This is a genomic window from Dermatophilus sp. B7861-1, from assembly GCF_058996045.1.
Genome location: NZ_CM180082.1, coordinates 691,625 through 1,614,370, shown reverse-complemented (window position 1 = coordinate 1,614,370; position 922,746 = coordinate 691,625). Strand labels below are relative to the sequence as shown.

Genomic DNA, 922,746 nt, shown 5'->3' with positions numbered 1-922,746 from the left:
CGCATCACCGACGCCGCCATCGTCATCGACGGCGAACGCATCGCATGGGTCGGCCAAGCCAAAGCAGCCCCAGCCACAGACTCACGCACCGACGTAGCCGGACGCGCCGTCCTCCCCGGATGGGTCGACTCCCACAGCCACCTCGTCTTCGCAGGCGACCGCTCCGCCGAATTCGAAGCCCGCATGGCCGGAGAACCATACGCAGCCGGAGGGATCGGCGTCACCACCGCAGCAACCCGCGCCGCCAGCGACGACGAACTCACCCACCTCGTGACACAGCGCGTAGCCGAAGCCCACGCTGGCGGAACCACCTACTTAGAAACCAAAACCGGATACGGCCTCGACGTGGAACAAGAAGCCCGCGCCGCGCGCATCGCCGCCAACGCCGTCGACGAAGTGACATACCTAGGTGCCCACCTGATCCCCCCAGGACCCGACGGGCGTCCCATGGATGCCGACACGTACATCGACCTCGTCACCGGCCCGATGCTCCAAGCAGTACGGCCATACGTTCAATGGGCCGACGTGTTCTGCGAAGAAGGCGCCTTCACCGTTGAACAATCACGCCACATCCTCACAGCCTGCAAAAACGCCGGACTTGGGCTGCGCGTACATGGAAACCAAATCGGCCATTCCGGGGGAGTGGCCCTGGCAGTCGAGATGGGCGCAGCCAGCGTCGACCACTGCAACTACCTCGACGACAACGACATCAACGCCCTAGCCGCAACAGAAACAGTCGCCACCGCGCTACCCGCATGCGACCTATCCACCCGAGCGCCCCTAGTACCGGCACGACGACTCCTCGATGCCGGGGTAACGATGGCCATCGCCACCAACTGCAACCCCGGCACCAGCTACACCAGCTCAATGAACTTCTGCGTCGGCGTCGCTGTGCTGCAAATGGGCATGACCATCCTCGAAGCAGTCCGCGCCGCAACTTGGGGCGGAGCCCGAGCACTCCGCCGCGAAACCGGCACCGACACCTGCCCAGCCATCGGCTCAATCATTCCCGGAGCACGCGCAGACCTCCACGTCCTCGATGCCCCAGCGGCCATCCACCTGGCCTACCGGCCCGGAATGCCCCTCACCTGGGGCGTCTGGCGTGCCGGAGCCCGAGTGCACAGCAACCGCTGACCCCACAAAACCCTTCCCGCACTGGGCCCTCGACCCACGAAAGGTTCCCCATGACACGTCATCAGACCGACGCAGTGACCATTTCCACCCACTCAATGAGCACGAGCGACGTCATCGCCGTAGCCCGCCACGGCGCCCACATCACCCTCAGCGAAGACAGCATCACCAAAGTCACCACTGTTCGGGCACACATCGATGCACTCGCCTCCTCCGCTACCCCCGTCTACGGCATCTCAACCGGCTTTGGGGCCCTAGCAACCGAACACATCCCCGTCGACAAACGCACCAAACTTCAACAGTCCCTCGTGCGCTCCCACGCTGCAGGCATCGGTCCAGAAGTAGAAAAAGAAGTAGTACGAGCACTCATGCTGCTCCGCCTCAAAACACTGGCCTCTGGGCACACCGGCGTACGCCCAGAAACCATGAACGCCCTAGCTGCCCTCCTCAACGCCGGAATCACCCCCATCGTTCACGAATTCGGGTCACTGGGCTGCTCCGGCGACCTGGCACCCCTAGCCCACTGTGCCCTGGTACTCATGGGGGAGGGGCGCGCCACCGGCCCCGACGGTGTCGAACGACCTGTCCCGGAACTGCTCGGCGACGCTGGAATCACACCCATTGTTCTCGCCGAAAAAGAAGGTCTTGCCCTCATTAACGGCACCGACGGGATGCTCGGGCAACTCATCCTCGCCCTCGAAGACCTCCGCACCCTCGTCGATATCGCCGACGTCACCGCAGCACTATCTGTAGAAGCCCTCGGCGGCACTGACCAAGTGTTCCTCCCCGAACTGCACCTGCCGCTGCGCCCCCACCTAGGCCAATCCATATCCGCCGACAGGATGCTGCGCACACTGGCCGGATCCAAAATCGTCAACCACAACAGAAACAACGAAATCCGAGTACAAGACGCCTACTCACTGCGCTGCGCCCCACAAGTGTCCGGATCCCTGCGAGACACCCTCACCTACGCCACCGGTGTCGCTGAACGTGAACTCGCCGCCGCCATCGACAACCCTGTCGTTCTGGACGACGGGCGGGTGCTGTCCAACGGAAACTTCCACGGCGCACCCATCGCGCACGTCCTGGACTTCATCGCTATCCCCGTCACCGACCTAGCCTCCATGGCTGAACGCCGCACCGACCGGATGCTCGACGTCAAACGCAGCCACGGGCTACCTCCGTTCCTTGCTGATGACCCAGGAACAGACTCCGGGCTGATGATCGCCCAGTACACCCAAGCCGGCATCATCTCAGAACTCAAACGCCTCGCCACCCCCGCATCAGTGGACTCCATCCCCAGCTCAGCGATGCAAGAAGACCACGTCTCCATGGGGTGGCACGCAGCCCGAAAACTCCGCAAAGCCGTCGACGGGCTCCGCCGCGTGCTCAGCATCGAGCTCGTCGCAGCAACCCGCGCTATACAACTACGAGCCCCTCTAGAACCTGGCCCCGTTGCCCGCGCCATCATCGAGGCTCTCCCCGCGCAGATCGATGCTCCCGGGCCCGACAGCTTCATGACCCCACAGCTACAAGCCGCGGAAGAAATGCTTGCTGACGGAACATTCACTACCATCGTGGCAGCCGCACTCGGAGATTAAAACCGCACGAACGTCTCACATAGTCACAACGATTCCTGCGATCGACTTTTCACAACGGCCTCACGGATCGAAGATGGTCTAGTGAGATCCACCATTGGAAAGCTCCTAGTCGCCACCCCGACGATGGAAGGTGGCATTTTTCAGCGTTCGGTCGTTTTCGTGCTTCATCACGACGCCGACGGGGCGCACGGGGTTGTGCTGAACAAACCTCTCGAAACTGACCTGACTCCTGTGCTCCCCGATTGGCAGCCCTACGTCAGTGAGCCTGCCCAACTGTTCCAAGGCGGACCCGTCGGCCTGGACAGCGCTATGGGGTTAGCTTCTGTGCCAGGGCAAACGCAGACCGATGGTGTGGTGTCTTTGTTTGGGTCGATTGGCGTGGTCGATCTCGACCACGCCCCGGAGATATTGGCGCAACACGTAGCTTCCTTGCGGGTGTTCGCTGGCTACGCAGGATGGTCCGCAGGGCAACTCGAAGAAGAACTCAGCGCAGATGCGTGGTACGTCGTCGAAGCCGAAGTCGGTGACGTGTTCACCCCGTGCCCCGAGGAGCTATGGCAGTCAGTGCTGGCTCGCCAGCACGGGCGGTTGTCCTGGGTGGCGAGGTTCCCTGACGACCCAACGATGAACTGAGGTGATGCCCCTGCGCAGGGGCATCACGCGCATCAGAGCAGCCCTGCCTCGCTGGCTCGCCTATACGTTGCTACGCGGGCAGATTCGATACGTCGACGATTCAGTGCAGTAGGGAAAAGATTGAAATGGGGACGGGTAACCACCTGTCCGCCAGCACGCAGCGCATCCCCCAGCGAGCGTCCGCGCAGCCCACGCTCCTCACCCGCGGCAAGAACCCGGTTGAGCAAGTCATAGCGATCCAACGCAGGCTCAGGGCCATCATCAGCGCCGTCAGCGTGGGAGGCGAACCCGTCGTGGAACAACACGATGGCGCCTCGCTCCAGCGAGCTAGTAGCTTTCGCGACACGGGTGTCATTGTCGACAAACGGGTTCCAATCGTGACTAGTGCTGCTCCACAACACAGAAGTCATTCCAGCCGAAGTGATCTCACGCCAGGCGGCAATAGTTTGATCACCGTATGGCGGGCGATACCAGCGCACCTGCTGCCCCAAAACATCTTCCAGGTCTGCTTTAGCCACCCGCAGGTTCTCGCGGATCTGCTGCGGATCCAACAGCGAAAGATGCTGGTGATCCAAGCCATGCAGGCCGATCTCATGGCCAGCAGCAACAACCTCACGCAACAACCCCGGGTCATTGCGCACCGATGTCGACAACACAAAAAACGTGCCGGTGGCGTCATGCTCAGCCAACGCCCGCAGGATCTGTGGAGTACGTTCAGCAGTAGGGCCATCATCAAAAGTAGGAACCCAATGGCCCTGGTCTGTGCGTAGCGAACTGACAGAGCCGATGGAGTCCGGTGCGTGTTCAAGCACCTTCATAACTGCCAGTTTCGCGGTATGGACCAGGTCGCTCATGGAATGCCTTCCCCGTTTGTGTATGCACTTGAGTGTAGGGGCGTAGCTATGCAGGAGCAGCGGGCGTGGTACCAGAGGCGGCATACTTGATGGTTATGAGTACTCCGTCGACACCCGAACCCATCCGGCCTCAGGAGATGCCGAGCAGGGGCACTTCGACCTCCACCCTGGAACGCACACAGGCCGAGCCCGATTACCGCCTCGACGACGGCGATCACGAACGGTTCGCCCACTACGTACGCAAAGAAAAAATCACCTCCTCTGCAGTCACAGGCGAGCCAGTCATCGCGCTATGCGGCAAAGTGTGGGTTCCCGGACGCGACCCGAACCGGTTCCCGGTATGCCCCATGTGCAAAGAAATCTACGAAGGACTGCGCGACCCCCAAGACGGCGGAGACAACCCCAAAGAGTGAGGTAGCCCGGGAAGGAACCCCGGCTACCGAACCCAGCTCCGAAGCCACGCCCCACACGGGTGCCTTTCATGCGCAACCCTTCGACGGACAACGAGGCGTGGACGGCGGGCTGAAGTGAGGTGGTCGGGATACAGTCAGGTCCGATATGAGTACTTCTGCCGCATCGCATTTGTCTCCGTCCTTCCCAGCGAAGGCTGCTTGGGGTACCGCCACGAAATTGCGGGCATGGCAAGCCGAAGCGTTAGCGAAGTACCTGGAGAACTCCCCACGTGACTTCCTCGCTGTCGCTACCCCCGGCGCCGGTAAAACCACGTTCGCTTTGCGTATCGCCACCGAGCTCCTCGCCCGTGGCGAAGTAGAGCGAGTCATCGTTGTCGCTCCAACCGAACACCTCAAAACCCAATGGGCCGACGCTGCCGCACGCGTCGGCGTGCAAATCAACCCCACCTACAGCAACTCCGGCGCAGCCCTCAGCAAGGACTACATCGGCGTGGCCGTCACATACGCCGGAGTAGCCAGCCGTCCCACCGTCTACGAACAGATCGTGCAACGGCACCGCACCCTGGTCATCATGGACGAAGTCCACCACGGCGGGGACGCTCTGGCCTGGGGGGACGCGATGCGAGAAGCGTTCACCGGCGCCACCCGACGACTTTGCCTGACCGGAACCCCGTTCCGTAGCGACACCAGCCCCATCCCCTTCGTCAGATACGCCCCCGATAGCGAAGGGATCCGCAGATCAGAGGCCGACTACACATACGGATACGCCGATGCCCTGCGTGATGGTGTTGTGCGCCCCGTGCTCTTCCTCGCCTACGGCGGAGCCATGCGATGGCGCACCAGCGCAGGCGACGAAATCGCCGCCCAACTCGGAGAACCAGCCACCAAAGACGTCATCAAACACGCTTGGCGCACCGCTCTAGATCCCAAAGGTGAATGGATCCCCTCCGTGCTGCGCGCCGCCGATAAACGCCTCTCCGAAGTGCGTAGGCACGTCCCCGACGCGGGGGGTCTGGTGATTGCCTCCAACCAGACCAAAGCGCGCGCCTACGCCAAAGTGCTCACCGAAATGACAGGAGTCAGTCCCACTGTCGTGCTATCCGACGACGGCACGGCAGGTAAAAAAATCGAAGCGTTCGCCGCCAGCGACGACCGGTGGATGGTTGCAGTCCGGATGGTCTCTGAAGGTGTTGACGTGCCCCGCCTGGCTGTAGGGGTCTACGCCACCAGCACCTCCACGCCTTTGTACTTCGCCCAAGCCGTGGGACGGTTCGTGCGAGCACGGCGCCGCGGGGAAACAGCCAGTGTCTTCCTGCCCACCGTGCCTGTTCTACTCAGCCACGCCGCCAGCATGGAAGCCCAACGCGACCACGCCCTAGACCGCCCCCAGAAAGAAGGGCGCGACGAAATCTGGCAAGAAGACTCCCTTATCGAGGCAGCCAATCGCACAGAAAAAACAGTTGACTTCGACGCCCCGAAATTCGAAGCCCTCGAATCTGATGCCCACCTGGACCACGTCCTCTTCGATGCCGAACAGTTCGGCATGGGAGGAGTAGTCGGCTCCGAAGACGAAGCCGACTACCTAGGTCTTCCTGGCTTACTCGAACCCGACCAGGTCTCTCAGCTGCTACGACAACGACAAACCGCCCAACTCAAACGCTCCAGCAAACGCGCCTCACGAGACAAAGCGCAACAACACGACGAACCCCTCGCCGCGCACCGCGCACTGACCGCTCACCGCAAAGAACTGAACTCCCTCGTGGCGGCCTACGCCCGCAAAACCGGCAAAGCCCACGCCCAAATCCACCTCGACCTGCGCAGCACCTGTGGAGGGCCAGCCGTGGACGAAGCCACCGCAGAACAAGTGCAAGCCCGCATCAACAAAATCCGTAACTGGTTCGTAGGACGCCGCTGAACTACGCACGCTGCGCGCCGACCCAAAAGATTCGACGGATCAGCGCGCGGCGAACTCAGCAGTAGAGATCAAATCAATGCCGTTGCGCATGGAAAACTTGTCTCATGGATGCGCGCCCTTCCGGCTGGTACGACGACCCCGACGACCCCGAGCTGCTTCGCTACTGGGACGGAGTCCTATGGACTGAACACACAGCGCTTCGCCGCCCACCGCAAAACCGCACCGACCAACCCCCAACCACACCAGTCACCCAACCCACCACATTCCCCCTGAACCCACCAGGGGGAAACGGCATGCTCACCGCCAGCGGAGCATGGCGCGGCATGGGAATCATCGCCGCCGACGGGCACGAACTCGCCCACTGGTGGCGCCGAGCAGTCGCTTACATCATCGACGTTTTTGTTCTCGCCGCCATCGCGCTGCCCTTCCTCTACGCCCCCATATCTGCAGCCCTACCGCAACTGCAGGCATGGATTGAACGCACCGTAGCCGTAGCTCAACAAGGCGGCACCACCCCGCCAGAAATGCCCCAAGAACTCCTCTCGGCGCTAGCTAGCGCCAGTTTGATGCTCGTCCTCATCAGACTCACCTACGAAGTCGTCACCGTGCGTCAATGGGGCGGCGGCGTCGGTAAACTACTCCTAGGGCTACGGGTACGCGGATACGGCCACACAGGCACTCTCGGGTGGGCCCCAGCACTGCGCCGAGCCGTCATCAAAAACATCTACAGCATGGTCGGCGGTTTGCCCCTGTTGGGGGCTCTAGCCCTCGGATTCCAAGTAGCCAGTTTCGCCTGGCCACTCTGGGACAAACAACGCCAGGCACTACACGACAAAATCGCCACCACTGAAGTCATACGCATCACTCGAGGCACGCAACAGTGGTGACTAACGCTGTGAGCCAGGCCCCCTGTGCCATAACACCAAGCAGGGGAGCCTGACTCACAGTAGGCACACACCTCAGCCAGGGATGTCACCGACAATCCGCACCGTCTGATCACCCTCGACCCACATCGTCGGAATGACCGGTGACCCTTTCGACAACCGCAATGCCTTACTCGGCAACTCCGCCAACGCAGCCAAACGCCGCTGGCGTGCCGCATGCGGATCATCCTGCGCCACGATCTGGCCCCCCTGAACCAACGGAACCAGCAGCAGTCGATCATTCGACCCCATGGCGGGAGCCTCACCGATACCAATGACCTCGGCCTCAGCAATACCATCAGCACCCAACCGCCGCGCCGCGACCTTACGGCCACCTACTGAATCCTTCGCGACGCTCCGCTTGGCCACATTCACCATCGTCCCCGCCGAGTTCTCATGCGCGACAAGCTTGTACACCAGCCCCGCAGTGGGGGCTCCCGAACCGGTCACAAGCTGCGTCCCCACGCCATACACATCCACAGGCGCAGCCGCCAAAGCAGCAATCGCATACTCATCCAAATCCGAGGTCACAACAATGCGTGTCTGAGTAGCCCCCAACTCATCAAGCTGGGCACGCACCTCACGTGCCTGAGTCACCAAATCACCCGAATCGATCCGAACCCCACCCAATTCAGGCCCAGCGATACGCACCGCCGTCTCCACAGCACGACGCACATCGTAGGTATCGACCAAAAGCGTGGTCCCCTTGCCCATGCTCGCCACCTGCGCCGCGAACGCTTCCTCTTCGGAGTCATGCAGCAACGCAAACGAATGCGCACTCGTCCCCGCAGTAGGGATGCCGTGCCTACGGCCAGCCTCCAAATCACTTGTCGTGTTGAAGCCACAGATATATGCCGCACGCGAGGCTGCCACCGCCGCCTGCTCATGCGTACGACGAGCCCCCATCTCGATCAAAGGCCGTGCCCCGGCAGCCGTAGCCATCCGCGAAGCCGCACCAGCCACCGCGCAATCAAAGTTGTAGATCGACAACGCCACTGTCTCAAGCAGCACCGCCTCAGCGAACGTGCTCTCCACAATGAGCAACGGAGAACCAGGGAAAAACACCTCACCCTCGGGATAGCCCCAAATATCGCCTGAGAAACGGAAATTCGCGAGGAACTCCAAGGTGTCTGCGTCCACCACCTTGTTCTCCCGCAGGAATGACAACTCCTCATCCCCGAAACGGAAATTCTGTAAAGCATTCAATAAACGCCCAGTCCCAGCCACGACGCCGTATCGACGCCCCTCTGGAAGACGGCGCCCGAAAAGCTCGAACACACTCCGACGATGCGCCGCCCCTGAACGGAGCGCAGCCTGCACCATCGTCAACTCGTAATGGTCTGTCAACAACGCCGTACTGATCACAGCCGACACCCTAGGCGCTTCCTCGAAGAAGAAGTGACGCCCCTAGTGCGTTCCACACAGACCACAGTGAAAAAACCCATCACTACCTCAACGAAGTGGTGTGATCTATCACGCTTCACTGCGTTCTACCCTGTTTCTACAACCACACCACTACAAGCCTCCTACACCACACCCCGATCGTTGAGGACACCATGACGCCCACACAACACCCCGAGGTGATGAGCACCGCACCCACGGGCCCATCCGAGGGCACAGCCACCCTCGAACTACCCGAGATGGATCAACTCCCGGACACCCCATGGATCACGCTGGTGTGGAACGACCCAGTGAACCTCATGTCATACGTGACATACGTGTTCCAGACCTACTTCGGCTACAGCAAAGACAAAGCAATCGCCCTCATGCTGGACGTACACCACAAAGGCCGCGCCGTGGTTGCAACCGGACCTCGTGAACAAATGGAACGCCACGTCGAAGCGCTACAGAGCTACGGCCTATGGGCCACATTCCAGAAAGACGAATGATGAACTACGGATTTACTCGTGACGGCGACCGCTTTGTCGCAGACCTTGACGACGAAGAACGCGAAATCATCGTCGGCCTCATCGAACAGACCGCCGAACTCCTGGAACAGGCCGCACCAGCCGAGCCCGAAAACCACCACCCAGACAGCGAGGACAGCACCGGCGACATGGGAGGTGAATTCGAACGCATGATGACCGCCGCCGGGTTAGGCCCCACCAGCCAGGACCCCAGCAGCAACCCCCCAACCACAGGGTTCATCAACGAGAACGCTCTAGCCGCCGACCCCGCCCTCGGACGCCTCCTACCTGATGCTCACCACGACGACCCACTCGCCGCAGCCGAATTCCGTGCCTGGTCCGGCGACACCGTCCGCCGCACCAAACTGAACCGCCTTCACGCCGCCGCAGACACCCTCCGCCCCGACGGAACCCCTCTAAACATCGACGAAGACACAGCCGTCACCGTGCTCATCGCCCTCACCGACCTTCGACTGGTCCTAGCTGAACGTCTAGGGCTCCACGACGAAGAGGACGTTGAACGGCTCGAACAAGCAATCCAAGACGGCCAGATGAACGACGCCACAGCACTGATCCTCACCTACGACTTCCTCACCTGGCTGCAAGAAACCCTCGCCAGCTCACTAACCTGACCCAACAATCCGGCAGCCCTAGCCGACTCTGCAAATAGGTGGTAGTCACCCACGAGCGCATATATTCACCTCGTGGTTGAACGCGACGCACCCATCGGCATCTTCGACTCCAGCCTCGGCGGCCTCACCGTCGCCCGCGCAGTGCTGGACCAGCTTCCCAACGAGTCGATCGCCTACCTCGGAGACACGGCCAGGGCTCCCTACGGTCCCCGGCCCATCGCCCAAACCCGCGAATACGCCCTCTCCTGCTTGGACCGCCTAGTCGACAAAGGTGTCAAAATCCTTGTCATCGCGTGCAACACAGCCAGCGCTGCAGTCCTGCATGATGCCCGCGAACGCTACGACGTGCCTGTCGTAGAAGTGATCCGTCCTGCAGTGCGCCGCGCCGCAGCCATAACCCGAAATGGATCAGTCGGCGTCATATCGACCGAAGGAACCCACAAATCACGGGCCTACATTGACGCCTTCGCCGCAGCCCCCCAGCTCACCGTCGTCAGCCAGCCATGCCCACGATTCGTGGAATTCGTGGAACAAGGCACCACCAGCGGAGAAGAACTCCACCACGTCGCCCACGAATACCTCGACCCACTCATCGAACGCGGCGTCGACACTCTCATCCTCGGATGCACCCACTACCCACTCCTGACCGGCGTGATCAGTTACGTCGTCGGCGAATCCGTGACACTAGTCTCTTCTGCCGAAGAAACGGCGCGGGACGTGTACCGCATCCTCGCCGATCGTGATGCACTGCGTCCTGACACCGCCACCCCACCCATACACACCTTCAACACCACGGGTGACCCAGCCGAATTCGCACGTCTAGCAAGCCGGTTCCTCGGGCCGGAAGTCGACAGCGTCCAGGCCGAAGGGAATGCGGTATCAGCCCAGCCCTAACTGGGCATTGGATAGCCAGCCGCGGTCAACCCTGCCCGCACTGCTCAAGGAGGAAGTACGTGTTCGTCACCGCCGTCGGTAATTCGGGCAGTTATCCCGGGCCACAATCGGCCGCATCGTGCTACCTAGTACAAGCCGAACACCACGGACGAACCTGGAACATCGTGCTGGACCTAGGCAGCGGATCCCTGGGATACCTGCAACGCTACATCGAACCCGCTGACCTCGACGCAGTCCTGCTCACTCACCTGCACCCCGACCACTGCCTCGACATATGCCCCCTATACGTGCTGCTCAGCCATCACCCCACCCGCCGTCGAGATAACCCCATGCCCGTCCACGCACCCCCTGGCGCTGCAGAACGACTTGCCCGGGCCTACCACGTTGACGAAACCGAGCCCCTCACCGACCGATACATCTTCACCGACCTCATCGACCGCACCCCCCTCCGAATCGGCCCATTCCACATCACCCCCATCCGTATGCGCCACCCCGTCACCACCTTCGGATTTCGAATCGAAGCTGACGGCGCCATCTTCGCCTACACCGGCGACACCGACACCACCCCCAACCTCACCCCCCTGCTGCGGAACGCAGACCTCGTGCTCGCCGACAGTGCCTTCATCGAAGGCCGCGACACCGTCCCAGGTATCCACATGCACGGGCGCGCCGTCGCCCAAGCAGCCCTGACCGCAGGGGGCATCAAACGTCTCGTCTTAACCCATATCCCTGCCTGGAACGACCCCGAAATCTGCCGAGCACAAGCCGCCACGCTCTGGCCCAACGTGGAACTCTGCCACCCCGGACAACGCTTCACCGTCACACGGTGACAACTGCACCCACCACCAAAACGCCCGCACCGATACGGTGAGTTCATGACTCGACACGACGGACGACTAGACGACCAACTCCGCGAAGTACGCATCACCCGTAACTGGCTCGACCACGCCGAAGGCAGCGTGCTCGTCGAATTCGGCCGCACCCGTGTCCTATGCGCAGCCTCTTTCACCGAAGGAGTCCCGCGATGGAAAAAAGGCAGCGGAACCGGCTGGCTCACCGCCGAATACGCCATGCTTCCCCGCGCCACCAACACCCGCAGCGACCGCGAATCCCGCAAAGGAAAAATCGGAGGCCGCACCCACGAAATCTCCCGACTCATCGGGCGCAGCCTGCGCGCCTGCGTCGACCTAAAACAACTCGGCGAAAACACCATCGTTCTGGACTGTGACGTACTCCAAGCTGACGGAGGAACCCGCACAGCAGCTATCACCGGCGCTTACGTCGCCCTCGTCGACGCAGTCCGCGCCGGACGGAGAATGGGTGCCATCCGTCCCTCCGCCACCCCCATCACCGGCTCCATAGCCGCAGTAAGCGTCGGCGTCGTCGAAGGACACCCAGTCCTGGACCTCGATTACCCAGAAGACTCCACAGCTGACACCGACATGAACGTCGTCATGACCGGCGATGGTCGCTTCGTCGAAGTGCAAGGAACAGCCGAAGGTGACCCCTTCGACCGTGAACTCCTCGGCGCACTCCTAGACCTTGCCACCACCGGATGCGCTGAACTCACCCGCCGCCAGCAAGAAGCACTCGAAGCCACCCCACGGGAGCAGATGTGAGCCGCCGTATTGTCCTGGCAACCCGCAACGCCGGCAAAGTCAACGAACTACGCGACATCCTCGCCGACGTGCTCACCGACCTTGACCTCGAACTCGTGGGCATTGATGCATTCCCCGATGCCCACGACGTCGTCGAAACCGGAGTGACATTCCAAGCCAACGCTCTCCTTAAAGCACAAGCGGCCGTCGCCGCCACGGGGCTTCCTTGCCTCGCCGACGACTCCGGGCTAGCGGTCGATGTTCTCGGCGGAGCCCCAGGAGTGTTTAGTGCACGCTGGTCCGGGAAGCACGGAGATGACCAGGCAAACCTTGACCTGCTCTTAGCCCAAATCGCCGACGTGCCAGACGAACACCGCGCAGCCGCTTTCGTGTGTGCAGCAGTACTCGTCCTTCCCGACGGCCGTTCAGCCGTACGCATGGGCCGATTCACCGGCACTATCGTGCGTGAACCCCGCGGAACTAACGGATTCGGATACGACCCCATCCTCCTTGTCGACGGAGACACTCGCACTTCCGCTGAACTATCCCCACAAGAGAAAAACGAACGTTCCCATCGAGGTAAAGCTTTCGCTGCCCTAGCAGCAGACCTACGCGAACTCCTCGGATAACCCCCCTCACAAACGGCGTCCCGCTTTCATACACAGAAAGCGGGACGCCGCCCCAACCCCAGAGTTCTCATATACGCCCCCTGTGCCGCTATGTTTAGCCGGTGCACGCTACACCAGTAGCGACGCGAAAAATTTCGGCTCGGGGGATGCTGAGGTTTGGGGGGATCATCGTGCCTGTCACGATCACACACATCATTGCTGCTCTTTTCACGGCAGCCACCATGATCGGCGCACCAGCCATCGGAGGCGCAGCCGTAGAAAACACCCCAACCACAACCCCACCACACCACCAGCCCACCAGTGCCCTATGGCGTGACCTCACCCCAACCTGCAGCGGCACCGGGAACGACGGCGCCCGTGTCCAAGCCGTCTACGCCCACGAAGCTGGCACACACAGCCAATTCCACCGCGCCGAACCCATCATCCGCCGCGAACTAGCCCGCATCGACTCCACCTTCGACCTGTCCGCCAGGAAAACCGGAAGCGGGCGCCGAGTCCGCTGGGTCAGCACACATTGCCGCCCCCACATCGCCACCATCACCGTGCCCCCCGGAACCTTCACTGCATCCACCGGCATAGAAACCACCGAAAAAGCACTCCTCGCCCAAGGAATGGGCTCACCCCAACGCAAATACCTCGTCTTTGCCCAATCCCGGAACATCTGCGGTGTCTCCACGATCTACAGAGACTCATCACACCGCGACAATGCCAGCAACGGCCGCTACACCGCCCACGCCCGTATCGACGAAACCTGCTGGAGTTCACCGGACTGGTCTGTGGCGGCACACGAGTTGGTGCACATGCTCGGTGGGGTGCAGCCAGACGCACCGCACGCGTCCGGTAAATATCACTGCGACGACGCCAACGACCTGATGTGCTACCGCGAAACCCCGACAACGCGGCTGCGCCCGGTATGTGGCCTCGAGCATGTGGGGTTGCTCGATTGCGGCGGTGATGACTACTTCTCTACCGCACCCCGCCGCGGCGGCTACCTGGCATCGCACTGGAATGTTGCCGATTCGGTTTTCCTGGACCGCACTCCCATGCTGTCTGCTGCGCAAGGGGCACCGATCGCTGTTCGAGGCAAATTGAGGCCGGGGCGAGCCCTGGCTCTGAGTGTCCCTGTCATTCCAGGGGCGCAGAAGTACACCTGGCGTGGGCCAGGAATTAGGAACAACAACCGGTCACACACCTGCGCGGTGTTGCCAGATCGACCCGCAGTAGTGACATATCGACTGTTGATCAACATGCCCGATGGTGTGGTGCAGGAATCGACACGCACTCTACGAGTCCGGTAGCGCATCGCTCCTGTTCCTTGCCGGGGTAGTGGTTACCGGACGCGGGGCGGGAACTGGTGTTCAGTAACCAAAGCGCCGATGAGGTATTTGGCTAGAACCTGGTTAGGATCGCGCTCCTGCCCGTGCTTTTCCGAGAATTTGGCGGTGGCGTCGGTGCCGCACAGGCTCTTGATGCGTCCAGGGCCGCCTGGGTGCCGTGAAATCCATGCTGTGAGGTCGTAGACCTTGTTGTTGATGCTGGCCCAGCAGCTCGATGGTGTCGAGTGCTGCTTCACCTGTGCCATTGTGATGGGGCGCCGGGTGCCTGTGGGAGTTGGGGTGGCGCCTCGCGTGGGGGAGGGGGACAAGTGCGCTGACGGTCCGGTAGGTGTGGAAGTCGATGAGGGGGCAGTAGAGGACGTAGTGCTGTCTTCGCCTTGCAATCCGGAAGTGGGGGTGGTGTTAGAGATTTGATCTTTCCAGGTGGCGGTGGCGCCGGTGTGGCCCACCATGACGACAAGAATCAGCGTGGCAACTGAAAGTACAGCGATGAGCAGGCCAAGCGCTTGAGATGCAATTGAAAGCAGGGGTGAGGCAGAAGGGGTTTTGCGGTGCGGTTCTGCCGTGCTTTCTTCCGTATGGATAGGTTCAGCTGAGTCAGCTTGGTGAGTTTTTCGCGCAGCGAAAAACCCTAAGAGCCACCAAAGCATGGTGGCGAGTACCGTGAGGCCGGTGATGAGGGTGAGGATGTCTGCGTATTCGGCGTGCACGCCGGGGTCGCCGATGCGGTGCTCGAGGGCTTCGCCAGATTCTTTAGTAACGAGTGTGAGCAGACCCACCAGCATCACCACGATGGTGATGGGGGTGCGTAGACGAGGCTGGATGCGCTTGGTGAAGATGACTGCGACTAGGGCGATGAGGGCCAGGGGGAGTAAGACGACGGTGGCGTGCAAGGTGAGGGCATGTACAGGCAGCCCGCCGATAAGGTCGAAAGGTCCTGATGATTGCATGTCGGGTTCTCCTGCGTCGGACTGGTCTCGACGTGGCGGGGTGTTCGCCGGTGAGGGTCGTCCGGTCTATGTGATGGCACAGCGGAGCGGGGGCTCCGTATGCCTCATCGTGCGGGAGAGAAGGAAACTGAGCTGGTAACTCAAGAAACGACGCGCCGTTTCTTGGTGATTTAAAGAAGAAATTGAAGATTTCGATGCCGCGCGCCCTCGTTTGGGGCCTCTCGAAAAACGGAACACGGCCCGTGAGGCCGTGTTGGTGAGTGAAGAAAGAGTGCGCCAGGCGGGAGTTGAACCCGCACGCCCGGAGGCACAGGAACCTAAATCCTGCGTGTCTGCCAATTCCACCACTGGCGCGTCTGTCCACTGACCTTACCGGTATTGGCGCCGAAGGTGGGAATCGGCGTGGTCAGCGGGGGAGTGGAGGCTTCAGGTGAGGTTGAGTTTCATCTGTTTAGTCAAGGATGCGACGTGCCCGGTTGCTTTCACGTTGTAGCGGGCGAGCTCTATGGTGCCGTCGGTGTCGATGACGATGGTGGAGCGAATAATGCCGATCGATACCTTGCCGTAGAGCTTCTTCTCGCCGTAGGCGCCGTAGGCGTCGGCGACGGTTTTGTCTGGGTCAGACAGCAAGGGGTAGGTGAGGGCATCGCGCTCAATGAACTTGGTGAGTTTTTCGGGGGAGTCGGGGCTGATGCCGATCACGTCGTATCCGGCTTGCTGCAGGGGTGCGAGCGAGTCACGGAAGTCACATGCTTCTTTGGTGCATCCAGGGGTCATCGCGGCGGGGTAGAAGAAGATGATGAGTTTGCGGCCTGCGTAGTCGGCGAGGGAAACGGTGGACCCGTCGGCGGCGGTGAGAGAGAACTCGGGGGCTTTTTGGCCGGTTTCGAGACGGGGCATGCATGGCTCCTGTGAGTGAATGAATGGGTAGCGGTTCGCGGGGTAAAAGGTGCTGCGATAACCGTTGGGCGGAAGGTCGCGTCGCGGGGGAGGCCTGTTCCGCGTCAGTAGATTATCGTCGGATTGAGGGTTTAACCGACCATCTCTATCGAAAGGCAAGCCATGAGCAACGGCACCCGTTCTCCCCAAGAGATCGAGAACGACATTGTCCGGTCCCGGAACCGTTTGGCCGCGACGGTCGACGAGCTGGCATACCGAGTCAAGCCGAAGACGATTGTCGCTCGCCAGGCGGAGTCTGCGCGGGAAACGCTGAACAAGGCTGTGAAGAATGAGCATGGTGAGCCTCGTCTTGAGGTGATTGCCCCGGCAGCGATCGTGGTGGTCGGTTTGACTGCTGTGGCTATCGCACGTCGTGCGCGTGGCTGAAGTGGCAGCGGAGGCACGAACCTCATCTGGATTGCCGATCCGGATGCTCGGTGACCGCGTGTTGCTGCGGCCTGAGGATAAAGAGGGTGAGCGGCAGTCTGGCGGGGGATTGTTGATTCCTGCCACGGCCAGCCTTGGTAAGAGGCTTGCCTGGGCGGAGGTTGTTGCTGTGGGGCAGCATGTGCGGCAGGTCTCTTTGGAGGATTACGCGCTGTTTGACCCTAGCGAGCAGCCTGATGTGGAGCTTGATGGCGTGCGGTATGTGTTGGCGCGTGAGCGTGATCTGCATGCGGTGCGGGCTGCGCCTGGCGATGACGCTGCCGCTGGCCTGTATCTGTGAATATCGCTGAAGTTTTCACCGGGGCGCCCTTCTTCATGCGTTGCAAGGAGGGCGCCGCGCCGCATCGAGATACCCCTGATGAGGGCAGGTGGTGCCGGTGTGTCGCTTGTGGTGAGTAGTGAATTTTGCTCTTCCCGCAGAGCCGTGTAATGTTTCAGGAGTCGTCAGGGCGAGTCCCGGAAAGCGATCACGAAGATCAGCTAACCGAGACGCAAACTGAAGACTAAGCGCCATTAGCTCAATAGGCAGAGCAGTTGACTCTTAATCAATTGGTTCGGGGTTCGAGTCCCTGATGGCGCACAAGTAAACCCAGCAGCTAAGCCTGCTGGGTTTTTTCGTGCCCTCACAGCGAAGAATCGACATGGCAGGATCGGGTGTGACCTTTGTTGTGTGAAGGAGATCTTTCATGTCGCGTCCGGCTACGCACCCTCACCTGAACCACCCCGTTAAAAAAAACCTCACGCTACCCCTGAGAAGATCTCTCACCACGGCCGCAGCTTCCCTGTTGTGCTTCCTGATGGCATCCCCAGCATGGGCACACTCACAACTGGTCGACTCAAACCCAGAAAACGGTGCCCGCCTAGACGCCATGCCCAGCTCTGTCACATTCACCTTCAATGAAGAGATCAACTCTCAGTTCTCCCAGATCGTTCTGGTCGGCAATGACGGCAAACCCCATCCCGCCACAGACATACAAACCAAAGGCGAAAAAGTAACCGCAGCCATCCCCCAAGGCCTCGCCGGCCCATCCGTGAAAGCGAAATACCGCATCGTCTCCGCTGACGGGCACCCCGTCGGAGGAGAAGTGACTTTCACCGTGCCGGCAACAACATCCACACCCTCTGCGCCCGCGCCAGCAGCCTCCAGCAGCGCTACCAACCCCGCACCGGCCCCCACGGACACCAACACCCCAGAAAACGCCTCAGAGGGCGCGAAACCATGGCTTATCGGCGCTGCTGCAGCAGCCGTGCTCCTCGTCGGCGGAGCGATCCTCCTCGCCCGCCACAAACGCAAACAATAACCACCCGCCATGGTGCCTCAACCCACCAGGCGCCAGGACACGAAGTAGGCCCCCGCAGATATCTGCGGGGGCCTACTTTTGTGGGGTGAGTGACGGGACTTGAACCCGCGACCACCTGGACCACAACCAGGTGCTCTACCAGCTGAGCTACACCCACCATCGAAAACGCTCACATCAACGATGCGGGCGATTCGTTGCCGGTGAAACCGAACGAGACGAACTTACGGCACAAACCCGCCTGACTCAAAATCGAGTGGGAAAACCGTGGTGTCCACACCCACTCAGGACACCCCAGCACCATCATCAGGAACCGGCAACTCATGCCGCGCCGCGATCTCCTTAGCCGTCGCAGAATCCGGCCCCGGATCAGCAACAAACACCGCCTCACGGTAATACCGCAGCTCATTGATGCTGTCCCGAATATCCCCCAACGCCCGGTGCCCACCATGCTTAGCCGGCGCATTGAAATACGCCCGCGGGAACCACCGACGCGACAACTCCTTCACCGAACTCACATCAATATTCCGGTAATGAAGATGCCCCTCCAACTCAGGCATATCCCGCGCCAAAAACGACCGATCCGTGCCCACCGTGTTACCCCCCAAAGGCGCCTTACCCGCCTCAGGAGCATGACCACGCACATACGCAAGAACCTGCCGCTGCGCCTCATCCAGCGACACCCCACCATCCAACTCGGCAAGCAAACCCGAGTCGACATGCATCTGATGCACAAAATCATTCATCTGAGCCAACGCCTCCGCCGGAGGCTTGATGATCACATCAACCCCCTCATCCAACGGCTCAAGATCAAAGTTCGTCACAATCGCAGCCACCTCAATCAAGGCGTCATGCTCCAAAGACAAACCCGTCATCTCGCAGTCGATCCACACGATGCGGTCATTAACACTCTTCGCAGAATTGCTCACCGCACCAGGTTACGCACCCGTCCCTGCGGCCTTCCCGACTCCGACACCAACGGCACGTACTCTTGATCCACATCGTGGATCCGCACGCCACGGCCCCGGCACCCTCAGCGCACAGCCCAAGGAGACCCAGGAATGGACCAGCGGTCCACGCACCCCACCACCACACAAACCGTGCGCGCCCAACGCTCACGGCGACAACGCCTCCGCCGCGGCTTTGTCTTCGCTGCCGTTCTTCTCGCATTCGGTGTCACCGGATGGCTACTACCCACCGTCATCGGACTCGAACTCGGCGGAGCCACCGGACTACTCGCCCTGACCGTGTCCCTGCTGCCCGTAGGCATCGTCATGCCACTACTGCTCTGGCTCGACGCCTACGAAGCCGAACCCCCCGCCATGGTCATGCTCGCCTTCCTCTGGGGCGCAGTCATCGCCACCGGAACCGCCCTAGCCCTCAACACCGGATCCACCCTGCTCCTAGCCTCAGCCACCGCCGACCCAGACGCCGTCAGCGCCGTACTCGTAGCCCCCATCGTGGAAGAATCACTCAAAGGAGCAGGCCTGCTATTCATCCTGTTCTGGCGACGTGAAGAGTTCGACGGAATCATCGACGGAATCGTCTACGCCGGCGTCATCGCCTGCGGTTTCGCATTCGCCGAAAACATCCTCTACCTCGGCCGCGCCTTCAACGAGAACGGCACCGAAGGCCTCGTAGCCGTCTTCGTCATCCGCGGCCTCATCTCCCCATTCGCCCACCCCCTATTCACCGGCGTCACCGGCGTGGCACTCGGCTGGAGTCTGCACCGCGGCCCTCTCCTACGCTGCATCATCCCGCCACTAGGCCTCTGCGCAGCCATGACCCTCCATGCCGCCTGGAACCTCTCCTCCGTCACCGGCGCAGGTGGATTCTGGTCCGCCTACCTCGTATTCCAAATGCCCATCTTCGCCGCATTCACCGCCTTCGCGATCTGGGTACGCGTACGCGAACGCGGCCTCATCCGCAGCCACCTGACCGTCTACGCCGACTACGGATGGATCTCCCCAGCCGAAGTACGCATGCTCACCAGCATCTCCGAACGCCGCACCGCACGATCCTGGGCCCACACCGTCGGCGGACGAGAAGGCAAAACAGCCATGCGCGACTTCCAAGACGACGCCGTCGAACTAGCCATGCTCCGCCGCCGCATGACCAACGGCAGTGCCGGCCCCGGCGCCCCCGCCGAAGAACGACGCCTCCTCGAAGCCATGACAGCCGCACGCGCCGTACTGGGCTAACCCACCACCACAGAGGAAAGAACAATGCGCATCGCGTTGGCACAAATCACCACCACCCGAGACCTGAACACAAACCTCGACCTCGTACACACCTGGACCCACAAAGCCGCCACCCACAACGCCGACCTCGTCATCTTCCCCGAAGCAACAATGCGCGCCTTCGGCAACCGCCTCACCGACATCGCCGAACCCCTCGACGGCCCCTGGGCCAACCACATCCGCCACATCGCCACCACCACCAACACCACTATCGCCGTCGGCATGTTCACTCCCGCCACCACCCCCGGCAAAGTACGCAACACCCTGCTGGTCACCGGGAAAAACATCGACACCCACTACGACAAAATCCACCTCTACGACGCCTTCGGATTCACCGAATCCGACACAGTAGAACCCGGAAACACCCCCGTCACCGTCGACATCGCAGACATGCGCATCGGCCTGACCACCTGCTACGACATCCGATTTCCCAACCTCTACACCACCCTCGCCAAAGCCGGCGCCCACGCCACCATCGTGGCCGCATCATGGGGCACCGGAGTAGGAAAAATCCACGCCTGGGAAACCCTCACCACCGCCCGCGCACTCGACTCCACCACCTACATCCTCGCCTGCGACCAAGCAGCGCCCGCCGGCACCACCAACAGCACAGCACCAACCGGCGCCGGACACTCCCGCATCATCACCCCCACCGGAGAAACCCTCACCGCCGCACACGACACCCCCGAACTCCTCATCGCCGACATCGACACCGACACCGTCACCACCGCCCGCCGCGAACTACCCGTCCTCGCCAACACCCGCGAATTCCACTAGCAGCCACACCCCACACGCACTGACTCTTCACACGGCCACCACTGCCGAATAACTGCGAGGCAGTGGTGGCCGTGAACGTCACGGCACCGAACCAGCAGACCTGCGCCCGCTAGGCCCGATACAACTCAAAATCCGCGAAATCAAAACCCGGCGTGACAATGCAAGAAACAAGCGAAGGCTCCGCATCCAACGGATACGCACGCTGCCACACCCCAGCTGGAACCAACCCCTGAACCACATCACCAGCCGAAGGATCAGGGCCAATCACAAGCCTTTCCGTCACCTCGGGAACATCCCCAACACCCCCCAACTCCAGCGCCACCCGGCCACCACGCGTATACAGCCACAACTCATCCGAGATCACTCGATGCCAAGCAGACTGCTCACCCGGCAACAGCATGAACTGAATGCCCGTCGCGCTCGCACGGTCACCACCATGCTCCGCAAGCATGCTCCCAGGAATCACCGTCGAAGAACGGTACGTCTCGACATACCAACCACCCTCTGGGTGCGGAACCATGCCAAGCGGTTTAGCCCAATCGGGCAGCTCTACATCACTCATCCCACCATTCTCCCCACCCCACGTCAGGAGCAAACACCTGCTCAACCATCCGACGCGTGAATCTGATGTACACGCATCGGATGTATCACGGCTGACAGTAATGTCTTCGCCAAGGAAGGCCGTGTAGGAGGAAAATTGAGTCAGTTGAGCGTCGAAAACGTCACATTCGCCTACAACGGAGGCCAGACAGCACTCACCAACGTGTCCCTTGATGTCCAGCCCGGAGAAATAGCCGGACTCGTAGGCCCAAACGGAAGCGGAAAATCAACCCTCATCAAACTCTGCTTCGACCTACTCGAACTCAAACACGGAACCATACGCATCGCAGAAAACGAGCACTCAACACACCAAGCCAAACGCTCAACCCTCTACCTCCCCAGCGACGACTACCTCCCCGAATTCCTCACCGGCGTCGAATACCTCACCACCCTGGCAGCCCTATACGGAGAACCTGCCCCCTGTCGAGAAAAAATAGAAAACCTCTACAAAGAATTCGGCATGCCCGGACGAAGTAGCTCACTCATCGAAGACTACTCACACGGAATGCGCAAAAAAGCCCAAATCATCTCAGCTATCCTCCTCGCTCGCCCTCTCACGATCATCGACGAAACATTCAACGGAATCGACCTGGAAGCACAACGCGCAGCAGAAAAATGGATAAAAAACTCAATAACTCAGGTGCAGCCTTCTTAGTGTGCAGCCACGACTTCTCCATGCTAGAAAACCTGACCCAGCGGATCTGGGTACTCAAAAATGGAAAAAACATCGAAACATTAAATGCAACACATATAGCTACTCAAAAATGCAGACTACGAGACGTCATTGACGAACTAGTCTTCGAGAAGCAATAAAACCCATGAAAAAACGCTGCCAAAAAGAGCACAGCTGTCACATCCTCGAAGATGCGCAAGCCGTATGGGTGCTAGTTCTTCTTTATGTAAGATATTTCACCCGGAAAGTTCTGAATATAGGGCCCCTACGTAAACCCCTAGTTCGAATCGCTATTGCCGTGGTGACTGCAGGTGTTTTCGGGGTTTTCTCCCTAGGATCTTACCTTTTCCTTAAGTCAATAAACATCACCGAAAAAAAACATCGCGCTAATCCTGCAGGTAACAAGCATATCCCTGCCATTATGGGTGCTGACGTTTTTTATCATCGCAAAAACACTCTTCATTAAATCAAGTGAATTTTTACAGTTCACGCTCCAGCTTCCCGTGACAAACCGTCAGCGAAATCTCTCCCTCGCCGTATTTGAATCCACAATGGTGCTAGCAGCAGTCATCGCAATCATGCTGCCGCTGTCAACCGCACTGACAGTCAGCGCAGGAATCGCCACTGTTCCCCTCGTGATTACATGCATGGCACTACCTATCACGGTCTTTTACTTCACTACAGGAGTGCTGTACCACGTGCACATCCGGCTTATCGGGGCCCTCGGATTTACGCGAACCTCAGCCACCATTTCCATACTCCTCGTTGGCGTATGGCTATTTGCCTACAGTGCGCAAATACCACGACTCCTCTCTGATATGAGCGAAGATTACCTATCTAATAAAATAAGCCTGCGTGGTGTGGATCTTTTCAGCTATATCGCCATGCATCACGGAACCCTCGCTGCAGGGTCTCTCGGAATCGGAGCTATCCTCGTATTGGCAGCACTATTCGTCTTTTCAGCCCCAGTCCGTATTCCTCTCGCGCGAAGATTTCTGCGCATTCCGATACCAGTGAACCGGGGGATATTCTGGGTTTACGTAGCCGCCGCAACAAGGCGAGCTGAAAGGGTTCTCATTACCGTGATCTCTTACCTGCTGGCAGCAATTCTTTTCCTCGAAGGGGGGATGTACCTAGCGGCATTAGGCGTCCTCACAGTTCAAAGCATCTACGCTTACTCTGGTTCCGCTAATATACGCGCCCTCAGAAACGGACGTATCCACCCACTCCAAGAATTTTTTACTTATTTTTCTCCCAGCTTCTACACGTTTGGGTAAGTGCGCTACCGTTCCTCATTTTCTGCTACTGGAGACCCGAAGACCTCCAGGTAACTCTTATCGCATTCCTGGCCTGCGGCAGCGGAGTACTTATATCCCTCTATGTGGGAATTTTAATACCAATGGACCGAGAAAACCCACTCGCTGCCTTTATTGGGATCACCGTAAGCTTCGTGTCCCCGCTTGCTATTTTTGTTGCCCTCGCAATGACAGGAATGCCTATAGTGCTGCAGGTTGCCGCAGGCATACTTGCGCACGTCGCAGTGATGTACTACTCCATTGACGGCATCCGCACCCTAGAGAAAAGTGCAAGAAACGCGTAGCCACACAAAGCAAAAATAAAATCACTTAGCCTGCATGCGGAACACGCCTGTCATTGCGCCCTGCCACCAGACGCCATCCTTAGTGATAGTGCCAACCATCTCCAACGTGTCCCGTAACGCAGAATGCGCGATCTTCGTGCGAGAGGTCACTGCTCCCGTACTCGGATTCACCGTTACCGCCTCAAACGTGCTGCCCGTCACCACCCCAGCAGCAGGACGAACAATGGTGTAAATCGTGTTATCCGCGATAGACCAACGAGGCACCGCAGAAGATAACACCGGAACAGACCACACACGCCGACACCCCGACCCATCAGCAGCCACCTCAAACCGCTCCATACCACCAGCAGTAAACGACGCCACCCCAGGCTTACTCCTGCCAGCCCCCTGAGGCAACGCCGGATACGGATACCCATACGTACTCGCCACAATCACAGATCGGCCATGCCCCATCGCAGAGTTCTCCGTCCCACTGGCCCCCCGCGCGAAAACCCCAGCCGAACACACCAACGAACCATCCGACACCTTGTACACCAGCAGATGCTCCTGCTCATCGGCGTTATCAGTGATCGTGACGTACTCATCAGAGCCCTTCGGTCCAAAAAACGTCGGCGTAGCCCCCGTCCCCCAACTCAACTGCCCAGGCTTGCGTGCACTGCCACGGTCATACCCCTTACGCCACACCACCCGCGGCACACCGTCATCAGAAGCATCCAGCATGTACAACGCATGCGAACTCGCGATCGCCACACCTCGCGGCGATGACGAAATCGAATTATCTACACGCTCACCAACCCCCAAACGCAGACTCTTCACCTCTGCGGAACCAGCAGAAAACACCCCCACCTTGCCCTGCCGTGTCGCCAACCAGATACGCCCCCGCCGATCCGGAGCCAAACCCACCACCGCATCCGCCGAATCAGCGCTACCAGCGGTAACAAACGCAGAAATGTCATACGACTGCGCAGCAGAAACCACCCACGACCCATTACTCGCCCGCGACTTACCGATTTTCAACAGTCGATGCTTACCATCCACCATCACCAAACGGTTCTGATCATCCACATACGCATACACGCCACCAAGCAGCGCACCCTTAGCAACAGGCATCGATGCCAACGTCGCCCCAGTGGTCGAATCCAACAAATTCACCACCGGAGCACGGTTAGCGATCTGCGTACACAGCGACCACACCATGCCCTCACGATCAGCTAACACCGTGGGGCACGCAGCCTGCTTACCAGAAAAAACGCTACTCACACCCCGCGACCCAGGGCCCGGATTCGGCGTGGTGTCACTGGACTGTGCATCCCCATGCATCGTCGCAGTACCCACCGGACCCAAGCCATGCACCCCGCCCTGCGAACCCGGATCAGGAGCAGCCGCCGCCACCGGTGCCACCAGCACCGACAATCCCAAAGCAGCAGCAACAGCCCAAAAGCTACAGCGCATGACTCGACTCCTGAGAATCGGGTGATCTTGATCTAGCCGAGCGCGCAGCCATAGGCGATCAATGGCGCCCCCGGCAGGATTCGAACCTGCGACCGGGAGATTAGAAGGCTCCTGCTCTGTCCAGCTGAGCTACGGGGGCGAGTGCACAAGTGGCTGTGCGGGATCAAGTGTAGGGGTTATGTGGGGGAGTGGTAACGCACCTAGTGGTGTGGTTCAGGATTTTACGAGCCTGCGGATAGCCGCAGTGGCCTCCGCGAGCTTAGCGTCAGCGACATCACCGCCGGTACGGGCAGCATCAGCAACACAATGACGCAGGTGATCCTCCAATAACCCCAAGGCAACGTTCTCTAGAGCTGAATCCAACGCAGAAATCTGCGTCAAAATGTCAATACAGTATTGGCCTTCGTCAACCATCCGAGCAATCCCACGCACCTGCCCCTCAATCCGACGCAACCGCTTGAGATACCTCTCCTTCTCACCCACATACCCCGGATCAACCCCACCACTATCCGTGCAACAAATCTGCGCCGACTCTGACACTGATGCATCGCTTCTATCGACAGGCACAGGCACTCCTGGCAACTTGGGTGAACACACGAGAAAAAGAGGGCCCAGCCAGTCTAACGAAGCAGCACATACCCCCCGAAGGTATCCAGACACACCCCCGCGCCGCCCCCCCAAACACCCAAAAGTTGTCGACAAACCCCCCACCCCCACAACTCAGTGTCCTCTTAGGGTTCAAAAGGCGCCACAACAGCGCCACACCAACAACTGGCGTCTCTGCACCGGGGGCGTCGCCACCCGGGGGGAACAACTACGTGACGGTCAGCGACATCATGATGGGCAGCATGACAGGCTGGAGCTACCACCAAGCCGGACACCTCATCGCCGCAGCCCTACGCGGAGCCACCCCAACCACCACACTGCACATACGCGACTACATCGACCGCAACGCCGTCGACCCAGCAGCCGCGCCATTCCTCGCCTTCGCAGGCCCCTGGAGCGAACGCGAATGCGGAGCCGCAGACGTAGAAATCATCCAAGGAAAAGACGCCTTCGACCCCGCCCACGCCAGCGCACAATGCGCCGACGCAGACATCATCGACGACGCCAACCACAAAGTCGTCGACCTTCTACGCCGCGGCGGCATCGACGAAACCCGCTCCTGGGGATGGGTGCCCGGCGTCACCGCCGCATGGCGCGGCGAACTACGCGAAGCCTGGCCCGTCATCCGCTGGGCAGCCACCGCCCTCCTCAACGAAAACACACTCAGCGTTGCACAGGTACAAACCCGGCTGCGCGAAGAAGGAATTCCGCATAAGGGTTAACCACCCCACCCTGAGCAAAATCAGCAAGCTGCGCATCCAGCCACACAGCCGGATCACCCACCGCCGACTTCCGTACCTGCGCCACCGCCTCAACCGTGGCAAGCGCCGCAGCCTGCTGCAAAGCAGCCACCACGCCCACACCAACACCACTAGGACCAGACAACACACTCTCGTACATGACCGTTCTCCTCCATGAGGTCCACTTCGCCATCCATAGCGAAACGCGGCGCCAAGAGCTCAACAACTTCTCCCACAACCGCGCGCCAGCCCCCTCATCGGCTCACCCGAACCGAGCATGAGCGTTCACAGCACAACGCCACGACGGCAAACAAAAACAAACAAAAGGAACCGGCCACACCCCACACAAACACAGCCACCAACACACGAAAACGACGAATTCACACACCCCGCCGTGTTCGAACCCCGCAGCACCAACGGAATAAGAGATCATGGGCAAGTGGGAAACGAGACCGGTCAACTACTGAGCGCAGTAGAAAACGTGCGCGCGCAGCTCGGTGCAGCCACCTTTCCGCTCGACGGAGAAGGCACGGCGCAAGCACGAACCGACATCGCCCGCCTCACAGCTCAACTCGACGATTATATACTTCCCCGACTCCGCGACGCCCACGCCCCCCTCCTCGCCGTCGTCGGAGGATCCACCGGATCAGGAAAATCCACACTCGTTAACTCCATCGTCGGAGAAAAAGTCACCGAATCAGGCGTATTACGCCCCACCACCCGCACCAGCATCCTCATCCACCACCCCACCGACAACCAATGGTTCACCGGCACACGCATCCTGCCCACCCTGGCCCGCAACACCGGAACCACCCCCACCAACGACCCCAACAGCATCCACCTCGTCCCCAACACCAGCATCCCCGCCGGCATAGCCATCCTCGACGCCCCCGACATCGACTCCATCCTCGAAGCCAACCGCGACCTCTCCCGACAACTCCTCGCCGCCGCCGACCTATGGCTATTCGTCACCACCGCAGCCCGATACGCCGACGCCGTCCCCTGGGAAATGCTCGACGAAGCAGTAGAACGCGGCACCTCCATCGCCATCGTCCTAGACCGCGTACCACCAGGAGCCGAAGAAACCATCGGCGAACACCTCGCCGCCATGCTCATCGAACACGGACTACGCCACTCACCCATATTCACCATCTCCGAAGTCCCCCTCGACAACGGACTTCTACCCCTATTCCAAACCCAACAACTACGCGAATGGCTCAACGGACTCGGCTCCGACGCCCGCGCCCGCTCACTCCTCATCCGACAAACCCTCACCGGCGCACTCGACTCCCTCGACACCCGCATCAAAACAGTCGCCGAAACCTACTCCATGCAAGTCCAAACCAAACAACAACTCGACGCCATGATCACCAGCGCCTACGGCGCCGCCCTCCAACGCATCACCATCGCCCTCTCCGACGGCTCCCTCCTCCGCGGCGAAATCCTCGCTCGCTGGCACGAATTCGTCGGAACCGGAGAATTCCTCAAAACCGTCGAAATCAGCTTCGGACGCCTACGCGACCGAGTCACCGCAGCCATCACCGGGAAACCCACCCCCGCCAGCGAACTCGGCGAAGCCCTCCGCAGCGGAGTAGCCGAACTCCTCATCTCCCACGCCACCATCGCCCGCGAAGACCTCACCACCCGCTGGGACACCACCCCCGCCGGAACCCACCTCATCAACACCAACCCCAACCTCCACCGCCCCAACCCCAACCTCGAAGACAAAGCCAACCGCCTCATCCGCGACTGGCAAAACGACATCCTCGAACTCGTCCGCGCCGAAGGAAAAGACCGCCGCACCACCGCCCGCATCCTCGCCATCGGCACCAACACCATCGGATTCATCCTCATGCTCGTACTCTTCAGCCAAACCGGCGGCCTCACCGGAGGCGAAATCGGCATCGCCGGCGGATCCTCCGTCTTGGCCCAACGCCTCCTCGAAGCCGTCTTCGGCGACCAAGCCGTCCGCACCCTCGCCACCAAAGCCCGCAAACTCCTCATGGAACGCTGCCAAACCCTCCTCACCGAAGAAGAAAACGACATACGATCCACCCTCAACACCATCGAACTCGACCCACAACTACCGCGCCGCCTCGCCGACGCCCTCGCCACAGTAAAGGCCTCCCGGTGAACAACCCAGACCCCACCAACGGCCCCAACACCCGCCTAACCCTCGCTCTCGAAGGCATGATCACTGCCCTCGAACACGGCAGCAACTACCTACCCACCGACACCGTCGAACAAACCCGCACCCTCCTAGACCGTGCCGGCGAACGCATAGCCATCAGCGGCAACCACACCGTCATCGCCCTCGCCGGAACCACCGGATCCGGCAAATCCACCCTCTTCAACGCCTTCGTCGGCGACCTTATCTCCGAAGTCGGACGCCTACGCCCCACCACCACAACAACCACCGCAGCCATTTGGGGAAACGACCCAGCCACAGAACTCCTCGACTGGCTCAACATCCCCAACCGCCACCACGTACCCCCCGGCACCACCACCCGCATCAACACCCCCAATCTCGACGGACTCATCCTCCTAGACCTGCCCGACTTCGACTCCTACCGCACCGAACACCGCGAAGAAGTCGACCGCCTCCTCCAACTCGCTGACGCATTCCTCTGGGTCACCGATCCCCAGAAATACGCCGACGCCCTCATCCACACCTACCTACGCCGCGCCAGCGACCACACCAACATCTCTACCGTCCTGCTCAACCAAGCAGACCGCCTCACCAACGAAGAACAAATAGCCTGCGCCAACGACCTCCAACGACTCCTCCACGAAGACGGACTCACCAACACCCACGTTCTACTCACCTCCACCCTCACCGGACAAGGCCTCACCGAACTCGGCCACACCGTCGCCACCACAGTCGCCACCAAAACCGCCACCCGCGAACGCCTCATCGGCGACCTGCACCGCCACGCCCGCGCACTACGCGAACACGTCGCCGACATCGAACCCACCCTGCCCGAAAACGCCCCCACCAACCTCATCGACGCCCTCGCCAAAACCGCCGGCACGCCCACCATCCTCGACGCCGTAGAACAGGACTACCGCCGCCGCGCCACCGCCACCACCGGCTGGCCACCCCTACGCTGGAGGCAAAAACTCACCCCAGACCCCCTCAAACGCCTACGCCTCGACGCCCATCGACACCCCGGAACCACCACCGCACCACCCGAAGAATTCAACACACTCCTCAACCGCACCTCCCTACCAGCCCCCACCGCCACCGCTCACGCCGGCGTCGACCTCGCAACCCGCCGACTCGGCGAAACCGCTATCACCGGCCTACCCCGCCCCTGGGCCTACGCCATCGCCGCAGCCACCCACCCCGCCCACGACGACCTCGCCGACGCCCTTGACCAAGCCATCCTCAACGTCGACCTCGGCCAACGCCGCCCCGCCTGGTGGACCATCATCGGCGCCCTCCAATGGGCAGCCACCATCGCCCTGGCCACCGGCCTGACCTGGCTACTCCTCCTCGCCGGCATCGGATACCTCCAACTCCCCGCACCAGCCACCCCCACCATCGGCCCCATCCCACTACCCACCCTCCTCCTTGCCACCGGCGCCCTCACCACCCTCCTACTCACCCTCCTAGCCCGCACCTGGACCCGCATCGGAGCCCACCGCGCCCGCACCCGCGCCGAAAAACGACTCCACACAGCCATCGACGACGTCGTCCGCACCCGCGTCATCACCCCAGTACGCGACATCCTCACCGCCCACCGCACCACCCGCGAAAACCTCGACAAAATCCTCGCATCCTGAAAGGTATAAAGGCAGCGTTCAAAGTCCCGCCCCTAGAACAAAAGCTTGGAAATGTTCCCTGAGTGCCGATTTAGGGCTAGATCAGTGATCTCGTCATTAATTATTTTAGTGATTAAGAGTTAACACCTATGACCCATAAGGATTAAGCTCCAAAGGTCGATGCCATCACTGCTTTCATTACACTCAATCTCCGCTACCCTTTTTCCTTCCATGGCGGAGTAGATTTTTAAAAAAGAGGTCGCTTTTTGCTCGACTCCTTGAATGCGCATTAATCAGCTTCCGGCGTTCTGTCACTTCTAAAACTGCAGCCTCATGCTGTTTTAGAAGCTGGTTATATATATTTTCCCAAAAAATTTTTCCCGCATCCTTCCCGAAAATCAGTAAAAAAATTCTAAAACGACATATCTTAAACTTGTGGCGTCCCGAATAGAAAAAAAGGAGACCAAAGATGAAAGGAATGAGAAACATTAAAGATAGGACAATCGAATACGCGTGTTTGTCTGTGCTGTAAACGAATAATCCCCAAAAGATGGGTAGAATCAGCGGTAATGAGCGGCTTAGTAGTTTCAGGAAAAAGCCGTCATTGAAAATTCTTTTAACTCCTAGAGTTGCGTAAAGATATACCACTACCCCGCCTAGTAAGCATAGGTATACTTCAAGGAATACCTGCAGGGGAAAGTTGTATTTACGAGGCTCGTCTTCGAGATGCCACCATACTGCATTTGTAATGAGGAGGAAGAATGGTAAGGGGGAAAAGATAGATCTCCAGGCGAGTGAAAGTTCAGGACTTTTCCAAGTATTCTCAGGCTCCTCGCGTTCACTCAGATGTTTTCGGAATTTAGTTAGCTTCTCAAACATGTGCTGCTCATGCTCCTCCGCTTGATGGAGTTCAAGCATCGGAACTCTGCGAATTCGGATAGCTTGTCCGATCTGAAGTAAAGCTAAAACAGTTGTCCAAATAAGTAGAAGGCTAAATATGTTTCCAGAAATGGCGTCTGGTGGACTTTCTGAGAGAATGGATGGAATAATATGAAATAAGAGTGATCTAAATGTTGCGAGCCATGCAGTAGTGCTTCCTGCTATATCTAGTATTGAGGTACCGATTTGTAGATGATTAATGCTTTCGCTCTTGGCCAGGGCTCCTTCGAAATCGCTGCCGAAATCCTGCCGGGCATCTATTGCTAGGACTACGTTGATCGCCACTGAAGCAGCAAGAAACCCGAGAACCCAAGTGGTAGCGGAAGTTATATCAATACCGACATGCCATCCAAACTCCTGGACTGTCCAATTTTCCTTAGAAAAAAATGTTCAAAACCTTTAAAGTCTTCTTTAGAGGGGTATTTGTTTAAAATTAAAACACGGGAGGAGAGCGAGATTGCGCTAGCTATGAAGAAGCTGCCTAGTATGGTGAGTATAGGGCTCGATGGCGGTGTTCGAAATCCTGAGATATAGTCGGAGCCGCTTTCTGTCTGTGTGGATTCCCCTGGCTTTAATCGCATGAGTATTTTTTAATACACCAAGGTAGGAGAAATCAAGCTGGCGTTAATTTTTCAACCCCTGGGTTGCTGTTGAGAATTTTTTTGGTCGGGCCTTGTCATAGGGTCGAGTGTCGTAAGCTATGTGAAAAGATTTTGAAGTTACTTATTAGTGATATATTTACTTGCACTCAATGAAGATGAGGTTCATCTTTCGGCTAACATTAGTAAAAATTCTAAGTCCCTTAGAAAAGCTATATATGGGCCATGTTGGGTGCATCTCATTGAATTTGATGATTTAATGAGATGCGAGAAATTTTGTTAGGTTGACTGCAAACTTTCTAGTTCCATCCGCTGATTCTTGTGTGCATCAAGGTAACCTTATCTTTTTATGATTGATGGGTGCTAGATTTGCATACTCGATACCTCCGCAGTGGCGAGTATGGGTTTCGCTCGTGAAGATGGGCGATTCGCGAACGTCGTATCAAGATTAAAGAATCCGTTAAAATTAAAAATATCGGCATTGCTGGTAGGATCGATATAAGTATTATATACTTTAATATGCTATATCCCGTTGCGTGAAGCTGAATGAGCAGTCTGATCTTGTTTGCTCCTGGGGTGAGAATTCGGCATATGGGTAGCGTAACGAGTTAAATAATTCAAAAATTGCTTTGCCGTGTTAGCGAAGTGCGTGAGTTCCAGTCAGGGACCGAATATGCAAGGACGGAGTAACTGCGCTCCCTCCATGTAAATGAGCCAACAAAACGCCACCCTAGGTGGTCATGTATCTGACGAGACAAAATATTCTCATCTTCAACAAAAGCCAGCGCTTCTGCATATTTCCCATCAGCCCAGTTGAATGCTGCGTCACTCATGGCACGTAAGAGGCCACTCCGGCGTGCGTGACGAGATACAAGAACGGGGCCATACAGAAACATGTCGGTAATTCCGGCCCTCTTCGCCGTCTCTACCGCGAGCCTAGGAGGCCCCGGCTGGTTCCCCTCAGCGGTGGAAGTGAACAAAACACCGGCAGGCTCATCGTCGGTTTCGGCCACAAACGAAGGTGTCTGCGAATTCAGTCGCTGCTCCAAAGCCTGAGTGTCTAAGCTGCCTTGGACATACCCGTGATCTGTCCGCTCCTGCGCAGTCAGCGCATCGCGTTGATTCGCTGAGTAGAGCTCAGCAACCCAGCAAATGTCAGAAGAGACAGCACGACGAACAGCGATGGCCATAGTAAATCCTTATCAAATCAGCACCTAATAAAACGGCAATTGATGCCAGATGCCTGTGTCGAAGAAAGGGTCCGTTACGGCAACGACCACCCCGGTTTGCTGAGACTGTGGGGTGTTCGGATTCGTGGCGGTTGATCCGAACCGATAGCCTGGGTATATGGCCGAGTTCATCTACACCATGACCAAGGCGCGTAAGAAGGTCGGCGACAAGCTGATCCTCGACGACGTCTCGATGTCGTTCTATCCGGGCGCGAAGATCGGCGTCGTCGGCCCCAACGGCGCCGGAAAATCAACCATCCTGAAAATCATGGCCGGGCTTGACGAACCCTCCAACGGTGAGGCACGCCTCAGCCCCGGCTACAGCGTCGGTATCCTCCTGCAGGAGCCCGAGCTTGACGAAAACAAAACCGTTCTCGAGAACGTGCAGGAAGGCCTCGGCGACATCAAACGCAAGGTCGACCGTTTCAACGAAATCTCGGCCGAAATGGCCGAACCTGACGCCGACTTCGATGCCCTCATGGAAGAGATGGGCAAACTCCAAAGCGAAATCGACGCCGCAGACGCCTGGGATCTCGACAGCCAGATCGAACAGGCAATGGACGCGCTGCGCACACCCCCAGGGGATGCTGACGTCACTGTTCTCTCCGGTGGTGAACGTCGCCGCGTCGCGCTGGCCCGTCTGCTGCTGAGCAAGCCCGACCTGCTCCTGCTCGACGAACCCACCAACCACCTCGACGCCGAATCCGTGCTGTGGCTCGAGCAGTTCCTGCAGAAATACTCCGGCACCGTCCTGGCCGTCACCCACGACCGCTACTTCCTCGACCACGTCGCTGAATGGATCGCCGAAGTCGACCGCGGCCGCCTCTACCCCTACGAAGGCAACTACTCCACCTACCTGGAGAAAAAAGCCGCCCGCCTCCAAGTGCAGGGCAAAAAAGACGCCAAACTGCAGAAACGTCTTAAAGAAGAGCTCGAATGGGTTCGCTCTAACGCTAAAGGCCGCCAAACCAAGAGCAAGGCCCGCCTGGCCCGCTACGAAGAAATGGCAGCCGAGGCCGAGCGCACCCGCAAACTCGACTTCGAAGAAATCCAGATCCCCCCGGGCCCACGCCTGGGCAGCACCGTCATCGAAGTTGCTGGTTTGCAGAAAGGTTTCGACGGCCGCTCCCTCATCAACGGGCTGTCGTTCACGCTGCCCCGCAACGGCATTGTCGGTGTGATCGGCCCCAACGGTGTGGGTAAAACCACCCTGTTCAAAACCATTGTCGGGCTGGAATCCCCTGACGACGGTTCAGTGAAGATCGGTGAAACGGTCAAGATCAGCTACGTCGACCAGAACCGCACCGGCCTGGACGCAAACAAAACCCTGTGGGAGGTCGTCTCCGACGGCAACGACTACATCCAGGTCGGGCAGGTCGAGATCCCCAGCCGCGCCTACGTCAGCCAGTTCGGCTTCAAAGGCGCAGACCAGCAGAAGAAAGCCGGTGTGCTTTCCGGTGGTGAACGGAACCGACTCAACCTCGCGTTGACTCTCAAACAGGGCGGGAACCTGCTCCTGCTCGACGAACCCACCAACGACCTCGATGTCGAAACGCTCGGGTCACTAGAGAACGCTCTGTTGGACTTCCCTGGCTGTGCAGTGGTGATCAGCCACGACCGGTGGTTCCTGGACCGGGTGGCCACGCATATCCTCGCGTGGGAAGGCACCGAAGAAAACCCCGACCAGTGGTACTGGTTCGAGGGCAACTTCGAAGGCTACGAGAAAAACAAGGTCGAGCGTCTGGGTGAAGACGCTGCCCGCCCGCACCGCGTCACACACCGCAAACTCACCCGCGACTAAAACTCACCCCGGGACCGCATGGCCTAAACCTTGCAAAAGACATGCAGCCCCGGTGGGGAAACGTGTGGAGGCTTGACCCCCAGTCATTGGGGGTTAAGCCCCACACCCAGCCAGTGCAGCCCAGCGGATTTATTTATTCGCTGGGCTGCTGGCCACGGCGCCGAGCGAGCGCCTCAGCTGCAGGTGTGTAAGGAGTGGGAAACCAGGTGGTGATGATGCCGGTCTGCACCAGAGTCAAGGCATTAGAAACCACCCAGTACACCAACAGCCCTACCGGGACAGCCACCGCGGCGACGAGAATGCCGACTGAAGAAAGCAGCGGCATCATTTTTTGCACGTCAGCGAACCCTTCAGGCATGCCCTCAAGTGACATGTTGGCGAGCACGAAACGTTTCTGCGTGATGTAGATCAACGCCGCAGACAGCACTGCAAGCGTGATGATCACCGCGAAATGCCCCGGCGATGAGAACAAGTTCCCGAACCCTCCGATACGGTCAGCGAGAGAAACACCGACTAGCCGGCCGCTGCGCATCGATGCGACCAAATCGCGGGTCATGACACCGATAGGGTCACCGTTCGCGACGTGCTGCAACACTTGGTATAGCGACCACATGATGGGGATCTGCAGCAGGAGGGGCAGACAGCCGATGCTGGACATTCCGTGCTCGGCTTGGATGGCCATCTGCTCGGCGCGCATCGCTTTGAGCGACTCGAGGTCGGTTTTTCCTTCGTATTTTTTGCGCAGCTCATTCAATGCTGGGCGAGCCCGCCCGGAAGCTTGAGCGAGTTTCACGCCGTGGATGGTTAATGGCAGCATCACTGCCCGGACCACCACGACAAGAACCGCGATGGACAGCACCCAGGTCAGGGCGCTGTTTGGGGCGAAACCTACTGCGGCTAGGGCGGAATGCGCCGCGGCTAGGACCGTGCTGATGGCGTAATCGAACGGGTAGAGCAAATTGGGCATGATTCTCCTCGCCCGGGAGCCGGGCTGTTCGCGAGTGCAGGTGCAGGTGAATTTCTCGTGGGGTTTTACCTGGGGGAGGAGGGTGCGCGTGGCCTGCACGGATGGCCGCAAATATGTCTGCTGGGGTGGGGTGGCGGTGGTGAGGTGAGGCGTTGTAGTGCGAGGTGTGGGCTGGCCGGCCGTGGTGTGGCTGGTGGGTTTTTGTGCTGGAGAGCAAGGGTCAAGGCCGCTAGGCCGACCATCATGGTGAGGGCGAGTTGTTGCTGGTCGGTTGCTGCGGTGGTGATGAGGGTGAGGAAGATGCAGGTGTAGGTCGAGAGTTTTGCTGCTAGTTCAGCGGTGGGGTGTGTTTGCGCGCAGGGGGAGAGGGCAATACGCATGGCGTTCCTCTCTGGTTGGCGGCGCGGTGGTTTGAAGGGGGGAGTGGTCTTTGGTCATCACAGGGTACGCATAGATGGGTGTGTGCAGCGGTGGGGGAGTGGAGGTGGGGTTTGGGTGTTGATGGGGTACCGCACCCTCCTTGCTGTCTATAGTGACTATAGACAGCAAGGAGGGTGCGTGCAGATACTCATCTCAAACTCTTCCGGGCGCCCCATCTACGAACAGATCACCGCCCACATCCGCGCCGCCATCCTGCGCGGAGACATCCAGGCAGGAGAACAACTACCCTCCATCCGCAAACTTGCCCGCGACCTCCACGTCAGCGTCATCACCACCACCCGCGCCTACAGCGACCTCGCCGCAGAAGGACTCATCGACAACGTCCAAGGCAAAGGCAGCTACGTCCGCCCTCGCGACCCAACCCTGACCCGCGAACACGCACTACGCGAAGTAGAGAAACACCTCAACCTCGCCATCCACACCGCCCACACCACCGGCCTAACCCCCACCGACATCCGCGCCTGCCTCGAAGCGCTCCTCGCCAACCCCCCCCAGCCCATACGAGGAACAACCATGACCACCGCCACCTTCAACAACCCAGACACCGTCGTCGGTATTCGCGGGTTATGCAAACGCCGCGGCACCTTCACACTCCACGACCTCGACCTAGACATCCCCCGCGGATACGTTCTAGGCCTCGCCGGAACCAACGCATCAGGAAAAACCACCATCATCAACTCCATCACCGGAGCCCTCATCCCCGACGCAGGAAACATCCGCGCCCCCGCCAGCGAACGCATCGGCGTCGTGTTGGACACACCCTTCTACCCACAGCACTGGACCGCAGAAAACATCGAACACGCCAGTGCCCCCTTCTACCCCACCTGGTCACCGCAACGGTACCGAGACCTCCTCCACCGACTCCGCGTACCGCTACACACCAAAATCAAAAACCTCTCACGAGGCCAAAGCATGAAGCTCCAAGCCGCCGCAGCCCTAGCCCATAAGCCCGAGCTACTTATCCTCGATGAACCCACCGCCGGCTTGGACCCTCTCACTCGCGATGACCTCCTCGACCTCGTCGCCGAGTACATGGAAAACCCCAACCACTCCACCCTCTACTCCAGCCACATCACAACGGATCTCGAGCGCATCAGCGATCACCTCCTCCTGCTCCACCAAGGACGAGCCATCTACCACGGCCCCACCCTCGACCTGCTCGAGAAGTACCGCCTCATCCGAGGCAACCTGCATGACCTCAACCACCCAAACCGCTGTCACCTCTACGGGCTACGCGTACACGCCGCCGGATTCGAAGCCCACGCTCCCATGCACGTCGTCAACACCTGGCCACGCCCCCTCGTGGTCGAACGCCCCACCCTCGACTCCCTCATTATCGCCTTCGCTAAAGGACACCCTGCCCCAGCTCCAGGAGACCTCACATGAATAACCCGGCCACTAGCTCTCACAACATGGTCGGCGCGACCGGTGTGTTTGCCGCTTTACGGTTAGACGTTTCTCAGGCTACGGGGGGATGGGGCACCTTGGTAGGGGCGTCTTTTATGTGCGGAGCCATCTCGGCAGCGAGCGTGCTCGTTGCGCCTGAAAGCAGTTTGCCCTTCGGGCTTTTCGCGTTCGTCGCGGTGCCCCTTATGTCCTTGCTGTCTTCGATGGGGCAGGCAGATAACGGCGGGATGATGCGCGTGGTATTTCCTCTTTCTCGCCGAGATGTTGTTTACGGACGCTACCTCTTGGTGGGAGTCATCGCAGCGATCGTGCTCATCGTGCACGTAGCGGTCAGTGCGCTCATTGGGTACGTCATGCAGACATCGCCTGGCCAGCAGTATTTCTCTGCGCTGCTCACTGCTGTTATGGCAACGACGGGCATAGCGGCCGGTTTGCGGTGCGCAGTACGACTTTCTCAATTCGTGGCAACTTTGTGTGCTCTGCTGGCTGCAGTAATGACGGCTTTGCTCTTGCCTGCTGTGTGGTCAGTGACTTTTGGTTCCTACGAGATCTGCGCAGCCAGCCACATGCTTGGTGCTGCGGTTGCGCTGCTTGCAACCGGGTTTTTCGTGACCGCCTGCTGCCTGTCCACGGCGCGGGCAAGCGAAAAAACAGACATATGACAGTTGTTACTTTTTGCCCTCGTGCCCGGTGGGGTTCTCTATTTGGTAATACGCAATGATGGGGTCTATGGCTGCCAGCGACATAAACGATGGTGTCGACATAGTTCGTCGCCACGGCATTCTTTCTCCCGAGCCGTGCGCACGCCTGGCACACCTTTTGGATCTGGAAGCTCCCACGGATGTAGTGCCGGTTGGGTGGCACATTCTTTACCTGTTGAACAATCCCACCACAGCTGAGCTGGGTGAAGATGGGCACGTTGCGTGTGGCGTACCCGGTGCTGGTGCGCTTGGTCGCATGTTTGCTGGTGGCCGTATTACTACGCACCGCCCTTTGGTTTTTGGGCAGAGCGCACAGCGACAGATTCGAACCTTGCCGCCGGTGCATAAACAAGGACGCACGGGGGCGTTGACGTTCGTGACGGTTGAGCACAGCATCATCCAGGGCGGGCAGGTCGCTGTTACTGAGCATCAAAACCTTGTCTACCGTGACCTCAGTTCTACCGGGAGCAGGGGGGAGTTGACGGCGCCGCCAGTGCGCAGCATCGCGGAGGATGAGCCGCGGTGCGAGCTGGATGTGGATGAGGTGATGCTGTTCCGGTTTTCGGCGTTGACGTATAACGCGCACCGTATCCATTTTGACCGTGACTGGTGTCGCCGTAGGGGCTACCCAGATCTGGTTGTGCATGGCCCGCTGATGGCGTTGTTAGGTAGTGAGTTGGCTAGGCGGCAAGGTATTGACCTCATCGGACGTGAATACATTTACCGGGTGGGGGCTTCTGCGTTTGGGGCGCAGCGGATCACAGCGGTCCCGGCGGTTGAGGGGCTAGGCAGCGGCGTGGAGGTCCTAGCTGCGGACGGTACTCGCACTGTCACGGGGCATTTTTCTGCCCCGTGACAGTGCGTGGGGCTAGTCGCGGATGTGCACCATGCCTTCTTGGGCTGCGGTGACACCGAGTGTGCCGTCTGCGGTGTACATGTGGCCTAGGCATAGGCCGCGCCCGTGAGCTGCTGTCGGGGAGGACTGGTTGAACATGACCCATTGGTCTGCGCGCATGCGCCGATGGAACCACATAGTTTGGTCCAGGCTGGCCACGCGTAGCCGGGGATCGAACCAGGCGATGCCGTGGCGGCGTAGTACCGGGTCGAGGAGTACCCAGTCCGAGGCGTAGGCAAGGATCGCGGCGTGCAAGAGTGAATCGTCGGGGAGTTCACCGATGGTTTTGAACCAGACTTGCTGGGTTTCTTGGGGATCACTGGCCGGTGAGAAGGCAACATGCCCCTGGACGTGCCGGATCTCAACGGCCCGGCGGAGTACCCAGTTTCCCGGTTCGGTGGCGGGCATGGGGTAGAGGTCTTCGGACAGGCTGGGCAGTCCTTCGGGGCCGAGGACGTGGGGTGCTTCGATCTGGTGGTCGAAGCCGTCGTTGGGGCGGGCGAAGGAGCTCATCGCAGCGAGGATGGGGCGGCCGTTTTGAAGAATGTGGACGCGCCGGGTGGAGTAGGAGCGGGATTCGCGGAGACGCTCAACAACGAACTCCAGGGGAATATTGGGGTCACCAGGATGGAGGTAGTTGACCTGGTGGGAGTGAATGTTCATCTCCTCCTCGCGGCTGCAGGCGACGCTGCGGCCAGCGGCGATGATGGACTGGGCGAGTACTTGTCCGCCGAAGATGCGACCATGAGGCGTGGGCTGGCTACGGCCGGTGAACCTGTCACGGATAGTTCCGTCTGTGCCGGTGGTGGGGTCGGCGTCGTGAAGGTCGAGGGTTTCTAGAAGATCGGCCAGCGGGTCGAATTCATTGAGAGTCTCGTCGTGGGTCACAACAGCTCATCTTGCCAAATGAGTGTGCTGGAGGGCAGGTGTAGCAGTTGTTGCGTGGCGGGGACAGCTTCGACAACGGTGAGTGTTCGCTGTTGCGCAGCGGGTTCGGCGAGGATGTTCGGTGTGGATCAGTGGAATGCGCCAGCAAATGTGGTCCGATCTGAGGTGCCGTTGCGGTTTTCGGGTATGGATGCGTTGGTGTATGTGAGTGAGTTGGGTGAAAGTTCTATGCGGATTGATGTCCAAGCCCGGGCGGTTTTGTGCGCCCATATGGCTGCTGGTGTTCGGGAGGGGGAGCGATGAGTTTTGTCACGCTTGCTGATGAGGATGCGTTGAGTGATGTGGCGACGTTTGTGTCGCGGGCGCGGGTGTTGGTGCCTGATGGGTATGTGCGGTTGCAGACGGTGGGGTCGGTGTTGATGTCGTCGGTGTTGGTGCGTAGTGGTTCTGGACTGTTGGGGGCTGGGACTGTGGTGGGTATGCGCGGGACGGCGTTGGGGCAGGGGGCTGGTGTGTTGGATGTGACGGTGGATTTGTCGGCGGTGGCGGATCGGTTGGCGCGGATGCGGGGTGCTGGGTGGCTTCGCTTGGATGTTCCGCCGGTGTTGCGTCAGGCGCCGTGGGCTGCGGTGTCTCCTCCACGTGGGGGTTGGTCGGTTATTGGTGAGTTCGCTGGGGAGGATGTGGCTTTCGTGGCGGAGTCGGGGTTGGCGCGGGTGCAGCGTGAGCGCGATGCTGGTGCGGATGCTGCGGCGCTGACTGCGTTGGATAAGCAGGTGTGGGATGAGTCGGTGGGTGAGGGAATGGGGCAGTTCCGGGCTGCTTTGGCGTTGGGAGTGCATGCGTTGGGTTTTGGTGGGCAGGGGCCGGTGCGGTTGTTGCGTCATGGGTCGTGGACTCGGTTGTCCACGGCTGCTGGTGATGTGATTGGTAGGTGAGGGTGTCGGTGGGTAGTGGCGGTGTCGTAGGTGCAGGTGCCGTTGTAAAGGGTGGCGGAGGCAACGGGGGAGAGCATCGACACAGCTGCTGAGCTGTCCTGGGGTGAGGTGCCAGGGATAACGTGGAGGTGATGGTGGGTCGAAGTCTGGTGAAAATCCGGCACTGGCCCGCAACGGTGAAGCCCCCCGGTTCTTGAGCCCGTAGTAGCGGGTAGGGCAGGGACAGGATGAGTCCGGTCGAACCCGCTGTCACTTTAAGATTCGACGCTCTCGAGGAAAGGAGCGGTTCGGAGCCGCCTCGCTTAGCCTTGCAGGGCGTTAGAACTTCACCTCCTCGAGCGCATCGCGCACCCTTTGCCCCGCTCACAGAGGAGGAAACCGTCAATGCGGTTGTCTAAAGTCAGCGCCACTGTTGCAGCAGCGCTGCTCGTTCTTACTGCCTGCAGTAATGCCTCTACTGGCAGTAAACCTACTGGTACTTCGCCTGCTAGCGCCGCTGCCGGGACAGGAATGTTCCCGGTTGTGGTGAACACCTCGATTGGCCCGGTCACGTTGAAGTCGCAGCCGCAACGGATTGTTTCGTTGTCGCCGAGCGCTACCGAATCGTTGTTCGCTATTGGTGCGGGTAAACAGGTGGTCGCTGCCGATAAATATTCCACATATCCTCAGGGGGCTCCAGCTACAGATTTGTCTGGGTTTGAGCCGAATATTGAAGCGATCGTCAAACATAAACCGGATCTTGTGGTTATCAGTAATGACGTTAATGGTTTGGCTGCATCGTTGAAGAAGCTGAATATTCCGGTGTTGCTTTCTCCTGCGCCGCCGACGCTTGATGCAGGGTATGGCGAGCTCGCTATTCTCGGGCAGGCCACTGGGCATGTGAACGAGACCACGGAGCTCGTGGGGACGATGCGTGCGCAGATCAATGCTGCGTTGACTAAGGCACCGAATAAACCGCTGTCTGTCTATCACGAGCTTGATGACAAGTATCACTCGGCGAGTTCGCATAGTTTCATTGGGTCTATTTACGCCAAGATGAGCGCCACGAATATCGCTGATAATGCAGATGGCTCTAAAAGCGGCTATCCGCAGCTGACTGAAGAGGCCATTATTAAGGCTGATCCGCAGGTCATTGTGATCACTGACCAGTCGGGCTATACGGCCCAGGATGTGGCTCGCCGTCCGGGGTGGGCCAATGTTGCGGCAGTAAAAAACGGCAATGTCGTCACAGTAAATTCCGATATCGCATCCCGGTGGGGGCCGCGTTTGCCGCAGCTGGTTGATCAGCTTGCTGGCGCGTTGACTAAAGCCGCTGCTGGGGCAGGGACTAGCGCTGCAGCCCAGCCCACCACAGCCGGATGATGAGTTCTTCTACCTCAAAGGAGGCGCTCTCTCGGGCGTTCAAGGCGCCCTTGATCCCGGTGATTGTTGGGGTTGGGCTTCTTGCTGTCGCGGTGGGGGTGAGCCTGACTTCAGGGGCTGCTGGCCTTGAGTTCGCTGAAGTTGTGGATGTGATGTTCGCGGGGATTCCTGGGGTTGGTTCCGGTAGCGAGTTGGCTGATCCTGTCGCGGATCTGTTGTGGCAGATCCGGTTTCCGCGCACTGTGCTTGCCTTGATGGTGGGGGCCTCGCTTTCTTTAGCGGGGGCTTCTTACCAAGGGGTTTTTCACAATCCTCTTGCTGATCCGTATCTTCTTGGCGCTTCTGCGGGTGCAGGTGTGGGTGCTGTGCTCGCGCTTGGGTTTGGTGTGCAGTTCACGGTGGGGCCTTTTGAGGCGGTTCCAATGGCTGCTTTTGTGGGGGCGTTACTTGCGGTGGCGGGGTCGGTGGTGGTGGCGCGGGGGTCGTTTTTTGATCCTTCGACGTTGCTGTTGGCGGGGGTGGCGGTTTCCTCGTTGTGTTCGGCTACTCAGGCGTATCTTTTGCAGCAGCTTGATCAGACTCGGTCTCGTGAAGTGTTGAGTTGGATTTTTGGTCGGCTTGCTGGTGATGGGTGGACGCCGGTGGTGACGTTCTTGCCGTATTTCGTGGTGTCGGTGGTTGTTTTGTTGCCGCAGGCGCGGTGGCTAGATGTGTTGCGTCTTGGTGATGAGCAGGCTCGTTCTTTGGGGGTGAATGCGGCTCGGGTGCGGTGTGTTGTTATCGCTGCTGCGACTTTTTTGACGGCTGCGGCGGTGGCGGTCAGTGGGCTTATCGGGTTTGTTGGCCTGGTTGTTCCGCATGTGGTGCGTCTTGTCGCGAGTCATTCGTATCGGGCGATTTTGCCGTTGTCGGGTTTGTTTGGTGCGGGGTTTCTTCTTTTGGTTGATGTGGGGGCCCGGACTGTGTCTGCTCCGGCTGAGTTGCCTATTGGGGTGATTACGGCGTTTGTGGGGGCACCGTTTTTCGCTTTTATTCTTTGGCGCCGTAAACGGGTGAGTGTATGAGTGGGTTTTCGTCGTCGCAGGTGGGGCTTGCGTTGCAGGTGGTGGATGTTGCGGTTGATGTGGGGCGGGCTGGTGGGCGTCACCGGGTTTTGCATGACGTTTCGGTGGATTTTTTTGTGGGGGAGTTTGTCGCTGTTATTGGGCCTAATGGGTCGGGTAAGTCCACGTTGTTGCGGGCGTTGGCGGGGTTGGTGCCGCATGAGGGAGTGGTGCGCACGGGGGTCGGTGGGTGTCCGGGGCCGTGCGATATCGCTTTGATGCCGCAGTCTGCGCAGTTACCGGAGGGGATGAGTGTTGCTGAGTATGTGTTGCTGGGCAGGACTCCGTATGTGCGCTTTTTTGAGCGTCATTCGTTTCGTGATCATGCCGTTGTTGCTGATGTGGTGGAGCGGTTGGGTCTTGGTGGTTTGGCGGGTAGGTCGGTGAGGGAGCTTTCTGGTGGTGAGGCGCAGCGGGTGATGCTGGCGCGGGTGTTGGCGCAGCAGGCGCCGGTGATTGTTTTGGATGAGCCGACGAGTTCTTTGGATATCGGTACGGCCCGGGATGTGCTCGATTTTGTTGATGAGCATCGGCGGGGGGAGGGGGTGACGGTTGTTGCTGCTATTCACGATTTGACGGTTGCTGCGCGTTACGCGGATCGGATTGTGTTGCTTGATCAGGGGCGTGTGCGTGCTGTGGGGGTTCCTGCGGATGTGTTGTGTGCGGATGTGCTTTCGCAGGTGTATCGCTCACCGTTGGTGGTGCATCGTATTGGTGAGCAGTTTGTGGTGTTGCCGGCGTAGGGCCGGCAACAGTGGGTGGGGGGTTATTGGGGCGTGGTGCGGTTTGCGGCGATAACTGCTCCGATGGCGGTGACGATGGCCATGGCCCAGATGAGCATGTAGGCGCCGGCGCCGAAGGCGGCGTTGCCGGTGTGGGGGCCGGTGGTGGGGGCGCCGAATTGGGTGGCTGTTGCGCTGGCGTAGATGGCGTTGGCGGTGGTTAGGCCGAGGGTGGCGCCGAGGACGTCGCTGAGTTGCAGTGAGGAGGAGATGGAGGCGTGTCGTTCTAGGGGGGTTAGGTGCAGGGCGAGGACGGACAGGGATGCGGTGGATAGGCCCATGCCGATTCCCGTGAGGGCGAGGGTGGGGATGAACCACCAGGTGTGCAGGTTGTGGTGGTAGGTCAGGACGGTGAAGAGTGCGTAGGAGCATAGGCAGGTGAGTGCGCCGATGCGTACGAGGCGGTGTTGTTGTCCGTGCATGAGGGGGTGCCCTTGGGTGGTGGATCCGAGGAACCAGCCGACGGAGGCGCAGGCCAAGATAGTTCCGGCGGTGGTGAGTGTCATGTTGCCGCGGTTGACGAGGTAGAGCGGCAGGTAGGCCATGGTGGCGTTGAAGGCGGCGGTGAGGAAGAACCGTGAGGAGATGACGCTGGGGATGCCGTGGTGGAGTCGGAGTGTGCCGGTGGGGAAGGTGTAGTGCAGTGCGGCGCCGAGGGTGAGGGTGCTCAGGATGATGGTGCTGATGGTCAGGGTGGTTGGTGGGATGAGGTGGGTGCCGCTGGCTTGGAGTGCTGCGGCGCTGGCCGCGATGGCTGCGCCGCAGGTGAGGAGGGCGAGGCGGGTGCGGTTGGTGGTGTGGGGGTCGATTCCGGCGGGGGAGATGGTGTGGTGGTGGCGGATGAGGAGGGGCAGGGCGATGGCTACGGCGGGGATGACGATCCAGAAGGCCAGTCGCCAGGTGAAGGTTTGGGCTAGGAGTCCGGCCAGGAGGGGGCCGATGATGGAGGGCAGGACCCAGGCTGCGGAGATCCAGGCGAAGAGTCGGGGGCGTTGGGTGGGGTGGTAGAGGGCGCCGACGAGGACGTAGACGGTGACGGTGACTAGGCCTGAGCCTAGTCCGGTGAGTGCGCGGCCGATGATGAATGGTGTTGCGGTGGTTGCGGCGCCGCAGGTTGCGGCGCCGAGGGCGAAGAGGAGTTGTCCGGTGATGAGGGGGGCTAGGGCGCCGCGGGTGGCGATCCAGGCTCCTGCGATGACGATGCCGAATAGTTCGGCGGTGTAGAGGGCCGAGAAGGTGAGTCCGTAGCCGCTGTGCAGGTTGAGTTCGTTGGCGGCGTTGGGCATGACTGTGCTGATCGCCATTGCTTCGAAGGCGACGATGGAGATGAGGGTGATGATGGTGGCGGCGGTGGTGCGTTGGTGGGGTTGTAGTTGTGTGTTCATGCGGTGGTGGTGTTTCGGGGGAGTCGGATCCAGGCGGCGCTGTTGCCGGGCAGGTGGTTGTTGTGGCAGGGACTGCTGGAGATGAGGAGTTCGCCGTGGGGTAGTGGGGTGGGGGTGCTGCTGGTGTTGAGCATGAGGACGATGCGTTCGACGGGGCCGTCGGCGTGGAAGACGACGAGGTGGTTGTTTTCGGGGCCCATGTCGACGTGGGCGAGGTCGGTTTCGCCGAGGCGGTATTGGCGGCGCAGGGATAGGAGGTTTCGGTAGAGCTGGAGGGTGGAGTTGGGGGTGTTTTCTTGGTGGTCGCGGGCGTATTGGCGGTAGGTGTCGGGTTGGGGTAGCCAGGTTTTGCCGGTGGTGTTGAAGCCGTAGGCGGGGGCGTCGGCGTTCCAGGGGAGGGGTACGCGGCATCCATCGCGGCCGATGATGGTGCCGTTGGATCGGGTCCAGGTGGGGTCTTGCCGGTGGTGTGGGGGGATGGTGGTGGCTTCGGGTAGTCCGAGTTCTTCGCCTTGGTAGAGGTAGGCGGCGCCGGGGAGGCCGAGCATGAGGGTGGTGGCGGCGCGGGCACGGGTGAGGCCGAGTTGGGTGTCGGGTTGGGGGTCGTTGGGGCCGATGCCTAGGCGGCTTGCGGTGAGGGTGGTGTCGTGGTGGCCGAGGCGGGAGGCGTGGCGGACGATGTCGTGGTTGGACAGGACCCAGGTGGAGATGGCGTTGACTGCGTTGTTGGCGGTGATGGTGTGGGCGATGGTGTGGGTGATGGCTTGGGCGTCCCAGGCAGTGGTGAGGTATTCGAATCCGAAGCCGTGGTGCATTTCGTCGGGGCGTACGTAGCGGGCGGCGCGTTCGAGGGGGGTGACCCAGGCTTCGGCGATGAGGATGCGGTCGTTGGTGGGGTTGTTGGTGGGGTTGTATTCGTTGAGGATGCGGCGCCAGCGGCGGTAGATGTCGTGGACGCCGTCTTGGTCGTACATGGGTTGGTGGTGGGTGGGGTCGTTGGGGGTGAGGGTGGGGTCGGTGTCGGGTAGGCCGTCGGCTTTGATGAGGCCGTGGGCGACGTCGATGCGGAAGCCGTCGATGCCGCGGTCGCACCAGTAGCGGAGGATGGATTCGAATTCGGCGTGGACGTGGGGGTTGTTCCAGTTGAGGTCTGGTTGGGCTGAGTCGAAGAGGTGGAGGTACCAGCTGCCGTCGTCGGTGCGGGTCCATGCTGGGCCGGAGAAGTTGGATTCCCAGTTGTTGGGTGGCAGTTCGCCGTTGGGGCCGCGGCCTTGGCGGAAGATGTAGCGGTCGCGTTCGGGGGAGTTGGGGGCGGCGTTGAGGGCTTGTTGGAACCAGGGGTGGCTGCTGGAAGTGTGGTTGGGGACGATGTCGATGATGATTTTGAGGCCGAGTTGGTGGGCACGGTTGATGAGGTTGTCGAGGTCCTCGAGGGTGCCGTAGGTGGGGTCGATGTTGCGGTAGTCGGCGACGTCGTATCCGGCGTCGGCCATGGGTGAGGGGTAGAAGGGGCTTATCCAGATGGCGTCGACGCCGAGTTCGGCGATGTGGTGGAGGTTGTTGGTGATTCCGGGGAGGTCGCCGATGCCGTCGCCGTTGGCGTCGGCGAAGCTGCGGGGGTAGATCTGGTAGACGACGGCGTTTTTCCACCAGGGGAGTGGTTGTGGTTCTGGGGTGTTGATGAGGGAGTCGGCTGCGCGTAGGAGGTAGGCGCGTAGGGCTGTGTCTTCGGGTTGGGGCAGGCCCATGGCGTCGACGCCTTTCATCATGTGGGTTACCCAGCGGTCGCGTTGGGTGGGTGTGATGGCGAAGGGCATGTGGCGCATGCGTAGGCGGGGGTGGCCGCGTTTTTCGGAGTAGGTGGTGGGGCCGCCCCAGTATTGCTCTATGAATTGCAGGAGTCGTTCTTCGGCGGGGCCGAGGTCTTCTTCGGGGTAGAGGGCGCGTAGTTCGGGGTCGTTGCGGACGCCGTCGTAGAAGGTGGAGATGAGTGTGGTGAAGGCTGCGTGGCCGCCCATGCGTTCGTAGGGGCTGGGGCTGGTTGGGTTAGCCATGGTTCCATGCTCGCTTATGTGTCGTGTGAGTTCGAGTGGGGGTGTTGTGATCTGGCTGTTGGTGGGGCGTGTTTTTGGTAGGCACAACGTCGCTTTGCGTGTGGGGTGAAGGTATTCCACAGTTGGTGTCGTGGCTGACAAGAGTGGCGGTTCTGTTTCTGGTGTTGGTGATGAGGGGCGTTCGGGTGTGCCTGAGGGGGATGAGCGTTCGTGGTTTGTGCCGGTGACGCGTGATGTGTCTTCGGTTGAGGGTGATGCTGGGGTGGAGGCTGTCGCGGCGGTGAGTAAGCCGGAGATGTATCCGGCGTTGGATGAGAACAGCGTGATCGCTGAAGACCCGGTGACCGGGACGTTGAAGGTTATTCCGCGGGATCAGTTGAAGCAGAGTGGGCTGTTCCGGGTTCGGAATGCGTTGCGGGGTTCTGCCCCGACGTGGGGGATGGATCTTCGGGAGATCAATGATGGGGTGGAGCATGCGCATTCGCGGTCGGTGATTGATTTGGCGATGCGGATGGCTGAGGTGTCGTTGGCGACGGGGGCTTCGGCGGCGGATGTGACTGCGGGCGTGTTGGCGGTCACGCGTGCCTATGGGTTGCGGTCGGTGCATGTGGATGTGACGTTTACGTCGATCGCGGTGACGCATCACCGGGGGTCGTTTCAGGATCCGGTGACGATGGTGCGCACGGTGAGTGTGCGGGTGCCTGATTATGAGCGGTTGTCGCGGTTGGAGGCGTTGAGCGCGGAGATTTCTGAGGGTGATTTGCCTTTGGATGAGGCCAGGGCGCGGTTTTTGGAGATCAATGAGAGTCCGCATGCGTATGCGCGGTGGGTGGTGACTGTTGCTTCGGGTGTGACGGGTTTGGGTGTGGGGATCCTGTTGGGTGGTACGCCGGCTGAGTTGGTGTTGGTGACGTTGGTGGTGATGTTGGTGGATCGCTCCTCGTTGTGGTCGGCGCGGCGTAAGTTGGCGGCGTTTTTCGCCCAAATTGTGGGTGGTGCGATTCCTACGGTGGTGATGTTGGGGTTGGTTGCTGGTGGCGCGTATGTGTCGGATTCGTTTTTGGCAGTGCGGCCTTCGTTGATTGTGACGTGTGGGATTGTTGTGGCGTTGGCTGGGTTGTCTGTGGTGGGGGCGGCGCAGGATGCGATTGACGCGTATTACGTCACGGCGGCGGCGCGTTCGTTTGAGGTGTTCATGATGACGTTGGGCATTTTGGTGGGGGTGATGGGTGTGTTGAGTATTGGTCAGCGGTTGGGGGTGCCGTCGTATTTGATTCCTCCACGAACGTTCGCTCCGATGTTGGGGTGGCAGATCACGGGGGTGGTGTTGGCTGCCTTTGGTGCGGCGTTGTCGTCGTATTCGGGGCCGGTGACGGTGGTGGTTGCGGCGGTGACGGGTGCGTTGAGTTGGTTGGTGTACACGTTGGTGGGGGTTGTCGGGTTTGATCCGATCGCGGCGACAGCGGCTGCGTGTTTGTGTGCGGGGTTGATGAGTCAGTTGATGGCTGGTTGGTTGAATGTTCCGCCGTTGGGTGTGGTTACGGGTGGGATTGTGGCGTTTTTGCCGGGTGGTTTGGTGTTTAGAGGGTTGTATTACTTGGTTGAGCCGGTGCCGGATCCGTCTGCGGCGATGGATGGTGGGACGTTGTTGTGGTCGGCGGCTGCGACGGGGTTGGCGATTGCTGGTGGTGTGTCGATGGGGACGTATTTGGGTCGTTTCTTGAGGCCGCGCTCGCGGATTGCGGGGAAGGCTGTTTCGCGTGCGTTGCGTCGTTCGTCGGTGAGTTCGGGGGCGGCGAGCTGAGTGTTGTGGGTGTGAAGAAGGCCCCGTGCGTTGGTGCGCAGGGGGCCTTCTTGTGTGGGGGGTTATGACTTGGGTGGGGTGTTGTTGTCGGTGCCTTCTTTGGGTTTGGCGGCGTGGGGTGCCCAGGGCAGGTTGCTGGGCATGAGGAGGGGGCCGGCGATGCCGCGTGCGGAGAGGGCTTTTTTGCTGTGTTCGCGGATTTCTCGCATGACGCCCCATTGTTGGTCGGCGACGCATTTGGCGAAGATGCGGATGGTCATGGTGCCGCCTTCGAGGGATTCGACACCGGCGACGGTTGGTTCTTCGAGGAGGGATTTGCGCCAGCGGGGGTCGATGTAGACGTCGGCGACGACGCGTTTGAGGATGGAGATGACGCGGCCTGGGTCTTCTTCGATGGAGACGGGGATGTCGACGGCGCCGGTTTGGAAGCCTTGGGTGCGGTTGGCGATGCGGGTGATTTGGCCGTTGCGGACGTACCAGACGACGCCGGTGGCGTCGCGTAGTCGGGTGACGCGCAGGGTGACTTCTTCGACGGTGCCGATGGCTTCGCCGGTGTCGACGAGGTCACCGACGCCGTATTGGTCTTCGAACATCATGAACAGGCCGCTGATGAAGTCTTTGACGATGCTTTGTGCACCGAAGGCGATGGCGACACCACCGACTCCGGCGGAGGCGATGATCGGCGCCATGTTGATGCCGATTTCGGTACCGATCATGAGGGCGGCGGTGACCCAGACGAGGACGGAGACGATGCTTCGTAGGAGTGATCCGAGGGTGTCTAGGCGTTGGCCTTGACGGTCGGTGTTGACCAGTCCTGCTTGTTTGACGGCTCGGGCGGCTTTGCGGGCTCCGCGGCGCATGACGGGCAGTTGGGCGGTGGGCATGGGGTCGACCACGCCGATGCTGCCGGTGTCGCCGGTGGATCTGCGCCATTGGATGGTGCGGATGAGGGTGTTGATGCCGCGGTGTAGTAGCCAGCGGGCGAGGTAGGCGACGACGAGGATGAAGAGGATTTTTAGGGGGCGGTCTAGGAGCCAGTCGCCTAGGTCGCTCCATGTGAGGTCGCTGAGTTTGGATAGTGAGAAGGAGGTATTTCCGTTAGGTTCTTTGTCTGCGCCTGTCCCTGTTCGTCCGCTGGTGCCGGTGTGGATGGGATTACGGATGTCGAGCTTTGCCGTCATCATCATGAGGGTCGTGCCGATCATGTGATTGATTCTTACTGAGGTGGATCGGTACCAGCTGAAAGAGTGGGTTGGGATAAGGCGTTTTTGGTGGGTTTTGTGTGTCTTGTATGAGCGGATAGGACTGTGCTGGTAGGCAGCCCATAGGATGCTCGTGGTTGTCGACGTTGTGCTTGTGGACGCACGCGTTGTTTTTCTTAATTTTTCTTTCCCATTTTCTTTTGTGAAGAAAGGCTTGAATCCTTGACTCAGATGGAGCACCCTTCGCAGGTCCTGGCGGACCTGGCTCGCGCTTATGGTGTCGCGACCGAGTACGACAACTGGGAGGGTGAACACGTCATTGTTAGCGCCGAGACGATTCGGGCGGTGTTGGGCGCGTTCGATGTGGATGCTTCGGATGATGCGGCGGCGTCGCGGGCGTTACGTGAGCGGGAGGATGAGCCGTGGTTACGAACTTTGCCGGCGTTTTCGTTAGTGCGGGCGGGGGAGGGCGGCCGTGTTGCGGTGCATGTTCCTCATGGTGAGCCGGTGCGGGTGTGGGTGGAGTTGGAGGATCGGGCAGGTGTGCGTGATCTGAGGCAGTTGGATGTGTGGGTGGATCCGCGCATGGTTAATGGTGCGTTGGTGGGTGAGGCGACGTTTGAGTTGCCGGGTGATTTGCCGTTGGGGTGGCATTCGTTGCATGCCGAGGTGTCGGGTTCTGTTGAGGGGGTTGGGCAGGGCACGCTTGTGGTGGTTCCGGCGGTGTTGGATGTGCCTGAGCCGGTAGCTTCTTCGGGTGCTCGTGGGGTGGCGACGCAGATTTATCAGGTGCGTACCCGTCGTTCTTGGGGGATGGGTGATTTCGCGGATCTGGGTGATACGTGTGTGTGGGCGGGGCGTGATTTGGGTGCTGATTTTGTGTTGGTGAACCCGGTGCATGCGTCTGCTCCTGTTCCTCCGATTGAGCCGTCGCCGTATTTGCCGACGTCGCGTCGGTTTGTGGATACGAGTTATATCCGGCCTGAGGATGTGTCTGAGTTGGCGTATGCCGATGAGGGTGTGCAGGCGTTGGTGGCTCGGTGTGCTCGTCAGGGTCGGGCGTTGAATGAGCGGGACAGTATTGAGCGCAATGTGTTGGTTCCGCTCAAGCGTGAGGCTTTGCGTGCGTTGTATGAGGTGCCGCGGTCGGTGCGTCGTCAGTTGGAGTTTGAGCAGTTCTGTCAGGAGCAGGGGCAGCCGCTGATTGATTTCGCGACGTGGTGTGCGTTGATCGCTGATGGTTCGGTTAGTGATGCGCAGTGGCGGGAGTTGTTCTTCTCGCCGCAGGCTCCTGCGGTGGAGCAGTTCCGGGATGAGCACGTCGAGGATGTCGGGTTCGAGATGTGGCTGCAGTGGGTTGCTGATGCGCAGTTGGCGCAGGTGCAGCGTTCAGCTGTGGATGCGGGCATGAGTGTTGGTGTTTTGAAGGATATGGCGGTGGGGGTGCACCCGGCGGGCGCGGATGCGTGGTCGTTGGGGTCGGTGTTGGCTCGTGGGGTGACGGTGGGGGCTCCGCCGGATGCGTACAGCCAGTTGGGTCAGGATTGGAGTCAGCCGCCGTGGCGTCCGGATCGTCTTGTGGAGACGGGGTATCGCCCGTTCCGGGACATGATTCGGGCGGCGTTGCGTCATTCGGGTGGGATGCGTATTGATCACATTATTGGGTTTTTCCGGTTGTGGTGGGTCCCTGCTGGGAAGAAACCGCTGGATGGGACGTATGTGCGTCTGGATCATGAGGCGATGATCGGCATTCTCGTGCTGGAGGCTCAGCGTGCTGGTGCTGTGATTGTTGGTGAGGATTTGGGCACGGTGGAGCCGTGGGTGCGTGACTACTTGAGTGGTCGAGGCATCTTGGGTACTTCGATTTTCTGGTTTGAGCAGGATGCCGATGGTTTCCGGCAGCCGGAGACGTATCGCCGGTTGTGTTTGTCGTCGGTGACGACGCATGATTTGCCGCCTACGGCTGGGTATTTGGAGGGTGAGCACGTCAAGGTTCGTGACCGGTTGGGCATGTTTACTCAGCAGGTTGAGAAGGAGTGGGAGGCCTTCCATGATGAGCGGCACCGGGTGCTGTGCCGTCTTTCGGAGCGGGGTCTTGTTGATGCGCCCAGTGGTGATGGTGTTGATGCTCGCACGATCGCGGCTGAGGATGATCTTGTTGCTCACCGAGCTGGGTCGGTGGTGGAGGCGCTGCATCGGTATGTGTCGTGGACGCCGTCGTTGTTGGTGTCGGTGGCGATGGCTGATTTGGCTGGGGATCGCCGGGGTGTGAACCAGCCTGGAACTAATGATGAGTACCCGAACTGGCGGGTTCCGTTGGCTGGCCCTGATGGTGTTCCCATGTTTTTGGAGGAGCTGGTGCAGTCTCGGCGGGCTAAAGCGTTGGCTGCGTGTATTGAGCGTGGTGTTCCACGTTGTGAAGCCTGATGCGTTAGCGCGGCTGTAAGTAAAACCTGTGGTGGCCTTGCCCCTCTTTCTTAGAAGGGGGCAAGGCCACCACAGGTTTTTGGTGTGTCTTTAGCTTTGTGCGTCGCGTTCTTGGGCGGCTAGGGCGCGGGCGGCTACGTCGCGGCGTTCGTTCACTAGGCGTAGTAGCGCGTCGGGGGCATCGGTGTTGGCCTCTAGCCATGTTTGGGTGGCTTCGAGGAGTTCGCGTGAGGCTAGCACTGCGGGGTAGAACGATTCGATGATCGATTCGGTGATCGCGTGGGTGCGGGTGCGTTCGATGTCACGCAGCATCGCGTGGTAGCGCGGGATGTATGGCGTCAGTAGCGATAGGTCATTGGCGCGCACGAAGCCTTGTGCGGTGGCTTCGATCATGGAGTTGGGCAGGCTGTCTTCTTCGATTGCTCGGGCCCAGGCTTGTTCTTTGGCTTCGGCGGTGGGTATGGATGCGCGGGCGCGGGCTCCGCGTTCGCGGCCGGTTGCGGTGCGGTCTTTTTCTTCTTCGGCGGCGATTTCTTCGACGGTGGCGCGTCCTCCTGCTGCTAGGGATGTGAGGAGTGTCCAGCGCATTTCTGTGTCGATGTCCAGGCCAGGCAGGGTTTGGGTGCCGTCTAGGAGTGCGCGGATGCGCTCTAGTTGGGTGTCGGTGGTGGCCCAGGTGGCTGCGGCGGTGACGAGTTGGAGTTGTGCGTCGGAGCCTGGTTGGGCGTTGTTGGCTAGTTCTGCGAGTTTGTCGCCTAGCTCGATGGTGGTGGTGTCGCGGGTCTGGGGTGCGACGTACATCTTGGCGGTGGTGGTGATTTGGGAGATGAGGCTGCGTCGCAGGGTTGAGTCGAGGTCGTCGGCGAGGAATTGCAGCCCGATGTTGATGAAGGTGCGGGCTGGTAGTGCGGCGTCGCGGGTCATGTCCCATAGGGAGCCCAGGACGACGGCGCGGGCGAGGCTGTCGACGATGGCGTGTGGATGGGCCATGACGGTGGCCAGGGATGTGTCGTCGAGTCGGACTTTGGCGTAGCCGAGGTCGTCGTCGTTGAGGAGGAGTAGATCGGGGCGGCGTAGGCCAGCTAGTGCGGGGATTTCGGTGTTTTCTCCGTCGATTTCTGCGTGGATGAGGTCGCGTCGGGTCAGGACGGGGGTGGCGCCGGTTGCGTCGAGGTCGTAGAGCCCGATGCGGATGGTGTGGGGTCGCAGGGTGGGGTGGGTGGTGGTGGCGGTTTGGATGATCCGTACCGATTCCATAAGGGTGGTGTCGGTGTCTGCGGTGTTGATTTCGGCGTGGAGGGTGTTGACGCCTGCGGTTTCGAGCCAGAGGCTGGACCATTGGCTGAGTTGGCGGCCGGAGGCTGCTTCGAGTTCGGCGAGCAGGTCGGTCAGGGTGGTGTTTCCGTAGGCGTAGGCGTTGAAGTAGTTGCGTAGCGCGGTGGTGAACGCTTCACGGCCGACGTAGGCGACGAGTTGTTTGAGGACGGAGGCGCCTTTGGCGTAGGTGATGCCGTCGAAGTTGACGACGACGTCTTCGAGGTCGCGGATGGGGGCGACGATGGGGTGGGTGGTGGAGCGTTGGTCTTGGTCGTAGGCCCATGCTTTTTCGCTGGCGGCGAAGGTGGTCCAGGCTTCTGTCCAGCGGGTGGCTTCTGCTTGGGCGGCGGTGCTTGCCCATTCGGCGAAGGATTCGTTGAGCCATAGATCGTTCCACCAGCGCATGGTGACGAGGTTTCCGAACCACATGTGGGCGAGTTCGTGGAGGATGGTGAGGGCGCGGCGTTCGATGATTGCTTCGGTGACGCGGCCGCGGAATACGTACATTTCGTTGAAGGTGACGGCGCCGACGTTTTCCATGGCGCCGAAGTTGTATTCGGGTGTGAAGATCTGGTCGTACTTATCGAACGGGTAGGCGAGATCGAATTCTTTTTCGTAGTAGTCGAATCCGCGTTTGGTGATGTCGAAGACGTTGTCGGTGTCTAGGTGGGGCATCAAGGAGCGGCGGGCTAGCAGGCGCAAGGGGATGGTGCGCCCGTCGCCGGTGGTGACGCTGTCGCTGACGGATGCATAGGGTCCGGCGATGACTGCGGTGACGTAGGGGGGAAGGATCGCAGTGGGCGGGAATGTCCAGGTGGTGTCGTCGCCGTTTTCTTCGGTGGTGTCGACGTTTTGGGTGGAGATGACTTCCCATTCCCGTGGTGCGGTGACGGTGAATTGGAAGGTGGCTTTGAGGTCGGGTTGTTCGAATACGGGGAAGACACGGCGGGTGTCTGCGACTTCGAATTGGGTGTAGAGATAGACCTGCTCGTCGGCGGGGTCGACGAAGCGGTGGAGGCCTTCACCGCTGTTCATGTAGGCGCCAGTGGCGGTGATGTCGAGTTCGTTGTGTTCGGCCAGGTCGGTGAGCCGGATGCGTGAGTCGGCGAAGTGTTCTGCTGGATTGAGGGTGCGTCCGTTGAGGGTGATGGATTCGACGCTGGGGCCGATGAAGTCGATGAAGGTCTCGGCGCCGGGGGTGACGGCGTCGAAGCGGACGCGCGTGCGGGTGGAGAAGGTGGTGGGGCCGCCGTTGAGTGCGAGGGTGATGTTGTACTCGTGGACCTTCAGGAGTTCGGCGCGTTCGGCGGCTTCCTGACGTGTCAGGTTCTCGGCAGGCACGGGGTTCCTCCTGTGTTTTCTCGTGGCGGGGTGGGGCCGGTGGGGCTCATTGTCGTCACGATGTAGGCGTGTTTGGGGATCAGCATGGCATGGACGGCGCTGCGTCGGGGGGCTCTGAGGTCTCTAGGTAGGGGATTGGTGAGCGGGTTTCTCTTATGGCTGCTGTGAATGGGGCCTGGGGCGGGGTTGTGCTGTGCGGGTGGCACACTGGGCGTGTGGTCGGCGTGTGGAGTCGGCTGGTTTTGTTCTCGGGCTGCGCGTGTGGCCGTTGTGTATGAGGAGTGTGTGATGCGGGTTCATTTTGGTTCGGACCATGCTGCGTTCGAGCTCAAGGGCGTGCTGATGGAGCATGTGCGTTCGCTGGGTCATGAGGTGGTGGATCACGGGCCGCTGGAGTATGACGCTTTGGATGACTACCCGGTGTTTGTTGTGCCCGCTGCTGAGGCGGTGCGTGAGGATGCTGGCTCCTTCGGTGTTGTTTTGGGTGGTTCTGGCAACGGTGAACAGATCGCGGCGAACAAGGTCAAGGGGGTGCGGTGCGCGTTGGGTCACAGTGTCCAGACGGCGCAGTTGGCGCGTGAGCACAACAACGCGCAGTGTTTGGCTATTGGGGCGCGTACGTCGTCGGTGGAGTTGGCCAAAGAGATGGTGACGGTGTTTTTGCAGACGCCGTTCTCTGGTGATGAGCGGCATGAGCGTCGGTTGGCGATGCTGGAGTCGTATGAGTCCACTGGTGAGAAGCCGCAGGCGTGATTGCTGCGTAGGTGCGAAAAAGGTGAAGCGGCGAGGTGTTTACCTCGCCGCTTCACCTGTCTGTGGAGCGGGTGACGAGAATCGAACTCGCGTAATCAGTTTGGAAGACTGAGGCTCTACCATTGAGCTACACCCGCACGTGAACGGCGTTAACGCCGATCACCCGGTGGTCCCGCCCAGGAGTACATCGTTCTTCATAAATGAAGATCTTTGTTCTCGCGGGTGACCTTCCGCTTGAGAAAAGTGTGCCACAGGGTGGCCCCGGTCGAAAAATGTAATGGTGAAAGCGGGAAAGAAGCGGTTTTTGTGTGGGTGACAGCGGCGCTCAGCGGCGGGTGGCGACGTGTCGTTGCTCCTCGACGACTTCACTAATGGCGCGTTGGTAGCTGTCCAGGTCGGTCATGATTGTGCTGATTTCTTCGATTCCTTGGACGGCGCTTTGGGCGTCGTTGCGGATTGTGTCGACTTGGGTGGCGATGTCGTGGGTGGCTTGTGAGGTTTCGTTAGCGAGTTCCTTGACCTCGTTGGCCACCACGGCGAAGCCTTTACCTGCTTCTCCGGCGCGGGCGGCTTCGATGGTGGCGTTGAGGGCCAGCAGGTTGGTTTGGGCGGCAATGCTGGTGATCAGCTCGACTACTTGACCGATCTTTGTGCTGCTCTCGTCGAGTTTTGCCATGCGGCTTGAAGAGGAGGTCACTGCCGAGACGGCTCGGTTTGCTGCGTCGGCTAGTTGCTCGCTGACTTTGGCGAGTTGCGCCGAGGAGTCGCGCAGTCGTTCGGCGGTTTCTTCGGCTTCGGCGATGAGCTGTTTGGTTTGGTGGATGTCATGCAGGGCTCCGGCTACGCGGATAGGTACGCCGTTTGATCCGCGCAGGGTTGCTCCTGAGGCACGGAACCATTTGTAATCGCCGTTTTTGAGCTGTAGGCGGTATTCGATGTCGAAGGGTGTGCGGCCGGTGCGGTCGTTGAGGTGATCAGAGAATTTTTGAAGAGCCTGTTCCTTGTCTTCGGGGTGAAGGCGTGAGGCCCAGCTGTCGAGGACGTTGGGGAAGTCGCGTTCGTCGTTGAAGCCGAGCATGTGGCGGAATTCAGGGCTCCACCAGAAGGCATTGTTGGGGTTGATGGGGTCGCCTGCTTCGACGGCCATGTCCCATAGGCCGATGTCTGAGGCTTTAGTCATGAGGTCGAACCGCATTTTGACGAAGTCTGCTTCTTCTTTTGCGGCGGCGATTTTTCGGCGCAGTTCGTCGTTTTCTGCTTGGAGGGTTGCGTCTTCATCTGTGTATATGAAGGGCTGGTGGTTGTCGCCGAAGGGGGATGGGGCGGCGTTCGGCGCGGTGCCGCGTCGGAAAAGGGGCATATTCGACCTCCGTGAGTGCGTGGTCTTCTGATCGGCACCGGTGGAGGCAATGTGAGGTGCAGTTGGATGGGCCTGAGGGGCCATCAGTGTTTTTGGAGAGTTGTTTACAGAAGCAAAAAATCCCCTTCCGTGTGGAAGGGGATTTTTTAGGTGGTCGGGCTGACAGGATTCGAACCTGCGACATCGTGCTCCCAAAGCACGCGCGCTACCAAGCTGCGCCACAGCCCGCCTGCGGACCAATACTCCGCGGGTATCAGTGTAGGGCACAAATGGGGGTGTGGATGCCACGGGAGGGGGCGCTGTATCTGCGCCCCCTCCCGTGAATGAGGAGCCAGCTGCTCCTCGGTGGCCGCTCCTGGGTCGACTCATTCCCCCTGAGTCGTGAGCTGGCCTGCCCTCCCGCCCGGTCTTGAGGATCCGCTGAGCGGATTTGTTGACGTCATCGGTTGGGTGCGATGGGGTGTTACATAAACCTGCAAGTATCTTGCAATGTGAGATGTAAGTGAGGTGCTGGAGGGGGAGGTGAGAAGAGGGCTCCCTCTTTTCTGTGGAGGATTTTTGCTCCTGGGGCCCTGCCTGGTTAGGCCTCTGGGGGCAACCCTGCCCCTTAATTGCCTGTTCGGTTACGGGGATGTGGGCGTGAGCGGTTAGCATGGCTGGAACGGGGCTTTTGTGTGCACTCATCATCCGTTTCGGCTCTTGCCGAGTCGGTCCGGCGGTCGCATGCAACCGATCACCGCGACGCACCTGAATAGTCAGGTCGCGCCAGTCGTGCACCTCCCCGATCTGTCCTTATTCCCCATGTGATTCTGGAGTGCCAGAAGTGAAGAGCTCCGTCGAGACCCTCAGCCAGACCCGGGTCAAGCTGACCGTCGAGGTCCCCTATGACGAGCTGAAGCCTCGACTGGATGCCGCAGTCAAGGCCATCAGCTCCCAGATCTCCGTCCCCGGTTTCCGTCCGGGTCACGTCCCCGCCCGCCTCGTTGAGCAGCGCGTCGGCAAGGGTGCGATCGTGCAGGAAGCCGTCAATGAGGCCCTGCCGGAGTTGTACACGCAGGCCATGGTCGAGAACGAGCTGCGCCCCCTGGGTCAGCCCGAGGTTGACATCACCTCCGTGCCGCTCGAGGACGAGTCTGACTTCGTGTTCACCGCCGAGGTTGACATCCGTCCGGCCATCGAGCTGCCCGAGTTCGAGAAGCTGTCGGTGTCCGTCGCGGATGTGACCGATTCCGCCATTGATGAGCAGACCGACAAGAACGTCGAGCAGCTCCGTGAGCGTTTCGGTTCTCTCGTTCCCGTTGACCGCGCGGCGGCTGAAGGTGACTTCGTCGTCATCGATCTCAAGGGCACCATCGGTGAGGAAGAGATCGACGCAGTCTCCGGTGTTTCCTACGAGGTTGGTTCCAAGACCATGCTTGAGGGCCTCGACGAGGCACTCATCGGCATGAAGGCCGAAGAGACCAAGACCTTCAAGGCTCCGCTGGCCGGTGGCGACCACGAAGGCGAAGACGCTGACATTGAGGTCACCCTCTCGGGCGTCAAGGTGCGCGAACTACCCGAGCTTGACGACGAGTTCGCTCAGATGGCTTCCGAGTTCGACACCTTCGAAGAGCTCAAGGCTGACTCCCGTAAGCAGGCCGAGCGTGAGCTCGTGCTCCAGCAGGGCATCGAAGCCCGCGACCAGCTTTTGGATCACCTTCTCGAAACCCTGGAAATCCCCGTCCCGGACAGCCTTGTCCAGGCCGAGGTTGACAGCCACTTGGCACGTGAAGGCCGCGAAAGCGACGACGAGCACCGCCAGGAGCTTGTTGAATCCACCGAAAAGAGCCTGCGTACCCAGCTTCTCCTCGACGAGATCGCTGAAAGCCGCGAGGTTCAGGTCAGCCAGGGTGAGCTCATCGAATACCTGATCATGACTGCTCAGCAGGCAGGCATTGACCCCGGTCAGCTCGCCCAGGTGATGGAAGACCAGAACCAGGTCGCCGCTATGGCTGGCGAGGTCGCCCGCCGTAAGGCATTGGCTTCTGTGCTTGAGCTCATCAAGGTCACCGACGCCTCCGGCAACGAGGTTGACCTCAGCGCCGATGTCGACGCCGAAGAAGGCGAAGAAGAGGCCGCTGCTGAGGCTGAGGAATCCGACAAGAAGTGACACAAACGCGCCCACAAGGCGTCGTGATGTGAGGGAGGTGTCCTGTCGATGCGTTCGGCAGGACACCTCCCTCACGCATCCACCCGCTTCGCGTGCAGCTTGTGCACGTCGGTGTCGTTCTCGGTGGATGCATCCGGTGATGATGGAAAAGAACAAATAAAACGACGAGTGCGCAACACCCCACAACTACGCATTAGCTGACACCAAGCATCACCAGCCCAATGCGGTTCAGGGGTCCAGAGACGGAATTACCTCGTGAGGTGGAGCGTTACTCTCGTGAAAGTGCCGGATCGTCAGCGGGGTTCACCCCCACGTACGCCGCTAGACGTCACATCCGGTGATCAAGCGAGTGAGGAGACCACGTGAGCCACAGCAGCGACATCGTTGCCGCAGGGCCGGGACCGATGGGTGGCCTGGACGATCACATCTACAACCGTCTGCTCAAAGAGCGGATTATCTTCCTGTCTTCTGAGGTGCGTGACGAGAACGCCAACGCTATCTGCGCGCAGCTGCTTCTCCTGGCCGCCGAAGACCCCGACAAAGACATTTGGCTGTACATCAACAGCCCCGGCGGGTCCATCTCGGCAGGTATGGCGATCTACGACACGATGAACTGGATCCCCAACGACGTAGCCACCGTGGCATTGGGCATGGCGGCCTCTATGGGACAGTTCCTGCTCACCGCAGGCGCGCCAGGTAAGCGATACGCCACCCCGCACAGCCGCATCCTCATGCACCAGCCTCTGGGTGGTATCGGCGGTAAAGCCACGGACATCAAAATCCAGGCTGAGCAGATGCTCTTCATCAAACGCCAGATGGCCGAACTTATTGCTCACCACACCGGACAGACCGTGGAGAAGATCACCGAAGACTCTGACCACGACCGCTGGTTCAGCGCCCAAGAGGCCAAAGAGTACGGCTTCGTTGACCACGTGTACGAGCACGCCAACCAAACCCCCGGTAAGGGAGGCACGAGCGACTGATGCACTTCCAGTACCCCATCGCATCGAGCCAGCCCGAGAACGGAACGTCCATGATGAACGAACAGCGCCGCCCCGCAGTGGCAATGCCGAGCAACCGCTACATCCTTCCGCAGTTCGAGGAGCGCACCTCCTACGGGATGAAGCGCACCGACCCGTACACGAAGATGTTCGAGGACCGCATCATCTTCCTCGGTGCGCAAGTCGATGATGCTTCTGCTGACGATGTCATCGCGCAGCTGATCGTGCTGGAGTCCCAAGACCCAGAACGCGACATCATCATGTACATCAACAGCCCTGGCGGCTCTTTCACCGCCATGACAGCCATCTACGACACGATGCAGTTCATCCGCCCCGACGTGCAGACGTTCGTCGTGGGACAGGCCGCTTCGGCCGCTGCGGTACTTCTCGCTGCTGGTGCCCCCGGTAAGCGTTTCGCCTTGCCTAACGCTCGCGTGCTCATTCACCAGCCCGCGTTGGCTGGGAGCGACTACGGCCAGGCCAGCGACATCGAAATCCAGGCCAACGAGGTCTTCCGGATGCGCACCTGGCTGGAAGAGACGCTGGCGCACCACTCGGGCCGCACGCCTGAGCAGGTCAACGCTGACATTGAACGCGACAAGATCCTCTCCGCTGAGGAAGCGCGCGAATACGGTCTCATCGACCAGGTTTTGGCAAGCCGTAAGGCATCGCGTCAGCGCTGATTGCTGAGGCATCGTCCGCAAGGACATATCTTGACAACGGAGTAGGTCGGGGCGATCACATGATCACCCCGACCTACTCCGTCTCCTCAGGAAAGCTTGTGTTTACGCCGAAAGGGTGAACACTGGGAAACCTCGTCACAATGCCGATGAGATAATGAGATTCTGTCTTTGCGTGTGCTGTGTCATCAGCGAATTGAAGCTCCCCCGTGGGCGACACACGGATTCAATAACTGTGAGAACGTGTGTCTGCCGATAGGTTCGAGATCGGGTTTGAGGATGCAGCATCGAGGGATAGCCAGCCAAGGCCACAAGCCCCACGGCACAGGCCGCCGCTGTTGTTCGGCGGAGCTGGCTAGTCGGTTTTGTTCGTGTCGGATTCCCGTAATGGTCCGCCGAGGCGGGCGGGAAGGATGATTTCGTGGCACGTGTTGGTGATGGCGGAGATCTGCTGAAGTGTAACTTCTGCGGGAAGAGTCAGAAGCAGGTCAAAAAGCTCATCGCGGGCCCCGGCGTGTACATCTGTGACGAGTGCATCGATCTGTGTAACGAGATCATCGAGGAAGAACTCACTGACAGCAGCGACTTTGGCCCAGGTGAACTGCCAAAGCCGCGAGACATTTTCGCTTTCCTCGAGCAGTACGTCATTGGTCAGGACTCGGCCAAGCGGGCACTAGCGGTCGCGGTGTACAACCACTACAAGCGCATCCAAGCTGCGCCCCGCAAAGGTGATGAGCAGGTCGACATTGCCAAATCAAACATTTTGCTTATCGGTCCCACTGGGTGCGGAAAAACATATCTCGCGCAGTCTTTGGCGCGCATGCTCAACGTGCCGTTCGCTATCGCTGATGCAACCGCACTCACCGAGGCAGGGTATGTCGGTGAAGATGTCGAGAATATCCTGCTCAAACTCATCCAGGCTGCAGACTTCGATGTGAAGAAGGCCGAGACGGGCATCATCTACATCGACGAGGTCGACAAAATCGCTCGTAAATCAGAGAACCCCTCCATCACGCGGGATGTCTCCGGTGAAGGCGTACAGCAAGCTCTGTTGAAGATCCTCGAAGGAACGACTGCATCCGTTCCTCCGCAGGGCGGCCGTAAGCACCCGCATCAAGAATTCATCCAAATCGATACGACAAACGTGTTGTTCATCGTCGGTGGCGCATTCGCTGGACTAGACAAAATCATTGAGTCGCGTGCCGGTAAAAGCGGCCTAGGGTTTGGTGCGGACCTGCACCAGGCCAGCACCGAGCCAGAAGGCTACGGCGATGTTATGCCAGAAGACCTGATGAAGTTTGGTCTCATCCCCGAATTCATTGGGCGTCTTCCCGTGATCACGACTGTCTCTCCGCTGGGCCGGGACGCCCTGGTGCGGATTCTGCAGGAGCCACGCAACGCCCTGGTGAAGCAGTACAAGCGCATGTTCGAGATTGATGGTGTGGACTTGGAGTTCACCGAGGATGCGCTAGAAGCAATCGCTGACCAAGCACTCCTGCGTGGCACGGGAGCCCGTGGGCTGCGTGCCATCCTCGAAGAAGTCCTCTTGCCCGTCATGTTCGATGTGCCCAGTGATGACGAAATCGCTCAAGTTGTCATCAGCCGCGAGGTAGTGCTCGAAAACGTGCTGCCCACCATCGTGCGCCACAACCCCGATGAACTACGTTCACGCAAGAGGCTTGACCGTAAGGAATCCGCTTAGGCCACACTCGTTCTTATGCTCCGAGAACTCGAATCGGTGGGGCGTAAGGGGCCGGTTCAGGCAACCCCCACCAGTTGTGGCGCGGCAGCACTTGTGATGGCTCGTGCCTTAATCGACCCTCCATTTGCGGCGTGGCTGTCCGCTGATGACGTCTCTGGAGAAAAACCGCGCGTCGGTGCAGTGGGTGTTGAGACCCCTCAGGCAGCGCGCATGCGGGCCCAGACGGCCGCGAAACGGTGGGCTACTGCTGAATCCGAGGTACTCACCCGCACGAACGCAGTTACGCCGCGGCGAGGCACTCTGCAAGTGCCGTGGCCGACGTCCTTAGGTACTCCGCCCTGGGGTGCCAGGGCCGAGATCGAACGTTCTGGTTCTGTGCCAGGGGTGTCTTATGAAATCCGTCTTGTGAGGTTCGCTGATAAACGTCGGCGCGCTTCTCTTTTTGATGAAACGGTCGCACGGATCGGGGTAGGGCGCCCCGTTCTTGTCTACGTAGGCGGGACACACATGCCTCGGCATGTAGTGCTGTGGGCGCGTACCGAACCGGGAAAACCAGTACTGCAATACGACCCTGGCACAGGCGATGTGGACGCCCCACGGCGGGAAGGATTCCTCACTGACCGGTGTGCCTTATCTGGGTGGAATGTTCCGTGGCTGCTCGTACGCCCAGACCCAGTAACGATCGCGCGCGAGACCGGACGGCTGGCGCTATGGATGCCCCGGCCAAGCGCGCAGTCAAGCATTGCTATGCGTTCTTGAAACACAAAGTCGGGGTGCTCATCTTCGAGTTCGAAGGTGAGCACCCCGATCTATGTCACGGCTGCCTCAGCAGGGGTGTGTCACTTTTTCTTTTCGCGCGGGGGCGGAGGAATAAGCACTGCGTCACGAATGACAACTGGGTTCTCGGTGGTTTCTTCCTCGACGTAGGTGTGCGCGAGCACCCTACCGGTTGCCAGCAAGTCCGCCTCGACCTGTTTGAGCAGCGACAGCGTGGCAGCAGAGCCAGCAATCACGACTGTCTCGACCTCAGCACGCATACCGACCTTGGCATCGGACTTCGCCCGGCGGATACCAGCCAGCGCTTCACTGACAACACGCAGGACAACTGGGTCTCCGGAGGTCGCGAGGGTGACGTCTTCGGGAACTGGCCACGCCTGGCGGTGAACAGAACCTGTCTCGGCGCGCCACCAGCTCCACACCTCTTCGGTGGCGTAGGGCAGGAACGGCGCAAACATGCGCAGCAGTGTCTCCAGGGCTAGCCGCAGCGCAGCCTGTGCCGAGGCAGCTCCTTCACCTTCGCTGTAGGCGCGGTCTTTGACGAGCTCGAGGTAATCGTCACAGAACTCCCAGAAGAAGGTTTCCGTCACTTCGAGGGCACGGGTGTGGTCGTAAGCCTCGAAACCTGCGGTGGCCTTGCTGATCACCTCAGCCAAGGAGGCAAGCATGGAGGCATCCAGCGGGTGAGTCACCTGGGAGAGCAGGTGAGCGCGGTCAAACGACACTGGCGTGTCTGCGGCACCGAAGCCCAGAACAAACTTGCTCGCGTTGAGTACCTTGATCGCCAGGCGGCGCCCAACCTTCATCTGGCCGGTGTCGAAGGCGGCGTCGGTGCCTAGACGGGCCGATGCAGCCCAGTAACGGACCGCGTCCGAGCCGTGCTGCTGCAGTAGCCCCTCAGGGGTTTCGGCGTTGCCTTTGGACTTGCTCATCTTCTTGCGGTCCGGGTCAAGGATCCACCCGGAGATCGCTGCGTCAGTCCACGGCAGGGAGTTTTGTGCGTGGTGGGCACGCACAACGGTGCTGAACAGCCAGGTGCGGATGATGTCTTGGCCCTGGGGGCGTAGGTTCATCGGGAACAGTTTGGCGAACAGCTCGGGGTCGCCTTCACCCTCGGCCCATGGCCAACCAGTGGTGATCTGCGGGGTGAGGCTAGATGTTGCCCAGGTGTCGAGGATGTCGGTGTCGCCGATAAATCCGCCGGCTTGCCCGCGCTGTTCTTCGGTGTAGCCGCTGGGAACATCGGTGTAGGGGTCGATGGGTAGCTGCTCGGGTGCTGGGACGATGGGGGAGTCATAGTCGGGCTCGCCGTTTTCGCTGATGGGGTACCACAGCGGAATCGGCACACCAAAGAACCGCTGGCGGCTGACTAGCCAGTCGGTGTTCAATCCACGAACCCAGTTTTCGTAACGGACACGCATGAACTCGGGGTGGAAGGTGAGCTCTTCGCCGCGCTTAAGTAGCTCTTCGCGCAACTCTTCGCCGCGGCCACCGTTACGGATGTACCACTGGCGGCTAGTGACGATTTCGAGGGGCTTGTCGCCTTTCTCGAAGAAGTTGGTCATGCGCTGGGTTGGTTTGGGGTCGCCATCCATTTCCCCGGATGCGGCGAGGGCCTCGACGATGTTCTTGCGCGCGGTGAAGGGGGTCTTCGTGGCGACGTGTTCGGCGTAGAACTGGGCACCGGATCCGCATAGCCATTCGGGAGTGTCACCGGAAAGGCGGCCGTTGCGGGTGATGAGTGAACGGGTGGGCAGGTTGAGTTCGCGCCACCACACAACGTCGGTGAGGTCACCGAAGGTACAGCACATGGCGATACCTGCACCCTTGTCCATTTCGGCGGCGGGGTGGGCCAGCACGGGGATCTCGACCCCAAATAGGGGCGAAGCCACCTTGGTGCCGAATAGGTTTTGGTAGCGCTCGTCATCGGGGTGGGCGATGAGTGCCACACAGGCCGGGAGCAGCTCGGGGCGAGTGGTTTCGATGTAGACGTCTTGGCCTTCGATGCGGTTGCCCTGCTCGTCGAGGCGGTGGAAAGCGATCCGGTGGTAGGCGCCAGGGTATTCGCGGGCTTCGAGTTCAGCCTGGGCCACAGCGGTTTGGAAGGTGACGTCCCACAGGCCGGGGGCTTCGGCCTGGTAAGCCTGGCCTGCTTCGAGGTGGTCCAGGAAGGCCCGCTGGGACACTGCGCGGGAGTGGTCGTCAATGGTTTGGTAGGTCTGGGCCCAGTCAACTGAGACACCGAGTCGGCGCCAAAGCGATTCGTAGGCTTTTTCGTCTTCGCGGGTGAGTTCGTAGCAAAGCTCGATGAAGTTAGCGCGGCTGATGGGCTGTTGGTCAGCCATCTTCACGGCTTTGCCGGACTTGTCGGCCATGCCGCGCTGTGGGGGTTCGTAGCTGTCGATGTAGGGCAGGGAGGCGTCTCCGCGCACACCGTAGTAGTTCTGGACGCGTCGCTCGGTGGGGAGGCCGTTGTCGTCCCAGCCCATGGGGTAGAACACCTCGAGGCCCTGCATGCGCTTGTATCGGGCGACAAGGTCAGTGTGGGTGTAGCTGAACACGTGCCCCACGTGCAGGGATCCGCTGGCAGTGGGCGGGGGAGTGTCGATGGAGTAGATCTGCTCGCGAGGAAGCTCCAAAGCGCGCTGGCGGTCGAAGTGGTAGGTGCCCTTTTCTTCCCATACTGGGCCCCACTTCTCTTCCAGGCCATCTACTGACGGTTTGTCCGGGATGTGGGCGTGATTGTGGTGGCCGGATATGGGGTTCGTCATGGGTTGATCTTCCCATCACCGCGCAAGTGGGGGCCAATCCAGAAGGCGGTCTTCAGCGTGGCGAAAGGCGATGGTGTTTCTAGCAGGTCACCAGGCAGATGCGATCAGGTAGGCGATGATGGTTTTCGCGACCATCCCGACCGCGAAGATTGTGCTGTACCCGGCTTCTACGCGCTCGTCAGCGACCCGGCTTTGCGCGTATGCCAGGAGTGCTGGTTGGCCAATGCTGCCGGCCACCAATCCGGCTGCTCGCCCAGTGGATAGACCAAGCAGAATCGCCGCGGCCCACATGAGTAACGCGATTGTGCCTGCGATCACCGCGGCCAGCGCGCCGACGGCGATACCGGTCAGGGAAAACGCGGTGCCGGCAAAGGCAGGGCCACTGGCCAGACCGACACAGGTCAGGAACATGGTCAGTCCCAGTTGTCGCAGGGTGAGGTTGGCGCTGTGGGGCAGTTCCCACACGAGGTTGCCGGTGCGGCGCACACGCCCTAGCAGCATGCCCATGACTAGGGGCCCGCCTGCTGCGCCTAGAGACAGCGACGCCGACCCCAGCGGCATAGCGATAGTGCCCAATCCGATCCCTAGAGCCATACCAATTCCCAATGAGAGCGGATCGATTTCAGAAATGCGGCGTTCGGAGTCACCGAAGATGCCAGCGGCGTGGTTGAGCCTGCCCGCAGGTAATACAACGAGGACGCGGTCACCCAGGGCCAGGCTGAGGTCGTCGTGGGCCAGGATTTGGGTGTCACCGCGGAACACGCGAGTGACGCGGCCACCAAACCGCCCTGGTAGGTCGATCTCGGCGAGGGTGCGGCCTGCTATCTCTGGGTTGGAGACGGTGACGCGGCGGTGATCGACATCTTGCCGGTTGTCAGTGAGTTCTACATCGGATTCGTGGCCTAGGAAGTCGATGGCAGGTTCCAAAGTGGCGGGGGTTCCGATGAGGAGGATGCGGTCACCAGGCATGAGGGTCGCGCCATCAGAGATGACACATCCGGCGCCATCACGGACGAAATATGATCCTTGGATCAGCTGCGCCTTCCAGCCAGGGACGTCCTCTAATGGGGTATGACGGGTTACTTCGACGCTGCGTGCGCATAGAGTGCCGCTGGTAACTGGTTCGGGGTCGCGGCGCGATGGCAGGGGCACGGCAGTGACGATGACGAGGGTGAGCATTGTGACGATGACGCCCACGGGGTAGCTGAGCGCATTGCCGACAGAGGGGATGGTGTTCCCGGCGGCCTGGGTTGCTGCGGCTAAGGCGGGGGAGGTGGTGGTGGCGCCAGCGTAGGCGCCAGCGACCATAGGCGCAGAAAGTCCCAACAGGCGCCCGACCCCGACGCTGACGCCCACGGAAATTGCTAAAACGCCCGCACTAGCTAGCAGGATCCAGGCTTGTCGTTTCAGGGTGGTGAAAAATGTGTACCCCACAGCTAGGCCTACCGTGTACACGAACAGGGCCAGCCCGAACGTTTGTAGCTGATGTACGTTTTCGCTCAGGCGGGCATCCAGTGCCCCTACCGCCAGTCCCACGAACAGGCCGCCGGCCGAGCCGAGGCGTAGTGGGCCGAACGGGATTGCACCTACGAGTGTGCCGCACGCCACCACCCCGAAAACTGTCAACAGCGGGTTGGCGGCAAGGAAATCCAGGACGGCATTCACCTCATAACGGTATGACGAGGTAAACCAAGGGCTGTCATCGCAGGTCTGGCCAGGGCGACGTACCACCTCAGACATGGCTAGAATTGCATGCATAGGCGCAGACCCGGCCATCACCGGTGAGCCTTCGGAAGAACAGCCACGTATCCGGTGATGCGTGGCCTAGTAGAACCGAACGGGCGGGCCCGTCACAGCCCAGCAGAGAGGTTCCCGCCCCGGTGCATGTGCCCGGTGACGGTGAGCAAGCGAGGTGGTACCGCGGTTGACCGGTCGGAACCGGTGAGCCGTCCTCGTCGGGCGAGCCTTCGCCGTCCCACGCTCACCGCTAGGGAGGCAGAGGTCTGGACGCCCACCAACTCTCAACATCGAAGGCGACCAGCATGAGCTATCCCAAAGCACACACTTCCCACGCCGGTGAAGCACTCGGCGTTCCTTCCGCCCCGGATTTCCCTGCCCTTGAAGAACGCGTCCTGGCCTACTGGAAAGAAGACGACACCTTCCGGGCTTCTGTTCAAGCTCGCCCTGCCGGGCAAGACGGCGAGAACGAGTTCGTTTTCTACGACGGTCCGCCCTTCGCGAACGGTCTTCCCCACTACGGGCACCTGTTGACCGGATACGTTAAAGACGTCATCCCGCGTTACCAAACGATGCGCGGCAAGCACGTGGAACGCCGCTTCGGATGGGACACACACGGCCTGCCTGCCGAACTTGAAGCCCAACGCCTCCTGGGGATTTCTACGAAAAAAGAAATCGAGGAGATGGGTATCGGTGCGTTCAACGCCGAATGCCGCAGCTCGGTGCTCCGATACACCGACGAGTGGCGTAACTACGTCACCCGCCAAGCCCGTTGGGTCGATTTCGACAATGACTACAAAACGCTTAACCCCCAGTACATGGAGTCGGTGATCTGGGCGTTTAAGTCTCTCTACGACAAAGGTCTCGTCTACAAAGGACACAAAGTCCTCCCGTACTGCTGGAACGACGAAACCCCTTTGTCTAACCACGAACTACGCATGGATGACGAGGTGTACCAGCAACGGCAGGACCCTTCCGTTGCTGTCTGGGTTGCGCTGCCCAACGGTGACCGCCTCGTCGCCTGGACCACCACCCCGTGGACCCTTCCCACCAACCTGGCTATGGCAGTGGGTAACGATGTTGAATACGTTGCCGTGCGTGCCGCCGACGGCGAACGATACGTCGTCGCCCAAGCACGCTTGGGGCACTATGCCAAAGAATTCGTCGGCCCTGACGGTGACCCGAAAAACGTTGACGACTTGGTTGAAGAGACCTTCCTAGGTTCAGCCCTGGTCGGGCAGCGCTACACCCCGATCTTTGACTACTTCACCGACGTGGAGCGTTGGGACACCCACAACGCCTTCCAAGTGATCCACTCCGACTCCGTCACCACTGAGGACGGTACCGGTGTCGTGCATATGGCCAGCGCCTACGGTGAAGTTGACCAGGCAGACACAGCCGCCCACGGCATTCCCACCATCCTTTCAGTCGATGATCGAGCCGAATTCACCTCTGTTGTGCCTGACTTCCAAGGCCTGCAGGTATTCGAAGCGAACCGCCCCATCATCAACAAGCTCAAAGAAAACGGGCAGCTGGTGCGCGAAGAAAGCTACGTGCACTCTTACCCGCACTGCTGGCGATGCCGTAAGCCCCTCATCTACAAGGCTGTTGGTAGCTGGTTCGTTGAAGTAACAAAAATCCGCGACCGCATGGTCGAAACCAACGAAGACATCACCTGGGTACCTGAACACGTCAAACACGGCCAGTTCGGTAAATGGCTTGAAGGCGCACGCGACTGGTCCATCTCACGTAACCGCTACTGGGGCAGCCCAATCCCGGTATGGGTCAGTGACGACCCCGAATATCCACGCACCGATGTCTACGGCAGCCTCGAAGAGATCGAAAAAGACTTCGGCCGCCTACCTCGCAACGCCGACGGTGAAGTCGACCTACACCGCCCCTTCATCGACGAACTCACCCGCCCCAACCCAGATGACCCCACCGGGCAGGCCACCATGCGTCGCGTACCGGAAGTTCTTGACTGCTGGTTTGACTCCGGCTCCATGCCTTACGCCCAGGTGCATTACCCATTCGAAAACGCCGACTGGTTCGAAAACCACTACCCGGGTGACTTCATCGTCGAATACATCGGGCAAACCCGCGGCTGGTTCTACACCATGCACATCCTGGCCACCGCCCTCTTTGACCGTCCCGCCTTCACCAGCGTGCTCAGCCACGGCATCGTTTTGGGCAACGACGGCCAAAAGATGAGCAAGTCACTGCGAAACTACCCCGACGTCAACGAAGTGTTCGCCCGTGACGGCGCCGACGCGATGCGCTGGTTCCTCATGTCCAGCCCAATCCTGCGCGGGGGAAACCTCATCGTCACTGAACAAGGCATCCGCGAAGGTGTCCGCGCCGGGCTGCTGCCACTATGGAACGTCTGGTACTTCTTCAGCTTGTACGCCAACGCCGTCACCCGCGACGACGGCACCCAAGGCTATGAAGCCACCTGGCGCACCGACTCCACCGACGTACTCGACAAATACCTGCTCGCCAAGCTGCACGACCTCGTTACTGACGTCACCGCAGCACTAGAGGTTTACGACATCGCTGCCGCCTGCGAATCCGTCCGCGTGTTCTGCGACGTACTGACCAACTGGTACGTCCGTCGAAGCCGAGACCGTTTCTGGGACACCAGCGGCGCCGACGCCACCGTGGCTCGCGACGCCTTCGACACCCTGTACACCACGCTCGAAGTGCTCACGCGCCTGACTGCTCCGCTGCTACCAATGGCAAGCGAAGAGATCTGGCGTGGCCTGACTGGTGAACGCTCCGTGCACCTGGCAGATTGGCCCAACAGTGACGACCTGCCCGCCAACCCAGCTCTCGTGCAAGCCATGGACCGCGCCCGCGAGGTCTGCTCTACCGCCTCTAGCCTGCGCAAATCCAAAGGGCTGCGTAACCGGCTCCCACTAGCCGAACTCACCGTCGTCACCGACGACCCCGCAGCCCTAGAGCAATTCACCGCACTCATCAGCGACGAAGTCAACGTCAAGAAGGTCACCTTGCTGGCCACAGACCAGGCTTCGGCAGCCGACTTCGGAATTACTCAGCGGCTTACCGTGAATGCCCGCGCTGCCGGTCCCCGTCTGGGCAAACAGGTACAAGCCGTGATCAAGGGCTCCAAGACCGGAGACTGGACAGTCGAAGACAACACAGTGGTCTGCGCGGGTATCGCACTCGAAGAATCCGAATACACTCTCGAGACCGTTGTTGCGCAGACCGAAGGCAGCGCCAGTGCCTCAGCAATGCTTTCCCGTGGTGGATTCGTTGTGCTCGACACCACCATCACCGCAGAACTGGCCGCCGAAGGTGTCGCTCGTGACATCATTCGCGCAGTCCAGCAGGCACGTAAAGACGCTGGATTTGATGTCACTGACCGCATCAGCCTCACCATCACCGGTGAAGGCGACGTGTGGGAAGCAGTCAAGAGCTTCGGTGATCTCATCACCTCAGAGACACTGGCAACCCAGTTCGGCTCTGCGCCCACCCTCGAAGCACTTCCCGAAGAAGGCTCCGTCACCACCACAGTGGGCGACGGGCAACCAATCCGACTCCTTCTCAAAAAACTGTAAAAACGGGTAGCCACGAACTGGCAGCGCGGTGGAGCTTATAAGCCCCACCGCGCTGCGGCCCGCCTAACAACCACCACCTGAACACCGAGAAAGGGCACCGTGACCCGACGCAGCGACGACAACGAACCCAGCAATGACCCCACTAAAGCTTCCAACGCTGGCACCCCACTAGACCCCGCCTACCTCGATGACTTCGGTGATGAAACCAGCAGCGAAGCCCTCGAACTAGGCGCACTCACAAAAACCATCACATCCAGTGAAGCTCCCACATCTAACGCAATGGGAGAGCGCACCGGATCTCGTGCACGCCGCCCGGCACCAGAAGACTCCGCTCTAAAAGAACGAGCGCGTGAAGTCGAGAAAAACATCATCGCGCGCAACCCCGAGCACATCATCGAGCCAACTCTGGATCGAATCCGCCACGTCATGAACCTGCTCGGTGACCCCCAACAGGCGATGCCGACCATTCATATCACCGGCACGAACGGCAAAACCACCACAGCACGCATGATCGAGCGGTTGCTGCGTGAACTAGGGCTACGCACCGGCCGTTTCACCTCACCACACCTACACGACATCCGCGAACGCATCGTTCTCTCCGGCGAACCCATCAGCACCCAACGGTTCCTCGACGCCTACGAAGACATCGTGCCGTTTGTTGAAATGGCCGACGCGGCAAGCCAAGAACAAGGCGGTCCACGCCTATCGTTCTTCGAGGTGCTCGTAGCGATGGCCTACGCCGCTTTCGCTGACGCCCCCGTCGAAGCAGGTGTCATCGAGGTCGGCATGGGCGGCACCTGGGACGCAACCAACGTCATTGACGCCACCGTCGCTGTTTTCGGCCCAATCTCGATGGATCACGAACGCTACCTCGGTAACGACATCGTCGAAATTGCACGCGAGAAAGCCGGCATTATCAAAGCTGGCTCCATCGTCATCTCGGCTGAACAAGACCCAGCGGTCAAAGAAATACTGACCGAAGCAGCTAACGCCGTAGACGCTCCCATCATCTTCATGGAAGAGAACATTGGCGTTGTTGCCCGCGAAGTTGCTGTCGGTGGGCAAATGGTCACTTTGCAGGGACTAGCTGGGGTCTACCCAGATATCTTCATCCCCCTGTTTGGAATGCACCAGGCGCACAACGCAGCCATCGCTCTAGCGGCAGTAGAAGCTTTCATCGGTGGCGGTCAGGAACAACTAGCACTCGAAGTTGTACAAGCAGCATTCGCTGACGTTACCTCCCCAGGCAGGGCCGAACTGGTACGTCGTTCACCAGCAGTCCTGGTAGACGGCGCCCATAACCCAGCAGCCATAGCATCACTGGTCGCCACGCTGGAGGACTCTTTCATGTTCACCCACACAGTGGGCCTGCTGGCGGTACTGGCAGATAAAGACGCTGAAGCCATGCTTGAACAGCTTCAGCCCATTTTCGAAGAGATCGTCATCTCTCAAACCACCTCACCACGTCGCCGCAGCGCCGAAGAGCTCGGTGCGCTCGCGGTGGAGATTTTCGGTGAGAACAGAGTACGTATCGAGCCGAACCTGCCAACTGCTCTCGACACGGCAGTTGAGTTGGCTGATGCTGCTGGCATGGGTGCTGGAGTTGTTGCGACCGGTTCGGTATTCACCGCTGGTGAAGTTCGTTTGCTGCTTGGGGCCACAGATGCCTGAGCACGACACTCAGTCGGCAGATATGCCACAGTCGTCGCGTCGAGTGACGCGACGACTGTGCGGCATGGTGCTGTGGTCTCAGATGCTCGTGATGGGATTCGCTGCAGTGGTGGGGCGAGCTCTCACCGTCGCCTCGATGCCTCAGAACGCTGATGTGGTTCTCTGGATTGGTCTGGCAATCAGTGCAGCGTGCGTAGTTGCTGCGATTGCTGTGCGATTCCGTCGAGGTGAACTGGTCGGTTGGGCGGTTCAGGTAGCCACGTTCGCTTATGCCTTTGCGGTGCCCATGATGGTTCTTGTTGGGGCGATATTCACAGGCCTGTGGCTGGTAGCCGTCCGCAAGGGCGCCCAGATGGACGCCCTCACAGACGAATGGATCAAAAACAACGCCTCACCGCAGGCGTAGCTAGCTCACGCGCCTCAGAGATCTTCTATCTGCACGAGGCGCGTGAGCTCGCGTGCACTGATCTTTGCCTCCATGAGGAACTCACCCAGCGTGATCTCCTGCGCCCACATGCTCATGAGCAGGTACCCCAGCTGATCATGCTGGATGGGGTAGATCATGTACTGGCTGTCCCCGCTCTTGAGCGTTACTTGCTCCAGCGGGGTTGCTTCTTTGTCATCACTGGTGATGGCATCGATAGCGCCGTTACTCACGGAAAACATGGTGCTCGTCATCGCTGCGAGACGACCAACTTGGTAAGACTCCAGTCCGAGCGCGCACAGGTTGTATCCATCGGCCGTGCAAAGCATCGCGCCTTCCAGAGTGGGGAGCCGCTCTGCCAAGCTTTCGAGAATCGGCAGTGTTGCGGTGCCGATTTCTTCAAGCTTGGACACCGTTTCGGTGTCGGTCTCCATATCCCATTCGGAGGTCTCGGCCGCGGGTACGTTACCCGTGTGCATCAGGCTGGTCATGATCGAGCTTTCTTCTTCTTAGTCGAGGCCAGCGCGGTTTCGACCACACGGATCACCGAGTCGCGATCACGTGGATCTCCCGCAAGAAGGCGGATATCGGGACTGAATGAATCAAGCACAGGTCGGTAGTCTTCCAGCGCCGGGTGGTTCTCTCCCTCATCTAGGCGTGTGACAGCCACGGTGAGGCGAGACCAGGTCTGCTCGTTACCGAGAACCTTGATCCATTCTGCTGTTTCCTCGAGAGCGTATTCGTTTTGGCCGTACATCCACAGAACGACGGCTGAAGCTCGTCCGCGAGCGTGGTCACGGGTGGACTGAAAACGTGCTTGCCCGGGAGTACCAACGACAGCAACGGCACCATAGTTACTGCCCCACTCGCCATAATCGAGACCGACTGTAGTCATCCGGCGAGCTGCGCGGCCGCCGGGGCGGGCCATCGTGCTCATTACTTCGGTGTTGACAACGGGGATATCACTGAGGGAACGCACGGCGGTGGATTTGCCAACTCCATAGGGGCCGACGAATGTCACCTCACGGCGAGTGGTGTGTCCGATGACGGCTTTCTTCACCACAAGGGTCTCCTTGGTGGAAGGTGTGCGGGGGGAGTTCGCCGCTACTTTTCGCGACGAAGCTTGACGAGTTCCGCATCGAGCTCAAGGATTCGCGAGTCCCGCTCAGCGATCGCATTTTTCAAGCTGCCGATACGTTGTTCGCCAACCTGCAATTTGCGCTCCTGGGTACGTGACTTCTTTTTGATTTCCTCAAGAGACGTAGTCAGCTGCTTAATGCGAGCCTGATCTGCCTCGATGATCTCGTCGAGGGAACGCAACGCTGCTGCTTCCAGACGGCCGTACTCGACGGCGTCCTTACTGGAGCGGGCGTTGAGTTCCTCAGTGAGAGCTTCGATTCGTGCATTCGCCGCAGCGAGTGCAGTGGCGGTGTCTTCGGCGTACCGGTCGGGGATTACCGGCTCGATAACCTTCTCCTCGGAAGGCTCGGCTCCTGGGGGGGCAGTCGAGGCTTCCGAAGCGAGGTCGACACCGTCGAGGCTCTCATCGGTTGCGGGGGAGGGGTTAACCCGGCCGAGAGCTTTTGAACGCTCCGCCCAAAACCCAACAAAGAGTCCAATTAGAGCTGCTGGAAACATCCAGCCTAGGGATTGCAGGAACACGATCACCCAGTCGCTCATTGGGGTCTCCTTGAATGCTCACGGACGTGCCGCTCGGCCGGTGGGGCGAGTCGCCCGTTTACGGGCATTCTTCGAGTGTGTCAAAGGTACCCACACTGAAGCACATCGAGATATCCAGGTAGGGCCGTGCTCCGCCGACGCGAGCCCTCGACTGAACATCACAAAAGGGCGCTGATCAGTCGAGTAGAGCACCGATCTTAGCGCTGGCTGCGCGAGCTTCGATACGCATGAGACCAAGGTTGCTGTCCGAAGGACCAGCAAGGGCCAGCACAGCGTTCTCACCGGCGGGGTAAACGATGATGTACCCGTTGCGGCCACGGATAACTCCCTCAGCGAGCTCACCAAGAGTGGAGCGCTCCGAAATACGCTCACCAAGACCCAGGGCGGTGGCAGCCATGGCAGCCATGCGCTCAGCCTCGTTCTCGGGAAGGTCATGGGCGATGGCAAGGCCGTCGACCGAAGCGACCATGACGCTCTGCAGTTCGGGGATCGAAGCCCGGACATTGGCGATGATCAGGGAGAGTTCTTCTTGACGGCTCACTGTGGCTCCTGTTGGAAAAGAATGGATTCCGATGATGTTGACCTTATGCCGTACGCGCGGTTCTTTGCATCGCCGATATTGACTAAGGCACTGGTCACGTACGGTTTGATCAGCGTATGCAGGCTGTGGGGCCCACAACAACACACTCGTCCGGAACACTCGTCCGGTAGTGCTACCAATTACGTTGTGCCTGCAGGTAATGGGCCTTTCCGGAGCTGTATGTATGTGTTGCATACGTCAAGGGCGAACAGGCTATAACGAGGCTTTTTGGCCACATATAGCTATTCCATGATGAATGTAAACAGGGCCGATATTGTTCAGCTATGACTCAACGTTCTCTCGTTCTTGTGAAACCCGATGGCTATGCACGTGGGCTCACAGGTGAGATATTGCGACGAATTGAAGCCAAGGGATACCGCCTCATTGCGCTGAAAGTAGCCGAACCACACCGCGAATTACTCACCCGGCACTACGCCGAGCACATGGGCAAAGCATTCTTCGAGCCCCTCGTGGAATTCATGTCCTCCGGGCCACTGGTCGCCGCAGTGATCGAAGGAGAACGGTGCATCGAAGGATTCCGCACCCTCGCCGGAACCACCGACCCCACCGTGGCAGCAGCAGGAACCATCCGCGGAGACCTCGCCAGAGACTGGGGCACACCAGTGCAACAGAACATCGTTCACGGATCAGACAGCCCCGCCTCCGCAGAACGAGAAATCAGCATCTGGTTCCCCGAACTCTGACAGTCACCCGTGAGGTGCCGCAACACCACTCACACCTGCCTCAACACCCGATGCGCAGTAGCAGCATCAGTCACAAAAACATTGATATATCCCCCCAACAGGGCACCACGGATCGCAGCAGTCTTCCCCTCACCAGCGGCCACACCAATAACCGTACGAACAGAACGCAACCGCTCCAACGGAACAGACAACACCCGCTCATATAGATCAGTCACCACCGGATGCCCCTGGGCATCAAAGTGATGCCCAGAAACATGCCCCACCGCACCCATCGCTAAAAGACGCCGCGACTCCGCATGCGAAATCCATCCATTAAAAATCGGCCCCGACGAGCCAGTCTCATCCATGGCCCCAATCCCCACCAACGCCACATCCGCATGCGAAGCCAACGCCAAAGCGTTCGCCACAGACTCCTCTTTCTTCAACTCCCGCGCCAACCGCGGCGTACCCACAATGAGTGGAGCTGGCATCTGCCGATAATCCCCACCTAAACGCTCCGCTATCCGCCGCGTCACATCAGGTGAATCAACAAGCGGATTCGCTCGGCTCAACGCCCCAATCATCTGCACCACATGCAAATCCCGCAGCGACATTGCAGGCAACTCATATGCCACCTCACTGACCGTTGTCCCCGCAGAAACCGCTAACACCGTTGCCCGCTGCACTGCCTCCACCACCACCTCCGCACCCGCCCGAGCTGGACCCGGATCAGCCTCAGCAGCACTGTCAGTCACCCGCGCCGAGCGCAACCCAAACCGCTCCACCAACGCCGACTCCAAGGCCATATGCCGCTCAACCGGATGCGATATATCGAACCGGACGATTCCCCGCTGCCGCGCCTGCGTCAACAACCTCGACACCGACGAACGTGAATACCCAATCCGCGAGGCAATCGTGCTCTGACTCAACTGATCCTCGTAATACCAACGCGAAACAGACAACAGCAGCTGGATGTGCTCACGGTGTTCGGCGATGGACTCCACCCATTTATTTTGCGCACTTGTGTGCAAATGTGGAGCGTTAGGTAAAGCTAACGCGTTCAAAAAAACACAGGTCAAAACATACATACACCTCGAATGTGACGTAGTCGTGCACACCTGTGCATGTGGTCGCTCGCCGTGGTCCACGCCAGAGATCTACGTTCTCCGCATCCCGGTAACGACGCCGGGAAGCAGGGCCGCCGCCTCGACGGCAGCCTCGACGAAGGAGACGACATGAGTCAGACCCGCGCTGAAGACACGTCGCACGACTGCAGCCCCCACCCCAGGCCCCGACTGCAAGTCGCACTCGACGTCCGCGACCTCCCCAGTGCCCTCGCACCTCTGCCGCGCGTCATCGCCCACATCGACATCATCGAATGCGGAACCGTCCTCATCCTGGCTGAAGGACTGCGCGCCGTCCGAGAAATACGAGCCCTCTTCCCCAACACAACAATCCTCGCCGACATCCGCATCGCAGAAGCCGGCTCCATCCTCTCCCGCATGGCCTTCGAAGCCGGAGCCAACCTCGTCTCCGTCGTCGCTGGCGCATCCATGACAACCGTCCGCCAGGTCTGTGCCGTCGCCGCAGAATTCAACGGAGAAGTCCAAGTCGAACTCGCCGACGAATGGTTCGACCCCGACCGCGCCCACCAATGGCGCGACGCCGGCGTCCAACACATCATCGTCAAACGTTCCCGCGACCGCGAAGCCAGCGGCGACCTCTCCTGGAAACCCACCGACCTCGAACGCATCGACCAGCTCGCCGCCATGGGATTCACCGTCACCGTCACCGGCGGCATCACCGCCACCGACCTGACAACCTTCGCCGGACACCCCGTCGGCATCATCATCGCCGGACGCTCAATCACCACCGCCACCGACCCCGCAGCCGCCGCCGCCGAACTCAACCACGCAATCGGGCAGGTCTGGAAATGAACGCCACCCCCACCATCGAACACACCCGCACCACCACCGCCACCATCGAACTAGGCATCTACGAAAAAGCACTCAAATGGACTGGCACCTGGCCCAGCTTCTTCACCCAAGCAGCAACCGCAGGATTCTCCTTCGTTGACATATCCATCGACGAAACCCCAGAACGCCAAGCACGCCTGCACTGGAACAAAAAACAACGCGACGAAGTACGCCACGCCGCCCACAATGCCGGCATCAAACTCGGCGGACTGTGCCTATCCCTCCACCGCCGCGTCGCCCCCGGATCCAGCGACCCACACACCCGCGCCCAAGCCATCCAAGTCCTTATCGACGGCATCGACCTCGCCGCCGACCTTCACATCCCCGTCCTCCAACTCGCCGGATACTTCGCCTACTACGAAACACCCCACCCCCAAAACCGCCAGTGGTACGTCGAATGCCTACGCACCGGCGCAGCCCACGCAGCAACCCGCGGCATCCTCCTAGGCATCGAAAACGTCGACGGCACCGACATCACCTCCATCTCCACCGCAATGCACATCGTCAACGAAATCGACTCACCCTGGCTCCAGCTCTACCCCGACATCGGCAACATCGCCGAACAAGGCCTCAACATCACTAGCGAACTACGCCGCGGCCGCGGCCACATGCTCGCCCTCCACGCCAAAGACGTCCGCCCCGGCGAACCCCGACGCGTCCTCATGGGCACAGGCATCGTCAACTGGGACGAAGCCTTCACCGAACTCGCCGCCCAAAACTGGACCGGCCGCATGATGATCGAAATGTGGAACGACGAAGCAGACAACTCTGCCCAACTCGCCGCCACAGCACGCCAATACATCCACGACAAACTCACCCACGCAGGCATTACCGTCACCACCCCGCCCCCAACACCCACCACCGACCTACCCCACAGCCTCACCGAACTACGCAAAGAAGTCTGCCGCGGAAACCTCGCCCTCCCCGAAGCCGGACTCGTCGCCTGGACCGGCGGAAACCTCTCTGCCCGCGACCCCGAAACCGGCCACATCATCATCAAACCCTCCGGAATGCCCTACAACGTCATGACCCCCGAAGACATGGTCATCGTTGATATCAACGGCACAATCATCGCCGGAGAACACGGACCAAGCTCCGACACCGCATCTCACCTAGCCGTCTACCGCGCCCGCCCCGACGTGATGTCCATCATCCACACACACTCCCGCTACGCCACCGCCTTCGCCGCCGCAGGCCGACCCATTCCGTGCGTCCTGACCGCCATCGCCGACGAATTCGGAGGCGAAGTACCCCTAGGGGACTATGCCCCCATCGGCGGTAACGCCATCGGCGAAGAAATAGTCCGATCCATCGGCACCTCACCAGCAATCCTGATGAAACAGCACGGCGTATTCACCATCGGCCCAACAATCGACAAAGCCCTCCAAGCCGCCATCATGGTCGAAGACATCGCCCACACGGTCCTCGTCGCAGAATCCCTCGGCACCCTCACCGAACTACCCCAAGAAGAAATCAACGCCAACTTCGACCGCTACCAAAACCGTTACGGCACCGACGCCGCCAGTGAAGGACTACGCCGATGAGCACCTACGAACTAACCACCTTCGGCGAAGCCCAAATCCGACTCACCGTCCACCGCGGCGAACGCCTAGCAACCTGCAGCGACCTCCGGCTCACCCCAGCAGGCTCCGAAGCCAACGTCGCCGGCCTACTAGCCCAACTCGCCCGCAGAACCACCTACGCCACAGTCCTACCCGGAGGAGACCTGGCCTGCCGATTCCTCTCCGAATACCGCGGCGCAGGCGTCGACCTTTCCCACGTCGTTCGTGTCCCAGAAGGCCGCATGGCCCTCTACTTCCTCGAACCAGGCGATCCACCCATGCCCGCCCGCGTCACCTACGACCGCCACCACACCGCCTTCCGCGACATCACCCCCAACACCTTCAACTGGGACGCACTGCTAGACACCGACGTCCTCTTCGTCACCGGCATCACCGCCGCACTCACCCCATCCACCGCCGCCACCGTCACCTACGCCGTCACCCAAGCCCACCGACGCGGCGTCCGCGTCGCCCTCGACGTCAACTACCGCAGCCTCCTGTGGACCCCAGCCCAAGCACGAGCAGTCCTCGAACCCCTCTTCGACAAAGTCGACATCCTCTTCTGCTCACGCTCAGACGCCCACAAACTCTTCGGCCTCGACGGAGACGGGCCCGCCATCAACGCCCAACTCCACGCCATGTACAACACCATCAACCACGTCATCTCCACAGACGGCATCAACGGCGTCTACTACAGCGGCATCGAAGGAAAATCCATCCACGCCGTCGAAACTGTCCCCATCACCGACCGCCCAGGAGCAGGCGACTCCTTCGTCGCCGCCACCCTCCACGGCTACCTCGGCAACAGCGTCAAAGACGGAATCATCTGGGGACTACGCACCTCAAAACTTGCCCTCACCCACCACGGCGACCTCACCCACGTCACCCCCGAAGAACTCGCCATACCCACCACAGCAGACATCCTGCGCTGAAAACCCACCCCACCACCTACCTACCCTCTAGCCGTTCAGCCGGCCCACCACCTAGGACTCGTCATGAGTGACATCGCTGTACCCTCAGCGCACCCAACAGCGCTACAACAAATCGACTCACGCCCACTCACCCGAAACCAAAAAAGCCTCATCGGCCTAGCCATCACCGGAAACATCTCCGAATTCTTCGACATGTTCCTCATCGGCTTCGCCGTAAACAGCCTGCTCAAAGACCCCAACTGGAACCTCAACGGCAACGAAATCGGCATCATCCTTGCCATGTCCGGCCTTGGCACCGTCATCGGCGCCATCCTCTGGGGACACCTCGCCGACCGCATCGGACGCAAAGTCAGCTTCTTCTGGTGCGTCCTGCTCTTCACCCTCTTCACCTTCATATCCGTCTTCACCCCCGACAACGCCTGGATCATGCTGGCCGCCCTGCGCGTCCTCGTCGGCATCGGCGTCGGCGGACTCAACATCGTCTCCATCCCCTACATCCAAGAATTCGTCCCCGCTAAACAACGCGGCCTACTATCCGGACTCGCCTCCGTATTCATCCCCCTAGGCCTATTCCTCGGCAGCCTCGCCTCCAAAATGGTCGGCGACAACTGGAGACTGCTCATCGCCCTGGGAGCCGCGCCAATCTTTCTCCTCCTATGGCTACGAGCCGTGCCCGAATCACCCCGCTACCTACAAACCCAAGGCCGCACCGACGAGGCCCGAAAAGCCCTCGCCTGGGCACTAGAAATCCCCGTCAACAAACTCGGTGAACTACCTGCCCCCACCCACACCGAAGCAGCCTCATACTCCATTATCTTCAGCAACTACCTACGGCCACTAGTCATCATCACCCTCGGATCCTTCAGCTTCATCCTCGGGTCCTCCGTCATCCAATCCTGGGGCCAAACCATCCTTGGCTCCGGCTACGCATTCGACACCGGCATGGTCGCCAACCTCTTCATGCTCGTCTCACTCGGTGACCTCCTCGGCCGCCTCACCTCCGCCTGGCTCGCCGACAAAATCGGCCGCAGAAGGACCATGTTCAGTTTCGGACTCATCGGCGCCTGCGGACTACTCCTCGCAGCTATCTCCACAACCACCGGTGATAGCGCCCACGCCGGATGGATCTTCTTCACCGGAATCCTCATCGCCATGACCTTCGGCGACGGAGCCTTCGGCATCCTCAATGCCTTCGGAGCTGAACAATTCCCCAACGAAGCCCGATCCACCGGACTCGGCCTCGGATACGGCATCGGAGCCACCGCCAAAATCTTCGGACCCGCACTCCTGGGCGCAATGTTCGGAGCAAAAGTCACCCTCGACTCCATCGCCCCAGCCTTCACCTTCTTCGCCGCACTCCTACTCCTCGGCGGTATCACCTACCTCTTCGCCACCGAAACCAAAGGCAAATCACTCGACACCATCTAACCCACCACCAACCACACAACACCAACCAACCGGAGATCAGACATGAGCAAAATCGACGAAATCACCCGCGAAAAATGGATCCTCGGGGCATTCCCCGAATGGGGAACCTGGCTCAACGAAGAAATCGACAACACTCACGTCGAACCAGGCACCGTCAGCATGTGGTGGATCGGCTGCACCGGTATCTGGCTCAAAACCGAAAACGGCACCAACATCGCCACCGACCTATGGTTCGGCAACGGCAAACGCACCCAAAAAGTCACCGAAATGAAGCCCTACCACCAGATGCGCAACATGACCGGTGGACGAGCACTCCAACCCAACCTGCGCGCAGCACCCATCGTTTACGACCCCTTCGCCGTAACCCAGGTCGACGCCGTCCTGGCCACCCACATCCACCAAGACCACATCGACCCCTTCTTCGCCGCAGCAGTCCTGAAAAACTGTTCGCCCGACGTCCCCTTCATCGGCCCACAAGGCTGCGCCGACCTCTGGGTCTCATGGGGTGTCCCAGAAGAACGCATCACCGTCGTCAAACCTGGTGACACCGTACAAATCAAAGACGTCGAGATCGTCATGCTCGACTCCTTCGACCGCACCGTCCTGGTCACCTCCTCCGAAGACCTCGAAGGCACCGTCCCCACCATGGACGACAAAGCAGTCAACTACCTATTCAAAACCCCCGCCGGGAACATCTACCACAGCGGCGACTCGCACTACTCCATCCGCTACGCCAAACACGGAAAAGACCACCACATCGACGTCGCCCTAGGCTCCTACGGCGAAAACCCCATCGGCAACCAAGACAAGATGACCTCCGTGGACATCCTGCGCATGGCCGAAGCCCTCGGCACCAAAGTGGTCATTCCGTTCCACCACGACGTATGGACCAACTTCAAAGCCGACCCCATGGAAATCCTCATGCTGTGGCGCTACAAGAAAGACGTCCTGCAGTACCAGTTCAAACCATTCCTCTGGGAAGTCGGCGGCAAATTCACCTACCCCACTGACAAAGACAAAATCCAATACCACTACCGCCGCGGCTTTGAAGACTGCTTCACCGAAGAACAAAACGTCCCATTTCCCTCCATCCTCTAAGCACCACGCCCATCACATGCGGGTGGCCCGCACACCATCACGGTGCGCGGGCCACCCGCATGCCCCAAAAACCTCAATCAACACGGAGCCTCATGCACACTCACCTCCGGAACCGGGCCATCCCAACGCACAACCTCCACCAAAACATGCTGACCAGTACACCCCTGCGACAAACCAGAGGTAGCAACATCAGCAGTCAACACATTCGGATTACCGTGCACACACGTCCCCACACGTAGCCCAGCCTGGCCAGCCTCTGGCCCATGCACCTGCGGGTCATACGGGTCAAACCATGCCCCCGTCGACAACTGCACAACGTTCTGGCGCACAGCATCACTCAAAATCGCCCCCGCCAGACAAGCCCCGCGATCATTGCTCACCAAAACGACATCTCCGGTATCAATACCCCGCGCCGCAGCATCCGCAGGATTCAAACGAATCGGCTCCCGACCAGCCACCTTCGAAGCCATCGATGTAGCACCGTCATCAAGCTGAGAATGCAGCCGTGAAGCAGGCTGATTAGCCAACAACAACAACGGGAATGTATTGGCATAGTTCGCACCCAAATACTCTGTAGGAGCCAGCCACGTTGGGTGCCCCGGGCAATCAGGCAACTCAAGCGCAGCAATCGTCTCGCTCGTCAGCTCAATGCGACCCGACGGAGTAGGCAACGGATTCTCATCAGGATCCGCCCGGAAATCCTCAAACGCCACAATGGAACCCAGCCGAGGCAGATCAATCCCCTCGCTATCCCAAAACTCCTCAAACGATGGCAGCTCCGGCACCTGCATCCCCGGCGGCGTGATACGGCCCTGAGTGACATCCTCCTCAAAAACGCCGTACAAGTGACGCAGCCACTCCTGCGCATCACGGTTCTCAGTGAAAACCTCACCCACCTCAAGCCGCTCGGCCAAAGCTGCGTAAATATCGTAGTCATCACGAGCCTCGCAGTACCGAGAAACCAGCGCTCGCATCGGAGTTAGTCGCGCCCCCGAACGCGCCCCACCAATATCATCACGCTCAAAAGTAGTGGTGGAGGGAAGAACGATGTCTGCGTGACGTGCTGTAGACGTCCAGTAAGGATCAGAAACGATGATCGTGTCTGGACGGGTAAAAGCATTCGTCAGACGCCCCAGATCTTGATGGTGATGGAAGGGATTTCCTCCGGCCCACCACACCAGACGAATATCGGGATACGTGTAAGTGCCACCGTCATACGTGAACTCCTCACCCGGATGAAGAAGCAAATCACTGATCTTGGCAACCGGGATGAACTCACTAACTGGATTCTGCCCTTGAGGCAAAGCTGGGAACCGTAGCGGCGTAGAGGAACAGCCTGGCTTATTCATCGACCCATACCCGCTGGCAAACCCACCACCAGGAAGACCGATCTGCCCCAAATGAGCCGCAAGCGCCAACGCAGCCCACATGGGTTGTTCACCATGGCGAGCTCGCTGCAATGACCACGAAACAGTGACGAGTGTGCGCGTTTCAGCGGCCAAGCGCGCTAAGGCTTGAATCTCTTCAGCCTTAATCCCCGTAATCTCCTCCGCCCAGCGCGCGGATTTCGGCTCACCATCACTGCGGCCAAGGATGTAATCGGCATACGTGTCAGCACCCGAGCAGTACTTCTCCAGAAATTCGCTATCAGCGAGATTCTCTTCGAGCAGAACATGGGTCATCGCGAGCATGAGTGCCGTGTCCGTTCCAGGAGAAACAGGTACCCAGCGCGCTCCAGGTAGGTCATCGCGCAGCGGTGAAACAACCACAAGGTTCGCGCCACGGGAATGTAAAGCATCAAGCGCTCGCCCGGTGGGGTGATCACCTGCGCCTCCTGCATCAATTCCAGTGTTTTTTAAGGGAACTCCACCAAAAGCGATGAGCGTTTCTGTGTGCTCAGCGATGACATCCCACGTGGTCGCGAACTGAGTCAGGGCGGACTCGTCCGTAAGGATGTGCGGGAAAAGAACTTCCGACGCTCCCGTTGAATATGTATTTACACCCCGCGTATATCCGCCCAATGTGTTGAGAAAGCGGTGAAGTTGACTCTGCGCGTGATGAAAACGCCCTGCGCTTGCCCAACCATAGGAGCCCCCGAAAACTGCCTGCGCGCCATGGTCACGGTAAACGCGACCTAGCTCATCGGCGAGACGGTCAAGCACCTCATCCCACCCTGGGGTGATCCAGTCTTGATTAGAGCCAGCGCGCCCGCGCTCGCGGTCAGGTCCTGGGCCGTGTTCCCACCAGCGGCGTCGTACAGCAGGGCGCTGTACACGCGAAGGGCGCGTGACCGCGCCTGGCACGTTATCCAGCAGGGCAGATGGTGCAGTGTCATCGGACCAGGGGGTGACAGATTCGATGTCGGTTCCATCGGGGGAATGGTGGGCGTCGTACACACCCCAGTGGGAGACATGGCGGGAACTCATGTACTCCAGGGTGCCCCACGCGTGGAGCTTGAACGTTCACGGAAGCGAAAAGTGAGAGAATATTTAAAGGCAGTGTCGCCACCGTGATTAGGGGAGTGGTGGGAAGCGCTGGTAAAGTCGCCTCTTGCCGTCAGAACGGCCGCGGATAAAGAGCGCCGGGTGGATAAGCCCCCGAGCACCGCGCAACGACAGATCGAGGAGTTGCCCAGTGTCGCTGGACGCCGAAACCAAGAAGCAGATCATGGAAGAGTACGCCACGCACGAGGGTGACACCGGTTCCCCTGAGGTGCAGATCGCGCTCTTGACCAAGCGCATCAATGACCTCACCCAGCACAGCCGTGAGCACAAGCACGACCACCACAGCCGTCGTGGCCTGCTCCTTCTGGTTGGTCGCCGTAAGCGCATGCTGCGTTACCTCGCAGACATTGACATCGAGCGCTACCGCTCACTCATCAAACGTCTCGGTCTGCGTCACTGAGTCTTCGCGTCAAGGGCGGTTCCTTTGGGAGCCGCCCTTGACGCGTATCCCGTATCACGCAGAGGACGACGTCTCTAGATACGGGTGCGCTTTTCTGAAAGCACATACACGCCCGGAAAAGTGCAACACGCCCGCCTAACGGGCCTCACGTCGTGAAAACTGTCCCAAAACAGGACAGCATGGAAGGAAAACTCGGCTGGGCTGCAATGCGCCCCCGAGAAACGAGCGCACGAACGCTCGTAACGTGCCCGGCCCCGAGGTCCACGGACACAGTGTCAAACACAGCCTGGACGCTGCCGCGCACGAGTTGGAACACCCGATGCACAACGACGATGCATTTGGTGAGTAGATGAAGAAAAGGAGGGCCCACATGGAGGGTCCAGAAATCACGTTCGCCGAAACCGTCATCGACAACGGAAAGTTCGGCAAGCGCACCATCCGGTTCGAAACCGGACGTCTCGCAAAGCAGGCCGCAGGCTCGGTCACTGCTTACATCTTTGAAGATGAGATGGACACCGGCACCGCTCTGCTGTCCACCACCACCGCGGGCAAGACACCCAAGGACCAGTTCGACTTCTTCCCGCTGACCGTTGACGTTGAAGAACGCCAGTACGCTGCGGGCAAAATTCCCGGTTCGTTCTTCCGCCGTGAAGGCCGCCCCGGCACCGACGCGATCCTGACCTGCCGCCTCATCGACCGCCCGTTGCGTCCCTCCTTTGTGAAGGGCCTGCGCAACGAGGTTCAGGTTGTCATCACCGTTCTCGCTAGCCACCCGGACTACCAGTACGACGTGCTGGCGATCAACGCAGCATCGGCATCCACGCAAATTTCCGGTCTGCCGTTCTCTGGCCCGGTCGGTGGCGTCCGTGTTTCTTTGATCGACGGACAGTGGGTTGCTTTCCCTGACTTCTCACACGCCGAGAAATCCACCTTCGACATGGTTGTTGCAGGCCGCATCGTTGGCCAGAACGCTGACGGCAGTGACGATGTTGCCATCATGATGGTGGAAGCTGAATCCACGGAATCCACGTGGCAGCTGGTGAAAAACGAAGGCAAGACCGCCCCGACCGAAGAGGTCGTTGCCGAGGGGCTCGAAGCCGCCAAGGTGTTCATCGCGCAGCTGTGTAAAGCCCAGTCCGAGCTGGCCGCTACCGCTGCCAAAGAGGTCCGCGAATTCCCGCTGTTCCTTGACTACCAGGACGATGTTTACGCCGCTGTTGAGACAGCTTCTGGTGAGAAACTCCGCGAACTGCTCTCAGTAGCAGACAAGCAGGAACGCGAAGACGGCATCGATGATCTGAAAGAAGAACTCAAGTCTTCACTCGCCGGAACTGAAGAAGAACCAGGCGAATTTGCTGGGCGGGAAAAAGAAATTTCCGCCGCCTACAAAGCCGTCCAAAAGAACCTGGTCCGCGAGCGCATTCTGCGTGAGCAGGTCCGCATCGATGGCCGTGGCTTGGCCGATATTCGGGCACTCTCGGCCGAAGTTGAGGTGCTTCCACGAGTTCACGGTTCGGCGATCTTCGAACGCGGTGAAACCCAGATTATGGGCGTGACCACCCTGAACATGCTCCGCATGGAGCAGCAAGTGGACTCGCTGAGCCCGCATACGCGCAAGCGGTACATGCACAACTACAACTTCCCGCCGTTCTCCACTGGCGAGACCGGGCGCGTTGGTTCGCCTAAGCGTCGCGAGATCGGTCACGGCATGCTGGCCGAACGCGCGCTCGTGCCTGTTCTTCCCAGCCGTGAAGAATTCCCATACGCAATCCGTCAGGTCTCTGAAGCCCTCGGATCTAACGGGTCGACCTCGATGGGGTCGGTCTGTGCATCGACGCTGTCACTGCTCAACGCCGGTGTGCCGTTGCGCGCCCCAGTTGCTGGTATCGCGATGGGTCTGGTCTCGGCCGAAATCGACGGCGAAATGAAGTACGCGGCGCTGACCGACATCCTTGGCGCCGAAGATGCCTTCGGTGACATGGACTTCAAGGTTGCCGGTACGCGCGAATTCGTTACCGCTATTCAGTTGGACACCAAGCTCGACGGCATCCCTGCCTCCGTGCTTGGCGGGGCTTTGAAGCAGGCCCGCGAAGCTCGCTTCCACATCCTCGACGTGATGCTCGAGGCAATCGACACCCCCGACGAGATGAGCCCCTTCGCGCCTCGCGTGATCTCGGTTCAGGTTCCCGTCGACAAGATCGGTGAAGTCATCGGCCCGAAGGGCAAGATGATCAACCAGATCCAGGAAGACACTGGCGCAGACATCTCGATCGAAGATGACGGCACCGTCTTCATTGGTGCTACTGACGGCCCCTCGGCCGAAGCAGCACGTGCCGCTGTCAACGCGATCGCTAACCCACAGATGCCAGAGGTTGGCGAACGCTTCCTTGGCACAGTGGTCAAGACCACCACGTTCGGTGCGTTTATCTCCCTGCTTCCGGGCAAAGACGGCCTCTTGCACATCTCTGAAGTGCGCAAACTGGTCGGTGGCAAGCGCATTGACGTGGTCGATGACGTTCTGGCAGTGGGGCAGAAAGTGCAGGTTGAGCTTAAAGAAATCGACCCGCGCGGAAAGCTGTCCCTTGCCGTTGTGCTGACCGAAGAGCAGCAGGCAGCAGCCGAGGCTGCAGCTTCCGAAGGAGCTAGCTCCAGCTCCAGTTCCGAAGGTGAAAGCGACTCCCGTCCGCGTCGCCGCGGCGGACGAGGCGACAATGGTGGGCGCCGCCCGCGTCGCGACGACGATGACGCCCCGCGTCCCCGCCGTCGCCGCCGGACGCACCACGATGACAATGTCGAATCCGGCACGAACACTCGCGAGGCCAAAGAGCTCGTCGACTCCGCTAAAGCTTCCGAGGGCGCAAGTAACTCCTCCGAAGAAGCCTGAGTGAGTCGCTAGCTCGCATAGTCAGAGCAAGCTGCCTGTGGGGCTCTTCCCGTTACCGGGAAGAGCCCCACAGAAGCATCCGGGGGTTCCTGGCCACGCCGAATAGGAAACAATCCACAGCGGGCGTTGTCCCCAGAGCGCATGCGGCAGCAGAACACGCTTTACGCTGGCGAGCATGACTCAATCAACCCCAGAAGACCGAAAGCATCTCGGCATGCTCCGGTTAAAACCGGTGGAAGACATCCTCCATCAGCAGGACGATGAGTCCGCTGTCGCCGGTGAAACTGGCCAATTCGTCAAACGCCTCGGGTTGAAAGACCTCATCGGTTTCGGCGTAGGCATGATCATCGGCACCGGGATTTTCACCCTCACCGGGATCGAGGCCAAGAACCACGCAGGCCCAGCCGTGGTCTTGGCCTTTCTTATTGCCGGAGCAGTGAGCGGGTTGGCTGCGCTGTGCTACGCCGAGCTCGCTGCCGCTGTCCCGACTGCGGGATCGGCATACACCTACACATACGCCACCATTGGTGAGATCTTCGCGTGGATCATCGGGTGGGACCTGGTTCTGGAATTCGCGCTCGGTGCTGCCGTGGTATCGCGAGGATGGTCGGGATACATGCTGCACCTGTTCCCCTGGTTACCGAGTTCATTATTCGGTGAAGGATCAGTCATCAATCTCGGGGCTATCGGGATCGCCATCATTCTTGGGGTGGTTGCCACGATAGGGGTCCGTGAGAGCGCCTGGGTCACCAACCTGCTTGTGGCAGTCAAAGTTTCCATTTGTGTGTTCATCATTGCGCTCGGTGCCTTCTTCGTGAAAGCGCAGAACTGGCAGCCATTCATTCCACCGTCGCAGCCCAGTGCTGCCGACACCGCATCAGGATTGAAGCAGCCTCTTTCGCAGTGGGTGTTCGGTTTTGAGCCTGCAGCATTCGGGATTGGTGGAGTGCTTACCGCAACGGCAGTGGTTTTCTTCGCCTATTCCGGGTTCGAATCAGTAGCGAACATGGCTGAAGAATCCACGAACCCCGCCAAAGACATGCCTCGAGGACTGATCGGCGCGTTGGTACTGTGCATGATTTTGTACATGGGCGTCTCCGCTGTGATCACCGGAATGGTTCCCTACAACCGCATTGATGAAGGGGCTCCTTTGGCTGCAGCGTTCACCTCTGTCGGGTTGGGGTGGGCTGGAGTTCTGATCTCTATCGCCGCGATTTGTGGCCTGACTTCGGTGATTTTGGTGGACATCGTAGGGATGGGGCGGATCGGTTTCGCGATGGGCCGAGACAAACTTCTACCAGCGTGGATTGGTCGGTTGCATCCCAAGTACGGCACCCCCTCGAGGATGACGCTTTTGACGACGGCTTTTGTTGTCCTTCTTGGCGGCTTCGTTCCGTTGGCGGAACTGGCTGACATGGTCGCCATCGGAACACTGTTTGCGTTTGTCGTTGTCAGCGTGGCTGTGCCGGTGCTACGGCGAACTCGCCCAGACCTGAAACGGCCTTTCCGGGTCCCGTTCTCACCCGTTGTGCCAATAATTTCGGTGTTGGCATGCCTGTTTTTGATGACCAACTTGTCTTTGGAGACGTGGATTCGGTTCCTGGTGTGGTTTGGGATCGGTGTGGTTATTTACGTGACGTACAGCTACCGGCATGCCCGCGTTGGTAGTGAGGGCACGGCTGGTTGATAACTGATTTGTCTGCACTGTGCAGGTAAGCGGCGGTACCCGGCAGGGTGTCGGTTACCGCCGCTTACCTGTGTGCCTGGCGGTGATGTTCTGCTTTCGTGGATGCAGGAATTGGCCAGGATTACTGCAGGTGAGCCGTCGGTTGCAGTGGCTCGTTCAGCCCGTCACAGGGTCAGGCGTGCGACCCCAGTGCGACGATGTGCTCAGGTAGCCGGTCGTTGTTGCCGTACATGAAGTGGTTGCTCATGTTCTCTGAGAATCGGCTGGCCTCGGTGTATTTGCCAACGGCTTCAGCTACCTGACGTACCAGCATCGGGCTCGCGCCGCAGCACACGCCGAGGTAGTGGGCGCCGAGATCGAATGCTTCTTTGGCGAACGCCTCGATCTCGTACCGGTTGGTGTAGAGCGGGTCGAGGGCGGTGGGGAAAGCACGTCCGTGTGGCGAGGGAACGCTGGCAGAGACGTCGGAGAGGTTGAAGAAGGTGGGTTCTTCTTGGGAGGTGCGGTAGGGGATAGGTAGTGCCCCTACGTGGCAGGTCACTGCCTTTCGGATGGCGCGTAGCCAGGGCATCATCGTTTCTGGTCCGCGGAAGCAGTTCAGTCCTACTACGTCTGCGCCGCCTTGTTCTAAGCGGCAGGCTGTTTCGACAATGTCGACGCCGTCGGTCATTTCATTGGCGGCCATCGGTGCGATGGTGAGTACTACGGGCAGACCGCTGCTTTTTGCTACTTCGAGGGCGGTGAGTGCTTCGCCTGCGTAGTAGAACGTTTCACCGATGATGAGGTCGGCGCCTTCGTCGACGGCCCAGCCCACCATTTCGGTGAACATGGCGCGTACTTCGGCTTGGGATGCGGGGTCTGCGGGGTCCCAGATATTGCTGTTGCTGATGTTGCCGGCCATGAGGTTGCCGGGGACGGCATCGGCGACGTTGCGGGCGATTTGCAGTGCGGCGCGGTTCAGTGGTTCGAGTAGGTCTTCTTTACCGATGACGCGCATTTTTTCGCGGTGGCCGTTGTAGGTGAAGGCTTCGACGATGTCAGAGCCAGCGCGTTGGAAGTCCACGTGCAGGGCTCGTAGTGCGTCTGGATGTTCTAGGGCTACCTCGGGTACGAATTCGCCTGCGGTGAGGTATCCGCGGCGTTCCAGTTCGAACAGGAATCCTTCTGCGCAGATCACGGGGCCTGCGTCGAGGCGTTCGACCAGGGTGGGCTGTTCACTCATTATTGCTCTCCTCGGCAATTTTGGAGCTTCACCACGAGGGAGCGGATGAGCCGCAGGTGTCGATGCGCGGGCGTGCCTGTTTGTGGGCATGCCTTAAGGTGACGCCGCGGCCGTCCATCACTCGTGGATCGGCATATTGGTGACGGCGCAGGCGGTCTCCTGACTTTCAGGTCGAACGCTCTTCCTCAGCCTTCCCGGAGGGACTCCAGTGGCATGTGTGAGGCGGAGCTTCCTGATCACAGTGGCGAGGACCGTGCCGGTTTTTCACCGGCTTCCCGTTTCTGCGTCGTGTGCCCGGGAGTCTAAGCGTGACGCGGTTTTTCGTCTCATGTCCGACCGGATAACGGACAGGTGTGTACCGCGGCGAGAGGGGTTAGGAGTGTCTGGTGGTGGTCGTGGGGACCTCGCCGATTGCTTCCAGTGGGCGGCGGCGCATGCGGTGGGGGAGGACGAGGTGGGCTGCTTCGTCGAGGTCGTTTTCGGTGATGGTTCCGCGTCCGTGCCAGGCTGCGAGTGCTTTGGCTGCGCGGAGCATCATGATGTCGGCGCGGTGTCCGTCAACACCTGCTTCCATGCAGGTTCGAGCTACGGTGTAGAGGTGTTCGCGGGGGACGGTGACGTCTTTGACGCGGTGCATTGCTCCGGCGATGCGGCGGGAGAGGCGGCGGGATTCTTCTTCCCAGCGGCAGACGAAGCCTGCGGGGTCGTCTTCGTAGGCTAGGCGGCGTTCGACGATTTGGATACGTTCGGCGATGGATGTTGATCCGTTGATGGTGACGCATAGGCCGAAGCGGTCGAGGAATTGTGGACGTAGTTCTCCTTCTTCGGGGTTCATGGTGCCGATGAGGGTGAACCGGGCGGGGTGGGAGAGGCTTACGCCTTCGCGTTCGACGGTGTTGACGCCCATTGCGGCTGAGTCCAGGAGTAGGTCGACGAGGTGGTCGTCGAGGAGGTTGACTTCGTCGACGTAGAGGATGCCGCGGTGTGCGGCGGCGAGCAGGCCTGGGTCGAGGCGGCGGGTTCCGTCTTTGAGGGCGTGTTCGAGGTTGAGGGTGCCGGTGATGCGGTCTTCGGTGGCGCCGATGGGTAGTTCGATGACGGGTACGCGGACGTTTTTGATGGGGGGTGTATCACCGAGGTTGGGTTCGAGATGTTCGCGTAGGTCGTGGTATTCCTCGGGGGAGAGGTGGAAGGGGGATCCGTCGATTTCGGGGTGGGTGGGGAGTAGTTCGGCTAGGGCGCGTACGGCAGTGGATTTGGCGGTGCCTTTTTCGCCGCGGATGAGTACGCCGGATAGTGCGGGGGAGATGACGGCTAGGAGGAGGGCTAGGCGCATTTCGTCTTGTCCGACGATGGCGGCGAAGGGGTATGGGGGGCGGTGCATGGGGGCTCCTGCGGGGTGTGGTTAGTGGGGGATTTGGGTGCGGACGAGGTGGATGAGGTCGTCTGCGTGGAGTTCGTCGATGGTGTGGCAGGGGGCGTTGAGGGCGTGTGCGAGGGCGGCGGCGTGGCCGAGTCGGGCAGTGGTGGGGTTTTCGGTGTCGACGACTATCCAGCGGGTTCGGGGGTCTTTGCCGAGGTTGGTGGCGAGGCGGTGGGCTTGGTTGATTGCGCTGGGTGTGGGGTCGCCGTCGAGGTCGATGTTGGCGCAGCCGTCGCTGACGAGGATGAGTAGGGGGCGTAGTTCGGGGGTTTTGTGTAGGAGGTTGTGTAGGAGGCGGCTGGTGGTGGTTAGGGCGGTGGGTAGTGGGGTGGGGCCGCCGATGGGTAGGTCGGTCAGGAGGCGTCCGGCTAGTTCGATGGAGGAGGTGGGGGGTAGGAGGATGTGGGCGTTGCGGTGGTGGAAGGTGATGAGGGCGACGCGGTTGCGTTTTTGGTAGGCGTCGAGGAGGAGGGAGAGGATGGCGCCTTTGGCTGCGGTCATGCGGTTTTGGGCGCCCATGGAGCCGCTGGCGTCGACGATGAAGATGGTGCAGTTTCCGGGGTGGTGTTGGCGGATTTTTTCTTGCCAGTCGCTGCGTTCGATTTGGATGCGGCCGTGGGGGTTGTTGCGGGTGTGCTGGTGGGGTGCGGCGGCGCGGATGGTGGCGTCGAGGGCGAGTTCGCCGGTGGTGTTGGGGCGTGCTGGGCGGGAGCGGATGTAGCGGCCGCGGTGGGCGGTGGTGGGGGTGTTTTTGCGGCCGGGGGTGTGGGGGTTGGTGGTGTTGGTGGCCAGGGGGATGACGGGGAATGTGGTGCCGGGGAGGGGGATGAGGGAGCAGGTTGCGGGGGTATCGGTGTCGTTGTCGCTGGGGGTTGGGTCTGTGGTTGTGGGGGTGGGTTGGGGTGTGAGGGAGGTTCCTGTGGTGTTGTCGGGGTTGGTGGTGTGATTTTGTTTGTGGTTGGTGGTCGGTGGTGGGGATTGGTGGCTGGTGGGGTGGGTTTTGGGTGGGGTGTGGTGGGGGAGGTTGGGCAGTGAGGGTGAGGTGTGTGGGGTGGGTTGGGGTGTCTCGGTGGGGGTGGTGGGGTTAGGGGTGGTGTGGCTGCGGTGGGTGAGGACGAGGGAGGTGACGGCGTGGACGTCTTCGGTGGTGGCGTGGCGTCGTCCGTGCCAGGCGGCGTGGGCGCGAGTGGCTTGAGTGAGGACGATGTCGGCGCGGTGTCCGGCGACATGGTTGGTGGTGGTGATTGTGGTGATGAGGTTGTGGAGTTCGGGACAGAGGTTGATGTGGGGGAGTAGGTTGCGGGCGGCTTGTAGGTGGGTGGCGTGGTGGTGTTCGTGGGGTGCCCAGGCGTGGGCAAATGCGTGGGGGTTGTTTTCGTAGGCGAGGGTGCGTTCGAGTAGGAGGACGCGGGTGTCGAGGTCGGTGATGGAGGTGATGTCGACGCATAGCCCGAATCGGTCGAGGGTGTGATCGGGGAGGGGTCCTTCTTCGGGGTTCATGGTGCCGATGAGGGCGAATTGGGCGGGGTGGGTGCAGGAGATGCCTTCGCGTTCGATGCGGGCGGTGCCAGAGGCGGCGGCTTCGAGGACGAGGTTGAGGAGGTGTTCGTCTAGGAGGTTGATCTCGTCGATGTAGAGAGCGCCTTCGTGTACTTCGCTGAGGATGCCTGGTAAGGGGATAGGTGTTGCATGGGTGAGGGTGGCTTGGATATCGAGGGTTCCGGTGATGCGGTCTTCGGTGGCGCCTAGGGGAAGAGTGCGCATGATGCCGGTGGGTAGGTGGGCGGCGAAGGCGCGTGCGGCGGTGGATTTGGCGGTGCCTTTTTCGCCGCGGATGAGTACGTCGCCGATGTGGGGGTCGATGGCGAGGAGGGTGAGTGCGAGTTGGAGGTGTGGTTGTCCAACGATGGCGGTGAAGGGGTATGGGGGTGGGGGTTTCATGGGGTGGTTTGGGTGGTGGGGGTTATTGGGCGGGGACTTGGGTGTAGTAGGTGAATTGGTGGGATGGCATGAGGTCGGGGTGCAGGATGGCGATGAGGTCGGCTAGGACGAGGTCGGGGCGGACTGCTCCGCTTTGCCAGTAGTCGTTTCCGCCACCTTCGTTGATTCGTTTGGTGAATGTCCATACGTTGGCTTTTTTGACGGGGGGTAGGTTGGCGATGCGGGCGTCTTTGGAGATGGGGTCGTTGAGGGATTTCCATGGTGTGGTTGGTTCGGGGGCTAGCCAGGCTTCGGTTCCGGCTCCTCGGGTGAGGACCATTTCGAAGTCCATGGGGCGTGGTTCGGTGCCGTCGAGGTGTTCGAGGACGTATGTGCCGCCGGCGTCGAGGATTTCGTTAGCAACGTAGTTCTCGCGTCCGGGGGCTTGCCATTTTCCGTCGGTCATGGCGCCTAGCAGCACGGCGGGGCGATGTGGGACGTGGAGGGCTTTGGCGACGAGGGTGCGGTAGTCGGAGGCGATGCGTTCGAAGCGTGTGTTGGCTTCGGCTTCGGCATCGAGGAATAGGGCAGTGAATTTGGTCCATTCGGCTCGTCCGAGGGGGGTGCGTTCGAACCAGTCGGCGTAGGAGACGACGGGGATTTTTTCTTTGCGGAGTTTGGGGTTGGCGGGGTCGGTGGGTGTGGAGGAGATGAAGAGGTCGGGTTTGAGGGCGGTGATTTGGGCTGGGTCTGCGCCGGTGGCTGTTGGGGTGAGTTTGGTGATTTTTCCGGCTTTGATGGCGTCTTTGACTTTGCCGCCGCTGATTTTGTCGGCGTCGGTGACGCCGGCGAGGGCTTGGGATTGGTTGAGTAGTTGGAAGGGGGGCACGTGGCCGGTGGAGCCGGTGGCGGCTTTTTTGACTGGGATTGTCACTTTTTGGGCGGTGGCGAGGTCGCCGGTCAGTTTTGGTTCGGGGGCGCCGCATTGGGTGAGTACGTATTTTTGTGAGGGGCCGCCGGGTTTGGTGTGTCGTACGGTGACGACTTTGTAGGAGTTGAAGTATTCGACGTTGACGTTTTCTGCGTCGGAGAACTTCACCTTGTCGGGGAAGTAGTCCTTTGTGGGGTCGAATTTGTCGATGCAGGCTGCTTGGGCTGGTGGTGCCGATGGGGGGTCAGCTGGTGGTGTGGCGTTTTCTTGCGGTGTCGCGGCTGTGCCGTCCGGGCTGCTGCATCCGGTGAGTGCTCCTGTGAGGGCGAGGGTGAGTGCGAGCAGCGGGATTGAGGCGCGTAGACGTGACATCGCGTGCCTTCCTTGAAAGACCGTGGGGGCCGAGGAGGTACGTCGAGTTCCTAAGCGCGTCTGGGGCGCTGGTCGTGCGATGCACCAATCGTCCCTTCCATCGAGGGCGGATGCGAGAACTCGACGTGCCCCGAGATGGCCGGTGGTTTTCCCCGTAAAAATAAGGGGGTCACCGTCGCGAGATGGTGCCGGTGGTACCTGGTAGCTCGAGGGTGTCGTGTTTTCGCGGCGGACGCCCCATGGTGGCATGAGGGGCTCAATGGAGTGGTGTTTCTGAAGGATCTGGAGACCGAGGTCTCAGGACGCTCTGCGCGAAAGTTCACTGCGTGTCTTCGTGACCTGCATGTTTGTGGAGTGTTGCGTCTGTTTAAAGTGTTTAGGTGCGTCGTAAAGTGGGACTACGGCATGACGTACATAGCGGCGGGGTCGCCCCTAAACATCCCGGCCTCGCCGCCACGAAACACACAACCGCCGTAACGCACACATTAAAGAGGCGATAGCGAAGGGAACACATATGCGGCGGCACCACAGCAGGAGACCCACGAGAAAAGCACCCCGATGGGTTATCGCCGCCGCTGCCGCGACCAGTGCCGCAGTGTTCCTGACTGCCTGCGCCCCCGGCTCATCCACCAATGGCAGCTCCACTAAAAAACCCGTGGTCTTGACTACGTTCACCGTGTTAGCTGACATCGCCAGCAATATCGCCGGGAACCACCTCGACGTACGCTCTATCACCAAACCTGGCGCTGAAATTCACGGCTATGAACCCACTCCCGGCGACATCGCTAAAGCATCTGAGGCTGACCTCATCCTTGATAACGGTCTCAACCTCGAACAGTGGTTCACCAAATTCGTTTCCACTGTGAAAACTCCCCACACCGTGGTCTCTGCAGGCGTCACCCCGATCAACATCACCGAAGACGCCTATGCCGGAAAACCCAACCCTCACGCGTGGATGAGCCCCAGCGCTGTCGAAACCTACGTGGACAATATGGTCACTGCCTTCAGCAAACTCGACCCCGCTCACGCCAACGATTACCGCGCAAACGGCGCCACCTACAAAAACGAACTCCGTAAAGTCCGCACCGATTTGACCACTACTTTGCACACTCTTCCCGAGAACCAACGCGCCCTGGTCACCTGCGAAGGAGCGTTCTCCTACCTCGCTAAAGACGCCGGGCTTACCGAAAAATACATTTGGCCCGTCAACGCTGAACAGCAAGCCACGCCCCAACAAATCACCTCGGTCATCGATTTCGTCCGCAGCAACAAGATTCCCGCCGTGTTCTGCGAATCCACCGTTTCAGACAAGCCCATGAAACAAGTCGTTGACGCAACGGAGACCACCTTCGGTGGCACTCTCTACGTCGACTCTCTTTCCGCCGCCGACGGACCCGTCCCCACCTACCTCGACCTCATCCGCCACGACGCTAAAACCATCGCTGGCGCTCTTACGGGAAAAACACAATGACCCTTGCCGTTGACGTAACCAACGTTCACGTCCGCTACGGCGATATCACCGCTTTATCGGGCGCGACTTTGCACGTCATGCCCGGACGGATCTGCGGACTCATCGGAATGAACGGCTCGGGAAAATCCACACTTTTCAAAACCATCATGGGGATCACTTCCCACCATGAGGGCAGCATCAGTATCAACGGCTCCGACACCGCCACCGCCCGCCGTAACGGCTTGATTGGATATGTGCCCCAAAACGAAGACGTTGACTGGGCCTTCCCTATCAGTGTCCGCGACGTTGTCATGATGGGACGGTACGGGCACCAAGGAATCACCCGACGGCCACGCCCCACTGACCACGCCGCTGTTGATGAGGCTCTCGCCCGCGTCGACCTGACTGACCTCGCCCACCGCCAGATCGGTAACCTCTCCGGCGGTCAACGTAAACGAGCATTCGTTGCTCGTGGAATCGCGCAAGGAGCACGCATTCTCCTGTTGGATGAACCTTTCGCTGGCGTCGATAAACGTTCCGAAAAAACAATCGTGGACCTCCTCAAAAACCTTGCTGCCAGCGGCGTTACCGTCATCGTCTCTACCCACGACTTGCATGCCTTGCCTGCTCTGGCTGATGAAGCCGCTCTCTTGCTGCGACGTACCCTCTTCCATGGTCCCGTCGCTGAGGCGTTACGGCCAGAAAACCTCACCCGCGCTTTTGGTCTCGACACCCTTCAAGAACAGTGGTGAACCTTGTGCTCAATTTCCTTCTTGAACCCCTTCACTACGAATTCCTTCTGCGTGCACTCGCTGCCACCACGATCGCTGCAGCGGTGAGTGGGTTTCTTTCTTGCTGGCTAGTTCTCATTGGCTGGTCCCTCATGGGGGATGCGGTCTCGCACGCTGTGCTACCTGGGGTGGTGTTGGCCTACATCCTGGGGATCCCGTTTGCGGTGGGAGCATTGGTGTTCGGGGTGTTAGCAGTAGCGCTGATCGGGGCGGTGCGTACCGGCAGCAGAGTGAAAGAAGACGCTGCTATCGGGATCGTGTTCACCACGTTGTTCGCTGCTGGGCTGGTATTGATCTCAGTCACCCCTAGCCACATGGACTTGCAGCATGTGGTTTTCGGGAACATCCTCGGCGTCGGTGACACAGACCTTATCCAGATTGGGTTACTGGCGGCGGTGGCTTTCGCTGTCTTGGTGCTTAAACGCCGTGACCTGATGCTGTTCGCGTTCGACCCGGTGCATGCTCAAGCAATCGGTCTGCGTCCTCGTGTCCTGTCCGGGATTTTGCTCACTTTGCTCGCATTCACTGCCGTGGTGGCGTTGCAAGTGGTGGGGGTGATCCTTGTGGTGGCGATGCTCGTGATTCCTGGGGCGACTGCTTATCTGCTCACAGACAGGTTTGAGCGGATGCTGTTACTTGCCCCGGCCACATCAGTGGCGTGCTCGGTGGTGGGGATTTACGTCAGTTTCTGGCTGGATGTTTCCTCTGGCGGCATCATCGTTGTGCTGCAAGGCTGCCTGTTTGGTGTGGTCATGCTGTTTGCGCCGCGGCACGGCGTGATATCGCGGTGGCTCATGAGAGGTAGAGCTGCTCACTCAGGTTCTGATGCCGCCTGTACTACCCAGACCGCGTCAGTTGCGGCGGCGCCCAGCACTAACGGGGCCGCATCATCATCGACGAAAACATTCACTGACCCCGAAAACGCAGCGCCCGGCACGTAGCGCACAACGGTTCCCACCCCGATACCGTGCCCGGCGAAAAATTGCAGCAGTTCTGGGTTTCTGTCACAGATCCGTACGACACGCAGATCCGTGGCTGCTGGAGCCTGGGTCAAAACAGTAGCGTCGGGGTGGGTGACGGCACCATCAGAACTCGGGATGGGGTCGCCGTGCGGATCATGGGTGGGGTTTCCCAGGTGTGCTGCTAGGCGCTCTACCAAAAGATCCGACACCGCATGCTCAAGGGATTCGGCTTCGGCATGTACTTCATCCCATTGGTACCCCAACGTCTGGACCAAAAACGTTTCGAGTAAGCGGTGGCGCCGCACCATCGCGACCGCATATGCACGCCCTGTAGGGGTGAGCGTCACCGCACCGTAGGGGGCATGTTCAACAAGCCCTTGGGCAGTGAGCTTACGCACCGCGTCAGAAGCGCTGGAGAGTTTCACGCCCACGCGCGAGGCTAACGCTGAAGCGGTGACAGGAGTGTTTGACCATTCCTGCAGACCCCAGATGGCTTTGAGGTAATTCTGTGAACTCGTCGACAGGGCGGAGACCGACATGTTGGCAGATTATCGGAACAGCAACAGTCGAAGTTAGAGCGCAGCGAGGTAGTCACTGACCCATCGGGGCTGATGCGACCAGTTGAGGTGTCCGTAAAAAATATGGGTATGCGAATACATCACTGTGATCAGTGTCACATTAAGGTATTTATATACCCGTATAGGAGTGACATATAATACGTTGCTACGAAAGAAAAGTCTCCAGTATAAAACTTACTAATTACTGATTTTTTATCAGAATGAATTATTCAGCAACTAAAAACTGATGTGACCGAGAGAGATAGGTGGAGTGAGTACTCATCCTTGGATTCGCGCTGAAGGTGTCGTGAAGTTTTCCGATAGATGCACAGAGGGAAAACAGGCGCCGATTCTGGAAAATTGTTCCCTGGAAATAAAAGAGGGCGGATTAACGGCTATCGTTGGCCCAAGTGGCGCAGGTAAGACATCTCTCTTGTATTGCCTTGGGGGGTTAGATAAGCCAAATAAGGGTACAGTGGTAATTAATGGAACTGATATATATGGCCTTAATGACGAGAAACGCACGCGCTTCCTGCGCGAAAATGTTAGTTTCGTCTTTCAAGATTATAATTTAATCGACTATTTAAGTGTTGAAGATAACATACGCCTCCCTCATGAATTAGCAAAGAAGCACATCGACCCCGCCAGTGTGGATGACATCTTGCACCGTTTCGGCCTCCATGAAAGAAAAAACGCAAAAGTCAAGACTCTCTCCGGCGGTGAACAGCAGCGCGCGGCTCTATGTCGCGCTATTCTCATGCGCCCATCTATTATTTTTGCTGACGAGCCAACGGGGGCACTTGATACTGCCAATACGAACACTGTTTTACACGTTCTCCAAGACATGGCAACGAAACACTGCTCGGTTGTCATGGTTACGCATGACATGGAATCCGCAGCATTGGCCGACAAAGTCGTTTTTATGCGTGACGGTTCCATTGAAAACATTGCTGGCCCTACCAATGCTGATGAAATAATGCGCGCTATGGTAAGACTTGAGGATATATAAGAATGTACAAATATGCGCGCCGAGTGCTAATGGCCAACTTTGGGGCTTGGGTACCTGCAATGGCCACTATTGCAATAGTTACAGCGCTGGTCACCATGTGTTCGACACAGTTCTTTTGGACGCGAGACCCAAAATTCATCGACGCGGTAAATCAACAAAGATATTCATTATCTGAGTTTACAATTGTCGCCCAAACAATCTATATAGTTGTTCTTTTACTCGCATTTTTTTCTTTAACGGTTGTCGGAAAGTCAACAGTTGACTCGACTCGTCGAATATTCGCTCAGTGGCGCCTCATTGGAGCCACGCCCCGCGATGTCCGTTTCGGCACCTACTCGATAATCGCCTTATGTTCACTTCTCGGGGCCGCCCCAGGGACTGCCCTGGGTGCCGCACTTAGCTATGTCGTCGTTCCAGCTTTCAATCAACTCGCCGCATCGGGTTTTGATACACCTATCCTCCCGCCCTCATTGCTAGCAGTCGCAGCCTCATTCACTTTAAGTGTTTTTACGTGTTTTTTCGGAGCAATAGGGTCGGTGCGGATAGCTTCACGGGTAAGACCGATTGAGGTTTTCCGGAGCTCAGTCACTACTCAGAAAAATAAGCAATGGTGGAAAATTCCTACTTTAGCTATATTGTTGCTGATAATCCTATCTATTTTGATCCTAGTTGGGGTTACCGATGGCATGAAAGTAGGCTTATCGTTCGTAGTGAACACTTCTCTGCATAATGGAATGATGGCTGTTCTGTTTTATTTTCCTTATGGGTAACAGTTCAGTCATATTCGTCTTGAAACTGTTAGGGAATCTCGCAGGGAAATCTGGCAGCGTTACGGGTCGACTAGCGGCACAAGCTGCATCTGAGCGCGCGGCATTCAGCGCGAATACAGTAGCGCCCCTGGCTGCCGGGCTAGGAAGTATTGGGGTAATACTGGTTTCTATAGAATCTGCTGCCTCGATAATCAAAACTCTTGACAGCTCAAAAACAGCAAACATGGTGGATACGCTAGTAATCGTTGCACTCATTGCTGTAGTGCTTCTCACTACTTCCGCAGCTGTTATTTCGCTCTCTTCAAGGCAAATGAGCCATGAGAGATCTTTGCTGAGAATCGCTGGGATGCCAAGAAAACAAATAACTATATGGTACCTCTGGCAAGGATTTTTGCTTTCTCTTACCGCAACGCTACTGGCGGCTTCCCCAATTTTAGTAGCCATGGTAACTGCAGCAATAAGTTCCGTTAGTTACGTTGGGCACCCAATCATCGTCTTCCCGTGGTTAGCAATAATCTTTGGTGTCGTTTCATGCTGGATAGTGCTTTTCCTTGTTCAATGGCTCCCCGCTCGCCGCTCACTATCCGAAGACATCGCCGTCGGCCTCCGATCAGAATAAAATCAACACAAGCCCCCGGAGATCTTGAAGGTTAAAGTCAACCAAAAGTTCTACTTTCTGTATTTTTTCCTTCCACAAAAGGGTTTCGTCGGGTACTTTCACCTGGTCACCTTCTTGGTGACACCGCACGTACAACACGGCCACACCCGCCCCACCGCAAGGAACACTCCGCGGGTGCGCCGACCACGCGCGGTCCACGATCCCCATAGGCGAGGGTCGGTGGCATCAGACCTGGTGCAGCCCGTACTCCGCCTCTGGGCAGAGCACGCGGAGGTACCCCGTATGACCCAGTCCATCGACATCTCAACGAGCCACGTAGGTGAACGCACCAACGTGCACCTCGCAGCGGCAGAAGCCGCCATCACACCGAATTACGCCCCTTTGCCGGTTGTGCTTGCCAGCGGAGAAGGCGCCTGGGTGACAGATGTGGATGGACGCCGCTACCTCGACGCGTTGGCAGGATACTCAGCCCTGAACTTCGGACACCGACACCCAGGACTCACCGCAGTCGCGCACGAACAGCTGGACACATTGACACTGACCAGCCGTGCCTTCCACTCCGACCGCCTCGCAGACTTCTGCACCGAACTAGCAGCACTGTGCGGTAAAGAAATGGTCCTGCCAATGAACACCGGCGCCGAAGCAGTCGAAAGCGGCATCAAAGTGGCCCGCCGCTGGGGATCACTGCGTAAAGGCGTCACACCCGAACACTCAAAAATCATCGTCATGGACGGCAACTTCCACGGCCGCACCACCACCATCGTCGGGTTCTCCACAGACCCCGACGCACGCGAGCACTTCGGCCCCTTTACCCCCGGATTCCAGGTAGTCCCTTACGGCGACGCCACCGCACTCGAAGCCGCGATCGATGAGCACACCGTGGCCGTACTAGTAGAACCAATCCAAGGCGAGGGCGGCGTGATCATCCCACCAGCCGACTTCCTCCCCACCGTGCGGCGCCTATGCACCGAACACCAAGTCTTGATGATCGCCGACGAAATCCAGTCAGGCCTAGGCCGCACCGGGCGCCTATTCGCATGCGACCACGTAGACGTAGTGCCCGACATGTACCTGCTGGGTAAAGCACTCGGTGGTGGAATCCTGCCCGTTTCAGCAGTCGTGGCCGACCGAGACGTGCTAGGTGTACTCACCCCCGGTTCGCACGGATCAACCTTCGGCGGAAACCCATTCTCGGCAGCAGTGGGCCTAGCAGTTGTGCGCCTACTAGCAACCGGCGAATTCCAGAACCGCGCCAGCGAACTAGAACCAGTGATGCGAGAAGGACTCGACAAGCTCGTTGGACACGGCGTGGAAAACTACCGACTCGTGGGTTTGTGGGCCGGAGTCGACATCGACCCAGCCCTCATGACCGGTAAACAAGCCGCCAAACGTATGGCTCAAGAAGGCGTACTCGTCAAAGAAACCCACGGATCCACAATCAGGTTGGCTCCGCCGCTAGTTGTCACCGCCGAGGAAGTACGACTCATCACGGACACCCTGAAAAAGGTCCTCACCGACGCAGCAGTCACCTCCGAACAAAACTGACCCCCAGCAAGGCGGCCACCTCACTTCGCGGTGGCCGCCTGCGCTGGCCGGTGATCAAAAGTCCACGCCGGATCCGTACACAAACGCGCCAACCCCAACCCCGCACCAATAGAAATCAACAACAGCGCCACATGCGCTGTCTCACTGACACACTCGCTCATCGCACCCGCATTCAGGTGGTAAAGAGCCCGGTACATCAACGTCCCCGGCACCATAATGATCGCCGCCGGCACTGAAACCGTAATCCGCGGAACCTGCCCCAACTGGGCAGCTACCGCCGCCAACAACCCAATCACCAACCCAGCGGTGAAACACGCCGTCTGCGCAGGCACCGCGAAAAACACCAACACCATCCGAGTCAAGTTCGCTGCCGCACCAATCGCCCCAGCAAGAAACACGATACGTAACCGCGCATCGAACAACATCGCAAACGCAGCCACTCCAACAAAACCACCTACACCCCACAACAACACACTGGCCACTACCCCCAGTTCGTGCGGAGTCGGCACCGCTGGGGCAACACCCGTGATGGAAGCCAGAAACCACACCACACCCCCTGAAGTGACCACCACCGTCCCGGCATACAACAATCGTCCTGCCCCAGCCAAAAGATCCTGGTGAGCAAGATCAAGCAACCCCGTGTACAGCGGAAAACCAGGAACCAGGTAAAGCACAGCAGTCACTAACCCAGCTCCCGGCGTAATCCCCTCCGCCCCCGTCAACGCAGCTAACCCGGTCGCCACCGCAAGGAACACCAGACACGACACAGCTGAACACGCCCCCACCACCCCCAACGGCGCCACATGACGACGCGTCAACGCCATCCGAACAGCTTGCCCCACCCCTGCCGACCCGATCACAGCCACCGCATCCCACACCCCAAAACCGTTCAGTAACGCGAACGCGGCACACCCCACCCCTGCAGCCGCAGAGCGGGGAAACATTCCCCACCGGCGCACACCGCGCTGCACAGCCGTGATCCGTGCATCCACCTCCGCGGCCGTGACCCCTGGCCGTACTTGCGCCGCTACGCGCTCCAGCCCAGCGATCCGCCCCGCATCCACCCCCACGCTCGAAATCTCGCGCACCACGGTACGGAATTCCTCACCTCGCCGCGCTGTCAACGCAATAAACGTTGTTGTGATGCTGGCGTCCAGATGCTCAATACCTAAAGCCGCCGCCACTTGCCGCATCGCTTGCCGTACGCGGTATGACCCTGTTCCTGCTGCAGCTAAATGACTACCCAACCGCAACACGACCCGGACATCCTCACCGAGGGCATGCGCCGCATTAACCGGTTCACCCACCGAAAAACCTCTCGCCGAAACTTTTCGCCACGGCTTGCACGACGCCCGCCGCTCTCGTGGCAGACCGCGACCTCTCAGACTGTGCACCTCCCAACCTACGACGCGAAGTTGAGAGCTACCCAGACCAGCCCACCCCAACCACACGAGTCATCCCTCACCCAACTGTAAATTATTGAAGCTTCTAATAAAGGTAGGTGATCGCAGATAGGTGGACGCTGCGTTTCTTTAATGGGTGTCGAATTTTCTAAATTCCGCACGTGGAACCGATATGCCAATGAGATAATCGCCCCAGGTGAACAGCAAGGAAGGAGTATTTTGAAGTTTTTAATATTTGAAGTCTGGAATGACAGGATCGTGTAACAGAATTTTCCAGTCCACATTAAGGAGCAAAATATGGACAAGATTCGATCTTTTTTCACCGCCCTTATTGGCGCCCCGTGGCTTCAATCATTCTTCACTCTCGTGAGTTCTTTTTTATCTAGTCGTCGAGATTTAAGTAAAAGTAAAAATAAAGAAAATGGAAGCAATCAGCAAAGTGCAACGACTTATGGAAGTGGATCTCCAGTAACTCAGGTGGTAAATCAAAATACATTAAACTTTTATCGCAATAAAGAATCGGTAGAAGTAGTCAGAAGAGAGTACTTTGTCTCCTCGGGGACTACGTCAGGAGGGCAAGAATTTCTAGTTCCGGTGGTATGTGCTGTCGCATTAGTGGTAGCTTCCGTTTATTTAATCGCGAAGCATCTGGCTGTTATTGAGTACTCCTTAATTATCGTCGCCTGTATTGTTACTTTCAGCATTCTTCTTACTTTCTGGGTATGGCCTCAAGGGGTACCTGGAGTCACGAGATTGCGTGTCTTGACAGGCATGATCGGTGCAGTAAGCTTCTATGAGCTTAGTCAGTTTTCTGTGGTAATTTCCGGTGAACCCACCCTCGTGGAGATAGGTAAATCCATAGAAGGACTCAGTGCTCCTGATGCTATTGCGAAAGTTTCTCAACTCTTATTCAATATGGAAAATTCCCCATTTACTGGATTTTTGTTGTATGAGACACGTTTAGGTGGGCTAGTATTCCTACTTATCGTATTAATTAATTGTGTATCGCGAATTCTCGGCGCGGCTCTGATTGAGGTTTCCTATCACATGGAAAGCCCTGCATATGTCATTATTCGACTAGGGGAATGGATGATGGGAAATTCCTCAATATCTAGGTTCTTTATCCAGGGGATTGTGGCGATCGGGGTATCTCTAGCTATAGCTAATATAAGCTACCTTGCCGAAATACACAATCATTTTTCGTGTGTGGAAAATTTAAATATCCCCATGCTTTGTAAAAGATGACTCGATGCCTATGTCTGGGTAGCTATATGGGTGTAGGTACCCAGGCATAGTTTTAATCAAAACTGCCGCCAATAGGTACTACTGATGGTTTTTAAGAGTCAGATCTATTGTATCATTAGGTTAATTTTTATGATTATTTAATAATGAAAGTAATTTCAATTCACTTATGCTATTAAGTTCTTAATCTTAGATTTTCAAGTAGTGAGGAGTACCTGGGTGATGAGCAGCAGCCCACCAAAACTGAGCACGAAAACAACCATTGGCCACACGAACCGCACCCAGTGTGAGAACGAAATGTCAAGCATCTGCAAGGTGGCCATCACCAGCCCCGTTGGGGCGAGGAAAAGCATCGCGTACTGCCCCCACTGGTAGGCGCACACAATGATCCACCGGTCGATACCGACGGTGTCTCCCAGCGGCGCCATGATCGGCATCGCCAGCACTGCCAGCCCCGACGAAGAAGGCACCACAAACCCGAGAAAGAAAAACACGAACAGCATCGCCACGATAAAAAGTGGCCCATTCATGCCATGCACCAAATTCGATGCAGCATCGAGCATCGTGTCAGAGATGAGCCCGTTGTTCATGACGAGGTTGATACCCCGGGCCAGCCCAATAATGAGTGACACCCCCACCAGGCTGGAAGCCCCCGCAGTAAAGCTGTCAACGAGTTGTTTTTCAGTGAGTCGGTGCGGGCCAGTAGCAGCCAGAAACATGATGCCGATCGTGATGGCTAAGAAAGACGCCGCCATCTCTGGGAACCACCAGCCGCCCACCATCACGCCCCACACCATGAGCGGGAAAGGAACCACAAACAATACGAGAATGATTTTGCGGCGCCACTCAAAAACCACATGGCTACCGTCACCGGTTTCTAACTGCCAACGCGCCGCGAATTTTTCTCGGTCTGCGTACGTGTATGACGAGGTCGGGTCGATTTTAATTTTGCGGGCGTACCACCATAGATAAGAAATCACAGCTACCGCACCAGCTGCGCATCCGAAAGCTCGCCACCAGATCCCCTCCGTGAATTGAGTTCCAGCGGCATTAGAGGCAATAACAACAGAGAACGGATTAATGGTAGAGAAAGTAGTTCCCATTGATCCAGCAAGAAAGATCGCACCGACGCAGATGATGGCGTCATAGCCCATAGCGATGAAAATAGGTACGAGAATCGGGTAAAACGCGACAGCTTCTTCCTCAAGACCACACGACGTCCCACCCAACACCATCAAAACCGAAACTGTTGATACGAGAAGAAACTCACGCCCTTTGGTGCGTTGTGTGAGGGCGATCAGGCCAGCATCGAACGCTCCGGTTGCTTTCACTACGCCAATGAGACCACCGAGAATAAGGATGAACACGATGATGTCAGCTGCTTCGACGGTGCCATTAACCATGCTGGTTGTGATATCGGCGAGACTGGCTGGTTTTTGTTCTAGCCGTTCATAGGTGTGAGGGATGGAAACAGGTTTAGTGATCTCGCCGTCGGTGAATTTACTGACGTCAATTTTCACACCGAGCTTGTCAAGAGAGTTTTGGGTAGCAGGCAGGGATGTTTTTTGCCCTTGGGGTGAAGTGACAGCCAATGATTGGGATGGCTGATCGTATGTGAGCTTGGCGTAGGAGCCGGCGGGAACGATCCAGGTAGCAGCGACAGCCAAAAGCGTGAGCAGGAAAAGAATTGTGAAGGCAGATGGGAAAGACCATCGGCGGCCAAGCTTTGTGGTGGTCTGCGTGTCGTCTACTGCTGGGCTTGTCATCCTCGATCTCCCTACGTCGCAGCCAAAGTTGCTACAGCCAGACTCAGCTTAGAGCGATCAAGAAGACCATGACAGGGAAATGTTGTGAGCAACATAAGATTTCACATATGACGTTGGGTGAGCATCGCGGCGCCGGATGCGTCAAAGAGAGCGACGGTTGCCCTGTGTGATGTGCATGCTGGGGGGAAGAAGGGAATATCGGCGAATCGCAGCCATAGTGTTGACTAGTGGGGCGCTAACGCGTGTAGCGGTGAATTTTCTGCACAAGGAAGTGATCTTTTGCCTGAAGGCATTATTCGAGAAATACGCCCGCCTTCATCAGTAATACTGTATGAAATGATGCAAAATGTTGCCGGATGCATGATACTTTCGGGGATCCAATTCACTGCGGGGGCGTATGGATTTTCTGGAAAGTATTATAATGTCGCAATATATGCGATTGCTGCAACAGTTGCCTTATGTGCCTGTGAATTAATTCTTATATATCGCCGATACAAACATTTTTGGCGAATGAGAGTGTATTCAAATCACATTGAATACTCGACGGGAAACTGGATCAAGAAAACTGCACTAGTGAGAAACGCCAAGATTCTTTCAGTAAAGATGGAGGAAGGCCCTGTTCTGCGCAAGCTCTCGTTACGCCAGGTGAGCTTCGTAACCCTTGGGCAGATTCCTCAGCCTCCGGCACTAGGAGAAAAAGACTCTGAATTCTTAATGTCAATGTTTTTGAACTCAGAGCATTCCTTAACCTAAATTAAGGAATGCTGGCAAGTAAGGGATAAAACTTTCGATGGATAGATGTGTTCAACGTCGTCCACCTGTCCTATATATCCTGGCAGGACTTTTGCGTGCCATCCCGGCGGCATCAGGTGCGGTTTTTGTGGCGGTCGGTGTGAGTTTCGGAAGTATTCACCTTCCGGGCCCAGCCGTTATGTATCAAATTCTAGCTGCTCTTGTTGTTATCACGTGTTTTTTGGAGCCGTTCTACAATTATTTTTTCGTAGAACTAATAATCTCTTCGGGGGAGATCACTCGACGCCATGGTATTTTCAATCGCACCTCACAGGCCGTGTTGCGTGAAAATATTGACACGATCCAAAGTGAGGTCACCTGGGATCTCAAAATATTCCACTTGCAAAAAATAACAATTGCGGTTAAGGGAGAAAAAGAAGCGAGCATAACCTTTCCTGCGATATCTGCGAAAGATGCGGTGCTGCATGATGCGCTGAGGCAGTATCGGGAAAAATCACAACAACCTCAATTGCCTTCTGATGAAAGTAAAGAATCTGCAGCTGTTGCCTTTACGCCAGGCGCACAAGAATTAGTAGCCACGGGTGTAAATAGCATAGTATTAATTGCCATCATTGGCGTGGGGCTGGGTAACTCTTTCCATGAACTGACTCAACAAGCCATGCAGTATGGCCTCATCGAGTCAACCTCAATGCGCATGCTGCTGCCCTCTATGGGATTATTTATTATCCTCGGATTAGCCGTACGGGTGTATATAACCTACGGGGGGTTAGGTATATTGATCGATAAACACGGAAAAGTTACCTTCTCGTCCGGGTGTATTGAAAAAGTAAGCATGACTGTTTCGCGAGAAAACATTTGCGGTATGCAACTACAAAGAACTTTGGCTGATGTTCTCCTAGGGACAGTTCAGATAACAGGTTTTACTGGGCGAGTAGAGAGTCAAGATCAGCGATCACTTCAGTGTCCTTCAATCCGTCTCGACGTGGTGGCTGAGCTGTGCTCTTTACTGGCCCCAAAGCTAGAAAGTCACGTGCTTAATTCCGCTAAAAAGCCACAATGGTTTTCTTCCCTTCTGCTAGTATTAGTAGCGGCGATTTTAGTTAGCCTCATGCTTTCCCAGCAAGGAGCATTGATACGTATCTTTTCTTTTCTACTGACTATCGTGGCGGGTGACCTAATCCTGCGCATCACTACGGCTCGCTGGAAAGAGCTTGATGATGACTGGATCTTATGGTCCTCACAAGGGTTGCGATCCAGGAAAGTAGTGCTGCCTAAATCCTCTCTAGCTTCGGTTGTTGATTACCGGCATGTGTTGTTGCCGATAGGCGTGCAGGCATCAACATTCTTCGCTGCGCGGAGGCTCCGCTTTTATTGCATTATTTTTAGAAAAAATCTCATCAGCAAAGGGGTTCCGCATGGCTGTGTTACTGGTTAATGTAGGTCTGCTATCGGCGCTTTTTATCCAGTACTGCATTGGCAGGTTTTTTCCTGCGGTATTCATATGGGTCATTCCTGCGGTTTCTTTTGTGTGGCTCTTGTGGGGGCTCTTGCAGATACCAGAGCCAATATTGTTCAACTATGTCGCGGTAGTAGGTGCTCCCGTGCTCTTCGGTACGACAGGGCTTAAAGGCGTAAAGGCGCGGAAAAAACAACCGACCTGCAGTGCCGCGCCTATCGAGAACTGAAAAGTGCGGCTCTCCTTCCCGGGGTAAGGATGGGGGAGAGCCGCACTCGTGATAACTAATACGCCTACCTAAATCAGGGGATAGCAGGGGCGGCATATGGCTCATGCGCCCGGTTGGCCACATCAGTGCTACGAGTTAAACGCAGCAAAATAACAACAGCCAACACGTTCATGGCGACAGAAACCAACGTGCCAACAAAAGACCCCGTTGTCGATTCAGTAACAACGCTCGCGCTGGCCGTTCCAGCTAAACCAGAGCCGATACCAACAATCATGTTGTTCACCGTGTGTAGTGCCACCGCCGCTTCCAAACCACCCGTACGCCACGTGAGATAAACGCAAGCAATCGCTGTTCCCCCAAGATCAACCAAAATCCAGAAATCTGTTGCTCCATGAGCTACAGCGAAAGTAACCGTGCTCACTGCTCCTGCAATAAACAAAGCCACCCGCGGATCCTTGAACCAAGAACCAACATTTTGCATCATCCACCCACGGAAGAAATACTCCTCGCCAGCTGCCTGAAGAGGCGTGATAAAAATCGCGATAAAAATAATTCCCAACAAATTCGGTTCAGGGTGGCTGCCCTCAGGAGCAGTTAAAAACTGCTCTACACCGATATAGACAACCCAAACCGGGAGGAGGGTAACAATGCAACGCAATGCCCACCTCCAACGGAACCGCCCAGTAACTGAATGAACCAAAGCAGCGCATCCCTTGTTTCCAAACCGTACGGCAATCAGAACACAAGGAATAAGTGCCGCAAGGACCAGATCAAAAGAAATCATAGAGAAAAATGTGATCTCATTTGACCCGGGCTCCCATGTCTTCAGCTGTCTTTGAAGGCCCTCTGGTCCACCAAAAATCAACGCCAAAAGAAGAGAAAAAAAGATAAGAGCGACAAAGCTTATAGTGATGGTTACTGTGATGATTGAAAAAGATACTAACGGTCGCCACCACTTATGGTTAGAGATATTCAATAAATGTTGATACTCCGCCCCAACGGGCGGGAGACGGTGAAGATCACCCTGCGGGACGCGGCCAGCGTTGACAGGTGAAGAACCACACACACTGGACTGTGACGCAGAAGGCGTCGATGACTGCTGTTCCATCTCTTAAGAATGCCTACCCACCAGACTGTTCCACGCTGGTCAAACCCAGTTTTTCACTCTCCGCTGATCATGAGATCCACCACGTGTCAAAACCATCTCCAGCCAGCCATGGCACTTACCCCACACAAACGAATCAGCAAGCAAGTTCCACAGTCACTCCCCAAAAAAATGCCCACAGAATTCCATGAAAGAAAAGTTTTACCCAACGAAGCAAAACACGAACAGCCCGTGAAACGTGCACGCATTTTTCACACACTTCTCCGACCAACCCGGGGGAGTAGCAGCAATATGAGAAATACAGCAGTCCCCTATGATGATCCGGATCGGTGACCACCCCAAGGCGGTCTGCAGGAACCCGGTGCGAACCCGGGGCTGACGCGCAACGGTATGGCGGACCACCCCGACCGAGCCCGACACTGTCCGATCTGTTTGTAGTTCCGCGCGATACAACGGACAACGAAGAGGACAAAGAGTGCCGCACACTCCCGTGAAAACCGCACCCAACACAGCCGAGACCACCCTCACCCATCTCCTGCAAAAAGCTGGGCGCACTAACCCCGCCTGGACCTGGGGAGAATCCGTGAACGTCGCCTGCACACCCTCGCCAGAAACAGAGGCCCGCTCAGCAACCAGCATGACCGATCCGGATGTGGCACGAACCGTTATCGAAGAACACGCAGCTTCACGCGGTATTCCCCCCAACCGTCATGCCGCCTCTCTTGTTTTCCAGCGTTACTGCCACCGCTGGTGCGCAATCACTTCGTGGGCATGGGCACTAACCGGCTGCGTCCTAGACGTATCCGCAGAACACTGCGCAACAACATTCGACAACGGCTCACCCGTAGCAATCTGGATTGACCACCTACAAGGCGCAGAAACAGACAGCACAACGCTAGTCGATGTTGTTTTCGAACAGCACCTCATGCCCATCGCCTACACGTTCCGCGATGTCGCCCGGTTCTCGATAGCAAACGCCCGCGGAAACGCTGCCGCCTCACTCGCTGCCGGATTCCGGTTCGCCTCAACAACCCTTCCCGCTGAAAAAGTGCTCGACCTAGCCGAATCGGTGTTCACCCACCCCGCGCTCCAACGCTCCGGGACCTTCCGGGTAATCAACGACAGCCTTAACAGTCGGGTGTTCTTCGACCGGAACACGTGCTGCCACTGGGACACCGTCCCCGACGGACAGCTGTGTTCATGGTGCTCCAAACGAACGCACGAAGACCGGACCGCGCAATTCACTGAAGCTCTCGCTGCGCAATAGCGCCCCATAGCCTCTGCAGATCACCAGCGCCGCGCAATGCGCGCAATCAACACCTCAGGCACAAAGAGCGGCGAAGATGTCGGGAGCTGACCCTGCTGCAACTACCCGACCATGCGAGAGCACAACACCTCGGTCGGCGAACGCTTCAGCTTCAGAGAAGTCAGTTGCGGACGTGACGATCGCGGCGCCACGATCACGCAGCTCACAGAAAAACTGCCACATGTCACTGCAATCCTCGGAAGCTAAGCCACTGGTGGGCTCATCAAAAATAAGCAGGCTAGGGCGGCCGATACACGCCAGCGCTACGGCAAGGCGTCGCCGCCATTGCCCCGCAAGTTCCTCCACTGGGCAGTTTCGGTAGGGGCTTAGCCCCAACCGGTCGACGATCGTGGCTACCGATCCTGGGTCGCGGTAGAGAGCTTCAGTTGAGCGGATAACCTCTCGTACTTTCAGCCCTGTAGGTAGGCGTGATTTTTGTTGCTGTATTCCTACGTGGAGCCGAGCTTTGAAAGAAGTAGCGGGGATGTTGCCGTGGACGAGTGCTTGGCCGCAGTCTGGGCTGCGTAGTCCGGCCAGGATTTCCATAGTGGTTGTTTTGCCGGCACCGTTGGGGCCTACGAGCGTCAGGATTTCCCCTGGTGTCACATGCAGAGACAGATCATCGACTGCGATGACAGAGCCGTAAGTTTTGCGGATCGAGCGAAGCTCGCCGGCAGCTGTGGTGTTCGCTCTCATTTGCTCAGATTGACAGCAGTGTTGTTGAGCAGCAACGTCCCACGTCGTCTCGTGGTGGAGGCGCCTGTTAATAGTTGGTCACATTCGGGGGTGTCTGTGCGTGTTTGTGCAGCAGGAACCCACACCGTGTCCCGTTTGGTTTGCGTGTCCACCGTGCTGCGAGGCGTCTACGCTGCCCTTTAACGCATTCTCTTGCAGCAAAGGATTTCGCACATGTCTAGCGAACACCCCTCCACTGCGGCTTCACCGTCTGCTTCGGCTGGGACGATGAATAGCCGCCACCTCGTGATGATGAGTTTGGGGTCAGCTATCGGCGCAGGCCTTTTTGTTGGGTCGGGCGCCGGGATCACTGCGGCAGGCCCAGCGGTTCTTGTTTCTTATCTCGCGGCTGGGATTGTCGTCATGCTCATCATGCGGATGCTTGGCGAGATGGTGGCGGAGAACCCATCCAGTGGGGCGTTTTCTGTGTATGCCGAGCGGGCTTTAGGGCCAGCGGTGGGTTTCGCGATGGGGTGGCTGTGGTGGCTGCAGTTGGTTGTTGTGATCGCTGCGGAAGCGACAGCGGCAGCGCAGATCCTTGTCGGTATCTGGGGTGGGGTTCCGCAGTGGGCGTTGGCGTTGATTTTCATGGTGTTGTTCACGCTGATCAACCTGACCGGGGCGAAGAATTTCGGTGAGTTCGAGTTCTGGTTTGCTCTGGTGAAGGTGGGCGCTGTGATCGCCTTCTTGTTGATCGGGGTGGCGTTGCTGGTGGGGTTGCTGCCGGTTCCTTCGCCCGGGCTGACTAATTTGACCGCGCATGGCGGGTTCGCTCCGCAAGGCTTGGGCGGTATCACTGCTGGTTTGTTGGTGGTGATTTTCGCGTTCGGTGGTATCGAGATCGTCGCGGTTGCTGCTGCGGACTCGGATGACCCTTCTGCCAACATTGCTCGCGCTATGCACACGATTTTGTGGCGGATCCTCGCGTTCTACATGGGGTCTGTGGCGATCATGGTGTTGGTGCTGCCGTGGAATAGCCCTGATTTGGCGGGCACACCGTTCGTAGCTGTTCTTGATCACGCTGGGCTTCCCGCGGCGGCTTTGATCATGGGTTTGATTGTTGTCATTGCACTGTTGAGTGCGTTGAACGCCAACCTTTATGGCGCTTCACGCATGATCCATTCGTTGGCTGAGCGCGGGTATGCCCCGCAGCGGTTGACACGGATTAACAACCGTGGCGTTCCGGTGGCTGCTGTGTTTGTGTCGGTGGCGTTCGGGTTCGTGGCCGTGTTCTTGAACTACGTGTGGGCAGAGAAGATCTTGTTGATTCTTCTCAACATCGTTGGTGCCACCATCATCGTCACGTGGGCCGTGACGATCTGCAGCCACATCGTGCTGCGCCGCCAACTGGAAAAAGAAGGCAAACGGCCACGGTTGCCGATGTGGTGTTTCCCGTGGCTGTCGTATGCGGCGTTGGTGGCATTGGCTGGGGTTGTGGTGTTGGGGATGTCGGCACCAGATGTGCGGGTGCAGTTCCTCGGCACTGCTGCGGCGATGGCCGTGCTGGTTGGGGTTGGGGTGGTGTTCACCCGCAACCGTGCCCGAGAAAACGCGTGAATCGCTGTCTCCTCTAGGGGTGGGGCAGTAAGAGCCCCGGGGGAGAGGTAAACGATGTGGCGGTGCCCAGTTGGGTGCCGCCACACCGCTATTACCTAGCTCAGGGGGGGATCGGGTGCGGCAGGCACGGCGATGACGCTGGGAGCACGTAATCTTTCCCCATGCAGGTGCAGCGTTTCCTCACTCCCGGATCTGACACCGAAACAGCCCTCGAGGCTGGGCGTGACATCCGTACTGTTCTTCGACGCGGGGAGCACGGCGAACTCGCTCTCCCGCCGCACCGGGACCCCATTGCCGTTATCGAAAAAACCCACTCCACTCGCATCGCTGACCTTATTGGCGTGCGTGTGGCGCGGATGACCCAATCTGTTTACGCGTATTTCCGCGGCACAGTTGATGTCATGACCGGGGACCTTGCCGCAGGTCCACGCACTGGCGTGCACATCGTCATCGACGCCGACGCTCACCTGGGAAACTTCGGCCTCTACGCCTCCCCGGAGCGCCGAATTGTTTTCGACCTCAATGACTTCGACGAAGCAGGCGTAGGTCCGTGGGAATGGGACATTAAACGTCTAGCCACATCCCTGGCGCTGGTGCAGCGCTCCAAAGGCGTCCCTGCCGAAATCATCAACGACGACATCGTGGCCCTTGTCACCACCTACGCAACCTACCTGCGCACCCTGGTCGAAGCCCGCGCCACCGACCGCTACTTCGCCTCCGTTGATGCCGGATGGTTCAGCTCCGGCGGTACACGCGTACTTAACAAAACCGTCGAGAAAGCCCGCCAACGCACCTCCGAGCAAGCCCTAGACCGCATCGGCATGCGGCACGAAGAATCGGGCCGCCTCGTCCTTAAAGCAGACCCGCCCCTGCTCATCCCGCGCAGCGAGAAAGGCCTAGCCAACGCTGCCCGCCGTTTCGAGGACTACCGCTACACCCTGCTCACCGACCGGGCACTGCTGCTTTCCCAATACCGCGTCAATGACGCCGCCCGCCGCGTAGTCGGTGTCTCCAGCGTGGGCACGCACTGCTCGATCGTGCTCCTGCAAGGCCCCAACGGCGAGCCGCTGATCCTCCAATCAAAAGAAGCACTGCCATCAGTGCTCGAAACCCAGGCAGGCATCACCCAAGCAGACATGCCAGGCGTGATCACCTGCGGTGCAGACACCGACCAGCGAGACCGCTACTGCCGCCGAGTCACCGAAGGGCAGCGGGTACTGCAAGCCACATCCGACCCGTTCCTTGGCCGCACCGTTGACCCAGATGGCCGTAACCATTACTGGCGGCAATTCCGTGACCACAAAGGCAGCGTCGACCTAGGAAAAGCAACACCGCACGAAGTGCGCATGTACAGCGCACTGTGTGCCCAGCTGCTAGCCCGCGCCCACGCGCAAAGCCCAGACGCAGCAGCCGCCTCAGGATATTTGGGTGGCTCGGGCGGCGGATTCACGCACGCAATAGCCGCGTGGGCTGCCGCCTACGCAGACGTCATCGAGGGTGACTTCCGCGTGTTCACTGAAGCGGTCAACGATGGCCAGTTCCCCCTCACGGAAGAAAACCCCGCCTAGGGTGTGTGCTCGCTGGCCGCGTCAGGCGTTCAAAGCCGCGCGGCGAGCGAACAGCGCATCCATCGCCGTGCTCACAGCTTTCTCCGCGCGGCGGATGTCATCTGTTGCTTCGTTAACGGACTGATGCACAGACAAATCAGTAAAGATGTTGTCGAACCAGATATCCACCGCCCGATCAAACTGGGAAACCACGGCCCCATCCACCTCAGGAAGCCCCGCATCATCCAGATCCCGAGAGAAACGCTCACACGCCGAAGCCGCAACCCGCAGATGTGCCACAGTTTTATCGAGGGCATCGTGTTTAACCAGCGAAGAAACCATCCCGCCACCAGCGAAGGTGTCCCATGTAGACCACTCCTGCGCCGCACTCAAAGAATCCCGAGCCCGCGCCAACGCCTCCTGCGCAACCTCCCCGGACTCCAATGCCTCATCAATTCCGCGGCACTCCCGCAACCGCACAAGTTCACGGGTCGCGCTCTCTGCCCGCGCAGCCACAGCCGAATCATTACGCCCAGCCTCCACCACCGCGGCAAGTGCTTTCTCATATGCAGCTTCAGAGTCACCAAGAGCTTCCAACTGACTCTTCACGGACTGCTCCTCACGCAACAACCGCCCCAACTCTTCCCGAGCAGCGTTGATGCGGTATCGGGCGCGCTCAGCCTCAGCCTTTTCCTTACTCAGATCCGAAGCATGCGTACCCCGCAACGAAGAAATCACATGCGCAAACGAAACACGCTCTAACCGCTTCACAGCACGTTCCTCACCCTGCAGCTGCAGCCGCGCTGCGACAACATTCCCTTCCGCTTCGGTGATGCGCTCAGCTAACGCGCTACGCCGACGACGGAGCAGATCGCTCTCAGCCTTGGCAGCCACGGCCGCGTCCAACGATGCGAGGACGTCTGAGGTCATACACCCAGCATGCCTTCTCAAAGGCAGGCAGAAAAGGACAGACATGTACAGATACGCATCATTTACAACTCCAAACGCCGCCCACTCCACGAACGAGTAAGCCAACGGTCGTGACTAGCGATCACCACCGCGCCCGGATAGTCAGGAAGATGCCTCTCAATAGCGCTGGCCAACGCCAACGACAAATGATTAGTCGGCTCATCCAGGACAAGCAGATCAGGCCGAGAAGCTAACACCACCGCTAAAGCCAAACGACGACGCTGCCCCACACTCAACGACCCCACCGGTCGTGAAAAGTCCCGCGGCTCCACAAGCCCGAAAACACTCAACGGCGTAGCCTCAGCCCGCTGCTCACCCACCATGGAGACGTAAAGCAACTCCACAGCACACCCCGGGTCAAGATCGACCTCCTGCGCCAAAACCCCAATCGTCACCGACCGCGCAATCGTCACAGTTCCGCTATCTGGCTGCAGCTTGCCAGAAAGCAAACCCAACAACGTCGACTTACCAGCACCATTAGGGCCAGTAACCAACAAACGATCACTACGCCCCACACTGACAGACACCGGCCCCACCCGGTCACTAACCGCAGCCTCAGACAACGCCACCAACACCGAGGGAACAGGGTGCCCATCATGAGCCCCCACACTCAACCCCTGAAACTCAAGATCTACCGGAGGTTTACGCACCTGAGAGCGCTGCAACTGCTCAAACCGGCGAGAAAAATCATTAACCCGGCGAGAAACCACACTCGCATTACGGTCGGCATAAAACTTCTTCGCCGACCGCGCCTCAGTACGCGGACCAGCCCCAGCATGCCCAACCGTGCGATTGTCACGAACACTACGTTCCAGCTCTTTCAACTGAGCCTGTTCAGTCTCGTACTGTTTCTGCCACCGCTGGCGCTCATCCTGCCTGGCCTGAAGATAATCAGTGAACGTACCGCCATAACGCCTCACACCAATCCCGCTAGTCGGCCCATCCGCAGCGATCGAACTGACCAAAGCACTCGGCTGCGGGGCAGGATCCACATCAACAATCCCGGTAGCGACGGCATCCATAAAAGCCCGGTCATGGCTAGCGAAAAGCACCGGCCCAGGCCAATCAACCAACGACGAGACAAGAAACCCAATACCGCTTTCATCTAAATGATTCGTCGGCTCATCCAACAGCAAAATGTCCGGGCGGCTCAGCAACAGCCACGCCAACGAAAGCCGGGCACGCTGACCCCCAGAAAGCTCACCGGCGCGGCGCCGCCAACTCACCCCCGCAAGCCCCACCCCATCAAGAACAACCTGGGCGCGATGATCCAGATTCCACACATCATGACCAGTGGCTGCCTCTAACGCCCGGTCATACCGTTCACTAGCGCCGTGCGGGTCGTGTTCAAGAGCAACCGTGGCCTCTTCGAACTCGCGCAAAACAGCCAAAGGAACAACACACGCCTGCTCAACCACCTGAGCCACAGTGTCACTCAAAGCGTAGGCAGGCTGCTGCCACAACAGCCCTACACGGCCCGGGGCCTGCACGGAGCCACAATCAGCAGGCTCAACCCCTGCAGCGATACGCAGCAGCGTCGACTTACCGGTGCCGTTCTCACCGATCAGCGCTAAACGTTCACCCTGACTAACCGTCAAAGTGATGTCAGTCAGAACACGACGATCGGGGTAAGACTTACTGATCCCATCAAGACGCAGATGTGCGCCGCGGGACAAAAACGCAGAGGGAGTAATAGATGGCATGCAGAAACCTCGAAGTCACAAAAGATGGATAGGACAACGGGTTTCACTGCTTCATGCCCCCAAACTAACAACACAGCACGGCCCTGTCTGGGCATCAACAAAAATGACAAGAAAATAGCCACCGACCCCACACCTGAAGCATCAGCCTCATCGCACACCAAACCTCAAAGCTAGGGTGGTGCCCAAACACGGCGCCACCAAGCACCCCCCTCAGTGCCCCAACCAGCGCCACCACCCAACCCAACAAAGAAGGACACCACCACGTGAGCACCAAACCCATCAAAGTCGCCGTCGCTGGCGCCTCCGGACGCATGGGATCGACCGTCTGCGACGCAGTCACCGCTGCACCCGACATGGAACTCATCGCCCGCTACGACGCAGGCGACAGCCTCGACACCCTCCACAACGCCGACGTCCTCGTCGACTTCACCATCCCCGACGCATCCCCCAGCATCGTCCGCGCCGCCATCGACGCAGACGTCCACGTCGTTGTCGGCACCACCGGCTGGAGCGAAGAACGCCTCGACGCTGTCCGCACCCAACTCGCCGACCACCCCAACCTCGGCGTCCTCATCGCACCCAACTTCGCCATCGGCGCCGTACTCATGATGTCATTCGCCCAACAAGCCGCTCGCTTCTACGAATCCGTAGAGATCATCGAACTCCACCACCCCAACAAAGTTGACGCCCCCTCCGGCACCGCAGCCCGCACCGCCTCCCTCATCGGCGCAGCCCGCACTGACGCTGGACTCGGTCCCACCCCCGACGCCACTACACAAGACCCCGACGGCGCTCGCGGTGCCCTTGTTGACGGTGTGCGGGTGCACGCCGTGCGTCAACGTGGCCTCGTCGCCCACCAGGAGGTGCTTTTCGGAGGCGAAGGTGAAGGCCTAACGATCCGCCACGACTCCTATGACCGCATTAGCTTCATGCCCGGGGTTCTTGAAGGTGTACGCGGCGCGGTGAAAACTCCTGGCCTCACCGTCGGCCTGGAGAACTACCTCGGTCTGTAACCCTGCTTAGGAAAGCGCCCTGTCGGCGCCGACAACGCGCAACATGTCGGCGCCGACAGGACGCTTCACATCCGCCTGTAGGAAATGAACGTGCACCCTTGGCCCTCAGTACAGGCGATCTGACGCCACTGGGCTTCATCGATGGGTGGAAACCACGTGTCGCCCTGCGGGCGAGCATGCACCTGCGTCAGATGCACAGTGTCCACAACGACAGGGGAGTCTGGCCCTAACGCTTGCGCATACACCTGCCCACCACCGACCACCGTCATCCGATCTGAACCAGCAAGCTTTACTGCCTCAACCAGTGAACAGGCAGCTTCAGCGCCAGGGGCTGACCAAGAACTGTCCCGTGTGACCACAATGGAACGCCGGCCCGGCAACGCCCGCCCGATGCTTTCGAAAGTGCGCCGACCCATGATCATCGCGCTTCCGGTAGTGATGCGTTTGAAATGGGCCAAGTCCTCAGGCAGATGCCACGGCATAGCACCGTGTGCGCCGATCACCCAGTTTTCGGCGGCCGCGACCACCACACAGATACGCGAATCCGGGGCGATCGGGTCAGGTGCGGGCACAAATGAGGTCACGTGGTCACTCCTCAACAAAGAACAGCGGGGGCAGGAGGTTGGAGCGGCTAGGGCTAGACAGCGATAGGGGCTTTGATACCGGGGTGGGGGTCATAACCAATAAGTTCGATATCGCTGATCTGAAAAGCATCGATCTGGCGAACTTGTGGGTTCAGACGCAGGGTCGGTAGAGGCCGCGGCGTGCGGGAAAGCTGTTCACGGGTTTGTTCCATGTGGTTGCGGTACAGGTGCGCATCCCCAAGAGTGTGCACGAACTCGGCCGCCTTCAAACCAGTGACCTGCGCAACCATGTGTGTCAACAGCGCGTACGAGGCAATGTTGAACGGCACACCCAAAAACACGTCGGCGCTGCGCTGATACAACTGGCAAGACAAGTATTTCGGCTCACCGTCCTCGCCAGCAGAGACATAAAACTGGAACATGGTGTGACACGGAGGTAGCGCCATATCCTCAACCTCAGCGACATTCCACGCCGAAACAATGTGCCGACGGGACCACGGGTTCTGTTGAATCGAAGTGATCACGTTAGCGATCTGGTCGATCGTGCCCCCATCCAGAGAAGGCCAACTACGCCACTGATGCCCGTACACAGGCCCCAAATCACCGTTCTCATCGGCCCATTCATCCCAGATCGTGATGCCATTCTCATGCAGCCAGGTGATATTCGTATCGCCGCGCAGGAACCAGATCAGTTCACCGAAGATGGAACGCAAATGCAGCTTCTTGGTAGTTAATGCCGGAAACCCAGCACGAAGATCGAACCGCATCTGGTGACCGAAAACCGACAATGTTCCGGTTCCGGTGCGGTCACCCCGCTCATTCCCCTCAGCGAGAATCCGTTCCATGAGCTCCCTGTACTGTTGCATCCGGCTAGTCTCGCAGGCCCGCAGCGCCCCCACAGGTAACAGGTGGTTTCACGGGGTTGATGTGTCCACACCGTAAGCGAATTCGCTAACGATTCGAAGCTGCCAGGCTCAGGGGCCATGCATGAAGTTCACGGCTTGCACAAAAAATGTGTACACAAAGCTGTAACGCTGTCACTGCCGCTGCGATGAACCCCGAGAACGTTGCTTTACCCGGACCCCCGAGCGGGTAAAGCAACGTTCTTCCATGTATCCAGCCAAAAACAGCCGCACCCCACCTGCCCCCCAAGACTCCTCGATCTGGCCGCCGCCCTGAAGAACCACGCCACCGCGTGAACACCAACCCCATGGGTCGAGCCGGCGCGCCCCCCTCGAAACCGATAACCTGCCCCTATGTCGTCTGCCATTGCACCCTTTGGTCGTGTCCTGACCGCGATCGTCACTCCGTTCACCGCCGACGGAGCCCTCGACCTCGAATCACTCCGGTCCCTGGCTATATATCTGGCTGACCGCCGCCACGACGGGCTCGTCGTCAACGGCACCACCGGAGAATCCGCAACCACCAGCGACGATGAAAAACGACTCATCCTGCAAACAGTCAAAGACGCCGTCGGGGACCGCATCAAAATCGTTGCCGGCGTAGGCACCAACGACACCGCCCACACCATCAGCCTCGCCCGACAAGCCGCCGAGATCGGTGTCGACGGCGCACTTGTTGTCACGCCCTACTACAACAAACCACCCCAGGCAGGCATCCTCGCCCATTTCCGTGCCGTCGCCGAAGCCACCGACCTACCCATCATGGTGTACGACATCCCTGGTCGTGCCGGCGTCCCCATCACCACCGAAACCCACATCGCCCTGGCTGCCCACCCCAACATCGTCGCTGTCAAAGACGCCAAAGGCGACCTATGGGCCGCAAGCCACGTACAACGCGCCACCGACCTGGCCTGGTACTCCGGCGACGATGGCGCTAACCTGGCACACTTCGCCCAAGGTGCTCACGGTATTGTGGGAGTCACCAGCCACTTCGCGTCAATCGAATACGCCAACATGATCGACGCCCTCGACAACGGCAACCTGCCCCAAGCCATCGACATCCACCGCAAACTCATCCCCGCCGTCGACGCAATCATGGGCACCAGCCAAGGAGCCATCACCGTCAAAGCCGCACTGGCCGAAGCCGGCGTCATCGCCACCGACCACGTGCGCCTACCACTTGCACAACTGACCGATACCCAACGCGACATCGTGCGCCAAGGCCTAAAGGAGGCCCACCTCTCGTGAAATTTCCTATTGACCTGACAGAGCCACCAGCACTGCCCGAGGGAGGACTACGCATCGTCCCCCTCGGCGGGCTCGGCGACATCGGGCGCAACATGACTGTCCTCGAACACGCAGGACGTCTCCTCATCATCGACTGCGGAGTACTTTTCCCCGAAGACGCCCACCCCGGCGTCGACCTCATCCTGCCGGACTTCTCCTACATCGAAGACCGCCTCGACGACGTCGAAGCCATCATCCTCACCCACGGGCACGAGGACCACATCGGCGCAGTCCCATACCTGCTCCGCCTCAAAGAAGACATCCCCCTCATCGGATCCAACCTGACGCTGGCCCTCATCGAAGCCAAACTCAAAGAACACCGGATCACGCCCTACACGATGGACGTCACCGAAGGAGACATCGAAGACCTCGGACCCTTCGAATGCGAATTCATCGCCGTCAACCACTCCATCCCTGACGCCCTAGCCGTTGCAGTACGCACCGACGCAGGCACACTCCTGCACACCGGCGACTTCAAGATGGACCAACTACCCCTCGACGGACGCATCACCGACCTGCGTGCCATGGCCCGCATCGGCGAAGAAGGCATCGACATCGCCCTCGTCGACTCCACCAACGCAGAAGTGCCCGGATTCACGATGCCTGAAAAAGACATCTACCCCGCACTGGAAAACGTGTTCAGCAAAGCCCAACGCCGCATCATCGTCGCCTCCTTTGCCAGCCACGTCCACCGCGTGCAACAAGTCCTCGACGCCGCCGCCGAACACAACCGCAAGGTCGCCCTCATCGGACGATCCATGGTCCGAAACATGGGCATCGCCGCCGAACTGGGCTACCTCAACGTGCCCGACGGCGTGATCGTCGACATGAAAAAAATCGAGGACTACCCCGAACACCAACAACTCCTCATGTGCACCGGTTCGCAGGGAGAACCGATGGCAGCGCTGTCCCGCATGGCCAACGACGAACACCGCATCAAAATCGGCGAAGGCGACACAGTCGTTCTCGCTAGCTCCCTCATCCCCGGCAACGAGAACGCCGTATTCCGGGTAGTTAACGGACTCATCAAACTCGGCGCCGAAGTAGTTCACAAAGGCAACGCCAAAGTGCACACCTCCGGCCACGCCAGCGCCGGAGAACTTCTCTACCTCTACAACATCCTGCGCCCCAAAAACGCCATGCCCGTCCATGGCGAATGGCGGCACCTCCTGGCCAATGGGCGCCTCGCCGCCGCGACCGGTGTCCCCGAAGAACGCGTCGTCCTCGCCGGCGATGGAATCATCGTCGACCTCATAGACGGCAAAGCTAGCGTCACCGGGAAAGTTGACTGCAACTACGTGTACGTCGACGGCTCCTCCGTCGGCGCCACCGACGAAGCACTCCTCAAAGACCGCCAAATCCTGCGCGACGAAGGTTTCATCTCCGCGATCGTCGTCATCGACTCGGCCACCGGGAAAGTCAGCACCGGCCCCGAAGTCATCACCCGAGGATTCGCCGAAGACAACGACGTCTTCAACAAAATCGTCCCCGAAATTTCTGAAGCGGTTGAAAGCGCCTGGGACCGCGGCACCAACGATGCCCACCAACTCCAGCAGGTGGTGCGCCGCACCATCGGCGGATTCGTGGGCGGAAAACTACGCCGCCGCCCAATGATCGTGCCGGTAGTAGTCATCGCCTAACCAGCACCGACCACACCACAGCACCTGTTGGGGCCCGCCCGTCCACACGACGAGCGGGCCCCAACACGCCACGCAACCGCCCCACACCGCCCACACCTCACCCCCGCCGCCACCAGCACAGCCCCACCACCGCGACGTATCGCTATGCGGCACGTCGCAACTGGCCGACCAGACCACCTCGGATCAATCGCCTAGTCTGCTTGGGTGGCAACTCGTAACACCCCAAACAAGCGGCGCACCGCCGCCAAAGGAAAACCTGTCCCCCGTAAAACTCCCCGGACCAAAAACGGTGCCGCCACACGCCGTACCCCCGCGGCCAAAACCCCCCGCGCGGGTAGTGGCACTCCCGGCCGCGGCGCCGGCTCTGCGTGGCGTGGAATCACTGGCCTGACCGGCGGCATGGCACGCCGCGTCAGCCGCACCGCAACAGGACTACCCGAAGAGCACCGACGCGACGGCCTGGGCCTATTCATCATCATCATCGCCGTGATCATCGCCGCCCGCGAATGGTGGGGACTACCCGGCCCACTCGGCGAATTCATCCACATCGTCGCCGCGGGAACCATCGGCTGGGGAGCACTGTTCCTGCCCCTAGCATTCGTCTGGTTCGGGCTACGCATCATGCGTAACCCCGTCGAAGATGCCGCCACCTCACGCATCGCCATTGGCGTCATCACCCTCACCGTCAGCCTCGCCGGTATCATCCACATCGCTCGAGGCAACCCCCGCATCTCCGGCGGCACCGAAGCGTTCCGTTCAGCTGGCGGAATGATCGGCTACCTCGTTGGCGCACCATTAGACGCCATGCTCACCGACTGGGGCGCCTATGTCGTACTCGCTATCGTCGCGTTCTTCGGTGTCCTAGTGATCACCGCAACCCCCTTCGTGGAAATCCCCGATCGACTCGCCGAACTTCACGACCGCCTCTTCGGCCTCGACGAATATGTCGACACCATCCCCATCCCCACAACCTCACGCCGCAAATCCCGCCGCAACCTCGAACTCGACCACCGCGACGGAGACGAAGCATTCGAACAAGCAGCAGAAGTTCACAAAGGCCGCAGCCGCAGACTCGCAGACCTCCCCAAGATCGCTGCCGAAGAAGCCGCGAACGCCCAACGCGACACAACCACCGCAGCCGACCGCGCAGCCACCCAAGCACTCGACCGCGTCAACACCCCCGGCGCATCTACAAACACCTCACCCAAACCTGGCCCCGTGCCAGCCACCACCCAAACCGAACTGGTACCCCCACCCACCCAAGCCATCCCACAACGCACCGAACAACTCGCCCTCGCTGGCGACGTCACCTACACCCTTCCCCCCTCAGACCTGCTCGAACAAGGAGCCCCCCACAAAACCCGCTCCGAAGTTAACGACCACGTCGTTCAAGCCCTCACCGGAGTACTAGAACAGTTCAACATCAACGCCCAAGTCACAGGGTTCTCCCGAGGCCCCACAGTTACCCGCTACGAAGTTGAACTTGGCGCTGGCACCAAGGTCGAACGCGTCACCGCACTGAGCAAAAACATCGCCTATGCGGTAGCCAGCGCAGACGTACGCATCCTCTCGCCTATCCCCGGCAAATCAGCCATCGGGATCGAAATCCCCAACACAGACCGCGAAAAAGTCAGCCTCGGTGACGTGCTGCGCAGCCAAGTCGCCACCCGCAACCCCCACCCCATGGTGATGGGCGTCGGTAAAGACGTCGAAGGCGGATTCGTCATCGCCAACCTGGCGAAAATGCCACACCTCCTCGTAGCAGGTGCCACTGGATCGGGTAAATCCAGCTTCGTCAACTCGATGATCACCTCGATCCTCGTACGCTCAACCCCCGACGAAGTACGCCTGATTCTCGTAGATCCCAAACGAGTCGAGCTCACCGCCTACGAAGGCATCCCACACCTCATCACCCCCATCATCACCAACCCCAAAAAAGCCGCTGAAGCGCTGCAATGGGTGGTCAAAGAGATGGATGCCCGCTACGACGACCTCGCCGCATTCGGGTACAAACACATCGACGACTTCAACAAAGCCGTCCGCGCCGGAGACATCAAACTCCCGCCTGGATCACAACGTGTCGTCGAGCCCTACCCATACCTACTCGTTGTGGTCGACGAGCTCGCCGATCTGATGATGGTCGCTCCACGCGATGTGGAAGAGTCCATTGTTCGTATCACCCAGCTGGCTCGCGCCGCCGGTATCCACCTCGTTCTCGCTACGCAGCGTCCCAGCGTCGACGTAGTCACCGGCCTGATCAAAGCCAACGTGCCCAGCCGGATGGCATTCGCGACAAGCTCCCTAGCCGACTCCAGGGTCGTGCTGGACCAGCCAGGTGCTGAAAAGCTCATCGGTCAAGGTGATGCCCTCTTCCTGCCTATGGGGGCGAGTAAACCGATGCGTGTGCAAGGCGCCTGGGTACCGGAGTCAGAGGTCGCTGCGGTCGTCAAATTTGTCACTGACCAGCTCAAACCGAGCTACCGGGAAGACGTTGTTCCCGCCACCGAAAAGAAACAGATCGACGCCGACATCGGCGATGACTTGGATCTGCTCCTCGAAGCGACCAAACAGGTCGTTACCACTCAGTTCGGTTCGACTTCGATGTTGCAGCGCAAACTACGCGTTGGTTTCGCTAAAGCCGGACGACTCATGGACCTCATGGAATCTCGCGGCGTTGTCGGCCCTTCTGAAGGAAGTAAAGCGCGAGACGTGTTGATCCGCCCAGAAGATCTGCCTACCGTTCTGGCGCAGATGCAAGGACAAACCCCTCCGCCACCAGCGGAGGGTCAACAAGGCATGGCAGGGGGACAAGACCGATATGCCGACGTTGAAGTGCATGGCGAAGAAGTCGTGCACGAGGGGGACCTGGAGGATGAAGACGCGTGGCAACTGACACAACAGGGGCGCGGCAGGTAGTTGTCACTCGGCGGCGGCGGTTGAGCACTGCGTTCGTGTGCGCAGTGCTCTGTGCCGCCTTGGCCGCATGTGGCAGCTCTGCATCATCACCAAAGGAGGAAGACTCACAAACCAGTACCGCAGCACCCACTGTGGCACCGATGCTGCCTTCGCGACCGCCAGCAGTGATCAGCACCCCGGCTCCACCTCCGCCTTCGGTGAAACCTGTACAAATCACCGACGCCAGCAAACTTGTTCAGGGGTTCAAGAAACTGCCCGGGCGGGATCAGCAGCTCACTATTGCGTGGGCGCCGGTTGGGCATCCGGAGCAAGTTCAGCAGTTGGGCACTACGGACACGATCGACGCGTGGTCGACGATCAAGGTCCCACTGGCTTTGGCAGCTATTCAGCAGCGCGGCGGTGATCTGCCTAAAGCTGTGGCTAACGACATTGAGATGTCGGTGCGCATCTCTGATAATGACGCCGCCCGGCGCTTGTGGGAGGGGCTGGAAAACTTCGGGATGAAGGCAGAGCTGGTCAACGAAGTTCTAGGTGACACCGGTGATAAACGCACCCGGGCTGCGCGGAATTCGGCGGGGGTGCGGGTGCCGTTCGGTTTGACTGCTTGGCGAGTTGGTGATGCGGCTAAGTTCGCTGCGACGCTGCCTTGTGTTCCGTACGGTGCCCAGATCATGCGGGACATGCGCTTCATTGACCACAGTCAGTCGTGGGGGATTGGGGCAGTCGCACGTGGAACCAACAAACGTGGTCTGAACGTCGATGATGTTGCATTCAAAGGTGGTTGGGGTCCCAGTACGAGTGGTTACCTGATGCGGCAGGTGGGAGTTTTGATCTTGCCAGGTGGCGGCGGTGTAGGAGTTGCGCTTCTTGTTCAACCGCATGGCGGTAACCACGAGGCAGGTGCCAAAATTTTGTCGCAAGCAGCTAGTTGGCTACGTGATTCGCTTGGTGCAACAGATGCGGGCAAGTGTGCGTGAGTTGGCACAGCCCGCATCAGCCCTAAAGTGGTTGTCATGACTTCGCCCACCGCTGCCGCAAGTGCGCCCGCACGTAACGATGCCACTCACGGCACGATTCACCTCACCAGTCTCGGTTGTTCACGCAATGACGTGGATTCTGAGGAGCTCGCAGGTCGCTTGGCTGCTGCGGGGTGGACTCTTGTTGATGACCCTTCTGGCGCTGACGTGAATGTTGTGAATACGTGTGGTTTTGTCGCAGAGGCTAAGAAAGATTCGATCGACACGATTCTTGATCTGGCTGACCTGAAAGAAAGTGGCGAGACTCGCGCAGTGGTTGCCGTGGGGTGTCTGGCGGAGCGCTATGGGCGTGAGCTGGCTGAGCAGATGCCTGAAGCTGATGGTGTTTTCGGGTTTGACTCCTACAAGGACATGTCCGACCACTTGAGTCGCATCTTGGCCGGGGAGCAGGTGCAGTCGCACGTCCCGCGGGATCGTCGTTCTCTGTTGCCGATTTCTCCGATTGCTCGTCAAGAAACGGCGCCGGGAATCGTGCTTCCAGGGCACGGGGATTTGGGGCCGGATGCCACTGCTGGTGAAACGTTCGTGCGGGCACGTTTGGATGGGGCGCCGTGGGCTCCTTTGAAGATCGCTTCGGGGTGTGACCGTCGTTGCGCTTTCTGTGCTATCCCCTCGTTTCGTGGTGCTTTTGTCTCTCGCCGCCCTAGTGATGTTCTTGCTGAGGCTCGCTGGCTGGGCAGTAATGGGGTGAAGGAAGCTTTCCTGGTTTCTGAGAACTCGACCTCGTATGGCAAGGATTTGGGCGATATCCGTCTGCTGGACACGTTGTTGCCTGATCTTGCTGAGGTGGAGGGGCTGGAACGTATCCGGGTTTCGTATTTGCAGCCGGCAGAGTTGCGTGATGATTTGGTGCGGGCGATTGTCGAGACGGAGAAGGTCGTGCCGTATTTCGATCTTTCGTTCCAGCATGTGTCTGCGAAGATTCTGCGTCGTATGCGTCGGTTTGGTGATCCGGAGTCGTTCTTGAGCTTGATCGAGAAGATTCGGTCTTTGGCGCCGGAGGCAGGGATCCGCTCTAACGTGATTGTTGGGTTCCCTGGCGAGACGGAGGAGGACTTCCAGATGCTCGTTGATTTCGTCACGGCTGCGCGTTTGGATGTGTGTGGCGTTTTTGGGTACTCCGATGAGGATGGCACTGAGGCCCAGGGGTATGAGGACAAGGTTGAGCAGGAAGTCATTGACGAACGCCTGGATATTCTTTCGACGATTACTGAGTCGGCGGGTGCTGAGCGTGCAGCTGAGCGGATCGGTTCGCAGGTGAGCGTCCTTGTTGAGTCCAATGCGCAGGCTCAGCCGTGGGATGAGGATCTGGGTGAGGGGTCGTTCTTCGAGGGGGACCGGATTGTGTTCGGTCGGGCTGAGCATCAAGGTCCGGAGGTTGATGGGTTGACGCGTCTTGTGCAAAGCAGTGACGGTGCGGTGCAGCTTCCTGAGGTTGGTCAGCTCATTTCGGCACGGGTGGTTAGTTCTGAGGGTGCTGATTTGGTTGCGGTGATCTCATGATCAGTAGTGCGCCGCAGACGCAGCCGAGTTCGTGGAATGTGCCTAATGCGTTGACGGTGTTGCGGATTTTCATGGTCCCGGTCTTCGGGTGGCTGTTGCTGGCTGGGGGTGGGCATGAGGTGTCCATGCGGTGGTGGGCGTTGCTGGTGTTTTTGCTGGCTATGGCGACAGATTCGCTGGATGGGTATATCGCTCGGTCGCGTAATTTGGTGACAAATTTCGGGAAGATAGCTGATCCGATTGCGGATAAAGCGCTTACCGGAATGGCGTTTATCGGGTTGAGTGTGATTGGTGACCTGTGGTGGTGGGTGACGATTCTCATTCTGCTGCGTGAGTGGGGAATCACGGTGTTGCGGTTGGTGGTGATTCGTTATGGCGTGATGCCTGCTTCTCGTGGCGGCAAGATTAAGACGGTGTTGCAGACGGTGGCGTTGGCGTTGCTGGTTGCTCCGGTGACGGGCGTGTTGTGGTGGATTGGTGTTGTTGCGGTGGCCGGTGCCTTGGTGGTGACTGTGGTGACGGGTGTTGAGTATGTTTTCCAGGCTGTGAGGTTGGTGCGTTCGTCGTCGCGGCAGGTGTCGGCGTGAGCAGTGAGGTGTTGGTTCCTGCTGCTGATGTTGTTGCTGCCTTGTTGGATGCGGGGCAGACGGTAGCGACGGCCGAGTCGTTGACGGGTGGTCTTGTTGTTGCTGGGTTGACTGCGGTGCCGGGATCTTCTGCTGTGGTGCGTGGTGGGGTGTGTGCGTATAGCAGTGAGGTGAAGGCTCGTGTGGTGGGGGTATCTCAGAGTGCTTTGGTTACGGGGGCGGTGAACGCTGAGGTTGCTGGTGAGTTGGCTGTGGGGGCGGTGAGGTTGTTTGGTGCGCAGTGGGGAGTGGGGACCACGGGGGCTGCTGGGCCGGATCCTTCTGAGGATGCACAGGTGGGTACGGTGTTTGTTGCGGTGCATGGGCCGCAGGGTGAGGTGGGGTGCCAGACGGTGGTGGAGCGGCTCTCGTTAACGGGGGATCGTGGTGCGATTCGGTTCGCCACGGTGGAGGCAGCATTTAGACTGCTGCGACAACGGCTTTGAGGTTGTTCTTGGACCGGGGGCACGGGTCTGTTTTGGGTCTGTGTGCGTCTTGGATCAGCTTTTTCGGTGAGTACCGCATTATTCCTCGCGTTGAGGGCATGAATTGGGGGGCTCGTCCGTTGCATATAACAAGCCGGAGAGAGGTCCCCCTTATTTGGGGAGGGGACTGTCCACGGCGGTCGATCGCCAGGGGAATTGCGAGGAGAGGACAACATGGTGCTGCTGCGCAAGGAGATCGGTACGGTACTTCGTTCGCGACGTAAGTCGTTGGGACGTACTTTGCGTGATGTGTCGGCGCGTTCTGCGGTCTCGTTGGGGTATTTGTCGGAGATTGAGAGGGGGGAGAAGGAGGCGAGTTCGGAGTTGTTGGCTTCGATTTGTGGGGCTTTGGATTTGCCGGTGAGTCAGATGTTGCGTGATGTCGCTGATCAGGTTGCGTTGGGGGAAGCCGCTGGGGTTGTTCTGACGATGGGGTCTGGTGAGCGGGGCCGTTTGGCTGTGCCGCGTCCTGCTGCGTGAGCGTGGGTTTTGGGGGTTAGTCGAAGGGGCGTGATCTGTTTCGTTTGATTGCCGCGCGGTGTTTTTTGCTGGTGAGGCGGCGTTGAACGGAGTTGCGTGTGGGGCGAGTTTTCTTGCGTTGGGGCGTAGGGGGCGCAGCGGCTTCGCGTAGGAGTTGCGCGAGTCGTTGCCGGGCGATTTTTCGGTTTGCGAGTTGGCTGCGTTCGTCGGCTGCGGTGATGGTGAGTGTTCCGTTGCTGAGTCGGTGGGCGAGGCGATCGTGGAGTCGTTGTTTGAGGTGTTCGGGGATGGAGGGGCTGTTGGTGAGGTTGAAGGATAGTTCGACGCGGGTGTCGCTGGTGTTGACGTGTTGTCCGCCGGGGCCGGTTGCGCGGTTGAAGCGTTCGTGGAGTTCTTTGGGTGGGATGGTCAGGGTTCGGGTGATGGGGAGGGGTTGATCGATGTGGGGCATGTCATCTTCCGTACCTGTTTTTTCGGGGGCTGTGGGGGCGTGGGTGTTGGGGGTAGCCCAGGGGTTTGATGGGGGTGCCTTTGTCGCCTGGTGCTAGGCCGTTTTGGCATGTTGGACAGTAGAACATGACGCGTTCGCGGGTGGGTGGGCCGATGGGGTGTACGCGGATGGTGGTGCCGCATCGGCGGCAGGGGTGTCCTGAGCGTGCGTGTACGTAGGTGTTGTGTCCGGGGCGGTGTGATCCGGTGCTTGATTGGACGGCGTGGTTGAGGGCGGCGGTCATGAGTTGGTGGGCTTTGGTAAGGATTTTGGTGATTTGTTGTGGGGTGAGGGTGGTGGTTGGTGTCCAGGGGTTGATGTGTTGGGTGAAGAGGGTTTCGCTGGCCCAGAGGGTTCCGATGCCGGCGAGGTTGCGTTGGTCGAGTAGGGCTGCGCCGATGGTGGTGGGGTTGGTCAGGAGGTTGGTGGTTGCTAGGTCGGTGTTCCAGTCGGGGCCGAGGATGTCGGGGCCGAGGTGTCCGGTGAGGGTGTGTTCGTCGCGGGTGGGGATGAGGTTGAGCATGCCGAGGGATAGGCCGAGGGCGGTCCATTTGTTGGTGCTTAGTAGGGCGCGGACGCGGTGTGAGTGGCGTTGGGGTTCGTTGGGGTGGGTGATGCGCCAGCTGCCTTCCATGCGTAGGTGTGAGTGGAGGGTCCAGCCGTTGGAGAAGCGGTGGAGGATGTGTTTGCCGTGGGGGATGACTTCGATGGTGGTGTGTCCGATGAGTCCGTTTCCTTCGCGGTTTCCCCATCTGAGTTCGGCTTCTTGGGTGGTGTGGCCTGCGAAGACGTGGTGGAGGCGTTGGCAGGTGCGTGCGACGGTGTCACCTTCTGGCATGGCGTTTTCTTAGTCCGTTGGGGGTGAGGTGGAATCCGTTGTTGAGTAGGTGGGTGTGGAGTGGGTGGTTTTGTGCTTGGAGGGTGGGGGTGCCGTCGATGGTGGTGATGGTGAGGTGGGGGAGGTGGCCGGTGTCGATGATGGTGCTTAGTGCGGTGGCGGTGGTGGGGGCGTGGGTGGTGGTGTCGCCGAAGGTGAGGAGGGTGCGTCCGCCTCGTTCGATGTAGGCGCAGAGGTTTCCGGCGTGGAGGATGACGAGGGCGCCTGCTTTGCGGCCGGGTCGGTGGGTGGTGTTTTTGTTGTTGTTGGTGGTGGGCCAGGGGAGGGCTGCGCCGTAGGGGTTGGCGGGGTCGGTGGCGGCGAGGATGATTGCGGGGGGTTGTGGTGGGGTTGTGTCGATTCTGTTGTGTTCGTTGTGGGTGCGGAGTTGGTCGAGGGCGGCGTTGGTGGCGAATTGGGAGGCGCCGAGTCCTTCGATGAAGTAGCCGCGGCGGATGTTTCCTGTTTCTTCGGCGTGGGTGAGGATGTGGTAGATGGGGGTGAAGCCGCCGTCGGTGTTTTCGCTGGTGGCAGCTGCGCGGGTGAGGATGCCGTGGCGTTCGAGGAGTATGTCGGCTGTGGTGAGGGTGCGGGTGGTGGGGTCTGTTTCGGTTGGTGGTAGGAGGGACCAGCGTCCTTGGAGTCGGGGTGGTGTTGGGTCGGGGGTGGTGGTGCGGGTGGGGGTGCGTAGGTTGCGTCGGGTTAGTCGTGTGGGGCGTGGTGGGCGGGGGCGTTGTTTGTGGGTGGTGCGGGTGCTGTTGAGTAGGGCGCGCATGGGGGTGAAGGTGTCGTTGACGATGTGTCCGTCCCAGACGAGGTCCCAGAGGGCGTCGCTGATGGTGTTGTTGTTTGGTGGTGGGGTGGTGGGGTTGGTGGTGGTGATGTGTTCGCGGACGGTGTTGGCCAGGGTGGGGAAGAAGAATCCGCCTCCGGTGGCGAGGATGGTCAGGATGGTGGCGTGGATGCTTTCTGGTGGTGGGGTTGTGGTGGGGGTGTGGAGGGTGTTGGGTGCGTCGTCGGTGAGGTGTAGGGAGATCCATCCGTCGTCGCCTGTGGTGGAGCCGTTTCCTTGCCAGGTGATTTCGCCGCGGGTGAGGAGGTCGTCGAGGAGTGTTGGGGTGTAGTTGGTGATGCGGGTGGGCAGGATGAGGGTTTCGAGGGCGCTGGCTGGTATGCGGTATCCGGCGAGTTGTTCGATGACGTGGAGGATTCCTTCGGTTCCGTGTTCTTGGGGTTGGGGTGTGCCGGTTTCGGTGGTGATGCCGTGCCAGGTGGTGAGGTATTGGGCGTAGGTGGTGGGGGTGACGGGTTCGACTTGGGCGCGTAGTGCTGCGAGGCTGCGGCGGCGTAGGAGGCGCAGGATTTCGGGGTCGCAGTGGTCTTGTCCGGTGTTTCCGGGGCGTAGTTCGCCGGTGATGATGTTGCCGGTGTTTTCGAGGTGGTGGAGGTGGGTGCGGATGATGTGTTCGCCTAGTCCTAGTCGGGTGGCTAGGTCGGTGGTGGTGAAGGGTGCGTGGCAGCGGGCGTAGCGGATGATGAGGTCGGTGAGGGGGTTTTGGGGTGGGGTGAGGTGGGCGGAGGGGACCCATGATGGTGGGGTGATGCCGAGGGCGTCGAGGAGTCTTCCGGCGTCTTCGACGGGGGCCCAGCGTTGTTCGCCGGCCATGGTGATGGGCATGATGCGGCGGCGGTTGTGTAGTTCGTGGATCCAGGTGGTGGTGGTTGTGGCGTTTGTGTGGGGGTGGGTGCGGGTGGTGATTTCGGTGGTGGTGAGGGGGCCGATGCGGCGGATGAGGTCGAAGGTTTCTTCGATGTTGCGTGGGCTGCGTTCGGGGTCGAGTGCTTGGAGTTGGGCTTCGGTGTGTTCGACGATGGTGGGGTCGAGGAGTTCGCGCATGCTGGTGGTGTGGGTGCCCAGGATGTCGGCGAGGAGTTCGGGATCGACAGATAGGGCTGCTGCGCGGCGTTCGGCGAGGGGGGAGTCGCCTTCGTAGAGGAATTGGGCGATGTATCCGAATAGGAGGGTGCGTGCCATAGGTGAGGGGGTGGGGGTGTTGATGGCGTGGATGCGTGTTCGCCGGTTGGTGAGGTTGGTCATGAGGGTTTTGAGGGCGGGGACGTCGAAGATGTCTTGCATGCATTCGCGCAGTGTTTCGAGGACGATGGGGAATTCTTGGTAGCGGCTGGCGACTTCGAGCAGTTGGGCGGATCGGCGTCGTTGTTGCCAGAGGGCTTGACGTGCGGCGGGGTTGCGTCGGGGTAGGAGGAGAGCGCGGGATGCGCATTCGCGGAATCGGGATGCGAAGAGGGCTGATCCACCGACTTCGTTGGTGATGATGTCGGTGATTTCGTCGGGGTCGATGGTGATGAGTTCGGCGATTTCGGTGAGGAGTTGGCTGGTGGTGGGGGTGTTGTCGTCGGTGGGTGTGGTTTCGGGTAGGCGCAGGATGATGCCGTCGTCGGCGTGCATGGGGTGGGGGTCGATGCCGAATCGTTGGCGTAGGCGGGCGGCGATGGCTAGGGACCAGGGTGCGTTGACGCGGGAGCCCCAGGGGGAGTGGATGACGATCTGGGTGTCGCCGAGTTCGTCGGGGAAGATTTCGAGGATGATGGTGTTTTGGCTGGGTACGGCGCCGGTGGCGGTTTTTTGTTCGTGGATGTAGGTGACGAGGTTGGTGGCGGCCCAGGTATCTAGGCCTGCGGTGGTGGCGCGGTAGATGGCGGTGTCGTGGGGGAGTGTGGCGATTTCGTGCATGAAGGCGCCGATGGCGGCGCCGAGTTCGGCTTCGCGTCCTTCGGTGTCGCCGCGCCAGAAGGGGAGGCGTCCGGGGATGCCGGGGGCTGGGGTGACGAGTACTTGGTCGTGGGTGATTTCTTCGATTCGCCAGGATGAGGTGCCGAGGGTGAAGACGTCGCCGACGCGGGATTCGTAGACCATTTCTTCTTCGAGTTCGCCGACGCGGCGGCCGGGGCCTTCGCCGATGAGGAAGACGCCGAATTGGCCGCGGTCGGGGATTGTTCCGCCGCTGGTGACGGCGATGCGTTGGGTGCCGGGGCGGCCGGTGAGGGTGTCGGTGCTGCGGTCCCAGATGATGCGGGGGCGTAGTCCGGCGAAGTTTTCGTCGGGGTAGCGTCCGGCGAGCATGTCGAGGACGGAGGTGAGGAGGGTGGTGGGGATGGTGGCGTAGGAGGCGGTGCGTTTGATGAGGTTGGTGAGTTCGGGGAGGGTCCAGTCGTCCATGGCGCACATGGCGACGATGTGTTGGGCGAGGACGTCTAGTGGGTTGGTGGGGATGTGGAGTGTTTCGATGAGTCCGGCGCGCATGCGTTCGCAGACGACGGTGGTGCGGATGAGGTCGGAGCGGTGGGTAGGTAGGAAGATGCCGTGGGATCGGGCTCCGACGTGGTGGCCGGCGCGGCCGACGCGTTGGAGCCCGGAGGCGACGCTGGGGGGCGCGTCGATGTGGGCGACGAGGTCGATTTCGCCCATGTCGATGCCTAGTTCGAGGCTGCTAGTGGCGATGACTGCGGGGAGTTGGCCGCTTTTGAGGGATTCTTCGATGTGGGTTCGTTGTTCGCTGCTGACGGATCCGTGGTGGGCGCGGGCGAGGATGGGTGGTTCGGGTGGGGATGTGGTGGAGGTTTCGTTTGCGGGGGTATCGGCGGTGGTTTCGTTGGGGGTGTTGCGGGCGTCCCATTCTTCGTTGATGCGGGCGGTGAGGCGTTCGGCGACGCGGCGGGAGTTGACGAAGATGAGGGTGCTGCGGTGGGTGGTGATGAGGTCGAGGAGTCTGTTTTCGATGTGGGGCCAGATGGAGTGGCGTTCTTCGTTGCCGGATGCGGCTCCGGTGGGGTTTCCGGTGGGTTGTCCTGGTAGGGACATGTCTTCGATGGGGACGACGATGTCGAGGTCCCATTCTTTGTGTGCGGGGGGTTGGACGAGGGTGTAGGGCAGGCCTCCGGTGAGGTATTTGCCGACTTCGTCGAGGGGGCGGGCGGTGGCGGATAGGCCGATGCGTTGGGCGCGGTGTCCGGCGTATGCGTCGAGGCGTTCGAGGCTGAGGGCTAGGTGTGCTCCGCGTTTGGTGGGGGTGAGGGAGTGGATTTCGTCGATGATGACCATGTCGACGTTGCGCAGGATGGTGCGTGCTGCGGAGGTGAGGAGGAGGTAGAGGGACTCGGGGGTGGTGATGAGGATGTCGGGGGGCGTGGTTGCCATGGATCGGCGGTCTTTGGCGCTGGTGTCACCGGTGCGGATGCCGACGGTGACGGTGTTTTGGGGTGTGTTGGTGCGGCGTGCGACGGCGGCGATGCCGCGTAGGGGGCGGGCGAGGTTGCGGTCGACGTCGGCGGCGAGGGCTTTGAGTGGGGAGATGTAGAGGACGCGTACGCCGGGGGGTGTTTCGGGGGTGGGGGTGGCGTGGGCGAGGCGGTCGATGGCGGTGAGGAAGGCGGCGAGGGTTTTTCCTGATCCGGTGGGTGCGACGACGAGGGTGTCGTTGCCGGTGTTGATGGCGTTCCAGGCGTGGTGTTGTGCGGGGGTGGGGGTGGGGAAGGTTTCGGTGAACCAGGTGCGGGTGGCTGGGTGGAAGGCGGCTAGGGGGTTGGTGTCGTCGCTGGGGGTGTTCATGTCACCTCGTTTCGTGGCTTGGGGTGTGCGTCATCCTGCCATTGGGATGGTGTTGCGGCGGTGAGCGGCGCTGGCGGGTTTTGGTGGGGTGGTTTTTGGTTGTTAAGCCCGTGGCCAGGTCGCTGGCCACGGGCTTGGTGTTGTGTTGTGGGTTTTGTGGCAGGGGTTAGTTTTTCTTTTGGGTCAGGGTGGTGATGATGGTTTCGGTGGTGGGGGTGTTGTTGACCTGGTTCCAGGGCATTTTGTCTAGGAGTTTTGCCATGGCGCAGGTGTCGGATAAGCCTGCGTAGAGCAACCCTGCGCCGATGCCTCCGGCGAGCCATTTGGCTTTGGGGGCGATGGTGCTTGCGGCGATGCTGCTTAGGGCGAGTGCGCCTGCGACGGTGCGGACTTGGCGGTCCATGGCCCAGGGGCCGCCTTTTCCTTTTTCTACGGGTCGGTGTTCTTTTTCCCATTGGGTCATGCCACCGACGAGGACGTGGATTTTCCCGCCCATAGTGGGGGCTAGGGCTTTGGCTGCGGCGTGGGCGCGGTTGTCGGTGCGGCAGATGAGGAGGACGTCGTTGGGGATGGCTGCGCCGATGCGGGCGGCGTCTTTTTCGATGAGGTCGATTGGTGCGTTGATGGATCTGGCGATGTGGGTGCTGGCGAATTCGGCTGGTGTGCGGACGTCGAGGAGGGTGGGGGCGTCGGAGCTGTGGATCCAGGTGTGTGCCTGCGCGGCGGTGATGTGTTCGGAGCGGGTCATGGAGGGTTTCCTTATTGGTTGATGAGTTCGGGCAGGTTTTGTGCAGCTAAGCCCAGGGCTAGGAGGATGAGTAGGGCGATGAATGCGAGGTTGAGGGCGCGTTGATTGATACGGGTGGTTAATCGTCCTCCTAGGAGAGTTCCGAAGGCTGTGAGTGCAGCGAATGGAAGAAGGGTGGCCCAGTCCAGGGGGAGTTCTTGGGTGGCGCGGGATGCCAGTGAGGTAGATGAGTTGATCGCGATGACGAGCAGGGATGTGGCTACGGCGGCGGGCATTTCTAGGCCCATGATGAGAGTCAGGGCGGGGACGATGACGAATCCACCTCCGACGCCGAAGAACCCAGTGAGTAGGCCAACGCCGGTTGCTGCGCCGATGCGGGCGATCCAGCCGCGGCGTGTTGTGCCAGTGATGGTGGTGCGGATCTGTTTGCGGATCATCACTGCTGCGACAAGAAGCAGGAGTGCACAGAAAGCGACCATGAGCACCGGGCCGCGCACCGTGGCTGATAGGTGGGAGCCAATAAACGCGCCTGCTGATCCCAAGACACCGAAGGTGAGACCGTCGGCGATTTTGGCTCGCCCGGTTTTCAGATGCGGGATGACGCCGATGAGGGCGGACAGACCCACGATGATGAGTGAGCCGGTGGTTGCTGCGCGCGGTGTTTGCCCTATCAGGGTGGTGAGGATGGGTACCGTGAGGATGGCCCCGCCTCCGCCGAGGGTGCCCATGAGGACACCGACGGCTAGGGCTAATGGGGGGATCCACCAGTCCATGTCAGTGCGCCGTTGAGTGTGCGTCGGCCCAGGCGTTGTAGCCGCCGATGAGGTCTGCGACGTGGGTGAATCCTTGGTGGCGTAGGTAGCTCGCGGCGACGTTGGATCGCCACCCTCCGGCGCAGGAGACGATCACTGGGCGGTTTTTGTCTAGTTCGTTGAGTCGTTGGGTTAGCTGCGGCAGGGGGATGTTGATGGTGTCGGGAATGGCGCCTTCTGCTGCTTCGCCGGGGCCACGTACGTCGAGTAGCTGTGTGTGTGGCGCAGCGTTGTCGAGTTCGTGAACTTCGAGACGGGTGGCCTGTTCGGCTTCCTCGGGGTGTTCGCTGAGGTGGCTGTCGAGGTGGGGGAAATATCCGAGGATGTGGTCGTATCCGATGCGGCCAAGGCGCATGGTTGTTTCTTGTTCGAGTCCTTCGGGGGTGATGAGGATGATGCGTTGTTCGGGTTTGAGGAGCATGCCGACAGTTTCGGCGGTTCGCCCGTCGAAGGGAACGTTGATGGATCCGCGTAGATGCGCTGTGGTGAATTCTTCGGTTGTGCGTGTGTCGAGGATGATGGCGCCGTTGTTGAGGGCGTGGGCGAGTTCGGTGTTGTTCAGGGCTGGTGTGGTTGTGTTGCTCAGAGTGGGTCGGTGTTTTTTGTTGAGTGTGGCGTCGTAGGCGAAGTAGGCGGGAGGGGCTGGTTGGCCTGCGGTGACGATATCGACGAATTCTTGTTCGCTCATGGGGGTGCAGGCGTAGTTGGTGCGGCGTTGTTCACCGATTGTTGATTGTTTTTCGGTGGAGAGGTTTTTGCCGCAGGCTGATCCGGCGCCGTGCCCGGGGAAGACGCGGACTTCATCGGGTAGGGACATCAGCGTGTGCTGGATGGAGTGGTAGAGGTTGCGGCCGAGTTCTTCGGCGGTGGTGCCGCTGGATGCTAGGAGGTCTGGTCGTCCGACGTCACCGATGAAGAGGGCGTCGCCGGTGAGTACGCCGTAGGGCACGTTGTCGTCTGTGTGTTCGTAGACGAGGACGCTGATTGATTCGGGAGTGTGGCCGGGGGTGGCCAGGATTTCGAGGGTGACTTCTCCGAGGCTGATGCGCTCGCCGTGTGTGAGTGGTCGGTAGGTGAAGTCGGGGGTGGCTTTTTCGCCGTACCCGATCCAGGCTCCGGTTTTTTCTGCCAGTTCGAGGTGTCCGGAGACGAAGTCGGCGTGGAAGTGGGTGTTGATGACTCCGATGATGTTCATGCCGTTTTCGGTGGCTTCGTTGAGGTAGTCGTCGGTGTCGCGTCGGGGGTCGATGATGAGGGCTTTCTTTGTTGTTTCGTCACCGATGACGTATGAGGCTTGTGAGAGGCAGTCGAGGTAGTGCTGGGTGAAGAGCATGGGGGTCCTCCCAGGAGTGTGTCGGGTGGTGGCAACCCCAGTTGAACATACCCCCGGGGGTATGTTCAACTGGGGTTGAGTATGTTCAACGTGTTCGATCGACCGCTTGTCTGGTTGCTGTCTTTGCTACGCATGATTTGCGGCAAGGAGGGAGTGCTGCCTGAGGGGATGGTGCGGGGTGGTTGACTTGGGGTATGCGTCTTAGTGAGTTTTGGCGGTTGATGGATGAGGAGTTCGGGGCTGCGCGTGCACAGGTTCTGGCGTCACATCAGAGCGTGACGGCATTAGGTGGGGGTACTCCTGATGAGCTACTGGAGTCCGGTGTTGAGCCGCGGCGAGTATGGGAGGCACTGGTGGAGCAGATGGGAGTGCCGCCGGAGCGGCGACTGGGGCGAGTGGTCCCATTGCAGGAAAATCGCGATAAGTACTGAGTGGATGGCGTGTGTTGAGGTGGCTTATCGAACATTTGTTCGGTAGCTTGTGGGTGATGGGACTTTCTGCCGGTACTCGACCGGCGGGTCCGACTGCTCCACAACCTGGTTGGTTAGGGGGTGTGGTCCACAGTTGCCGTTGCGGTGGCGGGACCTTGTCGGTGGTTCCTTTTAACGTCTGACCCGAGTTGTTGGCCTGGTGGTCGCGCTTGAGGTCGCAGGTAGACGGCCGTTTCGAGTATTCGCAGAAAGCAAGGTGTGTCATGGCACGTTCTTCCAAGGCCTCGTCGGGGTCTCGTTCTTCTTCGTTGGATCCCAAGGCTGCTTCTCTGGACACAGTGATGGCCCAGATTGAAAAGGCTTACGGCAAGGGTGCTGTGATGCGTTTGGGTGATCAGGTGCGTCCGGCGTTGGGTGTTATTCCGACGGGGTCGATTGCGTTGGATGTGGCGTTGGGTGTGGGTGGTCTTCCTCGTGGTCGGGTGATTGAGATCTATGGCCCGGAGTCTTCGGGTAAGACGACTGTGGCGTTGCATGCGGTGGCGAGTGCGCAGAAAGCCGGGGGGATCGCGGCGTTCATCGATGCTGAGCATGCCTTGGATCCGGAGTATGCCCGGGCTTTGGGTGTGGATACTGATGCGCTGTTGGTTAGTCAGCCGGACACTGGCGAGCAGGCTCTTGAGATCACCGATATGTTGATCCGCTCGGGGGCGATCGACATCATCGTCGTTGACTCAGTAGCGGCTTTGGTTCCGCGCGCTGAGATCGAAGGTGAGATGGGTGATTCGCATGTGGGGTTGCAGGCGCGGTTGATGAGCCAGGCGCTTCGTAAGATCACGGGTGCGTTGAACAGCACGGGCACGACGGCGATTTTCATTAACCAGCTTCGCGAGAAGATCGGCGTGATGTTCGGCAATCCGGAGACCACCACGGGTGGTAAGGCGTTGAAGTTCTATGCCTCGGTGCGTCTGGATATTCGCCGTATTGAGACGTTGAAGGACGGCAGCGAGCCGGTGGGTAACCGTACGCGCGCCAAGGTGGTGAAGAACAAGGTGTCTCCGCCGTTCAAGCAGGCCGAGTTCGACATTCTGTACGGACAGGGCATTTCGCGTGAGGGTAGCCTCATCGACATGGGTGTGGAGCACGGGATTATCCGTAAAGCCGGGGCGTGGTACACCTACGAGGGTGATCAGCTCGGTCAAGGCAAGGAGAACGTCCGTAACTTCCTCAAAGACAACCCAGAGTTGGCACAAGAGGTTGAGCGGCGCATCAAGGAGAAACTGGGCATCATTCCGGGTGCTGAGGCGCCTGCGGAAGTTGTAGAAGGTGGCGCGGGGGGCGATGAAGCGCCTGTGGCGTTCTGATGAGTGATGATGCGCGGTTGGCGCGCGCTCGTGAGGCGATGGCGCAGGCTGTAGCGCAGGCGAGTAGGTCTTCACAGTCTGCTGGGTCGGGTGCCTTGTCAGTGTCCGCTGAGTATGCGGAGGCTAAACGGATTGCGCTGCGTAAGTTAGCTGCAGCGCCACGGTCGCGGGCACAGCTTGCTGAGGCGATCGTGGCCAAAGACATTCCACGGGACACCGCTGATGAGGTCCTGGATCGTTTGGAAGATGTTGGCCTGGTTGATGATGCAGCTTACGCACAGATGTTGGTGCGCAGTTTGCGGGAGTCCAAGGGGCTGTCGAAACGGTCGCTGGAGATGGAGCTGATGAAACGGGGCGTGGAGGCCACGGTCGTTGAGGATGCTGTTGATCATCTTGACGTGGAGCGCGACAAAGAGGCTGCTCGTGCAGTTGTTGCTAAAAAGCTGCGGGCGATGAGTGGCCTGAACATTGAAACGAAGAAACGTCGTTTGCTGGGCTTACTTGGCAGACGAGGGTATTCGTCGAATATTGCATTTTCGGTAGTCGCTGAGGCTCTGGATGCTTTGCCTGAGCATGCTCGGGACTGACCTATAGCTGGTTAAATTGAGCAGCTTGGCGGGGAGCCGCTGGAGCTGTGATCGTCCGGTAGGGCGCAGGCCACCTCACCTGAGGCGGCCTGCGCTTGTCGTGTCGCGGGATCGGTGTCGGTTTCGTGGGCGCAGGGGTGAGGTTGGAGAATAGTTTGTGATGACGACTTATCAGGTGCGCACTCACGGGTGCCAGATGAATGTGCATGATTCCGAGCGGCTCGCGGGGCTCTTGGAGGCCGCGGGGTACGTGGATTACGAATCGGTTCCACCGACTGAACGTTCGGAAGAGCCAGACATTGTCGTGTTCAACACGTGCGCGGTGCGTGAGAACGCGGACAACAAGCTCTACGGCAACTTGGGGCAGTTGCGTCCAGCCAAGACGAAAAACCCCGACATGCAGATCGCTGTTGGTGGATGCATGGCGCAGAAGGATAAAGACCTCATCGTCGCCAAGGCGCCGTGGGTCGATGTCGTTTTCGGTACACACAACATCGGTTCATTGCCGGTGCTGTTGGAGCGGGCACGTCACAACAAGAAGGCCGAGGTGGAGATCCTCGAGTCTTTGGAAACGTTCCCCTCGACGTTGCCGACAAGGCGTGACTCGGCTTACGCCGGGTGGGTGTCGATTTCGGTGGGCTGTAACAACACCTGCACGTACTGCATCGTTCCGGCGCTGCGCGGTAAAGAACAGGACCGCCGACCGGGCGACATCCTCGCTGAGGTCAAAGCACTCGTGGCCGAGGGCGTCCTTGAAGTGGCACTGCTTGGGCAGAACGTGAACACCTATGGGGTGGAATTCGGGGACCGTGGCGCATTCGCTAAGTTGCTGCGCGCCTGCGGTGACATCGACGGTCTGGAGCGAGTGCGTTTCACCAGCCCGCACCCGGCGGCGTTCACTGATGACGTCATCTCTGCTATGGCGGAGACACCGAACGTGATGCCCAGCCTGCACATGCCGTTGCAGTCCGGTTCGGATTCGGTGCTGCGCGCGATGCGCCGCTCGTACCGTAGCGAGAAATTCCTCGGCATCATTGAGCGAGTTCGGGAGCAGATCCCACACGCCGCGATTACCACGGACATCATTGTGGGATTCCCAGGCGAAACGGACCAGGATTTCGAAGACACCCTTGAAGTCGTTCGGGCCTCGCGGTTCTCCAGTGCATTCACGTTCCAATACTCAATCCGCCCTGGCACCCCGGCAGCGACGATGGATAACCAGATCCCTAAAGAGGTTGTCCAGGAGCGCTTCAACCGGTTGGTCGCGTTGCAGGACGAGATCAGCTGGGAACAGAACCGTGCCCTTGAAGGCCAGACGGTTGAGGTGCTTGTCGCTCCGTTTGAGGGTCGTAAAGATGTAGAGACTGCGCGGATGTCTGGCCGGGCACGCGATAACCGCCTCGTGCACTTCTCATTGCCTGAAGAGCTACCTGAATCTGAACGTCCCCGACCAGGAGATCTTGTCAATGTGGCAGTCACCTATGGGGCCCCGCACCACTTGGTCGCTGACTCGGCAGTGGCCCAGAACCCAGACGAGCGGGTTTTCTCAGTGCGCCGCACCATCGGTGGTGACGCGTGGGAACGTCTAGAAGGTAACCCGGTTCCGCACAAACCAACGGTCAGCTTGGGGCTACCGACTATAGGTGCGCGGCCACAAACCGCATCGACCGGAGCCTGCGGAAGCTGCTGAGGCGCTCCCGGGCATCACCCGCATGCAGAGGCATCGTGATGCCCGGGAAAGCAGAAACTTTTCATCACTGGAAACGAAGACGGCGGGTGGGTTCGTGACCGAACAAGTGCCAGAAGTGGTTGCAGTTGTGGGCCCAACAGCGACAGGAAAAACCGCGCTAGCGGTGCGCCTGGCCGAGCAGTTGGGCGGAGAAATCGTTAACGCTGACGCGTTCGCGCTGTACACGGGCATGGATATCGGCACTGCTAAGCCAAGCATTGCCGAGCGGGGAAACATCCCCCACCACCAGATCGACGTTCTCGACATCGCCGACGATGCGAGCGTGGCCGCCTACCAGCGGCACGTACGCACCGATATTGATGGAATCATCGCCCGCGGAAACCTCCCTGTCTTGGTAGGAGGATCCGGGCTGTACGTACGCGCAGCTATCGATGTGCTAGAAATCCCACCAACCGACCCCCGCGTCCGTGCACGGTGGGAGGCACACGCCGCAACAGAAGGCACTCCTGCCCTATACCAAAAGCTCACCGAACTAGACCCGCAGGCTGCTGCAGCTATCGAACCGCGCAACACTCGCCGTATCGTTCGCGCTTTAGAAGTCATCGAGCTTACTGGCCGCCCGTTCTCAGCAACCATGCCGCGCCGTGAATTCGTCCGCCCCACCGCGATGCTGGGCCTACATCTAGATCGAGACTTACTTGACACCCGTATCGAAACCCGGGTGCGGGGTATGTGGCGCGCTGGGCTGCTTGAGGAAGTCGCAGCGCTGGAACAGCGTGGACTGTCCCAGACCAGGACAGCTTCTCGCGCTGTGGGGTACCGCGAAGCCCTGGCACAGCTCAATGGAACCATGAGCGAAGAAGAAGCCATCGAGGCCACCACCATCGCCACTCGACGCCTGGCACGCAGGCAAATCAGCTGGTTCACCCCTGATCCACGCATCACGTGGATTGATGCCCACGATCCCAGCAGCGTCCTGCACGCCGCCCTGAGCACACTCCAACAGCACGGTCTCAGCAGTCCTGCGCTGTGATAAACACCTAAACAAACACATAATCCACTCAGCACACCGCGGGAGAATGAATCACGTGAACGTAACAACCCCCGCCCCTGTCGCATACTCCTTCACCAAAGGCCACGGCACCCAGAACGACTTCGTGCTCATCCCTGACCTCGATGGCACGCGCGGCCTAGCCCCTGATCAGGTCCGTCGACTCGCGGACCGTCGCGCAGGCATAGGCGGCGACGGCGTAATCCGGGTTGTCCCCACCGCCTTATGTGGCGAACCTGAAATCGAGGCGCTCGCTGGTGATGCTGAATGGTTCATGGATTACCGCAACGCTGATGGCACCCTTGCAGAAATGTGCGGGAATGGGACACGGGTTTTCGCTGCCTATTTGCGGCGGGAGCGGTTAGTGACTGAGGACAGTTACACGATCGCTACCCGCGCGGGAATTAAACACATTGGTGTTCAAGGCGCGGTGTATTCGACGGGTTTGGGGCAGTACACCCTGACTGCGGAGAGCGAGTTCAAGGCCCACGGCTTTGATGCGCGGGTATCGGTGCCCGGGTTTGAGGGGTTAGCGGGCGTGAGCGTCGATATGGGAAATCCACACACGGTGGTGATGCTTCCTGGTGAGGTTGATCTGCCTGCCGTGGATTTGAGCGCAGCCCCGGTGGTCAACCCGCTACCTGAGCATGGAACCAATGTGGAGCTCGTGCAGGTTATTGGCCTAGGGCATCTGCAGATGCGGGTGTTTGAGCGCGGTGTGGGTGAAACGCGTTCGTGTGGCACGGGTGCGGCAGCTGCGGCGGTGGCGGCGATGCTGTGCAGTGGTGAGGATGGGGCTAACCAGTGGCGGGTTGATGTGCCCGGGGGAAGCCTTCACGTCACTGTGGGCGCGGACCGTCAGGTGACTCTTTCTGGCCCTGCTGACTTGGTCGCTGATGGTGTGACGCGGCTGTGAGTCAGCCTGCAGCTGACTGCCTGTAGCTGGTTCAGTTAGCTGCAGGCAGTGTCAGTTTCACTGTCGCGGTGCACGTGAAGAATCCGGAAACCTTTTGCTGTGGCTGCCCGGCTCACCGTGAAAGCATCGGGAAGGGTTGCTGTGAGCCAGGTCTGTAGTGAGTCGGCGCCGAGGTTTTTACTAACCACGAGGTAGGCGTCTGCGCCGGGGGAGAGCCGGGGAAGCCAGGTTAAGAGCAGGGCGTGTAACGCCGGTTTGCCGATCCGGATTGGCGGGTTGGACCAGATGAGGTCGAAGCGTGCTTCTTCAGGGACTTCTTCGGGGGCGAGGGCCTGTACGCGTGTGCAGCCCAACGCGGCTGCATTTGTTGCGGTGAGTTCTCGGGATCGTCGGTTGACGTCAACGGCGATGACGTCAGCTTCGGGGGAGAGTATTCCGAGGGTGCAGGCGATGGGACCCCAGCCACATCCGATATCGAGGAAGGTCCCGCCTGTGGGGGGGTGGGGTACTTCGCGTAGGAGGACGGATGTTCCTGGGTCGAGCCGGTCACCAGAGAACACACCGTCAGCCGAGGTGATTTCGACGTCGCGGCCAGCGAGGTTGACGCGCAGGGTGCGAGTGTGGGCGGGTCCTGTGGGGTCGGAGTCGAAGTAGTGGCTGGTCGGGCTCGGCATGGGCATAGGTTACCGCCGGTGCGTGATGGTTGGATTGTCTGTCAAGGGCTTGGGCACTCATGGGGTATGGGGAACAGGAAGGTTGGCTGTTGCGTTGTTGCGGATACCGGTTCTTGGGCATTCCTGTTTCGAACCGGATGATCATGCGACCATGAGAGGGATATGACGAACAACAATCACGCAACTCACGCCTCCGACATCGAACAGGCCGGTCACGGTGCGGCATTCGGTGGACTCCGTGACTCTGCCGAGTATGAAGATGTTTTCGCGCGTCGAGCTGCTGCCTTGTCTAACACCAGCGACACCGACGCCCATGCCACCTGGGATGGTGATCAGTTCGAGCGTGAGGAACGCGCGGCGATGCGCCGTGTTGACGGCCTCTCGACTGAGCTGGAAGATGTCACCGAAGTTGAATATCGCCAGCTACGTTTGGAGAACGTAGTGCTGGTAGGGGTGTGGAATTCTGGCTCGGTTGAGGATGCCGAGAACTCTCTGCGCGAATTGGCGGCGTTGGCTGAGACTGCTGGTTCGCGGGTGTTGGCGGGGGTGCTGCAGCGCCGCGCTAAACCAGATCCGGCTACCTATTTAGGGTCGGGCAAAGCCGCTGAGCTGGCCGAGGTTGTCGCCGCTGAGGGCGCTGACACAGTTATTGCTGACTGTGAGCTTGCCCCCAGTCAGCGGCGTGCCTTGGAAGATGTGGTGAAGGTGAAGGTCATTGACCGCACCGCGTTGATCCTCGACATTTTCGCTCAGCACGCTAAGTCTAAAGAGGGTAAGGCTCAGGTTGAGCTGGCGCAGCTGGAGTATTTGTTGCCGCGTCTGCGTGGCTGGGGTGAGTCGATGTCTCGGCAGGCTGGTGGGCAGGTTTCTGGTGGTGCGGGTATGGGGTCGCGTGGCCCTGGTGAGACAAAGATTGAGCTTGATCGTCGTCGTATCAATACACGGATGGCCAAGCTGCGTCGCGAGATCCGTGAGATGAAGAAAATTCGGGTCACGAAGCGTTCGGGGCGTGCTGCTCACAGCGTTCCCAGTGTGGTCATTGTCGGGTACACCAACGCCGGTAAATCCAGCTTGTTGAACCGACTCACCGGAGCTGGGGTGATGGTGGAGAACGCTTTGTTCGCCACATTGGACACCACGGTTCGTCGTACGAACACCCCTGATGGCCGTGAGTACACCATCGCGGACACGGTCGGTTTTGTGCGTTCGTTGCCGCACCAGCTGGTGGAGGCTTTCCGGTCCACGTTGGAGGAGGCCGGGGATGCTGATTTGCTCTTGCATGTGGTTGATGGTTCGCACCCGGATCCAATTGGGCAGATTAAGGCAGTACGTGAAGTGCTTGCCGAGGTGCGTCCTGATGAGCTTCGTGAAGTAGTGGTGGTGAACAAAACCGATCTAGCTGAGGAAGAGACGCTGGATCTTTTGCGTCGCTCTGAGGCTGATGCGGTGTTCGTTTCAGCACGCACGGGTGAGGGGATAGAACAGTTGTGTCAGCTCGTGGCTGATCATCTGCCGGTCCCGGATGTTCACCTGCGTGTTCTGATTCCTTATCAGCGTGGCGATTTGGTGTCGCTGTTGCATGGGCAGGGCGATATCCGTAGTGAGGAGCACACCCCTGAGGGCACGTTGATTGAAGGTTTTGTGCGGCACGAAAAAGCTAGTGAGTTCGCACCGTTCTTTGTGGAGTCGTGAGTTTTCTTCGCCACGTTCTTCCTCAACCCTCTGGGCGTTTTGGAAACTGCTGCCGTAGCAGTGGACAAGCAGTCCAGAGGGGTGGGTGAGGGGCATTAGGGTGGTGGATTGTGTCGTCGCCTTCTGTGAAAACCCTGCTTGAGGCCGCTGTTGCTGGAATTGGTGGTTCCCCGCGTGCCGGCCAGGTGTCGATGGCTGAGGCGATTAGCGCCGCTGTCGATTCTGGTGAGCATTTGTTGGTTCAGGCTGGCACCGGTACGGGTAAGTCGTTGGCGTATTTGGTGCCAGCTGCAGCACATGCGCAGGCGACGGGAACCCCGGTTGTGGTGGCTACGGCAACACTGGCGTTGCAGGGACAGATCGTTGACCGCGATCTTCCACGATTGGCTGAATCGCTGCGTGGGTATTTGCCTCGGCCGTTGACGTACGGGCTGGTCAAGGGGCGTCGTAACTACATTTGTGTGCACAAAATTTCCGGTGGTATGCCTGAGGACGATGACGATGCTTTGTTCGGTGTCGGCCAGGTAGATGAGCAGGTCGGGCGCCTGGGGCAAGAGGTTTTGCGGCTACGGCAGTGGGCTCAGGAAACTGAATCTGGTGACCGTGATGATCTGGTTCCGGGGGTTTCTGAGCGCGCTTGGCGTCAGGTGTCGGTGTCGGCGCGGGAGTGCCTGGGGTCACGGTGCCCGATGCGTGAGGAGTGTTTTGTTGAGCAGGCGCGGGCAGCGGCTGCTGATGTTGACATCGTGGTTACGAACCATTCGTTTGCTTCCATTGATGCTTTTGAGGGGCGGCGTCTGCTGCCTGAGCATGATCTTCTTGTGGTCGATGAGGCCCATGAGCTTGTTGATCGGGTGACAGCGACGGTCACTGATGAGCTGGGCTCTAAATCGGTTGGTAGTGCTGCACGTAAAGCTGCCTCGCATGCTGATGCCAATGAGTTCGCTTTGGCTGGTGATGGGTTGGCTGTCGCTTTGGAAGCAGTTCCTGAGGGCAGGGTGCAGGATGCTCCGGAAATGCTGGTTCAGGCTCTGGGGCGTGTGCATGAGGCTGCGCGTCTGCTGTTGGGGTCATTGAAGGGCGAAGGCGGTGAATCTGTCGAAGGAGCAAAGAAAGTCGCTCGTGCCGCAGTTGAAGAGATTCACGCTTTCACTGAACGGGCTCTGGAAAACAGAGAACTCGATGTGCTCTGGGTGACTAAAGACGACCGTAGGGGAGCGGTGTTACGTATCGCTCCGATGAGTGTGGCGATGCAGCTGCGGGAAGCCATGTTCACCGAACGGACGGTTGTGTTGACCTCAGCCACCCTGGAATTGGGGGGATCTTTCGATCCTGTAGCTGGGCAGATGGGGTTGCGGGGGCAGGGGGCCCCAGCGTGGCGTTGCGTGGATGTGGGTAGCCCGTTCGACTATGCGCGGCAAGGGATCGCGTACGTGGCTGACTGGCTACCTACGCCTGGACGTGACGGCGCCGCGACGGAGGTTTTCGACGAGATCGAAGCGCTCATTCGTGCCGCTGGTGGCAGGGCACTGGGGCTGTTCAGTTCGATGCGTGCAGCTAAGACTGCTGCGGAGCAGATGCGGGAACGCTTCGGCGATGACCTGGACATTCTGTGCCAGGGAGATGATCAACTATCGACGTTGGTGAGGCAGTTCGCTTCGGATGCCAGTACTTGCCTGTTTGGGACGCTTTCGTTGTGGCAGGGCGTTGATGTGCCTGGTTCGGCGTGTCAGCTGGTCATTATTGACCGGATCCCGTTTCCCCGCCCGGATGACCCTCTTACTGAGGCGCGCACTCGCGCCATTGGCTCTATGGGGGGTAATGGGTTTATGGCGGTTTCGGCTACTGCTGCGGCTCTCAAACTTGCGCAGGGAGCTGGGCGTTTGATTCGCCGTGCTGATGACCGTGGAGTTGTTGCTTTTCTCGATCCGCGAATGAAGAAAGCCCGTTATGCTGGGTTTTTGCAGGCTTCGTTGCCTGATATGTGGCCCACTACTGACCGTGATGTTGTGTTGGGGGCTCTTCAGCGTCTTGATGCTGCGGCTGCGCCAGTGCTGCCGGTCGCGGCGCGCGGGGAGCGCGCGGTGATGAAATCTACGCCCGCTGCCAGTGCTCCACCGATGGAACCTGGAGAAACCGAGCATCCACCGCCGCGCGTAGAGCACACTGGCGCCGTGCGCTTGAGTCCGGCAGTGGCTGCGGGGCATAAGTGGGATGCCACTCTTGATGAAGAACTCCGCGATGGTCTCGATCTGGGGCTTGATATCTCTGAGCTTGCTGAACATCTTGAAATGCCACCTGAGTCGATCATTGCCCGGATGAAAGCACTGAAACTGTCATGACTGCACAACGGGCTGGACGTCGCCGCGCTCCGGAACCGAGCTCTGGATTCGGGGGCTTTGATGATGACGCCACCATCGCAGACACTCCCTGCGGGGGAGTGCCGCCTTTGGTTCTCGTGACTGGGCCAGAACGTGTCTTGGCTCAGCGCGCTTTGGATGCCACTGCTATCGCGCTGCGGGCTACTGACCCGCAGGTCGATATTGTCCGTTTTGACGCCGAAGGGTATGAGACTGGCTCCATCGCCATGGCTGCTAGTCCTTCTCTTTTTGGGGGCAGTACAGGCATTTTTGTGCGTGGCTTGGAGGCCGCTAATGACGCTTTGATTGAGGACCTTGTTCGCTACCTCAGTGCGCCTGAGGAGACGGTGACTCTTACCGTCTGGCATCGCAGTGGTAATCGTGGCAAAAAAGTCCTCGACATGATGAAAAAAGCTGGTGCGCGGGTTCTGACTGCTCCAGCCATTAAGAGCGACCGGGACAAGTCTGAGTTTGTCAGCAGTGAGTTCCGTCGCGCTGGGCGCCGTATCGCTCCTGATGCTGTGAAAACTCTTGTCGAAGCAGTAGGTAAAAGTGTCGATGAGTTAGCTTCTGCGTGTAGTCAGCTCATCGCAGACACCACAGGGACGATCAACACCGGAACGGTCGAGACGTACTACGGCGGCCGTGTCGAAGCGAATGGGTTCAAAGTCGCCGATGCTGCTTTGGCGGGGAATACCGCTGAAGCGTTGGCGTTGGTGCGGCATGCGTTGGCTGTGGGGACTGATCCTGTGCCGATTGTGGCCGCGTTGGCGGTACAGATTCGCCAGCTCATTAAGGTCACGGGGGCGCCTTCTGGGCCTGCGGGGCAGGTTGCTGGGGCGTTGGGAATGGCGCCCTGGCAGGTTGATCGGGCTCGTCGCACTGCGCGAGGGTGGAGTGAGGATGGGCTTGCTGTTGCGGTGGAGGCAATCGCGGCTGCTGATTTCGCGGTCAAAGGTGGGGGCCGGGATCCGCAGTTCGCGGTGGAGCGGTGTGTGTTGCAGGTGGCTCGGGCTCGGCATGCGCACACAGGTCGATAGCGGGGGGTGAGGTGCAGGGCTGCTTCGGTCGTGTTTGGCGCGCCTGTTAAGCTGGATATTCGCGTGCGCGCCCAGGTCGTGCGCAAGTCACGCGAAATTAGCCCTTCCTTGGCCGGGCTGACCACGACGACTTCAGTTGCGGTCCGGATGCGAGGGGGGCCTGCTTCATGCGTGTGTGTGGAGTAGTCCTTCGACCAGAAAGTCAGATTCGTGGCAAACATTAAGCAGCAGATCAAGCGCGTTAAGACCAACAACAAGCGGACCGAACGCAACAAGGCTTACAAGTCTGAGCTGCGTACTTTCATCCGTAAGTTCCGTGTTGCGGTCGAGGCTGGCAACAAGGACGAGGCAGCGGTGGCGCTGCGCGACGCGTCCCGCAAGCTGGACGTGGCCGTAAGCAAGGGCGTCATTCACAAGAACCAGGCCGCTAACAAGAAGTCGGCTATGGCGACGCGTTTCAACGCTCTCTGATCCAGTCCGTGACGCCGGGAGACCGGTGATCGGTGAGGCGGGGGTCGTCTGGAGTTTCCAGGCGGCCCTCGCTTCGTATTTCTCAGGTTGCTGGTGGGACTGGTTCCTTTGGAGAGGTTCTGCTGCCCTGCGGTAGATTGGCGACGGCCCGGCGTGTCCAGTCGTGGCCCGTGACGTGGTGTATGACGAGACGAAGGACGATGTCGATGAGTGAATCAGCTTCCGGAGCCGGCTACCGATACACGGCCGAGGTAGCCGATCGCATCGAGCGCCATTGGCAAGATGTGTGGGAGACCGAAGGCACATATGCCGCCGCGAACCCAGCCGGCCCGTGGGCTGACTCGCAGGCCGCCAAGCGTGAGCCTCTTTACGTTCTGGACATGTTCCCTTACCCCTCTGGGGCGGGGCTGCATGTCGGGCACCCGCTGGGCTATATCGCCACGGATGCTTTCGCACGTTTCCAGCGCATGACAGGTAAGAACGTTCTGCACACCCTGGGGTATGACGCGTTTGGTTTGCCAGCTGAGCAGTACGCGATCCAGACTGGGCAACACCCGCGCGTCACCACCGAGAACAACATCGCGAACATGCGTCGCCAGCTGCGTCGCTTGGGGTTGGGTCATGACACGCGTCGTTCTGTGGCCACCACCGACGTTGAGTTCTACCGCTGGACGCAGTGGATTTTCTTGCAGCTGTTCAACGCCTGGTTTGATCCACAGGCCCCCAACGCCAGCAACAGCAAAGGTAAAGCCCGCCCGATCTCGGAGCTGGAGGCAGAGTTCGCGGACGGAACTCGCCCCACGCCAGATGGCCGCCCGTGGGGTGAGTTAGCGCGGAACGAGCAGCGGGAAATTCTTGACCAGTACCGGTTGGCGTATGTCTCTTCTGCGCCGGTGAACTGGTGTCCCGGGTTGGGAACCGTTTTGGCGAATGAGGAAGTCACCGCTGAAGGCCGTTCCGATATCGGCAATTACCCGGTGTTTAAGCGCAACATGCGGCAGTGGATGATGCGCATCACCACATACGCCGATCGCCTTTTGGAAGATCTGGACCGGGTTGACTGGCCCGAGCCGGTCAAGTTGATGCAGCGTAACTGGATTGGTCGCTCTACTGGAGCGACGGTGCGCTTTGACGTCCCTGCATCAGAAGGGACCACCGAACAGGTCGAGGTGTTCACTACCCGCCCAGACACGTTGTTTGGTGCCACATTCATGGTGCTTGCTCCGGAGCACCCGCTCGTCGAGAAGATTGTGCCCGCCACGTGGCCTGAAGACACTAAGCAGGCGTGGAAAGCTGGAGCGGCCACTCCTTCTGAGGGAGTTTCTGCCTATATCGCTGCGGCGGCGAGCAAAACCGAGATGGAGCGTCAGGCCGAAGGCAAAGAAAAAACGGGGGTCTTCACTGGGGCGTTCGCGATCAACCCGGTTGATGGGCGCGCTCTTCCTGTTTTCATCGCCGACTACGTTCTGATGGGCTACGGCACGGGAGCCATCATGGCCGTCCCTGCCGAAGATGAGCGTGATTTCGCATTCGCTTCTGCCTTTGACATCGACGTGATCCGCACCATCGAACCACCCGCAGGGCACCCTGAAGATCAGCCCTACACCGGTGATGGAGTGAAGATCAACAGCACCGGGGAGGGCATCGATCTCAACGGCATGTCGGTGCCGCAGGCTAAAGCCGCGATGATCACTCACCTGGAGGCACAGGGCATCGGTGAAGGGACCACCACCTACAAGCTGCGTGACTGGCTCTTCAGCCGCCAGCGGTACTGGGGTGAACCGTTCCCCATCGTGTACGACGAGTTCGACCAGCCGGTTGCAGTACCGGAGTCGATGCTTCCAGTGCAGCTGCCTGAGGTAGACGACTACTCGCCACAGAAGCTCGATCCCGAAGATGAAACTAGTCAGCCGGTGCCGCCGCTGGCTCGCGCCCAGGAATGGGCGAATGTACAGCTCGATCTTGGTGATGGTCCGAAGATGTACCGCCGTGAGCTCAACGTGATGCCCCAATGGGCTGGCTCATGCTGGTACGAGATGCGTTACCTCGACCCAGCCAACACAGAACGTTTTGTTGACCCGCAGGTCGAGCGGTACTGGATGGGCCCCCGCGCCACCCCTGTGGAGGGCGCACCGGCAGATCTACCGGATGTCGGTGGTGTGGACCTGTACGTCGGTGGTGTGGAGCATGCCGTGCTGCACCTGCTGTATGCCCGGTTCTGGCACAAAGTGCTGTTCGATCTGGGGCACACCAGCAGTGCTGAGCCGTTCCGCCGGCTGTACAACCAGGGCTATATCCAGGCGTATGCGTTCCGTGACCAGCGCGGCCAGATCGTCCCTGCCGCCGAGATCACCGAGTCTGTGCAGCAGGACGGCACCACCGCCTACCTGTGGAACGGGCAGGAAGTCGTGCGTGAGTACGGCAAGATGGGCAAGTCGTTGAAGAACGTTGTCAGCCCTGACGAGATGTACGACCAGTACGGGGCCGACACATTCCGGGTGTACGAGATGAGCATGGGCCCGCTGGAGGCCTCCAAACCGTGGGAGACCCGCGCGGTCGTTGGTTCGCAGCGTTTCTTGCAGCGAGTGTGGCGCAATGTCATCGATGAAGAAACCGGCGAGGTCGTTGTTGTCGATGAGGCGATGGATGAGGACACAGCACGGGCGATGGCGCGTGCAGTGCAAGGTGTGCGCGCAGACTACGCCGGTTTGCGGTTCAACACAGCGATCGCCAAGTTGATCGAGTTCAACAACGTTCTCACCAAGCTGTCACATACTCCGCGTGAGGCTGCTGAAACGCTTGTAGTGATGTTGGCGCCAGTGGCTCCGCACATCGCTGAAGAGTTGTGGCATCGCCTGGGGCACAGTGATTCAGTGGTGCACGCGCAGTTCCCTGAAGCTGACGAGGCACTCCTGGCTGCGGCCTCGGTGACCGCGGTGATTCAGGTGCTGGGTAAGGTCCGTGCACGCATCGAGGTCGACCCCTCAATCTGTGAAGCAGACCTGGAGAAAGCAGCATTCGCCGAGCCTCGCATCGCTGAACTGATTGAGGGAAAAACAGTCCGCAAGGTCATTGTGCGTGCCCCGAACCTGGTCAACATCGTCGCTCAGTGACAGTTCGCAGCACTGACAGCCCAGTGACCGGTGGCCGCAGCATTGCTGTGGTGACAGATTCCACTGCTGGGCTGTCTGCTGCTGAGCAGAGGCAGTTGGGTGTCGCAGTGGTCGGACTGCACGTCTTGGAAAACGGGCGTGAGATCACCGCAGACAGTGAAGGATCTTTCCCGGTGGTTGTGGCTGCAGCTAAAACCACCGGGACTTCACGTCCTTCACCGGGAGAGTTCCTCACCTGCTACGAGAATTTGGCTTCTCGTGGTGTGCAAGGCATCGTTTCGGTGCATTTGTCGGCCCAGCTATCTGGCACGCGTGACGCAGCGTTGTTGGCCGCGCGGTCGGCATCGGTGCCTGTGCACGTCATTGATAGCGCAATGGCTGGTGCCGGGTTGGGGAACGCGGTACGTCGTACAGCGCCGATTGTCGCTGGGCTATCGCCGCAGGAGGCTGGTGAGGTTGCTAGCGGTATTGTTCGCGCGGTCGCCGATACGACGTCCACGTTTTTCTATGTGCATTCTTTGGAGAATCTGCGTAAGGGCGGGCGGATTGGTGCTGCTGCGGCGTTCCTCGGGACAGCGTTGTCAGTGAAACCGATTCTCCAGCTCGCAGACGGACACATCGAGCCCGTGGAGAAACTCAGAACCACTGGACGTGCTGTTTCGCGCCTGGTTGAGTTAGCGGTTTCGCGCGCCAGGCAGCTTCTAGACCCAGTCACGGTGACGGTGCAGCATGTTGATGCCACCGAGCGTGCCGACCTGTTGGCAGAAAAACTCACGCAAGTGTTGATAACGCAGAACATCCCTGTGGCTTCGGTGTCGGTAGCGCCTGTGGATGAGGTGTTGGCGGTGCATGTTGGACCTGGGGCGGTTGGGGTATTTGTCACAGGAACGCCCGCAGAGCCCACCTAGGAGCGTCCACAACCTGTTGAGAGGGGGTTTGTTCTCCACATCAGCAGGTGCTGTCTGCATCTGAGTGTTCTGGTTCGGCATAGCTTCACCGCATGCCTCCTGCTGATCCGCTGCCCACCACACAAGCTGCCCACGCGGCCAGTCGCCGGCGTGGAGTCAATGCGCCGTGGCCGATCCGCCCTTCTCGCCCTCCTGCTCACCATGTTGTCGCTGCTTGCGAGCCCCGCTATGCCCCCGACTCTAGTGCCGGGTTCGTCTCCGATGTTGATGAGGAATTGGAGCTGGAGTGGGCACCAAGACATGAGCAGTGGAATTCACAAATCGACGACTGGGATCTAGCAGAGAAAGCTTCCGGTGGCTGCAGCGACGTCGAGCAGCGGTGGCAGCAACTCGTCGCGAAAGCAGAATCAGAGAGCACTCGCAGCTACAACGAGCGCACACACCCAACACCAGGGATGGGTGACGTACGACCATACGCGCCACAGGTCAACAAAACTCCTCGACCAAATGTGCGCGCTCTGCTCGCCTCCCCAGCTGCGGAAAGTCACAACCAGCAACGGCGTTTGCCACCCCTAGAAGAGGAAGAACACACACACGCCACGGACACTCGTGCTCTGCTCGCTGTTCCGCAACGTCTCCAAACAGCCAGGAGCGTTCCCCCTACTCGCGCGATTATCGGAGCCTTGATCATTGGCGTGCTGGCATGTGCGGTGGTGTTCGCACGTTGGTGGTTCAGCGAACGTCAAGCAGCAGAGCACACCGTTCCCGCTGCATCCGCCCATGCCGGGAAACCGTCCCCTTCAGGAACCGCTGGGACGGCTGATAAACACTCACAGACGACCCCAGCCGCCATCACGGTCCATGTCGCTGGGAAAGTGACCAAACCGGGGGTCGTCACCGTGCCTGCGGGATCCCGTGCAAGCCAAGCGATTGCGGCTGCAGGTGGTTTCGCACGTGGAAGCGATGCCCGCAGCATCAATATGGCCAAGCCACTCAGCGATGGTGAACAGATCATCGTCGCTGCCCTGGGTGAGGCAGCCCCCGCGGCCGCTGTAAGCAGCCCAGGTACTTCTACTACCGCTGCAGGCAAAGTGAACCTCAACAGCGCCGACCAAACCACTTTGGAAACCTTGCCTGGTGTTGGCCCTGTGATGGCTGGAAAAATCATTAAATGGCGCACCGATAACGGGCGCTTCACGCGTGTGGAAGACCTTAACGAGGTCTCTGGCGTCGGTGAAAAAACCTTCGCTAAACTTGCCCAACTCGTCACGGTATGAGAGCGGTTGCCAGTCTGCTTCTTAACGCGCTGCGTGATAAGCGCGAAAAAACCTCCTCGGCCACTGAACTTCCTGCTGACCTGCGCCTTTTTATCCCCGCGGCGATCGCGTGGAGCGTACTAGCTGCGGCTGGGCCGCATTGGAGTTTCACCATTGGGGCAGCACTGATCAGTGCGCTGCTCGCTTTGCCCGCTGCTGTATTTCTCTGCCGTCGCCCCACCCCCATCGCGCGCATCGGCACTTTGACTCTCATTGCCACGTTTGTTCTGTGCGCCACCGCCACCGCGCATGATCTGCGTAGGCAAGCTGGCCCCATCCCCGATCTTGCAGCAACACACGCCACTGCCGCCCTGACTGGACGTATCACCGAAGAACCACGACAAGTCCCCTCCGCGAACGGCTCGGGAGCACTGTATGTCGCTTTAATGAACGTCGAAACAATCGAACATCATGCGCTGAGCACTCCGGTAGCTACACCGGTGCGGATTTTCGCTGATCACCGCCTCACTCACGCAAACTGGGGTGACACCATTACGGTGCGTGGAGCGCTACGGGCAGTCCCTGCGCCAGATAAAGCCGTCGCCACCGTGAGCCGCCCCAACGCACTACAGGTACACCCATCACCGAACCCGATCTTGGCCGTGGCCACGCACGTCCGAACTGGGCTCAGTCAGGCCACTCACGCTCTGCCTGACGATGCTCGCGGACTGGTTCCGGCGATGGTTCTAGGTGATCGTTCACAACAGTCTTCTTCTCTGGTCGAGGCGATGCGCGACACCGGCTTGACCCACTTGAGTGCAGTGTCGGGCACGAACGTGACGTATGTACTCCTTGGTGCTGCTTTCTTGATGCGGCTGATCGGAATGCCGCGGCGGGTCCGGCCTTTTCTTGGCGTGGCCGCAGTCGCTCTTTTCGTGGTTGTGGCTCGCCCAGATGCAAGTGTGCTGCGCGCGGCAACGATGGGGACTGTTGGTCTGGTTGGTGTTAGCGCTTCACGTCGCGGTGCTGCGTTGCCTGCTTTGGCCGCCGCCATTCTGGTGCTTTTGGGTTTCGATCCGTGGTTGGCCCGTAGCTATGGGTTTGCGCTTTCGGTGTTGGCCACGGCGGGAATTGTCCTGTTTGCGCGCTCGTGGTCTGACGAGATCGCAGATAAGCTCCCGAGGTTTTTGCGTTGGCTGGCTCCCCTTGTGGCTGTTCCGTTGGCTGCGCAGGTGATGTGTGCTCCGGTGTTGCTTCTCCTGAGCCCAGGGATTCAGCTGATTTCTATCCCGGCCAACGTGCTCACCGCTCCTTTGGTTGCCCCGGTCACTCTGGGTGGGATTTTCACGGCTGCTGCCTCGTTGGTGTTTCCGTCGCTGGCGGCATTGTTTGCGTGGTTCCCGGGGGTGTGCGCGTTGGCGATTGCGTTTGTGGCGCATGGGTTGGCGGTCGTTCCTGGTGGAACAGTGCCGTGGCCGGCAGGGGGGTGGGGAGCTGGTGTGTTTGCGGTGCTCACTGTGGTGGCGTTGTTCACGGCTCCGGCGTGGCGGCGACTTTTGGAGGTTGTGTGTCGTCATGGCGTTTTTGCTGGTGCAAGCTTGTTTGTTGCTTTGTTCGCGGTGTGTGTTCCGTTGCCTGGTGGGCAGGGGGCTCAAGGGTGGAAATTCGCTGCCTGTGATGTGGGGCAGGGGGATGCGTTGGTTGTGCGTGGTGATGATCATGCGTCAACTGTTTTGGTTGATACCGGTCGTGATCCGCGGTTGATTGATGCCTGTCTTGATGCGTTGGGTGTGCAGCATTTGGCGGCGGTGGTGTTGACCCATTACGACTCGGATCACGTTGCGGGGCTTTCGGGTGTGGTTGCTGGCCGGAAGGTGGAGCGGCTGGTTGTTTCTGCTGCGGCTGAGGCGCGGGGGCGTCCTGCTCAGATCACTCGGATCGCGCAAAGTGCGCAGATTCCGGTGGAGAAGTGGGTGATGGGTAGTGAGGGTGTGTGGGGTGGGCTTCGTTTGCGGACTGTGTGGCCGCGTAGTGAGCACAGCGCTAGTTCTAATGACGGCTCTTTGGTTCTTACTGCTGAAGCTGGTGGGATGCGGGTGTTGTTGTTGGGGGATGCTGAAGAGTCAGCTACTGCTGCTGTGCGTCGTGCTCTTGAGGGTAGTGGGCAGTTAGGCAGTTTTGATGTGGTGAAGGTGTCGCATCATGGGTCGGCGCATGTTGCTGCAGGGTTGTATAGCGATCTGCGGGCGGCAGTTGCGGTTATTAGTGTGGGGGCGCAGAACACTTATGGGCATCCAGCTCCGTCGGTGATGATGGATTTGCAGCGTTCGGGGGCGAGTGTGTGGCGCACCGATGAGGCGGGGACGGTCTTGATGCATGTTTCCGGTGCTGGTGGTGGCCGGGGTGTTGTGGTTCGGGGGTTGCGAACCAGGTGAGGTTTTAGATCATGAGAGTGGCGGGGATTTCTGGTGATGTGTGTGCGTGTTCTGCGCTGTCGGTGAGGGCGTGGAGGGTGGTGGCGACGGCGGGGACTCGGAAGAGATCGGGTGTGGTGACGGCGTAGACGGTGCGGTGACTTTGGGGGGTGATGTCGCGGATGGCTACGTCGGGGTGGATGGCTTTGGAGAGGTTTAGGGCGGGGATGAGGGCGGCGCCGAGCCCGGCGCCGACGAACCCGAGTACGGCCATGTAGTCCTCGGTTTCGTAGGTGACGCGGGGACGGAATCCGGCCAGGTTGCAGGAGTCCAGGAGGTGGCCGCGGCAGCGGGGGCAGCCGGCGATCCAGTCTTCATTGGTGAGGTCGGCGAGATTGACTACGGGATTGCTGGTGAGGGGGTGTTGGCGGGGGAGTGCGACGTGTACGGGGTCGTCGAATAGTTCGATGGCGTGGAGTGTTTCGAGGTTGTCCTCGGCTGCGGGTAGTCCGGCTCCGTCGTAGGCGAAGACTAAAGCGATGTCGCATTCGCCAGCACGCAGGGCGGCTAATGCTTGCGGGGGTTCACCTTCGGTGAAGGTGACTGTGATGCCGGGGTAGGTTTCGCGTAGTTGCGCTAGGGCGGCCGGGACAATGGCGGCCGATGCCGAGGGGAAGGCCATGAGGCGTACTCGTCCTGATTCGAGTCCGGCGATGGCTGATATTTCGTCTTCGGCTTGTTCGAGTGCGGTGAGTATGGCTGTGGCGTGGCGGGCTAGGACTTCGCCTGCTTCGGTGAGTCGTACGGTGCGGCCTACGCGTTCAACGAGGGTGGTTCCGGTGCGTTGTTCGAGTCGGCGCACCATTTGTGAGATCGCAGGTTGGGAGTAGCCCAGGGAGGCGGCGGCGGAGGTGAAGCTTCCGGCGTCGGCGATGGCGCGCATGACTCGGAAACCGGCGATGTCGATCATGTTGCTGATCATAACGTCGCGTTACTGGTATCGCGGGTGGTCACAGGCGTCGGATGACTGCGGTGACTTTTCCGAGGATGGTGGCGCCGGTGGCGTCGATGGGGTTGTAAGCGGGGTTGTGTGGCATGAGCCAGCGGGAGCCGTCGGGGTTGATTTTTAGGGTTTTGACTGTTGCTTCGGAGTCGAGCATGGCTGCGATGATTTCGCCGTTGCTAGCGGTGGGTTGGCGGCGGACGGCGACCCAGTCTTTGTCGCAGATGGCGGCGTCGACCATGGAGTCGCCGAAGACTTGCAGGAGGAAAAGCTCTCCTTCACCGACGAGTTGACGCGGTAGAGGAAAGACGTCTTCGAGTGCTTCTTCTGCGGGTATGGGGGTGCCAGCTGCGATACGGCCAAGGATGGGCACGTAGGTGGCTTCGGGGTGCAGATCGGTGCCACTTATTTCTGGCGTGGGGGGTTCTGTGGAGTCGGGACGGGACTCTTTGCGGTCGGGGAGGTCTAGGTCGGTGTCGATGAGTATTTCGATGGCGCGGGGGCGGTGGGGGTCGCGGCGTAGGTAGCCCTTGCGTTCGAGGGCGGAGAGCTGGTGGGAGACGCTGCTGGGTGAGGTCAGTCCTGCGGCATCGCCGATTTCGCGCAGGCTGGGTGGATATCCGCGGGATTCAACGCAGACGCGGATGACCTGGAGAACTTTACGTTGCCGTGCAGTGAGTCCGGGGCGTTGTTGAGCGGCGATTTCATGGATCTCGGACATGGGGATCCCTTTCTCTAGCATCGCCTGCCGACAAGGTGAGATCTCGCAGGGGGCGTGTGAACGGTGTCGGAGGGTGAGAGCAAGGTGGGTCTCACCTTGGGCTGGCTGGTTCCCGCTCATTTCGAGGCTCTGGATTGGGCGTGCACGTGAGCCCGATGAGAGTTGCGGGATGGGGCTGTTGTTCGAATTCTAGGCGGCGATGGGGGGTTTCCTCAAACAGATGTTCGGATTCTGTGTTGCGCAGCCCAGAAGGAGGAGTCTATTTGCAGGGTCATGTTGGTCAAGTTGAATTAGTTAAATCGAATATGTGTGCGAAATATCCTTGCTTTTTCTATCGAACTTTTGTTCGATAGAACATGTATTCGAATCATTGGCTCGCGTGCAGCAGGTACAGGTTTGATGTCTGGGTATGAAAAGAGGGAGTTCGTCATGACTGGTCGCAATATGTTGCATGCGGTATCACCTGGCGGGGATCAAGCTGACCTGCGGGGGCATGGTGAAGCCAGCGGTAGGGCCACAGTTGTAGGTGAGGGGTTGGCGACGGTCATTTCTTTCCCGGAATCGAGGCGGGGAGAAGTAAGCCCGGTGTGGTCGATATCTACAGGCCGTTTAGTGGTGGCTTTGGGGGTGGTGTTTGTGGTGTCGCTTGTCGTCTTTATGGTGTGCGCCGGTCCTGATCAGGTGGGGATTGTGATGGATCGCATGGTGACCGTTACGGAGAACCAGTCGACGCTGGCAGATATTGCCCGGGAGTATCTGCCGCAGCTTCCCTCTGGTGATGCGGTGATGATCCTGCAGCAGATCAATGATTTGGCTGATGTGCATGTGAGTGTGGGGCAGCGTTTGTGGATTCCGCGCATGCCGTGAGATTCATTGGGCAACTAGCTTCGACACGCCGGTGGGGGAGTTGGGGTGCTGGGTTGAGGGGCGCGTGAGTGGGGGTGGCCTGTGTGTTTGTGGGCCTGGGGTGGGGAAAGTGACGTATCAAACGGTCTTCCAGCTTTTGTTTGGAGAAGCGGCACCCATAGGATCACTACATCTAGTGACGCCAGATGAAGCATTGTCCATATATTGTGGATGGGTAAAAGGTTTTATATCGCTATTATTTCAGTGGGCCTTTGTCTACTGAAAGAACGTGAACCTGCGTTCCTAGACGTGCGGGGATCCACGCGATGTGGCCGTTCCTCACGGCAGCAACGACACTCAACACGCAAGGAAGGAAAGCGACGTGCACTGCCCATTTTGTCGTCACGACGACAGTCGAGTCATCGACAGTCGCGCGATTGACGACGGATCGGGCATCCGGCGCAGAAGAGAGTGCCCTTCCTGCGGCAGACGTTTCACAACCCTGGAAACCTCCGCACTAGCAGTACGGAAACGTTCCGGCGCAAGTGAGCCCTTCAGCCGCGGAAAAATTGTCACTGGGGTGCGCAAAGCATGCCAAGGTAGACCCGTCTCGGACGACGACCTGGCATTACTTGCCCAACACGTAGAAGAAAACATCAGGATGCGCGGCGCCGCTGAGGTCGACGCGCACGCCATCGGACTGGCAATCCTTGAACCACTACAAGCCCTCGACGTTGTCGCCTACCTAAGGTTCGCCAGCGTCTATCAAGATTTCGAGCGTCTCGAAGATTTCGAGGCTGCGATCGCCCGTCTGCGCCAACCTCAGGACGAGAACGGCGTCATTACCGACGACGGAGACCCACCCGGCAGCGGGTAAGCATCACCATGCTTTCATAGCGCGTTTTTCACATTTCTCACCATCAGCGGGCCAACAACTGGTGCCGCTATCACCCATGCCCGCATTCAGCGGGCGTCCGAGGCCCTACGCCACTGTGCCTGCGTCGTCGACATAGTCAAGCGTTCGGGGCGAGCAAACAGTAAAGCGGCTTCGCAAGAGCCGAGTCTGGGAGGAACGACGTATGAGCGAAACCACCGACACAATGGCTGAATCAGACAACGCAGGCAGGCAAGGAATCACCGTCGCGCGTATCTTCACCACCCCCGGCGTGCACCCCTACGAAGAGGTGACATGGGAAAAACGCGACGTTGTCCAAACAAACTGGAAAACCGGCGAAACAATCTTCGAACAACACGGAGTCGAATTCCCCGACTTCTGGTCAATGAACGCCAGCACCATCGTCACCACAAAATACTTCCGCGGCGCAGTAGGAACACCAACACGTGAATCCTCACTCAAAACACTGATTGACCGAGTCGTCATGACATACGTCACCGCAGGAAAAAAGCACGGCTACTTCGCCACGAATGAAGACGCCACAATCTTCGAACACGAACTCACCTACGCCCTGGTGCACCAAATCTTCAGCTTCAACTCACCAGTCTGGTTCAACGTCGGCACCGCCAGCCCCCAGCAGGTCAGCGCATGCTTCATCCTCTCCGTTGAAGACTCCATGGAATCAATCCTGAACTGGTATCGCGAAGAAGGATTCATTTTCAAAGGCGGCTCCGGCGCAGGACTGAACCTGTCCCGCATCCGCTCCAGCAAAGAACTTCTCTCCTCTGGAGGCACCGCATCAGGGCCAGTGAGCTTCATGCGTGGCGCCGACGCCTCGGCAGGAACTATCAAATCTGGCGGCGCTACCCGACGCGCAGCAAAAATGGTGGTCCTAGATGTCGACCACCCCGACATTGAAGAATTCATCCTCACCAAGGCACGCGAAGAAGACAAAGTCCGCGCCCTGCGCGACGCCGGATTCGACATGGATCTGGGCGGCAAAGACATCGTGTCCGTGCAGTACCAGAACGCCAATAACTCAGTACGCGTCGACGATGCCTTCATGGAAGCAGTCAAAAACCGCACCACCTACGGCCTCAAAGCCCGCATGAGCGGTGAAGTCATCGAAGAAGTTGACGCCAAATCCCTGTTCGACACCATCGCAAAAGCTGCCTGGGAATGCGCCGACCCCGGACTGCAATACGACACCACCATCAACCACTGGCACACCACCCCCGAATCTGGCCGCATCACTGCCTCAAACCCCTGCTCGGAGTACATGTCGCTAGACAACAGCTCCTGCAACCTGGCCTCACTGAACCTGCTGAAATTCCTCCGCGAGGACAACACCTTCGATGTAGAGAAATTCACTCACATCGTCGAACTCGTATTCACTGCGATGGACATCTCCATCTGCTTCGCAGACTTTCCCACCTTGGCTATCGCTGAAACCACACGCGACTTCCGTCAACTAGGCATCGGATACGCCAACCTCGGCGCACTCCTGATGGCCACCGGACACGGATACGACTCCGATGGCGGAAGGGCACTCGCCGCTGCCATCACATCCCTGATGACGGGAACTGCTTACCGCCGCTCCGCCGAGCTAGCTGGCATCGTCGGTCCGTACAATGGCTACGCCCGCAACGCTGAGTCTCACCAACGCGTCATGCAGATGCACCGAGACGCCAGTTTCACTCTGCGCACCTTCGAGCCGATGGCACAAAGCATCCATACCGCCGCGAATCAAGCATGGGAGGACGTAGTACGTATCGGCGGCGAACGTGGCTACCGCAACGCACAAGCCTCAGTGCTGGCTCCCACCGGCACAATCGGTTTCATGATGGACTGCGACACCACCGGCATCGAACCAGACTTCTCACTGGTCAAATTCAAAAAACTTGTCGGTGGCGGATCAATGCAGATCGTCAACCACACTGTTCCCCGCGCCCTGCGCAGCCTGGGATACCAAGACGAGCAAGTAGAAGCCATCGTTGAATACATCGCCGAACACGGGCACGTGATCGACGCCCCCGGACTGAAACGAGAACACTACGAAGTGTTCGATTGCGCCATGGGGGCACGGGCAATCGCACCCATGGGCCACGTGCGCATGATGGCCGCGACGCAGCCTTTCCTGTCCGGAGCGATCAGCAAAACCGTGAACCTGCCCGAAAGTGCAACGATCCAAGACATCGCTGACGTGTACATGGCTGGCTGGGAACTTGGCCTCAAAGCCCTGGCTGTCTACCGCGATAACTGCAAAGTTGGCCAGCCACTGTCTGATGGTGGAGCGAAAAAAACCTCCACCACCACCACCGACCCTCAACCGCCTGCTGAACAGTCCGCGCCAGAAAAGATCGTGGAGTACCGGGCCAAACGCACCCGCCTGCCCAGGCGACGTCCCTCAACGACAACATCATTCGCGGTAGGGGGAGCCGAGGGATACCTGACAGCCTCTGCCTACGCAGACGGGCGGCCAGGAGAGGTGTTCCTCAAATTCGGTAAGCAAGGATCAACCTTGGCCGGAGTGATGGATGCTTTCTCAATCGCAGTCTCGATTGGGCTGCAGTACGGCGTTCCGTTGGAAACATTCGTGGAAAAGTTCTCCAACCTGCGCTTTGAACCAGCAGGCATGACAGACGACCCCGATATTCGCATGGCCCAATCGATCATGGACTATGTCGCGCGGCGCCTGGCACTGGACTACCTGGACTTCGACACTCGCTCGGCATACGGCATCTACTCCGCCGAAGAACGTGCCCGCCACCTAGAAACAGGCTCATACCTTGCCGAAAACAGCGACGAAGCCCAAGAAAGCGAACTCGAAAACTATTCACAGACACCGGTCTGGGGAGCTAAAGAACAACACCGCAACACCGCGCCGGTGCGCTCCTCAGCAGACCTAATGGAGTTACTTCAAGGCAAAATCGCTGACGCGCCCATGTGCATGACCTGCGGCACCAAGATGCGCCCAGCGGGCAGCTGCTACGCCTGCGAAGGATGCGGATCCACCAGCGGTTGCAGCTAACAGACGACTAAGGGGGGCACCCGATATCGGGTGCCCCCCTTAGATGTGCATCTACACAGGCTGGTTAGTACGCCCCAGAGCTGGCAAACACTGCCTTGAAAGTACGAACCAGAATTTTCAAGTCCACAATCGGGGACCAGTTGTCCACGTACTTCAAATCCAGACGAATCGACTGCTCCCAATCAAGGTCGCTGCGGCCACTGACTTGCCACAACCCCGTCATACCGGGCTTGACGTGTAGACGACGCATCGCATCGGGCTCATACTGCTCAACTTCGGCCTGGCTTTGCGGGCGTGGCCCCACCAACGACATCGTCCCGAACAACACATTGAACAACTGCGGCAACTCATCCACCGAGTACTTACGAATGAAGCTACCGATACCCGGAATAATCCGCGGATCCTTCTTCATCTTGAACTGGACTTCGTTGCCCTCGTTGTACTTCAACAAATCAGCAAGACGTTTTTCCGCATCAGGGACCATCGAACGGAACTTGTAAATCGTGAACAGCTCACCACGCTGCCCCACACGCTGCTGACGGAAAATCACCGGCCCCTCCGGTGAAATCACCTTAATCGCGACAGCAACACCAATAAGCAACGGAGAGAAAATAACAATCAACGCCGCCGCGATAGAGCGGTCCATGATGCTCTTCAAAATCTCCGACTGCCGTGTCGCCGCGGGACGCTCAATATGCAGCAGCGACATGTCCGAAGACTGACGGATCGACAAACGCGGTCCGGCTACATCAAGAAGCCCGGTAGAAACCACCAGCTCCACATTGCGCTCCTCCAACGCCCAGGTCAGACGGCGCAAAGACTTACCCGCCAACTCCGGATGCGACGTCACCGCCACAACCTCGGCATCAAACAAATCCACAGCTGAAGTGGCCTCCGACGGGTTACCGAAAACCGGAACCCCCTCAATCGCGGAGGTGGCATTCCACGACGAATCCATCCCAGAAGTGCACACCGCAACCACATCGAAACCCTGGTCGGGGGAGCGCTTAATCTGCCGAATCAACTCGGCTGCAGCATCAGCACGACCAACAACCACAGTCCGCTGCATCAAACGACCATTGCGGCGGTTCTTGTGCAACCACCAACGCATAATCCGGCGGTTAACTAACGCCAGTACAAACAACGACACCAATAGCGTGATGATGTACGCCCGAGACCACTGTCCCTTAGTGAACATTCCTGCCACAGCCAGCAAACCCAGCATGCCAACCACCGCACGCCCCACCGTCCGATACTCCTCATCGGACACGCCCAGATAACGGCGCTCATAAGCGTGGCACAAAGCAAGAATCCCCACCCACACCAACGGGATAGGGGCACTAGCCAGAATGTACCCACCGGCGATCTCATCCCGAGTAGGCCCAATTTTCAGTGCCAAGAAAAGACCCAGCACTGCCGAAATCACATCCAGCACAACAATCCGATGCAGGTACATGCGTGACCACGCGCCACGCGCAGCGCCGCGGACAGCGTCACCAGCAGATAACGAATTATTGCCCTGCTCATGCCCCAGAACTTCCGCATCAGTGCGGTGTTGCACAGGCACAGACTCACGTTCGTGAATCGACAAAATAAACCTCCCCAAAATGTCGCCGCTGCAGCGGCCCCCCGCTGCCTAGCCGGCTCCGCTCCATCGCGCTCACGACCAAAACCACGCCCCCACGGCGTGGATCCCCTCTTCAACACGAGAACGTGTCCCCACGCTGGGCCACGGATAGCGCTCGTGCCGAGGCTCGGGCGGGAACGCCCTCTCAATCGATGAAGCACCGGCGTCCCCCTTCACGTAGGGGACGCAAGAGGCGACCAATCACACTCGAGAACGACGTACCTAAAAAGGAGTGTGAGACGGGCGCCCGACCTGGACAACTGCCCACGAAGTCTAGCGGCACCCCCACACCGGTACGACTCGCGTGGTGAACACAAAACAACCCACACACCGGCCCACAACCGAACTCCACACGGCATGCGCACAGCCCGCCTTACCCCACAGCAATCAGCTCGGTAAGGTCGTCAAGAATCACAACGAGAATCTCGAGCACAACAAGTCCGCACACCCCACCACGGTCACGCGGCCGCCGCAACGGCCACCAACGCACCGGGGTGAGCCGCCGATCAAGCGAGGACGTGTTCGCCGGATCAGGGGAGAAGACACATGAGCACGAAGAATGACTTCGAGGTCGTCCTCGTCACCTACAAAAGCAGGGAACACGTAGAAGAGCTCGTCGCCGGATGGCCAGAAGAACTACCCATCGTCATCGTCGACAACGGACAAGGCATTGACGGCCTAGACCAATGGGCTCGAAAACACCCCAACGTGCGCTACCTCGACGGCGGCAACGTCGGCTTCGCCCGCGCCGCAAACAAAGGCGCATTCACCAGCACCGCCCCCTTCGTCGTCTTCGTCAACCCCGACTCGCGACCAACCATGAGCGACATGCAAGCTCTCGTCGATGGCCTAGCCGTTGACGTGCTCGCCGCCTCCCACGCCGCAACCATGGTCTCTACCGACGGAGTCGAAATGGGCGTCGGGGGATGGGAACCCACCGTCCCACGCACCATCGTTTACGCCGCCGGACTTCACAAACGCTTCCCCAAAGCCGGGGTCTACGCCAAACCCGAAATGGGCGAAAACGTCTCCGTCGAATGGACAACCGGCGCCTGCATGGCAGTACGCACCGAACAATTCCGCCGCCTAGAAGGATTCGACGAATCCTTCTACGTCTACTCCGAAGACATGTCCTTCGGCCGCCGCGCCCGTGAAGCAGGCCTAGCCGAAGTTCTCCGCTCAGACGTCATCGTCCCCCACGGCGCGGGCAAATCCGGAGCTCCCAGCAAAGAAATGCTCCGCCTACGCGGCGCCTCCTTCACCAACTACGTCAAGCGCTACCACACCGGCCCCGAAGCCAAAGTGATGCGCGGAGCCATGCTCGGCGGCTACGCCCTCCGCGCCGCCCGCGAACTAGCCCGCGGTGACCGACCCCTGGCTAAGCTCTACGTCGAATACGCCAAAGGAGTCGCCACCGGACGCGCCAACGTCGGCGGCCGTGAAGTAGCCCGCTCCCGCTTCCTTGAAACCTCACCCACTGCCCGAGCAGCAGGCGTGCCCGGACTCCCATTCCTCTTCGTCACCAAAGAATTCGGCATCCCAGCAACCTCCGGAGGCATGTTGCGCACCCTAGCCATGGTGCGCTGGTTCGCCGAACGCGACGACGTCATCCTCGTCACCCCCCAAGGCGTCAAAAAAGCCAGCGGCAGCGGCGAGAACTTCACCGTCGAAGATCTCTTCACCCCCAAATCAGGGCCTTTCAGCCGCGTCGAAGACGCCACCAGCTTCATGCGATACCGCAGTCTAGGAGCCCTACGGCTTTGCGGTGACGCCGTCATCGAAGGAGTCCAGTACGCACTCGAGCAATACGGCCTCTTCCGCGGCTCGATCATCGACCACACCAGCCTCTTCGCAATCGCCGATATCCTCCCCGAAGGACTACCCGTCTGGCTGAGCACACACAACGTCGAATCCGACCTCATGGCCCAACGCGCCCACGCCGAAACCGGCGCCATGAAAGTCGCTGCCTACGCTGAAGCCGCCCTGCTCAAAACCCTCGAAAAAGGCACCGGGGCACGACACCCCATGATCGTCTGCACCGAACACGACGCCCACCAAGCCCGCAAAGACGGCACTAGCACCGTAATCGTGGCCCGCAACGGCGTCACCCCACCACCACCGGAAAAACGACGCGGAGGCAGCCAAGCCGCCAAAATTGACTCCCTCGAACTGCTCTTCACCGGAGCCCTCGACTGGCGCCCCAACATCAACGGCATCCTCTGGCTCATCGAATCACCCCAATGGGCCGACCTCATCTCCCGCCACCACGGACTCGTCCTAACCATCGCCGGACGTAACCCTTCCGAAGAATTCCGTGCCCGCGTCCAAGCAGCACCCGGAACCCGACTCGAAGCAAACGTGCCTAGCATGGCACCCCTACTCGAACGAGCACGACTAGGCATCGCACCCCTCCTCGAAGGCGGCGGATCCCGCATCAAACTGCTCGAATACATTGGATACGGCCTGCCCTCAGTCTCGACCCACGTCGGCGCATCCGGACTCGACGGACTCCCCGAAGGAGTCATCCGCACCACCTCCGAAGACCTCAGCCGCTTCTGCGAAGCAATCGAAATCGAACTCCTCCGCGGAGAAAAAATCCTGCCCCAAGACGCCGTCGACGCGATGCTGGCCGTCTACGGCTGGGACGCGGCCCTAGCACCCATCGAACAACTACTCGAAGCAGCAAAACCCGCACACACAGACACCACCACCGCCTAACACCACACCTGAACAGCTAAAACCTAGGGGGCCGACGGGACACCATCGGCCTCCTAGGTATGCCTCTGGCCCCCAAGGGGAGTAACACGCGCCTGAAGGAACACCTCAGAAAAGTCGCCACCACACCCGACAGGAAAGCGACTCCTTCTCCCCACCCGAAAGCGCCTCACCCCATGCGCCCACACCACACCACCGCCCGCGCCCTGGCTGCCACTCTCACCCTCCTCGCCCTCACCACGCCAACCAACGTCGCCCTCGCCGCCCCCACACCCACCAACACCATCCGCATCACCACCGCCCCCACCCCAATCACCGACACCTACGGCCACACCTGGACCCCCACCAGCGGATTCGACACCGGAGACAACTCCACCTCCTACTGGGGAAACTACGACATCGCCGGAACCAGCGAAGACGAGCTCTACCGCCACGAACACGTCCGCATGAACTCCTGGACAACACCCTTACCCAACGGCACCTACACCATCACCCTCAAAATGCGCGAAGCCTGGTGGGACAAACCCGGCCAACGCGTCTTCTCCGTCACCGCCGAAGGAAACCCCGCCCTCACCAACATCGACATCATCAAAGCCGTCGGCAAAAACCACGCCTACGACCGCACCTTCACCACCACCATCACCGACGGCCACCTCAACCTCAGATTCACCGCCACCGCAGACAGCGCCCTCATCTCCGCCATCGACATCACCCCCACCACACCCCCCAGCAAACCCAAACCCCCACCCCAGCCCGCACCCACAACCAGCACCACAGTGCTGCGCATGACCACCTACACCAAACCCATCAAAGACGCCGCCGGCAACACCTACATCGCCCGCCGCGGCTTCACCGGCGGAGACCTCGTCGAACCACTCCCACCAACCACCGACATCAAAGGCACCACCAGCGACACTCTCTACCGCCCTGAACTCATCCGCTGGAAAAACTGGTCCCACCCCCTACCCAACGGCACCTACACCGTCACCCTCCACACCCGAGAAGCCTTCTGGAACAAACCCGGCCAACGCATCTTCGACATCAAAGCCGAAGGAACCACCAAACTCGCCAACATCGACATCTACAAAGCCGCAGGTAAAAACACCGCCCACGACCTACGGTTCACCACCACAGTCACCGACGGTCGACTCGACATCACCCCCATCAACAAAACCAACCTTGCACTCCTATCAGCCATCACTATCACCCGAATCGACAAAACCCCCACACCCCCCAGCAAACCCAAACCCCCCACTATGCCCCCCACCACAACCCAACGCCCCAGCGGCATGCCCTTCGACTCCGGCCTCTTCCCCATGCACCGCGCCGACATCGCCACCCAGTTCACCCAACACCGAGGACGAGCTGCCGACGTCATCACCGTCTTCCCCAGCCGAGAAAACTGGGCCGAAATGTCCAACGACTGGTTCATGGACAACCAACGCATCCCCACCCGCTACACCGGCACCCTCGACGTCGGCGTCCCCCTCTGGCCCGACGAAGGCAACCTCACCACCGCAAGCACCGGCGGCTACAACACCCAATGGGAAAACTTCGGCCGCATGGTCGCCGCAAAATACCCCACCGCCTACATCCGCCTCGGCTGGGAAATGAACCTCCCAGGCTGGAAACACGCCGCCTACGCCCACAGCGCCACCCAATGGAAACAGGCCTACCGCCATGCCGTCACCGCACTACGCAAAGGCGGCCCACGCCTACGCATCGCCTGGGTAGTCAACGAAGGACCCGGACAAACCGACACCACCGACGCACGCACCTTCTACCCCGGCGATGAGTACGTCGACTACATCGGCATGGATGCCTACGACTGGGACCCCGGTTACACAAACGACACCAACATCGCCCACCACCGCGAGGCCCCCTACGGCTGGAACTTTTGGCTCAACTTCGCCAAAACCCACAACAAAAAATTCGTCCTACCCGAATGGGGAATCGCCCCAGCAAACCCCAACAGCGGCGGCGACAACCCCCGCTACATCGCCTTCGTCTACGACTGGCTAACCCGCAACGCCCGCTGGATCGGATACGAGTCCTACTTCCACGAAAATGCCCCCTACATCCGCTCCAACCTCTTCACCGACAACCCCCGCGCCACAGCCGAATACCTCCACCGCATGAAACGCCCTTGACCCACCCCACACGCCACAATGAACCCATGGCGACCACACACCCAGCCACCCCCAGCCTCACCACACCGCAGGCCGCCGACGCCGAACGCGCCCGAGGCCTGCGCATCATGCGCACCGTCGCCACCGCCCTACTCATCATCGCCGCCATCGTCTACGCCCTCACCTTCGGCCACGACGGACCCTGGGGATACGTCAACGCCACCGCAGAAGCCGCCATGATCGGCGCCCTCGCCGACTGGTTCGCCGTCACCGCCATCTTCCGCCACCCCCTAGGCCTACCCATCCCACACACCGCCCTCATACCCCGCAAAAAAGACACCGTCGCCACCAGCCTCGAAGACTTCTTCCTCGGCTACTTCCTCACCCCCGACGCCGTCCGACAACGAGTCCAAACCATGAACATCGCCCAACGCACCGGACGATGGCTCACCGAAGACGACCACGCCGAACGCGTCGTCCACCGACTCGCCCCCATCGCCTCCCGCGCACTCAACAGCGTCGACGACAACGAAATCCGCGGCTTCATCAACCACACCCTCGTCCCCAAACTCACCCACGAACCCATCAGCCCCCTAGCCGGAGCCCTCCTGGACGAAATCGTCACCGACCGCATCCACACCGGCCTAGTCGACCTGCTCCTCGACGAAGCCCTCGCCTGGCTCCTAGACAACCCCGAACAATTCAGCACCCTCATCGCCGACCGAGCCCCAACCTGGACCCCCCACTGGCTCAACGGAATCGTCACCGACCGCGTCCACACCGAATGCATCAAATGGATCCAAGAAGTCCGATCCACCCCCCACCACCGCGTACGCCAAGCCATCGACGACCTCCTCACCGACCTAGCCCGCGACCTCCAAAACGACCCCACAGTCATGGAACGCACCGAAGCACTCAAAACACGACTGCTCACCCACCCCCAAACCACCGAAACAGCCATCCACCTCTGGGAAGCCCTCGTCAACGTCGGACAACGCGCCCTCACCGACACCGACAGCCACCTCATCAACCGCGCCACCGACGAACTACGCGCATTCGGACAACGACTCCTCACCGACCCACACCTAGCCCAAACCGTCACCAACCGCCTAGCAGCCTCCGCCGAAGCCCTCATCGCCACCTTCGGACGTGATATCGCCACCGTCATCTCCCAAGTCATCCGCTCCTGGGACGGCAAAGAAGCAGCCGAACGCATCGAACTACACGTCGGCAAAGACCTCCAATACATCCGCATCAACGGCACCATCGTCGGCGGCCTGGCCGGCCTACTCATCCACACCATCTCCCACCTACTACTGTGAGAGAACAACAAACAAAACCGCACGTCCTCCACAACCCACCCCACCCCTGACGTATGCTGCGACGGCACCGGAATCTTCCCCGCACCGACACCGTGGGCCCGCCACACCTGGTGCATCAATGCAGGTGGACAACAGGAGGACCGATGACCCGCCGCTTCGTCAAGACCCTCGCAAGCGCGCTCGCACTGGCCACGATCGCCGCATGCTCGGCCGGGTCCACTAACGAAGACCCATCCTCCGGAACCCGACTCACCGTCGGATTCACCGCAGAACCAGTCAGCCTCGACTTCACCAAAAACGACGGCGCCGCCATCCCCGAAGCCCTTCTCGGCAACGTCTACGAAGGCCTCGTCACCCTCGACGAACACGGCATGATCGTGCCCGCACTCGCCAGCTCCTGGACCGTCTCCAACGACCGCAAGGTCTACACCTTCAAACTCGTCGACGACGCCAAATTCGCCTCCGGAGCCCCCTTCACCGCCGAAGACGCCGTCTACTCCATCAACCGCGTCTCCACCGACTGGACCACCTCCGTCGCCGACTACATGGACGTCGTAGAAAAAGCCGAAGCCACCGCCCCCAACGAACTACGCGTCACCCTCGAACGACCCAGCAACGACTGGCTCTACCGCATGACCACCCGCGTCGGAGCCATGTTCAGCCGCAACGACAAAAGCGACCACGCCACCACCACCAACGGCACCGGCCCCTACACCGTCACCAACTGGAAACGCGGCGACTCACTCCAACTAGGCCCCAACCCACACTTCGCCGGAACCACCCCCCACTTCCGCAACGTCACCCTGCGCTACTTCAAAGACGGCAACGCACTCAACAATGCCCTCCTCTCTGGCGGCATCGACATCATCAGCAACCTCGCATCACCCGAATCACTCAGCCAATTCAAAAATCGACCCGAATACAAAGTCACCGAAGGCACCACCACCGGCGAAGTCCTCCTAGCCTTCAACAACGCCAGCGGACCATTCACTGACGAACGCATCCGCCAAGCCGCCCGCACCGCCATCGACAAACCCAGCCTCCTCAAAACCTGCTGGGCAGGAAAAGGCACCCACATCGGCTCCATGGTCCCGCCCACCGACCCCTGGTACGAAGACACCACCCACAACCACCCCTACGACCAAGACAAAGCCAAAGCCCTCCTCGCCTCCGCCGGCACCCCCAACCCCACCATCCGGCTACGCCTACCCAACACGGCCTACGCCATCTCCTGCGGCCAAGTCGTCAAAAGCGACCTCGAAGCAGTCGGCTTCACCGTCCAACTCGACCAACTCGAATTCCCCGCCGCATGGCTCTCCCAAGTCATGAAAAGCAAGGACTACGACGCCACCATCATCGCCCACGTAGAACCCCGCGACATGGGCCGCGTCTTCTCACCTAACTACTACCTCGGCTACAACGACCCCGAATTCACCCGCCTCATCGGAGAAGCCGACCAAGGCACCCCCGCCCAAGAAATCGAAAACCTCAAAGCAGCAGCACAACGCATCTCCGAACACGCCGCCGCTGACTTCCTCTTCCTCATGCCCCACCTCGTCGTCCACAAAGCAGACCTCACCGGAATCAGAGCCAACGACACCTCCGAGTCCTTCGACCTGACCCGCATCGCCCGCAAATAAACACCACGACCGAGCGACACCACCCCCATGATTACACCCCCCCCAGAGGGCCCCATCCCCACCCGGCAACCACCACGGGCCACCACACCCCTACAACGAATAATCAACCTCGCGGCATCCCTCCTAGCCGCATCCATCCTCGTGTTCACATTCATGAACATCCTGCCCGGAGACCCCGCCCGCATCGCCCTAGGACTTAACGCCTCCGACGAAGCCGTCGCCGCGCTACGCACCCAATACGGTCTCGACCGCCCCCTAACCATCCAATACATCGACTGGGTCCACAGCCTCATCACCCTCGACCTAGGAAACAGCTACGTCACCGGCGCAGCCATCACCCCCCAAATCCTGGACCGCGCCGCCGTCACCTGCTGGCTCGTCGCCGCAGGACTGGCCATCGCCCTACTCATTGCCATCCCCGCAGGTATCCACGCCGCCCTACGCCACCGCCATGCCGACGGCATCGCCATCTCAACCCTCAGCCAAATCGGCGTATCCCTACCCTCCTTCCTCGTCGCCATCATTCTCGTCACCCTTCTATCCGTCCACGCCGGACTCCTCCCCAGCTCCGGATGGGCCGTCCCCGCCCACAACCCCACCAGCTTCCTCGCCCACCTCACCCTGCCAGCCCTGTCCCTCGGCCTTGTCCAAGGCGCCATCCTCACCCGCTACATCCGCGCCGCCGTACTCGAAACCTGGCAGCAAGACCACATCCGCACCGCCCGCTCAACAGGCATCAGCGCCCCCCACCTCATCACCACCCACGTACTACGCAACACCGCCATCCCCGTCATCACCATCCTGGGCATCCAACTAGCCAGCATGCTCATCGGAGCCGTCATCATCGAACAAGTCTTCGCCATCCCTGGCCTCGGCTCCCTCCTGCTCGACGCCGTCGGCAACCGCGACCTACTCGTCATCCAAGACGTCGTCATTCTCCTAGTCATCGCCATCCTCATCCTCAACACCCTCGTCGACCTGCTCTACACCCTCCTCAACCCCCGAATCCGGGTCCACGCATGAACAAACACCGCCACCTGCCTGCCCTCCTCATCGCCGGAGCAGCCCTATCAAGCCTGGTCATCCTCGCCGCGGCCTGCTCCTTCATTTGGACCCCCTACGACCCCACCGCTATGTACCCAACCCAACGACTCCAAGGAATAACCGCACAACACTGGCTCGGAACAGACAAATTCGGCCGCGACGTATTCAGCCAAATTCTCGTCGGCGCGCGCACCACCCTCACCGTAGGCATCAGCTCCGTCGCCATATCCGCACTCGTCGGTGTCCCACTAGGCATCCTCGCAGCCATGGGCCCCCGCCCCATCAGCACCACCCTCCTACGCGCCGCCGACATCCTCCTAGCCTTCCCTGCACTCCTCCTGGCCATCATGCTCGGAGCCATCTTCGGCAGCAGCACCCTGACGGCCGTCACCGCCATCGGTCTCGCCGGAATCCCCACCTTCCTGCGCATCACCCGCGCCAACGCCCTACGCATCCTCACCAGCGACTACATCGCCGCCGCACAACTAGCCGGACGCAGCCCCTGGTCCATCGCCTACACCCACATCTGGCCCGGCATCCGCGGCACCATCATCATTCAATGCTCCGTCGCCTTCGCCATGGCCATCCTGGCCGAAGCAGCACTCAGCTTCCTCGGCCTAGGCACCCCACCACCCCAACCCTCCTGGGGCCGCATGCTCCAAGAAGGACAAGAATTCCTCTACTCCCACGCCGGACTCGCACTCATCCCAGGAACAGCCATCGCCACCGCCGTGCTCGGATTCAACCTCCTCGGAGACGGACTACGCGACCTCACCGACCCCCGACTACGAGGACGACACCGATGACCACCACCGCACCACCACTCATCGACGTCCACAACCTCCACATCAGCACCGGAGAAAAAACCCTCGTCAACAACATCAACCTCCACATAGCCCCCGGGGAAAGAGTCGGACTCATCGGAGAATCCGGCTCCGGAAAATCACTCACCGCAGCCGCCATCGCCGGACTCCTGCCCGAAAACCTCACCACCACCGGCACCATCAACCTCCACGGCAACAACCTCCTCAACACCCGACACCACACCCGCGCCGCCGCCGCCAACATCGGCTTCATCTTCCAAGAACCGATGACCGCACTCGACCCCACCATGCGCGTCGGCAACCAAATCATCGAAGCCCTCCAAGCCCGCGCCGCACTCAACCGCACCCACGCACGCACCGCCGCGATCGAACTCCTCGAAGAAATGCGGCTACCCAACCCCACCCACACCATGACCGCATACCCCCACCAACTCTCCGGGGGACAACGCCAACGCGTCGTCGCAGCCATCGCCATGGCAGGAAACCCCGACCTCCTCATCTGCGACGAACCCACAACCGCCCTGGACGTCACCGTCCAAGCATCCGTCCTCGAACGCATCGTCGCAGGCGCCACCCAACGCGGATCAGCAGTCCTATTCATCTCCCACGACATCGCCGTCGTCGGCACCGTCTGCGAACGCCTCCTCGTCATGAAAAACGGCACCCTCGTTGACCACGCCCCCACACACACCGCGCTAGCAGCACCCCAACACGAATACACCCGCCTACTCGTCAACGCCGCCGACCGCGCCACCACCCCCCGCGCCACCAGCCACCAGCCACCCCCCACCCGCCACGGCGCCCACGTAGAAGTTGACAACCTCACCCACACATTCGCCCCCCAACGCCGCTTCGGACGTCCTACCCGAGAAGCAGTCACCGCCCTACAGAACGTCTCATTCACCCTCCACCCCGGAGAACGACTCGGAATCGTCGGCGAATCCGGCTCCGGAAAAACCACCCTGCTGCGCTGCCTCGCTGGCTTACAAACCCCCACCAGTGGCACCATCCGCATCGACGGAGAACACATCACCGCACGCCCCGAACGAGAACTCGGGTTCCTCCGAGACCGGCTCCAAATGGTGTTCCAAGACCCCGCAGGATCCCTCGACCCCCACCTGCGCGTTTGGCAAAGCATAGCCGAACCACTACGCGCCCGAAAACGCACCCTGCACCGCGAACGCGTATGGGAACTTCTCGAAGCCGTCGGCCTCGAACCCGACGCAGCCACCCGCTACCCCCACGAGTTCTCCGGCGGCCAACGACAACGCATCGCCATCGCCCGCGCCCTGGCACCCAACCCAACCCTCCTGCTCGCAGACGAAGCAGTCAGCGCCTTGGACGTCACCGTCCGCGGTCACATCCTCGACCTACTCACCTCCCTAGCAGACACCATCGGATTTACCCTCCTGTTCATCAGCCACGACCTATTCGTCGTCCAAGACCTCTGCGAACGCACCATTGTCATGCAATCAGGACACATCGTCGAAGACAGACCAAGCACAGACCTCTACCACGCCCCACAACACCCCTACACCCAACGCCTCATTGCCTCAGCCCCCACCATCACCGGCGCCCTTGCAGGCAAACAGGCCGCCGACCTTGCCACGGAGCCAACATGACCGGACGCTTTTACACCACGATCCGTCACGCAACCAGCGCAGAAATCGACGTAAAAAACTCCCGATTCCTTGCCCGCATCGAACCAGTCACCGACGAAACTGCAGCCCGCGCCATCATTGACACCGCACGCCGCGAACACTGGGACGCTCGCCACCATTGCAGCGCCTTCGTCCTCGGCAACACTCAACAAACCCGACGAAGTAACGACGATGGAGAACCCTCCGGCACCGCCGGAATGCCCATCCTCGAAACCATCGCAGGCCATGGACTCACCGACATCGTGGTCGTTGTAACACGATGGTTCGGAGGCACGCTGCTAGGCACAGGCGGCCTGGTACGCGCATACACTGAGGCGACCCTTGCCGCAATCAATACCGCCGAAAAAGTGACCTACGCAGAAGGTAAACGACTACGCGTAACTACCAACATGAACTCCGCAGGAAAGCTCGAAAACGCACTCCGCGCTGCTGGTTGTGTATTCCACAATGTGGAATACACAACCAGCAGCGTCATCATGCATGTCGACATCCGCTGCGGCCGTGAAAACGACATCCAAGAACTCGTCGCTGTCACATCATCTGGCCACGGAAGCACCACCATCACCGGCGCTACCTGGTCACCAATTGACATAAATCCGCACTAACCCGACCCACCCCATCTGCCAGCCTTGCTTCTCACTGACGGACTGATCCTGCGAACCTGTCCCAAAACCCGGTAAATTGGTAATGCGGCCCGCCCATGAGTGCGTGCGCTGTCATGCTCCCCGGCGTCAAGACTTGCTACAAAGCGAGCCTAAGAGGAGGTTCCCTCAGTGGTCGTTCTGCTCACCATCCACGCAGTGGCCGCTGTCTTATCTCCGTTCATCATAGAACGCTTTCGAGCGAGGGGATTCGGTATCTTGGCGGTACCACCCGCCTTGACATTCGCTTGGGCCCTCATACAGGCACCTACAGTACTCAGCGGTGCCGTCGTTGAAACCTACCCATGGATCCCCACACTCGGTCTTAACCTCACCTTCCGGCTGGATGAGCTGTCCTGTCTGATGTGTCTGGTCGTCGGCGGCATAGGAACACTTGTCCTCACCTACTGCGCAAGCTACTTCTCTGACGAAGAACCTGGACTTGGTCGTTTTGCTGGAACTCTCGTTGCATTCGCCGGGGCAATGCTAGGGCTGGTCACCAGCGACGATGCATTCCTGCTTTACCTGTTCTGGGAACTTACTACCGTCGGTTCCTACCTCCTCGTCGGGCACCGACCTGAAAGCAGATCCAGCCGAATCGCCGCCACGCAAGCCCTTGTTGTAACCGGCTTCGGCGGCCTAGCCATGCTCATCGGCATCGTTTTACTCGGTGAACAAGCTGGCACATACCGACTCTCGCAACTCATCAGCACCACCCCCCTCGACACCACAATCACTAACGCCGCTATCGCCCTCATCCTCACCGGCGCCCTGAGCAAATCCGCCCAAGTCCCCTTCCATTTCTGGCTACCGGGAGCCATGGCGGCCCCAACCCCGGTTAGTGCTTACCTCCACGCAGCGGCCATGGTAAAAGCAGGTATTTACCTCGTGGCCCGCCTAGCTCCATCTTTCGCTGATGCCCCCGTATGGCGCCCCCTTGTACTCACCATCGGTTGTACGACGATGCTCATCGGCGCCTACCGATCACTGCGGCAATACGACCTAAAGCTTCTTCTTGCTTTCGGAACCGTTAGTCAACTCGGATTCCTTATCGTCCTTGTCGGGTCCGGCTACCCAAATACCGCTCTCGCCGGAGTTACTCTTCTCCTCGCTCACGCGCTTTACAAGGGAGCACTATTCCTTATTGTTGGTGCCATCGATCACTCCACCGGTACTCGAGATCTACGCCGTTTGTCTGGCTTGCGCCGCTGCATGCCAGGCTTGTTTATTGCCACCATCATTTCCGCTGCCAGCATGGCCGGACTGCCACCCCTGCTCGGTTTTGTTGGCAAAGAAGCAGCTTACGACGCCTACCTACACACCCCGCTGCCCTACGGGAAAATCGTTCTCGGGGTACTCGTCGTTGGGTCAGCTCTCACCCTGGCCTACAGCTGGCGATTCATCTGGGGCGCTTTCCGCAACGATCCAAAAATTGAAGACACCCCCATTCACGCCCCCGGGATCTTGCTGACAGGAATTCCATTAATTCTTTCTAGCGGCACCGTCGCACTTGGGCTTTTCTGCAGTTATCTTGAGCCGTTCCTCCGAGGCGCAAGCAACGCTCTTGGAGACAGTGCAGATCTGCACTTGGCTCTCTGGCACGGCCTTACCCCAGCTTTATTTTTGACGCTGCTTACCTGGACTCTCGGCACTGTTCTTGTCTTGTTCAGCACACAGGTCAACCAACTTCAGGACAGAGTTCCTCCCTTGTTGTCGGCTCAGCTTGTTTACCGGCTGTGCATGCACCGGCTTGATCGCCTTTCTTTGGAGACGACGGGTCTGCTGCAACGCGGCTCGCTGCCTTTGTCGCTGTCTCTTATCCTCCTTGTCTTTATTGCTGTTCCAGGCGGGACGCTTTTGGCTGTAGCTCAGGACTGGGATCGCATCCAGGTCGATAACATCTCAGCCTGGCCGCAAGCGGCGATTGCCCTAGTTCTATGTACTGCTGCCATCGCATCCGTGCGTTCCCAACGCCGCCTGCGTGCCGTTTTCATGGCGGGAACTACTGGGTATGGGTGCGCAATGATGTACCTGGTTTATGGGGCGCCGGATCTTGCCTTGACTCAAGCGCTTGCCGAGACTTTTTCCATTGTTGTATTTGTTCTTGTGCTGCGTCGGCTGCGAACTCGATTCGACATTACGGCACCTTCTAAGGTCCGAGTGAGGCGAGTAATTTTCGGAACTGTCGTGGGTGTTATATTCACTGCACTTACCCTCTTGATGCCTGCTTTGCGTATTCACCGTCCAGCATCTGATGGGATGGCTGAACTTGCTTATCCCTTTGGTGGTGGAACGAATATCGTCAACATAATTCTTGTTGATATTCGCGCTTGGGACACCATGGGAGAAATTTCTGTCGCGCTGGCAGCGGCAACTGGAATCGCCAGTCTCATCTTCCTTCGTGAAGAAAATATGGAGCGGTTGCGTCCACGTTTATCTAGTGGTGCAAGTCGGCAAATGCAGCGGTCTCAACAGAATGTTCTTATCTCGCAGCCAGGTGTGCGTCAGTCTTGGCTTGTCTCGACTGCGAAGTTTGTCTCTGGTGAGCGTCGATCGGTGTTGATTGAGGTAGTTGCGCGGTTAGTTTTTCATCCGATTCTGCTGTGGTCCGTTTATCTTTTGTTCGCAGGTCACAATGCACCCGGGGGTGGTTTTGCGGCGGGAATGGTTGCTGGGCTCGCCCTGACAGTGCGTTATCTCGCAGGTGGAAGAGATGAATTGCGCGCGGCAGCGCCAATTTTGCCGGGTGTTTTGCTAGGAACCGGATTGTTCCTGTCTGCAGGTTTTGGTGTCGTATCGATGCTGTGCGGAGGGCACGTTCTGCAGACATGGACATTCAACCCGCACTTGCCGTTGATCGGTGAAGTTCACTTTGTGACGTCAGTTTTGTTTGATGTGGGTGTCTATCTCGTAGTGATCGGCCTGGTGTTGGACATGCTTCGCAGCTTGGGTGCCGCTCTTGATCGCCAGATAGAGCAGGAACAGGCTGGGAGGAATGTAAACGTGTTGAGTTCTGGCTTGTTGTCGAATAGTGAGATTTCTGGTCAAGGAACGAGTGGAATTTTACCCACGGAAGGGAAGATGCAGTGATTTCTAACCTTCCTTTAGCTATTTCCGTAGGCGTAATGGCGTCATGTGGTGTTGTTCTTCTTTTGGAGCGAGGAATTGTTCGCTCGTTTATTGGCATCATTCTTATGGGAAATGCGGTGAACCTTTTGTTCCTCGCTGCTGGTGGCGCGGCGGGTAAATCCGCGATTGTGGGGATGTGGCCCGTTTCTGAGATGAGTGATCCACTACCTCAGGCCATGGTGCTTACCGCCATCGTTATCACGTTGGCTTTGACCGGTTTTGTTATGGCACTCGCTCATCGTGCGTGGCAGTTGTCTAGCAGCGACATCATTACGGATGACGATGAAGATGCGCGCATTGCTCGCCGTGCTGCGGAAAACGACATGTCTGAGAGCGATTACGCCGGTGATCTGGACGAACCTGATCCGGGAGATGATCCTGACCCAGGGGGACATCACCCTGCTAGAGGTGAGAATGTGCAGGCCATAACGGGGAGCAGCCCTGAGGATCAGCGTGATGGAGGGCTCCGATGAGTGTGATGGCTGTTCTGGATTTGCTTGCAGAGGGGAATGTGCCTTCACCTGCGGGTGAAGTGGATCCGTGGACGTGGCTGGTCCCCTTGCCCGTTACGTTGCCGTTGATCGGTGCTGGGTTGACTTTGGTGGCGGTGCGTAAGGAGAAAGTGCAGCGGATTATCACGATCTGTGTGTTTGTCAGTGTGTTGCTTGCTTCCTTCGTGATGCTGCAGCGGGCGGATATGTATGGCCCTCAGGTAATGCAGGCTGCTGGTTGGGCTGCGCCGATGGGAGTCACATTGATTGTGGATCGGTTGGCAGCATTAATGGTGCTGGTGTCCACGATTGTGACGTTCGCGGTCATGATGTATTCGATCGGTCAAGGGCGTTCTAGTGCTGATATGGGTGATGGTGAGGCGCCGTTGCCGATTTTTCACCCGACATTGCTGGTGCTGGCGGCTGGCGTTGGCACCACATTCATTTCAGGTGATTTGTTCCACATTTATGTGGGTTTTGAAATGTTGTTGGTTGCCAGTTTCGTGTTGCTCACATTGGGGGGCACGGAGGAGCGGGTGCGTGCTGGTGTTAACTATGTTTTCGTGAATTTGCTAAGTTCACTATTTTTCTTAGCTGCGATTGCTTTTGTATATGCAGCTGCGGGGACAGTGAATTTGGCTCAGTTAGCAGTTCGTCTTCCTGAGTTGTCTTCCGCAGGTACGTTTACATTGTCAGCATTGCTGTTGATTGGGTTTGGTATTAAAGCTGCTTTGTTCCCGATGATGGGGTGGCTTCCTGACTCGTATCCAACGGCTCCGGCGCCAGTGACGGCAGTATTCGCGGGTCTGCTCACTAAGGTTGGGGTGTATGCAATGTTGCGCACACAGACACTGCTGTTCCCTGATGGTCGGTTGAATGGGATGCTCATGTGGGCGGCGTTGCTCACTATGCTTTTTGGGATTTTGGGTGCTATTGCGCAGGATGACATTAAGCGTTTGTTGTCGTTTACGTTGATTAGTCACATCGGTTACTTGGTTTTTGGGTTAGCGGTCGGTAATCAGATGGGCTTGTCGGCGGCGGTTTTTTATATGTGTCATCACATTGTGGTGCAGACGAGTCTGTTTTTGGTGACGGGGCTTATTGAGCACCGGGCGGGGACGACGTCGTTGGCGGAGTTGGGTGGGTTGGCTCGTACAGCTCCGTTAATTGCGGTGTTGTTTTTTATTCCCGCGATTAATTTGGGTGGTATTCCACCGTTTTCGGGGTGGTTGGGGAAGATTGGTTTGTTGCATGCTGGTGCGCAGGCTGGTGGGGTAGTGGCGTATGCGCTGATGGTCGGTGCGGTGGTGACGAGTTTGTTGACGTTGTATGCGGTGTCAAGGGTGTGGTCCCGGGCGTTTTGGCGTCGACCGGTTACGGAACTTTCTGCTGAGGTGGAGGTTCCTGCGGGTGAGCGTGAGTTTGTGTCAGCTGAGTCGATTCCAGTGATTGAACCTGATCGTTTGCGTGAGTTGCAGGGGCAGGCAGATCAGCCGGTTCCTCGGGGATTGTTTATTCCTACGGCGTCGTTGGTAGCGGTGTCGTGTGCGTTCACTTTGGCTGCTGGTCCGCTGTATGGGGTGACAGATCGGGCGGCTTCTGATTTGTTGTCGCGGACGCCGTATGTGCATGCGGTATTCCCGGCAGGGTGTGGTGAGGGGAGTGTGTGTCGTGGTTGATTCGAGTTCTGCGCGGCGTCAGTTCAGAGCGGTGAGGCGGCGGGTGCAACCGTTGCCGTTGGTGTTGTTGGTGACGGTGTGGGTGATGTTGTGGGGGAGAGCGACGTGGTTGAACGTCATTGGTGGGGTGGTGTTGACGGTGGGAATTTTGGTGTTGCTTCCTTTGCCGCCGTTGATTTTGGGGGTGCGGCTGCGTTTGTGGGCGGTGGTGGTGTTGTTGATGCGTTTTGTGGTGGATTTGACGGCGGCGAGTTTTCAGGTTGCTGCGAGGGCGTTGCAGGTGGGGTGGCAGCCGCAGGGGCGTTTGCTGCGGGTTCCTTTGCGTTCGGATAACGAGTTGATTGCTGTGGTGAATGCCGAGATGAACGCGTTGGTTCCGGGGTCGGTGGTGGTGGACTTGTCTCCGAGTGAGGGGTGGATGCTGTTGCATATTTTTGATGCGCCTGATGAGGAGTCGTTGCGGGTGGCGTTACGGAAGGCGCAGTCGCAGGAGGAGAGGGTGATTTGGGCGTTGGCGGAGAATCCGCAGGCAGTGTTGCGTGGTCGGCGGCGTTGGCGGTCTGTGGCGTCTGGAGTTGAGGGGCAGGTGCAGCGGTGAACGTTCAGCTGTGGGTTATTGGTGCGTGCGTAGTGATGTTGTTGGTCTCTGCGTTGTTGTCGGTTTTTCGGATGGTGGTGGGGCCAACGGCAGTTGACCGGGCGATTGCTAACGAGGTGTTGGTGTCAACGGTCGTGTGTGTTCTTGGTTTGTATATTGCGGCCACGCGGGATGGGTCGACGGTGTCGATTCTTATTTCGTTGTCGTTGGTTGGGTTTGTGTCTTCGTTGGCGGTGGCGCGGTTTGCGGCGCATGCTGATGATGCGGTGCAGCCAAGGTCGTTGGCGCCGGTGGTGGATGGGCGGGTTTTGTTGGAGGGTGCGGGCGGCGGTTCTGGTGAGGGGCAGTTTTCTGCAGGGCAGGGGGATCGTCGGTGAGTGTTGTGGAGCAGGTTGCTGATTGGGTGGCGCTGGCGGCGTTGTTTGTGGGGTCGTTTTTGTGTTTGACAGCTGCTGTGGGGTTGGGGCGGTTTCGGGACTTTTTTAGTCGGGTGCATGCGGCTGCTAAGCCGCAGACTTTGGGGGTGTTGTTGGTGTTGTTGGCGGTGGGGTTGAGGTTGCCGTCGTGGATTGATTTGGGGATGTTGTTGTTGGTGGGTGTCTTTCAGATGATCACGGTGCCAACGTCGGGTCATATGACTGGGCGGGGGTATTACGCATTGGCACGTTCGGATAAGGCTGATGAGGGTGAGGTTTCGGGACAGGGTGGGTAGTGCAGGTACACAAGTGCCTGGTAGCTGACTTGTTGTATGGGTCAGTTACCAGGCACTTGTGTTTTATCTGGGGTGGGGTGTTTAGGAGATGTTGAGTTCTCCCATGGGGCCCCATTGGCCGTTTTCGACCTGTTTACTGATGATTTGGGGGGTTTGGGTGAGGTATTGGGGGAATTCTTTTTTCATTGTTTCGAAGTGTTCGCTGGAAACGTGGGGTTCAGCTCCTTCGTCGGTGAATGCTTCGAGGAGGATGTAGGTGTTGGGGTCTTCGATGCTGCGGGACCATTCGAACCAGAGGTTGCCTTCTTCGGATCGGGTCGCTTCGGTGAAGGGGCGGCTGATTTCTGGCCAGTTATCTGCGTGTTCGGGTTTGATGAAGAATTTGACGTTGATGAGGATCATGCGTTCACGCTAACGGAGGTTGGTGATCTTCGCCGGGTGAGTTGTGTGGTGGGGTGGGGTTGTCATTGTTGTGTGGGGGCGGGATTTGGTTTTTTGGTCAGTGGTGGGGTGGGGCGTTCGGCCCAGCGGTCGGGTGTGTGTTCGCCGGTGGTGGTTATTTCGGTTCCGGCGGGTGCAGATGCGGGGGAGGGGGCTTCGACGGTGGTGCCGCGTAGGCGGGAGAGGGTGCGCATGAGGTGGTAGACGGTGAGGGCGGCGCCGGTTCCTAGGGCGATGCCGTTGAAGGTGAGTCCGCCGAGGACCCAGGTGAAGTCAGCGATGCCGATGACCAGGGCTAGGGCTGCGGTGTTGAGGTTGACGGGGTCGGAGAAGTCGACGCGGTTTTGTACCCAGATGCGTACGCCGAGCATGCCGATCATGCCGTAGAGGACGGTGGCTGCGCCGCCGAGGACTCCGCTGGGGATGGTGTTAATGAGTTCGCCGAATTTGGGGATCATGCTTAGTGCTAGTGCGAAGAGTCCGGCGACGACGTAGGCGGCGGTGGAGTAAACGCGGGTGGCGGCCATGACGCCGATGTTTTCGGCGTAGGTGGTGGTTCCGGATCCGCCTCCGGATCCGGCGAGCATGGTGGAGATGCCGTCGGCGAAGAGTGCGCGTCCGGTGATGTCGTCGAGGTTGCGTCCGGTCATGGCTGCGACGGATTTGACGTGTCCGATGTTTTCGGCGATGAGGACGACGACTACGGGGAGGAACATGGCAAGGACGGATGGTTCGAAGGTGGGGGTGTGGAAGGTGGGTAGGCCGATCCAGGATGCTTTGTTGACTTCGGTGAAAGTGACTTCGCCGCGGGTGAGGGCGGTGGCGTAGCCGATGAGTACGCCGATGAGGATGGATAGGCGTCCGATGAGTCCTTTGAATAGGACGGTGGTGAGGATGATTGCCAGGATGGTGACGGTGGCGGTGATGGGGGCTTCTTTGACGTTGTTCCAGGCGGCGGGGGCGAGGTTGAAGCCGATGAGAGCGACGATGGCGCCGGTGACGGTGGGGGGCATGATTGTGTCGATCCAGCGGGCGCCGGCGACGTGGACGATTGCTCCGATGAGTGCTAGGAGTGCGCCGACGGCGATGACGCCGCCGAGTGCGGATCCGGCGCCGTGGGAGGCAGTGGCGGCGGTGATGGGTGCGATGAGGGCGAAGCTGGAGCCGAGGTAGCTGGGGAGTCGTCCGCCGGTGATTGCTAGGAAGAGGAGGGTGCCGATGGCGGAGAAGAAGAGTGTGGTGGAGGGTGGGAATCCGGTGAGTCGGGGGACGAGGAATGTTGCGCCGAACATGGCTACGACGTGTTGGGCGCCGATGCTTATGGTGAATGGCCAGGAGAGGCGTTCTTCGGGGGCGACGACTGCCCCGGGTGTGATGGTTCGGCCATCTGAGTGAAGTTTCCACCCGAGTGAGGGCATGGTGTTCTCCTTGTTGCCGCGCCGTTGGTGGGCGTGGTGGCGGTGGGGTGAGGGGTTGGATGCCCCGGTTGATGTGGGGCGGTTGGTGCCGTCCGTGGCTGGGTTGCGCAACAGCGTAGCTGCAGGGGTGTTGGGCGTGGGTTGGGTTGCCCCGGTGGCTGGGGTGAGGGCGGTTGCTGGGTGGTGCGCCTTTATATTGGTGCGCGTGCCTGATGCGTTTGATTCCTCCCGTGGTCGTTCTGAGTCTGGTGTTGGTGGTGTGAGTGGGGGACGTTCTGGGGGTGGTCGTTCTTCTGGTCGGGGTCGTGGTCGGGGTGGCCGCGTGGCGCGGCGCCCGTTGACGCAGGCGGAGCGGGCTGCGCGGGATGCGGCGCGGGCTAAGCGTCGTCAGGCGCGGTTGGCTGCGGTTCCGCAGGTGTCGTATCCGGAGCATTTGCCGGTGGCTGGGGTGCGGGATGAGATTCTTGCGGCGATTCGTGACAACCAGGTGGTGGTGATTGCTGGTGAGACGGGGTCGGGGAAGACCACGCAGATTCCGAAGATGTGTTTGGAGTTGGGGCGGGGTATTGATGGGCAGATTGGGCATACGCAGCCGCGGCGTATTGCTGCGCGTTCGGTGGCGGAGCGGTTGGCTGAGGAGTTGGGGGTTGAGATTGGGGGTGCGGTTGGGTATCAGGTGCGTTTTAACGATGCGTCGAGTCGGGACACCTTGGTGAAGGTGATGACGGATGGGGTTTTGCTGGCGGAGTTGCAGCGGGATCGTTATTTGCGTCGTTATGACACGATCATTATTGATGAGGCTCATGAGAGGAGCCTCAATATTGATTTTATTTTGGGGTATTTGCGTCAGTTATTGCCGAAGCGTCCTGATTTGAAGGTGATTGTCACTTCGGCGACGATTGATCCGGAAAAGTTTGCGAATCATTTTGCTGGCCCGGATGGTCGTCCTGCGCCGATTTTGGAGGTATCGGGGCGTACATATCCGGTAGAGATTCGTTATCGGCCGCTTGTGCGTGAGCAGGTTTCGCGTTCTGGTGAGCGGGTTGAGGTGGAGGTGGATCAGGTTTATGGGATTACTGAGGCGGTGGAGGAGTTATGGACTGAGAGCCGTGGGGATGGTGGTGATCAGGATGTTTTGGTGTTTTGTTCGGGGGAGCGGGAGATCCGTGATGCTGTTGATGCGTTGGAGGCGATGAAGTTTCCAGGTACGCAGGTGTTGCCGTTGTATGGGCGTTTATCTGCGGCGGAGCAGCATCGGATTTTTGCGGGGCATTCGGGGCGGCGCATTGTTGTGTCGACGAATGTGGCGGAGACGTCGTTGACGGTTCCGGGTATTCGGTATGTGGTGGATACGGGGACGGCGCGTATTAGTCGCTTTAATCAGCGGACGAAGGTTCAGCGTTTGCCGATTGAGGCGATTAGTCAGGCAAGTGCTAATCAGCGTTCGGGCCGTTCTGGGCGTTTGTCTGATGGTGTGGCGATTCGTTTGTATAGCGAGGAAGATTTCGCTGGCCGTCCGGAGTTTACGGATCCGGAAATCATGCGGACCAATTTGGCGAGTGTGATTTTGCAGATGATTTCGTTGGGGTTGGGTGATATTTCAGGGTTTCCGTTTGTTGATCCGCCGGATCGTCGCCAGATTGCTGATGGTTTGCGGTTGTTGCAGGAGTTGGGGGCGATTGAGGCCAGGGAGAAGGGGCCCCATCGTTTGACGCGGCTGGGTCGGGATATTGCTCGTATTCCGGTTGATCCGCGGTTGGCGCGGATGTTGATTGCGGCGGATCGTAACGGGACGTTGCGTGAAGTGATTGTGATTGTTGCGGGGTTGAGTATTCAGGATGTGCGGGAGCGTCCTTCGGAGGGGGCTGATTCTGCTCGTGCTGATCAGGCTCATGCGCGTTTTAAGGTCGAGGGTTCGGACTTTATGACGTTGTTGGCTGTGTGGGATTACTTGTCTGAGCAGCAGCGTGTTTTGTCTGGTTCGGCGTTCCGTCGGTTGTGTCGAGATGAGTATTTGCATTTCTTGCGGTTTAGGGAATGGCAGGACTTGGTGTCGCAGTTGCGGGACACGGTCAAGGAGCTTGGTTTGCGGGTGGGGACGGGGACTTCTCCGGCTTCGGCGGTGCATCAGGCGTTGTTGACGGGGTTGTTGTCGCAGGTGGGGGCGTGGGATCAGGAAAAGCGGGAGTATGTGGGTGCCCGGGGGGCGCGTTTTGCTATTGGGCATGGTTCGGTGCTGCGGCGGGTGAACCCGGAGTGGGTGATGAGTGCCGAGTTGGTGGAGACAACACGGTTGTGGGCGCGGACGAATGCGGTGACGTCGGCGGTGGATGTTGAGCAGGCGGCGGCGCATGTGGTGAAGCGGTCGCATTCGGAGCCGCGGTGGAGTCGTGGGCGTGCTGCGGCTATCGCTGATGAGCGAGTGACGTTGTTTGGTGTGCCGTTGGTGATTGGGCGGCGGGTGGCGTTGGCGCCGATTGATCCGCATTTGGCGCGTGATTTGTTTATTCGGCATGCGTTGGTGGAGGGCGATTGGGATACGCCGCATCGGTTTTTCCATGACAACCGTAAGTTGTTGGATCGGTTGTCAGAGTTGGAGTCACGGGCTCGTCGTCGTGATTTGCTTGTTGATGATTCGGATTTGGTTGCGTTTTATGACGAGCGGATTCCGGCGTCGGTGACTAGTGGTGCTGCGTTTGATGCGTGGTGGAAGGATGCGCGTCGTGCGGATCCGGATTTGTTGACGTTTACGCAGGATGTGTTGGTTGCGGATACGGCTAATGCTGGTGATGGCCCGTTGGATGAGGCGTTGCGGGCGAAGTATCCGCATGTGTGGCAGCAGGGGGAGCTGTCTTTCCGGTTGACGTATGAGTTTGACCCAGGTGGTGCTGCTGATGGTGTGACGTGCCATATTCCGCTGGCGGTGTTGAACCAGGTGGAGAACGTGGGGTTTGACTGGTTGGTGCCTGGTTTGCGTGAGGATCTTGCGATTGCGTTGGTGAAGTCGTTGCCTAAGGCGACGCGTAAGCAGTTTGTTCCTGCTCCGGATCGGGCGCGGGCGGCGTTGGCGGCGATCAGTGTTGAGGGTGAGCCGGAGCCGGGTTCAGGTCCTGGGTCGGGGGTGTCTTTTGCGGATGAGTTGGCGCGGGGGCTGTATATCGTCACGGGTAAGCGGGTGCCGGAGGGGGAGTGGGGTATTGCTTCTTTACCTGCGCATTTGCGGATGAGTTTCACTGTGGAGGATGACCGGCGGCGCGCTATTGCTGAGGGTAAGGATTTGGAGGCGTTACAGGAGGAGCTGGCGCCGAAGGTACGTGGAACGATGAAGAAGGCCGCTGCTGATCTGGAGCGCAAAGCGGTGACGTCGTGGGATTTCGGTGAGCTTCCTAGTGAGTTTGAGGGTAAGCGTGGAAAGAACACGGTGAAGGGGTTCCCGGCGCTGGTCGATCATGGTGATTCGGTGGCGATTGAGGTATTGGGGACGCGTCGGCAGCAGGAGACGGCTACGCATGATGGTTTGCGGCGGCTGGTTTTGTTGAATTCGACGGCGCCGTGGCAGCGCATTTTGACGTTGTTGAGTAATTCTCAACGGTTGGCGTTGGGTAATAACCCGCATGGTGGCATTGATGCGCTGCTAGAGGATGTGTTGGCAGCAGCGGTGGATGCGATTATTGCTGAGCAGGAGTCGGGGATGTCGGCGCGGATCCGTACTGCTGAGGCGTTTGATCAGGTGCTGGCTGCGGTCAAGCGGGAGGTTGTGCCGCATGTGATGGACATTGTTGACATGGTGGTTCCGGTGTTGGAGCGGTCGTTGAAGGTGCGGTTGGCGCTGGATGCGATGCATGCGGATCGGGTTAAGCAGATGCGTGTTGATCTGGAGCAGCAGCTTGTGGGGTTGGTGTATCCGGGGTTTGTTGCTGCGACGGGTATGAAGCAGTTGGCGCATGTGGCGCGGTATTTGCAGGCCATGTTGGTTCGGATAGAGAAGGGGCCGTTGGACCTGCGTAAGGATGCAGCTGCGGCTGAGGTTGTGGCGCGGGTGGAGCAGGAGAGGTTGGCGGTTGTAGCGAAGTTGCCTGTGACTGAGCATGGTGCGGCTGATGTTGTGCAGTTGCGCTGGCTCGTGGAGGAGTTGCGGGTGAGTTTGTTCGCGCAGCGATTGGGGACGGCTGTTCCTGTGTCTGAGAAGCGGATTTATGCGGCGATGGATCGGGTGGAGGATGCTCGTGATTAGAGGGTTGTTGGGGTAGTCGACTTGTGGTGCCGATGGGGTGTGTAGGAAGCCGTCGTTGGCGCGGCCTGCTGCGTGTTTTCGGTTTTTTGGGTGTTGTGCTCAAGTGGCGGAATTATTGCGGCCGGTGTTGCGTTGGCATTCCTGCGTTGACTGAGTTGCTTTCGCATGGCGGGCCACGGCCTGCGGTTTTGCGTGTGTGACGAGGGAGATGTGTGCAAGAAGTTATAATGGTGCAAGTCATTTTTGCCTGCGATTCGGCACTTGAACACCCCGGCTCCGTAATGTCCCGCGAGATGAGCGGTGAGACACGAGCCGCGCTAGCCGTCCGAGCAGGAATGCGACTGACCTACCAACCTACGTGAAAGGTGTCGGTGCAGCACGTGGCGAACGCCTCCGCAGAAGCCCCAACCGGTAAGAATGGAACCAAGCCTCTTCCGGCCGAGTTCTCGCACCCGGCCATCGCCGAGCTGCTGGCGGCTGGTGCCGCCACAGGAACCGTCGACAGTGTTTCCGTTCAGCGCGCATTGGTCGCGGCTGAATTAACTTTGGCGCGTCAGAAGGCGGTGTTGCGTGCTCTTGAGATGAGTGGCATCACGGTCACTCTTGATGCGAATCACGCAGCGCAGGCTGTCGCTGAAGGTCTTGGTGACAAGCCGCGTAAGCGTACGCCGCGGCGTAAGTCGACTAAGGCTGCTGGTACTACGACGCGGCGTACTAGCCGGGCCACGACGAAGAAGGTCGCGCCTGCGGCTGACGCGGCGGAGGGATCGGAAGAGGCTGCGGATAAGCCAGCGCCGCGTAAGCGCGCGACTCGTTCGACGGCGAAGTCGGCGGCTGCGAAAACTACGCGTACTCGTAAGGCCGCGAAGGAAGATCCGGAGCTCGAGGACGATCTCGATGTCGTGTCTGAGGAATTCGACGAGCCTATTGTCGATGATCTTGTTGACACCGACCATGATCTCGTTGATGACGAGCCTGAAGATGATGACGGTGAAGAGGTCACTCCTCGGGGCAGGCGTTCACGTAAGTCTAAGAAAGACGACAAGAACGATGGCTCTGAAGAGTCAGGCTTTGTTCTGCGTGACGATGATGAGGAAGATGCTCCGGCACAGCAGGTTGTCACTGCCGGGGCTACGGCCGACCCGGTCAAGGACTACTTGAAGCAGATCGGTAAGGTCGCTCTCCTTAACGCTGAGCAAGAGGTTGACCTTGCTAAGCGTATTGAGGCGGGATTGTTCGCCGAGAAAATTCTTGAGCGTGAAGAGTTCGATCCGATGCTGACCCGCGATTTGCGTTGGGTCATCATGGATGGCCGTAACGCGAAGAATCACTTGCTGGAGGCCAACCTTCGTCTGGTGGTTTCGCTGGCTAAGCGGTACACAGGGCGCGGAATGTTGTTCCTGGACTTGATCCAGGAGGGCAACCTCGGTCTGATTCGTGCAGTTGAGAAGTTCGACTACACGAAGGGCTTCAAGTTCTCGACGTATGCGACGTGGTGGATTCGTCAGGCCATCACTCGCGCTATGGCTGACCAGGCTCGCACTATTCGTATTCCGGTGCACATGGTTGAGGTCATCAACAAGTTGGCTCGGGTGCAGCGTCAGATGCTGCAGGATTTGGGTCGCGAACCCACGCCGGAGGAGCTGGCCAAGGAGCTCGACATGACGCCGGAGCGCGTTGTCGAGGTGCAGAAGTATGGGCGTGAGCCAATTTCTTTGCACACTCCGCTGGGTGAGGATGGCGACAGCGAGTTTGGTGACCTCATTGAGGACTCTGAGGCTGTGGTTCCTGCTGACGCGGTGAGCTTTACGTTGTTGCAGGAGCAGTTGCACTCGGTGCTTGACACGCTTTCTGAACGTGAGGCGGGCGTGGTGTCGATGCGTTTCGGTTTGACCGATGGTCAGCCGAAGACTCTCGATGAGATCGGCAAGGTGTATGGCGTGACGCGTGAGCGTATCCGTCAGATCGAGTCGAAGACGATGAGTAAGCTGCGTCACCCGTCGCGTTCTCAGGTGTTGCGCGACTACCTGGACTGATCGCGGTAAAGCGGCGGGGACGTCACACATATGTGTGACGTCCCCGCCGCTTTATGCGTGGGTGGGGTGGTGTTAGTGGCGGTATTTCGCTGAGGCCGCGACGACAGATTCGAAGATGTCGCGGTCCAGGGCGGCTCCTTCGCGGCGGATGCTGTCGGCTGGCAGGGTTAAAAGGCGGTTGAGGCGCACTTCGCTGGGGCGTCCTTGACGGTCCCAGGCTCCGGTGCCGATGTCCATCCAAAATCGTCCGGCGCGTGCCTCTTGTGCGGCGTCTCGGTCGTGGTCTTTGCTGGTGAGTTGGAGGGCGTGGACGGTGTCGCCTTCGATGCTCAGAACCAGGACGGGCCGGTCTTTTCCTTGGGATGCGTCTTCTTCGAAGGGAACCCAGGCCCAGACGACTTCGCCGGGGTCTGGGCGGCCATTGCGGTTGGGGGAGTAGGTGATGTTCTCTGGTGCGCCGCTGTTGGTGGTGGGTGTGCGGTGGCTGGCTGGGGGGTGTGGGGTTGGGGGTGCTTCTGCTGGTGCGGGGGCGGTGGTGGTGTGTTGTGTTTTCTTCTCTGGGGTGGTGTTTTCGGTGCGGCGCTGGAGTTCTTCTCCAGCGAATCGCAGGAGGAAACGGAGCAGTTCACGTCCAAGACGTTGGAAGTTGAATGACACGCCGGAAGCGTAACGGGTGGCGGTGGCGTGGAGCGTGCCCCAAGGTGCGGTTGAAGTCGTGGGAGAATGGAGGGTGATTGTGCCGTTGGTGCTGTGCAGGCAGCTGTTTGATCAGTCCTGTAGACCGGGCGCCTGGCACCTGACCCCCGTCCGCTCTACCACTATCGAGGTCACCTAGTGTCACCGAAGGCTGCTTCGGCGCTGCCTCCCGCAGCGACCCCTGCCGAGCTGATTCGTAACTTTTGCATCATTGCCCACATTGACCACGGCAAGTCCACGCTTGCGGACCGGATGCTGCAGTCAACGGGCATTGTGCCTGAGCGGGAGATGCGTGCGCAGTATTTGGACCGGATGGACATTGAGCGTGAGCGTGGCATCACGATCAAGTCGCAGGCGGTGCGGATGCCGTGGTCGTTGGCTGATGAGGAGGGGCAGAACACTTACTGCCTCAACATGATTGATACTCCTGGGCACGTGGACTTTACCTATGAGGTGTCGCGTTCTCTTGCTGCGTGTGAGGGAGCGGTGCTGCTGGTGGATGCTGCCCAGGGGATTGAGGCCCAGACGCTGGCGAACCTTTACCTGGCGATGGAGAACGATCTGACCATCATCCCAGTGCTGAATAAAATTGATCTTCCTGCGGCGCAGCCGGAAAAGTATGCCGAAGAGTTGGCAGGCTTGATTGGTTGTGAGCCCGAAGATGTGCTGAAAGTGTCGGGGAAGACCGGTGAGGGAGTTGAGGAGCTTCTCGATCAGATCGTCCGGCAGATTCCCCCGCCGGTGGGTGTGGCTGATGCACCGACGCGGGCGATGATTTTCGACTCTGTCTATGACACGTACCGTGGCGTGGTCACGTATGTGCGAGTGGTGGATGGGATGCTCAAACCGCGAGAGCGGATTTCGATGATGTCTACCGGTGCCACGCATGAGCTGCTGGAGATTGGGGTGATCTCGCCAGAGCCGCTGCCGAGCAATGGGCTGGGCGTGGGGGAAACTGGCTACCTGATCACGGGGGTCAAGGACGTGCGCCAGTCTCGGGTGGGTGACACGGTGACGTTGTCCTCGGCGCCTGCCAAGGAGCCGGTGGGTGGTTACAAGGACCCGCGCCCGATGGTGTTCTCGGGTCTTTACCCGATTGATGGGTCGGATTACCCGGCGTTGCGGGACGCGTTGGACAAACTCAAGCTCAACGATGCGGCGCTGGTGTATGAGCCGGAAACGTCGGTGGCGTTGGGGTTTGGTTTCCGTGTCGGGTTCCTGGGGATGCTGCACTTGGAGATCGTGCGGGAGCGTCTCGAACGTGAGTTCAACCTCGATCTCATCTCGACTCTGCCTAACGTGGAGTACGAGGTTGTAATGGAAGACAAATCCGTTGTGCGGGTGACGAATCCAAGCGAATTCCCGGCTGGAAAAGTTAAAGAGGTGCGGGAACCGGTGGTGCGCTCGACCATCCTGGCACCGAGCGAATTCATCGGGGCGATCATGGAATTGTGCCAGTCGCGGCGCGGGTCGTTGCGCGGCATGGATTACTTGTCCCCTGAGCGGGTGGAGATGCGGTACACACTGCCACTGGCTGAGATCGTGTTCGATTTTTTTGACGCGTTGAAATCCAAGACGCGTGGCTACGCATCTTTTGAGTACGAGCCTGATGGTGAGCAAACCGCTGACTTGGTTCGGGTCGATATCTTGCTGCAGGGCGAGGAAGTCGATGCGTTCAGCTCGATCGTGCACAAGGACAAGGCCTACGCCTATGGTGTCGCGATGGCGGGCAAGCTGCGGGAGTTGATTCCTAGGCAGCAGTTTGAGGTGCCGATCCAGGCTGCGATTGGTTCGCGTGTGATTGCTCGGGAAAATATCCGAGCTATCCGCAAGGACGTGCTTTCCAAGTGTTACGGCGGTGACATCTCCCGTAAGCGCAAGCTGCTTGAGAAGCAGAAAGAGGGCAAGAAGCGCATGAAGATGGTGGGGCGCGTAGAGGTGCCGCAGGAGGCCTTCATTGCTGCGCTCTCCAGTGATGGTGGCGGCGAAGCCAAGGGCGGTAAGAAATGACGCTGAACTCCAATAATGGAGCTGACGCAGCGGTTGAGAACGTGCCCGAAGAACGTGTTCTCATTCCTCGTGAAGTGTTGTCATTTGCGCGTCGGGATGGGCGCTATTCCACGCGCAACGCTAAGGCATGGACCCCGCAAATGCAGGGTTGGTTCGTCACTCCAGAGCGTGAACTGCGGTTGACCAGCATCGCCCCGCAGTGGCGCTTTGACGCTCAGGCGGTGTTCGGTAGGTCGGCGCCGCTGATCGCTGAGGTGGGCTCTGGTACTGGTGATGCGGTTCTGGCACACGCTGAGGCTTTCCCTGACGCTGACCATGTGGCGTTGGAGGTCTATCGGCCTGGTTTGGCTCGCACCGTGGTGCAGGCTGAAGCGCGAGGGCTGAGCAACCTGCGGGTTTTGGAGGGTGATGGACGGGCCCTGATCGCCAATAACATAGAGCCCGGAACCTTTTCGGAAATTCACGTGTGGTTCCCGGATCCGTGGCCGAAAACCAAACATCACAAGCGCCGTCTTGTAGACGTCCGGTTTTTTGAGGATGTGGCGCGTGTTCTGGTTGCCGGGGGAGTGGTTCGGCTGGCCACAGATTGGGCCCCTTATGCCGTGGTGATGAGTGAGGCAGCCGCGCAGGTGCCGGCACTTTCTCCGATTCCGGGTGCGGTGACTGCCGTGACTGACCCGCAGGCACATGAGGACCCGACTGCTGCGGTGTCTACTCGGTCGCTGTATGGCCAAAGCGAGCGGTATGCGGTGCGGCCATTGACGCGATTTGAGAGCAAAGGTCGTGCCTTGGGTAGGCCCATCGCTGACCTTGCCTACGTGGTCACATCGACGGCCTGACCGTGCCCTCTCTTCCTCTTGGCGATCCGGCTCCTGCCGATGGTGCACTCCCGTCTGCAGCGGTAGCGGCGCTACAAGGGCCTGAACCGTTTGGTTATTACGTGCATGTGCCGTTCTGCTACCGCAGATGCGGTTATTGCGACTTCAACACCTACGTTCCATCTGCTGGTGTCGATGGCCAGGAGCAGATGCGCCGTTACGTTGCCGCCGCAGTTACCGAGATTGACTTGTCTGCGCGGGTTCTTGCTGGACCAGACAAAGCTTTGCGGCCAGTGGACACAGTCTTTTTCGGCGGGGGCACTCCCACGATGCTCGCCGCTGAGGACATCGTGACGCTGCTCGATGCGATCCGGTCCAGGTTTGGGCTGATTGATGGCGCAGAAGTAACGGTCGAGGCCAACCCAGACACAACGAGCGCGGAATCGTTAGCGCGGTTGGCTGATGCGGGGGTGACCCGTATCAGTGTGGGGATGCAGTCGGCAGTTGGGCATGTTCTAGAAACTCTTGACCGTACCCACACTCCCGACAATGTTGAGGCAACTATCGTCGCAGCCAAGGATGCGGGTTTGGTTACCAGCCTTGACCTGATTTACGGCACGCCGGGGGAGAGCCTGGCGGATTGGCAGGTGTCGCTGCATGCGGCGATCGCCCTGGAACCGGATCACATTTCTGCTTATGGACTGGTGATCGAAGAGGGCACTGCGATGGGGACGGCATTGCGCCGCGGTGCAGTTGCCCCGACCGATGATGACGATGAGGCAGCTAAATATGAGATGGCAGACCGGGTGCTCGCTGCTGCTGGGTACCGCTGGTATGAGGTGAGCAACTGGGCCCGTAATGAGGTGGGGCGCGGTCGCCACAACGAGGGCTACTGGCATGATGGGCACTGGTGGGGAGTGGGGCCAGGAGCGCACAGCCATATTGGTGGTGTGCGGTGGTGGAATGTTAAATACCCGGCCGCGTATGCAGCTGCGTTAGAGGAGGGTCGTTCGCCGGCTGCGGCGCGCGAGGTGCTGGATGAAGAAGCCCGTGTTACCGAAAAAATCATGCTTGGTATTCGCCTGGCTGAAGGGTTGCCGCTGTCGGTGCTGGATTCTGGGTTCACTGCTGGGCCGCAGGTGGCTAGGCAGTTGTCTCAGGAGGGGCTGCTGCGTGGGGATGCGTTAGCTGATGCTGAGCCCAGGGCAGTGCTCACTGACCGGGGGCGTTTGCTAGCCGACTTGGTTTTGCGGCGGATGCTTGGTTATTAGTGCAGGTGTTTTAAGAAGCGTGTGTGGCGCCCCACCCGAAGCAGGGTAGGGCGCCACACACGCTTCTAGGTAGTCAGGCTTTTGTGTTTTCGGCTTCGGTGCGTTGGATGAGTGCAACAACCTCGGTGCGCACGACTTTACGCATGGCGTTGGTGGGTAGCTCTTCGACGGAAACGAACCTGCGCGGGACTTTGTAGGCAGCTAGGTGCTGTTTGGCCCAAGCTCGGAGTTCTTCGTTGCTGGGCAGTTCTCCCTCGGGAACGATCGCGGCGACGACGTCTTCGCCACGTCGTGTGCCTGGGATCCCGACGACGGAGATGTCTCGGATACGAGGGTGGCGTCGCAGCGCATCCTCGACTTCAAGCGGAGAAACGTTGAAGCCGCCAGTGATGATGATGTCTTTGAGCCGGCCGGTGAGAACGATGAATCCGTCGGTGACGCGTGCGAGGTCGCCGGTGCGGAACCAGTCGTCAATGAAGGCTTCAGCGGTTTCTAGTGGTTTGTTGAGGTAGCCGGAGAACACTTGTGGCCCGCGGACGATCAGCTCGCCTTCTTCGCCTTCGAGGACGTCATTCTGTGGGTTTTTGGGATCAACGATCCGCACATCGGTGTCGGGGAAGGGGATGCCAATACTTCCTGCGCGGCGTCGAGAATCGAGGGGGTTGCCGACTATCACAGGTGAAGTTTCGGTCAGTCCGTATCCTTCAATGAGCATCCCGCCGGTGGTTTTTTCCCACTTCGCGACGAACTCTGGTGGCAGTGACATGGCGCCGCACAACGTGGTGCGCAGTGACTGCAAGCGCACGTGGCGTTCTTTGGCTTTTGTCAGGAAGGCATCCAGCAGTGGGGGCACCCCTACGAGAAAGGTTGCTGGGCGTCGTTTCATAGCTGCGACCATCAGGCTCGGGTCGGGGCTAGGAAGGGTGACAACAGTGGCGCCTGCGCACAAACCAGCGAAAGAGCCCAGCGTGAGACCGAACGCGTGGAACATGGGTAACACAGACAGGAACGTTTCGGTTCCCAAGGCTAGTCCGGTCCACTCCAATCCCTGCTTGCAGTTAGCTAGCAGGTTGGCGTGAGTCAAAGGAACGCCTTTAGGGCGTCCGGTGGTGCCTGAGGTGTACATGATCACGGCGGTGGCATCTGAGGCGGGGTAGCTGTGCGTGGAGGGCAACGCTCCATGCCGGAACAACGATTCCCAGGAGGCGCATCCGCGCATGAGTCCGCCGGCAGTTAACTGCGAGCGCATGTTGCGGGTCTTTGCCAGAGGTAGGCGTAGGGCTAGGCGTTTAGGTAGGGGCAGGGAGCGGGTGATGTCGACCCCGAAGATGTGTTCAACGCCGGTGCGTTGACGTAGCGGCATGACGGCGGGCAGGGAGTTGTCCCAGGCGACGACGACGCGGGCGCCGTGGTCGAGGAACATGGGTTCGAGTTCGTCGGTGGGGTAGAGGGGGTTGTGTTGCACAACGGCCAGGCCGATGCGTTGGGCTGCCAGGGTGGCGATGATGTTTTCGGGGCAGTTGGGTAGCAAGATGGCGATGCGTTCGCCGCTGCGCAGGCCGAGTTTAAGTAGGCCCGCGGCTACGCGGGAGACGTGTTCGCTGAGTTTTTCGTAGGTGAGCGCGGTGCCCATGAAGTCGATGCAGACGCGTTCGGGAAGTTTGGCCGCGGTGGCTTCGATTTTGGCGGGAATGGAGGTGTCCCAGTAGGTGAGGTGTCTGGCGACGGTGCCGGACTCTAAGGAGTCGGTGGCGAGTTGCTTTCCGATCATGTAGGCCTCCAGGTTTGCACTCGGGTACCGACTGAAGCTGCGGCTACGTAACCGTAACCTGTATGGTTACGTAGGGCGCGGCTTTGTTAGGAGCCGGGGCCTGAGGGTTTCAGTTTTCGGTGTCGGTTGGGGCGGTCACGAAGTCGATGAGTTCTTCTACTCGTCCAAGGAATTGCGGTTCGAGATCCTCGTAATTGCGTACCGTAGCCAGGATTGCTTGCCAGCCGCGGGCGATGTCGGCTTGGTCACTGTTGGGCAGACCTAGAGCTGCCAGGATTCCGCGTTTCCAGTCGGTGCCGCGTTCGATGGTGGGCCATGCGCGCAGACCGACACGAGTGGGTTTGACTGATTGCCATACGTCGACGAATGGGTGGCCGACGATGTGGACATGGTTGGCCCAGGGCTGGAGGGTGCGGGCTTTTTCTACGAGTCGGTATTCCTTGCTGCCGGGGACGAGGTGGTCCACGAGGATGCCTAGGCGTCGCTGCGCGGTGGGGGCGAAGTCGGTGATGATGCCGTTGAGGTCGTCGATTCCGCCGACGTATTCAACGACGACTCCTTCGACGCGTAGGTCATCTCCCCACACTTTTTCGACCAGTTCGGCGTCGTGTCGTCCTTCGACGAAGATGCGCGAGCCCAGCGCAACGCGGGCGCGAGCTTGAGCGACGGCGCGGCTGCCGCTAGCTGTGTATGTGCGGCTGCGTTCAGGGGTACTGCGGGGGGCGGTGAGAGTGACGGGTGAGCCATCGATGAGGAATCCTGGACCAAGGGGGAAAGCTTTGATGCGGCCTCGGCGGTCTTCTAGGTCTACGACCTGCATGCCGCCTGCTTTTTGTACCCGTGTGATAGCTCCGACCCAGCCGGAGGCTACTTCTTCGACGACTAGACCAATTTCTGCGGGTGTCTGTATGGATCTTCCTCGCGGGGGAGTGTGTTTGTGCGCGAGGATGTCACCGGAATATCGTCCCCGGCCCGCGGCGGCGGGGGCGGAAGGTTTGTGGGGGGAACGGGTTCGGGGGAATTCGCGCACGCGACCATCGTAGGGGCGCACCGAGTTGGCACTCGACCGATCAGAGTGCCAACATCAAAGGGAATCATTGATTGGCGGCCCCGCCCACACGACGGTTACCCGTTGGACTGTTTCAGGAGGTGAGTGGATGAACACCGATCGCAGGTTGACGGTCTTGTCAGCCATCATCGAGGACTATGTGGCCACCTCCGAACCGGTCGGCAGCAAATCCCTTCTCGATCGACACGCCCTGGGCGTGTCGGCTGCAACTATCCGTAACGACATGGCAGTTCTAGAAGAGCAAGGCCTCATTGCCGCGCCCCACACCAGCGCAGGGCGTATCCCCACCGATGCGGGATACCGCCTCTTCGTAGATCGTCTAGCCCAGACCCGTTCGCTTTCCTCGGCGCAAAAAAACGCTATCGCCGGATTCCTGGAAGGTGCCGTGGACCTGGATGACGTAGTGGAACGCACGACACGCCTTCTCGCCTCTTTGACCCGCCAGGTCGCGGCCATGCAGTACCCCTCGCTCACTCGCTCTCGCGTCCAGCACATCGAACTCCTACCCCTAGGAGTCGAGCGCGTCATGCTCGTGCTCATCCTCGACTCTGGCCGCGTCGAGCAGCGACGCATCGACCTGCCCGAGGACATCGACCACACCTGGAACGCAGAAAACCTCAGCCATCTACGAGACCGCATCAACGCTGCCTCGGTCGGCTGCCTCCTGCCGGAAGCAGCCGTGGCGCTGCGTGCACACTTTGAAGAAAACATCGGTCCCGAACACACCCTGGTCGAGGTGCTGCTACGTGTCCTTAATGAGGCACTCGTCGAAGAGAGCGAAGAACGTGTGCTTCTGGTCGGGACAGGAAACCTTGCCCGCTTCGGAACAGACTTTCCTTTAAGCGTAGGCCCCGTTCTCGAAGCGCTCGAAGAACACATGGTGCTACTGCGGCTCTTCGGATCCCTCGCCGAAGGCGCCCCCGCTGGCGCGGTGGGCGTCAGCATTGGCCAAGAAAATCCACACGAAGGACTCGCATCAACATCCGTGGTCGGCACGGGATACGGCGTCGGTACCGATACTCTCGGAGGACTGGCTGTCATCGGCCCTACCCGCATGGATTACCCGGGCACCATGGCTGCGGTCCGCGCGGTCGCCAACTATGTCTCACGAATGCTCGGGTCATGAGACCCGAACCCTCTTCCCACGCCACCGTGCACAGAGGACACAAACATGGCGAGAACGCCACAAGCGCTCGCCCCAGCGACGTGAAAACCGATATGTCCCCCAGGACAAGAAGGGCTGATTGGTGAACGACTACTACGCCGACCTCGGGGTCGAGCGCGGAGCCTCCGACGAAGAAATTAAGAAGGCCTACCGGCGCAAAGCACGCAAACTTCACCCAGACGTCAACCCTGGCCCCGACGCTGAAGAACAGTTCAAAAAAATCAGCCAGGCCTACGACGTCCTCGGCGACCCAAGCAAACGCAAAGCCTACGATGCTGGCGCCGACCCCTACGCCTCCGGCGGCGACGGCTACGCAGGCAACTTCAGCTTCAGCGACATCATGGACGCCTTCTTCGGCGGCGCCACCGGCGCCACCCGCGGGCCACGCTCGCGAGTGCAACGCGGCCAAGACGCTCTCGTCCGCCTCGACATTGACCTCGCCACTGCCGTGTTCGGCGGCGAGCAAGAAATCGTCGTCGACACAGCCGAAAAATGCGGCACCTGCCACGGCGAAGGAACCGCCAACGGCACCAAACCCGTCATCTGTGACGCCTGTGGCGGAGCCGGCGAAGTGCAGCAAGTACAACGCTCCTTCCTCGGCCAAGTGATGACCAGCCGCCCCTGCACCAAATGCCAGGGATACGGAACACTCATCACCAACCCCTGCTTCGAATGCTCCGGCGAAGGACGAGTACGCACCCGCCGCACCCTGAACCTCAAAGTCCCCGCAGGCGTCGACACCGGCACCCGTATCCAGCTCTCCGGTCAAGGCGAAGTCGGCATCGGTGGCGGCCCCGCAGCAGACCTATACATCGAAATCGCTGTGCGCGCCCACCCCACCTTCCGCCGCCGCAACGACGATCTACACTGCCAGCTCCACGTACCCATGACAGCCGCAGCCCTGGGAACCACCATTTCCCTAGAAACCCTGGACGGCAACCTCGACGTACGAATCGAACCAGGAACCCAAAGCGGAGACGTACAAACTCTGCGCGGCTACGGCGTCACCCACCTGCGTGGCCAAGGGCGCGGCGACCTACTCATCCAAACAATCGTCGACACCCCCACCCGCCTAGACGCCGAACAAACCGACCTGCTCTGGCGCCTAGCAGCACTGCGCGGAGAAGAACAGCCCCAAGGAAAAGTCGGAGCCATCCAAGAAAACCACGGCCTCTTCGGCAAACTCCGAGACGCGTTCCGCGGTAAATGACCCACCTGTTCTGCCCTCTGCATCCACCCGATGCAGAGGGCAGAACACTGCTTGAGAGGAAACCGACATGACCGCGGCGATGTACCGACTCCCCACCGGATCCCTCACCCACACCGCCCCCGGAGACACCCTCACCCTGACCGGAGACGAAAAACACCACGCCGTCACCGTCAAACGCACCACGGCAGGAGAAACCATTCTCCTGGCAGACGGATCAGGCCTAGTCGCCCACGCCGAAGTCACCACCATCACCGACACCGAACTATCCGCCCGCGTCACCACCATCAACAACGACAGCTACCCAGGCCCCCGCTTCATCCTCATCCAAGCGCTCGCCAAAGGTGACCGGGACCTCCAAGCGATTGAAGCCGCCACCGAGCTAGGCGTCGACGAAATCATTCCGTGGCAATCACGCCGCGCCATCGTCCAGTGGAAAGGCCCACGAGCCGAAAAAGCACTGCGCAAATGGCAATCCCAAGTAGAAGCCGCCGCTAAACAAAGCCGACGCCCACATGCCCCCACCGTGCAACCCCACATAAGCAGCACCAGTAACCACCTCGGCAACATCGTCCGCCACGCCGACCTTGCCCTGGTTCTGCACGAAGAAGCAACCACCCCCATCACCACCATCAACCTGCCAACCAGCGGAAACATTGCCCTGTTCGTTGGCCCAGAGGGCGGCATCAGCCCCGAAGAAATCGACATCCTCACTGATGCCGGAGCCACCCCAGTCCACATGGGACGCTATGTTCTACGCGCATCCAGCGCCGGACCAGCGGCCATCGCTGCACTCTCGTGCCAACAACGCTGGAACACCCCACCAACCATGTGACCCACCCCGAGCACACAACCAACCAGAAAGACCCCACCCGGTGCCACGCATCCCACTATCCCTGGTTGACTTCTGCACCATCGGCGCCGCCGAACGCCCAGCAGATGCCATCGCCCGGTCCGTCACCATCGCCCGCACCGCAGAAACACTCGGATACCACCGCATCTGGTACGCCGAACATCACAACTTCCACAGCATCGCCTCCTCAGCACCAGCAGTGCTGATCGCGCACATCGCCGCCCACACCAACCACATCCGCCTAGGGGCCGGGGGCATCATGCTGCCCAACCACACCCCATACACAATCGCTGAACAATTCGGCACCCTGGCCGAAATACACCCCGGACGCATCGACCTGGGCCTAGGCCGCGCCCCCGGAACCGACCCACTCACCCTGCAAGCACTGCGCCGCGATCCACGAGCAGCCGACAACTTCCCCAACGACGTACAAGAACTCATCGGATTCCTCAGCGACACCACCCCCACCCACGGCGTAAAAGCCATCCCTGGCCACGGGACACACGTACCCCTATACATCCTCGGCTCCTCCCTATTCGGTGCCGAACTAGCCGCCGCGCTGGGGCTGCCCTTCGCATTCGCCTCCCACTTCGCGCCCGCAGCACTCACCGATGCGCTCCACACGTACCGAACCCAGTTCCGCCCCAGCGCCACCACACCTCACCCCTACGTGATCGTCGCAGTCAATGCCACCGCCGCCGACACCTCCACCCAAGCCCACACCATCGCCCACCACGCAATAGGCAGACAAGCAGCCGCGATGGCCTTCAAAACCCGCGACATCACCCCTGAACAGATCAACGCCGCCATGAACAGCCCACTAGGGCAGCGCGCACAAACCATGATGTCCATCCATGCCATCGGCACCGGCGAACACGTCGCCGAATACCTCACCGATCTTGCGACCCGTGTCACCGCCGACGAACTCATAGTGGCAACACGGGCCAGCAACACCGAGACTTACCTACGATCCCTGGAAATCCTCGCCTCCGCGTGGAGACTAGAACCCCCAGAAAACCTGCCGGGCTAGACCGTCACCGCAATCTTTCCGCACACATCACCAGCATCCAGACGCGCAAACGCATCCCGCACATCCTCCAACGGCACTACCGCATCCACAACAGGGCGCACCCCAGTGGCCTCCATCATCGACAACAACCCACGCAACTCAGCAGGAGTGCAGCCCGTAGAACCAATCACCGACAACTGGCGGTAAAAAATGTGCGTCATCAACGCAGGCGAAGGATCCCCGCTCGTGTTGCCACACGTCACGATCGTCCCGCCTGCCTCCACAGACATCACAGAGTGCTTCCACGTCGCAGCACCCACCGTATCCACCACCACATCGACCCGCTCAGGCAAACGCGCACCACTTTCAAACACCCCATGAGCCCCCAGCGACGCCGCGAACTCACGCTTGTGCGTAGTACGCCCCGTGGCATACACCTTGCAGCCAGCTGCCACCGCTAAAGCAATCGCCGCTGAAGACACACCTCCAGAAGACCCCTGCACCAAAACCCGCTGCCCCGGGCGAAGACGCGCTCGCGTGAAAAGCATCCGATAAGCCGTTCCCCACGCCACCGCCAACACACCGGCCTGTTCGAAAGACAACCAGTCAGGCTTATCGATGAGATTTTCCGAAGGGACAGCGACCTTCTGGGCAAGCCCACCGTCAACACGTTCAGACAAAATATGGCGCTGCGGATCCATCGTCACGTCACCGCCACCGGCATCAGCATCACCCATCACCGGGGCCAGAAGAACTTCCCGTCCCTGCGAGGTGACACCAGCAGCCTCACAGCCCAGAGTCATTGGCACCCGATCAGCAGGATGGCCCACCCCACGCAACGTCCACAGGTCATGCGGATTGACCGAACTTGCACGCACATCAACGCTCACCCACCCAGGACGAGGTTCAGGGGCAGGAACATCAACTATTTCCAAACCATCGAGAGGAGATTCAGGATTCTGGGACATCACTCGTGCTGCTCGCATATACCCCACTGTGCACCCCCAAAGCCGCTACGTCCTGTGCATGAGGTAAGTAGTGGCGAACGCCTCGTTGACTTCAAATGCGTAGACTTGCAGGCACGATGAGCGATCAACCACCTATCGATGACTACCCAAGCGATGCAGGAGCAGACACGGCTCAGCCAAGCTCGGCACGCCTCGACACAGCCCTCGAAGCCATCCCCTCTGGCCACGAGCACAACCCGGACAGCCACAAACTTGCCATAGTGGTGCCCGAAAATCTTTCAATGGCAGCTCTGCTCGGTGCCCACGACACAGTTCTACGTGCTATCGAACGAGCCTTCCCTCACGTTGACATTTACGTTCGCGGCAACGAACTGACTGCCGAGGGCAGCAACGACGAACTCGCCATCCTAGAAAAACTCATCAACGAACTCCTCCACATCCTCCACGCCGGAAGACACCTGGACAAAGACGCCGTTGAGCGCTCCGTGCGCATGCTGCGCGAAAACACCAAAGAACGCCCCGCCGACGTCCTGACCACCAACATCATCTCCAGTCGCGGCACCACCATCCGCCCCAAAACACTGGGCCAAAAACGCTACGTCGACGCCATCGACACCCACACCGTCAACTTCGGTATCGGCCCGGCAGGAACCGGCAAAACCTACCTCGCCATGGCCAAAGCAGTGCAAGCGCTGCAAGCCAAACAAGTCAACCGCATCATCCTCACCCGACCAGCGGTCGAAGCAGGCGAAAAACTCGGCTTCCTCCCCGGCACCCTCACCGACAAAATCGACCCCTACCTGCGCCCGCTCTACGACGCACTCCACGACATGGTTGACCCTGACTCCATCCCACGACTCATGGCCACCGGAACCATCGAAGTCGCACCACTAGCATTCATGCGCGGGCGCACCATCAACGACGCCTTCATCATTCTCGACGAGGCGCAAAACACCACCCCAGAACAGATGAAGATGTTCCTCACCCGCCTCGGATTTGGCAGCAAGATCGTTGTCACTGGCGACATCACCCAAGTCGACCTACCCGGCGGAACCCAATCTGGCCTGCGTGTGGTCCACAACATCCTGGCCAATATCGAAGACATCCACTTCTCCTACCTCACCGCCGAAGATGTCGTCCGACACCGGCTCGTCGGAGAAATCGTCGAAGCCTACGGTCGCTGGGACGCCACCCACCAACAACCCCAGACACGCCGCCACAACCCCCACACCACCACCGAACACCCCGCGCAGGAGCACCAGTGAGCATCGAAATCCTCAACGAGACCGACATCAAGGTCGACGAGGTAGAGCTCGTCGCCTGCGCCCGCTACGTCATGGAAGAAATGCGCGTGCACCCCCGCGCTGAACTCTCCATCCGACTTGTCGATGAAGACGCCATGAGCACCCTCCACGTGCGCTGGATGGACCTCGAAGGCCCCACCGACGTCATGAGCTTCCCCATGGACGAACTCACCCCCGCCCCCGAAGGCGAAACCCCCATCGAAGGAGTCCTCGGCGACATCGTTATCTGCCCCTCCATCGCCGAACGCCAAGCCAACGAAGCAGGACACAGCACCATCGAAGAAATCCTGCTGCTACTCACCCACGGCATCCTCCACCTCCTGGGCTACGACCACGCAGAACCAGAAGAAGAAAAAGAAATGTTCGAGCTGCAGCGCACCCTCCTACTGACCTTCCTGGCCACACGCCGCCCCGAGACCAACTGATGTGGATGCTTGTCGGGGGCGTCATCCTCGCCCTCGTCTTCTCATATCTGCTCAAAGCGGCCGAAATGGCCTTCCGACGCATGTCCCCCTCACACGTCAAGGCCCTCCTTGACGATGAACGACACGGCGCCGAACAACTACGACGCATCACCGAAGACTCCGCCGCCTACCTGTCAGTCACCTCGTTCTGCCGCACCACGCTAGAAATGACCGCAGCAGTCCTAGCCACCATGGGATTCGCGACCATATACGGCGCCGCATGGCAAACCTACGCGTACTCCATCCTCGTCATGGTGGTGGCATCCTTCGTCATCGTCGGCGTCTCACCAGCCACCATCGGGATACAACACGCAGAAACCATCTCCCTATGGTCCGCCCCATGGGTAGTGCGGCTACGGCGCCTGCTAGCACCCGTATCACGCCTACTCATCGCCTTCGGTAACGCTGTCACCCCCGGCAAGGGATACGTCGACGGACCTTTTGAATCCGAAGCCGAACTGCGTGACCTCGTCGACCTCGCTGGTGAATCATCCATCATCGCCGAAGGCGAACGCTCCATGCTTCACTCAGTCATCGACCTCGGCGACACCGTAGTCCGCGAAGTCATGGTGCCTCGCACCGACATGATCACCATCGCCCGCACCAAAAACCTTTCCCAAGCCATGAGCCTGTTCCTGCGCAGCGGCTTCTCCCGCGTACCCGTCATCGGAGAAAACAGCGACGACCCCCTGGGCCTGCTCTACTTCAAAGACGTAGCTGGACGCATCCACATGGACCACGAAGCCAACTGGCTCCCCGTCACCGACCTCATGCGCCCAGTGCCCTTCGTCCCCGAAAGCAAATCCGCAGACCTCCTCCTGCAAGAAATGCAACGCGACCAAACCCACATGGCACTCGTCGTCGACGAATACGGCGGCACAGCTGGCCTTGTCACCATCGAAGACATCATCGAAGAAATCGTCGGCGAAATCTCCGACGAACACGATCCAGAAGAACGCCGCGTCGAAGACCTCGGCGAAGGACGCAAACGCATCCCCGCTGAACTACCCATCGACGACCTCGAAGCCCTCTACGACATCACCCTGGACCCAGAAGAAATCGACGACGTTGACACCGTCGGTGGCCTACTGGGCAAAGCTCTAGGCCGTGTCCCTATCCTCGGGTCCAGCGCAACCATCGGCGGCCTCGAACTCACCGCCGACCGAATGAGCGGAAGAAAACACCGCATCGACACCCTCATCGTCGCCCCTGCACCACCGGTCGACACCATCAACGAAACACCCACAGATAACGCCCCCGCACCAGCAGGAAGCGTTGACCAGAACAAGGAGCACCACTGATGACCGCACGCGAACCCGACACCACGAACTACCGAGCCGGATTCGCCTGCCTCGTAGGACGACCCAACGCAGGTAAATCCACACTCACCAACGCCATCGTCGGCGACAAAGTCGCCATCACCTCCAACAAACCCCAAACCACCCGCCACACCATCCGCGGCGTCCACACCACCACCACCGCCCAACTCATCCTCGTCGACACCCCCGGACTACACAAACCCCGCACCCTCCTCGGCGAACGCCTCAACGACCTCGTCCGCGAAACCCTCCTCGACGTAGACGTCGTCGGCTTCTGCCTACCCGCCGACCAACGCGTCGGCCCCGGCGACCAATTCATCGCACGCGAACTAGCCGACCTACGCCGCGTCAAGAAAAAACCCGTCGTCGCCATCGCCACTAAAGCCGACCTCGTCGACCGCGAACGCCTAGCCCAACACCTCATCGACATCGACCAACTAGGCGACTGGAGCGACATCGTTCCCTGCTCAGCCACCACCGGCAAACAGGTCGACGACGTCATCGACATCATCTCCACACACCTACCAGCCTCACCACAGCTGTACCCCACCGGCATGCTCTCCGACGAATCCGACGACGTCATGGTCGCCGAACTCATCCGCGAAGCAGCACTAGAAGGAGTTCGCGACGAACTCCCACACAGTCTCGCCGTCGTCGTCGAAGAAATGGTTCCCCGCGAAAACCGCCCCGCCCACGCACCACTGATGGACGTACGCGTCAACGTGTACGTCGAACGCGACAGCCAAAAAGCCATCATCATCGGCCGCGGCGGCGCCCGACTACGCGAAGTAGGCACCCGCGCCCGCACCCAAATCGAACAACGCCTCGGCCAAAAGATCTACCTCGACCTGCACGTCAAAGTCGCCAAAGACTGGCAACGCGACCCACGCCAACTCCGCAAACTCGGCTTCTAACCCACACCGGGGACGGCACACAGCCGTCCCCGGAACCACACTACCTACGTAAGAAAACAACCGTGGCCATAGAAAACACCCAAAAACCCAGCGGCATGCCTACCAGCAAATACACGCCCTTCCACGAACACATCACCGTGGACCTGCCCGAGCGCACCTGGCCATCTGCGCGCATCACCAAAGCCCCCCGATGGGCCTCAGTCGACCTACGCGACGGCAACCAAGCACTCATCGAACCCATGGACGCCGAACGCAAACTCCGCTTCTTCCAGCTCCTGGTCGACATCGGCTACAAAGAAATCGAAATCGGCTTCCCCTCCGCCAGCCAAACCGAATTCGACTTCTGCCGCCGCCTCATCGAAGAAAACCACATCCCCGACGACGTCACCATCCAAGTGCTTACCCAAGCACGCGACCACCTCGTCCACCGCACCTACGACGCCATCAACGGCGCCAAAAAAGCCATCATCCACTTCTACAACCCCACCTCCATCCTCCAACGACGCGTCGTCTTCAACACAGACGTCGAAGGCATCACCGCCTTAGCAGTCAACACCGCCAAGCTATGCCGCCAACTCGAAACCCTCATCCCCAACACCACCATCACCTACGAATACAGCCCCGAATCCTTTACCGGAACCGAACTCGACGTCGCACTCCACGTCTGCAACGCTGTCATCGCCGAATTCGACCCCACCCCACAGCGGCCCATGATCATCAACCTACCCGCCACGGTCGAAACAGCCACCCCCAACGTCTACGCCGACGCCGTCGAATACATGCACCGCAACCTGGACCGCAGAGAATCCATCATCCTCTCCCTACATCCCCATAACGACCGCGGAACCAGCATCGCCGCAGCCGAACTCGGATACATGGCCGGCGCAGACCGCATCGAAGGATGCCTCTTCGGCAACGGCGAACGCACCGGAAACGTCGACCTCGTCACCCTCGGCCTCAACCTCTTCAGCCAAGGCATCGACCCCCAGATCGACTTCTCCGACATCGACCGCATCCGCTCCACCGTCGAATACTGCAACCAACTACCCGTCCACCAACGCCACCCCTATGGCGGCGAACTCGTCTTCACCGCCTTCTCCGGATCACACCAAGACGCCATCAAAAAAGGCTTCGAAAACATGGCCGCACACGCAGCCAACACCGGCAAAAACACCGGCGAACTGACCTGGAGCGTCCCCTACCTACCCATCGACCCCCACGACATAGGCCGCTCCTACGAAGCCATCGTCCGCGTCAACAGCCAATCAGGAAAAGGCGGCGTCGCCTACCTCCTCGCCACCCAGTACGCCCTCGAACTACCACGACGCCTCCAAATCGAAATCCAACGCGTCGTACAACACCACACCGACACACACGGCGGAGAAATGACCGCCCCCCACATCTGGAAAATCTTCAGCAACGAATACCTCCCCGGAACAAGCACCGGACAAGACACCTGGGGACGCTTCATATCCCGATCCGTTCACCTAGACTCCGACCGACTCGGCGCCAACATTGTCACCGCCACCCTCACCGACAACGGCCGAACCATCCACCTCGAAGGCCACGGAAACGGCCCCATCAACGCCTTCACCGCAGCCCTAGCCAACTACGGCATCGACGTCCGTGTCCTGGACTACGCCGAACACGCTATGTCAGCAGGCGGAGACGCCCGCGCCGCCGCCTACGTCGAATGCGCCGTCGCCGGCCGCGTCCTGTGGGGCGTAGGCATCCACAACTCCATCGTTACCGCCTCCATCCAAGCCATCCTCTCCGCCGTCAACCGAGCAGAACGCGACGGAGACCTCACCACCTAAACCTCAACCACCACACCCACCGTCTGGCACAGTGAACAGCATGGACGTACTCGGCATGCCGCTGCAGACCTGGGTCAACAAAACCCCCGTCATCGCAGACCTGATCAACCTGCGAGAAACGGCATGGTTCAACCCCGCCCGCACTAACACCCATACCGCCCTAGCCGACGTAGGGCTCACCCTCGCAGACATCGACGACGCCGCCACCCGACTCCAACGATTCGCCCCCTACCTCGCCGCAGCCTTCCCCGCCCTAGAAGCCACCAACGGCATCATCGAATCGCCCATCACACCAGCCCCACAACTCCAAAACACCCTCAACCACACATACCAAACCCCACTACCCGGACAGCTCTGGCTCAAACGTGACGACTGCCTACCCGTCAGCGGATCCATCAAAGCCCGCGGCGGCATCCACGAAGTACTCCAACACGCCGAACATCTTGCCCACACCGCCGGACTGCTTGACTACTCCTGCGACTACCGCGTTTTGGCAACCCCACCAGCCCGCAACCTATTCAGCCAACACACCATCGCCGTAGGGTCTACCGGCAACCTCGGCCTATCCATCGGAATCATGGCCGCCACACTCGGCTTCAACACCATCGTCCACATGTCCGCCGACGCCAGGCAATGGAAAAAAGACCTCCTTACCGCACAAGGAGTAGACGTCCGCGAATACGAAGCCGACTACTCCGCAGCCGTCGCCGCCGGACGCGCTGAAGCAGCAAACGACCCATTCGCCCACTTCATCGACGACGAAAACTCCACCAAACTATTTTGCGGCTACGCCGTAGCCGCACGACGCGTAGCGGCCCAACTACGCGCCGCGAACGTACGCGTCGACACCGAACACCCACTGTTCGTCTACCTGCCCTGCGGAGTCGGAGGAGGCCCAGGAGGCGTCGCCTTCGGACTACTCACCGAATTCGGCGACGCAGTGCACCCCATCTTCGCCGAACCCACCCACTCACCATGCATGCTCCTAGGCGTCGCCACCGGCCAACACGACGCCATCTGCGTTGGTGATTTCGGCATCGACAACCGCACCGCCGCCGACGGACTGGCCGTAGGTCGCCCCTCCGGATTCGTCGGACGCGCCATGCAGCGCCTCCTCGACGGCTTCTACACCATCGAAGACAACCACCTATTCACACTCCTAACCCTCCTGCACGAAACCGAAAACATCGCCGCCGAACCCTCCGCCGCCGCAAGCCTGCCCGGACCCTGGCACGTCGCCACAGCCACCGAATACCGCGAACGCCTAGGAATCACCGACACCCACATGAACAACGCAACCCACCTCGCCTGGCTCACCGGCGGAGCCATGGTTCCCCCAGAGATCATGAACACCTACCTCTCCCACAACCACTCACCCCAGTAACCCCAGCACACACCGCCGCGCCACTACGCAGATACCCACCACCCTGAAACACTGGAGCAATGAAGATCGCCACACGCGTGCTCGCCGCTCTAGGACTTCTTTTCATCGCTTTAACCATCGCGGCAGTGGTCGCCTTCATGACCTGGTCCAGACCAGCAACATCGGCAACAACCACCCCCACCGCACCGGCCAGTCCCTCTCACCTAGCCCAAGGCGAATACAGCGCCAACAACCTCACCTTCGCCGCACCACAACTCGACACCTCCTCAGGCACCATCACCGACGTCCACCTCACCGCTGGGAACTTCGTCAACACCAGCAAGGGAAAACGCATCGACAACTTCAAAGCAAACGCCCTGGTCCCCTTCACCACCGTCCAAAACAAAATCGGTAACGGTGTCACCATCACCCCCACCGGAGATGGAAAAATCACCACCCGCACAACCTTCGAAATCCTCGGCCGACAACTGACCCTCACCGGAACAGGAACCATGACCGCCGACGCCGGACGCCTCGTCTTCAACCCCTCTGCCATCGGATTCCACGAAGGCCCCCCAGGACTGAACGTCCCCGAATGGGCTGCCGGGCGCCTCCGCTTCGCCATCCCCGTCCCTGCCCTACCTGAAAACGCCACCATCACAAACATCACCACCGAAAACACCGGATTCCGCATCCACCTGGCCGGTAGCCAACTACAACTACCCTCCTAAACCACACGCGAGCACCGCAGACACATCGAGGCGACAGCCACACACGGGGCACCCAACACGACTACGACAGAATGATCAGGTGCCCCTCTACCGCGAAGCCGCCATCGTGCTCAGAACCACCAAGCTCGCAGAGGCCGACCGCATCATCACCCTCCTCGGCCGCGAACGAGGACTCATCCGCGCCGTTGGCAAAGGAATCCGCAAGACACGCAGCCGCTTCGGAGCCCGCCTTGAACCCGGACTCGTTATCGACGCGCAGTTCTACGAAGGACGCAATCTCGACACCGTCACCCAAGTCGAAGTTCTCGCCCCCTACGGAGAACGAATCACCCGCGACTACGACGCCTGGACCGCCATGATCGCCATGCTCGAAGCCGCTGAACGATTCGGCCAAGAAACCACCAACTCCAGAAACCAATTCACCCTTCTAGCAGGCGCACTCGCCTCCATAGCGGCCGGGGAGCATGACATCTCAATGACCCTCGATGCCTACCTCCTACGCTCAGTCGCCCTCGCAGGCTGGGCACCAAGCTTCCACGACTGCGCAAAATGTGGAGCAACTGGCCCCCACAAAGCCTTCAACCTCACCGCCGGCGGAACCCTCTGCCCCCACTGCCGCATCCCCGGATCAGCTACCCCCGCCCTGGCCACCCTCACCATGCTCGGCGCCCTCCTCGAAGGAGACTGGGATACAGCCGAACAAATAGCTGAACCGCGATACCGCCGCGAAGGATCTGGCCTCGTACGCGCCTACGTGCAATGGCACCTAGAACGAGGAGTCCGCGCCCTGAAATACGTCGAACGCAACTAACCCAGCCCACACCCCAACCTCCAGCAGTTGCCCTCCATTGGCCCGGAGCGGGATGATCACACCCATGAGCAGCGAATACGCCCGCCCCTACCCGCACCCAAGTGGAGCAACTGCCCCCCAGATCCCCGCCAAATTCCTCCCCAAACACGTCGCCATCGTCATGGATGGCAACGGACGCTGGGCCAACCAGCGCGGACTCTCACGCACCAAAGGACATGAAGCAGGCGAGGCAGCGCTGCTGGACGTCGTCGCCGGCGCCATCGAAGCCAATATCACCCACCTGTCGGCATACGCCTTCTCCACCGAAAACTGGAAGCGCTCACCTGAAGAAGTGGCCTTCCTCATGGGGTTCAACCGCGACGTCATCCGCCGCCGCCGCGACCAACTCAACGAATGGGGAGTACGGATGCGCTGGGTTGGCCGCCGCCCCCGACTATGGAAATCCGTCATCAGCGAGCTTGAGATCGCCCAAGAGATGACCAAAGACAACACTGGCCTGACCCTCTACTTCTGCGTCAACTACGGCGGCCGCGCTGAACTAGGCGACGCAGCACGGGAAATTGCTCGCAAGGTCGCGGCAGGACAGCTCAACCCAGACAAAGTCGATGAGCGCACCATCGCTGCTCACCTCACTGAACCAGACATGCCTGACGTTGACCTGTTCGTGCGAAGCTCTGGCGAACAGCGCACCAGTAACTTCCTCCTCTGGCAAAGCGCCTACGCAGAGATGGTGTTCCAAGACACCCTGTGGCCCGACTACGACAGGACAACGCTGTGGAATGCCATCGAGCAATACGCCAGGCGCGACCGTCGCTATGGGGGAGCGGTCGACACTCCCGCCGTATGAGAACTAACTCATACCCACAGCAAAAGTGAATATTAATGCGCACCTATGCATATAGTTAGGTGTATGTCCACAGTTCTAACAAAACTCCCGGTCGGCAAAAACATCGGCTTAGCCTTCTCTGGCGGCCTCGACACCTCCGTCGCCGTGGCCTGGATGCGTGAGAACGGCGCCGTCCCCTGCACGTACACCGCGAACATCGGGCAATACGATGAACCCGACATCGCCTCACTACCAGGACGTGCACGGGACTACGGCGCCGACATCGCACGCCTCATCGACTGCCGTGAAACACTCGTCGAAGAAGGCATCACCGCCATCGCCACCGGCGCATTCCACATCCGTTCTGGCGGGCGCACCTACTTCAACACCACCCCCATCAGCCGCGCAGTCACCGGCACCATGCTTGTACGCGCCATGAAAGAAGATGGCATCGACATCTGGGGCGACGGATCAACATACAAAGGCAACGACATCGAGCGGTTCTACCGCTATGGCCTTCTTGCCAACCCCCACCTGACCATCTACAAACCCTGGCTCGATGAAGAGTTCGTCACCCAACTCGGCGGACGCCACGAAATGAGCCAATGGCTCACCGAACGCGACTTGCCCTACCGGGAAACCCAAGAAAAGGCCTACTCCACCGACGCCAACATTTGGGGAGCCACCCACGAAGCTAAAACCCTCGAACACCTCAACACCAGCCTCGAAACCATCAGCCCCATCATGGGAGTCCGCTTCTGGGACCCCGAGGTTGACATCCCCACCGAAGACATCTGCATCACCTTCGAACAGGGACGCCCCACCGCCATCAACGACACGGTCTACCCCAACCCAGTTGACCTAGTCATCGAAGCAAATGCCATTGGCGGACGCCACGGCCTGGGAATGAGCGACCAGATCGAAAACCGCATCATCGAAGCAAAATCCCGTGGCATCTATGAAGCTCCCGGAATGGCTCTGCTGCACATCGCCTACGAACGCCTCGTCAACGCCATCCATAACGAAGACACCATCACTGCGTATCACACGCAGGGACGCGCACTCGGGCGCCTGATGTACGAAGGGCGCTGGCTCGACCCGCAATCCCTCATGCTGCGTGAATCACTCCAGCGGTGGGTCGGGTCAGCTATTTCCGGCACCGTGACACTGCGCCTGCGCCGCGGTGAGGATTACTCCATCCTCGATACCGTCGGTGAAAAACTCAGCTACCACCCCGACAAACTCTCCATGGAGCGTGTCGAAAACGCAGCTTTCGGACCAACCGACCGTATCGGGCAACTCACGATGCGTAACCTCGACATCGCTGACTCACGGTCGCGGCTAGAGGCATACGCTGAACAAGGAATTCTTCCCAATACTGAAGAACAGAACGGTTCCACACGGGCGCTGACAGCTATGCATAGCGCAAGCAGCCATCACACCCCTGTGCATGCAGGTTCCTAGAGGGGCATAAACCGGATAAGAGCAATTCCCAGGGCAAACACCGCGACTGCGGCTCGTACGGCACGTCCAGGAACTGGCAGGTACTTCCAGCTGACAATGCCGAGAAAGATAAACAGTGCGAACCCAGTGCCAAAAAGAACCATTCCGATGCTGCCTGCAATAACAAGTCCGGAGGCAACAAGCAGACTTACCGCGGCAGCCCACATCCATGCCGGTACTTTGACCAGCACTGCGGCGGCCCTGTCAGTGCCCTTCAAAGCAGGTTTGGATGCCGATGCAGCAGAGCAGCCAGCTGGAACGGTAGGTGGGGTAGCGCAACTGGAAGATTGACCGGATGCTGCAGCAACGCCACCTGAGCCACATCCTCCATCTGTGGAGCGCGAGCACCCGCCACAGCCAACGGCTGCGCCGCTGGCGGGGTTGGCTGCGTCCTCGTGAAGACCGTTATCGGTGCCGGGGCGCTGCGCAGGTGAGGTCATATCTTGATCCTATGCCAATGGCCACCGACTGACATCTTGTCGGTGGCCATTGGCTGCTGTGTAGCTCGCCGCTGCGCGGCAGGTACGCGTGGACTTATATCACTGGGCGTCAGCCTGGATAGAGGTCAACGCGATGGTGTAGACGATGTCCTCGACGAGGGCGCCGCGCGACAGGTCGTTGACGGGCTTGGCGATGCCCTGCAGCATCGGGCCGATGCTGATAACGCTGGCGGAGCGCTGTACAGCTTTGTACGTGGTGTTACCTGTGTTGAGGTCGGGGAACACGAACACGTTTGCCTGGCCAGCCACGGGAGATTCGGGGGCTTTGCTCTGAGCAACCGATGTGGTGGTGGCGGCGTCGTACTGCAGGGGGCCATCAACGAGGATGTCTGGGCGCAGTTCGTGGATGCGTTCTGTGGCTGCTTTGACCTTTTCGATGTCGGCGCCAGAGCCAGAAGAGCCAGTGGAGAAGCTAATCATGGCTACGCGTGGGTCAAGACCGAATGCCTTAGCGGAGTCCGCGGACTGGATCGCAATGTCGGCAAGCTGGTCGGCGTTGGGGTCGGGGTTGACTGCGCAGTCACCGTAAACGAGGACCTCGTCGGGCAGCCCCATGAAGAACACCGACGAAACAAGCGATGCGCCGGGCTTGGTGCCTAGAATCTGCAGGGCCGGGCGGATGGTGTTAGCGGTGGTGTGCACTGCGCCAGAGACGAGGCCATCAACCTCATCAAGGTGAAGCATCATGGTGCCGAGCACGACTGTGTCACCGAGGGCGTCTTTGGCCATCGCTTCTGTCATGCCCTTGTGCTTGCGGCGTTCGACTAGAGCATCCACATACCGTTTTGCTGGTTCGGCTGGGTCGATGATTTCGATGTCTTCTGGCAGGGTGCGGCCCAGGGAGGCGGCAACGGCTTCGACCTCGCTGCGAGGGGCCAGCAGAACACAACGCGCGATGCCTTTTTCGTGGCATGTGATGGCGGCGTCGACAGTGCGAGGTTCGGAGCCTTCGGGCAGGACGATGCGTTTGTTGGCGCGTGCTGCCAGTGTGGTGAGCTGGCGACGGAACGCCGCAGGAGAGAGCCTGTTGTGGCTGGTGCTCTGCGTGATGGCGTCGATCCAGCTCTGCTCCAGTCGGGAGGAGACAGATTCCATGACGCGGCGGACTCGTACCTCGTCATCGGTGGGGATGCTGTCACTGAGGTGGGTGATGGCGTACGAGGTTTCGTACGTGGGCGCGTTGTTCATGTAGATGGGCAAGCCATTGCTCATGGCGGTGCCGCAGAGGGTGGCAACGGCAGGGTCGATTCCTATGCCGGCGGAGAGCACGATGCCAGCGAGTTTGGTGCCGTTGAGTTCGGCCAGGCAGGCAGCCATGAGGATGTCGTGACGGTCGCCGGGGGCAATGAGAACGTGGCCCTCTTTGAGGTGGGGGAGGGCGCCGGGGATTGCTTGTGCTCCGATAACGAAGCCCTTGACCCGTCGGTCGGAGTCTCCGGGGTTAACGGATTCGAGGCCGAGCTGGTCTGCCACGTCTTTCATGCGTGGTTCGGCCAGGGTTGGGTCTTGGGTGATGGTGGCGATGACGCGCAGTTCGCGGGCCTCGACGGCGTCGGTGTAGGGCTTGGTTGCCTCGGAGGTGGAAGAGGGCAGGCGGTTGAGGACGACACCGACGACGCGGCTGCTTTCCCCGATTTGGTAGTGGGGGAGGGCGACGCCCAGGCGCTCTGCGACGTGTTCTGGGGTGCGATCTGACCCGTTGACGACGAGGACGACTTCAGCGTCGAGGGTGCGGGCCAGGGCGGCGTTGAGGTCGTCGGCCCAGGGTGCTTCGTCTTCTTGGGCGAGGCCTTCGATGATGACGACTTCGTGGTCGCTGAGGACGGGTTCGGCGAGTTCGACGACTTCTTCCATGAGAGAGTCGACGAGGTTGCGGGACATGAGGGCGTCGATGTGGGCCCCGGGGATGGGTGTGGGGGGCTGGAGGGCGGTGACTAGGGAGACGAGTTGGGCGGAGGTGTCGGTGCCGTGGCTGTCGGGTCCTGCGAGGGGCTTGATGTAGCCGACTTCGACGCCACGTTCGTCGAGGGCGTGGAGTAGGCCGTGGCAGACGGCTTTGACGCCTGCGGCGTGGTTGGCGGGGACGACGAGAATTCGTCGGGACATGCGGTGACTCCTTCGAGCGCCTGCGGCGGTGCTGGCTCGGTGTGTAGTTGGGTAGGTGGTGGGCCCGGTGGTGTGCCGGGCCCACGTGGGTGTTAGCGGCTGAGGCGGTATGCGTCGCGTGCGATGACGAGTTCTTCGTCGGTGGGGATAACCCAGGCGGCGACGTCGCCGTCTTTGGTGATTCGGGCGGTTTTGCCGCGCAATCCGTTGTTGGCGCTGGGGTCGATTTCCAGGCCGAGGAAGCCGAGTTGCTTGATGATGTCTGCGCGGGTGACGTCGGAGTTTTCGCCGATGCCGCCGGTGAAGACGAGCAGGTCTAGGCCGCCGAGTGCGACGCAGTAGGAGGCGATGTATTTGGCTACGCGGTAGTGGAAGGCATCCAAAGCTAGAGCTGCTGCTTTGTTGCCTTTGGCAGCGGCTTCTTCGACGGTGCGCATGTCGTTGGAGACGCCGGATAGGCCTAGGAGGCCGGACTCTTTGTTGAGTTTGGTGTCGATGGCGGCGGCGTCGCTGGAGGTGGCTTTGCTGATGTAGCTGATCACGCCGGGGTCGATGTCGCCGGAGCGGGTGCCCATGATGAGGCCTTCGAGGGGGGTGAGTCCCATGGAGGTGTCGACGGATTTTCCGTCTTTGATGGCGGTGATGGAGCAGCCGTTGCCCAGGTGGGCGGTGATGATGCGGAGGTTTTCGATGGGGCGGCCGTCGGCTTCGGCGGCTTTGCCGGCTACGTATTGGTGGCTGGTGCCGTGGAAGCCGTAGCGGCGGACGCCGTGTTCGTCGTACCAGTTTTGGGGGACGGCGTAGCGGTAGGCCTTTTCGGGCATGCTCTGGTGGAAGGCGGTGTCGAAGACGCCGACCTGGGCCACATTGGGCATGACGGCGGTGACGGCTTCGATGCCGGCGATGTTGGCGGGGTTGTGCAGGGGTGCCAGGGGCACGGTGTCGCGGATGGCGTCGAGGGCTGTTTGGTCGAGGAGGACGGAGCTGGCAAATTTTTCGCCGCCGTGGACGACGCGGTGGCCGACGGCAGCGATTTCGATGTTGTGGGCTTTGGTGAAGTCTTCGACGCGGGCGAGGACTTTGCTGATGATGCCTTGGTGGCTGGTGTCGTCTAGGCCATCAACGGTGGTGCGTTCTCCGCTGATGTCGAAGCGGATGGAGGCTTCGGGGGTGCCGACGCGTTCGGCTAGGCCTGTGAACTCGCGGTTTCCGGACTCGGGTTCGATGAGTGCGAATTTAAGGGAGGATGAGCCGCAGTTAAGGACGAGGACGGCAGAGGTCACTTTTCACCTTCTCGGTATGGGGGTGCGGGTTGTTTGGCACCGCTTCGGGGTCGTGTCGGTGTGTTCGAGCCGGTCACGTTGTTGGGGTCGGCTGGGTGGCTCGACCCGCGGTGTGACATGGTATTTCACTTGTTGTAGAGGGTGTGGGTCGCGTTCTCTTTCAGAGTATCGCGGGGGTTGGTGGGGGGCCCATTCGGGTGTGGCCATGTTGGGTACGTGTGTTGGGGTGGGGTGTGGCGGGTCATACTGGTGGTGAGATGACTGCTGCACATGTACTTCCTCCGTTGATGATCGGTTCTTTGTCGATCCCTACTCCTGTCGTTCTTGCACCGATGGCGGGGGTGACGAATCGTGCCTTCCGTCGTTTGTGTCGGAGTTTCGCTGCTGAAGGGCTTCCTGATGGGGGGAGTTGTTTGTATGTGAGCGAGATGATTACTTCGCGGGCGTTGGTGGAGCGTTCGCCGGAGACGATGAAGTTGATTGAGTTTGATGCTGACGAGTTTCCGCGGTCGATGCAGCTGTATAGCGTGGATCCGGTGACGATGGGGCGGGCTGCGCGGATGGTGGTGGATGAGGGGCTGGCGGATCATATTGATCTGAATTTTGGGTGTCCGGTGCCGAAGGTGACGCGTAAGGGTGGGGGGTCGGCGTTGCCGTGGAAGCTGGATTTGTTCACGGACATTGTTTCGATGGCGGTGCGAGAGGCTTCTCGTGGTGGGATTCCGGTGACGGTGAAGATGCGGATGGGGATTGATGCTGATCACCTGACGTATTTGGATGCTGGTCGGCGTGCTGTGGATGTGGGGGCTGCAGCGATTACGTTGCATGGGCGTACGACGGCGCAGGCGTATAGCGGTCATGCGGATTTGGATGCGATTGCGCGGTTGAAGGAGGCTGTTCCGCAGGTTCCTGTGTTGGGTAATGGGGACATTTGGTCGGCTGAGGATGCGTTGCGGATGGTGGAGCGCACTGGCTGCGATGGGGTGGTTGTTGGTCGTGGGTGTTTGGGGCGTCCGTGGTTGTTTGCTGATCTTGCTGCGGCGTTTAACGGTAGTGATATGAGGATGCGCCCGAATTTGGGGCAGGTGGTGGATGCGCTGCGTGCTCATGCTGAGTATTTGGTTGAGTTTTATGGTGATGAGCAGCGGGGGGCGCGTGATATCCGTAAGCACATCGCCTGGTATTTGAAGGGTTTCCCGGCGGGGTCGTATGTGCGGCATAACTTGGCGTTGGTGAAGGATTTGGCCGCGTTGGATGCGTTGTTGAGTGAGTTGGATCGGGATCATCCGTGGCCAGGTGTTCCTGCTGAGGGTGCGCGGGGGCGTCAGGGAACCCCGCGGCGGGTTGCGTTGCCTGAGGGGTGGTTGGATAGCCGTTCGGTGGATGCTTCGGCGGGTGCGTGTCTTGCTGAAGCGGAGGTGGATGCTTCGGGTGGGTGAGGCTGGGGGTTAGGCGTGTTGGTCGGGGTGGGTGCCGGTGTCGTCGGTGGGGGTTTGCTGTGCAGGGCCGGTGGCGATGGGGCGTTCGGGGTTGCTGATCCAGTCTGACCATGCGCCGATGTAGACGGGGATTTGTCCGCCGAGGCCTGCTGCGCCTGCGGCGAGGGCGATGAAGCTAGCGACGACGCCGGATCCGCAGGTGGTTGCGATGGGTGTTTCGGTGGTGGCTCCGACAGCGGCGAAGCGTTCGAGGAGTTCGTCTGGGGGGAGGAGTTTGCCTTCGTCGTTGATGAGGTCGGTTGCGGGTAGGTTGACTGCTCCGGGGATGTGGCCGGCGGTGGTGTCGACGGGTTCGGTGCGTCCTTCGAATCGTTCGGGGGCGCGGCCGTCGATGAGGATGCCGTCGCGGGCGTAGAGCTCGGCTGTTTCGGCAGTGAGGTAGGAAAGGGTGCTGCGGCGTACGGAGAAGTCGCCTTCGTCGATAAGTCGGATGCCTGCTTCGGTGGGGAGGCGTTCGTTGCGCCAGGCGCTGAGTCCGCCGTCGAGGACGTAGACGTCCATTTTTCCGAAGTGGCGTAGGAGCCACCAGGCGCGGGCTGCGGCGAAGGATGTGAAGTCGTCGTAGACGACGACGGGTCGGTCGTTGTCTACGCCGCATTCGGCCATGTCGATTTCGAAGTCGTCGATGCGTGGCATGGGGTGGCGGCCGGTGTCGGGGGCAGGGGTTCCGGATAGGTCGCGTTCGAGGTCGACGAAGATGGCACCGGGGATGTGGGCTTGGAGGTAGGAGTCGTAGCCGTCGTCTGCGCCCAGTTGCCAGCGGACATCGAGGACCAGGGGTCGCTCGGCGGCGCCGCGGTGGAACTTTTCGGCGAGTTCGCTAGCTGTGATGAGGGGGTACCGGTGCATGAGAGGAAGCCTAATCGGTGTCGTAGTCAGGAGCGGGGTGGACAGGGTTGGATGCAGTAGGTGGCGTGCTGGGGTGGTGGTTTGTGTGGGGTGTGTGTTTGTTAGGCGTGTTTGTCGGTGGTTGTTTTTAGGGTGGTGGGGTGAGTGATTTTTTGGGTGATGTTGTGGGGGGTTACTCGTCGGGAAGTGGGGACGGGGGGCGTTATGGTGCGCGGGATCGGGCGCGGTGGGTGCAGGAGCCGGCGGCACGCAAGTTGGCTACTCGTGATGATTTTGCGCGGGATCGGGCGCGGATTTTGCATTCGGCGGGTTTTCGTCGGTTGGCGTCGAAGACGCAGGTGGTTGCGCCGTATTTGGGTGATTTTGCGCGGAATCGGTTGACGCATTCGTTGGAGGTGGCGCAGATCGGACGTGAGATTGCCTCGTTTTTGGGATGTCATGCGGATCTGGTGGATGCGGCGTGTTTGGCGCACGATTTGGGGCATCCGCCGTTTGGGCATAACGGTGAGCGTGAGTTGAATCGGGTGGCTGAGCAGGTGGGGGGGTTTGAGGGGAATGCGCAGACGTTGCGGGTGTTGACGAGGTTGGAGCCGAAACGGTTTCACGCTGATGGGCGTCCGGCTGGGTTGAATTTGACGCGGGCTGCGTTGGATGCGGCGTGTAAGTATCCCTGGGGTGCTGGTCAGGGGCCTGCGGGGTCGGGGAAGTTTGGTTTTTATGCCGATGATGAGCCGGTGTTTACCTGGGTGCGTGATGGGGCGCCTTCTCGTGGTGCTGGTGGGGTGACGCCGGTGGAGGCGCAGGTGATGGATTGGTCTGATGATGTGGCGTATTCGGTGCATGACGTGGAGGATGCGGTGGCTTCGGGGCGGGTGGATTTGCGGGTGTTGTCTTCGGTGTCGGCGTTGCGGGATGTGGCGGTGGTGGCGCAGCGGTATTACGAGCCGTCGTTGGAGGTAGAGGCGTTGGTGGAGGCAGGGCAGCGGTTGCATGCTGCTGATGAGGTGGTGGATGAGTTTGATGGGTCGCGGGCTGGGTTGGCTGCATTGAAGGACATGACTAGTGGGTTGGTGGGGCGTTTTGTTCGTCAGGTGCAGTCTGCGACGCGGCAGGTGCATGGTCCGGTGCGGTTGGCGCGGTACGAGGGTTCATTGGTGGTGCCGGTGCAGGCGCGGGCGGAGTGCGCGATGTTGAAGGCGGTGGCGGCGGCTTTTGTGATGCAGACGCCGGGGCATGCAGCGGTGATGGAGCGTGAGCGTGAGGTGGTGCGGGGGTTGGTGGAGGCGTATTTGGAGTGTCCTGAGGAGAGGCTGGATCGTGACTTGGTGGTGGATTGGGGGTCGGCTTCTTCGGATGAGGAGCGGTTGCGGGTGGTGGTGGATCAGGTGGCGTCGTTGACTGATACGCGTGCGTTGGCGTTGCATGCTCGTTGGTGTGGGAGCGCGTGATGGGTGGGGTGGTGTTGGGCTCGTAGACTGCCGTGTGCGCTTTGTTGGCGTGTGAGTGTGATTGGTGAGGTGGGATGGCGGGTCTGCTGCGTGAGGAAGATGTCGCTCTCGTTAAGGAGAGAGTGAATCTTGAGGATGTCGTGCGTGAGCATGTGACGTTGACGCGTTCTGGGTCGGACAGTTTGAAGGGGTTGTGTCCGTTTCACGATGAGCGTTCGCCGTCGTTTCATGTGCGTCCTGTGCATGGTCATTGGTATTGCTTTGGGTGTGGTGCCGGGGGTGATGTGATCGCGTTTGTTCAGGAGATTGAGCACCTGGGGTTTGTTGAGACTGTTGAGCGGTTGGCGGCTCGGGTGGGGGTGGAGCTGCAGCGTGATGAGTCTTCGGTTGCGGAGTCGGGTAGGGCGCGTCGAACGCGGTTGATGGAGGCGCATCGGGTTGCTGAGGAGTTTTATGCCGAGGCGTTGATTGGGGCGCGTGAGGCTAGGCCTGCTCGGGATTTTTTGCGGGGTCGTGGGTTTGATTCCAAGGCTGCGCAGATGTTTGGGGTGGGGTATTCCCCGCGTGGTGGTGATGTGCTGACGAGGTTGTTGTTGGATCGGGGGTTTACGGAAGAGGAGTTAACTCTTGGTGGATTGACTGGGCGTTCTTTGCGGGGGCTGTATGACAGGTTCCGGGGCCGGGTGATGTGGCCGATTCGGGATGTGACGGGTGCGACGGTGGGTTTTGGTGCGCGGCGCATTTTGGATGATGACCGGATTGATGCGAAGTATCTGAATACCTCTGAGACGCCGATTTATAAGAAGACTCATGTGCTGTATGGGTTGGATTTGGCGAAGAAGACGATTGCTTCGCAGCGTCGTGCTGTGGTGGTGGAGGGGTATACGGATGTGATGGCGATGCACCTGTCGGGGGTGCGGGGGGCTGTGGCTACGTGTGGCACTTCGTTTGGTGCTGAGCATGTGAAGGTGTTGCGGCGGTTGTTGCGTGATGATGGTGATGGGAAGGTCATTTTCACGTTTGATGGTGATGCTGCTGGTCAGAAGGCTGCTATGCGGGCTTATGAGTTGGATGATCAGTGGGTTTCGCAGAGTTTTGTTGCGGTGGCTCGTAATGGGATGGATCCGTGTGATTTGCGCTTGGCTGAGGGTGAGGCTGCGGTTGAGCATTTGATCGAGAAGCCGACGCCGATGTTTGAGTTCGCGGCGCGGACAACGATCGGGCGTTTTGATTTGCACACCAGGGAGGGGCAGGCTCACGCGATTGAGGCGGTAGCGCCGATTTTGGCTGGTATTGATGGCGAGGCGTTGTCGCGGATGTATGTCGATGATGCTGCGACGTGGATTGGTGTGCCGGTTGATCTGGTAGCTGGTGCTGTTGAGCGTGCGCGTGCGGGGGGTCGGCGTCCGGATGCGCAGGTGCATGGTGGGCGTCAGCGTGTAGTTGCCTCTGGGGGAGAGGTTTCGTCGGTGCGTTCGGATTCTGGCCCGGATGCTGATGGTGAGTCTGCGCCGTTGGTGTTTCCGCGTCCGGATTTACGTAATCGTGTGGTGCATTTGGAGTTTCAGGTGCTGCAGGTGTTGTTGCAGTATCCGGGGGCTCTTGATGACAGCGAAATTATGCCGTTGGTGCGGGCGCAGTTTACGGATCCGGGTTTGGCTTCGGTGTTGTTAGCAGTGTTGACGCATTGGGGTGAGCACACCTCGGTGAGTGCGTCTGCGTGGGTGGAGTTGGTGCGGGCGCAGGCTGGTGATCAGGCGGGGCCGACTGTGAGTTCTTTGGTGGTGACTCCGTTGTTGACTCGGTTGGATCCGCAGACGGGGTTGCCCAGTAAGCGTTTTGTGCAGTCGTTGCTTGTGGCTGTGCAGGAGGAGACGTTGCGGTCGCGTATTGCGGCTGCGGCGGGTGATTTGCGTCGTGCTGAGGCGATGGATCCGCAGCGAGCTAGGTATGTGGCGCAGGAGTTGACTGTGTTGCAGGGGCAGTTGGCGGCGTTGAGACACACGGAAGATTGATGTGATTTGACTAGGGGGTGGGTGAGGATGGGTGTCATGCGTTTTTTGTGGAGGAAGTCCTCTTCGGTGTTGCCGCAGGTTGTGAGGGATGCGGTGACGGAGCGGGGCGAGCGTGTGTTGGCGTGGGCGGGTGAGAAGTATGCCGGGGCGTTCATTGTGGCTACGACTGCGCGGTTGGTGGTGGTCGATGCTCAGGGTGAGGTGGTGGATGTTGGTAGATGGGGTGAGGTGGATAGTGCTGTGTGGGAGCCGGGGACGGCGACGTTGTCTGTGGCGTGGGTGGATGGGCGTCGTGGGAGTCAGTGGACGGCTGTGGGGTCTGCGACGCGGTTGGCTGAGAGTGTGCATGAGCGGGTGAGTTGTTCGGTGGTGGTGGCGGTTGATCTTGAGCGTGATGGTGCGCGGATTGGGCGGGCGGCGATTCGTCGTGATCCGCAGACACAGGAGTTGTTTGCGCAGTTGGTGTGGGCTCGGGGGCAGCGTCCGCGCGATGAGGAGCGGGCTGCGTATGGGGAGGCGGTGTTGGTGAATTTGTGTGAGCAGGTGGGGTTGCCTGAGTCGGTTGGGCGGGCGGCGAGTAAGGCTGGGATGGGGTCGTGAGAGGCGGCCGCACACGCGATTTCGTTTTCTCGGCAGACCTTTGCTAATGTTCTTTTCAGCAGCGATCCCCTGTAGCTCAACTGGCAGAGCATTCGGCTGTTAACCGAAGGGTTGTTGGTTCGAGTCCAACCGGGGGAGCAAAGCAGATTATGCCCCGTCCTGAACTCAGGGCGGGGCATAATCCATATTCACTCGCAGCAGCGAGCCACGGGCCAGTAGCTCAGCCGGTCAGAGCAGCGGACTCATAATCCGTCGGTCGTGGGTTCAAGCCCCACCTGGCCTACCGATACGCGGTAGAGAAAAATTTCTTTCCGCGCGCCCTCATGCCCAAAACACCACACAAGGCATCCAAGCGTGCCCTGAAACATGTTTAACCCGAGCGTCTTTGACGCGCGACCTAAGAACCCTCCCAGCAGGGTCGATCAGCTGTTCGACCCTCTACCCCTGGGAGATCTCCATGCGTCGTATGCGCTCGGTGGCCACATGGTCGCTCACTCTCATGCTCGTCACGTTCAGCGCAATGAACGGCCAAGCCGCACCCGCCTCAGCAGCTTCCACCACCACCTGGTCTCAGAAATCCGGCATGGCCATCCCCGGTACCCGCCTCGCCTGGGGACCCCCTGGACAACTCGAACACGATCTAGATCGCGTCGCTGCCAGCGGCGTCAAATGGCTACGCTTCGACGTCCCCTGGAGCCAAATTTCTTGGGAACCCGGACAAGCAGACTGGGCACGCTTCGACCGCATCGTCGAAGGCGCCCGCGCCCGCGGACTGCGCCCCTTAGGCGTATTAAGCACAATGGCGCCCTACGCCCGCCCCGCAGGCACTGACTGCCGATACGCACCTCGCACCGCCTCAGAACGCAAAGCCTTCGCCGGGTTCGCTAAACAAGCCGCCGCCCGCTACAAAGGCAAAATCAACCACTGGGAAATCTGGAACGAGCCCAACCTCGACCAAGCCTGGTCACCCACACCCAGCCCAGCGGCATACGTAGAGCTCCTCCGCACCACCACCCCAGCTATCAAATCAGTCAACCCCGCCGCCATCACTATCGCCGGCGGAACGGGCGGAGCCACCGGCGCGCCCGACATCACCCCCATCGACTGGTACACCGGCTTCTACGCCCAAAAACCCCAAGGCCTCTTCGACGCCCTAGCCGTACACCCCTACTCAGACCTGCGCTACGGCTGGGGAGGGGAAATGTCCACCGCCCCCATCATCCGCACCATCATGGACAAAAACGGCGACGCCAACAAAGAGATCTGGGCAACCGAAGCTGGATTCCCCACCGGCGGGCAATACCGCACCACCGAAAACGACGCCGCACGCATGATGCGCGAAAGTCACACAGCATGGACCCAAATCCGTAAACACGGCCCTCTGTTCTGGTACACCCTCACCGACACTAGCGATGCCACCAGCGAAGGACACTTCGGCTTCTACCGCCTAAATGGCACCGCCAAACCAGCCCTAGCGGTTCTTACTGCCCTCAACGCCCAACCCCTGCCTGCAGGTACCACCACCCCGGCGCCACCGGCCACAAAGCCAGGAACCGGATACGTCGTAGCACCTGCAGCTAACCTCACTACAAACGGAAAAACCACCACAGCTTCCTTCACCCTCTACACCACCGGAACTGTCCCCATCCGCTCCCTCATTATGGCCGTCCGCGACTCCTCTGGACGCAACTTCGACATCCCTGTCACTGCCACAACGACCTTACGAGGATCCCAAACCTTCACCGCCACCCGTGCAGCGCTACCTGCGGGCACCTACACTTACGCCCCAGCTTGGCAAACCACCAACGGAAAATGGAACGGCCCCACGCGCGAAGGTAAACACACCGTCGGAGCCACCCCCAATAGCCTCAGCACCGCTCACGCAACTATCAACAACACTGCTCGAGGCGCCACCGCAGACATCGTCACTAGCGTTGACGGAAAACTAGCCGTCAAAGCCCTCATCGTCGCCATGAGGGACTCCTCAGGAGCTAACTGGGATATCTGGACGGCCAAAAACACCACCTTGACCGGACTGCAACGTCACCACGGAACCAAGCAGCCCTTGCCCGCTGGCACCTACACCTACACCGTCGCCTACCAAAGCTCCGACGGTAACTGGCACGAACAAGCAGGCAAAAAAACTCTGACCGTTCATTAACGCCACCTGTGACGATAGTGGGGGCCACTGCACCTAGGTGCAGTGGCCCCCACTATCGTCACAGCAATACCAGCGCTTCAGGACACTGGCGTCAACGATCAAGCATCCGCAAGCGTCAACCCAATCGTGGACAGCAACTCATACGGAGGAATATTGGTCCCGCCAGAAGCAATCGCCAACAAGGCTGATGCAAGAGAAGCCATCGCAGAAGTCAGAATCAACGGATCCTGATCCTCCATCTCCTCACGCAAGATGTTGACGTACTCGTTGACGGTGCAACCGCCATCCATACTTTGCAGCCGAGCGGTAAGAATGGCCATGGCGCTCTGCATTCCCGGTGCGGGTGCAACAGGTGCGTCCGTCATGAATTTCCCCCTTGTAGAGACATGTCGTGGTCCGCCGGAGTCTCCGTCGGCCCCCGCCGCGGTGCACCCCCATGCGAACCACGGCGTGGAAGAAGCTCCGTTCTTCCGCGATCACTCCATAAGTGAAGCGCACGTCTTGATCGAGTGTCCAGTAGCCACAGACGTAAGAGACCTCCCGTTGTCGACAAGCCACAGCGCGCTCATTCCACGCTCGGCAACACACTTGAGGCACAATGTTCTTCGATCGATCGAACTAAAAATCTTCAATCGGACAACCGATCAAAACGTTCATCACGAACGACGCAAATCGCCCCGAACGAAGAGGGCACCGCCGCGCAGGGGTGCGCGGCACGCACACAGCTCGATCGACCGCGGGCCCTACAGCTGGGGAGTTGGACGGCCCACACAACCACATACACATAAACCGGCCACACGGGTGCCAGCTATGGGCGTTGGGGAAGACGTCCCACACACACCCAGGAGGACCGGATGTCTGCAAAGCCCACGGGCAACACAACACGCGGAGCCGTGTACATCCACTCGGCCCCAGCAGCGCTATGCCCACACATCAGTTGGGCGCTCGAATCAGTGCTCGGCGGCGAGGTCGACCTCGACTGGTCACCCCAACCCCTCGGGCGCTCACTCATGCGTGCCGACCTCACCTGGTACGGCGAACCTGGAACCGGCGCCGCCATCGCCAGCGCTATGCGCGGATGGGAAAACCTGCGCTACGAAGTAACCGAAGAACCCAGCCCCGGCCTCGACGGATCACGCTGGTCCCACACCCCCTCACTAGGAATCCACCACACCTGGATCTCCGCCTCTGGGGATGCCGTCATCAACGAAGACCGCATCCGAGCAGCCATGCGCCACGGAAACGCCACCGCCCTGCGCCACGAACTCGACCAAGCCCTCGGCACCGCTTGGGACGTCGAACTCGACAACTTCCGCCACGCCGGCGATGGCCGCCCCGAACGCTGGCTCTACCGCGTGAGCTAAGCGGACACACCGCACCCGTGCGGCAGCACCACTATGCCCGCACACACAACTCCTGGGACCACGCATGGCTGTGGGGCAACCCCGTTGATGGGCTGCCCCACAGCCATGGGCAATTACGCCGCCAACCTCACAGCGGAATGTTCCCGTGATCACCGCGACGCGCCGGAGCAGCCGCGATCGCCGCCGCGATCACACCACGCGTCAAACCCGGCTCGACAATCTCATCCACGACACCGATATCAACAGCACGCGGCAACCCACCAGAGAGCCTCTCATGTTCTACTGCGAGCTCACTCTCCACACGCTCGACATCCTCGGCAGGGACTTGCGCCAACTTCCGCCGATGCAAAATCCGCACCGCAGCGACAGAACCCATCACCGCGACCTCGGCATCGGGCCACGCGAACACCTTCGTAGCACCCAGAGCGCGACTGTTCATCGCCAAATAGGCGCCGCCATACGTTTTACGCGTTACCAGCGTGACTCGCGGAACCACCGCCTCAGCGAACGCGTGCAATAGCTTGGCACCACGACGCACCACCCCGTCCCACTCTTGGCCCACGCCCGGCAGATACCCCGGCACATCCACCACCACAATCAGTGGAATACCGAACGCATCACACATCCGCACAAACCGAGAGGCTTTCTCTGCACTCGTGGCATCCAGACATCCACCCAGACGCAGTGAGTTGTTTGCGATAACTCCCACCGTGCGCCCACCCAGACGCCCCAGAGTGGTGACGATGTTCGGCGCCCACTTCGGATGCAGCTCAACCGCTGTGGTTTCAGCGTCAAGCAGATCCTCGACTAACGGGTGAACATCGAAAGCACGCTTAGCCGAATCCGGTAAGAACCGTGCCAAATCCCGATCCTGCACCGACGCAGGGTCCAACGCTCCTTGGCTATCGGCGCCAAGCAGATCACACAGTTGGCGACCACGCTCGTAGGCTTCCTCGTCAGAATCGGTCACTACATGCACCACACCAGAACGACGACCATGCGGCTCAGGGCCACCCAGCCGCAGCGCATCAACCTGTTCCCCAGTCACCGAACGCACCACATCGGGACCTGTGACAAAAATGCGCCCCAGCGGCCCCAACACGACAACATCGGTCAACGCCGGACCATACGCCGCGCCACCAGCAGCAGGCCCCAACACAACAGAGATCTGCGGAATCTTGCCGCTGGCTTTGGTCATGATCGCGAAGATCAACCCCACGCCGTGCAGCGAGAACACGCCCTCAGCTAGCCGTGCACCACCGGAATGCCACAACCCCACTACGGGGCAGCTCTCGGCTAGAGCCCGCTCGTAGGCGGCAACGACAGCGCGGCACCCGTCACCGCCCATTGCTCCGCCTTGCACTGTCGGGTCGGCAGCGAAGGCGACCGCTGTGTTGCCATGCACCTGACCGATACCGGCCAACATTCCCGACAAGTCATCATCAGAGATAACAGTGAGCGTGCCCTCGTCGAAAAAACGCTCCAACCGACGCCGCGGGTGGCGGGGGTCTTCCTCGCGCGGAACCTTAGTTCGCTCTCGAACAGCCTGTGCAGCCTGCGTAGCAGCCACGCTTGGTGTCCGGGAAGTCACGAGACGCTCCGGAACGCCAAAGTCACGTTGTGCCCTCCGAAACCAAACGAGTTATTCAGCGCAACCACATCACCAGCAGGCAAGGCCCGGTTCTGGCCACGAACGATATCCAGGTCAATCTGGGGGTCGAGGTTCTCCAAGTTCTGAGTGGCTGGCACGAGGCGATCACGCAACGCAAGGATCGTGAAAACCGACTCCAATGCACCCGCTGCACCAAGCAGATGTCCCGTCATGGATTTCGTGGCGGTCAAACATGCGTGGTCGGCGTGGGTCCCCAAACCGGCGCGAATAGCTTTGGCTTCTGCACCATCACCAGCTGGAGTGGAGGTGGCGTGTGCGTTCACATGCACCACCGATGCTGGGTCAATATCGCCTTCGCTCAGTGCCCGCTGGATTGATAGTGCGGCCCCGGCGCCTTCAGGTTCAGGGGCGGCTACGTGGTAGGCATCACTGGATAGGCCTGCGGCGACAAGCTCTGCGTAGATGTGGGCACCGCGTGCAACGGCGTGCTCGTATTCCTCCAGCACAAGGATTGCCGAGCCCTCACCCATGACAAAACCATCACGGTCGATGTCATACGGGCGTGAAGCGCTCTGAGGGTCTTCGTTACGTGTCGATAGCGCGTGCATCGCAGAGAAGCCACCGATCGTCAGTGGGTGAATGGCCCCTTCGGTGCCTCCGGCCACGACGATGTCGGCTTTGTCACTGCGGATCAATTCAAGTCCATCAGCGATGGACTCAGCCCCGGAAGCACACGCACTCACAGGGGCATGAGCGCCAGCGGTGGCTTTCAGTTCTAAGGACACAGTTGCTGAGGGGCTGTTCACGAGCAGCATCGGCACCGACAGCGGGAAAATACGACGGGGGCCCTTCGTGCGCAGCGTTTCCCAGGCGTCAACGAGGGTGTGCACGCCACCGATACCGGTTCCTACGCTCACAGCCAGCCGGTTGGATTCGATGTCGGGTGAGCCAGCATCGCGCCATGCTTGACGTGCCGCGATGAGGGCGTACTGGGTGGCGGGGTCTTGCCGGCGTATCTCTACTTTGGTGAGGACCTCAGATGCAGGCTGGGCAAGTTGTCCAGCAAAAGTGACAGGCATGTCGTACTGCTGAACCCACGGGGCCTCGATGTGTCGGATGCCAGAAGTTCCGGCAAGAGCGGCCTGCCAGGTGCTTTCGGCATCGGCACCGAGTGGATTGGTCGTCCCTATACCTGTGACGACGACACGCTTGAGCGTGGTGGACATGAGTGAACTCCTCGGTCATGGGGCCGTCGGAGCTGGCTCGGCTCGACGACTGGGCTAGGGGCCGCGGGTGCCCAGAGGTTGTAAGCCCCTGCGACACCCGCGCTATGACTGCGATCAGGCGCTCTGGGCGATCTTGATGAAGTCCACTGCGTCCTGAACAGTCATGAGGTTCTTCACTTCCTCATCAGGGATACGCACATCGAATTTCTCTTCAGCGTTGACGACGATCGTCATCATCGAGAGGGAGTCGATGTCCAGATCGTTGGTGAAGGATTTTTGCGGCTCGACCTCGGAGGTCTCGACGCCGGTCTCCTCGTTGACGATCTCGGCGAGGCCCGCGAGGATCTCCTGCTCGGTCGCTGCCATGGTGTTTTCCTTTCGTTATGCCTGCTCACGCACCATGAGGGCGCCGTGAGTGGGTGTTATGTCTGCCACGAGTGCGTGGCAGGGCCCGATTACCCGTCGGGCCTGGCGGGTCGTTCACGGGAGGCGGACCACCTGAGCTGCCCAGGTCAATCCGGCTCCGAAACCCATCTGCAAAGCGAGCATGCCGCTGCGGATGCGTCCTTCTCGGTAGAGCCGAGCCGTGGCCAAGGGTATGGAAGCAGCGGAGGTGTTCGCCATTTCTGCGATGTCTTCGCGTGCCACGATGACGTGACTAGGCAGTTCGAGCTTCTTAGCCATGGCCTCGATGATGCGGACGTTGGCTTGGTGAGGGATAAAAACATCGATGTCATTGACGGTGACCCCAGCGGCAGTGAGAGCTTGGCGGGCTACATCGAGGATCGTGTATGACGCCCACCGGAAAACGGATGGTCCCTGCATCCCGATCCAGGGCCAACGTCGTTCTTCATCAGTGGCATTGGGGTTTTCGACGCGGCGACGATATTCAAGCCAGTTTGGTTCTTGGGCAATGAAATCGCTGTGCTTACCGTCGGCTCCCCAAATGGTTTGGGCGATACCGGCAACAGGAGAGGGGCCAACGAGAGCCGCGCCAGCGCCGTCACCGAAGATGAATGCTGTTCCGCGATCGGTGGGGTTACGGAAATCAGAGAACTTCTCCACACCGATCACGAGGGTGTAAGTAGATAGACCAGTGCGGATAGCAGAATCGGCTGCAGCGATGCCGTAGGTGTAGCCCGAGCAGGCAGCGCTGAGGTCGTAGGCAGCGGCACCGGTGATACCCAGTTCGGTGGCAACTAGTGGTGCTGCTGCCGGAGTCAAAGTCGGGTAGGTCACGCTGGCGAGAATGACCTGGTCAACTTTCTCAGCAGCTATGCCTGCGTGGTCCAGGGCTGCTTGAGCGGCCTTGGCGGCCATGTAAACGATAGTTTCGTTTTCGTTGGCGACGCGGCGTTCGGCGATGCCGGAACGGTCGCGGATCCACTCATCGCTGGAGTCGATCGCTTCGACGATGTCGGCGTTGGGCACTACCCGGGATGGGCGGTAGTCACCGATGCCGAGGATGCTGGATCCTGGTGCCCCCGTAGTGGTCTGAAGTCGCAGCTCACTCATGATGTCTCCTACCTACACTGCATGCTGTTGCGATCAGGGTCTCGCATCTGCGCTGCCGTGGGTCGTTCACTCGGCGGCAGGGAAGAGGCGCAACAGCGGCATTCCCGGGGAGACAGGGTCGCCATCAGCGACAAGCCATTCGATGACACGGGATTCGCTAGAGGCGATCACGGGGGCAGTTTCACGTAGTGAGCTGATGGTGGCGAGGGTTTGACCTGCTTCAAGGTGATCACCTTCTTCCGTGCCGACACCTTCAGCAAATGTGATCGTCCCCTTCATCGGGGAGACGATGAGCCGCCAGTCGGGGGCACTACCGGCGTAGCACTCACTGCTGCCGTGTTCTTCGATCATGCGTTTGGCGGCGGGGATGTCTTCGGGGGTGTTCAGCGCCAGACGCTCAACACCTTTCATCGCTCGTTTGGCTAGTCCGGTCAGGGTTCCAGCTGGGGGGATTTCGATGATGCCTGTGACTCCCATCGCCAGCATGGTTTCCATGGTGAGGTCCCAGCGGACTGGCCGGGTCACCTGGTCGACCATCGCGTCTAGGAAAGCGCGCCCGTTGGTCATGACAGAGCCGTCGCGGTTGGTGATGAGGGGCACCCGGGCATCGTGGGTACTCATGGCGCGGGCGTATCCAGAAAGCACCGAGGAGGCTGACTCCATGTGGTGGGTGTGGAACGCGCCAGCAACTTTCAAGGGCATAACCCGAGTTTTGGTCGGTGGTTGCGCTGCAAGAGCGGCGAGTTGCTCGAGTGTTCCCGCGGCGACGATCTGGCCAGCACCGTTGCAGTTCGCTGCGGTCAGCCCTAGAGACTGCAGGTGTGTCAGGACTTCTTCGCGCTCACCTCCCAGGACTGCTGACATTCCTGTGGGGGTGAGCGCGCTTGCCGTGGCCATTGCTTTACCCCGTTCGCGAACGAACACCATGGCCTGTTCGGCGGTGATAACGCCGGTGGCGGCTGCTGCAGTGATTTCGCCGACGGAGTGGCCAGCACCGACACCGATGGCACGGAATCCGTCTGCCGGGTGTTCGAAGAGAGACAACAGCGACAGCAGCCCGGCAGCAACGATGAGGGGCTGGGCGATGGCGGTGTCTTTGATGGTTTCTTCGTCGGAGACCGTGCCGTGGGTGATGAGGTCAAGGTCTGCGGCGGCAGAGAGCCATGCGAGACGGTCCCGGAAGCCGGGAAGCTCTAGCCATGGAGAGAGGAAGCCGGGTTTTTGGGACCCCTGTCCGGGGCTGACGATCGCAAGCACACGTTCACCTTTCCGTGATGTCCGGTAACTCCGCAGGGGGAAACCTGTTGAAGTACCCGCGAGTATTTTGTGTGATTCCTACAAATTTTCTTCATTGAGCCTCAGTGGAAGAAGTTACTGACGAGTTGCCCCATCATCTGCACGGCTTGCTGCCGCAGCCTCGAGGCGTCCCACGGTCAGGGCTACTTCCACGACATACGCCTCACGCGGGTTAGTGAGGTCGTAGCCAATGTGTTCTTCAATACGAGAAAGCCGGTACCGGACCGTATTGGCGTGGACGAACAATGAGCGCGCAGTGGCCTCCACGCTGCGGCCGCAGCGCAAATAACTGTCGGCTGTTTCCAACAGCCCGTTACCTAAGGCATCTAGGGGGGCAAAAACATGGTCAACCAGATGCCTGCGCGCCGTGACATCACCATCAAGGATCCGCTCGGGCAACAACTCCTCGGCAGCTACTGGTCGAGGTGCATTCACCCACCCTGGGCATGCACGGCTTCCTGCGAGCGCGGCATGGGCAGATTTGTTTGCTGTCATCAGGTGCGCAACGCTCGGCCCGTACACCAGTGGTCCTGGCCCGAAGCAGTGCGAGAGTTCGCTAACGGTTTTTCCAGGGTTCTCGGCGCCGCCGATCATCAAAACCAGTCGGCGTCCTTGTACAGAAAAAAGAGAATCTATTCGTTGCCGTCGTAGGTGGGAGCGCATCTGGTCAACGGCTTCGTCAGCAGCGTGGGGGGTTTCTCCCACGACAACGAACACGCTGTGTCGGTCGTGCCAGCCGATCGTGGCTGCCCGTGAGACGACATCATCGTCGTATTCGCCGCGCATAACCGCATCCACGACGAGGGATTCCATTCGGGCATCCCAGGCTCCGCGGGATTCGGCTGCGACGGCGTAGGCGCGGGCGGCTGAGAATGCGACTTCGCGAGAGAATGTTGCTACGGCTGCACGTACCGCATCGATTTCATCTGCGGCTGCCAGCGCCATCACGTGTTCTTCCACGACTGAGACCACGGTGCGGGTGAGCTCTACGGTTTGGCTCAGGCTGATGGATCGGGTGAGTTCTCGCGGTGCTAGCGAGAACACTGAGGCGAATGATTCACCTTCGCGTTGTCCGGCTCGGTACCAGGCAATGAACGCACGAATAGCGGACTGGGCAAGAATCCCCACCCATGAGCGGGTATCTGCGGGTAAACGCGAGTACCACGCGAGCCGCTCTTCTAGACAGCTGCGCACTGCGGCCGTGATGTGGTCTGTTGAGGCAGTAATGGCATCGAGGGTGTTGGTTCGGATCTGCGTCGGGCGTGATTGATCCGGCGACATGCTCGGAGTGTAGGCCGCCTTGCCTGTAGTAGACCGTCAGGTGAACGCACACCGTTCGCGCTCAAGCGATTTAGCTGACCACAGCCTTGACCCCGGGGAGCGTTTTCGCTGGGATGACCTCATGAAACGCACCTGCGCACGTATTTTCGCCACTGCGGCGGCTGTTGGTCTTCTCACTGCTACGGCCACCGTTGCCCACGCTTTTCAGCCGGGGGAGTACCACTCTCCTGAGTCAGATGGCACCGCAATGCGCTCACCTTTGGTGATTGCTCACCGTGGTGCCTCTGGGTACCGTCCCGAACACACGCTGGCCGCCTACGAGCTAGCTGTTCAGTACGGCGCCGACTATATCGAGCCTGATCTTGTTTCCACCAAAGATGGTGTGTTGGTTGATCGGCATGAGCCTGAGATCAGCGGCACCACCGATGTTGCTCAACGTCCTGAATTCGCCCAGCGTAAGAAAACCGTCACGATCGACGGCGAAAAAATGACCGGCTGGTTCACTGAAGACTTCACACTCGCGGAGCTGAAAACTCTCCGTGCTAAAGAACGACTTCCGTACCGTCACCGTTCGGCGCGGTACAACGGCCGCTATCAGGTGCCTACGTACCGTGAAGTGCTTGAGCTGCGTGCACGGTTGAGCGCGAAGTACAAACGCTCTATTGGTGTTATCCCCGAAATTAAGCATTCCACGTATCACCGTCAGATCGGGTTGCCGTTGGAGAAAAAGGTTGTGGCCGAGACAACTCGCTTCGGCCTGAACCGTCCGGGGGCTCCTATGTGGATTCAGTCTTTTGAGTTGACGAATCTGCGCGATTTGAAGAGCAAGTATGGTTACCGCGCCAACACCACTTTCCTCACTGCCTCTAAGGGCGGCCCAGCTGATCTTGCTGCGCGCGGAACCACCTACGCCGAGCTACTCAAGCCTGCTTCACTAGCACGTCTTGCCCGTAGTGTTGATGGCATCAGTCCTGAGAAGGTGCAGATTATTCCGCGTACTTCTGCAGGTACCTTGGGCAAACCGACTTCTTTGGTTGCTGATGCGCACAAAGCACGCCTGAAAGTCATCCCATGGACGTTCCGCAATGAGAACACGTTCTTGCCTAAGGAGTACCGCGTCGGCACGAAGGACAGCCAGTACGGCCGCGGACGCGACGAAATCGTCACCTACCTCAAAACCGGTATCGATGGGTTCTTCACCGACCAGCCTGACACCGGCTACCAGGCACGTGAGCAGCTTCGGCGCAGCAAAAGTTGATTGATGTGATGCAGTAACAATGACAGGGGGGCTCTGGTCAATTGACCGGAGCCCCCCTGCGTGTGTTCGGGTAGGTATTACCCGTTAGCTCAGGCGTCGCCGCCAGCGTTACCGGAAGATCCGGCGGAGGGGTCGTCGAGCTTGTACTCGCGTGCTGCGGTCACGGGGACGTCAGCGCCGACCTTGCCTTCTTCAGCCAGGGCGATGAGCGCCTGGACTGCCATGGAGGGACCGTCGATGTTGAAGAAGCGGCGAGCGGCTGCACGGGTGTCGGAGAAACCGAATCCGTCTGCGCCCAGCGCGTAGTACTTCTGCGGTACCCATGGGCCGATCTGGTCCTGCACCTGGCGCATGTAGTCGCTGGTTGCGATGACCGGGCCGGGAGCTTCGGCGAGGCACTGCGTGATGTAGGGCGTGCGGCGTTCCTTGCCCGGGTCGCGCAGCTGCTCGTTGTCGCATTCCAGAGCTTCGCGGCGCAGCTCGGTCCACGAGGTGACCGACCAGACGTCAGCGTTGACTCCCCAGTCTTCGCGGAGGAGTTCCTGGGCTTCGAGCGCCCACGGAACACCAACACCGGAAGCCAGCAGCTGCACACGAGGTGCGTCTTCTTTGGCGCCTGCGTCGGTGCCGGACTTAAGCAGGTACATACCGCGCAGGATGCCGTCGACGTCGACGTTCTCCGGCTCCTTGGGTTGCACGATGGGCTCGTTGTAGACGGTCAGGTAGTAGATGACGTCTTCGCCGGCGTCGCCTTCTTCGCCGAACATGCGACGCATACCGTCCTGGACGATGTGTGCGATCTCGTAGCCGTATGCCGGGTCGTAGGAGACGACGCCAGGGTTCGTGGCTGCGAACAGCGGGCTGTGGCCGTCCATGTGCTGCAGGCCTTCACCGGTGAGGGTGGTCCGTCCTGCGGTGGCGCCGATAAGGAAACCTCGGCTCAACTGGTCGGCAGCTGCCCAGATAGCGTCAGCCGTTCGCTGGAAGCCGAACATCGAGTAGAAGATGTAGATCGGCAACATGGGCTCACCGTGCGTGGAGTACGACGAACCTGCAGCGGTGAACGCGGCCAACGAACCGGCCTCGTTGATACCCAGGTGCAGGAGCTGACCCTGTGGGGACTCCTTGTAAGCCAGCATCAGCTCAGCGTCCACCGAGGTGTAGTTCTGGCCGTGCGGGTTGTAGATCTTCGCGGTCGGGAAGAACGAGTCCATACCGAACGTGCGGGCCTCGTCGGGGATGATCGGCACAACACGCTTGCCGAATTCTTTGTCCCGCATGAGGTCCTTGAGCAAGCGAACGAATGCCATGGTGGTGGCAACCTGCTGCTTACCTGAACCCTTCTTAGCGACCTTGTATGCCGCGTCGTCGGGCAGGTGCACCGGGGTGTGCTTGCTGCGGCGCTCCGGAACGAAACCACCGAGCTGACGGCGACGTTCGAGGGCGTACTGCACGCGCTCATCGTCCGGGCCGGGGTTGTAGTACGGAGGCAGGTAGGGGTCTTTCTCCAGCTGCTCGTCCGTGAACGGGATGTGCAGGGTGTCGCGCAGCGCCTTCAGGTCATCAAGCGCGAGTTTCTTCATCTGGTGCGTAGCGTTACGGCCCGCGAAGTGAGAACCGAGCGTGTAGCCCTTAATGGTGTGGGCGAGAATGACGGTCGGTTGGCCGGTGTGCTTCATCGCACGGTCGTAGGCGGCGTAGATCTTGCGGTAGTCGTGGCCACCACGCTTGAGCTTCCACCAGATGTCTTCGTCAGACCAGTTCTCGACCATCTTCAGGGTGCGCGGGTCGCGCCCGAAGAAGTGGTCACGTACGTACTTACCGTCGTTGGCGCGGAAGGTCTGGAAGTCACCGTCGAGAGTGGTGTTCATAACCTCGCGCAGCGCACCCTGGCTGTCGGCAGCGAGGAGCTCATCCCAGCCACGACCCCAAATCAGCTTGATGACGTTCCAGCCTGCACCGGCGAAGTAGGACTCCAGCTCCTGGATGATCTTGCCGTTACCGCGCACCGGTCCGTCTAGGCGCTGCAGGTTGCAGTTGACGACAAAGGTGAGGTTGTCGAGCTCTTCACCCGCTGCCCACTGCAGGGCACCACGGCTTTCGACCTCGTCCATTTCACCGTCACCGAGGAACGCCCACACGTGCTGCTGGGAGGTGTCCTTGATGCCGCGGTTGTGCAGGTAGCGGTTGAACTGTGCCTGGTAGATCGCGTTGATCGGTCCCAGACCCATCGACACGGTCGGGAACTGCCAGAAATCGCCCATGCTGCGCGGGTGCGGGTACGAGGGGATTGCCTCGATGTTGCCGCTGACGATGTGGCTCTTCTCCTGACGGAAGCCGTCAAGACGGTCTTCGCCCAGGCGTCCTTCGAGGAAGGCGCGGGCGTACATGCCCGGGGAAGCGTGACCCTGGAAGAAGATCTGATCACCACCGCCGGGGTGGTCCTGGCCGCGGAAGAAGTGGTTGAGACCGACCTCGTACAGCGAAGCTGCCGATGCGTAGGTGGAGATGTGTCCGCCAACGCCGATGCCGGGACGCTGCGCCCGGTGTACCAGCACAGCTGCGTTCCAGCGCACGAGGCGACGGAATGCCCGCTCCATGTCCTCGTCGCCGGGGAACCACGGCTCTTGCTCGATCGGAATCGTGTTCACGTAGTCGGTGGTGCGCGTGGTGGGCACACCAACCTCGTTTTCGCGGGCGTGCTGCATCATCCGCAGCATCAGGTAACGAGCCCGCTGGGTGCCTCCATTACGGAGCACCGCATCCATCGACTCGAGCCATTCGGCGGTCTCCTCCGGATCTACATCCGGGAGTCGACTGGGCAGACCGTTGATGATCGGTCCTGATTCTTCGGAAGACACGAAGATTCCTTTCTGCGGGGCAGCCGGGGGTCGAGACGCGGCATCTGCGCGTCCCGGTTGACGCGGCATAACAACGCCACGTACTCGCTTGGGGGGTGGTTGCGCCGAATGTGACGCAGCCCTATGTCTCCATCCTGGCATTGATGGGCATTGATGACATCAGATGATGTGCCCACGCCAGCGGACTTAGGTTCATAGTATGAGACGTCGCGCGGTTCGTTTCTCACGGTCATTTCCTCGGTCGTTGACGCGAAATGTGTGAAGGACCGGGCAATGGCCGATAAGGACCTCGGCGTCGATATGAGGATTTCACGCCTCGTATACGACAATCGACGTGAGCGCGCCCGGTTGCGCTCGCTCCGGAGGCGGACCGTACGCGCCGCAAAACTCACAGAGCGAGCCGCGAGTGCCGCACACACATGAATCACGATGGCCAAAGATGAGGTGTACCGCAGGGCCCTCGTCGGCCGGACGCGATGATCCATTCCAGGACTCGCATAACGAGGAAGGTGCACAGAGTGGCAACGTCCGCACAGAACGGACATCTGAGCAAGCTTGGCTTCGGCAATGGCGACATCGTCATGGAGTTCGGCTACGACGACGACGTCGATGACAACCTCCGCATGGAGATCGAGGACCTCATTGATGGTGACCTCGAAGACGAAGACTTCGAGGAGGTTGTTGACGCGGTTCTCGTTTGGTGGCGCGATGGCGACGGCGACCTGACAGACAACCTCGTCGATGCCGTATCAGCTTTGGGGCCTAACGGATTCATTGTGTTGCTCTCTCCGAAGGTGGGCAGAGATGGTGAAGTCGACCCCGTCGAGATTGCTGAAGCGGCTGAAACTGCCGGGCTCAATGCCTCAGTGAGCACCAACCTGACCCCTCAGTGGTCCGCTACGCGCCTGGTTGCCCCCAAGAACGCAGCTAAACGCTGATCTCGGGCTCGTTCACCAGCACGGGAAGGCAAAGCCCCTATGTGCGATAAAACGCAGATACCTGAGATCGGTGAATACATCGCCGATTTCACTGCGCATGATCAGCATGGTGCCGTCGTCTCACTTGAGCGGTTGCGACGCCAGACCGCAGTTCTCGTTGTGTTCATTCCGTACGCCTTCTCTGGGATATGTCAGGGCGAACTAGACGAAATCCGTGACAATTACGAGCAGTTCCGATCCGAGCATGTGCAGACGGTTGTCGTCTCAACGGATTCGATGTTTACGCTGCGAGCTTGGGGTTACCAGAACGGATTCGAGTTTCCGCTCCTGTCAGATTTCTGGCCTCACGGGGGGATAGCTAAAGCTTTCGGGGTGTTTGATGAGTCTGCAGGCACGGCTATCCGAGGGACCTTCCTCATTGATCCCAGTGGCGTTTTGCAGTGGAAAATGATCACCCCGGCAGGGCAGCGACGAGACTTTTCTGCCTACAGGCAGGCGTTAGGGGTCCTCATCGGTGAGTAACGCGAACGGGTGAGCGCAAAATTTTTCGCCCACCCGTTCGCGTTATTGCCCGCACATAGGGCAGACTGTGAAACCGCGCTCTCCAGTAAGCGAGAGCAAGGACCTGTAGCTCAGTTGGTAGAGCACCGCGTTTACACCGCGGGTGTCGTCGGTTCGAGCCCGGCCGGGTCCACATGAGCGTTGCCACCCTGGCTGACGTGCTGACCATCCTCGAAAACTCCTACCCAGCCCACACTGCTCAGTCGTGGGACAAGGTTGGGCTCGTTGCCGGGGACCATGGTCAGCCGATTCAACGAATCCACTTCGCTGTTGATCCCACGCTCGACGTGGTTCGTGAAGCAGTCACCGCTGGCGCCGACCTTCTTGTGACACATCACCCGTTGCTGCTACGCGGAATCCACTCCGTAGCCACAACAACTGCCAAAGGCACCATCCTCACCGAAGCAATTGTCGCTGACCTGGCTCTTTTCTGCGCTCACACGAACGCCGACTCGGCATTCCCAGGCGTGAACACTGCTCTGGCAGCTGCGTGTGGTCTGGACCCAGAGGCCACCAGCCCCTTAAGCATCGAAGAAGGATCGCCACTAGGGCTAGTCGGTGACCTACCCACACCGATTCGCTTCGATGAATTCGTCACGCGGTTAGCTGAACAACTTCCACGTACCGCGGTGGGAGTGCGAGCCTCTGGGCCAGCGCACGGACAAGTGCAACGCGTGGCCCTGCTCGGCGGAGCTGGAGATTCCCTCTTTAACGAGGTCCGAGCCGCCAAAGCGGATGTATACGTCACCTCCGACCTACGCCATCACCCGGCAAGCGAAGCCCGCGAAGAAGCCTTCGGCGCCACGCCCTACCTCGTCGATGCTGGTCATTACGCCACCGAACACCTTTGGCTCGCAGAAGCAGCCGAAACTTTGCGATCCAACCTCCACACACACGGCCACGTTGTCGACGTGTACGTTAGTGAGCTTGTCACCGACCCGTGGAGCTTCGTTATTGGTGCCCACGGGCCGTGCGAAAATCCTGAGCGCATGTGACCAGAGCAGCACCACGACGCACATTCCGCTACCGTGCGGAAGGAACCTCAACGGCCACGGGCTGCCAGAACATGCCACGTCGCCCAGCAGGACAAAGTGAACACAGATAGGACCACGATGAAGGCCGACCCCGGTCAGCAATGGAAACTGCTCGACCTCGCCTCGCTGGACACGCGCACTGCGCAGATAGCCCACCGACGCGCCAACCTGCCCGAGGCCGAAGCCGCCGCGGCCGCCCTGCGCACCCTGGAAGATCTCGAAGCCGAACTGGTGCGCGCACGCACAGACCTCAGCGACACTGAGCGCGAAGCAACCAAAGCCGCCGCTGATGTCCAAATCGTCATCGACCGCATCAAACGCACCACCGCTCGCCTTGACGATGGCTCTGCCTCTGCCCGCGAACTGCAGAACCTGCAGTCCGAACTCGAATCCCTCGAACGGCGCCGTTCTGTCCTGGAAAGCGAACGAACAGTAGTAGACAAACGTGCACGAGTACTACGCGAACGTGTCACCGACCTGGAACCACGCGAAGCCGAAGCCAGCGCAGCTCTGACCCAGGCCCGCGCCGCGGAAAAGAAAGCCCGCAACGACCTCGACGATGCTGAGCACACCATCTCGCGCTCACGTCAAGACTTCGCAGAAGGGGTTCAGAGCGACCTGCTGTCCCTCTACGAAAAAATCCGGACAAGCACAGGCATGGGAGCCGCAGCGCTGACACAACGCCGCTGCGGTGGATGCAACCTGGAACTGCTTGGCCGTGACCTGCAACGCGTGGCCACTGCGCCTTTGAACGAGGTTGTTCGCTGCGAAAACTGCAGTCGCATCATTGTTCGCACCAGCGACTCCGGCCTGTGACATAGGCACACCAGATGCACACCGCCCCTGACCTTGATGCACCCACCCGACTATGGCTTGTGCGTCATGGCACAACCGCACACACGATGTGTGGCCGCATCTCAGGCAGGGGCGGCATCGACCCCGATCTTGACGCCAACGGAGCAGACCAAGCCGCACGCGTCGCAGCAGCATTACACCGCGAAATAAAAGAACCCGACGTACAGGTTGTGAGCAGTTCACTGCGCCGTGCACACACAACAGCCCACGTGATCGCCGCAGCAGTCAACACAGACGTTGTCTGCCGCCCTGCGTGGGATGAACAAGACATGGGTGACTGGGATGGCCTCACCTGGTCTGAGATCAAGGCTCGCGGAGCAGACGCAGCATCCGTCCGATGCGGGAACACCCAAAGCGCCCCCGGTGGAGAAAATTTCGCGCAGCTGTGCACACGCGTACACCAGGACTGGGAAGACATCATCACTACAGCCCGGTCTCTGGTCATCATCACGCACCGCGGCCCCTTAGATGCCCTCCTGGTCAAGCTGCTCGGAATCGACCGCAGCACCGCGGCACTCTTTGACATCGCACCGTGCTCAATCACCCGGATCCGCGCGTGGCGTGATGGAGGCGTAGCAATCGACACAATCGGCGAAAAAGCACACCTGCTCAACCAGTGAAAGCCGGGCGAACCCCGACGCGCGTGCTTTGCATTAACGCCACACCATGCATCAGGGGGGAGGTTACCGGTATACCGGTAACCTCCCCCCTGAGCTATAGACAGATCAGAGCAAATCGTGCAGCGCGGGCGAGACAAGCTCCAGCACAGCCTGACGCGCCTCAGCGGCGCTACGGGCCTGCAAAGCCGACTCAGCCATGTGACGGCACTCGTGCAGCTGATGCATGCGCAGCGCAGCCCGCACTGCCTTCACCCGGCCCGGGGCCATCGACAAGCTCGTGACACCAAGCCCAACCAAAACCAAAGCCATCAACGGGTCACCGCCGGCCTCGCCACAAACACCTGTCTTCTTACCGCTTGCCAAACCGGCTTCACAGGTGCGCGCCACCAGTTCCAGCAATGCTGGCTGCCACGGGTCAAGAAGAGAAGAAAGCTCTCCCTGCATGCGGTCAGCGGCAAGGGTGTACTGCGACAAGTCGTTGGTGCCGATACTGACAAAGTCGACAACCTCAAACATGTGGCGAGCCCGAAGAGCAGCCGCAGGAATTTCAACCATGATGCCAACGCTGGGCAACCCATGAGCTCGCGCCCGCTTGGCGAACCATTCAGCCTCATCCACCGTGGCCACCATGGGAGCCATGACATGCACGTCAGCCCCGGTAGCGCGGTGAGCGGCAGCCAAAGCCTGCAACTGTGTTTCCAGCAGGTCCACACGCGCCATCGACAACCGCAGACCTCGCCGACCTAGCGCAGGGTTCTCTTCTTCACCGAGGTCAGCAAACGCAAGCGGCTTGTCTGCGCCCGCGTCGAGCGTGCGGACCACAACACGGCGGTCACCGAAAGCGGTGAACACATCGGTGTACGTAGCGGTCTGCTCCTCCAATGTGGGAGCGCAGTCACGCTCAAGGAACAAGAACTCCGTACGGAAAAGGCCAGAGCCCTCAAGGTCCTGCTCCGCGGCAGAACGGGCATCCTCGATCGTGCCGATGTTGGCGAGAAGGGCAACTTTATGGTCATCCATCGTTGCGCCCGGGCCCCGGGAGCCCTCCAGAGCTCGTGCACGGCGGGTAGCGCGCTCAGCGAGCTGGGTCTGCTCCTCCAACGTGGGGGAGATGATGACTTCTCCTACTCCACCATCGAGGGCGATTTCCGTGCCGTCACTGACATCCAACACGCCTTTGACCTGCACTACGGCAGGGATGCCCAGCTGCGCAGCCAAGATCGCTGTGTGGCTGGTCGGGCCGCCCTCAGAAGTGACAATCCCCAACACAGTTCCGGGGGTGAGAGTGGCGGTTTCGGCAGGAGCCAAATCTGCGGCAACAAGTATGCAGGGGCGAACCAGCTCGGGAATACCAGGTTCGTTCAAACCGCGCAGCCGGCAGATCACCCGATCCCGAACATCACGCAAGTCTGAGGTGCGCTCTGCCATGTAGCCGCCCAGGCTTTCGAACATGGCGATGTAGTCGGCCACAGCGTCGTGAACAGCGCGAGTAAGGCCACTACCAGTTGCGAGCTTGCCCTCGATACCGGCGGCCAGACCAGGGTCCCGGGCCATCATCGCCGTAGCTTCCAGGACAGGGCGGGCGCTTTCAGCGGCGTGGGCTACGCGTGCTTCCAACCCAGCTGCTGTTGCCTCGAGTGCTTCCCGCACTACGCGAGTGGCTTCAGCAACGTCAGTGGTGGGAGGCTCATCGGCATCAAAACCGGGGGCCGGTCGTACGGTGACGACCGGCCCCGAGGCGGTTCCTGCCGACACGCCGATCCCGGTAAGGATGCGGTGTGTCTCAGTCATTGATTCACTCCGCGTCCAGGTCGCGGGCCAGGAGCGCGACGAGTTCGTCGAGCTTGGCCTCAGCGTCGGCGCCTTCGGCAGACAAGGTGACCTGCTCGCCGTGCTTGGCGCCCAGAGCCATCACGGCCAGGATGCTGCGAGCGTCGACGGGTTGGCCGCCCTCTTTAGCGATTGTCACGGGCAAGCCCGTAGCGGTAGCCGCCTGAACGAACAGGGAGGCGGGGCGTGCATGCAGCCCTACTGAAGAGGCGATCTCTACGGTGCGGGTGGCCATGTTTTGACTCCTTCGATGGTGCTTTCCGTCCAAGCCGGTTGGCCCGGGCAGTGTATGGAATGCCTAGAGGGCAGGTGTTGCAGCAGAGACTGTGGGGCGCGCTGCGTGGCTTTTAAGGAGAACCACGAGGGCGCCGGTGACAATCATGCCGACAACAACGGCAAGGACAAACATGAGTGCGTTACCGATAAGAGGTGTGACCCACACACCGCCGTGCGGAGCGCGTAATGTGCATCCAAATGCCATGACGAGGGCGCCGGTAACTGCAGAACCCGCCATCGAAGAAGCGATAACGCGGATCGGGTCAGCCGCGGCGAACGGGATGGCCCCTTCGGAAATAAACGAAAAACCGAGAAGCCATGCAGCTCTACCGTTTTCACGCTCAGGTTCGGTGAACAGTCCGGGGCGTATCGAGGTGGCCAATGCAAGCCCAAGAGGGGCAACCATCCCTGCAGCCATCGTGGCAGCCATGATGACCAGTTGAGGGGCTTGCATGTTGGTTCCAGCAGCCGCCAGACCAGTTGTTGCGAAAGTGTAGGCCGCTTTATTAACTGGGCCACCAAGATCGAAGCCCATCATCAGTCCAAGGATCGCGCCCAGCAGGATCGCGCTAGAACCGGTCATGCCGTTAAGTGCGCCGGTGAGACCATCCATGAGGGCCTTAATAGGACGCCCGAGAACAAGAATCATCGCCGCGGCGGTGATCAGCGTCGACAACAGCGGGATGACAACAACAGGCATGACACCGCGCACACCCTTGTGAACTTTCCAACTGCTAATCCAACGTGCAATGAACCCACCGATGAAACCGGTGATGATGCCACCGATGAAGCCAGCGCCGAGAGTAACGGCAATAGATCCGCCGACGATCCCCGGGACCAGGCCTGGGCGGTCGGCGATGCCGTAGGCGATGTACCCGGACAGGATTGGCACAAGGAACCCGAACGAAGCTGCGCCAATGAGGAAAAGCAGTGCTGCCCAGTGCATGCCATTGGCCGGGTTGAAATCGGCCATGAGGTTAACAGTGTCGGGCTTGCTTTCAAGAGCAAAGTTTTTGGTGACGTCGATAGCGCCGGTTTGTCCGCCGAAAACCTGCGCGAGCATGAATCCTAGGGCGATGAGGATGCCACCCGCAGCGACGAACGGAATCATGTGAGATACGCCAGTCATGAGCCATTGACGAACCTTGGTGCCTGCACCAACTCGCTCAGGTTCTGCCGATGAGGTTGCAGGCTGATTCGTGGAGGTCTCTGGGGTGGTCGATGCAGGGGCAGCAGTGCTGTTCTGCTCGGCTTTGGCTGCAGCTGCGGCGATGAGGGCCTCGGCGTCGCTAATACCTTTTTTGACGCCCACGTCGATGGTGGGTTTACCCGCGAAACGTGCGATGTCTTTCACTTCGAGGTCGTGGGCGAAAATGACAGCGTCTGCTTCGGCGATTTGTTCTGCAGTGAGGGGCTCAGAGCCCGCTGACCCTTGGGTTTCCACGAGCATGGTGTGACCAGCTGCTTTAGCGGCTTGTTCAAGGGCCTCAGCGGCCATGTAGGTGTGGGCGATGCCGGTGGGGCAGGAGGTTACTCCGACGAATTTCATGCGGTCACCGCCGCGGTAATGACCTCGACGACCTGCTCGGTACTGCTGGCCTCGCGGAGGTTGTTTTTGAACTCGTTGTTCATGAGTTTGCGGGCAAGTTTGGCCAGGATGGCCATGTGGGCGTCATCGCCGCCGTCGGGGGCTGCGATGAGGAAAATGAGGTGGGCAGGGCCGTCTTCGGCGCCCCAATCGATCCCCTCGGCACAGCGACCGAAGGCAAGGGAGGGCTCGGAGACGGTGTTGCTGCGGCAGTGCGGGATTCCGATACCGCCGGGAAGACCGGTAGCCATTTGGGCCTCTCGAGCTTCAACATCGGTGATGAATTGCTCGAGGTCGCTGACGCGTCCGGTGGAGACGAGTGTTTCAGCCAAGGCGCGGGTGGCGGTGGCGCGGTCGGTGGCGGGTAGGTCGAGGATGACGTGTTCGGTGCGAATGATGGACAAGACGAACTCCTTTGGTCGCTTTTTCGTACCCGATGTTGTCGGGTGTGTTGTCAGTCTGTAAGGGGAAGGGATAGGTCGGGACTGTCGGTCAAGACGGCCTGGACTGCCGCGACCTGCTCGGGGGTAGGTACTTCGCTACCTGGAAGCGCAACCGCAGCTGCGCCGAAGGCAACAGCACGTAGTAAAGCTTCTGGTCCGGGCAGGCCTTCACTTGTGGCGAGGAGGAACCCGGCAAGGGTGCAGTCACCAGCAGCGACCGTGGACACAGGGTGCTCAATATGGGCGCTGGCGTGGGTAAGGCTGTTGGCGGTGATGTATGCGGCGCCGTCTTTGCCCAGAGAAACAAGCACTGAACCGACACCGGAGTGAATGAGGCTACGGGCTGCAGTGACGACACTACCCAGATCGGGAAGGTCTTTGCCGATGAGCTCGCTGAGTTCTATTCGGTTGGGTTTGATGAGGTCAGGGCCAGCGTTGATGGCGGAAGCCAGAGCAGGGCCAGAGGAGTCAATCGCGATTTTCCCCCCCTTGGCATGGATGCGGTCGGTGAGCTGAGCGTAGATGTCTTCGGGCATTCCTGGTGGAAGGCTGCCGCAGGCTGCTACCCAGGTAACGCTGTGGTCATATGCGTTTTCGACGGTGGTTAAGAGTTCTTCGAGTTCGTGGTCGCTCAGGTGCGGGCCTGTTTCGTTGATTTTGGTGGTGCTGCCGTCTGGCTCCACCAGGGCGATATTGGCTCGGATGCCTTCGCTGATGGGGACGGTGGCTACGGGGCATCGGGCCTCGGCGAGGAGGTCGGCCATGATTTTTCCGTAGGGGCCACCCAGGGGAAGGACTGCGCAGGTGGGTGCGCCGTGGGCCGAAACAGCGCGCGAGACGTTCAGCCCTTTGCCGCCAGGGTCCATGCGAGTTCCAGTGGCACGGTGGACTGTTCCGTGGCCGAGGTAGTCCACGGAAATAGTGCGGTCGACACTGGGGTTAGGGGTCAGGGTGAGGATCATGCGACGAGAACCTCTGGTCCTAGTGAGCGGATTTCGTTGGCCATGTCAGCGTCGATGCCGCCGTCAGTGATGATGGTGTCGACGTCGGAGAAGTCGGCGAATTTGGAGAAGTGAGCGTCGCCGAATTTGCTGCTGTCGGCCAGAACGATAACCCGCCCTGCCGCGGCGATCATGGCTCGTTTCATCGCTGCTTCGGATTGGTCTGGAGTGGTGAAGCCTGTTTCGACGGAGATGCCGTTGGTTCCCATGAAGGCGACATCGACGTGTACTTCTTCCAGTGCGCGTAGCCCCCAGGTGCCGATGCTCGCGTCGGTGCGGGAGCGGACAGCGCCGCCAAGAATATGTAGTTGCAGGTCGTGACGTCGGGCGATGACTTCAGCGACAGGTAGAGAGTTAGTGAGGACGTTGAGGTCCAAGCCGCGGGGGATGTCGTGAGCGATGCCGATGGTGGTGGTTCCGGCGTCGAGGAGGATGGATCCAGCGTTGGGGATACAGGAGAGCGCGGCAGCTGCGATACGGCGTTTTTCGGGTGCGTGTTGCTCGAGTCGGACTGCTGAAGAAGGCTCAAAGTCGAGTTTTTCCACGGCGACGGCGCCGCCGTGGACACGACGGATGAGCCCCTTGCGTTCGAGTTGCGTGAGGTCTCTTCGTACTGTTTCTGGAGTGACTCCGAGTTGTTCGGCCAGGGCAGTGACCTCTACCCGTGTGGCTTGACGTGCGCTTTCAACGATTTGCGCATGGCGCTCGAACTGATGCATCGACTCTCCCGACGTTGGATGGTCGCAACATTAGCGGAGCAAAACAGACATAAACAAGCCGTTTCGCAGGCCCGGTTAAAGCATGAATACGGATGTGTTTTCCTTGCATTTCTCTGAGATGAGACTTATTTCTGCAGCTTAGAGAGGAATCGGGGTAGTTTTTCCGGTTTTCCATCTCTGCTGTGGGCTGATGCCCGCTTGTCTGTAGCTGTTTTTGTTATGCAACTCACTCGGCGTGAGTGGGTTCGGGAGTTTGGGTCGTGGATGGCAGGGCCTCAATGGGGCGGGTCATGTGCGTCAAAGTGGTGACCAGTAAGCGCCGGAGCATGTTGGGTGGGGCACCGCGCAGCAGTGAAGCACGGATGGCGCGCTCAAAGACGCCGCTGAGTACTTCGGTGAGGTCACTGGGGTCAATGAGAGGTTCACGGCCAAGACTGGCTAGCCCTTGCGACACCAGTCGCGCTGTGCGCTCGTTGAACTCGGTACTCCAGCGGCCAAATGTGCCGCCGGGATCTCCGCGGCGGATAGCAAGTAAAGCTAATTCGTTCATCATCGTGAAATATTCCGGGCCCATCGGGTGGGAGGCCAAGAAAGCGTCGACAACGCCACTGAAGTCGCCGGTGGGGCAGACGGTGGCGTTCTCGATTGCCTGAGCGACCGATTCGCTGCGGGCAATGAGCACCTCGACGATCAGCTCATCTTTATCGGAAAAGTTGGAGTAGAAAGCTCCGCGCGTGAACCCGGCCTCCTCGGCGATTTGCTCAACAGTGGTAGCGATGACGCCGTTGCGAACAAAAAGAGTGGTGGCCGCCTCGACGAGGTGCGCGCGGGTGCGGGCACGACGAGGCGAGATCGTCGTGCCGTGCGAGTTATTCATCTGGTTGTCTCCTGGGTCGATGGGGGAGTGGGTGTGTTGATGCAGATGGTGATTGCGGGCTGAGAGTGCCCATTGCCGACATCCCAACTAAAGGATACATTCATGTATTGAGTACATTTGTGTATCGAACTGTGAGGTGGGCAGTGACCTACCTCACCGCGGCCCCACACATCACGCCCGCACCCCGCTGACCATCACACCCTCAGGAGAGTGACTGCCTGTGTCATCAGCCCTCTACACGCTCGGACGCTGGTGCCACCAACACCGCCGCCACGTCCTCGCCACCTGGCTGCTAGCACTCACCCTCATCGCATCCCTCGCCGTTGCGATAGGAACAGGCACCAAAGAGGAATACCGCGTACCTAACAGCGAATCCCAAGAAGCACTCGACTACATCAAAGGCACCTTCCCCGAAATCTCCGGCACCTCTGCCCAAATCATCGTCATCGCACCCAACGGGCGCACCATCACCGACCGCGCCATTCGCACCGACATCGAAAACAGCATCAAACGCATCGAAAACATCGACAGCGTCAAAGCCGTTACCAACCCCTACGACAAGAACGTCTCCGGCTCACTATCCGCAGACAACCGCGCCGCCCTCATCAACATCCAATTCACCGGCGACTTCTTCTCCATCACCGACACCACCCGCGACACCCTCACTAACGAAGCAAACACTCTCACCCACAACGGCACCCGCGCCGTCGCCGGCGGAGCCATCTACAACAACGCCGTCCCCACCATGAGCTGGACCGAAGGCATCGGGCTCATCCTGTCCTCACTAGTCCTACTCATCTTCTTCCGCGCCATCCGCGCCACTGCCGCCCCCATCGTGTCTGCACTCCTAGGTGCAGGCGTCTCCCTCGCCCTCCTCTTCCTCGCTACCAGCATCACCGTCCTGACCGGCACCACCCCCATGCTCGCCCTCATGATCGGCATGGCCGTCGGCATCGACTACTCCCTGTTCCTCCTAGCACGCCACCGCGAAAACCTCCTAGAAGGCATCGACCCGGCCGAATCCGCCGCCCGCGCCACCGCCACCGCCGGATCCGCTGTTCTCTTCGCCGGATTCACTGTCATCACCGCCCTGGTAGGACTTAGCGTCGTAGGCCTACCCTTCCTCACCACCATGGGTATCGGCTCAGCCATAGCCGTAGCCATCGCCGTAGCCGCCGCCCTAACCATCAGCCCAGCCCTCATGTCACTACTGGGCCGAAACATCCTCGCCCACCGTCAGCGCACCAACCCGCCCAGACACGCCACCACCGGCCCCCGATGGGCACACATCTGGATCCGCACCGTCACCCGCTTCCCCCTCCTGACCATCATCGTCCTCACCAGCTCACTCATCTTTGCCTCTATCCCCGCCCGTCACCTCGAACTCGCCCTACCTGACGCCGGCACCACCAACCCCGGCACCAACGCCCGACTCGCCTACGACCTCACCGCTGAGCACTTCGGCCCTGGCGCCAACGGTCCCCTCCTCGTCGTCGCCGACATCGTCAAATCAGAACGCCCCCGCGAACTCATGGACGACCTCAAAAAAGAAGTCGCCTCCATTCCCGGCATCCACCACGTCTCCCTGGCCACACCCAACCGCAACGCCGACACCGGCGTCGTCATCGCCATCCCCACCACCGCCCCCAGCGACCCCGCCACCACCCAACTCGTCCACGAAATCCGCAACCGCGCCACCACCTGGGAAAACCGCTACGACACCACCCTGTCTGTCACCGGCGCCACCGCAGCACAAATCGACATCTCCGAAATGCTCGGAAAAGCACTCATCCCATTCGCCCTCGTCGTCATGGGGCTGTGCCTACTCCTACTGCTCATCGTCTTCCGCTCCGTCCTGGTCCCCCTGACCGCCACCCTCGGATTTCTCCTATCCGTCTTGACCGCCTTTGGCGCCGTAGCCGCCGTCTATTCCTGGGGCTGGCTCGCCGAACCCCTCTCCGTCAGCCGCCTAGGCCCAGTTATCAGCTTCATGCCCATCATCCTGATGGGTGTCCTATTCGGGCTCGCCATGGACTACCAGATGTTCATCGTGTCCCGCATGCACGAGCACTACAGCCACAACGGTGACCCCGACAGCGCCGTCGAAAACGGATTCGCCGCAGCAGCCCCCGTTGTCACCGCAGCAGCAGTCATCATGGTCGGCATCTTCGCCGCCTTCGTCCCCCATGGGAGCGCCACTATCAAACCCATCGCACTGGGCCTAGCCGTCGGTGTCTTCGTCGACGCCTTCATCGTCCGCATGGCCATCGTCCCCGCCGCACTCAAACTCTTCGGACACGGAGCCTGGTGGCTCCCCACCAAACTCGCCACCCACCTACCTGCCATCGACGTAGAAGGCACCGGAGTTATGCGCCAGATCTCAGCCCAAAAAACCGCCAACCGTCACCCCCAACGCATCGTCCACGCCACAGAACTCGCCGTCACAGGAGCACGAGGCACCGTCTTCTCCCACCTCGACCTCACCCTCAACGACGGACAACTCGCCATCCTCGCCGGCCCCGAAGGATCCGGAAAAACAACCGCTCTACTCACCCTCGCTGGCCGCATCTACCCCAGCTACGGAGACCTCACCGTCGGCGGGCACGTCATGCCCGAACACTCCGGCACCATCCAACACCTCGCATCCCTGGCCGAAATAAGCGGCGTCAACCCCCTCGAAAATGACCTCAGCGTCAAACAAAACATTGCCGAAACACTTTCCACTCGCACCCTCATGCCATGGGCTCGACGCCGTGACATCGACATCGTCATCGACAGCCTCAACCACCTCATTACGTACGCCCTCGACACCGCCGATCTACCTCTAGAGCCCAGAGCAGGCAGCAGTTATCTCGTCCACCGCGACACACTCGTCCGCGACCTTCCACGCCTGAGCCGCATGCTCCTGGGTATCGTCCTAGCCACCATCGGACGGCCACCATTCATCCTCATTGACGACATTGACACCCTCCGCACCATCGCCGAACGCCGCGGAGCCTGGGCTGCTATCGGCCTGCTCCTGCGCGAACGCGACACCCCCCTAGCTATCCTCACCGCCTGCCAAGACCCATTCCCGACCAACGAACTCACCACACTCACCGGCCTATCCGAAACCGATATCACCCACATCGACATCGCCCACCCCATCCACCAAACAGACACACCCACCACCTCCGAAGAAACAGTTACCCAGCAGCCGGCCACCGCATCGAAAGCACACAACTGATGGCATTACTTCCCACCCTCAGCAGCTCAGAACTGCGCCGCATCTCCCGAGGATGGTTCGGCAAACTCGTCGTTATCGCACTCCTTCTCATCCCATCCCTCTACGCCGGTCTGCTCACCTACAGCAACATCGACGCCACTAACCGCCTCGACAACGTACCGGCCGCTATCGTCAACAAAGACGAACCTGCCACCGTCACCGACGCCAACGGCAAAAAACAGGTAGTCCCCCTCGGCCGGGTTGTTAGTGGAAAACTCACCGGAAGTGACGCCACCAACAACCTCAAGTGGAAACTCACCGACGAAAACGACGCCAACGATGGCCTCGCTAACGGTCGTTATTACGCCGTCCTCACCATCCCCAAAGACTTTTCCACCCAAGCCACCTCTTCCTCCGACCCGAAAAAAGCCACAAACGCCCGTCTAGAACTCAACACCAATGACGCAACCAGCTACCTGGCAGGAAACATTGCCGGAACAGTCGCCACCCGCATCACTGACAGCACTGGCGACGAGCTGACCAAAAAATATCTCGACCGCGTCTTCCTCGGCTTCAATGGAATATCCGAACAAATGGGCAAAGCCGCCGACGGAGCCAAAAAACTCCAAGACGGATCTCAACAACTTGTTAACGGCGTCACCTCCGCCCATAAAGGATCCGGAACCCTTGACTCCGGTATGGGGCAGCTCGTCACCGGTAGCCAGAACCTCGCCTCCGGGAACAAACAGCTCGCCGACGGGGCCGGCAAACTTTCTGACGGGGCCGGCAAACTTTCTGACGGGGCCGGCAAACTTGCCACTGGTCTCAACACCGCTAAAGACAAAACAGCTCAACTACCTGAACAAAGCAAACAACTCGCTGACGGTTCTAAAAAACTTGCCGACGGTATCGGGGCTGTTGATACTGGCGCCAAAAAACTTGCTGAAGGAACTAACTCCCTGGCCAAAGCCACCACCGCGCTACCAGAACAGGTAGGACAACTCGCTCAAGGGGCCACTGCCTTCGCTGACGGTTCTAAAAAACTTGCCGACGGAGCTACCCGCTTGGGCGCTGGAGCCCAAACTGTCGCCACCGGCGGCACCGCGCTGGCTAAAGGGACCACTCTTCTGGCTGGTGGGGCCTCCCGACTCAAAACCGGTGTGGACCGCTACACCGGCGGCGTTGACCAACTTGCTTCCCAATGCGCAGCTTCCGGCGCGAGCGAAGCTTTCTGCGCCCAACTGAACGCAGTCAGTGACCAAAGCGGCTCTATCCGCAGTGGTGCAGGGCGATTGGCTGTCGGAGCAGCGCCACTAGCATTGGGAGCAGAACGACTCCAAGCAGGTGCTACTCGTCTTGCTGACGGTGCTGCCAAATACAACCAAAGTGTTCAGCAAGCTGCTCCCGCCGCTGCTCGTCTGGCCGATGGTCTGAAGAAATTTGCCACGTCCGTTCCAGCTCTCGCCACGGGGGTACAACGTCTCCAGGACGGCGCCAACAAATTGGCGCAAGGGACAGGTCCTCTACACGCCGGAGCCGACAAGCTCGCCGGTGGGCTAGGCCAGCTAGCGGCAAGCACACCCGCTTTAACGAAAGGCATCGCTGATGCCGCTAACGGAGCCACGGCACTGTCCACAGGAGCCACTAATCTGCGCGGCGGTGCAGACAAACTCTCTACAGGAGCCACGAGTGCCGCTGCCGGGGCCACCAAACTCGCTGAAGGAAACGCTAAAGCTGCTCAAGGTGTTCACGACCTGCACACCGGACTGGGCAAACTTGATGACGGTGCCGGCAAACTCTTGCACGGATCAACAGATCTGGCTAAAGGTTTAGCGACCGGCGCAAAGAAGGTTCCTACGTACGATTCGGATGAGCGTAATAAGCTCAGCGCGGTCGTGGCTAAACCAGTTGATGGGGAAAATGTTCGCCTTAACCGTGTCGCTAACTACGGTGCTGGACTTGCGCCATACTTCTCCGCTTTAGGGCTGTGGGTCGGCGGCATGGGCCTGTTCTTCATGCTGCGTCCGCTGCCAAAGCGTGCCATGGCCTCTACAGCATCACCATGGCGAGTGGCTTTGGCTGGGTTCGCCCCTGCGGCGGTGATTGGCGTGGGGCAGTCAGTGTTACTTTTTGCGGCCATGCACTGGGCTCTGGGAATCACCATCAGTAACCCTGGACTGTTTATTGGGTTCGCTGCGTTGGCTTCGTGTGCTTTCATGGCGATCAACCAGGCCTTGGTGGCTGGATTGGGCCCAGCTGGCAGGTTTATTGGGCTTCTGCTTGTTGTGGTGCAGCTGTCTTCAGCAGGAGCTACTTATCCCATCGAGACTGCTCCAGGATTCTTCCAATTCATGCACCCGCTGTTGCCGATCACATACACGGTGCAGGCGTTCCGTTCACTCATTGCTGGAGGGACTTTGCACTTGGCACCTGCCGCTTTGGTGATGTTGTTGTGGCTGATCGCGGCTCTTGGACTAACAGTGTTTACGGCAGCGCGGGGCAGGATGTGGACTGTTTCGCGGTTGCGGGACGGAGCGATTGCATGAACCTGATTAGGTAGTCCACCTCGCTACAGGTTTGTGGAGGTGATGGTGTCGAGAATCATCGATGCCATCACCTTCACTCCTTCTGGGGAAGGGTGCACCCCATCGGGAACGAGGCTGGTGCGGGTGGCGTCGTTGGCGGCACGGATTTTGTCAGCCCAGGGGACGAGGTGGAGGTTGGGGTGCCGAGTGGCAGCTTCGGTGAGCATGCCGTGGAGTCGAGTTGAGGCGTTTTCGTCTGCGGTGGGATTGGCGGCGCGGCGGACGAGGGGAGTGACCCAGTAGATGTGGCGCTCTGGGCCTGCGGTGCGCATGATGCGTTCGATTTGTACGGGAAAAAGTGCTGGTTCGAAGATGTCGTTTTCGCCCGAGACGATGACCAGTGTGCGAGGTTGTGCGTTGGCGGCGTCGATGGCTACGAGGGCGTCTGCGGCTGCGTGGGTGGGGCGGCCGTTCCAGTGATCGAAGGTCATGGGGTGTTGGTGTTCTTCGAGGGTGCTGGCCAGGGCAGAGTGTAGGCGGGCGGCTACGGAGTCCCCAAGCAGGAGTACGCCGTGGGGGTTGTCGGCGACTTTTTTCATGGCGGGGATGGGGTCGTTTTTGTGTCCGTAGTGTTGCCAGGGGCCGATGGGGCCTGAGCCGCTGAGAGGTTCCGCAGTGGGGGTGGGTTGGGTGTGGGGGGCGGTGGCGCGGCCGATGAGGCAGCCGCCGGTAAGGCCTGCGCAGAGGGCGGCAATTGTCACTGCGGTGAGGATGCGGTGAGGCAGGGCAGGGCGAGGCGAGGTGTTGGTGACAGTCGCAGTGATGTCGGTGCTCGTAGCCTCGATGGTGGGGGAGGGGTTCATGACGTCTACCGAATCGGCTGGGCGGTAACGCTTTTGAGTGTTTTGTGGAGGTTGTTAGGGGGAGCGATCTCGATCGTGTCGTTGAGGTTAAATTTTTGGAAGTTCCGTCTATTGAATTAATTTTGGCCAGCGCGTTGACCCGGACAAGACGGTGCTGGCCTGTCGTTTCGTCGCCGATGACCCGTGGTGTCGCCGTTGCGGCAGCCAGGGGCGTGTGCGCGACACCACAGTCCGGGGGCTGGCCCACGCACCGCTGGGGTGGTGACCCACGGTCCTGCAAGTCGGGTTGCGTGGCTCTTCACAGTTGAGCATGGGTGAGGGGCAGGCCGCCGGCGATGCGGCATTGGAGCTCGATGAGTCCGTTCACTGCCTCGGTGCCGCCGTTGCCGGCACCGCCGGTGTCGAAGTAGCCGAGAAACTCGAACCGCCAGCGGCGCAACGTCTTGCCGGTAGGCGACTTCGGGGATGGGGCAGGTGTGGAAGCTGGCGAGGACCTTCTCGACTGCGGCGCGACCGGCCTGGTGGGTCTCGTGGGGGTAAACCGCCGGAAGGCCTGCGCACACTGGTAGACGATCTCGACCTCGAGGTGTTCCTCGCGGGCGGTGAACGCCACGGCCAGGCGGACACGTTGGCGGCGGGTGAGGCGCTCGGTGCCGGTGCACAGGATGTTCCGCACGCCGTAGAGCGGGTCGCCGGAGTGTCCACGGCGTCCGGTGGCCTCCTGTTGGACTCGGCGACGCACGTCGTCGACGAACTGGGTGGCGAGCTTGACCACGTGGAACGTGTCGCGCACGGACGCAGCGGCGGCGAGCTGCTCATCGATGGCGTTCTCGTACCCGTGGAACGAATCCAAGGTGACGACCTGGACCCCGGCGCGGAAGGCGTCGCCAGGCTCGTCCAACCAGTCCTTGTACACCTGGCCCGAACACCCCGGGACCAGGTCCAGGAGCCGTGCGTGGATACGCCCGTTCTGGTCACGGGCCAGGTCGACCATGCCGGTCAGGTCCTTAGGATTGCGTCCTCCGTGTCCGACGGCCAGGGTCCGGTGGAAGCGTTCGATCTTGCCGTTGGTCTGCGGCCGATACGGGCGGGTGCGCTTATGCCGGATGCCGAGCTCTGCACAGGTGTCTCGCCACACGGTGACCCCACGCTCGTTGAGCCACTCGACAGCCCGAACCAAGACCGCAGTGGCGGTGATCGCAGTTTCGTCGTCGTGGATCTCGGCGTAGGCGACGCGCGAGTAGTCGTCGATGACGGGTACGCCGCTGGAGAACTCGCTCATGGACCTGTGGTCGCTGCTGTCGTTGACGGCGCCGATGCTGTACCCGCAGCCGCACCATTTCGCCACGGACTACAAGACCCCGATCGAGGTCGACGGTGATCGGATGCGCCTGGCGTCGTTGCGTCGGTCGATCGCATCTTTCGTGTTGCGCCGCACCAAGGAGTCCGTGGCCCGCGATCTGCCTCCCAAGCAGGAGCAGACCCTCGTCGTGCCGAAGAATCCGGCCCACCGCAAGGTCTACGACCGCCACCTGCAGCGCGAGCGCCAACGCGTCATGGGGCTGCTCGCCGACCTCAAGAGCAATCAGGTCGCCGTGCTCTCGGCGTTGACGACGCTCCGCCAGATGGCTCTCTCCCTCTCTACTCGATGAGCAATACGCCGCGATCGAGCCCAGTAAGGTCGAGGTCCTCGTCGAGCACCTGACCGAGCTCGCCGCCGAGGGGCACCGTGCGTTGATCTTCTCCCAGTTCACGCGCTACCTGCGGCAGGTCCGCGACGCCCTGTAGAAGGCGGGGATCTCGACGGAGTACCTCGACGGCCGCGCCCAGAACCGCCCCGAGGTCCTCACTCGATTCCGGGAGGGCGACGCCACCGCGTTCTGCATCTCTCTCAAGGCCGGCGGGTTCGGCATCACCCTCACCGAGGCCGACTACGTCTACGTCCTCGACCCGTGGTGGAACCCGGCCGCCGAGGCCCAGGCCATAGACCGGCCCCACCGCATCGGGCAGGACAAGCCCGTCATGGTGTACCGCCTCGTCGCACAGGACTCCATCGAGGAGAAGGTCCGCGACCTGCAGGAGCGCAAACGCGACCTCTTCGCCCGCGTCGTCGACGACGGCGCCGCCTTCTCCCAGGTCCTCACCGCCGATGACCTGCGCAACCTCCTCGCCTGAGGAATTCCTCACCTCCACACCCCCCTTTTTCAGTCAATTCCCAGCGACACGACGCCAACGGCGAACACCTGACTTTTATCTGAAAGCCGCAGGTCACAGTATGGACTTCCTTCGATCACGATCCGGATGCAGAGCCCTTTCGGGCTGGATCGCGAACCATTGCCTTCCCGAGCGTGGTCGGCGGCGAGCGGATCCCGAGGCACCCGGCCGACGGACCACGCCCATCACACACAAGGGGAAACCATGCACCTATCGGCTCTTGCGTCTGCCGCGGCCGTCACCGCCCTGACCGCATCGATGTTCATGGCCGCAGCTCCGGCTCAGGCATACGAGACATCGTCTGCCCGCGAACGTATCCACACCACCGTGGTGAAAGGGAACTCGGCCGCCTTCACCTCCCCGAGCGGAAACATCACCTGCATGATGGTCAAGAACGGTAAGAAGACCGCCGTGCGTTGCGACATCTCCAAGAAGACGTGGCGAGTCATGAAGCCTGCCAACTGCACGGGCATGGGCGCAGCAGGTGTCGTCCTGAATGGCCGCGCCGACCAGGCATGCGTTGCCCACCCGGGCGACACCACGAGGGGAGCAGCCGTCATCTCGAAGACCAACGACATGATCGGCTGGTACAGCCGCCACATCGGCGTCCCCACCCGGACGGCGAACAATGACGGCGCCAACGCCGGACTGCGGTACGGGCAGGCGCTGAAGCTCGGCTCGGCCACGTGCACGTCCTTGAAGTCCGGCGTGAAATGCGTCGACAGTAACCGACACGGTTTCACCATCTCTCGCGGCTCGTACACCTTGTTCTGATCCAGTGCGCCGAGACGCCGGTCATCGAACCTTCTGAACGCTGAACGGTGCCCTCGCACGACGAACGGCGGCCCACCGACGAGATGGTCGGGGGCTGCCATCATCGGCGTCGAGTACGGCAAGCCCTCGGCGTCGCGCACGGCGCAACGCAACGGCTACCGCCACCGCGACCTCGATCCCCGGGTAGGAACGATCGACGTGGCCGTACCCAAGCTGCGCACCGGAACGTACTTTCCCGAGTGGCTGCTGCAACGGTGTAAGCGGGCCGAGTCTGCGCTGATCACTGTGGTCGCGGACTGTTATCTGGCGGGGGTGTCGACCCACCGCATGGACAAACTGGTGAAGACGCTGGGCATCGACTCGCTGTCGAAGTCCCAGGTGTCCCGGATGGCTGCTGACCTGGACGAGCTCGTGGCCGACTGCCGCCACCGCCGACTGGACGACGCGGGCCCGTTCACGTTCGTCGCCGCTGACGCCCAGACCATGAAGGTCCGCGAAGGCGGGCGCGTCATCAACGCCGTCGTCCTGCTCGCTACCGGCGTGAACGCTGACGGCCACCGCGAAGTCCTGGGCATACGGGTAGCCACCGCCGAAACCGGGCCCGCGTGGAACGAGTTCTTCGCCGACCTCCTCGTCCGCGGCCTGAGCAGGGTCCGCCTGGTCACCTCTGACGCGCACACGGGCCTGGTTGAAGCCGTCGCCGCGAACCCTGCCCGGCGCATCCTGGCAACGCTGCCGCACGCACTACACCGCCCGCAGCCTCCTGGAGGCCGGCGGCTTCAAGACACACCTACACCGTTGATTGGGAAGAGCCATTAACGCCCCGGGTGATGGTGATACTTGATGTCGGCAACCCCAGAGAAAAATAAGAGCTAATGCGATTCCCTCCACGGAACGGGTGAATGTGTCGATGTCGATATTGCCGACACTAGTCAGAGAAGAGATGAGAGCGGGCTTGAGGAACTCCGGGAGTGGGAGCCCTTGAAACCCCTGCGGTATGGCTTGTCACGCACGTGAGGCTTCTGGGCGCCATATGGGTGTCGAGACCTTGGGCTTGGAGCTTACGCGCGGTCTCTCGGACAGGCAGAGAAAAACTGCAAAATATGTGGAGGCGGGAAAGAAGTCACATATCAACCATGCAAGATCGTTGCTCGGCATGGTTGAAGTGCTGCCCGCCCCCACAGTGAGGTGAGATGCGCTTTTCAGCAGGTAGTGGATGAGGTCAGTTGCCAACCGTGTGCAGCTCGTCTGCGGTCCCAGAAGCGGCGGTAGGTTCCTGATGCTGCGTGCAGCTGTGCATGTGTCCCAATCTCCTCGATGCGCCCTTCCTGGTTGAGCACGACGATTTGATCAGCGTCCTCAATGGTTTCCAGTTTGTGGGCAATGACGATCAACGTAGAGGAAGCCCGTAGCCGTGCAACTGCCGCCATGACGTTGCCTTCGTTCTCGGCATCGAGGGCAGAGGTTGCTTCATCGAAGAGAACGATGGGGGCGTTTTTGAGCAGGGCTCGTGCGATGGAGACGCGTTGGCGTTCACCGCCGGATAGACGTCGTCCACCTTCACCCACGGCAGCGTCCCAGCCGAGCCGGTCAGCGATTGATGTGACTCCAGCCAAGTCGCTGACCTCACGGATTTCAGCGTCGGTGGCTTCAGGGCGAGCTACTCGAATGTTCTCCATCAGGGTGTCGTCAAACAAGTACACGTCTTGGAACACCATCGACATTCGTGCCATCAGGTCTTCGGTGCGCATCTGGCGAATATCGACGTCATCGACGCGGATTTCTCCAGCGTCAACATCCCAAAAGCGCGCGATAAGTCGTGCGAGCGTTGTTTTACCGGAGCCTGAAGGGCCCACGATGGCTGTCATCGTGTGTGGCGCAACAGTGAAAGAAACATCACGTATGACAGGGCGTTCGGGGTCATATCCGAATCGCACGTTCTGTAGCGCTATTTCGTGGCCGTCTGTGTGGTTAACAGGCTGGGCTGAGTGGGTGGGTTCGCTCAACAGGGGAGCGTTGACGATTTGTCCAAGGTGTTGGAGAGGTTTGCGTAGCACCCCAAGGTTGAGCATCAGTTGGCCGAGTTGTTCGAGGTTGCGTGCGTAGCGCAGCAGTACCCCGATGAACACCACCGTGGTGATGGGGTCCAGCTGTGTATGGATGATGACGGTGATTGTTACGACAACGACAGATTGAAGAACCATGCCGTTGAACAAGATCGGCAAGAGGCTGAGCCATAGTTCTTTGCGTTGCGCGCGTTCATTTTCTGCGGCGGCTTGTCGTAGAGGTTCGTAGTTGATGCTGCGCCCGGCTGCGCGCAGCATGGGTTGGCAGGAAGCGAACTCAACGAGCCGGTGGGCTACTTCGTTTTCGCTGGCGGCGGATGCGCGGCGAAGACGGTTCAGTAGCGATTGGGACCACATCAATGTGATGGCGATGAAAGGTGCCAGGAGAGCCAATGTCCAGCCCACGCGAGGCTGCCAGAGGGTGGCACCGCCGATAATCGTCAGCAGACCAGCGGCATTGCGAACGATCTGCCCGGTGTATTGGGCACTGTTCTCAGCAACGAGGACCGTGTCACGTGCGATGAAGCGCGATAGTACGGCTGTGCGGGCGGGGGTGAACCAGCCCATGGGTAGGCGTGCAAGGGTGCGGCCTAGCCGGTCATTGGAGTTGTTGAGGTAATCGATGACTGCGGCGTATCCGAAACGGGCCGAGGTGTATTGCCAAATTGCGCCAATGAGGGCTAGTGCGCCGATGGTGGCGATCCATGGTGTGGCTGGGTTCCCCTGTGCCAGGGCTGATGCTAGGGGCATCAGCAGGGACACGGCTAGACCATCGAGAGCACCGCCGACAGCATTCATGAACAGGAAGATGCGTTGCCGTCGTTGCCCTTCGGTGCCCAAGTAGGGGCGCAGTGCGTTGATCAGTAGCGGATCGCGCCAGGCGGAGAGCGCGCGGGTAGCGGATTGCTCAGACATGGACAGCTCCCAACAGCGTGGAGAGTTCGGCGTGCGTGGGGTTGGACTGCACTGCCGCGATCTGACCGTCGCGAAGAGCCACTACTTGATCGACGCCGATGACTGAGGCGGCAGTGTGGGCGATCACGATGACGGTGCGTCCGATGGCCAGGTGGCTCAGGGCCGCCTGGACTTCGGCCTCAACCTCGGGGTCGGTGGCGGTTGTTGCTTCGTCGAGGATGACGATCGGGCGGTCGGCCAGGAGTGCCTGTGCGATGGCTAGGCGTTGGCGCTGTCCTCCGGAAAGGTTGGCTCGGGAGTCCAGGCCATTTGGCAGGGCTGCGATTTCGTCCCAGATGTGGGCTCCGATGGCGGCTTGGCGTACCTGTTCTTCGGTTGCTTCTGGTTTAGCTAGGCGGATGATTTCCCGCAGTGGAAGGTCAGGAAGGTGCGGGGTTTGTAAGACGAATGCCACATGTTCGTAGAGGTTGTCGATGTCGCGGATATCGACTCCGCCGATGCGTATGACGCCGCTGGTGGGGTCGTTAAATCGGGCGATCATGGTGGCGAGGGTGGATTTTCCTGACCCGGAGGGTCCTACCAGGGCGGTGGTTGAACCGGCGGGAATGGTTACTGACACGTTGCGTAGGGCCGTGGTGCCTTCGTTGTAGGAGAAGGTGACGTTTTCGAATTGCACGGATGTGTCGGCGGGGGTGTGTTTCTGATCGGTGGGGTTGTGGGTGGTCAGTGTTGGAGTGTCTATCAGATCGCGGATGCGCACGGCGGCGCTTCCGGCTAGCTGGTAGGACCACATCGACCCACCGAGGACGACCACTGCGCCAGGGATGACTAGCGAGATCAGTGTGGTGGTGAGTAGGTCGACAACTCCGACATGCCCGGCCTGGACGAGTAGAGCGCCGATAGCGGTGTTGACGAACAGCAGCACTGAGGTGCTGACGACCGCTTCGGATAGGGCGCTAATACGCAGCAGTGGTTTGATCCAGTCGAGGAAGAAATCGACGAAGCGCGTTGATGCTTGTGTGAATCGTGAGTGGGCTTCGTTGGTGCGTCCGAATGCTCGGACGACTTCGATGCCGTCGCAAAATTCGACCACCGTGGCTGATGCCTGCTCCAGGAGGTGGTTCATTTGTGCGGTTTTTTCGCCCATGCCGCGCATGCTGAATAGCTGCAGCAGCACGTATAGCGGCAGCGTCGCGATAGATAGCAGGCCTAGGCGCCAGTTGACGACGAAGGCGTAAACCACCAGACATATGGGGGAGACGATCGCAAAAGTGGTTTCGACTGGGGCGTGGGCGATGAGTTGGTGCAGGGTTTTGGTGTCGTCTTGCACGGCTTTGCGGACGCGACTTGAGTTGGTTGAGGTGAACCATGACAGGGGCGCTTGGGCCAGGTGGGTGATGAGTTCTCGGCGGATATGCCCGGCGAGTTTCAGGTCGGCGAAATGGCAGACGGTCAGTGCGAGAAAGTGCACGAACAATTGACCAAGAAATGTGGCGATGAGGATATATGTGACATTTCGCACATTGTTCGCGTCAGGGGCGTTGCTGAGTAGTAATCGTCCGAGTTCAACGAGGGCTACGTAGGGGGCGATGGAGAGCAGCCCGGAGAGCCCGCCCAGTATTCGTGCAGTCAGTAGAAGGCTGCGAACAGGGGTGAGCAGAGTTCCTAAGGCTGCTTGACCTGCTTGATTGTCGGGTGAGTCGGTATCCAATTTTCCTCCTCGGCGGTGTCCCGCAGCTCGCGAGGCGGGAGCTCCCTGTGGGTAGGTAAAGCTATCCTAAGTGAGCGATTGAGGGGTTCTATTTCCGTATAGTTAATGATAATGGTTCTAAATATGAACGTTATTTCTCGATACTCGGCGCGCCCATGACAGGCAATAGTTCCGAACCCCTCACGCCACCCCCCGAGCACACAACCCAGGAGCCAATGAGTCCGCTGCAACGGGCCTACATGGTCGGCCGACTGCACGACCTACCCCTTGGCGGACAAGAATGCCTGGTCTACATCGAATTCCGAGGAGGTGAAATCGCTCAACAAACTCTTCAGCACGCCGTCGATGTCGTGCATGGTCACGCGGCGCTACGAGCCCGCTATAACCCCGAGCACATGATCATGGTGGACACCAACGTGCCCCCTCCACAGGTGAGGGAATACACGATCGGGTCGCAGATCTCACACCGCGCCGACGTGCGCCGGATACTGATGCAAGAAACCATCAACATCGAAAAAGGACGCAACTGGTCAGCGGCCATCAGCAGCGGCCCTGACCACGAACAAGTCATCCACCTCGTTTTTTCCCTTGCCGCAGTCGACCTGGCCGCAGTTGGAGTCGTCCACGAACATCTGGCTCGCGTGTGCCGTGAACCGGACTACACACCAGCCATGCCAACAACAATCGCGCAGGTATACCAACAACACCGCGAGCGCACCTGCCCCCGGCCGCGTACGCAGCAAGCCGATAAGCCCGCCATGTTGGATGGCCCCAAAATTGACGGCCTTATCTCCCCGACACAGGCTGCGACAGACATGACCACGCTGCGTCACTATCTCTCGCAAGAGCAGTGGCAACAGCTGGAGCAGCGAGCAGACGAACACGGCGTCACTACTGCTGCGCTGGTGTTGACTCTGTATGAACGCGTGATTCGACGTTGGTCACACAACCTAGATTTCTGCGTCACCATCGCCGCGCTCAACGTGCGGGGAACTGAAGACATGGTCGTGGACCGCACCTGTGCCTACGCCCACCGTGCTTACGACGGTGAAACTTTCGCAGAAGAACTTGCTTGCGTCTCAGCTGAACTGCGTCGCTGCTTAACGGAGCAGTGCGATGCCATGGCCGAAATGCGCCAGGCTCAAGTGCTTGACCAGCCAGTGGAACCAAGCCGATTTGTGTTTACTTTTGCGCCGGCAACAAACATGTTTCCGCCGCACGCAGTCCGCACACTAGGGACACCAACCACCTGGGCACAGACACCCCAAACTGCTTTCGATTTACGCATCGCCAGGGTTGATCACGACACGATTGAAGTAGCCGCCGATGTGCGGGATGTGGCCCTTCCCGCAGATGTGAGCGAGGGTATCTTCACGCTGCTTCTCGAACAGATCGACGACGTGATCACTCACGGGTCCCCACGTGCCCAGGTTCCTCGCGAACAGGCTCGACAACGCGCTGCAGCGAACGCGAGCCAGCCGTGTACACCCCAGCTCCTGCATGGGGGCGTGCGCGCGCATGCCCAGCACACCCCACATGCGGTGGCGCTCGTTGGGCCCGATGGAGAAACCGTCACCTATGCACAGTTGGATGCTCGAGCGCGGTCAATAGGGGCGAAGATCGCCGCAGTGGCTGCCCCAGGCAGCTTGGTGGCCGTTCAGATGCCTCGCAGCGTTGAACAGATCGTGGCTCTCGTGGGCGTGCTGTACGCCGGATGTGCCTACTTGCCGGTGAGTATTGAGGCTCCACAAGCCCGCGTAGAACGGATTCGTGAACGCTCAGGTTGGGCGGCTTTGATCACAGCCGATGGCGGAGACCTTGCCGGTGTGGATGCTGCGCCCCTGGAAGAGCCGGTGCCTGTTGATCCAGAGTCATTGGCGTATGTGATCTTCACCTCCGGGTCCACCGGGGAACCCAAAGGGGTTTCGATTAGTCACCAAGGGGCCCGAAACACTATCGATAGCCTGCGCCAGCGGCACAACATCGGCACCGGCGACACGCTACTTGGCACTTCCGGTGTCGATTTTGACCTCAGTGTTCACGATGTGTTCGGTGCTTTCGCTGCCGGGGCGCGGCTAATCGTTGTTGATGAAGCCGACGCCCGGGACCCTTTCACCTGGGCCGAGCTGGTGAAAACACACGGCGTGACTATCTGGAACAGCGTTCCCATGCTGTTGGAGATGCTGGTAGCTACCGGTGAGCAGTTACCCACGCTGCGCCTGTTCCTTGTTTCCGGGGACTGGATTCCCCTGGACTTGCCGTCCCGGTCACGGGCGATGTCGCCAGGATCGACGTTTGTGGCAATGGGTGGAGCAACCGAAGCCAGCATCTGGTCTAACGAATACGTCATTACAGGTGAGATACCGAAGCATTGGCCATCAATTCCCTATGGGCTGCCCTTGGATGGGCAGCAGTACCGGGTCGTTGATGCCCGTGATCGTGATGTGCCTGATGGGTGCGTCGGTGACTTGCTTATTGGTGGAGCTGGGGTAGCCAACGGCTACTACAACGACCCAGAGCGCACCGAGGCATCGTTCTTGACTGATCAGGACGGTGTGCGCTGGTATCGCACTGGCGATCTGGGCTTGTGGGCTGAAGGACTCGTGTTCTTCGCTGGGCGGCGAGACACCCAGGTGAAGGTTCGCGGGCACCGCATCGAGTGCGCTGAGATCGAAGTGTGCCTGAGCAACCTGCCAGGTATCGGCCGTGCTGTTGTGGTCCCGATCCGGAATCGTTCTGCCCTGGGAGCTGCGCTGGTGCCTCACGAACAGGCACAGGTCGACGTGCCCGCGGCACTAGCCCACGTTGCCCAGCAGCTTCCGCATTACATGGTTCCAGCCAGCGCCATCATCGTCGATGACTTGCCGGTTACGTCGAACGGGAAAGTGGATCGGGCTAGCCTCATCGACTGGATCGAGCGAGGTTCTGACCTGCAGGCTGTTGAAACGGTTGATGCCGACGATGACTTGGCGCTGGTGTTGAAAGTCTGGGCTGATGTGCTCGGCGTGCCGGTGCCAGCTGCAGGTAACTTTTTCGAGCTCGGTGGTGATTCGCTCACCGCTACCCGGATGTGTGCGCAGCTACGCAGCCACGGGTTTGAGGCTCAGCTGACGTCTTTGTTCCGGTACCCGAACGCTGCTGCCTTCACTGCCGCGTGCCAGCAGCACATCGAAGGCACCGCCACTGACGGTAAAGCTGAATCAGCCCAGCAGCGCGGAGAAGACCACGCGCACAGTTGGCAAGAGCTCGCCGCTGCGCAGGAAGTCAGCCTTGACACGCTCGGGCTAGGGCAGTGGTGTCGCTGGATGTGGAGCCAGGTGCTGGCCGATGTGGCTGGCAACGAGATCGAAACAGTCGTGGAAGATGACAGTGACTTTTTTGAGCTCGGCGGTGATTCCCTCAAAGCGGCGCGGCTGTGCGCTGACCTGCGCATGTCCGGAGTGAGCGTGACTGTGGCAGATGTGTTCCGCCATCCACGGTTCGCTGATTTTGTTACCCGCTGCACCCTACTGGAAACGGACCACGTGGAGCAGAGTGCCACCATGGTTGGCTCCGTAGAGCAAGCGTTCCCGCTGACACCGCTGCAATTGGCCTACGCGCTGGGAGCAGATGGTATTCCTGGAGTGATTCGCACCGATCCATGCGTTGCCGTGATCGTCTCGAGCACAGACACAGCGGTGCAACGACGTTGGCGCGTGGCGCTGGAAGCTGTGGTCGCACGCCACGACATCTTGAACCTGGTGCGCTCGGGTGATTTTGAGCAGCGTGTGGCTCCCCGCAGCACGCCAGAATTCGTCGAATTGTCACTGCCGATGACCGACGAACAGTTCCGTGCGCTGCTTCAGCAAATGGATGTAAACATGCAGGCCAGCCCGGCAGTGCGAGGGGTGGTGCGCACAGACCGACCCGATGAGCTGGGGTTGGTGTTCAACTATCTGGCGCTGGACTCTTCCAGCGTGGCGATTATTTTGCGTGACTTCGCCCAGATCGCCGCAGGAGCAGACCCAGGCACAAGCACAGTCTCGATCGATGCTTTCCGCGCCTACGTGGACCAACCCCCGGCGCCGACACAGGCTGCTCTTCCACCGCCGCCGCAGATCCCGGTCGGTGCGGTGCCTACTGAGCCAGTCACCTTCGTTTCAACAGGCCAGGTACTGACCGCGGATGTGGTCCAGGCATTGCAGCTGCGCGCCCGCGAACACGCCGTCACCGTCAACAGCATCGTCCTGAACTGCCTAGCGCAAGCTGTGACATCGGTGAACGGACAACAGTGCGTGACGATCAACATTCCCACTGCGCACCGTCCTGCCAACGCCGACAACGCTGTGGGGCAGTTCAGCCAGCTGGCGCTATGCACGATCGAGCAGAACATGGGGTGGGAACAAACCCATGCCGAGCTTGGCCGGGCCGTAGCCACAGCAGGCCAGCTCAACGTGCAACGCACCACCGGCCGGCAACGCTACCCACTGGTGTTCACCAGCCTGTTGGGCAGCGCATTGAGCCAACCGTTAGCTGACGGCCTCGTCCACACAGTTTGGACACACACCCGCACCCCCGCGGTCTTGATCGACTGCCAGGTAACACCGATGCCTGGTGGGCAGATTGAACTGCGCTGGGACATGCCCGCAGGCGTGGTAGATGCACAGTTCACGGACGCCGCGTTCAGCACATTCGTGTCCTTGGTCAAGCAAAGCGCCGAGGCAGAACCAACCTCAGTGGAGGAAGCCTCGTGAGCCTCATCACTGCCCTGGGCGCCTCGGCAACCAACAACAGCACTACCCGAGTAGTGCTGTTTCCACACGCCGGTGGCACCCCCCGCTCTTATCGGCACATCGCCGCAGCCCTACCGAACATGCGCGTAGACGCAGTGACCTACCCCGGCCGGGATCACCTGCTAGACCGCCAACCTGCTCCCAATGTCGAAGCGATCGTTGCCGAAGTAACCCAGGAGCTCAGTAGCCACACCGATAACACCGATCTGCTCATTCTGGTTGGGCACTCCCTGGGCGCATTCATCGCTTACGAAACCACCGCAGCACTGGAAGAACTACACCGACCGCAACGAGTCGTTTTGGTTGCCTCCGGTCAAAACCCGCCGCTGCCACGCAGCAGCACCGCCACTACACCCACCCCAACGGAAGACGAAGACATCATCGCCGACATCGTCAGACAGAACCCCGCAACAGCTCAGGTGTGGGCCGACCCGCATCTTCGCGAGTTCTTCCTACCTGCCGTGCGCGCCGACTATCAGCTGTTGCACAGCTACGTCCCCTCTGGACGCCTCGTCGAGCAAATCCACGTGGTCGCCCCCCGCGACGACGAAGAAATCGACCATGAGCTCATCGACCAGTGGCAGCGATTCTCACGCCATGAGGTGTCCATGACTGAAGTTCCCGGCGGACACATGTACCTGGAGAACAACGGTGACCTCTTAGCCGAGGTGATCCTGGCGGCCAGCAACAACAGCACCGCTGACGAACACACGAAGGCGGCCCACCATGCATGAGCTCGATCTGTTCACCCCACAGCAAGCCCAGAGCATCGATGCCATCCTCACCGGCACCGGCCGACGAGCAGTCGATGCCGCCGCAGTGCTCCTGCTCGAAGCAGCACAACAAACCTGCGCAGAAACGCTCACAGCGCCAGTTGGCGCCGCCGCATCAACCGGATCGGTGATCTCTCGCGTACTGGCATTCACCCTGCGCACTGACACCGGGGTGCAGCTAGCGGCAGCCGACGGCACCCCCTGCTGGCGAGTGGAAACAACCAGTTCCGGGTCAGTGCGAATCGAACGGGCCCCCCAGGGGCCAACCGTTATCGGACTCAACACAGCGGTACTCCAAACCACCCGCGACCTAGCACGATGGCTCCTCGAAACAGACCCCCAGCGGTGGATGCAGCAGCTGCCTTACCCGCGTGAAAATGCGTGGCGGCGCCGTCTCGAGGACGAAGCGATCACAGCCGAACACCTGCTGTGGCAGTGGCTGCACCTTGACAGCCTTCCTGATGCCGGTGTCAGCGCAGCTGCGTGGTGGGAACACCTGGGGTACAGCGGTGATCTGGGGCTTCTGCGCGAGATCTGGATTGATTGGTTGCTCAACACAGGCACCCTGATCCTTGACGAAGACCGCCTACGGCCAGGAACACGTAAAGGCACGTTTTCACAGGTCAGTGACCCCGCTGTGGTGTCACTGACCTGTTCTTTTGAGGCCCACCATGACCTCATTACGCGCATACTCACCGGGCAGGCTTCAGGCTTGGCCCTCCTTGACATCCCCGAACTACGACCCGCCAGCATCGCTGCTACAGACCCACCCCTGAGACCTGTGTGGGATGACATCGCAGCCATGGTTCAGCGCGCAACCTCCCAGGCACCGGAATCCACACTCACAGTCGCTGATGTTGGGGGATCTCTTACCGACAATCAGCAACTGCGCGAACAACTCCTACAAGCAGGAGCCCACATCGTGGCCGTACCAGCCGGGCGCCCTACCCAGGAGAACGTCGAAGCCGACATCGCTCTCGCAGTGCAGACGCTGCATCGCTGGGCAGACCCAGCCCAAGCAGTCCAGGACGTGGCACGCAGCATGAAACCCGCAGGGCACCTTCTCGCCGTGGAAACCACAACAACCGGACCTCTTGGCCTGCTCATAGCAGGCCTGATCGAGGGTGGATTCATCGATGCGCACGGCGCCCGCCGTAACACCCCCGCACATGATCGCCACACGTGGCTTAAAGAGCTGGAACGCGAAGGAATGAGGTGCATGTGGGCTACAACTGGCTCAAACCCCACCGTGGTCATCACTGCGCTATCCACCCAGCAACCCACCGCAACAAAGACCCCCACACCTGCAACGAGGCAGGCCAGCCCGCCCAGCACTCCCACAGAGATCGAACTTGCCCAGATATGGGCGGAGTTGCTGAAAACACCACCAACCAGCATCGAAGACTCCTTCTTCGAATTAGGCGGCGACAGCCTGCTAGCAACCCGTCTGGTTTCCACAGTGCAGCACCGATTCAACATCACGCTGCCTATGCGAGAGCTCTTCGCCGACCCCCGGCTAGCAGGCGTTGCCCAGCGAATCGACGAACACGCCACCAACGGACTGGATGCAGATACGACTATCGACGAGGGAGTCTTGTGACCAGACGAGCAGTAGGAGTTATTGGAGCTTCTGGTGATATTGGCCAGCGAGCAGTTGAGGCGTTACTGCGGCTGGGAGCACTCACCATTTCAGATCTGACACTCGCGGGACGTCGAGTAGAAAACATTCCGGCCCAACTACATGGACAGGCAACGCAACGCCGAGCCCTAGATGTCACAGACACCGCCGAACTAGCGCGATTCGCCACCGACCATGACGTCGTGCTGGACGTGACCGGACCAGCTCACCAACGCGCCCTGAACAGCGCCGCCGTGATAAGCGAACACGGCACTCACGTGGTAGCTGTCGGCGGCCCAGCAGATGCCCGATCCGTGCAAAACCTGCACATCCCGAAAAAAACAACAGCGTTGTTCTACGCCGGCGCGATCCCTGGGGCCTCCGGCATTATCCCGCGGGCACTGCTGCAGCAGTGCCCCACCGCCAGGACCTTGGAGGTCATGGCTGGCGGGGTAGGGGCCTTCACACTCGCTGGTGCTGAGGATTACCTTGCCGGGTTAGCACACGGAGATGTCGAGCCCATGGCTGCCTGGCGTGAAGGGGCAGTTCGTTCCGGGGCAGCCACTCGTATCGAACAGGTACGGCTTGCGGAGTTCACCGACCCCGTATCGCTGTTCCCATACTGCGACCTGGAGGGGCAAGTAGTTGCACAAGAACACCACCTGACAGAAGCCACCTGGTACAGCGTCATGTCCGGTGAGGGAATCGCCGAAGTGCTACAGGTCGCCGCTGGCATGGGCATTAGTGCAGGGGCGCAACGGCTACGGGACGCCAGCATGGCTTTGGCTGCGGGGCGCCGCGTGCACGTCATGATGCGTGCACGAACTGAGGATCAGCAGCTGGTGCTCCGTGCGCCAGGGGAAGCAGTGTTGGCCGGATGTGTGGCTGCGGTGGCAGTCAACGAAATCCTGGCTGGTCAGGTCGGCGCGGGTGCTGCCATAGCCGCTCACGCTCTGGACCCGCAACGCGTCGTAGCGGCGCTATCGATAGCTGACCAGCGCGTAACAGTTACCCGAAGCTGCGTGGACTTCGGGGCAACAGCAGAGGGCACCGGCGTTGATATGGATGAGGGAGAGTTGTGAACCGACAACGACGTGTAGTGATTGCTGGCTCCACGTTTGGGGCCATGTACGCGCGCGCGGTGAGCACGATGCCGCATGTAGATCTTGTGGGCATCCTGGGGCGAGGGAGCCAGCGTTCAACGGCTCTGGCCCAGCAGTGCGAGGTGCCGCTGTTCACCTCACCAGCGCAGGTACCTGACGATGTGGATTTGGTGTGTGTCGTCGTCCGTTCCGGTGGGGTCGGGGGATCAGGAACACAATTGGCGACCAGTCTGCTTGAACGTGGCATCTCAGTTTTGCATGAACTGCCTGTTGGCCAAGCCGACGCCCGCACGCTGGTTCGCGCGGCCCGTGCCGGTGGGGCGTCAATAACGATCGCTGATCTGTACCGCTGGTTGCCCGCGGTACGGGCATTCCGCAACGCCGCGCATGAACTCCTGGCCCACGAGGACGCCCTAGCCATCGAGGCGTCGCTGTCTATCCAACCTGCCCAAACTCTGGCGCGCATGCTCTTGGATTTGGGGATCAACTCCAGACCAGTCGATATGACCGTCACCGGGTCATTGGTCAGCGGCACTCTCGGATCGACACCGGTGACGGTGCGGTACGCGACAGTGCTCGATGACCGCGACACCGACAACAACGTGCGCTTCCCCTCGATGTCGATCCACACCGGCAGCGGCACCCTTTGCCTGCGAGACGTTCACGGCCCGGTCCTGTGGACCCCCACGCTGCATCTACCGGAGGGGCTGTGCAGCGACCCCCAGATGAGCGCAGCCGACACGATGATCGACTCCACAACTATGGCGCTGTACGAACAGCCAACAACAACCGGGGCAGCTCTGCGTGACCTGTGGCCGGTAGCCATCGCACAACAAATTGACCAGGCCCTGACACAGGCAACCCATGGCGGTATGACCGCTACGCACGCCCAGCAGGTACTCGCTGTTGCCTCCTTGTGGACGGCGTTGTCCAGTGGCCTAGCTTTCCCTCCTTCGGTCCCTGCGGTCGACCTTCAGGCTCGCCGCGCGCTCGCTGAGCGCATGTCTGCCGCTGCGCGCCAGGGGAGTACCGATGAAACAGAACCGTATTCGTTGACCGCAGCTTCTGAGAGGGGCGTTCGCCTGTGATCCCTACCCGTAACCTCATCGATGTGTGGCGTGCCCAAGGAATTGATCTGTGGGACGACGATGGCCGGCTTCGGTACCGCGCACCGCGCGGAGTTGTCACTGCCGAAACGCTCCAGGAACTGAAGGCACGTAAGGACGAAATCTTGACGGTGCTGCGCGCTGACCGCGGCCCGAGCGCAGATAGTGAACACCGCTACGACCCATTCCCGTTGACGGATGTGCAGAGCGCCTACTTGATGGGCCGTTCGGGAGCTTTTGACCACAGTGGCGTGGCCTGCCACCTCTACTGTGAGGTGGACTATCCCCGGCTGGAGATGGAGCGTGCCTGCACTGCGTGGCAAGAGCTTGTCCGTCGCCATGACATGCTGCGTGTGCGTATTGACCCGGCTGGCTATCAGCAGGTGCTTGCTGATGTTCCGCCACTACCGATCACCGTGTCTAAGCTGTCTGACGCACAAGAATCGACTCGGGTCGAGCACGTGCAGCAGGTTCGTGCAGCGATGTCGCACGCAGTGCACCCAGTGGGGCAGTGGCCGATGTTCGCGGTGGCTTTCACGCAACCGCATGAGGACGATCCCGATGGCACCACGCTCATGCATGTCTCGTATGACTTCCTGATGGGAGACTGGGCGAGTTTGCTTAGCCTGCTTCGCCAGTGGGAGGAGCTGTACAACGGTGCAGAAGGTGCACAGCGCTCGCCGGTGCAGTTCCGGGATTTCGTGGTGTGGGAACGTGGGCAGCGGGAAAAAGCTCCTTACCGTCTAGCCCGCGACTACTGGCTGCAGCGAATTGATGAGCTGCCTGCCGCTCCCCAGATTTCTTTGAGCGAGCGTGAAAGTGATTCGGCTTGCTGGTCAGGCATTGAGGCCCTGATCGCCCCCGAAGCATGGAGCACGATCCGTTCACGGGCGCAGGCCGTGGGGTTGACGCCTACGGCGGTGGTGCTGACGTGTTACGCCGATGTGTTGGCGCAGTGGGCGCAGGATCGGCATTTCTGTTTGAACTTGACGGTGCTTGATCGTCCCGCTGAGGTTCCAGGCGTTGATGAGATCATCGGCGACTTCACGACGGTCACTTTGCTGGAGGTGGGGGGCACAGCTGGCTCGTTCACTGAACGTGCCACGCAGGTGATGCACCAGCTTCTTGAGGATCTAGATCATCGCGCATTCAGTGGCGTGGAGGTGATGCGGGAGATTGCGCGTAGGCGTGGCCGGCAAGCCGCAGCGATGCCGTACGTGTTCACAAGCGCTATCGGCGTGGGTAGCCAAGATTCGGCTGAGAGGCAGCGGGGCAAGATTGTTCACAGCATCAGCCAAACTCCGCAGGCGGTGTTGGACTGCCAGGTGATGGACGATGCTGATGGGTTGCACATCCACCTGGATGGGCGAGTTGGTGCGCTGCAGGAAGCAGTACGCAACGACATGGCCGAGGTGCTAGTTGCCGCGTTGGAGAAGCTGGCCAGCGATGAGGGCGCATGGGATGCGTTTTCGCCGGTGGGGCTTGCCCAATGGCAGCAAGTTGAACGCGATCACGCCAACAACACTGCCCGGCATCAGGTGGAGGGCACTTTGCATGGTGCTCTTGCGCGTGCGGCTGCAGGTGCTCCGAACGCTCCTGCGGTTATCAGTGATCAGGTGTGCTGGAGTCACGCCCAGTTGCAGCAGTACGCGCTGACTGTCAGTGCAGCGTTGCGGCAACGTGGCGTGCAGCCAGGAGATCGGGTTGCGGTGTGTGTGCCGCGCTCGCCTGAGCAGATCGCAGCAGTTCTTGGGGTTCTTGCGCTGGGGGCTGCGTATGTGCCGATTGATGTACGCCATCCTTCGGGGCGTCGGAGCATGATTGCGCGCAGCGCCGAAGTTCGGGTGTTTATTCATGACGCCTCGACTGCGCTGGAGCCGTTGGACGGTGTTACGGCGGTTGAGTTGGCTTCGTTGCTCACCGGTGAGGCTGGTCAGGCTGCGACGTGGGTCGCCGATGTGGGGGACCCGGATGATCTTGCGTACGTGATTTTCACTTCGGGTTCGACGGGTACCCCTAAGGGGGTGCGGATGAGTCACCGTGCTGTGCTCAACACGATCGAGGACGTGAACCGTCGGTGCGGTGTTGATGCTGCAAGCCGGAGCATCGCGATTGCTGATCTGAGTTTCGATCTGTCGGTGTACGACATTTTTGGGCCGTTGAGTCAGGGGGGCGCGGTGGTGTTGCCGCCGGCGGAGGCCGTACCTAATCCTGCTGCGTGGTTGGCTGCTGCTGCGGACAACGGCGTCACCATTTTCAACACTGTCCCGGCTGTGGCGCAGATGATGTTGAGTGCGGTTGAAGGTGGCGCGTTGCCTCCGGCGGGGGTTCGTACGTGGATCCTTTCTGGTGATCGGATTCCGCGGGATTTGGTGCGGCGGTTGCATGAGGTGTTCCCGGGCACGGTTTTTGAGGCTATGGGTGGCGCTACTGAGGCTGCTATCTGGTCGATTGCGCACCGTATTGACCTTGAGTGTGTTTCCGGTGAGGTGCCTTATGGCACTCCGTTGGCGAATCAACGCTTCGCGGTGATTGATCAGGCTGGTCAGGATCGGCCAGTGGGGGTCAGCGGGGAGATTGTCATCCTGGGTGCGGGTTTGGCGCAGGGGTATGAGGATTGTGCGCAGACCGAGCGGGCTTTCGTTGATGATCCGGTGCGGGGTCGGTTCTATCGCACTGGTGACGCGGGCCGGTATTTGCCTGGCGGTGAGATTGAGATTGAGGGTCGTTTGGATGACCAGGTGAAGATCCGGGGGCACCGGATCGAACTTGGTGAGGTTGAGAGTGTGCTGGTCGCTGACCCGTCGGTGCGTCAGGCGGCGGTCGTGGTTGCGGGTGAAGGCGCCCAGCGGGCGTTGCATGGTTTCATCGTTGCTGAGCCGGGCAGTTCTGATGCTGCTGGTGAGCCAGTCGTGCAAGCCATGGAGGAGGCTGCGGCGCTGGCTGCAGATGTGGTTGATTGCACCGATGCTGAGGGTATTGCTGCGTATGCCACGGCGATGGAGAAAGCGTGCGTTGCTTCCATTGTTGAGGTGCTTAGCCGTGTTGATGCTGGTTTGCCCGTGGCGGCAGCACATCAGTGGATTGTTGATATGTGGCGGCAGACGTTGGCTGTATGGCATCCGCATCTGTTGGACGGCGGTAACCAGGCGGCAGTGAATCTTGGTGCGGCTGAGGTGCAGCGGTTGTGGGAGGAGGTGGAGCAGCTCAGCCCGCGGGGCGCGGATTATCGCGGTGTGACTGCGTATGTGCGCCGGTGCGCTGATGTTTTGCCGCAGTTGCTTAGCGGGGAGCAGCGTCCTTCAGATTTGTTGTTCACCGACGGTGTGGATGACAGTTCTGCGCAGGTGTATCGCAAACGGTTGAGCATGCGTTGGGGAACTGAGACTGTCGCTCATCTAGTGGAGCGGGTGGTTGAGGAGGATCCGCAGCGCCCGTTGCGTGTTCTCGAGATTGGGGCGGGTACGGGTAGTACTACTGATGCTGTGCGGCGCGGCTTGGGCGATCGGCCGTATGAGTACGTTTTCAGTGATCGTGCATCGTTCTTCCTTGATGCTGCCCAGCAGCGCTGGGCGGGTGATCCGCGGATGACGTTCACGGTGTTTGACCTGGATAAGGATCCGGTTGAGCAGGGAATTGAGCTTGGATCATTTGATCTTGTGTGTGCTTTTGGGGTGCTTGAGAATGCTCGGCATATCCCGCGGGCTCTGGATCGGGTGGCTGCGTTGGCTCGCCCCGGTGGGGTGGTCGTTATTTCTGAACCGGTCGGGGTGCAGTGGTGGATCATGGTTTCGCAGATCTTCATGATGACGCGCCCGGAGCCGTCGAGCCGCCCTGAGGGAGTCCTTTTCCCTGATGGCATCTGGTGGTCTGCTCATATTGGGGCAAGCACGGGCAGTGATGTGGCACTCACACCTGCGGCGGATAGTGTGCTGGCCCCTGAGGGGTTTGGTTTGTTTGCTTCCCGTGTGGGATGTGCTGCGGTGGATTGTCAGGTGCAGGATCAGTCCATTCTGGCCGAGGCGCGCCAGCAGCTGCCTGAGGTGATGGTTCCGGTGAGTCTTCGCCGGTTGCCTCAGCTGCCGTTGACTCCCAATGGCAAGGTTGACCGGCGGGCGCTGGTTGATCTGACAAGAGCGCAGGAGGCGGGGCGGCCTGTACAGCCACAGCCGCAAGAGAGTCTTACGTGTGATCTCACGGAAGCAGCCGCTACGTGGGCGCAGCTGCTTACGCAGCTGTGGAAGGAGCACCTCGGCTCAGACAGTGAGCTGAGCTGGGCGGTGAATCCGTATGATCTCGGTGCGAATTCGGTCTCGGCGGCGGCGGTGTCTACCCAGGTTCGGGACCGGTTGGGCGATGGGGTTTCTTTCGAAGCAGTGTTGCGGATTTTGTTGACTGCTCCAGATATTGCTGCAACAGCAACCGCCCTGGAGCGTCTGGAAGCAAACTCTGATTCCACGAGTGAGTCGGCTTTGGCAGAGGCTGGTCAAGATCAAGAGCCGGTGCAAGTGATAACGCTGGGTGAGTCGACTGCTGCGCCAGCGGTGACCACTGTGGTGTTCTCCGACTCATTGGCCTCGGCGGATTCGATGCGGCCATTGCTGCGCAGACTGTGGCAGCACCCTGATGCCCAGGAGCTGTTCGGCGCTGACGGTGATGTGCGCCTGGTTGAGGTGCCTGACGATGAGTGGTTCTGCTCTGTGCCAGCTGCAAGCGTGATCCAGCAGATAGCAGCCAATGTAGCGGCTTCTCTCGAGCAGACAGGTGCTCAGGAGTACTGCTTGATTGGGTATAGCTTTGGCTCGCTCGTGGCTATCGAGGTGGCACGTCATCTGATCGAGAATGGTTGTACGGTTCGGCCTCTGGGTCTGATCGATCCTCATGTTGTTCCAGCGGGTATTCACGATCGCCTAGCTGAGGTGATGTTTATTACTTCGCTGGGGGCGCAGACGCAGATGTTGTTCCCCGATGCGCCCCCGTTGGTGACTTTGCTTGATTCGGTGGTTTCGGATCCTGCTGCTCATCCGGATGCTGCAGCGTTCTTCGCTTCATTGGATGCGTTGTCTGAGCAGGATCGGTGGGAGCTGTACGCAACGGCGGTCTCTACTTCGCATCGGCGAGCAGTCTGTGACCTGCAACGTATGTGGCGACGTTATCGACACACAATGAACTCCGCTATGGAAGAGCCTGCGGATCTTGTGGTCGATGCGGTGATCATCCAGCCGTGCGATCACCTCGGTTTCCGCCCTGGGGCGCACGACGAATTCTTTGCTGTGTGGCAGGAACGCTTCATCGGTGATATTCACCGTGAACACGTACCAGGTAACCATTTCACCCTCGTCACTGGTGAATTCGTATCTACTACGGCGCAGGCTTTAACTGCTGGTTATCGAGCTCTTGTGTAAAAAATGTCAGTCAATTCTGATGCTTTAACTCCGTGAAAACCCCTCGAAAGGATTTTTCTGTGACCAACCAGTCCACCTCCGACTCTGCCTCAGCGCCGAGCAGTCAAGCCCTCGTTCCTGACTCCCAAGGCAGCGCCTCGGCAGTGAAGAAGCCGTGGTTCACCGCCCGCGATTTGATCACCGTGGGTATTTTTGGGGCGATCTATGCGGTGCTGAATTACGCGTTCGGCATGCTTGGCATGTTTGGCCCATTGGTGTGGCTGCTCAGTGTTCCCCCAGCGATCATCATCAATGGCATCACGTTTGTGTTGTTCTACAAGCGGGTACGTAAACCCGGCATGATCTTCCTGTTCTCGCTGATCCTGTCGATCGTTTTCGTTCTTCACGGTGGTGCTCTGTTGGGGGCGATTGCCACCCCCATCGTCGCTTTCATTGTTGAGTTCGTTGCTCGTGCTGGTGACTACCGCACGAGGGCTTCAGCGATCGCGTCGTACACCTTGTTCGGTCTGACCGCGTTCACACCGTTTGTTCCGATTCTTCTCAATGCCGACACCTACTTCCAGACTCCTGCTTGGCAGGCCATGGGCCCAGAATTCATCGCCGCGGCGCAGCAGGTGTTCACCGTGCCGATGCTGCTGGGGCTGGCAGTGGCTTGCCCAGTATCTGGTTTCCTCGGTGGGCTGCTTGGAACAGCAGTGGTGCGTAAGCATTTCCAGCGCGCTGGCCTGGCATGAGAACGAGCGAGCCTGAGAGCTTGCGTGAGCGTTTAGCGCTTGACCCACGGACCACAATGCTGCTTGTTGCTGGCGTCAGCGCGGCAGCATTGGGTCCGTATGGTCAGCACTTCATCGTTCCCGGTGTTGCTTTAGCGGTGCTGTTAGCGCTGTCAGTCAATGAGTGGCGGCGTGCTGTAGGGGTGAGCGTGATCGCGCTTGGTGCGTGGCTGGCTGCGCGGCTGCTACTGCCGATCTCCTCTCCTGCAGTGGCAGCTTCGGTTGTCGTGCCGTTGGATTACGTGGCCCGGTACTCCGCTGCTGTAGGGGTGGCGATTCATTTGTTCGCCACCACATCACCGACAGTGCTGCACGCGGCACTTCGGGCGCTGCGTTTGCCGCGTTCGATCGCTGTGACTCTTGTGGTGATGATCCGGTTCCTTCCGGTGGTATTGACCGAGGCGTGCGCGGTTCTTGATGCCATGCGGCTGCAAGGTTTGACACGTCCGTCGGCACTGTTTCGTCACCCCATATTGGTGATTGAGAGGTTTACTGTGCCGATGATCGCCTCCAGCTTGCGGGCCGGGGATGATTTGTCGTCGGCGGCGTTGCTGCGTGGGTTAGGGTCACCGACGCCTCCGAGCGTGCTTCATCCGCCACGGTTTCGGGCGATTGATGCCGTCTGGGTCCTGATTGCAGTCGTTCTCTTCGTTGCGGGGTGGTACTGGACGTGATCGATCTGAGCAATGTGAGCTGGAAGTACCCGCACGCTGAACACCACACACTCACCAGCATTGATCTGCATATCAATGCTGGTGAGTGTGTGGTGGTGTGCGGCGCCAGCGGAAGCGGTAAGTCGACGTTGCTACGTCTGATTAATGGTCTGGTTCCGCACTTTTATGACGAGGGTGATTTGCGTGGTCGTGTGACTGTTGAAGGTGTAGTGACCAGCCAGGCTGATCTGGAGACCATTGGTCGTCGCACGGGCACTGTGCAGCAGCATCCGCGTCGGCAGTTCTTCACAAACACGGTGAGTGAGGAACTGGCTTTTGCCATGGAAAATTTCGCTCTACCCGTCCCGCAGATCGCTGAACAGGTCAGCGCTGACCTGCAGATTTTAGGTCAAAACATGGACGTGTCGGTGCCGTTGACATCGCTATCGGGAGGGCAGCAGCAACAGGTTGCGCTGGCCTCTTCGACAGCGCATCGTCCGCGCATCTTGTTGCTGGATGAGCCCAGCTCTAACCTGTCCACCGAAGCTATCGCTGCTTTGCGTGCGACGTTGGAACGTCACCGCGCTGCAGGTATGACGATCGTTATCGCCGAACACCGCCTGAGCTACCTGAACGGCCTAGTCGATCGTGTCGTGATCATGGATTCTGGTGAGATCTCAGCGATATGGGACGCCGAACGTTTCGCCGCAACTGATGATGCTGAGCTGGAAAGCCTGGGTTTGCGTGGTGAGGTTTGTGCGGCACAGCTGGCCACGAGGCCAGCTGTTGGGCCCAGCATCGCTGATGCCAGCGAGGCCTGTGATGTTCCTGAGGGAGCGTTAGAGCTACGCAATATTGAATGTCGGGCTGGGCGGCGCACGATTGTGGCTATCGATCGGCTGACGCTGCCACGCGCAACGGTGACTGCGTTGCGTGGCAGTAACGGTGCAGGTAAGTCAACGTTGGCTCGTGTTATTGCTGGCCTGCGTCGGGCACGTGGTGAGATCCGTTTGGATGGGCGCAAGCTCAGTCGTGGTGCTAGGCAACGGGCTAGTGCTCTGGTGATGCAGGACGTGCAGCGGCAACTCTTCACTGACACGGTGGAGGCAGAAATCGAGTTGGCTGGGCGTGATGCGGCAGGAACTGTGGTTGTGACTGATCTGCTCCAGGCTTTCGATTTAAGCAAACTCACTGGACGTCATCCGCTGTCTTTGTCTGGGGGTGAGCAGCAACGCCTGGTCATTGCAGGTTCTCGGTTGGCAGGGCGACCCATCGTTATTTTCGATGAGCCAAGCTCTGGTGTGGATCGGCGTCACCTAGAGTCGATTGCCGCGCATATCCGCTCTGCGGCTGCAGATGGCGCAGTGGTGATCCTGATTAGTCATGACGAGGATCTTTTGGCGCGTGCCGCTGACCAGCAAATTACGCTGCGCCCATTGCATCAGGTTGGGAAGCCTGCGGGAGAGCGTGCATCTACAGCTGTCTCTTCAGGTGCTCACGTGGCACTGTGACGGCGTGTTTTGGAAGTTCTTGCGCCTTTATGAGTGCTGGGGCATGAGTTCTTGCTCGATTCCCGTCAGGAGGGAACGGATAAGAAGGCGAAAGTAGCGTTCGCTGATCCGTTCCCCTGACGGGGTGGGCAGGTGAGCGAGATAGTCATCGCGCATCATTGCTAGTGCTGGCGATTCTTTGGCCAGTGGTTCTAGCTTGTTGACCATGGCGGTGATGTCGTGGTGGTTGGAAGATAGGGGAGATTGGCGGTCGTGGTGCTCGATGGCGTCGAGTGCGACGTTAACGATCATCGTGTAAGCCGGGATGGCGTTTTCTTCTAGGCCTGCTTCGGTGAGTTTGACTATCGCCGTTTCGAAGAATGGTACGAGTGGCCGTGGTGGGAGACCGTGCTCTAGAGAGTCCATGACGTGGCGTGTCAGACCGGTGTAGCGCAGCAGGATGTCGCGTAGTGCAGTGAGCGCTTGAGTGAACCACTCCTGCCAGTTGAGGTGTGTATCGGGCAGCGTGAGTTCAGCGCATATCTGGTCGCGGATTTGGTCATGGATCTGCGTTTTGGTGGGGAAGTAGTGGTAGATCACGGAGGGCACTACGTCTAGTGCGGTGGCTAGGTCTCTGATGGTCCAGTTTTGCAGTCCGTGTTCTCTGGTGAGTGTGCAGGCGCAGTCGATCACGCGTTCGTGGGTCAGGCCCGCGCGTCGTGAGGTGTCCTTGCCAACCATGCCTGTGAGTGTAACGACACATTGCCAGCACTAGAACGCTGATCTAGTGTTGTTGACAACGGTTCTCAATGGATAGGAGTGGTCACTGTGCCAGCGGAATCTCATTCGGGCTCACAGGCAAAGCTGTTACTCACGATGGTTCTGCTCGCCTTCATGGGGCAGATGATGCTCAACCCTGTCATTGCGCCACTTTCGCGAGCCATGGGACTAGCTGAATGGCAAATCGGCGCTACTATTTCCGCCGCAGCGCTGGCTCTAGTACTACTCAGTCAGTTCTGGGGGCGCCGCTCTCAGCGTTTGGGTGTCAAACGCACTTTGGTGACTGCCATGGTGATTGCCCTGTGCGGTTTAGGCGGTTTCACCGCCGTGGCCTGGCTTGGCGTACGCGGAGTACTGACTGACGGGCCGTTGTTTGTCATGACTTTGCTGACGCGAGGTCTTATTTATGGCGGTGCAATCGCGGCTATCGCGCCAACCGTGCAGGCCCATCTGGTTACGCACGCCGCTACTGAATCCGAGCGAGTCAAAGCGGTTGGCGCCTTAGGGGCAGCTCAAGGCGCCGCTTCCATCCTGGGGGCCGTTGCAGGCGGTGTGCTGGCAGCTGCAGGTGGCTTGCTTTTTCCGGTCAGCGCGATGCCGGTAGTGATGCTGATTGGGATCGTCATCCTCGTCGTTCGATTCCACGAGCAGTCACCAGATCGGCTTGTCGAAAAGCCAGCCAGTGTTTCTTTCCGTGATCGGCGCGTATTTCCCTATCTCGTGACCGGGTTTTTGCTGTTCTTGGGCTTTTCCACTGTGGCCACTCTTGTCGGATTCGCTGTCCAGGATCGGTTCCATTTCACTTCTAATGGCACCGCCGCGATCACAGCAGGAATGCTGCTGGGGCTCTCACTCGTGATGGCCTTTGTGCAAGGGGGAGTAGTACGCCGCCTTGGCTGGCCTGCACACCGGCTATTACGGGTGGGATTCGCCGTAATGACGGTCTCAGGTGTTTTGCTCTTTATCGATGCGCCGGTGTGGGTGTTTGGGGCAGGGTGCCTTCTTCTTGGCGCCGGCAGTGGTTTGGCAATGCCTGGGTACACGGCAGGGCCAACACTGGGTATGGACCGTGAATCCCAAGGTGGCCTGGCTGGTCTCATCAATGCAAATAATGGCTTGACGTATGTCATTGCCCCGATTGGTTCTACTGCGCTCTACGGCATTCATCACACGGCACCGTTCTTAGCCGTTCTTGCTCTTTTTACTGTGGGGCTGGTGTTCACTTTTGTGCACCCGCTGTTCAGGAATGAGGGTGTTGTGAAGCAGTCTGGCAACGACGCTGCTGACAGTGAGGGCCAGGAAGCTACCGTGCCCAAGGTGGATCAGCCTGTGGGGTGAGAGTTGACGTGAATCCAGCTCGGCACGGCTGATTATCGCGAGACGTTCGTCCTGTCTTTTGTGTCGCTGCTGGCCTAACCAGTTTGATCTGGTGGAATTTCAGCAGGTGCCGCGCCTGATAGGTCCGCTTTCAGTGGTGGGTGAGTGCATGTTCAACGCACCTCTCAGAGTCTTTTAAGGTTCCCATCCCAGGGTGGAAATGTCGGAACGGACCAGTTCTGTTGGCCCCCGGTCTGCGGACCGGGCTTCTCGAAGAAGGAGCGTGGAAGAATGACGAAGCCCCTGAAAACTGTTGTCGCCGGAGCCGGTGTCACTGCTCTTGCGTCTCTGGCCATTGCTGCAAGCACGGTTGCCGGTGGGGCTGCGAATGCTGCCCCTGCTGTGAGTGCAGGTCAGTCCGTTACGTCCACCGCCGTGGTGCGTGACGTTGCAGATCACCCGATTCGTGGGTCCATTAAGGCTCCCGCGGATCGAGGACAGAGTGATGCAGCCGAGCAAGCTCAGCTGCAAAAGCTCGCAAAGATCAGTCTTGATCAGGCACGCAAGATTGCCGTGAAGGCTGTGCCCGGCAAAGTCGTCAAAGCTGAGTTGGATGAAGAGGACGGCTGGGTCGTCTACAAGGTCGAGGTGAGAAGCTCTCAGGGCGTAGAGACTGACGTCATTGTCGATGCTGGCAATGGTCGGATTCTCGCTCAGGAGACTGACACCCCTGATGACGACGACTGAAAACATAAATTGACGGGCTGCAGCTGTCTGTCACATAAGGCTTAGGCAAGTGCCCCTGCTTGGTTCTCTATATCCGGGCAGGGGCACTGTCATGTGTGTGATGTCTATGCAGTGAGCCAGTGGGGTGTTGGTGGGCCGAGCCAAGGAAGCGTTTAGACTTATGTGCGGATGAGTCGGCCAGGCGGTCGCGTCGAACGGTAGTTCCACTGTTGGTGGTTTCCCGTTCGCCGAGGAACGTCCGGGCTCCACAGAGCAGGGTGGTGGCTAACGGCCACCCGGGGTGACCCGCGGGACAGTGCCACAGAAAACAGACCGCCTGTGCATGCAAGTGCACAGGTAAGGGTGAAACGGTGCGTGTAAGAGACCACCAGCATCCTTGGTGACAAGGATGGCTAGGTAAACCCCACCCGGAGCAAGACCAGACAGTGTGTGTTTGAGGGCTGCTCGCCTGAGCACACGGGTAGGTCGCTGGAGCTGCACAGCAATGTGCAGCCTAGATGGATGGCCGCTCAATGACAGAACCCGGCGTATCGGCCGACTCATCCGTTTCAATGGTTCTGATCTGCGGTTTTTATTACATGCTTGCCGGGGCAGTCCGCACTGAGTCCGCAACAGCGGATGCTCCCAGAACGGAATCTACGGCCGCTCGTGTTCTTTCATCGGAGTCTGGCCACATGTGTGCGTAGGTTTTCCAGGTTTCCATGGCGGTTTTGTGGCCCAGCATGGCCCGTACTGTCTCAGCGCTTTCGCCGTGGCGGATGAGCAGTGAAGCGTAGTAGTGGCGCAGGTCATGGAAGGTGAATCCGTGTACGTCGGCATCTTGGCAGGCCCGCCGCCAGGTGGCACCGAAGTTGGAGCGGCGTAGCGGAGCTCCGTAGGTATTAGTGAATACAAGTCCGTCCGGTCCGGTCGCGTATTTCTGCAGGTGAACAGCTAATGCTTGAGCTACAACGGCGGGCAGAGGGATGATGCGATCACTGTCTTCGGTTTTTGGCGGACCGAATTCAGGCTCACGTCCGGCCAGTCCGATGAGTTGCCTGTCGACGGTGATTTGTTGGCGAAGAAAATTGATGCGATCAATGGTGAGGCCAAATAGTTCGCCTTGGCGCATGCCGGTGCCGGCTGCGGTGACGATCAGTGCAGCGTATCGATCTGGCACAGCTTCGCGTAGGGCTGTGACTTGCTCGGTGAGCATGACGGCCACTTTTGTTTTCTTGGGTTTAGGTCCTCTGACTTTGCGACAGGGTGAATCAACGATTCTTTTATCTTCTACTGCTGCGCGAAAAATTGTTCCAACATATCTCCAGATAACTGATGCCGTGTTTGTGGAGAGATTTTCATCGAGTGTTTTCGCGAGGGCCTGCATATCGGTGTGCCGGAGCGTATCGAGTCGACGGTCACCGATGCTGGGATAAACATGGTTTCGCAGGTGTCTTTCTACCTGCTCAACGGTTGAAGGGCGATGTGTTTGCTTTGTTCGCCAATATTCTGCGTACTGTTTGAAAGTTATTTTTCCGGCGTCTGGAGCTACGTAGGCACCGGTGGTCATTGCTGCAGTAATTTCATTCAGCCAGTGCGCGGCGGCTTTTTTTGTTGTGAAGTGGCGGGCATGTTCTTTTCCGGCACCATCGCGATATCTAGCACGCCATCTTCCGTTTGGGCGTTTTGCGATATTTCCGGTCATTGGCCTTTTGGACATGATCCCCCGCGATGCGTATTAACACATTTACCGGCACCTACTAGGTGCCGGACGGTCAGTTATCCCTTGTGTGCTGGATACCCCTACTGGTGGGGGATCTCCAGCACACAAGGCTTTTCGGGGTCAATCATATTCTCACTGCGACAGGTGGATTCAACTTCGGGTGAGCAGAGTCCGCGCAGCGAACAGCCGGGGCTTCTTGTGCGCCTCGCATGTTTTTCATGTTTTCCGCGTGACGAAGAAGTAAGTAATTACTGAGTGCTATCTACCCTAATTACCAACTTGTGTGACGCGGTCTTCCTTCGTCATATCCGGCTGCGGATTGAATCCCAACGACGGCATTCTCATGAAATTCAGAGATTGTTCTAGCTCCGGCGTATGTGAAGGAACTACGAACGCCGGAAATGATTCGATCGAGAAGATCTTCGACGCCAGGTCGTTCTGGATCGAGATACATTTTTCCGCTGCTAATTCCTTCTTCAAAATGTTCGGAGCGGGCTCGCTGATACGCAGATTGCCCTTTGGTGCGATTTTTTACTGCACGCGCGGATGCCATTCCGAAGCTTTCTTTATATAGGCGCCCATCGGTATCTTGCATAAGGTCACTGGGGCTTTCATGGGTTCCTGCAAACCATGAGCCAATCATCACACTGGAAGCCCCTGCGGCTAAAGCGAGGGCAACATCGCGTGGATGTTTTACGCCGCCGTCTGCCCATACTGCGACGTTCTCTTCGCGGGCAGCAGCGGAGCAGTCGAGGACGGCAGAGAATTGGGGGCGCCCCACTCCGGTCATCATGCGGGTGGTGCACATGGCGCCGGGGCCGACTCCAACTTTGATGATGTCGGCTCCAGCCCGGGCGAGATCGCGTGCTCCAGAAGCGGTAACGACGTTCCCTGCCGCGATGGGAACACGTCGTCCCGTCACTTCTGCGTGTCTATTTCGTTCTGAGTGAATTAGTTTGAGTACATCAATCATTTTTTCTTGGTGGCCATGAGCGGTGTCCACGACAAGAACATCGACGTTTCCCGCCAAGAGTGTGGCGGCTTTGTGAGAAACATCACCATTGATGCCGATTGCTGCCCCTACTGCTAGGCGCCGGTGCTCATCAAGGTTGGGCGTGTAGATAGCTGAGCGGAGAATTCCTCGTTTAGTCAGCAGCCCAAGGAGAAGGCCATCACGCAAGACCGGGATGGCTTTGATGTGTCGTCGTTCAAGGAGCTCAAAAACGTCGGCGAGGTCGTCGTGTTCGGTGACGGTAGGGAAGTCAGTAGTCATCGCCTCGGCGACACTGCTGAATCTATCGACTTCGAGGATGTCGTGTTCGGTAACGATCCCGACGGGTCGCTCGTTGTCGGTGACAACAGCTAGGCGGTGAGAGCGTTTGCCGAGGATAGCTATGACGTGCGCAACTGGATCGGTGGGGGAGACGACGATGGGGGTTTCGTATACGGGGTGTGCGTTCTTAACTTTGGCGATGGTGGAGTTTGCGATGTCGAGAGGAATGTCTTGGGGAAGTATCGCGATTCCGCCACGACGGGCGAGGGTTTCAGCCATGCGTTTGCCGCTGACGGCTGTCATGTTCGCGGCAGTGATGGGGATGGTCGCGTTGGTGCCATCACCTGCGGTGAGGTCAACGTCTAGACGTGAGGTTACTGCTGAGCGTGAGGGCGTCATGAAGACGTCGTTATATGTCAGGTCGTGTGGGGGAATGCGATCGTCGATGAACTTCACTGCAAAAATTTTATGTGGCAGTCAGGCTGTATGTAAGTGTTGCGCATCGCAGTGACAATGCATGTGTTTACGCTGGTTTATGCGGATCACACGTTTTGGTCATTCCTGTGTGTTGTTCGAATCGCAAGGGGCACGGATTTTGGTCGACCCGGGCGTATTTTCTTGCGGGTTTGAAGACGTGCATGACCTTGATGCGGTGGTGGTGACGCATGAGCATCCAGATCATGTCGATGTGGATCGTCTTGCGGGGTTGATGGAGGCTAATCCGCAAGCGCAGCTGTTCTCCGAGGCTGGGTTGGGGCGTCGGCTGCGTGCTGAGTGTGGCGTGGAAACGGTGGATATGGCGCCGGGTGAGTTGTTTTCTGTGGGGACGGTGATGGTGGAGCCGGTAGGGAATATGCATGCGGTGATTTATCGCACGATGGAGCGGGTGCGTAATACCGGGTTGGTGCTCCGTGAGCAGGGCGGTGCGGTTGCATATCACCCGGGGGATGCCTTGGATGTGGTTCCTGATGCAGTGGATGTGTTGTGTGTACCGATCGCGGCGCCGTGGAGCGCAATGAAGGAAACGATTGATTGGGTGGCTAGGTGTGGTGCTCGTCGCTTAGTACCTATTCACGATGGGATTTTGTCTGCTGGTGGGCGGGAAATTTTCATGCGTCAGATCGCGAATTTGTCGGTGGGTGTAAATGACGATCCGCGGGAGTGGATTGTTGATGCCATGCAAGAACCGGTCACGGTGTGACCGGTTGGGGCAGAGAATTCCTGCCCCTGCACCGGTCAGTGTGGTGAGGTTGCCAAGATGGCACTGCGGGGGAGTGGTCAGCCAGCGTATTGCGGGTTGTGGCGGGGGTGGGTGGCGTCTACTGCTTCGTGGGCTGCGCCGATGATACCTGCGTCGTTGAACAGGGCCGCGGGAACTGTGGGGGTGCGCAGGTCGAGCAGTGGCAAAAATTTTTCGGCGCGTTTGGAGACTCCTCCGCCGATGACGATGAGGTCAGGCCAGATGAGGTTTTCCAGGTGGGTGAAGTAACGCTGCAGTCGCGCTGCCCATTCTTCCCAGGTGAGGTTTTCACGTTTGCGGATTGAGCTTGCGGCGCGTGTTTCGGCGTCGTGCCCATCGATTTCGAGGTGTCCGAATTCGGTGTTGGGGACCAGGCGTCCGTCAACGAGAACGGCTGAGCCGATACCGGTCCCTAGGGTTGCTACTAGTACTGTGCCAGCGATGTTTTTTGCTGCACCGTAGGCGAGTTCGGCTACGCCTGCGGCGTCAGCGTCGTTAAGAACAGTGACTGGGCGACCCAGCCGTTCATGCAGCGTGGTGGAGATGTCGTAATTAATCCACGTGTTGTCGATGTTGGCGGCGGAGCGGACAACGCCGTGGGTGACCACTCCGGGGATGGTGACGCCGATGGGGCTTTGGCCTGTGTGTGGCTCGAATTGGTTGGCGATGTGGGCGACGACGTCGATGACGTCTTCTGGTTTGGCTCCGGCGGGGGTGTCGATGCGGAGGCGTTCTTCGGTGAAGGATCCAACGGTGAGGTCAACGGGGGCGCCTTTGATGCCGCTGCCACCGATGTCGATGCCGAGGGGGAGCGCGTTGGGGGCGTGGGTCATGAGTGAACAGCGTACTGGTGCTGCACGCTGGTCGTCAGGACGAACGTGGGGTGGGCGGGTTGAGTTAGATGGAACAGATTCATCCGTACTTCTGCTGGGGGTGAAGGTATTCCCAGCAGAAGTACGGATGAATGGTTCAGGGAAGGGTCAGGATTTCGGCTCCGGTGTCGGTGATAAGCAAGGTGTGCTCAAATTGCGCAGTGTTGCGCAAGTCGCAGGTGGTGGTGGTCCAGTCATCATCCCAGGTCTGTCCTTCAGGGGATCCTAGGGTCAGCATGGGCTCGATGGTGAACGTCATTCCTGGTTCGATGACGTCGTCATACATAGGCGCCGAGTCGTAGTGCGGGATAACCAGTCCGGTGTGGAAGGCGGGTCCAACGCCGTGGCCAGTGAAATCTTGGACTACGCCAAGACCGTGCCGTTTGGCGTAAGTTTCGATGACGCGACCGATGACATTAACTGCACGTCCGGGTTTGGCTGCTTTGATGGCACGGTTGAGCGCTTCACGTGTGTGCTCGACGAGAGCTTTGGTTTCTTGATCGACGTCACCAACGAGGAAAGTTGCATTGGTGTCGCCGTGCACACCGCCGATATAGGCAGTGACATCGATGTTGACGATGTCCCCATCCGCCAGAGGGCGGTCATCAGGGATGCCGTGGCAAATGACTTCGTTGACGGAAGTGCAGCAAGATTTCGGGAATCCTCGGTATCCGAGAGTGGAGGGGTAGGCGCCGTGATCAATCATGTATTGGTGCGCGATGGCGTCCAGTTCGTCGGTGGTAACGCCTGGGGCTACGGCCTCACCAGCAGCGGCGAGCGCGCGGGCTGCGATGGTCGAGGCATGTCTGATTGCTTCGATCATTTCTGGTGGACGAACTTCAGAGCCGGTGAACGGCCTAGGTTCTTCCCTGCCCACATATTCGGGGCGTTCGATGCTGTGCGGCACTGCGCGCGTAGGCCCAATGCGGCCGGGTTTGACCGATCCGTACGTCACTGACATGGGGCAGAGTCTAGGCCGGTTGCTGTGGGGATCTTATTTCGGTGGCACGAGGTGATTAGATACGCGTCGGGTGCCCGGGGATCGGTGCCAACAGGCACGAGATTGGAAGGTAGCCATGAGGTCACGACCATTTGGTGAGAGAACAACGTTCCCGGGAACCGTGATGTCCGATAGGGCCGGGTGCGCCCTTGTTGTTGTTGATGTGCAGAGGGATTTTTGCGAGGGCGGCTCATTGGCTGTCACTGGTGGCGCTGGGGTCGCCGCAGCGATCACGCGATACATCGGCTCTGGCCATGAATATGACCTTGTGGTCGCTACCCGTGATGCGCATGAAGATCCGGGAACGCATTTTTCTGCGACTCCGGATTTTGTTGATTCGTGGCCAGCTCACTGTGTGCAGGGCACTCCTGGGGCGGATTTCCACCCGGCACTGGAGTTCCGTGACTTTGATGCACAGTTCACTAAGGGTGCGTTTGCGGCCGCGTATTCGGGTTTTGAGGGAGCCACGGCTGCCGGAGTCACTTTGGCGTCGTATCTGCATTCACACGGCATTGAGACGGTGCACATTGCAGGTATCGCTACGGATTACTGTGTCTCGGCTACAGCGTTGGATTCTATGAGTAGAGGGTTCGCTACAACGGTTTTGGTTGATTTGACTGCTCCGGTCAACCCGCAGGCTCTTACTGCGGTGTTTAACAAATGGCGCCGCGCCGGAATTACGGTGGCAACTTCCAGCGCGAGCAGTGACGTCGTCGCTGGCTGATCTTTGTTTCTACCACTCCAGCACTTATGGGATCTCACCACGTAGGTGGTTCCCCACCTACGTCAAAGGTATGGTCGGACGGTTGCGGGGCAACACCGCACAGAGGGAGGAACAGTGTCACTGCTGGAGCAGGTCAGCGGCCCGGAAGTGGTCCGCTCCATGACGACGCACGAACTTGACACGCTGGCGGGGGAGATTAGGTCTTTCCTCGTCGACTCGGTCTCACGCACCGGAGGGCATCTTGGCCCTAACTTGGGAGTCGTGGAGCTGACCCTAGCGATCCACCGTGTGTTCGAGTCCCCGAAAGACTCCATTGTTTTTGATACTGGCCACATCAGCTACGTGCATAAGCTGCTTACCGGCCGTCAAGATTTCACGAATCTGCGTAAGCGCGGCGGGCTGTCGGGTTACCCCTCCCGTGCTGAATCTGTTCACGACATTGTGGAGAACTCTCACGCTTCTGGTTCGCTGAGCTGGGCGAGTGGTATCGCACGTGCTCGCAAGCTCGCGAAAGAAACTGGCCGCCACACTGTGGCTGTCATTGGTGATGGTGCTCTCACAGGCGGGATGGCGTGGGAAGCCCTCAATGAAATCGCCGCGGACGACTCTTTGCCCTTGGTCATCGTCGTTAATGACAACGAACGTTCTTATGCCCCCACCACCGGTGGCCTTGCTCAGCATTTGGCGATGTTGCGCACTGAACCTGGCTATGAAGAAATGCTCAGTTGGGGCCGGCGCACCCTGAACACCCACCCGGTTGGCCGCACCGTCTACGAGACTCTGCACGGGGTCAAAAAGGGTCTTAAAGATATCGTTGCTCCCCAGGTCATGTTCGAAGACCTTGGCCTTAAATATGTCGGACCTATCGACGGTCACGATGTCGAGGCTATTAGCCGCGCTTTGCGGCATGCTCGTGATTTCGGTGGTCCTGTTCTTGTGCACGCCATCACCGAAAAAGGACATGGCTACGAACCGGCGCTGGCTGATACCGATGATGCTTTCCATGCGGTGGGTGTGATTAACCCAGAGACAGGGTTGCCGCTGGAAATTTCTGGGCGTAGCTGGACGGATAATTTCGCTGAAGAGCTCGTCAAGGTGGGGCAGGAGCGTAAGGACGTCGTAGCGATTACGGCAGCCATGCTCATTCCAGTGGGGTTGCGTGAGTTCGCTGCGGCGTACCCGGATCGGGTTTTCGATGTGGGTATTGCCGAGCAGCATGCGATAGCGAATGCTTCAGGTCTTGCTTTTGGTGGAATGCACCCGGTGGTCGCGATCTATTCGACTTTCTTGAATCGTGCTTTCGATCAAGTGTTGATGGATGCGGCGTTGCATAAAGCCGGTATGACGATCGTTTTGGATCGCGCGGGCGCTACCGGCAGTGACGGCGCTTCGCATAACGGCATGTGGGATTTGTCTGCGTTGTCGATTGTTCCGGGAATGCGGGTGGCGGCACCGCGCGATGGGGCAACTCTTCGTGCTGAGTTCCGAGAGTCGGTGGCGATCAGTGATGGTCCGAGCGCGATTCGTTTCCCCAAAGGCAGTGAGCCTGCTGAAGTACCTGCCGTGGGGCGTTTGGGAGATATGGATGTGCTGTTTGCTTCGAGCGAGCAACTCGCCACCCAGGACACCCCGGTGGATCTTGTCATTGTTTCTGTAGGGGCGATGGCTCCGGTAGCTATCGAAGCTGGCCGCCGCATGTCTCAAGAGGGCCTGTCGGTCATCGTGGTGGACCCGCGGTGGGTGCTTCCGGTCAGTCAAGACGTGGTGGCGTTGTGCGCGCGTTCTACGCGAGTGGCAGTAATTGAGGATGGCTTGGCCGCTACCGGAATCGGAGCCGCTGTGGCTGCTGCACTGCATGATGCGGATATGGAAATCCCGGTGACCCGTTTTGGTCTTCCGAAGGAGTTCTTGGAGCATGCCAGCCGCGGTGAGGTTCTCGCTGACGCTGGGTTGACGGTGGAGGCTGTGGTGGAGCGGCTACACAAACGCTGCGCCATTGTGTGCCCTGATCGCAGCGCTTAATCGTAGGTAATAGCTCAGAGGGCTTACCCCTTGCCGGGGTAAGCCCTCTGAGCTATTACCTTGTTTTCTGCGTTTAGATGTCGCGGAAGATTTCGATGTTGGCGCCCAGAGAGTTCAACCGATCGGCGAGGTCTTGGTAGCCGCGGTTGATGACGTACACGTTACGTAGGTAGGAGGTACCCGGGGCAGCCAGCATGGCGATGAGGACAACGACTGCCGGTCGCAGTGCTGGGGGGCACACAACTTCCGCTGGACGCCAGCGGGTGGGCCCTTGCACGGCGACGCGGTGCGGGTCCAGGAGCTCCACCGAGGCGTTGAGGCGAGTGAGCTCAGTCAGGTAGATGGCGCGGTTCTCGTAGACCCAGTCGTGGATCATGGTGCGCCCTTCGGCAACTGCGCCGATGAGAGCGAAGAACGGCAGGTTGTCGATGTTCAACCCGGGGAATGGCATCGGGTGAATTTTGTCGATCGGTGCCTTGAGCTCTCCGGGCTTGGTGGTCAGATCAACCAAGCGAGTACGCCCGTTTGCCGAGGCGTACTCCTCAGTAAGCTCATATTTGAGCCCCATCTCCGAGAGCACCGCGAGTTCGATCTCCATGAACTCGATCGGAACACGCTTGATGGTGATTTCGGAGTCGGTAACCACCGCGGCGGCCAGCAGGCTCATCGCTTCGATGGGGTCTTCGGAGGGGAAGTATTCGACATCGACGTCGATGTGGCTCTTACCAGTCACTTTAAGTGTGGTGGTGCCGATACCTTCGATCTGCACGCCAAGCTTTTCTAGGTAGAAGCACAGGTCTTGAACCATGTAGTTCGGGCTGGCGTTGCGGATGATGGTGGTTGTTTCCCGCATGGCTGCCGCCATGAGGGCATTTTCGGTCACGGTGTCACCGCGCTCAGTGAGCACGATTGAACCGGTGGGGGTGGCCGGGGTAACTGTGGCGCGGTAAAGGCCTGTGGTTGCTTCCACTTCGAGACCGAAGGCCCGTAGTGCAGTCATATGGGGCTCGATCGTGCGGGCTCCCAGGTTGCAGCCACCTGCGTAAGGCAGGTCGAAGGAGTCAAGCTGGTTCATCAACGGCCCGAAGAACATGATGATGGAGCGGGTGCGGCGTGCCGCCTCAGCGTCCAGCCTGCTCAGGTCGAAGGTGGCTGGGGGAGTGATTTGCAGGTCATTGGAGTCTTCGAACCAGGTGCATTTAACGCCAATGGAAGTCAGGACCTCGATGAGACGATTGACCTCTTCAATGCGGGCCATGCGGCGCAAGGTGGTGGTGCCTTTGTTGATCAGGGAGGCACATAGCAGCGCCACGGCTGCGTTTTTACTGGTGTTGATGTCGATACTGCCAGATAGTTTGTGCCCACCATCGATTTTGAGGTGTTGTGGTCCGGTGGTCCCCAGGGAGACAAACTCGGAGTTCAGGTTTTGCCCAAGCCTGGAAAGCATTTCAAGGCTGAGATTTTGTTTTCCTTGCTCGATGCGGGCGACTGCACTTTGGCTCGTATTGAGCAGTTCGGCGAGATCAGATTGCGTGAGTCCGCGTTCCTTGCGGGCTTCTCGCACGAGGTCACCGATGCGAGCGAGGTAATTCTCCGACATGACACCTACTAACTCATATATGAGATATTCAGTCAAGTGCGCTGTGCGCGAGGTATGTTCCGATAGATAGACAATGTGATCACAAGAAGGTCACAGCCAAGAAAAGCTCCAGACAAGGCGCAAATACCCTGCGAGCTTTTGAACACCCGTCTCACTATTTCACGTGTTCGCGACGAGCCATAACGCAGTGGTAGCGCTTTCACTCCTCACAGACGGCCGGAGTGGTGGGCGCCTGCGCTATTAACGGGGCAACTGCCTGAATCTGCCACGGGCGAGCCCCCGCCTGTACCAGTCGATCTGTGACCTGCGCATCATTTTCAACAGTGTCTTCCATGTCCCAAATCACACGCCTGAGCAAAGACGGAGAAATAACATTCTCAGGTGGCACATTGTTTGCCTCAGCAAAACGGGCAATCCCATCCTTAGCGAAAGCCAACCGCTCAAACGCAGCCGGGCGGCGATCCTTCCACGCTTTCATCGGCGGCGGGGCATCACTGCGCACATTCAAAACAGGCAATTCTGAATCCGCCAGTGCTGACACCTCATCCACAGCAGCACGCCACGCAGACAGGTACCGACGAATCCCTTTATGAGCTCCAGCGCGCCCTAAATCCTGGCGTTGCGTTGCGGCAACAGCAAGATCAACAAGAATCTGATCAGGTAAAACGCGCCCCGGAGCTAAATCCTTTTCGGCAGCGATGCGATCACGGGCGTGCCACAAAGCACGCAGAAAACCCGCTCCACGACGATTACGGATCTTCTGAAAACCATGTGTCCGACGCCATGGGTCAGTACGCGAAGGCGGCCCAGTGAAATGAGTTAACGCCTCGAACTCCTGCTCAGCCCACTCAAACTTGCCCGCAGCGCGCAGGTCCTTGGCAACTGCTTCCCGCAAATCAGCCAACAACTCGACATCAAGAGCGGCATACACCAACCAGTCCCGCGGAAGCGGACGCGTAGACCAGTCCACCGCAGAGTGCTCTTTAGCCAATCGCACACCCAAATAGTGCTCAATAACCGTGCCCAACCCCACCCGGGGAAGCCCCAGCAAACGACAACCCAGCTCAGTGTCAAACAAACGACTGGGAGACAAGCCAATTTCGGTCAAGCATGGAAGATCCTGCGTCGCAGCATGCAGAATCCACTCAACATCACGCGTAGCTTCTTGTATGGGCGACAAATCAGCACACGCCACCGGATCGATAAGAACGATCCCTGCACCCTGACGTTTGAGCTGAATCAAATATGCGCGCTGCCCATACCGATACCCAGAGGCACGCTCAGCATCAACCGCAAGCGGGCCGCTACCGGCAGCAATCTCTTCCGCCGCGCGAGCCAAATCACGCCCATCAGTAATAACTTCCGGAATACCACCAGCAGGCGCCCGCAAAAGCGGCGCAGAAGCTTCCTTAGCGGCATCCTCGGAAACAACATCTGGTTTCTTCGACCGCACGGGAGCCGGCGAAGCCTGAAGAAACACCAAAGAAGTAGACCCGGCTGGAGGCGCACTGGCCTGCCCTTGCTCTCCTGAAGCGCTGAAGGGCTTCCCATCCGAGGGGTCATTAACGTGCTGTGCTGCCATCAATCTATGAGCTTACGCGCCACGGTGGGTCACGAACCTTCAGCGGAGCGCATCCAGCACTGTGATGTCATTTCGCGCCGGCGGCAAACCCCCCATGTACGCCAACAAATCACCAAAAGCGCGGAACTGCCCAGCCACATGCCGATCCACCGGCGACCAACTCGCCCGCACCTCCACCGCATTGGATGCACGCTCACCCTCCAACGCACCAAAACCACGCGAGGATGTACGCGTCACTGTCCCACCCAAACGCTGATAATCCACCCCCTCAGCAGTCAACGAATCCGTCAACCACGACCACGTCGCCTCAGCAAGCAGCTGATCCTCAGCCACCTCCGGCTCCACATCCGCCTGCGCGAAAATCACCACCCGCCACACCCCGCCCCACTCCTCATGACCAGCAGGGTCATGCAACAAAACAAAACGCCCCGTCGCCGTAGCATCCCCGCCCCGGGCAGGCCACACATGCACCGCATACGCAACCGCATACGGAGCAATCCGCTTCGGTGCAGGCAGCGGCTCAATCTCCACATGCCGACGGAACCGGACGCTCTCCAACTCCCCAACCGCCTGAACAAACACAACAGGAGGGCCGACGGTGCCGTAATTCACCCTATGAACATAACGATGTGGGTCGATCTCATGTCGGCCCCTCCCTATGACACGCCGATCAGTTGCGTCCCACCCGTTCATGCCAGGATCAGACTGTGACAATTTCGCCGCGACCCGCGTCCGCCCTGGAGTCCTACCACCCCGACTATCTGGACTCGGTAATCGAGCGCGCACCCTTGCTGGTCCGCGCCGCACTCCGACACCCCGGACCACGACCACCCGTATGGTTCATGCGCCAAGCCGGCCGATCCCTACCCGAATACCGCCGCGTACGCGGCGAAGGATCCATGCTGCGCGCCTGCCGCAACCCCGAAATGGTCGCCGAAATCACCATGCAGCCCGTCCGCCGCCACGGCGTCGACGCAGCCATCTTCTTCAGCGACATCGTCGTCCCCGTATCCGCCGTAGGCATCGACATCGACATCGTCCCAGGTACCGGCCCCGTCGTCACCGACCCCTTTACAAAATGGAGCGACCTAGACCGCCTCGAACCACTCACCCGCGAACACATCCCCGACATCGACGAAGCAGTCCGACTCACCATCAGCCAACTAGGCACAACCCCACTCATCGGATTCGCTGGCGCACCCTTCACCCTCGCCTCCTACCTCATCGAAGGAGGCCCCAGCAAAACTCACGCACGCACCAAAGCCCTCATGCACGGCGACCCAGACCTCTGGCACCAACTCGCCGCACGCCTAGCCCAAATCTCAGCAGCTTTCCTCGAAGTTCAAATCACCGCAGGCGCGCAAATGGTCCAACTCTTCGACTCCTGGGCCGGAGCGCTGTGCCGCGCCGACTATGAACGCTTCGTCCAACCCCACTCAGCAGCTGTCCTGGACCACGTACACGAACTCGGCGTCCCCGCCATCCACTTTGGAGTCGGCACCGCAGAACTACTCGGCTCCATGGCCAACGCAGGATCAGACGTCGTCGGAGTGGATTTCCGCACCAACCTGGCCGAAGCTAGCACCCGCCTAGGCAACCGGTACGCCGTACAAGGCAACCTCGACCCCGCCCTACTAAGCGCGCCCTGGCCAGTCATCGAAAACGAAGTACGCCGCATCATCACCGAAGGACGCAGCACCCCCGGACACATCTTCAACCTCGGACACGGCGTCCCCGCCGACACAGACCCAGACGTACTCACCCGCATCGTCGCCCTCATCAAGAGCTGCACAGACACACCCAACTCCTAACTCCAACCAACGGCCGGGGCCCACCACGCCCCGGCCGCCACACCGGTCGGCACTACCCCCACCACACACCCGTTCGATAGGTTCACAGCTATGAGTGGTAACCAACGCGCCGCCCGCATCCGCGAACTCAACGACACCATCCGCTACGCCATGTGGTCTGTCTTCGCCGTAACTTCACCCCTGCCCCGCGAGGACGACATCCGCGCCGAAATGACCCAAGAAGTCGAAACCGTCCTGACCGGCCTGGCCGAAACCGCAGGCCTGGTCGTACGAGGCAGCTACGACATCTCCGGAATGCGCGCAGACGCCGACATCATGTTCTGGTGGCACGCACCCACCATCGAAACCGCCCAAGCTGCCTACAAAGCCATCCGCCGCACTCGCCTAGGCTCCCACCTAGAACCAGTTTGGTCCGCCGCAGCACTGCACCGCCCCGCCGAATTCAACAAGAGCCACATACCCGCATTCCTCTACGACGACCACGCACGCGATTACGTTTGCGTCTACCCCTTCGTCCGCTCCTACGACTGGTACGTCCTCGACGACGAAGAACGACGCGACATGCTTCGCGAACACGGCCAAATGGCCCGCGACTACCCTGACGTGCGCGCCAACACCATCGCCTCATTCGCCCTCAACGACTACGAATGGATCCTCGCCTTCGAAGCCGACGAACTCCACCGCATCGTCGACCTCATGCGTGAACTACGCGCCAGCCGCGCCCGCATGCACGTTCGTGAAGAAATCCCCTTCTTCACCGGCCCTCGCAGAGACATCGCCACACTTATCAATGAACTTCCCTAACCACCGAGGGAACCGTGATGGGGGCGAAGTCAACAAGACTTCGCCCCCATCACATCAGTTACCGACGAACACCAGATCAGTCCCCCGACTTCTGTGCCGGCTCCAACGTCAAACTGATGGAATTAATGCAATAACGCAAATCCGTTGGGGTTCCATACCCTTCACCCTCAAAAACATGCCCCATGTGCGAGCCACACTGAGCACAGCGCACCTCAACCCGCCGCATCCCCAGCGAATAATCCTCGACATACTCCACACGGTCCTCAGCCAACGGCGCATAAAACGACGGCCAACCGCAATGACTCGCAAACTTAGTTGAACTGCGAAACAACTCAGAGCCACAGCCGCGACACCGATAAATACCCTCAACAGTGGTGTCCGTGTACTCACCAACAAACGGTCTTTCTGTACCAGCCTGCCGCAACACCTGATATTCAGCCGCAGAAAGCACCTCCCGCCACTGAGCGTCGGTGCGGGTCACAGGATAAGAAGACTCAGACGCCGCCATACACACCCCAACACACAAACTCCCCACAACGTTCCCGCACCCAGTACACCCTCACACCAAATCACTGAAAACCCTTGTCCGACACTGCCGTCCCAGACAACCCCCTAGATGCAACCTGACCAAGCAATGCCCTGCACCAACGCCCTGCCGACCGCAAGGGCCACCGCAATGCACACATACACATGCCACACCTGACCCCAAGCAGGTTTTACCTACTGGTGACCCCACCCTTTTGTGGGGGGGACACCCATCCCGGCCAAGGAGACCTGCCATGCCCAAAACCGCCACCATCCTCAGCAAAGCCCTCGCTGCTGCCGCCCTATCTACCGCTGCCTTCCTGCTGACCCCCGCCCCAGCAACCTTCGCAGCCGAAGAGCTCCCCACAAACGTCGAAATTTCCGCCGCAACAGACACATTCGTCACCTGGACCAGCGCAACCAGCCCTCGCGATTGCTCCTCAAAACACTTCGCCGACCTCACCCAAACCCCACAATGCGGCCGCGGCATGGCCTTTACCTACCCACAGCAACTCGCTGAACAGCAACCCCGCACCGCAGGAGAACTACGCGCCTACCTCAAAACCCTGCAACTCAGCCTGGCCCCCGGGCAGCAAATAACAGTGCAATTCGACCGATACATTGGATCCCAAGACGAAGTCGCAGCCGTCATCGCAGACAAACGACTCACCGCAGGCGAAGACGCCCGCATCGCAAAAGAATGGCACGTAGTTGTCCTCACCGGCGCAGAAAAACTCGACCACTGGGTAACCTGGATCGCCCCCTACCGCCCTACTGACTGCTCCGCAGAAGACTTCGCCCAATACGCCACCGGACCCCTGTGCGGAAACGGTCTCGCCCACGCCTACCCACAGCCCCTCGCCCCCGAACAACCCAAGTCCCCCAAAGAACTGCCCGCCTACCTCGAAAAAATCAAAGAACACCTCGCTCCCGGACAGAAAGTCACAGTCCAAATGGACCACTACTCCGGCGATGCCCAAGCAGCACGCAAAATCCTCGCCGACGGTGTTCTACGCATCGGCGAAAACAGCTCCTTCATCGACACCTGGCGCGTAGTCGTCCTCCAAGGCGAGTAATCCCCACAACACCCCAATAAACCCTCCACAGGGCCCCAAGGATCTGTTTCTACTCCCTCATAAGAAACCACTCATTCACCCAGCATTCGCCGGTGAAAACGGTTCGGGGGTGGAATCACCCAAGGGGCCCTGACACGATGGCGGAGTGAAAAAAGCGACAGGTGAACAAGCAAAGTCATGGGGACTGATACGCCCACTGGCCTTAGCAGGAGGCGCCGCAGGCCTGAGCGCTTTAGCAGCCTCAGCAGGATGGGTCGGCGCCGGAGCATACCTAGCCCGCATGCTGCTCACCCCGGTGTACGACAAACCAGACAACGTCCGCGTCTGCGCAATCGACCGCAAAAACGAAACAGTCACACTCATCGCATCCGCAGACACCATCGTCCCGGGAAGATACGGCGTATGGCTGAACCGAGGCGGCTCACACATCCGCATCGGCCATATCGTCGACCGCGACGACAAAGCAGGAACAATCATCCGACGCCTCGAAGGCATCGACTTCGGCGAACCTGAACCCGGCGGCGGCCGCTGGGACAGCTACTACTGGGCAGTCGGCCCCGAACGTGCCTTCGGATTGCCCTACGAAGACGTCTTCATCCCCTCAGAAGTCGGCCCCCTACCCGCGTGGTTAGTGCGAGCAGAAGAAGTAGGGCGCTCGCGACGCTGTGCTGTTCTTGTGCATGGTCGCGGAGCAACTCGGCACGAAACGTTGCGATCAATTCCTGTGTTGCATCGCCTTGGTTGGGATGTATTGGTGCCTTCATATCGAAATGCTCCTGGGGCGCCCTCAAGCGCGGACGGCCTGTACAACTTGGGCCTGTCAGAGTGGCGCGACGTAGAAGCGAGCGTGGATTTCGCTGGTCGGGGCGGCGCTTCAGAAGTTGCGCTTTTCGGGTGGTCGATGGGCGGGGCAGTAGTGCTGCAAATGCTGGACTTATCGCCCCTGTCTTCGCTGGTGACACGGGTGGTTTTGGATAGCCCTGTGGTCGATTGGGTGGATGTGATCGCTGAGCAGGGGCGGCGCCGGCATATTCCTCCGCAGCTGGGCACTTTGGCGCAGTCGATGATTGGTGCGCGATGGTCTCGACGGCTTGTGGGCGTGCATGAGCCGTTGGATGTGGCGCGAACGAGTTGGCAGCACAGATCGGGGGAGTTGGCGCATCCGATGCTGCTAATCCACTCGGTGGATGACGAGGTGGTGCCGGTGGGGCCTTCGCGCGAGTTAGCTCAGTTGCGACCAGATTTGGTTCGGTACGAGGAGTGGGAGGTTGCGCGGCACGTGAAGGAATGGAACACCGATCCGCAGCGCTGGGAGGCCGTCGTAGCGGACTATCTACAGAACGGGGTGTAGGTGGCTAGTTGAGGGGCCTGAACGGGCCCCTCAACTGTTTTTAGTCTTCGTCGTCGTGGCTGTGGCCAGTGGTGGTTTTTGCCGCCCAGGCTGGGATTTCTTCTTCATCCCAGGGGCAGAGTTCCTCGAGGATGTTTTCTGTGGTTGGGTCTGGTTCGGTGGTGGGGGCGGGTTCTTGCGTTTGGGTGGTTTCGTCAGTGGGGGAGGGGGGCTCTTCGCTTGGTGTCGGTGTTTTGGTGGCGTCGTCGAGGGCTGCGTAGGCGGCTGCGGCGGCGGCTGATGAGGCGGTGTAGTCGTTTTCGGTGGTGGGGGCGGGTTCTTGCGTTTGGGTGGTTTCGTCAGTGGGGGAGGGGGGCTCTTCGCTGCGCAGGATGATCACTGAGCGGCTGTGCACGGTGATGGTGGCTCCGGGGAGGTGGCTAGTGGGTTCGTGGGGGGAGCCGGTTTCGTAGTAGGTGTTGATTTCTTCGACCCAGTGGACGTTGCTTAGTTCGGTGGGGACGGTGAATTCGACTGGGGCGCTGTGGGCGTTAAACATGAGGATGAAGTCATCGTCGTAGACGGGGCGGCCGCGTTCGTCTGGTGCTGCGATGGCGTTGCCGTTGAGGAAGACGGTCAGGGTGCGGGCGTAGCCGGTGCTCCAGTCATCGTCGGCCATTTCGGTGCCGTCGACGCGTAGCCACAGGATGTCGCGCAGGGGGGAGGTTCCTCCGTGATTGGCGTTTCCTGCGAAGAAGCGGCGGCGTCGGAAGACGGGGTGTTCGCTTCGTAGTTTGATGATTCGGGTGGCGAAGTCGAGAAGTGTGGTTTGGTCTTCGTTGAGTTCCCAGTTGATCCAGGATGTTTCGTTGTCTTGGCAGTAGACGTTGTTATTGCCGTTCTGGGTGCGTCCAAGTTCGTCGCCGTGGGCGAGCATAGGGACGCCTTGGCTGACCATGAGGGTGGTGAGGAAGTTGCGGGTTTGTCGTAGGCGTAGGGCGGTGATGTCGGGGTCGTCGGTGGGGCCTTCGGTGCCGCAGTTCCAGGAGCTGTTGTGGCTTTCACCGTCGTTGCCGTTTTCACCGTTGGGGAGGTTGTGTTTTTCGTTGTAGCTGACGAGGTCGCGCAGGGTGAATCCGTCGTGGGCGACGATGAAGTTGATGGAGGCGATGGGGCGGCGTCCGGATTGGGCGTAGAGGTCGGATGATCCGGATAGGCGGGAGGCGAATTCGGAGAGGGCTGCTGCTTCTCCGCGCCAGTAGTCTCGGACGGTGTCGCGGTATTTGCCGTTCCATTCGGTCCATAGTGGTGGGAAGTTTCCGACTTGGTATCCACCGTCACCTAGGTCCCAGGGTTCGGCGATGAGTTTGACCTGGCTGATGACTGGGTCTTGTTGGATGATGTCGAAGAATGCGGAGAGTTTGTCGACTTCGTGGAATTGGCGTGCCAGGGTGGCGGCTAGGTCGAAGCGGAATCCGTCGACGTGCATTTCGGTGACCCAGTAGCGCAGTGAGTCCATGATGAGTTGTAGGACGTGGGGGTTGCGCATGAGCAGGCTGTTTCCGGTGCCTGTGGTGTCGTAGTAGTGGGCCTCGTCGCCTTCGACCAGGCGGTAGTAGGCCTGGTTGTCGATTCCTCTGAAGGACAGGGTGGGGCCTTTGTCGTTGCCTTCGGCGGTGTGGTTGTAGACGACGTCGAGGATGACTTCGATGTCGGCTTCGTGGAGGGCTTTGACCATGGATTTGAATTCAGTGACTTGTTGTCCGCGTTCCCCGGAGGCTGAGTATTCGTTGTGGGGTGCGAGGAATCCGATGGTGTTGTAGCCCCAGTAGTTGCGTAGTCCTTTGTCGATGAGGTGGAAATCTTGGACGAATTGATGGACGGGGAGGAGTTCGACTGCGGTAACGCCTAGGCGTTTGAGGTGGTCGATGGTGGCGGGGTGGGCGAGGGCTGCGTAGGAGCCGCGTAGTTCTGGAGGGATGTCGGGGTGTGTTTGGGTCAGGCCTTTGACGTGTGTTTCGTAGATGACGCTGTCGTGGTATTCGTGCCTGGGTGGGCGGTCGTGTCCCCAGTCGAAGAAGGGGTTGATGACTACGGAGAGCATTGTGTGACCGAGGGAGTCGGTGTCGTTGTAGCTGGTGGGGTTGTCGAATGCGTAGGAGAAGAGTGCTTCGTCGCCGCTGCCTAGCCCTTCGATGGCTTTGGCGTAGGGGTCGAGGAGGAGTTTGTTGGGGTTGCAGCGGTGACCTGAGGCGGGGTCGTAGGGGCCGTGGACGCGGTAGCCGTAGCGTTGTCCGGGTTGGATTCCGGGGATGTAGGCGTGCCAGACGTAGCCGTCGACTTCGGTAATTTCGAGGCGTTTTTCGTTGCCTTCGTCGTCGATGAGGCAGAGTTCTACGCGTTCGGCCACTTCGGAGAAGAGGGCGAAGTTGACGCCGGATCCGTCGTAGGTGGCGCCGAGGGGGTAGGCGTTTCCGGGCCAGAGCTGCATGTTGCCTTCCTTGTGCACGTAGTGGGGCGGTACTGGTTGCGGTTGGGGTGTGCACGTTGTGACGTGGCGGCTTCGGGCCGCGTTGTGAGCGAGTTTCGCTGTGTGGCAAGAGCTTAGTCAGGGTGACAGTGGGGTTGGGTGAGTTGGTCGGCGTGGCGTCGGTTCTGGGGGTGTGGTGGGGGCGTGGACTCGATACCAGGGTGGTGATGCAGGCAGGATGACGGGGTGAAGAATGGGACGTCCGACGATTTGTTCTCTGTTGCGACGGAAGGCCTGGTTGAGGATTCCGAGCATTTGTTCGGTCTTGGTGGGCATGTTCGCCGTCCGTTGACGTGGGGGTATGTGAGGGTGGCGGAGACGGTGCCTGATGCTGCTCCGGCGGATCAACCGGGGGTGCGTGAGCAGCAGCTGTTGTTGCGGCGGGCGGGGGTGAAATCGCAGCGGATTGTTGTGGAGGTGGCTTCGAGTGCGCGCCAGCGGCGTCCTCGTTTGGATTCGTTGATTCGGGTAGCGCATCCGGGAGACACGATTGTGGTGACTGCTTTGGATCGGCTGGCGCGCAGCACGTCGCATTTGTTGCGGACTATCGCCACGATCGCTGATGAGCGAATTATGTTGCGCTCGTTGGAGGAGGGATTGGATACGGGCACGCCTGAGGGGCGGGTGGCTCTGAATGTGATTACGGCGTTGGCTGGGGTGGATTCGGCACTTATTAAGGAGCGTACGGAGGTGGGGATGGCGCGTGCCCGTAAGGAGGGACGCAAGCCTGGGCGTCCCTCGCGAGTGACGCGTGAGCAGTATCAGCATGTGTGGCGGATGAGTGCTGATGGGGCCTCGCATCGGACTATTGCGCGGAGCACGGGGGTGAGTCGGAGTGTGGTGGGGCGGATCCTTCGGCATGAGTTGCCGACATTGGAGGAGCGGTATGAGTTGACTACGGAGGGGGAGTTGCCGCTGTGATCTGTGCGTTGTTCGGGTGGATTTGGTTCTGCCCGAGAGTTCGGGTTAACGTTTCTGAGCACGCAGCGATCGGGACAAGTTCCCGGAGTTGATGCGGAAATTCGGTTGGGTTTATCGCGGAAACTGCTGCATGTCGTGCGGATGTGGCTCAGTTGGTAGAGCATCACCTTGCCAAGGTGAGGGTCGCGGGTTCGAGTCCCGTCATCCGCTCTGGAGGGGACAATCATCTCCTGTTTCTCCCCTTTTTGGTGGAGTGGCCGAGAGGCGAGGCAACGGCCTGCAAAGCCGTCTACACGGGTTCAAATCCCGTCTCCACCTCGCATAGGTACACCATCAAGACCCCGGGCGATTGGCGCAGTTGGCTAGCGCGCTTCCCTGACACGGAAGAGGTCACAGGTTCAAGTCCTGTATCGCCCACCATGTATTGAGTGTCATTTGATGCTCTTTCATGCCGCGTAAATTGGCTGTGAGCATGAGTTTTTCCTGCTGGTAGGTGGTTTGATAACCAGGTAGCCAGGAGCGATGGACTCGGCGAGTGTGCTAGGGTACGTGGAGCATCATGCGGATGTGGCTCAGTTGGTAGAGCATCACCTTGCCAAGGTGAGGGTCGCGGGTTCGAGTCCCGTCATCCGCTCTGGAGGGGACAATCATCTCCTGTTTCTCCCCTTTTTGGTGGAGTGGCCGAGAGGCGAGGCAACGGCCTGCAAAGCCGTCTACACGGGTTCAAATCCCGTCTCCACCTCGCATAGGTACACCATCAAGACCCCGGGCGATTGGCGCAGTTGGCTAGCGCGCTTCCCTGACACGGAAGAGGTCACAGGTTCAAGTCCTGTATCGCCCACCATGTATTTTGGGCCCCGGATCTAAATCCGGGGCCCAAAGTTTTTATGCGTGACTTTGTCACCGAAAAATTTTTTCACTCAGGCGAGTTGACCGAAAAAGCACGTTCTACACCTACGAACCAGGTACGTAGCACCTTCCACGCTCATTGCAGACAGAGCCGCCCTACCCTGGCAGTCAAACACTCAGGTAATGTCCTTTCGACGCATACCCGCCACGCACCACCATCACGACACCACTAGTCACGGAAGACGGGTCGGAGATAGCCCGAGTGAGAAACTCACGCAGAAACAGCACGACAGCCAAACGCACCGTCAGACATCTCAAAGAAGTCGTCCGCTTCGGAGCTCCTTCTCCCAACCTTGATGGCCGCACTATCGCCATCCTCGGCATCGGTGATGCCACCGCCAGCGCAATCATCTCAGCTCTGCACGCTGAAGGCGCCAAAACTGTGCGGATCGAGGGAAACATCCCTACCGAAATTCACAGCGACCGTGATGAAGCTGCTGCTGCGCTCCGCCGCGCGCTCACGCCCCACGGCACCACCGTCGACGGCATCATCGATCTTGGCCTGGGCATCTTGACCCTCCCCAAAATCCGCGATTCGTGGATCGCTCAATACCGTCAAACAATCATGGCCCTGGAAATCGTGGGCCCGGAATGGGCTCGCGCTGGAGACGCCAACCGTTACTTCTACATAGCCCTAACCCGAACTGGGGGAGAACTAGCCACCCCCGCAGCCCCAGAAAACCCGCACGCAGGCCTATGGGCCGGACTAGCCAAAGCGCTCCCGCTGCACTACGAATGCGTCAACACTCGCGTTGTGGACTTTCCCACCTACATCGACACGCAAACCCTTGCCTACGGCCTGATCCGTGAGCTTTACCGCTGGGGAAGCTTCGAAATAGGGCTACTCGATGGAGTGCGTTATCGCCCCGTCTCCGTAGTCGAACCCACCCCAGCCCCCATACTCACCCTCACCGACCACGACACCGCCCTCGTTACCGGCAGCCACATCCCCGTCGTCTGTGCCCTTTCGCGCCGCCTCATTGACACCGGAACACGTGTTGTAGCCGCAGTTGCGCCCAGTGCGCCACGTAGCCAACGCTCCTATCTTTTGCGCTCAGGGATCGAACCCCGAACCTGCGACATCACCCAACAAAATGAAGTCAACGCCCTCATTACTGAACTAGGGCCCCACCTGAGCGCCGTCATCCACGCCGAAGGAGCCGACCTTACTGTTGAAGAAAGAAACGACCCCCTCGACAGCGCGAACAGGCTACTGGAACGACGCATCAAAGGGTTCCTCCACCTGCTAGATGCAGTGAAAAACAATGCTGATCCAGCCGTGATCTCCGTGCTCACCAGCACAACCCGCCCAGCCCTTGCTGGTGCGCACAACATCCACGCTGGCGCCATCGCTGAACTTCTCTCATATGTAGCCAGGTGGGCCACGCAAGAAATCCCTCCACGCACCGCCGTGCAAACCCTGACCGCAGGCATCACCGACAAATCCGAAACCGCTGTCTACGCACACGCCTGGGCCAACGAAATTCTGGCCACCTCCGAAGGAGCAGTCGACCTCGGTGACCGTATCGAAGTCACCACAGGGCCAATGCTTGCTCGCGGATACCTCGCTCATAGCGACGTTCCTGGAACCCGCGAAACCCGCACCGCCCTGGCACGAATCGGACGCCCAGAGCACTACATCAGTGACAAAAGCATCGCCATCCGTGTAGACCTAGCCCCAGCAGGAGACAACGCCAACCTTGATGTGCGCCTCGAAGGCAACCCTTGCGTACCGATCAGTGTTCTCGTTGACCAGATGGTCGCCACAGCAGCTTGGCTAACCAACGACATCCGGCAACGCGTGATCGAAATACGTCACCTGACGGTCAACCTGCGCGGTCTAGCTGAGGCAACGATGCACCTCGTTCGTGTCGCAGCCAATCTCACCCACGCCTCAAACAACACCATGCACGCTCGTCATATCGAAGTCACTGCCAGCTGCATGGGCAGACAAGTCGCCCACGCCGTCATCACCTTCGCCGGAAGCTACCCATCACGGCTACACACACCCGCCATCGAAACCACCGAGAACATCGCATACCAGCACCCCATCGGCCCCCAAGAAGCACCCGTCACCATGGTGTGGACCGGGTTGGCCTTCGACCGCATCGGTGAACGCGATGAAAACTCCGGAAACACGCGATACACCGTGCGACCTGACCGGCTCACCGACCAGTTCTCCCCAGGATTCGTTCCAGCACCACGCATCGGCTATAACCTCATCGAGAACTTAGCGGCACGGAGTTATCCCAACAGCCCCGCAACCGCATTCACGATCGATAGGCTCATCATCCACGCACCCTCCGTCACTCGCGGAAAGCTCTTCCTCGAACCGGCAACAACCGAAGGTGGCGCACGAACAGCGTGGAAAGCTAGCACTACCGGGGGAGATGTCATTCTCGAGGCACGAGGGGTGGCCTACAACAGCGGTACTGCATGCAGCGCACCTGCATGCTCCGCTGAAGAAATTCACATCCAATAAAAGTAAGAAACAAGGGGGAGTCATCAGCTATGCCAGCGAGATATCAAGTCGGTGACAAATTGGCGCCGACCATGTCTCAAGTCCTACTCACCAGCGCCGATCACAACAACTGAATGGAATCGATCCGGTTCGACAAGGGCCCCCTTGCTGCGTGTCCTGCCAACGTTGACAGCACACGACGTGCAACCGCACCAGCCCACCGTCGACCTGATGCCACGGAAAGGCAATAATGAACCTGGATATTGCGTCGCGCCGATACGCGGTGACGTTGGCGCACCGGTGCGAACTCGGGACCTCTAACACTCGTGAAATCTCAGCCAGAAGCCTCACTGAACTTCTTCGCGTGCTACATGAGGGCGAAAACAACTACCAATCCTGCAGCTACTGCGGAGAGGCAGGGATGGCGATCTCTTCCATCTCCGTAGTTCTCGAAGAAGAAGCCCTTACCGAACGACTCGGAGCCTACGCAGACGAACTCTTCGCCGCGGTCTGAACAGGAACCGCAGCCGCAGCACACACGTTGAATTCCTCGGGGATAGGCCACATGTAGCTGCGATGCAGGGGGAGACATGGACGACGGGGGAGCCAAACTTTTCCATCCGGGGCAGTGGCAATGGCATCAGCGGCTTCAAGCTAACGCAAACGCATATCGGCTGTACCGACTCGGTGTCGCAGTTGCGGGATTCCTGATCGTGATAGCGGGGCTGATCATGGTCCCCTTGCCCGGGCCCGGGTGGCTCGTCGTCTTTATCGGTGTGGCGTTATGGGCATCTGAATTCACCTGGGCCCATCGCCTCCACCAATGGGGATGGGCCAAAGTTCGCGCCTGGACTACATGGATTGGTGCCCAATCGCTAGCCATACGCGGGGCAGTAGCACTAGGGACGTGCCTGATCGTATGGGCTGCGCTATGGATCTCGGCTTGGAGCACCGGAATCGCCGACCGGCTTCCGCAACCGATCGGCGATTTCATGCACACCTATCTTTTTCTCTGATGCACTAGCGCGCGCTTACCGCATCACGAAATGAATAGCTGCCGTAGCGGAGAAGCCGCCGCCCCAATCGAATAGACAAACCAGTAACCAATCGCCCCGCACAAGAGAACAAATACAATCGACTCCCCGCGGGTGCCGTTAGAGAAAAGCCCAAGACCCCACCGGCCGCCACCAATACGAGGCGCTTTCGCTGTCGTCAGTGAATCTCCGATGATGTGCACTGCCACTCCCACTGCTGCCGCCAAAGGCATCCACCACGGATACCAGCTGAAGTGATAAGCAAGCGCCCCAGCAATTGCAGACAAGGTCAGGTTTGTGCCTGGGTGCGAGGTATCACCAGGAAGCACATCGTCTAATCCAGTCAATGCCAATCCGGTAACCCAAGCAACAACCAAGGCCGCAGCCAGGGGATACATACCTGCCAGCAGAACCAGACCAGCCATCGCCAACGACGACAACACCAGATAGTGAGTCTGTTTACGGTGCTTAACGACCTTGCGCAGTGGCCACGTCAAAGTTGCTGATAGCCGTCCCCACACTCGCGTTGCCTTCGATCGGGGGGTGTCTAAGTCCGAAGCGATCGCCCACCCGGCCGCAACAGCTGCGAACAGCAACGCATCACGATCGGACAAAACATGAAGACCTGGCAGTGACGTCCCAGAAACCAGCTCGTTCCACGGATCAACCGCCATCCGTGACCACGTCGCCACCCATAGCCCTCCGGCGAAACCACTCACTGCATGTGTTGTGCCCTGCACTGACGTACCCCCTCTAAACAACGTCCTTGTCCAATGACGACCAATCCGTGGCCACACGATGAGGCGAGGTCTTCTGTGACCAGAAGGCACACCACGCGCAGCGCTACACCGTGAACTGCGCATCCCACAAAGTCGTGCCGCGATCATCGCACTGACGCGAAAGCCACAGGAAAATAAGCCTGCTCGCACCAGAAAAACCACTAATTCCATCCCCGATTTGGGTGATCGGGGAACCATTGGATACAGTTGCGAAGCACTTGGGCATACAGCTCACGGACGTGTAGCTCAGCTGGTTAGAGCGTTCGCTTCACACGCGAAAGGTCAGGGGTTCGAGTCCCTTCACGTCCACCACCAAACAAGGCCCGAACCGAAATCCTGGTTAATTTCGGTTCGGGCCTTGTTGCTATGTGTGAGCCTCATTAAAGGCAGCGGCGCCTGAAGAGGCAGCGCCGAATTACCTAATTACCTGCTGGGCCTCACTTCAGCTCTCACCCCCTCAGTCAGCCCCACATCAATAACCTGTATCTCCGCTGAGAATTTTATTCAGGCGTGACGCATCATTCACCTGACTCACAGGCAAAAAGCAGGAAAGCCTCTCAGTGGCACGCAAACTTGACAGCCACATCGCCCGCCATACAGTTCACCATCCACTCTTCTTCCCCTTCTCACCAGGAAAAACCGTGACATCCTCGGCAGGCGCCAATCAGCCATCTGCCCGCGGAGCGCATGCGCTGACTCCACGCAAAACCAGCTGCCCACACACCCCCGCACACCCCCTGTGGGTGCCCACATATGCTGCAAATAAAGGCAAATCCCCATATACACATATGTGTGACCTGCAGATGCTGTGGGTCACCTTGTGGCCAGGTGGGTCCCATCTGCATGGGTAGCGTTCTCCTCGTTGGCCGCGAGCCAACCTGTTTCAAGGCGCCACGCCGCGAAACAACACCCGATGTCGCACCGATGACGGCACGTGGACGGATGAACAGCGAGTCCCCTCGAACGACCACGCACCCACTCGAGCACGTCGAAACTCGACACCGCCCTGAAGCGGAGCGTCAAAAGAACAAAACTCCCCAGCCCGGCTCAGCCGGGTTCTTACCACCCTGAGGAAAACTTATGTTCAGCTCACGCAAGGCAGTTGCGGGCCTGGCCGCCTGCGCCCTGTCAATCTCCCCTTTCATCTACTCCGTGCCGAGCCACGCTGCTCCTCTCACCACGCAGACCAGCTTCTCAGCTCAGTCTCACGTCTCCGCAGAGGCCATCGCTGCCTACCGCGCTGAGGCCAAGAATGACCTGAACAAGATCAACAACTCCATCAACGAGCTGCAGACCGCCAAGGAAATCGCTCCTGACACGAACTACCTCAAGGAGATCAAGCAGCTCCTGAAGACCGCCTTCGAGCTGCGTGGCACCATCACCGCCATCGCCTCTGGGCAGCCTCCGGCATTCGACCCCGCCACCATCAAAGCCCGCGTCGAGGTCGTTCGCCAGATCGCTATCACCATCCACTACTCCCACAAACACCTGCGTAACAAAGTTACCCAGGCACACGCCGAGCTCGGCTTCGCAGTCACCAAAGCCATCATCCGCGTCTGCAACCCCACCTCCACGATGGAGCAGCTGAACGCTTCCCGCGATGAGCTCATCCAGGATCTTGAGAAGGTCAAGAACTACCCCGACCTCAAGCCGACCGACCGCGCCACCATTTACGTCAAGGCCGGCCTGAACCGCAAGATCTGGGAGATCCGCTGGGGCCGCGACACCAAGATCCTCGGCAAGGCCGAGCGCGGTGTTTACAAAGAGCTCAACAAGAACATCACACACGCTGTCGGCGTCTGGGCCAAGATCAACGTCACCGTTGCCGACGTCGACAAAGAAATTGCCGCGCTCGACGCCGCCTACAAGAAGGCGTTGGGCACGCTCAAGAAGTGATTCACCCCCGGTGAACACGCGTCCCGCTCCTTGCACAAGGGGCGGGACACCCCCCAAAAAAGCAGGGATACACAGGGGCGCACCTCCACGGCCCCAATGCCCTTCGACAAGGCATAAATACAGGAGAAAGTATGCAGAAAAAGCTCAGCAAGCGCGCCTCCCGGATGATTGCGGCTACCGCCGCATGCGGCCTGGCCTCCTCATTGGTGGTCGGCGGGACTGCTTTCGCAGTAGACGGGAAGCACGACCAGTCGAGCCACAAGCCGGCAGCTACCTCCGGTGACAAGAAAGCCGGTGACAAGGACAAGAAGGCCAAGACCCCCGAAAAGGCCAACCTGGTCAACCCCATTCCCTTCGCTCTCTCAAGCGAAGAGTTCAAAGAGCTTTTCGACGACGTCATCAACGACCGCACGAGCGGAGCCGACCGCGTTCGTTCCTTCGTGAACAAGTTCACCGGCGGTGCCATCAAGGATGGCTTCTACCGCAACTGCCCGTGGATTGACTTCCAGGACCGCAACCCGAACCAGCCTGGCGACAAGGGCTACGGCGACGATCCCACCAACCCCAACCCCACGCACCCCGGTGGTGACAAGACCCCCGGTGGTGACAAGACCCCTGGTGGCGACCAGACTCCTGGTGGTGACAAGACCCCGGGCATGCCTGGCACCCCCGGCGGTGACAAGACCCCTGGTGGCGACAAGACCCCTGGTGGTGACAAGACCCCGGGCATGCCTGGCACCCCCGGCGGTGACAAGACCCCCGGCGGCGACCACGGTAAGAAGCCTGGCGATGGCACAGGTGTAGGCAACATCGGTGGCGACAAGCCTTCTCGCCCTGGTCAGCCTGGTGACCCGTCGCACCCCGGCAAGCCTGGTCAGCCTGGTCAGCCCGGTCAGCCTGGCAAGCCTGGTGACCCGTCGCAGCCTGGCAAGCCTGGTCAGCCTGGTGACCCGTCGCACCCCGGCAAGCCTGGTCAGCCTGGTCAGCCTGGCAAGCCTGGTGACCCGTCGCAGCCTGGCAAGCCTGGTCAGCCCGGAGAAGGATCCAAAGACGCTCAGCTCGACCAGATCGAGCGCGCGATCTTCGACAAGATCAACCAGACCCGCCAGCAGGCTGGCGTTGCACCACTGAAGTGGGACCAGCGCCTAGCCAACGACTCCCGTGCATGGTCGAAGCACCAGGCTGACCTGAACACCATGGTTCACGACAAGTCCAGCTTCTACTACAACAACTACGGGGAAATCTTGGCCGCTGGCCCGGACCCGGCGAAGACGGCAGTCAACCAGTGGATCAACTCCCAGCCGCACTACCTGCCCATGGTCTTCAAGGGCCACACCATCGGTGGCGTGGGCGTGTACAAGCACCCCACCTGGGGCTACATGGTTACCGCTCGCATGGGCGCCAAGTGACCCAGCACCTCCTCTGATCACCAGTAGAGCACTACCTGCTCACTGATGATCTGAGCACATCGCAACACAGTTGGGGTGTCACGGATATATCCGTGACACCCCAACTGTTTATTTGCTCCACGCATTTGCTGCACTTTTACTCCATGCGCAGAACCATCCCGCAATAACCACCCATTCACTCCCAGCTTTCCTGAAAATAAATAAAATTAAACACATGACCGCTCAAAGGGGAGTAGCCATGCCCAACCGCAACCTCACAATCGTTCCCGGCTCTAAATCAGACCGCGACACATGCGCTGAGGTACTCGCACAAGCCTTCGCCGACGACGAATACACCCTCGGTCTCATTCCAGCCCGCGACCACCAACGACTCCCAACCCTCTTCCGCCGCATCATCACCGAAGTAATCACCGCCAACGGCTACGTGTACCTCGCCCGCGACACCACCAACGGCCAAGCACTCGGATGCGCACTCTGGGGCGTCCCCAACGAACACGTCACCCTCCTCCAACAGCTCAAAGGTCTACCCACATACCTCTCCATCTTCGGTAAACGATTCCACCACGCCCTACTCACCCAAAACGAAATCCGATCACACCTACCCACCATTCCCCACTGGTACCTCAAAGCCGTAGGAACCATCCCCTCCGCTCGTGGCCGTGGCGCCGGAAGCGCTCTCATCCAACAAGGCCTCCACCACGCAGACAAAGCAGGACAAGCTGCCTACCTCGAATCATCCAAAATCTCGAACATCCCCTTCTACGAAAAATTCGGATTCAACCAGATATCAACAGTTCCCGGACGCGGCACCATCGACTCGGTCGGCATGTGGCGACCAGCCTCCACATGCCCCCAAACAATCACACCTCACCCCACCCCAACTGGCCGATAAACCCCTACCCGCACCGCCAACGTCACCTCAGAAGGCAACACCAATCCATCAACATCTCCCGCATGATGCGCCCCAGGACCCATCCCCACCAAAAGACGACCCTGCGCAGCCTCCACAGGCACCCGACTCTCCACACACCGCTGCGAAACCACCTCAAACCCCTCCATCGAAGCCGCAAGCCTCTCTTCCTTACGCGGATCCACCCTCACCCGCATAGCCCCCGATAACTCCGCCAAATGATGAGACAACGGAGTCACCACCACAACCACACCATCCGGACGCAACACCCGCCCCAGCTCCGCGCCATGACGAGGCGCGAAAACCACCAACGCAACTTGAACGCTCCCATCCCGAATCGGAAAACGCTCCCACGTATCAGCCACCACCGACACCAACCCCGCATGCGCCTTAGCCGCCCTACGCGCCGCATACACCGACAAATCCATACCCACCCCAAAACCCAACGGCGTCTGCGACAAAACCCCTGCCGCGTAATAGCCAGTCCCACCACCACAATCCAAAACCCCACCCAACTCCACCCCACCAGCAGGCAACACCCCGCCCTCAAGTACCGCCTGCACCACACCATCCAAAATAGGGCGATACAACCCCGAAGACTGCACCTCAAACCGCGCCGCCACCATCGCCGCATCATCAGCAACAAGACCATGCCGACCCCGGCCACCCAACAACGTCACATGCCCCTGACGAGCTCGATCAAAACGATGACCCGCCCCACAACCAAAACACCGAACCTGTACATCAGGCTCTAAATCCCCACCACACACCGGACAAGCCAACATCATCCAACCCGACGCAGCCACGCCCCGCACCTGCTCCGAACTCACCGCTCAACCCCCTTTTTCCGCACCGACAACACAACACACATAGCCCTGCGCACAGCTCATTAGGCGATCATGCGCACCCCTCGATTGCTACCAGGGTGGGTACCAGGACGTAGCATCATTGCGCGAACGTTATACAACGCCGCATGTACATCAACACCACGTAACTAATCGAGGAGACCATCGTGCCCACGCAGATCACCGTGACCGTAGCCGGAGAGCAACGAACGGTCGAGCAGGGCACGACTGCCGCTGACCTGTTCGCCGACAACAAGCGCATCGTCGCTGCCCGCCTCACCAACAACGACAGCAGCCGCGTTGTCGACCTCGCCCACCCCTTGTCCGACGGCGACACTATCGACAGCGTCGACATCGGCAGCGAAGACGGCCTCAACGTACTGCGCCACTCTGCCACCCACGTCATGGCCCAAGCCGTACAACGCATGCGTCCCAACGCTAAACTCGGCATCGGCCCCGTGATCACCGACGGCTTCTACTACGACTTCGACGTCGAGGAACCCTTCACCCCTGAAGACCTGAAAAAACTCGAAAAAACGATGCAGCGCATCGTCAACGAAGGGCAAACCTTCCGCCGCCGCGTCATCACCCAAGCCGAAGCCGAAGCCGAACTAGCCAACGAACCCTACAAACTCGAACTCATCAGCCTCGCTGGAGGTCCCGGATCTGGTAAGAACGCTGATGACATCGACGCCGCAGCAGAAGGGGCGTCCATGGAAGTCGGCGGCGACGAACTCACCATCTACGAAAACGTCGATCGCAAAGGCGAAGTCGTTTGGCGCGACCTATGCCGCGGCCCCCACGTACCCACCACCAAAATGCTCGCCAACGGCTTCAAACTCATGCGCTGCTCCGCCGCATACTGGCGCGGCGACCAACGCAACGCCGGCATGCAACGCCTCTACGGCACCGCATGGCCCACCAAAGACGAAATGCGTGCCTACCTCGACCGCATCGCCGAAGCCGAAAAGCGCGACCACCGTCGCCTAGGCAACCAGATGGACCTGTTCAGCTTCCCAGACGAAATCGGCTCCGGACTAGCCGTATTCCACCCCAAAGGCGCCATCATGCGCATGGAAATGGAGGAATACTCCCGCCAACGCCACATCGCCGCCGGATACAGCTTCGTCAACACCCCACACATCACTAAAGGAAACCTGTTCGAAGTCTCCGGACACCTCGACTGGTACCGCGACGGCATGTACCCCGCCATGCAAATGGATGAGGAACGCGACAGCGAAGGCAACATCACCAAACCCGGCCAGGACTACTACCTCAAGCCGATGAACTGCCCCATGCACAACCTCATCTTCCGCTCCCGCGGACGCAGCTACCGCGAACTACCACTACGACTCTTCGAGTTTGGAACCGTCTACCGCAACGAAAAATCCGGCGTTGTTCACGGCCTCACCCGCGCCCGCGGATTCACCCAAGACGACGCCCACATCTACTGCACCCGCGACCAAATGCGCGGCGAACTCACCCGACTGCTCACCTTCGTCCTAGACCTACTCAAGGACTACGGACTCGACGACTTCTACCTCGAACTCTCCACCAAAAACCCAGAAAAATTCGTCGGCGATGACGCCACCTGGGAAGAAGCCACCGAAACACTGCGCCAAGTCGCCACCGACTCCGGCCTAGACCTCGTCCCCGACCCCGGCGGCGCCGCGTTCTACGGCCCCAAAATCTCCGTACAAGCCAAAGACGCCATCGGCCGCACCTGGCAAATGAGCACCATTCAGCTCGACTTCAACCTGCCAGAACGATTCGAACTCGAATACCAAGCCGCAGACGGAACCCGTCAACGCCCCGTCATGATCCACCGCGCGCTATTCGGTTCCATCGAACGATTCTTCGGCGTTCTCGTCGAACACTACGCAGGATCATTCCCCGCCTGGCTCGCCCCCGTGCAAGTCACCGGAATCCCCGTCGCAGAAGAACATGGCGAATACCTCGAAGAAATCGCAGCACGCCTACGCGAACACGGCGTTCGCATCGAAATCGACCACAGCGACGACCGCTTCCCCAAGAAAATCCGCAACGCATCCACCTCCAAAGTCCCTTTCACACTCATCGCCGGTGAAGAAGACCGCAGCAACAACGCCGTCAGCTTCCGCTTCCGCGACGGCAGCCAAGAAAACAAAGTCCCTGTCGACGTAGCAATCGAACGGATCCTCACCACCATCCGCAGCCGCGACAACAACGACCCTGTCGCCTCCACCCACACACCCGAAGAAACCGAGTAACAAAAGCACAAACCACACCTGTCAGGGGTGGCACGGACACACACCGTGCCACCCCTGACTCACCCCACCACCAGACCTAAAATCAGGCCCATGACCCAACCGCCCCGGATCGACCCAGCCACGCAATTTGCCGGTGAACACGACGGCTTCGAACGCCTCTGGACCCCGCACCGCATGGCCTACATCCAGGGCAACTCCGAAACAAAAAACACATCACAACCACACACGGCAAAAGAAAACGACTGCCCCTTCTGCACAGGCCCCACCAAAACCGACGAAGAAGCACTCATCGTCCACCGCGGAAAACACTGCTTCGCCATCCTCAACCTCTTCCCCTACAACCCCGGCCACCTCCTCATCTGCCCCTACCGCCACATCCCCATGTACATCGACCTCAACGACGAAGAACTCGACGAATTCACATCAATGACCCGCCAAGCAATCCGCATGATGCAGCGCGTCAACGCCCCACACGGCTTCAACATCGGAATGAATCAAGGCGCAGTAGCAGGCGCTGGCGTAGCAGCCCACCTACACCAACACATCGTTCCCCGGTGGTCCGGAGACGCTAACTTCTTCCCCATCATCGGCCGCACCAAAGCCCTACCCGTCCTCCTCGATGACACCCGACGCATGTTCACTCAAGGATGGACAGACACCACCCAATAAGCAGCACCACCAACCGACAAGAAAAGCCACCCCGTCACATAGGGTGGGCTAATCATGAGCACACCGGCATTCGCAGCGCCTACCCGACACCACACACCCACCCACGACAGCGAATGCCCACCACCACAACGGCGGCCCCCACACACCAACAACCACGAAGGGGCCCCATGCTGAACAAATTCGCCCGATCATTCGCCACCAAAATCGCCACTCCCATCGCCAAAATCCTCCTGCGCATAGGCCTCAACGCTGACGCAGTCACCACCATCGGGGCACTAGGCGTATGCGCAGGCGCACTCTGGTTCTTCCCCCGAGGAGAATTCGCACCCGGAGTCCTATTCATCACATTCTTTGTCCTATTCGACCTCCTCGACGGCACCATGGCACGCCTATCAGGAACCACCAGCACCTGGGGAGCCTTCCTCGACTCAACCCTCGACCGCCTCGCCGACGGAGCTGTATTCGGCGGCCTCCTGCTCTTCTATGCCCGCCAACCCCACGAAACCTCCGCCACCTGGGCCTCACTGTTCTGCCTCGTCTTCGCTTTCGTCACCAGCTACGCCCGAGCCCGCGCCGAAGGCCTAGGCATGACCGGAGCAAACACCGGCATCGCCGAACGCGCCGACAGACTCCTCATCACCCTCGCCGGAGCATTCATCGTCGACATCGCCAACCTGCCCAGCGACACCCTCGGCTACATCCTGTGGGCCCTAGCTGCCGCGAGCGCCCTAACCGTATGGCAACGAATGCACGCAGTCGCAAAAGAAATCGAGAAAAAACGCACCGACCACACCCATCCCATGCCATGAAAAACCCCACACACACCTGGCGTAAACGCATCAGCAACAAGCTCACAACCAGCGCATTCGCCACAGCATGGCAGGTTATTCCACGGCTACCGCAACGCCTGACCTTCGCTCTGTTCGACCTCGCCGCTCACCTGACCTATATCGCTAACGGGCAAGGCGTACGCACCCTGCGCGAAAACTACCGACACCTACACCCACACCTACCGCACCCTCGCCCACTGGAAACTCTCGTCCGTGACGGAGTTCGCTCCTACCTGCGCTACTGGTGCGAACTATTCCGGCTACCAGCAATGACCCCCGAGGACATCCGAAACTGCACCCGAATAGAAGGACTGCATCACATCCGTGCAGCCATGGGATCACCTGAGCAGCCCCGTGCCGTTGCCTGTTTCCTTTCCCACAGCGGAAACTGGGACCTCGCAGGAGCATGGGCCCAACTCGACTTGGGCCCCGTCGTCACAGTCGCCGAACGCCTCCAACCAGAAAGCATCTTCACCCTTTTCCGCGCTACTCGCCACGCCCTAGGCATGCGCATCATCGCCCTCACCGGCGAAGGAAACGTACTGCGCACCCTCCACAGCGCAACCAACAAACCCGTCATCATCCCCTTACTGGCCGATCGAGACCTCACCGGCGGGGGAGTGGCTACCACCTTCCCCGGCGGTCACATCAACGCCAGCGTCGGCCCAGCTGCCCTGGCCATCACCGCAGGAATAGAAGTCCTACCCGTCACCATCCACTACGAATCCACCCCCAAGACCACCAGTTACCGCACCGTCATCCAATTCCATCCACCTGCCCCACCCACCAGCGGGACAACCCACCAACGCGTCCGCGACACCACCCAATACTGCGTTGACATCATCGCCAACAACATCCTCAACCACCCCCAAGACTGGCACATGATGCAACCCATCTACACACCCCAAGGCACCTAAGATGCGCATCGGAATCGTCTGCCCCTACAGCTTCGATGTCGCAGGCGGCGTGCAAAACCACACCCGCGACCTCGCCCACCAACTCCACACCCGAGGACACCACGTCGCCGTACTCGCCCCGGCAGCCGAAACCACCCCACATACCCGCAACTTCACCAGCGCCGGAAGCTCACGCGCCATCCCCTACAACGGCTCCATCGCGCGCCTAGCCTTCGGCCCAGCCGTAGCCAACCGTGTCACCACCTGGCTAGAAAACGGCCGCTTCGACATCCTCCACATCCACGAACCTCTCGTACCTAGCACATCCATCCTCGCCCTACGCGCCGCACGAACCCCCATCGTGGCGACCTTCCACACCAACCTCGAACGCTCCCTCGCTATCCAAGCGGTATCCCCGCTAGTCCGCTCATCCCTAGAAAAAATCCACGGCCGCATAGCCGTCTCCCAAGCCGCCCGACAAACCGCCCTCAACCACATGGGCATCGATAGCGTCATCATCCCCAACGGCGTCGATACGCACACCTTCGCTACCGCCACCCCCAACCCCACCTGGACCGGAACCCCCAGCCACCCCACCATCGCCTTCCTAGGCCGTATCGACGAACCCCGCAAAGGTCTGCCCGTCCTGGCCGATGCCCTCCCACACCTACTCAAACACCACCCAGGCCTACGCCTACTCATCGCCGGCCACGGAGACATCCCCACCGCCCGCAACCTCATCCCCACCTCAGCCCGCCACGCCGCTCACTTCCTGGGAGCAATCCCCGAAACAGACAAAGCCGCACTCCTACGCTCCGTCGACGCCTACATCGCCCCCCACACCGGAGGCGAAAGCTTTGGCATCGTCCTAGTAGAAGCCATGAGCGCCGGGGCACCAGTCATCGCCTCCAACCTCACCCCCTTCACCCACGTTCTTGGCGACGCCGGAATCACCTTCCCCACAGGAAACTCACACGCCCTCGCCCAAGCCCTCACCAACCTCCTCCACAACCCCAAACTACGCGAAAAGCTGCACCTAGCAGGCCTTGCCCGCGCCGCCACCTACGATTGGCGCCACGTCAGCGACGACATCCTCGCCGTTTACGAAACAGTCCTCGAAGGAACCCGCGCCACACCCCTGACCAACACCGCAACAGCCCTCTGGGCCACCCTCAAAGCGACCCTTACCCCATGAACACCACCTGGATCCTCACTACCCTGCTCATCCTCGCCCTATTCGCCTGGCACCTTTCCTACACAGCAGCGCGACTACACCGCCTCCATACCCGCGCCGAAGGAGCCCTTGCCGCCCTCGACGCCTACCTCATCCGCCGCGCAGAAGCAGCTACCGCCCTGGCAAACTCCGGCCTCCTAGACCCCGCCAGCTCACTCATACTCGCCTCCGCCAGCGCCGAATCCATCCATAGCGACTACAGCCTCCTTACCCTCGACTGGGCTGAAGGAAAACTGGCCCTACGCGAACTCACCGAAACAGCCCTCACCGTCGCACTCCGCGAAACCCTGCCCACCTCCACCCCCACGAACAGCAACTCACCCGAATCTGACCCAATCGCCCACACCATCGCCACACACCGCCGTGTCCAGCTAGCCCGCCAGTTCTACAACAACACCGTCAGCGACGTCCGCCGCCTGCGACACACACCCCTGGTACGCATCGCCCACCTCGCTGGACACGCCACCACGCCCCGCCCCATCGAATTCGACGACGACCTCACCGCGTCACCCACCTAACCCACACCCATCCAGACCAGCCACAACGGTGCTGCGCGTATCGTCTACCCAGGCATCAGTCATTAGGAACGCAAGGGAGCACCCATGACCGAACAGTCATCCGCCCAGTCCGCTGTAGGCACCACCCGCGTCAAACGCGGCATGGCCGAAATGCTCAAAGGTGGCGTGATCATGGACGTCGTCACCCCAGAACAGGCCAAAATCGCTGAAGACGCAGGCGCCGTCGCAGTCATGGCCCTCGAACGCGTCCCTGCCGACATCCGCGCCCAAGGCGGCGTCTCACGCATGAGCGACCCCGACATGATCGACGGCATCATCAACGCCGTCTCCATCCCCGTCATGGCCAAAGCACGCATCGGCCACTTCGTCGAAGCACAGGTACTGCAATCTCTGGGCGTGGACTACGTCGACGAATCCGAAGTACTCACCCCCGCCGACTACAGCAACCACATCGACAAATGGGCCTTCACCGTCCCCTTTGTTTGCGGCGCCACCAACCTCGGCGAAGCCCTACGCCGCATCACCGAAGGCGCAGCGATGATCCGTTCCAAAGGAGAAGCCGGTACCGGCGATGTCTCCAACGCCACCACGCACATGCGCAAAATGCGCGATCAAATCCGTTGGCTCACCTCGCTCCCCGAAGACGAACTCTACGTAGCCGCAAAAGAACTCCAAGCCCCCTACGACCTAGTCAAAGAAGTAGCAACCAACGGCAAACTCCCCGTCGTACTCTTCACCGCTGGCGGTATCGCCACCCCCGCCGACGCCGCCATGATGATGCAGCTGGGCGCCGAAGGCGTCTTCGTTGGCTCAGGCATCTTCAAGTCCGGAAACCCCGCCCAACGTGCTGAAGCCATCGTCAAAGCCACCACCTTCTACGACGACCCCGACACCATCGCCAAAGTCTCCCGAGGCCTGGGCGAAGCAATGGTCGGAATCAACGTCGACGACATCCCCGTACCCCACCGCCTCGCTGAGCGCGGCTGGTGACCTCTGATCTGCGCCTGCTACTGAAATACACATAAACAAACACAGCCGTGGGCAGCGGTGCGACATAAAACACGTTCTCGCACCGCTGCCCACAAACACATAGGGAAGTAACCACAAATCTCTACACCACTGCCTCGCAAGACACACCAGAACCGCAAAGAATCTTTTTCAGACTAATTTCAGTGCGATATTCACAAATTCCCAGCTAGTTGGCCATGTGCAGACAACAGCCACCACAGCCGCCTAGGCGCTTGCCGACACCACAAGTTCCTGCAGGCCACCCCATGGCCTCACTGTTAGGGCATGACATCATCACAACCTGGTGAGCAACGAAGCTCATCAACGAGCTCGCCCCCTGCACAGCCAGCCGAAAACGCCTCCCTCCACCTCGAAGACGCAGGCGACACCGGCTACCACAAATCGCTCACCAACCGTCAGGTCCAGATGATCGCCCTCGGCGGCGCCATCGGAGTCGGCCTCTTCCTCGGTGCAGGACGCCGCCTGGCCATCGCAGGGCCTTCACTTATCCTCTCCTACGCCTTCTGCGGCGTCATCGCTTTCTTCCTTATGCGTGCCCTAGGCGAACTCGTCATGCACCGTCGCAGCTCCGGATCCTTTGTCTCCTACGCACGTGAATTCTTCGGAGACCGCGCCGCCTACATGGCCGGCTGGATGTACATGCTCAACTGGATGACTACAGGCGTCGCCGAAATCACCGCCATTGCCGTGTACATCAGCAAATGGCTACCCGACACCCCTCAATGGATCAGCGCACTCGTAGCCCTAGCCCTCGTACTAGCTATCAATCTCTCCAGTGCAAAAGCCTTCGGAGAGCTCGAATTCTGGGCCGCCCTACTCAAAGTGCTCGCCCTATCGGCCTTCCTCATCGTCGGCACCGTCATGGTCATCATCGGTTTCAAGTTCAATGGCAACCCCGCCGGACTACATAACCTGAACTCACCCGATGGATTCTTCCCCAACGGCAACACCCTCGCCTTCGTCATGCTCATGCAAGGCGTCGTCTTTGCCTACGCCACCATCGAACTCGTCGGCACCGCAGCCGGGGAAACCCACGACGCCGAACATGTCATCCCCAAAGCAGTCCGCGCTGTCATCTACCGGATCGCCCTGTTCTATGTCGGCAGCGTGTTCCTGCTGTCCTGCCTGCTGCCCTACACCGCCTACAAAGCTGGCGAAAGCCCCTTCGTCACCGCTTTCGGATCCATGCTTCCCTGGATCGGTGACCTCATGAACGTCATCGTCATCACCGCAGCGCTCTCCTCATGTAACTCCGGCCTCTACTCCACCGGCCGCATCCTGCGCTCCCTGGCAGCATCCGGCGAAGCCCCCCGCTTCACAGCCAAACTCAACAAAACCGGCGTACCCGCAGGCGGCATTCTCCTCACCGCATTCGTGTACTTCCTGGGAGTCATCCTCAACGTGTTCATGCCCGGAGAAGCATTCGACATCGCCGTCGAAACCGCCGCAGTCGGCATCGTATGGACATGGGTGACTATCTTCGCCTGCCAAATGGCCCTACGGAAACGCATCAACAAAGGCCTAGTCGAACCCACCTCATTCCCCATGCCCGGAGCCCCCTACACCGGCTGGTTCGGCATCATCTGCCTGGTGGGCATCATCGTGATCATGCTCATCGACACCTCAAACGAGTTCTTCAACTGGAAGGTGCTCGGCGCAGCAGCCCTATTCACAGCCACCGTGTGGTTCCTATGGCCGCTAGTCAAACGCAACAAAGAACGTCACCCCGAATTCCAAAAAGCCACCGAACTCACCTTTGAATAAACCCCAAGAAACACAGCGGCGGACAGAAGCCCACAAGCACATCTGCCCGCCGCTGCTATTTGCCTAACCCACCGCACCGCACAACGTAGCCTTTTATGACGTGACATCGCCCACCATCGGAATTCTTGCGCTCCAAGGCGACGTGCATGAACACGCCACCGCCATCACCGCCTGCGGCGCCACCGCAGTGCCCATTCGCCGCCCCGAAGAGCTCCACACCGTGCACGGCATCGTCCTACCCGGGGGCGAATCCACTGTGATCGACCGGCTCCTACGAACCTTTGACCTCCAAGACCCTCTCAAAGAACGACTTCGCAATGGCATGCCCGCCTACGGCTCCTGCGCCGGAATGATCCTGCTAGCCAACTCAATCCTCGACGGCGAAAAAAGCCAACAAACCCTCGGAGGCCTCGACATCGTCGTGCGACGCAACGCATTCGGACGCCAAATCGCCTCCTTCGAAACAGACCTACCCGTAGCTGGCATCACCACTACCGACACCCCCATGCGCGCCGTCTTCATCCGGGCCCCATGGGTAGAAACCACCGGCCCTGAGGTTGAAATACTCGCTTCAGTCACCACCGAAACACCCACCGGTCACAGCACGCCCCGCCCCGTAGTCGTCGCCCAAGGAAACCTCTTAGCCTCCGCATTCCACCCCGAGATAACCGGCGACCACCGCATGCACCAGCACTTCGTCAACCTCGTTCGAGCAAGCTAAACAGCCCACCCCACTCTGAAGGCGCAGGCCACTACACGACAGATGGGTACGATGGTTCGGATCTGGATGCGATCGATACCGACAAATCCGCGGGCACTCCGTTCCGATTTTCGAGGAGACAACGTATGAGCGGTCACTCCAAGTGGGCGACTACCAAACACAAGAAAGCGGCCATCGATGCCAAGCGCGGCAAGCTGTTCGCCAAGCTGATCAAAAACATCGAGGTCGCGGCACGTACTGGCGGCGGTGACCCAGCCGGTAACCCGACACTGTTCGACGCCATCCAGAAGGCCAAGAAGAGCTCGGTCCCCAACGACAACATCGACCGCGCCGTCAAACGCGGATCCGGTGCAGAAGCAGGCGGCGCCGACTGGCAGACCATCATGTACGAGGGCTACGCCCCCGGCGGTGTCGCAGTCCTGATCGAGTGCCTGACTGATAACCGCAACCGCGCCGCCACCGAAGTGCGCGTGGCCCTGACCCGCAACGGTGGCTCCCTAGCTGACCCCGGTTCGGTCGCCTACAACTTCGAACGCAAAGGCGTCGTCATCGTCCCCAAGGCGCAAAAAGACGGCGAAGCAACCGAAGACTCCCTGCTGGAAGTCGTCCTCGAAGCTGGTGCTGACGAGGTCGAAGACTTCGGTGATAGCTTCCGCATCATTTCCGAAGCCAGTGACTTCGTTGCCGTCCGCACAGCCCTGCAAGAGGCTGGTGTGGACTACGACTCTGCTGAAGCAGAATTCGTCCCGAACCTGCAGGTTCCGCTCGATCTCGAAGGTGCACGCAAAATGTTGCGTGTCGTTGACGCCCTCGAAGACAGCGACGACGTGCAGAACGTCTTCGTTAACGGCGACATCTCACCTGAGGTGGCCGCCCAGCTCGAAGACGAAGACTGAGCACACTTTCTGCGCACACGCGTGAATGTATGAGAGCGCCAGGTGACTCAATAAGACCTCCTGGCGCTCTCACACATATAAAGAACAAACGAAGAGGAGCAGCGGTGCGAGTTCTGGGAGTAGATCCAGGATTGACCCGATGTGGTGTAGGCGTAGTCGACGGTGCTCCTGGAAGACAACTGCGCATGGTTGCGGTAGGTGTAATCCGAACCCCCACTGGCGATCCAATTCACGAACGGCTCAATTCTTTGGCCGGTCAACTCGATGAGTGGCTCGATCAATACCAGCCTGAATCAATTGCCGTGGAGCGGGTTTTCGCCCGCAATGACGTGAGTACGATCATGGGCACTGCGCAAGCCAGCGCAATCCCTATGTTGGCTGCAGCCCGACGAGAAGTGCCGTTAGCGCTTCATACACCCAGTGAGGTTAAAGCTGCGGTTACAGGCAATGGGCGGGCCGATAAAGCGCAGGTGACAACTATGATCACCCGGATTTTGGCTCTGAATGCTCCTCCTAAACCCGCTGATGCGGCAGATGCCTTAGCGCTAGCGGTGTGTCACGTGTGGCGTGGGGGAGCGGCAGCACGTATCGAGCAGGCAACAAAGCGGGCGCAAGGGCGCTGAGAGGCAACGTTTTACCTTCGATGGGATGCGGTAGCGTTGCAGGCGAACACATGTCCGAATATGTGCCTTGCGTTCTCCGGTGGCGTGAGGTGCCCAACGCAAATCAGCATGGTTTAGGAGAAGCATGATCGCCTCGATCAGCGGCACGGTCATCAGTGCAGGGCTAGATCAGGCTGTGATTGTGGTTGGGGGTGTGGGGCTACAGGTGCGTCTCACTCCTGCCACCGCGGCCTCACTGCGAGTTGGAGAACAGGCAGAGCTGGCCACGAGCCTGGTGGTTCGTGAAGATGCGTGGACTTTGTACGGATTCGCTGATGCGCAGGAGAAAGAAATTTTCGAGGTTGCGCAAAGCGTCAGTGGAGTGGGCCCCAGGATGGCGTTGGCCATGCTCGCGGTGTTCACGCCTGCCCGGCTGGCGACAGCGATCTCTGCAGGAGAAGTCACTGCTTTGGTGAAAGTTCCTGGCATCGGTAAGAAAAGCGCGGAACGGATCATTTTGGAGCTGCGCGAAAAGATGACGGCACTCGGCCTTGACGAAAACCCCCACCATGAAGAGCTCGCTGCCAGTAGCAGTGATGAACCGGTCTGGAATGATTCAGTAACTGAAGCTCTCATGAGTCTGGGGTGGTCTGCCAAACAAGCCGAGGCAGCCCTAGGACGGGTAGCGAAAACCGTGGATGCTGATGCTCCCGTGGGTGTCGCATTGAAAGCTGCGCTGCAGGAGCTCAGCCGATGAGCCCTTTGGGAGAGCACTCGGCCGACACGTGGGACGACGGCTCGTATGACGCATCACCACGCATCGTTGACCCTAGCGCGCACGTTGATGAATCCGGTGACGAACGTCAGATCGAAGCTGCGCTACGCCCGAAACGGCTTGCTGAGTTCCCTGGTCAGCGTCGCGTCCGTGACCAGCTTGGCCTTGTTCTTGAAGCTGCTAAGCGTCGTGCTTCCAGCCCGGACCACATTCTTTTATCTGGGCCGCCGGGACTGGGTAAAACCACGCTAGCCATGATTGTGGCCTCTGAGCTTGGGGCTCCTATTCGTATTACGAGCGGGCCAGCTATCCAGCATGCTGGGGACTTGGCTTCCATCCTGTCGTCGCTGACCGAAGGGGAAGTGCTTTTCCTCGACGAAATTCACCGTATGGCCCGCCCCGCTGAGGAGATGCTCTATCTAGCGATGGAGGACTTCCGTGTCGACATCATCGTGGGTAAAGGTCCAGGCGCTACGGCAATCCCGTTGGAGTTGGCGCCTTTCACTGTGGTGGGGGCCACCACGCGGGCTGGTTTGCTGCCCGCTCCTTTGCGTGATCGTTTCGGGTTTACTGGGCATCTTGATTTTTATGACAGTGGTGAGCTCCTTGCCATTGTTCGCAGATCAGCGAATCTTCTTGATGTCGAGGCCACTGATGAAGGTCTTTCTCAGATAGCTGACCGCTCACGTGGCACCCCTCGGATCGCTAATCGGCTTTTGCGGCGGGTGCGTGACTGGGCTCAGGTGCATGGAAGTGGTGTGCTCGATGCTGATGCTGCTTGTGCGGCGCTGGAGTTGTTTGACGTTGACAGTCGCGGGTTGGATCGTCTTGACCGTGCCGTGCTGGATGCGTTGTGTCGTCGTTTTGGAGGTGGACCTGTTGGGGTCGCGACATTAGCTGTCGCGGTGGGGGAAGAACCAGACACTGTTGAGACCGTTGCAGAACCATTCCTGGTACGTGAGGGACTCATGCTGCGTACAGCGCGTGGCCGGATTGCTGCTTCAGCGGCCTTTGAGCATTTAGGAATCCCTGTTCCTGACAATCCGGCCCTGTCTATGCCCGGTGCGCAACGGAACTCAGGATCGGATTCAACCGTCGAGAATGATCAAGGCGGCTCAGGTACAGGACGGCTATAGGAGACTGACACACACCCCCACGAGTCGCGCGCTTGGACACATCGACGCGTCACCTAGACTCGGAGGGCGCAAAGGCGCTCTCACCGTGCGCAACCGGACACTCCACGACCGTGGCGCGACCCCGGGGGAACGGTCATCGTGACTCCGTAGAAGTGCAGGTGTGGTGAGTCCGTCCATGTGTACGGTGCAGCACCGCACGACAGTGTGCACCGCTCGGTGCGTGCCATCCGTGGAGGCGTATCCGCTGATTCGCTTGGTCGGCGTCGATGCTCGTCTCAGCCTGACCGGCTCGTACGGCTGGCCAGCGAACGCATAACTCCACCAGAACAACGAGGACGATTCATGCATAGGATCCGGAACCGTCGGGCCCGCCCGGCGCCGTGGACGCGCGACTCGCTCGATCACTCGAGTGATCGCAGCAACTCGGTGAGCAGGGGGCGTCGTGGCGAGTGAGGGATCAAACGTCGGGGTAGAAAGCGGAGCGCGCCGCCCCAACACCCGACCAGCACACAAACGCGCTACCTCTGACCTGGTGATATGTACTTTCATATCGCTTGGTTTGGTGGTACTGCTTGCTTTGTCCGCCACGATGTGGGGTGGGCAGTGGGCCCCCAAACTGGGCCTGGACCTTGAAGGCGGTACGCAGATGATTCTGCAGCCGCAAACACAAAACGGGCAGACCGTCGATCAACAGCAGCTTGATCAGGCTGTTGACATCATCCGTGCCCGTGTTGACGGGCAAGGTGTGGCTGAAGCTGAAGTCTCTACGCTCGGAAACAACGTTGTTGTCTCTGTTCCGGGCCGGATGACTAAGCAGCAGGAAGATGGCCTGCGTGCCAGTTCACAGATGGCGTTCCGTCCAGTACTGGGCATGATTCCTGTCCAGCCACCGGGTGCTACCCCCTCGCCGACACAGAGCCCCGCTCCCAGCGGTTCTGCGAGCAGTCCACCGGCAGCCAAGCCTGGTACGACTCCCGCCCCATCTGGGTCACCATCAGCTGCTGCGACTCCCTCGGCGTCCACTCCCGCTGGTCGCCCCAAGGCAGCTGCGGCTCCTGCTCCAGCACCGAAGCCGACTACACCGGCGCCTACGACACCTGCTCCTACGGGTAGCGCATCTCCTACTGCAGCTCCGACGGGTAAGCCCACTGGTGCTCCCACCGCTAAGCCGACGGCACCGGCGGCGCCTCCTACGATCACTGCAGATGTGCGTAAGGACCCAACCAAGCTGATCGAGGCAGCTACCTCAGAGGGGTGGCTTACCCCCGAGCTCCAAGGTGAGCTGAAGCAGATTAACTGCCAGAAACAAGACGTGACTAAGCGTCCTGACCCGAACAAGGCCACCGTTGCTTGCGCTAGCGATGGTCAGAGCTTGTATGTTCTGGGCCCGACAGTGATGGACGGTAACAACATTGCTGATGCTTCTTCAGGTATGGCCACGAACCCGCAGACGGGCCAGCCCACCGGTGGTTACGAAGTCCAGCTGAAGACGCACGATGACTACGTCCAGGCGTACGCGACGATTTCTGGATACATGGTCAAGCTGGGGCAGCCGCGCAACCAGTTGGCAGCTGTCCTTGACAACCGGGTTATCTCGGCACCGTATTTCTCTTCTGCTATCACCGGTGGTCAGGCTTCGATTTCCGGTAATTTCACTGCTGATCAGGCCAAGCTGCTTGCAGACCAGTTGAAATTTGGTGCGCTTCCGATGTCTTTTGAGGTGCAAAGCACCGATAACGTCTCTCCGACCGTGGGTGGCGACCAGCTGCGCAACGGTCTGCTTGCCGGTCTGCTCGGTCTGATTCTCGTTTTCGTGTACTTCCTGTGGCAGTACCGCGTCACCGGTTTGGTTGTGGTCTCTTCTGTGCTGCTCGTGGCGGCCTTGACCTACATCATCTTGACCTTGCTTGGTTGGGGGTACAACCTGCGCCTCACAATGGCTGGGGTGACGGGTGCGATTGTTGCGATTGGTACTACTGCCGACTCGTTCATTGTGTATTTCGAACGTGTTCGTGATGAGGCTCGAGAAGGTAAACGTTTGGCAGCAGCGGTTGAGTCTGGGTGGATTCGGGCACGGCGCACGATCCTTATCTCGGACAGCGTGAACCTCATCGCGGCTGTTGTTTTGTACTTGCTCGCAGCGGCGAACGTGCGTGGATTCGCGTTCATGCTGATCGTGACGACACTGCTGGATCTTTTCGTGACGTTCCTCTTTACACATCCGCTACTGACATTGCTGGCTCGTACGAAGTTCTTCTCTTCTGGTCACAAGTTGTCCGGCTTCGACCCGAAAACTCTTGGCACGGGTGCTGGATATAAGGGTGCTGGACGATTCGTGCCGGGTCCGACCGCGGGTGCTGCCCGCCCGACCGGAGGTAGCCACGCATGAGTAAGCTCACCGACTTCGGAAATGACCTGTACACGGGTCAACGTTCAATCCCGTTTGTGGGGAAACTGAAGCTTTGGCTTTCCATCTCAGCGGTTTTGATGGTGATCGTGGCGTTGGGTGTGGGGCTTCGTGGCCTTAATCCCGGTATCGAGTTCACTGGAGGGTCGGACTTCCGGGTTTCTGGTGTTGCCGACACGCAGAGCTACGACACGAAAGCTCAGGCTGCAGTTAAGGGTGCCTCTGGCGTCGATGTTGCTTCTTCGACGGTGATCAGTGGGAACACGGTCCGTATCCAAACGGAGCGGATGAAAGATGACTCAGTTCGGCAGGTCAGTGCCGCGCTTGCGAAGACCTTCGGCGTTCCCGTCGAGAATGTGAACTCTTCGGTTGTGGGTCCTTCGTGGGGTGAGTCAGTTTCAAAACAGGCAATTCAGGCCCTAGTAGTCTTCCTCGTCATTGTTTCGTTGGTGCTGGCTTTGTACTTCCGTACGTGGAAGATGTCGTTGGCTGCGCTGATTGCTTTGGCGCACGACATGATCGTGACGGTCGGTATTTATGCCTTGGCCGGTTTTGAGATCACGCCAGCTTCGACTATCGGGTTCCTCACTGTTCTCGGATATTCGATTTATGACACGGTAGTTGTGTTCGACAAAGTTCGTGAGAACACTGCGGAGGCGGCAAAGACGGGGCGTCAGACGTATTCAGAGGCCGCAAACTTGGCGGTAAACCAGACACTCATCCGTTCGATTAACACCACGATCGTGGCTTTGCTGCCGATTCTTGCGGTGTTGGTGATGGGCTTTACGGTGATCGGTCCGGGAACGTTGCTGGACTTGTCGTTGTCGCTGTTTGTCGGTGTCAGCGTGGGTGTATACAGCTCCATCTGTATTGCGACGCCGTTGTTGGCGCATTGGCGTGAGAAAGAGCCTGCTATGCGTGAGTTGTCGGTGCGTGCTCGCAAGCGGCGTGAGCAGCTTGAGCAGCAGGGTGTGCGCGTGGATGCTCGCGGCTATATCGAGCAGTCTGTGATGGCGGATCAGTCAGCTGGGGATGCCTCAGCTCCTGAGCCGGTTCCGGCGCGTACGGGTGCGTTTGAGCGTCCGGTGCCTTTGGCTTCAGATCAGGAAGTTGGTCCGCAAACGATGACTGGCCGTCTGATTCACCCGTCGATGTTGCAGGAAGACTCGAAGGGTAAAAAGAAAAAGAGGTTTGGTCGCAAGTCTCGCTGATGTGAGTAGGTGAGGTGCCGTGAGGGGCACACCGTTTGGTGTGCCCCTCACGGCACCTCACGGAGTTGTTGAGCAAGTGCTGGGGATGGGGGTGGGGTTGATGGTTTAGGCTCACGTTCGTGTCGCAACGCACTGATTTGGCTCACCTTGTTTCTTCCCGTCTGGTTGATGTGGAGGATTTCCCTTCTCCGGGTGTTCTTTTTAAGGACTTCACCCCTGTGTTAGCTGACCCTGAGGTAATGCGCGCTGTGGTGGATGATGTCGTTGCGCGTTTTTCGGGTGAAGTGGATGCGGTTGCGGGGGTGGAGGCGCGTGGCTTCATGTTGGGCGCTGCCTGTGCTGTAGCGATGGGTGTGGGTTTTGTTCCGATCCGTAAGGCGGGCAAGCTTCCGCGGGCTACGTTCAGTGCGGAGTATTCGCTTGAGTATGGTTCGGCAACGTTGGAAGTTCATCAGGATGCCTTTTCCCGTGGAGACCGGGTGTTGGTGATGGATGATGTGTTGGCTACGGGTGGTACTGCGTTTGCTGCGTGTTCGTTGGTTCGGCGTACGGGTGCCAGTGTTGTTGCTTTCGACACAGTGGTAGAGATCGCCGCGCTTGGGGGGCGGCAGCGGCTAGTTGATGAGCAGGTTCACAGCCTTCTCGTGGTGTGAGGGGCGCAGAGCGAACACGGTGTGCGGTAGTGAAAAAAGGCGACGGTCAGTTAGGGGCACTATTATTTCTTCATGAACGACACTCCGGCCCGAACGCAGCAGACGCCGCCTGAATCTCATTCGGTTGCGTCCTCCTCGTCCGCGGGTGGGTGGATGCGGGCACGTTTGGCGTGGTGGAGCACGCCGCGTGGTTCTGTGACTCCAGCGATTGAGCCGTTGGTTCGTGCGGTGCGTCAGGCGCACCCGAAGGATGATATTGCGTTGATTGAGCGCGCTTATGAGGTGGCTGAGCGGGTTCACAGTGGGCAGTTCCGTAAGAACGGGGATCCGTACATCACACATCCGATTGCGGTGGCGAGCATTCTTGCTGAGTTAGGGATGACGTCGACCACGATCGCGGCTGCTTTGCTTCATGACACGGTTGAGGACACTGATTACAGCCTTGAGGAAGCTCGAAGCGATTTCGGGGAAGAGATCGCGATGCTTGTTGACGGCGTGACGAAGCTGGACAAGGTCACGTACGGCGATGCTGCGAAGGCTGAGACGGTACGAAAAATGGTCATCGCGATGTCGAAAGACATCCGGGTGTTGGTGATCAAGCTGGCTGACCGGTTGCATAACGCGCGTACGTGGAAGTACGTCCCTGCCCAGAAGGCGCAGCCTAAGGCGAAAGAGACTTTGGAGATTTATGCGCCTTTGGCTCATCGCCTTGGGATGAACACGATTAAGTGGGAGTTGGAAGATCTTTCTTTCGCGACGCTGTATCCGAAGGTGTACGACGAGATTGTGCGGATGATAGGGGAGCGGGCACCTGCACGGGAGGAATATCTGGCGAAGGTGAAGGAGCAGGTGGGCTCTGATCTGAAGAAGGCGGGGATGGATGCCACGGTGACGGGGCGTCCGAAGCACTACTACTCCGTGTATCAGAAGATGATTGTGCGGGGTCGTGATTTTGATGAGATCTACGACTTGGTGGCTGTGCGGGTGTTGGTGGACACGATTCGTGATTGTTATGCGGCTGTGGGTGCGGTGCATGCGCGGTGGACGCCGATGCCGGGGCGTTTTAAGGATTACATTGCGATGCCGAAGTTCAATCTGTATCAGTCGTTGCATACGACTGTGGTGGGGCCGCAGGGAAAGCCTGTGGAGATCCAGATTCGTACACATCAGATGCACCAGCGGGCTGAGTATGGGGTCGCGGCGCATTGGAAGTACAAGGAGAAGTCCGGTGGGGTGCCGAGCAATATGGCTCAGCCGGTGGAGAACGGTCATACGGATTTGGATTGGTTGCGTCAGGTTCTGGATTGGCAGAAGGAGACGCGTGATCCTGGCGAGTTTTTGGATTCGTTGCGGTTTGAGATCAATAGCCGTGAGGTGTACGTGTTTACGCCTCGGGGTGAGGTGATTGGTCTTCCGACGGGGGCCACTCCTGTGGATTTTGCGTATGCGGTGCATACCGAGGTGGGGCATCACACGATTGGGGCTCGGGTTAATGGTCGTTTGGTGCCGTTGGAGAGCCGTTTGGAGAACGGTGATGTCGTTGAGGTTTTGACGAGCAAGGTTGACGGGCATGGCCCTTCGCGAGACTGGATTGATTTTGTTAAGTCGCCTCGGGCACGGAACAAGATTCGTGCGTGGTTCACCAAGGAGCGTCGTGAGGAGTCGATTGAGCGCGGCAAGGATGAGATCACGAAGGTGATGCGTAAGCGTCATCTTCCGTTGCAGCGGTTGATGACGGCGCAGATGCTGGAGTCTATTGCTACGGGGTTGGGGCAAAAGGACATCAGTGGTTTGTATGCCTCGGTGGGGGAGAGGAATATCTCTGCCGAGTCGGTGGTGGATCGTATTGTTCGCTCGCTTGGCGGTGAGGAAGGCGCTTCGGAGGATCTTGCTGAGGCAACGATTCCGGGGGCGCGTAACACTGGTCCTGCTGATGCGGGGGGCACGGATTCGGGTGTCACTGTTGTTGGTGTCTCGGATGTGTGGACGAAGCTGGCGCGTTGTTGTAGCCCGGTTCCTGGTGACGACATCATCGGGTTTGTGACGCGGGGTAAGGGGATTTCGGTGCATCGCCGGGATTGTCCGAATGCTGATTCTTTGTTGGCGCAACCGGAGCGGATTCGTCAGGTGCAGTGGGCTCCGAGTTCGGCGAGTGTGTTCCGGGCGCAGATTGAGATTGAGGCGATTGATCGGCAGGGGTTGTTAGCGGAGATCACGAGTGTGATCACGGATCAACGTATCGGCATTGTGGAGTCCAGTGCGCGGTCAACGAAGAACGATCACATGGCGTATATGAAGTTCACGTTCGAGATGGGAGATGCGAGCCATCTGGACCATATAGTGCGTAATTTGCGTCGGATTGATGGGGTGTATGACGTGCGTCGAGCGTTGGGGTCCCAGGCTAGGGGGCTCGGTCAGCGGCGGTGATTCGGCTGTGTTGTAAGTAGTGCGGGTTATCTCCAGTGGAGATAACCCGCACTACTTACATATATGTGGTTATTTCAGTTGATCAGCGTCCGAATTCAGCGAGTCCGGCTTGTGCTTGTTTCAGCCATTGTTCGCGTGCTTCGAGGGCTTCGCGTGCCTTGGCAATTTTGGCAGCGTCGCCGCTTTCCTCTGCGCGGGCAAGGGCCTTGCGGTATTTCGCGAGTTGTTCTTCTGCCTGGGCTGCGAGGCTGGCTGCGCGGGCGGCGACCTCGGGGTTACTGGATGCCCATTTCTTGTCTCCGGCTTCGCGGATGGCTTGTTCTACGCGGCGCATGCCTTTTTCCATGCGGTCGATGTCGGCGCGTGGAACTTTGCCTGCGGCGTCCCATTTGTCTTGCAGGAGGCGTAGTGCAGCTTTGGCTTTCTCGACGTTTTTGACCGGCAGAAGCTTGTTGGCTTCTTCGAGGAGTTGTTCTTTGACCACGAGGTTGGCTTTGAACTGTTCTTCTTCGGCGGCGCTGACGGCGTCTTTGGCGTCGAAGAATGCGTCCTGGGCTGCTTTGAAGCGCTTCCACAGGGCGTCGTCATCGGAGCGGGAAGCCCGGCCGGCTTGGCGCCAGCGGTCCATGAGGCGTTTGTAGGCACCTGCAGTGGCTCCCCAGTCTGTGCTGTCTTTGAGCTTTTCAGCTTCGGTGACGAGCTCTTCTTTGCGTGCTTTGGCTGCGGCTTGTTCTTGCCCTAGCTGGGCGAAGTGGACGCGGCGCATCTTGTCGAAAGAGTTGCGTGAGGAGGACAGGCGCTGCCAGAGACCTTGTTCGGTTTCACGGTCAATGCGGGTGCCTTGCCGCTGCGCTGTTTTCCATTCGTCGAGCAGTTCGCGCATGCGGGCGCTGGACTGCTTCCACTGGATTTTGTTTTCGGGCTGGGCGGCGATCTTTTCGGCCTCGGTGACGATTTCTTCGCGGCGGGCGATGGCTTCGGCGCGGGCGATGGCTCGTTGTTCGTTTTCGACGGTTTTGCGCGCTTCGATCGCGGTTGCGATGGTTTCGATGCGGTTGTCGAGGGCGACGAGGTCACCGACGGCGTGCAGGTCTTTGACGGCTTGGCGAAGGTGGTTGAGGCCTTCTTGGGCTTCTTTGGCGGCGAGGTCGGTTTGGGTGACTCGCTGGTAGAGCAGGTCTGCTACTGCTGCGACTTCGTCGAATTTGCGGGCGAAGTAGGCGATTGCTTCTTCTGCGGTGGCGCCGGGGTAGGAGCCCACGGGGCGTTCGCCTTCGGGGGTGCGGACGTAGACGGTGCCGTCTTCGTCGACGCGGCCAAAGGAGGCGGCATCGCCGGTGGATAGTGTGGTCGGCATGCCCTCGATCCCGGGCTGGAGTGCTGGGGAGGTGGCCGCGGTGGCGGGGGTTGCCACTTCTTCGGGTGCGGTTTCCTTCGGCGCTTCAGGCGAGGGGGTAGGGGTTTGCGCTGCCTCGTTGGTGTTTTCCGAGACAGCTGTTTCCGCAGTGGTGTTCTCGGACTGCTCGGTAGCGGGAGCGCTCTTGTCGATGTCGGACACGGCGATGGCCTCATTCTTCGTAGACACCGGCTTGATGCCGGTTCGATGGAAACGTCGCCTACCACGATACGCACGGTTTGCTGTGGAGCGGTCATCTGGTTGGGGTCTAGTGGGGGTTATGGGGGATGTGTCACGGGGGATAGGTGGGGGCGGGCTGCTGCGTATTGGCTGGAGGAGGCTAGGGTGATGGGGTGTTTGTTGTGGGTTTTTCTGCGCAGGCTTTTGGCACTAATTGTTTTGTTGTTGCGCCGGATAAGGGTGAGGAGTGTCTCGTTATTGACCCTGGTTTTGGGGTTGAGGGTCAGTTGCGTGAGGTTGTGGATCGGTATCGGTTGCGTCCGGTGGGGTTGTTAGCCACGCATGGGCATTTGGATCACACGTATTCGTTGCCGGTGTTGTCGCAGCAGGTGGGGATGCCGGTGCGGATTCATGGGGCGGATCGGTACCGGTTGGCGGATCCGGCGTTAGCGTTGAGTGCGGATTTGTTGTCGATGGTGGAGCAGCAGTTGGGGTTTGGGGTGCAGTGGGTGCAGCCACAGGATGTGGTTGAGGTCGACGGTGGGCAGGTGGTGTCGTTGGCTGGGTTGGAGTTTAAGGTTGTGCATGCTCCGGGGCATACAGAGGGGTCGGTATTGTTTCGTTTTTCTGGGGTGCCGCAGGGGGTGGCGGCTGATGTTGAGGTGGATCACACAATTTTTAGTGGTGATGTGTTGTTTGCTGGGAGTATTGGCCGCACTGATTTGCCTGGTGGTGATGGCCAGCTGATGCAGCGGACGCTGCGTGAGGTTGTGTTGGCGCAGTCTGATTCTGGGCTTGTGTTGCCTGGTCATGGTCCAGCGACGACGATCGGGCATGAGAGATTGACTAACCCCTACCTGCAAGGACTGCACTCATGAGTATGAAGGTGACGCCGATTAGCGGCTTTCCAGAGTTTCTTCCTGCTGACCGTTTGGTTGAGCAGCATGTGTTGTCTGTGATCGCTGAGACGTTTCAGTTGCATGGTTTCGCGAATATTGAGACGCGCGCGGTGGAGCCGGTGTCACGGTTGCTTGGTAAGGGTGGTGATGCAGATAAAGAGATTTATGGTGTTTCGCGGTTAAGTGCTGATCCTGGTGATGCCGATGAGGTGGATCCATCTCGCCGGTTGGGTTTGCATTTTGATTTGACGGTTCCGTTTTCGCGGTATGTGTTGGAGAATGCGGGCAAGTTGCAGTTCCCGTTCCGTCGGTATCAGATTCAGAAGGTGTGGCGGGGTGAGCGGCCGCAGGATGGCCGGTTCCGTGAGTTTGTGCAGGCGGATATTGATGTGGTGGGGGCAGGGGAGCTGCCGTTCCACTATGAGGCGGAGATGCCTCTGGTGATTGTTGATGCGTTTAGTAAGTTGCCGATGGGGCCGTTCCGGGTTCAGGTCAATAACCGGAAGATTCCTGAGGGTTTTTATTTGGGGTTGGGGATTGCTGCTGAGCAGGTGGTGACGGTGCTTCGGATTGTCGACAAGATCGACAAGGTGGGGCCTGAGGCGATGGTGGCGATGCTGGTGGAGGCTGGGCTGTCTGCGGAGCAGGCGGATAAGTGTTTGGCGTTGGCTCAGATCAGTTCGACGGATTTGTCGTTTGTGGATCGGGTGCGTGAGTTGGGTGTGGAGCATCCGACTTTGGAGAGTGGGCTTGCGGAGTTGGCTGCGGTGGTGGAGGTTGCTGCGCAGCAAGCTCCGGGTGTGGTGGCTGCGGATCTGCGTATTGCGCGGGGGTTGGATTACTACACGGGTACTGTGTATGAAACGCAGTTGATTGGGCATGAGTCGTATGGGTCGATTTGTTCTGGTGGCCGGTACGACTCGTTGGTTTCTGATGGTCGGACTACGTATCCGGGTGTGGGTATTTCGATTGGTGTTTCGCGGTTGGTTGCGAAGCTACTTGCTGATGGCGATGTGGTGGTTTCGCGTCCGACGGCGACGTGTGTGTTGATTGCGCTGAATCAGGATGAGGATCGTTCGCGGGCGATGGGTGTTGCGGCGGCGTTGCGGTCGCGGGGGATCGCGTGTGAGGTTGCGCCGAAGGCCGCGAAGTTCGGTAAGCAGATCAAATACGCGGATCGTCGAGGGATTCCGTTTGTGTGGTTCTTGGGTGCGGAGGGCGAAGATGGCGTAGTTGCGCCGGATTCGGTGAAGGACATTCGCAGTGGGGAACAGGTGCAAGCGCAGGCGCAGTCGTGGTCTCCGTCGGCGCAGGATGTGCGTCCGATTGTGTCTGCCCGGGTTGCGGCCGTGGTTGAGGGGGCCTGACCTGCGAACGGGGCCTGTTGAGCGTTCTGGGGAGGGGGATGAGTATGTCCTCCTCCCCGGGCGTGTGCCGTCGGTAGAGCGGTCGGTGCGGGTGTGGCTGGATCATTTGCGGGTTGAACGGGGGTTGGCGTCGAATACGTTGTCTGCGTATCGGCGGGATTTGGGTAAGTACGTGGAGTTTTTGGGTGGGCGTGGGGTGCAGTTGCTGCGGGATGTTCGCACCGCGGATGTGGTTGATTTTGTGTCTGCGTTGCGGCAGGGCGAATTGGGGCGGGTGTCTTCACTGGCTTCGACGGGGCGGATTCTTGCGGCGGTGCGTGGTTTGCATGCGTATGGGGCGGCTGAGGGGTGGTGTGTGGATGATCCGGCGGCGGTGGTGCAGCCTCCTGCGTCGCCGGCGCGGTTGCCGAAGGCGTTGTCGGTGGATGAGGTGGCGCGGTTATTGCAGGCTGTTGAGGTTTTGGGTGATGGTTCGGTGGCGGATGTTGCGTTGGGGTTGCGTGACCGTGCTTTGTTGGAGTTTTTGTATGGCACTGGGGCGCGTGTATCTGAGGCAACTGGGTTGGATGTGGATGGGGTGGATTTTGAGGAGGGGTCTGTTCGGCTGCGGGGTAAGGGCGATAAGGAGCGGATAGTTCCGTTGGGACGGTATGCGGTTGAGGCGTTGGAGGCGTATGTGAGGCGTGGTCGTCCTGTGCTGGTGGAGGCGGGGGCGCGTGGGGGTCGTGGTCCTGGTGCGGCTTTGTTTCTTAATAGTCGGGGCAAGCGTCTTTCTCGGCAGTTGGCGTGGGGGGTGATTACGGGTGCTGCGCAGCGGGCGGGGTTGCCTGAGGGGATTGGTCCGCATACGTTGCGGCATTCGTTTGCGACGCATTTGCTTGATGGGGGCGCTGATTTGCGTGTGGTTCAGGAGTTGCTTGGGCATTCGAGTGTGACGACGACGCAGATTTACACGAAGGTGTCGATGGCGCGGTTGCAGGAGGTGTATGCGGGGGCGCATCCGCGGGCGCGTTTTTCCTGATGAGGTGTTTAGGCGGTGATGTTGGGTGAGTTATTTGGGGCGTGTGCTCAATTCGCTTGTTCAGGTGCCGGGTGCGGGGTGAATTGCCCTGGTAGGGTCGTGGCGAAACGCTATCGATGGTGGTGGCCGTGATGCCGTGTCGAAGGAGGGCGAACGGATGAGTTCCCCAGCTGGTTCCGATTTCCTCAGTCGGTCGGATGCGCCGGAGGCCGTGATGGATGAGCCGCTACCCGGCAGTGAGTGTGTGGGGGTGGGCACGGTTGATCTGACTGGTCGTGTCTTGCCAGATTTTGGTACGCCTGCGGTTTTGGACCGGCATGGTCCGGCGCGGATTATCGCGGTGTGTAATCAGAAGGGTGGGGTTGGGAAGACGACAACGTCGATTAATTTGGGTGCGGCGTTAGCTGAGTTGGGTCGGCGTGTGTTGTTGGTGGATTTTGATCCGCAGGGTGCGTTGTCGGTGGGGTTGGGTGTGCCGACACATGATCTTGATATGACGATTTATAACCTTCTCATTGAGAAGGGGCACGATGTGCGTGATGTCGTGCAGTCGACGAGTAATCCGAATATGGATTTGGTTCCGGCGAATATTGATTTGTCGGCGGCTGAGGTTCAGCTCGTTGGTGAGGTGGCGCGGGAGATGGTTCTTTCGCGGATTTTGCGTCCGATTGTGGATGACTATGACGTGGTTCTTATTGATTGTCAGCCGTCGTTGGGGCTGTTGACGGTGAATGCGTTGACGGCAGCGCATGGTGTGATTATTCCGTTGGAGACGGAGTTTTTCGCGATGCGCGGTGTGGCTTTGTTGGTGGACACGATTGACAAGGTTGCCGATCGGTTGAATCCGCGTCTGAAGATTGATGGGATTTTGGCGACGATGTATGACGGTCGCACGCTGCATAGTCGTGAAGTGGTCCGTAGTGTGGTGGGGCATTTTGACGAGAAGGTTTTTCACACGGTTATTGCACGGACGGTGAAGTTCCCTGATGCAACGTTGGCTGCGGAGCCTATTACGGCGTATGCGCCTTCGCATGGTGGCAGTGAGGCTTACCGCCAGCTGGCGCGTGAGCTGATTTGGCGTGGGGATGCCCCCTGAGCGGCGTATCGGGCATGGGGGGTAGTTCTCGCGTACCCCGTGAGGGTGTGAATTCAGGGCAGCAGGCTCCTGGTGGCGTGCTTACGCGGCGTGACCGCCCGTCTTTTGAGGTGCATTTGGATGTTTTTAATGGGCCTTTTGATTTGTTGTTGGGGTTGATTAGTAAGCACAAGCTGGATATCACTGAGATCGCTCTTGCGAGCGTGACGGATGAGTTTATTGCTCATATTCGAGCGATGCAGGCGGCTGATCCTAATTGGGATGTTGATGTCGCTTCGGAGTTTCTTTTAGTCGCGGCGACTTTGCTTGATATTAAGGCGTCGCGTTTGTTGCCGACCCCTGAGGTTGAGGATGAGGAGGATTTCGCGCTGATTGAGGCGCGGGATTTGTTGTTTGCGCGTTTGTTGCAGTATCGGGCGTATCAGGAGATGTCGGAGTGGGTTGCTGAGCGGATGGGTGCTGAGGGTCGTGCTGAGCCTCGGCGTCCGGGTGTAGATCCGTTGGTTTCTGGTTTGGTGCCTGAGCTTGTGTTGGGGATTTCGGCGGAACGTTTCGCGGCAGTGGCTGCCGGGGCGATGACGCCTAAAGCTGCGCCGGTGGTGGCGACGGAGCATTTGCATCAGCCGTCGGTGTCGGTGGCTGAGCAGGCTGCGATTGTGGCTGAGCGGGTTCGGGATGGGGGTGAGGTGTCGTTTGATGATTTGGTTGTCGATGCGGAGTCGACTTTGGTGGTGGTGGCGAGGTTTTTGTCGTTGTTGGAGTTGTTCCGCTCGGCGTCGGTGGATTTTGTGCAGGATGCGGCGTTGGGGGTGTTGCGGGTTCGCTGGACGGGTGAGGCGGAGGATGTCTGTGCTGATGGGGTGGTTTTGTCGTCGTTTGATGAGTTTGAGGAGGAGTGCGCGTGAGTGTTGAGGCTGTTGAGGGGGTTGGGGGCAAGGATGTTGAGGGTGAGGATTTTGTTGTTGATGAGTTACCGGGTGGTTTGAAGGCTGCGTTGGAGGCAGTTGTCATGGTGGTGGAGGAGCCGGTGACGGTGGAGCAGTTGTCTTCGGCGTTGTCAGTGTCTTCGCAGCGTGTGGAGGCGACGCTGGAGGAGTTGCGGGATGAGTATGACTCGCAGGGGCGTGGGTTTTCTTTGCGGTGCACGGAGATTGGGTGGCGTATTTATTCTCGGGCGGAGTTGGGGCCTGCGGTTGAGAAGTTTGTTTTGGAGGGGGCTAGGGCGCGGTTGACGAAGGCTGCGTTGGAGACGTTGGCGATCATTGCGTATCGGCAACCTGTTTCTCGGGCCCGCATTAGTGCTGTGCGTGGTGTGAACGTCGATGGTGTTGTGCGTACTCTTTTATCTAAAGGGTTGATCACCGAGATGGGTTTGGATCCGGAGCACGGCGCGGTGCTGTATGGGACGACGCCATATTTTTTGGATCGGTTGGGGGTTGGATCGTTGGATGATTTGCCTCCTTTGGCGCCGTATCTTCCGGAGGTCGAGGAGGTCACTGATCGTCTCGATGTGGCGTTGGATGTGGAGTCTGCCGCGGATCGGTGAGTTTGTGCGGCGTAGTGAGTGCTGCGTCTTTGTTTGTCAGTGCCGTCCCGTTTACGTCGGGGTGCGGTTGTTTGTTGTCGATGGAGTAGGGATTTCAGGATGAGTGGGCGTAGCGGCAGTGGAGCACGGCGTAGTGGTGGGTCGGGTGGACCTAAGCGTGGCTCCGGCTACCCGAAGAAGAGTTCTGGTGGGGGGCGTGCTGCGTCTGCGAAGGCTGGCCGCAAGGCAGTGAGGCAGCCGCGTCGGGGTCGTGGTGATTTGCGTCCGGATCAGTTGGCTCCGCGGGAGAATCGCGCTCCGGCGGTGGATGTTCACGATCCGGATGGGGTGCGTTTGCAGAAGTTGTTGGCCAGCGCGGGAGTGGGGTCGCGTCGGGCGTGTGAGGCATTGATTGAGCAGGGTCGGGTGGAGGTTGATGACCAGGTTGTTACGGAGCTGGGTATTCGGATCGATCCGTTGGCTCGGCGTGTGCGGGTGGATGGTCAGTACATCAATTTGGATTCCTCGCGCTCGTACTACGCGTTGAATAAGCCTGTTGGTGTGGTGTCGTCGATGGACGATGAGTTCGGGCGTCCGGATATTTCGTACATGTTGTTTAACCGGCAGGAGCGGTTATTCCATGTTGGTCGTTTGGACGCTGATACCAGTGGCTTGTTGTTGCTGACCAATGATGGTGAGTTGGCGCATCGGTTGCAGCACCCGAGTTACGAGGTGGCTAAGACGTATGTGGCTTCGGTGCCGGGGCCGATTCCTCGGGATTTGGGGCGCCGTTTGCGTGAGGGTGTGGAGCTAGAGGAGGGCCTGGTTCAGGTTGATTCGTTTAAGTTGATTGACTCGACTCCGGGTAAGGCTTTGGTTGAGGTTGTGCTTCATGAGGGCAAGAAGCACGTGGTGCGTCGTTTGTTGGATGCGGTGGGCCACCCAGTGTTGACGTTGACGCGTATTGCGGTGGGTCCGATTCGTTTGGGTGACCAAAAGAGTGGCCGGTTGCGTGAGTTGAATGGTAAGGAGATCGCTGACCTGTACGCGGCGGCGGGTTTGTAAGACGTTTTCATCTTGTTGGTATGTGGTCACCCCCGCGAGAGATCTCGCGGGGGTGATTGGTTTTATTCCCAGCTAGGTAGCTGCGGGGTTTGGGTGCGGGCGCGTTTCATTTCGAAGAAGGATGGGAAGGCTGCGATGGCGTTGAAGGCGTCGTAGATTTTTCCGGCTTCTTCGCCGCCAGGGTTGTCGGTAATGACGGGTCCGAAGAAGGCTTGCGTGTCTGCGAATTGGACGATGGGGCAGCCGCTGTTTTCTCCGACGGCGTCCATGGCTTCGTTGTGAAGTTTTTCGAGAATGGGGACGTAGGTGTCGTTGTTGGCAGCTTCAGCGAGGGTGGGGTCGAGCTGGGCGTTAGACAGGGCTTGGCGGATGACGTTGTCGTAGGCGCCGTAGCCTTCTTTGTTATTTTCGCCGTTGATGTGGATGAGGGTACCCATCGCGGTGTAGAGCTCGTCGATTTTGTCTGGCTGGGTGTGGTGAACGGCAGCGAAGACGCGGGCGGGACCAGAGTTGGCCTGCATTTTTCGTGCGTATTCTTCGTCGATGTCGTTGGTGCTGTTGAGGATAGCTAGGGACATGGGGCGGAAAGTGAGGGTGATGTCTCGTACTTTTTGTACGTCTTTGAGCCATCGTGAGGTCATCCAGGCGTAGGGGCAGGCGACGTCGAACCACATAGTTACGTTGTTGGTCATGGGTGTAGATCTTTCGTCGTGAGCTCACGTCGAGGCTCTGTGGGTGGTTAACTGGCCCCCACAATATCGAGGGGTGCGTGGGTGGGCTCTGGGTTCGTGCTGGGTCGTGGCTTAAGGTGCGGGGCCGTTAGGCTGTAGTAATGAGTAAGAACGAGCCCCTGGTCATCGCTATCGACGGCCCTTCCGGAACCGGTAAGTCCAGCGTGTCCCGTGAGGTGGCCGCCATGTTCGGTATCGATTATCTGGACACGGGGGCGATGTATCGGTCGTTGGCTTGGTTCTGCCTGGATAAGGGCATTGATTTTGAGGATGTTGCTGCGGTGGGTGCGGCGGCTCGGGATTTGCCTTTGGAGATTGTGACTGATCCGGGTGCGCCGGCGGTGTTTGTTGATGGTGTTGATGTTTCGCAGGAGATTCGTTCTTCTCAGGTTTCTGGTGTGGTTTCGAAGGTGGCGGCTGTTCCTGCGGTGCGGGAGGAGTTGATTGCTCGTCAGCGCGCGATTATGGCTGAGTGCGCTGCTGATGGGGGAGTGGTAGCTGAGGGGCGGGACATCACTACGGTGGTTGCTCCGGATGCGACGGTGCGGATTTTGCTTACTGCTAGTGAGCAGGCGCGCCTGCAGCGTCGGGCAACGCAGGAGGCGGAGCTTTCTGGCGGCGATTCGGTGGTGACGGACCGTACGCGTGCAGAGGTTGTTGGTCGGGATGCGCAGGATTCGGCAGTGACGTCGTTCGTTGACCCTGCTCCTGGGGTGACGTTGTTGGACACCACCGACCTTGATTACGAGGGTTCGGTGCGTGCGGTGGTGGCAATTGTTGCTTCTGAGGCTGATTTCATCGGTGATAGTGATGATGACGGCATCTATGAGTTTGATGCTGCCGGTGCTGATGATGTGGCGCAGGATGCTGATTCTTCTGGTGTGGAGGTTGTGTACGTACCTGAGGGCGCTTCAGGTTCGTTGCCTCGGGGTGGGGACACTGATGAGGATGCGGGTGTAGCGCGTGCCCTTCGTGCTGGTCTGGAAGAGTTCGATCTTGATGATGCTGATTTGGCTTTGGTTGATGGTCAGTTTGCCCCGGATGCGCAGGAAGATGGTGAAGGTGCCGCGCCGGTGGTGGCGGTGATTGGGCGCCCAAATGTGGGTAAGTCCACGTTGGTGAACCGCATCATTGGACGCCGTGAGGCGGTTGTGGAGGATGTTCCTGGGGTGACGCGTGACCGTGTCGCTTATGACGCGGAGTGGGCGGGGACGAAGTTCACTTTGGTGGATACCGGTGGGTGGGAGGTTGATGCCACGGGGATTCATCTGCGGGTGGCTGAGCAGGCCGAGATTGCGGTTGGCTTGTGTGACGCAGTGCTGTTTGTGGTTGATGCCACGGTGGGGGCCACGGACACCGATGAGGCGGTTGTGCGGTTGTTGCGTCGTTCGGGTAAGCCGGTGGTTCTTGTGGCGAACAAGGTTGATGACATGCGTGGTGAGGCTGATGCTGCCGCGTTGTGGTCGTTGGGCTTGGGGCAGCCGTGGCCTGTTTCGGCGTTGCATGGCCGGGGGACTGGTGATGCGCTGGAGGCGCTGATGGGGGTGCTTCCGCAGGAATCTCAGGTTGAGGGTGCGTATCGGCGTGGGGGGCCGCGCCGTGTGGCGTTGTTGGGGCGCCCGAATGTGGGTAAGTCGAGTTTGTTGAACCGTTTGGCTGGTGAGGAGCGTGTGGTCGTCGATAACGTGGCGGGCACGACGCGTGATCCGGTGGATGAGTTCATTGAGTTGGGCGGGACGACGTGGCGTTTCGTTGATACTGCTGGTATTCGTCGTCGTGTTCATCTGACTCGTGGTGCGGATTTTTATGCGTCGTTGCGTACGCGTACGGCCTTGGAAAAGGCCGAGGTCGCGGTGGTGTTGATTGATGCGCATGAGCCCATCAGTGAGCAGGATATTCGGATTGTTCAGCAGGTTGTTGATGCCGGCCGTGCTGTGGTGATCGCTTATAACAAGTGGGATCTCATTGATGAGGAGCGTCGCTACTACTTGGAGCGGGAGATTGAGCGGGAGCTGGTGCAGATCGCATGGGCTCCGCGGGTGAATGCTTCGGCGTTGACGGGGCGGCATGTGCAGAAGTTGGTTCCTGCGTTGGAGCAGTCGTTGGCTTCGTGGGATACGCGGGTGCCGACGGGTCGATTGAATGCGTTGTTGGGCGAGATTGTTGCTGCGCATCCGCACCCGGTTCGTGGCGGTAAGCAGCCGCGTATTTTGTTCGCGACGCAGGCTTCGACGCGTCCGCCGCGTTTTGTGTTGTTTGCTAATGGTTTTATCGAGGCGGGGTATCGCCGTTTCTTGGAGCGCAGGTTGCGTGAGGAGTTCGGCTTTGTGGGAAGCCCGATTGAGATTTCGGTTCGGGTGAAGGAGAAACGTCGCCGTAAAGAGAAGTGACGGGGCGCCGGGTCCGCTGCTCCGGATGGCGCGCGTAGGCGCGTGAGCAGCGGATTCGGTACTCGCGGCGAGGATGGGGTAATGTTTTTCCTGTTCACGGGACGTGGCGCAGCTTGGTAGCGCACTTGACTGGGGGTCAAGGGGTCGCAGGTTCAAATCCTGTCGTCCCGACGTGAAAGAAACCGGACCTAATTTTCAGGTCCGGTTTCTTGTGTTTTGGCGAGTTTTTAGACGTGGAAGTGACTAACAAGTTCGCGCAGGCTGGCACTGCCATTGGCTAGTCGTGCGATTTCTTCAGATATCCGTTCTGTGGTGCTAGAGGTGCTACGGGATGACTGGGCGGTGCGTTCGACGTTCTGTGCGATGCTTCCGGCTCCGCGAGCAGCGTCGTTGACGCTGCGGCTCATTTCGTTGGTGGTGGCGGTTTGTTCTTCGACAGCGGAGGCAATGGTGCCTTGCGAGTCGTGGATCTGGGCGATGATGCTTGCGATTTCGTTGATGGCGTTCACAGCGGCATGGGTGTCGTTTTGGATGGTTTCGACGCGCAGTCCGATATTTTCGGTGGCTTGGCTGGTTTCTCGGGCGAGATCTTTGACTTCATTGGCCACCACGGCGAAGCCTTTACCTGATTCTCCGGCGCGGGCGGCTTCGATGGTGGCATTGAGGGCCAGTAGGTTGGTTTGTTCCGCGATACCGGTGATTGTTTTGACAACTTCGCCGATTTCGGCGGAGCTCGTTCCGAGTTGGGTTACGGCGGCGTTTGCGGTTTCGGCAGCGTGCACGGCTTGAGTGGCGATGGCGGCGGCGGCGTTGGTGGATTTGGCGATCTCGCGAATTGATGCGGTCATTTCTTCGGTGCCAGCTGCGACAGTTTGGATGTTTTTGTCGACGTTGCTGGCTTCGCGGGCGGTGGAGTCAAGTTCGGAGAAGCTGTTGACGGCAGCGGTACCGACGTTTTGGGAGAGCGCGGTGAGGTTCTGGGCGTTGTCGGCGACGTCTTGGGCTGCTTCCATGACGCGGGTAATGATGCCGATCATCGCGGTACGGGATTGTTCGAGTGCTTGGGCAGTTTCACCGACTTCGTCATGGGTCGTGATATCAGCTGGCACGGTGAGGTTGTTGTGTGACATGGCAATGAGCGAGTCGCGGACTGAGTGCAGTGATCGTGCGATAGGCAGGGCGATCATGCGAGCGGTGAGAGCAATCAGTCCAGCTAGGACAATGGTTATGGCGATGATCACCCAGGGCACGAAGGCGATCACGGAATTTTTTTGTTCACTCAACGCTGTAGCGCGAGTGGTTGCTGAGGCAGCAAGCGCATCGGAGGCGTCAGCAATTTTTGTGAAGGCTTGTCCGGCTTTGCCGCCGTTGATTTCGCCAGCGGCTTGGTCAATTTTTGCTCTGTTTTCGGTGGCGTACAGCGTGCGTACTTCGGCTTCGGCGTCAAAGAACTCTTTGTAGCCTGCTTCGACGGTGTCGAGCTGTTTTCGTTCATCGTTGGTGATGTCGGCTCGAGGGAAGGCTTTGAGGTCTGCTTCAAGAGAGGCGCGGGCTTTGTCGAATCCTTTGGCGTTGTAAGCATCCTCGCCGCTGAGTGCTCGTTTGGCGCCGAGGCGGTAAACATCACCGAGAACGCCGAGTTGCCAGCCAGAAATGTCCAGGTTGTGGGTTTGCATACCCAGGGCAGCTTTTTCGACACGCAGCGCTATGTTTTGTTCGTCATTGACGTTGCTGATCTGACGGATTGCCAACAGGGCGGCGCCGCCGATAAAGAGGGCCCCAATGAGTCCAACGAGTCCAACGAGCGCGATCTTGACGGTGATGCTGATGGGTTTTTTACCGGTTGCTTCCGTGGTCAAGTGTGCGTCGGTGGACAAGGCGAGGCTCCGATTCGTGGCATGGGGTGCGCTGCATGGGCGGCTTCTGTGTTGCGGCGTACCTGGGCGACCACCTGTGCAAGGTGGTGCCTTCCTCATCGGCCTGTGGAGCCAGATTGTGAGTGCGCCTATGGCCCAGCCTTGCCGCGAAAACGGGATTGAGCCAGGGATTTAGTGGTTTTTGGGGTGGCGTTCGAGGCTGGCGGCGATGTCGGGGGCGTAGAGAAAGGTGGAGCGGTCTGGGCGAGTGTAGTTCTTGCTTGTGGCTGCGGGGCGGGGCGGGATGGTGATTTCGTGGTCTGGGAGACGTTTCCAGGGGATGCGGGTGAGGATGTCGTTGATCACGTTGATGCGGGAGCGCTTTTTGTCTTCGCTTTCGATGGTGATCCAGCGGGCTCCTGGTAGGTCAGTAGCTGCGAACATGGCGTCTTTTGCGCGGGAGTATTCTTCCCATCGGTTGATGGATTCGACGTCCATAGGGGAGAGTTTCCAGCGGCGCATGGGATCGGTAGCGCGGGATCGGAAGCGAGCTTGTTGTTCTTCATCGGAGACGGAGAACCAATATTTGAGCAGGCGTATGCCATCTTCAACGAGCATGCGTTCAAAGTCTGGGGTTTGGTGGAGGAAGCGCTGATATTCGACGTCGGTGCAGAATCCCATGACGTGTTCCACTCCGGCGCGGTTGTACCAGGACCTGTCGAAAATGACTATTTCGCCCGCCGCGGGCAAGTGGGTGACGTACCGCTGGAAGTACCACTGTGTCTTCTCGCGTTCGGTGGGGGCAGGCAAGGCTACGACGCGGGCGTGACGGGGGTTGAGGTGTTCAGTGATGCGTTTGATGGCGCTGCCTTTGCCCGCGGCGTCGCGACCTTCAAAGATGAGGAGTACGCGTTCGCCGCTTTCTATTACCCATTGTTGAAATGCGACGAGTTCGGTTTGCAGGCGGCGTAGTTCTTTTTCGTAGGCTTTTTTATTGAGCTTGGCAGGTTTGTTTCGGTTCGTTTGTGTGGTTCCCTCATTCGTCGACATAGAGGGACTGTACCTAGGGCCGTAAGTGCTTATGCCCGCAGAATGGGGACGCCTGCGTGATCGGCGGTACGCGGACGTCCCCACTGGGGGAGTGCTCGGTTCATTCCCCTACCGTGAAATCGGGAAAACTGCGGAGATGGTGACGGTTACCTGGATGCTGTTAGTGCACATCATTGGCCCCCGAACTCAGGTGTCGTCACGTTCTCCTGTGTGCTTAAGCCACAGCGGCACAATGGCCAGCAGGGCGATAAGCGCAATCCCGACAAGCACGATTGCTTGTACGAGCAATTGAGTGATCTGCATATGAGAAGAATGGCTGACGTATCTGTCGCAATTCCGTGTTTGCCCTAGAGATTTCCTGTATTTAAGGTCACGATTTCTATACGATTTTCGTTCACGATCTCCATACCCCGGAGGCGCCGCGGCGATGGGAACCCACCAGGTGGGTATCGACGATGCCGACTGCTTCCATGAGGGCGTACATGGATGTAGGACCAACGAACACGAATCCGTTTTTCTTCAGCACAGCCGACAGAGCTGCTGATTCGTTTGATGCGGAGGGGATTTCGCTAAGACGGAAGGGTTCGGGGGTTATCTGTGGCTGGTAGGACCACACCAGTTCGGCTAGTCCTTGCCCTCCTTCGATTGGCTCGGGGGCAACTGTGGCTGGTTGTGTTTCATGAATGAGCACTCGTCCGCGTAGTGCGCAGGTGGCACGGGCATTGGTAAGCGTGGCCATGATTTTTCCGCGATGCCGCACGATTGCAGGGTCGTTCGCCAAGCGTTCGACGTCGACGTCATCGAATGCGCAGACTGAGTCTGGGGAAAAGTTATCGAATGCGCGGCGGAATGCTTCACGTTTGCGAAGGATGGTTTCCCAGGAAAGTCCTGCTTGGAAAACTTCTAGAGATAGCCGCTCAAACATGCCTCTTTCGTCGCGTACAGGCATTCCCCATTCAGTGTCGTAGTACGTCAGTAGTGCTTCGCTGCCGTAAGCCCAGGGTGTCCGTGCCAGTCCGTCTTCTCCGGTGACAAGGTCGGGACTGGGAGTGATGGGAACGTATCGACGGACAGTCAGCCCATCGTGGGTGTCAGCTGCCATGCTCCCTAACTTTAGGCAATGTTGCTTTCTTACTGGCGTGGGCTCTGTATGTGGAAGCTTTTTATCTCCTCGCGCGACCGGTACGAAAGCAGCGGCAGATCCGTATACCTTGGTGTCACCCGAAACCCCACCTACGTGGACGCACCGGCGTTCACGGCGTCAAAGGGAGAGTCATGAGCGATCTCGTCTACCCCGAGAACCTGCAGTACACCACGGACCACGAGTGGGTCAGCATCACTGATGGTGTTGCCCGCGTCGGCATTACTTCGTTCGCCCAGGATGCTCTTGGTGACATCGTCTACGTATCCGTCCCCAACATTGGTGACGAGGTCGAGGTCGATGGCGCAGCCGCTGAGGTTGAGTCCACCAAGTCGGTCAGTGACGTCAACAGCCCTGTGGGTGGTGAAGTCACGGCAGTGAACGAGAAGCTAGACGAGAGCCCGGAGCTACTTAACTCCGACCCGTACGGAGAGGGCTGGATCTTTGAGGTAAAGCTTGCTTCTGCGGATGCCACGGCTGACCTTCTCGATGCAGCGGCATACAAGGAGATGCTCGACTGATTCGGGTGGGATCTACCCTCGGGGACTATCCCCGAGGGGTGCGGTCCCTTCCCCCTTTCTCACAGTCTTCTGAACTTTTCTTGTGAGGCCGGAGTGGGCACGTGGCCCTTCTTCCACCCGAACCTCGATTCATGCTCTAGGGTTTGTAGTTCCGGTGGGGCACACAGTGATGTGTTCATCGGGCAGCGGCTTTCACACCGCGACTTGACCAGAGAACAGAGCCCGCACATGCGGGCCGGACGCGAACGGAGCATGTCGTGAGCGACAGCACCCCGCAGAATTTCGGAGCCCCACGCACCGACCCTGCGACCATGCAGTTCACCGGCATAAATATCCCGGAAAGCGCCGACGTCGACTACGGCCTCCGAGACGAAGACCGCACCACTGCCGAGGCTCTCCGTCCAGGAACTGCCCTGCTCATCGTCTTGCGCGGCCCTAACCGCGGAGCACGTTTCCTGCTCGACTCTGCCGTGACAACTGTGGGGCGCCACACAGACAGTGACATCTTTCTCGATGACGTCACTGTTTCTCGACGGCACGCAATTTTCGAGTACAAGGACGGCTTCTTCCACGTTCGTGACGTCGCTTCTCTCAACGGGACCTACGTGAACCAAGAAATGACCGACTCGGCGGTCTTGCGCAGCGGCGACCAGGTTCAGGTCGGTAAGTTCCGTCTTCTTTTCCTCGCCAAGGATGAGATCTGACCGTGTCTGGTGCAGAGCACGAGGAAACGACTAAAGGAGAATCGTTCACGATCGGCGCGGTTGTTGATCTGCTATCCGAGGAATTCCCGGATCTCACGATCAGCAAAATCCGGTTTTTGGAGTCCAAGCAGCTGGTAACCCCTGCCCGTTCTCCTTCCGGATATCGACACTTCCGCACATCTGATGTGGAGCGCATCCGGTACATCCTGCGTGCTCAACGCGACAATTTTTGGCCACTGAAGGTCATCAGGGAAGCCCTCGATGCAATGGATCGAGGGCTGGAACCTGCCCTCACGCTCGGCTCGACTCCCACCGCTCCAGCTGTGGAGCCCCCCGCCGTTCCCGATGCAGCAGAACTCCTCACTCCACCAAACAAGCTGCGCATCACTCTGGCTGAGTTAGCTCGATCTGCACACACCTCAGAGGCCTACATCGAATCTCTCGTCGGATACGGCCTCATCGTCCCTGACGAGGCTGGACACGTCGACGGTTACGCCATCCCTGTTGCTACTTCAGCAGCAGTACTGGCCTCTTACGGGCTTGAGCCTCGCCACTTGCGGACATTCCGCACCGCTGCTGAACGTGAAGTAGGACTAGCGCAACAGCTCAACCCCCGCCACGACGATGACAGCGGCGCAGAACGTCTCGGAGAGATGCTGCACGAATTCCTCACCCTCCACGCCGCATTAGTGCAGGCAGGAGTGGCGCGCTCACGTCACCCCTGAAGGTTCCCTTGGCCCGAACGGAAGAAACATCGATGCTTGCCCTGGCCATCTTGGGAGCGAATCGCGATAGGTTGGAGGGGTGCGTGACCTCGATGTGCTTGGCGTAAGAGTGGAAACCCCTACCAATCAACCCATCGTTCTCCTGCGTGAACGTGAGGGGGACCGTTACTTACCTGTCTGGATTGGTGCTGCAGAAGCTGCCGCGATCGCTTTCGCTCAACAAGGCGTTGAACCACCCCGCCCTTTAACCCATGACCTGTTGCGAGATGTCATCACTGGCCTTGGCGTTCTTCTTAACGAGGTGCAAATCGTCAAGCTCGAAGACAAGGTTTTTTATGCCGACCTCATCTTCAGCAATGGCGTGCGAGTGAGCTCACGCACCTCTGATGCGATCGCTTTAGCGTTGCGAACAGAGTCACCGATCCGCGTGGTCGATGAAGTGATGGATGAGGCGGGAGTCATCGTCGATGACGACCGTGACGACGAGGTCGAAAAATTCAGGGAGTTCCTCGATAACGTCTCTCCCGAAGATTTCGACACTGAAGGTGGCCCTGAAGAACCCGCAGGAGATGACCTGGACCCGAAGTAGAACACCGCCGTTTGCATGCATTAAACCGCGACACGTGCCGTTGACGAGCATCGTTATCGTTGACCCTCGCTGGAGGTGTCCGTACTTTCGAAGAGTCGGCCCGGCGCGAAGCACTCCAGCGAAGCATCATCTGGGCCACCATTAACCAGGAGGCCCTATGGGTAAGGACAATGAAATGCCGGGCACCGAACCGGCTCTCACCCTTCCCTCGGCCCCGCCTCCAGAACAGGTTTCTGGCGAGGACCCGCAGACGCTTCCTACAGATGCTGGGTTCCGTGGACCTGTCGCCTGCAAAGCTGTAGGAATCACCTACCGGCAGCTGGATTACTGGGCACGCACTGGTTTGGTAGAGCCTTCAGTGCGTAGCGCTGCCGGATCTGGCAGTCAGCGTCTTTATAGCTTCAGCGATGTCCTCGTCCTCAAAGTAGTGAAAAGGCTGCTAGACACGGGGGTTTCGCTCCAGCAAATCCGAAACGCTGTCGATGCTCTTCGCCAACGCGGTACTCATGATCTTGAGCAGGTCACCCTTATGAGTGATGGGGCCACCGTGTACGAATGCACCAGTAACGATGAGGTTATTGACCTTCTCCAAGGCGGCCAGGGTGTGTTCGGTATCGCTATTGGGCGAGTGTGGCGTGAAGTCGAGGGTGACCTTGCTGAACTGCCGGTCGAGCGCCTCGGCGAACCGGCTGCACCAACCGAACCAGCCATTGATGAGCTCTCTGCCCGCCGCGAGGCCCGCAAAACCGGTTGACGCTGAGGGGCACACGTCACTTGTGATGCAGGTAACGTGACCTTGTGTCCATCCGCGTCTGGATCCGCAGGTGGAGACGCCAATGTTAGTGTCAAAAAATCCCAGGGTGATCGTGGGGGCCTCGCAGGTGAGCACACGCCGTCGGTATTTGCCGATAACTCACCCACCGGTGTTCCAACGACCCGATATCGACAAACGGAGCACCGGCGCCAGTGACCGTCGGTGCACGAGTCAGCAGGCAGGAGAATTGCCTTGAGCACCGATTCCAACCGCACCGGCGAGCTTTCGGCTTTCGTTGGACGCCACATCGGCCCCACGAGCACTGACGTGGAGCAGATGCTCCAGACGATCGGGGTTAGCGACCTCGATGCGCTCGTCAATGCAACGATGCCCTCACAGATCCGGTTTAACGACGTCCTTAACATCCCGGCCGCCTCGTCTGAGAACGCTGTTCTTGCCGAGTTGGCCGAGAAAGCCGCCCGTAACACGGTCAAGGATTCGATGATCGGCCTGGGCTATTACGGCACGATCATGCCTAGCGTGATCCGCCGCCGAGTGCTGGAAAACCCTGCCTGGTACACGGCGTACACGCCCTACCAGCCAGAGATCTCTCAGGGCCGCCTGGAGGCGCTGCTGAACTTCCAGACGATGTGCAGTGATCTCACCGGCATCGACATCGCGAACGCATCCCTGCTTGATGAAGGAACCGCCGCAGGTGAAGCCGTGACGTTGATGCGTCGGGCCAGCAAAGCTGCCAAAGACGCGGTTGTTGTTGTCGATGCGGACCTGTTCCCGCAAACCAAGTCGGTTATCAAAACGCGTAGCTGGCCGGTAGGAATCACTGTCGTTGAGGCTGATCTCAGTGGTGTCACTGACGCTGCCTCTTTGAAGGAAGCTGCCGGTGGCCACGAGGTATTCGGTGTCATCGTCCAGTACCCCGGTGCTAGTGGCCAGATCCGTGACTACGCTGCTTTGGCTGAGGCTGTCCACGAAGGTAAAGGCCTTGTGGCTGCGGCAGCAGACTTGTTGGCGCTGACGCTGCTGACGCCCCCCGGTGAGTGGGGCGCAGACATCGCGGTAGGTACCTCGCAGCGTTTCGGTGTGCCCATGCAGTTTGGTGGACCTCACGCCGGTTACATGGTGGTACGTAAAGGCTTGGAGCGAAACATGCCTGGCCGCCTGGTCGGCACCAGTGTGGACGCTGATGGCAACCCAGCGAACCGTTTGGCTCTTCAGACTCGTGAACAGCACATCCGCCGCGAGAAAGCCACCAGCAACATCTGTACCGCGCAGGCTTTGCTGGCCATCCTTGCCTCCATGTACGCGGTTTACCACGGCCCTGCTGGGCTGAAGAAGATCGCTACCACAGTGCATGCCCACGCCCGTGTCATTGCCGACAAACTCACTGCGGCTGGCGTGAACGTCATCACTGACCGTTTCTTCGACACCTTGACCGTTTCGGTCCCCGGTGGCGCCGGAGACATCCTGCTCAAGGCTGTGGCACACGGCATCAACGTCTGGCGGGCCAACGACGACACGATCCTGCTCAGTTGTGATGAAACTACCGACAGCGACACTGTTTCGCGATTGCTGTCTGCGTTCGGGGTCAAGATCAGCGCCGAAGAAGTCGACGAGCTCGTCTCAGGACTGCTGCCTGAGGGGAAAGAACTGACCGCTGCATTGAGTCAGGAATGGGGTCAGGCTTTTGCCCGTACCTCGGCTTTCCTGACAGCGGAGGCCTTCAATACTGTCCACTCGGAGTCTCAGATGCTGCGCTATCAGCGCAAACTTTCCGACAAGGACTACGCACTGGACCGCGGCATGATCCCGCTGGGTTCGTGCACGATGAAGCTTAATGCGGCCACGGAAATGGAAGCCGTCACCTGGCCCGAATTCGCTAACCTGCACCCGTTCGCCCCTGCGGACCAGACGCAAGGTATCCGTGAAATCATCACCGACCTGCAGCGCTGGCTGGTAGAAATCACTGGATACGACGCATTCACCCTCCAGCCGAACTCTGGTGCTGCCGGGGAGCTAGCTGCCCTTACTGCCATCCGTGACTACCACACTTCTCGCGGTGAGGGTGAGCGCGATATCTGCCTCATTCCCTCCAGCGCACACGGCACCAACGCTGCGAGCGCGGGTATGGCCGGGTTCAAGGTGGTTGTGGTCAAGAGCACCGAGGGCGGTGAGATCGACCTCGAGGATTTGCGGTCCAAGCTGGATAAGCATGCGGGCAAGGTCGCGGCGATCATGATTACGTACCCCTCGACACATGGTGTCTACGAGGACACGGTGACGACGCTGACGGAGTTGGTGCACGCCGAGGGTGGACAGGTCTACATCGATGGGGCGAACATGAACGCTCTTGTCGGTATAGCTAAGCCTGGCCAGTTCGGTGGAGATGCGAGCCACTTGAACTTGCACAAGACGTTCGCGATTCCGCACGGTGGCGGCGGCCCTGGCGTTGGCCCGGTGGGCGTGAAGTCGCATCTGGCGCCGTTCTTGCCTAACCACCCGTTGGACCCGAGCGCAGGTCCGCAGACGGGTTCTGGCCCGTGTGCTTCGGCGCCTTTTGGTTCAGCTGGTGTGCTGCCGATTACGTGGGCTTACATTCGCCTCATGGGTGGCCGGGGGTTGAAGCAGGCCACCTACAGTGCAGTGCTCAACGCTAACTACATTGCGGCGCGGCTGCGGGATTCATACCCAGTGTTGTACAGCAATGACGGGATCGTGGCTCACGAGTGCATTCTCGACCTGCGCAAGCTCACGCATGACAGTGGAGTGACGGTCGACGATGTGGCCAAGCGTCTTATCGACTATGGCTTCCACGCCCCGACGATGTCGTTCCCGGTTGCGGGAACACTGATGGTGGAGCCGACTGAGTCCGAGGACAAGGAAGAGCTCGACCGTTTCTGTGACGCGATGATTGCTATTCGTGCAGAGATTCAGCAGGTTCAAGATGGTGAGGTTGCTGTGCAGGAGAGCGTGCTGCGTAACGCTCCGCACACGGCGGCCAGCATCGCGGGGGAGTGGAACCACCCGTATAGCCGTGAGATGGCTGTGTTCCCGGGCAACGTGGATCCGGCTTCGAAGTATTGGCCTCCGGTGCGTCGTATTGATGGCGCGTTCGGTGACCGGAACTTGGTGTGCACGTGCCCGCCGATGGAGTCTTACGAGGACTGAGGTTGAGGTGGCGTGGTGGAGGTTGAGAAACCTCCACCACCGATCCTTTCTCATTTTTTGAGACGCATGTATGGGGTTTGGCCCGAGCGTTCTTATTGACGCTCCTGCCAAGCCCCATGTGCGTTGTGCGCACCAGGGATGCGTGCGCACGCTCACAGGTGGTAGGCGCAGAATGCATGCGTGCCCATGGGTGCGCCGTAGCGATAACAGCAGGTGATGCCGGTAGCGTGCGGTGTGTCTGTGTCACCCCCGCTGGAGGAGGCTCTGAGCCGTATGGGTCGTGAGATTACGTCACCGGAGTGGGACTTTTCTTTACCGGGCAGGTTTCGTTCCAAAGTGCAGCTTGACCTGGATGTTTTCGAAAAACTTTTATCCGGAACAGATTTCGCTGAAGAGACCCCCATGACTGGGGTTGAGCTCGAACTGGACCTCATTGACGCCAATGGTCAAGCCGTGTTTGACAGCCTCGCTGTCATCGATGCCTCTGAGGGGATCGATGTCGTGCCTGAGCTAGCCCGGTTCAATGTGGAGGTCAATGCCGAGCCCCGCCTGCTAGATGGGGATGCGCTCCACCGGCTCCGGGCCGAGCTGCGGGCCTCCATGGGTGAGGTGAACCGGGCTGCAGCCACGATAGGTGCCAGTGTGCTGCCCATCGGTCTGCTTCCTACGTTAACTACCGAGGAGTTAGCGGGGGAGTGGATGACCGAATCTAGCCGGTTCCAGGCGTTGAATGATGCGATCATCCGCGCCCGAGGCGAAGACGTAGTTTTGGACATCACAGGTCCTTCCCGCGAGCGCCTGCATATGGGGTGGCCCACTGTTGCTCCCGAAGGGGCATGCACGTCGTTTCAGTTGCATACTCAGGTGACGCCGCGTGACTTCGCACGGGCGTGGAACTCAGCGCAGGCGATTGCTGGTGCTCAGGTGGCGATTGGGGCGAATTCGCCGTATTTTTTCGGCACGGAGATCTGGCAAGAGGGTCGGGTTCCTGTTTTCACTCAGGCGGTAGATACACGGCCGGCAGAGTTAGTGAATCAGGGGGTGCATCCGCGGGTGCACTTTGGGGATAACTGGATTACCTCGATCTTTGATCTACTTGAGGCGAATGTGCGTTATTTTCCGCCGTTGCTGCCAGAGATGAGTGATGAGGATCCAGAAGCAGTGTTGGCTGCTGGGGGAGTTCCGCAGTTGGAGGAGTTGATGCTCCACAATGGCACTATTTATCGCTGGAACCGCCCTATTTATGACACTGCTGGGGGAGTTCCGCATTTGCGTGTGGAGAATCGGGTGTTGCCGGCTGGGCCGACTGCTGCTGACATGGTCGCTAATGCTGCGTTTTTCTTCGGGGCTACCCGGTTTTTCTCTCGGCAGACTCGTCCTATTTGGAGCAAGTTGTCTTTCACTGCCGCGGAGACGAATTTTTTGCGCGGTGCGCGGGATGGTTTTGATGCTCAGATGTTTTGGCCAGGTGTTGGGCGGGTAACACCTGATCAGCTTGTTCTTGATGTGCTGCTGCCTGTCGCGGAGGCGGGTCTGCGCAGCTTGGGAGCAGATCAGGATGCTATCGACCTGTACTTAGGGGTGATTGAGGGGCGTTGTTTGTCGCGCACCAATGGGGCGGTGTGGCAGGTGCAAGCAGTGAAGGCTTTTGAGTCTCGTGGACAGTCCCGTGCTGAAGCGTTGCGATCTATGACGTTGCAGTATCAGGCCAATGCGCGCACGGGTGAACCAGTGCATACGTGGGATATCCCTCACAGTGGGGGAGTGTTGCCGCCGGTGGATAGCCTGACCGATCAGGGTGCTGAAATGCCCAGTTCCGGTGGGAGCAGCCGGCGCAGGGAAGGTCCGGTTGTCGCGCATGCTGTGCCTGGGCCGGTAAAACCGGAGTGATTGGCGTACTAGGCTCGAGTTGACCGACGTCCATCAAGCCCGAAAGTGGTTCGTTCATGTCAGACACCGCTGCGTCCGTGAAACGTGTGGCTCTGCTCACCGCCGGGGGATTTGCTCCCTGCCTGTCGTCTGCTGTCGGTGGCCTCATCGAGAAGTACTCGAAGGTGGCTCCCGATGTTGAGATCATCGCGTACAAGCACGGCTACCAGGGCCTGCTCAGTGGTGACTTCTACACCATCACTGACCAGGTGCGTCAGAACGCACACCTGCTGCACGGTTTCGGTGGTTCCCCGATCGGAAACTCTCGTGTGAAGCTGACCAACACTGCTGACCTCGTCAAGCGTGGGCTGGTCCCTGAGGGTGTGGATCCGCTGGACTTCGCAGCCAAGCGCCTGACTGAAGATGGCGTGGATGTGCTGCACACCATTGGTGGCGACGACACCAACACCACGGCAGCGGACTTGGCTGCTCACCTAGCCTCTAATAACTACCCGCTGACAGTAGTGGGCCTGCCGAAAACAATCGACAACGACATCGTCCCGGTCCGCCAGTCCCTGGGGGCTGACACTGCAGCACAGTACGGCGCTCAGTTCGCTGCCAATGTTATTGGTGAACACAACGCTAACGCACGCATGCTCATCATTCACGAAGTGATGGGGCGTAACTGTGGCTGGCTAACCGGCGCGACTGCACGCAAATACCGTGAGTGGCTCGACACGCGCCAGTGGCTTCCTGAAATTGGTTTAGACCGCCGTGCATGGGACATTCACGGCATCTACGTGCCGGAAGCTCATATCGACATCGAGGCAGAAGCGAACCGCCTTAAAGCCGTTATGGATGAGGTGGGCTGCGTTAACTTGTTCATCTCTGAAGGCGCCGGCGTTGAGGACATCGTGGCCCGTATGGAAGCTGAAGGGGCAGATGTGCCTCGGGACGCATTCGGTCACGTGCGCCTAGCTGAAATCAACCCAGGGGCATGGTTTGGTAAGCAGTTCGCTGCGCTACTGGGTGCAGAAAAGGTCCTCGTTCAAAAGTCAGGTTATTTTGCGCGCTCCGCTGCAGCGAACGAATATGACCTCACCCTCATTGCTTCTATGACCGATCTCGCTGTCGACAAGGCTTTGGCTGGCGTTCCCGGAGTTATTGGCCATGACGAAGAGAAAAATGACGAATTGCGGGCAATTGAATTTGACCGCATCAAGGGACACAAAGCCTTCGACGTCACTCAGGAGTGGTACGTAGAAATGCTTGACCAAATTGGCCAGAAGCACTGATATTTAATCTTTTTCGTGCTGAACCCCACCTCGCGAAGCGAGGTGGGGTTCACTGCTGCATCGACCCTATTTGCGTAACAAGCAGGGGTTTTATGACACGAAATGATTACATCCTCACCTCAGATGCAGGCAGATGCGGACGACTGGTAGGCGGACCCGCCAAGATCCAAAGCCTTTTCCAGCACGGCCGCACGATCGGCTGTGAAACGCACACTGAGGAGAATCCATCGTGCGAATCCGGCACCTATCTGTCGCAACCGCTATAGCTTTACTGGCCCCCATGGTGACAGTGGTATCGCCTGGCATTTTTGACGCTTCCGCTGATCCAATTCCCGTGTCTACAGAAAAAACTGAAGTTGCTCTTCAAGCCCCCGAGGCCACCGCGGGTACCGGAAAAGCATTGACCGCCCGCGATAAAAAGCTGGCCCAAGAACAAGCCGCAACGGCAGAGCTATCCCCAGCAGCAAAGAAAAACCCACACGTGCTGGAAATCTCCCCGGAACAGAAAGTTCCCGCACCTCTGACAGTTATGGGTGTGACATGGAAAGCCGGAACCGGCACCGATGTTGTCGTCCAATACCGACTGCGCACCGCAGCAGGGTGGGGCGAGTGGAAAGCTGTTGAAGCAGAATCCGGTGAAGAAAAAGCCGACCCCAATGCTTCATCGACCCGCGCCGGGAGTGACCCCATCGTGGTCACTGAAGCCACCCACGCCCAAGTTCGCACCCTCGGCCCTGTCGGACAAGACACGGTAGACGCCAAACTCAGCCTCATCGACCCCAACGAATCACCGGCCGACTCCACCGTCGGAACTGTGGCTCCTGGCAGCGCAGCAGCCGCAGTGAACCGCCCCTGGATCAACTCCCGTGCCGCCTGGGGTGCTGACGAATCGTTGCGCCGTAATGCACCCAGTTACGGCGTCGTCCGCGGAGCAGTGATACACCACACGGAGGGGACCAACAACTACAGCCAATCCCAGGTACCTGCCATCCTGCGCGGAATCTACGCCTTCCACGTCAAAGACCGTGGCTGGAGCGACATTGGCTACAACTTCCTTGTCGACAAATGGGGACGCATTTGGGAAGGCCGTGCTGGCGGCACCAGCAGCGCTGTTGTCGGTGCACACGCATACGGCACTAACAGCGTCACCACCGGCGTCTCCGTGATGGGTAACCACAGCCAAGCGCCCATCTCTAACGCAGCCGTTAACGCCGTTGAGCGAGTTATCGCCTGGAAAGCATCTATCCACGGTTTCAACCCGCAAGGCACCCAAACCATCTACGGACGCACCTACCCAGCAATCGTTGGACACCGTGACGTCGGCGCCACCGAATGCCCCGGGGACTACTTCTACTCACGGCTACCGCAAATCCGCCGAGATGTTGCCCGAATGGTGCGCAATGGAAACGGCAGCAACGGAGTTCCCGGAGGTGTCTCTCGCCCTCCGGCACCGGCTCCGGCACCAGCCCCCAAACCGCCGGTGTCAACCCCTGGTAACCAACTTGTGGGCGCAGCTGATGTGATCATGCGCGGCACCTCAAACGCCCTGTTTGCCTCCGCCTACACCGGCAATGACCTGGCCTTCGCCCGCAAAATCCACAGCGGCAACTTCGCCTCCTATGGCAGCGTCGTTGCCGCTGGAGACCTCAACCGCGACGGTCGCGGTGATGTCCTGGGCGTAGACCACAAAGGGCGGATGTACCTGTTCACCGGAAAAAACGACGGCACCTTGGCCAACGGCCGCCAGGTCGGGCACGGGTGGGGCGCAATGCGCTCACTAACCGCCGGAGCCGATTTCACCGGCGACCGCATCCCCGACATGCTCGCCACCAACCGCAGTGGACGGCTCTACCTCTACCCCGGTAAAGGCAACGGCACCTTCCACCGTGCCCGACCAATCGGATCAGGCTGGCACACGTTCAAACAAATCATGAACATGGGTGACTGGAGCGGTGATGGAAAAACAGATGTCATCGGCGTCCGCAACGACGGACGTGCCTTCCTGTACACCGGCAGCGGCACCGGCAAGTTCAGCAGCAAAGCCATCCCACTCGATGGCTACTACGGGGCCATGCGTTCCCTGACCCCCTTGGTCGGCAAGGCAGCTTTCGTGGGAGTAGACAAAGACGGCATCGGTTTCCTCATCAAGAAGAACGGCGCCAGAGGAACCACCATCAACATCACTACCCCCAACTTCATTGGACTAACCGTCTACAGCGGCTAGTCGCGACACGAACTCCGGTACGCCTCACCTTCCTTGCAGGGCCGAACGCATGAGCCGAACATGTTTTTCATGAACAGCTCCGCGTCCGGCCCTGCCCCACACTCAGGAACAGTCGTGGATCTGACAAAATACGCATGGTTATCCATCGCCGCCGCGCTGGGAACTATGGCACTCAAAATCGTGGCTTGGTGGATGACCGGCTCAGTCGGTCTGCTCTCCGACGCACTCGAATCGTCCGTCAACCTTGTCGCCGCGATCATTGCGCTCATCAGCTTGCGCGCAGCCGCGATGCCCGCCGACGCCAACCACCACTACGGCCACAGCAAAGCTGAATACTTCTCCGCCGCTGTCGAAGGCATCATGATCTTCGTCGCCGCCACAGCTATCTGCTTCACCGCCACCCAACGCCTACTTGATCCCAAACCCCTGGACAACATCGGCCCCGCCCTAGCTATCTCCCTGGTGGCAGGAGCAATCAACGGTGCCGTGGCTCTCATCCTTATCCGCGCCGGTAAAACTCACCGATCACTCACTCTCACCGCTGACGGCCGCCACCTCATGACCGACGTGTGGACCTCCGTGGGGGTTGTCGTCGGCGTAGCTCTAGTACTTGTCACCGGCTGGGAAATCCTTGACCCGATCGTGGCCCTCGCCGTCGGCATCAACATCATCATCACCGGATGGAAACTCATTAAAGAATCCATCGACGGCCTCATGGACGTCTCCTGGCCCAAAGAAGAAAACACCCGCCTAGCCGAAATCGTCGCCGCCCTCACCCCAGCACCCACCGCTGCCCACGCCCTACGCACCCGAGAAAGCGGACAGCAACGCTTCACCTCCATGCACCTACTCGTTCCCGGCACCTGGACCGTGAAACGCTCACACGACCTCGCCGAAGAAATTGAAAAAGCGATCCGCGCCGAGTTCGGTGAAGTGAGCATTTCTATCCATATCGAACCCAGCGAAGACCCCCGCTCATACGACGACTACGAACACGAAGTCACCATTCCCACAGAGCCGATGCCCTGACCGGTTACACACCGGCCAGGGCATCTAGCCACTACACCTGCGTAGCAGTCTTCTCACCTTTGAGCTCATACGTGCGCGAAAAACCCGTGTCTTGATCGCTCAACGTCACCGACACAATGCCGTGACGGTCAATGGTGTACCGCTCCTCAATGAGCGGCCCGATCTCCGTACGCTCAACCGGCACCGCAGCAACACTGCCAGGAGATTCATTCTCCATAGCTTGCAACGCCGCATCGAAGGGAAAAACCACTTCCGCGAACGGTACGATCTGCCCACGCGGCCCGCCGAACTCATCCAACGTCCCGTACTCAACGAAACGGAACCAACCTGCGTTATGCGCGGCCCGATAGGTACGGCTCACCGACACATCACTGTGCCGATCGACCAACACACTGCGATCTACCAGAGGATCAAAGGACACCTGACGGCCACCATCACCTTCACGGAACACGCCAAAGCCACGCGAAAGACGATCCGACAGCGAATACCCCGCGCCCTCGTCGGCAGCAATCGCCAACCCAATAGCAGTCGAGGCTGCCGGGTAAGGGGAACGGAACACACGCCGACCAAACTGCGCTTTGACCAGCCTGGGCACCAGTGGCAACCCACTAGCACCGCCTACCAAATAAATGCCAGCAACTTCTGAATCGGTCAACGCTTCATGGTCAAGGCCACCGACCAGTGGCGCCATAGCCTGGATTGTTTTCTTCACCAACGGGGCAACCTCTTCATAGAAATCCGCCACCGTCACTGTGACCGCAGCGCCATCAACCTCAAGAGGGATCCGTTTGCTCTGCGGAGACAAATGCTCCTTGGCGTCCCGACAGTCCTCCAGCAGCTGGGCATACACCTTGGCTCCCAATTCTTCACGGGTACGACCAGCAGCACGCATTGCGCAACGAGCCAATCCCGCATCGAAATCGTCACCACCGACGGTGTTCAATCCCGTCGAGTCCATCACCTGATGGTCGGTGCCATCAGCATTGACCAATGAAGCATCAAACGTCCCACCTCCCAGGTCGTACACCACCACCCGGGAACGGCGCGAGTTCAACGTGCGGCTTTGCCCGTGCGTGAACTCAAAACCAGCAGCTGAAGGCTCATTGACCATTCCTGTCACTGTGAAGCCAGCCGCACGGAAAGCCTCCAAGGTCAGGTAACGCTGTGGGCCGTGTGCGTGCGCCGGAACAGCCAACACGGTGTCCAACATTCCAGGGCCACCTGCTGACACATCTGCTGCAATCGAAGACTTCGTCGCCAATGCTTCCCGCAATGCCTGCGCATAGCCCGTCAATACATCAATGAGAGGGACCTCGCGGTCACCAATACACACCGGCGTCGCTGCAAACACATCAGGGCTAGCCAAAAGGCGCTTAAAAGAACGCGTCAAACGTGCACCATCCGCTGCTGCCTCCAATGCAGCAAACCCATACACCAAACCATCCGACGTATCAGCCACCACTGACGGGAAATGACAGTGCGGCTCATCATCAGCATCGAAGAAAGAGACGACCGGGTAGTTCCCTCGGTCCGCGTAAGCAACAATTGTTCGAGTAGTTCCAAAATCGATGCCAAAAGTCATGCCAGGAGCTTAACGACGCAGGCCACACACCCACTCTCCCGGCCCTGCCACCAATCAACTACAACAACAGGGGAGTAGCGTTCATCACATGACCGGAGCACCACGACGCCCCCGAGACAGAATCAGCAACGCGCTCCGCAACCGAAACCGCGTCGCACCCATCAGCCTGCGCGTTATCGGCAACGGCCCCACCGTCTTGCTCGCCACCGGCCTAGGCCTAGCAGCCCACACCTTCAACGACCTCACCAGAGAACTCACCAAAGACCACACCGTCATCACCTTCGACCGTCCCGGCCTCGGACACCTATCCGACATGCCCCGCCACGACCCGCCCACCCTCAACGACGAGATCAACCGTGTCGTCACCGCTCTGGAAATGGCCGAACGACGAGGAGCGCCTCTACCTGCCACCATCGTCGGCCACTCTTGGGCGGGATTCATCGTTGAAGCCGTGGCCCGTACCCACCCGGATCTGGTCGCTGGCGTCGTCATCCTCGACGGCAGTATCGAACCCGACCTACCCGTCCCCGCGCGCAGGCGCCGCATGCTCCTACGCCTAGGCAGATTCCTCATCCGCTACTCCGTGCCACACAGCCCACTACGCCGCTTCGGTGCAGCCTGCATCGAAGATGCCGCCTACCTGGATTTAGCCACCGAACTACACCGCCTCCGCGCCGAAAAACCTCTCCCCGCCATCCCCGTACACCTCCTCGTCGCGGTGTGGCACAGACTCCTGCCACATAACCGCAACTGGATTAAGCAGCAACACGACCTCGCTGAAACCCTCAACACCGAAAACCCCCGCCACAACCTCGTCACCGTCCAAGTTGTCCAATGGGCCGGACACCACCTCGCAGGCTGGGCCCCCACAACCGTCGCCGAGGCTATCCGCGACGTTGAAAGCACCCACAACACCGAAAAACAAGCAACACAGCAATTCCGCCTCGAACGGAACGAGATGCCCCCACAGCGATAGTCACTTACCGTCGAACTATGGCCTCACTGCGACAGCTCCTCGACAAACTCCCCATTGACGACGCACTCCTGCGCCGCATCCCTATCCCAGGCACTTCTGGCAACGTCATCCTTGAAATAGACGCTGCTCGTGGTCTGACCGAAACTGCACCCACCAACCCCCTGGAAATCCTTTCCCAACGCACCACGCCCCGCCTATGGGAAATCATCTGCGGTCTGCGCGACGCAGCCCATGACGATAAGGTCGTTGCCCTTGTCGTCCACGCTGCAGGTGTCTCCATGAACATGGAGCTTGCCGACGAACTCACCCGCGCCATCCGCCGCTTCCGCGAAAGCGGAAAACCCACCCTCGCCTGGGCGGAGGCAATGGGCGAAAACAACTCATCCCTCACCGAGCTACTCATCGCATCCGCCTGTGAACACATCTGGCTCCAACCCAGCGGCCTCATCTCACCAGTAGGCACCTCGTTAACCAGCCCATTCTTCAATGACGCCCTCAACCGAATCGACGCTAAACCCGAATTCGATGGCCGTAAAGAATACAAGAGCGCCGCTGACGCCCTCACTGAACGCCGCTTCACCGACGCTGACCGCGAGCAATACCAAGCCATCCTCGACAGCGGCATCGATGCCGCCTTCGAAGAAATCGCCGCCGGTCGCGGTATCGAATTAGATTCTGCCCGCAGCATCCTCGACGCTGGGTTCCTCACCCCCGAACAAGCCAAAGAAATCGGCCTGATCGACCACATCGGATACCGCGACGAGGCCTACAGCTGGCTATACGAGCGCTTGGAAGACCCCCAGCGGGAGCGCACCACCACCCGATATGTTGAACGCTACGACCACTCGGCTATCCGCAACGCTCTCCAACGCAAACGCGGCAAACGTAACGTGGCGCTCATCACCGCGCACGGCCCCATTCACCTAGGCCGTTCCAACCCTGGCCCTCGCGGTCACAGCATCGGATCCGATGACCTCGGCGCTGCCCTGCGCCACGCAGTCAATGAAAAAGTTGAAGCCGTGGTGCTGCGCATCAACTCCGGTGGAGGATCCGCTACCGCCTCAGACACCATCCGCCGCGAAGTAATGCAGGTCCGCGAAGCCGGGATCCCTGTCATTATCTCCATGGGGCAAGCAGCTGCATCTGGTGGCTACTATATTTCCTCAGCTGGCACCGAAATCGTGGCTGACCCGCACACACTCACTGGCTCCATCGGCGTGATCGCTGGGAAAACCAGTGTCGGTAAAAGCCTGGAACGTATCGGCGTCACCCACGACTCCATAACCCGAGGCCGGCACGCGACCTTCCTGTCCGTTTTTGACGCTTTCGACAAGGATTCCCGCCAAGAACTGGGCCGTCTTTTGGACATTGTGTATGACGACTTCATCAGTAAAGTCGCTGAAGGGCGAAACATGCCAGTCGATGAAGTCGAAAAACTCGCCCGCGGCCGCGTGTGGTCTGGCCGGGATGCACACACCCACGGACTCGTCGATCACCTTGGTGGTTTGGACGAAGCTGTCGACCGAGTCGCTTTCCGACTCGGTGTCACACGTGCAGAGATCGATGTGACGCCTATGCCAAAGACCGGTCCGTTCGACCGATTCTTCCCCACAGACAACATGGACACCCCTGTGGCAGCGAACGCGTCTTTGCTTGGGACTGCACTAGCACAGGATCTTCGCGGTGTTATCGGCAGCGGGGGAGAGACGCTCTTGTCTCAGGCGGTTGAACTGCTCGGCCTGAACTCTGAAGGGCTACTACGCGCTTCCTTGCCTCAAATCCGATAACTAACCACACCCTGGTGCCTCCTGCCGGAGGCACCAGGGTTAATCGGTCATCTCTGTTCTGGTCAGCAGTACCATCACTTCACAATGATCTGACTGCGGGAACATGTCGAAAATGCGGGCTCGCTCAATCCGCCATGAAGTCATCACAGCCAGGTCTTCTGCCAGCGTGGCTGCCTGGCAACTCGAATACAGCACTCGTTGCGCACCAGAGCCTTCCAGTACGCGTGCCAACTCTGACCCCAACCCACGGCGAGGCGGGTTCACCACAACTAGGTCAGGAACGCAATCCTGTTGCCCCACCCACTGCCGTGCATCTGCCGCCACAAAAGCGACACCGCTCAACCCAGTGTCCTGTGCCGTTCGTTTTGCCGCTGCGACTGCTTCGGCAGAGACTTCGACGCCCACTACTGATTCCACAACGGCGGTAAGCGCTAACGCGAACCCACCAACTCCGCAATACAAATCCCAGGCGTGTTTAGCGCCGATATCGTGAGCCCACCGCACGGCTTGCTGATACATGTCAGCAGCAATCTCGCTGTTAGTTTGGAAGAAACTTTTCACCCCTAGCTCTAGGGTGAGTCCAGGTAGGCGCATCGGTAAGGTGGATTCGGGGGTGAGGATCCATTCCTGTTCTCCCTCGAGGACCGCTTTATGCTCCGGTAGAACATTCACGGATACCACACGCACATGGGGGAGTTGTTCGGTAAGTACGGGAAGCGCTGCACGCAGAGCAGATACGGACCTCTCGGAGCGCACCACGAAACGCACCATCAGTTCACCGTCAGGATTAACGGTGATGAGCACATTCTTCAGTTCGCCTGAACGTTTCGGAACGTCGTAGGGGACCAGGCCACAGGCTGTGATCATCGCGGTCACTGCCCCGAAAGCATTTTCGATACGGGGGTCAATCAGTGCGCAATGACGCAGGTCAACAGGGCGGCGATCACGGTCCAAGATACCGAGCGTGGGGGCGTGAGTAGTGCCTCCAACAACCATCTTGGCTTTATTTCGAAATCCGCTGGGGGAGTGGTAGACGGGTTCCTCCCAAGCACATCCCTCCGGGGCGGTATATGGGGCTAGCAGTGCCTGGATGCGCGCCTGCTTGCTTGCTATCTGGTCTCGATGCGGTATCCCCAGCATGGTGCAGGAACGGCATTCGGCTGCGGTGTAGTAGTCGCATGAGAGGGGGTCCAGATCGCGCTTGGCTTGGCGCAAGAGGATTGAGGCTGGGTCGGGTCGGGTCACCCCGAGATTCTACGGAGCGCCCCAGCGAATCTCACCTATCGCGACAAGGCCTAGAATAGAAGGGAATTCGGTTCATGACTGTGTATGAGTGGCAGTGGTGCCGGGTCACCAGAGAAGGGACTCTCTATGCATTCGCAGGCAACGAGTCGCCTCGTCGCCGAACATATGCCCGGCCTTGGACAACATGTGCACCGCTATGACCCGGCATTTCTTATCGTGGCCTGTGAGCGTTCGTTCGCGGTGTCTGCGGAGCAGGCGTGGAAGGCCCTTACTGATGATTCGGCAGCTCCACAGTGGATTGGCCCTCGCAGCACGAACAACAACACTGGCCGTGTTGACATTCTTCTCACGCAGGAGAACCCCTCACCATGGCTGACGTTTACTATCAAGGATGCTCAGCCTGGGCGCAGTATCACGCTGGCGCTGGATGCATCCAAAGGTGAGCGTGTTTCTCCTCATCACATCACGTTTACTCTTGATTCGGATCCTCGTGATGTTGTTCCTGGATGCACGATCACAGTGATGCAGTCATACACGTGCGCGCAGACGCTTGAGCAGCGGGGCCCGTTGTGGGAGTTCTATCTCGATCGTTTGGCGTGCGTAATAGAGGGGGGCGATGCAAGCCAGGTGAGGCTGCATCCGTATTACCTTCCGGGGTTGGTGCCGCACTATCGAGGCATTCTTCGACAGGCTATTCGCAACGGTGGTGACCGCATAAAAAACCGCGACCTCCCCTAGGTGGAGTGGTCGCGGCGTGGTGGCGTGTGGCTGTTTAGAGGTTGTCGTCGTCGAAGAGCCCTCCGAAGACTCCTGAGTCTGTGTCGTCTTCGAAGATGCCACCGAAGCGGGTGAAGGGGTCTTCATCAAAGAGTTCGCTACCGAAGCTGAGCATGTCGGAGGCGAAATCTTCGATGCCTTCGCTGAGTTCACCGATTGCTTCGCCTAGCCCGTCGAACATGCCGGGGTTAAGGAGCATGGCCATTCCGGTCCACCAGGCTAGGTCGGCGGCCCAGGCTGCCATGAGGGCGTCTCCGTAGCCCTCTGCTTCAGCTTGGGCGGCAATGTCTGCGAAGTGGCCGGACCATTCTTTCGCTACGCCGAGCCCGACAGCCCAGGGGAGGAAGCGACTGAAGATGCCTGCGGCTTCTTCGTATTGGAGTTGTTTCTGTTCGGCGCGACCGAGGTATTCCTGGAATCCAGCGGTTTGGGCTGCTAGGGCTGATCCGACGGCGGTGCGGCTTGCCCCACCAGCGGTGTACCAACCTTTGGTGATAGCGCCGGTGTTGATTTCTTGTTGGAGGGTTAGTGCTGCGCCGCGCATATTTGCTTTGGCTGCTTCGAGGGCGACGGTGTCGCCGGTGGCGAAGATGGATTCGTAGAGGTTTCGGCGTAGTGGTTCGAGGTCGTCTGGAGATTTGTCGGTGCGGGTGATGATCCAGTTGTCTTTGGTGTTTTTGGCGGGTTTGGTTGTGCTGGCTGTTCCGGTGTCGGTGGTTTCAGGAGTGTCGCCGGCACGGTTTTCGATGCGGTAATAGCCTTCAACGGTCATGGCGACGAAGGCTGCGGCAACGTCAGAGCCGCTAGTGTTGCGGTCGCGGATGATGCCGGTTTCTTCAGGGCGCATGCGTTCGGGGGCTTCGAAGCGGACGGCGACGGGTAGTTTGCGGTCGGCGGCGGTGATTTGCCGGGTGGGCGCTTCGGTTTCGGAGGCGGGGATGATTCCGGGTGCGACGCCTTCGAATACTTCGTCGTGGGCGTCGTCGCTGCCGCCGAGTAGGCGTGAGAGCACGGCTACGCCGAGGACGACGGCCAGGATGAGAAAGATGAACCCCACGAATGACTCCTTGCCGGGTGGGTGCGGCCTTGGGCCGATGGATTGTGTGTGTAAGAAATTACGGTGTTCTTGGGTGAGAACTGTGCGGTGGGTGTTGGGTGGCCGGTGGGCTTGTCTTTATAGGGTGGCCAGTTCTGTGACGGCGTCAGTGCATGCAGCGAGGAAGTCGTGAGTGCGGCTGGTGATGAGGATGCCTGTGCCGTTGCTGGCGAGGTGTTGGGTGATGCTGCCCAGGAGTTCGGTGGTGGCTTCGTCGGTGGTGGCTTCGTCGCAGATGAGGTAGGCGGGGTGGGCCAGGAGGAGGCGTGCGAATGCGGCGCGGCGCAGGTCGGCTAGGCAGACTTCTTCAGGGTGTGCGTGCAGTGCGGTGGTGGTGAGTTTGACGAAGTCGGCAGCGTTGCGGACTTCGTCGGTAGTGGTGAGGTGATTGAGGTCAGCTGCGTGGGCTGCGTGCGATTCGCGGCTCCATACGTAGCGGATGGCGTCGTGGGAGTGCGCGGTGGTTTCGGTGCCATCGGTTGCTGAGCGTAGGACGGCGGTGTTTTCGATGGGCGGTAATGATTGGGCGGTTGAGGTCAAGAGTGGTTCGGCGATGAATTGGGCCAGGGTGCGTTGTGGGTCGACCTGCTGACGTGGCGATGAGGTGAGGAGGTGGATATCGCTGTGGGGTGCCCCTTTTCGCGCGGCTACGGGTGTGCCATTGCAGGTTACGTGGCCTGAGAGGGGTTCGATGTGGCCGGCAAGAACGCGGGCGAGGGTGGTTTTTCCGCTGTTGGGGTCTGCGCGTAGGCCAATTCGGGTGCCGGCGGGAATGGTGATGCTGATGTTGTCCAGGACGAGTGTTCCTCCGGGGCGGGAGGGGCTGTCGAGCCATCCTCGCCATCTGCTTCGGCCTGCGCGGCCGAGGGCATATCCGGCGCAGATGTTGTCGGCTCGCAGTTCGTATATGGGGTCGGCGGGATCCTCGGTGGTGGGGATCCGATTGTTCATGCCGTTGTCCTCCCGTTGCCTGCGGTTGCCGTGAGGCACCATTGTCGTTCATGCGTGGTGCGCAGGCGTGAACGGTGTTTGGTTGTTGTGTTGTGGTTGTTGTGTGTAGGGGAGTGGGTTGTGAGTGAGTTGTTTGCCGATCAGGTGTATGAGGTTGTTCGGTTGGTTCCTGCTGGTCAGGTGGTGACGTATGGGGATTTGGGGGAGTTGTTTGGTAGGTCGCCGCGGCATGTGGGGCGGGTGATGTCTGGGTGTGGTGGCAGGCAGGTGCCGTGGTGGCGGGTGGTGAATGCTTCTGGGCGGTTGCCGGGGTTTCTTTTGGTGGAGGCGGCGGCGCGGTGGCGGGCTGAGGGGATGGTGTTGCGTGATGATGGCTGTGGTGTGGTGTTGCGGCTGTGCCGGGCAGATTTGGTTGCCCTTGGTGATGTTATTGAGGCCAGTGTGGGGGAGTTGCCTGGGTTGAGGCGGGGGAGTGGTGGTGGTTTTTCCTCTGGTGATGGGTGGTGAAGGTGGCGCCACGCGGGGTTTGGGGTTCTTGTGTTCCCCTGGCGAGTGGGGTGCTCACGTTACCCTGAGCGCCATGACGAGCCAGGAGCGGACCCGGTCGGGTCAGGGTGATGATCGTGATCCCATGGCGACCGCGCGTGCTCTGGATGATCTTGTTCGCTCGATTGATGCTGGGGAGGTGGGGGCGTCTTCTTCGGAGCGGGCGTATTTGATTGGGGCGGCGGAGGCGTTGCGTCGGTTGGTGGATTCTGGGGCGATGTGACATACCTTTTGCTGTACGCATTAGCGGTTTTTTGGCTTGTTTCTTCTGCTCAGAACCTTTGCTGTACATGATGACTATTTGATGTACACAAAAGGACCGTTTGTTGTACACTCTGGGGGAGAGGCACCTATCTCATAGGGGAGAGCAGTATGCGCGCTATCGGATACACCCGCGTTTCCACCGCAGACCAAGCAATAAATGGCATCAGCTTGGATACTCAGCGAGCCACGCTCACTAGTGCCGCACAGGCGCACGGATGGAGCATTGAGATTGCCTGCGATGAGGCGGTTTCCGGCACCCAGGATCACCGAACCGGCCTCGATGACGCCCTGACCAGGCTTGATGCAGGCGAAGCAGACGTTTTGATGGTCACTCGACTTGATCGCCTCACGCGATCTGTGGCTGGCCTAGCCGACATTCTCACCCGTGCAGATAAGGGCTCCTGGGGGCTAGTTATCCTCAGTCCAGCCATTGACACCACTGACCCTGCAGGGCGTTTCACCACCACAATCCTGGCCTGCGCAGCCCAATATGAACGCGATCTCATCGCTCAGCGCACCCGCGAAGCTTTGGCGCACAAAAAAGCCACGGGTGCAACACTAGGCCGCCGTAGAAACGTTGACCCAGACATCGTGGCTCGAATTCACCGTCAACGCAGCGAGAAAAAATCTCTACGTGCCATCGCCGAGCAACTCAACACCGAAGGAATCCCAACAGCACAAGGCGGCGCGAAATGGCATGCCTCGACAGTCAGCGCGGTACTGAAGCTGTATCCGTTGACAACGGAGTGAAAAACGGTCGCAACAAGCGCATGAGGGGAGCTGTACAGAACCCCTCTCAGGTGCCGTTCTCCAGCTATTTTGACATAATGTTGATTATCGGCGTTATATGGAAAGTGGTGAGAACAGCTCAAACGCTCGGCTGCAAACCCAACAATGCGCCAACTCACCGCCATGTGCACCGCAGCACCGAAATGAACTGCATCGACGTAACCCGTGCAGCCGCCTAGTCTGCTGCTCCACGCGGTCAGTCACATCGCAGCACCCCCGTAGCCCACGCACACCAAAATCAGCTGACCCCAGATTTTCGCCACCCATTGACTTCAGCCAATATCGCCCACAACCACGGCAGTCCTTTTCATGGCTACCGCGCCCTCAGAACAGGCTTTACCTGCACATACTCCCCCGGCGCTCCTTCAGTCAAAATCGCCAATCATCGATATACGTCGACGATAGGCCTGCCGCAGTCATCTATCAGTGAGGTAGTTTCCATAGATATGGCGGACACAGCCCCCGACCCACGGACGCACAACGTCGGCGTCACCGACGTGATGCTGGCAGTTAACGCCGGCCGCATCGACTCCGCCTCGTTTTCCCACGAGTCTGTCGAAGCCCTCGTGGCGTTCCGTGATCGCTACAAATACGCCCTCGATGAAGTACTTACCAAGATCCGTATCCTGCGCGAAGAGTTCGACAACGGCATCTGTCACAGCCCGATCATGCACGTCAAACACCGTCTGAAAAGCTACGACAGCTTGATCGCCAAAATGCAGCGACTCGACTGCCTCTATGACCTCACCGCAGCAGCCACCGTCGTACGAGACATCGCCGGGGTGCGCATCACCTGCCCCTACGTCGCCGATGTCTACGACATTTGCAACATCCTGCAACGACAACCCGACCTCGAACTACTCCAAATCAAGGACTACATCGCCACCCCCAAACCCAACGGATACCGCTCACTGCACCTCATCGTGTCCGTACCGGTATTTCTTGCCCACCAAACCCTGCATCTGCCTGTCGAAATCCAAATCCGCACCATCGCGATGGACTTCTGGGCCAGCGTGGAACACGAAATCCGATACAAGTACCAAGCGACTATCCCCCCGCACGTCGAGCGCACCTTACTGGATGTGGCTGCCACAGCAACTGCCCTCGACGCACAAATGGCAGCCTTACGTGATGAAGTGCAGAATTGCCAATCCTCCGCCACCGCAGTCGACGCCTCTCCCCCATCAGTGCTAGGCCACAACCGTTAAACACGTACATCTGCATTACGAGCCAGGAACCTCCCTGTTATGCCAGCCCCGCTGGCAATCATCTGGGCAGGAGTTCCCGTGAAAACAACACGCCCCCCGTCTCTACCCGCCCCAGGACCAAGATCAATGACCCAATCTGCATGTGCAATGACCTCCTGACGATGCTCGATCACCACAACCGTGGAACCTGCGTCAACAAGTCGATCAAAAAGCCCCAGCAGCCGCGCCACATCAACCTCATGCAAACCAGTAGTGGGCTCATCGAGCACAAGCAGGGCAGCCGCTTCGCCCATGCGCGCAGCAAGTCGCAGGCGTTGCCGCTCGCCTCCAGAAAGCGTTGTTAATGACTGCCCTAAAGTCAGGTACCCGAGGCCAACAGCACAGATTCGGTCAAGAATCTTCACCACGGCAGGGATGCGCCCATTCCCTTGCCCGAAGAAAAGCCGTGCACTATCCACCGACATTGCTAAAACCTGCGCGATATTGCACCCATCGCTGTTTTTCCCCTCACCAAAGCTGTACTCCAAAACGTGGGATTGAAACCCCACTCCCCCGCATACCTCACACGGAGCACTCACAGTTTCCATAAAACCCAAATCCGTATATACGACCCCGATGCCTTTGCAGTTGGGGCACGCCCCTTGCGAATTTGCGCTGAACAACCCCGGCTTAACCCCATTAGCCTTTGCAAACGCTTTCCGTATCGGATCAAACACACCTGTATATGTAGCGACGCTAGAACGACGCGAACCTTTAATAGGCGACTGATCTATCGACACCACCCCTTCCCCCACGATCGACCCATGCACCAAAGAACTCTTACCTGACCCAGCCACCCCCGTAACCGCCACCAACACTCCCAACGGCACATCTACATCCACTCCCACCAGATTGTGCGAATTAGCACCCCGAATCGGGAAAACACCCACAGGTGCACGCACCATAGATTTACATTTCACCCCCGCACCCAAAAGACCAGCACTCACCTCACCACTGCCCCACTGATCAACCCCACCCGCAAAACACACCATCCCGCCTTCTGGCCCGGCACCTGGCCCCATCTGCACCACATGATCAGCAATCCCAATCACCGCAGGATTGTGCTCGACCACCAAAACGGTGTTTCCTTTATCCCTCAACCGCAACAACACCGCATTCAGCCGCTCAACATCATGCGGATGCAGCCCAGCACTAGGCTCATCAAACACGTACGTCACATCCGTCAACGACGATCCGAGGTGACGGATCATCTTTGTACGTTGCGCCTCTCCACCGGAGAGGCTTCCTGAAGAGCGACTAAGGGACAAATACCCCAACCCAATCTCAACAAAAGAATCAAGGAGCCCGCATAAGCCATCCAACAGCGGCGCCGCTGCTGGAATCTCCAGCTCACGGAGCCATGCCGCAAGATCTGTCACCTGCATGGCACAGGCATCTGCGATGTTCTTCCCGTCGATGCGGCATTCCAAAGCGTGCGGAGCCAAACGTGTCCCCGCACACTGCGGGCACTGGCGAAACACGATCGCGCGATCAACAAAAGCACGAATGTGCGGCTGCATAGCTTCACGATCTTTGGACAACATTGATGTGCGGATACGGGACACCACTCCCTCAAACGTAAGGTTCACTCCATCCGCGGTGAACTTCGTCGGCTCTTTATATAAAAGATCCTCGATCTGTGTAGGTGTGAAATCTTTCAGCGGAATATCCATCGGGAATCCAAATCCAGCAAAAATGCGCCCAAACCACCCATCCATCGAGTAGCCCGGAACAAGAAGCGCTCCTGCAGCTAATGACTTGTCCTCGTCATAAACAGCACTCACATCCACATCCGAAACTGACCCTGTCCCTTCACACTGCGGGCACATCCCGCCAGTCACTGAAAAAGAGCGCTTCTCTTTGACAACTTTCCCTTTTCCTCGAGAAACCGTGACTGCACCAGCCCCACTCATCGATGGCACATTGAACGCGAACGCCTGCGGTGACCCCACATGCGGACTCCCATACCGCGAAAACAACATCCGCAAGTAAGTATTTGCCTCTGTCACCGTGCCGACAGTTGAGCGAACATTTGCACTCATCCGCTCTTGGTCAACAACAATCGCCGTGGTCAAACCACCCAAATAGTCAACATCTGGCCTGGGCGGAGAAGGGAGAAAACCCTGCATAAACGCCGGATATGTCTCATCGATCAGCCGACGACTCTCAGCGGCGATTGTCCCGAAAACTAAAGAGCTCTTCCCTGAACCGGACACCCCCGTCACCACGGTCAGCTTCCGTTTCGGCAGGTCAACATATACATCACGGAGATTATTGACTCGGGCACCCCGCACTCGAATCACATCATGTGCATCACTAGAACATTGCTGTACAGACATGACTGCCTCTTTCAACCAGTTCCCCAGATAAAACAATCGGAACAACTGGAAACGAAATAAGCAGCAACCACCCTGACCCAAAACCAACGTCAATGACCCAAAGCGCGACGCGGTCCTCTGACGAGGCGCGGACTGCACGGGCCGTTGCCCCTCTTCGCTATAAAAATCTTCACGCCGCGGCGGGAACCATCATGCGCATTTTTCACGGTCAGCAACCAGTAGTTTCGCCAGCTCAGGAGCATCTTTGCGTTCGATCAACCGGATCGAGATATCACTGCCAGAAATCACACTTTCTCCCGCCAAGGTGCCGACAATGATGGACTGAAAAGCTCTTTTTACTCAGGCAACAGATTGAAGCCAAAGACACCAACAAGACAGACTCAGCAGCTACCTCCCACATAAAATCAGGTGTGGGGCCCACCCAAAGTAGACCCCACAACCCACCGGCAAGCCCGGTATCAGTTCTTAAACGCATCCTTCACGTGCTCGCCAGCCTTCTTCAGATCAGCTTCTGCCTGATCAGCGCGGCCAGCAGCCTCCTGCTTGCCATCACCGGTGACCTTCCCTACGGCTTCTTTCACCTTGCCCTGAAGATCCGTCGCGGCGTTCTTGACCTTGTCATCAAAACCCATGCTTGCTCCTTTCTGACCAGCGCTCAGCGCCAATCCGACACACAGCTGTGTCTTAACGGAACTGCTCCAGGCGCCACCACACAGACAGCAGCACCCACCGCGACCTTAACCGCCAGCTGCCCACCCGTGCCCGGTTAAACACCTCTTCGGCATGTCCCCACAACGCAGGCCAGCACTTACTTTTCTGCACTCCATACGCTGCACAACCACGCTGGCCTCCGGCAGTGGGAAGATAGAGTTTCCCGCGTGACCGCCAACGAGACCCCGCAGAACCTGAACGACCACGACGACGCCGGCGAGACACTCGCACGCTCCACATCAGAAGCCTCATACAAAGCAGCACAAGAGCGCAGCGCCGCAGTCGAAGCCGCCATCGCCGAGGATGCCTCCCGCTTCCGCGTCCTCACTGGCGACCGCCCCACCGGAAACCTGCACCTCGGCCACTACTTCGGATCCCTACGCAACCGGGTCCGCCTCCATGACGCTGGCGTCGACACCTGGCTCGTCGTCGCCGACTACCAAGTCATCGCCGACCGCGACGGCGTAGGCCCCATCGCCGAACGCGTCCGTTCCCTCGTCACCGACTACATCGCCGTGGGCATCGACCCCGAAAAAGCAACCATCTTCCCTCACTCAGCCATCCCCGCCCTCAACCAGCTTATGCTGCCCTTCCTGTCCCTGGTCACAGACGCAGAACTGCGCCGCAACCCCACGGTTAAAGCCGAATCCGACGCCACCAACGGCCGTCCCATGTCCGGCCTCCTACTCACCTACCCCGTCCACCAAGCCGCAGACATCCTCTTCTGCAAAGCCAACCTTGTCCCCGTCGGCAAAGATCAACTCCCCCACCTCGAACAAACCCGCCTCATCGCCCAACGCTTCGACAAACGCTACGGCCGCGCCGGCGAGGGAAAAACTCCCGTCTTCCGCCGCGCTGATGCCCTCCTATCCGAAGCACCCAGCGTGCTAGGCACCGACGGACAAAAAATGAGCAAGTCCCGCGGCAACACCGTCGAACTGCGTATGAGCGCCGACGAAACAGCCAAAGTCCTCAAAAAAGCCGTCACCGACTCCGAACGCCACATCACCTTCGACCCAGAAAACCGCCCAGAGGTCTCCAACCTCGTCCAACTCGCCGCGCTCGCCACCAACCGCGCCCCCCTGGAAATCGCCGAAGAAATCGGCGATGGCGGCTCCGGGCAACTCAAAAAACTCGTCATTGAATCGGTCAACGACATGCTCGCCCCCATCCGCGCACGCCGCGCCGAAGTTGAAGCCGACCCCGCCATCATCGAAAACACCCTGCGTCGCGGCATCGAACGAGCCAACGACGTCGCTAACGACACCCTTAACGAAGTCCGCCAAGCAATGCGGATGCACTACCTGTAAAACCCATCGCTTCATCCTTAGCCAGGCCGCCCACCCCACCAGCGGGATGGGCGGCCTGACCTATCCCCAACTGCTGTGTCACACTCCCCCACACGCAAACCCCATGCATACAAACAGGCACGTCGCGACCAGACTTCTCGACCCCCGAGTGAAACAATCCATACGGGGACCAATCGAGGACAGGTGGAACTCAGTGACACACTCGTCGCGCACACACGCCACAGCCCACGCCACGGGAACTCACAGCCGAGCCCATGCCACAACCTGGGCACAACGCATCACCACCTCTGTCGCGCTGGCCATCCTCGCCGCCAGCGCCGCCCCAGCACCAGCCACGGCAGAGATCACCACCCCACAAACAGCACAAACCGGCACACCCGGCGCAGACGAACGCGGCCCCCTCAACAAAAACGAAGTCGCCGCCCAACTCGCCCAAGCCGAAAAACTACGCACCCAACTCGCGCAGCAAAACGCACAGCTAGCAGCCGCCTCACAACGTCTCGACGCCGCCGCAGCGGCAGCCACCGCAGCGATGGAAAAATACGCCGACGCCAAACGTGCCCTTGAAGCCGCCATCGCCACTGAAAAAACTGAACGCGAAAAACTACGCCAACTCAGCCAACACGTCACTGACGCCAAACGAGACGTCGAAGCCATGGCCATCGACGCCTACACCAACGGCAACGGCTCCCTGGCAGATCTAGCCGCCATCATCAAAGTCGCCACCGGCACCCGCGACCAACTCTCCGCAGCTACCCTGTCCGCATACCTAGCCGACACCCGCAACTCCCAACGAGAGCACTACACCTCCCTGGCACAGCGACAACAAACTGCAGCTACAGCCGCAGCCAACGCCCGCCTCACCCGCGAAAAAGCCACCACCGCCGCCGCAACAGCCAAAGCAGCCGCCGACGCCACCGTTGCCACCCATCAAGCCGCAGCCAACGCCCTGGCCGCCCAAGTCGCCGCCACCCGCGGAAAAATCGCCGCCACCGAAAACATCCCCAGCGACGCTGCAGCAGCAGCCGCTCTGGCCCAACGCGAAGCCGCCGACGCCCTCAGTAACGGCACCAGCTGCTCCACCGACAACGCCACCTACCCCAACGGTCTCTTCCCCGACTCAGCACTGTGCCCCCTCGTCACCGCACCAGGACACAAACTGCGCCCTAGCGCAGCCAGCGCCTTCGACCGCATGAGCACCGCTTACCGGAAAGAAACCGGAAACTACCTGTGCGTCTCCGACTCCTACCGGTCACTGGCCGAACAAGTCGACATCCGCCGCCGCAAACCCGACCTCGCCGCAGTACCTGGCCAAAGCCACCACGGCCTAGGCATCGCCATTGACCTGTGCGGAGGAATCGAAAACTTCGGCACCATCGCCTACCAGTGGATGAAACAAAACGCCCCCCTCTACGGCTTCTACCACCCCACATGGGCAGAACCAACTGGCAGCAAACCTGAACCCTGGCACTGGGAATACGCCAACTAACCTCACAACGGCTCATCCAGTCACACGGGAATGCATCACCCACGCGCATAGTTGAGAGACAATGACACGTCGCGCCCATAACGGCACGACCGACACGGCACCGGCTCAACAACAGCCAGCAAGCCACTTACCGCTCATCGTCCAGGAGGCCATACATGGCAGAACGTTCGCTTCGAGGAACCAACCTCAGTGCCCTGAGCATGGAAACCGATGAGAACGTCGTCCTCAGTGAGCGCCGCATCTCCAAGTACGAGTGCCCCAACGGGCACATCAGTGAGCTGCCCTTCTCCATCGAGGCCGACATTCCCCCGATCTGGGAGTGCCGCTGCGGCCAAGAAGCCAAACTGGCCGACGGCCCCGACCCCGAACACAAACCGGGCAAACACGTCCGCACCCACTGGGACATGCTTCTCGAACGTCGCAGCGAAGAAGAACTCGCCGAAGTACTCATCGAACGCGTCAACGTCGTCCGAGCCCGCCGCGGCGAAGAACCACTGACCTCACTGAGGTAAAACTCTCCACACATGCGTGAGGCGAGGCCCCCACGCCGGTCCTACCGGCAACCAGGGAGCCTCGCCTCACGCATGCTCACACGTAGTTACGAACGCGAACGCTTCACCGCACCCACCAACCGTGAAGCAAGCCCCGCGACCTGGCCACACCGATACTTAGCCCCCCACACCGTCACATTCCGCAACGCCTCCACGATGATGTCCGAGCTCATCTTGGAAGTGCCCTCCTCACGCTCAACAAACGCGATCGGCACCTCAACAATCTTCAACCGCTTCTTCACAGCACGCCACGTCAAATCGATCTGGAAACAGTAGCCATGCGACTGCACGCCATCGAGCCCCATCGTCTCCAACGCACTCACCCGATATACCCGGAATCCAGCCGTAGCATCATGCACCGGCATCCCCAACAGCACCCGCGTATACGTGTTCGCTCCCACCGACAAAACCTTGCGATGCAGCGGCCAATTCACCACCGAACCACCAGGAATCCACCGCGACCCAATCGAGACATCCGCGCCATCAATCGCCGCAACAACAGCCGGCAAATCAGCAACCCGATGCGAACCATCCGCATCCATCTCAACCACAGCGTCATAGCCTCGCTCGGCAGCCCAAGCAAAACCATCCAGATAGGCCTTCCCTAGCCCCTCTTTACCCGCACGATGCCGCACAAACACGTGCTCATCCTCAGCCGCCAATGCATCAGCGATCTGCCCCGTACCATCCGGAGAGGCATCATCGAGCACCAACACGTCCGCAGCAGGCAGCGCCTCACGCACCCCCCGCACCGCACGCTCCACGTTCTCCTTCTCGTTGTACGTCGGGATGAGAACAACCGGCCGCTGAACCGGCTCATACGTCTGACGGGACTGGGGCTCGGAGAAGTGATCGATCACCCGGCGAGTCTAGCCGGGCCACCCCGACGAGCGCGGACAGCCTGAACAAACAGAAGAAGCATCGTAATGACGCTGGTCACGACCCCCGGCCACACCGACAGATAAGCCGCAGGTGTGAGATTTTCGCGCAACGGCAACCGGCCAGCAACCACAGCCTGCGTGTACAAATCCGTGCGCTGATGCGCCGCCCCATCAGGGGTGATCAACGCACTGACACCCACCGTCGAGACATGCACAACAGAACGACCAAACTCCACCGCCCGGATACGCGAAATCGCAAGCTGCTGCACCGACTCGTCAGTGAACCCAAACGTCGCATTATTCGTCGGCACCGCAAGCAGATTCGCCCCAGCCTGCACCCCCGAACTCACCGCCGTATCAATCGCCACCTCAAAACAAATAGGCGTGGCCACCCGCACCTGCCCATCCCGCAGAGAAAACACCACATCCCGCGCACCCTTAACGAAATCCCACGGAAGCAACTGGTCAACCAACGGGGTGACGTGACGCAACACCGACCGGAACGGAATGTACTCAGCAAACGGAACCGGATGCCTCTTGTCATAGCGATCCACAATCCCGCGACCGGGCAGAAACAGCAGCATCGCATTCGTCACCTGCGGCGCAGGCTCAGCCAAAACAGCCCCCACGAACAACGGCGCTCCCACCGCTTGCACTGCCGACTTAATCACCGCACCAGCATCTGAATTACGTATCGGATCAATATCCGAGGAGTTCTCCGGCCACACCACAAGATCCGGGCGCGGCATTTTACCCAGCGTGATCTTACGCGCAGCCTCCTTCGTGGCATCAGCATGGTTATCAGTCACCGCGCGCCGCTCAGCATTGAAATCCAACCCTGCCCTAGGCACATTCCCCTGCACCCCAAGAACCTGCACCGACCCCGTATCATCGCCCAGCTGCCGCGGAAGCACCGCAGCGCCACCAACCACCAGCAACGCAACTACCGCCGCAGCACAAGCAGACCACAGGCTCTTACGCCCTTGCGGTGAACGCCAGGCACGCAGCAGCCCCCGCGCCCCACACGCCAGCAACGCCCCCACCAACGCCACCAAAAACGTCAGCCCGGTTGCCCCTACATACGGAACAGCCGACAACATCGGTGAATCCGCCTGCGAAAACGCCAACCTCCCCCACGCAAACCCGCCAAAGGGAGTCACCGAACGCAACCATTCCGTCCCCGTCCACACCACCGCAGCTGACACAGCCACCGGCAATCGCCACCCCGGCACCGGGCGCTGCACAGCAGCCAACGCCACCCCCGCCAACGCCATATACAGCGACTCCAGCGTCAACAACGCGAAAATTGGCAGCGACCAACCCAAAAACACCGCCGTCCACTGCAACAGCGGCGCAAAGAAACACACACCACACACAAACCCCAACACCGCGCCACTACGTAGACCAACCCCACCGGTAGCCACCACAAACAACGCCACACCCAACGGCGCCGCCCACCACAGGTCATACGAAGGAAAAGCCAGATAAAGAACCCCACCAGCCAGCGCGGCAATCACACACCGCACCCACCACACCCCAGACTTCCCCCAGTCCCCCACAACAAACCGCGACACCACAGTCGGCATCCCAGCCCCCTCACTTCGTGACACGGCACGAACGGAAGCCACATCAGCAGAAACCGAACAGTGCCTTGCAGGGACGGGACCCGTCACCTTTGGGGCCGCCTCGCAATACGAGGACGTTTTCTACTCGGTGAACGGGTCCCGTCATCGCCGACCGAACTACCGACCGATAGCAGTCGATGCAACGATCGACCGGGTCGGCGCCCTGAAGACGAATTCCAAACTACCGAAAACGTCAGGTCGGTCAACTCAAGCAACGCTACCCTTGACCAGCACCAACACCGTAAACGCGCAGGTCAGAAAACTATTCACCGCGTGTTTCGCGGATACCGAAAAGATCTACTAAAACACCCCCACACACCCACATACATGCAGGCAAGAAGGCTACCCACCCAACACGCCAGTATCGTCACCCCTGTGACTGGTGTTCTTCTTCTCGATGCCTCCTCCCTCTACTTCCGTGCTTTCTACGGCGTCCCAGAACGCCCCAGCAACCCCCAAACACCACCCACCAACGCCATTCGTGGCTTCCTCGACATGATCTCCTCACTCATCACCCACTACACCCCTGAGGGGCTTGTCGTGTGCTGGGACGAAGACTGGCGCCCCGCCTTCCGCGTCAACGCCCTCCCCAGCTACAAAGCCCAACGCGTACGCATCACCACCGAAGGTATCCACGAAGAAGACACCCCCCACGACCTCACCATCCAAGTCCCCATCATCATCCAGGCACTACGCGCCCTAGGAATACCCCGCATCGGCGCCAGCGGATACGAAGCAGACGACGTCATCGCTACCCTCGCCCACCGCTGGGCAACCACCCCACAACACCCCATCCACGTCGTCACCGGCGACCGGGACCTATTCCAACTCGTCGACGACACAAAAGGAATCGACGTCCTCTACACCGCCAGAACCGGCGTACGCGCACCCGAACTCGTCAACGAAACCTACCTACACACCACCTACGGAATACGCGGCGGCCGCGGCTACCTCGACTTCGCCACCCTACGCGGAGACCCCAGCGACGGCCTGCCCGGCGTACGCGGCATCGGAGAAAAAACCGCCCGCACCCTCCTCGAAAAACACGGCAGCCTCGCTGCACTGCGCGCCGCCGCCACCGACCCCAACTCCGAACTGACTGCAACACAACGTACACGCATCACCAACGCCTCGGACTACCTCGACGCCGCCGCCACCGTCGTAGCAACCGCCACCGACGCACCCATCGGCGACGTCAACCCAGCACTACCACGCCATATCGCCGACCTACGCCTGTTATCTGACCTCGCCGCGCGCTACCGCCTCGCCAATACCTTTGACCGCCTCCTAGCCGCATGCGCCATCGCATAACCCATCCACATCACCCCATCCGATCCGCAGCCACCACACCACGCATCACCGCATCCACTGCACTACGGGCCGTACGACTCAACTGCGTAGTAGGAGCAACCGCCATGATCTGATCCAACAAATCCACAACCTGCTTACACCGGCGCACAAAATCACCCGCCGCCAAATCCGTCTCAGCCAAAACCGACTCAAGCGAACGTCCTTTGGCCCACGCATACACCAAATGCGCAATCCCAGGGTCCGGGTACGCCGTCACCGACACACCCCCATCAGACTCAGCATCCTCAAGCCCACTCCACACCTGAACCATCTCGTCATGGGCACGCATCAACGCCGCCCCGCCACCACGCGGTGAGGGCTCCCGCTCCTCCTTACGCGGCTCATTCACCAAACACGACACCGCAGCAGCCAACTGCGGAGCATCCAACTCATCCCACACCCCAGCTCGCAAACACTCTGCAGTAAGCAAATCCCGCTCTGTATAGATACGACTCAGCAGTCCCCCTCGCTCAGTGACCGACTCACCCCCTTGCGCCAAATACCCGAAACGCTCCAACACCATGCACGTACGATCAAACACCCGCGCCACCGAATTCGTACGACTCTCCACCCGACGCCGCAACGCCTGCGTCTCACGCTCCAACCTCCACCACCGCTCCGCCCACCGAGCATGCTGCTCACGATCAGCGCACCCATGACACGGATGCGAACGGATCTTCTTACGCAACTCAGCAACCCGACCCTCAATAGCCTCGTCTTTTCCACCCTTAGTCGACTTACGAGACGCAAAATCCGGCGGCACATCCGGCACCCGCTCCCGCATCAAAGCCGCCACATCCTTACGCACCTTCGGATTGCGGTAGTTCACCTTGCGAGGCAACCGCACATGCCCAACCGGCACCAACGGCTCATCCATCTGCGCAGGATCCACCGTGAACAAACGCCCCTCCTGCGTACACACAACCACCTCACGAGCATGCCCAACCGGCACCACCACACCCCGCTGCTGACGCCTACCCACACGCACAAAAACAACATCCCCCCACCGCAAATCTTCCAACGAAGCCCGCGCAATAGAACGCTGCCGAGCCGAACGCGCCTTAACCGCGTCCTTCTCCAAACGCCCCAACTCATGACGCAACGCCGAATACTCACGGAAATCACCCATATGGCACGTCATCGCATCGCCATACCCAGCCAACGCTTCCTCATGCTCAGTCAGCTGCTTAGCCATCCCCACCACCGACCGATCAGCCTGGAACTGAGCGAACGATGTCTCCAAAATCTCTCGCGCCCGACCCCGACCGAACGTGCCAACCAAGTTCACCGCCATGTTGTACGTCGGGCGGAAACTACTACGCAACGGATACGTCCGCGTCGAAGCCAACCCACCCACCGCCAACGGATCCACCCGCGGGTTCCACAGCACCACCGCGTGACCCTCAATATCGATCCCACGCCTACCGGCTCGACCAGTCAACTGCGTGTACTCAGCCGGAGTGATGTCAGCGTGCGTCTCCCCATTAAACTTCACCAACTTTTCCAACACCACCGTACGTGCAGGCATATTCACCCCCAACGCCAACGTCTCAGTGGCAAACACCGCCCGCACATACCCGGCAAGAAACAACTCCTCCACAATCTCCCGGAACGCCGGCAACATCCCCGCGTGATGCGCCGCGAACCCCCTCGAAGCAGCCTCAACAAACTCCCAATAGTGCAAAACCGATAAATCCTCAGCCGCCAAGCCAGCCACCCGCGACTCAACAATCCGGCGGATCTCCTCGGCCTCAGCAGTGCTAGTCAGCCTCGTCCCATGGCTCAACAGCTGCGTCACTGCCGCATCACACCCCACACGACTAAAAATGAACGTAATCGCAGGCAACAGCCCCGCCCGGTCAAGACGGTCAATGACCTGGGCCCGGTTTGGCACCCCCGCCGGGCCACGACCACCACCCAGCCCTTGAGCACCACCGGCATGCCAACGATCCGCACCCCGGCCACGCACCTGCCGTCCACGGCGCCCCCGCGGCGCACCCCGATCTTCCAACCGACCACGCCGATCCGTATTCGAACGCGAACTACGAATCGCCTCAATCAAATCCGGATTAACAAGCGCACTTTCCTGGCGTGCCGCACCAGGACGAGCCGCGCCACGGGTATCAGCACGATCAGGCTCAGCATCAACAAACAAGTCATAAATCGTTGTCCCCACCATCATGTGCTGCCACAACGGAACCGGGCGATGCTCCTCCACCACCACCTCGGTGTCACCCCGCACCGCCCCCAACCAATCTCCAAACTCCTCAGCATTACTGACCGTCGCAGACAACGCCGCCACCTGAACATCACCAGGAAGGTGAATAATCACCTCTTCCCACACCGCACCACGCGCACGATCTGCCAAGTAATGGACCTCATCCATCACCACAAACGCCAAACCACGCAACGTATCGGACCCCGCATACATCATGTTGCGCAGCACCTCCGTGGTCATCACCACCACCGGCGCCTCACCGTTGATCGAGGAATCCCCCGTCAACAACCCCACTTTCTCAGCGCCATACCGCGCCACCAGATCGTGATACTTCTGGTTCGACAACGCCTTAATCGGCGTGGTGTAAAAAGCTTTCTGCCCCCTCGCCAACGCCAAATGCACCGCAAACTCACCCACGATCGTCTTACCCGCGCCCGTGGGAGCAGCCACCAACACACCCCTGCCATCTTCCAACGCAGCACACGCCCGCTCTTGAAAATCATCAAGCGGAAAATCAAGCAGGTCACAAAACTCCACCAGCCGACGATGGCGGGCAACACCTTTAGCTCGCGACCGGGCATAACGCTCTGCAGGAGACGACATGTGGCCCAGGCTACGTCAGAGAACCCCTGACGACCCCAGGCCACCGCACTAGTTACAACGGGCTGGCCTGATCATCACTGAGATTCGACCACTCAGGACGTTTACGCGCTTTACTTCGCTCCAACAGTGAAGCCACGGCCCACGCTGCGAAATACAAGACAGTCATCGGGATGGCCAAACCAAACATCGTCCACGGATCCGGCGTGGGGGTGATAAACGCAGCAAACACAAACAACCCCACCACCGCGAAACGCCACCCGCGCAACATCGCCGCAGCGGGGAAAACCCCAATCATGTTCAACCCCACCAAGAACACCGGCAGCAAAAACGCACACCCAAACGCCACAATGAACCTGGTCACGAACGTCAAATACTCATCCGCGGGCACAATATTGACACCCTGCGACGGCGTGAAACCAATCAAAATGACAATTGCCTTCGGCAACGTCACATACGCCAACCAACAACCCGACACAAACAACGGGATCGCCGTCAGCATGAACGCCAACGCCGTCCACTTCTCCCTACGACGCAGCCCCGGCACGATAAACGCCCACACCTGATAAATCCACACCGGGCTGGACAAAATAAGCGCCACAAACAGCGCCACCTGAATCTGCACCGCCAGCGGCGAGGTCAGCGTCGCATAGTTCACATCTCCCCGCCGCATACGCAGCGGCGAAGTCAAATCGTTCAAGATTGGCTCGTACCACATCCACCCAGGCACAGCAGCCACAACCAACGCCAGCAGCGCAACCAAAAAACGGTTTTTCAACTCCCGCAGGTGCTCCGCGAGAGGCATACGCCCCTCCGGATCCCTACGACGATGCTTCAACCGCGGACGACGAACCTGCCTGTGCACCGAACTTCCGGCAACACCGGGACCGTCAACATCGGTCACCTCATGCCCCCCAGAGGCACTCACGCGCGGTACTGCGCGTTACCCGAACCATCATTAAAAGGACGTTTCTCCTGCACCGCAGACGGAGTTTCCTGCCCAGCCTGCGCCGAAGGACGCTGCTCCGGCTCACGCGGCGCCGCCTGCTGAGGCTGCTGAGGCGCAGTAGTCGAAGGAGAAGCAACATCACCATGCACCGTGTCCTGCGAAGCAGCACTACGGTGATCACGCTTCAACTCATCAACCTCAGACTTAAAAATCCTCATCGAACGCCCCAAACTACGCGCAGCATCAGGCAACTTCTTCCACCCGAACAACACAACGATGACCACAATGATCACCAGCGCTTCAGGACCACCAAGCCAACTCGGCATGACCAGGCCTTTCATCAGAAAACATTCATTGTCAACCCCGACATCACACACCTACCGGAGCCCTGGCCAGTCTAAGCGCGCAAACTCACCTGCGCCTGCGAGGCAACCTGCACATCCCTTCAGGTTCCATACCCAAACTCACTCGTAATAATCCAACGCACGCTGCACACCACGCGAGACCTCAACCGCTACATGCGCCGGCTCAACCACCCGCACCGACCCACCAGACCTCCACACCAAACGCCTCACCCACGAGGGATCCTTCACCAACAAACGCACCAACTGATCCGGCTCATCAGCCCCACTAGCAGACCCCTGCACGTCCTCCACCGACACCACCGGGTAATACTCACCAATCCACCGCGACTGCGGCCCCACCCGAAGAACCACCTCAATAGAAGCATCCAGCGGCCCCTGCGCAGGCGCCGCAACATCCTCAAACGCCCCCCGCGGAGGCACACTCTCCACCTCCAACACCTCCAACGACACAATCCGATCCAACCGGAACGTACGCACCCCCTGCGCCCGATGGCACCAACCCCGCAAATACCAATGCGCCCCCGAATGCTCTAACCGCACCGGATCAACATCCCGATCCGTCACCTCATCCCGCGCAACATTCAAATAGCGCAACTGCACCCGCCGGTTATCACGCAACGCCTGCCGCACCTGACCAACCCACCGCGCAGCGTCCTCATCAACAAGATCCACCCCCATGCGCCGCGCCAACTCCACTGCATCATCTCCACCAACATGCCCTGTAGCCTCCACCAACTTCTCCAACGCCGAAGCAACCACCGCCGGATCAGCAAGACCAGGAACCGACCCCAACGCCTCCAACCCCACGATCAACGACAACGCCTCATCAGGAGCCAACCGCAACGGCCGCGAAATCTCATCCGCATTACGAATAAACACCTCCCCGGACTCCCAATCCGCCTCAATCAACACATCAGGAGTAATCCCAGGCGTACCGCACAAAAAAATCACCGCCAAATCCTTCTCCACCTGCGCAGCAGTGACCCCAAACACCTTCGCCACCTCCTCCACCGACTCCCCCGGATGCTCCAACACCCACGGCACCATCGTGAGAAGACGCTCCAAACGCCGCTTCGCCGGTTCCATACTCATCGCTGCCCCTCCTCAAACCCAGCCGCCGCAACACCCTTCAACAAACCCACCACCCGCACCCGCAACTCCTGCGGAGCAACCACCACCACATCAGGCCCATACGACGCCAACTCCCCCGCCATACGGTCCAGATCATCAAAATCCACCACCAACGAATCAAAGCCTGGCATCGAAAAATCAACAACCGACACATGCTCAGCAGCATCACCGCCAACCTGTTCCGCTGCCCGCAACCGCAACGCCGCACCCGCACGCCGCGCCACCAACAACTCAGCGCGACCCCCCGCTCCCGGATCCACACTGCGACGAATCATCCTCATCGGATCATGCCCTGCAGGAATCTCGTACGCACCCGCCCGCCCCACCGGCTTAACCTCCGAAACAATCCGATCAAGCCGGAACAACCGCTCCGCCCCCCGAACCACATCAAACCCCGTCACATACCAACGCCCATGCCACGCCTGCAACCGCCACGGCTGCACCTGCCGCGATGAAACCTCACCACCAGAACGCCGATAATCAAACTTCACCGCACGCCGCGACATCACCGCACGCCGCAACACCTCAAAAGAAGGCACCGACGTCGAAACCATGAACTGATCAACCTCATCAACCACCCCATCAGCCACACCTGTCAGCAACGCCGACTCCCCCGACTCAGCACCAGCCGCCGACAACTTACGAATCGCCGACGCAGCAGTAGGCGCCAACGAACTCGACGACCAAATCCGAGCAGCCAACCGCAACGCCTCCACCTCACCAGCGCTGAACCGAATCGGCGGCAAAGCATACGCACGACGATCAATCCGATAACCGACCTCGTCATCAAAAAACGGATCCACCGGCTGCGTCAAAAGCGGAATCCCCAACTCACGCAACTCATCCTTATCGCGCTCAAACATGCGATCAAAGAGCTCATCACTGAACTGCTCATACTGCCGCACCTGCCGCCGCAACGTCTCCTTAGGTAGCGGACGACGCGTAGCCAAAAGCGCGAGAACAAGATTGAGCAGACGCTCAATCTTGGCGTCACCGTTCGAAGATCCCATGCGGCGAAATCTAGTCCACCCAACCCCACTCACCGCAGCGAAACCACACCGCCATCCCCACGCATGCTGACAAGCAACTGCTCAACCCGCTCATCATGCGTAGCAAACGGATCCAACAACTCCACCTCCCGATCCACCCCACCACCAACCTGCACCCGCGCCCAATCCACCGAACACGGCAAACCAGCCTGCCTCGCCGCCACCACAACAGCCCCACGCAACACCGCCCGCGTCCTGGGCGGAACCGTCATCGCCTCCCGCGCCCGCGCATCAGAAATAAACACATCCACCTCACCAGCACGCTCCAACGCAGCAAAAAGTCCCTGCCCCGGACGCACATCATGAAACAGCAAATCCAAAGCAGCCACCCGCGCATCCTGCAAATCCGTGCCATGACGCTCCATAAACCGATCAAGAACACGCCTCTTGACCGCCCAATCAACCTGCCGCGACAACACCGCCCAATCCTGCGACTCCACCGCCGTAAGCACCCCATCCCACAACTGCAACACCCGCTCATCAGCAGGCCCCAGCACACCCACCCGATCCACGTAATCGACCACCGCCGCATAAAACGCGCGCTGCACCTCAACCGCACGCACCCGCTTGCCATCAGCAAGAGAAACCACCGACCACGGATCCCTACTGATCGCACGAATAGCACGCGCATTCGACATCAAACCCACAACCGGCGCAGACGCACCACTTTCCAACACCCGCAACACCAGCTCCGTGGTCCCCACCTTCAACAACGTGCTGGTCTGCGTCATCGTCGAATCACCCACAATGATGTGCAAACGGCGGTACATATCCGCATCAGCATGAGGCTCATCGCGGGCATTAATCATCGGACGCGAACGCGTAGTGGCATGCGAAACCCCCTCCCACACCACCTCCGCACGCTGCGAAATATCAAACCGAACCGGCTCATCCACACCCCGCTGCGGACGAACAACCCGCCCAGCGCCACAAAAAATTTGCCGCGTCACCAAAAACGGAGCAAGCAACTCCGATAAAGCCTCAACACCCCCACCACGACGCACTAAATAATTCTCATGACAGCCATACGAATTACCAACAGAATCAAGATTGTTCTTCAACACCCTGAACGTGCCCTCGATACCGTCCTGGGCCAACCTACGAACAGCACCACCAGCCAGCTCATCCATGATGAGCTCACCAGCACGATCATGAGCAACAAGATCAAACACATCCGTGCACTCAGCAGTGGCGTACTCAGGATGATTCCCCACATCCAGATACAACCGAGCACCACTATCGGTAAAAACATTAGACGTGCGATGACGGCCAATAATGTCCCGAAACATCGCCCGCGCAGCCTCATCCCCCGACAGGCGCCTCCTACCCTCATACGTGAAGGAGACGCCGTACTCGGTTTCCACCCCCATGACGCGAGAAGTCACGCCTGACCTTCCAGCACGCCCCCACTCTCACCAGCACCATCACACGAACGCAACCACTCCTGCACCCGCGCCATCGGAACCCGACGGAAAGAACGACGCGCACAACCCCGCTCCAAAACAGCAACCTCCAACTGGCTACTGCGCTCAGCGGCATCCCCACGAGGCAACAGCGCAGCAGCCGCCTGCCCCACTGCGTGCGCGCAGCTCATTCCCACATCCCAAGAGTGGCGCAAAGTCGCACTCAACGCCTCTCCATCACCACCCATCGCAACAAAACCTTCCTCGTCTCCGACGCTGCCATCAAAACGCAACCGGAACAACGAATCCTCAGCCGCAGTGGCACCAACCTCAGCCACAACAAGCTCAACCTCATACGGCTTAGGACCAGCCGTGAACGCCACTCCCAACGACTGCGAATACGCATTAGCCAAAGCCCTAGCCGTGACATCCTCACGCGCATAGGCATAACCACGCCCATCGGCATAACGAATCCCCGCCACCCGCAAGCTCTCAAACTCGTGATACTTACCAACCGCGGCGAAAGCGATCCGATCATAAATTTCGGAAATCTTATGCAACGAAGTCGACGGGTTCTCAGCAACAAGAACCACCCCATCAGCACAGCTACCCACCACAACCGACCTGCCACGCGCTATACCTTTACGCGCGAACTCAACCCGATCCTTAACAAGCTGCTCTGGTGAAACATAAAACGACGTACTCATGCCCGGCCCTCCTGCCGCTGGCGACGCGCAGCCAATAACTCAGTCACGATGCCCTCCAACTTCTGTGGGCTCACCTCTTCAGCCCCATCAGGAGTAACCACCGCACACGTAGGCCAAATACCTCGAGCAAGATCAGGGCCACCAGTTGCACTGTCATCATCAGCGGCATCCACAAGCGCTTCAATAAGCACACGCACAGCCTCATCAGCGCCAAGCCCAGGCCGCCACGTTTTCTTCAACGAGCCACGCGCAAACATCGCACCGGACCCAATCGAATGAAAATCGTGCTCCTCATAACACCCACCCGTGACGTCATAAGTGAAAATCCGCCCCGGCGAAGCAGAACGCGCCACACGCCGATCACCAGCCGGATGCGAAGCAACGAACAACGGCAACACCGGCAACCCACGCATCGCCATCGTCATCTGGGCACGCAACATCGTTGCCAACCGGTTGGCTTTGCCATCAACCGACAAGGGCACACCCTCAATCTTGGCGAAATGCTCAAGTTCCACACCAAAAAGTTTGACCAGTTCAACCGCTAAGCCAGCGGTACCAGCAATCCCCACCGCCGAATGCTCATCCGTAACAAACACCTTCGTGATGTCATGGCTAGCGATAAGACTGCCCGCTGTCGCCCGACGATCACCAGCAATCACCACACCCTGACCAAACGTAGCCGCAGCAATAGTGGTCCCATGCGGAGCAGAGGCATGCCACCCCGATTCCCCCACACCCTGCACAGCACAATCACCATGCCCCGGCAACAAATACGGCGCCGAATCAGCGAGATACTGACTAAAGGACGAATCCTGCAGTGGCCCGATCACTGTCCACCCTTCTGTACAAAGTTCGCAACAAACTCTTCAGCATGAGTCTCCAGAACAGCATCGATATCATCCAAAACCGCATCAAGATCAGCATGCACACCAGCAGCCCGACCAGACTCCGCTACCTGCTCAACACACACATCATCTTCTTCATAACTATCAGAAACACGTTTTTGCCCCGCCATCACAACCTCCTACATCTAAGTTCAAATCTGTTTTCAATCTAACCGGCCATCCACCAGAAAATCGCACCCGCTCACCGCCCCAAACGCCGCTCCCACATACGAAAACAGATCACCCCGACACTGCCCAACCGGATCATCACCAACCTGATCACGCGCACCCAAAGCAGGATCAACACACCACAACCGCGACACACCAGCATCCTCAAGCACGAGAGTTTCCCACGACGCGGCAACCACATTCACACCCCCATCAACGCAACGCCCCCGCAACCACGCCCGCGTATACGCCGGCGGCAACCACATAGCCGCCGCGACCTCATCCTCCGAAACAAGCCGACGCAGCCGCCCCGCCCGTTCAAGCACACGCGCCACCCCCACACCAGGGCGAGTATCAGCCCACTGAATATCCACCGCACGCAACTTCGGACTATCCCACGAACCCCCCTCACGCGCCCGATAACGCTCCACCACTGCCCACTTAGCAGCCCAATCAAGCAAATGCGACACCGCCTCCGGCCCATCCGCCAACCGCGTCAACACCTCATCCCACCAATACAAAACCTCATACGTATCCGGGTCACTCTCAGCAGTCACACCAGCATGCTCAGCCGCCGCCTGCCAATAAACACGCAACATCTCCACAGCACTGATACGCCTACCATCAACAAGACGAAGACGATGCCGACCCCGCACATCACGAGAAACAGCAATAAGCTCAGCCAGCGGATCAGCCAACTCAAACCGAGGGCACACACCACCCTCGATCAGACCAAGCACCAACGACGTTGACCCCACCTTCAGCAACGCCGAAATATCCGCCAAATTCGCGTCACCGATAATCACATGAAGCCGCCGAAAACGCCCCGGATCAGCATGCGGCTCATCACGAGTATTAATAATGGGACGACGAAAAGTCGTCTCCAACCCAACAAGGGCCTCCATAAAATCGCTACGCGCCCCAATCTGAAAACCACCCACCTGAGAACGCTGCCCGAGACCAACCCGCCCCGCCCCGGCAAGCACCTGACGAACAACAAAAAACGGAATCAACAACTCAGCAATCCGCTCAAACGCAACTCCACGGTCAACGAGATAATTCTCGTGACTGCCGTACGAAGCGCCCTTACCATCCGTGTTGTTCTTGTACAGCACAAGGCGCTCGCCACCGTTGCCAGCTGCCGCGATATCACTACCGGTAAGCATCGCCGCCGCATCCGTAAACGCAATCTCCCCCGCGCGATCCCACATCACTGCTTGCCGCGGAGTAACACACTCAGGACCGCTGTACTCCGGATGAGCATGATCAACGTAAACACGTGCACCATTAGGGGCAGCAAGGCTCGCCAAACGAAGATCCTCACCCACCTCATCAGTACGCATCGCCCCCTCGGCACAGCTGCGATCAAGAGTCCACCCGCGCGCATCCACCAACGGACTTTCACCCGCATAATCCCACCGTGCAACCCGATGCCCCCTCGCCGCAGCCAACACACCATACGCATGCACAAGAAGCCCCGAGGCGGTCATCGGATTAGCGTGAGGATCACCCGCGACGGTAATACCGAACTCAGTCTCGAGCCCCACAACTCGATGGACACCAGTACAACCACGGGTGACAGAAACCATGCAACGACTCTACGCATCACCAACAACGGGTTCACAAGAGCACCTAGGCTACTGAGGTGTGCATCCCCGCACACCACTAGTGACATAGCCTGACGATGGTGCTGCCCTAAGCAACACCAGGTAAAAGACCCAAAACCTGTGAGGATCAGCTGTGCGCGACGTGATCGTGTTCTCTGGCAGTGCCCATCGTGGGCTCGCCGAGAACATCTGCCGACACCTGGGTGTCCCCCTGTCCCCCACCGAGATTCAACGCTTCAGCAACGACTGTTTACAGGCCCAGTTGCTCGCAAACTGCCGCCAACGAGACGTATACATCGTCCAACCACTCGTGCCCCCCACACAGGATCACCTCATGGAACTACTCATGATGATCAACGCGGCACGAGGGGCATCCGCCGCACAAATCACTGCAGTAATCCCCCACTACTCCTACGCCCGCTCCGACAAAAAAGACGCCTCACGCATCTCCCTGGGCGGACGCCTGGTCGCCGACCTCATCCACACCGCCGGAGCAGACCGCGTACTCACCATGGAGCTGCACGCCCCCCAGGTACATGGATTCTTCTCCGTACCTGTCGACCACCTCTCAGCAATCGGTGTACTTGCCGACCACTTCCGCGGACGAGACCTCAACAACTCCGTCATCGTCTCTCCCGACCTCGGCAACGCCAAAACCGCTTCCCTCTTCGCCCGCCTGCTATCCCTACCCGTCGCCGCAGGCAGCAAAATCCGACACGGCGACGACAACATCGAAATCGAATCAATCGTCGGCGACGTAACCGGTAAACGCGCCATCATCCTCGACGACGAAATCGCCACCGGCGGATCAATGATCGGCCTGCTCGACCGTCTCGCCGAAGCTGGCTGCCCCGGCGCATCCGTCGTATGCACCCACGGCCTGTTCGCAGGCAAAGCAGTCGAAAAACTCACACAACACCCTCTCGTCGACGAAGTCGTCACAACAGACACCGTCCCCTCCCCCACCGGATGGGACAAACTCACCGTCGTATCGATCGCTTCACTCTTCGCCGAAGCCATCGCTCGCATCCACCAAGGCGAATCAGTCAGCCGCCTCTTCGATGGAATCGACCCACGCCACGCCTCACCACAACTTGGCTTCGACCTCGATTTCGGCACCCAGGAGTCCTAAATGAACACCACATCCCCTCTGCCCCACTCAACGCGTCTAGTCCGCCTCCCCGCAGCAGCTATCGCCGCGATCGACGTTGTCTGCATTGTCGCTTTCGCAGCAATAGGACGTGGCAACCATGGAGAATCACTCGGACTAGCTGCGATCCTCGGCGTCGCAGCCCCCTTCCTTATCGGTCTAGCCGCAGCCTGGGCAGTTACCTACGCCTCAAAACACGCCGCACCCCGCACTATTCGCCAAGGCGTACTCGTATGGATCGTCACTCTCGCTGGCGGAATGTCTGTGCGATCCATGAGCGGCGGAGGCACCGCTGTTGCCTTCGTAATTGTTTCCGCAATCTTTTTGTCTTTGACACTCATCGGGTGGCGAACCGTAGCAGCACGACGCTCCGCCTAACCCGGAGATTTCACGGTGTGAGTAGCCCCTGAATGCGAGAAGTGCCATTGAACTGCAAGGATGTCGCTTGCGACGGCAAACATCAGCAGGGATCGAAGGGCACTTCTCAGGTGAGTAAGCGTAGCGGGCTGTACCCGCATGTCCGCCTCGACGCGGCGCGGGTTCCTGCGGTCGCGCAGGCGGGTGGGGTGTTGTTGACGCGCACGGCCCGCGTCAGCGGGCTGGACGCGGCTCTGAGTGAAGCCTTGGCGCCGTGGCGTAAGCCGCTCGCCAGGCACGATCCCGCGAAGGTGATTTTGGATCTGACTGTCGCTCTTGCGTTGGGTGGGGATGACTGCTCGGATGCGAACCTGCTGCGCGCTGAACCAGGCTTGTATGGGGCCGTGGCATCCGACGCGACGATCTCGCGCACCATCACTACCCTGGCCGCTGACGTGGGCAAGGTCGAGAAAGCGATCGCCGCCGCGCGGGCCACGGCCCGGGCCAGCGCGTGGAAGCACGCCGCCAACCACGCCCCCGACCACGCGATCAGCACCGACAATCCGCTGGTCATCGACCTGGACGCGACCCTGATCACGGCTCATTCCGACAAGGAGAAGGCCGCACCGACGTTCAAGCGGGGTTACGGGTTCCACCCGTTGTGCGCGTTCCTGGACCACGGCGCCGAGGGCACCGGTGAACCGTTGGCGATGCTGCTACGCCCCGGGAACGCCGGGTCGAACACTGCCGCCGACCACGAGTACGTGATCAAGGAGGCGTTGAAGAACGTCCCCGGCATCAACCCCGCCCGGCCGGGCAAGAAGGTGCTCATCCGCACCGACGGCGCGGGCGGCACCCGGGACCTGCTGTGGTTCCTGCACCGTCGCGGACTGTCGTACTCGATCGGGTGGACGTTACCCGCGAACACTCCTGACCTGTACAAACTCATCCCTCAGCAGCTGTGGCAACCCGCTTACAACGCTGACGGCGCCGTCCGTGAGGGCGCTGACGTGGCCGAGTTCACCGGGGTCCTGCCGTTGAAGGGGTACCCGCCGGGGATGCGGGTGATCGTGCGCAGGGAGCGGCCCCACCCCGGCGCGCAACTGCGTTTCGACGACGTCGGCGGCTACCGGCTGACCGCGTTCGTCACCAACACCACCCGCGGGCAACTGGCTGACCTCGAGCTTCGTCACCGCCGCCGCGCCCGCTGCGAGGACCGCATCCGCATCACCAAAGACACCGGACTGAACGCCTTCCCGCTGCACAGGTTCGATCAGAACCGCCTATGGCTGTTGATCGTGCAACTCACGGGCGACCTCCTCGCCTGGATGGGCCTGCTCGCATTCACCAGCCACGATGCCCGCCGGTGGGAACCCAAGACCCTGCGCGTGCGCCTCTTTACCACCGCCGCGACACTCGCGCGCACCGCCCGCCGCAAGACACTGCACGTGAAGAACACCGGCCCCTGGGCGAACCTGATCGTCACCGGCTGGGGCGCTCTGGCTGCCTTGTCGCCGCCCTGACCAGCACCGACGCCCATCCCGACGACCCCAGCACAACCACCTCGTGAGTGGAACACGACGCCCGCCGGAGCCGAGATCCGAAGGGCAGTCGTACCCCGATGCCAGAATTCACCCCGCAGAAGCGGCAACGGCGCCGACTACACCGACGCCGCCACCCGATGAAACATCGAGGCTAATGCAGCGCTACGTCGAGGCCAACCCTCAGGCCGTGAGCAATTTGCTCATCGTCGACGTGGATCACCCCGACGCCGCACTGCGCGCACTGTGTAACCGCCCGTTGCCGAATTTGATCGTCGAGAACCGCAAAAACGGTCATGCGCACGCAATTTGGGCACTGACCGAGCCGGTCACCCGCACCGAATACGCACGCCGAAAACCGCTGGCCTATGCCGCCTCGATCACCGAGGGACTACGCCGGATGCTCGATGGAGACGCCGCCTACTCCGGCCTCATCACCAAAAACCCCACACACGACGCCTGGGACGCGATGCAGCTCACCGACCGGACCTACAGTCTGGACCAGCTACGCGACGGAATGGGCGAACACATGCCCTCCCCACGGTGGCGAGAAACCAAGAGCCGCAAAGAAAATCCGGTTGGCCTGGGCCGAAACTGCTCTTTGTTCGAGACGGCGCGCACCTGGGCATATCGAGAGGTTCGCCACCACTGGGGCGACTCTGCGGGCCTCAACGTCGCTATCGAATCACGCGCCCATGAGCTGAACTGCGTTTTTTCCGACCCACTGCCCTCCTCCGAGGTCCGCGCAATCGCCGCCAGCATCCACAAATGGATCACCACACGCTCCCGGATCTGGGCCGACGGTCAAATCGTCTATGAAGCGAACTTTTCAAACATCCAGGCGGCACGTGGCCGCAAGTCGAGACCAGGACGGCGAGAGACAGCAGCCGCTCGATGGAGGGACAGCAATGAGTAGCGTTTTGGGGCGATCCCCCCCCCGCAATGGCAAAACTGCTCGCGAGGCCGCCGAGCGAGTGGGGATGTCCGTCCGAACTGCCCAGCGTTGGACTAGCGAACCTCAAGAGGTCTACCTTTCACGGGCACAACAACGCCGCGAACAAATCCGTGCACTACATGCTGCTGAACCCAACTTGCCCATGCGAGCAATCGCCGAACGTCTGGGGTGCTCAGCCGCGACTGTCTGCCGCGCTCTCTCTGACGAAGAAACCGAGAGCTCAAAGGCCAGCTAGCTAAAGCAGTCGACTTCGTCGACGTGTGCCACCCCAGCAGGCACCGGGTGCCCCGAGCGTATCCACCTTCCTCGCTTTGGACACCCACCAGCGTCTAAGAGCCCCCAGAGCCACACCTCGTCCGTGTTGTAGCTCAACACAGGGCCTCTAGCACCCCAAGATCCACTTAGTGAGGAAACATCAATGATCTAATGCGCTCACGAGACGTGTCACATGGATGCGTCTGGCAACAAGGAGGCTGTCATGAAGTGTGCAGTCATCGCATCCGCCTCGCTACTACTGGCCAGCACGGCTCCACAGGTAGCGCCAGCACCCACCGTTGCGTGGGACCCAGGGACAGCGACAATCAGCATCACCAACCTCAACGAAGCTCGCGCCCAGGCCATGGTGGTCACGCAGTCGCTGCCAGCGACGCCGAAGAACCTATCCCGCCCCATGGAAAACCAGGCAACCAAGGAGATCGCTTCGATTCGCGCCACAGCCGAGCGCGACCAAGACATCGACACCTTCACGGCAGCCAAGGTCGCTGTAAAGGTCACACAAGCGAAAACCTCCGACGGAAAAGCCGAAGTCAAGTATCGGATTGACACGGTTCTCAATCGCAGCGCTGCCGCAGTTTCAGAAGGGGCGCCCGCGACCATGGAGACCGCAACGGACCGCACCGCACGCTTTGCTGCTGAGAACGGACGCTGGGTCCTAACCGAAGACGAAGTGCAGAGTCAAGCCGAAGACGAAGAAGTGAAGCCCCGCCGCGTCACAGAAGAACCCACTCAGGCAGGGATGGAAGACGTCATCGAAGCTGCGGCTGCAGGACCGGGTGCCACAACCGGACCACTCGCAAAACCCTCGGATGATGTTCGCGATGCTGAGGTAGGAGCTACTTCCTCTGAAGATGCGCAGGGCGTGTCACCACGTGCCGCCGCTTACTTCAACCGATCCAAAGGCGTGGAATATGCAAGGAAATACGCCAAGTCTTACAACTCGTCCTACCACAAATGACTGCACCAATTTTATCTCCCAGATCATGCGACATGGCGGCTGGTCCATGCATGGGTCCAACCGAACCAGCACAAAGGACTGGTACTACAACTGGGGAGTCACCGCGCGCCCGAGCCACAGCTGGACCTGGGCGCAGAAGTTCCACGAGTACGCCAGGGGTGGATCAAATCGGGTTGTCGCTAAGGGCAAGCTGACAAGCTTGTCTGTCGGGGATGTCATTCAGGGTGATCTAGTGGGGAAGGGAGAAATCAACCACTCCATGTTCATCACGAAGAAGGACAGTAAGGGTGAGCTTTACCTCACCTATCACACGAGCGACACAGTGGACCGTCCTTTTAGTGCCATTCGACGCCAGTATCCGAAGGGCAAGTGGTACTTCCAGGGGCCGAAATGAGCCGCCGCGCGCTCATCGTCGCCGCAATAATCATTGCAGTAGTGGCAGTGGGAGGATTCGCCCTCTGGCGTACCACTCTGCCGGGTGCATCCAGCCGAGAGAGTGCCGTCAACCGCTACATGACGGCGGTATCGACAGGTGACGAGAAAGAACTCGCCTCGATCCTGCTTCCGACCGCCGTGCAGGACGGGCGCCCAGACCTGGCCGGCATCGGAGGTAAGAAGCGGTCGGCGCCGGTCGTCATTACCTCGATCAATGCCAAGCCAGACCTGGGCGAGAACTACATCGCAAACGTTTCCGGCACTGAGAACGGGGCTCCGTTCCATACGGCGCTAACGCTGTATTACATGGATGGACGATGGTTCGTAGGCGCAGAGACTAAGCCCGAAGCGAACCACTGAGAGAAGAGCCCTGCTGATCTGCAGAAGCACCTACCCGATCAGGCAGGACATGACCTATGGACATGCCAGGGTCTAGGCATGAACAGGCCCACCCCCCAGTCACGGCCCGTGTTCACCATCAGACAGGCCGAAGATCAGTGTGGCGTGAGCATGAAAACCATCCGCCGTCGCCGGGAGCGGGGGACTTTCCGAATGCTTACCAAAACACCAACGGTCACTGGCTGCTGCCCGTCGAGGATCTCCTCGCGGCCGGTTTCCACCTCGCCGCGCCCTGACTAACGCAGGTTGACAGCATGGGCGCCCCTGTAGACACCGGGATGGCCGCCTCCCCTGGACACCCACCCATGTCCAGCATGGACTCCCTAAGACACGAGGAAGTGACCGATCTTCGGGTCGAAATCGAGAAGGAACCGGGCCTGCGGCTCGCTGCCGAGCGAGAGGTGCAGGCGATCACCGCTCACCTGGCCACTACTCAGGGCGCACTGAAGATGATCGGGGGCACGTCCCCACAGGTCGAGACCCGCATCGAGCGAGTGGAGGTGACGCCCCGGTGGGTGTGGCCGACCATCGTCGTGGCATTGCTCGTCGTCTTGGTCTCCTTGACAGCGGGGTGGACCCTCAGTCAGCGCGCACAGACTGCCCCAAAGCCGCAATCCACGACGAGCGCGCCACTCCCGGATGAGGCCGGTCCCGCAGTGAGTATCGACCACAACGACGCACTAACCCGGAGATTTCATGGGGGTGAGTGACCCCTGACGCGAGAAGTGCCCTTGACCTGCAAGGATGTCGATTGTCTAGGCCGATATCTGCAGGATCAGAAGGGCACTTCTCAGGTGAGTAAGCGTAGCGGGCTCTACCCGCATGTCAGGGTCGACACCGCGAACGTCCCGGCGGTAGCGCACGCGGGCGGGGCGTTGCTGACGCGCACGGCTCGCGTCAGCGGGCTGGATGTCGCGTTGAGTCGTGCCCTCGGGCCGTGGCGTAAGCCTCTGGCCAGGCACGATCCGGCGAAGGTGGTTCTGGACCTGGCGATGTCTTTGGCGCTGGGTGGAGATGCCTGTCGCGACGCGGCGTTGTTGCGGGCCGAACCGGGACTGTTCGGGCCGGTCGCCTCGGACGCGACCATTTCCCGCACGATCGCGGCGCTGGCTGGTGACATCGACAAGGTTGAGAAGGCCATCGCCGCGGCCTGCGCCGCCGCGCGGGCACACGTGTGGCGCCTGGCCGGCGTCGACGCCCCAAACCACGACGCCTCGGCGGCGAATCCGCTGGTCATTGACCTAGACGCCACGTTGGTGACGGCCCATTCGGACAAGGAAAAGGCCGCGCCGACGTTCAAACGCGGCTACGGATTTCACCCCTTGTGCGCGTTCGTCGACCACGGCCCGCAGGGCACCGGGGAGCCATTGGCGATGCTCCTGCGCCCGGGCAACGCCGGGTCCAACACCGCGACCGATCACGAGAGGCTCATCAAGCAGGCGTTGGCCGCGACGCCGGGGATCAACCCGCACCGGCCGGGTAAGAAGGTTCTGATCAGGACCGATGGCGCTGGCGGCGCCCGGGAGCTGTTGTCCTTCCTGGATCGTCGTGGGGTGTCCTACTCCATCGGGTGGACCCTGCCCGTCAACACCCCCGAGCTGTACCGGCTGGTGCCCGAGGATGTGTGGCAGGCGGCCTACAACGCCGACGGCGCCATCCGTGAGGGCGCGCACGTTGCCGAGTTCACGAATCTCATCGCGTTGAAGGGGTACCCGCCAGGGATGCGTGTCATCGTCCGTCGCGAACGGCCCCACCCCGGCGCGCAACTGCGCTTCGAGGATGTCGAGGGCTACCGGTTGACCGCGTTCGTCACCAACGCTAGCCGGGGACAGCTGGCTGAGCTGGAGTTACGTCACCGCCGCCGGGCGCGTTGTGAGGACCGTATCCGCATCGCCAAGGACACGGGCTTGACGAACCTGCCGCTGCAGGGATTCGACCAGAACCGGTTGTGGCTGCTGGTCGTTCAGATCGCGAACGACCTTCTGGCGTGGATGGGCATGCTCGCTCTGACCAGTCACGAAGCCCGCCGGTGGGAACCCAAAACCCTGCGGCACCGCCTCTTCACGATCGCCGTGACACTCGCCCGGACCGCCAGAAGGCGGCTCCTGCACGTGAAGAAGACCGCCCCCTGGGCAGACCTGTTCACCACCGCCTGGGACAACCTCGCCGCGCTGTCCCCACCCTGACCGGCACCCCCACCCGACCCGACGAGCCCAGCACGCCCCCTTCATCGTTCGTGGAAGACGCCGCCCACCCGCCGCGACAGGCGGGCGACTGTCATACTCACCTGCCAAAATCAGCCCCATCGAACGACAACGGCGTCGGCTACGCCGACGCCCCAGCCCGATGAAACATCCGGGCTAATCACCCATCACTTTTCACGGCTCGACCTGGACGTCCAGGTCGAGCCGTGGCGTATGCGTAAGCGTGCGTTCCACCCGGCAAGCACTGTGCACCACTCGGTGAGCGCTTTGTTCCACACGAGCACGCTGCCTGGAATCAAGGTTTTCGCCAGTAATAAAGACCGAAGTCGAAAAAGAGTCATACCGACGCTGCGCGCAGTCGTACTTCCCCCTCACCGTGACTGTTTCTTCAGCGCCCTCCCCCAGGTGCCGATCTATCAACGGTTCCAGCGACAATGCGGCACAACCAGCCAACGCCGCCTGAAGCAGCTCCGTAGGGGTCCACGTATCTACATCCCCTGCCGTAGCGAGACGAATAACGCCACCGCGACCGTTGTGGGCAACGAAAACGCCGTCAGTCTCTTTGCAGACGCTGACCGCTTCATCTGATTCGTTCGCTTCACTCATGGCCTGAACCTTTCCGGTATGCGCGAATCTTGGTGATGTCGCTTTACCGCACTGGTGGAATCACATCCACGACTCGTTCACCTCTGGTGTCCAGCACACGCCACCATTCATCTGCGCTAGCTACACCGGGAACGTTGCCGCTCTCACGGAATTCGGCTGCACATGCTTGCCGCAAATGCTTACCCGTGAGTCCTTTGTCTCCCCCGGCTAGGACTTGCTTAATCGCTAAACGTTTAGCGCGGTCAACAATGTTGGCGATCATCGCGCCAGAGACAATGTCAGCGAAATAAACTTCTTCCTTACGTCCGGAAGCGAATAGAAGCGAACACAAGTGATGTTCCTCGCTGCGCTCGTACAGGAAATCCACCACCGTGTCGATGAGATGCGCGACTGCTACCTGTCGGTTCCCGTCAGCCTCAGCGAGCACCTCTGCTCCCAAAGGCAGCGAGGGCACCACGTATTTGCTGAAGATTTCCCGTGCTGCCGTGGCATCAGGGCGACCGATCCGGATCTTTGTGTCCAACCGACCGGGCCGCATCACTGCAGGGTCGAGCATGTCTTCACGGTTGCTTGCTCCGATGATGATCACGTTGTTTAGCTGTTCTACACCGTCGATCTCAGCGAGCAGCTGGGGAACAATCGTGGTTTCCACATCGGATGAAATTCCCGAGCCCCGCGCGCGGAATAGTGCTTCCATCTCATCAAAGAACACAACCACGGGGATCCCGTCACTGGCGTGTTCTTTAGCTTTGGTGAAAACTACTCGGATTTGTCGTTCAGTTTCTCCGACAAACTTATTGAGCAGCTCGGGCCCTTTGACGTTGAGGAAGTAGCTGCGTGGCGTACCAGATGCGCCCGTGGCTGTTGTATCGCGTTGAGCGCTTTGACGTGCCAAAGAAGCAGCAACTGCTTTGGCGATCAGGGTTTTCCCTGTTCCGGGAGGGCCGTAGAGCAGTACGCCTTTAGGTGGGCGTAGTTGATGGTCTCGGTATAGCTCTGGATGCAGGTAGGGCAGTTCGATGGCGTCCCGGATTTGATCGATTTCCTCAGAGAGCCCACCGATGTCGTCATAGGAGACGTCAGGAACTTCTTCGAGGGTGAGATCTTCGACTTCGAGTACGGGTACTGGTTCGAGGGCGAGAGCAGCACGGCTGTCGATGAGGACTGGGTCGCCTGGTTTGAGTGGTACGCCTTGTAATTGGTGGGCTCGGCGCACAACGCGTCGATCTTCGCCGTGTGCGGTGACAACGAGTCGGTCTGTGTCCCATAGTTCGTGCACGATCATCACGTCTCCGTGGCGTGCAGGACTCTCGTCGGGGTCGATGCGGGCTACAACGGTGAGTTCTTCGTTGAGGAGCACTTCATCGCCGGGGTGGAGTCGGTCTTCTAGCCCTGGGGCTAGACGTGCCCGTATGGGCCGACCGTTGCTGACAAGGTCGGCCCATACGTCGCGGGCGAAGGTGACCACGGCGTGGGTTTGCGGGGGTGAGTCGAGCGCGGCGACTCGTTCTCGCAGTGTTGCTAGTGCATCCCGTGCTGAATTGAGGGCCTCGACGAGTTGTTCGTTGCGGCGCGCCAGTTGAGCGTTTGCGTGTTCCAGGCGCTTGGGGTGGCCGCTGTGTTCGTGTGCCGTGGCTGGTGTCGGTTGGGTTCGTGGTCTTCCTGGGTCAGGAGTTGGTCCGGTCATCTGCGCCCTCCGGGGGTGGCGCGGAGCCTTCTGGTAGGGCCCCGGTTGTCCGTTCGGTCATGTGTGCAGCGTTTGTAGTGGCTTCGCGTGCTGTGCGGCGCAGTTTTTTGTCTGAGAGGGGGCGTTCGCCTGCGTCGGCGGGGGTCCATTCTCCTGCACCGAAGGGCGTGACTGTTTCGTCGTGTGCCCCTTTTGCTGGGCGGCGTTTGCGTAGTGGTGGGGCGGTGTTGGGGGCTAGACGGCGTGCGGTGATAAGGAATCCGGTGTGGCCGTGCATGCGGTGTTCGGGGCGTACTGCTAGTCCTTCGAGGTGCCATCCGCGCACGAGTGATTCCCAGGCGGCTGGTTCGGCGAAGCCGCCGTGGTCGCGCATTGCTTCGGCAGTGCGGGAGAGCTGGGTGGCTGTGGCTACATAGCAGATGAGAACTCCGCCGGGCATGAGTGCCTCGGCGACGGCTTCGAGGCATTCCCAGGGTGCGAGCATGTCGAGGACGACGCGGTCAATAGTGCCTGGTTCGCAGGTGGCTGGTAGGGCTTCTACGAGGTCACCGACGGTGACGGTCCAAGCGGGGTGTTCCATTCCGAAGAATGCTTCGACGTTACCGCGGGCGATCTGGGCGAATTCTTCTCGGCGTTCGAAGCTGTAAAGGTGTCCGTTGTCACCGACGGCTCGTAGGAGTGACATGGATAGTGCTCCGGAGCCGACACCTGCTTCGACGACACGTGCGCCGGGGAAGATGTCGGCCATTGCAACGATTTGTCCGGAGTCTTTGGGGTAGACCACTTGGGCGCCTCGTGGCATGGACATGACGTAGTCAGATAGCAGTGGCCGTAGCGCGAGGTACTCGATGCCGGCGGTGTTCTTCACTGTTGATCCGTCGGGTGCGCCGATGAGGTCGTCGTGTTCGACGCTGCCGCGGTGGGTGAAGAATTGGCCTTTGGGTTGGAGCGTTACCGTGTGGAGTCGCCCTTTAGGGTCGGTTAGCTGTACGCGTTCCCCGGCTTGGAAGGGGCCACGTCGCAGGGAAGCTCCGGTGGGTTCGGCCGAGTGGTTTTGCTTGCTTGCGTTGGTCACTCATCCAGTCTAGGGCGGATTGGCTGGTCAGCTTTGCGTGCTGTGTGAGGGGTTGTTGAGGGCGGAGGCGATAAGGCCCGCTTCGGCGACGGCGAAGGGGGTGCCGTTTTCGACGAGGACGACGATGGGTGAGTCCATTTCGTTCATTGCGATGACGATGGTTTCGGCGTCGAGGTTGTGTTGGTGGGTTTCGAGGGCCCAGTTGTTGGTGGGGAGTTTCATGCCGGCGGAGGCGGGGGTGTTTGGTCCGCTGTGTTCGAGGGCCATGCGGACGGTTTCTGGATCGAGGTATCCGCGGGGGGTTCCGTCTGTGTCGGTGACGATGACGACGGCGGGTAGGTTTCCGTTTTCGTTAGGTCCGCGTCCGGGGATCTCGCTGAGGGGGGCGTCGATGGGCATGATGCGGACGGGGTGCAGCAGGGTGGTGATGTCGACGTTTTCGAGTTGGGTGAGGAGTTTGGAGGTTTTGAGGGTTTGGGTGGCTGCGGTCCATAGGTACGCGGAGAGGACGACGGCGACGGCGATGTTCCAGAGTGATCCCCATGGGCTTGCGGTCCATATGCCGTAGGCGAGGGCTGCGATGCCGGCAAGGACGAGGAGGCGTCCGGCGTGGGCAGCTACGCGTGTGCCGGTGGTGCGTTTTCCGGTGGCTTTCCAGACGAGGGCGGAGACGATGTGTCCGCCGTCGAGTGGGATTCCGGGCAGGAGGTTGAAGATTGCGACGAATGCGTTGGTCCAGGTGACTGCGCCGGTCAGGACGAGGGCGAGGGGGTCGGTGACGATGTTTTCGAGTGCTATTCCGCAGAGGGCGATGACGCCGTTTGCTAGTGGTCCGACGGCGGCGATGGCGGCTTGTTTGCCGGGGGTGATGTTTTCGGCGTCGTATGCGGTGTGTCCGCCCATGAGGTCGGCCATGACGCGGTCGACGCGGAATCCGAATCGCAGTGCGAGGAGTGCGTGTGCGAATTCGTGGACCATGACGGAGGCGAGCAGCAGGAGGGAGTACAGGAGGGCGGCTGCGTAGGAGGCCCAGCCAATGCCGGGTACGAGGCGCGCGAATTGTGGTCCGAGTGTGGTGATGAGGAGGGCGGCGATGAGGAACCAGCTGATTCCCACGTAGATGGGGGTTCCGATCATGGTGCCAACGAAGATGGCACCGGAGGGGCGCTGGTGCGGTGCCGTGGCGGGACGGGACGGGGTGGGTCCGCTGGTGTCCGTGGGGCGGGGCATGGTCATGACAGTACTTCAATGGCGGGGGTGGCCTGAACGTCGGCATGGGGTGTGCTGATGACAAACTGGGTTTGCAGGGTGGCGGTTTCGGGGGTGTTTTTGGGTGGCGTGGGGAGTTGGTTGGGTTGGTTGTCGGTGGGCGTGTTTAGGGTTGGGGGCATGCCAGCGCTTTCTCCGTCCCGAGCTTCTGATTTCATGCAGTGTCCGTTGCTGTATCGCTTTCGTGTGATTGATAAGTTGCCTGAGCCTCCGACGGCTGCGATGGCGCGGGGCACGTTGGTGCATGACGTGTTGGAGCATCTTTTTGATGTGCCGGCGGCGGAGCGGACGCAGGAGTTGGCGGTGTCGATGGTGGCGCCGACGTGGGAGCGGATGCTGCAGGATCGTCCGGAGCTGGCTGGTGTGGTGGATGCGCAGGATGAGGTTGCGGTGCGGGGGTGGTATCGGGAGGCTACGGCGTTGTTGCAGCGGTGGTTCACGTTGGAGAATCCGCAGTGGTTGGAGCCTGCCGAGCGTGAGTTGTATGTGGAGACGGATCTGGATGGGTTAACGCTGCGGGGGTATGTGGATCGGCTGGATGTGGCTGCTGATGGCCGGATGCGTGTGGTGGATTACAAGACGGGGCGTTCGCCTGGGGTGGGGTTTGAGAGTAAGGCGTTGTTCCAGATGAAGTTTTATGGCTTGGTGTTGTGGCGGATGCGGGGGCAGGTTCCGGCGCGGTTGCAGTTGGTGTATTTAGGGAATGGGGACATTATTCGTTTTGATCCGGTGGAGCAGGATTTGTTGGGGTTGGCGCGCAAGGTGCGTGCGTTGTGGGATGCGATTACTGCTGCGGCTGAGGTGGGTGAATTCTTGCCCTCGAAGAGCAAATTGTGTTCGTGGTGTCATTTTCAGCAGGTATGTCCGGCCTGGGGTGGGACTGCTCCGGCTATTCCTGAGGGTGCGATTGAGCGGGCTTTGGATCCGACGGCGGGTACGGCTGCTTCGGATTCGCGGGAGGCTGCGCAGCAGGGGGCTTCGTGTGTGTCGTGAGGTTTTAGGTGGGGTTGTTATGTAGTGATCCGCGCAGGATGGCCTCGACTCCGAAGGTGAATGCGGCGTCGGTGGGTTGAGTTGGTGGGGTGGGTTGGGTGAGGCCTGCGCGGGTGAGTTCGCTGCGGTTTTGTTCTTCGGCGACGTATCCGAGGATGAAGTGGACGAGTGTGCGGGCGGTCCATTCTGCGTGGTGTGCGTGGGGGTGGTGGTGACGGATGGCGTGGGTGATGGGGGTGATGGGGGTGGGGCCCTCTGGGTGGAGGGCGCGGGCGAAGGAGACGATTTCGGCTCCGTCGCGTACTGCTAGTAGGCAGGTTCGTAGGTCGTTGGCGAGGGTGGCGGGTGTGCGTGTGTCAGGGGTGGGTGTGGTGGGGGTGAATGGGGGGCTGGTGAGGATGGTGTCGGCCAGGAGTGCGAGGAGTTCTTGTTTGTTGTCGACATGCCAGTAGAGGGCGCCTGGGGCAACACCGAGGTGGGTGGCTAGGCCTCTCATTGATAGGGATGGCAGTCCTGCTTGTTGGATGAGGGTGAGGGCGGCTTGGCCGATGGTGTCGCGGGTGAGCGTCACGGGGACTCCTGTCGGGCGTGGTGTGAGGTTTTGAGGGTAGGTGGTGGGGGCGGGGTGAGGTTGGGGCGTGGATCATGTTCATTCTTGAACATTGTTCAAGGGTTTCTGCTTACTCTTGAACGGTGTTCACTAACTATGCAGATTTAGCTGACCGTTGCCTTGCTGGCGAACCGTTAACGCATGAGGATGCCCTGGCGATTTTGGGTTCCCCTGAGGCGGACCTGTTGGATCTTGTGGCTGCGGCTGGGCGGCTCCGGCGGGCGTATTTCGGTAACACGGTGAAAGCGAACTACCTGGTTAATTTGAAGTCTGGGTTGTGCCCTGAGGATTGCAACTACTGCAGTCAGCGTCTGGGGTCGACCGCCCCGATTGAAAAATATTCGTGGTTGAAGCCGGAACAAGCGTTGGAGCAGGCGCAGCACGGTATCGGCGCTGGGGCGACGCGGGTGTGTTTGGTTTCCAGTGGGCGTGGCCCAAGTAACCGGGATGTGGAGCGGGTCGGGGACATTGTTTCTCGATTGAAGGAAGAGAACCCGAACTTGGAGGTATGTGCCTGTTTGGGGTTTTTGAAGGATGGGCAGGCTGAGCGGCTGCATGAATGCGGCGTGGACGCCTATAACCACAACGTCAATACGGCTGAGTCTCGTTATGACCAGGTGTGCTCTACGCATACGTACGCCGATCGGGTGGATACGGTCACGAAGGCCAAGAATGCTGGTCTATCTGCGTGTTCGGGACTGATTGTGGGGATGGGTGAGAGCGATGAGCAGATCGTTGAGGCGTTGTTTGCACTGGTGGAGTTAAAGTCCGATTCGATTCCGGTGAATTTCTTGATGCCGTTTGAGGGAACGCCTTTTTCCCAGGAGTGGTCGTTGACGCCGTCGCGGTGTTTACGGGTGTTGGCGCTGGCACGGTTCGCTGCTCCTACGGCGGAGTTGCGTATTGCTGGTGGTCGGGAGATGCATTTGCGGTCGTTGCAGCCGTTGGCGTTGCACGTCGCGAATTCGATTTTCTTGGGTGATTACCTCACGAGTGAGGGGCAAGCGACTCAGGATGATGTGGCGATGATCCACGATGGGGGTTTCGTGATTGTCGGCTCTGCTGAGCATGCTGCTCAGCAGTGTGTGGATGAGTTGTCGCAGGTTTGTCCGGGCTCGCCTTCGGCTGAAGATGCTCGCGGTGGGCATGTGCACGCAACGGTGCGGCATCGCGGTGCGGGTACATCGTTGGCTCCGAATGCGTGAGGTGTGAGCGTGTCGCGTTGTGTTGACGACGTTGGTGCTGGCCTGGAGCGGGCGGCTGGTGGTGTGGATGTGATCAGCCGAGATCGTGGCTTGGTGTGGCATCCGTATGCGCCGTTGGATGGTCCTGCGCCGTACGCGGTGCGTGCGGCGCAGGGCACACGGTTGTCGGTTGAGGCTGCCGATGGTGCCTGTTTTGAGGCTGTTGATGCGATGAGTTCGTGGTGGAGTGCGGTGCATGGGTATCGCAACCCTGCGTTGGATGATGCGGTGCGTGAGCAGGTGGGGCGGTTTTCGCATGTGATGTTTGGTGGTTTGACGCATGCGCCGGCGGTGGAGTTGGCGGAGCAGTTGCGGGAGTTGGCGCCGGGTATGGCGCATGTGTTTTTTGCGGATTCAGGGTCGGTATCGATGGAGGTGGCGTTGAAGTTAGCTGTGCAGTATCAGGCTGCGCAGGGGCGCCCGCAGCGGGGTGGTTTTGTGGCGTTGCGGGGTGGGTATCACGGGGACACGTTGGGTGCGATGAGTGTGTGTGATCCGGTGGATGGGATGCATGCGGCTTTTCCGGCGTTGTTGCCTCGGCATGTGTTTTTGCCGCGTCCACCGGTGGCGCGGTTGGTGAATGCGAGTGAGGTTGATGGTGGGCTGGAGGGCCCGTGTTCGGCTGCGGGTCGGGTATTGGTCTCTGATGAGGCTCAGGTGCAGGCGTGGGTAGCTCAGCTTGAGGAGGTGGTGGCTGAGCATGCTGATCATGTAGCGGCGTTGGTGGCTGAGCCAGTGTTGCAGGGGGCTGGGGGCATGTATGTGTGGGCACCGGAGGCGTTGCGGGCGATGCGGCGGGTTGCTGATGAGCATGGGTTGTTGTTGCTGTTGGATGAGATTGCGACGGGGTTTGGGCGTACTGGGCAGCTGTTTGCTTCGCAGTGGGCGGGGGTGTGTCCGGATGTGATGTGTGTGGGTAAGGCGTTGACGGGTGGGTATATGACGCTGGCGGCGGTGCTGTGTTCGGCCAAGGTGGGTGAGGTGATTACGCGCTCGCAGTTTCGGGCGTTGTTGCATGGGCCGACGTTTATGGCTAATCCGTTGGCGTGTGCGGTGGCTGGGGCGTCGGTGGGGTTGGTGCGGGAGCGGTGGGGTGAGCAGGTGGCGATGTTGGAGTCGGAGTTGTTGCGGGGTTTGGAGGCGGCGTGGGGGTTGCCGTCGGTGGTGGATGTGAGGGTGCTTGGTGGTGTGGGGGTGGTGGAGTTGTGTGAGGAGGTGGATGTGCCTGCGGTGACTCGGGCGGCGTTGGAGGCGGGTGTGTGGGTGCGTCCGTTCCGGCGGTTGGTGTACACGATGCCGCCGTATGTGGCTTCGGTTCAGGATGTGGCGCGGGTCGCTGCGGGGATTGTCTCGGCGGTGGGTGCGGTGTATGGGGTGGGGTCGCGGTGAGTTCGATGTGGGATTGGGTTCAGGGGCGTCGTTTGGCTCGGCAGCGGCGTGGTTGGGTGCGTGCTGCGGGGCCTGCTGCGGTGGTGCGGACGGATTTGTCGAGTAATGACTATTTGGGGTTGTCGCGTGATCCTCGGGTGTGTGCGGCGGCGCGGGATGCGGTGGAGAGGTTTGGGGCCGGGGCGCGGGCTAGTCGAGTGGTTTCGGGTACGTCGTTGGCTCATGTGGAGTGTGAGCAGGCGGTGGGTGAGCTGGTGGGGCAGCCGTCGGTGTTGCTTTTTTCGTCGGGGTATACGGCGAATTTGGGGGTGGTGTCGGCGTTGGCGGGGCCGGGGACGTTGTTGGTGCTGGATGAGCATGTGCATGCGTCGGTGGTGGATGCGACTCGGTTGGGTCGGGCTGAGCTGGTGGTGACGCCGCATGGTGATGTGGGGGCGGTGGCGCGGGTGTTGCGGGAGCGGAAGGTTCGGCGTGCGTTGGTGGTGGTGGAGTCGGTGTATTCGGTGTTGGGTGATGCGGCTGATGTGGTGGGGTTGGCGCAGGTGTGTGATCGGTATGACGCGTTGTTAGTGGTGGATGAGGCTCATGGTGTGGGTGTGTTGGGTCAGGGGCGGGGTGGGGTGGTTGCTGCGGGGTTGGCTGGGGTGGGGCATGTGGTGGTGACGGGAACGTGTTCGAAGGCGTTGGGGTCTCAGGGTGGTTTTGTGGCTGGTCCGGAGGTATTGCGGGATCACGTGGTGAACACGGCTAGGTCGTTCATTTTTGATACGGGGTTGGCGCCGGCGTGTGCTGCTGCGGCGGCGCAGGCGGCGCGGATTGTGGCGGGGTCGCCGGAGTTGGTGGCGGGGTTGCATGTGCGTGCGGATGCGGTGGCGCGGATTTGTGGTGTGGGGCGGGCGCCGGGGGCGGTGCAGTCGGTGCCGGTGGGTGATGCGTCGGTGGCGGTGGAGTTGGCTGGGCGGTTGGCTGAGCGTGGTGTGGGGGTGGGGTGTTTTCGGCCTCCGAGTGTGCCTGATGGGGTTTCGCGGTTGCGGTTGAGTGTGGATGGCAGTGTTCCGTTGGCGCAGGTGCAGGAGGCTGCGCGGGTGGTGCGTGAGGTTGTGGATGGGGTGGGTGTCGGGCGGGGTTTTTCGTCGTCGGTTGTGGATGGGAGTTCGCTGTGACTGTGACTGGTGCTGTTGGCGTCTCGTTGGGTGAGGTGGGGTGTCCGATGCATGCGTATTTGGATGCGCATGTGCCTGATGGGGGGCCTGGGGTGGGTGGTTTTGTGCGGGTGAGTGATCCGGTGTTGGTGCGTGAGGTTTTGGGGCGGGCGGATGATTTTGGTCCGGAGAATGCGTTGACGGCGATGGTGCCGTTGTGCCCTGAGGCGTTGCGGGTATTGGCGGGGGTGGGGTTTGCGTTGCCTCCGGTGTTGGCTTCGGCTAGTGGTGCGGCGCATCGGTTGGTGCGTGGGGTGGTTGCTGGGTTTGTGTCTCCACGGCGGGTGGATGGGGTGGTGCCGCGGGCAGAGGCGTTGGCTGATGAGGCGTTGGGTGGAGTGCGTGAGGTGGTGGATTCGGGTGCGGTAGTGGATTTGAGTGTGGCGCTTACGCGTCGGGTGGCGGCGCCGGTGTTTACGGAGTTGACGGGGATGCCGATGCCTGAGCCGGTGTCGTTGCGGCGGTGGAGTCAGGATTCGTTGGAGTTGTTTTGGGGGTTTCCGGATCGGGAGCGTCAAGTTGAGTTGGCGGTGAGCGCGGCGGAGTTGTTTGCGTGGTTGCGGGATGCTATTGAGGTTCGCGCGGGATCTTGGACGGTGTTTGATGCGTTGCGGGAGGCGGGGGTGGATGCGCGCCGTCGGGCGTCGTTGGCGTTTTTTCTTGTGATTGGTGGTCAGGAGACGACGGCGATGTTGGGTGATATTGCGTTGTATTCGGCGCTGCGTTCTGGTGGTTTATGGGCGAGGTTGGGGGGGTTCTGATGAGGTGGTGGCGCAGGCTGCGGCTCGGGAGCATGTGCGCTCGTTGTTGGCGACGACGTCTTCGGTGGCTGCGTGGCGGCGACAGGCGGTGCGGGATACGACGCTTGCTGGCAGGTGTATCCCGGCTGGGACGCAGTTGTTGGTGGAGTTGAGTGGTCATCATGTGGATGTGCAGGCGGCGGTGCGGGGTACGGGGTACGGGTTGGCGTTTGGTTTTGGGGTGCATCGGTGTTTGGGTGCGCGGCTGGCTGAGGTGGAGGCGTCGTTGATTGTGCGGCGTGCTGCTGTGGCGTTGCCTGATGTTGTGCCGGTGGGGCCGGCTGCGCGGTGGTGGCGGTTGAGTTCGTTTCAGGCGCCGGATGCGGTGCGTGTTGGTGTTTCGGGGGTGGGGTTGTGAGTCGCGTTGTGGTTGTTACTGGCACGGACACTGATGTGGGTAAGACGGTGGTTACTGCTGCGTTGGTGGCCAGTGTGCGGGCCTGTGGTGGGCGGGTTGCTGTTGATAAGCCGACGCAGACGGGGGTGGAGCCTGGGCAGGAAGGTGATGTGCAGGTGGTGGCGCGTCTGTCGGGGGTTGAGTGTCTGAGTGAGGGGGTTCGGTTGGTTGCGCCGATGGCGCCGGTGCAGGCTGCGGCGCGGGAGGGGGTGTGTTTGCCGTCGTTGGCTGCGCATGTGGAGCGGATTGCTGCGTTGGCTGCGCAGTGTGATGTGGTTTTTGTTGAGGGTGCTGGTGGGTTGTTGGTGGAGTTGGATGGGGAGCATGGCACGGTTGCTGATTTGGTGTGTGCGTTGGGTGAGTCGTGTCCTGATGTGGAGTGTGAGGTGGTTGTGGTTGCGCGGGCGGATTTGGGCACGCTTAATCACACGGAGTTGACGTTGGAGGCGTTGTTGGCGCGGGGTATTTGTGTGCGTGGGGTGGTGATTGGGGCGTGGCCGGATGATCCGGGCCCTATTGCTGAAGATAACCGGCGTCATCTTGCGGGGTTGGGTGATTCGCATCGGTATGGGGTGCCGTTGTTGGGTGTGGTGCCGGTGGGGGTTGGCGCGTGGGAGCGGGAGCGTTTTTGTGCTGCTGCTCCTGCATGGTTTGGATGTTCGTTGTGAACTTTTGAGAGGGTTTGTGCCGCTCATATATGTCTGGGGGCAACCACATGGCGTGGTTGCCCCCAGACATATATGAGTTTGTTGTGGTGTGTCAGACCTTGAAGTACTTGGCTTCTGGATGGTGGACGACCATCGCGTCAGTGGATTGTTCGGGGTGGAGCTGGAACTCTTCGGAAAGTTCTACGCCGATTCGCTCGGGTTCGAGTAGTTCGACTAGCCCAGCTCGGTCTTCGATTTCGGGGCAGGCGGGGTAGCCGAATGAGTATCGGCATCCGCGGAATTTCACGTCGAGGACGTCGCCGAGGTCCAGGTCGGCGCTATCGGTGAAGCCGAGTTCGTCACGTACGCGGCAGTGCCAGTATTCGGCTAGCGCTTCGGTGAGCTGAACGGATAGGCCGTGCAGTTCGAGGTAGTCGCGGTAGGCGTTTTCTTGGTAGAGCCCTGCTGTGACTGTTGATACGTGCGCGCCCATTGTGACGAGCTGGAATGCGATCACGTCAGGGGTGCCGTCGGCGTCGTATTTCTCTTTGGAGCGGAAGAAGTCTGCGAGGTTGAGTCTGCGGTCGCGGCGCTGCCGTGGGAAGGAGAACCGGATGCGTTCTTCACCGGCGGTGTGCTCGACCATGGTGGCGGTTTCTTCGCTGCCGGGTGCGGGTTGGGTGCGTGCGGTGCCTTCGACGTGCTGGCCGTGGCTGTCCCAGAGTACGACGAGGTCGTTGCCTTCGCTGTAGCAGGGGAAGTACCCGTAAACGACTGCGGGTTGCATGATTTCTTCGGCGAGGATCCGGTCGAGCCACATGCGTAGGCGTGGGCGTCCTTCGGTCTCGACGAGTTCTTCGTAGTCGCGTGCGGGGATAGAGGTGAGCTCTTCTTCGGCGTTTTGTGAGGCGTTGCGGGTGGGTTTGAGTCCCCACTGTCCTAGGAAGGTGGCGCGTTCGTCGAGGTATGCGGAGTATTTGGCTAGGGGGATGCCCTTGACCAGTTGTGTTCCCCAGAACGGTGGGGTGGGTATTTCGTTGTCTTCGGTGACGTCTGAACGTGTGGTGTCGTCGGTGGATGCGCCTTCGATGTTCGGGGAGGCCACGTTGCTGCGGACTCGGCGTTCCCGACGGGCGGGGAACACCTCGCCGACGGGGATGCCTTTCTTTTTCGCTTCGGCAACGTTTTCCATCAGGCGTAGGCCTTCGAAGGCGTCTTTGGCGTAGCGGACTTCGCCGCCGTACAGCTCGGCGAGGTCTTGTTCAACAAATGCTCGGGTGAGGGCGGCGCCTCCTAGAAGGACGGGGAATCGTTCGGCGATGTTGCGTTCGTTGAATTCGAGCAGGTTGTCTTTCATGACAACGGTCGATTTAACGAGCAGTCCGCTCATGCCGATGGCGTCGGCGTCGTGTTCCAGGGCGGCGGCGATGATGTCGTTTACGGGTTGTTTGATTCCGATGTTGACTACGTCGAAGCCGTTGTTAGACAGGATGATGTCGACGAGGTTTTTACCGATGTCGTGGACATCGCCTTTGACTGTGGCGAGCACGATTTTGGCTTTGGCGCGGCTGCCGGTGTTGCCTGCTTCGGCTTCTTGGGCCTCGATGGTGGGTTCGAGGTGGGCGACAGCTGCTTTCATTGTTTCGGCGGATTGGAGTACGAAAGGTAGCTGCATCCGTCCGGATCCGAAGAGGTCACCGACGACTTTCATGCCTTCGAGTAGGTCATCGTTGATGATGTCGAGGGCTTTACGGCCTTCGGCAATGGCTTCGTCCAGGTCTGCTTCTAGGCCGTTGCGTTCGCCGTCGATGATGCGGCGTTGGAGTCGCTCCCCTAGAGGTAGCGCGGCCATTTCGGCGGCGCGTTCTTGTTTGAGGGATGCGGAGTCCACGCCTTCGAACATTTCGAGCATGGTGGCGAGCGGGTCGTAGGTGCATTCGCCGTTTTCGTCGAATTCGCGCCGGTCGTAGATCATGTCGAGCGCGACTTTGACCTGTTCTTCCGGGATGCGGGAGGTGGGGATGATTTTGGCGGAGTTGACGATGGCGCAGGTGAGTCCGTTTTTGACGGCTTCATCGAGGAAGACGGAGTTCAGGACGATACGCGCGGCGGGTTTAAGGCCGAAGGAGACGTTGGATACGCCCAGGGTGCTGGAAATGCCGGGGTAGAGCTCGTTGATGCGGCGGATTGCTTCGAGGGTTTCGATGCCGTCGCGGCGGGTTTCTTCTTGGCCGGTGGCGATGGGGAAGGTGAGGCAGTCGACGATGATGTCTTCGACCCGCATTCCCCATTCGGGTCCGGTCATGGCGTCGACGAGGCGTTGGGCGATGCGGACTTTGTCGTCGGCAGTGCGTGCTTGTCCGTTTTCGTCGATGGTTAGGGCAACAACGGCCGCTCCGTGTTCTTTGGCGAGTTCGAGGACGCGGGTGTAGCGGGAGGTGGGGCCGTCGCCGTCTTCGTAGTTGACGGAGTTGACGATGGCGCGGCCGCCGAGGCGTTCGAGGCCTGCCTGGATGACGGCTGGTTCTGTGGAGTCCAGCACGAGTGGCAGGGTGCTGGATGTGGCGAGTTTGGCGGCGAGGGTGGACATGTCGTCTACGCCGTCGCGGCCGACGTAGTCGATGCAGACGTCAAGGACGTGTGCGCCGTCGCGGGTTTGGGTTTTGGCGATTTCTAGGCAGGTGTCCCAGTCTCCGGCGAGCATTGCTTCGCGGAATGCTTTGGAGCCGTTGGCGTTGGTCCGCTCCCCCATGGAGAGGAAGCTGAGGTCTTGCCGTAGGGGCACGGCGGTGTAGAGAGAGGAGACGGTGGCTTGGGTTTCGGGGGTGCGGGGGGTGACTGGTTTACCGCCGACGGCTTGGACAACGGCGGCTAGGTGTGCGGGGCTGGTTCCGCAGCAGCCACCGACGATGGAGACGCCGTATTGAGTGGTGAAGCGTTCGTGGGCTTCGGCGAGTTCTTCTGGGGATAGGGGGTAGTAGGCGCCGTCTTTGCCGAGTTCGGGAAGGCCAGCGTTGGGCATAACTGATAGTGGGACCTGGCTGTGGTCGGCCAGGTAGCGCAAGTGTTCGCTCATTTCGGCTGGGCCGGTGGCGCAGTTGAGGCCGATGGCGTCGATGCCTAGTGCTTGGAGCGCGGTGAGGGCGGCACCGATTTCGGATCCCATGAGCATGGTTCCGGTGGTTTCGATGGTGACCTGGGCGATGATCGGCACGTCGGTGCCTGCTGCGGTGTTGGCGCGTTTAGCGCCGACGACGGCTGCTTTGGCCTGGAGTAGGTCTTGGGTGGTTTCGATGAGGAGGAGGTCGGCGCCGCCGTCGATGAGTCCACGGGCGCATTCCTGGTAGGAATCGCGCAAGGTGGCGTAGGTGGCGTGTTCCAGGGAGGGAAGTTTGGTTCCGGGGCCGATGGATCCCAGAACGAATCGGGGTTTTTCGGGGGTTTCGTATTCGGCGGCGACTTCAGCGGCGATACGTGCCCCGGCTTCGGCGAGTTCGTAGGTGCGTTCGACGATTTCGTATTCGCCTAGGTTGCCGAAGTTGGCGCCGAAGGTGTTGGTCTCGATCATGTCGACGCCGACGTCGAGGTAGGCGCGGTGCACCGAGGAGACGATGTCGGGTCGGGTGACGTTGAGGATTTCGTTGCAGCCCTCGTAGTCCTGGAAGTCTTCCATGGTGGGGTCTGCTGCTTGCAGCATTGTTCCCATGGCGCCGTCAGCGACGAGTACGCGTTCTTTGAGAAGGCTACGTACCAACGCGGAACGCTCGGCTGTTTGTTCTACGGAGCGGCTGCTCACAATCTGGACCCTTCGTTTCGACACAGAGGAGGGCGGCGCGCCTAAGCGCGCCGGATCCATACTACGAGGCTGTAGGTGGTGCTTTCTCAGCGATGCGGCGCTGCGGAGGGACAGTGCCTACCTCTAGTGTTGTCTGAGTCGTTCCTCTCAGTAGCATCCCGAGGTCGACATCGGGCCTTCCCGATTACCGCACAGAACAGGAGATGTTGTGATGCTCATCGAGACCCAGGAGAACGGCCCCCTTAGGGACCCCGTCTTCATTGCGGCCTTCGAGGGGTGGAACGACGCCGGAGAGGCCGCGACGGGCGCCAGTCACCATTTGGCGAATGTGTGGGATGCCGAGGAGATGGCCACCTTGGATCCGGAGGATTATTACGACTTTCAGGTGACTCGACCAACGGTGACTGGTACGGGGGCTGATCGGATGATCAATTGGCCTAGTACTCGTTTCGCGGTGGCTCGGGGGGTGTTGCCTGAGCGGGATGTGGTGTTGGTGCGTGGCCCTGAGCCGTCGTTTCGGTGGCCCTCTTTTGTTGAGGATGTGGTGGGTTTTGCTGAGGACTGCGGGGCTTCCATGTTTGTGACGATTGGGGCGTTGCTGGCTGATACTCCGCATACGCGGCCAACTCCGGTGGGGGTATATGCCGAGGATGAGTCGTTGCGGCGGGAGTTGGGGCTTGAGGCGCCCGCGTATGAAGGGCCGACGGGGATCACGGGGATCATCAGTTCTGGGGCTGGGGATGTCGGGATTCCGAGTGTTTCGGTGTGGGCGTCGGTTCCGCACTATGCGGCTTCGTCGCCGTCTCCCAAGGCGGTGTTGGCGATCATTGCACGCCTGGAGAGTTTGTTGTTGGTGGATATTCCGCGGCGGGATTTGATCGATTTGGCGACTGCGTGGGAGCAGGGGGTGGATGAGTTGATGGCGGCTGATGCGGAGATCGCGGAGTACGTGCAGTCGCTTGAGAAGGCCAAGGATACGGTGGATTCGCCGGAAGCCTCAGGTGAGGCTATTGCTCGGGAGTTTGAGCGGTATTTGCGTGGCCGTGATGGTGAAGAAATGTGACCTTCTGGCCCTGGCCACTCCCCCGGCCTGTGGTGGCCAGGGGGTTTAGCCAGGGGTTTTGTGTGTTTAGAGGGTGATTCCTAGGAGGGCGTCGATGATGCGGGCGGCAAGGTTGTCCGCATCATCGGGGGCGTCTGTGGGTGTGTGTCCGGCCAGGATCGCATCGATCGCGGCAAGTGCTCCGGGTGCGTCGAGATCGTCGGCGATTCGTTCACGTACGTGGTGCACGATGGCGTTTTGGGCTTCGATGGGTAGGGCAGGAATGTGGGTGCGCCAGCGACTGAGGCGTTCTTTGGCGGTGTGGAGGACCTCGTCGGTCCATTCCCAGGGGCTGGCGTAGTGGTGGGCGAGGATGGCCAGGCGGATGGCCATGGGGTCTTCACCAGCTGCGCGGAGTTTGGAGACGAAGATGAGATTGCCTTTCGACTTGCTCATTTTTTCTCCGTCGAGTCCCACCATTTCTTGATGGAGGTAGAGACGCGCGAAGGAGCCTTCTCCAGCCAGAGCGTCGGCTTGGACAGCGCTCATCTCGTGGTGGGGGAAGATGAGGTCGACTCCGCCGGCTTGGACATCGAAACCGGGGCCGAGGTGGTCCAGGGCGATGCAGGTGCATTCGATGTGCCATCCGGGCCGCCCGGATGGCAGGCCTTCAACGTCCCAGGAGGGTTCGCCTATTCGGGCTGCGCGCCATAGGAGTGGGTCAAGCTGGTCGCGTTTGCCTTCGCGGTCGGGGTCGCCGCCACGATCAGCGAAGACCTCCATCATGCGATTGCGGGACCATGTGGAGGAGTTACCGAAAGTGGGTTGGGTAGATAGGTCGAGGTAGATGTCGTGTGCTGTGTCACTGACAGCGGTTCCGTCGGTGATAGGCACGGTGTAGGCCGCTGCGTTGTCCAGGAGTTTGGTGACTCCAGCTGCAATGGGTTTGATGTATTCACTTACCCCGATGAAGTGGTTGGGGGGCAGGACGCGTAAGGCGGCCATGTCGTCGCGGAAGAGGTCTGTTTGTTCGGCGGCGAGGTCTTGCCAGTTCACGCCGTCGCGTTCGGCGCGTTCAAGGAGTGGGTCGTCTACGTCGGTGACGTTCTCGCAATATGTCACTTCGTGGCCTGCGTCCAGGAGTGCTCGGTGTAGGAGATCGAACATGACGTAGGTGGCGGCGTGACCCATGTGTGTAGCGTCGTATGGGGTAATTCCGCAGATATAGAGCCGCGCGGTTGGTGGAGCGTCGACGGGTTTGCGTTCGCCGCTGCTGCTGTCGGTGATGGTCGGCTCGATTCCCATACCGGTGACGGTGGGGATGTGTGGTGATGCCCAGGTTCGCACTCGCCAAGGGTACCGACTGCGGTGTTGGGGATTGGGTGGGGGCTTGTGTCTTTGGTGCCGGTTTTTATAGGGCAGGCCAGGGCAGGCAGGGCCAGTCTTGGGCGGGGTGGGGGTGGTGTTGTGTGTGTTGTAGTGCGGTGATGCGCTGGTGCAGGGCGGTGATTTCGGTGGGGGTGAGGAGTTCTTTGAGGGTTTTTCCTGGCGCGCTTTCGAGTGTGTGCTGCAGGGTAGTGAGTTTTTCAATGTCGTTTATGGGTAGGGGTCTGCCTGCCCAACCCCATAGAACTGTTCGTAGTTTGGGTGTTTCGGATAGGCATAGGCCGTTGTCGATGCCCCATATGTGCTTGTTCCAGAGCAGGATGTGGCTGCCTTTGCGGTCAGCGTTGTTGAGCACTGCATCCAGTGTGGCTAGGGAACGTAGTTGGGGGTGGTCGGCGGTGGCCAGGGTGAGGGGGGTGCCGTTGTGGTCGGTACCGCGGGCGATGGGGATCCAGTCTGGGGGTAGGTCTGTTGGGGGTAGGAGGTTGATGAGTGGGGTGGATGTGGGTCGGTGGTGTAGCTGTCCGGTTTGTTCTGGGGTGGGGCCGATCCATTCTTGTACTGATCCTGGCCCGAGGGGGCCTTCACGCAGCACGGTGGTGGGGATGAGGTCCCATCCTCCGGCGGAGGAGATGAGGTAGGCCGCGGCTTCGCGTGCTGCGAGTGTTCCGTGGGGGAAGTCCCATAGGGGTGTTTCGCCGCTGATGGGTTTGTAAACGACGGGGTGTCCTGCTGTGTGTGCCAGGTATACGTCGTTGGATGCTTCGGTGAGGCGGCCGATGAGGGTGATGTCGTCGGTGTGGAGTTGTTCGGGTTTAAGGGGTGTGTGGGGTTGGGGTGTCATGCCGGGTTAGCGTTTGAATCCGTTTGCGCGGGGGCACATGTGGCCTTGGGGGTTGAGGGGTTCGCCGCAGAAGGGGCAGGTTGGCCGCCCGGCTGCGACGACGTTGTGGGCGCGGTGGGCAAAGGCTCGGGCGGTGGCGGCGGAGATGACTACGCGTAGGACGAGTTGGGTGGGGTCTTCGTCGGGATCGGGTTCGTGTCCTTGGAGCAGGTGTGTCAGTGTTTCTGGGGGGTTGTATGCCTCGTCGAGGGCATGGCATTCGACGATGATGCGGTCGCGTTCTGCGTCCCATGCCAGGGCGAGGGTGGCGGCGTTGAAGTCCTCGGCCAGTGGCATGTCTAGAGGGGCGTTGTCGATGAGTAGTTCGGCGACGTGGTCGAATTCGTTACCGACGACTGTGTCGAGGAGGTCGTCGATGCGTTGGGCTAGTGCAGCTACCTGGGCTTTTTCGATGGTGACGGTGGTGATGCGTCGTCCCTGGGTGGCTTGTAGGAAGAATTGACGCGCGCCGGGTTGGCCTACGGTTCCTACGATGAACCTTTCCGGGGGGTCGTACTCGATAACCGCCATGTCGGTCACCCTAGTCTCATCGAGGGTTGATGGCTGTCATGACGGGCTTCTCGGTGCAGGTTGTGATGTTTTGTTGGCGGGTGGAGGGGTGTCATGCTCCCCCGCCGATGGTGCCGTCGCCGGTGGGTACGTGGGTAGGAGCGGTGTGGATACGGCGCAAGGTTTCGGCAACGCCGGAGGGGGGAATGTTGATGGCATGTAGGAGTGGTTTGGAGTCTGTGTATTGCACGAGTGAGGTGGAGGTTGGGGTGACGTGCAGGCGCTGGAAGGTGTCGAGGTGGGCTCCGGCGGCGTCGGCTAGGACTGCTTTGATTGGGTCGCCGTGACTGACCACAACGGTGATGCTTTCGGGGCCGTTGGTGGTGTGGTTGATGTGGTCGATGTGGCGTACTGCTGCGATGACACGGGCGGACATGTGCGCTAGTCCCTCTCCTGCGAAGGTGTCGCTATGGGGAAAGGTCACTGCGCTTGGTTGTTGCTGTATTTGCTGCCATAGGGGCAGTCTGGTCAGTTCGTTGATGGGTTTGCCTGTCCATTGTCCGTAGTGGCATTCGCCGAGATGTTCGTCGGTGTCGATTGCGAGGTGGGGCCAGGCTGTGGTGGCGATGATTTTGGCGGTCTGTTGGCAGCGTTGCAGGGGGCTGGCCACTATCTGGGTTACGGGGGTGTTGGTTAGGGCTTGGCCGAGTGCTGTTGCTGCGGTTTCACCATCGTGGTCTAGTCGTATGTTTGGGGTCCATCCGGCGAGTATGCCGTTGGCGTTTGCGGTGGTGCGTCCGTGGCGGATGAGCAGCACGTATCCCATTTGTTGATGGTACGGAAAACGCCCGCCATGTCACGAGGGCGCGGGCGGGCTTTTTCTGTTGGTTACGGGCGATGTTTAGTCGTCTTCGTCCGTGTCGTCGTCCTCATCGGAGTCCTCGTCGTAGTCCTCGTCGTCGAGGCTGTCCTCATCGTCGTCGTCATCGTCGTAGTCGTCATCCTCCTCGTCTCTGAACACCACGAGGGGCGTGACCTCGTCGAACGCTTCTTCGAGTGCTTCTTCGTAGCGTTCGAATGCGTTCTCGAGTGCGTCGTAGGCAGCACGCACTGTGTGGTCGTTGTCTCCATGGCTGGAGGCAGCAGCTTCGAGGTGTCGTTCCAGCGCTGCTACGAGGGCGTCGAGCGCTACGCGGGGGTTGACGGTCATGCATCGAAAGTACCTCTTTCGTGGGTGCTCCACAGACCATTGCGCAGCGTGATGCATGGCATGAATCTCCGCGGGGGCTGGAGAGATACATTGAGAAGCTTTCTTTTCAGATGGCACCGGGGCACGGGGTCTGGGGCTCGAGGTGGGGCTTGTCGCTTTTGGGGCATTGATAGGCGGTTTTCGCGCTGGGTGTGGCGGCGTGCTAATGTTCCATCCCGTTGTGAGACGCGCTCACTGGAACTGGCTGGTCATCTTGGCTCAGAAACAAAAGAGCGTTGAACGCAGCGGTGAGAATCTCGATTCGACGGAACGCGAGAGTTTCACGTAGGATAAACGCAGTTCACCTGTCCGGGTGGCGGAATGGCAGACGCGCTAGCTTGAGGTGCTAGTGTCCTTTATCGGACGTGGGGGTTCAAGTCCCCCTCCGGACACTCTAATTTCTTAGCGAAACCCAGTATTTTCTAGAAAAGGCTGGCATCCGAAATGGATGTCGGCCTTTTCTTTATGTGTTTTGAAATTCGGTTTTTTTGTGAGGCCGCAGCTATGAACTGAGTACCCCCTCACAGATTCGGCTGTGCGCTTTATCTCCCTGCCGGGCAAAAGCTTTCGACTACTTTTTTCTTAACTATTTCCCTCACCATGAAGTTTCTGCGCCTTGGCAGATGCCCCACAGACTGGAGTTTCAGCGTGCTTCACCTTTCTGATCTTGTCGTTCGCTTTGGTAAGGCAGAGACAGATCGGAACGTACTTAATGGTGTTTCGGTAACTTTCGCTCCCGGATCTAGCACCGCGATCATGGGAGCTTCGGGGTCAGGCAAGTCAACGCTGCTCAATTGCGCGGCCGGGCTGCTTGCCCCGACTTCTGGGCGGGTACTGCTGGATGACTTAGATCTAGGAAGCAGCGACCAGGCCACCAGAGACCGGGTGCGCCGCGAAAACTTCGGCTACATCTACCAGGAGTACAACCTGATAGATGCTCTCTCAGTCATCCAAAACGTTCAGCTACCAACATTCTTCACGCAAGGGAAGCTGACTGAGCAAGAGGCGCTCGCGTCATTGGAGTCAGTGGGAATGCAAGAGTTCTCCCGGCGGCTGCCTGCGTCCTTATCTGGTGGACAACGCCAGCGTGTGGCGATCGCTCGCGCCCTAGCGGTCCCCCGACGTGTGGTTTTCGCTGATGAACCCACCGGAGCTCTAGACAGTCGCACCAGTCGGGACGTGGTTCACGAGTTGACGAAATTAACACAACTGGGCACAGCGCTGGTGTTGGTCACTCACGATGCCGTGGTTGCCTCGGCCATGGATCGAATCCTCATCTTGCAGGATGGTCACATAGTTAGAGATCTTCCCGGAGGCGACCCGTTCGCTGCTTCCCAGGCGTTCACCGAGATCACGGCCGCAGCATGAGGGGTATCGCAGGGGTATCGAAAGTTTCGCTACGCCTATTGGGGTTCCACCGCCGTACCTACATGGGGTTGGCGCTGGTTGTTCTAGTGGTCACAGCTATGGCCGGGGCGATGTTGCTGCTTATGCAGGGATTGCGCGGCGGGCATGTCATTGCCGCTGCAGGAACCTCCGCCGCAGAACTAGCTCAAATGCGCCTTGACCTGCAGGCAATAGGACTGTTGTTGCAGATCATTCTGGTTCTCACGGTGTCCATCGCGATGGTTTTGGTGGCCGGCTCGGTGCGGACAGTTATTCATGTGCGCTCCCAAGAACTGAGGATGTTGCGGCTTAACGGCGCCACTGCCCACCAACTGCAGGCCATGGTCGCCGTGGAGACAGCTGCGCTGACTGCGATGGTGGGAGTCGTTGGCGGGGTCACCGCGGTGTTCCTGACGCATCCGCTCTTTGCGGCCTATCAAGCCATCGGGTCCATCGGGCGGCACATAACGTGGGCAGGACACCTCGATTTAGGCGCTTTAACGTTATTCGTCCTCACTGAGATGGCCTTGGTGGCTCTGATCGGGTTCGTTCTCACCGGCCGGTTAGCAAAAGACGTGGAGAGTACACCAACGCGGCACGCATCCCGGCGCCGGAGCGTGGTAGGCCTGCTTATTCGTTTGACGTTAGTGGGTGTTTCTGTCGCTGTGTTGTTCGGTGCCACAAACACCGCCCCGCAGGCAGGACAACTTGCGGTGCTGCTGCCGGTCTTCGTCACAACAGCGATTGGTGCGTTGACTCCCTGGGCCATCACTTGGGTTGCAGCGGTGGCCGCCCGTGCGGGAGGCCGATTCGCTCCGGGAGTGTTCACTTTGACCGCAGCCCGGGCTTGGAGTGACCGGCGGCGGCTATCATCGGTCGCTCTGCCGATGGTGATCGCTGTGGGGCTGCTTGGTGGGTTTCTATTCAGCTCGGCAGCAGACGGGCGACTGCAGTTAGAGCGAGCAGCCCGCCAATACCAGTACGCAAGCGCCCTCGATGGGGTCTCCCCCACGGGGGCGGTGGATGCAGCGAATTCGCTGCAAACCCGTAACTTCCACGCGATTGCACTCACCTCAACCTCGCAGGCATTCATAGGCGCAACCCGGACCCGGGTAGCAGGGGTGAGTGACCCGGCGGGGTACGTTTCGATGCTCGGTGGGTCATTGACTGGTCGACTACCTCACGACGCTGGTTCAACAGCGCAAATCCCTGTGCTAGCTAGTACACGTGGGGCTGCTCTGGGCAGAGAGGTCGATCTGACTCTTCTCGACGGTTCTCGGGTAAAGGGGCGGGTTGTCATGACAGCAACTGGTTTGCCTGACGAGGCCTACTACCTACCGATATCTGAGGCTGCGCGCCACGGACAGTTCCCCTCCGCGCAGGTTCTCACTACCGCAACACCGCACCAGCTACAGCAATTCATGAGTGGCGTCGCTGGTGCGGGAGCCGTGAAGTCGAAGGAGGAGCTACTCGCACAAGCCCAGAAAACCCGGATGCAAAGCAGCTTGAGCGGCAACCTGTCCATCTTCGGGATGATCTATGTGATGGCATTGGTCTCATTGATACAGACAACAACGCTGACTACACGGTCACGGGCGCGGGAGTTCACGCTGCTGCGCCGGATAGGTTTAAGCGGCGGCAACATATTTGCTGTCACCGTTGCCGAAGCTGTCGTCGTTGGGCTCGCTGTGACGGCCTTGCTCTTCGCATCCTTCATGGTTGTGGCCCTGAAGTTCGCCCACGACCTTCACGTAGACCTGTGGGCAAGCGTCATTCCCGTGCTTTTCCCCGTGGCGTTAGTGCTCCTAGCGGTGGTGGGTATGTATGTCGCGTTGGTCGCAACCTGTACGCACATACTGCTGCGATCAAAGACATGATCCCACCCACACCAGCAGCAGAAGAGAACTCCCCTGCCGCTGGCAGGGGAGTTCTCTTCTGCTGTGTCGTTCCTGAAGACGCGCGCTATTGATCAACTACTCCCGTAAAGGTCCCTTATCTCTTTAGGGTTACCGGTGAGCCTCCCGTTGCAGGTTCATTAACCGTTGTCGCGCCACAGTCGCGACACGACCCGAGTGAAAAGGACATCCACCGTGGACCCCAGCTCCTCTTCCCCCTCTTCTCCAGCAACGCATTCACGTTGGCGCCCCGAGAGCGTGCGCACTGGACCATCCAGCGACGACGTTGGTTTATTCGGACAGCCCCGAGGGTTGCCGTGGATGCTCCAGGTCGAGATGTGGGAACGGTTCAGCTGGTTCGGGATGCGGGCCATTCTGCTGTACTTCATCACCGATACCTTCGCCAACGGCGGTCTGGGTCTGGACAAAAACACCGGCCAAGTCGTCATGGCCACCTACCAGGCATCTGTGCTGTTCCTGACCATCCCTGGTGGCATTTTCGCTGACCGTGTGATCGGCCCATGGCGATCAACCCTGTACGGCGGGGTAGTCATCATGCTCGGCCAGTTACTTCTTGTCGTGCCAATCCCCCTTACTTCCTGGATCGGGTTGTTCCTCATCGCCTTCGGTACCGGGTTCATCAAACCGAACCTGTCCACCATGGTCGGCGGCCTCTACGACGAGAAAGATCCGCGCCGCGAAGCTGGGTTCCAGCTGTTCTATATGTCAATTAACGTGGGGTCGCTGATCTCCCCGCTTATCACCAGCTTCCTCAAAAACCAGTACGGCTACCACGTCGGTTTCATGGCAGCAGGTATCGGCATGGCCTTCGGACTGGTCGCATTCGTGTACGGACGAGGCAAACTGTCTCAGTTCGCCTTCGATGTCCCCACCCCTCTCAAGCCCGGCGAAGGCAAAAAGCTGGCTCTCTACACCGTCCTCTTCTTGGCCACGGTACTGCTGCTGACATGGCTTTACACCCCCATCTTCGGTGGCCTGGCCCAGGGCATCGCCTACGTTGTGTTCACGGTCGCCGTCGCGGCCTCAGCGTTCTACTTCATCACCATGTTCCGCAGCCCGCAGGTCACCCCCCACGAACGGGAACATCTGTGGGCGTTCCTGCCGCTGTGGGTGGGCAGCATGCTGTTCACGATGATCTTCGAGCAGGCCTCCGGAAAGATGGCCAGCTTCGCCAAGGACAACACTGACGGTGTGATCGCCGGCTCCTTCGGCCTGTCGGCGGAGGCCTACCAGTCAATCAACCCCGCAGCAGTGCTCATTCTGGCGCCCATTCTGGGCTGGGTGTTCACCCGCCGGGCAGGTAAATTCCCCACAACGGCGATGAAGTTCGCCATCGCCTTGGCGATCATCGGTTTCAGCGCCCTCATGATGGGCTGGGGCTTCGACAAGTTCCCCGGTGGCACCAACCTCGCACCATGGTGGTTCCTAGGCCTGGTGTTCCTTGTACAGACCGTGGCCGAACTGTTCATGAACCCCGTCGGCCTCGCCGCCACAACATCATTGGCGCCCAAACAGTACGCATCCCAAACGATGACGCTGTGGCTCCTGGCTGCCGCCGCAGGACAGGGCACTGCCGCCGTCGTCATCGACCAAACCAGAGACCTCGGCGACGTGACGTTCTATTACGGCCTAGGAATCGTGACAATCATCGTCGCGGTCGCCATGGCTTTGCTCTCCCCCTGGACTCAGTCGAAGATGTCTGACATCGGCACTGGAAGTAACCCAGCTGAATAAGCCCGCACCACTGAATCACACGTAACCCCTGGCCTAAGGTTCCCCCAAGGTCAGGGGCTACCTACATCTTTGAGGGCAGTGAGCCGCTCATCACTAGGCCGCGACAGCCTCCACCCATAGCGCGACGATGTGCGCGCGCGTGAAACTTACCGTCGCCGGAGCAAAAAACGTACGCTCAGCGGTTCCTTCCACCACGATCTCGTAACTGTCAATGTGCTCATCGTGAATAAGGCGCTGCAGGTGATCATTCGGGTCACCCTCAAACGGTTTCGTCACCCACTCCGTGCCATCGATCGTCCGTAACCGCACTTGCCACTGTTGTCCAGCCATTCCCAACCTCACCTTGTTCCTCAAACGCAAGCCTTGTTATCGACTCCGGTAACTCTGACCGGGATACGGAACCTCATCGCCGCCACGGGCAAACAGCCCATCACCCCCAGAACGCGAATCACGCACCGCGCGCACCGCCTCAATCGTCTCCGGGTCATGTGCATACGCAATCGGGTCCTCAAGCAAGGCGCGCAACACCAATGCATACCCCGGCCCGTCCAACCCCAAAGTGCGCTGTGCTTCGGCGAGCTTCTCCACCTGAGCACTTGGACCTGAACCCCACTTACGCTCCAGCTCCAAGACCCGACGATCCCGGTCCGAAAGGCTCGGCGGACGCTTCCGGCGAGATTCCTGCATCGTGTTTCCCCTCCTACTCACACATCTGGTGATGTGATCCGTCGAGGACTCATCGGCCACAACGAGCCCTGACTGAGCACCACGCCATCCAGAGGCTCACCGTCGTCTGTACAGTGACCAGAAGTGACAAACACACGCCCAGCAACGCAGCGCAGTCACTGAAAATAACGACCGCGGCGACCACCGCCAGGAGAGGATCAGGTATGAAACTCGTGGTGACAGGAGGAGCTGGCTACATCGGCTCTGTTGTGACATCGCAGTTACTCGAAGCCGGGCACGACGTCACCGTGGTGGATGACCTCTCCACAGGACACGCCGACGCAGTCCCCGACGGCGCAGCGTTCGTCCAAGCCCGCATCCACGACATCCACGACATCCTTGCCGACGTGCGCCCCGATGGGCTTTTGCACTTCGCCGCGAAATCCCTCGTCGGTGAATCGGTCGAAAAGCCCGAACTGTATTGGGAAAACAACGTTGTCGGCACCTTCCGCCTCCTCGAAGCGGTGCGACAAAACAACGTTCCCCGCATGGTTTTCTCCTCCACAGCAGCGGTCTACGGGGAGCCTTCAACCCCTCTGATTACCGAGGATCTAACCCCTAACCCCATCAACGCCTACGGTCGTTCCAAACTCGCCATTGACATGGCTCTGACCGATTACGCCAAAGCACACGGACTGGCTGCCACCTCACTGCGCTACTTCAACGTCGGAGGAGCCCGCGGTAAATACGGCGAACGCCACGCTATCGAGACACACCTTATCCCCAACATCCTCAAAGTGCCCGCCGGGGAACGCGACCACGTTTACCTCTTTGGCCAGGACTACCCCACCCCCGACGGCACCTGTGTACGCGACTACCTACACGTCGTTGACCTGGGCCGCGCACACCTACTCGCCCTGGACACCAGCGAACCCGGAACCCACCGTGTCTTCAACCTCGGCTCTGGCACCGGGTTCTCTGTCAAAGAAGTCCTCGAAGCCGCCCGCGCAGTCACCGGCCACCCCATCCCCGCCGAAGTGAAAGACCGCCGCCCCGGCGACCCAGCCACCCTCGTGGCCAGCTCCGCCAAAGCAAAAGAAATCCTCGGCTGGGAACCGGAGTACGAAATCAACCGGATCGTCTCCGATGCGTGGGAGTTCATCCAATCCCGCATGTGAGACCAGCGAACCCAACCAGGTGAATCATGGGCACCGGTGCAGCAAAAGAGGCTGCACCGACCCAGCTCCCCATCGACGAAGCGCCGCACCAGCCAACGTAATCGGCCACCCAGAAGCGCTGCGATCAACAACAAGCAGCACATCCCGGCCAGCGACACCGCCCCCACCAGATAGCTGCGGGGGCGGCGCGGATGCGATCGCTGCCTGCCACAACGCGGCCTCCACGCCACCAGCAGGGCGCTCCCCCTTCTCACTCACAGGGGGCCTGACCAGCCAGTTCCCCACTTCGATCCGCCCCGCCGCGCCCAGATACGACGCGACCTGCCCCGCCACCGGATACGGGCCCTGCGGGTGCGTTAACGTCGCCAACGAGCAGATAAGACTTGGACGTTGCGGCCACGAAGCGCTCCAGCGCCGAAGCACCCCCACCGCCGCTTCACACAACTCACGCGGAGCATCACCCGGAGCTTGCAGGCACGACTCGATCACCTCACACCACTGCGGGGCATCCATGTCAATAACAACGCGCCCCTCAAGGGACATCTCCCCCGCCGGGATTCGCCCACGCCGCCCGAACTGTCCACCCGGCCACATTTTTCGAGCAGGCAGCCGATGATCAATGCTCCGTAGCTGCTCAGCCACCACCGCCACCACCGCCGGATCGGCGGCCGGCACCAACGGGCCAGGTAACCCACCCAGACACACCGAACACTGCCCACACGGCCCACCCTGCGGATCATCCAGGCTGGCGCGCAGCAACTCCATCAAACACGACCGGCCCTGCACATAGTCACGCATGATCGCTGCTTCACGTTCACGCACCCGCACAATGGCGGCGTAATGGTCAGCGTCATACCGCCACGGCGTACCCGTGGCCACCCACCCCTGCGGGGTTCGTTCAGTCACGTGGTCAACCGCTAACTGTTTAAGCAGCAACTCCACACGTCCCCGACGCAACCCGGTTACCGCCTCCAACGCAGGCACTGACTGCGGCTCACCAGTGTCAAGAGCATCAAGAACCCGGCGCGCCATGCCTTCATCAGGCAACGTCGCCGTCGCGAAATGACGCCACACCGGCTCATCAGCCGCGCTGGGCAACAAGGCGACAAGAGCATGCTCAATACCACGACCTGCGCGCCCAACCTGCTGGTAGTACGACACCGGAGACGGCGGCGCCCCCATATGAACAACAAACCCCAAATCCGGTTTGTCATACCCCATCCCTAACGCACTCGTAGCGATAAGAGCTTTGACTTCATTACGGCGCAGCTTGTCCTCAAGTAACGCACGCTCAGCCGCCTCAAGCTGCCCCGTATACATCGCCACCGGATAATCCACTCCATGCACAGCTTGAACCGCGCAGGTAGCGCGCTGCGCATCAGCAACCGTCAACGCATACACAATCCCCGACCCCGGCAACACCGGCAGCATCTGCGCCACCCACGCGTACCGCTGCAACGCAGACATCGGTGGAACCACCGCCAACTGGAGACTGTCCCGCCCCAACGGACCCCGCAAAACCGTTGTCGCCTCACCCAGTTGGGATGCAACATCCTGCGTGACACGCGCATTGGCTGTCGCCGTGGTCGCAAGCACCGGAACCTGGGCATCCAACCGCGCCAACACCTGCGCGATACGGCGATAATCTGGGCGGAAATCATGCCCCCAGTCAGAGACAGCATGTGCCTCATCGATGACGAGCAACCCCATGTTCCCCATCAACGCCGACAACACCCGCCGACCAAACGTCGGATGAGCTAGCCGCTCCGGCGAGATGAGCAACACATCCACCTCACCGGCAGCTAACTGTCCCTCCACCGCAGACCACTCATCCACGTTCGAACTGTTCAACGTCACCGCGTTCAACCCAGCACGACGGGCCGCCTCAATCTGGTCACGCATCAACGCCAACAGCGGAGACAACACCAACGTGGCACCACCCCCGGCGGCGCGACGCGCAGCTGTAGCGCACCAATACACCGCCGACTTACCCCAACCCGTTGCCTGCACCACCAACACCCGCGCCCCATCACAAGACAACGCAGCAACAGCCTCGGCCTGGTCATCACGCAGCCGCGCACCCGGCCCAGCCAGGCGACAAATCACCTCACTGGCAGGGCCCTGCCACGGGATTGACCGGGCCGCCCCGCTCACGCCGCGCTGTCCGTGCCGGGTTTCTTCTGCGCCGCAGCAGCGCGACGCCGCTCACGATCCAGGCGGTCCATTTCATTTGCCTCCGCCAACGTAGGAGCCGTGCCACCCAGGCGCGCCGGCAAAAACTTCAAATCATCACCCTCAAGGCGAGGATATTCGGCCTGCGCGTGGTCAAGTAGCAGCTGCATCTCGGCGCGCAATGTGGCAGAAACCTCATCGGCCGGTGCCTGCTTCGGCGCACTAATCGCTTTGCCCACCGTCAACGAAATCGGAGTACGGCTGTAACCCAAACGACGAGGATGCCCCTTCGTCCAAATCCGCTGCGTACCCCACAACACAATCGGAATGATCGGCACCCCTGTGGCCTGCGCCATCCGGATCGCACCAGTCTTGAACTCCTTCAACTCATACGAGCGAGAGATCGTTGCTTCAGGGAACACCCCAACCAGCTCGCCAGCTTTCAGCGCTTTCACCGCATCCCGAAACGCTTGACTGCCGTTCTCACGATCCACCGGTATGTGCTTCATCCCCGACATCAACGGCCCAGCAATCGGGTGATCCCACACCGATTTTTTGCACATAAACCGGATCAACCTGCGGCTGGGGCGAGCCGCCAAACCCGCATACGCAAAATCCATGTACGAAAGGTGGTTCATCACGATCACCGCACCACCCTCTGTGGGGATGTTCTCCGAACCCGTCACTCTGAAACGGATACCTTGGGCAGCGAAAAGTGTGCGGGCAACAGCGACGACCGAGTTGTAAACGGGCTCCATGGCGTACAAAACTACCGCCTCCAACAGGCAGAACACGATCTGCCTGGATGCCCTTACTCGCCGAAAGACACTTCAACACTGACGCAGCCGCAACTCACCCCCTAGGGTGAAGATATGAGCCTCGAACGCCCTATCCCACCCGACCCCTACAGCATGCTTCCCGTCGTGCCGCCATTCGCGTTGACCAGCGTCGACTTCAAAGACGGCAGCGACCTACCCAAATCCGCGGACTTCAGCACCGATAACCTCTCCCCCGAACTTTCCTGGCACGACGCCCCCGCGGGCACCAAATCATTCATGATCACCTGTTTCGACCCTGACGCCCCCACCCCCTCAGGGTTCTGGCACTGGGTTGCCGTAGGTATTCCCGGAAACGCCACTTGCCTGCACGCCAACGCTGGCGCCGAAGGCGGCGAAGAACTCCCCGCTGGTGCCTTCCACCTCAACAACGACTACGGATACGCCGGCTTCGGAGGAGCAGCTCCCCCCGCGGGCGACCGCCCGCACCGATACATTTTTGCCGTCACAGCCCTGGACGCCACCGCCGAAGAAATCGGGATCACCGCTGACTTCTCCCCCGCCAAGGCCCACTTCTTCGCACTCACACACGTTGTGGGACGCGCAGTACTCACCGGCACATACGCCATCCCCGCCTAACCGCACCACTAACAAAAACCAGGCTGTACCGAACAGCGAGCTCATGCCCCTGCTCTCACCAACATGAACCAGCGGCAAGCCTGAAGACAGCCCGCCCGATTCAGGCTTGCCGCCAATCTTTTACGAGACGATCAACGCACCCGCAACGCCCACATAGCCACCGCTGAAGCCGCAGCCACATTCAACGAATCAACACCATGCCCCATCGGGATACGCACCACCACGTCACTCTTAGCCAACGTGCGCTGCTGCAGCCCATCCCCCTCAGTGCCCAGCACCAGCGCCAACCGCTCCGGCGGATCAGCAGCCAACTCATCCAGCGTCACCGAATCATCCGACAACGCAAACGACGCCACCGACACCCCCCACTGCCGTAAACAATCCGCCCCAGCAGGCCACTGCTCAATCCGCGTCCACGGCACATTCAACACATTCCCCATCGACACCCGCACGCTCCGGCGGTACAGAGGATCAGCGCACCTAGGCGTCACCAACACGCCATCGACACCCAACGCCGCAGCGGACCGGAAAATCGCCCCCACATTCGTGTGATCAACAATGTCTTCCAACACCACCAACCGCCGCGCACCCCGGACAACATCCTCAACCGAGGGCAACTGCGGGCGGTGCATCGCCGCCAACACACCCCGATGTAGATGGAATCCTGTCATCGCCTCGATGACCTCATGCTCCCCCACAAACACCGGCACTGACTCGCCCTCGAATTGAGCCACGAGATCAGACAGCTCATTCACCCACCGCGGAGCTAACAGCAGCGAGCGAGGGCGATGCCCCACCGCCAACGCCCTCCGCAACACCTTCTCGCTCTCGGCCATATACAAACCGCCTGCAGGCTCAAGAGCACGGCGCAGGTTCACATCAGTCAAAGAAAAATAGTCGCGGACCCGTTCATCGGCGGGATCAGTGATAGTGATCGGCACGAACGGACCTTATCGACCCACACCGCGCCCCGCCGAAACGTTCCCTGGCCTCACCTCACGGTCGCTGCCCACGCATGCGGGCCTCACTGTCGTGCACCTCTGCCTCTGAACGCTGAACTTCCTCACGAGCCCGGCGTAACGCCTCCCGCGGATCCTCCAAATCCGTATCCACGAACGGATTGTCCTCCGGTACGTCATCGGTGTACTTCGGCGTGTTGCCGCTACTCGCAGCAGGGAACGTCGGGCCGTTCTTCCCGCCAAAAGCCCCCGCGAACCCGCGCAACGCCTCAGTGAACTCACCTGGAACAACCCACATTTTGTTGGAGTCACCCTGCGCGATCTGCGGCAACACTTCCAAATACTTGTACGCCAACAACTGCTGATCAGGTTTACCGCGGTGAATCGCATCAAACACCTGCTGGATCGCTCGCGCCTGCCCCTGAGCTTCCAACACCTTCGACTGGGCATCACCCTCGGCCTTCAAAATGGCCGCCTGCTTTTCACCCTCGGCCTTCAAAATCGCTGACTGCTTCACACCCTCAGCCGTCAAAATCGCTGCCCGCCGATCCCGCTCAGCACGCATCTGCTTCTCCATCGAGTCCTGCACCGACGCGGGCGGTTCAATGCTCTTCAGCTCCACCCGGGCCACACGGATCCCCCACTTACCGGTCGCCTCATCCAAAACACCACGCAACTGGCCATTGATCTGATCACGGCTAGTCAACGTCTGTTCCAAATCCATCGCACCGATCACGTTCCGCAACGTCGTGACCGTCAACTGCTCAATACCCTGAATGAAATTCGCGATCCCATAAATCGCGCTCTTAGGGTCAATCACCGAGTAATAAATCACCGTGTCAATGTTGACCACCAGGTTGTCTGAGGTGATCACCGGCTGAGGCGGGAACGAAACCACCTGCTCACGCAAGTCAATCCCCGCCCGAACTGTGTCCACAAACGGCACCAAGACGTAAATACCGCCATCCAGCGTCCGTGAATACCGCCCCAACCGTTCAATGATCAGCGACGTCTGCTGCGGAACAATCTTGATCGACTTCACGACCAAAAGAACCGCCACCGCTAAAAACAGCAACAAAATAATGGTGGCTACCACGCCAAAATCCTTCCCCGAAAACATCTACAACTAACTACCAAGCACAATTGCACTCAACATCCACCGCCAGTGACGGCAAACAAAAACAACACACAAAATCAGTCACCCACGCCAGAAACCGCGTCCTGTGGCCCCACATGCGGAACCACCAGCAGCGTCACCCCATCAACCCCCGACACCTGCACCCAAGCTCCCACTGCGCCAGGTAACACCCTCGCGCCTTCAGCCCACCGCGCCGACCACACCTCACCATCAACCTTCACCTGGCCCCCACAGTCAGTGACCTCTTCCACCACCACCCCACGGCGCCCCACATACGCCTCCTTACCCGAGGCGAACTGCGGCAACGACGCTAAAAACCGCTGCTTCAGCACCGGCCGCACCGTGAAAATCAACGACACCGCCACCACAGCGAAAACCACTACCTGGCCCGGCGCACCCACCACAAAAGCAGTCATGCTGGCGGCGAAAGCGCCCGCCGCCAGCATGAGAAACACAAAATCAGCGCTCGCCAGCTCCACCCCCGCAAGGATTAACGCAGCACCAAGCCACGCCGCCCACGCGTTGTGAACCAACCACTCTGGAAGATTCTCCACAGCACCCTCCTACGGGTAGGGCTGGCTCGGCTCCTTAACTGTTCGCGTAAGCCGTCCAGCGGTCACCGCGACGCTCCACCGTCAACGACAGCCCGAACGCCTCCGACAAGTTCTCGTTCGTCAACACCGATTCCAGCGGACCTGCCGCCACGATGCTGCCTTCCTTCAACAGCAAAGCATCTGTGAAGCCCGGTGGGATCTCTTCCACGTGGTGTGTCACCATCACCATCGCCGGAGCGGTCACATCATGGGCAAACGCACTCAACCGGGCGATCAAATCTTCACGGCCACCCAAATCCAAACCAGAAGTGGGCTCGTCAAGAAGCAACAACTCCGGGTTAGTCATCAACGATCGTGCGATTTGCACTCGCTTACGCTCACCGTCAGACAATTTGCCGTAGGGACGGTCAGCAAAATGGGACATCCCCAATGCCTCCAGCAACCGTTCCGCGCGACCGGTGTCAACACCCTCGTACTGCTCATGCCAACGCCCGACACGGTTGTATGAAGCAGTCCGCACAACATCCAAAGCCGTCTCTCGAGCTGGAATCCGCTCAGACACAGAAGAACTCGCCAAACCGATACGGCCGCGCAGCTCAAACACATCCACCGCGCCCAACACCTCGTCCAACACCCCAGCAACACCAGAACTGGGGTGCAGACGCCCCGCAGCAATCTGCAACAACGTGGACTTCCCTGCCCCATTGGGGCCAAGCATGATCCACCTCTCGCCTTCCTCCACCGACCACGTAATGTCACGAAGGATCGTGGTGGCGCCCCGCACCACACCCACCTCGGAAAAGTCCAGAACATCGCTCATGCGAAAAACCATATGCGAGATGGTGGTCCGCTCGCGCACACTTGGGCCCCTCCTCAACCACCCCTACCATGACCACGTGCCACCCATCCCCGCCTCCATCAGACTCGCCCTATGGGGAACCCGCGTCCTCACTGGCCACCTACCCTCCGCAGCCCTAGACCGGCTCATCGCCCCCGACATCGACACCACAGAACCCATACGACCCCATATCGAAACCTGGGCAGACCTAGGCGAACGTGTCGTCCTGGCGGCGCTCCCCCACCCCGGTCACCCCACCCTCTGCCCTCACGGCTCCTCCGCCTTACTCTCAGCAGCAACCACAGCTAACGAATGCGTCTTTGCCCCCACCCTCGGAAACGCGCTCGTCCCCTTCGGATGGGATAACCAACCCGGCATCCCCGACGCCCAACGCCCCCGCCCCGAAACCTCCACCGAACCAACAGCCCACTGGAAGATCTACGAAACGAACGCCACCCCCACCTGGCAACTCGAAGCACTCTCCCTACGTGACACTCGCCACACCCTAGCCAGCGAACGCGAAAACGCCTTAGCTCTCCTCGCCGAAACACACTTGCCCTGGCAGTCACGCGGCCTACGCGACCTAGCTGAGGCCGCACTGGACACCGGCAACTCCTACCTGCCTGATGCACTACCCGAAAGCCACCGCGCCGTCATTGATGAAGCCGCCACACTCGGACATATGGCACGCCTTGGACTAGCGATGCCTGACGACGGCGCTCTCGAGCAAGTAAACCGCCGCGCCGAAGCACTCCGCAGACTCACCATCGCCGCCGACACCGCACTCGCTTCAGCTACCTGCATCGCCGCCCTCACCCTTGCCGGGCTGCGCAATAACCACCCCGAAGACGACTAGGCCCTGTCCCTGCGGGAGCCAGAAAAGAACCAAACCATCTCCGCTCCCACAAGAACAACAGCAGTACCACTCACCTACACGAGCACAGATTCATACACCTGCATCGTCTTATCGCCGATGGAGTCCCACGAGAACTGTTCCACCGCCCGCGCTCGACCAGCAGCACCTCGACGCCGCGCCTCCTGCGGGTCAGCAACAGCCTCATTCAAAGCATTGCCCAAATCGTGAACCCAAGCATCCTCATCAACTGGAGTTCCTGATCCATCATCGACCTGCTCGATATCGACCAGCCACCCGGTCTGGCCATCAACAACAACCTCCGGGATGCCGCCAGTTGCGGTGGCCACCACGGCCGCTTCGCATGCCATTGCCTCCAAGTTCACGATTCCCAGCGGTTCATAAATCGAGGGGCATGCGAACACGGTGGCGTTCGTTTCCAACGCAATCACCTTGTGACGTGGAAGATGCTCAGGGATGTACACCACGCCTTGGCGCGTATCCTGCAGTTCTTTCATCAAAGCAGCGATCTCGGCCCCGATTTCGGGAGTGTCAGGGGCGCCAGCGCACAAAACCAGCTGCACATCTGGTGGCAACGACTTCGCCGCACGCAGCATGTACGGCAACCCTTTCTGACGGGTTTGGCGGCCCACAAACACGATTGAGCGAGCATCGGGGTTCACCCCTAGAGAGCGAACAAGGTCTTTGCCTGCATCTGAGTGGTCCGGGGCCCATTTGTGCGCGTCAATACCGTTGTGCACCACCTTGACTTTGTCTGGGTCTAGGTCGGGGTAGCACTTAAGGATGTCGGCGCGCATGCCGTGGCTGACTGCGATCACGGCCGCGGCGGCTTCGTAGGCTGTTTTCTCGATCCAGCTAGAAACGCGATAGCCGCCGCCGAGCTGCTCTGCTTTCCATGGCCGTAATGGCTCCAGGCTGTGTGCTGACACTACGTGCGGAATCCCTGCCAGCACAGATCCGAGATGGCCAGCCATGTTCGCGTACCACGTGTGGCTATGAACAAGGTCAGCGCCAACAACGTCAGCTGCTATCGCAAGGTCCTGGCCTAGGGTTCGAATAGCGCCGTTTGCCTGCGCTAGTTCGGGCAGTTCGGGGTAGCCGCTGGTTCCTGGTTCATCGACAGGGTCACCGAATGCACGAACTCGCACATCGATATCACCCCGTGCCCGCAAAGCCTTAACTAGTTCTTCGACATGGACACCGGCTCCGCCGTACACATTCGGCGGGTATTCCTTGGACAAAATATCTGCTCGCACACGGTGACCTTATGCGCCTGTTGCCCTTGGTCGCAGCTAGCTGTCAGAGCTGACTCGTTCGTGAGTGAACTCATAGAACGTCTCTGCACCCCGGCTCCATTCCCGCTGTGCCACAGCGTGATCACTGAGGTGTTCGCATTTGTCCACGCGGAACACCAGCGGGCGGAATATCACTAGATTCGAGGCATGCCCACGACCAAGAAACGCAACCCCAACGTTTTGGCTATCGTCCTGGCCGGCGGTGAAGGCAAACGACTCATGCCGCTCACTGCTGATCGGGCAAAACCTGCGGTCCCCTTCGGGGGCGTATATCGCCTCATCGACTTTGCTCTCAGTAACGTCGTGAACTCCGGCTACCTGAAGGTGGTCGTGCTCACACAATACAAATCTCATTCCCTCGACCGGCACATTTCGCGCACGTGGCGGATGTCAAACATGCTCGGTAACTATGTGGCTCCTATCCCTGCGCAGCAGCGCAAAGGGAAGCAGTGGTACATGGGCAGCGCTGATGCGATTTATCAGAGCTTGAACACTCTGGACGATGAGCGACCTGACATCGTTGTGGTGGTTGGCGCTGATCACGTCTACCGCATGGATTTCAGCCAGATGGTTGAGCAACACGTCGAGACGGGTGCGGGCATCACCGTCGCGGCGATTCGTCAGCCGATTGCGTTGGCTGACCAGTTCGGTGTGATCGAGGTCGATGAGGCCGATAACTGCAAGATTGGCGCATGGCGGGAAAAACCAACGGATGCTAAGGGTTTGCCTGACTCTCCGGAGGAAGTTCTCGCCTCAATGGGCAACTATGTTTTCGACGCTGACGTGCTGCGCGATGTGATTATGCAAGACGCGGAGAATGAGGACAGCGACCACGACATGGGTGGGGACATCGTTCCTCATTTCGTTGACCGTGGCGAGGGGTTCGTTTACGACTTCAACAACAACGAGATCCCTGGCGCTACCGATCGAGACCGGGCGTATTGGCGTGATGTGGGCACGATTGACTCGTACTACGAGGCAAACATGGATCTGATCCAGATAGAGCCGATCTTCAACCTGTACAACTACGACTGGCCGTTGTTTACGAGCATGTCGGTACCGTATCCGCCGGCGAAGTTCGTGCATAACGAGGAGGGGCGTCGTGGGGAGGCGCTGAACTCGGTCACTTCCCACGGGACGATCATTTCTGGTGGCAAAGTCAATGGGTCGGTGATCTCACCGAATGTGCTGGTAAACAGCTATAGCGAGGTGGATCATTCGGTGTTGTTGGACAACGTGAAGGTGGGGCGTAAGGCAACGATTCGCCGCGCGATCCTCGATAAAAACGTGGTGGTTGAGCCCGGCGCCACGGTGGGTGTGGACCCTGAGGTGGATCGTGCGGCGGGCTGGCATGTCAGCGATGGCGGCGTGGTGGTGGTTCCTAAGGGTGCGGTTGTGCGCGCGCAGGAGTGAGTGATGTGGTGAGCGGGGTTGGCTGTTGTGGGTGTTTCACTGCGGCTGGCCCCGCTGCCGCTGCTGGTTAGCGTCGTTCGGGGCGTGAGCTGAAGTATTGGATGCTGCCGATGTGGGTGAACCCTTCGGTCATGAACGCTGCTGCCATGGCGGCGTCGCCTGCGAAAACTGCTGAGGCGATGACTTCGTTTTCTGGGATGCTGGCTAAGGCGCGGTGGAGCAGGTCGGGGCCGTGTCCTTGGCCTCGCCGTTCGGGGGCGATTTCGACAGTGATGCCGCGTAGGCCTCCAACGCCGTTACCGATGACGACGACGTCGTGTTCTTCGGGGTTGGGGTGGCCGAGTACTTGCACTTCGGTCATGGTGCGGCGGGCGATTTCGACGGTGGGTCGGTGGTTGAGGTCGGGGCGGCTGACGAGGGGTTCGGAGTCGCCGTTTTCGTTTCCGGTGCCGGCGGCAAGCATGAGCATGTTGGGTGCACCGATCCAGCCTGTGGGGCCGGCGAGGTGGTTGAGCACGCGGGCGCTGGTGGCTTCTGGGCCGCCGTTGACTCCTATTTCTTCGAGCTGGTTGTCGGTGAAGTCGTAGGAGACGGCCAGGATTGAGTGGGTGCCGAAGCAGAGTATGGCTTGGATGTTTGGCCCCCAGGGGGTGACTCGGGTCCAAGCGCCGTCGTTAGGGATGGGTTCTCCGGCGGCGAGTCCGCGCAGAAATCGTGCGAGGGGGTGACGGGCGGCTGTCCATACGTCACGGCCGAGGGCGTGGTGAGGGTTTGCGGTCGTGGTCATGATCTTCAACCTTGCTGTGTTCCAGCCCGTGAGACTGTGGGCGTGTCGCCGGATTCATCGGCGTCACAAGACAGTTCCTGAGATACGTGACGGTTGGACAGATGCATCAGTGGCGTGAGCAGAGGTTTTGTTCGCTGCTCACGCCACTGTGTGTTCCTCTTTGTGGTGTGTTGGTTTAGCCGCCCAGAGAGTGGAATCCGCCGTCGACATGGACGATTTCACCGGTGGTGGCGGGGAACCAGTCTGACAACAGGGCGATGCATCCTTTGGCTGCCGGCACGGGGTCACTGATGTCCCATCCCAGCGGGGAGTGTTCGCCCCATTCAGCGAAGCGGGAGAACTGTGGGATGGATGTTGCTGCGGTGGTGCTGATGGGGCCGGCTGCGATGAGGTTGCAGCGGATGCCTTTGGGTCCCATGTCGCGGGCTACGTAGCGTGAGGTTGATTCGAAGGCGGCTTTAGCTACACCCATCCAGTCGTATCCGTTCCAGGCAACAGATGCATCGAGGGTGAGCCCGACGATGGCGCTGCCGGGGCGCATGAGTGGTTCGGCGGCGACGGCGAGTGCTTTGAGGGAGTAGGCGGAGATGTGTAGTGCGGGGGCTACGTCTTCCCAGGTGGCGTTGATGAAGTCGAATGCGGGCTTGGGTGCGAATCCGATGGAGTGCAGTACGCCGTCGAGGTGGTCGCTGTGTTCGCCGATGCGGTCAGCGAAGGCTTCGAAGTCTTCGGGTTTAGATGCGTCGAGTTCGATGACGGGGGCGGTGGTGGGCAGTCGGCGGGCGATGGCGCTGGTGATTTTCATCGTGCGCCCGAAGGAGGTGAGGATGACGTTTGCGCCCTGTTCTTGGGCGAGTTTGGCGACGTGGAACGCGATTGAGGATTCGGTGAGGACGCCGGTGATGGCGATGGTTTTGCCTTCGAGGATCGGCATTGTGTGTGGGGTTTCCTTTCAGATGTGAGGGGATAAGGCGTGGTTGGTTAGCTTCCCATCGCGAATCCGCCGTCGACGGGTAGGACGACGCCGTTGACGTAGGAGGCGCCGGGTGAGACGAGGAACTCTACGGCGTTGGCGACTTCGGTTGCTTCTCCCATGCGGCCGAGGGGGATTTCTTTGCGGTAGCTCTCTTTGAGGTCTTCGGGGAGTTCGTCGGTCATGTCGGTGGCGATGAAGCCGGGCATGATCACGTTGGAGGTAATGGATCGGGGGCCGAGTTCGCGGGCGAGGGAGCGGGATGCGCCGATGAGTCCGGCTTTGCTGGCGGCGTAGTTGACTTGCCCTGGGGATCCTTTGGTGCCAACGATGCTGGAGATGAAGACGATGCGTCCTTTTTTGAGGCGGAGCATTCCTTTGGCGGCACGGCGGGCGCAGCGGATGGCTCCGACGAGGTTGGTGTCTAGGACGTCGTTGATGTCTTCGTCTTTCATGCGCATGAGGAGCATGTCTCGGGTGATTCCTGCGTTGGCGACGAGGATTTCGATGGGGCTGCCGAGGAGTTCTTCGGCGGCAGTGAAACCGTCATTGACGCTGTCGGTGTCGGAGACATCGAGGGTGACTACGTCGAGGCCTTCGGGGGCTTGGCCGGAGCGTGAGCCGACCACGACGCGGTAGCCAGCTTCTTGCAGTCGCAGAGCGGTGGCTAGGCCGATGCCGCGGTTTCCTCCGGTGATGAGGGCGGTTCGCGCGTCTGTCATGGGGTCTCCGTTCTGGGTATTTCCGTCGTGGGACGGTGTTGGATTCTGTTCTATGTGGCTCGGACGAGACTGGGAGTAGTTCGTGAGCGAGGCGAGCCTGTGTCTATGGCTGTGAAGGCCGTTGAGGTGAGGGTATCGGTGACTCGCGGGTAGGAGTAGCGTGGAGTGGTGACACGTAGCGAACAGGATGGCCCGATCGTTTATTCGATTTCGGATGCTCCGGTATCTGCGAGGGTGGATCATGACCGGCGTGTGCGTGGCTATTTGATTTCGATGGGGATTCGTACGGCTTCGTTTGTGTTGGCGTATGTGTTTTGGTTTGTTTTTGAGTTGCAGTGGGTGGCGTGGGTTTTTGTTGCATTGGCGGTGGTGTTGCCGTATCCGGCGGTGATGTTGGCGAATATGCAGGAGAAACGTTCTTCGCGTGGAAGTTTTGAGCGTCCGACGCGGGCTATCGGTCCTGGTTCTTCGGGAGGCGCTGGGGGGTCACAGGTCGCTGTTCGTGATGCTGGGTCTTCTACTGAGGGCTCGCAAGTGCCGCCGGCGTCGGGGCGTTCGTGGTGGGTTGGGTGAGGTGTTGATGGTGGGGTGTTTTAGCCGCCAATGGAGGACATTGGCCTGGCTGGTTGGGTGAAGTCGGGTTCGCCGATGCCGTGTCCGCGGAGTTTGCGCCACATTTCCCCGCGGATGAGGGAGAGGAGTTCTCGGTCGGTGGCGCCCTCGCGTAGGGGGGTGCGTAGGTCCATTTCTCCGCGGGCGAAGAGGCAGTTGCGCACCATGCCGTCGGCGGTGAGGCGGACGCGGTCGCAGGCGTGGCAGAACGGCGCGGTGACTGAGGCGATGATGCCAACGGTGGCGGGGCCTTCGTTGACGAGGTAGTGCTCTGCGGGTGAGCTTCCGCGGTTTTCGTTCAGAGGGGTGAGGGTAAAGCGGGTTTGGAGTTCTTTGCGTAGTTCTTCGGCAGTGATCATGTCTTCGCGGACCCAGCCGTGTTGGGCATCGAGGGGCATTTGTTCGATAAATCGCAGCTGATAGCCGCGTTCGATGCACCAGGCGAGGAGATCGGTGACGCCGTGGTCGTTGATTCCGCGCATGGCGACGGCATTGATTTTGATGGGGGTTAGGCCTGCTTCAGCGGCAGCTTCAAGGCCTTCGATGACATCAGTAAGGCGGTTGCGTCGGGTGAGGCGGTGGAAGATGTCGGGGTCGATGGTGTCAAGGCTGACGTTGACGCGGTCTAGGCCTGCTTCAGCCAGTGCGGTGGCGTGTTTTTTAAGGAAGACGGCGTTGGTGGTCATGGCTACGTCGGGGCGGGGGGTGAGTTGGGTGAAGGCACGCACGAGGTCGGGTACGCCTGGTCGCAGGAGCGGTTCTCCTCCGGTGAGGCGGATTTTGGTGACTCCTGCTTCAACGAAGATCGCAACGACGCGGGTGAGTTCTTCATCGGTGAGCATTTGTGCGCGGGTCATCCATTGGAGCCCTTCGGCGGGCATGCAGTAGGTGCAGCGTAGGTTGCAGTGGTCAGTGAGGGAGACGCGTAGGTCGCGTGCCGTTCTGCCGAATCTGTCGCCGAGGGGCCCGGTGCTGGTCGACGTGGTGGCGGGGGTGCCGTTGGCCATGGGGTTCGTCTCCTCCGGTGGTGGTTACGGCCGGTGAGTGGGGTGCCCGGTTCTCGGTCGTTGAAGGATCATGTCATGGAGGTTCCTTTTGTTGCCATGGTGGCGGACCTCAGAAGTGCTGAAGAGGCGGGGCGGGGTTGCAGGGGGTTCGAGCGAGTAACGTGCTGCGGGTGGGACGTGCGGTTGTGATGAGGTGGCTGACGCCGCGGTGGCTGGGGGCTACTGCGGTGGCGTTGGCGTTTTTTGTGTTGTGTCAGTTTTTAGGGCAGTGGCAGTGGGGTAGGTATGAGGACAAGCTGGCTAATCGGGAGCGGGTGGAGTCGTTTTATTCAGCTCCGGTGAGGCCGTTGTCGCAGGTGGTTCCTGCGACAACGGCGCATCCAGGTGGTGCGGTGGGTAAGGACCAGGAGTGGCGTCATGTGCAGATGCGGGGTGAGTACGTTCCTGGTGCGCGTTTCATGGTGCGTAATCGTCCGCAGGATCGTTCATATGGGTATGAGGTTTTGGTGCCGTTGCGTTTAGAGGATGGCACTGCGGTGATGGTAGATCGTGGGTGGGTGGCTAATGGAGAGCGCGCGGATGTGTTGCCCTCGGTTCCGGCGCCACCGTCGGGGCCGGTGAGTGTGTCTGGCTGGGTGCGCCCGGGGGAACCTGCGTTTAACGAGAACACTCCCGCGGGGCAGTTAGGTTCGATTGATGTGGAGCGGATGCGTCGGGAAAGTGGGCTGCCGCTGCGGGGGGCTTACGTGGTGTTGGAACGTGAGCAGGATGGTTCTGGGGTGTCTCCGGCGCGCCCTGACCCGTTGTTGCCGCCGCAGACGGGGTTGGGGCCCCATTTTGCGTATGCGTTGCAGTGGTGGGTGGGGTCGTTGGCAGGGTTTGTCATTGTGTTTGTCTATGTGCGGCGGGAGGTGCGGGATGAGTTGATTTTGTCTGGTCAGCTCACCCCGAAGGCCCCTAAACCGAAGAAAACGCGTATTTGGGATGAGGAGGACGCCTAGAGCCTGGTTTTTGGCGCTCGCTTCACTGTTCGGTGGTGTGTAGTGAAGCGAGCGGGTGGGGTTGTTAGGCCAGTTCGATGAGGTCTTTGTAGTCCGGACCCCAGAAGTCTTCGACTCCATCCGGTAGGAGGAGTACGCGTTCGGGGTTGAGGGCTTCGACTGCGCCAGCGTCGTGGCTGACGAGAACGACTGCGCCTTTGTAGTTGCTCAGGGCGGCGAGGATTTCTTCGCGGCTGGCTGGGTCGAGGTTGTTGGTGGGTTCGTCTAGCAGGAGCACGTTGGCTCCAGAGACGACAAGGGTGGCCAGTGAGAGGCGTGTTTTTTCACCACCGGAGAGCACTCCGGCGGGTTTGTCGACGGCTTCGCCGGAGAAAAGGAAGGAGCCGAGGATTTTTCGGCATTCTGTTTCGGTGAGGTCAGGAGCGGAGGCGACCATGTTTTGCAAAACGGTGGCCTCGCCGTCGAGGTTTTCATGTTCCTGTGCGTAGTAGCCCAGGCGTAGCCCGTAGCCGGGTTCGACTTGCCCGGTGTCGGGGGTGTCTTTGCCGGAGAGGATTTTCAGCAGGGTGGTTTTACCGGCACCGTTGAGCCCAAGGACAACAACGCGGCTTCCTTTATCGATGGCGAGGTCGACATCGGTGAATACTTCTTGGGAGCCGTAGGCCCTGGAGAGCCCGCTTGCGCGCAGCGGTGTTTTTCCGCAGTGCACTGGGTCAGGGAAGCGGAGTTTGGCCACTTTGTCGTGTACTTGCACTTCTTCAAGTGATGACACGATTTTTTCGGCGCGTTTGAGCATTTGCTGGGCAGCGACTGCTTTGGTTGCTTTGGCGCGCATTTTTTCAGCTTGAGCGTTGAGTGCGGCGGCTTTCTTCTCGGCGTTTTGGCGCTCGCGGCGTCGTCGTTTTTCGTCTGTTTCGCGTTGCTGGAGGTAGGTTTTCCAGCCGACGTTGTACTGGTCGAGAACTTGTCGGTTGGCGTCGAGGTAGTAGACCTTGTTGACGACGGCGTCGAGGAGTTCAACGTCGTGGGAGATGACGATGAGGCCGCCTGCGTAGTTGCGTAGGTATTCGCGTAGCCACACGATCGAGTCGGCGTCGAGGTGGTTGGTGGGTTCGTCGAGAAGCAGGGTGTGGGCTTGAGAGAAGAGGATTCGGGAGAGTTCGACTCGTCGGCGTTGTCCGCCGGAGAGGGTACCGACAGGCCGGGTGAGTTCTTTTTCGCTCAGACCAAGGGCGGAGGCGATGGCAGCGGCTTCGGATTCGGCGGCGTATCCGCCTGCGTCTTCGAAGCGTGCTTGGAGTTTGGGGTAGCGTTCCATGGCTGCTTCGGCGGTTTCGGGGACCGCTGATGCCATTTGCCCTTCGGTTTCGCGCATGCGTTGTGCGAGGTCGCCGAGGCCGCGGGCGGACAGGATGCGGGCGCGGGCGATTTCTTCCAGGTCGCCGTCGCGGGGGTCTTGGGGTAGGTATCCGAAGTCTGCTGCGCCTGAGATGCGGCCGTTGTCTGGGCTACGCCATCCGGCGAGGGTTTTCATGAGTGTGGTTTTTCCTGCGCCGTTGCGCCCTACCAGCCCGATGCGGTCTCCGGCTGCGACGCGGAAGGTTGCGCCGCGTAGCAGTAGTTGAGCGCCTGCGCGCAGTTCGATGTCGGAGGCGGTGAGCATGGGTGTGGTAACTCCTGAGGAAACGGGGTTGGGGCCAGGCGTGCGTGCGCCACCGCCCAGTCTAGGTCTACGGGGTGGCTGGGTGTTGGTCAGGTATGTGTGCAGGGGGCCCGCGGCGCTGCGGCGCCACCCCTGGCTTTGTCCTCAGGTGTTTGTTTGTGGCGAGGTGATGCCCGCGGGTTAGTGGTTTCGCAGTGCGTTGATGAGGTCGTTTTTGTTCATTGTTGAGCGTCCGCGGATATTGAGTTCGGTGGCTCGTTTGCGTAGTTCTGCCACAGTCCAGTCGTCGTAGGAGCCTGATTTTCCGCCTTTGCTGCCAATTTTTTCGCGAGAGGAGGCTGCTGCTGCGTTGGCGATAGCGGCGGCTTTGCTTTTGCTGTTGCCTTCTTCGCGGAGTTTTTCGTAGAGGTCGGGGTCTTTGATTGAGTCGGCCATGTCAGTTTTTTCTCGCCTCGCGGGGGTGGGTCATGTCGATGGGAACAACCCAGGCGTCGAATTCTTCTGCGGTGAGGTAGCCGAGGTTAAGGGCTGCGGCTTTGAGGGTGGTTCCTTCTTTGTGGGCTTTTTTGGCGATGCTGGCTGCTTTGTCGTAGCCGATGTGGGGGTTGAGGGCGGTTACTTGCATGAGGTTGAGCTCTAGGGCTGCGGCGATGCGTTCATGGTTGGGTTCGATTCCGGTGGCGCAGTGGTCGGTGAATGCTGCGCATGCATCGCCGAGGAGGCGGATGCTTTCGAGTACGGCGTGTGCCATGACGGGTTTGTAGACGTTGAGTTGGAAGTTTCCTTGGCTTCCAGCGAATCCGACGGTGGCATCGTTACCGAAGACGCGGGTGGCGACCATGGTTATGGCTTCGCATTGGGTGGGGTTGACTTTGCCGGGCATGATCGAGCTGCCGGGTTCGTTTTCGGGGATGCGTATCTCACCGATGCCGTTGCGGGGTCCGGAGGCGAGCCAGCGGACGTCGTTGGCGATTTTCATCAAGGCCATGGCCAGGCCCCGTAGGGCGGAGCTGAGGGCTACGAGGGCGTCGTGGGCGGATAGGGAGGCGAATAAGTTGCTGGATTGGCGGAATGGGTGTCCGGTTTGTTCAGCGATTTTTGTTGCGGCGAGTTCGCCGAATTGTGGGTGTGCGTTCAGGCCGGTGCCCACGGCTGTGCCGCCGATGGCCAGGTCGAGGATGTCGTTTTCGGCGTGGTGGATATTGGCGAGGGCCAGGTCGAGTTGGGCTACCCAGCCGCTGATTTCTTGACCGAGTGTGATGGGGGTGGCGTCTTGCAGGTGGGTGCGTCCGACTTTGACGACGTCGGTGAATTCTTCGCTTTTGGTGGCGAGGGTGTCGCGTAGGTTGCTGGCCTGTTGGTAGAGGAATTCGTGCAGGTCTAGGACAACGGCGATATGCATGGCCGTGGGGAAGGTGTCGTTGCTGCTTTGGCCGCGGTTGACGTGGTCGTTGGGGTGGATGGGGGTTTTTGTGCCCATGTGACCGCCGAGGATATCGATGGCGCGGTTGGAGATTACTTCGTTGGCGTTCATGTTGGATTGGGTGCCGCTGCCTGTTTGAAAAACAACGAGGGGGAAGTCGTTGTCGAGGTGGCCGTCGATGACTTCGCGGGCGGCTTGTTCGAGTGCGTCGAGGGCAGTGTTGTCCAGGGCGGCTAGTTCGCCGAGTTCGCGGTTGGCGCGGGCGGCTGCGAGTTTGAGGTGGCCTAGGGCGCGGATCATTGACCGTCCCCAGATGAAGGTGTCGCGGCCGATGGGGAAGTTGTTGATGCTGCGTTGTGTTTGGGCTCCCCAGTAGTGGTCGGCAGGAACCTCGACGGTCCCCATGCTGTCGGTTTCGTGTCGAGTGTTCATACAGTCACTCTAGGTGGCAAGATTCCCTAGCGGGAGAGCAGTTCCGGTGAGTGCCAGCACATTTGGCGAGTCTCCTTTCTTCGCTGACTTTACAGAGTGTGACCTCACCCAGCATCTACGCTCTTCGCGCCGCTCCCGCACTCGAATGGATACGTCACATGGCGTGAATGGCAATCAAACTCACGCCAAAGGGCCACTATCGAAGAGTGAAACCAATGCTGGCAACCTCCACTACCGGTGTCCCTACGAGCGCTGATTGGGTCCACGAAGTGAAGTGGGATGGCATGCGCGTCCTGGCAGACGTTCATCACAGCCACGCCTGTCTTCGCACACGTAACGAAACGGATGCCAGCACCCGGTTCCCTGAAATCGTGACTGCTTTAACTGGGCAGAGCACGCCAGCAGATGTGCTCCTCGATGGTGAAGTTGTGCTTTTCGATGAGGCAGGCAGCCCGTCGTTCAAGAAACTACAAAACCGCATCTTCGTAAGGAGAGCAGACACTGCTCAGCGCTTGGCGGCCACCGCACCAGTCACTTTCATGGTCTTTGATCTGCTCCGGTTCAACGGTTGCGACCTCACAGACGAGCCGTGGACGGTGCGGCGCCAGCTGTTGGAGACACTCACCTGGAACAGCGACCGCATCACAGTGACACCCACTTTTCCTGATGGTGAAGCCCTCCTAGAAGCAACCCAGGAGCAGGGGCTAGAGGGAATCATCAGCAAACGTATCGATGCCCCTACTCCCCCGGTAAACGCAGCAAAGCATGGCGTAAATTGCCCCACCGGCCCACACATTCGATGGTGATCGGCGGTTGGCGGTCTGAAACTGGCTCAGAAAACCGGGTGGGTTCTTTCCTTGTTGGCCTACCAGAAAGCTCAGCTGGTGAAGCTACCCGGCTATGTTTCCTTGGCCGTGTCGGTAGCGGCGTGGCTGGTTCGGTACAGGAAACGCTGGTGCCTTTGCTGCGCGAGCATGCCGCGAAAGAATCCCCCTTCGCTGCGGACCTTCCCGATGCAGATGCTGCGGGGGTGCACTGGGTTCATCCTCGTCTTGTTATCGATGTTCGCGCGCTGGGCGGTATTCCAAAACCGGGCTACCGGCTACGTCAACCTTCATTCCAGGGGTTGCGTCCTGACCTGACCCCTACCGATCTGGTCACTGAAACCACCAGATCAGCAACTTCTGAGGCCACCGTGACACTCACTGACGCAAGCAAAGAAGCCGAGTCTTTGCCGCAGCAGTCTCAGGCCGTGAACGCAGATATCGAGGGCCGCCGTGTTCCGTTGACCAACCTTGAGAAGGTTCTCTACCCCGATTCAGGCACCACTAAATCCGAGATCATCAGCTACCTGGTGGAGGTTTCGGCTGCGCTTCTGCCTGCGTTGGCAGCCCGTCCAGTCACCAGGGTGCGTTGGCCGCATGGGGTACAGGGTCCATCGTTTTTCGAGAAAAACGCCCCGAAGAATACTCCTGAGTGGGTGCGGACCGTCATCCTCCACTCCCCCGGTTCGCGCCGCGAATCTTCCCAGGTCACATATCCTCTGGTTGATGACTTGTCGACACTGATGTGGCTGGGAAATCTCGCTGCACTCGAACTGCATGTGCCGCAGTGGCGCATCGACAGCCAGGGCGCGCCGTGTGCCCCGGATCGTCTAGTTATTGACCTTGATCCTGGGGAACCTGCAGGGCTTACTGAATGCGCGCGCGTTGCACTTATCGTGCGTGATGCCCTGCTGGAGCAGGGGGCGGAAATTATCGTCCCGGTAACCAGCGGTAGCAAAGGCATCCAGTTGTATGCCCCTGTTGCCGGTGACCCTGATGATCGTGACGCCACTCGTTCTCGCGCTCAACAGTTAGCGAAAGCTCTTGAGCAGAGCCACTCTGAGATGGTGGTTGCGACGATGAGGAAGGCGAAACGACCAGGCAAGGTCTTGCTCGACTGGAGCCAAAACACACGCTCTAAAACCACGATTTGTCCTTATTCGCCGCGTGGTAAACATCGCCATGTCACGGTCGCTGCGCCGCGTACCTGGGATGAAGTAGAGGCCGCCGCTACCGGTACACCGGCGCATACGCTGACTCAACTCGGCCCGCGCGAAGTGCTTGATCGGCTGGAGAAACTCGGCGATCTTTTTGCCCCTGTGCATATGTCGACCTGACACGCAGATAACCGCAGGTACCCCTGTGTCAAGGCAACAGCACTTTTAGGCTGAGCAGCATGTCTGCTGCCGATTCACTCAAACCTATCGACGCCTTGCGTCGAATTGCGTTCCTGCTGGAGCGCTCGCGCAGTCAGACTCACCGGGTTGAAGCTTTCCGCCGCGCAGCAACAACGATTTTGCGTACACCTGAGGAGGAAATCCGTGCCCGTACTGCGGCAGGGACACTTACTGAGCTGCCTACTATCGGGAAAAGCACAGCAGCTGTCATCGCGGACTGTTTGGCTGGTCGGCGTCCTGCATATCTCACGAGCCTAGAGGAAACTGCCACTGGGCCACTCATTGAAGGTGGCGAAGATCTTCTGGCAGCTATGCGCGGTGACCTGCATTGTCATTCGAATTGGTCCGATGGTGGGGCCCCTATCGAGGAAATGGCCGCGACAGCGATAGAGCTTGGTCGTGAATACATCGCTCTTACTGATCATTCGCGCAATCTGCGGATTGCGCATGGTCTTTCCGAGCAGCGGCTGCGTGAACAGCTCGATGTGGTTGCGGCGATTAGCCAGGCCTTGCCGCGTGATGATTTTCGGCTACTGGCGGGGATTGAGGTCGACATCTTAGATGATGGAGATCTTGATCAAGATCCTGAGCTTCTCGATCAGGTCGATGTGGTTGTCGCCTCGGTTCATTCCAAGTTGCGCATGAATGCTGATTCGATGACGCAGCGAATGGTGAAGGCCGTGAGAAATCCGCGAACGAGCATTCTTGGTCACTGCACGGGGCGGCTCGTGGCTGGTGGGCGGGGGCAGCGCCCGCCAAGTGTTTTTGACGCCGAAGCTGTGTTTTCTGCCTGTGTTGACCATGGGGTGGCTGTTGAAATTAATAGTCGCCTTGAACGGCAGGACCCTCCTGATGAGCTGATCGCGATGGCTCTTGATATGGGGTGTTTGTTCTCGATTAACACTGATGCTCATGCGCCTGGTCAGTTGGATTTTTTGGCTTATGGCTGTGAACGGGCGCAGCGGCTAGGGGTCCCTGCCGAGCGAATTGTGACGACGTGGAATGTGGATCAGTTGCTGGCGTGGCTAAGGCGAAATTGACTGTTTTTGTGTGCTGCCCATTGGGCTGCCAGCTGCAGTGGAGGCGGTTGACGGCGTTGAGAGTGGCGTCAATGACTTGATCGGCTGGTATGCCGCGGTCGAGGAGGTGAAACCCTGCATCCACCATGCTCCGGGTAAGTTCGGCGCCAATCTGTGCCTGGGTGTCGTCTGCAGTGAGGTGTTGCCATGCGGCCAAGAGCATGTCTTGGGTGTTGCGGTGGGCATGGGTTACGGCCTGACGTGTTCTGTCGGTGAGGGGTGTGTTTTTGGTGATGTTCATGAGCCAGCCGTGACCGGTGAGGGCGGCTTGTTCGAGGTTGCTGCGGCACCAGGCATCGATCTGTTCAGCGGGGGTGTGAGCACAAGTGACTGCTTCGTTGACGGCGTTGAGCCAGCTAGGCAGGTGACGTTCGAGTACGAGTGTGCGCAGGTCGTCGACGGAGTCGACGTAGCGGTAGATGCTGTTGCGGGCGATTCCTGCTGCTGAGGTGACGGCTCCGGCGGTGAGGGCTTGAGGGCCGTCGGTGCGCATGATGTGTTCGGCTGTGTCGATGAGGGTGGTGCGGATGTGTGCGCGGTGTTCGCGCATGGTTGAGGCAGTGATGCGTGGCATGACTCCTCCTGGGGATGGTGCCGCGTGGTGAGGGGGTGGTGGTTGATGTGTTTAATCAGTGTGCCTGATGAATTGTTTTAGCGACACCCTGTCTCTAACCTCAAAGAAGACATATCGCCACCGTGACCCGACTACTCGCCGGGCCATTGCCTCGTTTTCAGGAGTTCTCGGATGTCACCTACTCCCCCACTAGCCTCATCTGAGCCCCGCGATCACCGCTGGGCGGCGTTGGGTGTGTTGGCAGCTGGCCTGTCGATGATTGTGCTTGATGGGACCATCGTTGGTGTCGCTCTGCCTCAGATCATCACTAGCCTGCGCCTCGATCTCACTGAGGCGCAGTGGGTCAACAGTTTGTACGCCGTTGTTTTCGCTGCGCTCTTGTTGTCTTTTGGGCGGTTGGGTGACGCCTATGGGCGGCGCAGGCTTTTCCTTGCTGGTATCGCACTTTTCACGGTGAGCAGCGTGACTGCTGGGTTCGCTAGCACTTCCGGGGCGCTTATTGCTTCTCGTGCTGTACAAGGCGTCGGTGGCGCCATGATTTTGCCTACCACCTTGTCCACGGTGAATGCCCTTTTTCGTGGGCGGGAGCGGGCGGCTGCGTTCGGGGTGTGGGGGGCTGTGATGTCTGGGATGGCTGCGATTGGGCCGTTGCTGGGTGGTGTTTTGACTGAGTATGTGTCGTGGCGGTGGATTTTCTTCGTGAATATCCCCATCGGGGCGGCGATCATTATGGCTGGGGTGCGCTGTGTTCCAGAGACGCGCGGGGAGCCTGGTACAGGTGGGGCTGATTTTTTTGGTGGACTGTCCAGCGCTTTGGGGTTCGGGTTGATTGTGTTCGGGCTGATTGAGTCGCAAAATTTGGGTTGGTGGTCTCCTAAGAGTGCTCTGCAGATTGGTGATCTGTCGTGGCCTGCTACGGCACCGGTTTCGGCAGCGCCGGTGGCGATCGGTGTGGGTGTTCTTTTACTGGGTGTTTTTTATGTCGTGGAGCGCGGGCGTGCTCGTGCTGGTCGCACGGGGATTATCGATCTTTCTTTGTTCGCGATTCCTAGTTTCCGGTGGGGCAATGTTGCGGCGGCGGCGGTTGCGGTGGGTGAGTTCGCTTTGGTGTTTGTGCTTCCGCTGTATCTAGTAATGGTGTTACACGAGTCGGTTCTTACCTCAGGTTTGGTGTTGGCTGCGATGGCGCTTGGTGCTTTTGCAGCTGGGGCCCAGGCGCGTCACGTCGCAGCGCGCTTGGGGGCTCCGAAGGTTGTGTTGCTTGGGTTGGGGCTTGAGGTGGTGGGATCCGCTACAACTGCGCTGATTCTTGGTCCACAGACGTCGGCGTGGTTGATTGCGGCGACGCTGGTGGTTTATGGCGTTGGTTTGGGGTTTGCTTCTGCGCAGTTGACTTCTACGGTGCTGCTGGATGTGCCGACTGCGCGTTCTGGTACTGGGTCGGCGGTGCAGAGCACGGTGCGGCAGGTTGGGTCGGCGCTAGGAACAGCGCTGGCGGGGTCCATGCTTGCTGTTGGGTTGGGCAATCGTGGTTTTGGGGCTGATCCGCAGACATTTTCGACGGCTGCGGGATGGTCTATTGCTGTCTCGGCCGCGTTTTTGTTGTGTGGTTTTGTAGCGGCTTTGCGGGTTGCCGCAGTGGCCAGTGTGGAGGATGGCCAGGCAGCAGCTGCGTAAGACCGCTTCCCTGATCGGGTTGTGTTCTGGGAACGCACAGGGTGGGGGATACAGATGTCTGTATCCCCCACCCTGTGCGTTTTTAAAGGGCTGCTGCGATTTTGTGTAGTAGCTGTGGGGCGTCTTGGGTGTCTGTGATGGCTTCGATGAGTACGAGTGAGTTGGGGTTGGCTGCTGCTTTTTCTAGTGCTTGCTGCATCTGAATGCCGGTGCGTGCGGTGATGGTCATGGAGTGCTTTGGGCCGGCGCCGAAGAATTGCAGTGCGTGGGTCCATCTCCATGCGGGGATGTCGTTGTAGGCGGCTGTTTTGCCGTGGATCATCCGTTCGACTGTGTATCCGTTGTTGTTGACGAGGACAATCACGGCGGGTACGTGTTCGCGGATAATTTGTCCGAGTTCTTGGATGGTGAGTTGGGCGGCGCCGTCTCCAATCAGGAGTACTGGTCGGCGGTTACGGTTGGCGAGTCCGGCGCCGAGCATGGCTGGCAGTGTGTAGCCGATGGATCCCCACATGGGTTGTCCGATGAATGTGACTCCTTGGGGTAGTCGCATTCCGGACATGCCGAAGAAGCTGGTGCCTTGGTCGGCCAGGACGATGTTTCCTTCGGTGAGTGAATTGGCGACGAGTGTCCAGAGTGTGTCTTGGGTGAGGGGGTCGTCGGTAGGTTCGGCGGTGATCGATTCGCTTGGGCGTTCTAGGGGCATGCCTTGCGGTTGGATGTCGGTAAGCACGTTGGTGAGGATGCCGATGGCGCGTTCCATGGATAGGGGTGTGAAGAGTTCTTGCCCTATGCGGCTTATTGATCGTCGTATTTCGAGTTGTCTTGATGTGTCGATGTTTCCGCTGAATCCTGCGGTGGTGTTGTCGGTGAAGTCGACGCCGATGGTGATGAGGGCTTGGGCGTCTTCAATGGTGGAGCGTACTGGTTCTTCGGAAGCGGAGCCGACGTAGATACCAGCGAAGTTGGGTGCGGATTCGTCTACGAGTGTTTTTCCCCAGCTCAGAGTGGCTACAGGTAGTCCGGTGGCGGCGAGGAGGTTATTGAGGGCTTCGGTGGCGCCGAGGCGTTGGACGGCGATGTCGGCTAGTACTGCTGTTTTCTTGTCGGTGAGGAAGGCTCGTGCTGCTTTGTCGAATGCGTTTTCTGCTGCTGTGGTTGAGGCTTGGGTGATGAGTTTGAGGGGGGCTGTTGGGGGTTCGGTGGGGGTTGCTGCTACGTCTGCGGCAAGGAGGAGGAATCCGGGTTTTTTCTCGAAGATGGCGGTGCGCAGTACATGGTCGATTTCCCATGTTGCGCTGGGGGCTTCGAGGTTGGCGGTGGCGCAGCTGATTTCGTTGGCCATGCGGAGGAAGTGTTGGAAGTCTCCGGTTCCGAGTGAGTGGTGGAGTTTTTGGTGTGCTGCTTGGATTTCTTTGCGGGGGGCTCCGACGATGTGGATGACTGGTACTGATTCGGCGTAGGAGCCGGCGAGGGCGTTGGCGGCGGAGAGTTCACCGACGCCGTAGGTGGTCAGGAGTGCGCCGGCGCCGCGGATGCGGGCGTATCCGTCGGCGGCGTATCCGGCGTTGAGTTCGTTTCCGGAGCCGACCCAGCGGATGTGGTTGTGTGCGAGTACGTGGTCGAGGAAGCGGAGGTTGTAGTCGCCGGGTACGCCGAAGAGGTCGGTGATGCCGAGTTCGGCTAGGCGGTCTAGGAGGTAGTCGCCAATGGTGTAGGTGGGGTTCATGGAGCCTTCTTTGCTGATTGGTGGGAGGCTGCCGGTGGAGGGGGACACCCGGCGCTTCATTGGCCCCATCTAAGCAATTTAGTTGTCGCTTACCAATTTTCTAGACTCTGTTTGGTGTACGTGGCTTGCCTGTGGAGTTGGCCCCCACCAGGTGATGCGGCGCCATATCCACTCAAGGGGGCCGTAAGAGAATCGCAGAAACCACACTCGGAGCAGGCAGTACTGCGTTACGAGGATTGCGATGGCTACAGCGATGACAAGCCATAGGTTCGTGCTTCGCGGAAGATCGAGCATGTGGCCGGCGGCTAGCATCATGGGTGTGGCGGTGAGGTAGCAGGTGAAGGCGGCGCGGCCGAGTGGTTCGAACATGCCGCGTAGTAGTCGGCGCAGGGGGGTTTGCCACAGTAGCGCCAGGGTGAGGATGTATAGCACTGCCATGATGGCGCCAGCGACGCCGCCTGCGGTGGTGAAACGCGGGTCACCAGGGTTGTGCCATTGCCAGTAGAGCGCGGCAACTGAAGCGAGGGCGGACACCGCAGCTAGAATTGCGATGCGGCGGTTTGCATGTTCTAGCCGGGCTGGCCAGTTGTTGCGGGCGGCGGCAGCGCCGAGGAGGAAGGCTCCGGGCATAGTTGCAGGACCGCTTCCGGTGAGCGCGACAGCGGTGATAGTTAAGGTTAGTCCGGCTGCCAGGAGTACGTATCTGTTAAGGAGCAGAACTAGTGGTGCCACTACTAGGCCTGCTACGGCGTAGAAAGTCAGGATTTCTCCTGGGTAGATGAGTTGGTGAGCCAGCCCGATAAGTAGGAGTGCTCCAAGGCGCCTGCCGAGCACGATCCACGGTGAGCGCCCGCGGCGGGTTGCAGAGTCGGCAATGAATGCCAGGGACATGCCGAAGAGGAACATGAAGATCGGTACGAATCGTCCGCTGATGGTCATGTAGAACGTTTGGAGCAGGCCTTCGGGTGTAGGGAAGGCATCGATGCGTTCGCCCAAGTGCGCAACGTCGGGAATGTTGACGAACAGGATTCCTGCGATGGCGAACCCTCGGAGGGTGTCGAGAAATGGATATCGGTGGGTGATTGGTGTGGACATGTCATCGACGATATGAGCAGGCAGAAAAGATTGGCAGGCACCTTGTAGCTGTCCCACCTGGAGGGGGACAGTCCGGTGGCGATGTTCCACCCGTGGGTGGAACATCGCCTTCTCTTGCGCAGGTAGCGGCCTGTCTGCCCCTAGGGTGATCAGGGAAAGTCCGGCCCTTTGTCTTTGTCTTTGGAAGGGGGAGCGCATGCGGGCAGAGGAGTCTGTTGTCGGCGGCCAGGGATGGCGTGATTGTTTATTTTCTGTCCGCCGCAGGGTTAGCCATCGACAGTTCGATGTTATTGCGATGCTGCTTCTTGCGGTGCCGGTAGTGACTTCTATTGTGCTCGAATACCGTTCAACCATAGGGGCGGCATGGGCGGTGGCGATGTGGCTGCCGCTATGGTGGCGGCGGTCGCATCCGAATCTGGTGATGTGCGTTCTTACGATCTCGGGTTTGTTGCAGGTGGTGTTCACCGATACTTTCGTTGATGCTGATGTGACGTTGCTGGTGGGGCTTTATTCGGTTGCTCGGTATGGCGGTCGGCGTGGGGCTTTGGGGTGGCTTGCGGTTGTGCTCGCTGGGTGTGTGGTAGCAACGTTTGATTGGACTCGCGATGAGGTGCCGTGGGTGTCGCCGGAGCTGCTGGTAAAGGATATGCAGCTGATGGCGGCGCTGTTGTCGACTTCGGCGTTGCTGTCGTGGGGGTCGGGGCGGTTGATGCGGGTTGCTGGGGTGTTGCGGGTGGTGCGGGCTGACGCGGCGGAGGCTGAGCGTGCTCATGAGGTGCGTGAGGCAGTTCTTGCTGAACGCACTCAGATCTCCCGTGAGGTTCATGACATTGTCGGTCATGCGCTTACGCTGATTGCGGTGCAGGCAGATGGGGGTCGGTATGTTGCTTGTGCTGATGAGATTGAGCTTTCTGTGGATGAGCGGCTGCGGCAGGCTAGTGGGGTGTTGGAGGCGATTCGGGTTCAGGCCTCGGCAGCGTTAGGTGAGACCCGGGCGTTGGTGCGCGATATGGCTGTTGATGAGGTGGATTGTCAGCGGCGTCCGTTGCACGGAGTTGCTGACATTGTTGATTTGGTGAATCAGGTTCGCGGGACTGGCCGTGTGGTGGAGTATGCCTCTGAGCTGGAGTTAGGTGAGGGCGTGGATGCTGCTATGGGGGCAGCGTTGTATCGGGTGGTGCAGGAGTCATTAACGAATGCGGTGCGACATTCGGGTGGGGCGATCCGGGTGTGGCTTGGGGGCGCCCAAGGTGAGGTGGTGGTTCGGGTTGTGAATGATGGGCCTGTTGTTTCTGGACGGTCCGGTTCGGGGCGGGGGTTAGTGGGGATGCGTGAGCGTGTTGAGGCTGTTGGTGGGCAGTTGCGGCATGGCCCGAGGGAGGGGGGCGGTTTTGTTGTGGAGGCGGTTTTTGCGCCTAGGCATGTACCTCAGGTGTCGAAGGAGGGCGCATGAAGCGTGGACGGATTCTTCTGGCTGATGATCAAGCCATGGTGCGTACGGGGTTTGGGTTGGTGTTGGCTCCGCAGCGGGATCTTGAGGTGGTGGGTGAGGCTGTTGATGGGCAGCAAGCTGTGGAGCTTGCTGCCTCGTTGCGTCCTGATGTGGTGTTGATGGATGTGCGGATGCCTCGGTTGGATGGGATTGAGGCGACGCGTCGGATTGTTGCCCAGGTTCCGGGGGTGCGGGTGCTGATTCTTACGACGTTTGATGTGGATGAATATGTTGTTGATGCGTTGAATGCGGGGGCTTCCGGGTTTCTGGTGAAGAATGCGGGTGCCTCGGAGTTGCTCGCTGCTGTTCGTGCGGTGCTGGCTGGAGATGCGGTGGTTGCCCCGGCAGCAACGCGGCGTTTGCTTGAGCGGGTGTTGCCGTTGGGGTCGGTGGCGCCGAAGGCGTTGGTGGGGAGCTTGAGTGAGCGGGAGGTGGAGGTGATGCGTTTGATTGCTCAGGGGTTGTCGAATCAGCAGATTGCGCAGGTGTTATTTCTTGCTGAATCAACGGTGAAGACGCATATCAATCGGATATTAGCCAAATTGGGGGCGCGTGATCGGGTGCACATAGTGATTCTTGCGTATGAGGCGGGTTTGGTTCGGGCGGGGAATTGATGGGAGGTGAGGGGATAAAGGGCGTTGTTGTTGGGTGATGGATGCTGGGGTGGTGGTTATGCGGTGTGGGTGGTGTTTGTTGGGTTTTCGGGGTGAGGGTGCGGTGTAGCAGTGGCGCGCGGGGTTGGCCCCCACCAGGTGATGCGGCGCCATATCCACTCAAGGGGGCCGTAGGGGAAGTGAGAGAACCAGGCGCGGATGAGGCAATGCTGGGCCAGGAGGATCACCAGGGCCATAGCGAACACGATCCGTAGGTCTGTGATTTTTGCGTATCCGAGTAGGTGTGTTGCGACGAGGACTATGGGTGTGGCGGTGAGGTAGCAGGTGAAGGCGGCGCGGCCGAGTGGTTCGAACATGCCGCGTAGTAGTCGGCGCAGGGGGGTTTGCCACAGTAGCGCCAGGGTGAGGACGTATAGCACTGCCATGATGGCGCCAGCGATGGCACCGGCTGCGGTCGTGCGTGGGTCTTCGGGGGTTTGCCATTGCCAGTAGAGCGCGGTGGCTGAAGCGAGGGTGGACACCGCAGCCAGAATTGCGATGCGGCGGTCTGCGTGTTCTAGCCGGGCTGGTATGCCGTATCGGGCAGCGGCGGCACCGAGGAGGACCACTCCGGGGATGGCGGGTACTCCCCCACCGGCAGCGAAAGCTGCGATTGCTGCGATGAGCCCGAGTATGAGTAGTACCTGCTTTTTAGCAAGGAGTACCAGTGGTAGAACGAGCAGTCCTCCTAAGGCGTAGAGGAAGAGCACTTCTCCTGAGTAGAGGATTTGGTGGACCACCCCAAAGAGCAGCATGGCAGTGAGGCGTCTGCCGAGCACAACTTTTGGAGACCGGCCGCGACGGGTCGCGGAGTCGGCGATGAATACTAGAGACATGCCGAAGAGGAACATGAAGATGGGGATGAATCGGCCGGTGATGATTGTGTGAAATGCGGGGACTATGTTTTCGGGCTCGAGGTTGATGGGGGCGTCTACGTCTTGCCAGAGGGAGGTGATATCGGGGATGTTGGCTACGAGAATGCCCGCGATGGCGAATCCCCGGAGGGTGTCTAGGAAGGGGTAGCGATGGCTGGCCGGTGAGGTCATAGGGTCAACCGTAAAAGCCGCAGTGGCGTGGGCGGGTTCAGCCCTGTGGGCACTTGATGATAATCCGTGTATGGATTGCAGCGCGGAGTCGCGGCGGCGTGCTTGGGAGAGATTGACGGGGCCCTGGATGACGGGGGTGGCGCTGCTGTTTTTGGTTGCGTTTGCGTGGCCAATTTTAGATCCGGGGATCTCGCGACAGTGGCATGAGATTTCCGCGGTGGTAATGGATGTGACGTGGGGATTGTTTGCTCTGGACTACGGGGTGCGGTTGTGTTTATCGCGGCAGCGTTATCGGTTTTTGTTACACAGTCCGATTGAGTTGTTAGTGGTTTTACTGCCGATGCTGCGCCCATTGCGGTTGTTGCGGTTGTTAACGGTGCTGGTGGTGGTGCATCGCACATCTGCAGCCATGCTGCGGGGGCGGGTTGTGGTGTACATCGTGGGTGGGGCGTTGTTTTTAGCGTTTGTTGGGGCGTTGGCGATGTTGGATGCCGAGCGGGGTACACCAGGTGCACATATTGATACGTATGGGGATGCGGTGTGGTGGGCTTTGGCGACGATGACGACGGTTGGGTATGGGGATGCGTACCCGGTCACTATGCATGGGCGTTTGATTGCCGCAGGCATGATGATTGGCGGTATTGCGTTGTTGGGTTCGGTAACTGCGTCGTTGGCGTCGTGGTTGACGGACCGGTTGGCGGTTCCTGATGAGGGTGCGGTCTCGGCAGAGTCGGTGGCAGTTGCTGAGTTGACGGCGCGAGTTACTGAGTTGACGGCGCAGGTGGAGAGGTTGACGGAGATGATTGAGCAGCAGAAGGATGCGGGGCCTGCTGCTGGGGAGGTTTGTTCATCGGTATTGTCGCAGTCGCGCACTGACGCGTAAGATCGACACATATTCGCATCAAAATGATGCGTTTGTGAGGAGGGTCAGAATGGAATCGCTTAACGTCGCTCGCAAGGGAAACACTGTTCGCCGTATTACTGCGAACCTGCGCGACCGTGACTCCAAAAACCTGGACATGATTGCGCAGACACAGGGACTGAACCCCAATGACGCGATCCGACAGGCTTTGGCCACGCAGGCGTTTCTTCAAGATGCTTTGAAGAAGGGTGGGGCGATTTTGGTGCGTGAAGCCGATGGCGCTATCCGTGAGGTTCAGTTCGTTGGGTGAAGAGGCTGAACTTCCGGTAGAGGAATATCCACCCCAGAACGACTCGGTCAGTGAAGGCCCCTCCTTAGGCCCGGTGGAAAGAAGCCGGGAACGCAAACGGTCATGGATCGTCGGGGTTGCGTTGTGTTTATTTATCGTCGTGACCGTACTGCCGATGGTTGCGGTGATTTTTGGGTGGCGTTCGTGGGCTGAGATTAAAGATGTATCGGCTTTGGTGGTGCCGGTTGTCGTGTCGGTGGTGGGATCGATTACTGGTTTTTATTTCGGTTCTCAGCACTCATGATGGGTGAAAAGGTAGGGGCCTGACTCGTGTTGAGTCAGGCCCCTACCTTTTGTTCTTTTTTACTGGATTGCTGGTGGTGGTGTAGGGGCACCTTCGGGAGGGAGTACTTTCGGGTAGCTGATGACGGTGGGGCCGCTGGCTGCTGATGGGGTGGCAGTTTGTGGGGTGTTTCCTCGGGCTGGGGCGGGGTCCCAGTGGGTGTCGACAAGTTTGCGCTGCACGATGATTGCTGCAGTGAGTAGCGCCAGCGCTAGGAGCGCGGCGACGATGATTCCACTGGCGGTGCCTGGGCGGGAGCTGTAGCCGATGATGAGGCCGAACCAGCCGAAGTCGGTGTCGCCGAATGTGGTGTTCGCGGTGCCAAGGTCACCGAGTACTTTCATGAGCAGGGCGGGCAGAAAGGTGATGAGCAGTCCGTTGACGAATGCGCCGGCGACTGCGCCTCGGCGTCCGCCGGTTGCGTTTCCGTATACGCCTGCTGCGCCGCCAGTGAAGAAGTGGGGTACGAGGCCGGGAAGGATGAGTGCTAGGCCGAAGGTGGGGCCGAACCACAGTCCTAGGGATAGGAGCACGAGGAGTCCTCCGGTGAAGCTCGCAATGAAGCCGATGAGGACGGCGTTTTGGGCGTAGGGGAAGACGATTGGGCAGTCGAGTGCAGGGATTGCTCCGGGGACGACTTTATCTGCGATGCCTTGGAAGGCGGGGATGAGTTCTCCCAGGATGGTACGCACGCCGAAGAGGATGACTGCGACGGAAATACCGAATTGTAGGCCTTGGGTGACTGAGTGCATGAGGTAGTTGCCGACGTTGGTTGCGCCGCCTTCGAAGGCGGTGAAGGCAGTTTTTTCGCCGGTGCGCAGCAGGAAGGCTACGGCGACGACGAGGTACATGATCACCATGGATAGCGCGGTGGCGACCATGGAGTCGCGGAGGAATCGGAGTGATTCTGGGACTTTGACATCTTCGGTGGAAGGGCTTTTTCCTGAGCCGTTGACTGCGCGGCCTACTGCGCCAGAGGCGATGTAGCCCAGGGTGCCGAAGTGTCCGATTGCTACTGAGTCATCGCCGGTGATTTTGCGGGTCCAGGGGTGTGCGAGGGCGGGGAGGGAGACCATGAGGACGCCCAGGAGGGTTGCGCCGAGGGCGACGACGATGGGGGCGGGGATTCCTGAGGACATCATGACGACGGTGATGAGTGTCGACATGAAGAGCAGGTGGTGTCCGGTGAGGAATACGTAGCGCAGAGGTGTCAGGCGTGCCAGCAGGAGCGCTACGACGAATCCGAGGATCATGATCCAGGAGACGTGGGCGCCGAATTTTTTCTGTGCGATGCCGACGATTGCTTCGTTGGTGGGGACTACTCCGTGGGCGCCGAGTGCGCCTTGGATCATGATGCCGAGGGGTTCTAGGGAGTTAACGACGAGGTTAGCTCCGGCGCCGATGAGGAGGAATCCGAGAGTGGCTTTGAGGGCGCCGGCGATGATTTGCCCTGTGGACTTTTTCATCGCGATGAGTCCTACGGCGGTGATGATGCCGATGAGGAATGCCGGGACGGCGAGGATTTCGTTGACGATGAATTGTGCTGTGGCGGCGATGATGTTCATGTCTGTTCCCGTTCAGACTGCGTAGACGTGGCGCAGGGCGGCGTCGATTTGGGGGGCTGAGGTGAAGTCGTCAATGACGACGACGGGTACTCCTACTTCGCCGAGTGCTGCGGCGATGGCTCCTGAGGTGAGGAGTACGTCGGCTTCTTTGGCTCGGCCTCGGGCGGAGATGGTGTCGGTTGCTTCTACGCGTATGTATTTGTCCCATCCCCAGGTGGTGAGGACGCTTTCGAGTGTGTTTTTGAGAAACAGGCTGGTTCCGAGGCCGTTTCCGCAGACGGTGAGGATGAATCCTTTGCTGGGGATGGCGTTTTCATGTGTGGTTGGGGTTTCGGTCTTGGTGGTGACGGGGGTGGATGGGGTTGCTGTAGCTGGCTGACTGGTGGGGTCTGTGGTGAGTGCGGCGTGTAGTTCGGTGGTGGTTGTTGCTGCGTCGATTGCTGCGCGGCGGGCCGGGTCGGATAGGAGTCCGGCCAGTTCTGCGAGGGCTTGCTGGTGGGCGTCGCTGTCGGTGGCGGCCAGGGCGACGATGAGGGTGACGGGGTCGTTATCGGGGTTGCCGAATTCGACGGGGTGGGTGAGGCGGATGGCCGACATGCCGGTGTGATGGACGCTGCTATCTGGGCGGGCATGGGCGAATGCGAAGCCGGGTGCGATGACGATGTAGGGGCCGTGAGTGTCGACGGTGGCGATCATGGCGTCGGTATAGGCCGGGTCTGCTGTGCCGGTGGCACTGAGGAGTGCGCCAGCTTCACTTATGGCGGCGCGCCAGTCAGGTGCGGTGATATTGACGTTGACCGCTTCGATGGGGAGGAGTTCTTTCAAGCGTGACATGAGGGGGTCTCCATCCGGTGAGGGATTTGCGGTTTCAGCCTACGAATCGGGCTGTTGGGGTGCGAATACTGGTGGGGGTTTATGTGAGAAGAGGAACATATGTGGCTCAGGTCTCCGATCGGTGCTGTTAAGGCACGGTGGTGGCGTGGCGGTTTTTCTTGACGGCGAGGTGCCATGCGGCTGAGGCGGCAATAAGGGCGATTGTTGCGGCGAGGGCTGAGCGTGTGATGGCACCATAGAGCAAGTCGCGCAGTTCACCTCCGGCGGCAAGGACGGGGAGGGCAGTTAGGGTTGTTGCGGTGGCTGCAGCTAGTAGAGGAAGAGTGAGTACGAGTAGTGCCGTACGTGGGTGGCGGCGGGGTGTGGCGGGACTGGCGGGTGCGCGCAGTGTGAGGACAACGGCAGTGATGGCCAGGGCCGTGAGACCACCAATACCGCTGATGTATTGGGCCCATTTATACCCAGGGAGTCCAGCGTGAGTGGTGGCAAGGAGAGGAATTGTTGTCGCTCCCCATCGGCCGGCGTGTGTGAATTCGCCCCAGATGACATGGGTGGCCGCACCGATGGCTGCCCCCAGGGCGACTAGGGGTAAAGGTGGGCGTTGTTGAGTGAGGGTGATTCGCCTTCGTAGCGGGGCGGGGGCTGCATCGAGCAGGGGGTGGCGTATGAGGTTCCACCAGGCGTACCAGAGCGCACTGGCTACGATGAGGTCAAAGGTGAGAATGCCGGTGAGTGTGTGGGTGGCGTCGTATGTGATGGGTATCCAGGGCATAAAGAGGGGGGTGTCGGGAATCATTGCGCCGATACTCAGGGCAGCGAAGGGGATAGGGGTGCGTAGCAGTGGCAGTACGGCGGCGGGGTGAGCGAAGGTTACTGGCATAGCCGCAGGGTAAAAGGCGTTGTGGTGTGGTTGTTGTTGGGGCGCCTGAAGGTTGGGTGGCGTGAGAGTTTATTGAAAATGATTGGTGGGCTTGGTTTTGCGTGAGGGATGTACACATGCCTGCTTTTATCTGCTGTGGCTACTTAGATACTTTTTCCGTACTTCTTTTGGCGAGTTTTATGTTCATGCGCTGCGCTTTCCCTCCCTTGTGAGCTAGGGCGTATTAATGAATTCACGGAAGGGGTTTGTGTTCGCTGCTAGCGGGCACGGAAAAGGGCTCATTTCTGCGCGTAGCGATGTTTTGTTGCGATTGAGGAGTTTGGGTTCCTCTCGGCACGGTGGGTCACGGTTTGGCGTCATTGATTGGTGACCCACAACGTCAAGGGCCGTCTCATGTAAGGGACAGGGATGTTCTCAGCTACCGCCCACCTAGCCAGGAACGCAGCTGCAGCTCATCGCATTACAGATAAAGAGTGTCTATATGTCTATAGGTGGATAACTATTCACATATCCGCAGGTGAGCTCCACAGCTCTGACAGATAGCACGCGACAGTCAGCCTTTTCCCAGCCCCTTCACAGTTGACATAAACAGCGCTAAAAAACGACTGCGGTAGCGGGAAATCGATTGTGTGAAAGTTTTTGCGCAACCCTGTTACACAAGCTGCAAAACGGAAACAGGCAGGTCACGATCTCGTAACGATGTGACCAGCATCACAATCGACACGCATCGACAGATAACGGATTGGTTTCAATCCGGGCATGGTCTAGCTTTCTTTCTGGCCGCCACCCCTGAGGCGGCCGCCGGAGAATGACGCTGAGTCCTACCACCATTCCCCGGCAGTACCTACACAGAAATGTGTTGGTGGTAGGAGCGGAGCACCCAATCTTGTGGACTTCCTAGAGAAGTCCTAGGGGTGAAGTGATCGGTAAACACGATCACCGGGAACCAGTGATATCCCGAACCCGACAGGTCATGCTTCGTAAGCGCCTCCTGGAAAACACCACGAAAATGAACAAGAATTTTGCCCCTGCGCGAATTGCCATCTCCGGACTTCTAGCCCTCGGACTTTCTGGCGGTGTAGCCGCCACGACCGCGTCGTCGCAAGCTTCCGCAGCAACTCCAGTTCCCAGCCGCGTCAAAGCCGCTGGATTCTCCGCCCGCATGGGCGCCCAGGCCGTCAACGTCGCTGCCACCAAGCGTGGCACCCCCTACCGCTACGGAGCCGCTGGCCCCCGCGCATTTGACTGCTCAGGCCTCGTCCAGTGGACCTACGCCCGCGTGGGTAAAAAGATGCCCCGCACCGCCCAAGACCAGTACCGGGCCACCAAGCGCATCGCCCGCAGCACCGCACGCCCCGGCGACCTCGTCTTCTACGGCAGCTCCCAGAAGTACCACGTCGGCATCTACGCCGGTAACGGAAAAATGTGGCACGCCCCCCGCACCGGCCAGAACGTCAAACTAGTCAACGTGTACGGGTCTCCCTCGTACGGCCGCGTCCGCTGATAACAGCAACACTGCCCTACCGACAGCTCAGGAGCGCACCGATACAACCGGTGCGCTCCTGAGCTGCACCTACCGCATTAAAAACTCACGAAACTACTCCCCCACATACGTGCGCTGAACCCGCCGACCAATCCCGGTAAGAACTTCATACGAAATTGTCCCCAGCGCCTGCGCCATATCATCAGCGCCAAAACATCCATCACCTGCACCACCCAGCAACACCACCTCAGTACCCATCGACTCAACCGCACCTTGCCCCAGATCAAGCAACAACTGATCCATACACACACGCCCAACCACCGGCACCGGCCGCCCAGCCACACACGCACGCGCCACATTCGACAGCCCCCGCCGGTACCCATCGGCGTACCCGACCGGAACAGTTGCAATCACTGTTTCTCTTGGTGTCGTCCACGTCCGCCCATACGAGACCGTCTCCCCCGCTGCCACAGTCTTCACCACAGAAATAGGTGCACGCCACTGCAATACCGGCTCCACCTGCACCGAACGCACTGTCCTGGCATCCGGGTAATACCCATACGCCAAAATTCCCGGCCGCACCATAGACCCCCAAGACTGCGGATACGCCAGCACACCTCCGGAATTCGCTGCATGCACCAGCTCAGGGAAATACCCCAACGCCTCCGCAACCTGCGGAACAGCCTCACCAAACCGCACGATCTGTTCCTCAGTAAACGCCACACACCCAGGGTCTGGATCATCTGCAACAGCGAAATGCGTGAACACACCCTGCACCCGAAGATCAGGACACCTCGCAGCAACATGCGCAGCCAACAGCCCCGCATGCGTAAACTCCACCCCCACCCGACGCATCCCCGTATCGATTTTCAACTGCACCGGCACCGGACCATCCCAATACGGCTGCTGCCCAGCCTGCCGCAACGCCGCCACCGCTGCCTGGACAGCATCCGCCTCTGCAGCTGACTGAACTGACAACACCACCCCTGCTCGCAACCCCACCTCAAGCTCGCCATGAAGCGCCGGAGACATTTTGAGAATCGGTAGCTCCACACCAGCCTTGCGCAGCTCCAACCCTTCCGCGACCGTCGCCACCCCAAGCCAATCCACCAGCTTGCGTTCCTGAACGAAACGCGACACCGCCACCGCGCCGTGACCATACGCATCGGCCTTCACCGGCAACAAAACACCTCGCCCCGACCCCACGTGCGAACGAATCGCACGCAAGTTCGAAGCGAGGCGATCTAGCCGAACCACAGCCCACGAAGGGCCGCTCTGCCCCTCCTCCACCACGTCGGACAGAGAAAAAGACAATGCATGTTCGGTCGAGGTATTCACCCCGGAATCATCACACGTTGAACCCTAGAGCGCGCAGTTGCTCCCGACCATCCTCGGTGATCTTGTCCGGGCCCCACGGCGGCATCCACACCCAGTTAATACGGTGATCATCAACAATTCCGCTCAGCGCCATAGCAGTTTGCTCTTCAATGACATCCGTAAGCGGGCATGCCGCACTCGTCAACGTCATATCAATCGTGGCTCGCCGCTCACCATCAACAACAACGCCATACACCAAGCCAAGATCAACCACATTGATACCCAGCTCAGGGTCAACCACATCACGCATGGCTTCTTCTACATCAGCCGATGTTGGTAGCGAAGTCACCGCAGGCTTGTCCTCATACGGATTCGCGTCTGTGGTCTCATCACCAGATGGGCTGGTTTCACTCATATATGTCTCCTGATAGGACGACGCTCAACGCGCCAGTAACGCCTGTGTCTATTTCACAGCCCGAAGCTGCCGGTCAGCAATCGATAGATCCACCGGCACGAGCAACAGCATCAGTGAACGCCGACCACGACAAAAGGGCACACTTCACTCGCGCCGGATACTGAGAAACCCCAGCGAACGCGACACCATCACCGATGGTCTCCTCGTCCCCTGCATCTTTGCCCCGGCTGGTCAGCATCGCCTTCATCGCCTCATAGGTGTGCATCGCCTCACCCAACGGGTGCCCAATAATCTCCTGCGCCAACACAGAAGCCGACGCCACCGAAATCGAACACCCCTGCGCGTCATAAGACACGTCCTGCACCATAGCTTCGGCGCCCTTCTCCGCGTTCAACAAGTGAACCCGCAGCGTGATCTCATCGCCACAGCTGGTGTTGACGTGATGCACCTCCGCACCAAACGGAGCACGCAACCCCGCATGCTGTGGATGTTTGCTGTGATCAAGGATCAATTCCTGATACATGTCCATTACAGGCTCACCCCGAAAATCGACGGGATCCGATCCAAAGCCGCCGCCCAGGCATCAATCTCGTCATGAGTGGTGTACACAGAAAAACTGGCCCGCGTGCTAGCAGTAACACCCAGCTTGCGGTGCAGCGGCCCTGCACAGTGGTGACCGCTGCGCACAGCGACACCGGAATCATCAAGAATCTGCGCCACGTCATGCGGATGCACATCTTTAACCGTAAAAGCCAACGCGCCAACACGATCAGAGGCCTCCAACGGCCCCAGCACCGTCATCCACGGACGCTGCGCCGCAACCTCAAGCGCATGCTCCATCAACTCCTGATCATGGGCCTCAACCTTGTCCATGCCCAGATCACAGAGATAACGAGCAGCAGCCGCCAGTGCAATGCTCTGCGATACCACTGGCGTTCCTGCTTCAAAGCGGGTCGGCGGGGGGAGGTAGGTTGTCTTCTCCATCCGCACGAGCTCGATCATTGACCCGCCTGTGGTGTATGGCGGCATCGCAGCCAACAGCTCACGCCTACCCCACAGCACGCCGATCCCAAGCGGGCCAAGCATTTTGTGACCGGTGAAAGCAACGAAGTCCGCGCCCAGAGAGCGCACATCGACCGCCATATGTGGCACTGACTGCGCCGCATCCACAAGCACCAACGCTCCCACGGCATGTGCCTTAGCCGCTACCGAAGCGACGTCGTTACGGGTGGCCAGCACGTTCGACACCTGGGTCAAGGAAACCAGTTTGGTCCTCTCACTGAGCACCTCGCCCCAGGCTTCATCAGGGATTCTTCCGGAATCATCGAACGTCACCCACCGCAGTGTCGCCCCTGTGCGGCGACACAACTCTTGCCATGGGACAAGGTTCGCGTGATGTTCCATCTCGGTGATGACGATTTCGTCCCCAGGGCCCACACGCAACCGTGCAGCCAATGACTCCTCGACACCATCAAGGGCTCCAGGCGCAGCCGCGTTCGACAACGCATACGCAACGAGATTGATCGACTCTGTCGCATTCCGCGTGAAAACAATCTCGTCGACCTCAGCGCCCACGAAACCTGCGATCGTTGCGCGTGCCTGCTCATAGGCCTCTGTTGCCTCTTCAGCGATAGCGTGCGCCCCGCGATGCACCGCGGCATGGTAGTGCGCGTAGTAATCGCTTTCGGCGTCGATAACGACCTGAGGCTTAAGCGACGTCGCTCCCGAGTCCAGGTACACCAGCTGGCGGCCACCGCGGACTGTCCGCGCCAATTCCGGAAAATCAGCTCGGATACGCACAAGATCATCCTGCGTGAACGTGCTGGTCATGTCACCTCCGTGAGGAATTGGTACCGGCAAGGTGTGCCGTACCGGTACAGGAAAAGCGATCAGGCGTTCGCGTTAACGAAACGGTCGTAGCCGTTCGCTTCCAGCTCCTCCGCCAGTTCCGGGCCGCCGTGCTCAACAAAACGTCCTTTGACGAATACGTGCACATAGTCCGGCTTGATGTACCGCAAAATGCGGGTGTAGTGCGTGATGAGCAACGTGCCCATCTCATTAGCCTCAGCGGCACGGTTCACGCCTTCAGAAACGATGCGCAGCGCGTCAATATCCAAGCCTGAGTCAGTCTCGTCAAGAATGGCCATCTTCGGCTTCAACAATTCAAGCTGCAGGATCTCGTGACGCTTCTTTTCACCGCCGGAGAACCCGGAGTTGATGTCACGCTCAGCGAAGGCCGGGTCCATCTGCAACCGCGCCATCGCCTCCTTGACCTCTTTAACCCAGGTGCGCAGCTTCGGTGCCTGACCGTCAATAGCGGTCTTGGAGGTACGCAGGAAGTTACTCACCGAGACACCTGGCACCTCGACCGGGTACTGCATCGCAAGGAAAACGCCCGCCTTAGCACGCTCGTCAACACTCATCGCCAGCACGTCTTCGCCATCGAGAGTGACCGACCCGCCGATCACGTTGTATTTCGGGTGCCCGGCCAGCGAGTACGCCAACGTGGACTTTCCGGAACCGTTCGGTCCCATCACGGCGTGCGTCTCACCAGAGTTGATAGTGAGGTCAACGCCTTTAAGGATCTCTTTGGGGCCGCTCTCGGTGTCAACCGAGACGCGCAATCCTTCAATTTTGAGAGTGGACATTTCGCGGATCTCTCCTCGCGTGTGCAAGTTCGGAAGTTCAAAAGGTGCGTCCCCGCATGTGCTGGGGAACACAGAAATCAAGCGTTGATGCGGCGGGTGGGGTCGACGTACACGTTCTCGTCCATCACCCGCACCGCATACACGCCCACCGGCGCGAACGCGGGAGGGCACTGCGGCTGGCCCGAGCGCAGATCGAAGCGGGCACCGTGAAGCCAGCACTCGACCTCACAGCCTTCAACATCACCCTCAGCGAGACTGACCGCACCGTGCGTGCACAGCTCATCAATCGCATGTACCTGGCCGTCTTCATCGCGGACGATTGCCATGCGTATGTCACCGACAACTGCCGGTGCGCCACCGACTTCGGGTAGGTCCGCCACTGAGCAGACAAGTTCGAACGCCTCGCTCATGCCTGTGACTCCTGCTCAGCTTTGATGCGCGCAGATGCCTCCAGCTCAACCTCAATTGCTGCGGTGAGTCGATCCACGACCTCATCGATACCGATCTTCTTGATGACCTCAGCAAAGAAGGCATGGACAATCATGCGGCGTGCTTCGTCTTCTGCGATGCCGCGGCTCATCAGGTAGAAGAGTTGTTCATCATCGAAACGTCCGGTTGTGGAAGCGTGCCCGGCACCGACGATTTCACCGGTCTCGATCTCCAAGTTGGGAACGGAGTCCGCGCGCGGCCCATCAGTAAGAACAAGGTTGCGGTTCATCTCGTACGTCTCGGTGCCTTCAGCTGCGGCGCGGATGAGCACATCCCCCACCCACACAGTGTGGGCTTCCTCGCCCTGCAGGGCGCCTTTGTACTCCACGTTGGAGTAGCAGTGCGGCTCAGAGTGGTCGACGTAAAGACGGTGTTCGAGGTGTTGACCGGCATCAGCGAAATACACGCCCAAGCCTTCAAAACGGCCACCGGTTCCGGCGTACGTGGCGTTCGTGTTGACCCGCACGATCTTGCCGGACAAGCTCACCGCGATGTGCCGCACCGAGGCATCACGCCCCACGACCACGTCGTGCTGTGCAAGGTGAACGGCGTCGTCATCCCATTCCTGCAGTGACACCACTGACAGGTCGGCGCCATCGCCAGTAACAATTGACACCAAAGAGCCCAAACGTGCCGAACCGGTGTGCCGCAGCACAAGACGAGCACGCGAATGCCGTCCCGCCGTGACGAGCAGGTGCGAGAACACTGCCTGACCCTGCCCCACGGTGGGCACACGGATCGGCTCAGTGACATCAACATCAGCGGGGATGTCGATGCGCAGCACTGCGCCAGCTCGGGATGCGGTGACCGCGGCAGCACGGTCTCCACCAGGCTGAGCGCCCAGCTCACGCGCCTCTTCCAGGGTCACAATCGAGGCAGTGACGCCCTCAGGAAGGTCAGTGGGCACCTGGGGTGGTACGCATGCTTCACCTTCGGCGAAGAAATCACCGAGGCGATCAACCGGGGTGAAACGCCAGTCTTCTTCACGCCCATGCGGAACGGAGAAGTCAGACGGAGTAAACGAACGTGTGCGCTCAGCGCGGGACTGCTCCGGAACAAAGCCTTGCCCCGTGGAGGGCGTTACGGTTTCTGGGGTGACGAGCGGCATCAGCCGACGGCTCCTTCCATCTGCAGCTCGATGAGACGGTTCAGCTCAAGGGCGTACTCCATGGGCAGCTCACGCGCGATGGGCTCAACGAACCCGCGCACAATCACGGCCATGGCTTCGTCCTCGGTCAGGCCTCGGGACATGAGGTAGAACAACTGGTCTTCGCTGACCTTGGAAACAGTCGCTTCGTGCCCCATCTGGACATCGTCTTCACGGATGTCGACGTACGGATAGGTGTCCGAGCGGCTGATGAGGTCAACCAGCAAGGCGTCACACTTGACGGTCGATTTAGAGCCGTGCGCGCCCTCATCCACCTGGACGAGACCGCGGTACGAAGCGCGACCACCGCCACGGGCAACGGATTTGCTGATGATGTTGCTTGAGGTGTTCGGGGCGGCGTGCACCATCTTGGAACCGGTGTCTTGGTGTTGGCCTTCGCCAGCGAACGCGATCGACAATGTCTCGCCTTGGGCGTGCTCACCGAGCAGCCACACAGCCGGGTATTTCATCGTCACTTTGGAGCCGATGTTCCCGTCGACCCATTCCATCGTGGCGCCTGCTTCGCAGGTGGCGCGTTTGGTGACGAGGTTGTAGACGTTGTTGGACCAGTTCTGGATGGTCGTGTAGCGCACACGCGCATCCTTTTTGACAACGATCTCGACCACCGCGGAGTGCAGCGAATCAGTCTTGTAGATCGGGGCGGTGCAGCCCTCGACATAGTGCACGTAAGAGCCCTCGTCAGCAATGATCAGCGTGCGCTCAAACTGGCCCATGTTTTCCGTGTTGATGCGGAAGTACGCCTGCAGCGGGATATCCACGTGCACACCCGGGGGCACGTAGATAAACGATCCACCGGACCACACGGCCGTGTTCAGTGCCGCGAACTTGTTGTCACCGGCAGGAATGACCGAGCCGAAGTACTCCTTGAAAAGTTCTTCGTGCTCACGCAAGCCGGTGTCCGTGTCGACGAAGATGACACCTTTTTCTTCAAGGTCTTCACGAATCTGGTGGTAGACAACCTCAGATTCATACTGCGCGGCTACACCTGCCACCAGACGCTGCTTCTCCGCCTCCGGGATGCCCAGCTTGTCGTAGGTAGCTTTGATGTCTTCAGGCAGATCGTCCCACGTGGTGGCCTGCTTCTCCGTTGATTTAACGAAGTACTTGATGTTCTGGAAGTCGATACCTGTCAAATCAGCACCCCACGCAGGCATGGGTTTCTTATCGAACAGGCGTAGCGCCTTCAGACGCAGTTTTTCCATCCATGCAGGCTCGTTCTTGCGTTTCGAGATGTCAGTGACGACATCTTCATTCAAGCCCCGTCGAGCACTTGCCCCGGCTGCGTCGCTGTCGGCCCAGCCGAACTCATACCGGCCAAGATCCTTCAGGCCCGGATTGAGCTCTTCGATGTTGGTGCTCATCGCGGAGTCCTTTCATCATCTTTTATCTCGTGATTGCTGCGTGTCCGCGACCCGTGAGCTCGCACTGCGCGCGGTGTAGAAGTGCGGCACACATCTGCGCCGGAAGAACGATGCACCCTGATTGCAGGGACAAATGTGGTGCACACGTGGCCACCACCAGCCAGCGTGGAAAGGCGCTGCACGTGAACGCCCAAAAGATCAGCGAATGCCGCTGCTTCGGCATCACACAACGACTGATACTCGGCCGCAACCGTTTGCACCGGGCAGTGCCCCTGGCACAATTGCACCCCCGCTGTGGCGACATCGTCGCTCGTTGACCCTGCAGGCACCGGGCCTTGCACAGAGCGGGCAGTTGCAGCGAACCCAGCGTCCGTCAGTGCCTCCGCCAATGCCACGGCGCGGCTAATCGGGTCCGGGCCGGCTTTCTCTACCTGCGGCGCTAGCGTGGCAACAAGATCCGCTGCTCGCTGAGCAGCGAACTCCTCCACCGCTTCAGGGCCCAGGCGGGTGCTTAAAAATCGCAAGGCTGCTCGTGCGATGTCGTCGTAGGCGGCGTCAAGGCTGCGGTGTGCCGCGTCCGTCACCACATATACGCGGGCTGGTCGACCTCGACCTCGCCCAGAGATGTTGGTTTCACTGCCCGCAATGAACTGCTCTTCTTCCAGGGCAGTCAGGTGACGGCGCACCGCTGCCGGAGTGAGCTGTAGGTCTTCAGCGATCTGTGCTGCGGTAATAGGGCCGTTTTCAACGATGCGGCGTAATACCTGTTCGCGGGTACCCGCGCCTGTTGCGCGAGCAGTTTCCGCCCGGGCAGCAGGACGAGACGTGGATGCTTCATCCATAGCCATAACCCCCTGACGGATCGGAACTGTCGAGACACCTCAGCGATAAACGCAACATCATTCTTGCTTAATTCTGGAAACCAGCAAAGAAGGGTCACCTAACCCGCATGCAACAGGCCGCAACAACCGACCCTCAGTACGCCCCGCAGATAGACTCCGGCACGTGTCACGTCCAGCCGTGCTCGTACAGCACCTCGTCAAACAATTCGGAACAACCACAGCCGTAGCCGACGCCACCTGGTCAGCAAACCCCGGAGCCATCACCACCGTCCTGGGCCCTAACGGCTCCGGAAAAACCACCACCATGGAATGCCTCGAAGGCCTCCAAACCCCCACCTCCGGAACCGTCCGCGTCCTGGAAACCAACCCCCTCACCGCCGACCCCGAACACCGCGCCCGCGTAGGCGTCATGCTCCAAGACGGCGGCCTACCCAACACCGTCACCAGCGGCAGACTCCTACGCCACCTCGCCAACCTCTACCGCAACCCCATCCCCCCGGCCGAACTCGCCGACCGTCTCGACCTAACCAGCTTCGAAAAAACCACCGTCCGACGTCTCTCCGGCGGACAACGCCGACGCCTGGCCCTGGCCGCCGCCATCATCGGCCGCCCCCGCGTCCTCTTCCTCGACGAACCCGCGGCCGGCCTAGATCCCCACGCTCGCCTCGACGTCTGGGACTTAGTCACCGAGCTACGCAACGCAGGCGTGTGCGTCATCATCACCACCCACTCCTTCGAAGAAGCCGAACGCCTCGCCGACCACGTCGTCGTCATGAACGAAGGCACCGTCGTCGCCGACGGAACTGTCCAGCACATCGCCGGAAACGACACCCTCGAAAACGCCTTCTTCAACCTCACCCCACGCCAGCACCGCAGCTTCACATCCCAGCAATGGATCAACGACCCCACAACCACGGAAGACTCCGCATGAGCGTCACAACCACCACCCCCTGCGGCCCTGCGCCCCGCCGCACCATCATCCTTTCTCACGCACGCTTCGAACTAGGCACCCTGCTACGCAACGGCGAACAGCTCCTCGTCTCACTCATCCTTCCCCTGCTGGCCCTAGCTGCGTTCACCTACATCAACCTGCCCACCTCGCACGCCACCAACCACACCCCCATCAACCTCATCACCCCCGGCGTACTCGCCCTAGCCATCACCTCCACCGCCTTCACCGGCCAAGCAATCTCCACCGGATTCGACAGACGCAATGGCGTACTGCGCTACCTGGGCGTCACTCCCCTGGGCCGCACTGGACTCATCTGGGCCAAAGCTATCGCCGTACTCACCCTGGAAATCATCCAACTCCTCATCATCTCCGCAGCCGCTCTCGCGCTGGGCTGGCGCCCTGAACCACTCAGCTTTCTCCTTTTCGTGCCAACCTGGATCCTCGGCACCTGGTGCTTCGTTGCCTTCGCCCTCCTGCTGGCCGGAACCCTGCGCGCCGAAGCCGTGCTCGCCCTGGCCAACCTCATTTGGGTGCTCCTCGTTGGCCTCGGTGGCGTCCTGTTCCCACCCGCCATCCTTCCTACATGGCTCGCCCCTGTCATCTCCTGGCTACCCGCTGCAGCCCTGGGCGAAAGCAGTCGCGCAGCCCTCCTCAACAACATGACAGACCCCACCGCACTCATCCTGCTCGCCGCATGGGCCACACTGGCCACATGGGCAACCGCGCGCTTCTTCCGCTGGTCCGACTAACCAGCCGGACCAGCACAACTGTTGCGGCAGCAAGCACTACAACACCCGCATATGAAACTGGTCGCCGCCTACAGACGCGTCCGTGACACAGACACTAAGCTCGCCTCATCAATAAGCTCTCAAGCTGCACCACCGTCACAACCATTAATGTCAGCCGCTAAATCGAGGGAAATATCGACTCTACGCGAAACCCAACTACCGCAATTAAGGAGCTGCGCTCTAGGGAGCCTGCTCTCAAACTCAAAACTGCGGTGTACATGGTGAAAAAATCAGCGCAGCCTGATCCTTTTCACCAAGAAAGCGTGGAGGACACCTGGGCACCTCCACATACTCCACCTGAACCCACCCCGTAGAGTCTGCAGCGTGACCCAGACACAGTAGAGTCTGCAGCGTGACCCAGACACACAACTCCCCCACACCCCCAGCAGCCAGCACCGACCCCCGCTGGATATTTCCCCTCCTCATCGCCAACCTCATCGCCGAGATGGGCATCGTCGTCACTGGAGGGCTGGTCCGCCTCACCAAATCAGGACTGGGATGCTCCACCTGGCCCCAATGCACCCCTGGCTCATTCGTGCCCACCGCCACCCAACCCGAAGGCTTCCACAAATACATTGAATTCGGGAACCGCACACTGACCTTCGTGCTCTCTGCCCTGGCTGTCGCCGTCGTCGTCGCAGCCTACAAATACCTCCGCGGACGCGGCTACCTCGCCCCAGCCACGGTTATCCTTCTCGGCGTCCTCGCCCAAGCTATCGTCGGTGGAATCACTGTCCTGACTGGCCTGAATCCAGCCACCGTGGCATTCCACTTCCTCGCCTCGATGATTCTCGTTGCCGCAGCCACCCTGCTCGTTGTCCGATACGTCAACGAAAACCGCCCCAGCAGCACCTTCCCCCGCCCCGTTATCATCCTCGGACGCGCCATCATCGCCATCTACACCGTCGTACTCATCCTCGGAACCGTTGTCACCGGGTCAGGGCCCCACTCCGGCGACGCAGCCACACCTGCCCGCCTCAACTTCGACATTCGGGCAGTCTCGTGGTTGCACGCCGACTTCGTGACCGCATTCCTGGGCCTCGTGATCGGCATGCTCGTCGCGGTGTACCTCTGCAGCCCTGACCACGGCCCCCGCCGCGCCTGGAACGCCGTCCTGGCCGTGACCATCCTGCAAGGCCTGCTCGGATACACCCAATACCTCCTGGCCGTACCCGAAGGTCTCGTGCTGGCTCACATGACCCTCGCAGCGGTCTTGACCGCCTCAGTCACCTGGGCATACATGACACTGCGACCCCACCCCGCAGCAATAAAAACGTCCGCTACCCCACCCCAGGCAGCGGACGTCACGAAGTGACCTAGATGCCGCTGGCCCTCACAGGCCAAGCGGCACAAAAATCAGCGGATCTACAGCCACACCAACAAACAGCAACGTCAAATAACTAATCGAAAAATGGAACAACCGCATCGGTTTCAACGCAGCCAACGTGGTGTTCTCTGGATCCTTCGCCCGCTTCAACAGCATGTGCGATTCCCGGATGAACAACGCCCCTGAAGCCACCGCCGTCACTGAATACACCCACCCCATCGGGGCCACCGGGATTAGCGCCAACGAAACAGCAACAGTCGCCCAGGCGTACACAACCACCTGACGCGCCACTGACACATCTCGCGCCACCACCGGCAACATCGGAACACCCGCCGCTGCGTAATCGTCTTTAAAACGCATCGACAACGGCCAGTAATGCGGCGGCGTCCAGAAAAACACCACCAAGAAAAGAATGATTGGAGCCCAGCCAATAGAGTTCGTCACCGCAGCCCAGGCAATCAGTACCGGCATGCATCCAGCAGCGCCACCCCACACAATGTTCTGCGCCGTCCGACGCTTCAACACCATCGTGTAAAACACGACATACAAAAAAAGCGCAGTCAACGCCAGCGCCGCCGACAACACATTGACGAACCACACCAACGTCACTACCGCAGCCACGCCCAACAACACCGCGAAAACAAGCGCGCCACGCTCCGAAACCGCACCCGTAGCCAACGGGCGATTCTCAGTACGATGCATCAAACGATCGATGTCGCGATCCAAATAACAGTTGAAAACGTTCGACGACGCCGCCGCCAGCGTTCCCCCCACCAAAGTCGCCGCGATCAAACCGACAGACGGCACCCCCCGCTCAGCAAGGAACATCACGGGAAACGTCGTCACAAGCAGCAGCTCGATAATGCGCGGCTTCGTCAACGAGACATAGTCACGCAGAACCTGCCGCCACGACCGCGAGGTATCCCCTCCGGGAGCCGAATTCGCTCGAGGTTGTATAGCAGTCACGGTGTCCTTCAATGTGAGAAACAGGGCGGCGCCAAAGGCAAAGGCACGAAGCCTCGCACAGACCATTCACGGCGGCTTTCTACTTTGCCGCACGTGATGAGGATCACTCCACCCAAGGGCCGGATCAACGGCCAGCATACGCGGCTCAGATCACATCGAGGCCCCAGACCCCCCAACCTCGTCGCCAACACCCCACACCTTGTGTACTAAAGCCCACAAAGTCACCTCGGTGCCGCGAACAACACACGACAATGTGAAGAGCGCTGCGACACGCGCCGATAGGGTCAAAGAGGAAACCCGCAAGGCACCCGCCCCGGGAACAACCGTGTCTCATCCGGTGTTGCAGAAGGTCCGCGCCACCAACCCGCTGACCACGCCTCACCTGCATCAACGATTTGGATCAGGAGCACCTTGAATATGAGTGAAAACTCCACGGCTACAACACGCGACGCCTCGTTGCAGCCGCTGAAAGCTGACGCCCTCGGCTGGAACAACACCGACCGCCGTGCCGTCGACACAGCAAAAATCCTCGCCGCCGACGCGGTACAGCACAAAGGAGACGGCCACCCGGGCTCAGCCGTCTCACTGGCACCGGTCGCATACCTGCTCTACCACGACATCATGAACTACGACCCGTCCGATACTCACTGGCTCGGACGCGACCGATTCGTTCTCTCCGCAGGACACTCCAGCCTCACCCAGTACATCGCCCTCTACCAGGCAGGCATCGGCCTGGAACTCGAAGACATCAAAGCCCTACGCACCTGGGGCTCCAAAACCCCCGGCCACCCCGAGTTCCACCACACCGACGGCGTTGAAGTAACCACCGGCCCCCTCGGCTCAGGTCTAGCCACCGCCGTCGGAATGGCCTTCGAACAACGCCGCCTCCGCGGCCTGCTCGACCCCGACGCTCCCGAAGGAACCAGCCCCTTCGACCACCACATCTACGTCCTCGCCGGAGACGGATGTCTACAGGAAGGCGTCGCTAGCGAAGCCTGCTCCCTGGCCGGAACCCAACAACTGGGCAACCTCACCCTCATCTACGACCAAAACCTCATCTCAATTGAGGACCGCACCGACATCTCCTTCACCGAAGACGTCGCCCAACGCTACGAGTCCTACGGCTGGGATGTCCGCCACGTCGACTGGCGCGGAGAAAACATCTCCTCCGAATACGTCGAAGATGTCGACGCCCTCGCCGCAGCTATCAACGACGGCAAAAAAGTCACCGACAAACCCACCATCGTCATCCTGCGCACGATCATCTCCTGGCCCGCACCAACCAAGCAGGACACTGGCGCATCACACGGCTCCGCACTCGGCGCCGACGAAATCGCCAACATGAAGAAACTGCTCGGCTTCGACCCTGAAAAAACCTTCGAAGTCGACAACGACGTCATCACCCACACCCGCGAATCCTTCGCCACCAAAGGCGCCAAAGCCCGCGAAGAATGGCAAGGACGCTACGACGCCTGGAAAGCAGCCAACCCCGAACGCGCCGCATTCCTCCAGCGCCTCATCGACCACAAACTCCCCGATGGATTCGCCGAAGCATTCCCGGTCTTCGAAGCATCCGAAAAAGGCCTCGCCACCCGCGCAGCCTCCGGGAAAATCCTTTCCGCACTCGCCGACGTGATGCCCGAACTATGGGGCGGATCAGCCGACCTAGCCGGATCCAACAACACAACCATGGACGGCCAACCCAGCTTCATCCCCGCCGAACACTCCACCAGCAAATTCTCCGGCACCAAATACGGCCGCACCCTCCACTTCGGCATCCGTGAAAACGGTATGGGCATGATCCTCAACGGCATCGCCTTGTCCGGACTCACCCGCCCCTACGGCGGCACCTTCCTGACCTTCTCGGACTACATGCGCCCTGCTGTTCGCCTGGCCGCGCTGCAGGACATCCCCGCCACCTTCGTCTGGACCCACGACTCCATCGGGCTCGGCGAAGACGGCCCCACCCACCAACCCATCGAACACCTCCCCTCACTACGCCTCATTCCTCAACTAGACGTAGTCCGCCCCGGCGACGCCAACGAAACCGCCATCGCCTGGCGCACAATCCTCGAAAACCGACGCGCTACCGGCATCGTCCTATCCCGTCAAGCAATGCCCACCCTGGACCGCACTCGCTTCGCCTCCGCCGAAGGAGTCGCCAAGGGCGCATACGTCCTCGCTGACACCGACGGCACCCCCGACGTGGTCATCATCGGCACCGGCTCCGAACTGCATCTAGCAGTCCAAGCAGCCGAACAGCTCTCCGCTGAAGGCATCAAAGCACGCGTCGTCTCTGCCCCCTGCCTCGAATGGTTCGAAGCACAAGAGAAGTCCTACCGCGAAAGCGTCATCCCCACCGACGTGAAAGCACGCGTCGCCGTCGAAGCCGCACACCCAGCCCTGTGGCGCACCATCGTCGGAGACGCCGGACGCATCATCGGCATCGACCACTTCGGCGCATCCGCCGACAGCGCCACGCTCTACCGCGAGTTCGGCATCACTACCGAAGCAGTCGTTGCGGCTGCCAAAGAGTCCATCGCTGCAGTAGAAGGAAACTGATTCACATGACCATCAACAGCAACATCAAAGCCCTCGCCGACGCCGGCGTCTCCGTCTGGCTCGATGATCTCTCCCGCACCCTCATCTCCAGCGGAAACCTGCAAAAACTCATCGACGAATCTGGCGTAGTAGGCGTAACCACCAACCCCACAATCTTCGCCACCGCACTATCCAACGGCGAAGCCTACGCCGACCAGGTAGCACAACTGGCCGCCGCCAACACCCCCGTTGACGATGCCGTCTTCGCCATCACCACAGACGACGTCCGCAACGCCTGCGACGTCCTCAAACCCATCTACGACGCCACCGGCGGCAAAGACGGACGCGTCTCCATCGAGGTCGACCCACGCCTGGCCCACGAAACTGACGCCACCGTCGACATGGCCAAAAAGCTCTACGCCACCGTCGACCGCGAAAACGTGATGATCAAAATCCCCGCCACCACAGCGGGCCTACCAGCCATCACAGCCGTCCTTGCCGAAGGCATCTCCGTCAACGTCACCCTTATCTTCTCTCTCGACCAATACCGCGGAGTCCTGGCAGCCTTCATCGAAGGCATCGAGAAAGCCAAGGAGGCAGGCAAAGACATCAGCAAGATCCACTCCGTGGCATCTTTCTTCGTCAGCCGCGTCGACACCGAAATCGACCCTCGACTCGAAAAGATCGGCACCGACGAAGCACTCGCTCTGCGCGGAAAAGCAGCAATCGCCAACGCACGCCTGGCCTACCAAGTTTTCGAAGAAGCCTTCGCCACCAGCCGCTGGGACGTCCTCGAAGCAGCAGGCGCAAACAAACAACGCGCGCTGTGGGCATCCACCGGTGTGAAAAATCCCGAATACGACGACACCATGTACGTGGTCGACCTCGCCGCACCACACACGGTCAACACCATGCCCGGCAAAACCCTCGAAGCTGTCGCCGACCATGGCAAGGTCCGCGCCAACGCCATCGCTGGCAGCTACGAAGACTCCCAAGCCACCCTCGACAAGCTCGCCGCCCTCGGAATCTCCTACGACGAGGTCGTCACCAAGCTCGAAAAGGAAGGCGTCGAAAAATTCGAGAAGTCCTGGACCGAACTCCTGGACTCCCTCACCAGTGAACTGGAGGCCAAGAGCAAGTGAGTTCAGCGCGAGAGCCTGCAGCGGGGAATCCCCTCCGCGACCCTCGAGATAAACGACTCCCCCGCATCGCTGGGCCCTGCAGCCTAGTCATGTTCGGAGTCACCGGAGACCTATCCCGCAAAAAACTCCTACCAGCCATCTACGACCTGGCAAACCGCGGCCTCCTACCCGCCGGATTCAGCCTGATCGGATTTGGCCGCCGCGACTGGGACGACAACCGATTCGCCCAATTCGTGAAGGAGTCAGTGCAGGCCCACTCGCGCACTCCCTTCCGGTCAGAAACCTGGGACCAACTCGTCGGCGGTTTCCGGTTCGTCACCGGCGCTTTCGACGACGAAGAATCCTTCCACCGACTCAGTGAGGTCGTGGTTGCTGCCGATACCGAACGCGGCACCGGCGGCAACCACGCCTTCTACCTATCCATCCCACCCAACGCATTCGCAAAAGTCTGCGGACTCCTGCACAAAACCGGCCTCGCCGACGACAGCGACGGCTGGCGCCGCGTCGTCATCGAAAAACCCTTCGGCCACGACCTCGAATCCGCACGCGAACTCGACCGCGTTATATCCGATGTCTTCCCACCAGACTCGATCTTCCGCATCGACCACTACCTCGGCAAAGAAACCGTACAAAACATCCTGGCGCTTCGATTCGCGAACCAAATGTTCGAACCCATCTGGAACGCCCACTACGTCGACCACGTCCAAATCACCATGGCCGAAGACATCGGCATCGGCGGGCGCGCCGGCTACTACGACGGAATCGGTGCCGCCCGCGACGTCATCCAAAACCACCTCCTCCAGCTCCTGGCCCTCACCGCCATGGAAGAGCCCATCGCCTTCGACGCCGACCACCTACGCACCGAAAAAGAAAAAGCCCTAGCCAGCGTCATCATCCCCGGCCCCATCGAAGAATGCACCGCACGAGGCCAATACGCAGCCGGGTGGCAAGGTTCCGAACACGTCGCGGCATACCTCGATGAAGAAGGCGTCAACCCCTCCTCCCACACCGAAACATTCGCTGCCGTCAAACTCGAAGTCGCTACCCGCCGCTGGGCCGGTGTGCCCTTCTACCTGCGCACCGGAAAACGCCTCGCCAAACGCGTCACCGAAGTCGCAGTCGTTTTCCGCAAAGCACCACATCTGCCCTTCGACCAAACCGCCACCGGAGAACTCGGCGCCAACGCCATCGTCATCCGCGTCCAACCCGACGAAGGCATCACCTTGCGATTCGGCGCCAAAGTACCCGGAGATCAAATGGAAGTCCGCGACGTCACCATGGACTTCGGATACGGGCGCGCCTTCACCGAGTCCAGTCCCGAAGCGTACGAACGCCTCATCCTCGACGCCCTTATCGGCGACCCACCCCTGTTCCCTCGCCACGAAGAAGTCGAGCTCTCCTGGAAAATTCTCGATCCCATCACCACACACTGGGAAAACAGCACCACTCGTCCAGAGCAATACACCCCCGGGGCGTGGGGGCCCAAGAGCGCACATGAGCTGCTCGAACGCGACGGCCGTCAGTGGAGGATGCCATGATCATCGAACTGCCCGACACCTCTATCCCCGCCGTCGCTAAACGCATCATCTCCGTACGCGAAAACAACGGTGCCATGGCGTTAGGCCGGGTTATGACCCTCGTGGTCATCACCGAAGAAGAAACACTCGAACCCGTACTCCACGAAGCCCAAAACGCCACCCGCCAACACCCCAGCCGCATCATCGTGGTGGTTTCAGGAAACCCGAACAGCCGAAACAAAGTTGACGCCGAAGTGCGCATCGGCGGAGACGCCGGAGCAAGCGAAATCGTTGTTTTGAAGCTTTACGGCGAACTCACCCAACACGGCTCAGCTGTCGTCCTTCCCCTCCTATTAGCCGACTCCCCCATCGTGGCCTGGTGGCCCCGCACCGCCCCTCATAACGTCGCTGCCGACCCCATCGGTGTCCTAGCGCAACGGCGCATCACCGACGCTCAAGCACAAAAAGAATCCATCAACTCCATGCATCACCGCGCCGAGCACTACCACCCCGGCGACACTGACCTCGCCTGGACCCGCACCACCAGATGGCGCGGAGTACTCGCCTCACTGATGGAACAACCACCACACGAAAACGTCACCGCAGCAACAGTCACCGGCAACCCTGACTCAGCCTCTGCACACCTACTCGCCGCGTGGCTCCAAGTACGGCTACAAGTGCCGGTGCAGCTGCTCACCACCACAGATCAAGAAGGAATCTACGGAGTAACCCTCGAACGCCCATCCGGAACCACCCAACTCCTCCGCCCCGACGGTGCCACCGGATACATCACCCACCCCGGTGAACCCGAACGCTGTATCTCCCTGCCTCGGCGAAACGACGACGAGAGCCTCGCTGACGAGCTCTCCCGACTCGATGCCGACGAACCCTACGCCGAAGCACTCCGACTCGGCCTACCCGAAGTCACCATCACCCCGCAGCAGCACAGACGCTCCCCCGCCTAACAGCAGCAAAATAGGGGTGGGGCCCAACCTTCAAGGCTGGGCCCCACCCCTATGTGTTACAGCTGGGCGAAAACCACCTAACCGGCGAAACGTGTAATAAGCCCCAGCCCAACGATCGATGCCAGCCACACCAACGCAATAAGAATCGTGTAGCGGTTGAGGTTACGTTCAGCCACCGACGAGCCACCCACAGTTGCGTGCATGGCACCACCGAACATCTCGGAGACGCCGCCACCCTGCCCCTTGTGCATGAGGATCAGAACGGTGAGGAACAAACTCGTGATGACCAGCACAACCTTGAGAACGATCGAGAGAATGTCCATGCGGTACTCCTGACCTGCCAAGCTTGACGGTACAGCGGGCACGGCGGTGCCCAATCCACTCATGAGTGTAGGCGATCACGTCGCTGCAGACGCGGCACAACCTGCGACTGCAGCGACGAGGCCGCTCAGAAACACTTAACCTCAAACAGTCCAGGCTCAGTTGCCAGCCTGCTGGTAGGTGCAAATCGGTGTGAAATCCTCTGCCTTCAACGAAGCGCCACCAACAAGCGCGCCATCAACATCGGGCTGCGCCATGATCTCCACAACATTACCGGCCTTGACCGAACCGCCGTACAAAACACGTACAGCTTCAGCAGTCTGCTGGTCGTACAGCTCCGCGAGCTTGCCACGGATCGCTGCGCAGACCTCCTGAGCATCGGCTGGTGTAGCAACCTCGCCAGTACCAATAGCCCAAATGGGTTCGTAAGCAATAACAATGCTCTTAACCTGCTCCACCGGGATACCGGCCAGGTCCGCTTCAATCTGGCCCAGAACATGCTCGACCTGACGGTTCTCTTTACGAACCTCAAGAGCCTCACCGCAGCACAAAATAGGCGTAAGGCCGTGACGGTAGGCCGCCTTCACCTTACGGTTCAGCAGCTCGTCATTCTCGTGGTGGTATTCGCGACGCTCGCTGTGCCCAACCAGAACGTACGTGCATCCCAGCGCTTTGAGCATGTCACCTGAGATTTCACCGGTGTAGGCGCCACCATCATGCTCAGAGATGTCCTGCGCACCATAAGCCAGCTTCATGTTGTCGCCCTCAACGAGGGTCTGGACTGTGCGGATGTCAGTGAAAGGCGGCACAACTGCGACCTCTACCGCCTCAAAGTCGTGCTTGGCGTCCTTCAACGCCCAGTCAAGCTTCTGTACCAAGTGGGCGCCCTGCTGGTGGTCCAGGTTCATCTTCCAGTTGCCCGCCATCAGGGGCGTACGGTTGCTCATCTCTCTCCTCGAACACGACTCTGTTACAACAAAAAAAGGGGGTATTGCTGCCCAGGGAACCGGGGCGTCTTTGTGCAGTGGCCACCAATCGGGGCCACCGCACAAAGAGGAAGCTACTTACTTAGAAAGAATCTCGATACCCGGCAGCGCCTTACCTTCGAGGTACTCGAGGCTGGCGCCACCACCGGTAGAAATGTGACCGAAGTCGTTGTCAGAGAAGCCCAGGCTCCGCACAGCAGCAGCCGAATCACCACCACCGACAACCGTCAACGCGCCACTCTTGGTCGTCTCAACAAGCGCAGCTGCAACGGCTTTGGTGCCACCAGCGAACGACCCCATCTCGAAGGCACCCATCGGCCCATTCCAGAAAATGGTTTTGCAGTCCTCGAGCTTGGAAGCAAACAACTTCTCCGTCTCAGGACCAATATCAAGACCCATCTGATCGGCAGGGATTTCCTCAGAAGAAACCACCGAAATCGGTCCATCCTCACCAAACTCCGGAGCGATCCGCGTGTCAACCGGCAACACCAGCTCGACACCGTTGGCCTCGGCAGCCTCGATGAAGCCCTTGCACGCCTCGATCTTCTCCGGGTCAAGCAGGCTCTTACCCACCTCGAAACCACGAGCAGCCTGGAACGTATACGCCATACCGCCACCGATGATCAGACGATCCGCGGTCTTCATCAGGTTCTCAATGACGGCCAGCTTGTCAGCAACCTTTGCGCCACCCAACACCACTGCGTACGGACGCGCAGGCTCCTCGGTCAAGCGCTTAAGCACCTCAACCTCAGAACGCACCAACCCACCGGCGTACGCAGGAAGTCGCGTCGCAATGTCATACACCGAGGCCTGCTTACGGTGAACCACACCGAAGCCATCAGAAACATATGCGTCAGCCAACGCGGCAAGCTTGTCGGCGAACGCTCCTCGCTCAGCCTCGTCCTTGCTTGTCTCACCAGCGTTGAAACGCAGGTTCTCCAACAACGCGACCTGGCCATCCTGCAATCCAGCAACAACGCTGGCAGCAGAGTCACCCACCGTGTCCTCAGCGAACGCGACATCCAAACCAAGCAGCTCACTCAAACGCCCCACTACCGGCTTAAGCGAGTACTTTTCCTCTGGCGTGCCCTTTGGACGCCCCAAGTGAGCCACCACAATAACCCGCGCACCTGCATCAGCTAGCGCCTTAATCGTGGGGATCGATGCCCGCACACGACCGTCATCAGTGATGTTGCGGGATTCATCCAGCGGCACGTTCAAGTCGCTACGAACCAGCACGCGCTTACCGCTCACACCCGAGTTAATAAGCTCCTCGGTGGTCTTCATACGCATTCACTCCTTTAGAGCCCGACCACATGGACAACACCACGAGCCGGACGATGCAAAGTTCAGGTAGATCAAGCCCGCATCCACACCGGAACGAGCCCAGACAACGACGCGTGCGCCGGGCGACCGGGATTCCGGCCACCCGGCGCACGCGCGAAGTCAATGCGAAGCGACGGAGACGATGACGTGATCAGCCACTCCGTGCCACGCCACATCGATGAGAATCGACGTCAGAGCGACTTGCCGACCAGCGTGGTTAGGTCCACGAGACGGTTGGAGTAACCCCACTCGTTGTCGTACCAGCCGACAACCTTCACCTGGTTGCCGATAACCTTGGTCAAACCAGCGTCGAAGATGCAGGAGTGCGGGTCGGTCTCAATATCCTTGGAGACGATCGGGTCCTCGGTGTAGGACAGGATGCCCTTGAGCGGACCCTCCGCGGCAGCCTTGACTGCAGCGTTGATCTCCTCAACCGTGGTTTCCTTGCCAGCCTCGAAGGTGAGGTCGGTGGCCGAACCCGTCGGTGTGGGAACACGCAGGGCGTAGCCGTCGAACTTGCCCTTCAGCTCCGGCAGAACCAGCGCCACCGCAGAAGCGGCACCCGTCTTGGTCGGGACAATGTTCAGGGCTGCAGCGCGGGAACGACGCAGGTCGCTGTGCGGGCCGTCCTGCAGGTTCTGGTCGGCGGTGTATGCGTGCACCGTCGTCATCAGGCCCTTCTCGATACCTACGGCCTCGTTGAGGACCTTGGCCATCGGGGCCAGGCAGTTCGTCGTGCACGAAGCGTTCGAGATGATGGTGTGCTTGGCAGCGTCGTAGTCACCGTCGTTAACACCCATGACGATGGTGATGTCTTCGTTCTTCGCCGGAGCGGAGATGATGACCTTCTTCGCACCACCGGTGAGGTGCTTCTTAGCGTCCTCAGCCTTGGTGAAACGACCCGTGGACTCGATCACGATGTCCGCGCCAACAGAAGCCCAGTCCAGGTTGGCCGGGTCGCGCTCTTCGAAAACCTTGATGGCCTTACCGCCAACGGTGATCGAGGACTCGTCGTAGGTGACGTCCTGCGGGAAACGCCCCAGGATCGAGTCGTACTTGAGCAGGTGGGCGAGCGTCTTGTTGTCGGTGAGGTCGTTGACCGCAACGATCTCGACATCGGCGCCAGATGCGGCGACAGCACGGAAGAAGTTGCGGCCAATACGGCCAAATCCGTTGATACCTACGCGAACAGTCACAGGTGAACCTTCCTGGAAGCGTTGTCTATGAACGGTGCGGGCACGTCATCAGCGTGGACCCGAAACGGGCGACCACTGTGAGAAAACCTTCCGGCGTACCCCTCACAGTGTTCAACGCGTATATCTCCCCACTGTTCCTTACAGAGCAGTGAAATTCACCGAAATATGCGTAGAGCAAGCCATACGGCCCGTCGCACGCACACTCGATGGGAGATTCCGTTCGAGTCGCACACCTGCGTGCGACACTCCGAGCCTATGCCATGAGCACGTCGCCCAAAATCCTTACCTACGAGATAGAGACTTTCGTCTCTCTCCTTTTCGCAACAATTTGCGCCTGAGCTGCAAAATCAGATGAGATTCCCGATCAGGAATCAACTGTCTCCTCATTCAAAGCAGACTCGGTATTCGGTATACCCAACGACGCAGCCCTCTTATCCGCCATCGCCAACAACCGCCGAATACGGCCAGCGACAGCATCCTTGGTCATCGGAGGCTGAGCCAAACCACCCAGCTCCTCCAAACTCGCCTGCTTATGCGCCAACCGCAGCTCCCCAGCAGCCTTCAGATGATCCGGGACATCATCGCCCAAAATTTCCAACGCACGACGCACCCGCGCCCCCGCAGCCACCGCCGCCCGCGCGGATCTGCGCAAATTCGCGTCATCAAAATTAGCCAACCGGTTCGCTGTGGCCCGAACTTCCCGACGCACCCGCCGCTCTTCCCACGCCAAGACAGCATCATGGGCACCCATCCGCGTCAACATCGCCCCAATAGCGTCACCATCACGGATCACTACCCGATCCACACCGCGCACCTCACGGGCCTTGACCGCGATACCCAGCCGGCGGGCCGCACCCACCATCGCCAACGCAACTTCTGGCCCCGGACTGGTGATCTCCAACGAACTCGACCGCCCCGGCTCCGTCAGCGACCCATGCGCCAAAAACGCGCCACGCCAAGCAGCCTCCGCATCACACGTCGACCCATTCACCACCCGCGGCGGCAACCCCCGCACCGGGCGGCCCCGCACATCAATCAACCCTGTCTGCCGCGCAACCGCCGCACCACCCTCATGCACCTGCACTACATACCGCGTAGAACGATGCAAACCACCGGCAGCAACCACCATGAACCGCGACTGCACCCCATACAACTCACCCAACACCGCATGCAGCCGCCGGGCACTAGCTGCCGTATCCACCTCAGCCTCAATCACCACCTGCCCCGAGACGAGATGTAACCCCCCTGTGAACCTCAACAAAGCACTCACCTCTGCCTTTCGGCAGCACGGCTTAGTCACGCTCAGCCGACTCAACTCGTCCTTCACCTTCGCGGTCATCGCCATGTCGACAATCCTGCCACCCGGGTCAAGCACCCCTTAGAGCACGCAGAAGCACCCCAAACACGCAAAACCCAACGAAACCCACTCAGGCAAACAAGTCCCGATACGCCGCAGCCAACCGCAACGTGTCATGCACCTCAGCAGACTCACTGGAGGCCAACCGCGTCAACACCACCGTGGCTCCCAGCTCAGCCGCCGCGTCCCGCAGTGCTTCCTCGTCATCAACCGCAGCTGGATCCGCCAACACCGCATCCACCCGGAACCCTGGCGCATAGGCCGCCAGCGACTCAATATGCCGCGCAGCCGTATACCCACTCGTCTCGTCCGTGCCCGGCGACAAATTCAACGTCAACACACGTTTAGCCGAAGTTTGACACAGCGCAGCCCGCAACTGCGGCACCAACATGTGCGGCATCACCGACGTAAACCACGAACCAGGCCCAAGAATCACCCAATCTGCCTGATCAATCGCAGCCAATGCCTCTGGGCACGCCGGAGGATCCGCCGGATCAAGACGCACCGAAGCCACCTGACCGCTCGTCTTCGCTACGGACACCTGCCCCCGCAGCAACACCGACGCCTGCGGATCTTCAGGCACCAAATCAGTCACATCGGCCTCAATCACCAACGGCACCCCCGCCATTGGCAAAACTCGTCCACGAGCATCAACCAGACGCACCAACGCATCCAGCCCCGCAACTGGGTCATCCAGCAGATCCCACAACGTCAGGATGAGCAAATTCCCCGCCGCATGGCCCTCTAATGCACCGCCAGCCCCATACCGATGCTGCAGCACCTGACGCCACCGACGTCCCTCCGCCGTGTCATCACACAATGCAGCAACCGCCATCCGCAGATCACCCGGCGGTAACACTTCATACTCACGCCGCAATCGACCACTGGAGCCGCCATCATCAGCAACTGTCACCACTGCCGTGATCTCATCGGTCACATGGCGCAACGCCCCCAACGATGCAGCCAACCCATGGCCACCCCCCAACGCCACAACGCGTGGATCCCCAATGCTCACTCGCGCCCCAGATCGCGATGAAACGTCATCACAGACACCTCCGCCGTCCCGATACGGTCACTCAACGCCTGAGCCACCGCCACTGAACGGTGCTTACCGCCCGTACAGCCAATGGCGACAGTGACATACCGGCGCCCTTCAGACAAATACCCCTCAATCATGACCTGCAGCACACTGTCCAACCGCTCCAAGAACTCCACCGCCCCTGGACGAGACAACACATACTCCGACACCGGTGCATCAAGCCCATTGAACGGGCGCAACTCCGGAATCCAGAACGGATTGGGCAAAAAGCGCATATCAAATACCACGTCCGCATCCAACGGAACCCCGTACTTGAACCCGAAAGACACCACTGCCATACGCAGCCGCACCTGCGTGGCCTCGGCAATCATCGACCGCACCTTGGCCGACAACTGATGCACATTCAAACCAGAGGTGTCCACAACCAGATCTGATACAGACCGCAAATCCGCCAGTCGAGCCCGCTCCGCCTGGATACCGTCAAGCAGCCGCCCCTCCCCCTGCAACGGGTGCGGACGACGCACACTCTCAAAACGCCTCACCAACGATTCATCATCAGCATCAAAGAAAATAATCCGAGGATTGATGCCTGCCTCGCGCAGCCGCATCAGAGCCGAGAACAATGCATCAAAAAATTCCATCGACCGCACGTCGGCAACAACTGCGAGCCTACGCACCGTGCTCGATGGGCGAGCCATAAGGCGCCCCAGCTCAGAAAGCATCTCTGGCGGAAGGTTGTCCACTACGTACCAGCCGAGATCTTCCATGCTCCGGGCCGCAGTGCTACGGCCTGCCCCGCTCATACCGGTCAAGATGACAAACGGCATGCCTTCATCCAGGGCGTTCTCTCCCGGTGGGTGTCCTTCCCCCATAAACGTTGGTTCAGAACTCATGATTTCCCCCATCCTTGACGCACTGCCATTTTCCCTCGACACCACCGTATGAGCCCCCGCACTCATGAATCGGCCGCATCAGCATCATTTGCAGCAATGATGCGCTCCCCCTTCAACCTTGACACACACCACCACTCGCGGCGAGAACTGTGCTGGGTCTATTTCAGGAAACTTCGCCGGTCACGGTATTGATGCTGGGATCCGGTGTGTTCGCTGCAAGCGCGGTGACAATCACCTCTGCCAGCTTGGGGCCAATTCCTTTCACCGCTGTCAGCTCTTCAGGGGTTGCTTCACGTATGCGTTTCACCGAACCGAAATGCGACAGAAGCGCCTTACGCTTACTTTCTCCCAAACCAGGGATGCCATCCAGGGCGCTACGCGTCATCGCTGTACTGCGCCGTTGCCGATGGAATGTGATTGCGAATCGGTGCGCTTCATCACGCAAGCGCTGCAGCAGAAACAGCCCTTCACTCGTGCGCGGTAACACGATCGGAAAATCATCGTCGGGTAGCCAGATCTCTTCCAGTCGTTTCGCCAGGCCGACAACGACGACATCATCAACGCCGATTTCATCAAGAGCTTCTTGCGCCGCCCGCACCTGAGGCAGCCCCCCGTCAACCACTACAAGCTGAGGGCTGTAGGCGAACTTCGTTGGCGCCGAGGCGCAAGCAGCTGTCCCAGCTCCTGCTATCGGTCTACCGCACCGGTCAAGTGTGAGTTCATCTCGTGTGTCAAAGTTCACGGCCTCTGCCGCCGAAGCGGTAGGCGTCAATGCTTGTTCGTCGATAGATGGGGCTCGTGCGGCGCGTTCCCGCTCACGGCGGGTGAAACGCCGTTGCAGAACTTCCCGCATCGCAGCAGTGTCATCATTACCCGCCTCAGGGCCCAACCCCGCCACAGGAGTGGGGCCAGAAGCGTTGGAATCCACGGGGGTTGGGTTTCGCCCTGTGCCACGAATAACGAATCGTCGGTATTCCGACTTGCGGGGAAGGCCATCTTCGAAAACGACCATTGAGCCCACCACATTCGTCCCTTGGATGTGGGAGATGTCGTAGCACTCGATGCGTAGCGGAGCCTCATCCAGACCGATGGCATCTTGGAGTTCCTGCAATGCGCGACTGCGGTTAGTGAGGTCACCTGCGCGGGTGAGTTTGTGCCGGGCTAGAGCCTGCTCGGCATTGCGCGTTACCGTCTCTAGGAGGGCTTTTTTGTCGCCGCGTTGGGGGATGCGCAGAGCCACGTTGGCGCCGCGCCGCTCCCCCAACCAGGCGCGGAGCACTTCATCGTCAGCAGGAAGCGCGGGAACCAATACTTCGTGGGGTACTACTTCTCCAGCTTCACCGCCATAGATGCGTTGGAGTAGGTGCTCCACGATACGGCCATCGTCTTCGTCTTGCCGTTCGGCAACCCAGCCTCGTTGCCCTTTTATTCGACCACCTCGAACATGGAACACCTGGACTGACACTTCTAGGTCATCGCCTGCCAGGCCGAATACGTCAGCATCTGTCGCGTCTCCCAACACCACAGCGGTTTTCGCTAGTGCTGTTTTGAGTGCGGCGACATGGTCTCGCAGGCGGGCTGCCTGTTCGAAGTCAAGATCGGCGGCCGCGGCACGCATTTTTTTCTCTAGCCGGGTGACGAACTTGTCCGAATTTCCTTCGAGGAAGTCACACAGGTCTTCGGCCAGCTCACGATGTGATTCTTCGTTGACTCGCCCAACGCACGGTGCTGCGCATTTGTCGATGTACCCGAATAGGCATGGCCGCCCTGATGCTTCGGCCCGGCGAAAAACCCCCGCACTGCAGGTACGCACTGGAAACACACGTAGGAGGAGATCGAGAGTTTCCCGGATCGCCCAGGCGTGGGTGTACGGCCCGAAGTAGCGGTTGCCTTTTTTCTTGTTTCCGCGCATAACCAGGGCGCGCGGGAATTTCTCAGCCATCGTGACCGCGAGATAGGGGTAGGACTTGTCGTCGCGGTATTTGACGTTGAATCGTGGATCGAACTCTTTGATCCACGAGTATTCAAGTTGGAGCGCCTCGACCTCATTGGATACCACCGTCCACTCAACACGGCTGGCTGTTGTCACCATCGTGTGGGTGCGCGGGTGTAGCTGTGTCAGGTCTTGGAAGTAACTCGACAGGCGAGGCCGCAGCGATTTTGCTTTGCCGACATAAATGACCCTTCCCTCGGGGTCACGGAACCGGTAAACGCCCGGATCTGTGGGGATTTCTCCAGGGCGGGGCCGGTAGTGGGATGGGTCACTCACGCGACCGGTACGTCGAATTTCTGCAGTGCTGCAGGCGCGGGGCCAGCAACTGGCTGTCCGGTAGCTGGGTCATATTGCGCACCGTGCTTGGGGCAGACCAGCTTTCCATCATCGGACATTTGGTCAATGATGCCCCCGTCATGCGTGCAGACGCTCGAGAACACCATGTAGCTACCCTTTTTGGGTTGGGTCACCACAAGAGCGGGCTCTTCGATGAAAGCTGCCCCACCAACGGGGGCTTTTCCTTCAGAAACAGCTTTTTTAACGGCAGCGATCACCGCGGCCTGGTCCACTTTCGGCGCGGCAGGCTGGCCAGCGCCACACGCAGCGAGAATGGTGATTGTGGCGGCAGAAACGCCCAGGCCAGTAATGCCGCGCAAGACGGTACGGCGGTCCATGTCACGGTTTCCTGCCGGTTGGCGTTGTTCGACGGTCATGTCGGTTCCTTCCTGCTGGTGGCGACGTGGGGGTGCACACGTCTGGACACATTCTCGCGTCAGGACTTCAATGCTTTGGCCTTGCGGCGTGTAGAGGCACTTACGCCACTGCTCTTGGCCGTTGTTTTCGCATTTTTCCCGGTTGTTGTCTTTTTCGCAGCACTGGTTTTTTTCGTGCTGCTTTTAGCTGCCGTCGAGGCTGTTACCGTTTTCCCCGAAGCCGTGGATGGTTTCACGATCGTGGGCGTAACGCCGGAGCGTTCCAACAGGGGCGCCAGGTAAGTTCCGGTGTGGCTTCCTTCAGTACGGGCGATGTCTTCTGGGGTTCCTTCAGCGACAACAGTTCCGCCGCCAGCGCCCCCCTCAGGCCCCATGTCGATGATCCAGTCTGCTGACTTGATGACATCCAGGTTGTGTTCGATCACGACAACCGTGTTGGACTTGTCCACCAGCCCCTGCAGCACAAGAAGGAGTTTGCGGACGTCTTCGAAATGCAGTCCTGTGGTGGGTTCATCAAGGACATAGATCGTTTTTCCTGTGCTGCGGCGTTGAAGTTCAGTGGCAAGTTTGACGCGTTGGGCCTCACCGCCAGAGAGAGTGGTAGCTGGCTGCCCTAAGCGCACATATCCCAGACCGACTTGGGTGAGTGTTTCTAGGTAGCGGACAATCCCAGTCATGGCGCCGAAAAATTCGGCAGCTTCAGCGATGGGCATGTCGAGAACTTCGGCGATGGATTTGCCTTTGAACTTCACTTCGAGGGTTTCGCGGTTGTAGCGGGCCCCGTGGCACACCTCGCAGGGCACGTACACGTCAGGAAGGAAGTTCATTTCAATTTTTAGGGTGCCGTCACCGTGGCAGGCTTCGCATCTGCCGCCTTTGACGTTGAAAGAGAACCGTCCGGCCGTGTAGCCGCGCATCTTTGCCTCGTTGGTTTCAGCGAAGAGTTTACGGATCTTATCGAAAACACCTGTGTAGGTGGCTGGGTTGGATCGTGGAGTTCGCCCGATCGGACTCTGATCAACGTGAACAACTTTGTCGAGTTGTTCGGTGCCCTGAACTTGCCGGTGACGGCCGGGGACGTGACGGGCCCGGTTAAGCCGGTTGGCGAGCACGTTATAAAGGATGTCGTTGACGAGGGTGGATTTCCCAGAGCCGGAAACACCAGTGACGGCGACGAAGCAGCCTAACGGCACAGTGACGTCAATGTTTTTCAGGTTGTTTTGTTTCGCACCTAGGACGCGCAGGGTGCGGTTTTTGTCGATGCCTCGGCGGGTAGCGGGGACGCTGATTTCTTTGCGGCCAGACAGGTACGCCCCGGTGACGGATCGGTCAACTGTTTTGATGCCCTCCACAGGGCCGGAGTAGACAACTTCACCGCCGTTTTCACCCGCCCCAGGGCCGATGTCAACCAGCCAGTCCGCAGAATCGATGGTGTCTTCATCATGCTCAACCACGATGAGTGTGTTGCCGAGGTCGCGCAGGCGTTTCAACGTGCCGATGAGGCGGTCGTTGTCGCGTTGGTGTAGCCCAATGGAAGGTTCATCGAGAACGTAGAGCACGCCAACAAGGCCTGAACCGATTTGGGTGGCAAGGCGGATGCGTTGTGCCTCGCCACCGGAGAGAGTGGATGCGGGCCGAGACAGGGACAGGTAGTCCAGGCCAACGTCAAGGAGGAATCCGAGTCGGGCACCGACTTCACGCATCACTGCGTCAGCGACTTGTTTTTCTCGGTCGGTGAATTCGACGGAGGACAAGAAGTCCAGACATTCCTGAATGGCTAGGTCGGACACTTCGGCGATGTTGCGTCCACCGATGGTCACAGCGAGAACTTCGGGTTTCAGGCGCGCTCCGTGACAGGACGGGCACGGGATTTCCCGCATGTAACCTTCGTAGCGTTCCCGTGATGATTCGGATTCGGTTTCTTTGTAGCGGCGATTCACGGTGGCGATCGCGCCTTCGAATCCGGTGGTGTAGGCCCGTTCTCGGCCCCACCGGTTTCGATATTTGACGTGGACTTTGTAGTTCTTTCCGTGCAGGAGTGCTTCTTTGGCTTCGCTGGACAGCGAACGCCACGGCTGGTCCAGGGTGAAGTGCAGCTCTTGAGCTAGCGCGCTGACTACTTTTTCGTAATAGTCGGCGAGTTTTCCGGCTTGAGACCAGGGCTGAATGGCACCTTCCCTGATAGACAGTTCTTCGTCTGGGACGATGAGTTCGGGGTCTACTTCTTTTTCGGTGCCGATGCCGGTGCAGGTAGGGCAGGCGCCGAAAGGGCTGTTAAACGAGAAGGTGCGAGGTTCGAAAGCTTCGACGTTGATTTCATGCTCGTTGGGGCAGGCCAGGTTTTCGGAGAATCGTCGCCGCGCTGGTAGGTCACTGTCACTGTTGTCAGGGACATCAACGAAGTCGATGAGCACGATCCCTGCGGCCAGGCGTAGCGCTGTTTCGACTGAGTCAGTGAGACGTTGACGGTTGGTGTCTTGTCCTGGCCCTTTAGCGACGAGGCGATCGATGATCACCTCGATGGTGTGTTTCTTTTGTTTTTCTAGGGCGGGTGGGTCGGTGAGCTCATAGCGCTGCCCATCGATCAGCGCCCGCGAGTATCCCTGTTGTTGCAGGTCTTTCAACAGTTCAATGTGTTCGCCTTTACGGCCGCGCACCACCGGCGCTAACACCTGGAATCGGGTGCGCTCAGGAAGTTCCATCAGCTGGTCAACGATTTGCTGCGGTGTTTGTCGTGTGATGGCTTCGCCACACACCGGGCAGTGGGCTCGCCCAGCGCGAGAGAACAACAGTCGCAGGTGGTCATGTACCTCTGTGATGGTTCCCACCGTGGATCGGGGGTTGCGGTTGGTGCCTTTTTGATCGATAGACACCGCCGGGGACAGTCCCTCGATCATGTCGACGTCGGGTTTGTCCATCTGCCCAAGGAACATGCGTGCATATGAGGACAGGGACTCAACGTAGCGTCGTTGCCCTTCAGCGAAAATCGTGTCGAAAGCCAAGGAGGATTTCCCTGACCCGGATAAGCCGGTGAATACGACCAGCGAGTCACGGGGGATGTCGATCCCGGCATTCTTCAGGTTATGTTCCCTGGCCCCGCGTACGACGATACGACCAGAGCTACCCTCGGCCGTCCCCGATCGACGCGCTACGGATGATGAAGAAGCTTCGACTGGCACACATGTCACTCTAGGGGCAGGGGGCGACATCGTTCGCGCCAGCGGCATGGGCGATTCATTCATCAACGTTGTTACATAAGGCCCGCCTGATCATTCTTAAACACCACTGCGCCAGCGATCTACCAGGAGAGAGCATGCAGGACACCCACAGTCACTACACCGGCGAGGTCGTCAGCGGAGGCCCCAGCGACGTACGTGACCTCGGCACGCTCACTATCCGTAAAGCCAGCGTCGGCCCGATGAACAACAACGTCTATCTACTTACGCCTAGCGACGGCAGTGGATCTCTGCTGATCGATGCCGCCACCGATGCAGCACGGATCAACGGCTTGATCGCTGAGAGCGCAGCACCTGTAGCCACGATCGTGACTACGCACCGACACCCCGACCACACCGGAGCTCTGGTTGAGATCGCAGATGCCACGGGGGCTGAAACCATCGCAGGGGTACGTGACGCCGCCGCTCTTCCTCTGCCAGCGCATCGGACTGTGGATCACGGGGACACCATCACCGTTGGGGAACACACTGTGGACGTCATCGCGCTGCGGGGGCACACTCCTGGCGCGATTGCATTGGCCTGGACCGCCCCCGATGGCAGCGCGCACCTTTTCACCGGGGACTCGCTTTTTCCTGGCGGCGTAGGAAAAACAGACAGCCCTGAAGATTTTGTTTCACTCATCGATGACGTCGAGCAGCGCCTTTTCGACGTATATGACGATGATGCCTGGGTTTACCCCGGGCACGGCTCGGATACCACCATCGGCACCGAACGCCCCAGCCTTCCTGAATGGCGCCAGCGGGGCTGGTAACCCCACTGGCGGTGAGGACGTAACAAGCTGGGAGTCGCGGTCTTTTCGCCGTACAGGGCCAGGACACGCTCGGAGGCAGCGATCTAGACGATCATGTTCTCGGGGCTGCGACGGACTGGCTCAGGCAAATAACGACCACCGGGACCGATGGCAAGAAACGTGACACGCCGTAGCTAAGTTTCATGTTCTTGTGCACGTACCCGCTATTCACTGCGGCGGCACCGACAAGGCCACCGATGCCGCCGCATATTCCACTCAAGGCGACTTGCTCAGCACTGAACTGTAGAACTTTCACGCAAAAAAGACGCCCCACCTTCCCCGAGCGCATACGCAAACCATGAGCAACACGTATCGAAAACCGGCCGCCATAAATATCGACTCGCGCACCTACAAGAAATCCAGCAATCACGGCAGCCGTAGACTCAATAGAGTTCAAAACTTTCATATGAAACTAATCAACTTTTAAAGAAATAACAGCAAACAGCGGAATCACAAATGCAGCGATCTGCGTAGCGAAAGCCCCCAGCATCTCAGACGTCGCCAATGACGAAAGCACCGCCCTATCTCTCAATCGCAGGAACGATGTACCTCTATCCCCCAAAAAATTACCGGACCCGCACAGGCCGGTTCATCTGTCACCTAATACCGACACGGCATGACCAACCCCTGCCCACCAAACAGCGCCAACTTAGGTAAGAGTAAGTAAGCATCCTCACCCACCCATCAAGCAGTGTGGCATTCATGACTGCGTAATAGGACATGTTCGCCCCCTTTGCGACCTACGATCAATCCTGAACCCCCAGCATCAGGAGGAATCATGGCCCACCGCATCGCCAACGAATCCCTACGCCGCAAAATCACCACTGCTGAAGACGCAGCCGAACTAATCAAAGATGGTGACAACGTAGGCTTCGCCGGCTTCACCGGCGCCGGATATCCAAAAGCTCTCCCCGTCGCCCTGGCCGAAAAAATGCGCCGTACCCACGCCGAAGGCAACGAATTCCGCATTGGGGCATGGACTGGAGCTTCTACCGCCCCCGAACTCGATGGTTCCCTCGCCGAAGCCAACGGCATCTCATTACGTACCCCCTACCAGTCCGACCCCGCCACCCGAGCCCGCATCAACGCCGGCGACATGGACTACGTAGACATCCACCTGTCCCACGTTGCCCCCCTGGTGTGGGAAGGGTTTCTCGGTAACCTCGACGTCGCCGTCATCGAAGTCGCCGGGATCACCGAAGACGGACATCTCATCCCCAGCTCCTCCGTCGGCAACAACAAAACCTACCTAGACCGCGCCGACCGCATCATTCTCGAAGTCAACAGCTGGCAAAGCGCCGACCTCGAAGGAATGCACGACATCTACTACGGCACCGCATTGCCCCCTAACCGGGTACCGATCCCCCTTGTGGCCCCCGGAGACCGCATCGGTGAAAAGTACTACCGCGTCGACCCCGATCGCATCGTCGCCGTGATCGAAACCGACCAAGCCGACCGCAACACCCCCTTCAAGCCACTCGATGACACTTCCCGAGCCATCGCTAACCACCTCTTGGACTTCCTCGACTACGAGGTCGAGCAGGGCAGAGTCCCCAAAGAACTTCTCCCTCTGCAGTCGGGAGTCGGCAACATCGCCAACGCTGTCCTGGCCGGCCTGCTCGACCGGCCCTACCGTGACCTCACCTCCTACACCGAGGTGATCCAAGATGGAATGCTCGATCTCATCGACTCCGGCAAAATCGCTGTCGCCTCAGCAACCGCGTTCTCGCTATCTCCTGACGCTGCCGAAAAGATGAACCGTGACGCCTCGCACTACCGCAAACACATCATTCTGCGGCCCCAGGAGATCTCGAACCACCCTGAACTCATTCGGCGTCTCGGTGTCATCTCCATGAACGGGCTCATCGAAGCTGACATTTACGGCAATGTGAACTCGACACACATCATGGGTTCGAAGATGCAAAACGGTATCGGTGGGTCGGGGGATTTCTCCCGCAACGCCTACATTTCCACGTTCGTCACACCCTCAACCGCTAAAGGCGGCGCGATCTCGGCGATCGTCCCGTTCGTTTCACACGTGGACCACACTGAACATGACGTTGACGTGATCGTCACCGAACAAGGACTAGCCGACCTGCGTGGACTGGCTCCCCGCAAACGCGCCGAACGCATCATCAACAACTGCGCCCACCCCGACTTCCGCCCCATGCTGCGTGACTACTACGAGCAGGCCCGCAAAGTCGCCAACGGCCAGCACACCCCGCACGACCTAGAAATCGCGCACTCGTGGCACCAGCGGTTCCTGCGCACTGGATCCATGAAACCGGAAGCCTAACCTTCCCCGTCATAGGTTGGGGCGGGGCGACTGTCGCCCCGCCCCAACCTATGACCCTTTTCACTCTGTAGCGCGAATCATTCCCCGCAGCTCTTTCTTCAAGTCTGAGATTTCATCACGCAACCGCGCCGCCAACTCAAACTGAAGCTCTTCAGCAGCACGATGCATTTGCTCAGTCAGTTGCTGCACCAAATCAGCCAACTCAGCCTGCGGCATCCCTGCGGTATCCAGGCGAGAGGCCTCAAACTCCATCCCTGCCGACTTTCCACGCTCGGATGCACGTTTGCCTCGCGAGGCAGCCCGAGCACTACCTATCAACTCCTCGGTGTCTTCATCCTCACGATGCAACATGTCCGTGATATCTGCGATCTTCTTCCGCAGCGGGGTGGGATCGATACCGTGCTCAGCGTTATAAGCCAGCTGTTTTTCCCGACGCCGCAGCGTCTCATCAATGGCTTGTTGCATCGAGGGCGTAATGGTGTCGGCATACATGTGCACCTGCCCCGAAACGTTACGAGCAGCACGGCCAATCGTCTGAATCAAGCTGCGAGTAGAGCGCAAAAACCCTTCCTTATCGGCGTCGAGAATCGACACGAGCGACACCTCAGGAAGATCCAAACCTTCACGTAGCAAGTTGATACCAACCAGCACGTCAAATACCCCGACCCGCAACTCACGAAGCAGCTCCACGCGACGAAGAGTGTCTACCTCAGAGTGCAAATAACGGACCCGTACACCCTTATCCAGCAGATACTCCGTGAGATCTTCAGCCATCTTCTTCGTGAGCGTGGTAACCAGCACCCGCTCCTGTTTGGCTACCCGCTCATTGATCTGCGCGAGCAAGTCATCGATCTGTCCCTTAGTTGGCTTCACCACGATCTCGGGATCAATCAGCCCAGTGGGCCGGATAATCTGCTCCACAAACCCATCAGACTTAGCCAACTCGTAATCACCAGGTGTGGCAGACAAATACACCGTCTGCCCAATACGCTCCAGGAATTCTTCCCACTTCAACGGCCGGTTATCCATCGCGCTAGGCAGCCGAAAACCATGCTCTACCAACACCCGTTTACGTGACATGTCGCCCTCATACATGGCACCGATCTGCGGCACTGTCACGTGCGACTCATCAATAACGAGAAGGAAATCCTCCGGGAAATAGTCGAGCAAACAGTTCGGTGCGCTGCCCTGTTCTCGCCCATCGATATGCATCGAATAGTTCTCAATACCCGAACATGCGCCCATTTCTCGCATCATCTCGATGTCATAGGTAGTGCGCATCCGCAACCGTTGCGCCTCGAGAAGTTTCCCCTCTCGCTCGAATTTTTTCAGCTGCTCAGCCAGCTCAGCTTCAATACCGGCAATAGCGCGCTCCATACGCTCCGGACCTGCCACATAGTGCGACGCCGGGAACACATACAGTTCGTTTTCTTCACGAACTACCTCACCCGTCAGTGGATGCAAGGTCTGGAGACGCTCAATCTCATCACCGAAAAATTCGATACGAATCGCTAGTTCTTCGTACTGCGGAATGATTTCAACCGTGTCACCCCGCACCCGGAAAGTCCCTCGTTCGAACGCGAAATCGTTACGGCTGTACTGCATCTGAACAAACTGACGCAGTAAGTCGTCACGTTCCATCTGCATCCCCACTCGCAGCCGCTGCATCCGGTCGACATACTCCTGCGGAGTACCTAATCCGTAAATGCACGAAACTGAAGCAACCACCACCACATCACGACGCGTCAAAAGCGAGTTAGTCGCCGAGTGCCGTAGCCGCTCAACCTCATCATTGATCGAGCTATCTTTCTCGATGTACGTGTCCGTAGATGGCACGTAAGCCTCGGGTTGGTAATAGTCGTAGTAGCTGACGAAGTACTCGACCGCGTTGTTCGGCAGCAACTCCCGAAATTCGTTAGCCAACTGAGCAGCAAGAGTTTTATTCGGTGCCATCACCAACGTTGGACGCTGTACCTGCTCAATCATCCACGCTGTCGTGGCTGACTTACCCGTACCCGTAGCACCCAGCAGAACCACATCCTGCTCACCCGCATTGATACGGCGGGTCAACTCTGCGATGGCGGCCGGCTGATCACCACTAGGCGAATACTCCGAAACAACCTCGATAGGGGCGACCGTGCGCTGCAGATCGGTGATAGGACGCATGCCTTACACCGTAAACCTGCCTGCCAACTAACAGAGCCCCTGACAGCTTCAGCCCTGCCATCCTTCTTTACGCGCCCAGGCTTGAATGCGCGGCCACACTTCGTTGAACCACGGCGCTTTCGAACGACGATACTCCTCAACAGAGCTGCTCTGCGCGTCAACAGTTGCCTTCACTTCCACGTACTCCTCAGCAGCTCCCGGATCTCCCCGCAGCCAATCCCGGAACAGCAACGCGTACTGCCAGCCAGCGCTACCAATCTCACGCACATGCAAATGAACTACCTGTCCTGGGTCACTTGAACCGTGAAAACGCTTAATCCACAACGAAGGGTCCGGTAAATCATCAGTAGGGTGATCCAAGCGGTACTCCTCAACGCGGGGATACCCCAGATCAGTCAAAATCCGCACAAACTCAGGATCATCAGCTTCACGTAGATCCCGAACCCCGACCTGGATATCAATCGCGTTTTTGCCCTCCATACCAGGCACTGCAGTAGAACCAACGTGCTCAAATTCGGGGGCTTTATCTCCCAGTGCTGCAGACAACCGGTCGATAATCCGTGCCGCCTGGGCAGGCCACTGCTCGTCATAATCCACCAGCACCGACGAGTTTTCAGGCCGGTAAATCCGCCCAGCGATGAGATTGTCGCGGAACGGGATAATCCGTTCTTCCCACACTTTTTCTACCTGGGCGAGAAGCTCTTCCTCTGTCCCAGAATTATCCAGCCACACATCTGCTGCTGCCCGACGCGCATCATCGTCAGCTTGATGTGACATCCGTGCCATCGCGTCAGCGTGGCTCATTCCACGCTTTTCCACCAATCGCCGTGCGCGCTCTTCAGCTGGGGCGTGCACCACCAAGACGAGGTGATACTGCCTACCCATATGCTTCTCCACCAGCAATGGGACATCGTGAACAATGATCGAATCTTCGGGCGCGGCTGCCACTATTTCTGTGGTGCGAACAGCCACCAGAGGGTGCACGATCGCCTCGAGGTCGTTTCGCGCCTCTGCGTTCTGGAAAACGGTCGCCGCCAGCGCAGCCCGATCGATCGCGCCGTCTTCACCTACTACTTCGTCACCAAAACGGTCTACCACCGCACGAACAGCGCCACCGCCTGGCCCTAACAAATCTCTCACTATGGCGTCTGCGTCAACAACTACAGCTCCTCGCGCGCGCAGCGCGGTCGCCACTGTGGACTTTCCCGATCCGATGCCGCCCGTCAAGCCGATGTTCACCATGACGCCATGGTAGGCCTCCTGGCCCCGTTACGGCGGGAAAACGCCACGTGAGAAAGGCCCTGTCCACCTGGGGTGGACAGGGCCTTTCTCACGCTCTGAAAATCACCTGCGGAGCAGCAGCTCCAGCGTGATCATCGCTGCGTCACACTGATCAGGCGCTGCCGGTCAGCTTCTCACGAAGAGCCGCGAGGGCTTCGTCGGAAGCGAGCGTGCCTTCAGCAGCGGACACCTGTGTGGTGGTGGCGCCAGAGGAGTAGGACGTCGCCTCGGCGGCGCCAGCCTCTGCAGCCTCGGCCTCGGCCTTGGAAGCGGCCTCGACCTGAGTGCGGTGCTGCTCCCACAGGCTCTGAGCCGTGGCGTACTCGCGCTCCCAAGCCTCGCGCTCGGCGTCGTGACCGGGCAGCCATTCGTTGGCCTCCGGGTCGAAGCCATCGGGGTACTTGTAGTTGCCAGCCTCGTCGTACTCGGCCGCCATACCGTACAGCGTGGGGTCGAACTCGGCGCCAGCCAAGGCGATGTCGTTGGCCTGCTTGAGCGACAGAGAGATGCGGCGGCGGTCCAGGTCGATGTCGATGACCTTGACGAAGATTTCCTGACCAACCTGCACAACCTGCTCCGGCAGCTCCACGTGGCGCTCGGCCAGCTCGGAGATGTGCACCAGGCCCTCGATGCCGTCCTCGACACGCACGAAGGCACCGAACGGAACCAGCTTGGTGACCTTACCGGGCACGATCTGGCCGATGGCGTGCGTACGGGCGAAGGTCTGCCACGGGTCTTCCTGCGTAGCCTTCAGCGACAAGGAGACGCGCTCGCGGTCCATGTCGACGTCGAGAACCTCGACCGTGACTTCCTGGCCAACCTCGACAACCTCGGAGGGGTGGTCGATGTGCTTCCACGACAGCTCCGAGACGTGCACGAGACCGTCGACGCCACCCAAGTCCACGAACGCACCGAAGTTGACGATCGAGGAAACCTGGCCGGAACGAACTTGGCCGCGCTGCAAGTCGTGGAGGAACTTGGAACGAACCTCGGACTGCGTCTGCTCGAGCCATGCGCGGCGCGACAGGACCACGTTGTTGCGGTTCTTGTCGAGCTCGATGATCTTGGCCTCGATCTCCTTGCCGACGTACGGCTGAAGGTCGCGGACACGGCGCATCTCCACGAGAGAAGCGGGGAGGAAGCCACGCAGGCCGATGTCGAGGATGAGACCACCCTTGACGACCTCGATGACGGTACCGGTGACGACGCCGTCTTCTTCCTTGATCTTCTCGATGGTGCCCCAAGCGCGCTCGTACTGTGCACGCTTCTTGGACAGGAGGAGGCGGCCTTCTTTGTCTTCCTTCTGGAGGACAAGAGCTTCGACCTCGTCGCCGACGGTGACGACCTCAGAAGGGTCAACGTCGTGCTTGATGGACAACTCACGCGAAGGGATAACACCTTCGGTCTTGTAACCGATGTCGAGGAGGACCTCGTCGCGATCGACCTTGACGATCACGCCTTCAACAATGTCACCGTCGTTGAAGTTCTTAATGGTGGCATCGATTGCGGCGAGCAGCTCTTCACTCGAGCCGATGTCATTGATCGCGATCTCGGGGGTGGAAGTCATGTAGTTGGGGCTCCGTAGGTGGACAGAAAATCGGGAGACGACACATGGGTGCCGACTCTTGGACAAATTCTTTCTTCGCCTCTGCGCCGGACTTCATGATCCGGGAAGCACTTCCATTCGACGGTGACATCCGTTTCACCGCGTCACAGGGACCGTGCGTCAAACAAATCGTCAGGCGCGCATTTAATTACCGATCCATCAGACAATGGTTGTATGCAGAGACCGACTAATCCTACCGTTCACAACTGTTTCGAGCAAAGGGCGATAGGCGTGTTCAGCACCGATACCCAGCAACGATTTTGAAATCAGCCACCAACATCCACAACCAACCAGCCAACCTTCCCGAGAAAAGAATCTGTCATGACAGACCCCACCCAAGAACCACGCACTGCCGGACGCGGAACAACACACGCCGAAGCCACCGAAACACACCGAGGCAACCGAAACTGGTGGAGCACAGAAGCAAACACTTATTACGCCGAACACGGTGACTTCCTCGGCGACGCTGAACTGGTCTGGGGCCCAGAAGGAATCCGAGAAAGCGAACTACACCTCCTAGGAGACCTCACCAACAAACGCGTTCTCGAATTCGGCTCCGGCGCCGCACAAGGCAGCAGATACATAGCAGCATGCGGCGCCACAGCCATCGCATCAGACATTGCAGAAGGAATGCTCGACGTAGCCAAACACCTCAACGCCAAAACCAATAACGCCGTACCACTCGTTCAAGCCGACGCCGTCGCCCTACCCTTCGCCGACGCCAGCTTCGACATCGCCTTCAGTGCATACGGCGCAACACCATTCATCGCCGACCTCAACGCAATGCTCCACGAATGCGCGCGCGTCCTCTCCCACGGTGGCCTCCTCGCATACTCAACCACCCACCCCATCCGCTGGGCCTTCCCCGACGCCCCCGATGCCCTCCACGCATCCATGAACTACTTCGACCGCTCGCCGTACATCGAACGCAGCGGCGAGCGCATCGACTACGCCGAATACCACCGCACCATCGGCGATCACGTACGTGCACTGGCAACCAGCGGATTCACTGTGCTCGACATCGTCGAACCAGAATGGCCCAGCTGGAACACACAAACATGGGGAGGGTGGAGCCCCCAACGCGGCGCTCACATTCCCGGGACCGCGATCTTCGTGGCGCGCAAGTAACTACACATACTTGCGCGCCACGCACTGATCAGTGAGCGGCTGTCTGCCAGTTATCGCCAACACCGATATTGACAACAAGCGGGACAGACAAATCGATCGCGCCGCCCATCTCACGTTGAATCAAGCGCGCCACCTGATCCTTCTCCCCCGGCGCTACCTCCACCACCAATTCGTCATGCACCTGGAGCAAAACGCGTGAGGCGATTCCCGCCTCATCAATCGCTTTCTCTACACGCAGCATGGCGATCTTGATGATGTCGGCGGCAGAACCTTGGATAGGTGCGTTCAACGCCATTCGTTCAGCCATGTCACGACGTTGCCGGTTCGATGAGGTCAAATCAGGCAAATAGCGGCGCCGTCCCAACATCGTTTCGGTGTACCCCTGCTTACGCGCAATCTCGACTACCTCAGCCAGGTAATCCCGAACGCCACCGAAGCGTTCAAAGTAGCCCTCCATCAGGGTATTCGCTTCGGCGGTAGAGATTTTCAGTTGCCGTGACAAACCGAAAGCTGACAGACCATACGCCAAGCCATACGACATCGCTTTCACTTTGCTGCGCATAGCAGGCGTGACGTCTTCAGGGGAGACCTCAAACACACGCGACCCGACAAAACGGTGCAAGTCCTCACCGCTGCGGAAAGCCTCAATAAGCCCCTCATCACCAGACAAGTGAGCCATGATGCGCATTTCGATCTGGCTGTAGTCCGCAGAAAGGACGGACTCGTATGCCACCGAACCCTGGCCGCCGGTTGCTTGGCCTGGCACAAAAACACTACGGATACGGCGACCAGAGTCAGTACGGATCGGGATGTTCTGCAAGTTTGGGTCTGTGGAAGACAATCGCCCTGTGGCCGCAATTGTCTGCTGATATGTGGTGTGAATTCGCCCGTCGTCAGCGATGGCTTTAATGAGGCCTTCCACCGTTGAACGCAGTTTTGAGGCGTCGCGGTGGCGCAGCAGCGCTGCAAGGAAAGGGTGCCCCGTACGTTCGAACAAGCTGTTCAGCGCATCAGCATCCGTGGTGTAACCCGTTTTCGTTTTCTTCGTCTTCGGTAGATCCAACTCCTCGAACAGCACAACCTGAAGCTGCTTAGGAGAAGAAAGATTCACCTCATGTCCGATAGCGCCGTACGCCTCTTGCGCAGCATCGGCGAGGGCATCAGCGAAATGCTGCTCCAGCTCATTTAACCGAGCACGATCCACAGCGATACCTCGACGCTCCATCAGAGCCAGAGCTGCCACCAACGGAAGTTCAATATCCCGATACAGCGTCATCTCGCCGCTGCTATCCACCAACGCCTCAAGCGCATCAGCAAGATCCAGCACCGCGCGAGCGCGTGCCATCGCATCACTGGCTGCAGCGTGGTCATCACCGCCACCGATATCCAGCATGCCTTGGCCATTACTGCTTCCATGCGCCAGCTCGCGATGCAAATGCCTCATCACGAGATCGCCAAGGTCATAGGAACGCTGATCTGGGTGAACCAAATAGGCGGCGATAGAGGAATCGCCCGACAGCCCTGCGGGGGTGTACCCCCGAGCGGTTAACGCTTGCAAAGGGCCTTTCGCATCATGCAAAACCATCTGTCGTTGCGGATCGGTAAGCCAGGCAGCGAAAGCTTTCTCGTCTGTACCCGTCAACGATTCCAGATCGATATAGGCAGCAGCGTTATCAGGGGCAGCGATAGCAACAGCCCACGCATCCCCAGTACCGCGTGCCCATTGCCCTTCAACCATGACGCCAACGCGTTCACCAGCACGAGTATGTGCATCCAGCCACGCTCCAAGCTCACCAGGAGCCAACACTGTTTCTTCCAATTCGACAGTGCTTTGCGTGCTTTGGCCGCCGCTGTCGTGGCCAATTACTTCAAAGAATCGGTCCCGCAGCACCCGGAATTCCAGCGCGTCAAATACCGCATGCACAGCCTCTCGGTCAGGGCCCTGCCACTGCACATCATCGATAGTGACGGGAAGGTCAAGATCGGACGTCAACTGGTTAAGCCGCCGGTTACGCAGCACTGATTCCAGGTTGTCCCGCAGATTCTGGCCTGCTTTGCCTTTAATTTCGTCAGCGTGGGCGACGATGCCAGACAGGTCGCCATACAGGTTCAGCCATTTAGCTGCTGTTTTCGCCCCGACGCCTGGCACCCCAGGGAGGTTGTCTGCCTTCTCCCCCACGAGCGCAGCCAGGTCGCTATACCGCTCCGGGCGCACCAGGTAACGTTCTTCGACACCCGCAGGATCCAGGCGAGCCAGCTCAGAAGTGCCACGCAACGGGTACAAGACTGTGACATGGTCCGTGACCATTTGCATGGAATCCCGATCACCAGAGACCACAAGCACCTCGTGCCCGGATTCCTCCCCACGAGCAGCCAGTGTCGCGATTACATCATCGGCCTCATACTGCTCGACCGCAGTGTGCCGGATCCCCATCGCATCCAGAACCTCGATGATCAGCGGGATCTGGCTAGTGAACTCTTCTGGTGTTTTAGCTCGGCCAGCTTTGTACTCCGGATACTCCGCCAAACGCAGCGTTGGTTTGAAAAGGTCGAACCCCACTGCCACGTGTGTTGGCTGTTCATCCCGCAACAGGTTGATCAGCATTGAGGTGAACCCGAATACAGCGTTCGTTGTTTGTCCCGTAGCTGTCGCGAAATTCTCCGCAGGCAGGGCAAAAAAGGCCCGGTAGGCGAGGGAGTGTCCGTCAAGAAGAAGTAGTCGACCCACACACCCAGCCTAGGTGCTCGGGGCACGACTACGCGCCCACCTCACAATGCAAAAAGAGGAGGGAGCACCTTCTAGGTATTCCTCTCCTCTTTCTTGCCGCGCAGAAACGCGCTTACTTCTTCTTACCTGGCAGGCCCGCAATCACTGCCTCAGAAACCTGACGCATCGACAGTCGTCGGTCCATCGCGGTTTTTTGGATCCACCGGAACGCGTCAGATTCGCTCAGCTTGAGCTGAGTCATCAACACACCCTTAGCGCGATCTACTGCCTTGCGTGTTTCGAGGCGCTCCCCCAGATCGGCGATCTCAGCCTCAAGTTCATGCATCTCTTGCCAGCGGCTGCGGGCAATATCGATCGCCGGACGCAGATCATCGATAGTGAAAGGCTTAACCACGTAAGCCATGACGCCTGCTTCACGCGCTCGCTCAACCAGGTCACGGTCACTGAAAGCGGTCAACATGATCACAGGGGCGATGCGTTCGGCGTGCAGTTTCTCGGCGGCCGAGATTCCATCGAGGACTGGCATTTTCACGTCCATGACTACGATGTCGGGGCGCTCTGCGGTGACTAGCTCTACAGCCTCTTCACCGTCAGCGGCCTGCGCCACGACCTCGTAACCGGCTTCTGCGAGCATTTCGGCCAAGTCAAGGCGGATCAGTGCCTCATCTTCGGCCACCACGACCCGCAGGGCGTCGGATTCACGTTCGGGGGTCGACTCAGCAGGGGCCTGCTCTTCAGTCGTCTCGTTGGCTGTCACGCATCGATTCTAGGCGCCTACCGCACCTGCTGACACCGGGTGTGTTGACGTTGTTGCATGCCGCAGAACGAAAAAGAGCCCCACATCACACTTACCGACACGTAGCGATAAAGCGCGCTTGCCTCACACAGGGGCCAACACCCTGCCAGCTCGAGCTCGCAAGCCTGCATTACGAGAAACAATCACCCACGTGGTTGGCCACTCACCGGGAGGTTCCACAGATGAGCCAGTGGACGTAAGTCCGCAATATATGACTGATACCTCTGCTAGGCATTGTCGATCGAGGACTGAGAGTCCCTAAAGGTCAGAGCGCCGGCAGTAGGTCTATTCAATGATGCCGAGCCTATTCAGGCATCCCCCCAAACGCAGTGAATCCCCGAACCTTGTAGGTTCGGGGATTCACCATCAGAGTGCCGGGAGCGGGATTTGAACCCGCACGACCGTTAGGTCAAAGCATTTTGAGTGCTCCGTGTCTGCCATTCCACCACCCCGGCGGGCCCGGGAAAACCCGGCGTAGAACAGGTCTCCACTATAACCCCTTACCCCTCCAAGCCAATAATCGACGTCCGCAACACACCCCCCACACCAGAAAGTGCACCCAAAAAGCAGGTGGGGCACCCATCCGAAGACGAGACGCCCCACACAAGCTGCCATCACTCAAGGCAGCACAACCCTCACGTCATTCCAAAGAGCTACCAACCTTGTGCACCTGGATGCTGTTCGTCGTGCCCTCTACTCCACGACGTGTACCTGCCACGATCACCACCAAATCACCGGGAACAGCGCGCGCGAACTGCGTGCTCTCCGACAGCAACACTCGATCCACTGCCTCAACCATTTTGCGCGTCGAGTTGTAATCAGGAACCAAGTGAGCATTGATACCCCAGGTCAAACACAGTTTATGTTGAGTTTCCTCACGCTGAGTCAATGCAATCATCGGCACATCAGGGCGAACCCGAGACATACGGCGTGCAGAGTCACCCGAAGTAGTAAACACGGCCAAATACTTAGCGCCGAGGTAGTTAGCGATCTCCGAAGCTGCACGCGTAATCGCGCCCCCTGGGGTGCGCGGCGTCGTCATCAACGGACGAATCTGTGACAACCCCCGGCCTTCTGTCGAAGAAATAATCTTCGCCATCGTCCGCACAGCTTCAACCGGGTACTTACCTACGCTCGTCTCACCCGAAAGCATGATCGCGTCCGCGCCATCCAACACCGCATTAGCGCAGTCACTAGCCTCAGCCCGCGTAGGCCGCGAGTTCTCAATCATCGACTCCAAAACCTGCGTGGCAACCACCACCGGTTTAGCGTTACGACGGCACAGCTCGATAGCGCGCTTCTGCACCAGCGGGACCTCCTCCAACGGAAGCTCCACACCTAGGTCACCACGAGCCACCATCACGCCATCGAACGCAGCCACAATATCGGCGAGGTTCTCCACCGCCTGCGGCTTCTCGATCTTGGCGATCACCGGCCGGAAAATCTCTTCTTCGCGCATAATTTCGTGCACTCGATCAATATCAGAGGCATCCCGCACGAACGAAAGCGCGATCCAGTCCGCACCCTCACGCAAGCCCCAGCGAAGATCATCTTCGTCCTTATCGGACAAGGCAGGAACACTCACTGCCACACCAGGCAAGTTGATGCCCTTATTGTTCGAAATAACCCCACCCTCAATAACCCGGGTGACCACGTCCGTGTCCGTCACCTCAACGGCCTCTAGGCGCACTTTCCCATCGTCGATGAGGAGCGGATCCCCCACCTTCACATCGCCAGCTAGACCCGAGTAGGTAGTCCCCACCATTTCCTGATTACCGTCAACCGGCCGTGTAGTGATCGTGAAAGAATCACCATTTTCCAGGCGCACCGGACCTGCCGAAAAACGCCCTGTCCGGATCTTGGGTCCTTGCAAATCAACCAGAACAGCAACTGGCCGCCCAGCTTCATCGGCAGCTTCACGCACCCAGGCAATTTGCTGCGAATGCTCCTCATAATCACCGTGAGATCGGTTAATCCGAGCGACGTCCATACCCGCGTCGACCAGCTCCTTAATCTTTTCAAGGCTGCTGACAGCGGGACCGAGTGTGCTGACAATTTTGGCTCGACGCATAGTTTCCATTCTACCGAGCACCCATCAGGTAGCGATTCCCCTTAGATAGAGTTCCCGCCCTATTGCGCACGAATTACGACAATAAATTGCGCGAATGCGCATATGAAAACGATTTTCCGCATTTATTGCATGATGTATCTAATAAAAATACTGCGGGGTGTGAGACAGAACACTGTTTCACACCCCGCAACACACTCACGAGAGCACTCAGACAAGCAAAGGCCGATCCGTCGGTGAAATCGGACGCGGCAACATCGTGCCGCCCGTCAGCCACGCATCCACCGCAGCCGCTACCGACCGTCCCTCAGCAATAGCCCACACAATAAGCGACTGCCCCCTACCAGCGTCACCAGCAGAGAACACTCCCGGAACCTGCGTCATAAAGTTCTGATCCCGACGCATATTGCCCCGCTCATCCAGAGCGATACCCAGCTGAGAAACAATCCCGTCACTCTCGGGGCCCACAAAACCCATCGCCAGCAGAACAAGCTGCGCATCAATGACCCGCTCCGTGCCTTCCACAGGCACAAAGCGCCCATCCTCCAGCACCACCTCAACAACCTTCAGACCAGCAACATTGCCCTGGCCATCATCAAGGATCTCCGTGGTACTCACTGAATAGACGCGTTCACCGCCCTCCTCATGCGCACTAGCAACACGGAAAACAGTCGGATACGTCGGCCACGGCTGATGCGCCGGACGTTCTTGCCCCGGCTGCGGCATAATCTCAAGACTCGTCACCGATTTCGCGCCCTGACGCAGGGCCGTACCAACACAGTCAGCACCCGTGTCACCACCACCGATGATGACCACATCCTTACCCGTAGCAAGGATCTGCCCATCCACCGACTGCCCCACACTCGAACGATTCGCCTGCGGCAGATACTCCATTGCCTGATGCACACCATTGAGCTCAGTCCCCGGAACCATCAAGCCACGTGGCTTAGTGGAACCCACCGCAAGAACAACCGCGTCATAACGCCGACGCAAATCCTGACCAGTCAGATCCACACCCACGTTCACGCCCGTACGGAACCGTGTCCCCTCAGCCCGCATCTGCGCCAAACGTCGATCAAGAACCGACTTTTCCAGTTTGAACTCCGGAATGCCATACCGCAGCAAACCGCCAGCCTTATCAGCCCGCTCGAACACCGCCACCGTGTGCCCAGCCCGTGTGAGCTGCTGCGCAGCAGCCAACCCCGCAGGCCCAGACCCCACCACCGCAACAGTGCGGCCAGACAAACGCTCCGGCGGGTGCGGCAACACTTGACCGCTCTCAAACGCCCGCTCGATCACCGTCTGCTCCACCTGCTTAATCGTCACCGCAGGTTGATTAACACCCAACACACACGCCGACTCGCACGGCGCAGGGCACAAACGTCCCGTGAACTCCGGGAAGTTATTCGTGGCATGCAGCCGCTCAATAGCCGCATCCCAACGCCCCTCCCAAGCGAAGTTGTTCCACTCCGGAACCAAATTCCCCAACGGGCAACCGTTATGGCAGAACGGGATACCGCAATCCATGCACCGCCCAGCCTGCTCCTGCAAAGACTCCACCGGGAACGGCTCATAGACCTCTTTGAAGTCCATCAACCGCAATGGAACCGGTCGCCGCTGCGGCAGCTCACGCTCCCGCTTCGTCAAAAAGCCACGCGGATCAGCCATGGGACACCTCCAAGATGCGACCCCACACCTCGGAGCCGTCGACGTCGAGACCCTCACGTTCGGCCTCAGCACGAACATCGAGGACGCGCTGATAAGCGCGAGGAAGGATAAGAGAGAACCGGGCACGCGCAGCAGCCCAATCCGCAACCAACGAATCCGCTAACGGTGACCCAGTCTGCTCCACATGCCGACGCAGCAAATCAAGAACCAACTCATCGTCGCTCTCACGCAGCGGAACCACGTCAACGAACTCACCATTAACCACCCCAGGGTCAAGATCCAGCACAAAACCCAAACCACCGGACATACCAGCAGCCAAGTTCCGGCCGGTAGGACCGAGGATGAGCGCAACCCCACCGGTCATGTACTCCAACCCGTGATCGCCGACTCCCTCAACAACTGCCTCTGCGCCGGAGTTACGCACACAGAAACGCTCACCGACCGTGCCGCGCAAGAAAATTTCCCCGCTCGTGGCTCCGTAACCGATCACGTTCCCGGCAATGACATCCGTCGCGGCAGCCGCTCCTGCAGGGCGCACAACCACTCGACCACCAGAAAGCCCCTTAGCGACATAATCATTGGCCTCACCAGTAAGAGCGAGAGTGATTCCCCGAGGAACAAACGCACCAAACGACTGGCCCGCACAACCAGTGAAGTCCACATGAATGCTGTCCTCATCCATGCCGAACGGATGCGCAGCTGTCACCTCATGGCCAAGCATGGTGCCCACCGTGCGGTGCGTATTGCGGATCTGTGAAGAAATAACGACACGGCCACCTGAGTCGATAACCTCCCTGGCCTGAGCAATCAGCGAATTGTCCAACGCGCGCTCAAGACCATGCTGCTGCTCACGCACAGCGCGACGCTCCCCCGAAACCGGCACCGCTTCACGAAGAATCGGGCTCAAATCCAGGCCAGAAGCTTTCCAATGGTCAACTGCCTGCTGCATCTCCAGCACAGAAGCCTGACCAATAGCCTCATCAATAGACCGGAACCCCAGCTCTGCCAAAAGCTCACGAACTTCCTGAGCGATGTACTCGAAGAACGTCACTACGAACTCCGGCTTACCGGAGAACCGCTGCCGCAGTTCAGGGTTCTGTGTAGCGATACCTACCGGGCACGTGTCCTTCTGGCAGGCTCGCATCATCACGCACCCAGAAACCACCAACGGAGCGGTAGCAAAACCGAACTCTTCGGCCCCCAGTAGCGCAGCGATCACCACGTCACGGCCCGTTTTCAACTGGCCATCAACCTGCACGACGATGCGGTCACGCAATTCGTTCTTCACCAAGGTTTGTTGAGTCTCAGCAAGGCCCAACTCCCACGGCCCGCCTGCGTGCTTCAACGACGTCAACGGCGCGGCACCCGTGCCACCATCGTGCCCAGAAATCAGCACCACATCTGCGAACGCTTTCGACACCCCCGCAGCGACAGTGCCCACACCAATCTCAGAAACCAACTTCACGTGAACACGAGCCACCGGGTTGGCGTTCTTCACATCGTGGATGAGCTGCTTGAGATCCTCGATCGAGTAGATGTCGTGATGCGGCGGCGGTGAAATAAGTCCAACACCCGGGGTGCTGTGGCGGGTAGTTGCCACCCACGGGTACACCTTCGGTCCCGGTAGCTGACCGCCCTCGCCTGGCTTAGCGCCCTGCGCCATCTTGATCTGGATGTCTTTCGCCTTCGACAAGTACAAACTCGTCACACCGAAACGCCCAGAAGCAACCTGCTTGATAGCGCTGCACCGCTGCGGATCCTGCAGCCGCTCCGGATCTTCCCCGCCCTCACCGGTGTTTGAGCGGCCACCCAAACGGTTCATAGCGATCGCGAGAGTTTCGTGTGCCTCACGGCTGATCGACCCGTAGCTCATCGCACCAGTGCTGAACCGTTTCACGATTTCTGAAACAGGCTCAACCTCGTCAATCGGGACAGAAGGACGAAGATCCGTGCGAAGCCGGAACAAACCACGCAGCGTCATAAGCCGCTCGGCCTGCTCATTCACCCGAGTCGTGTACTGCTTGAAGATGTCGTAACGACGTTCACGGGTGCCGTGCTGCAGCCGGAACACCGTCTCGGGGTCAAACAAGTGCGGCGGCCCTTCACGGCGCCACTGGTACTCCCCACCCACCGGCAGCAGACGGTGGGTCGGGCTGATCCCATCGCGGGGGTAAGCAACCGCGTGCCGGTCAGCTACCTCGCGAGCGATCTCCTCAAGACCGATGCCACCCAAAACTGTGGTGGTTCCAGTGAAGTACGCCTCAACCAGATCTTCAGCCAACCCGATGCACTCGAAGATCTGCGCCCCACGGTAGGAAGCTGCCGTAGAAATACCCATCTTCGACATGACCTTCAACAGGCCTTTACCGAGCGCCTTAATGACGTTCTTGCTCGCGGTTTCTGCGCTCACCCCACGGATCGCGCCTCGCCGGACCATGTCTTCCACGGTCTCGATCGCCAGGTATGGGTTCACCGCCGCAGCGCCATACCCGATGAGGGTGGCCACATGGTGAACTTCACGCACGTCTCCAGCCTCAACGATGAGGCTGACCTTCATACGGTCTTTTGTGCGGACCAGGTGGTGGTGCACTGCCGCAGTGAGCAGCAGCGAGGGGATCGAGGCGTGATTGGCATCAGAGTCACGGTCAGAGATCACGACATACCGGGCCCCTCGGCTGATAGCGGTCGTGACCTCGTTGAAGATCAGGTCTAGGCGTTTCTTCAACGCCGCTCCCCCACCAGCAACCTCGTAGAGCCCAGAAACCACAACTGTGGCTTCACCTGGAGTATCCGAGTCAGCGTCGATGTGGACAATCTTTGCCAGATCATCGTTATCCAGGATGGGGAAGTCGATAGCGATCTGGTGAGCGTGCTGCGGGTCCGTTGCCAACGGATTAACCTGCGGGCCCAGCGTCGCTTGCAGGCTCGTCACCATCTCTTCACGAATCGCATCAAGCGGCGGGTTCGTGACCTGCGCGAACAGCTGCTGGAAGTAGTCGAAAAGCAGCCGAGGACGCGAAGACAGAACCGCCATAGGCGTGTCGGTTCCCATCGAGCCGATAGCTTCAGCCCCGTTGAGGGCCATTGGCTGCAGAATGAGGCGCAAATCTTCTTGGGTGTACCCGAACGCCTGCTGCCGCCGCGCCACGGACCGCGGCGTGTGGAACACGTGTTCACGTTCAGGCAGATCAGCCAAGTGAATGACCTGATCTTTCACATATTCCTGGTAGGGGTGCGCCGAAGCAAGCTGGGACTTGATCTCCTCATCAGGGATGATCCGCCCTTCAGCGGTATCGAGCAAAAACATGTGGCCAGGGGCAACGCGGCCACGCGTGACGATCCGTTCTTCGTCAATATCCAACAACCCAGCTTCCGAGCCGAGCACAACGAGACCATCGTCTGTGACCCAGTAACGGGAGGGGCGAAGCCCATTACGGTCCAAGACCGCACCCAGCACAGACCCGTCCGTGAATGTCACAGAGGCCGGGCCGTCCCAGGGCTCCATAAACATGGAGTGGAACTGGTAGAAGGCGCGCCGATCAGCAGACATCGCCGTGTTGTTCTCCCACGCCTCAGGAATCATCATGAGCATGGCATGCGGGAGAGAACGCCCCGCCAGATGCAGCAGTTCGAGGACCTCATCGAAGCTGGCTGAGTCTGATGCTCCAGGGGTGCAAATGGGGAACAAACGCTCAATGTTGGGACCGAAGGCATCCGAGGCGAGCAAGCTTTCGCGGGCACGCATCCAGTTACGGTTACCCCGCACCGTGTTGATCTCACCATTGTGCGCGATCAACCGGAACGGGTGAGCCAAAGTCCAGCTAGGGAACGTGTTTGTGGAGAAACGAGAGTGCACGATGGCCAACTCGGATTCAACACGTTCATCAGACAGATCCGGGAAAAACTCCGGCAACTGCATCGTGGTGAGCATGCCTTTATAGACATGCGTGCGGCTGGAAAGCGACGGGAAGTAGACGTTATCCAGCTCATGTTCGGCACGTTTGCGCAGGCAAAAAGCCAAGCGTTCTAGAGCTAAACCATGATTCTCTTTATCACTCGGCGCGAGGAAAACCTGCCAGAAAGAAGGCATGACTTCACGGCTCATTGCGCCCAAAACATCTGGGTTCGTGGGCACTTCTCGCCACCCCAGGACTTCTAGTCCTTCTTCGGTAGCGATGCGTGTGATGCCGGCGCGGGCGTCGGCTGATCCACTGAGGTCAGCAGGAAGGTAAGCGAAGCCGGCAACGTAGTGGCCGCGCTCAGGCAGCTCCACACCAGCAACGTCACGGAAGAACCGGTCCGGCACCTGCATCAAAATGCCTGCACCATCACCCACGAGCGGGTCAGCGCCAGTAGCGCCGCGGTGATCCAGGTTGACCAGCGCGGTAACCGCGTGTCGCACGATGTCGTGGCCAGGTGTGCCACGTAACGTGGCGACCATCGCGACACCGCAGGCATCGTGCTCGTGACGCGGATCGTAAAGACCGTCACGCTCGGGTAGGGCGGAAAAAGGCAGAACGGACACGGGATTCACCGTCCTATGGCATGAAGGGGAGCGCCGCTGCGTCCCAGGCGGGGGTTTTCGGACGTCACTGTCCGTCACGCGGCCGCACTGTTCAGGGCCTTGGGCACGTGCAAGCGCTCCAGTAAGCCACATGAATCACCTCGAGCTCGGGTACAGAGTTCGAGGATGCGAACCGCCGTTTGGATACTAGGGGACGTCAACGCAGGCCCGGTGCCGTATCTCGCCCACCGGAGCGATGATTAACGAGACCGAAACATGGAAGTTTTGTGGGAGAAACACCGCTCACACGTCGGACATCACTGCGCAGGTTTTTCCTCTGAAGAAATTTCTTTCCCGCTCTTGTCAGTCTGGCTGGTGGTGCGATGGCGGCGTCCCAGCATCCACCACAACACCGCGCCGAATACGAACACAATGATCGACGTCCATACGTTGAGGCGCAGCCCAAAAACAATCTCGGCTGTGTCAATACGTAAATACTCGATCCAGACTCGCCCCAACGTATACCCCATGATGTACGCCGCGAACAGCTGCCCCGGGGCTCCCCTCCCCCGGCGAGCCTTCTCAATCCCCACCAGCACAAGCGAAAGCGCCGCACACCACAACGCCTCGTAGAGGAACGTGGGATGGAACGTCCCCACAATCAGTGCGTGACCATCTGGCCCAACCTGTGCCCGACCTGCAGCGAAATCCCAGGCATGAATCTGCAAACCCCACGGAAGATCCGTGGCAGCTCCATACAGTTCATTGTTAAACCAGTTACCGAAGCGACCAATGGCTTGAGCCAGGGGTAGCGCAGGAGCAACGCTCTCGGCCACGGCGAGGAACGACACCTTTGTCTGGCGGCAGCCAAGCCACACGCCCACAGCCCCTAAGGCGACTGCACCCCAAATCCCGAGCCCGCCTTCCCATACCTTGAAAGCATTCCAAGGATTGCCGTTGGGACCCCAGTACGGAGCAGGCGTAGAGAACACGTGGTAGATGCGGCCACCGATGATGCCGAACACTACGGCCCACATCGTGATGTCCCACATCGCATCTGAGTCTTCACCGCGCGCAGCGAGTCGTTTCGATGTCCACCAGGCCGCGATCACTACACCCAGCAGGATGCACAGCGCGTAGGCCCGGATAGGCACCGGGCCGAGAAACCACACGGCCTGTTCTGGACTCGGGATACTCATCAGCACGAGGAACTCCTGGATTGTTCAGTATTCTCCCCGCAGCGGGGATGGTCGTCGGTGGGGTGTGGCGAACCTACCGGATAAGCCCCAGGCGGGTACAGGGTGTCCTGTACCCGCCTGGGTAATTCTGCTGCTTTCACCACGATGGCCAAGAACGGCGCGCGGTGGATCAGTTGGTCGGCTTCGTTCCGGCAGGTTTGCCGCCAGCGGCGGTCACCGCGTTGATGAGGTCTTCACCCGTCGTTGTTTGTTTAAGCTCGAAGTCTTTACCGTTCAGACGGTAGGTGGGCGTCCCTGCAATCTTGTCATCACGGCTGGTGCGTTCTTCGACCGCTTTGAGGTACTTGCCGTAGCGATCATCAGAGAAGCAGCTCTTCCACGTTTGCAACTCGTTTCCGCTAATTCCCGAGTCGGTGGCGTACTGCTGCAGCTGAGCATCAGTCCAGCCCTGTCCTTCTTCTACAGGACGGTTCTTTTCTGCGAAGAGGGTGTCGTGATACTGAACGAACTTGCCAGCATCGACGGAGCACATGAGGGCATTACCTGCCCGTTTCGACGAATCATTGCGAAGATTGTCGTCCAAGAATGTTTTTACGTGATAGGTGACTTTTGCCGACCCTGCGTCACGAATCTGCGCCACAGCCGGACCCAAAGCCTTCTCCGCGAAAGCACATGCCGGGCACTGCGGGTCTTCGTAAATGTCCAGAGTCGGAGCCTTCGGGTTGGCCTTGTCTGCGTTAACTACGACTCCACCAGCAGGACCTTCTATGCCCTTAGGGATCGGATAAGAAGCTGAAGAATCGCTCGAATTCGATTGCATCCCTGCGAAAATCGCCCAAGCCACTCCAGCGACCACCGCAACCACGATCACGGCAGCGATCACCGGCGTCGCTTTTGACTTCTTCGGTGCGGCCGCGGCGATTTTCTCTGCCCGGCTCGAGGAAGGCTGCTTTGAAGCCATGTGTTTGGTTCTCCTGCGTGTGGGAGTAGCGGAGCGCAGCGCGCCTCGCCAGCACCCGTCCGATATGACGGCGTAGCGGTCGCCCCGTACTGATTCAACTACGAAGTAATGATTGAACTACGAAACGAAGCTAGAGATTCCCAGCGACGTACCCAATCAGTCAAACTTTCAACCTGCGCGCCGCGACAACCACGCATCAAGAGAAAGAGCTGTGACCGGGCGCCACAACAGCCAGGCGCCAGCGGCAACAAAAACCACGTCCCGGGCAATATCTTGCGGGTATTTCGTTTTCCCCGGCTCTACAAACCCGCCATCACCGAAACAGCCACAGTCAATCGTCAACCCGCGCGCCCACGCCGAGGCGATCCCAATGATGAAAATCACCATGATAACCGTGCCCAACAAAGCAGTCCACCGCGTGAACAACCCGAACACAATCAGCAACCCCAATGCAATCTCCACCACCGGCAAGGCGTACCCGATGGCAGCAGCCACCTCAAAGGGGAAGATCTGATACGCCTGCACCGACCGAGCCGAGGTTAAAGGGGTAAAAATCTTCGAGAACCCGGCCAGCAAAAACGCCCCACCCAGCACGAACCGAGCCACCAAGCCAATCCACGGCGAGTACCGAGCCAACCGGTCGCCAGCGGTGGCATCACCAGAATTTTCTTGTCGACTTAACCGCGTTTGTTCATCCACTGCAGGGTCGTTCACTGCCACTCCTGATCGTTACTTTCACACGCGCCGGCGCGCTCCGAGAAAGAAACGACCAACGCTCCCCCAACAATTCCCGTGACAGTTGTCACGGGATATTCAGCGTCCTTCACGCACACCAGCACAAAGCTGACGAGTCAGCTCAGCCAGCGCAGGCAAGCTCTGGGCAAGAGGTTGCTGCGCATCGACACATTTCACCAACGCCGACCCCACAATTACTCCATCAGCATAGCCAGCGATCTCAGCTGCCTGCTCACGGTTAGAAACCCCCAACCCCACCGCCAACGGGGCGTGCGTAACTGCACGAGCGCGCTGCACAAGCTCACGCGCTGGATCACCCACGCTGGAGCGAACCCCTGTCACACCCATCGTCGAAGCCACATACACAAATCCACGGCAATGCCCCGTCGTCATCGCCAATCGCTGCGGTGTACTCGAAGGAGCCACGAGAAAAATAGGAGCCAACCCATACTTGTCAGCAGCAGCCAACCAAGCACCGGCCTCATCTGGAGTTAAATCAGGGATGATCAACCCACTGCCGCCAGCCTCAGCCAAATCGGCAGCGAACTGCTCCACCCCGTAGTGGAGAACAAGGTTCCAGTACGTCATAACCACCGCAGTGCCACCGGCAGCAACAACCGTACGCACCGCAGTGAACGCATCGCGGGTCCGTACCCCATTCTCCCTGGCTATGTCCCCAGCCAGCTGAATCACTGGACCATCAAGCACCGGATCACTGTACGGAAGCCCCACCTCAACGACGTCGGCGCCGTTATCCACCAAGGTGGTGAACACATCTAAAGAGTCCTCCACCTTCGGATACCCCACCGGGAAATACGCCACAAGAGCAGCCCGGCCCTCTTGAGACGTCCGCGCAAAAACATTGTCCAAACGCGCCTGCCCCGACTCAGCCACACTCATCAGCGCCCCCCCTGCCCCGCAACGCCTTCACTGCCACCTGCACCAGAATCCGGGAGCATGCCGAACCAACTCGCAGCCGTATCCACATCTTTATCGCCACGCCCCGACAGATTGACCAGAATCACTGCCTCCGAGCCCAACTCACGCCCCACCTTCATGGCGCCAGCTAACGCATGAGAACTCTCAATAGCTGGGATGATGCCCTCAGTCCGGCTCAACAGCCTGAACGCCTCCATCGCTTCCTCATCTGTGATCGGCGCATACGTGGCACGACCCGAATCATGCAGATACGCATGCTCTGGCCCCACGCTCGGGTAATCCAACCCCGCCGAAACAGAAAACGAATCAATCGTTTGCCCGTCAGGATCCTGCAACACATATGTCGCCGCACCATGCAAAACACCAGGGGCCCCACCACTAAAACGCGCAGCATGCTTACCCGTCTCCACACCGCGGCCACCAGCCTCGAACCCGTACAACCGCACCTGCTCATCAGGGACAAAAGCGTGAAAAACACCCATCGCGTTCGATCCGCCACCTACACATGCACACACCGCATCCGGCAGACGCCCAACCTTGTCCACAATCTGCTGCCGCGCCTCAATCCCAATAATCCGCTGGAAATCTCGAACCATCTCCGGGAACGGGTGTGGCCCAGTCACCGTGCCCAAGGCGTAATGCGTGCTGTCCACATGCGCAACCCAGTCGCGCAACGCCTCATTAATCGCATCCTTAAGCGTGCGACTGCCATGCGTAACCGCGATCACCTCGGCACCAAGCAACCGCATCCGCGCCACATTCAGAGCCTGCCGCTGCGTGTCCTTCTCCCCCATATACACCACGCACTCCAGCCCCATCAGCGCTGCAGCCGTAGCAGTAGCAACACCATGCTGGCCAGCACCTGTCTCAGCGAGAATGCGAGTCTTCCCCATTCGCTTGGTCAACAACGCCTGCCCAAGCACATTGTTAATCTTGTGCGAACCCGTGTGATTCAAATCCTCACGCTTAAGGAACACCCGCGCACCGCCGCAATGCTCAGCAAAACGCGCCACCTCCGTCACAACGCTCGGGCGGCCCACATACTCACGCTGCAAACGCTCCAACTCGGCCACAAACTCCGGGTCTTCCTGAGCTTTTCGCCATTGAACGTCGACTTCATCCAGCGCCGCAACCAGCGCCTCAGGCATATACCTACCGCCATAAGCGCCAAAACGCCCCGGAACGTCATCACCCTGCACAGACACGCGATTCACCGACCAATCTTTCCCTGCGTAGACGGATGCGCACCGGCCGCGACAAGGTCACGCACCGCACCACGTGGGTCTCCCCCCGTCACCAACGACTCCCCCACCAACACCGCGTCTGCTCCATCACGAACAAAATCCATCACGTCATACGGCCCCCGTACCCCAGACTCAGCCACCTTCACAACCCCAGAAGGAATCACCGAAACCACCCGCGCAAACGTACTCCGATCAACCCTCAACGTTTTCAAATTACGGTTATTAACCCCCACCACCCTGGCCCCAGCAATCACCGCACGCTCACACTCTGCCTCATCATGAACCTCTACCAACGCCGTCATCCCCAGCGAATGCGTCCGCTCCACTAAACTGATCAGCTGCTCCTGCCCCAAAGCCGCCACGATCAACAACACCGCATCCGCGCCGTAAGCCCGCGCCTCCCACAACTGATACGGATCCACCACAAAATCTTTACGAAGCAGCGGAACATCAACCCTGGCCCGCACCGCCTCTAAATCGGCCAAACTGCCACCAAAACGTCGCTGCTCAGTCAAAACACTGACCATCGAGGCCCCACCAGACTCATACTCCACCGCCAACGCAGCGGGATCAGCAATCGCTGCCAACGCCCCCTTACTCGGACTTGACCGCTTCACCTCCGCGATCACTGCGACACCATTACCGTCACCACGCAACGCAGCCTCAGCGTTCAACGCTGAATCCCGTGAAGCAGCAACGTCTTTGAGCTCCTCCAGTGAAACAGCACGCTTACGTTCAGACAGGTCCTCTACGACCCCTGCGATGATCTCGTCAAGAACGGTACCCACCCTCGACAGGGTAGCCGTCACAGAAAAACCCGCTGAATCGTCTCAGCGAGCGGCCCGCCACCAAACCCGCCCGGCGACGAGCCACCCACCAACACCAAAAATCAATGACCGTGCGGTTTTTCCTGATTAAAGCCCATGCGGTTCATCGCAGCCCACACCACGACACCAGCCACCACACCCACAACACCAACTATCCACATCCACGACTGCCCCAACACCATGCCCAAAGAAATAAGAGCAGACGCCACGAGCAAAATCACCGTACCCGTCCACGCCGCAGGAGTGTTGCCATGCCCAGGCTCAGCGTGAGTGCTCTGCTGGACGGGCTCAGGGGCCTGATGACTCATCGGAAATCTCCACTCTCCTGACAATGCGAGGCCCTACGCCCCACGAATCTGCATATTGGGTTTCCACTACATAATCGGCGCCACGCCACCAGTCATGCGTTATCCAGAACAACCAGATAGCGCGCCACAGCACGTAACACCCAACCACACTCAATTGTTACAGCCGAAACCATATCCCCGCACCGCCTTCACCAGGACCGGCGCGCCACGCCAACATCCACTCACACCGTCGGATCCTCACCCCGACTCAACGCATCCCAATCCGAGACCGCATCACCTCCACCTCCACCAGCATCAACACCAGCCGGCGAAGAAAACCGCGACGACGCACGACCCCACCTGCCAGCCACACACGCACCAACCCCACCTGCCACACACGCAACTACTCCCCCAGCCACAGCAACCCACCCAGCAACACCAGCCACAGCCCCACCAGCTACAGCCACCCCCGCCAACACCGCCACTCCAGCTCCCGTGGCACACACCAACCCACCAGCACACCGCGCCCACACCCCCTGTGTAAACGCACCAAAGGCACCAGCAGCCAACCCCGCCAACGCCATCGCCAACACACCCGGAGCCACCTGCGCCCCCGTCAACGTCACCGCACCCGCAGGCCCCACCCCTGCATCAACAGTCCACGGCACCTGCGTCACCACAGCAACCACCGCATGCGCAACTAACCCCGCAGTAAGAACAACACCCTTACGAGCCCACACAACCCCACCAGAACCAGACACATCCACACTCACGGGCACCCCATCGTCGAAGCAGCAGCAACCGCACGCAACACAGCCATCGCCTTACTTACCGTCTCCTGATATTCCAACTCAGGAACCGAATCAGCAACAACCCCCGCCCCCGCCTGAACATGCGCCTGCCCACCACTCAACAAAGCCGTACGAATAGCAATCGCCACATCCACATCACCATGCACATCCAGATATCCCACAACCCCGCCATACAACCCCCGACGGCTCACCTCCTGCTCATCAATAATCCGCATCGCACTGGGCTTAGGAGCACCCGACAACGTCCCCGCCGGGAAAGTAGCCACCAAAGCGTCATACGCACCCTTCCCCTGCTGCAACACCCCCTCCACACTCGACTCAATGTGCATAACGTGGCTATACCGACGCACCCTCATGAACTCCACAACATCAACCGTGCCCGCACGACACACACGCTGCAGATCATTACGCGCCAAATCCACAAGCATCACATGCTCAGCACGCTCCTTCGGATCAGCTAAAAGCTCCTCCTCCAAACGCTGATCCTGCACAGGAGTTACCCCCCGCGGACGCGACCCCGCAATCGGATGCGTAATCACCCGATCCCCCGTCACCCGAACCAACGCCTCCGGACTAGACCCCACCACGTCATACCGACTGCCATCCGGACGCTCAAACCGAAACATGTACATATACGGACTCGGATTACTCGCCCTCAACACGCGATACACATCCAACGCATCAGCCTCACACGACATCGAAAAACGATGACTCGGCACAACCTGAAATGCATCACCAGCCCGAATATGCTCCTTCGCAGCCTCCACCATCGCCACGAACTCCTCCGCCGTACGATCCGAAACCGGCTCCGGCACAGGAGTATCAAACACCGCCACCGAACTAGGCGCAGGCCGCGATAAACCAGCCACCATACGGTCCAACCGCGCCACAGCACCCGCATACGCATCAGCCATCCCCTCATCACCGCCATCCCAATTAATGGCATTAGCAACAAGCAGAAGCGACCCATCCGAATGATCAAAAACAGCCAGATCATCCACCAAATTCATCGCCAACTCCGGCACCCGCACCACATCCGGATTGCCATCAGGAACCGAGGACTCCCACCGCCGCACCGCGTCATACGAGATATGCCCCACAAAAGCAGAGGTCATCGGTGGAAGCCCCACCAACGGGTCCGAAGCCAACAACGCCAACGACTCCCGCAACGCCTCCAACGGATCACCACCCACCGGCAACCCCGCCGGAGCAGACCCCAACCAAAAAGCCTGACCATCCTTCTCCGTCAACGTGGCCCGACTCGACACCCCCACAAACGAATAACGATCCCACTGCCCCTGCTCAGCAGACTCCAGCAAAAACGTCCCCGCAGCATCCCCCGCAAGCTTGCGATACACCCCCAACGGCGTCTCACCATCAGCAAGCACCCGCCGCACCACCGGAATCACCCGCCGCCGCGCAGCAAGCTCCTCAAAAGTCGACAACTCAGGCCACGTCACACCCCACCCCACCTGCGGAACACTCACCGACATCCCACCAACACCCTGCTGACTGCATCGCTCGTCACTCACGCCCCCATTCTGCCGCCCCGACACACCACCCAAAACGCCACAACCCCAACCTCCCACGCCAGAACAACCCCAAGATGGTAAAAGTGAGCAATCCCCTCACTCACGCACAGTCCACACACACTCGAAGGAGAGGACGTGGAACCCATCGCGTCCCCCACAGCATCGCGACAAAAAATCCTCTTCTGGAGCGGACTCACCCTCGCTGCAATCACCGCAATCAACAGCAACAACGAACTCATCCTCGACCTGGTCTGGCTCCTATTCGCCATCACCATCACCATCGGACCCCACTGCCACAAACTCAAACCCAAAACCGCCGCCCTAGCCTCAATACCCGGAATCCTCCTCACCCTCGACGGCATCCTCGAACTCATCCCCGCCACCTCAAACACCATCATCGGACCACTCTGGCTTAGCGAATACGTCTTCCTCCTGGCCTACCTCGCCCTCGCCATCGGCCTCATCAAACTCCCCCGCCCAGCCGGACACACCCACCGCGCCACCGCGCTCACCGACGCTCTCGCCACAGCCGTCGCCACATTCCTTGCCTTCTGGACCGTAGCCAGCGGCGCCGTACACGGCGGCGAAGACCTCCCCCACGCCCTCATCATGGCCACCTACCCAGCCATGGACACTCTCCTACTCAGCCTCAGCACCCACCTAGCCATCCAACGCCGCAACATACCCACCAGCCTCTGGTGGCTCATCGGCACACTCACCGCCGTCACCGCACTCGACGCAACCCTGTCCACCTACGAACTCATCGCCCCATCCGACACACCAGCCATCCTCGACTCACTACAAGCCTTCACCGTCTTCGGCATGGCAGTCGTAGTCATCCACCCCACCTTCCCACGCCTATTCACCTACACACCCCCACCCCAACACGCCCCCCGCACACACATCGCCCTCCTACCCCTCACGCTCTCCCCCACCGCCCTAGCAGCAGCAACCCCCGCCACCAACACCATCGACGCACTCGCCCGCGCTTTCCTCGTCATCACCCTCCTGGCCCTAATCGCATTACGACTCTGGATTACCTTCGGCCACCTCAACACCGCCGTCAAAGACAGCACATACCGCGCCACACACGACCAACTCACCGGCCTGCCCAACAGAGCAGCCACCCTCGAAGCCCTCAACCACAAACTGCTCGACACCACCCCAAAACGACACAACACCACCGCCGTCATCTTCCTCGACCTCGACGAATTCAAATCCGTCAACGACCAACACGGACACGACACCGGCGACCAACTACTCCGCCACATCGCCGCGATCCTCTCCTCCGTCACCCGCCCCGAAGACATCGTCGGCCGATACGGCGGCGACGAATTCGTCATCATCGCCGACAACCTCACCCCCGCAGACGCACAAAGCGTCGCCGAACGCATCCTCAACCACTTCACCTCCCCCTTGCCCCTACGCGACGGCATCACCTGGACCGCAACCTTCTCCATCGGCATCGCCCTAGCCACCCCAGAAACCACCTGCACCCCCCAACAACTCCTCGCCCAAGCCGACGCAGCCATGTACAACGCAAAAAAACAAGGAAAAGGCAGATGGGCCATCGCCACATAAACATCACCAACACCAAAACCACCGCACCCTGACAAAATGACCCCATGACCGGACTGGCGAAAATCGAACGACAACAGTTCGCATCTACCCTCATGCGAGTCGGCCCACAAGCGCCCACCCTCTGCGAAGGCTGGAGAACCAAAGACCTCGCGGCACACGTAGTACTACGCGAAAGACGCCCCGACGCAGCCATAGGCGTCCTGCTCAGCGCCGTCGCCGAACACACCCAACGCGTACAAGACGAATACGCCGAAAAAGCCTGGCCCCAACTCATCAACATGGTCCAAGAAGGCCCCCGCGGCTGGTCCCCTACCCGTCTGCCACACATGGACGACGCCATCAACCTCGTCGAGTTCTACGTCCACCACGAAGACGTCCTACGAGCCGCCCCCGATTGGACCCCCGAACACACCCGCACCCTCAACGCCGACCTGCAAACCGCCCTATGGGCACGCCTGAAACAAGCCGGACAACTCATGTTCCGCAAATCCCCCACCGGCGTCGTTCTCGTCACACCATCCCACGGCCGCTGCGCCGTCCACCGCCCCACCAAAAACGGCACAGTCGTACTGCGCGGCGAACCTTCCGAACTCGTCCTCTACGCCACCGGCCGCACCCACGTAGCAGACATAGAAATCACCGGCGAAGGCGAAGCCATCACCGCCTTTTGCGAACTAGAACTGGGCCTATAAACCCACACCCCGGGTCACAACCCAAGCACACGCTCCAGTGACCCGGGAACAAGGTGTTCAGTCAACGCATCCGCCACCGCATCAAGCATCCTCTCCCGACGCGAAGCAAAACCCAACGACGAAGACGCCACCCACCCCTTACCCACCCGCGAAGAAACCTCCGCCAAAAACACACGCCGAAACGCATCATTCTCAAACGCACCATGCCAATGCGTCCCAAACACCCCACCACGACGCACCCCATCAAGAAACGCCTCGCCATCCCCCTCACCCACAGGAGCAGTGAAAACCGGCGTTCCATGATGAATCTCGTACCCACCAACCTCAGCGCCACGCCACACACCACGCGGAGTTCCCAAATGCTTCTGCGCGGTAAACACCACCTGCACCGGAAGAAGCCCCAACCCCTCCACGTTCACCGGACTAGGCGCCTCCACACACTCCTGATCAATGACCCGCTCAGCAAGCATCTGATACCCGCCACAGATACCCAGCACCGGGCGCCCCACACGAGCCCGCTGCGCCACCACCTCATCCAAACCATCAGCACGCAAACCCGACAGATCAGCAAGCGTGGACCGCGACCCGGGCAAGACAAGCAGATCAGCCCGAGCCAGCACATCCGGATCGCGCGTCACCGTCACATCGACGCCTGGCTCCGCCGCGAAAGCATCCACATCCGTAGAGTTCGAAATACGGGACAACGCGACCACAGCAACCGTCAGCCGATCCTGGCATGCCTTATCGGCACCTGCTCCGGATCGCTCGAATGCCCCTATGGTCAAAGCATCCTCACCATCTAGCCACGCATCTGCCAGCCACGGCACCACTCCCAACACCGGCACACCGGTGCGCTCGTGCAGGATGTCCAATCCCGGACGCAACAGCGCCTCGTCACCACGGAACTTGTTAACTATCCAGCCAGTAATCCGAGCCCTGTCCTGAGCATCAACAATCCCCCAGGTGCCGTACATCGCAGCCAAAACGCCACCGCGATCAATATCCCCAACAACAACCACCGGAAGGGACTTCTCTGCAGCCAAACCGAAGTTGACGTAATCACCAGCCCGAAGATTCACCTCAGCAGGGCTGCCAGCTCCCTCAGCAATGACCACCTCGTAGCGAGAGGCAAGGTCATCCCATGCTTCATACGCCGCTGCAGCTAACTCCCGACGCCCCGTGGCCCACTCACCCGTCCCCAGGCGTCCATGCGGCCGCCCCATAAGAACAACGTGGCTCGTTCGATCTGTCCCCGGCTTCAATAGCACCGGGTTCATCGCCGCTTCTGGAACGGCGCGAGCAGCCAACGCTTGCAGCCACTGCGCACGCCCAATCTCTACACCGTCGGGTGTGACCATGGAGTTGTTGGACATGTTCTGGGACTTAAACGGAGCTACACGCACTCCTTGTCGCGAAAAATAGCGACACATCCCGGCCACGAGCAGGCTTTTTCCTGCATCAGAGGTCGTTCCGGCAACAAGAAGGCCATGAGCGGTCACAGCGTGCTCCTGGGGGTAGTAATGCGGCGTCGGCCAGGCAGCACCCATGCAAGGGCTACACAGGCCGCGGTAGCTGTTGCAGCTACCGCGCGAGTGAGGGTGATGGCGCGGCGTACGTCATCCACGACTGGAGCTGGCCCTGTTCCAAGCTTGCCGCGTGTTTCCCGGCTACCGGCATACGTGTTGGTACCGCCTAGAGAAACTCCCAATACACCGGCTGCGGTGGCTTCAACCGGGCCCGCGTTGGGGCTGGGGTGAGCAGGGGCGTCATGCCGCCATGCCCGGCAAGCTCTGGTCACTGCCGCGTAGCCTCCAAAGGCTGGAGCGATAGCGACTGTGACCGCTGCGGTAACCCTAGCGGGGAGGTAATTGAGCAGATCGTCCAGGCGTGCAGAGGCCCACCCGAATTTCTCGTAACGGTCGCTGCGGTATCCGACCATTGCATCGAGAGTGTTGGCTGCGCGATACAGGACTATGCCCGGTACGCCAGCTACAGCCCCCCAAAAGACTGCGCCAGTGACAGCATCCGATGTGTTTTCAGCCAGTGATTCCACTGTTGCGCGTGCGAGCTCATCGGCGGTGAGGGCACTTGCATCGCGACTACACAGGTGCGAGAGGCGTTCCCGGGCCGCGGTGAGGTCACCTGAGATGGCCGCTGTGTCCAGGCGAGTGGCCATTGCTTCGCCTTCTGCTTCAAGAGATTTACCCCCAAGAGCGACCCAGGTGCTAGCGGCGGTGAGTAAACAGCGTTGCCAGGGGGAACGGGTTTGGGAGTTGATAGCCAGGGCAGTTCCGGTCACTGCGGTGAGCAGTAATGATGTGTAGAGGATCCCGTGCTTGCGACTGTTGGCCCATATGCGTTTTTCGGTTGTTGTGGCTAGCTGTCCAAACCATGCCACGGGGTGGTGTCGGGGAGGATCTCCCAGAATCCGGTCTGCTACGTACCCCAGGCATAGGCCAACCGCTACGGATCTACTCACACACACATTTTGCCCGTATATAGGTGACGTGTGCGCTCGCCCACGCCATCTGCGCGGTGGTGCGTCGTAGGCTCGGGGTCAGGATCCTTCGTTGAGCGCTGGGAGCGTGACTTTTCGTGACGGTAATGCTGGTTCTAGGCGGTGTTCGTAGCGGGAAAAGTCGTTTGGCTGAGCGGCTGGCTGGGGCGTATGAGCGGGTCACGTATGTGGCTCCTGGGCCGGTTCCGGATCCGGTGGCTCCGCAGGATGCTGAGTGGCGGGAGCGGGTGAGGGCGCATCAGTTGCGCCGGCCGACTCATTGGGTGACGCGTGAGACTGGTGATGTTCCGGGGGCTATCAGCTCTGTCGCCGGTGAGTCTGCAGGTGGGCGCGGGGCTGTTTTAGTTGATTGTTTGGGCACGTGGACTACTCGGCTTATTGACGATGCGGGGGCGTGGGGTGAGCGGGGTCAGGCAATGGGTGTGGTGGAGCAGGGGTGTGCGCGGTTGGGTAGTGCGTTGGAGTTGACCGGTGGTGCGGGGGTCGATGTGATTTTGGTGTCGAATGAGGTGGGCTTGGGGGTGGTTCCGGCTCATGCGTCGGGGCGGCTTTTCCGAGATGCGCTTGGTCAGGTGAATCAGTGTGCGTCTGCTGTTGCGGACCGGATGGCGTTGGTTGTTGCTGGTCGGGTGGTGGATTTGTCGGGGTTTCCTACGGTCGATGATGTGGCGATGGGGTGGGGAAATGCGCGGTTTGGTCGTAGGGGTGCGTGATGGTGCGTGATGTGTTGTGTTTGGCGTTTGGGACGTTGACGACGTGGCGTGTGCCGCCTCCGAGAAATATTGATGCTCGGGTGGCTGCGGGAGCGATGTTGATTGCTCCGGTGGTTCTTGTGCCGTTGCTTGTGTTGATGGGGTTGGGGGTGTGGGTGGGGTCTTTTTTGTCTGTGTCTCCTGCGGTGATGGCTGCGTTGTTGCTTGCTGTTCTTGCTGTTTCGAGCCGGGGGATGCATCTGGATGGTTTGGCTGATACGGCTGATGGGCTGTCGGCGTCGTATGACCGCGCGAAGGCTCTTGATGTGATGAAGCGCAGCGATATTGGCCCTAGTGGTGTGGCTGCTGTGGTTTTGAGTGTTTTGGTGCAGTTCAGTGCGCTTGTTGCTTTGGTGCAAAGTGGTGCGGGTTTGGTTTTGTCTGTGGTGGCGGTGGTGGTGTCGCGGGCGTCGTTGGCGTGGGGGTGTCGGCGTGGGTATCCGGCGGCTTCGTCTTCGGGGTTGGGGGCTACTGTGGCCGGTTCTGTTTCGCCGGTGGCGTTGGCGGCTGTGTCGGTGGTGATTGCGGCTGGTAGTGCGTTGGTTACTCATGTTTGTGGGGGCGGTTGGTGGCATGGTCTGGTTGTGTTCGGGGTGGGAGTGGTGGCTGTGTTGTTGTTGTTGCGTCATGCGCGGGCGCGGCTAGGTGGGATGACTGGTGATGTTCTTGGTGCGGGAGTGGAGATTTCTTTGAGTGTTGCGTTGGTTGCGGGGGCAGTGCTTGTGGCTGCTTCGTGATGTGGGGGTGGAAACCGGTGAGGGTGCGGACCGGGTAGTTCCGATTCGCACCCTCATTGTTGGGTAGGGGTGGATCAGTCGGCGACGCCGGTTTCAACGAAGGGTGGGCGCTGCACGATGGCTTTCAGCTTGCGGTTGCGTACGGCGATGAATACCTCGTCGCCGGCTTTGATGCCGCGGTCGATCAGGCCCAGGGCGATGCCTTGTTTGAGTGAGGGGGACATGGTTCCTGATGTGACAACGCCGATGACGTTTCCGTCGGCGTCAAGGATTTCGCAGTCTTGGCGCGGGATGCCTTTGTCTTGGACTAGCAGGCCCCAGGAGAGGCGGGCTTTTTTCTCTGCGCGCTGGGTGGTGAGGAAGCCTTTGCCCCAGAAGGTGGGTTTGTCCCATCCGATGGCCCAGACGGCGCGGGCCATGTTGGGGGTGATGTCGAGGTTGAGTTCGTGGCCGTGGAGGGCGTAGCCCATTTCCATGCGGAGGGTGTCGCGAGCGCCGAGTCCGCAGGGGCGGCCGTTGAAGGGTTCGATGGCTTTGAGCAGTTCGCGCCATAGGTCTGCGCCTTTGTCCCAGGGGCAGACGAGTTCGTAGCCTTTTTCGCCGGTGTAGCCGGTGCGGCAGACGGTCATGGGGATGCCGTTGTGTTCTGCCTGTTCGAAGGACATGTATTCCATGTCGGTGGGTAGGCCCATGGTGGTGAGGACTTTGGGGCTGTCGGGGCCTTGGACGGCGATGATGGCGTAGTCGGTGTGTTCGTTGGTGACGGTGATGCCTTCGGGGGCGGCTTCGGTGAGGAGGCGGACGACTTCGCTGGTGTTGGCGGCGTTGGGGATGAGGAGGATGTCGTCTTCGGCTCGGACGTATTGGATGAGGTCGTCGACTACGCCGCCGGTTTCGTTGCAGCACATTGTGTATTGGGCTTTGCCGGGGCCGATTTTGCGTAGGTCGTTGGTGAAACAGGAGTTGACGAAGTCGAAGGCGCCTTGTCCTTTGACGGTGGCGTTGCCGAGGTGACTGACGTCGAAGATGCCGACGTGTTCGCGTACTGCTGCGTGTTCGGTGAGGACTCCTCCGCCTGCGTATTCGATGGGCATGAGCCAGCCGGAGAAGTCGGCCATTTTGGCGCCGAGGGCGAGGTGTTCGTCGTGGATTGGGGAGAGTTTGTCTTCGCTCATAGGGGTCACGTTAGGGCCGTGGGCGTTTTGGCGCAGCTACATGTCGGTTTCGGGTGGGGTGGGGCGTGTTAAAAGTGGGTGTTTTTGGGGATCGGCCTGTCTGGTGTGGACAGGCCGATTGGGTTGGTGTGGGTGGTGTTATGGGCGGGGGTTGACGACCATGGCTGATCCACCTCCGCCGCGGGTGCGTTCGGCGGCGGGGATGAATACGCCTTGGGTGGGCATGGCGATGGCGGTGGCGCGTCCGAGGGTTTTGGCTTCGGTCATGGGTTGTCCCATGGCGCGGAGTGCTTCGCCGGTGGCGGATTTCATGAGTTGTGGTTCGGCGCCGGCTGCGGTGTTTCGTGATGACAGGCGTGGGGTGTTGACGGCTTCGACTGCGGTGAGGTTGCGGTCGAGGTAGCCCAGGAGGATTTGGGCGGTGGTGCTGATGATTGTGGATCCGCCTGCGGCGCCGGTTGCGAGGATGGGGCGTCCGTTTTTGGTGACGATTGTTGGTGACATGGATGAGCGGGGGCGTTTGCCGGGGGCGGGGAGGTTGGGGTGTGGGATTCCTTTGGTGGGGGCGGTGAATTCGAAGTCGGTGAGTTGGTTGTTGAGGAGGAATCCGTAGCCGGGGACGACCATGCCGGAGCCGCCGAATTGTTCGATGGTGGAGGTGTATGAGGCGACGTTGCCCCATTGGTCAGCGACGGTGAGGTGTGTTGTTGAGGCGCCTTCGTTGATTTTTCCGGGTTTGCCTGCGGGGTGGGGTTTGCAGGGGCCGTATTTTCCGTCGGGGTTTCCGAAGGCGATGGGGCGTTGTGCGGCTTTGTCTGGGTTGAAGCCGCAGGCGCGTTCGGTTGCGTAGGCCGGGGAGATGAGTTCGTTGACGGGGGCTCCGGGGACGTCGGCTACCCATCGGTTGCGGTCGGCGAAGGCGGCGGCACTGGCTTCGGCGAAGCGGTGGAGGTATTGGGTGTTGTCTGTTTTTGATACGGGGATGCCTGTTTGTTTTTCGGTTTCCTGCATGAGGTTGAGGATTTCTGCTACGGCGGTGCCTCCGCCGCTGGAGGTGGGCATGCCGTAGATGGTGAGGTTTTTGTGTTTGCTGACTATGGGGTCTTTGGGGAGGGCGCGGTAGTTGGCGAGGTCGTTCATTGTCATTCCGCCGGTGGGGACGGTGACGCCGGGGGCGGTGGCGGGGTGGTTGACGGTGTTGACGATGGCTTTGCCGATGGGACCGCGGTAGAGGGCGTCGGGGCCTTGGGTGCGTAGGAGGTGGTAGGTGCGGGCGAGGTCGGGTTGGCGCAGTACGGTGCCGGGTTGGATGGGTTTGCCGCCGGGCAGGAAGATCGCTGCGGTGGCGGGGAATTTGGCGAATCGTTTGGCATTGTCGGCGGTTTCGGTGCTGAATGCTTGGTCGACGACGAATCCACGGCGGGCGATTTCTTCTGCGGGTTGGAGCATTTGGGATAGGGATCGTTTGCCCCATTGTTTGAGTGCCATTTGCCAGATGGCTGGGTTGCCGGGGACGCCGACGGATAGGCCTGAGTTGACGGCTTTGTCGAAGTTCATGGGTTTGCCGTCTGGTTCGAGGAAGGATGTTTCTCGGATGGAGTTGGGGGCGGTTTCGCGTCCGTCGATGGTCTGGACTTTTTTGGTTTTGGCGTCGTAGTGGACGAAGAATCCGCCACCGCCTAGGCCGGTGGCGTAGGGCTCGACGACGTTGAGCACTGCTGTGGCTGCTACTGCTGCGTCTGCTGCGGTGCCGCCGCGGGCGAGTACGTCGATGGCGGTTTGTGTGGCGATGGGGTCGACGGAGGCTGCTGCGCCTCCGGAGCCGGTCATGGTTGCTTTTTTGGGGAGGCGGTGGCTGATGGGTCCGGGGCTTTGGGGTGGGGAGGCGGTGGCTGATGTGGCTGTTGCTGTGGGGATGAGGGCTAGGGATAGGGCGAGCGCGAGCGCTGTGCGTTTTTTCATGAGCGCGACCATACGTCAACGCTGTTGTGCCGCAGCTGTGTTGACAGCTGTTTGCGCTGTGAGGTGGGGTGGTTGTGCTGGTTGGGTGGCTGGGCGGGGGTTTTGTTGGGGCTTGTTGTTTCTCTTGCCTTTTGGGCAGGTTGGGCGCTCTATTGTCGGTGGTGACATGCATGTCCAGGTTGGCTCGTTAACGCCACGCTTATCCCTCATGTGAGAAGAGCCACATGTGTGGCTGGGGCATGCACACAATGGGGGACGAATTGTCCGTGTTTCTTCAATTTGAGAGGTTTTTCGTGATCGATATCAATGTGAGTGTCCAGAGCGCTGCTGAGGCTGGCGTTGATGCTGTGGTGGTTTTTGCGACGAGTGTTTCTGGGCGGGCTGTGCTTGTTCCGGGGTCGCGGTTGCCGCAGGAGACGCAGGCTCATGTGGAGTCGGTGTTGGAGGCTGTGGCTGCTTCGGGCAAGGCTGATTCTGTGACTGCTGTGGTGGGCGCCCCTGGTGTGGCTGCCAAGCTGATTGTGGTCGTGGGATTGGGTGCGGGTGTTCCGGAGAAGTTGGCGCCGGAGAAGTGGCGTCGGGCTGCTGGTGCTGCTGCGCGTCATTTGTCGGCTCACCGTCAGGTCGCGGTGGTTGTTCCTGTGGCTGATGAGGATGTCGTGGGTGCGCTGGCTGAGGGTGCGGCGTTGGGGTCGTACCGTTTTGTGGGGCACTTGTCTGCGAAGGTGCGGGAGCGTCGTGCGGCTAAGCAGGTGGGGCCGACGTCGGTGACGGTGTTGTTGGAGCAGTCGTCTGAGGAGCTCGCTGATGCTGTGGCGCGGGCGAGTGTGGTGGCTACTTACCAGTGCTTGGCTCGGGATTTGGTCAACACGAGCCCGAATGTGTTGTACCCGGAAACATTCGCTGATCGTGCAGTGGAGCTTGCTGGCGAGCACGACTCGTTGTCGGTAGAGGTTTTAGACGAATCTGCTCTGGTTGAGGGCGGTTTCGGCGGGATCGTGGGTGTTGGACAGGGGTCGGTGCACCCGCCGCGGATTGTGACGCTTTCTTACCGGCCTGAGGGCGCAACGACCACGGTGGCGTTGATTGGTAAGGGCATCACCTTCGATTCGGGTGGTTTGTGCATTAAGCCTGCCGACAGTATGGCGACGATGAAGTGCGACATGGGTGGCGCTGCGGCGGTGCTTGGCACGGTGTTGGCTGCCGCTGAGTTGGAGCTGCCGGTGGCTGTGACTGCGTACCTGTGCTTGGCCGAGAACATGCCTGGTGGGGCTGCGCAGCGCCCGGGTGATGTGGTGACCATGCGTGATGGTTCCACGGTGGAGATCATCAACACAGACGCTGAGGGTCGTTTGGTGATGGCTGATGGGTTGGCTCTGGCTGTGGAGTCGGGGCCGGATGCGATTATCGATGTGGCTACTCTTACCGGCGCTGCCATGGTGGCTTTGGGGTCACGTACGGCTGCGATCATGGCCAACGATGATGATTTGCAGGTAGCGCTCACTGAGGCTGGCGGGTTTGCTGGTGAGGCTGTGTGGCCGATGCCGATTGCTGAAGAGATCCGGGCGACGTTGGATTCGGATGTGGCGGACTTTAAGCACACGGGTAGCCGTTTGGGTGGTGCCATGTCTGCTGCGGCGTTCTTGCGTGAGTTTGTGCCTTCCGGTGGCGCTCATGGTGTTGGTGCGGCTGAGTCTGGTGATGGTCAGGTCACTGATGGTGCTGAGGCTGTGGCCGCCGATGACAAGAAGCACATTCCGTGGGGTCACATTGATATTGCTGGGCCTGCTTTCAATGAGGCGAGCGCGTATGGGTACACGGTTAAGGGCGGCACGGGATATGGCGTCCGCACACTGATCGCTTTCTTGGAAGGGCTTGAGTAACAGCGAAATCGGTCGATTCGGGGAGGAGTGATCTCCGGTCCTGGCTCTAGTGCCAGGGCTGGAGGGGTCACTCCTCCTTGACGTACCGCGTGGTGCGTTCACCTCGAATTAGTGGAGGCACCTCCCTCGTGACCACGTTGCTCAATAGTCCTGCTCAGCGCGGTACTCGCGCTGCCCGTCATACGCGGGTGGATTCTTTGGATGGGATTCGTGCGTTGGCGGTGATCGCGGTGATCGCTTATCACGTGTCGTTGCCGGGGGCTGATGGTGGTTTCCTTGGGGTGGATGTGTTTTTTGTGTTGTCGGGGTTTTTGATCACCACGTTGCTGATGCGGGAGCTGACTGGCACGGGGCGGATCGATTTGGGTGGGTTTTGGGTGCGGCGGGTGTTGCGGCTGCTTCCGGCTTCGCTGTTGTTGATTGTGACTGTGGTGGGGGTGTCTGCTTTTGTGGCTGCGCCGTTTCGGCGGGCTGATATTGGGGCGGATGCGTTGTGGTCGTTGTTGTATGTGGGGAATTGGCGGTTTATTGATGCCGCTGGGTATTTCAGTAATGACGGCAGTACTTCGCCTTTGCAGCATGTGTGGTCTTTGGCTGTGGAGGAGCAGTTTTATGTGGTGTGGCCGTTGCTGTTGGTGGCGTGTGTAGCGCCGTGGGTGCGGGCGTGTAGCCGTGTTGTCGGTGTTGAGGGTGGTCTTGATTCTGCGGCGCGTTCGGAGATCGCTGCGGTGCGGCGGGTGGCGGTGCGGCGTGGTGTTTTTGTGGTGGCGTTGGTGGTGGGGGCGGCTTCGGCGGTGTGGTTTGCGTGGCTGTATGACCCGCACACTGCTGAGCGTGCCTATATGGGCACTGATACGCGGGTGTTTGCGCCGTTGGTGGGGGCGGCGGTGGCGGCGTGTATGCAGGTTCGTGGGGTGCAGTTGTTTGTGACGCGTCGGGCTCAGCCGTTGATGGCTTTGGGGTTGGTTGGGGTGGTGGCGGGGTTGTGTTTGTTGGGTGGCCAGCACAGTCCGCGCCCGGCGTATTTTTTGGGTGGCGGGGTTGCGTTTGCTGTGGTGGTGGCGGTTTTGGTGGCGGCCACGAGTGCGGCGGATCGGCGTGAGGGGCTCACGCTTGTGTTGGGGTCGACTCCGTTGGGGTGGATTGGGCGGATTTCGTATGGCATGTATTTGTGGCATTGGCCGTTGGTGGTGTGGATCATCGGTGATCGGCAGTGGAGTCCGGTGCGTGCGGCTGTGGTGGTGGTGGCTACGGTTGTGGTGGCTCAGTTGTCGTACACGCTGGTGGAGGTGCCGTTGCGTACGGGTCGGTTGCGTGCGGTGGCGCCGGTGCGGTTGCTTCCGGCTGCCGCTGGTGTGGTTGGGGTTGCCACGATGGTTCCGGCGGTTTTGGGTGGCACGGTGTGGAATCGGGTTATTCCTGCTGTTGCTGGGCCTCAGGTGGGGGAAACGTCGTTGGTGTTGGTGGGCGATAGTGTCATTCAGCGTTTGTTGCCGGCTTTGGATGTTGAGGCCAGGCGGCGTGGGGTGACGGTGCTTAGTGGTGCCCGGGGTGGTTGTCCGGCGTTGTTGGTGAAGGCTACTGATGCCAGTGGGGCACCGTTGAGTGGCGGTAATTGCGCGGCGCAGGTAGGTGAGCGTCAGGCGAAGGCTGTCGATGAGGCTAAGGGGGGTGTGGTGGTGTGGTGGTCGCGGTATGAGATCGCGGATCGAGTGGGTGCTGATGGTCGTTTTTTGGCTGCGGGGTCTGCGGATTTTTGGGATGCGCAGATCGCGGATTTCCGTAAATCTGTGGATGCGTTGACGGTGCGGGGTGCGCGGTTGGTTGTGGTGGAGATGGATCGTCCGGGGGTTGGGTTGGATAGTCGGTGTTCGCCGACGGATTGTCCTGAATTCCTTTCGCGTATGCGTAACCGTGATGAACTTCGCGTTGAGTGGAATTCTCGTTTGCGGGAGTATGCGGCTTCTGACCCGCGGGTGAGTGTGATTCGTATGGACGATTTGTATTGCCGGAATGATGTGACTCCGTGTGATGATCATGCCCCTGCTCGCGCGTCGGCCAAGGATGTTTTCCCTTCTCCGGAAGGTTCTTTAACGCGACCGGATGGGGCGCACTTCTCGCCGGCAGCGGCTCCTGGGGTTGCTGCTGCGCTTCTTGACCGCGTCGCTGCTGGCTGAGGCCGCGGTGGGTTGCGCGGTGGTTGAGATACCGCTGGCCGCTGTGAGGTCGTCCTCATGGCACGTGTCCACTGACACATCGGCCTAGAGTGGTACTGAACAAACGACTACGGAGGGATCGCTTTCATGTCCGATCGCGTCACAATGCCGGTTCTCGGTGAGTCTGTCACCGAGGGCACCGTCACCCGCTGGCTCAAGAGCGTGGGCGACGAGGTGGCCGTTGACGAGCCGCTGCTCGAGGTTTCGACCGACAAGGTCGACACCGAGGTGCCGTCCCCGTTCAGCGGGACGCTTGTCGAGATTCTCGTCCCCGAGGACGAGACCGTTGAGATCGGTACCGATCTCGCCGTGATCGGTGACGCCTCCGAGGCGTCTTCGGCCCCTGCCGCGGAGAGCGCGCCTGAGCCGGCCGCTCCCGCCGAGGAATCTGCCCCTGCTGAGGAGGCCGCTGCGGCTGCTCCGGCTGGCGAGGTTTCTGGTGGGCAGGAAGTGAAGATGCCTGCACTGGGTGAGTCTGTCACCGAGGGCACCGTCACCCGCTGGCTCAAGGAAGAGGGCGAGGAGGTCGCCGTTGACGAGCCGCTGCTGGAGGTTTCGACCGACAAGGTCGACACCGAGGTGCCGTCCCCGTTCGCGGGCAAACTAACCAAGATCCTTGCCGCAGAGGACGAGTCCGTCGCGGTGGGTGGCGTGTTGGCGATCATCGGTGGCGAGGCCGCTGCTGCTGCACCGGCTGAGGAAGCCCCGGCTCCTGTGAAGGAAGCCCCGGCTGCTCCGGCGAAAGAAGCCGCTGCCGCACCGGCAGACTCGGCTGACTCTGGTGCTGCCGCGTACGTCACCCCGCTGGTGCGTAAACTCGCCGCGCAGCACGGTGTGGACCTGTCTAAAGTCAAGGGTTCGGGTATCGGTGGCCGTATCCGTAAGCAGGATGTCCTTGAAGCCGCTAAGCCTGCTCCGGCCCCGCAGGTCCCGGCTGCTGCTGCCCCCGCTCCGGCTGCCGCTGCTGCACCGGCTGCTGCTCCTGAGGTGAAGGTCTCGGAGAAGCGCGGCACCCGCGAGAAGATGACCCGTTTGCGTAAGGTCATCGCTCAGCGCATGAACGAGTCGCTGCAGATTTCGGCTCAGCTGACCAGCGCTGTCGAGGTTGACATTACGCGGGTTGCGCAGCTGCGCGCGAAGAACAAGGACGCGTTCCTTGCTCGTGAGGGCGTCAAGCTGACCTACCTGCCATTCATCTCGTTGGCCACGGTTGAGGCGCTCAAGCAGTTCCCTGAGCTGAACTGCCAGGTTGAGGGTGAAGAAATTGTCTACCCGGCGGCTGAGCACCTGGGCATCGCCGTGGACACCCCGCGTGGTTTGCTCGTGCCGGTCATCAAGGATGCTGGCGACCTGAACATCGCTGGTATTGCGCGCAAGATTTCTGACCTTGCTTCTCGTACTCGTGACAACAAGGTCACACCGGATGAGCTGGGTGGCGGCACATTCACCATCACGAACATCGGTTCTAACGGTTCGATCATCGACACCCCGATCATCAACCAGCCGCAGGTTGGCATCTTGGGTACGGGTGCGATTGTTAAGCGCGCAGTTGTTGTCACTGACGAGCTTGGCAACGACAGCATCGCGATCCGTCACATGATGTTCTTGACCCTGACCTACGACCACCGCGTGGTTGATGGTGGCCTTGCTGGCCGCTTCTTGACCACGATCAAGAAGCGCCTCGAGGGTGGCGCCTTCGAGATCTGAGTTGTGAATGCTTGTCTGGGTGGCTAAGCCCAGATGGACATAAGTGAGGGGCTGTTTCCTTCTGATCGAAGGAGGCAGCCCCTCACTGTTGTTGGGTTTTCTCACCTTGTGGGGAAGATCTTCGGTGATTGCACTGACTGCGCAGCTGGCCAGGTGGGGCGTCTAGGCTGGTGTTATGCGTTTCGAGCACGTGGGTTTGGCGCCTCATTTCGTCGATTATCAAGCCGGCTGGGACTATCAGCGTGAAGTGCACGCGAAAGTTGTGGCTGGTGAGCTCGAGGATACTGTGCTGCTGTTGGAGCACTCCCCCACCTATACGGCGGGTAAACGCACACAGGACAAGGACCGCCCCAAAGACGGCACTCCTGTGATCGATGTGGACCGGGGCGGGAAAATCACGTGGCATGGCCCGGGGCAGCTGGTGGGGTACCCGATCGTACACTTGCCTAACCCGATTGATGTGGTGGCGCATGTGCGGCGTTTGGAGCAGGCGATCATGAATGTCTGTGACCATTTCGGGGTGCCCACGATGCTCGTTGAAGGGCGTTCGGGCGTGTGGGTGGCTGCAGATGAGCGCGGACCGGAGCGTAAGGTCGCCGCGATCGGTATTCGGGTTACGCGGGATGTGACGATGCATGGGTTCGCGATCAACGCGAACTGTGATTTGTCGTGGGCGCAAAACATCATTCCGTGTGGGCTTGATGATGCCGGGGCGACAAGTTTGTCTTTCGAGCTGGGGCGAGATGTCACGGTCACTGAGATCCTGCCAGTGGTGGAACGTGAGATTTTCCAAGTGATTTCGCCTTACACGAGCGTCGCGGAGCAGGCGCACCGAGCCGCAGATCGGGTATTGGGTTTGGGATAGAGGTGAAGCGCTGACCGCTGCGGCGGCGCTACGCTCACCATGACCTGTCCTGTCTGGGCGCGCCATGATGCTCCCGCCCGGGCGTAGTCTGTTAGGACACATTCGTCGATGCCCTTGGAGACACTTTCGTGACCGCAGCACCTGAAGGCCGTCGCCTCCTTCGCGTGGAAGCGCGTAACGCCACCACGCCGATCGAGCGCAAACCCGAATGGATCCGCACGACGGCCAAGATGGGTGAACAATTCACCCAACTGCACGGCATGGTTAAACGAACCGGCCTGCACACTGTTTGCCAGGAGGCGGGGTGCCCCAACATTTACGAATGTTGGGAGGACCGGGAAGCCACATTCCTTATCGGCGGTGATATTTGCACCCGCCGATGCGACTTCTGCGATATCGCCACTGGCCGTCCTCGACCGATGGACTCGAGCGAGCCGCGCGCGGTGGCTGAGTCGATTAAGTCGATGAATCTGCGGTACGCCACGGTGACGGGTGTTGCCCGTGATGACCAGCCCGACGGGGCCGCCAAACTGTACGCGGACACCATCCGCGAAATTCACGCATTGAACCCCAACACGGGCGTGGAGATCCTTCCTCCTGACTTCGGTGCGCAGCGTGAACTGGTGGAGCAGGTGTTTGAGGCTCGACCGGAGGTGTTCGCGCACAACCTGGAGACGGTGCCGCGCATTTTCAAGCGGATCCGGCCGGCGTTCCAGTACGACAAGTCGTTGCGGGTTATCACGATGGCCCACGAGTACGGGCTGGTAACCAAATCGAACCTGATTTTGGGGATGGGCGAGGAAGACCACGAAATTGAGCAGGCTATTCGTGACCTCCACGGGGCTGGCTGCGACATCCTCACCATTACGCAGTACTTGCGCCCCTCTAAGCTGCACCACCCGATTGATCGTTGGGTCAAGCCGCAGGAGTTCGTGGCCTGGTCTGATTTCGCTAAGTCGATCGGTTTCGCTGGAGTGATGGCTGGCCCGTTGGTGCGCTCCAGCTACCGCGCTGGCCGCCTGTGGGTGCAGGCGATGCGGGAGGCTGGCCGTCCACTTCCGGAGAACCTGAGCCATCTTGGTGAGGGCATGGATGAGCCTGCACGTCAAGAAGCCGTGTCGTTGGTGGAGAAGGCAGCTGCCAAAGATAAGGCGGCTTGCTGACAGCCTCTGACGTGGCACGCGACCGATTCGGTAGGCTTCACCGGGTCGGTCGCTGCGTGCATACGCCCGCACGTTACGGCCCTTGATAGACATCACTCTTTCTGCGGTTTCACCCTCATTCTTCGACGAGGAGCCCCACCGGACATGGCAACCAGCGAACGCGGCAACGACAAGCCCAAGAAGAAACGGTTCAGCCAGCTCAAGCAGGTATTTGAGCTTGCCTCTCGTGAACGCCCGCGCATCCTGTGGGAGATGATCGGGATCGTCGTCGGGATGGCGCTGCTTGGCGCTGTGATCGGCGGGTCTTTCGGGCACCCGATTTACGGCGGTTTCTTGGCTGTTTTGCTTGGCGTGTTGGCGGCAATGTGGCTTCTGAGCAAAACTGCTGAGCGGGCTGCGTATGCTTCTCTTGAAGGCCAACCGGGTGCTGGTGGGGCTTTGCTGCAGAGCGTGCGCGGCTGGGCAGTAGAGCAGGAGCCTGTCGCTATCGAGGGCGGCCGCAACCCCTCCATGCACGACGCAGCCCTGGTGTACCGCGCGGTTGGTCGCCCCGGTGTAGTTCTCGTGGCAGAGGGCCCTCGTGGGCGCGCCACCCGTCTGCTGGCTAACGAATCGAAGAAGACTGCCCGTTTGGTCCCGAATGTGCCGGTGCACACTTTCCGCCTAGGCCACGATGAGGGTGAGGACGCCACCCGCCCCACCATGTTGACCAAGCAGATGCGTAAACTTCCCAAAAATCTGACCAAGCACGAGGTCGGTGAGGTAGATCGGCGTTTGCATGCTCTTGGGCGAGTGAAGGCACCGATCCCCGCAGGGATCGACCCCACGAAGGCCCGCCAGATGGGTAAAGGACAGCGCCGTCGCTGACCTTCACCGAAAGGTCTGCAATTCGTGTTGGGGGTGTGCACACCACGTGGTGTGCACACCCCCAACACTTTTATGCGCTGCTGCGGGTTTTAGCGCCGAACAATCACTGTTCCAGCCAAGAGATCATGCAAGCCTCGCCCATCGGTGTCATTGATGAACGGGGGAATCGCTAGACACAGCAATACCGCCCGAATCATCCCGGCTTTCCACCCGACCCACCCCCGGGGCAGCCGCTCCACCCTGATCCCCAACAGACGATGACCGATAGTGGTCCCCACCGTAGAGACGAGCACGATATTCATAACACCCAGCACGAGCAGCGGTTTAAACGCATCAAGTCCGGGCGCATTTGGGGTGAACCCCAACAGTCCCACGGCGATGATCTGGCTGATGAAACCATCAATCAAGATGGCCACAACCCTGCGCCCGATACCGGCCATCGAGCCGCTGCCTTCTTCAGGCAGGCCTAGACGTTCTCCCGGGTAGGCTCCCCCACCCACTCGCTGGGGGCCTTCCAGCCACGAGCCAATGTCTTCACGATTAACCACACCACCAGCTTAGGGTGGATGCGGCCCTGCGTAACGTGGCCGAAACAATCGGGTCATTGCGGGGAAACCGGCACCAACTAAGGTTCGAACCGAACGACCATCACGTCTCATGCAATGGGTGAGGCGACGACAGGAGGCTGGCGTGTTCACCAAACCCGAGGAAGTCCTCAAATACATCAAGGACGAGCAGATCGAGTTCGTCGACATCCGATTCTGCGATCTGCCGGGCGTGATGCAGCACTTCAACATCCCCGCTTCCACCGTGGATGAAGATTTCTTCACCGAAGGTCAGGCCTTCGATGGCTCCTCGATTCGTGGTTTTCAGGCCATCCACGAATCCGACATGAAGCTGATCCCGGACATCAAGTCCGCATATCTGGATCCGTTCCGCATCAACAAAACCCTCATCATGAACTTCTCGATCGTGGATCCGTTCACGGACGAGCCCTACTCCCGCGACCCGCGCAACATCGCAGCCAAAGCAGAAGCGTACTTGAAGTCCACAGGCATCGCGGACACGGCATTCTTCGGCGCCGAAGCCGAGTTCTACGTCTTCGACGACGTACGTTTTGAAACCAACGAACGCTCCGGCTACTACTTCATCGACTCTAAAGAAGCAGCCTGGAACACTGGCCGCGTCGAAGAAGGCGGAAACCTCGGTTACAAAACGCCGTACAAGGGTGGCTACTTCCCTGTCCCGCCGGTAGACCACTTCGCCGACATGCGTGATGAAATGTCCAAGGTGATGGCGCAGGTCGGGCTCGAGGTAGAGCGGGCACACCACGAGGTCGGCACCGCTGGTCAGCAAGAAATCAACTACAAGTTCAACACCTTGCTGCACTCCGGCGATGACCTCATGAAGTTCAAGTACGTCATCAAAAACGTCGCCTGGCAGGGCGGGAAATCCGCGACCTTCATGCCCAAACCGCTGTTCGGCGATAACGGCTCAGGTATGCACACCCACCAGAGCCTATGGAAAGACGGCAAACCGCTGTTCTACGACGAGGCCGGCTACGGCGGCCTGTCTGACATCGCCCGCTGGTACATCGGTGGCTTGCTTGAGCACGCCCCGGCAGTGCTGGCATTCACCAACCCGACCGTGAACAGCTACCACCGCCTCGTGCCTGGGTATGAAGCACCAGTCAACTTGGTGTACTCGGCACGTAACCGCTCGGCGTGCATCCGCATCCCGATCGCTGGGGCCTCCCCGAAAGCCAAACGTATCGAGTTCCGTATCCCGGACCCCTCAGCTAACCCGTACTTGGCGTTCGCAGCACAGCTCATGGCAGGCCTGGACGGCATCCGCAACCGTATCGAGCCGCCGGAGCCGGTCGACAAGGACCTGTACGAGCTGCCCCCGGAAGAGCACGCACAGATCAAGCAGGTTCCCGGATCGCTGCCGGAGGTACTGAAGGCACTGCGTGAGGACCACGACTTCCTCACCGAAGGTGACGTGTTCACCGAAGACCTCATCAACACGTGGATCGAGTGGAAGACGAAGAACGAAGTGGACCCGATCCGCTTCCGTCCCCACCCACACGAGTTCGAGATGTACTACGGCATCTGAGGCGTAACTAGCTGAAAAACCAGACAAACGTGGTGGGGTTTCCTGAACCAACTGGTTCGGAAAACCCCACCACGTTTTTGCTGATATGGGTGCGTACTTTACGCAGCCGGGCCTGGACGGACCTGCCCTTCAGGGTCAACACGTTGAAGGATCTCGTTCGTGATCTCACCGAAACGGCAAATCTGTTCCCGGGTGAGTGGGTCCATAAGGAGTTCACGAACCCGTGCAACATGCCCCGGCGCTGCCGCCTCAACTTTCTCCCGACCCAACGGGGTCAGCCGGGCCAGCGTCGAACGACGATCCGCAGGATCCGTAGCCCTGACAATGAGACCTTCCCGCTCTAGCCGTTTAGCAACATGGCTCAGCCGAGAAAGCGACCCACCAGTCAGGACCGCCAAGTGACTCATCCGCACCTGAGGTGGCTCTTGTTCGCTGAGCATGGCCAATACCATGTACTCAAAGAACCTCAACCCAGAATCGCGCTCCAACTGCCCATCCAGCAGGGTGGGTAATTTAATGAGCAGCCCAGCAAACCCCACCCACGCTTCACGCTCATCACTGTCGAGCCATCGTGGCCCCTGCGGCTCTGGCACTGCATTGCCGGCCTCATGGGCGCCACCGCTCTTACAATCCCCTGACATGTGTTCAAGTCTACGGCAGTAGTTGAGTGTTTCTCTGGGCTACTTCGCTGGCACCCAGGTCATCTCATCGGAACCCACCAGTGCAGCAGTGTCCCTCCTTCGAGACGGCGATGGGCGATAAACGCTCCCCCATGACTGCGCGCACGGTCAGCCAAATTATCCAGACCGCTACGGCGCCCGCCATCAGCAATCCCTACCCCATCGTCAATAATCACTACCGACACCGCTTCATCATTGACTCGCACAGTCACTGACCCATCTGTGGCCCGCGCATGCCGCACCATGTTCGCCACCCCCTCACGGGCGACAGCAACAACATCGCTTTTCACCTGCACGGGTATCTGTTCGACACGCCCTTCAATCACTAATGCGGGGGCAAAAGGCCCCGCCGCCGCTGCCTGGCGCATCAAGGACTCCAGCTCGTCTTTCACCTCACCTGCAACGGGGATCAAGCTTGCGCCAGCAACCACCTCACGCAGCAACGTGACTGTCTCTTCCATGTCACGCACAGCATCATCGAGGCGGGTTCGGGTAGCACCACCAGCGGTACGTGCCGCCACCTGCAACGACATCCCTGAGGCGAACAACCGCTGAATCACGTGATCGTGGATATCCCGCGCGATACGTTGCCGCTCCCGAGAAACTTCCTGCCGGGCGTGCGCACACGTACGGCGCTGCTGCTCACGAGCCGCCTCAATGACCCGAGCCGCCCAGGTAGCAAACCACGACAACTGCCCAACCCCGCCACGTGGGGCACCAGCAGACATCGGCCACCCGAGCACCAAAAGTCCCACATCACGTACCGCAGTGAACATTGGCAAAACCAGTAGCACCGTCGAGCCCTCAACACCGATACAGCTACGCAGGTCCTGCACAAGTTCCCCCGGGCATTCCCCCTGCTCACCTTGCGGGAAAATAACTGGGCCATGATGACGCAGAATCCGCCCCCACACACGGCTACGAAAAACACCCTCACCGACAGCAACATCCCACGAAGGATCGACCGCCTGCACACGCAGACATCCCCCCTCACCAGGCAAAGCAACTACAGCAAAACCAGCCCCACTAGCCTGCCTAGCCTGCTGCGCCACCACAGCAAACAACTCCGCTTGCGCGCATCCCTCCAGCGCAGCCATCGACAGCATCAGCAGCGCCTGCACCCACAATTCCCGCTCAGTTAAAGAGGTCATCACTGTGCGTTGCAGCAAACACCGCGGCCTGAGTACGTCTCTTCATTCCCAGCTTGGCCAGGATCGCCGTGATGTAGTTCTTCACAGTTTTCTCCGCAAGGAACAAATCCTCACCGATCTGCCGGTTCGTCATTCCCTGCGCCACCCGCGCCAGGATGCGCAGTTCTTGCGCAGTCAAGCTCTGCAGACGTGGATCAGAAACATCAGCCCCCCGATCAGTGCTGCGCTGTGGAGCGCAGACCGGACGGCGAGCATCCAGCCGTGTCTGTCCCGCGGCGAGGGCACGCACGTCGGCAAGAAGTTTTTCACCCCTGACGTCTTTAATGGCGTACCCGCAGGCTCCAGCGCGCAGCGCTGCGGTGAGAGCTTCTTCGTCATTGAAAGAAGTGAGGATGAGTGAGCGGATTTTTTCATCGTGGGCGCGTACCGCCCGACATACATCGACACCCGACCCATCGGGAAGTCGCATGTCGAGGATGGCAACGTCCGGGTGAGTAGATGGGATGTGTTGTACAGCTTCTGCTACCGAGGAGGCCTCACCGACCACAGTGATGTCTGGTTCTAGCTCCAACAAGTCGCGCAGGCCACGGCGCACGATTTCGTGATCATCGAGCAGGAACACGCGGATCGGTTTAGAGGGGGACGCGGCCTGCAGCGTGGTCATGACGTCTCCTGTCCGTAAAAGCGGCGTTCCATCACCTCGCGTGAATGACGCGCCAGTCGTAGGTAATGCTCACCTGTTTCTGGCCCAGATCCCGGCCCCCAACCGAGAATACGGGCCATCGCTTCTGCATCGACGACATGCTCCGGTACCGAATCAGCGGATCTGCCTCGCCACAGCATCACCGCGTCACGCATTTGGGAGGCGGTAACCCATGCTTCCTCTAACGCCACGCCCTCGATCTGAGTCAACAATCCCAGATCAACGGCGGCTTGTAGAGCTTCTAGGGTGCTGGTGGTGCGGAGTGTCGGGTGTTTGTGGGCATGTTGTAGCTGGATCAGCTGCACTGTCCATTCCACATCTGAGAGACCACCGCGTCCCAATTTGAAGTGCCGGCGAGGGTCGGCGCCGCGCGGGAGCCGTTCACCCTCCATGCGGGCCTTGAGTTTGCGGATCTCCCGGACCTGTGCATCGGTAAGTCCGCCTTCGGCCCAACGGTAGGGGTCCACCGCCTGCACGAATTCTTCTCCCAAGTCGTCGGGTCCTGCGATCGGCCGTGCACGCACCATCGCCTGCCGTTCCCAAGCTTGCGCCCATCGTTGCATGTAGCTGCGATACCCGGCGATGGACCTGCTCAATGGCCCGGTTTTACCTTCGGGGCGCAGGTCCATGTCGAACCCTAAAGAAGGATCTGGACCCGGGGCGCTGAGCAAAGAACGCACCTGTTGGACGATCTCTTTCGCAGCTGCTGCGGCGTCTTCATCACTGACTGCCTGACAAGGACGGTGCACAGCAAGAACGTCCGCATCCGAAGCGAACCCGCATTCCCGCCCCCCCAAACGGCCCATCCCGATGAAAGCGACCTGCACCGGCAGCTGCCCATGCTCGACGATATAGATCCGTTCAGCGACATCCAAAGCCGCCTGCACAATCGCTTCATTCAGGTCAGACAATCCACGCATCGTCTCTTCGGTAGAAGAGGTATCGATCAGGTCACCCAACGCACACCGGAACAATTCCGAACGCCGCACTTTCCGGGCCGCCACCATCGCCTCAGCTGGGTCGTCTTGGCGTTTCATCGCAGCGCGCATCGTGGCTAACACCGCTTCCCGCGAGCGCGGCAGCACTACGGCATCACCGGAAAGGATTCGTGCTGCATCGGGGGTTTGTTCCAGCAGAGACACTAAAAACCTGCTGCGCGCCAACACTCGGGCTAGCCGTTCTGCTGCTTTGCCTTCATCACGCAGCATCCGCAGGTACCAGGTGGTGTGCCCCAAAGATTCACTGATACGACGGAAGGCGAGTAGCCCGTTGTCTGGGTCGACTTCTTCGGCGAACCAGCCCAGCATCACTGGCAGCAGTGTTCGCTGGATCGCTGCTGTGCGGGAGACCCCTGCGGTGAGTGCTTCGATGTGCCGTAGCGCTCCGGCGGAATCACTGAACCCCAATGCGGCGAATCGTTCTTTCGCTGCCTCTGGGCGCAGCCTGGCGTCTTCGGGGCGTAGCCTCGCCACCGCGGACAACAACGGTCGGTAGAACAACAGTTTGTGGATCTGGCGGACTGTGCGTTTGTGTTCTTGCCACACCGCGGTCAATGACTCCGCCGCGGGCGCGGCCAGGCGCAGTCCCCGCCCGATTCGTTGCAGGTCGTGTGGCCCCTGCGGCATGAGGTGGGTGCGTTTCATCTTTGCGAACTGCACCCGGTGCTCCACTGAACGCAAAAACCGGTATGCCGCATCTAACGCGGCTGCGTCTTCACGGGCTACATAGCCCCCGGCGGCGAGCGCCGCTAACGCCTCCAGCGTGTTACGTGATCTGAGGGATTCATCGGTGCGGCCATGTACTAGCTGCAGCAACTGCACGCTGAACTCGACATCTCGTAACCCGCCTGGACCCAGTTTGAGTTGGCGGTCTACCTCTGCTGGTGGGATGTGACGTTCTACGCGTGCTCGCATGGCCTGCACATCCGTGACGAAGTTTTCACGGCTGGCTGCCTGCCACACGAAGGGTCGGATAGCTTCCTCGTAGGCCTGCCCAAGCTCTGCGTCTCCGGCGACGGCGCGGGCTTTCAGCAGCGCCTGGAACTCCCACGTTTTGGCCCAGCGTTTGTAGTAGCGCACGTGCGATGCCACGGTCCGCACAAGTGGCCCTTGTTTCCCCTCAGGCCGCAGTGCCGGATCCACCTGCCACAATGTCCCTTCACCCGTGTGGGCAGAGCAGGTCCGCATCACCTCAGCGGCCAATACTGTGGCTGCTTCGATGCCTTCCTCCTCGCTGACTGCCTCAGCGGGTTCGCCAACAAAAATCACATCCACATCCGAGATGTAATTGAGCTCCCGGCCACCGCACTTACCCATCGCGATCACCGCTAACCGGGCCTTACTGCCCGCCTGCGGGTGGGTTTCGTGTGCCACGGCTACTGCGGCCTCCAGTGCCGCCCCAGCTAGATCGGCTAACGCCGCGGCAGTGTGATGGACCGTTGCTTGCGGGTTCGGTGCGCTCACATCAAGGGCAAGGATGCCTAGCAGCTGCCGCCGATACGCCACCCGCAGCGCATCCTGACTGCTCAGATCACCGCGCCCCTGCGGACAGACGGCCTGGAGAAGATCACGCACTCGCTCTGAGGCCTCCATGGGGACGGCATCAATCACAGCGCAGATGTGCTCTGGGTGGCGCACCAAGTGGTCCCCCAACGCCGCCGACTCCCCCAGCACCCGCAGTAGCCGATCCCGGCCAAGGGACTGTGTCGTTAACAGGTCCTCTAACCGGTCCCGTCCCACCGCCGCGACCAGCCGGACCAGAGTTTTTAACGCCAAGTCCGGGTCAGCGACCTGAGATATCGCCGTCAGTAATGACCCGCCTGGGGCGCTCCATCCTTCCAGTTCTGCAGCGGTAGCAAACCGTGCCGCTGTGGCCGTATCTTCAAAACCTGCACGTGCCAACCAGCCCGTCAAGGACACCGAACGCGTATCCATGTCAGCGGTCGGGCAAGAACTGCTCGAGCTCGAACTTGGTCACCTGTGCTCTATACCGATCCCACTCGTCGTGCTTGTTCCGCAAGAACGCCTCGAAAAGATGCTCCCCCAACACTGCGGCCACCAAGTCAGAGCGTTCCATCTCCACGATCGCTTCCTTCAACGACTCCGGCAACGGTTCAAAACCAAGCACCTGGCGTTCCCGGTGCGTCAACCGAGAGACATCATCTTCTGCCTCCTCAGGCAACGCGTACCCTTCCTCGATGCCTTTGAGCCCGGCCGCGAGGATCACCGCATACGCCAAATATGGGTTCGCCGCTGAATCCAGTGTGCGCAACTCGATCCGGGTGCTGGCTTCCTTATCCGGTTTGTACATGGGGACACGGATCATGGCACTGGAGTTGTTGTGCCCCCACGAGATATACGCTGGTGCCTCCGCCCCGCCCCACAGCCGCTTATACGAGTTCACCCACTGATTCGTCACCGCGCTGATCTCACGGGCATGCTTCAGCAGCCCTGCCATGAAAGACCGCGCAGTTTTACTCAACTGATACGGCGCCCCCGGCTCATAGAACGCGTTGCGCTCCCCTTCAAACAAACTCAAATGCGTGTGCATCCCTGACCCGGGAGCGCCAAACATCGGTTTAGGCATAAAAGATGCCAACGCGTTCTGATCGAGCGCGATCTCCTGCACCACAGTCCGGAACGTCATGATGTTGTCGCACGTGGACAGCGCATCCGCGCTACGCAAATCAATCTCGTTCTGCCCTGGACCAGACTCATGATGTGAGAACTCCACCGAGATCCCCATCTGCTCCAAAATTTGAATCACTGTGCGCCGGAAATCCTGGCCCAACCCATGCGACACGTGATCGAAATAGCCAGCACGGTCAACCGGATCCAACGGGTCACGGGAATTAGCGGGCTGATTGAACAGATAAAACTCGATCTCCGGGTGCGTGTAGAACGTGAACCCCATATCGGCGGCCTTCTGTAACTGGCGCCGCAAAGCAAAACGCGGATCGGCGTAACTCTGCGACCCATCCGGCAACAAAATATCCGCGAACAACCGACCCGTACTCGGCGCCTGCCCCCGCCACGGCAAAATCTGGAAGCTACTCGGATCAGGCTTAACCAACATGTCAGCTTCAGTGATACGCGTGAAGCCCTCGATCGCACTACCGTCGAAGCCGATACCCTCCTCGAACGCGGACTCCAACTCCGCCGGCGCAATAGCCACAGACTTCAACGTGCCCAACACGTCGGTAAACCACAACCGCACAAAGCGGACATTGCGCTCCTCCACGGAGCGAAGGACGAACTCCTCTTGGCGATCCATACCGCCGATCATGCATCATCCCGGCGCCGCCTCGCTGGACGACGGCGCCTCACACCCAACCAGTCACCCCAATAATCCCTCCCCCGGCTCACGACCCGAGAAACGAGCCTCCTCTTCCTGGCGGCGACGATCCTCCGCATCCCAGGCCGCTGTCCGTTCCCGAGCAGAACGCAACGCACCAGCAGCAGCCTCCCGCGTCGGATACGGGCCCATCAAATCCCCCTTACGGCTATGCGAAGAATCCTCCTCCACCTGACCAGTAGCGATGTTGAACCAAAACTTCTGCTCGACCTCAGACACACGAACCTCCCAGAAAGAAAAACAACACCACAACACATACCCGCACCAACACACCCAGCTCAACCACCAACCCTCAACGCCACATCAACAAAACCCGCGCATGCTCACGAAGAGTGTCAACGCTCACCACCCAACTCCCTACGAACACGACATACCTCATGCGTAAACTCGGCAAACATGAGCGAGGCCCCCCAGAAACACCTCCCCCCCACCGCCACCGCCACACTCGACAGTGACCTGGAACTCCTCTCAACCCTGCACTCACACGTCCTACGCGACATCGGCGGTGAAGCCCTCCTCACCCGCGTCGCTGAACTCGTCGACGCCTGCCGCGCCCCCCACACCACCAGTAGCACTGTCGAAGACATCCTCACCGATCTCACCCCCACCCAAGCCCGTGACCTCGTCAATGCCGTCACCGTTCATCTCCACCTAGCTAACCTCGCCGACGAACGCCACCGCGTCCGCTCCCTACGCCACGAAAACGACGACTACACCGACGGCATCGAAGCAGGCGGAGTCGCCGCCGCCATCACCGCGCTGGGCCCCACCGCCGAAAACGCTCTCACCGGCCTACGCATCCACCCCGTACTCACCGCACACCCCACCGAAGCACGCCGCCGAGCCATCACCTCCGCCCTACGCCGCCTCGCCTCCTGGCTCGACGAACACGACGACCCCACCGCCGGCCCCACAGCCCGCCACACCGCTCGGCAACACATGCTCGAAGAAATCGACATCCTCCAACGCACCAGCACCCTGCGCCGCGAACGCCCCCAACCTGGCGACGAAGTCAAAACCATGACCTCCATCGTCGAAAACACCCTCTTCGACGTTGTCCCCCAGGTCTACCGCGCCACCGAAAACGCCCTCCCCGACCGCGAAAACCCCACCAGCCCTCACATCCCCGCATTCATCCGATTCGGCTCCTGGATCGGCGCCGACCGCGACGGCAACCCCTACGTCACCGCAGCAGTCACCCGCGCCACCGCCACCCAACAATTCCGCGTCACCCTCGACCTACTCGCTCACCGTGTCGAAGCCATCGCCCGCACCCTCACCATGGACGAGCACGACACCCCCGCCACCGACACCCTCATCGACGACCTCGCCCGCGACGCCGTCCGCATGCCAGAACAATTCACCGAAATCACCAAAGACGCCCCCGGTGAACCCCACCGGCAAAAACTCATGGTCGTCGCCGCGCGCGTCAACGCCACCCGCAACGAACACGCAGGACTGGCCTACGCCTGCCCCCAGGAGATGCTCACCGACCTACGCCTCATCCAAAACAGCCTTCACGCCGCCGGAGACCACCGAGCCGCCAACGGAAACCTCCAAAACCTCATCTGGCTCGTCGAAACCTTCGGATTCCACCTCACCGAACTCGAAGTACGCCAACACAGCGCCGTCCACGAAGCCGTCCTCACCGAAGCCCTCCACCTCGCCGGCCACGACAACGCCGCCGAACTGGCCACCGACGCAACCTTCCTCGACCATCTCGCCACCCACGGATGGCCCCAACGCATCACCCCCACCAGCGACAAAGCCACCGAAGTCCTCAACACCCTCCGCGTCATGGAGTACATCCAAAGCCGCTACGGACACCGCGCCTGCGGACGCTACATCGTCAGCTTCACCCGCAACGCCGCCGACCTCGCCGCAGTCCGCGCCCTGGCCCGCCTAGCCACCGACAACAGCGAACTCCACCTCGATGTCATCCCCCTCTTCGAAACCGGCAAAGACCTCCAAGCCGCCCCACACATCCTGCGCAACTGGGCTGAACTACCCAGCACCCAAAACTGGCTCACCCACACCAACCGAGCCGTCGAAGTCATGGTCGGCTACTCCGACTCCGCCAAAGACGTCGGTCCCGCCAGCGCAACCCTCACCCTCGACACCGCCGAACGCGCCCTCGTCACCTGGGCCAACGAATCCAACATCCACCTCACCCTCTTCCACGGACGCGGCGGATCCCTCGGACGCGGCGGCGGCCCCCTCCACCGCGCCATCATGGCCCAACCCACCGGCTCAGTCGCCGGACGCTTCAAATGCACCGAACAAGGCGAAGTCATCTTCGCCCGCTACGGCGACCCCACCATCGGACAACGCCACCTCGAACGCCTTACCTCCGCCGTCCTCCTAGCAGACTCCCCCGGCATCGCCACCCCCCGCGAAAACGCCACCGAGCAATACCGCGAACTCAGCAACACCATCGACACCCAAAGCCGCGGCGCCTTCCTAGCCCTCATCAACAAACCCGGATTCGCCGACTTCCTCGCCAACGTCAGCCCCCTCGACGAAATCGGCGAACTGCGCCTGGGCTCCCGCCCCTCCCGACGCAGCGGCACCGACACCGGACGCAGCCTCGAAGACCTACGCGCCATCCCCTGGGTCTTTTCCTGGAGCCAAACCCGCATCAACCTCTCCGGATGGTACGGACTAGGAAGCGGACTGGCAGCCGTCGACGACATCCCCCTCCTACGCCGCGCCTACACCCAATGGCCCCTCTTCGCCGCCATGATCGACGTGGCAGAAATGAGCCTAGCCAAAGCCGATCGCACCATCGGAAACAAATTCCTCGACCTCGGCAACCGCCCCGACCTCACCGAACAGATCCTCACCGAATTCGACCTCACCCGCACCCTCATCCTGGACATCCTCGAACAAGACGAACTCCTCGCCCACAAACCCCACCTCCAAACCGCAATCCGGCTCCGCCAGCCCTATGTCGATGCCCTCAGCCACCTCCAACACCATGCCCTCCTAGCCCTGCGACACCACACCAGCACCCAGGACTTTCACGCCTGGCACCGCGTCTTACTCCTATCAGTCAACGGAGTATCCGCAGGCCTACAAAACACCGGCTGACACCCACCCAACCCCGCACCTATCCACCACACAGAAAGGCAATTTGTGAGCACTGTTTTCACCCGCATCATCAACGGAGAAATCCCCGGACGATTCATCTGGTCAGACGAACACTGCGTCGCCTTCCTCACCGCTGGCCCTATCACCCCCGGCCATACCCTCGTCGTCCCCCGCGACGAAATCACCCAATGGACCGAAGCCACCCCTGAACTCATCGCCCACCTCACCGGCGTGGCCCACACCATCGGCAAGGCCATCCAAACCGAATGGGAAAGCCCCCGCATCGGCCTGCTCGCCCAAGGGTTCGAAGTACCCCACCTACACCTGCACGTCTGGGCCGCCTACAGCACCAAAGACTTCGACCTGTCAGCAGTTGATGACTCCCCCGACCCCGCCATGATGGACCAAGCTGCCCAACGACTACGCAACCGCCTGCACACCCAACTCGAGGACGCCCCCACCGCCACCCACATCGCCTAACTCCACCCCGGCAACAAAAATGTGTGCCTGCGCGGCCCCCACCGCGCAGGCACACGTATCAGCCTTGACGATCCGTCAAAACCGGATGCGGCGTAGGCTGCAACCCCGCCGCCGGATCAATCGGAGCAGGCGGTTTCCTCACCGAATATTCCGTGTCATGCGGGTCGACCCCCACCACGGAGTAATCAAACGGATCATTGCCTGCCAACACCAAACGCGCCCGCTCAACATCCAGCGTGCCCGTCCACTTGCCCACCAAAAACGTTGCCACCGCATTACCGGAAAAGTTCGTCAACGCACGCGCCTCGGACATAAACCGGTCAATCCCCACAATCACATCAACCCCGGCAACCAGATCAGGGCGGTACGCCTGCAACCCACCAGCCAACGTCGCCAGCCCCGCACCAGAAACCCCAGCAGCCCCCTTAGACGCAACGATCATGAACACCAACAAACTGATCTGCTCACCCATCGCCATCGGAGTACCCATCGCATGCGAAATAAACACCGCTGACATCGTCAAATAGATGGCAGTGCCATCCAAGTTGAACGAATACCCCGTAGGCACCACGATCCCCACCGTGGACTTGGACACCCCGGCATGCTCCATCTTCCCCATCAGCGAAGGCAACGCCGACTCCGACGAAGAAGTCGCCACAATGAGCAGATACTCCTTAGCGAGATACTTCAACAGCTGGAACACGTTCAGCCTGGTCACGGCCCATAAAATCAGTCCCAGCACCACCACCACGAACAACACACACGTCACATAAAAAGCGACCATCACCAAACCAAGCTGGGCTAGCGCCTTGGGTCCAGTGCTGCCCACCACCGCAGCAATCGCACCGAAAGCACCAATCGGCGCCACCCACAGCACCATCGACAACACCCGGAAAACCAACTTCTGCAAATGCGCAACTCCACGCAGAATTGGCTCCCCATCTTTACCCATGCCCTGCACCGCAAACCCAACAAGCAGCGCCACAAACAGCACCTGCAGCACCGACTCTTGAGTTAAAGCACTCACGAGAGTGGTCGGCACAATACTTTGCAAAAACTCGATCGTCCCACCCGCATGCGCAGCCTTAGAGGCGTGTCCGGCCCCTGCTCCCGTATGCGGAATTGCCAACCCATCACCAGGGTGAATCACGTTCCCGACAAGCAGACCAATCCCCAACGCCACCGTCGACATGGCGATGAAATACACCAGTGCAATGGCCCCAACCTTGCCCACTGACGCCGCAGCCCGCACTGAACCAATACCCAGAACAATCGTGCAGAAAATAACTGGGCCGATCATCATTTTGATCAGCGCAACAAAAAGCTCTCCAAGCCATTTGAGACTTTTAGCGAACTCCGGAGCACTTAACCCGATACCGATGCCTGCGATGACGGCAACGATAACGAGGATGTACAGCCAGTGAGTGCGGTCGCGCCGTGGTTTCTTGGGCTCAACAATGTGTGCTTCATTGACGGCATGCGCCATTGCATGACTCCGATCTACAGAAGGGGGCTGGTGGAGCATCGTTCTCTGGTCACGTTTTCTAGCCAGAAACGTGACCAGAGTATGTGACAGGCCAGCAGGTGACCGCCTCTATAGAAGAGAACGATCACCTGCTGGATACGTGCCGAACAATCCCAGACAGATCAGGCCTTCGCCAGCGAGCGCAGAACGTACTGGAGAATGCCGTCGTTACGGTAGTAGTCAGCCTCCCCAGGAGTGTCGATGCGCACGACCGCATCGAATTTCACTGCGGTGCCGTCTGTTTTTGTCGCGGTCACTTCAAGAGTTTTCGGTGTGGTTCCTTCGTTGAGGGCAGTGATGCCGACGATATCGAAGGTTTCAGTGCCATCAAGGCCGAGGCTGTCGGCTGATTCCCCAGCTGGGAATTGCAGCGGAAGCACACCCATGCCGATGAGATTGGAGCGGTGGATGCGCTCGAAGCTTTCGGCGATGACGGCTTTAACTCCCAGCAGGCGGGTTCCTTTCGCGGCCCAGTCGCGTGAGGAGCCCGATCCGTATTCTTTGCCTCCGAGAACAACAAGGGGAACACTGGCTGCTTGGTAGGCCTCAGCTGCCTCGAAGATGGTGGTTTGTTCACCGTTGTTGAGGAAGTTGCGGGTGAATCCGCCTTCAACACCATCGAGAAGCTGGTTCTTCAGACGGATGTTGGCGAAAGTACCTCGCACCATGACCTCGTGGTTACCGCGGCGAGAACCGTAGGAGTTGAAGTCTTTGCGCTCCACACCATGGTCGGCGAGGTATTTGCCTGCGGGGCTGTCGGGTTTGATGGCACCGGCGGGGCTGATGTGGTCTGTGGTGACTGAGTCGCCCAGTTTGGCTAGGACGCGTGCGCCGGTGACGTCTTGCACGGGGGTCAGCTCCATCGACATACCGTCGAAGTAGTTGGGTTTGCGCACATAGGTGGAGTTTTCGTCCCAGGCGAAGGTGTCGCCGTCGGGGGTGTCCAGGCCTTGCCAGCGTTCATCTCCGGCGAAGACATCGGAGTATTGAGAAGCAAACATGTCTCGGTCGATGGAGGCGTCGATAGTTTTCTGGACTTCCTCGGCGCTGGGCCAAATGTCGGCGAGGAAGACGTCGTTGCCGTCGTTGTCTTGGCCAAGTGGTTCGGTGTCGAAGTCGAAGTCCATCGTTCCGGCCAGGGCGTAGGCGATGACTAGCGGCGGGGAGGCCAGGTAGTTCATCTTCACGTCGGGGTTGATACGGCCTTCGAAGTTGCGGTTACCGGAAAGCACGGAGGTGACTGCCAGGTCGTTGCTGTTGATTGCTTCGGAGATGTCTTGGGGCAAGGGGCCGGAGTTACCGATGCAGGTGGTGCAGCCGTAGCCGACGAGGTGGTAGCCCAGTTTCTCCAGCGATGGCCACAGGCCTGCCTTGTCGTAGTACTCGGTGACGACCTTGGAACCTGGCGCCATGGAGGTTTTGACCCAGGGTTTGACTTGTAGTCCTTTGTCTGCGGCTTTCTTGGCGAGCAGGCCCGCTGCGAGCATCACCGACGGGTTCGAGGTATTCGTGCAGGAGGTGATAGAGGCGATGGAGACAATGCCGTGGTCAATGTCGAATGTTTGCCCATCGCGGGTGATGGCAACCCGTTTGTGGGGGCGGCGCATTGCGCCAAGCATTGAGGTGCGGGGGGCGTTGCCACCGGAGTCGGTGTCGCTGCCGGGTGCAGGTGCATCCGATGCGGCCATCGACTCGGCTCCGCTTTCGGTTTCGGTGTCCAGGGCGTTCTTGACGTAGGCGGGCAGGGTTTTGCGGAAGGAGGTTTTGGATTCCGAGAGCAGGATGCGGTCTTGGGGTCGTTTGGGGCCGGCGATGGAGGGGACCACTGTGGATAGGTCGAGTTCGAGGTACTCGGAGAAGCGGGGTTCGTTGTTGGGGTCGTGCCAGAGTCCTTGTTCTTTGGCGTAGGCCTCGGTGAGTGCGATTTGTTCTTCGCTGCGGCCGGTGAGTCGCAGGTAGTTGATGGTTTCGTCATCGATGGGGAAGATCGCGCAGGTGGAGCCGAATTCGGGGCTCATGTTGCCGATAGTGGCGCGGTTGGCCAGGGGGATGGAGGCGACGCCTTCACCGTAGAACTCGACAAATTTGCCGACTACTCCGTGTTTGCGGAGCATTTCGGTGATGGTCAGGACAACGTCGGTGGCGGTGACGGCGGCGGGGATGTGTCCGGTGAGTTTGAAGCCGACTACGCGGGGAATGAGCATCGAGACGGGTTGACCCAGCATGGCGGCTTCTGCTTCGATGCCGCCGACTCCCCAGCCGAGCACACCGATGCCGTTTTCCATGGTGGTGTGGGAGTCGGTGCCTACGCAGGTGTCGGGGTAGGCCTGGCCGTCGCGGTTCATGACAACGCGGGCGAGGTGTTCGATGTTGACCTGGTGGACGATGCCTGTGCCTGGGGGGACGACTTTGAAGTCGGCGAAGGCTCCTTGGCCCCAGCGGAGGAATTGGTAGCGCTCTTTGTTGCGGCCGTATTCGAGTTCTACGTTGCGGGTGAAGGCGTCGCGGCGTCCGAAGACATCGATTTGTACTGAGTGGTCGATGACGAGTTCGGCGGGTGAGAGGGGGTTGACTTTTTCGGCTTTGCCGCCGAGTTCAACGACGGCTTCGCGCATGGTGGCCAGGTCGACGATGCAGGGAACGCCGGTGAAGTCCTGCATGATCACGCGTGCGGGGGTGAATTGGATTTCGGTGTTGGGGTGGGCGTTTTCGTCCCATGAGCCGAGGGCTTTGATTTGTTCTGCGGTGACGTTGGCGCCGTCTTCGGTGCGGAGCAGGTTTTCGAGGAGCACTTTGAGGCTGTAGGGCAGGGTGCGGCTGCCTTCGACGGCGTCGATGCGGAAGATGTCGTAGGAGGCGCCACCGACCTGCAACGTGTTTTTGGCTTGGAAGCTGTTCTGGCTCACACTCGCTCCTTCACTGGGGGTGTTTGGTGCGGTGGCTGCTCGCCTAGGGCAGGGCGTGCGCGACCGTTGTGTCACACACTACCCGAGATATCTTGACATCAAGATACTTTTGGGTTTCGTGGCACGTCACACATTCCTCATGACGCACAAACTCGAAAACCCAAGTGACCCTCACCGTCCCCGAGGGCCAGGCCGATCAGTCGATGGGGCTAACTCGGATGAGGTTGCCGTCTAGGTCAGTGATCACGAAGGTGCGGCCGAATACGTCGTCGTGTGGCTTCTCGACGACTCGCACGCCCTTAGCTACCCACTGTTGGTAAACCTCGTCGATGGCTGAGGCAGGCCCCGGGAGCATTAGTCCGATCTCGCTGGTACGGGGCACTTCGGCAGTGATGTGCGCCTTATGGCCAGTCCAGATAGCAAAAGAGACTCCGGGCGCTATGTCGAAAGCGACGTAGCGTGCACTGGTAAAGGTGGGTTCGATGTCGAACAGGTCGCTATAGAAGGCGGCGGATCGCTGGGCGTCACTGACGTAGATCAGAAACAGATTGGGCGCTGGCATGAGTTTCTCCTTGGATGAGTGGCTCAGGAGGCACCAGTTGAACAGCGAAATACGACATCTACTGTCATGCTTTCTGTGAAGATCAGGGCTATGAAGTCCTCGCGACTGCTGTCGATCTTGCTGCTTCTACAAACGTATGAGCGAATGACGAGCAAAGAGCTGGCCCGTCGTTTTGAGGTCTCAGCGCGCACGATCCTGCGTGACGTCCAGGCGCTGTCAGCTGCTGGCGTTCCGATCTATACAGAGCAGGGCCGGGGCGGAGCGATCGTGTTGGACCGCCGAGCTCGACTCGATGTTGCTCGTCTCGATCCACTCGAGCTGCAGCTGCTGAGCGTCGCAGGATTGGACACCGCCCTCCTTACGCAGGTCGGGCTGCATGCAGTCCAGGCCAGAGCCCAGGAAAAGCTGACAGCAGCCGCCGCACGAGCTCCTGAGCGTAACTACGCACCCTTATCAGAGGTGCTCTTCATCGACCCTTCTGGATGGTTCACGACTGGAAGGGAACTCGACCTTACCGATCTGTTAAATGCTGCCCGGGAGCGTCGACGCATCCGCGTGTGTTACCGACGCAGTGGGCAAACCAGCGGGCAGTGGGTCATTGCAGACCCGTACGGCCTGGCGAGCAAGGCTGGCTCGTGGTACCTCGTAGCCGATGCCGATGGGCAGCCCCGCATGTTCAACACCAGCCGCATCGAAGGTCGAGAGTTTCTCACCGATGCCGCGGTGTTGCGTTCAGAGTGCGATCTGCGATCGGTGTGGCAGGACCTGGTGAGTAGTTTTCAACCGCCCCCCAATGTCCAAGTGCGAGCGCTCCTGCGCTCGACCCGTGTTGATCTGGCTCAACGAATCCTCGGAACCCGCATGGCCCACACCATCCGCACCGACGACGAATGGACCCCAATTACCGTCCACTACCCCGACGTCGAATCGGTGCGACAACTGCTCCAGTTCGGTGACCACATTCGTCTCTTGAGCCCACCCGAAGCAGTCGAACGGTTCGGCGCCATTGCTACCCAAATGATGCGAGCTCATCAGTCGAGCAGCTCATCCACCTTGCCAGATCACTAAACCCCCGCCGGTCAGGCGAGAGCTTGCTTAGGGGGCCTTTGGCTCCCACGTGCGCGGCGCCTGACCAAACGCAGCCCGCACACCCTTGACCACTGCCCCGCCAGCGGCATAGTTAGCGGCCCCACCAAGCACCGCTCCCACACCAAAAGGCAACGCTCGACCAACAATTCCCGCGCTCTTACGCACCGCGAACCGGGTGATAAACGTGCGTCCCAAGCTGCTCCCGCCGCGCGAGCTGGGCAGCCGTGCCCCCAACTGCCTGGCCCAGCCTTTCTCACTCGACCCCACGGTCCGCTGCGCTGCCCGCACACCAGACTCCCCCAGCATTACCCCCACCACCAGAGCACGACGCCCCTCAGAATTGGCAGGCAGATCCCCGTAGATCGCCGCGACAGTCAGCACATACCGAACCGTCAACTCAATAAACGACACCACCTCACCGGCAGACAATGCCAGCGATGCCGCTGTCCCCACACCAGGAATAGCAGCAGTCGCCCCGATCCCCGCTCCCGAACCAACCGTGACCCGCGTGTACTCGGTAGTCAGACGCTCAACCAACTCGGCAGGTGAGGCTTCGGGGAATTTCTTTCGCAGCCCCGACACCCGCCGATCAGCCGCGCTGCCGTAACGCTCAACTGCTGAATCAACAAGCTTAACGATTAACGAGTCGCGTCCTTTGTCCTGCAGCAGGTTCATGGCTCACCTTCACTGTGTATGTGGGCCAACCGTGGACACACTAACCACGCACCGCTGTTACACGCGCGGGAGTCACCGTGCCAGGCGCGAGCGTCGGCCCAGTGACTCCCCGCACCCGAATCAGATGCTGCCTTGTCTGCAGACAGTAGCGACGCATTCGACATGGTGAGTCATCGGAAACATGTCGAATGCACGTAGGTCCGTCAGCGTGTATCCAAGCTCACCGGCGCTGCGCAAATCACGCGCAAGAGCTGCCGGATCACACGCGACGTACACCATCACCCGCGGCTCCAACGCAGCCAGATGGCGCATAACTGCAGCACCAGCGCCTGAGCGAGGTGGATCCAAAACCACAACGTCAGCTCTGCCTCCGGCTAGGCCTTTGTCTAACGCATCCTCGGTACGTGATTTGATCACCTGCACACGAGCGTCATCGTTAAAGCGACGTTGTGCACACACCACCGCAGCCGGATCTGACTCAACAGCGATCACCGACCCACCTGGGCCTACCTGAGCAGCCATCGCCGCCGCGAAAAGCCCCACTCCCGCATACAGGTCAAGACAGGTATCTCCTGCGGTAATCGCAGCACCTTCAAGAACCGCATCCACCAATGTGGATGCTGCACCTGGGTGAACCTGCCAAAAACCACGCGTAGGCACGGTGAAATCTCCGGTGAAACCGTTGTGCCGCTGCCCTGCTGGCACAGCGACATGCTCGGTCACTGTCTTGGCTCGTTTGGTTCCACCAGGCACTGGCACCACCTTGGTGTCGCTGCTATTAGGGACCACAACTTCAACAGCCCTGGCCCCGCCCCACCGCCTAGCGAACACCCCAGATTCAGTGACTTCCTCAGCGGCAATCGGGCAGTCCTTTAACCGGATGACGTCCCGAGACCGGAACCTGCGCAACCCGGCGCGGCGAGAACGGTCGACGGCGAAATCCATCCGAGTCCGCCAACGCAACCCGTCGTGGTCTCCCGGTACCGGCTCCACCTGCACATCACGATCAATGCCACCCAGTCGGGTGAGCTGCTCGCTAATGACTTGTGCTTTCAACTCGCGCTGATGGTCAAGATCAACGTGCTGGAAGTCACAGCCTCCGCAGCCGCCGGGCCCGGAAACCTCACAACGCGGCTGGACCCGGAACGCGGATGTAGTGAGGATTTTTACCGCATCAGCGAAAATAAACCGGTCGCCTGGTTTTCCTTTGGTGACGACAGCCTCGACATCTTCACCTGGCAGGCAGTGCCGGACGAACACGACCTGCCCGTCGTCAGTGTGGGCGACTGCATGCCCGCCGTGGGCGATGCGTTCGATGTGGAGCTGCAATCGTGTACCGATCACGCTTGACCTTTCCTCGTGATGCTGCCGGGCACCAGCGTGTTATCCCGGGGGCCGTAAATAGACGATGCTCGGGTACCGCCGCCATTACGGAAATGTTGTTCGGCCCCGTCAGAGGATTCCAGACGCCACGGCACACTCACCATGACCACCCCCGGTTTGAACAGGAGCGCGGCTTTGAGTCGCAATGCACTTTGGTTGTGCAACAGGTGTTCCCACCAGTGTCCGAGGACATATTCAGGCACATAAACGCTGACGATGTCGCGGGGGTTCTTGCGACGCAAATGGTCGATATACCCCAGCACAGGCCTGGTCATTTCTCGGTACGGGGAGGCAAGCACGGTAAGAGGAACAGGAATTTCACGCCGCTCCCATTCGTGGACCAGGGCCTCGGTGGCTTCAGGGTCGACAGCAACAGTCACCGCCCCGATGTTCGAGCTGCGGGAGGCACGGGCATACGCCAGAGCACGCATGGTGGGCTTGTGCACTCTGCTCACAAGAACAACGGCGTGCACCCGTGAAGGCAGAGCGCGTTCTTCACGCACATCCTCAGATAGCTTCAGTTCTTCACCAACAGCGCGGTAGTGCTTCTTGATGCCGAGCATCATCACGAAAAGGATGCCCATCCCTGCCACGGCGAACCCAGCACCGTGGGTGAATTTGGTTAGCAGTACCACGATGAGCACCGTTCCACTCATGGTGGCGCCGATAGCGTTAATGACCCGTGAACGCCGCATACGGGAACGTTCTTGGCCTTCAGCCAGCTCCAGGTTGCGGTTCCAGTGCCGCACCATGCCGATCTGGGACAGCGTGAAAGAAACAAACACACCGACGATGTACAGCTGGATGAGTCGGGTGACGTCAGCGTCGTAGATGATCACAAGAGCCAAGGCAGCGGTAGCCAAGATGAGGATGCCGTTGCTGAAAGTCAGGCGGTCACCTCGCTGGGCGAGCTGCCGTGGAAGCAACTCGTCGCGAGCCAGAACTGAAGCCAGCACTGGGAAGCCGTTGAAGGCAGTGTTCGCGGCGAGGATGAGGATGATCCCGGTGACCGTGGCCATGTAGAACATGCCGGCGGGGAAGTTGTTGAAAACGGTGTGGGCGAGTTGACCGATGACGGTTTCTTGGATGTACCCAGTACCCACGGGCTGTCCATTGAGGAGAAGTTGCTCGCTGGGGTGCTCGGCAAATTTCACGCCGGTGAGGTTGGCAAGTGTGACGGTAGAGAGCAGCATCGTGATCGAGATGACACCCATGAGCACGAGCGTGGTGGCGGCGTTTTTGCTGTGCGGTTTTTGGAAAGCCGGCACCCCGTTGGATACCGCTTCGACACCGGTCAAGGCTGCACACCCGGATGAGAACGCTCGAAGAAGCAAAAAGACTAGGGCCAGCTGGCCTAATTGTTCGTAGCCGTTGGCGGGGGCCATCTCGAATGGGGCGCTAGGAGCCATAGGCAAAGTGCCAGTGAAGTGGCGCACAAAACCCCACAGACACATGCCGATCACCCCGATCATGAAGGCATAGGTGGGGATGGCGAATGCGGCACCGGATTCACGGACACCGCGCAAGTTCAATGTAGTGAGCGTGACGATCAAGACAGCAGCGGCTATAGCTTCATGACCGCGAATCCAGGGAAGGACGAGCGCGGCGTTCTGAACCCCGGAAGAAACCGACACAGCGACAGTAAGGACGTAATCGACCAGCAAGGCGCTGGCGACTGTCACCCCCGCTTTTGTGCCGAGGTTAGTGGTGGCGACCTCGTAGTCTCCTCCACCGGATGGGTAGGCGTGCACGTTCTGACGGTATGAGAGCACCACGATGACCATGACGAACACGACGGCCAAGGCGATCTGCCATGAATGGGTTGCGGCGAAAGCTCCACCAGCCAGGCCGAGGGTAAGGAGGATCTCATCGGGGGCGTAGGCGACGGACGAGAGTGCGTCGCTGGCGAATACGGGAAGAGCTATGCGCTTGGGAAGCAGCGTCTCGCCGAGCCGGTCTGAGCTCATCGCCCGCCCGACGATCGCACGCTTCAGGGCGCGGGTGAGGTTTGACACGGAGAACACTGTAGAGCCGAACGCCGTGAACGGTGGGGTCGTCGCGTGTTGGACGCGTCGCAGCGTTCTGGTCTGATTCAGCTGAGTCTGGGTGCTGCACTGATGGCTGCCTGGTATACGGTCGTGACGTGCACTTCGTCATCATGGGCTGTGGCCGGGTGGGAGCATCTCTCTCCCGCAATCTTGCCGAGCGTGGCCACGATGTGGCCGTCATAGATCAGGATCGGCGTGCTTTTCGCCGTTTAGGACCAGATTTTGAGGGCCGCCGCGTGGTCGGGCAGGGCTTCGATCGTGAGGTGTTGATTAAGGCGGGCATCGAGAATGCGTACGCCTGCGCAGCAGTGAGCAGCGGCGATAACTCCAATATCCTCACGGCGCGGTTAGCTCGGGAAACATTTGGGGTACAGAACGTCGTAGCGCGTATCTACGATCCCGGTAGAGCGGCCGTATATCAGCGGCTCGGGATCCCTACGGTAGGAACCGTGCGCTGGACCAGCGACCGGATCATGCGGCGTCTGCTACCCCATGGAGCAACGCCCCAGCACGCCGATCCAAGCGGCCGCGTAGTAGTAGCGGAAGTGGCGCTGCATCACGCCTGGATCGGGTTGACGTACTCAACGATGGAACAGCTCAGCGGCGCCCGCGTCGCGTACGTGATGCGGTTTGGTGAAGGGATGATCCCAACAGCAGAACACGTCTACCAGGCCGGTGACATCGTAAGCGTGATCACCACGGCCGAAGCGTTGGGCCAGACCGAACGGATCCTCGAGTCCGCACCGGAGTTCGAATGAGCATCAACGCCATAGTTAGCGCAGCTGTTGCGCAGTCGTTCATTGTTCGAGGGGAACAGGCATGAGGGTCGTTATTGCTGGGGCAGGCAGCGTAGGGCGCTCTATTGCCCGCGAGCTGATCGGTAACGGTCACGAAGTACTACTCATCGATAAAAATATCGACGTCGCTGAAACCAAAGTAGTCCCCGATGCCTCCTGGCTCCTGGCTGATGCCTGCGAGCTGTCTTCTCTGGAAGAGGCCGGGCTGGAGTCAGCTGATGTGATTGTGGCGGCCACCAGCGACGACAAAGTGAACCTGGTGACTTCACTGCTGGCGAAAACAGAATTCGCGGTGCCGCGCACAGTGGCACGCATCAACAACCCGAAGAACGAGTGGCTCTTTGATGAGAGTTGGGGTGTAGACGTAGCAGTGTCCACACCACGGTTGATCACCGCGCTCGTTGAGGAAGCTGTCACAGTCGGTGAATTGGTGCGAATTTTCGAGTTCCGTCAATCTGGGGCAAGCCTGGTGGAGATCACCCTCACTGAAGACAGCCCCTGGGCCACTACGCGCGTCGGAGATGTGCCCTGGCCGCCAGATACGGTGTTGACCTGCCTGGTGCGCGATGCGCGCCCCATCGGTCCTACTGCGGACGATCTCCTCGAGGCCGGCGACGAACTGATCATCGTGACTACTCAGGCTGAGGAAAACGAAGTACGACAGCTTTTCTCAACCGCCGACAACATCGAGGACTAAAACGCAACGAAGAGGGCGGAACAGTAACCCTGTCTGTTCCGCCCTCTTTTTATGTTTTATGGCTTCAGGAAAAACCATCATCGCCGCTGGAGACGGTGATGATCTTCCGCTTATCTGCTGGCTGACTATTTTGTCGCCGAGGCCGGGGCAAGCACATCAAAGCTCGGGTTATGCATAACAACCTTGTTGCCGTTACGCATCACACGGCCCTCCACGCGCATCCGCACTCCCGGAACAATTCCGGGAATCTCGCGGCGCCCCATCCACACCAACGTCAGATAGCCAGAGCCGTCAAAAATCTCCGCGGAGATGGAAGGCGTGGACCCAGCAGCCGGGCGCGTCACCGACTTGACCATTCCCCGCATCGTGTAAAAGCCACGATCAGCACAGTCACCAATCTCGGTAGCGCCGCACCCGTTGCACTCTTTGCGCAGGGCAGCGTCGTCAGCTTTCGCCTGGGCGCCCGCCAACCGCTCAAGCAGCGATGAGATTGCCGCCATTACCAAACCTTTCACACATCATGACAAACCCTTCAGGCAGGTACGCCTTCGGGGCGAAAACGACTGTAAACCCACCAATCCTGTGGGCGCACTCGCGCCGCGCTTATGCGCATCCACACAGCGCAGCAGCAAGAACAATCAGACTCAGCGGATCTCAGTGATCTCCGGTCCACGCTCGAACGGGTCCAGTGTGGGAGCTTGCTCTCCATTGTCGTGTTCACCGATGTCACGCGGCATGTGCATAGGCAGCAACTCACGCGGCGCCATCGGCTGACGCCCACGGTGCACAACAACCACCCGCAGCAAATCGATGAATGCCTGCCCCGCATCCGGGTCAGATGCAGCCGGTCCGCTAATCACACCACGCAAGAACCAGCGAGGGCCATCCACACCGATAAACCGCATCGGCATCAACCCCGACGGCGTGGGCACAGCAGCCATCAGTTCTGCCCCATAAGGACCTTCAGTGATGTCTGCCTCGCCACCACCGTTACGCAAGCTGGTTGCGATTTCCTCACGGATATCGCCCCACAAGAACTTCGATTTCGGTGCCGCGAACACCTGCAGCTGCAACACCGACTCCTCGATCTGCAGACGCATCCCAGTAACTTCGTTGCTCTGCTGATCGGTCTCCACCATGTACGTCACACCAGGGATGTTCGGCAGCCACACCGAACCAAAATCGAGGAACCCCTCTGGACGAACAACATCACCAGAATCGAAAGGCCCCAACTGCTCAGCCGTGTGCTGACCAAGCACAGGCACACCCGCGACGGGTTCTTCCTGCCAGTGGGCACCTTCGTCAACAGCCGCGTCATGCTGCGGCACAGACTCAACTTTGGATCGTTTACGACCGAACAGCCCCATGTCTGCTTCCCTCCTCGCGCCGACGGCGCTCCTGAACCCGACGCTGCACAACACAACCGTCGGGGACGGCACAACGACTCACTTCAGAACGAACGCGCATCGGCCTCAATACGATCCCGACTAAGCTCGCCTTAGTCTGTCACAGGCACACACTGGCGATGTCGGGCTGGCCACAACGCGCCAACCAGCCCGAAATCACACCACATGATCAGTCGCGGCGCTCACCGAATCCACCGGAAGCACCGAAACCACTTTCACCACGTTCAGTGCTGTCTAGTTCGTCAACCTCGTTCCACACGATTGAGGCAACCTCTTGCAGCACCAGCTGGGCAATGCGGTCTCCGCGCGTAATCGTGAACGCTTCAGACCTGTCTACATTGATGAGCGGAACACACACCTGGCCGGTGTAACCAGCATCAATCGTTCCCGGAGCATTCACCACCGTCACACCATGACGGATAGCCAATCCAGAACGCGGATGAACCAAACCGACAAAGCCACGCGGCACCGCGATAGCTAAACCGGTCGGCATAAGAAAACGTGCCCCCGGTTCAAGGACCGTATCGACACGCGCGCATAGGTCGACCCCGGCATCCCCATCTCGCGCATAGCGCGGAAGTGGGAGTTCGGGGTCAAGCCGACGTACATTTACACGAACCTCAGGCAATGCATTCCTTACAGACAGCCAAACCGTTGTTCTCACCCGCGTACTGACTCCGGTGACGCACCAGGAAGCAGCTACCGCAAGTAAATTCATCAGCCTGCTTAGGTACGACGCGCACCGTTAACTCTTCATTCGACAGGTCTGCGCCCGGAAGCTCAAACCCCTCTCCAGAGTCACGAGCATCGTCGTTGTCGACGTTCGCCGAGGACGACTTCTCGACGCGCCGCGACTTCAGCTCTTCGATCGAGTCCTCTGCGTCCTCGTCGGATTTACGCGGGGCATCGTAGTCAGTGGCCATTCAAGCCTCTCCATTTCATAAAGATGTCGGGCGGCTTCACAAGGGGGTCGGGCGACACCGCCATCGCACACACCATCCCCGGACATACTCGCTCCGAAGACAACGCACACTGCGGCAGCGATGCTCCCGCAGGGCAACGCTGAACCCGACCACACCATTCCATGAGCCGGGACGGTGAGGGGATTGTGCACCACAAGACAGGTGTTAGTCACGTCCTGGCGTCTTCATGCCCGTGTGTCACCTCACACGCACACCCAAAACCCTCACACAGCCCGACCACCCTAGACCGAACCAGCAACTCACAGCGACTACCGAACCGGCGCAGTAATCACCGACAACGCCTCCCGCAACGCACCATGAACCCCCGGCGCCGCAGCAATCACCCCATCAGCCAACGGCGCCTCAGCACCAATACCACTAACCACCGCGCCAGCCTCCTGAGCAATCAACCGCGCCGCAGCCACATCCCACACATGCACCCCCCGCTCGTAATACGCATCCAATGTCCCCGCAGCCACATCACACATATCCAACGCTGCACTCCCACAACGGCGCACATCCCGAATCCGCGGCAACAACGCAGCCAACACAACCCCCTGCTCAGCACGCCGCTCACTGGCATACGCAAACCCCGTCGCCACCAACGACTGCCCCAAATCCGTCGTCCCCGACACACGCAACCGCCGCCGACGCCCCAACAAATCCACCACAAACGCCCCCGCCCCCAACCTCGCGTGATACGTCAACCCCCGCCCCGGCGCCGAAACCGCACCCGCCACCGGCCACCACAACCCCGGCGCCGAAACATCCCCCACCACCACCGACACCGACACCGCAAAATCCATCCGGTCATACAAGTAATTGACCGTGCCATCAATCGGATCCAACACCCACGTCAAACCCGACTCCCCCACCTCTAAAGCCCCACCCTCCTCCTCCCCCAAAACCCCATCACCCTCACGAATCCGACGAATGCGCCCCACCAAATACTCCTGGGCACGACGATCCATCTCCGTCACCACATCAGTCTCGGTTGTCTTCGTATCCACCTCCATCCCCTCCGGCCGCTCCGTCACCACCAAACGACCAGCCCCCGACGCCAAATCAACCGCAAAAGACTCCAACTGCGCCAACACATCACCATCCGGAACCAACTCAGCCGGAATCACTGACCCCAATGACGCCCCCGCAACACCAGACCTACCCAAAGAAAGCCCCATCACAACAACACTCCTCTCTGAGGAAATATCTAACGAAACAGCACATTCACGACGCGCAACCGCGCACAAGCCGTGACCTACTTCACCCCTCAAACGCAGCCACCGGCCGTTGCGTCCCCGGACGCAACGGCGCAAGACAACAATCCACCTGACACACCCCCGGCTCTTGCCCGGCATTCAACGCCAACTCCACCAACCGTTGCGCCACCGCTTGCTCATCACGCAACGTCGGCGCCCGCAAAAACTCCATCCCAATCCCCGCAGCCGTGTCCGCAGCCTCGGTATCCAAGTCCTGCACCACCTCCATGTGGTCAGCCACAAACCCGATCGGAACCAGCACAACGCTGCGCACCCCTGACCCTTGCAACGCTGCAATCGCATCATTGATATCTGGCACCAACCACGGCTGCTCCGGACGACCTGACCTGGAACAAAACACCAGATCCCACCCGGGCTGAGCTCCCAAAAACTCCTCTACCGCCTGCACACAAGACTGGGCAACTGCCATCAACTCACGCTCATACGTCCGCGGATTCCCCTGCGGCCCCGAATGCACAGCCGCCCCTTCTGGAATCGAATGCGCCACAAACAACACCCGAACCTCATCCAGCGACACATCCCCCTGCACCGCACGCCCCACAAACTCCACTGCACGCCGCTGCCAAGCAGCCACCACAACTGGCTCCAGCCCCCACGGACGCACATACACCAGCTCTGGCACCCGCTCCCCTGCAGCTTCCAATCGAGCCACCGCAGCGGCAATATCTTCTCGATACTGCCGACACGAGGAATATCCCGAATACGCACTCGTCACCACCACCGCAGCGCGCTGCACCCCAGCCTGCGAAGCTGTCAACAACGCCTCATGCACATACGGATCCCAGTTACGATTTCCCACAAAAACAGGAACATCCCCCCGCCCAGCTCGCTCCAATGCCGAGCGCATCGCTTCAGCTTGTGCCTGCGTCTCAGCATTAATCGGGCTCACCCCACCGCGAGCGAAATAATGCTCCCCCACCACCATCAAACGCTCCCGCGGAACACCTCGACCGGCAGTCACGTTCTCCAGAAAAGGCACCACATCGGCCTCGCCTCGCGGTCCCCCAAAGGACACCAAAACGATTCCATCAATCATTTCTGCATTCACATGACTCACCGATCCAACGTATTACTGACACGATCCAGGGTGCGACCCCGATAGGCTTCCTTTGACGCGGAAAGTGCATACAGCGCTGAGACGGGCCACGGTGACCCCCGAGACCGAGACTCCCGACTCCGACCGGATCCCGAGGCGGTCGGCATCGGCATCCCGCGCAGCAACGACAGACGGGAGACTGACACATGCGTGACCTCTACCTCATCGGCGTTCACGAGAGCGGTGAATACGTAGTACTGGGCTCGCACGACAGCGATATCCGGTACCGCCTCCCCCTCGACGACGCCTTCCGTGAGGCCGCGAGGTGGGAACGCAGACACGTCGCCCACGAAGAACCCAAGCAGATCATGCGTCCCGCCGAGGTCCAAGCACTCATCCGCGCCGGCTACACCACCGCGGAAACCGCTGAGCGCGCGGGATGGACGGAAGAGAAGGTCAGACGCTTCGAAGGACCAATCCTGGCCGAACGTGATCACGTTGCCGGCCTGGCGCGTCGCGCTCACATTCGGGGGCACTCTTTCGGTCAAGCTGTCGAACTTCGTGAATTGGTGGACACGTATCTACGCGAGCGTCATATCGACACCTCCGCTACACATTGGGACTCCTACCGCACCGATGACGGCCAATGGGTCGTGGAAATTACCTTCGTGGCCGATACACAGGCACACCTGGCTCGGTGGCGTTTCTCCCGAGGAACTATGACCGTTTCGGCCTTGAACGCTCAGGCCGCGGCAATCACGAACGAGGAATCCCCTGGCGCGGATCATTTCGCGCGTTCTGCCCCTCTGATTCCCCGTTCGGAAGAAGATGCTGGGGCTGAGCACGGAGACCGCGAATTGGTCGCTGACCTACGCGAACGTATCTACGCACGTAATCGGCGACGCCTCAAAGGCGCAGAAGAGCTACCTGCACCAACGCCCGTTGCAGCTATAGCGCCACCGGAAGAACCAGCGGAAGAAACCGCTGAGACGACATCGCCTGCCGAAGAAGTACTCGAGGCCGTTGTCGTGGAAAGCGATGTTTCTGTCGAGCAGGATGCCCAGCCCCAGGAGCTTACTGAAGTAGCCGAGGAAGCTGCCCCGCACGCAGCAGAGGAGCCCCCTGCTGCCCCGGAGCCGGTGGCTGAGGAGCAGGAGGCGGATTCTGCTGCGGATGCGCAAGCGGTTACTGAGCCCTCAGCTGAGGAAGCCACTGCCAGTGAGGAAGAGTCTGCAGCAGAGCCAGTCGCCGAGGGGAATTCAGAAGAACCACCTGCTGAGGTCTCTGATGCCACACCCGAGGAAGACACTGCCGCGCAAGCCCCGGAGCCAGTGTCTGATGAAGCAGATAGCGAGCCAGCAGATGTCCCTGAAGCGCCGGTAGCAGAGGCTGAGCAAGAAACACCAGTGGTAGAAGAACCGGCCGAAGCGTCCGTTGCTGAGGTGGAAGATTCTCAGGCGCAAGCTGCGCAAGAGCCCGCACCAGAAACGGAACCAGACCCAGAGCCCACATCAGAGGCAGAAGCTGTCTCGGAGCCAGAGTCAGCGGAAGATCCTGCTGTGCAAGCCGATCTAGCACCTGAATCTGATGATGCGCCTCAACCTGAGGGTGAGGTTGCTCCCGAACCAGAACCGGCTCCCGCACCCAAGGATGCAGCCGAATCGGCAGCTGAATCTGATTCGGACAAAGCCACGCAAGAACCTGACTCAGCCGAATCCGCTGTTGAGGAAGCAGCTAGCGAACCTGCTCCCACGACGCGACGCAAACGCACTGCACCGCGCAAAACAACATCGCCACGGAAAACAACCACTCGCAAAACGTCAGGCACGCGCAAGACAAGCTCGACGAAGGCCGCTGGCGCCAAGACTTCAAAACCCAAGGCCTCTGCAGCGAAATCCACGGCGAAGGAACCGGCTGATTCTGCTGTTGAGCAAGCAGCTGAGGCCTCAACGCCTTCTCGCACTAAGAGCAAGTCTTCGCGTGGTCGGGCGAGCGTGCCTTCGTGGGACGACATCATGTTTGGGGCCAGGCCAGGAGGTAACTAAGCCCGTAATTTGCGGCGTGCCCACTCCCCTAGCAGCTTCAGGGAGCGGGCACATCGTTTTTGTCTGTGGTTAGCGGGGTGGCAGGCTCAGCAGTGGTACTGCGAGTTCATCGACGGTGGTTGACCCGTGGTGGCCGACCAGGCGCAGCAGGCCGGGTTTGTCGCGGCGGGAGTCCAGGATGACGTGGTTGTCGTTCATGATGACGATGAGGTCACCGATTCTGGCAGCGACTTCATCACGGACGGGGCCGAAAACACCTGTTTCGATTGCTTGTTCGCGGGTGAGGACAGTGCCGCGGTGGCCGAGTTCAGCGCTCCAGGTGGCGGCAGTGTCGGCGCTGGTTCCGGGTTTGAGGTGTAGGTGGGGTGCCCGGGGGTCGCCGGTGACATGGCTGATGTTGGTGGTCATGGCTGGGCGCAGGCCGATGTCGAAGCGGGTGCTGTCGTTGGTGTCGATCATGCCGTGGTCGGCGGTGATGTGGATGGCGGTTCCTGTTGGGACGCGCCGGGCCAGTTGTCGTAGTGCGGCGTCGATGCGTTCGAGTTCGTCTCCCCATTGCCACGAGCCGCATCCGTGTTCGTGGCCTACTTTGTCGACTTCGCCCCAGTAGAGGTAAATGAGGGCGCGTGGGTGTGTGCGCAGAATGGTGACGGCGGCGTCGATGCGGTCGTCGAGGTCGTCGGCGGGGTTGTATCGGGGTCCGCGTAGGGATGCGCGAGTTAGTCCGGAGCCTTCGAAGTGGGTGGGGCCGATGCTGAAGGGCTCGAGGTGGGAGGCGACTTTTTCAAAGACGGTGGGGAATGGCTGCCATAGTTCGGGGTCGGGTCCGTTTTCCCAGCTGAGGGCATTGAATCGTTGGTTGTTGTCGGGGTTGTGCCCTTCGTATCCGATCATGCCGTGGGCGCCGGGGGGTAGTCCGGTGCCCAAGCTGGTGAGGCTGGTTGCGGTGGTGGAGGGGAATCCGGCGTGGAGACGGCGGCCGTTGTTGAGCAGGGAGCGTAGAAAGGGGGCGTGGCCGCTGCGGCGGCGGAGGAGTTCATCGCCGAGGCCGTCGACGAGGACGACGACTGCGCTGCGCGCTTGGGGTAGGTCGGTGTCCCATTCGCTGAAGCCTGGGACGTTTAGGGAGTGCGCGACTGAAGGTAAGACACCGAGCAGTCCGTGTGTGTCGTAGGTGGGTTTTTCGTGCTGTCCCCCGGTGTTGGTCATTATTCTCCTGCTCCAGCGGTAGCGCTTTGGAGTGCGTGGGCGAATGCGATTGCTTGGGTAACTGCGTTTTCTCCATCGGCCATGGCGCTGACGCGGACGCTGATGTCGTCGGCGGTGATGGTGCCTTCGTAGCCGTGGTCGGCTTCGCAGTTGGGTTCGCCGCAGGAGGCGGGGATGAGGTCGATTCGGGAGACTGATCCCCAGCCGATGGTGACGGTGAGTTCTTGGCCGTGGCTTTCGGGGGTGTAGGAAGCGGGGTCGCTGACGACGTGGGTGAGCATGACTGCCCGGATACGGCTTAAAGGCACAGATTCGCTGGTGGCGGTGGCGGTGGCATGAGCGGTGCCGGCTTGGGAGTCGTCGTCTGCGTGCATGACGACCAGGCGGGTGGGGGTGATGACCAGGACTGTGATGTGTCGGCGGATGGAGTCGTGGTCAAAGGTGGTTTCTTGGTGGACCAGGTGTGAGACGACGCTTTCGCCGGCGAGGGCTGTTTGCACTACCTCGTGGACGAGGGCTGGGTAGTAGCCTGCTCGTTCGACGTCACGAACCAGGTCGGCAGGTAGTGATGAGCCGTGGGCACTACGGCGAGGAAAACTCATGATTCCCATTGTGGTCCACGTTGCGGTGGTTGCGGGTATGGCGTGTCGACTACGTGTGTGGTGGTGTGGCGGGTGGCTGTGGTGCGGGAGTTTGTCTGTGTGAGTCGGGATGTTTCACGTTCGTGAAAGCAGTGAACGGATTAGGCTGTGGCCGAACCTCTCAGGCGTCTACTGGTCGGATGTGTCCAAGGTTGTTTGCGACGTGCGGCGCGCGAGGTTGTTGGTTCCCAGGCAAGGAGAATCGTGAGACTGATCACCACCGAGCATGTGGCATTGGATTTAGTTAGTCAGGAGCGCAGGTCGGCTATTGCGTCTTTGACTGATTTGCTCGCTTCGGCGGGGCGTGTCACCGATAGTGCGGCGTTTATCGCTGATGTTGAGTATCGCGAGTCGCAGTTGGCGACGGGCCTTCCTGGTGGGGTGGCTATTCCGCATGCGCGTAGCGTTGCGGTAACTGAGCCGAGTGTGGCGTTTGGTCGGTGTGTGGGGGGTGTCGATTGGGGGTCGGTTGACGGTCCTGCTGATTTGATTTTCCTTATTGCTGTTCCGTTTGGAGCGCCGACGGATCATTTGGCTATTTTGGCGAAGTTGGCGCGGCGTCTTACGCATACGGATTTTCGTGGGCAGCTTCGCACCTTTACTGATGCCGCGGCTGTTGCGGATTTAATCCAGGAGGCTCTTGAGCGGTCCTGATAGACAGGGGAACCCACGCTCTTTGTTGGTCGGTGGGGGCAACTATGGTGGCTTCGCTTGTGCGTCGTGTGCCACCTTCCCCTCGGATGAGGGATTATGAACCGGGCTTGCGCTCGTGTCGTGTCTTGATCGTGTGATTGGGATGTGGTGCGCCCGCTGGCTTGTCCCCCGCCCCAACGTTCCCGGAGGTCCCCGGATTTATGGCCCCCTCGAAGAAGTCCACGCGTTCTGCTGTACCAGTAGAGGAGCGCATCGTTGACATCGATGTCGAGGAGGAGATGCAAGGCGCGTTCTTGGAGTATGCGTATTCGGTTATTTATTCTCGGGCGCTGCCGGATGCTCGTGATGGGTTGAAGCCGGTGCAGCGTCGCATCATGTATGCGATGCGGCAGATGGGGTTACGGCCGGATCGTTCGCATGTGAAGAGTGCGCGTATCACTGGTGAGGTGATGGGTAAGTATCACCCGCACGGTGATGTGGCGATTTATGACGCGATTGTGCGGTTGGCTCAGCCGTTTACGATGCGGGTTCCGTTGGTGGATGGGCACGGGAACTTTGGTTCGCTTGATGATGGTCCTGCTGCTGCGCGGTATACAGAGGCGCGGATGGCGGCGGCGTCTCGGGCGCTGGTGGAGAACCTCGATGAGGACACTGTTGATTTTGTTCCGAACTATGACGATTCGTTGACGCAGCCGTCGGTGTTGCCGGCGCAGTATCCGAATCTTTTGGTGAATGGGGCCAGCGGTATCGCGGTGGGTATGGCTACGAATATGCCGCCGCATAATTTGCGTGAGGTGGTGGCTGCGTGTCAGCACTTGTTGGCTCATCCTGATGCGTCGTTGGATGACATCATGCGGTTCATTCCTGGCCCGGATCTTCCTGGTGGGGGCCGGATTGTTGGGCTGGATGGTATTCGGGATGCGTATGCCACGGGTCGAGGCACGTTTAAGACGCGCGCTACGGCGCATATTGAGAAGGTCACTGCCCGTAAGCAGGGCATTGTGGTGACTGAGCTTCCGTATTTGGTGGGTCCGGAGAAAGCGAAGACGAAGATCGCTGATCTGGTGAAGGCGAAGAAGATTGAGGGCATCAGCGATATTGATGACTTCACGGATCACGAGAATGGTTTGCGTCTTGTGATCGAGATTAAGAATGGTTTCAATCCTGAGGCTGTTCTGGAGAAGTTGTACAAGTTGACGCCGTTGGAGGACAGCTTCGGCATTAACAATGTTGCGTTGGTGGACGGACGCCCGAAGACGATGGGGCTGCTGGACCTACTGCACGAGTATGTGAATTTCCGTATCACGACGGTGCGTAGGCGTAGCCAGTTCCGGTTAGGCAAGCGTAAGGAACGTCTGCATCTGGTTGAGGGGTTGCTTGTCGCGATCCTGGATATTGATCGGGTTATTGCGCTTATCAGGGCCAGCGATGACACTGCGGCGGCGCGGGCTGGGTTGATGGAGCAGTTCTCGTTGACTCAGGTGCAGGCTGATTACATTCTTGAGCTGCAGTTGCGGCGTTTGACGAAGTTCAGCCGTATCGAGTTGGAGAATGAGCAGGAAGAGCTGCTTGCTGCGATCGCGGATTTGGAAGAGCTCTTGGCTGATGAGGGCAAGCTGCGGGAGTTGGTGTCCTCGGAGCTGGGTGAGGTCGCTGATGAGTTGGGTACTGCGCGGCGCACGGTTTTGCTTGAGTCGGCGGGCACTCCGGCCGCGGCGGCTGCTCCTTTGGAGGTGGCTGATGATCCCTGTTACGTGTTGATGTCCAGCACTGGGTTGATTGCGCGTACGCGTGGCCGTGATCCGTTGCCTACTGGGGGGCGTCGTAGCAGCCATGACGGTATCGCTGCGATTGTTCCTGCGACTGTGCGCGGTGAGGTTGGTGTGGTGACTTCGGCGGGCAAGATCGCTCGGGTTTCGGTGTTGGAGTTGCCGACGTTGGTGAATACCACTGGTTCTCCTGATTTGTCGGGGGGCACTGCGGTCAGTGCGTATGTGTCGTTGGCGGCTGCGGGTGAGGCGTATCGCGGTTCTCCTGCTGAGGTGCCGTTGACGTTGTGTTCGTTGGCGCCGGATTCTGCTGGGCTTGCTCTTGGTACGGCTGAGGGTGTGGTTAAGCGTGTGAACACTGATTATCCGCCCTCGGGTAAGGGTGATTGGTCAACGATCACGCTCAAGGGCAAGGATCGGGTTGTGGGCGCGGTGGAGTTGTCCACGGGTGAAGAGGACCTTGTTTTTATTACCTCGGATGCGTATTTGCTTCGTTTCTCGGCTGAGAAGGTGCGTCCGCAGGGCCGTGCTGGTGGTGGTGTGGCTGGTATCAAGTTGGCTCAGGGGGCGTCGGTGTTGTTCTTCGGCGCTGTCGATACTGCGGTGGAGAATGTGGTGGTTACTGGCGCGGCGGTGGCTGGGCGTAGCCCGGGGTCACCGGTTGATGCGTTGAAGGTGACGCCGTTGTCGGAGTATCCGAGTAAGGGCCGGGCTACGGGTGGGGTGCGTACGCACCGGTTCTTGCGTGATGAGACGCATTTGGGGTTGGCGTTTGCGGGTGCGGCGCCAGTGTTTGCTGCGTCGTTGAAGGGTGCGGCTCGTTCGTTGCCTGAGATTGTTGGGCGTCGTGATGGTTCGGGGTCTCCGTTGAAGGCTTCGGTTGCGTTGATTGCGCCGTCGTTGCCGCAGTGGGCTACTGCCACGGATGAGGATGTGCAGGTGAGCGCAGAGGCAGGCCCGCAGGAGCCGTCGGTGGTGGGGCGTGCGCGTGGGTTGGCTACTCAGCCGGGGTTTGATTTGGATGTTTCTGCGCCGGCGCGGCAGCGGCCGCATGTGAGCCGTGATGACTATGACCCGGACAGTCTTGAGGATGTGGTGCAGACCGGGCAGGAGTAGTCATGGTGTTTCCTGCACCTGGGTTGTTTGACCCACTGCTGTGTGGTTAAGCGGGAGGATGGGTTCATGGAGAACATCATCGAGTGGACCTTAGTGCAGGAAACGGATATCCCTGCTGATGTGCAGGATTTGTTGGTGCCTGGGGAGTCAGCGGTAGCGGCGTATAAAACTTTCCGGGACTCGGCCACGTTCACCACTCACCGTCTTATCGTGCGTGATGCGCAGGGGTTGCGGGGCAAGAAAGTCCAGGTGTATTCGTTGCCGTATTCGGCGATCAATATGTGGTCGACGGAGAACGCGGGCACGTTTGACATGAACGCAGAGATTGAGCTGTGGACCCGTGCGGGGCATATCAAGATCAATGTTGGTTCTGGTATTGATGTGCGGGCTTTGGATCGTGTTATTTCTCAATCTGTGCTTGGTTGATGACCGTGTGAAGCGGGCTAGTTGGGGCTTTTTACTTGGCCTCAACTAGCCCGCTCGTTTTCACCTATCTGTGTATGTGTGGGGTTATTTGACGGGCTGCATCCGGATGAGGGCGGTGCCTGCTGATGGGTTCGCGATTTTGCTGAATGCGGCGGCGGATAGGTCGAGGCAGCGGCCGCCGACGTAGGGGCCGCGGTCGTTGATGCGGACGGTGACTGTTGCTCCGGTGGTGGGATTGGTGACGCGCAGTTTGGAGCCCAGGGGAAGGGTTTTGTGGGCGGCGGTGAGGGCGTTGGGGTTGAACCGTTCACCGCTGGCGGTCATTTGGTCTTCGTCGTAGAAGGAGGCGCGGCAGGTGGTGGCGGGGCCGGTAGCGGCGGTGGTGGTGGTTTTCTTGTTTGTGTCGGTGGTGGTTTTTTTCTTGGTTTTCGTTGTTTTTGTTTTTGTGGTTTTGGTGTTGGTGGCTGGTTTGACGACGGCGGTCTGGTTGGTTGTGGGAGCGGGTTGGGCTGAGGTCAGTGGGGAGACTGCGATGGCTGCGGCCATGAGTAGGTACAGGGTGGTAGGCATAGTTGTTCCTCCGAAATGTGTCGGTGTGGATCAGGCGAGACGGCCGTAGCCAGCAGGGGTGCCGTAGATAGGTGCGATGGCGATGTTTTTCCCGGTGTGTGGGGCGTGCAGCATGAGTCCGTCGGCGAGGTAGATGCCGACGTGGTGGGCGCTGCGCCCGTAGAAGACGAGGTCGCCGGGGCGGGGTTTGCTGGTGGGTGTGAGGGCTTGTTGTTGCTCTGCTGCGGTGCGTGGTAGGCGCAGCCCGGCTTTTTTGTAGACGTATTGCGTGAATCCGGAGCAGTCGAACCCTGTTGGTGTGCTGCCGCCCCAGAGATATGGGGTTCCTACCTGGGTTTTTGCGATGGCGATGATGCGGTCGCGGAGGCTGATTCCTGGCATTTTCATCGCGGTGGCGAGGTGGTTGGCGTTGCTGGCTTTTTGTTGCCAGGTCGCGTGGGGTGCTTGCTGGGCGTAGGCCTGGGCAGTGGTGAGTGCGGCGTGGCGGGTGATGTTCACTGAGGAGAGCGCCAGGGCCGCGTAAGGGGTGGTTTCGGTGCTGGTTGTTTCACCGGGGGCTGCGTGAGCTGGTGAGCCGATGATGGACATGCTTGTTAAGGCGGCCGCGGCCGCCGCGAAGATGTGACGCATATGCGTGGGGTATCCGGAAACCGCCTACGGAAGGTCCATCTGTCGGGCTAGCGAATCCGGTTCGCTGCGTGTGTGCTGTGCCCCGAGCCGCGCTGGTGCGGCGGTGGTGATGGCTCCCGTTCTCGTCCTTGCCGTCGTTCCTTCCTGGCGTGGTGGCGCTCATCTTCCTTGGTGAGTGCGGTAGGTCAAGGTGTGCTGCTGCGGCCCCAGGGACGAGATTCGGCGAGGGCCGCACAGGCTGTGTCGGTAGTGCTGTGCAGCAATCGTTGCCGGCTGGGGGTGTTGTTGGCGGCGGGTGTGGGACGGGTGACCAACTTGGTGGCGCTGGGCGTAGTGAGCGAATGCGCTGCTGCTTCAGTGCTGTTGGGGCTTTTTAGGGCGTGGCTGTGTTGCATGCATCGCGCGAGTTTGGGGGGTGGGGTGCTGGCCGCTTCCCCCCGCAGAAGTGGGCGTGTTTTATTGCGCACTAAATAGTTTTTTAACGCCGAGTTGGTCGGAGGGATCAATAAAACAGCGTTTTACGATGGGGGCCATGCTCACGCCCCACCGTGCCCACAACACCTCATCAGGACGTCAGGTGAGCAGCGAAAATCAAAAAAATGCAGGTACTGCGAAAACACTTATGAAGGGAATGAGCTGGCAAACGAGCTGTCAACTTATTCCTCTCATTGTCAATCTGGCTATGACTCCGTGGATCATCCATGGTCTTGGTCCTGCTCGGTATAGCATTTTTATGCTGGTCACGAGCTTCACTACTTTGCTGAGCCAGTTTGATGGCGGTATCGGCCCGAGCGCGATGCGCTACTTCACTATTTATGCCGGGCGTGATGATCGTGAGTCCACCACCCGGCTGCTGTTGTCGGTCGCAGCTATCGTTTTTACCGGCGGTTTGATCATTTCACTGACTGTTTTTCTCACCACTGAGAGTGTCTTGCAGTTTTTCCGCGTCGATCCGCTTTTCCTTCCCGAAGCGTCTTTTCTTCTACGGACGCTCACGATGATCATTGCTTTCATCTTGGTGCGGAATCTTCTCAATGCTGTCATCAATGCTCGGCAGCTGTTTCGTTACACCTCGATGGCGATCTTGGCTGGGTATGGGGTGTATATCGTCGGGATCACTGCGTCGATCATGTGCGGGTGGGGACTGTATGGCCTGGCGTGGACGATGGTGATGCAGCAGGTTGTTGGTTCGATTATCACGGTTCCTGCTGCTGTGCGTTATCTGCGTCGAGCCACTCCGTGGCATATGAATCGTGCGGATCTTGGTGAGTTTTTCCGTTATTCCTGGAAGGTGCAGATCACTGGGCTGACGGGTCTTCTTACCAGTCAGAAGGATCAGTTGGTTGCTGGGCGGCTGCTTTCTGCCCAGCAGTCGGGGCCGATTGGTCAGGGGACTAACTTTGCTCAACAGCTTCGGCAGATGCCGTTGAATGCCACTTATCCAATGCAGGCGTTGACGGGGACTGAGGTTGCGCGGGTGGGTTCTGCTGATGCTGTCGCGAAGATTGAGAAGCTGCAGCGCATCTGGGTCCGCGCCATCGTGGGTTGGTGTGTGATTGGCGCTATTGCTGCGCTTTTCGCCGTGCGTGCGTGGCTTCCGGATTCTTTCACTTTGGCGGCACCTGTGGCGGCTGCGTTTATTTTTGGTTCTGTTTTCCAGTTGATCCGTCATGTTGCGAATCTTTGGTGTTTGACGCTGGGGCATTCTGAGATTGAGATGCATGCTGGGGTGGCTAGTTTTATTGTCAATGTCGTGCTGTCGGTGGTGCTTTACTTCCCGTTTGGTGTGGGGGGTGTGGTTGCGGCCACGGTTTTGGCGCAGTTGGCCTCTGTCCTCTTTTTTTCTTGGCAGTATCATTCGCGGGTTCCGGTGCGGCCGCGTTTGTACACTCATGAGGTCCCGTTTGTGGGGCTTGTGGCCGGGGTTGGTGTTGCGGTGGCTGTCGAGTGGCTTGTGCACCCTTTTCTTCCGCGTGGAGCGCTTGGTTTACTGAGCGGGGCGCTGTTGGCCGCGCCTGGCATGCTTGTTTATTTGGTGTTGGCTTTTAATAAAACTGACTTGGCCACTGCTAAGGACATTTTCCGCCGTACTCCCCCATCGCGCTCATAACGGAAGATTCACCCGCACTCGGTTTTTATATATGCAAAAAATTTCACGGCAGAGCAGGCGCGAAGTTCCACTCTTCACATAGTTGGAAGCCCAGCCTCGGGAGCCATGTATTCTGCACTTCCATCTTTGCCGTTTGTTCTTAGAATCGTATGCGATGCAGGCTTTTTGCTGACCCTTCGAAGAATTAATCAAGATTTGGGACCAACCGGAGCTGAAGGTCTTGATTCGAAGTTGAAAACTTTAGTCAAGTCACTGTCTGGGAATAGAGAATCATTTGCTTTCATATAAAGCAAATAGGCCTTGATGTGCATCCAAGTAGCGGCACCTCTAGTAAATCTGATGATTTTTTCGGTACGTCGTGGGCTATTTTGAATATGTCTCATTCTGGTGCTGGTGGCTTGACTGCTGGTTTTACTGTTTCCGGGTTCGCAATTGGGGTGCTTCTAGTAAGTCCGATCGCCCTGTTCTTAACCGATAGGTTTACTCCGGGCATCCTTGCAATTTCTGGTCTTTCTTGGATGACTCTGATTTTTGTCCTCTTGTTTATTTATGGGGGAAACCCGTAGGCCCTATTTTTTGCGATTTTAGGCCTGGTTCCCTCTCCAGCTTTAAATGGCAGTCTTTTTGGGCATGTTTTCACTGAAACTCCTGGGGACATGCAGGGAAGGGTGATGGCTACATTCAGCCTTGTTGCTGGGTTTGCGGCCGTAGCGGCTCCAGTTTTTTCAGGGTGGGCAGTTCAGGAAGATTTGAATGTCTTGTTAGGTTTCGCTACGTGCTCGGTTGGGCTTATTGGAATTTTGATTCTTGCATCATCTTCCACGGTAAGAAATATAAAAAAGCATTAATTAGCTATCGAAGTACACGTATTGAAGTGAACTGATCAGTTTCCTGCACATCGCAGGATCTTTAGCTTCCCTGAGCACACATGACTTGGTCTAGTTTTTTTGCGCGATGCAAGTTAATGTCTAGGGAAGAACTTGTGCATGTGGCTCTCTGGGGAGGAAACTTGAGCAGCGTAACTAGCAGCAGCAAAGATGAGCGGGGGCAGTCCACTCATCTAAAGCGTCGCCAACGATTCACGCTTGCGTTTATTTTCATTTGGGGTCTCTTGCTCGCTTTTAGTGCGATAGTAGCTCGGGGGCCATCTTTTCTAGGCAGAGACGGCTTTGTTCTGCTTTTTTCTATGGCCGTAATAGCATCAATTTATGCAGCAAGTGAAGCTGGCAAAAAAGCTGGGATTAACACCACGACTGCGCACCTTATGTTTGCACTTGGAGCCGTGGCATACTTTCTTTATTTTAAATTCTTCATCTCATAGAAGTGCTCAGATTTTCTTTTTCTTAAGAAAATGCCACTTCGCAGGAGCAGTGCTCGTCTTAGGCATCGCCATCAGCAGCAGTAGTCATTTTTAGGGCATGGTCCATCCCGACATGAAGAATTTTTTATTATTACTCTGCCTATCGGGTCACTTTCGCGACCGCATTGTGGACCCTCAGGCGTAACGAGACAAATGAGCCGCAAAGTTACGACACGATGGATTTTAAGCGCCCTCAATACGCCGATAGGCATGCGCGATAGCTAGAGTCTTGGAAATTAGGAGTTCTCTGCAGTTCCTGTCATCATCGCCCGCTAGAACTCGTAAGGTAATCGCCAGTGGGAAAGATCCATAAGTCGGAGCAAATAACATCAGCAATATTACTTGCCTTCATAGTAGTCTTCCTTAACGACTTGCAGTTCGCACGCACTACGAGAGACTTTCTGTTGATCTTCCTCGCTTTTACTTTGTCTTTTCTTGCCACAGGCGCATTCTCCTATGGATACAATCGACTAAGTAACCGATTCTCCGGAGAGAAAAAGCATTAATCAATTTTTAATTGCATTACCGCCAGACTACCCGTGCGCAATTCAACGATAACTGCCTGAACCGCACCTCATATACTCTACCGCAAATAATTGATCTTTTTACTCTTTAGCGATATCGCTCATCGGATTATTTAGTGATGCGGTCGCTCGTTCCTCCTGAATTTCCCATTTAGGAGGAACGAGCTTTTAGCAGAATTAATGAGACCCGCAACATGCTCCTTAAAGCTCAGCTTCTTTTTGAAAAGAAACTTGCTAGGTCTCTAATCGTTCGTGAAATAACTGCACCGCTAGCCATAAAGAGGATAGCAGACTGAATTGCATCCTCCCTAAGGTTCCGTGCAAGAAGAATAAGCGCGATACTGATTACAAGTAAAGCGATTACAGAAAAGATATTCAGCTCTGACCCTTCAGAACTGGAATCTAATCCAAAATATTTTGTCATGCTTTTTGGACTACCGGAACTCATCGGACTATCCCCTTCCGTAAGTTACACGCAGCGTCTTCTGACCGACGGTTGTTAGACAAACTCTGCAACTTTGGATGTGTGTTGGGCATAAGGTAACAAGAAAGTTCATGAAATCCAGCGAAACGCGCCCAAAGTAACTTTGCGGCCCAGACTTTTACCGCGCATACAGGCCGCTAGGGGTGGCAGCAGCATACTGTGGGGGTTACGGCAAAGGCCCCGCCTGGACTATGTGAGGAATGTGGTCAACGAGGCATAGTTTTTCGATGATGCTTGGGGGTAGAAGTGACAGATTTTGACAAGAATCTTGAAAGTATGGACCCCAAGTTTACGGAGAACATGTTCCTTCATGGATGTGCGATGCGAAACGTTAGATCTTGATGGCTGCGGAGTTGGAGATGGAAGATAAGCGGGGGGATCGGCATATAAATGCTCTTCGTTTCTCTTCTGGGGTATTTATCGACTATGCTCCTGGAGGCACTCCGATCAATCCGGTGTGGGGTGAGTTTGTCTTCGATATTGGAAATCAGCTAGAGACTTTCTGGGAGTTTTATCCATATACACCGGCGCATCTTCTTGCCGTATGCAACCCGTGTCCGGATCGAGCAGAGGTAGCAGTTCTAACTGACCGTATTTGTGTCTTCCGGAACGAAATATCTGAAGGTAAACCTGTTCAATCGATATTAAATGCGGTAAGATTTTATCTCCTTGAGAACCCGAATACTGAAAACGTTATTTGATGCTGATTGTTTCATCATCGGACGGTAGCCGATTTAGGATCAATAATCCGCGTTGGGGGGGGTGCATTAGTGATACGTAAACTTGCCCACGCTGTATCAGTATTAACATCCTTAATTCCTAGTGAACGATTCACTAGGAGCAAAATGAGAACTAGAGGGAGGGTTAGTCAGTGACAGAAACGACTTCGTGAAAGAAAAAATCGAAAAACACAACTTAAATGTTAAAAACGGAGAGATTGTCGGAAAATGAGTGAAGCTGACGCCCACTGGGAGAAGATGGAAAAATTAGCAGAGGCGGAAATATTCCGCATCGTTGATTACACCCCTTACGCTACAGGTGATGATTTCAGGCCTCTCCATGACTACATGGAAGAACATTTTCGGCCTATTTTTGCTGAAAAAATGGCAATGCTCTTGCTTCTTGTCGCGTATAGGTACTCAGATAGCGTTATCTATGTCGAGGGCACCGATTGGTTCTATAAGCAGTTTCCTGGACTGGAAAGAGACTTGAATGTTCGCCACTTCGAGCCAGAGAAATTAGTCAGTTACATCCGAAAGATCATTGCCGATGATATAGGAGTTGCTTTCCTGGTTTACGTTCCCGAAAATGACTGCTTGATACGCATCACGGGCGGATTTTCTACTGAGATCTATGCCGATGATGAAGAGTTCTTAAATCTACTTGATGTCCTAGCTAAGCAGCAGGGGCTTTTCATCCGGGAGCTGTCGAAGAAAGACTGGTGAGGAGGAGTGCCTGTACTCAGGTGGGGTTGCTGAGCATGTTCGTGGGGTCCCCTACCCTCAACCCCTCTGACACTCAGGGGCCCCGACCGTTGCGACCATCCAGCTCAACTGACCCAAGCCAGCATCTATCAGCTGTTAAGTACCTCTCGAATGAAAAGTCCTTGCTGACGCTCCGTCATTTCTTCTCTTGCCTAGTATTTTGTTCCCTTACAGGTTGATTGAATGGATGGCGTATCGCGCAGAATGGCAGGAAAGAAAACTCCTGACACCCCTCTCCCCCGCTTTCAAGAGAGAGGACATCAAGGTTTAGCTATCGCGTGCGGGGGCGTTTCCGCACGTTAGCGGCATACTCATCAAGAACTTCTAACACCTCGGGAGCCCGCCAAATACGGTTACGTGACTTCCCAGAAGTCTCTACAAGAAGACCATCATCAACCAGCTTCTGTAGATACCGCTGAGCACCAACACCAGAAACGTTCAATGCCGAACGCACCATCACTGAAGTCACTACTAACTGCCTCATCAGGTAGTCCGCCAGCTGATGCGCACCCGAATCCGACCGGGCTGTAATTGGTTCAACCTGCCCGCGCCGGTAAGCCACTAAAGCAGCGAAATAGTCATCCCGATGAGCTAGCAGCCCTGAGGAGATCGGAACAGTGATGTGTTCTGTCACGCCACGACTACGCAGCAAGGCACTCATCAACGCTCGCCCAGTACGACCATTACCATCCGGGAACGGGTGAATGGTCTCGAAGTGGGCGTGAGCAATCGCTGCGTGAGCTAACGCAGGCATATCGCTGCGGCGCATGAAACTTACTAGGTCATCAATGGCCTCAGGGACACGATCATGGACAGCAGCGATGTAATCCGCGCCATGCAGGCCAAACGATGACCCGCCAATCCATACCTGTTCTTCCCGCCACCGCACCGCAATCTGTGGCACCTCCTGACCCATAAGCACTTCATGCATAGCCAAGATCACTGCCGCGTCCACACGACCAGAAAGATCAATAGCAGTATTCATCGCTGCCACATTCGCCGCGATCAGCTTGGTCTGCTGCCGGTATGTTTCCCCGATCTCAGCTTCGGCTAAAACACGAGCCGACACCGACAGTCCTTCAATCTGTGACGACGCTACCGACTCACTACGCAGCAACACTGACGACAGCGACGCAATCTCTGCCGAGCAAAACTGGTCAAAGGCACACACATCAGCGGTAGCTTCAGCGATGTCATTACTCAAAACACCCGGCAAATAAAGGGCAGCATCAGCGATCCGCGGCGTCACCGTGACCTCGTACGGCCCAGAACGATCCTCGCTAGGTACAGTGCGGTATGACTTCTCCCCCCTTCGACTCTGACTAGCCAGGTCAGCAACCGCGAGTTGTGCACTCAGCTCAACGATGTATTGGCCAGGGTTTCGAGTAGCGAAGAACGGATCGGCATCACACGCGAAGGTGAAGTAGTTGCTGTTGTGATTGCTGTTGAGGATCTGCAGCTTTATGAAGAACTAGAGATGAATCTTGACCTCGCTGAGTAACGCCGCGCCATGGCCACATCTAAACCTGGCGCGCCCCTCAGCCGCCGCGAATCCATGCCCCAATGGGGCTGGGGAGAGACTCCTCCCGGCACCGACTAAGAGGCTCCAGTCATCGCATCGGTATCACCGGTGCTAGATAGCGCCACTGGCGCGGTGTGGTGACAACTAGTTGTGGGTCCGGTATCTCTATGACTTCTCCCGAGAAATCAAGAAGTGTTTCCTAAAACGCAGCGGGATGCGTTAACAAGGATTCCCTTTATAAGAAAGGTTTAATCATGCATCTCAATGCTGGAAAACTTGTCCAGGCTGCCGTTGTCGGGGTTGGAGCGACCCTGGTGATGGACGGAGTGGCCGAAGTGCTTCGCCGAACCCGCGGTACCAGGTCTTTGGACTACGCCATGGTTGGCCGGTGGATCGGACACATGCCGGACGGTGTCTTCAAGCATGACGCAATCTTCGCCGCCGAGCCTGTCCGGCATGAGAAGGAGCTGGGTTGGGCTGCTCACTACACCATTGGAACGGGCTTTGCTGTCGCCTTCGCTGTTGCCACACCAGAATGGCTGAATCGTCCGCGATTCTTTCCAGCTGTTGCATGGGGACTTGGTACGTTGGCGGCTCCTTGGTTTCTTATGCAACCCTGCTTCGGTATGGGAGTGGCTGCATCGAAGACCCCCAATCCCACTCAAGCGCGCTTGGGAAGCATCCGCGCACATAGCGCTTATGGAGCTGGCCTTTGGCTTTCAGGGCTGCTCGTCCATGGGATCGTCAGCCGGAATAGCTGAGTCGAGATTTAGCAATTCTGCGAGTCGGCCCCATTCACCTGGGCCCGTTAGCTGGCTCATGTTTTACAGGTGCAGCATTTTGTTAGCGCCACACAGATAATGTCATGAGTAGTTGATGCGTTGGCACCATACGTGAATGAGACACATTTGCGTTTTTCCAACTCAATCCGCTTCCTTGTGGGAGTGACCGGATCTATGGCGGCCACTCGAGTAGCTGACCATTTAGGCGCCCTACGGGCTGAGTTTGGCGGTACATACACCGTCGTCATGACAAAGACAGCCGAGCATTTCGTCACTCCCCAAATTCTGAGACTGGCGGCCGACAGAGTCGGTACACGGTGAAGACCCCGCCGACTGGTCGACTGATCGGCCCTCACGACTGGCAGGTGACCATGACCTCGTGATCGTGCTGCCGTCGACTGCTCGCATGCTGGCCATGGTTGCAAGCGGTGCAGCACCAAACCGGCTTGCTACGGCAATCCTCTCCTCACCGCGACCAAGCGTATTTTCCCCACATGGGCTCTGCGATGTGGAAGGCGCCGGCCGTCATCTGTAAGGTCGCTCAGCTGCGCGCTGATGGCGACTTCGTTGTCGATCTTGCATGGGAGGAGGCCTACGACGTCTTGACTGGCAAAACGAGTCAACATCCTGCCTTACCTACTCCCGAGGGCGTGGTAGCCGAAGTACAGCGGATTCTTGAAAGCAGCGAACTAGCTTTTTAATCCACATGAAGAGGCGGACATATTGTTGGGTTGTGACTCGGAGCCCGAGACATGAGCACATTTGCAGACGCCCTCGTAGATATACGGCACTGCAAAAAGAGACACAAAAACAACACGGCGACTACACCCCACCGCTTGAACGATGGATTCCATCGACTCACCACTGGCGTAACGCTGCCTGACTGTCGCTACCTGGGCAGCATTTAGTGCCGGGCGGCGGCCTCTGTAGACGCCTCGGGCTTTAGCTGCTTCGATCCCGTCGGGCTACCGCTCCCCGATCAAAGCGCGCTCGAACTGGGCAAAAGCGGCCAGCATCTACCGCTGAAACACCGCAAACAGGTCGCTCTCCCCCGCGCTGAATGTCAGCCCATTCGAGACGAGCTCAACCGTCACTCCCCACCTAGCCCCCCCTCAGCTGACAAAAAGACTGCTCAAACGCTAGAGACGTTTAGCCACGGTGGTAAGGGTGCCAGGGAGAATAGCCCGGTAATACTCCTCTGGCTGCCCACGTGTGAGGTGCCGGTGCCCTCGTGGAGGCAGTTGTGGCCTCCATTGATCCTGTGGCAATAGGCGTGAGTGATCGAATGCTGTGGCGCACGCCTCGGACGCGTGAGCACCTCATCGAGGCAGTGATAGGCCTGACCGGCACCACCGTTTATGAAAGGACCCTCACCTGCGATGGGCCTGGTGCAGGTCCTGGCCAATATGGCCGGACCTATGTTCGGCGGAGGTCAGCGCTCGGCGCCCTCGTACCACAGCGCGACGCTCCAGCACGCAGAAGGATGATCTGACACGCCTTCACTGAACGGGAGGAAGTCAGGACTGAGGCGAACTCGGTAAGTCAGGTCTGGCCGCACGAGCAAGAATTGCAACCCCCACCAAGAGAACACCTAGGGTCACCAACAGGCCAGCAGGGGCACTAGCACCCTGGGAGAAAGGCAGCGCAACTGCCAGGATGAGCGCAATACCAAGCAAAACCATGATGGTCATGCAGGCCAGAAAAACCTTGTAGGACTTCTTCATGTTCGCCTCCTAGAAGCAACTTGCGATGGCAGTGATAGAAGCACCTCCGACCACTGCAAAGCCGCCCGCGAGAGCAGTCGCAGCCTGCTTGAGTCCCTTACGCTGCTGAGCCTCGGAAATATATCCGACACCTGTATCTTCATTGCTCTTCTTAACCACACCATCTACATAGGTAGTGATATGGAAGTTACCCGAGCTTGCCTTAGTAAACACAGACTCCGCCTGCTGGACGGGCCTACCGGAAGAGTCCAGAAGGATCGTCCGCCATTTGGCCATACCTCAGTTGAATCAACTTGGGCTGTCATGCAGTGCACTGCATGACAGCCCAAGTTAGCGAGTTTTAGCGCGCTGAGCCTTGTCCAAGAATCTTCCGGAAAGCAACATCAGCTGCGCAGATGTGTCCCTTCAGGCTTTGCTCGGCCCTTCATTAAGGTTGTGAGCTTCACGGTAAGCCTGCTCAAGACTGGCTGGGATACGGCCACGGTCTTTGACCTCGTGCCCTTGAGCACGAGCCCACTGGCGGATGTTTTGCAGCAGTTCAGGTGAACGTGCCGTGTCCCCTGCCTTGGCCTTGCTCTTCGTGGTTCGGCGGCCGCTGACTCGGTGAGCTTTCGCAACCCAATCAGCAAGTTCGCTTCGCAAAATTCCGGCGTTCTCGGCAGAAAGGTCGATCTCGTACTGCACACCATCAAGCTCAAATTTCACGACCTCATCGGCTTTACCGCCGTCCATGTCGTCGATGAGAGTGACCTCAACCTTTTTCGCCATAAAATTTTTCTCCGTTCAGGGAAAGTTTTATTGATTATTGATCTTGGGTCGTATATACCCAGCCGGATCGGGATGACAACGCTGCTGTAAATATCATTCTCACCGCGGGGCTAGCGAGTAGAGAAAACAGCTATGGAGAGGTCAATGGCATAGTTGCCGGTTGCCTTAGCAACTGAGGCCGCTATCTCGTCAAGTATTGATTTACTTCCAGGAAATCTAACACTCAATATTCGGATACATACGCGTCTGAATATTGAGTGTCATGCAGCTTCTACCATCTGGTCAGTGACTCGGCAGCATCGCCCCTGCCTCAGAGGGCATCATCGGCTACACACACCTGCCACCACCTCAAACCTCACCTTAGATGAAATTGTAACCCCGCAAACGTTAGTCCCCTAATCTCTGCTGTGAATAATTGCTCAAAGGGGCACAGGCCAGTGATGTTTTCAACGATGTTCTTACCCAAAACACCTATACATGGAGGCCAGCATCAGCAACCCGAGACGTAAGATCAGCTTCACTCGAATCGCAACAGATGTGGCATTGCTTCCCATAATTTGTCCCCAAAATTATTGGGAACAGATAATCCACGATGAAGGTGAAATTTTATGACCGATCGGCGCACGAGAAGATTCAGCAAGGCCCTCAGCAAGGCACTATTTATACTCCTCGTTCTCACACTGGCTGCCACACCAATGGCCCTTTATCACTCAATCACCCTGGAAATAAGTTCCCTAGGCTCAGGTTCTTTCTTGTCTTTCTTGAGCACTTTTGCGTGCATCCTTGCATTTATAGTGCTTTGGTGGTGTATTGAATTCGCCTGGGAGGTAAGGAAAGATAAAAAATCAGAAAACCATAAGTCCGATAACCCAGACCTAAAGTCAGGAATTCAGGGGGAAGTTAAAGATCGCTCTCAAGATCAATGATCACAGCAAACGGAGGCGCTGGTGAAGAAATAAATTTTTCATGCGGCAGCTGAAGACCCACGCAGCTTGCGCCGAGAAAGCATGAGGTGCCACCCGTGAGCAATCACTCCGAAAAAGATAGACATGTAAGGACTGAAAAGAATAAGCAGTATGGATGCTGCCGGAATAGACCACGGCATAGAACTCCGCTTAACGATCGCAACCAAATTTGCAGAAAACGCCAATGCAGCAAATAACACTAAACCGTACCAAAGTTCATTCAATGAAGGATTAATCATCCTCAATGGCCCCCTACGTCTCATTAAGTTCGCAAGCAACTTACCGCACACGCGCCGACAGCAGTAACTGTCATGCACCGGCAGAACTGTTAACACTAGCCCGACAACCGACATACGTTGATGTGTTCACCTACATGTATCAACCCGGGATGCGTCACATTCGCATATACACCGATGGTCATATCCCGTTCGAGGGCAAGAGGTTTAAGCCAACCTCCCGTGGCCTCGACACCATCTTGATTGATGTCAATCATGCGGCAACGTGGAATTTTTTTGACGAAGTCAAGGCCAGCTGCCCCAAGAGAGGCAGAGCACCCCAACCAAGACTCTTCGATAAATGGCTCGCTAGTTTCGAGCACAATATTGACTCGCAGACGGCGAGGGTCCGCGTTAAGTCCCCATTTATCGGCACACCACTGCAATGTGGCTGTACCGATAAGCGATAGCGACCCCATATCTTGGTGAGGAACGGCTTGCTCGGCGGACACCGTTACGGGCTCGCCAACATTCTCCGACAAGTGCGCATTCAAATCAGGATCACCAACGAACCAGTTTCCTCCATCACCGTGGGTGACGCGAACATCATTCCCTACCGTGGCAGCTGAGTATTGAAACACCTCGTCGTGCCGCCGGAAACGGCGCGTGTTTTTCCCGGATGCAAAGTGGCCTTCACTGTCACGGACCGCGAACCAGCGATCTCGGATTATCCCGCGCTCGTCAAGAGCTACCGAAGGAACATCCTCACCCCCCATCGACTTAACTGGATACCGTCGAATCCGAATAATCTTTCCCTCCATAGGAAAAAGATATCAGCAACAGATCATTCATGCGGCATCAAAGATAAATATTTATTCGATACTTTTTCCGAAGTATCTTGAAATCCTAAAAGCTAAAGGATATGAAGGGTCGCACTTATTCTTCTCAAGCGAGATTACAGCCTGATGAGACACTTGCAGAGCCCCTGCTAAAGCGGTCTGCGATACCCCTTTTAGCTTCCGCAGATCGAAGATCCTGTTTTCCCACGCTAGGATTCCCGTCGACATATAATTAATTAATTAAAGGGAAAATACGGTAACTATTCCTATGTGCGTAGATGCAATAGGTGACAACTGAGGAATCAAATCCCAGACTCTTCCATTACATCAATCCACACAAGAAGCAACTCCCATGACAAAACCTGTTCACCATCGGCGGCTACGCAATGAAAGACTCCAGCGGAAAGCCCAGTGGCCACCAAAAAGGCTAGGAGTTTCTTTGATGTCAAGTTTTTCTCACAGTGATCCCCTAAGTTGTCATGTAAAGCTTCCTTTACATGACAACTTAGGGGTGTCAACCATTTTTCACCGATGCGTGGCTAGTGGTTTTAATGTGTTGGGTCTTGTTCGTGTGCCTCAGCGAACCATCGCCGTGTTTCTTGCTCAGGTAGGCCGATCTCTTTTGCAATGCTTTCCCAAGAAGTGCCAGTCAGTCGAGCTTTGCTGATCGTGGTACGTAGTTGACTGACAGCATGAGCAACCTTGCTCCCCGGTTCTTCACGACTGGCACCATAGCTGGTCAGGATGTCATCTAATGGGCCTGCCGCCTGCTGAATCGCTTCGACAATCTCCGACGCTGAGGAGTACCTCGGCGGATTACATGCCAGTAGGTAAGCAATAAGGAATTTCCGGTCGTCTGCAGTGAGAATGTCACTGAGCCGTGAAATGACTTCGAGCAGGGATGTATCTGCCGCGTAGTTACGTCCCATCAGGCTTTTTACTTTCCCCCAGTGAGGTTGCGAGCTTCACGGTATGCCCGTTTAAGGTGTGCCGGTATGCGGCCGCGTTCGTTGATCTCATGCCCATGGGCACGCGCCCACTGGCGAATGTCTTTCAACAACTCAGAAGAGCCTGCCATGCCTGCGGCCTTGCCCTTCGCTGCGCGGCCGCTACTGACCCGACGGGCTTTCGCTACCCAATCTGCCATGGTCTGCCGCAGGCGTTCAGCGTTCGCAGCGGACAGGTCTATCTCGTATTGCACCCTGTCGAGTTCGAATTTCACGACCTCTTCAGCCTGCTTGCCGTCCATGTCATCGAGCAGGACGACCTCAACCTTTTTCGCCATGCGTGTTCCCTTGCGGTAGCTGGATGTTCCGGTGAATCAATGAGATATGAAAATACTCGGATTCGGCTCCGGATAGCCACGCTGTGAAAATTTTGTCCACATCGCTCGCTGGCGGCAAGGGTGCACTCGTGTATCCGAGGCATCCAAAAGCGACTAACAGCAGCACAAAGAGATAAAAGTTTGCCTTCACCAATAAATTTATTATTAGAGGTCTAGTTCCTCACGGAGATTTTCATATCAAGTTTCTGCATACCAATTAAATTGATATAAAGAAACCATCAACAACCTAGACGCAGACACGGTCTCATGACTCTCTAAACCCTTTGCAAAGATGCAGAAACTTTTAGTTATTGGTCAGTGACAAATAGCTCCGCACTTCGTAACGTCAACGCATGTCCCCCGAGCGTTTTCTCCCCAGACCTCGCCCAACCCACGAGCACACTTCCCGCCCCGCTCAAACACTGTGGGAATCGCTGCATCAGCACTCCGGCCTGAGCACCCTCACCTCAGGGCGTTTGGGCTACACCGGCCGAGCCCGAACCACAGCACGCACCCTGCAGCGCAGTGCACGCGCACTCACCCACTCCGCAGTTCTGCGCTCACCTACCCTCATCGCGGCATTTTGGTGGGAAGAGGTGAAAAACTTCGGAGACCTCATCACTCCCCTACTACTGCGTGACCTGGGCATCATTCCCATCCTCACGCCCGCTGCCCGCGCAGCATTGATCGGTGTCGGCTCTCTTATCCAACACATCGATGACAACTATTCCGGCACCATCTGGGGGGCTGGCCTCATCGCAAACACCTCCCGCAGCATCCCCGCAGCCACTACTTTGGCTTTGCGTGGCGAACTCACCCGCGAGCAGTGCGGCTCCCCGCATGTCGAAGCCCTCGGGGATCCTGGCCTCCTCTTGGCCGAATACATTTCTCGACAACCAAAACGGTGGGATGTTGGCCTGGTGCCCCACTATGTTCACGTCGGGGACAGTGACCTAACCCGCCTGCTCCAGTCAGCTTCGCAGACGGTCACTGTTGTAAATGTTCAGTCAGATCCCCTGCGCGTTGCCCGCCACATCGCTGCATGCAGAACCATCATCACTACGTCGCTGCATGGGCTGATTGTGGCCGACTCCTTAGGCATCCCAGCTCTATGGCTGCGTATGCCACGCGCGTTGAGCGGGGGTGACTTCAAATTCCGTGACCACGAGAGCGTGGTTCGCCCTTCTCGGCCACGAGGCATGGATATTCGTGATGTGGAATCGATGGCCCATGCCGTCTCAGTGGCACGCAGAGCAAACGCACAACGTGTCGAACACGCGATCGGCGCTATTAAACGCTCAGGCCGGATGATCTTGGATGTAACTCGTCACGAAACTACGAGTCTTCCCCGTGCGATTATGCGTTCCGTGATGAGCTAGCTGTGTTGGTTTACGAGGAGTGCATGCCGTGCTGACGCCGCCGGCCGGGTGCGCGAAAAGTTCCGTAAACCCGGCCGGCAAGCCCTACCGCATCGATCGCGGCACGCGATGCCCGCACTGAGTCGCGGTGCCATGCCGCGGCAGCGGTGTTCACTGGTAGCCAGCGAGCGTCAGTGAGCACTGAGCGTAGCGCCGCGCCTTTGCCGTGCTGACGCGCGGCGCGATTGCCCGTGACCTGATTGCTCAGAAAAGCCCGACCAAAAATGGCTGCAGCTGTGAGCCGCTCGGGCCCTGCAGGCTCGACCACTTCGGCTTCATCACACCAGGCAAATGTGCCGCCGCGTTCCTGCAATCGAGCGAAAAAGTCTGCGTCTTCGCCGCCTACACGCCCCAGCTCTGTAGCGAAAGGCGATTCACCGAGCAGGTCGATCGCCCGGCGTGAGACCACAATGTTCTGTGCTCCGTTCAGTCGATCAACGAAGCCCGTTGGCTGCCGAGTGCGCCCGGCGTACACGCTTCCCCTTGCTAGCGGTGAAGCACCGTCAGGTAGTTTCCCAAGTACCGGCCCTGCAGTGACGTCGGCATCGAGCTTGTTCACCGTATCCATGAGTGGGGTGAGCCATCCGGGCAGCACGTACCCGTCATCATCCAACATCACTACATGGGTCCAGTCTGGGCGTACCTGGTTGGCAGCAGCGAGAATCGCGTTGCGCACTTGGGATATGCCTCGCTCAGCCACCGGCACGTAGGTCACAGGTAGATCTGTATCGGCGAGGAGCTGCGCGATTTTCTCGTCGCAGTCGTTGTCTGCGACGAGAATCGCAACCCCGGTTCCTGTTACTTCTGCTCGCAGGCTTCCCAAAAGTCGAAGCAATAAATCTGGGCGCCGAAATGTCGGAATACCAATGACCACCCGCTCATATTTGGTCACCGCTCACCACTCCCGCCCGGAAAGAAACTCATCGCCGCTGTTGACGACTGTCCATCACGTGTGAAACAGCAAAGGCGCATCGCCCTCACTCGACCAGCTTTTCACCCGATGCCCTCTGCTCAGCGATCTTGGGCAGCGACACGCAGATATGTGTGAGCATCGAAGATAGCTATTTACGGAAAGGGCTGATGCGCCAAAACAGCACCGCCGAGATAATCAGCGCTCCTGTTACCCACACCACCAAGGAAAAGAAGGCTGCCTGGTCGCTCATGTCGTAGGAGGAGAAAACAGAAGATCCAGAAAGGCGACTGGTGGCAGGTTTCATCAAAACTGCGGCCCCATTTCTGGGGTCCCACACACCCAATATGGGAAGAGCAACGATGCCTAAAACCATGATCGATGAGCAGATGGCAGCCGATCCGATAAGTAACCCAATTGCTCTACCAGCAAACGCAGCCAGAAAAACCATGAATAGGCTGGCAAGGAACGCAACCCACACCACAGCGACATCGGGGGAAAACGTCGAGTCTTTTACTGCGGGAGGGACTTTTGCGGCATTGGATGCGGCTTGCGTACCGAAAGCACCTAGCTGCATTCCACACGCCGTTGCAACCACCGCACCGAAGGTCACGAAAAGAAGCTCGAGGGTCTGCGACAGGTAAACCCGGCGACGCCCTAGAAGACACATGCGAACTTTGAGCATGCCACTGTTCTTTTCCGAGGTGGATAAAACAACACCAACGCACGCAGCCACCAGACTCAAGAAAACAGAACTAAAGGGTATCGACTCAATTAGAGGCCCCAAGCCTGGGGAAAGCGACTTCCATGCAGTAACTGCTTTTTCGAAGTCATAACGGAGCGAGTTCTCTATATGAATAGTGTGTGCATCTTCTTGAACAACAACAGGGCGAGATAATGCATCCTGTAAAGTCTCCCCATTTTTAGCACTGAACTGCACAGCAGAATCAAATACCTCCATACTGTTCTGGAACTGATTCAACCGCGTACCTTGAAAAGCAACACCCACCACAAAAGCCGCAAGAACCAACCACCGCACATACGGCTGCTGCAGCACCCGACGCACTTCACACCCCACCCAGCTACCCCTGACGCCCCCACCAGCCGTAACGCTCTCATTCACAGGCATTGAACGAGCCTTCCTTCGTCGAGCTCAAACACACGATCTTGGACCTGCGAGAACGCTCTTCGATCATGCCCCGAGGCCAGGAGCACACACCCCGCATCTTTCTTTGCCTTCATGATTTTCACGAAAGCTTCAATCCCAAGATCGTCAAGACCATTAGTGGGCTCATCTAACAGAACAACTCGAGCATCGGAAAGAAAAACCGCAGCAAGACTGAGCCGCTTCTTCTGCCCCAATGAATAGCTACTCACCCGACGACCAAGCAGCAAAGGGTCGAAAAAATCTTCAACAAGATGCCCGACCTCTCTCATCGAGAGAAACCTGCCAGACAAATACACAAGATTCTCCAAACCAGTAAGGTTTGTCATCAACGGCGAATCATCAAACAGCCCAAAACACTGCCGCGCCCGCGCATGCAGCGGTTCACCATCAAACAACACCTGCCCCTCCACCGGCACAAGCCCGCCAATCGCAGCCAATAACGTTGTTTTCCCAGCGCCGTTCTTCCCCCGAATAACCGTCAAACTTCCCGGACAGGCAGAAAAATCCACCCCCGAAAAAACAACAGTCTTATATTTTTTCTTCAACCCTTTGACCGAAAGCACACTCTTCCCTCACCCAAAAACACTCCGGCCCCTCATTAAACCCCACCGCACCAGCCAAAACACCTAAAACACATCCGTGCACCCCAGCGCTATCACCACGCCATCCCAAGCGGGATACGCTCAAACCATGGCCGAGCCACCCACCACCCCACAAACCCCCTGCTCCATCCAGTGGGACAAAGCCACCGACCCCGCCTGGGGAACCACCTCACCAGCCCTGTTCTGGATCGCGATGGAACAACGCGGGCCATGGGGACGCAAAGCATTCACTCAATCCCGGCTCGACCCCACCATCGGTCAAACCCTCGAAAAAAATGCTGAAACAGCTGGCGGACGCGCCCTACTCATCCGGCAACCCAGCGCGGCCCGAGAAACCACAACCCCCTACCCCCGACACGTCTTCCTCAGTGGCGGTATGGCACAAGGCAACCCATGGCTCCTCCACGGCATCCACCCTGACCCCGCCGTCATCGCAAACCTGCCTTTCAAAGCCGCAGCAGCAGGAGACATCGACACCGTCCGTGAGCACGCCCCCTGGCTTACCCCCACCCACACATCCATCCTCTTGATCTGCACCAACAGCAAACGCGACCAATGCTGCGCAAAACGAGGCCGACCCATCGTCGACACAGCATCACCACAATTCCCCGAACGCATCTGGGACTGCACCCACACCGGCGGGCACCGCTTCGCTCCCACCGCAGTCCTCCTACCCCACGGCCTGGGACTAGCCCGCCTCAGCGACACCCACACCATCCCCGGCCTCCTCACAGACACCTCAGGAACCCCCAGCGACACCACCTTCACCACCGCCACCACCCCCCATACCCTCACCACCAGCTACCACCTGCGCGGCCTATCCCACCTACCCGCCGCCGAACAAGCTGCCGACGCCTACATTCGCACCCACCTAGCCACCAATAACGAAGCCGTCCCCATCCTCGCCCTGACCACCACCGCCACCATCACCGAAGAACGCACCACCCCCGTCACCGTCACCCACACCGACGGACGCACCTGGAACCTCCTCGTCCGCCAAACAGACCGCCACGACCTGCCCGCCTCCTGCGGCGGCGCCCCCATCACCGCCACCGCCCACTACGTCGAACCCGCCACCTAAAACAACCGCGCCCCCACTCCCACTACGGGGAGCAGGGGCACCGATCAACCCAACCGGGCTACCACCCATCAGGCATCAATACGCTCGGCATTCAACTCATGCGCCGAAGCCACAATGAAATCCTTACGCGGGGCAACATCAGACCCCATCAACAAATCAAACACCCGACTCGCGGCCTCCACATCAGCGACCTGAACCCTGCGCAACGTCCGATGCGAGGGATCCATCGTCGTCTCCCGCAACTGCGCAGCATCCATCTCCCCCAACCCCTTATACCGCTGCATCGGCTCCTTCCACCCCTTACCCGACTTACGTAGCCGCTTGGTCAACGCCAACATCTCAGCCTCCGAGTACGTGTACACGTACTCGTTCTTCTTCCCAGGGCCAGCATTGACCTCCAGCCGGTGCAACGGCGGAACCGCCGCGAACACCCGCCCCGCCTCCACCAGCGGACGCATATACCGGAAAAACAACGTCAACAACAACGTCCGAATATGCGCACCATCAACATCAGCGTCGGTCATGATGATGACCTTGCCGTAACGGGCAGCCTCAACATCAAACGTGCGCCCCGACCCCGCACCCAAAACCTGAATAATCGACGCGCACTCAAAGTTGTTCAACATATCCGCGATAGAAGCCTTCTGAACGTTCAGAATCTTTCCGCGAATCGGCAACAACGCCTGAAACTCACTATTACGCGCAGCCTTAGCCGTACCCATCGCCGAGTCACCCTCAACAATGAACAACTCTGAACGCTCCACATCCGAAGTACGGCAGTCATACAACTTCGGCGGCATCGACGAAGACTCCAACGCCGTCTTACGCCGCTGCGTCTCCTTATGCTGACGCGCCGAAATACGCGCCTTCATCTCCGCAACGACCTTCTCCAACACGCCCGTAGCCTGCTGCTTCGTTGGCCGCTTCGTTGACTCCAGCAACGCCGTCAACTGCTTATCCACCACCCGCGAAACAATGCCGCGCACCGCACTGGTGCCCAACACTTCCTTCGTCTGCCCCTCAAACTGCGGCTCAGCCAGACGCACCGTCACCACAGCCGTCAACCCCGCCAACACATCGTCCTTCTCCGGCTTATCACTGCCAGGACGCAACGCACGAGAACGTGCCTCCACCTGCTTACGCACACACTTCAACACCCCGGCCTCAAAACCAGCCAAATGCGTCCCCCCCTTGGGGGTCGCAATGATGTTGACGAACGTACGCACTTTCGTCTCATACCCATCCCCCCACCGCAGCGCCACATCCACATCGCAATCACGCTGCACATCCGTAGGCGTCATATGCCCCGACTCATCCAACACAGGCACCCGCTCGGTAAACGTACCGTGCCCCTGCAACCGCCACACATCACTCACCGGCTGATCCGTAGCCAAAAACTCCACAAACTCAGCAATCCCACCCTCATGCTGGAACCGCTCCTCCACCGGGCCACTCTCCCCCGGCGTCCCCGGCAGACCACGCTCATCGCGCACCACAATCCCCAACCCCGGGATCAAAAAACTCGTCTGCCGCGCACGACCAGCCAAATCCTCATACGAGAACTGCGCCGTCGACAAGAAAATCTGTCGATCCACCCAATACCGCACCCGCGTACCAGTCACACCACGCTTAGCCTTACCCACCACCGAGGGAGGCGTGGGCTCCTCATAGGCAGTAAACGGCGCATCCGGACGCGGATTACCCGGATCAGCATCATCAAACACCCCTGGCACTCCCCGACGGAATGACATCTGATACGTCTTCCCGCCACGATCCACCTGCACATCCAGCCGCTCCGAGAGCGCATTCACCACCGACGCACCCACACCATGCAAACCACCCGAAGCCGTGTATGAACCGCCACCAAACTTGCCACCGGCATGCAGCTTGGTAAACACCACCTCCAGCCCGGACAGCCCCGTCCGCGGCTCCACATCCACCGGAATACCACGCCCATAGTCACGAACCTCTACACACCCATCCGGCCGCAACACCACCTCAATCGAATCACCATGACCCCCCAGTGCCTCATCCACCGAGTTGTCGATGATCTCCCACAAACAATGCATCAACCCCCGCGAGTCCGTAGACCCGATGTACATCCCCGGGCGCTTACGAACAGCTTCCAGCCCCTCCAGAACCTGCAAATGCCGCGCCGTATACCCCGCCGGCTCTCCCGACCTACCGTTCTTCGCACCAGCTGCGGCCACTACCACACACCTACTTCCATCCAGCGGACACCCGACCAAACCAGCCGAAGCACCACGCAATTCACCAAAAACACACCCCACCGAGCGGCCCAAAACCCACCCAGACGGAGACGATTCCTCACGAGGCTACCGTCAGGGCCGATGAGGCTCGAAGATCTCACGCCCACCCCGCTGCTCGGCAACCACCGCACACAGCTCACAAACACTTGCAGACAACGGTGACAAACCGGGAAGGATTTGGCGTGATTGACTGTTAAAGACGGCGAAAGGAACTCCTCATCGCACGGATGAGTCCTCCCGACACTGACGTCGACAGCAACACACCCAAGCGAATCGACGGAGTTTCGACAACGACGCCACCGGCATCCCGGCAGGCGTCCTGAATGGACGGAGTAGGGCTGACGTGACTACCGCTGTTTTGACACCGATGACCTCGGCCGACCGCTGCGACCGGTGCGGAGCACAAGCATACGTACGAGCAACCCTGCGCAGCGGCGGCGAACTGCTGTTCTGCGCCCACCACGCACGCGAACACGCCGACCGACTCACCGAGATAGACGCCACCATCCACGACGAGACTGAACGTCTCCACACGAGCTAACCACCAGCCCAACAACAACTCCATGTGTGGGGGGAGCTACCAAAATTGGTAGCTCCCCCCACACATGGAAAAACTTTTTTCAGCAGCACACCACGCCGCAGATCAAAAACCGTTCTCCCGACGACGCCGCTCCCACCGCTGCTCCAAACGCTGCGAGAACGACCCCGACGACGAAGCACGACGCCCCCCAGCAGAACGCCCAGAAAAACCTCGCCTCGGCGCAGACTCTGCCTGCTTACGCTTCAATGTCGCTGGCGTGAAAGCCCAGGCCATACCACCCACCATCGCAACAAAACCCACCACACCAAGCCAAATCAGGTTCCCGGCAACACCACCCAAAACCAACCCCAAACCCACCACTGCTCCCACACAACCAACCACCACCCGCTGACGAGACGACCCCCCGGCCACCCCACCACGCATAGACGACGCAAACCGCGGATCCTCCGCATACAGGGCGCGCTCCATCTGATCGAGCATCTTCTGCTCGTTCTCGGACAGGGGCATCGCAACCTCCTCGACCAACAAACCACCGACCGCCCCACACCGGGGACGCACCACAACAACTCCAAAAACCCGCACCCCATAGACAGGGCTGAACACCAGAATAGGTGTCGGGCCACAGTTTTTACCAGGGATTAGGCCGCGGGTTGCGTCCCACCCTCTCCATCAGCCACCCAACCGCGTGACCCACCTCACTCACGCAGCCTCATCCCATCCTCGCCAAGGTCACGTTTCAACAAACTCGCCGGCCGAACAATCCCCTGACCAAATCGTGCACTCGCCGCATCTACTGCCACCTCTGCCTCACGCCACCCTTGCTCTGGCGCGAACAGATCCCGCTGCACCGCAACCTCAGCACGACGCACCAGACCTTCCAACCGCACCCCCACCAACCGCACCCGCATTCCCTGCACACCAAGGTTGTCGAACAAACCTCGCGCCTGAAGAAAAATTTCCCGACCCACATCAGTGTGCTCCTGCACAGTCACCGACCTAGTCACCGTCGTGAAATCTGAAAAACGCACCCGCAACGTAATCGTTCGCCCCGCCATCCCTGCCGCCCTAGCGCGAGCAGCGGTCTTTTCACACATCGCCAACAACCGCCGCTGCAGCTCAGCCACATCATCAATATCGTGCTCAAAAGTTTGATCCGCGCCAATACTCTTCTCCACCCGTTCAGGGGTCACCACACGCGGATCTTTACCCCAAGCCATCGCATACAAATGCTCACCGGTAGCACCCAATGCGTGCCGCAGCGTCGATACCGATGTAGTGGCGATATCCGAGACGTACCGCAACCCCAACCGATGCAAATGCTCCTCAGTTTTATCCCCTACACCCCACAACGCCCCCACCGGCAACTGCTGTACAAACTCGACCATCTCCGCCGGCGGAACCACCAACATGCCGTCCGGCTTAGCCATTCCCGAGGCAATCTTCGCCACAAACTTTGTCGACGCCACCCCTACCGAGCATGTGATGCCCTGCTCAGCAAAAATCGCTGCCCGGATCTGCTCGGCGATGACCGCCGGTGAACCCAACCTGCGCACCGCACCCGACACATCCAAAAACGCCTCATCCAACGACAACGGCTCAATCACAGGCGTCACCGTCGCGAACGTTTCCATCACCGCAGCTGAAACCGCCCGATACCGCTCATGCTGAGGCGGCAATACCACTGCCTGCGGACACAACCGCACCGCGCGTGACATCGGCATCGCCGAGGCCACCCCAAAAGCTCGCGCCTCATACGTGGCAGATAAAACCACCCCTCGCGTCCCACCCCCGATGATCACCGGCTTACCTATCAAGTGCGGGTGATCCAGCAACGTGACCGAGGCATAAAACGCATCCATGTCGACATGCAGAATGACGCAGCCAGTGTCATCAACAGGGCTGTGGCTGTGCCGCGCCGGGACCGGAAAACGTCGTCTACTCACCGTGAGCACCCCGACACGACACAACCACGACTCACCACTGCACCTATGCACACAGCAAGCACAGCACCATCAAAATCACTGCCCCGAATCAATCGCAGCTTTGCTCGCCAACACGTGCAAAGACGCCCCAATGTGCGCCAAATGCGCCGATGCCGGATGCCCCGCCACGGCACGCTCCAGCGCCCGTAGTGACTCACGCTCAGCATCACTGGAAACCAAAGCGGCTGGCACAAGCCCCTCAAACACACGCACGCCCTCTGCATCCACGATTTCCAAACCGCTACCTGCGAGCAGTTCAGCAATCTCTGCAGCATCGAAACGACGACGCAACGGATCCTTTTCACCCCAACGCCCATCTTCACTGAGCAACACCTGCCGAGCTTGCTCGAAACGACCACTCAACGCCCGCGACATCACTGCGCCCACTCGCTGTGCCACTGTCAGACTGAGTACCCCGCCATGGGTGAGCACACGCGCAAGCTCGGCAACAGCATCGGCAGGGGCCTCCACGTGCTCTAGGACACCGTGGCACAACACCGCATCCACTCCCGCTGCGGGCACAATTTGGCTCAAGGAATCCACGTCGCCTTGAACAGCGGTGATGTTCTCTAATCCACCAACTTCCTGTGCGCGTTGAGTCAGGGACGCCAAAGCGTTGGGGCTGGGGTCAACAACAGTGATCTCATACCCTCGCCGCGCTAGCGGCACAGCTAACCCACCGGCTCCTCCACCAAAATCAAGGATCCGTAGTGGCCGCCCTACGGCCTGGGCTCGTGAGCGCAAGGATGCAGTGACAGCCTCCCAGACTGCGCTAGAGCGAGCAGGGCTTTCGCCGAGGGGGGTGAGTTCACTCGCTTCTTCGGCCATGGGCAGGCTCCTTCCTGAGATGGATTGCATGGGTATCAAAACCCATTGCTCACCATACGTTCCATGCGTTGTTCATGGCCGTCTGTTCGTGGTGGCCTAGTGGTATTGGCTGATGGGACTAGCAGGAGTTAAAGGCACTCCGAGGACAGCTGCTGTGAGGTCGACGAATGTTTTTGCTGCCTCAACAAACGAGGCTGCTTCATCGTCGCTGGGTTCCCACAGGCCGTTTTCGATGCGTTGTCTGCGTGTGGTTGCGCGGGCGAAATAGATAGACCAGTCACTGAGTTCGGGAGCAAGCTCAGCAACAGCGGCCCAGGCTCCTCTGGGCGCGGGAGTGCCCAGTTTGGCGGCCACAATTGCTCCCGCGGCGCGCAATGCTGCCAGATGGGCGTCGACGTAGCGTTCGGGTGCTGTTTGCGCATTGAGCGCTCGAGTGCAGATGCTGTGAGCTTTGGCCAGTAGATCCAGGGCGGCGGTGTTGCTGGCTGTACTGCGTTTTCTGGTGTCGGTTCGTGGAGCCATTGTGAGGTCTTTCGTGGCTGGTGGTCTTAATAGCCAGGGCTACAGGCTGGAGGGTGCGGCGTAGATACATTTTCTTTCTCGCATGCACCTGTCGTAATACTCGAAAAGACAGCTGAAATGTGAACTTCTCGAAGATCAAAGTAAAACCAAATACAAGCAGAGCAGAACACCAGGGCGTGCTACTTGCAATAATACAATTAAGCCACCACATAAACCCCTAATGAGAAGAACAAAAACAATTCTGTTTCACCTGTTAATCAGCCCAGGTTCCTCTTGATTTCAATCCCTACTCCACGCCGTGGGGAAAACAAACTGGCAGAAACTCTTCATCTTCGCCGCGCTTTCGATAACCCACCAGAATCGCTGCTATTTTCGGAAAGTGACCTCAGAACGATGTGGTCGCCTACCTGCCTGGTAGCCTCCCACGGTCCTTACCCAAACCCCATCCGCCGCCATGCACTCGGGTGCCTGTAGCACGGCACGATGGGTGGTGTGCTACTGGCACCCGTCGGCACTGCCAGACGTAACACACCTAGCCAGCAACGCTCGAGAGTGCATACAAGCACTAGGCTGGAACGGACCACCCGCTCTGGAGGACCCGTTGAACTCTTCCCTTCCCCTGGCCGATTTCCGCCACGAAGTACAACAGGCAATCGACTCCGCCTTGTCGGAGCAGCGAGCCCTCGTGACACCTGTCGGCCCGGAATCCGATCAACTCCTCGACGCCATCGCGCAGCTACTGTCAGGCGGAAAACGCTTTCGTGCTCTCTTCTGCTACCAGGCATATAAAGCAGCCGGAGGCACACATGACCACGCAGCTGTACGCGTCGGAGCAGCTCTGGAGTTTTTCCAAGGCGCAGCACTCATCCACGACGACGTCATGGATGACAGTGCCGTACGCCGCGGAGCCCCTGCAGCCCATGTCGCTTTCGCCCAAGCCCACCGCGAAGCCGGCTGGGAGCGCTCCCCTGAGCGGTTCGGGCTCTCCGGCGCAGTACTAGCAGGTGATCTATGCCTAGTCGCCAGCGAACAACTTTTCCTCGACAGCGGACTACCCCTTGAGGAACTCAACCGAGCCCGTATCGAATTCAACACCATGCGTAGCCAACTCATGGCAGGACAATGGCTCGAATTCGTCATCTCAAACCGTGGCTGGAAAAACATCAGCACAGCCGAACGCATCGAACAAGCCCGCAAAGTCGTTCAGTTCAAAAGCGCGAAATACTCCATCGAACAACCCGCCCTCATCGGTGCTGACGCCGCAGGCATCAACCCCACTGACCGAGAACTCCTATCCCGCTATGGCCTAGCCGTCGGTGAAGCATTCCAACTTCGTGACGACGTCCTCGGCGTTTTCGGGAATCCTGAAACGACCGGAAAACCAGCCGGAGACGACCTACGCGAAGGAAAACGGACCGTACTACTAGCCCTCGCGCTCGATGCAGCCTCTCCAGAAGAAACACACTTTCTCGCCTCGCTTATTGGTGAAGAAAACCTCACCAGCGAGCAAGTAGAACGAGCCCGTGAAATCTTCATCACCACCGGCGCGATGGAACGCCACGAAACCATGATTCGTGCCGGGGCCCAAACCGCCCACGAGGCGCTCGCTGCAACTACAGAACTCACCGTCGAAGGCAAAGCAGAACTAGCCGAACTCATCCACGTCGCCACTGAGCGCAACACCTGAGTGCACGTGAAAGGGCGGGGCATATGACTGACCCCGCCCCTTTCACAAAGTTCGATACGCCTCTTACAAAGCGCTTTCCATCGCGCGGCGACGCACCTCGGTGACGAAACCAGCATCAAAGGCATCCATTGCGCTGCCACCGCCAGGGAGCGTGGCATCTGGGGTGAAAAGCCATTCGAGTAGTTCCTCGTCAGACATCCCACCATCACGCAAGACTGTGACGGTCCCTTTCAGCCTGGGCGCAGGCGCATTGTCCACGAGGAATCTCGCTGGAACATAGATCGCGTTGCTCTCTGTACGGCGAACGCCCACAAGGTCGCCGTCCTTGAGCTGCCTGCGCACGTCGTTCAAGCGCAGCCCCTGCATTTCGGCAAGTTCGGGGATGCTCACCCACGCGTCCACGAGTTCTTCCAAAACTGCCGCGCGACGCTTCTGCTCGTCACTCGGCTGCGGCGTCGAGTCCTGTGGTTGGCTCGATACGTTCAGTTCGTCGTTCACAAGATCAAGACTGCCACCTACAGACAAATGTGGATGGACTCACCTGACTAGACGTCCTCTTAGACTGGAGCAATGGACGCAGTGGGGGACGTGACGGGTAAGGTCTTGGACGGTCGTTACACGGTGCTGCGCCACATCGCCGATGGCGGTATGGCTGCCGTCTATGTGGCTCGCGACGAACGTCTCAGTCGTGAAGTGGCGCTGAAAATCATGCACCCCAACCTGGCTCAAGATCCTGAGCGAGTAGCTTCTTTCCGACACGAAGCCCAATCCATCGCCCGACTGGATGATCCACACGTCGTCGCCGTGCTCGATCAAGGAGACGACGGTGACCTCGTTTTCTTGACCATGGAATTTCTGCGGGGAACCACCTTGCGGGCGCGTCTACACGAGATAGGTGCCTTCACTCCTCGTGAAGCCCTCAAAACATTGGACGGCATCCTCGCTGGGCTATCAGCAGCGCACAAACTCGGAATCGTGCACCGCGACATCACACCCAGCAATGTGATGATTCGTCATGACGGCATCGTTAAAGTCACTGACTTCGGTTTGGCTGCTGCAGTAGGAGCAGCAGCAGCCGGATACATCACCCTTGCTTACGCTGCCCCCGAGCAGCGCGTCGGCGGTGTCAGTGACCCGCGCACAGATGTCTACGCTGCCGGTCTGGTTTTGGCTGAGATGCTGACTGGTAAGCCTACCTACGACAATGACGGCCCCCCCGAAGGGGCCACTTCAGCTGACATAGCCGCTATCGATGCCGAACTTCCAGCGACACTAGTTGAGCTCGTCGCAGCCGCCACTGCCACCAATCATCTTTTGCGCCCTGCGGACGCAGCCGAGTTCCGTGATAGGGCACGTGAAGTACATCAGGGACTCACCGACGAAGAACTAGACCGTCTTCCTCCCGCAGCGCTGGAGCGCCCCGCAGCACAGGAAACTCCCGCCCCGCACGACTCCACCCAGAAGTACGTCAGTGACGCCACGCAAAGCTTGGCTGTCATCGGCTCCCCAGAAACCCGCAAGCTACCTGTTATCACTCCCCCATCAGCACCTGAAGAAAAAAACCCAAAAAAGAAAAAGGGCTGGAAGAAAAAACCCGCAGCAGCGAAACCTGCCCGCGCTACGCGCCCCAAAAACACGAAGCGACGCATCCAGGCCGGGATCGTCGCGGCTGTTTTGGTCGCTGTCATTAGCACTGGGTCTTGGTTCTTCACCGCAGGACCGGGCGGAGCAGTAGACATCCCCACCCTTGCTGGCGTGACTCGTAAAGATGCCGAAGCCGCGCTTAATGGTTTGGGTCTTGAGTCCACCGTGACCCAGGAATATTCAGAGACAGTGCCTAGTGGCAGCGTCATCCGCACTGAGCCCCCTGCCGGCACAGCAACTCACCGCCAAGACCCGGTGACCCTCATCGTTTCAGGGGGACCGGAACGGTACAACGTTCCTGAGCTCGCCGGATCAACACCGGATGCAGCTGCCAAACTCCTTGAGCAAAATCACCTCGTTTTGGGTAAGCGCACAAAAGAGTGGAACGAAAAAGTACCCGCCGGGACCGTGATTAGTTCCAAACCTGCTGCGGGTACATCGCTGCGCCCAGGGACCGAGGTCAGCGTCGTTGTTAGCCGTGGCCGAGAACCAATCAGCGTTGATGACTTCACCGGCCGTAGCCTCTCTGATGCCACTGCTGAACTGGAACGGCGTGGCCTGCGCGTGCGCGTGACCGGTAAAGAATTCTCTGACCGTGTCCCGCCTAATGCTGTACTCCGGCAGTCTCCATCCGGCGGCAAACTGCACCGCGGCGACACGGTAGAGATCGTTGTCAGTAAGGGCCCAGACGTCGTCAACGTTCCGGATGTCTCTGGCATGTCTGAGGCTGACGCGCGGAATGCTTTGGAGTCAGCTGGGCTTGCGATGCAGGCAGAAAAAGTCGTTGGTGGCTTGTTTGACACTGTCCGCAGCACCGACCCGGCTCCGGGCACAGCAGTGCCGCGTGGCAGCGTCATCAAGGTGTATGTGGTGTGACTGTGGGGTCACTCTTGGTGAGCGTAAATGTGGCCATCACTGACTTTCCCCACCATGTGATAGCCCCGGCATTCCCAGAATCCTGGTTCTGGCGCCATGAGGTAGCTGATCTCCAGCAGCCATTTCACGCTTTTCCACCCGAACAGGTGCGGCGCGAATAGGCGCAAGGGGGCTCCGTGCTGCGGCGTCAAGGGAACTCCATCAACGTACGTGGCGAGGATCGTTTCCGGATGATTGAGGTCACGTAAACGAAGAGTGCTGGAAAAGCCGTACGCCGCAGCAGCTAAAGCGTGGGTGGCGTTGGGGTCTGGCGGAGCGATGCTCAGCAGGTGTGAAGTTGGTACCCCCCGCCAGATCTGGGTAACGCCTCGGCCTTGTTGGGCACAGTGGATCGTTCCAGGCACGTCGATCATGGGCATGTCGAGTATGTCGTCCCATGTGTAGCAATACATGCCTTCACAGGTGGCACCAGTGATGGCTAATCGCCACCTGTTTATATCTAGGCGGGGCACAGGGCCGTAGTGACGAGCGCTGGCGCGTTGGGGCTCGTTACATTCCTCGCCTCTACCAGTACCCGTCACATCGCCATGGCCCATACGTTCTCGTCCCGTTCAAGGATTCCGTTCGCGACCGTGCCGTTTGCTTAAGCTCGGTGAAGAAGTTCTTCACCTGTTCTACTCTGTTCGGACAGGATTTCGGCAATGACGAAAGCCATCTCAAGACTCTGCTGGTGGTTGAGTCGCGGGTCACAGAGGGTTTCGTATCGCCGTTCGAGATCGAGATCGTCCACCTTGAACGTGCCGCCTAGGCACTCGGTGACGTCATTGCCGGTCAGTTCTAGGTGAATGCCGCCTGGCACAGTTCCTACGTCTCGGTGGGCGTCAAAGAATCCACGGACCTCTTCGACAATGTCTTCGAATCTGCGTGTTTTGAACCCCGTAGAAGACTCGAATGTGTTGCCGTGCATAGGGTCACAGACCCACGTAATGCATGCCCCTGCTTCTTTCACTCCAGCCAATATCGGTGGGAGTTTTTCGCGGATAGTTTTTGCTCCCATCCGCGTGATGAGGGTCAGACGCCCAGGGGCGTTAGTCGGGTTCACTTTTTCAGCGATGGCGAGGATGTCTTTTACATCCACGGATGGACCAACTTTCATTCCTACCGGATTAGTTATTCGAGAGATGAAGTCAATGTGAGCGCCATCAATGTCCCTGGTCCGCTCACCCACCCACACAAAATGCCCTGACGTGGCGTAAGGCTTTCCCGTACGAGAATCAATGCGTGTCAATGGTTTCTCGTAGTCAAGGACGAGAGCCTCGTGGCTGGCCCACACATCGACGGCTTTCAGCGCGTCGAAATCAACACCGCACGCCACCATGAAGCGCATGGCTTTATCGATATCGTGCGCAATCCGCTCGTATTTACTGTTAGCGGAAGATTTAACAAACCCTTTGTTCCACTCGTGCACATAGCGCAGATCAGCGAAACCACCCTGCGTGAAAGCACGAACAAGATTCAGCGTTGAGGCACTGGCGTGATAGGCCTCAACGAGCCGGTGAGGGTCAGGGGTGCGTGCCTGCTCAGTGAAAGCGAAGTCATTAACCAAATCACCACGGTACGAAGGAAGAGTGACCCCGTCCCGCGTCTCGCTGTCTTTGCTCCGCGGTTTCGCATATTGCCCCGCAATACGACCAATTTTCACCACTGGCATACTCGCGCCATACGTCAAAACCGCTGCCATTTGCAGAATAGTTTTAACCCGGTCACGAATATTGTCAGCAGTTGCTGAAGCGAAAGTCTCCGCGCAGTCACCACCCATGAGCATGAATGCTTTGCCTTGCGCAGCCTGTGCAATACGAGAACGCAGAATGTCCGCCTCACCTGCAAATACAAGGGGCGGGAAACTGGCCAGCCGTGCCGAAGCGTCAGCGAGCGCGGCCTTGTCTGGCCAAATCGGTTGCTGACGTGCTGGCAGATCGGGCCAGGTCAGAGGCGAAGCAGAAGTCACATGCCCAAGAGTACGACGCACCCATGGCCACATCACCCAACTGCTGGGATACGATCACCACATCCGCTCTACCTGCCCTTACCGCAGAAGGAACAGCTGCGCGGAAAACGCTTAATTCGCTGCGGGGCTGCTATCTTTTGGCCCGCTGCGCGCGGCTTGCTCCTGCAAAAATTTTTTCCGATCAGCGGCGTATTCGTGGACATATTCCTGCCCGGAAAGGTCCGCTAACGCCTGCATGACCTGATCTGTTGCGGCGCGAATAAGAGCTTGATCATCTTCTTTTCCGACAAGATGGTCGAGGTGAATCGGGTCACCGAAACGCACTTCGATGGGAACGAGTTTGGGAATTTTTTGGCCGGTGGGTTGCGCGATATCAGTGCCGATCATGGCTACTGGAATGATTGGCACGCCAGCGCGCATAGCCATCCGGACCATGCCTGTTTTCCCTTTGTAAAGGCGCCCATCGGGTGAGCGGGTACCTTCTGGGTAAATACCGAAGAGTTCGTCTCGGCTAAGAACTTCCAGTCCTGCTTCGAGAGCTGCAGCACTTTTGGGACCACCGGAGCGATCAATGGGGATTTGCCCTACACCGGTGAAGAAACCTCTTTTTATGGCACCGACCAGACCGGGCTGGGTGAAGTATTCAAGCTTGGCTGGGAATGTGATTCGGCGTGGAAGTGCCACGGGGAGAAAGATTGAGTCCGAGAAGGACAAGTGATTGCTCGCCAGGATTGCTGGGCCTTGGGCGGGGACTTTCTCCAACCCGTGCACCTTCATGCGGAACGCAGTGCGCAACACCGGTCCGAGCAGTCGCTTCAGTGTCCAGTACAGCAACGTAGGTCCTCCCCTATGGCACCCCGTGTGGGCGGCTGGGTGCTTCATCACAACGCGTTTGGCTTAGCTGCCCGCTCTGGTGCGAAGAGGCCGCGGTAGCTGCATCGGGTACGCGCCTGGGTCACTTTACGGGAGCTTGGTCTGCCCCACACGCTATGTGCGATCTCGGTTCGTTTCTGCGTCACGTGCCACACTTGTTTTAGCCGTTGGGTACGCCTGCGGCCCGGTGGGTGTCGCTGCGGCAGTGTTGCGGTCTCACCGGTGTGCACCGTTGAGTCAGAAAGGCTAATCCGATGTCGCGCATGGACACTCCGCGCCCCGGCTCACACGGCGATGACAAGGACGGGATCGATGCTGCGTTCGCTGGGATCATCGCGAACTGGGATCAAGTAGCCGACCAGAAACCCCCCACGCCGGAATTCTCCGCTCATCAGGACAACTCCGCGCAGGGCGAGGAACCAGGTGCAGGCGTGCGCCGCCCCACAACTCCGCAAGAAGTTTTCGGTTCACGAGTAGACCTTCCTCGCGGGTGGCGAACATACACCCCTGCCGAAGAGGGCGAAGAAGAGTTCATCCCCCCGAACCCGGAAAATCCTTTCCATTTCCACAACCCAACCTTGTGGGGCGCGGTGCTGGGAATGGTCGGGGGGCCGCTGATGCTGATCGTTCTTGTCGTGTTCGCTCCGGGTGCGCCTCGGTATCTGTTCTGGCTTGCCGTGGTTGGCACGTTTGTGGGCTTCGGTCTCATGGTTTCTCGGCTTCCCGCCCGTCGAGACCCTGAAGAAGAAGACCGCAACGACGGCGCTGTCGTCTAAGCCTTCACGGGATTAGCTCTGTGCTTCTGATCGCGCTAAATCTGCAGCACCGATCAAACCAGCGTCATTACCCAACGCAGCCGCAACCACTTTGGCCACCGGCCGGTACCCCCGGCCAGTCAACTTTTTAGCGAACATCTCCCGCGCTGGTTCCACGAGAAGATCCCCCGCGGCGCTCACACCGCCTCCCACAACAAACAGTCCCGGATCTATCGCGGCAGCGAGGTTGGCCATCCCCACCCCTAACCATTGCCCTACCTCGGCGAGTAGCTCCACCGCAGTAGCATCACCGTTGCGCGCCGCTTCCGTCACCAGCGGCCCAGTCAGCACCCCGCCTGCCTCCTGCACGCGTGCAGCCAACTCCACACTCATTGGCGACTCATTCTCAATCAATGCTTTTGCCTCACGCACCAACGCATTACCCGAGGAATACTGCTCCCAACAGCCACGGTTGCCGCATTCACAACGCCGCCCATCCGGAACCACCTGCATATGCCCGTACTCACCCGCAATGCCATACCGACCCCGGCGTAGCCCGCCCTCTTCAAGCAAACCTCCCCCGATACCAGTGCCCAACGTGATCATCACGACATGCGACTCTCCCGCAGCGCACCCAAAGCGGTATTCCGCCCACAACGCCGCATTAGCGTCGTTCTCCACATGGACCCGCATACCCAAGCGCTGCGCTAAAGAATCCCGCAATGGCTCATTCCGCCACGACAAATGTGGCGCAAAAACGACCCGAGCTCCATCCACCGACACAAAACCAGCAGCGCCGATACCGACCGCCGAAACTTCTAGCCCATCAGTCAGCTCATCAACCACAGCCACGATGGTGTCTTCAACTACGCGCGGACTTTTTGACCGATCTGGTGTGTGCCGCCGCGAACGCCGCAAAATGCGGCCATCCTCACCCACAACCCCACCGGAAACCTTGGTACCACCGATATCGATACCTACGGCCAAACACTCACTCATCTGGCATAACCCCTTCCGCAGACCTTCGACATCACACACTTACCCACCAGGAGTGCCCGGCCGCGCCATTCTCACCCCTACAGCCCACCTGGCAATAATCAACCCCCTCCAATAAACAGTCGTGGCGCACAACACCGAAAGGTCATGAAACACTAACGGCACCCTCGGCTCGTCCACACCGCGACGCAGCCCCGTCCCCTCTCTTGCCGGAAGGCCACGATGAAGGAAATCCACGTCCCTAGCCCGGAGCACCAACCGCTTCCCTACAGCACACTCGCGGACCTGCTCACCGTGCAGGCGGACGAGGACCCACAACACATCCTCTTCGACATCAAAAACATGGCCAGCAATGACCACCTCTGGGAACCGCTGACCGTGCAACAAGCTCACGACCGCATGGAAGCCACCGCCCGCGGTCTGCTTGCCTCAGGTATCAAACCTGGAGACCGCGTAGGCATCATGAGCCGCACTCGGTTCGAGTGGACTCTCATCGATCTGGCCTGCTGGCGCATCGGCGCAGTAACTGTCCCGATCTACGAAACCTCCTCCGCCGACCAGGTAGCCCACATCCTGGGGCACAGCGAAACCACCGCCGTGTTCGTTGAAACATTCGAACACGAAGCAACAGTGGACTCCGTGCGTGATCGGCTCCCCACCCTGCAACACGTGTGGCAGATCGAAGGCGGCGACGTCGACATGATCATTAGCCGCGCAGACCAGACCGACGAAGAGACCCTGCGCGCCTCCCGCGAACATCTCACCCCCGATTCGCCGGCCACGATCATGTACACCTCCGGAACCACCGGAACCCCCAAAGCCTGCCCCCTCAGCCACGCCAACTTCATTGAACTCACCGAGTCAATCCGTGAAGTCTTCGCCGAAATCCTGTTCGCCGAAGACGCTGCCATGCTGATGTTCTTGCCACTGGCGCACGTGCTCCAGCGTGTTATCTCCGTAGCCGCGATCTCCGCTCGGATGCGCACCGCCCACGCCCCCGATGTGAAAAACCTCATGGACGACCTGCAGTCGTTCAAACCCACCTTCATCCTTGGCGTACCACGAGTATTCGAGAAGGTTTACAACGCCACCAACAGCAAACTTTCCGCACAAGGCCACCGAGGCCTCTTCACCTTGGCCACCCGCGTCGCGATCGCCTACAGCCGAGCAATCGACAAAGGCCGCATCCCTGCACCGTTGCGGCTGCAGCACAAACTGTTCGACGTGCTCGTGTACTCCAAAATGCGTGAAGCCATGGGCGGGCGAATCCGCAATTCCGTCAGCGGAGGAGCACCCCTAGGTGCCCGGCTAGGGCATTTCTTCCGCGGCATGGGCGTGGACATCTACGAGGGTTACGGGCTCACTGAAACCACCGCACCAATCAGCGCCTGTAACCCCGCCCTGCACCGTATCGGCAGCGTCGGCCGCCCCATGCCCGGAACATCAGTGCGCATCGCTGACGACGGAGAAATCCAAGTAACCGGCCCTGGAGTGTTCCACGGATACGACGGCGACGAAAAAGCCACCGCGCAGGCGTTCACCCCCGACGGCTGGTTCCGTACCGGCGATTTAGGCAGCCTGGACTCCGACGGGTGCCTGTACATCACCGGCCGATCCAAAGAAATCATCGTCACCGCAGGCGGGAAAAACGTCTATCCAGCACCTCTGGAAGACGCAATCAGGTCACATCCCCTCGTCTCCCAAGTCATGGTGGTCGGTGACCAGCGCCCCTTCGTCGCTGCTCTCATCACGTTGGACGCAGACATGATCCCTGCTTGGGGTAAAGCACACGACATGCCTGACCTCACCCTCGAAAAAGCCCTCCAAGACGAGTTTGTCAAAGAGCGCATCCAGCTTGCAGTCGACCGCGCGAACAAAGGCGTCAGCCGAGCCGAATCCGTGCGAAAATTCCGCCTCGTCAAAGAAGACTTCACCGAAGACAACGGCATGCTCACACCTTCCTTGAAGGTCAAACGCGAAGTCGTCCTAAAGAAAAGAGCCCGCGAAGTAGAAGCCCTCTACGCTGAGCCACGCAACTAACAGGTAGCCCTCAGCATCGATGAGCCGCTCTCACCGCCCGCATAGGCAAACGAGAGCGGCTCAGCTGTGAGCTCTCCCACCACGCCCACAAACCTTGTCAGTCGTAGACGTTAGGGTCACGAAATGCACGCCATCCAGGGGACTCTCGACGAACTGGGCACACCGTTGTCACAAGTCACGTTCGTGGTAGTCGACCTCGAAACAACCGGCAGCAACGCAGCCAGCGGACGAATAACCGAGATCGGCGCCGTCAAAATCTGTGGCGGAGAAATCACTGGCGAATTCCAAACACTGGTCAACCCCACCATCCCCATCCCACCGTTCATCGCTGTCCTCACCGGAATCACTGACGCGATGGTCGCCCAAGCCCCCGAAGAACACATCGCCGTCCCTGCATTCCTAGAATTCGCCGCAGACGCAGTGCTCGTGGCCCACAACGCCCCCTTTGACATCGGATTCCTCAAAGCCGCCACTGAACGACTCAACCTCACCTGGGGCAACAACCACGTCGTCGACACCCTGCCCCTGGCACGCAAGCTCGTCTCCCGAGACGAAGCCCCCAACCACAAACTCGGCACCCTCGCCCACCTCTTCTCCACCGAGACCACCCCCAACCACCGAGCCCTCGACGACGCCAAAGCCACCGTCGATGTCCTCCACGCGCTCATCGCCCGTGTAGCAGGCCATGGCGTCACCACCCTCGAAGAACTCGACACCTTCTCCACCACAGTCACCCCAGCACAACAACGCAAACGTAACCTCGCCGACAACCTCCCCTCAGCTCCTGGGGTGTATATCTTCAAAGACAACTCTGACCGGGTGCTATATGTCGGCACATCCGTAGACATTCGCCGCCGTGTCCGCTCCTACTTCACCTCCTCAGAAAACCGCTCACGCATCCGCGACATGATCAACATCGCCGCACGCGTCACCCCTATCGTCTGCCACACCATCCTCGAAGCACAGGTACGCGAACTGCGACTTATCGCTGAGCACAACCCTCCCTACAACCGCAGATCCACCCGACCCCACAACGCCCCGTGGGTAAAACTCACCAACGAGCCTTTCCCGCGCCTATCAATCGTGCGAGCCGTCCGCGACGACGCCGCCACATACGCTGGCCCCTTCTCCTCACACCAACGAGCCCGCGACGCTTTGGACGCCCTCAACGACTCCCTACCCCTGCGCAGATGCACAGACCGGCTCTCCCCCACCCGACACACACACCGATGCGCCCTAGCCGACATAGGCCGCTGCGGCGCCCCCTGCGACGGTTCCCAAAGCCACACCGACTACTCCCGCATCGCTGCGGACGCACGCGCCGCACTGCGCGGCGACGCCACCGCAGTCGCCGACAAACTCGCCCACCACATGGTCACCCTGTCACTGTGTGAACGGTTCGAAGATGCCGCAACTGCCCGTGACAGGGCTCACGCCCTCATGCGCGGCGCCCAGCGCGCCCAAGAAGCACTCACCTTCGCCGCCATACCCCACATCGTCGCTGGCCGCAGACGCCCCGCCGGAGGCTGGGAATTCGCGTGCATCCGCCACGGGCATGTCGCAGGAACCACCGTTTCACCACCCCGAGCCGACCCCATGCCCTACATCGAGGCCATGGTGGCCACCGCCGCGCACATCCCCGCACCTACCAACGGTTTGGGGTCAGCGCTAGCCGAAGAAATCACCATCATCCTTCACTGGCTCACCACCGAAGGAACACGACTAGTGGAGATAGAAGGAACCTGGACCTGCCCAGTCGGCGGAGCAGGAGCCCATGTGCATCGGTTTATCGAACACGTGGAGTGAACTAAGCACGCACGCTCAGCTCACCCCACGTGATTCGCTACACCGAAACAGTCGTCGCAGCTCTCCACGCCTCAAGCGTGGCAAGTGCGGCACCAGAATCGATTGCCTCACAAGCTCGATCCACGCCGCGCTGCAACGCCAACTCAAACGTTGCTTGATCAACCACCGCGTGAGCATCCCTGTCAGCGACAGCTACCGCCAAACCAGCGTTAAGGGCCACAGCATCCCTCACCGCATCTCGGCGACCCCGCAGAAGCGCCCACACGACCTCAGCATTCTGGGCAGCATCTCCTCCACGCAGCGCATCGACCGGAGCACGGTCAATGCCGAAACGGATCGGGTCAACCGTGAACTCCGCGATCTGACCTTCACGAACCCACAACACTCGTGACGTAGTCGCCAACGTGAGCTCATCGAGACCATCATCACCACGACACACCGCCGCAGAAGTTCCTCGCTCTGCGAGCACACCTGCTATCACCGGAACCATCCGTTCTTTGGCCACTCCAATCACCGAATATTGCGGTTGAGCAGGGTTGGTGAGCGGCCCCAGAACATTGAAGATCGTGGCAATTCCCAACTCACGACGTGGGGCCGCAGCATTGGTCATCGACGGGTGAAACACCTGCGAAAAACAGAAAGTGACCCCCGCTTCTTGGGCCACAGCTGCGACCTTTGACGGCGGAAGAGTCAGATCTACTCCCAACGCCTCCAGGCAGTCAGCAGCGCCAGATTTTGACGATGACGCCCGGTTTCCGTGCTTGACCACAGTGATCCCCGTAGCTGCCGCCACAATCGCAGCCATCGTGGAAATGTTCACCGTGTTGGATTTATCTCCCCCGGTTCCCACAATGTCCAGACTGTTCTGCGACACATGCAGTGGCCGAGCATGCAACAACATCGTGTCAGCAATGCCTCTCACCTCGGCAACGGACTCCCCCTTGGCGGCCATCGCCACCAAAAAACCTGCTATCTGCGCAGGCGACGCGAAGCCCCCCATGATCTGCTCCATCGCCCACGCAGATGCTTGCGTGGACAAATCATGCCCAGCGATGAGATCCGTAAGCAGGTTCGGCCACGTGAATCCGGCCGAACCATCGCTCATCGGGCGACCTCTGCCCCAGCTGGGATAGAACCGGTTTTCGATTCACGAGCCACATCGGCAACAGCGTTGGCCATCACCAACGGGTCGATCGGCTGCGGGACAGCCCGGTCAGCCAAGGACCAAGCCGCCAGCCACGCATCCTGAGGACGCCCTGTGAGCACAATCACAGGGGGGCAGTCATACACCTCACATTTGAGCTGCCGACACAGCCCCATCCCCCCTAGCGGAACCGACTCCCCATCAAGGATGAGCAGATCCAGCCCCCCGGCTTTCACATGCTTTTCGGCGATCACTGGTGTAGCGCATTCAGTCCAATCAACGACCTCGACATCACGGGCAGGCTTACGGCCAACCGACCGCTTTACCTGCTCACGCACGGACGCATCGTCGCTGTACAGCAACACACGCACCTTGTGCGTGCTCTGGCCCGTCGTCCCGGACACTGCTTCGGCTTGCACACCCCCCGCAGCAGCGGGTGTAGGCGTGGTGCTCGACCCTGCCAATTCACTCATGGGCCGATCCTAACGACCTAACTCGTCGACATCCGCTCTGCAGCACGAAAGACCACATTCGTGCCTGTCAAAGCACCATTGAGCAGCGAAATTAGCGCCGAAACCGAGAAAAACCTGAGATTCGAGTCGGACTCACGTGCATACTGGGCCACCCGAGGGTGATGTTCGAGACATAATGGCCTGCGTGACGAGCGTTACCCCCAACTCATTCAGCAGTCCGAACCCGCGCACCCATCCGAGGTTCGGCCAAGGTCCCGTGACACGACCAAACATGGCAGCCGTAGGCACCATGGTTTGGCTAGCTAGCGAACTCATGTTCTTCGCAGGCATGTTCGCAATCTTCTTCAGTATCCGCGCAGTCCGCCCTGACCTATGGGCCGAGGAAACCGCCAAGCTCAACGTCCCCTTTGCTGCAGCGAACACACTCATCCTGGTTATCTCTTCAATCTGGTGCCAGTTGGGTGTTTTCAAAGCCGAACACGGCATCGGCAGCCGCCAGGGCACTATCTGGCAGTTCAGCAAGTGGGGCATGCGCGAGTGGTACGTGCTCACCTACATCTTCGGTGGCATCTTCGTCGCCGGGCAGGTCATCGAGTACGCCACCTTGTGGTCCCACGGCTACGCACTACACACCAACGCGTACACCTCGGTCTTCTACCTGACCACCGGATTCCACGCGATCCACGTGGTCGGCGGTCTCGTGGCATTCCTCATCATCATCGGCCGCAGCATGACGACACGCACGTACACTCACCGCCAAGCAACCGGGGCGATCGTGACGTCCTACTACTGGCACTTCGTCGATGTCGTGTGGATCGCCCTGTTCGCCGCGATCTACCTCCTCAAATAACCCGCCGAGAACGTATACGCACCGCAGGTGCCGACGCCGACCGGCCCCACCTGCGCGATCGTCACCCGACCGCTAAGGAAATCCCGTGAACGCTCAAGCCATCCACCGGCGCCATCCCGCCGTCTTCGTCGTACTGCTCATCGTTGGCCTCATCGCCATGGGCTCCCTGTACGCGCTCGTCGCACCCGGCAGGGCCGACGCCGGTGCTCCCGTCGCAACCGCCAGCGGTGACGACGTGTCCGTGGGCAAACAGCTGTTCCTGACTAACTGCGCGTCTTGCCACGGTTCCAACGGCGAGGGGACCAAATACGGCCCCTCGCTTGTTGGTGTCGGCGCGGCCTCTGTCGACTTCCAGGTAGGCACCGGCCGTATGCCGCTAGCCGGACCCGGCGTTCAGGCACAGCGCAAGAACCCCCAGTTCGACCAGAAACAGATCGACCAGCTCGCCGCCTACGTCGATTCCCTCGGCCCCGGACCGGCCGTACCAGACAGCAAATACGCCAGCGGCGTCGGCGGAAACATCGCCCGCGGTGGCGAAATCTTCCGCGTCAACTGCGCCATGTGCCACAACTTCGCCGGCTCCGGCGGCGCACTCACCCGCGGAAAGTTCGCTCCCCCGCTGCACAACATCGAAGGCAAGCACATCTACGAAGCCATGGTCACTGGCCCCCAATCCATGCCGGTCTTCAACGACCAGAACCTCAACCCCGAGGCCAAACGCGATGTCATTGCTTACCTGCACAACCTCGACAAAAACGAAAACCACGGCGGGCACGCCCTGGGCAACCTCGGACCGGTTGGCGATGGCTACTTCCTCTGGGGCCTGGGCATCCCGATCATGATCGGCGCCGCAGTCTGGCTCACCCGCAAAGCGGCCTGAGCCCACACACTTTCCTCACACCAGCACCGACAGGATTGACACCAACATGAACGAACACGGAAGTCCCGGATCGGGGATCGCCGGCCAAGAACCGAGTAGCGAGGCTGTGTCTCTCAACTCGGGCCATGTCGTCGGAGACGGCGGCATCCCCGAGCGGTTCACCAACCCCGGCCTGCCCCCGCACCAGCCACGCCACGCCGACCTCGACCCTAAAGCCGCCAAGCGCGCCGAGCGGCAGGTCCTGTTCTTCTTCACCCTGTCGATCCTGGGCACGATCGGCTTCGTCATCGCCTACTTCGCGATCGACCGCTCCACGCTGTTCTTCATGCCCTTCTTCGGCTACGTCAGCCTTCTGCACACCGTCATCGGTGTGTGCATGGGTCTGAGCCTGCTCGGTATCGGCTTGGCTGCCGTGCACTGGGCCAAAACCCTCATGCCCGAAGAAGAAGTCGTGGAACAACGCCACGTTCTACGCTCCAGCGACGAAGACCGCATCGGCTTTGCTGAAACCCTCTCCGAGGGAGCCAAAGGCGCCCAGCTCGGACGCCGCCCCATGATCGGCATCCTCGGCGGCACCGCACTGGGCATCTTCGCCGTCCCGCCTGCCCTCCAGCTCGTCGGAGGTCTAGGACCGCTTCCCGAAGCCGACCTGTCCGAAACTTTCTGGCAGACCGGCATGCGCCTCATGCGTGACCCTGAAATGACCCCCATCAAAGCCTCCGATGTCACTATCGGCTCGGCCTTCCACGTTCTCCCCGAGCACATGGAAGCCAGCCTGGCCGAACTGGACAAACTCGGTTACGTCTCCGCAGAGGAAAAGCGCACCGGCAAGTACCGCTTCGACCAGGACCTGGAATACCTCGAGCGCAAAGCCAAAGCCCCCGTCCTTCTCATGCGCCTGAACCCAGACGACATCGAAAGCCAAAAAGAACGCGACTGGGGCTACCAAGGCATCGTCGCCTACAACAAGATCTGCACCCACGCAGGCTGCCCCGTCGGCCTGTACGAACAGCAGACACACCACCTACTCTGCCCCTGCCACCAGTCAACCTTTGACCTCAAGCAGGACTGCAAAGTGGTTTTCGGTCCGGCACACCGCGCCCTGCCGCAGCTGCCGATCACAGTCGATAAAGAGGGATACCTCGTCGCTGCGGCAGGCTTCAAAGAACCTGTCGGCCCGAGCTTCTGGGAGCGTGGATGAGCACCACAACAGCCAACGACGCAGCAACCACCCCCGCCGATAACGGGCCCCGCAAGCCCGCAATAGGCGGAAAAATTGGTGGCTGGTTCGATGACCGGACCGGCCTAGCTGGCCCCGTCCGACACCTTCTTCACAAGGTCTTCCCGGACCACTGGTCCTTCATGCTCGGTGAAGTGGCGATGTACTCCATGGTCGCCTGCCTCATCACCGGCGTGTTCCTGACCATGTGGTTTGTCCCCTCCATGAACGAGGTGACCTACGAGGGCTCCTACGCACCACTGAACGGTCTGCACGTCAGTGCAGCCTTCGACTCCACCATGCACATCTCCTTCGAGGTGGCTGGTGGTCTTCTCATCCGCCAGATCCATCACTGGGGCGCGCTGTTCTTCGTGGCTGCGGTCGGTTTGCACGCAGCACGCGTGTTCTTCACCGGTGCTTTCCGTAAGCCCCGCGAGATCAACTGGGTCATCGGAACCGTCATGTTGCTGCTAGCCATGATCGAAGGTTTCGCCGGATACTCCCTCCCCGATGACCTGCTCTCTGGAACCGGTCTGCGCGTGATGCAAGGCTTCTTGCTCTCCTCGCCGGTGATCGGTAGCTACATGAGCTACTTCCTCTTCGGTGGCTCGTTCCCCGGAACGATGATCATTCCCCGTCTCTTCACGGTGCACGCGCTGCTCATCCCAGCGATTCTCATCGCTCTGCTGGCAGCCCACCTGATTCTGCTCGTCGTGCAGAAACACACCCAGTACCCCGGACCGGGCCGCACCAACGACAACGTCGTTGGCTACCCCGTCATGCCGGTGTACGCCGCCAAAGCCGGCGGTTTCTTCTTCATCGTGTTCGGTGTCATCACGCTCGTCTCGGCGCTAGTGGCAATCAACCCCGTGTGGATGTACGGCCCCTACGACCCCTCGCCGGTGACCGCAGGTGTCCAGCCTGACTGGTACATGTGGTTCTCCGACGGCGCGCTGCGTCTGCTGCCCGGCTGGCTGGAGTTCGAGATCCTCGGCTTCACACTTAGCCTCAACGTTGCGCTGGGCTCGATCGTCCTGCTCCCGGTGGTCTTCATCATCATGGGCGCATATCCCTTCTTGGAAGCCTGGGTCACTGGCGACAAGCGTGAGCACCACCTGCTCGACCGTCCCCGCAACCAGCCGGTCCGCACCGCTATCGGTGCTGGAGCACTCACGGCTTACCTGTGCTTGGCACTAGCCACCACCAACGACATCATCGCGATTAAGACAGGCCTAGCAATCAACGACATCACTGTCTTCTTGCGGATCTTCTTCTTCGTTGGCCCGGTTCTGGTGTTCTTCGCCGTCAAGCGGCTTTGCCTAGCTCTGCAGCTGCAGGACCGCGAGAAGGTGCTACACGGCCACGAATCTGGTGTCATCCAGCAGACCGCTGATGGCCGCTTCTACGAGGTGCACGAGCCTCTGTCGGAGTACGAGAGGTGGGCACTGGCTGGCCATGAGGTGCAGCGCCCCTTGGAGCTTGTCACCGGGCAGGACGGCAACGGTGTTGACGCCCCCACCGCGGGTAATGACAAGCGCCGTGCCGCATGGTCACGCTTCTTCTTCAGTGACCGTGTCGAGCCGCCGACACCAGCGGAGGTGGAGGCTGCTCACCACCACGGACACGACGATAACAACGACAGCCATGCTCTAACTGGCCGTCACTAACTCGCACTACCCAACAACGCCGTGGCGGGGCCCCGAAGGTCGGGGCCCCGCCACGGCGTTATTGTTCTAGCGTTACGTGACACCGCTATGCGGGACTCAACTGGCCAGCCTCGATTACTCCGCCGTCGATCTGCGTGCGAGACGGTTGGAAAGCCTCGCGCTGTCTCGCGCGATTTCCTCCAAATCCGCTGTGGGCCAGCTAGCGTCCGGCGACTTAGAGTAAGCAACCATCTCGCTCGTGACATATTCGGTTACCTCATCCAGCCTCGCCGCAAAATAGCGGCCAAACATCACAAGCCCGCGATCTGTCGCATCCGGCTGATCGACCAGCACAGTCTCATAGTGTCCCAAGAGCTCCGCTACCAGCTCGGGCGGGAACTTGGCGCCTGAAGCGGCGAGCACAGTTTGGATGAACGTGTCGAAACGCTCACCATTGGCCTCTTTCCAATCCCAGTTACACCCATTGCCCCAGTCTCCAGGCACGGCCGAGCCGAGTTCTGCCACTACGCCAGCAACGTCCCCCTTCTCCACACGTTCGACAAATTCCGCTAGCTGCTCATCCCGCATCACTTCCCCTTTTTGTCACTCATTCACACTTGATCCTGCCGCAGGAACAGTCAGAGCCGCGGTTATTTATTGACCTGGTGTGGTAGAGCTACTAGCTGTAGGCGTTGGCTCCGCGGGTGCCAGTGCACTGAGCTGTTTCCATTCTTTCCACGTGTACAGCCACACTGGCATGCCATCTTCTGGGGACATCTTTCGACTAGAACCAACAAACTCGGCGGGATCCCCGATGATCGTGCTGTTAAAGAACTCTCTTGCTGCCCCAGGACTCATATTCACGCAACCATGCGAGACGTTCCGATAGCCCTGCGCAGACACAGACCACGGAGCAGAGTGGAAAAACTCTCCCGTGTTCGTGACACGCACTGCGTACTTCACCTCAGTTTTGTAATAGTTCGGATCGTTAGCTCCGACGCCGAGAGTGCCTGCATCCATGACAAGGCTTTCATGCAGCTCAGTGATCACTTTGGTGCCCGACCGGGTTTCCCAAGAACCGATCTCCCGGCCTGCGCTAATCGGATACTGCGCTATGACTTTCCCGTTCTCGACCACTTTCATGTTGTGGTCACTGAGGTTGACTTTCACTACGCGTGCCCTGTTCGCGATCGTGAAAGCAGCTTTCTTACTCTTGCGGATCCATTTACCAGATCCGGTCTGAACGCCTTCCAGGTCAGCGTTGACTGAAACCTTCGTTTTCGGTTTCCAATACGACATAGGGCGCCACATCAACGTGAACTGGTCAGTCCATCCCCATGCGCCTTTTGTTTTCGTGGAAGTTCGCACAGATACGCGTTTTTCTACTTCAGCGCGTTGCGCGTCGGTCTCCACCGGGCTGTCAAACCTCACCACCACTGGCATGCCCACTCCCACCGTGGACCCGTCGGGGGTGACCGTGTAGGTAGCGTCCACTTTCGGGGTGACTGTGGAAAATGTTTGCTCGATTTCGGTGGACTCGCCCGCCGCATTGACGGCAGTTGCTCTCACTACGTATTCGGTATCTAAAGAAAGCGGCTCACTATTGACCCACGTTCCTGTCTGATCAATAGCTCCACTGAGCTTTCCTGGTTTGTCTTTAACGGCGACTTCCACCTTCGATAGTTTGCCGTCGGTGGTGATCCGCAAAGGAGTCATCGGAGTGACATTCTTTGCTTTGTCTTTCACGGAAGATTCGACTTTAGCTGCCGGAGCAGACGTCGTCGTTTCCGATCCGCCGTTACACGAACTCAATCCAGCTACTCCGGCCAAGAGCACCGCTGCAGCCCATGTCAGCGTGCGGGCACGCGCTGAGAACACAGGAATCGTCATCCTCTCCTTAGCCCCCATCAGCGTGCGTTAGACACCACGCACGCTTTGACGCGGCAGCGTCTGATCTACCTGAGGCTAGCCAACTCATGAGCTTAGACCCGGCATTCAAAGACGTGCCTCTCCCCCTTGTATACCGAGGTCAGCCCTTTTTTCATCGCCGCCTCAGGTATATAAACACAGGCCGTAACACGAATGGCCGAGATCCCTCACAAATTGAGGGAATCCCGACCATTCAGAAGAAAAATTGACTCAGATCACATCGCCACGGAAGTACTCAAAGCACCATCCGAGCAAAGCAACAATGCTGAATACAACACCGATGATGAACATCCACCATCCGATAGCCAATCCAGCGAACACGGTGGTCGCCCCGAAGGCTAGGAAGACCGGCCACCCGGATCCAGGACTAAAGAAGCCGTAGTCGCCCGCAGCCTCAGCGATCTCAGCACGAGGGTTGTCTGCTGGGTCCTCGTCTAGCTTCTTGCTTGCCGAGCGCAGCCCGAACGTGCCCATGAGGCTCATGATGCACAGCAGCCACAAGGCCACCGATCCGGTCCACTCAATCTGGCCCGTAGCGTTGGTCCAGAAAGTGTAGATAACAGCAATCGGCAGGAAGAAAATTGCCATCAATGTGAAGACATTGCTGACTTCCCTCATCGCTGACCACCCTTCGCATCGTTGTGGCTGGTGCCGCTGAGCTGACTGAGAACCTCGCGGTCAGCGACCGGCGAGGCGACCTCAGCCACCTGCGGGTGGTGCAAGTCGAACGCGGGACGCTCTGAACGAATCCGGGGAATGGAGTCGAAGTTGTGGCGCGGTGGCGGGCACGAGGTTGCCCACTCCAACGACGCACCGTATCCCCACGGGTCATCAACGGTGACCTTCGGAGCGTACTTCCAGGTCTTCCACACGTTGTAGAAGAAGGGAAGCATCGAGATCGCAAGCACGAACGAGGCAACCGTAGAAATCTGGTTGAGCAGGTGGACGTTGTCCTCGATGAGGTAGTCACCGTAACGGCGAGGCATGTTCTGCATACCCAAGACGTGCTGAACAAGGAAGGTGCCGTGGAAGCCGAAGAACAGCAGCCAGAAGTGCAGCTTGCCAAGCTTCTCGTCGAGCATCTTTCCTGTGAACTTTGGCCACCAGAAGTAGTAGCCAGCGAACATCGAGAAAACAACCGTGCCGAAAATCGTGTAGTGGAAGTGCGCCACCACGAAGTAGCTGTCCGAGAGGTGGAAGTCCAATGCTGGGCTGGCGAGCACAACACCGGTCAACCCACCGAAAAGGAAGGTGACGATGAAGCCGATCGTCCAGAGCATCGGCGTCTCGAAAGTGAGCGACCCGCCCCACAAAGTGCCGATCCAGTTGAAGAACTTCACGCCAGTAGGAACGGCGATCAGCATCGTCATGATCGAGAAGAACGGCAGCAGCACCTGGCCGGTGACGTACATGTGGTGAGCCCACACAGTCACAGACAACGCGGCGATAGCGATCGTGGCGAAGATCAGGCCCTTGTAACCGAAAATCGGTTTACGGGAGAAGACCGGAAGGATCTCCGAGACGATGCCGAAGAACGGCAGCGCGAGGATGTACACCTCAGGGTGTCCGAAGAACCAGAACAGGTGCTGGTACAGGATGGGACCGCTGTGTGCTGGGTCGTAGATGTGCATGCCGAACATGCGGTCACCAGCAAGAGCGACCCAGGCCGCAGTCAAAACGGGGAAGGCCATCAACACCAGGATCGAGGTGACAACAACCGTCCAGCTGAACACTGGCATCCGGAACATTGTCATGCCCGGTGCACGCATGCAGGTGGCGGTGGTGATGAAGTTGACCGCACCCATGATCGAGCTGAAACCGGTCACAGCGAACCCGAGGATCCACAGGTCGCCGCCCAGGCTGGGGCTGTAGGTGGCGTTCGATAGCGGCGTGTAAGCAAACCAGCCGAAGCTCGCGGCCCCCGAAGGCAGAAGGAAGCCAGAGCAAGCGACCAAGCCGCCGAAGAGGTACAGCCAGTAGGCCAGCGCATTCAAGCGGGGGAACGCTACATCGGGGGCGCCGATCTGCAAGGGAAGCAACGCGTTCGCGAAACCAGCGAAGAGAGGAGTCGCGAACAGCAACAGCATGATCGAGCCGTGCATCGTGAACATCTGGTTGAACTGCTCCAGGTTGCGCACGATCTGCAATCCTGGGTCGAACAGTTCAGCGCGGATCACCAGCGCGAGGAGGCCACCAAAGCAAAAGAAGAACATCGTGGTGGCGAAGTACATCATGCCGAGCAGCTTGTGGTCGGTGGTGGTGAGGATTTTGCCCACCAAACCACCCTTAGGGCCACGCGGTTGTTGTGTGCTCTCAGTACGTTCGATGAGGGCGCTCATCCGATCAATCCCTTCCGTTGATGGACGGCTGGTTCGGGGCCATCGGGTGACGGTTCAAATCTGTTCCGAGAATCCCGGTGTTACCTGCGGCGCGAAGCTTTTCGATGTGTGCGTCATATTCGGCCTGGGGAACGACCTTGACGTTGAAAAGCATGGTGGCGTGGTAGGCGCCGCACAGCTCCGCACACTTACCTTGGAATGTGCCCACTTGGGTGGGGGTCACCTGGAACTTGTTGACGTTGCCGGGCACCATGTCGAGCTTTTGCTGGAAAGCCGGGACCCAGAACGAGTGGATGACATCACGCGATGTCAAAGTGAACTCGACGCGCTTGTTCACCGGAAGATAGAGAGTCGGGAGAGTCTTAGAGACACCGTCTTTACCAGTCAGGTCTGCTTGCACACCGGAGTCGTGGACGTTGGAATCCATGTAGTTGAAGTCCCAGCTCCACTGCTTACCAGCGACGTTGATAACAACATCGGGCTTCTGCGAGGTGTCAGACAAGACCCGCTCGTCCTGGTAAACGAAGTAGAACATCACCCCGACCATCATGACCGGGATCACGGTGTAGAGCATCTCGATCGGAACGTTGTACCGCAGCTGCGGCGGGAGGCCGACGTCGTCTTTTTTACGTCGGAACCGAATCATGCAGTAAATCGTCAAACCCCATACCAGGGCACCAACGGCCAGGGCAGCGATCCACATACCGATCCACAACTGCGTGACTCGTTGTGCACCTGTGGTGGCGCCGTAAGGAAGCCACCCCGTGGAAATGTCTCCTTTACCGCACGCGGTGAGCGCGACCATGAGCAGGCCGAGCGTACCGACCGCGGTGGTCAACCGCCGGGCACGGCTCCTCGTCGGTGTGAGTTGTTGCGTGCGCAATGTGCACCTTCCATCCAGATCCATCGGCAAGCATCGGGCCTCGACCCTGCCGCGACGACGCGGCTTGAACCCAGTTAGCCACAACCGACCCTGAGTGTGACCTGGAAGTCAGATGAGAGACTTAGGCCACGTCGATACCGACTGCAAGCATACGTCGCTCGACGACACGATCGGGGCCGGTCGTGTCCCTACAAGCAATGGAATTACTCAATTTGGGAACTTTTGGCCCCTCTCACGCGACCTCTCAAGCGCTACACCCTTCCCTTCGGCTGCTGCACAGGGGTCGTAGAGCATTCTTTCAGATCACACAGTGCTGGACATGCCGCCTCGCCCATTCGCTAGCGAACCCTGCCGGAACGGGCAGTTGCACAGCCTGTTGTGCTGCCACTATGTACTCATCCCTGCTTATTTCGCTCACACCTAGGCTGGCCAGGTGCGCAGTAGCCCACTGGACGTCAATGAGGCGTCGCTCATCGCCGTCATCGCCAACAATGTCGACCAGTTCCATCAGTGCCACTTTTGACGCATCTCTGCTTGCGTGGAACATCGATTCGCCAGCAAATAGACCCCCAATGCTGACTCCATAGAGGCCACCTACTAAATCCCCGTTAGACCAAACCTCCACTGAATGAGCCCACCCCATCTCGTGGAGAGCTACGTATGCATCCACGATGTGATCGGTGATCCACCGGCCCTGCCGATTCGGGTCAGCGCATCTGCGCATCACCGCCGCAAAAGCGCGATCCACGCTCACCGTGTAATGCCGCGCAGACTTACGCAACGATCGATGTACTCGCAGATCAGCCGGGCGGAGCACGCCACGCTGCAACGGCGACCACCACCCCATCGGCTCGGCCCCGCACTCCCCCAACCCCATGGGAAAAACACCATTGATGTACGCGTGCAACAACGTCGCCGGGTCTAGATCACCACCAACCCCCACCAGATCGTCTTCCGGAGAGAGCCGCAGCGGCGGAAGACCGCTACGGCTCTCCGGAACAACAGGTGGGAAAACAGGATCCCCCGGACCCCGACTTTCCTCATCCATCATGGGTGTACCTCAGCAATTCGTTCATGAGGTACATCATCAACTCACTCAGGCAAACGTAGGCAGGTGCGCGCCGATCTCATTGGCAGCTTCCTCGCCGTACGCCGCACGCAGACGCTCCAAGGCGTTACCAAGGTTGTGCTCGTACTCCTGGGTGCCGACTGTCTCAACTACGTGAGTGGCAAGCATCGCGCCAGTCTGAGCGCAGCGCTCGTGTGAAAGGCCCCAGTGCAGTCCCGCCAGGAACCCAGCCCGGAAAGCGTCACCAACACCCGTGGGGTCAACAACTTTCTCCGCAGGGACAACGCCCACTGTGATCGTCTCGCTGCCCTTGGTGGAAATAGTCACGCCATCTTTACCGTGAGTAATGACGCGAGTAGTAACCCGCTGGGAAATCTCTTCGGAGCTCCATCCCGTCTTTTGTTCGGTCAAGTGAGCTTCGTACTCATTGGTGAACAAGTATTCGGCACCGTCGATGAGGCGGCGGATGTCCTCACCCTCCATAAAGGCAAGCTGCTGCGAGGGGTCGGCTGCGAACTTCATCCCGCGCGAACGGCACTCATCAGTGTGACGAACCATCGCCTCCGGGTCATTGGGGCCAATAAGAACCAGGTCAAAACCGCCAACCGACTGCGAGATCGGCTCAAGCTCGATCTCACGCGCCTCAGACATAGCACCGGGGTAGAAGGTTGCGATCTGAGCCGAATCACGGTCCGTTGTGCAGGTGAAACGAGCGGTGTGACGCTCGGTCGATACCTTGACACCCTTGGTGTTCACGCCGTGACGGTCAAGCCATGCACGGTAGTCATCAAAATCGACACCGGCGGCCGCCACCAGGTACGGCTCCAATCCAAGGACACCCATACCGAAAGAAATGTTGCCGCCCACACCCCCACGGCGCACCTGCAAGTCGTCAGCGAGGAAAGACAGGGAAACTTTGTCGAGCTGCTCAGCCACGAACGAGTCGTGGAAACGCCCCGAGAACGTGAGCAGATTGTCATGGGCTAGAGAACCAGTGATAGCAATACGCACTCCACCACGGTATCGGACCAACGCCGCCCTGACACTCCCCCATCCCACCCCGTGCACACACGAAACGGCTGGGCCTGTGCGCCACGCACACACCCAGCCGTCACCGATCCCGCACGTACACGGGAATACGCACACCAGCGATCAGCTGAAGCTGTCACCACAAGCGCAAGAGTTACCTGCGTTCGGGTTGTCAATAGTGAAACCTTGCTTCTCAATGGTGTCTGCGAAGTCGATCGTGGCACCGTCCAAATACGGAGCGCTCATGCGGTCAACAACTAGCTCAACGCCATCGAAAGATTTCACAGCATCCCCATCAAGGGTGCGCTCATCGAAGTACAGCTGATAGATCAAACCCGAGCAGCCTCCCGGCTGCACACCAATGCGCAGACGCAGATCGTCACGGCCTTCCTGCTCCAGCAGGCTCTTGACCTTAGCGGCAGCAACGTCAGTCAACACCACTCCATGCGTGGCGGTCTCGTTCTGGACGGTCATAGTGACTACCTCTCGACCTCGATGTGGCAGCAAGTACCAGCGACGGCACCAGCCTGCACACCCTCGCGGTGCTCTCGTTCGATTGATCGGTCCTGCGACCGAAGTCCATTCTCAGGCTACCCGCAGTCCACGCAGACTGACAGCCAGGCCCGCCAGCAACAACACTGCCCCACCCAGGGGTATTCCACCCGCTAAGCAACGCTCATCATCTACTCCACGTGCGAGCTAGACGCTGCGCACGATCGGCGATTGCCGACGCCGGATCAGCCATCACACTGGCCACATCCCCGCCTCTATCGACAATCCCATACACCGCAGCAACCCCCGCACTCATCGACTCTCGCCGCCCCACCTCGACCTGGCCCGCCAACACCATTGTGGGAAGAGCGAACTCCGCTGCCGCAGCCGCCACGCTGACCACCACCCCCGCATGCACAGAACGGCCGTCAAAACATCGCTCCCCCGTGACCACCAAATCATGCCCACCCAACAACTCACGCATACCCCACAAACCCATCACATGCGAGACCGCGTCCTCAACCCGCGCACCCAACACCACAAGCCCATACCCCAAGCCACCACCAGCCCCCGCCCCAGGAACCCGCGTCACCCGCCGCGGCAACCCCGTCAACAAATCAAGCCCCGCCGGCAAAACCCGCTCCACCACATCCACGAAATGCCCCAACGAACGCTCCAACTCCTGCGTCTGCTCCACCGAAGCGCCCTTCTCCGGCGCCGTCGTGGCCGAAGCCCCACTGAACCCCAACAACGGCAACGCACCCTCCGCCGCAACCACCAACTCCACCCCAATCAAACGGTCCCGCACCGCCTCCAACCCCGCCACATCATCTGGCGAAACCTGACCCAACGCACCCCCACCTGAACACAACGCAGGCCCCTGCCCCGCCCCCAAAGCAGCCAACATGCCCGCACCAGCATCATTCGTACCCGTCCCCCCACACGCCACCACAACCCGCGAAGCACCTTCAGCCACCGCCACCTCAACCATCTGCCCCACCCCAAACGTGCTCGTCACACACGGGTCACGATCAGCGGCATCCAACAAATGCAACCCAGCCGCCTGCGCAGCCTCCACAAACCCTGTACGCACCCCACCAACCTCAGCCAACAACACCGTCGCAGGCACATCACGCCCCAACGGATCAGCAACTGTCACCCCCACCGAAACCCCACCAACAGCCGCCTCCACCACACTAGCGAAACCAGCCTCACCAGCAGACAACGGGGCACACGTCACCACATCACCAGGAGCCTGCCGAGACCACCCACCAGCCATCGCGTCAGCGACCTGGCCAGCCGTCAACATTCCGGAATACTGCGAGGGAGCGAACAAGACACGCACGCTTCACATGGTGCCAAACCGCTCCCCCGCAGCGGAGCAAATCAGCCCTTCCACACCTGCGCGATCTTCTCAAACATCAGCGCTTCAGCCACACACGCATGCTCAAAATCACCCAAGTGCAGCCCCTCATCAGTACTGTGCGCACGCGTATCCGGGTCTTCCACCCCCGTCACCAACACCACTGCCTGCGGGAAGGTGTCATTGAACTGGGCCACAAACGGAATCGACCCACCGATACCGGCATCCACCGGCTCAGTACCCCACGAAGAGCGCAAAGCCGAACGGGCCGCTTCCACAATCGGCCCCGAGGCGGGCAACGCAGAACCCGGCGCCGCATCCTCAACCTCAACCTCAACCTGAGCCCCCCAAGGTGCGTTGTCCTGCAAGAACTTCGTCACCGCCGCAGCCGCAGCCGCAGCATCCTGCGAAGGAGCAATCCGCACCGACAACAACGCCGAACACGAAGGCGACAACAAATTCGCCGCACCCTCCACCGCAGGGGCGTCAAAACCAACCACAGTCACCGTCGGCTGCAACCACAAACGCGAGGCAAACGTGCCCTTACCAATCAGCTCCACACCATCAAGAACACTGGAGTCACGGCGAATCTCCTCCGCGGTGTAATCCACCCCCGAAGTTTCCTCACTCACCAACCCCGGCACCGCCACCGAACCATCAGCGTTATGCAACGTCCCCAAAAGACGACACATCGTCGTAATCGCATCCGGCACCACCCCACCAAACATGCCCGAATGCAATCCATGCGCCAACGTCGACAACGTCACCTTCAAACGCACATTGCCCCGCAACGACGTCGTCAACGCAGGCGTACCCACCGCCCAGTTCGACGAATCAGCAAGCACAATCACATCGCACTCAAGCTCATCCCGATACTTATCCAACAAGGCAGGAAGACTCGGCGAGCCAGACTCCTCCTCACCCTCCACAAACACAATCACCTCAACCGGAGGCTTACCCCCAAAAGCACGCAACGCAGCAAGATGCGCCATCACACCAGCTTTATCGTCAGCAGTACCGCGACCATACAAACGCTCACCACGCTGCTGCGGCTCAAATGGCGCACTAGCCCACTGCGACTCCACACCAGCGGGCTGAACATCATGGTGGGCATACAGCAACACCCGCGCCGGCCGTTTCCCACCAACCGGCTCAGGGCCCGCCACACGGCCAATCACCGCAGGCTTACCGCCCTCAGCAACCACCTTCACCTCAGCGCCTTCAGCACGCAATAATTCCGCCACAGCTTCCGCGCTGGCTTGCACATCTTTATCGTGCTCAGGCAACGCAGACACACTCGGAATCCGCGCCAACGCCATCAAATCTTCTAGTACACCTGGCATAAGATCAGCGATCTTGGTTCGCAACGCCTCTGTATCCGTCATGGCCGAACAATATCCCCGCCAACACCACCCAGAACCCCAATAACACTGACAACGCACCTCATCTGACCTAGATCCTCCCCCATCTGGCCACAACACAAAACCATCACCTACACCGCAATCCCTGCAGGTCAACAGCACCTACCACCGCGCAGATCACCCATTCAAAGACATCACCAAGCTAGAGTGTGCAAGGTGTCCAGCAAGAAATCCGCCGACCAGCCCAACGGCGCCACGGAAACCACGTCCACCGTTGATCCAGCACCCGCGCCTGCCACCACCAAATCCACAGGCAAAGGGCGCCCCACCCCCACACGCAAACAAGCCGAAGCAGCCCGCAAACGCCCTCTCGTTCCCGCCGACCGTAAAGCCGCCAAACGGCAATCCCGGCTAGAAGAACGAGAACGCCGTTACAAAATCCGTCTCGCCATGGAAGCTGGCGAAGAATGGGCCCTACCCCGCCGCGACCGCGGAACCGAGCGCCGCTTCATGCGTGACTGGATCGACGCACGCCGCTCCTTTGCTGAATACCTTTTGATCGTCATGGTGCTGGGCTTGCCCGTCACACTCATCACCCACCCCACGATCATGGCAATCGGATACTGCATCGTCTACGGCGCAGTACTCATAGCAGCCATCGACGTCACCGTGATGTGGTTCCAAGTCAAGAAAGCAGTCACCACCAAATTCGGCGCACCACCAGCCAAAGGCGGCCTGTGGTACACCATCACCCGCGCACTACAAATGCGCGTAGGACGCGTCCCCAAACCCCAAGTCAAACGCGGCCAGTACCCCTCCTAACCACTGGGCACGCCACCTGCCAACACACCTGTGAAGGGCTGTTTTCCTCACCAAGGGAAAACAGCCCTTCACACATTTGCACCACCAACATCACTCCTGCTCAAGCGACATCGGCCCATACACAACCTCACCCCCACACAACAACGACACCGACACCACCCCCAACTCCGTCAACCCCAACCACGACTCCCCCAACCACGCCTCGGCATCCTCCCGCGACTCAAACGGCACCTCAGCATCAGCAACCCGCACCTGAGCGCCACCATCATCAAACGCTTTCCACACCCAATCACTCATAAACCCACCCTAGACCCACCCCTGACCCCCAACCCATCAACCTGCTCAAACAACACCTCACGCTCCCGAGCCCCCCGCACAGCAATCCGCAACCACTGCGGACCCAACCCCGGAAACGTATCCCCACGCCTCAACCCCACCCCTCGCTGCCGCAACACCTCACGCACCCACACCGCCCGCTGATGCCGCACCAACACAAACGGCCCAGCAGCCCCCGAAACCACATCAAACCCACGCTGCTGCAACCCCTGCACCAACACCTCACGATCCCGCACCACCCGCTCAGCCACCCCCGCCGCAAACTCCTCCCCCTGCCGCGAACACACCGCACGCATCGCAGCCAACGCCGGAACATTCACCGACCACGGCGACTGCAACTGCCGCAACTGCTCCACCAACCCCGGCTCAGCCACCACAAACCCAGCCCGAACACCCGCCAATCCAAACGTCTTCGTCAAACTCCGCAACACCACCAACCCCTGCGTGCGTGCAGCATCCACCAACAACGACTCCGACCCACGCACCCCACCAACACCGACCGCAACATCCATAAACGCCTCATCCACCACCACCACACGCCCCGGCCTCAACAAACTCAACACCTCACCACGCGGATGCAACACCGACGTCGGATTAGTCGGATTCCCCACCACCACCACATCAGCACCCTCATCCACCTTCCCCGCACGCAGCACAAACCCATCCTCAGCATCCAACACATGCCGCACCACCCGATGCCCCGCACCCACCAACGCCGCCTCCGGCTCAGTGAACTGCGGATGCACCACACACGCCCGCTGCCACGACCGCAGCCGCGCCACCAACCCAAACGCCTCCGCCACCCCATTCACCAACAACACACACCCCGGATCAACCCCCACATGCTCAGCCACCACCCGTCGCGTCGGAAACTCATCTGGATACGCAGCCACCCCACCCAAAGACTCCCGCAACGCCTCGGCCACAAACAACGGAGGCTCCCCCACCGCAACATTCACCGCGAAATCCCAACACACCCCCCGCGCCTCCACATCACCGTGATGACGCAAATCCACCCCCTCAATCACCGCACACCACTCCGCCATGCACACGCTTGCGCTACCAAACGAGCCGCGAACTGCGGCGCACCAGCCCAATGCGTGTGCAAATACCCCGCCACCACATTTCCCGACACCACACCATCAACCTCGACCCGATCAGCATGATCACGCAACACCCATGCCCCCGGAACCACACCCGCATCCGGGGCTGGCGCCACCCGCGTGCGATGGAACACATGCCCCGTCACACGATCACCAGCAGCAGACAACACCGAGTCACAATCAGCCACAGCCTGCCGATACCCCAACACCAACCGCGGATGCATCGAGGCAATCAACGGCAATACACCCGTCATCTGCGTGCCATCCAACTCCTGCGCCAAATAAAGCATCCCCGCGCACTCAGCCACCACCGGAGCCCCCGAAGCTGCAAACCTGCGCACCGCATCCAACATCGACCGGTTCGCCCCCAACGCCGAGGCATACACCTCTGGGAAACCACCCTGAATCACCAACGCATCAGCCTCAGGCAACTCTCTATCCCGCAGCGGATCAAACGACACCACCTGCGCCCCCGCAGCCTCCAACAACTCCACATTCTCTGCATACCCAAACGTGAACGCAGCCCCACCAGCCACAGCAACACGCACCCCACTACCAGTAGAAACACCCCCAACAGAGGCCAATGCAGCCCCAGGAGACCACACCTGACCCTCCAGCTCAGGCGCAGACTTAGCCACCTCCACAATCGCATCAAGATCCAAATGCTGCTGCGCCATACACGCCAACGCATCCACCGCAGCCAACGCCTCCGGACGCCGCTCCGCCGCCGGAATTAACCCCAAATGCCGACTCGGCACCACAATGTCCGGCAACCGCGGAATACACCCCACCACCGGAACACCCACCCCAAGCACCGCAGCCCGCGCCTCCGCCTCATGACGCGGCGAAGCCACATTATTGAGAATGACCCCCGCCACCCTCACCTGCGAATCAAACGAAGCAAAACCATGCACCACCGCCCCCACACTGCGCGACGCCGACGCACAATTCACCACCAAAATCACCGGAGTCTGAGTCAACTTCGCCACATGCGCCGACGAAGCAAACCCCTCCCTACCCAACGCGCCATCAAACAACCCCATAACACCCTCAATCACCGCCACATCAGCCACCGACGGCGACAACGCACCATGCAACAACAACGGCACAATCCGATCCACACCCACCATGTGCGCATCCAAATTCCGCCCCACCCGAGCACACGCAGCCTCGTGATACCCCGGATCGATGTAATCAGGCCCCACCTTGTGTGGAGAAACCACCAACCCACGACGATGCAACGCCGCCAACAACCCCGTAGTGATCATCGTCTTGCCACTACCAGAAGCAGGCGCCGCAATCAGCACACGCGGCAAACTATGAGTCCTCACCATTCGATCCCGCGCTGCCCCTTCTGACCAACATCAAATGGATGCTTCACCTTCGTCATCTCCGTCACTAAATCTGCCGCATCCACCAACACAGCCGGCGCCCTGCGCCCCGTCACAACCACATGCTGTTTACCAGGACGCCCCCGCAACGTCTCCACCACTTCATCGACATCCACCCATCCCCAATCCAGCGGATACGTGAACTCATCCAGCACATAAAAATCGTGCTGCTCCTGCCCCAACCGCCGAGCAACCTCCACCCACCCCTGCCGCGCAACCTCAGCCTGCTCCACCTCAACATCACCACTATTGGAACGCGTCCACGACCACCCCGACCCCATCTTGTGCCACTCAACCGGCGCCCCCACCGCCGGATCCTCCTCATGCAGCTGCCCCAACCGCCGCAACACCGCCTCCTCACCCACCTTCCACTTCGGCGACTTCACAAACTGAAACACCACCACCGACAAACCTGCATTCCACGCCCGCAACGCCATCCCAAACGCAGCCGTGGACTTCCCCTTCCCCTCCCCCGTATTCACAGCCAAAACCGCGCGATCCCGCCGCTCACGCGTAGTTAACCCATCATCAGGAACACAACTCGGAACACCACGAACCACAACAACCTCCTCAACAACAACCCAACAACAACCAAAATAGCCCCCACCCCACACTCCCCCAGAACCAGACCAAACACCGCCACACCCAGGCAACGAACACAACACCCCCACCCCTGTGAAAGAAAACACCTCCACAGCGCCACCTGCGCCTTAACACACAACCAACCAATAACTAAACCCCCCTCCCCGAGTAGGGTTTTTTCCATGACCGCGCCCACCACCCCCACCGGCGACCGCTGCCCCGGCGCACTCCGCCTCCACCACGCCGCCGACGGCGACCTCGCCCGCATCCGCATCCCCGGCGGACTCCTCACCCCCCAAGCCACCCGCACCCTCGCCCACCTAGCCACCACCCTCGGCGACGGCCACATCCGCCTCACAGCCCGCGGCAACGCCGAAATCCGCGGCATCCCCACCGGATCCGAAACCGACATCGCCACCTGCCTCACCACCGCCGGGCTCCTGCCCTCCCCCGCCCACGAACGCATCCGCAACATCGTCACCACCCCCACCGCTGGGCTCGACGAACACGGAAACACCACCGGAACAACCCTCACCAACCTCCTCCACACCCTCGACAACGCCCTCATCAGCGACCCCGAACTCGCGCAACTGAGCGGACGATTCCTCTTCGGCATCGACGACGGTCGCGGCGATACCCTCGCCCTCGAACCCGACCTAGCCCTCACCGCCAACAACAACGACCACTGGACCATCACCGCCGCCGGCACCCCCCTGGGAGTCACCCACCGCACCAACGCCCCCACCGCACTCACCCTGGCCGCACACACCCACCTAGCCACCGCACACACCCACAACCAACGCGGCTGGCGACTCACCGACCACCCCAACACCCCCGCCCTCATCACCAACATCCGCAACACCATCAGCCACCTCCTCACCCACCACACCCCCCACACCCCCGCCCCGCACACCACCCCACCACCCCTAGGACTCATCCCCCACCCCACCAACACCACCTACACCATCGCCACCCGACTGCCCCTAGCCGCAGCTCCCGCCGAAACCTGGCAACACTTCGCCGACCTCGCCGAACACGGCGACAACCTCATCCGCACCAGCCCAGCCCGCACCATCCTCATCGCCAACCTCACTCACCACCACGCAACAACCGCACTCACCCACCTATCCACCCTCGGACTCATCACCGACCCCCACGCACCCCTAACCCACGTCACCACATGCACTGGCCTACCCGGCTGCACCTCAGCCCTCGCCGACGTCCAATACGCAGCAGTCACCCACCACACCCCCAGTAACAACAACACCCCCGTGCACTGGTCAGCCTGCCCACGACGCTGCGGCCGCCCCACCACCAACCACGTCCAAGTCCTCGCCACCGAAACCGGATGGACCACCGCCCTAGTCAACACCGACACCCCCGGACACCCCGCCACCAACCAACACCCCGTCACCGACGAGAATCTCACTACCGACATCACCAACCGACGACAGGAAATCACCCCATGACCACTCCCAAAACTCCCTACACCTACGAAACCAACGGCGCCAACATCTACCGCGAATCCTTCGCCACAATCCGCGCCGAAACCGACCTCACCCACCTCACCCCCGAGGAAGAACGCGTCGCCGTCCGCATGATCCACTCCTGCGGATCCACCGACCTCATCAATGACATCATCTTCTCCCCCAACGCCGCCCACGAAGGCATCACCGCCCTCAACAACGGTGCCCCCATCCTCACCGACACCCACATGGTCGCCAGCGGCATCACCCGCCGCCGTCTGCCCGCCAACAACGACATCATCTGCACCCTCCACGACGAACGCGTCCCCGAACTAGCCGCCACCCTCGAAACCACCCGCACCGCCGCAGGCATCCACCTATGGGGCGAACGCATTGACGGCGCAGTCATCGCCATCGGCAACGCCCCCACCGCACTCTTCCACCTCCTCAACCTCCTCCACACCAACCCCTGGCGTCCTGCCCTCATCCTGGGCATCCCCGTCGGATTCGTCGGCGCCATCGAATCCAAAGAAGCCCTCCACAACGACCCCCTCAACCTCCCCCACATCATCGTCCGCGGCCGCCGCGGCGGCAGCGCCATCACCTGCGGCGCCCTCAACGCCCTCGCCAGCAGCGCCGAATAACCCACCATCCCAAACCGACACCCCTACCTCCACCGCAGAAAGACATCACATGAACCAGGCCGCCCCCGGAAAACTCATCGGCGTAGGAGTAGGCCCCGGCGACCCCGAACTACTCACCATCAAAGCCGCCCGGGCCATCGAAAACGCCGACGTTATCGCCTACCACGAAGCCAGACCAGGCTCCTCCAACGCCCGCGCCACCGCCGCAGACCATATCCACCCCCACCACATCGAACTCCCCCTCACCTACCCCATCACAACCGGAACCACCAGCCACCCCGGCGGATACACCGGGGCAATCAACGACTTCTACACCGAAGCCACCCACCTCATCGCCACCCACCTCGACGCTGGCCGCACAGTCGCCGTCCTCGCCGAAGGAGACCCTTTCCTCTATAGCTCCTTCCAACACCTACACGAACGCCTGGCACACACCTACCCCACCCAGGTCATCCCCGGCATCAGCTCCATAACAGCTGTAGCCACCGCCCTTGGACGCCCCCTCGTCGAAGCCACCGAAACACTCACCATCCTGCCCGGAACCCTACCCACTGATGAGCTGGCCGCTCGTCTAGCCACCGCCGACTGCGCAGTCATCATGAAACTGGGTCGCACCTTCACCTCCGTGCGTCAAGCCCTCACCACAGCCGGGCGCCTTAACGAGGCTTGGTACGTCGAACGCGTCAGCCACGACGAACGCGAAGTCGTCACGCCTCTAGCAGACGTCAACCCCGACAATGTTCCCTACTTCTCTCTAGCTGTCATTCCCAGCCGTGTCGGAACAGCCGAATGGATGCCTGCACCCACACCTCCCAGTCAGAAAGAAAGCTCTTGTATCGGGTACGTGGACGTCTGCGGCTTAGGACCTGCCGGAGCAATGTGGCGCTCCCCCCAAGTCACAGCAGCGCTAGCCCAAGCCACTGACATCATCGGTTACACCACATATGTCAAACGCGTCCCAGAACGCCCTGGCCTTACCCGACACCTATCTGACAATAAAGTCGAGCTAGAGCGTGCAGAATTCGCTCTGGACCTCGCACTACGTGGCCACCGCGTAGCCGTCGTCTCTTCAGGTGACGCAGGTATCTTCGCGATGGCTACCGCTGTCCTCGAGGCAGCTGATCAAGAACGCTATCGCCACATCCCTGTGCGGGTTCTGCCTGGAATCACTGCTGCTGCGGCTGTGGCTGCAAGCGTCGGTGCTCCCATTGGCCACGACTTCGCGACCATCTCATTGTCTGACCGGCTCAAACCGTTTGAGGTGATCCGTGAGCGAGTCCGAGCAGCTGCGCAAACGGACCTTGTTATTGCTCTCTACAACCCCGCAAGCAAAGAACGCACCTGGCAGCTGCGCTCCATTATCGATGACCTACGTACTTTCCGAGCCGAAACAACCCCCGTCGTTGTTGCCCGCGCGGTGGGCTCTGAGTCTGAAAAAGTCACAGTCACAACATTGGGCGACCTTGACCCAGACACCGTAGACATGCGCACCGCACTCATTATTGGATCAACCCAGACACGTTTGAGCACGCGTATAGCCCCTGGGGGCAGGAGCACCGGCGCAGCGTGTGAAGACGGCACTCAGCACGTGCTCTGGACTCCCCGCACTTATCCGCAACAGTGACATGGCGGGGCTGCCCAGGTGGGCTTTACCGAGGTAGCCCCGCTATGGGGGCGGGGACTCCTTCGGCGCGTCGTTCAGCAGCACACGCCATTGAGTACAAGTGGCTGTCTGGGAATTCTTTAGCGCTGAGGGCTTGCCCGACCAGGATTACTGCTGTTCGGCGGATGCCAGCTTCTTTTGTTGCGGCAGCGATGTTGTCCAGTTGGCCGCGCAACACAATTTCATCGGGTCGGCTAGCGAGGGCAACGACGGCGGCGGGGCAATCTGGCCCGTAGTTGGGAAGCAATTCAGCGACGACATCGTCGATGTGAGCGGTGGCTAGGTGCAGGACAAGAAGGGCTCGGCTTGCCCCTAGAGTGGCGAGGTTCTCCCCTGGTGGCATGGCGGTGGCGCTGCGTGAGATGCGGGTGAGAATGACGGTTTGACCAACTTCGGGCACAGTGAGTTCATGTCCGAGGGTGGCGGCTGCTGCTGCGAAGGCCGGGACACCGGGGGTCATTGTGTAGTCGATGCCGACAGCTTGGAGTCGTCGGATTTGCTCGGCAACTGCGGAGTAGATGGATAGGTCACCGGAGGCTAGGCGGGCAACATCGTGGCCTTCGGTGTGCGCTTTTTGGCACTCGTTGATGATGCCTTCGAGGTCGAGGGTGGAGGTGTCGATAAGTCGAGCGCCATCAGGGCAGTGTTCGAGGAGTTCTTTGGGGATAAGGGTTCCTGCATAGAGGCAGACGGGGCTGTTTTGGATGATGCGTAGGCCGCGGAGGGTGATGAGGTCGGCGGCGCCGGGGCCTGCTCCGATGAAGTGGACAGTCATGGTGGTCCTTTCGTGAGGGGGTGTGAGGTTATGGGGTGATACGGCCGATGGCGATGGTGCTGGATCCGTGTGAGTGATTGGCGATGTGTTTGGGGATGATGAGGCGGGCTCCGGTGGCTAGGACGGCGGCTTCTGCGACGGAGGGGGTGCCGGTGAGGTCTGCGACGTGAGGGTTGGGGTTAGGGGTGTCGTGTTGGGCGAGGGTGTGGGGGTCGTAGACCTTGACGCCGATTTCGTGGCGGTGGTTTTTTTCAAGGTGTTCGAGTAGGAGTGCGGTTTCGGTGAGGAGTCCGTATTTTCCGTTGCGGTCGATGCTAACGAGGGTGGCGATGGCGCCGGAGGCCAGGAGGTTGGCTGACATGATTTCGCGTAGGTGTTTGAGGATGTCGCGGGCGTTGATGCTGCTGCCACCACCGATGCCGATGATGAGGCTGGGTGGGGTGAGGATGAGGGTGGGGGTGTCGGTGCCGAATTGCATGGCGGCGAGGGGGTCCATGTCGGTAACGATGAGTCGTGCTGCGATGTGTTGATGGTTGGTGGCGAGGGTGTCGCCGAGTGGGGGTAGGGGCCAGTTGGTGGGGTTGTCGAGGTCTACTGGTTGGTGGTTGTCCAGGGCGTGGGCAACGTCGTCGAGGGCGCCGGTCCAGGGCCATCGGAGTTGGTGGATGGTATGTGCGGTGGAGCTGTGTGTGTTGGTGGTTGTTGTGGGGGTGGGGGGTTGTTGGTGGGTGGTGGGGCGGGCGTTGATGCGGGCGAGCCAGAGGAGGGCTTCGGGGAGGGATTCGGCAATATCTATGTCGTCGGGGAGGGTGGGGCGTTGGATCATGATGACGGGGATGCCGGCGTTGCGGGCTGCTTGGAGTTTGGGGGCGGTGGCGGCGCCTCCGGAGTTTTTGGTGACGAGGACGTCGATGTGGTGGTTGTTGATGAGGGTGGTTTCGCCCTCGAGGGTGTAGGGGCCGCGGTCGAGGATGAGTTCGTGGCTGGTGGGGAGAGGTTCGGTGGGGGGTTCGATGGTGCGGATGAGGCAGTGCGCTTTGACGTGTGTGAATGCGGCGAGGTCGCGGCGTCCGGTGGTGATGAGGGCGCGGGTGCCGAGTGTGTCGATGTGTTGGGCGGCGTCGGTGGGGGTGGTTGCGGTGTGCCAGTTGTCGCCGGGGTGGGGTTCCCATTGGGGGCGTTGGAGGCGTAGGTAGGGGATTTCGTGTCCGGGGATGGCGGTGCGGGCTGCGGTGATGGTGTTGGTGGTGATGGTGTTGGCGAAGGGGTGGGTTGCGTCGATGATGGCGCTGATTCCGTTTTCGCGTAGCCAGGTGGCCATGTTTTCGGGGCCGCCGAATCCTCCGGTGCGGGTGTCGCCGGGAAGGTTGTGGGTGGTGTGGGTGCGGCCGGCGAGTGAGTTGGTGATGTGCCAGCCGGGGAATGCGTCGGCGAGTTCGTTGGCGAGGAGGCGGGATTCGGTGGTTCCGCCGAGGAGGAGGAGGTGGGGGGTGCTCATCGGGTTGTTCCTTCGTTGATGAGGTGGGGTTTGCGTGCTCGCCATTGGGTGACGGGGCGCGCTGGGGTCCATGAGGTGTAGGTGCCGATGGGTTGTGCGCGGCTGATTTGTATGTGGCCTAGTTCGCCGCCCCAGGTGGTGTGGGCGTTGATGAGGCGGTTTTCGGTTTCGATGGTGACTGCGTTGGCGACGATGCGGCCTCCGGGTGGGAGGGCGTTCCAGCATGTTTCGAGGAGTTGGGGGGTGGTTGCGCCGCCGCCGATGAAGATGGCGTTGGGTTGGGGTAGGTCGTGGAGTGCTTCGGGTGCGTGGCCGGTGATGGTTTGCAGGGTGGTGTTGACGCCGAGGTTGTGGGCGTTAGTGGTGATGTTGGCGGTGCGGTCGGGGCGGGTTTCGATGGAGATGGCGTGGGTGGTGGGGTGGGTTAGGCACCATTCGAGGGCAATGGTTCCGGTGCCGCTGCCGATGTCCCAGAGGAGTTCGTGGGGGCGTGGGGCCAGGGCGGCGAGGGTGATGGCTCGGGTTTCCCATTTGGTGAGTTGGCCGTCGGTGGTGAAGGTTTCGTCGGGTAGGCCTGGGACGAGTCCGGGGTGGCGTGGGTTGGGGTTGGTGGTGGGGGTGTTGGTGTTGATGGCGGCGATGGCGAGGGTGGGCAGGTTGGTGTGGTGGGTGGTCCAGGCGGTGGCGGTGGCGGTGGTGTGGGTTTCTTTGGGGGTACCTAGGTCGCTGAGGAGGGTGAGTTCAGCGTTGTGGTAGCCGTGGTTGGTGAGGTGTTTTGCCAGGTCGATGATGGTGGTGCCGCGTGGGATGAGTGTGAGGATGCGGGTATTGGGGTGTAGGTGGCGGTTGAGGGTGTGGGTGTCGCGGCCGACGGTGGTGATGATGGTGACGGTTTCGGCGGGCCATTGCATGCGGGCGCAGGCTAGTGCCATGGATGAGGTGGTGGGGATGGTGGTGAGGGGGTAGTGGGTGCCGGTGTCGTGGGTTTCGTGGGTGAGTTCTTCGGTGAGGGCGTGGCCGATGCCGTAGTGCCAGGGGTCGCCGCTGGCGAGGATGGCGAGGTTGTTGTTGGGGGCGTGTTGGCGGATGAGGGGGCGGATGGAGGGGCGTAGGGGTTTTCCCCAGGGGATGTGTTGGGCGGTGATGGTGGTGGGGAGGAGGTCGAGTTGGCGGGGGGCGCCGATGATGGTGGTGGCTGTGTGGAGGGTGTGCTGTGCGTGGGGGGTGAGGCTGTCCCATCCGTCGGCGCCGATTCCGATGAGGGTGATGGGGTGTGTGTTGTGTTGATGGCTTGTGGTGTCCATGACTATTCCTTGACCTAATACGTACCGACCCCATCCGTATGTTGGGTGGGAATCTGGTGATAGGTCCGTAGAGTTGTTTGTGGTTGGCCAACCTCCCCCCGGTTGGACGACCTTCGATGGCCCCGGTCCCCCCCACCGGGGCCATCGTATTTTTTTGCGTGTGTGTCAGTGGTGTGTGGTGTGGGGGTGGTGTTCGGGTGGGTGGTTACGTGTTTGACCTTACCTGGGGTTTAGAGGCGTATGAATGCCTTCCAGGTTGTGGGGTCGGTGATACCGGTTTGGGGGGTGCGGAGTTTCTTTTGGGTGGTGGTGAGGGCGTTGCGGGTTGCGGGGCCGAAGATGCCGTCGGTGGGGATGCGTAGGAGGGTTTGGAGTGCTTTGACGGCGGGGCCGCGTGAGCCTGGGCGCAGGGTGGTACCTGTGTATGGGAGCCAGGGGTAGCGGTTGAGTTCGGCGCGGTTCCAGGTTTTGAGGTTGGTGGTGCCGGTGGCGGGGAGTTTCCACTTTTTTTGGAGGGTTTTGACTGCGTTAGTGGTGCGTGGGTCGTATGTGCTGGTGGTGGGGATGCGTAGGAGGGTTTGGAGTGCTTTGACGGCGGGGCCGCGTGAGCCTGGGCGCAGGGTGGTGGTGCGGTAGGCGGTGGCGGGGGTGGTGATGGTGATGGGGGTTTGGCTGGGCGAGGGCGAGGGCGAGGGTGCTGGCGTTGGTGCCGGAGCTGGAGTGGGTGTGGTGGTGAGTGAGCTGGGGTCTAGGGCGGCCCAAGTGGATTGGTCTAGGACTCCAGTGATGGGAATTGAGGTGCGTTTTTGGTAGGCGATGATGGCGTTGCGGGTTGCGTAACCGAATTTGCCGTCGGCGGTGATGCCGAGGAGTTTTTGGGCTTCAGTGATTTGGGGGCTGGTGTTGCCGGGGACCCAGGTGGTTTTGGTGGTGCTGGGCCCGGGGGTTGGGGTTGGGCAGGGGGTGGTGCGTTTGCCGGTATAGAGGAGGGCCCAGGGGTTTCCTGTGGTTGCTCGGCAAGGGCCTAAGTCCAGGCTGGTGATGGCGGTTCCGGTCCACCAGCTGGTGCGCCGGTTGGCTCCGTCCCAGGTGAGGGAGATGTGGATGTGGTCGGTGTGGGGGTTTGGTCCGGTGTAGGTGGCCCAGCCGCGTTCGGGGGCGTATGCGCGCCACATGGTGGCGTTCCAGATGATGTATTGGATGCCTAGGCGGCGGGCGTTTTCGCCGTTGTTGGCGGTGAGCCAGGTGGCTGCGGTGTCGCCGATGGTTTTTTGGGTGGGGTTGGTGGCATCGAGCATCCAGTCCAGGGCGCGTCCGTCGTAGTGTTCGCTGGTTCCGCCTTCGGAGCAGAAGCGGGAGTAGCCGACGTAGCCGGTTTTGTAGGTGTTGACCAGGAGGTTGCCTAGGGCGAGGGTTCCTGGGCGGTCGATGGGGTCGCAGGAGATTTGGGGGATGTAGCTGGGTTGAATGTCGATGGTGGGTGGGAGGGGGACGGAACTGGTTGGGTTGGTGATTTGGGTGTTTTTTGTGGTGGTGATGGGGGTGTGTGCGCTGGTGGGGGTGTGTGGTGGTGGCACGGGGGTGCCTGCATAGGTGTCGGGGTTGCCGGTGTGGTCGCCGTGGGTGGCGGTGGCGGGGATGGGGGTGGTGATGAGGGCGGCGGCTAGGGCTAGGGCGAGTGTGGTGCGCATGATTCTCCGGGCGGGCGGGCGTCTCGCTCGGGTGTTCAGGACGAGGCGCGGCGGGCGGTGGTGTCCGCCTATCGGCTGCGCTGGGGGGTGTGTGAGGGGTGGTGGGGGTGCAGGAGGGCCGGCACTGATCGTGCTGATCGGTGCCGGCCCTGTAATTGTGTTGGGGGCGTGTTGCTTAGCCCTGTTGTGGGTTAGAGGTCGATGGTTTGACCTGTTTTGGCTGATTCGATGGCTGCTTCGGCGACTTTGACGTTACGCATGCCTTGTTCGAGGGTGACGATGTCGGAGTCTTTTCCTAGGACTGCGTCGCGGAAGTTTTCGTGCTCGACGAGGAGTGGTTCTCGTTTGGAGATTGCGAATCGGGTGTAGTCGCCTTCGGAGACACCTTTGAATTGGGCTAGGCCTTGCCATTCGGAGGTGACGTTGCCGTTGGCGTGGAAGGCCAGTTCGGCGGTGAGGGTGTCGGCGATGAAGGCACCTTTTTCGCCGGTGATGAAGGTGATGCGTTCTTTGAATGGTGAGAGCCAGTTCACGGTGTGTTGGGTGATGGTTCCGTCGGCAAGTAGACCGTTCATGAGAACCATGTCTTCGTATTCGCGTCCGGAGCGGAAGGCGGTGCGGGCGCCGACGGAGGTGTAGGCGCTGGAGCGCAGCCAGCTGGTGAGGTCGATGTCGTGGGTGCCGAGGTCTTTGACGACACCGACATCGGCGATGCGGGCGGGGAAGGGGCCTTGGCGGCGGGTGACGATTTGGTACACGTCGCCGAGGTCGCCTGCTTCGATGCGGGCTTTGGCTTGTTGCAGGGCGGGGTTGTAGCGCTCGATATGTCCGGTGGCGCCGATGAGTCCTGCTTTGTCGAATGCGTCGACGAGCTTTTGGGCCGAGGAGGTGTCTTGGGCGAGGGGTTTTTCGATGAGGGCGTGGACCCCAGCTTCGGCCAGGGCGAGTCCGATTTCTAGGTGGTAGACGGTGGGGACCGCGACCATGCAGTAGTCGAGGTTGTGGGCGAGGAGTTCCTCGATGCTGTTGACGAGGGGGCGTCCTTGGGCGATGTCGTGGGGGTCGCCGTTGGGGTCGGCGACGGCGACGAGGTCGACGCCGTCAAGTCCTGCCAGGACGCGTCCGTGGTGGCGGCCCATCATGCCGAGGCCGATGAGGCCTGCGCGGAGGTTTGCCATATTTATGCACCTGCCTTGGCGAGGGTGTTGACTGCGGTGACGATGCGCTCAAGTCCGGCGCGGTCCACGCTGGGGTGGACCGGTAGGGAGAGGCATTCCTTGGCGGCGCGTTCGGTTTCAACCAGGTCGCCTGCGGTGCGGCCTGCTGCAGCAAATGGTTTGAGGCGGTGGTTGGGCACGGGGTAGAACATGCCTGAGCCGATGCTGTATTCGTCTTTGAGGGCGTGGGCGAATTCGTCGCGGCCTTCGGGGATGCGGATCGTGTACTGGTGGTAAACGTGTACGGCGCCTTCGGCAACTGGTGGCGGGGTGACTCCGCGTAGGTTGCTGGAGAGGAATGCAGCGTTTTCTTGGCGGGTTTTGGTCCAGGCGTCGACTTTGGTGAGCTGGACACGGCCGATGGCTGCGTGAATATCGGTCATGCGGTAGTTCATGCCGACGACTTCGTTGTGGTACTGCTGCAGCATTCCTTGGTTGCGGTAGAGGCGCAGGTTGTGCTCGATGTTTTCGTCGGCCGCTGAGACCATGCCGCCTTCGCCGGAGGTCATGTTCTTGGTGGGGTAAAGCGAGAACATCGCGAATGCGCCGAATGCGCCGACGGGGGTGCCGTGGAGGGATGCGCCGTGAGCTTGGGCTGCGTCTTCGAAGATTTTGATGCCGTGTTTGTCGGCGACGGCTTGAAGAGCGACCATGTCGGCGGGGTGGCCGTACAGGTGGACGGGCATGATGCCGACGGTTTTGTCGGTGATGGCTGATTCAACCGACTCGGCGCTGAGGCAGAAGCTTCCTGGTTCGATGTCGGCGAAGACGGGGGTGGCTCCGGTCAGGGCCACGGAGTTCGCGGTGGCTGCGAAGGTGAAGGAGGGGACGATCACCTCGTCGCCGGGGCCTACACCTGCTGCGAGGAGTCCGAGGTGGAGGCCGGAGGTGCCGGAGTTCACGGCCACGCATGCACGTCCGAGACCGAAGTGCTCGGAGAACTCCTCTTCGAATGCCTTTACCTGCGGCCCTTGGGCCAGCATGCCGCTGCGCATCACTGCATCGACGGCAGCGCGCTCCTCATCGCCGATCAGCGGCTTTGCCGGAGGAATGAACTCGGTCACGTAAGGCCCCTTCGTGAAGCGTGTTTCCGGCGGCCCCACGTGTGGCCGCCCTGTCTGCACTGATTCTTCAGGCGTGTTCCGGACGACCGTGTGGGCGTGGGTCACTTTGGCTTCGCGCCGCCGGTAGATTGTTCGGTTTATCGTTTCGTTCCTTCCGCGTTTCGCTGTATGCGTGGTGCGGTAGGAGCGAGGTGCCGTCCGCTTGGGCCGTCACCTAAGGCCACACTACCGTGGTGCCAAACAGCAGAAAGGGTTCACCATCGTGAAGGTCCTCAGTGTCGTCGGGGCAAGACCGCAGTTTGTGAAGTTGGCGCCGGTGGCGCGGGCATTTGCTGCGGCCGGGAATATCGAGCATGTGATTGTTCACACAGGGCAGCATTACGACGCCATGTTGAGTGATGTTTTCTTCGATGATCTGCATATTCCGGCGCCGGATGTTCATTTGGGTGTGGGGTCAGGCAACCATGGGGCGCAGACGGGCCGGATGCTTGAGCAGATTGAGCCGGTGTTGTTGGAGCACAAGCCGGATTGGACTTTGGTTTACGGGGATACGAACTCGACTATTGCTGCTGCTTTGGCAGCGGTGAAGCAGCATCTACCTGTTGCGCATTTGGAAGCTGGGTTGCGTAGTTTTAATCGGCGGATGCCTGAGGAGCACAACCGGGTGTTGACCGATCATGCGTCGGATTTGTTGCTCTCCCCTACCCAGGTAGGTATGGATCACTTGGAGCGTGAGGGCTTAGCAGAGAAGTCCGTGCTGGTGGGCGATGTGATGACCGATGTGTGTTTCACGGTGCGTGATGGTGTGGGGTCCGAGCCACTGCAGTTGCCTGCTGATGTTGATGAGCGTTTCGATCCAGACAAGCCGTTCGTGTTGGCGACGATTCACCGCCCGGATAACACGGATACTCCGCAGCGTTTGGGTGAGATCATCGCGGCTTTCCGTGATTTGCCTACGCAGGTGTTGTTGTTGGCGCATCCGCGGCTAGTAGCTAAGGCTCAAACTCACGGTATTGATCTTTTTGGTGGGAATTTGCACGGCGCTTCTCCGCTGGCGTATCCGCAGATGGTGCGTGCGGTGATGGGCGCTGCTGGTGTGGTGACGGATTCGGGTGGTTTGCAGAAGGAGGCGTTCTTGTTGCAGACGCCATGCACAACGATCCGTCCGGAGACTGAATGGGTAGAAACGTTGGAGGGCGGCTGGAACATTCTCGATAACGATCTGGCTCAGTTGCGTGATGTGGCGGTGCGGCAGGCCCCTGCTGGGGAGCAGGGCGCGCCCTACGGTGACGGGAACGCTTCAGAGAAAGTCGCGGCTGTTTTGGCTGAACGCGCTCGCTGATCTTTGAGGCGGGGCTCGTGTCAGATTTCTTGATACGGGCCCCTTTGTTGTGCATCAGATCTGGTGGAGCGTTTGCGTAGTGATGCGATGACCGACCCGACTCCCGCTCCTAACATTGATGGCGGGGTGATGAGGATGAGGAAGAACGGAGCGACGTCCGCGATGTTTTCCACGCGTGGACGCAGGGCTCCGCCGGACCATCCGTCGACGGTTATTCCCACGACGATCGATGACAGGAGAGCTACTGCGCACCACAGCAGTGCGACACGGCCGAAACTTTTTCTGTATCCGTCGATCCCGGACCATAGGAACGCTATTGCCATGGTGAGCAGGGAGGCTGCCAGGATGGCTCCGACGTCGACTCCTACTGTGTGCTCACTGGATGAGTAGTAGATGGAGATTCCGTGCAGCGCCACTATTACAACGATGGAACGAATCACGCAGGCCACAAAGAATCGCATTTGTAGATTGTCTCAGCTGCGCGCAGATAAATAAGTAAACGCGGCGGAGATAGCGGCACGCATTTGTTTCGCTCAGGGCAGGATGAGGGTATGGACCTCACTCTTGATGCTGGTTTCACGTTGTCCGACATCAGTACTGTGGCTGAGCAGGCGATGCGGGAGCTTCTTGAGGTTGCTGCTGTGCCGACTGGTGGGTCGGTGGTGTTGGGGTGCAGTAGTAGTGAGATCCGTGGGGAGCGGATTGGCACGTTCGGCAGTGAACAGATCGGGGTGGCGGTGGTTGCGGGGGTTCGGCGGTGTGTGCTGGAGCGTGGGGTGTGGTTGGCGGTGCAGGGCTGTGAGCACATTAATCGGGCGTTGGTGGTGGAGCGTGAGTATGCGTTGGCGCAGCAGTTGGAGGTGGTGAGTGTGGTTCCGGCGTTGCATGCGGGTGGTTCGGTGTGTGTTGCTGCATTTGATGCGGCGCGTGATCCGGTGATGGTGGAGCATGTGGTGGTTGATGCTGGACTTGATATTGGTGATACCGAGGTGGCGATGCATGTGCGGCATGTGCAGGTGCCGGTGCGGTTGGCGGCGCGGCAGGTTGGGGGCGCGCGGGTGACGGCAGTTCGTTATCGGCCCAAGCTTATTGGCGGGCAGCGGGCTCAGTATCAGCGTTGATGGTGCGCGGATGTGATGCGGGTGGGTTTGTTGTTTGTTTGTCGTTGGGGCGTGGCGGTTCTGAGGTAGCCTTGCGAACACGAAGGGGAGTAGTTCCGATCGCTGGCTCATGCTGGCGTGGGGCTTAGCGTCGACATACTGGCGGGGAATGAACCGCCCGGCGCACCATCCAGCAGGTGGATGAACGAGACCTTCGACACCGCCAGGGTGTCGAAGTGTCGTATCTGCTTACTTCGGGCACCCGTGACGAAAGGTCACTCGCCCGGATGTCTGTGGTCACTATGTTTCTTGTGGCGTTTGGTGTTTCTGCTGATGCCTTCGCTGTTGCTCTTGGTAAGGGTCTGACTCTGCCTCGTGTGGATATACGGGCTGTGTTGGCTGTCGCTGTGACGTTTGGGGCGTTTCAGGCGGCGATGCCGTTATTGGGGTGGTTTCTTGGTGCCTCTTTCGCGCCGTACATCGAGGCAGTGGATCATTGGATTGCGTTCGTGCTGCTGGGGGTTATTGGTGCTCACATGATGTGGGGTGCGCTACGCGGCGGTGATGAGGCTGGTTTTTCGGATCGTCTTACGCTGCGTTCGTTGCTTGTGTTGGGGGTGGCTACCAGCATTGATGCTCTTGTCATTGGTGTTGGGTTGGCGTTTATGAAGGTAGATGTGTTTGTCACGGTGGCGATTGTGGGGTTGGTGACGTTTCTTATCAGCGCTGCGGGGATGCTTGTTGGTCAAAAGATTGGGAACCGTTGGGGTACGCCGGCTGAGTTGTTGGGTGGATCGATTCTTATCGGTCTTGGTGTGTTGGCTTTGTGGGAACACTTAGCTGCCTGAGGTCAAAGAGTGGGGGGCAAAGGATTTTCCTTGCCCCCACTCTTTTGTTGCTTAGTGCTGGGTGTGTTCGGTGATGATTTTTTTTACTGCGTGGGCGTCATTGGGGGCCTGGATGACGTGACGTTCGCTGTTTCGTAGGTGGGCGAATCGTTCTGGCAGAGGCGGGGGTTCCCCTATTGCTTCGGTGATGGTTTCGGCGAATTTGACGGGTAGTGCTGTTTCAGCGACGAGGACGGGCAGGGTGATACTTTCCTCAGCGAGTCGGTCGCGGGCGACTTTGATGCCGTCGGCGGTGTGGGGGTCGATGAGGATGCCATCGTTGGCGTGCACGCTGGCGATGGTGGCAAGGCGGTCCGTGTGGCTGGAGGTGCCGGTGCGGAATCCGTAGCGTTGTGCCACGTGGGGCCAGTTTTTTTCGTTGGCGAGGGTGAATTCTTTTTCTGTGGCGAGGGTGGGCCCGAACAGTTGGGCGGTGCGGGCGCCGTCGCGGTCCAGAAGGTCAAAGACGAAGCGTTCGAAGTTGCTGGCTTTGCTGATGTCCATGGATGGACTGGATGTTGCGTGTGTTTCTGCTGCCCCTCGGATTCGGTATGTGCCGGTGGTGAAGAATTCGGCAAGTACGTCGTTTTCGTTGGTGGCGCAGACCAGGCTGGTGATGGGGATTCCCATCTGTTTGGCGATGTGGCCGGCGACGATGTTGCCGAAGTTGCCGGTGGGGACAACGAAAGAGACGGGTTCGTCATTGTCTGTGGTGGCGTAGAGCCATCCGGCGATGTAGTAGACAACTTGGGCGAGTAGGCGGGCCCAGTTGATTGAGTTGACGGCGCCGATGTTGTGGGTGCGTTTGAAGTTGGTGTCGGCGTTAACTGCTTTGACGATGTCTTGGCAGTCGTCGAATACGCCCGCCACGGCGATGTTGACGATGGCGGGGTCGTTGATGGAGAACATTTGGGCTTGTTGGAAGGGGGTCATGCGCCCGGCGGGGCTGAGCATGAAGACACGTACTCGGTCTTTGCCGAGCATGGCGTATTCGGCTGAGCTGCCTGTGTCTCCGCTGGTGGCTCCGAGGATGGTGATGTGGGTTTGGCGGCGGTTCAGCTCGTATTCGAAGAGTTCGCCGAGCAGTTGCATTGCCATGTCTTTGAACGCGGCCGTGGGGCCGTTGCTCAGGTGCAGAAGGTGGATGCCTTCGGCGAGCTGTGAGACGGGAACGATACGTGGGTCGGTGAATTTTTCGCTGCTATAGGCACGTTCGCAGATGCCACGCAGGTCGTCGCTGGGGATGTCGTCGATGAATAGGCTGGTGACGGCGTGTGCTAGTGCTGCGTACCCCTGGGTGGTCAGGAGTGTTCTCCAGTGCGCCCGTGTGTTTTTGTCGATGTGGGGGTAGCGCTCGGGCAGGTAGAGGCCGCCGTCTGGAGCGAGCCCGGCGAGCAGAATGTCGCAGAAGGTTTGGTCGGCGACGCCGTTGGGGTCACGTGTGGAGAGATAGCGCACGTGACCAGACTACGAAAATGGGGGTTGGTTGCGGTATTGGTTGTGTGGCGGCACGTGGTGGAGAGCGCTGAGTTCTCGTCACTGCGTGCAGTGACGAGAACTCAGCGAGGGTGTTTATTCGGCGGCGCGGCCGACGGTGCGGAAGGTAACGTCGGTGAAGTTGTCGGCGTTGAGCCAGCAGCGGCCATCGATAATGGTCTTCACGCCGGGCAGGTCACGCGCGGTGAGCTGTGCGTATTCGGCGTGGTTTGCCTGCAGGATTGCGACGTCGATGTTGCTGGTACCGAGTGTGTAGGGAGTCCACCCGTAGGCAGCGAGTTCTTCGTCGGTGTACATGGGGTCGTGGACCACGACGGTGGCGCCTTCAGCGCGTAGAGCCTCGACGGTGTCGAATACGCCGGAGAAGGCTGTTTCTTTGACGCCGCCGCGGTAGGAGGCGCCGAGCACAACGACGGTGGCGCCTGAAAGGTCACCGTGTGCACCTTTGGCGAGGCCGACGGTGTATGCAGGCATGCCCTTGTTGGTTTCGCGGGCAGCACGCACGACGGTGGCGTCGGGGTCGGTGTAGAGGTAGAGGCGGGGGTAGACGGGGATGCAGTGTCCGCCGACAGCGATTCCGGGTGAGTGGATGTGGCTGTAGGGCTGGCTGTTGGAGGCTTCGATGACTTGGTAGATGTCGATGCCGTGGGAGGCGGCGAATTTGCCGAACTGATTGGCCAAGCCGATGTTGACGTCGCGGTAGGTCGTTTCGGCAAGTTTGGCGAGTTCTGCTGCTTCTGCCGAGCCCAGATCCCAGACGCCGTTACCGCGTTCGAGGTCGGGGCGCTCGTCGAAGTCGAGGACGGCGTTGTAGAACTCGATGGCGCGGCGAGCTCCAGTGCCCCCCAGGCCGTCGAGACCTCCGACGAGTTTGGGGTATTTGCGCAGGTCGGCGAAGACCCGGCCGGTGAGGACTCGCTCGGGGCTAAAGACGAGGTGGAAGTCGGTGCCTTCGTTCAGGCCAGAACCTGCTTCGAGCTGGGGTTTCCACTTGCCGCGGCTGGTGCCTACGGGCAGGGTGGTTTCGTAGATGACGAGGGTGTTGTTTTCTTTGCGTAGGCCGCGGGCGATGTCGGCGGTGGCTGATTCCATCCACCCGAAGTCGGGTTGTCCGTCGTTGTCAACGAAGAGGGGGACGACAACGACGACGGCCTCAGAGTCAGCGACGGCGGCAGCGGTGTCGGTGGTGGCGTGGATGTTTCCAGCCTTGACTGCTTCGGCAAGTTTTTCGTCGAGGTGGGCTTCGCCGGGGAAGGGTTCAGTTCCTGCGTTGACGAGGTCGACAACGGTGGGGTTGGTGTCGGCTCCGTGTACGAAGTGGCCTTTGGAGGCGAATTGGACTGCCAGCGGAAGCCCGATTTTGCCGAGTCCGACGACGGTAATCTTCACGTGTTGCCTGCCTTTGCTGTTGGTGGTCCGTCCGGGCTGCGCTGGTGCGTCAGTCTCGGTGGGCTGCTCCGTTGCCGGTTGCGACGTGGTCGTGGTCGGTGTGGGAGTGGCGGCGTGCGTGTGGTGCGCGTCCGCGTCTGGCCCTGGTCACTCCTCTGATCTTAGAGGGGTGTTTTGGTTCCGTGTTGGCGGGAATGTGGGTGTTGCTGTGGTTGATGGGTTGGGTTCCGTATCCACTGCGGTCCAGGACGGTTTCGAGGGCGGCGACTGCTTTGGGGTCGTATTCGTAGCCCAAGCCGAGGTAGATGCGTTCCATGGCTTCGTTGTGGGCGTCGTTGTCAGCCTCAGCGAGGGTGCCGCCGACGTAGTCGACGTAGGCGTTAGCAACCTTGAGGACACGTGCTGTTTGTGGGATGCGGGCGCGGTTTTGGACGAGTTGGTAGTAGGGAACGGCTTGGGCGGCGAGGGTGTCAGTGACGGCGTTGAGGCGGCCGATGTGGTCGACGATGGAGGCTCCGGTGGCGGCGAGGTGTTCTTGATCGGCGGGAGCAGCCAGGACTGTGGCTCCGGAGGGGATGGGGCGGCGCAGGATTACTTGTCCTAGGTCGTGGAGGAGCGATGCGGTTTCTAGGTGGCCAATTTCGCGGGCGGTCAGTCCCATTTCTTGGGCGATGGCCACTGATAGGCGGGCTACGGAGGTTCCGTGGCCGCGGGGTAGTAGTCCGGCAATTTCGGGCAGTTTGGACAAGGCGCGGATGCTTTGCCGCTGGGCGCGGTGGACGCGGGCTTGGTGGAGTACGGCGGTTTGGGTGGCCACGAGGGGCACGAGTCCTAGTGGTAGTGCGGCTAGGCCGATTGCTTCTTGGGCTAGGGCCAGGCTGGCGCTGCTTGCGACGACGACGACAGAAAGGGCCAGTGGGATGCGGGCGTCGCTGGTGTGGCTGTTAAGAGCGTCGACGCGCATGAGTTGGTGGTAGAGCCAGACGCGGAAGGGGGCTTCGATGCTGAGGATGATTCCGATGGCGCTCATGAGGACGATGGCGCGGCGCCATCCGGGCCAGGTGAGGGTCATGTCGACGACGTGGTTGCCGTGTAGGAGTGGTAGTTCACGCACGAGGATTGCTACCGCTGTGACGGTGAAGAGGCGTAGTGCGCTGTCGGCGAGGAGTTCGTGGCGCTCACCGCGGGCGCGGGTAACCCATAGGAAAGGAATGGCTAGCAGTTGTGAGGTCAGAACTAGTGCCGCGATGTGTGTTGCGGTGAGCTGGATGGGGCCTTGGGGTGTGGTGACTGAGACGGCTAGGGCTAGGCCGACGGCATGTGCTGTGGGGGCGGTTTCGAATCGTCCGCGGATGCGCAGTCGAAAGGCTTCAGCGATCGTTAGGACAGCCAGGTAGGCGAGGATGCCAGGGATGGTCATGAGGTGGCTTCCTTGGTGCCGTGGTGTTTTCGGTGGGCGAATTGGTGGGAGTGCTGGGGTGAAGTGTGCCGGTGACGGCTGGTGGCGGGGTGGCTGGTCAGGTCAGCTAAGAGGTCGAGGCCGCGGCTTGAGCGCAGTTCACGGATGAGAGCATCAACGACAATGGGGTCTAGGGTGCTTCCGGCGTGGCTACGTAGTCCGGTGATGAGGTTTTCGCGGCCTTCGACGGTGGCGTTGAGGGTGGTGCCAAGGGATTCAGCGATATCGACAGCGGCGATGATGCGTGAGGCGAGGGGGATTTCATCTCCGGCGAGGCGGCTGGGGTATCCGCGGCCGTCGTAGCGTTCGTGGTGGTGCAGGACGGCTTCGGCGCAGTCTTCAAGGAAGTCGATGTCGGTGATGATGTCGGCGGATATGCGGGTGTGGCCAGCGATGTGGTCAAGTTGTTCGTCGGTGAGGTCTTCGGGGCGGGTGTCGAGGATGCTCCATGGGATGGACAGGATGCCAACGTCATGCAGGGTGGCGGCTTCGCGGAGGATGTCTTGGTCGCGTCCAGATAGGCCCATTGCGCTGCCAGTGGCGGTACAGACGCGGGCGAGGCGGTAAGGGCGGTCCAGCGTTCCGGATCGTAGTTCGCCTGCTCCGGCTAGGGCCTGGAGGAGGCGGTGGTGAATGTCGCGTTCTTCGACGTATTCGAGGTAGGACCAGCGGGACATCATGAGGGGGGCGAGGATGAGGACGAGGGCTAGGGGGCCTAGTCCTACTGGTGCCCAGAGCACGACAAAAACGAATGCGGTGATGCCATATCCCAGGCAGAGCACGGCGAAGACGGTCATGGCTCCCGTGACGAAGTGGCGCAGGCGTTGGCGGCTTTCGAGGGCGATGAGGGCTGCTACAAGGATGCTGTTGAGAACGATGAATACGAGGTCGGCGAGAATAAGTGGGATGCCTATTTTTGTGAAGAGCAGGGTAGGAGTCCAGGGACCGGTGCCGATGTGGATACCACCGAAGAGGGCGTAGGTCAGGGCGGCAGCGCTGGTGACCAGCGCCATCATGGATGCGTTGACGAAGAAGGTCAGGGCGGTGCGATTGGGGAGGGCTCCGGCGCCACGCATCCGGCGGACGAGGTTGGATGCCAGTGGGCTGAGCAACATGATGAGCGGGCCCAGGATGGTGGCCGGGACGGGGCCGGTGAGAGGAATGGCCCCCAGGAGAATCATAGCGGTGAAGGAAAGTTCGACTTCTTCGTCGTGTGAGCGTTCGCGTAGCCCGTCGGCAAGAACTCCCAAGGCAAGGAGGCCGAGGAAGGGTTCAAAGGAGGAAATGAGCTGCGTGCCGTGGTGGTGTAGCAGGGTGGCCTGTGTTGCCAAGAAGGCTGCCAGGATGATGTTCATTACGGCAGCGGTGAGGGAGATTGCACGTACGCGTGCACTGGGTTGTTGGCTTGAGCTGTGCATTGATCCCCACAGCTCGGTGTCGTCGGTGAATGATCCGGGTTGGTTGAGTCGGTGAGGTCGGATGCTCACGCTGTCTCCGCGGGGGTGTGGGGCGGTAATGGCCTGAGCAGGGCCACGCCCGCTCCCCTCAGCGTGATGCGGCCATGGCTGTGACCGCGGCCATGTGTTTCATTTTTTGGGCCGTGGGCTCCAGTAGACAACACCGCAGGGCTGCTGTGTGTCGTGAGTGTTGATAAACATTTCTCACTCCTGCCGATAAGCGACGGTCGGATGCCTTGATGACCCCCCATAGGTCGATTCAAAGTGTCCCCATCGCTTTTCCGTCTAGTAAGTACGAACAACTTGGACGGATAGCGATAAGAATTCTTTCGATGTCCGCCAGCATATCCTTGGCTTCCCATGAAGACTCCTTCATCTTCACCACCCTTGAGTAAACATTTATCTATAAGTGAAGATCACTTATCCAAGTCAGTCGTTCGACTATTTTGAAAATAAAATTCACCCATTATTAATGAGTGAAGAAGATTATTTATTTACGCGAATCCATTTGATTCACAGTCTCTTACGCTTGCCGTTCATGGCACTCTCCCCTGATGCAGCAGCTAGGCACCCCAGCATGTCCACTGTCGCATCCCTGACTTCTCAAGCGATGCCTCATCCTTCATCCGCCCCGAGGCGAAGCACACTAAGTTATAGAGAATGTATATCACGACTAATTCAGTCGATCACTTTGGACGACCTATCTAAACAACACGAGAAGTTCACGTAATGCGATAGAAACACATAGTCTTGATCAATCGTCCAAAGCGCTCGTTCACATAGGGAAGAATCCAAAAAAACACAAGAACGCAGGAAAGTGCCGGTGATACCCCAAGGCGCTACATCAACAGAGCACCCCGACTGAACGACTCCCCCAACTGCCTCCCACTACCCCACCGCCTGAGAATCAATCCCGAAACTTTCCACTCCACGCCCGAGGCGTGAGACAACTGGGTGCCCAGAACACCCCTCACACCCACCAGCTAGCGCCAGAGGGCACCGGATCGCCCCCTACCAGAGCGTGTGACAGAATCAGATGGTTCAGCGATGTGGCCGCATGCGGCCACATCCAGACATAGAGGAGATCATCATGAGCAAGCGCGCACGCAAGCGTCGTTCCCGCAAGGGCAGCGCAGCCAACCACGGCCGCCGCCCCAACGCCTGAGCAGACCTGCCACTGCCAGCGAGTGCATAAATGTGTGGGTGTCACTTCAATTGAAGTGACACCCACACATTTACCCGGCTCTGAAATATCTACATCACCTCAGAGCTCAAAAGTCTTCATACTTATCCTGGTAAGAATCTGAACACGTAACGACTCGGGCGCTTCCTCACAATGACAAGAGCGTCGGATCAGTGACTTCAAAACAAGATCACGCTCATAGTTCTGCGCGCACGATCGACACGAAGCAAGATGGGCTTTGATTGCTTCACAATCAGCGGCAGTCAGCTCCCCATCAAGATACGCAGTCAGCGCTGCATAGAATTCCTCACACCCTCCGGGACTGTGGCCATCAGCATTCACTGCCCCACCTCCGAGGCTGTGCCGACATAGCCACGCTCAGCCGCGTAATCAGTGAGCAAATCCCGTAGCGCCCGCCGCCCCCGGTGCAGTCGAGACATGACCGTACCAATAGGGGTATCCATGATCTCAGCGATCTCTTTGTACGCAAATCCTTCAACATCTGCCAGGTACACCGCAATACGGAAGTCTTCACCGATCTGGCTCAACGCCCGCGTCACATCACTGTCGGGCAAATGGTCCAGCGCCTCCACCTCAGCCGAACGCAATCCGCGCGAAGAATGAGCCTCCGCACGAGCAAGCTGATAGTCCTCCACATCGGCAGCATCGGACTGCTGGGGCTGGCGCTTTTTCTTGCGGTAGGTGTTGATAAAGGTGTTCGTAAGAATTCGATACAGCCAGGCTTTGAGGTTAGTTCCCGGCTTGTACTGGTGAAACGCAGCAAAAGCCTTCGCAAATGTTTCCTGAACCAAATCTTCGGCATCCGTAGGGTTGCGAGTCATCCGCAGCGCGCCACTGTAGATCTGATCCAGGTACACCATGGCATCAGTTTCAAACCGACGGACTCGCTCATCGTGCGTCTCCTGAGAAGGATCAACGATGGTTTCATCAAACACCGGTTCACCGGTCAGCGACGGCTCGAGTATCTCAGTACCCGCCGCACCATCGCGTATCTCGTCGCTGTTCATCAATGTCCAGGGTAGGCGCTCAGAGGTATCTCCGCCTTGAGCATCCATCCCAGTAGAGACACCATCAACCGCCTTAGGTGCAAGAACCAACACGTATGACTCCTATTCCGCCCGACGTGGCGTGTCGGCGTACGAGGGACGGTGACCCCGAATCAGCCAGACAGAACGGCCCGTGGGCAACTGCTCACGGGCAAGAACGCACTACGTGACGATGGCATTCCCACCCACGCCACACTGCGCATCAACCCTGCCCAAGCTGACCTGTACCGATGTAATCAAACAAGTTCAACTCCCCCGCATTGCCGCCATCCCGGTCGCTGCAGAGCTGCTCAGCTACAAAACGCTCCTGGCGAGGCGGGGACAACAACGGCAGCACACTCTGGGCATCATCGCGGCGTGGATCCAGCCAGGCATCCCAATCCTGCGGCTCGATAACCAACGGCTGACGCGGATGCACATGCTCCACCTCTGCCTGCGCCGGATGCGTAATGATCGAGAACGATGCAACCCATGCCAACGGGCCCGGCTCCTTAACTGCGGGGTCACGCCAAAACTCGAAGAAACCCCCGAAAGTCAACGGCGCACCATCGGCTCGGCGCAGCGAAAAGAGTGGCTTGCGCTGCCTGTTACCCGCGGGCGCTGTACCCCACTCGTACCAGCAATCAGCAGGAACCAAACATCGCCGCGAGCGCACTGCCTGACGGAAAGCTGGTTTTGTCAGTACTGATTCGGCTCGCGCGTTGATCATTGATACTGCGCTGCGTGGGTCTTTGGACCATGAGGGCACTAAACCCCACGTCAGTAGGCGCAGCGAGCGCTCTACGTCTACTAGTTCGCCTGTCTGTGAGCGTCGGAGACGTTCTACAACGACGCGGGCGTTTTTCGTGGGCGCGACATTTTCATCTGGGGTGCCTGCAGGTGGTTCTTGGGGCGAGGCCAGAAGGGTTCGTACCGGCGCTCCTGTCATGTCGACGTCTGCTTTGAGTGTTGTGACCAGTTCAGTATTTGTTGCTGTTGCGGCGTATCTACCGCACACGTGTTGCCTCCTTGCTTGTTGTCGCCCACGACGCGCCTGCCTCCATGCTGAACAAGCCGCCATGGGAACAGCTGTCCCGACTAGAGTCGGCATGTGGGCCGCGTCATTGGCATGCCTGGTCCAGCATCACACCACCACGCAAACACGGAAGCGAGTGATCTTCTCCATCGTGCCCACCACCGACCTTTGGAAAGCACCTGCTGCAGCCGACGTAACTACTGCATTAGACGCAACGGTGCGCCTTCCTGGCAGTAAATCACTGACGAATCGGTTCCTTGTTTTGGCTGCACTGGCTGATGGAGAGTCACGCCTGCGCGCCCCTTTGCACTCTCGTGACACGTTATTGATGGCTCAGGGGTTGCGCGCTATGGGGACCAATATCACTGATCTTGGTGACGCTGACAGTGGCGATTGGCATGTTCGACCTGCCGCTTTGCGGGGTAACGCTGCGGTCGATTGTGGTTTAGCTGGCACTGTTATGCGTTTCTTGCCTGCGGTGGCAACGTTGGCTGCTGGTCCGGTGCGTTTTGATGGGGATGCCGGTGCCCGGGTTCGCCCTATGGCCCCGGTTCTTCAGGCCATTACCGATCTGGGTATTCGCACCGAATCTGCTGGTGGTTTTCTACCCGCCACTGTTCATGGGTCAGGGACTGTCACCGGTGGCGCGTTGCGTATTGATGCTTCGCATAGCTCGCAGTTCGTTTCAGCGATGCTGCTTGTTGGTGCTCGTTTCACTAACGGGCTGGAGCTAGTGCACACCGGTTCTGCACTTCCTTCCCAGCCTCACATCGATATGACTATCGAGGTGTTGCGTGATGTAGGGGTTGAGATCGATGACGACACCCCTCACCGTTGGGTCGTGGAGCCAGGTGATATCCGTCCTTTGGATGTCACTGTGGAGCCTGACTTGTCCAACGCGGCCGCTTTTTTGGCCGCCGTGCCGATCCTGGGTGGCCGCCTGCATATTCCTGATTGGCCCGCGCACACCACGCAAGCTGGGGATCGGATCCGCGACATTTTGGCTTTGTTGGGTGCTCGTGTCGAGCTGGATCGCACGGGCCTGACTGTTACTGCTGATTGTGGCTTTGAGGGGTTCGATCTGGACCTTTCTGAAGCTGGTGAGCTCACTCCTACGGTCGCGGCGCTTGCTGCCTGTGCCCACTCTCCCTCCCATCTGCATGGGGTGGCCCACCTGCGTGGCCACGAAACTGACCGGTTGGCCGCTTTGGCCACTGAGATCAACCGTCTTGGTGGGGATGTGACCGAAACTGATGATGGGTTAGTGATCCGACCTTCTCCTCTGCGCCCGGCTCAGATCGCTACTTACCACGATCATCGGATGGCGACTGCCGCGGCAATCTTGGCTTTGAAGGCGCCAGGAAGCAGCATCGAAAATATCGCCACTACCAGCAAAACTTTGCCGGGTTTCGCAGATATGTGGATGCGGATGCTCGGTGTTGAAACTGCCGCCGAGCGCACGGTTGTGGCCTCATGAGTTCTCGCCGCGCTCTTCATGACCGCTACGACGAATCACATGCACGAATCCGACCTAACCGCAAAGGCACTCGCCCTCGCACTAAAAATCGCCCCAAACATGCTGATGCGGTTATTGCGCGTGTCGTGCGGGTTGATCGTGGCCGTTTCACTTGCATTTTGGACGGCGTCACAGTTACAGCGATGAAAGCTCGTGAGCTGGGTCGTCATTCTGTCGTGGTGGGTGATGAGGTTGCTCTGGTTGGTGATGTCAGCGGAGCCGAAGGAACTCTGGCGCGGATCGTACGTGCCGAACCTCGCCGTACTTTGTTGCGTCGCACTGCTGATGACACTGACCCCGTCGAGCGCATCATCGTCGCCAACGTGGACATCATGGTGATCGTTACCGCTATCGCTGATCCCGAGCCACGCCACCGGCTCATCGATCGATGCCTGGTAGCGGCCTACGATGCGGGTATTCACCCCATCCTTGTGGTGACTAAAACGGACTTGGCCGATCCGAGTGAATTTCTCGCCTCATTCGCTGCCTTGGATGTTGATGTCATCACCAGCGGACGTAGCGATTCCTCCCCCATCTCAAGCGATGCCTGTGCTTTGGATCCAGCAGCAGTCGAAGCCATCCGACATCGTCTAGCTGGGCATGCCAGCGTGCTTGTGGGGCACTCGGGGGTGGGTAAATCCACTCTTGTCAACGCATTGGTTCCCGGCTTGGGGCGCACCACGGGTCATGTCAATGAGGTCACCGGGCGTGGTCGCCATACATCCACTTCAGCTATCGCGGCTCCGCTACCTGATGATGATGGCTGGATTGTCGACACCCCGGGGATCCGGTCGTTTGGCTTAGCGCATGTGCACCCCGAACAGATCATTAGTCATTTTCCCGATCTTGAACCTGGAACCGACGGTTGCCCACGTGGTTGTAGTCATGATGAGCCGGACTGTGCCTTGGATGAGCACGTGGCCAACCATCCCAATGCAGAACTTCACGCATCCTTAGAAGCGCGTTTGGATTCTGTGCGCCGGCTTTTGCGGGCACGGCGTGGCGAGAGTGATCCACCTACCGAAAGCACGCCTCGCCCGTAGCAACAGCAGCTGACTCAGCGGCGCATCAACACCGATTCCCCACGGTGCCACGCCAATCCATGCTGGACAGATAGCGTAGAGCTGTGTCCACATACACCGATGACCTGCGCCTTGCCCACGTGCTCGCCGACACGGTTGAGCGCATCACTATGCCCCGCTTCAAATCAACCAATTTGTCGGTGAACACCAAACCCGACATGACCCCTGTCACTGACGCTGATATCGATGCCGAAGAGCTGATCCGCGGTCAGCTCGCCCGTGTTCGTTCTCGCGACCGTGTGGTCGGTGAAGAGGGCGGCACGACAGGCACGGGCTCACGCCGCTGGATCATTGACCCGATTGACGGAACTGAAAACTACGTGCGCGGTGTCCCGGTGTGGGCCACATTGATTGGGCTTTATGACGGCGATGACCCTGTCGTTGGTGTGGTTGCCGCACCTGCGTTGGGGCGACGTTGGTGGGCCGCTCAAGGTGCTGGTGCGTACACGGGACGTTCTTTGTCTTCGGCTACCCCGATCCATGTTTCGCAGGTCGCATCTTTGTCGGATGCTTCCCTTTCCTATTCCTCGCTTAAGGGCTGGAAAGAAAAAGGGCGTTTGGATTCTTTCCTCGAATTGAATGAAGCTGTGTGGCGTTCTCGTGCCTACGGAGATTTTTGGTCGTACATGTTGTTGGCTGAGGGTGCTGTTGATGTTGCCGTAGAGCCTTCGCTGGAGGTGTACGACATGGGGGCACTAGTACCGATTGTGCTTGAGGCAGGTGGGCGTTTTACCGGTTTGGATGGTCAAGACGGCCCGTGGAGCGGCAATGCTGTGGCAACGAATGGGCAGTTGCACGAGTCTGTGTTGGCGCGTATTGGTGATGATTCTCCGGGGGCGCGTGCGTGATACGTGCGCTCGTGCGCACCGTCTAGGGGTGTTCAGTGCTGCTGAACACCCCTAGACGGCGGCTTCTCACACAATTGTGATGTTGTGCCCTGCTGCACGCAGGGTGTCAGCGAATTGGTCGGCTTGGCCCACGATGACGATGCCCCATTTGCCGTGGATATAGCGGCTCCAGGCGTTATTGAGTCGTTCTGGGGTCATGGATGCCATGTCTGCCAGAACTCGGGTGATCTCGTCGGTGTCGCTTCCTGCGAGGAATTTGGCTATCGCTTCATCGGCAATGTTGTCGGCGATGGTGTAATCCCCGGGAGCGGTTTTGACTAGATAATCCACGCCAGTAGCGGTTTCGGTCGCGGTGAAGGTACCGGCGGCGCTGTTAAGGATGTCCAGAGCGCAGTCGACGGCTGCGGCAGTGACTTCTGAGCGCACTGCCCCGTTGACCTGGAAAATGCCGCCACGATTACGTGGGGTGAATCCTGCTCGCATGCCGTAGGTGTATCCGCGTTTTTCACGGAGTTCAGTATCGAGCCTGCTAGTGGTGGTGCCGCCCATGAGGTAGCCCAGAACCGGGTAGGGAGCCCAGCCTCCTTCAACGCTGCGGCCAGGTCCGGGACAGCCGATACGGATTTCGCTTTGTACTGCTCCGGGGCGGTCCACGATGACGGTGCGGGACCAGTCGGGGGCATAGGCGCCCGGTGGTTCGACGTGGTGTGGGCGTGCTGGCCCATCAGTCCAGGAGCCGAATGCGTTGGTCAATAGCTCAGGAACATCAATGCCGCAGAGATCACCAGCGATAGCTACAGCTGATCCGCTGGGGCCCAGTGCCTGGTAGTAGGCGTGAATGTCTTCGCGGGTGATAGCTGAGATGGTGTCGATGGTGCCGGGGTAAGGGCGCGCGAGGCGGTCGTTGGGGGCGAACATGAGTGCCGCGAAGTGCTCAGCGGCGCGTTGCCCCGGGTGGGCTCGGGCTGCTTCGAGTTCGGCGATGGTTTGCCGGACGATCAGGTCGATTTCTTTTTGGGCCAGGATGGGCTCTTGGAGGCAAGAGCCCAGCAGATCTAGCGCTGGGGCAATGTTGCGGGCAGCAACTTGTACGTCGCAGGTGATGGAGCGTTCTCCGGCCATGACGCGAATGACTGCCCCAAGTCGTTCTGCGGCGCGAGTAAAGGCGGTGGTGTCGAGTTGGCCAGCACCTTCAGTGAGCGCTTCGGCGAGAATGCGGGCTACGCCTTCGACGTGGCGAGGCTCATAGGAGATGGGCAGGGGGATTCCCAGGGTGAGGGAAAGGATGTGTTGGCCGGGCACGTGGTAGGCCATGGCGTTCAGCCCGTGGTCGCCAATGGTGAATCGTTCGGGGGTAGGGAATTTCCAGGGTGGCGCGGCAGTGGGGATAGGTCGGGGGTTGTTCATGCCTGTTCCTTTCCAGGCTGGCCTTGGGTGCGGGCGCGGGGAATGTAGTGAAGGACTGCCCGGTGTTGCGGGTTGAGCCAGTGGCGGGCAGCTGCGGTGACGTCTTCGCTGGTGATGAGGGCGAGGCGGTCAAGGAAGTGTGCCGCGCCGGTGGCGTCGCCGTGAAGGGTGGCGTAGTGGTTGAGGGCATCGGCGCGTTCGGTGAGTCCGGCAAGCGTGGACAGCCACCCGTATTCGGCGAAGGCATTGGAGCTGGTGAGTTCGTCTTCGGTGGGGCCGTGGGTGCCTAGGGCTTCTAGTTCGGCGCAGATGATGTCTTCGACGTGCGCGGGGTCGGTGCCTTCTTCGAGTTGGACGGTGATGAATCCCAGGGAGGTGTTTTCGGTCAGTCCCATCCAAGAGACGGATACAGAGTTGGCTAGGGCGGTGTCGCGCACCAGTTTCATGTCCAGGCGTGACATGCCCAGGCCACCGAGGGCATCGAGAGCCAGGGTGGCGCCAAGGTAGGCGCGGGAGGTGTCTTCACGGGGCAGCCGGAAGGCTATGTAGAGGCGTTCGTGAGGGACGTCAGCGTGAATGCAGCTGCGGATGGGGGATGCGATGGGTGGTAGCGGTGGGCTGTCGGTATGAGTGGAGATGAGGGCGGGGTCAGGGTCGGTGAGGTGACCGAAGTAGGTGGCGGCCAGGTCTGCGGCTTTATCGACGGTGACGTCTCCGGCGAGAGTCAGGACAGTGTTGGAGGGTCGGTAGTGCGCTGTGTAGAAAGCGTGGGCATCTTCAAGACAGGAAGATTCCAGATCAGCCATGGAGCCGATGGGTACGTGGCTGTAGGGGTGTCCTGGCGGGAAGACCAGTGCGCATAGTTCGGCCATCCAGGTGCCGTAGGGGACATTGTCGTAGCGTTGGCGCTTTTCTTCTTTGACGACGTCGCGTTGGTTGTCGAAGTTTTCTTGGGTCAGGGCGGGTAAGAGGTTGCCGTGGCGGTCAGCTTCGAGCCAGAGCGCGAGTTCGAGTGCCCCGGTGGGTACGGTTTCGAAGTAGTTTGTCCGGTCGAATGAAGTGGTGGCGTTGAGCCGGGCTCCTTGGGCCATGAGGGCGGCGAAGTGTTCTCCTTCGGCGACGTTGGCCGAGCCTTGAAACATGAGGTGTTCGAATAGGTGGGCGAATCCAGTGCGGCCGGGGTGTTCGTGACGGGATCCGACGCCTACCCAGAGATTGACTGCCACTAGCGGTACGAGAGGGTCGGGATTGATGACCACGCGCAAACCGTTGGGTAGGCGCACCTGTTGGATCTCGTACGGCAGCGGCATTGGTTCAGCTTACGAACCGGTCTTAGCGTGCACCAACTGTCTTGTGGGCCCGAATTTTCACGTTCTGAGGCTTGAGGCGCGGTGAGGTCTGTCGGCGTGTTTTGGTGGCGCGGCTGGTGCGGTGTTTTTTAGTGGCTTTAGTGTGGGTGATGACGGTGACTGTGCGGTGGTGGATGGCTCCGGTGCCGTCTGCGTTGTCGGTGTGAGTGATGGCGCTGAGCTCGCGGGTGGAGCTGCCTGCTGCGGTGGCAGGTGAGGTGGCTGCGAGCGTTGTCGTAGCAATGGCCAGTAGTGCGGTGGCAGCGATGCGTCCGATGGCGTTTCTCATGTGTGTGTTCCCCCTGGTTTTGTGCCGCGGTGCGGCGTAGTGGGTCCGCCTGCCGGTGTGCTGGTTCGGCGTATGTGACGGACTGTGATCGCCTCGGCCCCCCGCCGAGGCGATCCGGAGCGTTCCCCCGAACGGTCCGTCGCTGTCAGCGTTCCACCCCGGTGAGGGCCGGTTCGCGTCGGGCGATGTCTCAACTATCGGTCTTGGACAGTCGTTCGGCAAGCGGAGTTGGTCAGTCGTCCGACTAATGGGCGTATTGCTAGTAGTCACGACCTTGCTCGAGGGGTCGATTTATTTGCGAAATTTCCTGCTCATGATGAGTTTTCGATTAATTTCGGGCGGAGCGAGAGGGCGATTTTTTGTTCTTGTGATGCATCTATGGCCGCCCGCCTCACGCTTCATGCTGATGATTACTCCGGATTCTTCCGCCAAATTTTTGTCATCTATAAGCGAACATGCAGATTTCGTGACGACCATCAGATAAGGCAAAGCAATCTCGCAGTCGCTCACCGCATAAGGCCGAATGCCTCAACATGACAGTTCGGGCCCGCCACGTTGAAGTGGCGGGCCCGAACGTACAAACTGCGTATCACTGCGCAGAACGACGACAGCGAGCGTCTCTAGTTATCGATGCGCTCACCTTTACTGCGGGGCTCTTCTCCGCGTAGTAGGGATCCAGAAACGCCTTGCCCTAGCTGGCGCATAGCCAGTCGGCCAACCATCTGCTGGTGAGTGGTGACGCGCTCGGAGCGGTCATCAGACAAGAAGGTGATCGCCCATCGAATCAAGGTAGACACACGCGATTTGAAGCCGACCAGGAAGAGCAGGTGAATGGCCAGCCATGCCGACCATGCGATGAAGCCGGAGAACTTGAATCCTTTGACATTGGCGACACCGCGGTATTTAGAAATGATCGCCATGGAGCCTTTGTCATTGTACGTGAAGGGCTGTGCGGCGCGCTTTTCATTGCCATCCAAGCGTGCAATGACGGTACGGGCTGCCCAGCCACCAGACTGGATCGCTCCCTGCGCAACACCAGGCACGCCTTCGAAAGCCATGAGGTCACCGATGACAAAGATTTCGGGGTGTCCTTCAATGGTCAGGTCAGGCTTGACGATCACGCGGCCAGTACGGTCAACCTCGGCTGGTGTTTTGTCCGCCAAAACACGGCCAAGGCGGTTTCCTTGCACACCAGCAGCCCAGACCTTGGTCGCTGCTTCGATGTGTTCAGTACGCCCGTCGGCGTATTTGATGTCAACACCGTCACCATCAATGTGGGTCACAAAACCGCCCAAGCGGACATCGACGCCGAGGTCCTGCAGGGATCGGCGTGCTTTGCTGCCAAGCTTGTCACCGAAGTTGGCCAGCACCTCTTTAGCTCCGTCAACGAGGATGACTTTGGCCTGGCGGGAGTCGATCTTGCGGAACTCTTTGGCCAGTGTGTGGGAGCTGAGCTCACGGATCTGGCCTGCCATTTCCACACCGGTGGGGCCAGCTCCAACAACAACGAAGGTCAGTAGCCGGTCGCGCTCGACGGGGTCTTCAGTCAGCTCGGCGCGCTCGAAGCTGTTGAAGATACGAGAGCGAAGCTCTAGGGCGTCATCGATCGATTTCATGCCCGGGGCATACGTGGCGAAATGATCGTTCCCAAAGTACGACTGGCTCGCCCCCGAGGCGACGATGAGGGTGTCGTAAGGGGTAACGGTGGTGTTGTCATGCAAGCGCGAGGTGACGGTCTTGGCCTGCGGGTCAATGTCATCAACCAGACCAAGAATCACGCGCGCATTGCGCTGGTGCTTGAGGATTTCCCGAATCGGCGGGGCAATCTCACCTTCGGAAAGAATTCCGGTAGCGACCTGGTAGAGCAGCGGCTGAAACAGGTGGTGGTCGGTTTTGCCGATGATGGTGACCAGAACGTCTTTACGGTGAGCAAACTGCTTGGCAGCGAACAAGCCACCAAAACCGGTGCCGATAATCACGACGTGGTGGCGTTGGGACGCACCCATGTTCACAGTCACGAAAGCTCCTTCAAAAAAGTACGTGTCGCGTTTCACAGTAGATCGTTCCGGAAAGGTCATCCCACTCGCCATATGAGGCTGCGCAAGGACTGCGAGTGACCTAGCCAGGGCTTCACCGAATGATCCGAGGGAAGGCAGGTATAGCAGGAATGCGCTATCCGTACTTCTGTGTGTCCACGGGATCACAGCACGACGAAGGCCGGAACCTTTCAAAGGTTCCGGCCTTCTAATCGACCAAACGCTGGTTCACAGTAGCGGGGGCAGGATTTGAACCTGCGACCTCCGGGTTATGAGCCCGGCGAGCTACCGAGCTGCTCCACCCCGCGTTGGTGAACACAACATTACTCACATCTGGCCAAAAGACCAAATCGAGAACAAAAAATCCTCAAAAAATCCTCTGACCAGCAAAAACGCTACTCCTGCTCAGATACAGACGCAGACGGCGTTGGGGATTCAGAAGCACTGGGAGCAGCCTCCTGTCTCGAATTAGACCCAGAAGACTTCTCACCACCCTCCCCAGCAACGCCGCCCTCAGGCGCCAACTGAACAGCCTTACTAATCGCTGCAGCCAACGCCTCCTGCGCCTTGCCGTAAGCGCTCCAGTCACCCTGACGCAACGCAGCCTGGCTCGCCTCGTACAACTTCTGCACCTCAGCCAACGCAGCCTTCAACTGCTCCGACCGGGGCTTAGGCGAAGGTGCAGCAGGCGTATCACCCTTGCTAGAACGATCCGAATCGCCAGCACTGGCGCCTGAATCTCCCTCAAACAGTTGATCCAACGCGCTGTCGAGCGTCTTACCCCAGGCGATCTTCTTACCGAAGGAAACCACCACCGCCTGCAGCAAGGGATACGTCCCCCCATCACGGCTCGACACATAGATCGGCTGCACATACAGCAGCCCCCCACCGACTGGCAGGGTCAGCAGATTGCCTCGCTGCACCTTGGAACCAGATTGCGAAATGTTGAGGAAGTTATTCAACGTCGCCGGGAAATCCTGCGACGAGACGTTAGAAGTGTTGATCTTGCTCTGCACCTGACTTGGCCCCGGCACGTTCGTGGCACTAGGCACGTCCAGCAGACGCATCACCCCATACCCCTCGCGCCTCTTACCCGGAGTCGACCCCGCGTTGGAATCCACCGCCAAGAAACCCGTCAAATACGGACGGTTTTCACCCGCAGGCGAGAACGACGTCGTCAACGAGAAAGACGGCTCTTTCTGCCCCGGCATCCGGATAGACAAGTAATACGGCGGCTGATCCGGGCTGTTCTGCCCCTGAGTCTGCCCCTGAGCAGGCTGAGCAGCCTGCGTCGGATCCGTTGGCACCTTCCAGTACTCACCACCGGTGTAGAAGCTGGCAGCATCGGCTACGTGGTACCGCGTGAGCAACTCACGCTGCACCTTGAACATGTCCTCCGGATAACGCAAGTGGCTCATCAAACCGCCACTGATTTTGCTCATCGGCTGAACCACACCCGGGAAAGCCTTCGACCAAGCCTTCAAAATCGGATCAGACTCATCCCAGGTATACAAACGCACCGTGCCGTCATAGGCATCAACCGTGGCCTTAACCGAGTTACGGATGTAGTTCACCTGACCGCCACGGGCCTGCTGCACACTCTGGCTACGCGCCGTCACCGTGTCCGAGGTAGCCGTGTCAAGACTCTGCAAACGGCTGTACGGATACCGATCCGACGTGGTGTACCCATCAACAACCCATTGGATACGCCCGTCAACAACAGTCGGGTAAATGTTGCCATCCAAAGTCAGCCACGGCGCCACAGCCCGCACCCGCTCCCGCGGAGTCCGACGATCCAAAATCGTCGTGAAATCCCCGACCTGCTCAGACAGCAAAAACTTCAATTCCCGGTACTTAATCGCATACGCGGCCCGTTTAAAGAAGTTATCCAGCTTGACTCCACCAATACCGGAATATGTCGTGTACCGCTCACCGTCAGCAGCCTGATAATCAAGCTCCCGCGGCTTAGCGCCTTTCTCTCCACCCACAAGCGAATACTCGTGCGTACGCTCACCGAAATAAATACGCGGCTCAAAAGGAGTCAGCTCCCCCTTCGGAGGAATATCGCGCGTGAAAAAGTCCGGCGCACCCTCATCAGTGCGAGTATTGCCCCTGGCAGTCACCAACCCGTACCCATGCGTGTACACCGTGTGATCATTCACCCAGTTACGCTGCGGAGCCCCTTCAAGATTCAACTCACGAGCAGCAACCACTGAATCTTGCTGACCATTCTTCAACCCATACCGGTCAACATCCAGCGCATCCGGGAACGCATAATACTGACGCAAACCCTGCATCTGCGTAAACGTCGGCGACACAATCAACGGATCAATAATGCGAACCCCAGGAATAGTCGCCGCATCCTGACGCAACTGCCCCGGCTCCACGTCAGTCTTCGCCGCATAGTCAGTCTTCTGAATCGACGACAACCCGTACGCGTCCCGCGTGGCATTAATGTTGTGCTGAATAAACGGACCTTCCAGCGCCGCCTCCGAAGGACGTACCCTAAACGACTGAACAAGAGTCGGGTAAATCCCCCCAGCCACCACAGACAAAATCAACAGCATTGCCACACCGATAATCGGAAGCCGCCACGACGTCGTCCAAATCGTCGCTAAAAACAGCACCGCACAAATCACCGCAGCCACGGCAAGAATGGTCTTCGTTGGCAACACCGCGTACTGATCGGCATACGTCAAACCAGTAATACGGTCCGAATGACGAACCGACAAGGCATAACGATCCAGCCAATACCCCACGCCCCGGACCAACACCAACGCAGCCGCCAACACACTCAGATGAATCCGCGCAGCCCGCGTAGTCGACAAACCCTTAGGGCCAATACTGATCCCACCATCGATGTAATGCATTAACGCAGCCGCCAACAGCCCCAGCACAAAAGCCATCGTCAAGAAAGCCACCGCGAACTGCAGCATCGGCAACGAAAACACAAAAAAACCAATATCCAACCCAAAAGTCGGATCAGCTTTACCGAAATCCTGCCTATTCACAAACGCCAAAGCCATCTGCCACTGCCCAGCCGCAGCCAAACCAGCAAACGCACCAAACAACAACGGCACCAGCCACACCGCGAGGCGACGGACCGGCTCAATCATCTGCCGATACCGCTCCAACACCTCCTGCTGCGGCGTCGGCGGCGCATACACCGGCCGCATCCGATGCGCGATAACCAGCGAACTGGCCACTAACGCCCCCACCAGCACCATGCCCACCACAAACAAAACCACCTGAACCGCGATCGTGGTCCACATGACCTGCCCGGCCTGCACAGACTCGTACCACAACACCTCGGTCCAGAACTGGCTAACCACCACCAGCACAACCACTAAAGCAACCAAAGAAGCCACCGTCACCAACAACGGCGAAGGCTTCCCCCGCACACGAGCCCCCCGCGGCACCGCTCCCCCGCCAGAACCAGAACCACCCGGCGGTGAACCGCCGAACCCGCCAAAACCGCCAGCTGCATCGCTCACGTCAGCAACACCCTTCACGCACAAAAAACTGGAAACACCACGCTACCGACCAAAACCCAACCGCGCGGTCCACGCCGCGCAGAACCACACCCCCTCCACTCGCCGTACCCCACCCCCGCACGCAACAATGACCGACGTGACTGACAACACCCCCACCAACGGAATCATCAGCAACCCACTCCTGGACTGCCTCATCGAAGCCGAAAAACACGTCGCCGCAGCAGGGTGGGAACAACCCCCACGCCTATTCGCGCTCGTCCACACCACCCGACTCATCGAAATGGAACCCGCCCTAGCCACCCAACTCGGCACCCCAACCGACCCCACCGCCCTATCCAGCATTGAACAAGAAGGCATCGAATCCGCCTTCGGACACGGCCCCCTCACCGACCCCACCAACCTCGACTCACTCCTATCCTCCCTAGCCTGGCCAGAAGAAGTACACGGCGTAGCCCTAGCCATCGAACGACTCGTCCTGCCCCCCTCCGCCGCCGAAAACCTCCCCACCCAACCCGAAAAACTCGCCCAAGCAGCCGCCAACCACCCCGACCGCATCGAAGTCCGCCTCATGGCAGGCGTCACCCGCGACGGCCAAGCAACCTGCCTACTACGCCAACGCGCCCACGACACCGACGACAAAGTCGCCATCGGACACGACATCGCCCCCGACCTCATCAACGCCCTCTCCACCACCCTCGTCCCCGACGAGGAATAACCACCACGAGGCGGACGGAGCCCCACCACGCCCCGTCCCCTCACCCACCATCAACCACACGTCGGCAAAGAATCCCCCTGCCCAGCACCAATCGCCTCCACCGCACGCAATGCCTCATCAAACGTGTCAACCTTCACCACACGAAGCCCCTCCGGCACATTCCCCACCACCTCCGAACAATTCTTCGCCGGAGCCAAAAACCACTCCGCCGACGCCGCACGGGCACCATCCATCTTGTGCGTAATCCCACCAATGGGACCCACCGTGCCATCCAAAGACATCGTCCCCGTGCCAGCAATACGCCGCCCCCCAGTCAACGCACCCGGCGTCAACTTGTCATACAACCCCAACGCAAACATCGTTCCCGCCGACGGACCACCCACATCCCCCGCCCTGATCTGCACCTTCGGCGCCTTAGGGAACCGCGCCTCCAAACCAACACCAATCAACATTCGCCCCTGAACCTTTTTCGGGGTCACCTCCACAACAGAACCTGAACCCCCACGATCAATACCAATCTTGACCGGCGACCCATCAGGACGCTGCCGAACCAACTCCGCAACCTGCGCTGTACGCGAAATCGGCTGACCATCCACCGACGTGATCACATCACCCTCACGCAACACCCCCTGTGCAGGACCAGAAGGCACCACCGAAGCAACACGCGCCACCTCCTCAAAACCCAATTTGTTAAAAACCACTGCCTCAGCACTGTTATGCGAACCAGCCATCTGCGCGCTCGTAGCCCGACTCAAACTCTCCCGCGTCACATTCGGCGGAAACACCTCATCGCGAGGCACCACATCCGAACCCGGATCAAACAACGAACTCAACAAAAACCACCCATTAATCTCAAAACCAGGCCCCCCATACTGCGCCACCGTCGTGAAATCCAACGCCCCCTGCGTTGGATACGTCTTGGCATCCTCCACCGAGATAATCGCCGTCCCATCCAAATCGCCCAACGTGTTCACCGCAGGACCAGCCCGCAACACCACAAATGGCGGATGAACCAACGCCCCCACCACCACAAGAACCATCACAAACAACACAACCGTCACCAGCCGCGCAGTTCTCTTCGACAAACGCCACGATGCCCTCACGGAGTACCTACCCACTCATCCGAACCATCGGCAAACAACTGATGCTTCCACACCGGCACCCGCTGCTTGAGCTCATCAATGAAAAAACGACACGCCGCAAAAGCCTCCCCCCGATGCTCAGCCCCCACAGCCATCACCACCGCCACATCACCAACCTCCAAAACACCAACACGATGCACCGCCGCCACCGCATGAACCCCCTCAAAAGCAACAGCTTCCTGCGCAACCTCACGCAACACATCCTCAGCTGAAGGATGCGCCGAATACTCCAACCCAGACACGTCCCTAGCCCCGTCATGGTTCCGCACCACCCCACAAAACGTCACCACACCCCCCACCCGCGGATCACGCACGGCCCCCACAACCTCATCCAACGACAACGGCGAAGCCGACACCGCCACATACACACCACTCATCAACAAACTCCCTTCCGCACAACCAAGCCATAGTGCCCCACCATCCACACCACCCACCCCAACCAAAATCGAACCTCCACCCCCAGACGTGATTATCTGGGACAAGGAACCCATCCGACGTATCCAACGTAGGAGCAGGCATGTCGCACAACCCCGACCTCCCCCGTAACAACGGCGACGACCAACCAGACTTCATGAAAATGCTGCAAGACATGATGTCGTCGCAAAACAACCCCGCCTTCAATGAAGCCCTCAAAGGCATGGGAATCAACAACCTCGACCCAGCCACCATGAACATGCTCGCCGGACAACTCGGCGCATTCTTCACCTCCCCCTCCCCCGACGGCCTCGACACAACCATGTGCACCGACATCGCCCGAAAAACCGCCGCCGCCAACGGCGACGCAGTCGTCCCCACCCCAGCAATCCAAGCCGTCGAAAACGCCGTCCGCCTCGCCTCCCTGTGGATCGACAGCGCAACCCGCTTCGACTCCCAACCCACCACCATCAGCGCCTGGTCCCGCGCCGAATGGATCGAAGCCACCATCGACACCTGGTCCAACCTCACGCGACCCCTGGCTAAAGGCGTCACCGACGCCATCTCCTCGGCCTTCACCACCCAACTCGAACAATTCACCGACGGCGACATCCCACCCATCCCCGGCATGCCCGCACTACCCAATGGCATGGACATGCGCAGCATGATCAACCAAATGCGCCCCATGCTCGAACGCGTCTCCGGCAGCATCTTCTCCGCCCAATTCGGACAAGCCATCGGCACCCTCGCCGGCGACGTCACCTCCGGAACCGAAGTCGGACTCCCCCTAGTCAACAACGGACACGTCGCCCTCCTACCCGCCAACATCGGCGCATTCGGAGAAGGCCTCGAAATCGACTCCAACGAAGTACTCATCTATCTCGCCACCCGCGAAGTAGCCCGCACCCGACTATTCGCCGACGTCCCCTGGCTCGGCCCCCAACTCATCCTCGCCGTCCAGGAATACGCACGCGACATCACCATCGACACCGAACGCATCCAACGCACCGTCGAACAGTTCAACCCCACCTCCATGGACCCCAACGACATGAACGCCATGCAGGAAGCCCTCGCCGGCGAACTGTTCTCACCCCACCCCAGCCCCAGCCAACAAGCAGCCCTCAGACGCCTAGAAACCCTCCTAGCCCTCGTCGAGGGATGGGTCGACATCGTCACCGCCAACGCCACTAGCAACCACCTCCCCCACAGCGACGCACTCGGTGAAGCCGTCCGCCGCCGCCGCGCCACCGGAGGCCCGGCCGAAGACCTCTTCGGCAAACTCGTCGGACTCGAACTACGCCCCCGCCGCATGCGCGACGCCGCCAACCTCTTCGCCGCACTCGAAAACCGCGGCGGCACCGACCTACGCGACAACGCCTGGCGCGACCCCGAATCAGCCCCCACCGCCACCGACCTGGACGACATCATGGGCTACGTCGCACGCGTAACCGAAAACAACAAAGACGACATCGACCGCGCCCTCGAAGACCTCCTATCCCAAAACAACAACGACAACGACAAATAACCCCCACACACAAGGACACCACCAGGAGGAACAGTGAGCACGGCACGCGCCCACACCCCCAAGCGCCCCCGCCGTCGCTCCACCGCCTGGATCCCACGCCAACACGGCGCCTGGGCCATCCTCACCGTCCCCATCACCGTCGGCGTCATCCGCTCCCACGGCCACCCCACCCAACTCCCCCTCATCGCCTTCTGCTTCACCGCCTACCTCACCTACAACGCCTTCTCCACCTGGACCACCTCACGCCACAACCCCCGCCACCTACCACCACTACTCACATACACCACCCTGGCCACCACCCTGGCCCTCACCACCCTGATCACCCGACCCGACCTAGCCCACTACACCATCCTCTTCATCCCTCTCACCGCCATCACCACCTGGTGCACCCTGAACCACCACGAACGATGGCTCCTCAACGACATCACCACCATCACCACCGCCTGCCTCTTCGGGTACATCGTCTACATGGCCGGATTTACCCCCACCGGCACCATCGGCGTCGGCCGCGCCAAAATGGCCACCGCCACCATCCTGCTCATCGCCTACTTCACCGGTACCGCCCTCTACATCAAAACCATCATCCGCGAACGCACCTCCCGACCCCACCACATCGCCTCCATCACCTACCACGCCACCTGCACCACCCTCCTAGCCACCGCACTCCTCCTAGGCCCCACCGGCATCGACATGCTCAGACTCCCCGGCCTCACCTCCCGCGGAACCCTCACCGCCACCATCATCTTCCTCCTCCTCACCATCCGCGCCGCCGCCCTGGCCGGACATAAAATCCGCCCAGCCCACGCAGGCCTAGGCGAACTCGCCGCCAGCGCCCTCCTCACCATCACCACCACCGCCCTCTGGTAACCACCCCACCCACTCATCCACAACCCCACCCTCCGTGTGAACAACACCCCCCAACCCCCGCCACACCGGCACAGTCAAAACAACACACCCCACCACACACGGAGAAACCCCATGAACCACCCACGCCTAGCCCCCACCGTCCGCGTCCTCGACCGCGGACCAGGCTGCCTCCACATCGGACACAGCCCCTCCCACGGCATCGTCATCGACGGGCTCGACCCCACCGAAATCCACTACCTCCGCGCCCTCGAAACAGACAGCAACACCACCCTCACCCAACGCGACATCCCCACCCGTGCACCCCAACTCAACCAACTCCTCACCGACGCCAACCTCACCCACAGCACCAACACCACCCCCCTAAACATCTGCGTCACCGGACACAACGACCTCGCCACCGGCCTACGCACCACCCTGCACAACAACGGCCACCACCTCATCAGCGAACCCCACCCCGAACGCCCCCACCCCCACATCGACCTAGCCATCCTCACCGACATCGGCGGCGTCCCCTACATCGACGCCCACCACTGGAACAAAGCCAACATCCCCCACCTACCCGTCACCCTCGACGGCTGCACCATCACCATCGGCCCCTGGATCACCCCCGAAGGCCCCTGCCTACACTGCATCGACCTCACCCGCAGCGACGAAGACCCCGCCTGGCCACACCTACTAGCCCAAACCAGCGGCCGACACACCTGGGACACCACCGACCACTGCGGCAACCAAACCGCCCGCACCGCCCTAGCCATATGGCTCACCACCACCACAATCCAACGCCTCGCCACCGACCCAACCACCCTCACCCGCGAAAACCACACCAGCCTGACCTGGAATCTCCTCGACGCCAGCGCCTCCCACACCACCTGGAACATCCACCCCCACTGCCCCACCCACACCCCCTAACCCTCACCACCAACCACCTCCTGCGGATCAGCACCCCCCAACACCGCCAACACCCCATCGGCATACATCGACAACTTCCGCGCCCCCACACCCGAGACACCAGCCAACTCACCACGATCACACGGCTCACGCTCGGCAATCGCCATCAACGTCGCATCCGTAAAAACCACATACGCCGGCACACTCCCAGCCGCAGCCACCAACGACCGCCACTGCTGCAGCCGCTCAAACAACCCCTCGTCATACGACGCAGGACACCCCTGACACCGACGCAACTTCCGCTCCGCCGGACTCACCAACAACTCACCACACACACGACACACCGCAGGCCGCTTCGGCTCCCGCTCCACCACCCCACCAACACCACCAACAACCGGCACCACCCCACCAGCCCCCTCCAACACACCACCCACACCCTCAAAAAACCGACTCAACCGCCGCGAACCACGCCCACCCGCATGCCGCGACGCCGCCCACGAAACCATCAACCCCCGCCGCGCACGCGTAACCCCCACATACGCCAAACGCCGCTCCTCCTCCACAGCCTCCTGCCCCTCAGCCATCGCAATCGGCAAAAACCCCTCACTAGCCCCCACCAAAAACACGTACTCCCACTCCAACCCCTTCGTCGCATGCAACGTCGCCAACGTCACCCCATCCACACTCGGCGCATGCGAAGCATGCATCCGCTCCTCAATCTCCCCCACCAAATCACGCAACCGCGCCCCCGGACTCACCGCAACCACACCCCGCGCCAACTCCACCAACGCCGCCAACGACTCCCACTCATCCCGCCGAGCACCACGCCCCGACGGAGCCACCGGAGACCACCCCACCCCACCCAACACATCCACCACCACATCCGGCAACGCCTTCGAACCATCATCCGAACGCGCCTGACCACGCAACAACACCACCGCCCGCACCACCTCAGGCCGCGACCAAAACCGCTCACCCCCACGCACCAAATACGCAACCCCCACCCCATCCAACGCCCGCTCAAACGCCTCCGACTGACTATTCGTCCGAAACAAAATCGCAATATCCCGCGCCGCAACACCCCGGCCCAACAACCCCACCACACGCTCAGCAACCCCCACCGCCTCAGCCTCATCATCAGCAAAACACTCCACCCGCGGCACCACCCCAGACTCCCCCACAGCCCGCAACCGAATCGGACTACGCAACACCCCCCGCTGCCCCTCCAACATCACATTCGCCAAATTCACCACCTGCGGACTCGACCGATAATTCCGCTCCAACCGCACCACCCGAGCACCCTCAAAACGACGCCCAAACCCCAACAAATGCTCCGCACTAGCCCCCGTAAACGAATAAATAGTCTGCGCAGGATCCCCCACCACACACACATCAGAACGATCCCCCACCCACAAATCCAACAAACGCTGCTGAACCACATTCACATCCTGATACTCATCCACCACAAAATGCCGATACTGCTCCCGAACCTCCCGCACAACCTGCGGATACTCCAACAACAACCCCACCATCAACAACAAAACATCCTCAAAATCCACCACCCGCCGAGCAGCCTTCACCTGCTCATACTCCTCAATCACCCGCGCCATCATCACCCGATCCACCCCCGGAGCCACCCGCCCCACCCGCTCAGCCACCGACACATACGTCTCAGCCGTCAACATCCCCACCTTCGACCACTCAATCTCCGCAGCCAAATCACGCACCACCGCACGATCCGAAGGCAACTTCAACCGCCGCGCCACCTCAGCCACTAACGACGCCTTATGCGGCAACACATCCGGCAACGCACCCCCCACCGCACGCGGCCAAAAATAATGCAACTGCCGCAACGCCGCCGCATGAAACGTCCTCGCCTGCACCCCCGAAACACCCAACCCCCGCAACCGCTGACGCAACTCCCCCGCAGCCCGCGCAGTAAACGTCACCGCCAACAACCGCTGCGGCACCACCGCCCCCGACAACACCCCATACGCAATCCGATGCGTAATCGCCCGCGTCTTACCCGTCCCCGCACCAGCCAACACACACATCGGCCCCAACGGATTCGCAGCCACCTCCCGCTGCGCCTCATCCAAACCACGCAACACCCCCTCAGCATCACCAGAAAACAACTCCACAACACCAACCCCTCACACCGAAACCTCACCAACACCAACCAGCGGACCACCGTACCAACGCTCAATCAACCGACGCGCAATCGACAACCGCCCCGGCAACTGAACCTCCCCAGACCCCACCACAACCCGCAACTCCTCACGCGAATACCACTGCGCCTGCACAATCTCCGCGGCATCCAAACACAACCCCACCCCCACCGCCTTGGCCTCAAAACCCAACATCAACGACCCCGGAAACGGCCATGGCTGATCCGCCACAAACACCACATCCCGCACCTGCACACCCACCTCCTCAGCAACCTCACGCACCACCGCATCACTAGCCCCCTCCCCCGCATCCACAAACCCAGCCAACAACGAACGACGCCTCACCTCCCACCCCACATTCCTCGCCAACAACAACCTCCCCCGAACATCCGTCACCGCCACAATCACCGCCGGATCCGTCCGCGGAAAAAACTCCACCCCCTCCACCAAACACACCCGCACCCACCCCGCAGAAACCACCCGAGTCGGCGCCCCGCACCGACAACAAAAACCAGACCTCTCATGCCAATTCACCAACGCCACCGCCGTCAACAACACATCCCGCTCCACCTCACCCACCAACTCCCCCGCCTCCCGAACCCCCAACCACGACACCCCACCACCAACCAACACACCCGACCCCCCACACACCGCAACCACAGCCACACCAGCCACCCTGCCCAAAAACAACACACCACGCCCCTCATCCCCAACCACCGGCGAACGAAACACCAACCCCACACCACCGCCAACACCCCGCACCACCGGCACACACCCATCAACCACCTCCAACACCCTCGTCCCCGCATCACCCAACACCTCCCCCACCAACCCCGGCACACCCCGCTCACCCACACACCTATCCACACCACCAGACCCCAACCCACTCACACCACAAACCTCAACCACACAAACCACCTCCACAAACACCCCACCACACCAACAACACCAAAACCCTACGACCACCAACCACCCAACCAACTCCCCTCAGCCACAAGACACTCCGAAACTCCACCCCCACCCCCACCACCCAACGCCGCTACGGTGGGAACGTGATCAACCCAGCACTCACACTGGCCGCACTCGCAGACGCAGCCCTCCCCGACGCACGACCCACACGAGTCGAACACGTCACCGAACACCCGGGTGATCACTACAGCCTCGCCTTCATCGAAGACAACACCCAACGCCGCTGGGCCATCCGACTACCCACCGACCCCGTCGCCGCCGCCCTCCAAGACCAATCACTCCCCCTCCTAGAAACCCTCCGCCACCACCTCCCCTACGCCACACCCCACCCCCACGGCTTCGCCTCCCTACGCGACGGCCGCCGCGCCATGCTCTACCCACTCATCCCAGGCCGCACCATCAAATTCGACCTCCTACCCCCCGGCCCCGGACTAGCAACCGCCCTCGGACAAGCAATCGCCACCATCCACAACCTCAACCCCACCCTCTACGACACCGCAGGCCTACCCACCTACGACGCCACCGACCTACACCGCCGCCGCATCTGCGACATCGACCTCGGCGCATCCACCGGCCTCGTCCCCACCGGACTACTCAACCGCTGGGAACCCCTCCTAGAAGACATCGCCCTCTGGCGCTTCCCCACCCGCCCCACCCACGGCCACCTCGAAGCCGACCACATCCTCATCGACTTCAACGACCCCCACGACGCCTCCACCGGACACATCGTCGCCATCACCAGCTGGGACAACGCCACCATCGGCGACCCAGCCACCGACCTAGCCACCGTATTGACCCACACCAACCGCCGCGCAGCCGAAGCCATCTTCACCGCCTACACCACCACCCTGACCGAACCCCCAGACCCATCCATCCGACGACGCGCCACCCTCCTCAGCGAACTACGCCTGCTCGGAAAACTCCTCACCGCAAAACGCCTCAACAACCACCACGCCCTCACCCACGCAACCCAAGCACTCACCCACCTCAACGAACAGGTCGGCAACCAACCCATCCCCCACGAACCCTTCAACCCCACCCCCACCCCACCCACACCCCACACCCCCATCACCGACCTCTACTCCGCCGGCACACCCACCACCGACATCGCCTTCCACACCGAAAACACACCCACCCCCTCCGCCGAAGAACGCGCCTACACCACCAAAACCACCCCCCACCGCACCACCCAACGCCACCCCAAAGACACAACCCGCCCCGGCGGCGGCACCCAAAGCGCCGCCAACCGCTCCCACAACACACTCACCAACACCACCCCCTAAACCCCATCACCCCCGACCACCACCCAAACCAGCAACCCACGCCGACAACTCCTCCCGCGAAGGCATCACAGGACGCAACGTCACCCCATCAGCCGCATAGAAAAACGCCGCCCCCACCTCCTGCACATCCACCCCACGCAACTGCGCATACGCCAACCGATACAACGCCAACTGCATACTCCTAGACTCAACCTGCGCCGCACTCGGAGCCCGCCCCGTCTTCCAATCCACAACCTCAAAACCACCCCCCGGCCGCGCAAACACCGCATCAATCCGCCCCCGAACCGGCAAACCATCAATCACCGTCTCCACCGAAAACTCCACCTCCAACGGCTGCCGATCAGCCCACTCCGACGCCAAAAAATTCTCCTTCCACCGCTGCACATCACCCATCTCACAATCAACCCACTCCTGATCACCAACCCCCCCCTCAGAGACACAGTCCAACAACGACACCTGCGACCGATACCGCGCCTCCACCCACGCATGAAACTGCGCCCCCGCACGAGCAGCAACCGCAGGCGGACGCGGCATAGGACGCCGCAAATCAACAGCAAACCCCTCCGGATCCACCCGCAAACGCACAAGATCAGTACCCGTCACATGATCAGGTAAAACCGCCACCTGCTCACGCACCCCATCCCTGCCGGCCAACCACTCAGCCACCAAAACATCCATCTCAACCGACAAATCATCCACCCCATCAACTACCCCGCCACCACTCATCGCCGAACGCACCGCCTCCATCTCAACAGAACGTGACACCGGAGCAGACACAGGCCACACAACCTGCTCATCAAACACCGTCGGGTTTTCCGCCCCCTCCGGCGGCATATCAACCCACTCCTCAACAACAGCCCCCGGCGCAACCTCACTCAAAAACCGACTCGTCACCCGCGGGCTCTTATGCCCCTCCCACACCGCCGTTGAGACAAGCAACGCCTCCACCGCACGGGTATAGGCGACATATGCCAACCTTCTTTCCTCACGCATCGCATGTATCCCCCCAGCGAGCGCGAAATCAGACAACGCATCCTGTGCACCTTGCGAATCAACTCCACGCAAATCCATCTGCGGCAACCCATTGGCATCCCCCCGCAAGGGGTAGGGAATCGCGCCAAGATCACTCATCCACGCTGAATCTTTCGGGGGCTGCACCTGCCATTGATCACCAACAAACGAAACCCGTGCCGGATTCGGATAACTAGGAAACCCGCCCTCCACAAGACCAGGAACCGCCACCACATCCCATTCCAGCCCTTTACTGGCATGCACAGTCAACACATTGACAGCTCCCATAGGTGCTGGCGCAGGCATATCAAGCCCTCGTTCCTGATCAGCGGCAGCCTCCAAGTACGACAAGAGAGCATGCGGCGTTGCTGTGGCAGAACCAGCGGCAAAACCGGCGACTACTTCAGCGAACGCATCCAGCTGAGCACGCGCCGATTCTGGAGTAGCACCAGGACGCGACAACAGCTCCACTTCCAGGCCAAGCACTCGCTCAGCAGTCATCACCATTTCTGGGAGAGATTGAGACGAGGCCTCCCGCACCTGGCTCAGCGCACGTGCTAACCACTCCAGACGAGCACGAGCTGTCAAGGTCAATTCACGGCCGTGGTTGTCTTTCCATCCTCGTTCTGGAAGATCTTCGACAGCTTCGATCAGCCCTGAGGGCTCCGGGCGAGTGTCGATACCTTCTGGGATGTCGTTTTTTGTTTCTGTATCTGTTTCTGCGGCGGGTGCCTCCTGGTCACCTACGGTTTCCTGCATAAGACGGTCTCGGTGTCGTGCCCAGGCAGCTAATACGTCGAGGTCGCGTACCCCGAGTCGGCATACCGGTCCGGCAAGAAGTCGCATGAATTTGTCAGATCGCGATGAGTCAGTCGCGGAGGCGATCAGTGCCACGAGGTCGGTGATTTCGGGGACCATGAGTAGCCCTCCTAGTCCCACTACCTCTACCGGAAGTCCTTCTTTGCGGAGTGCATCGATGATGAGGGGGAATTGTGCTCGGCGGCGGCATAGCACCGCGGCGGTACGCCCTGATCGGGGTGGTTCGCTCTCGGGGTGTGGTTGTGCGGTGTCCCACCAGTGGCGGGCAATCCATTGGGCGGTGCCGGTGGCTTCTTCTTCGGCGGTGGCCCAACGTCCTGTGTGGATGCGGCCTGGTCCTGCTGCTGGTCTGGGGCGGAGTTTGTGTACCTGGACGCTGCTGTGTTGGGTGAGTTCAGCAGCGACAGTGTTGGCTGCGGCGAGGATGGCTTGGTCGTTTCGCCAGCTGATGGATAGGGGCAGGGTGGGTGCGGGGGTAGTTGTTCCTTGTGCGTGGGTGCCGAAGAGGACGGGGAATCGGGTGAGGGTGGTTGCGCTTGCTCCGCGCCATCCGTAGATGGATTGGTGGGGGTCGCCTACGGCGACGACGGGGATGGGTGGGGGGTGTTCTTCGCTGGAGCGGGCGAAGAGAGCTTCGAGCAGGCGCATTTGGGCTTCGGAGGTGTCTTGGAATTCGTCGAGGAGGACGATGTTGAAGCGGCGTCGTTCGGTGGCGGCGACTGCGGGGAAGTTGATGGCCAGTTGGGCTGCGAGTTGGACTTGGTCGGCGAAGTCGATGACGGAGTGTTCGCGTTTTCGGCGGACGTAGTCGGCCAGGATGGGCAGGAGTTGTTGGTGTGCGGCGCAGTGTGCGCGCAGTTTTCGTATAGAGGTGGGCAAGCTGCGTTTTTTGGGGGCGAGTTCGATGCTGTCGAGGTCGCTGATGGTGGCGGTGAGGAAGGTGTCGAGGTCGCGGGGGGTGCGGAGGTGTTCGGCGAGTTGGCCTGATAGGGAGAGGATTGCTGCGGTGACGGTGGCGGGGCTGGCTTCGACGGCGTCCATGGGGCCGGTGTATTCGGTGACGCAGGAGTCTGCGAGTTGCCAGGCGAGGGCTTCGGTGAGCAGTCCTGCGTCGGGTTCGACGCCTAGGCGTAGTCCGTGTTCTTTGACGAGGCGGCCTGCGTAGGCGTTGTAGGTGGAGACGGTGGGGGCGACGATGTCGTTGTCGGTGGTGCTGTCGTTGGGGGTGTTGGGGTCGTTGTAGGGGATCCAGAGTCCTGCGGCACGGACGGCGGTGAGGCGGCGGGTGATGCGTTCGGCGAGTTCTCCGGCTGCTTTTCGGGTGAAGGTGAGGCCTAGGACGGATTCGGCGGGGACGAGTCCGTTGGCGACGAGCCAGACGACGCGTGAGGCCATGGTTTCGGTTTTGCCTGATCCTGCTCCAGCGACGATGAGCATGGATTCGAGGGGGTGTTCGATAACTGCTGCTTGTTCGGGGGTGGGGTGGTGTCTGCCTAGGGCGTCTGCGATGTCGTTGGCGCTGTAGTGGATTTTCACTGGGTGCCTCCTTCATTGCGGGTGGGGCAGATGGTGTGGTGGCTGCAGACGCGGCACCAGGGTCCGGGGTGTGCGGGGAAGGTGTTGCCGGCCATGCCGTTGCTGGTTTCTTCGATGAGTTGGTGGGCCCAGTGTGGGTCTTCGGTTTCGTTGAGGGGTGGTTGGGCTTGGATTTTGGCGGAGTTGGTGAGTCCGGCTTTGCCGATGTGGACGAGGGCTGCGCCGGCTGATCCGGTGCCGTATGTGTTGAAGGCTCCTGCTTCGAGGGCGAGTTGGTAGGTGGCGAGTTGGGCGTGGTGGGTGATGTCGGCGTCGGTGGGTTTGGTGGCGCCGGTCTTGAAGTCGATGATGCGTAGTTGGCCTTGGGGGTTGCGTTCGAGGCGGTCGATGCGGCCTCGGATGTCGGCGCGGCCGATGGGGACGTTGATGTCGGTTTCTTTTGCGACGGGTTGCCAGCCGTCGTTGGTACTGGTGTTTTGGTAGGTGGCTAGGCGGGAGATCATGTGTTGTGCCTGTTGGTGGAGGCGTTGTGAGGTCCAGCCGTCGGGGAGGTTGAGGTGGGGCCAGAGTCTGTCGAGTTCTGCGCTCATGGCGGGGTAGTCGTTTTCGTAGCGTGCGGCGATGTCGTGGATGAGTGTTCCGAGGGCGGAGGTGGTTTGGGGGGTGGTGGCTTCGCCGCCTGCGGTGGTGGCGAACCAGCGTAGGGGGCATTCGGTGTAGGTCTGGATTTTGGAGGGTGAGATGCGGATGCGGCTGTGGGGGGGTAGGACGGGTTCGTTGGTGCTGATGGGTTGGTCGGGCCACCAGGTGTCTGGGTGGGCTCCGGGGATGCCGAGGCGGGCGAGGTGGGCCAGTCGTTGGGCGTGGAGGGTGCGTTGGTGGGGGTCGGTGGTTTCGGTGAGGCGGCGGCGCAGTTCGCCGACGAGTCCGGTCATGGACATTGCTCGGGGTGTGGGGGTGGGTTGGGTGGGGGTGTCGGGGTGGCTGTTGGGTATGGCTTGTCGGACGAGTTCGCAGTAGTTGCTAGGTTGTTCGTCTTCGTTTGAGGTGGCGGTGATGATGAGTCGTTGGCGGGCTCGGCTGGTGGCTAGGGCGAAGAGGCGGGCTTCGTCGTGGATTACGTCGATGAGTTGGGCGTGGATGTTGGTGCCGCGGTTGGTGAGGATGTCGACGAGGCGTTCGGAGCCGAGGAGGGATCCGCGTAGGCGGGTGTCTGGCCAGACACCTTCTTGGAGTCCGGCGATGATGACTAGTCCCCATTCGCGGCCTACGGCTCCGGCGGGGGTGGTGAGGGTGACTTGGCGTCCGCGTTGTCCTCGGGCGGCGAGGGTGTCGGCTGCGACGTCTTGGGAGAGGAGGTGTTCGAGGAAGCTTAGTGGTCCGCTTCCGGGTAGTCGGGTGGTGTAGGCGTCGGCGGCGGCGAAGAGCGCGACGACGGCGTCGAGGTCTCGGTCGGCGCGGGCGGAGGCGGTGGTTCCGTTGAGGGCGGTGTCGCGCCAGAGCGGGGCGGCGTTGGTGGCGTTCCAGATTGCCCAGAGGATGGTGTGGCAGGTGGTGTTGGGGTGCCAGGTGGGGCGGCCGTTGGTGTTGGTGATGGTGTTGGTGATGGTGATGGCGTGGAGTGCGGCGTGTAGTGCGGTGCGTAGGCGGGTGATGGGGGCCAGGTCGGGGTGTGGGGGTGGTGGTGTGGGGTCGAGGAGGGCATGGGCGAGGAGTTCGGGGGTTGTGCGGGTGCCGCCGTTGATGCGTTCGTGGTGGGTCAGGGCGCGGCGGGCGCGGCGGGCGGTGACGGTGTCTGATTGGAGGAGGTGGGAGGTGAGGGTTTCATCGAGGGCGAGTAGGTCGTCGGTGGTGAGGTGTTGGGGGGTGGGGTGGGTTGTGGTGGTGGGGTTTTCGGGTGTGGGGTTGTGGGCTGCGGCCCAGGCGGCGTGGATGGCGACTTCGTAGATGGCCAGGAGTGCGCGGACGGGGGTTTCTTCGCGTAGTGGTAGGCGGGCGCCGGCGACGTCGGTGGGGATGCCGGCGGCGTTGAAGGCTCGTCGTAGGGCTGCGGTGCGGGTGGATCCGCGGACGATGACGGCCATGTCTGACCATTCACGTCCGTTGAGGAGGTGTTCGCGGCGCAGGAGGGCGGTGATGTGGGCTTCTTCGGCGCTGGTGTTGTTGGCGATGATGATGTCGATTGGTGGGGTGTTTGTGCTGGGTTCGGGTCCTGGTGGTGGGGTGGCGTGTCGGTGGGTGGCGGTTCCGGTGACGCCGATGTTGTGGGTGATGTGGGTGGTGACGGCGGCGATGGCGTGGTTGGGGCGGTGTCGGGTGTTGAGGGTGTGGCAGGTGGTGGGTGTGAGTCCGTCCCAGCCGCTGGTGAATAGGTGGGGGTCGGCTCCGCGGAAGGTTTGGGTGGCGGTGTCGGGGTCGCCGATGAGGACGAGTTCGATGCCGTTGTGGTGGAGGGTGTTGAGGAGGGTGGCTGCGGCGGCGGTGAGTTCTTGTGCGTCGTCGATGATGAGGGTGCGGATGCCGCCGCTGAGGAGGTTGTTGTTGGTGGGGTTGTCAAGGAGTGCTCCTGCGGCGGCGCCGAGGATCCAGGAGGGGTCGTAGGCGCCGGGGCGGGAGAGTGCGGTGACGTTGTCGTATTCGCGTAGTACGTCGGCGGCTGCGGTCCAGGCGGGTTCGTTGTGTTGGTTGCCGAGGTGGGCGAGTTCTTCGGGTGAGATGCCGTATTCGACGGCGCGCATGATGAGGTCGCGGAGTTCTGCGCGGAATCCGCGGGTGGTGAGGGCTTCGGTGATGTCGTGGGGCCAGTTGGGGGCGGGGGCGTGTCCGGTGGTGTGTCCGGTGAGGAGTTCGCCGAGGATGACGTCTTGTTCGGCTCCGTCGAGGAGGCGGGGTGGTGGGGTGTTGTTGAGGCGGGCAAGGCGGGTGAGGATGCTGAATCCGAAGGCTTGCATGGAGGCGGCGAGGGGGCGTTGGGTGGTGGTGCCTAGTAGGCGGGTTACTTCGCGTCGGGCGTGGGTGGCGGTGACGCGTGAGGAGGTGAGGAGCATGCATTCGGTGGGGGTGCGGTGGTTGTTGCGGATGCGGTGTAGGACGCTGTGTACGGCGACGGTGGTTTTGCCTGTACCTGGGGCGCCGTAGATGTGGATGAGGGGGCCGCGTGCGGTGGTGGCTGTGGTTTGTGAGGGGTCGAGTTGGTGGGTTTCGATGAGGCGGGGCCAGCCGTCGAAATGGGTAGTGTTGGTGCGAACGAGGCGTACGGGGGTGGTGTCGTGGTTGGGGGGCGGGGTGGGTTTGTTCACGGCGTGCCTCGTGGATGGTGGATGTGTTTTTCGTATTGGATCATCGTTCACTGTCAGGGTTGGTCAGGTTGGGGCGGTTACGATGCGTGAGTTTGGTGGGTTTGTGTTTTGTGGTTGTTGAGGGGGCGTTGTGGTTCAGGTTTCGGTTGATGTGCATCGGCGGTTGAGTAAGTCCGAGCGTCGTGATCATTTGTTGTTGCATGCGCGGGAGGCGTTTTCTGCGCTTGGGTATCACAATGCGTCGATGGATGACATTGCTGCGCGGGCGGGGGTGTCCAAGCCGGTGTTGTATCAGCATTTTCCGGGCAAGTTGGATTTGTACCTGGAGTTGTTGGATGAGGCTGCTGAGCATGTGCGGGTGATTTTGGGTCAGGCGTTGGCGCAGGCTGGGCGGGCTGATGAGGTGGTGCGGGCAATGGTGGAGGCGTATTTCGGTTTTGTGACGGAGCCTGCTGGTGGTTTTCGGTTGGTGTATGAGTCGGAGACGTTGAGTGAGGCTGATGCGACGCGGCGGGTGCAGGAGCTGCAGGGGTGGTGTGTCGATGCGATTGCTGAGCGGGTGCGTTCTTTTCGGGATTTGTCGTTGGCTGAGTCGAATGCGGTGGCGACGTCGTTGGTGGGGTTGGCGCAGTTTTCGGCGCGGGCGTGGTTTCGGAATGGGACGTTGTCGCGTTCGGATGCGGTGGATGCGTTTACTCGGATGGCGTGGGGTGGGTTGGCTGGGTTTGTTGGTGACGTGGACTGATGGGCGTTAGGAAGTAGTCTCGTTGTGGAGGGAATTCGGTTTCGGGTTGGTGTGTTGCTGCTCGGGGTGGGTTCTCGTTGGTATTCGTTGTGTATGCCGTTGAGGCGGCGAGGAGGTTTGCTCCATGGAGGTCAAGATTGGTGTTTTGCACACCACTCGTGAGTTGAGTGTTGAGTCGACGTTGTCTCATGAGGAGGTGCAGGCGTTGGTTGACAAGGCTGTCTCGCAGGGGGCTCCGTTGCGTTTGGAGGATGAGAAGGGCCGTGTGGTGGTGGTGCCTGCGGCGACGTTGGGTTATGTGGAGATCGGTAGCCCGCGTAAGGGTGGCGTCGGTTTCGGTATGTTGTGATTTTTTGCCGCCTGCTGGCGGTTTCGTGGGGGCGTCTGGCGTAGCTGGGCGCCCTTTCGCGTGTGTCGGGGGCAGCTACGTTTCGGTGTAGCGCTGTGCCTGCGTAGAATTGTGTCGACATATTCGGTGCCCGGTCGGCATCTTCCTTGTGGAATTCGTTCCTCGTGGTTTTTGTCTTTGGTGGGCCTGCCGTTTGTGGTTGTCGGTCTGCGGGGACGCTGCCTATCGCGTGTGCGTGTCGCCATTGGTGTCTGGTCGCTTGTGAGCGCGGCATTGGTGGTGTGACCGCTTGATTGTGAGCTCTGTTGGAGCTTTGTTCGGTGTGTTTCCGCTGTTAGGGGCATGTCGATGATCGTTCTTTTCCGATCGGCCCGATTTCATGCAGGCATGTCGTGTGACGCGAGCGGATGCCGTTGCCGTTTGAAGGTTGTTTGTGATGAGTGACGTGACGGGTGCTGCGGGTACCGATGATGTTGTGACGCCGGATGTTGAGGTGCAGGTAGGGCAGGAGATGCCTGCGTTTGCGGATTTGGATATTCATCCGGATATTGCTGCTTCGTTGGCTGATGCGGGTATTACGCATGCTTTTCCAATTCAGGCGAGTACGTTGCCTGTTGCTTTGGATGGTGGAGACATCATTGGCCAGGCCAAGACTGGTACGGGTAAGACCTTGGGTTTTGGTGTGCCGCTGCTGGATGCGGTGATTACTGAGGCGGATCCGGAGTTTCCGGAGTTGCGGCATCCGGGGCGTCCGCAAGGGCTTGTGGTGGTGCCGACGCGGGAATTGTGTGTGCAGGTGGGTGATGATCTGGATAAGGCGGGTCGTCGTCGGGGGATTCGGGTGGAGCGGATTTATGGTGGGCGGGCGTTTGAGCCGCAGGTTGAGGCGTTGCGTCGTGGGGTGGATGTGGTTGTGGGGACGCCGGGGCGTTTGTTGGATTTGGCTCAGCAGGGGCATTTGCGGCTGACGGAGATCACGGTCGTGGTGCTGGATGAGGCCGATGAGATGTTGGATTTGGGGTTTTTGCCGGATGTAGAGCGGATTTTGGCGCTGACTCCTGGGTCGCGTCAGACGATGTTGTTTTCGGCGACGATGCCTGGCGCTGTGGTGGCGTTGGCGCGTAAGTACATGGATCATGCGACGCATATTCGGGCGCAGTCGACTGGTGATGATCGTGCGACGGTTTCGGCGATTGAGCAGTTTGCGTATCGGGCGCATCCGATGGACAAGGTGGAGATCATTGCTCGGGTGTTGCAGTCGGAGGGTCGCGGGCGTTCGGTGATTTTCACACGGACGAAGCGGCAGGCGGCGAAGGTGAGTTCGGAGTTGTCTGAGCGTGGGTTTGCTGCTGGGGCGATTCATGGTGATTTGGGGCAGGGTGCGCGTGAGCAGGCGTTGAGGGCGTTCCGTCACGGCAATATTGATGTGTTGGTGGCCACGGATGTAGCTGCGCGCGGTATTGATGTTGATGATGTGACGCATGTGATTAATTTCCAGGCGCCGGAGGATGAGAAGACGTATTTGCATCGCACGGGGCGTACTGGGCGTGCGGGGCGTACTGGGCGTGCGATCACGTTGGTGGATTGGGAGGATATGCCTCGGTGGCGCTTGATCGATAAGGCGCTTGAATTGGGTATGCCTGAGCCGGTGGAAACGTATTCGAGTTCGGATCATTTGTTTTCGGATCAGGATATTGAGCCGGGTACGAAGGGGCGTTTGCCTAAGGACAAGCGTTTGTTGGCTGGTTTGTCGGCTGAGGTTGTTGAGGATTTGGGTGAGCCTTCGCGTGGTCGCGGTAGGGGGGCTAGCCGTGCTGGCGGTCGGGGGCGCGCTCGTGGTCGCGGTGGGGCAGCTGGGCGGGTTTCGCGTGCGTCTGATTCTGTGAGTGATCGGAGTGATTCTGCTGGTGGTGCAGGTAGGCCGCGTCGTCAGCGCAGGCGGCGTCGAACGCGGGGTGGGGCTTCTGGGGACGCACCTTCGGGTGAGTGATGTGGATGTGTGCACACGGGCTGATGGCGTAGTTGTGTCTGTTTAGAGGGATTTTCGTGGGGATGGATATTGTTTTTCCCACATAGTTGAACATGCGTCCAGCATCTGCGGTAGTTTTGTTTCTGGGACGGCACTTTTGCGCTGTTTCTTCCACGTGCATTAACTGATGTCATTCTGTCGGTTTATGCAATGGGCTGTGAGATATCGGTTTTCTTATTTTTCACAGTGTTTTTCTGCCGCAGGTGCGGAACCGTGGGGGTTCTGTTGTGCGGTGCGCAGTTCGCGGTGCCGATGGGGGTCGGCCCGTTTTATGACACGACAGGTGGGGGCCTTCATGTCTTTTGGTAGTGATGCTGTTTCGCGGCCTGATGCGGCGCGTGGCGCCGGGGTTGGCGCGAATCGCGTTGTTTTGGCGTCAGCTGTGGTGACGGGTGTTGCCGTTTTGGTTGTGCTGATGGTTGTGGGTCCGTCTCTTGTGGGAGATCCGCGGTTGTTGTTCGCGGCGTTGTTGATTGCTGCTTCGGTGACGGCTGGGACGGTTGCTGTTCGTGATGCATCGGTGTTGCGGTGGCCGTGGCAGCGGTATTGATGTTCTTTCCCCTCCATGTACGCGGCGTGTGCTGACGCGTACGGGTGTGTGGGTGGGGCCCCTCTCCTGCCCACACACTTCCCCTTCGTTGATCACTGTTGGGTGCCCCTCTACCCGGTGGTGATTGCCAGGCGCCCCACCCCCGCCACCTTGCGGGCGCCGCTTGTGTGCCCCGGGCCCTCCCTCGGCCCGGGGCACACGTGTTTATTGGGGGGCGGGCGGTAGCGGGGTGGTTAGGGCTGCAGGATGGGTGTGCCGTGGGCGTGGGCGTTGATGGCTTCAAGGGCCTGGGGGGTGGTGGTGTGATCGCCGAGTCGGTTGGTTTTGCCGGTTCCGTGGTAGTCGCTGGAGCCGGTGGCGATGAGGCCGAGTTGTGTGGCTAGGTCGAGGGCGTGTGTGGCTTGTTCGGGGGTGTGATCGAGGTGGTGGGCTTCGATTCCAAGTAGGCCAGTGTCGGTGAGTTCTTCGATGATGTCGTCGGTAACGGGGCGGCCACGGCGCTTGGTGGCGAAGGGGTGGGCGATGATGGGCACTCCGCCGGCGTCGCGGATGAGGTGGATGGCTTCGCTGGGGGATATGGATTCGTAGGGCACGTGGTAGGGGGATCCGTCGTGGAGGTATCGGCGGAATGCTTCGTCGCGGTTGGGGACGATGCGAGCGCGTATGAGTGCGTCGGCGATGTGGGGGCGTCCGATGGTGGTGGTGTCGTCGATGTGGCTGCTTATGTCGTCCCAGGTGATGGGTAGGTCGTTGGCGAGGCGTTCAACGATGCGTTGGGCGCGGTTTTCGCGGGAGTTGCGGGCGCGTTGGAGTGCGTTGAGGAGGCCGGTGTGGTGGGGGTTGTGGAGGTAGCCGAGCATGTGGATGTTGATTCCGTTGGTGCTGGTTGAAACTTCGATGCCTCGTACGAGGGTGATTTTGTTGTTGGTGGCAGCGGTGGCGGCTTCGTCCCAGCCGTTGGTGGTGTCGTGGTCGGTGATGGCAATGACGTCCAGTCCGGCGCGGCAGGCGTTTTCGATAAGTTGGGTGGGTGTGTCGGTGCCGTCTGATGCGGTCGAGTGGGCGTGGAGGTCGATGCGCATATCTTCGAGATTACGCGGGGTGTGCATACAGTTGTTGGTTGGTTCGTTGCGGGGCAGGGACGGTAGGTTGCTCAGTGGCCATTAGGCTGTGCACATGGCTGATCACTTTGATGTTGTTGTTCTTGGAGCCGGCCCTGGTGGGTATGTGGCGGCTATTCGCGCGGCTCAGCTGGGTAAGTCGGTCGCGGTTATTGAGAAGAAGTATTGGGGTGGTGTTTGCCTCAACGTTGGTTGTATCCCCAGCAAGGCGTTGCTGAAGAACGCTGAGTTGGCGCACACGCTGACCAAGGAGAAGAAGAAGTACGGGATTGAGGGCGACGCGACGATGTCGTTCGGCCCGACGCACAAGCGTTCTCGTCAGGTAAGTGCAGGCATCGTTAAGGGTGTCCACTTCCTGATGAAGAAGAACAAGATCACGGAGATTGATGGGTGGGGCACGCTGCAGGCGGGCAACACGATTTCGGTGGAGGCTGAGGATGGCTCCACGCGTGAGGTTACGTACGGTGACTTGATCATTGCCACTGGTGCGACGGTGCGCACGATGGGCATTGAGCTGAGTAAGAACGTGGTCAGCTACGAGGAGCAGATCCTCGATGAGAACTTGCCTAAGAGCATCATCATCGGTGGTTCTGGTGCGATTGGTGTCGAGTTCGCTTACGTGATGGCGAACTTCGGTGTCGATGTGACGATTGTGGAGTTCGTGGACCGTATGGTTCCGACCGAGGATGCTGACGTCTCTAAGGAACTGGCACGTCACTACAAGAAGCTCGGCGTGAAGGTTATGACGGGCACCAAGGTCGAGTCTGTGGAAGACACAGGTTCGGGTGTGAAGGTGACGGTTTCGCCGGCTGCTGGTGGCCAGTCGCAGGTCTTGGAGGCCGAGCGGATGCTGTGTGCGTTCGGTTTTGCTCCGCGCACTGAGGGTTATGGGTTGGAGAACCTTGGTGTCAAGCTTACTGAGCGCGGCGCGATCGAGGTTGATGACTTCATGCGCACGAACGTTGAGCACGTGTATGCCATTGGTGACGTGACGGCGAAGATGATGTTGGCTCACGTTGCTGAGGCGATGGGCATTGTCGCTGCGGAGACCATCGCTGGTGCTGAGACCATGCCGATTGATTACCAGACGATTCCGCGTGCGACTTACTGCCACCCGCAGATCGCTTCGATGGGTCTGTCGGAGCAGCAGGCTAAGGATGCCGGCTACGACGTGAAGACTTCTTCGTTCCCGTTCTCGGCGAACGGTAAGGCGCAGGGTCTTGGTGAGGGTGTTGGTTTCGTGAAGGTGATCGCTGACGCGGCGCACAACGAGATTCTTGGTGTGTCGATGATCGGTCCGGACGTGACTGAGCTTCTGCCTGCGGCGAACGTGGCTGTGCAGTGGGATCTGACTGCTGATGAGGTCAGTCGCACTGTTTTCGCTCACCCGACGTTGGGTGAGGCGCTCAAGGAGGCTATGCACGGTATCGCTGGCCACATGATCAACCTCTGATCTGTCGGTGTTGAAGGCGGCCATTCACTTTTGGTGGGTGGCCGCCTTGGTCATGTTCCGGCGCTGGGGTGGATGTGGATGTGATCATGGGGGTATGGCTGATACGGGAGCATCGTTGGAGTCCGGAGCTGGCGCGCAGCAGTCGGGAGTAAAGAGGGAGCAGGAGGCGGTGTCTGAGCACCGCAGCAGGCCTAAATCGCAGGCGTTTGTTGAGTTCATGGCCTCGGGGTGGGCGCCTCGCCAGGAGTCGTTGCCGCAGTTGGCGGAGTCGGCTCGGTGGGCGGCTGCGCGGCGTGAGGCGTTGTCGGCTGCTTTTCCTGGTGAGCGGTTGGTGATTCCTGCTGGTGGTTTTAAGGTGCGGAACAACGACTGTGATTATCTTTTCCGTCCGCATAGCGCATTCGCGCATATGACTGGTTTGGGGGCGGATCGGGAACCGGATGCGGTATTGGTGTTGGAGCCGCGGGCCGAGGGTGGGCATGAGTCGGTGTTGTATGCGCGGCCGTTGCTACCGCGGGACAGTGAGGCGTCGTTTTCGGATTCGCGGTACGGAGAGTTTTGGGTGGGTGCTGCCCCGACGTTGGAGTCGTTGGCTGCAGAGTTGGGTATGTCGACAGCGCATTTGGATCAGTTTGGTGATGCTGTCGGTAAGGACCTCGGGGCGGTGTCGTTGCGAGTGTTGACCGGTGTTGATCCGGTGGTGGATGAGCAGGTAGCGAAGGCTCGTCGGGATAGCGCAGATGCGCAGCTGCTTGAGTCTGCTGCTGAGGTGGATCGCCAGCTGGAAGTGAAGCTGTCGACGATGCGTCTGGTGAAAGACGAGTGGGAGATCAGCCAGATGCGTGAGGCGGTCGCGGCTACGGATACGGCATTTGCGGCGGTGGTGCGTCAGTTCCCGGAGGCGGTGCGCCGTGGTCGTGGTGAGCGCTGGATCGAGGGAACGTTTGGTTTGTATGCGCGGCATGCGGGTAACGGGGTTGGTTATGACTCGATCTGCGCCGCGGGTGACCATGCAAACACGTTGCATTGGATTAAAAACACCGGTGAGGTCCGACAGGGGGATCTGGTGTTGATTGATGCCGGTGTGGAGGTTGATTCGCTCTTTACTGCGGATATCACACGGACTTTGCCGGTGAATGGGCGGTTTTCTCCTGCGCAGCGGAAAGTCTATGAGGCTGTGTTGGAGGCGCAAGAAGCGGGTATCGCCGCGGCTAAGCCGGGGGCAACGTTCAAGGATGTGCATGAGGCAGCGATCGCGGTGATCGCTCAGTATTGCGAGCAGTGGGGTTTGTTGCCTGAGGGAGTGAGTGCGCAGCGCAGTTTGCAGCCAGATGGCCAGTGGCATCGTCGTTGGATGGTGCATGGAACCAGCCACCATTTGGGTCTGGATGTGCATGACTGCCAGCAGGCATTGCGTGAGGACTATATGGACGGCACTCTCGTGCCGGGCATGGTCTTGACGGTGGAGCCGGGGTTGTATTTCAAGGCTGATGACGAGTTGGTTCCCGAAGAGTTCCGTGGGGTTGGTGTGCGGATCGAAGATGACATTGTTATCACTGCTGAGGGATGCGAAAGCCTGTCGAAGTTGCCGCGTTCGGTGGATGAGGTTGAGGCCTGGATGGCTCCTCTTCTAGCTGGAGATGCGTGATCGGCGGGTTTATTCCGTTGTGGAATCGTTGAGTGGTTTTGAGTGTTGAACGGGTCGTCGGCGTCGCTGTTGCGGTGTTCGTGTCTATGCTCGTGCCGCGCGGGCACGGGTGGGTGACGTGTTTGTGGCCGTGACGCCGCCGCTTGTTTGCCTTTGTTATTGACCACACTTTTGCCTTGAGAACAGGACGGATATTTATGTCGCAACAGCCTTCTGCAGGTCAGGAGATCCTCAATCTTGAGTTCCCTCAGTCGTTGGCGTTGTTCGACCGGTATGCGGATGCGCAGAAGGCCGTGGATTTTTTGTCTGATGAGCAGTTCCCGGTGCAGAACGTGATGATTGTGGGTACGGACTTGCGTCAGGTGGAGCGAGTGACTGGGCGTTTGACGTGGCCGAAGGTGCTTGGTGGTGGTGTCCTGTCGGGCATGTGGATGGGTTTGTTTGTCGGGTTGATTTTGTCGATGTTTGAGGGTGGGGCGACGTTGGGTTTGATCGGTATGGCTGTGGGGGCTGGGGCGGTTTTCGGTTTTATTTGGGCAGGTCTGGGATATTCGATGTCTCGTGGTCGGCGTGATTTCACGTCGGTGAGCCAGGTTGTGGCCACGAAGTATGAGCTGTTGGTTGAGCATCGGGCCTTTGGTGAGGCGCAGGCGTTGTTGTCGAAGATGGATGGTGTGCGGGGCGCTTTGGTTACTGCTGGGGAGCCTAAGCGTGTGCAGGCTCGCCCAAATCCGTTTGAGGGGATGTACGGGCAGAAGATTGATGCCTCGGGCAAGCCGGTCGCGTCGAGTGATTCGGCGCAGCCTGCTGCGGGATCGTCGGCGGATTCTCCAGGTGCTGATGACACATCAGCTAAGTGAGGTTGAGGGGCTGGTCTTACGGGGCTGGCCCCTTGGCGTGGGTGGTGGCGTGGTTTAAGGGGTGGTGTCGTTTTCGAGGGCGGTGATGGCCTCGGCGAGGGTGAGTGTGCGGCGGGCGGCATCGACGTGAAGTTGTTCGATCATGCGGCCGTTGTGGGTGGCGATGCCAGCTCCGTCGGCGGCGTCCCAGGCATCGATGATGGCGTGTGCTTGTTCGATGTGTGCGGGAGTGGGGCTGAAGATTTCGTTGGCTGCCGCGATGTGATTGGGGTGGATGAGTGTTTTGCCGTCGAATCCCATCTGGCGTGCCATCATTGCTTCGGTTACGAAGCCGTCGTGGTCGTGAATGTTGTTGTGGACGGCATCGAGAATTGCGATTTTCGCGGCGCGTGCTGCCAGCACTGCCCAGGACATTGCTGCCATGAGCGGGGCGCGGCCGGGGATGTCTTCGGCGTGGAGTTCTTTAATGAGGTCGTTTGACCCCATGACGAGGGCGTGCAGGCGTGGGGATGCGGTAGCGATGCTGGGTGCGTTGAGCACTCCGAGTGGGGTTTCACACATGGCCCAGATCGCGGTGGTGGGTTGGGCGTGTGCTGCTTCGAGAGCGGCGCAAATGGCGTGGATTTCTTCGGCGGTGTTGATTTTGGGGATGGCGATGGCGTTGGGGGCGGCGGCTGCTGCGGCAGCGATGTCGTCGTGGTGCCAGGGTGTGTTGATTGCGTTGACGCGGATGATCAGTTCGCGGTGTCCGTATTTTCCTGACTGTGTGGCGGCGCAGGCTGCTTCGCGGGCAGCTGGTTTGTTTTCTGGTGCGACGGCGTCTTCGAGGTCGAAGATGATGCTGTCGCAGGGCAGAGTGGTTGCTTTTTCCAGTGCGCGGGGGTTGGAGGCGGGCATGTAGAGCACTGACCGGCGTGGCCGCAGGGTGGGTTCGGGTGTTGTCGCCATGTGGGGGCGGCCTTTCGTTGACCGAGTTTCGTTGTGGGGGTGTCTAGTCAGGTTATCGGTATCGCGGGGGTGTCTTTGGTGAGGTGAGGTGTTTCCTTGCGTGGGTGAGGCAGCTGGATACGCTGGGGTTTTACCCCGAGCCGCTCAGACGGCAGAACAGTAAAGGTGAGGAATGTTACTGACGGGTGTGTCGGTTTTGATGGGTGGCGCAGTGGCTGCTGGAGGTGCTGGCGGCGGGATGACGCAGTGGATTGTCGGCATCATGGAGGCGTTGGGGGCGCCAGGGGCTGGGCTTCTTGTTGCGTTGGAGAATGTTTTTCCGCCGATTCCCAGTGAGGTGATTTTGCCGTTGGCTGGTTTCACTGCCAGTCAGGGCACGTTGTCACTGATGTCAGCGATTGTGTGGACTTCTGTCGGTTCGCTGGTTGGGGCGTGGGCGCTGTATGCGCTGGGTGTGGTTCTCGGGCGAGATCGGTTGTTCCGTTTTTTTGACTGGATGCCGTTGGTGGATGTTGAGGACATTGAGAAGGCTGAGGCGTGGTTTAACCGGTATGGCTATTCGGTGGTGTTTTTTGGCCGGATGCTTCCTCTTATTCGCAGTCTCATTTCGATTCCGGCTGGTTTGTCGCGGATGCCGTTGCTGCAGTTTTCTGTGTTCTCGCTGGTGGGTAGCGCCTTGTGGAATTCGGTGTTGATTTATGCCGGGTTCGCGTTGGGTGAGAGGTGGGATCAGGTAGAGCAGTACGTGGGGTATCTGCAGTATGTGGTGATCGCTGCGATTGTGGCTTTCATTGGCTGGTATTTGGTGCGGTATTTCCGTAAGCATCGCGCTGATGGGAATGTGTGAGGGTGTCTGTTGTTGGAGTGCGTGGTGTAGCTACCAGTGGCGGTGTGGTTGCTGCTGGTGCGTGCCTTCGTGGTGACCGGTATCGCGTGCTGCTGCCTGTCTCCGTGAACGAACCGTGCCCTCGTCGTCGTTACTCTGGTTGTTGTGCCCTCGAACACACGCGTTTTCGTCGCCCGCCTCGTCGGTCTTTCCGTTTTTGACCCTATCGGTGATCAGGTCGGTATCGTCCGTGACGTCATCGTCATGTTCAGCGCCGCACGGCGACATCCGCGCGCCGTGGGTCTTGTGGTGGAAGTGCCTGGTCGGCGGCGCGTGTTCATGCCGATGACACGCGTCACCTCGATGGATGCTGGGCAGATCATCTCTACCGGCCTGGTGAATTTGCGGCGTTTTGAGCAGCGCAGCGGTGAGGTCATGGTTGTTGCTGAGCTTTTTGACCGGACGGTTACGGCTCGTGAGCCAGGGGCTGACCCGTATTCGGCGATCATCGAAGACATCGCGATCGAGAAGGTTCGCGCCAGGGAATGGACGATCGAGAAAGTTTTTGTCCGCAAAGTTCCTAAAGGTGGGCAGCGCTCGGGCTTTGGGGAGTCGCTGGGGCTGCGGCGTCGGCGTGGTGAAACGTTGCTGCTGGACATTGATCAGGTCGCTGGGTTGCGAGCGCTGGCGGTGAATCAGGGGGCTGATCTGCTTCTTGAGGGTTATGACGATGTCAAGGCTGCGGACTTGGCGGAGATGATTCGTGAGTTAAAGCCGTTGCGGCGGGTGCAGGTGGCTTCGGCGCTTCCTGATGAAAAGCTCGCGGATGTGTTGGAGGAGCTTCCTGAGGATGATCGGGTTGAGGTGCTTTCTTCGCTTTCTGGTAATCGGGCCGCTGATGTCCTTGAGGCGATGCAGCCTGATGATGCTGCGGATTTGTTGGGTGAGCTGACTCCGGATGCGCAGGAGCGTTATTTGCGTCTTATGGAGCCTGATGATGCTGAGGATCTTCGTCGTCTGTTGGTGTATGAAGAGGACACTGCTGGTGGTTTGATGACGACCGAGCCGCTTATTCTTCCCCCTGAGGCGACGGTGGCTGAAGCGTTGGCGTATGTTCGTCGGCAGGAGATCCCGCCGGCTTTGGCTGCTGCGGTTTTTGTGTGCCGGGCTCCTCAGGAAACTCCGACGGGTAAGTATCTTGGCCTCGTTCATTTTCAGCGTTTGTTACGTGAACCTCCAACGACAGCTATCGGTTCTGCGTTGGATACGGGTATTGAACCTGTTTGTCCTAGTGCCTCTCTTATGGATGTCACGCGGGAGTTGGCGACGTACAACATGATGGCTTTGCCTGTTGCTGACGAGGATGGACATTTGCTTGGGGCGGTGTCCGTTGATGACGTCATCGACAAACTTCTACCTAATGACTGGCGTGACGACCGACACGAGGTGACGCATGGCTGAGCAGAAGCGAACGGCCCGTCTGGACCAGCCGCAGGAGATCCGTGCCGCGTGGCTGCGTCGTCCGAAGATGTTTCGTGAGGGTTCTTTTGGTGTTGCTGCGGAGGGGTTTGCTCGGTTTATGGGCACTCCGCAGTTCCTTGTGTGGATGACGATTTTCTGCGCGGTGTGGCTGGCGTGGAACACGTTTATGCCTGAGGAAGTGCAGTTTGATCCGCGCTCTTTGAACTACACGTTGTTGACGCTTATTTTGTCGCTGCAGGCTTCGTATGCTGCGCCGTTGCTGCTTTTGGCTCAGAATCGCCAGGATGACCGGGACCGGGTCATTGCTGAGCAGGACCGTGCTCGTGATGAACGCAACCTTGCTGACACTGAGTATTTGACTCGGGAGGTGGCTTCACTTCGGATGGCTTTGGGCGAGACGGTAACTCGTGATTATCTGCGCTCTGAGCTGCGTGATCTTCTTGAAGAAATTCGCAGTTTGGATGATGAGGAGTGCGAGAGCGTTCACCGTCGTAAGAAGCGGAAAACGGGTAAGCGTCCTGGTGTTGCGCCCTCGGAGAATTCTCATGGGCACGAGCAGCTCAGTGATGAGGAGCGTGGGTGAGTCGTTCAACGGGGTGAGCTGGCATCGCTAGGGTGGTGGGCATGCCTGTTCCCTCTCCTGAACAACTCATGGACGCGCTTTCACGCGTCGAAGACCCTGAGATTCACCGCCCGATCACCGAGCTCGGCATGGTCGAGAACATTTCGGTAGATGATGCAGGCGTCGTCACCACCACTATTTTGCTCACCGTGGCGGGATGCCCGTTGCAGTCCACGATTGAGAAGGAAGCCACTGAGGCGCTTTTGGCGTTGGAGGGCGTCACTTCGGTGTCGGTGACTCTGGGTGTGATGAATGATCAGCAGCGCAAAGATCTGGGCGCCAAGCTGCGTGGTGGCAAAACCGAGCGGGAGAATCCGTTCGCTCGGCCCGATAACTTGACCCGCATTTATGCGATTGCTTCTGGTAAGGGGGGTGTGGGGAAGTCGTCAGTGACGACCAACCTTGCTGCGGCGATGGCCAAGCAGGGCTTGAAGGTTGGCGTGCTCGATGCGGACATTTACGGTTTTTCGGTGCCGCGCATGATGGGGGTTTCTTACGCTCCTACGCAGGTTGATGACATGATCATGCCTCCGGAGGCTCATGGTGTGAAGGTCATGAGTGTGGGCATGTTTGTGCCTGAAGGGCAGCCTGTGGTGTGGCGTGGCCCGATGCTCCACCGGGCTATCCAACAGTTCCTCGCGGACGTGTATTGGGGTGATCTGGATGCCTTGTTGTTGGACCTTCCTCCGGGTACCGGTGATGTTGCTATTTCGATTGGGCAGCTTCTACCTAACGCTGAGATCGTGGTGGTGACCACGCCGCAGAGCGCTGCGGCTGAGGTGGCCGAGCGTGCTGGGTCGATCGCGGCTCAAACGAATCAGCGGGTTGTGGGCGTCGTTGAGAATATGGCGTGGCTACAGATGCCTGACGGTAGCCGAAATGAGATTTTTGGCTCTGGAGGCGGCGCTACAGTGGCTGCTTCGCTGTCGGCCATTATGGGTGCTGAGGTTCCTCTGTTGGGTCAGGTTCCGATTGATGTGGCCCTGCGTGAGGGCGGGGACGCAGGTGCCCCGGTGACGGTGTGTGCGCCAGATTCTCCTGCGGGTGCAGAGCTGACCAAGATCGCTACCACCTTGGCTACCAGGGCCAGGGGTCTGGCTGGGCGCAAGCTTGGTGTTTCTGTGACGCCTCACTAAGCACGGTTGCTGGGCTGCGGGGCTGTGGTGCCGAACGGTTGTTTGTTCGGCACCACAGCCCCGCAGGTTTATGTGGCTTCGTTATCGAAGGGTGTGGGGCGATTCGGGTCGAAAGTCACTGAACGCACTGGAGTGCGGATTACGGCTTCTTCGAGCGGGGTGTCTTTCTGCTCACCGGTTTCTAGGAGGGCTTCACGCACGATACGGCGCGGGTCGTATTGGCGCGGGTCGTAGCTTTTCCAGTCGATGTCATCGAATTCTGGGCCCATTTGCTCGCGCAGCTGGTTTTTCGCCCCATCAGCGAACTGCTGCACCGAACGAACCCATTCACGTAGTTTCGCGGCATAGCCTGGCAGGCGTTCTGGGCCAATAAGCAGCATGGCTAGCACGAAGATGATGATGAATTCCCACCCGTTGATGGTGATCAGCTCCTTCGTGGCTATACCGGCGCGCGGCAATGACTGTGTGAGTCAGTACCGCTAGTTGCTCATAACCTACTGTGCGTACACACGGCATTGCTCTGGCAGGACACGGCACTGCACCGCATCCTGCCAGAGCAAAACAGTACTCTTCACCGCATCGGCCTCTTAGGCCCCACCACTGCGGGGCGGGCAGAAGGGGAAAATCACAGCGCAGGCTGTACCTCGGGCATGCGCGTGGCGCGGGAACGCTCCGCTTTAGGTGCGCGGTGCGCCAACTCTTCACGCAACCGGGCACGCCCTCGGTGGATCCGTGAACGGACGGTGCCGAGCTTAATGCCTAGAACGTCAGCGATTTCTTCGTAAGACAAGCCCTCGATGTCGCACAACACGACAGCAGCACGGAAGTCAGGAGCCAAGGACTCTAGCGCCCGCTGCACGTCGTCATCGAAATGATGCTGGTCCCATGCCTGTTCAGGGCCGCCACCGTGCGCGGGAAGCCGCGCAGCAGACTCTTCAGACAACGCATCGAAACGTATCCGCTGTTTGCGGCGCATCCGGTCCAAGAACAAGTTCGTGGTAATCCGGTGCAGCCACCCCTCAAAAGTGCCTGGGCGATAGGAGTCCAGATAACGGAACACCCGCACAAATGTGTCGTGTGTGAGGTCCTCAGCATCATGCGGATTACCAGTCAAACGGTAGGCAAGTCGATACACGCGCGCCGAGTGAGTCTCGACGATCTCTTCCCAAGACGGCGCGGCGTGCACGGCGTCCACGTCTGCGCACGAAGCAGGCGCAGCAGTCAAAGGGGCAGATGCACCAAAAGTCGACGAGGTAGGCACGGTCTCACGTCCTGTCTTGCAAAGGTTCGTTCCAAGACACACTCTGCCGGGACAACCTGGGCATCTCCTGTACGTTCGGTTGCGGTATGTGCACGGCGGGCTGAAAAGTTCCTGCACCACTTCCCCAAACTTCAACACCCCGCACAACGCCAGCCCCCTCACCTGCGCGCTCTGATGATTAAAGTGCTTTCTATGAGCGCGCAGAAGCCAGCAAGTTGGGTGTACACGGAAGAATTCATCTCCGACCTGCCTGTCATGGACGCTGCGCGGCGCCGCGGACACGAACTGGGCGCCACGCCCGTCTCCCCCGGTGTCGGCGCCACCTTGCGTGTTCTCGCTGCCGCGGCGAAAACACGCACCGCCGTGGAAATCGGCAGCGGCGCCGGAGTTTCCGGGCTTTACCTACTCCAAGGCATGCCTGCCGACGGAGTACTCACCACCATTGAACGCAACATGGAATGCCATAAAGCTGCCCGAACAACGTTCCGAGCCGCAGGCATCCCTACCCAACACACTCGTGCCATCAACGGAGATGCTCTCGACATGCTCCCTCGTCTAGCCGACCGCGGCTACGACCTGGTGTTCATCGACGGAGATGAAACCGAATACGCAGACTATGTGAGCCAAGCTGTGCGGCTGCTACGCCCCGGAGGGCTCTTGGTTATTGACGACATGCTTTGGCACGACCGGGTCTCAGACCCAGCCGCACGTGATGAAACCACCGTAAACCTGCGCGACCTGGGTAAAGAGCTCCGCGACGACGACAACCTTGAAGTCGCTCTTCTACCTGTGGGAGGTGGGCTACTCGTAGGCACCCGCCGCTAACCCAACACACTGATGTGGGGGGCGGGAAGACCATTTGGTCTTCCCGCCCCCCACATCAGTTTCGCGTCGGCCAAGCGATCACATGATCGTCACTCGAACGGCACTTCCGCACAGTCACGGATGGCCACACCGAGCGAAGCAGCCTCATCGGCAGTCATCTCAACGACAAGGCGTCCGCCACCCTCGATCGGCATACGAAGGACAATGCCACGACCTTCCTTGGCAACTTCCAACGGTCCGTCGCCGGTGCGGGGCTTCATAGCGGCCATGAGTTCCTCTTCCCTGGGTCACGTCGGTGCCCGAGCGCGATGCGGAGGCGACAGACAAGCGCGCCATCTCACAAGTGGGCGGGCCACGTTCATCGAGACGGCCCAGCGCATCAGCACCTACTTGTACACATCCATTATCTCCCGATAACTGCGCCGATTCGAAATTTTCCGATGAATGCGAGTGTCGACAGCAGCGAAACAGCCCCAGCACCAAGCCACAGCAAAGAAACAGCCCCGCCTCCAAGGAAGCGGGGCTGTCATCGATCACGGCGGGTTATCGGCCGGCGGGGTGAACTGCCAGATATCCCAAATCCACCAGGCCTGGCTCAACAACCCGAACACCACCCATACAGCCGTCAGGGTCAGCAACCGTCGCTTTGTCAGACGTGGGCGTTTGAATGTCCACTTCCACCAGGTCACGGTGTCGGTGTGACTCTCCAATGGGTCTTCGCCAGGCTTACCCCAACCAGCGCCAAGCATGGGAATTACCCACGCAAACATCATCACCGCGTAACGGAAGATGCTGGTGGTCGGGTCCATCACGCCCCACAGATAGAGCGGATAGGCGAAACACCAAGAACGCAGTGCCAACCCCATGCCGCGACCCCAAGGGCCAAGCCCGATAGACCATGCAGCCACAAAAATGCCGACCATAATGATCGCGGTCAACGGCGCAAAGTCGGTGATGGTCCGGCTCACCCAGTCCCACCACGGCACGATCGGATAAATGTCATCGTAGGCACGCCAAGCTGTCATCGTGTCGGTGTAGCCAGTGATCTCGCCGGTGCCCATCCAGACAATCGCAGGCCACAACCAACCAGAAAGCCCACACCCCACCAGCGACCACAACATGGCCACGTACTCACCGCGCGAAATTTCTTTCCCAGGAGTATTACGCTCCCGCCAACGCGCGATCACACAGATCAAAGCAACAAGCCCCAGCGGCAGCGTGACCACACGAGTGAGTCCACTCACCACCGCCACAGTCCCGGCCCACACCCACTTACGCCGGTCCAAAGCCATCAATCCAAGAGTGAGCACCAACGTCCCGAGTGACTCGGTGTATGCCACCTGCAATGTGACTGACGTGATGCACGTAGACCACACAGTCACGCCTGCGAGCGCGACCAGCGGGCCAACCTTGGATCGCAAGAAGAAACCAATGACTACCGAGGCAGCGCCACCAACCACCAAAGACAACGTGGAACCAACAAGGGCAAAACTGCCACCTGTGATCGCCATGATGCCCCGAGTCAGCATCGGGAACATCGGATAGAACGCCCATGCGTTCTGCCACGGCTTACCAGTCCATGGATCCCGTGGAATCACCGATGGATAGCCATCTTCAACAATCTGCCGGTACCAGAACGCATCCCACAACACCGTCATACGCAAGTAGCCGGTCTCGTTCTCAAACCAGACCACATCTACCTGATGATGTCCGGTAACGATCAACATAATCGCCGAGATCAGACGAGCGATGACATAGACGCCGACAATCGCGCCAACAAAGTTAGGGGTGCGATCCAACCGCCAACGACTCTTCGGAGCCGCCTCGGTATTCGTCGCCACGGAGGTCACGTACTACTCCTTTTCTCCGCGCTCGGCGCGCTCAGCATCAGTAGTTACAGGCGCTCCCTCCGACGAAGAAGAGACGCGCGGAAAACGACGCACATTCCCCACATCAGGCACATCAGGGGCTGGCGACGCCGTACCAGGATAGGCGTCACCACCCACACCAGCGCCCTCTGTGTTCACCAACGGCCTGTGCGCGGTTTCTTCCAAAGACATCCGAACCCGCTCCAACAGCGCATCCACCTGATCCATGCGATAGCCACGCACCGCCGTATCAAACCGCACACCATCAAGATCCGCACGCGTCAACGGCCCCTCCCCCGCCGCAGCCCACCCCCCAGCCGAAGACACCGGAGGAGGCATACATAGATCACTCCTGCCCCATCTACCGAGCACCGCAGCAACCGCAGCACCCAAAAGAACAATGACCGACACCACAAGTAAAACGATCACGACACTGATCGTCGCATGCCCGCAGACCGAATGAGCTCCACCGCGTGGGCAGGATCATCAGTCACCGTCACAAGTGACACCTCTTCAACAGAGATCACCCCAGCATCAACCAACGTGGTACGAATCCACTCCACCAAACCACCCCAAAAAGCAGACCCAATCAAAACAATCGGGAACCGAGTGATCTTGCCCGTCTGCACCAACGTCAACGCCTCAAACAACTCATCCAACGTGCCAAACCCACCAGGCAACACCACAAAACCTTCCGAATACTTCACAAACATCGTTTTACGCACAAAGAAGTACCGAAAATTCACAGCAATACCGACATACTCGTTCAAACCCTGCTCATGCGGAAGCTCAATACCCAACCCCACCGACGTGCCATCGGCAGTGCGAGCACCCTCATTCGCCGCCGCCATCGTGCCCGGACCACCACCAGTAATCACCGCATAACCCGCCTCAGCCAACAGCCGCCCCACCTCAACACCCCACCGGTAAGCATCACTCCCCCGCGACAACCGAGCAGAACCAAACACCGCCACCGCAGGACCCAACTCAGCTAACGACCCAAACCCCTCAACAAACTCCGCCTGAATACGCATCACCCGCCACGGATCGGTGTGTAACCAATCCGCAGCATCCCGCTGATCCAACAATCGCTGATCCGTCGTTGCCGACGGGAAATGCCCAGACCGATACTGGGCAGGACCACGGTGATACACGGAATCGTTCATGCCACGACGGTACTGACGCCAGCAGCGCCATACTGCTCAACGCTCAAACAACCGCAGCAGACTTCTCCAACGCCTTACCCACCTCACGGCGCACAACCTCAGCGATCTCCTCAACCAACTCACCATTCGTCGACGAAGCACGACGAGCCAACACAATCGACCGCGATGGTCCCTGCCCCGCAAACGGCCGCACCGACAACCCCGGTGTCACCGGCACCGGCGACACCGTCGCCAACCGCGGAAGCAACGTCACTCCCACCCCCGAAGCCACCATGTACCGCAACGTCTCCAAACTCGTGGCACGGAACCCAGCACGCTCCTGCGCCCCCACCGAATGACACACCTCCAACGCCTGATCACGCAGACAATGCCCGTCCTCAAGCAGCAACACATCTTCATCTGCCAACGCATCACTGACACTGGGCACCGGCCCCTCAGCGAAACGATGCCCCGCCGGCACAGCAAGATCAAAAGGCTCGGTGAACAACGGAGAAACCACCAACCCCGTTTCATCCGGAGGCACAGGAGAAGCAACAACAATCGCATCCAAAGACCCCAACAACAAACCCGCCACCAGGTCCGCGGTCTTCTCCTCCACCAGCAACAACTCAACCTCAGGAAGCGCTTCACTCAGCTGCTGCACCACATGCGGAAGCAAATACGGCCCCAGCGTCGGAAACACCCCCAACTTCACGCTTCCCGACCGCGGATTACGGGCTCGTTTAGCAAGCACTTCAATATCCCGCACCTCCCCCAACACGCTACGAGCCCGCTCAACCACCGCCTCCCCCGTAGCCGTGAACAACACCGACCGGCTCGACCTCTCGATGAGAGAAACACCCAAGTAGCTCTCTAGCTTCTTGATCTGCATCGACAACGTCGGCTGACTCACGTAGCACGCAGCAGCAGCACGCCCGAAATGACGCTGCTCATACAACGCCACCAAGTACTCAAGATCTCGGATGTTCATCGACGTCTCCTGGAAGAAAAAGAGCTACAACAAAATAGTGGTCGTGGCCCGCTTCCTCCCCAGCGAAGCGGGCCACGACTCGATCAAGGCACCAAAGACAGATCAGGCCTCAGCAGGAGCGCTCGTACGAATGAGATGATCGAAAGCACCCAGCGCAGCAGTAGCACCAGCACCAAAAGCAGTCACAATCTGCTTGTACGGAGCGACCGTGCAGTCACCGGCAGCGAACACACCTGGCACATTCGTTGCACCGTGCTCGTCGATGACAATTTCCTTACGGCCAGACATCTGTACTGCCTCACCTAGCCATTCGGTGTTCGGCAGGAGACCGATCTGCACGAAGATTCCTTGCAAGTCCACGTGCTTAATCTCGCCAGTTGCGCGGTCTTCATAGTCCAGCCCCGTCACTGACGTGCCATCACCCAACACCTCACTGGTGCGCGCATTGAGAATAATGTCGACGTTCTCCAGACTGCGCAGTTTGCGCTGGAGCACCTCATCAGCCTTCATCTCCGGAAGGAACTCAAACAAGGTCACGTGCTCAACAACGCCAGCCAGGTCAATCGCAGCCTCAACACCTGAGTTACCCCCACCAACAACTGCGATGCGCTTGCCCTTGAACAGCGGGCCATCACAGTGCGGGCAGTTAGAGACACCCTTGTTGCGGTAGTCATCCTCACCAGGAATACCCATCTTGCGCCACCGAGCTCCCGTAGCCAAGATAACTGTCTTGCCCTTCAGCGAAGCATCGCCGAACTCGACCGTCACATAGCCGTCCTCACCAGCTGGCAGCAGTTTGGTTGCCTGCTGGTTCTTCACCACGGTGACGTCATACTGCTTCATGTGCTCCTGCAGGTCACCGGAAAGCTTCGGGCCTTCGGTGTACGGAACGGAGATAAGGTTCTCGATCGCCATCGTGTCATTGACCTGACCACCCAAACGGTCAGCCACCAAAGCCGTAGGAATACCCTTACGTGCAGCGTAAATCGAAGCCGCCACACCGGCAGGACCTCCACCAACCACCAGCACATCAACCGGATCAACTTTGCCAAGCGCCTCAGCTGAACGCTGCGCGGCCCCTTCAGCATCAATCTTGGCCAGAATCTCAGCGGCTTCCATACGGCCCTGATCAAACAGCTCACCATTGAGGTAAACAGCCGGCACGGCCATGATGTTCTTCTCTTGAATCTCATCCTGGAACAGCGACCCCTCCACCGCTGTGTGCCGGATCCGAGGGTTCACCACACTCATCATGTTCAGCGCCTGCACCACCGTGGGGCAGTTCTGGCACGTCAACGACATGTACGTCGTGAACTCGTAATCACCCTCCAGCGCCGCAATGGCACTCAAGAGCGCCTCATCCTCTTTCGGAGCACGGCCACCCACCTGCAGCAGAGCCAATACCAGCGACGTGAACTCATGCCCCATCGGCAAACCCGCGAACGTGACCGACACATCCGTGCCAGTGCGAACCACATCAAAGCTGGGCGTACGCGCATCCGTGCCGTCAAAACGAGCCGTCACCTTGTCAGACAACGCCGCGATCTCGTTCAGCAGATCCTTCATTTCACCCGACTTCGGGCGATCATCGAGCGTGGCAACCAACTCAATGGGCTGCTCCAACATCTCCAAGTACTGCTTCAACGACGCGGTCAGTGTGGAATCCAGGACGGACACGAAAAACTCCTTATCGCACTACGCGACCGGTGACGATCGCGGCTAAGAACGGCACACAACCCCCCATCAGGTCGCGTCCGGGTCACAAACAAGCCACTCACAAAGGCAGCAGAAGATTTCAGGTACAACGACGGCGGGCAGCCCCCCGCCACCCGCCGTCGTCGGCGCCGGTCACGTCAGAGAGAAAACCCTCATAACGCGGACCCGGTCGATCAGGTGTTACCTGATCAGATCTTGCCCACGAGGTCGATCGAGGGAGCCAAGGTGCTCTCGCCCTCTTCCCACTTAGCAGGGCACACCTCGTTGGGGTGCTTACGCACGTACTGGGCAGCCTTGATCTTGCGGATCAGCTGCTCGGCCTCGCGGCCCACGCCCTCCGGTGTGATCTCCAAGTACTGGATGACACCGTCGGGGTCAACGAGGAACGTGCCACGGTCGGCGACGTTGTCACCTTCGCGCATGTTCTCGAAGTTGTTGGTGATGACACCGTTGCGGTCACCCAACATGAAGTACTTAATCTTGCCGATCGTCTCGGAAGCCTCGTGCCATGCCTTGTGCACGAAGTGGCTGTCCGTGGAAACGGAGTAGACCTCGACGTCAAGCTTCTGCAGCTCTTCGTAGTGGTCAGCCATGTCACCGAGCTCGGTGGGGCAGACAAAGGTGAAGTCTGCCGGGTAGAAGAAGAACACGGACCACTTGCCGAGAACGTCTTTGTCGGAAACCTCGACGAACTCACCGTTACGGAACGCAGTGGTCTCGAAAGGGAGGATCTTGGTGTTCAGGACGGACATGCTTACACCTCTCTGTTGGGATCGGCGCCTCCCCCACCGGTGGACCCGCTACCGAAGCAGCGTTCCCGGGGAGAACTTCCGATAAAGAATCTATATGGAACAACCATGAAAATAAAGGCGAAATTGATTGAAATACGGCATCCCCACCATAGAAACCACCTATCCCCCCAGATGAACACCCCTCACTGCCCCAACCACCGACACAAAGCAGTCAACGCCCTGCGATAGTCCTCCACCGGCGCATGCTCATCAGCCTTGTGCGCCAACAACGGATTACCCGGCCCAAAATTCACCGCAGGAACACCCAACGCCGAAAACCGCGCCACATCCGTCCACCCCTCCTTAGCCCGCACCAACAACGACGAAGCACCCAACGGATCCACCCCCGCATCACCACCAGCAACCAACCCCCGCGCAACCACCTCATCCCACGAACACCCCACCACCGACTCAACAAACCCCCGAGCCACCTGCGAATCCAACCCCGGCCGAGCCCCCTCAGCAAGATCCGTCACCCGCACCTCAAACGGCGCAAACAACTCCCGCATCCGCTCCTGTGCCTGCTCACCAGACAAATCCGGCGCAAACCGATAATTCACCGTCACCACACACTCATCCGGCACCACGTTCCCAGCCGTACCACCACGCACACCCACCGCAGACAAACCCTCGTGATACGTCAACCCATCAACATCAACAGTCCTGACCTCAAACGAAGCCAACGCATCCAACACCTCCGCCGCCCGATGAATAGCATTCACACCCATCCACGGACGCCCCGAATGCGCCGCCACCCCCGGCACCACCACCTCACAACGCAACGTCCCCTTACAACCACCCTCCACCGCAACCGACGTCGGCTCCAACAACACCGCAAAATCCCCCACCAACAACTCCGGATGATCCGCCACCACATGCCCCAACCCATTCAGCGGCGCAGCCACCTCTTCATTGTCATAAAAGACAAACGTCACATCCCTATTGGGCTCAGGCACATCCAACGCCACCCGCAACTGCACCGCCACCCCACCAAGCATGTCCACCGTTCCGCGCCCCCACAGCTCCTCCACACCACTGCCCGACTGTTGAGCAGACACCCTCTTCGTCGGAACATTCCACCCAAACGGCCCCTCAACCGCCGGCACCGTATCTAGATGCCCCGCCAAAATCACCCGCTCGTCCCGACCCAAATCCGTACGAGCCACCACCACATTCCCAAACCGCGACACTTCCAAATGCCTCGCCGAACGCAATAGCTCCTCCACCGCATCCGCCAACGGCCCCTCACACCCACTCTCAGAACCCACATCACACACCGCAGCAGTCAACGCAACAACATCAGCAGCAGGATCCAAACGAGGAGAAGTCATACCCGCCACCGTACCCACCACACACCAACACCTCCCCCACACCAACATCTACCAGCACCACGACCACTCTTCGACTCACTGGCCCTGCACCGCCCCTCCTGCCCTAGGCTTAACGCATGACTTCGCGATCCGCATGGGGATGGGGCCTAGCCACAGTCACCGACGACACGACCAAAACACCCGGACGCGTCCTCGACACGTGGTTCCCAACCCCCGCCCTCGGCACCCCCACCGAAGACCCCGCACCTGCTGAACTCACCGCACTTGAAAGCAGTGACCCAGCACGCAGCGTCACCACCCGCACCATCAAGGTAGAAATCGATCTCGATGCCCCACCCGCCGACACCCCCGACGCCTACCTACGCCTACACCTACTTTCACACCGCCTAGTAGAACCAAACAGCATCAACCTCGAAGGCATCTTCGCGGCCCTGCCCAACGTGGTCTGGACCAACCACGGCCCCTGCGAACCCGAAAACTTCGAAACCACCCGCCTGCGCCTACGCGCACGCGGCCCTGTACAAGTCCACAGCATCGACAAATTCCCCCGCATGACCGATTACGTCGTACCCTCCGGAGTACGCATCGGCGATGCCGACCGCATCCGACTCGGCGCCCACCTCGCCGCCGGAACCACCGTCATGCACGAAGGATTCGTCAACTTCAACGCTGGTACCCTCGGCAACTCCATGGTCGAAGGCCGCATCAGCCAAGGCGTCATCGTCGAAGACGGCTCCGACATCGGCGGCGGCGCTTCCACCATGGGCACCCTCTCCGGCGGCGGAACCCAACGCGTCCGCATCGGAAAACGCTGCCTCGTCGGCGCCGAAGCCGGCGCCGGCATCGCACTAGGCAACGACTGCGTCATCGAAGCAGGTCTCTACGTCACCGCAGGAACCAAGGTCACCCTCGAAGACGGCCGCATCGTCAAAGCCCGAGACCTCTCCGGCGTCGAAGGACTACTCTTCTTCCGTGACTCCACCGATGGCGCTGTGAAGGCAAAAGTCCGCAAAGGTGACGGAATTGCTCTTAACGAAGCGCTACATGCCAACGACTAACCCCGAAGAAGGCTCGCCCGCAGAAACCCCCTCACGGTCACGACGCCGCACCTGGATAGCAGGAGGCGTCGCTGTAGCCGTGCTGGTCGGCGGTGGCATCGCCGCCGTCGTCCAGCTCGGCGGGCCAGTCATTCTCCCCGGCAGCTGCATAGTGCAAGGCCAAGGCCAAGGCGACGCTCACGTGCGACTAGCACCCGAACAGGCATCCATCGCCTCCACCATCGGAGCAGTCACCGTAGAGCGAAAACTCACCCGACGAGCCGCAACCATCGCCATCGGCACAGGCATGCAGGAATCTAAACTCCGCAACCTCGCTCACGGCGACCGCGACTCACTCGGCGTGTTCCAGCAACGCCCAAGCCAAGGCTGGGGAAGCCCCAAACAGCTACAGGACCCCGTCTACGCCACCCGCGCGTTCTACGACAAACTGGTACAGATAAAGGGATACAAAACCCGTCCACTGACCGAAGTCGCCCAAGACGTGCAGCGAAGCGGGTTCCCGGACGCCTACGCACAGCATGAAACCGAAGCGATCACTCTCGCCGAAGCATTCATAGGAATCACCCCCCACGCGGTGACCTGCAAACTGAGCAACCGCAGCACCGTCACCCCCGCACCCACAATCGCGGCCGAGCTAGACCGAGCCTTCGGTACCAGCTCAGAAACACACGGCGGGGTTGTCTCCACTAAAACCCAAACAACGCAAGGAGCAGCAGCTATCGCCGCATGGGGTGTCGCTCATGCCGACGCATACGGCATCACATCCGTATCCCATGCAGGCCGAACCTGGAAACGCACTGAAGCGACCTGGGAAGACGATCCAGAAGGCGGCGGCCAAAAACAAAGCACCGTCATCCGAACCACTGGATAGTCACAAACACCAGGAGGGGCAGCAAGGAAACCTACTCCCCGCTGCCCCTCCATCGTTCTCAACACTGAGCTCAACACAACCGCGCAGCTGCTGCAGCAATACGCTCATCTGTGGCAGTCAACGCAATCCGCACATGGCCAGCACCGGCAGGCCCATAAAATGCCCCCGGAGCCACAACCACTCCACGCTCAGCCAATGCAGACAGATCTTCCCAACAGTCACCGCTACGGCGAGCCCACACATACAGCCCAGCCTCGGAGTCATCAACAGTGAACCCGAACGCCTCAACCGCAGGTAACAACACGTCACGACGTGCACGATAAATTTCACGCTGCGCATCCACATGCGCATCATCTGCCAAAGCTGCGGCCATAGCAGCCTGCACCGGAGCAGGCATGATCATGCCCGAATGCTTCCGCACCTCCAGCAACGCCTTGACGATTTTCACATCGCCAGCAAGAAAACCAGCTCGATAGCCAGCCATATTGGACTGCTTCGACAGCGAATACACAGCCAAAAGCCCCTCATGGCTGCCACCACACACCCGCGGGTCGAGGATGCTTGGGACCGTAGCTGGCTGACCTGGTTCCGCAGGACCACCTAGCGCTGGAGTTCGCCAATCCAACTCGGCGTAGCACTCATCGCTAGCAACAACCACACCATGCTCCCGCGCCCACCTAACCAGCGCGGCCAGCTGCTCAGCAGGAGCAACCTTGCCCGTGGGATTGCCTGGTGAATTCACCCACAAAAGGCGGGGCATCTGCCCTAACTCCGCCGGTTCAAAGGCAGCCACATCATCCACAGTGACCGAAGCAGCACCAGCTAACCGAGCACCGACGTCGTAGGTCGGGTATGCCAGCGACGGAAATGCAACGACATCCCCCGGGCCCAGGCCAAGTTGAGTAGGCAGCCACGCAACCAGTTCCTTACTCCCAACCAGAGGCAAAACCGCCTCCGGGTCAAGGTCAGGAACATTACGGCGCCGGGCGAACCACGTCGCAACAGCCTGTCGTACCTCACCAGAACCATAGGTGAGCGGATACCCCGGAGCATCCGCGGCAGCAATAAGTGTCTCCTGCACAACTCGCGGAGTCGGATCCACCGGTGTTCCCACCGACAAATCCACCAACCCACCTACGTGCTCACTAGCGCGTTTCCGGTACGGAACCAACGAGTCCCACGGGAAATCCGGAAGATTCCGAACTCCCACAGGCTGACCCAAAGAGTCAGTCATGCCAGTGCTCACTCCCCCTGCGGAGGAAGCGCCGCGATAAACTCGTGGTCTTTCTTAATAAGACCCAATTTGGCTGCGCCACCAGGGCTACCCAAATCATCAAAAAACTCGACGTTCGCCTTGTAGTAATCGCTCCACTCTTCAGGCACATCGTCTTCGTAGTAAATAGCCTCGACAGGGCACACCGGCTCGCAGGCACCGCAGTCGACACACTCATCAGGGTGAATGTAGAGCGAACGCTCGCCCTCATAAATGCAGTCGACAGGGCACTCCTCGATGCACGCCTTGTCCTTGACGTCGACGCACGGCTGGGCGATGACATAAGTCATTGTGAAGGAACCTCCTGGGAAACGGCGGATTTCGCCTTCAGGCGACCGGCAAAGGATATGCCGTGGCCACATCTTCGCGGCCTCCGCTCCCCTCCAGCCTACGTCGACCTGAGCTCACCTGGACAATGGCCCATCAGTCGACCGAACGCATCTCGCCCCGATAAGTAAAAAGACCTGGCCCAACATCCACTGGCACCTCAACACGCACAACACTGCCAACAACGATGGTGTGGTCTCCACCCGGGTACTGCGCCCACAAACGACAATGAAACCGAGCTATCGCCACATCCAGACACGCCAGATCTTCTGTGGAACGGCTGTGATCAACCCGATCAAGCTGCCCGAAAGAAGGCCGACCAACCTCAGCGAAACGTGTTGCCAAATGCCGCGCTGATGCCGGCAACACATTGATAATCCAGTGTTTGCTCTCTAGCAGCGCTTCTAGACAACGCGCCTCGTTGTGTATGACAGCCAGCTGCAGGGGCGGATCCAGGGAAACCGAGGTAACCGAGTTCAGTGTCATGGCGAGGTCATGACGCCCATCGGTGGTCGTCAGCACAGATATTCCTGCAGCGACCCGCCTCATAGCGTGACGGTACTCGTCTGGGGCAACAAGGTGCCCCGATGACATGGTGACGTCGTGATTCATACAAGTCCTTCAACAGGTGCACCGATGCGGCGGGCATAGCTGCCCGTGACCGGATCTATGCGGGCAAAATATTCAGTACGCGGCAAGCGCGCCGCAACATCATTCGAAAGGGCGTAATACCCCTGATAGACAGTCGCCTGAGTGCGATGGTGAGCTAAGGCTGCATCCCGCAATGCAAGGTCTGCTGAACTGCCATGCACAACATGGGTGACGAGTTCGCGATTAACCACAGAAGGCGGGTACGGATCACCGATTGCAGGAACGCGCAGCCCGCTAGCTGGCGAAACGTGGCATTGCAACCAACGTCGATCTTCGCGGGCGACATCGTCAGGCACAAGAATCACGTACAGGGGCGGCTGTTGCTCTGCGGGAAGACCTGCAATAGCAGCGCGTGTGGCCTCATGTACCCGGATATGGTCAGGGTGACCATAACCACCAGTAGCTTCGTACGTGATGACGGCATCAGGGGCGAGGCGAACAATGCGGGCACGGATACGCGCAGCTAGAGAGCCTAGGTCAGCACGGCACAGGGCGCGCGGATCGTTGTTTTCGTCGGTTCCTGCCATGCCAGAGTCACGGTAGCGAGCACCGCGCATAGTGAGCGGGTTTTCCCCCAAAACGTGCTCACGAGCCCCGATCGTTTTCATCGCTGCGCGCAGCTCACCGCGTCGGTATTGGCCAAGAGTGTTCTCCTGGTCTGGAGCATGGTGAGCAAGTTCAGGCGGGATGACTTCTCCCTCATCCCCCAGGGTGCAGGTGAGAACGTGAACGTCTGCTCCTTTGCCTGCGTAGTGGGCCAGGGTGACGCCGCTCCAGAGAGTTTCATCATCGGGGTGTGCGTGGATGAAGAGAAGACGGGAGCGCTCGTGCACGGTGGGTTCCGATTGGGGCTGTGACATAGTCTCACCGTAGCTGGGTTCAGCGGGAGGTCTTGCCTGAGGTAGACAGCCCGACGCAGCACCCCTTGCTGCTGACACTGCGCCGGGCATGCCGGTTGCTTACTCGGTGAGGAGTTTTTCACCTGCAGCGATGATGACGCAGGTGGTGAAGACTTCCATCGCCTGGGTTAGTTCTTCGAGGTCCGGGTAGGAGGGTGCGAGCCGTAGGTTACTGTCCGCGGGGTCTTGTCCCCCTGGATAGGTAGCACCAGCCGGGGTGAGCGCCACACCTACCTGCTGCGCGAGCTCAACAACACGCTTAGCGGTTCCCGGGACCACATCAACGCTGACGAAATACCCTCCGACAGGTTCGGTCCACTGGGCTACTTTGAGGGGTTTAAGGTCACGATTAAGTGCTGCACCAACTGCCTCAAATTTGGGTGCAAGGATTTCAGCGTGCTTACGCATGTGTGCGATGACGCCCTGGCTATTTCCGAAGAAGCGGACGTGACGAAGCTGGTTAATTTTGTCCGGACCGATAGAGCGCATCGCATCACGGGCGAGGAACCATGCGATGTTGTCTTTGCTTGCCCCAAAGAACGAAACACCGCCGCCAGCAAAGCTGACTTTGGAAGTAGAAGCGAACACAAAGGCTCGGTCGGGATTACCTGCTTGCTCACACGCATCCAGGATTGAAAGGACCTCGTCGTGGTTTTCGCTGAGGTGGTGGATGGCGTAGGCGTTATCCCAGTAAATCCGGAAATCGTCGGCTGCCACCTTCATGCTGGCTAGGCGGCGCACTACTTCATCGCTGTAGGTGATCCCGGTGGGGTTGGAATATTTCGGTACGCACCAAATCCCTTTAACCGTGGCGTCGGTGGCAACGAGTTTTTCGACGGCGTCCATGTCAGGACCGTCATCGTTCATGCCGACGGTGATCAGGTCAACACCAAGTTCAGCGGAGACGGCGAAGTGACGGTCGTATCCAGGAGACGGGGCTAGGAAGCGGACGCGCTGACCTGCCCATGCGGTGTCAGACCCAGGCAGGGGGTGGAAGAAACTGCTCGCCATGGCGAAGTGCATGAGCGACAGGGAAGAGTTATCGCGGGCAACAAGCTGTTCGGTGGGCACTTGAACAAGCGGAGCGAAAATTTCGCGGAGTTCGCGCAGGCCTTTGCGCTGGCCTCCGTAGTTACGCAGGTCACCGTCTTCGATGCCGCTGTGATCTCCAGTGCTCAACGCGGTGAGCATGCCTTCAGCGAGGTCGAGCTGTGCGGAACTAGGTTTGCCGCGCGTGACGTTAAGACCGAGATCGGTGAACTCGGCGTAGCGTTTCTTAGCATCTGCGAAAGCAGCGCCTAATGCTTCTGTGTCCACGCACTGCGAAACCGTCATGGTTCTCCCTCTGCTGATGGTGGTTCAGGGGGTGTGGGGTTGTTGCTTGTCCCTTCTCCCCCGTACCGTCGTGATTTTTGTTGCATAGCGCTGTCACGGCCGGCTAATCAATTCTCGCTCAGAGATTATTCTCTCGTTTCGGCGTCGGTAAACCCTGTCTCACCAGCATGCGAGACCTCCCGTAGGTGAGATCACCACAAAATTGCGTTGTGAGGCAACCCCACCTACGGGAAGGCAGAATCAGTTCTTTTTGGATTCGCTACGAGCGCGGGCGGCGGCGCGGGCCCGGTCGCTAGCGTTAAGAACGACTTTGCGGATGCGTACGTCCTCAGGAGTCACCTCGACGCATTCGTCATCGCGGCAGAACTCGAGGGACTGTTCGAGCGACAGCTTCTTCGGCGGGATGACCTTTTCGAAGTTGTCTGCGGAGGAGGCGCGTACGTTAGTGAGCTTTTTCTCCTTGGTGATGTTGACGTCCATGTCATCGGCGCGAGAGTTCTCGCCAACGATCATGCCTTCGTACACCTCGGTACCAGGCTCAACGAAGAGCACGCCGCGTTCTTGCAAGTTGACCATGGCGTAGGCGGTGACGGCGCCGGAACGGTCGGCAACCAGGGAGCCTGCCTGCCGGGTGGAGATGGGTCCGAACCATGGTTCGTAGCGGTGGAACATGTGGTTAGCGATGCCGGTACCGCGGGTTTCGGTGAGGAATTCAGTACGGAATCCGATAAGTCCTCGGGCTGGAACAACGAACTCCATACGGACCCATCCGGTGCCGTGGTTGGTCATTTGTTCCATGCGTCCCTTGCGCGCAGCCAGAAGCTGTGTGATCGCGCCGAGGTGTTCTTCGGGAGTGTCGATGGTGAGGTGTTCGGTGGGCTCGTGGAGCTTGCCGTCGATTTCTTTCGTAACCACCTGGGGCTTGCCGACAGTGAGCTCGAATCCTTCGCGACGCATCTGCTCTACCAGGATGGCTAGGGCCAGTTCGCCTCGTCCTTGCACTTCCCAGGCGTCGGGGCGCTCGGTGGGAAGCACGTTGAGGGAGACGTTGCCGATCAGTTCACGGTCGAGACGGTCTTTGACTAGGCGGGCGGTGACTTTGGAGCCACGTACTTTTCCTGCCAGCGGCGAAGTGTTGGTTCCAATGGTCATCGAGATGGCGGGCTCGTCAACGGTGATGAGCGGCAGTGGTCGGATGTCCTCGGGGTCGGCGAGAGTTTCACCGATCATGATGTCGGGGATACCGGCGATGGCGATGATGTCGCCAGGGCCTGCAGATTCGGCCGGTTTACGTTCGAGCCCTTCGGTGACGAGTAGCTCGGTAATACGGACGTTGCTTGTGGAGCCATCTCGTCGGCACCAGGCTACGGTCTGTCCTTTCTTGATGGTGCCGCTGAAGACTCGCAGCAAAGCGATGCGGCCGAGGAAGTTACTCGAGTCCAGGTTGGTGACGTGCGCCTGCAGCGGGGCTTCCTCGTCGTAGGAGGGAGCCGGGATGCTTTCCATGATGGTTTTGAACAGCGGCTCGAGGTTTTCCGAGTCGGGTAGGGCGCCGTCACCTGGGCGTTCGGTGGAGGCAACGCCTGCTTTTGCTGAGGCGTAGACGACGGGGAATTCCAGTTGGCTTTCGTCCCCACCGATGTCCTCGATGAGGTCCAGGAACAAGGAGGAAACCTCGTCTTCGACTTCCTCGATACGTGAGTCCGGGCGGTCAACCTTGTTGATGCACAGCACGACTGGCATCTTGGCCGCGAGCGCTTTGCGGAGCACGAAGCGGGTTTGAGGCAGGGGGCCTTCGGAAGCGTCTACGAGGAGGACAACGCCGTCGACCATGGATAGGCCGCGCTCGACTTCGCCACCGAAGTCGGCGTGTCCGGGGGTGTCGATGATGTTGATGGTGACGCCGTTAGGAAATTCCGAGGCTGACTGGCCGTTGTAGTGGATCGCCGTGTTTTTGGCGAGAATGGTGATGCCCTTCTCGCGTTCGAGGTCACCGGAGTCCATCGCTCGTTCGTCGACGTGATCATGTTCGCCGAACGCACCGCCCTGCCAGAGCATTTTGTCGACGAGGGTGGTTTTGCCGTGGTCGACGTGGGCAACAATGGCGACGTTTCGGATATCTCCGCGGGATTGCATACCCCCATCATTCCATCTGTGAGTTGCCTCGCAGGACATCACGCATGCGGTGGGGATGAATGCGCTGGTTTTTGGGGGATGTTTTAGGGCTGGTGTAGCAGTGCTAGCAGGGTGTGGACGATGGGGATGTCGCCTGGTAGCCAGTCGAGTTCGAGGGCGTTAGTGGCGTCGACCCAGGTGAGTTGATCGTGAGAGTCGCCGGGTTCAACGCTGCTTCCGGGAGCGATGATTGCGCGGTAGACGGTCATGACGTGGCGGTCGCTGGTGCGCCAGCCGCCATTTTCGGGGCCAGTGATGGGGTCTGCAGCGATGATGAGTCCGCCGAGTTCTTCGTTGATTTCGCGGTGAAGCGCGCTGAGGGGGTCTTCAGCGGTTTCTACTTTGCCTCCGGGGAATTCCCATTTTCCGGCGAGGCTGGCTGGGTAGCTGCGGCGGGCGGCGAGGAATTTGGTGGGACGCTGCAGATCGTCGCAGATGGCGGCGCCGACGACAGGGATGGATTCCATGTCGGCATATGGTGCCATGGCTGTGTGGGCGTACTGGTGCTCTTAAGCCAGACGATCGCGGGGGCGGCGGCCCCTCCTCCGCCGCCTCCGCGATCCGCCTACCTATCGTCGCGTTGGTGGCGTTCCGAAGGGTTTTCACAAATCTGTCTGTGCAGGTGGGTGGTGCGACAATAAGGGCATGTCCTTGGCTCGTGCTGCGTGGCTTGGTGGGCGTCGTGATCGGGTTGTGGGTTCGTGATCGACGTTCTTGTTGGGTGGAGTGAGTCGCTGCCTTTCGCGGCGCTGTGGGTGGTGTTTTTTCTGGGCGGTTTGTTGCGGGGGCATGTTTTGTATGTGGTGGGGCGGGGTATTGCTTCAGGGGGTCGGCGGAGTCGTTTTCATGATGTGTTTGCGGGTCCGCGGATGGAGCGGGCTCGGTTGTTTGTGAATCGGTGGGGTGCGTTGGCGGTGGCTTTGTCGTATTTGACTGTTGGTTTTCAGTCTTTCGTGCAGGTGTCGACGGGTATGGCTGGGATGTCGGTGTGGCGTTTCACGCCTGCTGCGGTGGTGGGGTCGATGGTGTGGGCGACGATTTACACAACTATTGGTTTTACGGTGTGGCAGGTGTGGTTGCAGGCTGCGGCACGGTCTGTGTGGGGGTTGGCGGGGGTTGCTGTGGTGGGGGTGTGGCTGTTGTGGTGGTTATTGCGTCAGCGTGTTCGGTGAGGGTGGTTGTTGTTAGTTCAGGGTGCTTCCGGTCAGGGTGACTTCGGTGTCGTGTTCGATTCCGTGGTCTGTGACCCAGGCGATTTGCACGGTTGTTCCGGGGTCAAGGGATCCGACTGCGGTGGCGAGTTCTTCTGCGGATTCGATTTCTTCGTCGTCAATTTCGGTGATGAGGTCTCCGATTTTGATGCCGATTTTCGCTGCCGGTGAGTCGGGGGTGATTTCGACCACGGGGGCGCCTTCTCGTCCATGGGGGTCGCGGCCGACGCTGACGCCTAGGGCGGCTTTGCGGCCTAGGCGGATGTCACCGGATTCGTTGCCGGCTCGGATTTGGCGGATGATGTTCATGACTTCGCTCATCGGGGTGGCGTAACCGTCGACCTGGGAGCTGCGGATGCCTGCGGAGGCTGCGGTGGTCAGGCCAATGACGCGTCCGGTGGAGTCTAGGAGGGGGCCGCCGGAGTATCCGGGGACAACGTCTGCGTCGGTGCGGATGAGGTTATTGAGTCGTGAGGTGGATCCAAATACTTCGTCGGAGACGTCGATGGCTTGGTTAATTCCTGTGACTTTGCCGTCGAGTCGGGTGAGGTATCCCTGGCCGTTGCCGTTTCCGACTGCGTGGACGCTGTCACCTAGGCGTACTGCAGCTTCAGAGACGGAGACAGTTTTGAGGCCGTGGGCGTTTTTGAGTTGGAGGAGGGCGACGTCGCGGACTTTGTCTCGCCCGATGATGCTGGCGGTGTAGGTCTTGTCGGTGTCGGGGATGGTGACTTGGACGGTTTCGGAGCCTTCGACGACGTGATAGTTGGTGACGACTTGACCTTCGGAGGTGAGGACCATGCCGGTTCCCATGCCTTCGCCTTGGCTTTGTCGGGTGTCGATGAGGGTGACTCCGGGTGCGTTTTCCAGGCGGGTTCCTCGGTCGAGTTGTGAGGAGGCTCCGTAGGTTCCGGGGGCGCCTCGCCGGTGAGGGTTGGTGCCGCCGGGGGGCATGTCGAGTAGGTCTGAGTCTTGGCCTAGGCCGATGCCATATGGGTGAGATCCGAGGTCGGGGTTGGGGTGGGCGTTGTCTAGTTGATGGGCGCTGTGGGAGGCGATTTGTGCGGCGCCAGCAACCCCGACGACGGTAAGGGCTCCGGCGACGATTCCTACGGTGCCTCGGTGTCGGTCGAGGAATGTTTTCCTTCTTCTTCTGCGCGTTCTCAACGCGACCTCCTGATCTGGTGTCCCACCGGTGCACGCCGAGGCGACGTAACTCATCTACATCTACAGCTGATTGATGGATTCCAGTGACAAATTTAGGAATACTCGACAGCCGTGCATGTTCTCGTGCCTGGGATTGTCACCCGTGCCAGTATTGCTGGACACGGGCGTGGAGTCGAGGTTCGGAGGGCTTGTATGGGCGGCAATTCTGCACAGGAGCGGATGGGGTTGCCGCTGGTGACGTTGTTTGCGTTTTCGGGTGCGGGTGCAAAGCGGATTGGTCCGGCGGTGGCTGGGGAGTTGGGGGTGCCCTGGGTTTGCCCGATGCCAGACGAGGATGGTGAGCAGGAGCTTGCTCAGCCGAGTTCGGGGCTACGTCACCTTCGTGAGGTGTTTACGCGGGCGGCGGGGCCTTTGTCGGTGGAATCGATGCATGAGCAGGCGGCGCAGCAGCAGGATTGGCTGTCAGGTCAGGTGTGTGCGGGTGCGGTGGTGTTGGGGTATAACGCAACGTTCATTTGTCGGGATGTGCCTGGTGCGTTGCATGTGAAAGTGGTTGCTCCGTGGGAGGACAGGATCGATCGTTTGGTTGCTACGCATACGATTCCGCGGGATCTTGCGCAGGAGCGCGCTGCTCGGCGGGATCGGTTGGGTGTGGAGATGGCTCAGGGGATGTGGGGGTGGGATCCGCGCCAGGACGAACATTTTGATGTGGTTTTGAATAGCTCTTCGTTGGGGGTGGATGGGTGTGTGGAGATTATCGTCACGTTGGCGCGTGTGCGGGCAGCCCAGTGTGAGGCTGATGGGGCTTAGGTGCCAGGTTTGTCGTTGTTTTTTACCTGGGGTGACTGCTGTTCAGTGTCGCTGCCGGTAACGGCGGGGTCGATGCGGGGAAGGACACCGGTGTCAAGGTCATCGATGTCCATGGCTGGTTCTTCGGCGTGGTCGATACGTCGGACGAGGTTCGGGCCGACGCGCACAAGTCCCCCTAGGGTGAGAGAGGCTGCGCTGGGCAGAATCCAGTTGCGGCGTTGGGCTAGTAGCCCTAGCACGGTGCAGCCCACGATTGAGATGACCATGCCGATGCGGTAGTGCCCTGCCTGGAGCATGAGCGTCATCTGGAAAGCGGAAACCACGGCCAGGCTGGCGTAGAGGGGATTTCCACCGAAAACGCTGGGGACTTGGTTGACCAGGACGTCACGGAACATGCCGCCAAATACTGCGGTGATTACGCCGAGCATGATGCAGGGAAGTAGGTCCAGACCAGCTGCGGCGGCTTTGGCTGCTCCTGTGGCTGACCAGCATCCCAACGCGACCATGTCTCCTGCAGCGAGCAGTATTTTCCATCGGCCGTCGAGTTCGAGCACGAACGCTAGCAGTGCTGCCACGACTGCGCTGCTCATGTACCAGGGGTCGGTGACAGCTACGGGAAAAGTGGTTCCGAGGATGACGTCGCGCAGGATGCCGCCAGCCATGGCGGTGGTGATGGCCAACACCACGAATCCGATGATGTCAAACCCTTTAGAGCGGGCTACGGCTCCGCCGATGAGTGCGTTCGCGAAGATCCCGATAACGTCGGCGGCGCGGAAGAACCGTTCGGGTTCGAGGAGGTAGTCCATCGCTGTGTTCCTTCACCATGAAAGCTTTCAGGTCCTCCCCTCAGAGTGCGAGGACCTGGAAATTATTGCTTCATGAGTGAAGCGCTGGGGTGTCTGTGGTTGGTGGCGGGAAGTTAGTGCGAGTTTTCGTCGCCTTCTCCTTGAGCGGGTTGGTGGGTGTCTTTACCTCCGGCTACGGCGGGGGTGGTTTCGTCTGGGGGTTCACCTGGTGCGGTGTGCTCTGCGATGACTTTTGGGGTTTTGTCGGTGTCGCTCATACAGCCCACATTAGGAGTGGGTTGGTGGGTTGCTTGTCTTTTCGGGTTTGTGCCGTGGGTGGGTTTTGTGGCCGGGGTTCCGGAAGTGAAGAGGTGCGGCCTAGCCTCGGAGGATGGCAAAGATTACGTTTCCGAGTGATTGGTGGCGGCGGCACAACAGCTCGGATCTGTTGTATGAGTTGCGGCTGAGGTTTGTCTCTGGGGCTGAGTGCGCAGCAGTGTGGAAGGTGCTTGAGAAGGAACACACGGTGGGTGAGACGGGGTCTGTGCTCATTGGTGGTGCAGCGATACAGCACCTTGGTGTGAGTGAAGGTGGCAATGCAGCTGAGGTTCTCATCATTAGTGGCGGTGAGGACGCCTTGGATTCTCTTGGTTACGCCATTGAAGATTTAGAGGAGGCGGTAAGTAAGGCTGGGGCTGCGATGCCAGAGGTTGTTGACCATGTGCGTTCGTTGGAACGTGGCTAGTGCAGCTGTTGTAGGACTGTGATGTCAGTGGGCCTCACCTGTAGCGTCGGGGGGTGAGGCCCACTGGAGGTTGCTGAGGTGTTTGTGTTAGCGGGTGAGTGTGTCGATAGCGCGTATGTCTACTTCGCCGGCGCGAGGTGCAGTGAGGTCGAGACTGACCATTGTGCCGCGGCGGGCTGCGGCGGGGAGCATGACGCGGGCGGTCTGGACGTAGTACTCGCCGGATCCGTTGGGGTGGGGCCATTCGCGTAGTGCGTTGTATTGCTTTCCGAGGTTGACGGTGTATCGGCGGCCGTCGCTCATCCTGACTGTCAGGCGCATGGGGGTGTAGCCGAGTTTGTCTTTGCGGTCACGGGTTGGGTTCAAGTGCAGAGCGATCATCTGCGGGTTTTTCGCTGTGAGTGCTACTCGTGCGCCGGTGGTGGGGCCGAGTTTGACGCGGGTCATGAAGGAGTCCGAGATGATGGTTCCGTCGTCGACGTCGGGGCATCGGTAGGGATATGGGCTGGGATCCATGCGTGAGAAGTTGCGGCAGGTTCGCACGGATGCGCCTTTGCCCAGGGGGGTGGCCCATTTTCCTTGGTTGGAGATGCGGCGTACGACAGTGCCTGGGGTTGCTACGAGGTAGCGGGCGGGGATGCCGATGAGCCCGTTGGGTAGTGGCTCGGTGGCTTTCATGGGGAATACGTGTTTGCCTCGAACGGTCTGGTCGAGCCAGCCACGGGTGGCTGCTAGGAGAAGTTTTTCGTGGTCGGCTGCGGTGGGGCCGTTGTCGACGCCGTTACGGTCGTCGAGGTGACGGCGGGATAGTTCGCGGTTGATGTAGCTGTGTCCGTAGTCGGTGACTTCGACGTGGAATGCCGGGGCGGTGCGGCGCTGGCCGATGAGTTCGGTCATCCATTGCGATCCGTCGTGGTCGACGTCACCGTCGGCGGTGCCAGCGATGTCGAGGAAGGGGATGTCGGCGGGGAAAGGCACGGGAGGTTCGTCTGTGGATGGTGTGTTTTGCCACGCGCCGTAGGCGAGGATTTGTTTGATGGGGGTGGGTGATTTGCGCCATGCGTTCACGGTGGTGTTGACCATGTATGCCGAGCGTGAGTGGACCATTAGTGTGGTGTCACGGCCGTCAATCATTCCGGTTAGTCCGGTGCCCCAGGCAGAGCGTTTTCCTGCGTTGGCGGAGAGCATGTGTGCTCGCAGCATTTCTGTTGTGCGCAGCCATGCTGCTTTTTGGTTGTAGGGTTTTTCGGTGTCTTGGGGTGAGTAAATCGGTGCGAGGTCTGGAATGAGCATGGAGTAGCCGCGGGCGGCGAGCGCTTCTCCAAGCCAGGCCATTCCGCGGTCGTACCGGATTTCTTGGATGCCTTTGGGGCAGGGGTAGGTCAGTGCTTTGTTGGCGCAGCCTGGCATGCGTAGGTGTCCGAAGACGATGAGTGGCGCGTGGGCTTTTGGTTTGCGGGGTGTGATGAGGGTTCCGCGTACTGGTGCGCGGAAGCGTTGTGGTGCGGTTTTGGGGCCGAGGTTGATGTCGCCGAGGTCGGCTTCTCGGATTGTGGCTGTCCTGGTGGTGCGGATTTTCAGTGGTGCTTTTTTGCGGTTGAGGGGTGAGTGGGGCTCTTCGCTGGTGGGTTTTGCTGCTGGTGTGGGGGCGGCGTGGGCGTTGGTGGGGGCAGTGATGTTGGCTGCGGCGATCATGGCCGCGGCGATGGTGAGTGTGAGAGAACGGCGAGCCATGGGGTGCCTTCGGGTAGGTGGGTGAGGTTTTGTCACCGTAGCTCTGGTGTTCTGTTCGGGCTATGCGACGCGCGTTGTTCTCAGACACAAGGTGTTCATCTTGTATCTGGGGTGGTGCGGCGTTCTCGTTTTGTCATGATGAGGTCGAATGTGCCTAGTGCGGTGGCGGCCAGGGTGGTGCAGGCGGTGGCGGCCATTCCGATCGCTAGGCCTTGGTCCCAGCCGTTGCTGGTGGCGGTGTGGAATGCGATGGTTGTGATGACGGCGATGCCGATTGCGGTGCCGATGCGTTGTCCGGTTTGGAGGACTCCGCCGGCGCTGCCGGCGTATTGCACGGGGACGTCGGCCAGGGTGAGGGTTTGGTTGGGGGAAATGACCATTCCTTGTCCTAGCCCGAGGAAGCTGAGGGTCAGGAGCATCCACCATTCGCTGACGCCGTGTTTGTGTAGTAGTGCTACGGCGCCGGTAGTTAGCAGTGCGATGAGGACGATGCCTAGTCCCCATAGGACGAGGGGGCGTCCGATTCGTACTACGTGTTTGCCGGCGATGGGTGCGGTGATGGCTGCGGCGATGGCTGAGGGTAGGCCGATGATGCCGCTGGCGAATGCGCTGTGGCCAAGGCCTGCTTGCATGTATTGGGCGATGATGAGCCACACGCTGGTGGAGCCGAAGAAGTAGACGGCGATGAGCATTGCTCCGTTGGCGAATGATCGGGTGGTGAATAGGTCAAGGTCGACCATGGGTTGGTGGCCGCGGCGGCGGTAGTTGGTTTCCCACCGTAGCCATGCGGCGACGAGGGCTATTCCAATGGCAAGGATTATCCAGATGGCTGGGCCTACTAGCGCTGCTTCCATGAAGGGGACCATGATGCAGGTGGTGGCTAGGGCGAGCAGGATCATGCCGATGGGGTCGAAGTCGGCTTTTTCCTTGGTGGCTGTGGGGTGGTTGTCGGGGTGGGCTGTCCAGGCTGTTGGGGGTAGGAGTTTGCGTGCGGCGATGGCTCCTGCGATGGCGATGGGGACGTTGACGAGGAATGCGCATCGCCATCCTGCGGCGGGGCCGAGCAGGGCGATGAGGGTGCCGCCGAGGACGGGGCCGATGGCGACGGATACGCCGATGATGCCGCCGAAGGCGCCGAAGGCGCGGCCTCGGGCGTGGCCGTTGAAGTATTGCTGGATCATGCCTGTGACTTGTGGGTTGAGTAGGCCAGAGCCGATGCCCATGACTACTCGGGCCAGGTTGAGCATGATGATGTTGGGGGCTAGTCCTGATAGGAGGGATCCGAGACCGAAGATGACTAGTCCGGTGGTGAAGAGTTTGCCTCGTCCCCATACGTCTCCTGCTCTGCCTGCGGGGACCAGGAGGACTCCGAAGACGAGTGCGTATCCGGATATGACCCATTGCAGTCCGGAGGTGCCGGTGTGTAGTGAGCCGGAGATGGCTGGAAGGGTGACGTTGATGATCGACACGCTAAGCAGAGACATGAATGCCGGTATGAGCAGTATGGCGAGGACGTGTTTTTGTTCGTTGCTGAATGTGTCGTGCGTCCTCTGTGTCATGACACCTCGCGTTCGGTGGGGGTGGATTGGTGTGTTGTTTGTTTGTACGTGGTGATGCGTTCGGGCACCGCAACGACGCGCGGGTGGTGTTCATTCCCGTGTGGTGGGTATGGGTGGGTATTTAGCGTGGGGGTATGACTGAGTGGTCGGTAGGTGGGGTGTGGGGTGGTTCGGGTGATGTGGGTACGCGAGCGTTGGCCGTGTTGTCGCAGGTTTTTGGGTATTCGTCGTTTCGGGGTGAGCAGGCGCGGATTGTTGAGCATGTGACGCGTGGTGGTGATGCGGTGGTGTTGATGCCTACTGGTGGGGGTAAGTCGCTGTGTTATCAGATTCCGGCGTTGTTGCGGCGGGGTACGGCGGTGGTGGTTTCTCCGTTGATTGCGTTGATGGCTGATCAGGTTGCGGCGCTTGAGGCTGTGGGGGTTCGAGCTGCTTTTTTGAATTCGAGTCTTGATGCGGCTGCGGAGCAGCGGGTGGAGCGGTTGTTGCTTACGGGGCAGCTTGATGTGGTGTATATGGCTCCGGAGCGTCTTGTGCTCGGGCGTACGCGGCAGTTGTTGCGGCGTGTGAATGTGGCGTTGTTTGCGATTGATGAGGCGCATTGTGTTTCGCAGTGGGGTCATGATTTCCGCCCAGACTATTTGGGGCTTTCGGTGCTTGCGGAAGAGTTTGCGGGTGTGCCGAGGGTGGCGTTGACTGCTACTGCGACGCAGGCCACGCATCGTGAGATCACGGAGAATCTTGGGTTGCGTGGGGCTGCGCATTTTGTTTCGAGTTTTGATCGGCCCAATATTCAGTACCGCATTGAGGAGAAGGATCGCCCTCGGGAGCAGTTGTTGCGTTTGATTACGCAGGAGCATGCGGGTGAGGCGGGGATTGTTTATTGCTTGTCGCGTAAGAGTGTGGAGAAGACGGCGGCTTGGCTGGTTGGGCAGGGGGTGGCTGCGGTTCCTTATCATGCGGGGCTTGATGCGGGGGTTCGGCAGCATCATCAGGAGCGTTTTCTGCGTGAGGAAGGTCTTGTTGTTGTAGCGACGATTGCGTTTGGGATGGGGATCGATAAGCCGGATGTGCGCTTTGTTGCGCATCTTGATTTACCGAAGTCTGTGGAGGGGTATTACCAGGAGACGGGGCGGGCTGGGCGTGATGGGCTTCCTGCGACGGCGTGGATGGCTTATGGGTTGGCTGATGTGGTGAATCAGCGTCGGTTAATTGATGCCGGTGATGGTGATGAGCGGTTTAAGCAGGCGGCGCGGGTTCGTATGGATGCGATGCTGGCGTTGTGTGAGTCGGTGACGTGTCGGCGGGTGGAGTTGTTGCGTTATTTCGGGCAGGAGTCGGGTCCGTGTGGCAACTGTGATGTGTGTTTTTCGACGCCTAAGACGTGGGATGCCACGGTTGCTGCTCAGAAGTTGTTGTCGGCGATTATTCGGTTGGATCGGGAGCGTGATCAGCGTTTTGGTGCTGGTCAGGTGATTGATGTGCTTATGGGGAGGCAGTCGGATCGTTCGCGTGTTTCGCGTCATGATCAGTTGAGTGTGTGGGGTGTGGGGGCTGATATGTCGCAGCGTCAGTGGCGTTCGGTGGTGCGTCAGTTGGTGGCGCGGCGGGTGGTGGAGGCGGTGGGTGATTATGGGGTTTTGGTGCCGGGTGAGGGTGCTTCTGCGGTATTGCGGGGTGAGGTGGCGGTGAAGTTAGCGGTGGGTCGGGTGCCGGTTAAGCGTGCGCGGGTGGATTCTGGTGGTGGGCGTTCTGGTGCGGCGGCGGGTGCGTTGCAGGGCGCGGATCGGGAGTTGTTTGAGCAGTTGCGGCAGTGGCGTTTGTCGGTGGCGCGTGAGCGTGGTGTGGCTCCATTTATGGTGTTTTCGGATGCCACTCTGGTGGGGATTGTTCAGGCGGGGCCGACCTCGAAGACGCAGTTGGCGTCGGTGAGTGGGGTGGGCGTCAAAAAGCTAGCTGATTATGGGGATGCCGTGCTTGAGGTTGTGGCGGGGTGTAGGCGGTGAGGGGTCGGATGGTTAGTTTCCGTGGATGATGGCGGTGACGTGTCCATCGAGGCCGATGAAGATACGCCAGCCGGGGTATTCCTTGCCGGTTGAGCGGGATTTTTCGGCTTCGGCGGCAGTGATGAGGCCGGCACGGATGGCTTCATTCCAGGCGTCTGTGTCTTTGTGTCCGTTTGTGGAGGCAACACGAGGCCATACGTAGTCGTTGCCGTCGCGGGTGGGGGTGGTCATGGTGAAGGCGCGGGCCAGGGCTTTGTAGCGTCCGTCACGGATGGGGGTGGTCCAGAAGGGTGCGGGTTTGTTTAGGGAGAAGGTTAGGCGGGTGTGGTCTTTGATGGTGCGGGTGATGAGGCTTTTGGTGTCGCAGTTAACGAGGTCGGTGAGCATGGCCCGGGCTGTGTTGAGGGATTCGGCGTCGATGTCTGGGCGGGTTTGAACTCTGCCGGGGGCGTTGGCGGCCGAGCATCGGGTGGTTGTGGTTTCGGGGGTGGGGGGCGGGGTTGCGGCGGCTGCGCCGTGGAGGGCTGACATGGTGATGACGGCTGCTGCCGTTATTGCTGCGATCCCGCGGACGATCATGTCGTGTTCCTTGTGTCTGGAAACCCTCTCGGTCCAGCGGTTCGCGGGACCGTGCCTGGAGGTTTAAGTCTACGGTGGCTAGAGGTGCCGCATTACTGAGAGTGAGACGTCGGTTATTGGGTCTGCGGCTGAAAAGGAGCAAGTGTGATGTCGAGTCGGTGCGTTGTTGTTGGTGGTGGGCCGGTGGGTCTTGCTACGGCGTTGTTGTTGGCTCAGGCCGGGCATGCGGTGACGGTGTATGAGGGTGAGGAGGAGTTTCCGCTTTCGGATGCTAATAGCTATCCGATTGGGGTGAATCCGCGAGGTCAGGAAACATTGCGGCGGATTTCTCCGGCACTTTTGGAGCGGGTGCAGCGGGGTAGCAAGGTTGTTGCAGGGTGGCATGTGTTTGCGGGGCGCCGTCAGGTGGCGCAGTTGCGTAGTGGCCGGGTTCTGTCTACGACCAGAGCGTTTGTGAATCGGGTTTTGTTGGAGCAGGCACGTGCGTGTGCGGGGATTGAGGTGGTGACGGGGCATCGTTTGGTTGGGGTTGATGTTGTGTCGAGAAGGTTGAGTTTTTCGACGATTTCTGGGGTGGTGGAGGTGGATGCTGCGCAGGCGAGGGTGTTTGCTGCTGATGGTGTTCGTTCGGTGGCGCGGGAGGCATTGAGTGAACAGGTTGAGGGGTTTTCGCCTCGGGTTGAGCCGTGGGGTGTTCGGTTTCGGGTGTTGTTTTCGCAGGTGGGGGCGCAGGCTGCGGGGGTGGACCCGTCGTTTCATTACGTGTTTGGCGCTAAGGGGGTGTATGCGGCTGCGTTGTCGACGGGTGTGTGGTGTGTGTCTTTGACGTGCGTGGAGGGCAGTCCGGATGAGGGGTTGCTTATGGCTGAGGAGGCGAGTGCAGAGAATGTGGCGGCGTTGCGGAGGTTTGTGGCTGAGCATGCTCCGCAGGTTGCTCCGTTGCTGGTAGAGCAGGATTACGTGGATTTCTTTTCGCGGCGTTCGTTTTCGGGCGCGGTGGTGAGGTGTTCTCGGGTGCACGAGGGCGAGTGGCTGGTGTTGTTGGGTGATGCTGCCCATGGGGTGATTCCTCCGACGGGTGAGGGGATCAACGCTGGTTTGGAGGATGCATTGAAGGTGACGGAGGTGTTGGGGCGCGGCTCAGTGGAAGCATTTGCGCAGTACAACGCGGCTCGGGTGCCGGATTTGGAGGCGTTAGGGGTGTATGCGTCGGTGTTGGCGGAGAATGTGCGTTCGTCGGATCCGGTGGCTCGGGTCAGTGGTGTGGTGATGCGGGTGTTGGGTCAGGTGCAGAGTGTGTGTGGTTTTCGCGGTAGTCAGGTGGAGCAGCGTTTGTTTGGTCCGGGTGCTGGCGTGGCTCCGTATCGTGAAGTGATTGGGCCGTGGATTGCGCATCGGGAGAGGTACTACCCGCGGGTTTATCGGCTGGTGGAGTGGCTGCATCGGGTGTTGCGGCGCGAAGCGCGGGGGTAGGGGTTTGGTGAGCAGTTTTGCGTGGAGGTGTCCCCCATGCTTACGTGAGCATGGGGGACACCTTTGTTGTGTGATTTTCTCGGTTAGATGCCGGACTTTTCTTTAATCCAGGAGCGGTAGGCGGAAACGTTCACTACATCCATGTCTTCGATGCCTTCACGAAGCGGTCCTGTGGATAGGACACCGGCGACGACACCATCAATTTTTACTGGGCCGCCAGAGTCGCCAGCGCCAGCAACTCCGGTTCCTTTAACGAAGTTGATGACTTTTCCGTCTTCGGTGACGGATTCGCTTCGTACTTTGATTTTGGCGGAGTAGAGACCGTCAGATGGTGTTTCTTTAACGATGTCGCGGACACCTAATCCGAGGAGTGTCGCTTCCTGTCCTTTTTTAACTTTCAGGTTTTCAGCGAGTTTTTCGTAGGAGTTAATTTTTATTGGCGAGGCAAGGTGGATCAGAGCGATGTCGGCATCTTTGTGTTGAAAGATTTTTTCTGCCTTGATTGCTGGTCCGGGGTTTGCCCTGGTGTTGGTGTGATAGGTGTGGATACCATCGAGGCTTTTTGCTTCACTGACGCAGTGTTTAGCAGTGAGGACCCAGCGGTCACCAATGAGGCTACCTGTGCATCCCCAGTCTCCACCTTTTTTGAGGTAGATGTTCAACAGGACTGTTGAGTCAGATTTTGCTTTTTCTCCCCCGATGATCGCGTGCGCGGCGCTGGGGTTCGCGAGGGGCGCAAGGAGGGTTGCGCCGAGAATCAGGGCTGCTGCTGCAGAGATTTTTTTACGAGAAGCACGCATTTTCTTCTTCATCACCTTTTTGTTGCATCGTAGATTGAGGCGCGCGAAATCAACGTCGTTTTCTGCGCACTTTGGATGCTTTTCAAAAATCACCAGCGTCCCTCTGGATTTTCGAAAAGCAGGGTTTCAGTGAAACTCGAGGTGCGGGTTGAATTAGATGCTCCCCCCATCACCCGCAGCTCGGTTAGGTTCACCTTAGGTAGAAGATTCTCTGGTAGCAATCCTGCGGACATAAATGTGACAAGCGCCACATAAATGTGGCGCTTGTCTTAATGATTGATTGGTGCAATAAATTTTTGTGTGAATAGTTTTCTTTGACTCATCTCACTCCCGCAGAAAAGGAGTTCCCCTGATCAGTCAAAGAACTTTCATCACGAGATGGGGCGTACGCATTGGAAAAATGTTTACTGTCCTTAGAGCACGCCCACATCTGGGTTGAGCCCCCTGTGTAAGCAGTGTCCAGCCCGACTTAGCTGGACATAAAGATTCTGCCACGAGGAATAACTACCTGTGGTACTTATGTCCGCGACTGGCGAACGAAAGTTTCCCTTTCGTTATCTACCCTCACGCATAGTCACAAAATACGTATTAGCCGGAACTTCACCACAATCCAACACGTATTAACTTCTTTGCTAGCAGCTAGCCAAGCACCCCAGAGCCACTCCATAGATTGCACATTCGCACCTACGGGCACATTGCACTGCTTCACCAGATCACCGCCGCTCCCCCACCCGCTGGCATACGCAGCTTCACGCCCTGCATGCCGTCTCAATCCAAAAGCTCGGCGCGCACAGCCATAAAAGCTATGCGCGCCGAGCACTAAAGATTTTGGTCACCAACCCACACACGCCAAAGAAGAGGGCATGTGTGAATACCTCACACGTTGAACCTGAACTCGACGACGTCGCCATCATTCATGATGTAGTCCTTGCCTTCCATACGAACTTTCCCTGCCGCTTTCGCCTCGTTCATGGAACCGGCAACGTCCAGGTCGTCAAAGGAAACAATTTCGGCTTTGATAAAGCCTTTTTGGAAATCTGTGTGAATCACGCCAGCTGCTTGCGGGGCAGTCCATCCTTGACGGATAGTCCAGGCGCGGGATTCTTTGGGGCCGGCGGTGAGGTACGTCTGCAACCCCAGCGTGCGGAACCCTTTGGTAGCGAGCTGGTCCAGGCCCCGTTCAGATACCCCTACTTCAGCGAGAAGCTCAGCGGCTTCCTCATCGTCAAGCTCAGCCATGTCCATTTCGAGCTGTGCGTTGAGGAAGATCGCTTCGGCTGGTGCCACCAATTGCGATAGGCGCTCTTGCAGTTCCGTATCGGTTAGCTGCGTCTCGTCCATGTTGAACACATAGAGGAACGGCTTGGTCGTCATGAGACCAAGTTCTTTCAGGATCGCTACGTCTACCCCTTGGGCTTCAGCCTTAGCGAAGAGCGTGTCACCGGCCTCGAGGATTTTCTGGGCACCTAGTGCTGCATCAAGAACAGCCTTGTCGGTTTTCTTGCCCTTGACCTCTTTATCGAGGCGGGGAAGGACTTTCTCCAAGGTTTGTAGGTCCGCGAGGATCAGCTCGGTGTTGATCGTCTCCATGTCAGAAGCGGGATCAACTTTGCCATCGACGTGAGTGACGTCGTCATCAACGAATACCCGAACAACTTGGCAAATCGCGTCGGCTTCACGAATGTTTGCGAGGAACTTGTTTCCTAGCCCTTCACCTTCGCTGGCGCCGCGCACAATCCCGGCGATATCAACGAACGACACCGTCGCTGGCAAAATTTTTTCGCTGCCGAAAATTTCCGCCAACCGGCTAAGGCGAGGATCGGGCAGCGGAACAACACCCACGTTGGGCTCGATCGTAGCGAACGGGTAGTTCGCCGCGAGGACGTTGTTCTTGGTCAGAGCGTTGAACATAGTGCTCTTACCGACGTTAGGGAGACCGACGATTCCAATGGTGAGTGCCACGAGGGAAAACTCTACCTGGCACGCCGCACGTGCAGCGACGAAGCTGCACGGCACACGCTTCAGCCACCCATCCCAACAATGACGGTGCTAAGTGAAAGAGTTGGCTCATGAGCCAGGTGACGTTCTTTTTCGTGCTCGTTTTGCTTCTTGCTGTCGCAGCGGTCGTGGCTGCTTTCCGCCTTGGTCGCACTCAAGGTCGAATGGAAACGGGATCAGAGCTCGCTGCGGCACGCGCTCACATCGAAGGCTTGCGTGAGCAAATCACTGACATGCGTGCCGTCACCGACGCAGACAGCTCTACTCGGGCCGCGTTAGCTCCCCTGGAAAACACCATCGCCCGTGTGGCTGAACAAGTCACCACCTTAGAGCGTGACCGTCAGCAACAGTTTGGCCGTTTGGGGGCTCAGCTCATCGAGGTTTCTCGCGCCACTAGCGGGCTGCAGTCCGAGACTGCCACGCTGGCCGGGGCGTTGAAATCCTCCAATATCCGCGGCGTATGGGGCGAAACGCAGCTACGCCGTGTACTTGAGCTCTCGGGGCTGGAGCGGTGGTGCGATTTCACCGACCAGGTCTCCTCCACTAATTCCACCGGTAAAACCGTGCGCCCTGATGTTGTTGTCACATTGCCGGGTGGAAAGTCCCTCGTCATCGACTCCAAGGCCCCTCTTGATGCTTTTCTTCAAGCCCAAGGGGCTCATCTTGATGACGATGAGCGTGCTGCCTATCTCGCCCAGCACGCGACTCACCTGCGTTCACACGTGCGCGCTTTGGCCAGTAAGGAGTATTGGACTGCTTTCGCATCCACTCCGGAGATGGTGGTGTGTTTTGTGCCGGGTGATGCGATTCTTTCTGCGGCTCTTGACGCTAATCCCGCCTTGTATGAAGAGGCTCTCACCGCCAAGGTGGTACTTGTCTCCCCCGCTTCTCTTTTTGCTTTGGCGCGTACTGTCGCCTATGTGTGGAAGCAGGACTCTCTGGCTGAGAATGCTAAAGAGCTCCTCGATTTGGGCACTCATTTGCATTCACGTCTGCGAACTCTTGGGACCCACCTCACGGCCGTGGGGTCTTCGCTGTCTAACTCGGTGGCCAACTACAACAAGCTTGTTGGCACTTTGGAGACACGGGTTTTTGTGACTGCGCGTAAATTTTCTGATCTAGGGATCACTAGCGATGAAATTGCTACTGTTAAACCGCTGGATGCTACCCCGCGACCGTTGACTGCCCCTGAACTTCTCGAAAGTATTGACGATTCAGAAAAACGCAACGCAGGTTAACCACCTTTGCCACTTATCTGACAGTTCCGGATTTTCAAGTCCTACCGTTAAATTTCCATTTTGACCTTCTGGAAATCGAGAAAATTGAAGGCTCATTTATTTCATAATACGCCTGGATCAGGTGATCACCCCGACGCACCGAAATAATCTACTGACCTGACTGAACCAACGAACGACAGGCGCCACGACTCAAGAAACTCAGTTCTTATCAAACCGCCAAATTTGTTCGCAGCACTTTCTATTGCATTCGACTGCTCACAGTCGCCGGGCTGCTTACACCTCCGAAGTTCTCCTCCTTCCCCAAGAGGCCAACCGAAGCTTTATTCCACTGAGGATTCTTTACATCCGTATGGATCTAGCAGCGAAAACAAATACCACAAAAGCCACTAACTGAATAACTTCACCTGCCCCCAAAGAGACACCTTCCATTCCCGTCATTGCTCCAGTAACTACAACAGAAGTCAGAAAAGCTGTCCTTGCGGACATTCTGGCGATCTTCTGCGACTGTGCCATTCTTGAATTCAGCTCATGAAATTTACGTATCTAAAAGTTTCAAGGAGGCCACCTGCAATAAAAAGTTACACCCATAAACATTTACAGTTTCGGCTTTGAATGGCATCCAGGAAAGTATTTGAATCCACTAGATTACGCGGAAATCTTACTTCACTTGCTAGACGCACGGGGGTTTTCTACGATGCCTTCTCAGGCATGGTGTCGAATTGTTCTGAGCTGCTAGACATGTGGATCTGCCCACAAGCGTGACGGCCTCCGAGTTCTTTTACTGAGTCTTCGCAGGTCCCTACCCGATCTGTGAGGACGTTGGGTGAATCGCTACCCAAGTCGCGAGAGGAAAATTTAATGATTCACGAAAATGTGTGGCTCGTGGGGCCCGATGCCTCGCGATTCGAAGCATGGCGTGACTGTTTGCTCGATTTCGGTGGAGGGGCTCTCGATGGGTCGGGCTACCAGCGGGGCGAGGTTCCCGAGTCAACCCGAGCTGGTTTTGAAGAATATCTGGGTAACCGACGCCGCTATGAAGACCTTGACGTGGCACTTCCTCCAGGGCATGTGCATTGCACCTACCGGTAGATCGTGGATAACACGTGGCAAAACGGTGGGCCTCTCCTGGGGTTTCTGGCGTGCCGGCATGCCCTGACACAGCTTCTTCTAGATCAGTCCGGACACATCGGGTACAGCGTCCGTCCCTCGGCGCGGCGCCGCGGGATAGCCACCGCAGCCCTTGGGCAGGGGCTTTTGATCGCCGCGGAGGTGGGCGCGGCACCGACCCTTGTGTGTTGCCGGGAAGAGAACAACGCGTCTAAAAGAACGATCGAGAGGGTCGGTGGCCGCTACGACGGTTCCCGCAATGGGTTCCGCCGCTACTGGTTTGGTGCGCCGCCGTGGCCAGTCCAGCCCACCGCGGGCAGCTGACTACGTTTCGGCACTGACTAAAGCCATGTTTCGCTCAACGTAGATGTTGGCCTCCGTCACCACGAACCTTCGCGTCGAATTGGATGCCGCGCGCCTTCAAGTCACGGCGTAGTTCTGGTGGCAGCGCAAAAAGGAGGCTTTCTTCGGCGGAAACCACCGGAGTCACTTCTGCGAAGCCGCGCTCGGCAAGGTGTTCCAGCAGGTCGCGCACTAGTACTTCCGGTACTGAAGCGCCACTGCTGACACCGACTGTGGTGGCGCCTTCAAGCCAGGCGTCGTCAACTTCGGCGGCGTAATCAACCAGGTGTCCCGACCGAGCGCCGTGCTCCACGGCTACCTCTACGAGGCGACGGGAATTCGAGGAGTTACGCGAGCCCACCACGATGAACACGTCGCAGTCGGCTGCCATCTGTTTCACGGCGCCTTGGCGGTTTTGTGTGGCATAGCAGATGTCATCGCTGGGCGGGTCAATAAGGTGCGGGAAGCGTTCTTTCAACGCTGCCACGGTCGCCATGGTCTCGTCCACGGACAGGGTGGTTTGGGAGAGCCACACCACCTTTTCTGGGTCGCGTACCTGCACGTTCGCTACATCTGCGGGGCCGTCCACCAGTGTGATGTGTTCGGGGGCTTCCCCGGAAGTGCCAATAACTTCTTCGTGGCCTTCGTGACCGATGAGAAGAATGTCGTAATCAGCGTTGGCGAAACGCACGGCTTCGCGGTGCACTTTGGTCACCAGTGGGCAGGTGGCGTCAATGGTGCGCAGGCTGCGCGCGGCAGCCTCGTCATGAACGCTTGGTGCTACACCGTGAGCGGAGAACACCACCGTGGCGCCTTGGGGTACCTCGTCAGTCTCGTCGACGAAGATCGCGCCGCGACGTTCCAACACAGAAACAACATGCTTGTTGTGCACGATTTCTTTACGCACGTAAACCGGTGCGCCGTAGGCCTCTAGCGCTTTTTCCACGGTTTCGACGGCCCGGTCCACACCGGCGCAGTAGCCGCGCGGAGCGGCCAGCAATACACGTTTACCGCCAGCAGGGGTGGTGTCTGTGCCGTGCTGGGCGTAGGTCTGGGTGGTTTCACTCACCCGACCATCGTAGTGAGGACGGATTGGGCGTGGACACATGCGCTTGGGGTTGGCGAGCCAGCAGCGGTGATTACGGCAGTGTGCGCAACTTTGTCGGTCCTGGGCGTGATACTTGCATTCGTGAGCAATTCGGATCCGTCCAGCCCCACCGTCGCCAGACCTGACTCCGACGGCGCACCGCGAGAGCTACCTGCAAAGGCAGCAGAAACCACAGCCGAGAATCCTTGGCCCCTGAGGTTGCTCACTGAAAACATCACCGCCTATATCAACCGCATGTCTGCGCTGTGGATTGAGGCGCAGGTAATCGAGCTCAAACGACGCCCGGGGGCCTGGTCAGCATTTTTGACTTTGCGTGATGTCGACGTCGACATGTCGCTGAATGTTTCGATTCCCACGCGCACGCTTGATGCGTTGCCGGATGAGATCGGCAATGGTCAACGCGTGGTGGTGCACTGCAAACCGACGTTCTGGGCCAAGCGTGGTTCGTTTCAGATGGAAGCCCGTGATATCCGCCCGGTAGGGCAAGGTGAACTTCTGGCACAAATCGAAAGGTTGAAAAAACTTCTCGAGTCTGAGGGGTTGTTTGACCTTTCCCGGAAAAAGTCGCTGCCTTTTTTGCCCCGCTGCATTGGTCTTATCTGTGGCCGGGAAAGCGCTGCCGAACGTGACGTGGTGGAGAACGCTCGTCGCCGTTGGCCGGGAGTTGATTTCGAGATCCGTGAGGTGGCGGTTCAGGGACGGGATGCTGTCCCGCAGGTGAGTCGTGCTCTTTGTGAGCTTGATGACCTGGCGCATGTAGATGTCATCGTGATTGCTCGTGGTGGTGGTTCGTTTGAGGATTTGCTTGCTTTTTCTAATGAGACGCTGCTGCGTGCTGTAGCGGCTGCCCGTACGCCTGTGGTTTCTGCCATCGGGCACGAGGTGGATGTTCCTCTGCTTGATTTCGTTGCTGATGTGCGGGCTTCTACTCCCACTGATTCGGCTAAGCATCTTGTGCCGGATCATGCTGAGGAATCTGAAGCGCTCGGGAATGCTCGGGTGCGTATGCAGCAGGCTGTGCGGCGCCGGCTTGATGATGAGCGGCGTGGATTGGCGACTATGCGGACTCGTCCTGTTCTTGCCACGCCGAAGGCCATGCTTCGCCCGTACCGTGAGCAGAGGGATGCGTTGCATGAACGGGTTACTCGCGCCACGGGTATCGCGTTGGCAGCTGCTCGGGCAGATTTGCGTGGTCACGTTTCGCATCTAGGAGCACTTTCTCCGCAGAGCACGTTGGAGCGTGGCTATGCGGTGGTACAGCAGCATGATGGCAGCGTGATTCGTGATCCTGATCAGGTGCGGGCTGATGAGGTTTTGCGTGTGCGTGTTGCGGGAGGTGATTTCACGGTGATGTCACGGTCTCAGCAGGATTGTGATTCCGCTTCGTGAAAGTCCCCCTCTTCTAGGGGCATCTGCCCTTTGTATGTTCGATGTTTAGGAGATTTGCATGGCGTCCTCGAAAGACCAGAACTGTGCAGAGCGTTCGATTGCTTCGGAAAATGGCACGCAGTTCGGTGATGTAGCGGAGCTGACTTATGAGCAGGCCCGGGATCAGTTGATTGGTGTTGTGCAGCGTCTGGAGAGCGGCCAAGCGCCTTTGGAAGAGACGATGGCGTTGTGGGAGCGTGGCGAGGCGTTGGCTGAGCACTGTTCCAGCTGGTTGGACAAGGCTGAGAAGCGCATCGAAGATCGGCTGGGATCAACAGTGAGGTAATCCCAGCCCGAGGTGTGCAGGTAGCGCAGCTGGTTTTACTGAGCGGGTTGGGCGTCTTGCCACGCTTTAGCAATGTGGAGAAGGTTTTTCTTATCACCTAACCCGGTCACTGATACGGCTACTGGTCCTTGGGTTGCGGGTAGTAGTGCTGTGCGTGGGTTTTTTTCTGGTGCGATGAATGTGTGCCAGGTGGTGCCATCAATCGTGATGTCGCCGTTGCTGCCGCCATTCTTGGTGACTTCGCGTTCCCAGTCGTCTGAGACTTTTTCTTTGCCGAAGGCACCGGTTTGAGCGAGTGAAACGAATACGGAGTCATCGTCAGTGCGCACGTATCCGACTTCCCACGTTTTCACTCCCCCACGTTTGTCGAATCGTGCTGTGGTGGCGCGCCATTCTGGGCCCAGATTGGGTACACGAATGGGCCAAGAAGTCGCGTTTATTACTCCGCGCGCCGAGGCTTTTACGTCGACGGCGGGTTGTTCGACTTTGCTGGCTTGGGGGGTAAGGGCTTGCCAGAGCAGGATGATGCCGAGCAGCACGATCATGGAAATGAACATGCTGCGCATGCCTCCGGCGCCGTGTTTTGGTGGTTTTTCTGTGCCGGTGGCGAGGGGTCGGAAGGGGGCTCGGCGAGCGCTCATCGTGGGTTTTTCCTCCCGGAGGGTGTTTTCTCGTCGCGGACGTGCCGGTGACGTGTGCGTGATGAATCTACGCGATTGTTTGGCGCTCCTGTTTTTGGGCGCGGACCAGTGCGCGTTGGCGGTCGATTTCGCTTTGTTCGGCGATCTGTTGTGCTCGCTTGTGGTCTCGGGTGAGGTTTTCGCGGGTGTGGGGATTGAACAGGTGCATGTCGCTTGGTTTGAAGGACAGTTGCGCTGGTTCGCCTTCGCGGATGTGGGTGCGTGCGTTGAGGCTGACGGTGACTTGTGTTCGGAGTTGTTCGCCGTCGAGTTCGTGGTTGAGTTCTTCGAGGGTCTGTAGTGCTGTGCCTTCGGCGTGGAAGGGGATGTATCCGTACTGTTCGTTGCCGAGCCATTCGGTTTGGTCGATGACTGCTTCGAATGTGATTGCGTCTTCGGTGGGGTGGGGGGTGTTGGCGAATGCTTCGGGTCGTAGTCCGATGATGACGGTGTCGAGGTCTGTGATTTTTTCTGCCATGACAGGGGTGATGGGGATGTCGGTCAGTGGTGTGTGCAGAACGGCGCCTTCGATGTGGGCGGGGATGAAGTTCATGGGTGGTGATCCGATAAATCCGGCAACGAAGAGGTTGACGGGTTGTTCGTAGAGTTCTCGGGGGCTGGCGACTTGTTGGAGTGTTCCGTGTTTGAGGACTGCGACTCGGTCGCCCAGGGTCATGGCTTCTGTTTGGTCGTGGGTGACGTAGATAGTGGTGATGCCCATGCGGCGTTGCATGCGGGCGATTTCGGTGCGCATTTGGCCGCGGAGTTTGGCGTCGAGGTTGGAGAGGGGTTCGTCGAAGAGGAAGGCGTCGGCGTCGCGGACGATGGCTCGGCCCATGGCTACGCGTTGGCGTTGCCCGCCGGATAGGTTGCTTGGTTTGCGGTTGAGGTGTTCGTTCAGGTCGAGCATGTCGGCAGCTTGGCGGACAGCGGCGTCGATTTCTTTTTGGGTTTTTTGTTTGTCGAGTCGTAGGGGGAATGCGATGTTTTCGTAGACAGATAGGTGTGGGTAGAGGGCGTAGTTCTGGAAGACCATGGCGAGGTTGCGGTCGCGGGGTGCTAAGTCGTTGACGATGTTGTCGCCGATGCGTAGTTCGCCGGAGGTGATGTCTTCTAGGCCCACGATCATGCGTAGGAGGGTGGATTTACCTGATCCGGATGGGCCGACGAGGATGATGAATTCTCCGTCGGCGATGTCGAGGTTGACGTTGTTGACGGCGGGGAATCCGTCGCCGTATCGCTTGACGATGTTGGTCAGACAGATGCGTGTCATGTCGTGTGTTCTTTCTGCGGGGTGCGGTGGCTGTCAGCCTTTGACAGCACCCGAGGTGAGTCCGGAGACGATCCGGCGTTGGAAGATGAGTACGAGTAGTACGACGGGGATGGTGACGACGACTGCTGCGGCAGCGATCGCTCCGGTTGGTTGTTCGAATTGGGATGCGCCGGTGAAGAAGGCGAGTGCTGCTGGGACGGTGCGGGCGTGGTTTGCGGTGAGAGTGGAGGCGAATACGAAGTCGTTCCAGGCGGTGAAGAAGGTGATGATCGTGGTGGTGAATACGCCGGGGGCGGCGAGGGGGACGATGACTTTTCGGAATGCTTGCCAGCTTGTGGCTCCGTCTATTTGGGCTGCTTGTTCCATTTCCCAGGGGATTTGGCGGAAGAACGCCGTCATAGTCCAGATGGCTAAGGGGAGGGTGAGGGCGAGGTAGGGAAAGATCAGGCCGGGGATGGTGTCGAAGAGGCCGATGTGTCGCCAGAGGTTGTATAGCGGTGTTGCTAGTGAGATCACGGGGAAGAAGGAGACGGCTAGTGCAGTGCCGAGGATGATCCCTTTTCCGGGGAATTCAAGTCGCGCGATTGCGTAGGCGCAGGTGGTGGCGAGGGTGACTGCGATGAGGGTGGAGATGAGGCAGATGATGATTGAGTTCCATAGTGCGGGGACAAACAGGTCGTGGGCGCCTCCAAAAAAGATGAGTCGATAGTTTTCGAGGGTGGGCTTGCGGGGAAAGAAGTTTCCGAGGGTGTTGAGCCGTGGGTTTGAGAGCGCTGCGGTTGATTTGAGGGATAGGGAAATAATCCAGGCCAGGGGGATGATTGTCCACAGGATGATGGGGGCGGCTAGCCACGTGTAAGCCCATGTTTTTTTGTCTGCTGTGGTTTTCATGGTCACCTTCTTCCCTCGGTGAGGTTGACTTTGAAGCCTTTGATGAATCCGGTGGCGATCATGATGACGAATATGAATAGCAGCGTGGAGATTGCTGATCCGAGGCCGATTTCTACACGGTTAATTGTTTGGTTGTAGGCAAGTAGTGACAGGACGGTGGTGTCGTGTGATCCGCCGGTCATGATGAATACGTTGTCGAAGATGCGGAATGCGTCGAGGGTGCGGAAAAGAACAGCGACCATGATTGCTGGTTTCATGTTGGGCAGGGTCACTTTGAAAAGTGTTTGGGTGAAGGTGGCTCCGTCAACGCGTGCTGCTTCTTCTAGTGCTTCATCTACTTGGGCAAGCCCGGATAGAAGTAGGAGTGACATGAAGGGTGTTGTTTTCCAGATTTCGGAAAAGCAGATGATGGCGGTTGCGGTTTCCCAGGTGCTGAACCAGTTGTAGTCATTGGGGAAAGTTCCAGCGGTGAGGGTGTGGAGCCACCAGTTCACGAATCCTGTGGTGACGTTGAATCCGAAGAACCATGCGAATGCGGATACGACGGTGATGATCGAGTAGGGGATCAGAACGATTGTTCGGAGTGTTTTTCGGGGAATGACGATGCGGTGCATGACGAGCGCGATGATCATTCCCAGGACGAGCTCTATGGCAACTGTGATGGCGGTGATGAGGAGTGTCTGTCCGGTTGCGCGCCAGAACAGTGCATCGCTGAGGGCTACGAGGTAGTTGTGTAGGCCTACGAATGTGCGTGCGTGTGGGTCGGTGAGTCGGTAGCTGAAGAGGGAGTAGTAGAGCGCCTGGATGATGGGGTAGGCGGTGACCAGGAGCATGATGGCCAAGGCTGGGCCTGCCAGCATCCATCCGAGGTTGTGTTCTGCTCGGGCACGTGTGGATATGTGTGGTGTGCTCGGGGTGTTTTTAGTGTTGTTGGGAGAGTTCACAGGAGTGCCTCTCCGTGGAGAACATCGTGAATGAGTTGTTCTGATTGGGCTGGGGTTGTTGCGGGGTCAACGGATTCGGGTGGGCTCCAGGTGCGTTGCAGGGCTGTTGAGATGTCGCCGTAGTACTGGGTGACTGGGCGAGGTGCTCCGCTGTCGAGCGAGTCACGGATCAGGTCTGCCATGGGAAATTTTTTGCGGATGGTGGGGTTGTCGTAGACCTTTTTGCGTGCTGCGGGGTTACCGGTGCCGAGCATGTACATCGTTTGATGTTCGACGTTGGTAATGCATTGGATTGCTTCCCAAGCTGCGGGTTTGTTGGTGCTTGCAGCGTTGACGCCTAGTTCGATGCCTCCTAGTGGAGGGCGGGATTTTTGACCTGCGACTGATTGGGGGTAGCGGGCCCAGGCGACGTCGTCGATGAAGTCAGCTTTGCGTTCGGCCAGTGCCGCCCATACGTAGGGCCAGTTGAGGAGGAATCCGGAGCTAGCGTTTGCGATGAATAGGTCTAAAGCGGCAGTTTCATCGCTGGAGCTGAGGGCTGGCCCGCCGACTCCGGCTGTGGTGAGGGAGTGGATGATTTCGGCGGCGCGTTTTCCTGCTGGGCTGTTGATGCCGAGGTCGACTTTTTTGCCGGTGGCGCCTGAGTTTTTAACTATTTTTCCGTTGGCGCTTTCGATGAGGGCGTTGATCCATACGGAGTATCCCTCGTATCGGGAGGCTTGGACGCCAAGAGTCTTTTTTTGTGATGCGGCGGCGTGAATGATTTGGTCCCAGGTGACGGGGTTGGTCATATCGAGTCCGGCAGCTTTGGCGACGGATTTGCGGTACCAGAGGATTTGGGTGTTTGCCCACATCGGTGCCGCGAATAGGGTGTTTTTCCATTGTGCTGCCGTGACGATGGGGGCTACGGCGTCGTCGGTGAGGGTGTGGCGTTTGTCGGTAGGGGCTGGGTCGAGGAATCCAGCTTCAGCGAATTCCGCGACGAAGACGGGGTCCAGGCTCATCAGATCTATGCCTGGATCGCTGGCAGCGAGGCGTCGCAGGAGTTGTTGTCGTTGGTCGCTGGCGCTATTGGGCAGCACTTGAGTGGTGATTGTGTATGCGCCTTTGGCTGCTTTGGTGCATTCGGCGGCGAGTCTGGCTTGGCCGTGCTTGGTGGGGTCGTTTCCGCCTGAGTCGGGGTTGATATACCAGGTGATCTGTTGGGGATTGGTGGCGGAGGTGTTTCCGCCACAGCTGGTTAGTGCTGCGGCGCTTGTGGCTGTAATGGCCAGGGCAACTGTGAATGCGGTAATTGAGCGTGGTGAGGGCATGAATACTCCTTTGGATTCTGTGCCCTTCTCGTAAGGGGTGAGGGTGACACGTCGCGGGCTGCGTCATTGCTGCTCGTGACTGTTGGTGTTATTCCCCCGGATCCGTTGAGAAGACACCCCGTCTCGGGTTCCTGCATCTTAGGCACGCTTGCGGTTTTTTCAGTTGAACTACGCGTTTCTGGTGCCGATGGGGTTGTGAAAGGCCTGCTGCTTCGGTTGGCTCGTGTTCGGAAGGAATCCGATGGCTGTCTCTTCGCCCTCCCAGTCTGCTGAGTTTGTTTCTGGTTCCGCTCTGGAAGGTGCCACTCATAGGTCGAAACTGACTATTCGGTCGGTGCCGGTGGCGGCTTCTCCGGTGGCCTCGTTTGCGGAGCTGATGTCGGGAAATATTCGGTATGTCTCTGATCATGCGGATAGTCCCAGGCGAGGCCAGCAGCGCCGGTCGGCAACGGTTTCTAGCCAGAATCCTTTCGCGGTTGTTTTTGGGTGCGCGGATTCACGTGTTCCTGCTGAGATTTTGTTTGATCAGGGTTTGGGTGACTTGTTTGTTATCCGTACGGCAGGTCACGTGGTGGGGCCTTCGGAGTTGGGGTCGTTGGAGTATGCGGTGGGGCATTTGAATACTCCGTTGATTGCGGTGTTGGCGCATGATTCGTGCGGGGCGGTACAGGCGGCCATTGACTGCGCCTCGAGTGGGCACATGCCTGACGATCATGTGCGTGATGTTTTGGAGCGGATCGTCCCGAATGTCAACGCGGCTAGGAGCCGTGGGGAGACTGCTACGGCCGATATTGAGCGCTCGCATGCGCGGGCGGTGATGTCGTTAATTCCGGAGCGTTCTCCGTTGATTGCTGATCGGATTGCGCAGGGGCGGTTGGCGATTGTCGCGCTGAAGTATCAGTTGAGTGATGGGACTGCCCGGGTGTTGGACAGTATTGGTCCTCTTGGTGCACGTTGATATGTGTTGATTCGCCTTTGCCGCCTGGTGGGTGGGCGTGGCGGATAGGTGCCTTGTTTGCTGAGGGTATCCGCGTAGTGTGATCGCCGATGTTGTGTTGCGTTGAGGAGCTGCGCTGTGCCCGAGATTAATCCCATGACGGGTTCGACGCGTCCGCATACTCCGACTGCTGCGTGGCGTGCGATTTCTGCTGGAAATGAGCGGTTTGTGCAAGGGAAGCCTCTTCACCCTAATCAGGGGGCAGAGAGGCGTTTTGAGTTAACTGGTGGTCAGCAGCCGTTTGCGGCGATTTTTGGTTGCTCTGATTCTCGCGTGGCTGCCGAAGTGATTTTTGATCGTGGGTTGGGTGATCTTTTCGTTATTCGCACAGCGGGGCATGTGGCTGGCCCCACCGAGATCGGCTCTTTGGAGTACGGGTCAGAGATTTTGGGGATCCCATTAATCATTGTGCTTGGGCATGATTCGTGTGGGGCAGTGTCGTCGGCGATCACGGCTTTTGAGACTGGAGAAATGCCTCATGGGTTTGTGCGGGATTTGGTAGAGCGGGTGACTCCAAGCGTGAATGCGGCATATCGCAAGGGCGCAACGAGTGCTGATGAGATTGAGGCTGAGCATGTTCGTGCCACGGTGCATTTGTTGAGGCAGCGTTCTCGCCCGATTGCGGAGCGAATCGAGAATGGCTCTTTGGCGATCGTGGGATTGGTGTACAAGCTTTCTGATGGCGCAGCGCAGGTGTTGGAGGTTGCTGGCCGTATCGACGGTTTGGAGTCGTCGGGGTGAGAGAAATGGCCGGGCTGTTGTCCGTGGTGGAGCGATGCCCGGCCATTTCTCGTGTGGTGTTTATAGGGCGAGTTCGCGTCGGACCACTTCGGCTAGCGATGCGGCTACCGATGCAGCTTCTTCGCTGGTTGCGGCTTCTACCATGACGCGGACAACTGGTTCGGTGCCTGATTTGCGTAGCAGTACGCGCCCTGAGTCGCCGAGGTCGGCTTCGGCCTGGCGAATAGCCTCGGCGACTGCTTCGTTGGTTTCGACGGCGTTTTTGTCGACGTCTTTAACGTTGATGAGTGATTGCGGTAGGCGCTGCACTACAGCTGCGAGGTCTCGCAAGGTGCGGCCAGTCTGGGCGACTCGTGCGGCCAAAGTGAGGCCTGTGAGGGTACCGTCGCCGGTGCTAGCGTGGTCGAGGAGGATGACGTGGCCGGACTGCTCACCGCCGAGGGTATGGCCGTTGGCGAGCATGTCTTCGAGAACGTAACGGTCACCTACTGCTGTTTTGCGAACTGTGATGCCGTTGGCTTCCATTGCTTTGAACAAGCCCAGGTTGCTCATGACTGTTGCGACGAGGGTGTCGTTGGCAAGTGAGCCGAATTCTTTGGCTCCGATGGCAAGGATTGCCATGATCTGGTCACCGTCGACGGGTGCACCAGTGTGGTCTACGGCAAGGCAGCGGTCAGCGTCGCCGTCGTGAGCAATGCCGAGGTCTGCTTTGTGTTCCACGACCGCGGTTTGCAGCATTTCTAGGTGCGTGGATCCGTAGCCGTCGTTGATGTTGAGGCCGTCGGGTTCTCCACCGATAACTTTGACTTTGGCTCCGGCCGCGCGGAACGCCTGTGGTGAGACGACGCTGGCGGCGCCGTGGGCAGCGTCGACGACGATTTTGAGGCCATCGAGGCGGTGCGGCAGGGCAGTTAGCAGGTGAGCAACGTATCGCGAGTTTGCGTCTGTGAGGGGGCGTACGCGACCGACTCGGAATCCGGTGGGGCGTTCCCATTCTTGGCCCAGTCTGGCTTCGATGGCGTCTTCGATGGCGTCGTCGAGCTTGAAGCCTTGGGATGTGAAGAATTTGATGCCATTGTCTGGCATCGCGTTGTGGCTCGCGGACAACATGACGCCGAGATCAGCATTCATGTCTTTAGTGAGGAATGCCGTAGCAGGTGTGGGAACCACGCCTGCGTCATAGACATCTACTCCTGCAGAGGCAAGCCCGGCGATTACTGCTGCGGAGAGGAATTCACCAGATGCGCGTGGGTCACGGCCGACCACAGCTGTCATCCGGCCAGTGTTGTTGCTGCAGCGGTGCTCGAATAGCTCGTGCGCAGCAGCTGTAGCTAGCGATAACGCAAGTTCAGCGGTGATGTCGCGGTTTGCGAGTCCTCGGACTCCGTCAGTTCCAAACAGTCTCGCCATGAGAGTTCCGCATCTCCTTCGTCTGAGTGCTGCGCATGAAGCGTGGTGGGGGGCGGTGAAGTGAGTCGCAGTTGTGTGAATGCTTGCGGTCAACCAGGTCGAGATAGATACCCGGCGAACCAGCCTAACCCTGTTATTCGGGCTGGTAGGGATTCCCACATAGGTAGACGGCAGATGGCCGCCACCTCGTGCTGAGGATGACGGCCATCTGGCGCATGTATCGGCTGAGCCGACCGGATCAGCGCTTGCTGTACTGAGGCGCCTTGCGGGCCTTCTTGAGACCAGCCTTCTTGCGCTCGGGAACACGAGCGTCGCGGCTGAGCAGTCCGGCTTTCTTGAGGCCAGGACGGTTCAGGTCAACGTCAATGCCGTTGAGGCTGCGGGCGATGCCCAGACGGATCGCACCGGCCTGACCGGAGGGGCCACCACCAGCAACGCGCACGAGAACGTCGTATGCGCCCTCGAGCTCGAGCACCTTGAAGGGCTCGTTGACGATCTGCTGGTGAACCTTGTTCGGGAAGTAGTCGTCAAGGCCACGGCCGTTGATCTTCCACTGGCCAGAGCCGGGGACGATGCGCACGCGAGCGATGGCCTGCTTGCGGCGGCCGGTGGCAGCACCAGGGGCCGAAGCCGAGGGGCGCTCGCCCGTAGCGGCCTGTGCCGGGGCTTCACTGGATTCGGTGGTGTAGCTGGAAAGAGCCGGCTCGTTCTCGTCGAGCTGGGCGTCCATGTCAATATCGGTCACGGTTCTCCTCGTTTTTTCTGCGCTTAGGTCACGTACGTCGAAGACGCGTGATTACTGCGCGACCTGCGAGATCTCGTAGGGCACCGGACGCTGGGCCTGGTGGGGGTGCTCAGAGCCTGCGTACACCTTGAGCTTGCTCATCTGCTGACGTGCGAGCGAGTTCTTGGGAAGCATGCCACGGATGGCTTTCTCCACTGCACGCTCGGGGTTCTTGGCGAGCAGCTCGGTGTAGCTGGTAGCGCGCAGACCACCGGGGAACCCGGAGTGGCTGTAAGCCTTCTTCTGCTCAGCCTTGTTGCCCGTAAGAGCAACCTTGTCAGCGTTGATGATGATGACGAAGTCACCGGTGTCAATGTGCGGCGCGAACGTTGGCTTGTGCTTGCCGCGCAGGAGCTGTGCCGCCTGCGAGGCGAGACGACCGAGCACAACATCGGTAGCGTCGATGATGTGCCAGGAGCGCTCAATGTCGCCCGGCTTCGGGGTGTAAGTACGCACGAGTGCCTTGCTTTCTGTTGCGGACTGCGAATCGCGTGCCACCGGCCGGAGCGGCGAAAGCCACAGGAGCGACCTAGCCGAAGTGCCGATGGCTCACCCGTCCGAAATCGAAGATCACGGGGTAGACACGACATGCTGCGACAGCTCTTGCAGAGCGTTCACATTTTCGCATCCAGCGAGCACTGACCGGCGGAGGGCAGCAACACGTAACAGTCATCTACTCTACCGTTCGATCACGCGCCTCCAGAAATCCACTCAAAACATGCTTTGAAGTGCAAATTCACCTCCTCTATTGCCTCCTAATCCTATTCATGCACATGTTTTATGCATAAATTTTCTGCAAAAAGGAGCAGTATGTGCCTATGACTACCCCTACCGACCCCACCGACAACGACCACCCTCTCCCCCACCCGGCAGAACTTGACCAAATATCACTACGCACTCTTGCCCACCCCATGCGATCTCGCATCCTCGCCGAACTACGCAGCATTGGCCGAGCCACCTCCGCAGACCTCGCCAAAGCCCTAGATACAAGCACCGGCGTGACCAGCTACCACCTACGCGCCCTAGCTAACGCAGGACTCATCACTACCAGCGAACTCAGCGGCCGCCGCCGATACTGGAGCCTGACTACAGAAAATCGCATCATCGACACTTCCGAAGAAGATCCCGCTGATGAAGCCTCCGCCGAATGGCTCGCCCGTGACTACGCCGCCTACTTCGGCACCAAAGTCCAAAACTGGATTAGCCACACCTCACAGTGGCCCCCTACCTGGCAAGAACTATGTGGACTCGAAGACCGACTTGTCCTTGTCACCGATACTCAACTTGCCGCACTCCAAGAAGAAATCGCTGCCATCCTTGAGCGATACCGCCGTGTCGGAGCAGGAAACCCCACTGCTAAACGCGTCACTTTCTACACCTGCGCACTGCCTGTTGACGCTCCCCCACGACTCTAAGAAGCACACCACGTACCTCACACTGCGACGTCTAACTCCTGGCAGTACTCAGGCAGCCAATCAAGGATCTGCGCCCCACGAAAAAGTCACTCAGGCAGCTCTCGAACACATCGAGCAGCTGCAGCCCGAGCCGAAAGCTGATGATCAGCCGGATAACGAACTTCTTCTAAGCACAGGCCGTGCGGCGGCATCACCGTCACCGATGGGTTCCTCCGACGTTCTCCCAGTACGAGTGCTGGCCAACCTGTCGTTTGCTTCCCCTCCCCCACAGGTACGACTCCCCCAACCAAGGCACGCACCATTGAGTGGCAAAACGCATCGGCAATGATTGTGCCTATTACTAGCGGGCCACGGCGCTCCCACTCATACGCCAACAGATTGCGTATCGTGGTAGCCCCTTCTCGCGGCTTGCAGTACGCAGCAAAGTCATGCAAACCCAGCATCTGCTGGGCCGCCAAATGCATGGCAGAAACATCCAATTGCCGCTTGTGCACGACAATTCCGCTCCGCTGCAACGGATCTAATTCTGATGGCTCATCAGTAAGGGTGTAGGAATACCTTCTCGACAACGCCGAAAAACGAGCATCAAACCCTACCGGCGCCTGCTGGACCTTGCGAACGACGATATCGGCTGGCAATACGCCAGCTAAGCGAGTAACAGCAGCAGCTTCCGGTGTGCGTTGCGACCGTCCTGGCAACCGGTGGAAAGCTGACTCTTCAACGTCTACGTGTAGTACCGATCCACGAGCATGAACTCCTGCGTCTGTGCGTCCAGCTACGACCAGACGTACATCGTGACGCAGTATTTTTTCGAGAGCTGTAGTCAGTTCTCCTTCGACAGTGCGTAGTCCTGGCTGCTTAGCCCACCCCGAGAAAGCAGTACCGTCATAGGCGAAGTCGATTCGCAACCTCATTGCCATCTCCTTAGTTGAATACCCACATATATGAAGTGGCTGTGACCATCCAAGATGGTCACAGCCACTTCATATATGTGTCACATGCGCGGATCAGGCCTCGCTAGACTCCGCGGCTTCGGGAGCGGAGGTCTCTTCGGCAGCAGCCTGCTCTTTGACAGAGCGCTTGGTTGCAGCCTCAGCCTCAGCGACCGTGGCTTGCTTAGCGGACATCGGCTCGCGAACCAACTCGATAACCACCATAGGAGCGTTGTCTCCCTTACGGTTACCGATCTTGGTCGTGCGGGTGTACCCACCCTCGCGGTTTGCCATGTCAGGAGCGATCTCCGTGAAGAGGCGGTGCACAGCGCCCTTGTCACGGACAACAGTCATGACCTGACGGCGAGCGTGCAGGTCACCACGCTTGGCGAATGTAACCATGCGCTCGGCCAAGGGGCGCAGGCGCTTGGCCTTGGCGGCGGTGGTGGTAATGCGGTCGTGCTGGAACAAGGCGGTGGCCAAGTTCGAGAGGATGAGGCGCTCGTGGGCGGGGCTACCGCCAACGCGACGGCCTTTAGTAGGCGTAGGCATTACGTGTTCTCCCTAGAGTTGTTCAGGCCGCTCCGCGGAAGCGGATCGGTCAGTACTGCTCGCCGTCGCTGAATGCGGCATCTTCATCGAAACGGTCACCCAAGGCGGCTGGGTCGAATCCAGGCGGGCTGTCTTTGAGAGCCAGTCCCATGCCTGTCAGCTTCTGGGTGACCTCGTCAATGGACTTGGCACCGAAGTTACGGATGTCAAGGAGATCTGCTTCGCTGCGCCCAACCAACTCACCCACGGTGTGGATGCCCTCACGCTTGAGGCAGTTGTAGGAGCGGACAGTCAGGTCGAGTTCCTCGATGGGAAGGGCGAGATCAGCTGCCAAGGCGGCGTCGGTCGGCGATGGCCCCATGTCGATACCTTCGGCCTCGACGTTAAGCTCCCGAGCAAGCCCGAAGAGCTCGACAAGCGTCATGCCTGCAGAAGCAAGTGCATCGCGAGGCGCCATGCTGCGCTTCGTTTCGACATCAACGATCAATTTGTCGAAGTCGGTACGCTGCTCCACACGCGTGGCCTCAACCTTGTAGGTCACGGCCAGTACTGGGGAGTAGATCGAGTCAACCGGGATACGGCCAATCTCGGTCTCGACTGCCTTGTTTTGGTGGGCGGACACATATCCACGGCCGCGTTCGACTGTCAGCTCCATCTCGAGCTTGCCATCCTCGTTGAGGGTAGCGATCTCGAGTTCGGGGTTGTGCACCTCGACTCCTGCTGGCGGAGCAATGTCCGCTGCAGTCACTACACCGGGGCCCTGCTTGCGCAGGTACATCACGACAGGCTCGTCGTGATCGCTGCTGACAATGATCCCCTTGATGTTGAGGATCAGTTCCGTGACGTCCTCTTTAACCCCTGGGATCGTAGAGAACTCATGGAGAACACCGTCGATACGGATGCTGGTAACAGATGCTCCAGGGATGCTCGACAAAAGCGTCCGGCGAAGCGAGTTACCGAGTGTGTACCCAAAGCCCGGCTCAAGCGGTTCAATGACGAACCGGGAACGCGTGGGCGAAACCACGTCCTCAGTGAGGACAGGGCGCTGTGCGATCAGCACGATTTCTTTCCTTCCCACGATCTACCGCTATATGAAGATCGTGAATGCGGCTATAGCCGTGACACCCGTCGTCTCTGTCTACGGCGAGTGGCCCCACTCCCCCGTGTGGCACGAGGTCATCACGTAGGTCGCAGGGATGGAGCGACTGTGTATTAACAAGTGAATACACAGTCGCTCCGCGCACATCTCGTCGAGGTGTGCGCGGATCTACGTGTTAGTTCTTCGAGTAGAGCTCAACGATCAGCTGCTCGGTGAGGACCGTGTCGATCTGCTCACGAACTGGCAGCTGGTGGATAAGCACCTGCAAGGAACCTGGAACGACCTTCATCCACGCAGGAACCACGCGCTCGCCGTACAGGTCTTCGGCGACCTCGAACGGGAACTTGCTGCGGCTCTGCTCACGCCATTCGATGATGTCGTACTGGCTCACGCGGTAGCTCGGCACGTCTACGCGCTGACCGTTAACCAGGAAGTGGCCGTGGGTGACGAGCTGACGTGCAGCGCGACGTGTACGTGCCAAACCGGCACGGTAAACGACGTTGTCTAGACGAGATTCAAGGATCTGAAGCAGGTTTGCACCGGTTTTTCCGGGGCGACGTGCCGCTTCCTCGTAGTAGTTACGGAACTGACGTTCCATAACTCCGTAGGTAAAGCGTGCTTTCTGCTTTTCCTGCAACTGCGAGAGGTATTCCTTCTCCTGGATACGGCCACGGCCGTGCTGTCCTGGAGGGAATGGGCGGTTCTCGAAGTTCTTATCGCCACCGACGAGGTCGGTCTTCAGGCGACGGGACTTTTTCGTAATCGGACCGGTGTAACGGGCCATGGTGTCTCTTCTCCTACCTTTTCAGTGCCTGCTGCGCGCGGTCGATCAGACGCGGCGGCGCTTGGGCGGACGGACACCGTTGTGCGGCGTGGGGGTGACGTCACTGATGGCGCCAACCTCCAAGCCGGTTGCAGTCAGCGAGCGAATAGCTGTCTCGCGACCGGAGCCAGGACCTTTGACGAAAACGTCAACCTTGCGCATGCCGTGGTCCATCGCGCGGCGGGCAGCAGCCTCGGCAGCCATCTGCGCGGCGAAGGGGGTGGACTTGCGGGAGCCCTTGAATCCAACTTGGCCAGCAGATGCCCAGGAGACAACCGCGCCTGTTGGGTCGGTGATCGAAACGATCGTGTTGTTGAATGTGCTCTTGATGTGAGCTTGCCCGTGGGCAACATTCTTCTTCTCTTTGCGGCGCACCTTTTTGGCGCCACCAGCCTGACGGCTCTTGGGAGGCATATGTTCTCTTTCCTACGAGTCTTCGGGAGTAGCCGACTAGTAAGTCAGCGACGAGGCAAAGCCTCGATCAGCGGCCGGCCTTCTTCTTGCCAGCAACGGTGCGCTTGGGGCCCTTACGGGTACGCGCGTTGGTCTTGGTGCGCTGGCCGTGCACGGGCAGGCCACGGCGGTGGCGCAAACCCTGGTAGCTGCCAATTTCAACCTTGCGACGAATGTCGGCGGCCACCTCACGGCGAAGGTCACCTTCGAGCTTGTAGTTGCCCTCGAGGAAGTCACGCAGAGCAACAAGCTGCTGCTCGTCTAGGTCCTTGACGCGCGTGGACGGGTCAATCTCCGTCGCTGCGATAGCTTCCTTCGCGCGGGTACGTCCCACACCGAAGATGTAGGTAAGAGCGATCTCAACGCGCTTTTCGCGCGGGAGGTCAACTCCAACAAGACGTGCCATTTGTGTTTCTCCTGAGTAGTTTCGAAGGTTTGGCACAGCATCGGTCCGTGCGCACGCTCTCATGGCGAAGAGCGCCGCTTCCGGTCCTCGGCCTTCGAACCGAGGGTGACATCTGAGGAACCTCAGGGCCGGATGCTGTGTACTGCTCATATCGTCGCGTAACGAAAGACAACTACAAAAACTTGTAGCTCTTTCGCTGCTCGACTGTTTCTTCTGCCTGCCGATTTAAGTGATCTTCAAGTAAAGACTGAGACTACGGACAGCCCTTCAAGAAAAATCTCTTCGAGACAGTCTTTGAAGAGTATGTATCAGCGGTAGCGGAAAACGATACGGCCGCGGGATAGGTCATAGGGGCTGAGCTCCACGACCACGCGGTCCTCAGGGAGGATCCTGATGTAGTGCTGGCGCATTTTCCCTGAAATATGAGCGAGAACTTTATGTCCGTTGGTGAGCTCCACACGGAAGTTCGCGTTAGGGAGCGCCTCCACCACGGTGCCCTCGATCTCGATGACTCCGTCCTTTTTAGCCATGTCCTCCACGATCCTGGTCATGTCATGCATTGCACGACGATTGGCCACGCCGATCCCTCGGCGCGCTGCAGCTTCAGATACTTTCGCTTACACCCAAGCCAGACCCAGTGTCTATATCTAAGTAGAGACAGACGCTTTACGGCTGCTTTGATCACTTAAGCAAGCGAGAGTATGAGCCAACAAGCAACCTTAATCCACTACCCCTAGTCATGGGAAATTCGACAGCCTCTCCCACCAGACAAGTAATTCTGAATATTTATGCCAGCGGGCCAAATTGGGCACCTGTAGCTGCACAGATCTCCAGTCCCCCATCGAGCGCAGTAAGTACCCAGATGCCTTCAGAAGTGATAGCCACCGTGTGCTCAACATGGGCTGCAACGGAGCCGTCGATGGTGACTACTGTCCAGTCGTCGTCAAGAACCTTGTTATCAGGAGTGCCTAGCGTAACCATCGGCTCAATAGCCAGCGTAGTGCCAACGGTCATTTTGGGCCCTAGCTTGGCTGGCCGAAAATTAGGGACCCCTGGCGACATATGCATTTCACGCCCGATCCCATGACCCTCATAGTCTTCGACGATTCCATACTCGCCAATCTTTCGTTGAAGAGCACTTTTTTCCAGAGACTCTTCAATCGCTCCCCCTATATCTCCGACTCGGTTCCCCGGTACCATCGCTGCGATACCAGACCACAAGGATTTAAAAGTATCATCAAGCAAATTTTTTACTTCAGCTTCGGCAGCATCATCCCCGCCAACGATAATCGATATCGCCGAGTCGCCATGCCACCCATCCACTGCCGCTCCGCAGTCAATTGATACAAGTTCCCCTTCCTGGAGAACACGATCACCAGGTATTCCATGAACTATTTCACACCCCACACTCACACAAAGAGTGTGTCGATACCCAGGAACAAGCGGAAAAGAAGGAACAGCACCCTGCGAGAGGATATACTCTCTAGCAATATCATCGAGTTCTCTAGTGGTAACTCCAGGCTTAACTGCCTCAGCTAGCTTTTCCAGAGTTCGACCAACAACTAATCCAGCTTTCCGCATAGCAATAATCTGCTGAGGATTCTTTTTCTCAATTCGCTCACGACCAAACATTTTTCTCCATCCCGATAATGATATATCTCTTAACCATATAAAGATGCCCCACTTCGTGACACGAAGCGGGGCATCTCACCGAAATCACTCGGAATAAAGCGGTTCAAGCGCCTCTTGAATGCGTGTAGCTACTTCTTCAACTCCACCCATACCATAAACCTGCACCAGTAATTCACGATCATCATAAATTTCCGTCAAAGGCGCAGTTTGCTGCGCGTAAACCTTCAGGCGTTCACGAATAACGGGCTCAGTGTCATCTGACCGCCCTTCGATTTCTGCACGTTTCAACAGACGCTCGACTACGGCATCTTCATCGACAACGAGCTCGAGAACGCAATCGAGTTTCTCACCTCGCTCCTTAAGGTACTCATCCAGAACCTCCACCTGAGCAGTCGTCCGTGGGTACCCATCAAGCAAGAAACCTTTTTGAGCATCTTCGCGAGCAAGCCGCTCAAAAAGCATGGCATTAGTAATCTCATCAGAGACATACTGGCCGGAAGCTAGAACCTGTTGAACCTGCTTGCCAAGCTCAGTTTGTTCCGCAATATTTTCGCGGAACATGTTTCCCGTAGATATAACAGGAATGCCGAAACTTTCCGCAATTCCTGCAGCCTGGGTACCTTTACCGGCGCCCGGCGCCCCCAAAATGATGATCCTCATGAACGCAAAAGCCCTTCGTAATGGTGTTGCTTGAGACGAGACTCAATCTGTTTCACCGTTTCAAGTCCCACGCCGACCATAATCAGAATTGACGTCCCACCGAAAGGGAAGTTCTGGTTTGCCTGAATTGTGGCTAGTGCAATCAATGGGATTAGAGCCAAGATGGACAAGTACAGCGCACCGACGACCGTGATCCGGTTCACCACATACGACAAGTACTGCGCTGTTGGACGTCCAGCTCGAATACCTGGAATAAATCCACCAAACTTCTTCATGTTGTCTGCAACTTCTTCAGTATTAAAGCTGATCGCAACATAGAAGAACGTGAAGAACAAAATGAGGCTCGTATAAATAGCCATATACCATGGGCTATCTCCACGCACAAGATGCGTAGAAACCCAGAGCACCCATTCAGGCGGGTTCGGGTTACCTTGCTGGAATTGAACAGCAAGCCCGGGGAGCGCGAGCAATGACGATGCGAAAATAACCGGGATAACATTGGCCTGGTTAATTTTGAGAGGAATATAAGTCGAAGTCCCTCCGTAAACACGGCGCCCGATCATGCGTTTTGCATACTGAACAGGAATTCGACGCTGACACTGTTCGACAAAAACAACAACAGCGATAATTGCGAGCCCCATAAGGATGATCAAGAAAAAGACATCCCAGCGTCCTTGCTGCTGTTGCACGCTCCACAGTGAGCTGGGGAACCCTGCCGCAATCGAGGTGAAGATAAGCAACGACATTCCGTTGCCGACCCCTTTTTCGGTAATCAATTCACCAAGCCACATGACAAGACCGGTACCAGCGGTCATTGTCAACACAGACAAGGCCGCATTCAGGAATGTGTCGTCGACAAGGATATTTTGACAGTTAGACCCGGGGAACAAAGTGGAGGGGTTCCTAGCGAAGGTTATAAAGGTCGAAGACTGCAGAATAGCCAGACCAATAGTCAAATATCTTGTATATTGCGTCAGTTTTGACTGACCAGACTGCCCTTCTTGCTTTAAAGTTTCAAACTTAGGAATTACAACAGTTAACAATTGAACAATAATGCTTGCCGTAATATACGGCATAATTCCCAGTGCGAAAATAGAAAGCTGCAGAAGAGCTCCACCACTAAACAGGTTTGCCATTCCTAAAAGCGCATTTCCTCCATGCGCTGAGTTAGGTTGACACTGCTTAATAGCGGTATAGCTGACACCAGGCGTCGGGATGTGTGACCCGAGCCTAAAGATAGCCATGATGAACACGGTCAAGAGCAACCTGTTCCGGAGCTCAGGCGTACGAAAAGCCCGAACGAGGGTGGTTATCACAAAGCCTCCCACTGGCGCGTGTGGCGGTGCATGCCGCGAACCGGTCCCGACCATGCGCACGTGCGGTGTTGTACGAACACCGTACAACGTATTGTCATCAAAGGTTTTGGGGCGGTAGACCCCGTCGCGACAATAGCACTTCTACCTAAGTGAACTAGTAGCGACATGTCATCGACCGTTTACAGGATTCTCCGCTCCAATGAAACGAAGGATGGAGACCCCTGAGACTAGGGATCCCCATCCTTCGTTAACCGATTAGCTACAAAGCTAAGAATCAAGCACCCAGGATGTTCACGGAACCGCCTGCAGCCTCAATCTTGCTCTTCGCCGCACCAGAAACCTTATGAGCAGTGACGTTTACCTTGACGGAAATTTCGCCATCGCCCAAAACCTTTACAAGGCTCTTGGAGCGAACTGCACCCTTAGCCACGAGGTCATCAACTGTGACGTCACCGCCCTCGGGGAACAAAGCTTCAATGCGGTCCAGGTTCACAACCTGGTACTCCACGCGGTTACGGTTCGTAAAACCGCGCAGTTTCGGAAGGCGCATGTGAAGCGGCATCTGGCCACCCTCGAAGCGCTCCGGAACCTGGTAACGAGCTTTCGTACCTTTAGTACCACGACCAGCGGTTTTACCCTTGCTGGCTTCACCACGACCAACTCGCGTGCGAGCGGTCTTGGCTCCAGGGGCCGGACGCAATTCATGAACGCGAAGCGGCATGCTTTCGTTCGTCTCGTCTGCCACGATCAGTCAACCTCCTCGACGGTCACGAGATGGGCGACGGTACGCACCATCCCGCGCACTTCGGGACGGTCCTCGCGCAGCACAGACTGACCGATACGGTGCAATCCAAGGGTGCGGAGGGTGTCCTTCTGGTTCTGCTTAGCTCCCACAACACCACGTGTCTGGGTCACTTTGAGCTGAGCCATCACGCCCCCGTCCCTGCCGCACGGGCACGCAACAAAGCGGCGGGTGCGACATCTTCAAGAGGAAGCCCACGACGTGCCGCAACCGACTCCGGACGCTCAAGGCCCTTCAGCGCAGCCACGGTGGCATGAACGATGTTGATCGAGTTGTCTGAGCCAAGTGATTTGCTCAGCACGTCCTGAATGCCTGCGCACTCAAGAACAGCGCGCACCGGCCCACCAGCGATAACACCAGTACCGGGCGCGGCGGTACGTAGGAGAACTACGCCAGCAGCGTCTTCACCCTGAACGGGGTGAGGAATGGTGCCCTGGATACGCGGAACGCGGAAGAACGACTTTTTGGCTGCCTCTACGCCCTTGGCGATTGCCGTGGGAACCTCTTTGGCTTTGCCGTAACCGACACCCACGGTGCCGTCACCGTCACCGACGACCACGAGAGCGGTGAAGCTGAAGCGACGACCACCCTTCACAACCTTGGCAACACGGTTAATCGTTACGACACGCTCCAAGAATTGGCTGCGCTCGTCATTCTGGTTGTTGTTTTGCCGGCGGTTATCGCGGTCACGACGGTCGCGACCGCTGCCTGCACGTTCAGAGCCGCCTTGCTCGGCTCCGCGGCGCTGGGGTCCAGCCATCAGACGCTCTCCTTTTCACCAGTCTTCGTGAACATGCTCGTTCGTGCAGTCATCACAGCTCCAGACCGCCCTCGCGTGCACCTTCGGCGATCGCGGCAACGCGACCCGTGTAACGGTTACCGCCACGGTCAAACACTACTGTGTCAATGCCTGCAGCCTTGGCGCGAGCAGCGACGAGTTCACCGACTCGCTTAGCCTTAGCGGTTTTGTCTCCGTCAAATGCACGCAGGTCTGCTTCCATGGTCGAAGCGGACGCAAGGGTGTGCCCAACGCCATCATCGATAACCTGAACGAACATGTGACGCGTGGAGCGTGTGACCACCAAGCGAGGACGCTCAGCGGTGCCGGCGAGGTGCTTGCGAAGACGCGCGTGGCGACGTGCCCGAGCGTCGGCTTTGCTCTTGCCGCGCTTAATGATCTTGCCAGTGCCTGCCATCGCTTACTTACCAGCCTTTCCGACCTTGCGGCGGATCTGCTCGCCTGCGTAGCGAACACCCTTGCCTTTATATGGCTCCGGCGGACGGATTTTGCGAATGTTTGCTGCAGTCTCGCCTACGAGCTGCTTATCGATACCCGAAACCGAGAACCGGGTCGGAGTCTCGACGGCAAAAGTGATGCCCTCCGGCGGTTCAACAACGACCGGGTGGCTGAAACCGAGAGCAAACTCAAGGTTGCTGCCCTTAGCCAGCACACGGTAACCGGTGCCATAGATTTCCAGCTTTTTCTGGTAACCCTCGGTCACACCGATAACCATGTTCTGGATGAGCGAGCGAGTCAGACCGTGGAGAGCACGGTTGTCACGCTCGTCATTGGGACGCGAAACGCTGATGCTGCCATCCTCGTCACGCACAACAGTGATGGGCTCAGAAACAGTGAGGGAAAGCTCACCCTTAGAACCCTTAACTGCAATGTCCTGTCCGCTGATCGTCACGTCAACGCCGTTAGGAACGGAGATCGGAAGTCGTCCGATTCGAGACATTCTTCGTACCTCCTTCCGTTACCAGACGTAGGCGAGGACTTCCCCACCCACACCCTTCGCTTCGGCCTGACGGTCAGTCAGCAACCCGGACGAGGTCGAAATAATCGCCACGCCGAGGCCGCCGAGCACCTTGGGCAGGTTGGTGGATTTTGCGTATACGCGCAATCCAGGCTTGCTCACTCGTCGAACACCCGAGATGGAGCGTTCACGGTTGGGGCCGTACTTAAGCTCGATAGTGAGCGTTTTTCCGACCTCTGCATCCTCAAGTTTCCAGTCTGCGATGTAACCCTCGGTTTTGAGGATTTCCGCGATGTTGGACTTGAGCTTCGAAGACGGCATGGACACTACGTCGTGGTGCGCCGAGTTGGCGTTCCTGACGCGGGTCAGCATGTCCGCAATCGGATCTGTCATCGTCATTTGGGCTCTCCGCCCTTCCTCACCGGGGTTTCGCCTCCCGCCTTTTGCGGGGCCGACCTACGGTGTAGAAGTCTTCGTCTCGTTGAGGTCCGGTCTACTTACCAGCTGCTCTTGGTGACTCCGGGAAGCTCACCACGGTGAGCCATATCACGGAAGCACACACGGCAAAGCCCGAACTTGCGGTAAACCGAGTGGGGACGGCCACACCTCTGGCAACGGGTGTAAGCGCGAACTTTGAATTTCGGTTTGCTATCCGCTTTGTTGATCAGTGCCGTTTTCGCCACTATTAGTTCTCCTTGAAAGGGAACCCAAGCTGGCGAAGAAGCGCGCGGCCTTCGTCATCGGTCTTCGCGGTAGTGACAAGCGTGATGTCCATACCACGAACGTGGTCAATCGAGTCAGGATCAATCTCATAAAACATTGACTGCTCGGTGAGACCAAACGTGTAGTTACCGTTGCCATCGAACTGCTTTCCAGAAAGTCCGCGGAAGTCACGGATTCGGGGAAGAGCAACGGTTACCAGGCGGTCGACGAACTCCCACATGCGATCACCACGAAGAGTGACGTGGGCGCCAATCGGCATACCTTCACGCAGTTTGAACTGCGCAATGGACTTGCGAGCACGAGTCACAACAGGCTTTTGACCTGTAATGGCTGCAAGGTCACGAACGGCACCTTCAATGCGCTTGCTGTCTTTCGCAGCTTCACCAACACCCATGTTGACGACGACCTTAGTAAGGCCAGGAATCAACATAACGTTGGAGTAACCGAATTCTTTGTTCAGAGCGTCACGAATTTCTTCGCGGTAACGCGTCTTAAGACGGGGCGTGATCATCGTTTCGCTCATCAGATGTCCTTCCCGGAACGCACTGCAACGCGCACACGAACGGTCTTCTCGCGACCGTTGCGCTCAACCTTTTCGGTGCGCATGCGCACACGGGTCGGCTTGTTAGTTTCGGGGTCAACCAAAGCCACATTGCTCACGTGAATCGGGGCTTCAACCGTCACGATTCCAGCTGCGCGGTTCGTTCCTGCAGCTGCGCGCTGGTGCTTAGTTACTCGGTTAATGCCTTCGACTAGCACACGGTTAGTGTCGGGGAAGACCGCGATAACCTTGCCTTGCTTGCCTCGGTCGCCACCTTTGTCCTGTTTGCGACCAGTGATGACCTGAACCAGATCACCCTTTTTGATCTTCATGTTGGCCATGGGTTACAGCACCTCCGGGGCCAGCGAGATGATCTTCATAAATTTCTTTTCACGTAGTTCACGGCCAACCGGACCGAAAATACGCGTACCGCGGGGCTCACCATCGTTCTTCAGGATGACTGCCGCGTTCTCGTCAAACTTGATGTAGCTTCCGTCAATACGACGGCGTTCTTTCTTGGTACGCACGATAACGGCCTTGACTACATCACCCTTTTTGACGTTTCCGCCGGGGATTGCGTCCTTGACCGAGGCAACGATGATGTCGCCAATGCCGGCGTAACGTCGACCCGAACCGCCGAGAACACGGATGCACAGAATTTCCTTGGCACCGGTGTTGTCAGCGACACGAAGTCGCGACTCCTGCTGGATCACTTCTCACTCCTGTCGTCGCGCCGGTTCTCACCGCGCCCGCTCCTTAATGAACGGGCGCTGGGTGAGCCTTGCGGAACGGATTGTGGTCTAGGTGACGGATTCGGTTGTGCTCTTGCTCTTCCGAACCGCCGAACGAGCCTCTTACTTGGCGCGCTCGAGAATTTCGACAACGCGCCAACGCTTTGTGGCAGACAGCGGACGTGTTTCCATCAGGAGGACACGGTCACCGACGCCACAGTTGTTGGTCTCGTCGTGGGCCTTGAGTCGCTTCGTGCGACGCATGACCTTGCTGTAGAGGGCGTGCTTGACGCGGTCCTCGACCTCGACCACGACAGTCTTGTCCATTTTGTCGCTGACCACGTAACCGCGGGCGGTTTTACGATAGTTGCGCTCAGTAGTGGTGTTCGCTTCGGTCACGGTCACTCACTCGCCTTCTCGACACCGATGTTCAGCTCACGCTCACGCATGATCGTGTAGATCCGCGCAATGTCCTTTCGGACCGCCCGTAGGCGACCGTTGTTCTCAAGCTGGCCCGTGGCTGACTGGAACCGGAGGTTGAACAGCTCTGCCTTAGCTTTGCGAAGCTCCTCGACCAGGGCGTCATCCGCCATGTCACGGAGCTTGTCAACAGCGAGGTCTTTGCTTCCAACTGCCATCAGACGTCCCCTCCTTCACGCATAACGAAGCGGCACTTCATCGGCAGCTTGTGCATTGCTAGACGCATGGCTTCACGCGCCACGGGCTCAGAAACACCGGAAAGCTCAAACAAAACGTGCCCCGGCTTAACGTTGGCGACCCACCACTCTGGTGAACCCTTACCAGAACCCATTCGGGTTTCAGCAGGTTTCTTGGTGAGGGGACGATCTGGGTAAATGTTGATCCAGACCTTTCCGCCACGCTTGATGTAGCGGGTCATAGCGATACGCGCAGACTCGATCTGGCGGTTCGTTACGTACGCAGGCGCCAAAGCCTGAATACCGAAGTCACCAAATGCAACCTGCGTCCCGCCTTTAGCGCCGCCAGAGCGCTTCGGGTGGTGCTGCTTGCGGTGCTTGACTCGACGAGGAATCAACATCAGGCATCAGCTCCCTCGCTGGCCGGAGCCGCGCTCTGTTCTGGAGCGTTGCTGGCAGCAGCGTTCTCGTTGCGGTTCCCACGCCCTGCGCGGTCGCCACGACGGCCACGGCCAGGACGCTCGCCACGGCCACCACGGCTCGGGCGGCCGCTGGAGTTGGCCTGCTGAGCAGCCAGTTCACGCGCAGTGAGGTCACCCTTGTAGATCCACACCTTTACACCGATGCGGCCAAAGGTGGTACGGGCCTCATAGAAGCCGTAGTCAATGTTGGCGCGAAGCGTGTGAAGCGGCACACGTCCTTCGCGGTAGAACTCCGTACGGCTCATCTCTGCGCCACCCAAACGGCCAGAGACCTGAACCCGGATTCCCTTTGCACCAGAGCGAAGTGATCCCTGCATTCCCTTACGCATAGCGCGTCGGAAAGATACTCGTGCACTCAGCTGCTCAGCAATTCCCTGGGCGACCAGCTGGGCGTCCATGTCGGGGTTCTTGACCTCAAGAATATTGAGCTGAACCTGCTTGCCTGTGAGCTTTTCGAGCTTGCCGCGAATACGCTCCGCCTCTGCGCCACGGCGCCCAATAACGATTCCGGGGCGAGCAGTGTGGATGTCGACACGTACACGGTCACGCGTACGTTCGATCTGCACCTTGCTTACACCTGCACGTTCCAGGCCTTCAGAGAGAAGACGACGAATTTCGACGTCTTCTTTCACAAAGTCACGGTAACGCTGACCACTCTTGGTGGAGTCAGCGAACCAGCGGCTCGAGTGTTCGGTAGTGATACCGAGACGGAATCCGTTCGGGTTTACTTTTTGACCCATTATCGGGTTCCTCCGTTCTCGGGCTGGCTGACATGAACCGTGATGTGGCTCGTGCGCTTGTTAATGCGAGCCGCGCGGCCCTGTGCGCGCGGCCGAATACGCTTCATCGTCGGTCCTTCGTCGACATAGGCAGCCGAGACGATGAGCTGACGCTCATCAAACGGCTCCGATGCCTGCTCTGCCTTAACGCGAGCGTTAGCAATCGCACTGGCCAGAACCTTGTATACGGTCTCGCCTGCGGCCTGAGGTGCGAACTGCAGCACTGCGAGCGCTTCAGTCGCGTTCTTTCCACGGATGAGGTCCACGACGCGGCGGGCCTTCATGGGCGTGACGCGAACGCCGCGCGCCTGCGCCTTGGCTTCCATCGTTGTCCCTTTGCTTTCGTTCGACATATCGAAATTGATCCTCACCGCGGTCAGCGGCGACGGCCCTTCTTGTCGTCCTTGATGTGACCCTTAAAGGTGCGTGTAGGAGCGAACTCACCGAGCTTGTGCCCGACCATCGACTCCGTCACAAACACCGGCACGTGCTTACGACCGTCATGCACGGCGAATGTGTGCCCAAGGAAATCGGGAGCGATCACAGAACGACGCGACCAAGTCTTAATAACTGCTTTGGACCCAGACTCGTTCTGAACGTCGACCTTCTTCTGCAGATGGTCGTCGATGAACGGGCCCTTTTTGAGGCTACGAGGCATATGCCATGACTCCTATCAGCGCTTCTTGCCCGTGCGACGACGACGCACGATGTATTTGTCGCTTTCCTTGTTCGGACGACGTGTGCGGCCTTCCGGCTGCCCCCACGGGGAAACAGGATGACGGCCACCAGACGTACGACCTTCACCACCACCATGCGGGTGGTCAACAGGGTTCATCACAACACCACGGACGGTTGGGCGCTTGCCCTTCCAGCGCATACGGCCGGCTTTACCCCAGTTAATGTTGCTCTGCTCGGCGTTTCCAACTTCACCGATAGTCGCGCGGCAGCGCGCATCGACGTTGCGGATTTCACCTGAAGGCATACGCAGCTGTGCGTAAGGACCATCCTTAGCTACCAGCTGCACACGTGCACCTGCCGCACGAGCAATCTTTGCCCCTCCACCCGGACGCAATTCGATTGCGTGGATGATCGTACCGAGGGGGATGTTGCGCAGCGGAAGGTTGTTGCCTGGCTTGATGTCGGCCCCTGTGCCAGCTTCAACTGCATCGCCCTGACGGAGACGGTTCGGCGCAAGAATGTAACGCTTACTTCCATCTGCGTAGTGAAGGAGAGCGATTCGAGCTGTGCGGTTGGGGTCGTACTCGATGTGCGCGACGACCGCAGGAATGCCGTCTTTGTCATGGCGACGGAAGTCAATAACACGGTACGCACGCTTGTGGCCACCACCGATGTGACGGGTAGTGATGCGCCCCTGGTTGTTGCGACCACCAGTTTTAGGTAGTGGGCGAACCAGCGACTTCTCCGGAGTGGAGCGCGTGATCTCTGCGAAGTCCGACACACTGGAACCACGACGGCCCGGCGTTGTCGGCTTGTATTTACGGATACCCATTGTTCAGTCCTCAGTTCCTACGCTCAGGCCCGAGCGCCGAAGATGTCGATGGAACCTTCTTTGAGGGTGACGATTGCGCGTTTGGTGTCTTTGCGCTTGCCCATCCCGAAACGGGTGCGGCGCGTCTTCCCCTGGCGGTTCAGCGTGTTAACGGAAGAGACCTTCACACCAAAAACCTGCTCCACTGCAAGGCGGATCTCAGTTTTGTTGGCAGAGGGGTCAACAATGAAGGTGTATTTACCCTCATCCATAAGTCCGTACGACTTCTCGGAGACGACCGGAGCGATCAGGATGTCGCGCGGGTCCTTGATGTTTGCGCTCACTTGGCTTCCTCCTGGGAGTTCGCCGCGCTACGCGAGTCGATGAGCGACGCAAGCGCGTTCTCGGTGAACACGACGTCGTCTGCGCACATCACGTCGTAGGTGTTCAGCTGGTCAACGTGCAGCGCGTGAACTGTCGGCAAGTTACGGACAGAAAGCGCACCCTGCTCGTCCCCTCGCGCTAGAACCACAAGAAGGTTCTTACGGTCGGTAAGGCTACCGAGCAACGTACGGGCTGCCTTCGTAGAAGCAGAGTCAGAGACAACACCTTCAACTGCGTGAATGCGTCCATGACGAGCTCGGTCAGACAAAGCGCTGCGCAATGCAGCAGCTTTCATTTTCTTGGGGGTGCGCTGACTGTAATCACGGGGCTGAGGCCCGTGAACAGTTCCACCGCCAGCGAACTGAGGGGCGCGGGTCGAACCCTGTCGGGCTCGCCCTGTTCCTTTCTGGCGGTATGGCTTCTTACCGCCACCACGGACCATGCCGCGGGTCTTCGTGGCGTGCGTTCCCTGTCGGGCAGCAGCAAGCTGTGCAACAACTACCTGGTGGATCAGGGGAACATTAGTTTCCGCTTCAAAGATTTCGGCGGGCAGGTCGACCGAGCGACCAGTGTTACCACCGTCGAAGCCGATGATGTCGATCTTCGTCACGATGTCACGCTCCCTTAGCAGCAGTGCGGACGAGGACGATACCGCCACGCGGACCGGGAACCGCACCCTTGACGAGGATGAAGCCCTTATCGGCATCGATAGCGTGGATCGTCAAGTTCTGAGTGGTCTGGCGCACGCCGCCCATACGGCCGGCCATACGCTGACCTTTGAAAATGCGTCCTGGAGTGGCACAGGCGCCAACAGAACCAGGCTTGCGGTGGTTTCGGTGCGCACCGTGGCTAGCAGAGACACCAGCGAAGCCGTGACGCTTCATCACACCAGCAAAACCTTTACCTTTGGTTTTTCCGGTGACGTCGATCTTCTGGCCGCTTTCAAAAGCTGAGACCGTAATCTCCTGGCCAAGCGTGTATTCAGAAGAATTGTTAGTGCGGATTTCAACTAGGTGACGGCGAGGCGTTACGCCTGCCTTCTCAAAGTGGCCACGCAAAGGCTTCTTGACCTTGCGAGGATCAATCTCACCGAACCCAATCTGCACAGCCTCATAGCCGTCGGTAGCTGCATCCCGAATCTGAGTCACCACACAAGGCCCGGCCTTGATGACCGTCACTGGCACGAGGCGGTTCTGCTCATCCCAGACCTGCGTCATCCCCAGTTTCTCGCCGAGCACACCGGTGACAGCGCGCGAAGCGCTCTTTGCTGCATTACTCATCGCAGTTGTCACCGTCCTTACAGCTTAATCTCGATGTTGACGTCCGCAGGCAGGTCAAGTCTCATAAGCGAGTCAACGGCCTTAGGCGTCGGGTCCACGATGTCAATGAGACGCTTATGGGTGCGCATCTCAAAGTGCTCGCGGCTGTCTTTGTACTTGTGGGGCGACCGGATGACGCAGAACACATTCTTCTCCGTCGGGAGCGGCACCGGGCCGACAACAGTCGCACCGGCACGCGTCACCGTGTCGACAATCTTCCGTGCCGAAGAATCGATGACTTCATGGTCATACGACTTCAGCCGGATGCGGATTTTTTGTCCCGCCATCGCTTCGTCAGACTCTCTCTCGTTTAATTCCGCTTGTAAGAATTCGGATCACCGACCCACGCGCTCGGGCGTGTCGCATATTCAGGAACACAATAAACAGACTCATCAACCTTTTGGTCTGGCCGACTGTTTAGCTTCCCGGATCCGAGCCCAACGCATCCCTGCAAGAGCTCCAGATCCACGAATCTTATTTCGCGGTGCTAGTAACCTCTTTCGAGGGACTTGAAGTCCGATGCGATACCGAACTTCGCGTCAAGCAACCCGTTCACTCTGCCAGATAATTCACCGAAAGCACAAATCAGCTGATCAGTGGTGTCAACACACAACCGGGGGCTCAGGTTATTGTCCTGAGCCCCCGGTTGGTGATTAATCACCTAGTTGATCACTTGATGATCGTGGTTACGTTACCAGCACCGACCGTACGGCCACCCTCACGGATAGCGAACTTGAGGCCTTCTTCCATGGCGATGGGCTGAATCAGCTCCACCTTCATGCCGGTGTTGTCACCAGGCATAACCATTTCAACACCCTCAGGAAGGTGGACAACACCGGTCACGTCCGTAGTACGGAAGTAGAACTGAGGACGGTAGTTGTCGTAGAAGGGCGTGTGACGGCCACCTTCATCCTTGGAAAGGATGTAGACCTGAGCGTCGAACTCCGTGTGAGGAGTGATGGAGCCCGGCTTGCAGACAACCTGGCCACGCTCAACGTCTTCACGCTTGGTTCCGCGGAGAAGTAGACCAACGTTTTCACCGGCCTGGCCCTCGTCGAGGAGCTTACGGAACATTTCGATACCGGTGACCGTGGTCTTCGTGGTTGCCTCGTGGATACCCACGATCTCAACCTCTTCGTTAACCTTCAGCACACCGCGCTCGATACGGCCGGTAACAACCGTGCCACGCCCGGTAATGGTGAAAACATCCTCGATAGGCATGAGGAAGGGCTTGTCAACTGCACGCTCCGGGGAAGGAATGTAGTCGTCGACTGCCTTCATGAGCTCGAGAATGGACTCGCTCCACTTGGCGTCACCCTCGAGTGCCTTCAGTGCGGAGACCTGGACAACAGGAACGTCGTCACCGGGGAACTCGTAGCTGGAAAGCAGCTCACGAACTTCCATTTCGACGAGCTCGAGGATTTCCTCATCCTCGACCATGTCAGTCTTGTTGAGCGCCACGACGATGTAGGGGACGCCGACCTGGCGGGCCAGGAGAACGTGTTCCTTCGTCTGCGGCATGGGGCCGTCGGTTGCAGCAACAACCAGAATGGCGCCGTCCATCTGAGCCGCACCGGTGATCATGTTCTTCACGTAGTCAGCGTGCCCGGGGCAGTCGACGTGCGCGTAGTGACGGCTCTCGGTCTGGTACTCGATGTGAGCGATCGAGATGGTGATGCCGCGCTGCTTCTCTTCAGGCGCCTTGTCGATGGAGTCGAACGGGGAAGCCTCGTTCAGATCCGGGTACGCGTCGTGCAGAACCTTCGAGATCGCAGCCGTCAGCGTCGTCTTACCGTGGTCAATGTGACCAATGGTGCCGATGTTGACGTGCGGCTTGGTCCGCTCGAACTTCGCCTTCGCCACTTGGGTCCTCCTGTGGACTTGATTGGTTAACGCCGTACATCCACTTGGGTGGCGACGTTGTTGGACTATTTACTGCGTTAGCAGCGTGAAGAGCCGACGGGTGAGTGTACCCGCCTCACTCGCCTCGCATCTTCTTGATGATCTCGTCCGCGACGTTCTTGGGAACTTCAGCGTACGAGTCGAACTGCATCGAGTAGTTAGCGCGGCCCTGCGTCTTAGAACGCAGGTCACCAACGTACCCGAACATCTCGGACAGTGGTACAAGGCCACGAACGACCTTAGCGCCACTGATGTCTTCCATGGACTGGATGTGGCCACGGCGAGAGTTGATGTCACCGATAACGTCACCCATGTACTCTTCGGGCGTACGAACCTCAACAGCCATCATTGGCTCAAGCAGGGCAGGGTCTGCCTTACGAAGAGCTTCCTTCGTTGCCATCGAGCCAGCGATCTTGAAGGCCATTTCGGACGAGTCAACATCGTGGTATGCGCCATCGATCAAGGTTGCTTTCACACCCACGATGGGATATCCAGCCAACACACCGTGTTGAAGCGCGTCCTGAATACCGTGGTCAACGCTTGGAATGTACTCACGCGGAATACGGCCACCTGTAACCGCATTCTCGAATTCGTACATTTCACCCTCGGCAGTATCCAAAGGCTCAAAGGTGATTTGCACCTTACCGAACTGACCGGAGCCACCAGTCTGCTTCTTGTGGGTGTAGTCGAACTTCTCAACCGTGCGACGGATGGTCTCACGGTAAGCGACCTGCGGCTTACCGATGTTGGCCTCAACCTTGAACTCACGCTTCATGCGGTCAACAAGGATGTCAAGGTGAAGCTCACCCATGCCCTTGATAACGGTCTGACCAGATTCCTGATCAAGCTCGACCTGGAAGGTGGGGTCCTCTTGCGCCAACTTTTGAATAGCGGTCGAGAGCTTCTCCTGGTCACCTTTGGTCTTAGGCTCAATAGCAACCGAGATAACAGGCTCTGGGAAAGTCATCGACTCCAGAACAATCTGATTGTCTGGGTCACACAACGTGTCACCTGTTGTCGTTTCCTTCAGGCCGACCATGGCGTAGATGTTTCCAGCCACTGCCTCATCAACAGGGTTTTCCTTGTTGGCATGCATCTGGAAAAGCTTGCCGACACGCTCTTTCTTGCCCTTAGTCGAGTTAACGACCTGGCTACCTGCGTTAATGCGCCCAGAGTACACACGAACGAACGTGAGGGTACCAAAGAATGGGTGTGCCGCAACCTTGAAGGCAAGAGCGGAGAATGGCTCGGCTTTGTCGGGGTGACGCTCCATTTCAACGTCTTCGTGCCCGACTTTATGTCCCTTGACTGCCTCAACATCCATTGGTGTTGGCAGGTAGTCGATGACAGCATCCAACATTGGCTGCACACCACGGTTCTTGAAGGCAGAACCACAGAGAACCGGGTACAGCTCAGAGCTCACCGTAAGCTTGCGAATGCCAGCCTTGAGCTCGTCAATCGTAAGCTCTTCGCCACCTAGGTACTTCTCCATGAGCTCGTCATCGCTCTCAGCGACGCGCTCAACAAGGAGGCTGCGGTATTCCTCAGCCTTTTCTTTAAGGTCCTCAGGGATCTCCTGGATTTCGTACTTAGCCCCAAGAGTCACGTCACCCTTGGCGTCACCAGGCCAGACAAGTGCACGGCTGTGAAGTAGGTCAATCACACCAAGGAAGTCAGATTCCGCACCAATGGGGAGCTGCAGCACGAGCGGCTCCGCACCAAGACGATCTTTAATCGTCTGGACCGTGAAGTAGAAGTCCGCACCCATCTTGTCCATCTTGTTGACGAAGCAGATGCGGGGAACGTCATATTTATCAGCCTGACGCCACACTGTCTCAGACTGAGGCTCGACACCTTCTTTGCCATCGAACACTGCGACGGCGCCATCGAGGACACGAAGCGAACGCTCTACCTCAACGGTGAAGTCGACGTGCCCGGGGGTGTCGATGATGTTGATCTGGTTACCCTCCCAGAAACAGGTGACAGCAGCCGAGGTAATCGTGATACCCCGCTCTTTTTCCTGCTCCATCCAGTCAGTCGTCGAAGCACCATCGTGGGTTTCACCCAACTTGTGGTTGACGCCTGTATAGAAGAGGATGCGCTCCGTCGTCGTCGTCTTACCGGCGTCGATGTGCGCCATGATGCCGATGTTGCGGACCTTCTTCAGGTCTGTGAGGACATCCTGTGCCACGTGATCTCTCGTCTCGTTTCGTGTTTCCCAGTCGCCTCAGGTCTGCCCGAAATCGCAGGCCTTCCGCGGAACTTACCTCCGGTGCCACCAAACCAATTCAAAGCCAGTGACACCGAAGAATAAATTCGTCTTACCAGCGGTAGTGAGCGAAGGCCCGGTTGGACTCCGCCATCTTGTGGGTGTCCTCACGACGCTTCACAGCGGCACCAAGGCCGTTACTTGCGTCAAGGATTTCATTCATAAGTCGCTCGGTCATCGTCTTCTCGCGACGCTGACGTGAGTAACCCACCAACCAGCGCAAACCGAGCGTGGTTGAACGTCCAGCACGGACCTCAACAGGAACCTGATAGGTCGCACCACCGACACGGCGGCTACGCACCTCAAGAGTCGGCTTGATGTTGTCGAGAGCACGCTTGAGGATGGCAACTGGGTCAGTTCCCGTTTTTTCACGGCACCCTTCGAGCGCACCATAAACAATGCGTTCTGCGGTGGACTTTTTACCGTCCAACAGGATCTTGTTGACGAGCTGGGTGACCAGCGGAGACCCGTAAACAGGGTCAGACATAATAGGGCGCTTGGGAGCAGGACCTTTACGAGGCATTACTTCTTCTCCCTCTTTGCACCGTAACGGCTGCGAGCCTGGCTCCGGTTCTTTACACCCTGGGTGTCAAGCGAGCCACGAATGATCTTGTAACGAACGCCAGGAAGGTCCTTAACACGTCCACCACGCACGAGCACGATCGAGTGCTCCTGCAAGTTGTGGCCAACGCCAGGGATGTAAGCGGTTACCTCAACACCCGAAGTGAGCTTCACACGAGCAACCTTACGGAGAGCCGAGTTCGGCTTCTTGGGCGTCGTGGTGTAGACGCGGCTGCAAACGCCACGCCGCTGCGGGTTGCCCTTCAGCGCCGGGGACTTGACCTTCGAGGCCTTATCCTGCCGGCCCTTGCGGACGAGCTGGTTAATGGTGGGCACAAAAACTCCATTGCTGTAGTGATCCGGCAATCCTTGATGGTTTGCCATCCTTGGTGTTTCCACGAATCACCTAGGACCCGTGGCTCTCCCCTGCACTTCTCGAAAGATCCATCCAGTGAAACTCCCGAGCTGCCCGGCGAAAGGACATGGATCTAAGAACCTGCGCACTGAAGATATGCGGCGCACCTGACGGCACTCCGAGTTACTAAGGAAACTCTTTTACTTCACGTGGGCACAACTGCCCAGACCCATGCACCTCAAGAGTAAGGCCGAGAGAGAACCCGAACCAAATTTGAACACGTCACACACGCCATATACATATATACAGTGCGATTACCTGTGAGGATACAGTCGTAAAAAGAGCATCCGACCCACGCGGTCGGGCGTGTTGAACCTTTCAATCAAACCCTCAAACTTATAGGGCTGGGCCCCGCACTGAGTGCGGGGCCCAGCCCTATAAGGGACTTAACGGCAGATTAGCCGAAAGTCATCAGTCGCTAAATCCAAGCGATGCATCGTCCAACCGAACAGCTTCGCCCGATCCTGGACCGAAGACTGGATAGTCGAACTGCTGATAATCCGGCAACGAATACATCGTTGCTTTCGCTTCCTCGGTAGGCTCAACTCGCGTGTTCCGGTACTGGGTAAGCCCGGTACCTGCAGGAATGAGCTTACCGAGAATGACGTTCTCCTTAAGACCAAGGAGCGGGTCAGACTTAGCATTAATCGCCGCATCGGTAAGCACTCGAGTGGTCTCCTGGAAAGAGGCTGCCGAAAGCCACGAGTCAGTAGCAAGCGAAGCTTTCGTAATACCCATCAGCTCAGGTCGACCCGAAGCAGGCTTGCCACCCTCGGCAACAACTCGTCGGTTTTCCAACTCGAAGTGACCACGCTCAGCCATCGAACCTGGCAACAGATCTGCATCTCCAGCCTCGATAATTGTCACTCGGCGAAGCATCTGCCGAACAATGACCTCGATGTGCTTGTCGTGGATGGACACACCCTGCTGACGATAGACGCCCTGCACTTCCTCCACAAGGTGGATCTGAACCGCACGCGGACCCAAGATACGCAATACCTGTTTGGGGTCCACTGGTCCCGCGACGACTCGTGCACCAATCTCGGCGTGATCACCATTGTTAACCAACAAACGAGCGCGCTTCGAGACGGGGTAAGCCTGCTCCTCAGAACCATCATCCGGCGTAATCAGGATGCGGCGAGACTTATCCGTTTCTTCGATTTCCACACGGCCGGCAGTCTCAATGATCGGAGCGACACCCTTGGGTGTACGTGCTTCGAATAGCTCGACAACACGCGGAAGACCCTGGGTGATGTCATCTCCTGCAGCACCACCAGTGTGGAAGGTACGCATGGTGAGCTGAGTACCAGGCTCGCCAATCGATTGCGCAGCGATGATACCTACTGCTTCACCAATCTCAACGAGCTTTCCGGTAGCCAAAGAACGGCCGTAGCACAAGGCACAGGTACCGACATGACTATCACACGTAAGAACTGATCGAACCTTAACCTGCTCAACTCCTGCCTCAACCAACCTCGCGATTAGCACATCGCCAACGTCGGCTCCAGCAGAGGCGAGAACCTCGCCATCTTTCACTACGTCTTCGGCGAGAGTCCTTGCATAAACAGCAGACTCAACATTCTCATCAAGTACAAGCTCGCCTTCACTGTTCCTCACTGCGATAGGCAAGGTAAGGCCACGCATCGTTCCGCAGTCGTGCTCACGGATGATGACATCCTGAGAAACGTCAACGAGACGACGCGTGAGGTATCCAGAGTCCGCTGTACGAAGAGCGGTGTCTGCAAGACCCTTACGAGCACCGTGAGTAGAAATGAAGAACTCGAGAACCGAAAGGCCTTCACGGAAGTTCGACATAATCGGACGCGGAATGATTTCACCCTTCGGGTTTGCCATCAATCCACGCATTCCAGCGATCTGACGGAGCTGGAACCAGTTACCACGTGCCCCCGAAGAAACCATCCGATAGATCGGGTTTAGCTTGGGGAAGTTCTCCTGCATAGCAGAAGCAACCTTGTTGGTTCCCTCAGTCCAAATTTCAATCAGCTCTTGACGGCGTTCCTCGTCAGTCAAAAGACCGCGCTCGAATTGCGTCTGAACTTTCTCTGCTTTGGACTCGTACTGGCTAAGGATCTCATCCTTGTTCGGAGGCATAACCACGTCAGCCACGGCGACAGTCGCACCTGAGCGAGTACCCCAGTAGTAGCCGAGCTCCTTCAGGGCATCGAGGCTGGCCGCAACCTGAACCTTGCTGTACCGCTCTGCAAGGTCGTTGACAATGGCGCCAAGCTTTTTCTTGTCAACTGGTTCTTCAACCCATGGGTAATCCACAGGCAATGCTGTGTTGAAAATGTAGCGCCCCAGAGTCGTTTCAATGACAACACCATCGAAACGGCCATTGGCATTGGGAACCAACCCTTCCGGTGCCGCTTCCCCTAGCCCCGGGACGAAATCATCGATCCTGATCTTCACGGACGATCCGAGATGAATTTCGCCAGCATCGAAAGCCATCTGCGCTTCCTCTGCGGAGCGGAATGCCCTGCCAGCACCAGGCCCATCCTCACGAATACTGGTGAGGTGGAATAGGCCGATAATCATGTCCTGAGAAGGCATCGTCACCGGTCGGCCATCCGATGGCTTAAGGATGTTATTGCTGCTGAGCATGAGAATTCGAGCCTCAGCCTGAGCCTCTGGCGAAAGCGGCACATGGACTGCCATCTGGTCGCCGTCGAAGTCCGCGTTGAAGGCGCCACACACAAGCGGGTGGAGCTTAATAGCTTTACCTTCGACCAGTTGGGGCTCAAAAGCCTGAATACCAAGTCGGTGCAGCGTAGGTGCACGGTTCAACAAGACAGGGTGCTCAGTAATGACCTCTTCGAGAACATCCCACACCTGCGGTCGTGACCGCTCCACCATGCGCTTGGCGCTCTTGATGTTCTGTGCGTGGTCCAGATCGACCAAGCGCTTCATCACAAAAGGTTTGAAGAGCTCCAATGCCATCTGCTTGGGCAGACCACACTGGTGCAGCTTCAAAGTCGGACCGACCACGATGACAGAACGACCAGAGTAGTCAACACGCTTACCCAGCAAGTTCTGACGGAAACGTCCCTGCTTCCCCTTCAACATGTCCGAAAGGGACTTAAGAGGACGGTTACCTGGCCCGGTAACAGGGCGACCACGACGACCGTTGTCGAAGAGCGCGTCAACAGCCTCCTGCAGCATCCGCTTCTCGTTATTCACGATGATCTCGGGAGCACCAAGATCAAGGAGACGCTTGAGGCGGTTATTGCGGTTAATAACCCGTCGGTACAGATCATTCAGGTCAGAGGTCGCAAAGCGGCCACCATCCAACTGCACCATCGGACGCAAATCCGGCGGAATAACCGGAATGCAGTCCAAAACCATGCCATTGGGATTGTTATCCGTGGTTTGGAAAGCTGTGACAACACGAAGACGCTTAATGGCACGCGTTTTTTTCTGACCTTTTCCGGTCTGAATGATCTCACGTAGCTGCTCAGCTTCAGCCTCAAGATCAAAAGTCTCCAGGCGCTTCTGCAGCGCAGCTGCACCCATGGATCCCTCGAAATACATGCCGAAGCGGTCACGCATTTCGCGGTAGAGCATTTCGTCACCTTCAAGGTCTTGCACCTTGAGGTTCTTGAACCGGGTCCATACCTGGTCAAGGCGTTCTGCTTCTTTATCCGCTTTCTTGCGGATGGAGTTCATCTCACGTTCTGCGGAATCACGCACTTTGCGGCGAACATCGCCTTTAGCGCCTTCTGCTTCAAGCTCTGCAATATCTGCCTCGAGCTTTTTTGCTCGCTCTTCAATCTTGGCGTCACGCGCGTTCTCAAGGCTCTTTTTCTCAACCTCGATTTGAGCTTCGAGAGAAGGAAGATCACGGTGGCGCGCTTCCTCGTCAACGCTGGTGATCATGTAAGCCGCGAAGTAGATGACCTTTTCAAGGTCTTTCGGGGCCAAATCAAGCAGGTAGCCCAAGCGGCTTGGAACACCCTTGAAGTACCAAATATGTGTCACAGGAGCGGCTAGCTCAATGTGCCCCATCCGCTCGCGGCGCACACTAGAGCGGGTCACCTCGACGCCGCAGCGCTCGCAGATGATTCCTTTAAAGCGCACCCGCTTGTACTTACCGCAGTAGCATTCCCAGTCACGGGTCGGACCAAAAATACGCTCGCAGAAAAGACCGTCCTTTTCTGGCTTAAGCGTGCGGTAGTTAATCGTCTCGGGCTTTTTCACCTCGCCATGGCTCCAAGTACGGATATCATCCGCGCTGGCCAGGCCGATACGCAGCTCGTCAAAGTAGTTGACGTCGAGCACGTGTGTCCTTCTCTCGTCAGTATGAGGTGTAGGTCGCAAGTTCACGTTGGCCGATCGAGATTGGAATCTCTGACCGGCGAAGATGCCTCGTACAGACGTACGAGGCGCTGCGTCCGGATCACTGGGGCAACTACGTCGCCCCAGTGATCGAGGTCATTAGACCTCTTCGACCGTGCTGGGCTCGCGGCGGGACAGGTCGATTCCGAGCTCATCAGCTGCGCGGAATACTTCCTGCTCCGGCTCACGGAGGTCGATCTCAGTGCCGTCCGTAGAAAGAACTTCCACATTCAGGCACAAAGACTGCATTTCTTTGATGAGAACCTTGAACGATTCCGGGATGCCCGGCTCGGGAATGTTCTCACCCTTCACAATGGCCTCATACACCTTCACGCGACCATTGACGTCGTCAGATTTGATCGTGAGAAGTTCCTGCAGCGCATATGCGGCACCGTAAGCCTCCAGCGCCCACACTTCCATTTCACCAAAGCGCTGACCACCGAACTGGGCCTTACCGCCCAGTGGCTGCTGCGTGATCATGGAGTACGGGCCTGTGCTACGGGCGTGGATCTTGTCATCGACCAGGTGGTGCAGCTTCAGGATGTACATGTATCCCACTGCGATGGGATCAGGGTAAGGCTCACCGGAGCGACCATCGAAGAGGCGCGCTTTTCCGTCAGTAGCAACAAGACGCTGTCCATCCCGGGTAGGAAGTGTCGATCCAAGCAGACCTCGGATTTCTTCCTCTGTTGCGCCATCAAAAACAGGCGTAGCAACGCGGGTCAAAGCAGGAGCAGTGCGACCGTCTTCAGGGATCATGCGTGCCCAGTCGGGATCACCCTCGATGTCCCATCCGCGGCTTGCGATCCACCCAAGGTGAATTTCAAGCACCTGACCGATGTTCATACGACCAGGAACGCCCAGCGGGTTAAGGATGATGTCAACAGGCGTGCCGTCTTCCAAGAAGGGCATGTCTTCAACCGGCATGATGCGGCTGATAACACCCTTGTTTCCGTGACGTCCAGAAAGCTTGTCACCTACTGTGATCTTGCGCTTGTTTGCGACATAGACGCGCACAAGCTGGTTCACGCCTGGTGGAAGTTCATCTCCCTCTTCACGGTCAAAGACCTTGACACCAATGACCGTTCCCGTTTCACCGTGTGGAACTTTAAGAGAGGTGTCCCGCACCTCGCGGGCTTTCTCACCAAAGATGGCGCGAAGCAAGCGCTCTTCCGGAGTCAGCTCGGTTTCACCCTTGGGAGTGACCTTTCCGACGAGCAGGTCACCGTCACGAACTTCGGCACCGATACGGATGATGCCGCGTTCATCGAGATCAGCAAGTACATCCTCAGAAACGTTGGGGATGTCTCGAGTGATTTCTTCTGGGCCGAGCTTGGTATCACGGGCATCGACTTCGTGTTCTTCGATGTGGATCGAAGAAAGGACGTCATCCTGGACTAGTCGCTGAGACAGGATGATGGCGTCTTCGTAGTTGTAGCCTTCCCATGGCATAAATGCCACAAGGAGGTTACGTCCAAGGCTCATCTCGCCACCGGCAGTCGCAGGACCATCAGCAATGACTTCGCCAAGTTCGACGCGGTCACCTTCATTCACCACGACGCGTTGGTTGTAACAAGTGCCCTGGTTAGAGCGGCGGAACTTATCGATGCGATATGTGAGGTAGGAACCGTCATCACCGGTGACATCGACGAGATCCGCGGTCACTCGAGTGACCACACCAGCAGCCTTGGCACGAACAACATCACCAGAGTCGAGGGCTGCGCGGTACTCCATACCAGTGCCCACAAAAGGAGCTTCACTGCGCACCAGCGGCACTGCCTGGCGCTGCATGTTAGCTCCCATCAGGGCACGGTTGGCGTCATCGTGCTCCAGGAAGGGGATAAGCGCTGTTGCAGCAGAAACCATCTGACGCGGCGAGACATCCATGTAGTCAATGTCTTCGGCTGGAACATCGTCAGATTCGCCGCCTTTACGGCGAGCTAGCACACGCTCCTCAACGAATTTTCCGTCTTCACCGATCGGGGCATTTGCCTGAGCGATGATGAACTCGTCTTCTTCGTCTGCGGACAGATAGTGAACCTCATCCGTGACTGCTCCGAACTCGCACTTACGGTAAGGCGTCTCGATAAAACCGAAGGGGTTGATGCGAGCGTAGGAAGCCAAAGCACCGATAAGACCGATGTTCGGACCTTCAGGGGTCTCAATGGGGCACATACGTCCGTAGTGCGACGGGTGAACGTCACGAACTTCCATGCCAGCGCGGTCGCGAGAAAGACCACCAGGACCAAGTGCAGAAAGACGACGTTTGTGCGTCAGTCCTGCAAGTGGGTTGTTCTGATCCATGAACTGAGACAGCTGGCTCGTGCCAAAGAACTCACGGATAGAGGCAACAACAGGACGGATGTTGATCAACGTTTGCGGCGTGATTGCCTCAACGTCTTGCGTCGTCATGCGCTCACGGACAACACGCTCCATGCGCGACAGGCCTGTACGGACCTGGTTCTGAATAAGTTCACCAACGCTGCGAAGACGACGGTTTCCGAAGTGATCGATGTCATCCGTTTCGACGCGAACAGCCACGTCTTTGCCGTCACGGTGCCCTGGCAGAGATGTTTCTCCTGCGTGCAGCGCTACCAGGTATTTAATCGTTGCGACGATGTCTTCGACAGTCAGAGTGTTGACTGCCCGATCTGTTTCAATACCGAGCTTCTTGTTGACCTTGTAACGGCCGACCTTGGCAAGGTCATAACGCTTGGGGTTGAAGTACAGATTGTTAAGGAGGTTCTGAGCTGCTTCCTTGGTCGGAGGTTCACCCGGACGCAGCTTGCGGTAGATGTCAAGAAGGGCTTCATCCTGCGAAGCGGTGTTGTCCTTTTCGAGGGTGGCACGCATGGAGTCGTACTCACCAAACTCTTCAAGGATCTGAGCGTCGGTCCAGCCTAGTGCTTTAAGGAGTACCGTGACAGATTGCTTGCGCTTGCGATCAACACGAACGCCAACCTGGTCACGCTTGTCAATCTCGAATTCGAGCCAGGCCCCACGGCTCGGGATGATCTTGGCAGTGAAAATGTCTTTGTCGCTGGTTTTATCTGGCGCAGACTCGAAATATGCACCAGGGCTGCGCACCAGCTGCGAAACAACGACACGCTCGGTGCCGTTAATGATGAAGGTGCCTTGATCTGTCATGAGTGGGAAGTCACCCATGAACACGGTCTGGCTTTTAATTTCGCCAGTCGTGTTATTCATGAACTCGGCAGTGACGAACAGCGGAGCGCTGTACGTCATGTCCTTTTCTTTACACTCCTCAAGGGAGTACTTCATCTCTTCGAACCGGTGATCACGGAACGAGAGGGACATCGAACCCGAGAAGTCTTCGATAGGCGAGATCTCTTCAAAGATCTCTTCGAGGCCGGAGTGCTCGGCCACATCGTTCCGGCCAGCCTCGAGGGCCTCCGCAACTCGATCCTGCCATCTCTCGTTACCAAGCAACCAGTCAAAGCTCTCCGTTTGGAGAGCAAGAAGGTCAGGTACTTCGAGGGGTTCGCGAATCTTCGCGAACGACACCCGCCCTGAGGGGGTGATGGCGCTCGACATCTTCTGGGTCGCAATACGCGAGGAAGCCAAGGATGGTCCTTCCGCAAGGCCTGTGGTTGACGGCGGTCGCGCGCCTGCAGACCATGCAGTCTTAGCTTCGACTAACGATCACGAGGAACATGCACAAGGCGTAGCCCACCCTTAGCCCCGAAGGACTTAGAACGGCGACCGTCCACCGTTGTCGGTGTCATCCATGACATATCCCGACGGTGTAATCATGTCGACCACAGCAGGCTGACCGATCTACGCTTCGATACACGACCCGTGAACTGGCCTTTTACCTGTCAGTCTCTATGTGTTTCAACGTAAGTCAGGACACACAAAAACTAGAGGTGAAGCCAAGAAGCACATGGGCAGCGCAAAGCGTTAGCATACCTACTTTATCTGTAAAATCCAAATTAACGTCAAGACACATCACCGGTTCCCCCAGGATAAGAACCCTTAAAACCTCTAACTCCCCCACCGCAAACACAGTGAAGGCAGGATAAATCTGACGATTTATCCTGCCTTCACTCAGAGAAAGAGCGGGTTACCCCGCAACAATCACTTAAGCGTGACGGTGGCGCCAGCGCCCTCCAGGGCAGCCTTAGCCTTCTCAGCGTCATCCTTCTTTGCGCCTTCGAGGACAGCCTTCGGAGCGCCGTCAACGAGGTCCTTGGCTTCCTTCAGGCCGAGGGAGGTAAGTGCACGAACCTCTTTGATGACCTGGATCTTCTTGTCGCCAGCGGACTCGAGGATGACGTCAAACTCGTCCTTCTCCTCGGCAGCAGCGGCGTCGCCACCTGCAGCCGGAGCAGCAACAGCCACAGCAGCCGGAGCAGCAGCGGTAACGTCGAACTTCTCCTCGAACGCCTTGACGAACTCAGAGAGCTCGATAAGGGTCATTTCTTCGAACTGGGCGAGGAGCTCCTCGGTGGAAAGCTTGGCCATGGTGATGGTCCTTCCTGATGTCACTACGTTTGCTCGATGCAGGGCCAACTAGACCGCACATCGCTGCGCTCTTACGAACGCGGAAAAAACCGGTGAGGACACCGGAATGATCACTCGGCAGCAGCCTCGTCTGCCGAAGGTGTGCCCTCGGCAGTCTTGGCGCGAAGAGCGTCGACCGTGCGCGCCGCCTTGGAAAGCGGAGCGACGAACATGTAAGCAGCCTGGCTGATCTTGGCCTTCATGCCACCCGCCAACTTGGCAAGTAGCACCTCGCGGGACTCGAGGTCCGCGAGCTGAGCAACTTCCTCAGCACTAAGGGTCTTACCGTCAAGGACAGCACCCTTAATAACGAGCTTGTCGTTGGCCTTGGCGAAGTCACGCAACGTCTTTGCAGCCGCCACCGGGTCACCGGAAACGAATGCGACAGCTGTCGGACCCGAGAGCTTGCCATCAAATGCCGTAACACCAGCATTCGTAGCCGCGATCTGCGTCAGCGTGTTCTTCACCACCGAGTACGAACCATTGGGGCGCAACTGAGTGCGCAGCTCAGCAAGCTGCGCGACAGTCAGACCCCGGTACTCGGTCAGCACGGCCGCACCGGACTCGCGGAATTTCTCCTCGAGCTCGGCGATGGCTGCCTGCTTTGCGGGCGTTGCCATATGGCCTCCTTCATGGGTTCGAGCCGGCATCCCAACCGAGGCGGAGCCTCGTTGACGCATGAAAAAAGCTCCCGGCGCAGGACACGGGAGCATAGCCACCTTTCATAGGTAGCAAACAACTCTAGCGGCCTACGCTGGTTGCCCGGATGGGCGTTTACGCGGAATTCCTTCCGGGACTTCGTGACTACAAAGTTCGCCACGAAGAAACGGAACGAATCCCACAACCGGCGGTCATGGGTCTCATCAACAGTAGGTGAATCAGACCTAGTTATTCAAATCAACAACGCACACCTATAACGAAGAGCCTTGGCGTCAACACACCAAGGCTCTTCGAAGACTCACAGACGATTACGCGAGTGACTCATCACTCCGCGTCACGCATTTTGCCCAAGTCAAGCGAAATGCCAGGGCTGTTCGTGGTAGCCATCGTTGCCTTAGAAACGTAACGCCCCTTGGAAGCAGACGGCTTCAAACGAGCAACTTCCTCAATAGCAGCGCTGTAGTTCTCAAGCAGCTGCTCCTCTGTGAAAGAAGCCTTACCGATGATGAAGTGAAGGTTGCTGTGCTTGTCGACGCGGAACTCAATCTTTCCGCCCTTAATGTCAGAGACAGCTTTGGCGACGTTCATCGTCACCGTGCCCGTTTTCGGGTTAGGCATAAGGCCACGAGGACCAAGAACCTTACCCAGGCGCCCAACCTTACCCATCAAGTCAGGAGTCGCGACAACAGCGTCGAAGTCCAGCCAACCACCCTGGACTTTCTCCAGCATGTCGTCAGAACCAACAAAATCAGCGCCAGCTTCGCGAGCTGCGTCTGCGTTCGCACCCGTGGCGAAAACCAACACGCGTGCAGTTTTACCGGTGCCGTTAGGCAAGTTAACCGTGCCGCGAACCATCTGGTCTGCTTTACGCGGGTCAACCCCAAGACGCAACGCGACCTCAACCGTGGCGTCGAACTTTGTGGAAGCCGTCTCTTTCGCTAGGCGAATAGCCTCGATCGGCGAGTACTGACGCGAACCGATCTTTTCAGCTGCCTCGCGGTATGCCTTGCTGCGCTTCATAACTGCTCCTTCTCTCTGAAACTCAGAGAACATATAAGGCGGACAAAAAGTCCTTGGAGTCGTGGTGCGGGCCGCGCTGGACCCTTCCACTGTCGCTTCATAACGACTTAGACCACATCCTGCGCTTAGCGTGACAAGGACGCTGAGCAGGACGAGCCATCGAAACATCATGCCGCTGCAACAAACGTCGCAGCAAATCTGACAGATGTGTTGATGCGCGCTGGCGTGAACGCGCATCAACACATATCAGAGCTACACCCAGAACTCAGTCCTGAACTTCAATACCCATGGAACGGGCGGTGCCAGCGATGATCTTCATTGCCTGGTCGATCTCATGAGCATTCAGATCCTGCATCTTCTGCTCAGCAATGGCACGCACCTGGTCCTGCGTAAGCTTGCCCACCTTAGTGGTGTGCGGAGTACCGGATCCCTTAGGAACACCAGCAGCCTTCTTAATGAGCTCCGCAGCCGGCGGGGTCTTCGTAACGAACGTGAAGGTACGGTCTTCGTAGACAGTGATCTCAACAGGGATCACGCTTCCGCGCTGAGATTCCGTCGCAGCGTTGTACGCCTTGACGAACTCCATGATGTTCACACCATGCTGTCCCAGGGCCGGACCAACCGGCGGCGCCGGCGAGGCAGCACCCGCCTGGATCTGCAACTTAATGAATCCAGAAACCTTCTTCTTGGGAGCCATAGCACTTCCTTATCTCGTGGGCCCACGCCATGGGCGATGACCCGGTTGCAGTCCGCGAAGCGATTACTTCACGGAAAACGTTCACGCTCAGATCTTGGCGACCTGGTTGAACGACAGCTCGACCGGCGTTTCCCGGCCAAAGATCGACACAAGCACCTTCAATTTCTGCTGTTCAGGCAGGATGTCGGAGATTGTGGCGGGCATCGTTTCGAACGGTCCCTCCATCACAGTAACCGACTCACCGATCTCGAAATCGACATCGTACTGGACCACGTTTGCAGCGTTAGCCGCAGCCGACTCCAAGGATTCATCCTCAACTTCAGCCACAGGTTCGGGCTTCGCTTCCACAGCAGGAGCCAGCATCGAGACAACTTCATCCATGCTCAAAGGCACCGGCGAGTAAGCGTTACCAACAAAACCGGTCACACCAGGAGTGTGACGCACTGCGCCCCAGCTCTCATCGGTCAGATCCATACGAACCAAGACATAACCAGGAACACGCACGCGCCGTACCTTCTTGCGCTGACCGTTCTTGATCTCGGTGACCTCTTCCATCGGCACCTCAGCCTGGAAGATGTAATCCTCAAGATTCAGCGACTGGGCCCGCTGCTCCAAGTTCTGCTTCACCCGGTTCTCATAACCGGCGTACGAATGAATGACATACCAGTCACCTTCAGCGAAACGAAGCTCCTGACGCAGGGCTTCAACTGGGTCATCCTCAGTGCTAGCTTTCACGTCTTCACGAACAGCTGCAGCAGCCGCGATATCAGCAGCATCACCGGCTTCAGTGACCATGTCGCCAGAAGCAACCTCCAGTGCCGCTTCCTCGGCTTCAGCCTCCTCAGCAAGCTCTGCTTCAACGTCCTCGGCGAGCTCCGTCAGCTCCTGCTCAACCTCTAGCTCAGCTTCACCTTCTACTGCGCCATCCTCAGCCTCGCTAACCTCTTCAGAGATAGTTTCGGCCGGAGTGTCCCCGTACTCAGCGTCTTCGACACTGTCGGAAACCGCGTCCACGAGAGCGTCCCCATCCGAAATAACATCCGTTTCCGGATCCTGGGTCATGCCCTCCGGGGCATCCGCAGCCGTCGCCTCGCTCACCTGATCGCGAACTTCGGCCTCATCGCTCTCGCTGGGGGTCCAGTCCTGTGACACGTCGCTGCCTACCTTTTCCTGCGCTTCGTCCGTGCAGACATTGCTGTTGACATTGTGTGCGAAATCCCGGACGGCGCAACGACCGGCAGACCGGCAGCGCGCCCGCCACACAAAGGGCACCGGGCTTACAAGAACGGCCCTCGCATCACTGCGGGGCCGTTTCAAACGTTCAGAGACCGTGCTTGAAAAGGGTAAAGCCTCCCAGGCACGTCACTCCGCGAAGATCCAGAAAACCAGGCGAGTAAACACCCAGTCCAGACCAAAAACAAAAAGCATCACAATCGTCACAAAGACGATCACCGTAGCCGTATACCGCGCGAGCTCTTCTCGCGACGGACGAACTACTTTACCCAGCTCATCAAAGACCTGACGGAAAAACAACGCAATCGAGGCGAAAAACCTAGTGAACAGATTGCTTCTAACAGGCTGCCCCTGAGAGCTCCCCACTGGGGCTGTCTTTTGGTTCGCCACAGGTCCTCATCTCTCGATCGCCGACGCCGCACCTAGCGGTCCGCGATGTCGTCCTGACGTCGGCCTGTTTCCTGACGTTGCAACGCAGGGCAGGAGGGACTCGAACCCCCAACCGCCGGTTTTGGAGACCGGTGCTCTACCAATTGAGCCACTGCCCTACGGATGAAATCCGAGCGGAAACCGCAACGACTGCATCCGGGAACCGAGCTTACGCCAACGGAACCTTGGAGTCCAAGTCACCCATGAACTCTCCCCACCGCAACTACCCCATCGCAATAGACACAATCCGCCACGCACCCAATGGCACGATAAAACCGTGACCTCTCCTCGATCTCTAACAGCCCTACCCAAAACCCACCTACACCTGCACTTTACCGGCTCAATGAGATTCGACACCCTTCTAGACCTCGCAGCCAAACACGGCATTCGACTCCCCCGGGCCCTGACAAACAACTGGCCACCACAATTGGCCGACACAGAAGGCCGCGGCTGGTTCAGATTCCAACGCCTCTACGAAGCAGCCCGCGCCTGCATCACAACCGAAAGCGATATCCGCCGCGTCCTACATGAAGCAGCCGAAGACGACGCCGCCGAAGGATCACGCAGACTTGAGCTTCAAGTTGACCCCACTGGCTACGCCACACACCTCGGAGGGATCACCCCCGCCCTCGAAATAATCCTCGACGAAGCACGCAAAGCCCACGCAGAACTCGGTATCGAAATCGGCGTCATCGTTGCAGCCAGCCGCACCCGACACCCACTAGACGCAAGAGCTCTGGCACGCCTCGCCGCCCGATACGCCGGCGACGGCCCCGGGCAGGTCATCGGTTTCGGCCTATCGAACGACGAGCGTCGCGGCGAAACAAGCGAATTTGCTCCCGCATTTCGTATTGCCGCCCGCGCAGGACTCACCCTGGTACCACACGGAGGAGAACTCCTAGGCCCAGACCACCTCGCCCACATCCTCGATTCACTCCACCCGCATCGCTTCGGCCATGGCGTTCGAGCAGCTGAAGACCCCCACCTACTCCAACGCGCCATCGATAAAGGAGTCGGATTCGAAATCTGCCCCGGAAGCAACGTAGCCCTCGGCGTATACAACAACACCGCCGCCCTCCCCCTAAGAACGCTCTATGAAGCAGGTGCACACATCGCCCTAGGCGCAGACGATCCACTCCTTTTCGGAAGCCGTCTCGCAGCCCAATACGAAATAGCACGCAACCACCACGGCTTCACAGACAAAGAACTCGCAGAACTCGCACGCCGATCTGTCTACGCCTCAACCGCCTCCACCAGCAGCAAAACCCGCATGCTCACTGACATCAACAACTGGATCAACACACCTGCCGAAACACCATGAACCACACAAAAGTGCCGCCACACCTCGCGTGACGACACTTTTAACACCAAAGATCAGAGTGCCAACCCCACCATCACTGGCTCATTCACCAAACAAACACCAAAAACATCCAAAACTCCATCTCGAATCGCACGTGCCAACTCGATCACATCAGCAGCACAAGCCGAACCACGATTCGTTAACGCCAACGTGTGCTTTGTCGACAAAGCAGCCGGCCCTGGCATACCGAACCCCTTACCAAAACCAGCACGATCAATCAGCCACGCAGCGCTGGACTTCACACACCCATCACCAGCAGGAAAACGCGGTGGACGCACACCCGCCCCCAGACGATCCCCAACCCGGTGCTCCAACTGCTCAAACTCTTCTGCAGTCATGATCGGATTAGTGAAAAAGCTCCCACAACTCCATGTGTCGTGATCTGCTTCATCCACAACCATTCCGCGCAAACCCCGCTGACTCAACACTGCAGCCCGAGCATCTGCCAACGGCACCCGCTCCCCCATCGAAACATTCAAAGCATCCGCCAACGCCTGATAGGCCACCGGCGAAGACAATTCAGCCAACGCCAACTGGAATGTCACGTCCAACACCACAAACCGAGGTGCACCATCATGCGACTGCGCCTTGAACATCGAATGCCGATAACCAAAACCACAATCGACGTTCGCAAAGCTACGAACCTCACCCCGTAGGCGATCCCACGTTCGCACCCGCGCCAACGTCTGCGACACATCCTGGCCATAAGCCCCCACGTTCTGCACCGGAGTCGCGCCCGCCAAGCCAGGAATACCCGACAAAGCCTCTACACCAGCCCACCCAGAATCCACAGCCTGGGCCACAAAACCATCCCAGGACTCCCCTGCAGACACCTCAACGAGCACACCCCCACACTCGCTGGACTCCTTCACACGAACACCACGGTTCGCCACCTGCACCACTGTGCCCGGAAAGCCTTCATCTGAAACCAGAAGATTGGAACCCCCCGAAACAACCAGCAGCGGCTCACCTGCCTCATCAACCTCACGCACAGCCGCAATCAACTCATCCGAGGACTCCGCCGTAACAACACGATCAGCTGGTCCGCCCACCCGCATCGTCGTCAACGAAGCCAGCGCAACGCCTTCCTCAACCTTCACCGCACAACACCCTTCACAATCACAACGACAAAAGGAGCCATCTCACACGAACACGACCGTTACTCGAACATTCCCCAACACTTTGCGGTTATCAACCGACGCCGAAAGCTCTACAACAACCGATCGCGCCTGCTCATCAACAGACTTGACGACACCAGCAACACCCACCTGCACCGAACCCGCGTAGGGAACCGGCACTACATCAGTGAACTTCGCTCTATACGCAGAGACAAAACCGCTCGCACCAACCCAATCCTCTACCAGCGAAGAGGCCGAGCCCATCGTGAACATTCCATGCGCAATTACGCCCGGAAGCCCTACCTCGCGAGCATACGAATCATCCCAATGAATTCTGTTCCTGTCGCCGCTGACCGCGGCATACGCCACTACGTCTTCACGCGAAAAAGACACCACCCGTCCAGGCAATTCGTCTCCTACACGCACCGACTCAAACAACACGCCACTCATCAGGAGTCCCCTTCAACCTCATCGGCACGCACCACGATCATCGACCACACCGATGCCAACCGAACACCGTCAGCTCCGGATAGATCTGTACGCGTTGTCAACATGGTGTTACCGCGTACTTCACGTACACGCTCAATCAACAACTCAGCTGACAACACGTCACCTGCCACAATTGGGCGCACTATCTCAATGCGTTCCTCTCCGTGAACGACACGCTGAAAGTCAATCCCCACCTGCGGATCCCCCCACAGCAGCCATTCGCTCTGCTGCGCAACCGTTGCCACAAAAGTCACAGGCGCCACCAGGTCCTCAAAACCCGCCGACCGTGCAGCCTGCACATCAAAATGCACAGAAGCAGACGCCCCCACCACCCGAGCAAAAGCCCGCACATGCTCACGCCCCACCTCAAACGGAGCAGCAGATGGCCAAGACCGTCCCTCCAACGCAGCAAGAGAACTCATACCCGCCACCTTATGTGAACCACTCGCATCGAAAACCACGCTTCCCTCCCCCGGAACTCCAACACAAAGAGGCTGTCAACCATATGGTTGACAGCCTCTTCAGAAACTTTCACAGACAGGAAATCAACGAGTTTCCTTGTGATCCGTGTGTCGCCTGCAGTTACCGCAGTACTTCGACAAAGCAATACGATCGGGATCGTTTCGCTTGTTCTTTTTAGTGATGTAATTGCGGTTTTTACATTCAGCACATGCCAAAGTGACCTTGGGCCGAACGTCACTGCTCTTGCTTGCCACGGCTACCTGTCCTTGTGAACGATCAGTGGGCTCGAATAAACTCGAGCTAAAGAATGATCGTAGCGAGGGCGGGAGTCGAACCCGCGACACCACGATTATGAGTCGTGTGCTCTAACCACCTGAGCTACCCCGCCAGGGCAGTAACAACGCCCGCCACCAGATACCGCCGAAACGATTAAGCAGCGGGCGTTGGAAGCCTGAGCCCCGATAGGGAATCGAACCCTAGACCTTCTCCTTACCATGGAGACGCTCTGCCGACTGAGCTATCGGGGCGGAACCGGAACTCTCCGGCTCAACAAGAAAAAACATACACGGTCCGCCCCGCAAAAGAAAAATCGAGACCAGCCCCGACCCCAAACCAACACCCCACCCACCACCAACCCACACATAAAAACCCAGCTCAATAGACATGTATCCACATTAAAAACCACAAAAAACTAACCAGCACATCAATCAGTCATCCACCCCACGAGCCACCAACGCCTCCCCCATACGCTCCCCATGCCGCACAGTCCGAACCACCACCGGCACCAACAACGCCCGAAAACTCCGCTCCAAACCCCTCGCCTTCCGCGCCTGCTTCACCTCCTCCACAATCCCCGCCACCACAAACACCGACCGCAACACCAAAGAAAAAACCAAACCCACCCGATCTGCATCCACCCCCACGCACCTCAACGGACGCACCCCCACCACCACCGCATCCATCATCTCCGCCGTCCTCGTCGTAGCAGTCACCACCGACGCAGCCACAACAGCCACCACCAACCCACCAACCACAACAAACGCATCAAAAACCCCATTAACCACAACTTGCACCACCCCCAAAACCACCACCAACCATCGCAAACCCCACACACCCCGCCACAACCACAACCAGCCCAACCCCCCACACACCCCCGCCACAACCACAACCACCCCACCAACCACAACAGCCACCACCCCCGACCACACCAACAAACACGTCGTAAACACCAACAACCCCACCAACTTCACCCCAGGCCGCACCCGATGCAGCCACGAATCTCCCTCCACATACAAACCACTCAGCACGACCCCACCCCATCCATCAACTCCACATAAAACGCAATCGCCTCATCAGGCACCCCATCAAAAACCACCTCACCCTCATCGAACACCAACACCCGATCCCACCCCCGCAACAACTCCAAATGATGAGTCACCAACACCACCTGCTGCGACAAGGACTCAATCCGACTCGCGACAGCCCGAGCATTCCGCCGATCCAACAACGTCGTCGGCTCATCACACACCAACACACTCGGCTCCGTCACCAACACCGCAGCCAACGCCAACAACTGCTTCTGCCCACTCGATAAACGCGCCGCCGGATGTCCCCCACGCCCAGCCAAACCAATCTGCGACAACGCCTCCCCAACCACCGCGTCCCGTTCCACCCGAGACAAACGCCGCCGCCGCAACGAAAACGCCACATCCTCCCCCACCGTCGGCATCACAATCTGCGAATCCGGATCAGGAAACACAAACCCCACCCGCCGCCGCACCGCAACCGCATCCACCCCAACATCAACACCATCCACCACCACCTGCCCAACAGAAGGCAACACCAAACCATTAATCATCCGCGCGAAAGTCGACTTACCCGACCCATTCGCGCCAATCACCCCAACCCGCTTCTCCCCCAACGAAACATCAACACCACGCAACACTTCACGCCCCCCAAAACTATGGGAAACGCCACGAAACTCGATCACACCCAACCACCCCTCCCCAAAAACACCATCACTTACCCCCACCCACCGACAACAACTCCGGCACAGCACGATGCACAGCCACCGCAACACCCACCGCAACAACAACCTTCACCACATCACCAGGTACAAACACCGCATCAGCCAACAACGCCTGCCCCACAGACAAATGCGCACGCCACGCCATCACCGGAACACCCACCGCATGAATCACACCAACACCCCCCACCAAACACCCCACCAACTGCCACACCACAGACCGCGGACCCTGCGACGCAAACCACCCCACCACCGCAGCCCCCGGAACCCACCCCACCAAAAACCCCACCGTCGGCGACACAAACACACCCAAACCACCGCGACCACCCGCCAACACAGGCAACCCAATCGCACACAAAGCAATAACCACCAACGACGCCGCGGCACCACGCCGCGCACCCAACACAGCACCAGCCAACATCACACCCATCGTCTGCAAAGTAATAGGAACACCCGACCCCACCGGATCAATAGCCCCCGGCACCCCCAACACCCAAATCAACGCAGCAAACGAAGCCACCAAAGACAAATCACGCGCCGAAAACCCCCGCGACCGCCCCTCCACCTTCGTGAACTTCTGCACACTTTCGCTACTGCCAGGCATGATCACCCTTTCGACGAAGATAGACGGATAGAGTCTGGCAGGTCAGCGCGACACACACCCCGGAGACTCCCGGACAGCCACGTCGCGGCAAAAAAGGCGAAGGAGCCACCCGTGCTGATCGGCATACCGCAGGAAACCACCCCCGGCGAAACCCGCGTCGCCGCCACCCCCAGCACCGTCACCACCCTCATCAAACTCGGACACAACGTCATCATCGAATCCGGCGCAGGCGAACGCGCCGACATCTGCGATGACGCCTACCTCGAAGCAGGCGCACACATCGGCGACACCGCCACCACCTGGGCAGCCGACATCATCGCCAAAATCAACCCCCCCAACGACGAAGAACTCGACAACATCCGCGACGGCGCCACCCTCATCAGCCTCCTCAACCCCCGCGCCGACCCCGCCATGGTCGACAAACTCGCCACACGCAACATCACCGCACTAGCCATGGACGCCGTCCCCCGCATCTCCCGCGCACAATCCATAGACGTCCTGTCCTCCATGGCCAATATCGCCGGCTACCGCGCCGTCATCGAAGCCGCACACGAATTCGGCCGCTTCTTCACCGGCCAAGTAACCGCAGCCGGAAAAGTACCCCCCGCCAAAATCCTCATCGCCGGCGCAGGCGTAGCCGGACTCGCCGCCATCGGAACAGCCGGAAGTCTCGGCGCCATTGTCCGAGCCACAGACACTCGCCCCGAAGTCGCCGAACAAGTCCAATCCATGGGCGCTGAATTCGTCGCAGTCAACACCAACGAAGAAACAACCTCCACCGACGGCTACGCACGCGAAACCAGCAGCGCCTACGAAACCGCTGCAGCAGCCATGTACGCCGAACAAGCCAAAGACGTCGACATCATCATCACCACTGCCCTCATCCCCGGCCGCCCAGCACCACGACTCATCACCGCTGACATGGTCAACAGCATGAAACCCGGATCCGTCATCGTCGACATGGCCGCAGCCAACGGGGGCAACGTCGAAGGCGTCATCCCCGGCGAAAAAACCACCACCCCCAACGGCGTCACCATCATCGGGTACACCGACCTGGCCGGGCGCCTCCCCACCCAAGCCTCACAGCTCTACGGCACCAACATCGTCAACCTCCTCAAACTCCTCACCCCCCACAAAGACGGCCACCTCGCCCTCGACATGGAAGACAGCGTCATCCGCGGCATGACAGTCATCCACAACGGCAACCTCATGTGGCCCCCACCCCCCGTCAATATCTCCGCCAACACACCCCCCACCAACACAACCCCCACTCCACCAACACAACCCCCACCAACCCCTAACCCCATACGCCGCTACATCGGCATCGGCGTAGCCTCCGCTCTCTTCCTCGCCCTCGCCGCCTTCACCCCAGCACCCCTGCTATCCCACACGGTCGTATTCGCCCTCGCCGTAGTCATCGGCTTCTACGTCATCGGCAGCGTCCACCACGCCCTCCACACCCCTCTCATGAGCGTCACCAACGCCATCTCCGGAATCATCATCATCGGAGCCATCACCCAAATCACCACAAACAACACACTCATCTCCACCCTGGCCTTCATCGCCGTCCTCGTCGCCAGCATCAACGTATTCGGCGGATTCACCCTCACCCACCGCATGCTCGCCATGTTCCACAAGGACCCATCATGACCGCCACCATGACCCAAGGCGCCTTCATCGTCTCCGGGCTACTGTTCATCCTCGCCCTCGCCGGACTGTCAAAACACGAAACAGCCCGCGCAGGAAACGGCTACGGCATCGCCGGCATGGCCATCGCCCTCATCTTCACCCTCGGCGTCACCATCACCCAAGACGCCCCCACATGGACCATCGCGCTGCTCATCATCGGCATCCTCGCCGGCGCAGCTATCGGTACCGCCCGGGCACTCAAAGTCGAAATGACCCACATGCCCGAACTCATCGCCCTCCTCCACAGCTTCGTCGGACTCGCCGCCACCCTCGTGGGCTACAACTCCTGGATCGAAGCAGGCAACCACATCGCTGCCACCACCAGCGACACACGAGCACTCACACTCATCCACAACGGCGAAGTCTTCATCGGCATCTTCATCGGCGCCCTCACCTTCACCGGCTCCATCGTCGCCTTCCTCAAACTCGCCGCACGCATCAAATCCGCCCCCCTCACCCTCCCCCACCACAACTTCATCAACCTCACAGCACTACTCATCTGCCTCACCCTCATGCTGTGGTTCACCCCCACAGCCCACGCAATACCACTCATCCTCATGACCCTCACCGCCCTCGCCCTGGGCTGGCACCTCGTAGCCAGCATCGGCGGCGGAGACATGCCCGTAGTCGTATCCATGCTCAACAGCTACTCCGGATGGGCAGCAGCAGCCTCCGGATTCATGCTCAACAACGACCTACTCATCATCACCGGCGCCCTCGTCGGCTCCTCCGGCGCCTACCTCTCCTACATCATGTGCAAAGCCATGAACCGATCATTCACCTCCGTCATCCTCGGCGGCTTCGGCTCAGGAGGAACCATCACCAACGACACCAAGGACTACGGAGAACACAGCGAAACCACCGCCGAAGACGTCGCCACCCTCCTCAAAAACGCCAACTCCGTCATCATCACCCCCGGCTACGGCATGGCCGTAGCCCAAGCCCAATACCCCGTAGCCGCCATCACCACCGCACTACGCAACGCCGGAACTAACGTCCGCTTCGGAGTTCACCCCGTCGCCGGACGCCTACCCGGCCACATGAACGTCCTACTCGCCGAAGCCAAAGTCCCCTACGACATCGTCCTCGAAATGGACGAAATCAACGACGACTTCACCAACACCGACGTCGTCCTCGTCATCGGCGCCAACGACACCGTCAACCCCGCAGCCCTCGACGACCCCGAATCCCCCATCGCCGGCATGCCCGTACTACGCGTCTGGGAAGCAAAAAACGTCATCGTTTTCAAACGCTCCATGAACGCCGGATACGCAGGAGTCCAAAACCCTCTCTTTTTCAACAACAACACCGCCATGCTCTTCGGCGACGCCAAAGAACGCGTAGAAGACATCCTGCGCGCCCTCACCTAACCCCCACATCACCCCAACGCCTGAGACCTCATCTCAGGCAACCCCAACGCAGCCACCGCTGCCACCCCAAACGCAACCCCAAACACAACAAACACCAACACATTCCCACCAACACCAAGCAAAAACGGCACCAACAAAGGCGCCACCACCGACGCAAGACGCCCACACCCCGCAGCAGCACCCACCCCCACACCACGAACCGCCGTCGGATACACCTCAGGCGACACGGCGTACAACGCACCCCACGCCCCCAAATTAAAAAACGACAACACCATCCCAAAAACAACAATCAACAACGGCGACGACGCAAAACCAAACACCCCCGCAGCACAAGCCGACCCCACCAAAAACACCACCAACGTCACCCGGCGCCCCCACCACTCAATCAACCACGCCGAAACCGCATACCCCGGCAACTGCGCCAACGTGATCACCAGCGTGTGCTCAAACGACTTCACCAAATCAAAACCCTGCTTAGCCAACAAACTCGGCAACCAAATAAACGCCCCGTAATACGAAAAATTCACCATGAACCACACCACCCACAATGACACCGTCCTCCACCGCAACACCGACGACCAAATCCCTCCCGCCACCTCACCAACAACCTCCACCCCACCAACCGACCCACCACCAGCCCCAGAAACACCCGCAGCCTCCTCAAACCGACGCACCGCAGCCTCAGCCTCATCAACACGCCCAGCCCTCTCAAGAAAACGCACAGACTCTGGCAACCCGAACCGCACCACCACCGCGTACACCGTCGGCACCACACCAAATACCCAGCGCCCACCGCCACCCATCAGGACTCGAGGGAATAACGAAATACGCAATCAAAGCAGCGAAAATCCACCCCACGGCCCAAAAAGATTCCAACGCAACCACCATGCGCCCCCGAATATGCCGAGGGGAATATTCACTGACCAAAGTCGAAGCCACAGGCAACTCCGCCCCCAACCCCAACCCCACCAAAAAACGCAAAGCCATAAGAAGACCGACCCCCGTCGCGAGCGCTGAGGCACCCGTTGCCACCCCATAAACCAAAAGAGTCCCCGCAAACACCTGACGCCGACCAAAACGATCAGCTAGAAGTCCACCCAATGTGGCTCCCACAGCCATACCCACAAACCCAATCGACCCAATCAGCGACAAAGCTCCATCTGACAAGTGCCACTGCTTACCCAGGGCAGCCATGACAAACGAAATAAGCCCCACATCCATGGCATCAAGAGCCCACCCCACACCAGAACCAACCAGCAGTCGCCCATGCATCCACGTGAACGGCAGGACGTCTAAACGCTCAGCACGAGTGCGCCCCACACCTTCGTTCACAACACCAGCGCTCATATCCACTTAACCCTCCATTACGCAGCCCTAGCCGCCACGAACCCCACACATAAACGCCCCCGCTCATCTCGAGGACATTTTTGGTCGCCAAAACTCCAGAATGTTTTTGTTCTTTGCCTGCGGATACGTCCCGTGGATGACGCCTTGAGAACGTGACCTGGCGTCCACGGTTGTGCGCGTACTGGGTTCTTTCACTACAGCCACATGCCCAACCGTCGACGGGCCGAGGTAAGAGTCCCAAAAAATAAGATCACCTGGTTGTTCTGCCCCCTCCCCTACACGCTCACAATTCCCCTGCGCGCACCAATCACGTTGAACATCAGCAGTTCTAGGCATATCTAAACCGACCTGCGCGAACGCAGTACGCGCAAAGCTCGAACAATCCCAGGCTCCAGGACCATTAGCTCCCATGACGTACTCATCGCCCACATGAGAGTCCGCCCACGCCAAAACCACCCCAGCCATTCCAGAGCGGGCCGCAGCCACCGCCTGAACTGGACAATCCGCTCCTGTCAACGTGGCCACAATGTTGCGGGCCTCCCCCATCCGCTGCGCATATCTGTCCGGAAAGGCAGAACGCTGAACCTTTTGTGCAGCAGCACCAGGTTCCAAATTCTGCCAATCTGGACGGTTCGTGGACGGGTGCGGCGGTGGGGCGGCTGCTCCAGTCGGGCATGGTGAGGGTGGGGCCGTCGATGGGTGGGGTGTTCGGGGTGCGTGAAGTTCGGCGCGGAGTTGGTGGATTCGGTAGGTGAGGGGGTGGTGGGGGTTTCGTATCGGCCGGTGATGGTGAGGATGGCTGTGGTGGTGATGGTGGCGCCGGTGAGGGCGGCGATGTAGAACCTGACCCATTGGAACCAGCGGGCTTCGCCGGGTAGGTCGTAGAAGGTGAATTCGACGCGGGTGGCGGCGTCGTCGGTGCGATGCGCATGGGTGTTGGGTTATTGGCCGAAGACGATGGTGAGGAAGCTGCCTACGCTGGATACGAGGAGGGGGGTGATTCCGCCGATGGCGAGGGCTACCCAGAAGGTGCCGATGGCGGCTACGGCGGATTGGCGGCGTGGTTGAGTGTGTCGCTGGTCCAGCCTGTGGTGGCTAGGTTGCTGGGTGGTGTGGTCAGCATGGTGGTGATCATGTGTGGCTTTCTGGGGTGGGTGAGAAGGAGTGGGGCGTGCTTCCTTTCACGCGGTGTTCAATCTTCCACGATCGCAATCGTTTTCCTAGGAAGCTCGGTGTTGTGCCGGTGGATTGTTTGGTTGGGGTGTTGTTTGTGTTCGCCCGGCACGCGAGACCCTTGGGGCAGGTTGGGTGAGTTGGTCTTATCCTCCTGATATGCCTTCACAGGTCTCCAAAAAATTTGGTCTTCTTCCCAGAATTCTTTTCGCTATCGCCTTGGGGATAGCGTGCGGCCAGTTCTTCCCTCATGAGTTGACACGTGTTTTCGTTACTTTTAACGGAGTTTTCGGAAACTTTCTATCTTTCATCATTCCGTTAATTATTGTGGGGCTTATTACTCCTGCTATCTCTGAGCTAGGTAAGGGTGCAGGTAAGTGGCTGGCAGTTACTGCAGCTATCGCATATGTGTCAACGATCTCTTCGGGACTTTTGGGATGGGCCACGAGCACTGTGGTTTTACCGCACCTCTTGGCGGGGCGAAGCGTTTCATCAGTCACGAATCCTGCAGATTCGCTACTTAAGCCATATTTCACGATCGAAATGCCGCCCGTTTTTAATGTCATGACTGCCTTGGTCTTAGCTTTCATGGTAGGTGTCGCCCTTACTGCAATCCGAGGCGACGTATTGTTGCGTGGTTTTTGCGAGCTGCGTGAAATGGTGAACAAGGTAATTTCTGCAGTGGTGATCCCCCTGCTGCCAATTTACATTTTTGGTATTTTTCTCAACATGACAGCCGTGGGTGAAGTTTTTAACGTCATCACGACATTCCTTGGCGTGATCGTGATGGTTTTTGCGCTCACCTGGGTGGTTCTTTTTGTGCAGTATGCGATTGCTGGTTTAGTTGCGCGGCGTAATCCTTTGGTGCTTCTTAAAACTCTTTTACCTGCTTATGTGACGGCTTTGGGGACCTCTTCGTCAGCTGCAACTATTCCTGTGACATTGCGCCAGACTGTCAAAACAGGGGTTTCGGAGCCGGTTGCATCGTTTACTGTCCCGCTGTGCGCGACCATTCATTTGGCAGGCTCGACAGTGAAAATTGTTTCTTTCTCGCTCGCCGTAATGATGCTTTCTGGTAAGACAGTCGACCCATGGCTGTTCCTTGGGTTCATCCTCATGTTGGGTATCACGATGGTTGCAGCTCCTGGTGTACCTGGAGGTGCGATTATGACGGCTGCTGGACTACTGGCGAGCATGCTTGGGTTCACGGATCCGCAGGTGGGGTTGATGATTGCCACGTATATCGCTATCGATTCTTTCGGTACGGCGACAAATGTCACAGGCGATGGCGCACTGGCTACGATCGTGGACAAGCTTGTCTTGAGGGATCAAAAGAAAAAGAAGTCACTGCAGCAGATCCCTGATGCGCCGTAGGAATACTTACGCCGCAAAGAGATTGAGCCTTGCCTGAAGGTCGCCCTCACGTGTGAGGGCGACCTTTCTTTAGCGACGGGTACGCATGCCGATGGGCACAGTAGTCGCGCCTCAATGCCGCCCATCCCGGGAGGAGTCCCTCAGCGCGACAGGAAGACTCCTCGCGTAAGGATTTTCTGTGCTTTCGCGCCGCTCAGGTCCCCTTCACCCTTTCCGGCTGTACCGCTCCGGCCGACTATGTGCCTTCTCGGTCGCTTTAGTGTTTTTAGGAAGTTCGGCTTCCGCCAGTGCTACTAGCGCTTCAGGGCCAGTTTCAGTTATCACTTTTGGCGATTCAGTCCCAAGTGGGGCAGCGTGCCACTGCATTCCTTTTGGTGAGAAGGTCGCAAATTCTATTGCATCAACTCAGGGTAAGAATTACGCATTTAGAAACTATGCGCGTGGCGGCTCCACTTCCGCTGGACTACTGTCAACTTTGAAAACTCCCGAGGTTCGCACTAACACGGCTGGAAGTGATCTTGTTCTTGTCGAGACGGGAGCAAATGATTTTTCTTCATCCAAAGCAGCACAGTGCCGGAATGACATTGCGTCAAAAAACTGCTACGGTCCGCAGCTGCGTGCACTGCGCTCAAATCTTTCCTCCGCCCTTCGCACGATTAAGTCTTTGCAAAAAAACCCTCGCGCTGAAGTCATGACTCTGGGGTATTGGAACGTTTTCCAAGACGGCGCAGTAGGGCGTGCAAAAGGAAATGATTTCGTTGTTGGAAGCGATCGACTCACGCGCGAGGTAAATAAAACTATTCGTTTTGCTGCACGTGATGCTGGCGTATGGTACGTCGACGTTTACACCCCATTTAAGGGCTCTAAAGGGACAAATGACCCGACTTCTTTCCTTGCGGCAGATGGAGATCACCCAAATGGAGATGGGCATCAGGCGCTTGCCGATGCTGTGATCCGCCGTTTGGGGCCTCGTACTTCTCTCGTTTGATGCTGCGACTGCACCTGAAAGGAACCGAAGGGCGAAATATTGCCGTGGGTTTGTGGGGTATCTAGGCTCTACCCATGCTTCGTCTTTCCGGATCCAGGTGCCAGCATCCAGGTACCTCGCGTGCGTCACGGTCGGCTCTTGTTCTACGCGCCGGTGTCGCTTTCGCTTTGGTTGCAGCGCTTGCTGGGTGCGGTGGCGATGACTCTTCCCCCGCGAATCAGGGAAATAAAACTGCTTCGAAACCCACTCCCACGGAGGTCAAGCCACTGGCTTCATGGAGTAAGCAACCGGTGAAGGTTGGACGTGCGGTTGAAACCAAGTACCAAGGCCCCAAGTCTGGTGTGTCATTCAAAGTTCATGTGTGGCTTCCGACGGACTACGACGAGCCTTCTGCGGCTTCGAAGCGTTACCCGGTAGTCGTTGCATTTCCTGGCGGATCTGGCACGACGGGCACGCCATGGTTCACGCATGGGGGTCCCTCAGCGATTGCTGCGGGGGCTCAGTCAGGCAAGTCGAGTCAGTTCATTCTCGTGCAACCGCAGATGCAGATTGACGACGCTCATGACACGGAGTGCACAGACCTTGAAGGGCAACCGCAGGTAGGCACCTTTCTCGGCAAGGATCTTCCTGAGCTGATCAAGCATGATTTCCGTACCTCAACCTCCTCCACCGGCTGGGGCACGACAGGAGTTTCTTCTGGGGGGTACTGCGCAGCTGTCATTGCAATGCATAACCCGAACACTTTCTCCGCAGCTGCGCCACTGGATGGGTATTTCAATATCGATTCCAATCTCGCAGCAGGGAAGACCCCGGCTGCGAAAGCAACTGACCCTATGCACGTGGTGCAGACCGCTCCCCCGAAGGTAGCGATTAAGAGCTGGTATGGCACGGGGGCCAACAACGGGGCTTTGTCGAAGAAAAACAGCACAGACTTCGCTGCCGTAGTTAAGCCTCCTACAACTTTCGAGATGCAAGAGGTGCCCAATGGAGCCCACTCCTGGACTACGTACACCTCGATCTTGCCTGACGTGTTTTCTTGGCTAAGTAGCAAGCTGGATAAGCCTGCAGGTTGATACAGCTTGGGCTGTTCCTATCGGTCATGTCGTCGACATCGCACTGTCGGCGAGGCATATCCTGTACCTGAACGATCACGTATCGTCGGACCGCTCCCGGAGCAGGATGTCGAAGGGAACAGCCCATGAACACACCCGAACCATCTGAGCAGGAAGACTCATCGGGTTCATCTATCTATCGGCGTTTTTTCTTTGTCGTGTTGCTTTGCCTTGCCTGCGCTGTGATCGCTGCCGTCTTTGCGACACAGCAGTGGAATATGTTTAAGCCACGCTCACGTCCTACGAGCGTGCAGGCAACCACTGCTTGGTTCGGTCCCTCTCCCAGCTTCTCAGGCGATAGCAGCACCCCCAGCGCGACTGGCAGCAAGCATCTGTCGATCGTGACTTTGGGAGATTCGGTACCTGCGGGGATGGCATGCGATTGCGATACATATTCGCAGCAGGTGGCCCAAGCCCTCTCGCGGCGCCACAACCGTACTGCAGGGCTAGTGAATCTTGCTCTAGGCGGCGCCCGTAGTTCCGATATCGTTGCCCAACTTGCCACTCCTCAGCCGCGTGCGGACATCACTAATGCGGACCTGGTTTTACTTCAAGTTGGTGCTAATGATTTCAATCCCGAGCAAATCGAAGAATGCGCCAACAATCTCGATCGCTGTTATGGCGCAGACCTAACTCGTCTTCGCCGAAATATCTCATCTTTAACTGAAGAAATATCACGAATAAGTAATTATCGAGCGAAAATTGCTGTTATCGGCTATTGGAATGTGTTCCCGGATGGCAAAGTCGGATCTCACTACGGCGAGGGCTACCTCAGAGCAAGTGATCGACTAACACGCAAGGTCAATGCTGCCCTGCGCGAAGCTGCCGGGAAGAACGGACAGTTTATCGACGCCTACACGCCCATCAAGGGCAAGAACGGCAAAAAAGACCCCACGTCCAAGCTGGCGCCCGATGGGGACCACTTGGATGCTTCGGGACACACTGCACTTGCTAAGGCCGTCTTGGCGGCTCTGGGGCCCTCATTCGCAGCAGGCTGAGTGACCTGACCTCTACTCGCACACGAAAAAGCGTTTTGTCTTAGATGCATGATCTAAGACAAAACGCTTTTTCGTCACCGCACTCAGCGGAGAAGACCGCGCTGTGCTGCCTTGACGAGGTGACGGGGCACCTGAAGCTGCTCGCCGTCGACCTGCACTGCCACCAGGTCAGGAACGCTTGCCTTCCACTGCGACCTGCGGTGACGGGTATTGGAACGAGACATTTTTCGCTTGGGGACTGCCATGGTTTCTTCCTTCGAGAATCAATCAGTTGCGTACTGTGCGGAACCATCTTGCCCGCTTGTTCGGGTTCTAGGCTACGTCGCGCCGTTCTCCAAGCCATGGATCATAGTCGTCCGGGCGCCCTGCCCAACTGTCGAGCCCGGCTGCAAGTTCAGCATCGGTAAGTAGAGCAGCTTCGAACGCGGCTTGCGCTTCGGTGGGGTCACCGTCGACGCCAGTGATAACTAAGCGGGTAACTGGATCGACTCCAGCTTCCTGCCATGTCATGTGCGTGCCGATACTGATCTGCCCTCCAGCGGAATCAAATTGGCAGACTGTCTCCGGGCGAGTGGGTAGCCAAAAAACACCTCGACCACGGCCCGGGGTACCACCAAGACCTTCAAAGTTTTCACGCAACCGATCCGGATGACATGGACGCCATGAAGAAAGCTCTACTGTCCATACTCCGTGAGCATCCGGAACGCCGGATGGAGCAGCTGCCAGAGGGTCTCCTCGATGCTCCACTTCCTCCTGAGGCAGGGGATCCAAAAGACTGGATGCCTGCAGCTCACATACCGGAACAGGGGCTGCGCCCCCTGGGTGCATATGACGAAGAACGGTTTCCTCGGCTTGCGCCACAGGCCCTGCAGTGACGACAACGTCGGCGCACTCAATCTGGCGCGCCAGCACCTCCCCCAAGGCTCGATCATCGTCGGCCCCGAAGCCGAGGTCACGCTCACTGAGCAAGTCGTCGCCACAGAGGTCCCACATCACTTCTTCACCGTCCACTGCGGCTACGACACGTCCGACCTTGCACATCCCCTCTTCAGCAAGCTCAGCCAATGCACGCAAAGCAGGCACTGGTTCAGCACTCAAAGGAAGTGCGAGCACGATCACCTCAGGACGGCGCATGAGGACCTCCCGAATAGCCGGGATGATGTCTTCGCGCAAAGCGCAGCCAAGGCATGCATGCGCCAGGGGGGTGCTGCGGTCATCGATGACACCACTATCGTCAGCGATGACCCGCCGCAAGATCCCCACATCGGGATCGATGTCGTGTCGGACAAGCACCGCGCCTGGGATATCGAGCAGCAACCCACCGGTAACGGTGGAGCGCATAGACTCGTTGACCGCGGCGCAGGTGATGACTGTCGTCATCGACCCTCCTGGCCACCTGCACGTCGCTTGCCGTAACGGCGGTTGAACTTTTCAACACGTCCCTGAGTGTCAAGAACACGGTTACGGCCAGTCCAGAATGGGTGGCTTGCGGAGGAGACGTCGACATCAACGACGGGGTACGTGTTACCGTCCTCCCATTCGATTGTATTCTTAGGTGTAGCGGTCGAGCGGGTAAGGAATGCATACCCCGCGTTGTTGTCACGGAAGACGACGGGGTGATAGTCGGGGTGGATTCCCTGTTTCATGTGATCTCCTGTACCTTAATGCGAACGATTATCATTCCTAGCATAGGAGGTCCCATGAGCGCACGCTGCCAGGTCACGGGCGCAACGCCTCAGTTCGGAAATTCAGTGTCACACAGTCACCGACGCACAAAACGTCGTTTTGACCCGAACATTCAGCGCAAGCGTTACTGGGTGCCCAGTCTCGGACGCCACGTCACGATCAACCTTTCCGCAAAAGCTATCGGCATTGTCGACCGCCGTGGAATCGACGCCGTGGCCGCTGAACTCATCGCGAAAGGAGAACGTATCTAATGGCAAAGAGCAACGAGATTCGACCGATCATCAAGCTCCGCTCCACCGCCGGAACTGGATACACCTACGTCACGCGCAAGAACAAGCGCAATGACCCTGACCGCATGCATCTCACCAAGTACGACCCCATCGTGCGCCGCCACGTGGAATTCAAAGAGGAACGCTGATGGCTAAGAAAAGCAAGATCGCCAAGGATGCGCAGCGCCGCGAAATCGTCGCTCGCTACGCGGACCGCCGCGCTGAACTGAAGCGCACGATCCTCTCGCCGCAGAGCTCACCCGAGGAGGTTTCCGACGCAGTCAAGGCCCTGGCAAAGCTGCCCCGTGACTCCTCCCCCACTCGTTTGCGCAACCGCGACGTGGTCGACGGGCGCCCGCGCTCCGTCTACCGGAAATTCGGCCTCTCCCGCGTCCGCCTGCGCGAAGAAGCCCACGCAGGCAACCTGCCTGGCGTTACGAAATCCAGCTGGTGACAGAAACACCCTTTTAGGAGACTCTCATGAAGGTCCGCGCCTCCATCCGCTCGCTGGCAGCAGCTCCCGGATCCAAGGTGGTTCGCCGCCGTGGCCACCTCTACGTCATCAACAAAGCGAACCCTCGCTTCAAGGCACGCCAGGGCTGAGTAGCAGCCTCGTGGGCACGATAGCGCGAGCCCCGGACCGACAAGACGTCGATCCGGGGCTCAAATAATGTGCACAGGCCCGCCATAAACGCCCCAGGAGCCACCCAGAGGCCCTAAATCCCCTTGTTTGCTCCGTAGGGACTCGATCTACCCACACGGCCTCGGTGAAGCTTTACAGCCCTTGGAAATCAGGCCTACAGCCCACAGCACGTAAACCCGCTTGCCCCCGTGTTGATCCTCCAAGCCCAACGAAGCGATACACGCAGCCCAAAAATTGCCAGATTATCTATTGACTATCGCTGCAAAATGATTCAGTGAGCAATAACACAACTTGCCCATATTTCCTCAGGTTGCCACCACACGAGGAAATACTCAGAGTTCACGAATTCATTTTGACACAATCAGATTCCCCGGTTAACTCGACTCAACGGGACTTTCATTTACTTAGAAAGTTTATTCTTTAACTTCCCGGACTATTTCCCAAGCAAGAATTTCCGTGCAACATAAACCAAAAAGTTGTCGGCTTATTGATTCTCATAACTTTGAGGCACCCATTAGCGGCCACACAGGCATCTCCACCACTGTCCCCTGACCGCTTCAATACCTCGCTTCTGCTGCACTCCAAGAGCCAGAGGGCATACACGAAGAGAGCCAGGTTTAACATTCCGGTTAAACCTGGCTCTCTTCTGCACTCCTGGTGGCTGGTCAAGGATTCGAACCTTGGTAGCTTGCGCGACGGATTTACAGTCCGCTCCCTTTGGCCGCTCGGGCAACCAGCCTTGTCGGTGCGAGTACGACGATAGCAGGACGTTCGTTTCACAGACAAACTGGCACCTCGCCCACCCATTTACCCCCTCCCACTTCCCGTGGGGCACGTTCACCAACCCCCGCACGTTGGCTAACCTCAGCCCTAACAAAGTTTCACTTACCAGCACGAGGAGCCCCCATGGCAGACAGCTCATTCGACATCGTCAGCAAAGTCGACCACCAAGAAGTCGCCAACGCCGTCAACCAAGCCGCCAAAGAAATCTCCCAACGCTACGACTTCAAAAACGTCGACGCCTCCGTCGACCTCTCCGGCGAAACCATCACCATGAAAGCCAACTCCGAAGAGCGCTGCCTCGCCGTCCTTGACGTCCTCCAAACCAAGCTCGTCAAACGCGGAGTCTCCCTCAAATCGCTCGACACTGGTGATGGCACCCCCAAAGCCTCCGGCAAGATCTACCGCCTCGACGGCGCCCTCAAAGACGGCATCAGCCAAGAAAACGCCAAGAAAATTAGCAAACTCATCCGCGACGAATTCGGCAAAACAGTCAAACCCGTCATCCAAGGCGACGAACTACGCGTCAGCTCTAAAAGCCGCGACGACCTCCAAGCCGTCCAACGCATGCTCAAAGAATCCGACCTCGACGTCGCCCTCCAATTCACCAACTACCGCTAACCAAACAACATGAACACCCCCACCCCGCAGGCACGCCCGCGGGTCCTGATCGTGGCGACCGGCGGCACCATCGCCGGCTCGTCGGCCGCCGCGACCGGGCACCGCTACACCGCCGGAATCCTGAACATCACCGACCTCACCAACGCGATCGGCCCCATCGGCAACCACATCAACCTCACCGCCAAACAAGTCTTCTCCATCGACTCCACCGAGATGACACTCGCCGACCGCATCACCATCGCCCACACCATTCACACCGAACTCACCAACGCCACCCACCAAGGCGCCCCCTACAACGGCGTCGTCGTTACACACGGAACCGACACCCTCGAAGACACCGCCTTCTGCCTCCACCACCTCCTGCCCGCACAGACACCCATCGTCATCACCGGAGCCATGCTCCCCGCCGACGCCCCCGGCGCAGACGGCCCTGCCAACCTCACCGACGCCATCACCATTGCCGCCTCACCCCACGCACAGGGATGCGGCACCCTCGTCGCCTTCGCCGGACGCATCCACACCGGCCGTGACGTCACCAAACGCTCCGCCTCCCGCATCGACGCATTCACCTCCGACCACGGCCCCATCGGAGAAACGGTCGGCGGCCATCCCTACCGCCTCACCCCACCCCCCACCCCAACAGGACAATTCCCCATCACCCAACTCCCCCACACCCTGCCCCGCGTCGACGTCGCCATCGGCCTACCTGAAAACGCGCCCACCAACCGAGCCATCATCAACACCGCACCCGATGGACTCATCTACATCGGCCCCGGCAGCGGCAACGTCGACACCGCCAACGCAGACATCCTCGAGCAGGCCAGCAACAACGGCATCAAAATCGTCCGCACCTCCCGCACCGGAGGAGGCATCACAGATCACAACGGCGCCATCAACGACACCGAACACAACTGGATAGCCGGCGCAGGCCACCCCTGGCACAAAGCCCGCATCCTGCTCACCCTCGCCCTAGCCCACAACCCCACAGCAACTACCACCGAACTACAACACCTCTTCAACCACTCCTAACCCACCACTACTGCCCCATACGCCGCGCCATCTGCTGCAAACGACCAATACGATCAGCCATCGGCGGGTGCGTCGAAAACAGCTGACCGATGTCCTCAGCCCTAAACGGACTAGCAATCATCATGTGCGACGAATTCTTCAGCTCCTGCGTCGGCTCCAACGGCGCCAACGACACACCAGTGCTCAACTTATTCAACGCACTAGCCAATGCCATTGGATCCTGAGTCAGTTTCGCCCCATCTTCATCAGCGTCATACTCGCGCGTACGACTAATCGCCATCTGAATCACCGCCGCAGCCACCGGCGCCAACAACGACAACGCCAACAAAGCCAGCGGATTCGGACGGTTCTCCCGATCACCCCCACCAAAAATCATCAACCCCTGCGCCACACTCGTAATCACACCCGCCAACGCACCAGCAACCGACGACGTCAAAATGTCCCGGTTGTACACATGCATCAGCTCATGCCCCAACACCCCTCGCAACTCACGCTCATCCAACAACGCCAAAATTCCCTCCGTGCAACACACCGCCGCATTACGAGGATTACGCCCCGTGGCAAACGCATTCGGCGCCTCCGTCGGAGACACATACAACTCTGGCATCGGCTGCCCAGCCCGCTGCGATAGCTCCCGCACAATCCGATACATCGCCGGCTGATCACTCTCGCTCACCGGATACGCATGCATCGAACGCAGCGCCAACTTCGCACTGTTCCAATACGAATAAAACGTCGTCGCCACCCCCACCAACGCGAACAACCAAATAAAACGACCGCCACCAACAACCGAACCCAACCCAAGTAACACCGCGAAAATCGCGCCGAACAAAACCGCCGTCTTCAAACCGTTGTAATGCGAATGCATGCCGGTGCAACGCCCCACCACACAATCCTGTTCCACCCAACGCATACACCCCCACGTTCCACCGACAACACCCAACCGAGGCCAAGTGGACTAGCGTTAACCCCAAACGCCGTGTCACCACCCGGACCACGCAACGCCGCCACCACACGCACGCGCAGCGCTGCACACACCACCCGGAACGACACGGCACTGCCATGCCCCCACGGGCCCCACACAACATCGAGAGCCTGGTGACATCCCCAATGGCCGAAAAGCAGGTCGAGCAGCGCGAGCACGTCGTCATCCGCTTCGCCGGCGACTCCGGCGACGGCATGCAACTAACCGGTGACCGCTTCACCAACGAAACAGCGCGCCTAGGCAACGACCTGTCCACCCTGCCCAACTTCCCCGCAGAAATCCGCGCCCCCCAAGGCACACTGCCCGGAGTCTCCAGCTACCAACTCCACTTCTCCAGCCAAGACGTCCTCACCCCCGGCGACGCGCCAGACGTCCTTGTCGCAATGAACCCCGCCGCCCTCAAAGCCAACCTCAAAGACATCCCACCTGGCGGCACCCTCATCATCGACTCCGACGAATTCACCAAACGTTCCCTAGCCAAAGTCGGCTACACAACAAATCCTCTCGAAGACGACTCACTCGACCAATGGCAAGTCCACGCCATCCCCCTGACCTCCATCACAGTCGAAGCACTCCGTGACTACGACCTCACCCGCAAAGAAAAAGAACGCAGCAAAAATATGTTTGCGCTTGGCCTGCTTTCCTGGCTATATCAGCGCACCCTCGAAAGCACCACCGCCTTTCTCAAAGCAAAATTCGCTACTAAACCAACCATCCTCGAAGCCAACCTCGCCGCCCTCAAAGCTGGCTGGAACTTCGGCGAAACCACCGAGACCTTCTCCATCCGTTACGAAGTAGCCCCCGCCTCGGCAATCCCTGGCACCTACCGCAACATCACCGGCAACACTGCCACCGCATACGGCCTAGCCCTCGGCGCCCACCGCACCGGACTGCCCCTCGTCCTAGGCTCCTACCCCATTACCCCCGCCTCCGACATCCTCCACGTCCTATCCGGACTCAAACGCTACGGCGTAGCCACCGTTCAAGCAGAAGACGAAATCGCAGGAGCTGGCGTCGCCCTCGGCGCATCCTTCGGCGGACACCTCGGCGTCACCACCACCTCCGGTCCAGGCCTATCCCTCAAATCCGAAACCATCGGCCTAGCTGTCTCCACAGAACTCCCCCTCGTCATCGTCGACGTCCAACGCGGCGGCCCCTCCACCGGCCTGCCCACCAAAACCGAACAAGCGGACCTCCTCCAAGCTATGTACGGCCGCAACGGCGAATCCCCCGTAGCAATCGTCGCCGCTCAAAGCCCCTCCGACTGCTTCGCAGCCGCCGTCGAAACCGTACGCATCGCCACCCAATACCGCACACCCGCAATCCTGCTCACCGACGGCTACCTCGCCAACGGATCCGAGCCCTGGCGCATCCCCGACATTGATGACCTCCCCGACATGACCGTCGAATTCGCCACCGAACCCAACGCCACAGACGCTAAAGGCAACCCCACCTTCCACCCATTCCAACGAGACCCCCATACCCTCGCCCGCCCGTGGGCAATCCCCGGAACCCCCGGCCTAACACACCGAATCGGCGGCATCGAAAAAGCCAACGGCAGCGGCGAAATCAACTACACCCCCGACAACCACGACACGATGGTCCGCCTACGCGCAACCAAAATCGAACGCATCGCCGACACCATCGAAGACCTCACCGTCTATGACCCCAGCGGAAAAGCAGAACTGCTCATCATCGGCTGGGGATCCACCTACGGCCCCATCCGCGCAGCCGTCAACCGCATGCAATCCGAAGGCATGGCCATCGCCCACGCCCACCTACGACACATCAACCCCCTCCCCACCAACACCGGCGACATACTCCGCAGCTACAAACGCGTCATCATGCCCGAAATGAACCTCGGCCAAATGGCTACCATTCTGCGCGCCCGCTACCTCATCGATATCCACTCCCACACTCAAGTCAACGGCCTGCCCTTCACCTCCGCAGACCTCATCGAACACTTCACCCAAGCCCTCGCTGAACTCGGCCAACCCGCAGCCGAATACCGCACCCACCTCAACGACCCCCAGGCCTAACCAGAAAGCAGGTACACACATGAGTATCGATCTGCCCACCCCGGTTCACGGCCTCGCGGGCGTCCCCACTCTCCCCAGCGACGCCCCCAAACCAACCCGCAAGGAATACGCCAGCGACCAAGAAGTCCGCTGGTGCCCCGGATGCGGTGACTACGCCATCCTCGCCGCCCTCCAAGGTTTCCTCCCTGAACTCGGTATCCCCCGAGAAAACATCGCCGTCATTTCCGGGATCGGCTGCTCATCTCGATTCCCCTACTACCTCGATACCTACGGATTTCACTCCATCCACGGCCGTGCCCCCGCTATCGCCACCGGACTAGCCACAGCACGCGAAGACCTCTCCGTCTGGGTCATCACCGGCGACGGTGACGCCCTCTCCATCGGCGGCAACCATCTCATCCACGCAATCCGCCGCAACGTCAACCTCAACATCCTGCTCTTCAACAACCAGATTTACGGACTTACCAAAGGCCAGTACTCCCCCACCTCCAAGCAAGGCCTCATCACTAAATCAAGTCCCGCCGGATGCCTCGACACACCCTTCAATCCTCTCCAACTAGCGATCGGCGCTGGCGCCACCTTCGCCGCACGCAGCATAGACTCAGACCGTAAACATCTCACCGAAACTCTCCGCCAAGCCGCAGCCCACCGAGGCACGTCATTCGTTGAGATCTACCAAAACTGCCCCATCTTCAACGACGGCGCATTCGAATCGCTAAAAGACAATGACGCCAAAGCCGAACGTCTATTACCTCTCGAAGCTGGAAAACCCATCGTCACCCCCGACGGACGCTTCAAAGTAGTCCGCTCCGGCATGGACTACGAAGTGGTTGGCACGCACTCCAGTGACGAAGAAGCAGTCATCCATGACCCCACCGCTGCCAGCCCTACCCATGCATTCGCTCTGGCAGGCCTAGACGACACCGAATTCCGTCACGTTCCCTTCGGGGTTCTACGCAACGTTGACGCTCCCGCATACGACGACCAGGTGCGTGCACAAATCTCCGCAGCGACCACTGCTGCAGGTGGCAAAGCACAGGATAGCGACTTCGCTGCTCTTTTGCGTGGACGCGATTCTTGGATCGTGGAATAAAGCCATAGAAATCCCATTTGGGGGTATTTCCCGCATCTGCGGGAAATACCCCCAAATTTTTATCCCTGTTTAACCGATCATGCTAAGTATGTTTCACTGGGCAGAAGAATCAGGATTAAGTTCTGCTCCTTTATGCAGGGAGCATCCTTTCTTGTTCAAGTCAATCCTTCCGGAGTCAAAGCATCCAACAAGCTCATCCACGCGCTGCCCATACGAGACACCTTGAGCTACTGAAACTTTCCCGGATTCATCAACCTCGCACGGATTGTCGGCCTCACACTTTTTACCACCTTCGTTTTTCGTATTGTGAATTCCGACGATCTCGCCATCTTTATTGAATATAGGAGAACCACTTGTTCCCGGAATAAGACCACACTTCTCACCCGAGTAACGCAAAGACTTTTCCCAGTAATAATTTCCTTCTTTAAGCACGGGGATAAACCCATTGAACCCACAAAGGTAGTTCTTTCCCCACAGTGCAGAAGGAATCGAAAGCTCATCACCTACTTCAGGGGTAGCTTTCGCGAAGGAACGCGGTTTCACCCCTCCCATTTCGAGTTCTTCAAACGTCTTATCGAGCTCATACAAAGCAACATCCGACCTCTTCAATGTCGCATAAAGAAGCTTATTAGTATGGACATCCATTGCATTTGTAATCTTTACGCCTCTGACAATCGTCACAAGATGAGACTCAGGAGCATTGACAACAACCTGATCCCCCGAAGGGGGATTTTCAGCACAATGGGCATTCGTCAAAAAAAGTCCCTTATCGCTCTTTTGCGACGAAGGAAACTTCACAATCGAACCAGAACACTTCATAATCCGGGCTGCACCATCGAAGGCCTCGAGCCTGGAACCCCCCTCAGCGAAAGCTGATGGCGCCCCCGCAACAGCTCCCCCCAGAAGAACCCCAACCATTGCAAACTTAGCGACCCCAAGGCCACCCTTAAGTGTGATCATCATTAAGTTCTTTTCATTAAATTTAAGAAACAAACGAGAGGCAACAGGCACAAAAGAGAGGAATTAATTAACTAAACTCCACTCTCAACAATCGCGAAAATAGTTGAAAAAACAAGCAATTTCCGTATGCAGCAGATGTAGGCATCCTAGCCTCACCTACACGACACCTAAGAAGCCCCCTTACACGAAACGACCTGTCCCGTAGAGCACAGAACAGGCCGCCTCAGCAAGCGTTAGGCTACCTAGCCCCCCACATTCAATGATCCCAAGGCCGTGCCTTCCAAGTGACCCACCACACTATCCAACACGATCCTCACCACCTCATCGATAGCCTCATCATCCCGATCCACCAACCACGAGAACGTCACCCCATCCACCAACGACAAGATAACCCGAGCCAAAGTGCGCGTTGAAAGCTGTTCTGTCCCCTCCAGCTTCAAACCTTCGCTAATGAACCCTTCCAGCACATCCAAATACGTGGTGTAGAGAACACGTGCAACCTCACCGTCAGAACGAATCGACCACGCAGCCAACTCATAACTCAACAGCTGCCGCCCCGGCGCACGACGCATCTGCACCTTATACGCATCAAACGCTTTAAAAACCAGATCACGCATACTCAAGCCCTGGGCGTCACCCTCTTCAATAGCCGCAGCTACCGGGCCAAGAATAGGCGTCGCAAACGACTCCGCGACCCCGGAGAGCAACGCTTCCTTTGAGTTGAAGCAATAGTGCACAACACCCAGAGACACGTTGGCCCGATCGGCGATACGGCGCACGGATGCGGCGGCGAGACCCTCTTCAATAGCAAGGTCGATCGTCGCCTCGATCAACTGCTCACATCGCTGCTCAGCTGGAACACGGGACATAGCTTTCACAATACGGCCAGCACCCGGAACAAATCCCGAGGCCGGACGATCTCTTACTCCCCTCATACTCAGCTCTTATCAAGACCGGATAAACACGTGTCGGGTTTCCGCCAAAATCGGCAACCAGTAATCATCGCCACCACTGCCCTGATGCTGCCTCTCAAACAGAGAAACACCTGCTCAAGAGACAGCCCAGAAGCATCAGCAATAACTAGCCAAGTCACCCCACACGCGCTACAGAACTTGAAGCCAACGCACAAAGTGCTTGCACCACACGACTATTACCTAATGGCGACAGTAACTCAGAAGCTTCCTGCGCGACACGCCGTGTGATCTCCCGTGCCTCATCCAACAAAGGATGAACACGCAGCAATCCCAACGCCTCAGCCAACAGCGCATCATCACTCAAATCTGAATCCAACAGCTCAATAAGCCGCGCATCTTCAGCAGCACCACGACGACGGACAAGGATCGTAACCAGCGTATCCACCCCCTCACGCAGATCAGTACCAGGAGTTTTACCCGACTCTTCAGCATCCGAAGCAATATCGAGTAGGTCATCAGCAAGCTGGAAAGCCATCCCAACTTTCTCACCGTATTGCCGCATGATTTCCACGGTTTCCGGATCAGCGCCACCAAACATCGCCCCATAAAGCGCTGCCGTAGCAATCAAAGAACCCGTCTTATCCGCAAGCACTCCCATGTAATGCTCCAACGGATCAGCACCACCAGGCTCCTGCTGCGTATCCCGGATCTGCCCCGAACACAAACGGATAAACGTCTCCGCTTGGATCTTCACTGCTTCAGGCCCCAGCTCAGCGACAATCGCCGAAGCCTTACCGAACAACAAATCACCAACAAGAATCGAAACCGTGTTACCAAACGCAACATTCGAACTCATCACACCACGACGAACCTCCGCCTCGTCCATCACATCGTCGTGATACAACGACGCCAGATGCGTCAGCTCTACCGCCGCCGCAGCAGCAACCACGTCATCTCCAGCAACTTCCTCGCCACCGAGATACGAAGCAAGAACCGTCAACATAGGCCGAAACCGTTTGCCACCAGCCTCAAAAAGGTGCGACGCCGCCCGGGAGATAAACTGCTCTTCCGAACGCACCTGCGCTGCAATGAACTTTTCGACCCTGCCCACGTCTTGCAATACGTGTTCAGACAGTTCCGCATCCACATCAAGACGGCCGAAACCGGCCTGCGGCGCGCTCATCGGATGAAAATCGATGCGCTTTCCAGCAGGCTCAAAGCCGGGCTGGGCATCACACCGAGAACAATAGTGACGAGCAATCCAAGAGCGATCGAAGCCTGCGTCAACGCCGAAGGCGCAACAACACTGACCTCATCGTTAGCGTCATCGGCGAAAAACATCAAGATGACAAATCGGAAATAAACGAACGCAGTGACAGCACTACACAACACACCGATGACCGCCAAGGTCACCCCTGGCGCACCTGCAGCACCAATAGCCGCACCAAAGGCAGCAACCTTGGCAGTAAACCCAGAAGTCAGCGGAATACCTGCAAAAGACAACAACACAAACCCCATGCTCCCAGCAATCACAGGATGTTTGCGTCCCAAGCCAGCCCACTGAGACAAATCGGTAGCTTCCACGCCACGCACACGAACCAGCATGACCAACCCAAACGCGGAAATCGTAGTAAAGGCATACGCGGCGAGATAGAACATCACACCAACCACACCACGCACATCAAAGGCCAACAGACCAACCAGAATGAACCCGGCATGCGCCACCGACGAATAAGCCAGCATGCGTTTGATGTCCGACTGAGTGATCGTCAAGATCGTGCCGATCACCATCGTCAATCCTGCAACCACCCACATCACGGCTTGGAAGTTCCACCGTGCGCCCTCGAAAGCGACATACACAACGCGCATAAGCGCACCAAAAGCTGCCACCTTCACTACTGCGGACATGAAAGCCGTCACCGCAGTAGGAGCTCCCTGGTAAACATCTGCGGTCCACCACTGGAACGGCGCCGCGCCCACCTTGAACAACATGCCGCTCAACACGAGCAGAATGCCGATAACAAGAAGTGGCCCCTTACCTGCCACAGATCCCATCGCCAGTGCGATCGTGCCCAAGTTCAGGCTCCCGGCATAACCGAACAACAGCGCACTACCAAACAAGAAGAACGCCGAAGCAAAAGACCCCAACAGGAAATACTTCAAGCTTGCTTCCTGCGAAAGCAAACGACGACGACGCCCCATCGAGACCAAGACGTACAGCGGCAAAGAAAACATCTCCAGCCCCACGAACAACGTGAGCAGATCACCAGCTGCGACAAAAAGCATCATCCCAGCGACGCAGAAACAAGCAAGTGGGTAGAGCTCCGTGGAAGAGCCCTCCCGAGCAGCAAGTGCTTCCTGCGGCGACCCAGGAACTGAAGAGCCTGCCTCGGTAAACGCATCTGCGGTACGCCCAGAAAAACGCTCCGCCGCAAGAACAAGCGCAAGCAAAGACGTCACCGCAATAACTAGCTGAAGTAGCCAGCCAGGGCCGTCAATCACCAAACTGCCAGCAATCGTGGGCCCCGTCATGATCGGTCGCCCGATCACAAGAAGCACGATCGCGAACAGTAACGAAGCGACCATCAAACTTGTTTGAGCAGTGTGACGGCTAGACCGGTTCATGAACGCCTCAAACAAGAGGCCAATAAAACCAGCGAGAACGATCACCGCTACCGGCATGATCGCGGCCGGATTGAAATCTGCGGCGGAGACCGTCGAGACGGCTGTGGGCATGCTCAAGAACGGCATCAGCGGTCACTCCCGATCGATGGTGCAGTAGTCGACGAGGTTGCAACACCTACAACCGACATGGTTTGGGTGACCGAAGGGTTAACAACGTCGAGAGCCACCTTGGGATAGAACCCCAGCAGCAAGAAAGCGACGATGATCGGCGCAACAACCCATTTCTCACGGACAGTGAGATCAGGGACATTTGCACGGTCGGTCGGCCGTGCGCCGGTAAAGATTCGCTGATAGGTGATGAGCACATACACCGCTGCAAGAATCAACGCCGTCGCTGCAATAACAGCAGCAATCGGGCTAGTGGCGTACGAGCCAACCAAAACCATGTACTCAGAAACGAACGATCCAAGACCAGGCAAGGCCAGCGTGCTCAGCCCAGAGATAAGGAATGCTCCTGCCAAGACAGGCGTGACCCGCTGCCACCCCCCATATGCGTCTCGGTATTTGCTCCCACCTCGACTGATCAGCATTCCTGCGACCAAGAACAGCCCCGCGGTGGAGAAGCCGTGGTTAACCATGTAGAGCACCGACCCGCTACCGGCGACCGGGGTGAAAGCGAAAATGCCCAAGATGATGAAACCGAAGTGGCTGATAGAGGTGTACGCAATAAACCGCATGATGTCGTTCGACCCAATGGCCAAAACAGCCCCATACAGAATCGATATAACCGCCAGCGCGATGACGTAAGGGGCTGCTTGTTTAGAAGCCTCAGGGAACATCTGCAGACAGAAACGAATCATTCCGAATGTGCCGACCTTGTCAAGAACACCAACGAGCAGCACCGCGGTAGCAGGGCGAGATTCGGTGGAGGCTTCCGGTAGCCAGGTGTGAACCGGCCACATAGGAGCTTTGATCGCAAAAGCGATGAAGAAGCCACAGAACAGCAGCATTTCGATGCCAGGATCCAGCTTCAAACCAGTCAAAGAAGAGACCAAGAAAGCAGTATCTCCGCCGGGGCCCAGCGGGAACAGCGCCAGCACCGCAACAAGCATGACCAGTCCGCCGGTCAATGAGAACAGCAAGAACTTCATTGCAGCTGCGCGGCGGCCAGGCCCACCGTAAGAACCGATGAGGAAGAACACCGGGATCAGCATGACTTCGAAAAACACGTAGAACAGCACCACATCGGTTGCTGCGAAGACGCCGACGATCATCGCCTCAAGGAACAGCATCCAGGCGAAGTAGCGATTCTGGCGTGTGCCGCCTTCGGGAACGTCGTCCCAGGCGGCGAGGATGCACACGGGGACGAGGATGGCTCCCATAACGATGAGTGCCAGAGCCATACCGTCAACGCCGAGTGCGTAGCTAATACCCCACTGTGGGATCCACGGGTGGAGTTCGGTGAGCTGGAACTGTTCAGGCGAGCTCGGGTTGAACTGCAGAGCAGCACCAACAGAAACCGTCAGTGTCACAAGAGAAACACCAAGAGCGACGATCCGGCCGGAGGGTGCGCGGCCCATGAAGGCTACGGCCAGAGCGCCGACGAGTGGGATTAATCCCAGCGTCGTCAACCAAGGAAAGGTCGTCATCAGAGCACCACCAACACAGCAGCGAGGATTGCGACGACGCCGGAAAGCATCATCAGGGCATAAGAGCGGGCGTAACCGTTCTGGAGTCGAGCGACAACGCCGGAGAGTCCAGCAAGGCCAGCGCCGATCCCGTTGGCGCCACCGGAAATGACAATCTCGTCTGTTCCGGTAGCGCCTTTGACGACTGCGTTACCAGGACCAACAAGCACGAGATCGTTCACGGAGTCTTGATAGAAGTCATTGCTGGCGATCTTGATCAGTAGGTTGCCTTCAGGTGCAGTGACCGGAACATCCTTCTTTGCGTAGTCACGCCATGCCAAGAAGACCCCCACAGCCACACAGACCAAAGTGATCCCGGTAATCACTGGAACAGGAAGGACCGGGTGGTGTTCAGCACCGTGAGCACCAACAACTGGCTCGAGCCAGTGCGGGAAACCGAAGAAAGTCAACGCCCCACCCAGGAAGACCGACCCGATAGCGAGAATCACCATGGGCACCGTCATCGTGGCTGGAGATTCGTGCGGGTGGTCATCTTTGAGCCAGCGTTTACGGCCATGGAATGTCATGAAAAACAGACGTGACATGTAAAACGCGGTAAGTCCGGCAACAAGTACCACGAGTGGGCCGATGATCCAGGGGCGGATACCTTCGCCGATGAATGCAGCTTCGATGATCTTGTCCTTGGACCAGTATCCCGACAGCAGCGGGAATCCAATGATGGCTAGCCAACCGCAGAGAAAAGTAATCCACGTGGTGCGCATCTGTCCGGCAAGTTCGCCGAAGGTGCGCATGTCGACGCGGTCGGACATGCCATGCATGACCGACCCAGCGCCCAGGAACATCCCGGCCTTAAAGAAGCCGTGGGTAATCAGATGGAAGATAGCGAAGCTGTACCCGATAGGGCCCAGACCCGCAGCAAGCATCATGTAACCGATCTGGCTCATGGTGGAAGCAGCGAGGGCTTTTTTGATGTCGTCTTTCGCGCACCCGATGATCGCCCCCATGGTGAGGGTGATCGCGCCCACGGCAATAACGAAAGTCTGTGCGGTGGGTGCGGAGTTAAAGATTGGGTGGCTTCGGACGATGAGGTAAACGCCGGCAGTGACCATCGTGGCGGCGTGGATGAGCGCCGAGACGGGGGTCGGGCCTGCCATAGCGTCACCGAGCCAGCTTTGTAGAGGGAACTGGGCCGACTTAGCGCAGGCACCTAGCAGCAGGAACAAGCCGATAGCGGTCAAGGTGCCTTCATTGGCTTTTTCCACTCCGGTGAAAACAGTGGCGAAGTCAAGGTTGCCGAAGGTGGTGAGGATGATCATCATCGCGATCACCATGCCCACGTCACCGAACCTGTTGGCGATGAAAGCTTTGTTCGCAGCGGAGGCGTAGGGCGGGTTCCAGTTCCAGAAGCCGATGAGCAAGTAAGAGGCCAGTCCTACTCCTTCCCAACCGAGGAACATGAGGGTGTAGGAGTTCGCCAACACGAGCGTAAGCATTGCCGCGACGAACAGGTTGAGGAAGGCGAAGAACTTACGTTTGTCGGGATCGTGGGCCATGTACCCAAGTGAGTAAATGTGGATGAGCGATCCGACGAAGGTGATGAGCAGTACAAAGGAAATCGATAGCTGATCCACAAGCAGCCCCGCATTGAGCGAGAAGGTGCCAGCTGAGATCCAGTTCCACAGGTCTACTGAGACGGCTCGTTGTTCAGCAGGACGCCCGAGCATGTCGACTAGTAGGGCCGCTCCCAGCAGGAAGCTCGCCCAGGACAGCGCGGTTGCCAGGAGCGGGCCGAAGGAGTTGGTTGCCTTGCCGCCGATGAGTAGCAAAGCAGCGCCAAGGGCGGGCAGCGCAACCAGGAGCCAAGCCCAGCCGGTGAGGCCCGCTTGAGCGGGCGTCACCGCCGTGGTGACTGCCGGTGCGATCGATATCGCAGTGTGGGATAGCACGCCGTTCGCTCCTTACAGCTTCAGCAAATTGGCGTCATCGACCGAAGCCGAACGACGGGAACGGAACATTGTCATGATGATGGCCAGCCCAACCACGACCTCCGCGGCGGCGACAGCCATGACGATCAGGGCAATGGTTTGGCCTTGGGAGGAGCCGACGCTTCGCCCGAAGGTGACAAAAGCCAAGTTCGCGGCCACCAGCATGAGTTCAATCCCCATGAACGCGATGAGTGCGTTGCGGCGGGTGAGAACGGTGACGGCGCCGATGGCGAACAAGATGCCCGCTAGGACGATGTAGTTGGTGAGGCTCATCGTTCGCTTCCTTCCTCGATCTCGTTCCCAGTGGTTTTTGCTGCCTCGACAAAACCGTCAGGGGTATTTGTCTGGCGGCGGGCACGCAACACGCGAGATACAGACAGTTCGCTGGGTGTGCCGTCAGGCAACAACGCTGGGGTGTCGGCGGCGTTGTGCCGGGCATACACACCAGGTGCAGGGAGCCCAGCGACGTAGTGGTTGTCCTTGACTCGTTGAGCCATGAGGTCGCGTTGGTGGCGTTTGGGGACGAGGCGTTCGCGGTGGGAAAGGGTTAGAGCAGCAACACCGGCGATGGTCAAAAGCACACCGACCATCTCGAAAGCCAGCAGGTGGGTGCCGAACAGTTCGAACGCTAGGGTGGTCACTCCGCCCAGGTCGCCGGTTGGTTCGGCCATGGGCAAAGCGGTTCCCGCGATGGGGCCGCAGATGAGCACTGCGAGGGCGATGCCTAGCCCCAGGGCGATCCAGCGGTGGCCGCGCAGCGTTTCGGTCAGGGTTTCGGAGGCATCAACACCAACGATCATGATGACGAAGATGAACAGCATCATCACGGCACCGGTGTACACGAACACCTGCACCATGCCGAGGAAGTCGGCGCGTTGGGCGAGGAAGAGCACGCCCATGAGGATCATGGTGAACGCCATAGAGAGGGCGGCGTAGACCGCTCTCTTAGAGAAGATCAGCCCTAGTGCGCTGATAACCATGAGCGGTGCCACGATCCAGAAAAGGACTGCTTCGCCGACGCTGGTCATGCCCGTCCCTCCTTGAAGTGGGCCAGGGGCCGGGTGACGGACTCAGCGGTGCGGCGGGGAGTGAAATCTCCGCGCTGTTCGCGTAGCTCGTGCACAGCCTCGGCGTTCTCCTCAACCCAACGCTGTTGTCCGGGAGTTGCTTGGGTGACGCGGCCGCGGAAGTAGTCGCGTTCTTCCATGCCTTCAGCCATGGGGTGCGGCGCTGTGAGCATGCCTTCTTGCAAAGGTGCGAGGAGGTCTTGTTTTTCGTAGATGAGGTCTTCGCGGTTGCTGTCAGCGAGCTCGTAATAGGTCGTCATGGTCAACGCGCGGGTGGGGCAAGCCTCGATGCACAGTCCGCACAGGATGCAGCGAAGATAGTTGATTTGGTAAGTGCGGCCGTAACGCTCTCCTGGTGAGAACCGTCCGGTGCCACCTTCTTCCAAGGGGGTGTCATCGTTATCCGCACCCTCGACGAAAATCGCGTCTGCGGGACAGGCCCAAGCGCACAGTTCACAGCCGACGCATTTCTCGAGTCCGTCAGGGTGACGGTTGAGCTGATGACGGCCGTGCCACCGAGGCGGCATCGTGTTTTTCACTTCGGGGTACTCCACGGTGTCCCGTTTGTGGAACATCGTTTTGAAGGAGACGCCGAAGCCAGCTACGGGTGCGAACAGGTCAGCAAGGAGACTTTTTCTTTCCTGCTCGTCTCGTTCGGGGCCCCGGTATGGGGCGACGTCGCCTGATCCGCGGGGGGCGGGGGTGCTGTCGGCCACGGTCATGCCTCCTGTCGAGGATTGTCGGAGGGTGTTTCAGTGCCGCGGGTGCCAGCGGTGAGGCTGGGGTCCGGGGTGCTGGTACGAGCGGGTTCGCGTAGTCGCTGTCCAGGCAGCGGCGGGACGGGGTATCCACCAGCGAAGGGGTCGATCTCAGCCGGTGGGGTTTGGCGTTGGGTTTGTTCGGCTCGTCTGACGTCCCACATCCAGGCAGCGCCTAGTGCCAACACCGCAACGGCCGCTACCACCACTGTGGTGGCGAGCATGGTGTTCTCGCCGAGGAAGTTGCGCTGGGCAGCGCGCAAGAACGCCACTGCAAGGACCCACAGGATGGTGGCAGGGATAAGGATCTTCCACCCGAAGGTCATGAATTGGTCATACCGGACGCGGGGCAGGGAACCACGCAGCCAGAAGAAGTAGAAGATGAAGAGCCAAATTTTGATGGTGAACCAGAGCACTCCCCACCAGCCGGTGTTGAAGTAGCCGTCACCAATCGCAGCGATTCCAGGAGGTGCCGCTGGCCCGCCGAGGAACAAGGTAGTGGCCAGGCCTGCGGCAGTGAACATGTTGACGTACTCGCCCAGGAAGAACATCCCGAATCCCATGCCGGCGTATTCGGTGTGGTAGCCACCGACGAGTTCACCTTCACCTTCAGCAAGGTCGAAGGGAAGACGGTTCGTTTCGCCAACCATCGTGATCGAGTACACGACGAACGAGAAGATCGCCGGGATGATGAACCAGACGTTCTGCTGCGCCGCCACGATGGATGAGGTCGACATTGACCCTGCGTAGAGGAACACGGCAATGAGAGACAATCCCATCGCGATCTCGTAGGAGACGACCTGGGCTGTGGAGCGGATACCACCCAGCAGGGGGTATGGGGAGCCAGAGCTCCACCCCGCTAGCACGAATGCGTAGGCGGAGATGCCTGCAGCGGCCAGGACAAGCAGAGAGGAAACCGCCGAGTCGGTCAGTTGTAGCGGTGTGGTGAATCCGAAGACCTCGACAGTGCCACCAATCGGGATCACGGAGAACGCGATGAAGCAGCAGGATCCGGCGATGATGGGGGCGAGGTAGTAGGTCTTTTTGTCGGCGGCTGCGGGAACGATGGTTTCTTTCCACACAAGTTTGAAACCGTCGGCGAGGGTTTGCAGCACTCCCAGCGGCCCGAACCTATTGGGGCCGGGGCGTTGCTGCATGAAACCCAGAACACGTCGCTCGGCCCAGATCACAACGACAACTTGCAGCAACAAGTAGACGAAGATCATCAAAGCTTTGATGAACGACATCCACAAGGGGGTGTCGCTGAAGTCAGCCACGGGCTGTTCGAGCGCGTGCAGCGCACCGGCCTGGAGCGCGAGACCGGGCATGGAGGTCATGCCACACCTTCCTTTCCGGCTGTGGCCGGTGTGGGCTCAACGGATTTGGGTTCGCCGGCGGCCAGGTGGACTACGTCTCCTGCGCTGGCGCCGAGCATGGTGTGGACTTGGGATCCGCCAGAGTTAGCGGGAACCCAGACCACGTTGTCGACCATGTCAGTGACGATGAGAGGTAGTTCGATGGAGCCGGTGTCGGTGGAGATTGTGATGTAGTCGCCGTCAGTGACTCCGATGGTGCTGGCGGTTCCTGCCGATAGTCGGGCGACGGTGTCGCGCGCGGTGTCGGCGAGGAAAGGATCGCCGTCCTGCATACGACCAAGGTCAAGCAGTTGTCGCCAGGTCGCGAGGATGGCGTCGCCAGCAGGGATGCGGTTCAGGCCGATGGGTGCCACAGCGGGGAATGGTGCGCGGGGTCCGCTCCACGGGTCGAACTCAGCTAGCTCGTTGCGGACCAGCTCGAGAGTAGCAGTGCCGATTTCGTGGCCCATTTCGGTGGCGAGCATGTCTAGTACCCGGTGGTCTGCCATGTGTCGGCTGCTCAGGGATGCCTGTGTTTGACGCGGGCGTCCTTCCCAGTTGACGAAGGTGCCGTTGCGTTCTGCGATAGCCGAGACAGGGAAAACCACGTCAGCAAGGTCGGTGACGTCGCTGCGGCGGATCTCCAGCGAGACGACGAAGGCACGTTCCATGGCGGTACGAGCCACATCGGCCTCTGGCAGATCAGCGAGCTCGACCCCACCAACAAGTAGAGCGTCAAGTTCACCGTGAGCGGCAGCGCGGAGAATCTCTGCGGTTGAGCGTCCAGGATTGGTTGGCAGTTTCGTGATCTGCCAAACGTTCTGAACAAAGGAGCGGGCGATGTTCTCCAAGATGGGGCGGCCACCTGGAAGCACAGAACCCAACGCTCCAGCTTCGAGTGCGCTGCGTTCTCCGGCACGGCGTGGAATCCAGGCCAGGCGGGCTCCGGTCTTGTCGGCGAAAGCACGCACTGTCGATAGCGCGCCGGTCACGCCTGCGAGGCGTTCACCGACAAGGATGATCGCATCCTCGCTCATAATATCGGCGTATTTACCCAGTTCAGGGTGCCCGGTGCGCATCGCCTCAATTACCTCAGCCTCAGTGCCGGGGGCTGCCTCGATGAGTGTGCCGAACATCTTTTCAAGGCCGCGTGAAGCGAAAGGCGCGATCGAGTAGACCTTGAGGCCTTTCTTGCGGGCCGCTTTACGCAGTCGCAGGAAAACCATGGGGCATTCGTCTTCTGGTTCAAGACCAACCAGCAGCACTGAGGTGGCTTTTTCCAGGTCGGTGTAGGTGACGGCACCTTCGGCTGGGCCGCGACCGGCGATGCTGGAAGCTAGGAAATTGCTTTCCTCCTCGCAGGTCTGCCTGGCCCGGAAGTCGATGTCATTGGTGCCAGCCACCACTCGCGCGAATTTCCCGTATGCGTAGGCATCTTCACGGGTGAGGCGACCACCGGGCAGGATCCCAGCGCCACTGCGTCCAAGCGCAGCAGACAACCCATCGGCTGCCACAGCCAGCGCTTCAGGCCAGCTCGCTTCACGCAACTGTCCAGAAGCATCACGAACCAGTGGGTAGTCGATGCGGTCTGAAGCAGCGCCATACTGGAATGCCCAGCGTCCCTTGTCGCAGTTCCATTCCTCATTGACCGCCGGATCATTTGCTGCCATGCGACGCAACACCACACCTCGGCGGTGGTCGGTGCGCTGCGCACAGCCAGCTGCGCAGTGCTCACATGTGCTCGGCGTAGACACCAGGTCAAACGGCCGTGACCGGAACCGGTACATGGCACCTGTCAAAGCACCTACCGGGCAGATCTGCACCGTGTTGCCGGAGAAGTACGACTGGAACGGCTGTTCCTGAAAGATACCGATCTGTTGCTGCGCGCCTCGCTCAACCAGAGCGATGAACGGGTCACCGGCGATCTGGTCAGAAAAACGCGTACAGCGTTGGCACAGCACGCACCGTTCTCGGTCCAGCAGCACCTGTGCAGAGATGCCGACGGGTTTGGAGTAGGTGCGTTTGATGTCGGTGAACCGGGAAACAGGCCGTCCGGTAGACATTGCTTGGTTCTGCAGCGGGCACTCCCCGCCCTTATCACAGACTGGGCAATCCAGCGGGTGGTTGATGAGCAGGAACTCCATCACACCTTCCTGCGCTTTTTTGGCTACAGGGGAGGTCTGCTGGGTTTGGACTTCCATGCCCTCCATCACCGTCATGGTGCAGGCGGCTTGGGGTTTAGGCATTTTGCGGACTTCGCCATCGCGGCCTGGCATGGCCACGTCAACGAGGCACTGACGGCAGGCACCGGCAGGGTCAAGCAGTGGGTGGTCGCAGAACCGTGGGATCTCAATCCCGACTTGTTCGGCTGCACGAATAATCAGGGACCCCTTGGGGACGCTCACCTCGACGCCGTCAATTGTCACAGTGACGTTCTCGACGCCTGCAGTGTTCTGGGCTGTCATGAGGACATGCCCTCCTTCACGAACAGAACGGATCGCTGCGGCGGGAATGAGACGTCAACCGGGGTGGTCATGGCCATCTCGAACTCGTCGCGGAAGTGTTTGATGCCGGACAGAACCGGTGTGGCGGCAGCGTCGCCGAGAGCGCAGAAAGAACGGCCAGCGATGTTGCTCGCGATGTCTTCGAGCTTTTCGATGTCGCCGGGCTGCCCTTGTCCTTTCTCCAGGCGCGTCATGATCTGTTGCAGCCAGTACGTGCCTTCACGGCAGGGGGTGCATTTGCCGCATGACTCGTGGGCGTAAAAATCGATCCAACGGGAGACCGCTTTGACTACCGAAACAGTCTCGTCGAATACCTGCAATGCACGGGTACCCAGCATGGATCCGGCGGCCGAGACCTGTTCATAATCCAGCGGCACGTCGAGGTGCTCGGGAGTGAACAGTGGTGTCGAGGAACCACCAGGAGTCCAGAACTTCAGCTCGTGACCGGCACGGACCCCACCTGCCATGGTGAGTAGTTCCCGCATGGTGATGCCATACGGTGCTTCGAACTGACCTGGCCTGGTGACGTGGCCAGAGAGGCTGAAGATGCCAACACCTTTGCTTTTCTCTGTACCGAACTTGGCGAACCAGTCCGCTCCATGCAGGAAAATCGGCGCCACTTGGCTGATGGTCTCCACGTTGTTGACCACGGTGGGGCGGCTGTACAAACCAGCAACAGCAGGGAACGGGGGCTTGAGACGGGGTTGTCCGCGGCGCCCTTCCAAGGAATCCAACAGCGCTGTTTCTTCACCACAGATGTAAGCACCGGCACCGGCGTGCACAGTGATGTCGAGGTCGAAACCGCTGCCCATGATGTTTTTGCCCAGCAGCCCGGCTGTGTATGCCTCTTGCACAGCATTCATCAGGCGCCGGTAAACGTGCACGACCTCGCCGCGCAAGTAGATAAACGCGTGGTGGCAGTTAATGGCGTAAGAGGTGATTGCCATACCTTCCACGAGCACGTGGGGGGTGGCCATCATGAGCGGCACGTCTTTACAAGTACCTGGCTCGGACTCGTCCGCATTGACCACGAGGTAGCGGGGGCCGCCGTCATCCGGAGGCAGGAATCCCCATTTCATACCTGTGGGGAACCCCGCTCCCCCACGGCCACGTAGACCGGAATCTTTCGCCTGTTGAACGAGGTCTTCACGGCTAAGCGCGAGGGCTTTACGCAGCCCCTCATATCCCTCATGTCGCTGGTATGTTTCCAGCGTCCACGACTGTGGTTCGTCCCAGTACCGCGAGAGGACGGGGGTGAGTTGTGTACTCATGCCTGTCCTTCCTTAGAGCTGGTTGTGTCTGCCCAGCCGTGTTCCTTGGCGTATTTCAGGCCGCGTAGCGAGTTCTCTCCGGCGCCGACTCCTTCATCAGCACGCCCATCTGGGAATCCTGCCAAAACGCGGGACACTTCTTTGAAGGAACACACCTTTGCGGCGCCGCGAGTGGGGCGGATTTCTTTACCGGCGCGCATGTCATCAACCATGGCCACGGCCGATTCGGGCGTTTGTGCGTCCATGAACTCCCAGTTCGCCATCACCACGGGGGCGTAGTCGCAGGCCGCGTTGCATTCGACTCGTTCAAGAGTGATGCGTCCATCTTCGGTGGTTTCGTCGTGGCCGATGCCCAAATGCTCAGAAACGCGATCGAAGATGGCGTCTCCGCCCATCACAGCGCATAGCGTGTTGGTGCAGACACCGACGGTGTATTCGCCGTTGGGGTGGCGTTTGTACTGTGAGTAGAAGGTGGCCACGCCGCTGACTTCGGCGGGGGTGAGTTCGGTCATCTCGGCCGCGAACCGGATTCCCTCGGGTGAAACATATCCGTCGACGCTTTGCACCAGGTGCAGCAGCGGCAGGAGCGCGGATCGTTTACTCGGGTAACGGCCAAGGATTTGCGCTGCATCGGCGCGCAGCCCAGCGAGGGTGTCCTCGCTCCAGCTTACGTCGTCCGTTGCAGGTTGGGTGCCGTAGTTCGGCTGGTCCCAGTTTTTACTCATCGGTCCACTCCTCCCAGCACCGGGTCAATGGAGGCCAGCGCCACAACGGCGTCCGCCAGGTATCCGCCCTCGATCATCACCGCGGCGGCTTGCAGGTTGTGGAAGGCCGGGTCTCGGAAGTGAGCCCGGTAGGGGCGGGTTCCTCCGTCGGAGGCCAGGTAGGCGCCGAGTTCGCCCTTGGGAGACTCGACGGGCCGGTAGGCCTGACCTGCGGGCACCCGGAACCCTTCGGTGACGATCTTGAAGTGGTGAATGAGCGACTCCATCGATTCGCCCATGATTTCGCGGATGTGTTCCAGGCTGTTGCCTTGCCCGTCAGTGCCAACAGACAGTTGTGCAGGCCACGCGATTTTTTTATCGGCGATCATGACTGGCTGGCCTTCGGTGGCGCGTAGCCGGTCGATGCATTGGCGCAGAATCTTGATGGATTCTTTGATTTCGTTCAGTCGTACGCGCAGTCGACCGTATGCGTCAGCGGTGTCCCATACGCAGATGTCGAAGTCGTAGTTCTCGTAACCGCAGTACGGGTCAGCGCGGCGCAGGTCCAGGGGGTATCCAGCCGAGCGCAGGATGGGGCCAGTGACGCCCAATGCCATACATCCGGCTAGGTCGAGAACGCCGACGTTTTCGTAACGCCCCTTGAGGATGGGGTTTTCCAGGGTGAGGTCTTCGAGCTCTTTCTCTGCGCGGATCAGCTCTGGCAGTTCGCGTTCAAGGAGAGCCTGCCAGTTGCTGGGGAGGTCTTGAGCCACACCACCGGGACGGATGTAGCCGTTGTTCATACGCAGACCAGTGATGGCTTCGATGACGCGCAGGCATGCTTCACGGCCACGGAAACCAATTTCCATGACCGTTGTGGCACCCAGCTCTAGCCCACCGGTGGCCACAGCAACAAAGTGTGAACTGATCCGGGTGAGTTCCATCATCATCACGCGGATGTCGCTGGCGCGGGTGGTGATTTGGTCTTCGATCCCCAGAAGCCGCTCAGTGCCCAGGCAATATGTCGTCTCCTGGAACAACGGGGTCAGATAGTCCATGCGGGTGCATAGCGTCACGCCCTGTGTCCAGGTGCGGAACTCCATTGTTTTTTCGATACCGGTGTGCAGGTATCCGATCCCAACGCGGGCTTCGGTGACTGTTTCGCCATCAAGTTCGAGGATCAGGCGCAGCACGCCGTGAGTCGAGGGATGCTGCGGGCCCATGTTGACAACGATGCGTTCGTCGCTGTGTTCCATGGCCTCTTGGGTGAGCTGGTCCCAGTCACCCCCGACTGCGTTGATGAGGTAACCGTCAGCGTTATCGGACGCTGCACCTGAAGCGCGCACATCACCGTGCATGACGTCAGCGTTTTCACTCGTGTTGGTGGTCATCAGTTGTACGACCTCCGCTGGTCTGGGGGTGGTGTGGTTGCGCCTTTGTACTCGACAGGGATTCCGCCCAGCGGGTAGTCCTTCCGCTGGGGGTGGCCTGGCCAGTCGTCGGGCATAAGGATGCGGGTCAAAGCCGGGTGACCATCGAAGATGATCCCGAAGAAGTCCCAGGTTTCGCGCTCGTGCCAGGTGTTGGCGGGGTACACCTCGACGATGGAGGGAATGTGGGGGTCGTTGTCGGGGCAGGTCACTTCAACCCGGATGCGGCGGCATCCATGCGTGATGGATGTGAAGTGAGTGACGGTGTGCAATTCACGTCCCGTCTCTTGCGGGAAGTGGACACCGTTGACTCCACCGCACAGTTCAAACCGCAGCTCGGGAAAGTCACGTAGTTGCCGGGCCACGGCGAGCAGGTGCTCGCGGCGCACCATCACGGTCATTTCGCCGCGGTCGATCACAACCGCTTCGATTGCTTCCTCATACGAGGGTCCACCTGCTTGACGCAGTGCCTCAGCGAGCGCGTCGGCGACAGTGTCGAACCAGCCGCCGTATGGCCGAGGTGAGGGGCCGGGGAACAGTTTCGGTGTGATGAGGCCGCCGTACCCGGAGGTGTCACCGGTGCTGGCGTGGAACATGCCCTGCCGTTGGCCTCGCTTGACGGGGCCGTATTGGTCTTCGGTGCGGGTGGGGAGGTTTTCCTCGTCGGTGAGAGCACCGTGGGGGGTGTTCTCCGTCATGCCAACAGCCCCTTACGTTCGGATAGTGGTGTGGCTGCCATTGCTTCTTCTTCGATACGGCGAGCCAGTTCGCGTTTAGTCGCTGGGGAGAAGTGCGGGGTGCGCAGGCTCTGCGCGTGCAGTTTGAGGATCGCGTCGAAGAGCATCTCGGGTCGAGGTGGGCATCCTGGTAGGTAGATGTCGACCGGGACGATGTGGTCCACGCCTTGCACGATCGCGTAGTTGTTGAACATGCCCCCGGAGCTGGCGCACACACCCATGGAGATGCACCATTTCGGCTCGGGCATCTGGTCCCATACCTGGCGGACGATAGGCGCGAATTTTTGGCTCACGCGACCAGCGACGATCATCACGTCAGCCTGTCGTGGTGTGGCGCCGAAGCGCTCCATCCCGTAGCGAGCGATGTCGTAGTCCGGGGCGCCAGCCATCATCATTTCGATAGCGCAACAAGCTAAACCGAACGTGGCAGGCCACATTGAGTGCTTCAGCAGGAAGCCACCGATTTGGTCCAGCTTGCCGATCTGTACGCCCGCAGGCAGCTTCGAATCGGCCCATGCCCGGTAGGGCGTCATTCCATCAGTTTTAGCCATATCAGTCCCACTCCAGTCCGCCGCGGCGCCAGATGAATACGTAGGTGATGAGAATCGATGCCACGAAAACCACGATCTCGATGAGGGCGAACAGCCCTAACTGGTCAAAGGCGACCACGAACGGGAACATGAACAGCACCTCGACGTCGAAGATGATGAACAGCATCGCCGTTGTGTAGAACTTCACCGGCACACGCCCACCCTGCTCTGCGTGCGGTGACGGTTGAATACCGCATTCGTATGACTGCAGTTTTGCTGCGTTGTACCGCTTGGGTCCTAAAAGCTGGAACCCAAACACGGAAAAAGCCGCGAACGCGATACCGAGGAAAAAGAAGAACAGGATCGGCACATAAGGGTTCATGGCGTGCCATCCCCTCTCTGATCATGGTGGGGCGAGTGTTTTCAACGGCGGGACCCGTACCAGTGGGTGACGCCTCAAGGGCTGGAAGGCCGTCGCTGGGACCCGTCCTCATGCTCCATGGGTGCGGGAGCTTGGGCGGATGACGGCAGGCGGCATCACCCTTATCTTAGAGATTCACAAGGATTTTCATGCCGAAGGCGTCAATCGCGTCAAAGCTTCAATGACACGGTCTGTACGTACACCCCCGTGAGGTTCACGAATATTGGCCATGACCTTCAACAAGATCTTCATCAAGGAGGTTCGCGGCAGCCCATATTTGATACCGAAACGCATCACTTCGGGGTGTCCGATCAGGGCAGCGAAGTATGTTCCGAGCATGAACTGCCCTCCCAGATGAGCTTTCATCCGGTCAGGGTAAGTAGAGAGCACCCGGTTACGTTGCTCAGCAGTAGAACGCGCGATAGCTTGCGCAACTATTTCCGCAGCCATGCGACCAGACTCCATCGCATAGTCAATTCCTTCACCGTTAAAGGGGCTCACCATCCCACCGGCATCACCGATAAGCAGCAGACCGTTCTCATACAACGGCGACCGGTTGAACGCCATCGGTAACGCCGCGCCTCGCACCGGAGTCGTCATCGTCTCAGGAGTGAACTCCCATTCGGCAGGCATGCTGGCCACCCAGCGCTGCATCACATCTTTGTAGTCGACTTTCCCGAACGCTGGGGAAGAATCCAACATCCCCAACCCCACGTTCGCGGTTCCGTCTCCCAAGGGAAAAATCCACCCATACCCCGGCAACAAAATGTCCCGGCTACGCGGGTTGTCGCGGTTTTCTTTCACCTTCAGCTCAACCCACGACTCCATGTAGTCGTCATCATGGCGAGGAGTGCGGAAGTACGTACGCACCGCCACCCCCATCGGCCGGTCGTCACGACGCTCACGCCCCACCGAAATCGCCAACCGGCTGCTGTTGCCATCAGCAGCGATCACAACCGGCGCCCGGAACACCACCCGCTCCCGCGTGGCCCGGCCCGACTCATCCATCAGCTTGGCCTCAACACCCACCACCGTGCGCCCATCAGCGCCAAGCACCGGGCCAGTCACGTTATGCCGTTCTAGAAGACGCGCACCTCGCCCCACAGCGTGGCGAGCCAGCATCTCATCAAAATTCATGCGCGCCCGCGTCAACCCATACGAAGGAAAAGAGGGCACATCATCAGGCCAATCCAGCTCCAACCGATGCCCACCACCAATAATCCGCAACCCGCGGTTACGAATCCACCCATCCTCAAGCCGCGTCGGCACACCCAAATCGATGAGCTGACGCACCGCCCTAGGGGTCAGCCCATCACCGCAGATCTTGTCCCGAGGAAAAGCTGCCTTCTCCAGCAGAACTACATCTAGCCCCGCCGAGGCCAAATACGCTGCCGCAGTCGAACCCCCTGGGCCCGCCCCGACAACGATGACATCAACATTTTCACCGGCCGTACTCACTGCTCCCACCCGGGTGAGACTAGCGGCTCGCTGTACAGGCAACCGAATTGCGGCACATACACGTGAGCACCATTACACGATCTGTATAACAGCCACGCAGACATCAACGCTTCACCCCGCGATGCACCGCCACAATCCCACCAGTGAGGTTCCTCCAACGCACGTCTTTCCACCCAGCCGAGGTAATCCGCGAAGCCAACGCACTCTGAGCAGGCCACGACATGATCGACTCACTCAGATACATGTACGACTCCGCATCCGAGCTCACCCGCGCTGCAACCGCCGGCAATCCCTTACCCAAATACCACTTGTACAGCTCACGGAACCCAGGAACCACCGGCTGCGAAAACTCCGCAATCACCAACACCCCACCAGGACGCGTCACCCGCAAAAACTCCCGCAACGCCGCATCTGGATCCACCACATTCCGAATGCCATACGAAATAGTCACCGCATCAAAACTCTCATCCGCGAACGGCAACGCCATCGCATCAGCAGCGGTGAACGACAAATCCGGACGACGACGACGCCCCTGCTGCAACATCCCCATCGAGAAATCCGCCGGAACAACATCCACCCCAGCATCAGCCAAAATCGCGCTACTCGTACCCGTCCCCGCCGCGATATCCAACACCCGATCGCCCGGACGAGCATCGAGAACCTTCATCACCGAACGCCGCCACAAGGTCTCCATCCCACCAGTCATGAACGTGTTCGTAATGTCATACCGCGGCGCGACATCATCGAACATCTTCGCCACATCGGCAGGTTTCTTATCCAAGTTCGCGCGAGCCATACCCCCATCCTCCCACCTGAAACACCCCGCACAGGACGAAATCACTCAGCAACACAACTGCCCCACCCCCATAAACGCTTCACCTGCCAAAACCCCACCCCAACAGCACACCTATTGCCAACAAATTCCACAAACCCAACCAATAAACGACAAACCGCTCGACGCCATGACCACCCCAAACGTAAGCTCACCCCATGTGACGCACACCGTGAACCAAGCGCCCACCCCACGCCTCTACGCAACCACCACTGCCCTACCCCCCACTGACGGGCCCACACACCTGCACAACGCCCTACGCGACGCCGACCCACGCACTACCCTCGCCTGGGTCCGCGACGGAAACGGACTCATCGCCCACGGACGCGCCACAACCATCACCACCCACGGCCACAGCCGCTTCACCGACGCCAACACCTGGTGGCAAACCATCACCAACAACGCCACCATCGACAACGACATCCAAGCCCCCGGAACCGGACTCATCGCCTTCGGTAGCTTCGCCTACTCCCCTCACTCCCCCCACGGCGCCACCCTCATCGTCCCCGAACACATCACCGGAACCCACAACGGCATCTCCTGGCACACCACCATCACCACCACCCCAACCACACCAACACCACCGCCCCCCGCACCACCCATCACCGAACCAGGCCCAGCCACCTACACCCCCGGAACCCTCACCGAAACCACCTGGACCGACCGCGTCACCCAAGCCATCGACGCCATCATCAACGGCCAACTCGACAAAGTCGTCCTCGCCCGCGACGAACACATCAGCACCCCCCACCCCATCGACCCCCGATGGCTACTCACCCAACTCACCAACAGCTACCCCCACACCTGGGTCTTCGCCATCGACGGCCTCATCGGCGCCACACCCGAAATGCTCATCCGCCTACATAACAACACCGCCACAAGCCGCATCCTGGCCGGAACCATCCGACGCACCGGCAACACCACCACCGACACCAACCTCGCCAGCACCCTCACCCACTCCCCCAAAGACCTCCACGAACACGCCTACGCCGTCACCTCAGTCACCGACGTGCTCCAACCCCACTGCCACACCCTCTCTGTCCCCGAAACCCCCTTCGTTTTGGACCTACCCAACGTCATGCACCTAGCCACCGACGTCACCGGACACACCAACACAAACATCAACGTCCTAGAGCTAGCCGAACAACTCCACCCCTCCGCCGCCGTCTGCGGAACCCCCCGCACCACCGCCGACAACCTCATCAACACCCTCGAAGGCATGGACCGAGGCCGCTACGCCGGCCCCATCGGCTGGATCGACTCCCACGGAGACGGCGAATTCGGCATCGCTCTACGCTGCGGTCACCTCGACCAAACCCACACCAATATGCGCATCTTCGCTGGCTGCGGCATCGTCGACGCCTCCGACCCCACCGCAGAACTCAACGAATCCCACGCCAAACTCCTCCCCATGAAAAACGCCTTCACCTCACCCCAAAACACCCACCCCTAAACCGAAAACATCTGCTCCACAGCCACATCCGCAGCACTAACCAACGCCTCACGGTCCACCCGTGCCCTCATAGCCGGCACCACTATTTCCACAACAGTGAACCCACACGGCACCTGAGCGGCTACCTCAACCAACTCCCCCGGGGTACTCGCACGCACAAACCGAGCACCATGCGCCCTAGCCAACGCCTCCACCGACGTACCGGTAGGCGTAGCAAACAACCGCACAAACCCTTGCGGATCTTCACCCCGCACATCCGAAGATCCGTACTCCAACGTGTCAAAAATCGCGCCACCATCGTCATTAACTACCAGCACCGTCAAATCCGGACGCCGCTCCAACGGCCCCACCGACAAACCAGCGCTGTCATGCACAAACGTCAAATCTCCCACCAGCGCAAACGTAGCCCGATCATCAGCCAACGCCATCCCCGCAGCCGTCGAGACACACCCATCAATCCCTGCCAAACCACGACTAGCAACCGTCTCCACGTCACCCCTACCCGACCCCACAAAAGCCACATCACGCACAGTCGAAGACGAACCACAAAACAACCGAGCTCCCCGAGGCAACGCACCCAATACACACGCCGCAACAGCAGGACCACTAGGCCACGTACCCGGAACCACCTGCTCAACAGCACCCGAAACCGCCACCCCAGCCTCACGCCAACGCCGCCCAAAATCATGCGCCGCCGCCACAAAATCCTCCGACAACACCGGTGACATCAACGACAACGCACCCACCGATTGCACCGAACTCACCACATGAGAAGGATCAGGCCACACCGGATCAGCCGAAACCGCCACCGCACACCCCGACCGACGCACCAACGCACCCACCGCACGCGACAACGTCAAACGCCCCACCACAACCACCCGATCAGGCACATTCTCCGCTACCGCAGCAAACCCCGTCTCAGCAACCAACGGCCCGTGCGGCACCACCACACCCTCAGCACCCTGACCAAACGGCCCAGCCAACACCGGATGCCCACGCAACGCAGCCCACTGAAAAGCCCGCTGACGCACATCGCCAGAAACATCCCCCACCACCACAAGCGTCCGCGCCACCTCCGGCAACCCATCCCCACCAACCAACGACGCTGGCTCACACACCGTCCACGCCACCCCACCCGGACGCCCCTGTAGCTCCTCCGGCAACCCATCGCCTACCAACGGACGCACACCAGCCTCCGGCGCCAACGGATCACGCAAAGAAACATTCACATGCACCGGCCCCGGCACACCACCCACAGCACCCATCGCCGCCGCAACCGTGCGATCCATGCATGTACGCCAATACGGCATCGGTGAAGCGCCCTGCACCGGTGCCTCCAAATCCAACGCAAGCCGCACCGACCCACCAAAAATCCCTGGCTGATGCGTCGTCTGATTCGCCCTCGTCGGACGTAACTCATGAGGACGATCCGCCGTCACCACAACCAACGGCACCCGCGCCTCATGCGCCTCCAATACCGCCGGGTGCAAATTCGCCACCGCTGTACCCGAGGTCGTCACCACCACCGCAGGCACCCCCGTGGCCTTACCTAAACCCAAAGCACAAAACGCCGCCGAACGCTCATCAGTGCGCACATGCAGCTCCAACAGCCCAGCGCGCTCAGCATCAAGAGCCGCATACGCCAACGGAGCTGACCGCGACCCCGGAGACAACACCACATGCCGCACCCCAGCCCGCACTAACTCATCAACCAAAACCACCGCGAAAAACTGTGCGACCGTTGTCATTGCGAAGCTCCACAACCAGCACCCACCGCGTGGGTCCCTACAGCAACCGGTAAACGCCCCGCCGCTGGCTTATGCCCCACCAGCACCTCAACCAACGCCCGCATTACTGCCGGAGTCCGACCAAAAGTCGCCAAAGTCGCTCCCTGTTCCCGAGCAAGCGCATACGGCACATCCAATGCCACCGTCACCGCATCCGGAGTCGGCGGTGTCACTTTAGCCACCAAATGCGGCTTCTTCTCTTCCGCCGCTCGGTAAACCACCGAATCAATCAAACGCACCGCAGTCCCAGACCCCACAGCCAACCCGGCAGCCTTCGCGCTCTCAGCCAACAACGCACGATCGCCAGCAGTGCCCCCAGAGATCACAATGCCACCTTTGACCAGCGGAGCACCGCACTTACCACCGAGCTGCGTGATCGCCGCAGCCGCCGCAGCATCAGCCACATCTTTACCCGAACCAGGTTGCGTTGGCCCCTGGGTGGCACGCACTGGCGCATGACGCAGCGTCGCTACCATCCGAGCCGCCGCATCCACCAGGCGAGAGCGGTCTAACGCTCCGGATTCCACCGCCTTCACCAAACCTTCAACAGCTGCCTTGGGATCCGAGGGCATCAACAACACATCCGCCCCTGCCCATACCGAACGCACAGCGGCAGCGCCGGAATCAATACCGATCGCACCCATCTCCAACGCGTCAGTGACCACCAAGCCCCGGAACCCCAGCTCTTGGCGCAGCAATCCTGACAACACCGGGCGACTCATCGTGGAGGGCGTTGTGCCATCAACCGCATCCAGCACGATATGTGCAGTCATCACCCCTGGCACGCCAGCATCGACCAACTCCTGGAAAGGAAGAAAGTCCCGGTCGCGCAGCACTGACATCGGCATCCGTTGCCGCACTCGACCTTGATGCGTATCTGCTGGAACACTCCCATGACCAGGAAAGTGTTTCGCCACCGCAACTACGCCACCATCGGCATACCCCTGAGCTAAACCAGCCACGATCTCAGCAGCCAGCTTCGAGTCAGAAGAAGCAGAACGCACCCCGATAGTTGGATCCTGCTCACCTGAAGTCACATCAGCATCTGGTGCCAACACCACTGTGAACCCCAGACCAGCCAACTCTGTTGCCGACGAAACCCCCACACGCTGCGCCAATTTCGTGTCACGTGCAGCACCGAGCCCCATCACCGCCCCAAACCTCGTCAGTGGATCCCCCACCCGCGTGACTGGACCGCCTTCCTGATCAACGGCGATGAATGCAGGCCATTGGCGATCACTTTGCACGGCAGCACTAATGCGCTTGTTGGCTTCGGTGATGTTCTGCACCACTTTGGTTTTATCGGCCGGAGTGTGTTCAGCGAAATGCGCCATTCCGCCGTACCCCATTTCACGCACTAACCGAGCAGCCTCTACCGAGTCGTTTGGGCGCCTGGGCACCACGATCTGTGCAGCCAGGCGCCGCGTCGGCAACTTTTCGACATCGGTGCGTGCTTGGGCCATCTCTGCACTTGTGGGAAGACCAGATAGTTGTGACTTGCTTGAGTCGGGTTGCCCTGTGGTCACCGCTTCTTTCACTTCGCTGCTACCGGCCGCGCACGCTCCGCACATTCCCACGAGCACGGCAGCCGCGGCTGCGAGAACACGTCGCGGAGCCCGCATCAGACACGCACCTGTGGAACATCAATCGGCAGCGAGGAGTCACCTGGGATATCAAGGGTGCTGGGGGCTATGCCACGTTCGACCATCGCTGCGCCCAACGCGGCGATCATCACACCGTTATCGGTGCACAAGCGTGGGCGGGGCACGCGCAGCGAGATTCCTGCCTCGGCGCATCGTTGTTCAGCTAGTGCCCGCAGGCGGCTATTTGCTGCTGCTCCGCCACCGATGAGCAGGTGTTTGACGTCGTGTTCTTTGCAGGCCAGGACAGCTTTGCGGGTAAGAACATCGGTCACGGCTTCCTGGAAGCTGGCTGCGACGTCAGCGACCGGCACGCTCTCGCCAGCGGCCACTTTGGCCTCCACCCACCTGGCCACAGCTGTTTTCACTCCCGAGAAGGAGAAGTCGTAGCGGTGGCGCTGCATGTCCCGTCCGCTAGTGAGTCCTCGTGGGAAGGTGATTGCTGTGCCATCACCTTCTTGTGCGGCTTTGTCGACGTGGGGCCCACCGGGGAACCCAAGGCCGAGCAGACGCGCCACTTTGTCGAATGCTTCACCTGCGGCGTCGTCAACGGTTTGCCCGAGCTGGACGATGTCGCTTGTGATGTCTTTGACGTGCAGGATGTTGCTGTGTCCGCCTGAGACCAGCAGCGCGATCATCGGTTCGGGCAGGGGTCCGTGTTCGACGATGTCTACGGCCACATGGCCGGCCAGGTGGTTAACGCCATACAGCGGCTTGTTCACGGCAACAGCGAGGGCTTTGGCTGCTGCCAATCCGATAAGCATGGCGCCGGCCAGACCGGGGCCAGCAGTCACAGCGATGGCATCGAGGTCGCTCAGACATACGCCGGATTTTTCGCAGGCTCTGGCGATAGTGGGGGCCATTGCTTCCAGGTGGGCGCGGGCGGCGACTTCAGGTACAACACCGCCGTAGCGGGCATGCTGATCGACACTACTGGCGACCTCGTCGGCGAGTAGTTCTCCGCCACGCACGATCCCGACACCGGTCTCGTCGCAGGAGGTTTCGATTCCCAGAACTAGGGGTGCGCTGCTCATGCGGTCTCCTTCTGACCTGCCTTTTCAGGCGAGGTGGATAGGGAGCGGCGCATGATGAGGGCGTCTGCTCCCTTGTAATAGTTCGGTCGGGTGGAGATGGTCGTGAAATCCCATCGCGTGTAGAGGCCGATAGCGACGTCGTTGTCTGACCGGACTTCGAGGATCATGTGTGTGGCTGTGGTGGCGGTGGCGGTTTGCACCATCCAGGACATGAGTTGGGTGGCGATTCCGGTGCCTCGGGCGTGAGGGGCGGTGGTGATGGTCATGATGTCGGCAATGTCGCGGCCAAGGTCCAGCCCTGCGTATCCATAGATGAGGTCGGGGGCATCTTTAGGGGTGGCGATAGCGTAGGCGCGTTGTGGTCTGGCGGCGAGTTCGCCCCACCACGATGATTCCGACCAGGCGTCTTTGCCATACACCTGGCTTTCTAGCGCGGTGAGTTGGGGAATGTCTCGGTGGTGTACGGGGCGTAGAACGGTTGTGTTCACTCGCGGGGCTCGCTGGCAGTGGCGGGGACCAGAGGTGCGGTGGCGTTGGCTTTGGCGTCGGGGCGGCGCAGGTAGAGGGGGTGTGCGCGCTTGTGGGTGGGGAGGGTACCGGCGTCGTGGTGGGCGTAGGCGAGGTCGAGCAGGTCGCGTGCGTCGACGTCGAGTGGGCCGATGCTGTGGGGGAAGAAGTCGGGGAACAGGTGTGGTCCGCGTCCAACAGTGGGTAGGGCGCGGACGTGTTCGGGTAGGTCGGCGGGTTTGGTGACGGCGGGTTCGCTAGTGCGGGTGAGGCTGGTGGCCAGTGTTGGGTTTTCGTTGGTAGTACCGGCCCAGTGATAGGTCGCCCAGTAGACCTCTTTGCGGCGGGCGTCGGAGGCGACGAGGAAGTCGCTGTGGGCCTCTGGTGCACCGTGGCGGATGGCGGCGGCGGCGAGTGCGTCGAGGCTGCATAGGCCGATGTATTGGGCGTTGGTGGCCAAGGCGATGGTTTCGGCGGTGACTAGGCCGACGCGAAGTCCGGTGAAGGGGCCTGGGCCTTCACCGGCGATGACGTGGGTCAGATCGCTGGGGGTACGTCCTGCTTCGGTGAATAGTTCTGATATTTGGGGCGATAGCCATTCGGCGTGACCGCGACTGTCGGTTCTGGTGCGTAGGTATGTGTGCTCTCCGTCGCGGAGGGCGGCGGTGATCGCGGATGTGGAGGTGTCGATAGCCAGAGCAAGCACCTAACCAGGGTAGATCAGTCGGTGGATCGCTCGAAGATTTGGGTTGTTGTCCATCGGGTGCCGACGGGGTGGATGTGGATGGTGCGGGGGTCGAGATCGGCGTGTTCGGCGTAGGGGTCGGTGGCGCCGACGGCTCGGTTGAGTTCGATGATGAGGTAGTCCGAGGAGAGCCCTTCGGCGATGCCTGCTCCCCATTCGATGACGGTGACGGAGGTGTCCATGTCGGCGTCGAGGTCGAGGTCGTCGAGTTCGGCGTGGTCGCCCAGGCGGTAGGCGTCGACGTGGATGAGGTCGGGGCCGTTGGTGAGGCTAGGGTGGACTAGGGAGATGGCGTAGGTCGGTGAGGCGATGGGGCCGCGTACGCCTAGTCCTTCGCCGAGCCCTTGGGTGAAGGTTGTTTTTCCTGCGCCGAGTTCTCCAACGAGCAGAATGAGATCGCCGGGGCGTAGATGGGTGGCCAGTTCGCGGGCGAAGTTTCGGGTGTCTTCGGCGGTGGGCAGGGTGCGGGTGAGCTCCATGAGGCGTGGTCCTTCCGTGGTGGTGTGTTGGGTGCAGCCTATGCAGCTTGGTGTGGGTGTGTCGTTCTCTGGGGTGTTAGTTGGGGCGGCGTAGGAGGGCAGCGATGGTGGTGGGGAGGGTTTCGGCGACGTGGAGTGCGCGGATGGGGCCGCCTGGGTTGGTGTCGTGGGCGGCGACTCCGTGGACGAGGGCGGCAAGGGATCCTGCGTCGAGGGGGTTGAGGCCTGCGGCGAGGAGTGTCCCTGCGATTCCGGCGAGGACGTCGCCGGCACCGGCGGTAGCGAGCCAGGCGGGTGCGTTGGTTTGGGTGCGGATAGGCAGGTTGTCTGTGGGGGGTACGACTAGGGTTCGGTTGCCTTTGAGTAGGACGGTGGCGTGGAGGAGTTCGGCGGCGCGGCGGGCGTGGCTCACGGGAGCGTTTTCGACGTCTTCTCTGCTGGTGGGGGTGCCGGGGTCGAGACGGGTGAGGAGGCGGGCGAGTTCGCCGGCGTGGGGGGTGATGAGGGTGGGTGCTCCGGCGTGGGGTCGTGGGCCGGTGAGCAGGTCGAGCCCGCCAGCGTCGATGACGGCGGGTTCGTTGGAGTCGAGGGCTTGGCGGGCGTGAGTGAGGTGGGCGTGGCCGGTTTCGTCGTCGTCGACGGGGTGGGGGTCTAGGCCGGGGCCGATTACCCATGCTTGGACTTTTCCGGGGCCGTGTACTGCTTCGGGGATGTGGGTGCGGATGAGGTTGGTGGGGGTTGGGGGGCCGATGTAGCGGACCATTCCGGCGCCGGTGTTAACTGCGGCGGTAACGGTGAGGATTGCTGCTCCGGTGTAGTTTTCGCCTCCGGCGATGATGCCGACGACACCGCGGGAGTATTTGTCGTCGCGGGGTCCGGGGGTGGGCCACATGTGGCTTACGTCATCGAAGGTGAGGCGTTCGGCCATGGGGGTGGCGGGGCCGTCGGTGAGGAGGGCGTCGATGTGTTCTTCGTTTTCGTTGGCGAGTTCGCCGTCGGTTCCAAGTCCGAGTAGTCCGTATTCGTCGATGCCGATATCGATGATGGTGAGGAGTCCGGTGGCGTTTTCGCCAGCGAGCAGGTGGGTTCCTTTGATGAGGGAGAAGGTGACGGTTTCGTCGGCCCACACGCAGTTGTCTGTTTCGGTTTCGCCGGCTGGGTCGGTGCCGCTGGCGACGTCGACGGCGATGAGGTAGGCGTCGTCGGGGATGGCGTTGACAAGGGTCCAGGCTGCCGGTGGTGGGGTGTTTTCGTCGTGGTGGGATAGGTCGAGGCGTCCTCCGATGCCGAAGAGGCCATCGACGATGATATCGGCGGTGGCGATCATGTGGACGGCTGTTGCCAAGCCTTCGCCGGTGCTGGCGTCTAGGGGGGTTAGTCCAGCGTCGTGGATGGCTTGGAGTGCTGAGGGGTGGGCTTGACCGGTGAGGAGGACGGGCACGATGTCGGCGACGTGAGCTTGGGTTGGGTTGGTTTCTTCGAGGCGGGTGGTGTGGAGGTGGCGTAGGAAAGCTGCGGCGAAGAGGGCGTCGCCGCCGTTTCCTCCTGGCCCGGCGAGGACGATCATGCGTACGTCTTCGCCGGGGCTGATGTGTTGGGCTATTTCGTCGGTGCGGGTGGCTAGGACGTTGGCCAGCCCGTGGGCGGCTCGGTTCATGAGTTCGTCATTGGGGAGGAATTTTTTCGCGGCTTCTTCAGCTGCGCGGACTCGTTCGACGGACCATGCCTGCATCACCATGGGCATAACCCTAAAGGACGGTTTTTGGCCGTATCTAAAGCAACACCGGATCTTGGGTGTTGGCGTATCTGTTCGATGGGTAACGGTTTTCGCCGCGTGTTGGCGGGGCAGGTTTGACGAAAATAAAAGTGTGGCCCGGTCGACGGTGAGGTCTGTACCGGGCCACACAGGTGGTGTCAGGATTCGGCGATCACGAAGGCGGTAGCAATACCAGCGTCATGTGACAAAGACACGTGGAATCGGGTTACTCCCAATGCCTCGGCTCGTTGACGGACTGTGCCTGAGATTTGCAGTTCGGGTGGTTTACCGACAGCGCGTGGAGCCCACGCATCGAGCCATGACATGTCGCCGGGGGTCAGTAGTGCCTTGGCGACTGCTTCTTTCATCGCGAATCGGGCAGCTAGCGAGGCAATTGGGAGTTCTTTTTCTGCTGGGGCGAAAACACGGTCACGTAAACCGGGTGTGCGCTCCAGCGTTGCCTGTAGCCGCTCGATACCGCATACGTCTACACCGATACCGACAATCACGTCACTACTCGACGGTGACGCTCTTGGCGAGGTTGCGGGGCTGGTCTACGTCGAGACCTTTAGAGGTTGCTAGTTCGCACGCGAACACCTGCAAGGGCAGGATGGTCAGCATCGGAGATAGCAGCGGCGATGTGGCTGGTACCCGGATGATCTCGTCGGCGAATGGTGCTACCGATTCGTCACCAGCTTCGGCGATGACCAGGGTGCGGGCGCCGCGAGCACGGATCTCCTGGATGTTGGAGACCACTTTGTCGTGCAGGTTGTGCGGTGTGCTGGGGCTAGGCACCACGATGAACACCGGCTGGCCGGGCTCGATCAGCGCGATGGGGCCGTGCTTGAGTTCACCTGCAGCGAATCCTTCGGCGTGAATATAGGCGATTTCTTTGAGTTTGAGGGCACCTTCAAGAGCGATCGGGTAGCCCACGTTACGGCCAAGGAAAAGCACCGAGCGGGTGTCTGCCATGAAGCGGGCGATCTCGCGTACTCGGTCCATGTCGGCCAAGACTTCGCTGATCTTGGCGGGGATTTCTTCGAGTTCGCGCATCACCTTTTTGACTGATTCGCCGTGGCCGCGTTCCTGGGCCAGGTAAAGGCCCAGGAGGTAGCAGGCTGCGATCTGGGAGGTGAATGCTTTGGTGGAGGCGACAGCAACTTCGGGGCCAGCATGTGTGTAGAGCGCGGCATCAGATTCGCGGGGAATGGTGGCGCCGTACGTGTTACAGATGGAGACGGTGAGTGCGCCCAGTTCACGGGCGTGTTTGACCGCCATAAGGGTGTCCATTGTTTCGCCGGACTGGCTGATGGACACCACCAGGGTGTGTTCGTCAATGATGGGTTCGCTGTACCGGAATTCGTGGGCTAGTTCCACGGCGACGGGGATGCGAGTCCAGTGCTCGATTGCGTATTTGGCGGTGAGGCCGGAGTAGAAAGCGGTACCGCAAGCCACGATGACGACACGGTCCACGGCTGCGAGTTTTTCGGCAGCGACGTGCATTTCGTCCAGCGTGAGGGCGCCGTGTTCGTCGGTGCGACCGCGGAGAGTATCGGCGATGGCGCGTGGCTGCTCTTCGATTTCTTTGAGCATGTAGGAGTCGTAGCCACCTTTTTCGGCCTGGGCTGCGTCCCACGTGACTTCGAAGCGTTTACCTTCGGCGGGTTGTCCGGCGAAGTCGATGACTTCGACCTTTTCTGGGGTGATAGTGACGATCTGGTCTTGGTCAACTTCCATTGCGAGCTTTGTGTGGCCCACGAAGGCAGCGACATCAGAGCCGAGGAAGTTTTCGCCCTCACCCAGACCGATCACTAGTGGAGAGTTGCGGCGGGCTGCGACGATCACGCCAGGGACGTCAGCGTGCTCAGCCAGCAGGGTGAATGCACCTTCTAGACGGTTGACGACCTGTTGCATCGCGGCGGTGAGATCGTGGGTGTTCTCGTAGGCGCGGGCCAGGAGGTGCGCGGCGACCTCCGTGTCCGTTTCGGAGGCGAATTCGACACCTTCTTCGAGAAGTTCAGCTTTAAGGGAGTGGAAGTTCTCGATGATGCCGTTGTGGATGAGGGCGAGTTTTCCCTCTTTGCCACCCAGGTGGGGGTGGGCGTTTTCGTCGGTGGGGGCCCCGTGGGTTGCCCACCGTGTGTGCCCGATCGCCGTCGCAGAGGGAGGCAATGGGCTAGCTTCCAGTTCGGCTCGCAGGTTAGCGAGCTTTCCTGCTTTCTTCGCGGAGCTGATCACACCGTCGGTGACGAATGCCACCCCAGCCGAGTCATATCCGCGGTACTCGAGTCGGGCGAGTCCTTCCAAAACGACGTCGAGAGCTTTGCCATCGACGTCACGGCCCACATAGCCAACGATTCCACACATAGGGTCCAGCGTAGAGTGCGGGGACGCCCACTGTTCGCAGGTCCATGATGTGCCTCGTGATCACCTCGCCAGTGGTTCACCACTTTGGTGGTGAAGAATGTTCGGGTGTCAACGCAAGTACCTGGCTCCAGGCCTGTCCCTTCCCCTTTCGTGGAAATCGCACGCGAGGACTGGGCACGCCTGTCGAGTACGTATTCCCTAGGCAGCCTCACTGATGAGGATGTGCGGCGTCTTCGTGGTGTCGGTGACCGGTTGGATCTGGCTGAAGTCGAAGAGATCTACCTACCGTTGTCGCGGCTGCTCAGTTTCTACGCCGAGGGAGCTGGAAACCTTCACCGAATCATGCAGGGGTTCCTCGGCCATAAGCCGGCACGAAACCCGTTCGTGATCGGTGTGGCTGGTTCTGTTGCTGTGGGCAAGTCAACGACAGCGCGGATTCTGCGCGAATTGCTGTCACGGTGGCCGAGCACACCCAATGTCGAACTGGTCACCACCGATGGGTTTTTATACCCCAACGCGGTTCTACAAGAAAAAGGACTCATGGACCGTAAGGGGTTCCCTGAGTCATACAATCAGGCCGCTCTCGTTCAATTCCTTGACCAGGTGAAATCGGGAGTAGAGACAGTACGCGCCCCGGTTTATTCACACCTGACTTACGACATCGTGGAAGACACGCACGTAGAAGTGCACCGGCCAGATGTCCTCATCGTGGAAGGACTCAATGTCCTGGCCCCACCAACAGCAGAAACACGTGTAGTGGTATCTGACTATTTCGATTTCTCCTTGTACGTAGACGCAGAGATCCCGCATTTGAAGAGCTGGTACATCAACCGCTTCTTGCGGCTTCGCGACACAGCATTCACCGACCCTGATTCCTTCTTCCGCCGGTACGCCAACCTGTCCAACGCTGAAGCGATCGCCACAGCCGGATCGATCTGGGACAGCATCAACGAACCAAATTTACGCGAAAACGTTCTGGGCACCCGCGAGCGCGCCACCCTCATCCTCACCAAAGGCGCTGACCACAAGGTAGAGCGGGTCCGGCTGCGCAAACTTTAGGTGCCTGCACAAGCTGCAGTCACAGTGGTTTCGGGTGCGCTAGCGCTGCTGCGAGCGCGTGTCCGCGGTGGTGGTTACCCGACTTTTTGGTTTTGCTCGGTGCGAGCGTGACGGTGTTGACCGGCTAGGCGGGCACGAAGGTTAGCGGGCAGGGGAAGGACACCGCGGGCGCGCATGCGCAGCACGAGTGCGGCAACGAGGGTGACCGCGATGGTGATGGACCCGTTGCCCAGGGCTGAGTCGAAAGCGGCGTACACGCCTAGGACGGCGATCACCCACATCGCGACGGTGTAGGTGCGCTCGCTGAACGGCACCAGGCCGAGCAGCACGAACACGGGGATCATGTACCAGGCGTGGACGACCGAGCCGCAGGCAACGAAGATGACGAATGCGGTGACGACGGACAAGGTTGGGCGCCGAGGGGCCAGCCACAGCGTGGTCCAGATCAGCCCGATCGCCATGATGGCCATGCCGCAGGCGCGTGCGGTGTCTAGTGGTATTTGGGCTGTTTCTGCCGAACTTCCCAGGCCGAGCATGATGATCTGCCCGACGCTGCCAACGACGGTCGAAGGCGACAGGATTGATCGGGCCATAAGTGGCACTGACAGGCTTTCGACCCATCCCCATCCCAGGCCACACACGAAAGTGATGAGGGCAAACAAACCAATCGAAGCAGTGCCCACAGCGGCGGCAACTCGAATGTATTCGACCATGCCTGGTGCACCTGGGTCATGGGGGGCGCCACGCACTGGGCCGGTAGGTTCGTGGCGGTCTGCTTCGATGGCGGTGCGTTCCTCGCAGCTGGGTGTTCCGCCAGAGATTTCGTGAATACGTCGTGCCACTACTGCCCGACGGGCCAGGTATCCAGCCAACGCGACCATGGCCAGCAAAGCTGTCTGTTTATATCCGGCGGCCGCAGCGATCGTCAATGAGGAGATCCAGAACCGCCCATCAAATGCCAGCAGCATCGCGGCCACGATCAACGCGATCGCCATCGCGTCATTGTGGGCGCCTCCCACCAGGTGAATAAGGATGAGCGGGTTGGCGATGCCAATCCATCTGGCTGGCTCAACCGAGACTCCTACTCGCTCGGTCATACGCGGCAGCAGCGACGCGATCAACGCCATTGACATGAACGCGGGAACACGCATCGCGACCGCAGCGAAGTAGGCGTTGTCAAAAGAGAGCTCTACAACGAGTTGTTGGGTGCGTAGTGCTAGCGGACCGTAGGGCGCTGAGGTGAACAGCCACATCGGATCAACCTGGTCAGCAAACGGCCCAGGAACAGAGATGGGGCCGGTGCTGTACGGATCCATCCCTCGTGAGACCAATAACCCTTGCGCCGCATACGAATACGCATCCCTACTGAATAGCGGCGGCGCCACCAGCATCGGCAAAGACCACAGCCACCAGGTAGCTCGCGGCACCCCACCACGCACACCGTGACGTCCTGGACGCATCGCCACCCACGCCAACAGCAGTGAAGCCATCCCCAGCAGGACAGCTGCGGCAGCGACCGCGCGGCCCACACCGGTCTGCAACAGCCCCAAACCGATGAAGTACGGCAACTCAGAATCTGGTGGCAGTGACGCTGGTGTGAACGATCCCACCACGATAAGAACCGAGCCGAAAAGCCCCAGCCACACAGCGGGTACCGCGAATGCAGCCCGCGCATCGCTGACGAGGGCGCGCATGCTGCCACGCACACGCGTGCTCATTCCTCGGCGGGGCTGCTGTGTCTGCCCGTGGGCTTGAGTGGTTTGGCCCTGGCTCAACGGTTCATTCTTGGTCACCTGCAGATTCCCCCCACGTTCTGGCCGGGACGTTACGCCCCGAACCGGCGCTCGCGTTCGGCGTAGGAACGCAGTGCGCGCAGAAAATCGACTCGCCGGAAGTCGGGCCAGTACGCCTCACAGAAATAGAACTCGCTGTGGGTGCTCTGCCAGAGCAGGAACCCGCTGACTCGTTGTTCGCCAGAGGTGCGAATAACGAGGTCTGGGTCGGGTTGGCCTGTGGTGTACAGGTGGTCGGCAATGTCTTCGGCCGAGACTGTTTGGGCGACGTCGTCGATCGTTCGTCCTTGTTCTGCTGCCTCTTTGAGCAGCGAACGAACTGCATCGGAGATTTCACGTTTACCGCCGTAGCCAACAGCAACGTTGACGAACATGCCCTCCACGTTGTCGGTGCGAGAAGCTGCGGTGGATAAGCGTTCCACGGTGGCTGGTGGCAGTACGTCTTTAGCACCAACGATTTTGATGCGCCACCGCCCTGAATCAGCCAGCGTGTCTACGGCGTCTTCAATGATCCCCAGCAGTGGTTCCAGCTCTTCTGGGGAGCGATTCAGGTTGTCTGTGGATAGCAGCCATAAAGTCACGATCTCCACGCCAGCTTCTTCGCTCCATTGCAAGAACGGCGCGATGTTTTCAGCTCCGGCGCGGTGCCCGATGAAAGCTTCGGCGCCTTTAGCGCGGGCCCAGCGGCGATTACCGTCGAGCATGACTCCCACGTGCCTGGGCACCGTGGCGTTAGCTAGTTCACGCAACAGTCGTTTCTCGTACAAGCCGTACAGGAATGACGACAATCCCATCTCAACCTCGTGACTCTCGAGGACACTTTGTTGACGGTCTCACTGGGATCGCCCGTCCTTGCTCGGCTGGCTCTGCTCGGCAGCCGCATCTGAACCGTTTCCGTCCGTGTCCGCAAATGTCTTCGTCGTGACAGTGATAGCAGATTGCTGGGTGTCCTCTTCAAAGACCGCGTGATCAGCGTTGCGTAGATGCTTCAGCATGCTCCGCATCAAAACCCACAAAGCAACAGACATCAGGAACAGCGCAAAGAACCCGCCCAGACCGGCGGAGATGGATTGATTGGCGCCCTGCATCAGCGCTCCTTCACATCGTCGATGAGAGGAGCCGACGGGCGGCGCGAGGAGTCAGAGCCCATCGCGTCAGCCTGCGCCGGTTCCGGAAGCCCAGCGAATACATCGTCCTCAACCTCCGGAAGCACCGTGGTGTGAACGTATGAGATCGCCATTTCGAAATCTTCCCACGGCCACACCTCCCGCTCGATCTCTTGCGGTATCCCGAACCAAAAACCGTCAGGGTCGACCTGGGTGGCATGGGCTCGGAGGGCTTCATCACGTGCATCGAACCAGTCAGCAACGGGCACCCGAGTAGTGACGGCGCGGAACGCATCATCACCACGAGCAGCTCGTTTTTCTATCCATTCCTCGAACGGTGACTGACCTGTGTGTTCTTTCATCGCCGTGTGCAGGGCCTGCAACCGATCCATGCTCAGGGTTTGGTTGTAGTACAGCTTCAGCGGCTGCCATGGCGGCCCTGCCTGCGGGAACTGCTCTGGATCCCCTGCGGCACGGAACGCAGCCACTGACACATCGTGAGTACGCACGTGGTCCGGATGCGGGTAGCCACCGTTTTCGTCATAGGTGGTCACCACGTGCGGGCGATGCTGCCGAATCAACCGCACCAGCGCCTCCACGCACACCTGCATAGGCATGGTGGCAAAGCAGCCTTTAGGCAGCGGAGGCAGCGGGTCACCTTCAGGAAGACCTGAGTCAATAAACCCAAGCCAGGCATGATCCACCCCTAATGCTTCTTGTGCTTTTGCCATCTCGGTGCGCCGCAACCCCACCAGGTCACGTTCCACCTCGGGGTCGCCTTGTAGTCGAGGGTTAAGCACTGACCCTCTCTCACCACCAGTACATGAAACAACCAGCACGTTCGCGCCCTCATGGGCATACATGGCCGTAGCTGCGGCGCCTTTACTCGACTCGTCGTCGGGGTGAGCGTGTACCGCCATCAGCCGATAGCCGTGCCGGTCGCCCGTCGATCCTGTTCTAGCGTTCGATCCCATCCGATTGCCCGCCTGCCTTACGTACTTGGTCATGTTCCCACCCGTGGCAGCGTGAACACCCACGCCACCTGGCCACACATGCATTGCCGCACCGTGATAGTGCCCAACGTCACACGAACCATCATTATCCGCCACTTGGCATGCGTTCACCCGCAGCCCGCCGGGGCCAGGGGACTAGGCTGGGCTTGTGGTAGAACAACCCGACTCCTCCCTGGCAGCACACACACGTGAGGTCAACGACGCCGCCGAGGCAGAAGCCGAACGTGGCCGCTCCGTCGGCCAGTACTGGAAGTCGATCTCCCCTATCCGACGGAAAGTGGTAGCTGGGGCGGCAGCTGCTGTTGTTGTGGGATCTGCTGTCGCGACATGGTTTGGGTTAGCAGCCTCTACCGACTGGCCACTACAGCGCGACTTGGCCTATGACGTTCACGACGCCAGTTCTGTCACCGTCCGTTTCGAAGTCACAAAGCCACCAGAAATGACCGCGGTATGTGAAGTTGTGGCCCAAGAAGTCGGTAAGGCCGTAGTCGGGCGCGAAAACGTCACCATCCCCGCAGCTGAAGAACGCACCACGCAACACCAAACCACCGTCCGTACCACCACTACCGCGGTCATCGGTTTGGTTAAAACATGTCGGCCAGTCGACCGGTAACTACGCCCCTTTTCCCACACGTGAACTGGACAAAATATCTCGATTCCGAAACAGTACTCGTCTATACTTGCTGTCTCGACGCCCACCGAGGGTGTCTCGGGCCGCACGACGAAGCCGACTCAGCACTGCAGTAACAGGCATCACCCAACCGGCCCTATGCCCTTCCGAACCTGGCGCCTCCCGACGCGTCCGGGCGTACGCGCCGGTCGATATCGACGCCACGGATGACAGGCCCCGCCTCACACCGGGGACGGCATCACAGACCACTCTCGGAAGGGCTTTTTCGCACACGAAGGTCCCGCACCGCGCAGCCACGGCACTGCCGAAAAAGCCTGGGCGGGCCCTGACCCAGAACGTCCACCAATGCACACCGATCGCACAGCGATCGACGACCACAGCGGCACCGGCCCCGCCGGTACCGCGCACGAGGAGTATTCGTGTCCGACATCAACCAGTCTTCGTCTCCGTTCCTCACACAGGACGCCTACGACCGTCTCCAGGCGGAGCTGGAAGAGCTCTCCACGACAGGCCGTTCCGAAATCTCCAAGCGGATCGAAGCCGCCCGCGACGAAGGCGACCTGAAAGAAAACGGCGGCTACCACGCGGCTAAAGAAGAACAGGGCAAGATGGAAGCCCGCATCCGCCAGCTCACCTCCCTTCTCGAAAACGCCACGGTCGGGGCTCCCCCAGCCGACGACGGCATCGTCGAACCAGGCATGATCGTTGTCGTTGACATGTTTGGCGACGAGGTGGAGTTCCTCCTAGGCAACCGCGAAATCGCAGACTCAGCCCTGGAATACGACGTCTACTCCGACCGCTCCCCCCTCGGAGCAGCCATCATCGGCAAGAAGGTCGGCGATGAGGCCTCCTACACCGCCCCCAACGGCAAAGAAATTTCCGTCAAAATCCTCAAAGCCACCCCATTCACTGGCTGAACCAAGTACCCCCAGTGAGGGGCTGTCCCGGCGCCCATCAAGGCCGCCGAGACAGCCCTTCACTCTTTCCCACCCAAAAACATTCAGTGACAACAACCCTGGGCACCTCTTTTACCTGCCGCACCTACATGGCAGACTCCCTGCATGTTCGAGTCTTTCTTCGCCCGTCCAGTGACTGTCGTCTCTGCTGAACACGCCCTACCCGGACGCACCAGCCCACTGCCTGACATCCCCGAACACAACGTAGTTACCGGCACCTCAATGCACGCGTTCCCCGCCGGAACCGAAGTGATCTACCTAGCAATGGGGTGTTTCTGGGGCGTAGAACGAATTTTCTGGAAACTCCCCGGAGTCATCACCACAGCTGTCGGGTACGCCGGAGGCTACACACCCAACCCCACCTACGAAGAAACCTGCACTGGGCGCACCGGCCATACAGAAACAGTCCTCGTGGCCTACGACCCCACAGCTACAACACCGATAGAACTCCTCACGGTGTTCTGGGAAAACCACAACCCCACCACTGCCAACCGGCAAGGTAACGACGTCGGAACCCAATACCGATCCGCTGTCTACTGGACCACCGAAGAACAACGCAACGCCGCCCTACGCACCCGCGCAGCCTTCCAGCACGAGCTAGACCGCGCAGACGCCGGCCTAGCCACCACCGAAATCCGCCCCTTTGCTTCCACTAACAACGACAACACCCCCGCACCTATCGACGACCCTCACGACTACCCAGACACCGGTTTCGATGGCCCAGCAGGCCCCTTCTACTACGCCGAGGAATACCACCAGCAGTACCTGCACAAAAACCCTGCGGGCTACTGCAACCACGGCCCTAACGGATTCACCTGCCGCGTCGAAGACTAAACCCCACCAACACCCGTGAGGGGGCAGCCAAGCTATTGGCCTACCCCCTCACCCAACACACAGCCTTCAGCGAGAAACCGGCAGCGCCTCGTGCGCTACCCCCCAGTCCTTCACCGCTTGCGCTTCAGCAGCCCAATCCCGGCAGCCAGGCACCTCCCCCACCTCCAAATGCGCCGCCCGATCTGGAACCACCGCAAACAAATAATGCGGAGTCTGCTGCTTACGGGCACGCGCATTCATCAAAAACCGGAACGGAAGCAACACCGCCGCACGCAACACCCCACGGATCCCCGGCACAAAATCCTTCCCCAACCCGAACACGAACTCCCGCCCGTGGTACGGCACCACACCCTGACTGATCAGACACAACTCGTGGTCCAAAAAACGGTTCCGGAACGGCCGCATCGCCAGCTCGTGAATATCCCGATCAGCACGCAACACCCCCACCCGCGCCGCAAACGTGCTGGTAGTTGACATCACGTTCACCCACAAGTCCTCCCCCACCTGCTCATCCGGCTGAGCCCTCCACGCACGCGGCATCGCATACCGAGCCCGCGCAGCCGCATCCGTTGCCACCGGCGGACGCTTACCCGTCAACGCAAACGACGACACCTTCGGCAACTCCTCTGCCGCTCGCGCCAACACCACAAACGCATCCTGCGTCAACAGGTAGTCATCCTCAATAAAAGCGATCACATCCCCATCGGACAACGCCAACCGGTCCGGCAAATCCAAAGCAAACCGGTAACTGCCCAACAACCCCACCGGACCACCGTCAGTGAACATCACCCGCCCATGGCGTTCCATCACCGCTAACCGCGGCTGAGGAATAGGCCCATCATTAGCGAACACGACCTCAACATCCACACCCGCGTCCCGCGCGAACGACGCCGCCCGCACAAACGAAGCAACCACCACATCCTTACTGAAATAGCTCGGACGCTCCTTATCGTTCTCGCCGCCATATGACCGCAGAACCAGGCATAACCTCATCGAAAGCTCCCTTACACACACGCCCTCGTCCATCCGATAAGCGCCAATCACCGGAAGGCTACGTCCTGTGCCTGCGCTCAAGCTCGACACATACTCTTACCCAGGCCTGACTTCAGTCAGAATTCAGTCAACAAACCCCTGCAACCACGCAGACTCATTCGTCAACCGATCGAGCAACCCAGTCAAAGCAACCGACAACCGGTTCTCCCCCGCCTCACGACCATCACGATCCCAATGCGCCGAAGCCGTAGCCGCCTGAGCTTGCCTAGCCAACGCTGTTTCTCCGGCCAACCTCACCGCAAACAGCCCAACTCGCCCATCCAACGACTCCCTACCAGCCGCAGCGATCTCGGCAGCGGCGGTACGCACCGCAGCCCGAGTGCCAGCCGGGTCCTCCTCCAAAGCCTGCACAAACGCAGCCCTATCCAACGCGACACGTCGCCGCGCTACCCCCACCACATCACGGCCTTGAATATCTGCCTCATCAAAAGCGACCACGCCGCTAGGTGGTACAGAAACCCCCGGGATAGCAGCAAGGCCAGCCGAAATCGCCTGAACAAGCTCACTGACCTTCGGGTTATCAGCGAAAGCAGACAGCGATTTGGCCGCCGAGTCGCTCGAGGCAGTACTACGTCCCAGCACTGCCTCTACCTCTGCCTCAGGAACAGCAGAAGTACCTACTGCCACAGCAGCTGCACCCACCGCCTCCGGCTGTACAGGAACCACGCTGAAGAACCCTACCGGTGGATCTGCCCCATACGCCGCCGCCAATTTCCCTGCCTGCCGGGCCTGCATCCGAACGGCATCAATAACAGATGCCTCCCCCATCGGCGCTAGCTCCTCCTGCACAGGGGCCTGTCCAACAACAGGTTGAGGCACCTCTACATCTGGCGTAATCGCCACACCCGCCGTGCCATACATCCCCGCCTGCACCACCCCATCAACCTTGCTGACAAGATGCTCCATCGCATCAGCAGCGGCCTCCAAGTCAGGAGAAAGGAGCAGCGTGACCCGTTCACCAGCTGCAGTTCGACTCAAGCTCATGGTGAGCCCCGGCACCGGCCCCTGCACCGTTGAAGTATTCGACACCGCGCTCCACGCAAGCCCCGGCGTATTCGACATCACCAAGGTTTCTGTGCGCGGGGCAAACCAGTCGAGCCCTCCCAAGGCCTCACTACCTGGACCAGCACCAGCCGACAATGAGACGCGCGGCATCCCCGCCGCCGACTCGACCACCAAATGCACGTATCCATCCGCGACAGTGCGAGCCGAGGTCTCCACCGGCAGTCCGACAGCATCAGCTAGACCGTTCATCACCCCAGCCAGATTCTCAATAGTCACCGGTGGTGGAACCGTTGCTGAAACCTGACCTGAATTCTGCGCACCAGTGGCATCACCTTGCCCACCAGGCATGGTCATACCAACCGTCAACGGTTGCCCACCAGAAAGATCAAACGACGCGGGCACTCCCATGCGGCTAATCGCCACCTCCCCCCGCGCAACCTCAATAACGTTGAGCTCCAGCGACAACGGCGTGGTCAAAATGTCAAGGTCAGGCCATGTTGAAGAAATTCCGCCCTCGGCAACTGGACCAGTAGGCCCTGAAGAGCCTTCCGGCACCGGCTCAGCAGGCCACGGCGTGTTCACCCGCACCAACGCCGGATCTGATGAGGCCACATGCACCGGAATGAACGGGGCAGTAGCCAACGAAGCTGCTGAATCTGTTGCCGCCTGCACCTGGCTCTGCAAAGCCTGCAAATCACTCACCCCGGTCTGCGACGCCTCAGCAATAAGCTGCGCTGGACCAGTCACCCCCGAAGCTGATGCTGTAGCCATGACCGCTGCATAGAACGATGCCGGCGGCCCAGCAGTAATCGCTGTTACTGCTGTGGCGACTTCATGCTGCAGAGCCATCTCTCGAGCGTTCTGCTTCACAGATGCCGCGACATGTTCGAGGAGGTCAGCTGCCGTCGGGATCGATGTGCTGGCCGATACATCAAGGTCAGACAATTCCTGGGGCAGTGCCGGAATAGCTGTATCTCCCAGGTACGCCTCAGCACGCGCAACCGTAGCGATCGCGGTAATCGTGCGCGTCACCTCAGGCAAAGTTTTCGAAACTGCTTCTAGGTGCCCAGCAACCGTCCCACCGATATGGGCCTGCCGCCCGGAAGGCCAGACAATTTTCGGCACAGGCTGGGGTGATTCTTCGCCTGCATCAGTCTGTTCCGAAGCTTCACCAGGAACAAGAGCCAGGGCAGAGCTTCTGTTACGTTCCACAACGCTGTGCCCATCCAGCTCCACGTAAACGGTGCCATCTGGCTGAATTCGACCAATCGCCCCTGTTGTTCGTGTCAGCGTGGTCATCGAATCAAGTGTTTCTTGGGTGGGGTCAACGCCTGGGCGTGCTGTGGCGTTGGCTGCTGCGATAGTGCGGGCTGCCAAATTCGCTAAATCGATATCCGACACAGCAGCGTCAACTTCTAAAGCACGAGAAGCAGCCAATCCCGTTCGAATGGCATCAAGGCGTTCCATGAGGACTGCACGTTCAGCCCTCTGGGCCTGGTCGTTCAAGAGTGCGCGCCGACGAGTGCTGCTTTCCTCATTTCGGCTCCGGGCCGCTACGGCGTCAGCATTTTCTGTTTCCTGCGCTGCCGCAGAGTTGCCCGTCTCATCGATCACCGAGGCGACGCCTTCATAGGTCGCCCGATTAACAGCGGCGCGAGCCTGCGCGGCGCGGGCAGCAGCGGTGCGTTCATCATCAGGGCCGCTACGTGTGGAGTCGGGGACACGATCAGCGCGATCAGCAGCGTGTCGGCGCTCGTCTCGACGCGCCGCAACTGAAGGCATCTTCTCGATTGCTTCAGCCACCGATGCTCCCTGCATATTGCGAACCCGGGCGCGAGCGAGATCGATATCAGAAGCACTTGGCCCCTCGCCCATACGACGTGGGTATCCACCGAGATAGGTGTCCGCTGAAGGCGGGAGGGCTGCTGAAGTCGTCATCGCACTCATCCATGAGTTGTCGTGGCCGGGATCAGATTCAGACGCGAAGCGACGAACTTATCCCCTCTACAGCTTCCTCATCGACCAAGGTAGGGCGTGCTGTAGCTGATCTACCGATTAGCTACAGCACGCCCTACCTTGGTAAGCACAGTTGGCGTGGACAAGATTCAGTAAGAGCTCACTGCCCCAGCGGCAGCATGTTGCTCGGTAATCCACTACGCAGCTCGCTCAATTGAGCGCATATCTGACTGGCTGCTTGATCGCGTGCATCTTTGTCAGTGTGAGCTGCGCATTGGTCATAAATCACCGCGGTGAGCACCTGCATCACTGCTGCCGGAGTAGCTGCGCAAGACTCTTCTAGCGCTGGCACTGTGTCACGGTGTGTTGGGTCGCTGGCAGCCACGCTCGTCGCCAACTCCCACACATCCTGCACACAGGCGAGCGCCTGATCGTAAGGCAAGGATGCCCAGCGTGTGATCAGGCGCTCGAGTTCACCGCGCACGGACTCCGGAACGGGGTCGTGGGGTGGATGGTTCATGTCAGTCGCGGCCTTGTAGCTGAGCGATCAGGCGCAGCAGTTCGAGGTAGAGCCAGATCACCGTGACCATGAGGCCGTGTGCCAAGAGCCAGGAGTACTTCTGCGGCACCTGGGCTGCGACGGCGCGGTCGATGGAGTCGAAATCCATGGCCAGCGAGTACGCAGCCAGCCCCACGGCGATCAGAGAAACCCCGATCGCGATTGGGGAGCCGAAGGTGAGTAGGCCTGCACCTCCGTTAGCTTTGAATGCCCAGGCTGCGATGAGGTTGATGACCCCGAAGATCATGTAGCCGAGAATGGCCATGCCGAAGATGCGGCGGGTGCGGTCAGTGACCTTCACAAAACCGGTTTTCCAGCCGATGAACATCGCTGCGAATACGGCCAGAGTGGCGACGATCGCGGTCGAGACGACCCCGCTATAGGCGAAAGCGAAGGTGCGAGTGACGACACCGACGAGAAGCCCTTCAAAGGCTGCGTAGGCGATGATGAGCGGGACGCTGACGTTCTGCTTCATCGCGATGATGATGCCTAGAACGAGAGTGACCACGATAGAACCAAGCATCGCGACGCCGCTGAGCTTGACTGGCAGCAGGAAGAACGCCGCTGCGCCGACCGACAGCAGAATGCCGAACAGCAGCAACGACTTCATCACTACGTCGTCAACGGTGAGTTTGTGGCTGGCGGCCGGGGATGCCGCGGGCGTGTCGTACAACGTCTGAAGATCATCAGGCGTCATTTGCCCGTACTGTGGCTGGCTGCCGAATTGTCCGAACGAGCTCGGGGATGCGGGTCCGCGGTTACCGAAGCCGGCGTACCCGCCTCGGCTCACATCCTTGTCGATGCGGTCGAAGATCGGGTTACTCATGTAAAGGGTCCCTTCGTATGAGGTGCGTGGGTGAGGGGCGCAAGGACTGCTCCGGTCTTGTCTGTGATGCGCCGGGCAACTCCTTGTGTTGTGTCAACGTCTTTATTGGATGTTGTGTTCCCTGACATAAGCAGCGAATGAACGAGGTTTTGTGCGTATGTCTTTGGGTGCGGAACGAGGCTCTTCCGGTAGTGGAAGAGCCTCGCGACGATGTACCCCCGGCGGGACTCGAACCCGCACTGAAGCCATTTTAAGTGGCCTGCCTCTGCCGTTGGGCTACGGGGGCGTTTGCGTGTCCTCAGATGACCTTAACTGGAGTTGGCGCTTCCGTCTCGTGTCATCGCAGAAGACTGGCAGCGATTCCGTCAAGAATGTCGTGTTCGCTGGTGATCACGTGGCTGATCCCGGACCGCTCACTGATTCGTTCCACGATGCGGGACCACACAAGTGCACCAGCGACGATGACATCGACACGGCCAGGGTGCATGAATGGCATCGTAGCGCGCTCTTCCCGGGTAGCGGTGATGAGGGCATGGCAAGAAGCCAGGGTTTGTTCGACGCTCAGACTGTGCAAGTGGATAGCTTCGGAATCGTATTTTGTTAGCCCAAGAGCATGAGCTGTGACGGTGGTGATGGTGCCAGCCAGCCCAATAACAGAGCCAATACCTTCGAGCCCTACCTCATCGTCGACTGTGTCCAGCAGCGCATCGACATCTTTCGTCGCAGCAGCTATCTCTTCGGATGTTGTTGTGACAGAACGGAAATTACGTTCGGTCATGCGGACACAGCCCATGTTGACGCTGGTCTGCTTCACGGCGCGGGTGGCATTTTCACCCTCGCCACCGCGAACAAATTCCGTTGATCCCCCACCCAGATCCACCACGAGGAAAGGTGCTCGCGCTCCAGTCGCTGCCACTTCACCGGTAGACCCGAGGAAAGAAAGAGCGGCTTCTTCAGTGCCGCTAAGCACCTCAGGAGTGACATTTCGTTCGCCGAAAGCTTCATGGACCCCGGCAACAAATTCAGCGGCATTGCTAGCATCCCGGGTAGCTGAAGTCGCCACAAAACGGATTGCCTCAACCCCGAGAACCTCACACTGCCGGGCATACTCATGCACCATCGTCAAGGTTCGCTGCATTGCCTCAGGCGCAATCATTCCTGTGGCATCCACGCCATGCCCTAGGCGCACCACTTCCATCCGGCGCACCACGTCAGTCATGTTGACGCTGTCGTCTTCACCGATGCTGCCATCAGCGATCAGCAGACGGATTGAGTTAGTTCCGCAGTCGATTCCCGCAACACGCATGGCTTCCTCCTCGGAGCTTGGTCACTGCTGCTGATCTTCAGCGACAGGTACGCAAGGCCCTGTCGGCCATATGTCCTTCAATGCATCGATTGCTTCATCCCCGAACGGGTTTACCCCTGGCCCGGCACTCAATGAATGCCCCACCAACACATGAAGACACTTCACGCGTTCAGGCATTCCACCAGCAGCGATCCCTTCAATTTCAGGAACGTGCCCCAGCCGAGAACGCCGAGCGAGGTAATCCTCATAAGCAGCCCGGTACGCCGCTGCCAGTTGAGGATCTTCGCCCAGGCGCTCGGTCATCTCGGCCATGACACCGTTGGCCTCAAGGGTGCCAATTGCGCCAGTAAGAGTGGGGCAGGTGGCATAGAAGGTAGTGGGGAAAGGCGTACCATCAGGCAGTCGCGGCATGGTCGCCACTACATTCGGGTGTCCGCAGGGGCAGCGAGAAGCTACCCCCACAACACCACGCGGCAACCTGCCCAACTGAGACTCAATCGCGGCGATGTCTTCAGGGCTAGCCTGCTCCACACCAAGCTCGGCAAGCACCTGCGCACTGGGAGTGGGCAGTCCAGGCGCATGTGGCAAAGAAACATCGGGGGTGGTTGGGTCGCTGGTGTTCACGCTACTCCGGTTCAAAATCGTGGAACGCCGCCACGCGGCTGGTAAGGCTTTACGGCCTCCGAGAGCCTACCGTGAGTGGCTGCGACCTCAGTAGCCATGGTTAGCGTTCTCACGTCCTGGATCTTGAACCGAACTGCTCGAAGACCCGGTCCCTGCCTTACCTGTCGGGGTTCCAGCCGGGTCAGTGCGAGTGGCCACCCCGGGAGAAATCGGCGCTAGCGGCGCATTTGCGTCCTTAGGCGAGAGCGAATCACTGGCATCCATGGATGCCCAGACTCGGTCGTACCAGCTACCGCCACCTGATTCATCTGGCCGCACAACAGCGCCAGCACCTGTGGTCTCTTTCGTAGTCAGCCCCTCAGCACCAAGCACGATGTAACGCGTCTCTCCTGGCTTCACAAACTTGAGGCGTTCACGTGCCTGTTGTTCTACGTATGTCTGGTCATCCCAACGCTTGAGCTCTCCCTGCAGAGTATTGATGTTCTTCTGCCGGTCAGAGGCTTCCTGCTGTAGAGAAGCTAACTGTGCTTTCTGCGCAACGTATGCCCGGACAGTAGGCACCAGCATGAGCAAAAGCATCACAACCGTCGCAGCCAGCACAGCCACTCGTTTGGTTGATGAGCGGCCCAGCCGTCGCGTGGAAGAAACGTAGGTGCTTGGCCCTGCTCCTGCGGCGCGTGGGCGTGAAGGGTCACGGTGCCCTGCTGCGGGACCGCTTCGCCCCATCGGACGCCGGGAGGAGGACACGCCAGAGGCGCGACGGGCAGAGGAGCCCGACGCGCCTCTGGGACGACGAGTCGCAGATGCCATAGGGGCAGGCTAATCGCCTAGGAAATGTCCGTCATCCCTTGAAACGCGGGAAAGCGCCGGCACCTGCGTAGACAGCAGCGTCATCGAGCAGCTCTTCAATGCGCAGCAACTGGTTGTATTTAGCAACTCGCTCCGAGCGTGCCGGTGCGCCAGTCTTGATCTGACCGCAGTTCGTTGCCACTGCAAGATCGGCGATGGTGGTGTCTTCGGTCTCACCAGAACGGTGGCTCATCATGCAGCGGTAGCCGTTGCTCTGCGCCATTGCGACAGCGTCAAGGGTTTCGGTGAGCGATCCGATCTGGTTCACCTTAACCAGCAGGGCGTTAGCCGTGTTGGTTGCGATGCCTTTGGCAAGGCGTTCGGGGTTGGTGACGAACAGGTCATCACCAACGAGCTGGACCTTGTCGCCAAGCTCGTCAGTCATGTGTTTCCAGCCGTCCCAGTCTTCTTCGTTTAGCGGGTCCTCGATGGAAACCAGTGGGTAGTTGGCAACCAGGTCCGCGTAGTAGGCGACCATTTCTTCGGCGGACTTGCTGCCGCCTTCGAACTGGTATGTGCCGTCCTTGTAGAACTCGCTGGAGGCAACATCCAAGGCCAGAGCGATGTCGCTACCTGGGGTGTACCCAGCCTTCTTGATCGCCTCGACGATCAGGTCAAGCGCGGCAGCGTTGCTTTCGAGGTTGGGGGCGAAGCCACCTTCGTCGCCAAGGCCAGTGGCCAGACCACGCTCTTTGAGGACGCTCTTAAGGGAGTGGTACACCTCAGCGCCCCAGCGCAAAGCTTCTTTGAAGCTGGAGGCGCCGATTGGGGCGATCATGAACTCCTGGATGTCGACGTTGGAGTCTGCGTGGGATCCGCCGTTGAGGATGTTCATCATCGGGATGGGAAGAACGTGGGCGTTGGGGCCGCCGACGTAACGGAACAGCGGTAGGCCAGCGGAGTCGGCGGCAGCACGTGCCACGGCCAGTGAGACGCCAAGGATGGCGTTGGCGCCGAGCTTGCCTTTGTTGTCGGTGCCGTCGAGGGCAATCATTTCGGCGTCGACGAGGCGCTGGTCAGAAGCGTCGTGGCCGAGCAGGCGAGGGGTGATGTCTTCGAGAACCGCGTCAACGGCTTCTTCGACACCTTTGCCCAGGTACCGGCTCTTGTCGCCGTCACGGCGTTCCACTGCCTCGAAAGCTCCGGTGGAGGCGCCGCTAGGAACGGCTGCGCGGGAGGTGGTGCCGTCGTCGAGGAGGACCTCGACCTCGACCGTGGGGTTGCCGCGGGAGTCCAGAATCTCGCGTGCGCCGATTTCCTCGATGGTTGCCACAATCTCTCCTTCGATGGATGTTCGATTTGGCTGTAGATGATGTGCGGCCGCTGCGTCCGGGCCGTGTTGTGGTTCGCCACGGGTTTCCGGTTGTGTGGGCCGTTCTTTACTGACCCTAGTCGGTATCGGTGGATTCCAACGGGTCGGATGGTCCCTGTTCCTGCCTGTCGCGCAACGATGTGGTGACGCGATTCACAGTAGCCAGCAGGGCTGTTCCTGGGTCCACACCAGCGTCGACCGCTTCGAGAACCAAGGCGAATAGGCGAGTGCCGTAATCGTCTTCGGGCTGGTCAGCTAGGGCAGATCGTACTGTGTTGAGGTGACCTGCCCTGCGGTACCGGTTGGCGATCTTGGCTGCTCGTTCCAACGGTGCGAGGGATGCAGGGATGCCGTCAAGTGGTGAACGTCTCTCCGGTTTTTCAGCTGCTTTGATCGCATCCCAGTTCGCTTCGATGCGTGCTGGGTCATCGGTGTCGACATCGCCGAACACGTGAGGGTGACGGCGGCGGAGTTTGGCGATGGTGCGCTCGGCGATGTCGTCAATGGTGAATGGCTGATCGTGTTCATGGCCTAGGCGGGCATGAAAAACCACTTGGAAGAGCACGTCACCAAGTTCATCGACAAGTTCTTCTCGGTCACCACTGTCAATGGCGTCGGCGAGTTCGTAGGCTTCTTCAACAACAAACTTGGCCAGTGAATTGTGTGTTTGTGCGGCATCCCATGGGCAACCGCCAGGTGAGCGGAGCCGGTCCATGACTTCAATGAGTCCGGCAATGCCTGTGAGTTGCTCGGCGTCAGTGGGGTGCTGCTGGCTACTGCTGGTGGAACCCATATGTTTTATCGCGGCTGCGGCATTGCCTGCTGTGCAGGTTGGATCCAGGCTGGTTGAGCCGGGAGGAAGCCACGTTTGGGGTCATAGCCGCCATATCGGGGGCTGACGGAGATATCGGCGCTGGCGAAGGCTTTTTGGAGTTCTTGATTGATGGCCCCGCCTTGCTTTCCTTGGTTTTGGCCGAGTTTGCGACCGATGGCCTGCACCTGTTGCATCTGGATCGTGGTTTGGGAGACGTCAGGAAGTTGTTTGGCAAGGGCGGTGCGGATGACGTCTTCGCCAATCACTGCGCCGTGTTTTTTACCGACCTCAAGGACCATGGGTCGAAGGGCCAAGATTTGGACGATGTCGGCGCGTTTGATTTGGGCGCCAGCTCCGGCCTTAGTGAGGTCGGTCATGACATCGTCGATGTTTTTTTCACTGATCACGGTGCCGTTGGCGACTGCTGCCACGCCGGGTGATCCTGCGGTGCCGCAGCCGGCTAGCCCTAGGGCAGTAAGGCCTAGGGCGATAACCGCGGCGGCCTTGCCGCCACGCAGGCGGGCGGCGCGCATGAACGACGATGTGCTCTTCACGGTCTAACCTCTTTTGCTTTCGTGACTGGATTCGGCTGGGAGCTCCCGGAGTCCGTCGACGGTGGGCGGTGGTGCCCATGGTGTGGCGCGGACGTGTTGCCGGTTGCATGGTCGATCCGTTTCGCTCGTTACATCATGCCCTGAGACAGCGGCTTGTATCGAGGCGACTCCCGCATTGGTACGGCGGATTCTGCGCACAGGGCCTGGTTAGAAAAAGCGCTTTGGGTGTTTTTTATTGCTACGCAGACGGTGCCCTAGGTGACGGGCCACGTATACGCCTGCGATAGCCCCGGATAGGTGTGCCTGCCAGGAGACGCCCATCTGACTTGGTAGGAGGCCCCAGGCCATCCCTCCGTAGATGCAGGCGACGATGATCCCCACGATTGTGGGAGCAAGTCGACGAGCTGAGAAACCGAAAACAATCAGGAAAGCGGCATAGCCGTAGATGAGACCGCTGGCGCCGACGTGGACTGTTCCAGCAGGCCCGAAGAGCCATACGCCTGCTCCGCCGAGAACGATGATGGAAGCGGTCACAGCGAAGAATTCGCTGGTGATGAGTGCCACAAGGATCCCGAGAGTGAGCAGGATGCCGGTGTTGGTTATGAGGTGGGCGAACCCAGCATGCAGGAATGGGCTCAGAAGAATGCCATACCAGTGGCTAAGACTGCGCGGCTGGATACCAAATTGGTCTAGGTCAGCTGCCGCAACCTGGTCAACGATTTCGCAGGCCCACATGAGCCCAACGAGAAGGCAGAGCTGTAGTAGCCGGGTGGCTAAGCAGGCAGGTGTGCGTTTGGGGCGCGTGGTAACGGCGCGGCTCATACCTTCCAGCCTGCCGTACATGGTGGGGACGGCTAGGCGTTGTGGTTCTGGGTGCTGCGTTGGTCGGCTCGGCGCCATTCGCGACGGGCACGCCACATAACTAGGGCGGCGTCATGAGGGTTGAGCTGACGTTGGACGGTGTCGATGATGTCTTGCTGCATGGCGTGGGTCCATGCGGTTTCTTCCGGGGTGAGCGGGGTGCGCCCCAAGGCGGAAGCGAAAACAGCGCGCCAGCCTTCTTGTCGGTGACCGAGGGTGTAATCCAGCAGGCTCCCGTATGCGGTGAACATAGGGGAATCGGGGTCAGGGTTACTCCAAGGACTGGTTGCGGTGACTTGTTCATCGTGGCGGCGGTATTTGAGTCCGGGCACAGCGGTGCGGACTAGACGGTATCCGTTGGCGGCGGCGCGCAGCCAGAGTTCATAGTCTTCGGCGGGCACATCGGTGTATCCGCCGAGTGCGTCGAAGGCGCTGCGGCGCATTGTCACCGAGGGATGGACGAGCATGGAGCCCAAGAGAAGGTGGAAGGGGGTGGCAGCGGCGGAGAACCGACCGGGCTGGTCTACGCCGGTGATATTTCCGGTGGCGTTGATGTGCAGGGAGGTAGTGAAAACGAAGTCAGCGTTTCGTAGGGCCAGGCGGCTGAGGCTCCATCGGCCCACCATGACGATGTCGTCAGCGTCCATGCGGGCGATGTACTCGCTGTCGCTGGCGCGGGCGAGTTCATTCAGGCTGTTAGCTACGCCGTGGCCGTGGTCGTGACGGTGAATGATGAAGCGGCTGTCGCGTTCAGCGGCGGCGGCGAGCAAGGCGGGCGTGGAGTCGCTGGATCCATCGTCCATGATGCGCACGTGTGCGTCGCGAGGCAGGGTGGCGGCCAGGCTGGAGAGCGCTGTGGGCAGGTAACGCTGACCGTTGCGGACTGGCATAAGGACTGTCAGACGAGGCATGTTCTTCGCATTCAGGTGAAGGGACGGTCGGCGAGCTAGGTGTACTCACTCACAACCCTACGATTTGAAAAAGCTTCTTACATAAGAACATTCACAACTGGTAGGGCAATTGCTGTACAGGAAACCGCGACCATCACGGGCAACGCGGCACCCTTAATACGCGACAACGCATACGTGACCAGCAGAACCAAAAGCTCTTTACCAACAACAACATAAGCTGCAGCCTCAATCGATTCGAGAGCAACCCAACCAATAAGGGGCGCACACGCCAACGCCATCACAGCCGGAACGATAGAGGCCCGCGGACGCTCGTAATAAATAGCCATGATCTGCAACGCCAACGAAATCGAATACGGAATAGTAGCCACCGCCAACGTGGGCACCGCAGCAAGAGTGACATTCCACGCATCGCCAAGAATGGGATCAAGAACCCACTCCACCAGCGCAAGAACCACGCCCACCGCTGCCGTAGTAGCCAGCACAGCCAGCAACGTAATCCGCCGAATAAGCCCCGGATGCTTAGCAGTATCCTTCTCCGCAGATATGCGCGCCCGTAGAAAGTTCGACGTCGCAGACGACAACGCTTCACCCGGGCTACGACCCATCGTCACAGCAGTGGAATACGTACCGAGGTTGCCGACCCCAGCGAAACCACCCACGAACACCCGCTCCAACTGGCCTTGCCCCCACCCCAAAGCACTGAGCGTAACCAGAGAACGCATTCCCTTACGGGGATGGCGCCCACCTTCCTGCGGAGTAATGTCGACCCGTGCGTGCGCACGATGCACCAAAAACAAGAACGTCGACTCTGTGGCAAGCAAATGCACCGCCATCGCCACCGAAGAACGCGTCAGCCACACCACCACGAACGACAAGGAAAGCCCCGCCACGGCAGCTAAGAGCTGATAGCGAGCAAGCTTGTGCCATTCCTGCAAATACTGCAGCCGAGCAACCGGAACAATCCCAGCAGTAGTGATAAACGGCACCACCAAAAAAGGAACAAGCCCCAAAATGTAGCCACCCAGGTCTTGACCATTGGTGAACCACAAACCGACAAGCACCACAAGGATCGCGAACGACCCCAATAACGCCGAGCTATGGGCAGTGCGCCGAACAGAACGGACATGCCGCGGGTTAGAAACAGAAACGACAGCCTGATTACGCAAAGCACTCTCAGCGACAGCCTGATAAAGCGTGTAGGTGAGAGCAACCCAGCTGTACACACCGACAGCACCCGGGTCAGTGAACGCAGCAAAAGCCACAATCACCACCGCGGAAGCAACACGCGGGAAAACCCGCTCCAGAGTTGCCCACGCCAGCTGGATCACCGTGTTCATGAGCGTGAAACAGCCTTATCGGTGCCTTCACTGGACTGGGTAGCCTGCGCAGATGCATCAGCATCTACCGCCGCTACATCAGCCTGATCGCTAAGCCTCACTCCAGCAACACTGGCGAGATACTGCATGATGCCCCGCACTGCTGCCCCCTCCCCCAAGTGCGACTGAGCAAACTCTCGCCCTGCCACGCCGAGCTCTGCAGCCCGCGCAGGGTCTGCAACAAGACCTTCGGCGGCCTCCAAAAGATCTGCAGCAGCACCCGGGGCAACCACCACACCAGCGCCTGCCCGTTCAACAAGACCAGCAGCCGTCCCCAACGCATACACAGCCGCAACAACCGGCTTACCCGCATTGAAATACGTAGAAAGTTTGCTAGGTACAGCCATCTCAGCTACGCCTGGCTTCTCATTAAGAACAAGGACATCCGCAGCCGCCAAAGCCGCCCGGAAGTCCTCATCAGGCAACGGATCCACAAAAGAAATATTCGCGCAGTCCCCCGCCAGCTCTTCCAGCCGAGCCCGCTCACTACCATCACCAGTCAGCACAAACAACGCCCGCGACTGACGCGACTGAGCAACCTTGGCTGCCTCAACCACCACCTCCAGCCCCTGCTTGTTCCCCATCGCCCCCGAGTGCATAAACACTGGCCGATCACCCCAGCCCATCCGCTCCCGGAACCGCTGACCATCCTGGCTACTAGCAGCCTGCACATGTGACCAGTTCCCATGCACCGAAACCCGCTCAGCAGGCACACCCAACTCTGAAACTGCGAACGTACGGAACCGCTCCCCAATAGCCACCACACCATCAGCTGCCCGATACACCGCCCCCTCCAAGCCCTTAGCCACCCGCACCTTCCACGAACCCGCCGCATCTAGCTCAGCCATTCCCCGCGTGTACAGGTCCTGACTCCACAGCGCACTCGGCACACCCAACAGCTTGGCCTTGGCCACCACCGCCGCCGAAGCAAGCAGCGGCGGAGAAACCGTCAACACCACATCCGGGCGCCCCCACGAAGACCCCAACACCCCGGCAGCAAAGGACAGCTCCAACAAGATCCGCCCCACGCCAATACCCCCAGCTGGAACCACATGCCGCACCCGACGCACAGGCACGCCATCAATCACCTCATCCCGACGCCACCGACGAAACCCGGTGTAGTTACGCCACTGGGGGTAGTGCGGAATACCCGTGATCACTCGCGCATCATGCCCCTGGGCCCGCAACCCACGCGCCAACCCAGCCACATACGGCGCAATACCGGTCGGTTCGGGGTCATAGTTAACCGCGACCACGAGAATCTTCATGAACACTCCAGACGATGGATCTACATACTCAACAAACAGGAAAAAGGCAGCTCAGAGCGCTATATCTTCTACAGGACGCCGAAGAACATCCCGCTCCACGAGCAACGACTGCACCGCGTCAAACACAACCTGACGGCTCGTCTGCGCGAACAAGCTGTGATCAATCCGCTCATCAACCTGCAACCGGAATCGCCCATCTAACCGCGGTGTCCGCATAAACATCGGGCCACCCTTAGCCCGGAAAACAGCAGCCTCCGACAGCCCCAGAGCCAACACCGTGACCGTGCGACGATCCACCGGAGTCAACAACGCCGCCACCCGGTCCGTACGCCTATCTCCTCGCAGCAAACCCCGCAAACGAGGAAAACGAATCGCCATGTCATGCAAGAACTCGTGGAACCACATACGCATCCCACCACGAGAGCTAGCCGTATCCGAGGACTGCGCGTCATCTTCTTCTTCCGCGCCGTCTCCCGCCGCCGACAACACCTGCGAAAACGCGCCCTCTGAACGGTATGTCTTGGCATAAAACGCCTCGTCATAATTCGACGAATCCGGATCCCAATGCACCGGATTAACCGCAACCACCCCGTTAAAAGCCCCCTCCGAGGCGGCCGCGCGCAACACCGACCACGCCCCCGAACAGGCCCCCACACCAAACACATCAACCCCACCACGCTGACGCAGCCACGCAGCACCGTGAAGAACATCCTCCACACTCGTCTCCGTGTACGGGAACGGCTCCCCCGGATACCTCACATCCGTGGTCTCCCCCAACTCACGACGATCCATCCGCAAACCAAGAACACCATGCGGCGCCAACGCTCGCGCCGCAGCCGTCCACGCATTGCCCGGCCCCCCGCGCAACTCACTACCAATCGCCGTGTACAACACGGCACCATGCACCCCAGCCTCCGGCGAAGACGTCAACACACCCGGCAACAAATCCGGCCCGACCAGCACAATCGATTCCTCCACCACCCGACCCGAAGCATCCTCCCACCGCGCATCCCGCACCTGAGGAACCGGCAAAAACGGCCCCTCAACCCCCGAAGCCAACCGCCCCACCAACGCATCAGCATCCTCAACCCGCGTCTGCACAAAATGCGGAGAGCCCAGCGTCAACTGCAGCACAGCCTTCGGATCTGACTCCCGCACAATCTCAAAGCCATCACCCTCACCAGCACGACGAGGAGCCTTCAGCCCCTTCAACGAAGCCGCATGCCCCGCCAAGAAGTGATACCCACACAACTCCACACCCTCATCCACCACCTCCACCGGCGAAGCAAACTTCCGCAAATTCTGGTGCTGCCGCAAAAACGACGCCCCCGACACCGGCTCCCACAACACCACCGACCCCGTAACCGGCGTGACCACAACACCCTCTTCAGCAGCAACAACCGCCTGCACATGCGCAAACGCCAACGCCCCACCCAAACGCCACCCCACCACACTCACCGGACGATCAGGCACCGCAGCCCCCGCCGCAGCTACCGCAGCCTCAACCTCCTCACCCCACACCGACACCAAATCCAAATCCGCAGGAACATCAGGGGATTCACCATCCCCACCCAAAAACAACGACACCGCCACAAACCCCGCATCCGCAGCACGCACCGCCAACGCCCGCAACCGCCGGAAAGGCACCGTCGTCTCACGACCAACCGAAGGAACCACCACCACTGCGCCCCGAGCCTGCCCCCCAGCTGGCTCATCCACCCGCGCTAACACCGGACGCCCCGACGTCGTCGTCAACCACGTCAACCGTGACGTACTGGACACCCGCCCATCATCGCCCACACTGTTCTCCCGAATCACCGCAGACTCCGGCACCACCGGTGACCCCGCGCGTACATCGACCACAGGGTCACACCCCTGAAGGAACGTGCTCATTGGTCTCCCCCTCTAAAAGGACACAATCACGACTGACACAGCACCCCAAGGCTCCCCCACCAGACCGCCGGGCACATGCCCCACAACACCGCAACACCCAGTCACAGCCCCAACGCAACACCCCACGTATGGACGTTCGACTTGGACAACACTAACAACGCCTCCCTCTCCCCCCGCCGACCGATGCACAGAACCACGAACCCACTCCCCACACGACGCGCCCCCGAGCAGCCCCCACGCACCCTGCCACTATGCAAGCCACAACGCCCTTAGCCTTGCCGTGGGCAGCGCTGCAACCAAGAATCAACACAACACAAAACACATCCGCCAGGCCCGCCGCACCACCCAGAACGGAGAGCCCCCATGACCACACAGTCGGTGCCCGCCCCCGACCACGACCCCACCATCTACCCCGAAGGCCTCCAACGCACCGCCCACACACGCACACCCGGCTGCCTCCGCAACCGCATCATCGCCCTAGGCACCCACATAGCCTGGAACTTCTGGGTGAACTGCCTATCCGCCTCCCCCCTCGTACCAGGGCGTCTACGCCGCATCATGCTCAACAAAGCAGGCATGAACATCAACACCAACGGCATCAGCCCCCACTGCCGCTTCACCAACTCCAACGTCTACGTAGGCCGCTACACCTACATCAACGAAGGCTTCTACGCAGACGCCCGCGGCGGCATCCACATCGGAGAACGCGTCGGCATCGGCCCACGCGTCATGATCATCACCTCCACCCATAAAATCGGCCCCGCCGAACAACGCACCGGATCCCACACCACCCGCAAAGTCATCATCGGCGACGGCGCCGCCATCGCCTCCGGTGCCCAAATCCACGCCGGCGTACGCATGGGACGCGGATCCATCGCCTCCGCAGGCGCCGTCCTCATGCGCCCCTGTCGCAACGGCGCCGTCGTCTCCGGCGTACCAGCCAAAGAAATCTACAACTACAACGACTAAGCACCACACCCCCGCAAACACCCAAAACCTATCCTGGACCCAAACCCCTCAACCACAACCCAAGGAGACCCCATGACCAAAAAAGCCCTCATCACCGGCATCACCGGCCAAGACGGCTCCTACCTCGCCGAACTCCTCCTATCCAAAGGCTACGAAGTCCACGGACTCATCCGCCGCGCATCCACCTTCAACACCGACCGCATCGACCACCTCTACCAAGACCCACACGAAGACTCAGCGCGCCTCAAACTCCACTACGCCGACCTCTCCGACGGCTCCCGACTCGTCACCCTCCTGGACACCATCCGCCCCCACGAGGTCTACAACCTCGCCGCCCAATCCCACGTCCGCGTCTCCTTCGACGAACCCGAATACACCGGAGACGTCACCGGAATCGGCACTACCCGCCTCCTCGAAGCCATCCGCATGATCGGCCTAGACTGCCGCTACTACCAAGCCTCCACCTCCGAAATGTTCGGAGCCACACCCCCACCCCAAAACGAAGAAACCGCCTTCTACCCCCGCTCCCCCTACGGCGCCGCCAAGGTCTACTCCTACTGGATGACCCGCAACTACCGCGAGGGCTACGGCATGTTCGCCACCAACGGCATCCTCTTCAACCACGAATCCCCTCGCCGCGGTGAAACCTTCGTCACCCGAAAAATCACCCGCGCCGTCGCCGCCATCACCCTCGGACTGCAAAAAGACCTCTACATGGGCAACATCGACGCTATCCGCGACTGGGGATACGCACCCGAATACGTCGAAGGCATGTGGCGCATGCTCCAAGCAGACCAGCCCGACGACTACGTCCTCGCCACCGGCACCCCCTGCACCGTCCGCGAATTCCTCGCCGCCGCCTTCACTCACGTCAACCTCGACTGGGAAAAATACGTCAAATTCGACGAACGCTACCTACGCCCCACCGAAGTCGACTCCCTCATCGGCGACGCCAGCAAAGCCCACAAAAACCTCGGATGGAAAGCCACCACACACGCCCACGACCTCGCCAAAATCATGGTCGACGCCGACATCGAACTCCTCAAACGCCCCCACGGCCACACCGGACCCATCGACGCCGGAAAGGCCAACTTCGGCGCATGAACACCCCCACAACCACCCGCAAACTCTCCACCTTCACAGGACGCGGCTACGACAAAGGCGCACACCCCCTCAAAATCGCCGCCTGGGTCACCATCGGCGACACCATCACCCGATCAATACTCTGCCCACCCAAACTCCGCGCCACCATCCTGCGCGCCTTCGGCGCCACCATCGCCCCCCACGTACTCATCCGCCACAACGTCCGCATCCACTGGCCCTGGAAACTCACCATCGGCGAACACACCTGGATCGGCGTCGGCGCCTGGATCCTCAACCTCGAACCCGTCACCATTGGCTCCAACGTCGTTATCAGCCAAGAAGCCATGCTCTGCACCGGCAGCCACCACGCCAACGACCCCGCCTTCGAATTCGACAACGCCCCCATCACCATCGAAAACGGCGCCTGGATCGCCACCCGCGCCACCATCCTGCGCGGCGTCACCATCGGCACCGACGCCACCATCGGCGCCACCACACTCGTCACCAAAAACGTCCCACCCAACACCCGCGTCCTGGCCCCACTACCAACCCACCACACACCACACACCACAGAAGAGAGCACCCGATGAAAATCATCCACGTCGTCGGACTCATCTCACCCCAAGGCGAATATGGCGGCCCCACCTGCGTAGCCATCGAACACGCAACCGCACTCACACACCTGGGCCACGAGGTCACCATCGCCGCCGGAACCCGCGGCTACGACACACCCCCCAACAACATCAACGGCGTCCCCACCAAACTCTTCCGCGCCCATACCCCCAGCCGACGCGGCTCCCTACGCGCACTAGCCGCCCCCGAACTCGCCATCTGGCTACACACTGCAGCCCAAAACGCCGACATCGTCCACATCCACCTCGGCCGCGACTTCGTCACCATGCCCGCAGCCCTGGCCATGCGCGGCACCAAAACGCCCTACGTCCTCCAAACCCACGGCATGGTCATGCCCACCCACAAAACCCCCATCCACGCCCTCGACAAAATCTCCACCCTCCCCGCCCTACGCCACGCTGCCCGCATCCTCTACCTCACCCCAGAAGAACGCGACGGCCTCATCAATCTCGACGCCAACATCAACATCGAATTCCTCCGAAACGGCATCCACACCCCCAAAACCCCTCCACCCCCACGCACAACCCCCCAAGAAGTCCTCTTCCTCGCCCGCATCCACGAACGCAAACGCCCCCTGGACTTCATCGAGGCCGCACGCCGACTCGCACCCCAATTCCCCCACATCACCTTCCGACTCATCGGACCAGACGAAGGACAAGGCACCGCAGTCCGCGACGCCATAGCCACATCCGGCCACTCCGACCGCATCATCTGGGACGGCCCCATACCCCCTGAAAACACCCGCGACGCCCTCACCAACGCCGACATCTACGTCCTACCCAGCGTCAACGAGCCCTACCCCATGAGCGTCCTGGAAGCCCTCGCCCTAGGCACCCCCACCATCATCACCAACACATGCGGCCTGGCCGAAACCATCACCAAAGGCAACGCCGGAACCGTCATCCATCCCGGCCCCGAGCACCTCACCACCGCCCTACACCACCTCCTCACCGACACCACTGCTCGCACAAACGCAGCCGCCAGCGCACACGCAACCGCCCGCAACCACCTCGACATCACCACCGTCGCCACCCACCTCGAAAAGCTCTACACCACCATCACCCAGCCATAACACCCATCCCCAGCACCCATCACACCCCCGGTTGGCAACCACAACCACTCGTCATGGAGAATCAACCTCACCCCCCACCCACGACGACGGCCACGGAAACGGAGCCCACCCTTGTTCGTCCGCGAATACTTGAGCCTCCTCACACGCCGACCCCTCCTACACACCATCATCGGCGCCCTCGTGTTCGCCGCCGTCATGGCCCAAGGACTCATCACCCAACCCACCTACGGCGCAACCACCTCACTGCTGTTCGCAGCAACCGGCGGCAACTCAGCCACAGAACTCAACCAAGCCGCCACCTACCTCCAACGCGAAATGGCCTCCTACGTACGCGTCGCCACCTCGCCCAACGTCCTCAACCCCGTCATCCAACAACTCCACCTCACCGGCGAAACACCCGCCACCCTCGCCAAAAGCATCAACGTCACCAACCCCACCATGACCGTGATCCTCGACATCACTGTCACCCGCGAAAACCCCACCGAAGCAGCCAACATCGCCAACACCCTCACCCGACAACTAGCTGCCACCGTCCAAAAAACCGCCCCCACACAAAGTGACGGCCACCGCACCCAACAAACCATCTCCGCATCCCCCCTCGCCGAAGCCCAAGCCCCCGAAAAACCCACCGGCCTCACCTGGCCCCTGCGCACCGCCATCGCCATCGCCGCCGCGCTCATCACCGCATTCATCACCGCAATCCTCTTCGGCGGCCTCGACCAACGCATCCGCGTCACCAACGACCTACGCCGCATCCCCCACACCCGCCTCCTGAGCACCATCCCCCACCGCTCACTACGCAGCCTCCTACGCCGCACCCCCCAACCAGCCACACCCGAAACAACCAACCCCGCCTACGAACGCACCGCCGGCCTCCTCATCGGCGAACACACCACCAACCACGCCCCCATCACCCTCATCACCAGCCCCAACCCCACCACCAACACCTACCCCACCGCCCTCGCCCTCGCCCAAGCTGCCCACCGCATCGGCGCCACCTCCGCCATCATCGACACCACCGCCCTGCCCCCAGCCACCATCACCACCCTCACCGCCACCGGCGATAACAACACCACACCCGAAATCACCATCACCACCCTCACCGCCACCGGCGAAACCACAACCACCACACCAGCAAAACTCACCGAACTGACCAACAACTACGAACTCATCCTCCTGGCCACACCCCCACACCCAGCCAGTGCACACAGCCAGCTCCTTGCCCCCACCGCCACCACCACCCTGCTCGTCGTCCCCCTCACCACCCACAAAAACGACCTCAACGCCACCCTCGCCGCACTCCACCCCAGCGACGAAAACCCCATCTACATCCTCGCTACCGACACCCCCGACCACCACTGACCCCCCACCCCACCGTGACGCCCGGCCCTATCAACCTCATCCACCTCGCCCTAACCGTCCTGACCCTCACAGGCATCGCCTCCATCCTCATCGCCACGCACCTACACAAACGCGGCCACGACGGACTCCACCTACGCACCTGGCTCGTCATCGACTTCGCCATCACCTACGTCATCTCCGGCCTCATCCACATCACCGGCACTCTGTCCACCTCACGTGGCTTCTACGAAGCCGTACCCAACAATCCCTACAGCAACGACACCGGCCTCCTCCAAGCAGCCCTGACCACTCCCCTAGCCCTGACCGCACTGACCATCGGTCTGCTCATCCGCTGGCGCCGCACCGACATCCCCACCAACAGCGCCACCTACTCCATGGCCACATCCCACCCCATCCTCACCCTCACCGCCGGACTCACCCTCACCGCCGCCGCAGCAGTCGGCAGCATCCGCATCCGCGGCCACCTGGCCAACAGCGCCGGAGAACGCGTCATCGGCGTCGACGGCGGCATGGCCCGCTACGCCTTCCTCGCCTCCTGGATGCCCTGGGGTGTTCTTCTCCTAGCGCTCTGGAGCATCACCCGACGCAAAAATCCCGCCGCAGACATGCGCAACGCCCTCATCATGGCCGCCTGCACCGGCGTCATCGCGGTCAACTCCAGTTGGACCGGAGGCCGCGTCGACATCGTCGTCTTCTCCCTCCCCCTGCTCATCCTCGTCCTTCCCTGGATCCGAGGACTACGCACCCCACTACTCATCGCCGGAGCAGGCGGGGCTCTAGCCGTCATCTACAACCAAACCATCAGCCGAGCTGGCGTCACCAGCTTCGACATCCCCGCGCTCCTGGACTGGCAATGGGGCAGGTTCTCCATGGTGGCTTGGGCAGCCCGCTTCGCCACCGAACACAACTACCTCAACGGCGAAACCCTCATGTCCGGGTTCCTCACCGTGCCCGCAGCACTCCTACACTTCGCTGGCGTCCCCACCCAAACATGGCGCTCCATCGTCCAATACAGCGGCTGGTGGTTCTCCGGCAGCGAAGAACTCATCTTCACCGTGCCCGGCATGACCGCCGAACTATTCATCAACCACGGCTACATCGGTGTCGCCGCCGGTTACCTCATCCTCGGCCTAGTCACCTCACTCATCGCCGACACCTACCGGCACTGCCGCACCGAATTAGGCCGCGCCCTACTCATTTACATCGCCGCCATCCTGCTCTTCCAAACCGTCACTGCCCAGTCAGGAGCGACCACTCCCCTGGTCATCATGACCGGTGCTCCCCTCATCGGCCTGGCTACCCTCGAAACGTTCTGCCGCTGGTACGACACCACCCACATGCGCCTAGTCACCGACACTTATATCCCTGCTTCTGCTCTACCCCAGCGGGCACCGAACCAACCAGACGGAAACCATGGCTCACCCCACACGCACCCGAATCACGATCGCCATACTCCTGATCACGGCACTCATCGCCGCGATCACGATCTGGTACGCCCACCACGAACCACCCAACCCCACCCCGACACCTCCCAGTAACACCACACCCGGGGCAGGGAAACTCTCCGGAATCGCGATCCCCGGAAGCGAATTAGCTTACGTCCCCTCCGAACGCCTCGCCGCTGACCTCGACACCGTCAAAAACTCCGGCGCCACCTGGATCCGATTCGACATTCCCTGGACCCACGTCCAATGGGAACCCGAGGACTACCACTGGGACCCTTACGACCGCGTCGTTAACGAAGCCAATAGCCGTGGACTACGCATCCTCGCAGTTCTAGGAACCGTTGCTCCCCACCAAAGGCCACCTGGCAGTTCCTGGACAGCTGGCCTGACCACACCTGACCAACTCACTGGGTTCACCAACTACGCCGCCACTGCAGCTACCCGCTACGCAGGCAAAGTCCATGCCTGGGAAATCTGGAACGAACCCAACGTCGACCGCTCATGGGCTCCCCACCCTGACCCGGCAGCATACGCACCCGTACTCACCAAAACTGCTGACACACTCAGAGCTACCTGCCCTACATGCGTGATCATCGCCGGCGGCACCGGCGGAGCAGCACCAAGCTCACCAGATGTACCCACCATGGACTGGTGGCGTGCCCTGGCCACCTCCCCAGCCCTCACCCATGTCGATGGTGTCGCGCTGCACCCCTACTCAGATATGCGTAACGGCGCCTCCGGCGAGATGGAGTACGTCAAACCACTGCGGGAACTACTCGACACTCACGGACACACCAAACTCCAGATCTGGGGCACTGAAGTCGGTGTACCTACTGGCGAAGGACATGTCACCGACGACGAAGCCGCCCGGCTAATGCGCGAAGGCGCTCACGCCTGGAATGAATTGGCGTACGCCAATAAACTCGGCCCGCTGTTTTGGTACACCCTCCGCGACCGCCACAACGCTGGCCGCGAAGGAGCATTCGGTCTACTCACGCACGACGGAAATCCCAAAGGAACCCGCCAAACTTTCGAAGAGCTGCTCACGAAATACCTCTAGCCCCCCCACTACGAGGTCACTTACTAGAACGCACCAACTCAGCTAAAGCCTTCCCCGCCTGCGCGTGCCCCTGGGCGTTGGGATGCAACGGGCCATATTGAGTGAAGGGATCATTCACCCACGGTTCCTGGCTGCACACACCGTGGAAAGACCCTGCGGATTCGAACCCTAAAGCAGTGTTCATATCGACATATCCGACCGTCACGCCATTGTGAGACAACGCCGCCTGCGCTTTTTCTGCTGCTTTGTGAATTCCGGTATTCAGCTCTGTGATGGTCTCCCGCACACGTTTCATCGACTCGGGGGGCATGCCATTGCAGCTGCCAGCTGTGGCGTACAAGCCAGGTATTTTGTTCCATCGTTGCGCCAGTGAGCTGTGGTTCGGGTCAGTGATGATCTGCGGGTACCCCATGATGAGGATCCGCCCTCCAGGTTTGACGAATCGTGCTAGTGCAGAAAGAAGCGGTTCCACTTCCCCCTGGTCGGGGTTCGCTGACCACAGCGGCACTTGCCCAGCAGGTAGGGGTACCGATGCGTTGCCTTGGGTGAGAGTGTCGAGAATCTTTGTGGCTTGTTCGGGTGGAACATCGCAGCTTCCCCAGCCTGGCGAATCCCAATCCAGGGATTCGCCTTGGACATTTTTAGTGTCCATACATAGTTCGCCCAGTGCCCCCAAGGCAGCGTTGTTCGCGCCGAAAGTCATGGTTATCAGATCGAATCGGTTACCGCTGGCGGCGATACTGTCGAGTTCTTTAACCAGTGAGGAGGTGCGGGTAGGGGTGCCTGGTTCGATGGGCGTGTTGATTTTCACACCGAGCTGGCGGTACGCCTCCGCGAGCTGGATCGCCCAATCGTCGGTGGTGGCGCCAGCGCAGGCGGTGAAGGCTTGCCGATAACTGATGCCTGAAGACGCCAACTGTTTTTGAGCGATGACTGGCATCGCTGCCTCGTTGCTTGTGGCTCCGTCGGCGCGGCCACACTGTGCACCCCATGCCGAAGGGTTGGGGCTGACGCTGGTGATGCCGTAGCCGCTGCTGATGCTGTCACCAAGGGCAGCCCAGGTGGATTCACCGTTAGTGGGTTTTGCTGAGGCAGTTGGCGCGGCGGTGAGGCAGGTCAGAAGGGCTGCGCTGATCAGCGCAGCGGCGGCGGTGCGGTGTGTGTGTCGGGGCATCAGTTCTCTCCCGTGCGAGCTGTGGTGTCAAGGCGGGCGCGTAGGAGGGCCAGGGCGTTGTGGGCTGCTTGGGGTGATGGTGGGGTTCCTGCGGAGCAGCGGCTGAGATAGGTGCCGATGTGGGTGCGGGCGGCAAGGGTAAGGGAGCGCAGGTCGGGGTCGTTGAGGGTGACTGCGGCGGTGAGGATTTCTTGTGGTGTTGCTGCCTTATCGATGAGGTCGGCGGCGTCGCGGCATTGGTCGGCTTGGAGTGGGTTGGAGGTGATGAGGGCGCGTTGTGCCGCGTCGGCGAAGGCGGTGATGGTGTGACGTGCTTTGGTGTTTTTTTCGTTGCTGTTGGCTGGAGGTGGGGGTAGTTGAGCGATAGTGCTGGCTGCAGCGGAGCTGAGGGCGCTGGGCAGTGGTGGGACGGGGTCTGCCTCGTGGGGGGCGGTGCAGGCAGTGGTAAGCAGGAGCGTGGCTGCGGCGATGGCCAGTGGTGTTTTGCTCTGGTGGGGCCTGGTGTGTGGGGTCATGGGGTTGTCACCGTTCCTCGTCGTGGTCGAGGTGGTGTGCACCGAGTCTCGACGGGTGTGGTGTTCTGACGCTACTGGTTTGTGGGTGTCCCACTGTTGCGGTGTTCCACGCAACGATCGCCGGATTCGGTTGTGGCGCTGACTACATGTGAGGTGGGCACAGTGTGCTAGGACGCTCTAGGCAGATCAGGTCGTCGGACCGAGAGTGTCCTTAACTTCTCCCACGTGGGGAGTCAGCCTTGTCCTGGCATTAGCTGTCCGGTGAGGTGGTCGCGGGCGCATTCGACCATGAGTTTGACGCCTGTGGCGAGGGTGGCGTCGTCGGCGTAGAAGCGGGGGTTGTGGTTGGGGACGCCGCCGCGGCCGTCTTCGGGGATGTATAGCTCGCCGTTTTCGGTGAATGCGGTGTCTTGTACGCCGAGGCCGATGTAGAGGCCGCCGAATTCTTTGACGAACTCGGAGACGTCGTCGTATCCGAGGGTGGGGGGCGCGGGGATGAGGTTCTGGCTGCCGATGACACGCTCGATGGTCGGCCGGGCCGCTGCTACCCATTCGGGCGTGTTCGTCACCGCTGGGACATCTTGCAGGTACTCGACGTTGACCTGGCAGTTGTTGGCTTTGGCCGCGCCGGCTGCGAGAGTCCGCACCCGTTCCTGCACGTCGCTCATCGTGGCCTCACGGTGCGACCGGATCGTGCCCCACAGCGTCACTCGTTGACCGATGATGTTGAACCGCCCTACGTCCTCGATGTGGCCGATGGTGACGGTGAACGGGTCGAATGCGTCGACTTGGCGGTAGATCTGCCCGATGCCGGTGAGGATTGCTCCGACCGCGGGCATCGGGTCGATTCCTGCCCATGGTGTTGAGCCGTGTACTTGCTCTCCGGTGAGGGTGATTTTCACCAGGCATGATGCGCCGAACTGGTTGCCTTCACGCATGGCCACGACTCCCTTGGGGAAGGGCTGCACGTGCATTCCGAAGGCCATGGTCGGTGAATATTTTTCGAAGATGCCTGACTCGAGCATGCTGCGAGCGCCGCCTTCTTCGTCGATGGGTGGGCCTTCTTCGGCTGGCTGGAAGACGAATAGGACGCGGCCGGGTAGCTGGTCGCGGTGTTTGGCCAGAACTGATGCTGCGCCCATGAGCATTGCGGTGTGGCAGTCGTGTCCGCAGGCGTGGGAGACGGGGAATGGTCCGCCTGGGTAGTGCTCGTCGATGACGGTGGAGGCGAAGTCGACACCGGATTCGTCGGGGACGGGTAGTGCGTCGATGTCGGCTCTCAGCAGGATGGTGCGTTCCCCTTCTTGTCCGCCGTTGAGTACGCCGACGATGCCGTGTCCAGCGATGTCGGTGTGAATCTCATCTAAGTCCAGGGTCTGCAGGTGGTCGACGATGTACTTGGCTGTGTTTACTTCACGGTTCGATAGTTCTGGGTTGGCGTGAATGTGGTGGCGCCATGCGATGACGTCTTCAGCGATGGCGTCGACTGCTGCGCTTAGATCCGACGGTGTCTTCATGAGTCTCCTTGGGGGCAAGTTCAGCGGCGCGTATGCGCTGTTGCTGAACGGTTTGAGGCCGCAAGACCGAGACGGAGCCGCGGGCTCCTACGTGTGCCGCATGAGCCACGGCGTCGATCGTTCTCTCAGGATGCCACCGGGGTTTTCCGTTTCTGACTGGGGAGGGATCTAAGTCAATTATTCCGGTCTCTACCTGCGCTTTTTATGAGCGATTGATGTGGACATTGCCTTTTCAGATGGGGGGTAGCTCATGGGTGTCTTAGTTTTTGGTGAGCGAGCACTTAGGTAGCGCATCGGGGTGAGTAGCTCAGTTTGGGTGTTTGTTGCTGTTTCAGGTGTCACTTTGCTGTCAGTACGGGCAGCAGTTTTATTGCGCGTCTTTTAGGACGATGACTACTCAAGTCAGCGCGACGGCTGCGAGGCATCTACATTCGATACCCGTTGGGGTACTTTGCAGTGGTACTGGTGTCACTTCTATTGCATCTGTTAGGGGTTGTTTTGATCCTCGAACCTGCTGAATTGGACCCTGCTCTTAAGCGCCTGCGTCGGGCTCATGGTCAGCTCGCTGCGGTGATCCGCATGATTGAAGAGGGTCGAGACTGCAAAGACATCGTGACTCAGTTGTCTGCATGCAGTAGCGCTCTTGACCGGGCAGGGTTCACCATCATCACCACTGGGTTACAGAAATGTATGAGCCAAGAAAACCCTGACCGTGAAGCTGATTTCGCCGCCTTAGAGAAGCTTTTCCTCTCCCTGGCCTGACTGTTTCGTTGTTTTGTTGGTGGCGTTGCTTTTTGCTCAGGTGCTCAGATCAAGCCTGTGTAATTTCGGTGATGAATGCGGGTACGCGGTCTTTGGGGCGTCCGATGATTGCTCGGTTAGCGGCAATGAGGACGGGTCGTTGCATGAGGGCGGGGTGTTTGGCGATGAGGGCGGCGACTTTTTGGGCAGTGTCGATGTCATTGTCGGTTAGACCGAGTTGGGTGAAGGTGTTGTCGCGGCGGATGAGGTTGGCGGGTGCGTCTTCGAGTTTGTTGAGGAGGTCTAGGGCGTCTTGCTCGTTGAGTGGTGTGTCGAGGTAGCGGATGATGTCGTGTTTGATGCTGGCGTTTTCTAGTTCTGTGAGTGCGGCGCGGGATGTGGAGCAGCGGGGGTTGTGCAGGATCGTGATTTCCATAGTCACGTCTTTACCTTGATGTTGTTGATTGGTTCAAGGATGTGTTTGGCGGTTGGCGGTAGTAAAGACCAAACGTGAGGTTGGGTATCGCCTAGTTTTGTCCAGGCTGGGTGCGTGGGCTGTGTGTTGTGTGGTTTTGCTGCCCTGTGAGGTTGCCTGGGTTGTTTTCACAGGGCAGCGGTGGTTTAGCGGCTGGTGGGGGCGTCGAGGAAGATTTGCTGGATGAGTTCGGTGGTCCAGGCGAGGATTTCTTTGTTTTTGAGGGGTGTTCCTCCGATGGGTGCGGTCATGGGGCGTCGGACGAGGATTTGTCGGACGGCTGCTTTGATGGTGGTGCCTTTGTACATGCGGGTGAGGCGGAGTTGTTGGCTGTCTTTGAGGTCGACAGGGCCGAATCGGATCATGTTGCCTTGGATGCCGATGTCGCTGATTCCGGCGCGTTTGGCGACGGTGCGGAGTTTGGCGACTTCGATGAGGTTGGCTACGGGTTCGGGGTAGGGGCCGTAGCGGTCGACGATTTCTTCGATGAGTGCGGTGAGTTCGGCATCGTCGGTGACGGCGGCGAGGCGTTTGTAGGCTTCGAGGCGTAGGCGTTCTTCGGCGACGTAGTTGTGGGGTATGTGGGCGTCGACGGGTAGTTCGATTTTGACTTCGCGGGGGGCTTCGTCCATTTCGCCGGTTTTGAATTCGGCGACTGCTTCGCCGACGAGTCTGACGTAAAGGTCGAATCCGACGCCGTCGATGTGTCCGGCTTGTTCGCCGCCGAGGAGGTTTCCGGCTCCTCGCATTTCGAGGTCTTTCATGGCTACTTGCATGCCGGCGCCGAGGTCGGTGTTTGCGGCGATGGTGGCGAGTCGGTCGTGGGCGGTTTCGGTGAGGGGTTTGCCGGTGGGGTACATGAAGTAGGCGTAGGCGCGTTCGCGGCCTCGTCCGACGCGTCCGCGGAGTTGGTGAAGTTGGGAGAGTCCGAAGTTGTCGGCGCGGTCGAGGATGAGTGTGTTGGCGTTGGAGATGTCGAGTCCGGTTTCGACGATGGTGGTGCAGACGAGGACGTCGAATTCTTTTTCCCAGAAGTCGACGACAACTTTTTCTAGTCGTGTTTCGCCCATTTGGCCGTGGGCGGTTTCGACTCTGGCTTCAGGGACGAGTTCGCGGATGTGGGCTGCGACTTTTTCGATGTCGGAGACTTTGTTGTGGACGTAGAAGACTTGGCCTTCTCGGAGGAGTTCACGGCGGATGGCTGCGGCGACTTGTTTGTCGTTGTAGGGGCCGACGAAGGTGAGCACGGGGTGGCGTTCTTCGGGTGGGGTGGCGAGGGTGCTCATTTCGCGGATTCCGGTGACGGCCATTTCGAGGGTGCGTGGGATAGGGGTGGCGGACATGGCTAGGACGTCGACGTTGGTGCGCATGGCTTTGAGTTGTTCTTTGTGTTCGACGCCGAAGCGTTGTTCTTCGTCGATGATGACGAGGCCGAGGTCTTTGAAGCGCACGGTGGAGGACAGGAGGCGGTGGGTGCCGATGACGAGGTCGACTTTTCCGTCGGCGAGTCCGGCGATGGTTTCGTCGGACTCTTTTTTGTTTTGGAACCGGGAGAGCGCTTTGACGTTGACGGGGAATTGGGCGTAGCGCTCGGTGAAGGTTTGGAAGTGTTGTTGGACTAGGAGTGTGGTGGGGACGAGGACGGCGACTTGTTTGCCGTCCTGGATAGCCTTGAAGGCGGCGCGGACTGCGATTTCGGTTTTTCCGTAGCCGACGTCGCCGGAGATGAGACGGTCCATGGGTATTTCTTTTTCCATGTCGTCTTTGACTTCGTCGATGCTGGAGAGTTGGTCGGGGGTTTCGACGTAGGCGAAGGCGTCTTCGAGTTCGCGTTGCCAGGGGGTGTCTGGGCCGAAGGCGTGGCCTTTGGTTGCCATGCGGGCGCTGTAGAGGCGGACGAGTTCTCCGGCGATTTGTTTGACGTGTTTTTTGGCGCGGGTTTTGGTTTTGTTCCAGTCTGAGCCGCCGAGTTTGTTGAGGTTGGGGGCGTCGTTACCGACGTAGGCGGTGACTTGGTCGAGTTGGTCGGTGGGGACGAAGAGTCGGTCTGCGGGGCCGCCGCGTTTGCTGGGTGCGTATTCGATGAGGAGGTATTCGCGGGTTGCGCCTTGGACGGTGCGTTGGGTCATTTCGATGAATCGTCCGACGCCGTGTTGTTCGTGGACGACGTGGTCTCCGGGTTTGAGGGAGAGGGGGTCGACTTGGCGGCGGCGTCGGGAGGGCATTTTGCGCATGTCTTTGGTGGTGCCGCCGGTGGTGCGGCGCCCTTTGCCGCTGATGAGGTCGGCTTCGCTGACAATGGCGATGCCGGCGCTGGGGGCGATGAATCCTTCGGTGATGTCTGCTTTGGTGACGTGGACCAGGCCGGTGCGGTTGTCGGTGCCGGAGGCGTCAGTGTGGACGGGGATGTCTGCGTTGGTAAGGACTTCGGAGAGCCGTTCGGCCAGGCCTTTGCCTGCGGTGGTGACGACGACGAGTTTGTTTTCGTGGGTCCAGGTGGCGAGGTCGGTTGTGGCTTTGGGGATGTCGCCGTGGTAGTCGGGGGTTTCGTGGGTGTCGATGCGTAGGTAGGTGGTGTTGGCGTCGTCGCCGAAGTTGTCGTCGGGGTGAGTGGTGGCGGTGTCGGGGTCGGCGGTGAAGGAGGTGAGGGTCCACCAGGGGATTCCGGCGTGGTCTGCTGCGGATCGGGTTTCGCCCAGGGAGTGGTAGCTGGCTTGGTTGAGAACGCCGCGTAGATCGATGGGTGCCTCAGCTCCTCCGGATGCTGATGACCAGCTGGCGTCGAGGAATTCTTCGCTGGTGGCGACGAGGTCGTGGGCGCGGGTGCGTATTTTTTCGGGGTCGAGGAGGAGTATGTGGGCGCCGCCGACGCGGTGGAGGACGTCGAGGAATGTTTCCATGCCGTCGACGAGGGCGGGGGTGAGGGATTCCATGCCTTCGACGCCGATGCCCTGGGAGATTTTTTCGACCATGTCGGTGATGCCGGGAAGTTTGTTGGCTAGGTCTAGGGCGCGTTGTTTGACGGTGTCGGTTAGGAGGAGTTCGCGGCAGGGTGGTGCCCACAGGTGGGCGGGGACCATGCCTGCTTTGATGGCGGCGGGGCGGGCTGCGTGGCTGACGGCGGGGAAGCTGCGTTGGTCGGCGACTTTGAAGTAGCGCAGGTCTTCGATTTCGTCGCCGAAGAATTCGATGCGGATGGGGTGTTGTTCGGTGGGTGGGAAGACGTCGAGGACGCCTCCGCGGACTGCGAATTCGCCGCGTCGTTCGACGAGGTCGGTGCGGGTGTAGGCGGCAGAGGTGAGGGCGTCAACGACGTCAGTGAGGGAGCGTTCTTCTCCCCACTGGAGGTAGACGGGGGCGAGGTTGGCTAGGCCGGTGGCGATGGGTTGCAGAAGAGATCGGATGGGAACGATGACGATGTCGATGGGGCCGTGGGGGCCGTCGGGATCGGGGTTTTCGAGGCGGCGCAGTACGGATAGTCGGGTGCCTACAGTGTCGCTGCGGGGGCTGAGTCGTTCATGGGGAAGGGTTTCCCAGCTGGGGAATTGGGTGATGGATGCGTTGGGCAGGTAGGCGTGGAGGGCGTCGTTGAGGTCGTTGGCTGCGCGGGTGGTTGCAGTGACGGCTACGAGTGGACCGGTGCGCTCGGGCGTGCGTGCGAGGGCGGCGAGGAAGGCGGGGCGGGCGCCGGGGGCGATGGTGATGTCAACGAAGGGTTCACCTTGGGTGAGCGCTTCGAGTGCTTGGGTGACTCCTCGGTCTCGGCGGAGGTGGTCTACGACGGCGGTGAGGGTCATGTGTGGGGGCTCCATCGCGGTGGTGTGGTGGCGTGGGGGCGGTTTGTGTTGTCTTTAACGATAGGTCGCTCGGGTGTGGGGTTCGAGGCGGTGGCTTGTGTTGGTCAGGATGTGGGGGTGGGGTGGGGTGTTTGCGTGGCTGATTTTTGTAGCTTTCCCCTCTCTCATATGTCACATGTATTTACATTTTTCCTTGCGTGTCAGAGTTACCCGTAAGTAGCGTGTTTTTCCGACCACCCACACTCATATGCCGCCAACTTTTCAGTGGATACAGTTGAAGGAACAACGGAACGCAACCCGTTGCTTTTCTGGGGGGAACATCATGGGGCTCATGCGGGAAGATACGGCTACACCGGTACGCCACACTGAGGCGGAAATATCGATGGCGCTATCCAACTATGCCCGCGAATTCACCACAGGCGGCTCGGTTTTGGTGCGCCCTATTGAGGCTTACGAGGGGCTAGATCGCGTGACGAACTGCCTGCGAAGCCAATCTCAAAAACCCCTTTTTATTACAGATCTTTCTTCTCATCAGCAGCACTTAGATTCGACGGTGGGCTCACCTGAAAAGGGCGAGCAGGCATTGCCACCCCTGGAGTCTCTGGTGGCGTTTCACACATCCGGTTCAACGGGCTCCCCCTCTTGCGTGGTGTACAAGAAGGAAACTCTCATTGAGCATGCCCGCACGATCGCTTCTTCTTTAGCTTTGAGTGATTCACAGATTTACGTGGCCTTGCCTCCGCCACGGTTCGCTTATGGCCTGTCAATCGTTGATTCGCATTTGGTCTCTGGCGTTCCGGTGACATTCACAGATGCGACGTGGGGACTGCCTGGCCTGAAGGATGCGGTAGCGCAGGCTGACGCTGAGGTACCGGATCAGGTGCGAGACATCGCGATTTATGCACTGCCTCAGCACATGCCGTTGTTACTTTCGGCAGATGTGGATCCGCAGCGTGTAACGCGAGTTTTTGTTGCTGGTGGTCGCATTTCAGGGACAAGCGTGGCCCGCCTTGCGGAGCATTTTCCGCGAATGCGGCTGACCAATATGTATGGGCAGGCCGAGATGGGGCCACGGATTTCTATGTGGGAAGGCAACCCTGCTGATTTTGTTGAGGGCATGGTGGGCTCGGCGTTGCCGGGCGTGAGAATGCGCGTGGCTTTTAAAGAGCACGAGGATGCTGGCGAGGTAGGGCGCTTGGTGGTCGCGAGCAAGTTCGCGATGGATAGGGTTCTGCGAGCGCCGTATACGTCGGTGGTTGCTGGTCCTGGTGCTGAAGAGGTGGTGACTTCGGATGTGGCGGTGGTGGCTGCAGATGGGTCGGTGCGGCATGCAGGGCGGGCCGATTCGGTTTTGAATGTGGCGGGGACGAAGGTGGATCTTCGGCGGGTGTCTGAGATTGTCACTGCGGTGGCGCAGCCGCTGGTTCTGAAAATTCGTAGCAGGCCGGGCACGGTTTCAGGAGATGACATTCCTGTCGTCGAGATTGTTCCTGGTCCTGAGACTCCTGAGCGGGCGGGTCCGATCCGTCGCGCTCTTCATTCCGAATTCGGCAAGCTTGCGGGCTTGTTCGATATCAGGTTCGTTCGCGAACTGACGCTCAAGGAGAGTGGCAAGTGAGTTCCAATCTGCAGGATCGCCTCGACTGGATCGTGGGGCAGCTCGGTGAGATGAGTAAAAAGGGTGCCCTGGTGCAGTTGTCTGGTGGAGTGGATTCCAGCACAGTGCTGCATTTGGCTGCGCGGGCTTTGGGTGCAGATCGGGTGAAGGCGTTGTATCTGCCAGATCGTGCAACTGGCCCAGAGACGAAGCGGTATGTGCAGGAGGCTGCGCAGAGCGCGGGGGTGGAGCTTATTGAGCGTTCTATCGCTGAGACGATTGAGGCGCAGTTCAGTCAGGATGAGGTCGCGGACATTATCCGCAAGTATGAGCCAGATTATGACCCGCAGACGCAGGCATATGCGGTGAATGCCTCGCCGACTATGGCGCGCCGTCTGGGTGCTTTGGTTTACCAGGTGGTGATTGGTCCGCGTAATGGTAAGGCGGAGAAGACGCTGCGGATGAGCGCGGATGATTTGCGCGCGATTATTGCGTACCAGAACCGTAAGCAGCGTACTCGTATGTTGTTTGCGTATGCGGAGGCTGAGCGACTCAACTATGCGGTTGTTGGTGCCAGTAATGGTGATGAGCTGCGTAGTGGTTTTGTGGTCAAGTACGGGGACGACGCTGCCGATATTTGCGCGATTGGTGACTGCACGAAGGAAGAGGTGTACGAGCTGGCGCGTGAGTTGGGTGTGCCGCAGTCAATTATTGACCGCACTCCCACGACGGATACGTACGCGTTGGAGCAGTCTCAGGAGGATTACTACTACGCGCTGCCGGCTGGGGTTTTGACAGCTGTTGTGACCATGTCTGATGCGGATTTGGCTGATGATGCGTCGTTGCAGCCGTTGGTGGACGAGTTGCCGGGGTGGTCGGTGGCTTCACTGCGTCAGGCTGCTGTGGGACTGCGTGCTTCGTTGCGTTACCTGCAGATTCGTAGTCGGGTGTGGGATCACTCCTGATCGGCTGAGTTTTCCCTAGGGCTGGGTTCTGGCTCTGGGGGTTTTGATCGATGTTTTCGGTTTGCGTAAAAGAAAGTGATTGATTGATGAGCGAGAAGAAGCCCTGGAGCGAGGTCGAGGCCGACCTCATGGACAACGTTTTTTATGCACACGATGAGCAGGCTGTTCGTGACTCGAGTGACCTTGCTGAGGATGGCTTGCTCGATTCGTTGTCCATTGTGGTGATTTTGGAGACGTTCGCAGATGCGGGCGTGGACGAAGAGGCTCTTGAGCAGGCGCAGGCCACAGACTTCCGTAATTTGGAGGTCATGAAGGCTGCTTACGAGCGGCTCTGACGTATGTGCGGTTTTGCATTGGCCGTCCGCGACGCAGCTGCTGAAGTGGTTCCAAGCCCTGGTGTTGATGCAGCGTTGTCGCGCCGGGGTCCGGACACGACGGCACGTCACGTCGAGGGCGGCCTGGCTGCTGTGAGCACGCGTTTGATCCACTGGGAGGAGGGCGCATCGCAGCAGCCGTTGCTCACTGAAGACGGCGGGATGGCTGTTTTTAATGGTGAGTTGTTTAACTTGTCTGAGTTGCAGGATGTGCTTGGACTGCCTGGCGCCAGTGAGATCGAGGTGTTGCTGGCGGGGATTCGAGCTGAGGGTCCGGAGTTCGCTCGGCGTATTGATGGCCAGTTCGCGGCTGTGGTGCGAGTGGGGGCTGGCGCTCCGGTGTTGGCGTTGCGGGACCGGTTTGGGATTTCGCCGTTGTATGTGATGCGGCGGGATGGTGCGACGTACTTGGCATCTGCTTTGGAGGCGTTGTCAGAGATTTCTGGCGGCTTTTCCGGTGGTGTAGATGGTTTGGATGTGTCGGGGGTTGCTTCGATTCTTCATGATTGGGCGCCGACGCATGGTCGTACTCCGTTCGCTGGTGTTGATCAGGTGATGCCGGGGCAGGTTGTGCAGTTGCAGGGTGATGCGCCTGTGCGTCGGTGGATGTGGGCTGATCACCGTGCGGCAGCTGTGCCTTCGGCGCGTATCGGGGCAGTGCATGAGGCGGTGACTGCTCAGGGGCAGGAACTTGATGCTTCGCCTTTGTCTGAGGCTGATCTTGCTGAATTTGAGCAATTGATGCGGAATTCGGTGGCTGCTCGGATGAGGTCCACGAGTGAGATAGTGGCGCTTATTTCCGGTGGTATTGACTCCACGATCATTGCCACGCTTGCTCATGATGAGGGGGCGCGTACTGGGTTGGCTTTGTTCTTGGAGGGCGATGAGGTTGTGCGCGGCCGCCAGGTCGAGGTTGCCGAGGCTATTGGCTACGACCTGGTTCATCACATGCTGCGTCCTCGTGCTGCGGTGACATTGCTTGAGGAGTATGTGCGTACTCGTCGGGTTCCGTTGATGCGGATGGGCCCGATAGGCATGATGAGTTTGGCTCGTAGGGCGGCAAGTGAGGGTATCCGCGGGGTGCTTTCTGGTGAGGGTGCTGATGAGTTGTTCGCAGGCTACGACTCTTACCGCATCTTGGCTGCTCGGGCGGGTGCTTTTGGTGATCCGAAACGTTTGCCGTGGGATGAGTTTGGTGAGCCTGAGTTTGGTGGCGATCGTGGTCCGCGCTGGGCGAGGTCATATTGGCGTGCAGTGATCGCACTGTCGAGCAGTGCGGGTAGTCGTCGCGCTGACATTATGAAACCGGTGGCGGAGTTGTTTGCCCCGCAGTTGCGGACGGCTTTTGATGCTGCTGCCGCGTTGCCGGAGGGTTTTGGGTTAGAGGATCGTCGTCAGATTGATCTGCGGGATTTGCTTGGCTCGTATCTTTTGAGTGTCCAGGGTGATCACGCCTGGATGGAGGAGGGTGTGGAGCTTCGCCCTGCGTATTTGGCGACACCGGTTGCGCGGTATGCGTTGCGTCGGGATCCAGCTTCGTTTGTGTCAATCCGAGATGGGAAGCTACCGGTTCGATCTTTGTTGCGTCGTCTTGCGGTGCAGCGCCCCGCGATAGCTGGGTTGGGTTTCCCAAAGTCTGCTTTCCGAGTGGATGCCTCGTTTGTGTTACGTGATGCTGAGGCGACTGCGCATATGCGTCGTTTGGTGACGCAGTGTCCGGATGCATTGCTTAATACCGATGGGGTTGTTGATCGGTTTGATCGTGCGGTGGGTGCTGGCACGTGTTCGGAGTCGGAGTCAATGGTGTTTTTGTTGGCTGCGAGTTTGGGTGTGCTTGACGCGGATTGAACGCGGTGTACGCACAAAGATGTGGCCTTTCTCGTATCTACGAGAAAGGCCACATCTTTTACGGATGAGACTGTTCTCAGTGCTCGTCGTAGTGGTCTTCGTGCTCGGCGTGCTTGTGGCCGTCGTGAAGGTAGTCCACGTGGTCGTCATGTTTGACGGCTTCGTGGCCACAGTCTTCACCGTGCTTGTGCTCGGCGATGGTGTGGTGAACCTGGTGCTTCTGGTCGTCGGTCATGGCTGCCTCCTGGTGGGGGTGATCACTCTTCTTGGACGTGCTCGAGCGCGTCGGCAAGGACATGCCCGATATGTTCATCGCTCACGGAATAGATCACCTCGCGCCCCTCTCGCGCGGCTGTGACGAGACCCGCTTCTCGCAGGGTGCGCAGGTGCTGTGAGGCCATCGGCTGGGACAGATCTACTGCCTCGGTAATTTCCCCGACGGAGCGGGGCTTTTCCAGGAGGACGACCATGATGTGGAGTCTTGCCTGGTGACCGAGTGCTTTGAATAAGTCCGCGGCACGATCGATGTGCTTCATTCCGTGTTGCCTTTCCAGCCTGACACACATATTTAAATATTGCAATGTATCTATCCGTTGCTGTTGGTTCAGCTCTGACGCGATCTAGTCCGCCATCGATGCGTGAACGCAAAGCCTGCAGAGATCCACGGCGACACCCATATAAGGAATGTTTCTACCCCGCAGAGGCATTCGTATTCCGCATCCGCAGGCAGCTCAACCTGCCAAGGTTGTGCAGGTGAACCCCACCCACATCGAATCGTCGTGACATCTGAGATACATGTCATGCATTCACATCAATCCGGACCCACAGAATGCAGCCATGTCTTCATCAGAACATGCTTGTTCCACGAAGTAGCAGCACAATAGCTGGCTGCTTAAAAACCAGGGCAACCGGGATAGACCGCCGAGTACCTGTCACCACGCCGTGACCACAACCGACGACATACAGGATGCCTCGTGCCGCCCGAACCACGCCGCTAACGCGGCTACAAGCGCACAGAAGCTCCTGCCACCAAGCTAGTAAGCGCCGCTGCTGGTAAACACCGCTGAAAAGGTGCGGAACAAGATATGCAAGTCACCCATCGGTGACCAGTTATCGACGTACCGAAGATCAAGCCGCAATGACTCTTCCCAAGACAGGTCAGAACGGCCGCTTACCTGCCACAACCCTGTCATTCCAGGCTTAACATGCAGTCGTCGCAACGCATCGGGTTCATACTGCTCTACCTCGCGAGCCAATGGCGGCCGCGGCCCTACCAGCGACATATCGCCAATAAGAACGTTAATGAGCTGCGGTAACTCATCAAGGGAGTATCGGCGAAGGAAATGACCAATCTTCGTGATGCGAGGGTCATCCTTCATCTTGAACAGCACACCATTGCCGTCGCTACGCGCTTCCAGGGCTTCGAGCCGTTTCTCAGCATCGACGACCATCGTGCGGAATTTGAAAATCCAAAAAAACTTGCCCCGCACTCCCACCCGCTGCTGCCGGAAAAACACCGGCCCAGGGTCACTGACTTTGATCGCAACCGCAATCGCAACCATCAACGGAGACAGCAGGAACAGCAAAAGAGCCGCCAAACTGCAGTCCATAAGCCCTTTAAGAATTGCTGAGCGTCGCGCAGCCGCCGGACGTTCAATGTGAAGCAAGGAAAGGTTTGTCGAGGGCCGGATAGACAAACGCGGGCCAGCAACATCGAGCAATCCAGGCGAGACAATCAGCTCAATGCCGCGTTCTTCCAGTGCCCACGCCAACCGCCGCAAGGATTTTCCAGCCAAATCTGGGTGGCTTGCCACTACCACCACCTCAGCGTCATACAAATCAGCAGCAGCAAGTGCATCACGTGGACGCCCCATCACCGGGACACCTTCCAATGAAGTTGTCGTGTCCCACTCAGCGTCGAATCCAGTAGCACATACCGCAACCGGCCGAAGACCTTGCCCCGGCTCAGATTTAATAGAGCGAATGAGATTAGCTGCAGCGTCAGCGCGCCCCACAACAATCGTGCGCTGCATCAGTTCACCAACGCGTCGATGACGTACAAGCCAACGACGCATCACCCAACGAGCAGCTAATCCACCAGCAAACAACAGCGGCAACATAAGGAAAACCCACATGCGTGCCAATGGATAATTGCTCGCGAATGCACCGATTGCCAGCACCGACAGCAAGCCGACCGTGGCGCGCCCCACCGACCGATACTCTTCGGTACTCACCCCGAGGAACCGCCGCTCGTATGCGTTTGCCATCACCAATGCGAGTACCCATACGAACGGAATCGCAACAGTCGCCATCCAATAGCCAGTTGTGACTTCCGAGCCAAACCGCGTGACCGATGCTGCCACTGCGCCAGCAGCACCAATCACGAAGTCACCTGCAACCAAGCGCAATAAATACGCACGAGCCCACTCGCCACCGGGAGCATGTGCGGGGGTATTAACCGGGCCTAAAGACGGCGCAAACGGGATGTCGGATTCGTCGCGCAGTACGAGGCGAGCGGTCTCGCCCTCGGTCTTCGCCGAAGTCCGGCGACCGGACCGATGCCACCCCCTGGTTGATCGGTTCTCGACAGTCACTTCTTGTTCTCTCCACATGTTGAGGAACTGGGTTCGAAAAATAGGCACACAGCTGTGCGCACACGATCCGACACTGCCCCCGACGTCATGTGCGTCTCCCCTGACAGCCCCGCAGGCCGATAGTGCGATATCGCATCATCGACCATTGCTCCCCCAGAGCTTTGTAGCGCCAATTTTCTCATGCGGTGTGGGGCCGTGTCCCTGTTGAAAGAATTCGGCTACCACTTCCACGGTAATCTCCTCGGCAACTCAATTGCCTAATCTTGTGCCACCTTTGCAGAATTCTTGAGTTTCGCGCAGCAGACTCTCCGCGAGCAGATAAAGCATCCATACAAATTACTGATCCTCGACACCTTGCTCAGATGCCGAGGACCTGCGTTACGAAGCGGCGTGAAAAACCTGCTGAGTTGCTACAACTCCGCGTTCAGCGAGCATTTCCACGGCATCTGCAGCACGCGCAACCATGACTTCTGCCTCAACTTTTTCTGAAGAACTGAAGTTCTTCAGAACATAGTCAGCCGGATCCTGCCTGCCTGGGGGGCGCCCCACACCTACTCGCACACGCACGTAATCCTTACTACCTACCGCAGCACTAATAGATCGCAAGCCATTGTGTCCCCCCTCTCCCCCACCCTTTTTGATGCGCACATCACCGAAAGGAATATCTAGTTCGTCATGCACGACGATCAAGTGCTCAAGCGGGATGGAGTAGTACTGCAGCAAGGCACTGACTGGCCCACCCGAGAGGTTCATAAATGACATTGGTTGACCCAAAACAGCCTTAGGCCCCGGTGCTCCACCTGCCGCCACCCCTAAACGCACATCCGCCACATGCGCACGAGCTTTGTGCCGCTTGAGGTTCGCGTGCGAACGCGCAGCTAATTCTGCGATCACCATTGCACCGGCATTGTGCCGATTGCCGGCATATTGCGTACCCGGATTACCGAGTCCCACCACAAGAAAAGCGTCCATTCTCACAGGCTACGGGCCCACCTCTGGGAGAAAGAAAGCGCGGGGGTGAAGCACCTTGGTGCCTCACCCCCGCGCTCGATATGAAGCGCATGCACGCTAGAACGCTGACAACAGGGTCACTCCTGCTTGTCGTCCTCAGCGGCTTCGGGCTCGTCTTTCTCGATACCAGCTTCGGCTTCGGCCTCTTCGAGCTCGGCCTCGAGCTGCTCAGCGGTGGTGGCAGCGGTGACGTTGACAACGAGGGTCTCAGCGTCGGTCTCAAGCTCAACGCCTGCGGGCAGCTTGATGTCCTTAGCGAAGATCTGGGTGCCAACGGCAGCGTCAGTCACGTCGATCTCCACGTTTTCGGGGATGTCCGTGGCCGGAGCGAGAACGGTGAGGGTGTTGGCGTCAAGGTCAACGTAGGTCTCCGGTGCAGCTTCACCGGTGACAGTGATGGACACGTCAACGGAAACCTTCTCACCCTTCTTTACGCGAACGAGGTCAACGTGAACGATCTCGGGACGGATCGGGAAACGCTGGATGTCTTTGACCAGGCAGAGGTGCTCCTGGCCGTCAAGCACAACGGTCAACAAAGCGTTAGCGGTCTTGGTGGCCATCATGGTGTCGTGCCCGGGGAGGACAACGTGCACCGGGGCTTCGCCGCCGCCGTAGATCACGGCGGGGATTTTGCTAGCACGACGGATGGAACGGGCAGCGCCTTTACCGAACTGGCTGCGAGCTTCAGCCTCAATACGAATGCTGTCGGACATGGTGTCTCCTGACTGTGGTCAATGATGGACAGATCTCGACAAGACACGGGAAAGTCCACACATACAGCAGGGACACCGCGTCGATAACGGCCAGCCAGGACGCACCTCTCCGATCCCGCGCCGTTCTGCCCAATGTGTTGGGTGGACGGTGGGAGATCGGAGCTGCACGTCACCAGCGGCCCTCGCCGAGGTAACTACACGAGTTTAGGGGTTCTCAGCCCTCTACCTCAAACAGGCTGGTAACTGACCCATCCTCAAAAACTTCACGGATAGCTTGGCTGACCAGCGGCGCAATAGACAACACTGTGAGCTTGTCGAAACGACGTTCTGCAGGAATGGGCAAGGTGTTGGTCACAATCACCTCGCGTGCCACGCTCGCCTTGAGACGTTCAATGGCCGGGTCCGAGAAAATACCATGTGTAGCAGCAATAACCACACCCGCCGCGCCGTGCTCCATCAGCGCCGCAGCGGCCTGACAGATCGTGCCACCGGAATCGATCATGTCATCGACAAGAATGCACAGACGTCCCTCAACCTCACCAACAACGCGGTTGGCATGTGACTGGTTCGGGCGCGTGATGTCGCGTGTTTTGTGAATGAACGCCAACGGTGCACCACCAAGCTTCTTACTCCACTGTTCAGCAACCTTGATACGCCCAGCATCGGGACTGACAATCGCAAGGTTCTCGTGCCCGTAACGCTCAAAAACATAGTCAGACAGCATCGGCATAGCCTGCAGGTGGTCGACCGGACCATTGAAGAAACCCTGCGTCTGCGCGGTGTGCAAATCAACACAAATAAGGCGGTCAGCACCCGCAGCTTTAAACAGGTCTGCCATCAGACGAGCCGAAATAGGTTCACGGCCACGGTGCTTCTTGTCTTGACGGGCGTAGCCATAGAACGGCACCACCGCAGTGATGCGTTTAGCCGAAGCGCGCTTCAACGCATCGATCATGATGAGGTGCTCCATGATCCATTTGTTGATAGGAGCGGTGTGGCTCTGCACAACAAAAGCATCCGAGCCACGGACTGACTCATCAAACCGAACGTAGATTTCCGAGTTGGCGAACTCGTACGCGGTAGTTGGCACGAGATCGATGTCCAGGCAGTCAGCAATCTCTTCAGCGAGCTCGGGGTGAGATCGCCCCGACATCACCAACAGGTTTTTCTGGTTGGGACGCGTCATCGCGTTCATCGACAATTCTCCTGCTGATCTGTGATGTGTGGGTGGGTGGTGAAAGAAGTGATGGCTGTGCCGTCCGGGATGTCACTGCCTGCACGAATCTGGACATAAGGCCCAACTGTCACGGCAGAACCAATGGTGGCAGCGTCGATCTCGCAACGGCGCACGTGGGTACCGTCACCGACTGCCGAGTCACTGATGGTTGCTTCTGGACCGACGGTTGCATCTGCCCCGATGGTTGTTTCCCCTAGCAGTTGCACATTCGGGCGAATGATCGTGTCCACGCCGATAACGACATCAACATCGATCCATGTGCTGGCGGGGTCAATGATGGTCACGCCCTGACGCATCCACTTTTCGCAGACACGTCGGTTGAGCTCTGCACCCATGCGTGCGAGCTGCACCCGGTCGTTGACCCCTTCGGTCTGCCACAAATCATCAATGACATGGGCTGCGACGCGACGACCACGGTCCCTGGCAATGGCGAGCACGTCGGTGAGGTATTTCTCGCCTTGCGCGTTATCTGTGCCTACCTGACTCAAAGCAGAGCGCAATAGCTCACCGTCAAAGGCATAAATGCCGGAGTTGATTTCCGTGATGAGTGCTTGCTCAGCGGTGGCATCTTTTTGCTCGACGATGCCGGTGACAGCCCCGGTCTCATCACGCAGAATCCGTCCATAACCGTGCGGGTCAGGAACATGAGCTGTCATCACCGTGACGCCGTTACCGTTCGTCTCATGCTCAGCAACGAGCGCAGCGAGGGTTTCGCTGGCCAGCATCGGCACATCCCCGTAGGTGACAACGACTGTGCCTGATAGGTCAGCCGGAAGTTTTTCCAGACCGCATTCAGCGGCCCGACCGGTGCCTTTAACCTCATCCTGATCAGCAACAACAGCCTGCGGAGCCACCTGCGATACGTGCGCAGCCACAAGCTCACGCTTGTGGCGAACAACTACAGCAAGATGCTCAGGTTCAAGCCCCTCAGCTGCCTTAATCGCGTGACCGAGGAGCGTACGCCCACCGATGGCATGCAAGACCTTGGGGACTGCGGACTTCATACGGGTGCCCTCGCCCGCAGCGAGGACAACAACAGCGGCGGGCCGGTGGATGGTCACGATCAGTTCGTCTCCGGGAGGCTGAAGCGGCTTGTGGGCAGTGCCATAGCGAGCAAAAGATCAACGCTGCACGCATATAGCGTCCACGACCGTGCACGCATCGAGCGATCTGCTGCGGCCGTGATCCGATCGCAACAATACTCGTCCGTACGTGTCTGCGGTGTCCTGAGAACCTCCACACGACTTCCGACAGCGAAATATCGCGAGCGAACACTAAGAAATTCGTTCACAAATGCGTGGGCACCTGTGACACGCCAGTGGGGGCCCTGCATACACCATGCAAGACCCCACTCAGACGCCAGTCACATCAGCGACTACGGCGCTGCTGCTGCTTTTGCTTAGCGCGGCGACGGCGTTCCTCACGCTCGTCCGCTTCACGGTGTAGACGCCGCTCCAGAGCAAGCTGACGTCCAAACCGCTCACGCTCACGCAGATCCAGATAAATCACATCGCGCTGAAGTCCCTTAACAATCGCGAACATCAACCCCACGATCACAAACAGGAAGGGGGTCGAGGCCACAATCGTGACGCTCTGCACGCTGTTAAGCGCATCGTCACCACCAGCAAGAAGCAAGGTGATTCCAACCAATGCAGTGAGCAGGCCCCACAGTGCAGAAAGCCAGGGCGATGCATCGCCACGACCGTTCTGGGACATCGACCCCATCACTGTGGACGCAGAATCAGCCGACGTGATGAAGAACGTGGCAAGCAGCAAAATCGCAACAAACCCAGCCGCAGTACCCCCAGGGAACTGGTGCAGAAGATTGAACAACTGCTGCTCAGCATTCCCATCGCCGTAGATCGACTTTCCGGTCTGCTCCATGACGATGGCTGTGCCACCAAAAATCGCGAACCAGACTGTTGAAAGTCCCGCAGGAACAAGCATCACACCCAAGCAGAACTCTTTAATGGTTCGACCACGCGAAATACGCGCAAGGAACATACCAACGAAAGGTGACCAGCTAATCCACCACGCCCAGTAAAAGATTGACCACGAGGATAGCCATTTACCGGCGGTGCCATTTGCAGAAGCTGCTGTTCGACTTGCCATCTCGAAAAATTGGCTCAAATACGAACCAATCGACCCTGGTAGCAAGTTGAGTTGGGTCACTGTCGGCCCAAAAGCGAAAACAAAGAGGGCAAGCACAGCAGCAAGAATCATGTTGATGTTCGAGAGGATTTGAATCCCCCGCCCCACGCCGGAAAACGCAGACATCATGAACGCCAAAGTGAGAATCGCCACGATCGTGACAATGAGGCCATTACCTGGGTTGTGAACCAACCCTGAGGCCTCAAGACCAGCACGAATCTGCAATGCTCCCAATCCAAGCGAACAAGCAGTACCGAACACTGTCGCAAAGATCGACAGAATGTCGATGCAGCGACCAAACAGCCCGTTTGCGTGCTTCTCCCCCACTAGCGGAGTAAAAGCCGCTGAGATGAGCTGCTTACGCCCCACTCGGTACGTGGAGTAAGCGATGGCCAAACCAACAATCGCGTAGACCGCCCACGGATGCAGCGTCCAGTGGAACATCGCCGTGGCCATAGCGGTCCCGACCTCTTGCTTAGCGTGCCCTGGGACGCCATCGCGATAGAAAGACAACGGTTCAGAAGCTCCGTAGAACATCAGACCGATACCCATACCCGCCGCGAACATCATCGCGATCCATGAACTCGTGCGGAACTCCGGCTGTTCATCCATCGACCCAAGACGAATGTTACCGAAACGCCCAAAGGCAATGGTGAGCACGAAAGCCACGAACACCGTGCCGAAGAACACGAAGGCCCATCCCAGGTTGTCTAGAACCCAAGAAAACGCAACCTTCGCAGCAGCCGAGAACGTATCACCTGACAACAAACCCCACGCAACCACGATCGCAATAAGCACCGAGGCAGGGATGATCACGCTGTAGTCAATTGGTGCATCAGCACGCTCAGACTCAAGCTCGACCGGCTTTTCACGCAGGTCTTCTGGTGTTAATTCACGGTCGCTCGAGAGGATTGTGGCGAGTTCCTGCATAGCACTCGTCGTCGGCCCCACGAACTGGCCTTTATCTTCGCCGACGGGATCCGGGGCATCAGCTGATGGCGGATTTTCTTTATCGGTCATACAAGTGAAACTACCGAGGAAAACGCACCACACCCAACAAGCGAGTACGGATAACACATATTTCGCGTCGCCTGATTCAGTGAAAATAAATAACTTCGCAGAGACGAATACCGCTGACGCACATACACGTCACCGGCGGAAACACAACCATTCCAGAAGGACAGAAGTTAATGCGCAATAAATGGTTCCCCGGGTAGGAATCGAACCTACGTCGCTTGTCCTGATTCAAAGTCAGGCGGGCCCTACCAGCAGACCAACCGGGGAGCGGTCTCGTGTGAAACCGCCCCTAGCCTACGCCACATCTGAGCATGTGCGAACCAACATGGGCACCACGGCTCGTCAAGAACCACGCATCACCAGCAAATTGGCACAATAAGATCCGTGCCTCCTGAACGCCCCACACGCCCCTTCCGTAACCGCATGACCGGCAAAGAACGCCGTGAACAGCTCATCGGCATCGGTCGCGCCCTCTTCGCCGACCACGGATTCGAAGGCACCACAGTCGAAGAAATTGCTTCTCGCGCAAACGTCAGCAAACCTGTCGTCTACGAACACTTCGGCGGAAAAGAAGGACTTTACGCCGTCGTCGTCGACCGAGAAATCCGCGCCCTCCTCGACGCCATCACCACCGCCCTCACCACCCCCGACATGGGTTCCCGTGCCCTCATCGAACTCGCTGCCCTGGCCCTGCTCGACTACATCGATACCTCAACCGACGGGTTCCGCATCCTCGTCCGCGACTCCCCCACCGGACAATCCACCGGATCCTTCGCCTCACTCATCTCCGATGTCGCCAGCCAAGTCGAACATCTCCTCGCAGCAAAATTCCGCTCCGCAGGTCTAGACCCCCGCATGGCCCCCATGTACGCCCAAATGCTCGTCGGCATGGTTGCCCTCACCGGCCAATGGTGGCTCGACAACGGAAAATTCAAAAAAGAAGACGTCGCCACCCACATCATCAACCTTGCCTGGAACGGCATGACCGGACTCGAACCCGACCCCACCTTGACCGTCCACGTCCGAGAACACCGACGCACCCCCGACACCACGGACCACCAATCGTGACCCCCCAAGACCCCCCATCTGCCCACTACGACGAAGTCGACCGCATCGTCGCAGCATGGGAACGAGAACTACCCAACCTCGACGCCACCCCTTTGCACGTCCTCTCACGAATCTCACGCTTAAGCCGACACTTAGAATTCGCGCGCCGCAGCGCATTCGAAGCCAACAACCTCGAACCTTGGGAATTCGACGTCCTCTCCGCACTGCGCCGCGCAGGATCCCCTTTTGAAATGTCCCCGGGAGAACTCGTCCACGACACCCTTTCCACCAGCGGCACCATGACAAACCGCATCGCCCGACTAGAAAAACGCGGACTCGTCACCCGCCACCGCGACCCTCACGACGGCCGAAGCATGCGCATCCGCTTGACCACCGCCGGCAAAAACGCAGCCGAAAACACCCTCACCGCCCTCATCGACCGCGAAAACGACCTCCTAGCCGCACTGGGCAACACCGAACGCAACGAACTCATCAACCACCTACGCCACATGCTGCTCAGCTTCGACTAACCCACTCACGTGCGGCGGCCACCCCACCCAGACAGCCGCCACACAACACCCCTCACTGCACCAACTCAGAAACCTCCAACCACCGCTCCTCCAAACTCAACTCCTCGTCCTCCAACACACGCAGCGCTGAAGCGAGCTCACCCAACGCCCCCATATCGGTAGCCTTTACCGCCATCTGGGCGTGAATCTTTTCCTTCTCCTGCGCAATACGCCCCAAACGACGCTCAATCTTGCTCATTTCCTTACGGATCTCCCGCGCTTGAGCACCCGAAACCGCAGGAACAGCCTCCGCCACCTCAACCGGAACAGCCGCACGCTGCGCACGCCCAGCCCCAGAACGCTCCATCTCCTCCCGACGACGCAGATACTCCTCCACACCACCAGGCAAATCCCTGATCTTTCCATCGCCGTACAGCGCCACCTGACTGTCGGTAACCCGCTCCAACAAATACCGGTCATGGCTCACCACAAGAAGCGTCCCGACCCACCCATCAAGGAGATCTTCCAAACTGGTCAACGTCTCGATATCCAGATCATTCGTCGGCTCATCAAGAATCAGAACATTCGGCTCCGTCATCAACAAGCGCGTCAACTGCAACCGCCGCCGCTCACCACCAGACAGCTCCCCCACCCGATCACGCTGCCGCGTAGGACTAAACCCAAGCCGCTGCGCAAGCTGACTAGCGCTGATCTCCTTATCACCCAACCGGATGTACTGCCGCACCTCAGCAACAGCCTCAACCACACGCGCATCAGCTAACCGATCCAGCTCACGTACCTCCTGGCTGAGATACCCGAACACCACCGTCTTACCCTGCTTACGCTTACCGCCATCAAGCGGCACATCCCCACTGACCACACGCATCAACGTGGACTTACCCGCACCATTAACACCAACAATGCCGATACGCGCCCCCGGCGCTAACCGCCACGTGACGTTATCCAGAATCGGGCGACCACCAAACCCCAACGAGGCGTTCTCCACATCGACCACGTCTTTGCCCAGACGCGTAGTAGCAAAACGCGTCAACTTCACCTCATCACGAGGCGGCGGCTCATCAGCAATCAACTCCGAAGCCGCATCAAGCCGAAACTTCGGCTTACTCGTACGGGCAGGGGCGCCCCGCCTCAACCAAGCAAGTTCCTTACGCAGCAGGTTGTCACGTTTCTGGGCAGCCACCGCAGCCGCCCGCTCCCGCTCAGCCTTACTCAACACAAAAGCCGCATAACCACCCTCATAAATATCGACATGACCACCCACCACCTCCCACGTCATCGTGCTCACCGCATCAAGGAACCAGCGATCGTGTGTCACCACAACCAATGCCGACCCCGAACGAGGACGATGCACCGCAAGATGATTAGCCAGCCAAGCCACACCCTCCACATCAAGGTGGTTAGTCGGCTCATCCAACAGCAACAAATCCGGATCCGCGACAAGAAGACGCGCAAGCGCCAACCTGCGCCGCTCACCACCAGACATCGGCCCCACCACGGCATCCCACCCACCCATGGCTGCCGCATCCAAACCACCCAACAGCCCTACAAGCACATCCCGGATACGCCCGCTGCTGGCCCACTCATGCTCAGGCAAGTCACCAAGAACAACATCACGGACCGTGGCCTGAGGGTCCAGAACATCAGCCTGATCAAGCATCCCAACAGTCAAGTCGTTGTTGCGCGTAATACGACCAGAGTCAACAGCAAGCTTGCCAGCAATGACCCGCATCAATGTCGATTTACCGCCACCATTGCGCCCCACCACCCCGATGCGATCCCCATCAAGAATCCCCAGAGAAACATCATCGAGAAGCACCTGAAGACCAAGCGTGACAGATGCTTTCTCCACCGAAACAAGATTCGAAGGCTGATTCATGTGTGCGAGTTTCACTCTCCTGCAATGAGATGGGCGCCGTGAACCGGGCCAGATGCGCGCAGCACCTCAGCCCCAACACCAGCGGAAGTAAGGGCATGGGTAAGCTCACGCGCATGCCCAAGATCACGGGCAAGGAACACAACCGTGGGACCAGACCCAGAAACAAAACCAACGAGCGCGCCAGCCTGACGCCCCGCATCAATAACACCAGCCAAATCAGGCCGTAAAGAAAGCGCAGCTTCTTCCATATCGTTATGCACCGCAGCCGCCAAAGCGTCCGCATCTCCCGCACGCAACGCAGCCGCGAGCGCCTCTGAAGGCGCTGGCGCAGGAATCTGCCGGTCACCGCGAATACGGTCAAGCTCGCCGAACACCGACGGTGTCGAAAGCCCCTCCTGGCTGACCACGAAAACCCACTCGTAGCTGCCCTCGCTGAGCACCGGGACAACGTTCTCGCCCCGCCCGGACCCGATCGCTGTCCCGCCAACAAGTGCGAAGTTAACGTCACTGCCTAACTCCGCCGCAAGGACGTGCAGAGCCTCATCTTCAAGACCGCAGCACCACAGCGCATTCGCACCGATGAGGGCAGCGGCCGCATCCGCGGATCCGCCAGCCATCCCCGCAGCCACGGGGATACGCTTGTCGATAACGATGCGGCAGGCTGCTTCCACCTCGGCATACTCAGCAACCCGCTGCGCAGCCCGCAGCGCAAGATTGTCCGCCGGCTCACCTACCAGCTGGGCATACGGTCCTCTTACCTCCACTGACCATTCATCGGCATCGATCAGTGTGACCTCGTCAAACACCCCAACGGCATGAAACGTAGTCGATAAATCGTGGTACCCGTCATCGCGGCGCGGCCCCACAATCAACTCCAGATTGATCTTGGCTGGGACCCGCACTGTCACACTCGTGGGAGTGGGGTTCGGCTGCATACACCAACCCTACGTGTTCACCGCTACCTACCCTGCCCGGCGCATCAACGCCACATCGCTAAGGCGAAGAACATCACTGTGCGGCTATCTTCGCTTGAGCGATCCGCGTGAAGTCTTCGATCGTGAGGCGTTCACCACGCGTGGTGGGGGCAATCCCGGCCGCACGCAAAAACGCCTCTGAAGAAGCCGTTCCACCGGCCCACGGCGCCAGCGCACCCCGCAAGGCCTTACGGCGCTGCGCGAAAGCGGCGTCGATACAGGCGAACACCTCTGAACGTGGCACGTCCGTGATCACAGGCTCCTGACGCACTACCTCAACCAGCCCAGACTCCACACGCGGAGCGGGCCAAAACACGTTCTTTCCCACAGTGCCAGCAAGCCGGGCTGTGCCGTACCAGGCTGTTTTCACGCTGGGCACGCCATAGACCTTGGATCCCGGCGCAGCCGAGAGACGCTCAGCAACCTCCAACTGCACCATCACAAGCACGCGCTTGATGCTCGGGAACCGCTCGAGAAAATTGAGCAGCACGGGCACCGAAACGTTGTAGGGCAAGTTCGCAACCAGAGCTGTCGGTTGCGGCTGCGGTAATTCAGTGACACGCATCGCATCGGCTTGCACCAGCCGCAAAGCATGCGCTCGTGAAGGCGCGAAGCGTTCCACCGTGCCAGGAAGAGCTTCAGCAAGGAGAGGGTCAATCTCTACCGCCGTCACCGAATCCACATGTTCCAGCAGCGCCAGAGTCAACGACCCAAGACCTGGCCCAATCTCAACCACCACATCATCGGCCCCCACTCCCGCAGTCGCCACGATCCGGCGAACAGTGTTCCCGTCGATGACGAAATTCTGTCCTAGCTGTTTGGTGGGGTTAATTCCCACTGCCGAGGCAAGTTCACGAATAGCGCCAGCACCAAGTAGCTGTACCCCCTCGTGGGTGGGGATATTTCCCGCTCCAGCGGTGCCATCTGCTCCCGGATGTCCGCCGCTCATGCGATCTCCTCCCACGGCCCGTACAGCCGTTCTGCGTTCGCTGCTGTGACCTCACACACCTCAGCCGTGCTGGCCCCCAACACCTCGGCAATAGTGCGCACCGTGAAAGGCATGAGCGAGGGCGCGTTCGTGGCGCCACGGTTTGGTGTTGGGGTCAAATACGGGGCGTCAGTCTCGACAAGAATCTGTTCTAACGGCACAACCGCTAGAGCTTGTCGCAGTTCATGGGCATTCTTAAATGTGATTGTTCCGGCAAATGACAGGTAATACCCTCGCGCTACGCACTCCCGGGCCATCTGAACGTCACCAGAAAAGCAGTGGAACACCGTCACATCTGGGGCGCCTTCCTGGGCGAGAACACGCAGCACGTCTTCATGCGCGTCTCGGTCATGGATCTGCATTGGCTTGCCCACGCGTTTAGCGATAGCGATGTGCTCACGGAAAGAACGTTGCT

809 protein-coding genes, 26 tRNA genes, 1 other RNA gene, 6 pseudogenes and 3 riboswitches (2 of these 845 only partly in view) are annotated in these 922,746 nt (G+C 59.4%); of the genes and pseudogenes, 394 read left to right on the top strand and 448 right to left on the bottom strand.

The genetic code is table 11. The features are described from left to right. The 3 genes from hutI to AC2T9U_RS07150 all read left to right on the top strand — a co-directional run. A protein-coding gene (gene hutI / locus AC2T9U_RS07160) for an imidazolonepropionase (RefSeq protein ID WP_493695651.1) crosses the window boundary here: on the top strand, positions 1-1,134 show its 3' portion. Its footprint begins 57 nt before the window's first position; only the last 1,134 of its 1,191 coding nucleotides appear in the window; its start codon lies off the left edge, out of view; the stop codon is at positions 1,132-1,134. A gap of 50 nt (positions 1,135-1,184) precedes the next feature. After that, positions 1,185-2,732, top strand: coding sequence for a histidine ammonia-lyase (gene hutH, locus AC2T9U_RS07155; protein WP_493695650.1), 1,548 nt, complete (start codon positions 1,185-1,187; stop codon positions 2,730-2,732). 81 nt (positions 2,733-2,813) lie between these two features. Next, a complete protein-coding gene (locus tag AC2T9U_RS07150; protein WP_208303254.1) occupies positions 2,814-3,365 on the top strand; it encodes a YqgE/AlgH family protein in 552 nt (183 codons plus the stop codon). Between the two features lie 32 nt (positions 3,366-3,397). Here the strand turns inward: AC2T9U_RS07150 and AC2T9U_RS07145 are convergent, their stop codons facing one another. Next, positions 3,398-4,219 (bottom strand): polysaccharide deacetylase family protein, encoded by an 822-nt coding sequence (locus AC2T9U_RS07145; RefSeq protein WP_115029895.1) that lies wholly within the window; start codon positions 4,217-4,219, stop codon positions 3,398-3,400. Between the two features lie 95 nt (positions 4,220-4,314). Between AC2T9U_RS07145 and AC2T9U_RS07140 the strand changes: the two genes are divergently transcribed. From AC2T9U_RS07140 to AC2T9U_RS07130, 3 genes are all read left to right on the top strand, one after another. After that, positions 4,315-4,632: a DUF3039 domain-containing protein gene (locus tag AC2T9U_RS07140; protein ID WP_028327892.1), complete on the top strand. Its 318-nt coding sequence runs from the start codon at positions 4,315-4,317 to the stop codon at positions 4,630-4,632. Positions 4,633-4,777: 145 nt separating this feature from the next. After that, positions 4,778-6,547 carry a DEAD/DEAH box helicase gene (locus AC2T9U_RS07135; RefSeq protein WP_208303256.1) on the top strand — a complete coding sequence of 590 codons (1,770 nt, stop codon included), beginning with the start codon at positions 4,778-4,780 and terminating at the stop codon, positions 6,545-6,547. Between the two features lie 104 nt (positions 6,548-6,651). Continuing rightward, positions 6,652-7,434 (top strand): RDD family protein, encoded by a 783-nt coding sequence (locus AC2T9U_RS07130; RefSeq protein ID WP_493695649.1) that lies wholly within the window; start codon positions 6,652-6,654, stop codon positions 7,432-7,434. A 72-nt stretch (positions 7,435-7,506) separates the two neighbouring features. Here the strand turns inward: AC2T9U_RS07130 and AC2T9U_RS07125 are convergent, their stop codons facing one another. Beyond that, positions 7,507-8,793, bottom strand: coding sequence for a nicotinate phosphoribosyltransferase (locus AC2T9U_RS07125; protein ID WP_243888996.1), 1,287 nt, complete (start codon positions 8,791-8,793; stop codon positions 7,507-7,509). Between the two features lie 260 nt (positions 8,794-9,053). Here AC2T9U_RS07125 and clpS point away from each other — a divergent pair, with 260 nt between their 5' ends. The 7 genes from clpS (at position 9,054) to AC2T9U_RS07090 (ending at position 14,428) form a co-directional block, all read left to right on the top strand. Beyond that, on the top strand, positions 9,054-9,359 hold the full coding sequence (gene clpS / locus AC2T9U_RS07120) for an ATP-dependent Clp protease adapter ClpS (RefSeq protein WP_493695648.1): 306 nt from the start codon (positions 9,054-9,056) through the stop codon (positions 9,357-9,359). Then, positions 9,356-10,009 (top strand): DUF2017 family protein, encoded by a 654-nt coding sequence (locus tag AC2T9U_RS07115; RefSeq protein WP_181816011.1) that lies wholly within the window; start codon positions 9,356-9,358, stop codon positions 10,007-10,009. Before clpS ends, AC2T9U_RS07115 begins: the two co-directional genes overlap by 4 nt. Before the next feature lie 72 nt (positions 10,010-10,081). Then, complete coding sequence (gene murI, locus AC2T9U_RS07110; RefSeq protein WP_493695647.1) at positions 10,082-10,903, top strand: glutamate racemase; 822 nt, start codon at positions 10,082-10,084, stop codon at positions 10,901-10,903. A gap of 59 nt (positions 10,904-10,962) precedes the next feature. Continuing rightward, on the top strand, positions 10,963-11,733 hold the full coding sequence (locus AC2T9U_RS07105; RefSeq protein ID WP_115029902.1) for an MBL fold metallo-hydrolase: 771 nt from the start codon (positions 10,963-10,965) through the stop codon (positions 11,731-11,733). A 45-nt stretch (positions 11,734-11,778) separates the two neighbouring features. Then, complete coding sequence (rph, locus tag AC2T9U_RS07100) at positions 11,779-12,522, top strand: ribonuclease PH (protein ID WP_208303260.1); 744 nt, start codon at positions 11,779-11,781, stop codon at positions 12,520-12,522. Next, a complete protein-coding gene (rdgB, locus tag AC2T9U_RS07095) occupies positions 12,519-13,130 on the top strand; it encodes an RdgB/HAM1 family non-canonical purine NTP pyrophosphatase (RefSeq protein ID WP_493695646.1) in 612 nt (203 codons plus the stop codon). Before rph ends, rdgB begins: the two co-directional genes overlap by 4 nt. 170 nt (positions 13,131-13,300) lie before the next feature. Continuing rightward, positions 13,301-14,428: a hypothetical protein gene (locus tag AC2T9U_RS07090; protein ID WP_493695645.1), complete on the top strand. Its 1,128-nt coding sequence runs from the start codon at positions 13,301-13,303 to the stop codon at positions 14,426-14,428. Positions 14,429-14,460: 32 nt separating this feature from the next. On the opposite strand, the gene AC2T9U_RS07085 is transcribed toward AC2T9U_RS07090, so the two are convergent. From AC2T9U_RS07085 to bcp, 3 genes are all read right to left on the bottom strand, one after another. Beyond that, positions 14,461-15,417 (bottom strand): cytochrome b5-like heme/steroid binding domain-containing protein, encoded by a 957-nt coding sequence (locus tag AC2T9U_RS07085; protein ID WP_493695644.1) that lies wholly within the window; start codon positions 15,415-15,417, stop codon positions 14,461-14,463. Between the two features lie 272 nt (positions 15,418-15,689). Next, positions 15,690-15,771: transfer RNA gene (locus AC2T9U_RS07080), tRNA-Leu, on the bottom strand. Positions 15,772-15,843: 72 nt separating this feature from the next. After that, on the bottom strand, positions 15,844-16,317 hold the full coding sequence (gene bcp / locus AC2T9U_RS07075) for a thioredoxin-dependent thiol peroxidase (protein WP_493695643.1): 474 nt from the start codon (positions 16,315-16,317) through the stop codon (positions 15,844-15,846). A gap of 162 nt (positions 16,318-16,479) precedes the next feature. On the opposite strand from bcp, the gene AC2T9U_RS07070 reads away from it, so the two are divergent. The 4 genes from AC2T9U_RS07070 (at position 16,480) to AC2T9U_RS07055 (ending at position 18,104) form a co-directional block, all read left to right on the top strand. Next, complete coding sequence (locus tag AC2T9U_RS07070; protein ID WP_028327884.1) at positions 16,480-16,743, top strand: DUF3618 domain-containing protein; 264 nt, start codon at positions 16,480-16,482, stop codon at positions 16,741-16,743. After that, complete coding sequence (locus tag AC2T9U_RS07065) at positions 16,736-17,083, top strand: GroES family chaperonin (RefSeq protein WP_442778413.1); 348 nt, start codon at positions 16,736-16,738, stop codon at positions 17,081-17,083. The genes AC2T9U_RS07070 and AC2T9U_RS07065 overlap by 8 nt, the downstream gene beginning before the upstream one ends. Before the next feature lie 227 nt (positions 17,084-17,310). After that, positions 17,311-17,383, top strand: a tRNA-Lys gene (locus AC2T9U_RS07060). Positions 17,384-17,600: 217 nt separating this feature from the next. Next, positions 17,601-18,104, top strand: coding sequence for a copper resistance CopC family protein (locus tag AC2T9U_RS07055; protein WP_493695642.1), 504 nt, complete (start codon positions 17,601-17,603; stop codon positions 18,102-18,104). Positions 18,105-18,185: 81 nt separating this feature from the next. Here the strand turns inward: AC2T9U_RS07055 and AC2T9U_RS07050 are convergent. Both AC2T9U_RS07050 and orn read right to left on the bottom strand, forming a co-directional pair. Further along, a tRNA-His gene (locus AC2T9U_RS07050) sits at positions 18,186-18,261 on the bottom strand. A gap of 124 nt (positions 18,262-18,385) precedes the next feature. Next, positions 18,386-18,976: an oligoribonuclease gene (gene orn, locus AC2T9U_RS07045; RefSeq protein ID WP_493696941.1), complete on the bottom strand. Its 591-nt coding sequence runs from the start codon at positions 18,974-18,976 to the stop codon at positions 18,386-18,388. 186 nt (positions 18,977-19,162) lie between these two features. On the opposite strand from orn, the gene AC2T9U_RS07040 reads away from it, so the two are divergent. Both AC2T9U_RS07040 and AC2T9U_RS07035 read left to right on the top strand, forming a co-directional pair. Beyond that, the gene (locus AC2T9U_RS07040; protein ID WP_115029920.1) at positions 19,163-20,302 is read left to right on the top strand and encodes a PrsW family intramembrane metalloprotease; all 1,140 of its coding nucleotides are present in this window, start codon (positions 19,163-19,165) and stop codon (positions 20,300-20,302) included. Between the two features lie 24 nt (positions 20,303-20,326). Beyond that, a complete protein-coding gene (locus tag AC2T9U_RS07035; protein ID WP_493695641.1) occupies positions 20,327-21,118 on the top strand; it encodes a carbon-nitrogen hydrolase family protein in 792 nt (263 codons plus the stop codon). Between the two features lie 109 nt (positions 21,119-21,227). On the opposite strand, the gene AC2T9U_RS07030 is transcribed toward AC2T9U_RS07035, so the two are convergent. Then, positions 21,228-21,680 carry a cupin domain-containing protein gene (locus AC2T9U_RS07030; protein ID WP_208303268.1) on the bottom strand — a complete coding sequence of 151 codons (453 nt, stop codon included), beginning with the start codon at positions 21,678-21,680 and terminating at the stop codon, positions 21,228-21,230. A 135-nt stretch (positions 21,681-21,815) separates the two neighbouring features. Between AC2T9U_RS07030 and AC2T9U_RS07025 the strand changes: the two genes are divergently transcribed. Together AC2T9U_RS07025 and AC2T9U_RS07020 are read left to right on the top strand one after the other, a co-directional pair. Further along, positions 21,816-22,373 carry an ATP-binding cassette domain-containing protein gene (locus AC2T9U_RS07025; RefSeq protein WP_493695640.1) on the top strand — a complete coding sequence of 186 codons (558 nt, stop codon included), beginning with the start codon at positions 21,816-21,818 and terminating at the stop codon, positions 22,371-22,373. Between the two features lie 443 nt (positions 22,374-22,816). Then, positions 22,817-23,668 carry a hypothetical protein gene (locus AC2T9U_RS07020; RefSeq protein WP_493695639.1) on the top strand — a complete coding sequence of 284 codons (852 nt, stop codon included), beginning with the start codon at positions 22,817-22,819 and terminating at the stop codon, positions 23,666-23,668. Between the two features lie 344 nt (positions 23,669-24,012). Here the strand turns inward: AC2T9U_RS07020 and AC2T9U_RS07015 are convergent, their stop codons facing one another. The 3 genes from AC2T9U_RS07015 to AC2T9U_RS07005 form a co-directional block, all read right to left on the bottom strand. Then, positions 24,013-25,443, bottom strand: a complete 1,431-nt coding sequence (locus AC2T9U_RS07015) for a 6-pyruvoyl tetrahydrobiopterin synthase (RefSeq protein ID WP_493695638.1) — start codon at positions 25,441-25,443, stop codon at positions 24,013-24,015. Positions 25,444-25,505: 62 nt separating this feature from the next. Further along, positions 25,506-25,582: transfer RNA gene (locus AC2T9U_RS07010), tRNA-Arg, on the bottom strand. Between the two features lie 74 nt (positions 25,583-25,656). Next, positions 25,657-25,965, bottom strand: a complete 309-nt coding sequence (locus AC2T9U_RS07005; RefSeq protein WP_208304373.1) for a metal-sensitive transcriptional regulator — start codon at positions 25,963-25,965, stop codon at positions 25,657-25,659. Between the two features lie 296 nt (positions 25,966-26,261). Here AC2T9U_RS07005 and AC2T9U_RS07000 point away from each other — a divergent pair, with 296 nt between their 5' ends. Then, positions 26,262-26,771, top strand: coding sequence for a hypothetical protein (locus AC2T9U_RS07000; RefSeq protein ID WP_147279179.1), 510 nt, complete (start codon positions 26,262-26,264; stop codon positions 26,769-26,771). Here AC2T9U_RS07000 and AC2T9U_RS06995 read toward each other — a convergent pair. Next, a complete protein-coding gene (locus tag AC2T9U_RS06995) occupies positions 26,713-26,949 on the bottom strand; it encodes a hypothetical protein (protein WP_208303272.1) in 237 nt (78 codons plus the stop codon). The genes AC2T9U_RS07000 and AC2T9U_RS06995 overlap by 59 nt on opposite strands. On the opposite strand from AC2T9U_RS06995, the gene AC2T9U_RS06990 reads away from it, so the two are divergent. From AC2T9U_RS06990 to AC2T9U_RS06980, 3 genes are all read left to right on the top strand, one after another. Further along, a complete protein-coding gene (locus AC2T9U_RS06990) occupies positions 26,948-27,070 on the top strand; it encodes a hypothetical protein (RefSeq protein ID WP_493695637.1) in 123 nt (40 codons plus the stop codon). The genes AC2T9U_RS06995 and AC2T9U_RS06990 overlap by 2 nt on opposite strands. Positions 27,071-27,228: 158 nt before the next feature. After that, entirely contained in the window at positions 27,229-28,923 is a 1,695-nt protein-coding gene (locus tag AC2T9U_RS06985) for a dynamin family protein (protein ID WP_493695636.1), read from the top strand. After that, positions 28,920-30,575 (top strand): GTPase, encoded by a 1,656-nt coding sequence (locus AC2T9U_RS06980; protein WP_493695635.1) that lies wholly within the window; start codon positions 28,920-28,922, stop codon positions 30,573-30,575. Before AC2T9U_RS06985 ends, AC2T9U_RS06980 begins: the two co-directional genes overlap by 4 nt. A gap of 183 nt (positions 30,576-30,758) precedes the next feature. On the opposite strand, the gene AC2T9U_RS06975 is transcribed toward AC2T9U_RS06980, so the two are convergent. Continuing rightward, positions 30,759-31,778: a hypothetical protein gene (locus AC2T9U_RS06975; protein WP_493695634.1), complete on the bottom strand. Its 1,020-nt coding sequence runs from the start codon at positions 31,776-31,778 to the stop codon at positions 30,759-30,761. Positions 31,779-32,709: 931 nt separating this feature from the next. Then, positions 32,710-33,282: a GNAT family N-acetyltransferase gene (locus tag AC2T9U_RS06970; protein WP_493695633.1), complete on the bottom strand. Its 573-nt coding sequence runs from the start codon at positions 33,280-33,282 to the stop codon at positions 32,710-32,712. A gap of 157 nt (positions 33,283-33,439) precedes the next feature. Between AC2T9U_RS06970 and ettA the strand changes: the two genes are divergently transcribed. Continuing rightward, positions 33,440-35,122: an energy-dependent translational throttle protein EttA gene (gene ettA, locus AC2T9U_RS06965; RefSeq protein WP_493695632.1), complete on the top strand. Its 1,683-nt coding sequence runs from the start codon at positions 33,440-33,442 to the stop codon at positions 35,120-35,122. Between the two features lie 133 nt (positions 35,123-35,255). On the opposite strand, the gene yidC is transcribed toward ettA, so the two are convergent. Continuing rightward, positions 35,256-36,089, bottom strand: coding sequence for a membrane protein insertase YidC (yidC, locus tag AC2T9U_RS06960; protein ID WP_208303277.1), 834 nt, complete (start codon positions 36,087-36,089; stop codon positions 35,256-35,258). Positions 36,090-36,154: 65 nt separating this feature from the next. Beyond that, a complete protein-coding gene (locus AC2T9U_RS06955) occupies positions 36,155-36,469 on the bottom strand; it encodes a hypothetical protein (RefSeq protein WP_208303278.1) in 315 nt (104 codons plus the stop codon). A 178-nt stretch (positions 36,470-36,647) separates the two neighbouring features. On the opposite strand from AC2T9U_RS06955, the gene AC2T9U_RS06950 reads away from it, so the two are divergent. The 3 genes from AC2T9U_RS06950 (at position 36,648) to AC2T9U_RS06940 (ending at position 39,494) form a co-directional block, all read left to right on the top strand. Then, positions 36,648-37,916 (top strand): ATP-binding cassette domain-containing protein, encoded by a 1,269-nt coding sequence (locus tag AC2T9U_RS06950; protein WP_493695631.1) that lies wholly within the window; start codon positions 36,648-36,650, stop codon positions 37,914-37,916. Further along, positions 37,913-38,599: a hypothetical protein gene (locus tag AC2T9U_RS06945; protein WP_493695630.1), complete on the top strand. Its 687-nt coding sequence runs from the start codon at positions 37,913-37,915 to the stop codon at positions 38,597-38,599. Before AC2T9U_RS06950 ends, AC2T9U_RS06945 begins: the two co-directional genes overlap by 4 nt. 67 nt (positions 38,600-38,666) lie before the next feature. Continuing rightward, entirely contained in the window at positions 38,667-39,494 is an 828-nt protein-coding gene (locus tag AC2T9U_RS06940) for an HTD2 family dehydratase (protein WP_493695629.1), read from the top strand. 12 nt (positions 39,495-39,506) lie between these two features. On the opposite strand, the gene AC2T9U_RS06935 is transcribed toward AC2T9U_RS06940, so the two are convergent. Continuing rightward, positions 39,507-40,421 (bottom strand): acyl-CoA thioesterase domain-containing protein, encoded by a 915-nt coding sequence (locus AC2T9U_RS06935; protein ID WP_208303283.1) that lies wholly within the window; start codon positions 40,419-40,421, stop codon positions 39,507-39,509. A 123-nt stretch (positions 40,422-40,544) separates the two neighbouring features. Between AC2T9U_RS06935 and AC2T9U_RS06930 the strand changes: the two genes are divergently transcribed. The 5 genes from AC2T9U_RS06930 to AC2T9U_RS06910 all read left to right on the top strand — a co-directional run bounded on the left by AC2T9U_RS06930 (position 40,545) and on the right by AC2T9U_RS06910 (position 44,567). Next, positions 40,545-40,724, top strand: coding sequence for a hypothetical protein (locus AC2T9U_RS06930; RefSeq protein ID WP_147279182.1), 180 nt, complete (start codon positions 40,545-40,547; stop codon positions 40,722-40,724). Next, positions 40,721-41,359: a DUF8185 domain-containing protein gene (locus AC2T9U_RS06925; RefSeq protein WP_493695628.1), complete on the top strand. Its 639-nt coding sequence runs from the start codon at positions 40,721-40,723 to the stop codon at positions 41,357-41,359. Before AC2T9U_RS06930 ends, AC2T9U_RS06925 begins: the two co-directional genes overlap by 4 nt. Positions 41,360-41,473: 114 nt before the next feature. Beyond that, positions 41,474-41,654: riboswitch (adenosylcobalamin (AdoCbl) riboswitch) on the top strand. A gap of 89 nt (positions 41,655-41,743) precedes the next feature. Then, entirely contained in the window at positions 41,744-42,721 is a 978-nt protein-coding gene (locus tag AC2T9U_RS06920; protein WP_493695627.1) for an ABC transporter substrate-binding protein, read from the top strand. Next, the gene (locus AC2T9U_RS06915) at positions 42,721-43,785 is read left to right on the top strand and encodes a FecCD family ABC transporter permease (RefSeq protein ID WP_493695626.1); all 1,065 of its coding nucleotides are present in this window, start codon (positions 42,721-42,723) and stop codon (positions 43,783-43,785) included. Before AC2T9U_RS06920 ends, AC2T9U_RS06915 begins: the two co-directional genes overlap by 1 nt. Beyond that, the gene (locus AC2T9U_RS06910; protein WP_493695625.1) at positions 43,782-44,567 is read left to right on the top strand and encodes an ABC transporter ATP-binding protein; all 786 of its coding nucleotides are present in this window, start codon (positions 43,782-43,784) and stop codon (positions 44,565-44,567) included. The genes AC2T9U_RS06915 and AC2T9U_RS06910 overlap by 4 nt, the downstream gene beginning before the upstream one ends. A gap of 23 nt (positions 44,568-44,590) precedes the next feature. Here AC2T9U_RS06910 and AC2T9U_RS06905 read toward each other — a convergent pair whose 3' ends face one another. Both AC2T9U_RS06905 and AC2T9U_RS06900 read right to left on the bottom strand, forming a co-directional pair. Then, the gene (locus AC2T9U_RS06905; protein ID WP_493695624.1) at positions 44,591-45,991 is read right to left on the bottom strand and encodes an MFS transporter; all 1,401 of its coding nucleotides are present in this window, start codon (positions 45,989-45,991) and stop codon (positions 44,591-44,593) included. Continuing rightward, entirely contained in the window at positions 45,988-48,045 is a 2,058-nt protein-coding gene (locus tag AC2T9U_RS06900) for an alpha-amylase family glycosyl hydrolase (RefSeq protein WP_493695623.1), read from the bottom strand. The genes AC2T9U_RS06905 and AC2T9U_RS06900 overlap by 4 nt, the downstream gene beginning before the upstream one ends. Positions 48,046-48,175: 130 nt before the next feature. Here AC2T9U_RS06900 and AC2T9U_RS06895 point away from each other — a divergent pair, with 130 nt between their 5' ends. Beyond that, positions 48,176-49,849: a threonine/serine exporter family protein gene (locus AC2T9U_RS06895; protein ID WP_208303291.1), complete on the top strand. Its 1,674-nt coding sequence runs from the start codon at positions 48,176-48,178 to the stop codon at positions 49,847-49,849. Positions 49,850-49,911: 62 nt separating this feature from the next. On the opposite strand, the gene AC2T9U_RS06890 is transcribed toward AC2T9U_RS06895, so the two are convergent. Next, positions 49,912-51,054, bottom strand: coding sequence for a mechanosensitive ion channel family protein (locus tag AC2T9U_RS06890; RefSeq protein WP_493695622.1), 1,143 nt, complete (start codon positions 51,052-51,054; stop codon positions 49,912-49,914). A gap of 228 nt (positions 51,055-51,282) precedes the next feature. On the opposite strand from AC2T9U_RS06890, the gene malQ reads away from it, so the two are divergent. Further along, the gene (gene malQ / locus AC2T9U_RS06885; protein WP_493696940.1) at positions 51,283-53,478 is read left to right on the top strand and encodes a 4-alpha-glucanotransferase; all 2,196 of its coding nucleotides are present in this window, start codon (positions 51,283-51,285) and stop codon (positions 53,476-53,478) included. A gap of 90 nt (positions 53,479-53,568) precedes the next feature. On the opposite strand, the gene pepN is transcribed toward malQ, so the two are convergent. Beyond that, positions 53,569-56,136, bottom strand: a complete 2,568-nt coding sequence (pepN, locus tag AC2T9U_RS06880; RefSeq protein WP_493695621.1) for an aminopeptidase N — start codon at positions 56,134-56,136, stop codon at positions 53,569-53,571. Positions 56,137-56,424: 288 nt separating this feature from the next. On the opposite strand from pepN, the gene AC2T9U_RS06875 reads away from it, so the two are divergent. Continuing rightward, positions 56,425-56,889, top strand: a complete 465-nt coding sequence (locus AC2T9U_RS06875) for a ribose-5-phosphate isomerase (protein ID WP_115030004.1) — start codon at positions 56,425-56,427, stop codon at positions 56,887-56,889. Between the two features lie 63 nt (positions 56,890-56,952). Here the strand turns inward: AC2T9U_RS06875 and AC2T9U_RS06870 are convergent. The 3 genes from AC2T9U_RS06870 to AC2T9U_RS06860 form a co-directional block, all read right to left on the bottom strand. Beyond that, positions 56,953-57,026: transfer RNA gene (locus AC2T9U_RS06870), tRNA-Gly, on the bottom strand. Between the two features lie 188 nt (positions 57,027-57,214). Further along, the gene (locus AC2T9U_RS06865; RefSeq protein ID WP_493695620.1) at positions 57,215-58,249 is read right to left on the bottom strand and encodes a methyl-accepting chemotaxis protein; all 1,035 of its coding nucleotides are present in this window, start codon (positions 58,247-58,249) and stop codon (positions 57,215-57,217) included. Between the two features lie 151 nt (positions 58,250-58,400). Further along, positions 58,401-58,477: transfer RNA gene (locus AC2T9U_RS06860), tRNA-Pro, on the bottom strand. A gap of 595 nt (positions 58,478-59,072) precedes the next feature. Between AC2T9U_RS06860 and tig the strand changes: the two genes are divergently transcribed. From tig to AC2T9U_RS06830, 6 genes are all read left to right on the top strand, one after another. Beyond that, positions 59,073-60,398 carry a trigger factor gene (tig, locus tag AC2T9U_RS06855; RefSeq protein WP_115032497.1) on the top strand — a complete coding sequence of 442 codons (1,326 nt, stop codon included), beginning with the start codon at positions 59,073-59,075 and terminating at the stop codon, positions 60,396-60,398. 48 nt (positions 60,399-60,446) lie between these two features. Beyond that, the gene (locus tag AC2T9U_RS06850; RefSeq protein WP_181816016.1) at positions 60,447-60,599 is read left to right on the top strand and encodes a hypothetical protein; all 153 of its coding nucleotides are present in this window, start codon (positions 60,447-60,449) and stop codon (positions 60,597-60,599) included. Between the two features lie 203 nt (positions 60,600-60,802). Continuing rightward, positions 60,803-61,381 carry an ATP-dependent Clp protease proteolytic subunit gene (locus tag AC2T9U_RS06845; RefSeq protein ID WP_051277776.1) on the top strand — a complete coding sequence of 193 codons (579 nt, stop codon included), beginning with the start codon at positions 60,803-60,805 and terminating at the stop codon, positions 61,379-61,381. A 50-nt stretch (positions 61,382-61,431) separates the two neighbouring features. Beyond that, positions 61,432-62,082 (top strand): ATP-dependent Clp protease proteolytic subunit, encoded by a 651-nt coding sequence (locus AC2T9U_RS06840; protein ID WP_051277775.1) that lies wholly within the window; start codon positions 61,432-61,434, stop codon positions 62,080-62,082. 418 nt (positions 62,083-62,500) lie between these two features. Beyond that, the gene (gene clpX, locus AC2T9U_RS06835) at positions 62,501-63,781 is read left to right on the top strand and encodes an ATP-dependent Clp protease ATP-binding subunit ClpX (RefSeq protein WP_115030008.1); all 1,281 of its coding nucleotides are present in this window, start codon (positions 62,501-62,503) and stop codon (positions 63,779-63,781) included. Positions 63,782-63,796: 15 nt separating this feature from the next. After that, positions 63,797-64,540, top strand: coding sequence for a hypothetical protein (locus AC2T9U_RS06830; protein ID WP_493695619.1), 744 nt, complete (start codon positions 63,797-63,799; stop codon positions 64,538-64,540). A gap of 80 nt (positions 64,541-64,620) precedes the next feature. Here AC2T9U_RS06830 and valS read toward each other — a convergent pair whose 3' ends face one another. Both valS and AC2T9U_RS06820 read right to left on the bottom strand, forming a co-directional pair. Next, a complete protein-coding gene (valS, locus tag AC2T9U_RS06825) occupies positions 64,621-67,329 on the bottom strand; it encodes a valine--tRNA ligase (RefSeq protein ID WP_493695618.1) in 2,709 nt (902 codons plus the stop codon). 87 nt (positions 67,330-67,416) lie between these two features. After that, positions 67,417-69,069, bottom strand: a complete 1,653-nt coding sequence (locus AC2T9U_RS06820) for an aspartate:alanine exchanger family transporter (RefSeq protein WP_493695617.1) — start codon at positions 69,067-69,069, stop codon at positions 67,417-67,419. A 302-nt stretch (positions 69,070-69,371) separates the two neighbouring features. On the opposite strand from AC2T9U_RS06820, the gene ileS reads away from it, so the two are divergent. The 3 genes from ileS (at position 69,372) to AC2T9U_RS06805 (ending at position 74,721) form a co-directional block, all read left to right on the top strand. Continuing rightward, positions 69,372-72,644 carry an isoleucine--tRNA ligase gene (gene ileS / locus AC2T9U_RS06815; RefSeq protein ID WP_493695616.1) on the top strand — a complete coding sequence of 1,091 codons (3,273 nt, stop codon included), beginning with the start codon at positions 69,372-69,374 and terminating at the stop codon, positions 72,642-72,644. A 99-nt stretch (positions 72,645-72,743) separates the two neighbouring features. Next, on the top strand, positions 72,744-74,315 hold the full coding sequence (locus AC2T9U_RS06810) for a bifunctional folylpolyglutamate synthase/dihydrofolate synthase (protein WP_493695615.1): 1,572 nt from the start codon (positions 72,744-72,746) through the stop codon (positions 74,313-74,315). Then, positions 74,308-74,721: a DUF4233 domain-containing protein gene (locus tag AC2T9U_RS06805; RefSeq protein WP_493695614.1), complete on the top strand. Its 414-nt coding sequence runs from the start codon at positions 74,308-74,310 to the stop codon at positions 74,719-74,721. The genes AC2T9U_RS06810 and AC2T9U_RS06805 overlap by 8 nt, the downstream gene beginning before the upstream one ends. 14 nt (positions 74,722-74,735) lie before the next feature. On the opposite strand, the gene AC2T9U_RS06800 is transcribed toward AC2T9U_RS06805, so the two are convergent. The 4 genes from AC2T9U_RS06800 to AC2T9U_RS06785 form a co-directional block, all read right to left on the bottom strand. Then, entirely contained in the window at positions 74,736-75,230 is a 495-nt protein-coding gene (locus tag AC2T9U_RS06800; protein ID WP_115030016.1) for a roadblock/LC7 domain-containing protein, read from the bottom strand. Continuing rightward, positions 75,227-75,802 carry a GTP-binding protein gene (locus AC2T9U_RS06795; protein WP_028327844.1) on the bottom strand — a complete coding sequence of 192 codons (576 nt, stop codon included), beginning with the start codon at positions 75,800-75,802 and terminating at the stop codon, positions 75,227-75,229. The genes AC2T9U_RS06800 and AC2T9U_RS06795 overlap by 4 nt, the downstream gene beginning before the upstream one ends. A gap of 41 nt (positions 75,803-75,843) precedes the next feature. Continuing rightward, a complete protein-coding gene (locus AC2T9U_RS06790; RefSeq protein ID WP_115030018.1) occupies positions 75,844-76,419 on the bottom strand; it encodes a hypothetical protein in 576 nt (191 codons plus the stop codon). 175 nt (positions 76,420-76,594) lie between these two features. Continuing rightward, on the bottom strand, positions 76,595-76,960 hold the full coding sequence (locus AC2T9U_RS06785) for a roadblock/LC7 domain-containing protein (RefSeq protein WP_028327842.1): 366 nt from the start codon (positions 76,958-76,960) through the stop codon (positions 76,595-76,597). Between the two features lie 323 nt (positions 76,961-77,283). On the opposite strand from AC2T9U_RS06785, the gene ndk reads away from it, so the two are divergent. Further along, positions 77,284-77,703 (top strand): nucleoside-diphosphate kinase, encoded by a 420-nt coding sequence (gene ndk / locus AC2T9U_RS06780; protein WP_115030022.1) that lies wholly within the window; start codon positions 77,284-77,286, stop codon positions 77,701-77,703. Between the two features lie 29 nt (positions 77,704-77,732). Here the strand turns inward: ndk and AC2T9U_RS06775 are convergent, their stop codons facing one another. Further along, on the bottom strand, positions 77,733-78,686 hold the full coding sequence (locus AC2T9U_RS06775; protein ID WP_493695613.1) for a sugar-binding transcriptional regulator: 954 nt from the start codon (positions 78,684-78,686) through the stop codon (positions 77,733-77,735). Positions 78,687-78,806: 120 nt separating this feature from the next. Between AC2T9U_RS06775 and AC2T9U_RS06770 the strand changes: the two genes are divergently transcribed. The 5 genes from AC2T9U_RS06770 (at position 78,807) to ulaG (ending at position 84,678) form a co-directional block, all read left to right on the top strand. After that, positions 78,807-79,619 carry an orotidine 5'-phosphate decarboxylase / HUMPS family protein gene (locus AC2T9U_RS06770; RefSeq protein ID WP_493695612.1) on the top strand — a complete coding sequence of 271 codons (813 nt, stop codon included), beginning with the start codon at positions 78,807-78,809 and terminating at the stop codon, positions 79,617-79,619. Next, the gene (locus tag AC2T9U_RS06765) at positions 79,616-81,202 is read left to right on the top strand and encodes an L-ribulose-5-phosphate 3-epimerase (RefSeq protein WP_493695611.1); all 1,587 of its coding nucleotides are present in this window, start codon (positions 79,616-79,618) and stop codon (positions 81,200-81,202) included. Before AC2T9U_RS06770 ends, AC2T9U_RS06765 begins: the two co-directional genes overlap by 4 nt. Continuing rightward, entirely contained in the window at positions 81,199-82,152 is a 954-nt protein-coding gene (locus AC2T9U_RS06760; RefSeq protein ID WP_115030026.1) for a sugar kinase, read from the top strand. Before AC2T9U_RS06765 ends, AC2T9U_RS06760 begins: the two co-directional genes overlap by 4 nt. A 63-nt stretch (positions 82,153-82,215) precedes the next feature. After that, positions 82,216-83,580, top strand: coding sequence for an MFS transporter (locus AC2T9U_RS06755; protein ID WP_493695610.1), 1,365 nt, complete (start codon positions 82,216-82,218; stop codon positions 83,578-83,580). 42 nt (positions 83,581-83,622) lie between these two features. Further along, on the top strand, positions 83,623-84,678 hold the full coding sequence (gene ulaG, locus AC2T9U_RS06750) for an L-ascorbate 6-phosphate lactonase (protein WP_493695609.1): 1,056 nt from the start codon (positions 83,623-83,625) through the stop codon (positions 84,676-84,678). Positions 84,679-84,755: 77 nt separating this feature from the next. Here ulaG and AC2T9U_RS06745 read toward each other — a convergent pair whose 3' ends face one another. Continuing rightward, a complete protein-coding gene (locus tag AC2T9U_RS06745) occupies positions 84,756-87,104 on the bottom strand; it encodes a molybdopterin-dependent oxidoreductase (RefSeq protein ID WP_493695608.1) in 2,349 nt (782 codons plus the stop codon). 208 nt (positions 87,105-87,312) lie between these two features. Between AC2T9U_RS06745 and rpsO the strand changes: the two genes are divergently transcribed. From rpsO to AC2T9U_RS06730, 3 genes are all read left to right on the top strand, one after another. Continuing rightward, a complete protein-coding gene (rpsO, locus tag AC2T9U_RS06740) occupies positions 87,313-87,582 on the top strand; it encodes a 30S ribosomal protein S15 (RefSeq protein WP_028327834.1) in 270 nt (89 codons plus the stop codon). A 370-nt stretch (positions 87,583-87,952) separates the two neighbouring features. After that, positions 87,953-90,466 carry a polyribonucleotide nucleotidyltransferase gene (locus AC2T9U_RS06735; protein WP_493695607.1) on the top strand — a complete coding sequence of 838 codons (2,514 nt, stop codon included), beginning with the start codon at positions 87,953-87,955 and terminating at the stop codon, positions 90,464-90,466. A gap of 175 nt (positions 90,467-90,641) precedes the next feature. Beyond that, on the top strand, positions 90,642-92,153 hold the full coding sequence (locus AC2T9U_RS06730; RefSeq protein WP_493695606.1) for an APC family permease: 1,512 nt from the start codon (positions 90,642-90,644) through the stop codon (positions 92,151-92,153). 172 nt (positions 92,154-92,325) lie between these two features. Here the strand turns inward: AC2T9U_RS06730 and AC2T9U_RS06725 are convergent, their stop codons facing one another. From AC2T9U_RS06725 to AC2T9U_RS06710, 4 genes are all read right to left on the bottom strand, one after another. Further along, a complete protein-coding gene (locus AC2T9U_RS06725; RefSeq protein ID WP_115030037.1) occupies positions 92,326-93,375 on the bottom strand; it encodes a homocysteine S-methyltransferase family protein in 1,050 nt (349 codons plus the stop codon). A gap of 132 nt (positions 93,376-93,507) precedes the next feature. Further along, positions 93,508-93,696, bottom strand: a riboswitch (cobalamin riboswitch). Positions 93,697-93,748: 52 nt separating this feature from the next. Next, on the bottom strand, positions 93,749-94,759 hold the full coding sequence (locus tag AC2T9U_RS06720) for a magnesium chelatase ATPase subunit I (protein ID WP_493695605.1): 1,011 nt from the start codon (positions 94,757-94,759) through the stop codon (positions 93,749-93,751). Positions 94,760-94,780: 21 nt separating this feature from the next. Further along, positions 94,781-96,739, bottom strand: a complete 1,959-nt coding sequence (locus AC2T9U_RS06715) for a VWA domain-containing protein (protein WP_493695604.1) — start codon at positions 96,737-96,739, stop codon at positions 94,781-94,783. A 22-nt stretch (positions 96,740-96,761) separates the two neighbouring features. Continuing rightward, the gene (locus AC2T9U_RS06710; protein ID WP_115030043.1) at positions 96,762-98,021 is read right to left on the bottom strand and encodes an ABC transporter substrate-binding protein; all 1,260 of its coding nucleotides are present in this window, start codon (positions 98,019-98,021) and stop codon (positions 96,762-96,764) included. Positions 98,022-98,535: 514 nt separating this feature from the next. On the opposite strand from AC2T9U_RS06710, the gene AC2T9U_RS06705 reads away from it, so the two are divergent. Genes AC2T9U_RS06705 through AC2T9U_RS06695 form a run of 3 tightly spaced genes read left to right on the top strand, consistent with a single transcriptional unit; the run spans position 98,536 to position 101,203 of the window. After that, positions 98,536-99,492, top strand: a complete 957-nt coding sequence (locus AC2T9U_RS06705) for a metal ABC transporter substrate-binding protein (RefSeq protein WP_115030045.1) — start codon at positions 98,536-98,538, stop codon at positions 99,490-99,492. Beyond that, positions 99,489-100,223: a metal ABC transporter ATP-binding protein gene (locus AC2T9U_RS06700; RefSeq protein WP_493695603.1), complete on the top strand. Its 735-nt coding sequence runs from the start codon at positions 99,489-99,491 to the stop codon at positions 100,221-100,223. Before AC2T9U_RS06705 ends, AC2T9U_RS06700 begins: the two co-directional genes overlap by 4 nt. Further along, positions 100,220-101,203, top strand: a complete 984-nt coding sequence (locus tag AC2T9U_RS06695) for a metal ABC transporter permease (protein ID WP_493695602.1) — start codon at positions 100,220-100,222, stop codon at positions 101,201-101,203. Before AC2T9U_RS06700 ends, AC2T9U_RS06695 begins: the two co-directional genes overlap by 4 nt. Here the strand turns inward: AC2T9U_RS06695 and AC2T9U_RS06690 are convergent. Next, a pseudogene (locus AC2T9U_RS06690) lies at positions 101,161-101,763 on the bottom strand (metal-dependent transcriptional regulator); the annotation flags it as partial. The gene AC2T9U_RS06695 and the pseudogene AC2T9U_RS06690 overlap by 43 nt on opposite strands. 289 nt (positions 101,764-102,052) lie before the next feature. Here AC2T9U_RS06690 and AC2T9U_RS06685 point away from each other — a divergent pair. From AC2T9U_RS06685 to rocD, 4 genes are all read left to right on the top strand, one after another. After that, positions 102,053-102,790 carry an ABC transporter ATP-binding protein gene (locus tag AC2T9U_RS06685; RefSeq protein WP_493695601.1) on the top strand — a complete coding sequence of 246 codons (738 nt, stop codon included), beginning with the start codon at positions 102,053-102,055 and terminating at the stop codon, positions 102,788-102,790. Positions 102,791-102,792: 2 nt separating this feature from the next. Next, positions 102,793-103,560 carry an FtsX-like permease family protein gene (locus AC2T9U_RS06680; protein WP_493695600.1) on the top strand — a complete coding sequence of 256 codons (768 nt, stop codon included), beginning with the start codon at positions 102,793-102,795 and terminating at the stop codon, positions 103,558-103,560. Continuing rightward, positions 103,553-104,179, top strand: a complete 627-nt coding sequence (locus AC2T9U_RS06675) for a putative ABC transporter permease subunit (RefSeq protein WP_493695599.1) — start codon at positions 103,553-103,555, stop codon at positions 104,177-104,179. Before AC2T9U_RS06680 ends, AC2T9U_RS06675 begins: the two co-directional genes overlap by 8 nt. A gap of 282 nt (positions 104,180-104,461) precedes the next feature. Continuing rightward, a complete protein-coding gene (gene rocD, locus AC2T9U_RS06670; protein WP_208303311.1) occupies positions 104,462-105,724 on the top strand; it encodes an ornithine--oxo-acid transaminase in 1,263 nt (420 codons plus the stop codon). 20 nt (positions 105,725-105,744) lie between these two features. Here rocD and AC2T9U_RS06665 read toward each other — a convergent pair whose 3' ends face one another. Beyond that, on the bottom strand, positions 105,745-107,031 hold the full coding sequence (locus tag AC2T9U_RS06665; RefSeq protein ID WP_208304820.1) for a threonine/serine exporter family protein: 1,287 nt from the start codon (positions 107,029-107,031) through the stop codon (positions 105,745-105,747). A 393-nt stretch (positions 107,032-107,424) separates the two neighbouring features. On the opposite strand from AC2T9U_RS06665, the gene AC2T9U_RS06660 reads away from it, so the two are divergent. Further along, entirely contained in the window at positions 107,425-108,372 is a 948-nt protein-coding gene (locus tag AC2T9U_RS06660) for a hypothetical protein (RefSeq protein ID WP_493695598.1), read from the top strand. A gap of 194 nt (positions 108,373-108,566) precedes the next feature. Here AC2T9U_RS06660 and AC2T9U_RS06655 read toward each other — a convergent pair whose 3' ends face one another. After that, entirely contained in the window at positions 108,567-110,135 is a 1,569-nt protein-coding gene (locus AC2T9U_RS06655) for a YfcC family protein (RefSeq protein WP_493695597.1), read from the bottom strand. A gap of 279 nt (positions 110,136-110,414) precedes the next feature. Between AC2T9U_RS06655 and AC2T9U_RS06650 the strand changes: the two genes are divergently transcribed. After that, positions 110,415-110,888 carry a PH domain-containing protein gene (locus AC2T9U_RS06650; RefSeq protein WP_493695596.1) on the top strand — a complete coding sequence of 158 codons (474 nt, stop codon included), beginning with the start codon at positions 110,415-110,417 and terminating at the stop codon, positions 110,886-110,888. A 37-nt stretch (positions 110,889-110,925) separates the two neighbouring features. After that, complete coding sequence (locus AC2T9U_RS06645; RefSeq protein ID WP_493695595.1) at positions 110,926-112,323, top strand: PH domain-containing protein; 1,398 nt, start codon at positions 110,926-110,928, stop codon at positions 112,321-112,323. A 323-nt stretch (positions 112,324-112,646) separates the two neighbouring features. Here the strand turns inward: AC2T9U_RS06645 and AC2T9U_RS06640 are convergent, their stop codons facing one another. Next, the gene (locus AC2T9U_RS06640; protein ID WP_493695594.1) at positions 112,647-113,681 is read right to left on the bottom strand and encodes a CPBP family intramembrane glutamic endopeptidase; all 1,035 of its coding nucleotides are present in this window, start codon (positions 113,679-113,681) and stop codon (positions 112,647-112,649) included. Between the two features lie 307 nt (positions 113,682-113,988). Then, positions 113,989-114,120, top strand: a riboswitch (cobalamin riboswitch). A gap of 33 nt (positions 114,121-114,153) precedes the next feature. Between AC2T9U_RS06640 and AC2T9U_RS06635 the strand changes: the two genes are divergently transcribed. Beyond that, the gene (locus AC2T9U_RS06635) at positions 114,154-114,945 is read left to right on the top strand and encodes a hypothetical protein (protein WP_493695593.1); all 792 of its coding nucleotides are present in this window, start codon (positions 114,154-114,156) and stop codon (positions 114,943-114,945) included. Between the two features lie 54 nt (positions 114,946-114,999). On the opposite strand, the gene AC2T9U_RS06630 is transcribed toward AC2T9U_RS06635, so the two are convergent. After that, positions 115,000-115,680: an ABC transporter ATP-binding protein gene (locus tag AC2T9U_RS06630; protein ID WP_493695592.1), complete on the bottom strand. Its 681-nt coding sequence runs from the start codon at positions 115,678-115,680 to the stop codon at positions 115,000-115,002. Positions 115,681-115,893: 213 nt separating this feature from the next. On the opposite strand from AC2T9U_RS06630, the gene AC2T9U_RS06625 reads away from it, so the two are divergent. Beyond that, complete coding sequence (locus AC2T9U_RS06625; protein ID WP_493695591.1) at positions 115,894-117,276, top strand: amino acid permease; 1,383 nt, start codon at positions 115,894-115,896, stop codon at positions 117,274-117,276. A 161-nt stretch (positions 117,277-117,437) separates the two neighbouring features. After that, positions 117,438-118,844, top strand: a complete 1,407-nt coding sequence (locus AC2T9U_RS06620) for a DUF2252 domain-containing protein (RefSeq protein ID WP_208303320.1) — start codon at positions 117,438-117,440, stop codon at positions 118,842-118,844. Between the two features lie 21 nt (positions 118,845-118,865). Here the strand turns inward: AC2T9U_RS06620 and AC2T9U_RS06615 are convergent, their stop codons facing one another. After that, positions 118,866-119,753 (bottom strand): hypothetical protein, encoded by an 888-nt coding sequence (locus AC2T9U_RS06615; RefSeq protein WP_493695590.1) that lies wholly within the window; start codon positions 119,751-119,753, stop codon positions 118,866-118,868. A gap of 62 nt (positions 119,754-119,815) precedes the next feature. Continuing rightward, entirely contained in the window at positions 119,816-121,495 is a 1,680-nt protein-coding gene (locus AC2T9U_RS06610) for an ABC-F family ATP-binding cassette domain-containing protein (protein ID WP_493695589.1), read from the bottom strand. 311 nt (positions 121,496-121,806) lie between these two features. Here AC2T9U_RS06610 and dapB point away from each other — a divergent pair, with 311 nt between their 5' ends. Next, positions 121,807-122,508: a 4-hydroxy-tetrahydrodipicolinate reductase gene (dapB, locus tag AC2T9U_RS06605; protein ID WP_208304378.1), complete on the top strand. Its 702-nt coding sequence runs from the start codon at positions 121,807-121,809 to the stop codon at positions 122,506-122,508. 65 nt (positions 122,509-122,573) lie between these two features. On the opposite strand, the gene AC2T9U_RS06600 is transcribed toward dapB, so the two are convergent. Beyond that, positions 122,574-123,092, bottom strand: a complete 519-nt coding sequence (locus tag AC2T9U_RS06600) for a dihydrofolate reductase (RefSeq protein WP_493695588.1) — start codon at positions 123,090-123,092, stop codon at positions 122,574-122,576. Between the two features lie 53 nt (positions 123,093-123,145). Further along, complete coding sequence (locus AC2T9U_RS06595; RefSeq protein ID WP_493695587.1) at positions 123,146-123,958, bottom strand: thymidylate synthase; 813 nt, start codon at positions 123,956-123,958, stop codon at positions 123,146-123,148. 390 nt (positions 123,959-124,348) lie between these two features. Here AC2T9U_RS06595 and dapA point away from each other — a divergent pair, with 390 nt between their 5' ends. The 8 genes from dapA (at position 124,349) to AC2T9U_RS06555 (ending at position 133,968) form a co-directional block, all read left to right on the top strand. Further along, positions 124,349-125,242: a 4-hydroxy-tetrahydrodipicolinate synthase gene (gene dapA / locus AC2T9U_RS06590; protein ID WP_493695586.1), complete on the top strand. Its 894-nt coding sequence runs from the start codon at positions 124,349-124,351 to the stop codon at positions 125,240-125,242. Beyond that, a complete protein-coding gene (locus AC2T9U_RS06585) occupies positions 125,239-126,921 on the top strand; it encodes a ribonuclease J (RefSeq protein ID WP_493695585.1) in 1,683 nt (560 codons plus the stop codon). Before dapA ends, AC2T9U_RS06585 begins: the two co-directional genes overlap by 4 nt. A 204-nt stretch (positions 126,922-127,125) precedes the next feature. Further along, entirely contained in the window at positions 127,126-129,837 is a 2,712-nt protein-coding gene (locus AC2T9U_RS06580) for an FtsK/SpoIIIE family DNA translocase (RefSeq protein ID WP_493695584.1), read from the top strand. A 140-nt stretch (positions 129,838-129,977) separates the two neighbouring features. After that, the gene (locus tag AC2T9U_RS06575; RefSeq protein ID WP_493695583.1) at positions 129,978-130,814 is read left to right on the top strand and encodes a hypothetical protein; all 837 of its coding nucleotides are present in this window, start codon (positions 129,978-129,980) and stop codon (positions 130,812-130,814) included. A 36-nt stretch (positions 130,815-130,850) separates the two neighbouring features. Then, positions 130,851-132,377, top strand: a complete 1,527-nt coding sequence (rimO, locus tag AC2T9U_RS06570; RefSeq protein WP_115032508.1) for a 30S ribosomal protein S12 methylthiotransferase RimO — start codon at positions 130,851-130,853, stop codon at positions 132,375-132,377. After that, a complete protein-coding gene (gene pgsA / locus AC2T9U_RS06565; protein ID WP_493695582.1) occupies positions 132,374-132,964 on the top strand; it encodes a CDP-diacylglycerol--glycerol-3-phosphate 3-phosphatidyltransferase in 591 nt (196 codons plus the stop codon). The genes rimO and pgsA (AC2T9U_RS06565) overlap by 4 nt, the downstream gene beginning before the upstream one ends. Beyond that, complete coding sequence (locus AC2T9U_RS06560) at positions 132,961-133,449, top strand: CinA family protein (RefSeq protein ID WP_493695581.1); 489 nt, start codon at positions 132,961-132,963, stop codon at positions 133,447-133,449. The genes pgsA (AC2T9U_RS06565) and AC2T9U_RS06560 overlap by 4 nt, the downstream gene beginning before the upstream one ends. 213 nt (positions 133,450-133,662) lie before the next feature. Beyond that, positions 133,663-133,968 carry a helix-turn-helix domain-containing protein gene (locus AC2T9U_RS06555; protein ID WP_028327681.1) on the top strand — a complete coding sequence of 102 codons (306 nt, stop codon included), beginning with the start codon at positions 133,663-133,665 and terminating at the stop codon, positions 133,966-133,968. 16 nt (positions 133,969-133,984) lie between these two features. Here AC2T9U_RS06555 and arfB read toward each other — a convergent pair whose 3' ends face one another. From arfB to AC2T9U_RS06525, 6 genes are all read right to left on the bottom strand, one after another. After that, complete coding sequence (gene arfB / locus AC2T9U_RS06550) at positions 133,985-134,419, bottom strand: alternative ribosome rescue aminoacyl-tRNA hydrolase ArfB (protein ID WP_208303329.1); 435 nt, start codon at positions 134,417-134,419, stop codon at positions 133,985-133,987. A gap of 1 nt (position 134,420) precedes the next feature. Next, positions 134,421-135,296 carry a DNA-formamidopyrimidine glycosylase family protein gene (locus AC2T9U_RS06545; RefSeq protein WP_493695580.1) on the bottom strand — a complete coding sequence of 292 codons (876 nt, stop codon included), beginning with the start codon at positions 135,294-135,296 and terminating at the stop codon, positions 134,421-134,423. Next, positions 135,283-139,965 carry an ATP-dependent helicase gene (locus tag AC2T9U_RS06540; protein ID WP_493695579.1) on the bottom strand — a complete coding sequence of 1,561 codons (4,683 nt, stop codon included), beginning with the start codon at positions 139,963-139,965 and terminating at the stop codon, positions 135,283-135,285. Before AC2T9U_RS06540 ends, AC2T9U_RS06545 begins: the two co-directional genes overlap by 14 nt. Positions 139,966-140,131: 166 nt before the next feature. Beyond that, complete coding sequence (locus AC2T9U_RS06535; protein ID WP_493695578.1) at positions 140,132-140,713, bottom strand: rhodanese-like domain-containing protein; 582 nt, start codon at positions 140,711-140,713, stop codon at positions 140,132-140,134. Between the two features lie 11 nt (positions 140,714-140,724). After that, the gene (locus tag AC2T9U_RS06530) at positions 140,725-141,486 is read right to left on the bottom strand and encodes a sulfite exporter TauE/SafE family protein (protein WP_493695577.1); all 762 of its coding nucleotides are present in this window, start codon (positions 141,484-141,486) and stop codon (positions 140,725-140,727) included. A 1-nt stretch (position 141,487) separates the two neighbouring features. After that, positions 141,488-142,858 (bottom strand): rhodanese-like domain-containing protein, encoded by a 1,371-nt coding sequence (locus AC2T9U_RS06525; protein ID WP_493695576.1) that lies wholly within the window; start codon positions 142,856-142,858, stop codon positions 141,488-141,490. Positions 142,859-143,052: 194 nt separating this feature from the next. Between AC2T9U_RS06525 and AC2T9U_RS06520 the strand changes: the two genes are divergently transcribed. From AC2T9U_RS06520 to dapF, 6 genes are all read left to right on the top strand, one after another. Next, positions 143,053-143,289: a DUF3046 domain-containing protein gene (locus AC2T9U_RS06520; RefSeq protein WP_084441290.1), complete on the top strand. Its 237-nt coding sequence runs from the start codon at positions 143,053-143,055 to the stop codon at positions 143,287-143,289. Between the two features lie 341 nt (positions 143,290-143,630). Further along, on the top strand, positions 143,631-144,653 hold the full coding sequence (recA, locus tag AC2T9U_RS06515) for a recombinase RecA (RefSeq protein ID WP_493696939.1): 1,023 nt from the start codon (positions 143,631-143,633) through the stop codon (positions 144,651-144,653). Then, on the top strand, positions 144,653-145,240 hold the full coding sequence (locus AC2T9U_RS06510; RefSeq protein ID WP_493695575.1) for a regulatory protein RecX: 588 nt from the start codon (positions 144,653-144,655) through the stop codon (positions 145,238-145,240). The genes recA and AC2T9U_RS06510 overlap by 1 nt, the downstream gene beginning before the upstream one ends. A 160-nt stretch (positions 145,241-145,400) precedes the next feature. Beyond that, positions 145,401-146,930, top strand: coding sequence for a tRNA (N6-isopentenyl adenosine(37)-C2)-methylthiotransferase MiaB (gene miaB, locus AC2T9U_RS06505; protein WP_493695574.1), 1,530 nt, complete (start codon positions 145,401-145,403; stop codon positions 146,928-146,930). A gap of 94 nt (positions 146,931-147,024) precedes the next feature. Continuing rightward, positions 147,025-147,963 (top strand): tRNA (adenosine(37)-N6)-dimethylallyltransferase MiaA, encoded by a 939-nt coding sequence (miaA, locus tag AC2T9U_RS06500; RefSeq protein ID WP_493695573.1) that lies wholly within the window; start codon positions 147,025-147,027, stop codon positions 147,961-147,963. 46 nt (positions 147,964-148,009) lie between these two features. Continuing rightward, complete coding sequence (gene dapF, locus AC2T9U_RS06495; protein ID WP_493695572.1) at positions 148,010-148,897, top strand: diaminopimelate epimerase; 888 nt, start codon at positions 148,010-148,012, stop codon at positions 148,895-148,897. A 35-nt stretch (positions 148,898-148,932) separates the two neighbouring features. On the opposite strand, the gene AC2T9U_RS06490 is transcribed toward dapF, so the two are convergent. Beyond that, complete coding sequence (locus AC2T9U_RS06490; RefSeq protein ID WP_493695571.1) at positions 148,933-149,571, bottom strand: class I SAM-dependent methyltransferase; 639 nt, start codon at positions 149,569-149,571, stop codon at positions 148,933-148,935. A 162-nt stretch (positions 149,572-149,733) separates the two neighbouring features. Here AC2T9U_RS06490 and hflX point away from each other — a divergent pair, with 162 nt between their 5' ends. The 8 genes from hflX (at position 149,734) to AC2T9U_RS06450 (ending at position 162,846) form a co-directional block, all read left to right on the top strand. Continuing rightward, positions 149,734-151,263, top strand: a complete 1,530-nt coding sequence (gene hflX, locus AC2T9U_RS06485) for a GTPase HflX (protein WP_493695570.1) — start codon at positions 149,734-149,736, stop codon at positions 151,261-151,263. Positions 151,264-151,370: 107 nt separating this feature from the next. Then, positions 151,371-153,605, top strand: coding sequence for an ATP-dependent DNA helicase (locus tag AC2T9U_RS06480; protein ID WP_493696938.1), 2,235 nt, complete (start codon positions 151,371-151,373; stop codon positions 153,603-153,605). Continuing rightward, on the top strand, positions 153,602-154,663 hold the full coding sequence (holA, locus tag AC2T9U_RS06475; RefSeq protein ID WP_493695569.1) for a DNA polymerase III subunit delta: 1,062 nt from the start codon (positions 153,602-153,604) through the stop codon (positions 154,661-154,663). Before AC2T9U_RS06480 ends, holA begins: the two co-directional genes overlap by 4 nt. A 210-nt stretch (positions 154,664-154,873) precedes the next feature. Next, a complete protein-coding gene (rpsT, locus tag AC2T9U_RS06470; protein WP_028327693.1) occupies positions 154,874-155,134 on the top strand; it encodes a 30S ribosomal protein S20 in 261 nt (86 codons plus the stop codon). 206 nt (positions 155,135-155,340) lie between these two features. After that, positions 155,341-158,247, top strand: a complete 2,907-nt coding sequence (gene leuS, locus AC2T9U_RS06465; protein WP_493695568.1) for a leucine--tRNA ligase — start codon at positions 155,341-155,343, stop codon at positions 158,245-158,247. Continuing rightward, complete coding sequence (locus tag AC2T9U_RS06460; RefSeq protein WP_493695567.1) at positions 158,244-159,155, top strand: DegV family protein; 912 nt, start codon at positions 158,244-158,246, stop codon at positions 159,153-159,155. The genes leuS and AC2T9U_RS06460 overlap by 4 nt, the downstream gene beginning before the upstream one ends. 92 nt (positions 159,156-159,247) lie before the next feature. Then, on the top strand, positions 159,248-160,432 hold the full coding sequence (locus AC2T9U_RS06455) for a ComEA family DNA-binding protein (RefSeq protein ID WP_493695566.1): 1,185 nt from the start codon (positions 159,248-159,250) through the stop codon (positions 160,430-160,432). Next, positions 160,429-162,846, top strand: coding sequence for a DNA internalization-related competence protein ComEC/Rec2 (locus AC2T9U_RS06450; protein WP_493695565.1), 2,418 nt, complete (start codon positions 160,429-160,431; stop codon positions 162,844-162,846). The genes AC2T9U_RS06455 and AC2T9U_RS06450 overlap by 4 nt, the downstream gene beginning before the upstream one ends. Before the next feature lie 4 nt (positions 162,847-162,850). On the opposite strand, the gene AC2T9U_RS06445 is transcribed toward AC2T9U_RS06450, so the two are convergent. After that, entirely contained in the window at positions 162,851-163,795 is a 945-nt protein-coding gene (locus AC2T9U_RS06445) for a LysR family transcriptional regulator (protein WP_115032521.1), read from the bottom strand. Positions 163,796-163,835: 40 nt separating this feature from the next. Then, entirely contained in the window at positions 163,836-164,549 is a 714-nt protein-coding gene (gene lexA, locus AC2T9U_RS06440; RefSeq protein WP_493695564.1) for a transcriptional repressor LexA, read from the bottom strand. A gap of 429 nt (positions 164,550-164,978) precedes the next feature. Here lexA and AC2T9U_RS06435 point away from each other — a divergent pair, with 429 nt between their 5' ends. The 3 genes from AC2T9U_RS06435 to AC2T9U_RS06425 all read left to right on the top strand — a co-directional run bounded on the left by AC2T9U_RS06435 (position 164,979) and on the right by AC2T9U_RS06425 (position 169,321). Then, positions 164,979-165,416 carry a LysM peptidoglycan-binding domain-containing protein gene (locus tag AC2T9U_RS06435; protein ID WP_493695563.1) on the top strand — a complete coding sequence of 146 codons (438 nt, stop codon included), beginning with the start codon at positions 164,979-164,981 and terminating at the stop codon, positions 165,414-165,416. 361 nt (positions 165,417-165,777) lie between these two features. Then, the gene (gene nrdR / locus AC2T9U_RS06430) at positions 165,778-166,272 is read left to right on the top strand and encodes a transcriptional regulator NrdR (RefSeq protein WP_051277688.1); all 495 of its coding nucleotides are present in this window, start codon (positions 165,778-165,780) and stop codon (positions 166,270-166,272) included. A gap of 202 nt (positions 166,273-166,474) precedes the next feature. Continuing rightward, a complete protein-coding gene (locus AC2T9U_RS06425) occupies positions 166,475-169,321 on the top strand; it encodes a vitamin B12-dependent ribonucleotide reductase (RefSeq protein ID WP_493695562.1) in 2,847 nt (948 codons plus the stop codon). Positions 169,322-169,385: 64 nt separating this feature from the next. On the opposite strand, the gene AC2T9U_RS06420 is transcribed toward AC2T9U_RS06425, so the two are convergent. Continuing rightward, a complete protein-coding gene (locus tag AC2T9U_RS06420; protein ID WP_493695561.1) occupies positions 169,386-170,912 on the bottom strand; it encodes a sugar transferase in 1,527 nt (508 codons plus the stop codon). A gap of 582 nt (positions 170,913-171,494) precedes the next feature. Here AC2T9U_RS06420 and AC2T9U_RS06415 point away from each other — a divergent pair. From AC2T9U_RS06415 to mnhG, 14 genes are all read left to right on the top strand, one after another. Then, positions 171,495-173,666 carry a glycosyltransferase gene (locus AC2T9U_RS06415; RefSeq protein WP_493695560.1) on the top strand — a complete coding sequence of 724 codons (2,172 nt, stop codon included), beginning with the start codon at positions 171,495-171,497 and terminating at the stop codon, positions 173,664-173,666. 173 nt (positions 173,667-173,839) lie between these two features. Further along, positions 173,840-175,813: a malectin domain-containing carbohydrate-binding protein gene (locus AC2T9U_RS06410; protein ID WP_493695559.1), complete on the top strand. Its 1,974-nt coding sequence runs from the start codon at positions 173,840-173,842 to the stop codon at positions 175,811-175,813. A gap of 26 nt (positions 175,814-175,839) precedes the next feature. Continuing rightward, positions 175,840-177,114, top strand: a complete 1,275-nt coding sequence (locus AC2T9U_RS06405; protein WP_115030129.1) for a DUF445 domain-containing protein — start codon at positions 175,840-175,842, stop codon at positions 177,112-177,114. A gap of 143 nt (positions 177,115-177,257) precedes the next feature. After that, a complete protein-coding gene (locus tag AC2T9U_RS06400) occupies positions 177,258-178,754 on the top strand; it encodes an ABC transporter substrate-binding protein (protein ID WP_493695558.1) in 1,497 nt (498 codons plus the stop codon). A gap of 27 nt (positions 178,755-178,781) precedes the next feature. Next, the gene (locus AC2T9U_RS06395) at positions 178,782-179,777 is read left to right on the top strand and encodes an ABC transporter permease (protein WP_493695557.1); all 996 of its coding nucleotides are present in this window, start codon (positions 178,782-178,784) and stop codon (positions 179,775-179,777) included. Then, positions 179,774-180,604 (top strand): ABC transporter permease, encoded by an 831-nt coding sequence (locus AC2T9U_RS06390; RefSeq protein WP_115030135.1) that lies wholly within the window; start codon positions 179,774-179,776, stop codon positions 180,602-180,604. Before AC2T9U_RS06395 ends, AC2T9U_RS06390 begins: the two co-directional genes overlap by 4 nt. Then, complete coding sequence (locus AC2T9U_RS06385) at positions 180,601-182,244, top strand: dipeptide ABC transporter ATP-binding protein (RefSeq protein WP_493695556.1); 1,644 nt, start codon at positions 180,601-180,603, stop codon at positions 182,242-182,244. Before AC2T9U_RS06390 ends, AC2T9U_RS06385 begins: the two co-directional genes overlap by 4 nt. Continuing rightward, entirely contained in the window at positions 182,241-182,888 is a 648-nt protein-coding gene (locus tag AC2T9U_RS06380) for an IMPACT family protein (RefSeq protein WP_493695555.1), read from the top strand. The genes AC2T9U_RS06385 and AC2T9U_RS06380 overlap by 4 nt, the downstream gene beginning before the upstream one ends. 168 nt (positions 182,889-183,056) lie before the next feature. Beyond that, a complete protein-coding gene (locus tag AC2T9U_RS06375) occupies positions 183,057-186,014 on the top strand; it encodes a Na+/H+ antiporter subunit A (RefSeq protein ID WP_493695554.1) in 2,958 nt (985 codons plus the stop codon). Continuing rightward, complete coding sequence (locus AC2T9U_RS06370) at positions 186,011-186,526, top strand: Na(+)/H(+) antiporter subunit C (RefSeq protein ID WP_493695553.1); 516 nt, start codon at positions 186,011-186,013, stop codon at positions 186,524-186,526. Before AC2T9U_RS06375 ends, AC2T9U_RS06370 begins: the two co-directional genes overlap by 4 nt. A 5-nt stretch (positions 186,527-186,531) precedes the next feature. Beyond that, positions 186,532-188,223 carry a Na+/H+ antiporter subunit D gene (locus tag AC2T9U_RS06365; protein WP_493696937.1) on the top strand — a complete coding sequence of 564 codons (1,692 nt, stop codon included), beginning with the start codon at positions 186,532-186,534 and terminating at the stop codon, positions 188,221-188,223. Beyond that, on the top strand, positions 188,216-188,821 hold the full coding sequence (locus AC2T9U_RS06360) for a Na+/H+ antiporter subunit E (RefSeq protein WP_493695552.1): 606 nt from the start codon (positions 188,216-188,218) through the stop codon (positions 188,819-188,821). The genes AC2T9U_RS06365 and AC2T9U_RS06360 overlap by 8 nt, the downstream gene beginning before the upstream one ends. Then, entirely contained in the window at positions 188,818-189,198 is a 381-nt protein-coding gene (locus tag AC2T9U_RS06355; RefSeq protein WP_258553118.1) for an MrpF/PhaF family protein, read from the top strand. The genes AC2T9U_RS06360 and AC2T9U_RS06355 overlap by 4 nt, the downstream gene beginning before the upstream one ends. Beyond that, the gene (gene mnhG / locus AC2T9U_RS06350) at positions 189,195-189,533 is read left to right on the top strand and encodes a monovalent cation/H(+) antiporter subunit G (protein ID WP_028327710.1); all 339 of its coding nucleotides are present in this window, start codon (positions 189,195-189,197) and stop codon (positions 189,531-189,533) included. Before AC2T9U_RS06355 ends, mnhG begins: the two co-directional genes overlap by 4 nt. Before the next feature lie 81 nt (positions 189,534-189,614). On the opposite strand, the gene AC2T9U_RS06345 is transcribed toward mnhG, so the two are convergent. Both AC2T9U_RS06345 and AC2T9U_RS06340 read right to left on the bottom strand, forming a co-directional pair. Next, positions 189,615-189,935, bottom strand: a complete 321-nt coding sequence (locus tag AC2T9U_RS06345; protein WP_208303359.1) for a putative quinol monooxygenase — start codon at positions 189,933-189,935, stop codon at positions 189,615-189,617. A gap of 62 nt (positions 189,936-189,997) precedes the next feature. Further along, positions 189,998-191,392 (bottom strand): uracil-xanthine permease family protein, encoded by a 1,395-nt coding sequence (locus AC2T9U_RS06340; protein WP_493695551.1) that lies wholly within the window; start codon positions 191,390-191,392, stop codon positions 189,998-190,000. Between AC2T9U_RS06340 and hrpA the strand changes: the two genes are divergently transcribed. The 3 genes from hrpA (at position 191,391) to AC2T9U_RS06325 (ending at position 197,662) form a co-directional block, all read left to right on the top strand. Continuing rightward, a complete protein-coding gene (gene hrpA / locus AC2T9U_RS06335; protein ID WP_493695550.1) occupies positions 191,391-195,626 on the top strand; it encodes an ATP-dependent RNA helicase HrpA in 4,236 nt (1,411 codons plus the stop codon). The two genes, AC2T9U_RS06340 and hrpA, sit on opposite strands and share 2 nt — an antisense overlap. A gap of 227 nt (positions 195,627-195,853) precedes the next feature. Next, the gene (locus AC2T9U_RS06330) at positions 195,854-195,988 is read left to right on the top strand and encodes a hypothetical protein (protein WP_258553120.1); all 135 of its coding nucleotides are present in this window, start codon (positions 195,854-195,856) and stop codon (positions 195,986-195,988) included. An 18-nt stretch (positions 195,989-196,006) separates the two neighbouring features. Then, positions 196,007-197,662, top strand: coding sequence for an RNA polymerase sigma factor (locus AC2T9U_RS06325; RefSeq protein ID WP_411431110.1), 1,656 nt, complete (start codon positions 196,007-196,009; stop codon positions 197,660-197,662). 72 nt (positions 197,663-197,734) lie between these two features. Here AC2T9U_RS06325 and AC2T9U_RS06320 read toward each other — a convergent pair whose 3' ends face one another. Continuing rightward, the gene (locus tag AC2T9U_RS06320; RefSeq protein ID WP_493695549.1) at positions 197,735-198,319 is read right to left on the bottom strand and encodes a type II toxin-antitoxin system PemK/MazF family toxin; all 585 of its coding nucleotides are present in this window, start codon (positions 198,317-198,319) and stop codon (positions 197,735-197,737) included. Positions 198,320-198,496: 177 nt separating this feature from the next. Between AC2T9U_RS06320 and lepA the strand changes: the two genes are divergently transcribed. The 3 genes from lepA to hemW are packed head-to-tail and all read left to right on the top strand — an operon-like array spanning position 198,497 to position 202,457. Next, entirely contained in the window at positions 198,497-200,368 is a 1,872-nt protein-coding gene (gene lepA / locus AC2T9U_RS06315; RefSeq protein WP_493695548.1) for a translation elongation factor 4, read from the top strand. After that, positions 200,365-201,207 (top strand): tRNA (guanosine(46)-N7)-methyltransferase TrmB, encoded by an 843-nt coding sequence (gene trmB, locus AC2T9U_RS06310; RefSeq protein ID WP_493695547.1) that lies wholly within the window; start codon positions 200,365-200,367, stop codon positions 201,205-201,207. The genes lepA and trmB overlap by 4 nt, the downstream gene beginning before the upstream one ends. 2 nt (positions 201,208-201,209) lie before the next feature. Next, positions 201,210-202,457 carry a radical SAM family heme chaperone HemW gene (gene hemW / locus AC2T9U_RS06305; RefSeq protein ID WP_493695546.1) on the top strand — a complete coding sequence of 416 codons (1,248 nt, stop codon included), beginning with the start codon at positions 201,210-201,212 and terminating at the stop codon, positions 202,455-202,457. Between the two features lie 73 nt (positions 202,458-202,530). On the opposite strand, the gene AC2T9U_RS06300 is transcribed toward hemW, so the two are convergent. After that, positions 202,531-204,228: an AMP-binding protein gene (locus AC2T9U_RS06300; RefSeq protein ID WP_493695545.1), complete on the bottom strand. Its 1,698-nt coding sequence runs from the start codon at positions 204,226-204,228 to the stop codon at positions 202,531-202,533. A 109-nt stretch (positions 204,229-204,337) separates the two neighbouring features. Further along, on the bottom strand, positions 204,338-205,177 hold the full coding sequence (locus AC2T9U_RS06295) for a DUF3097 family protein (protein WP_115032533.1): 840 nt from the start codon (positions 205,175-205,177) through the stop codon (positions 204,338-204,340). 208 nt (positions 205,178-205,385) lie between these two features. Between AC2T9U_RS06295 and hrcA the strand changes: the two genes are divergently transcribed. The 4 genes from hrcA (at position 205,386) to AC2T9U_RS06275 (ending at position 209,552) form a co-directional block, all read left to right on the top strand. Next, entirely contained in the window at positions 205,386-206,423 is a 1,038-nt protein-coding gene (gene hrcA / locus AC2T9U_RS06290; RefSeq protein ID WP_208303367.1) for a heat-inducible transcriptional repressor HrcA, read from the top strand. Between the two features lie 121 nt (positions 206,424-206,544). Beyond that, complete coding sequence (gene dnaJ, locus AC2T9U_RS06285; protein WP_115030165.1) at positions 206,545-207,672, top strand: molecular chaperone DnaJ; 1,128 nt, start codon at positions 206,545-206,547, stop codon at positions 207,670-207,672. A gap of 67 nt (positions 207,673-207,739) precedes the next feature. Further along, a complete protein-coding gene (locus AC2T9U_RS06280; RefSeq protein WP_208303368.1) occupies positions 207,740-208,504 on the top strand; it encodes a 16S rRNA (uracil(1498)-N(3))-methyltransferase in 765 nt (254 codons plus the stop codon). A gap of 40 nt (positions 208,505-208,544) precedes the next feature. Then, the gene (locus AC2T9U_RS06275) at positions 208,545-209,552 is read left to right on the top strand and encodes an LLM class flavin-dependent oxidoreductase (RefSeq protein WP_493695544.1); all 1,008 of its coding nucleotides are present in this window, start codon (positions 208,545-208,547) and stop codon (positions 209,550-209,552) included. Here AC2T9U_RS06275 and AC2T9U_RS06270 read toward each other — a convergent pair. After that, complete coding sequence (locus AC2T9U_RS06270; RefSeq protein ID WP_115030172.1) at positions 209,549-210,517, bottom strand: zinc-binding dehydrogenase; 969 nt, start codon at positions 210,515-210,517, stop codon at positions 209,549-209,551. The genes AC2T9U_RS06275 and AC2T9U_RS06270 overlap by 4 nt on opposite strands. 98 nt (positions 210,518-210,615) lie before the next feature. Between AC2T9U_RS06270 and AC2T9U_RS06265 the strand changes: the two genes are divergently transcribed. From AC2T9U_RS06265 to argG, 10 genes are all read left to right on the top strand, one after another. After that, on the top strand, positions 210,616-211,764 hold the full coding sequence (locus AC2T9U_RS06265; protein ID WP_493695543.1) for a PhoH family protein: 1,149 nt from the start codon (positions 210,616-210,618) through the stop codon (positions 211,762-211,764). After that, positions 211,761-212,228 (top strand): rRNA maturation RNase YbeY, encoded by a 468-nt coding sequence (gene ybeY, locus AC2T9U_RS06260; protein ID WP_028327722.1) that lies wholly within the window; start codon positions 211,761-211,763, stop codon positions 212,226-212,228. The genes AC2T9U_RS06265 and ybeY overlap by 4 nt, the downstream gene beginning before the upstream one ends. Before the next feature lie 5 nt (positions 212,229-212,233). Beyond that, positions 212,234-213,568, top strand: a complete 1,335-nt coding sequence (locus AC2T9U_RS06255; RefSeq protein WP_493695542.1) for a hemolysin family protein — start codon at positions 212,234-212,236, stop codon at positions 213,566-213,568. Continuing rightward, complete coding sequence (gene era, locus AC2T9U_RS06250; protein ID WP_115030178.1) at positions 213,568-214,500, top strand: GTPase Era; 933 nt, start codon at positions 213,568-213,570, stop codon at positions 214,498-214,500. Before AC2T9U_RS06255 ends, era begins: the two co-directional genes overlap by 1 nt. 95 nt (positions 214,501-214,595) lie before the next feature. Continuing rightward, positions 214,596-216,317, top strand: a complete 1,722-nt coding sequence (leuA, locus tag AC2T9U_RS06245) for a 2-isopropylmalate synthase (protein ID WP_208304391.1) — start codon at positions 214,596-214,598, stop codon at positions 216,315-216,317. Between the two features lie 40 nt (positions 216,318-216,357). After that, positions 216,358-217,701 carry a D-serine ammonia-lyase gene (dsdA, locus tag AC2T9U_RS06240; protein ID WP_493695541.1) on the top strand — a complete coding sequence of 448 codons (1,344 nt, stop codon included), beginning with the start codon at positions 216,358-216,360 and terminating at the stop codon, positions 217,699-217,701. Positions 217,702-217,760: 59 nt separating this feature from the next. Continuing rightward, on the top strand, positions 217,761-218,411 hold the full coding sequence (locus AC2T9U_RS06235; RefSeq protein WP_493695540.1) for an LmeA family phospholipid-binding protein: 651 nt from the start codon (positions 217,761-217,763) through the stop codon (positions 218,409-218,411). A gap of 79 nt (positions 218,412-218,490) precedes the next feature. Then, positions 218,491-219,222, top strand: a complete 732-nt coding sequence (gene recO / locus AC2T9U_RS06230; RefSeq protein WP_115030184.1) for a DNA repair protein RecO — start codon at positions 218,491-218,493, stop codon at positions 219,220-219,222. 52 nt (positions 219,223-219,274) lie between these two features. Beyond that, the gene (locus AC2T9U_RS06225) at positions 219,275-220,069 is read left to right on the top strand and encodes an isoprenyl transferase (RefSeq protein ID WP_493695539.1); all 795 of its coding nucleotides are present in this window, start codon (positions 219,275-219,277) and stop codon (positions 220,067-220,069) included. Between the two features lie 63 nt (positions 220,070-220,132). Next, on the top strand, positions 220,133-221,512 hold the full coding sequence (gene argG, locus AC2T9U_RS06220; protein ID WP_493695538.1) for an argininosuccinate synthase: 1,380 nt from the start codon (positions 220,133-220,135) through the stop codon (positions 221,510-221,512). Here the strand turns inward: argG and AC2T9U_RS06215 are convergent. From AC2T9U_RS06215 to AC2T9U_RS06205, 3 genes are all read right to left on the bottom strand, one after another. Continuing rightward, a complete protein-coding gene (locus AC2T9U_RS06215) occupies positions 221,509-221,991 on the bottom strand; it encodes a hypothetical protein (protein WP_493695537.1) in 483 nt (160 codons plus the stop codon). The genes argG and AC2T9U_RS06215 overlap by 4 nt on opposite strands. 99 nt (positions 221,992-222,090) lie before the next feature. Next, positions 222,091-224,157 carry a phosphate acetyltransferase gene (gene pta / locus AC2T9U_RS06210; protein WP_115030192.1) on the bottom strand — a complete coding sequence of 689 codons (2,067 nt, stop codon included), beginning with the start codon at positions 224,155-224,157 and terminating at the stop codon, positions 222,091-222,093. A 92-nt stretch (positions 224,158-224,249) separates the two neighbouring features. Next, positions 224,250-225,440, bottom strand: a complete 1,191-nt coding sequence (locus tag AC2T9U_RS06205) for an acetate/propionate family kinase (protein WP_115030194.1) — start codon at positions 225,438-225,440, stop codon at positions 224,250-224,252. Positions 225,441-225,697: 257 nt separating this feature from the next. Between AC2T9U_RS06205 and dusB the strand changes: the two genes are divergently transcribed. After that, the gene (gene dusB, locus AC2T9U_RS06200) at positions 225,698-226,879 is read left to right on the top strand and encodes a tRNA dihydrouridine synthase DusB (protein ID WP_493695536.1); all 1,182 of its coding nucleotides are present in this window, start codon (positions 225,698-225,700) and stop codon (positions 226,877-226,879) included. Positions 226,880-226,888: 9 nt separating this feature from the next. On the opposite strand, the gene AC2T9U_RS06195 is transcribed toward dusB, so the two are convergent. Further along, on the bottom strand, positions 226,889-227,788 hold the full coding sequence (locus tag AC2T9U_RS06195) for a sulfurtransferase (protein WP_493695535.1): 900 nt from the start codon (positions 227,786-227,788) through the stop codon (positions 226,889-226,891). A 164-nt stretch (positions 227,789-227,952) separates the two neighbouring features. Between AC2T9U_RS06195 and AC2T9U_RS06190 the strand changes: the two genes are divergently transcribed. The 6 genes from AC2T9U_RS06190 (at position 227,953) to AC2T9U_RS06165 (ending at position 234,012) form a co-directional block, all read left to right on the top strand. Then, positions 227,953-229,236: a deoxyguanosinetriphosphate triphosphohydrolase gene (locus AC2T9U_RS06190; RefSeq protein WP_493696936.1), complete on the top strand. Its 1,284-nt coding sequence runs from the start codon at positions 227,953-227,955 to the stop codon at positions 229,234-229,236. Positions 229,237-229,310: 74 nt separating this feature from the next. After that, on the top strand, positions 229,311-231,251 hold the full coding sequence (gene dnaG, locus AC2T9U_RS06185; RefSeq protein WP_493695534.1) for a DNA primase: 1,941 nt from the start codon (positions 229,311-229,313) through the stop codon (positions 231,249-231,251). 27 nt (positions 231,252-231,278) lie between these two features. Further along, positions 231,279-231,851, top strand: coding sequence for a hypothetical protein (locus tag AC2T9U_RS06180; protein ID WP_493695533.1), 573 nt, complete (start codon positions 231,279-231,281; stop codon positions 231,849-231,851). 65 nt (positions 231,852-231,916) lie between these two features. Then, a tRNA-Asn gene (locus tag AC2T9U_RS06175) sits at positions 231,917-231,989 on the top strand. A gap of 71 nt (positions 231,990-232,060) precedes the next feature. Beyond that, positions 232,061-232,134 (top strand) — tRNA-Ile (locus AC2T9U_RS06170). 174 nt (positions 232,135-232,308) lie between these two features. Beyond that, positions 232,309-234,012: a cellulase family glycosylhydrolase gene (locus tag AC2T9U_RS06165; RefSeq protein WP_493695532.1), complete on the top strand. Its 1,704-nt coding sequence runs from the start codon at positions 232,309-232,311 to the stop codon at positions 234,010-234,012. Between the two features lie 98 nt (positions 234,013-234,110). Here AC2T9U_RS06165 and AC2T9U_RS06160 read toward each other — a convergent pair whose 3' ends face one another. After that, positions 234,111-234,377: a hypothetical protein gene (locus AC2T9U_RS06160; RefSeq protein WP_028327740.1), complete on the bottom strand. Its 267-nt coding sequence runs from the start codon at positions 234,375-234,377 to the stop codon at positions 234,111-234,113. Positions 234,378-234,866: 489 nt separating this feature from the next. On the opposite strand from AC2T9U_RS06160, the gene AC2T9U_RS06155 reads away from it, so the two are divergent. Next, positions 234,867-235,376, top strand: a complete 510-nt coding sequence (locus AC2T9U_RS06155) for a DUF3145 domain-containing protein (RefSeq protein ID WP_115030238.1) — start codon at positions 234,867-234,869, stop codon at positions 235,374-235,376. Positions 235,377-235,503: 127 nt separating this feature from the next. Here AC2T9U_RS06155 and AC2T9U_RS06150 read toward each other — a convergent pair whose 3' ends face one another. The 6 genes from AC2T9U_RS06150 to AC2T9U_RS06125 form a co-directional block, all read right to left on the bottom strand. Beyond that, entirely contained in the window at positions 235,504-236,967 is a 1,464-nt protein-coding gene (locus tag AC2T9U_RS06150) for an acyl-CoA carboxylase subunit beta (protein ID WP_493695531.1), read from the bottom strand. Then, on the bottom strand, positions 236,964-238,214 hold the full coding sequence (gene fabF / locus AC2T9U_RS06145) for a beta-ketoacyl-ACP synthase II (RefSeq protein ID WP_493695530.1): 1,251 nt from the start codon (positions 238,212-238,214) through the stop codon (positions 236,964-236,966). Before fabF ends, AC2T9U_RS06150 begins: the two co-directional genes overlap by 4 nt. Positions 238,215-238,328: 114 nt before the next feature. Further along, entirely contained in the window at positions 238,329-238,580 is a 252-nt protein-coding gene (locus tag AC2T9U_RS06140) for an acyl carrier protein (protein WP_028327744.1), read from the bottom strand. Between the two features lie 114 nt (positions 238,581-238,694). After that, a complete protein-coding gene (locus AC2T9U_RS06135) occupies positions 238,695-239,729 on the bottom strand; it encodes a beta-ketoacyl-ACP synthase III (RefSeq protein WP_493695529.1) in 1,035 nt (344 codons plus the stop codon). 66 nt (positions 239,730-239,795) lie between these two features. Next, positions 239,796-240,986 carry an acyltransferase domain-containing protein gene (locus AC2T9U_RS06130; RefSeq protein ID WP_493695528.1) on the bottom strand — a complete coding sequence of 397 codons (1,191 nt, stop codon included), beginning with the start codon at positions 240,984-240,986 and terminating at the stop codon, positions 239,796-239,798. Between the two features lie 114 nt (positions 240,987-241,100). Further along, complete coding sequence (locus AC2T9U_RS06125; RefSeq protein ID WP_208303384.1) at positions 241,101-242,306, bottom strand: PucR family transcriptional regulator; 1,206 nt, start codon at positions 242,304-242,306, stop codon at positions 241,101-241,103. Between the two features lie 121 nt (positions 242,307-242,427). Here AC2T9U_RS06125 and AC2T9U_RS06120 point away from each other — a divergent pair, with 121 nt between their 5' ends. Continuing rightward, positions 242,428-243,564, top strand: coding sequence for a glycerophosphodiester phosphodiesterase (locus tag AC2T9U_RS06120; RefSeq protein ID WP_493695527.1), 1,137 nt, complete (start codon positions 242,428-242,430; stop codon positions 243,562-243,564). An 89-nt stretch (positions 243,565-243,653) separates the two neighbouring features. Here AC2T9U_RS06120 and aceE read toward each other — a convergent pair whose 3' ends face one another. Further along, positions 243,654-246,425 (bottom strand): pyruvate dehydrogenase (acetyl-transferring), homodimeric type, encoded by a 2,772-nt coding sequence (gene aceE, locus AC2T9U_RS06115; protein ID WP_258553126.1) that lies wholly within the window; start codon positions 246,423-246,425, stop codon positions 243,654-243,656. A gap of 518 nt (positions 246,426-246,943) precedes the next feature. On the opposite strand from aceE, the gene AC2T9U_RS06110 reads away from it, so the two are divergent. From AC2T9U_RS06110 to AC2T9U_RS06085, 6 genes are all read left to right on the top strand, one after another. Further along, positions 246,944-247,363, top strand: a complete 420-nt coding sequence (locus AC2T9U_RS06110) for a DUF3052 domain-containing protein (RefSeq protein ID WP_258553127.1) — start codon at positions 246,944-246,946, stop codon at positions 247,361-247,363. A gap of 39 nt (positions 247,364-247,402) precedes the next feature. Next, entirely contained in the window at positions 247,403-247,885 is a 483-nt protein-coding gene (locus tag AC2T9U_RS06105) for a peroxiredoxin (RefSeq protein ID WP_115030248.1), read from the top strand. A 99-nt stretch (positions 247,886-247,984) separates the two neighbouring features. Continuing rightward, positions 247,985-248,057: transfer RNA gene (locus AC2T9U_RS06100), tRNA-Val, on the top strand. A gap of 1 nt (position 248,058) precedes the next feature. Further along, complete coding sequence (locus AC2T9U_RS06095; protein ID WP_115030250.1) at positions 248,059-248,919, top strand: Nif3-like dinuclear metal center hexameric protein; 861 nt, start codon at positions 248,059-248,061, stop codon at positions 248,917-248,919. A 96-nt stretch (positions 248,920-249,015) separates the two neighbouring features. After that, positions 249,016-249,774 (top strand): zinc ribbon domain-containing protein, encoded by a 759-nt coding sequence (locus tag AC2T9U_RS06090; protein ID WP_258553128.1) that lies wholly within the window; start codon positions 249,016-249,018, stop codon positions 249,772-249,774. Between the two features lie 14 nt (positions 249,775-249,788). Then, on the top strand, positions 249,789-250,433 hold the full coding sequence (locus tag AC2T9U_RS06085; protein WP_493695526.1) for a histidine phosphatase family protein: 645 nt from the start codon (positions 249,789-249,791) through the stop codon (positions 250,431-250,433). Positions 250,434-250,538: 105 nt separating this feature from the next. Here AC2T9U_RS06085 and ptsP read toward each other — a convergent pair whose 3' ends face one another. The 7 genes from ptsP to AC2T9U_RS06050 form a co-directional block, all read right to left on the bottom strand. Next, entirely contained in the window at positions 250,539-252,224 is a 1,686-nt protein-coding gene (gene ptsP, locus AC2T9U_RS06080) for a phosphoenolpyruvate--protein phosphotransferase (RefSeq protein WP_493695525.1), read from the bottom strand. A 4-nt stretch (positions 252,225-252,228) separates the two neighbouring features. Then, positions 252,229-252,498 (bottom strand): HPr family phosphocarrier protein, encoded by a 270-nt coding sequence (locus AC2T9U_RS06075; protein ID WP_028327754.1) that lies wholly within the window; start codon positions 252,496-252,498, stop codon positions 252,229-252,231. A 63-nt stretch (positions 252,499-252,561) separates the two neighbouring features. Further along, on the bottom strand, positions 252,562-254,088 hold the full coding sequence (locus AC2T9U_RS06070) for a PTS fructose transporter subunit IIC (protein WP_493695524.1): 1,527 nt from the start codon (positions 254,086-254,088) through the stop codon (positions 252,562-252,564). Further along, complete coding sequence (locus AC2T9U_RS06065) at positions 254,085-254,531, bottom strand: PTS sugar transporter subunit IIA (RefSeq protein ID WP_493695523.1); 447 nt, start codon at positions 254,529-254,531, stop codon at positions 254,085-254,087. Before AC2T9U_RS06065 ends, AC2T9U_RS06070 begins: the two co-directional genes overlap by 4 nt. A gap of 50 nt (positions 254,532-254,581) precedes the next feature. Continuing rightward, positions 254,582-255,532 (bottom strand): 1-phosphofructokinase, encoded by a 951-nt coding sequence (pfkB, locus tag AC2T9U_RS06060; RefSeq protein ID WP_493695522.1) that lies wholly within the window; start codon positions 255,530-255,532, stop codon positions 254,582-254,584. Beyond that, positions 255,529-256,290 (bottom strand): DeoR/GlpR family DNA-binding transcription regulator, encoded by a 762-nt coding sequence (locus tag AC2T9U_RS06055; RefSeq protein WP_115030263.1) that lies wholly within the window; start codon positions 256,288-256,290, stop codon positions 255,529-255,531. Before AC2T9U_RS06055 ends, pfkB begins: the two co-directional genes overlap by 4 nt. 226 nt (positions 256,291-256,516) lie before the next feature. Beyond that, the gene (locus AC2T9U_RS06050) at positions 256,517-257,167 is read right to left on the bottom strand and encodes a TetR/AcrR family transcriptional regulator (RefSeq protein WP_493695521.1); all 651 of its coding nucleotides are present in this window, start codon (positions 257,165-257,167) and stop codon (positions 256,517-256,519) included. 220 nt (positions 257,168-257,387) lie between these two features. Between AC2T9U_RS06050 and AC2T9U_RS06045 the strand changes: the two genes are divergently transcribed. Both AC2T9U_RS06045 and AC2T9U_RS06040 read left to right on the top strand, forming a co-directional pair. Beyond that, positions 257,388-260,393, top strand: coding sequence for an MMPL family transporter (locus AC2T9U_RS06045; protein WP_493695520.1), 3,006 nt, complete (start codon positions 257,388-257,390; stop codon positions 260,391-260,393). Next, a complete protein-coding gene (locus tag AC2T9U_RS06040; protein ID WP_493695519.1) occupies positions 260,393-262,918 on the top strand; it encodes a YhgE/Pip domain-containing protein in 2,526 nt (841 codons plus the stop codon). The genes AC2T9U_RS06045 and AC2T9U_RS06040 overlap by 1 nt, the downstream gene beginning before the upstream one ends. A 23-nt stretch (positions 262,919-262,941) precedes the next feature. Here AC2T9U_RS06040 and AC2T9U_RS06035 read toward each other — a convergent pair whose 3' ends face one another. Beyond that, positions 262,942-263,760, bottom strand: a complete 819-nt coding sequence (locus AC2T9U_RS06035) for an SGNH/GDSL hydrolase family protein (protein ID WP_493695518.1) — start codon at positions 263,758-263,760, stop codon at positions 262,942-262,944. Positions 263,761-263,884: 124 nt separating this feature from the next. Between AC2T9U_RS06035 and AC2T9U_RS06030 the strand changes: the two are divergent. Further along, positions 263,885-264,022: pseudogene (locus AC2T9U_RS06030) on the top strand (ISL3 family transposase); the annotation flags it as partial. Between the two features lie 36 nt (positions 264,023-264,058). Here AC2T9U_RS06030 and AC2T9U_RS06025 read toward each other — a convergent pair. Beyond that, positions 264,059-264,754 (bottom strand): ISL3 family transposase, encoded by a 696-nt coding sequence (locus AC2T9U_RS06025; protein WP_493696935.1) that lies wholly within the window; start codon positions 264,752-264,754, stop codon positions 264,059-264,061. A 33-nt stretch (positions 264,755-264,787) separates the two neighbouring features. Continuing rightward, positions 264,788-265,015, bottom strand: a pseudogene (locus AC2T9U_RS06020) (integrase core domain-containing protein); the annotation flags it as partial. Between the two features lie 25 nt (positions 265,016-265,040). On the opposite strand from AC2T9U_RS06020, the gene AC2T9U_RS06015 reads away from it, so the two are divergent. Continuing rightward, on the top strand, positions 265,041-265,412 hold the full coding sequence (locus AC2T9U_RS06015) for an SNF2-related protein (protein ID WP_493695517.1): 372 nt from the start codon (positions 265,041-265,043) through the stop codon (positions 265,410-265,412). Here AC2T9U_RS06015 and AC2T9U_RS06010 read toward each other — a convergent pair. Both AC2T9U_RS06010 and AC2T9U_RS06005 read right to left on the bottom strand, forming a co-directional pair. Then, entirely contained in the window at positions 265,402-265,953 is a 552-nt protein-coding gene (locus tag AC2T9U_RS06010; protein WP_493695516.1) for a hypothetical protein, read from the bottom strand. The genes AC2T9U_RS06015 and AC2T9U_RS06010 overlap by 11 nt on opposite strands. Before the next feature lie 302 nt (positions 265,954-266,255). Next, entirely contained in the window at positions 266,256-266,888 is a 633-nt protein-coding gene (locus tag AC2T9U_RS06005) for a hypothetical protein (RefSeq protein WP_493695515.1), read from the bottom strand. Here AC2T9U_RS06005 and AC2T9U_RS06000 point away from each other — a divergent pair. Further along, positions 266,845-267,502: pseudogene (locus AC2T9U_RS06000) on the top strand (IS256 family transposase); the annotation flags it as partial. The gene AC2T9U_RS06005 and the pseudogene AC2T9U_RS06000 sit on opposite strands and share 44 nt — an antisense overlap. Positions 267,503-267,950: 448 nt before the next feature. Here the strand turns inward: AC2T9U_RS06000 and AC2T9U_RS05995 are convergent. Then, complete coding sequence (locus AC2T9U_RS05995) at positions 267,951-269,729, bottom strand: ABC transporter ATP-binding protein (RefSeq protein WP_493695514.1); 1,779 nt, start codon at positions 269,727-269,729, stop codon at positions 267,951-267,953. After that, complete coding sequence (locus tag AC2T9U_RS05990) at positions 269,722-271,440, bottom strand: ABC transporter ATP-binding protein (protein WP_493695513.1); 1,719 nt, start codon at positions 271,438-271,440, stop codon at positions 269,722-269,724. Before AC2T9U_RS05990 ends, AC2T9U_RS05995 begins: the two co-directional genes overlap by 8 nt. Positions 271,441-271,655: 215 nt before the next feature. Between AC2T9U_RS05990 and AC2T9U_RS05985 the strand changes: the two genes are divergently transcribed. The 9 genes from AC2T9U_RS05985 to AC2T9U_RS05945 are packed head-to-tail and all read left to right on the top strand — an operon-like array spanning position 271,656 to position 289,154. Then, entirely contained in the window at positions 271,656-276,173 is a 4,518-nt protein-coding gene (locus tag AC2T9U_RS05985) for an amino acid adenylation domain-containing protein (RefSeq protein ID WP_493695512.1), read from the top strand. After that, positions 276,170-276,946: a thioesterase II family protein gene (locus AC2T9U_RS05980; protein WP_493695511.1), complete on the top strand. Its 777-nt coding sequence runs from the start codon at positions 276,170-276,172 to the stop codon at positions 276,944-276,946. The genes AC2T9U_RS05985 and AC2T9U_RS05980 overlap by 4 nt, the downstream gene beginning before the upstream one ends. After that, the gene (locus AC2T9U_RS05975; protein ID WP_493695510.1) at positions 276,939-278,585 is read left to right on the top strand and encodes a phosphopantetheine-binding protein; all 1,647 of its coding nucleotides are present in this window, start codon (positions 276,939-276,941) and stop codon (positions 278,583-278,585) included. The genes AC2T9U_RS05980 and AC2T9U_RS05975 overlap by 8 nt, the downstream gene beginning before the upstream one ends. After that, positions 278,582-279,685 (top strand): saccharopine dehydrogenase NADP-binding domain-containing protein, encoded by a 1,104-nt coding sequence (locus tag AC2T9U_RS05970; protein ID WP_493695509.1) that lies wholly within the window; start codon positions 278,582-278,584, stop codon positions 279,683-279,685. Before AC2T9U_RS05975 ends, AC2T9U_RS05970 begins: the two co-directional genes overlap by 4 nt. Further along, positions 279,682-280,794: a Gfo/Idh/MocA family oxidoreductase gene (locus AC2T9U_RS05965; protein ID WP_493695508.1), complete on the top strand. Its 1,113-nt coding sequence runs from the start codon at positions 279,682-279,684 to the stop codon at positions 280,792-280,794. The genes AC2T9U_RS05970 and AC2T9U_RS05965 overlap by 4 nt, the downstream gene beginning before the upstream one ends. Beyond that, positions 280,791-286,217 carry a non-ribosomal peptide synthetase gene (locus AC2T9U_RS05960; RefSeq protein WP_493695507.1) on the top strand — a complete coding sequence of 1,809 codons (5,427 nt, stop codon included), beginning with the start codon at positions 280,791-280,793 and terminating at the stop codon, positions 286,215-286,217. Before AC2T9U_RS05965 ends, AC2T9U_RS05960 begins: the two co-directional genes overlap by 4 nt. Positions 286,218-286,276: 59 nt before the next feature. After that, positions 286,277-286,951, top strand: coding sequence for an MptD family putative ECF transporter S component (locus AC2T9U_RS05955; RefSeq protein WP_181816027.1), 675 nt, complete (start codon positions 286,277-286,279; stop codon positions 286,949-286,951). Beyond that, on the top strand, positions 286,948-287,664 hold the full coding sequence (locus AC2T9U_RS05950) for an energy-coupling factor transporter transmembrane component T family protein (RefSeq protein WP_115030275.1): 717 nt from the start codon (positions 286,948-286,950) through the stop codon (positions 287,662-287,664). Before AC2T9U_RS05955 ends, AC2T9U_RS05950 begins: the two co-directional genes overlap by 4 nt. Further along, a complete protein-coding gene (locus AC2T9U_RS05945; RefSeq protein ID WP_493695506.1) occupies positions 287,661-289,154 on the top strand; it encodes an ABC transporter ATP-binding protein in 1,494 nt (497 codons plus the stop codon). The genes AC2T9U_RS05950 and AC2T9U_RS05945 overlap by 4 nt, the downstream gene beginning before the upstream one ends. Before the next feature lie 27 nt (positions 289,155-289,181). On the opposite strand, the gene AC2T9U_RS05940 is transcribed toward AC2T9U_RS05945, so the two are convergent. After that, on the bottom strand, positions 289,182-289,874 hold the full coding sequence (locus tag AC2T9U_RS05940) for a TetR/AcrR family transcriptional regulator (RefSeq protein WP_493695505.1): 693 nt from the start codon (positions 289,872-289,874) through the stop codon (positions 289,182-289,184). A gap of 135 nt (positions 289,875-290,009) precedes the next feature. Here AC2T9U_RS05940 and AC2T9U_RS05935 point away from each other — a divergent pair, with 135 nt between their 5' ends. The 3 genes from AC2T9U_RS05935 (at position 290,010) to rnpB (ending at position 292,523) form a co-directional block, all read left to right on the top strand. Further along, positions 290,010-291,251, top strand: a complete 1,242-nt coding sequence (locus tag AC2T9U_RS05935) for an MFS transporter (RefSeq protein WP_493695504.1) — start codon at positions 290,010-290,012, stop codon at positions 291,249-291,251. Between the two features lie 270 nt (positions 291,252-291,521). After that, complete coding sequence (locus AC2T9U_RS05930) at positions 291,522-291,977, top strand: PepSY domain-containing protein (protein ID WP_115030278.1); 456 nt, start codon at positions 291,522-291,524, stop codon at positions 291,975-291,977. 169 nt (positions 291,978-292,146) lie between these two features. Next, positions 292,147-292,523: RNase P RNA component class A (rnpB, locus tag AC2T9U_RS05925), an RNA gene on the top strand. 28 nt (positions 292,524-292,551) lie between these two features. Here rnpB and AC2T9U_RS05920 read toward each other — a convergent pair. The 3 genes and pseudogenes from AC2T9U_RS05920 to AC2T9U_RS05910 form a co-directional block, all read right to left on the bottom strand. Then, a complete protein-coding gene (locus AC2T9U_RS05920; RefSeq protein WP_258553308.1) occupies positions 292,552-293,172 on the bottom strand; it encodes a site-specific integrase in 621 nt (206 codons plus the stop codon). A 90-nt stretch (positions 293,173-293,262) separates the two neighbouring features. Then, positions 293,263-293,661 (bottom strand): annotated as a pseudogene (locus AC2T9U_RS05915) (tyrosine-type recombinase/integrase); the annotation flags it as partial. A 289-nt stretch (positions 293,662-293,950) separates the two neighbouring features. Further along, on the bottom strand, positions 293,951-295,408 hold the full coding sequence (locus AC2T9U_RS05910) for a GuaB1 family IMP dehydrogenase-related protein (protein WP_493696911.1): 1,458 nt from the start codon (positions 295,406-295,408) through the stop codon (positions 293,951-293,953). A 79-nt stretch (positions 295,409-295,487) separates the two neighbouring features. On the opposite strand from AC2T9U_RS05910, the gene AC2T9U_RS05905 reads away from it, so the two are divergent. After that, a complete protein-coding gene (locus AC2T9U_RS05905; protein WP_493696910.1) occupies positions 295,488-296,153 on the top strand; it encodes an MBL fold metallo-hydrolase in 666 nt (221 codons plus the stop codon). A gap of 77 nt (positions 296,154-296,230) precedes the next feature. Here the strand turns inward: AC2T9U_RS05905 and ppgK are convergent, their stop codons facing one another. Together ppgK and map (AC2T9U_RS05895) are read right to left on the bottom strand one after the other, a co-directional pair. After that, positions 296,231-297,025, bottom strand: a complete 795-nt coding sequence (gene ppgK, locus AC2T9U_RS05900) for a polyphosphate--glucose phosphotransferase (RefSeq protein ID WP_115030282.1) — start codon at positions 297,023-297,025, stop codon at positions 296,231-296,233. A gap of 136 nt (positions 297,026-297,161) precedes the next feature. Beyond that, a complete protein-coding gene (gene map / locus AC2T9U_RS05895; RefSeq protein ID WP_208303415.1) occupies positions 297,162-298,025 on the bottom strand; it encodes a type I methionyl aminopeptidase in 864 nt (287 codons plus the stop codon). A gap of 163 nt (positions 298,026-298,188) precedes the next feature. On the opposite strand from map (AC2T9U_RS05895), the gene AC2T9U_RS05890 reads away from it, so the two are divergent. Together AC2T9U_RS05890 and dxs are read left to right on the top strand one after the other, a co-directional pair. Next, positions 298,189-298,788 (top strand): isochorismatase family protein, encoded by a 600-nt coding sequence (locus AC2T9U_RS05890; RefSeq protein ID WP_493696909.1) that lies wholly within the window; start codon positions 298,189-298,191, stop codon positions 298,786-298,788. A 114-nt stretch (positions 298,789-298,902) separates the two neighbouring features. Then, the gene (gene dxs, locus AC2T9U_RS05885) at positions 298,903-300,810 is read left to right on the top strand and encodes a 1-deoxy-D-xylulose-5-phosphate synthase (protein WP_208303417.1); all 1,908 of its coding nucleotides are present in this window, start codon (positions 298,903-298,905) and stop codon (positions 300,808-300,810) included. 73 nt (positions 300,811-300,883) lie between these two features. Here the strand turns inward: dxs and AC2T9U_RS05880 are convergent, their stop codons facing one another. The 3 genes from AC2T9U_RS05880 to AC2T9U_RS05870 all read right to left on the bottom strand — a co-directional run bounded on the left by AC2T9U_RS05880 (position 300,884) and on the right by AC2T9U_RS05870 (position 304,604). Beyond that, positions 300,884-302,410 carry a UDP-N-acetylglucosamine 1-carboxyvinyltransferase gene (locus tag AC2T9U_RS05880; protein WP_208303418.1) on the bottom strand — a complete coding sequence of 509 codons (1,527 nt, stop codon included), beginning with the start codon at positions 302,408-302,410 and terminating at the stop codon, positions 300,884-300,886. Positions 302,411-302,609: 199 nt separating this feature from the next. Next, positions 302,610-303,992 (bottom strand): HRDC domain-containing protein, encoded by a 1,383-nt coding sequence (locus tag AC2T9U_RS05875; protein WP_493696908.1) that lies wholly within the window; start codon positions 303,990-303,992, stop codon positions 302,610-302,612. A 39-nt stretch (positions 303,993-304,031) separates the two neighbouring features. Beyond that, the gene (locus AC2T9U_RS05870; RefSeq protein ID WP_493696907.1) at positions 304,032-304,604 is read right to left on the bottom strand and encodes a DUF3000 domain-containing protein; all 573 of its coding nucleotides are present in this window, start codon (positions 304,602-304,604) and stop codon (positions 304,032-304,034) included. A gap of 125 nt (positions 304,605-304,729) precedes the next feature. Here AC2T9U_RS05870 and hemE point away from each other — a divergent pair, with 125 nt between their 5' ends. Further along, positions 304,730-305,803, top strand: a complete 1,074-nt coding sequence (gene hemE / locus AC2T9U_RS05865; RefSeq protein ID WP_208304396.1) for a uroporphyrinogen decarboxylase — start codon at positions 304,730-304,732, stop codon at positions 305,801-305,803. Positions 305,804-305,893: 90 nt separating this feature from the next. Further along, positions 305,894-306,607 carry a hydrogen peroxide-dependent heme synthase gene (gene hemQ / locus AC2T9U_RS05860; RefSeq protein ID WP_493696906.1) on the top strand — a complete coding sequence of 238 codons (714 nt, stop codon included), beginning with the start codon at positions 305,894-305,896 and terminating at the stop codon, positions 306,605-306,607. 76 nt (positions 306,608-306,683) lie between these two features. Here hemQ and msrB read toward each other — a convergent pair whose 3' ends face one another. Beyond that, positions 306,684-307,115 carry a peptide-methionine (R)-S-oxide reductase MsrB gene (gene msrB / locus AC2T9U_RS05855; protein WP_115030290.1) on the bottom strand — a complete coding sequence of 144 codons (432 nt, stop codon included), beginning with the start codon at positions 307,113-307,115 and terminating at the stop codon, positions 306,684-306,686. Positions 307,116-307,386: 271 nt separating this feature from the next. Between msrB and AC2T9U_RS05850 the strand changes: the two genes are divergently transcribed. Beyond that, complete coding sequence (locus AC2T9U_RS05850; protein ID WP_493696905.1) at positions 307,387-308,208, top strand: hypothetical protein; 822 nt, start codon at positions 307,387-307,389, stop codon at positions 308,206-308,208. 145 nt (positions 308,209-308,353) lie between these two features. Beyond that, entirely contained in the window at positions 308,354-309,559 is a 1,206-nt protein-coding gene (locus AC2T9U_RS05845; RefSeq protein WP_341746816.1) for an alpha/beta hydrolase, read from the top strand. Positions 309,560-309,599: 40 nt separating this feature from the next. Here the strand turns inward: AC2T9U_RS05845 and glgX are convergent, their stop codons facing one another. Then, positions 309,600-312,029 carry a glycogen debranching protein GlgX gene (gene glgX / locus AC2T9U_RS05840; protein ID WP_493696904.1) on the bottom strand — a complete coding sequence of 810 codons (2,430 nt, stop codon included), beginning with the start codon at positions 312,027-312,029 and terminating at the stop codon, positions 309,600-309,602. Between the two features lie 225 nt (positions 312,030-312,254). Here glgX and AC2T9U_RS05835 point away from each other — a divergent pair, with 225 nt between their 5' ends. From AC2T9U_RS05835 to AC2T9U_RS05790, 10 genes are all read left to right on the top strand, one after another. Next, positions 312,255-312,989: a recombinase family protein gene (locus AC2T9U_RS05835; protein ID WP_493696903.1), complete on the top strand. Its 735-nt coding sequence runs from the start codon at positions 312,255-312,257 to the stop codon at positions 312,987-312,989. A 137-nt stretch (positions 312,990-313,126) separates the two neighbouring features. After that, a tRNA-Gly gene (locus AC2T9U_RS05830) sits at positions 313,127-313,199 on the top strand. A 37-nt stretch (positions 313,200-313,236) separates the two neighbouring features. Beyond that, a tRNA-Cys gene (locus AC2T9U_RS05825) sits at positions 313,237-313,307 on the top strand. Between the two features lie 25 nt (positions 313,308-313,332). After that, positions 313,333-313,409: transfer RNA gene (locus AC2T9U_RS05820), tRNA-Val, on the top strand. A 141-nt stretch (positions 313,410-313,550) separates the two neighbouring features. Continuing rightward, positions 313,551-313,623 (top strand) — tRNA-Gly (locus AC2T9U_RS05815). Positions 313,624-313,660: 37 nt separating this feature from the next. Then, positions 313,661-313,731: transfer RNA gene (locus AC2T9U_RS05810), tRNA-Cys, on the top strand. Positions 313,732-313,756: 25 nt separating this feature from the next. Further along, positions 313,757-313,833: transfer RNA gene (locus AC2T9U_RS05805), tRNA-Val, on the top strand. Positions 313,834-314,100: 267 nt separating this feature from the next. Further along, complete coding sequence (locus tag AC2T9U_RS05800; protein WP_493696902.1) at positions 314,101-316,380, top strand: Rossmann-fold NAD(P)-binding domain-containing protein; 2,280 nt, start codon at positions 314,101-314,103, stop codon at positions 316,378-316,380. Between the two features lie 229 nt (positions 316,381-316,609). Beyond that, a complete protein-coding gene (locus AC2T9U_RS05795; protein ID WP_147279194.1) occupies positions 316,610-316,873 on the top strand; it encodes a hypothetical protein in 264 nt (87 codons plus the stop codon). 76 nt (positions 316,874-316,949) lie between these two features. Then, the gene (locus AC2T9U_RS05790) at positions 316,950-317,375 is read left to right on the top strand and encodes a TIGR02611 family protein (RefSeq protein ID WP_493696901.1); all 426 of its coding nucleotides are present in this window, start codon (positions 316,950-316,952) and stop codon (positions 317,373-317,375) included. A gap of 23 nt (positions 317,376-317,398) precedes the next feature. Here AC2T9U_RS05790 and AC2T9U_RS05785 read toward each other — a convergent pair whose 3' ends face one another. Further along, positions 317,399-318,112, bottom strand: coding sequence for a metal-dependent hydrolase (locus AC2T9U_RS05785; protein ID WP_208303428.1), 714 nt, complete (start codon positions 318,110-318,112; stop codon positions 317,399-317,401). Positions 318,113-318,407: 295 nt separating this feature from the next. Here AC2T9U_RS05785 and AC2T9U_RS05780 point away from each other — a divergent pair. From AC2T9U_RS05780 to AC2T9U_RS05765, 4 genes are all read left to right on the top strand, one after another. Beyond that, a tRNA-Val gene (locus tag AC2T9U_RS05780) sits at positions 318,408-318,484 on the top strand. Positions 318,485-319,252: 768 nt separating this feature from the next. Beyond that, positions 319,253-320,068, top strand: a complete 816-nt coding sequence (locus AC2T9U_RS05775) for a CAMP factor family pore-forming toxin (protein WP_115030300.1) — start codon at positions 319,253-319,255, stop codon at positions 320,066-320,068. A 131-nt stretch (positions 320,069-320,199) separates the two neighbouring features. Next, positions 320,200-321,477 (top strand): CAP domain-containing protein, encoded by a 1,278-nt coding sequence (locus tag AC2T9U_RS05770; protein WP_493696900.1) that lies wholly within the window; start codon positions 320,200-320,202, stop codon positions 321,475-321,477. A 214-nt stretch (positions 321,478-321,691) separates the two neighbouring features. Beyond that, the gene (locus tag AC2T9U_RS05765; protein WP_493696899.1) at positions 321,692-322,369 is read left to right on the top strand and encodes a GNAT family N-acetyltransferase; all 678 of its coding nucleotides are present in this window, start codon (positions 321,692-321,694) and stop codon (positions 322,367-322,369) included. Here the strand turns inward: AC2T9U_RS05765 and AC2T9U_RS05760 are convergent. Continuing rightward, a complete protein-coding gene (locus AC2T9U_RS05760; protein ID WP_208303432.1) occupies positions 322,345-323,217 on the bottom strand; it encodes a putative RNA methyltransferase in 873 nt (290 codons plus the stop codon). The two genes, AC2T9U_RS05765 and AC2T9U_RS05760, sit on opposite strands and share 25 nt — an antisense overlap. A 182-nt stretch (positions 323,218-323,399) precedes the next feature. Here AC2T9U_RS05760 and thrS point away from each other — a divergent pair, with 182 nt between their 5' ends. From thrS to AC2T9U_RS05675, 17 genes are all read left to right on the top strand, one after another. Beyond that, entirely contained in the window at positions 323,400-325,481 is a 2,082-nt protein-coding gene (gene thrS, locus AC2T9U_RS05755) for a threonine--tRNA ligase (protein WP_115030303.1), read from the top strand. Between the two features lie 90 nt (positions 325,482-325,571). Beyond that, positions 325,572-326,150 carry an HIT family protein gene (locus AC2T9U_RS05750; protein WP_493696898.1) on the top strand — a complete coding sequence of 193 codons (579 nt, stop codon included), beginning with the start codon at positions 325,572-325,574 and terminating at the stop codon, positions 326,148-326,150. A 167-nt stretch (positions 326,151-326,317) separates the two neighbouring features. Continuing rightward, positions 326,318-326,959, top strand: coding sequence for a phosphatidylinositol phosphate synthase (gene pgsA, locus AC2T9U_RS05745; protein WP_115032551.1), 642 nt, complete (start codon positions 326,318-326,320; stop codon positions 326,957-326,959). Then, positions 326,956-327,897, top strand: coding sequence for a phosphatidylinositol mannoside acyltransferase (locus tag AC2T9U_RS05740; protein ID WP_493696897.1), 942 nt, complete (start codon positions 326,956-326,958; stop codon positions 327,895-327,897). Before pgsA (AC2T9U_RS05745) ends, AC2T9U_RS05740 begins: the two co-directional genes overlap by 4 nt. A gap of 1 nt (position 327,898) precedes the next feature. Next, a complete protein-coding gene (locus AC2T9U_RS05735; protein WP_493696896.1) occupies positions 327,899-329,071 on the top strand; it encodes a glycosyltransferase family 4 protein in 1,173 nt (390 codons plus the stop codon). Beyond that, complete coding sequence (locus AC2T9U_RS05730; protein ID WP_115030311.1) at positions 329,068-329,628, top strand: hypothetical protein; 561 nt, start codon at positions 329,068-329,070, stop codon at positions 329,626-329,628. The genes AC2T9U_RS05735 and AC2T9U_RS05730 overlap by 4 nt, the downstream gene beginning before the upstream one ends. 84 nt (positions 329,629-329,712) lie before the next feature. Beyond that, positions 329,713-330,618, top strand: a complete 906-nt coding sequence (pdxS, locus tag AC2T9U_RS05725) for a pyridoxal 5'-phosphate synthase lyase subunit PdxS (RefSeq protein ID WP_493696895.1) — start codon at positions 329,713-329,715, stop codon at positions 330,616-330,618. A 303-nt stretch (positions 330,619-330,921) separates the two neighbouring features. Further along, a complete protein-coding gene (locus AC2T9U_RS05720; RefSeq protein WP_493696894.1) occupies positions 330,922-332,421 on the top strand; it encodes an amino acid permease in 1,500 nt (499 codons plus the stop codon). Between the two features lie 100 nt (positions 332,422-332,521). After that, positions 332,522-333,142 carry a pyridoxal 5'-phosphate synthase glutaminase subunit PdxT gene (gene pdxT, locus AC2T9U_RS05715; protein WP_115030317.1) on the top strand — a complete coding sequence of 207 codons (621 nt, stop codon included), beginning with the start codon at positions 332,522-332,524 and terminating at the stop codon, positions 333,140-333,142. Positions 333,143-333,267: 125 nt separating this feature from the next. Further along, entirely contained in the window at positions 333,268-334,038 is a 771-nt protein-coding gene (locus tag AC2T9U_RS05710) for a YebC/PmpR family DNA-binding transcriptional regulator (protein WP_028326216.1), read from the top strand. A gap of 104 nt (positions 334,039-334,142) precedes the next feature. Continuing rightward, positions 334,143-334,661: a crossover junction endodeoxyribonuclease RuvC gene (gene ruvC, locus AC2T9U_RS05705; protein ID WP_115030319.1), complete on the top strand. Its 519-nt coding sequence runs from the start codon at positions 334,143-334,145 to the stop codon at positions 334,659-334,661. 124 nt (positions 334,662-334,785) lie between these two features. Further along, complete coding sequence (gene ruvA, locus AC2T9U_RS05700) at positions 334,786-335,397, top strand: Holliday junction branch migration protein RuvA (RefSeq protein WP_493696893.1); 612 nt, start codon at positions 334,786-334,788, stop codon at positions 335,395-335,397. Continuing rightward, on the top strand, positions 335,394-336,551 hold the full coding sequence (ruvB, locus tag AC2T9U_RS05695; RefSeq protein WP_493696892.1) for a Holliday junction branch migration DNA helicase RuvB: 1,158 nt from the start codon (positions 335,394-335,396) through the stop codon (positions 336,549-336,551). The genes ruvA and ruvB overlap by 4 nt, the downstream gene beginning before the upstream one ends. Positions 336,552-336,993: 442 nt before the next feature. Further along, complete coding sequence (secD, locus tag AC2T9U_RS05690; protein ID WP_493696891.1) at positions 336,994-338,940, top strand: protein translocase subunit SecD; 1,947 nt, start codon at positions 336,994-336,996, stop codon at positions 338,938-338,940. Next, positions 338,937-340,169 (top strand): protein translocase subunit SecF, encoded by a 1,233-nt coding sequence (secF, locus tag AC2T9U_RS05685; RefSeq protein WP_493696890.1) that lies wholly within the window; start codon positions 338,937-338,939, stop codon positions 340,167-340,169. Before secD ends, secF begins: the two co-directional genes overlap by 4 nt. A gap of 119 nt (positions 340,170-340,288) precedes the next feature. Beyond that, entirely contained in the window at positions 340,289-340,822 is a 534-nt protein-coding gene (locus AC2T9U_RS05680) for an adenine phosphoribosyltransferase (RefSeq protein WP_115030326.1), read from the top strand. A 72-nt stretch (positions 340,823-340,894) separates the two neighbouring features. After that, entirely contained in the window at positions 340,895-343,249 is a 2,355-nt protein-coding gene (locus AC2T9U_RS05675; protein ID WP_493696889.1) for a RelA/SpoT family protein, read from the top strand. 82 nt (positions 343,250-343,331) lie between these two features. Here AC2T9U_RS05675 and AC2T9U_RS05670 read toward each other — a convergent pair whose 3' ends face one another. After that, positions 343,332-344,834 carry a DUF349 domain-containing protein gene (locus AC2T9U_RS05670; protein ID WP_258553134.1) on the bottom strand — a complete coding sequence of 501 codons (1,503 nt, stop codon included), beginning with the start codon at positions 344,832-344,834 and terminating at the stop codon, positions 343,332-343,334. A 164-nt stretch (positions 344,835-344,998) separates the two neighbouring features. Here AC2T9U_RS05670 and AC2T9U_RS05665 point away from each other — a divergent pair, with 164 nt between their 5' ends. The 7 genes from AC2T9U_RS05665 (at position 344,999) to AC2T9U_RS05635 (ending at position 351,798) form a co-directional block, all read left to right on the top strand. Beyond that, complete coding sequence (locus AC2T9U_RS05665; RefSeq protein WP_493696888.1) at positions 344,999-345,703, top strand: MBL fold metallo-hydrolase; 705 nt, start codon at positions 344,999-345,001, stop codon at positions 345,701-345,703. Further along, positions 345,700-347,091: a histidine--tRNA ligase gene (hisS, locus tag AC2T9U_RS05660; RefSeq protein ID WP_493696887.1), complete on the top strand. Its 1,392-nt coding sequence runs from the start codon at positions 345,700-345,702 to the stop codon at positions 347,089-347,091. The genes AC2T9U_RS05665 and hisS overlap by 4 nt, the downstream gene beginning before the upstream one ends. Beyond that, positions 347,078-348,112: a site-specific tyrosine recombinase XerD gene (locus AC2T9U_RS05655; protein WP_493696886.1), complete on the top strand. Its 1,035-nt coding sequence runs from the start codon at positions 347,078-347,080 to the stop codon at positions 348,110-348,112. Before hisS ends, AC2T9U_RS05655 begins: the two co-directional genes overlap by 14 nt. A gap of 214 nt (positions 348,113-348,326) precedes the next feature. After that, positions 348,327-349,208: a ParA family protein gene (locus tag AC2T9U_RS05650; protein ID WP_243889099.1), complete on the top strand. Its 882-nt coding sequence runs from the start codon at positions 348,327-348,329 to the stop codon at positions 349,206-349,208. Positions 349,209-349,222: 14 nt separating this feature from the next. Beyond that, positions 349,223-350,113, top strand: coding sequence for a segregation and condensation protein A (locus tag AC2T9U_RS05645; protein ID WP_493696885.1), 891 nt, complete (start codon positions 349,223-349,225; stop codon positions 350,111-350,113). Beyond that, entirely contained in the window at positions 350,110-350,754 is a 645-nt protein-coding gene (gene scpB, locus AC2T9U_RS05640) for an SMC-Scp complex subunit ScpB (RefSeq protein ID WP_258553135.1), read from the top strand. The genes AC2T9U_RS05645 and scpB overlap by 4 nt, the downstream gene beginning before the upstream one ends. A 99-nt stretch (positions 350,755-350,853) precedes the next feature. Then, positions 350,854-351,798 carry a pseudouridine synthase gene (locus tag AC2T9U_RS05635; RefSeq protein ID WP_493696884.1) on the top strand — a complete coding sequence of 315 codons (945 nt, stop codon included), beginning with the start codon at positions 350,854-350,856 and terminating at the stop codon, positions 351,796-351,798. A gap of 62 nt (positions 351,799-351,860) precedes the next feature. Here AC2T9U_RS05635 and AC2T9U_RS05630 read toward each other — a convergent pair whose 3' ends face one another. Continuing rightward, positions 351,861-352,490, bottom strand: coding sequence for a DsbA family protein (locus AC2T9U_RS05630; protein ID WP_493696883.1), 630 nt, complete (start codon positions 352,488-352,490; stop codon positions 351,861-351,863). Positions 352,491-352,630: 140 nt separating this feature from the next. Here AC2T9U_RS05630 and der point away from each other — a divergent pair, with 140 nt between their 5' ends. Together der and AC2T9U_RS05620 are read left to right on the top strand one after the other, a co-directional pair. Next, on the top strand, positions 352,631-354,919 hold the full coding sequence (gene der / locus AC2T9U_RS05625; RefSeq protein WP_493696882.1) for a bifunctional cytidylate kinase/GTPase Der: 2,289 nt from the start codon (positions 352,631-352,633) through the stop codon (positions 354,917-354,919). Between the two features lie 97 nt (positions 354,920-355,016). Beyond that, a tRNA-Pro gene (locus AC2T9U_RS05620) sits at positions 355,017-355,090 on the top strand. Between the two features lie 56 nt (positions 355,091-355,146). Here AC2T9U_RS05620 and AC2T9U_RS05615 read toward each other — a convergent pair. From AC2T9U_RS05615 to AC2T9U_RS05605, 3 genes are all read right to left on the bottom strand, one after another. Next, the gene (locus tag AC2T9U_RS05615; protein ID WP_493696881.1) at positions 355,147-356,778 is read right to left on the bottom strand and encodes a methyl-accepting chemotaxis protein; all 1,632 of its coding nucleotides are present in this window, start codon (positions 356,776-356,778) and stop codon (positions 355,147-355,149) included. 189 nt (positions 356,779-356,967) lie between these two features. After that, positions 356,968-357,825, bottom strand: coding sequence for a polyphosphate kinase 2 (gene ppk2, locus AC2T9U_RS05610; protein ID WP_493696880.1), 858 nt, complete (start codon positions 357,823-357,825; stop codon positions 356,968-356,970). A 394-nt stretch (positions 357,826-358,219) separates the two neighbouring features. After that, positions 358,220-358,879 (bottom strand): DNA-3-methyladenine glycosylase I, encoded by a 660-nt coding sequence (locus AC2T9U_RS05605; RefSeq protein WP_493696934.1) that lies wholly within the window; start codon positions 358,877-358,879, stop codon positions 358,220-358,222. A 221-nt stretch (positions 358,880-359,100) separates the two neighbouring features. Between AC2T9U_RS05605 and gcvH the strand changes: the two genes are divergently transcribed. From gcvH to AC2T9U_RS05555, 10 genes are all read left to right on the top strand, one after another. Further along, positions 359,101-359,487 carry a glycine cleavage system protein GcvH gene (gcvH, locus tag AC2T9U_RS05600; RefSeq protein WP_028326232.1) on the top strand — a complete coding sequence of 129 codons (387 nt, stop codon included), beginning with the start codon at positions 359,101-359,103 and terminating at the stop codon, positions 359,485-359,487. A 257-nt stretch (positions 359,488-359,744) separates the two neighbouring features. Beyond that, entirely contained in the window at positions 359,745-360,191 is a 447-nt protein-coding gene (locus AC2T9U_RS05595) for an FHA domain-containing protein (RefSeq protein WP_371667145.1), read from the top strand. Positions 360,192-360,193: 2 nt separating this feature from the next. Next, positions 360,194-360,916, top strand: a complete 723-nt coding sequence (gene ftsR, locus AC2T9U_RS05590) for a transcriptional regulator FtsR (RefSeq protein ID WP_493696879.1) — start codon at positions 360,194-360,196, stop codon at positions 360,914-360,916. Between the two features lie 79 nt (positions 360,917-360,995). Further along, positions 360,996-361,505 (top strand): bifunctional nuclease family protein, encoded by a 510-nt coding sequence (locus tag AC2T9U_RS05585; protein WP_028326234.1) that lies wholly within the window; start codon positions 360,996-360,998, stop codon positions 361,503-361,505. 157 nt (positions 361,506-361,662) lie between these two features. Further along, positions 361,663-362,259 carry a MerR family transcriptional regulator gene (locus tag AC2T9U_RS05580; RefSeq protein ID WP_493696878.1) on the top strand — a complete coding sequence of 199 codons (597 nt, stop codon included), beginning with the start codon at positions 361,663-361,665 and terminating at the stop codon, positions 362,257-362,259. A gap of 252 nt (positions 362,260-362,511) precedes the next feature. Then, complete coding sequence (gcvP, locus tag AC2T9U_RS05575; protein WP_493696877.1) at positions 362,512-365,445, top strand: aminomethyl-transferring glycine dehydrogenase; 2,934 nt, start codon at positions 362,512-362,514, stop codon at positions 365,443-365,445. A 234-nt stretch (positions 365,446-365,679) separates the two neighbouring features. Continuing rightward, a complete protein-coding gene (locus AC2T9U_RS05570; protein ID WP_493696876.1) occupies positions 365,680-367,335 on the top strand; it encodes a glutamate-cysteine ligase family protein in 1,656 nt (551 codons plus the stop codon). A gap of 56 nt (positions 367,336-367,391) precedes the next feature. Beyond that, positions 367,392-368,609: a pyrophosphate--fructose-6-phosphate 1-phosphotransferase gene (locus tag AC2T9U_RS05565; RefSeq protein ID WP_493696875.1), complete on the top strand. Its 1,218-nt coding sequence runs from the start codon at positions 367,392-367,394 to the stop codon at positions 368,607-368,609. A 334-nt stretch (positions 368,610-368,943) separates the two neighbouring features. Then, on the top strand, positions 368,944-370,833 hold the full coding sequence (locus tag AC2T9U_RS05560; RefSeq protein WP_493696874.1) for an FG-GAP-like repeat-containing protein: 1,890 nt from the start codon (positions 368,944-368,946) through the stop codon (positions 370,831-370,833). 69 nt (positions 370,834-370,902) lie between these two features. Then, positions 370,903-371,862 carry a cation diffusion facilitator family transporter gene (locus AC2T9U_RS05555; protein ID WP_493696873.1) on the top strand — a complete coding sequence of 320 codons (960 nt, stop codon included), beginning with the start codon at positions 370,903-370,905 and terminating at the stop codon, positions 371,860-371,862. A gap of 31 nt (positions 371,863-371,893) precedes the next feature. On the opposite strand, the gene AC2T9U_RS05550 is transcribed toward AC2T9U_RS05555, so the two are convergent. Further along, positions 371,894-373,444, bottom strand: a complete 1,551-nt coding sequence (locus tag AC2T9U_RS05550) for an Hsp70 family protein (protein WP_493696872.1) — start codon at positions 373,442-373,444, stop codon at positions 371,894-371,896. Between the two features lie 88 nt (positions 373,445-373,532). Here AC2T9U_RS05550 and AC2T9U_RS05545 point away from each other — a divergent pair, with 88 nt between their 5' ends. Both AC2T9U_RS05545 and sppA read left to right on the top strand, forming a co-directional pair. Continuing rightward, positions 373,533-374,420: an alpha/beta fold hydrolase gene (locus AC2T9U_RS05545; RefSeq protein ID WP_493696871.1), complete on the top strand. Its 888-nt coding sequence runs from the start codon at positions 373,533-373,535 to the stop codon at positions 374,418-374,420. 17 nt (positions 374,421-374,437) lie between these two features. Next, positions 374,438-376,207 (top strand): signal peptide peptidase SppA, encoded by a 1,770-nt coding sequence (gene sppA / locus AC2T9U_RS05540; protein ID WP_115030359.1) that lies wholly within the window; start codon positions 374,438-374,440, stop codon positions 376,205-376,207. 39 nt (positions 376,208-376,246) lie between these two features. Here sppA and rlmD read toward each other — a convergent pair whose 3' ends face one another. Then, on the bottom strand, positions 376,247-377,452 hold the full coding sequence (gene rlmD / locus AC2T9U_RS05535; RefSeq protein ID WP_493696870.1) for a 23S rRNA (uracil(1939)-C(5))-methyltransferase RlmD: 1,206 nt from the start codon (positions 377,450-377,452) through the stop codon (positions 376,247-376,249). 126 nt (positions 377,453-377,578) lie between these two features. On the opposite strand from rlmD, the gene AC2T9U_RS05530 reads away from it, so the two are divergent. Further along, complete coding sequence (locus tag AC2T9U_RS05530) at positions 377,579-378,190, top strand: SRPBCC family protein (protein WP_115030361.1); 612 nt, start codon at positions 377,579-377,581, stop codon at positions 378,188-378,190. 34 nt (positions 378,191-378,224) lie between these two features. On the opposite strand, the gene AC2T9U_RS05525 is transcribed toward AC2T9U_RS05530, so the two are convergent. Together AC2T9U_RS05525 and AC2T9U_RS05520 are read right to left on the bottom strand one after the other, a co-directional pair. After that, a complete protein-coding gene (locus AC2T9U_RS05525) occupies positions 378,225-379,286 on the bottom strand; it encodes a DUF2207 domain-containing protein (RefSeq protein WP_493696869.1) in 1,062 nt (353 codons plus the stop codon). Between the two features lie 117 nt (positions 379,287-379,403). Continuing rightward, positions 379,404-380,276, bottom strand: a complete 873-nt coding sequence (locus tag AC2T9U_RS05520; RefSeq protein WP_493696868.1) for an ABC transporter ATP-binding protein — start codon at positions 380,274-380,276, stop codon at positions 379,404-379,406. Between the two features lie 120 nt (positions 380,277-380,396). On the opposite strand from AC2T9U_RS05520, the gene AC2T9U_RS05515 reads away from it, so the two are divergent. The 4 genes from AC2T9U_RS05515 to AC2T9U_RS05500 all read left to right on the top strand — a co-directional run bounded on the left by AC2T9U_RS05515 (position 380,397) and on the right by AC2T9U_RS05500 (position 383,083). Next, on the top strand, positions 380,397-380,783 hold the full coding sequence (locus AC2T9U_RS05515) for an MGMT family protein (RefSeq protein ID WP_493696867.1): 387 nt from the start codon (positions 380,397-380,399) through the stop codon (positions 380,781-380,783). 73 nt (positions 380,784-380,856) lie between these two features. Further along, a complete protein-coding gene (locus AC2T9U_RS05510) occupies positions 380,857-381,045 on the top strand; it encodes a hypothetical protein (protein ID WP_147279196.1) in 189 nt (62 codons plus the stop codon). A 149-nt stretch (positions 381,046-381,194) separates the two neighbouring features. Beyond that, positions 381,195-381,836, top strand: coding sequence for a recombinase family protein (locus tag AC2T9U_RS05505; protein WP_493696866.1), 642 nt, complete (start codon positions 381,195-381,197; stop codon positions 381,834-381,836). 485 nt (positions 381,837-382,321) lie between these two features. Then, positions 382,322-383,083: a GTP pyrophosphokinase gene (locus AC2T9U_RS05500; protein WP_493696865.1), complete on the top strand. Its 762-nt coding sequence runs from the start codon at positions 382,322-382,324 to the stop codon at positions 383,081-383,083. Here the strand turns inward: AC2T9U_RS05500 and AC2T9U_RS05495 are convergent. Both AC2T9U_RS05495 and AC2T9U_RS05490 read right to left on the bottom strand, forming a co-directional pair. After that, on the bottom strand, positions 383,080-385,461 hold the full coding sequence (locus AC2T9U_RS05495; RefSeq protein ID WP_493696864.1) for an ATP-binding cassette domain-containing protein: 2,382 nt from the start codon (positions 385,459-385,461) through the stop codon (positions 383,080-383,082). The two genes, AC2T9U_RS05500 and AC2T9U_RS05495, sit on opposite strands and share 4 nt — an antisense overlap. A gap of 458 nt (positions 385,462-385,919) precedes the next feature. Further along, a complete protein-coding gene (locus tag AC2T9U_RS05490) occupies positions 385,920-386,093 on the bottom strand; it encodes a CsbD family protein (protein WP_208303466.1) in 174 nt (57 codons plus the stop codon). 246 nt (positions 386,094-386,339) lie between these two features. On the opposite strand from AC2T9U_RS05490, the gene trpS reads away from it, so the two are divergent. The 3 genes from trpS (at position 386,340) to AC2T9U_RS05475 (ending at position 389,483) form a co-directional block, all read left to right on the top strand. Beyond that, on the top strand, positions 386,340-387,482 hold the full coding sequence (gene trpS, locus AC2T9U_RS05485; RefSeq protein WP_481758316.1) for a tryptophan--tRNA ligase: 1,143 nt from the start codon (positions 386,340-386,342) through the stop codon (positions 387,480-387,482). A 193-nt stretch (positions 387,483-387,675) separates the two neighbouring features. Next, complete coding sequence (locus tag AC2T9U_RS05480) at positions 387,676-388,971, top strand: M15 family metallopeptidase (RefSeq protein WP_493696863.1); 1,296 nt, start codon at positions 387,676-387,678, stop codon at positions 388,969-388,971. Between the two features lie 155 nt (positions 388,972-389,126). Continuing rightward, positions 389,127-389,483 (top strand): RNA polymerase-binding protein RbpA, encoded by a 357-nt coding sequence (locus AC2T9U_RS05475; protein WP_028326251.1) that lies wholly within the window; start codon positions 389,127-389,129, stop codon positions 389,481-389,483. Between the two features lie 86 nt (positions 389,484-389,569). On the opposite strand, the gene AC2T9U_RS05470 is transcribed toward AC2T9U_RS05475, so the two are convergent. Further along, the gene (locus AC2T9U_RS05470; RefSeq protein WP_493696933.1) at positions 389,570-390,379 is read right to left on the bottom strand and encodes a polyprenol monophosphomannose synthase; all 810 of its coding nucleotides are present in this window, start codon (positions 390,377-390,379) and stop codon (positions 389,570-389,572) included. Then, positions 390,379-391,989 carry an apolipoprotein N-acyltransferase gene (gene lnt / locus AC2T9U_RS05465; protein ID WP_493696862.1) on the bottom strand — a complete coding sequence of 537 codons (1,611 nt, stop codon included), beginning with the start codon at positions 391,987-391,989 and terminating at the stop codon, positions 390,379-390,381. Before lnt ends, AC2T9U_RS05470 begins: the two co-directional genes overlap by 1 nt. 366 nt (positions 391,990-392,355) lie before the next feature. On the opposite strand from lnt, the gene AC2T9U_RS05460 reads away from it, so the two are divergent. Then, on the top strand, positions 392,356-393,339 hold the full coding sequence (locus AC2T9U_RS05460; RefSeq protein ID WP_493696861.1) for a 5'-3' exonuclease: 984 nt from the start codon (positions 392,356-392,358) through the stop codon (positions 393,337-393,339). 10 nt (positions 393,340-393,349) lie between these two features. On the opposite strand, the gene AC2T9U_RS05455 is transcribed toward AC2T9U_RS05460, so the two are convergent. The 10 genes from AC2T9U_RS05455 to dop all read right to left on the bottom strand — a co-directional run bounded on the left by AC2T9U_RS05455 (position 393,350) and on the right by dop (position 404,441). Continuing rightward, the gene (locus tag AC2T9U_RS05455; protein ID WP_493696860.1) at positions 393,350-396,199 is read right to left on the bottom strand and encodes a DEAD/DEAH box helicase; all 2,850 of its coding nucleotides are present in this window, start codon (positions 396,197-396,199) and stop codon (positions 393,350-393,352) included. Positions 396,200-396,251: 52 nt separating this feature from the next. Beyond that, entirely contained in the window at positions 396,252-397,124 is an 873-nt protein-coding gene (tatC, locus tag AC2T9U_RS05450; protein ID WP_258553138.1) for a twin-arginine translocase subunit TatC, read from the bottom strand. Then, positions 397,121-397,486 carry a Sec-independent protein translocase subunit TatA gene (gene tatA / locus AC2T9U_RS05445; RefSeq protein ID WP_258553139.1) on the bottom strand — a complete coding sequence of 122 codons (366 nt, stop codon included), beginning with the start codon at positions 397,484-397,486 and terminating at the stop codon, positions 397,121-397,123. Before tatA ends, tatC begins: the two co-directional genes overlap by 4 nt. A gap of 123 nt (positions 397,487-397,609) precedes the next feature. Beyond that, positions 397,610-398,602, bottom strand: coding sequence for a helix-turn-helix transcriptional regulator (locus AC2T9U_RS05440; RefSeq protein ID WP_115030383.1), 993 nt, complete (start codon positions 398,600-398,602; stop codon positions 397,610-397,612). Further along, positions 398,599-399,651: a helix-turn-helix transcriptional regulator gene (locus AC2T9U_RS05435; RefSeq protein ID WP_493696859.1), complete on the bottom strand. Its 1,053-nt coding sequence runs from the start codon at positions 399,649-399,651 to the stop codon at positions 398,599-398,601. Before AC2T9U_RS05435 ends, AC2T9U_RS05440 begins: the two co-directional genes overlap by 4 nt. Before the next feature lie 29 nt (positions 399,652-399,680). Beyond that, entirely contained in the window at positions 399,681-401,075 is a 1,395-nt protein-coding gene (gene pafA, locus AC2T9U_RS05430; RefSeq protein WP_493696858.1) for a Pup--protein ligase, read from the bottom strand. Beyond that, the gene (prcA, locus tag AC2T9U_RS05425) at positions 401,072-401,800 is read right to left on the bottom strand and encodes a proteasome subunit alpha (RefSeq protein WP_493696857.1); all 729 of its coding nucleotides are present in this window, start codon (positions 401,798-401,800) and stop codon (positions 401,072-401,074) included. Before prcA ends, pafA begins: the two co-directional genes overlap by 4 nt. Next, entirely contained in the window at positions 401,797-402,630 is an 834-nt protein-coding gene (gene prcB / locus AC2T9U_RS05420) for a proteasome subunit beta (protein ID WP_115030391.1), read from the bottom strand. The genes prcA and prcB overlap by 4 nt, the downstream gene beginning before the upstream one ends. Continuing rightward, the gene (locus AC2T9U_RS05415; RefSeq protein WP_493696856.1) at positions 402,627-402,815 is read right to left on the bottom strand and encodes a ubiquitin-like protein Pup; all 189 of its coding nucleotides are present in this window, start codon (positions 402,813-402,815) and stop codon (positions 402,627-402,629) included. The genes prcB and AC2T9U_RS05415 overlap by 4 nt, the downstream gene beginning before the upstream one ends. A gap of 33 nt (positions 402,816-402,848) precedes the next feature. After that, positions 402,849-404,441, bottom strand: a complete 1,593-nt coding sequence (gene dop / locus AC2T9U_RS05410; RefSeq protein ID WP_493696855.1) for a depupylase/deamidase Dop — start codon at positions 404,439-404,441, stop codon at positions 402,849-402,851. A 151-nt stretch (positions 404,442-404,592) separates the two neighbouring features. Here dop and AC2T9U_RS05405 point away from each other — a divergent pair, with 151 nt between their 5' ends. The 10 genes from AC2T9U_RS05405 to AC2T9U_RS05360 all read left to right on the top strand — a co-directional run bounded on the left by AC2T9U_RS05405 (position 404,593) and on the right by AC2T9U_RS05360 (position 412,716). Beyond that, a complete protein-coding gene (locus AC2T9U_RS05405) occupies positions 404,593-405,591 on the top strand; it encodes a ribose-phosphate diphosphokinase (RefSeq protein ID WP_208303476.1) in 999 nt (332 codons plus the stop codon). Beyond that, complete coding sequence (locus AC2T9U_RS05400) at positions 405,592-405,987, top strand: DUF3054 domain-containing protein (protein ID WP_208303477.1); 396 nt, start codon at positions 405,592-405,594, stop codon at positions 405,985-405,987. It abuts the gene before it with no gap. A 110-nt stretch (positions 405,988-406,097) separates the two neighbouring features. Beyond that, positions 406,098-407,489 carry an IS1380 family transposase gene (locus AC2T9U_RS05395; RefSeq protein WP_493696492.1) on the top strand — a complete coding sequence of 464 codons (1,392 nt, stop codon included), beginning with the start codon at positions 406,098-406,100 and terminating at the stop codon, positions 407,487-407,489. Between the two features lie 208 nt (positions 407,490-407,697). Continuing rightward, on the top strand, positions 407,698-408,423 hold the full coding sequence (locus AC2T9U_RS05390) for a replication initiation protein (protein WP_493696854.1): 726 nt from the start codon (positions 407,698-407,700) through the stop codon (positions 408,421-408,423). Further along, the gene (locus AC2T9U_RS05385; RefSeq protein WP_493696853.1) at positions 408,416-408,697 is read left to right on the top strand and encodes a hypothetical protein; all 282 of its coding nucleotides are present in this window, start codon (positions 408,416-408,418) and stop codon (positions 408,695-408,697) included. Before AC2T9U_RS05390 ends, AC2T9U_RS05385 begins: the two co-directional genes overlap by 8 nt. A 213-nt stretch (positions 408,698-408,910) precedes the next feature. Continuing rightward, the gene (locus AC2T9U_RS05380) at positions 408,911-409,696 is read left to right on the top strand and encodes a hypothetical protein (protein ID WP_493696852.1); all 786 of its coding nucleotides are present in this window, start codon (positions 408,911-408,913) and stop codon (positions 409,694-409,696) included. Continuing rightward, positions 409,590-410,090 (top strand): amidase domain-containing protein, encoded by a 501-nt coding sequence (locus tag AC2T9U_RS05375; protein WP_493696851.1) that lies wholly within the window; start codon positions 409,590-409,592, stop codon positions 410,088-410,090. Before AC2T9U_RS05380 ends, AC2T9U_RS05375 begins: the two co-directional genes overlap by 107 nt. Continuing rightward, positions 410,087-410,491: a hypothetical protein gene (locus AC2T9U_RS05370; protein ID WP_493696850.1), complete on the top strand. Its 405-nt coding sequence runs from the start codon at positions 410,087-410,089 to the stop codon at positions 410,489-410,491. The genes AC2T9U_RS05375 and AC2T9U_RS05370 overlap by 4 nt, the downstream gene beginning before the upstream one ends. A 550-nt stretch (positions 410,492-411,041) precedes the next feature. Then, entirely contained in the window at positions 411,042-411,173 is a 132-nt protein-coding gene (locus AC2T9U_RS05365) for a hypothetical protein (protein ID WP_493696849.1), read from the top strand. A gap of 151 nt (positions 411,174-411,324) precedes the next feature. Then, complete coding sequence (locus tag AC2T9U_RS05360) at positions 411,325-412,716, top strand: IS1380 family transposase (protein ID WP_493696932.1); 1,392 nt, start codon at positions 411,325-411,327, stop codon at positions 412,714-412,716. Between the two features lie 192 nt (positions 412,717-412,908). Here the strand turns inward: AC2T9U_RS05360 and AC2T9U_RS05355 are convergent, their stop codons facing one another. From AC2T9U_RS05355 to AC2T9U_RS05335, 5 genes are read right to left on the bottom strand one after another with little or no spacing between them, the layout of a single operon-like run. After that, positions 412,909-413,340, bottom strand: coding sequence for an OsmC family protein (locus AC2T9U_RS05355; RefSeq protein WP_493696848.1), 432 nt, complete (start codon positions 413,338-413,340; stop codon positions 412,909-412,911). 43 nt (positions 413,341-413,383) lie between these two features. Beyond that, positions 413,384-415,027, bottom strand: coding sequence for a proteasome ATPase (arc, locus tag AC2T9U_RS05350; protein WP_493696847.1), 1,644 nt, complete (start codon positions 415,025-415,027; stop codon positions 413,384-413,386). Next, a complete protein-coding gene (locus tag AC2T9U_RS05345; RefSeq protein WP_493696846.1) occupies positions 415,008-416,102 on the bottom strand; it encodes a tRNA (adenine-N1)-methyltransferase in 1,095 nt (364 codons plus the stop codon). The genes arc and AC2T9U_RS05345 overlap by 20 nt, the downstream gene beginning before the upstream one ends. 27 nt (positions 416,103-416,129) lie before the next feature. Then, positions 416,130-417,332 (bottom strand): site-2 protease family protein, encoded by a 1,203-nt coding sequence (locus AC2T9U_RS05340; protein ID WP_147279197.1) that lies wholly within the window; start codon positions 417,330-417,332, stop codon positions 416,130-416,132. 2 nt (positions 417,333-417,334) lie between these two features. Beyond that, positions 417,335-417,493, bottom strand: coding sequence for a hypothetical protein (locus tag AC2T9U_RS05335; protein WP_493696845.1), 159 nt, complete (start codon positions 417,491-417,493; stop codon positions 417,335-417,337). Between AC2T9U_RS05335 and AC2T9U_RS05330 the strand changes: the two genes are divergently transcribed. Next, the gene (locus tag AC2T9U_RS05330) at positions 417,492-418,364 is read left to right on the top strand and encodes a RecB family exonuclease (protein WP_493696844.1); all 873 of its coding nucleotides are present in this window, start codon (positions 417,492-417,494) and stop codon (positions 418,362-418,364) included. The two genes, AC2T9U_RS05335 and AC2T9U_RS05330, sit on opposite strands and share 2 nt — an antisense overlap. 4 nt (positions 418,365-418,368) lie before the next feature. On the opposite strand, the gene AC2T9U_RS05325 is transcribed toward AC2T9U_RS05330, so the two are convergent. After that, positions 418,369-418,935, bottom strand: coding sequence for a TetR family transcriptional regulator (locus tag AC2T9U_RS05325; RefSeq protein WP_493696843.1), 567 nt, complete (start codon positions 418,933-418,935; stop codon positions 418,369-418,371). 122 nt (positions 418,936-419,057) lie between these two features. Here AC2T9U_RS05325 and bioB point away from each other — a divergent pair, with 122 nt between their 5' ends. From bioB to bioD, 6 genes are read left to right on the top strand one after another with little or no spacing between them, the layout of a single operon-like run. Further along, entirely contained in the window at positions 419,058-420,179 is a 1,122-nt protein-coding gene (gene bioB / locus AC2T9U_RS05320) for a biotin synthase BioB (protein ID WP_493696842.1), read from the top strand. 9 nt (positions 420,180-420,188) lie between these two features. Continuing rightward, positions 420,189-421,607, top strand: coding sequence for an adenosylmethionine--8-amino-7-oxononanoate transaminase (gene bioA, locus AC2T9U_RS05315; RefSeq protein WP_493696841.1), 1,419 nt, complete (start codon positions 420,189-420,191; stop codon positions 421,605-421,607). Positions 421,608-421,612: 5 nt separating this feature from the next. Next, on the top strand, positions 421,613-422,770 hold the full coding sequence (locus tag AC2T9U_RS05310) for an 8-amino-7-oxononanoate synthase (RefSeq protein ID WP_493696840.1): 1,158 nt from the start codon (positions 421,613-421,615) through the stop codon (positions 422,768-422,770). After that, on the top strand, positions 422,767-423,570 hold the full coding sequence (locus tag AC2T9U_RS05305; RefSeq protein ID WP_493696839.1) for a hypothetical protein: 804 nt from the start codon (positions 422,767-422,769) through the stop codon (positions 423,568-423,570). Before AC2T9U_RS05310 ends, AC2T9U_RS05305 begins: the two co-directional genes overlap by 4 nt. Before the next feature lie 7 nt (positions 423,571-423,577). Further along, the gene (locus AC2T9U_RS05300; protein ID WP_493696838.1) at positions 423,578-423,967 is read left to right on the top strand and encodes a hypothetical protein; all 390 of its coding nucleotides are present in this window, start codon (positions 423,578-423,580) and stop codon (positions 423,965-423,967) included. Continuing rightward, a complete protein-coding gene (gene bioD, locus AC2T9U_RS05295; protein ID WP_493696837.1) occupies positions 423,964-424,674 on the top strand; it encodes a dethiobiotin synthase in 711 nt (236 codons plus the stop codon). The genes AC2T9U_RS05300 and bioD overlap by 4 nt, the downstream gene beginning before the upstream one ends. A 91-nt stretch (positions 424,675-424,765) precedes the next feature. Here bioD and metH read toward each other — a convergent pair whose 3' ends face one another. After that, on the bottom strand, positions 424,766-428,452 hold the full coding sequence (metH, locus tag AC2T9U_RS05290; protein ID WP_493696931.1) for a methionine synthase: 3,687 nt from the start codon (positions 428,450-428,452) through the stop codon (positions 424,766-424,768). Positions 428,453-428,660: 208 nt separating this feature from the next. Between metH and AC2T9U_RS05285 the strand changes: the two genes are divergently transcribed. Continuing rightward, the gene (locus AC2T9U_RS05285) at positions 428,661-429,512 is read left to right on the top strand and encodes a PAC2 family protein (protein ID WP_493696930.1); all 852 of its coding nucleotides are present in this window, start codon (positions 428,661-428,663) and stop codon (positions 429,510-429,512) included. A gap of 66 nt (positions 429,513-429,578) precedes the next feature. Here AC2T9U_RS05285 and mshC read toward each other — a convergent pair whose 3' ends face one another. From mshC to AC2T9U_RS05260, 5 genes are all read right to left on the bottom strand, one after another. Then, the gene (gene mshC, locus AC2T9U_RS05280) at positions 429,579-430,838 is read right to left on the bottom strand and encodes a cysteine--1-D-myo-inosityl 2-amino-2-deoxy-alpha-D-glucopyranoside ligase (RefSeq protein ID WP_493696836.1); all 1,260 of its coding nucleotides are present in this window, start codon (positions 430,836-430,838) and stop codon (positions 429,579-429,581) included. Positions 430,839-430,902: 64 nt separating this feature from the next. Beyond that, on the bottom strand, positions 430,903-431,721 hold the full coding sequence (locus tag AC2T9U_RS05275; RefSeq protein ID WP_493696835.1) for an SCO1664 family protein: 819 nt from the start codon (positions 431,719-431,721) through the stop codon (positions 430,903-430,905). Between the two features lie 6 nt (positions 431,722-431,727). Next, complete coding sequence (locus AC2T9U_RS05270) at positions 431,728-432,291, bottom strand: DUF3090 domain-containing protein (protein WP_493696834.1); 564 nt, start codon at positions 432,289-432,291, stop codon at positions 431,728-431,730. Between the two features lie 91 nt (positions 432,292-432,382). Further along, complete coding sequence (locus AC2T9U_RS05265; RefSeq protein WP_493696833.1) at positions 432,383-433,096, bottom strand: MSMEG_4193 family putative phosphomutase; 714 nt, start codon at positions 433,094-433,096, stop codon at positions 432,383-432,385. A gap of 75 nt (positions 433,097-433,171) precedes the next feature. Beyond that, the gene (locus AC2T9U_RS05260; RefSeq protein WP_493696832.1) at positions 433,172-433,480 is read right to left on the bottom strand and encodes a primosomal protein; all 309 of its coding nucleotides are present in this window, start codon (positions 433,478-433,480) and stop codon (positions 433,172-433,174) included. 346 nt (positions 433,481-433,826) lie between these two features. On the opposite strand from AC2T9U_RS05260, the gene AC2T9U_RS05255 reads away from it, so the two are divergent. From AC2T9U_RS05255 to AC2T9U_RS05240, 4 genes are all read left to right on the top strand, one after another. Continuing rightward, positions 433,827-433,911: transfer RNA gene (locus AC2T9U_RS05255), tRNA-Leu, on the top strand. A gap of 256 nt (positions 433,912-434,167) precedes the next feature. Next, positions 434,168-434,887, top strand: a complete 720-nt coding sequence (locus AC2T9U_RS05250) for an ABC transporter ATP-binding protein (protein ID WP_181816036.1) — start codon at positions 434,168-434,170, stop codon at positions 434,885-434,887. Further along, positions 434,884-436,782, top strand: coding sequence for an FtsX-like permease family protein (locus AC2T9U_RS05245; RefSeq protein WP_493696831.1), 1,899 nt, complete (start codon positions 434,884-434,886; stop codon positions 436,780-436,782). Before AC2T9U_RS05250 ends, AC2T9U_RS05245 begins: the two co-directional genes overlap by 4 nt. A gap of 276 nt (positions 436,783-437,058) precedes the next feature. After that, entirely contained in the window at positions 437,059-438,555 is a 1,497-nt protein-coding gene (locus tag AC2T9U_RS05240; RefSeq protein WP_493696830.1) for a peptide MFS transporter, read from the top strand. A 93-nt stretch (positions 438,556-438,648) separates the two neighbouring features. Here the strand turns inward: AC2T9U_RS05240 and AC2T9U_RS05235 are convergent, their stop codons facing one another. Together AC2T9U_RS05235 and AC2T9U_RS05230 are read right to left on the bottom strand one after the other, a co-directional pair. Next, on the bottom strand, positions 438,649-438,885 hold the full coding sequence (locus AC2T9U_RS05235; RefSeq protein ID WP_115030465.1) for a hypothetical protein: 237 nt from the start codon (positions 438,883-438,885) through the stop codon (positions 438,649-438,651). Positions 438,886-438,921: 36 nt separating this feature from the next. Beyond that, positions 438,922-439,242 (bottom strand): DUF3263 domain-containing protein, encoded by a 321-nt coding sequence (locus AC2T9U_RS05230; RefSeq protein WP_115030467.1) that lies wholly within the window; start codon positions 439,240-439,242, stop codon positions 438,922-438,924. A gap of 203 nt (positions 439,243-439,445) precedes the next feature. Between AC2T9U_RS05230 and galE the strand changes: the two genes are divergently transcribed. Beyond that, positions 439,446-440,399: a UDP-glucose 4-epimerase GalE gene (galE, locus tag AC2T9U_RS05225; protein WP_115030469.1), complete on the top strand. Its 954-nt coding sequence runs from the start codon at positions 439,446-439,448 to the stop codon at positions 440,397-440,399. Between the two features lie 24 nt (positions 440,400-440,423). Here galE and AC2T9U_RS05220 read toward each other — a convergent pair whose 3' ends face one another. Then, on the bottom strand, positions 440,424-442,553 hold the full coding sequence (locus AC2T9U_RS05220) for a RecQ family ATP-dependent DNA helicase (protein WP_493696829.1): 2,130 nt from the start codon (positions 442,551-442,553) through the stop codon (positions 440,424-440,426). Then, positions 442,550-443,329 (bottom strand): lysophospholipid acyltransferase family protein, encoded by a 780-nt coding sequence (locus tag AC2T9U_RS05215; protein WP_493696828.1) that lies wholly within the window; start codon positions 443,327-443,329, stop codon positions 442,550-442,552. Before AC2T9U_RS05215 ends, AC2T9U_RS05220 begins: the two co-directional genes overlap by 4 nt. A gap of 114 nt (positions 443,330-443,443) precedes the next feature. Here AC2T9U_RS05215 and AC2T9U_RS05210 point away from each other — a divergent pair, with 114 nt between their 5' ends. Continuing rightward, positions 443,444-443,986: a YbhB/YbcL family Raf kinase inhibitor-like protein gene (locus AC2T9U_RS05210; RefSeq protein WP_493696827.1), complete on the top strand. Its 543-nt coding sequence runs from the start codon at positions 443,444-443,446 to the stop codon at positions 443,984-443,986. A gap of 131 nt (positions 443,987-444,117) precedes the next feature. Here the strand turns inward: AC2T9U_RS05210 and AC2T9U_RS05205 are convergent, their stop codons facing one another. The 4 genes from AC2T9U_RS05205 to AC2T9U_RS05190 form a co-directional block, all read right to left on the bottom strand. Continuing rightward, positions 444,118-444,927, bottom strand: coding sequence for a TrmH family RNA methyltransferase (locus AC2T9U_RS05205; protein WP_115030475.1), 810 nt, complete (start codon positions 444,925-444,927; stop codon positions 444,118-444,120). 55 nt (positions 444,928-444,982) lie between these two features. Then, positions 444,983-446,041 (bottom strand): SPFH domain-containing protein, encoded by a 1,059-nt coding sequence (locus AC2T9U_RS05200; RefSeq protein WP_258553145.1) that lies wholly within the window; start codon positions 446,039-446,041, stop codon positions 444,983-444,985. Between the two features lie 98 nt (positions 446,042-446,139). After that, entirely contained in the window at positions 446,140-446,637 is a 498-nt protein-coding gene (locus AC2T9U_RS05195; protein ID WP_115030478.1) for an NfeD family protein, read from the bottom strand. Positions 446,638-446,671: 34 nt separating this feature from the next. Further along, positions 446,672-447,457, bottom strand: coding sequence for an ABC transporter ATP-binding protein (locus AC2T9U_RS05190; protein WP_115030480.1), 786 nt, complete (start codon positions 447,455-447,457; stop codon positions 446,672-446,674). 76 nt (positions 447,458-447,533) lie between these two features. On the opposite strand from AC2T9U_RS05190, the gene AC2T9U_RS05185 reads away from it, so the two are divergent. Then, a complete protein-coding gene (locus AC2T9U_RS05185) occupies positions 447,534-448,331 on the top strand; it encodes an Rv1486c family protein (protein WP_493696826.1) in 798 nt (265 codons plus the stop codon). A gap of 74 nt (positions 448,332-448,405) precedes the next feature. Here AC2T9U_RS05185 and glgA read toward each other — a convergent pair whose 3' ends face one another. Then, entirely contained in the window at positions 448,406-449,605 is a 1,200-nt protein-coding gene (gene glgA / locus AC2T9U_RS05180) for a glycogen synthase (protein ID WP_493696825.1), read from the bottom strand. Positions 449,606-449,791: 186 nt separating this feature from the next. Between glgA and glgC the strand changes: the two genes are divergently transcribed. Beyond that, positions 449,792-451,057, top strand: a complete 1,266-nt coding sequence (gene glgC / locus AC2T9U_RS05175; protein ID WP_208303503.1) for a glucose-1-phosphate adenylyltransferase — start codon at positions 449,792-449,794, stop codon at positions 451,055-451,057. Between the two features lie 67 nt (positions 451,058-451,124). Here glgC and AC2T9U_RS05170 read toward each other — a convergent pair whose 3' ends face one another. From AC2T9U_RS05170 to fabG, 3 genes are all read right to left on the bottom strand, one after another. Beyond that, positions 451,125-451,844, bottom strand: coding sequence for an N-acetyltransferase (locus AC2T9U_RS05170; RefSeq protein WP_493696824.1), 720 nt, complete (start codon positions 451,842-451,844; stop codon positions 451,125-451,127). A 175-nt stretch (positions 451,845-452,019) separates the two neighbouring features. Continuing rightward, positions 452,020-452,778: an enoyl-ACP reductase FabI gene (gene fabI, locus AC2T9U_RS05165; protein ID WP_493696823.1), complete on the bottom strand. Its 759-nt coding sequence runs from the start codon at positions 452,776-452,778 to the stop codon at positions 452,020-452,022. 47 nt (positions 452,779-452,825) lie between these two features. Next, positions 452,826-453,539 (bottom strand): 3-oxoacyl-ACP reductase FabG, encoded by a 714-nt coding sequence (fabG, locus tag AC2T9U_RS05160; RefSeq protein ID WP_115030491.1) that lies wholly within the window; start codon positions 453,537-453,539, stop codon positions 452,826-452,828. A 168-nt stretch (positions 453,540-453,707) separates the two neighbouring features. Here fabG and AC2T9U_RS05155 point away from each other — a divergent pair, with 168 nt between their 5' ends. After that, on the top strand, positions 453,708-454,112 hold the full coding sequence (locus AC2T9U_RS05155; RefSeq protein WP_181816038.1) for a DUF3099 domain-containing protein: 405 nt from the start codon (positions 453,708-453,710) through the stop codon (positions 454,110-454,112). 20 nt (positions 454,113-454,132) lie between these two features. Here AC2T9U_RS05155 and moaA read toward each other — a convergent pair whose 3' ends face one another. Then, positions 454,133-455,158: a GTP 3',8-cyclase MoaA gene (gene moaA / locus AC2T9U_RS05150; protein WP_115030495.1), complete on the bottom strand. Its 1,026-nt coding sequence runs from the start codon at positions 455,156-455,158 to the stop codon at positions 454,133-454,135. Between the two features lie 170 nt (positions 455,159-455,328). Here moaA and AC2T9U_RS05145 point away from each other — a divergent pair, with 170 nt between their 5' ends. Beyond that, positions 455,329-456,159, top strand: a complete 831-nt coding sequence (locus AC2T9U_RS05145; protein ID WP_341746824.1) for an SURF1 family cytochrome oxidase biogenesis protein — start codon at positions 455,329-455,331, stop codon at positions 456,157-456,159. Between the two features lie 64 nt (positions 456,160-456,223). On the opposite strand, the gene AC2T9U_RS05140 is transcribed toward AC2T9U_RS05145, so the two are convergent. From AC2T9U_RS05140 to fumC, 3 genes are all read right to left on the bottom strand, one after another. After that, entirely contained in the window at positions 456,224-457,822 is a 1,599-nt protein-coding gene (locus tag AC2T9U_RS05140; RefSeq protein ID WP_493696822.1) for an ABC-F family ATP-binding cassette domain-containing protein, read from the bottom strand. Positions 457,823-458,002: 180 nt separating this feature from the next. Further along, on the bottom strand, positions 458,003-458,257 hold the full coding sequence (locus AC2T9U_RS05135) for a DUF7218 family protein (protein ID WP_208303509.1): 255 nt from the start codon (positions 458,255-458,257) through the stop codon (positions 458,003-458,005). A 1-nt stretch (position 458,258) separates the two neighbouring features. Beyond that, the gene (gene fumC, locus AC2T9U_RS05130; RefSeq protein ID WP_493696821.1) at positions 458,259-459,677 is read right to left on the bottom strand and encodes a class II fumarate hydratase; all 1,419 of its coding nucleotides are present in this window, start codon (positions 459,675-459,677) and stop codon (positions 458,259-458,261) included. Between the two features lie 215 nt (positions 459,678-459,892). Between fumC and AC2T9U_RS05125 the strand changes: the two genes are divergently transcribed. The 4 genes from AC2T9U_RS05125 to AC2T9U_RS05110 all read left to right on the top strand — a co-directional run bounded on the left by AC2T9U_RS05125 (position 459,893) and on the right by AC2T9U_RS05110 (position 465,228). Beyond that, positions 459,893-460,483, top strand: coding sequence for an ATP-dependent DNA ligase (locus tag AC2T9U_RS05125; protein WP_493696929.1), 591 nt, complete (start codon positions 459,893-459,895; stop codon positions 460,481-460,483). Continuing rightward, on the top strand, positions 460,477-461,838 hold the full coding sequence (gene ligD / locus AC2T9U_RS05120) for a non-homologous end-joining DNA ligase (protein WP_493696820.1): 1,362 nt from the start codon (positions 460,477-460,479) through the stop codon (positions 461,836-461,838). Before AC2T9U_RS05125 ends, ligD begins: the two co-directional genes overlap by 7 nt. Before the next feature lie 59 nt (positions 461,839-461,897). Next, positions 461,898-462,938, top strand: coding sequence for a PHP domain-containing protein (locus tag AC2T9U_RS05115; RefSeq protein WP_493696819.1), 1,041 nt, complete (start codon positions 461,898-461,900; stop codon positions 462,936-462,938). Positions 462,939-463,722: 784 nt separating this feature from the next. Next, positions 463,723-465,228 (top strand): MFS transporter, encoded by a 1,506-nt coding sequence (locus AC2T9U_RS05110; protein ID WP_493696818.1) that lies wholly within the window; start codon positions 463,723-463,725, stop codon positions 465,226-465,228. An 82-nt stretch (positions 465,229-465,310) separates the two neighbouring features. On the opposite strand, the gene AC2T9U_RS05105 is transcribed toward AC2T9U_RS05110, so the two are convergent. Both AC2T9U_RS05105 and AC2T9U_RS05100 read right to left on the bottom strand, forming a co-directional pair. Next, complete coding sequence (locus tag AC2T9U_RS05105; RefSeq protein ID WP_493696817.1) at positions 465,311-466,957, bottom strand: alpha-keto acid decarboxylase family protein; 1,647 nt, start codon at positions 466,955-466,957, stop codon at positions 465,311-465,313. 78 nt (positions 466,958-467,035) lie between these two features. Beyond that, positions 467,036-468,052: a DUF418 domain-containing protein gene (locus AC2T9U_RS05100; protein ID WP_493696816.1), complete on the bottom strand. Its 1,017-nt coding sequence runs from the start codon at positions 468,050-468,052 to the stop codon at positions 467,036-467,038. Positions 468,053-468,248: 196 nt separating this feature from the next. On the opposite strand from AC2T9U_RS05100, the gene AC2T9U_RS05095 reads away from it, so the two are divergent. Together AC2T9U_RS05095 and AC2T9U_RS05090 are read left to right on the top strand one after the other, a co-directional pair. After that, positions 468,249-469,505, top strand: coding sequence for a sensor histidine kinase (locus AC2T9U_RS05095; RefSeq protein WP_493696815.1), 1,257 nt, complete (start codon positions 468,249-468,251; stop codon positions 469,503-469,505). Next, the gene (locus AC2T9U_RS05090) at positions 469,502-470,158 is read left to right on the top strand and encodes a response regulator (RefSeq protein WP_493696814.1); all 657 of its coding nucleotides are present in this window, start codon (positions 469,502-469,504) and stop codon (positions 470,156-470,158) included. Before AC2T9U_RS05095 ends, AC2T9U_RS05090 begins: the two co-directional genes overlap by 4 nt. A 56-nt stretch (positions 470,159-470,214) precedes the next feature. Here the strand turns inward: AC2T9U_RS05090 and AC2T9U_RS05085 are convergent, their stop codons facing one another. Further along, positions 470,215-471,243, bottom strand: a complete 1,029-nt coding sequence (locus AC2T9U_RS05085) for a DUF418 domain-containing protein (protein ID WP_493696813.1) — start codon at positions 471,241-471,243, stop codon at positions 470,215-470,217. A 70-nt stretch (positions 471,244-471,313) separates the two neighbouring features. Between AC2T9U_RS05085 and AC2T9U_RS05080 the strand changes: the two genes are divergently transcribed. Genes AC2T9U_RS05080 through AC2T9U_RS05070 form a run of 3 tightly spaced genes read left to right on the top strand, consistent with a single transcriptional unit; the run spans position 471,314 to position 472,698 of the window. After that, positions 471,314-472,126 carry a potassium channel family protein gene (locus AC2T9U_RS05080; RefSeq protein WP_493696812.1) on the top strand — a complete coding sequence of 271 codons (813 nt, stop codon included), beginning with the start codon at positions 471,314-471,316 and terminating at the stop codon, positions 472,124-472,126. Positions 472,127-472,175: 49 nt separating this feature from the next. Then, positions 472,176-472,415 carry a hypothetical protein gene (locus tag AC2T9U_RS05075; protein WP_115030507.1) on the top strand — a complete coding sequence of 80 codons (240 nt, stop codon included), beginning with the start codon at positions 472,176-472,178 and terminating at the stop codon, positions 472,413-472,415. After that, positions 472,393-472,698 (top strand): hypothetical protein, encoded by a 306-nt coding sequence (locus AC2T9U_RS05070; protein ID WP_208303517.1) that lies wholly within the window; start codon positions 472,393-472,395, stop codon positions 472,696-472,698. Before AC2T9U_RS05075 ends, AC2T9U_RS05070 begins: the two co-directional genes overlap by 23 nt. Before the next feature lie 59 nt (positions 472,699-472,757). Here AC2T9U_RS05070 and ulaA read toward each other — a convergent pair whose 3' ends face one another. The 3 genes from ulaA to AC2T9U_RS05055 form a co-directional block, all read right to left on the bottom strand. Next, positions 472,758-474,302 (bottom strand): PTS ascorbate transporter subunit IIC, encoded by a 1,545-nt coding sequence (gene ulaA, locus AC2T9U_RS05065; RefSeq protein ID WP_493696811.1) that lies wholly within the window; start codon positions 474,300-474,302, stop codon positions 472,758-472,760. Positions 474,303-474,314: 12 nt separating this feature from the next. Beyond that, a complete protein-coding gene (locus AC2T9U_RS05060) occupies positions 474,315-475,136 on the bottom strand; it encodes a PTS sugar transporter subunit IIAB (RefSeq protein ID WP_493696810.1) in 822 nt (273 codons plus the stop codon). Between the two features lie 127 nt (positions 475,137-475,263). Then, positions 475,264-476,016 (bottom strand): DUF4184 family protein, encoded by a 753-nt coding sequence (locus tag AC2T9U_RS05055; RefSeq protein ID WP_493696809.1) that lies wholly within the window; start codon positions 476,014-476,016, stop codon positions 475,264-475,266. 1,009 nt (positions 476,017-477,025) lie between these two features. Between AC2T9U_RS05055 and AC2T9U_RS05050 the strand changes: the two genes are divergently transcribed. Continuing rightward, entirely contained in the window at positions 477,026-477,520 is a 495-nt protein-coding gene (locus AC2T9U_RS05050) for a C40 family peptidase (RefSeq protein WP_258553147.1), read from the top strand. Between the two features lie 93 nt (positions 477,521-477,613). Here AC2T9U_RS05050 and alr read toward each other — a convergent pair whose 3' ends face one another. The 9 genes from alr to AC2T9U_RS05005 form a co-directional block, all read right to left on the bottom strand. Next, the gene (gene alr / locus AC2T9U_RS05045; protein WP_493696808.1) at positions 477,614-478,837 is read right to left on the bottom strand and encodes an alanine racemase; all 1,224 of its coding nucleotides are present in this window, start codon (positions 478,835-478,837) and stop codon (positions 477,614-477,616) included. 10 nt (positions 478,838-478,847) lie between these two features. Beyond that, entirely contained in the window at positions 478,848-479,126 is a 279-nt protein-coding gene (locus AC2T9U_RS05040; RefSeq protein ID WP_051277332.1) for a metal-sulfur cluster assembly factor, read from the bottom strand. Positions 479,127-479,304: 178 nt separating this feature from the next. Continuing rightward, positions 479,305-479,760 carry a Fe-S cluster assembly sulfur transfer protein SufU gene (sufU, locus tag AC2T9U_RS05035; RefSeq protein WP_493696807.1) on the bottom strand — a complete coding sequence of 152 codons (456 nt, stop codon included), beginning with the start codon at positions 479,758-479,760 and terminating at the stop codon, positions 479,305-479,307. Then, positions 479,760-481,061 (bottom strand): aminotransferase class V-fold PLP-dependent enzyme, encoded by a 1,302-nt coding sequence (locus AC2T9U_RS05030; RefSeq protein ID WP_493696806.1) that lies wholly within the window; start codon positions 481,059-481,061, stop codon positions 479,760-479,762. The genes sufU and AC2T9U_RS05030 overlap by 1 nt, the downstream gene beginning before the upstream one ends. A 59-nt stretch (positions 481,062-481,120) precedes the next feature. Further along, entirely contained in the window at positions 481,121-481,879 is a 759-nt protein-coding gene (gene sufC / locus AC2T9U_RS05025; protein ID WP_028326314.1) for a Fe-S cluster assembly ATPase SufC, read from the bottom strand. A 77-nt stretch (positions 481,880-481,956) separates the two neighbouring features. Then, complete coding sequence (locus tag AC2T9U_RS05020; RefSeq protein WP_115030514.1) at positions 481,957-482,289, bottom strand: non-heme iron oxygenase ferredoxin subunit; 333 nt, start codon at positions 482,287-482,289, stop codon at positions 481,957-481,959. Then, positions 482,286-483,476 (bottom strand): Fe-S cluster assembly protein SufD, encoded by a 1,191-nt coding sequence (gene sufD, locus AC2T9U_RS05015; RefSeq protein WP_208303525.1) that lies wholly within the window; start codon positions 483,474-483,476, stop codon positions 482,286-482,288. The genes AC2T9U_RS05020 and sufD overlap by 4 nt, the downstream gene beginning before the upstream one ends. Continuing rightward, positions 483,476-484,897, bottom strand: a complete 1,422-nt coding sequence (gene sufB / locus AC2T9U_RS05010) for a Fe-S cluster assembly protein SufB (RefSeq protein WP_028326316.1) — start codon at positions 484,895-484,897, stop codon at positions 483,476-483,478. The genes sufD and sufB overlap by 1 nt, the downstream gene beginning before the upstream one ends. Continuing rightward, a complete protein-coding gene (locus AC2T9U_RS05005) occupies positions 484,894-485,739 on the bottom strand; it encodes a helix-turn-helix transcriptional regulator (RefSeq protein WP_493696805.1) in 846 nt (281 codons plus the stop codon). Before AC2T9U_RS05005 ends, sufB begins: the two co-directional genes overlap by 4 nt. A 163-nt stretch (positions 485,740-485,902) precedes the next feature. On the opposite strand from AC2T9U_RS05005, the gene AC2T9U_RS05000 reads away from it, so the two are divergent. From AC2T9U_RS05000 to AC2T9U_RS04990, 3 genes are all read left to right on the top strand, one after another. Then, positions 485,903-486,670: an ABC transporter ATP-binding protein gene (locus tag AC2T9U_RS05000; protein WP_493696804.1), complete on the top strand. Its 768-nt coding sequence runs from the start codon at positions 485,903-485,905 to the stop codon at positions 486,668-486,670. After that, the gene (locus AC2T9U_RS04995; protein WP_493696803.1) at positions 486,667-487,440 is read left to right on the top strand and encodes an ABC transporter permease; all 774 of its coding nucleotides are present in this window, start codon (positions 486,667-486,669) and stop codon (positions 487,438-487,440) included. Before AC2T9U_RS05000 ends, AC2T9U_RS04995 begins: the two co-directional genes overlap by 4 nt. A 391-nt stretch (positions 487,441-487,831) precedes the next feature. Beyond that, positions 487,832-488,794 carry a COX15/CtaA family protein gene (locus tag AC2T9U_RS04990; RefSeq protein WP_493696802.1) on the top strand — a complete coding sequence of 321 codons (963 nt, stop codon included), beginning with the start codon at positions 487,832-487,834 and terminating at the stop codon, positions 488,792-488,794. 18 nt (positions 488,795-488,812) lie between these two features. On the opposite strand, the gene AC2T9U_RS04985 is transcribed toward AC2T9U_RS04990, so the two are convergent. Then, positions 488,813-489,772 carry a heme o synthase gene (locus AC2T9U_RS04985; RefSeq protein WP_341746827.1) on the bottom strand — a complete coding sequence of 320 codons (960 nt, stop codon included), beginning with the start codon at positions 489,770-489,772 and terminating at the stop codon, positions 488,813-488,815. A gap of 417 nt (positions 489,773-490,189) precedes the next feature. On the opposite strand from AC2T9U_RS04985, the gene tkt reads away from it, so the two are divergent. From tkt to AC2T9U_RS04965, 4 genes are read left to right on the top strand one after another with little or no spacing between them, the layout of a single operon-like run. Then, positions 490,190-492,334 carry a transketolase gene (tkt, locus tag AC2T9U_RS04980; RefSeq protein WP_208303529.1) on the top strand — a complete coding sequence of 715 codons (2,145 nt, stop codon included), beginning with the start codon at positions 490,190-490,192 and terminating at the stop codon, positions 492,332-492,334. A 5-nt stretch (positions 492,335-492,339) separates the two neighbouring features. After that, positions 492,340-493,455 (top strand): transaldolase, encoded by a 1,116-nt coding sequence (tal, locus tag AC2T9U_RS04975; protein WP_115030519.1) that lies wholly within the window; start codon positions 492,340-492,342, stop codon positions 493,453-493,455. Further along, on the top strand, positions 493,452-494,993 hold the full coding sequence (gene zwf, locus AC2T9U_RS04970) for a glucose-6-phosphate dehydrogenase (RefSeq protein WP_493696801.1): 1,542 nt from the start codon (positions 493,452-493,454) through the stop codon (positions 494,991-494,993). The genes tal and zwf overlap by 4 nt, the downstream gene beginning before the upstream one ends. After that, positions 494,990-495,937 carry a glucose-6-phosphate dehydrogenase assembly protein OpcA gene (locus tag AC2T9U_RS04965; RefSeq protein ID WP_493696800.1) on the top strand — a complete coding sequence of 316 codons (948 nt, stop codon included), beginning with the start codon at positions 494,990-494,992 and terminating at the stop codon, positions 495,935-495,937. The genes zwf and AC2T9U_RS04965 overlap by 4 nt, the downstream gene beginning before the upstream one ends. Before the next feature lie 77 nt (positions 495,938-496,014). Here AC2T9U_RS04965 and secG read toward each other — a convergent pair whose 3' ends face one another. The 10 genes from secG to uvrA form a co-directional block, all read right to left on the bottom strand. Continuing rightward, positions 496,015-496,260, bottom strand: a complete 246-nt coding sequence (secG, locus tag AC2T9U_RS04960; RefSeq protein ID WP_028326324.1) for a preprotein translocase subunit SecG — start codon at positions 496,258-496,260, stop codon at positions 496,015-496,017. Positions 496,261-496,416: 156 nt separating this feature from the next. Beyond that, positions 496,417-497,205 carry a triose-phosphate isomerase gene (gene tpiA, locus AC2T9U_RS04955; RefSeq protein ID WP_493696799.1) on the bottom strand — a complete coding sequence of 263 codons (789 nt, stop codon included), beginning with the start codon at positions 497,203-497,205 and terminating at the stop codon, positions 496,417-496,419. A 117-nt stretch (positions 497,206-497,322) separates the two neighbouring features. After that, entirely contained in the window at positions 497,323-498,531 is a 1,209-nt protein-coding gene (locus tag AC2T9U_RS04950) for a phosphoglycerate kinase (RefSeq protein WP_493696798.1), read from the bottom strand. 230 nt (positions 498,532-498,761) lie between these two features. Further along, a complete protein-coding gene (gap, locus tag AC2T9U_RS04945; protein ID WP_493696797.1) occupies positions 498,762-499,766 on the bottom strand; it encodes a type I glyceraldehyde-3-phosphate dehydrogenase in 1,005 nt (334 codons plus the stop codon). A gap of 364 nt (positions 499,767-500,130) precedes the next feature. Next, the gene (gene whiA, locus AC2T9U_RS04940; RefSeq protein ID WP_208303534.1) at positions 500,131-501,111 is read right to left on the bottom strand and encodes a DNA-binding protein WhiA; all 981 of its coding nucleotides are present in this window, start codon (positions 501,109-501,111) and stop codon (positions 500,131-500,133) included. Between the two features lie 82 nt (positions 501,112-501,193). Then, positions 501,194-502,132 carry a gluconeogenesis factor YvcK family protein gene (locus AC2T9U_RS04935; protein ID WP_208304418.1) on the bottom strand — a complete coding sequence of 313 codons (939 nt, stop codon included), beginning with the start codon at positions 502,130-502,132 and terminating at the stop codon, positions 501,194-501,196. A gap of 2 nt (positions 502,133-502,134) precedes the next feature. Then, positions 502,135-503,034, bottom strand: coding sequence for an RNase adapter RapZ (rapZ, locus tag AC2T9U_RS04930; RefSeq protein ID WP_115032615.1), 900 nt, complete (start codon positions 503,032-503,034; stop codon positions 502,135-502,137). A gap of 184 nt (positions 503,035-503,218) precedes the next feature. Then, entirely contained in the window at positions 503,219-505,324 is a 2,106-nt protein-coding gene (gene uvrC / locus AC2T9U_RS04925; RefSeq protein WP_493696796.1) for an excinuclease ABC subunit UvrC, read from the bottom strand. Further along, positions 505,321-505,761, bottom strand: coding sequence for a Rieske (2Fe-2S) protein (locus AC2T9U_RS04920; RefSeq protein ID WP_181816039.1), 441 nt, complete (start codon positions 505,759-505,761; stop codon positions 505,321-505,323). The genes uvrC and AC2T9U_RS04920 overlap by 4 nt, the downstream gene beginning before the upstream one ends. A 59-nt stretch (positions 505,762-505,820) precedes the next feature. After that, the gene (gene uvrA / locus AC2T9U_RS04915) at positions 505,821-508,970 is read right to left on the bottom strand and encodes an excinuclease ABC subunit UvrA (RefSeq protein ID WP_493696795.1); all 3,150 of its coding nucleotides are present in this window, start codon (positions 508,968-508,970) and stop codon (positions 505,821-505,823) included. Positions 508,971-509,074: 104 nt separating this feature from the next. Between uvrA and AC2T9U_RS04910 the strand changes: the two genes are divergently transcribed. Both AC2T9U_RS04910 and scpC read left to right on the top strand, forming a co-directional pair. Continuing rightward, positions 509,075-509,749, top strand: a complete 675-nt coding sequence (locus AC2T9U_RS04910) for an MBL fold metallo-hydrolase (RefSeq protein WP_493696794.1) — start codon at positions 509,075-509,077, stop codon at positions 509,747-509,749. Between the two features lie 817 nt (positions 509,750-510,566). Continuing rightward, a complete protein-coding gene (scpC, locus tag AC2T9U_RS04905; RefSeq protein ID WP_115030533.1) occupies positions 510,567-512,084 on the top strand; it encodes a succinyl-CoA:acetate CoA-transferase ScpC in 1,518 nt (505 codons plus the stop codon). 60 nt (positions 512,085-512,144) lie between these two features. On the opposite strand, the gene uvrB is transcribed toward scpC, so the two are convergent. The 3 genes from uvrB to rpsA all read right to left on the bottom strand — a co-directional run bounded on the left by uvrB (position 512,145) and on the right by rpsA (position 517,098). Continuing rightward, the gene (gene uvrB / locus AC2T9U_RS04900; protein WP_493696793.1) at positions 512,145-514,250 is read right to left on the bottom strand and encodes an excinuclease ABC subunit UvrB; all 2,106 of its coding nucleotides are present in this window, start codon (positions 514,248-514,250) and stop codon (positions 512,145-512,147) included. Positions 514,251-514,298: 48 nt separating this feature from the next. Next, positions 514,299-515,492: a dephospho-CoA kinase gene (gene coaE / locus AC2T9U_RS04895; RefSeq protein ID WP_493696792.1), complete on the bottom strand. Its 1,194-nt coding sequence runs from the start codon at positions 515,490-515,492 to the stop codon at positions 514,299-514,301. A 151-nt stretch (positions 515,493-515,643) separates the two neighbouring features. After that, positions 515,644-517,098, bottom strand: a complete 1,455-nt coding sequence (gene rpsA / locus AC2T9U_RS04890) for a 30S ribosomal protein S1 (protein ID WP_493696791.1) — start codon at positions 517,096-517,098, stop codon at positions 515,644-515,646. A gap of 360 nt (positions 517,099-517,458) precedes the next feature. On the opposite strand from rpsA, the gene AC2T9U_RS04885 reads away from it, so the two are divergent. After that, positions 517,459-518,265, top strand: a complete 807-nt coding sequence (locus tag AC2T9U_RS04885; RefSeq protein WP_493696790.1) for a class I SAM-dependent methyltransferase — start codon at positions 517,459-517,461, stop codon at positions 518,263-518,265. Between the two features lie 28 nt (positions 518,266-518,293). On the opposite strand, the gene polA is transcribed toward AC2T9U_RS04885, so the two are convergent. The 15 genes from polA to AC2T9U_RS04810 all read right to left on the bottom strand — a co-directional run bounded on the left by polA (position 518,294) and on the right by AC2T9U_RS04810 (position 538,526). Beyond that, positions 518,294-520,993, bottom strand: a complete 2,700-nt coding sequence (gene polA, locus AC2T9U_RS04880; protein WP_493696789.1) for a DNA polymerase I — start codon at positions 520,991-520,993, stop codon at positions 518,294-518,296. A gap of 112 nt (positions 520,994-521,105) precedes the next feature. After that, positions 521,106-521,750: an ANTAR domain-containing response regulator gene (locus tag AC2T9U_RS04875; protein WP_084440806.1), complete on the bottom strand. Its 645-nt coding sequence runs from the start codon at positions 521,748-521,750 to the stop codon at positions 521,106-521,108. Positions 521,751-522,161: 411 nt separating this feature from the next. Next, positions 522,162-522,244: transfer RNA gene (locus tag AC2T9U_RS04870), tRNA-Leu, on the bottom strand. 185 nt (positions 522,245-522,429) lie between these two features. Beyond that, positions 522,430-523,860, bottom strand: coding sequence for a pyruvate kinase (gene pyk / locus AC2T9U_RS04865; protein WP_115030549.1), 1,431 nt, complete (start codon positions 523,858-523,860; stop codon positions 522,430-522,432). Between the two features lie 207 nt (positions 523,861-524,067). After that, positions 524,068-525,525 carry a glutamate synthase subunit beta gene (locus AC2T9U_RS04860; protein ID WP_493696788.1) on the bottom strand — a complete coding sequence of 486 codons (1,458 nt, stop codon included), beginning with the start codon at positions 525,523-525,525 and terminating at the stop codon, positions 524,068-524,070. Next, complete coding sequence (gltB, locus tag AC2T9U_RS04855) at positions 525,518-530,050, bottom strand: glutamate synthase large subunit (RefSeq protein ID WP_493696787.1); 4,533 nt, start codon at positions 530,048-530,050, stop codon at positions 525,518-525,520. Before gltB ends, AC2T9U_RS04860 begins: the two co-directional genes overlap by 8 nt. A gap of 296 nt (positions 530,051-530,346) precedes the next feature. After that, positions 530,347-531,228, bottom strand: a complete 882-nt coding sequence (gene lgt / locus AC2T9U_RS04850) for a prolipoprotein diacylglyceryl transferase (protein ID WP_493696786.1) — start codon at positions 531,226-531,228, stop codon at positions 530,347-530,349. Positions 531,229-531,397: 169 nt separating this feature from the next. After that, the gene (locus tag AC2T9U_RS04845) at positions 531,398-532,189 is read right to left on the bottom strand and encodes a DsbA family protein (protein WP_115030555.1); all 792 of its coding nucleotides are present in this window, start codon (positions 532,187-532,189) and stop codon (positions 531,398-531,400) included. A 168-nt stretch (positions 532,190-532,357) separates the two neighbouring features. After that, positions 532,358-532,903, bottom strand: a complete 546-nt coding sequence (locus AC2T9U_RS04840; RefSeq protein ID WP_493696785.1) for a DoxX family protein — start codon at positions 532,901-532,903, stop codon at positions 532,358-532,360. A 99-nt stretch (positions 532,904-533,002) separates the two neighbouring features. Next, positions 533,003-533,824 carry a tryptophan synthase subunit alpha gene (trpA, locus tag AC2T9U_RS04835; protein WP_115030557.1) on the bottom strand — a complete coding sequence of 274 codons (822 nt, stop codon included), beginning with the start codon at positions 533,822-533,824 and terminating at the stop codon, positions 533,003-533,005. Further along, positions 533,824-535,011: a tryptophan synthase subunit beta gene (trpB, locus tag AC2T9U_RS04830; RefSeq protein ID WP_493696928.1), complete on the bottom strand. Its 1,188-nt coding sequence runs from the start codon at positions 535,009-535,011 to the stop codon at positions 533,824-533,826. Before trpB ends, trpA begins: the two co-directional genes overlap by 1 nt. 62 nt (positions 535,012-535,073) lie before the next feature. Further along, a complete protein-coding gene (trpC, locus tag AC2T9U_RS04825; RefSeq protein WP_493696784.1) occupies positions 535,074-535,895 on the bottom strand; it encodes an indole-3-glycerol phosphate synthase TrpC in 822 nt (273 codons plus the stop codon). Between the two features lie 101 nt (positions 535,896-535,996). Further along, a complete protein-coding gene (locus tag AC2T9U_RS04820) occupies positions 535,997-536,242 on the bottom strand; it encodes an HGxxPAAW family protein (protein WP_147279201.1) in 246 nt (81 codons plus the stop codon). 221 nt (positions 536,243-536,463) lie between these two features. Further along, positions 536,464-536,994: a Trp biosynthesis-associated membrane protein gene (locus AC2T9U_RS04815; protein ID WP_493696783.1), complete on the bottom strand. Its 531-nt coding sequence runs from the start codon at positions 536,992-536,994 to the stop codon at positions 536,464-536,466. Beyond that, the gene (locus AC2T9U_RS04810) at positions 536,991-538,526 is read right to left on the bottom strand and encodes an anthranilate synthase component I (protein WP_493696927.1); all 1,536 of its coding nucleotides are present in this window, start codon (positions 538,524-538,526) and stop codon (positions 536,991-536,993) included. Before AC2T9U_RS04810 ends, AC2T9U_RS04815 begins: the two co-directional genes overlap by 4 nt. 174 nt (positions 538,527-538,700) lie before the next feature. Here AC2T9U_RS04810 and AC2T9U_RS04805 point away from each other — a divergent pair, with 174 nt between their 5' ends. Together AC2T9U_RS04805 and AC2T9U_RS04800 are read left to right on the top strand one after the other, a co-directional pair. Next, positions 538,701-540,146, top strand: a complete 1,446-nt coding sequence (locus AC2T9U_RS04805) for a GGDEF domain-containing protein (RefSeq protein ID WP_493696782.1) — start codon at positions 538,701-538,703, stop codon at positions 540,144-540,146. Positions 540,147-540,190: 44 nt separating this feature from the next. Beyond that, positions 540,191-540,838 carry a TIGR03085 family metal-binding protein gene (locus AC2T9U_RS04800; RefSeq protein WP_115030565.1) on the top strand — a complete coding sequence of 216 codons (648 nt, stop codon included), beginning with the start codon at positions 540,191-540,193 and terminating at the stop codon, positions 540,836-540,838. A gap of 14 nt (positions 540,839-540,852) precedes the next feature. Here the strand turns inward: AC2T9U_RS04800 and AC2T9U_RS04795 are convergent, their stop codons facing one another. Both AC2T9U_RS04795 and AC2T9U_RS04790 read right to left on the bottom strand, forming a co-directional pair. Further along, a complete protein-coding gene (locus AC2T9U_RS04795) occupies positions 540,853-542,337 on the bottom strand; it encodes a cobyric acid synthase (protein ID WP_493696781.1) in 1,485 nt (494 codons plus the stop codon). Continuing rightward, on the bottom strand, positions 542,334-543,317 hold the full coding sequence (locus AC2T9U_RS04790) for a cobalamin biosynthesis protein (protein WP_493696780.1): 984 nt from the start codon (positions 543,315-543,317) through the stop codon (positions 542,334-542,336). Before AC2T9U_RS04790 ends, AC2T9U_RS04795 begins: the two co-directional genes overlap by 4 nt. Positions 543,318-543,442: 125 nt before the next feature. Here AC2T9U_RS04790 and AC2T9U_RS04785 point away from each other — a divergent pair, with 125 nt between their 5' ends. Continuing rightward, on the top strand, positions 543,443-544,069 hold the full coding sequence (locus AC2T9U_RS04785) for a bifunctional adenosylcobinamide kinase/adenosylcobinamide-phosphate guanylyltransferase (RefSeq protein WP_493696926.1): 627 nt from the start codon (positions 543,443-543,445) through the stop codon (positions 544,067-544,069). Continuing rightward, positions 544,069-544,845, top strand: a complete 777-nt coding sequence (locus AC2T9U_RS04780; RefSeq protein ID WP_493696779.1) for an adenosylcobinamide-GDP ribazoletransferase — start codon at positions 544,069-544,071, stop codon at positions 544,843-544,845. Before AC2T9U_RS04785 ends, AC2T9U_RS04780 begins: the two co-directional genes overlap by 1 nt. Positions 544,846-544,919: 74 nt before the next feature. On the opposite strand, the gene gcvT is transcribed toward AC2T9U_RS04780, so the two are convergent. Together gcvT and ggt are read right to left on the bottom strand one after the other, a co-directional pair. Then, complete coding sequence (gene gcvT, locus AC2T9U_RS04775; protein ID WP_493696778.1) at positions 544,920-546,020, bottom strand: glycine cleavage system aminomethyltransferase GcvT; 1,101 nt, start codon at positions 546,018-546,020, stop codon at positions 544,920-544,922. Positions 546,021-546,158: 138 nt separating this feature from the next. Then, a complete protein-coding gene (ggt, locus tag AC2T9U_RS04770) occupies positions 546,159-547,982 on the bottom strand; it encodes a gamma-glutamyltransferase (protein WP_493696777.1) in 1,824 nt (607 codons plus the stop codon). Between the two features lie 293 nt (positions 547,983-548,275). On the opposite strand from ggt, the gene AC2T9U_RS04765 reads away from it, so the two are divergent. The 6 genes from AC2T9U_RS04765 (at position 548,276) to AC2T9U_RS04740 (ending at position 556,683) form a co-directional block, all read left to right on the top strand. Further along, a complete protein-coding gene (locus AC2T9U_RS04765) occupies positions 548,276-549,865 on the top strand; it encodes a leucyl aminopeptidase (protein ID WP_493696776.1) in 1,590 nt (529 codons plus the stop codon). Positions 549,866-549,993: 128 nt separating this feature from the next. Continuing rightward, positions 549,994-552,042, top strand: coding sequence for an acyltransferase family protein (locus AC2T9U_RS04760; RefSeq protein ID WP_493696775.1), 2,049 nt, complete (start codon positions 549,994-549,996; stop codon positions 552,040-552,042). 126 nt (positions 552,043-552,168) lie between these two features. Beyond that, a complete protein-coding gene (gene sucB, locus AC2T9U_RS04755; protein WP_493696774.1) occupies positions 552,169-553,788 on the top strand; it encodes a 2-oxoglutarate dehydrogenase, E2 component, dihydrolipoamide succinyltransferase in 1,620 nt (539 codons plus the stop codon). Positions 553,789-553,963: 175 nt separating this feature from the next. Further along, the gene (lipB, locus tag AC2T9U_RS04750) at positions 553,964-554,653 is read left to right on the top strand and encodes a lipoyl(octanoyl) transferase LipB (protein ID WP_051277092.1); all 690 of its coding nucleotides are present in this window, start codon (positions 553,964-553,966) and stop codon (positions 554,651-554,653) included. A 128-nt stretch (positions 554,654-554,781) separates the two neighbouring features. Then, the gene (gene lipA, locus AC2T9U_RS04745; protein ID WP_493696773.1) at positions 554,782-555,816 is read left to right on the top strand and encodes a lipoyl synthase; all 1,035 of its coding nucleotides are present in this window, start codon (positions 554,782-554,784) and stop codon (positions 555,814-555,816) included. 144 nt (positions 555,817-555,960) lie between these two features. Then, the gene (locus tag AC2T9U_RS04740; RefSeq protein WP_493696772.1) at positions 555,961-556,683 is read left to right on the top strand and encodes a DUF4191 domain-containing protein; all 723 of its coding nucleotides are present in this window, start codon (positions 555,961-555,963) and stop codon (positions 556,681-556,683) included. Positions 556,684-556,772: 89 nt separating this feature from the next. On the opposite strand, the gene AC2T9U_RS04735 is transcribed toward AC2T9U_RS04740, so the two are convergent. Further along, positions 556,773-557,231 carry an RDD family protein gene (locus AC2T9U_RS04735; RefSeq protein ID WP_208304792.1) on the bottom strand — a complete coding sequence of 153 codons (459 nt, stop codon included), beginning with the start codon at positions 557,229-557,231 and terminating at the stop codon, positions 556,773-556,775. Positions 557,232-557,373: 142 nt separating this feature from the next. On the opposite strand from AC2T9U_RS04735, the gene glnA reads away from it, so the two are divergent. Next, a complete protein-coding gene (glnA, locus tag AC2T9U_RS04730; protein ID WP_341746836.1) occupies positions 557,374-558,798 on the top strand; it encodes a type I glutamate--ammonia ligase in 1,425 nt (474 codons plus the stop codon). Between the two features lie 98 nt (positions 558,799-558,896). On the opposite strand, the gene AC2T9U_RS04725 is transcribed toward glnA, so the two are convergent. The 6 genes from AC2T9U_RS04725 to AC2T9U_RS04700 form a co-directional block, all read right to left on the bottom strand. After that, a complete protein-coding gene (locus AC2T9U_RS04725; protein WP_493696771.1) occupies positions 558,897-559,439 on the bottom strand; it encodes a MarR family winged helix-turn-helix transcriptional regulator in 543 nt (180 codons plus the stop codon). A gap of 59 nt (positions 559,440-559,498) precedes the next feature. Then, positions 559,499-560,629, bottom strand: coding sequence for a sensor histidine kinase (locus AC2T9U_RS04720; RefSeq protein ID WP_493696770.1), 1,131 nt, complete (start codon positions 560,627-560,629; stop codon positions 559,499-559,501). Continuing rightward, positions 560,613-561,293, bottom strand: a complete 681-nt coding sequence (locus tag AC2T9U_RS04715) for a response regulator (RefSeq protein ID WP_493696769.1) — start codon at positions 561,291-561,293, stop codon at positions 560,613-560,615. The genes AC2T9U_RS04720 and AC2T9U_RS04715 overlap by 17 nt, the downstream gene beginning before the upstream one ends. Further along, positions 561,290-564,265: a bifunctional [glutamine synthetase] adenylyltransferase/[glutamine synthetase]-adenylyl-L-tyrosine phosphorylase gene (locus tag AC2T9U_RS04710; protein ID WP_493696768.1), complete on the bottom strand. Its 2,976-nt coding sequence runs from the start codon at positions 564,263-564,265 to the stop codon at positions 561,290-561,292. Before AC2T9U_RS04710 ends, AC2T9U_RS04715 begins: the two co-directional genes overlap by 4 nt. Before the next feature lies 1 nt (position 564,266). Continuing rightward, positions 564,267-565,604, bottom strand: a complete 1,338-nt coding sequence (locus tag AC2T9U_RS04705; protein WP_115032632.1) for a glutamine synthetase family protein — start codon at positions 565,602-565,604, stop codon at positions 564,267-564,269. A gap of 63 nt (positions 565,605-565,667) precedes the next feature. After that, a complete protein-coding gene (locus AC2T9U_RS04700) occupies positions 565,668-565,904 on the bottom strand; it encodes a methionine aminopeptidase (RefSeq protein WP_324603335.1) in 237 nt (78 codons plus the stop codon). Between the two features lie 177 nt (positions 565,905-566,081). Between AC2T9U_RS04700 and AC2T9U_RS04695 the strand changes: the two genes are divergently transcribed. Then, positions 566,082-568,775: a phosphoenolpyruvate carboxylase gene (locus tag AC2T9U_RS04695; RefSeq protein ID WP_493696767.1), complete on the top strand. Its 2,694-nt coding sequence runs from the start codon at positions 566,082-566,084 to the stop codon at positions 568,773-568,775. A gap of 45 nt (positions 568,776-568,820) precedes the next feature. Further along, entirely contained in the window at positions 568,821-569,255 is a 435-nt protein-coding gene (locus AC2T9U_RS04690) for an HIT family protein (protein ID WP_493696766.1), read from the top strand. Between the two features lie 58 nt (positions 569,256-569,313). Here the strand turns inward: AC2T9U_RS04690 and AC2T9U_RS04685 are convergent, their stop codons facing one another. From AC2T9U_RS04685 to AC2T9U_RS04675, 3 genes are all read right to left on the bottom strand, one after another. After that, positions 569,314-570,741, bottom strand: coding sequence for a cation:dicarboxylate symporter family transporter (locus tag AC2T9U_RS04685; RefSeq protein WP_493696765.1), 1,428 nt, complete (start codon positions 570,739-570,741; stop codon positions 569,314-569,316). A gap of 161 nt (positions 570,742-570,902) precedes the next feature. After that, on the bottom strand, positions 570,903-573,686 hold the full coding sequence (locus AC2T9U_RS04680; protein WP_493696764.1) for an aconitate hydratase: 2,784 nt from the start codon (positions 573,684-573,686) through the stop codon (positions 570,903-570,905). 196 nt (positions 573,687-573,882) lie between these two features. After that, positions 573,883-574,248, bottom strand: a complete 366-nt coding sequence (locus AC2T9U_RS04675; protein WP_208303568.1) for a VOC family protein — start codon at positions 574,246-574,248, stop codon at positions 573,883-573,885. Between the two features lie 90 nt (positions 574,249-574,338). Between AC2T9U_RS04675 and AC2T9U_RS04670 the strand changes: the two genes are divergently transcribed. Next, positions 574,339-575,316 (top strand): helix-turn-helix transcriptional regulator, encoded by a 978-nt coding sequence (locus tag AC2T9U_RS04670; protein ID WP_493696763.1) that lies wholly within the window; start codon positions 574,339-574,341, stop codon positions 575,314-575,316. 27 nt (positions 575,317-575,343) lie between these two features. Here the strand turns inward: AC2T9U_RS04670 and AC2T9U_RS04665 are convergent, their stop codons facing one another. The 3 genes from AC2T9U_RS04665 to AC2T9U_RS04655 all read right to left on the bottom strand — a co-directional run bounded on the left by AC2T9U_RS04665 (position 575,344) and on the right by AC2T9U_RS04655 (position 579,410). Beyond that, positions 575,344-576,012 carry a hypothetical protein gene (locus AC2T9U_RS04665; protein ID WP_493696762.1) on the bottom strand — a complete coding sequence of 223 codons (669 nt, stop codon included), beginning with the start codon at positions 576,010-576,012 and terminating at the stop codon, positions 575,344-575,346. A gap of 120 nt (positions 576,013-576,132) precedes the next feature. After that, entirely contained in the window at positions 576,133-577,356 is a 1,224-nt protein-coding gene (locus tag AC2T9U_RS04660) for a class I SAM-dependent RNA methyltransferase (RefSeq protein ID WP_115030610.1), read from the bottom strand. Continuing rightward, complete coding sequence (locus AC2T9U_RS04655) at positions 577,353-579,410, bottom strand: APC family permease (RefSeq protein ID WP_493696761.1); 2,058 nt, start codon at positions 579,408-579,410, stop codon at positions 577,353-577,355. The genes AC2T9U_RS04660 and AC2T9U_RS04655 overlap by 4 nt, the downstream gene beginning before the upstream one ends. 128 nt (positions 579,411-579,538) lie before the next feature. Here AC2T9U_RS04655 and AC2T9U_RS04650 point away from each other — a divergent pair, with 128 nt between their 5' ends. Together AC2T9U_RS04650 and AC2T9U_RS04645 are read left to right on the top strand one after the other, a co-directional pair. Next, the gene (locus AC2T9U_RS04650; RefSeq protein ID WP_115030612.1) at positions 579,539-580,201 is read left to right on the top strand and encodes a potassium channel family protein; all 663 of its coding nucleotides are present in this window, start codon (positions 579,539-579,541) and stop codon (positions 580,199-580,201) included. Between the two features lie 61 nt (positions 580,202-580,262). Continuing rightward, positions 580,263-580,937: a potassium channel family protein gene (locus AC2T9U_RS04645; protein WP_028326381.1), complete on the top strand. Its 675-nt coding sequence runs from the start codon at positions 580,263-580,265 to the stop codon at positions 580,935-580,937. A gap of 125 nt (positions 580,938-581,062) precedes the next feature. Here the strand turns inward: AC2T9U_RS04645 and AC2T9U_RS04640 are convergent, their stop codons facing one another. From AC2T9U_RS04640 to AC2T9U_RS04615, 6 genes are all read right to left on the bottom strand, one after another. Next, the gene (locus AC2T9U_RS04640) at positions 581,063-581,437 is read right to left on the bottom strand and encodes an OB-fold nucleic acid binding domain-containing protein (protein ID WP_208303572.1); all 375 of its coding nucleotides are present in this window, start codon (positions 581,435-581,437) and stop codon (positions 581,063-581,065) included. 144 nt (positions 581,438-581,581) lie between these two features. Beyond that, positions 581,582-582,304: a DUF3710 domain-containing protein gene (locus AC2T9U_RS04635; RefSeq protein ID WP_493696760.1), complete on the bottom strand. Its 723-nt coding sequence runs from the start codon at positions 582,302-582,304 to the stop codon at positions 581,582-581,584. A gap of 208 nt (positions 582,305-582,512) precedes the next feature. Then, entirely contained in the window at positions 582,513-582,971 is a 459-nt protein-coding gene (gene dut / locus AC2T9U_RS04630; RefSeq protein WP_243888710.1) for a dUTP diphosphatase, read from the bottom strand. Continuing rightward, on the bottom strand, positions 582,964-583,266 hold the full coding sequence (locus AC2T9U_RS04625; RefSeq protein WP_028326385.1) for a DUF4193 domain-containing protein: 303 nt from the start codon (positions 583,264-583,266) through the stop codon (positions 582,964-582,966). Before AC2T9U_RS04625 ends, dut begins: the two co-directional genes overlap by 8 nt. Before the next feature lie 308 nt (positions 583,267-583,574). Next, the gene (locus tag AC2T9U_RS04620) at positions 583,575-584,486 is read right to left on the bottom strand and encodes an inositol monophosphatase family protein (protein WP_493696925.1); all 912 of its coding nucleotides are present in this window, start codon (positions 584,484-584,486) and stop codon (positions 583,575-583,577) included. Positions 584,487-584,568: 82 nt separating this feature from the next. After that, positions 584,569-585,642 (bottom strand): ferrochelatase, encoded by a 1,074-nt coding sequence (locus AC2T9U_RS04615; RefSeq protein WP_493696759.1) that lies wholly within the window; start codon positions 585,640-585,642, stop codon positions 584,569-584,571. Between the two features lie 185 nt (positions 585,643-585,827). Between AC2T9U_RS04615 and sepH the strand changes: the two genes are divergently transcribed. Beyond that, positions 585,828-587,666, top strand: coding sequence for a septation protein SepH (sepH, locus tag AC2T9U_RS04610; RefSeq protein ID WP_493696758.1), 1,839 nt, complete (start codon positions 585,828-585,830; stop codon positions 587,664-587,666). Between the two features lie 69 nt (positions 587,667-587,735). Here sepH and AC2T9U_RS04605 read toward each other — a convergent pair whose 3' ends face one another. Next, the gene (locus AC2T9U_RS04605; RefSeq protein WP_493696757.1) at positions 587,736-588,875 is read right to left on the bottom strand and encodes an alkaline phosphatase family protein; all 1,140 of its coding nucleotides are present in this window, start codon (positions 588,873-588,875) and stop codon (positions 587,736-587,738) included. Next, positions 588,875-589,477, bottom strand: coding sequence for a DUF5998 family protein (locus AC2T9U_RS04600; RefSeq protein ID WP_028326391.1), 603 nt, complete (start codon positions 589,475-589,477; stop codon positions 588,875-588,877). The genes AC2T9U_RS04605 and AC2T9U_RS04600 overlap by 1 nt, the downstream gene beginning before the upstream one ends. A gap of 243 nt (positions 589,478-589,720) precedes the next feature. Between AC2T9U_RS04600 and AC2T9U_RS04595 the strand changes: the two genes are divergently transcribed. The 3 genes from AC2T9U_RS04595 (at position 589,721) to AC2T9U_RS04585 (ending at position 593,481) form a co-directional block, all read left to right on the top strand. Next, positions 589,721-590,170: a PTS sugar transporter subunit IIA gene (locus AC2T9U_RS04595; protein ID WP_220181600.1), complete on the top strand. Its 450-nt coding sequence runs from the start codon at positions 589,721-589,723 to the stop codon at positions 590,168-590,170. Between the two features lie 200 nt (positions 590,171-590,370). Next, the gene (locus tag AC2T9U_RS04590; RefSeq protein ID WP_493696756.1) at positions 590,371-593,055 is read left to right on the top strand and encodes a DNA gyrase/topoisomerase IV subunit A; all 2,685 of its coding nucleotides are present in this window, start codon (positions 590,371-590,373) and stop codon (positions 593,053-593,055) included. A 66-nt stretch (positions 593,056-593,121) separates the two neighbouring features. After that, complete coding sequence (locus AC2T9U_RS04585) at positions 593,122-593,481, top strand: PH domain-containing protein (protein ID WP_115032639.1); 360 nt, start codon at positions 593,122-593,124, stop codon at positions 593,479-593,481. An 84-nt stretch (positions 593,482-593,565) separates the two neighbouring features. Here AC2T9U_RS04585 and AC2T9U_RS04580 read toward each other — a convergent pair whose 3' ends face one another. The 3 genes from AC2T9U_RS04580 to AC2T9U_RS04570 all read right to left on the bottom strand — a co-directional run bounded on the left by AC2T9U_RS04580 (position 593,566) and on the right by AC2T9U_RS04570 (position 595,076). Continuing rightward, on the bottom strand, positions 593,566-594,051 hold the full coding sequence (locus AC2T9U_RS04580) for a septal ring lytic transglycosylase RlpA family protein (protein WP_208303579.1): 486 nt from the start codon (positions 594,049-594,051) through the stop codon (positions 593,566-593,568). Positions 594,052-594,081: 30 nt separating this feature from the next. Continuing rightward, positions 594,082-594,681, bottom strand: coding sequence for a C40 family peptidase (locus AC2T9U_RS04575; protein ID WP_493696755.1), 600 nt, complete (start codon positions 594,679-594,681; stop codon positions 594,082-594,084). 185 nt (positions 594,682-594,866) lie between these two features. Then, on the bottom strand, positions 594,867-595,076 hold the full coding sequence (locus AC2T9U_RS04570; protein ID WP_208303580.1) for a hypothetical protein: 210 nt from the start codon (positions 595,074-595,076) through the stop codon (positions 594,867-594,869). Between the two features lie 338 nt (positions 595,077-595,414). On the opposite strand from AC2T9U_RS04570, the gene AC2T9U_RS04565 reads away from it, so the two are divergent. From AC2T9U_RS04565 to AC2T9U_RS04555, 3 genes are all read left to right on the top strand, one after another. After that, positions 595,415-596,791: an oligosaccharide flippase family protein gene (locus AC2T9U_RS04565; protein WP_493696754.1), complete on the top strand. Its 1,377-nt coding sequence runs from the start codon at positions 595,415-595,417 to the stop codon at positions 596,789-596,791. A gap of 2,709 nt (positions 596,792-599,500) precedes the next feature. Beyond that, positions 599,501-599,860 carry a hypothetical protein gene (locus AC2T9U_RS04560; protein WP_493696753.1) on the top strand — a complete coding sequence of 120 codons (360 nt, stop codon included), beginning with the start codon at positions 599,501-599,503 and terminating at the stop codon, positions 599,858-599,860. 246 nt (positions 599,861-600,106) lie between these two features. After that, positions 600,107-600,604 carry a hypothetical protein gene (locus tag AC2T9U_RS04555; protein WP_493696752.1) on the top strand — a complete coding sequence of 166 codons (498 nt, stop codon included), beginning with the start codon at positions 600,107-600,109 and terminating at the stop codon, positions 600,602-600,604. A 310-nt stretch (positions 600,605-600,914) separates the two neighbouring features. On the opposite strand, the gene AC2T9U_RS04550 is transcribed toward AC2T9U_RS04555, so the two are convergent. Further along, positions 600,915-601,892, bottom strand: a complete 978-nt coding sequence (locus AC2T9U_RS04550; RefSeq protein WP_493696751.1) for a Fic family protein — start codon at positions 601,890-601,892, stop codon at positions 600,915-600,917. A gap of 96 nt (positions 601,893-601,988) precedes the next feature. Between AC2T9U_RS04550 and AC2T9U_RS04545 the strand changes: the two genes are divergently transcribed. From AC2T9U_RS04545 to AC2T9U_RS04530, 4 genes are all read left to right on the top strand, one after another. After that, the gene (locus AC2T9U_RS04545; RefSeq protein WP_493696750.1) at positions 601,989-602,144 is read left to right on the top strand and encodes a type II toxin-antitoxin system prevent-host-death family antitoxin; all 156 of its coding nucleotides are present in this window, start codon (positions 601,989-601,991) and stop codon (positions 602,142-602,144) included. 275 nt (positions 602,145-602,419) lie between these two features. Then, positions 602,420-602,926 (top strand): DUF2938 domain-containing protein, encoded by a 507-nt coding sequence (locus tag AC2T9U_RS04540; RefSeq protein ID WP_493696749.1) that lies wholly within the window; start codon positions 602,420-602,422, stop codon positions 602,924-602,926. Positions 602,927-603,121: 195 nt separating this feature from the next. Then, complete coding sequence (locus tag AC2T9U_RS04535) at positions 603,122-603,268, top strand: hypothetical protein (RefSeq protein WP_493696924.1); 147 nt, start codon at positions 603,122-603,124, stop codon at positions 603,266-603,268. Between the two features lie 173 nt (positions 603,269-603,441). Next, entirely contained in the window at positions 603,442-603,648 is a 207-nt protein-coding gene (locus AC2T9U_RS04530; protein ID WP_493696748.1) for a hypothetical protein, read from the top strand. Here the strand turns inward: AC2T9U_RS04530 and AC2T9U_RS04525 are convergent. The 3 genes from AC2T9U_RS04525 to AC2T9U_RS04515 form a co-directional block, all read right to left on the bottom strand. Next, positions 603,637-603,903 (bottom strand): helix-turn-helix domain-containing protein, encoded by a 267-nt coding sequence (locus AC2T9U_RS04525; RefSeq protein WP_493696923.1) that lies wholly within the window; start codon positions 603,901-603,903, stop codon positions 603,637-603,639. The genes AC2T9U_RS04530 and AC2T9U_RS04525 overlap by 12 nt on opposite strands. 561 nt (positions 603,904-604,464) lie before the next feature. Next, a complete protein-coding gene (locus AC2T9U_RS04520; RefSeq protein ID WP_493696747.1) occupies positions 604,465-604,671 on the bottom strand; it encodes a hypothetical protein in 207 nt (68 codons plus the stop codon). A gap of 405 nt (positions 604,672-605,076) precedes the next feature. Then, positions 605,077-605,439 (bottom strand): histone-like nucleoid-structuring protein Lsr2, encoded by a 363-nt coding sequence (locus AC2T9U_RS04515; protein ID WP_115030648.1) that lies wholly within the window; start codon positions 605,437-605,439, stop codon positions 605,077-605,079. A 608-nt stretch (positions 605,440-606,047) separates the two neighbouring features. On the opposite strand from AC2T9U_RS04515, the gene AC2T9U_RS04510 reads away from it, so the two are divergent. Then, positions 606,048-606,365, top strand: a complete 318-nt coding sequence (locus tag AC2T9U_RS04510; RefSeq protein WP_493696746.1) for a hypothetical protein — start codon at positions 606,048-606,050, stop codon at positions 606,363-606,365. 373 nt (positions 606,366-606,738) lie between these two features. Here AC2T9U_RS04510 and AC2T9U_RS04505 read toward each other — a convergent pair whose 3' ends face one another. The 4 genes from AC2T9U_RS04505 to AC2T9U_RS04490 all read right to left on the bottom strand — a co-directional run bounded on the left by AC2T9U_RS04505 (position 606,739) and on the right by AC2T9U_RS04490 (position 608,743). Continuing rightward, the gene (locus AC2T9U_RS04505) at positions 606,739-607,440 is read right to left on the bottom strand and encodes an MOSC domain-containing protein (protein WP_493696745.1); all 702 of its coding nucleotides are present in this window, start codon (positions 607,438-607,440) and stop codon (positions 606,739-606,741) included. Positions 607,441-607,491: 51 nt separating this feature from the next. Further along, on the bottom strand, positions 607,492-607,686 hold the full coding sequence (locus AC2T9U_RS04500; RefSeq protein ID WP_493696744.1) for a helix-turn-helix transcriptional regulator: 195 nt from the start codon (positions 607,684-607,686) through the stop codon (positions 607,492-607,494). 320 nt (positions 607,687-608,006) lie between these two features. Further along, entirely contained in the window at positions 608,007-608,387 is a 381-nt protein-coding gene (locus AC2T9U_RS04495) for a hypothetical protein (RefSeq protein WP_208303593.1), read from the bottom strand. Between the two features lie 8 nt (positions 608,388-608,395). Further along, entirely contained in the window at positions 608,396-608,743 is a 348-nt protein-coding gene (locus tag AC2T9U_RS04490) for a histone-like nucleoid-structuring protein Lsr2 (protein WP_493696743.1), read from the bottom strand. 392 nt (positions 608,744-609,135) lie between these two features. Between AC2T9U_RS04490 and AC2T9U_RS04485 the strand changes: the two genes are divergently transcribed. Next, positions 609,136-610,161, top strand: coding sequence for a polysaccharide pyruvyl transferase family protein (locus tag AC2T9U_RS04485; RefSeq protein WP_493696742.1), 1,026 nt, complete (start codon positions 609,136-609,138; stop codon positions 610,159-610,161). 10 nt (positions 610,162-610,171) lie between these two features. Here AC2T9U_RS04485 and AC2T9U_RS04480 read toward each other — a convergent pair whose 3' ends face one another. The 3 genes from AC2T9U_RS04480 to AC2T9U_RS04470 form a co-directional block, all read right to left on the bottom strand. Continuing rightward, complete coding sequence (locus AC2T9U_RS04480; protein ID WP_493696741.1) at positions 610,172-611,092, bottom strand: glycosyltransferase family 2 protein; 921 nt, start codon at positions 611,090-611,092, stop codon at positions 610,172-610,174. Positions 611,093-611,261: 169 nt separating this feature from the next. Next, the gene (locus AC2T9U_RS04475; protein ID WP_493696740.1) at positions 611,262-612,167 is read right to left on the bottom strand and encodes a hypothetical protein; all 906 of its coding nucleotides are present in this window, start codon (positions 612,165-612,167) and stop codon (positions 611,262-611,264) included. Positions 612,168-612,229: 62 nt separating this feature from the next. Continuing rightward, positions 612,230-612,841, bottom strand: a complete 612-nt coding sequence (locus tag AC2T9U_RS04470) for an ABC transporter ATP-binding protein (RefSeq protein ID WP_493696739.1) — start codon at positions 612,839-612,841, stop codon at positions 612,230-612,232. Between the two features lie 127 nt (positions 612,842-612,968). Between AC2T9U_RS04470 and AC2T9U_RS04465 the strand changes: the two genes are divergently transcribed. Then, entirely contained in the window at positions 612,969-613,961 is a 993-nt protein-coding gene (locus tag AC2T9U_RS04465; RefSeq protein ID WP_493696738.1) for a ferredoxin family protein, read from the top strand. 68 nt (positions 613,962-614,029) lie between these two features. Here AC2T9U_RS04465 and AC2T9U_RS04460 read toward each other — a convergent pair whose 3' ends face one another. Beyond that, entirely contained in the window at positions 614,030-616,177 is a 2,148-nt protein-coding gene (locus AC2T9U_RS04460) for a DNA gyrase/topoisomerase IV subunit B (RefSeq protein WP_493696737.1), read from the bottom strand. Between the two features lie 397 nt (positions 616,178-616,574). Here AC2T9U_RS04460 and AC2T9U_RS04455 point away from each other — a divergent pair, with 397 nt between their 5' ends. After that, positions 616,575-616,772 (top strand): DUF7455 domain-containing protein, encoded by a 198-nt coding sequence (locus AC2T9U_RS04455; protein WP_028326412.1) that lies wholly within the window; start codon positions 616,575-616,577, stop codon positions 616,770-616,772. 102 nt (positions 616,773-616,874) lie between these two features. Here the strand turns inward: AC2T9U_RS04455 and AC2T9U_RS04450 are convergent, their stop codons facing one another. The 4 genes from AC2T9U_RS04450 to AC2T9U_RS04435 all read right to left on the bottom strand — a co-directional run bounded on the left by AC2T9U_RS04450 (position 616,875) and on the right by AC2T9U_RS04435 (position 620,104). Then, complete coding sequence (locus tag AC2T9U_RS04450; RefSeq protein ID WP_493696736.1) at positions 616,875-617,375, bottom strand: SCO2097 family morphological protein; 501 nt, start codon at positions 617,373-617,375, stop codon at positions 616,875-616,877. 92 nt (positions 617,376-617,467) lie between these two features. Then, on the bottom strand, positions 617,468-618,715 hold the full coding sequence (locus AC2T9U_RS04445; RefSeq protein WP_493696735.1) for a DNA polymerase IV: 1,248 nt from the start codon (positions 618,713-618,715) through the stop codon (positions 617,468-617,470). A 75-nt stretch (positions 618,716-618,790) separates the two neighbouring features. After that, positions 618,791-619,582 carry a class I SAM-dependent methyltransferase gene (locus tag AC2T9U_RS04440; protein WP_115030666.1) on the bottom strand — a complete coding sequence of 264 codons (792 nt, stop codon included), beginning with the start codon at positions 619,580-619,582 and terminating at the stop codon, positions 618,791-618,793. Between the two features lie 96 nt (positions 619,583-619,678). Then, entirely contained in the window at positions 619,679-620,104 is a 426-nt protein-coding gene (locus tag AC2T9U_RS04435) for an SAV_6107 family HEPN domain-containing protein (protein WP_493696734.1), read from the bottom strand. Between the two features lie 601 nt (positions 620,105-620,705). Here AC2T9U_RS04435 and AC2T9U_RS04430 point away from each other — a divergent pair. Then, positions 620,706-621,791, top strand: a complete 1,086-nt coding sequence (locus AC2T9U_RS04430) for a polyprenyl synthetase family protein (RefSeq protein ID WP_493696733.1) — start codon at positions 620,706-620,708, stop codon at positions 621,789-621,791. 63 nt (positions 621,792-621,854) lie between these two features. On the opposite strand, the gene AC2T9U_RS04425 is transcribed toward AC2T9U_RS04430, so the two are convergent. After that, on the bottom strand, positions 621,855-622,289 hold the full coding sequence (locus tag AC2T9U_RS04425) for an Rv2175c family DNA-binding protein (protein ID WP_493696732.1): 435 nt from the start codon (positions 622,287-622,289) through the stop codon (positions 621,855-621,857). 72 nt (positions 622,290-622,361) lie between these two features. On the opposite strand from AC2T9U_RS04425, the gene pknB reads away from it, so the two are divergent. Continuing rightward, the gene (gene pknB, locus AC2T9U_RS04420) at positions 622,362-624,311 is read left to right on the top strand and encodes a Stk1 family PASTA domain-containing Ser/Thr kinase (protein WP_493696731.1); all 1,950 of its coding nucleotides are present in this window, start codon (positions 622,362-622,364) and stop codon (positions 624,309-624,311) included. A gap of 8 nt (positions 624,312-624,319) precedes the next feature. Here the strand turns inward: pknB and AC2T9U_RS04415 are convergent, their stop codons facing one another. The 3 genes from AC2T9U_RS04415 to AC2T9U_RS04405 form a co-directional block, all read right to left on the bottom strand. Continuing rightward, on the bottom strand, positions 624,320-624,907 hold the full coding sequence (locus tag AC2T9U_RS04415; protein ID WP_493696730.1) for a molybdopterin-dependent oxidoreductase: 588 nt from the start codon (positions 624,905-624,907) through the stop codon (positions 624,320-624,322). 47 nt (positions 624,908-624,954) lie between these two features. Further along, positions 624,955-626,319, bottom strand: coding sequence for a class II 3-deoxy-7-phosphoheptulonate synthase (locus AC2T9U_RS04410; protein WP_493696729.1), 1,365 nt, complete (start codon positions 626,317-626,319; stop codon positions 624,955-624,957). 111 nt (positions 626,320-626,430) lie between these two features. Beyond that, the gene (locus AC2T9U_RS04405; RefSeq protein WP_493696728.1) at positions 626,431-627,096 is read right to left on the bottom strand and encodes a lysophospholipid acyltransferase family protein; all 666 of its coding nucleotides are present in this window, start codon (positions 627,094-627,096) and stop codon (positions 626,431-626,433) included. A 350-nt stretch (positions 627,097-627,446) separates the two neighbouring features. Here AC2T9U_RS04405 and AC2T9U_RS04400 point away from each other — a divergent pair, with 350 nt between their 5' ends. Further along, positions 627,447-627,968 (top strand): hypothetical protein, encoded by a 522-nt coding sequence (locus AC2T9U_RS04400; protein WP_493696727.1) that lies wholly within the window; start codon positions 627,447-627,449, stop codon positions 627,966-627,968. Positions 627,969-627,980: 12 nt separating this feature from the next. Here the strand turns inward: AC2T9U_RS04400 and AC2T9U_RS04395 are convergent, their stop codons facing one another. Next, the gene (locus tag AC2T9U_RS04395; RefSeq protein ID WP_208303607.1) at positions 627,981-628,946 is read right to left on the bottom strand and encodes an ROK family glucokinase; all 966 of its coding nucleotides are present in this window, start codon (positions 628,944-628,946) and stop codon (positions 627,981-627,983) included. Positions 628,947-629,165: 219 nt separating this feature from the next. Between AC2T9U_RS04395 and AC2T9U_RS04390 the strand changes: the two genes are divergently transcribed. Both AC2T9U_RS04390 and AC2T9U_RS04385 read left to right on the top strand, forming a co-directional pair. Beyond that, the gene (locus AC2T9U_RS04390) at positions 629,166-630,983 is read left to right on the top strand and encodes an AMP-dependent synthetase/ligase (RefSeq protein WP_493696726.1); all 1,818 of its coding nucleotides are present in this window, start codon (positions 629,166-629,168) and stop codon (positions 630,981-630,983) included. 123 nt (positions 630,984-631,106) lie between these two features. After that, positions 631,107-632,789 (top strand): DEDD exonuclease domain-containing protein, encoded by a 1,683-nt coding sequence (locus tag AC2T9U_RS04385; RefSeq protein WP_208303609.1) that lies wholly within the window; start codon positions 631,107-631,109, stop codon positions 632,787-632,789. Between the two features lie 37 nt (positions 632,790-632,826). Here the strand turns inward: AC2T9U_RS04385 and trpD are convergent, their stop codons facing one another. Further along, entirely contained in the window at positions 632,827-633,894 is a 1,068-nt protein-coding gene (trpD, locus tag AC2T9U_RS04380; RefSeq protein WP_493696725.1) for an anthranilate phosphoribosyltransferase, read from the bottom strand. Next, positions 633,891-634,406, bottom strand: coding sequence for a response regulator (locus tag AC2T9U_RS04375; RefSeq protein ID WP_243888716.1), 516 nt, complete (start codon positions 634,404-634,406; stop codon positions 633,891-633,893). Before AC2T9U_RS04375 ends, trpD begins: the two co-directional genes overlap by 4 nt. Before the next feature lie 175 nt (positions 634,407-634,581). Here AC2T9U_RS04375 and ctaE point away from each other — a divergent pair, with 175 nt between their 5' ends. The 4 genes from ctaE (at position 634,582) to qcrB (ending at position 639,022) form a co-directional block, all read left to right on the top strand. Further along, the gene (ctaE, locus tag AC2T9U_RS04370; protein WP_493696724.1) at positions 634,582-635,256 is read left to right on the top strand and encodes an aa3-type cytochrome oxidase subunit III; all 675 of its coding nucleotides are present in this window, start codon (positions 634,582-634,584) and stop codon (positions 635,254-635,256) included. A gap of 85 nt (positions 635,257-635,341) precedes the next feature. Beyond that, positions 635,342-636,136: a cytochrome bc1 complex diheme cytochrome c subunit gene (gene qcrC, locus AC2T9U_RS04365; RefSeq protein WP_258553165.1), complete on the top strand. Its 795-nt coding sequence runs from the start codon at positions 635,342-635,344 to the stop codon at positions 636,134-636,136. 46 nt (positions 636,137-636,182) lie between these two features. After that, the gene (gene qcrA / locus AC2T9U_RS04360) at positions 636,183-637,337 is read left to right on the top strand and encodes a cytochrome bc1 complex Rieske iron-sulfur subunit (protein WP_028326425.1); all 1,155 of its coding nucleotides are present in this window, start codon (positions 636,183-636,185) and stop codon (positions 637,335-637,337) included. Next, entirely contained in the window at positions 637,334-639,022 is a 1,689-nt protein-coding gene (qcrB, locus tag AC2T9U_RS04355; protein WP_493696723.1) for a cytochrome bc1 complex cytochrome b subunit, read from the top strand. The genes qcrA and qcrB overlap by 4 nt, the downstream gene beginning before the upstream one ends. Positions 639,023-639,136: 114 nt before the next feature. On the opposite strand, the gene AC2T9U_RS04350 is transcribed toward qcrB, so the two are convergent. Both AC2T9U_RS04350 and AC2T9U_RS04345 read right to left on the bottom strand, forming a co-directional pair. Then, the gene (locus AC2T9U_RS04350; RefSeq protein ID WP_493696722.1) at positions 639,137-639,589 is read right to left on the bottom strand and encodes a hypothetical protein; all 453 of its coding nucleotides are present in this window, start codon (positions 639,587-639,589) and stop codon (positions 639,137-639,139) included. Positions 639,590-639,655: 66 nt separating this feature from the next. Beyond that, a complete protein-coding gene (locus AC2T9U_RS04345; RefSeq protein ID WP_493696721.1) occupies positions 639,656-640,717 on the bottom strand; it encodes a L,D-transpeptidase in 1,062 nt (353 codons plus the stop codon). 4 nt (positions 640,718-640,721) lie between these two features. Here AC2T9U_RS04345 and AC2T9U_RS04340 point away from each other — a divergent pair, with 4 nt between their 5' ends. Further along, positions 640,722-640,922, top strand: coding sequence for a hypothetical protein (locus AC2T9U_RS04340; RefSeq protein WP_181816049.1), 201 nt, complete (start codon positions 640,722-640,724; stop codon positions 640,920-640,922). A gap of 218 nt (positions 640,923-641,140) precedes the next feature. Here AC2T9U_RS04340 and AC2T9U_RS04335 read toward each other — a convergent pair whose 3' ends face one another. The 8 genes from AC2T9U_RS04335 to AC2T9U_RS04300 all read right to left on the bottom strand — a co-directional run bounded on the left by AC2T9U_RS04335 (position 641,141) and on the right by AC2T9U_RS04300 (position 649,490). Further along, positions 641,141-641,548 carry a cytochrome c oxidase subunit 4 gene (locus AC2T9U_RS04335; protein WP_115030695.1) on the bottom strand — a complete coding sequence of 136 codons (408 nt, stop codon included), beginning with the start codon at positions 641,546-641,548 and terminating at the stop codon, positions 641,141-641,143. Beyond that, on the bottom strand, positions 641,545-643,269 hold the full coding sequence (ctaD, locus tag AC2T9U_RS04330) for an aa3-type cytochrome oxidase subunit I (protein ID WP_208303614.1): 1,725 nt from the start codon (positions 643,267-643,269) through the stop codon (positions 641,545-641,547). The genes AC2T9U_RS04335 and ctaD overlap by 4 nt, the downstream gene beginning before the upstream one ends. Before the next feature lie 4 nt (positions 643,270-643,273). Next, positions 643,274-644,176: an aa3-type cytochrome oxidase subunit II gene (gene ctaC, locus AC2T9U_RS04325; protein ID WP_115030699.1), complete on the bottom strand. Its 903-nt coding sequence runs from the start codon at positions 644,174-644,176 to the stop codon at positions 643,274-643,276. Between the two features lie 274 nt (positions 644,177-644,450). Beyond that, complete coding sequence (gene aat, locus AC2T9U_RS04320) at positions 644,451-645,203, bottom strand: leucyl/phenylalanyl-tRNA--protein transferase (protein WP_493696720.1); 753 nt, start codon at positions 645,201-645,203, stop codon at positions 644,451-644,453. A gap of 45 nt (positions 645,204-645,248) precedes the next feature. Further along, the gene (locus AC2T9U_RS04315; RefSeq protein ID WP_115030701.1) at positions 645,249-646,232 is read right to left on the bottom strand and encodes a carbohydrate kinase family protein; all 984 of its coding nucleotides are present in this window, start codon (positions 646,230-646,232) and stop codon (positions 645,249-645,251) included. Positions 646,233-646,373: 141 nt separating this feature from the next. Continuing rightward, the gene (erpA, locus tag AC2T9U_RS04310) at positions 646,374-646,724 is read right to left on the bottom strand and encodes an iron-sulfur cluster insertion protein ErpA (protein WP_028326432.1); all 351 of its coding nucleotides are present in this window, start codon (positions 646,722-646,724) and stop codon (positions 646,374-646,376) included. Between the two features lie 205 nt (positions 646,725-646,929). Further along, positions 646,930-648,087: a glycerate kinase gene (locus AC2T9U_RS04305; protein WP_493696719.1), complete on the bottom strand. Its 1,158-nt coding sequence runs from the start codon at positions 648,085-648,087 to the stop codon at positions 646,930-646,932. Between the two features lie 41 nt (positions 648,088-648,128). After that, positions 648,129-649,490 carry a dipeptidase gene (locus AC2T9U_RS04300; RefSeq protein ID WP_493696718.1) on the bottom strand — a complete coding sequence of 454 codons (1,362 nt, stop codon included), beginning with the start codon at positions 649,488-649,490 and terminating at the stop codon, positions 648,129-648,131. Positions 649,491-649,682: 192 nt separating this feature from the next. Between AC2T9U_RS04300 and AC2T9U_RS04295 the strand changes: the two genes are divergently transcribed. Next, positions 649,683-650,288: a DUF3043 domain-containing protein gene (locus tag AC2T9U_RS04295; RefSeq protein WP_115030707.1), complete on the top strand. Its 606-nt coding sequence runs from the start codon at positions 649,683-649,685 to the stop codon at positions 650,286-650,288. Between the two features lie 90 nt (positions 650,289-650,378). Here AC2T9U_RS04295 and AC2T9U_RS04290 read toward each other — a convergent pair whose 3' ends face one another. From AC2T9U_RS04290 to cobO, 4 genes are read right to left on the bottom strand one after another with little or no spacing between them, the layout of a single operon-like run. After that, positions 650,379-650,585 carry a hypothetical protein gene (locus tag AC2T9U_RS04290; protein WP_084440825.1) on the bottom strand — a complete coding sequence of 69 codons (207 nt, stop codon included), beginning with the start codon at positions 650,583-650,585 and terminating at the stop codon, positions 650,379-650,381. Further along, the gene (gene cobC, locus AC2T9U_RS04285) at positions 650,582-651,670 is read right to left on the bottom strand and encodes an Rv2231c family histidinol phosphate aminotransferase CobC (protein ID WP_493696717.1); all 1,089 of its coding nucleotides are present in this window, start codon (positions 651,668-651,670) and stop codon (positions 650,582-650,584) included. The genes AC2T9U_RS04290 and cobC overlap by 4 nt, the downstream gene beginning before the upstream one ends. Then, on the bottom strand, positions 651,649-653,034 hold the full coding sequence (locus tag AC2T9U_RS04280) for a cobyrinic acid a,c-diamide synthase CobB (protein ID WP_493696716.1): 1,386 nt from the start codon (positions 653,032-653,034) through the stop codon (positions 651,649-651,651). The genes cobC and AC2T9U_RS04280 overlap by 22 nt, the downstream gene beginning before the upstream one ends. Positions 653,035-653,054: 20 nt before the next feature. Further along, positions 653,055-653,678 carry a cob(I)yrinic acid a,c-diamide adenosyltransferase gene (gene cobO / locus AC2T9U_RS04275; RefSeq protein WP_208304432.1) on the bottom strand — a complete coding sequence of 208 codons (624 nt, stop codon included), beginning with the start codon at positions 653,676-653,678 and terminating at the stop codon, positions 653,055-653,057. Between the two features lie 204 nt (positions 653,679-653,882). Here cobO and AC2T9U_RS04270 point away from each other — a divergent pair, with 204 nt between their 5' ends. Genes AC2T9U_RS04270 through AC2T9U_RS04260 form a run of 3 tightly spaced genes read left to right on the top strand, consistent with a single transcriptional unit; the run spans position 653,883 to position 657,434 of the window. Then, the gene (locus AC2T9U_RS04270) at positions 653,883-655,169 is read left to right on the top strand and encodes a ferredoxin-like domain-containing protein (RefSeq protein WP_493696715.1); all 1,287 of its coding nucleotides are present in this window, start codon (positions 653,883-653,885) and stop codon (positions 655,167-655,169) included. Next, entirely contained in the window at positions 655,166-655,810 is a 645-nt protein-coding gene (locus AC2T9U_RS04265) for a precorrin-8X methylmutase (protein ID WP_493696714.1), read from the top strand. The genes AC2T9U_RS04270 and AC2T9U_RS04265 overlap by 4 nt, the downstream gene beginning before the upstream one ends. A gap of 49 nt (positions 655,811-655,859) precedes the next feature. Beyond that, the gene (locus AC2T9U_RS04260) at positions 655,860-657,434 is read left to right on the top strand and encodes a precorrin-2 C(20)-methyltransferase (protein WP_493696713.1); all 1,575 of its coding nucleotides are present in this window, start codon (positions 655,860-655,862) and stop codon (positions 657,432-657,434) included. Positions 657,435-657,459: 25 nt separating this feature from the next. Here AC2T9U_RS04260 and cobM read toward each other — a convergent pair whose 3' ends face one another. The 6 genes from cobM to AC2T9U_RS04230 form a co-directional block, all read right to left on the bottom strand. Next, positions 657,460-658,248: a precorrin-4 C(11)-methyltransferase gene (gene cobM / locus AC2T9U_RS04255; protein ID WP_493696712.1), complete on the bottom strand. Its 789-nt coding sequence runs from the start codon at positions 658,246-658,248 to the stop codon at positions 657,460-657,462. Positions 658,249-658,276: 28 nt separating this feature from the next. Continuing rightward, a complete protein-coding gene (locus AC2T9U_RS04250; RefSeq protein WP_493696711.1) occupies positions 658,277-659,746 on the bottom strand; it encodes a cobalt-precorrin-6A reductase in 1,470 nt (489 codons plus the stop codon). Continuing rightward, complete coding sequence (cbiE, locus tag AC2T9U_RS04245) at positions 659,743-661,050, bottom strand: precorrin-6y C5,15-methyltransferase (decarboxylating) subunit CbiE (protein ID WP_493696710.1); 1,308 nt, start codon at positions 661,048-661,050, stop codon at positions 659,743-659,745. The genes AC2T9U_RS04250 and cbiE overlap by 4 nt, the downstream gene beginning before the upstream one ends. Before the next feature lie 230 nt (positions 661,051-661,280). Further along, positions 661,281-662,741: a peptidoglycan-binding domain-containing protein gene (locus AC2T9U_RS04240; protein WP_493696709.1), complete on the bottom strand. Its 1,461-nt coding sequence runs from the start codon at positions 662,739-662,741 to the stop codon at positions 661,281-661,283. A gap of 191 nt (positions 662,742-662,932) precedes the next feature. Continuing rightward, a complete protein-coding gene (locus AC2T9U_RS04235) occupies positions 662,933-663,919 on the bottom strand; it encodes a Gfo/Idh/MocA family protein (RefSeq protein ID WP_115030723.1) in 987 nt (328 codons plus the stop codon). 2 nt (positions 663,920-663,921) lie between these two features. Continuing rightward, positions 663,922-665,022, bottom strand: a complete 1,101-nt coding sequence (locus AC2T9U_RS04230) for a DegT/DnrJ/EryC1/StrS family aminotransferase (protein WP_493696708.1) — start codon at positions 665,020-665,022, stop codon at positions 663,922-663,924. A 262-nt stretch (positions 665,023-665,284) separates the two neighbouring features. Between AC2T9U_RS04230 and wecB the strand changes: the two genes are divergently transcribed. Continuing rightward, the gene (gene wecB / locus AC2T9U_RS04225) at positions 665,285-666,364 is read left to right on the top strand and encodes a non-hydrolyzing UDP-N-acetylglucosamine 2-epimerase (protein WP_493696707.1); all 1,080 of its coding nucleotides are present in this window, start codon (positions 665,285-665,287) and stop codon (positions 666,362-666,364) included. A 20-nt stretch (positions 666,365-666,384) separates the two neighbouring features. Here the strand turns inward: wecB and AC2T9U_RS04220 are convergent, their stop codons facing one another. After that, positions 666,385-666,825 carry a hypothetical protein gene (locus tag AC2T9U_RS04220; RefSeq protein WP_147279207.1) on the bottom strand — a complete coding sequence of 147 codons (441 nt, stop codon included), beginning with the start codon at positions 666,823-666,825 and terminating at the stop codon, positions 666,385-666,387. 90 nt (positions 666,826-666,915) lie between these two features. Here AC2T9U_RS04220 and AC2T9U_RS04215 point away from each other — a divergent pair, with 90 nt between their 5' ends. Together AC2T9U_RS04215 and AC2T9U_RS04210 are read left to right on the top strand one after the other, a co-directional pair. Continuing rightward, positions 666,916-667,485, top strand: a complete 570-nt coding sequence (locus tag AC2T9U_RS04215) for a TIGR01440 family protein (RefSeq protein ID WP_493696706.1) — start codon at positions 666,916-666,918, stop codon at positions 667,483-667,485. Between the two features lie 266 nt (positions 667,486-667,751). Next, positions 667,752-668,312, top strand: coding sequence for a manganese efflux pump MntP (locus tag AC2T9U_RS04210; RefSeq protein WP_115030728.1), 561 nt, complete (start codon positions 667,752-667,754; stop codon positions 668,310-668,312). Between the two features lie 51 nt (positions 668,313-668,363). Here AC2T9U_RS04210 and thrC read toward each other — a convergent pair whose 3' ends face one another. The 4 genes from thrC to AC2T9U_RS04190 all read right to left on the bottom strand — a co-directional run bounded on the left by thrC (position 668,364) and on the right by AC2T9U_RS04190 (position 674,183). Next, entirely contained in the window at positions 668,364-669,809 is a 1,446-nt protein-coding gene (gene thrC, locus AC2T9U_RS04205) for a threonine synthase (protein ID WP_208303629.1), read from the bottom strand. Positions 669,810-669,923: 114 nt separating this feature from the next. Next, entirely contained in the window at positions 669,924-671,237 is a 1,314-nt protein-coding gene (locus AC2T9U_RS04200; RefSeq protein WP_208303630.1) for a nucleotide sugar dehydrogenase, read from the bottom strand. A 49-nt stretch (positions 671,238-671,286) separates the two neighbouring features. Continuing rightward, positions 671,287-672,657: an HD-GYP domain-containing protein gene (locus tag AC2T9U_RS04195; RefSeq protein WP_493696705.1), complete on the bottom strand. Its 1,371-nt coding sequence runs from the start codon at positions 672,655-672,657 to the stop codon at positions 671,287-671,289. Continuing rightward, the gene (locus AC2T9U_RS04190) at positions 672,654-674,183 is read right to left on the bottom strand and encodes an HD-GYP domain-containing protein (RefSeq protein ID WP_493696704.1); all 1,530 of its coding nucleotides are present in this window, start codon (positions 674,181-674,183) and stop codon (positions 672,654-672,656) included. The genes AC2T9U_RS04195 and AC2T9U_RS04190 overlap by 4 nt, the downstream gene beginning before the upstream one ends. Before the next feature lie 1,060 nt (positions 674,184-675,243). Between AC2T9U_RS04190 and AC2T9U_RS04185 the strand changes: the two genes are divergently transcribed. Next, on the top strand, positions 675,244-675,318 hold the full coding sequence (locus AC2T9U_RS04185) for a 50S ribosomal protein bL37 (protein WP_371667504.1): 75 nt from the start codon (positions 675,244-675,246) through the stop codon (positions 675,316-675,318). A gap of 99 nt (positions 675,319-675,417) precedes the next feature. On the opposite strand, the gene rsrA is transcribed toward AC2T9U_RS04185, so the two are convergent. The 3 genes from rsrA to AC2T9U_RS04170 form a co-directional block, all read right to left on the bottom strand. Next, a complete protein-coding gene (rsrA, locus tag AC2T9U_RS04180; RefSeq protein ID WP_115030738.1) occupies positions 675,418-675,678 on the bottom strand; it encodes a mycothiol system anti-sigma-R factor in 261 nt (86 codons plus the stop codon). Next, positions 675,675-676,457, bottom strand: coding sequence for a sigma-70 family RNA polymerase sigma factor (locus tag AC2T9U_RS04175; RefSeq protein ID WP_306746764.1), 783 nt, complete (start codon positions 676,455-676,457; stop codon positions 675,675-675,677). Before AC2T9U_RS04175 ends, rsrA begins: the two co-directional genes overlap by 4 nt. A 148-nt stretch (positions 676,458-676,605) precedes the next feature. Next, entirely contained in the window at positions 676,606-677,400 is a 795-nt protein-coding gene (locus tag AC2T9U_RS04170) for an SOS response-associated peptidase (protein ID WP_493696703.1), read from the bottom strand. A gap of 169 nt (positions 677,401-677,569) precedes the next feature. Here AC2T9U_RS04170 and aroA point away from each other — a divergent pair, with 169 nt between their 5' ends. From aroA to hisN, 3 genes are all read left to right on the top strand, one after another. Continuing rightward, the gene (aroA, locus tag AC2T9U_RS04165; protein ID WP_493696702.1) at positions 677,570-678,895 is read left to right on the top strand and encodes a 3-phosphoshikimate 1-carboxyvinyltransferase; all 1,326 of its coding nucleotides are present in this window, start codon (positions 677,570-677,572) and stop codon (positions 678,893-678,895) included. Further along, entirely contained in the window at positions 678,892-679,977 is a 1,086-nt protein-coding gene (rsgA, locus tag AC2T9U_RS04160) for a ribosome small subunit-dependent GTPase A (protein ID WP_115030744.1), read from the top strand. Before aroA ends, rsgA begins: the two co-directional genes overlap by 4 nt. Positions 679,978-680,060: 83 nt before the next feature. Further along, the gene (hisN, locus tag AC2T9U_RS04155; protein ID WP_208302224.1) at positions 680,061-680,864 is read left to right on the top strand and encodes a histidinol-phosphatase; all 804 of its coding nucleotides are present in this window, start codon (positions 680,061-680,063) and stop codon (positions 680,862-680,864) included. A gap of 66 nt (positions 680,865-680,930) precedes the next feature. Here the strand turns inward: hisN and AC2T9U_RS04150 are convergent, their stop codons facing one another. From AC2T9U_RS04150 to AC2T9U_RS04125, 6 genes are all read right to left on the bottom strand, one after another. Beyond that, entirely contained in the window at positions 680,931-682,271 is a 1,341-nt protein-coding gene (locus tag AC2T9U_RS04150; protein ID WP_493696701.1) for a M16 family metallopeptidase, read from the bottom strand. Then, on the bottom strand, positions 682,268-683,581 hold the full coding sequence (locus tag AC2T9U_RS04145; protein ID WP_493696700.1) for a M16 family metallopeptidase: 1,314 nt from the start codon (positions 683,579-683,581) through the stop codon (positions 682,268-682,270). Before AC2T9U_RS04145 ends, AC2T9U_RS04150 begins: the two co-directional genes overlap by 4 nt. A 22-nt stretch (positions 683,582-683,603) precedes the next feature. After that, positions 683,604-683,909: a hypothetical protein gene (locus AC2T9U_RS04140; RefSeq protein WP_493696699.1), complete on the bottom strand. Its 306-nt coding sequence runs from the start codon at positions 683,907-683,909 to the stop codon at positions 683,604-683,606. A gap of 620 nt (positions 683,910-684,529) precedes the next feature. Beyond that, the gene (locus AC2T9U_RS04135) at positions 684,530-685,927 is read right to left on the bottom strand and encodes an NAD(P)/FAD-dependent oxidoreductase (RefSeq protein WP_341746842.1); all 1,398 of its coding nucleotides are present in this window, start codon (positions 685,925-685,927) and stop codon (positions 684,530-684,532) included. 252 nt (positions 685,928-686,179) lie between these two features. After that, a tRNA-Met gene (locus AC2T9U_RS04130) sits at positions 686,180-686,253 on the bottom strand. Positions 686,254-686,340: 87 nt separating this feature from the next. Then, positions 686,341-689,439, bottom strand: coding sequence for a UPF0182 family membrane protein (locus AC2T9U_RS04125; RefSeq protein ID WP_493696698.1), 3,099 nt, complete (start codon positions 689,437-689,439; stop codon positions 686,341-686,343). Positions 689,440-689,566: 127 nt separating this feature from the next. On the opposite strand from AC2T9U_RS04125, the gene AC2T9U_RS04120 reads away from it, so the two are divergent. Next, positions 689,567-690,154 (top strand): PPA1309 family protein, encoded by a 588-nt coding sequence (locus tag AC2T9U_RS04120; RefSeq protein WP_493696697.1) that lies wholly within the window; start codon positions 689,567-689,569, stop codon positions 690,152-690,154. A 50-nt stretch (positions 690,155-690,204) separates the two neighbouring features. Here the strand turns inward: AC2T9U_RS04120 and AC2T9U_RS04115 are convergent, their stop codons facing one another. Further along, positions 690,205-691,215, bottom strand: a complete 1,011-nt coding sequence (locus AC2T9U_RS04115; RefSeq protein WP_493696696.1) for a YlbL family protein — start codon at positions 691,213-691,215, stop codon at positions 690,205-690,207. Between the two features lie 38 nt (positions 691,216-691,253). Then, positions 691,254-691,673, bottom strand: a complete 420-nt coding sequence (locus AC2T9U_RS04110; protein ID WP_208303641.1) for a molybdenum cofactor biosynthesis protein MoaE — start codon at positions 691,671-691,673, stop codon at positions 691,254-691,256. Between the two features lie 140 nt (positions 691,674-691,813). On the opposite strand from AC2T9U_RS04110, the gene AC2T9U_RS04105 reads away from it, so the two are divergent. The 3 genes from AC2T9U_RS04105 (at position 691,814) to AC2T9U_RS04095 (ending at position 695,011) form a co-directional block, all read left to right on the top strand. Then, a complete protein-coding gene (locus AC2T9U_RS04105) occupies positions 691,814-693,235 on the top strand; it encodes a zinc-dependent metalloprotease (RefSeq protein WP_493696695.1) in 1,422 nt (473 codons plus the stop codon). Positions 693,236-693,268: 33 nt separating this feature from the next. Continuing rightward, positions 693,269-694,102, top strand: coding sequence for a YwiC-like family protein (locus AC2T9U_RS04100; RefSeq protein ID WP_493696694.1), 834 nt, complete (start codon positions 693,269-693,271; stop codon positions 694,100-694,102). Positions 694,103-694,213: 111 nt separating this feature from the next. Continuing rightward, positions 694,214-695,011: a hypothetical protein gene (locus AC2T9U_RS04095; protein ID WP_493696693.1), complete on the top strand. Its 798-nt coding sequence runs from the start codon at positions 694,214-694,216 to the stop codon at positions 695,009-695,011. Here AC2T9U_RS04095 and AC2T9U_RS04090 read toward each other — a convergent pair. Then, positions 695,008-697,044, bottom strand: coding sequence for an ATP-dependent DNA helicase UvrD2 (locus AC2T9U_RS04090; RefSeq protein WP_493696922.1), 2,037 nt, complete (start codon positions 697,042-697,044; stop codon positions 695,008-695,010). The two genes, AC2T9U_RS04095 and AC2T9U_RS04090, sit on opposite strands and share 4 nt — an antisense overlap. A 99-nt stretch (positions 697,045-697,143) precedes the next feature. Further along, positions 697,144-698,067 (bottom strand): NAD(+) diphosphatase, encoded by a 924-nt coding sequence (gene nudC, locus AC2T9U_RS04085; protein WP_493696692.1) that lies wholly within the window; start codon positions 698,065-698,067, stop codon positions 697,144-697,146. 143 nt (positions 698,068-698,210) lie between these two features. Between nudC and AC2T9U_RS04080 the strand changes: the two genes are divergently transcribed. Then, positions 698,211-699,410 (top strand): phosphotransferase, encoded by a 1,200-nt coding sequence (locus AC2T9U_RS04080; RefSeq protein ID WP_493696691.1) that lies wholly within the window; start codon positions 698,211-698,213, stop codon positions 699,408-699,410. Positions 699,411-699,416: 6 nt separating this feature from the next. On the opposite strand, the gene AC2T9U_RS04075 is transcribed toward AC2T9U_RS04080, so the two are convergent. Both AC2T9U_RS04075 and AC2T9U_RS04070 read right to left on the bottom strand, forming a co-directional pair. Continuing rightward, on the bottom strand, positions 699,417-702,776 hold the full coding sequence (locus AC2T9U_RS04075) for an ATP-dependent helicase (RefSeq protein ID WP_493696690.1): 3,360 nt from the start codon (positions 702,774-702,776) through the stop codon (positions 699,417-699,419). Continuing rightward, positions 702,773-706,075, bottom strand: coding sequence for a PD-(D/E)XK nuclease family protein (locus AC2T9U_RS04070; RefSeq protein WP_493696689.1), 3,303 nt, complete (start codon positions 706,073-706,075; stop codon positions 702,773-702,775). The genes AC2T9U_RS04075 and AC2T9U_RS04070 overlap by 4 nt, the downstream gene beginning before the upstream one ends. Before the next feature lie 130 nt (positions 706,076-706,205). Here AC2T9U_RS04070 and AC2T9U_RS04065 point away from each other — a divergent pair, with 130 nt between their 5' ends. From AC2T9U_RS04065 to AC2T9U_RS04050, 4 genes are all read left to right on the top strand, one after another. Continuing rightward, entirely contained in the window at positions 706,206-706,820 is a 615-nt protein-coding gene (locus AC2T9U_RS04065; protein WP_208303648.1) for a TetR family transcriptional regulator, read from the top strand. Positions 706,821-706,944: 124 nt separating this feature from the next. Further along, positions 706,945-707,169: a DUF3107 domain-containing protein gene (locus AC2T9U_RS04060; RefSeq protein ID WP_028326469.1), complete on the top strand. Its 225-nt coding sequence runs from the start codon at positions 706,945-706,947 to the stop codon at positions 707,167-707,169. Between the two features lie 436 nt (positions 707,170-707,605). Then, positions 707,606-709,159, top strand: coding sequence for a DEAD/DEAH box helicase (locus AC2T9U_RS04055; protein ID WP_493696688.1), 1,554 nt, complete (start codon positions 707,606-707,608; stop codon positions 709,157-709,159). 310 nt (positions 709,160-709,469) lie between these two features. Next, positions 709,470-709,748: a hypothetical protein gene (locus AC2T9U_RS04050; RefSeq protein WP_208303650.1), complete on the top strand. Its 279-nt coding sequence runs from the start codon at positions 709,470-709,472 to the stop codon at positions 709,746-709,748. A 233-nt stretch (positions 709,749-709,981) separates the two neighbouring features. On the opposite strand, the gene AC2T9U_RS04045 is transcribed toward AC2T9U_RS04050, so the two are convergent. Further along, the gene (locus tag AC2T9U_RS04045) at positions 709,982-710,857 is read right to left on the bottom strand and encodes a PHP domain-containing protein (protein WP_493696687.1); all 876 of its coding nucleotides are present in this window, start codon (positions 710,855-710,857) and stop codon (positions 709,982-709,984) included. Positions 710,858-710,924: 67 nt separating this feature from the next. Between AC2T9U_RS04045 and lpdA the strand changes: the two genes are divergently transcribed. From lpdA to AC2T9U_RS04030, 3 genes are all read left to right on the top strand, one after another. Then, positions 710,925-712,322: a dihydrolipoyl dehydrogenase gene (gene lpdA / locus AC2T9U_RS04040; protein ID WP_028326473.1), complete on the top strand. Its 1,398-nt coding sequence runs from the start codon at positions 710,925-710,927 to the stop codon at positions 712,320-712,322. 94 nt (positions 712,323-712,416) lie between these two features. Further along, positions 712,417-713,970, top strand: a complete 1,554-nt coding sequence (locus AC2T9U_RS04035) for an aminopeptidase P family protein (protein WP_493696686.1) — start codon at positions 712,417-712,419, stop codon at positions 713,968-713,970. A gap of 197 nt (positions 713,971-714,167) precedes the next feature. Further along, positions 714,168-714,830, top strand: coding sequence for a YflT domain-containing protein (locus AC2T9U_RS04030; protein ID WP_493696685.1), 663 nt, complete (start codon positions 714,168-714,170; stop codon positions 714,828-714,830). Positions 714,831-714,884: 54 nt separating this feature from the next. On the opposite strand, the gene AC2T9U_RS04025 is transcribed toward AC2T9U_RS04030, so the two are convergent. Beyond that, positions 714,885-715,778, bottom strand: a complete 894-nt coding sequence (locus AC2T9U_RS04025) for an HpcH/HpaI aldolase/citrate lyase family protein (protein ID WP_493696684.1) — start codon at positions 715,776-715,778, stop codon at positions 714,885-714,887. Positions 715,779-715,965: 187 nt separating this feature from the next. Between AC2T9U_RS04025 and AC2T9U_RS04020 the strand changes: the two genes are divergently transcribed. From AC2T9U_RS04020 to AC2T9U_RS04005, 4 genes are all read left to right on the top strand, one after another. Beyond that, positions 715,966-716,625, top strand: coding sequence for a DedA family protein (locus tag AC2T9U_RS04020; protein WP_493696683.1), 660 nt, complete (start codon positions 715,966-715,968; stop codon positions 716,623-716,625). Positions 716,626-716,769: 144 nt separating this feature from the next. Then, on the top strand, positions 716,770-718,065 hold the full coding sequence (locus tag AC2T9U_RS04015) for a magnesium transporter MgtE N-terminal domain-containing protein (protein WP_028326477.1): 1,296 nt from the start codon (positions 716,770-716,772) through the stop codon (positions 718,063-718,065). Further along, positions 718,058-718,669 carry a DUF1003 domain-containing protein gene (locus AC2T9U_RS04010; protein WP_084440838.1) on the top strand — a complete coding sequence of 204 codons (612 nt, stop codon included), beginning with the start codon at positions 718,058-718,060 and terminating at the stop codon, positions 718,667-718,669. The genes AC2T9U_RS04015 and AC2T9U_RS04010 overlap by 8 nt, the downstream gene beginning before the upstream one ends. A gap of 41 nt (positions 718,670-718,710) precedes the next feature. Then, a complete protein-coding gene (locus AC2T9U_RS04005; protein ID WP_493696682.1) occupies positions 718,711-719,844 on the top strand; it encodes an Mrp/NBP35 family ATP-binding protein in 1,134 nt (377 codons plus the stop codon). 68 nt (positions 719,845-719,912) lie between these two features. On the opposite strand, the gene AC2T9U_RS04000 is transcribed toward AC2T9U_RS04005, so the two are convergent. Next, a complete protein-coding gene (locus AC2T9U_RS04000) occupies positions 719,913-720,302 on the bottom strand; it encodes a twin-arginine translocase TatA/TatE family subunit (protein WP_306746788.1) in 390 nt (129 codons plus the stop codon). A 167-nt stretch (positions 720,303-720,469) separates the two neighbouring features. Beyond that, entirely contained in the window at positions 720,470-721,069 is a 600-nt protein-coding gene (sigE, locus tag AC2T9U_RS03995; RefSeq protein WP_115032668.1) for an RNA polymerase sigma factor SigE, read from the bottom strand. Positions 721,070-721,297: 228 nt separating this feature from the next. Between sigE and AC2T9U_RS03990 the strand changes: the two genes are divergently transcribed. Continuing rightward, positions 721,298-721,930, top strand: coding sequence for an O-methyltransferase (locus AC2T9U_RS03990; protein WP_028326480.1), 633 nt, complete (start codon positions 721,298-721,300; stop codon positions 721,928-721,930). A gap of 89 nt (positions 721,931-722,019) precedes the next feature. Here the strand turns inward: AC2T9U_RS03990 and AC2T9U_RS03985 are convergent, their stop codons facing one another. The 8 genes from AC2T9U_RS03985 to dapE form a co-directional block, all read right to left on the bottom strand. Beyond that, complete coding sequence (locus AC2T9U_RS03985) at positions 722,020-722,199, bottom strand: DUF3117 domain-containing protein (protein ID WP_028326481.1); 180 nt, start codon at positions 722,197-722,199, stop codon at positions 722,020-722,022. A 264-nt stretch (positions 722,200-722,463) separates the two neighbouring features. Further along, positions 722,464-723,780 carry a putative hexosyltransferase gene (locus AC2T9U_RS03980; protein ID WP_115030785.1) on the bottom strand — a complete coding sequence of 439 codons (1,317 nt, stop codon included), beginning with the start codon at positions 723,778-723,780 and terminating at the stop codon, positions 722,464-722,466. Between the two features lie 3 nt (positions 723,781-723,783). Beyond that, on the bottom strand, positions 723,784-724,227 hold the full coding sequence (locus AC2T9U_RS03975) for a DivIVA domain-containing protein (RefSeq protein WP_493696681.1): 444 nt from the start codon (positions 724,225-724,227) through the stop codon (positions 723,784-723,786). Beyond that, positions 724,224-724,964, bottom strand: coding sequence for an LOG family protein (locus AC2T9U_RS03970; RefSeq protein WP_115030787.1), 741 nt, complete (start codon positions 724,962-724,964; stop codon positions 724,224-724,226). The genes AC2T9U_RS03975 and AC2T9U_RS03970 overlap by 4 nt, the downstream gene beginning before the upstream one ends. Before the next feature lie 43 nt (positions 724,965-725,007). Beyond that, on the bottom strand, positions 725,008-725,934 hold the full coding sequence (locus tag AC2T9U_RS03965) for a LysR substrate-binding domain-containing protein (RefSeq protein ID WP_493696680.1): 927 nt from the start codon (positions 725,932-725,934) through the stop codon (positions 725,008-725,010). Positions 725,935-726,036: 102 nt separating this feature from the next. Then, on the bottom strand, positions 726,037-727,611 hold the full coding sequence (gene ahpF, locus AC2T9U_RS03960; RefSeq protein WP_220181605.1) for an alkyl hydroperoxide reductase subunit F: 1,575 nt from the start codon (positions 727,609-727,611) through the stop codon (positions 726,037-726,039). Positions 727,612-727,838: 227 nt separating this feature from the next. Next, positions 727,839-728,402, bottom strand: a complete 564-nt coding sequence (gene ahpC, locus AC2T9U_RS03955) for an alkyl hydroperoxide reductase subunit C (RefSeq protein WP_028326486.1) — start codon at positions 728,400-728,402, stop codon at positions 727,839-727,841. A gap of 182 nt (positions 728,403-728,584) precedes the next feature. Next, the gene (gene dapE / locus AC2T9U_RS03950) at positions 728,585-729,772 is read right to left on the bottom strand and encodes a succinyl-diaminopimelate desuccinylase (protein WP_493696679.1); all 1,188 of its coding nucleotides are present in this window, start codon (positions 729,770-729,772) and stop codon (positions 728,585-728,587) included. Between the two features lie 116 nt (positions 729,773-729,888). Here dapE and dapD point away from each other — a divergent pair, with 116 nt between their 5' ends. Further along, complete coding sequence (dapD, locus tag AC2T9U_RS03945) at positions 729,889-730,830, top strand: 2,3,4,5-tetrahydropyridine-2,6-dicarboxylate N-succinyltransferase (RefSeq protein ID WP_493696678.1); 942 nt, start codon at positions 729,889-729,891, stop codon at positions 730,828-730,830. Beyond that, positions 730,817-731,701 carry a hypothetical protein gene (locus tag AC2T9U_RS03940; RefSeq protein ID WP_115030795.1) on the top strand — a complete coding sequence of 295 codons (885 nt, stop codon included), beginning with the start codon at positions 730,817-730,819 and terminating at the stop codon, positions 731,699-731,701. Before dapD ends, AC2T9U_RS03940 begins: the two co-directional genes overlap by 14 nt. Before the next feature lie 70 nt (positions 731,702-731,771). Here AC2T9U_RS03940 and dapC read toward each other — a convergent pair whose 3' ends face one another. The 7 genes from dapC to AC2T9U_RS03905 all read right to left on the bottom strand — a co-directional run bounded on the left by dapC (position 731,772) and on the right by AC2T9U_RS03905 (position 738,828). After that, a complete protein-coding gene (gene dapC / locus AC2T9U_RS03935; protein ID WP_493696677.1) occupies positions 731,772-732,935 on the bottom strand; it encodes a succinyldiaminopimelate transaminase in 1,164 nt (387 codons plus the stop codon). A gap of 8 nt (positions 732,936-732,943) precedes the next feature. Beyond that, positions 732,944-733,264, bottom strand: coding sequence for a ferredoxin (gene fdxA / locus AC2T9U_RS03930; protein WP_028326490.1), 321 nt, complete (start codon positions 733,262-733,264; stop codon positions 732,944-732,946). Positions 733,265-733,397: 133 nt separating this feature from the next. Continuing rightward, positions 733,398-733,850: a flavin reductase family protein gene (locus tag AC2T9U_RS03925; protein ID WP_493696676.1), complete on the bottom strand. Its 453-nt coding sequence runs from the start codon at positions 733,848-733,850 to the stop codon at positions 733,398-733,400. 59 nt (positions 733,851-733,909) lie between these two features. Beyond that, positions 733,910-734,812, bottom strand: coding sequence for a PIG-L family deacetylase (locus AC2T9U_RS03920; RefSeq protein ID WP_115030797.1), 903 nt, complete (start codon positions 734,810-734,812; stop codon positions 733,910-733,912). Between the two features lie 99 nt (positions 734,813-734,911). Then, positions 734,912-736,186 (bottom strand): aspartate aminotransferase type Ic, encoded by a 1,275-nt coding sequence (locus AC2T9U_RS03915; protein WP_493696675.1) that lies wholly within the window; start codon positions 736,184-736,186, stop codon positions 734,912-734,914. Positions 736,187-736,426: 240 nt separating this feature from the next. Further along, a complete protein-coding gene (gene typA, locus AC2T9U_RS03910; protein ID WP_493696674.1) occupies positions 736,427-738,322 on the bottom strand; it encodes a translational GTPase TypA in 1,896 nt (631 codons plus the stop codon). A gap of 83 nt (positions 738,323-738,405) precedes the next feature. Further along, the gene (locus AC2T9U_RS03905; RefSeq protein ID WP_115032679.1) at positions 738,406-738,828 is read right to left on the bottom strand and encodes a (deoxy)nucleoside triphosphate pyrophosphohydrolase; all 423 of its coding nucleotides are present in this window, start codon (positions 738,826-738,828) and stop codon (positions 738,406-738,408) included. A gap of 234 nt (positions 738,829-739,062) precedes the next feature. On the opposite strand from AC2T9U_RS03905, the gene AC2T9U_RS03900 reads away from it, so the two are divergent. Further along, a complete protein-coding gene (locus AC2T9U_RS03900) occupies positions 739,063-739,533 on the top strand; it encodes a DedA family protein (RefSeq protein WP_493696673.1) in 471 nt (156 codons plus the stop codon). Between the two features lie 12 nt (positions 739,534-739,545). On the opposite strand, the gene AC2T9U_RS03895 is transcribed toward AC2T9U_RS03900, so the two are convergent. Then, positions 739,546-740,739, bottom strand: coding sequence for a S1C family serine protease (locus tag AC2T9U_RS03895; RefSeq protein WP_493696672.1), 1,194 nt, complete (start codon positions 740,737-740,739; stop codon positions 739,546-739,548). A 192-nt stretch (positions 740,740-740,931) separates the two neighbouring features. Between AC2T9U_RS03895 and AC2T9U_RS03890 the strand changes: the two genes are divergently transcribed. Then, entirely contained in the window at positions 740,932-741,549 is a 618-nt protein-coding gene (locus AC2T9U_RS03890; protein WP_493696671.1) for a cytidylate kinase-like family protein, read from the top strand. Here the strand turns inward: AC2T9U_RS03890 and AC2T9U_RS03885 are convergent. Together AC2T9U_RS03885 and AC2T9U_RS03880 are read right to left on the bottom strand one after the other, a co-directional pair. Beyond that, positions 741,546-742,355: a trimeric intracellular cation channel family protein gene (locus AC2T9U_RS03885; RefSeq protein WP_208303669.1), complete on the bottom strand. Its 810-nt coding sequence runs from the start codon at positions 742,353-742,355 to the stop codon at positions 741,546-741,548. The two genes, AC2T9U_RS03890 and AC2T9U_RS03885, sit on opposite strands and share 4 nt — an antisense overlap. 113 nt (positions 742,356-742,468) lie before the next feature. Continuing rightward, on the bottom strand, positions 742,469-742,612 hold the full coding sequence (locus tag AC2T9U_RS03880; protein ID WP_181816055.1) for a hypothetical protein: 144 nt from the start codon (positions 742,610-742,612) through the stop codon (positions 742,469-742,471). A 113-nt stretch (positions 742,613-742,725) separates the two neighbouring features. Here AC2T9U_RS03880 and AC2T9U_RS03875 point away from each other — a divergent pair, with 113 nt between their 5' ends. Beyond that, positions 742,726-743,079, top strand: a complete 354-nt coding sequence (locus tag AC2T9U_RS03875; protein WP_115030849.1) for an XRE family transcriptional regulator — start codon at positions 742,726-742,728, stop codon at positions 743,077-743,079. Positions 743,080-743,166: 87 nt separating this feature from the next. Here the strand turns inward: AC2T9U_RS03875 and AC2T9U_RS03870 are convergent, their stop codons facing one another. Both AC2T9U_RS03870 and AC2T9U_RS03865 read right to left on the bottom strand, forming a co-directional pair. Continuing rightward, complete coding sequence (locus AC2T9U_RS03870; protein ID WP_493696670.1) at positions 743,167-744,813, bottom strand: hypothetical protein; 1,647 nt, start codon at positions 744,811-744,813, stop codon at positions 743,167-743,169. 95 nt (positions 744,814-744,908) lie between these two features. Further along, positions 744,909-746,372 carry an MFS transporter gene (locus AC2T9U_RS03865; protein ID WP_493696669.1) on the bottom strand — a complete coding sequence of 488 codons (1,464 nt, stop codon included), beginning with the start codon at positions 746,370-746,372 and terminating at the stop codon, positions 744,909-744,911. A gap of 134 nt (positions 746,373-746,506) precedes the next feature. On the opposite strand from AC2T9U_RS03865, the gene recQ reads away from it, so the two are divergent. Continuing rightward, the gene (gene recQ, locus AC2T9U_RS03860) at positions 746,507-748,378 is read left to right on the top strand and encodes a DNA helicase RecQ (RefSeq protein WP_493696668.1); all 1,872 of its coding nucleotides are present in this window, start codon (positions 746,507-746,509) and stop codon (positions 748,376-748,378) included. A gap of 12 nt (positions 748,379-748,390) precedes the next feature. On the opposite strand, the gene AC2T9U_RS03855 is transcribed toward recQ, so the two are convergent. Further along, positions 748,391-748,957 carry a hypothetical protein gene (locus AC2T9U_RS03855; RefSeq protein WP_493696667.1) on the bottom strand — a complete coding sequence of 189 codons (567 nt, stop codon included), beginning with the start codon at positions 748,955-748,957 and terminating at the stop codon, positions 748,391-748,393. Positions 748,958-749,104: 147 nt separating this feature from the next. Between AC2T9U_RS03855 and AC2T9U_RS03850 the strand changes: the two genes are divergently transcribed. Beyond that, entirely contained in the window at positions 749,105-750,430 is a 1,326-nt protein-coding gene (locus AC2T9U_RS03850) for an FAD-dependent oxidoreductase (RefSeq protein ID WP_493696666.1), read from the top strand. An 83-nt stretch (positions 750,431-750,513) separates the two neighbouring features. Here the strand turns inward: AC2T9U_RS03850 and AC2T9U_RS03845 are convergent, their stop codons facing one another. Together AC2T9U_RS03845 and ychF are read right to left on the bottom strand one after the other, a co-directional pair. Further along, a complete protein-coding gene (locus tag AC2T9U_RS03845) occupies positions 750,514-751,242 on the bottom strand; it encodes a S1 family peptidase (RefSeq protein ID WP_493696665.1) in 729 nt (242 codons plus the stop codon). A gap of 864 nt (positions 751,243-752,106) precedes the next feature. Continuing rightward, positions 752,107-753,192, bottom strand: coding sequence for a redox-regulated ATPase YchF (gene ychF, locus AC2T9U_RS03840; RefSeq protein WP_115032683.1), 1,086 nt, complete (start codon positions 753,190-753,192; stop codon positions 752,107-752,109). A gap of 107 nt (positions 753,193-753,299) precedes the next feature. Here ychF and AC2T9U_RS03835 point away from each other — a divergent pair, with 107 nt between their 5' ends. Together AC2T9U_RS03835 and AC2T9U_RS03830 are read left to right on the top strand one after the other, a co-directional pair. Further along, entirely contained in the window at positions 753,300-754,466 is a 1,167-nt protein-coding gene (locus AC2T9U_RS03835) for a DNA recombination protein RmuC (RefSeq protein WP_115030863.1), read from the top strand. A gap of 1,092 nt (positions 754,467-755,558) precedes the next feature. Beyond that, positions 755,559-755,897 (top strand): GNAT family N-acetyltransferase, encoded by a 339-nt coding sequence (locus AC2T9U_RS03830; protein ID WP_493696664.1) that lies wholly within the window; start codon positions 755,559-755,561, stop codon positions 755,895-755,897. Between the two features lie 34 nt (positions 755,898-755,931). Here AC2T9U_RS03830 and AC2T9U_RS03825 read toward each other — a convergent pair whose 3' ends face one another. Continuing rightward, complete coding sequence (locus tag AC2T9U_RS03825) at positions 755,932-756,984, bottom strand: 4-hydroxy-3-methylbut-2-enyl diphosphate reductase (protein ID WP_051277158.1); 1,053 nt, start codon at positions 756,982-756,984, stop codon at positions 755,932-755,934. Between the two features lie 120 nt (positions 756,985-757,104). Between AC2T9U_RS03825 and xseA the strand changes: the two genes are divergently transcribed. Both xseA and AC2T9U_RS03815 read left to right on the top strand, forming a co-directional pair. After that, positions 757,105-758,412, top strand: coding sequence for an exodeoxyribonuclease VII large subunit (gene xseA / locus AC2T9U_RS03820; protein ID WP_493696663.1), 1,308 nt, complete (start codon positions 757,105-757,107; stop codon positions 758,410-758,412). A 58-nt stretch (positions 758,413-758,470) separates the two neighbouring features. Continuing rightward, the gene (locus AC2T9U_RS03815; protein ID WP_493696662.1) at positions 758,471-758,737 is read left to right on the top strand and encodes an exodeoxyribonuclease VII small subunit; all 267 of its coding nucleotides are present in this window, start codon (positions 758,471-758,473) and stop codon (positions 758,735-758,737) included. A gap of 35 nt (positions 758,738-758,772) precedes the next feature. Here AC2T9U_RS03815 and AC2T9U_RS03810 read toward each other — a convergent pair whose 3' ends face one another. From AC2T9U_RS03810 to AC2T9U_RS03790, 5 genes are all read right to left on the bottom strand, one after another. Further along, the gene (locus AC2T9U_RS03810; RefSeq protein WP_115030873.1) at positions 758,773-759,378 is read right to left on the bottom strand and encodes a DUF4245 domain-containing protein; all 606 of its coding nucleotides are present in this window, start codon (positions 759,376-759,378) and stop codon (positions 758,773-758,775) included. Positions 759,379-759,445: 67 nt separating this feature from the next. Beyond that, on the bottom strand, positions 759,446-760,690 hold the full coding sequence (locus AC2T9U_RS03805) for an ABC transporter ATP-binding protein (RefSeq protein ID WP_493696661.1): 1,245 nt from the start codon (positions 760,688-760,690) through the stop codon (positions 759,446-759,448). A 33-nt stretch (positions 760,691-760,723) separates the two neighbouring features. Further along, entirely contained in the window at positions 760,724-761,581 is an 858-nt protein-coding gene (locus AC2T9U_RS03800) for a carbohydrate ABC transporter permease (protein WP_493696660.1), read from the bottom strand. Positions 761,582-761,583: 2 nt separating this feature from the next. Beyond that, a complete protein-coding gene (locus AC2T9U_RS03795) occupies positions 761,584-762,441 on the bottom strand; it encodes a carbohydrate ABC transporter permease (RefSeq protein ID WP_493696921.1) in 858 nt (285 codons plus the stop codon). A gap of 80 nt (positions 762,442-762,521) precedes the next feature. Then, the gene (locus AC2T9U_RS03790; RefSeq protein WP_208303686.1) at positions 762,522-763,838 is read right to left on the bottom strand and encodes an extracellular solute-binding protein; all 1,317 of its coding nucleotides are present in this window, start codon (positions 763,836-763,838) and stop codon (positions 762,522-762,524) included. A 241-nt stretch (positions 763,839-764,079) separates the two neighbouring features. On the opposite strand from AC2T9U_RS03790, the gene AC2T9U_RS03785 reads away from it, so the two are divergent. Together AC2T9U_RS03785 and AC2T9U_RS03780 are read left to right on the top strand one after the other, a co-directional pair. After that, positions 764,080-764,796, top strand: coding sequence for a carbonic anhydrase (locus AC2T9U_RS03785; protein WP_493696659.1), 717 nt, complete (start codon positions 764,080-764,082; stop codon positions 764,794-764,796). A gap of 135 nt (positions 764,797-764,931) precedes the next feature. Next, entirely contained in the window at positions 764,932-765,576 is a 645-nt protein-coding gene (locus AC2T9U_RS03780; protein ID WP_115032689.1) for a carbonic anhydrase, read from the top strand. 60 nt (positions 765,577-765,636) lie between these two features. Here the strand turns inward: AC2T9U_RS03780 and glmM are convergent, their stop codons facing one another. The 3 genes from glmM to rplM form a co-directional block, all read right to left on the bottom strand. Beyond that, the gene (gene glmM, locus AC2T9U_RS03775; RefSeq protein ID WP_493696658.1) at positions 765,637-766,986 is read right to left on the bottom strand and encodes a phosphoglucosamine mutase; all 1,350 of its coding nucleotides are present in this window, start codon (positions 766,984-766,986) and stop codon (positions 765,637-765,639) included. A 238-nt stretch (positions 766,987-767,224) separates the two neighbouring features. Beyond that, a complete protein-coding gene (rpsI, locus tag AC2T9U_RS03770; protein WP_034400648.1) occupies positions 767,225-767,716 on the bottom strand; it encodes a 30S ribosomal protein S9 in 492 nt (163 codons plus the stop codon). A 66-nt stretch (positions 767,717-767,782) separates the two neighbouring features. After that, on the bottom strand, positions 767,783-768,226 hold the full coding sequence (gene rplM / locus AC2T9U_RS03765) for a 50S ribosomal protein L13 (protein ID WP_028326520.1): 444 nt from the start codon (positions 768,224-768,226) through the stop codon (positions 767,783-767,785). Positions 768,227-768,588: 362 nt separating this feature from the next. On the opposite strand from rplM, the gene AC2T9U_RS03760 reads away from it, so the two are divergent. Continuing rightward, entirely contained in the window at positions 768,589-769,185 is a 597-nt protein-coding gene (locus AC2T9U_RS03760; RefSeq protein WP_115030885.1) for an ArsR/SmtB family transcription factor, read from the top strand. 86 nt (positions 769,186-769,271) lie between these two features. Here the strand turns inward: AC2T9U_RS03760 and truA are convergent, their stop codons facing one another. The 44 genes from truA to AC2T9U_RS03540 form a co-directional block, all read right to left on the bottom strand. After that, the gene (truA, locus tag AC2T9U_RS03755) at positions 769,272-770,099 is read right to left on the bottom strand and encodes a tRNA pseudouridine(38-40) synthase TruA (RefSeq protein WP_493696657.1); all 828 of its coding nucleotides are present in this window, start codon (positions 770,097-770,099) and stop codon (positions 769,272-769,274) included. Positions 770,100-770,192: 93 nt separating this feature from the next. Further along, positions 770,193-770,669, bottom strand: a complete 477-nt coding sequence (gene rplQ, locus AC2T9U_RS03750) for a 50S ribosomal protein L17 (RefSeq protein ID WP_115030889.1) — start codon at positions 770,667-770,669, stop codon at positions 770,193-770,195. Between the two features lie 49 nt (positions 770,670-770,718). Continuing rightward, the gene (locus tag AC2T9U_RS03745) at positions 770,719-771,729 is read right to left on the bottom strand and encodes a DNA-directed RNA polymerase subunit alpha (RefSeq protein WP_028326523.1); all 1,011 of its coding nucleotides are present in this window, start codon (positions 771,727-771,729) and stop codon (positions 770,719-770,721) included. Positions 771,730-771,943: 214 nt separating this feature from the next. Further along, positions 771,944-772,552 carry a 30S ribosomal protein S4 gene (gene rpsD, locus AC2T9U_RS03740; RefSeq protein WP_028326524.1) on the bottom strand — a complete coding sequence of 203 codons (609 nt, stop codon included), beginning with the start codon at positions 772,550-772,552 and terminating at the stop codon, positions 771,944-771,946. Positions 772,553-772,597: 45 nt separating this feature from the next. Continuing rightward, positions 772,598-773,005, bottom strand: a complete 408-nt coding sequence (rpsK, locus tag AC2T9U_RS03735; RefSeq protein WP_028326525.1) for a 30S ribosomal protein S11 — start codon at positions 773,003-773,005, stop codon at positions 772,598-772,600. 67 nt (positions 773,006-773,072) lie between these two features. Next, the gene (rpsM, locus tag AC2T9U_RS03730) at positions 773,073-773,450 is read right to left on the bottom strand and encodes a 30S ribosomal protein S13 (protein WP_028326526.1); all 378 of its coding nucleotides are present in this window, start codon (positions 773,448-773,450) and stop codon (positions 773,073-773,075) included. 308 nt (positions 773,451-773,758) lie between these two features. Beyond that, the gene (gene infA / locus AC2T9U_RS03725) at positions 773,759-773,980 is read right to left on the bottom strand and encodes a translation initiation factor IF-1 (protein ID WP_028326527.1); all 222 of its coding nucleotides are present in this window, start codon (positions 773,978-773,980) and stop codon (positions 773,759-773,761) included. A 256-nt stretch (positions 773,981-774,236) separates the two neighbouring features. After that, on the bottom strand, positions 774,237-775,082 hold the full coding sequence (map, locus tag AC2T9U_RS03720; protein WP_493696656.1) for a type I methionyl aminopeptidase: 846 nt from the start codon (positions 775,080-775,082) through the stop codon (positions 774,237-774,239). Positions 775,083-775,166: 84 nt separating this feature from the next. Beyond that, positions 775,167-775,742 (bottom strand): adenylate kinase, encoded by a 576-nt coding sequence (locus tag AC2T9U_RS03715; RefSeq protein WP_028326529.1) that lies wholly within the window; start codon positions 775,740-775,742, stop codon positions 775,167-775,169. Then, positions 775,739-777,058, bottom strand: a complete 1,320-nt coding sequence (secY, locus tag AC2T9U_RS03710; RefSeq protein WP_493696920.1) for a preprotein translocase subunit SecY — start codon at positions 777,056-777,058, stop codon at positions 775,739-775,741. The genes AC2T9U_RS03715 and secY overlap by 4 nt, the downstream gene beginning before the upstream one ends. Before the next feature lie 274 nt (positions 777,059-777,332). Beyond that, positions 777,333-777,779, bottom strand: a complete 447-nt coding sequence (gene rplO, locus AC2T9U_RS03705) for a 50S ribosomal protein L15 (RefSeq protein ID WP_115032691.1) — start codon at positions 777,777-777,779, stop codon at positions 777,333-777,335. Positions 777,780-777,805: 26 nt separating this feature from the next. Further along, positions 777,806-777,988 carry a 50S ribosomal protein L30 gene (gene rpmD / locus AC2T9U_RS03700; protein ID WP_115032693.1) on the bottom strand — a complete coding sequence of 61 codons (183 nt, stop codon included), beginning with the start codon at positions 777,986-777,988 and terminating at the stop codon, positions 777,806-777,808. Beyond that, positions 777,988-778,620 (bottom strand): 30S ribosomal protein S5, encoded by a 633-nt coding sequence (gene rpsE / locus AC2T9U_RS03695; RefSeq protein WP_493696655.1) that lies wholly within the window; start codon positions 778,618-778,620, stop codon positions 777,988-777,990. Before rpsE ends, rpmD begins: the two co-directional genes overlap by 1 nt. A 52-nt stretch (positions 778,621-778,672) precedes the next feature. Next, on the bottom strand, positions 778,673-779,056 hold the full coding sequence (gene rplR / locus AC2T9U_RS03690; protein WP_028326534.1) for a 50S ribosomal protein L18: 384 nt from the start codon (positions 779,054-779,056) through the stop codon (positions 778,673-778,675). Positions 779,057-779,059: 3 nt separating this feature from the next. After that, entirely contained in the window at positions 779,060-779,599 is a 540-nt protein-coding gene (gene rplF, locus AC2T9U_RS03685) for a 50S ribosomal protein L6 (RefSeq protein ID WP_115030897.1), read from the bottom strand. A gap of 18 nt (positions 779,600-779,617) precedes the next feature. Further along, the gene (gene rpsH / locus AC2T9U_RS03680; protein WP_028326536.1) at positions 779,618-780,016 is read right to left on the bottom strand and encodes a 30S ribosomal protein S8; all 399 of its coding nucleotides are present in this window, start codon (positions 780,014-780,016) and stop codon (positions 779,618-779,620) included. Positions 780,017-780,114: 98 nt separating this feature from the next. Further along, complete coding sequence (locus AC2T9U_RS03675) at positions 780,115-780,300, bottom strand: type Z 30S ribosomal protein S14 (protein ID WP_115030899.1); 186 nt, start codon at positions 780,298-780,300, stop codon at positions 780,115-780,117. Positions 780,301-780,302: 2 nt separating this feature from the next. Then, on the bottom strand, positions 780,303-780,863 hold the full coding sequence (rplE, locus tag AC2T9U_RS03670; RefSeq protein WP_028326537.1) for a 50S ribosomal protein L5: 561 nt from the start codon (positions 780,861-780,863) through the stop codon (positions 780,303-780,305). Beyond that, the gene (rplX, locus tag AC2T9U_RS03665; protein WP_028326538.1) at positions 780,863-781,222 is read right to left on the bottom strand and encodes a 50S ribosomal protein L24; all 360 of its coding nucleotides are present in this window, start codon (positions 781,220-781,222) and stop codon (positions 780,863-780,865) included. Before rplX ends, rplE begins: the two co-directional genes overlap by 1 nt. A 3-nt stretch (positions 781,223-781,225) precedes the next feature. Then, complete coding sequence (gene rplN, locus AC2T9U_RS03660; RefSeq protein ID WP_028326539.1) at positions 781,226-781,594, bottom strand: 50S ribosomal protein L14; 369 nt, start codon at positions 781,592-781,594, stop codon at positions 781,226-781,228. A 141-nt stretch (positions 781,595-781,735) separates the two neighbouring features. Then, positions 781,736-782,011, bottom strand: coding sequence for a 30S ribosomal protein S17 (rpsQ, locus tag AC2T9U_RS03655; RefSeq protein WP_028326540.1), 276 nt, complete (start codon positions 782,009-782,011; stop codon positions 781,736-781,738). Between the two features lie 2 nt (positions 782,012-782,013). Next, complete coding sequence (gene rpmC / locus AC2T9U_RS03650; RefSeq protein ID WP_028326541.1) at positions 782,014-782,250, bottom strand: 50S ribosomal protein L29; 237 nt, start codon at positions 782,248-782,250, stop codon at positions 782,014-782,016. After that, positions 782,250-782,669, bottom strand: coding sequence for a 50S ribosomal protein L16 (gene rplP / locus AC2T9U_RS03645; RefSeq protein ID WP_028326542.1), 420 nt, complete (start codon positions 782,667-782,669; stop codon positions 782,250-782,252). The genes rpmC and rplP overlap by 1 nt, the downstream gene beginning before the upstream one ends. Then, the gene (gene rpsC, locus AC2T9U_RS03640; RefSeq protein WP_115030903.1) at positions 782,669-783,490 is read right to left on the bottom strand and encodes a 30S ribosomal protein S3; all 822 of its coding nucleotides are present in this window, start codon (positions 783,488-783,490) and stop codon (positions 782,669-782,671) included. The genes rplP and rpsC overlap by 1 nt, the downstream gene beginning before the upstream one ends. Then, complete coding sequence (gene rplV / locus AC2T9U_RS03635; protein ID WP_028326544.1) at positions 783,490-783,855, bottom strand: 50S ribosomal protein L22; 366 nt, start codon at positions 783,853-783,855, stop codon at positions 783,490-783,492. Before rplV ends, rpsC begins: the two co-directional genes overlap by 1 nt. Before the next feature lie 50 nt (positions 783,856-783,905). Beyond that, on the bottom strand, positions 783,906-784,187 hold the full coding sequence (gene rpsS, locus AC2T9U_RS03630) for a 30S ribosomal protein S19 (RefSeq protein ID WP_028326545.1): 282 nt from the start codon (positions 784,185-784,187) through the stop codon (positions 783,906-783,908). A 15-nt stretch (positions 784,188-784,202) separates the two neighbouring features. Further along, positions 784,203-785,039: a 50S ribosomal protein L2 gene (rplB, locus tag AC2T9U_RS03625; protein WP_084440850.1), complete on the bottom strand. Its 837-nt coding sequence runs from the start codon at positions 785,037-785,039 to the stop codon at positions 784,203-784,205. A 23-nt stretch (positions 785,040-785,062) separates the two neighbouring features. Further along, positions 785,063-785,362, bottom strand: coding sequence for a 50S ribosomal protein L23 (rplW, locus tag AC2T9U_RS03620; protein WP_028326548.1), 300 nt, complete (start codon positions 785,360-785,362; stop codon positions 785,063-785,065). Beyond that, complete coding sequence (gene rplD, locus AC2T9U_RS03615; RefSeq protein ID WP_208302200.1) at positions 785,359-786,012, bottom strand: 50S ribosomal protein L4; 654 nt, start codon at positions 786,010-786,012, stop codon at positions 785,359-785,361. The genes rplW and rplD overlap by 4 nt, the downstream gene beginning before the upstream one ends. 4 nt (positions 786,013-786,016) lie before the next feature. Then, a complete protein-coding gene (gene rplC, locus AC2T9U_RS03610; protein WP_181816056.1) occupies positions 786,017-786,682 on the bottom strand; it encodes a 50S ribosomal protein L3 in 666 nt (221 codons plus the stop codon). Positions 786,683-786,699: 17 nt separating this feature from the next. Further along, complete coding sequence (rpsJ, locus tag AC2T9U_RS03605) at positions 786,700-787,008, bottom strand: 30S ribosomal protein S10 (RefSeq protein WP_006946210.1); 309 nt, start codon at positions 787,006-787,008, stop codon at positions 786,700-786,702. 382 nt (positions 787,009-787,390) lie between these two features. Continuing rightward, entirely contained in the window at positions 787,391-788,584 is a 1,194-nt protein-coding gene (gene tuf / locus AC2T9U_RS03600) for an elongation factor Tu (protein ID WP_028326551.1), read from the bottom strand. A 115-nt stretch (positions 788,585-788,699) separates the two neighbouring features. Then, the gene (gene fusA, locus AC2T9U_RS03595) at positions 788,700-790,814 is read right to left on the bottom strand and encodes an elongation factor G (protein ID WP_115030907.1); all 2,115 of its coding nucleotides are present in this window, start codon (positions 790,812-790,814) and stop codon (positions 788,700-788,702) included. A gap of 130 nt (positions 790,815-790,944) precedes the next feature. After that, positions 790,945-791,415, bottom strand: a complete 471-nt coding sequence (rpsG, locus tag AC2T9U_RS03590) for a 30S ribosomal protein S7 (RefSeq protein ID WP_028326553.1) — start codon at positions 791,413-791,415, stop codon at positions 790,945-790,947. Further along, on the bottom strand, positions 791,415-791,789 hold the full coding sequence (gene rpsL / locus AC2T9U_RS03585) for a 30S ribosomal protein S12 (protein ID WP_028326554.1): 375 nt from the start codon (positions 791,787-791,789) through the stop codon (positions 791,415-791,417). The genes rpsG and rpsL overlap by 1 nt, the downstream gene beginning before the upstream one ends. Positions 791,790-792,279: 490 nt before the next feature. Then, entirely contained in the window at positions 792,280-796,164 is a 3,885-nt protein-coding gene (locus AC2T9U_RS03580; protein WP_115030909.1) for a DNA-directed RNA polymerase subunit beta', read from the bottom strand. 156 nt (positions 796,165-796,320) lie between these two features. Continuing rightward, on the bottom strand, positions 796,321-799,806 hold the full coding sequence (gene rpoB, locus AC2T9U_RS03575) for a DNA-directed RNA polymerase subunit beta (protein WP_028326556.1): 3,486 nt from the start codon (positions 799,804-799,806) through the stop codon (positions 796,321-796,323). A gap of 513 nt (positions 799,807-800,319) precedes the next feature. Then, complete coding sequence (gene rplL / locus AC2T9U_RS03570) at positions 800,320-800,706, bottom strand: 50S ribosomal protein L7/L12 (protein ID WP_028326557.1); 387 nt, start codon at positions 800,704-800,706, stop codon at positions 800,320-800,322. Positions 800,707-800,816: 110 nt separating this feature from the next. Continuing rightward, positions 800,817-801,365 (bottom strand): 50S ribosomal protein L10, encoded by a 549-nt coding sequence (gene rplJ, locus AC2T9U_RS03565; protein WP_208303695.1) that lies wholly within the window; start codon positions 801,363-801,365, stop codon positions 800,817-800,819. Positions 801,366-801,729: 364 nt separating this feature from the next. Next, a complete protein-coding gene (gene rplA, locus AC2T9U_RS03560; RefSeq protein ID WP_028326559.1) occupies positions 801,730-802,425 on the bottom strand; it encodes a 50S ribosomal protein L1 in 696 nt (231 codons plus the stop codon). Positions 802,426-802,690: 265 nt separating this feature from the next. Then, on the bottom strand, positions 802,691-803,122 hold the full coding sequence (gene rplK / locus AC2T9U_RS03555; RefSeq protein ID WP_115030911.1) for a 50S ribosomal protein L11: 432 nt from the start codon (positions 803,120-803,122) through the stop codon (positions 802,691-802,693). Positions 803,123-803,209: 87 nt separating this feature from the next. Next, the gene (gene nusG / locus AC2T9U_RS03550) at positions 803,210-804,274 is read right to left on the bottom strand and encodes a transcription termination/antitermination protein NusG (RefSeq protein ID WP_493696654.1); all 1,065 of its coding nucleotides are present in this window, start codon (positions 804,272-804,274) and stop codon (positions 803,210-803,212) included. A gap of 210 nt (positions 804,275-804,484) precedes the next feature. Continuing rightward, positions 804,485-804,721: a preprotein translocase subunit SecE gene (secE, locus tag AC2T9U_RS03545; protein ID WP_258553182.1), complete on the bottom strand. Its 237-nt coding sequence runs from the start codon at positions 804,719-804,721 to the stop codon at positions 804,485-804,487. A gap of 109 nt (positions 804,722-804,830) precedes the next feature. After that, positions 804,831-804,903, bottom strand: a tRNA-Trp gene (locus AC2T9U_RS03540). A gap of 158 nt (positions 804,904-805,061) precedes the next feature. Here AC2T9U_RS03540 and AC2T9U_RS03535 point away from each other — a divergent pair. Continuing rightward, positions 805,062-806,105: an adenosine deaminase gene (locus AC2T9U_RS03535; protein WP_493696653.1), complete on the top strand. Its 1,044-nt coding sequence runs from the start codon at positions 805,062-805,064 to the stop codon at positions 806,103-806,105. Positions 806,106-806,158: 53 nt separating this feature from the next. Here the strand turns inward: AC2T9U_RS03535 and AC2T9U_RS03530 are convergent, their stop codons facing one another. From AC2T9U_RS03530 to AC2T9U_RS03490, 9 genes are all read right to left on the bottom strand, one after another. Next, entirely contained in the window at positions 806,159-807,244 is a 1,086-nt protein-coding gene (locus AC2T9U_RS03530) for a UDP-N-acetylmuramate dehydrogenase (protein WP_493696652.1), read from the bottom strand. A 42-nt stretch (positions 807,245-807,286) separates the two neighbouring features. After that, positions 807,287-807,712 (bottom strand): MaoC/PaaZ C-terminal domain-containing protein, encoded by a 426-nt coding sequence (locus AC2T9U_RS03525; RefSeq protein ID WP_115030917.1) that lies wholly within the window; start codon positions 807,710-807,712, stop codon positions 807,287-807,289. Next, a complete protein-coding gene (locus tag AC2T9U_RS03520) occupies positions 807,712-808,173 on the bottom strand; it encodes an FAS1-like dehydratase domain-containing protein (RefSeq protein WP_115030919.1) in 462 nt (153 codons plus the stop codon). The genes AC2T9U_RS03525 and AC2T9U_RS03520 overlap by 1 nt, the downstream gene beginning before the upstream one ends. A gap of 123 nt (positions 808,174-808,296) precedes the next feature. Continuing rightward, positions 808,297-808,467, bottom strand: a complete 171-nt coding sequence (gene rpmG, locus AC2T9U_RS03515; RefSeq protein ID WP_084440851.1) for a 50S ribosomal protein L33 — start codon at positions 808,465-808,467, stop codon at positions 808,297-808,299. Positions 808,468-808,527: 60 nt separating this feature from the next. Beyond that, positions 808,528-808,601: transfer RNA gene (locus tag AC2T9U_RS03510), tRNA-Met, on the bottom strand. A gap of 66 nt (positions 808,602-808,667) precedes the next feature. Further along, positions 808,668-808,740: transfer RNA gene (locus AC2T9U_RS03505), tRNA-Thr, on the bottom strand. A 180-nt stretch (positions 808,741-808,920) separates the two neighbouring features. Beyond that, the gene (locus tag AC2T9U_RS03500) at positions 808,921-809,520 is read right to left on the bottom strand and encodes a CbiQ family ECF transporter T component (protein WP_493696651.1); all 600 of its coding nucleotides are present in this window, start codon (positions 809,518-809,520) and stop codon (positions 808,921-808,923) included. After that, a complete protein-coding gene (locus AC2T9U_RS03495) occupies positions 809,514-810,203 on the bottom strand; it encodes an energy-coupling factor ABC transporter ATP-binding protein (RefSeq protein WP_493696650.1) in 690 nt (229 codons plus the stop codon). Before AC2T9U_RS03495 ends, AC2T9U_RS03500 begins: the two co-directional genes overlap by 7 nt. A 28-nt stretch (positions 810,204-810,231) precedes the next feature. Then, positions 810,232-810,843: a biotin transporter BioY gene (locus tag AC2T9U_RS03490; protein WP_493696649.1), complete on the bottom strand. Its 612-nt coding sequence runs from the start codon at positions 810,841-810,843 to the stop codon at positions 810,232-810,234. A 111-nt stretch (positions 810,844-810,954) separates the two neighbouring features. Here AC2T9U_RS03490 and AC2T9U_RS03485 point away from each other — a divergent pair, with 111 nt between their 5' ends. Next, entirely contained in the window at positions 810,955-812,493 is a 1,539-nt protein-coding gene (locus AC2T9U_RS03485) for a Re/Si-specific NAD(P)(+) transhydrogenase subunit alpha (protein WP_493696648.1), read from the top strand. Continuing rightward, a complete protein-coding gene (pntB, locus tag AC2T9U_RS03480) occupies positions 812,490-813,902 on the top strand; it encodes a Re/Si-specific NAD(P)(+) transhydrogenase subunit beta (RefSeq protein ID WP_493696647.1) in 1,413 nt (470 codons plus the stop codon). The genes AC2T9U_RS03485 and pntB overlap by 4 nt, the downstream gene beginning before the upstream one ends. An 8-nt stretch (positions 813,903-813,910) precedes the next feature. Here the strand turns inward: pntB and AC2T9U_RS03475 are convergent. Both AC2T9U_RS03475 and AC2T9U_RS03470 read right to left on the bottom strand, forming a co-directional pair. After that, a pseudogene (locus AC2T9U_RS03475) lies at positions 813,911-815,249 on the bottom strand (MFS transporter). Positions 815,250-815,312: 63 nt separating this feature from the next. Then, positions 815,313-815,774, bottom strand: a complete 462-nt coding sequence (locus AC2T9U_RS03470) for a C40 family peptidase (RefSeq protein WP_493696646.1) — start codon at positions 815,772-815,774, stop codon at positions 815,313-815,315. Positions 815,775-815,966: 192 nt separating this feature from the next. On the opposite strand from AC2T9U_RS03470, the gene AC2T9U_RS03465 reads away from it, so the two are divergent. From AC2T9U_RS03465 to AC2T9U_RS03445, 5 genes are all read left to right on the top strand, one after another. After that, positions 815,967-816,089 (top strand): hypothetical protein, encoded by a 123-nt coding sequence (locus AC2T9U_RS03465; protein ID WP_493696645.1) that lies wholly within the window; start codon positions 815,967-815,969, stop codon positions 816,087-816,089. A 492-nt stretch (positions 816,090-816,581) separates the two neighbouring features. Next, positions 816,582-817,796 (top strand): dicarboxylate/amino acid:cation symporter, encoded by a 1,215-nt coding sequence (locus tag AC2T9U_RS03460; protein ID WP_493696644.1) that lies wholly within the window; start codon positions 816,582-816,584, stop codon positions 817,794-817,796. Positions 817,797-817,974: 178 nt separating this feature from the next. Next, positions 817,975-818,784, top strand: a complete 810-nt coding sequence (locus tag AC2T9U_RS03455) for an SGNH/GDSL hydrolase family protein (protein WP_493696643.1) — start codon at positions 817,975-817,977, stop codon at positions 818,782-818,784. Between the two features lie 290 nt (positions 818,785-819,074). Then, positions 819,075-819,857, top strand: a complete 783-nt coding sequence (locus AC2T9U_RS03450; RefSeq protein WP_208303708.1) for an alpha/beta hydrolase-fold protein — start codon at positions 819,075-819,077, stop codon at positions 819,855-819,857. A 125-nt stretch (positions 819,858-819,982) separates the two neighbouring features. Then, positions 819,983-820,894, top strand: coding sequence for an SGNH/GDSL hydrolase family protein (locus AC2T9U_RS03445; protein WP_493696642.1), 912 nt, complete (start codon positions 819,983-819,985; stop codon positions 820,892-820,894). An 83-nt stretch (positions 820,895-820,977) separates the two neighbouring features. On the opposite strand, the gene rpmF is transcribed toward AC2T9U_RS03445, so the two are convergent. From rpmF to AC2T9U_RS03430, 3 genes are all read right to left on the bottom strand, one after another. Then, positions 820,978-821,139, bottom strand: a complete 162-nt coding sequence (gene rpmF, locus AC2T9U_RS03440; RefSeq protein ID WP_034400420.1) for a 50S ribosomal protein L32 — start codon at positions 821,137-821,139, stop codon at positions 820,978-820,980. A gap of 67 nt (positions 821,140-821,206) precedes the next feature. Further along, complete coding sequence (locus AC2T9U_RS03435; protein WP_493696641.1) at positions 821,207-822,274, bottom strand: CobW family GTP-binding protein; 1,068 nt, start codon at positions 822,272-822,274, stop codon at positions 821,207-821,209. Next, positions 822,271-822,540 carry a type B 50S ribosomal protein L31 gene (locus AC2T9U_RS03430; RefSeq protein WP_028326580.1) on the bottom strand — a complete coding sequence of 90 codons (270 nt, stop codon included), beginning with the start codon at positions 822,538-822,540 and terminating at the stop codon, positions 822,271-822,273. Before AC2T9U_RS03430 ends, AC2T9U_RS03435 begins: the two co-directional genes overlap by 4 nt. A 54-nt stretch (positions 822,541-822,594) precedes the next feature. Here AC2T9U_RS03430 and rpmB point away from each other — a divergent pair, with 54 nt between their 5' ends. The 4 genes from rpmB to ykgO are packed head-to-tail and all read left to right on the top strand — an operon-like array spanning position 822,595 to position 823,452. Then, entirely contained in the window at positions 822,595-822,831 is a 237-nt protein-coding gene (gene rpmB, locus AC2T9U_RS03425) for a 50S ribosomal protein L28 (protein WP_028326581.1), read from the top strand. Continuing rightward, a complete protein-coding gene (gene rpmG / locus AC2T9U_RS03420) occupies positions 822,831-822,998 on the top strand; it encodes a 50S ribosomal protein L33 (RefSeq protein ID WP_028326582.1) in 168 nt (55 codons plus the stop codon). Before rpmB ends, rpmG (AC2T9U_RS03420) begins: the two co-directional genes overlap by 1 nt. Next, complete coding sequence (rpsN, locus tag AC2T9U_RS03415) at positions 822,998-823,303, top strand: 30S ribosomal protein S14 (RefSeq protein WP_028326583.1); 306 nt, start codon at positions 822,998-823,000, stop codon at positions 823,301-823,303. The genes rpmG (AC2T9U_RS03420) and rpsN overlap by 1 nt, the downstream gene beginning before the upstream one ends. A 26-nt stretch (positions 823,304-823,329) precedes the next feature. Then, positions 823,330-823,452: a type B 50S ribosomal protein L36 gene (ykgO, locus tag AC2T9U_RS03410; RefSeq protein ID WP_028326584.1), complete on the top strand. Its 123-nt coding sequence runs from the start codon at positions 823,330-823,332 to the stop codon at positions 823,450-823,452. Positions 823,453-824,147: 695 nt separating this feature from the next. Here ykgO and AC2T9U_RS03405 read toward each other — a convergent pair. Continuing rightward, positions 824,148-824,231 (bottom strand) — tRNA-Tyr (locus tag AC2T9U_RS03405). Between the two features lie 167 nt (positions 824,232-824,398). Here AC2T9U_RS03405 and AC2T9U_RS03400 point away from each other — a divergent pair. Further along, the gene (locus AC2T9U_RS03400; protein WP_028326585.1) at positions 824,399-824,893 is read left to right on the top strand and encodes a YajQ family cyclic di-GMP-binding protein; all 495 of its coding nucleotides are present in this window, start codon (positions 824,399-824,401) and stop codon (positions 824,891-824,893) included. Between the two features lie 9 nt (positions 824,894-824,902). Then, entirely contained in the window at positions 824,903-825,922 is a 1,020-nt protein-coding gene (locus AC2T9U_RS03395) for an asparaginase (protein WP_493696640.1), read from the top strand. Positions 825,923-825,929: 7 nt separating this feature from the next. Here AC2T9U_RS03395 and htpX read toward each other — a convergent pair whose 3' ends face one another. Further along, positions 825,930-826,790, bottom strand: a complete 861-nt coding sequence (htpX, locus tag AC2T9U_RS03390) for a zinc metalloprotease HtpX (RefSeq protein ID WP_028326586.1) — start codon at positions 826,788-826,790, stop codon at positions 825,930-825,932. A 242-nt stretch (positions 826,791-827,032) separates the two neighbouring features. Between htpX and AC2T9U_RS03385 the strand changes: the two genes are divergently transcribed. Then, positions 827,033-828,946 (top strand): 2-oxoacid:acceptor oxidoreductase subunit alpha, encoded by a 1,914-nt coding sequence (locus AC2T9U_RS03385; RefSeq protein WP_493696919.1) that lies wholly within the window; start codon positions 827,033-827,035, stop codon positions 828,944-828,946. A gap of 19 nt (positions 828,947-828,965) precedes the next feature. Further along, positions 828,966-830,039 (top strand): 2-oxoacid:ferredoxin oxidoreductase subunit beta, encoded by a 1,074-nt coding sequence (locus AC2T9U_RS03380; RefSeq protein ID WP_493696639.1) that lies wholly within the window; start codon positions 828,966-828,968, stop codon positions 830,037-830,039. 93 nt (positions 830,040-830,132) lie between these two features. On the opposite strand, the gene AC2T9U_RS03375 is transcribed toward AC2T9U_RS03380, so the two are convergent. From AC2T9U_RS03375 to AC2T9U_RS03285, 19 genes are all read right to left on the bottom strand, one after another. After that, entirely contained in the window at positions 830,133-831,050 is a 918-nt protein-coding gene (locus AC2T9U_RS03375) for a S1 family peptidase (protein ID WP_493696638.1), read from the bottom strand. Between the two features lie 191 nt (positions 831,051-831,241). Further along, a complete protein-coding gene (locus tag AC2T9U_RS03370) occupies positions 831,242-831,868 on the bottom strand; it encodes a TetR/AcrR family transcriptional regulator (protein WP_493696637.1) in 627 nt (208 codons plus the stop codon). Between the two features lie 220 nt (positions 831,869-832,088). Beyond that, positions 832,089-833,096 (bottom strand): polyprenyl synthetase family protein, encoded by a 1,008-nt coding sequence (locus AC2T9U_RS03365; RefSeq protein WP_115030955.1) that lies wholly within the window; start codon positions 833,094-833,096, stop codon positions 832,089-832,091. Next, positions 833,093-834,664 (bottom strand): NADH-quinone oxidoreductase subunit NuoN, encoded by a 1,572-nt coding sequence (gene nuoN / locus AC2T9U_RS03360; protein WP_243888738.1) that lies wholly within the window; start codon positions 834,662-834,664, stop codon positions 833,093-833,095. The genes AC2T9U_RS03365 and nuoN overlap by 4 nt, the downstream gene beginning before the upstream one ends. Further along, a complete protein-coding gene (locus tag AC2T9U_RS03355; protein ID WP_115030957.1) occupies positions 834,664-836,187 on the bottom strand; it encodes an NADH-quinone oxidoreductase subunit M in 1,524 nt (507 codons plus the stop codon). The genes nuoN and AC2T9U_RS03355 overlap by 1 nt, the downstream gene beginning before the upstream one ends. Beyond that, the gene (nuoL, locus tag AC2T9U_RS03350) at positions 836,187-838,133 is read right to left on the bottom strand and encodes an NADH-quinone oxidoreductase subunit L (protein WP_424948695.1); all 1,947 of its coding nucleotides are present in this window, start codon (positions 838,131-838,133) and stop codon (positions 836,187-836,189) included. The genes AC2T9U_RS03355 and nuoL overlap by 1 nt, the downstream gene beginning before the upstream one ends. 12 nt (positions 838,134-838,145) lie before the next feature. Then, positions 838,146-838,445: an NADH-quinone oxidoreductase subunit NuoK gene (nuoK, locus tag AC2T9U_RS03345; RefSeq protein WP_028326591.1), complete on the bottom strand. Its 300-nt coding sequence runs from the start codon at positions 838,443-838,445 to the stop codon at positions 838,146-838,148. Beyond that, positions 838,442-839,200 carry an NADH-quinone oxidoreductase subunit J gene (locus tag AC2T9U_RS03340; RefSeq protein ID WP_028326592.1) on the bottom strand — a complete coding sequence of 253 codons (759 nt, stop codon included), beginning with the start codon at positions 839,198-839,200 and terminating at the stop codon, positions 838,442-838,444. Before AC2T9U_RS03340 ends, nuoK begins: the two co-directional genes overlap by 4 nt. Next, positions 839,197-839,955 carry an NADH-quinone oxidoreductase subunit NuoI gene (gene nuoI, locus AC2T9U_RS03335; protein ID WP_493696636.1) on the bottom strand — a complete coding sequence of 253 codons (759 nt, stop codon included), beginning with the start codon at positions 839,953-839,955 and terminating at the stop codon, positions 839,197-839,199. Before nuoI ends, AC2T9U_RS03340 begins: the two co-directional genes overlap by 4 nt. 2 nt (positions 839,956-839,957) lie before the next feature. Next, a complete protein-coding gene (gene nuoH / locus AC2T9U_RS03330; RefSeq protein WP_115032710.1) occupies positions 839,958-841,325 on the bottom strand; it encodes an NADH-quinone oxidoreductase subunit NuoH in 1,368 nt (455 codons plus the stop codon). Positions 841,326-841,330: 5 nt separating this feature from the next. Continuing rightward, positions 841,331-843,817, bottom strand: coding sequence for an NADH-quinone oxidoreductase subunit G (locus tag AC2T9U_RS03325; protein WP_493696635.1), 2,487 nt, complete (start codon positions 843,815-843,817; stop codon positions 841,331-841,333). Further along, entirely contained in the window at positions 843,814-845,127 is a 1,314-nt protein-coding gene (gene nuoF, locus AC2T9U_RS03320; protein ID WP_208303716.1) for an NADH-quinone oxidoreductase subunit NuoF, read from the bottom strand. The genes AC2T9U_RS03325 and nuoF overlap by 4 nt, the downstream gene beginning before the upstream one ends. Then, entirely contained in the window at positions 845,124-845,852 is a 729-nt protein-coding gene (nuoE, locus tag AC2T9U_RS03315; protein WP_493696634.1) for an NADH-quinone oxidoreductase subunit NuoE, read from the bottom strand. Before nuoE ends, nuoF begins: the two co-directional genes overlap by 4 nt. Then, positions 845,849-847,222 (bottom strand): NADH-quinone oxidoreductase subunit D, encoded by a 1,374-nt coding sequence (locus AC2T9U_RS03310; RefSeq protein WP_115030965.1) that lies wholly within the window; start codon positions 847,220-847,222, stop codon positions 845,849-845,851. The genes nuoE and AC2T9U_RS03310 overlap by 4 nt, the downstream gene beginning before the upstream one ends. Next, a complete protein-coding gene (locus tag AC2T9U_RS03305; protein ID WP_115030967.1) occupies positions 847,222-847,959 on the bottom strand; it encodes an NADH-quinone oxidoreductase subunit C in 738 nt (245 codons plus the stop codon). Before AC2T9U_RS03305 ends, AC2T9U_RS03310 begins: the two co-directional genes overlap by 1 nt. Beyond that, complete coding sequence (locus AC2T9U_RS03300) at positions 847,956-848,531, bottom strand: NADH-quinone oxidoreductase subunit B (RefSeq protein ID WP_034400681.1); 576 nt, start codon at positions 848,529-848,531, stop codon at positions 847,956-847,958. The genes AC2T9U_RS03305 and AC2T9U_RS03300 overlap by 4 nt, the downstream gene beginning before the upstream one ends. A 19-nt stretch (positions 848,532-848,550) precedes the next feature. Continuing rightward, positions 848,551-848,910: an NADH-quinone oxidoreductase subunit A gene (locus AC2T9U_RS03295; protein ID WP_115030969.1), complete on the bottom strand. Its 360-nt coding sequence runs from the start codon at positions 848,908-848,910 to the stop codon at positions 848,551-848,553. Between the two features lie 186 nt (positions 848,911-849,096). Further along, the gene (locus AC2T9U_RS03290; RefSeq protein WP_208303718.1) at positions 849,097-850,407 is read right to left on the bottom strand and encodes a geranylgeranyl reductase family protein; all 1,311 of its coding nucleotides are present in this window, start codon (positions 850,405-850,407) and stop codon (positions 849,097-849,099) included. A gap of 103 nt (positions 850,408-850,510) precedes the next feature. After that, positions 850,511-851,203 carry a demethylmenaquinone methyltransferase gene (locus AC2T9U_RS03285; RefSeq protein WP_115030972.1) on the bottom strand — a complete coding sequence of 231 codons (693 nt, stop codon included), beginning with the start codon at positions 851,201-851,203 and terminating at the stop codon, positions 850,511-850,513. Between the two features lie 196 nt (positions 851,204-851,399). Here AC2T9U_RS03285 and AC2T9U_RS03280 point away from each other — a divergent pair, with 196 nt between their 5' ends. Next, positions 851,400-852,692, top strand: a complete 1,293-nt coding sequence (locus tag AC2T9U_RS03280) for an isochorismate synthase (RefSeq protein WP_493696633.1) — start codon at positions 851,400-851,402, stop codon at positions 852,690-852,692. On the opposite strand, the gene menD is transcribed toward AC2T9U_RS03280, so the two are convergent. The 9 genes from menD to glmS form a co-directional block, all read right to left on the bottom strand. Next, positions 852,689-854,440 carry a 2-succinyl-5-enolpyruvyl-6-hydroxy-3-cyclohexene-1-carboxylic-acid synthase gene (gene menD, locus AC2T9U_RS03275; protein ID WP_493696632.1) on the bottom strand — a complete coding sequence of 584 codons (1,752 nt, stop codon included), beginning with the start codon at positions 854,438-854,440 and terminating at the stop codon, positions 852,689-852,691. The genes AC2T9U_RS03280 and menD overlap by 4 nt on opposite strands. Continuing rightward, the gene (locus AC2T9U_RS03270; RefSeq protein WP_493696631.1) at positions 854,437-855,942 is read right to left on the bottom strand and encodes a glycoside hydrolase family 3 protein; all 1,506 of its coding nucleotides are present in this window, start codon (positions 855,940-855,942) and stop codon (positions 854,437-854,439) included. The genes menD and AC2T9U_RS03270 overlap by 4 nt, the downstream gene beginning before the upstream one ends. 158 nt (positions 855,943-856,100) lie before the next feature. Beyond that, positions 856,101-857,153, bottom strand: a complete 1,053-nt coding sequence (gene tsaD, locus AC2T9U_RS03265) for a tRNA (adenosine(37)-N6)-threonylcarbamoyltransferase complex transferase subunit TsaD (RefSeq protein ID WP_493696630.1) — start codon at positions 857,151-857,153, stop codon at positions 856,101-856,103. After that, positions 857,150-857,641 (bottom strand): GNAT family N-acetyltransferase, encoded by a 492-nt coding sequence (locus AC2T9U_RS03260; RefSeq protein ID WP_115030982.1) that lies wholly within the window; start codon positions 857,639-857,641, stop codon positions 857,150-857,152. The genes tsaD and AC2T9U_RS03260 overlap by 4 nt, the downstream gene beginning before the upstream one ends. Then, positions 857,638-858,366 (bottom strand): tRNA (adenosine(37)-N6)-threonylcarbamoyltransferase complex dimerization subunit type 1 TsaB, encoded by a 729-nt coding sequence (gene tsaB, locus AC2T9U_RS03255; protein ID WP_493696629.1) that lies wholly within the window; start codon positions 858,364-858,366, stop codon positions 857,638-857,640. Before tsaB ends, AC2T9U_RS03260 begins: the two co-directional genes overlap by 4 nt. A 14-nt stretch (positions 858,367-858,380) precedes the next feature. Continuing rightward, positions 858,381-858,884: a tRNA (adenosine(37)-N6)-threonylcarbamoyltransferase complex ATPase subunit type 1 TsaE gene (gene tsaE, locus AC2T9U_RS03250; RefSeq protein ID WP_493696628.1), complete on the bottom strand. Its 504-nt coding sequence runs from the start codon at positions 858,882-858,884 to the stop codon at positions 858,381-858,383. Positions 858,885-858,960: 76 nt separating this feature from the next. Next, positions 858,961-860,622 carry an NAD(P)H-hydrate dehydratase gene (locus AC2T9U_RS03245; protein ID WP_493696627.1) on the bottom strand — a complete coding sequence of 554 codons (1,662 nt, stop codon included), beginning with the start codon at positions 860,620-860,622 and terminating at the stop codon, positions 858,961-858,963. A gap of 176 nt (positions 860,623-860,798) precedes the next feature. Further along, positions 860,799-861,149 (bottom strand): holo-ACP synthase, encoded by a 351-nt coding sequence (locus tag AC2T9U_RS03240; RefSeq protein WP_115030988.1) that lies wholly within the window; start codon positions 861,147-861,149, stop codon positions 860,799-860,801. A 4-nt stretch (positions 861,150-861,153) separates the two neighbouring features. Then, a complete protein-coding gene (glmS, locus tag AC2T9U_RS03235; RefSeq protein WP_493696626.1) occupies positions 861,154-863,007 on the bottom strand; it encodes a glutamine--fructose-6-phosphate transaminase (isomerizing) in 1,854 nt (617 codons plus the stop codon). Between the two features lie 150 nt (positions 863,008-863,157). Between glmS and coaA the strand changes: the two genes are divergently transcribed. Then, a complete protein-coding gene (gene coaA / locus AC2T9U_RS03230; protein ID WP_306746875.1) occupies positions 863,158-864,066 on the top strand; it encodes a type I pantothenate kinase in 909 nt (302 codons plus the stop codon). Between the two features lie 74 nt (positions 864,067-864,140). Here the strand turns inward: coaA and mptB are convergent, their stop codons facing one another. Genes mptB through mca form a run of 4 tightly spaced genes read right to left on the bottom strand, consistent with a single transcriptional unit; the run spans position 864,141 to position 867,885 of the window. Continuing rightward, positions 864,141-865,859: a polyprenol phosphomannose-dependent alpha 1,6 mannosyltransferase MptB gene (gene mptB, locus AC2T9U_RS03225; RefSeq protein ID WP_493696625.1), complete on the bottom strand. Its 1,719-nt coding sequence runs from the start codon at positions 865,857-865,859 to the stop codon at positions 864,141-864,143. 32 nt (positions 865,860-865,891) lie between these two features. Beyond that, entirely contained in the window at positions 865,892-866,653 is a 762-nt protein-coding gene (locus AC2T9U_RS03220; RefSeq protein WP_115030998.1) for an isoprenyl transferase, read from the bottom strand. 39 nt (positions 866,654-866,692) lie between these two features. Beyond that, entirely contained in the window at positions 866,693-866,947 is a 255-nt protein-coding gene (locus tag AC2T9U_RS03215; RefSeq protein WP_115031000.1) for a hypothetical protein, read from the bottom strand. After that, positions 866,947-867,885: a mycothiol conjugate amidase Mca gene (gene mca / locus AC2T9U_RS03210; protein WP_493696624.1), complete on the bottom strand. Its 939-nt coding sequence runs from the start codon at positions 867,883-867,885 to the stop codon at positions 866,947-866,949. The genes AC2T9U_RS03215 and mca overlap by 1 nt, the downstream gene beginning before the upstream one ends. A 241-nt stretch (positions 867,886-868,126) precedes the next feature. Between mca and AC2T9U_RS03205 the strand changes: the two genes are divergently transcribed. The 3 genes from AC2T9U_RS03205 (at position 868,127) to msrA (ending at position 870,399) form a co-directional block, all read left to right on the top strand. After that, positions 868,127-868,591, top strand: coding sequence for a DUF4307 domain-containing protein (locus AC2T9U_RS03205; RefSeq protein ID WP_115031002.1), 465 nt, complete (start codon positions 868,127-868,129; stop codon positions 868,589-868,591). Positions 868,592-869,028: 437 nt separating this feature from the next. Further along, positions 869,029-869,526 carry a transcription elongation factor GreA gene (gene greA / locus AC2T9U_RS03200; RefSeq protein ID WP_028326615.1) on the top strand — a complete coding sequence of 166 codons (498 nt, stop codon included), beginning with the start codon at positions 869,029-869,031 and terminating at the stop codon, positions 869,524-869,526. 144 nt (positions 869,527-869,670) lie between these two features. Beyond that, positions 869,671-870,399 (top strand): peptide-methionine (S)-S-oxide reductase MsrA, encoded by a 729-nt coding sequence (gene msrA, locus AC2T9U_RS03195; protein ID WP_493696623.1) that lies wholly within the window; start codon positions 869,671-869,673, stop codon positions 870,397-870,399. 66 nt (positions 870,400-870,465) lie between these two features. Here the strand turns inward: msrA and AC2T9U_RS03190 are convergent, their stop codons facing one another. The 16 genes from AC2T9U_RS03190 to AC2T9U_RS03115 all read right to left on the bottom strand — a co-directional run bounded on the left by AC2T9U_RS03190 (position 870,466) and on the right by AC2T9U_RS03115 (position 887,566). Continuing rightward, positions 870,466-871,392 carry a hypothetical protein gene (locus tag AC2T9U_RS03190; RefSeq protein ID WP_493696622.1) on the bottom strand — a complete coding sequence of 309 codons (927 nt, stop codon included), beginning with the start codon at positions 871,390-871,392 and terminating at the stop codon, positions 870,466-870,468. A gap of 123 nt (positions 871,393-871,515) precedes the next feature. After that, positions 871,516-874,260, bottom strand: coding sequence for a hypothetical protein (locus AC2T9U_RS03185; RefSeq protein ID WP_493696621.1), 2,745 nt, complete (start codon positions 874,258-874,260; stop codon positions 871,516-871,518). A 313-nt stretch (positions 874,261-874,573) separates the two neighbouring features. Continuing rightward, a complete protein-coding gene (locus AC2T9U_RS03180; RefSeq protein ID WP_208303734.1) occupies positions 874,574-874,933 on the bottom strand; it encodes a hypothetical protein in 360 nt (119 codons plus the stop codon). Position 874,934: 1 nt separating this feature from the next. Then, positions 874,935-875,798 carry a Bax inhibitor-1/YccA family protein gene (locus tag AC2T9U_RS03175; RefSeq protein WP_493696620.1) on the bottom strand — a complete coding sequence of 288 codons (864 nt, stop codon included), beginning with the start codon at positions 875,796-875,798 and terminating at the stop codon, positions 874,935-874,937. A 213-nt stretch (positions 875,799-876,011) separates the two neighbouring features. Further along, positions 876,012-876,084 (bottom strand) — tRNA-Leu (locus AC2T9U_RS03170). 51 nt (positions 876,085-876,135) lie between these two features. Continuing rightward, positions 876,136-877,104: a Ppx/GppA phosphatase family protein gene (locus tag AC2T9U_RS03165; protein WP_493696619.1), complete on the bottom strand. Its 969-nt coding sequence runs from the start codon at positions 877,102-877,104 to the stop codon at positions 876,136-876,138. A gap of 21 nt (positions 877,105-877,125) precedes the next feature. Continuing rightward, entirely contained in the window at positions 877,126-877,674 is a 549-nt protein-coding gene (locus AC2T9U_RS03160; protein WP_493696918.1) for a DUF501 domain-containing protein, read from the bottom strand. Between the two features lie 141 nt (positions 877,675-877,815). Further along, positions 877,816-878,538 (bottom strand): FtsB family cell division protein, encoded by a 723-nt coding sequence (locus AC2T9U_RS03155; protein ID WP_208303737.1) that lies wholly within the window; start codon positions 878,536-878,538, stop codon positions 877,816-877,818. A gap of 31 nt (positions 878,539-878,569) precedes the next feature. Further along, a complete protein-coding gene (gene eno, locus AC2T9U_RS03150; protein WP_493696618.1) occupies positions 878,570-879,850 on the bottom strand; it encodes a phosphopyruvate hydratase in 1,281 nt (426 codons plus the stop codon). Positions 879,851-879,965: 115 nt separating this feature from the next. Then, complete coding sequence (locus AC2T9U_RS03145) at positions 879,966-880,682, bottom strand: MazG family protein (RefSeq protein WP_493696617.1); 717 nt, start codon at positions 880,680-880,682, stop codon at positions 879,966-879,968. 5 nt (positions 880,683-880,687) lie between these two features. Further along, a complete protein-coding gene (locus tag AC2T9U_RS03140) occupies positions 880,688-881,257 on the bottom strand; it encodes a hypothetical protein (protein WP_493696616.1) in 570 nt (189 codons plus the stop codon). Positions 881,258-881,464: 207 nt separating this feature from the next. Further along, positions 881,465-882,079 carry a rhomboid family intramembrane serine protease gene (locus tag AC2T9U_RS03135; RefSeq protein ID WP_493696615.1) on the bottom strand — a complete coding sequence of 205 codons (615 nt, stop codon included), beginning with the start codon at positions 882,077-882,079 and terminating at the stop codon, positions 881,465-881,467. 32 nt (positions 882,080-882,111) lie between these two features. Beyond that, entirely contained in the window at positions 882,112-883,029 is a 918-nt protein-coding gene (locus AC2T9U_RS03130) for a glycosyltransferase family 2 protein (RefSeq protein ID WP_115031032.1), read from the bottom strand. A 77-nt stretch (positions 883,030-883,106) separates the two neighbouring features. Beyond that, entirely contained in the window at positions 883,107-884,366 is a 1,260-nt protein-coding gene (locus tag AC2T9U_RS03125; protein ID WP_493696614.1) for a lipopolysaccharide biosynthesis protein, read from the bottom strand. Further along, a complete protein-coding gene (locus AC2T9U_RS03120) occupies positions 884,363-885,673 on the bottom strand; it encodes a glycosyltransferase family 4 protein (protein ID WP_493696613.1) in 1,311 nt (436 codons plus the stop codon). Before AC2T9U_RS03120 ends, AC2T9U_RS03125 begins: the two co-directional genes overlap by 4 nt. A 51-nt stretch (positions 885,674-885,724) precedes the next feature. After that, positions 885,725-887,566, bottom strand: a complete 1,842-nt coding sequence (locus tag AC2T9U_RS03115) for a S9 family peptidase (RefSeq protein ID WP_493696612.1) — start codon at positions 887,564-887,566, stop codon at positions 885,725-885,727. Between the two features lie 363 nt (positions 887,567-887,929). Between AC2T9U_RS03115 and AC2T9U_RS03110 the strand changes: the two genes are divergently transcribed. The 7 genes from AC2T9U_RS03110 to AC2T9U_RS03080 all read left to right on the top strand — a co-directional run bounded on the left by AC2T9U_RS03110 (position 887,930) and on the right by AC2T9U_RS03080 (position 895,190). Continuing rightward, positions 887,930-888,535, top strand: coding sequence for an acyltransferase (locus AC2T9U_RS03110; RefSeq protein ID WP_115031045.1), 606 nt, complete (start codon positions 887,930-887,932; stop codon positions 888,533-888,535). Between the two features lie 72 nt (positions 888,536-888,607). Continuing rightward, positions 888,608-889,639: a GDP-mannose 4,6-dehydratase gene (gene gmd, locus AC2T9U_RS03105; RefSeq protein ID WP_028326630.1), complete on the top strand. Its 1,032-nt coding sequence runs from the start codon at positions 888,608-888,610 to the stop codon at positions 889,637-889,639. Further along, positions 889,636-890,208, top strand: coding sequence for a DapH/DapD/GlmU-related protein (locus AC2T9U_RS03100; protein ID WP_115031047.1), 573 nt, complete (start codon positions 889,636-889,638; stop codon positions 890,206-890,208). Before gmd ends, AC2T9U_RS03100 begins: the two co-directional genes overlap by 4 nt. Further along, the gene (locus AC2T9U_RS03095) at positions 890,205-891,323 is read left to right on the top strand and encodes a glycosyltransferase (RefSeq protein ID WP_493696611.1); all 1,119 of its coding nucleotides are present in this window, start codon (positions 890,205-890,207) and stop codon (positions 891,321-891,323) included. The genes AC2T9U_RS03100 and AC2T9U_RS03095 overlap by 4 nt, the downstream gene beginning before the upstream one ends. A gap of 111 nt (positions 891,324-891,434) precedes the next feature. Next, on the top strand, positions 891,435-892,685 hold the full coding sequence (locus AC2T9U_RS03090) for a YveK family protein (protein WP_493696610.1): 1,251 nt from the start codon (positions 891,435-891,437) through the stop codon (positions 892,683-892,685). Positions 892,686-892,699: 14 nt separating this feature from the next. Continuing rightward, positions 892,700-894,223, top strand: a complete 1,524-nt coding sequence (locus AC2T9U_RS03085) for a hypothetical protein (protein WP_493696609.1) — start codon at positions 892,700-892,702, stop codon at positions 894,221-894,223. Continuing rightward, positions 894,123-895,190, top strand: coding sequence for a cellulase family glycosylhydrolase (locus AC2T9U_RS03080; RefSeq protein ID WP_493696917.1), 1,068 nt, complete (start codon positions 894,123-894,125; stop codon positions 895,188-895,190). Before AC2T9U_RS03085 ends, AC2T9U_RS03080 begins: the two co-directional genes overlap by 101 nt. A 16-nt stretch (positions 895,191-895,206) precedes the next feature. Here AC2T9U_RS03080 and AC2T9U_RS03075 read toward each other — a convergent pair whose 3' ends face one another. The 3 genes from AC2T9U_RS03075 to AC2T9U_RS03065 form a co-directional block, all read right to left on the bottom strand. Then, positions 895,207-896,364, bottom strand: coding sequence for an SGNH/GDSL hydrolase family protein (locus tag AC2T9U_RS03075; RefSeq protein ID WP_493696608.1), 1,158 nt, complete (start codon positions 896,362-896,364; stop codon positions 895,207-895,209). Continuing rightward, the gene (locus tag AC2T9U_RS03070) at positions 896,364-896,879 is read right to left on the bottom strand and encodes a hypothetical protein (protein WP_493696607.1); all 516 of its coding nucleotides are present in this window, start codon (positions 896,877-896,879) and stop codon (positions 896,364-896,366) included. The genes AC2T9U_RS03075 and AC2T9U_RS03070 overlap by 1 nt, the downstream gene beginning before the upstream one ends. A 233-nt stretch (positions 896,880-897,112) precedes the next feature. Then, positions 897,113-898,396: a M20 metallopeptidase family protein gene (locus AC2T9U_RS03065; protein WP_115031056.1), complete on the bottom strand. Its 1,284-nt coding sequence runs from the start codon at positions 898,394-898,396 to the stop codon at positions 897,113-897,115. Between the two features lie 498 nt (positions 898,397-898,894). On the opposite strand from AC2T9U_RS03065, the gene AC2T9U_RS03060 reads away from it, so the two are divergent. Beyond that, entirely contained in the window at positions 898,895-899,158 is a 264-nt protein-coding gene (locus AC2T9U_RS03060) for a metal-sensitive transcriptional regulator (protein ID WP_028326638.1), read from the top strand. 49 nt (positions 899,159-899,207) lie between these two features. On the opposite strand, the gene AC2T9U_RS03055 is transcribed toward AC2T9U_RS03060, so the two are convergent. Continuing rightward, complete coding sequence (locus AC2T9U_RS03055) at positions 899,208-899,573, bottom strand: ArsC/Spx/MgsR family protein (protein WP_493696916.1); 366 nt, start codon at positions 899,571-899,573, stop codon at positions 899,208-899,210. Between the two features lie 185 nt (positions 899,574-899,758). Then, positions 899,759-903,409: a transcription-repair coupling factor gene (mfd, locus tag AC2T9U_RS03050; protein WP_493696606.1), complete on the bottom strand. Its 3,651-nt coding sequence runs from the start codon at positions 903,407-903,409 to the stop codon at positions 899,759-899,761. Positions 903,410-903,740: 331 nt separating this feature from the next. Here mfd and AC2T9U_RS03045 point away from each other — a divergent pair, with 331 nt between their 5' ends. From AC2T9U_RS03045 to AC2T9U_RS03030, 4 genes are all read left to right on the top strand, one after another. Beyond that, a complete protein-coding gene (locus tag AC2T9U_RS03045; protein ID WP_493696605.1) occupies positions 903,741-905,027 on the top strand; it encodes an AMP-binding protein in 1,287 nt (428 codons plus the stop codon). Beyond that, positions 905,024-905,971, top strand: a complete 948-nt coding sequence (gene nadE / locus AC2T9U_RS03040; RefSeq protein WP_258553190.1) for an NAD(+) synthase — start codon at positions 905,024-905,026, stop codon at positions 905,969-905,971. The genes AC2T9U_RS03045 and nadE overlap by 4 nt, the downstream gene beginning before the upstream one ends. An 86-nt stretch (positions 905,972-906,057) precedes the next feature. Further along, positions 906,058-906,306 carry a hypothetical protein gene (locus AC2T9U_RS03035; RefSeq protein WP_034400432.1) on the top strand — a complete coding sequence of 83 codons (249 nt, stop codon included), beginning with the start codon at positions 906,058-906,060 and terminating at the stop codon, positions 906,304-906,306. 18 nt (positions 906,307-906,324) lie between these two features. Next, positions 906,325-908,193, top strand: coding sequence for an asparagine synthase-related protein (locus AC2T9U_RS03030; RefSeq protein ID WP_493696604.1), 1,869 nt, complete (start codon positions 906,325-906,327; stop codon positions 908,191-908,193). A 76-nt stretch (positions 908,194-908,269) separates the two neighbouring features. Here the strand turns inward: AC2T9U_RS03030 and AC2T9U_RS03025 are convergent, their stop codons facing one another. The 9 genes from AC2T9U_RS03025 to AC2T9U_RS02985 all read right to left on the bottom strand — a co-directional run bounded on the left by AC2T9U_RS03025 (position 908,270) and on the right by AC2T9U_RS02985 (position 917,183). After that, a complete protein-coding gene (locus AC2T9U_RS03025) occupies positions 908,270-908,428 on the bottom strand; it encodes a zinc transporter permease (protein ID WP_115031066.1) in 159 nt (52 codons plus the stop codon). A gap of 22 nt (positions 908,429-908,450) precedes the next feature. Further along, the gene (locus AC2T9U_RS03020; RefSeq protein ID WP_034400434.1) at positions 908,451-908,729 is read right to left on the bottom strand and encodes an ArsR/SmtB family transcription factor; all 279 of its coding nucleotides are present in this window, start codon (positions 908,727-908,729) and stop codon (positions 908,451-908,453) included. A 498-nt stretch (positions 908,730-909,227) separates the two neighbouring features. Continuing rightward, complete coding sequence (locus AC2T9U_RS03015; RefSeq protein WP_341746970.1) at positions 909,228-910,787, bottom strand: sugar transferase; 1,560 nt, start codon at positions 910,785-910,787, stop codon at positions 909,228-909,230. Between the two features lie 378 nt (positions 910,788-911,165). Continuing rightward, positions 911,166-911,759 (bottom strand): aminoacyl-tRNA hydrolase, encoded by a 594-nt coding sequence (gene pth / locus AC2T9U_RS03010; protein WP_208303753.1) that lies wholly within the window; start codon positions 911,757-911,759, stop codon positions 911,166-911,168. A 116-nt stretch (positions 911,760-911,875) separates the two neighbouring features. Next, positions 911,876-912,511 carry a 50S ribosomal protein L25/general stress protein Ctc gene (locus AC2T9U_RS03005; protein ID WP_028326650.1) on the bottom strand — a complete coding sequence of 212 codons (636 nt, stop codon included), beginning with the start codon at positions 912,509-912,511 and terminating at the stop codon, positions 911,876-911,878. Between the two features lie 214 nt (positions 912,512-912,725). Continuing rightward, positions 912,726-913,706, bottom strand: coding sequence for a ribose-phosphate diphosphokinase (locus AC2T9U_RS03000; RefSeq protein ID WP_028326651.1), 981 nt, complete (start codon positions 913,704-913,706; stop codon positions 912,726-912,728). Beyond that, positions 913,703-914,809 (bottom strand): bifunctional UDP-N-acetylglucosamine diphosphorylase/glucosamine-1-phosphate N-acetyltransferase GlmU, encoded by a 1,107-nt coding sequence (gene glmU / locus AC2T9U_RS02995; protein ID WP_115031072.1) that lies wholly within the window; start codon positions 914,807-914,809, stop codon positions 913,703-913,705. Before glmU ends, AC2T9U_RS03000 begins: the two co-directional genes overlap by 4 nt. A gap of 307 nt (positions 914,810-915,116) precedes the next feature. Beyond that, positions 915,117-916,919, bottom strand: coding sequence for a BCCT family transporter (locus tag AC2T9U_RS02990; RefSeq protein ID WP_279590737.1), 1,803 nt, complete (start codon positions 916,917-916,919; stop codon positions 915,117-915,119). A 182-nt stretch (positions 916,920-917,101) separates the two neighbouring features. Beyond that, positions 917,102-917,183, bottom strand: a tRNA-Gln gene (locus AC2T9U_RS02985). Between the two features lie 156 nt (positions 917,184-917,339). Here AC2T9U_RS02985 and AC2T9U_RS02980 point away from each other — a divergent pair. Further along, entirely contained in the window at positions 917,340-917,984 is a 645-nt protein-coding gene (locus tag AC2T9U_RS02980) for a TetR/AcrR family transcriptional regulator (protein ID WP_208304453.1), read from the top strand. Beyond that, the gene (locus AC2T9U_RS02975) at positions 917,981-918,493 is read left to right on the top strand and encodes a MarR family winged helix-turn-helix transcriptional regulator (RefSeq protein WP_115031074.1); all 513 of its coding nucleotides are present in this window, start codon (positions 917,981-917,983) and stop codon (positions 918,491-918,493) included. Before AC2T9U_RS02980 ends, AC2T9U_RS02975 begins: the two co-directional genes overlap by 4 nt. Before the next feature lie 52 nt (positions 918,494-918,545). Here the strand turns inward: AC2T9U_RS02975 and AC2T9U_RS02970 are convergent, their stop codons facing one another. The 4 genes from AC2T9U_RS02970 to AC2T9U_RS02955 all read right to left on the bottom strand — a co-directional run. Next, the gene (locus tag AC2T9U_RS02970) at positions 918,546-920,369 is read right to left on the bottom strand and encodes an ABC-F family ATP-binding cassette domain-containing protein (RefSeq protein WP_493696603.1); all 1,824 of its coding nucleotides are present in this window, start codon (positions 920,367-920,369) and stop codon (positions 918,546-918,548) included. Between the two features lie 11 nt (positions 920,370-920,380). After that, positions 920,381-921,304, bottom strand: coding sequence for a 4-(cytidine 5'-diphospho)-2-C-methyl-D-erythritol kinase (locus AC2T9U_RS02965; RefSeq protein ID WP_493696602.1), 924 nt, complete (start codon positions 921,302-921,304; stop codon positions 920,381-920,383). Positions 921,305-921,377: 73 nt separating this feature from the next. Then, positions 921,378-922,292: a 16S rRNA (adenine(1518)-N(6)/adenine(1519)-N(6))-dimethyltransferase RsmA gene (rsmA, locus tag AC2T9U_RS02960; protein WP_493696601.1), complete on the bottom strand. Its 915-nt coding sequence runs from the start codon at positions 922,290-922,292 to the stop codon at positions 921,378-921,380. Continuing rightward, positions 922,289-922,746: the 3' portion of a TatD family hydrolase gene (locus tag AC2T9U_RS02955; protein ID WP_493696915.1), read on the bottom strand. Its footprint extends 367 nt past the window's final position; 458 of the gene's 825 nt are visible here — the last part of the coding sequence; its start codon lies off the right edge, out of view — the gene reads right to left on this strand; the stop codon is at positions 922,289-922,291. Before AC2T9U_RS02955 ends, rsmA begins: the two co-directional genes overlap by 4 nt.

Bases quoted from the DNA above. Each gene is read 5' to 3' on its own strand.
- AC2T9U_RS06405 (WP_115030129.1), top strand. From the start codon at position 175,840: ATGGCGACCACACACCCAGCCACCCCCAGCCTCACCACACCGCAGGCC.
- AC2T9U_RS04500 (WP_493696744.1), bottom strand. From the start codon at position 607,686: ATGTCGACGGGAATCCTAGCGTGGGAAAACAGGATCTTCGATCTGCGG.
- truA (WP_493696657.1), bottom strand. From the start codon at position 770,099: ATGAGGTTGCGAATCGACTTCGCCTATGACGGTACTGCTTTCTCGGGG.
- AC2T9U_RS05635 (WP_493696884.1), top strand. From the start codon at position 350,854: ATGAGTGGGCGTAGCGGCAGTGGAGCACGGCGTAGTGGTGGGTCGGGT.
- rplQ (WP_115030889.1), bottom strand. From the start codon at position 770,669: ATGCCTACGCCTACTAAAGGCCGTCGCGTTGGCGGTAGCCCCGCCCAC.
- AC2T9U_RS06410 (WP_493695559.1), top strand. From the start codon at position 173,840: ATGCGCCCACACCACACCACCGCCCGCGCCCTGGCTGCCACTCTCACC.
- AC2T9U_RS06595 (WP_493695587.1), bottom strand. From the start codon at position 123,958: ATGCAACAGTACAGGGAGCTCATGGAACGGATTCTCGCTGAGGGGAAT.
- AC2T9U_RS06510 (WP_493695575.1), top strand. From the start codon at position 144,653: ATGAGTGATGATGCGCGGTTGGCGCGCGCTCGTGAGGCGATGGCGCAG.
- AC2T9U_RS03005 (WP_028326650.1), bottom strand. From the start codon at position 912,511: ATGTCCGACAGCATTCGTATTGAGGCTGAAGCTCGCAGCCAGTTCGGT.
- lexA (WP_493695564.1), bottom strand. From the start codon at position 164,549: ATGTCCGAGATCCATGAAATCGCCGCTCAACAACGCCCCGGACTCACT.
- miaB (WP_493695574.1), top strand. From the start codon at position 145,401: ATGACGACTTATCAGGTGCGCACTCACGGGTGCCAGATGAATGTGCAT.
- AC2T9U_RS03760 (WP_115030885.1), top strand. From the start codon at position 768,589: ATGACTACCCCTACCGACCCCACCGACAACGACCACCCTCTCCCCCAC.
- rpsK (WP_028326525.1), bottom strand. From the start codon at position 773,005: ATGCCTCCCAAGAGCCGTCAGGCTGGTGGCGCCAAAAAGGTGCGCCGC.
- AC2T9U_RS05765 (WP_493696899.1), top strand. From the start codon at position 321,692: ATGACCGCTCAAAGGGGAGTAGCCATGCCCAACCGCAACCTCACAATC.
- AC2T9U_RS04335 (WP_115030695.1), bottom strand. From the start codon at position 641,548: ATGAGGGAAGTCAGCAATGTCTTCACATTGATGGCAATTTTCTTCCTG.
- AC2T9U_RS03365 (WP_115030955.1), bottom strand. From the start codon at position 833,096: ATGAGCGCGCCGCAGGCCGGTTTCGGCCGTCTTGATGTGGATGCGGAA.
- rpsC (WP_115030903.1), bottom strand. From the start codon at position 783,490: ATGGGTCAAAAAGTAAACCCGAACGGATTCCGTCTCGGTATCACTACC.
- AC2T9U_RS05490 (WP_208303466.1), bottom strand. From the start codon at position 386,093: ATGGGTTTTGATGACAAGGTCAAGAACGCCGCGACGGATCTTCAGGGC.
- AC2T9U_RS03865 (WP_493696669.1), bottom strand. From the start codon at position 746,372: ATGACACAGAGGACGCACGACACATTCAGCAACGAACAAAAACACGTC.
- AC2T9U_RS06715 (WP_493695604.1), bottom strand. From the start codon at position 96,739: ATGAAACCCCCACCCCCATACCCCTTCACCGCCATCGTTGGACAACCA.
- dapF (WP_493695572.1), top strand. From the start codon at position 148,010: ATGAATCACGTGAACGTAACAACCCCCGCCCCTGTCGCATACTCCTTC.
- AC2T9U_RS04965 (WP_493696800.1), top strand. From the start codon at position 494,990: ATGATCATCGAACTGCCCGACACCTCTATCCCCGCCGTCGCTAAACGC.
- AC2T9U_RS03885 (WP_208303669.1), bottom strand. From the start codon at position 742,355: ATGGACTACCTCCTCGAACCCGAACGGTTCTTCCGCGCCGCCGACGTT.
- pgsA (WP_493695582.1), top strand. From the start codon at position 132,374: ATGATCAGTAGTGCGCCGCAGACGCAGCCGAGTTCGTGGAATGTGCCT.
- AC2T9U_RS03915 (WP_493696675.1), bottom strand. From the start codon at position 736,186: ATGACGGTTTCGCAGTGCGTGGACACAGAAGCATTAGGCGCTGCTTTC.
- AC2T9U_RS04885 (WP_493696790.1), top strand. From the start codon at position 517,459: ATGACAGACCCCACCCAAGAACCACGCACTGCCGGACGCGGAACAACA.
- AC2T9U_RS05095 (WP_493696815.1), top strand. From the start codon at position 468,249: ATGCGGGCAGAGGAGTCTGTTGTCGGCGGCCAGGGATGGCGTGATTGT.
- fumC (WP_493696821.1), bottom strand. From the start codon at position 459,677: ATGAACACTCGACACGAAACCGACAGCATGGGGACCGTCGAGGTTCCT.
- AC2T9U_RS03855 (WP_493696667.1), bottom strand. From the start codon at position 748,957: ATGATCGTCCGCGGGATCGCAGCAATAACGGCAGCAGCCGTCATCACC.
- AC2T9U_RS04995 (WP_493696803.1), top strand. From the start codon at position 486,667: ATGAGCGTCACAACCACCACCCCCTGCGGCCCTGCGCCCCGCCGCACC.
- AC2T9U_RS05520 (WP_493696868.1), bottom strand. From the start codon at position 380,276: ATGAACAATCGGATCCCCACCACCGAGGATCCCGCCGACCCCATATAC.
- leuS (WP_493695568.1), top strand. From the start codon at position 155,341: ATGAGTGAATCAGCTTCCGGAGCCGGCTACCGATACACGGCCGAGGTA.
- AC2T9U_RS07055 (WP_493695642.1), top strand. From the start codon at position 17,601: ATGGCATCCCCAGCATGGGCACACTCACAACTGGTCGACTCAAACCCA.
- AC2T9U_RS04580 (WP_208303579.1), bottom strand. From the start codon at position 594,051: ATGCCTACCACCCTGTACCTACTCATGGCCGCAGCCATCGCAGTCTCC.
- AC2T9U_RS04090 (WP_493696922.1), bottom strand. From the start codon at position 697,044: ATGTGTGTGTTGGCTGGTGCGGGGACGGGTAAGACGCGGGCGATTACG.
- trpA (WP_115030557.1), bottom strand. From the start codon at position 533,824: ATGAGTGTGGCTGAGTCGGGGCAGGCGCGTTTGGACAATGTTTTTGCG.
- AC2T9U_RS06840 (WP_051277775.1), top strand. From the start codon at position 61,432: ATGATGAACGAACAGCGCCGCCCCGCAGTGGCAATGCCGAGCAACCGC.
- AC2T9U_RS03430 (WP_028326580.1), bottom strand. From the start codon at position 822,540: ATGAAACAGGGAATCCACCCCGACTATCACCCCGTCGTCTTCCGTGAC.
- AC2T9U_RS05330 (WP_493696844.1), top strand. From the start codon at position 417,492: ATGCCAGCGCTTTCTCCGTCCCGAGCTTCTGATTTCATGCAGTGTCCG.
- recA (WP_493696939.1), top strand. From the start codon at position 143,631: ATGGCCCAGATTGAAAAGGCTTACGGCAAGGGTGCTGTGATGCGTTTG.
- AC2T9U_RS04140 (WP_493696699.1), bottom strand. From the start codon at position 683,909: ATGAGAAACGCCATCGGACGCATCGCTGCCACCGCACTACTGGCCATT.
- AC2T9U_RS06945 (WP_493695630.1), top strand. From the start codon at position 37,913: ATGAATAACCCGGCCACTAGCTCTCACAACATGGTCGGCGCGACCGGT.
- AC2T9U_RS04560 (WP_493696753.1), top strand. From the start codon at position 599,501: ATGGCTGCGGAGTTGGAGATGGAAGATAAGCGGGGGGATCGGCATATA.
- AC2T9U_RS06025 (WP_493696935.1), bottom strand. From the start codon at position 264,754: ATGGTCGACCTGGCCCGTGACCAGAACGGGCGTATCCACGCACGGCTC.
- AC2T9U_RS05555 (WP_493696873.1), top strand. From the start codon at position 370,903: ATGAACAGCTCCGCGTCCGGCCCTGCCCCACACTCAGGAACAGTCGTG.
- AC2T9U_RS05545 (WP_493696871.1), top strand. From the start codon at position 373,533: ATGACCGGAGCACCACGACGCCCCCGAGACAGAATCAGCAACGCGCTC.
- AC2T9U_RS04215 (WP_493696706.1), top strand. From the start codon at position 666,916: ATGGACCTCACTCTTGATGCTGGTTTCACGTTGTCCGACATCAGTACT.
- AC2T9U_RS02990 (WP_279590737.1), bottom strand. From the start codon at position 916,919: ATGACCGATAAAGAAAATCCGCCATCAGCTGATGCCCCGGATCCCGTC.
- AC2T9U_RS03880 (WP_181816055.1), bottom strand. From the start codon at position 742,612: ATGAGCGACACCGACAAAACCCCAAAAGTCATCGCAGAGCACACCGCA.
- leuA (WP_208304391.1), top strand. From the start codon at position 214,596: ATGCCTACCAGCAAATACACGCCCTTCCACGAACACATCACCGTGGAC.
- AC2T9U_RS05355 (WP_493696848.1), bottom strand. From the start codon at position 413,340: ATGAGTGAAGCGAACGAATCAGATGAAGCGGTCAGCGTCTGCAAAGAG.
- AC2T9U_RS06530 (WP_493695577.1), bottom strand. From the start codon at position 141,486: ATGGACTGGTGGATCCCCCCATTAGCCCTAGCCGTCGGTGTCCTCATG.
- pknB (WP_493696731.1), top strand. From the start codon at position 622,362: ATGGACGCAGTGGGGGACGTGACGGGTAAGGTCTTGGACGGTCGTTAC.
- AC2T9U_RS03095 (WP_493696611.1), top strand. From the start codon at position 890,205: ATGAAAATCATCCACGTCGTCGGACTCATCTCACCCCAAGGCGAATAT.
- sppA (WP_115030359.1), top strand. From the start codon at position 374,438: ATGGCCTCACTGCGACAGCTCCTCGACAAACTCCCCATTGACGACGCA.
- AC2T9U_RS04785 (WP_493696926.1), top strand. From the start codon at position 543,443: ATGCTGGTTCTAGGCGGTGTTCGTAGCGGGAAAAGTCGTTTGGCTGAG.
- AC2T9U_RS04910 (WP_493696794.1), top strand. From the start codon at position 509,075: ATGCAGGACACCCACAGTCACTACACCGGCGAGGTCGTCAGCGGAGGC.
- AC2T9U_RS03025 (WP_115031066.1), bottom strand. From the start codon at position 908,428: ATGACCGACGACCAGAAGCACCAGGTTCACCACACCATCGCCGAGCAC.
- AC2T9U_RS06575 (WP_493695583.1), top strand. From the start codon at position 129,978: ATGCTGCCTTCGCGACCGCCAGCAGTGATCAGCACCCCGGCTCCACCT.
- sufU (WP_493696807.1), bottom strand. From the start codon at position 479,760: ATGGACATGTATCAGGAATTGATCCTTGATCACAGCAAACATCCACAG.
- AC2T9U_RS03295 (WP_115030969.1), bottom strand. From the start codon at position 848,910: ATGAACCCTTATGTGCCGATCCTGTTCTTCTTTTTCCTCGGTATCGCG.
- galE (WP_115030469.1), top strand. From the start codon at position 439,446: ATGAAACTCGTGGTGACAGGAGGAGCTGGCTACATCGGCTCTGTTGTG.
- nuoK (WP_028326591.1), bottom strand. From the start codon at position 838,445: ATGAGCCTCACCAACTACATCGTCCTAGCGGGCATCTTGTTCGCCATC.
- AC2T9U_RS05580 (WP_493696878.1), top strand. From the start codon at position 361,663: ATGGGTAAGGACAATGAAATGCCGGGCACCGAACCGGCTCTCACCCTT.
- AC2T9U_RS05370 (WP_493696850.1), top strand. From the start codon at position 410,087: ATGAGCCGCCGCGCGCTCATCGTCGCCGCAATAATCATTGCAGTAGTG.
- AC2T9U_RS05730 (WP_115030311.1), top strand. From the start codon at position 329,068: ATGAACACCACCTGGATCCTCACTACCCTGCTCATCCTCGCCCTATTC.
- era (WP_115030178.1), top strand. From the start codon at position 213,568: ATGACCGCACGCGAACCCGACACCACGAACTACCGAGCCGGATTCGCC.
- AC2T9U_RS04465 (WP_493696738.1), top strand. From the start codon at position 612,969: ATGGCCGAGCCACCCACCACCCCACAAACCCCCTGCTCCATCCAGTGG.
- yidC (WP_208303277.1), bottom strand. From the start codon at position 36,089: ATGCCCAATTTGCTCTACCCGTTCGATTACGCCATCAGCACGGTCCTA.
- AC2T9U_RS03435 (WP_493696641.1), bottom strand. From the start codon at position 822,274: ATGACGACAGTCATCACCTGCGCCGCGGTCAACGAGTCTATGCGCTCC.
- AC2T9U_RS03870 (WP_493696670.1), bottom strand. From the start codon at position 744,813: ATGGCTCGCCGTTCTCTCACACTCACCATCGCCGCGGCCATGATCGCC.
- AC2T9U_RS07130 (WP_493695649.1), top strand. From the start codon at position 6,652: ATGGATGCGCGCCCTTCCGGCTGGTACGACGACCCCGACGACCCCGAG.
- AC2T9U_RS06655 (WP_493695597.1), bottom strand. From the start codon at position 110,135: ATGACAAGCCCAGCAGTAGACGACACGCAGACCACCACAAAGCTTGGC.
- rpsE (WP_493696655.1), bottom strand. From the start codon at position 778,620: ATGGCTGGACCCCAGCGCCGCGGAGCCGAGCAAGGCGGCTCTGAACGT.
- rpsG (WP_028326553.1), bottom strand. From the start codon at position 791,415: ATGCCTCGTAAAGGTCCTGCTCCCAAGCGCCCTATTATGTCTGACCCT.
- AC2T9U_RS06490 (WP_493695571.1), bottom strand. From the start codon at position 149,571: ATGCCGAGCCCGACCAGCCACTACTTCGACTCCGACCCCACAGGACCC.
- AC2T9U_RS04025 (WP_493696684.1), bottom strand. From the start codon at position 715,778: ATGGCGACAACACCCGAACCCACCCTGCGGCCACGCCGGTCAGTGCTC.
- dapB (WP_208304378.1), top strand. From the start codon at position 121,807: ATGGGATCGACCGTCTGCGACGCAGTCACCGCTGCACCCGACATGGAA.
- AC2T9U_RS07145 (WP_115029895.1), bottom strand. From the start codon at position 4,219: ATGAGCGACCTGGTCCATACCGCGAAACTGGCAGTTATGAAGGTGCTT.
- rplE (WP_028326537.1), bottom strand. From the start codon at position 780,863: ATGAGCGAAACGATGATCACGCCCCGTCTTAAGACGCGTTACCGCGAA.
- AC2T9U_RS06160 (WP_028327740.1), bottom strand. From the start codon at position 234,377: ATGACGGACGCACCTGTTGCACCCGCACCGGGAATGCAGAGCGCCATG.
- rplA (WP_028326559.1), bottom strand. From the start codon at position 802,425: ATGAAGCGCAGCAAGGCATACCGCGAGGCAGCTGAAAAGATCGGTTCG.
- arc (WP_493696847.1), bottom strand. From the start codon at position 415,027: ATGACCGGACCAACTCCTGACCCAGGAAGACCACGAACCCAACCGACA.
- erpA (WP_028326432.1), bottom strand. From the start codon at position 646,724: ATGACCGTCCAGAACGAGACCGCCACGCATGGAGTGGTGTTGACTGAC.
- sucB (WP_493696774.1), top strand. From the start codon at position 552,169: ATGTCCGATCGCGTCACAATGCCGGTTCTCGGTGAGTCTGTCACCGAG.
- AC2T9U_RS04435 (WP_493696734.1), bottom strand. From the start codon at position 620,104: ATGGCTCCACGAACCGACACCAGAAAACGCAGTACAGCCAGCAACACC.
- AC2T9U_RS06540 (WP_493695579.1), bottom strand. From the start codon at position 139,965: ATGAACACCCCCAGCGACGACACCAACCCCCTAGCCGCCTTCCACCCA.
- map (WP_208303415.1), bottom strand. From the start codon at position 298,025: ATGTCAGTGACGTACGGATCGGTCAAACCCGGCCGCATTGGGCCTACG.
- AC2T9U_RS04585 (WP_115032639.1), top strand. From the start codon at position 593,122: ATGGAGAACATCATCGAGTGGACCTTAGTGCAGGAAACGGATATCCCT.
- sufD (WP_208303525.1), bottom strand. From the start codon at position 483,476: ATGCCGCTCGTCACCCCAGAAACCGTAACGCCCTCCACGGGGCAAGGC.
- AC2T9U_RS04620 (WP_493696925.1), bottom strand. From the start codon at position 584,486: ATGGGGCTTTCTTTGGGTAGGTCTGGTGTTGCGGGGGCGTCATTGGGG.
- AC2T9U_RS05140 (WP_493696822.1), bottom strand. From the start codon at position 457,822: ATGCTCACCGCCTCCGACATCGAACTGCGCGCAGGCGCTCAACTACTG.
- bcp (WP_493695643.1), bottom strand. From the start codon at position 16,317: ATGCCCCGTCTCGAAACCGGCCAAAAAGCCCCCGAGTTCTCTCTCACC.
- AC2T9U_RS05135 (WP_208303509.1), bottom strand. From the start codon at position 458,257: ATGGCCGACTCAATCAAAGACCCCGACCTCTACGAAAAACTCCGCGAA.
- AC2T9U_RS04045 (WP_493696687.1), bottom strand. From the start codon at position 710,857: ATGCACACCCCGCGTAATCTCGAAGATATGCGCATCGACCTCCACGCC.
- AC2T9U_RS03070 (WP_493696607.1), bottom strand. From the start codon at position 896,879: ATGACCCCACACACCAGGCCCCACCAGAGCAAAACACCACTGGCCATC.
- AC2T9U_RS06805 (WP_493695614.1), top strand. From the start codon at position 74,308: ATGCCTGAGCACGACACTCAGTCGGCAGATATGCCACAGTCGTCGCGT.
- AC2T9U_RS05905 (WP_493696910.1), top strand. From the start codon at position 295,488: ATGCGGATCACACGTTTTGGTCATTCCTGTGTGTTGTTCGAATCGCAA.
- dop (WP_493696855.1), bottom strand. From the start codon at position 404,441: ATGGTTTCTGTCACCCGTGGTTGTACTGGTGTCCATCGAGTTGTGGGG.
- rplV (WP_028326544.1), bottom strand. From the start codon at position 783,855: ATGGAAGCCAAGGCGCAGGCGCGCGGCGTTCGCGTCACGCCCATGAAG.
- AC2T9U_RS03490 (WP_493696649.1), bottom strand. From the start codon at position 810,843: ATGCCTGGCAGTAGCGAAAGTGTGCAGAAGTTCACGAAGGTGGAGGGG.
- AC2T9U_RS04440 (WP_115030666.1), bottom strand. From the start codon at position 619,582: ATGGCCGAAGAAGCGAGTGAACTCACCCCCCTCGGCGAAAGCCCTGCT.
- AC2T9U_RS02965 (WP_493696602.1), bottom strand. From the start codon at position 921,304: ATGCAGCCGAACCCCACTCCCACGAGTGTGACAGTGCGGGTCCCAGCC.
- AC2T9U_RS05795 (WP_147279194.1), top strand. From the start codon at position 316,610: ATGAACCTGGATATTGCGTCGCGCCGATACGCGGTGACGTTGGCGCAC.
- AC2T9U_RS03780 (WP_115032689.1), top strand. From the start codon at position 764,932: ATGACGGGTTCGACGCGTCCGCATACTCCGACTGCTGCGTGGCGTGCG.
- AC2T9U_RS05020 (WP_115030514.1), bottom strand. From the start codon at position 482,289: ATGAGCGAGGCGTTCGAACTTGTCTGCTCAGTGGCGGACCTACCCGAA.
- AC2T9U_RS05050 (WP_258553147.1), top strand. From the start codon at position 477,026: ATGAACAAGAATTTTGCCCCTGCGCGAATTGCCATCTCCGGACTTCTA.
- AC2T9U_RS04210 (WP_115030728.1), top strand. From the start codon at position 667,752: ATGTCTGTGGTCACTATGTTTCTTGTGGCGTTTGGTGTTTCTGCTGAT.
- rpmF (WP_034400420.1), bottom strand. From the start codon at position 821,139: ATGGCAGTCCCCAAGCGAAAAATGTCTCGTTCCAATACCCGTCACCGC.
- AC2T9U_RS04565 (WP_493696754.1), top strand. From the start codon at position 595,415: ATGCTGGTCACGAGCTTCACTACTTTGCTGAGCCAGTTTGATGGCGGT.
- tpiA (WP_493696799.1), bottom strand. From the start codon at position 497,205: ATGAGCAACCGTACGCCCCTGATGGCGGGCAACTGGAAGATGAACCTG.
- AC2T9U_RS03120 (WP_493696613.1), bottom strand. From the start codon at position 885,673: ATGAAGATTCTCGTGGTCGCGGTTAACTATGACCCCGAACCGACCGGT.
- AC2T9U_RS06700 (WP_493695603.1), top strand. From the start codon at position 99,489: ATGACCCTTGCCGTTGACGTAACCAACGTTCACGTCCGCTACGGCGAT.
- AC2T9U_RS06905 (WP_493695624.1), bottom strand. From the start codon at position 45,991: ATGAACACACAACTACAACCCCACCAACGCACCACCGCCGCCACCATC.
- AC2T9U_RS05435 (WP_493696859.1), bottom strand. From the start codon at position 399,651: ATGGGATCTTCGAACGGTGACGCCAAGATTGAGCGTCTGCTCAATCTT.
- AC2T9U_RS05985 (WP_493695512.1), top strand. From the start codon at position 271,656: ATGAGTCCGCTGCAACGGGCCTACATGGTCGGCCGACTGCACGACCTA.
- AC2T9U_RS06760 (WP_115030026.1), top strand. From the start codon at position 81,199: ATGAGCACCTACGAACTAACCACCTTCGGCGAAGCCCAAATCCGACTC.
- AC2T9U_RS05530 (WP_115030361.1), top strand. From the start codon at position 377,579: ATGCATTCGCAGGCAACGAGTCGCCTCGTCGCCGAACATATGCCCGGC.
- AC2T9U_RS05085 (WP_493696813.1), bottom strand. From the start codon at position 471,243: ATGACCTCACCGGCCAGCCATCGCTACCCCTTCCTAGACACCCTCCGG.
- AC2T9U_RS06955 (WP_208303278.1), bottom strand. From the start codon at position 36,469: ATGCGTATTGCCCTCTCCCCCTGCGCGCAAACACACCCCACCGCTGAA.
- AC2T9U_RS06610 (WP_493695589.1), bottom strand. From the start codon at position 121,495: ATGCCATCTATTACTCCCTCTGCGTTTTTGTCCCGCGGCGCACATCTG.
- AC2T9U_RS04220 (WP_147279207.1), bottom strand. From the start codon at position 666,825: ATGCGATTCTTTGTGGCCTGCGTGATTCGTTCCATCGTTGTAATAGTG.
- AC2T9U_RS04485 (WP_493696742.1), top strand. From the start codon at position 609,136: ATGTCCCCCGAGCGTTTTCTCCCCAGACCTCGCCCAACCCACGAGCAC.
- clpS (WP_493695648.1), top strand. From the start codon at position 9,054: ATGAGCACCGCACCCACGGGCCCATCCGAGGGCACAGCCACCCTCGAA.
- AC2T9U_RS04005 (WP_493696682.1), top strand. From the start codon at position 718,711: ATGCCTGTTCCCTCTCCTGAACAACTCATGGACGCGCTTTCACGCGTC.
- AC2T9U_RS05375 (WP_493696851.1), top strand. From the start codon at position 409,590: ATGCGCAGGGCGTGTCACCACGTGCCGCCGCTTACTTCAACCGATCCA.
- rplF (WP_115030897.1), bottom strand. From the start codon at position 779,599: ATGTCTCGAATCGGACGACTTCCGATCTCCGTTCCTAACGGCGTTGAC.
- AC2T9U_RS06390 (WP_115030135.1), top strand. From the start codon at position 179,774: ATGAACAAACACCGCCACCTGCCTGCCCTCCTCATCGCCGGAGCAGCC.
- AC2T9U_RS04725 (WP_493696771.1), bottom strand. From the start codon at position 559,439: ATGTCAGGGGATTGTAAGAGCGGTGGCGCCCATGAGGCCGGCAATGCA.
- ctaC (WP_115030699.1), bottom strand. From the start codon at position 644,176: ATGGATCTGGATGGAAGGTGCACATTGCGCACGCAACAACTCACACCG.
- hemQ (WP_493696906.1), top strand. From the start codon at position 305,894: ATGAGTGGTAACCAACGCGCCGCCCGCATCCGCGAACTCAACGACACC.
- AC2T9U_RS03135 (WP_493696615.1), bottom strand. From the start codon at position 882,079: ATGAGCCGCGCCGTTACCACGCGCCCCAAACGCACACCTGCCTGCTTA.
- AC2T9U_RS04810 (WP_493696927.1), bottom strand. From the start codon at position 538,526: ATGTCGGTGAGTGTTCCGCAGGTGGGGTGGGGTGTGACGTGGCCTGAG.
- prcA (WP_493696857.1), bottom strand. From the start codon at position 401,800: ATGAGTACGTCGTTTTATGTTTCACCAGAGCAGCTTGTTAAGGATCGG.
- dapD (WP_493696678.1), top strand. From the start codon at position 729,889: ATGACTTCGCGATCCGCATGGGGATGGGGCCTAGCCACAGTCACCGAC.
- trmB (WP_493695547.1), top strand. From the start codon at position 200,365: ATGACGCTGAACTCCAATAATGGAGCTGACGCAGCGGTTGAGAACGTG.
- AC2T9U_RS03180 (WP_208303734.1), bottom strand. From the start codon at position 874,933: ATGAACCATCCACCCCACGACCCCGTTCCGGAGTCCGTGCGCGGTGAA.
- rpsN (WP_028326583.1), top strand. From the start codon at position 822,998: ATGGCTAAGAAAAGCAAGATCGCCAAGGATGCGCAGCGCCGCGAAATC.
- AC2T9U_RS06050 (WP_493695521.1), bottom strand. From the start codon at position 257,167: ATGAATAACTCGCACGGCACGACGATCTCGCCTCGTCGTGCCCGCACC.
- AC2T9U_RS04575 (WP_493696755.1), bottom strand. From the start codon at position 594,681: ATGCGTCACATCTTCGCGGCGGCCGCGGCCGCCTTAACAAGCATGTCC.
- ligD (WP_493696820.1), top strand. From the start codon at position 460,477: ATGGTGATCGGCGGTTGGCGGTCTGAAACTGGCTCAGAAAACCGGGTG.
- ulaG (WP_493695609.1), top strand. From the start codon at position 83,623: ATGAGCAAAATCGACGAAATCACCCGCGAAAAATGGATCCTCGGGGCA.
- secG (WP_028326324.1), bottom strand. From the start codon at position 496,260: ATGGACATTCTCTCGATCGTTCTCAAGGTTGTGCTGGTCATCACGAGT.
- AC2T9U_RS03035 (WP_034400432.1), top strand. From the start codon at position 906,058: ATGAGCGAGAAGAAGCCCTGGAGCGAGGTCGAGGCCGACCTCATGGAC.
- AC2T9U_RS06830 (WP_493695619.1), top strand. From the start codon at position 63,797: ATGCTCCGAGAACTCGAATCGGTGGGGCGTAAGGGGCCGGTTCAGGCA.
- AC2T9U_RS06915 (WP_493695626.1), top strand. From the start codon at position 42,721: ATGAGTTCTTCTACCTCAAAGGAGGCGCTCTCTCGGGCGTTCAAGGCG.
- dapE (WP_493696679.1), bottom strand. From the start codon at position 729,772: ATGACTTCTCCTCGTTTGGATCCTGCTGCTGATGTTGTTGCGTTGACT.
- AC2T9U_RS05875 (WP_493696908.1), bottom strand. From the start codon at position 303,992: ATGGCAGCACAGCACGTTAATGACCCCTCGGATGGGAAGCCCTTCAGC.
- AC2T9U_RS06140 (WP_028327744.1), bottom strand. From the start codon at position 238,580: ATGGCAGCGACCGAGCAGGAGATCCTCGCGGGCCTCGCCGAGATCGTC.
- nuoN (WP_243888738.1), bottom strand. From the start codon at position 834,664: ATGCCGTTCTTGAGCATGCCCACAGCCGTCTCGACGGTCTCCGCCGCA.
- AC2T9U_RS03525 (WP_115030917.1), bottom strand. From the start codon at position 807,712: ATGAGTGGCGTGTTGTTTGAGTCGGTGCGTGTAGGAGACGAATTGCCT.
- der (WP_493696882.1), top strand. From the start codon at position 352,631: ATGAGTAAGAACGAGCCCCTGGTCATCGCTATCGACGGCCCTTCCGGA.
- AC2T9U_RS03310 (WP_115030965.1), bottom strand. From the start codon at position 847,222: ATGACCACCAACACGAGTGAAAACGCTGACGTCATGCACGGTGATGTG.
- sepH (WP_493696758.1), top strand. From the start codon at position 585,828: ATGCGTGACCTCTACCTCATCGGCGTTCACGAGAGCGGTGAATACGTA.
- AC2T9U_RS07070 (WP_028327884.1), top strand. From the start codon at position 16,480: ATGAGCAACGGCACCCGTTCTCCCCAAGAGATCGAGAACGACATTGTC.
- AC2T9U_RS05455 (WP_493696860.1), bottom strand. From the start codon at position 396,199: ATGTCGTCTCCTGCAGAGCGTTATGCCCGGTCGCGAGCTAAAGGTGTT.
- AC2T9U_RS05235 (WP_115030465.1), bottom strand. From the start codon at position 438,885: ATGGCTGGACAACAGTGGCAAGTGCGGTTACGGACGATCGATGGCACG.
- AC2T9U_RS06105 (WP_115030248.1), top strand. From the start codon at position 247,403: ATGTGCGATAAAACGCAGATACCTGAGATCGGTGAATACATCGCCGAT.
- AC2T9U_RS04495 (WP_208303593.1), bottom strand. From the start codon at position 608,387: ATGGGACGTAACTACGCGGCAGATACATCCCTGCTCGAAGTCATTTCA.
- AC2T9U_RS05285 (WP_493696930.1), top strand. From the start codon at position 428,661: ATGCTCATCGAGACCCAGGAGAACGGCCCCCTTAGGGACCCCGTCTTC.
- AC2T9U_RS04590 (WP_493696756.1), top strand. From the start codon at position 590,371: ATGGCCCCCTCGAAGAAGTCCACGCGTTCTGCTGTACCAGTAGAGGAG.
- AC2T9U_RS03805 (WP_493696661.1), bottom strand. From the start codon at position 760,690: ATGACACGCATCTGTCTGACCAACATCGTCAAGCGATACGGCGACGGA.
- AC2T9U_RS04265 (WP_493696714.1), top strand. From the start codon at position 655,166: ATGACCACTCCCAAAACTCCCTACACCTACGAAACCAACGGCGCCAAC.
- AC2T9U_RS06040 (WP_493695519.1), top strand. From the start codon at position 260,393: ATGGCATTACTTCCCACCCTCAGCAGCTCAGAACTGCGCCGCATCTCC.
- AC2T9U_RS03045 (WP_493696605.1), top strand. From the start codon at position 903,741: ATGCGGGAAGATACGGCTACACCGGTACGCCACACTGAGGCGGAAATA.
- AC2T9U_RS03810 (WP_115030873.1), bottom strand. From the start codon at position 759,378: ATGAGCGCTCGCCGAGCCCCCTTCCGACCCCTCGCCACCGGCACAGAA.
- AC2T9U_RS04820 (WP_147279201.1), bottom strand. From the start codon at position 536,242: ATGAGTCATCAGGCCCCTGAGCCCGTCCAGCAGAGCACTCACGCTGAG.
- AC2T9U_RS04345 (WP_493696721.1), bottom strand. From the start codon at position 640,717: ATGACTCCTTTGCGGATCACCACCGACGGCAAACTATCGAAGGTGGAA.
- AC2T9U_RS04145 (WP_493696700.1), bottom strand. From the start codon at position 683,581: ATGCCGCTGCCGTACGAGATCCAACAGGTGCGCCTACCCAACGGTTTG.
- uvrB (WP_493696793.1), bottom strand. From the start codon at position 514,250: ATGCGTCCTATCACCGATCTGCAGCGCACGGTCGCCCCTATCGAGGTT.
- qcrB (WP_493696723.1), top strand. From the start codon at position 637,334: ATGAGCACCACAACAGCCAACGACGCAGCAACCACCCCCGCCGATAAC.
- AC2T9U_RS03790 (WP_208303686.1), bottom strand. From the start codon at position 763,838: ATGCCCTCACCACGCTCAATTACCGCATTCACAGTTGCCCTGGCCATT.
- AC2T9U_RS05770 (WP_493696900.1), top strand. From the start codon at position 320,200: ATGCAGAAAAAGCTCAGCAAGCGCGCCTCCCGGATGATTGCGGCTACC.
- secF (WP_493696890.1), top strand. From the start codon at position 338,937: ATGAGTAAGCTCACCGACTTCGGAAATGACCTGTACACGGGTCAACGT.
- cbiE (WP_493696710.1), bottom strand. From the start codon at position 661,050: ATGGACACCACAAGCCATCAACACAACACACACCCCATCACCCTCATC.
- holA (WP_493695569.1), top strand. From the start codon at position 153,602: ATGACTGCACAACGGGCTGGACGTCGCCGCGCTCCGGAACCGAGCTCT.
- AC2T9U_RS04050 (WP_208303650.1), top strand. From the start codon at position 709,470: ATGACACGACAGGTGGGGGCCTTCATGTCTTTTGGTAGTGATGCTGTT.
- AC2T9U_RS05105 (WP_493696817.1), bottom strand. From the start codon at position 466,957: ATGAACCCCACCTACACCATTGGCGACTACCTCCTAGACCGCCTAGCC.
- AC2T9U_RS06555 (WP_028327681.1), top strand. From the start codon at position 133,663: ATGGTGCTGCTGCGCAAGGAGATCGGTACGGTACTTCGTTCGCGACGT.
- AC2T9U_RS06755 (WP_493695610.1), top strand. From the start codon at position 82,216: ATGAGTGACATCGCTGTACCCTCAGCGCACCCAACAGCGCTACAACAA.
- AC2T9U_RS03845 (WP_493696665.1), bottom strand. From the start codon at position 751,242: ATGAAGAAGAAAATGCGTGCTTCTCGTAAAAAAATCTCTGCAGCAGCA.
- AC2T9U_RS04640 (WP_208303572.1), bottom strand. From the start codon at position 581,437: ATGGCGGCAATCTCATCGCTGCTTGAGCGGTTGGCGGGCGCCCAGGCG.
- AC2T9U_RS04665 (WP_493696762.1), bottom strand. From the start codon at position 576,012: ATGAACCTGCTGCAGGACAAAGGACGCGACTCGTTAATCGTTAAGCTT.
- AC2T9U_RS06735 (WP_493695607.1), top strand. From the start codon at position 87,953: ATGGAGGGTCCAGAAATCACGTTCGCCGAAACCGTCATCGACAACGGA.
- AC2T9U_RS05265 (WP_493696833.1), bottom strand. From the start codon at position 433,096: ATGGGATACGTGCTGCTCATCCGCCACGGACGCACCACCGCAAACGCC.
- fabF (WP_493695530.1), bottom strand. From the start codon at position 238,214: ATGTCCACCACGCTCAAGCGTGTCGTCGTCACAGGTATAGGGACGACC.
- pta (WP_115030192.1), bottom strand. From the start codon at position 224,157: ATGTCCCGACGAATTCTCGTCGTCCCCGCCAACCACGCCGCAGGCGTC.
- AC2T9U_RS05400 (WP_208303477.1), top strand. From the start codon at position 405,592: ATGAACACCACATCCCCTCTGCCCCACTCAACGCGTCTAGTCCGCCTC.
- ileS (WP_493695616.1), top strand. From the start codon at position 69,372: ATGAGCTATCCCAAAGCACACACTTCCCACGCCGGTGAAGCACTCGGC.
- typA (WP_493696674.1), bottom strand. From the start codon at position 738,322: ATGCAATCCCGCGGAGATATCCGAAACGTCGCCATTGTTGCCCACGTC.
- AC2T9U_RS06340 (WP_493695551.1), bottom strand. From the start codon at position 191,392: ATGCCCTCACTCGGGTGGAAACTTCACTCAGATGGCCGAACCATCACA.
- AC2T9U_RS03785 (WP_493696659.1), top strand. From the start codon at position 764,080: ATGGCTGTCTCTTCGCCCTCCCAGTCTGCTGAGTTTGTTTCTGGTTCC.
- AC2T9U_RS06770 (WP_493695612.1), top strand. From the start codon at position 78,807: ATGTGGTCGCTCGCCGTGGTCCACGCCAGAGATCTACGTTCTCCGCAT.
- glmS (WP_493696626.1), bottom strand. From the start codon at position 863,007: ATGTGTGGAATCGTTGGCTATGTGGGCCGTGACGTCGATGGCAAAGCT.
- AC2T9U_RS06095 (WP_115030250.1), top strand. From the start codon at position 248,059: ATGAGCGTTGCCACCCTGGCTGACGTGCTGACCATCCTCGAAAACTCC.
- rplL (WP_028326557.1), bottom strand. From the start codon at position 800,706: ATGGCCAAGCTTTCCACCGAGGAGCTCCTCGCCCAGTTCGAAGAAATG.
- AC2T9U_RS06300 (WP_493695545.1), bottom strand. From the start codon at position 204,228: ATGATCGGAAAGCAACTCGCCACCGACTCCTTAGAGTCCGGCACCGTC.
- fdxA (WP_028326490.1), bottom strand. From the start codon at position 733,264: ATGACTTATGTCATCGCCCAGCCGTGCGTCGACGTCAAGGACAAGGCG.
- AC2T9U_RS05260 (WP_493696832.1), bottom strand. From the start codon at position 433,480: ATGACCGTCAACCCCCGCGTAGCGCTCGACGCCCTCGTAGCAGCGCTG.
- lipB (WP_051277092.1), top strand. From the start codon at position 553,964: ATGCGTTTCGAGCACGTGGGTTTGGCGCCTCATTTCGTCGATTATCAA.
- mca (WP_493696624.1), bottom strand. From the start codon at position 867,885: ATGGCGGTACACGCTCACCCCGACGACGAGTCGAGTAAAGGCGCCGCA.
- pdxS (WP_493696895.1), top strand. From the start codon at position 329,713: ATGACCGAACAGTCATCCGCCCAGTCCGCTGTAGGCACCACCCGCGTC.
- AC2T9U_RS04860 (WP_493696788.1), bottom strand. From the start codon at position 525,525: ATGGCTGATCCGCGTGGCTTTTTGACGAAGCGGGAGCGTGAGCTGCCG.
- AC2T9U_RS04105 (WP_493696695.1), top strand. From the start codon at position 691,814: ATGTCGCACAACCCCGACCTCCCCCGTAACAACGGCGACGACCAACCA.
- hisS (WP_493696887.1), top strand. From the start codon at position 345,700: ATGAGTATGAAGGTGACGCCGATTAGCGGCTTTCCAGAGTTTCTTCCT.
- dsdA (WP_493695541.1), top strand. From the start codon at position 216,358: ATGGACGTACTCGGCATGCCGCTGCAGACCTGGGTCAACAAAACCCCC.
- AC2T9U_RS06720 (WP_493695605.1), bottom strand. From the start codon at position 94,759: ATGCACCGCCCCCCATACCCCTTCGCCGCCATCGTCGGACAAGACGAA.
- msrB (WP_115030290.1), bottom strand. From the start codon at position 307,115: ATGGCGGCGTCTGAGTCTTCTTATCCTGTGACCCGCACCGACGCTCAG.
- AC2T9U_RS04555 (WP_493696752.1), top strand. From the start codon at position 600,107: ATGAGTGAAGCTGACGCCCACTGGGAGAAGATGGAAAAATTAGCAGAG.
- AC2T9U_RS03165 (WP_493696619.1), bottom strand. From the start codon at position 877,104: ATGCGTGTTGCGGGAATCGACTGCGGAACTAACTCAATCCGTCTGCTG.
- AC2T9U_RS06415 (WP_493695560.1), top strand. From the start codon at position 171,495: ATGAGCACGAAGAATGACTTCGAGGTCGTCCTCGTCACCTACAAAAGC.
- AC2T9U_RS03380 (WP_493696639.1), top strand. From the start codon at position 828,966: ATGAGTATCGATCTGCCCACCCCGGTTCACGGCCTCGCGGGCGTCCCC.
- AC2T9U_RS05110 (WP_493696818.1), top strand. From the start codon at position 463,723: ATGTCACCTACTCCCCCACTAGCCTCATCTGAGCCCCGCGATCACCGC.
- AC2T9U_RS06445 (WP_115032521.1), bottom strand. From the start codon at position 163,795: ATGATCGACATCGCCGGTTTCCGAGTCATGCGCGCCATCGCCGACGCC.
- AC2T9U_RS05565 (WP_493696875.1), top strand. From the start codon at position 367,392: ATGTCAGACACCGCTGCGTCCGTGAAACGTGTGGCTCTGCTCACCGCC.
- AC2T9U_RS06640 (WP_493695594.1), bottom strand. From the start codon at position 113,681: ATGGAACAGCAGTCATCGACGCCTTCTGCGTCACAGTCCAGTGTGTGT.
- AC2T9U_RS04030 (WP_493696685.1), top strand. From the start codon at position 714,168: ATGTCGCAACAGCCTTCTGCAGGTCAGGAGATCCTCAATCTTGAGTTC.
- AC2T9U_RS05415 (WP_493696856.1), bottom strand. From the start codon at position 402,815: ATGGCGGGGCAAAAACGTGTTTCTGATAGTTATGAAGAAGATGATGTG.
- AC2T9U_RS03520 (WP_115030919.1), bottom strand. From the start codon at position 808,173: ATGAGTTCTCTTGCTGCGTTGGAGGGACGGTCTTGGCCATCTGCTGCT.
- AC2T9U_RS05750 (WP_493696898.1), top strand. From the start codon at position 325,572: ATGACCCAACCGCCCCGGATCGACCCAGCCACGCAATTTGCCGGTGAA.
- glgC (WP_208303503.1), top strand. From the start codon at position 449,792: ATGCCCACGACCAAGAAACGCAACCCCAACGTTTTGGCTATCGTCCTG.
- AC2T9U_RS03370 (WP_493696637.1), bottom strand. From the start codon at position 831,868: ATGTCCCGTGTTCCAGCTGAGCAGCGATGTGAGCAGTTGATCGAGGCG.
- nuoE (WP_493696634.1), bottom strand. From the start codon at position 845,852: ATGAGTAAAAACTGGGACCAGCCGAACTACGGCACCCAACCTGCAACG.
- AC2T9U_RS05510 (WP_147279196.1), top strand. From the start codon at position 380,857: ATGACGAGCCAGGAGCGGACCCGGTCGGGTCAGGGTGATGATCGTGAT.
- rapZ (WP_115032615.1), bottom strand. From the start codon at position 503,034: ATGGGGGAAGGACACCCACCGGGAGAGAACGCCCTGGATGAAGGCATG.
- tsaD (WP_493696630.1), bottom strand. From the start codon at position 857,153: ATGAGCAGCGCACCCCTAGTTCTGGGAATCGAAACCTCCTGCGACGAG.
- ptsP (WP_493695525.1), bottom strand. From the start codon at position 252,224: ATGACTGAGACACACCGCATCCTTACCGGGATCGGCGTGTCGGCAGGA.
- rpmC (WP_028326541.1), bottom strand. From the start codon at position 782,250: ATGGCAGTTGGAAGCAAAGACCTCGCTGTTGACAAGCTCCGTGACATG.
- AC2T9U_RS06330 (WP_258553120.1), top strand. From the start codon at position 195,854: ATGGTGCAAGTCATTTTTGCCTGCGATTCGGCACTTGAACACCCCGGC.
- AC2T9U_RS05495 (WP_493696864.1), bottom strand. From the start codon at position 385,461: ATGTCTGTACAGCAATGTTCTAGTGATGCACATGATGTGATTCGAGTG.
- AC2T9U_RS05230 (WP_115030467.1), bottom strand. From the start codon at position 439,242: ATGCAGGAATCTCGCCGGAAGCGTCCGCCGAGCCTTTCGGACCGGGAT.
- rsmA (WP_493696601.1), bottom strand. From the start codon at position 922,292: ATGAGCGGCGGACATCCGGGAGCAGATGGCACCGCTGGAGCGGGAAAT.
- scpC (WP_115030533.1), top strand. From the start codon at position 510,567: ATGGCCCACCGCATCGCCAACGAATCCCTACGCCGCAAAATCACCACT.
- tkt (WP_208303529.1), top strand. From the start codon at position 490,190: ATGAGTGAAAACTCCACGGCTACAACACGCGACGCCTCGTTGCAGCCG.
- AC2T9U_RS03145 (WP_493696617.1), bottom strand. From the start codon at position 880,682: ATGGGTTCCACCAGCAGTAGCCAGCAGCACCCCACTGACGCCGAGCAA.
- nuoF (WP_208303716.1), bottom strand. From the start codon at position 845,127: ATGAGTACACAACTCACCCCCGTCCTCTCGCGGTACTGGGACGAACCA.
- AC2T9U_RS06920 (WP_493695627.1), top strand. From the start codon at position 41,744: ATGCGGTTGTCTAAAGTCAGCGCCACTGTTGCAGCAGCGCTGCTCGTT.
- AC2T9U_RS05975 (WP_493695510.1), top strand. From the start codon at position 276,939: ATGCATGAGCTCGATCTGTTCACCCCACAGCAAGCCCAGAGCATCGAT.
- AC2T9U_RS05385 (WP_493696853.1), top strand. From the start codon at position 408,416: ATGAGTAGCGTTTTGGGGCGATCCCCCCCCCGCAATGGCAAAACTGCT.
- AC2T9U_RS04195 (WP_493696705.1), bottom strand. From the start codon at position 672,657: ATGACCATCCCTGGCATCCTCGCCTACCTGGCTGTCCTAACGATCGCT.
- AC2T9U_RS03395 (WP_493696640.1), top strand. From the start codon at position 824,903: ATGAACACCCCCACCCCGCAGGCACGCCCGCGGGTCCTGATCGTGGCG.
- ruvA (WP_493696893.1), top strand. From the start codon at position 334,786: ATGATCGCCTCGATCAGCGGCACGGTCATCAGTGCAGGGCTAGATCAG.
- hrcA (WP_208303367.1), top strand. From the start codon at position 205,386: ATGAACACCGATCGCAGGTTGACGGTCTTGTCAGCCATCATCGAGGAC.
- AC2T9U_RS04950 (WP_493696798.1), bottom strand. From the start codon at position 498,531: ATGAAGACCACCGAGGAGCTTATTAACTCGGGTGTGAGCGGTAAGCGC.
- AC2T9U_RS05245 (WP_493696831.1), top strand. From the start codon at position 434,884: ATGAGGGGTATCGCAGGGGTATCGAAAGTTTCGCTACGCCTATTGGGG.
- AC2T9U_RS03875 (WP_115030849.1), top strand. From the start codon at position 742,726: ATGGCAAAGATTACGTTTCCGAGTGATTGGTGGCGGCGGCACAACAGC.
- hutH (WP_493695650.1), top strand. From the start codon at position 1,185: ATGACACGTCATCAGACCGACGCAGTGACCATTTCCACCCACTCAATG.
- AC2T9U_RS05055 (WP_493696809.1), bottom strand. From the start codon at position 476,016: ATGCCAGTAACCTTCGCTCACCCCGCCGCCGTACTGCCACTGCTACGC.
- AC2T9U_RS05940 (WP_493695505.1), bottom strand. From the start codon at position 289,874: ATGGTTGGCAAGGACACCTCACGACGCGCGGGCCTGACCCACGAACGC.
- AC2T9U_RS06725 (WP_115030037.1), bottom strand. From the start codon at position 93,375: ATGAGTGAACAGCCCACCCTGGTCGAACGCCTCGACGCAGGCCCCGTG.
- AC2T9U_RS04540 (WP_493696749.1), top strand. From the start codon at position 602,420: ATGCATCTCAATGCTGGAAAACTTGTCCAGGCTGCCGTTGTCGGGGTT.
- AC2T9U_RS04240 (WP_493696709.1), bottom strand. From the start codon at position 662,741: ATGCGCACCACACTCGCCCTAGCCCTAGCCGCCGCCCTCATCACCACC.
- AC2T9U_RS04060 (WP_028326469.1), top strand. From the start codon at position 706,945: ATGGAGGTCAAGATTGGTGTTTTGCACACCACTCGTGAGTTGAGTGTT.
- AC2T9U_RS03850 (WP_493696666.1), top strand. From the start codon at position 749,105: ATGTCGAGTCGGTGCGTTGTTGTTGGTGGTGGGCCGGTGGGTCTTGCT.
- AC2T9U_RS05190 (WP_115030480.1), bottom strand. From the start codon at position 447,457: ATGAGCGATGTTCTGGACTTTTCCGAGGTGGGTGTGGTGCGGGGCGCC.
- AC2T9U_RS03175 (WP_493696620.1), bottom strand. From the start codon at position 875,798: ATGAGTAACCCGATCTTCGACCGCATCGACAAGGATGTGAGCCGAGGC.
- dapA (WP_493695586.1), top strand. From the start codon at position 124,349: ATGTCGTCTGCCATTGCACCCTTTGGTCGTGTCCTGACCGCGATCGTC.
- rplO (WP_115032691.1), bottom strand. From the start codon at position 777,779: ATGCCGCTTCGCGTTCATGAATTGCGTCCGGCCCCTGGAGCCAAGACC.
- AC2T9U_RS03325 (WP_493696635.1), bottom strand. From the start codon at position 843,817: ATGACAGCCCAGAACACTGCAGGCGTCGAGAACGTCACTGTGACAATT.
- AC2T9U_RS03215 (WP_115031000.1), bottom strand. From the start codon at position 866,947: ATGCAGGGCGCCAATCAATCCATCTCCGCCGGTCTGGGCGGGTTCTTT.
- aat (WP_493696720.1), bottom strand. From the start codon at position 645,203: ATGATGGATGAGGAAAGTCGGGGTCCGGGGGATCCTGTTTTCCCACCT.
- rplP (WP_028326542.1), bottom strand. From the start codon at position 782,669: ATGTTGATTCCTCGTCGAGTCAAGCACCGCAAGCAGCACCACCCGAAG.
- AC2T9U_RS03270 (WP_493696631.1), bottom strand. From the start codon at position 855,942: ATGGCCCAAGCACGCACCGATGTCGAAAAGTTGCCGACGCGGCGCCTG.
- AC2T9U_RS06800 (WP_115030016.1), bottom strand. From the start codon at position 75,230: ATGACCAGCCTGATGCACACGGGTAACGTACCCGCGGCCGAGACCTCC.
- AC2T9U_RS04695 (WP_493696767.1), top strand. From the start codon at position 566,082: ATGAGCGAGGCCCCCCAGAAACACCTCCCCCCCACCGCCACCGCCACA.
- AC2T9U_RS06875 (WP_115030004.1), top strand. From the start codon at position 56,425: ATGCGGGTTCATTTTGGTTCGGACCATGCTGCGTTCGAGCTCAAGGGC.
- AC2T9U_RS07085 (WP_493695644.1), bottom strand. From the start codon at position 15,417: ATGCAATCATCAGGACCTTTCGACCTTATCGGCGGGCTGCCTGTACAT.
- AC2T9U_RS04055 (WP_493696688.1), top strand. From the start codon at position 707,606: ATGAGTGACGTGACGGGTGCTGCGGGTACCGATGATGTTGTGACGCCG.
- menD (WP_493696632.1), bottom strand. From the start codon at position 854,440: ATGACAACGGTCGCACAGTTTTTCGCGGTGGTTTTGGTTGATGAGTTA.
- AC2T9U_RS03985 (WP_028326481.1), bottom strand. From the start codon at position 722,199: ATGGCCGCTATGAAGCCCCGCACCGGCGACGGACCGTTGGAAGTTGCC.
- AC2T9U_RS07125 (WP_243888996.1), bottom strand. From the start codon at position 8,793: ATGGTGCAGGCTGCGCTCCGTTCAGGGGCGGCGCATCGTCGGAGTGTG.
- AC2T9U_RS06910 (WP_493695625.1), top strand. From the start codon at position 43,782: ATGAGTGGGTTTTCGTCGTCGCAGGTGGGGCTTGCGTTGCAGGTGGTG.
- AC2T9U_RS03245 (WP_493696627.1), bottom strand. From the start codon at position 860,622: ATGGTGATGCAGGCATGGTCCGTCGAACGAGTCCGCGCAGCTGAAGAA.
- AC2T9U_RS04350 (WP_493696722.1), bottom strand. From the start codon at position 639,589: ATGCGGGATGAGCAGCTAGCGGAATTTGTCGAACGTGTGGAGAAGGGG.
- AC2T9U_RS05075 (WP_115030507.1), top strand. From the start codon at position 472,176: ATGGAATCGCTTAACGTCGCTCGCAAGGGAAACACTGTTCGCCGTATT.
- AC2T9U_RS03990 (WP_028326480.1), top strand. From the start codon at position 721,298: ATGAGCGCGCAGAAGCCAGCAAGTTGGGTGTACACGGAAGAATTCATC.
- AC2T9U_RS06615 (WP_493695590.1), bottom strand. From the start codon at position 119,753: ATGACCTCAGACGTCCTCGCATCGTTGGACGCGGCCGTGGCTGCCAAG.
- AC2T9U_RS06425 (WP_493695562.1), top strand. From the start codon at position 166,475: ATGAGCGAAACCACCGACACAATGGCTGAATCAGACAACGCAGGCAGG.
- AC2T9U_RS04740 (WP_493696772.1), top strand. From the start codon at position 555,961: ATGGCAACCAGCGAACGCGGCAACGACAAGCCCAAGAAGAAACGGTTC.
- rpmB (WP_028326581.1), top strand. From the start codon at position 822,595: ATGAGCGCACGCTGCCAGGTCACGGGCGCAACGCCTCAGTTCGGAAAT.
- rpsA (WP_493696791.1), bottom strand. From the start codon at position 517,098: ATGACTTCCACCCCCGAGATCGCGATCAATGACATCGGCTCGAGTGAA.
- AC2T9U_RS05890 (WP_493696909.1), top strand. From the start codon at position 298,189: ATGTCCGATAGGGCCGGGTGCGCCCTTGTTGTTGTTGATGTGCAGAGG.
- ctaE (WP_493696724.1), top strand. From the start codon at position 634,582: ATGGCCTGCGTGACGAGCGTTACCCCCAACTCATTCAGCAGTCCGAAC.
- AC2T9U_RS06120 (WP_493695527.1), top strand. From the start codon at position 242,428: ATGAAACGCACCTGCGCACGTATTTTCGCCACTGCGGCGGCTGTTGGT.
- ulaA (WP_493696811.1), bottom strand. From the start codon at position 474,302: ATGAACATCATCGCCGCCACAGCACAATTCATCGTCAACGAAATCCTC.
- pyk (WP_115030549.1), bottom strand. From the start codon at position 523,860: ATGCGTCGAGCCAAAATTGTCAGCACACTCGGTCCCGCTGTCAGCAGC.
- sufC (WP_028326314.1), bottom strand. From the start codon at position 481,879: ATGTCCACTCTCAAAATTGAAGGATTGCGCGTCTCGGTTGACACCGAG.
- AC2T9U_RS05005 (WP_493696805.1), bottom strand. From the start codon at position 485,739: ATGGATGAAGCATCCACGTCTCGTCCTGCTGCCCGGGCGGAAACTGCT.
- AC2T9U_RS05935 (WP_493695504.1), top strand. From the start codon at position 290,010: ATGGTTCTGCTCGCCTTCATGGGGCAGATGATGCTCAACCCTGTCATT.
- pgsA (WP_115032551.1), top strand. From the start codon at position 326,318: ATGCTGAACAAATTCGCCCGATCATTCGCCACCAAAATCGCCACTCCC.
- AC2T9U_RS06850 (WP_181816016.1), top strand. From the start codon at position 60,447: ATGCGTTCGGCAGGACACCTCCCTCACGCATCCACCCGCTTCGCGTGC.
- AC2T9U_RS05100 (WP_493696816.1), bottom strand. From the start codon at position 468,052: ATGTCCACACCAATCACCCACCGATATCCATTTCTCGACACCCTCCGA.
- AC2T9U_RS06745 (WP_493695608.1), bottom strand. From the start codon at position 87,104: ATGAGTTCCCGCCATGTCTCCCACTGGGGTGTGTACGACGCCCACCAT.
- AC2T9U_RS06385 (WP_493695556.1), top strand. From the start codon at position 180,601: ATGACCACCACCGCACCACCACTCATCGACGTCCACAACCTCCACATC.
- rocD (WP_208303311.1), top strand. From the start codon at position 104,462: ATGACCCAGTCCATCGACATCTCAACGAGCCACGTAGGTGAACGCACC.
- AC2T9U_RS05475 (WP_028326251.1), top strand. From the start codon at position 389,127: ATGGCAGAACGTTCGCTTCGAGGAACCAACCTCAGTGCCCTGAGCATG.
- rpsH (WP_028326536.1), bottom strand. From the start codon at position 780,016: ATGACGATGACAGATCCGATTGCGGACATGCTGACCCGCGTCAGGAAC.
- AC2T9U_RS06520 (WP_084441290.1), top strand. From the start codon at position 143,053: ATGCGTCTTAGTGAGTTTTGGCGGTTGATGGATGAGGAGTTCGGGGCT.
- AC2T9U_RS05650 (WP_243889099.1), top strand. From the start codon at position 348,327: ATGGATGAGCCGCTACCCGGCAGTGAGTGTGTGGGGGTGGGCACGGTT.
- AC2T9U_RS05125 (WP_493696929.1), top strand. From the start codon at position 459,893: ATGCTGGCAACCTCCACTACCGGTGTCCCTACGAGCGCTGATTGGGTC.
- AC2T9U_RS03400 (WP_028326585.1), top strand. From the start codon at position 824,399: ATGGCAGACAGCTCATTCGACATCGTCAGCAAAGTCGACCACCAAGAA.
- AC2T9U_RS06620 (WP_208303320.1), top strand. From the start codon at position 117,438: ATGCAGGTGCAGCGTTTCCTCACTCCCGGATCTGACACCGAAACAGCC.
- AC2T9U_RS05270 (WP_493696834.1), bottom strand. From the start codon at position 432,291: ATGGCGGTTATCGAGTACGACCCCCCGGAAAGGTTCATCGTAGGAACC.
- AC2T9U_RS04920 (WP_181816039.1), bottom strand. From the start codon at position 505,761: ATGACCGTCGAACAACGCCAACCGGCAGGAAACCGTGACATGGACCGC.
- AC2T9U_RS03075 (WP_493696608.1), bottom strand. From the start codon at position 896,364: ATGCCCCGACACACACACCGCACCGCCGCCGCTGCGCTGATCAGCGCA.
- AC2T9U_RS06890 (WP_493695622.1), bottom strand. From the start codon at position 51,054: ATGATCGGCACGACCCTCATGATGATGACGGCAAAGCTCGACATCCGT.
- AC2T9U_RS03065 (WP_115031056.1), bottom strand. From the start codon at position 898,396: ATGAAGACACCGTCGGATCTAAGCGCAGCAGTCGACGCCATCGCTGAA.
- AC2T9U_RS05630 (WP_493696883.1), bottom strand. From the start codon at position 352,490: ATGACCAACAACGTAACTATGTGGTTCGACGTCGCCTGCCCCTACGCC.
- AC2T9U_RS04405 (WP_493696728.1), bottom strand. From the start codon at position 627,096: ATGAAGGTGCACGGGTTGGAGAAAGTCCCCGCCCAAGGCCCAGCAATC.
- rph (WP_208303260.1), top strand. From the start codon at position 11,779: ATGACTCGACACGACGGACGACTAGACGACCAACTCCGCGAAGTACGC.
- AC2T9U_RS05500 (WP_493696865.1), top strand. From the start codon at position 382,322: ATGGCGGACACAGCCCCCGACCCACGGACGCACAACGTCGGCGTCACC.
- AC2T9U_RS06625 (WP_493695591.1), top strand. From the start codon at position 115,894: ATGTCTAGCGAACACCCCTCCACTGCGGCTTCACCGTCTGCTTCGGCT.
- AC2T9U_RS03920 (WP_115030797.1), bottom strand. From the start codon at position 734,812: ATGTCACAGCCCCAATCGGAACCCACCGTGCACGAGCGCTCCCGTCTT.
- trpB (WP_493696928.1), bottom strand. From the start codon at position 535,011: ATGCCTGAGGCGCTGGTTGCGGCGCTGGATGAAGTCGACGTTCAATGG.
- htpX (WP_028326586.1), bottom strand. From the start codon at position 826,790: ATGCATTCGCATTACAACGGTTTGAAGACGGCGGTTTTGTTCGGCGCG.
- cobM (WP_493696712.1), bottom strand. From the start codon at position 658,248: ATGACTGTCCACTTCATCGGAGCAGGCCCCGGCGCCGCCGACCTCATC.
- AC2T9U_RS06435 (WP_493695563.1), top strand. From the start codon at position 164,979: ATGACTGGTCGCAATATGTTGCATGCGGTATCACCTGGCGGGGATCAA.
- AC2T9U_RS06155 (WP_115030238.1), top strand. From the start codon at position 234,867: ATGTCTGCAAAGCCCACGGGCAACACAACACGCGGAGCCGTGTACATC.
- AC2T9U_RS04520 (WP_493696747.1), bottom strand. From the start codon at position 604,671: ATGAAGAAGTCCTACAAGGTTTTTCTGGCCTGCATGACCATCATGGTT.
- AC2T9U_RS04400 (WP_493696727.1), top strand. From the start codon at position 627,447: ATGTCGCGCATGGACACTCCGCGCCCCGGCTCACACGGCGATGACAAG.
- nuoH (WP_115032710.1), bottom strand. From the start codon at position 841,325: ATGCCCGGTCTCGCGCTCCAGGCCGGTGCGCTGCACGCGCTCGAACAG.
- cobC (WP_493696717.1), bottom strand. From the start codon at position 651,670: ATGGCGGAGTGGTGTGCGGTGATTGAGGGGGTGGATTTGCGTCATCAC.
- AC2T9U_RS06525 (WP_493695576.1), bottom strand. From the start codon at position 142,858: ATGCTCTTCACCCAGCACTACCTCGACTGCCTCTCACAAGCCTCATAC.
- AC2T9U_RS06400 (WP_493695558.1), top strand. From the start codon at position 177,258: ATGACCCGCCGCTTCGTCAAGACCCTCGCAAGCGCGCTCGCACTGGCC.
- ettA (WP_493695632.1), top strand. From the start codon at position 33,440: ATGGCCGAGTTCATCTACACCATGACCAAGGCGCGTAAGAAGGTCGGC.
- AC2T9U_RS03305 (WP_115030967.1), bottom strand. From the start codon at position 847,959: ATGACGGAGAACACCCCCCACGGTGCTCTCACCGACGAGGAAAACCTC.
- AC2T9U_RS03815 (WP_493696662.1), top strand. From the start codon at position 758,471: ATGGCGTCCTCGAAAGACCAGAACTGTGCAGAGCGTTCGATTGCTTCG.
- AC2T9U_RS06970 (WP_493695633.1), bottom strand. From the start codon at position 33,282: ATGGCCATCGCTGTTCGTCGTGCTGTCTCTTCTGACATTTGCTGGGTT.
- AC2T9U_RS05675 (WP_493696889.1), top strand. From the start codon at position 340,895: ATGAACGACACTCCGGCCCGAACGCAGCAGACGCCGCCTGAATCTCAT.
- ahpC (WP_028326486.1), bottom strand. From the start codon at position 728,402: ATGTCCGTCCTGAACACCAAGATCCTCCCTTTCGAGACCACTGCGTTC.
- AC2T9U_RS06180 (WP_493695533.1), top strand. From the start codon at position 231,279: ATGGGTGTCATGCGTTTTTTGTGGAGGAAGTCCTCTTCGGTGTTGCCG.
- AC2T9U_RS03020 (WP_034400434.1), bottom strand. From the start codon at position 908,729: ATGAAGCACATCGATCGTGCCGCGGACTTATTCAAAGCACTCGGTCAC.
- AC2T9U_RS06630 (WP_493695592.1), bottom strand. From the start codon at position 115,680: ATGAGAGCGAACACCACAGCTGCCGGCGAGCTTCGCTCGATCCGCAAA.
- ppgK (WP_115030282.1), bottom strand. From the start codon at position 297,025: ATGACCCACGCCCCCAACGCGCTCCCCCTCGGCATCGACATCGGTGGC.
- AC2T9U_RS07140 (WP_028327892.1), top strand. From the start codon at position 4,315: ATGAGTACTCCGTCGACACCCGAACCCATCCGGCCTCAGGAGATGCCG.
- AC2T9U_RS03285 (WP_115030972.1), bottom strand. From the start codon at position 851,203: ATGGCTCGCGCGAACTTGGATAAGAAACCTGCCGATGTGGCGAAGATG.
- AC2T9U_RS06730 (WP_493695606.1), top strand. From the start codon at position 90,642: ATGACTCAATCAACCCCAGAAGACCGAAAGCATCTCGGCATGCTCCGG.
- AC2T9U_RS04395 (WP_208303607.1), bottom strand. From the start codon at position 628,946: ATGAGTGAGTGTTTGGCCGTAGGTATCGATATCGGTGGTACCAAGGTT.
- AC2T9U_RS03460 (WP_493696644.1), top strand. From the start codon at position 816,582: ATGCCTTCACAGGTCTCCAAAAAATTTGGTCTTCTTCCCAGAATTCTT.
- dusB (WP_493695536.1), top strand. From the start codon at position 225,698: ATGACTGCTGCACATGTACTTCCTCCGTTGATGATCGGTTCTTTGTCG.
- AC2T9U_RS05790 (WP_493696901.1), top strand. From the start codon at position 316,950: ATGGACGACGGGGGAGCCAAACTTTTCCATCCGGGGCAGTGGCAATGG.
- AC2T9U_RS05920 (WP_258553308.1), bottom strand. From the start codon at position 293,172: ATGCTCACCGAGCAAGTCACAGCCCTACGCGAAGCTGTGCCAGATCGA.
- AC2T9U_RS06075 (WP_028327754.1), bottom strand. From the start codon at position 252,498: ATGGCCACCCGCACCGTAGAGATCGCCTCTTCAGTAGGGCTGCATGCA.
- AC2T9U_RS04570 (WP_208303580.1), bottom strand. From the start codon at position 595,076: ATGCAACACAGCCACGCCCTAAAAAGCCCCAACAGCACTGAAGCAGCA.
- trpD (WP_493696725.1), bottom strand. From the start codon at position 633,894: ATGAGCGATGGTTCGGCCGGATTCACGTGGCCGAACCTGCTTACGGAT.
- coaE (WP_493696792.1), bottom strand. From the start codon at position 515,492: ATGGTGAACATCGGCTTGACGGGCGGCATCGGATCGGGAAAGTCCACA.
- tatA (WP_258553139.1), bottom strand. From the start codon at position 397,486: ATGAAAGGCCTGGTCATGCCGAGTTGGCTTGGTGGTCCTGAAGCGCTG.
- AC2T9U_RS03970 (WP_115030787.1), bottom strand. From the start codon at position 724,964: ATGAACGATTCCGTGTATCACCGTGGTCCTGCCCAGTATCGGTCTGGG.
- AC2T9U_RS06280 (WP_208303368.1), top strand. From the start codon at position 207,740: ATGACCGCGGCGATGTACCGACTCCCCACCGGATCCCTCACCCACACC.
- infA (WP_028326527.1), bottom strand. From the start codon at position 773,980: ATGGCTAAAAAGGACGGAGTCATCGAGATCGAGGGCACCGTGGTGGAG.
- AC2T9U_RS05710 (WP_028326216.1), top strand. From the start codon at position 333,268: ATGAGCGGTCACTCCAAGTGGGCGACTACCAAACACAAGAAAGCGGCC.
- AC2T9U_RS04095 (WP_493696693.1), top strand. From the start codon at position 694,214: ATGAACCACCCACGCCTAGCCCCCACCGTCCGCGTCCTCGACCGCGGA.
- AC2T9U_RS03715 (WP_028326529.1), bottom strand. From the start codon at position 775,742: ATGAGGATCATCATTTTGGGGGCGCCGGGCGCCGGTAAAGGTACCCAG.
- tal (WP_115030519.1), top strand. From the start codon at position 492,340: ATGACCATCAACAGCAACATCAAAGCCCTCGCCGACGCCGGCGTCTCC.
- moaA (WP_115030495.1), bottom strand. From the start codon at position 455,158: ATGGCCAACGGCACCCCCGCCACCACGTCGACCAGCACCGGGCCCCTC.
- AC2T9U_RS04780 (WP_493696779.1), top strand. From the start codon at position 544,069: ATGGTGCGTGATGTGTTGTGTTTGGCGTTTGGGACGTTGACGACGTGG.
- AC2T9U_RS04290 (WP_084440825.1), bottom strand. From the start codon at position 650,585: ATGAGTGATTGGGTGTGGAAAGCGTTTGATGATGGTGGCGCTCAGGTG.
- AC2T9U_RS04490 (WP_493696743.1), bottom strand. From the start codon at position 608,743: ATGGCGAAAAAGGTTGAGGTCGTCCTGCTCGATGACATGGACGGCAAG.
- AC2T9U_RS05080 (WP_493696812.1), top strand. From the start codon at position 471,314: ATGGATTGCAGCGCGGAGTCGCGGCGGCGTGCTTGGGAGAGATTGACG.
- AC2T9U_RS03340 (WP_028326592.1), bottom strand. From the start codon at position 839,200: ATGACCAGCGTCGGCGAAGCAGTCCTTTTCTGGATCGTGGCACCGCTC.
- AC2T9U_RS03940 (WP_115030795.1), top strand. From the start codon at position 730,817: ATGCCAACGACTAACCCCGAAGAAGGCTCGCCCGCAGAAACCCCCTCA.
- AC2T9U_RS06125 (WP_208303384.1), bottom strand. From the start codon at position 242,306: ATGTCGCCGGATCAATCACGCCCGACGCAGATCCGAACCAACACCCTC.
- AC2T9U_RS06395 (WP_493695557.1), top strand. From the start codon at position 178,782: ATGATTACACCCCCCCCAGAGGGCCCCATCCCCACCCGGCAACCACCA.
- AC2T9U_RS04625 (WP_028326385.1), bottom strand. From the start codon at position 583,266: ATGGCCACTGACTACGATGCCCCGCGTAAATCCGACGAGGACGCAGAG.
- dnaG (WP_493695534.1), top strand. From the start codon at position 229,311: ATGGCGGGTCTGCTGCGTGAGGAAGATGTCGCTCTCGTTAAGGAGAGA.
- AC2T9U_RS05275 (WP_493696835.1), bottom strand. From the start codon at position 431,721: ATGACACCCCAACCCCACACACCCCTTAAACCCGAACAACTCCACACC.
- rplB (WP_084440850.1), bottom strand. From the start codon at position 785,039: ATGGGTATCCGTAAATACAAGCCGACAACGCCGGGCCGTCGTGGTTCC.
- rimO (WP_115032508.1), top strand. From the start codon at position 130,851: ATGACTTCGCCCACCGCTGCCGCAAGTGCGCCCGCACGTAACGATGCC.
- fabI (WP_493696823.1), bottom strand. From the start codon at position 452,778: ATGCCGATCCTCGAAGGCAAAACCATCGCCATCACCGGCGTCCTCACC.
- ggt (WP_493696777.1), bottom strand. From the start codon at position 547,982: ATGAAAAAACGCACAGCGCTCGCGCTCGCCCTATCCCTAGCCCTCATC.
- AC2T9U_RS05115 (WP_493696819.1), top strand. From the start codon at position 461,898: ATGTCTGCTGCCGATTCACTCAAACCTATCGACGCCTTGCGTCGAATT.
- AC2T9U_RS06195 (WP_493695535.1), bottom strand. From the start codon at position 227,788: ATGCACCGGTACCCCCTCATCACAGCTAGCGAACTCGCCGAAAAGTTC.
- AC2T9U_RS07115 (WP_181816011.1), top strand. From the start codon at position 9,356: ATGATGAACTACGGATTTACTCGTGACGGCGACCGCTTTGTCGCAGAC.
- AC2T9U_RS04600 (WP_028326391.1), bottom strand. From the start codon at position 589,477: ATGAGTTTTCCTCGCCGTAGTGCCCACGGCTCATCACTACCTGCCGAC.
- AC2T9U_RS05550 (WP_493696872.1), bottom strand. From the start codon at position 373,444: ATGACTTTTGGCATCGATTTTGGAACTACTCGAACAATTGTTGCTTAC.
- AC2T9U_RS06710 (WP_115030043.1), bottom strand. From the start codon at position 98,021: ATGTCACGTCTACGCGCCTCAATCCCGCTGCTCGCACTCACCCTCGCC.
- AC2T9U_RS04605 (WP_493696757.1), bottom strand. From the start codon at position 588,875: ATGACCAACACCGGGGGACAGCACGAAAAACCCACCTACGACACACAC.
- AC2T9U_RS03890 (WP_493696671.1), top strand. From the start codon at position 740,932: ATGGGCGGCAATTCTGCACAGGAGCGGATGGGGTTGCCGCTGGTGACG.
- AC2T9U_RS06380 (WP_493695555.1), top strand. From the start codon at position 182,241: ATGACCGGACGCTTTTACACCACGATCCGTCACGCAACCAGCGCAGAA.
- fabG (WP_115030491.1), bottom strand. From the start codon at position 453,539: ATGACAGACGCGCGAACCGCCCTCATCACCGGAGGAAACCGCGGCATC.
- AC2T9U_RS07135 (WP_208303256.1), top strand. From the start codon at position 4,778: ATGAGTACTTCTGCCGCATCGCATTTGTCTCCGTCCTTCCCAGCGAAG.
- AC2T9U_RS07040 (WP_115029920.1), top strand. From the start codon at position 19,163: ATGGACCAGCGGTCCACGCACCCCACCACCACACAAACCGTGCGCGCC.
- rpsI (WP_034400648.1), bottom strand. From the start codon at position 767,716: ATGGACGCCCAGCTCGACGAGAACGAGCCGGCTCTTTCCAGCTACACC.
- AC2T9U_RS04715 (WP_493696769.1), bottom strand. From the start codon at position 561,293: ATGACCACGCTGCAGGCCGCGTCCCCCTCTAAACCGATCCGCGTGTTC.
- recQ (WP_493696668.1), top strand. From the start codon at position 746,507: ATGACTGAGTGGTCGGTAGGTGGGGTGTGGGGTGGTTCGGGTGATGTG.
- rpsD (WP_028326524.1), bottom strand. From the start codon at position 772,552: ATGGCCCGTTACACCGGTCCGATTACGAAAAAGTCCCGTCGCCTGAAG.
- AC2T9U_RS03925 (WP_493696676.1), bottom strand. From the start codon at position 733,850: ATGAGGCGGGTCGCTGCAGGAATATCTGTGCTGACGACCACCGATGGG.
- ruvB (WP_493696892.1), top strand. From the start codon at position 335,394: ATGAGCCCTTTGGGAGAGCACTCGGCCGACACGTGGGACGACGGCTCG.
- AC2T9U_RS07030 (WP_208303268.1), bottom strand. From the start codon at position 21,680: ATGAGTGATGTAGAGCTGCCCGATTGGGCTAAACCGCTTGGCATGGTT.
- AC2T9U_RS02970 (WP_493696603.1), bottom strand. From the start codon at position 920,369: ATGAATCAGCCTTCGAATCTTGTTTCGGTGGAGAAAGCATCTGTCACG.
- AC2T9U_RS06900 (WP_493695623.1), bottom strand. From the start codon at position 48,045: ATGGCTAACCCAACCAGCCCCAGCCCCTACGAACGCATGGGCGGCCAC.
- AC2T9U_RS06225 (WP_493695539.1), top strand. From the start codon at position 219,275: ATGATCACACCCATGAGCAGCGAATACGCCCGCCCCTACCCGCACCCA.
- AC2T9U_RS06845 (WP_051277776.1), top strand. From the start codon at position 60,803: ATGGGTGGCCTGGACGATCACATCTACAACCGTCTGCTCAAAGAGCGG.
- AC2T9U_RS06660 (WP_493695598.1), top strand. From the start codon at position 107,425: ATGGACAAGATTCGATCTTTTTTCACCGCCCTTATTGGCGCCCCGTGG.
- valS (WP_493695618.1), bottom strand. From the start codon at position 67,329: ATGACGAACCCCATATCCGGCCACCACAATCACGCCCACATCCCGGAC.
- hflX (WP_493695570.1), top strand. From the start codon at position 149,734: ATGACGAACAACAATCACGCAACTCACGCCTCCGACATCGAACAGGCC.
- AC2T9U_RS04415 (WP_493696730.1), bottom strand. From the start codon at position 624,907: ATGGGCCATGGCGATGTGACGGGTACTGGTAGAGGCGAGGAATGTAAC.
- hrpA (WP_493695550.1), top strand. From the start codon at position 191,391: ATGGTGTTCTCCTTGTTGCCGCGCCGTTGGTGGGCGTGGTGGCGGTGG.
- AC2T9U_RS03155 (WP_208303737.1), bottom strand. From the start codon at position 878,538: ATGGCATCTGCGACTCGTCGTCCCAGAGGCGCGTCGGGCTCCTCTGCC.
- AC2T9U_RS03110 (WP_115031045.1), top strand. From the start codon at position 887,930: ATGACCACACAGTCGGTGCCCGCCCCCGACCACGACCCCACCATCTAC.
- AC2T9U_RS05950 (WP_115030275.1), top strand. From the start codon at position 286,948: ATGAGAACGAGCGAGCCTGAGAGCTTGCGTGAGCGTTTAGCGCTTGAC.
- rsgA (WP_115030744.1), top strand. From the start codon at position 678,892: ATGAGTTCTCGCCGCGCTCTTCATGACCGCTACGACGAATCACATGCA.
- AC2T9U_RS03125 (WP_493696614.1), bottom strand. From the start codon at position 884,366: ATGAACACGGTGATCCAGCTGGCGTGGGCAACTCTGGAGCGGGTTTTC.
- rpmG (WP_028326582.1), top strand. From the start codon at position 822,831: ATGGCAAAGAGCAACGAGATTCGACCGATCATCAAGCTCCGCTCCACC.
- AC2T9U_RS04515 (WP_115030648.1), bottom strand. From the start codon at position 605,439: ATGGCGAAAAAGGTTGAGGTCACTCTCATCGACGACATGGACGGCGGT.
- AC2T9U_RS04645 (WP_028326381.1), top strand. From the start codon at position 580,263: ATGAGGGTCGTTATTGCTGGGGCAGGCAGCGTAGGGCGCTCTATTGCC.
- ctaD (WP_208303614.1), bottom strand. From the start codon at position 643,269: ATGAGCGCCCTCATCGAACGTACTGAGAGCACACAACAACCGCGTGGC.
- AC2T9U_RS05380 (WP_493696852.1), top strand. From the start codon at position 408,911: ATGGATGCGTCTGGCAACAAGGAGGCTGTCATGAAGTGTGCAGTCATC.
- AC2T9U_RS06270 (WP_115030172.1), bottom strand. From the start codon at position 210,517: ATGCGAGCAGCACGAGTGATGTCCCAGAATCCTGAATCTCCTCTCGAT.
- ykgO (WP_028326584.1), top strand. From the start codon at position 823,330: ATGAAGGTCCGCGCCTCCATCCGCTCGCTGGCAGCAGCTCCCGGATCC.
- AC2T9U_RS05440 (WP_115030383.1), bottom strand. From the start codon at position 398,602: ATGAGTATGGAACCGGCGAAGCGGCGTTTGGAGCGTCTTCTCACGATG.
- AC2T9U_RS05040 (WP_051277332.1), bottom strand. From the start codon at position 479,126: ATGCGTGATGTGGTTGACCCTGAGCTGGGTATCAATGTGGTTGATCTT.
- AC2T9U_RS05930 (WP_115030278.1), top strand. From the start codon at position 291,522: ATGACGAAGCCCCTGAAAACTGTTGTCGCCGGAGCCGGTGTCACTGCT.
- AC2T9U_RS06705 (WP_115030045.1), top strand. From the start codon at position 98,536: ATGCGGCGGCACCACAGCAGGAGACCCACGAGAAAAGCACCCCGATGG.
- AC2T9U_RS03100 (WP_115031047.1), top strand. From the start codon at position 889,636: ATGAACACCCCCACAACCACCCGCAAACTCTCCACCTTCACAGGACGC.
- AC2T9U_RS05880 (WP_208303418.1), bottom strand. From the start codon at position 302,410: ATGTCGGAGAATTACCTCGCTCGCATCGGTGACCTCGTGCGAGAAGCC.
- AC2T9U_RS05740 (WP_493696897.1), top strand. From the start codon at position 326,956: ATGAAAAACCCCACACACACCTGGCGTAAACGCATCAGCAACAAGCTC.
- AC2T9U_RS06235 (WP_493695540.1), top strand. From the start codon at position 217,761: ATGAAGATCGCCACACGCGTGCTCGCCGCTCTAGGACTTCTTTTCATC.
- pth (WP_208303753.1), bottom strand. From the start codon at position 911,759: ATGGACGCTTTTCTTGTGGTGGGACTCGGTAATCCGGGTACGCAATAT.
- AC2T9U_RS05340 (WP_147279197.1), bottom strand. From the start codon at position 417,332: ATGCCCCGCCCCACGGACACCAGCGGACCCACCCCGTCCCGTCCCGCC.
- whiA (WP_208303534.1), bottom strand. From the start codon at position 501,111: ATGGCGATGACCGCGAAGGTGAAGGACGAGTTGAGTCGGCTGAGCGTG.
- AC2T9U_RS04270 (WP_493696715.1), top strand. From the start codon at position 653,883: ATGACCGCGCCCACCACCCCCACCGGCGACCGCTGCCCCGGCGCACTC.
- AC2T9U_RS06255 (WP_493695542.1), top strand. From the start codon at position 212,234: ATGCTTGTCGGGGGCGTCATCCTCGCCCTCGTCTTCTCATATCTGCTC.
- AC2T9U_RS06085 (WP_493695526.1), top strand. From the start codon at position 249,789: ATGCACACCGCCCCTGACCTTGATGCACCCACCCGACTATGGCTTGTG.
- AC2T9U_RS04845 (WP_115030555.1), bottom strand. From the start codon at position 532,189: ATGGCTTCAAAGCAGCCTTCCTCGAGCCGGGCAGAGAAAATCGCCGCG.
- AC2T9U_RS06820 (WP_493695617.1), bottom strand. From the start codon at position 69,069: ATGTCTGAGGTGGTACGTCGCCCTGGCCAGACCTGCGATGACAGCCCT.
- AC2T9U_RS06990 (WP_493695637.1), top strand. From the start codon at position 26,948: ATGACCGTTCTCCTCCATGAGGTCCACTTCGCCATCCATAGCGAAACG.
- AC2T9U_RS06055 (WP_115030263.1), bottom strand. From the start codon at position 256,290: ATGCATCAGTTCGAGCGCCATGCGCAAATCGTTGAAAGCGCACGTCAA.
- AC2T9U_RS04635 (WP_493696760.1), bottom strand. From the start codon at position 582,304: ATGGGGCTGTTCGGTCGTAAACGATCCAAAGTTGAGTCTGTGCCGCAG.
- AC2T9U_RS03795 (WP_493696921.1), bottom strand. From the start codon at position 762,441: ATGCTGGCAGGCCCAGCCTTGGCCATCATGCTCCTGGTCACCGCCTAC.
- AC2T9U_RS04010 (WP_084440838.1), top strand. From the start codon at position 718,058: ATGGCTGAGCAGAAGCGAACGGCCCGTCTGGACCAGCCGCAGGAGATC.
- AC2T9U_RS06995 (WP_208303272.1), bottom strand. From the start codon at position 26,949: ATGTACGAGAGTGTGTTGTCTGGTCCTAGTGGTGTTGGTGTGGGCGTG.
- gcvH (WP_028326232.1), top strand. From the start codon at position 359,101: ATGAGCGATCTCGTCTACCCCGAGAACCTGCAGTACACCACGGACCAC.
- AC2T9U_RS03220 (WP_115030998.1), bottom strand. From the start codon at position 866,653: ATGGGATTGTCGTCATTCCTGTACGGCTTGTACGAGAAACGACTGTTG.
- AC2T9U_RS06265 (WP_493695543.1), top strand. From the start codon at position 210,616: ATGAGCGATCAACCACCTATCGATGACTACCCAAGCGATGCAGGAGCA.
- AC2T9U_RS04710 (WP_493696768.1), bottom strand. From the start codon at position 564,265: ATGGATACGCGTTCGGTGTCCTTGACGGGCTGGTTGGCACGTGCAGGT.
- AC2T9U_RS03965 (WP_493696680.1), bottom strand. From the start codon at position 725,934: ATGAACATCCGAGATCTTGAGTACTTGGTGGCGTTGTATGAGCAGCGT.
- AC2T9U_RS07035 (WP_493695641.1), top strand. From the start codon at position 20,327: ATGCGCATCGCGTTGGCACAAATCACCACCACCCGAGACCTGAACACA.
- AC2T9U_RS03445 (WP_493696642.1), top strand. From the start codon at position 819,983: ATGAACACACCCGAACCATCTGAGCAGGAAGACTCATCGGGTTCATCT.
- AC2T9U_RS06455 (WP_493695566.1), top strand. From the start codon at position 159,248: ATGCCTCCTGCTGATCCGCTGCCCACCACACAAGCTGCCCACGCGGCC.
- pfkB (WP_493695522.1), bottom strand. From the start codon at position 255,532: ATGATCCTCACCCTGACCCCTAACCCCAGTGTCGACCGCACTATTTCC.
- AC2T9U_RS03055 (WP_493696916.1), bottom strand. From the start codon at position 899,573: ATGGAAATCACGATCCTGCACAACCCCCGCTGCTCCACATCCCGCGCC.
- AC2T9U_RS03000 (WP_028326651.1), bottom strand. From the start codon at position 913,706: ATGAACGCGATGACGCGTCCCAACCAGAAAAACCTGTTGGTGATGTCG.
- AC2T9U_RS06070 (WP_493695524.1), bottom strand. From the start codon at position 254,088: ATGAAATTCGTCGGAGTAACCTCCTGCCCCACCGGCATCGCCCACACC.
- AC2T9U_RS06790 (WP_115030018.1), bottom strand. From the start codon at position 76,419: ATGAGCGACTGGGTGATCGTGTTCCTGCAATCCCTAGGCTGGATGTTT.
- AC2T9U_RS06215 (WP_493695537.1), bottom strand. From the start codon at position 221,991: ATGACCTCACCTGCGCAGCGCCCCGGCACCGATAACGGTCTTCACGAG.
- AC2T9U_RS05645 (WP_493696885.1), top strand. From the start codon at position 349,223: ATGGGGGGTAGTTCTCGCGTACCCCGTGAGGGTGTGAATTCAGGGCAG.
- gcvT (WP_493696778.1), bottom strand. From the start codon at position 546,020: ATGAGCGAAGACAAACTCTCCCCAATCCACGACGAACACCTCGCCCTC.
- AC2T9U_RS06135 (WP_493695529.1), bottom strand. From the start codon at position 239,729: ATGAGTGAGCTGCGACTTCAGACCACTACGGGGGCACCAGGATCCAGC.
- glgX (WP_493696904.1), bottom strand. From the start codon at position 312,029: ATGCAGCTCTGGCCCGGAAACGCCTACCCCCTCGGCGCCACCTACGAC.
- AC2T9U_RS06675 (WP_493695599.1), top strand. From the start codon at position 103,553: ATGGGTAACAGTTCAGTCATATTCGTCTTGAAACTGTTAGGGAATCTC.
- AC2T9U_RS03800 (WP_493696660.1), bottom strand. From the start codon at position 761,581: ATGAAAACCACAGCAGACAAAAAAACATGGGCTTACACGTGGCTAGCC.
- AC2T9U_RS05090 (WP_493696814.1), top strand. From the start codon at position 469,502: ATGAAGCGTGGACGGATTCTTCTGGCTGATGATCAAGCCATGGTGCGT.
- AC2T9U_RS04535 (WP_493696924.1), top strand. From the start codon at position 603,122: ATGGCGGCCACTCGAGTAGCTGACCATTTAGGCGCCCTACGGGCTGAG.
- map (WP_493696656.1), bottom strand. From the start codon at position 775,082: ATGTTTGGTCGTGAGCGAATTGAGAAAAAGAATCCTCAGCAGATTATT.
- AC2T9U_RS05775 (WP_115030300.1), top strand. From the start codon at position 319,253: ATGTTCAGCTCACGCAAGGCAGTTGCGGGCCTGGCCGCCTGCGCCCTG.
- rplK (WP_115030911.1), bottom strand. From the start codon at position 803,122: ATGGCTCCCAAGAAGAAGGTTTCTGGATTCATTAAGTTGCAGATCCAG.
- AC2T9U_RS03190 (WP_493696622.1), bottom strand. From the start codon at position 871,392: ATGAGGTTATGCCTGGTTCTGCGGTCATATGGCGGCGAGAACGATAAG.
- AC2T9U_RS04675 (WP_208303568.1), bottom strand. From the start codon at position 574,248: ATGCCAGCGCCCAATCTGTTTCTGATCTACGTCAGTGACGCCCAGCGA.
- AC2T9U_RS03355 (WP_115030957.1), bottom strand. From the start codon at position 836,187: ATGACGACCTTTCCTTGGTTGACGACGCTGGGATTAATCCCACTCGTC.
- msrA (WP_493696623.1), top strand. From the start codon at position 869,671: ATGTTCGAGTCTTTCTTCGCCCGTCCAGTGACTGTCGTCTCTGCTGAA.
- AC2T9U_RS05735 (WP_493696896.1), top strand. From the start codon at position 327,899: ATGCGCATCGGAATCGTCTGCCCCTACAGCTTCGATGTCGCAGGCGGC.
- AC2T9U_RS06035 (WP_493695518.1), bottom strand. From the start codon at position 263,760: ATGAACCCCTCCCCCACCATCGAGGCTACGAGCACCGACATCACTGCG.
- AC2T9U_RS04505 (WP_493696745.1), bottom strand. From the start codon at position 607,440: ATGGAGGGAAAGATTATTCGGATTCGACGGTATCCAGTTAAGTCGATG.
- glmM (WP_493696658.1), bottom strand. From the start codon at position 766,986: ATGGCGAGACTGTTTGGAACTGACGGAGTCCGAGGACTCGCAAACCGC.
- pntB (WP_493696647.1), top strand. From the start codon at position 812,490: ATGACCGCCACCATGACCCAAGGCGCCTTCATCGTCTCCGGGCTACTG.
- AC2T9U_RS04375 (WP_243888716.1), bottom strand. From the start codon at position 634,406: ATGAGTGAATTGGCAGGGTCGAGCACCACGCCTACACCCGCTGCTGCG.
- rplX (WP_028326538.1), bottom strand. From the start codon at position 781,222: ATGGCCAACATGAAGATCAAAAAGGGTGATCTGGTTCAGGTCATCACT.
- gmd (WP_028326630.1), top strand. From the start codon at position 888,608: ATGACCAAAAAAGCCCTCATCACCGGCATCACCGGCCAAGACGGCTCC.
- malQ (WP_493696940.1), top strand. From the start codon at position 51,283: ATGGAGCACCCTTCGCAGGTCCTGGCGGACCTGGCTCGCGCTTATGGT.
- AC2T9U_RS03835 (WP_115030863.1), top strand. From the start codon at position 753,300: ATGAGCCAGGTGACGTTCTTTTTCGTGCTCGTTTTGCTTCTTGCTGTC.
- AC2T9U_RS04705 (WP_115032632.1), bottom strand. From the start codon at position 565,604: ATGGATCGCCAAGAGGAGTTCGTCCTTCGCTCCGTGGAGGAGCGCAAT.
- AC2T9U_RS05505 (WP_493696866.1), top strand. From the start codon at position 381,195: ATGCGCGCTATCGGATACACCCGCGTTTCCACCGCAGACCAAGCAATA.
- AC2T9U_RS06765 (WP_493695611.1), top strand. From the start codon at position 79,616: ATGAACGCCACCCCCACCATCGAACACACCCGCACCACCACCGCCACC.
- rplR (WP_028326534.1), bottom strand. From the start codon at position 779,056: ATGGCAGGCACTGGCAAGATCATTAAGCGCGGCAAGAGCAAAGCCGAC.
- AC2T9U_RS06535 (WP_493695578.1), bottom strand. From the start codon at position 140,713: ATGACCCGCTCCGAACACATCACCGCCGCGCAGGCACACACCTGGATC.
- AC2T9U_RS06165 (WP_493695532.1), top strand. From the start codon at position 232,309: ATGCGTCGTATGCGCTCGGTGGCCACATGGTCGCTCACTCTCATGCTC.
- AC2T9U_RS06345 (WP_208303359.1), bottom strand. From the start codon at position 189,935: ATGATCCTCATCAACGTCAAATTCTTCATCAAACCCGAACACGCAGAT.
- uvrA (WP_493696795.1), bottom strand. From the start codon at position 508,970: ATGTCGCCCCCTGCCCCTAGAGTGACATGTGTGCCAGTCGAAGCTTCT.
- AC2T9U_RS04235 (WP_115030723.1), bottom strand. From the start codon at position 663,919: ATGGCAAACCTCCGCGCAGGCCTCATCGGCCTCGGCATGATGGGCCGC.
- rpsM (WP_028326526.1), bottom strand. From the start codon at position 773,450: ATGGCACGTCTTGTTGGAGTTGACCTCCCGCGCGAAAAGCGCGTTGAG.
- AC2T9U_RS03130 (WP_115031032.1), bottom strand. From the start codon at position 883,029: ATGCCTCGTCTGACAGTCCTTATGCCAGTCCGCAACGGTCAGCGTTAC.
- AC2T9U_RS03115 (WP_493696612.1), bottom strand. From the start codon at position 887,566: ATGAGCACGTTCCTTCAGGGGTGTGACCCTGTGGTCGATGTACGCGCG.
- lpdA (WP_028326473.1), top strand. From the start codon at position 710,925: ATGGCTGATCACTTTGATGTTGTTGTTCTTGGAGCCGGCCCTGGTGGG.
- AC2T9U_RS03300 (WP_034400681.1), bottom strand. From the start codon at position 848,531: ATGACGCCCTACCGGGCATGGGCCGATTCGAAGCTGCCTGCGGGCGTA.
- AC2T9U_RS04110 (WP_208303641.1), bottom strand. From the start codon at position 691,673: ATGAGTGGTGTGTATGTGGCGGTGTCGGCTTCGCCGTTGTCGTTGGAT.
- qcrA (WP_028326425.1), top strand. From the start codon at position 636,183: ATGAACGAACACGGAAGTCCCGGATCGGGGATCGCCGGCCAAGAACCG.
- ppk2 (WP_493696880.1), bottom strand. From the start codon at position 357,825: ATGTCGACGAATGAGGGAACCACACAAACGAACCGAAACAAACCTGCC.
- AC2T9U_RS05210 (WP_493696827.1), top strand. From the start codon at position 443,444: ATGAGCCTCGAACGCCCTATCCCACCCGACCCCTACAGCATGCTTCCC.
- AC2T9U_RS05720 (WP_493696894.1), top strand. From the start codon at position 330,922: ATGACATCATCACAACCTGGTGAGCAACGAAGCTCATCAACGAGCTCG.
- AC2T9U_RS05215 (WP_493696828.1), bottom strand. From the start codon at position 443,329: ATGGAGCCCGTTTACAACTCGGTCGTCGCTGTTGCCCGCACACTTTTC.
- AC2T9U_RS07015 (WP_493695638.1), bottom strand. From the start codon at position 25,443: ATGCGCTGTAGCTTTTGGGCTGTTGCTGCTGCTTTGGGATTGTCGGTG.
- dapC (WP_493696677.1), bottom strand. From the start codon at position 732,935: ATGACTGACTCTTTGGGTCAGCCTGTGGGAGTTCGGAATCTTCCGGAT.
- orn (WP_493696941.1), bottom strand. From the start codon at position 18,976: ATGACGGGTTTGTCTTTGGAGCATGACGCCTTGATTGAGGTGGCTGCG.
- AC2T9U_RS06450 (WP_493695565.1), top strand. From the start codon at position 160,429: ATGAGAGCGGTTGCCAGTCTGCTTCTTAACGCGCTGCGTGATAAGCGC.
- lgt (WP_493696786.1), bottom strand. From the start codon at position 531,228: ATGAGTATCCCGAGTCCAGAACAGGCCGTGTGGTTTCTCGGCCCGGTG.
- AC2T9U_RS04720 (WP_493696770.1), bottom strand. From the start codon at position 560,629: ATGACCTCTTTAACTGAGCGGGAATTGTGGGTGCAGGCGCTGCTGATG.
- argG (WP_493695538.1), top strand. From the start codon at position 220,133: ATGTCCACAGTTCTAACAAAACTCCCGGTCGGCAAAAACATCGGCTTA.
- lnt (WP_493696862.1), bottom strand. From the start codon at position 391,989: ATGCCGACTGTGGTGTCGCGGTTTGTTGTGGGGGACTGGGGGAAGTCT.
- AC2T9U_RS04260 (WP_493696713.1), top strand. From the start codon at position 655,860: ATGAACCAGGCCGCCCCCGGAAAACTCATCGGCGTAGGAGTAGGCCCC.
- AC2T9U_RS05460 (WP_493696861.1), top strand. From the start codon at position 392,356: ATGCAGGCAAGAAGGCTACCCACCCAACACGCCAGTATCGTCACCCCT.
- AC2T9U_RS06015 (WP_493695517.1), top strand. From the start codon at position 265,041: ATGGACCTGTGGTCGCTGCTGTCGTTGACGGCGCCGATGCTGTACCCG.
- AC2T9U_RS04150 (WP_493696701.1), bottom strand. From the start codon at position 682,271: ATGAACAACCCCCGACCTATCCCCACTGCCGCGCCACCCTGGAAATTC.
- AC2T9U_RS04300 (WP_493696718.1), bottom strand. From the start codon at position 649,490: ATGACGGATACAGAGGCGTTGCGAACCAAGATCGCTGATCTTATGCCA.
- rplC (WP_181816056.1), bottom strand. From the start codon at position 786,682: ATGAGTAATGCAGCAAAGAGCGCTTCGCGCGCTGTCACCGGTGTGCTC.
- AC2T9U_RS06645 (WP_493695595.1), top strand. From the start codon at position 110,926: ATGGATAGATGTGTTCAACGTCGTCCACCTGTCCTATATATCCTGGCA.
- AC2T9U_RS05060 (WP_493696810.1), bottom strand. From the start codon at position 475,136: ATGTCACGCTTGAAAGAACTCCTCCCCATCGAAGCGGTCAACGTCAAT.
- rpsS (WP_028326545.1), bottom strand. From the start codon at position 784,187: ATGCCTCGTAGCCTCAAAAAGGGCCCGTTCATCGACGACCATCTGCAG.
- AC2T9U_RS05310 (WP_493696840.1), top strand. From the start codon at position 421,613: ATGTGGGATTGGGTTCAGGGGCGTCGTTTGGCTCGGCAGCGGCGTGGT.
- AC2T9U_RS03385 (WP_493696919.1), top strand. From the start codon at position 827,033: ATGGCCGAAAAGCAGGTCGAGCAGCGCGAGCACGTCGTCATCCGCTTC.
- tsaE (WP_493696628.1), bottom strand. From the start codon at position 858,884: ATGGAGCTCACCCGCACCCTGCCCACCGCCGAAGACACCCGAAACTTC.
- AC2T9U_RS06680 (WP_493695600.1), top strand. From the start codon at position 102,793: ATGTACAAATATGCGCGCCGAGTGCTAATGGCCAACTTTGGGGCTTGG.
- AC2T9U_RS06545 (WP_493695580.1), bottom strand. From the start codon at position 135,296: ATGCCAGAAGGTGACACCGTCGCACGCACCTGCCAACGCCTCCACCAC.
- AC2T9U_RS04670 (WP_493696763.1), top strand. From the start codon at position 574,339: ATGAAGTCCTCGCGACTGCTGTCGATCTTGCTGCTTCTACAAACGTAT.
- ndk (WP_115030022.1), top strand. From the start codon at position 77,284: ATGACTCAACGTTCTCTCGTTCTTGTGAAACCCGATGGCTATGCACGT.
- AC2T9U_RS04120 (WP_493696697.1), top strand. From the start codon at position 689,567: ATGACCGACGTGACTGACAACACCCCCACCAACGGAATCATCAGCAAC.
- arfB (WP_208303329.1), bottom strand. From the start codon at position 134,419: ATGCCCCACATCGATCAACCCCTCCCCATCACCCGAACCCTGACCATC.
- AC2T9U_RS04035 (WP_493696686.1), top strand. From the start codon at position 712,417: ATGGCTGATACGGGAGCATCGTTGGAGTCCGGAGCTGGCGCGCAGCAG.
- AC2T9U_RS05030 (WP_493696806.1), bottom strand. From the start codon at position 481,061: ATGACCAGCACGTTCACGCAGGATGATCTTGTGCGTATCCGAGCTGAT.
- rpsJ (WP_006946210.1), bottom strand. From the start codon at position 787,008: ATGGCGGGACAAAAAATCCGCATCCGGCTGAAGTCGTATGACCATGAA.
- AC2T9U_RS02980 (WP_208304453.1), top strand. From the start codon at position 917,340: ATGACCGGCAAAGAACGCCGTGAACAGCTCATCGGCATCGGTCGCGCC.
- AC2T9U_RS06940 (WP_493695629.1), top strand. From the start codon at position 38,667: ATGGCTGCCAGCGACATAAACGATGGTGTCGACATAGTTCGTCGCCAC.
- AC2T9U_RS06925 (WP_493695628.1), top strand. From the start codon at position 40,721: ATGAGTTTTGTCACGCTTGCTGATGAGGATGCGTTGAGTGATGTGGCG.
- AC2T9U_RS04385 (WP_208303609.1), top strand. From the start codon at position 631,107: ATGCACGCCATCCAGGGGACTCTCGACGAACTGGGCACACCGTTGTCA.
- AC2T9U_RS03905 (WP_115032679.1), bottom strand. From the start codon at position 738,828: ATGGAATCCATCCCTGTCGTCGGCGCCGCCATCTGCGACGATCTGCAG.
- AC2T9U_RS04510 (WP_493696746.1), top strand. From the start codon at position 606,048: ATGACCGATCGGCGCACGAGAAGATTCAGCAAGGCCCTCAGCAAGGCA.
- AC2T9U_RS05995 (WP_493695514.1), bottom strand. From the start codon at position 269,729: ATGTCTGAGCAATCCGCTACCCGCGCGCTCTCCGCCTGGCGCGATCCG.
- AC2T9U_RS04250 (WP_493696711.1), bottom strand. From the start codon at position 659,746: ATGAGCACCCCCCACCTCCTCCTCCTCGGCGGAACCACCGAATCCCGC.
- rpmD (WP_115032693.1), bottom strand. From the start codon at position 777,988: ATGGCTCAGCTCAAAGTGACCCAGACACGTGGTGTTGTGGGAGCTAAG.
- AC2T9U_RS05335 (WP_493696845.1), bottom strand. From the start codon at position 417,493: ATGCCCCCAACCCTAAACACGCCCACCGACAACCAACCCAACCAACTC.
- mfd (WP_493696606.1), bottom strand. From the start codon at position 903,409: ATGACCCTCACCGCCGTCGTAGACCACCTCCGCCGAGACCGAGGAGTC.
- rplJ (WP_208303695.1), bottom strand. From the start codon at position 801,365: ATGGCAACGCCCGCAAAGCAGGCAGCCATCGCCGAGCTCGAGGAGAAA.
- AC2T9U_RS06365 (WP_493696937.1), top strand. From the start codon at position 186,532: ATGGCTGTTCTGGATTTGCTTGCAGAGGGGAATGTGCCTTCACCTGCG.
- AC2T9U_RS05850 (WP_493696905.1), top strand. From the start codon at position 307,387: ATGCCCAAAACCGCCACCATCCTCAGCAAAGCCCTCGCTGCTGCCGCC.
- AC2T9U_RS04530 (WP_493696748.1), top strand. From the start codon at position 603,442: ATGGGCTCTGCGATGTGGAAGGCGCCGGCCGTCATCTGTAAGGTCGCT.
- sufB (WP_028326316.1), bottom strand. From the start codon at position 484,897: ATGAGCACCAACATCGAAGAGCTCAATCCGGGCCTGAAGGATCTTGGC.
- AC2T9U_RS06865 (WP_493695620.1), bottom strand. From the start codon at position 58,249: ATGCCCCTTTTCCGACGCGGCACCGCGCCGAACGCCGCCCCATCCCCC.
- AC2T9U_RS04685 (WP_493696765.1), bottom strand. From the start codon at position 570,741: ATGGCGCATGCCGTCAATGAAGCACACATTGTTGAGCCCAAGAAACCA.
- AC2T9U_RS04390 (WP_493696726.1), top strand. From the start codon at position 629,166: ATGAAGGAAATCCACGTCCCTAGCCCGGAGCACCAACCGCTTCCCTAC.
- AC2T9U_RS04800 (WP_115030565.1), top strand. From the start codon at position 540,191: ATGACCGGACTGGCGAAAATCGAACGACAACAGTTCGCATCTACCCTC.
- AC2T9U_RS05170 (WP_493696824.1), bottom strand. From the start codon at position 451,844: ATGACCACGACCGCAAACCCTCACCACGCCCTCGGCCGTGACGTATGG.